Origin of the sequence: Microlunatus parietis (assembly GCF_013407955.1) — a bacterium.
Lineage (GTDB): Bacteria > Actinomycetota > Actinomycetes > Propionibacteriales > Propionibacteriaceae > Microlunatus > Microlunatus parietis.
In genome coordinates this window covers 1070840-1977596 of record NZ_JACCBU010000001.1, presented here as the reverse complement: position 1 = coordinate 1977596, position 906757 = coordinate 1070840, and the positions used below count along the sequence as shown (strand labels likewise).

Sequence of the window (906757 nt, the reverse complement as noted above, 5' to 3'; positions counted from 1 at the left end):
AGTGGACCTTCCATTTCCGGAAGGGCCTGAAGTGGTCCGACGGTGAACCGTGGACGACGGAGAACATCATCTGGTGGTGGGAGAAGTTCGTCCTGGACCAGAAGATGGCCCAGACCCCGCCCGACGACGCCCGTTCCGGCAGTGGCAACCTGGCCAAGTTCGAGGCCGTCGACGACCTCACCCTGAAGCTGACGTTCGACACCCCGGCTCCGCTGACGGCGGACAAGATCGCCGCCTGGGTGAACGGCAACATCGGCAAGAACGGCCCGATCTGGATGATGCCGAGCCACTACCTCAAGCAGTTCCATCCGGAGACCGGCAAGAACGTCCCGGACAACTGGGACACCGTCGGCGGGTTGATGGAGCAGAAGGCCGACTGGCACCGCAACCCGGACTGCCCGACCATGATCGGCTACAAGTGCAAGTCGTTCGACAACTCCAAGGGCGTCGTGCTGGAGCGGAATCCGTACTACTGGTGCGTGATGCCGAACGGTGATCAACTTCCCTACATCGACGAGATCCAGTTCTCCATCGTCTCCGACGCCGAGGCCGGCAAGCTGCAGATCCAGCAGGGCTCGGTGGACTACTGCCACGGCTGGTTCAATCAGGTCACATTGCAGGACGTGCAGGGGATCCGGGACTCGAGCGAGACCGCCGGCACCGAGATCATTTTGTGGGACAGCGGGTCCGGCACCGGGTCGATCATGTTCCTCAACTACGACTACATCGAACCGGAGCTCCGGGAGCTGATCCGCATCCCCAAGTTCCGGCAGGCGATCTCGCACGCGTTCAACCGCGAGGCGGTCCGGAAGTCGGTCTACTTCAACACCGGCGAGGCGACGACGGGCACGCTCAGCCCGAAGGCCGTGGAGTTCAACATCGACGAGGCCAGCAAGAAGCTGTACACCGATTGGCGGGACGCCTACGTGGCGTACGACCCGGAGAAGGCGAAGGCGCTGCTGGACGAACTCGGCGTCAAGGACAGCAACGGCGACGGGGTCCGGGAACTGCCGAGCGGCAAGAAGCTCGAGCTCCGGCTGGACTACCACGCGGACGAGTCGGCCGAGCATCGCGGCAAGGACGCCCAGCTGGTCGCCGACCTCAAGGCCGTCGGGCTGACCATGACCCAGAACCCCATTCCGCCGCAGTCGTACGACGACCAGTGGAAGACCGGCAAGTTGATGTCGCGGACCAACTGGGAGGTCGGCGACGGCCACCCGTTGATCTACGCCGGCTGGGTGGTCCCGGTCCAGTCCTCGCACTGGGCGCCGCTGCAGGGCACCTGGTTCACGCTGCTCGGCACCGGCACCAACGAGAAGGAAGTCGACGTCGATCCGTACAAGCGGCATCCGCCGCGGATGGAGCCCGAGGACGGCAGCCCGGTCAAGAAACTCTGGGACCTCTACAACGCGGCCAAGGTCGAGCCGGACGAGATGAAGCGGCACGGCCTGGTCTGGGAGATCTTCAAGCTGCACATCTCCGACGGCCCGTTCTTCATGGGCTGTGTCGCGAACTACCCGCAGGTGATGGTGATCAAGAAGGGTCTGCGCAACGTGCCGCGCAACGAGAACCTGGCCCTCGGCGGCTGGGTGAACCCCTGGATCCACCCGACCCCCGCCGTGTACGACCCTGAGTGCTACTTCTGGGACAAGCCGGAGGACCACGCGTCCTAAAAGGGCGAAGTCGGATCGATCCCTGAGCCTGGCGAAGGGCGAGCCCCGGTCGGGTTACGCACTTCGACAGGCTCAGTGCACGTCCGGTACCTGCTCCCGGTCCGGTAGGTGCCGCAGGATCTCGGCCACGACGAGCTCGGGCTCGGTGAACATCACGTGATGGCCCGACTGTGTGGCCGGAACGAACCGACCGCGATCCAGACGCTCGGCAGTGATCCGGTGCGCCCCGTTGATCGCCGCGCGCAACTTCCGCTCGGCCCGGGTGATCTTGGTCCCGCTGATCACGGAGACCTCGATCCCGTCCAGCCTGGGCTGGTTCCGGCCCAGGTCCTGGAGATCGTCCAAGAAGCCGTCCAGCTCGGCGATGGCGGCTCGTGCGGCCGAGACGGTGAAGTCATACCGGAGATGATCATGGACGACGTCGGCGGGCTGCTTGCGCCCCATCCGTCCGCCGAGCCGTCGGTAGAGCCCGGTCCGGGCCATCGGCACCAGGAGACGCCGGGACAGGGCGAACTGCCGCCGGGCTGCCGGCGTGAAGAACTCGGACGTGTTCTCGTCGCTCTGATCGACCAGCACCAGCCCGATGATCGGGAACTCCCCGGTCGCGGCCAGGCTCCGGATGATCGGCCCGCCCCAGCTGGCGCCGACCAGCAGGTACGGGCCGGCGTCGCCAAGGTGGCGCAACAGGTGGGCCAGGTCCTCGACCAGGCGCCCCAGGGCGCGCGGCCCCGGCGCGGGATCGCTGCGACCGAAGCCGGCGCGGTCGTACACGACGGTCGTCGTCCGCGCCGCGACCGCCGGCTGGACCAGGCCCCAGATCGACCCCGACAGGCCCATACCCGACTCGAACACGACCGTCGGTCGCCCGCTGCCGCGCCGGCGATAGTGGAGCCGGCGACCGTCGGGCAGCGTGCTGAAGCCCGCCGGGCCGTAGGTGTGGTCAGGTTCGTTGATCATGGGATGGTCAACCTTCCGCCTTCCTGTCCTGTCCGGGGCTGAGTTTGGCGGCGAGGAGAGGGGTAACGGTGTCGATGGCGTACTTGATCGACAGGGGTGAGTTGAGGCTGAAGGCGGAGCGGACGTCGGCCGCGTCCAAGATCAGATAGCGGCCGTCGCGGACGGCCGGGATGCTCTTGAAGGTGCTGACCTTCTCCACGTCGGCGGCGGTCTTGCCGATCGGCTGCACGATCAGCAGGTCGCCGTCGAGCAGGTCGAGGCGCTCGTCCGAGACCCGCACCGAGAAGCGTTCCGGTTGCTCCTTCTCGATCGCGGGATTGGGTACGAAGCCCAACCGGTACAGGAACTTCGGCCGGTCCGCGGCCGAGATGTAGGCGCCCCAGCCCTCGCTCGTGTACGCGGCGACGGTGATCGTCCTGCCGGCGAACTCGGGATGCGCGGCGGCCGCCTCGGCGAAGGCCCGGTCGATGTCGGCGAGCAGCGCCGTACCCTGGTCCGGTACGCCGAGCGCGACCGCGATCATGGTGATCTGCCGCTCGACGTTGGTCAGGTAGTTGTCCCCGCCCTCGGGTACGCCGACGGTCGGCGCGATCTTGCTCAGCCGGTCGTAGCGGCCCTGATCACCGGAGCTCTTGACGTCCAGGATCAGGTCCGGCGCCAGCTCGGCGATCTCCTCGTACGACGGCTCCAGGGTGCCGATGATCTTGGGCGGTGCGTCATAACGGGCCTTCGCCCAGGGCCCGACTCCCTCGCCACCGAAGGCGAGCCAGTCGCTGGCGCCGACCGGCTGTACGCCGAGGGCGAGCGCGGTCTCCGCGTCGCCCCAGCCGAGCGCGACCACCCGCTGCGGCTTCGCCGGGATCACCACGTCGCCGAACTTGGTCGGCACGGTCACCGGGAAGCCGGCCCCGCCGGCGTCGGCGCCGGGCTCCGGTGCGGCGGTGCCCTGGCAGGCCGTGGTGAGCAGCAGGGCCAGCCCGGCCATGATCACGAACAGTCGGCGCACGCCGCCCCCTCCGGAAAACAAGTGACTTAGGTGATCCTAACCAGGCCGGAGCGGCGATAGCGGGCCGGGGTGGTCCCGGTCGTGACCCGGAACGCGGCGTGGAACCGGCTCAGCGAGCCGAAGCCGGAGTCGAGGGCGACCCGGGCGATGGACTGGTCGCCCGTCAGCAGCAGCCGCTGCGCCTCGGCGATCCGGCACTGCAGCAGGTAGCCGCCGATGGTCAGCCCGATGGTGGCGTGGAACAGCTCCATGGCGTGCTGCGGGCTCAGATGAGCGGCCGCGGCGACGTCGGCGACCCGGATCGGCTCCCGGTACGTCCGCGAGATGAACCCTGCCATGACCGCCACCGGGCTGCCGGCGAACGACACCGGCCCGGAATGATCACGATCGGCGGCCGGTTCCAGGCCGAGCGCGATCCGCCGGCAGGCGGCCCGGGCCTCCAGGGCGACGATCTCGGTGTACGCCGGCGAGCGCTCGAACTCGGCGGCCCAGCGCAGCATGATCGCCCGGTCCAGGTCGGGATCGTCGGCCGCGTGCACGATCTCGCCCCGGAACAGGGCCGCCAGCAGGGTGTCGGGCAGTTGCCAGGACAGGAACCGGTCCAGTGGCACGGTCATCCAGATCAGCCGGGTCTGCGGGCTCACCTCGATCAACTGGTGCGGCGTGCTGCCCCAGAAGATCCCGGGCCGGCCGGTCGGCAGCCGCTGGATCCGGCCGCCGATCAGGTAGTGCAGCGGCCCGGCGTCGGACAGGTTCAGCTCGATCTCGTCGTGCGCGTGGGCGGTCTCCATCGCGCGGGCCCGGCCGGTCCAGCAGGCGAAGCCGAACCGCTCGCGAGCGGTCTGCGGAGAACGCTGCATCATCCGAGGATCCAGGATTTTTCCGCGGCTGACCAGGACGACCTGGCATCGGCTCGGATCCTAGCCTGGCGGTATGACTGCGACAGCAACGTCTTCGTACCTGCTCGACGACGACCAGGTCGAGTTCTTCGACCGCAACGGCTACCTGATCCTGCGCAACCGGATCCCGGCCGGCCTGGTGGCCGATCTGCGCCGGGCCACCGACCAGTGGCTGGAGCAGGGCCGGCTCGGCCGCGGCCCGGCCGGCCAGGAGGGCGACTTCAAGTTCGCCGACCGGGACGGCCACGAGGTGATGTTCCGGGTCGACTACGTGCACGGCAAGGGCTCCGCGGTCTCGCTGCAGCTGCTCGGCTCCCCGCACGTGCTCGGCATCGCCGAAAGCCTGGCCGGCCCCAACTTCGTGCCCACCTACGAGTCGCTGGTGTTCAAGGCGGAGGGCGACGGCGCGCCGATCGAGTGGCACCAGGACGCCGTCCACCCGCGGAACCACCGGATCTTCAACATCGACATCTACCTCGACGACTCGCTGGCCGGGCACGGCGCGCTGCGCGTGGTGCCCGGCTCCCAGCGAGCGGAGGCCGACATCTGCACCCTGGCCGACAGGTCCGGCTGGGACGTGCCGGGCGCGATCGAGGTGGACATGCACCCGGGCGACGTGCTGGTGCACGACACGATGATCGTGCACGGCTCGCCGGCGACCCGGGGCGAGGCGCTGCGCCGGACGCTCTACTACGAGTTCCGGCCGGCCGAGCAGATCCTCGGCGAGGGGCCGTGGGACGCGGACTGGGTGGACGCCCGGCTGCGGCTGGTCCCGCTCGGCCTCCGGGCGTACGCCGAGCGTGCGGACGCCGCGGAGCCGTACCGGTGGCGGATCGACGACCAGCTCAGGCCGGTGCCGGCCGGCGATCCGGAGGCCGAGCTGCGGATCGTGCACGAGAAGCACACGCCGGGCACGTTCTGCAGCGCCGGCAGTGTCTGAGGGTCGGGTTCCCGCTCAGCAGCCGGTGCCGGCGGACAGCCGGTCGAAGGCCCGCCGGGTGTGGTCGTCGGCGGGCAGGCAGACCACCAGGAACTGCTGCTCGACGATGGACAGGTCCAGCAGTTCGTACGCCAGCCGCAAGGTCCCCGCAGCCGGGTGCTGGAACGGGATCTCGCCGAACGGCTGACCGTCGGCGGTGAACGCCGCGAACCGTTCGCCGAACTCGGGCGCCTCCGCCGACAGCGACGCCACGAACTCCTCGGTGTGCGGGCAGGTGGACCGGCGCAGCTGGCGCAGAGCGATCTCGGCGGCGAGCTCCCAGTCCGGGAAGGTCTCGCGCGCCCGCGGATCGGCGAAGATGTAGCGGTTGGTGTTGGGCGGCGAACCGTCGAGCAGGCCGGACGGACCGAACAGCAGCCGGCCCCCGTTGTTCCAGGCGATCACGTCGCCGATCTGGTTGATCACCAGTGCGGGTGTCGGCTCCAGTCGGGTCAGCACCGCCCGGACGGTCGGGCGCAGCGCGTCGCGATGGTCCGCCACGCGGCTGATTCTAGGGGCCTAGCGGGCGGTTCGGCAGACTTGTGGGCGGGGCAAAACTCTGATATCAGAGGATAACAATTTGATCATGGCCCGCCCCGGACCGAGTTCCTCCAACGAATTGATCAGCTACGACCGGGCAGCCGGCTGAGCAAATCGGTCAGCTGACCGTCGGAGATCTCGGCGCCCGGGAACGAGGCGAGTCGCCGGATCGGCATCGAGCCGATCATGGCCAGGGTGGCCGGATCCTCGATCATGGCGGCCAGCGGATGGTGGGCCAGCAGCTTCTGCAACGCGGCCCGGGCGGCGGGCACGGCCATCACCTCGGCCAGTGAGGACGAGGGAGTGAGCCGGTTGACCTCCTCTTCGCCGGACACCTCGACCATGATCATCCCGCGGATGTCGCGACTGGAGCTGCCGACCTCGATCCGGTACCGGCCGCCCTCGACCAGCCAGCGGCTCTGGATCGGGTGGTAATAGGCCAGTTCCGAACGCGGGATGATCAACTCGACCTGGCGGGACTCGCCGGCGGCCAGCTCGACGATCGTGAAGCCGATCAGCTGACGCGGCGGACGGCTGACCCGCGATCCCGGCAGCCCGGCATAGACCTGGACGACCTCCCGGCCGCTGCGCTGACCGGTGTTGGTGATCCGGACCCGGAGCCGGAGCCCGTCGCCGTTCTGCTGGGCACTGGCGCCGGAATACTCGAACGTCGTGTACGAGAGCCCGTGGCCGAACGGGAACGACACCGGAAGGTCCCGGGCGTCGAAGTAGCGGTAGCCGACGAAGATCCCCTCGCTGTAGTTGATCTTGCCGAACTGGCCCGGGAAGTCGAGATAGGCCGGGGTGTCGGACAGCTTGAACGGGATCGTCTCGGCCAGCCGCCCGGACGGGTTCACCGCGCCGAACAGCACGTCGGCCAGCGCCGCTCCGCCGGCCTGGCCGAGCAGCCAGCCCTCGATCAGCCCCGGCACCAGATGCTGCCAGCCGGACACCCGGACCACGCCGCCGTTGGACAGGACGACGATCACCCGCGAGTTCACCGCCAGCACGGCGTCCAGCAGCGTGGTCTGGTCCGCCGGGAGCTCGAGATGCTGCCGGTCGAAGCCCTCCGACTCCTCCTCAGCCGGCAGCCCCAGGAAGATGATCACCACGTCGGACTGTTCGGCCAGGGCGGTGGCCTCGTCGCGCAGCGACACCAGGTCACCGTCGGTGCCCGGTCCGATCCGGTAGCCCGGGGCGAAACTGACCCGGTCCTGGCCGGCGTACCCGACGATCTCGCCGAGCGCCCGGTCCAGCCGGGTCGGGTTGATCATGGAACTGCCGGCGCCCTGATAGCGAGGCTCGCGGGCCAGCTCGCCGATCACCGCGATCGACTCGCTGCCGGCGGGGTCCAGCGGCAGGATGTCGTCGACGTTGCGCAGCAGCACGATGCTCTTGCCGGCCGCCTCCCGGGCCAGCGTGTGATGACGGTTCCGGTCGAAGTGCGGGGCCTGGCCCGCCGCGCCGGCCTTGACCCGCTCGGCCAGTTCCGCGACCCGGCCGGCGGCCCGGTCCACCGCCGCCTCGGCCAGGGCGCCCCGCTCGACGGCGTCGATGATCACAGCGTCGGACCGGCCGCCGGTCGAGGGCATGATCAGATCCAGGCCGGCACCGATCGCCGACACCGGGTCGTCCACGGCGCCCCAATCGGAGACGACCAGTCCGGTGAAGCCCCATTCGCCGCGCAGCAGAGCGGTCAGCAGCCACGGGTGTTCGGTGGCGTAGACGCCGTTGATCTTGTTGTAGGCCGCCATCACCGTCCACGGCTGCTGCTCGGTGACAATCCGGTGGAAGGCGCGCAGATAGAGCTCGCGCAGGGTGCGCGGGTCGATCTCGGAGCTGCTCCGGAAACGATCATGCTCGGCATTGTTGGCGGCGAAGTGCTTCAGCGACGCGCCCACGCCCTGGCTCTGGATGCCCGCCACCATGGCCGATCCCAGCACGCCGGTGATCAACGGATCCTCGGAGAAGTACTCGAAGTTGCGGCCGCAGAGCGGTGACCGCTTGAGATTGATCCCGGGGCCCAACACCACCCCGACCCCGGCCGCCCGGGCCTCGACTCCCAGCGCCCGGCCGACTCGGCGGACCAGGTCGACGTCCCAACTGGAACCGAGCGCGACCGCCGGCGGGAAGCAGGTGGCCGGCAGACTTCCGCTGAGCCCGAACTCGTCGGCGCCCTCGGCCGGCCGTCGCAGCCCGTGCGGGCCGTCGGAGACCACCACGGACCCGATCTCGCGCACGCTCTTGGTCGTCCACGCGGTCTCGCCGCTGGTCAGCGACGCCTTCTCCCGCAACGTCAGTTCGCGGACCAGTTCGGGTCCCGCCATGGCGCCCCACCCTTCGCTAGCGTCGTGCGACACGGCACTCGTGCCAGGTCGGGGGTCATTCAACTTGCTGCGGCCAGGATGATCAAGAGAGGCACGACGCGTTCGACCGGGACCTCGTGAACTCCGCGGGCGCCACTGCGCAGCCAGCCGGCCGCGATCAGTTGACGTAGGTGATGGTAGACCTGCCCGGTGGTGCCCAGCCCCTCGGTCCGGGCCAGCTCGGCGGCGGTCGTCGCGGACCGGCGCAGCACCAGCTGCAGGATCCGCAACCGGACCGGGTGTCCCAGAGCCGCGATCCGCGGCGCCAGGTCGACCCAGTCCCGCTCCAGCACCTCCGCCGGATCATGCCCCATCTGCCAGGCGACCGGACCGTACGACAGCTTGACCAGCCCGGCGTACGTCAGCGCGGAGTCACCGGCGCGCCGGCGCAGCTCCTCGAGCACCCAGAAGCGGTCCGGGTCGCCCGGCACGAGTTCGGCCGGGGCCGCGTCGGGCTCCAGCCGTCGTTCCAGCCGCTCGATCCGGGCGGTCAGCTCGGCGTACTCCTCGCTGGGCATCGGTCCTCCCGTCCCCACTCCTGCTCACTCTGCCGATCTTCCGGCAGAACGACAGTATTACGTCCGGAACCACCGCGGAGCCGGTAGCGCAAACCCGCGGGAGCCGGCGACCTCATGATCACTTCGGCCCGTCGGCCGCCGGGCATGCCGAAGGGCCGGCGGCGATCGACGCCACCGGCCCTCCGGTCTCGGTCCAGCTGCCCTCGGCTCAGTGCAGGCCGAGGACCATGATCACTTCTGCCAGCCGATGTCCTGCGGCTTGCCGACGAAGAAGATCCCGGCGCCCATGTTGGCCAGGCCCTTCTTGGCCGCCAGAATGGTCGGCCCGTTGGTCAGCGGCATGATGCCCCAGGTCTCAGCCATGATCTCGGTCTCCAGCTTGTTGCCGGCCTCGATCTGCGCCTTCGGGTCACCGATCTTGGCCACCTCGGCGATCTTCTTGTTGATCTCCTCGCTGCCGGTGCCGGAAGCGTTCAGCGAGCTCGGCTCGCAGTAGACCTGGCAGAAGTACGCGAAGCCGAACGGGTCGGAGGACGAGAAGCCCATCGGGAACAGGCCGAACTGCTTCTCGGTGAAGACCTTGCTGAACTCGTTGGAGCCCTTCTGCTCGATCTTCGCGTCGACGCCGATCTCCTTGAGCATCGAGTTGATCGCCTTGGCGCGGGCCTGGATGTTCGGGTCGTCGCCGATCACCGGGAGGGTGATCGACAGCTTCTTGCCGCCCTTCTCCCGGATGCCGTCGGCGCCCGGCGCCCAGCCGGCCTCGTCGAGCAGCTTGCCGGCGGCTTCCTTGTCGTACTTGTAGCCGGCGGCGGTCAGGTTGTCCTGGTAACCCTCCTGGAACCCGTACAGGTTGAACGAGCCGGGCGGCTCCTCGGTGTAGTTCAGGCCCTGGAACGCGATGTCGGCGATCACCTTGCGGTCGATGCCCATGAAGATCGCCTGGCGGACCTTGGCGTCCTCCAGGCCCGGGTGCTTGGAGTTGACGACCATCAGGCCGTTCCGCGCCGAGGCACTCTTGCGGATCTCGATCGTGCCCTGGTCGACCATCGGCTGCACCTGGGCGAGCTTGTCCTTGGTGGCGACGCTGGTGATGTCCAGCTGGCCGTTCTTGAACGCGTTGATCGCGGCGGTGTCCTCGAGCGCCTTGTAGACGCGGCTGTCCAGCTTGCCCGGATCGCCCCACCACTTGTCGTTGCGCTTGAAGCTCAGCGTGCCGTTCTGCTGATCGAACTTGTCCACCGTGTACGGCCCCGCGCCGAGCTCGGCGTGCGGGTTGTTCACGTACCCCTTGTTGAAGAGGTCATAGTCGACCAGCTTCGGGTGCAGCACGTAGTTGAAGAGGCCGCCGACCCAGGCGTAGACGCCGTCGAACGTGACGACGGCCTGCTTATCGTCGGCGCCCTTGGCGACGGACTTGATCTGGGAGTAGCCGTCGGTCGAGCTGACCAGGTACTTCTCGTCCTTGCCGTTGCTCGTCTTCCACAACGTCTCGAAGGCCCGCCAGTCGATCGGCGTGCCGTCGTTGAAGGTGGCCTCCGGGGTGATCGTGTAGGTGACGACCGTGTTCCCGTCCACTTCCTCAGTCTTGATGTCGGTGAGGTAGTCCGGGTTGGCCGACCACTCGCCCTCAGGGGTGAAGAGGATCATGACCGGGTTGTACCAGCGCCAGAACGACAGCGTGTACGCCGTGCCGTCCGCCTGGACCGTGTTGAACTGCGGCGAGATCTCGGGCACGTCCGAGGTCAGCGTGCCGCCGTCCTTGACATTGTCCCGCGGCTGCGGGTTGTACTGCGCCTCGGTGGCGAGCTCGCTCGCTCCGACGGTCGGCTCGGTGTTTGGAGTGGTTCCCCCTCCACAAGCCGCCAGTGAAAGCGCGAGCGCCGCGATAGCGGCGACCGCGGACTTTCTTCCGATTCCCATGGTGATGGTCCTTCCTGATCGCGCAGGGTGCGCGAGCGTTTCCGCATGATCGGTCGCTGATCCGGCATCTCCGACCCCCCGGACATGCCGTCGAACAGAATAGGACCAGGGCCGGGATCGGACGGAGCGACGCGTGGAATCGTCACCCTTCCGAGACTCGACCGAGTTCCTCATTCGGATCGTCTTTCTCCTTCTTGCACTCTCGGTTCGCTCACCGGAAATGGCAGGCATTCGTGTGTACGCCCTCCACTCCGGTCAATTCCGGTGTCTGTGAGAAACACCGGTGCTGTTGTTCCTCCGGCAACGTGACCCGGAGCTGACACCGGCTGGCGAACCGGCAGCCGGGTGAGTCGTCGATCGGGCTGGGCAGGTCGCCCGTGAGCAGGATCCGTTCCCGGGTGCGCTCCTTGACCGGATCCGGCACCGGAATCGCGGACAACAGGGCCTGGGTGTACGGGTGCTGCGGATTGTCGAACACCGCGTCGATCTCGCCGTACTCGACGAACCGGCCGAGATACATGACCGCGACGCGATCGGCGATATGGCGCACCACGGACAGGTCGTGCGCGACAAAGAGGTACGACAGCCCGAGCTTGACCTTCAATTCGTCCAGCAGGTTGATCACGCCCGCCTGGATCGACACGTCGAGCGCGGAGACCGGCTCGTCGAGCACGATCACCTTCGGGTTCGTGGCGAGCGCCCGGGCGATGCCGATCCGCTGCCGCTGGCCGCCGGAGAACGCAGCCGGGAACCGGTCGCTGTGCGCGGGATCGAGGCCGACCAGCTCCATCAGCTCGGCGACCCGGTCGTTCACCTCGCCCTTGCCGTAGTTCAGCGCCCGCATCGGCTCGGCGATGATGTCGAACACGGTGAACCGCGGATCGAGCGCGCCCATCGGGTCCTGGAAGACGATCTGCAGGTCCCGGCGCAGCTTCCGGGTCGCGGCCCCGGACAGCCCGGCCACGCTGGTCCCGCCGACCCGGAGGTCGCCTTCGGGCTGCTCGCTCAGGTTCATGATCTCGAGCAGGGTCGTCGTCTTGCCGCAGCCGGACTCGCCGACGATGGCCATCGTCTCGCCCTCGCGGATGTCGAAGCTGATCCCGTTGACCGCGTAGACGGAGCCGATCCGGCGCTTCAGCAGCGCGCCCCTGAGCAGCGGGAACGTCTTGGTCAGGTTGGACACCTCGAGCATCGGCTTCCGGTGCGCGCGCGGGGTCTCGGTGAGCTCGCTCTCCGGCAGCTCGGGCACCGGGTAGATCGGCTCGCCGTCGATCATGCCCTCGCGGATCTCGCCGGACCGGATGCAGGCGGCCCGGTGCCGGCCCCAGTCGCTGATCGGGGCGGCCGGGTCGACCAGGCCGAGCGGCGCGACCTCGCCGAGTTCCGGCTCGGCTTGGCGGCACTCGTCGATCGCGATCGGGCAGCGCGGCGCGAACGGGCAGCCGGGCGGCAGGTTGATCAACAGCGGCGGGTTGCCCTTGACCGGGACCAGCGGCGTCTTCTCCGCGACGTCGACCCGGGGGATCGCTGCCAGCAGCCCGATCGAGTACGGCATCCGGGTCTCGTAGAACAGTTCGTTCACCGGGGCCTGCTCGACCGGCTTGCCCGCGTACATGACGATCACGTCGTCGGCGTTGCCGGCGATCACGCCGAGGTCGTGGGTGATCATGATCACCGCGGCGCCGGTCTCCTCCTGGGCCACCTCCAAGACGTCGAGGATCTGCGCCTGGATGGTGACGTCGAGGGCCGTGGTCGGCTCGTCGGCGATGATCAGGTTCGGGTCGTTGGCCATCGCGATCGCGATCACCACGCGCTGCCGCATGCCGCCGGAGAACTCGTGCGGGAACGACCGGACCCGCGCCTTCGGGTTCGGGATGCCGACCAGCTGCAGCAGGTCGACCGCACGGTCCCAGGCGTCCTTCTTCGACACCTGGTGGTGGGCGGCGATCGCCTCGACCAGCTGCTGGCCGACCGAGTAGACCGGGGTCAGCGAGGACAGCGGGTCCTGGAAGATCATCGACATCTCTTTGCCGCGGATCCGGGACAGCTGCCGGTCGTTCAGCGTGAGCAGCTCGCGGCCGTTGAGCTTGACCGAGCCGCCGGTGCGGGCGGTGTCGGCGAGCAGGCCCATGATCGCCAGCGAGGTGACCGACTTGCCGGAGCCGGACTCGCCGACGATGCCGAGGGTCTGGCCCGCCTGCAGGTCGAACGACACGCCGCGGACGGCGTCCACCCGGCCGGCCTCGGACGGGAAACTCACCATGAGGTCACGGACCGAGAGCAGCGGGCCGTCCGGCCCGCCGTTCCCTGAGCCTGGCGAAGGGTCAGTGGCGGTCGTGGGGCTGGAGAACGTCATCAGGCCTGGCCTCCCGCGGTCGAGGTGGGATCGAGGGCGTCCCGCAGTCCGTCGGCGACCAGCGCCATCGACACGGTGAGCAGGGTCAGCGCGGCCGCCGGGAAGTAGAACAGCCAGGGTGCGCTGGTGATCGTGTTCGCGCCGGACCCGATCAGTGCGCCGAGCGACACGTCCGGTGCCTTGATGCCGAAGCCGAGGAACGAAAGGCTGGTCTCGGTGAGCACGGCGCCGACGACGCCGAGGGTGAACTGGATGATCAACAGCGAGCCGATGTTGGGGATGATGTGCCGGATCACGATCCAGATGCCGCGCACGCCCATGAACCGGGCCGCGGTGACGTACTCTCGTTCCCGCAGCGAGAGCGCCATCGTCCAGATCACCCGGGCCTGGAAGAACCAGCCGGTCAGGGTCAGGATCGTCGCCACGATGAGCCAGTTGCCGCCGGAGGCGTTGGAGATCATCGCCAGGATGAGGAAGGTCGGCACCACCATCAGGAAGTGGATCACCACCAGGGTGGAGCGCTCGTAGACGCCGCCGAAGTAGGCGGCGGAGGCGCCGACGACCGCGGAGATCACTGTGGTGCCGATCGAGACGATCAACGCGATCAACAGCGACCGCTGCAGCCCGTGCACGGTCTGGGCGTAGATGTCGTTGCCGGCGTTGTTGGTGCCGAACCAGTGGTTCGAATCCGGCTCGGTGGTCAACGCGGTGAAGTCGGTGGCAAGGTAGTCGTGCTGGGCGATCAGGCCGCCGAACAGCGCGAACAGGATGATCAAGATCAAGATCACCACGCCGGCGACGGCCGGCCGGTTGCGCAGGAAGCGGCGCAGATAGAGCGTTCCCTTGGACAGCCGGCGCCTGGGCTGGGCCGACTGCAGCAGTTCCGCGGTCGGATCATGATCGGGATCGCCCGAGTGGCCCGGGACGTTCATCACCTCGGTCGACATGATCAGCTCACCCGCACTCTCGGATCGAGGACGACGATCGTGATGTCGGACAGGATGGCGCCGATCGCCGTCATCAGCGCGCCGAACGCCGCGGTGGCGACCGCCCCGTGCACGTCGTTGGTCGCCAGGGTCTTGGCGAAGTAGCGGCCCATGCCTTCCCAGGCGAAGATCGTCTCGGTCAGGATCGCGCCGGTGAACAGCGCCGGGATCGAGAAGGCGACCTGGGTGGCGACCGGGATCAGCGAGGTCCGCAGCGCGTGCCGGCGGACCGCCTGCGCCTTGGTCAGCCCCTTCGCCCGCGCCGTCCGTACGTAATCGGCGTTGATGTTGTCCAGCAGCAGCGATCGCTGCAGGAAGTGCGTTCCGGCGTAGCCGGTGATCACCAGCACCAGGGTGGGCAAGATCAGGTGCTGCGCCTTGTCGACCAGGAACGGACCGAACCCGGAGATGTCGTCGCTCTGGGCACCGACCACGTAGAAGACGGTGCTGCCGACGGCCTGGTTGAACTGGATCGCCACCAGGACGATGCCGAGCGCCGCGACGACGACCGGGATGTTGAGGGTGATGATCGAGGTGCCCTGTGCGACCCGGTCGGACAGCTTGTATTGCCGGGACGCCGTGTAGACGCCGAGCGCGATGCCGAGCAGGGTCATGATGATCGTCGCGCCGAGGACGAGTTCGGCGCTGATCCAGATCCGGAACCCGATCTGGTCGTTCACCGATTCGCCGACCGGGCTGCGGCCCCAGTCCCACCGGGTCACGATGCCGGTGATCCAGATCCACCAGCGCTCGAAGATGTTGACCTGGTCGTTCAGGTTGTACTGGTTCAGCGTGCCGTTGATCACGTCCTGCGGGACCGGTGGGTTACGGCCGACGAAGTTGGAGCGGGCCTTCAGATAATGATTGGCCAGGAAGTACGTGATGTTCGTCGCGACGAAGATCATCAGCAGCCAGCCAGCGATCCGCCGTACCAGATATCTGATCACCGAATTGGTCCTCCATGATCCGCGCTCACAGGCCCGCTGAGTACGGCAACGGACTCTAGCGTCCATCGGCTCGCAAGCCGAGCCTGCACCGGTCGGGCGATGCCCCAGGCCCGGATCTTCCGGGCGCGGCTCACTGACCGATCCTGTCCAACAACGCGTGTCCTCCCCAGGGCACAACAGGCGCCGACGCCTGACTCTGGCGAGACTCTAATCCCCAAGGCCCGTTTTTGCCGCATCCTGACGGTCTTGTCACACAGTCGCAACAGGACTTCCGGTATCGGCGTTACTGGGTCGTTATCAGATCCAGCCGCGGATCCACATCCTCGCCCGCCACTGCTGATAGGTCAGCACGGCGTCGGTGAGGATCGGATAGATGAAGGCGAAATTCGCCCCGACCAGCGCGATGAACGCACCGATCCCGATCGCTGCCACGGCCCGCCGGTCCAGCGGCAGCGTGCCCGCGGCGAAGAGTCCGGCGAGGCTCCGGGACGGCGCGCCGCGGGCGTGCTGATGGCGAGCGTGCACTGGGCCTGTCGACGTGCCGAGCCCGGTCGGTCCTTGCCCTTCGACAGGCTCAGGGGACGGGTCCGGCACCGCTCGACGAGCGGCGCCGGGCCCGGCGCGCAGGTCCGCAGCCGAGCCGAGCAGGCGACCCAGGACCAGAGCGACGGCGGTGACCGAGAACGGAACGATCGTGATCGCGTAGAAGAGGAACTGCGGCCGGTCGGTGTACTGGAACCAGGGCAGCCAGTTGCTCAGCACGCCGACCACCGGGATGCCGAACCGCCAGTCCCGGCCGCCGACCCACAGGACCAGCGCAGCGACCAGTGCGATCACCGCGGCCCACCACAGGGCGGGCGTGCCGATCCCGGAGATCACCCGATAGCACTTCTCCGCGGCGGCCGGGCAGCCGTCGGTGCCGCCCGGGATGTCCAGCACGGCGTCGATCCCGATCACCCGGCCCAGCACCAGCCAGCCGGCCGGGTTCGCATCGTACGGGTGGGTCGCCTGGGCGATGCCGTCGCCGGTGTGGAAGTTCCAGATCGCCTGGTTGTACGCCAGCAGCGAGGCCAGCGGGTCGCCCAGCAGCCGTACCGACAGGGCATCGGGGTGGTTCTGCCCCCAGTCCCGCAGGTAGCCGTCGCTGCCGGCCAGCCAGCTGGCCCAGCTCGCCACGTAGATGATCACGCTCAGCACGACCAGGGAGACGAACGCGGGAATGCCGTCCCGGATGATCGCCAGGCTGGACCGGACCCCGGCGCCGGCGACCCGGCGGGCGCCGACGTCCCAGGCCAGCGACAGCAGGGCGAACGCGGCGAGCGGGTAGAGCGCGTTCCACTTGGTGCCGAGGGCCAGTCCGAAGCACACTCCGGCCGCGATCCGCCACGGCCTGATGATCAACGCCGGGCCGAACCTCCCGCCGAGATCGGCCAGACCGTTGCCGGACAGATGATCAGCGAGCTTGTTCCGGAACCAGTCCCGGTCGGCGATCAGACAGGCCACCGCCGCGACCACGAAGACCGCCAGGAAGATGTCCAGCAAGGCGATCCGGGACATCACGAAGGCGAGCCCGTCGAACGCCAGCAGCAGCCCGGCCAGCCCGCCGATCAAGGTCGACCGGGAGATCCGGCGGACCAACCTGATCACGACGAAGATCAACAACGAGCCGAAGACGAGCGAGGAGAACCGCCAGCCGAACGAGTTCATCCCGAACAGGTATTCGCCGAACGCGATCAGCCACTTGCCGACCTGCGGGTGCACGATGAACGCCGCGCTGTCCTTCATCACGTCGAGATTGCCGGCGACGATCGCGTCGTTGGCGTTGTCCGGCCACTCCCGCTCGTAGCCGAACCGGAGCAGCGAATACGCGTCCTTGGCGTAGTAGGTCTCGTCGAAGACGAGCTTGTTGGGGTACGCCAGGTTGACCGATCTGATCACGAAGCCGATCAAGGTGATCAAGGCCGTGATCGCCCAGCTGAAGGCACGGTCGGTCGGCTGCTCGACCCGCAGTCGTTCCACTACGGTCAGTCCGTCCGCTCGCGCCACCCGGACATACTAGTGAGGCCGGGTGTGCGTGTCGTGTGCGTGAGACGGAGGCGATGTGGGTCGAGTGGTGCTGGTCGGTACGCCGATCGGCGACCTGGGCGACGCCTCGCCGCGGGTGTCCGAGACGCTGGCCGCCGCCGACGTGATCGCGGCCGAGGACACCCGGCGGCTGCGCCGGCTGCTGGACCGGCTCGGGGTGACGACCTCAGCCCGGGTGGTCTCCTACTTCGACGGCAACGAGGCGGCGCGGGCGGCCGAACTGATCGAGGCGCTGCAGGGCGGGGCGACGGTGGCCGTGGTCAGTGACGCCGGGATGCCGTCGGTGTCCGATCCGGGGTTCCGGCTGGTCGCGGCCGCGGTTGAGGCCGGGATCGAGGTGACCGCCGTGCCCGGGCCTTCGGCCGTGTTGACGGCTTTGGCACTCTCGGGACTGCCGACCGATCGGTTCTGCTTCGAGGGTTTCCTGCCGCGGAAGGCGGGGGAGCGGTCCCGCCGGCTGGCCGGGCTGGCCGACGAGCCCCGTACCGCCGTGTTCTTCGAGGCGCCGCACCGGACCGAGGAGGCGCTGCGGGCGATGGCCGACGTCCTGGGGGCGGAGCGCCGGGCGGCGGTGTGCCGGGAGCTGACGAAGACGTACGAGGAGGTCCGGCGGGGGACCCTGGCCGAATTGGCCGACTGGGCCGGCGAGGGGGTTCGCGGCGAGGTCACCATCGTCGTGGCCGGGGCGGCAGCCTCGCGCGGCGACACGGACGATGCCGTGGCGGTGGTGCGGCGGCTGGTGGCCGACGGGTCGAAGCTGAAGCCGGCGGTGGCCGAGGTCGCGGCGGCGCGCGGGCTGGCGAAGAACGAGTTGTATGCGGCCGTCCTGGCCGCGCGGGAGGGGAACAGTGGTGGAGATGCGTGAGCGGCGGGCCGCCACGACCGAGCAGGGACAGCGGCGCAACCTGGACCGGCCGGCGGTGCCGGAGCCGCTGCCGTACCCGGTGGTGGACAGTCACTGCCACCTCGACGTTGCCGACGGCAAGACCTCGCTGGCGCCGGACCAGGCGATCGAGCTGGCCGCCTCGGTCGGCGTCCGGCGGATCGTCCAGGTCGGCTGCGACGTCGCCGGGTCGCGCTGGGCGGTCGAGGCGGCGGGCCGGTTCCCGAGCGTCGTCGCCGCCGTCGCGATCCACCCCAACGACGCCGCACGGCTGACGACGGTCGAGCTGGCGGCGGGGCTGGGGGAGATCGCCCGGCTGGCCGCCGATCCGCTGGTCCGGGCGGTCGGGGAGACCGGGATGGACACGTTCCGGACCCGGGACGAGCCCGGGCTGGCGATCCAGCGGGAGGCGTTCGCGGCGCACATCGCGCTGGCCAAGCAGCACCGCAAGGCGCTGATGATCCACGACCGGGACGCGCACCAGCCGATCCTCGACGTGCTGGACGCCGAGGGCCCGCCGGAGCGGATCATCATGCACTGCTTCTCCGGGGACGCCGAGTTCGCCAAGGCGTGCCTCGACCGCGGCGGGTTCTTGTCCTTCGCCGGTACGGTCACGTTCAAGAACGCCGAGCCGCTGCGGGAGGCGCTGGCGATCACCCCGCTGGACCGGATCCTGGTCGAGACCGACGCCCCGTACCTCACCCCGGAGCCGTATCGCGGCCGGCCCAACGCCTCGTACCTGATCCCGCATACGGCCCGATTGATGGCCGACGTGCTGGGGCGGGAGCTCGAGGAGATCTGCCGGGCCTTGTCCCGGAATGCCGACGTCGCCTTCGGCGGAGCCTGGGCGGAGGCCTGAATGGAACTGTCGGACGTGCTGCGCCGGCGCCGGATGATCCGGGCCTACCGGCCGGACCCGGTGCCGCCCGAGATGATCACCAAACTGACCGAGGCCGGCCGCCGCTCGCCGACCGCGGGCTTCACCCAGGGCGTGTCGTTCCTGGTGCTCGACCGTCCCGCCGATGTCGCCGACTTCTGGGCCGCCACCGGCTCGGCGGGCGACGAGAACTCGTGGCTGGCCGGGATGCGCTCGGCCCCGGTGTTGATCTTGGTCTGGACCTCGGAGGCGGCCTACCTGGACCGGTACGCCGAGCCGGACAAGGGCTGGACCGACCGCGATCCGTCTCGCTGGGCCGCCCCGTACTGGTGGGTCGACGCCGGCATGGCCGCCCAGACCATCCTGCTCGCCGCCGTCGACCTTGGTCTCGGCGGCTGCTTCTTCGGCGTCCCGCCCGAGCATCAGGACGCCGTCCGAGCCCGGTTCGGCGTCCCCCATGATCAACTGTCGGCGGGCGTGATCAGCCTCGGCTTTCCGGCTGCAGCAGGCGCCCCCGGCTCACCCAGCCGCCGCCCCCGCCGCCCCACCGAGGACCAGGTCCGCCACGGCCGCTGGTCCTGATCGACCCGGAGTGGCACTGAATTGCAGGTTGCTGCCCTCGCGGGGCCCGATTTCGAGGGTCTGTGGGCAGCAACCTGCAATTCTGTGCCACTCGCGGATCAGGCGGGATCGCCGCATGGGCCGCGGCCTGGGTCCTCGCTGTCCCGCCCGGGCACGCCCGCCGGGACCGGTCGGCGTCCATGTTGGCCCGAGTCACTGGGCAGCCGCCTGACGAGGCGAGCGCAGGTCGGCGGCCGGCACTGGGGCCACGGTCAGCCGGTCGCCCTGGATCCGTGTGCTCCGCCGGCCGCCTGAACCCGTCCGAGGTCGGAGTGGCACAGAATTGCAGTTTCCTGCGTTCGCGAGGCCGGATTTCGGGGTTTGGGGGGCAGCAAACTGCAATTCTGTGCCACTCACGTCCTGCACTCCCAGGATCAGGCGGCGCGGCGGAGGCGGCTGTTGGCGAGGGCTTTGCGGATAGCGGCGAGGACCCAGTCCGGGTCTTCGGTGATCTGTGGCCAGGTGAAGTGGAGGACCGTCCAGCCGTCGGCGGCGAGATCGGTCCACTTGCGGCGGTCCCGGTGGAACTGTTCCCACCGTTCGGCCCGGTGGTACTCGTAGCCGTCCACCTCGATCGCGACTCTCGCCTCGCGGAAGACGAGATCGACGACATACCGGATCGAGCCGACCATGATCGCGCAGTTTCCAAGCCAGCCGTCGATCCGGGCCGCCTTCAGCAGGTCGTGCAGCTCGCGCTCGGAGGGTGCCCAGGGCCGGCGGCGGGACTTGGCCAGCCACCGCCGGCGCACCTGGTTGGCCCGTCGCCCGGGCGTCTCGTCGAGGGCGTCGTCCAGGTCTTCGATGGTGGCGAGCCCGGTGCGCAGGAGTCGCCCGATCGAGGCACCGTGGTCGAACGGGGCGAGGTCGAGGGCCGTCAGGGCGGGTGCGGTGACCTGAAGTCCACCGACGGTGCGCACGAGAGGCCGCGGAATTCTCTCGCGTACGAGCTCGAAGCCGGACGGCACGGACCGGCGGCCCGGCAGGGCACCGGTGATCATCGGCACGTCCAGTTCTGGCCAGTACGTCAGCCGAGCCGCAGCCCACCGAGTCAGCACGACGTCGTCGTCCCACAGGCCCAGCGCCCGGACCCGGACGCCGAGCCGGCCGGCGGCAGCCGTCGGAGCGAGCACCCCGGGCAGGATCGTGGTCAGCAATCCTTGTCCGAGCAGCCGATAAAGGCTGCGCCGATGCTCCGGATGACGGCGCACCACGATCACGCCGCCGCCGTCGGCGAGCAACGCATCGAGGGGGATCCGCACGGGCACCCGATGATCATGCGACGGCCGGCCCGATCCGGCCAGCGTTCCGGCCTCCGGCCTGTGGATAAGTGCGGCGCAGGTGCAACTGTGGATAAGTCGCGACGTCACACGAGCGGGCGCTGTCCCGTCAGTAGGGGCATGAACCTGAACGAGAAGTGTGAGTTGCTCCGATCGCTGCACGTACCCGGAAAACCGTTGGTCCTGCCGAACGCCTGGGATGTCGCTTCGGCCAAGGTCGTGGTCGAGGCGGGCTTCCCGGTGGTGGCCACGACCAGTGCCGGGGTCGCCGCCAGCCTCGGGTACGAAGATCACGAGGGCGCTCCGAGCGAGGAGATGCTGGCGGCGGCGGGCCGGATCAGCGCCGGCGTCGAGGTGCCGGTCACGGTGGACGCCGAGGCGGGGTACGGGCTCGACGCGACGGCCCTGGTCGCCGAGCTGAAGCGGATCGGTGTCGCCGGCTGCAACCTCGAGGACACCGATCACGCGACCGGGCAGCAGCGGGAGGCGGGTGAACAGGCGGCCTGGATCGCGGCCGTCCACGCCGCCGCCGAGGCCGAGGACTATCCGCTGGTGATCAACGCGCGGATCGACAATTACATCGGCGAGTTCGTGGCGCGGCTCAAGTCCGGCGACACCAGTCCGAGTTCGCAGGAGCACCACCTGCCCGATGCGACCGACCGGGCCCGCCGCTACCTCGATGCCGGCGCGACCTGCGTCTACCCGATCGCGCTGCACCAGCCGGACCAGATCGCGGCCCTGGTCAAGGAGACCGACGGCATGATCAACATCGCCCGGATGCCGCAGGCCGCCGGAGTGGCCGAGCTGGCCGACCTCGGCATCGCCAGGATCAGTTTCGGCGGCGGGCTGTTCATGGAGACGATGCGCGCCTTCGCCGAGAAGGTCGCCGCCGTGGCCCCGGCGAGCTGACCGAACCGACGAGCTGACCGAACCGACGGGCTAACCGAGGCGGGCGGTCGACTCCTGCCTGAACCGGTCGGCATAGCGTCGGCTCTGGTCGTCGGCCATCACGACGAACTCGCCCTGCGCGGCGAGCGCGGACAGGTTGGCCGGCGGGATCAGGCCGACGTGGTCGAAGACGGCCTTCAGTGCGTCGGTCGGATCGTCCTTGAAGTCCTCGTACACCAGGCGCAGCGGGGTCAGATCCTGTTGGGCGATGAAGCGCTCGATCTGGCCCTGCTTGCGCTGGATCAGGTCGACCTGCTTCTCGATCCCGGCGTAGTCGTACGGCGGCATCGGCGGCTTGCCGGCCAGCTTGCCGACGGTGTGCCAGACGCCGGTGGCCTTGGCCCGGAACAGCGAGACGGCCTGCGCCACGATGTCGCGCCGGTGCACGGTGATCCAGGACCACTGCACGGCGTTGTCGGGAAGCTCGCCAACCTGGGCCAGCGGCAGCAGCGCCTCGACGGTGCCCTTGAAGCCGAACACGCCCTCCGGCGACGCATAGGTCCGTACGGTCTCGGCCACGAAGTCGGCCATCGACGCCGACTTCCACTTCTTCGCCCCGGTCTTCTGCCGGTACGGGTTCAGATGCTCGCGGATCTCGCCGAAGGCACCGGAGCGGTTCAGCACGTCCACGAAGAACGTGGTGCCGGACCGGGAGGTGAAGAGCATCCCGACCTTGTGCCGGACCGGTGCGAAGATCGCGGCCGGATCGCCGCCGGTGCCGCGCAGCCGCGACGGCGACGATTCGAGCAACCGGCTCGCCTCGGCCGGGGTCAGCCCCAGTTGCAGGACGCGTTCGGTGAACGAGGTCCCGGACACGACGATTCCTTCCATTCGATGCCACGGACTTCCGCGGAACCCTACAAGATTCGCGCTATCCTCGCCCGTGGCCTCCGACCATGATCAACGCCTGCTCGACCCGACCGCCGTCCGCGGCCTGGTCGCCGAGTTGGGCCTGCGGCCGACCAAACAGCGCGGTCAGAACTTCGTCACCGACGCCAATACGGTACGGCGGATCGTCGCGCTCGCCGAGGTTGGCGAGGACGACGTGGTGGTCGAGATCGGGCCCGGGCTGGGGTCGCTGACCCTCGGGCTGCTGCACCGGGCCCGCCGGGTGATCGCGATCGAGATCGACGAACTGCTCGCCGGGGCGCTGCCGGCCACGGTCGAGCGGCTGGCGCCGAACCGGGCCGACGCGCTGACCGTGCTGACCGCCGACGCGCTGCGGGTGGACACGCTGCCCGAGCCGCCGACCAAGGTGGTCGCCAACCTGCCGTACAACGTGTCGGTGCCGGTGCTGCTGCATCTGCTGGCCACCTTCGACAGTTGGCGGTACGGCCTGGTCATGGTGCAGTCCGAGGTGGCCGACCGGCTGGTCGCGGGCCCCGGCAGCAAGACGTACGGCATCCCGTCGCTGAAGCTCGCCTGGTACGCCGCCGCGCGCCGGGTCGGCAGCGTCGCGCCGAGCGTGTTCTGGCCGGTGCCCAACGTCGATTCCGGCCTGGTCGCGCTGGACCGGCGGGACCCGGTGCCGACGACGGCGAGCCGGGAGCAGGTGTTCGCCGTGATCGACGCCGCGTTCGCGCAGCGGCGCAAGATGCTGCGGTCCGCGCTCTCGGGGATGGCCGGGTCGTCGGCCGCCGCGAGCGCCGTCCTGGAACAGGCGGGCGTCGACCCGCAGACCCGCGGCGAACAGCTCGGGATCGCCGACTTCGCGCGGATCGCCGAGGCCCTGGCCGGGCGGTAGCAGCGGGTCGAGCGTCGGGCCGATCCGGCCGGGCACTAGCCTCGCAGTGTGGTTGCCGCCCTGCCTCCGACCGGTGTTCGAGTCCGCGTACCGGCCAAGATCAATCTCGCGCTCAAGGTGGGGCCGCCCCGGGAGGACGGGTTCCATCCGCTGGCCACGGTCTTCCACGCCGTTTCCCTGTACGACGAGCTGATCGCCGAGCCCGCACCGGCCGGAGAGTTCACCGTCGAGGTGACCGGTGACGACGCCGAACTGGTCCCGACCGACGACACGAACCTGGCCGTCCGCGCGGCCCGTCGGCTGGCCGAGGCGTACGCGCCGGCGGAGGGCGCCCGGCTGTCGATCAAGAAGACGATCCCGGTCGCGGGCGGCCTGGCCGGCGGCTCGGCGAACGGCGCTGCGGCACTGGTGGCCTGTGCCGAGCTCTGGGCGCTCGACCTGGAGCAGGAGGAACTGCTGGCCCTGGCCGCGGAGCTCGGCAGCGACGTCCCGTTCGCCCTGGTCGGCGGCACCGCGATCGGCAGCGGCCGCGGCGAGCGCCTGGTGCCGGCCCTGGCCCGCGGCTGCTACCACTGGGTGCTCGCGTTCAGCGACGAGGGACTGTCCACGCCCAAGGTGTACGGCCGCTACGACGACCTCGGCGGGCTGACCGCGCCCCAGCCGACCGTCTCCGACGAGCTGATGAACGCGCTCCGGGCCGGCGATGCCGCCGCACTCGGCGCCGCCCTGGACAACGACCTGCAGCCGGCCGCGCTGACCCTGCGCCCCAGGCTGCGCCGGGTGATCGACACCGGTCTTGACCTCGGCGCGCTCGGCGCGGTGGTGTCCGGCTCCGGCCCGACGGTGGCGTTCCTGGCCGGCTCCGAGTCGGCCGCGATCGAGCTGTCCGTCGGGCTCAGTTCGGAGGGCATCTGCCGCACCGTCCGGCGCGCCGTCGGTCCCGTGCACGGCGCCCGCGTCGTCACCTGATCAGAACGAGGGCGGGCTGAAGTAGTTGCTCGAGGGGCCGTGCCAGGTGTTCTTCGAGGCCTGGTTGTGGATCTCCTCGAGTTCTTCCGGGGTGAACGGGTGCGGGTCGATCTTGACTCCGCTCACCCGCAGCCACTGTTGGTCCAGGAGTTGCTCCTCGGTCCACTCGACGAGACGCTGCCGGGTCGCGACCTCGAGGTCGACCACCAGGTAGGGATCTTCGGTACGGAGCCGGTCGATGGCGTCGTTGACCTGGGCGGGCGTGAGACCGGTGACCGGCTCGCCGAGCGACGGGTTCGGCGGCCGCTCGAGGAGTTGCAGGGCGATCACCAGCCGATGCCGCCGCGGGCCGGTGGACGTGTAGTTGGGGCCGACCTGGTACGACCAGACGGGCGCCTGGGCGACCTCGGCGATCGCACGTTCCCGGGCGGCCTTCTGTTCCCGCCACTGCCGGGCGTTCTCCTCGCGTTTCCGCTGCTGGTCGGCTTCGACCCGGTCGGTGAGGTCGGCGGCCTGGTCCCGGAAGGTCAGGTACGCCGCTCGCACCTCGGACTGGATCTGCTCGACGGCGGCGTCGACCTGGTGCCGCACCTTGTCCGTACGTCCACCGCGGAGTCGCCAGGCCAGCCACCTCGCCGCGGACGACGGCGGGATCAGCCGCGCCGTCGCTCGGAACCGCTCCGCATCGGCCTGATCGAGGACCCGGACGAGGTCGGCGCTGGCCCGGCGCCACCGGTCGACGTCGGCCTCGGACGCCTCCAGGGCGACGCTGCCGGGGCGGTGCTCGTCGTCGACCACGCAGTACAGCGTGCGGATGTCATCGACCTCGGTCCCGTCGAGCCGGAAGGCGTCGTGGGTGATCACGCGCTCCACTCGCGCGCACCGCACCCTGGTGTGGGCGCGGCCCGGTTCCGTCATCAGCTCAGGCTATCCAGTCGGGCCGGTGTCCGCGGCGTTACTGTCGTCGCCGCCCGATCTACGGAACGATGACCTGCTGTGGAGAACGTACGAGGAGCCATGCCGATCATCCGCGCCCTGCGCCCGCGTGACCCGGCCGACCCGCACCGCGCCGCTACGCCACTGGAACTGTTGACCGATCTCTGTTTCGTCGTGGCGGTCGCCCTGGCCGCGTCCGAGTTGCACCACCACATCTCCGACCATCACGAACTGCAGGGCCTGGTCGGCTTCATGATGGCGTTCTTCGCGATCTTCCTGACCTGGTTGAACTTCACCTGGTTCGCGTCCGCGTACGACAACGACGACGTGATCTATCGGCTGCTGACGATCCTGCAGATCCTCGGCTCGCTGGTGCTCGCGGCCGGCATCCCCGGTCTGTTCGAGGGGAACCTGCTGCTCGGTGTCGTCGGCTACGTGATCATGCGCATCGCCCTGGTGGCGCAATGGTTGCGCGCCGCGTATCACGATCCGGAACGACGACAGACCTGCCTCCGCTACGCGGCCGGCATCCTGATCGTGCAGATCTGCTGGATCGCCTGGCTGCCGATCACCGCGGCCGCGCCCTTCCTGACCCTGCCGCTGTTCGTGCTGCTCGGGATCATGGAGCTTGCCGTGCCGCTGTTCGCCGAACGGACCGGCGGGACCACCTGGCACCCGCACCACATCGCCGAGCGGTACGGCCTGTTCTTCATCATCGTGCTCGGCGAGACCGTGCTGTCGACGACGCTGGCGATCCAGGGCGCCCTCAAGGATGATCAACTCTGGACCTCGTCGGTACTGATCGTGGTGGGCTCCGGGATCTTGATCGTTTTCAGCGCTTGGTGGCTCTACTTCTCCCGGTCGGCCGGCGATGTCCTGTCCACGGTGGACCGGGCGCACCAGGCCGCGGCGTTCCTGTGGGGTTGGGGCCACTATTTCATCCTGGGCGCCGCGGCCGCGGTCGGTGCCGGGCTGGCGGCCCGGGTGGACTATTGGTCCGGGTCCGAGCACCACGGCAGCGCGCTGGTCACCGGGCTGGCCGTGACCGTGCCGGTGGCGGTGTTGTTGATCATGCTCTGGGTGCTCCATCTGCGCCACCACGACGGCTCGCCGCGGACCTGGGCGCCGTTCCTCGGGGCGGTGGTGTTGATCTTGGCCTCGACCGCGACGCCGGTGCCGGAATTGATCACCGGTCTGGTGCTGGCCGCGCTGGTCGCGGTCGAGATCCGGGTCGCGCGCCTCGTCTAGGGTCTATCCCGCGCCGGAATTATCGCTTACGCTAACCCCAATTTCTGGCGTACCGGAAGTGGGGGAGTTCCATGCGCGCTCTCGGCCGTACCGCAGCAGCTCTGCTCGTTCTTGCCCTCGGACTGGCGATCGCCGGCCCGACCGCCGCTCAGGGCGAACCATCGACCAAGCTGCAGATCCCGCCACCGCCGGCCGGCGAACTGCGTGACCTGGGCCCGACGATCAGTTCGCTGACCGTGGTCGAGGGCGCGTACGGGAAGCTGCCGGACGGGACGTTCGTCGCGTACGCGCCGGTGATGGGGGAGAACGCCGAGCTCAACGTGACCACCTCGGTCGCCGGCACCAACACCTTGCTCGGCAAGTATCCGATGCCGGGCGCGTCCGGCGGGCCGACGATTGCGGTTGCGCCGAGTGGGGTCGTCTACGTCGGGACCTATTACCAGGGTCATCTCTACGCCTGGGATCCGGCGACGAAGGAGATGGCCGATCTCGGTCAGCCGGTCGCCGGCGAGACGTACCTGTTCGGGCTGTCCATCGCCCCGGATGGCACCGTCTACGGCGGGACGTACCCGAATGCGCACGTGTGGTCCTACCACCCGGACCGCGGCTTCACCGACTTCGGCAAGCCGGTCGCCAACGACGAGATCAAGTACGTCAAGTCGACCGTCTACGACCCGGACCAGAACGCGCTGTTCGTCGGCACCCAGCCGATCCCGAAGCTGTTCAAGCTCGACCTGGCCAGCAAGACGTTCACCGAGACCGAGGTCGCGGCCCCGTTCCCGGGCGCCTCGGTGATCGATCTCGACTACGCCGAGGACCGGGTGATCGCCAACGTCAACAACACGCTGCGCGTCTTCGATTCCGTGGCGAACAAGGAGGTTCCGGTCACCGACGCCGCCACCGGTCAGCCGGTGGTCGGGCTGCCGATGGTGGCCCGCGGCGTCTCCGAGCCGCGTGATCACAAGGTCTACTTCAGCCGGCTGGTCAGCTCCGTGTCGCACCTCGCGTACTACGACCTGACCACCGACACCGTCACCACGACCGCCAAGCCGTCCACCCGCGGTGCCTTGATCGGCTACGGCTGGACGACCGAAGGTGATCATGAAGTGCTGTATGCGCTGGCCGGCAACTACTCCGGCGGCGGGTTCCGCTACGACCCGGCGACCGGGGCGACGGCCAGCCTCCAGTACCCGTTCGCGCCGGCGCCGGCGGGACTGCAGCACCTGCTCCCGACCAGGGACGGTGGGGAGATCTTCTTCGACGCGTTCCTCAACGGCAGCACCTCCAGGCTGGACGTCGAGTCCGGCGTGATCACTCCGGTGACCCGGCTCGGCCAGGTGGAGGACTGGACGCTGGGGCCGGAGGAGGAGACGACGATCTACGCCGGTACGTATCCGAACGGCAGCCTGCTCGCGTACCGCCCCGATCGGCCGGCCGGCGCCGACAACCCGAAGGTCTTCGCCAACCTCAAGGAGCACGCCCAGATCCGGCCGATCGACGTCCAGGTGCACGACGGCACTCTCTACGCCGCGACGGCGCCCGACTACGGCCTGCGCGGCGGCGCCATCGCGACCGTGGACCTCGAGTCCGGCGAGGTGAAGGTCACCCGGAACGTCGTCCAAGATCACACGATGGCCGCGCTCGCCTTCCTGGGTGGCCAGGTCTTCGCCGGCAGCAGCACCGAGGGCGGCACCGGCACCGACCCGATCGCCGGCACCGCCAAGCTCGTCGAATGGGACCCGGCAACCCGTGCGGTCGTCCGGTCGGCCGAACCGGTCGCGGGCGCCCGCAGCATCAACGCCCTGACCGTCCACAACGGCCGCCTGTACGGGCTCGCCGACGCCACCGTCTTCGAGTTCGATCCCGTTGCCTGGAAGATGATCCGGGCGGTTCCGCTGGACGCGGTCGGCGCCGTGCGGGCTGCCTCCCGCGGCGAGTTGATCTTCCACCCCAACGGCTACCTGTACGCCAGTGTCGGCGAGTCCACCTTCGCGCTCGACCCGTTCACGCTGAAGGGCGAACGGCAAACCGAGAAGACGTACCGGCTGGAACTGTCGGCCGACCGGGACCTGCTGATGCTGGTCTGGCCGGAGGGCTTCCAGAACCCGATCCACTACGGCCGCTTCACTCCGGCCGAGACACCGTGCGCCACCCCGGACACCCGTGATCTGGTGACCGTACGAGGCGTCGTGACTCCGGTCCGGAACCGCTTCGTGATCACCGGCTGCACGCTGCAGGAAATCGTGGACAAGTTGATCAAGGCCCGCAGTAGCGGCTCGGCCGTGGCCCGCGAACTCGACCGCTACGTCGCCAACCGCACCATCACCGAACGGGAGCGCGGCGAGCTGATCCGCGCCCTCGGCTGATCAGGACCCGTCGGTTTTTCACGTAACGTGAAAAACTGGCGCTCTACCACAGTTACTTCTCGGGTAAAGCGGCAAGAAATGTGGTGAGGTGGGACGGCGGTTACTCAGGGGGCGCGGTACGGGAGCAGCAGTGAGCGCAAGGAGCGCGCGAGTTGATCATGCTCGTCGGCCGGCAGCCCGGCCAGGATCTCCCGCTCGGCGGCCAGTAGATCGGCCAGGGCGGCGTCGACAGCGGCCCGGCCGGCCTCGGTCAGCGTGACCAGGACGCCGCGCCGGTCGCCCGGATGGCTCTCCCGGCCGACCAGCCCGCGGCCGACCAACCGGTCCACCCGGTTCGTCATGGTGCCCGAGGTGACCATGGTCTCCCGGAGCAGCTGCCCGGGCGACAGCCGGTACGGGGAACCCGCTCGCCGCAGCGCCGCGAGGACGTCGAACTCCCAGGACTCCAGCCCGTGGGCGGCGAACGCGGAACGGCGGAGGCGGTCCAGGTGCCGGGCCAGCCGGGTCACCCGGGACAGGACCTCCATCGGGGCGGTGTCCAGGTCGGGCCGCTCCCGCTGCCAAGCCTGGACGACCAGGTCGACCTCGTCCCGCGGTTCGCCCGCGTCAGCCGGAAGAGGTTGCGCCATGGCTGAAGTGTAGATGTCAAGACTCTTGACGCGGATTGATGCCGTCGTCGTTCTTCGGCAGGACGACGGCGAGCGCGATGATCACCAGGCAGAGCACGCCCGGCAGGATCATGGCGTGCTGGATGCCGAGCTGGCGGACCAGGAAGCCGGTGACGGCGGGACCCATCAGGAACGTCGCGTAGCCGAACGTCACCACGAGCGCGAGCACCCGGCCGCCGCCCAGGTGCCCGGCGACCGCGTACACCTGCGGGGCGATCATGCCCACGCCGAACCCGACCAGAGCCCAGCCGAGCACCAGCAGCGGCAACGGGGTCGCGGTGATCGTGATCAGGTAGCCGGCCGCGGCGCAGATGCCGCCGAACCGGACTACCGTGCGGCGGCCGAACCGGACCACCAGCCGGTCGCCGAGCAGCCGGATCACGGTCATGAACGCGCTCACCGCGATCAGCCCGATCGCGCCGACCGCCGGATCGACCCGGGCCACGTCGGTGACATGGATCGACGCCCAGTCCACGGCGGTGCCCTCCGCGAGCCCGTACCCGATCGCCATCAGGCCGAGCAGCCAGGCGATCGCGGGAATTTTGGACCGCACCCCGTCGACCGTGTGATGAACCGGGTTCGCCCGGGGCGTGAGCCGGACCAGCGGCAGCAGCGAGGCCAGCGCGATCACCGCCATCGTGATCATCAACGGCAGGACGACGGCGCCGCCGCCGAGCCCGAACACGCCGGAGATCACCAAGATCAATCCGGCTCCGACGAAGTTGCCGATCGAGAAGAAGGCGTGGAACCGGCTCATGATCGGCCGGCGCCGGGCCCGTTCGACCTGGACCCCGGCCGCGTTCATCGCGACGTCCATCGCGCCGTTGCCGAGCCCGATCATGATCGCGCCCGCGGCCGCGAGCCCGTACACCGGCGCAAAACCGATCACCAGGCAGCCGACGATGATCACCGGCAGGCCGAGCAGGGCCACCGGCCGGGCTCCGAGCCGGTCGGCCAGCCGCCCGCCGATCTGCATGGTCAGGATCGCGGCAAGGCCGGCCAGGAAGAGCAGGATCGCGATGGCGGTCGAGTCCAGGCCGAGCTTGGCGCGCAGGGCCGGCAGGGAACCGCCGTAACCGCCGAGCAGCATGCCGTTGACCGCGAACAACCCACCGACCGCGACCGCGGCGGCCGTCGTGTCCAGCCGGGCACCGGGTGCGTCGTCGACAACCCGGGTCATCGACGGCTCGCCAGGGTGGGCCGGGGCTCCAGCCCGCGCAGGCCGTTCCAGGCCAGGTTGACCAGGTGCGCCGCCACTTCGGGCTTGCGGCCCCAGCGACTGTTGTCCAACCACCACTGACCGGTCATGGCCACCATCCCCACGAGTGCTTGTGCGTACGGTTGCGCGGTCCTCGGGTCGAGGTCGCGCCGTTGGAACTCGGTCCGGAGCACCCGCTCCACCCGGCTCGCCACGTCGCCGAGCAGCGTCGCGTACTCGCCGGCCGCGGAACCGCGGGCCAGGATCCGGAACCCCTCGGTGTGCCCCTCGACGTACTCGAGGAACGCCAGCGTCGCCCGCTCCAACACTTCGCGCGACCGGCCCTCCGTCGCCAGCGCCGCGCCGATCCCGTCCAGCAGCGTGGTCACCTCGCGGTCCACGACGACCGCGTAGAGGGCGTCCTTGCCGCCGAAGTGCTCGTAGACGACCGGCTTGCTGACCTCCGCCACCGCCGCGATCTCCTCGACCGAGGTGCCGTCGATGCCCTTGTCGGCGAACAGTCCGCGGGCCACCGCGATCAGCTGCTCACGGCGCTCGGCGCCGGTCATCCGGACCCGGCGTGCCCGGCGCGGCGCAGATCGGGACGGCATTGTCCTAGTCTCCCCAACCGCAAGCCGATGGAGAAATCCATTCCACGCCTCGTCGGGCCTGGTCCCCGGTGTCATCCGGGAACCGGGATGCGCGACGACCGTGACGATGCGTACTCTTGTCCCTGGCCGAGCGCTCGGCCGTTCCCCGGTTGGTCTGCCGGCAGGGCCCGCCTGACTTTGAATCAGGATCAGCGACGAAGGTTCGACTCCTTCCCGGGGAGCCAGAAAATCCAGTTGACCAGGTGGAACGTGCACCCTGGCAGATTGACAGCGGCTTCGACCTTCGGTGTGGCACACGGGGATGGCACACAATGGCCCCGAAATGGTCCCGAGTGTCCGGCAGCAGCCCGGGCAAAGTCAGCTCAAGGGATTAGCGCACGCCACGGTGTGCACCCCCTGGCAAAGTTCAGGCGAGGCCGGCGATTTTCGGCACGAGGTCCGCGGGCGTCGGCAGCGTCGCGATCTCGTCGGCCACCTCGGAGGCGGCCCGGCCCAGCCCCGGGTCGGTGAGCAGGCGGTCGATCAACTCCGCGTCCACCTGATCCGGCTCCGAACGCAGACCGAGCCCGCGCCGCACCACGGCGTCCGCGTTCACGTACTGGTCGGCGCCGTGCGGCAGCACGAGCTGCGTGACTCCGGCGTCGATCGCGGTCAGCGTCGAGCCGGCCCCGCCGTGGTGCACCAGCGCCGCGCAGGTCGGCAGCAGCGCGGACAGCGGCACCCACCCGGCCGCCCGCACGTTGTCCGGCAGTTCTCCCAGTGGCGACGGGTCCGCGTCGCCGAGGGCGAGTACGAACTCGGCGTCCAGATGCCGTGCCACGTCGACGAGTTTGGTCAACGACGTGAGCGCGCCGACCTGGGTCAGCACCGAGCCGAGTGTCACCGCGACGCGCGGGCGTGCGGGCCGTTCGAGCACCCACTCGGGCAGCACGCCGCCTCCGTTGTACGGCACGTACCGCATCGGCCAGCCGCGCACCGGCCGGTCGACCATGCTCGGCGGCGCCACGTCGATCGACTCGCGCACCTCGGGAAACCCTTGCACGCCATGCCGTTCGCGTTCCTCGACCATCTTCTTGAAGATCGCCTCGGTCATCGGCGCCTCGTCGGCGAACCCGAAGCCGTGCGACACGGCCGGCACGCCGAGCTTCGCGGCGACCAGCGGCCCGGTGCCCTCCATCGACGAGTACACGACCACGTCCGGCCGCCACGATTCGGCCGCCGACACGGTCAGGTCCACCGACACGCCGGACAACTTGGCGAAGATCGCGCCGACGAACTCCAACCCCTTCTCGGTGTCGACGTCCGTGCTGTAGTCGAACTCCTCGGGTTGCTCGCTGGCCGCCTGCTGGAACACCGCGCCGATGTCGACACCCGGCGCGGTGTCCACGACATGCAGGCCGGCGTTCGCGGCCTCCTTGCCGCCCGCGGTCGCCATCAGCACCTCGTGGCCGGCGGCACGCAGCGCGTGTGCTAGGGAGATCGTCGGGAACACATGGCCAAGACCGGGGGAGGTCGCGAAAAGTGCGCGCACGATTGCCATGTAACACGCGATCGGCGATCTTGTCGAACGTGAATGCCCCGGGCAGCAGCTCCAGAAAACGAAACGGCCCGAGGTCATCGACCTCGGGCTGTTCGTCGCCGCGCGCACTTCGGGGTTAGCTGGCGTCCGCGAACAGCGCGCGCATCCGTTCCTCGGCTCCTCTCACGTACTCGTCTCCCGTCGGGAGGTAGTGCTGTAGATGTGTGGCCAGCGAGTGGCCTAGGACGGACGCCCCTTCGATTGGCTTGAAGTTCGCCTCATGCAGCGCTCGAGCCCGATGACCGATGATCAACTCGCCACGGTGCTCGACCTCACCCAGCGAACCCTCACGATTCTTCGTGATGAAGCGGAAACGGCTTGCCAGGTAGACCGGTCGGCACCGCTCCCCGTCAGCTGTAGCCACGAGCTTGCAGGCCGTAGAGCTCGGCGTATGCGCCTTGCCGGCGGAGCAGGTATGTGTGTGTACCGCTCTCGGCGATCTGCCCGTTGCTGAGCACGACGACGGTGTCGGCGGCCGCCACGGTGGAGAAGCGGTGGGTGACCAGCAAAGTGATCCCGCCCCGGCGGCCCGTCTCTCGGGTGGCGGCCGCGTAGCGTTCGAACAGAGCGTTCTCGGTGGCGGCGTCGAGGGCCGAGGTGGGCTCGTCCAGTGCGAGCAAGAGCGGGCGCCGCCGCATCATTCCGCGCGCGATGGCCAGACGCTGCCACTGTCCGCCGGAAAGTCCGATGCCCTTCGGCCAGCGGGTGCCGAGCTGGGTGGCGAGTCCGTTCGGCAGAGCTTTCAGTACGTTCTCGCCCGCGCCGTCGTACAAGGCCCGCTTGATCGCGTCCGTGTCTTCCATGCGGTCGAGTGCTCCGAGCCCCACGGTCTCGGCGGCGGTGAACTCGAAGTTGGCATGATCTTGGAACGCCCCGGTGCAGCGTTGCCGCCAGGCCGTGACGTCAAGGTCGGCCAGGTCGATACCGTCGATCAGGATGCGTCCCGAGGTCGGGGCGTACATTCCGGTGAGGAGCTTGACGAGGGTGGACTTTCCGGCACCGTTCTCACCCACCAGCGCGACGACCTGCCCAGGCGCCAGGTCGAGCGTGAGATCGGTGATCGCGTTCCTGGTTGCACCGGCGTAGCGAAAGCTGACGTTCTCGAACCGGATCCCGATCTGCAGCTTCGGAGGTGGTTTCCGGTCGCCGGTGAACCGGTCGTGCACCGTGCGGGCGTAGTCCTGCAGCCAGACGAACCGGGTCGCGCTGCGGATGGACTGCGCCGCCCACTTCGTGGTTCCGACGATGTTGCTGGTCATCACTTGCAGGGTGCCGAGCGCGGTGATCGCGATCGTGATCGCCTGCACGTCGACCCGGCCCGCGAAGGTGTCGATGATCATCCAACCGAGAACCGCCGCCGCAGCTCCGTAGTAGACGAGGCCGTTGATCAGATCCACCAGCATGTACCGGCCGGCCTTGCGGATCGTCGGCAACTGCCATTGCCGCGTCGACCGACGGATGATGCGCCGAAGTTCCGGTGCGAGTCCGAAGACGCGGATCTCAGCACCGGCGTCGACTCGATGGCAGAGGTCGACCAACTCGTTCGCGCGGCGGTTGTGCGGGCTCCCTTCGTCCTCCACTTCCTGGTCCCAGCGGACGGTCATTCTGGTGAGCAGGATGCGTGGAAGGCCGAGCAGGACGAGGATGATCAACCGCCAGTCGGCTGTGATGGCCACGATCAAGGATGTGGCCGACCACACGACCGTGTTGATCAGGCCGAGGATCGAGTTCAGGGCTCCGGCGAGGCTGCCGGCGTAGTCCCGAAACATCTGGAGCTTGTCAAGCAGGGCGGGCGATTCCTGATGGTCGAGGGTCTCGATCGAGCCCATGATCTTGGCGATCCGGTGTTGGAAGACGAACCCGATGGTGTCCATCTGCCGCAGCCGGGCGCTGGTGCCGATGATTTCGAAGATCATCCGGACCGCGGTCGTGCAGATCAGCCCGACCACGGCGGCGAGCAACATGGCCGCGTCCTGTCGAACCGCACCGCTGGCGAAGAGCCCGTAGAACAGCGGGTTGAGCGCGCTCAAGGCCCGGCTGGCCGTTTCGGCCAGGCACAGCAGGCTCTGCAGAGGACTGGCACGAACTGTCGTGGCGAACACCAGCCACAGGGCACGCAGCGTCGTCTTCATGATCAGTCCGAGCCCTCATCCGGGTCGCCGGCCTGCGCGAACCGCCGGGCCTGAAGGCGGAACATCGTCGCGTACGCTCCCCCTTGGGCCAGGAGTTCGTCATGGGTCCCGTCCTCGGTGACCTTGCCGGTATCACCGTCGAGGACGACGATCCGGTCCGCTCGACGTACTGTCGCCAGCCGGTGACTGACCAGCACCGTTGTGACCCCCTTCGTGACGGACAGGAACCTCTCGAACAGTTCTGCCTCGGCACGGACGTCGAGAGCTGCGGTCGGCTCATCCAGCACCAGGATCTGGGCGCCGGCCCCGACCGCGGCCAGGGCGCGGGCCAGCGCGATCCGTTGCCATTGCCCGCCGGACAGCTCGGTGCCGTCTTCGTATTCAGAAGAAAGTACGGAGTCCCAAGCGTGGTCGAGGCTGGCGAGGACGTCCCTGCCGGCCGCATCGGTCATGGCCCGCTCCAGCAACTCGGTGTCAGAACGCCGTTCCAACGCACCGAATCCCACGTTGTCGCGCAGTGACAGCGGGTAATGGATGAAGTCCTGGAAGATCACGGCAACCGCGCGGTCCAGTGCGGGATCGGCGAAGGCGTCCCGCCCACCGACGGTGACGGACCCGGAGTCGGCCTGGTAGAGACCGGCCAGCAACTTGATCATCGTCGACTTCCCGGCCCCGTTGACGCCGACTATGGCGATCGACTGGCCGGCCGGAACGTGCAGGGTCAGTCCGCTGAGCGTTGGGACCGTGCGAGTGGGGTACGTGAAGGTGACGCCCTCGAACTTGATGCCGGCGTCCGGTACCGGGGTACCGCGGATCGGCTCGCCCTCGGCTGGCGTCAGCGAAGGCAGGTCGAGCCGACCTCGCAGCGTACGAAGATCATTGAGCAGTCGGCCGACCTGAACCAGGCCTGCCTGTTGGTCGCCCTGCATCCCGAACGCGTTCAGGGCAAGCAGGGCGAGCACGTACGTGATCACCGCCGACGAGTTGACCATCCCCCGATAGGCATCCCAGCCCAACAGCGACAGGGTTCCACCGAGAACGACGAGGAGCGCCAACCCGCCGAGGAACGTCGGGGCAAGCTTGCGGTTCAGTTGATGCCAGAACTGCGCGGCCGCGACGTGCCACAGCACGCGATACCGCTCGGCCAGCCAGTCGACGAGTCCGAAGATCCGTACCTCCTTGGCCGCCCCGGACGAGGCCATGACCTTGGCCACGTAGTCGGCGCGCTGGCGTTCGATGGGCGGGGTGCTGCCCCACATCCCATCCAGAACGCTGTCCAGCCAGGTGGAGAACAGGCGCGAGGAGAGCAGGAAGGCGGCAGCGACAACGAGCGGCGCCCACCAGCGCCAGCCGACGAGCACCAGGACAGCGCCGAGTCCCACCAAGCGGGTCTGCAGCAGCTGCCAGATGCCAGTCATCCCGAAGCGGAACAGCCACTGCCGGCTGGTCTTGATCAAGTTCTCCAACTCGCCGGCCGTTGCCCCGTCCAGGACAGCCAGGCTCCTGGAGTGCATGCCGGTCTCGGCGAGCAGGTCGTTGATCATGACACGATACGGCGACCAGATGCGAGGGTTCGCCATCGCCAGGACAGCCTGCTGCAGCTGCCCGAGAACGGCCGCCAGCACGAACGCCGCGAACCACCACCACGCTCGCTGGCTGTCGGCTCGATGGGCGAGCACCTCGTACAGCGCACCGATCAGCTGGCCCGTGGCCACCATCGACAGTACGAGCGCTCCCGCCCCGACCAGGGTGCCCAGGAGACTGACCGTGCTCCATCCCGGAGCGACCGCCCACATCATCCGCGCGTGGTCCCGGTACCGGGCCAGCAGCCCGTCCACCTTGCCAAGCAGCGTCTGCACACCAACGTCCGCCACCCCACCAGCAAACCCTGATCCGCCCACGACCCGCCACTGGTTTCCGCAGGCAGTGCTGACCGGTGCGGTCCGCGCGCAAGCTCGGCATCACCGCGGAAGTGGCGGAGTTGGCGGAACTGGCGGAAGTGCGGAGTTGGCGGGAGGTGGCTGGAGCATATGGGGGATCGCCTGCCCATATGCTCCAGCCGTCCCGCACGGTGACACACAGGCGACACACCAGCGCAGGCGATTTCGGTGCTACTCAATGGCACTCGTTCACGCTCACGCGAGGGTGAGAGAGCGAGCCTTTGAACCAGGATTAGCGACGAAGGTTCGACTCTTCCCGGGGAGCAAGGAGTTCCAGTTGACCAGGTCCAGTGGCCGATCGCCGAGACCCTTCCAAGCCCAGCGTAGCGTCGCCGCCGCGCCCTCCGTGAACAACCGATCCGAGTCGTCGGCCCGCATTCGGATGGCCTGCCGCTAGGCCGGCTGGAACTCCCGGTCCAGCAACTCCTCGCCAGCCCGCCTAACCGTGGGTCACCGGTGTGTAACGGTTGCGTACATCCCTGGCGTGAAACGGCTTCCGGGGCGCACGATCAAGATCTCATCGTGGGGAGTGGCGCAGGGCAAGTCTTCGCGGCTTTATGCACTGCGGGTTCCTGAATCAGCCGGTGCCGCATCTTTCCTCACTATCTGGGCGTCGGTCAAAGTGGCGTCAGAGGGGCGGAAACCCATGGCGAAACAGCGTGGCCTGCGAGGGTGTGCGTTGGCTGGAGTGGTCGTGTTGCTCATTGCTGGATCCGTTGCGCCAACAGCAGCAGATCCGGAACCTGAGCCGACACCAAGCGACGGGCTCGTGGTGCAGGAGTACAAGGAGGGTGAGCCTGGGCCGAGCACGGTCGCACTTGCGCAGCAGAAGGGCATTCCGATTGAGGAGGCCGTGAAGCGATACGAATGGCAGACGCCGTTCTCGCAGGCAGTGAGTGCCGTCGAGGAGGCGATGCCCGATGCGTACGCTTCCTCCGAGATCACAGGCCACTTCACCGCGTCGGTGAAGTTCGCGGGCGACGTTCCGGCCGGCGCGGCCGAGTACTTCAAGGCCATCCCGGAGCATGTTGACGTTGAACTGATCGGCGGCGCAGCACGTGCGCTTGTGCCGCTGCGCGCCGAGATGGAGGCACTTTTCCACAAGGTCAACAAAGATCCAGGCGTCGAGCAGGCGCTCGGTTGGGTCGATACGGACATTGGCGTGATCAGGATCAAGGTGAAACTGCGGGTGAGCACCAAGAGTGCGCAGTCGGACCTGCGGGCGAAGGTAGCCGCGTACAAAGCAGATGGGTCCAGAACTCCTGTGGATCTGACCTTCACCGACAAGTCATTGGGCAGGACTTAAGCATCAGCGCGGGGCGGTTTCCAGATTGGCTAGGTGCCGTCGGGCAAAGGGCCTACCGTCGGGAAGCCGCACCGACGGCGTCGGGCTACCTCAACGGCGGCGGCGCCAAGCTTGGATGCCAGGACGGGAACACGCCGTTCGACCTGCCGCGGGATGAACTCGACCTCTTCTCGAAGATGAGGCCGTCGTGATTGCCACTGCCACCGCTGAGCAATCTCCCAAGTAGCCTAGGCGGGCCTGAGATCTGGTCCCGTCGCGGACGGTAGCGCCGATCGGCCGACTGCAGTCAGCGGTCGGGCCCCGGGCTGCCGGGTGTGGTTTGGACCCTGGCGACGGGTTTGCGCTCGACGAAGTGGCCGTTGCGCCAGATCGCGGCGATGTCGTACGAGCCGATGGCCTTGTCGATCGACGTGACGTTCATCAAGATCAGATCCGCGCGCTTGCCGGGAATGATCCGGCCGCGATCGGTGAGCCCGAGCAGGTCCGCACCGCGCGAGGTGGCCGCGGAAAGCAAGTCCACGTCGGACAATCCGGCCTGCTTCAGCAGTGCGATCTCGTGCAGCATGGTGACGCCGGCGATGGTCCCGGGATTGAGCATGTCGGTTCCGGCCAGGATCGGCACGCCAGCCTTGTGCAGGGCGGCCACGCCGGCTACTGCTTCGTCGCACCAGGTCGGCCAGAGTAGGTCCCAGCTGGTCCGCTGAGCAGCCGACTGCTGATCCTGATCAAGGTACGGCGCGACCTGGGGATGATCGAGGAACGTGCGGCTGTCATGTTTGCCGCTGGCTGCCGAGTAGATCGTAAGAGTCGGCACTACCGGGATCGATCGCTCAGCCAGCTGCGCTACCACGCGGTCGTTGATCGGCGCATCGCGCGGTGCATGGACGAGAGCGTCGATGCCGGCGTCGACGGCGATCGTCGCATCGTCCCAGGTGCCGACATGCGCCACGGCCAGGCGATCCCTGCGGTGTGCTGCGTCCACGACGGCGTTGACCTGTCGCGGCGTCAGCGTCTCGATCGTCCCCTCATACTCGTCGATGACCAACTTGATGAAGTCCGAACCTCCTCGAGTCGCTCGCCGATGAAGGCGTCGACGTCGGCGCCAGGCTTGAGAACGGGAGGATTGCCGCCCCATTGCGTGCCGTGTCCGCCGGGCACGGTGATCATGTTTCCAGCCGACCACACATCGGCCGCGTCGGCCCGCGCCGGATCTTTCCGCGCCGCTACCTCATCCGGCGACGGCACGCCGGCCATCTCCAGCAGCGTCGTCGCCCCGAACCGCAGTGACGCGTTCGCAAAGAACGTCGCCGCGTGGGCGTGCGCGTCGATGAGACCGGGCAACAGCAGCCGGCCCTGGCCGTCCCGCTTCGGAAGTTCGTCCGGCACGCTCAGCCCTGCGCCAACCCCGGCGATCAAGCCGTCGCGCACCAGCACGGTATCGGCGTCGCTGAGTTGCTCCCCGTCAAAGACGGCAACGTTGGTCAGCGCGAACGACGCCCCGTCGGTGCGGTAGTCGACGTCCTCGGCGTCAGGTGAACAACCGGTCACAGCGGAACCGGAGGCCACGGCGACTGCCGTTCCGAGGAGGCGACGACGGCTGATCGGAGGCCCGCACATGGCGGAAGGCTAACAACGCCCGCCGACTACCGCTCCGGTCCGCGCAGCAGTCGGTCCCGGCCGGCTTCGACGCCGGGGCGAAATCCCGTGACGTGGTAGTGGCGCAGGTACCAGAGCCCGTGCAGGAGCCAGAGCGCTCGGTAGGTGCGGTCGTTCGGGGGTTCGAACACCGAGGGGTCGCCGTAGCCGGCCTGGATCCACTCGACCGGGAAGCGTCGCCCTTCTCGGAAGTCCCACAGGGCGAAGTCGTTCGCCGCGGGTTCGGCGGCGACCACACCGAAGTCGATGATCCCCGACAGGTTCCCCTCGTGCACCAGGACGTGTACGGCCAGGAGATCGTTGTGGCTCAGCGTCAGCCGAGGCGGGGCGGCCCGAAGCGAGTCGGCGATATCCCGGAGCCAGCCTCGAACCGTCGCCGCATCGAAACCGACGGAACGGCCGGCGTCCTCGAACGCAGGGGCCTCCGTGGCCACGTGGGCCAGCCACTCCTCCAAGGTCTCGAACCTGCCGACGCCAGCGCCGTCGAGGGTCCCGAGGCCTCGTGCCGGGATGGCGTGGAACTGCCTCAGCCAGGCTCCGACCTCTTCGAGCACACGCCGAACGTCGACCTCCTCGGGACCAAGATCAGCGAGTCGCTCACCCGGCAGCTTCTCCATGATCATGACGGACCGGAGCTCGCTGCCGACCTCGACGCGACGAAGATCATGGACCCGCGGCGCTCGAATACCCCGCGCCGCGCACTCGCCGAGGACCCACGCCTCCCGGTCGTGCGCCTCGGACCCGCTGTGCGAGATGCGTACGATCACGGACGGGCCCTGCTCCACGGTGACGTCGTAGACCTCGTTCACCTCGCCGTCGACGATGCGGCGGCACTCCACGACCGGTGCCTTCGTCACCTCGGCGACCACCGCCGCCACAACGTCCGGCGGCGTCGCCCAGGCACGGTGGAGTGCGGCGAGATGTCGGCTGCGGTCGACGCCGGATGGTGCCCCGAGTTCGCGCTCCGCCATCCCCCGACCCTAACGTTCAGGAGAGGATGGTCGGATGCGGCAGGGAGCAGTGGGACAGGTGCAGCTGATCGACCACCAGGGACGACGTGTGGTCGAGAAGCGGATGGCAGACCCCGATCGCCATGGCACGGAGGTTGTGGCGCTGCGCGCCCTGGCCGACGCGGACCTGCCGGTGCCGGAACTGGTCGAGGTCAAGCCGGGGTCGATTCTGATGACGTACCTGCCGGGAGAGCGTCTCGACAGCACCACGGCCGACGAACGTGGGGTGCGGGCCTGAAAGTCCCGCGAAGCTTCGACATGATCATCGACGGCTACGGTGCCGACCGGGCCAGCGTGCTGGCCTGGTCAACGATTCATGCCGCCGAACTCTGGCTGTGGTTCGCCGAGGCCGGGCCGCCCGAGTACCTCGATCAACTGACCGACGATCTGACGAACCGGCCTGAGACGGCAGCCCTGAGGATCGACTTTTAGTGCGGGCCGGCAGTTCGCGGCTCCGAGTCACAACGACGCAGGGGCGGCGAGCGGCGGGTGCTCGAGCACGGTGGGCTTGTATTCGACCACCTGGATGCGGCCGTCGAAGGTGCGGTGGTCGATCATCTCGAGAGCGACGTCCGGGTAGCCGTCGTAGATGCGTTCCTCACCCGTGGCGCCGGTGATCACCGGGAAGATCCCGACCCGGAAGCGGTCGACGAGGCCGGCTCGGAGCAGGGAGCGGGCCAGGCTGAGGCTGCCGAGCGTGCTGAGCAGGCCGGAGCCGTTCGCCTTCATGGCGCGGACCGCCTCGACGGCGTCGTCGCGGACGAGCGTGGAATTGGCCCAGGTCAGCGGCTCCTCGAGGGAGGAGGAGAACACCACCTTGGACGCTTGGGTGAGTTCGTCGACGGTCGCCTCTTCCTCGGGCCGGAACTCGTCCACGCCCTCCGGGAGGACCTCGCCGACGGCGAAGCCGTACATGAGGCGGTACGTATTCGCTCCCATCAGGTACGTCGGCTGGGGTTGCTCGCCGAGCCAGGCGAGGTATTCCGGGCCCTCGAGGCCCCAGAACCCGGGCCAGCCCTCACCCGACGCGTAGCCGTCGAGGGAGGTGATGAAATCGACCAGAAGCTCCGACATGGGCGGTGTCCTTTCCTCGGTGTCATGAGCTTGGACCGGCCGGGAGTCGCAAACTCATCGGCCGCGCCGCGGGTCACGGCCAAGTGTCGGTCAGGAAGCCGTGACGAACTTCAACAGGTAGCCGTCGGGATCTCTGAAATAGCCGAAGTGGCCACCCCACTCGGCTGCGGCCGCGGGCTTCACCAGGGTCGCGCCGGTCGCCTCGGCGGTGCGCATGGCCTCGTCGACGGCGTCTCGCGAATCGGTCGGGAAGTGCAGGGAGATCCCGCGAAAGCCGGTGCCCTCCGGCGCGACGCCGGCGGCTTCCCCGCGGTGGAGCGGGCGCAGGATGTCAGGGTCAGACATCACGATGTTCCTCGTCGCGAATCCGCTGGAGCGAGTCGCAGAATCAGGGCGGCATCGAGCAAGCGGTGGGCGTCGTGCGCGGCCAGCTGGTCGTGCAGAACTTCGCCGGAGAGGCCCTCGGCGGTAGCCAATACCATGCCGACGGATCTGGGTCAGCTGGTGAAGGCCTTGACTTCAACCTACCTTGAGGTCTCAGGCTGGATGCCACCATCGTCGATGCGGACAGGGGCGGTCTCATGATCGTTACCGTGGCCAAGGTCACCGATCTCGATCGGTTCTTGGAGGTCTTCGCCACGACCGGCGTGGAGAAACGGCGGGAGCACGGTTGCCGCCGTGCGTGGGCCTACGTGGACCCCGACGATCCGCAGCGCGTGTGGTCGATCTTCGATTGGGACGAGGAGGACTACCAAGGGTTCCTGGCCGACCCGGAGATCCCGGCGATCGCCCAGAGCCTGCGGCTCCAAGGCCCGCCCGTGCTGGCCACCCCGGCAGCCGAACACGACGCCTGACCCGGTCCGGAAACAGGGGCGCCGCGCAGCGCAGGGCGCAGATCTCGCCGGTCCCGTCGAGCCGCAGCCAGAAGGTACGGTCCCGGGTCCGCACTCAGGCCGCTGTCAGTGCCGCGGGCCAGAATGCTCGGCATGGAGAGATTTGAGGATCAGGACCTGAGCGGCGCCGAGTTTCGCGAGTGCGACCTGAGCCGTTCCCGGCTGATCGGGGTGGTGATGCAGGACGTCGTGATCGACGGGCTGGTCACCAATCTGGTGGTCAACGGCGTGGAGGTCACGTCCTATGTCGAGGCCGAGCTGGATCGGCGGCATCCGGTGCGGTTGCTGATGCGTTCGGCCGATCCGGCCGAGCTGCGGGAAGCCCAGCGGCAGCTGAGTGACGACTGGGGGAGTACGGTCGGGCGGCTCCGCGCGCTGCCCGCGGGCTCGGAGCATCAGAGTGTCGGCGGCGAGTGGTCGGCCGTGCAGACGCTCCGCCACCTGGTCTTCGTGCACGACTCGTGGTTTCGTCGCTGCTGCCTCGGGTCGACCCGGCCCTTCACCGGGATCGGGCTGGCGCCGGCGTTCGTACCCGATCAGGAGGTGCTGGGCATCGATCCGGCGGCGTCCCCGGCCCTTGATGAGGTCGTCGCCGTGCGAGACGAGCAATCCGCCGAGCTGAATCGTTGGCTGGCCGATGTGACGGCCGACGACCTGGCCGCCGTCGCCCCGATTCCGACCGGTCCGGGCTGGCCGCCGTATGCGACGGGCAAGTCGGTGGGCGAGTGTCTGCGGGTGGTGCTCAACGAGAACTGGGCACACCACGGATTCTGTGTACGTGATCTTGAGGTGCTCGAAGGCCACGGTGGCTCGCCGGTCGCTGCGGGACGGAGTTGATCATCGGCACAGACAGAACGGATGTCCTTCCGGGTCGATCATCACCCGGAAGCGGTCACTCGGCTGGGGGTCGGCAAGCGTTGCGCCGCATTCGACCGCCCAATCGACTGCGCTGTCGAGGTCGGTCACGCCGACGTCAAGGTGCTGCGTGCTGGCTTGTGCTCCCGGCGCGCTCGGCCAGACCGGTCGCCGGTAGTGGGCGTCGTACTCGAAGTTCAACGCCATGCCCTCGACGCCGTCCGGCGGACAGACCAGCGCGTAGCCGCTGTCGGCCGGCGCGCCCGGACGCGGCGGCTCCTCGCGGCGATAGGGCCATCCCAGCAGGGTGGAGTAGAAGCGGGCGAGCATCCCCGGCCGGGCGGTGGCGATCGTGACGGCCCCAACACTCAGAGGTAACGGTGTGACCATTCGACCACTGTCCACCTCAGCGGATCCGACCGCCAGTGTCGGTCCTTCCCGAGTTCCTTCGTCTGTGGACTAAGGCTGGGCCGGCGCCCGGCGCGGGCGCGAGGATGGCTCCGTGATCCGGTTCCGGCTGAGCCCCGACGTGCTGGGTACGGTGCGGTTGGCCTTGTCGCCCCTGGTCGAGGTGGGATCGAGCCTGCGGCTGCTGACCAGTCCGCGCCCGCCCGCGGTGCATCGGCGTTGGCTGCGCCGGATCTCCGCCGAGTTGGACCGGATCGACCTGGAGCTGCTGCTGGCGACGGTGCCGGCGGACGGACCGCCGCTCGCCGTCCTGTATCCGTCGGCGCTGGGGCGTGCGGCGACCATCGAGCAGCAGTTGATCACGCTCGCCGCAACACCGGCCGAGCCGATCCTGGACGACCTGGTCCGGATCTGGACCGGTCGGGCCCGGCCGCGGTCGGTGCAGCGGCTGATCGAGGCCGGGTCGGCAGCGCCCCGGCTGCTGGCGGACGCGATCACCGGCTATTGGGCGATCGCGATCGAGCCCTATTGGGACCGGATGCGGGCGGTGCTGGAGGACGATCTCGCCTATCGCAGCAACCGCTCCGCAAGCGGCGGCCTGTTCTCGCTGCTGGAGGATCTGCATCCCGAGGTCTCGCTGGACGGGGCGATGCTCAACATCGACAAGCCGCACTACCCGGACGCGACGTACGACGGCAACCACATGACGCTGGTCCCGTCGATCTTCCTCTGGCCCACGCTTGTTCTTGATCATGAAGCGGACGCGTTCGAGCTGACCTACCCGGCCCGCGGGGTCGGCCGGGTCTGGGAGGACCTGGCGGAGCAGTCGGCCGCGGACGACCCGCTCGGTGCGCTGATCGGGGCGAGTCGGTCGGCGATCCTGCATCAGCTGGTGATCCCGCTGTCCACCACCCAGCTGGCGCGCCGACTGGAACAGAGCCCGGCCACCGTCAGCCGGCACCTGTCGATCCTGCGGGACAGCGGCATGGTGGTCAGCTGGCGGTCCGGCCGGAGCATGCTCTACCGGCGGACCGCGTTGGCGGGTTCGTTGATCGGCGGCCAGCGGCGGCCGGTGGACGAGACCGTCGAGCCGGTCGCCCCGCTGCACGTCGTCGCCGACGAGAACCGTACCGCTGAATCCTAGGAGGCGCCGGAGATCTTTCGCTGCACACCGAACCGTGAGGGCCCTCCACGGGAGATCTTGCGCTGTTCCGTGAATCCGCTGCCGAGCCCGGCCCGGCGGCGGATGCTAGTCGGAACAACCTCACCCCCTGGAGGTAACCAGTCATGGATTCCCGCATGCCCCGGGCGAGGACGCGTGCGGCGGTTGCCATCACCGCCGCGCTCGCCGTCACCTTCACGGGCCTGATCGGCCTTTCCACCACCGCTTCGGCCGACCCCGGTTCCGGGTCGGCCGCTCGTCTGCCCCGGGACATCCGGGATGCGCCGGCCGAGGTCCGGCAGAAGTCCAAGATCGACTTGAGCCGCTCCGAGCAGAGGTCGTTCCGCGACGACGCTCCGGCGGTGCGCCAGCTGCGGTCCGCACCCGCGACCGAGAACACGGCGACCGGGACCCCGGTCGGCGGCAGCAAGAACTGGCTCGTCTACGGTGTCAACGGTTACGGCGCGGCTCCGTACACACTGCGCGGGGTCGGCGACAAGATCGAGATCTGGGTGCAGGGCAACTTGAACTACCCCGACGGCGACTGCCGCAACGACGGCGTCCGCAACGTGATCACCGACGCCCAGGTGCAGTCCATGATCACCGAGTTCGACGGCAACATCCTGCCCAAGGAGTCGGAGATCTTCTCGGTCGCCCCGGAACGGGACGGCACCCAGTCGATCGACGTCGGCTTCGGCGCTCCGCTGTGGGAGATCATCGGCGGCGGCGACCCGGACTACTACAAGGGTGACGGCGACAAGACCGTCGTCCTGGTCAGCAACGTCCGTGATGAGAACTACTACGACCAGACCACGCCGGCCGGGGCGACCTACATCGCCGGGTTCTTCTCTCCCTTGTACAACGAGGGATTCGATCGCAACGTGATGACGATCGACTCCTACGACTGGCTGCACCGCACCGGCGCCAACCCGCCCGACGAGCCGCCGGGCGGACCGTGCAGCCCGATGCAGCCGGCCCGGCCGTACCTCTACGAAAGCACGTTCGCCCACGAGTACCAGCACCTGCTCGAGTACTACGCCGGCCCGGGCGAGACCACCTGGCTCAACGAGGGCCTGTCCGACTACGCGCAGACCGTGGTCGGCTACGTCGACACGACGCTCCCGCACGGGCAGTTGGGTGCGGACAGCCACCTGACCTGCTTCCAGGGCTTCCTCGGGTCCGACGCGTTCCCGTACTGCGGGGCGGAGAATTCGCTGACCCGCTGGGAAGATCAGCCGAACGAGACGCTGGCCGACTACGGTGCCGCGTACGCGTTCGTCACGTACCTGGCGAACCAGTTCGGTCGCGGCGTGATCACGTACCTGCACAACGACGACGCCCCCGGCCTGCGATCCCTGCAGCGCTATCTCGATGATCATGCTCCGGGGCTCAAGACGACCGACGTCGTGCACGACTGGGCCGCGCAGATGGCCCTGGACCGGCTGGTGGACCAGCGGGCTCGCGGACTCAACCGGGACGAGCGGCGCCGGTTCACGGCAGCCGAACTGAGCTCGGCGATCGACTGGGCCTGGACCGGTTCGTACGATTCGCCCGGCGCACCGGCCAACGGCTCGGACTACGTGCTGGCGATGGCGGACCGTCCGGTGAACGGCGACACGATCAGGTCGCTCGGCTTCGCCGGCGCCGAGACCTACCGGGCGGATCCGCTGCGGTGGGTGATCAACGATTCGGCACTCTGGTCGGGCGAGGGAGATGATCTTGATCGCGCGATCGCCTACCCGGTCTCGGTGCCGGCCGGCGGCGGGCAGCTGACGTTCTCCAGCCGCTTCGACATCGAAGCGAACTGGGACTTCGGCGTGGTGCAGGTGTCGGCCGACGGCGGCAAGACCTACACCACGGTCGGCAACGAGAACACCACCAGCGAGCATGCCGACGGAGCGGAGCCGTCGATCATCGCGCAACTGCCCGGCCTGACCGGGCTGAGCGACGGCTACCAGCCGCAGAGCTTCGACCTGTCGGGCTATGCCGGCCAGGACGTGATCGTTTCGTTCCGCTACCTGACCGACGGTGCCCTCAACGGCAACGGCAGCGGCGAACCGTCCGGCTGGTGGATCCGTGACGTCAAGCTCGGCGACACGGTGATCACCGACGGCACCACACTCGACGGCGGCCGTTCGCCGAGTCAGGTGTCGCCGATGGAGGTCGCCGACTGGCGGGTCCAGCTGGTCGGCTGGACGCTGGACGGGAAGACGGTGCGGTACGCCGACGTGGCGCTCACCAAGGGCCACCAGGCGAACCTGAACCGGAACCAGCTGCGCCGGATCCTCGGCCGGGTGGACCGGATCGGCGTCATCGTGACCGTCGACGATCCGCTGGAGTTGGCCAACAAGAACGCCAACTACACGCTCAAGATCAACGGCGTGCTGCAACCGGGCGGGCAGGGCGACACCGTCCCGCTCTCGGCGACGGCGCTGGACCGCCGGGCGCCCATCTCCAAGCGGCTCAACGTCACCTATTGAGTCGGTACCCTGACCGCATGCGCCGGTACGCAGCCCTCGCCATCCTGACTCTGATCATGGCGGCGACGGGCTGCGGCCTGCTGCCGCGGCTGCCCGGTCCGTCGCCGACTCCGGCCGGACTCACCGAACCGCTGGCGTTCCATCAGGTCACCGAGTACCGGCCGGCGCCGTGCGCATCGGCAGGCTCGGACCGGACCTATCCGGAACCGGACAACCCGCAGGCCTGCCTTCGGCTCGGGCCGAGCCGGCTCACCGTCCATCGACTCGAGCAGGTGAGGGCGGAGGCCGATCAGAGCGGTCACTGGATGATCTTGATCACCCTGCCCGCCGACGCCGCCGACACCCTGACCGAGGTGACCGCCGACCTGGCCGCGGAGCATGATCCGAGGAATCGGATGGCCATGATCATCGGCGAGGAGTTGATCTCTGCGCCGATGGTGCAGCAGGAGATTTCCGGCGGCCAGTTGCAGTTGGCCGGCACCTTCACCCGGGAACAGGCCGACGCCCTGGTCCGGCGCCTCGGCGGCTGATCACCGATCGGGAAGGGTGACGTCGCCGAGCACAGCGATCGGGAAGGCCAGCTTGATCGTGCCGAGTTCCAGCCGGACGAACTCCGCGGCAGCCCAGCGCTCGGCCTGGAAGGGGAAGGTGATCTGCACCCGCCCGCCGGTCGCGCCTCCGGACAGTCCGAGGCTGAAGGACGTCTCGCCTGCCGGATCGACGAGCGCCGCCCGATAATGCTCGGTAGGAAACGTGTCTGTGGCGTAGTGGTCGTCGGGCACGGCGAACTCGAGTTCGAGGACGATCTCGCCGTCCTGAGCGCGTCCCTTCACAGCGAGTCGGATCCCTGACGGCACGTTCGGACGCTAACACCGACCGCGAGCTCATCCATCGTCGAGTGTGACGAAACGGACATCTGAAATCGACGCGATTTCATCGGTCCGGAACGTCACGGTGGCTCACCAGTCGCAGAGGCTGCCGTCGGGGAGGCGGGTGGAGAGTTGGACCTCGGTCTCGGTGCCGGGGTGGGCGGCGGCGACCGCCTCGTTCACGGCCGTGCCGAGGCCGACGCCGGGCGGCGGGACGGCGTAGCCGTCGGCGAACTCCAGCGGGGTGGTGAGGATGTCGTCCCAGATCGGGGCGGCTGCTCGCATCTGCTCCTGGATCAGCCAGTTCGAGGTGGCCATCGCGAAGTGCAGGTTGTGCGCGGTCGCGATCGGGCCGAGTGGGTTGTGCGGGGCCAGGGTGACGCCGAAGGCCTCGGCCAGGCCGGCGATCCGGCGCAGTTCGGACAGGCCGCCGCAGTGGCAGACGTCCGGCTGCAGTACGGCGACGGCGCCGGTCCGGAGCACTCGGAGGAACTCACCGCGGCCGGACAGCCGCTCACCCAGAGCGATCGGGATCCCTGCTCCGGCAGCGATTCCGGGCAACTCCTCGACCAGTTCCGGCTGGCACGGCTCCTCCAGGAACCACGGCCGGTACGGGCGCAGCACGCCGGCGAACGCGATCGCCGCGGCCGGCGTGCACCGGCCGTGCAGGTCGATCATGATCTCCACCTCGTCGCCGACCGCGTCCCGGACCGCGGCCATCACCCGGTCCGTGGTCCGCAGCGCCGCACCGGACGGGAGGCCGGCGCCCATCGGTACGGCGAGCACCTTCACCGCATCGAAGCCCGCCTCCACGCTGCGCCGCGCACTGTCGGCGAACCGCTCGGCCGACAGCGCGCCGTAGACCGCGTCCGGGTCACCGCCGCCGAGGTGGTCGTACAACCTGATCCTGTCCCGGACCCGGCCGCCGAGCAGTTCGTACAGCGGAACGCCGAGCGCCTGCGCCTTCAGGTCGTGCAGGGCCTGATCGATGCCGGACAGTGCGCTCATGGTGATCACGCCGCCCTTCCAGAACTGCTGCCGGAACAGTTTCTGCCACAGGTGCTCGATCCGGTACGGATCCTCGCCGATCAACAACGGCACGAAGTCGCGCACGGCCCCGACGATCGAATGGGTCCGCCACTCCGTGCTCGCCTCGCCCCACCCGACCAGGCCCTGATCGGTCCGGACCCGGACGAACACCCAGTTCCGCATCCCGGCGTCACAGACGACGGTGTCCACATCGGTGATCTTCATGCCGGTACGCTATCGTACGAGTGAAAGAGCCTGTCACTGAATGGAACATGATCAATTATGGCGACTCCCGACGGACTGCAGAGCGTCGAGCGGCTGACCGGCCTGCTCGAGGCCGTGGCGGAGCAGCCGGGTCCGCTCGCCGCGATCGCCGCGCGCGCCGGCCTCAGCGAACCGACCGCGCTTCGCTACCTGAACAGCGTGATCCGCAACGGCTGGGTGGAACGCGACCCGCGGACCCGGCACTACCGGATCGGCATGCGACTGTTCGCGCTGGGCCGCAGCGCGCTGGGGCGGCAGGGCCTGATGGGACTGGCCGGGACGGCGATGGCGACCGTGGTCGACGAGTGCGAGGAGACCGCGACGCTCGGCATCCGCACCGGTGATCAACTCGTGATCGCGCACGCCGTGGAGAGCCGGCACCCGATCCGCAAGGGCGCGGCGATCGGCGAGACCGACGCCTGGCACTCGACCGGGCTCGGCAAGGCGATCCTGTCCACCCTGACCGAGGGCGAGGTCCGGGAATCCCTGCGCAGGTACGCATTCCGGGCCTGCACCGCGAGGACGCTGACCTCGCTCGCAGCCTTGCTGAAGGACCTGGCCGCGGTGCGCCGGCGCGGCTACGCCGTGGACGACGAGGAGTCGGTGACGGGGCTGCGCTGCGTCGCCGTACCGGTGCGTGATCACAGCGGCACGGCCCGCTACGCGCTGAGTGTCAGCGGCCCGAGCAGCCGGGTGACGCCGGAGCGGTTCGACGCCCTGGCTGCCCTGCTGCAGCAGCAAGTTGATCATCTCGAGCTGTTCCTGGGCTACGACCCGGACCCATCGACCGAAGGAGAACCAGAGTGAATGCAGTCGGCACCGGTGCGCCGCTCGCCGAGCGGGCCCGGGCGGCCATCCCGGGCGGGGTGAACAGCGGGCAGCGCAGCGTCCCGGGCATCACCGACCTGGTGGTGGCCCGTGCGGAGGGTGCCCGGTTCTTCGACACCGAGGGCCGGGCCTACACCGACTACCACGCCGCGTTCGGCCCGCAGTTGCTCGGCCACAACGATCCCGACGTCAGCGCCGCAGTGGCGGCGGTGATCCGCGAGGTCGACCTGTGCGGCGTCGGCGTGACGCCGGGGGAGATCGAACTCGCCGAGCGATTGATCGAACTCGTGCCGAGCTTCGAGCAGGTGCTGCTGACCAGCACCGGCAGCGAGGCGACGTTCCATGCGCTGCGGCTGTCCCGGGCGGTCACGGGTCGCCGGCTGGTGGTCAAGTTCCAGGGTTGCTATCACGGCTGGCACGACGCGGTCAGCCTGAACGTGATCTCCGCCGAGGATGCCTTGAACCGGCCCGATCCGATCTCGGCCGGGATCCTGCCCGAGGTGCTGGAATCGACCGTGGTGTTGCCGTTCAACGACGCCGAGGCCGTCCGCCGGCTGTTCGCCGATCATGGTGATCAGATCGCCGGCGTGATCGTCGAGCCGGTGCCGCACAACATCGGCTGTGTGCTGCCGACCGACGAGTTCTTGATCACCTTGCGGGAGCAGACCACCCAGCACGGTGCGATCTTGATCTTCGACGAGGTGATCACCGGGTTCCGGCATGCGCTCGGCGGCTGGCAGGAGATCAGCGGGATCACGCCGGACCTGACCACGCTCGGCAAGGCGTTCGCGAACGGCTTCCCGCTCGGCGCGATCGGCGGCCGGGCGGACCTGATGCAGCAGTTCAGTTCGCGGCCGGGCGGGTCGGCGTTCTTCGCGGGTACGTACAACGGGGCGCCGGTCGTGGTCGCCGCGGCGCTGGCGACGCTGACCAAGCTGACCGAGCAGCCGGTGCACGAGCACACGTTCCGGCTCGGCGAGCTGGCCCGGGCCGGGCTGCGGGAGGTGTTCGCCGAGCTGGACCTGCCGGCCGTCGTCACCGGCTACGGCTCGATCTTCGTCAGCTACTTCATGCCGGGCCCGGCGCCGCGCACGTACAGCGACCTGCTGGCCAACCGGGCCGACCTGTTCGTCGGCTACCGGCGGAAGCTGATCGAGCGCGGCATCTTCGAGCTGCCGCTGAACCTCAAGCGCAGCCACATTTCCTACGCCCACACGGAATCCGACATCGAGCAGCTGATCGACGGCACCCGGGACGCGGTCCGCGCCGCGCTCTCGGAGACCACCGAGCTCGGTGCCGGCGCGTCGACGATGGGTGGTCTGGTGCGGGAATCGTGATCATGGAGCCATTGATCTGGTCGCCGCTCGCCGCCGCCGGCAGGGTCGGCGTCGCCGTCCGCGACATCACGCCGCCGGCCGGAATTCTGGCCCGGAACTGGGGTGCGGCCGACACCGACGTCGCGGCCGGGGTGCACCGGCCGCTACGGGCCACCGCGCTCGCGATCACCGACGGCGCCGAGCCGGTCCGCTACCTGGTGTCGACCGACCTCGGCTGGTGGCGCAACGCGGCCGAGGAGTGGGCCGTACGGTCCCGGGTGCTCGACGCGCTCGGCGCCGAACCGGAGGACCTGCTGCTCCACCTGGTGCACACCCACTCCGGCCCGACGCTGACCGCGACCTCGCCCGAGCTCGAGGGTGCCGACCTGGTGCCGGCCTACTTCGACCTGCTGGCCGAGAAGATCACCGAGGCCTGCCGGGAGGCCGCCGCGACGGCCGTCGAGGCGACCGCGACGTTCGGCACCGCCCGGTGCGATGTCGCCGTGGACCGGGCCCTGGTGGCCGGCGGCCGGGACCTGGTCGCCTTCAATCCCGGCGCACCGGCCGACGATACGCTGCTGGTCGGCCGGATCACGGCCCGGGACGGCCGGCCGCTGGCGACCATGATCAACTACGCCTGCCACCCGACCACGCTCGGCTGGCAGCCGCCGCTGATCTCGCCGGACTGGATCGGTGCCGCGCGGGATGAGGTGGAACAGGCGATCGGGGCGCCCTGCCTGGTGCTGCAAGGCGCCTCCGGCGAACTCAGCCCGCGCGAGCAGTACGGCGACGGCGAGCTCACCGACCGGGTCGGCCGGGCGATCGGCTACGCCGCGCTGTCCGGGCTGACCGCGTTGCCGCCGCCCGGCAGCAGGCTCGGACTGGCAGACGTCGTCGAGTCCGGCACGACGCTCGGGATCTGGCGGCCACAGCCGGTCGAGCCGTCCCGTACCCTGCGGACGATCCGGACGGTCGCCGAACTCGACGCGCGGCCGGAACCGACCCCCGAGGAACTCGCGCGGCGCCACGCCGGGATCAACCCGACCGCCGCCGCCGAGCGGCTGCGCCGGGCCGGCCAGCTGCGGGCCGGCTACATCGACGGTGACACCGCGGCCCATCCGCTCTGGGTCTGGCGCTGGGGCGACGCGATCGTGGTCGCCCAGGCCGGCGAACCGTACTCCTGGCTGCAGCAGGAGCTGCGCCGCCGCCACCCGGACCTCGCGATCTTCGTCCTCAACTGCACCAACGGCCCCGGCTTCGTCTACCTCCCGCCGGTCGACGTGTACCGGCGGGATGTCTACCAGGTCTGGCAATCCGAGGTCGTCGCCGGAAGTCTCGAACGCGTTGCTGATCTTGCGTCGGTCTCGATTCTCGATCTTTGTCGGTAGCAGCCATGGCGTCGCTCCGCCGCAGGATGCTAGCCTTTCTTGCAACGTTGCAAGAATCTCGGGCAGGAGCGATGACAATGTCGCTGAATCTCAGCCGTACCGTGTTGGTCGGAATCGCCGTTCTCGTGGTCGGAGCCGTCACCGTGCTGGGCGCGGGACGGGCCGGTGCCGACGCGGGAGGGGAGCTCATCCATCGGCCGGTCGGGGCCGAGGAGAGCAACATCTATGCACGCATGCTCAGGCTGAGCGCGGCCGGAGAGGCCCCCGGGCGGCTGCTGATGACGTTCGAGCGGGACAACCCGACCGGCGGACCGATCGAGTTGTTGATCAAGAGCAGCGACGACGACGGGAAGTCCTGGAGCACGCTGAGCACCGTCGCCGACGAGCGCACCGGGCCGGGCCGGCCGGTCTCCCGGATGTGGCAGCCGCACCTGTTCGAGTTCCCCCACCGGCTCGGTGATCATCCCGCCGGCACGATCATGCTGGTGGCGAACCTCGTCCCGGCCGACGGGTCGGTGACCGAGTTCTTCTCCTGGTACTCCCATGATCATGGACGGACCTGGACGCCCGGCGAGGTCATTCAGCGCGGCGGGACGTTTGGTCGCGGTATCTGGGAGCCGCACCTGGTCCTGGACACCAAAGGCCGGCTCCAGATGTACTTCGCCGACGAGCGGTCGGCACCGGAGCACAGCCAGATGATCGTCCACGTCACCTCGACCGACGGCGGCCGCTCCTGGGGCCCGGTCCAGCGGGACGTCGCGAGCGCACTGCCCGGCGATCGACCGGGCATGCCGACGGTGGCCCGGATGGGGCAGCGCGGCGACTTCGTGCTCTCGTACGAGATCTGCGGCCGGGCCCACTGCGCTGTGCACGTCAAGCGATCCGCCGACGGAGCAAGGTGGGGTTCTGCCGCCGACCTGGGTGATCAAGTGATCACCGCGGACGGTCGCTACGCCGGCCACAGCCCGGTGGTGACCTGGGTGCCGACAGGCGACCGGACCGGGCAACTCGTGCTCGCCTCGCAGCACGTCTTCAACACCGTCGGTGACGACTTCGCGCCGGAGGAGTACCGGATCCTGTTCACCAGCGACGGAAGGGATCTGAGCCGGTTCTGGGACTGGTCGCCGGCACCGTGGACGGTGAGCAACGCGTCGCCTGGCTGCAACGCCAATTACAGCCCGCACGTGATGCCGGCCGGACCGCCGGGGGAGGTGCGGCTGACCGCGCCGACCAGCGTCGGCGACAGCGGAACCTGCGGGGAGGCGACCGGTGTCGCGTCGGTCGGCACCCTGCCGTTCGAGTCCGCGTTCGGCAGCCGCGGCCAAGCCGGCTGGATCGGCTACGGCGGATCCTGGTCGGTCGAGGACGGCGTCTACCGGCAGCAGGACGGACAAGGATTCCCGAAGGCAGTCACCGGCTCGACCGGGTGGACCGACTACACCGTGAGCAGCGACGTACGGCTGGGCGCCACCACGATCGACGCCGGCCTGCTGGCCCGGGTCACCGACCCGCAGGAGGGCCCGGACTCGCACCACGGCTATTACGCCGGGCTTGATCCGGTGAACGGCCGGCTGTTCATCGCGCGCCAGGACTACGCCTATCAGCAGCTGTCGTCCCGCGCCGTTCCCGGCGGCATCGCTCGGAGCGCCTGGCATCGGCTGAGCCTCCGGGTCGTCGACACGAAGGCCGGGACGGAGCTTCGGGCCGAGTTCCGGCCGGGCGCCGGTGACGAGGTGATCACGCTGACCGCGTCCGATCCGTACTCCTCGTTCAATTCCGGGATGGTCGGGCTGCGAACCCACAGGGGCGAGGCCGAGTTCCGTACCGTCTCGGTCCGGCCGGCCGGCTGATGATCATGGAGTAGTTTCGTCGTCGTGGCTACCTTGCGCGACGTGGCGGCGCGGGCCGGCGTGTCGATCCGGACCGTCTCGAACGTGGTGAACGACTTCCACTACGTCAGCGAGGCGACCAGGGCCCGGGTCCAGCGGGCGATCGAGGAGACCGGCTACCAACCGAACCTGGCGGCGCGTTCGCTGCGGGGTGGCCGGTCCGGGTTGATCGGGCTGATCGTGCCGGAGATCGACGTGCCGTACTTCGGCGAACTCACCCGGGCCTTCATCGAGCAGCTCGCCGGCAAGGACTACACCCTCGTGGTGGACCACACCGACGGACAGCCCGACCGGGAGCGGGACATCGTGCTGCGGCGGCGGCCGGCGCCGCTCTTCGACGGGCTGATCGTCAACCCCCTGCAGCTCGGCGCGGATCAGCTGGAGGTTCGCTCGCCGCCGGCCCCGTTGGTCCTGATCGGCGAGCAGGTGCACTCGAAGCAGTTCGACCACGTCATGATCGACAACGTCCGGGCCGCCCGGGAATCGGTGGAACACCTGATCTCCCTCGGCCGCCGGCGGATCGCGGTCATCGGCGGGCCGCCGGACGGCTGGACCAAGACGACCGCGCTCCGGATCGAGGGCTACCGGGCCGCGCTGCGGGACGCCGGCCGGAAGCCCGACCCGACGCTCGACGTACGGACCGAGGCGCTGCACCGCCGGGACGGAGCCGCGGCCATGGAACAGCTGCTGGCGCTCCGGAGGCCGCCGGACGCCGTCTTCTGCCTGAACGACCTGGTCGCGCTCGGCGTCTTGCGGACCCTCTCCGTCCACGGGGTACGGGTTCCCGACGACATCGCCGTGACCGGGTTCGACGACGTCGAGGACGGCCGCTACAGCACGCCGACCCTGTCCACCGTGGCACCGGACAAGACCGGGATCGCCACCCTCGCGCTGGAGCGACTCATGATCAGGATGGCCGGCGATCGCAGCCCCGGCGTCACCCTCTTCGCCGATCACACGTTCGTCGCCCGCGAGAGCACGGTCGGGACCGGCGCCGGCTGAGCCCCCCGCGACGCGCGACGCTCGTTATCGTGGGGCGATGGAGCGGTCGGTGTTGGAGTGTCTGTGCGTCGATGCCCGGGATCCGGTGCGGTTGGGGCGATTCTGGGCGGGACTGCTCGGGGCCGCGGTGACCGAGGAGGGCGCCAGCGGGACCCGGCTCGCGTACCCGGGGCTGGAGGGGTTCTTCCTCGACTTCCTCCCGGTACCGGAGCGGGAGGAACGGCCGCACCGGCTGCACCTGGACCTGAACGCCGGCTCGGACCGGGACCGGATGGTCGAGCGGGCGCTCGGGCTCGGCGCCGCGCACGTGGACATCGGGCAGGGCGACGACGCACCGTGGGCGGTGCTGGTCGACCCCGAGGACTATGCCTTCTGCGTGATGCCCGACCGTCGGCTGCGCGACAGCGGCGAGCCGATGTATCCCGACACCGGGCCGATCGGCGGCATCCCGATCGACGCCGACGACATCGACGCGGCCGCGGCGTTCTGGACTCAGGCGTGGGACTGGCGGCCGTGGCCGAAGCTGCCCGCGACGTTCCGGCATCCGTCCGGCACCGGCCCGCTGATCGGCTTCACCGACCCGGTCGAGCCGAAGCGGGGCAAGAACCCGCTGCACCTCGACCTTCGGGTCCCGCCGGGCGGCGACTACGACGCCGAACTGACCCGGCTGCTCGACCTCGGCGCCGAAAGGCTCGACCGCGACTGGGGCGAGCTGCCGTGGACCGTACTGCTCGATCCGGGCAACAACGAGTTCTGCCTGCTGCGTCCCACGAAGACGCAGGCGTCCGATGAGACATCCCCAGTGCCTGCAGACTAAGGTGACCCGGCGGAGAACACCGCCCGAACGAGAGCTCTAGGAGCCCGTGTGAATTCAGCCACCGATGCCCCCGTCGAGGCCACGCTGGCAGCAGTGATCATCCTCGCTGCGGGGGAGGGCAAGCGGATGAAGTCGGCCCGACCGAAGTTCCTGCACGAGGTCGGCGGCCGATCGATCCTGCACCGGGTGCTCGACGCGGCGACGGCCTTGGAGCCGGAGCACGTGGCGGTCGTCATCGGCCACGGGCGGGACCAGGTGGAGGCCCACCTCGACGAGGTCGCTCCGCATGCGGTACGGGTGCCGCAGGGCAACGAGGCGTACGGCACGGGCTACGCGGCGCAGTGTGCGATCGCCGGCCTCCCCGAACTGCACGGCGACGTGGTGATCACGGTGGGCGACGCTCCGCTGCAGACCGGCGACGCCCTGGCCGCCCTGGTCGCCGAGCACCGGTCTGCCGGTGCGGTGGCGACCGTGCTCACCGCGACCGCTCCCGATCCGACGGGCTACGGCCGGATCGTCCGCGGGGCCGACGGGTCCGTGGTGGCGATCGTCGAGCACAAGGACGCCACCGAAGCACAGCGGCAGATCGACGAGATCAACTCCGGCATCTTCGTCTTCGACGCGGCCACACTGCGGGACGGCCTGACCAAGATCAGCACCGACAACGCGCAGGGCGAGCTGATGCTCACCGACGTCGTCAAGATCGCCACCGACAACCGGCAGCAGGTCGCCGCCTACCGGGTGGACGACTTCTGGCTGACCGAGGGCGTCAACGACCGGGTCCAGCTCGGCCGGCTCAACGCCGAACTGAACCGGCGCATCTGCGAGCAGTGGATGCGGGCCGGCGTCACCATCGTCGACCCGGCGACCACCTGGATCCATGACACGGTTGATCTTGCTCCGGATGCCACCCTGCTGCCCGGTACGTCGCTCGAGGGCGCCACCTCGATCGGCGCCGGCGCCACCATCGGTCCGGACACCACGCTGGTCGATGTCGAGGTCGGCCCGGGCGCGACCGTGATCAGGACCCACGGCTCGCTGGCGGTGATCGGCGCCGAGGCGAGCGTCGGGCCGTTCGCGTACCTGCGACCGGGGACCGAACTCGGCGTGAAGGGCAAGATCGGCACCTTCGTCGAGACCAAGAACGCGATCATCGGCGCGGGCGCCAAGGTCCCGCACCTGACCTACGCCGGTGACACGACGATCGGCGACGGCGCCAACATCGGCGCCGGGACGATTTTCGCCAACTACGACGGGGTGAACAAGACCAGCAGTTCGGTCGGTCGGCACTCCTTCGTGGGCAGCGGCACCGTGCTGGTTCACCCTCGCACGGTCGCGGACGGGACCTACGTGGCCGCCGGATCCACGATCACCAACGATGTGGAGCCGGGCGAGTTGGCGGTGGCGCGGGGCCGGCAGCGCAACATCCCCGGCTGGGTCGCGCGCAAGCGGGCCGGGACCAAGACCGCCGCCGCCGCCGAACAGGCCGGCGGCACCGAGCACGGGGAGGGCGAACAATGACGGGGGTCAAGAAGCCCAACGAGAAGCATCTGATGCTGTTCTCGGGGCGGGCGTATCCGGCGTTGGCCGACGAGGTCGCGCAGCTGATGCACGTCGGCATCGTGCCGACCCGGTCGCTGAACTACGCGAACTCCGAGATCTACGTCCGCTTCGAGGAGTCGGTCCGCGGCTGCGATGCGTACGTGATCCAGAGCCACGCCGCACCGGTCAACGAGTGGGTGATGGAGCAGTTGATCATGGTCGACGCCCTGAAGCGGGCCTCGGCCAAGCGGATCACGGTGGTCGCGCCCTTCTATCCGTACGCGCGGCAGGACAAGAAGCACGCCGGCCGGGAGCCGATCTCGGCCCGGCTGATCGCCGATCTCTACAAGACGGCCGGCGCCGACCGGCTGATGTCGGTCGACCTGCACGCCGCCCAGATCCAGGGCTTCTTCGACGGTCCCGTTGATCATCTCTGGGCGCTGCCGGTGCTGTCGGACTACGTCGAGTCCAAGTACGACACGTCGGAGATGACCGTCGTCTCGCCGGACGCCGGCCGGGTCCGGCTGGCCGACATGTGGACCGACAAGCTCAACTGCGCGCTGGCGATCATCCACAAGCGGCGCGATCCCAACGTGGCCAACACGGTCGCGGTGCACGAGGTCGTCGGCGAGGTCGAGGGCCGGGTCTGCCTGCTCGTCGACGACATGATCGACACCGCGGGCACGATCTGCCAGGCCGCCGAGGCGCTGATGGAACGCGGCGCGAAGTCGGTGATCGCCGCCGCGACCCATCCGGTGCTGTCCGGTCCGGCCGTCGACCGGCTGACCGCCTCGGCGTTCGAGGAGGTCATCGTCACGAACACGCTGCCGATCCCCGACGAGCGGCATTTCGACCGGCTCACCGTGCTGTCGATCGCGCCGCTGATCGCCCGCGCGATCACCGAGGTGTTCGAGGACGGTTCGGTCACCTCACTCTTCAACGGCCAGTCCTGATCCTGCGGCCGGTGTTCGCACCCGGGGAACGCTCCGCAGGGTTGACTTCTCGTCCGGCTTGTAAAACGATTCAATTCTGGTGCTGGAGTCGACTCGCTGTGGAGGAACGATGGCGGACGCTACGGAGCGCGATCCCGCGGAACTGTTGATTCCGCATCGGCGGCGCCGGACCAGGATCGGCCTGGTCTCGGGCGGGCTGGGGGCCTACTGGCCGCAGTTCCCGGGCCTGCTGGAGCAGTTGCAGGACTCGGCCCGCTACGTCACCGAGCGGTTCCAGGGCATGGAGGCCGACGTCATCGACGCCGGGTTCGTCTCCGACGCCACCGATGCGGGCAAGGCCGGCGAGAAGTTGCGGGTCGCCGACTGCGACCTGGTGGTGATCTTCGTCGCGACGTACCTCACCTCGTCGATGGTGCTGCCGATCGCGCAGAAGGCGAATGCGCCCGTGTTGATCATCGACCTGCAGCCGACCGAGAAGATGGACCACGCGTCGTTCGACACCGGGCAGTGGCTGGCCTATTGCGGCCAGTGCCCGATCCCGGAGATCGCCAACGTGTTCCGCCGGGCCGGGATCGGCTTCCGTTCCGTGTCGGGCCACCTGCGGCAGGAGAGCGCCTGGACCAGGATCGGCCACTGGATCGCCGCGGCCGGCGTACGGGCCCGGCTGCGGGAGGCCCGGCACGGGCTGATGGGACACCTCTATCCGGGCATGCTGGACGTCTCGACGGACCTGACCACGGTGTCCACGACGTTCGGCTCGCACATCGAGGTGCTCGAGTTCGATGATCTTCGGGAACGGGTTGCCGAGGTCACCGACGCCGAGACCTCGGAGCGGGTGGCGCTGGCCCGGAAGCTGTTCCAGCTCGACCAGAGCGTGGAGTCCGATGATCTTGAATGGGCGGCCAAGGTGTCGGTCGGGCTGGACCGGCTGGTGGCCGATTTCGATCTTGACTCGGTCGCCTACTACCACCGCGGCCTGGCCGGCGAACTGCACGAGCGGCTGGGTGCGGCGATGATCTTGGGCTCGTCCCTGCTCACGGCGCGCGGCATCCCGATGGCCGGCGAGTACGAGTTGCGGACCTCGATCGCGATGCTGGTCGCGCAGGCTCTCGGCGCGGGCGGCTCGTTCACCGAGATCCAGGCCCTCAACTTCGACGACGGCGTGGTGGAGATGGGCCACGACGGCCCGGCGCATCTGGCGATCAGCGCCCGGGATCCGTTGCTGCGCGGGCTCGGCGTCTATCACGGCAAGCGCGGCTGGGGCGTCTCGGTGGAGTTCGACGTCCGGCACGGCCCGGTCACCACGATCGGTCTCGGCCAGGATCCCGACGGCAGCTACGTCCTCGTCACGTCGGAGGGGACCGTGGTCGACGGGCCGCTGCTGCAGATCGGCAACACCACCTCGCGGGTCGACTTCGGCGTCGACCCGGGGGAATGGGTCGACGCCTGGAGCCGGACCGGGATCGGGCACCATTGGGCCCTCGCGGTGGGCCACCGGTCGGCCGAGGTGCGGGCCGCCGCCGAACTGCTCGGCCTTGATCACCGTACGGTCTCTCGTTGATCCCGGAGGACTTGATCATGATCCCAGCGGAACTGGTCGGCCTGTTCGAGGAACCCCCGCGCGACTACGGACCGACCCCGTTGTGGTGGTGGAGCGGCGGCAAGGTCACCCGGGAACGCCTGGACTGGCAGCTGCGGCGATTCGCCGACGGCGGGATCCACAACCTGGTGGTGATCAACCTCGCTCCGGCCGGCCCGACGTTCGGCGCCATGACCGACGACCCGGTCTGGTTCAGCGAGGAGTGGTGGGACCGCTTCACCGACGCGTGCACGATCGCTCGTGAGCTCGGCACCAAGATCTGGTTCTACGACCAGATCGGTTTCTCCGGCGCCAACATCCAGGGCCGGATCACCCTTGATCATCCGGAGCTGACCGGACAGGCGTTGCGGCGCACCGAGGCGATCGCGTCCGGCGGCCGGATTCCCTTGCGGGGTACGGAATCCCTGCTGGTCTGCTACGACGGCGCCGGGCGGCGGGTGGAGACGACCGCGGGCGGCCTGGTCGGGGCGCCGGACGGTGCCGAGCTGACCGCGATCACCGTGGTGCCGACCGCCTTCGACTACCTCGACCCGGCCGCGGTCGAGTTGTTGATCGACTCCGTCCACGGCGAGTTCGAACGCCGGCTGCCGGAGTTCCTGGGCACGGTCATCCCGGGCAGCTTCCAGGACGAGCTGCCCGGCACCAACCCGTGGAGCCAGCGGTTCGCCGACGAGTTCGAGCGCCGGGCCGGCTACGACCTGCGTGATCATCTCGGCGCGCTGTTCCTGGCCACCGCCGACGGGCTGGACCCGCGCGACGCGAGCAAGATCAGGACCGACTACTACGCGGTCCGGGCCGCACTCACCGAGGAGGCGCTGTTCCGGCCGCTGGGGGAGTGGCACACCAAGCGCGGGCTGCTGCTCGGCGTCGACCAGAGCCACCCGGCCCGGGCCGGCTTCCCGACCCAGGCGACCCAGCTCTACACCGACTACTTCCGCACCCACCGCTGGTACAACGCCCCCGGCAGTGATCATGACGGCGACTCCAAGGTGCACAGTTCGATGGCGCACCTCTACGGCCATGATCGGGTCTGGCTGGAGGCGTTCCACTCCAGCGGCTGGGGCGGCACGCTGGAGGACACCTACGACTGGCTGCTTCCCTTCCTGCGCAGCGGTGCGACGCTCTACGATCCGCACGCCAGCTACTTCGACACGGCGGCCGGCTGGTTCGAATGGGCGCCGCCGTCGACCGACTGGCGGCAGCCGTACTGGAAGCAGTACGGGGCCTTCTCCGACGCCGTGGCGCGGCTCTGTTCGATCTTGTCCTGGGGCGACTACGACGCCGGTGTCGCGGTGCTGCATCCGACGACGACGGCGCAGGCCGGCCTGCCGATCGACCTACCCGTGCAGCACTTCGGCGACGGTCTGCTCGGTGCGGGGCACGAGGACGTCGACCGGGCCCAGCAGACCTACCTGGCGCTGAGCGGCGTGAACAACTGGCGCCGATGGCAGGGCGGTTTGCTGGACGCGGCCGGGATCGCGTTCGACGTGATCGACGACGCGTCGATCCAGCGCGCCGAGATCGGCCGGGCCCGGCTCACCGTCCGTTCGCTGAACTATCACACGGTGATCCTGCCCGCGACGACCGTGCTCGAGTCGCGGACCGCGACCGCGCTCGTCGAACTGCTCGAGGCCGGCGGGCGGGTGATCGCGGTCGGCGCTGCACCGTCGGTCGCGGCCGGCTTGGGCACCGACGATGCGACGGTACGGCGGCTGGCCGAACACCCGGGTCTGGTGGTGGTCGCGGATCCGGCGGCCGCGGTGGCGGAGCTCGATCCGCTCGATCAGCACGTCTCAGCGGACCTGCCGCTGCTGGTCCGGCGCTCGGGTCCGTACGGGGTTGCCTTGATCACCGGCGCCCACCCGAACGCGAGCCAGGATCCGGACGGCGTGCCCGTGAAGTGGACCGACGGCTTCGACCGGACCCGCTACGCCGACACCCGGACGGTCCGGATCCGCGCCAAGATCGCCGAGGCCGAGTTGTGGGATCCTGCGTCCGGCGAGCGGCGTCCGGCGGTGATCAAGCCCGCCGCCGGCAGGACGACCATGATCGAGATCGACCAGGCCGGCGCACCCGCCTTGCTGCTGGTCTGGCGCGAGGGTACGGAGGCGCCACCCGTACCGGAGCCTCGGCCGGTGGCGGCGAGGCCGGGGCAGGAGCTCGCCGACGGCTGGACCGGAACTCTCGTGCACACAATGGACAACACCTGGGGCGACCTGGCTCGGCCGGCCGGCCGCCAGCTTGATCGGCTCGAGCTGTGGCACGTCGAGACCGCCGACGGCGACGCCGATTGGCAGCCGTCCCGGGCCGGCTACGGGCAGCGGGTGATGATCACGACCGGAGTTGATCATGGGCCGCTGAGCGTCGAGGACTGTGACCGGATCGCTGCCGGAGAACGTGAGCTGGCCGGGGCCGGCTGGCAACCGTACAACTTCTCGGCCAGCCGGGCGATCGACCGGGACGCGGTCAGCCCGCTCGGCAGCAAGGGCCTGGTGCCCGCCGAGTACGTCCTCGCGCCGAACCCCGAGCCCGGCGAGCTGACCCGGGTGCGGGCCGTCCTCCGGACCGATCACCGCGGGCCTGCCGACCTGGTCGTGTCGGCCAGCTCGGCCAAGCAGGTCAGCTGGAACGGCGTCGTCCTGACGGCTCCCGATCACTACGCGGCCGTACACCGGATCGACGTCGAGCGGGAGATCAACATCCTCGAGTACGCCCTCGGGCCGTCGCGGACCGCGGGCGAACTGACGGTGATCGGCTCCGGGTTCACGATCACCGGGCCGGACGGCTATGGGGAACGCCCGGAGCACATGGCGTTCGGCGACCCGGCGGTCACCAGCGACGGCATGATCATCTTCTCCACCACGGTGACCCTGGCCGAGCCGGCGACCTCGGCGGCCCTGGTCGTCGGCGCCGCCGGCGCCGCGACCGTGCTGATCGACGGGACCGTCGTGGGCCGCCAGGAGAAGGTCGAGTACTACGACTGGGGCAGCCGGCCGATGTACTTCCGGCACGACGTGACCGAGCTGCTCGGCGCCGGTGATCATGTGCTCGCGGTACGCCTGGAGACGGCCGACATCACCGACGTGATCTTCGTCGACCTGGTCGCGCACACCCCGGCCGGCCCAGTCGTCGCGGTCAGCGGACTCGGCTGGACCTGCACCACCGACAACCAGTCGGCGCCGTCGACGGTCCGGCCGGAGCAGTGGAACGCGATCGAGACCATGCACGCCGCGCACCGGCCGCACCAGCTCCGCCGTGCCTCCTGGCTGCGCGGCGAGGCCGAGCTCGGCGTACCGCCGGCGGAGTTCGACACCGCCGACTCCGCCGTACCGCGACCGCGCCGGATCCGGGCCACCCTACCGGCCGGCACCGCCCGGCTCCGGGCCCCGCTGCGGACGCCGGCGACGATCATGATCAACGACACCGAACACCGCGCCGCCGCCGACGGCTGGGTCACGCCGGCCGAGCCGCTGACGGAACCTGGAACGGTGGAGTTGATCATCGAGTCGTCGGCGTTCCTGCCCGGGGCGTCGGCGCTGGACGGGCCGATCGAGGTCGAGCACGTACCGGCTCCGATCGCGCTGGGCGACTGGCGCGAACTCGGGCTCGGCGACTTCAGCGGCGCGGTCAGCTATCGGCGGACCATCGAACCGGCCGGCGACGGACCGCTGACCCTCGACCTCGGCGACCTCCGCGGCAGCGTCGACGTGCTGCTCGACGGCAGGCAGGTCGGCTCCGCCTTCTGCGCCCCGTTCCGCTTCACCCTGCCGCCGCTCGACGGACCGGCCGCACTGGAGATCGTCGTCTACAACACCCTCGGTCCGTACCTGCACGCCGCCACCCCGACCAACTTCGTCTTCCCGGCCCAACGCTCCTCCGGCCTCTACGGCCCGGTCCGCCTCACCTAACCGCCGACCGGTCACCAACGCAGCGGTTTTCGCGGCGTGTCGCTGCGCCTCGCCAACGCGACGGGCAGGGTGCGCCCAGGACCTCACACCCGCATGACCTCGCCGAGTGTGAGGAAACGACCAGGTTGAAATCGATTTCGAGGGTACGAAACGTCACACTCGGTGCATCCATGTCGCGGGTCAGAGTGCTCGGGCGCGTTCGTCCCGTCGGCCTTTGTCTCCGCCGGCCTCGTCCCCGCGGACCTTCGTCCCCGCCCGACCTTCGCCCCGGCTGGCCTTCGCCCCGGCTGGCCTTCGCCCCGGCTGGCCTTCGCCCCGGCTGGCCTTCGCCCCGGCTGGCCTTCGCCCCGGCTGGCCTTCGCCCCGGCTGGCCTTCGCCCCGGCTGGCCTTCGCCCCGGCTGGCCTTCGCCCCGGCTGGCCTTCGCCCCGGCTGGCCTTCGCCCCGGCTGGCCTTCGCCCCGGCTGGCCTTCGCCCCGGCTGGCCTTCGCCCCGCGGACCTTCGTTCCCGCCGACCTCCACTCCCGCCGCCGACCTCCACTCCGGCGGCCCATCTCTCCCCGCGCCGACAGGTCACAAGCGCAGCGACACGCCGACAGGACGCCTGCTTTTGTGACTGGTCGGCGGAATTGGTGGTGGGGGGAGGGTTCGGCTAGGGTGAACCGGTTGCCTCGGCGAGGGTGGCCCCGATCACGGTCGGGGGACCGTGATCGACATGGGCCACGGGCTCCGGCGTTCGCTGGACCGCGGATCTCAGTGGTCGCTCGCTGTGGAGACAGACCAGATTCCTGCCAGTCAGTTCGAGGAGATTCGTTCGTGCCCGAGGTCAAGCTCACCGCCGAAACGCGTACCGAATTCGGCAAGGGCGCTGCCCGCCGGATCCGCCGTGCCGACAAGGTTCCCGCCGTCCTGTACGGGCACGGGGCCGAGCCGGTCCACATCACCCTGCCCGGTCACGAGACCCTGCTCGCGCTGCGCGTGGCCAACGCGCTGCTGTCGATCGACATCGACGGCAAGTCCCAGCTGGCGCTGCCGAAGCAGGTCCAGCGCGACCCGATCAAGGGCCTGATCGAGCACGTCGACCTGCTGCTGGTCCGCCGCGGCGAGAAGGTCACCGTCGACATCCCGCTCCACGTCGAGGGCGAAGCCGGCCCGGACACCCTGGTCGTGGTCGAGAACTCCACCATCAGCATCGAGGCCGAGGCGACCCACCTGCCGCAGCAGATCGTCGTCTCCATCGAGGGCCTGCAGGCCGGTTCGCAGATCCTGGCCAAGGACCTCGACCTGCCGGAGGGCTCCGTGCTGGGTGTCGAGCCGGATCAGCTGATCGTCAACATCACCAACGCGCCGACCCAGGCCGAGCCGGAGACCGCCGACGAGGAGGCCGGCGCTGAGGCGCCCGCCGACGCCGAGGCCGAGGGCTCGTCCGAGGAGAGCTGAGTCGCTCCGCACGAGGCGAGCCGAGTCATGCAGCCGTGGCTGGTGGTCGGCCTGGGCAATCCCGGGCCGACCTACGCGAAGCATCGCCACAACGTCGGCCACCACGTGGTGGATCGGCTGGTCGAGCGTGCCTCGGCCAAGCTCAAGGCGCCGTTCGGGATGCGGGCCGAGCTCGCCGAACTGCGGGTCGGCCCGCCCGGTGGGGAGGCGCCGCGGATGGTCGTCGCCAAGTCCCGCACGTACATGAACGAGACCGGCGGTCCGGTCTCGAAGTTGATCAAGTACTACAAGACGTCGCCGGCGCAGCTGATCGTCGTGCACGACGAGCTGGACATCGAACCCGGCCAGTTGCGGGTCAAGTTCGGTGGCGGCGACAACGGGCACAACGGGCTCAAGTCGATCCGGGCGTCGATCGGCACCGGTGACTTCTATCGGGTACGGATCGGAGTCGGCCGCCCGCCCGGTCGCCAGGAACCGGCGGACTACCTGCTCAGCAACATCCCCGCGTCCCAACGGGCGGATGTCGAGGTCGAGGTGGAACGCGCCGCCGACGCCATCGAGTCCTTGATCTTGGTCGGCCTGGACCGCACCCAGAGCAGCTACAACTCCTAGTTTCGCGACGGGGTCCGGCCGCGGACCGCCGAGGCCCTGGCCGACAGCGAGAACGCTCCCGCGGGCGCCCCGAGCTCGACGAACAGCGCGGCCCGCAGCTCCGCCTGCCGCTCCGGGTCCAAGGTCTGGCAGTAGCTGCCCGCCGGCCCGATGCCGTACGTCAGCGGCTGCCACAACTCCTCGAAGTCGGCGTACGTCGTCGTCACGACCAGCGGCTCGGTCGCGTTCCCGTCCAGGCCGGCCCGACGCCACAACTCGGCCAGGCTGTCGGCGGTCCGCAGCGGCATCCCGGCCTCGTCCGGTGCGTCCGGGTCCAGCGACAACGCAGCCCGCCAGAAGGCATCCAGCATCTCCATCCCGTGGCCGTACTCCCAGGTGCACGCCGCGATCAGGCCGCCGGGCCGCACGACCCGGGTCAGTTCGATCATCCCGACCACCGGGTCCGGCACGAAGTTGATCACCAGTTGGGAGAGGGCCGCGTCGAACGTGTCGTCGGGCCAGGGCAGCCGCTCGATCCCCGCCTGGCGGACCACGGCGTCCGGCACCCGGGCTTGGCAGGCCTCGACGAACGAGGTCGACGGGTCGACGGCGGCGACGTGCACCGCGCCGACCCGCTCGGCCAGCCGCGCGGTCAGGGCGCCCGGCCCGCAGCCGACGTCCAGCACCCGATCACCGAAACCGACCGCGGCGAAGTCGATCATGAGCGGCGCCAGCTCGGCGGAGTAGCGGCCCATGAACCTGTCGTAGGCGTCGCCGGCCACTGCAAAGCTCACTAGTCCATTCACCTCCCGGATCGGTCCCGTGTCAACGGGCCGATCGTCTGTCACTCCACTGGGCAATTCATCTGGCAAATCATGGAAAACGCTTGGTATGGAATGGGCACCGTGCGTGCCTGCTGGCACTGGAGGGGCTAAAGGTAGGAGGACCTGGTGGACCGGGCCCAGCTCGGCTACCCCCGGGCCATGGTCCTGGCCGAGCGGGAACCGTGGACGAGTGCGTACGACGCGCTGGCGGCCAGCCCGTTCGCGTCGCTGGACTAGCAGCCGCAGCCTCGGGAGTACGTCGTCGAATGCGGCCCCTACTCCAATCCGAACCTGGGCTGTTCCGAGGAGCGCAACGATGCCCTGGCCGCCTACACCCACGCGTTGCTCTGGAATCTGACCCGCGATTCGCGGCATGCGGAGAAGTCGATCGCGATCATGGACGCCTGGTCGGCGGTGATCAAGGATCACCTGAATCACAACGCCCGGCTGCAGACCGGCTGGTCCGGCGCCTCGTTCTCCCGGGCTGCGGAGTTGATCAAGTGGACCTACCCCGGCGGGTGGGCCGGTGAGCAGCGGTTCGCCGACGTGCTCCGTACCGTCTATCTGCCGAAGGTGCTGCCCGGAGTCGCCGACTACAACGGGAACTGGGAGTTGATCATGATGGACGCGGCGATCGGGATCGCCGTGTTCCTGGACGACCGGGCGGCCTTCGACGAGGCGATCGCCAAGACCCGGGCCCGGGTGCCGGCCCATGTCTACCTGACCGGTGACGGCCCGCTGCCGCACCCGCCGCCGAACGGCAGCAAGGACACGCCGGAGAAGTTGATCAAGTACTGGCACGGTCAGACGACGTTCGTCGACGGGCTGGCGCAGGAGACCTGTCGCGACTTCGGGCACACGGGCTGGGGCTTCCAGGTCGCCGCCTTCGAGTTCCATGCCGTCTTCGATCTCGGTGAGCCGGTCCCGGCCTGGCTCTGCGGCGGCAAGATCAAGCCCGGGCTCGGCCCGGTCGTCGAGATCGCCTACCACCACTACCATGATCGACTCGGCGTGCCGATGCCGAAGACCGCCGCGCTGATCGAGCGCGGCCGGCCGTTCGGCACCAGTCACTTCTTCGGCTGGGAGACCTTGACCCACGCCGAGAACGTCCGCTGATCGCGACGGTCAGCCCGCGGTCGACAGCAGTTCGGGCTGGACCGGGGCGTCCCAGTCGATCCGGTACCGCTGCTCGACCCCAAGGGTCCGCTCCGGATCCATCCTCTTGATCATCATCGGCATCAGGACCGACATCAGCCGTCGCGCCAGCGGGCCCGGAGTCTTGCTGTGGTTGAGTTTCCGGGCTCGCGCCGCGACGCTCTCGACCCGAGCCCGGCGCAGCTCCTCGTACGCCGCGAAGGCGGATCCCGGGTCGGGCAGGTCGCGCAGGCAGCGGGCCAACTGGACGGCGCTCTCGATCGCGAGTGAGGCACCCTGGCCCGAGCTGTTCGACGGCGCATGGACGGCATCGCCGACCAGCACCAGCCGACCCCGGTGCCAACGGGGCACCGGCGGCATGATGTGCAGTGCGCCGGTGATCTCCAGGTTCTCCGGCGTGGTCCGGCGGACGAACTCGCCGCCGGGTGAGTCCGCGCCGTACGTCTCGCGCAGCCGGTCCAGCCAGTGCTCGGCCGGAACGGCCCGCGCCTCCTTGAGGGACAGGTACTTCCGGTGCGGCAGGTTGGCGCCCCACAAGATCGTCTTCTCGTCGAGCACCGCATACAGGTAGTAGGCCCGGGACCCGAACGCGAAGACCATCGTCCCGGGTGTCAGCCCAATCTCGTTGTTGATCAAGGCGCCGAAGCCGAGCATGCCGGTGTAGTCGGGACCAGGGTTGCTCGGGTCGATCAGCCCGCGAACGGTCGACCGCACGCCGTCGGCGCCGATCACCACGTCGGCGGTGGCGCTGCTGCCGTCCGCGAAGTACGCGGTCACGCCCGACTCGCCCTCGGCGACCCGGACCAGCCGCTTGTCGTACTCGAACGACACGCCGGCGGCGATCGCGTGATCATGAAGGACGCGATGCAGGGCGTGGCGGTCGACCATCTGCAGCGGCGGCAGCCCGGCCGGCGCCGGCGTCGGAACGATCTTGCCGCCGATCGACAGCTCCATCCGCGAGATGGGCTTGGCGATGGCCCGGACCGGGTCGCCGGCACCGATGATGTCGAGCGCGGCGACGCCGTTCGGGGCCAGGGCGAGACCGCTGCCGATCGTGAAGGTCGGGCCCGAGTAGGCCTCGTAGACACGGGCCGAGATGCCGGCCTTGAGCAGGGCGGTTGCGGTGACCGGGCCGGCGATGCCGCCGCCGATCACGAGGGCGGATTCCGTGGTGGACATGGGTGTGTGCTCCAGTTCTCTCGCGCTACAGGTTCTCGCTCGAACCGGCCGCAACCCCTCCCGATATCCTGTGGTTGCCAGCCTTGGCCGGGTGCGCGGAAGCGGGCGCGGTTCGAGACTGTTTGATCGGGCCCGACGGTGGTGTTGCCGCACCGCTGTCGGGCCCGAACTCATCCGGTCGGCCCCCTTTCGAAGAGGGCGAACGCCTCGGCGGGCTTCAGCCCGGACGCATGGGCGCGGTGCCAGAGTTCGAGATCCGGGAACGTGCCGCCGGTGATCTCCTCGCGCAGCGCCCTGGTCCAGGACGCCTCCGCCTCCAGCATCGCCAGGTCGTATTCGGACTCGACGATGAACAGCCGGGACAGCCCGGAGCCCGTGATCTCCTCGAGTTCGCGTCGGGCGGTTTCGATGGCACGGTCCAGTGCGTCGGCGCGGCGGCCGAGCAGTTCGGCGACCTCTTCGGGCGCCAGTCCGGCCATGACCGAGAGCCCGGCCGTGAACCGGTGGTGCTCCGGCTCGGGTTCGGCGATCAGGTCCCGGGTCCAGTCGGCCAGCTCGGCGCGGCCCGCGTCGGTGATCGTGAAGATCGTCCGTTCCGGCCGGGCGCCGTCCCGTTCACTCCCGACGACTTCGAGGAAGCCGGCCTTCTCCAGGTTGTTGACCACCGTGTAGAGCGAGCCCCACTTGACGTCCATGTCGCGGTCCTTGCCGCGCTCCCGGATGGTCGTGGCGATCTCGTACCGGTGCATCGGGCGTTCGGCCAACACGGCGAGCACGGCCAGGGCCAGCAGGTTGTTCACCTTGCGCTTCGTGGCCATCGCCGCCCCGTTCTCGAGCTACTCGTCTGCGAATATACGCCTACGAATATCTCGGCACAAGTGGACTGTCGGACCGTCGCCCTGTCGTCGGCTCCGTGAAGGGGAAAGGACACTACGATGGCTTCCATGACAGCCGAGGCGGAGGCGTGGCGATTGCCGTTGAGCCGGCCGCTGACTCGCGCCGACCTGGCGGACGCTCCCGATGACGGGCACCGCTACGAACTCATCGACGGGACGCTGATCGTGTCCCCGGCGCCGCGGATGCGGCACCAACGGGCCGCGTTCCTGCTGGGCATCGAGCTCGAACAGGCATGTCCGGCAGGTCTGCGCGTCATCCCGGCGCCGTTCGATGTGGTGCTGGCGATCGACACCGTGATGCAGCCGGACCTCCTGGTGGGCCGGATCGCGGACCTCACCGAGGCGGACCTTCCGGCGGCTCCCGTGCTGGCGGTCGAGGTTCTTTCGCCGTCCACAAGACGCTTCGACCTGGTCCTCAAGCGGTCCCGGTTCGAGAGCGCCGGCGTGGAGCACTACTGGGTCGTTGATCCGGACGAGCCGTCGATCACCGCGTGGACTCTGGTGGACGGAACATACGGCGATCCCCTGCGGGTCACCGGCGACGAGGAGTTCGCCACCGAACAGCCGTTCCCGCTCCGGATCGCCGCGAGCGAACTCGTGGACTGAATGTCGGGGGAGGGTTGTAGGTTGTCTCGGTGACCCTTTCGGGACTCGTCAACCTTTTCACTCAAGAACCCACCGTTGCCGAATCCATCGGCGACGCACGTGCGCGTACCGTCAGCGCGCTCGACCTGACGGCACCCGCTCCGATGCGGCCGCTGATCGCCGCCGCCCTGGCCGCGGCCCCCGAGGACGGTGGCGCCGGGCGACCGGTGCTGCTGGTCAGCTCCACGTACCGCGAGGCCGAGGAACTCACCACGGCCCTGCAGTCGCTGCTGGCCGAGGACGACGTCGTCTACTACCCGGCCTGGGAGACGCTGCCGCACGAGCGGCTCAGCCCGCGCTCCGACACGGTCGGCCGACGGCTGGCCGTGCTGCGCCGGCTGGCCGGCACCGACGGCGAGACGCCGCCCAAGATCATCGTCGCGCCGGTCCGCAGCGTGCTGCAGCCGCAGGTGAAGGGGCTGGCCGACCTGCGCCCGGTCCGGATCCAGGCCGGTCACGACTACGACCTCGACTCGCTGGCGCACGACCTGGTCGGCGCCGCCTACGTCCGGGTCGACCTGGTCGAGCGGCGCGGCGAGTTCGCCGTCCGGGGCGGCATCGTCGACGTCTTCCCGCCGACCGAGGAGCATCCGGTCCGGGTCGACTTCTTCGGCGACACCGTCGAGGAGATCCGGCACTTCTCGGTCGCCGACCAGCGGTCCGACGAGGAGACCATCGACTCGATCGTCGCCTCGCCGTGCCGGGAACTGTTGCTCACCGATGAGGTACGGGCTCGGGCGAAGGCCCTGGCCGAGGAGCATCCCGAGCTGATCGAGATGCTCGACAAGATCGCCGCCGGGCATGCCGTGGACGGGATGGAGTCCCTGTCGCCGGCGCTGGTCGAGGGCATGGAGCTGCTGGTCGAGCTGCTGCCGACCGACACCCACGTCCTGCTCTGCGACCCCGAACTGATCCGCGGCCGGGCGCAGGACCTGGTCGCCACCAGCCAGGAGTTCCTGCAGGCCTCCTGGGCCGCGGCGGCGGGCGGCGGCAAGGCGCCGATCGATCTCGGCGCGTCCGCCTACCGCGGGCTGGCCGAGGTGCGCCAGGCCGCGCTCGACCGCGGGCTGGCCTGGTGGACGCTGTCCCCGTTCAGCGCCGGGCCCGCGACCGGCGAGGAGCCGGTGCGCACCGAGGACGGCGAGCTGATCGACTTCAGCACCCAGGTCAGCACGGCCGGCGTCGAGTCCCGGACGATCGCCGGCCAGGTTGGCGAGACGTACCGCGGCGACACCGAGGCGGCCGTTCGCGATCTTGCCGCCCGGGTGCACGACAACTGGCGGCTCGCGGTGATCGCGGAGGGGCACGGTCTGGCCCAGCGGATGGTCGAGGTGCTCTCCGAACATGATCTTCAGGTACGGATCGGCGACGGCTCCGAAACCCCCGGCGAGGGCGCGATCACCGTCAGCACCGGCGCCCTGCGGCACGGCTTCGTGGCCGATGCCCTGCGGCTCGCCGTCCTCACCGCCGGTGATCTCTCCGGCCGCGGAGCCGTTGCGGACAAGGCTTCCCGGACGATGCCGAGCCGGCGGCGGAACCAGATCAACCCGCTGGAACTGGTTCCCGGCGACGCGGTCGTGCACGAGCACCACGGCGTCGGTCGCTACCTGGAGATGGTGCAGCGGACGGCGGCCGGCACCACTCGGGAATACCTGGTGATCGAATACGCGCCGTCCAAGCGCGGCCAGCCGGGCGACCGGCTCTACGTACCGATGGATCAGCTGGACCTGCTCACCCGCTACGTCGGCGGCGAGCACCCGAGCCTGGACCGGATGGGCGGCGCCGACTGGAACAAGCGCAAGGGCCGGGCCCGGCGCGCGGTGCGGGAGATCGCCGCCGAGTTGATCAAGCTGTACGCGGCCCGCCAGGCCAGCCGCGGCCACGCGTTCGAGCCGGACACCACCTGGCAGCGCGAGCTCGAGGACGCGTTCGGTTACGTGGAGACGCCGGACCAGCTGGCCGCGATCGACGAGGTCAAGCGGGACATGGAACAGATCGTGCCGATGGACCGGCTGATCTGTGGCGACGTCGGCTACGGCAAGACCGAGATCGCCGTCCGGGCGGCGTTCAAGGCGGTCCAGGACGGCAAGCAGGTGGCCGTGCTGGTGCCCACGACGCTGCTGGTGCAGCAGCACTACGCGACGTTCGCCGACCGCTACGCCGGCTTCCCGGTCCGGGTCGCGCCGCTGAGCCGGTTCCAGACCGACTCCGAGGCGAACGCCACCAAGGCGGGCGTCAAGGACGGCAGCATCGACGTCGTGATCGGCACCCACCGGCTGCTCAGCGGCGAGGTGAAGTTCAAGGACCTCGGCCTGGTGATCATCGACGAGGAGCAGCGGTTCGGCGTCGAGCACAAGGAGCAGCTGAAGAAGCTGCGGATGGACGTCGACGTGCTCGCCATGTCGGCGACCCCGATCCCGCGCACGCTGGAGATGGCGATCACCGGCATCCGCGAGATGAGCACGATCGCCACCCCGCCGGAGGAACGGCACCCGGTGCTCACCTTCGCCGGCCCGTACGAGGAAGCCCAGGTGACCGCGGCGATCCGGCGCGAGCTGCTCCGCGAGGGCCAGGTCTTCTTCATCCACAACCGGGTGCAGAGCATCGAGAAGGTGGCCAAGCGGATCCAGGAGTTGGTGCCGGAGGCCCGGGTGGTCACTGCCCACGGGCAGATGGGCGAACACCGGCTGGAACAGGTGATGGTCGATTTCTGGGAGCGCCGGGCCGACGTGCTCGTCTGCACCACGATCGTCGAGGCCGGCCTGGACATCTCCACCGCCAACACGCTGCTGATCGAGCGGGCCGACCTGCTCGGCCTGTCCCAGTTGCACCAACTGCGCGGGCGGGTCGGCCGGAGCCGGGAGCGCGGCTACGCGTACTTCCTCTATCCGCCGGAGAAGCCGCTCACCGAGACCGCCCATGATCGACTCGCCACGATCGCCGCGCACACCGATCTCGGCGCCGGCATGGCGGTGGCGATGAAGGACCTGGAGATCCGCGGCGCCGGCAACCTGCTCGGCGGCGAGCAGTCCGGCCACATCGCCGACGTCGGCTTCGACCTCTACATCCGGCTGGTCGGCGAGGCGGTCGCGGAGTATCGCGGCCAGGAGTCCGAAGCTCCGACCGAGGTCCGGATCGAACTGCCGGTCGACGCCCGGCTGCCGACGGATTACGTGGAGTCGGAACGGCTCCGGCTGGAGATGTACAAGCGGATCGCCGAGGTGCGCAGCCTGGACGACCTCGGCGAGGTCAGGGCCGAGTTGCAGGACCGGTACGGCGACCTGCCGGCCGAGGTGGACAACCTGATGGCGATCGCCGAGTTCCGGATCCTGGCCCGGCACGCCGGACTGACCGAGGTGGTCGGCCAGGGCAACTACATCCGGTTCGGCCCGGCCTCCCTGACCGAGTCGAAGGTGCTCCGGCTGAAGCGGCTCTATCCGGGCAGCGTGGTGAAGGAGGCCGCCGGCTTCATCCTGGTCACCCGGCCCCGCTCCCGCACGATCGGCGGGCCGCCGATCGTCGACAAGGAACTGCTCGCCTGGGCCACCGAGGTGATCAACAACATCTTCCTCGCCTGACTGGTGTCACTATGTCTCTTATTAAGTGACATAGAGACACCGAAAGAAGGTAGGCTTGGCACTTATTAAAGGACAAAGTGCCATGGTGAAACTCTTCGAGACCCCAGCCCTCGACCGCGCTGACCACGACGTCATCCGCGAAGTCCACGATCTCCGCATCTCACTTGCGCACTTCCTCCGCGTACCCAAGCGATGGAACGGCGTCCTACGACGGACCTCGGCCGCCAGGGCGATCCAGGGCTCGAACACCATCGAGGGATACACGGTCAGCGAGGAGGATGCGGTCGCCGCCGTTGACGACGAGCCGCCGCTGGCCGCTGATGAGGCGACCTGGGCGGAGATCCTGGGCTATCGCCGCGTGCTCACGTACGTCATCAACGTCTCGACCGAGCCCGGTTTCGTGATCGATGAAACCGTCCTGCGGTCGATGCACTTCATGTTGCTGGATCATGACCTGGCCAAGGGCCCGGGTCGGTACCGCACCAAGGAGATCTTCGTCCGTGACGACCGCCGTGGGATCAACGTCTACACGGGCCCGGATGAAGCCGACGTGCCTGATCTGATGCGAGCCCTATCGGTCTCGCTGGCAGCACCGAGGGATGGCGACCCGCTGGTGCGGGCGGCGATGGCGCACCTCAACCTGGTGATGATTCATCCGTTCCGCGACGGCAACGGTCGGATGGCCCGCGCGCTGCAGACGATGGAGCTGGCCCAGGACCAGGTTGTCGAACCGACCTTCTCCAGCATCGAGGAGTGGCTGGGGAACAACACCCAGGATTACTACGACGTCCTGGCGGCCACCGGCCGCGGCCGGTGGAACCCGGCGAACGACACGTCGCTCTGGGTGAGGTTCAACCTGCGCGCGCATCACCTGCAAGCACAGACCGTGCGCCGACGGTTCGACGAAGCCGAGACCCAATTGCGGCGCGTCGACGAACTGGTGGCTCAGCACAAGCTCAACGAACGTGTCGGCGCGGCCCTCTTCGACGCCCTGCTCGGCCTCCGCGTGACGCGGCCCTCCTACGTCAAGCTGACCGGCCTCGATGAACGCACCGCGACCCGGGATCTGGTCAACGGTGCCGACGCCGGCCTGTTGGAGGCCCGCGGAGAGCGACGGGGTCGGCACTACGTTGCCGGCGAACCGCTCCGGGCGATCCGTGAGGAATTGCGAACAGGTCGGAAGCCTCTCACCGATCCCTATCCAGCCCTTCTCGGCCAGCTTCGACGAGCCCTACCCACGGATTGATTCCGGGGGTACGGTGCCGGTGTCCTCCTGCGCGTGTTCGATGGGTCCGGTTAGGTCCGGCAGTCCGCCCGACTCAAGCCAGTCGAAGAAAGCCTGTCGTTGCTGGCGCTTGATCACCTCGGCCAGGGCCGCGTTCGCCGTGGTGGTCGGCGTCGTCGTCCCGAGGACCTCGGCCGCCTCACCGAGCAATGCGTTGTCCACCTCGACCACCATCCGCGGCATCGTCGCCTCCTCGCGTGATTCCAAGGTCGAGGGTATCGGCGGTCACGCACCGGCCGGGCTTCGATTGATCGTGCAGCCGACGTCGCTTGTAACATGACGCCGGTGAAGATCCTGCACCGTATCGCCGGCCTGATCGCGGCCGCCGCTGTTGTCGTCACGACGGGCTGCGCCGGCAGCGCTCCGGACGTCGCGGCCTACGTCGGCCCGAACCAGATCAGTGACCGGGACCTGCACGAGATCACCGTCGCGGCCGACGAGGTGTTGCGTACCCAGGGTCAGCGGGCGAGCTCGGGCGGGGTGCTCAATGGCCTGGTGCTGGGCGAGATCGCCGAGCAGACGGCCACCCAGCGCGGGATCAAGATCTCCGACTCCGAACGCGACGCTCTGATCTCCCCGTCCAACCTGGGCTCGCTGCTCGGGAACGGCCGGACCCGCGAGCTGGCGTACGCGCTCGCCGACGCGGAGTTGGTCCGGATGCGGGTCGGCGACGAGACGTTCCTGAGGGCGCTCGGCGACGCCGAGGTGCGACTCAATCCGCGGTACGGCACCTGGCAGCCGGACGCCTACGCGCAGGGCGGGTCGATGGTCGGCGCGGGCTCCGAGTCGTTGTCCCTGCCGGCTCCGCGGTCATGACCGTCGCGGCCGCCGGCGGCGAGGTCTTCCCCGAACTCAGCCGGCTGGCCGAGGTGATGGCGACCCTGCGCCGCCGTTGCCCGTGGGACGCCGAGCAGACCCACCGCTCGCTGGTCCAGTACCTGATCGAGGAGACCGGGGAACTGGTCGAGGCGATCGAGACCGGCGACCAAGATCATCTGGCCGAGGAACTCGGCGATCTGCTGCTGCAGGTCTACTTCCACGCCCAGATCGCCTCCGAAGCGGCCGACGGTTTCGATCTCGACGACGTGGCGGCCGGGGTGGCCGACAAGCTGGTCCGGCGGCACCCGCACGTCTTCGCGGCGGAGACCGCACCGGCGGACCTGAATCACACCTGGGAGCAGCGCAAGGCGGCTGAGAAGGGCCGGACCTCAGTCCTGGAAGGGATTCCGGAGCAGCTGTCCGCGCTGGCCCGGGCGAACAAGATCATCAGCCGGACCCGGTCCCGGAAGGTCGACGTCGAGTTGCCGGACCAGCCGATCGAGCCGGCCGAGGTCGGTGTGCAGATCGTCGCGCTGGTGGCCCGGGCGCAGGCGGCGGGCATCGATCCGGACCAGGCCGTTCGCGATGCGGTACGTGATCTTGAAGCAGCCGTGCGCACGGCGGAGGGCGATCGGTCATGATCAACAGTCGGTACGCCGACCGCGCCGACGCCGGCCGACAGCTGGCCGCCCTGCTGGACCACCCCGAGGATCAGGCCGACGCGCCGACAGTGCTCGCACTGCCCCGGGGTGGCGTCCCGGTTGCCGCGCCGATCGCCGAGCGCTTCGGCGTCGGCCTGGACATCGTCGCGGTACGCAAGCTCGGCGTGCCGGACCAGCCGGAGCTGGCGATGGGTGCCCTGGCCCGGATCGGGGACCGGGTCGAACACCTGCGCAACGACCGCGTGATCGCCATGGCCGGTGTGACCGAGCCCGCCTACCAGCGGGTGCTGGCGGAAGAGCGGCGCAACCTCGACGAGCGGCACCGCGCCCTGCGCGGCGACCGGCCCGCGCTCGACCTGTCGGGCCGGCCGGTGATCATCGTCGACGACGGCCTCGCCACCGGCACGACGATGCTGGTCGCGATCGAGGCGGTCCGCCGAGTCGGCGCCGGGTCCGTGATCGCGGCCGTCCCGGTCGCCTCCGAGCAGGCGGCCCGGCTGATCACGGACCGCGCCGACCGGCTGGTCTGCCCGTCGATCCCGGCGATCTTCCGCGCGGTCGGCCAGGCCTACCGCGACTTCGCTCCGGTGCCGGAGGCCGAGGCGCGACGGATCCTCAACTCCGAGCATTAGCGGGCCGCCGCCACTAGGATCCGGACGGTGATCAACGAGGACGGCACACCGGTGCGCCGGATCCTGGTCTACGGGGTGACCGGCTCGGGCAAGACGACGCTGGCCCGGCGCCTCGGCGAGCGGATCGGGCTGCCCTGGCACGCGGTGGACGACCTGACCTGGGACCGGCCCTGGGTGCCGGTGCCGAAGGACGAGCAGCGCCGCCGGATCGCCGCGATCTGCGCGGGCGACGCCTGGATCCTCGACCACGGGTACGGGGCCGGGCTGGACGTGGTGCTGGAGCGGGTCGAGGTGATCATCGCGCTGGACTACCCGCGGCTGCTCTCGCTGGGCCGGCTGATCCGGCGCTGCCTGGTCAACGTGATCAAGAAGGTGCCGACCTGCAACGGCAACATCGAGACCTGGCGCACCATGCTCCGCCGCGACTCGATCATCTGGTGGCACTTCAAGTCGTGCGGCCCGAAGAGTGCCCGGATCCGCGGCTGGGCGGCCGATCCGGAGGGGCCGCGGGTGATCGTCTTCCGCCGCCCGGCCGAGGCCGAACGCTGGCTGTCCGACCTCGAACGCGACAACGTCGCGTAGTCACCGGCGCCGGATGCCGGGATCGTCGCCGGTTCGGCCACCTGCGTTGATCAGTGTCGGTACTGTCTTGTGGGTGACCCTTCCCAATCCGGAGACGTACCCGCATCCGGAGCAGCGGCCCACGCAGCACCTCTCCGGGGCGATGCCACCCATGCCGCACCCGGGGATGCCAGTCCCGCCGCCGATGCCGCGGCCCAGCCAGGAGGTGCAGCGCGACGCGGCCGCGGCGATGGCCGCCCGCCACGAGCTGGGACCGGAGTTCGACGAGCAGATCGCCGCCGGCCTCGCCGAGCGGATGGAGCAGCTGGCGTACCACCGCGGCGTCGAACTGCAGGAGCAGCACCGCACCGCCCGGGCCGAGGAGGCGGCGGAGCGCTCGACCCGGACCCAGCGGTTCGCGCTCGGCATCGTCTCGCTCGGCGCCGGCATCCCGATCACCGCGATCAGCACCCTGGTGGATCCGCCGATCGTCGGCATCCTGATCTCCTGGGGCGGCATTGTGGCCGTCAACGTGGTGCACGCGTTGAGCGGACGCCGCCGCCGTTGACCAGTCAGGACTGTGAGGTCGCGCCGGTGCCATCGGTCCGGCTGGTGACCCCCGAAGCCCTGCGTACGGCAGCGGCTCGGATCGCCGGCGAGATCGTCGCCACACCTACCGTCGCCAGCCCCGGCCTGACCGCCCTGCTCGGGGTGCCGGTCACGCTGAAACTCGAACAACTGCAGCGATCCGGGTCGTTCAAGTTCCGCGGGGCGCTGGCCAAGCTGCTCACCCTGGACGAGGCCGAGCGGGCCGCCGGGGTGGTCGCGGTCAGCGGCGGCAACCACGGCACGGCGCTGGCCGACGCGGCCGGCTCGCTCGGCATCGCCGCGACCGTCGTGATGTCCGAGGCCGCGCCGCAGCGGTCGATCGACGCCTGCCGTGCCGCGGGCGCCGAGGTGCGGCTGACGCCGGACATGGCGGACGCGTTCGCGCTGCTGGACGACCTGGTCGCCGAGGGCCGTACCCTCGTCCATCCGTTCGACGACCCGGTCGTTGTCGCCGGGCAGGGGACCGTCGGCCTGGAGTTCGCGGCCGCCGCGCCGGACCTCACCGACGTGCTGGTCAGCATCGGCGGCGGCGGGCTGATCGCGGGCGTCGCGGTGGCCTTCCGCGAACTCGATCCGCGGGTACGGATCTGGGGCGTCGAGACGGAAGGGGCGGACGCGATGAGCCGTGCCCTGGCGGCCGGCGGCCCGGTCGACTTCCGGCCGACCTCGATCGTCACCACCCTCAGCGCTCCGCACGTGTCCTCGTTGACGTACGAGCACGTACGGGAACTGGTCGAGGACGTCATCGTGGTCTCCGACGACGAGGCCGTGGCCGGCGCGATCACGCTGGCCGAGCAGGCCGGGGTGTGGGCCGAACCGGCGGCCGGCTGCCTGATCCCGGCGGCCCGGACCGTGCTCGACCGGGTCGGCCCGGACGCACGACTGGGTCTGGTGATCTGCGGCGGTAACGCCACGGTCGCGGCGCTGGCGCGCTGATCCCGGCAACCAGCACCCCCGTTGGTCTGCATTTCGTGGGACGCACACGCGCCATTCGCCTGCCGCGTCCGAGAACCCCCGTGTTGGGTCGTTACGCTGGGGACGCAATGCCCCATTCCAGGAAAGGCAGCTAAGTTCGTGGCCAGTATCGAGTTTGTCGGCGCCCGGGAGATCCTCGATTCCCGCGGCAACCCCACGGTTGAGGTCGAGGTCATTCTCGACGACGGTGCGGAGGGCCGGGCTGCGGTCCCGTCCGGTGCGTCGACCGGTGCGTTCGAAGCGGTGGAGTTGCGCGACGGCGGTGACCGCTACGGCGGCAAGGGCGTCAGCAAGGCCGTCCTCGGCGTGATCGACCAGATCGGCCCGGAACTCCTCGGGTACGACGCCAGCGAGCAGCGGCTGATCGACCAGGCGATGCTCGACCTGGACGACAGCGACAACAAGGCCAAGCTCGGCGCCAACGCGATCCTCGGGGTTTCGCTCGCGGTCGCCCACGCCGCCGCCGATTCCGCGGACCTGCCGCTCTACCGCTACATCGGTGGCACCAACGCCCGGACGCTGCCGGTGCCGATGATGAACATCCTCAACGGAGGAGCGCACGCCGACTCCGATGTCGACGTGCAGGAGTTCATGATTGCACCGATCGGCGCCGGCACGTTCGCCGACGCGGTGGAGCAGGGCGTGTCGGTCTACCACGCGCTCAAGTCCGTGCTGAAGCAGAAGGGCCTGGCCACCGGGCTCGGCGACGAGGGCGGCTTCGCCCCCAACCTGCCGCAGAACGTGGCGGCGCTGGAACTGATCGCGACCGCGGTGGAGAAGACCGGGCTCACGCTCGGCACCGACATCGCGCTGGCGCTGGACGTCGCCGCGACGGAGTTCTTCGCCGACGGCGCGTACACCTTCGAGGGCACGAAGCACAGCGCCGAGGAGATGACCGCGATCTACACCAAGTGGGCGGCGGACTTCCCGATCGTGTCGATCGAGGATCCGCTGGCCGAGGACGACTGGGCCGGCTGGGCCACCCTGGTCAGCCAACTCGGCGACAAGCTGCAGATCGTCGGCGACGACCTGTTCGTCACCAACGTCGAGCGGCTGCAGCGCGGCATCGACGAGAAGGCGGCCAACGCGCTGCTGGTCAAGGTGAACCAGATCGGTTCGCTGACCGAGACCCTGGACGCCGTCGAGCTGGCCCACCGGAGCGGCTTCAGCTGCATGATGAGCCACCGGTCCGGCGAGACCGAGGACGTCACGATCGCCGACCTGGCCGTCGCGACGAACTGCGGCCAGATCAAGAGCGGCGCCCCGGCCCGGTCCGAGCGGGTCGCCAAGTACAACCAGTTGTTGCGGATCGAGGAGGACCTGGACGACGCGGCGCGCTACGCCGGTGCGGCCGCGTTCCCGCGTTTCACCGTCCGCTAAGGAGACAATGGATCGATGTCAGCCCGGCGCAACCTTCCCCGTCCTGCCGCGGCTCCCGGACGCAAGACGGCCCGACCGAAGGGTTCCCGGCGCACCGCCGGGGACCGGTCCGGCCCGGCCGCGAACGGGCCGATCGATGACACCTCCGACTCCACTCCGGCGTCGCGCCCCGTGTTCCGGCGCCGCACCAGCATCACCACCCGGGCCATCGCGCTCGCGGTGGTGTTGCTGATTCTGACGATCTCGTACGCGAGCAGCCTGCGGATCTACCTCGAGCAGCGGCAGGAGATCGCCGCGACGAAGGCCAAGATCACCGAGCGGGAGGCCGCGATCGGCGCCCTGCAACGGGATCTGGACCGCTGGCAGGACGACGCGTACGTCGAGGCGCAGGCCCGGGAACGGCTCGGCTGGGTGCTGCCCGGCGAGGTCGGCTACCGGGTCGTCGAGGGCGCCCCGACCGATGACCCGACCGACGCACCGCAACAGCAGGAGGACCAGACGCCGTGGTGGGAACGCCTGCTCGGCTCGCTGGCCCGGGCCGACCAGCCGCCGGCCGCGCCGGCACCGGAGCCGACGGAGGAGCCGACGATCACCGCCAGCTCCGCCCCGAAGAACGGCCGATGAGCGGCGCCCGGACACCGGAACCCCCGAAGCTGGAGCCGATGTCGGCGGCCGACGCCGCGGTGATCGAAGAACAGCTGGGCCGCCCGCCGCGGGGCGTGGCGGGCATCGCCTATCGCTGCCCGGCGGGGCACCCGGGCGTGGTCGCGACCGAGCCGCGGCTGCCGGACGGCACTCCGTTCCCGACCACGTACTACCTGACCTGCCCGAACGCGGTCGCGGCCTGTTCCCGGTTGGAGTCGATCGGGGTGATGGTCGAACTCGGGCAGCTGCTGGCCGACGCCCCCGAGGTTGCCGCGGCCTACCGGCGGGCGCACGAGGCGTACCTGGCCGACCGGGCGGCGCTCGGCGACGTCCCGGAGTTGGCCGGGGTCAGCGCCGGCGGGATGCCGGACCGGGTGAAGTGCCTGCACGCCCTGGTCGCCCACAGCCTGGCCGCCGGCCCCGGCGTGAACCCGATCGGCGACGCGGCCCTGGCCCGCCTCCCCCTCATCTGTCCGCCGACCGGGCACTAAAGCAGGCGTTTGGGCGGCGTGTCGCTGCAGAGTTGACGTCTCACCGATCGGACAGGGGAGGATGCGAGCATGACCAGGGTCGCCGCGGTCGATTGCGGTACGAACTCGATCAGGCTGCTGATCGCCGAGCGCGGCCCGGACGGCCGGCTGGTCGAGCTGGAGCGCCGGACCGACATCGTCCGGCTCGGCCAGGGCGTCGACGCGACCGGCGAGTTCCATCCCGACGCGCTCGCCCGGACCTTCGCCGCCACCGAAGGCTATGCCTTGTTGATCAAGGACGCCGGCGTACCCGCGGACAAGATCGACTTCGTCGCCACCTCCGCGGCCCGGGATGCCGGCAACCGGGAGGCGTTCTTCACCGGCATCGAGGAGCGGCTCGGCGTCCGGCCGGAGATCATCAGTGGCGACCGGGAGGCGGAGTTGTCCTTCACCGGTGCACTGAGTGGAATGGCGGGCGGCGGCCCGGGACCCGTGCTGGTGATGGACATCGGCGGCGGTTCGACGGAGTTGATCTTGGGTGAACTGGACGGCACGATCCTGGCCGCGCGCTCGCTTGACGTCGGCTCGGTCCGGCTCACCGAGCGGTTCCTCGGGGCCGGACCGCCCGCTCCGGATGATCTTGGCCGGGCGGCCGCGTACGTGGACGGACTGATCGACGCGAGCGGCATCGATCTTGGTGCGGCCCGGGTCTGGGTCGGCGTCGCCGGTACGGCGACCACGCTGGCCGCGGTCAATCTCGGGCTGACCGCCTACGACCGGAGCAAGGTGCACGGCTCGATCATCACCGTCGACGCGCTGGCCGGGCTGCTGGCCGACCTGTCGGCGAAGACGGTCGAGGAGATCCGGGCCATTCCGTCGATGCATCCCGGCCGCGCCGACGTCATCTGCGGCGGCACCCTGGTCGCGAGCCGGGTGGCCCGCCGGGTGAGCACGGACCGGATGGTCGTCAGCGAGGCGGACATCCTGGACGGGATCGCCCTCTCGTTGCTCTCCTGAGCCTGAGCCTGAGCCCGCCCGAACGGCGGGGTTTGGCACAATGCCCGGGTGACTCATCTCGCCATCACCGTGCTGGGGCATGACCGGCCCGGCATCATCGCCCGGACGGCGGACCAACTGGCCGGCCTGCAGATGAACCTCGAGGACTCCTCGATGACGCTGCTCCGCGGTCATTTCGCGATGACCCTGATCTGCACCGGCAGCACCACGGCGGCCGAGGTGGAGGCCAAGCTCGCCGCGATCATCGACGACTCGCTCTCGGTCAGCGTGCGCGAGATCGATCCGGAGGCCGACCAGGCGCCGGTCGGGGAGTCGTACCTGATCACCGTGCATGGCGCCGACCAGCTCGGCATCGTCGCCCGGCTGACCGGCGTGCTGGCCGAGGCCGGCGGCAACATCACCGACCTGTCCACCCGGCTGTCCGGCGATCTCTATCTGCTGCTCGCCGAGGTCGACCTGCCGCCGGGCGTGGTCGAGGACGTACGGCAGCGGGTGGCCGAGGTGGCGGCCGAGCTCGGGGTCGGGGCCAATCTGCGCCCGGTGGAGCGCGACGAACTGTGACCTTCCAGCTTCCGGCACTGCCCACCGGGCAGGTCCGTGACGTGGTGCGCGCGCCGGCACCGGTGCTGTCCACCGCCGCCCCCGAGCTCGACCCGACCAGCCCGGAGGCGGCCCAGCTCTGCGCCGACCTGGTGGCCACGATGCGGGTGTCCCCGGGCTGCGTCGGCCTGGCCGCGCCGCAGATCGGCGTCGCGGCGCGGGCGTTCTGCGTCGACGTCACCGAGCACCCGAAGACCAAGACCTGCCACGGCCTGATCGTGTTGATCAACGCCGACGTGATCGCCGCCAGCCGCAACGAGAAGTCCCGCGAGGGCTGCATGTCGGTGCCCGACTTCACCGGCGACGTGAAGCGGGCCAACCGGGTCACCGTAGCCGGCCTGTTGCCGGTGACCGGCGAGCGGATCGAGATCGTCACCGACGCCTTCGAGGCCCGCGCCCTGCAGCACGAGATCGATCACTGCGCCGGCCTGCTGTTCCTGGACCGGGTCGCCGGCGCGCATGCGGTCTTCCCGCGCAAGGTCTACCAGGACCCGCGCGGTTAGCCGACCTGACCGGCCAGGTTGGCGGACTCGGCACGACGTACATGCGCCGAGTGTGATGCTTCGTACCGTCGAAATCGATCTCACGCGGTTGTTCCGTCACACTCAGCGATGACAAGGGCGTGGAGTCCTGGCGCGCCCTGCCCGTCGCGTTGGTGACCGGGCACAACCGCAGCGACCGCCGCGAAAACCGCTGCGTTGGTGACCGGTCGGCGGTTAGGTCGCGACACCGCTGGCCGGGAGGGTCCAGGAGTCGGTTCGGTCGGGCAGCCGCACCGAAACGATCAGGGTCTCGCCCCGGTCCTCCCACTCGACGGCATCGATCCGGCCGGGGCCGCGGGAGGTCTCGATCACGGCGCCGAAGCGGGCCGCTCGCCCGTGGGCTCGGCGGAGGACGGTGCTCTGCGGTTCGGCCGGCGGGTTGCCGGGGGTGGTCGCGGTGATCACTTCGGTTCCCTCGGGGTCGTGGGCCCAGAGTCGGGTGGTGACGCCTTCGACCTCCCAACTCAGCTGCCACTCTTGATCTTGAGGGGCGAGCCGGTGCACCTCGCTCAAGATCGCGTACGTCTCGTCCGGCGGCCGCCAGTCGACCGGCTCAAGATCATCCCGCCCGAGCAGGACGCCCCGGTGATGCCAGGCGAGATCGATCGGCACCTCCTGCGGCGCCTCGACTCGGACCAGGTCGACGAAGTAGTCGGCGGTCCAGAGCACCGACCGGCGCAACTCGGCCCCGGCATAGGCAGGGACGTGGGTGCGCCGCGGCTCGCGCAGCCAGGATCCCTGCCGCCCGGCGACGGCGTCCGGGTCCTCCGGCCAGGTCACCGACGCCTCCGCCAGCCCGTACGGATGCTCGGCCGGGTCCCGGAAGTTGATCAAGGTCCCCTCGGCCTCCGGCTGGGAGGTCTGGTCCAGCAGCACCGTGTTGTGCGACAGCGTCTGCCGGATCCACGGTCCCTGCAACGGCGAGGTGTAGGCCGGCGAGCCGGCGTCCGGGGCCAGCCGGACGCCGTCCGCCCAGAGATCGAGTTGCAGCTTGTCCGGGTGTCCGTGCCCGCCGCCGTGCGGGCCGTACTTGAGCAGCAGGTAGCGATGATCATCGGCCAGGATGGCGTACCCGCTGGTCGGGTGCACGGTCTTCAGCGGCCACGCCGCCGGCGCGGCCACGTCGGTCAGGTCCGGCCCGAGGGCCAACGCCGCCTCCCCGGTCCGCGGCGTGCCCTGTGCGTAGCAGGCGGCCAGCACCTCGGCGAACCGCGGGTCCGGCCACAGCCCGTACCCCTGTTCGTAGTGGCCGGCATACTGCGCGAGCCCGTACGGGAAGGCGATCGAGTTCCAGCCGTCGTTCGTCGCGGGCAGGCTGAAGTCGGATCTGATCATGGACAGCGGGGTGAGCAGCATGTCGCGCAGCCCGCGGGTCTCGAGAAACGCGGGCCGCCGCTCCCGCAGCGCGGCGGCCGCGGCCAGGGCCCCGGACAGCATGTAGTAGTGGTACGTCGGCGAGCCCTCGGCCCACCAGCCGTCGTCGAGGATGCCTTCGGCGAACTGGGCGGTCAGCCCGGTCTCGCCGTCCACCGCCAGCGCGATCAGGTCGTCGTCGTCCAAGATCACGCCGAGGTGCGCCAGCGCGGACAGCTGCCAGCATTCGATGTTGTGGATCTTTCCGAACAGCTGATCGGTGAGGTGTGCCGCCAGCCCGCGCAGCAGCCCGGTCTCGATCATGGTCCGGTCGGCGTCGGAGAGTTGATCACGGATCGCGTCGTAGACCCGGCAGGCGCCGATGGCCCAGACGGCCTCCTCCAGGCCCTGCCCGGTGATCTTGCCCTTCCCGGCCCAGCGGCCCGAGGGCGGCAGGTTCGGATAGCGTTCCGCGTAGTCGAGCAGAATCTCCCGCGGGTACGCCAGCCGGCGATCACCGGCCTCCGGCCCGACCGCGGCGACCACCGTCGCACAGGCCTGGATGCCGCCCATGATCCGGCCGTTCAGCGCACACCGCCAGCCGCCGTCGAAATCCTCGCCCTGCCAGAGTTTCCCGTCCACCGGGCAGCGGTGCTGCGGCGGCCCGGACGGGTCGAACTCCAGCGGCACCACATGATCGGGACAGTGGAACGCGTGGCCCCAGCCGCCGGCCTCGCCGACCGGGCGCAGGTCGGCCGCCAGCGCCGTTTCGGCCTGCTCCAGCAGGGAATCGCGGGCGGTGGCGAAGGCGGGGTCGGTCCAACGTTCGCGGAGCCGTTTCAACTCGTCGTCGGTACGCAGCCGGGACATCGGCAAGATCACATCCTGGGTTTCGGGGTGGTCATTGTTCGGCGAGGGCTTGCTCGTACTCGTGGCGGACGTCGTCGCCGCCGTTCTTCTTCCAGCGCTCCCGCAGCTCGGCGAGATCGCTGATCGGCTTGCGGCCGGTGACGATGCCGTTGACGAAGTCCTGCACCAGGGCGGACAGCGCGTCTCCCTTGGAATAGGAGGATTCCGAGTCGAGGCCGGCGGTCGGGTCCGGGACGAAGCACTCGGTCATCTGCTCCGCGTACCGCTGGCACGTCGCGGCTTCCTCGGCCGGTGCGCCGGGGAAGAAGAAGCCGTAGTTGAAGGCGCTGAGCTGCATCAGGAAGCTCTCCGCCGCGATCTTCTCGTCCGTCGTACCGACCGGCAGCCCGTCCTTGACGGTGTAGTTGTGGCCCTCGACGCCGTAGTGGACCAGGTTGTACTCCAGGCTGCCGGCCGGCGCCGCGAGATAGTCGATCACCCGAAGCAGCTCGTCGATCCGGGCCTCGTCGGTGACGGAGGAGGGAATGCTGAGCATGCAGTAGAAGCCGAGGTCCGGGGTGATCACGCCGCGCCCGCCGTCTCGGCCCGGCGGCACCAACACGTCGCACTGCGCCTCCGGCTCCCGCTCCCGTACCTTCGCGAACTGGCCGACGACGCCGAAGTAGGCGTCGATGCTGCCGTTGCAGACGCCGACCCGGCCGCTGGTGAAATAGCCCTGGTACTCGGCCGCGTTCGGGGTGAGCGTCAGCACGTCGGGATGGACCAGACCCTCGTTCCACAGCTTGTTGGCGAAGATCAGCGCGGCTTCGTACTCGTCGGTCTCGAGATCCTTGGTGAGCTTGCCACCCTCTTCCCGCCAGCCGCTCGGCACGCCCTGCACCTGGCCGCCGCAGAAGTTGAACGTCTGGTCGATCGTCGCCAGCGGATAGGTGTCCTTCCCGCCGCCGGCCTTCATCGCCTTCAGCCACTCGAACAACTCGTCCGCGTTGGCCGGCTTGCCGTCGAAGCCGCCCTTCGCCGCCCAGTCCGCACGGTACGAGATCGTGCCGCCGATGGTCCGGTTCCGGTAGCAGGGGACCCCGTAGATCGCGCCGTTGATCCGCGAGTTCTGCCAGGCGTAGGCCGGCACCAGGGCCAGGTTCGGATACTTCTTCACCTTGTCGCCGCCGAGGAACGTGCGAAGATCATGGAAGACGCCCTGCGGCAGGTACTTCCGGGCGGCCCGGCCGCGGTAGCTCGGCTCGTTCGTCGTGATGTCGGGGATGTCGCCGCTGGCGATCGTGGTGACCAGCTTGTCGCCGAACGACTGGGCCGGAGCGACGATCGGTTTCAGGGTCACCCCGAGCGCCTCGTTGAGCGTCTCGTACCAGACGTTGCCGTCCAGCTCGGCCGGCACGCCCCAGGTGATCGTGAACGTGGAGACCTCGCCACCGCGGCCCGGTTTTTCCTGTACGGATTGGAATCCGGGCATCGGCAGTTTGCTGTACGCGGGCGGGACGTCGGGCACCTTGCTCAGTGTGGTGCCCTCCAGCTCCGGCCGCTCCAGGCTGATCGGCAGCTGCAGGTCCTCACCGCCGGGGGCGTTCTGCACCCCGCGGCCCTCGTTGGAGCAGCCGACCGCCGCGGCGCCCACCACGCCGAGGCCGAGGCCGAGCGCGGACCGCCGGCTGAACGAGTTGATCATGGCCTCGTCGCGCATGATGATCTTCCTTTCTCTCGGGTGCTAGCCCTTGATCGCACCGGTCAGCACGCCCTTGGTGAAGAATCGCTGCAGGAACGGGTAGACGATCAGGATCGGGACCGTGGCCAGCACCAGCACGGTCATCTGGATGGTCTCCGGAGTGAGTTGCACCTGGGTGTTCTCGATCACCGACCCGGGCAGCGGCTCGGCTTGCAGCACGTACTGCCGCAACACCAGCTGCACCGGCCACATCGAGGGATTGTTGAGATAGAGCATCGCGCCGAAGAAGGCGTTCCAGTAGCCGACGCCGTAGAACAACGCGATCACCGCGAGCACCGCCTTGGAGAGCGGGAGCACCACACTGCCGAGGATCCGCAGCTCGCCCGCGCCGTCGATCCGGGCCGCGTCGAGGAGCTCCTCCGGGATGCTCATGAAGAAGTTCCGGACCACGACGAGGTTGAAGGCGCTGATCGCGCCGGGCAAGATCAACGCCAGGTAGTTGTCCAGCAGCCCGAGGCCGCGGACCACCAGGTAGTTCGGGATGATCCCGGCCGAGAACAGCATGCTGAACAGGACGAGCAGCAGCACGAACCGGGAGCCCGGGACCCGGCGGGTCTGGGTCAGTGCGTACGCCATCGTCACGGTCATCACCATGCTGATCAAGGTGCCGAGCAGCGTGACGCCGATGCTGACGAGCAGCGCCCGCGGGACGATCTCGCCGCCCAGCACGAGCTCGTACGCGGCGGTGGTGAAGCCCTTCGGCCAGAGCAGCAGGTCACCCGGCGTGTAGACCGCGGGATCGGAGAAGCTGACCGAGATCACATGCACGAACGGGTAGAGCATGACGATCACACTGAACGCGAGGACGATCACCTTGAGCGCCTGGGTGATCGTATTCGGCTTCTCCTGCCAGGCCGGCCGAGTGGCCTTGGCGCGAGCCATCATCAGAACACCCCCTCGCCGCCGAACACCTTGGCCAGCTTGTTCGCCCCGAGCACGAGGATCGTGCCGATCAAGCCCTTGACCAGGCCGGCCGCGGTGGCCAGGCCCCAGTCGCCGCCGTTGATGCCGCGGAAGTAGACGAACGTGTCCAACGTCTGGGCCGCCTCGGCCCCGAAGATCGGCTGCTGCAGCAGGATCTGTTCGAAGCCGACCGACAGCACGCTGCCCAGCCGCAGGATCAGCAGCAGCACGATGATCGACGCCATCCCGGGCAGGGTGATGTGCCAGATCCGGCGCCACGGCCCGGCCCGGTCCAGGGCGGCCGACTCGTACCGCTCCTGGGGGATGTTCAAGATCGCGGCGAGGAAGATGATCGTGCCCCAGCCGACCTCCTTCCAGATCACCTGGAGCGTCACCAGGGCAGGAAACCAGTCGGGGTTGCCGATGATGTCGAGCTTGGGCAACCCGACCGTGTTGATCATGCTGTTGAGGACGCCGAGCGGGCCGAGCATCTCGTTCCAGATCGACACCACGATTACCCAGCCGATGAAGTGCGGCAGGTAGACGATCATCTGGATCGACCGCTTCACCCGTTCGGACAGGATGCTGGTCAGCAGCAGGGCCAGCGCGATCGGCGCCGGGAACGCGAACACGATCTGCAGCGCGCTGAGCAGCAGCGTGTTCCACAGCGCGTCGATCAACTCGGGGTCGACGAAGATCCGCTCGAAGTTCTCCCAGCCCACCCACAGGCTGCGGCTCAGTCCGAGGAACGGCGAATAGTCCTGCCAGGCAGCGACATTGCCGCCCAGCGGCAGGTACTGGAACACGACGAAGAAGACGAAGCCCGGCAGCATCAGCAGATACATCCAGCGCTCCCGCCAGATCCGCTTGATCAACGGGACCCGGCGCACCGCGCGCCCGTTCAGGGCGTCGGTGATCTTGGTGCGGCGCGGTCGGCGACCGATGGGTTGCGACGGCTGGGTCACCGGCCCGGTACGGCGACCGGGCGCGGGATCAGCCGCCCCGGGTGCGGTTCGCGCCGCGGTCGCATCGTTGAGCGGCAGCGGCCGGGAGGGATTCGCCATGATCGTCGAGGGTCAGCCGCGAGGGGCACCCGGATCCTCGGCAACGCGTGCGGTGAGTCGGCGGCGGGACACGTGATCACCCCGATCATCAGTGAGGGAGGCGGTGCCGGAATGCGACACGCTCAGGTGAACATATGCGCGCCAATTCGGGCCTGTCAACGATCTTGATCATCGACCGGCGCGTCGGGTTTTCGGTCCAGAATTCGGCCATCTGGGGCCATGGCCGACGGTGTCGCCGCCGGACTAAAATGCGTCGCCGACGGGTCTTGATGGCCTACCGTCGAGACCATGGACGAGTCGGTCGACTACCGCGATCCGGGCAGTTGGTCGCGCATCGAGGAACTGCTGGTCCGGACACCGCCGGTCCCGTCCGGCAGCGCTGACGTGCACCATTGTGGGCCGGACTGGTCGTGGCGGCCGCGGATCCCGGATTTCGATCTCTGGCTGGTCTTCGACGGCGTCGGCCAGGGCCGGCTCAACGACGCCATCGACCTGCGGCTGGGGCCGGGCTCCCTGCTGGTGTTGCGGCCCGGTGATCATGGAACGATCGGCCACGACCCGAGCCGCCCGCTTTCGGTGCTGTCCTGCCACTTCTCGTTCCTCGACCCGGCCGACGGTTCCGTCACGGTGCCCGGACCGGACGTGCTGCCGCGCCGGTTCATTCAGATCGCCGCCCCCGGACAGCTGACCGGCGCCTTCCGGCACCTGGTCCGCGCCGTCCACGACCCGTCGCCGCTGCGTACCGTCGAAGCCAGGGCCCGGTTGGTCGAGGTGCTCGCCGAGATCTACCGGCAGGACGCGTCCGCGCAGGGCGTCCCGGCCGCGACACTGAATCCCCAGCTGGCCGACGCGATCGACCTGATCCGCGCCGCCCCGGCGAAGCGGCACTCGCTGGCCGGCACGGCCGCGGCGGTCGGCCTGTCGACGCGGCAGTTGAGCACGCTGTTCAGCCGCCAGCTGCACACGACGTTCCGCGACTACCTGGTCGAGTCACGGCTCGACCGCGCCCGGATGCTGCTCACCGAGACCACGATGACCATCCACCAGATCGCCCGCTCCCTCGGCTACAGCGACCCGTTCCTGTTCAGCCGCCAGTTCCGCTCCCGGTACGGGATCCCGCCCTCCCACTACCGCGACCGCGGCTAAGCTCTGGCTCCCTCGATGTCGTTATTTCTCCACGGGCGAGCGCCCGAGCGCGATTGCCACGTGGAAATGCCCCGTCTGTGGAGGAATCCCGACACGGGCTCAGCCTGCACCGTGGACAGTCGCCGCAGTCGTTGCGCAGCTGACGATCGACCGCAGCTCGGGCTAGGCCAGCACCAGGCTGAGGCCGGCGTCGACCCAGACCTCGCTGCCAGTGATCAACCGGGCGTCGTCGGAGAGCAGGAACGTGATCACCTGGGCCAGTTCGACCGGTTCGGCGGCCCGGCCGGTGAGCACATTGAGCCCCTTGGGGTACGTCACCGGCCAGCGGATCCGGTCCAGGTCGCGCGCGTGCGTCGCCTCGCCGATGTTGGTCCGCACCTCGCCCGGGCAGACGACGTTGATCCGGATGCCCTGCTGGGCCAGTTCGACGGCGACCATCTTGGCGAAGATCGCCTGGCCGCCCTTGCTGGTCGAGTACGCGACGGCGCCCGGGTAGTTGAAGACCCGGGTGCCGTTCACCGACGAGATGATCACGATCGAGCCGCCGTCCTGGCGCAGCAGCGGCAGCGCGGCCTTGGTGGTCAGGAACGTGCTGGTCAGGTTGGTCGCCAGGGTGTCGTTCCACTCGTCCAGGGTCAGCTCGTCCAACGGCGCGAACACGCCGTTCTTCCCGGCGCTGATCACCAGATGATCAAGTCGCCCCCAGGTTCGTTCGATCCGGTCCACCGCGTCGGTCAGATCGCTCTCGGAGCGGACGTCGCCGGTGATCACGAGGACTTCGGCGCCGAGGTCGGTCAGCTCCGCGCGGACCTCGTCGTTGCGGGTCTCGTCGTACGACAGGACGGCGATCGCTGCGCCGCGCCGGGCCAGCTCGACGGCGGCGCCGCGGCCGATCCCGGAACTGCCGCCGGTGACCAGGGCGACCCGGCCGGTGAAGTCGTTGGCTGACGTGCTGCTCATGACCGGGAGCGTACGGGAGCGCGCGCGGGCCGTGAATCGTGCGGTCAGTCGAGCGTGATCATCACCGAGTACCGGACGGGGCGGATCGGCAGCCGGTACCGGTCCGGCAGCGGCGGACCGCAGGAGGCGCTGCCGAGCCCCTGCTGACCATGATCGAGATTGAGCCAGACCCGCCCGGAGTCCTCGAGCTGGTGCGGATGATCGGCCGCGGCCAGGGCCTCGCTGGTCCAGCGCCGCGCCGTGAAGTCGAAGAGCGGAGCGCCCGTCACCCGGAGCGCCGGCAGGCCGTCGCCGGACAGCTGGAGCCAGCGGGTGTCGACGTGATTGCCGTTCTCCTGCGGCACCGGATAGGGGGTCTGCAGGGCGTCGATCGGTCGGGTGAATCGGCCGACCCGGGCCGCCGCGCGGCTGTCGGCGTACGACTCGTCGGGCCCGCGGCCGAACCAGGTCGCGTCCCGGAAGCCGCCCGGCAGGCCGAGCCGGATCCCGATCCGGGGCGGGGTGACGGCGTGCTTCCCGTACGGGGTCTCCTGCCAGGGCCCCACCGGATCGGCATCGACGGTGAGCCTGAGCTCGGAGCCGTCCCAGCGCCAGGCGAACCGGGTGATCACGCCGAACGGCTGGGTGGCCGGCGCGCTCCGCCCGGTGATCACGAGTTCGCCGTCGAGGACGTGCACGGCGTCGGTCCGGTGCAGGACGCGGTCCAGACCGACCGCCTGCCAGGTCGCGGCGAGCCGGTTCCGGTCACCCTGCCCGCGATCGTTCTCGGTCGGCGCCCGCCACAGATCGAGGGTCGGGCCGGTGACCGGGAGGCCGGCGAGGTCGATCAGGCTGCCGGTGCCGCGGTCGAAGGTGGCGGGGCCGAGGGTGATCGTGGTCTGCCCCTCGACAAGCTCAGGGGTCGTTGTCGACAGACCGTGTCCTGAGCCTGTCGAAGGACCAGGGAGCTGTGCCTGGGCCCAGGCGATCTCGTGGCCGGCCGGCGCCCAGAGTTGATCATGGGCGAGCTCCGCGGTGACGGTCAGCCAGGTCTCGCCGGTCTCGGCCGGTGCTACGCGGGGGAGCGGAACGGACGCCCGTTGCCCGGGTCGGCAGTCGGGCACGTCCAGCGAGCCTGACTCGGCCGGCAGGCCGTCGACCTCGGTGTGCCAGCGGAACCGCAGCTGCTCCAGCCCGGCGGTGTGCTGCCGATTGCGTACGGTGATCGTCCCGGCCTCCGGATCGATCATGATCGTGACCGGCTCGATGGCCTTCTTCAGCTCGTCCAGTCCCGGCGACGGCGTCCGGTCCGCGAACAGCAGCCCGTCCAGGCAGTAGCTGCCGCCGTTGGGCCGGTAGTCGGTGTCGCCGCCGTGCCGGACGTACGCCTCGCCCGACTCGGTGCGGCCGGTCAGGCCATGATCGATCCACTCCCAGACGAAGGCGCCGGCGAACCGGTCCGACGACTCCAGCAGCTCCTGGTAGTCGCTCAGCCCGCCGGGCCCGTTGCCCATCGCGTGGGCGTACTCGCAGAGCAGGAAGGGCAGCCCGCGCCGACGATGATCATCGTCGGAACCCGCCTCGACCCCGTCCGGCGTGGGCTCCGCGCGGTCGGCGATCAGCCGCAGTTCGTCGAGGTCGAGGTACATCTTGCTGAAGAAGTCGGAGTGCCGGTAGCTCGGTTCCCGCTCGTAGTGCAGCGGCCGGCTCGGGTCCCGCCGCCGGATCCGGTCCTCGATCGCGGCCAGGTTGCGACCGGTCCAGCTCTCGTTGCCGAGCGACCAGATGATCACGCTCGGCCGGTTCTTGTCCCGCTCGATCATCCGGTCGATCCGGTCCAGCAGCGCGTCCCGCCACTCCGGCTCGTCGAGCGGGTTGCCCTGCCAGCCGGCGTAGATGAAGCCGTGCGTCTCGATGTCGCATTCCTCGACCACCCAGAGCCCGTACTCGTCACAGAGCCGGAGGAACTCCGGGTGCGGCGGATAGTGAGCGGTGCGGACCGCGTTGACGTTGTGCCGCTTCATCAACACGATGTCGTCGATCATGGTCTCGCGGTCCAGCGCCCGGCCGCGATCCGGATCGTGCTCGTGCCGGTTGACGCCCCGCAGCTTGACCGGACGTCCGTTGATGATCAACACGCCGTCGGTGATCTCGACCCGACGGAACCCGATGGCGAGGTCGATCCGCTCGCCGCCGGCGGTCAGGGTGCCGCGGTAGAGGCGAGGGCGTTCGGCGCTCCACGGCTGCACCTGCTCCAGCCGTACGGTCTCGCCGGTGGCGACCCGGATCCCGAGTTCGGGCAGCTCGACCAGGCCCGGCACGTCGGCGTCGACCCGCAGCTCGCCGGTGCCGGCGGCGGCGTCGTAGTCGGCGTGGACGAAGTGATCATCGCTGGCGCCGTCGGGCCGGGCCAGCAGCTCGACGTCGCGGAAGATGCCGGGCAGCCACCACATGTCCTGATCTTCGAGATAGCTGCCGGAGGACCAGCGGTTGACCCGGACGGCGAGCAGGTTGCCGGTCGGCCGGACCGCGTCGGTGACGTCGAACTCGAACGGCAACCGACTGCCCTTCGAGTGGCCGAGCAGCCTTCCGTTGAGCCACACCGTCGCGCAGGAATCGACACCCTGGAACCGCAGCACGGTCCGCCCGGCCGGCCACGCGGACGGCAGGTCGAACCGGCGCCGGTAGTCGCCGGTCGGATTCTGCGCGGGCAGCCGCGGCGGATCGATCGGGAACGGGAACGCCGTGTTCGTGTAGAGCGGGCGGTCGTGCCCCTCCAGCACCCAGTGCGCCGGCACCCTGATCGTGTCCCACCCGGGGTCGTCCGCGGCGAGAAGTTGATCACCCGTGCCGGCGGCAGTCTCGGCGAGCCGGAACTCCCAACGGCCGTTCAGGGAGAGCCGCGGAGCGTCGGAGGTGAAGTCGGCCCGCGGTCGGCGGCGACCGCTGCCGGGGCCCGGGTCCGCCGCGTATTCGATCATGCTGGGGACTCGATCATGAGGGGACCGACGATTGACAACGTACGCGCTCCTCGCCTACCGTGGAGTTGAATCGCTTCAATATGCATCCTTGCCTAGATATGCGATCAAGGCAAGTGTGGTGACGAGACACGGCACCACCGCCGAGGAGGGCGCGTGACGACGCACGCCGGTTACCGGCCGACCTGGGAATCCCTGCGTGGGCACGCGATCCCGGGCTGGTTCGGGTCCGCGAAGTTCGGCATCTGGTCGCACTGGGGAGCACAGTCGGTCGGCCGCTCCGGCGACTGGTACGCCCGGCACCTGTACGGCCCCCAGGCCGGCTCGGGGCCGTGGGAACGACGCCGGTCACTGCGGCAGTATGCGCACCACAAGGCGGAGTTCGGCCCGCCGTCGGAGTTCGGCGCCGCCGACCTGGCCCGGCGCTGGCGGGCCGAGCGGTTCGACCCGGACGAGTTGATCGACCTGTACCGCCGCAGCGGCGCCCGCTACTTCGTCGCGCTGGCCGCCCATTGCGACAACGTCGATCTCTGGGACTCACCGCATCCGTGGAACACCACTCGGGTCGGGCCGCGCCGCGACATCGTCGGCGCCTGGGAGAAATCCGCTCGCGCGGCCGGGCTGCCGTTCGGGCTCAGCTTCCACAACAACTGGACCTGGCGCTGGCTGGACGTCGCGCACGGCACCGATCCCGAGACCGGCGAGCCCAACGACGGCGCGCGGCCGAGCCCGGGCGCCGATCCCGATCCGGCCGCGCTCTACCCGCCGGTCCACGAGCCCGGCGTCGCACCGCCGCCGGGGCAGGCGGTGGACTTCTACCGCCGGGTCCGGGCGGCGCTGGACCGCTATCGGCCCGACCTGGTCTATCTCGACGACATGCGGCTGCCGTTCGACGAGGGCAGCGTCGTGCAGGCCGAGCCGCCCAGCCGACTCGGCCTGGACCTGCTCGCCGACTACTACGCGAGCTGCGCCAGCGGTGGCATCGTGACGATCAAGGAGGTGCCGCCGGAGGATCGGACCGCGGTCCTGCTCGACTGCGAGCGGCGCCAGCTGGACGCGATCCAAGATCAGCCGTGGCAGTTCGACACCAGCGACGGCGAGTGGTTCCACTGCGAGGGCACCGAGGACTTCTTCCATCCCCGCAAGACATCCCGGCAGGTGATCCATACGCTGGTGGACGTGGTGAGCAAGAACGGGACGCTGCTGCTCAACATCCCGCAGCGCGCCGACGGCACTCTCGATGATCATGCCCGGACCCTGCTGGCCGAGATCGGCGCCTGGCTGTCCGTGTGCGGCGAGGGGATCTACGACACCGTGCCGTGGCGCCGGTTCGGCGAGGGCAGCACCGGTCTCGGCGACACCCGCGGCTACGAGGGCTACAACGAGGGTGACCGGGCCTATCGGTTCGATGATCTTCGGTTCACCTCCCGCGGTTCGGACCTCTACGTGACGCTGCTGGAGTGGCCGACGGACCGGCACACCATGATCACCAGCCTCGGCACCGACCAGGCTCCCACCGATTCGGAGCCGGTCCAGGTGACTTTGCTCGGCCATGGCCCGGTGCCCTGGCAGCGCACGCCGGCCGCGCTGCGGGTCGATCTGCCACCCGATCCGCCGACCCCGTCCGCTTCCATGATCAGGATCAGCCGACCCGGTTGACCGCCCGCTTCTCGTACCGGAGGACCGATGCCCGACCAGCCCACGCAAGATTCAGGTTCCCCGCGCCCTGAGCCTGTCGACGGGCCCCTCGACCTGCGGACGCTGGGGATGACCGTCCCGCTGGGCATCGGCGACCCGCGGCCGCCGTTCGGCTGGCGGCTGCCCGAGTCCGTACCGGCGCAGACGGGTTGGCAGGTCCAGGTCGCCGGCAGCGCCGAGGCTCTCGCCGACGGCCGGGCGGACCTGTGGGACAGCGGCGAGGTCGACGGAGATGATCAACACGCCCGTTACGCCGGTGCTCCGCTGGACTCCCGGGCGGGCGCGCACTGGCGAGTCCGGGTCCGCGACGCCGACGGCAGCTGGTCGGCGTGGAGTGCCCTCGCCCGGTTCGAACTCGGCCTGCTGCGGCCGGGCGACTGGACCGGGCGCTGGATCAGTCATCCCGCCTGGTACGCCGACGACGTCGATCCCCGGGTCGGCGAGGGGCTCCCACTTCCCTTGCTGGCAGGCGAAATCTCGCTCGCCGAGCGGCCGGTCAGGGCCCGGCTGCACGTCGCCGGCGCGGGGGTCTACTACGCATCGATCAACGGCACTCCGGTGTCCGACGCGGTCCTGGAACCGGCCTACACCGACTTCCCGCGTCGGGTCGCCGCCGCCAGCCATGACGTCACCGCGCTGGTGCGGCCCGGCGCGAACGTGATCGGGATCGAGCTCGGGCCGGGCATCGCGCACGTCTATCCGCACCAGGACCGCTACATGAAGTTCTACGGCTCCAAGCTGTCGCCGCGGGCGATCGCCGAGCTCGAGGTGCACTATGCCGAAGGGAGCAGCGTCCGGTTCGGCACCGACGACTCCTGGCGTGCGGCCGCGGGGGCGACGCTCCGGTCGCATTGGTTCGGCGGCGAGGACTATGACGCCCGGCGCGAACTGCCCGGCTGGAACGAGCCCGGCACCGACCGGTCCGGCTGGACCCCGGCGGTGATCATCTCCGGCGACGGCCCGGCGCCGGTCGCCCGGACCTGCCCGCCACTGCGGGTGGTGGAGCGCCTGCCGGCCCTGACCAGGACCGTCGCCACTGATGGCACGCCCGTGTTCGACGTCGGCGTGGTGCAGGCCGGTCTGGTCGAGCTGTCGGTCGACCTGCCCGCCGGAACCCACCTGCGGCTGGTCCCCGGTGATCAATTGGACGACTTCGGCCGGGTCGTCCAGTCCAAGCCGACCACCGGTTCGCCGATCTTCAATACGGTGATCACCGGCGACGGGCCGCTGCGCTGGCAGCCGCGGTTCCGCTACGACGGCTTCCGCTACGTCGAGGTGCAAGGCCTGCCGGACCACGTCGGGCCGGATGCGGTCACCGCCCTGGTGGTCCGCGCGGACAACGAGCCGGTCGGCACCTTCGAGACGTCGGTGCCGTTGATCAACAGCATCCACACGATCATCGACCGGGCCGTGCAGGGCAACATGTACAGCGTCCTCACCGACTGCCCGCACCGGGAGAAGCTGGGCTGGCTGGAGCAGGTCCATCTGCTGTTCGACGTGGTCGCCTACAACTACGACGTCGCCGCCTACTACCGGGAACTGCTCGCGACGATCGCGGAGGCGCAGACCGAGGACGGCCTGGTGCCCGACATCGCCCCGGAATACGTGGTGTTCGCCGACGGGTTCCGGGACGACCCGAACTGGGGCGGCGTGATCATCTCGGTGCCTTGGCAGCTCTACCGCTGGTACGGCGACCTGGCGGTCCTCCAAGATCACTACCCGGCGATGGTCCGCTACCTCGACTACCTGACCGGGCGGTCCGAGGACGGCCTGCTCCCGTACGGACTCGGCGACTGGATCGGCCTGGACAAGACGACCCCGGTGCCGCTGGTCGGCACCTGGGGCTACTGGCGGGCCGCCGACGCCATGATCAACATCGCGACCGCGCTCGGCCGGACCGACGACGCCGAACGCTACCGCGCTCTCGCCGCGAAGATCGTCGACGCCTTCCGCCGCGCGTTCCACGACCCCGGCACCGGCCGGTACGGCGGCGGCGGTCAGGCGGCCGAGCTCTTCGCGCTCGACGTCGGCGCCGTCCCGGAGCCGGATCGGGAAGCCGTGCTGGACCGGATCAGCGCCTCGGTCGACGAGGCCGGGATCACGGTCGGCGAGATCGCGCTGCCGGTGCTGTTCCGGATCCTCGGCGACGCGGGCCGGCACGACGTGCTGTGGCGCTTCGCGAACCGGACCGAGCATCCGGGCTACGGCTACCAGGTCGTGCACGGCGCGACCGCGCTGACCGAGGCCTGGGACGGGCCGACCCGCGGCCTGTCCCAGAACCACTTCATGCTCGGCGCCATCGACAGCTGGTTCTACCGCCATCTGGCCGGCATCGGCCAGGCCGCGGGCTCGCTCGGCTGGCGGGAGCTCGATCTTGCTCCGGTCGTGGTGGACGGCCTGGACGCGGTGACGGCGCGGACCCGCGGCGCCCGCGGCGACGTCGCGGTCGCCTGGCGTCGTGACGGCGAGACGTTCCGGCTGGACGTGACCGTGCCGGCCGGCTCGGTGGCGACGGTGCGGCTGCCGGCCTGGCCGGACGCGAAGGCTGTCGTACCGGAGATCGCGGAGCCGGTCACGCCGGGCGCCGACGGCCGGCCGTCCTGGCTGGTCCCCGCCGGCACCTGGTCGTTCGAACTGGGCTGATCATGATCACCGCCGACCCGGTACCGTGACCCGCAGGCGTGACGAGCAGGAGGTCGGATGCGGTACGGATTCGTCGGCACCGGTGAACTCACGGCGGCGATCGTCACCGGGCTGTGTGACGGCGTCGCCGATCCGCCGGAGGTGTTCCTGTCGCCGCGCGGCCGGGCGGTCGGCGCCGAACTGGCGGCCCGGTTCCCGAGCGTCGCGGTCTGCGCCGACAACACCGAGGTGGTGGCTCGAGCGGACGTGCTCACCGTGGCGGTCCGGCCGCCGCTGGCCCGGGACGTGCTGTCCGGGTTGACGTTCCGGCCGGAGCAGGTCGTGATCAGCGCCCTCGCCGGCGTCCCGCTGGAACGGCTGGGCGAACTGGCGCCGACCGCCCGAGCCCTGGTCCGGGCCATCCCGCTGCCGCAGGCGGCGCAGCGACAGAGCCTGACCGCCCTGCACCCGGACCAGCCCGCCGCTCGCGCCCTGTTCGAGCGGGTCGGCGACGTGATCATCGCCGACACCGAATCGGCCCTGGACGCGATGAGCACGGCGACGGCCACGTTCGCGGCACACCTTGATCAACTCGCGACGATCGCCGGCTGGCTGACCGAACACGGCCTGGCCGCGGAACAGTCCGCCGGCTATCTGAAGTATCTCTACGGCGCGGTCGGCCGGACGCTGCAGGACAGCACCGACACGTTCGAGACCCTGACCACGCGGCACATGACGCCGGGCGGGATCAACGAGCAGGTGCTGGCCGACCTGCGCCGGGCGGGTCAGCCGGAGGCGATGCGGCGGGCGCTGGATCGGGTGCTGATCCGGCTGCGTGGCCCGGCCGAGTGATCATCTCTCAGAAGCCGCGCTGCTTCAGGTCGGCGACGATCTTGATGTAGGCGTCCAGCACGTTGAAGCCCGCGTAGTCCTCCCGATGCATGTCCACCAGGTCGCCGTGCGAGACGCCCCGCCTCGTCGTACTGCACAGGACGCCGCGGAACTCGCCCCACTTCGCGGAATCGACCGAGACCAGGCCGTCGTTCTCCTCGCCGAGCGCCTTGATCACCTGGAACGGAACCGACAGCACCCGGTCGCTGGACGGGCGGGTCATGATCGACGTGTAGCTCTGGTAGTAGACGGCCGGATGGTCGGGCGTCTCCCGGTTGAACGCGGCGGACACCTCGGTCCGGAACGCCATCGTCGAGTCCAGGAAGTCCGGCGCCTCGTCGCCGGCGAGCCCGAACACCCAGTTCACGGCGCCGGCGAGCCGCCGATAGACCGGCTGCTTCAGCTTGGTCGCGGTGTCGGCGAACCGAACGCCGTGGTGCGGCGTGTTCATCGTGGTCAGGCTGGCCACCCGGCAGCCCTCGCCGAGCGTGGTGATCGCGTAGCGGGAGTCGATCCCGCCGCGGCTGTGCGCGATGATGTTGATCTTCGGCGCGCCGGTCAGCTCGGTCACCTCACGGATCCGCCGGGCCACCTGCTCGCCGTTCTGGGCGATGGTGCCCCAGGCCTCCTGCTCGCCGTAGAACAAGTTCGCGCCGTGCCGCTTCAGATACTTCGGGATCCGGCCCCACGCGTTGAACCTGACCCGGTCCCGCCAGCCGACCCCGTGCACGAGCAGGATCGGATAGCGGGTCGCGCAGCGGTCGTCCTGCGGCACCGCCCGCTCCCACTCCACCCGGTCGACCGCGGCGCGGTACTCCTGCCGGACCCCGCGGGCCGCCCCGATCCCGATCAGCCAGCCGATCACCGGCACCCAGACCGCGGTCGCGATCAGCCACCGGCTCAGCACACCGAGGCTCTTGGACAGCAGGATCGCCCGGAGGCTGCCGTTCAGGTAGAGCACCAGGCAGCAGCCGAGGGCGTACGCCAGGTTGCCGATCAGCAACTCGGTCGGCACCCGGTCGGCGAGGAACACGAAGGAGAGCGGCAACAAGACGGCCTCGACGACGATCGCGTACCCGAGCGAGAAGAGGATCGGGCTCGCGCCGCCCAGGGCCTTCAGCCGGAATCCGACCGGCACGCCGTCCATGATCGGGAACACGTTGAGGTGGATCCACACGTAGAGCAGCGCCAGCCCGGTGATGATCATCGCCGACAGCCAGGCGACGCCGAGCTCGGTGAAGATCAGGTACGCCAGCAGCGGCACGTTCATCGCGATCGGCAGGTAGAGCGCCATCACGACCGGATTGATCAGCGGCACCTTCTGCACGAGATCGAGGACGCCCAGCACGACGATGATCACCGCAACGCAGATCAGCCCCACCGCCAGGCCCGTCATCCACCCTCCGTCGTCTCGTCGAACTCCGGCGAAACGCTACCCCGGGCCCCGGTCCGTCACGGCGGACGCGGACCGGAACCCGGGGCAGGGATTAGCGGCTCAGGTCGAAGAGTTTCGCAGCATTGCGGCCCAGGATCTTCGCTCGGTCCGAACGCCGGACTCCGGCATCCTCGAGACTGGAAAGAATGACATCCGGCTGCACCCAGGGATGGTCGCTGGCATAAAGCAGACGATTCGGGCCGGAGAATTCGAGGGCGAATCGCATGGCCTCCGGCAACGGCGACACGATGTCCAGGAAGATGCTGCGCAGATAATCGCTCGGTTTGCGTTCGAGGTTCTGATTGCTGCGCTTGAGGACCAGTACCTGATGGTCGAACCGTCCCGCAATGAAGGGCAATGTCCCACCCAGATGGGGGCAGACGAATTTCAGGTCCGGATATTCGTCGAAGATTCCGGCGGCGATGATCCGGGCGAGCGAGATCGTGTTCTCGAACATGTTGCCGAGCAGACCGGTCAGATCGTGCCCCTTGGTCTGCGCCAGCGTGGTCGGCAGCGCCGGGTGCAGCACGATCGGCAGTCCCAATTCTTCGGCGCGGGCGAACAGCCAGCGAAACTGTGGCTCGTCCGGCCAATGCCCGGCCAGGTTGCTGTACAGCAGAATTCCCTTGAACTGCAGGGACTTGACGCAACGGTCAAGCTCCCGCTCGGCCGCGGCGGAGTCCTGCAGCGGCAACAGGCAGAGACCGGCGAAGCGGCCCCGGTGCTTCCGTACGGCGCCGTGGATGTTGTCGTTCAGCAATTGCGCGACAGCGGGCCCGTCGGCCCCGAACCACTCGGGTCCCGGGTCGTTGCTGCTCAACAGCGTGATGTCGATGCCGTTCTCGTCCATGGCCGCGAGTTTGAGTTCGAGATCGGTATATTCCGGCGGGATCTTGCGGACCCAGTCACCCATTTTCAGGAGGGTCACGCCGTCCTTGTCGAAAACCCGCGGGTCCTCGGTACGGCGGCGCATGAGTTCGACGTGGTCACGGAAGAAGAGATGACTCTGGACGTCCACGACGATGGACCGGTCTTTTTCTCCCGGTGTTGCCGCCGCGGGTTGGGCACCGAGGGCGGCGGCGGTGGCCACCGGTGCGGTGGCGGCGATGAATTGGCGACGATCGATATTCCTCATAAGTCGGCACGCTATGCACGCCGAATCCACGAGGCAACGATTTGATAACGATCGCCGACGGGAGTGCCGGGTTCCTGGCCGAAGGTGCCAGTGGTCCCGCCCCGGGCTGCGACCGTGGGGCTATTGTCCGGGGCGAGTCGACCGCGTATCAGGTGACGGCGCCGAGCTGCCAGGGCACGAACTCGTCCTGGCCGATGTCCAGTTCCTCGCTCGCGGTCTGGTGCCCCGAGGCCACGGCGAGCAGGGTGTCGAAGATCGTCCGGCCGACCTCGGCCACGGTCTCGGTGCCGTCCACGATGGTGCCGGCGTTGATGTCGATGTCGTCCGGCATCGAACGGGCCAGCTCCGAGTTGGTGCCGATCTTGATGCTCGGTACGGGCTTGCAGCCGAAGACCGAGCCGCGGCCGGTGGTGAAGCAGACGATGTTCGCGCCGCCGGCGACCAGCCCGGTGACCGAGACCGGGTCGTAGCCGGGCGTGTCCATGAAGCCGAAGCCGGGCCGGTCGATCCGGTCCGCGTACTCGTACACGCCGGTCAGCTCCGCCCGCCCGCCCTTGGCGACGGCGCCGAGGGACTTCTCCAGGATCGTGGTCAGCCCGCCGCGCTTGTTGCCGGGGGAGGGGTTGTTGTCGAGGGTCCCGCCGACGGCGGCCACGTAGTCGCGCCACCAGTCGATCCGGTCCAGCAGCCGCCGGCCGACCTCCGGGGAGACGGCCCGCCGAGTCAGCAGGTGCTCGGCTCCGAAGATTTCCGGCGTCTCGGCGAGCACGGACCGGCCGCCGAGGCCGACCAGCAGGTCGGAGGCCACGCCGAGGGCCGGATTCGCGGTGATGCCGGAGTAGCCGTCGGATCCGCCGCAGTTCAGGCCGAGGATCAGCTCGCTCGCGTCGATCGTCGTCCGCTGCCAGGTGTCGAGTCGGGGCAGCATCGCCTTGATCCGCCGGGTTCCTTCGGCGATTGTGGCCCGGACGCCGCCGGACTCCTGGATCGTCATCCGCTCCACCAGCAGATCGCTGGACAGGTCCAGCTCGGCGGTGATCAGGTCCAGCTCCATCATTTCGCAGCCGAGTCCGAGGATCAGCAGGCCCGCGAAGTTCGGGTGTGCCGCGTAGCCGCGCAGGGTGCGCAGCAGGACGCCGGCGCCCTCGGAGCCGTCCACCAGCCCACACCCGCTGTTGTGGGTCAGGGCCATCACGCCGTCGATCGCCGGATGATCATCGAGAACCGTCCCGCGGAACTGGTCGGCGATCAGCCGGGCGGCGGTCGCGGAGCAGTTCACCGAGGTGAGTACGCCGATGTAGTTGCGGGTGCCGACCCGGCCGTCGGCCCTCCGGTAGCCCTGGAAGGTCGGCCGGTCGCCCGCCGGTGGCTCCGGGGTGACCCGGGCGGTGGCGAACTCGTACTCTCGCTGAAGATCACCCATGGCGAGGTTGTGAGTGTGGACGTGATCACCGGCGGCGATGTCGCTCAGGGCGACGCCGATCGCCTGGCCGTACTTGATCACCGGACGGCCGGCGGCGACCGGCCGGACCGCGAGCTTGTGGCCGCGGGTCACCTCGGTTGCCGCGGTGACCGTACCGACTCCGGGCACGGTGACCTCCTGACCGGCCGCGAGGTCACCGAGAGAGACGGCGATCGAGTCGCCCGGGTCAAGGTGCAGCACGGCGGTGGTCCGTTCGGACATTCGTCGGGTTCCTCTCGACGGTGATGAATGGTGTTTCTGCAAGATGTTGCATATGCTGAATGCGCTTGCAAGGCCAAGACTAGAGGAGCTTCCGTGTCCCTGCCGACCACGACCATCATCGACCGGCTCGCCGTCGAGGTCCATCCCGACGAAGCCGCCATGGGAAACGCGGCCGCCGAAAGCGCGGCAGCGGTGATCAACTCCGCCCTGGCCGAGCGCGGGGCGGCCAGGGTCGTGATCGCGACCGGCAACTCCCAGTACGCCTTCACCGACGCCCTGGTGGGCCAGGACATCGACTGGTCCCGGGTGACCGTCTTCCACATGGACGAGTACGTCGGGATCGACGCCGACCACCCGGCCAGCTTCCAGCGCTGGATCAGGGAGCGGATCGAGGCCTTGCTGAATCCGGCCCGGGTGGAGTACATCCGGGGCCGGGGTGACGCCGCGGCCGAGGCCGACCGCTACGAGGCGCTGCTCCGCGAGGCCCCGCTCGACCTTGTCTGCATGGGAATCGGGGAGAACGGCCACCTCGCCTTCAACGAGCCGCACCAGGCCGACTTCGATGATCAACGCTGGGTCCGGATCATCACGCTGACCGACGAGTCGCGCCGGCAGCAGGTCGGCGAGGGCCACTTCCCGGACTTCGACAGCGTCCCCGCGACCGCGATCTCGCTGACCGTCCCCGCCCTGCTCGCCGCCACCAAGGTGCAGATCTGCGCCCCGGAATCGCGCAAGGCCGACGCCGTCCACGCGACCTTGACCGCCCCGATCTCGAACGCCTGCCCGGCCACCGTCCTGCGCCGGACCCCGCACGCTACCCTCTTCCTCGAGCCCGCCTCCGCCGCCAAGTTGGACTTCGTTCCCTGAGCCTGTCGAAGGGCCAGGCCGGATGTGTCCTTGCCCTTGCGCCTTGCTCAGGGAGCGTTGTGGCTTGGGCCCTTCCGGCGAGCTCAGCTCGGGGCGGGGCCGGTGGAACTGCGGACGACCAGGCGGGTCTCCAAGTTGACCACCTCGCCGGGCTCGGCGCCGTCGATCAGGGCGAGCAGGGCGTCGACGGCGGCGCTGCCGGCCTCGGCGCCGGGGACGTGGACCGTGGTCAGGGTCGGGTACGCCATCGCCGACATCGGGCTGTCGTCGACGCCGATCACGCTGACATCCTCGCCGGTACGGATGCCGCGCTCGGTCAGCCGGGCGATCACGCCGAGCGCGATCAGGTCGTCGTAGGCGATCACCGCGGTCGCCTCGCTGGCATGCACCAGGTCGGCGGCGTGCACGCCGGACTGCACCTGCGGCTCGAACGGCCCGAACTCGTGCAGCGTGATCGAACGGCGCCTGCAGGCGTGCTTGATCGCCTTCTGGCGTTGGGTGTTCGACCATGATCGGCGCGGACCGTTGAGGTAGGCGATCGACCGGTGCCCGAGTGCCGCGAGATGATCAACCGCCTGGTCCATGCCGTCGGCCGAGTCGATGATCACGCTGGTGCCGCCAGGGACCTCGCGGTTGATGAAGACCACCGGCTGCAGCGCGACGAGTTCGGCGAGCTGGTCCTGCGGCGTGCGCGGCGAGGCGATCAGCAGGCCGTCGGAGCGCTTACGCATCAGCCGGGCCCGTTGCAGCTCATCACCCGGACGCTCGTCGATGTCGGCGATCAAGATCGTCTTGCCCTTGTCGTTCGCCCGGGCCTGGACCGCCTTGATGATCGGCGGGAAGAACGGATTCGCGATGTCGGGCACCAGCAGGCCGATCAGGTCGGTCCGGCCCGCCGTCAGTGAACGCGCCGACTGGTTCGGCACATAACCCATCTCCTGGGCGATCTTGAGGACCCGCTCCCGGGTGGCCGGGTTGACCTTGTCGGGGTCCGACAGTGCGCGCGACACCGTCGAGCCGGACAGGCCGACGGCCGCGGCGACGTCCGCAAGTCTCACTGCCATGACGTTCCCTCCTGGGTTCCCATGCCGCGGCCACTTCTGCGGCACGGTGCCAGTCTGCTGCACGACGCCCCAATCTCGCGGTGTTTCGGTCGTGTTGCAGAACAGGCCGAAATCGTACCTGACATTGCAGCAAGCGCTTGCAGCATCTACGCTGGCCGATCATGGAACGGTCCACCGGAAGCAGCGAGAGCGAATCGGCCTGGCTCCGGCTCGGCGTGATCGGGTACGGGAATCGCGGCGTGATCGCCCAGCGGGCGGCCGAGCAGGACGGCCGGGCCGAGGTCACCGTGGTGATCGAACCCCACCCGGCCGGGCGGCGGCGTGCAGCCCGCGATTTCGATCCCGACCGGACCCGGGTGATCGACTCGGTGAACCAGTTGGCCGAGGATGAGGTCGACGCGGTCTTCGTGACCAGCCCCGATCATCTGCACGCCGAGCAGGCGATCGCGCTGCTCGAGCGGGGGATCGCGGTCTTCGTCGACAAGCCGTTGGCGATCACGTTGCCGGACGCGGACCGGATTCTCGCCACCGCGCACCGAACCGGCACCCGGCTCTACGTCGGGCACAACATGCGGCACATGCCGGTGATCAGGCTGCTCAAGTCCCTGATCGATGACGGCATGATCGGCGAGGTCAAGGCGGTCTGGTGCCGCTACTTCGTCGGTGACGGCGGTGATCGCTTCTTCAAGGACTGGCACGCCGACCGGAGCAAGGTCAACTCTTTGCTGCTGCAGAAGGCCTCTCACGATCTCGACGTGATCAACTGGTTGGCCGGCGGCTATCCGCGGCGGGTGGTCGGAACCGGTGGCCAGACCCTCTATGCCGGCATCGAGGATCGCCAGGACCGGTCCGAGCAGCTGGTCACCGACTGGCTCTCCCGCAAGGACAACTGGCCGCCGCTGGCCCAGCGCGGGCTGAACCCGGTGATCGACGTCGAGGACCTGAGCATGGTCCAGTTGTTGCTCGACAACGGCGTCCTCGCCAGTTATCAGGAGTGTCACTACACGCCCGACTACTGGCGCAACTACACGGTGATCGGCACCGAAGGTCGGCTGGAGAACTTCGGACTTGATCACTCGGGCGTGGTCCGGCTCTGGAATCGGCGCAGCGAGTACCGGGCGAACGGCGACCGGGAGTTCCCGATCCCGAACGTCGCCGGTGGCCACCACGGCGCCGACCCGGCGCTGTTCCGCGAGTTCCTCGCCTTCGTCCGGACCGGTGCGCCGACCGAGACCTCGCCGGTCGCCGCCCGGCAGGCAGTCGCTGCGGCCGCCTTGGCGACCGAGTCGATGCGGGACGGATCGACGCCGCGCGACGTGCCGGTCCTGTCGCCGGAGTTGGTGGCCTACTTCGACGGCGGCCAAGTTGCGAGAACGGACCATCTTGCAAAGAATGGGCTGCACTTGCAACAATCGTTTGCAGAGTTCGACCATTGATCGCCGACGACGCCGTCCGCGCCGGTGATCTCGCATCCCGCCCGGCAGCGCCGGGCTGGGTTCAGGAGGAGTCATGATCACTGGAAGCTCCCGTTCCCCGTTCGCCGGGCAGTCCCGGCGCGGGTTCCTCGGCACGGCGGGGATCGCCCTGGGTGCGCTGGCGGCGGGCTGCACCGCACGCGAGCCGTTGCCTCCGACCGACGGCGCCGGCGCGGCCGCGTTGGAGTCGCCGGTGCTGGTCGAGCAGGTGCAGGCCGGGAAACTGCCCGCGCTCGCCGACCGGCTGCCGAAGGTCCCGCAGGTCGTCCAGCCGGTGGCCGGCGAGGGCAAGCACGGCGGCACCCTGCACCGGGCCCAGACCGAGCCGACCGACAACGCCTCGGTCACCGCGTTCGCCTCGGCCGGGTTGATCGAGTGGAACTTCGAGGCGACCGGCCCGCAGCCGTCGCTCGCGGAGGAGTACACCCGCAGCGAGGACAACAAGATCTTCACCTTTGTCCTCCGGGAGGGCCTCAAGTGGTCCGACGGCGAACCGTTCGGCGTCGACGACCTGCTCTTCGCGTTCCAGGACTGGATCGGCAACAGCACTCTGGTCCCGGCGATCCCGGTCTGGTTCGCCGACGCCGACCAGAAGCTGCCCAAGATCACCAAGCAGGACGAGCGGACCCTGGTGCTGACGTTCACCCAGTCGTTCGCGCTGTTCGAGAAGTACCTGTGCCACCCGGCCGTCAGTATCCAACTGCTGAAACCGAAGCACTACCTGCAACAGTTCCATGCCGAGTACGCGGACCAGGCCGAACTCGAGGCGGCGACCAGGAAGGCCGGCTTCGACTCCTGGGATCAGTACTTCGCCGACCGGTGCAACCCGTGGACCAACCCGGACCTGCCAGTGCTCGGCGCCTACCGGGTCAGCAAGGCGGCCGGCCCGGGCGGCACGGCGACGCTGGACCGGAACCCGTACTACCACAAGACCGATCCGGCCGGCCGGCAGCTGCCGTACATCGACAAGCTGCAGGTGCAGGTGCTCGACCAAGCCGCGCTGGACCTGCGCGCGTCCAACGGTGATCTTGATTTCCAGGGCCACTTCCTCGGTTACAACACGACCCAGGTCTATCTGCAGAACGCCGACAGCAAGGGCTTCCGGGTGCTGCGCTGGAAGCCGACGGCAAGCCTGCTCGCGCTCGCGCCGAACCTGTCCCACGCCGACCCGGTGTGGCGGGAACTCTTTGCCACCAAGGACTTCCGGCACGCGCTGTCGTACGCGATCGATCGCGAGGAGATCAACCAGACCCTGCTCGGCGGGCTCGGCGTGATCAGGCAGCCGGTGTCCACCGAGGGCAGCCCGTACGGCATCGAGGGCGGTGGCACCACGGCGATCGAGCACGACCCGGACCGGGCCAACCAGCTGCTCGACGGCCTCGGCCTGGAGCGCCAGGGTGACCTGCGGCGGTACCGCGGCAAGCCGCTGGAGTTCACGCTGACGTACCTGGACAGCAACTTCGAGATCCCGCGGGCGGACGCCTTCAACCTGGTCCGCAAGCACTGGGCCGCCGTCGGGGTCAAGATCAACCTGCGGCCGGTGGACGACACGCTCTACCTGCAACTGCGGGTGTCCAACGACTTCGACATCGACGGCACCACGACACCCGAGGACGACTGGGACCTGGAGCCGGTCTGGTTCATCCCGACCTCGCCGAACAGTCACACGGCACCCGGGTACGGCATGTGGTACAACACGAGCGGCAAGGACGGCATCGAACCGTCTGCCGAGTTCAAGCAGTTGATCACCAACTGGGAGCGGCTGCGCACCGCGGCGACCGACGAGGACAGGATCGCGGCTGGTCAGGCGATCACCCAGCAACACCATGAGAACGTCTACGTGATCGGTCTGATGAAGCTACCGTTCAAGCCGGTGATCGTGAACACGTCGATCAAGGGCGTCCGCGAGGACGAGCCGAAGCTGTCCTTCTACTACGGCCGGGAGGGCATCACCAAGCCCGAGCAGATCTACTACGCCGACTGATGCTGCGCTTCATCGGCCTGCGGGTCCTGCACGCGATCCCGACCTTGATCGCGATCTCGATCGTCGCGTTCTTCATCATCCAACTGCCGCCCGGCGACTTCCTGACCACTCAGATCCAGGCGCTCGAAGCGCAGGGGGAAAGCCTGGACCCGGCGTTCGTCGAGGCGCTCCGGGCCCGCTACGGGATCGGCGAGCCGTTCTGGGTGCAGTACTGGAAGTGGATCAGCGGCGCCGTCCTCTACGGCGACTTCGGCCTGTCCTTCCAGTTCCAGCGGCCGGTCGCGGACCTGATCATGGAGCGGCTGCCGCTGACGTTGATCTTGGGCATTGCAACGCTGCTGGTCACCTGGCTGATCGCCCTGCCGGCCGGCATCTACTCGGCGATCAAGCAGCGCAAGACACCGGACTACGTGATCTCCGGGATCGGGTTCGTCGCGCTGGCCACACCGAACTTCCTGGCCGCGCTGCTGCTGGCGTTCATCGGCTTCCACTTCTTCGGCCAGAGTGTCGGCGGCCTGTTCTCCCCGGAGTACGTCGACGCACCCTGGTCGCTCGGCAAGGTCGGCGACCTGCTGGCCCACCTGTGGATCCCGGTGGCGGTGCTGGCGCTGGCCGGCACCGCCGGGATCATCCGGACCATGCGGGCCAACCTGCTCGACGAACTGCACAAGCCGTACGTGACGACGGCCCGGGCGAAGGGACTGCCGGAGTCGACGGTGATCGGCCGCTACCCGGTCCGGATCTCGCTCAACCCGTTCGTCTCCACCGCCGGCTGGCACCTGCCGCAGCTGTTCGACGGCGAGGTGATCGTCGCCGTCGTGCTGTCCCTCGGCACGGTCGGTCCGCTGCTGCTCGGCGCCCTCAAGTCGCAGGACATGTACCTGGCCGGCGGCATCATCCTCATCGTTGCGGTGCTGACCGTGATCGGCACGCTGCTGTCCGACATCCTGCTCGCCGTGGTCGACCCGCGGGTCCGGTTCGGGAAGGCCTGATCATGAGCGCAGTCGCCGAGGAGATCGGCCGGACCGTCGACCAGGTGGAGACCGCGTCGCAGTGGCGGCTGATCTGGTGGCGCTTCCGCAAGCACCGACTGGCGATGACCGGGGCGGTGGTCCTGATCATCCTGTACGTGGTCGCGATCTTCGCCGGCTTCTTCGCCCCGTACGCGAGCGGCAGCACTACCGCGACCAGCGCGTACCAACCGCCGCAGCTGCCCAGGTTCTCCGCGGCTGACGGCTTCTACGTCCATCCCAGCGTCGGCCGGACCGACCTGCAGACGCTGCAGCGGGTGTTCGACGTGGACACCAGCCGCAAGATCAAACTCGGCTTCTTCGTGCCCGGCGACGAATACCGCATCCTGGGCGTGATCCCGGGTGACCGGCACCTGTTCGGTCCCGTCGACGGCGGCCAGGGCTGGTATCCGCTGGGCGCCGACCGGACCGGGGCCGACCTGCTGTCCAAGATCATCCACGGGTCGCAGGTGTCGCTGTCGATCGGGCTGATCGGGGTCGCCGTGTCGCTCCTGCTCGGGCTGCTGCTCGGCGGCGTCTCCGGCTATTTCGGCGGCTGGGTCGACACGATCATCCAGCGGGTGATCGAGTTCCTGATGTCGGTGCCGACGCTGCCGCTCTGGCTGGGGCTGGCCGCGGCGATCCCACCGGGCCTGGGGCCGGTGCAGACGTACCTGTTGATCACCGTGATCCTGTCCCTGTTCGGCTGGACCAGTCTGGCCCGGGTGATCCGCGGCCGGTTCCTGCAGACCCGCGACGAGGACTACGTGCTGGCCGCGAAGCTGGACGGCGTGAAGACGCACCGGATCATCGCCCGGCACATGCTGCCGTCATTCACCTCGCACGTGATCGCGACGGTGAGCCTGGCCATTCCGGCGATGATCCTGGCCGAGACCTCGCTGTCGTTCCTCGGCCTCGGCCTGCGCGCGCCGGCGGTCTCCTGGGGCGTACTGCTGCAGGACGCGCAGAGTGTGCAGGCCGTGGCGACCACGCCGTGGCTGATGTTCCCGGGCCTGGCGGTGATCTTGGCCGTCGTCGCGTTCAACTTCGTCGGCGACGGGCTCCGGGACAGCGCCGATCCGTACGGGGAGAGTTGATGAGCACCGAGCTGGATCCGATCCTGCGAGTCCGTGATCTTCGGACCTCGTTCTTCACCGACCGCGGCGAGGTGCGCGCGGTGGACGGAGTGAGCTTCGACGTCCCGCGCGGCAGTACGGTCTGCGTGGTCGGCGAGTCCGGCTCGGGCAAGACCGCGATGGCCCGGTCGGTGCTGCAGGTGGTGGACCGGCCCGGCCGCGTGGTGTCCGGCTCGATCGACTACCGGGCCGAGGCCGAGGCGGCGCCGGCCGACCTGGCCGGGATGGATCCGCGAGGCCAGGCGATCCGCCGCATTCGCGGCAAGGAGATCTCGATGATCTTCCAGGAGCCGATGTCGTCGCTCAGCCCGGTGCACACGGTCGGCCGGCAGATCCTCGAACTGCTGACCGAGCACGAGGGCCTGAAACGGCGCGACCCGGCGGCCCGGGAGCGGGTGATCGACGCGCTCCGCGGGGTCGGCATCCCGCGCGCCGAGGAACGGATCGACGCCTACACCTTTCAGCTGTCCGGTGGCATGCGGCAGCGGGCCATGATCGCGATGGCGTTGATCACCAACCCGCGCCTGGTGATCGCCGACGAACCGACGACGGCCCTCGACGTGACCACGCAGGCGCAGATCCTCGACCTGCTGGCCGAGCTCAAGGAGTCCGCCGACCTGTCGCTGATGTTCATCACGCACGACCTCGGCGTGGTCGCGGAGATCGCGGACCGGGTGGTCGTCATGCGGCACGGCAAGGTCGTCGAGTCCGGGCCGGTCGATCAGATCTTCCACGACCCGCGGCACGACTACACGAAGGAACTGTTGTCGTCGCTGCCGCAGCGCGGCGACCGGGGGAACGGGCGGGCGGTGATCACTCCGCGCCGGGCGCCGGCCGCCGCCGAGGTTCGGCCCCTGCTCGAGGTCGACCGACTGTCGATGGAGTTCACCACCTCGGCCGGTCGCCGCCTCGGGCCGCGCCGGAAGACCGTGGTGAAGGCGGTCGACGGGGTCTCGTTCCAGGTCAGGCCCGGCCAGACGCTCGGCATCGTGGGGGAGTCCGGCTGCGGCAAGACGACGCTGGGCCGGACCCTGCTGCGTGCCTACCGGCCGAGTTCCGGCGCGATCCGCTACCGGGCCGAGCCGGACGCGGCGGTTGTTGATCTTGCCGGGCTGGGGGAGCGGGAGCTGCTGCCGTACCGGCGGCAACTGCGGATGATCTTCCAGGACCCGTACTCCTCGCTGAATCCGCGGATGACCGTGCAGCAGGTGGTGGCGGAGCCGTTGCACGCGGCGGGGGAGACCCGGCGGGACGTGCTGCGGGACCGCGCGGCCGAGGCGCTGCGCCGGGTCGGGCTGCGGCCAGACATGCTGAACCGCTACCCACACGCGTTCTCCGGCGGCGAGCGGCAGCGGATCGGGATCGCGCGGGCGCTGATCACCGGGCCGAAGCTGGTGGTCGCCGACGAGGCGGTGTCCGCCCTCGACGTGTCGGTCCGGACCCAGGTGCTGGAGCTGCTGGCCGAGCTGCAGCGCGAGCTCGGGCTGACCTACGTCTTCGTCTCGCACGACCTGTCGGTGGTGGAGCGGGTCTGCGACGAGGTGGCCGTCATGTACTTCGGCAAGATCGTCGAGCACGGACCGGCGTCGGCGATCTTCGCCGACCCGCAGCACGACTACACCAAGGCCCTGTTGTCGGCGGTGCCGATCGCCGACCCGGACGAGCGCGGCAGCCGGCAGCGGATCGAGTACCGGCCGGAGCCGGTCGGATGATCACCGATCCGCTCGCGGCGAGCCTGCGCGGGCTCGGCGGCTACCTGGACGCCGGAGCGCAGTGGCGCGATCATGTGTTCCGGCGTACGGAGAGCGAACTGCGCCGCTGGCACGCCGTCAACGACCGGCTAGCCACGTCAGCCGACGTGGCGGCGCGGCAGCGGGACATCCGGGCCGCGGCGGCGGAACTGCTCGGCGCCCCCGTTCCGGCCGATCCGCCGCCGGCCCGCAGCTCCGGCGTGGTCCGGATGCCTTCGTACCGGATCGAGAAGTTGATCATCGAGGCCGGTCCCGGACACGGGATCACGGCGAACCTCTACCGGCCCGATGATCTGGACGGCCCGGCCAGCGCGGTGTTGATCTTGTGCGGTCACGCCGCGGAGAGCAAGGCCTACCCGCAGTACCAGGCGGTGGCGGCCCGGCTGGCCCGGAACGGCCTGGTGGCGTTGGTGATCGACCCGTTCGGGCAGGGTGAGCGCCGGCAGTTCCCGGACCGGCCCGAGCTGGCCCAGCCGACGGCCGACCACCTGCGGTCCGGCGTCGCGTGCTGGTGGGCCGGCCGGTCCAGCGGCCGCTACTTCGTCCGGGACGCGGTGCGCGCCGTCGACTACCTGGCCGCCCACCCGGAGGTCGACCCGGCCCGGATCGGCGTCACCGGCAACTCCGGCGGCGGCACCCAGACCGCGCTGCTGATGATGATCGACGACCGGATCGCGGCGGCCGCCCCGGCGACGTTCCTGACCAGCCGCGGCCACTACCTGCGGACCGGGCAGGCCCAGGACGCCGAGCAGGTGATCATCGGCGGCACCGCGGCCGGTCTCGATCATGAGGACGTGCTGATCGCGATGGCACCGCGGCCGGTATTGGTGCTCGCCGCCGACTACGACTTCTTCCCGATCGAGGGGACCGTCGCCTCCGTGCAGCGGGCCGGCCGGGCCTATCGAATCCTGGGCGCGGCGGACCGGCTGCGGCTGCACCGGACCCGCGGCGGCCACGCCTATCATCCCGAACTCGCGCGGGCCGCCTGCGCCTTCTTCGTCGACCACCTGGGCGGTGATCGGGAGCGGCCGCTCGACGAGGCCGAACCGGAGCCCCTCGCTCCGGCCGAGCTGGCCTGCACGAGGACCGGGCAGCTGATCACCGACGGCGAGTTCACCGCGACGATCGAAGACCTGAACCGGGCCGAGACCGCGGAGCGGGTCCCGGACCGGGAAGCCTGGTTGCTCGAGCAGGTCGAACACGGCCGCGATCCGGCCGCGGACCCTTACCCGCGGTGGTTTCCGGCGACCGACCACGACCTCGGCGGTACGGCGGCGCGGGTCCGCCCGGTCTACTGGTGGTCGGAGCGCGACCTGGTCAACGCCGCGCTGTTGATCACCCCGGCCGACCGGCCGTACCGGTCATTGACGCTGGTGCTGCTGCCGGACGGCACCGCCGAGGCGGACCGGCACCGGGACCGGTTCGCGACCATGATCGCCGAGGACCGGGCGATCTTCGTGCTGGACGTCCGCGGCGTCGGCGCGCTCGCGCCGCACCCGATCGGGGCGCGGTTCCCGGATCCGGAGTCGGGCACCCGCTACCGGCTGACCTGCGACCTGCTCTGGCTCGGCGACAGCCCGATCGCCGGCCAGGTCTACGACGTCCGTCGCTGCCTGGAGTTGATCGCGAGCGACCCTGAACTCGATCATGGCGACCGGCCGCTGGACCTTTGGGGTGTCGGCTCAGCGTCCATGATCAGCGCCCTGGTGGCGCAGCTGGACCCGTCACGGTTCCGCACGGTCACCCAGAACGGACTCGTCGCGGCGACCGACCCGGCGGAGTGGCGGACCGTGCTGCCCGGCTTCGCCACGGTCTTCGACCTGCCCTGGCTGAGTGGACCGACGACCAAGGAGAACCCGTGACCGACCATCCTCGCTACGCCCTCTGCGGGCTGTCCAACCGGGCCATCGGCACCTTCGTCGGCGCCCTGCTCGACTCCGTCGTGCCGGGCCGGCCGGACGTGGAACGGGCGCCGGGCGAGTTGGTCGCGATCCTGGACGCCGACCGGGACCGGGTGGACCAGTTCCTGGCCCAGCAGGAGAATCCGGCGATCGCGGCGTACGGCGCCGACGAGTTCGACCGGATGATCACCGAGGCGCGGCCGGACCGGGTGATCATCGCGACCCCCGACCACAGCCACGCCGACTACGTGGTCGCGGCGCTCGGCCACGGCCTGGACGTGATCACCGAGAAGCCGATGACCGCGACGGCCGCCGACGCCGCCCGGGTGCTCGCCGCCGAACGGGACAGCGCCGGCACGGTCACAGTCACCCACAACGTGCGCTACACGCCGCGGCTGCAGCAGGTGAAGCGGTTGATCATGGACGGCGCCATCGGGCGGGTGCTCGGCGCCACTCTGGACTACCACGTCGACACCCGGCACGGCGCCAGCTACTTCCTGCGCTGGAACCGAACCCGGGCCGCCTCCGGCGGCCTGTCGGTGCACAAGAGCTGCCACCATCTCGATCTGGTCGACTGGCTGGTCGACGATCTTCCAGTCACCGTGTACGCCCGCGGCGGCCGCGCGTTCTACGGACCGGACAGTCCGCACCGGCCGCGGGACGAGCACGGCGCGCCGCTGACCGGCGACTGGCTGCGCGCCGCGGATCCGTACCAGCGGGCGCAGCAGGGCAGCGGGACCTTCCCCGACGATGATCACGGGCGGACCGGGCTGGCCGGGCTGAGCTACCCGGTGCAGTACCCGGACGGTCAGCCGTTCACCCTGTACGACGACGAGATCGACATCGAGGATCACTACACCGCCGTGATCGGCTACCGGGGCGGGGCGACGCTGGCGTACACGATCGACTTCTCGTCACCGTGGGAGGGCTACCGGCTCGGCATCACCGGCAGCCACGGCCGGATCGAGCTGGACTACGGCCATGATCGCGACGGCAGCCCGCGGCCCGGCACCGACCAGGTGATCGTGGACCCGCTGTTCGGCGAGCGGCGGCGGCTCGAGGCCGCCGCGGCCCAGGGCGGCCACGACGGCGCCGACGCGATCATGCGGCGGGACCTGTTCGTCGGCCCGACCGAGGAGTCCCGCCGGCTCGGCCTGGCCGCCACGACTGAACAGGCCGCCTACGCCGTAGCCGCCGGCGAGGCGATCTGGCGCTCCGCCCGGAGCGGCTCGGTGATCAACATCGCCGACCTGCTCGGCCACGACGTCCCCTGAGCCGAAGCCACCACGCTCCCTGAGCCGAAGGCCACAACGCTCCCTGAGCTTGTCGAAGGGCAAGGCTGGCTTGGCCCTTCGACAGGCTCAGGGCACAGTGTGGCGTCCCTGAGCCGAAGCCACCACGCTCCCTGAGCCGAAGGCCACAACGCTCCCTGAGCTTGTCGAAGGGCAAGGCTGGCTTGGCCCTTCGACAGGCTCAGGGCACAGTGTGGCGTCCCTGAGCCGAAGCCACCACGCTCCCTGAGCCCAAGCCACAACGCTCCCTGAGCTTGTCGAAGGGCAAGGCTGGCTCGGTCCTTCGACAGGCTCAGGGCACGGCGTGGCTCGTGATCATTCCTTCCGCGGCCCGGCGTTGACCTCGCCGGCCCGGGCGGACTTCCACAGGTCGACTCCGCCGTCAGCGGCGTACTCGTCGATCGCCTCGAGCTCCTCGGCGGACAGGTCAAGGTTGTCCAGGACCGCGACGTTCTCGTCCAGTTGCTCGACCGAGGAGGCGCCGATCACCAGCGAGGTGACCCGGGGGTCGCGCAACGCCCAGGCGAGGGCCAGCTGGGCCAGGGTCTGGCCGCGACGGCCGGCAAGATCATTGAGCCCGTTCAGCCGGCGCAGCATCTCGTCGGACAGCCAGTCCGGATTGAACGACTTCCCTTGCCTGGCACGGGAATCGGCCGGGATTCCGTTCAGGTAGCGGCCGGTCAGCAGGCCTTGGGCCAGGGCGGTGAAGCCGATCACGCCGAAGCCGAGTTCGCCGGCCGCGTCCAGCAGCCCCTCGGTCTCGATCCAGCGGTTCAGCATCGAGTAGGACGGCTGATGGATCAGCAGCGGGGTGCCGAGGTCATTCAAGATCGCGACCGCCTGCCGGGATCGCTCCGCGTCGTAGGAGGAGATCCCGACGTAGAGTGCCTTGCCCTGCCGGACCGCCGTGTCCAGCGCGGTCATCGTCTCCTCCAGCGGCGTGGTCGAGTCCAGCCGGTGCGAGTAGAAGATGTCGACGTAGTCCAGGCCCATCCGGCGCAGCGACTGGTCCAGCGAGGCGAGGACGTACTTCCGGGAACCGCCGCCCTGCCCGTACGGTCCCGGCCACATGTCCCAGCCCGCCTTGGTGGAGATGATCAACTCGTCCCGGTACGGAGCGAAGTCCTCCCGCATCAGCCGGCCGAAGTTGATCTCCGCGCTGCCGTAGGGAGGTCCGTAGTTGTTGGCAAGATCATGATGGGTGATGCCGAGGTCGAAGGCACGCCGGGCGATGGCCCGCTGCACCTCGAACGGCCGGTCGTCGCCGAAGTTGTGCCAGTAGCCGAGCGACAGCACCGGCAGATCGAGCCCGGACCGCCCGGTGCGCCGGTACTTCATCGTTCCGTCGTAGCGTTCCGGCGCGGCGACGTAGTTCATGGCGGCATGCCCTTTCCGTGGGAGAGACGGGCCCTAAGCTACTCCGCTGACTGATCCGGCCCGGCACCTGACCGGCGCCGAGGTCGTCGACCGGCTGCTCGGCATGTGCCAGGAGGCGCACCACGTGACAACTGGTGGGTGCCGGACCGGGCCCAGTGGGAGGACCCCGGCGTCTACACGCTGCTCCGCCGCGAGTGGTCAACCGGCCTCGGTCAGCCGCAACAGCGCCACGCCGCCGATGATCAAGGCGAGCGCAAGCCCGCGGACCACGGTGATCGGCTCGTGCAGCGCGATCATGCCGACGACGACCGTACCCACGGCGCCGATGCCGACGAAGATCGCGTACGCCGTGCCGACCGGCAGCGACCGCATGGCGAAGCTGAGTGTCAACAGCACCGCGATGGTGAGCACGGCACAGACGATGATCGGGATCGGCCGGGTGAAGCCCTCGGTGAGTCTGATGCTGTGGGCCCAGGCGATCTCCAGCAGGCCGGCGATCAACAGTGCGGTCCAGGCGACGGTCATGATCAATTTCCTTCGGTGAGTGCGTGCCGCAGCCGGTCGTCCAGGACGACGTCGGCGGCGGCGAGGTTCTCGGCCAGGTGGTCGGCCGAGGTGGTGCCTGGGATGACGACGAGGTTCGGGCTCCGGTCGAGCAGCCAGGCCAGGGCGAGGGTGGCCGGAGCGATCCCGGTCTCGCCGGCCAGGCGCCGCAGCGGACCGTCGGTCCGGAGCAGGGCGCCGTTCTCCAGCGGCCGGTACGCGAGGTAGGGGATCGACGCCTCGGCCGTCCGCGCCAGCACCGGATCCGGCTCCGCGGCACCGAACCGGGCCTGGTTCTCGACCGAGGCGACCGGTGTCAGCGCCGCGGCTTGATCGAACTGCTCGACCGTGACATGGGACAGGCCGAGCTCACCGATCAAGCCCTCTCGCTGGAAGTCGATCATGAGACTGAGCACGTCCAGGAACGGCGTCGGACCGCCGGGCAGATACCGGAAGTGCACCAGCGGCAGGCAGTCCAGCCGCAACTCGCGGAGGTTCTGCTCCACCTGCCGGCGCAGGGATTCCGGCGAGGTGTCCGGCCGGAAGCCGCCGTCCGGCGTCCGGGCCGCGCCGATCTTGGTCGCGATCACCAGCTCTTCCGGGTACGGAGCCAGGGCGCGGGCGACCAGCCGGTTGGCGACCGACGGACCGTAGTAGCCGGCGGTGTCGATCAATCGGACGCCGGAGTCGACGGCCGTGCGCAGCAGCGCCACCAGCTCGTCCGGGCGGTCCGGTTCGCCGAGCGCGTTCGGGCCGGTCAGCCGCATGGTGCCGTAGCCGACCCGGCCGACGGGTCGGCCGGCGAGCGTGATCATCGTGGCGTGAGTCATCGTCTGCTCCTCGAAACTAACTGGACATTGTGTCCACTTAGAACGATAGCTCATCCGGACAAGGTGTCCGGATAGGGTGTTGCCGTGACCAGACCCGAGCGGGCCGACGCCGCCGCCAACCGGCAGCGGATCCTGCGCGCGGCCGAGCGGCTGTTCGCCGAGCGGGGGCCGGACCTCACGATGGGAGAGTTGGCGGCCGAGGCGGGTGTCGGCCGCGGCACGCTGTATCGGCGCTATCCCGACATCGGCTCGGTGGCCACCGCACTACTCGATGATCATGAACGCGAACTGCAGCAGGCGTTGCTGTCCGGGCCGCCACCGCTCGGCCCCGGTGCCGAGCCCCGGCAGCGACTGGCCGACTTCTACGACGCGATGGTGGACCTGTTGGAGCGGCATCTGCCGCTGGTGCTCGGCGCCGAGGTGGGGCCGGCGCGCTTCCGTACCGGCGCCTATGGTTTCTGGCGCACGTTCGTCGCCACCCTGCTCCGCGAGTCCGGGATCCGCGACGACGCCCTGATCGACGCGCTGCTGGCCCCGCTCGCGCCCGAGGTCTACCGGTTCCAGCGGGAGGAGCGCGGCCGCACCCCGGCCCAGATCAAGCGAGCGCTGCGCCGCCTGGCCAACGTGCTACCGGAGTGATCATGGATCGTCAGAAGTCGCGGACCGCACCGCGGTCGGCCGAGGTGACCGTCGCCGCATACGCCCGCAGTGCCGCCGACACCGGGCGGTCCCGCGCCGCCGGACGATAGCCGCCCGCCGCCTCGAGCTCGGTCCGCCGCGCCTCGAGTTCGGCGTCCGGCACGTCGAGCGTGATCATCCGCCCGGCGAGATCGATCATGATCACATCGCCGTCCCGGACCAGGGCGATCGGCCCGCCGGCCGCCGCCTCGGGCGACACGTGCCCGATCGACAGCCCGGAACTGCCGCCGGAGAACCGGCCGTCCGTGACCAGCGCACAGGACGCGGCGAGTCCCCGGCCCTTCAGATACGCCGTGGGAAAGAGCATCTCCTGCATGCCGGGCCCGCCGCGTGGACCCTCGTACCGGACGATGATCACGTCGCCGGCCGTGATCCGGCCGGACAGGATCGCCTCGACCGCCTCCTCCTGCGACTCCACGACGACCGCCGGTCCGGTGAAACTCCACAGCGACTCCGGCACCCCGGCGGTCTTGATCACGGCGCCGTCGGGGGCGAGGTTGCCGGTCAGGACAGCGAGCCCGCCGTCCTGCGTATAGGCATGCGCACGGTCCCGGATGCAGCCGCCCGCCGGATCGAGATCGAGCTCGGGCCAGCGCGCCGACTGCGATCCCGCCGTCGCCGAACGGGCCCGGCCCGGCGCCGCCCGGAACAGCTCGACGGCCTCCGGCGACGCGCCCGGCCCGCGGACGTCCCACTCCGCCAGCCAGGAACCAAGATCATCGGAGTGGACGCTGCGCACGTCCCGGCGGAGCAGTCCGGCCCGGTCCAGCTCGCCGAGCAGCGCCGGCACGCCGCCGGCCCGGTGCACGTCCTCGATCAGGTACGGACCGTTCGGTGCGACCTTGCAGAGGCAGGGAACCCGGCGGGACAACGCATCGATCGCGGCCTGCCCGAAGTCCAGCCCGGCCTCGTGCGCGGCCGCGAGCAGGTGCAGCACCGTGTTGGTGGAGCCGCCCATCGCAAGATCAAGAGTCATCGCGTTCTCGAACGCGGCCGCGGACGCGATCCGACGCGGCAGCACCGAGTCGTCGTCCTTGTCGTAGTAGTGCCGGGCCAGCTCGACGACGGTGGCGCCGGCGCGTTCGTACAGCCTCCGGCGGTCGGTGTGGGTGGCCAGCGTGGTCCCGTTGCCGGGCAGGGCCAGGCCGAGCGCTTCGGTCAGGCAGTTCATCGAGTTCGCCGTGAACATGCCGGAGCAGGACCCGCAGGTGGGGCAGGCCTGCTCCTCGAGCCGGGCAAGATCATCATCCGACACGGTGTCGGAAGCCGAGTCCGCGATCACGCTGACCAGATTCAGGCCGGACCGGTCGGTGCCGTCGGCCAAGGTCGCCGAGCCACCCTCCATCGGCCCGCCGGAGACGAACACGGTCGGGATGTTCAGCCGCAGCGCGGCCATCAGCATGCCGGGCGTGATCTTGTCGCAGTTGGAGATGCAGACCAGGGCGTCGGCCCGGTGTGCCTCGACCACGTACTCGATCGAATCGGCGATCAAGTCCCTGGAGGGCAGCGAGTAGAGCATGCCGGCGTGGCCCATGGCGATGCCGTCGTCGACGGCGATGGTGTTGAACTCGCGCGGGATCCCGCCCGCGGCGGTGATCGCGTCACTGACGATCCGGCCGACCGGCTGCAGGTGGGTGTGGCCGGGGACGAATTCGACGAAGCTGTTGGCCACCGCGATGATCGGCTTGCCGAAGTCGGCGGCGGCGACACCGGCGGCTCTGAGCAGGGCCCGGGCGCCGGCCATCGAGCGGCCGCGGGTCACGGTGTCGGAACGAAGTGCGGGCATGCTCCCATTGCCCCACTCGGCGGGCCGGAGGAGAAGGCGGCGCCGCTGCTAGCAGTCCCAGTGATACCTACTGCGCAGTGATACCTTCCGCGCATGGACAGGGTGGGTGATCGGCGGCAGGAGTTGGCCGCCCTGCTCCGCAACCGGCGGGCGCAGGTGGCGCGGGCCGATCATGGTCTGCCGGACGCCGGTCGCGGCGGGCCGCTCGGCCTGCGCCGGGAGGAGGTCGCGTTCCTCGCCGGGGTCAGCATCACCTGGTACACCTGGCTGGAGCAGGGCCGCGAGATCAACCCGTCGCGGCAGGTGATCGACGCCATCGCGGCGACGTTGCGGCTGTCCGCCGTCGAGCACGCGTACGTGCTGACCCTGGCTGGCCTCACGCCCGACCCGCCGGACCTCGAGACGATCCCCGCCGAGCTGCCGAGCCACCTGCAGCGCCTGCTCGACGCGCAGCTGCCGGCACCCGCGTTCGCGCTGGCCCCGGACTGGACGATCGTCGGCTGGAACCGGGCCTACCTGGTGCTCTATCCCGGCGTGGATCGGCTGCCGCCCGGTGACCGGAATCTGCTGGTGTTGATCTTTACTGACGGCCGGGTGCGGCAGATGCTGCCGGACTGGTCGACGACCAGCCGGCAGTTCCTCGCCGAGTATCGGGCCGAGCACGGCGCGCAGTTCGGGCAGCCCGCCCAGGCCGCCCTGATCGCCCGGCTGTGTCAGGAGAGTACGGAGTTCGCGGCGGCCTGGGACCAGCACGAGATCGGCCGGTTCGAGACCCGCGAGCGCCGGTTCCGGCCACCGGGCCTGGGGGAGTTGATCTTCGAACAGCACCGGCTGGTGCCCGCGGACGCCCCCGGCCTGCAATTGGTGATCTACCTGCCCAACCCCGGCAGCGACACCGCAACCCGGCTTGGCGCGGCGCTGCGCGGTTAGCCCGCGATTCGGGCCACGGCCGCATCCCGGGCGGTCGCGAACGCGTCCGTGATCACGCCGATCCCGGATGTCACCAGTGCGCCCTCGTGCAGCACCATCAATTCCGCGCCGACCCGCTCCGGATCGCCGACCCCGGCGTCGGTCGCGAGGTCGGTGAGGAACCCGAGCATCCAGCGCTTCTGGTCGGTGATCACCGAGTACGCCGGGTGGGCGGGGTCGCTGATCTCCGCGTGCGCGTTGATCATGCTGCAGCCCTTGCCACCCCGTTCGTCGTGCCAGCCCGACGAGGCGTCGAACAGCGCCGCGAGCCGGGCGGCGGGGTCACTCCCGGCGGATTCCAGTCGCCCGTCCAGGAAGATTCGCCACTCGCGGTCGCGTTCGGTGAGGTAGCTGACCACCAGCCGCTCCTTGGAGCCGAACCGGTCGTACAGGGTCTTCTTGGTCACGCCCGCCCGCTCCGCGATCGCCTCCACGCCGACCGCGTGGATGCCTTCGGCGTAGAAGAGTTCGGAGGCCGCGCGCAGGATCGCCCGTGCCTTGGGAGTCCAGTCGATCAACTCGGTCATGTTGCCGATATTACACCGATCGGTATAGCCAGAATAAACCGATCGGTATAGCGTGAATGGATGGCTATACCGATCGGTTTACCGACGCGGGCCGGGTTGCTGACCGCCGGGCTGAGTCTGACCTTCGTGCTGTGCTGGTCGTCGGGGTTCATCGGCGCCAAGTTCGGCGGTGCTGAGGCCTCGGTGTTCACGCTGCTGCTGTGGCGCTTCCTCCCGCTGGGGCTGATCGTGGCGCCCCTGTTGCTGGCCGCGGCTCGGCCGGCCGGGCGCTCCGGACCGGGCGAGTTGTTGCGGCAGGCGGTGGTCGGGCTGCTGTCCCAGTCGGGCTACGTCCTCACGGTCTACGCGGCCATCTCCCTCGGGGTCAGTACGGGGACGACGGCGCTGGTGGACGGGCTGCAGCCACTGGTGGTCGCCGCGCTGGCCGGGCCGATTCTGGGGGTCACCGTCGGCCGGCGACAGTGGCTCGGCCTGTTGGTGGGTCTGACCGGCGTGGCCGTCGTCACCGTGGCCGACGCCGCCGATCCGGGCACCACGGCACCGCTCGGCGCCTACCTGGTGCCGTTCGCGGGAATGCTCTGCCTGGTCGCGGCCACCTTCGTCGACCGACGGGCCGAGCGGCCGATGCCGCCGCCGCGCGCGCTGGCCGTCCACCTGATCACCTCGGCGGTCGTGTTCGCCCTGCTCGCCGTCCTGACCGGCAGCGTGGTGCCGCCGGCCACGACGGGATTCTGGCTCGCGGTCGGCTGGCTGATCCTGCTGCCGACCTTCGGTGGCTATGCCCTCTACTGGCTGCTGTTGCGGCGGATCGGGGTGACCCGGGTGAACGCCCTGTTGTTCCTGGTGCCGCCGGTCACGACCGGCTGGGGCGTCGCGCTGTACGGCGAGCCGTTCACGTTCTTCACCGGCGCAGGATTGCTGCTCACCCTGGTGGCGACCGCGCTGGTGAACTGGCGCTCACGCCTGGCGACGGAGAGCGCCCCGGGTGCCCCCGATGGGATTCGAACCCATACTTGAGCGGGTTTAAGCCGCGTGCCTCTGCCGATTGGGCTACGGGGGCCGATCGCACGACCCACGCTGGCGTGCCGGACCATTCTGCCTGACCATCCGAAAGCTCCGCTCCTGGCCGGACCCCGATTGAGCGTCGGCTGCGGGAATCGGACTTGCGTGAGGCGAATTTGCGCCACTAGGATGGTAAGCGTTTTCCAGTCGAACGATGAGGATGCCATGCCGACGCGCAGCTACACAGTGATCATGAACGGGGTGACCGGCCGGATGGGCTACCGGCAGCACCTGCTCCGCTCCATCCTCGCCCTCCGCGACGAGGGCGGGGTCGTGCTGCCGAACGGCGACCGGATCACCGTCGAGCCGGTCCTCGTCGGCCGGAACAGCGAGAAGCTGGCGCGGATGGCCCAAGATCACGGCATCGAGCGCTACACCACTGATCTTGATGCGGCGCTGGCCGACCCGGAGGCGACGATCTACTTCGACGCCCAGGTGACCAGCGAGCGGGTGAAGTCGATCTTGAAGGCGATCGAGGCCGGCAAGCACGTCTACACCGAGAAGCCGATCGCGGAGACCGTCGCCGAGGGCGAGGAACTGGCCCGCGCTGCCGCGGCCGCCGGCGTGATCAACGGCGTGGTGCACGACAAGCTCTACCTGCCGGGCCTGCTCAAGCTGAAGCGCTTGATCGACTCCGGCTTCTTCGGCCGGATCCTTTCGGTACGGGGCGAGTTCGGCTACTGGGTCTTCGAGGGCGACCTGACCCCCGCCCAGCGACCCAGCTGGAACTACCGTGCCGAGGACGGCGGGGGCATGGTGCTGGACATGTTCTGTCACTGGAACTACGTGCTGGAGAACCTCTTCGGCAGCGTGCAGTCCGTGCTGGCAAAGGCGGTCACGCACATCGACCAGCGCTGGGACGAGCAGGGCAAGCCGTACCAGGCCACGGCCGACGACGCCGCGTACGCGATCTTCGAACTGGACGGCGGCATCATCGCCCAGATCAACTCCTCCTGGGCGGTCCGGGTGGACCGCAAGGAACTGGTCGAGTTCCAGGTCGACGGCACCGAGGGCTCGGCCGTCGCCGGCCTGTTCGGCTGCCGGGTCCAGCACCGCACCCAGACCCCCAAGCCGGTCTGGAATCCCGACGAGCCGACCGATCAGGACTTCCGCGCCCAGTGGCACCAGATCCCGGACAACACCGAGTTCGGCAACGGGTTCCGGGCCCAGTGGGAGGAGTTCTTGATCAACGTCGACGCCGGCCAGCCGCACCGGTACGACTTCGCCGCCGGGGTGCGCGGGCTGCGGCTCGCGGACGCCGGCTACGCCTCCTCCCGTGAGGGCCGGCGAATCGAGCTCGGGTCATGACCCTGCTGAAGGGATCCGCGGTCGCGGTGCCGCTGGCCGACGGGAGCTGGCGGGAGCTGACGCTGCGGGCGCCGGGGGAGTGGGCTGATCATCCGGAGCCGTACCGGAGCCGGGTCGCGTTCGCCGCGGCGCACGTGATCGCCGACCCGCGCGGCGAGAACGTACCGGGAGCACCGGCGGCCGTCGACTGGGACGCGACGCTGGCATTCCGCCGGCACCTCTTCCGGTACGGGCTCGGCGTCGCGGAGGCGATGGACACCGCGCAGCGCAACATGGGCATCGACTGGCCCGCGGTCCAGGAGTTGATCACCCGCAGCGCCACCCAGGCCCGCGAGCTGGGGGCCCGGATCGCCTCCGGCGCCGGCACGGACCACAAGGACGAGCTGACCACGCTGGACGAGGTGACCGACGCGTACGCCGAGCAGATCGCGTTCGTCGAGGGCGCCGGCTCGCAGGTGATCATCATGGCCTCGCGGCACCTGGCCCGGGTCGCCACCTCGGCCGAGGACTACCGGCAGGTGTACGACCGGCTGCTCGGCCAGGTCGCCGAGCCGGTGATCCTGCACTGGCTGGGCGAGGCGTTCGACCCGAATCTGCGCGGCTACTGGGGCTCCACCGACGTCCCGACCGCGACCGCGACCTTCCTGGAGTTGATCAAGGACCACGCGACCAAGATCGACGGCGTCAAGGTGTCGCTCCTGTCGGCGGACCACGAGAAGGGTCTGCGGGCCGCGCTGCCCGATGGCGTCCGGCTCTACACCGGCGACGACTTCAACTACCCGGAGTTGATCAAGGGCGAGGGCGAGCACCACTCCGATGCGCTGCTCGGTGCCTTCGCCGCGATCGCCCCGGCGGCCTCGGCGGCGCTGGCCGCACTCGACCAAGATGATCTTGCCGGTTACGACGCGGCGATGGACCCGACGCTCGAACTGAGCCGGCACATCTTCGCCGCGCCGACGTTCTACTACAAGACCGGGATCGCGTTCATGGCCTGGCTGTCCGGGCTGCAGGACGGCTTCACCATGATCGGCGGGCTGCAGTCGGCCCGGTCGCCGATCCACCTGGGCCGGATCTTCGAACTGGCCAACGAGGCCCGGCTGCTGCCCGATCCCGACCTCGCCGCACACCGGCTGGCGCTGGTGCTCGAGGCCGCCGGAGTCCGCCGGTGACCGGGGGCCGGCTGTCGCTGAACCAGCGCACCATCGCCAACGCCTCGCTGGCCGAGGCGATCGACGCCTGCCGGGCCGCCGGCCTGACCTCGATCGGAGTCTGGCGGGAGCCCGTCGCCGAGGTCGGCCTGGAGCGGGCTGCCGAGTTGATCAAGGACTCCGGGCTGCGGGTGTCCTCGCTGTGCCGGGGCGGCTTCTTCACCGCAGCCGAGCCCGGCGCCGTGGAACGGGCCCACCTGGACAACCGGGCCGCGATCGAGGAAGCCGCCCGGCTCGGTGCCGCGACGCTGTGCCTGGTCCCGGGCGGGCTGCCGGCCGGCGATCGTGATCTTGCCGCGGCCCGGGCCCGCGTGGTCGAGGCGATCGAGCGGCTGGTCCCGTACGCGAGCGAACAGGGCGTGGTGCTCGGCATCGAGCCGATGAACCCGATCTACGCGGCGGACCGCGGCGTGATCTCCACCCTCGGCCAGGCCCTCGACATCGCCGAGCGGTTCGACCCGGCCGTGGTCGGGGTCATCGTCGACACGTTCCATCTCTGGTGGGAACCGGGCGTCGAGGCGCAGATCGCCCGCGCCGCCGACCGGATCGTCAGCTACCAGATCTCGGACTGGATCACTCCGCTGCCGCCGGACACCCTGCTGGCCCGCGGCATGATGGGCGACGGCCACATCGACTTCGCCTCGTTCACCCGCGCCGTCGCCGCGGCCGGCTACACCGGCGATGTCGAGGTCGAGATCTTCAACGCCGACCTCTGGGCCCAGCCCTACGGCACGGTCGTCCAGACCCTCAGCGAGCGCTTCGAGCAGCTGGTTCGGCCACACCTCTAATTCGCCGGGTCCATGCTTTCGCTGGCGACGCTCCGACTCGGGTGATCATGTCGCAGATTTGACGATAGCTTCCCAAACAGGCCCCAGCGGGCCCGTTTTTCGAAGCTATTGTCAAATCTGCGACATCGCGCGCCGCACCGTGGCCAGGACCCACGCCGGGTCATAGGTCAGTTGGTTCCAGGTCAGGTGGATGATCCGCCACCCATGCGCCGTCAGATCGCTCCACTTGCGCCGGTCCCGCTCGAACTGTTCCCGGTCGGAGTGATAGGCGTACCCGTCGATCTCGACCGCGAGCTTCAGCCGCCGCCAGCCGAGGTCCACGTAGTAGAGGGCGGACCCGCAGCGCACCTCAAGATTGGTACGCCAGCCCTTGATCCCACCGGATCTGAACACGGCGTGGCCGAGTCGCTCGGCGGTGGACCACGGCTCGTCCCGCGAATCGTGCAGGAGTCTTCTCCGCTCGCGGTTTCCGGTCCGATTCGGCGTCAGCCGCAAGGCCTCGTGCATCTCCTCGAGGGTCGCGGCGCCGGTGAGCAGGGCCTGGTCGATCCCGTCCGCGCCGATGTCGAGGGCGGTCACGGCTGGAACTGTGACGGTCAGGTCCTGGAAAGGAACCGGGGCTGCGGTCCGCAGAGCAACTGGGATGTGCTCCCGGTGCAGCGCCATTCCAGGCACTGCCCTGCGGCCGATCGGCCCGGACAACGTGATCGTGCGAACGGTCACGTCTGGCCAGAAGGTCAGCCGCGCCGCCGCGGTCCCGGTCAGTACGCCGGTCGGTGCCCAGCACGCGGCGGCCGCGATCCGGAGTTCGAGGTCGTGCCGCCGGTCGGCAGGGAGATAGATTCCCGGCGCGACGGGACACAAGGCGCCCTGCTCTGCCAGGCGTTCCAACCGCCGCGCCAGCGCTCGGTCACCACGTGCCGTCAGCACACCGCCGTGGTCGCGGATCATCGTCTCGAGGGTCTCCACGGCCGGGAGTCTGGGCCGGATCCGAGCGAATCATTCAGGCGTGCGATGATCTGTGGACGACACACGGTTGTAACGCCCGGCTGTGGACAACGGACCGGGCGTGGGCCAAGGATGGTTCTTAGCCGATTCCCAGGGCGGAACAATCGGGCCCACAGGCGGTGTTGCATAGACTGAGGACTCGTTCAGACCGGCACGTTCGGTGCCGGGTACAGGAGGAACCCAGGATGTTGCGTAGTTCGAACCCGATCCTGTCTCGGCAGGACGCGTTCACCCCGGGGAGTAACCAGGGCTACGGGCAGGCGGGCTACGGCTCGGAACCGCAGGGATACCAGGGCTACGGCGGCGCCCAGCCGCCCACCACCACCGAAGGGCGGATGACGTTCGACGACGTCATCACCAAGTCCGTCATCACCATCGGTCTGGTCATCGCTTCGGCCGCCCTGATGATGTACGGACTGTTCACCGAGATCATCCCGCACACGATGCTGTTCCCGGCGTTGATTGTCTCCGGCCTGGTCGGCTTCGTCACCGTACTGCTGGTCTCGTTCCGCCGCAAGGTGTCGCCGCCGCTGGTGCTCGCGTACTCGGTGATCGAGGGCGTCTTCGTCGGCGCGCTCAGCTTCTGGTTCGAGATGCTCTACCCCGGCATCGTGGTCCAGGCGGTGCTCGGCACGTTCGCCGCCGCGGGCGTCACCCTGGCGGCGTACAAGATCTTCAACATCCGGGTCACCCCGAAGTTCCAGAAGATCGTCATCCTGGCCACCATCGGCTTCGCGGTGGCGATCGGGCTCAACTTCGTGCTCGCCCTGTTCGGCATCAATCTGGGTCTCCGCGACGGCGGCACCGGCCCGGTCAGCCTGCTGGCGGTCGGCATCTCGCTGCTCGGCGCGGTGCTGGCGGTGCTGAATCTGGTGCTCGACTTCGATCACATCGAACGAGGCGTCGCGATGGGCGCGCCGGCCAGCGAGTCGTGGCGCGGTGCGTTCGGCCTGACCGTTACCATGGTCTGGCTCTACATCGAGATCCTGCGCCTGCTGTCCTATCTGCGACGGTAATCTCCGCGCATCGCTCAACCCCCTGCTTGAGGGCCGTTACTCCGACGGGAGTGGCGGCCCTCGCCAATTTTCCGGATAGATTGCGCTCCGTGGAGTACGTGAACTCGCTGATCGACCTGGTCGGCAACACCCCGCTGCTGAAGCTGTCCACGGTGACCGAGGGACTGCGGCCGCTGGTCCTGGCGAAGGTCGAATACCTCAACCCGGGCGGCTCGGTGAAGGACCGGATCGCCGTGAAGATGATCGAGGCCGCCGAGCGCGAGGGCAAGCTCAAGCCGGGCGGCACGATCGTCGAGCCGACCAGTGGCAACACCGGGGTCGGCCTGGCCATCGTCGCCCAGTCGAAGGGGTACCGCTGCGTCTTCGTCTGCCCGGACAAGGTGAGCGAGGACAAGCGGAACGTGCTCGCTGCGTACGGGGCCGAGGTCGTGGTCTGCCCGACCGCGGTCGAGCCGGACCACCCGGACTCGTACTACTCGGTGTCGGACCGGCTGGTCCGCGAGATCGAGGGCGCCTGGAAGCCGGACCAGTACAGCAACCCCAACAACCCGGCCAGCCACTACGAGAGCACCGGTCCGGAGCTGTGGCGGCAGACCGAGGGCAGGATCACCCATTTCGTCGCGGGCATCGGCACCGGCGGGACGATCAGCGGCACCGGGCGCTACCTCAAGGAGGTCTCCGGTGGCCGGGTCCAGGTGATCGGCGCCGACCCGGCCGGCTCCGTGTACTCGGGCGGCTCCGGAAGGCCCTACCTGGTCGAGGGTGTCGGCGAGGACTTCTGGCCGGCCAACTACGACCAGGAGGTCTGCGACCGGGTGATCGAGGTGTCCGACGCCGAATCGTTCCAGCTGACCCGGCGGCTGGCCCGCGAGGAGGCGTTGCTGGTCGGCGGCTCCTCGGGCATGGCGGCCGCCGCGGCGCTGAGGCTCGCGGCCGAGGTCGACGATCCCGACGCGGTGATCGTGGTGCTGCTGCCCGACTCCGGCCGTGGCTACCTGACCAAGGTGTTCAGCGACGAATGGCTGACCAGGTACGGTTTCGCGCCGCGCCCCGAGACCGGCCGCGTGGTCGGCGACGTACTCCGGGAGAAGTCCGGCGCGTTGCCGTCGCTGGTGCACACCCATCCGGGCGAGACGATCGCCGAGGCGGTGGCGATCCTGCGCGAATACAGCGTGTCGCAGATGCCGGTGGTCCGGGCCGAGCCGCCGGTGATGGCGGCCGAGGTGGTCGGGTCGGTCAGCGAGCGCGGCCTGCTGGAGAAGCTGTTCACCCACAAGGCCGGGCCGGCCGACTCCGTGGAATCCGTACTGGAGCCGGCACTTCCCGCTCTCGGTGCCACCGAGCCGGTCGCGGCCGCGGTCGAGTCGCTGGTGGCGCACGACGCGCTGCTGGTCCTGGACGACGGCAAGCCCGTCGGTGTGCTGACCCGGCAGGACCTGCTCGGCGACGTCGGTCCGGTGGTGACGCAGCGGTAGGGCCGGGCTACTGGCCGACGCGGCCGTCGATCCGCTCCCGGATCAGGTCGGCGTGGCCCATGTGCCGGCAGTACTCCTCGATCAGGTGCACCAGCACGTCGCGCAGGTTGTTCTCGCCGTCCGGTGAGTTCATGCCGAGATCGGTCGCGGCGGCCACGAACTCCTCGCCGTACTTCACCTCGGCCCGCCAGTTCTGCCAGGCCTCCTCGACGACGGCCGGGTCGGCCACGGCGCCGTCGATGTCCCAGTCGTCCTCACCCTCCCGCACATAAAGCTCGGGTACGTCCTCGCCGGCCATCGCCTTCCGGAACCAATAGCGCTCCACTTCGGTGAGGTGGCGGACCAGGCCGAGCAGCGAGAGGTTGGACGGCGGCACCGAACGGCGGGCCAGCTGCTGGGCGTCCAGGCCGGAGCACTTCAGCTCCAGGGTGAGCCGATAGTTGCGCAGGTAGCCGGTCAGGACCGCCCGTTCACCGACGAGCGTGCTGTCGTCGCGTGGATCGTCCTCCGGCGAGACCCACATGTCCCACCAGCCGAAGGATCGTTCGGGCAACTCCTGCGCTACCTGCGTCGACTCCGTCATGCGACAAGTCTTCGGGGCGGCGGGATGGGCCGCAACCCGGTTTCGGCGCCGACAGTCGCGGCCCCTTTGCTTTAATGCGTCAATGACAACGGTGTGGCTTGATCCCTCGGATCCGAGTGAGCCGTTCCAGGGTTGGGGCACCGCCCTGGGGTGGTTCGGGCATGCCACCGGAGGCTGGCCGGACCCGGTTCGCCGCGAACTGGCCGACGCGCTGTTCGGCCGCGACGGGTTGGGATTCAACATCGCGCGCTACAACATCGGCGGCGGTGACAGCCCGGAGACCGAGCCCTATCTGCGGGCTGGCGCGGATGTTCCCGGCTGGTGGCGCCGGCCGCCCGGAGTCGGCCCGGTCCCGGACCTGCCGGGGTCGAAGACCCACGCTCCGCACCACGGCCTGCCGCACCCGTCGGGAGCGGGGCGTCCCGGACCCGACCGGCGCGACTGGTGGGACCCCGATGATCATGGCCATTGGGCCGCGGACCCGGACCCGAACCAGCGCTGGTGGCTGCGTGCCGCGCGGGACCGCGGCGCGGACGTCTTCGAGGCGTTCTCCAACTCGCCGCCGTACTTCATGACCGCCAGCGGGTACGTCTCCGGGCACGAGGACCCGAACCACGACAACCTGCGGCCGGACCAGTACCGCGCCTTCGCCCGCTACCTGGCCGGGGTGACCCGGCGGCTGATCGAGGTCGACGGCATCCCGATCCGGACCCTGTCGCCGGTGAACGAGCCGAACACCCCCTACTGGCACGCGTTCAACCGCCAGGAGGGCTGCCACTGGAACCCCCGCGCCCAGTCCAAGATCATCACCGTGCTGGCCGAGGAACTGCGCGCCGCAGGGCTGGACCGAGTGATCATCTCCGGGCCGGACGAGACCGACCCGGCTCACTTCGTCGAGGACTGGCAGGGCTGGACGGATGACGCGCGAGCCGCGGTCGGCCAGCTCAACGTCCACAGTTATCTGGTCGCCCGCCGGCCCGAAGTGCGTCGGATCGCCGTACAGGCAGGAAAACCGCTCTGGATGTCCGAGGTTGATCTTGGTCCCGGCGGGCTGCCGCTGGACTTCGACGACATCCGGCCCGGGCTGGCGCTGGCCCGGCAGATCATCGGCGACCTGACCGAGCTGCGGCCGCGCGCCTGGGTGTTCTGGCAGGCGATCGAAGATCATCGGAACATGATCATCGAGGATCAGAACTGGGGGTTGATCCAGGTCGACTTCGCCGCCGCCGACCCGGCGAAGGAGCCGCTCCGGCGGAGCCTGAAGTATTGGGTGATGGCGCAGTTCTCGCGGTTCATCCGGCCCGGCGCCCAGTTGATCATGACTCGGACCGACACCGGCGGGATGGACACGGTGGCCGCGCTCGGCCCGGAGCCGGGCCGGCTGGTCGTCGTCCACGTCAACGGCCACGCCGACCCTTCGATGCTCCGGCTCGACCTGTCCGGCTTCCCCCGGCCGCCGTCGGGCAACGCCACGATCCGCTGCTGGAGCACGGCACCCGGCCGGCACCTCGCCGAGCACGCTCCGCAGCCGGTCACCGGGTCGGTCGCCGAGCTGCCGGTCGACGGCTGGTCGGTGACCACGCTCGAACTCGACGGGCTGACCGATTTCCCGCTGACCCGCCGATGAGGCGCTGCGACGAGGTACGGCGGTGAACGCGAGGCGGCCGTCGCTGGCCGACGTGGCCCGCCGGGCCGCGGTGTCGACGCAGACCGTCTCCCGGGTGGCCAACGGCCGGACCAACGTCGACGCCGCCACCCGGGAACGCGTCCAGCAGGCGATGGCCGAGCTGGGCTACCGGCCGAACCGGGCCGCCCGGGCGCTCAAGGCCGGCCGGTTCCACGCGATCGGCGTGATCACGTCCTACCTGACCAGCTTCGGGATGATGCGCACTCTGGACGAGATCGTCCAGGCCGCATCCGCGGCCGGGTATTCGATCACCCTGCTCCCGATCACCGCCACCAGCGGCGGCGTGTCCGGCGCCATCGACCGGCTCAGCGAGCAGGCGGTCGACGGCATCATCGTCACCGTGGAGCCGCACCTGCTGGAGGGCGCCGAGGTGACGTTGCCCGGCGACGTACCGATCGTCGTCGTCAACACCGGCGCCGGCACCGGGCTCAACCTGGTCGACTCCGATCAGGAGGGCGGCGCCCGGCTGGCCACCCGGCACCTGCTCGACCTCGGCCACGCCGCGGTCTGGCACCTGGCCGGGCCCGGCGAGTCGGCGTCGGCGGCGCACCGGACCCGGGGCTGGGCGGCCACGCTGCGCGAGGCCGGCCTGGAGCCGCCACCGGTGCTGACCGGCGACTGGACGGCGGAGTCCGGCTACCGGCACGGGCGCGGTCTGGCCGGAAGGCGGGACGTGACCGCCGTGTTCGCCGCGAACGACCAACTGGCCCTCGGACTGATCCAGGCCCTGCACGAGGCCGGCCGCGCCGTGCCGGACGAGGTCAGCGTCGTCGGCTTCGACGACACGCCGGAGTCGCCCTACTTCTGGCCGCCGCTGACCACCGTGCGCCAGGACTTCACCGAGATCGGCCGCACCGCCATCGCCCTGCTGCTGCAGCAACTGGAGGCTCCCGACCCGGCTCCCGGCCGCGAACGCCTCATCCCGACCTCGCTCGTCGTACGCCAGAGCACCGCCGCCCCGCCCCGGTCGGTTTTTCACGTGACGTGAAAAACTGTCACAATCCGCGAGATGTATCTCGCGGGAAGAGCCAAGAAGTGTGGGGAAGTGGCTGGTGCTGCGTCGCTAGCCGGCGAGGCCTCGGCGGCCGTTGGTCCCGAGGAGCGCGGGGATCAGCTGGTCCCAGCCGTGCCGCCAGGGCAGGCTCGCCCAGTCCTCGAGCGGCAGCCAGCGGGCGTCGGAGGTGGTGCCGTCGACGTCGTGCACGACCGGCTCGCCGGGATCGAGGCAGCGGGCCCGGAAGACCAGCCGGATCGCATGGAAGTCCTCCAGCCGGCCGTGCGGCGACCGGCCGATCCACTGCGAGCTGTGCACGACGATCATCTCGTCCACCTCGACCCGCTGGCCGGTCTCCTCGAACGCCTCCCGGACCACCGCCTCGGCCGGCTGCTCGTCGTCCTTGATCCCGCCGCCCGGCAGCCCCCAGTCGCCGGCGGCGTTGGTGCGGTGCGAGTACTCCGTCACCAGCAGGCCCCGGTCGGAGGTGATCAGGCCGTAGCCGGCGACTCGCTGCCGGGCGACCGGGTGTTCGCCGTTGCGGGCGAGTTCGTCGAGGTCGAGCTCGGGATCGATCGGCGGCGGACCGTTGGGGGCCACTTCGGCCGGGAGCGAGCGGGTCACGCTCAGGTCCAGCTCGAGTTTGCCGTCGCCGGCCCGGCGGGCGTCCAGCGGCCCGACGGTCGTGTAGCCGTGGGTGAGGCCCGCTGTCAGCGGATCGGCGCCGTGATCGAGAAGGGTACGGAAGGCGAGGTTGCCGCTGTCGTACCCGAGGATCCGCATGGACCATGAGCCTACCTGGGAAACGTGGCGGGGTAGCCTGCTGCCGCGAGAGAGGAGACGCCGCGGATGATCCCCGTGCTGGCCGGCATCGTGATCGGACTGGGCCTGGTGTGCACGGTCTGGGGTGTCACGACGCTGGCGCTGAACAAGCCGGTCGGCCGTGCCCAGCTGATCGCCGGCGCCGTGCTGGAAGTCGCCGCGCTGACCCAGACCGTGATCGCGGTCGTCCTGCTGGCCCAGGGGCATCAGCCGCTCGAGTTCGGCACCACCGTCGGCTATCTGATCGTCGTCGCCCTGATCGTCCCGATCGCCGCCGTCTGGGCCCTGAACGACCGCAGCCGGTACGCGGGCGGGGTGCTCGCCGTCGCCGCGTTCGCCGTGCTGGCCATGACGCTGCGGCTGCTCGACCTGTGGGGTCCCGCTTGACCGAGCCGCGACCCGGCAACACGCGGAAGGGCCCGGGCCGGATCCTGGTCGCCGTGTACGGGCTGTTCGCGCTGTCGGCCGGCGCCCGGGCCGGGCTGCAACTGGCCACCCGGTTCGCTGAGGCGCCGCTGGCGTACCTGCTGTCGGCCCTGGCGGCCGCGATCTACCTGGTCGCCACCATCACGCTCGGCCTGGGCACCCGGACGTCCCGCCGGATCGCCTGGGTCGCCGTCGGCATCGAGTTGGCCGGAGTCCTCGCGGTCGGGACGCTGAGCCTGCTCGACCCGGCGGCGTTTCCGCACGCCACCGTCTGGTCCGGCTACGGGATCGGGTACGGATTCGTCCCGTTGATCCTGCCGGTGATCGGCCTCGTCTGGCTCTGGTACACCCGCCCACGCCCCTCTACTCCCTGAGCCTGTCGAAGGGCCACGGAGCAGGGCCCGTTCAGCCGAGCTCGCCGTGGCCGAGCAACTGCTCGAACGGCACCGGATCCTCGAACGGATCGTCGGCGGCGGGCAACCGGGTGCCGGTGATCAAGGCCGCGAACTCGTCCGCGGCCCGGTCGATCCGTTGGGTCAGGTGCCGGTCCGATCCGGTACTGCCGCCGCGGACCTGACCCCAGTCGTCGGTGGCGGCGAAGACCGCGGTCGGCGCCGGCCGGGCCCTCAGGTAGCTGAACAGCGGCCGGACCGCGAACTCGAGAGCGAGCGAGTGCCGGGCGGTGCCGCCGGTCGCGCCGAGCAGCACCGGCTTGCCGGCCAGCAGGTCGGGATCGACGATGTCGAAGAACGATTTGAACAGGCCCGAGTACGAGGCGCTGAAGATCGGCGTGACCGCGATCAGAGCGCTCGCCTCGGCCAGTTCGTCGAGCACCGCCTTGAGATTCGGCTTGGCGAACCCGGTCAGAAGATGATCAGTGATCTCGTGGGCGTACTCGCGCAGGTCGACCGACTCGATCCGTACGTTCCGGTCCGGCAGGGCTCGCTTCGTCGCCGCGCCCAGCCGGTCGGCCAGCAGTCGCGTGGACGACGGCTGGCTCAGCCCGGCCGAGATGGCCATGATCGTTTCGGGGGAGGAATTCATGCTCGGCTGGTCTCCGTCTCCGGGGTCGGCTCGGCTTCTGTCTCGGCCTGTTGATCATGCTCCGCGACCAGGGCGGCGTGCGTCGGGCCGTCCGGTACGTGGGACGGCCGGAGCGCGTCGAATTCCTTGCGCAGCACCGGAATCACCTGTTCGCCCAGGATGTCCAGCTGCTCCAGGACGGTCTTCAGGGGGAGCCCGGCATGATCGGCGAGGAACAGCTGCCGCTGGTAGTCACCGAAGTTCTCCCGGAACGTCAGGGTCCGCTCGATCACCTGTTGCGGGCTGCCGACGGTCAGCGGGGTCTGGGCCATGAAGTCCTCCAGCGACGGGCCGTGCCCGTACACCGGGGCGTTGTCGAAGTACGGCCGGTACTCGCGGATCGCGTCCTGGGAGTTGGGCCTGATGAACACCTGGCCGCCGAGCCCGACGATCGCCTGGTCCGCGGAGCCGTGGCCGTAGTGCTCGTACCGGCGACGGTAGAGGTTGATCAACCGCTGGAAATGATCAGTCGGCCAGAAGATGTGGTTGGCGAAGAATCCGTCGCCGTAGTAGGCGGCCTGCTCGGCGATCTCCGGGCTGCGGATCGAGCCGTGCCAGACGAACGGCGGCACGCCGTCGAGCGGACGCGGGGTCGCGGTGAAGCCCTGCAGCGGGGTACGGAACTTGCCCTCCCAGTCGACCACGTCCTCCCGCCACAGCCGGTGCAGCAGGTGGTAGTTCTCGATCGCCAACTCGATGCCGTTGCGGATGTCCTGGCCGAACCAGGGGTAGACCGGCCCGGTGTTGCCGCGACCCATCATCAGGTCGACCCGGCCGTCGGCCAGGTGCTGCAGCATCGCGTAGTCCTCGGCGATCTTGACCGGGTCGTTGGTCGTGATCAAGGTCGTCGCGGTGGACAGGATGATCTTGGACGTCTTGGCGGCGATATAGCCGAGCATGGTGGTCGGCGACGATGGGACGAACGGGGGATTGTGGTGCTCACCGGACGCGTAGACGTCGAGGCCGACCTCCTCGGCCTTGAGCGCGACTCGCACCATCGCCTTGATCCGCTCCGCCTCCGACGGGGTACGGCCGTTCGTCGGATCCGTGGTCACGTCCCCGACACTGAAGATTCCGAACTGCATCAACGTCTCCTCACGACCATTAGTTTACCATTCAACTACCTACGCCTTCCCAACACCCCACCCCCGCCCCCTTATTCCGCCGACCGGTCACCAAAGCAGCGGTTCTGTCGGCGTGTCGCTGCAGAAGTGACTACTCGGCGCCACATGCCGGCGGCGGGCGGGCACCGACCGGGTGTTGTTCACGTGCCCTGGCAACGGTGCGGCGGCGGGCGCTGGTCCGGGTGTTGTTCATGTGCGCTGGCAGCGGTGCGGCGGCGGGCGCTGGTCCGGGTGTTGTTCATGTGCGCTGGCAGCGGTGCGGCGGCGGGCGCTGGTCCGGGTGTTGTTCACGTGCCCTGGCAGCGGCGCGGCGGCGGGTGCTGCTCACCTGCAACAGCGCCCGATCGCCGGTGGCCGCGGCCCTGCTGCGGCAGCAGGCCGACGACCGGGCCCAGGCGCACAGCGCGGCCGCCGGAACCGTGCACCGTCAAGGCCCTAGCCCGTCCCACGCGGATCCGCGACCGTTGCGCTCATCCGCGACCGGCGCAACGGTCGCGCATGCGTGGAACGGTCGCGGTTGCCGAGGGTGCGGTGGACCGGTGATCGAGGACAGGTCGTCGCGACCGGAGCCTGACCGGGCAGAACCGCCGGACCGCGGATTCCAGGTTGGGTGGATTCCAGGCTGGGCGCACCCTGATCTGCACCGCCGCACTCATACGCGACTGGGCGCAGCGGCCGACCGTCGAAACCCCGGCAGCGGCGACCTCCGGTCCGCCCGACGTGCGTTCCACGACGCCTGCCTGTCGCGATATCACTGCGGATGAAGCGCTCGGGCCGATTCCAACGTTGAACCGTCCGAACCCAAGAGAAATCGCGACGGGCTCCGTCTGGACGACCCGCGTCGGAGTGCGCGTCACGGTCGCGACCCCGGCCAGCCCAACCCCCGATCGACCGGTCAGTTCTGCAGCGACACGCCGCCCAAACCGCTGCTTTGGTGACCGGTCGGCGGAGTTGGTGGGGGGAGGGGGACGGTGGTGACCGTGGTGCTGTCGGCGATCCGGGCGAGCAGGTCGGCGGGGACTCGGTCGGTGACGACGAGTTCGTCGATCATGTCCCAGCCGCTGACCCGATGCAGGGAGGCCTCGGTGAACTTGGTGCTGTCGACGAGCAGCACCCGGTGCCGGGCCGACCTGAGCATCTCCAGCTTGAGCGCGACGACCGCCTCCTCCTGGTGGTAGATGCCGTCCGCGTCGGCGCTGGTCGTCGAGACGAAGAGTGACTCGCAACGCAGCGCCCGGACGGCCTCGACGGCGCCGACGCCGAGGAACGACTCGTGGCTCGGGTCGTACTGGCCGCCCAGGGCGGTGATGATCACGCCCGGCTCGTTGGCCAGCTGGTTGATCACGGTGAGGGAGTTGGTGATCACCCGCAGCTCCTCGAGCCCGGCGCCGGTCAGCAGTTCGGCGATCGGTTCGACCGTCGTCGAGTCGTCCATCATGATCGTCTGGTTGGGCTGGATCCGCTCCACCACGAACCGGCTCAGGGCGAGCTTCTCCTCGACGGCGAGGCGGCGCCGGATCGCGGCGGAGATCTCGTGACTCCGGGTCCGGGCGACGGTGACACCGCCGTGGAACTTCCGGACCGCGCCGCGTCGCTCCAACTCGTCAAGATCACGATGAATCGTCATCACCGAGACCTCGAACTCGTCGGCCAGGTCCTTGGCCTGGGCCGTGCCGCGCACGGCGAGGTGGTCGAGGATCTCCTCGAGGCGTCGCTGCCGCTGATTGGACATGGTGCTCCTTCGCTCGGCAACCATGATCGCGCAGATCGCAGATTCACATAACGACGTGTGAAGAATAACAGTTTTCGAACAAGTGAACACGGCGGAACGGAGTCCCGGCCGATCCCGATCTCAGCTCAGTGATTCAGCCCAGAATGTCCGTATTCAAGGGATATCTCACCATAGAGAGCGAGGTCGGTGATCTCGGGACGATGCGGGAACACGGTTGACCATCTTCACATCGTGATGTGAAGATAGCGCCGTGACCGCGACAGCGCCGCCGCTCGGCCGGAGCCCGGGCTCGACCGCCGAGCCATCCCGCATCGCCTCCCGACGGCGGAGCCGGTGGCGGGGGTACGGGCTGTTCGCCCTGTTCGCCTTCCCGAACCTGATCTTGATCGCCGTGTTCGCGTACCTGCCCGTGCTCGGCAACGTCTACCTGAGCCTGACCAGGTGGGACATGATCTCGCCGCAGACCACGTTCGTCGGTCTGGAGAACTACACGGACCTGTTCACCGACCCGAACTTCGGCCGGGTGATCACGATCACCGCGATCTGGGTGATCACCATGGTGCTCGGCTGCGGTGCGATCGGGCTCGCGTTCGCCGTCCTGTTCTCGGCGCGGCTGCGCGGCAGTGGGGTCGTGACCACGGTGGCGTTCGCGCCGCACGTGCTCTCCGGCGCCGCGATCGCCGCGATCTGGCTGTTCATCTTCGACCCGAACTACGGCCTGTCCCGGGCGGCCTTCGAACTGGTCGGCGCGACCTCGCCGGCCTGGACGACGTCGACCACCTGGGCGCTGCCGGCGCTGCTGATCGTGTCGGTCTGGAAGAGCGTCGGGTTCGTCGCGCTGATCTACCTCGCGGCGCTGCAGGGCATTCCGCACGAGGTGCGGGAGGCGGCGCTGCTGGACGGCGCCGGTCCGTGGCGCGGGTTCTGGCACGTGATCTTCCCGCTGCTGTCGCCGACCACGTTCTTCGTCACGGTGACCACGATCATCAGCGCGTTCCAGTCCTTCGACGTGATCGCGATGATGACCGGCGGCGGCCCGGGCGGTGCGACGACGACGCTGAGCTGGTTCATTTACGACCAGGGCTTCCGCAACTTCGACGCCGGGTACGCGGCCGCCGGCGGCATGGTGATGTTCCTGATCCTGCTGGTCGTCACAGCCGTCCAACTGCGGTTCGTGGAGCGAAGGGTGCACTACTGATGGCCACGCGAACACAGGAACCGGGCCTCGCCGCCTCGACCGTCACCGACCCGACGACCGGCGCGGCACTGGCCGGCCGGCGGCGCCGGATCACACCCGGCCGGGTGATCAACTACGTGTTGCTGGTGATCGTCGGGCTGATCTTCCTGATCCCGCTCTACTGGCTGCTGACCGCCGCCCTGAAGCCGAGCGCCGAGATCTACAGCTGGCCGCTGACGTTCATCCCGAGATCGCTGGAACTGGGCAACTTCGTCCAGGCCTGGTCCTCGGCGCCGTTCGGCCGCTACCTGGTCAACTCCGCGATCATCACGCTCGGTGGCGCCGCGCTCAAGCTGGTGCTGGCCGTGCTCACCGCGTACGCCTTCGCCTATCTCCCGTTCCCGGGCAAGAAGGTGTTGTTCCTGCTCATGCTGGGGGCGTTGATGGTGCCCGGCCACGTGACGTTGTTGATCAACTTCATCACGGTCGGCCGGCTCGGCCTGGTCAATTCCTACCTCGGCATCATCCTGCCCGGGGTCGCGTCGGCGTTCGGCACATTCCTGCTCCGGCAACACTTCCTCACCCTGCCCGGCGAGGTGCTCGAGGCGGCCGAGCTGGACGGCGCCGGCCACGTCCGCCGCTTGATCAGCTTCGTCGTGCCGATGGCACGGCCGGCGGTGATCACGGTTGCGCTGCTGGCCCTGATCGACGAGTGGAACGGCTTCATCTGGCCGTTGATCGCGACCAACTCCGACGAGATGCGCACGCTGACGATCGGCCTGTTGTTCCTCAAGGCCAACGAGGGCGTCGACAACTGGGGCGCGATCATGGCGGGCACGATCTTCGTGGTGACGCCGATGCTGGTCCTGTTCCTGATCGCCCGGCGCTACATCGTGTCGGGCCTCGCCGGAGCGTCGATCTCCCGATGACAATCCAAGGTTCGAAGAAGAGTGCCATGATCAGTCAATCGTCGGTCAGCCGGCGCGGCTTCCTGGCCGGTGCCGGCGCCCTCGCCGCCGTACCGCTGGTCGGCTGCACCCAGTTCGGCGTCGGCTATTCCCAGCCGGGCGGCAGCATTCCGGGCGAGTTCGCCCGTCGGCTCCGGATCGTCTTCTGGAGCGCGTTCACCGGCGACAACCTGCCGATCCTGGCCGGCCTGGTCGACCGGTTCAACCGGAGCCAGACCGACATCTACGCCGAGGTGCAGACGTTCGACAGCTATGACGGTGTCGATCAGAAGCTGGCCGCGGGCCTGCAGGCCCGGCAGATCCCGGACCTGGTCGTGTTGTCCGACATTTCCTGGAACCGCTACTTCCTCAACGACACGCTGGAACCGCTGAACGACTACTTCGACGACGCCTTCCCGCCGGCCGCGTTCCATGATCGACTGCTGGCCGAGGGCATTGTCGACGACGTGATCTACTGGACGCCGTTCGCCCGCTCCACCCCGCTGCTGTACGTCAACCCGGAGATCCTGGCCGCGGCCGGACTGCCGGAGCGGGCACCGAAGACGTGGGACGAGTTCCGCGACTGGGGCAAGCAGTTGGCCGGGGTGACCTACCGCGGCGGCACGCCCCGGATGCGGGCCTTCACCGGCGGCGACGACTGGTATTTCCAGGGTCAGTTGTGGAGTTTCGGCGGCGGCATCTCCGACGGCTTCGACATCATCCTGGACTCGCCGGACTCGCTGGCAGCGGCCCGGTTCGACCACGATCTCATCCACGTGGACAAGTCCGGCTACCTGGCGCAGAGCCATGTCAACGACTTCACGGCCGGCATGGTGGCCTGCATCGAGGGCTCGACCGGGACCCTGGCCAAGATCACCAAAGCGTCCCAGTTCCCGGTGCTGGCCGGCTTCCTGCCGCAGCAAAAGCAGATCGGGGTTCCCTCCGGCGGCTCGGGCCTGGCGATCATGAAGTACGCCGAGCCGGAGCGAAAGCAGGCCGCGTTCGAGTTGATCAAGTTCATGGCCGCCGAGGAGCAGTCGTCGGAGTGGTCGATCGGGACCGGCTACATGCCGGTCACCAAGACGGCGATGCAGTCGGCGGCGATCTCCAAGATCGTCGCCGACAACCCCAACTACGCGGTCGCGGTGAAGCAGTTGGAGATCGCGACCGGCCCGGACGCGGTGCGCAAGTACGTGCAGACGTCGATCCAGAAGATGAAGACCTCGATCCAGCGAATCTACGCCAGCGCCGAGGACCCGGACGCGATCATGAAGGGCACCGCGAACGACCTGCGGCGGAGCACCGAGCGTATTCTGAAGCAGTACCCGAACAAGATCTCCCGTTGATCAAGGAAGCGAGAACGATCCGGTGAACGCGATCACGATCACCGGTCATCGCGGTGCGATGGCCCACGCCCCCGAGAACACCGCCCCGAGCCTCGCCCTGGCGCACGAGCACGGGGCGGACGAGATCGAGTTGGACATCAGGCTCAGCTCCGACGGCGTGCCGGTGGTGATCCACGACGGCACCATGAAGCGGGTGACCAGCGGCCGCCGGGAGGACGAGGTGGTCGGCCTGACCTGGGACGAGTTGAGGGCGATCGAGCTGGACGGCGGCGCCCGGCTGCTCCGGTTCGAGCAGGTGCTGGAGCAGACCACGCTGCCGCTCCAGGTGGAGCTCAAGGCCGACGGTGCGGCCGAGGTGGTCGCCGACGTGCTGAACGCCCGGACCCAAGATCAGGACCGGTGCACGCTGACCAGCTTCCAGCGCGACTACCTGATCAAGGTCGGCGAGGTGATGCCGTGGGCCCGCCGCGGCTTCATCGTCTTCGGGTACGAGGACGAGGCGCTGGCCCAGGCGGTCGAGCTCGGCGTGCAGACTCTCTACACCGGCTGGGAAGGGCTGACCGTGGAGATGGTCGCCCGGATCCATGATCGCGGGCTGCGCGCCGCGGGCTGGTTGCTGGACGAACCGGCCCGGGCGCGCGTCGCGGTGGAGCTCGGGGTGGACGGGGTCACCGCCGACGACCCGCAAGCTGCCCGGGCGTGGCTGGAGCAGGCGGCGGAGGAGTCGGCCGCGTAGCCGCCGTCGCACGCCGTTCGGCGATCACGACGGCGACGGCCGCGGCGACGAAGACGAGCTGGAACAGGGTCCGCGGGACGGGCTGGCTCAGCGGGTCGGTGGCGATGCCGGCCAAGGCCGCGTACAGGTTGGCCGGGAACATGGTGATCAACAGCGCGGCCAGGCAGCCGGCCGCCAGCGGCGCGGTGCGCCGAATCAGCAGTCCGGCCGCCCCGGCGAGCTCGAGCACCCCGGTGATCGTGATCAACAGGGCCGGCTCGGGCAGCCCCGGCGGCACGTAACTGATCAACTCCTCGCGCATCCCGACGAAGTGGGAGACGCCGGTCAGCACGAACATCGCGGCGAGGCCGCCGCGCAGCGGGACCGGCCAGCGGCGCAACGGTCGGACGCCGACCCCGCCGAGCAGGAGCAGGATCGCGGTGACGGCGACGAGGGCGATGAACGGTTCCATGACGGTCTCCTACGCGGATGCGTGGTCGGGTTCGGAGTGATCGGAAGGCCCCCGGGTCGCGCCGGCGGCGAAGCGCTGCCGGGCCGCCTGTCCCTTGCTCTGCACGGGAACGCGGGTGGTCGCCTTGGCCAGGCCGAGGGCCGGGGTCTGGTTGTAGACGGATTCGGCCCGGTCCACGAGGAAGGTCTCGTGCCAGACGCCGACCGCTCCGGGTGCCTTGCGGGCCCGGGCGTTGAACTCCGTCCAGGCCGGGCGATGCCGGGCGTCGGGCTTCGTCGCGTACGCATAGAGCTTGTCCAGCGAACTCCAGTACTGGATCAGCGTCGGGTTGATGCCCTCGAGCGTCAACCGGTATCCCAACATCCCCGAGTCGGGATCCGATGCCAGTTCCCGCAGCATGCCGGGCATCGCCCGGAACACCGGGCCCCAGAGATCGGGCCGCCACGGCTTGTTGATCGTCATCCCGATCAGGAACACGATCAGCTCACCGTCGTAGGAGTGAGTCGCCCGGCCCGGGTCGATCTTCACCATCGCTGGCTCCTTCGCTAACATTAGATACTGACACTCTCCAATATTAGAGAGTACGACTATCCAATGCAAGAGGGATGCCATGAAGATGTCCGAGCTGAGCCGGGAGAGCGGGGTCGCCGTCGCGACGATCAAGTACTACCTGCGGGAGGGCCTGCTGCACGAGGGACTGCGGACCTCGGCGACCCAGGCCCAGTACGACGCGTCCCACCTGGCCCGGCTCGGCCTGATCCGGGCGCTGCTCGGCACCGGCAACCTGTCGGTCGCCGCGACCAGGAACGTGCTGGCCGAACTTGATCACCCGGCGGAGTCGATGCACGACATCCTCGGCACCGTCACCGAGCAGCTGATGCCGGCCACGGACGAGGGGCTGGATCTGACCCGGGCCGAGGCGCTGGTCCGCAGCCTCGGCTGGTGGTTCGACCCGGATCACCGTGATCAACTCCGGCCGCTCGCGGCCGCCTTGGCCGCGATGGACTCGGCCGGCTTCGAGCTGTCGGACCGGATCTTGATCGGTTACGGCCGGGCGATGCACAAGATCGCCGAGGGCGAGGTTCGCCGGGTGCCCGACGACTCGCCCGAGGCCACGGTCCGTTACGTCGCGCTCGGGGTGGTGCTGGTCGAGCCGCTCCTGCTGGCCCTGCGCCGGCTCGCCCACATCGATGCCTCGGCGAGCCGGTTCGGCGCCAAGAACCTCAGGCTTCCGGATCCGGCTGATCGCTCGCCGGGATGATCCGGGCGGACAGGTCCGGCTGGAACGGCTCGGTGTCGAACGGGTACATCGGCCGGCTGATCCGCCGGTGCCCGAGCCGGATCAGGTCCTGATCAACTCCGCCCGGCGTCAGCGCCAGCATCCAGTCCTTGGCCATGGCGAACAACTCCGGCTCCAAGTAGCCGATCTTGACGATGATCAGATCGGTGGACCGGGGATCGATGCCGTTCCGGTTGAAGTCGGCCTCGCGGTGGTACGGCTTGCGACGCTCGGTGATGATCACGTCCAGTCCGCCAGCGCGGACGACGACCTCGGTGATCGCGTCCGGGTCACCCTCGGCGATGTGGCGCACCTCTCCGGTCAGCTCGACCGGCCCGGCCGGCCCGGCGTCCACCCTGGCGCCGACCTGCACGGCCACCTTGGCGCCGACACCCGCCTGGACGCACTGCTTGACGGCTTCGGCATCGGGGATCGAGGCGTACGCGGCGGTCAGTCGGCCGTCTGCAAGCTCCGGCCGCCGCAGAAGTTGATCAAGGGTCCAGGTCACGTCGCCCGCCCCGCCCGCGGTCGGGTTGTCGCCGGAATCGGAGATGAAGTACGGCCGCTGGTCGCTCGCCACGGCGGCGTCGAGACAGGCTTCCAGGTCGGCCGCGGGTGCGACGAACGCGAACTCCTCGTGCCGGGCCCAGATCTCGGCGGCCAGCCGTTCGGCCTCGGTGGTGATCACGGCCTCGTCGTCGCCGGTGACCATGACCACGCAGCAGTTGCGCGGCTCGTCCGCCCAGGCATAGCCGATCCAGATCGCGGCATCCAGCACGCCGGCCAGTGCCTCGATCTCCGGTACGCGAGCGTACAGACTCTTGGCCGGCTCGATCCGGGTGCTGGTCTTCTCGCCGGGCAGCAGGATCGGCACCGGAATCCAGGCCTTCAGCGGACGCCGGTGCTCCGGGGGCAGGGCGAGCCGGGCGAGCAGGTTGTGGACCGCCCGCTCCTTCGTGTCCAGGGCGTCCTCGTGCGGCGCCATCCGATAGCAGGTGAGCAGGTCCAGTGTGTGCGCCAGCCGCCGGGACACGTTGCCGTGCAGGTCCATCCCGGTGCTGATCACGACGTCCGGCCCGACCACCTCGCGGACTGCGACCGCAAGATCACCTTCGGCATCGTCCATCCCGACCACGCTCATCGCGCCGTGGATGTCGAACACCATCCCGTCCAGCGGCCCGGCGGCCCGGAGCCCGGCCAGGATCTCCTCCTTGAGCTGCCGGTAGTCCTCGGCCGGGACCGGCCCGCCGGGGATCGACCGGCCCTGCAGGATCGGCACCCACTCGGCCGCGTCGGCGAGACTGCCGCCGGGGGACCAGAACGGCCGGGTCGCCAGGATCTCCGCCCCGCGCTTCGGGCGGAAGCTCGCGACCGTGGTCCGGGCCGGCGAGAACGTCGACGACTCGACGGACAACCCGGCGATGGCGATGCGGGGGAGGCGGGTGGGCGATTCGGTCATCTGGCACTCCTGGCTGCTCGACGGCGATACCCCATGATTTCATCAGACCTTTGGGCGCGCGCGGCCGGTACGGACCCGCGTAGGATCGCGTCGGTGGCGGACTTCACCGGGTTCACGACCGAGGCACTCGACTTCTACGACGACCTCGAACTGGACAACACCAAGGCCTACTGGACGCGGCACAAGGCCGTCTACGACGACCACGTCCGGGCGCCCATGGTGGCGCTGATGGCCTTGCTGGAGCAGGAGTTCGGGCCCGCGAAGATCTTCCGTCCGTACCGTGACGTCCGGTTCGCGGCCGACAAGACGCCGTACAAGACCCATCAGGGGGCGTTCGTCGCGGTCGGCGAGGCCACCGGCTGGTACGCCGATCTGAGCGCCGCGGGGGTTCGGGTCGGTGCCGGGTTCTACCAGGCCGATGGCGAGCGGCTGGCTCGCTACCGGCGGGCGGTGGCCGAGGAGGTGCACGGCCTGGCGCTGGAGCGCCTGCTCGCCAAGCTGGGCCGGTCGGGCTGGGAGATCGGCGGCGACCGGCTGAAGACGTCGCCGCGCGGATTCACCGGTGATCATCCGCGGATCGATCTGCTCCGGCACCGGTCGTTGGTGATCAGCAGGCAGTACGGTTTCGAGCCGGTCATCCACTCGGCTGGGTTGGCCGACAAGATCCGCAAGGACTGGCGGCAGGCGCGGCCGCTGGTCGACTGGGTCCTCGCGAACGCGACCGGCTGAGCTTCACCGGAACGGGAATAGCGAGGCGATCATCCGCATTTAGCTTGGCATTGAACTACTTCACACCGAGCAGATCGAGGTGAGCGGGATGTCCGACTACGACGAGGCCTTTCTCTTCCTGGCTCCGGAGGCGACCGAGGTGCAGCGGAAGGTGCTGCGCCACAGCGGCGGAGTGACGGCACTGATCTGGGTCCCTGACGGGGCCGCGGCGGCCGAGGTGGCCGCCGAACTGGCCGCGGCCGGCACCCGGCTGTTCGAGCTGTACCGGGGTTTCGACCTCGCGGCGGCGGCCGGAGTGATCGAGGCGGTCGACGGCCGGGCGCCGGTCGGCGTGCCGCTCGGGGCGCCGCAGGTCCGGCACTCGGTGACGATCTTCGGCGACGAGGGCGCCGACCCGGCCAAGGATCGCCTGGTCCATCATCACGCGGACGGCGGCACCACGACCGTGGTCGGAGCCCCGAACGGCGAGGTGGTGGCGGTGGCCCAGCAGGCGGTCGAGGCTGGCGCGGAGCTGATCCAGGTCTGCGGTGGAGAACCGCTGACCACCGCGGCCAAGGTTGCGGCCGCGGTCGGCGACCGGGTCCCGGTGACGTTGACCAGCTGGCCCTTCGAGTCGATCACCGGTGCGGCGGCGTTCAAGGCGGCCTACGAGGAGGCGCATCCGGCCTGACCGTGGGGTCAGTCGGCTTCGAGCGGCAGCAGGATCCGTTTCAGGGTTGCAGCCAGGACGGTCCGCTGCCGCTCGGAGAGCGGTGCCAGCACTGCTGCGTCCACCGCGAGCACGGCGTCCAGGGCTCGGGCGGCCAGCCGCTCGCCCTTCCGGGTCAGGCGGACCCGGATCGCCCGCCGGTCGTCCGGGTCGGCGTCGCGCTGGACCAGGCCGGCCGCGACCAGCCGATCCAGTCGGGCCGTCATCGCGCCCGACGTGATCAGGGCCGACCGGGCCAGGTCGCGCGGCTGGGTCCCGTCCGGATCGTTTCGTCGTCGCAGCGTGTTGATCACGTCGAAGTCGGGGTACGAGAGCCCGAGGGGTGCCAGGGCCGCGGCCAGCCGTTGCTCGGTCCGCTCGGCCGTACGCAACACTCGGCCGATCACCTGCAGCACCGACACGTCGAGATCCGGCGCCGCGGACGCCCACTCGGAGACCATCCGGTCGACCTGATCCTCGGCCATCCTCCGAGGGTAGCGGCTGCGCTGCCCCGGGATCCGCCGGCTCCTGATCTGGACCTCAAGCGAACTTGAAGTTCTACCCTCGACCCATGTCGAACTTGACCATGATCAAGAACCAGGGCAGTTGGCGCGAACTGCTCACGGGCACGACAGCTCCGGTGGCCGCCGTCCTGGCCGGCGGTGTGCTGATCGAAGCCGCGAACGTCTATCTGACCACGAGCCTGCTGCCGACCATCGTGGACCAGATCGGCGGCATGGAGTTCTATGCGTGGACCATGACCTCCTTCCTGGTCGCCTCGGTGATCATGGCGATGCTGGTCGGCCGGCTGCTCACCACGCAGGGCGCGGTGCGCTCCTACCTGCTCGCGCTCGGCCTGTTCGCTGCCGGGTCGCTGATCGGCGCGGCCAGCGTCGCGATGCCGATGCTGCTCGCCGGCCGGGCGATCCAGGGCCTCGGCGGCGGGCTGCTGGCAGGCCTCGGCTATGCGCTGATCCAGCGAACCCTCCCGGACCGGCTGTGGAGCCGGGCGGCCGCCCTGGTGTCGGCGATGTGGGGTGTCGGCAACATCGTCGGGCCGGTCGTCGGCGGGCTGTTCGCGCAGTTCGGCGCCTGGCGTGCGGCGTTCCTCGCCCTGGCGGTGATCTCGGTGGCCCTGGCCGGGCTGGTCGTCCGGTCGATGCCGCGGACCGAGCGGGCGCCGGCCGGTGAACGGGTGCCGGTCGGATCCTTGGTGCTGCTCACCTCCGCGGTTGCCGCGGTGAGCATCGCCAGCATCCTGCCGAGCCTCGCCGGGACGGTGATCGTCGTCCTGGCTGCCGCCGGGCTCACCGTCTCCTTCCTGGTCTGGGATCGCCGGTCGTCATCCGGGGTGCTGCCGAAGCTCGCCTTCGCCCCGGGCTCGCCGCTGAAGTGGGTCTACCTCGCGGTCGCCGTGCTCGCGTTCGGGATCGGCACCGAGGCGTTCCTGCCGCTGTTCGGGCAGGACATCGGCGGGCTCGATCCACTCGTGGCCGGTCTGCTCGGCGCCGCCTTGTCCTTCGGCTGGTCGCTGACCCAGATGATCAGTGCCGGGGCTCGTGGCGGCCGGGTGCGGTTCCTGATCACCGCGGGGCCGCTGCTGCTGGCCGCCGGCCTGCTGGCGTACGGACTGCTGCAAGGGGAACAGCCGGGCCTGCTGGTGATCGCGGCCTGGTTCGTCACGCTGTTCGCGGCGGGAGCCGGAATCGGCCTGGCCTTCCCGCACCTTACGGTCGCCGCACTGAGCAGCACCACCGAGGAGGTGCAGGGCGCCAAGGCGGCTGCGGCGATCAACACCGTGTTGATCATCGCCAACGCGTTCAGCGCCGCGCTGGCCGGTGTGCTGGTCAACCTCGGCGCGCCGTCGGTGATCCGGTCGGCCCAGTTGTTGATGATCGTCTTCGCGGTGATCATCGCGCTCGGTGCCATTCCGGCGCGGCGCGCAGCCGGGCGCCGCTAGCCTGGGGTCAGGCCCGATCGGGCCGGATCGTGAGGCGGGGTCAGGTGGCCAGGACGTACCGGATGAGCGGGATCCAGCGAGTGATCAACGCGGTCTACCGCTGGCTGACCGAACGGGGACTCGGCGCCGACTTCCGGCACATCCTGACGGTACGAGGCCGTCGATCGGGTGAGCCGCGATCGTTGCCGGTCGATGTGCTCGAGGTCGACGGGTCGCGATGGCTGGTGTCGCCGTACGGCATCGTGCCCTGGGTGCACAACGTCCGTGCTGCCGGCGAGCTCACGTTGCGCCGGGCCGGAGCCGAGACCGGCTGGCGGGCGACCGAGGTGCGCGGGGCCGAGGCGGTGCCGGTGATCCGGGCCTACCTGCGCGCGGTTCCGGTGACGCGTCCGTACTGGGAGGTCACGGCCGACTCGCCGGAGGCCGAGATCGTTGCTGCGGTGCCGAAACACCCGGTGTTCCGCCTGGTCCCGCCTTAGTAGTTGCGAAGGCTACTACTCATACCGTAGGCTCGGCGTACGTGATCGAACGTCTCGCCGAGCTCGGCTTCTCCAGCCAGGAGGCTCGGGTCTACCTCGCCCTGCTGCAACACCCGTCGGCCACCGGCTACGAGGTGGCCAAGATCGCCGGGTTGCAGCGGGCCAACGTCTACCAGGTGCTGTCCGGCCTGACCGACCGTGGCGTCGTCGACCGGGTCAGCGACGGCACCCCCGGTCGCTTCGTCGCCCATCCGCCGGCCGCCGTGCTGGGCCGGATCAAGCGGCAGACCGCGGAGCGCGCGGACAGCCTGATCGCCGACCTGGCGGCGGTCGCCGCGCCGCGGGAACAGGCAGGGTTCTTCAGCCTGCGTGACCGCGAGTCGGTGATCGACCGGGCGGCGTCCCTGGTCGCCGAGGCGCGGACCCGGGTCGCGGTCTGTGCCTGGGCGGATGATCTTGAATGGCTGGCTCCGGGCCTGCGGGCCGCGGCGCAGTCGGGTCGCCAGGTGGTGATCAACGTCTTCGGCGAGACCGAGATCGACGGGGCCGACGTCTACCGGCACGAGGCGCCGTCCCGGACCGTGGGCGGGCAGCTGCTGATGCTGGCCGTCGACTTCGATACGGCACTCGTCGCCTCCCTGGACGAACCGGTCGGCGCCGTGGTCACCGAGCACCCGGCCCTGGTCGGCCTGGTCGAGAAGGTGATCCGGGACGAGGCCTATCTGGCCGCCATCTACCAGCGGTTCGGTGATCAACTCGAGGCCGAGTTCGGCACCCACCTGTTCCGGCTGCGGACCCGGCTGTTGCCGCCGGACCGGGCCGAGGAACTGTTCTCGATCGTCGGGTTCGGTGCGGACGACACCGTCTCGGAGATCCTTTCTCAGGAGGAGGAACAAGGATGAGCGCAACGATCATCGTGGACGCCCTGTGGGGCGACTCGGGCAAGGGCAAGCTGTGTGCCCAGCTGGCGATCAAGCACGACGCCGACCTCGCGGTCCGGGCCGGGGTCGGCACCAACGCCGGCGCCAGCGTCACCACCGACGACGGCCGGTTGATCAAGGCCCGGCAGCTGCCGACCGGCTGGCTGAACCCGCGGACGCGGGTCGCGGTCGGTTCCGGGGTGCTGGTCGATCCGCAGGTCTTCGCCGACGAGCTCGACCGGTTCGGGCTCAGCGACCGGGTCATGATCGACCGCCGCTGCGCGGTGATCACGCCGGAACACATCGCCGCCGAGCAGGCCGATGCCCACCTCGCCGAGACGGTCGGCTCCACCTGCACCGGCAACGGCGCGGCGCGGGCCGACTTCGTGCTGCGCCGGGCTCGGCAGGCCGGTGATCATCCAGAACTGCGATCCTACTCGGGCGACGTCGCGGTCGAGGTCAACCGGGTCGCCGCGAGCGACGGATTGGTGATCATCGAGGGCTCGCAGGGCACGCTGCTGTCGCTGGCGCTGACCGACGACTACCCGTGTGCCACGTCGGACAATTGCACGGCCGTGGCGGCGATGGACGACGTCGGCCTGAACTGGCGGCTGGTCACCGACGTGATCATGGTCGTGAAGGCGCTGCCGTCCCGGGTCGGCTCCGGTCCGCTGCCGTACGAGATCAGTGCGGCGGAGGCCGATCGCCGGGGCATCACCGAACACGGCGTGGTGACCGGCCGGCCGCGGCGCAAGGCCGACCGGCTGGATCCCGACCTGCTCGCGTACGCCGCGATGGTGAACGGTCCGACGGCGATCGCGCTCACCTTCATCGATCATGTTGACCCCGAGATGCGGGGGGTTCGTGACCGAGACCGGATCACGGCGCCGGTCCGCGAGTTGATCGACCGGGTGGAGCAGGCCACCGGTGCACCGGTCACCTCGCTGGACACCGGACCGCGGCTCGGAGACCTGATCGAGCTCGCTGCCTGAGCCTGTTGCGGGGTCCGGGTCCGAGTTCTGAGGATTGTCGACCGGACCGGCCCGGACCTGGCAGGATCGCAGGGTGCAAGCGATTTTGGTCACCGAGCGGCTGGCCTTCACGCCGATCACGAGAGGTGACATCGACCGACTGACCGACCTGGATTCCGATCCGGAGGTGATGCGGTTCATCGACCGGCATCCCACACCACGCAAGGCGATGGCGGCCCAGGTCGAGGCGATCATCGCCGAATACGCGCGAACCCCGGGTTTCGGCCAGTGGATCGCGCGGAGCCGCGAGGCGGAGGAATTCCTGGGCTGGTTCGCGCTCCGGCGCACCGCGGAGCCCGGCCACGCGACGCTCGGGTACCGGCTCCGCCGGGTGGCCTGGGGCCTGGGCCTGGCCTCGGAGGGCGGACGGGCCCTGGTCGACTACGGGTTCCGGGAGCACGACCTGGACCGGATCACGGCCGACACGATGGCGGTGAACGAACGCTCCCGCCGGGTGATGACCGCGGTCGGGATGAGCTATCTGCGCACGTACCACGAAGAGTTCGTCGACCCGTTGCCCGGCACCGAGCAGGGCGAGGTCGAGTACGAGATCACCCGGACCGCGTGGCTGCTCCGCCGCACCCCGAGCCGGTGAGCCGAGCCGAGCCGCAGCTCCGCCTTGTTGATCTTGGTACGGGCTCGCCCGACGCCGTGGCGCTGGCGGCGCTGATCGACGAGCTCGAACAACGCCGCTGGGTGGAGATGACGGCCGCATGGCACCTGGAATCCCGGGTGCTCGGCGCGTTCGACGAGGACGGGACGGCGGTCGGCCTGCTCCGGTACGTGATCCAGCCGATCGGACCGGAGAACGACTGCCAGCAGTCGATCATCGACGGCGAGGCGCTGACCGAGGCGAAGATCCTGGCCTTCGGTACCCGCCCGGACCGGCGTCGGCAGGGGATCGGACTGGCCCTGCAGCGCCGCGCGATCGCCGACGCCGCGGCGGCCGGCTGCTGGCAGGTCCGGTCGCACAGCGCGGGCGGCTACCGGGCGAACCACCGGCTCAAGTTCCGGCTCGGCTTCGCCTTCCATCCCGAGGTCCGCGGCGGCGACGACCGCGGTGGTTATTTCATTCTGCCGTTGCGGAACCAGTTCCGTAGGGTGTCCGAGTGAGTGAGGACTTCCTGGACGACCTGGCCCGGCGGCTCGCGAAGCTGCCCGGAGTGACCGCGGTGGCGCTCGGCGGCTCCCGCGCCCAAGATCAACATCAGCCGGACGCGGACTACGATCTCGGGCTCTACTACCGGGGCCGCTTCGACCCGCAGGATCTGCGCGACTGCGGCTGGCCCGGCGAGGTTTCGGAACTCGGCGGCTGGGGTGGTGGCGTGTTCAACGGCGGCGGCTGGCTGACCGTGGACGGGCAGCGAGTCGACGTGCACTATCGCGACCTGGACCGGATCGACTCGATCTTGGCCGCGGCCGAGCAGGGCCGGTTCGTCATCGAGCCGCTGATGTTCCATCTGGCCGGCATTCCGGACTATCTGCTGCTCGCCGAGCTGGCGATCAACCGCACCCTGATCGGCGAACTGCCGCGGCCCGACTACCCCGCGGCCTTGCGTCGGTCGGCACCGCCGGTCTGGTGGGGTCGGGCCGAGCCGATCTTCGGCTACGCCCTCGACGGCGCCGCTAGGAAGGGGAGGACGACCCTGGCGCTCGGGCTGGCCGCGCAGGCGGTCACCAATGCCGCGCACGCCGTCGCCGCCGCGCACGGACGCTGGGTGACCAACGAGAAGCGGCTGCTGACGATCGCCGGGCTGGCCGACTGCGACCGCCTGATCACCGAGGCCACCGCCGATCCGGACACGGTGGCCGACGTGGTCGTACGGCTCCGGGATCACTGTGCCGCGGAGCTTCCGGCGGACCTCGCGAGCCGGTGAGGTTCGAGGAGCTGTTCGACCGGAACGCGCCGCTGATCATGGAGCAGCGGCATCAGCGGGAGACGCCGCCGGTCGAGGGCGGGCGGTGGCCGGTGAGCGCCGTGATCATGATCGACGGCGCACTGGGCGCCCGCCTGGACTTGCTCACAGCGGAGCTGGCCGAGCTGGCCGGCCCCGGGCACTTCCACACCGGTCGGGCCGGGTCGGCGCACCTGACGATCCGTGCGCTGGAACGCTTCCGCGCCGTCGTTCCGGACGGCGATCCGGCCGTCGCCCGCTATGCCTCCGCGCTGCATCGCGCCGGCGCCCGGACCGACCCGTTCGCGGTGTCGCTGTCCGGCTTGTCGGTGACCCCGTTGGCCGTCGTGGCCCGGGTCGAAGTCGGCGCCCGGGAGGTGACCGAACTGTCCGCCCGGTTCGCCGATGATCTTGGTCCGGACGACTGGCTGGAGCGCGAACACGTGAGCCGCACGTTCCGGCACGTGACCCTGCTGCACTTCGGCGCCGACCTGGCCCGGCCGAGCGCCTTGCTGGACTGGGTCGCGGACCGGCGGGCACTCGCCCTCGGCTCCACGACCGTCACCGCCGTCGACCTGGTCCGGGCCCGGCACCGCCTGCTGCCGGATGGCCAGTTCATGGAGCTGTCGCCCCTGATCCCGCCGGTCCGCCTCGGTTCTTGATCAAGGACGGCGTGCCCCGCGCACACTGAGCTTGTCGAGGTGCCAAGCCACAGTTCAGTGCCCTGAGCTTGTCGAAGGGCCAAGCCGGATGCGCCTGCCCAACGACCACGCTTAGCCCGGACGCAGCTCATGACCTGCCGCTCGCCGGCCACGAGAACGCACGGCCCGGACCACCGCCGCCGATCCGGAGCGGGTGCTGTTGCGAATTCCCTTGAGGTCGACCGATACGGCGGCCATGGCCAGGTCCCGCGCGCACCCCGTCCCCGTACACCCGCGACCGCCGCACCACCACCCCAGCCTCGGCAGCACCGAGCGGACTGCTTGACCCGCAGAATCCGCCGAGATCGAGGTCACATCGTCCGCTCAGTGAGGTAGCCCGTCGCTGGTACCGGAACCGCCTCATGCTCGGCCCAGCCGGCAGGATCGCGTTCGCGTCGATCGGGTCCTGCTCGCCACGGCAGTGGCTCCTTCGGGACCTCGGCCCAGCTGTCTCGACTCGGGTGCGTCTGCCCGACGACCAGACTCAGGGAGCTTCTACTGCCGGTCCAAGAGCTGCTGGCGATACAGGCTCGGCGGCTGGATCGCTTTGCGCGGCTGGACGACGTCCCAGAAGCCGCGTGATCGCGGCCGTGGGTCGTACAGGCTCGGCACCAGGCCGGAGCCGATCGTGCCGCGGTGCCCGATCGAGTAGTTCTGCGCGGTCGGCGGCGCCTGCAGGGTGAGCGAGCGCGGGTGTTCCAGGCGACGTAGTTCGCGCCGGCCCAGCCGTGACCGCTGCCGAGCCAGGCCCGGTCCATGATCGAGATCCGGGCGTCGACGTTGTCGAACAGTCCGCCGGTGGACCAGCGGTGGTGCGGTTCGGAGGTGTTGAAGTCGTTCGTCGTCCCGCCACCGGTCCAGACGTTCGGGCCGGGCACCCGGCTGGTCACCGCGTAGCCGTGCCGGGCCGACTCCAGCCGGGCGTTCTCGACCAGGGTCAGCTGTCCCTGCACGTCGTAGCCGTACCGCCGGCCGCGGGTGATCACGGAGACGAACTCGGAGGCCGTACCGTCGCGCACGGTGACCCACTTCGCGCCCCGGCCGAGCTGGACCAGCGAGTAGACCAGATGCCGCGCCGCGATGTCTCGGGCCCAGGCGTCGTTGTCGAAGACGACGAAGCGTTCGATGTGCTCTTCGTCCGCGTAGTACGGATCGGTCTCCACGTTGTCCATCTTGGTGTCGATCACCGACGGATCGAAGTCGGAGACTGCCAGGATGCCCTCGACGCCGACTTCGCTGATCCGCCCCGGATCCGTGTACGGGATCATGCTGCCGCCGCCCCAGCGCCGCTCGATGGCATTCGTCAGCGGAGCGTCGACGGTGATCACGTTGCCGTCGACCACATCCTCGTGGTCGGCAACGCGTTGCCATCGATTGCCGTGCGCTCGCCGTGCCGGATGAGTCTGATCAATCCCGGAGCAGCGGGTTAGATCGCCGCGGCCTTGTGGAGCAGCGGCTGGGAGGCCAGGACGGCCGCCATGACCAGCGTCACCGACAGCACCAGGCCACCGCCGAAGAGCAGCGGACCGGCCGGACTGGCGCCGATCAGCATGATCCCGAACGGCGCGACGATCACCAGCGAGCAACAGACCGCGATCGCCAGCGAGGCGCCGAGCGGCAACCAGGTCTCGCGCAGCCGGGCGGCGGAGAGCACCTCGATCGGGGTTCCGGCGAGCCGCAGCATCCGATATTGATCACGGTGGTCGAGCACCTTCGCGGCCTGGTTGACGCCACTCGAGACCGCCGCCAGCAGGGCGGCGATGATCACCGTGACCAGGGCACCGGTCAGCAGGTCCTGCGACAGGTACGCCAGCGACGGCTCCTCGGCGGCGTCGGCACCGGCGGCCATCCCCGGCGCGATGCTGAGCAGGCCGGCCACGAAGGTCGCCAGGGTGACCCCGGCCACCGAACGCCAGGCACTCTTCGGGTCGTCGACCAGCCGGCGCGCGGCGAGCAGGGCCGGGACGTTCTTGGCGCGGTTCGCGGCGATCCGGCCGATCAGGCCGAGCACGAACGGACCGACCAGGTTGACCACCGCGAAGCAGATGATCAGGAACGTGATCATCACCGGGACCGCCAGGTCGCCGTTGACGACGCGGGTGATCACCAGCCAGGCGGTGAAGGCGAGCACGAAGAACACGGCCCGGATCAGCGAGAGCTTCTTCGGGCTGACCCGGCGGGCGACGCCGAGCGGACTGATCACGACCGCCGCCAGACTGAACGCCGCGGACGCGACCGCCAGGACGACGATCGCCAGCAGGGTCAGGGCGAGCACGCCCGGGCCGACCCACAGCTCGGCCAGCTGGAACGAGCGGCCCTGGAACCGCAGCTGGGCGACGCCGGGCAGCGCGATCAGGTAGAGAACGACACCGGCGACCGCGCCCGCCACGGCCTGCACGGCGGCGTCGATCACGGCGATCGCGCCGACCTGACCGCTGGTGGCGCCGGCCAGCCGCAGCGCGGCGAACCGCTCGTTGCGGCGGGAGATGGACAGGCGAGCGGCGGCGCCCCCGAGCGTGATCACCGGAATGATCAGGATCGCGGTCGCGACCAGGGCCAAGGTCACGTAGAGCTCACTCTCCGGCCGGGCCTGGAACGCACCCAGACCGCCGAGCACGGTGAGGACGGCCGCGGTGGTGGCCGCGAACGCGATCACGGCCAGGGCAGTGATCAACCGTTGGGATTCCTGGCGGCGGGCGAGCCGCCACCACAGCTTGGCGGCGATCATCAGTGGGCCCCGCCGAACGGAGCGGGCTGGGCCGGGGCCGGTGCGGGCGGCACCTGCTGCTGAACCGGCGGCGCGAACTGCGCCGTGACGTCGCGGCCGTCCCGCATGATCACCGTACGCTGGCAGGACTGGGCCACGAGTTGATCATGGGTGACGACGACCAGGGCGGCCCCGGTGTGGGCGCTGGCCTCGACGAGGATCTGCATCACCTGCTGCCCGGTCGACTGGTCCAGGGCGCCGGTCGGCTCGTCGGCGAACACCACGCTCGGCTTGGTGATCAAGGCCCGCGCGATCGCCACCCGCTGCGCCTGCCCGCCGGACAGTTCGCCCGGACGCCGGTTCTCCATCCCGGCCAGCCCGAGCCGGGCCAGCCACTCCCGGGCCGCGCCGATCGCTGCCTTGGCCGGCTGGCCGTCGAGCATCAACGGGAGTGCGACGTTCTCGCTGGCCGGCAGTTCGGCCAGCAGTTGGCCGGACTGGAACAGGAACCCGAAGTCGCTCCGGCGCAGCGCGGTCCGCTGTCGGTCCGACATCGCGGACAACGCCTGGTCGCGGAAGGTCACGGTGCCGCTGGTCGGCCGGACGATCCCGGCCAGGCAGTGCAGCAGCGTCGTCTTGCCCGACCCGGACGGGCCCATGATCGCCAGCGATCCGGGCCAGATGTCAAGATCGACTCCGGCCAGCGCATGGGTGGCCGAGCCGCCGCTGCCGTACGTCATGACGAGATTGCGCGCAGAAATGAGCATGCCGCCGAGTGTTCCGTCGGCCGACCGGCACGCCATCGGGCTCCGGTCGCCGAAACCGTCCGCGGCGCTCCGACTCAGGTCCCGCCCGGGCCGAGCCGCGGGTGGCCCGGCGGTTCGATCATGATCGGCGGAGGAAGCGGTTCAACAGGCCGCGCAACCGCGGCGGCAGGTCGCGTTCGCCGGCCCGGATGTCGATGCCGGCGCCCGGCGCGCTTACCGTGAACGTGAAGCCGTCCGGCAGCGGCGGGCCGGCCGTCGCGGTCCGGAATCCCTGCCACACCGAGGGATTCGACAGCACCTCGCGCCACTCCGCGGCATCGCTCGCGTCCAGGTCGTCCGGATCGACGGTCCGTTGCAGCCGCATTCCGGCGAAGCCGCCGGACCGGGTCACCGTGACCGGACCCGGGTCCGACCCGGGTCCCGTTCCGGTCGTGACCACGCCGACCTGTTGCCAGGCCTCGGCGACGGCCCGGTGCTGATCCGAGCCGTCTCCGTACCGCTGCGCCGCGGCGGCGACGGTCAGCCGGGCGAACCCGGCGAAGTCGGTGCCGGGCGTGATCTCGGAGCCGGTGAGGACGTCGTACCAGACCGGGCCCGCGCCTTCCCAGCTGTGGCCGCCGATCTTGGTCGCGGCCAGCGCGAAGGCGCGGTTCGGGATGCCCGAGTTGAGATGGACGCCGCCGTTGTCGTCGTCGGTCGTGATGTAGTCGTCCAGGTGCCCGGGCTGCGGGTCCTTGCCCAGGACGTCGTCGTCGTACGCGGTGCCGGGCTCGATCATGGACCGCAGCGCGGACCCCTGCACCTGATCGGTGAAGAGGCCGGCCCCGATCAGCCAGTCCGCCTGGTCGGCGGTCTGCCCAGCCCCGAACTGCTTCGCCATCGCGCCGAAGACGTCGGAGACGCTCTCGTTCAGTGCGCCCGACTGGCCGCGGTAGACCAGGTTCGCCGTGTACTGGGTGACGCCGTGGGTGAGTTCGTGGGCGATCACGTCGAGCGCCAGGGTGAACCGGTTGAACACGGTCCCGTCGCCGTCGCCGAACAGCATCCGCTGCCCGTCCCATTGCGCGTTGTCCCAGTCCTGCAGGTAGTGCACGGTCGCCCGCAGCGGCAGTCCGGCGTTGTCGAGGCTGTCCCGGCCGAAGGCCTCCTGGAACAGCAGCCAGGTAGTGCCGAGCCCTTCGTACGCCTCGTTGACCGCTGGGTCGTCGACGGCCGGATCCCCTTCGGAACGGACCGTCCGGCCGGGCAGGACGTCGCCGCTCTCGGCGTCGCTGATCACCCGATGCGGGCGCGGCGCGGCGGGCGCGGCGGCCTCGGCCTCCTCGGCCGCTGCGGCCGGCCGGCGATCGGGCGCCGGCGTGGCGGTCGGCCGGACCCGCCGGACGCCGGTGTCGAGATCGAGCGTCCGCCGGGCCGACTCGGCGACGTGCGCGTCCGGATGGTGGCGCAGCCGCGCGATCAGGTACGGCGGGACGATCGAGGGGTACAGTCCCGGTTCACACCTCATCCTTCGACGATAGCCCGCCCGCAGCGGTCCGGCGCCGCTCCTCGATCAACGATCTGATCGCGGCGACGCCGGGAGCGCGGCCGATCTCGTTGCCGAGCCGGGTGGCGGCTGCGGTGTAACGCCCGTCGCCGAGCACGGTGCGGACAGCCTCGGCGAGCTGCGGCGGGGTCGGCCGGTTGGTTGCCAGGTTGATCCCGACCCCGGTGTACGTCACCCGGGCGCCGACCTCGACCTTGTCCTCCGTCGTGCCCGCCACGATCAGCGGCACCCCGTGGCGCAGGGCCGCGTGGACGCCGCCGTACCCACCGTTGGTGATCATGAGGTCGGCCTTCGGCAGCAGCTGGTCGAACGGCAGGTAGGTCGCCGCCCGGACGTTGTCCGGCAGAGGTTGCGGCAGCGTGTCCAGCGGGCGGCCACCGGTGGTCACGACGATCAGCGGGTCCGCGGCTGTGCCGGCCGGGCGGCCGAGGGCGGTCAGGGCCGGAGCGATCAGCTGGTCGTAGTCCTGATTGGCTACGGTGCCCTGATTGACGATGATCACCGCCTGGTCCTGATCAAGGTCGGCCCACCAGTCGGGCAGCGTGGCCGGCTCGGTGGTGGGCAGACTCAGCGGGCCGACGAAATGGACCCGGTCGGGCAGATCGGAGCGCGGATACTCGAAGCCCGGCACGCTGAACTGGACGATCGCATCCGCCTGGGCCGGCCAGTCCATGACGAAGCAGGGGAGGTCCTTCCCGGTCGTCTCCCGGATGATCCGCTCGGCGGTGCGCTGCACGGAACCGAAGACGATCTTCTCCGCGGCGAACTGGAGCACCGCGTTGCGGAGCCGGCCGAGCGGGCCCTTGAGCGGCTGCAGCCCGAAGCCGAACGGTGCCGTGTCCCGGCTCGAGATGCTCAGCGGCAGTGTGCCGGCGATGATCACCATCGGATCGGTCGGTGTGGATCGCTGCAGGAGATAGGCGCCGCCGCCGACGAACAGGGGCTCGGCGAGGACGGCGTCGGTCGGCTCGGCCGCGACCGCTTCCCGGACCGCGCGGAGCTGGGCCGGCACCGGCTTCAGGAACAGTTGGACCAGGTCGAACTTCATCCGCGCGACGCCGGTCAACCGGGCCCGGTCCGGGAACTGGCCGTCAAGATCATGATCATCGAGGTCCGCGTCGGCCGGCAGCGCCAGGTGCTCGGCACCGGTCCGCTCGACGGCGGACCGGAATTTCGCTCCGGTGAGGAACCGGACCCGGAAGCCCGCGGTGACGAGTTCGGACGCGATCGGGAGCAGCGGCGCGACGTGACCGTGGGCCGAGGTGCTGCAGATCAACAGGGAGGGCATTCGAGGCTCCTGACGTAAGTGACTGCCTTCACAAAGTATTCATCACCCTGTTAAGGTAGTCAATGTGACGAAGCCATCACGGACCTATCGCTCGGAGCTGCGGACGGAGCAGGCAGCGGCGACCCGGCGGCGCATCCTCGAGGCGGCCGGTGCCTGCTTCGCCGAGTCCGGTTACGGCCGGACGACCCAGGCCGCGATCGCCGCCCGGGCCGGGGTCTCGGTCGAGTCGGTCAAGGCCCAGGGGCCGAAGCGGGACTTGCTGCTGGCGGCCTTCGAGCAGGCGTTCACCGGTCAGGAGGGCCGGCAACCGCTCGCCGAGCAAGATCAACTCGCGGCAGCGTTCGCGATCGAAAACGACGATGCGTTCCTCGACACCGGGCTGGAGTTCATGGCGGCCGCCAATCGCCGGGCGTACGCGCTCTGGCGGGCCCTGACCAGCGCGGCCGACTCCGACGCCGAGATCGCGCCCGTCCTGGACGGGATCCTCGCGCGCCGGCGCAAGGACATCGAGTCCGCGGTCGGGCTGATCCAGCGACGTGGACTGCTCGCGGCCGGCGTACGGGTGCGGCGCAGGGTCGCCGCGGAGCTGTCGTTCCTGTTGTCGCCCGAGGGCTACCAGCAGTTGGTCGCCGAGTCCGGGCGGTCGCATCGGGAGTACCTGGACTGGATTCGTAGCATGGTCCGGGCGACCCTCGAACGGATGGAGCCCTGATGAAGATCCTTGTCGACGACCTCTCCGGACCGGAGGTCGCCGCGCTGTTGGCCGAGCACCTGGACGACATGCGGGCGACGTCGCCGCCCGAGAGCAAGCACGCGCTCGACCTCGATGATCTTCGCCGGCCCGAGATCACCTTCTGGTCGGCCTACGACGGTGACGAACTGGTCGGCTGCGGCGCGCTGAAGCGGCTGGATGCGACGCACGCCGAGGTGAAGTCCATGCGCACCGCGAGTTCCCGGCGCGGCGGCGGGGTCGCCTCGACGCTGCTGGCGCACCTCATCGCCGAGGCGTGCCGGCTGGGCTACGCCCGGCTCAGCCTGGAGACCGGATCGGCCGAGTTCTTCGCGCCCGCCCATCGGCTCTACCGGCGGTTCGGTTTCGTCGACTGCGAGCCGTTCGCCGACTACCGGCCCGACCCGAACAGCATCTTCCTGACCCTCGAGCTCTGAGTCCGGGTCAGTGCAGCCGGCCGGACAACTGGGCGGCCGTCGCCAGGGTCGCCGCATACTGGGCCGCGACCAGGGTGCGGATCTCGATCACCTGGTACGGCAGCGCACCGGCATCCTCGGCGAGCCACGTCTCGTAGCGCTGGGCGTGTTGATCATGAGCGGTACGGATCGGTTCCCGGACGTTGCCGACGGCCAGTTCTCCGGCCAGTGCCCGGAGCAGGATCCCGGCGAACCGGAGCCGGAACTGGTGCACCACGGCGGCCAGCGAGGACACCTCGGCCACGGTCGCCGGCCGGTCCGCCCCGGGGTCGTCGGCTCGTCGGGCGGTCGACTCGGCGGCGTGCGCCATCGTCGTGGTGAAGTAGCGGGCGGCCCGCCAGAGCGGCGCGTCGGGGGCGAGCAGTTTTCCTTCGGTGGCAGCGATCCCGGCCTGCAGCACCTCGGCCAGCTCGGCCAGGCCCGCGGCCTGCGCGGCGACCGCCTCGCCGTACCGGGTCGAGGCGGGGCTCGCGTCGGCGATGTTCGGGTCGACCCAGTACGGCAGCTCGCTGATCAAGGTCTGCGCGCCGTACCGGCCGGCGTAGGAGGCCGTACTGTCGCCGGCCGTGTTGTGCCACGGCTCGCCGCGGGCGACGGTCCGGTCGTAGGCGTCCTTGATCGAACCCGCCCGGTAGATCCCGTCGGCCAGCCGGACGATCTCCGGCGACTCCGGCTCGCCGCGGTCCAGCATCAGGCCGAGTCGTTCGGGCACGCCCTGCAAGATCGGATAGAGCTCCGGCTCCGGCCGGCTCAGGTAGTAGTAGACACCGCCGATCTCGCTGTTGTGCAAGGAACAGACGAGATCGGGCCGATGCTGGTCGATCAGCCGCATCAAGGCCTGGGTCTCCGGGATCGCGGCGTCGAAGTAGGCGTCCTGGTAGTTCAGCGGGTACGTCCACTCGACCTGATCATGACCGGCCGGCCGGTAGAAGTGGCGGGCGTAGTGCTCGCGGGTGAACGGGCCCTTGAGCCAGCCGTGGTTGAGCCGGAGCCCGTCCGGGTCGATGCAGGCGATGATCCGCCACCGGTGGTTCAGCCGGTCCCGCAGTTCGGCGTCCTCGGTGAGCCGCCGGGCCAGGTGCAGCGCGGTGAGCCCGCCGATCGGCTCGTTCGGGTGCGGCAGCCCGAAGACCAGGGCCTCGGCCGCGTCCGGGCGGTCCTCGTCGATGATCAAGCAGAGCAGCGGCTCGCCCTGCCGGGAGGTCCCGACCCGCTCCACCCGCGCCAGGTCCGGATGATCATCGGCGATCGCCCGCAGTCCCGCCGCGAGCTCGTCGACGTCCGCGAACGCAACGTAGGAAGGGACGGTGGTCAGTTCGTCGGCCAGCCAGCCGGGAACGGCGTCGCTCGTGGTCATGGGTCGAGTCTTTCGGGTGGGCGGCCCGGCGGGGGAGGCGGGGCGGCGTCCCGGCGTACCGCGGCGATCTCGTCATCGGTCAGGCCGGCCTCGCGCAGGACGGCTTCCGAGTCGGCGCCGAGCCGCGGCGGCAGAGTGGGCTCGACCGAGGAGTCGGCCAGCCGGACCGGGCTGCGCGGGAACCGGTAGCGGCCGCCGGCGTCGGTCAGCTCGACGAAGAAGCCGACGTCGGTCAGGTGCGGGTCGTGCTCCAGGTCCTCGAGCCGGTTGACCGGCGCGGCCGGGATGTCCAGCCGGCGGCAGAGCTCCAACCAGTGCGCGGTGGGTTCGGTCGCGATGATCTCGGCGAGCAGGCTGTACAGCTCGTCGATGTGCCGGGTCCTGGCTCCAAGATCAACAAGCCGCGGGTCGTCGACGAGTTCCGCGCGGCCCACCTCGGTCAGGAACGCGCGCCAGTGCCGATCGCCGTACGGCATCACGCAGACATGGCCGTCCAGGGTCGGGTACGGCCGCCGCCAGGGGGACAGGATCCGGGTGTAGCCGGCCTCCGCCTGCTCGCCCGGCGGATCGATCCGGTGCCGCGCGTGCAGGTGTTCGGTGAGCAGGAAGGACGCCATCGACTCCAGCATCGGCACCTCGACCAGCTGCCCGCGGCCGGTCCGCTCGCGCTGGAACAGGGCGGCCAGGATGGCGTGCGCCGCGGTGAGCCCGCCGATCTTGTCGGCGATGATCGTCGGCAGGTAACGGGCCTCGCCGGTCTGCCGCCGGAGCAGATCGGCCGCGCCGGAGAGCCCCTGCACGATGTCGTCGTAGGCGGGCTGCTCGCGATAACGACCGCCCGAGCCGAAGCCGGCCAGCTCGGCGAAGATCAACCTCGGGTTCGTGGCCAGCACGGTGTCCGGGTCGAGGCCGAGGGCGGCCATCTTGTGCGGCCGCATACTGTGCATGATCACGTCCGCCCGCTCGGCCAGCCGGAGCAGCGCCGTCCGACCGGCCGGTCGCTTCAGGTCGAGCGCGACGCTGCGCTTGTTCCGGTTGCTGCCCAGGAAGAGTGCGGCGTAACGCTCCTCGGCACCGGGCCCGGCCGAGCGCACCGGGTCCCCGGCCGGTGACTCGATCTTGATCACGTCCGCGCCGTAGTCGGCCAAGATCAACGAGGCGTACGGGCCGAAGACGACCGTGGTCAGATCGATTACGCGGATGCCGTCGAGTGCTGGGCGCAAGCATTCCTCCTCGGGGTCTGCTGCCGCAGTCTCGCGCATCAGAACTGCAGTGGCCGGTGGGCTGTCAGCGCCCGTGCCGCCGCCGCGGTGCAGATCGGGCCGAGCAGGCCGCGCTCGACGTGGACCCGGAGCACCGCGGCGACGTCGTCGGCGGCCCGCTGTACCCGGTGACTGAGGTCCTCGGGCACCTGAGTGTCCTTCGGCAGTGCGGCCAGGTCGGCGCGAAGATCACGCAACTCGGCGGCCAGTCTGGTGTCCGGTCGCAAGACGCGGAGGGCCTCCTCGGCACTCTGCGGTACGACGTCGGTGACCAGCGAGGCCAGCACACTGCACAGTCGGCCGACCCGTTTCGCCAGGTCGTGCGCGTCGTCCCGGTCGGCGAAGTCGCCGTACTCGAACAGGGAGCCGAAGACGGCGATCGACTCCCGGGCGGCCTGGTCGTGGGTGCGTGGGGGCAGGGTCTGGTGCCAGGGCTCGCCGGCCAGCCAGCAGGCGGTGCGAAGATCAACCCAGGGGTCCGCAGCGAACTCCCCGGCCGGAATGATCTTGAGATCCAGCGGGCCGGGCCAGGGTCTTGCCGCGAGCGCTTCGAAGCTCGCCTGCTCGGTGGCGACGCGGTCCTCATCGCGGTCCGTCGCGTACAGGCCGATCACGTCGACATCGCTCCGGGGCCCGGCCGCACCGCGCGAGTGACTGCCGTGCAGGAACAGCCCCAGTCGGATCGAGGCGTACTGTTCTGCGATCGGTTGCAGATCGTGCCGGAGGTCGTCCGCGATGTCGGCCATGGCCCTGATGGTAGGCGACGGCCACACCGGCGAGTACGGAATGCGCCCGGGGGCCGTGCCGGTGCTCGCCGACGGACGACCCGTACCGTAGGAACTCACGATCCGGGACCAAGCGAGGACGCCATGAAGATCATCGGATATCGGACCCTGTCCACGGTGCACGCCTGGGGCCGGCCGATCGGCGATGCGAACGGGAACCTGCCGGACGCGGTCACCGAGGTGCCGATCGTGATCATCGAGACCGACGAGGGGATCGAGGGAGTCGGGATCGGCTCGCACGCCGACCTGGACCGGTTGTTCTCGGCGATCGAGGGCGAGGACCCCCGGTCGGTGGCGGCCCTGTTCGACCGGATGATCGCGCGCGTCTTCAAGTCGGGCCATGCCGGCGCGACGTACGGCGGGATCGCGACGCTCGACGCGGCGCTGTGGGACATCAAGGCGAAGGCGGCCGGGGAACCGTTGTGGCGGTTGCTCGGCGGCCGGGACCGCTACCTTCCCGGGTACGCCTCCGGCCTCGACATCGCGCTCACCGACGACGAACTGCACGCCTTCTACGCAGGCTTCGCGGACCGTGGCTTCGTCGCCGGCAAGCTGAAGGGCGGTCTTGATCTTGATGCCGACCTGCGCCGGCTCGGCGTGGTGGCCGACGCGCTCGGGGCCCACACGGCGCGGCCGGGCCTGATGTTCGACGCGAACGAGTCCTGGCAGGTCAAGCAGGCCGTCCGGTATGTCGCGGCGCTGGAGCAACGGTACGACCTCGTCTGGGTCGAGGAACCCTTGCGTCGTTGGGATGCGGCCGGTCACGCCCGGCTGTCGAACGCGATCCGGGCGGCCGTCGCCACCGGCGAGAACCTGACCGGCCTGGACCAGTTCCGGCCGCTCTTCGACGCCGGCGCTCCGGACATCGTGCAGGCCGGCGCGGGCTGGGGGATCAGCCACTTCCTCCGCCTCGGCCATGCCGCGGCCTCGCGTGATCTTCCGGTGAGCATCGTCGGCCACGACGCCAACCCCGCCACCGCCGCGGCCGCCACCGCGCTGCCGAACCACCTGACCACCGAGGTGCAGGACCTCCGCCCGCCGCTCGGCCTCGCCGTCGATCAGGTGATCACCGACGGCGGCATCGTGCTCGGCGACCAGCCCGGCGCCGGCATCACCGTCGACGAGGCCGCGATCACCGCGGCCGCCGAAGCCGGCTGGTCCACCCCAACCGGCCCCCACACCCGCCCGCCCCGAGCCGGCCTCCGAGTCATCCTCGACGGCACCGAACGCTAACCTCCCCAAAACCCGCCGACCGGTCAGAACCGCAGGCGTTTTGGCGGCGTGTCGCTGCAGAAGTGACTGGTCGGCGGCGGGCGGGTGCGTCGGATCGCCATCGTGGTGCCGGAGCGGGACCGGGCAGGCCAGCTGTCCGGTCGGGTGGGCGTGGTGTTGTCGGTCGGGATGGGTGTGGTGGTGCCGGTCGGTATCGCGTGGTCCCCGGTCGGCCCCGGTCATGTCCTGCCCTTCCGGGAGTCGGCCCGGTCGGTGAGCTCCTTCTCGATGCCGGCGAGCAGACAGTGCAGGCCGGTTTCGAACCAGGTGGCGCGGAACGGGTCGGCGCCGGTCCGGATCGCATCCTGCAGTGCCGTTGCCCGCTCGAAGGCGGCCCTGACTCCCTCGGGGGTCTCCCCGGCCAGGCGGGCCACCTCCTGCCGACTGGAGAGCGCGGCTCCGTGGACGTAGGCGGCGACCGCGTTGATCACATCGAGCTTCACCTGGTCGTCGACGGCGACATCATCGAAGGATCGCAGTGCCGAGTCCAGCCAGCCGACCATGCTGGGCGTCACCGTGCGTACCCGGTCGATGAGGTCCAGGATCCAGGGCCGGGCCGAGTACAGCTCCCAGTCGATCCTGGCCCAGACCTCGAGCCGGTCCCGCCAGGTGCCGGGCGATCGGTGCGGCAGTCCCTCGTGGGCGATCACGGTGTCCAGGACCAGGGCCTCGAGCTCGGCCCGGTCGGCCAGATAGGTGTACAGCGAGCCCGGCGCGACCGCGAGCCGTTCGGCCAACCGGCGCATCGACAACGCGTCCAGGCCGTCACGGTCGATGATCTCGATCGCCGCCTCGGCGATCGCGCCCCGGTCCAGGCGCGGCTTCGGACCGGGCGGGGTTCGGACCACGAGCGGACTCCTTCTTCGGTGGGGCGCTGAGCCGGCGCAGCACCACCTCGAACGGGCCACGCCGACCTCGGGACTGTAGGACCGCCGCCCCGATCACGGTCAACAGCCACAAGACACAGGCGAACGCAGCCATGGTGGCACTGGTCAGCCGGCCGCCGAGACCCACTCCCCAGGCGGACAGCAGCGGGACCATGACGATCGAGTGGACCAGATACCCGCTCAGCGAGCGCCGGCCGAGGGCCGCCACGGCCTCGACACCGGCCGGTGGCCGGCCGGACCGGCCGAGGCGTTCGGCGATCAGCACGAAACAGGCCGCGTATCCGAGCCCGCCGGCCAGCCCGGTGGTCCAGGTGAGCCCGTACAGGCCCGCATCGGAGAGGCCGAAGAACGGCGGTGGGGAGGCGAGCCCGGCGACCGAGAACGCATGCGGCAGCGACCCGGCGAGACCGAGACCCACCCCGCCGACCGCGACCCGACGCAGCAGCGGCAAGTGTCGGGACGGCTCCTCGATGATCCGAGAGCGCGCCGCCCACATCCCGATCAGAATGGCCACCGGCATCACCACCCCGATCCCGTTCAACACCAGCAGGAAGAACCAGCCGCCGAGCCGCGGCGGGATCGAAGCCAGGTAGCTCGTCTCGCCCGCCCCGCTGAGCGTGAACCGGGCGCCGCCCAGGTCCTCCGCCGGAGTCCGGGCCAGTTCCGGAGCGACGAAGTGCGCGGCGAGGATCGCGACGACCGACGCCACCAACAGCACGCCGAGAACGATCACGCCCGCCCTGATCGAACCCGTCAACCGGCGGCTGCTGCCGCGGAGGAAGCCGGCACACAGCACCAGCCCGATCCAGCCGTACGCGCCGAGTACGTCGGTGCCGAGCAGCAGCGCCGCGTGCAGCAGGCCGCCCACCAGCAGCCACAGGTTGCGTCGCCGCAGCACGGCAGCAGCATCCGCCTCGGTCGCGCCGGCCGCGACGCCCCGGGTGAAGGACTGGACCAACCCGTAGCCGACCAGGAACGAGAACAGCGGATAGACCCGTACGTCGATGAACGCCACCATCAGGAACTGCACCACGCGATCGGCGGCGTGCTGCGGCGCCGGATAGTCCGCCTGGGCACTGTAGTCGCCGGCATAGAGCATGAAGGCGGAATTGGACAGCAGGATCAGCAGCAGCATGGCGCCGCGCGCGAAGTCGGGTGCGAGCAGTCGACCCCTGCCCTGGACGGCTGTGGACATTCGACCCCCATCTCTGAACAGTGTTCAGAATTCTAAGAGATGGAGCAGCTTCACGGCAAGGCTGAACGGGCGGCAGGGTGCGCCTGGGCACGGCAAGGCAGCCGACCTGGTGACGGTCGGCTCGACTTCGGGGAGCCCGGGTCAGGTGAGGTCGAGGACGACCTTGAGGCGGGTCGGGGTGGCGCCGGCGCAGAGGGTGTAGGCGTCGTTGACGGCGTCCGGGCCCAGGACGTGCGTGATCATGGTCAGCAGTTCGCGGTGCTCGGAGAGGTATGCCGCGGACTGCAGCAGGGCGGCGTTCCACTCCTGGGTGACGCCGAGGTAGAGGGTGATCGCGCGGTCGAACGCCTCCCGGAAGGGCAGCGTGTAGTCGAGGTCGTCCGGCACGCCGAATGCGTACAGATGACCGAGCTGGGCGGTGCCTCGGATCGCGTACGGCAGGGTCTCGGTCTGGTGGCCCACGGCCTCGATGCAGATCTCGGCCGGCTCTGCGGCGCTCGCCACCCAGTCCGCGATGCCGCCCACGAACAGTTCGTCGACGCCGAAGGTCGTAGCGACCGAGGACCGGTCGACCGGGTCGATCCCGGTCACCCGCGCGCCGCGCTGGTGCAGGACGTGGGTGAACAGCAGGCCGATCGGCCCGAGCCCGATCACCGCGGCCGACCGGCCGCGCACGTCGGGCAGCCGGTCCAGGGCGTACATGATCGTCGCCAACGGCTGGACGAGAACCGACTCGACCAGGGTGAGCCCGTCCGGGATCGGCACGACGGTGTCGGCGGACACCCGGACCAACTCGGCGAGGCCGCGCTGGCCGGTCATGCAGCCGCAGACGGCGTCGCCGGCCGCGAACCGGGGGTCGCGGCTGGCCACGACGGTCCCGGCGATCTCGTGCATTGGGTAGCCGGGCCCGGCCTGGTCGTGCGGCGAGAACCGTTTACCGGTGAGGAACTTCGGCAGGTCGCTGCCGCAGATCCCGCCGGCCTCGATCTTGACGAGCACCTCACCGGGCTCCGGATCGGCTTCGACCGGGACGTCGCGCCGGACCAGGTGCCCGGGTCGGTCCAGTTGGTAGGCCCACATCTGACGCTGCTCGGTGACCGTCATCGAGGAAGTTCGTCTCCTATCACCACGATGGTCCGCCCGGTCTCGCAGACCGCCTGCCGAGAGCAGATGATCATGGCGCCGTCGCGGTGGGCGACGATCGGACCGGACCGGGCCGGATGATGATCGACATCGTACAGACGATCGAAGAGTCGCCCCGTGCGGACACGACAGCGCGTGCCCGGCCATCAGGCCGGGCACGCGCGATGTTGATCTTGTGATTCAGACCGGGAGGTCAGCTTCCGAAGCCGCCGGACTCTCCGTCGCGGCCTTCGTTGTCTCCGCCGCCGTAGCCGCCGCCGGAGTCTCCGCCGCCGTAGCCGCCACCGGACTCGCCGCCGGAGTCACCGCCGCCGTAGCCGCCACCGGACTCGCCGCCGGACTCTCCGCCGCCGTAGCCGCCACCGGACTCGCCGCCGGACTCTCCGCCGCCGTAGCCGCCACCGGACTCGCCGCCGGAGTCACCGCCGCCGTAGCCGCCACCGGACTCGCCGCCGGAGTCACCGCCGCCGTAGCCGCCACCGGACTCGCCGCCGGAGTCACCGCCGCCGTAGCCGCCACCGGACTCGCCGCCGGAGTCACCGCCGCCGTAGCCGCCACCGGACTCGCCGCCGGAATCTCCGCCGCCGTAGCCGCCACCGGACTCGCCGCCGGAATCTCCGCCGCCGTAGCCGCCACCGGACTCGCCGCCGGAATCTCCGCCGCCGTAGCCGCCACCGGACTCGCCGCCGGACTCGCTGCCGGAGTCACCCCCGCCGAAGCCGCCACCCGAATCGCCACCGTAGCTCTCGGATGAACCGCCGGATTGGTTGTCACTCGATCCGTACTGGTTGTCGTTCTCCTCGCCCGAGCCGAACGTTTCCTCGCTCATGTTTCCTCCGTTGGTCCTGGCCTACGTGGCTGGTCGTATCACGAGCGCCGGGTGGCGTCGTGTTATTACAGTTATCGTGATTTGGAATCCCTGGCTAGGGGGTTCAGCTGATTTTGTGAGAATTTCGCTGAGCTGTCGTCCGGTCCCACGGAGGTTCATGATCATCTTCCGTAGATGATCTTGAGTGATGGCTGAGACAATCCGGCTGTGACGATGGTGACGAAGGTCCGCTGTCTGCGGACCAGACATGACGGAAGCTGGACGATTCTCAAGATCGAAACCGACCAGCCGGGCCTGTACGGTCTCGGATCGGCGAGTGATCGCTACAATCCCGCCGCGGTGGTCGCGGTGATCGAGCAACTGTACGGTCCGATGCTGATCGGGCGGGAGGTCGCCGACATCGCGGACATCTGGCAGACTCTCTACCCGGCCGGCTACTGGCGAAACGGGTCCGTCAGCAACACGGCGCTGGCCGCGATCGACGTTGCCCTGTGGGACATCAAGGGTAAGGAGGCGGGACTCCCGATCCATCAACTGCTGGGCGGCAAGGCGCGTTCTGCGGTGCCTTGCTATGCCCACGCCTCCGGTGCCACCGTGCCGGAGTTGATCGAGGACGTCGAACGCTACGTGGACACCGGCTGGCCGGTGATTCGCTGCCAGCTGGGGCCATACGGCGGCGGTGGGTTCGTGAGCGGGCCCGCGGCACACCTGCCGCGCGACCCGTGGCAGAGCCGGCCGTTCGACGAGGAGGCCTATCTCGCGTCGACGCCGGCCATGTTCGCGGCGCTCCGGGAGCGATTCGGTCCGGAGATCAAGTTCACCCACGACGTGCATTCGCATCTGTCGCCGCAGAATGCGGTGCTGCTCGCCCGCTCGCTCGAACCGTACGGGCTGTTCTTCGTCGAGGACATCCTGCCGCCGGAGCATGTCGACTGGTATCGCAATCTGCGCCAATCGTCGACGACGCCTCAGGCGGTGGGGGAGTTGTTCACGCACCCGCTGGAGTGGCGTCCGTTGATCACCGAACGCTTGATCGACTTCATTCGGACCCGGATCTCCAAGATCGGCGGGATCACGGCGGCGACCAAGATCGCGCACCTGGCCGAGGCATTCGGCGTCCGTACCGCCTGGCAAGAAGGTGGCGACAACGATCCGCTGAATTTCGCCGCCGCCGCACAGGTAGATCTGGCCTGCTGGAATTTCGGGATCCAGGAGGAGAACAATTTCCGGCCCGAGGAACTGGAGGCGTTCCCGGGCGCTCCCGTCGTCGAGAACGGCTATCTCTATCCATCCACCGCGCCCGGTCTCGGTGTCGACCTGGACGAAGGGAAGGCGGCCGCGCTGCTCGGGACCGACCCGGCCGGCTACCACCAGCCGTACGGAACCGACCGCAAGGCCGACGGCACCGCGGTGCGACCCTGACCCGGGAACCGACAGCAGGGCCGAAGGTCCCCCCGGCCGCCGACCTTCGCTCCTGACGGCGAGCCGGGTCACTGGGAGATGGTGGAGGCATGATCGAGACCGCCGTGCCGCCGAGGATTCCGAATCTGTTGACCGTCGCCGCCGGACCGGAGGATCTGCTCGACGCACTTGGAGCGATCGTGGGCTCCTTCGTCGAGCACGAATCAGCCGTACGTGCGGTCCTGTTGTCCGACGGGCGTTCCGTCGACGGCGACGTCGAATCGCAACTCGATCGGAGCCATCGGATCGCGGCCTCGGCGGATCGCCTCGGCGTGGACGAGGTGGTGTTGCTGGACCACCGGATCACCGATGTGCCGCGGCTCGACGTCCCGGCCCTGGTCCGGGAGTTGTTGATCAACCTGGTCCGCCCCGACGCGATCCTGGTCGCGGACCCGAGCGACCGCCGCGCCCGGACGGCGCGGGGCCGGCTCACCACCTACCGCGCGGCCGTGCAGCTGGGCCGGCTGATCGGCGTCCCGCTGTATTGCTGGGCCGCCGTCGCCCCGGACCGCGTGCGGGTCGGCGAGCCGACCCTGGAGGTCCTCGTCTCGCGCACCCGCCAGCGGTCCGCGATGCTCCGTTTCCAAGGAATCCCGGAGGTTCTCGGCCGCGTGTCGCGGCCCTGGCCGGAACGGGAGTACCTGACTCGGGAGGGGTCGGCCCCGGCCGTCGCTCCTCGCCCGACCGAACAGCTGGGCTCCCGTACCTGAACATCGGGACCGCACTTTGTGAAGTCCCTTGCAGAACTCAACTCCCTGACTCATGATGGCGATACCCGCTGAGTGAGTACGGGTATGGGGAGGGATCGGGTGGACCGTCGGCATGTTCTCCCCACCCTTCCGCTGGATCAGCTGCTCAACGAACTGCAGAGTCGGCTGACCGCGGTTCTCGCCGCCCGCGACGGCGTCCATGCGCTGCTCGACGCGGTCGTGACGATCGGAGCCGAACTCGACCTGGAGACCGTGCTGCAGCGGATCGTCGAGGCGGCCCGAACCCTGGCCGACTGCCGCTACGCCGCGCTGGGCGTGATCGGGGAAGAGGGCGAGCTCGCCGAGTTCCTGCCGACCGGGATGACCGACGACGAGGTCGCCGGTATTCCGGAGCTGCCGCACGGGCGCGGACTGCTCGGGTTGTTGATCAAGAACCCGCAGGTGCTGCGGGTGGCGGACCTGTCGTCCCATCCGGAGTCGTACGGCTTCCCGCCGGGGCATCCACCGATGCGACGGTTCCTCGGTGTGCCGATCCTGATCCGCGACGAGTGCTTCGGAAATCTTTATCTGACAGAGAAATCGGGCGGTCTCGAGTTCGACGAGCAGGACGAGACGATCGTCCAGGCGCTGGCGTCGGTGGCCGGGATCGCGATCAAGAACGCCCGGCTCTACCAGGAGACCAAGGCTCGCGAGGTGTGGCTCGACGCGATCGCCGAGGTGACCCGGATCCTGCTCTCCGGCGCCGACCGGCGGCAGGCGTTCGGCACCGTGGTCGCCCGGGCTCGGGAGATGACCGGCGCCGCCGCGGCCTGGATCATCCAGGCCGAGGACGACCGGCTGCGGGTCGACGTCGCCGACGGGATGCCCGGGTTGGCCGGTCGGGAGTTCTCGGCCGAGGGCTCGGTGTCCAGCCAGGTGCTGCTGACCCAGGAGCCGGTCCTGTTGACCGACCTGGAGCAGGTGGCGGTGACGTTCGACGTCGAGCTTCCCGGTCCGACGCTGCTGCTGCCGCTCGGGCCCACCTCGCAGGGCATCCTCGCCGTCGCTCGCCGTACCGGAGGAGTGCCGTTCTCGGCCGACTCGATGCGCATGCTCGGTTCGTTCGGGCAGCAGGTCGGCGTCGTCATGGAGCTCGCGGACGCGCGCCGCGAGGCCGAGCGGTACGGCCTCATCGACGACCGGGAACGGATCGGCCGCGATCTCCACGACGTCGTGATCCAGCGGCTGTACGGGGTCGCGATCCAGCTGGTCAGCGCCGGTCGGCTGACCGCGAAGCCTCAGGTCGCGGAACGAATCCAGTCCGCCGTGGACAACCTGGACGACACCATCCGGCAGATCCGCTCGACGATCTTCGCGCTGCAGGCGAACGACGGCGTGGTGGCGACCAGGCCGCGGGTACGGATCACCAGGCTCGTCGACCAAGCGGGCGCCCAGCTGGGCTTCCAGCCCGCCGTCCGGACGTCGGGGCTGCTCGACACGAACCTGCCCGATCCGGTCGCCGACGACCTCTGCGCGGTCCTCACCGAAGCCCTGTCCAACGTGGGCCGGCATGCGAACGCGACCCAGGCGGACGTCGCGATCGATCTGTCCGACGACGGCCTGTTGGAGGTACGGGTGGTCGACAACGGCGTCGGTCTTGGCGACGCGGAGCGGCGCAGCGGGCTGGCGAATCTTGAGCGTCGCGCGGCTCGCCGGGGCGGCTTCTTCGAGGTCGGGCCGAGTGACGACGGCGGCACCCTGGTGGTCTGGCGGGTTCCGGTGCGGTGAAGCGGCTCAACCGTCGTCGCCGCGATCGCGATACCCAGAGCGGCGCTGACCTGCCTTCAGCGTCGCGGCGAGCGCGGCCGCCTGGGTGCGCCGGCGCAGGTCCAGCTTGGCCAGTAGGTTCGACACGTAGTTCTTGACCGTCTTCTCGGCCAGATAGAGGCGCTCGCCGATCTGGCGATTGGTCAGCCCCTCACCGATCAGCTCGAGGATCTTGCGCTCCTGCGGCGTCAGGACCCGGGTCGGGTCCGGGTCCTCCTCGGTCCGCCGCCGCAGTTGCTCGAGCATCCTCGCCGTACTCTCCGGGTCGAGCAGCGACTGGCCCGCCGCCAGTGCCTTGACCGCGCCGACCAGGTCGGTGCCCCGGACCTGTTTCAGCACGTAGCCGGCCGCGCCCGCCATCACGGCGTCGAACAGGGCGTCGTCGTCGGCGAACGAGGTGAGCATCAGGCAGGCGGTCTCCGGGTTGCGGGACCGTACCTCGCGGCACACGGAGACCCCGTCGCCGTCCGGCAGCCGTACGTCCAGCACCGCGACCCGCGGCCGCAGCGCCAGGATCCGGGCCACCGCCTGCTCGGCCGATTCGGCCTCGCCGATGACCCGGATCCGCGGGTCTTCGGTGAGCAGGGCACGTACGCCGCGCCGGACCACCTCGTGGTCGTCCACCAGCACGACGGTGATCTCGCCGGAACCATCCATCGCCCCAGCAAAGCACAGCCGCCGCAACGGGTGGTCCGGTCGAAAGACCCTGGCCCGGGTCGGACGGACCCTGCTACGGGCGCCGGTGGTGATCCGACCAAGATCACCGGCGCCGGGCTCCGCTGTCCCGCCTGATGCTTTCGAGCATGCGCCGTACGGCCAGCAGGTGACCCCCGGTGCCGATCAGCAGCGCCCGGTAGACCCGGCCGCGGAGTCCGGCGAAGCCGGCGTAGGACGCGATGGTCACGGTCGTGGCGCCGGGCCGGTCACCGGCGGTGACGGTGAAGACGAGGCGGTAGCGGGCGAACCGGTGCCGGCCGGCGAGCGCGACCTCCGTCACCTCGACCTTGCCGTCCGGCGCGAAGCCGGAGGACGGGACCGTGCCCAGCGCGCGGCCGAGCAGTCCGAGGTCGGCCCGTGCAAGGGAGGTCGCGTAGCGGCACACGGCCTCCCAGACGACCGGTCCGGGAGCCTCGATCGTCGCGGTGTGCGCATCCAGCTGCGGCAGCGTCATGTTTCGGTCACGACCAACCTGACAGCGGTGGCAGCGTCCGCGCGGTTTCTGGTCCGGACGGGGCGGGTACAGGAAGTCAGGACCTCACGAAGGGACTCGCCATGGGTATCGGACTCGGTGTCCTTCTCGGCATCATCGGCGCCATCTTCCTGTTCAACGCCATCGACTTCCCGGAATCGTGGCCGATCGACGAGTCGGTGCTCGGCTGGATCTTCCTGATCGGCGGCCTGGTCGTGCTGGTGCTGGGCATCATCCAGCAGACCATGCGGACCCGGACCAAGCAGACCGTCGAGCGGCGGACCGACACCCCGCCGCCGGAGGCCTGAGCAGTTCTTGATCATCGCCCCGGCTGCCGGGTCAGGTCGTCGACTGTGACGGAGGCTGCCAGCCACGCCTCGTGGAAGGCCGGGTAGCTCGGGAAACGGGTGGTGGTGGCTTCCTGGAGAACGGCGTAGTGGCGGTCCGAGCCGCGGAACGCGGAGCGGTCCAGGGTGGTGTCGGCGAGCAGGACCAGGGCGGTGCGGGCCATCACGTACGCCGTCGTACGGGTGTCGATCGGGGCGCCGAGCGAGAACTGTTCGGGCGCCATGAACCGGGTGGAGCCGAACATGCGTCCCATGTCGTTGCGGTGCGGACCGCGACGGTAGGTGTCGAGGTCCATCACCGTGAGCCGGCGCCGGGCGAAGTCATACAGCATCGCGCTGTCGTAGAAGTCACCCTCGACCCAGCCCTCGGCATCCAGGTCGGCGTGCAGCTCGTACAGCGTGTCGAGCGCCGCCAGAATCTCCGCCACCGGCAGCGCCCGGAACCGTTCGTGCGGACTGTCCGGCCCGCCCCGGTCGCCCAACAGGTCGCCGTCCCGCCAGTCGTAGACCAGCAGCGGCCCGGCCGGCGATTCGATCACCGTATGCAGCGTCGGCAGCGCCGGATGATCAACAGAGCACGCGAGGTCGACGGCATTGCGCAGCAACGCGACCCGACCATCGAAGTTCAGGTACGGGTCCGGGTTCGCCGGGTCGCCGGCGGTCTTGACGAAGTAGCGAGCGTCGCCGATCCGGACGCCGTACGAGATGTTGCCGGAGTCCTGCGTGTCGAACCGGGCGAAGATCGAACCGAGCCGCGCGAGGTAGGCGACCGGCTGGATCTCGATCTCGCGAGCGAACACCCGGTGATCTTACGCGGCCGCGACCTGGCAGCGCAGTGATCTTTGGGGATGGCGCAGCACGCACGCAGCGCGGAAGATCAAGCTCATGGCGATGGTCACGGAGGCAGAGCTCGTTGACGGATTCCGGCGACTCGGAGTCCGCGAGGGCGACTACCTCGAAGTGCACAGCTCCCTGAGAAGCTTCGGGTCCGTCGACGGCGGCGCCGAGACCGTGATTAACTCCGTGCTGCGATGCGTCGGCCCGTCGGGCGCCGTCGTCATGCCGGCCGCCCAGGCCTCCAAGGCAGTGCCTCTGACCGAGGACGAGAAGCAACGGGGTCTTACGTGGAAGGTACGGGTTCTTCCCTCCGACGACCTGGAGACGCCCACCTTCCAAGGGTTCATCGCTGACCTGTTCCGGACCTGGCCCGGCGTGGTCCGCAACTCCTACTCAGCGTGGGGTGCTCGAGCGGCGGAGTTCTCTCACGGCCTTGCGCCATTCGTCGAGGCGGGTGGGCGATGTCTCCTGCTCGGGGTGCGGTTCAATCGTGCATCGTGCCTGCACGTCGGGGATGCTCGGGTCCGTACTCCCGCCGACGTCGGTCGGTTGTTCGTCCCGCCGCCTGAACTCCTCCGCGACTATCCCGACGACACATGGTGGATCGGCTATGACGCACGATGTCCGGGAGCGGAGTTCGACAACAGTCACCTTCTTGAGGACGAGGCCGAGCGCCGAGGCCTCCTCGACCGGACCATGATCGGGAACGCTCCAATGGTTCTCTTCGACGCGCGTCCCGTGATCGAGATGTCGGTGCAGCTCCGCAACGCTCAGCCGTATCGAATGGCTGGAGTGGAACCACCGACGCCGACAAGCATTCACCGCGAGGCCCGGCCCTGAATTGCGACCACCTGAGTGACCGGAATTCCCTTGAATACAAGGGATTCGCTTGCCTTCGAACAACGGTTCGAATAGAATCTGATCATGACCACGACAACCCTGGATGCCGCGACACCGGTCGGTGCTGCGGTCCGGGAGTTGCGTACGTCGGTGGCCGGACTGGTGGCGGCGGTCCGGCAGGGCGGGCTTGATCATCACGGCCCGGAGGGGTTGGTCGATCTGCTCGATCAGGTCGAGACGGTCCGCAATCAGCTGCTCTCCGTCGATGCCGAACTGATCGCCGCCTGCCGCGATGCCGGGGTGCCGGAACGGGAATGCCAACGGTCCATGGCGAAAGTCCTGGAACGACGGTTCCTGCTCGGACCTGCCGAAGCCGGGCGACGCGTGCGGGCCGCGGAGGCGGTCGGGCCGCGGACCTCGATGACCGGGCTCCCGCTGCCCAGGCTGCGGCCGGTGATCGGTGAGGCGATGACCGTCGGGGCGATCAACGGTGAGCAGATCGTGATCATGAACCAGACCCTGGAACAGCTCGAGACCGCGAAGGTCGACCCGGTCGAGGTCGAGGTGATCGAGGCCGAACTGGTCGAGCACTGCGCCACGTTCGGGCCGAAGGAGCTGCGGAATCTGGCGCAGCGCTACCTCGACGCGTGCGATCCCGATGGCACCGAGCCGGACGAACAGCTCAACCAGGACCGTCGCTTCTTCCGGATGCGGTCCACCCCGTCCGGCGCGGTGATCGGGGAGTTCCGGCTCACCCCGGAGACCGCGGTGAAGGTCCGGGCCGTGCTGGAGCCGTTGGCGCATCCGCGGCTGGACAACGCGGCCGGCGTGGGGGCGGTGGACCTGCGCAACCATGGCCAGCGGCTGCATGATGCGGTCGATGAGGTGTTCGCCCGGATGCTGCGCACCGGTGACGTGCCCGAACACGGAGGCCTACCGGCCTCGGTCCTCGTGACGGTCGACCTCGACACCCTCCTCGCCCACACCGAAGCCGCGACCGCGTGCCCGGAGCCGGCCGCCCGCCGTGCCCGGCGTGGTCACGGCACCGCCAGCGACGGCACCGTGTTGTCGATCGCCGAGATCCTCCGTCTCGCCGACGAAGCGGAGATCTACCCGACGGTGCTGAACCATCACGGGATCCCGATCGACCTCGGCCACACCCGACGCCTTGCCTCCAAGAACCAGACCATCGCGCTGTACGCCCGCGACGGTGGCTGTTCCTTCCCGGGGTGCGACCGGGCTCCGGAGTGGTGCGAGAGGCATCACGTGATCCGCTGGGCCGACGGCGGGCTCACGATCCTCAGCAATCTGACGTTGTTGTGCGCCTACCACCATCGGAATTTCCTCAACCGTGGTTGGGAAGTCAGGATCAACCTTGACGGGCTACCGGAATGGATTCCACCCAAGTATGTCGATCGGGACCAGAAACCGTTGATCAACAACCGGATCCTCGCCCGGATCCGACAACATCCCTTGCCCGCGTTCGTTCGGCAAGGCGATGGACCCGGGCCGGCCTCGCCCGTAGCGTGAGCGGGTGAGCGAGCGGTGGTCCCGGATCGGCCGACTGCTGGGATCGCCGGTGGTGAGCGCCGAGCCGGCGGCCTGGGGCAGCAAGAACCACACTCACCACCTGGCCCTGGTCGATGGCCGGCGTGCGGTCTGGCAGCAGTACGCCGACCGGGCCGGCGCAGCAGCCCGATGTCAGGCGATGCGGCTGCTTGGCGCCCCGGGCGTCCGGCTCGGCGTCGCGGTGCCCACGCTGATCGCGGCGGACCTGGAGGCGCCGGAGCCGTGGGCCGTGTTCGAGGAGCTACCGGGTGAGGTCGGCTATGTCGCCGCCGGTGATGATCTTTCCGGCGTGGTGTTTCCCCAAGTCGCCGTCGACATGGGTCGAGTCCTCAGAGCGCTGCAGCAGCTCGATCCCGCGGGGTTCGCCCTGCCGGGTCTGTGGGCGACACCTACCGAACTCAGCAGGGCGGCCGATGCCTGGCTCGGCCCGCTGGTGCCGCATCTCGGCCGCCGCTCCTCGGGCCAGGTGCGCGAACTCATCGCCGCCCTACCTGCACTCTTCACGGGCCGGCCCGTCGTGATCGCCCACGGTGACTACGGTCCGCAGAACGTCTTGATCACCGAGGGCCGGGTCACCGGGCTGCTGGACTTCGAGGACGTCCGGCTGGCCGATCCGCTGCTCGACGTCGCCTGGTGGGCGTGGCTCGTACGGGCCCATACTCCGGCCGCCTTCCGCCGCAGCTGGTCGGGATTCCTCGCGGCCGTCGGCGTCGAAACCGATCAAGCCGACCTGCACCGGCGGGCCATGGTGTTGATCATCTGTCGGCTCTTGGAGACCGCCGAACACTTCCGTTCGGCCCGGCCGGAGAAATACCCTTCCTGGGCCGGCCGGGTCCAGGCAACCCTCGACTGGCCCAGTGACGCGCTGACTGTCTGACCAGTTAAGGACAGGTCAAGGGTTACAGGTGACTCCGGTGGCATGCACGGGGCAGTAGCCGTTCGGATTCTTGCCTGCGCTCAGATACTGCTGGTGATAGTCCTCCGCGAAGTAGAACTCGCCCGCCGGTACGACAGCGGTAGTGATCTTGCCGTAGCCCGCGGCGGCGAACGCTCCCTGGAACTCGTCCAGCACCCGGGCGGCGACCTCCGCCTGCTCCGGCGTCGCGGTGTAGATCGCGGACCGGTACTGGGTTCCGACGTCGTTGCCCTGCCGCATGCCCTGGGTCGGGTCGTGGTTCTCGAAGAAGATCTTCAGCAGGTCGGCGTAGCTGATCTTGGTCGGGTCGTACGCGACCCGGACCACCTCGGCGTGACCGGTGCCGCCGCTGCAGACCTCCTCGTACGTCGGATTGGGGGTGAAACCGCCCTGGTAGCCGGCGGCGGTGTTGGTCACGCCGGGGGTCTGCCAGAACAGTTTCTCCGCGCCCCAGAAACACCCCAGCGCCAGGTACGCCACCTCGGAGCCGGCCGGCGTGCTCTGCACCGGGATGCCGAAGATCTCGTGGAAGGTCGGGTTCTCCAACACGGTACGGTCCCGGCCGGGGAGGGCCGCGGCCTGGTCGATCATGGTGCTCTTCTGGCGCAGGAACATGGTCACAGTCTGCCTCTCACAGCGAGGTACGAGGAATACGCCGACGCCAACACCTCCGCCAGGACCGCTATTCCGAGCGATAGCCTGCCCAGGTGACGACGGACCGACCCGCCGGGACACCCGGCTTCGCGACTCGCGCGATCCATGCCGGGCAGGAACCCGACCCGACCACCGGCGCGGTGGTGCCGCCCATCTACGCCACCTCCACCTACGCCCAGGACGGCGTCGGCGGACTCCGCAACGGGTACGAGTACTCGCGCTCGGCCAACCCGACCCGGACCGCGCTGGAGGAGTGCCTGGCCGCGCTGGAGGGCGGCCGGCACGGCTTCGCGTTCGCCAGCGGGCTGGCCGCGGAGGACACCTTGATCCGGTCGGTCTGCCGGCCGGGCGATCATCTGGTCATCCCGCACGACGCGTACGGCGGGACGTTCCGGCTGTTCGACAAGGTGCACAGCCAGTGGGGCGTGACCGCGACCCCGGTCGACCTGACCGACCTGGCGGCGGTGGAACGGGCGATCCAGCCCGGCCGGACCAGGCTGCTCTGGATCGAGACCCCGACCAACCCGCTGCTCGCGATCGCCGACATCGCTGCGCTCGCCGGCCTGGCCCGGCGGCACGGGGCCGTGACGGCGGTCGACAACACGTTCGCCTCGCCGTACCTGCAGCAGCCGCTGGCCCTCGGTGCCGACGTCGCCCTGCACTCGACCACCAAGTACTGCGGCGGCCACTCCGACGTCGTCGGCGGTGCGATCGTCGTCGACGACGACGTGCTGGCCGACAAGGTCCGGTTCCACCAGAACGCGATGGGTGCGGTGGCCGGGCCGTTCGACGCCTGGCTGGTCCTCCGTGGGCTGAAGACTCTGGCCGTCCGGATGGAGCAGCACAGCGACAACGCGCAGGCCGTCGCCGAGTTCCTGACCGGGCATCCGGCCGTCGCCGAGACCATCTACCCGGGACTGCCCGACCATCCCGGGCACGAGCTGGCGGCCCGGCAGATGCGCCGGTTCGGCGGGATGGTGAGCTTCCGGGTCGCGGCGGGGGAGCAGGCCGCGGTCGATCTCTGCGCTCGCACCACGGTGTTCACGCTCGGCGAGTCGCTCGGTGGTGTCGAGTCCCTGATCGAGCATCCGGGCCGGATGACGCACGCCTCGGTCGCCGGTACGGCGCTCGAGGTGCCGGCGGACCTGGTCCGGCTGAGCGTCGGCATCGAGGATGTTAACGATTTGCTCGAAGATCTGGATCAGGCGCTGCGCGAAGCGGGGTCCGGACGGTAGCGTTCCGCAAGACGGTTGCGGGAGGGTGACGTCCGATCGGTGGACAGAGTGGTCCGCCGGTCGGCGCTGCGGACTTGACTGTCGTCCGATCGGACGACAACGGCTCCTCGAACGAACGATTCCGGGCGGGCTGCCGCGTTCCTAGCGTTGTCGACATGATCAACTCCAGCGAACGGATTCTGGCGCCCGACCTCGCCCGCGGCCTGATGCTCGGCCTGATCGCGGTCGCCAACATCATGATCTACCTGACCGGCCGGCCGTACGGCTATCGCGGCCACGTCATCGAGTCCGACGCCGTCGACCGGATCGCGTCGACGCTCGTGGTCACGTTCGTCGACGGCCGCGGCTTTCCCTTGTTCGCCTTCCTTTTCGGGTACGGGCTCGTCCAGTTCGCCGCCCGCCGTGGGGACGAGTCGGGCCGCCTGGCCCGCCGCCGCTCGTTGATCTTGATCGCGATCGGAGCCGGGCACGCCATCCTGCTGTTCCCGGGTGACATCCTCGGCTGGTACGGCGTCGTCGGCCTGATCATCGTCGTGCTGCGCCGGGTCGGCAACACTGGCCTGATGATCATCGCCGCGGCCTGGCTGCTGCCGGCGGCGACCGTGGCCGGGCTGATCTACGGGTCGACCGACGTCTCCGACGGGCGCGCGTTCCTCTGGTCCTTCGAGCTCGGCCACGAGCCGAGTTCGTACCTGCTGCGGGCGGGGGAATGGCTGATGACCCCGATGGCGCTGCTGCCGGTGCTGTCGGCGGCGCTGACCGGTGTGGTGGCGGCCCGGCTGCGGATCCTCGAGGAGCCGGATCGGCACCGGCTGCTGCTGCGCCGGGTCGCCGTGGCCGGCATCGCGCTGGCCGTGGCCGGCGGCCTGCCGAGCGGGCTGGCTGTGGCCGGTTGGATTGCCCTCGACCAGCCGGCGGGCTACGTGCTCGCGACGGTGCACGCGCTGACCGGCGTGGCCGGCGGTCTCGGTTACGCCGCCGCGTTCGGCCTGCTCGCCCTGGCCGTGCACCGGCTCCGGAATCGCGCGTCCAGGGTCGTGGTCGGCGCGATCACGGCGGCCGGCCGGCGCTCGCTGTCGCTCTATCTGGGTCAGTCGGTGCTGTTCGTCCTGCTGGTGTCGCACCGCGGGCTCGGCCTGGCCGACCACCTCGGCACCGCCGCGGCCGTCGGCCTTGCGCTCGGCGTCTGGCTGGCCGGAGTGGTCGCCGCGGACCGGCTGGCCCGGGCCGGCCGAGCGGGTCCGGCGGAGTGGGCGGTCCGGCGCCTGCTGTATCGCGACGCGGCACCGCGTGCCGGTGCCGGGGTGTCACACTGAGCCCCATGCGGACCGCCGCCGACGTCGACCCGGAGGCCCGGTTCGACGCGTTCCAACGGCGCTGGGACCTGGCCTGGTCCCTGATCCCGTACCCGCTCGTCCCGGTCGCGACGCTGCTGGCCCTGACCACCGGCGGATCGGCTCCGCCGGTCCTGCTGGTCGGCGTCGCGGTCGCCGCGCTCGGCTGGCACTTCTGGTTCGTGTCGCTGCACCCGCACTGGCCGGAACGGAAGTTCGTCCCGATGGCGGTCTACTTCGTCGGCTTCCTCGGCCTCGCCACGACGTTCGCGTCGCTGCACCCGGCCGGACTGTTGATCATGGTCTGCTGCTTCGCGCTGACGTTCGTCGCGCTGCCCGGCGGCTGGGCCTACCCGGGCGTGGCGGCGACCGTGGCCTGCACGCTGGTGATCGTCGGCGGGCTGCGGTTCGATCCGGGCCTCGTCGTCCAGGTCGCGATCGGCGGCCTGCTGGCGGCCGGGATCGGCGCGGCGATCCGCTGGGTGGAACGGGAGGCGGTCCGCCGCCGGGCGGCGCACGCCGAGCTGAGCCGGGCCCACGCCGACCTGGTCCGGCTGACCGAGGAGAAGCGCCGGCTGGACACCGAGTTGATCAAGGTCGCCGAGCAGGCCGGCGTCACCCGGGAACGGGCCAGGATGGCTCGTGCCCTCCACGACACGCAGCTGCAGCACCTGATCGCGATCGGGGCACAGTTGGAGGCCGCCTCGGAGTTGCTGGAGCCCGGGCACGCTGCGGCGGCACCGGTCCGGGCGGCACTGCAGGTGTCCCGGGACGGCCTGGTGGACGCCCGCCGGGCCGTCGACGCGCTGCGGCCGCCGGCCCTCGACGACCGTGAACTGGCCGACGCGATCCGTACCGTGGTGGCGTCCTGGCGGCGGTTCCACCGGATCCCGGTCGAGCTCACCGTCACCGGGACCGAGACGACCCCGTCGCCGCCCGTCGCCGAGGCGGCCGTCCGGGTGGTCGGGGAGGCGCTGGCGAACGTCGCCCGGCATGCCGGGGCGACCCGGGTCGACGTCTCGCTCGCGTACCTGGACGACGTGATCGTGATCGACGTGAACGACGACGGCGCCGGCTTCCGGGTCGGTGAGAGCACCGGGTTCGGGCTCCGGTCGATGCGGGACCGGGTCGCCGAGGTCGGCGGCACGCTGGCGGTCGAGTCGACGCCCGGCGCCGGCACCGTCGTCGCGGTCACCCTCCCCATCGGCGGTACGGGAGCGGCCGGATGATCACCGTTCTGCTCGTCGATGATCACGTCGTGGTCCGGGAGGGACTGCGCGCGCTGATCGAGACGCAACCGGACCTGACCGTCGCCGCCGAGGCCGGCCACAGCGCCGAGGCGCTGGTCATGATCGACGCGCAGCCGGTCGACCTGGTGGTGACCGACCTGCAGATGCCCGGCGGCGGCGGATTGGAGTTGATCAAGGCGATCCGGCAGCGGCACCCGGAGTTGCCGATCATGGTCCTGACCGCCTTCGGGGGCTCCGCCGAGGTGACCGCGGCACTGGCGGCCGGGGCCACCAGCTATCTGCTCAAGGACACGCCGCGAGCCGGCCTGTTCGAGGCACTGCGAAACACCTCAGCGGGCACCTCCGTGCTCTCGCCGGCGACGGCGACGACGCTGGTCCACGGTCTCCGCACCGCTCCCGAAGCCCCCCGGCTGAGTGGCCGCGAACTGCAGATCCTGGCCGCCGTCGCGGAGGGCCGGACCAACGGCGAGATCGCCCGCCGGCTGCGGATCTCGGAGACCACGGTCAAGACCTACCTGGTCCGGCTGTACGCGAAGCTCGAGGTGCCCGACCGGGCCTCCGCCGTCGCCGCCGGCTACCGGCTCGGCCTGCTGCCGCTCGAACCCTGAGCGCCGGAATCAGACCGGCACCCGGGCCACCGTCCAGTCGACCGGAGCCCCGCCGGCCGCGACCAGCAGTTCGTTGGCGCGGCTGAACGGGCGCGAACCGAAGAACCCGCTGCGCGCCGACAACGGCGACGGGTGGGCACTCGCGATGTAGGGCACCGAGCCCAGCATCGGGATCAGCGACTGCGCGTCGCGTCCCCACAGGATCGCCACCAGCGGGCCGCCGCGGGCGACCAGCGCCTCGATCGCGACCTGGGTGACTCGCTCCCAGCCCTTGCCCCGGTGCGAGGCGGACCGCCCCGGCTGCACGGTCAGCACCCGGTTCAGCAGCAGCACGCCCTGCTCGAACCACGGCGTCAGGTCGCCGGTCTCGGCCGGCTCGATGCCGAGGTCGTCGCGCAGTTCGGTATAGATGTTGATCAAGCTCTTCGGCAACGGCCGGACCTCCGGCGCGACCGAGAAGCACAGTCCCACCGGATGTCCCGGCGTCGGGTACGGATCCTGGCCGACGATCAGCACCCGGACGTCGGCGAGCGGCCGGGTGAACGCGCGCAGCACGTGATCACCGGCCGGCAGATAGCCGCGGCCGGCCGCCAACTCCTCCCGCAGGAACGTGCCCATCGCCGCGATGTCGGGCTCCACCGGGGCCAGCGCCGCGGCCCAGTCGGCGGCGATCAGGTCGGACAGCGGTCGTGCCGGCACGGCGCCCTCCTTCTCCCTCGTGATCGGGTCATGATCAGTACGGCGTCGCTGCGGTACGAGTGCCGCGTCGCCCGCCGCTACCGTACTAGGACCGAATCGCCGGCTCCGCTACGGTGGGACTACCCCTGGGGCGGGGGTACGACTGCGGGGGCCGGCGGTGGAGGGTGGCATGGTGACAGGCAAACGAGTGCGGTCTGGGGCAGAACCGATCGATCCTCCGGGCAAGCGCGCGTCCGGCGACGAGCCCGCCCCGGAGTCCGGCGAAGATCATCCGCGACGGGCCGATCCGGCATCGGCGGCCGATCAAGATCAGCGACCTGACGGTGATCAGGTGGTGGACTTCATGCCTCCCACTGCGGGCACCCCGGTCGGGAAGCCCCCGGTGGAGCAGGCACCGGCTGCCGAGACCCAGCTGGAGGAGGCCCCGGTCGTGGAGCCTCCGGTCGTGCCGCTGCCGCCCGACGGCGTCCCGCACGGGCTGAAGATCGCCGCCGGCTGGGCCTGGCGGGTGCTGCTGGTGGCGGCGCTGGTGCTCGGGCTCGCCTTCCTGTTCCAGTTCCTCTCCGAGGTGACCATCCCGCTGGCGATCGCCACGCTGCTCACCGCGCTGTTGTCCCCGGTCGCCTCCCGGCTGCGGAAGTGGCGCGTCCCGCGGGCCCTGGCGGCCGCGATCTCCGTCGTCGGCGGGCTCGCCCTGCTGGCCGGCGTGCTGACGTTCATCGTGCAGCAGATCGTCCGGCAGGCCGGCGAGCTGGCGACCTCGGCGATCCAGGGCTACCAGCAGTTGCTCACCTGGGTGGCCGGGCCGCCGCTGAACATCGACAGCCGGCAGCTGGCCGACTACGGCAACCAGGTGCTGGCCTGGATCCAGACGATCGACCTCGCCGCCATCCTGCCCGGCTACGCCGCCGGCGTCGGCTCCGGCGTCGGGCACTTCCTGGCCGGCTTCGCGATCTGCCTGTTCGCCCTCTTCTACTTCCTGTACGACGGCCGCGGCGTGTTCACCGCGCTGCTCAGGTTCGTCCCGCGGGCCGCCCGGCCGAGGGCGGATGCGGCGGCCCGGAACGGTTGGAACTCACTGGTCTCCTACGTCCGGGCGACCATCGCCGTCGCGTTCGTCGACGCGATCGGCGTGTTGATCATCGCGCTGATCCTGCGGGTGCCGCTGGCCATCCCGCTGGCCGCGCTGGTCTTCCTGGCCGCGTTCATCCCGCTCGTCGGTGCGCTGGTCTCCGGATTCGTCGCGGTGGCGGTCGCACTGGTCGCCGTCGGGCCGATCCAGGCGTTGATCATGCTGATCGGGATCATCGTCGTGATGCAGGTGGAGAGCCACGTACTGCAGCCGTTCCTGCTCGGCCGGGCCGTCGCGCTGCACCCGCTGGCGGTGCTGCTCGCGATCGCGATCGGTGTCATCCTCGGCGGGATCGTCGGCGCCCTGCTCGCCGTACCGCTGCTGGCGTTCGCGAAGACGTACATCTCCTCGCTGGCCGCCGGCAGCGAGTCCGCCCCGGCCGTGGTCAAGCGCTAGAAATCAGAGCGCCGAACCCTGCTGGTACTTCTCCCAGGAGACGTCCCAGTCGGTCCACCCGTTGCCCCACTCGGTCTCCCGGTCGCTGCCGGTGGTGATCACCGGCGAGCCGACGTCGGCGCGCTGGAACAGCCAGTAGGCGTCGTCGGTCGCCATCCCGGTGCAGCCGTGGCTGGCGTTCACCTTGCCCATGTTGCCGGCGTTCCACGGGGCGGCGTGGATGAACTCGCCGGACTGGGTGATCCGCATCGCGAACTTGACCATCATGTTGTAGCCCTCGCTGGAGTTCTCGCTGATGCCGACGGTCTCCGACGCCATCCGGGTCCTGTCCAGCTTCTCCATGATCACCTTCGCGCCGCTCCGGGTGATGAAGCCCTTCTTGCCCGCGCTGATCGGAATGGTCTTGGCCTTCTTACCGTCGATCTCGATGACCGCCTGCTTGGCCTTCAGGTCGACCTTGGTGATCACCGAGCGGCCGACCGAGTAGGTCTTGGAGGAGGAGTTCTGGCCGTAGATGCCGTTGCCGGCGTTGATCCCGTTCAGGTTGGCGGTGACGGTGATCTTGGTGCCTGGCTTCCAGTACGTCTTCGGCCGGTAGTGGACCTCCTGGTCGGAGAACCAGTTCCAGCTGCCCTCCTGGGCAGGCACCGAGGTCACCTTCAACTGCTTCTCGAACGCCGCCTTGTCCTTCACCGGCACGTCGAAGGTGAGCACTGCCGGCATCCCGACGCCGACCCGGTGGCCGTCCTTCGGGTAGATGTTGACGAACGTCTGCTTCGACTTGGCCACCGCCTTGGTGGTGAACGTGATCGTCTCGGTCTTCTCCTCGCCGGCCGCATTCGCGCCGGTGATCTTCAACGTGTACGTCGCCGCGGGATCCAGCCCGGAGCCCGCGGTCCAGGTGGTCTTCTCGCCGTTCAGGGTGCCGGTCACCTTCGGGACGTCCATCTTCGGCGAGCCGGTGCCGCCGTGTTCCAGGGTGACCGTGGACAGCGTGCCGTACTTCGCCGTCGCCTTGATGACCGTGTCGACGTTGACGCCGTCGGCATCGTCCTCGACGTTCGCGTTCAGCTCGACCGGTCCGCCCGGTGCGTCGGACTCCGGCGGCTCCTGGTCGGACGGCTTCGCCCCGGGTGACGTCGGCGCCTCCGACCCAGGCGGCCGGTTGGACGAGTCCGGCCCGGTGGACGCCGGCGGTACGGTCCCGCAGGCCGCGACGAGGCCGGCCAGCAGAGCGACCGCCAACCAGCGGACTCCGGTCATTGCACGCGTGAACATCGAAAAGTTCCCCCTTGACAACGCGCGGACCCGCCCGCGCTCGTCCAGCCTCTCATCCGGTTCAACCACCGCCGCAGGGTGACGCGGGTCGGCAACCAAACCGTGACGTCTCGGTGGCGAACCCGGAACCAACCCTGATTCCCCTAGGCTCAACCTTCCATTCTGGAAAGTCCGGCTTTAGATTTTTGGCATGACTTCACCCGAGATCACCGAGATCCTGGAGGAACTGGCCGCCGGGCGGATCGACGCCGCCGAGGCCGCCCGCCGGATCGACGCGCTGAAGACCACGCCGGCCGCCCCCGCCGCCGAGCCCACCAACGAGGAACTGGCCGCGCGGTCGGGCGCCTCGCCGACCGAGGAAGGTGCCTGGGCGGCCGCGACCGACCGGCCGCAGTACGCCTCGTACACCAAGGAACGGGTCGGATCCGCGGAGGCCAACGCCGCAGAGGCGAAGGCCGATGAGGCGGAGGAGCCGGAGCCGCCGAAGCGGTCCAAGCCGGTCAACACCCAGGGCGTCGAGCGGCTCTCGGTCCGCGCGATCGGGCGCCGGGTCCGGATCATCGGCGAGACCTCGGTGGCCACCGTGTCGGCCGACGGCCCGCACGTGCTGCGCCGCAACGGGTCCGTGCTCGAGGTGTCCAGCGACGGCGAGATGGGCTCGTCCCTGGACGGGTTCTCGATCCTGCGGGCGCCGCGCAACCTCGACGACATCCGCTCCCTCGGCCTCGGCAAGGAGCTCTTCCTGCGGGTCAACCCGAACCTGATCGTCGACGTCGAGGTGACCGCCGGCAGCCTGAACACCGAGCGGGTGCCGCACCTGGGCAAGATCCGGGTCACCGCCGGCGGCGCCAAGCTGCTCGACGTCGCCGAGATCAACGACGCGCTGATCCAGGCCGGCCAGGCGACCATCAAGGGCGCCATCACGACCGGCCGGTCCCGGGTCCGGGCCGAGTCCGGCTCGCTGGTGTTGCACCTGTCCGACGAGTCGAACGTGACCGTGAAGGGCGACGCTCAGCTGGGCAAGGTGAGCTGGACCGGCGGGCACTCCGGCCCGGGCGACGAGGTCGTCATGGGCAACGGCAGCGCCAAGCTGGACATCGAGGTCGTGATGGGCCACGCGATGATCCGGGTCGGCTCGGACGGCGACACCTGGACGAAGGACTGATGGCGGAGCGGACCCGGTCGCAGGCCCGGACTCCGGGGAGCCGGGCCCACGATCACCGCGCGCCGGACGCCTGTCCGGTCTGCGGTGATCAATTGGCGGTGACCCGGCTCGGCTGCGGCTCCTGCGGGACCGAGCTGGCCGGCATCTTCCAGCAGTGCGAGTTCTGCGCGCTGAACGACGCCGAGATCGAGCTGCTCCGGGTCTTCCTGTCCTCCCGCGGCAACCTCCGCGAGGTCGAGCGGTTCCTCGGTGTCTCGTACCCGACCGCCCGGCTGCGCTACGCCGACCTGCTCCGCAAGCTCGGCCTGACCGGCGAGCCGGAGTCCACCGAGACCCTGACCCGCGACCAGGTGCTCGCCGAGGTGGCCAGCGGCGCCCTCACTCCCGACGAGGCCGCGCGGCTGATCGCCGACCTTCCCTGACAAACCACAACGTTCCCTGAGCCGCGAGGGCGCAGGGAACGTCGTGGTGTGCAGGATCAGCCGACGTACGGCTCGACGGCGACGATGGTGACGTTGACCGACTTCCCGTTCGGGGTCTGGTAGCTCGCCTCGTCGCCCTTCTGCTTGCCGAGGATCGCGGAGCCGAGCGGCGACTGCGGGCTGTAGACGTTGAGGTCGGCGCTGTCCTCGAGGCCGAGCAGTTCGCGGGAGCCGAGCAGGAACGTGTCGGTATCCGACTCGTCGCCGTCGAAGGCGATGGTCACCTTGCTGCCGGGCCCGACGGTCCCGTCGCCGGCCGGTGCCTCGCCGACCTCGGCCTTGCGCAGCATGTCCTCCAACTGGCGGATGCGGAGCTCCTGCTGGCCCTGCTCCTCGCGGGCGGCGTGATACCCGCCGTTCTCCTTCAGGTCGCCTTCCTCGCGCGCGGCGGCGATCCGCGCCGAGACCTCCTGGCGACCTTCGCCCTTCAGGTATTCCAGCTCCTGGGCCAGCTTGTCGCGGGCCTCCGGGGTCAGCCAGATCACCTGTTCCGTGTTCTCAGACATCGGACAAGACTAGCAAGCAGTGGCGGAGTTCAGCCCTGAAGTCAGCCTTGAAGACGGCAACCGTCCACGGAGGCCGAGCTCGCCCGGCGCAGCGTCTTGATCGTGACGGTGAGGTCGACCAGCTGGTGCTCGCTCGGCGGCACCGCGACCTGCACCTCGCCGACCCGCTCGAAGTCGATCGCCTGCGCGATGGCCAGGCAGGTCACCGGAACCGACGGGTCCTCCCGTTGCACCGTCAGCGTCAGCTCGGTCTCGGTGTCGCTGACCACCCGGTAGCCGGCCAGCTGCCCGCTGACCGCCGGCTGGGCGTGGACCGTGGCGACCCAGATCAGCCAGCCGAGGCCGACCAGGGCACCGAGCCCGACCAGGGCGACGACCAGCTGCCGGGGCACCCGTGACCGCGGGTAGCGGTTTCGGATCCGCTCCGCGGCGTCGTCGAGGCTCGGCACCGGCTCGGGCATGGCGCCAGTATCCAGCACCCGGTACGGGCTCGGGGCCCGGCCCGACTGGCGGGCCCGATCCGCACCCGGCTCGCCGCAAGTGGCAGCATGTGCGCATGACTGATCTCGCTCCTGGAGCCGCGGCGGGCCGGCCGGTCCGCGTGGACGCGGCCGGCGAGCCACTGCGGCTGTTGCACGTCCACGCCCACCCCGACGACGAGTCGAGCAAGGGGGCCGCGAGCACGGCCCGCTACGTCGCCGAAGGCGTCGAGGTGGTGGTCGCGACCTGTACCGGCGGCGAGCGCGGATCGATCCTCAACCCGGCGATGGACCGGCCGGACGTGCTGGAGAACCTGGCCGAGATCCGCCGGCAGGAGATGGACCGGGCCCGGGAGATCCTCGGCATCCGCCAGGTCTGGCTCGGCTTCGTCGATTCCGGGCTGCCGGAGGGCGATCCGCTGCCGCCGTTGCCCGAGGGCTGCTTCGCCCTGGTGCCGCCGGCCGAGGCCGCCGAGCCGCTGGTCCGGCTGATCCGCGAGTTCCGGCCGCACGTGATCACCACGTACGACGAGAACGGCGGCTACCCGCACCCGGATCACATCAAGTGCCACGAGATCAGCGTCGCCGCGTACGAGGCGGCCGGCGACCCGGAGGCGTACCCGGACGCGGGCGAGCCGTGGACCCCGCTGAAGCTCTACTACCAGTTCACCTTCCACCGGGACCGGATCGTCGCGCTGGACCAGGCGATGCGCGACCGCGGCCTGGAGTCGCCGTACGCGGAACGGCTGGCCGAGTGGAAGCCGGACCCGGAGCACCAGGCGCGGGTGACCACCCGGGTGCCGTGCGCCGACTACTTCGCGGTACGGGATCAGGCGCTGCTCGCCCACGCGACGCAGATCGATCCGCTCGGCCACTGGTTCAGCGTGCCGCTGGAGCTGCACCAGGCGGCCTGGCCGACCGAGGACTTCGAACTGGCCCGCAGCCGGGTGAGCTCGACCGTGCCGGAGGACGACCTGTTCGCCGGCATCGCCGTGGATCCCGCGGCCGGCAACGGCAGCGGCCGGCAGGAAACGAGGGTATCGGCATGATCTTCTTGGAGCTGGACCCGAACCTGGTCAAGCCCGGTTGGACGGCGTTGATCATCGTGATCGTGCTGGCCGCGATCATGGTCTTCCTGTTCGTCAGCATGATGCGCCAGATGCGCAAGATCAAAGTCCCGCGACCGGCTGATGATGATCAATCCTCGGCCGATGATCATCAGACGGATGATCAGCTGAAAGACGAGAACCACAAGGCCACCTGACGGTTGCCGCAGCAAGATCAACTCGGTGAGGAGCGCTCCAGATGACGGTTGACCCCGCGCAGACGTACACGATCGGCATCGACTTCGGCACCCTGTCCGGCCGGGCCCTGGTGGTCCGCGTCTCGGACGGCGCCGAACTCGGCTCGGCGGTGCACGAGTACCCGCACGGGGTCGTCGACGACACCCTGCCGACGACCGGGGAGAAGCTGCCGCCCGAATGGGCCCTGCAGGTGCCGGAGGACTACCGCGAGGTGCTCCGGAACGCGGTGCCGGCGGCGATCGAGGCGGCCGGGATCGACCCGTCCCAGGTGATCGGCATCGGCACCGACTTCACCGCCTGCACGATGGTGCCGACCACCGACGACGGCACCCCGCTGAACGAGCTGCCCCAGTTCGCCGACCGCAAGCACGCGTACGTGAAGCTGTGGCGGCATCACGCGGCGCAGGGCCAGGCGGACCGGATCAACCAGGTCGCGGCCGAGCGCGGTGAGCCGTGGCTGGCCCGCTACGGCGGCCTGATCTCCTCGGAATGGGAGTTCGCCAAGGGCCTGCAGGTGCTCGAGGAGGATCCCGAGGTCTACGCCGCGATCGAGCACTGGGTCGAGGGTGCGGACTGGATCGTCTGGCAGCTGACCGGGAAATACACCCGGAACGCCTGCACCGCGGGCTACAAGGGGATCCGGCAGGACGACGCGTACCCGTCGAAGGACTACCTGGCCGCGCTCAACCCGGACTTCGCCGACTTCGTGGAGACCAAGGTCGACTGGCCGATCATCCAGCTCGGCGAGAACGCCGGCGGGCTGTCGGCGCAGGCCGCGGAGTGGACCGGGCTGCCGGAGGGCATCGCGGTCTCGGCCGGCAACGTCGACGCGCACGTGACCAACCCGGCCGGGCAGGCGATCGCGCCCGGCCAGATGGTCGCGATCATGGGCACCTCGACCTGCCACATCATGAACTCCGACGAGCTGCGCGAGGTGCCCGGCATGTGCGGCGTCGTCGAGGGCGGCGTGACGAAGGGCCTGTACGGCTACGAGGCCGGCCAGTCCGGCGTCGGCGACATCTTCGCCTGGTACGTCCGCAACGGCGTGCCCGCCTCCTACACCGCGGAGGCCGAGAAGCAGGGCGTCAGCGTGCACGAGGTCCTCACCGCGAAGGCGGCCGAGCAGGGCGTCGGTGAGCACGGCCTGATCGCGCTGGACTGGCACAGCGGCAACCGCTCGGTGCTCGTTGATCATGATCTCTCCGGCGTGATCGTCGGGCAGACGCTGGCGACGAAGCCGGAGGAGATCTACCGGGCCCTGATCGAGGCGACCGCGTTCGGCGCCCGCACCATCGTGGACGCGTTCAACAACGCCGGCGTGCCGGTGAAGGAGTTCGTCGCGGCCGGCGGACTGGTCAAGAATCCTTTGCTGATGCAGATCTACGCCGACATCCTGGACATGCCGATCACTGTGGTCACCTCCGACCAGGCGCCGGCGCTCGGCTCGGCGATCCACGCCGCAGTGGCCGCCGGTGCCTATCCGGACGTCGCCGCCGCGGCCGAGCAGATGGGTCGGTCGGAGAAGGCGAAGTTCAAGCCGATCCCGGAGAACGTCGAGATCTACGCCAAGCTCTACCAGGAGTACACGCTGCTGCACGACTACTTCGGCCGCGGCGAGAACGACGTCATGCATCGGCTGCGCGAGCTGCGCCGGGACGCCGCCGCACGCCGGAACGGGAACTGATCATGGCAGAGGTTGAACCGGACGAGGCGCTGTTCCTGATCCGGCAGGAGGTCTCCGACCTGCACGCCGAGCTGCCGAAGAATGATCTTGTGGTGTGGACGGCCGGCAACGTGTCGGCCCGGGTGCCCGGCCGGGACCTGCTGGTGATCAAGCCCTCCGGCGTCCGGTACGAGGACCTGAGCCCGGCCGCCATGGTGGTCTGCGACCTGGACGGCAACCTGGTCGAGGGTGATCATGCTCCGTCGTCGGACACCGCCGCGCATGCGTACGTCTACAAACATTGGCCGGAGATCAACGGCGTGGTGCACACCCACTCGACGTACGCGACGGCCTGGGCGGCTCGCGGCGAGCCGATCCCTTGTGTGCTGACGATGATGGGCGACGAGTTCGGCGGCGAGGTGCCGGTCGGCCCGTTCGCGCTGATCGGCGACGACTCGATCGGCCGCGGCATCGTGGAGACGCTGCGTGATCATCGCTCGAAGGCCGTGCTGATGCAGAACCACGGCGTCTTCACGGTCGGGGCGTCGGCGAAGGCCGCGGTCAAGGCCGCGGTGCTCTGCGAGGAGGTGGCCCGCACCGTGCACATTGCGCGACAGCTGGGCGAGCCGATCCCGATCCCGCAGAGTGACATCGACAGTCTCTACGAGCGTTACCAGAACGTGTACGGACAACGACAAGGGTGATCATGACCGAACGAGTTCAGCAGGTGTGGTTCCTCACCGGAAGCCAGGGCCTGTACGGTCCGGAGACTCTTGATCAGGTCGCGGCCCAGTCGCGCGCGATCGCTGATCAACTCAACGCCAGCGCCGAGTTGCCGCTGGACGTGGTCTGGCAGCCGGTGCTGACCGATTCCGAGGCGATCCATCGGCAGATCCTGGCCGCGAACTCGGACCCGGACTGCGTCGGTGTGATCGCCTGGATGCACACGTTCTCGCCGGCGAAGATGTGGATCACCGGGCTGGACGCGCTGCAGGTGCCGCTGCTGCACCTGCACACGCAGGCGAATGTCGATCTGCCCTGGGCCGAGATCGACATGGACTTCATGAACCTCAACCAGGCCGCGCACGGCGACCGGGAGTTCGGCTACATCCAGACCCGGCTCGCGGTGCCGCGCAAGACGGTGGCCGGCCACGTCTCCGATCCCCGGGTCCGGCAGCGGATCGGCGCCTGGCAGCGGGCCGCCCGGGGCGTTGCGGCGCTGCGCTCGCTGCGGCTGGTCCGGTTCGGCGACAACATGCGCGACGTCGCGGTGACCGAGGGCGACAAGGTCGAGGCCCAGTTGCGGTTCGGGGTCTCGGTGAACACGTACGGTGTGAATGATCTTGTGGCCGTCGTCGACCAGGTCGCGGACACCGAGATCGATTCCTTGATCACCGAGTACGTCGACACGTACGAGCTCACCCCCGAACTGGCGCCGGGCGGTGATCGGCACGACGCGCTGCGCTACGGCGCGCGGATCGAGGCCGGGCTGCGGGCCTTCCTGACCGACGGCGGCTACGGCGCGTTCACCACGAACTTCGAGGACCTCGGCGGGCTGCTGCAGCTGCCGGGGCTGGCCGTGCAGCGGCTGATGGCCGCCGGGTACGGGTTCGGCGGCGAGGGCGACTGGAAGACCTCGATGATGCTGCACACGGTGAAGGCGATCGGGGCCGGGCAGCCGGGCGGCACCTCGTTTATGGAGGACTACACGTACCACCTGGCGCCGGGCTCGGAGAAGATCCTCGGCGCGCACATGCTCGAGGTCTGCCCGACCATCGCCGAGGCCCGGCCGCGGATCGAGATCCATCCGCTCGGCATCGGTAACCGGTCCGACCCGGTCCGGCTGGTCTTCGACGCGGCCCAGGGCCCGGCCACCGTGCTCGGCATCTGCGACCTCGGCGACCGGTTCCGGCTGGTGCTCAACGAGGTCGACGTGGTGCCGCCGGACCAGCCGCTGCCGAACCTGCCGGTGGCCCGCGCCGTCTGGCAGCCGAAGCCGGACTTCCAGACCTCGACCGAGTGCTGGCTCGCCGCCGGCGGCCCGCACCACACCGTCCTGTCCACCGCGGTCGGCACCGAGGAGCTGGAGGACTTCGCCCGGATCGCCGGCGTCGAGCTGGCGATCATCGACGCCGCCACCACCCGCCGCGGCTTCGCCAACGAGCTCCGCTGGAACCAAGCCGCCCACCGCCTCGGCCTCTGACCCGCCCAACCAATTCCGCCGACCGGGCATAAAAGCAGCCGTTCTGACGGCGTGTCGCTGCTGAGGTGCCCAGTCAGTGGATCCAGGTCGTGCCCTCGTCAGGAGCAACCGCACGAGGCGAGCAGCGGCCCGTAGAATCAGTGCCATGAGCGCCGCATCCAATGAGCAGGACCTTGTCACCATCGCGGTGCCTGCCGATGTCGCGGCCACGGTCAACGCACGCGTGGCCTCGGGTGAGTTCGCCAACCAGGGCGAGGTGGTGCGTAACGGGCTGCGGTTGCTCACCGAGGAGGATGCCGCGCTGCACGATCCTGAAGTCGAAGAGTGGCTGCGGACGGTCGCGGTCCCGATCGCCGAGGCGACCCTCGCTGACCCAACTCGCTCGGTTGCCGCAGGCGAGGTGCGCGCCCACTTCGCGCGCAGACGAGCCCGCCGGGAATGAGTCGACCGCTTCACTATTCTCCGGAAGCCCTCGCTCAGCTCGACGAACTTGAGATCTACCTCGTCGAGCGCGCAGGCCCGCGCATCGCCGACGCATACCTGGATCGGCTCCTGGCCTATTGCGACCGACTGGCCGAGGATCCGATAGTCGGACACCATCGTGACGACCTACTGCCAGGCCTGATGACGCGTGTCTTCGAGAAGAGCCGGGTCGTTTGTTTCCTACAGACATCCTCCGGGGTGCACGTCATCGCGATCTACGGTTCGGGACAGGACTGGGAGCACCACCTGCGGGACAGCGCGCCATAGGCTGCCGGGGTGGCGATCATCGGGCACGCGATCATGCTGGAGTCGGTTGCGCCGGGGCGGGCCGTGGAGCTGGCGGCCTCGGCTGAGCAGGCCGGGTTCTCGTCGGTGATGTTCTCGGACCGGTTCGCGCCGTGGACCTCCGGTCAGGGTCAGGCGTCCTTCGTCTGGAACGTGGCCTCGGCCGCGTCGGCGCGGACGACGATCCCGATCAATCCGGGCGTGATCAGCCCGTCCTACCGGATGCACCCGGCGGTCGTCGCGCAGGCCTCGGCGACGCTGGCGGCGCTGTTCCCGGGCCGGCACTGGCTCGGCATCGGGGCCGGCGAGTTGATCAACGAGCACGTCACCGGGCAGTACTGGCCCGAGCCGCCGCGCCGGATCAACCGGATGTTCTCGGCGATCGACATCATCCGGAAACTCTTCACCGGCCGCGAGGCACGGCACTCCGACCCGGAGTTGATCATGGAGCAGGCGCGCCTCTGGACGCTGCCGGACCGGCTGCCGAAGATCCTGGTCGCGACCGCCGGGCCGGTCACGGCGCGGCGGGCCGGCGGGATTGCCGACGGCATGATCACCGAGGGCGGCCGGGTGGACCAGGTGGCCGGGTTGTTCGAGCAGCTGCGGACCGGTGCGCTCCGGGCCGGCACCGATCCGCGCCGGCTCCACCGAGTGGTCCGGTTGCACCACGCCTGGGCCGAGGACGAGCCCGACGCGCTGGCCGCCGCGATCGATCACTGGCCGGTTCCGGCGGTCCGCTACCCGGTCTCCGAGGTCCGCAACACCCGCGACTTCGAGCAGCTGGCCCGGCGGTTGCGCCGGGAGGACTTCGCCGACCGCATGATCATCTCCAGCGACCTCGACGCGCACCGGCAGCGGATCCAGCAGTTCCTTGACCTCGGCGTCGACGAGGTGCAACTGCACCTGGCCGGACCCGACCCGGAGCGGGCCCAGGCAATCTTCGGCACCGACGTGCTGCCGAAGCTGACCTGAACGGATCAGTCGGAGCCGGTGGAGGCCCGGATGATCAACTCCGGGGTCAGCCGCCGGGACTCCACCTCGGCGCCGCCGAGTTTGCGCAGCAACGTCTGCAGCGCCTGCCGGCCCATCTCGTGCATGGGTGAGCGGATCGTCGTCAGCGGGATCGGCAGCGATGCCGCGAGTGGCGTGTCGTTGTAGCCGACCACCGCGACGTCGTCGGGAATCTGCAAGCCCTTGTCCCGCAGCGCCCCCATGGCCCCGATCGCGGCGAAGTCGTTGGTCGCGAAGATCGCGTCCGGGTACGGCCGCCGGGCCAGGATCTGGTCGGCCGCCTCCCGGCCGGCGGCCGCGTCGAAGCCGTTGAACACGATCCGGTGCTCCGGGATCTCCAGCCCGGCCTCGGCGAATCGGTCGATCAGGCCCTGCGAGCGTTCCCGCGCCGTGGAGGCGAACGGCAGCCCGGCCAGGATCGCGACCTCGCGCCGGTCGGTCGCCAGCAGGTGCTCGGCGACCAGCCGGCCGCCGGCCGGGTCGTCGCAGGTCACCGAGACGTGATCACCGTGCCGGCGTGAGGCGAGGACGAACGTGACCTCCTGCCGGGCCAGGTCGTCCAGGAAGTCGTCGTCGAGATGCGCGTCGCCGAAGATCAGGCCGTCCACCCGGCGGTCCAGCATCTGCTGGGTCCGGACCCGCTGCAGGTCCGGCTTGTCCAGCGAGTTGGTAACGAACGTCGACACGCCGGCCTCGGTGGCCGCCTCGTCGATGCCCTCGTAGATCGTGGCCAGGACGAAGTCCTGCAGCCGGGGCACCAGCACCCCGACCACGTTGGACCGGGCCGTCCGCAGGCTGGTCGCGTGCGGGTTGGGCCGGTAGCCGTTGCGTTCGGCCGACCGGATGATCGCGGCGACGGTCTCGGGCGAGGCCCACCGTTCCGGATGGGTCTCCGCCGGATTGAGGACACGGGACACCGTGGTCACGCTGACGCCGACGTCGCTGGCGATCATCCGCTGGGTGAACGGTCGCCGAGTGCCCGTCATCGCTGCTCCTGTCGTCGGTGCCGCTCATTATCGCGGTGCCCGGCCCTCGGTCCGTACCGCCCGCAGCAGGGGCCCGCAGAACCCAAGGGTAGTTCCACAATCGGTTGACCCAAACGATTGACTCAATCGATTGTGTAGCTCAGACTGAGCCGAACGGCATCGCCATGGCCGGCGGACCGGCCGGCTCGGCAGGAAGGGATCAACGTGGCTCACATCGTCGTCCTCGGCACCGGCGGAACGATCTCGTCCCGTACCGGCACGGACGGCGCGGCGGTGGCGAGCGACTCGGCGGAGGTTCTGGTCGGCGCGGTCGAAGCGGGCCGCGGCCACACCGTCGAGCCGGTCGATCTGCTCCGGGTCAACTCGTTCAACCTCGACCTGGCCGACCTGCGCACGATCGCGGACGCGGTCAGGGACCAGCTGGCCCGCAAGGACGTGGGCGGCGTCGTGATCACCCACGGCACCGACACGATCGAGGAGACCGCGGTGCTGCTCGACCTGGTGCACGACGACGACCGCCCGGTGGTCCTCACCGGAGCTCAGATCGCACCCGACCAGGACGGCGCGGACGGCGGTCGGAACCTGGGCCAGGCGATCACGGTCGCCGCGGCTCCGGAGTCCCGCGGCCTCGGCGTTCTGGTCAGCTTCGCGGGCGAGGTTTTCGCCGCCCGGGGCGTACGGAAGCTGCACACCCTGCGCCCGCAGCCGTACGTCGCACAGGACGCCGGCCCGATCGGCCGGCTCGTCCAGGGCGAACTCCGCTACGCGGCCCGGCCGGTCCGGCCCGCGCCGCTGCCGAGGCCGACGGCCCGGTTCGATCAAACCCGGGTGGAGACGCTGGTGCTCTATCCGGGCGCCCGTCCCGACCTGCTGAACGAGCTGGTGCGGCAGGGCGTCCCCGGCGTGGTGCTGGCCGGCACCGGAGCCGGGAATCTCAACCGGCCCTACGTGGAGGCGGTCCGGGCGGCAGTCTCGGCCGGGACCGTGGTCGCGCTCTCCACTCGGGTGCCGCACGGTCCGATCGCTCCGCTGTACGGCTGCGGCGGCGGCGCCGACGCGCTCCGGGCCGGTGCCGTGGCCGTCCGCGGCCTGCCGTACACCCAGGCCCGCATGCTGCTGGCCCTGCTGCTCAGCCACTTCCCGCCCGCCGAGGCGGCGGCCCGGCTGCAGCGCTTCTGAATCCGTCCCAGGAAGGAACAAGATCATGGCCAAGGACATCTACGTCGCGTTCGGTATCGACGTCGACGCCGTCGGTGGCTGGCTCGGGTCGTACGGCGGGGAGGACTCGCCGGGCGACATCTCGCGCGGCATCTTCGCCGGCGAGGTGGGCGTACCCCGGATCAAGAACCTGCTCGCGAAGTATCAACTGCCCTCGACCTGGTTCTGGCCGGGGCACTCGATCGAGACGTTCCCGGAGCAGTTCGAGGAGATCGTCGCGACCGGAGCCGAGATCGGCGTGCACGGCTACAGTCATGAGAACCCGATCGCGATGACCCGGGAGCAGGAGTCGGAGATCCTCGACTACTGCATCGAGTTGATCACCCAGCGCACCGGCAATCGACCGACCGGCTACGTGGCACCGTGGTGGGAGTTCTCGCCGGTCACCAACGAGCTGTTGATCGAGCGCTCGATCCGGTACGACCACTCGCTGATGCACCGCGACTTCACGCCCTACTACGTCCGAGTCGGCGACCGCTGGAACAAGATCGACTACGACCAGCCGGCCGCGACCTGGATGAAGCCGCTGGAGCGCGGCCAGGAGACCGACCTGATCGAGATCCCGGCCAGCTGGTACCTCGACGACCTGCCGCCGATGATGTTCATCAAGTCGAGCCCGAACAGCCACGGCTTCGTCAATCCGCGCCACCTCGAGGAGATGTGGCGGGACCAGTTCGACTGGGTGTACCGGGAGCTCGACTACGCGGTGTTCACCTTCACCATCCATCCCGACGTGTCCGGCCGGCCGCAGGTGTTGCTGATGCTGGAGCGGCTGATCGAGCACATCAATGCTCACGACAACATCCACTGGGCGACGTTCGACCAGATCGCCCAGGACTTCCAGGCCCGCTCGCCGCGGGTCCCCTGAGCTGCGGTACGGAAAGGAACATCGCTCATGAGTACCGCGCCCACGGAAGGCTTGCGTACCGTCGGTAAAAAGGAGACCCGCCGGGCGACCAAGATCGCGTTCTTCGCCTGGACGATCGCCGTCTACGACTTCATCCTGTTCGGGACCCTGCTGCCCCGAATCGAGGACAGCTTCGGCTGGGACACCAGCTTCGCCCTGCTCGTCTCGACCCTGGTCAGCGTCGGCACCTTCGTCGTGGTGCTGTTCGTGGGCCCGCTGGTGGATCGGCTCGGGCGCCGCAAGGGCATGATCATCTCCGTCGGTGGTACGGCGGCGTCGTCGGCAATCACCGCGGCGACCACCGGTGCCGCCTCGCTGGTCGGCGTGCGCAGCATCAGCGGCCTCGGCCTCGCGGAGCAGTCGGTGAATGCGACCTACCTGAACGAGCTGTACGCGCTCACCGAGGACACCAAGATCAAACGCAACCAGGGCTTCGTCTACTCGATGGTGCAGACCGGCTGGCCGCTCGGTGCCCTCCTGGCGGCCGGCTTCGTCGCGATCGTGACCAGTATCTGGGGGCTGGACAGCTGGCGGATCGCCTTCCTGTTGGCCACCATCCCGGCGATCATCGTCGCGCTGGTCTGCCTTCGCCTGAAGGAAAGCCCGCAGTTCCTGGCCCAGCAGGCGGTACAGCGGCTGCGCCGGGCCGGCCAACCGGCCGAGGCGGACGCACTCGCCCGGCGCACCGGCATCGAGGTCCGCGTCGGCGCGCCGATCAAGCGGATCTTCCAGGGTAAGCATCTGCGCAACACGGTGGTGCTGTCGCTGGCCTGGCTGGTCAACTGGTTCGGCATCCAGACCTTCTCCGTGCTCGGCACGACGGTGCTGGAGAGCGGCAAGGGCATCGACGCCGGCGACGCGCTGATGTTGGTCGTGGCGTCCAACCTGGTCGGAGCACTCGGCTATCTCACCCATGGCTGGCTGGGTGACCGGTTCGGCCGCAAACGGGTGATCATCATCGGCTGGATCCTGGGCGGCTTCTTCTTCGCGGCGATGCTGCTCGGCCCGAGCCACCAGGGGTACGTGCTGGTCACCTATATGCTCGGCCTGTTCTTCCTGCTCGGCCCGTACGCGGCGATCATGTTCTTCCAGGCCGAGTGCTACGACACCGACTGCCGGGCCACCGGTAGCACGTTCATCGGCGCGATGAGTCAGCCGGGCGCGATCATCGGCGGCTTCCTGCTCACCGGCTTGGCCGCGGCCGCCGTACCGTTCTCGACGGCGGCGCTCTGGGTCGGCGCCCTGGGCACCCTGGTCTCCGGACTGATCATGATCGGTGCGCGCTCGATCGCACCCCGACGCGACGACCGAACACCCGTCACCGAACGGGTCGACGAGCCGCTGGTGGAGGGCGCGTAATGGAGGAGCGTGCCGTCTCGATCATCAGCGGCGCCGCGTCCGGCATCGGCCGCGCGGCGGCCGTCCGGCTGGCGGCTCGTGGCGACCGGGTGGTGATCGGAACCTTCCCGGGTGACCCGCACGACCCGGCGATCACACTGGACGCGGTGACCGCGGCCGGCGGCACCGGCATGATCGCCGAGTTGGACGTCCGGAGCACCGAGTCGGTCGCCGCGTTCGCGCAGGCCGCCCTCACCGCGTACGGCCGGATCGATCATGTGATCGCGAACGCTGGGATCCTGCGCCGCGCCGAGTTCGCGACGATGACCGACCAGGAATGGGACGAGGTGCTGCAGGTCGACCTGCACGGTGTGATGCGGCTGGCTCGCGCCGCGGCACCGTACCTCGGCTCCGGCGGGTCGATCGTGGCGATCTCGTCGATCGCCGGCGGGGTGTACGGCTGGCAGGAACACGCCCACTACGCGACGGCCAAGGCCGGCGTGGTCGGCCTGATCCGCAGCCTCGCCGTCGAGTACGGGCCGCACGGGATCCGGGCGAACACGATCATCCCCGGCCTGATCGAGACGCCGCAGTCGATGGACCCGGTCAACTCGCTCGGGCCGGACGGGCTGGCCCGGGCCGGCCGGACGATCCCGTGGGGCCGGGTCGGCCGGCCGGAGGAGGTGGCCGGCGTGATCGCCTTCCTCACCTCGGCCGACGCCGGGTACGTCAGCGGCCAATCGATCACGGTCGACGGCGCGCTCACCGTGGCGATGAGGGACTGATCATGAACGACCTACCGCAGAGCGGCGTGCTGTCCGGCCGGACCGCGTTGATCACCGGCGCGGCCAGCGGCATCGGGCTGGCGATCGCCCGCCACTTTCGCGCCGCCGGGGCGATGATCATGCTCGCCGACCGGTCGGCCGCGGTGACCGAACGTGCCGCGGAGCTCGGCGCCGCGGCCGTGCAGCTGGACGCGACCGACGAGGCCGCGGTCACGGCGGCCGTGGCCGAGGCCGAGCGGCGGCTCGGCCGGATCGACACCCTGGTCACGTCGCACGGCATCCTCACCGAGGCACCGGTCACCGAGCTGACGTTGGCGACCTGGCAGCAGACCGTCGACGTCGACCTGACCAGCGTCTTTCTGCTCAACCGGGCGGTACTGCCTGGGATGCTGGCGCGGGGCGACGGCCGGATCATCAACGTGGCATCGCAACTCGGTCTCAAGGGCGGCACCGGCCTGGCCCACTACGCGGCCGCGAAGGCCGGCGTGATCGCGATGACGAAGTCGATCGCGCTCGAGGTGTCCGGCCGCGGAGTCCTGGTGAACGCAATCGCGCCCGGCCCGATCGAGACCCCGCTGGTCGCCGGGATCAGCGAGGAGTGGAAGCGGGCCAAGCAGGCCGAGCTGCCGCTGGGCCGGTTCGGCACCGTCGACGAGGTCGCGCCGACCGCGGTACTGCTGGCCTCGGATCCGGGCGGCAATCTCTACGTCGGCCAGACGCTCGGGCCCAACAGCGGTGACGTGATGCCCTGATGTGCGGGGCGTGCGGCGGCGAGCGGCTCGGCTGGTTGGCCGGGCTGCTGTCGTCGAGCTATGCCCGCGGGGTGGTGGCCGCGCGGCTGAACCGGTTCCGGCCGCGCTCCATGATCACCGCCCATCCGTCCGGCTGGAGTTGGGCGTGGAGCGGGCGGGCCCGGTTCTTTCCGACCTTGGACGCGCTGACCGTCGCCCTCGATCATGCCGAGAGCCGTCCGGCGGACCTGATCGACTGGGTCGCCGGCCTGCCGCCGCACCGTGTCCACCTGGTGCCGCGTGAAGCCTCGTCGAGCTGGACGCCGGGGCCGCCGACCGGCGCGGTCGATCCCTGGCCCGGCGGCGATCCGCGGACCTCGGTCAACCGTCTGCTCGGCCTGCTGCTGATCGGAGCCGGCAGCCCGGTGACCACCGAGCTCCGGGACGATCAGGGGACCTGGACGCCGGAGCCCGCCGCGGTCGCGGCCGGGATCCGGTCGAAGATCAACACCGGCCGGCCCGACTCCGGGTCGGCCAGGGTCCGCGGCCGGACCCCGTAGACCTCCTCGATCACGTCCGGCGTCAGGACCTCCGCCGGAGTCCCGGCGGCGACCACGCTGCCGCCGGAGAGCAGCACGACCCGGTCGCAGTAGCTCGCGGCCAGATTGAGATCGTGCACCGCGGCGATCCCGGTCCGGCCGGCGGCGGCCACCTGGGCCATGATCGTCAGCTGGGCGGCCAGGTCGAGATGGTTGGTCGGCTCGTCCAAGATCAGCACCTCGGGCTGCTGGGCCAGCGCGCGGGCCAGCTGGACCCGTTGCTGCTCACCGCCGGACAGCGTGCTCCAACGGCGCTCGGCGTACTCGATCATGCCGACCGCGACCAGCGCGTCCAGGACCGCCGCCCGGTCCGCCGGTCCGGGCGGCTGCCAGCGGCCGAGGTGCGGGATCCGGCCGAGTTCGACCACCTGCCGGACCAGCAGCGGCTGCTCGGTGGTCGACTGCTGTTCCAGGTACGCCACGCGCCGGGCCCGGACCTTCCGCGGCAGCCGGTGCAGGTCATGATCACCGAGCAGGACCCGGCCTGCGGCCGGGCGGGTCAGGCCCGCGATCAGCCGGAGCAGGGTGGATTTGCCGGCGCCGTTGGGCCCGAGCACCCCGGTCAACCGGCCGGCCGGGGCGGTGAGTGAAACCCCGTGCAGCAAGGGGATCCCGTCGATCGCGTACCGGACGTCGTCAACCCGGACCGGAGCGCTCATGCCGCCCTCCGCTGGCGCCAGAGCAGGACGCAGAACACCGGCGCGCCGATCAGGGCGGTCAGGATGCCGACCGGGACCTCCTCCGGCGCCAGCACGGTCCGGGCGGCGGTGTCGGTCCAGACCAGGAAGATCGCTCCGGCCGGGGCGAGCACCGGGAGCAGCCGGGCGTGCGCCGGCCCGGTGACGAACCGGACCGCGTGCGGGAGGGTGAGCCCGAGGAACCCGATCGCGCCGCTGACGGCGACCGCCGAGCCGGTCAGCAGGGCGACCAGGCCGAGCAGGATCATCCGGGTCGGCCCGGTGGCGACGCCGAGCGAGCCGGCCAATTGATCACCGAAGGCGAACGCGTCCAGCGACCGGGCGTAGCCCAGCAGCACCAGCCCGGCCGCCACGATGATCGGCCCGGCCACCGCAAGGGAGGACCAGTCCGCGCCGCCGAGCGAACCCATCAGCCAGGCCAGCACCTCCCGGTAGGAGTCGCCCTGGGCGTTGGAGAAGATCACGAAGGAGGTCCCGGCCGAACAGATCTGTGCGACCGCGATCCCGGCCAGCACGATCCTGGTGGAGCCGCGCGTCGCGGCCCGGCCGGCCAGCGCCAGCGCACCGGCCAAGGCCAGCATGGCGCCGAGGAACGCCGCCAGCGGCAGCACCAGGCCGACGCCGAGCAGCAGCACCGACACCGCGCCCAGGGCCGCGCCGGAGGACAGCCCGAGCAGGTACGGATCCGCCAGCGGGTTCTGGGTCAGCGTCTGCATCACCGCCCCGGACAGGGCCAGGGCGGCGCCGACCAGGGCCGCGGTGAGCACCCGCGGCAGCCGGAGGTCGAAGATGATCGCGTCGTCCAGCCGGGGCAGCCCGACCGGTGTCAGGCCCAGGTGGTGGCCGATCGACTGCAGCACGTGGGCCGGCCCGAGACCGCTGGCGCCGACCGCGGTCGCGGCCAGCACGGACGCCGCGAGCAAGATCACCAACACCAGTCCGACCAGCCAGACCGGGGTTCCGGCCCGCCGCCCGGTCGGCCGCGGTGACTCTGACGGTGCCGCCGGCGACCGGGTGATCACCGCGGTCACGGCAGGCTCGCCAGCTGTTCGGCGAGGTCGGTGATCGCTTCCGCCGTGGCCACGCCGCCCTCGCCGGCCGGGAACCGTACCGTCAGGAAACGCTGCTCCCGTACGGCATCCAGGGCGACGGCGGGCGACTCGGCGAGCACCTTCTTCTTCGACTCCGCGGTGTTCCAGGTGGCGTCGACCAACACGATCAGGTCCGGGTCCTGCTTGAGTACGCTCTCCCAGGACACGGTGCTCCAGGTGTCTTCGATGTCACCGAAGACGTTCCGGACGCCGATCGAGTCCATGATCAACTGCGGTGCGCCGATCCCGGCGCCGACGTACGGGCTGTCGGTGCCCGAGCTGTACCAGAGCACGGTGCGCTGCCGGGAATCCTTCTTCACGGCGGCCAGCGCCTCCCGCTGTTCGGTGATCAACTTCTCGGCCCGCTCCGGCACGCCGAAGATCGCGGCGATCTCACGCATCTCGCGTTCCAGCACGTCCCGGGTCAGCGGCTTCGGCTGATGGGCGGGCGCCTTGCAGGCGGCCGGCGCGACGTAGCTGTTCACGCCCAGTCCGGCCAGCGCGGCCCGGTCGCCGGCACCCTGCGCGGTCAGGTTGCTCTCCCAACCGGCGTACACGAAATCGGGTCGGGCCGCGAGCAGCGCCTCCCGGCCGGGCACCTTGTCGGCCAGCACCGGCGGCGGCGTCCCGTACTTCTCCGGCAGCGGCCCGTCGCCGAACGCGGTGCCGACGATCTTGTCGCCGAGCCCGAGGGCCAGCAGCAGCTCGATCGCGGTCGACTTGATCGCCACCACCCGCTCCGGCGGGCGCTCGATGGTGACCTCGGTGCCGCAGTTGTCCACCGTGACGGTACGAAAGCCGGGGGCGACCGGTTGGGCCGACGGAGCCGGCGTGCTGCAACCGGCCAGCAGGATCAGGAACATCAACGAAACCAGGGCGCGCACGGGCAGCATCCTTCGAGGCAGGGGGAGACAATCGCCGTGACGAACACGGCTTCGACGACACCCACCGACCACAGCCCGGCCGGCCAACACGCGCCACAATCCTGACGCGCGGGCCCTGCCATCGTAATCGATCCCGCCCACGGTCCGACGACTGTCCCGGAACCGGTTGCGGACGCGTTCAACACGTGTCAGCATGGCGAACCAGAACTTCGTCAACACGTGTTGAGGACTCGAATCATGGAACGTGTGATGCTCGATGTCGACCTGGCCATGGGTGCTCCAGGGAGCGATGTCGACGACGGGTTCGCGCTGGCGCTGGCGCTGGCCGACCCCGACATCTCGCTGGAACTCGTCACCACCGTCAACGGCAACACCGACGTCGCGTCGGCGACCACGCTGACCCTGGAACTGCTGCACCGGCTCGGCCACCCCGAGGTCCCGGTGCACCGCGGTGCCCAGCTGCCGCTGCTCCGTCCGCAGGCCAAGTTCGGCTCCGTACCGGACGACGTCGTAGCCCGCGAACCGCAGGCCACGCCGGCGGCCGCGGCCATGGTCGAGCACGTCCGGGCCAACCCCGGGGAGATCACGCTGGTCGCGGTCGGCCCGCTGACCAACGTCGCGCTGGCGATGCGGCTGGACCACACCTTCGCCGCCTCGCTCAAGCGCCTGGTGATCATGGGCGGTGTCTTCAGCAAGCCGACCAACGAGACCCGGATGCCCGGCGAGTTCAACATCTGGAACGATCCCGAGGCGGCCGAGATCGTGCTCGGTTCCGGGATCGTCGCCCAGTGGGTCGGGCTCGACGTCACGCTCAAGGTACGGGTCACGATGGCGGAGGCCCGGGCGATGGCGGCGAGTGATCACGAGTTCGCGGCGTTCGCCGGCCGCTACACCGTGGCCTGGATCGAACACCTGAGCAGCCGCCGGCCGGAGCAGGCCGATTCCTGCGCGATGCACGACCCGCTCGCCGTCGCTGCCGTGACCCATCCGGAGTTGATCACCTGGCAGGACGCCTACGTCCAGGTGGAGACCGGTGACCGGCTGCGCGGCGCGATGATCGCCGACCCGCTGACCGGCGGCTGGGCCCCGGACGGCAAGACCCAGAAGCTGCAACCGAACGCGTCGATCGCGGTCGACGTCGACGCCGCGGGCTTCACCCGATTCTTCATGGACAAGCTGAAGGAGTTGTGATGCGTCTCCGGTCCTTGCTGACCAGCCTCACCGCCGGAGCCGGCGCGCTGGTCCTCTTCGCGGCCTGCGCGAGCGGCCCGGCCGAGGACCCCGGCACCGGCCAGCCCTGGTCGATCCCGGACACCGACCCGACTACGACGATCAAGGTCGTCGGCATCCTCGACCCGAAGGCCGACGGGATGACCGACGTGGTCGCGGCGTTCGAGAAGGAACACCCGACGATCAAGGTCGACTACCAGTACGTGCCGTTCGACGACCTGAACAGCGTCCTCGATTCGCGGATCACCCAGAAGACGGGCGATCCGGACGTCTTCTGGGTCGACCAGCCGCGGGTGCCGGCACTCGCCACCCGGGGTTACCTGGAGGATCTGTCGGGACCGTTCCAGGGACTGACCGATGCCCTGCAGCCGGTCACCGTCGAGGCGAGCTCGTTCGGTGGCAAGCTCTATTCGCTGCCGGTGGCGAACTCGACCCAATTGCTCTTCTACAACAAGGATCTGCTCGACGCCGCCGGGGTGAAGCCGCCGTCGACCGAGGACGCGGCCCGGATCACCTGGCAGCAACTGAAGCAGGACGCCAAGCAGGTCCAGGACCGCGGCAACGCACAGTACGGGCTGCTGTTCGGCCAGCCGGACCGCTACTACCAGCTGGAACCGCTGCCGTACTCCGCCGGCGGCGGGCTCGGGGCGACCGGCGAGGGCAACCTGACCCCGGACGTGACCAACGACGGCTGGGTGCAGTCGATGGACTACTACGGTTCCCTGTACGCGGACAAGATCACGCCGCGCGGCATCCCGGCCGAGCAGATCGACTCGACCTTCCTGGCCGGTAAGACGGCCTATCTGGTCGAGGGGAACTGGATGGTCGGCAAGCTCGCCGATTCCAAGATCAATTGGGGTGCGGCGCTGAACCCGGTCTGGCAGGGCGGCAAGCCGGCCAGCCCGACCGGCTCCTGGTCGGTCGGCATCAACCCGTTCTCCAAGAACAAGGAGGCGTCGGCGATCTTCCTGCGCTGGCTGGCGATCGACGGCGAGAGCGGGTACGCCGAGCACCGCGCCTACGCCGAACTGCCGGCGAACACGGCCGGGCTGAAGTCGTACCTGGAGGGCGAGATGTTCACCGCCTCCGAGGGCGGCAAGCAGGCTGCGAAGGTGGTCCAGTACGAGACCGAGTACACCGCGGTCGGCCGGGTCTCCACCGCCGGTTACATCGAGTTCGAGGACATCATGGGCCGGGCGTTCTCCGACATCGCCAACGGCGCGGATCCGAAGCAGGCCTTGGAATCCGCGCAGAGCCAGCTGACCACCGCCTGGAAGCAGTACCAGTAGCGCCATGCTCCGTCGTCGTACGTTGATCACCGCCGCGGTGTTCCTCGCCCCGGCGCTGCTGGCGATCGTGCTGCTCCGGCTGGTGCCGTTCGCCGGCGCGGTCTGGTCCACCTTGTTCGAACGGGTCGGGGTCGGGCTCCTCGCCGAGGAACGGTTCGCCGGGCTCAAGAACTACGCCGTGTTGTTCAGCGACCCACTGTTCCTCGGCGCGCTGGGCCGCACCGTCGCCTTCAACCTGGTGATCAACCCGCTGCAGATCGCGCTGGCGATGGCCGTGGCGGTGCTGCTGACCCGGAAGCTGCCCGGCCGCGGGATCTGGCGCACGGCCGTGTTCATCCCGTGCACGATCCCGATCGTGGGCTCGTCGATCGCGTGGGGTGTCGCGCTGCGCAACGACGGTCCGGTCAACGGCCTGCTCGGCGTGTTCGGGATCGGGCCGCAGCCGTTCTTCACCTCGCCCGCCCAGGCGTTGCCGAGCATCGTGCTGGTGGCGTCCTGGGTCGGCATCGGCTACTGGATGCTGTTCTTGATCGGCGGCCTGAACGACATCAACCGCGAGGTGTACGAGGCGGCGGCGATCGACGGTGCCGGGGCCTGGCGGACGTTCTGGTCGATCACGCTGCCGCTGATGAAGCGGCCGCTGCTGTTCGTCCTGGTCGCGGACACGGTGGCCAACTTCGTCCTGTTCGTCCCGGTGCAGATGCTGACCAACGGCGGGCCGCAGGAATCCACCACGCTGTTGATGTTCGACGCCTATCGCCGTACGTACACCTATTCGCAGCCGAATCTCGGCGCCACCTCGACCCTGGTCCTGACCTTGATCATGTTGCTGATCGTCGCGATCCAGTTCCGGCTGCTTCGGGAGCGTGACGCATGACCACGCTCGTCACGGAGGCGCCTCCGCGAGCCCGGGCCATCGAGGCGAGGCGGCCGAAGGGCCGGTTCCAGGCCGGTCTGCTGATCACGCTGCTGACCGTCCTGGCGATCATCGTGGCACTGCTGTTCGTGCTGCCGGCGCTCTGGATGCTGTTCGGCTCGCTGCGCCCGGGCAGCCAGGTGATCGAGAGCGTCAGCCCGCTCAGCTGGCGGACCCTGATCCCGGATGTCTGGACGCTGGACAACTACCGGGCGCTGTTCTTCGAGCTGCGGTTCGGTCGGAGCATGGCCAACTCGCTGCTGGTCGCGTTCGCCTCGGTGATCATCGGGCTGGCCATCTCGGTGCCGGCGGCGTACGCGCTGACCGTGCTCCGGTTCCGCGGCCGCGAGTTCGTCTTCGCGCTGCTGGTGATCGGTTTCATGATCCCGTTCGAGGCGATCGCGATCCCGCTGGCCAAGGTCTTCACCAGCTGGCAGCTCAACAACAGCTACCTGGGCCTGATCCTGCCCGGCATCGGCAACGGGCTGGCGATCTTCAACATGCGCCAGTTCTTCCGCGGCATCCCGACCTCGCTCCGGGAGGCGGCGGTGATCGACGGTGCCTCCGACTTCCGGATCATGACCAGGATCTACGTACCGCTGAGCGTCACCACGTTGATCAACTCCGGGTTGTTGATCTTCCTCGGCCAGTGGTCGTCCTACCTGTGGCCGCTGCTGATCATCTCCGAGGAGGCCAAGCAGGTGGCGCCGATCGCGATCGCCCGGACGTTCACCGACACGGAGTTCAACTTCGGCCAGATGTTCGGGGGTGCCCTGTTGATCTCGGTCGTGCCGGCCGTCCTGCTGCTGTTCCTGCAGCGGTTCTTCGCGGCTACCATCGCGAGCAGCGGCGAGAAATGATCACGACTGCGGGGGACGATTGTGGCGATCACGAGAGCTGACGTGGCGAGGGTGGCGGGGGTGTCGCCGGCGCTGGTCAGCTATGTGCTGAACGGTGGTCCGCGGCCGGTGTCGGCCGAGGCGCGGGAACGGGTGCTGGCCGCGGTCGCGGAACTGAACTACCGGCCGAACCGGATCGCCCGGGCGCTGCGGGAGAACCGGACCCACTCGATCGCGATGCTGATGCCGGATCACCGGAACCCGCACTTCGGCGAGCTGGCCCAAGCGGTGGAGGACGAGGCGTTCCGGAACGACTACATGTTGATCATCGGCACCGCGGACAACCAGACCGAGCGGGAGTCGGCGTACCTGCGGGCGTTCGTCGACCGCCAGGTGGACGGGCTGTTGTTGATCTCCGCCGCGTCGCACCCGGACGTCAGCATGCTGGACGAGGTACGCCTGCCGGTGGTGCTGCTGGACCGCGCGCCGCAGGGGACCGGCTTCTCCTCGGTCGTGATCGACAACCGGACCGCTGCCGCCGAGGCCGTCGAGCATCTGCTGTCCCATGATCGCAGCAACCCGGTCTGCCTGGCCGGGCCGGCCGAGATCGACGCCGTCCAGGAGCGCGTGGCCGGCTGGCAGGACGCGCTGGACCGGGCCGGCATGACCGCCGCCGCTCCCGTACACACCAGCTTCTCCAGCGAGGGCGGCTACCGGGCGATGCGCGAGTTGATCACGTCCGGGCGGGAGATCGACGCGGTGTTCGCGACCAGCGACGCACAGGCGATCGGCGCCATCGCCGCCTGCGCCGAGGCCGGCCTGCGGGTCCCCGATGATCTTGCCGTGGTCGGCTTCGACGGCACCGAGGCCGGCCGGTACGGGCAGCCGTCGCTCACCTCGGTCGACCAGGACGTCGCCGCCCTGGCCCGGACGGCTCTGGAGACCCTGGTCGGGCTGGTCCGGCGCGAGCACACCGAGGCCGTGCACCGGGTGCTCCGGCCGCGGCTGCGGATCGGCCGGTCCTGCGGCTGCACGCCGGAGGGCCCGTAGGATCGGCGGGTGTTCCCCAGAACCCCGCTTCGTGATTCCGGCCTGCTCGACGTCGGCTCCGGCCAGACCGTCTACTGGCAGGAGTCAGGCAATCCGGACGGCATCCCGGCGCTCTACCTGCACGGCGGTCCGGGCGGCACCCTCGGGCCCGGCGGCTACGTCACCAAGTTCGACCCGGAGCGGTTCCGGATCATCGGGATCGACCAGCGCGGCTGCGGCCGGTCGAAGCCGCTGGCGATCGATCCCGATCATGACCTGGCCGGCAACACCACCCAGGCGTTGATCGCCGACTGCGAACGGTTGCGCGAGACGCTCGGCGTCGACCGGTGGGTGATCAACGGCGTGTCCTGGGGGTCGACGCTCGCGCTGGCGTACGCGCTGGAACATCCGGACCGAGTGCTCGGCATCGTGATCATGGCCGTGACCACCACCGGCCGGCCCGAGGTCGACTGGATCACCGAACAGGTCGGCACGGTGTTCCCCGAGGCCTGGGACCGGTTCGCCGGGCACGCCGAGGCGGCCGGGATCGGCTACCGGCGGCACGAGTCGCGGATCGTCGAGGCCTACGCGACGTTGATCACCGACCCCGATCCGGCGGTACGCGACGCCGCGGCGCTCGCCTGGGCCGACTGGGAGGATCACCACATCTCCTTCGCCACCGGGCTGCAGCGCAACCCGCGTTGGGATGATCAGGTCTTCCGCCAGGTCTTCGTCACCCTGACCACCCACTATTGGGCGGCTGACGGGTTCCTCGAGCCGCCGATCCTGGCCCGGGCCGGCGAACTGGCCGGGATCCCGGGGATCCTGATCCACGGCCGGGCCGACATCAGCGGCCCGTTGATCACCGCCTGGGAACTGAACCGGGCCTGGCCGGACTCGGAGTTGATCATCGACGAGGCCGAGGGCCACGGCGGCACCCGGATGGTCGACGCCTGGGCCGAGGCGAACTCCCGGCTGGCCGACCGGATCAGCGACAGCAGCCCTGATCAGCCGAGCATGCCCCGGAAGTAATCGCTCAGGCCTGGCGTTCCGCTGGTGTCCCGCGGGCCGATGACGTACGCCGGGATCCCGTCGACCGCCCAGGGAGAGACGGTGGCGACGTTCAGCTCGGCGGTCCCCTTCGATGTGTGGACGCCGACGCAATCGGCGGTATCGACGGCGATGATCTGGGTCTTGCCGCCCTCGCCGTGGATCCGGAGGACGACCCACTCGTCCGTATAGGTGTCGATGCACTGAAGCTTCGGTGCCGCGTCGACCGCGGCGAGGAACTTGCGCGACGCTTCGGCGTCGACCTCGGTGGCGTACTGCAACTTGAACCCCGGGGCGTTCTCGCTGCGCCGGTACGCGCACACGGACATGGTGGAGGGTTCGGCAACGGTGAAGTCGCTGACCCTCGGGCCGTTGAACTCCGCTTCACAATCGGTGCCGGGATTGGGCTTCACGGTGGCGAGGATCTGTTCGCTCAACGAGTCGTCCCGGGTGGCGACCGTCACCGTACTGCCGCCGGCCTCGATGGTCGTCTGCTTCCAGCCGCCGCCGAGGTCACGCGTGCCCGGTTCGATCGCTGCGCCGAGCCAGACGTAGGGGGCCTTCGGTTGGGGGAAGTTCTGACCTTGGATGACGGAGCAGGCGTCGGTCATCATGACCGGCCGCCCGACATAGGGCCGGGCCGTGTCCTGGGTCGGGTTGCCATCGGCGGACCGGTAGGCGGCCGTTCCGCAGTCCAACAGGTCGCCGGTGCCGGACCTGCCCCCATGGTCCGGGGTGGGAGCCCCGCCCCAACCCCAGTCCGGCGGCACCGAGACCTGGACGCCGTGCCAGGACTCCAACCGCCAGTTGCTGGGAACCGGCGGGTTCGCCACCAGCGTGCGGTCGTCGGACGGGGGTACGGGAACGTTGGCGCCGGGCAGGACCAGCGCGGCAACGATGAGGATCCCGACGGCTGCGGCGGCTGCCGCCGGAAGCACCCAGCCACGGGAGCGTGGACGGTTCACTCGGATCGGCACGTCGGTGTCGACCTGCCCGGCCCGCCCGGCCAGGCCGGCCCGCATGATCTGCTCGAGGTCTTCGTCGGTCGGATCGGCCATGATCAGTCCTCCGCTCGGCTCAGCTGCACCCGCAGCGCGGCGAGTGCTCGGTGAATATGGGAGCGAACGGTGGCCTCCGTGACGTCGAGGATCCGCGCGATCTCGGCGTAGTCCAGGTCCTCGTAGAACCGCAGCACCACTGCGGCCCGCTGCTGCCGGGGAAGGGCCGAGCAGATCCGCCAGACCGCATCGTTGGTCGCGATCGAATCGGCCGGATCGCCGCCGCGGTCCTCGGGCACGGCGGCGACCACCGCGATCCGTTTCCCGAACTTCCGCCATTGCGAGACATGGGCGTTGGCGATCATCCGCCGAACGTACGCATCCGGGTCGGTGGTTCGGCTGACCTTCGGCCACTTCTCGCACGCAGCCGACAACGCCGTCTGGACGGCTTCTTCGGCCGCGTCCTGGCTTCCGGTCACCAGGTAGGCGAACCTCATCAGTTCCGGGATGCGCGTACTGATCCAGGTGTCGAAGGAGAGTTCTGGCCGTGGCGGGTCCTTCACTCTCACTCCCATACAGGAACTCACGTTCGGAAGAGATCGGTTGTTGCATGCGGACCCGACCGGCCGATGGTACGCGATGATGCCGTCATGGGAATGACCTGGGACGGCTGGGCCCTCACCGGGGCCGAGGCCAGTGCGGTACGCGCGGATCCGGAGTCGATTTGGGAGCGGCTGAACGCGGACCGGACGTCGCCGTCCGCCGTGGACCTCGACAAGGCCTGGCACGGCATCCACTGGTTGCTGACCGGCGACCCGTGGACCACCGAGGGCCCGCTGGCCTCGGTGATCTTCGGAGGAGAGGAGCTCGACGGGAACTTCGGGTACGGGCCACCGCGACTGCTCGACCCGTCCGGCGTGGCCGCCATTGCCGCCGCGCTGGCCGACGTCGATCCCACCACGCTCCGAGCGAGGTTCGACCCGGCGGCGATGGCATCGGCGGAGGTCTACCCGGACATCTGGGACGATGCGGACAGCTTCGCCGGCTACCTCGCGCCGAATTTCGTTGCGGTGAAGGAGTTCTATCGGGCCGCCGCCGAGCGAGGGCAGTGGGTGCTGCAGTTGCTTCACTGAGGTTCGGGCGGGCGCGTTACGGTCGGTGTCATGGCCAATCGTCTTGCCGACAGCACCTCCCCGTACCTTCTGCAGCACGCGGACAACCCGGTCGACTGGTGGGAGTGGGGCGACCAGGCGTTCGCCGAGGCGGCTCGGCGGGAGGTCCCGGTGCTGTTGTCGGTCGGCTACGCGGCCTGCCACTGGTGTCACGTGATGGCGCACGAGTCGTTCGAGGACGAGCGGATCGCGGCCATGATCAACTCCGGGTTCGTGGCGGTCAAGGTGGACCGGGAGGAGCGGCCGGACGTCGACGCCGTCTACATGCAGGCCACGCAGGCGCTGACCGGGCAGGGCGGCTGGCCGATGACGGTGTTCCTGACGCCGGACCGGAGCCCGTTCTTCGCCGGCACCTATTACCCGCCCGCGCCGCGCGGCGGGCTGCCGTCGTTTCCGCAAGTACTGCAGGCGATCGGGGAGGCATGGCGGGATCGCCGGGAGGAACTCGTCACGGCGGCCGGCTCGATCAGTGATCAACTCGCCGGCGCACGGCCCGACCTGGCCGGCCAGGCCGGAGCCGAGGAGGTGGCGCAGGCGATCGCGACCCTGCGGCGGGACTACGACGGGGAGCGCGGCGGATTCGGTACGGCGCCGAAGTTCCCGCCGTCCCTGGTCGTGGAAGCGTTGCTGCGGTCGGACGACCCGGACGCGATGATCATGGTCGAGGGGACGCTGGAGGCGATGGCCCGCGGCGGCATCCATGATCAACTCGCCGGCGGGTTCGCCCGGTACAGCGTCGACAGCAGCTGGGTGGTGCCGCACTTCGAGAAGATGCTGTACGACAACGCGCTGCTGCTCGGCAACTACGTCGGCTGGTGGCGCCGGACCGGCTCGCCGCTGGCGGAGCGGGTCGCGACCGACCTGGTCGACTGGCTGTTCACCGAGCTGCGGACGCCGGAGGGCGGCTTCGCCTCCAGCCTCGACGCGGATTCCGCCGACGCCGAAGGCAGGCTGCGGGAAGGTGCCTATTACGCCTGGACTCCGGAGCAACTGCGGGATGTGCTGGGACCGGAGGACGCGGACTGGGCGGCCGAGGTCTTCGTCGTGACCGCGAACGGCACGTTCGAGGAGGGGGCCTCGACGCTGCAGTTGCCGGTGGACCAGGATCCGGTTCGGCTGGCCGACGTCCGCCGCCGGCTCGCGGACGCCCGCTCCGAGCGGCCCCGGCCGGGCCGCGACGACAAGATCATCACCGCCTGGAACGGCTGGGCGATCGACGCGCTGGTGCAGGCCGCGATGATCATGGACCGGCCGGACTGGCTCGAGGTGGCCCGGCACGCGGCCGACCTGGTCTGGCGGGTGCACCTGGTCGACGACGGCCTGCGCCGCAGCTCGCGGGAGGGCCGGGTCGGCACCGCCGCGGCGGTGCTGGAGGATTACGCGGCGCTGTGCCAGGCGGCCACCCGACTCGCCGCCGCGGGAGCCGACGCCGACTGGCTGATCCGAGCTGAGTGGCTGGCCGACCGGATGATCACCGCGTTCGACGACGGCTCCGGCGGCTTCTACGACACGGCCGCCGAGGCCGAGCGGCTGTATCTGCGGCCGAAGGACCCGACCGACAACGCGACCCCGTCAGGGCTCAGCGCCGCCGTCCACGCGCTCACCCTGCTGGCCGAGCTGACCGGACGAACGGACTATGCCGAACGGGCTGAGCGGGCCGCCGCCTCTGCCGCTGGGTTGATCACGGCCGCGCCTCGATTCGCGGGCTGGCTGCTCGCCGACGCGATCAGCCGGACGGCGGCGCCGCCGGTCGAGGTCGCGATCGCCGGGCCGCCGGACCATCCCGACACGATCGGCCTGCGCCAAGCGGCCTGGCGGCTCGCCCCGGCCGGGTCCGTCGTCCTGGCCGGACCGCCGGACCTGGCCGGCTTCGCCCTGCTGGAGCAGCGGACCATGATCGACAACCGCCCGACCGCGTACGTCTGCCGCAACTTCTTCTGCCGGCTGCCCGTCACCACCGTCGCCGACCTCACCGAGGCCCTGGCCAGCCCGTGACCGTGGAACCTCGGTGCCACCGGACGCGGCAGGGATTTCCACGCTGTCCGGTTCCGGGTCAGGGGACACGGGCGGTGAGGCGGGCGAAGGCGTCCAGGTAGGCGTCGGGGCGTTCGAAGTGGACCAGGTGGCCGGAGGCGATCTCGACCAGTTCCTCGTTGGACAGCAGCCCGAGCGTGCGCTCCTTCTCGTCGCCGTCCATAGCCGCCATCAGGACGCCGTTCTGGTAGTAGCTGCCCGTGCTCTGCTGGAAGTAGTTGGTGTGCAGGAGCACCGTCGGCACCTTGATCGACTTCAGTACGGTGTCGGTGTCGTAACCCTCGTACCAATGGTTGTCGAACCACGCCGCGCCGAAGGCCGGGTCGTAGTTGACCAGCCCGCGGAAGAAGACGTTGACCATCGGCGGCAGGAAGAAGATCTCCAGGGGCTCGCCCGGATGATCATCGAGATAGCCGAGTGCGTACGTCTCGATCTGGGTCTTCGCCGGGCCGAAGAAGGCGAAGTAGTCGCCGTGCTCGATGAAGTAGCGCTGGAAGTCGCGCTCCTCGGTCTGGGCCAGGAAGTCGCGGGTGATCGAGAAGATCGCCCCGCCGGTCGTCTTCGCGGCCCGCGGCATGATCGAGGAGTAGAACGGCGGATCCTCCAGCAGCACCCCGCTGACCAGGTCGGGCCGGTTGGCGGCCAGCCAGGCGGCGAGCAGGGCGCCGGAGGAGTGGCCGGAGACCATGGCCGGCCCGCCCAGCTCCTGCTCCATGAACTCCGCGATCAAAGTGCCGATCCGTACCGCGGTGTAGTCCTGCGCGGGCAGCCGGGCCGAGCGGCCGTGCCCGTACACGTCGATCGCGAACACATGGTGCGAGTTGATCAAGGTCGGCAGCACCTTGGCGTAGTCGTCCCATTGCGAGCCCTGGCCGTGGATCAGCAGCAGCGGCGGCCCGTTGTCCGGGCCTTCCGCGTAATGGGTCTGGTGACCGCCGATCGTCGTGATCTTGGTCGTGACGCCCGCCCGGGCCAGCTGCTCGGCGTCGCGTTCGGTGTAGTTCGTGTTCTGGTCGACGTACGTCGCGGCGACCGCCACCAGCCCGAGGACCAGGGCTCCGCCGATCCCCAGCACGATCCAGCGCTTCTTGGCCATGTCCACCTTCCCGCACAAGTAGGAAAAGTTACACTTAGGCTACCAGTACGTCAGGGAGGGTGGTTCATGGCCGGGAAGATGATCGAGGGGCCGGACGGTCGCTACATCGTGGGCACCGTGAAGATCGGGGAGAAGGGCCAGATCGTCATCCCCAAGGACGCCCGTGACCTGCTCGGGCTCGAGGCTGGCGACACGCTGCTGGTCCTGGTCGACAAGGCGCAGGGGATCGCGCTGGTCGACAACGAGCGGTTCCAGCGCTTCGCCCGCGGCGTCCTCGCCGTCCAGCAGGACACCGAGGAGTAATCAGCCCGCCGCGTACGTGATCAACGAGATCGCGATGTAGTGCACCGCGAACCCGGCGATCGTGAACGAGTGGAAGATCTCGTGGAAGCCGAACCAGCGCGGCGACGGGTCCGGCCATTTCTTCCCGTACACCACGGCGCCCAGCGTGTAGAACAGGCCGCCGGCCACGACCAGGGCGACGACGGCGGCCCCGCCCGCGGCATAGAACGCGCCGAGCCAGCCGACGGCGGCCCAGCCCATCAGGATGTACAGGCCGGTGTAGAGCCAGCGTGGCGCCGACAGCCAGAACAGCCGGAACAGCAGCCCGCCCAAGGCGGCACTCCAGATCACACTCAGCAGGACGACCCGGGACGTGCCGGTCAGCATGATCAACGCCAGCGGGGTGTAGGTCGCGGCGATGAAGACGTAGATGTTGGCGTGGTCCATCCGCCGCAGCACGGCGTCGCCGGTCGGGCCCCAGTGGAACCGGTGATAGAGGCCGCTGGTGCCGAACAGCAGCAGTGACGCGGCCAGGAAGACGGCACCGCCGACCTTGCCGGCCGCGGTCGGCGCCAGCCAGATCAGCACGATCCCGGCGGCCGCGGCGAGCGGGGTCATGCCGGCGTGCAGCCAGCCGCGCAGTTTCGGCTTGACCTGCCGGATCACCTCGGCGACCTGGTCGCCGGCGGTCCGGTCCGGCTCGAGATCGGGATCGGTCCGAGTCGTGCTCATCGCTGTGGTCCTCCGAGTCGTGGCGCGCCGGTTTGGTGCTGCGGGCAGCGATTCTGCCCGACCAAAGTTACGGTCCCGTAGGTTACAGCCTAAACGAGAGGGCAAGAAAGCAAAATCCGACCGGTCTTCGGGCCGGCACGGGCGCGGCACAGCGACTGCGGATACGCTGCCGAATATGGTGCGATTCGACCGGCTGCGCGAGTTCGTGGACCGGTTGCATCCCTCGGGGCTGCTCTACTCGACCTACGAGCACCGGCTGGTCGCCGAACTCGACCGCAACCGGTTGCCGCAGCATGTCGCCGTGCTCGCCGACGGCAACCGGCGCTGGGCCAGGGCCAATGCGCCCGGCGAGTCGCTGGTCGCCGGCTATCGGGCCGGGGCCGACAAACTGATGCAGTTCGTCGACTGGTGCGACGAGATCGGGATCCCGCTGGTCACGCTCTGGGTGCTGTCCACCGACAACTTCTCCCGCAACAGCACCGAGCAACTGCGGCCGCTGCTCGAGGTGATCGAGCAGATGGTGGCCGACATGGCCGCGACCCGGCGCTGGCGGGTGCACCTGGTCGGTGCACTGGACCTGCTGCCGGCCGAGTCGGCGCAACGGATGAAGGCGTCCGCCCGGACCACCGACGACGTCTCCGGCCTGCTGGTCAACGTCGCGGTGTCGTACGGGGGCCGGCACGAGCTCCGCGACGCCGTCCGGTCGCTGCTGGCCGAGCACGCCCGGGCCGGCACGCCGATCGAGGAACTGGCCGAGACGCTGGAGATCGAGCACATCGCCGAGCATCTCTACACTCGCGGCCAGCCGGACCCGGACCTGATCATCCGGACCTCCGGCGAACAGCGGCTGTCCGGCTTCCTGATGTGGCAGTCGGCGCACAGCGAGTTCTACTTCTGCGAGGCCCTCTGGCCCGACTTCCGCAAGGTGGACTTCATCCGGGCCCTGCGCTCGTACGGGCAGCGCGAGCGACGCTTCGGCCGGTAGGCGACGGATAGTTCCCGCAGCCGGATGGTGATCGTGTTACGCCGAGGTGAACACGTCTCACCGATCGCGCCGGAAGCGGCGTGGCTCTAGAGAGTCGTGGTGTCGGCGACGTACATTTCTGAGTGCGGGACATGTGCCTGTGGCCCGTACGGGAGGCGAGCGATGCGCCGTTCGGCAGACCGACAACCCGGGTCGTTCATCGCGGCCAGGAGAGCCGCGGGATCGGATCCGGGAGTCGATCACTTCCGGCCAACCACCTAGCCAGTGGGGCCGGAGCGGTGATCGTGTTCGGCCCCCGAGGAGAGCGATCGTGTCAGTCAACGACTCACACCAGCAGCTGGCCACCGATCAAGGAGGCTCTGAGGGCACCCGCCGTACTTTCGTCATCGATACCTCCGTCCTGCTCAGCGATCCCCAGGCCATGCGCCGGTTCGCCGAGCACGACGTCGTCCTACCCGTGGTGGTGATCACCGAACTCGAGGCGAAACGTCAGCACGCCGAACTCGGCTATTTCGCTCGCGCCGCCCTGCGGTATCTGGACGACCTGCGGATCAAGTACGGCCAGCTGGACCGACCGGTGCCGGCCAATGATCACGGCGGCACGATCCATGTCGAACTGAACCACACGGATCCCGACGTGCTGCCGGCCGGCTTCCGGCTCGGCGACAACGACTCGCGGATCCTCGCGGTCGCGCTCAACCTGTCCGCTGAGGGGCATCGCGTCACGCTGATCTCCAAGGACCTGCCGATGCGGATCAAGGCGTCCGCGGTCGGCCTGCCCGCCGAGGAGTACGAGGCGGAGCTGGCCGTCGAGTCCGGCTGGACCGGGATGGCCGAGGTCGAGGTCGACGGCGCGGTCGTCGACCGGCTGTATGCCGAGGGCACGGTCGACTGCGACGAGGTCCGCGAACTGCCCTGCCACACCGGCGTGGTGCTGGTCGGCGGCTCCGGTACGGCGCTGGGCCGGGTCACCCCGGGCAAGCAGCTGACCTTGATCAAACCGGACCTGGAGGCGTTCGGCATCCGCGGCCGGTCGGCCGAGCAGCGGGTCGCGCTCGATCTGCTGCTGGATCCGGAGATCGGCATCGTCTCGCTCGGCGGCCGGGCCGGCACCGGCAAGTCCGCGCTGGCGCTGTGCGCCGGGCTGGAGGCCGCGCTGGAGCGCAACCAGCACTCCAAGGTGGTCGTGTTCCGGCCGCTGTACGCGGTCGGCGGCCAGGATCTCGGCTACCTGCCCGGGACCGAGGGGGAGAAGATGGCGCCCTGGGCCCAGGCCACGTTCGACACGCTGGGTGCGCTCACCTCGCGGAACGTGATCGAGGAGGTGCTGGCCCGGAACCTGCTCGAGGTGCTGCCGCTGACCCACATCCGGGGCCGGTCGCTGCACGACGCGTTCGTGATCGTCGACGAGGCGCAGTCGCTGGAGCGCAACGTGCTGCTCACGGTGCTGAGCCGGATCGGGCAGAACTCCAAGGTGGTGCTGACCCACGACGTCGCGCAGCGGGACAACCTGCGGGTGGGCCGGCACGACGGGGTGGTCGCGGTGGTCGAGAAGCTCAAGGGCCATCCGCTGTTCGCGCACGTCACGCTGCACCGCTCCGAACGTTCTCCGATCGCCGCTCTGGTGACCGAGATGCTTGAGGACGTTCAGCTTTGATCGAGGAATGATCATTCGACCTCGCCCCCTCGACGCAGGATCGCCGGGATCTCCGTACCCGTAGCGAAAATCCTCGTCGAGGGGGGCGAGTTCTTGATCAAGGTCGGGGTGCCCGAGTTGGGTCGTTGATCATGGTTGTGATAAGGCCGCGGACAGATTCCTGAGAAACTTTGATAACGAATTGGTAACGGGGGCGAGACCTCCTTGCTGCCCTGTGTGCGTACCGATAGCTTCGTCCCCGAAGGCTCGCCAGTGGGTTCAAATGCCTGGGGGGGCGGCGGCAAAACTGTGGGCCTTCAAAATCACTGTCTTGGGGGAACTGGCGGAGCCATGTCCTCGCGACTTGCTCCCGTTCCTGAGACAGATCCGTTTGGGGCTCCCGCATGCTGGGCGCTCCTGGTCAACAGGTAGGGAGAAGTATGTCGCGAAATTGGCGCGGTAAAACGCGTCTCGCTGCTGCTGCCGTAGCGGTTGGGGCGGTCTTGACCGCTTGGACCGCTGCACCCGCAGTGGCACTGCCAACGGACACGTCAGAAGCTGAAGGGCGTGTTCTCAGCGGTGGCGGCTCCATCAATCTCAACGACATCGCCGAGCTCGAGGCCGCGTACAGCGGCTACCCGAGCGCTCCCGGTGCCGTCCAGAACCCCCTGGATGCGACGGTACTGAAGAGCCTCAACCTCGATCTGGGCAATGGCATTCAGCTCGGAAGTGCGAGCGACGTGCTGGGCGCTGGGATCCTGGGGCAGTACGCCTCCACCCGTGAGGACGGCGCTCCGTTCGCCTCCGCTGGTGCGATCAACGACGACGGCTCCATCGCTGTCGCGCCGAACAACGACGAGGCTCCGGCCGGCGACGAGAACGCGTACGTCGACCTGTCCGGGACCCTCGACGATGCCGGCGTCGCCGAGCTGATCTCGAAGCTGCGTGTCGAACTGGGCGCACTGTCCGCTTCGGCGACGTACGACGAGAACGGCGAGATCTCCAGCGATTACCAGGTTGCCGACGGCAAGCTGTGGATCGAGAGCCCGGCTGTTGCGGAGATCGCAGCCAAGCTGTCCGAGACGGCCGATCAGCTGTCTGATCCGGTCAACAACCTGTCCGACACGGTGACGCCGATCGTCGAGCAGGCGCTGGCTGCGGTCAGCGGTCTCGGTGTCGCGAACGTTGAGGTCACGGTCGACCTGGAGGTCGACCTGAAGGCCGCTCTGGAGTCTGCGCTCGAAGAGGCCATCACCGACGAGAACAGCGCGGTGGGCATTGACCTCTCCGAGGGCGCACTGACGATCGACCTGGCCAAGCTGGTCAAGGATTCGAAGCCGGGCGACAAGTTCTACGGAACGCTGAACGGCCTCGATCCGAACACCGAGATCGTCGATCCGCAGCTGATCCAGGCTGCGCTCGACGGGGCCATCGGCACCCTGCTCGACCAGATCCCGGCCGCGGCCGCTGAGGCGATCGCGGACACGCTGAACAGCACCGAGATCAAGATCGAGATCAAGGGTGAGGCCACCCTGCCGGTTCCGGTTCCTGGTGTCGGCGGCGCCTTCACGGCGACGCTCGAGGGCACCCTGGGCCAGCTGGTCGGGACGCAGGAGCCCGCGATCGAGTTCGTGGTCGAGGGTGACGGGATCACCGGTACGGTTCTGGGTCTGCTGGAGCCCGTGCTCAACGAGACGATCCTGCCGGCCGTTCAGGATGCGGTGAAGCTGGTCTACGACCGGCTGACCGATCCTGAGGTGGGTGGCGCACTCGACACGGTCTTCCGGCCGCTGGTCGAGGCGATCAAGGAAGCGATCACGCCGGTGTTCGACGCTGTTGCGGAGAACCTGCTGTCGATCGTCGTCAACGTTCAGGAAGATCCGGGCGAGTTCACTCACCCGGGTGCGACCGGCGAAGAGGGCTCTGCCCAGCTGAAGCCGGCCGCTGTCACGGAGGGTTCCTTCACCCAGCGCGCGATCAAGATCACTGCGCTGCCGGGCGAAGAGCCGCTGGCAACGGTGAGCCTGGCCTCGGCCACGGTTCGCCAGGCTGACGCCACCGGCGAGGTCGACGCTTCGGCTGACGACGACGCTGCTGCTGACCCGGACGCTTCGGCTGACGACGATGCCGCTGCTGATGATGACGCTGCTGCTGATGATGACGCTGCTGCTGATGACGATGCTGCTGCTGATGATGACGCTGCTGCTGACGACGATGCCGCTGCTGATGATGACGCTGCTGCTGACGACGATGCCGCTGCTGATGATGACGCTGCTGCTGACGACGATGCCGCTGCTGATGATGATGCCGCTGCTGACGACGATGCCGCTGCTGATGATGATGCCGCTGCTGACGACGATGCCGCTGCTGATGATGACGCCGCTGCCGACGACGACGCTGCCGCTGATTACGCGGCCGCTGCCGACGGCAACGGTGGCGATGGAGAGCTGCCGAACACCGGTTCCAACCTGTCGCTCGGCCTGCTGGCCGGCGCTGGTGCCCTGGTGCTCGCCGGTGCGTCGACCGTTGTGGTCGGCCGGATCCGTCGCAATGGGTCCGCCCTGTGAGGTATGACCTCCACATGATCATCTCCGGATGATCAACAGATTCGGCCCCTCGCACCTCGTGCGAGGGGCCGAATCCTTGCTCATGATCGCCGGTCCCCACTGGTGCCGGCACCGCGCGGGGAGTAGAACACAACAATGACCGACCGGCCCACAGCCGCCAAGCGTCCCGTTCTCCGGCGAGTGACGCTGATCGTGCTGGCGGCGTTCACCGCCTGGCACATCTTCGCGACCTTCCTCTGGATCGCCCCCGCCTCCGGGCTGCGGCAGATCCTTCCCGGCGACCTGCTCCGCAGCTACATGGTTCCGCTGTTCGGACAGAGCTGGAGCGTCTTCGCCCCCGAGCCGATCAACGGCGACTACCGGTTGCGGGTTCGCGCCGTCGTGGTCCAGGACGGCGAGGAGAAGACCAGCAAGTGGATCGACGCCACCAAAGCCGAACTGGCGATGTCCACCCACCACCTCTTTCCGCCGCGGGCCGCGATCCTCGCGACCGAGCTGGCCTCGCGCTACAAGGGCGCGTACGACGATCTGGGCAACGGTCATCACCGGATCGTCGCGCTCAGCTACTACAAGGGCGCCGACTGGTCGGACCGGCTGCGCGGCGACCTGATCAAGCAGGGCAAGGATCCGGACCTGGACGACTATCTCGAGGTGGAGCGCCGGGCGACCGCGTACGCCACCCAGGTCGCCTATGCGGTCTGGCCGGGCGAAGTGGTCCGGGTCCAGTACGAGGTCAGCCGGCAGAACGTGATCCCGTTCGACCGGCGTAACGATCCGAACGCGAAACGGCCCAAACCCAAGATCGTCAAGACCGGTTGGCGCGGTCCACTCGAGGAGCCCGGCCAGTCCAGGAGCGCATTCACCGAGACGTTCCGCAAGGCGCTGAGGGAGTCCGGGCAATGAATCTGGCAGGGACTCTCGGCCGGTGTGTCCGGTTCGTCGAGAATGTGATCATCGGGCTGGTGCGGGTGTTGCGCCGGCTGGCCAACCGGGGTGGCGGGTTCGTCGAGCACTGGCTCACCGACGCCAAGCGCGCGCGGTACGGGATCGCCGTCACCCGGATGCTGCTCGGCGCCACCGGCATCGGGCTGCTGCTGACCAACCTCACCACCTTCCGTTACACGTTCGGCAGCGGTGTCGCCTGGTCCGGCGAGACCGCGGAGCCGTCCAGCCTGCTGCCGCACGTCTGGCTGTTCAGCCTGTTCCACCGGATCCAGCTCAACGACGCTGCGTTCACCGCCGGCTACGTGATCTTGCTCCTGCTGGCCGTCGCGGTGCTGCTCGGCTGGCGGACCCGGCTCACCCTGCCGGTCTTCTTCATCGGCTGGGTCAGCTTCATCGAGTTGAACGATGCGGCCAGCGACCAGGGCGACAACATGTACCGGATCGCGTTGCTCTCGTTGATCTTCGCCGACTCCGCCAGCCGCTGGTCGCTGGACTCGCGGCGCCGGGCCCGGGTCACCGTGGACCCGGCCAAGAACTTCGTGGTGCGGGTCTGGCAGGGGGAGCGGCTGCTGCCGGAGTGGCTGACCAACATCAGCCACAATCTGGTGCTGGTCTCGATGACCCTGCACGTCTGCATGGTGTACGCGTCCGGAGCGCTCTACAAGGCCGGCGGAAAGCCGTGGCAGGAGGGCTACGCGATCTACAACCCGCTGCACGTCGAGCGCTTCGGGCCCTGGCCCGAGTTGAGCGATCTGCTCACCACCTGGGCGCCGGCGGTGACAGTAATCTCGTGGAGTTCGATCATCATCCAGATGTGCTTCCCGATGATGCTGCTGAACCGGATCAGCCGGGTGATCGGCCTGATCGGGATCCTCAGCTTCCACATCGGGATCGCCGTCCTGATGGGCCTGCCGTGGTTCTCGCTGGCCATGATCGCGATCGATTCGATCTTCATCCGGGACGTCAGCTGGCGCCGGATGGCGGCGTTCGTGAAGCGGGCCTGGCGAAGATCAGAAGTCCGCCGGCCCGCTCCGGAGGAGGAGCCGATCGGCGTGGTGATCGACCAGCCGCGAGAGCTCGCCGACGCGGGCCTGACCAGGAGGCTGGAGCACCAGACGCAGCCCGGGGGCGGTTGATCCCGCTGAGTTCGGTAGCAATCATCGGCGCGGGCCCGAACGGCCTGGCCGCGGCCGTCACGCTCGCTCGCGCCGGCCTGGACGTCACCGTGTACGAGGCCGCCGACCGGCCCGGCGGCGGCACCCGGACCGCGGAGTTGATCGAGCCCGGAAGCTGGCACGACGTCTGTTCGGCGGTCCATCCCGGTGCCCTGGCGTCGCCGTTCTTCCGCAGGTTCGGGCTGGCCGAGCGGGTCGACTTCGTCACCCCGGAGATCGCGTACGGTCAGCCGCGGGCCGGCCGCGCGGCCGTGCTGGCGTACTCGGATCTCGCGACGACCGTGGACCGGCTCGGCCGGGACGGAGCCGGCTGGCGCCGGGTGTTCCGGCCGCTGACCGACCGGTTCGCCGCGATCACCGAGCTCACCTCCGATCACCCGCTGCTGGCGCCGCGCCGTCCGGGCGCCGCGATCACGTTCGGCCTGCGCGCGGCCGGCCAGTGGCAGCCGGTGCGGGCGGCGCGGCTGCTCGGCGGCGACGCGGCCGACCTCTTCTCCGGGGTGGCCGGGCATGCCAGCCAGCCGCTGTCGGCGCTGAGCACCACGCTCACCGGCCTGACCCTGGCGACCTATGCCCACACCGTCGGCTGGCCGATCCCGGTCGGCGGCTCGTACAAGATCACCGAGGCGCTCGTTCGTGATCTTGAGGGGCACGGCGGGAAGGTGATCACCGGGCAGCGAGTCCGGTCGGTCAGCGAGCTGCCGCCGGTGGACGCGATGATCTTCGACACCTCGGTCTGGGACCTGATCACCATCGCCGGATCCCTGCTGCCGGGTTCCTACCGTCGGCGGGCGGCGCGGTTCCGCCCCGGTCCGGCGGTCGGCAAGGTGGACTTCCTGCTCTCCGAACCGGTCCCGTGGCGCGATCCCGAACTGGGGCGCGCGTCGACGGTCCACCTGTCCGGCACCGCCGGAGAACTGGCCACCGCCGAGCTCGCCGTACACCGGGGACGGATCCCCGAGCACCCGATGGTGCTGGCCAGCGAACCGACCCGATTCGATCATGGTCGGGCACCGGCCGGACGCCATGTCCTGTGGGCGTACGCGCACCTGCCGAACGGCTGCACCGTCGACCCGACCCCGATCGTGACCGCCGAGTTGGAGCGTCACGCGCCCGGCTTCACCGAAACGATCATCGCCTCGACCGCCCGAACCGCCGCCGACGCCGAACGGGAGAACCCGAACTATCTCGGCGGCGACATCTACGCCGGCGCGCTGACCACGGCCCAGACGCTGGCCCGGCCGATGCTCACCGCCAACCCGTGGCGGATCGGCCGGACCGACTGCTACCTGTGCTCGTCGGCGACCGCGCCGGGCCCCGGCGTGCACGGCATGGGCGGCTACCGGGCCGCCCTGGCCGCCCTGCGCGGAACCTTCGGCCACCGCGCCGACGTCGATCTCGCGCCCTGACCCTGTCGAAGGGCCAAGCCCGATGATCTTGCTCGCGGGACCTCAGCCCGCGGCCAGCCGCTGCTCCTCCTCGGCCTTCATCCGCTCCTGCCGCCGCACCCGCTCCGGTACGACCGACTCCCGCGGACCCGTCGCGCGGAACGAGTAGGAGTCGACGCCGAGCCCGCGCAGCACCGCGCGCTCGAGCAGCGAGAAGTCGGCCGGGTCCTCGCGATCGAACCGCATCGGCTCGGTCAGGTGGACCGGCGGATTGGTGATGTAGCGGGGCAGCCGGAGCACGTTCTGCGCCTTGGCGTGCAGGACGTACGGGTGCAACAGGAAGACGTCGCCCACCTTGCCGGTGGCCTCGACGAACTCCGTGCACTGGCCGACCAGGTCCTTGATCGGGAACTCGGTCGGCAGCACGCCCTCCGGATGGTCGGCGAGGTAGCGCGCCACCGGCCCGACCGAATCGGCGGCCACGAACGTGGCGCCGCCCTGGTGCCGTACCTCGGACCAGAGCACCAGCGTCAGCAGGCCCTGCTCGGGCGAGTCGAGGAAGTGCCGGAAGAAGTCGCCGTCCTTGTGCCAGCCGCCGACCTCGGCCGACGCGTCGACCCACGGCCGATCCGCGCCCTCGCCGAGATTGACGATGAACGCGTCACTCCACCGGTACGGCTTCGCGATCCGCTCCTCGCCCACCAGATCGCAGACCGCGTCCCAGGCCTTCGGCGCGAAGTCCCGGACATCGAACCGCCGATGGCTCGGCATGTGGATCGACGGCTGCGCCCAGGTCGCCTTGTCGTCGGGGTCGTAGCCGAGCCTGGTCCAGATCGACCCGGTCAGCTCAGCGGCCGCCTCCTCGCTGAAGCAGTCGTTGATCACGACGTAACCATGATCAAGAAAGTGTTCCACCTGCTCGTCAGTGAGTACTCGGTATTCACCCATGACACGACGCTAAGCGACTCCGCCCCGCCCGTACCCGAGATTCCCGCCCACCGGAACCCTCCCCAAAATCCCGCCGACCAGTCACCAAAGCAGCGGTTTTGGCGGCGTGTCGCTGCAGAAGTGACCGGTCGATCTGAGGGCGGAGGTCTGGATGGGCGGTTTGGATCGGCATCCGGCGCGCGATGCGCCGGCCTGCCCGCGGCTGCCCGACGCGGTACGGGCAGGACCCTCCGGCCTATCCTCGGGACCACTCGACTGATCCGCCCTCCGCGCGGAGCGTTGGCGCGGCTTGCGCCGATGCCGGCTGACACGGTTGATCTTGATGACCAGCGGCCGCCGCGACCGTGGGCCGATGTCGCGATTCCTCTTCCCACCGGATGGTTCATCGTTGAAATCGGTCCCAGCGCTCCATCAGCAGTGAAATCGCGACAGGCCCGCAGTCGAGGCATCGCGGGAATCAACCCAGACCCGGGGGTCTCGGCCGGAAAGCGGCTGCGGAGGGTGATCGGCGACCGGACCCGTTTCGCACGCTGATCGGCCTGCCGGCGGGCCCCAGGCTCTGCACCCAGCCGATCGGCCGGCGGGCCCCTGGTTCTGCACCCAGCCGATCGGCCGGCGGGCCCCGGTTCTGCACCCAGCCGATCGGCGAACGCGCCTCGGCCGACCTACCGCCTTTCAGCGCCGCCGACCGGTCACAAACGCAGCGACACGCCGCAAAAACAGCTGCTTTGGTGACTGGTCGGCGGGGTTAGCGGCCGGTGCCGGCGTAGACGGTGGCCTCCTGGTCGGCGTCGAGGCCGAAGGCGGTGTGGGCGGCTCGGACGGCTCGGGGAACGTCTTGGTCGTCGATCACGACCGAGATCCGGATGCCGGAGGTGGAGATCATCTCGAGGTTGATCCCGGCTTCGGCGAGGGCGGCGAAGAACGTCGCGGAGACGCCCGGGTGGGAGCGCATGCCGGCGCCGACGATGGAGACCTTGCCGATCTGGTCGTCGTACAGCAGGTCGGCGAAGTCGACCTCCTGCTGGATTCCGGTGAGGGCCTCGACGGCGGCGCGGCTGTCGGTCTTGGGCAGGGTGAAGGAGATGTCGGTGCGTTCGGTGGCGACGGCGGAGACGTTCTGCACGATCATGTCGATGCTGACGTCGATCGAGGAGATCTCCTGGAAGATCCGGGCCGCCTCGCCGACCCGGTCCGGTACGCCGACGATGGTGATCTTGGCCTCGCCGACGTCGTGCGCCACCCCGGCGATCACCGGCCGCTCGGTGCCGTCGTCCCGGAGATCGGTCACCCAGGTGCCTTCCCTGGTGGTGAACGCGGAGCGGACATGGACCGGGATCCGTTCCCGGCGGGCGTACTCGACGCACCGCAGGTGCAGGATCTTGGAGCCGCACGCCGCGAGCTCCAACATCTCCTCGTAGCTGATCTCGGTCAGGTGCCGCGCCTTCGGCACGATCCGCGGGTCGGCGGTGAAGACGCCGTCGACGTCGCTGTAGATCTCGCAGTGATCGGCCGCGAGCGAGGCGGCGAGCGCGACCGCCGTCGTGTCCGAGCCGCCGCGGCCGATCGTGGTGACGTCCCTGGTGTCCTGGCTGACGCCCTGGAAGCCGGCCACGATCACGACGTCACCTTCCTCGAGGGCCGACACGATCCGGCCGGGCGTGATGTCGATGATCCGCGCGTTGCCGTGGTTCGCAGTGGTGATCACGCCGGCCTGCGAGCCGGTGAACGACCGGGCGGTCATGCCGAGATCGGCGATCGCCATTGCCAGCAGTGCTGCGCTCATCCGCTCGCCCGCGGTCAGCAGCATGTCGAGTTCGCGCGGCGCGGGCCGCGGCGAGACCCGCAGGGCCAGATCCATCAGTTCGTCGGTGGTGTCGCCCATGGCCGAGATCACCACCACCACGTCATGCCCGGCCTGCCGGGTCGCGACGATCCGCTTGGCGACCCGCTTGATGCTGTCGGCATCGGCAACGGACGAACCACCGAACTTTTGCACGATGCGCGACACGCAGGAACTCCTTCTGTCTGAATCCTGGAGACTGGGACGCTACAGGAAATTCTTTTGTTGCCCGCTGTGAATTATCGGTCATGAGAAGGGAGCGAAGTCGAGCGGCCGTGCGCGCACCTCGGTAAGGCCGCGTTCGACGGCGCCGATCAGCACCCCTGCGTCGCCGAGCGGGGAGGCGAGCAGGTCGGGAGCGGGCGCCGGCGACAGGTCGCGCAGCGTTGCGGCGGCACGGTCGATCACCGGCTGTACGGAGGCGGCCAGCGCCCCGGTGATGATCACCCGCTCCAGGTCGAGCAGGCTGCCCAGCACCAGGACAACGCGGGCCAGCCGGTCGCCGAGCCGGCGGGCTAGCCCGAGCGCGGCCCGGTCCCCGGCGGCGGCCGCGGCGAAGACGTCGTCGGCGGTGACCGTCTGCGCGGTACGGCGAGCGAGCGGGGAACCGGCCGGAACCCTGCCCGCGGCGAGCAGCTTGGCCGCGCCGTCCCGGGCGAGTGTCGCCAGCCCGGCCACCGAGCCGACGCCGGTCACCAGGTCGAGCAGCCGGAGTTCGCCGGCACCGCCGCCGCGGCCCCGGATCAACCGGTCGTCGACGATCAGCCCGGCCCCGAAGGCCTCGCCGCAGACCAGGGCCGCGAACGAGGCGCTGTCCTGGCCGGCGCCCCGGGCCCGCTCGGCCAGCGCCGCCAGGTTGGCGTCGTTGTCCACCACGACCCGGCCGTACCCGTCGAGCCGGCCGGTCAGGCCGGGATTCATTCTGGCCCAGAACTCATGGCCGGCCGGAGAATCGCCGGCCTCGTCGACCGGGGCCGGCACGCCGAGTACGGTGACGAAGACCGTGCCGGGCGTGGTGCCTGACCGCGCGAGTGCGGCATCGACGGCCGCCCGTACCGCCGTGCCGCGCCGGCGCGGAGAGGTCTCCGGGCCGACGGCCCGCTCCGCCCGGGACAGTTCGGCACCGGTGAGATCGGCCACGGTGGCGACGATGCGGTGCAGACCGGCGTCGACGGCGACCAGGTGTCCGTGCCGCGGCCGGAGGCGATAGCGCCGGGCCGGCCGGCCCTTGCGGTACTCGCCCGCGGCACGCGCGTCGTCCAGTTCGGCGAGCCAGCCTCCGGCAGCCAACCGGTCGCAGATCTGCAGCGCGGTGGACCGGGTCAGCCCGGTGGCCGCCATGACGTCGGCCGCGGTGAACGGGCCCGAGGTGAGGGCGTGGCGCACCACCAGGCCGGCATTCAGCTGTCGCAACAGCTGAGGCGACGTTGCCGCCGACGGGTTCGTCACGAGCGCCTCCTCCGCTTGTTGCGGGATGTAAATCTAGAATCTACATTTATTCGGTGACCGATTCCATGATCAACGCCCAGACCGACCACAGCTGGTGGCGGCAGGCCGTCGTGTACCAGATCTATCCACGCTCCTTCGCCGACGGGAACGGTGACGGCATCGGTGATCTTCGCGGTGTGATCAACCGGATCGATCACCTGCGGAAGCTCGGTGTCGACGCTGTCTGGCTCAGCCCGTTCTATCCGTCGGCGCTGGCCGACGGCGGGTACGACGTCGACGACTACCGCGACGTGGACCCGCTGCTCGGCACCCTGGCCGACTTCGACGAGTTGACCGCCCGGCTGCACGAGATCGGTCTGAAGATGATCATCGACCTGGTGCCCAACCACAGCTCCGATCGGCACGTCTGGTTCCGGGAGGCGTTGGCCGCGCCGAAGGGTTCGCCGGCCCGGGCGCGCTACATCTTCCGCGACGGCCTGGGCCCGGACGGCAGCGAGCCGCCGGCCGACTGGCCGTCGATCTTCGGCGGCCCGGCCTGGGAGCCGGTCGGCGATGGCCAGTGGTATCTGCACCTGTTCGCCAAGGAGCAGCCGGATCTGAACTGGGACAACCCCGAGGTCCGGGCGGACTTCCTGCACACGTTGCGGTTCTGGTCCGATCGCGGTGTGGACGGGTTCCGGGTGGACGTCGCGCACGGCCTGGCCAAGCGGCTGCCCGTCGAACTGCCGCCCTGGTCCGAGCTGCGTACCCGAACGGGCGCCGGGCAGCACCCGCTGTGGGACCGCGACGAGGTGCACGACATCTACGCCGAATGGCGCGCGGTGTTCAACGAGTACACGCCGCCGCGAACCGCGGTCGCCGAAGCCTGGGTGGACGCGGACCGGCGGCCGTCGTACGCGAGCGCGGAGGGACTCGGCCAGGCGTTCAACTTCGACCTGCTGCAGTCCGACTACGACGCTCCGTCCTTCCGCACCGTGATCACCGAGAACCTCGAGCTCGCCGCCCGGTCCGGCTCGTCGACGACCTGGGTGCTGTCCAACCACGACGTGGTTCGGCACCCGACCCGGTACGGACTTCCGCCGCTCGGCGCCAAAGACCCGGACTCGGTGATCGCCAAGCACGGCGCGGACTGGCTGCGCAGCGGCGGCACCGAACCGAAGCTGGACCGAGAGCTCGGCCTGCGCCGGGCCCGGGCTGCGACCTTGATCGAATTGGCCCTCCCGGGCAGCGCGTATCTCTACCAGGGTGAGGAACTGGGCCTGCACGAGGTGGCCGGGATCCCCGCCGACCAGCGGCAGGACCCGGCCTTCTTCCGCAGCGGCGGCGAGCAGATCGGCCGGGACGGGTGCCGGGTACCGCTGCCCTGGACCGCCACCGGGAGTTCGTACGGCTTCGGCAGCGGACCCGCCCATCTGCCGCAGCCTGACTGGTTCGCCGGGCTCGCGGTCGAGGTCCAGGACCGGGATCCGGACTCGACGCTGGCGCTCTACCGGGCCGCGCTCCGGTTGCGCCGCGAGCTGCAGGCCGAGGAGTCGCTGACCTGGCTGGACACCGGTCGGGAGGACGTGCTCGCCTTCCGCCGCCCGAACGGGTGGACCTGCGTCAGCAACTTCGGGTCGGAGCCCTACCCGCTTACCGCGGACGAGGTGCTGCTTTCCAGCTCTCCGCTCGACGGCGACGAACTCCCCGGCGCGACGACGATCTGGACCCGCCCGGCCTGACGTCGCCGCCGGCCGCCCCGCGGACCTGGTCCGGGGTGGCTGGGCTCGACCGCGGTCCGTCGTCACCCGTGAGTCCGGGTTCGGTTGGCTAGGTCTGGCTCAAGGGTCGCCTGCGGGTCGCTCGTGAATCCGTCCGGTCGGCTGGGTCCGAGCTCGGCCGTGGTTCGCGCCGATCGGGGCCGCTTCGGGCCTCCTGCGCCCGAGGGTGGTCTGCGCGCCGGTTGCTCGCGAGTCCGGTTCAGCCGGCTGGGTCTATGCCAGGCCGCGGCCGGCGCGCTTGCCAGTCCCAGGGCTCGACCAGGGTCTCGGCTTCGAGCCCGGTTCGGCTCGCAGATTCCCGGGCCTGACCGCGGCCCTGGCGAGTGCTTACCGGCTGCGTGACCGAAGTCCAGCCGACTTCGCGCAGGAAGGGCACTTCTCGGGTCCGGATAGGCGAAGTCGGCTGGATTTCGGTCACTCAGCCGATCAGGCGGGTGGTCAACGCAAGTATTTACGGCTGGGTACCCGCGATCAGGCTGCCCTGCGACCCGCGAGTCCGGTCCGGCCTGCAGGTTCCGGGCTCGACCTTCCCGCTGATCGCTCATGCCCGGCCCGGCCCGCAGGTCCCAGGCCCCGAACCTCTCGCCGACCGGTCACCACTGCAGCGACACGCCGCAAAAACCGCTGCTTTTGTGACCGGTCGGCGGATGTTCAGGGTTGCGGGGGGCGGGTCATGGAGAGGACGTCGAGGGCCTGGTCCAGCTGCTCCTCGGTGAGCTTGCCGTCGGCGACGTAGCCGGAGTCGATCACGACCTCGCGGATGGTGCGGCCCTCCTTCAGGGCCTGCTTGGCGACCGCGGCGGCGTTCTCGTACCCGATGTAGCGGTTCAGCGGCGTCACGATCGACGGCGACGACTCGGCCAGCGTGCGGCAGTGGTCCGCGTTCGCGACGATGCCGGAGACACAACGGTCGGCCAGCAACCGGCTCACGTTGGCCAGCAGCCGGATCGATTCCAGCACGTTGCGGGCGATCACCGGCAGCATCACGTTGAGCTCGAAGTTGCCGGCCGCGCCGGACACGGTCACCGCGGCGTCGTTGCCGATCACCTGCGCGCAGACCATCAGGGTCGCCTCGCAGAGCACCGGGTTGACCTTGCCCGGCATGATCGACGAACCCGGCTGCAGGTCCGGCAGCGCGATCTCGCCCAGCCCGGCCCTCGGTCCGGAGCCCATCCAGCGCAGGTCGTTGGCGATCTTGGTCAGGCCGACCGCGATCGTCTTCAGTGCGCCGGACAGCTCGACCAGACCGTCCCGGGCGCCCTGCGCCTCGAAATGATCACGGGCCTCGGTCAGTGGCAGTCCGGTCTGCTCGGCGATGATCGAGATCACCGACGGCGCGAAGCCGGCCGGCGTGTTGATCCCGGTGCCGACGGCAGTGCCGCCCAGCGGCAGCTCGGCCACCCGGGGCAGGGCCGCCTCGAGCCGCTCGACCCCGTAACGCACCTGCGCGGCATAGCCGCCGAACTCCTGGCCCAGTGTCACCGGCGTCGCGTCCATCAGGTGGGTACGGCCGCTCTTGACCACCTCGGCGAACTCACGTCCCTTGCCGGCCAGGGATTCCTCGAGGTGGCGCAGCGCCGGCGTCAGCGTGTTGATCACGCCGTCGGTGGCCGCGATGTGGATCGCGCTGGGGAACACGTCGTTGCTGGACTGGGACGCGTTCACATGATCATTCGGGTGTACGTCGACGTCGCCGCGACTGGCCAGCGAGGCGATCACCTCGTTGGTGTTCATGTTGCTCGACGTACCGGAACCGGTCTGGAACACGTCGATCGGGAACTCCCGATCATGCTTGCCCTCGGCGACCTCCGCGGCGGCCGCGATGATCGCGTCGGCCAGCGCGGCGTCGAGCACACCGAGCTTGGCGTTGGTCTGGGCGGCGGCGCCCTTGATCCGCGCCAGGGCAGCGATCAGGGCCGGTTCGATCGGCGTACCGGAGATCGGGAAGTTCTCCACCGCACGTTGGGTCTGGGCCCGCCACAGCGCCGCGGCCGGGACCTTCACCTCGCCCATCGTGTCGTGCTCGATCCGGAAGTCCTGTTCGCTGGAAGTCGTCGTCATGCAGACATTGTGGCGCAGCCGGTCCGGAACGGGTCGGGGGCCGGGCCGCACCCAGGTATATGCGAATCGCATACAATCTGGACCATGGCGACAGCAACGTTGGAAGAGGCCGTGAATCGCTGGCACGAGGCGGTGAACTCCCGCTCACCCGAGGCGGCCCGGGCTGCGGTGACCGATCCGGTGGTCGTGCTCGGCCCGAAGGGCGCCGGCCGGATCAGCGCCGACGACTTCGTCGACTGGATCGACCACTCGGGGATCGCGCTGACCGCCCGGTCCTGGCATCCGGTCGGCCACCGGTTCCTCGTCGTCGAGCAGGACGCCCGCTGGCCCGCGGACGAGGAGCCGACCCGGGTCGCCACCGTCTTCCGATGCACCGGGGGAAGGGTTTCCGCGGCGCTCCGGCTGCCCGACCTGCGGTCCGCCCTCGACCTGGCCCTGATCTGCGCCGAGCTGGACGAGACCCCGTGACCGACCGACCGGGCCCCGGTCAGACGATGTTCGAGTTCGTCCGCTACTGGGCCCGCCGGGGGACCGGTGACGGGGAACTGGCCCGGCGCGGCCGGGGCGTCCAGGTCACCGAGGCGGTCCGGGTGCTCGCGGACCGGCCGCCGGTCGGCGTCAACGAGGTCGCCGCCGAACTGGGTCTCGATCAGTCCGGCGCCTCCCGGATGATCAAGGACGCGACCGCCGCCGGCTACCTCGCGCCGGTCCGGTCGGCCGAGGACGGAAGGCGTCGCACGATCACGGTGACGGGCGCCGGCGAGGAACTGCTGGCGGCCGCGCACCGCTGGCAGGAGCAGGTCTTCGCCGAGCTGACCGAGGACTGGACCCCGCGCCAGCGGCAGGACCTGCGGCGGTCGCTGCGCCGGCTGCTCGACCGGGCCCGCCGGGCCGGTTCATGATGCTGCGTCGGTTTGTGATCATGGCGGACTATCGTGCGGGCATGGCCGAGGACCTGACCGAGCGGATGGAACGGCTGATGGGGCCGCTGCCGGGACCGGACCGGCGGGTCCCGTTGGACGTCGAAGTGGTGGACGAGGTCGACTGCGGCGGCTACCTGCGCCGGTTGATCAACTACTCGGCCGAACCGGGCGGCCGGACGCCGGCGTACCTGCTGTTGCCGAAGGCCACCCTGGGCGGCGGGCGGCCCGCGCCCGGCGTGCTGGCGCTGCACCCGACCGAGCACACGATCGGCCACCGCGTCGTGGTGGAGCCGGTCGGCGCCCGGAATCGCGACTACGGCCGCCGGCTGGCCGGGGCCGGGTTCGTGGTCCTGGCTCCCGCGTACCCACTGATGGCCGGCCACCAACCCGACCTCCCCGCCCTCGGGTACGTCAGCGGCACGATGAAGGCGATCTGGGACAACATCCGCGGCCTGGACCTGCTGGACCAGCTGCCCGAGGTGGCGGCCGGCGGCTACGGGGTGATGGGGCACTCCCTGGGCGGCCACAACGCGATCTTCACCGCTGTGTTCGAGCCGCGGCTCCGGGCCGTCGTCTCCAGCTGCGGCTTCGACTCGTTCGCCGACTACATGGGCGGCGATCTGGCCGGCTGGCGGCAGGACCGCTACCTGCCGCTGCTGGCGCCGGGTGCGCTGCCGCCGTTCGACTTCGACGAGCTGCTCGCCGCGCTGGCGCCGCGGGACGTGCTGATCAGTGCGCCGCTGGGCGACACCAACTTCGACTGGCGCAGCGCGGCCCGGATGGTCGACCGGGCCCGGCCGGCCTTCGCGGCGACGGGTGCGGCGGACCGGCTGACCGTGCTGCATCCCGACTGCGGCCACGACCTGCCCGATCCGGTGCTGGACCGGGCGATCGCCTTCCTGGGAGCGTTTGGGACGGCAAGCTCGCGTCTGTGAGGATGGGTGTATGGCACGGCAGAAGCGACCGGCGAGCGCGGGCGACATGATCCGCTCGCTGCTGATCATCCTGGTGCCGTTGTTGATCATCTCGTTCCTGTTCACCCGCAACGTCGATGATCATCCGGTCGAGGCGATCGACCCGGTGCCGGTGCTGACCCAGGCCCGCGCGGAGGCCCCCTACCCGGTGCTGGCGCCGGCGAACCTGCCGGCCGACTGGATCGCGACCCGGGTCGCCTGGGAGCCCGAGGGCCACGACGGTGTGCCGCCGCGCCAGCTCTGGCAGATCGGCTACCTGTCGCCGGAGCGGATCTACCTGGCGGTGAATCAGAGCCCGGACACCGACGCCCTCGTCGGGCCGCAGACCAGGGAGGGCCTGCCGGACGGTGTGAGCAAGCTCGGCGACACCGCCTGGGAGCGGCGGGTCAGTGCCGATGGCCGTACCCGATCATTGGTGTTGATCACCAAAGAGGTCAGTACGGTGATCGTCGGCGACACGGACTACGCCGTGCTGGAGGCGTTCGCCGGAACCCTGCAGGCGGGCTGAAAGCGGGCCTCCGCGCGGGATGCGGGAGCCTCGGCGTCCGGCTCCCTGGCGGCGAGGTCGGCTGCGTGTCGTTGCGCGTCCCGGTCACCGCGCTCGTCGTACCCGGGACGGAAGGTGGGGTGGCGCCGACGGGTGAACTCGAGCACGCCGATGATCGCCGCCACCAGAACCGCGAAGGCCAGAAGACTGATCATGGCAATAATTCTTCTGCCGAAGGTTTACTGCCACAATTGGCAGTTCAGACATCGTGCGAAGGATTTCTGCCACTATCCTGAACCTCATGGCCCTACGTACCGTCAGCGTCCTCCTGGTCGAGCCGGTGTCCGTGTTCGAGTTCGCCCTGGCGACCGAAGTGTTCGGCCTGGACCGTCGCGACAACGGGATCGAGCCGCTCGACTTCCGGGTCTGTACGGAACGTCCCGGCACGCCGCTGCAGACCAAGACCCTGTCGCCGTTCACCATCACCGCGACCGACGGCCTCGATGCCGTGGCCGGCAGTGATCTGGTGATCATGTCGGCCACGCTGCCGCGAACCCCGACCGGCTATTCGCAGGCCCTGCTGCAGACCCTGCGGGACGCCCACGAGGAGGGCGCCATGATCCTCAGTCTCTGCTCGGGATCCTTCGCCCTCGGTGCCGCCGGGCTCCTCGACGGCCGGGCCTGCACCACCCACTGGATGTATTTCGACGCCATGGAACGAGCGTTTCCCAAGATCAAACTCGACCGGACCGCCCTGTACGTGCAGGACGGCCGGGTGATCACCAGTGCGGGCACGGCGGCCGGGATCGACGCCTCGCTGCACCTGGTCCGGGCCGAACTCGGCACCAAGGTGGCCAACAAGATCGCCCGGCGGATGGTGGTCCCGCCGATCCGCGACGGCGGCCAGCAGCAGTTCATCGACCTGCCGATGCCGGAGAGTTCGGCCGACAGCCTCGCGCCGACGCTGTCCTGGGTGGCCGCCCACCTCGACCAGAACCACACGGCCGCCTCGCTGGCTCAGCGGGCGATGATGAGCGAGCGGACGTTCGCCCGCCGGTTCGCCGCCGAGGTCGGCACCACGCCGCACAAATGGCTGATCCAGCAACGGGTGCTGGCCGCCCGCAGCCTGCTGGAGGAGTCCGATCTCGGGATCGAACAGATCGCCGAGCGGGTCGGGTTCAACTCGGCCGTCGTCCTGCGTGATCATTTCCGGCGCCAGGTCGGGCTGGCGCCCGCCGACTACCGGCGCCGCTTCGTCGCCTGAATTCCCTCCGCCGAGTGGTTGACACCGGGATTCGCCCGACGTTAGCTTGAAATCGATTTCGCCTGACCGCGCGGCAGCGGCCCTGGCGGGGTGGAGCAGCGGGATTGCGGATCACACAGGGGTGAGCATTGACGCACGGAAGCGAATCGGCGCCCGGTGAGCAGCCCGCTGCGCCGCTGGTGGAACTGCGGGGGATCAGCAAGCGGTTCGGCGGCGTGCTGGCCTGTCGCGACATCGACCTCGAGGTGCGGCCCGGTGAGGTGCACGCCCTGCTCGGCGAGAACGGGGCCGGCAAGTCGACCTGCATGAACATCCTGTCCGGCGTGATCACCGACTTCGACGGCAGCCTGCTGGTGCGCGGCCGGCCGGCCCGGTTCGGCGGCCCGGCCGACGCGCAGGCGGCCGGGATCGCGATCATCCACCAGGAGCTGGACCTGGTCGGCGACCTCACCGTGGCCGAGAACATGTTCCTCGGCCGTGAGCTCCGGACCCCGCTGCGGACGATCGACCTGCGCTCGATGCGGGCCGCCGCCACCGAGCAGCTGGGCCGGCTCGGGATCAGCATCGACGTCCGGCGCACGGTGCGTTCGCTCCGGGTCGGCGAGCGGCAGCTGGTCGAGATCGCCCGGGCGCTGCTGCTCGACGCAGCCGTGTTGATCATGGACGAACCGACCGCGTCGCTCGCCGACGCCGAGGTACGGCAGCTGTTCCGGGTGATCGACAACCTGCGCCGGGACGGCGTTGGGATCGTCTACATCTCCCATCGGATGGAGGAGATCGAGGAGATCGCCGACCGGGCCACGGTGCTGCGGAACGGGGCCGTGGCCGGCTCGGTTCCCGACCCGGCCGGCAGCCGCGAGACGATCATCACCTTGATGGTCGGCAGCAAGCCGGACCAGCTGTTCGGCGACGAGAGCCAACCGGCCTCGACAGCTGCGGCGGAGCCGGTGCTCAGTGTCCGCGGGCTGCGCTATCGGCGACGCTGGCCGGTGCCGGGACGGACCGACCCGAACGGGATCGACCTCGACGTCCGGCCCGGCGAGATCGTGGGCCTGGCCGGGCTGATGGGCGCCGGCCGGACCGAGCTGCTGGAGACCTTGTACGGCGCTGCCGCCGGCGGCCGCGTCGAGGGCATGATCACGGTGGCCGGGCGACGCTATCGGCCGAGCCGGCCGGCCCGAGCGCTCCGGCAGCGGATCGCCTTCGTGCCCGAGGACCGGCGCGGGTCGGGCCTGGTGCTTGATCATTCCGTCCAGCACAATCTGATCTTGGCCGCATTGGCTTCGGTGACCCGGTTCGGCGTGGTGCTCGGCGGCCGGGAGCGCGCTGCCGTACGGGGGCAGGTCAGCGACCTGGCGATCCGGGCCGCCAGCCCGCGGGTTCCGGTCGGCACGCTGTCCGGCGGCAATCAGCAGAAGGTGGTCTTCGGCCGGCAGTTGCTGACCGGTCCGCGGGTGTTGCTGCTGGACGAGCCGACCCGCGGTGTCGACATCGGCGCCAAGGCCGAGATCTACCGGCTGCTGCACCGGCTCGCCGCGGTCGGCACGGCGGTGCTGCTGGCCTCCTCCGAGCTGCCCGAACTGACCGGGGTCTGCGACCGGATCCTGGTGCTGCGCCGGGGTCGGATCGCGGCCGAGCTGCCGGGCGACGCTGACCATGATCAGATCCTGGCGCTCGCGATGGGCGACGACAACTCTCGGGAGGCGACTCGATGATCAGCCCAGCGACCGGTCCGGGCGAACTGCGCGGGTTCCCCGGCAACGACGTGGTCCGGTCCCGCGGAGCGGCGGTGCTGGACCGGGTGTTCCAGTTCCAGAGCCTGTTCGGCCTGGTGGCCGTGTTCATCGTCGCGATCATCGCCTCGCCGCGGCGCAACGGCGACCTGGTCTTCCTCAGCCCGGGCAACCTCGGCAACATCGTCCGGGCGATGTCGGAGATCGGGATCATCGCGATCGGGATGACGTTCGTGATCTTGATCGGCGGGATCGACCTGTCGGTGGGCGCGATCCTCGGGCTGTCCGCGGTCGGTACGGCGGCGCTGCTGGTCAACAACGGCCTCGGGATCGCCGAGACGGTGGTGATCGTCCTGCTGATCGGGACCGCGATCGGCGTCCTGCAAGGACTTGCGGTGGCCCGGCTGGGAATCCAGGCATTCATCGTCACCCTGGCCGGTTTACAAGTCGCCCGCGGATTGGCCCGGATCTGGTCCGGTGGCGTGGGCATTCCGATCGCGTACGGGGACGGGCCGCTGGAGGCGCCGCCGGCGTTCTCGGTGCTGTCCGGCTCGCTGAACGGCATCCTGCCGGTGCCGGCGGTGATCTTCGCCGGGCTCGGTGTGATCGCGATCCTGGTGCTGCGCTACACGGCGTTCGCCCGGCACGTGTACGCGATCGGCGGCAACGAGAAGGCGGCCCGATTGGCCGGCGTACCGGTCCGGCGGGTCAAGATCATCGTCTTCGCGATCTGCGGCTTCACCGCGGCCGTGGCCGGCATCATCCACGCCGGCCAACTCAACCAGGGCAGCCCGAACGACGGTTTCGGGTACGAACTCGACGCCATCGCCGCCGTCGTCATCGGCGGCACCAACCTGGCCGGCGGCTCCGGCACCATGATCGGAACCCTGGCCGGGGCGCTGCTGCTCGGCATCCTCAACAACATCCTCGGCCTGAACAACATCGACGCCAACATCCAGCTGTTGATCAAGGGGCTCGTGATCATCGCCGCCGCGGCGTTACAGCGGTTCCGCCCATCGGTCAGCTGACCAACACCGAATTCAGGAGGTATCCCGGCATGATCAACTCACTCGACATCCGCAGGATTCGCACCATGCTGGCCGTCGGCCTCGCGTCCGGGGCGCTGGCGCTGTTCTCGGCCTGCACCGTGACCGCGGACCCGGGCTCCGGGCCCCAGCAGGAGGGCAACTGCGGGCCGGACCAGGAGTATGCGATCGGCATGTCCCAGGCCAACAACGCCGAGCCGTACCGGGAGGTGATGAACTCCGACATCACCACCGCCGCGGCCGCCGTACCCGGGTTCAAGGTGACCGTCGCCGATGCCGCCCAGGACAACAGCAAGCAGGTGTCCCAGGTGGAGAACTTCATCACCCAGCAGATCGACCTGCTGATCATCTCGCCGAACGAGGCGAAGCCGCTCACCGCCGTGGTCAAGAAGGCCTACGACGCGGGGATTCCGGTGATCGTGCTGGACCGGAAGGTGGAGGGCGACGCGTACACCGCGTTCATCGGCGGCGACAACGTGGCGATCGGCAAGGCGGCCGGCGAGTACTACGCCGAGACGCTGCTGCCGGACGGCGGCAAGGTGGTCGAGATCAGCGGCCTGGCCGGTTCCACGCCGGCCGCGGAACGGGCGCAGGGGTTCCGGGAGGGGATCGAGGGCAATCCCAAGATCGAGATCGTCGCCACGCAGTCCGGCGAATGGCTGCGGGAGAAGGGCCAGTCGGTGATGGATGCCCTGCTCAAGGCGAACCCGGACATCGACGCCGTCTACGCGCACAACGACCCGATGGCCGAAGGTGCCTACCTGGCCGCCGACCAAGCGAAGCTCGCGGACAAGATCAAGTTCACCGGGATCGACGCGCTGCCGATCCCGTCCGGCGGCATCAAGGCCGTCGAACAGGGCCGGCTGCAGGCCACCTTCGTCTACGCCACCGGCGGCCGGGAGGCGATCGACCTGGCCAAGCAGATCCTGATCGACTGCAAGAAGGACGTCCCGAAGTCGACCACCCTCGGCACCGAGCAGATCACCAAGGAGAACGCCACCGAGATGTACGGCAAGCTCGGCGGCAAGGGCTGACCCTCCACGGTTCCCTGAGCTTGTCGAAGGGCCGGGCCGGATGTGGCTTGCCCTTCGACAGGCTCAGGGAGCGTTGTGGTCTACTCCGGCTGCTCGACGATGCTCCAGGCGTCGACGGCGGCGTCGCCGAGCCGGGTCAGCTCCTGGTCGAGTTGATCACGCAGGGTGGCCAGGAGTTCGGCCGCGGCTGGGTCGGCGGCGATCGAGTGGAGTTCGTCCGGATCCGTTTGGAGGTCGTACAGCTCCTCATGATCACGCAGCTGCCGGTAGTCGGTGCTCATCCCGGCCCGGGTCGGGCTCTCGTCCAGGTCGGTCGGCAGGATCAGCCGCGGGCCCGGGTGCAGGTTGCGGATGTATTTGTGCCGCTCGGTGCGGAGGGTCCGCATCGGATCGTAGATCTCGTGCAGATCCTTCATCGACAGGATCTGCGACCGGCGTTCGACGGATTCGCCGCGGAGCAGGCCGGCGTGGCTGATGCCGTCGACATCGCAGGAACCGCCGGCCAGGTCGACCAGCGTCGGCGTCAGGTCGACGTGACTGATCAGCTGGTCCACGACGGTCGGTCCGACCTGCCAGGCCGGCGGCGGCGCCATGATCAACGCGATCCTGATCCCGGAGTCGTACAGCGTGGACTTGGCCCGGGGGAACGGCATCCCGTGGTCGGTGGTGAAAATGATCACGGTGTTGTCAGCGTCCGGCCGGGCCCGGACCGCGTCCACGACCCGTCCGGTGGCGGCGTCGGCGCGGGCGATCGACCGGGACATCCAGGCCAAGTCGGTCCGGGTGTGCTCGTTGTCGGGCAGGAAGCCGGGAACGATCACCCGGTCCAGCTCGTCCTGGCTGGGCGGGTCCTCGTCGCGTTGATCCGGGCCGAGCACCTCGTAGTCGCGGTGCACCTCGGTGAAGCCGACGGTGAGGAAGTACGGGCTGTCGGCGGGCTGGCGGGCCAGCCAGTCCTCGGCGAGGTCGGCCACCGGCCCGCAGAACTGCCCGCGGCTCGGGGTCTGCAGCACCTCGTCGAAGCCGATCGAGTTCGGGTCGACCGCTTCGTGTTGCATCCCGGCCAGCGCGGTCCGGTAGCCGAGATCACCGAGCAGCATCGGCAGCGTGCGGATCCCTTCCCGGTAACGGGATCCGCGGTGAGCCAGGCCGTGATGACCGTGCCGCGGCGGGTAGAGCCCGGTGAACAGGGAAGCCCGGGCCGGCGTGCACAGCGGCGTGGCGCAGAAGGCCGCGTCGAACCGCAGACCGGCCTCCGCCAGCGCGTCCAGCCGCGGACTCTCGACGTCGGTGTGGCCGTAGCAGCCCAGCCGGGTGCCCAGGTCGTGCCAGTGGATCAGAACGATGTTCGGTGCGGTCAACGGCTTACTCCTCCAAAGGTCCGGGTCGCCTCGCGTCCGTACCCGGTGATGGTCAGTCGATCTTCGTACAGGCGGACGACGGCGTACGCGTTCCGCTCGGTGTCCACCATCCCGGCCAACGCCACGGCCGGCCTGGATCCGAGCCAGCCCAGTCCGCCGGAATGATCATGGCCGCAGAGGTACGCCAGCAGCGGACTGCCGGGCTGGGTCAGGACGGCCCCGAGCTCGGCCGCGTTGAGCACGGCGAGGCTGTAGATCGGTGTGACGGGCTGATGCGCGAAGATCACGACCGGCTCCCCGGCGGCGGTCGCGGCGCCGAGTTGATCACCGAGCCAGGACAGTTGGTCCGGGTCCACCCCGCCGTTCCAGGGCTGGGCCTGCGGCTCTCCGGCGGCCAGCCGACGCTCCAGCTCCGCAGTGCCGCGGTGCCAGGCGGGCGAACCAGGCGGCAGGTCGATCACGCCGAGCCGGTTGGTGTCCAGCACCAGGAACCGGTGCCCGCGCTCGCTCCAGCCGTAGTAGGCGCCGGGCATCCCGAACGCGGCGACGGCCGCCTCCGCGTCACCGCCGAACCCGTACAGGTCGTGGTTGCCGAGACAGTGCCGGACCGGGGCCCGGCAATCCGCCAGCACGTCCAGCACCGGCTCAAGATCATCGGCGGAACTGTCGATCAGGTCGCCGAGGCTGATCACGAACGCAAGATCATCGGCGTTGAACGTCGCCACCGCCTCCGCCAGCTTGGCCAGGCTGAGCGGATAGTGCCGGACCGGGTGCGAGGCGCTGCGCCCCGCCGCCGCGTACTGACAGTCCGCCACGACACCGAAGGACAGCACGGGCGCCTCGTCGTTTCCGTCGCCGTCCACGGGCCTCAGCTTAGTGTCGACCCCGTGCGTGTCCTCGGGGACCACCTGGCTGTCGCGAAATCTCTTCAACTCGGAGCGTTCAACGTTGTATCGGCCTCCAGCGGTCGACGGCAGGAGGTTTCGCGACAAGGTCACGCCGAGGCCACTCGGCCCGTGGGCTCCCGCGGCCGATCCCCCGCTGGGCCGAACTGTCCCCCCGCACGGGGGAGCCGGGATGCCCGGACGGCGGCCAGGCTTGAGGTATGTCGTCGAGTCAGGTCTCGGTCAAGGCCCATCGATCAGCGCCACGGTCCGGACCACCAACCCCGATCGTGCTCACCGTGCTCACCGTCGGCTGGCTGCTGGGGTACGCGGGTCTCCGGATCGCGTGGACGGTGTTCGGTACGCCGAGCGACCTCTCGGCGATCGGGCCAGACTTGGTGCTGTTGACCGGTTGGCCGGGGATCGCCGTGCTGCTGGGTGCCGCAGTGATCGTCGCGGCACAGGCCGTGGCGACCGGCCCCCGCGCTGCCGGACGGCCGGCCCGCACCACGCCTGGCACGGTGGCCCTGACGCTCGGCGGCCTGGTGTCGGCGGCGGCGCTGATGCTCGCCGCCGCGATGATCATGCTCGACCTGGTCGGCGGCCTGCTGCCGGGGCTGGGCGTCACGTTCTTCCCGGTCGGCGCCGCGAGCCGGGTCGGGTGCGCCGGGGCGGCGGTGTTGATCATGATCCACACTCGCCGGTTCTGGCTCCGCAACCGCGCCGCCGGATTCGTTGCCGAGCCTGGTACCTCGTCGCCCGGCTGGGTGTTCGGGGCCGGCTATCTCGCGGTCGCCGGCTGCCTGGCCAGGCTCGCCGCGCAACTGACGGTCGGCCTCGACGCCAGCCCGTGGACCGGTGGGCCGAGCATGATCATCTTCGAGATCGGGTTCCTGCTCGCCGGGATCCTGTTGCCGCTGGCGTTGGTCCATCGTTGGGGACGAATCTGGCCGTTCTGGGTGCCAGGCCTCGCCGGCCGGCGGATCCCGCGGTGGTTGTTGATCATCCCCGGCGCGGCTGGTGGTCGGCACGATCAGCTCACCCGGCTGACCGCGCCCGCGAACCGCGCGTCGTGATCATGGTCGGCGGAGCCGGCTGAGGCCGAGGCCGGCGAGGCAGAGCGCGCCGCCGACGAGGGCGAGCGGGTTGGGGAGTTCGCCGAGGAGGAGCCAGGCGAGCAGGACGGCGACGGCGGGCACCAGGTAGCTGCTGACGCTCAGCTGGCTGGCCGGGGTCCGGGTCAGGGCGTACGCCCAGAGGGTGAACCCGAGCGCGGTCGGGAAGACGCCGAGATAGCCGACGGCGAGGATCGCCGACACCGGCGCGGTGGCCAGCTCGGTGATCAACATCGGCGCGAACGGGAGGCAGGCGACGGTTCCGATCACGCAGCCCAGCCAGGTCACGGTCAGCGGGTCGGTCCGGCGCAGCGCCGCCTTCTGGGTCAGCGTGCCGACCGCGTACAGGACGGCGGCGAGCAGGGCCAGCCCGACGCCGAGCAGACTCCGGGTGTGGCCCTGCTGGCCGGCCGCGATCAGGGCGGTGCCGGCGAAGGCGACGACCAGGCCGAGCACCAGCGGCAGCGAGAGCCGTTCACCCATCCTCAGCGTCGCGTAGCCGGTGATGATCACCGGCGCGAGATTGACCAGCAGCGCGGTGGTGCCGGCGTCCAGGTGCAGCTCGGCCGCGTTGACGCTGGTGGTGTAGGTGGCGAACCAGAGCACGCCGTACGCCGCGACCAGCCACCAGTCCCGACCGCGCGGAAGCCGGGCGCGGATCCCGGGCCGGAGCACGAACGGCGTGATCACGAGCGTCGCCGCGACCAGCCGGCCGAGCGTCATCGCGCCGGGGGAGAGGTGCTGCCCGGTGGTCCTGATCACCACGAACGCCGACGCCCAGAGCACCACGGCTCCGAGTGCGGCGACCGGGGCGAGCCGGCCGTCGGTACGGGTCGGATCGGGCACGTCCGTGGCAACGGTCGGGAGGGTCACGGGGCAAGCCTCGCCGGAAGCAACCGTTGAGGACAAGTGACTATTTCTGACGAACTGTTCGCAATCACTGAAGATTAGGCCGTACGGTGACGACCATGATCGATGTGCACCGGCTCCGGATCCTCCGCTCCGTCGTCGCGACCGGCTCGGTCCACCGAGCCGCCCGGCTGCTCGGCTACTCGCCGTCGGCGGTGAGCCAACATCTGACCGCGCTGACCAGGGAGACCGGCCTGGCCCTGGTCGAACGGAACGGCCGTGGCATCCAGCCGACCGACGCGGGCCGCCGGCTGGCGGCCGAGGCCGGCGAGGTGCTCGGCGCGATCAACCGGATCGACGGCGTGGTGGACGACCTGCGGTCCGGGCGCTCCGGTCGGCTGACGATGCGCTACTTCGCGTCGGCCGGCGCGACCTGGGTGCCGGTGGTGACGGCAACGCTGCTGCGCGAGTTCGCGGACCTCGCGGTTGACCTGCGGCACGCCGAACTGCGCGACGCGGGCCTGGTGGTCAGCCCGGACCTGGACATCTCGGTCGAGGCGGTCCACCCGGCGTCGCCGGCCGGCTACACGGCGCAGCGGCTGCTGGACGACCCGTACCTGGTGGTCGTGGATGCCGGGCACCGGCTCGCGGCCGCCGAAGCGGTGCCGATCGTCGAGCTCGCCGAGGAGCCGTGGGTGGACAACGATCTGCCGTTCGCACCGTGCCGGCAGATCCCGATCGAGGCGTGCGCCGCCGCCGGCTACAGCCCGCGGTTCGCGGTCGAGACGCACGACTTCGCGACCGCCCTCGCCTTCGTCCGGCAGGGACTCGGGATCACCGTACTGCCCCGGCTGGCCTGCCGTGATCTGCCGGCCGGCCTGGTCGCCGTGCCGCTGGTCGAGCCGACGCCGGTCCGGCAGATCCAGGTGTTGATCAAGGACGCCGCCGCTGGGACGCCGCCGATGCGCCGCGCGATCGAACTGCTCCGGGACTGTGCCGCCCAGGAACGGGACCGGGTGCCGGTCACGGCTTGATTCAGGTGGGCTTGATCACTTCGATCAGCGCGGAGATGCTGTGTTCGCCGTGCCCGGCCGCGACGGCGCGCTCCAACAGATCATGGAACGGCTTGTGCCAGGTGATGTCGAGGTTCGCCTCACGGCCCAGTTCCACGTCGTCGGCGGCGCCGGCCAGGAACAGATTCACCGATGACGCCGGGTTGTCGTAGCGGTGGTTGTCGATCTCCGCGGCGAAGGTCGGCAGGACGGAGTTGATCATCTCGAACCACTTGATGCTGAAGCGCACCATCGACGCCGCCTCGAGTCCGCGCGCCTGCAAGGCGGCGGCACCCTGGAGGAAGCCGACGAGTGCGGGCAGCAGCGTGCCGCCGACCGCCATCTCGTAGAGCGCGGCGAGATCCGGGTCGGAGCCCAGATAGACGGTGTCGCCGCCCAGCACCCGCAGTGCGGGCTCGTAGTCGTCGAAGACGCTGCGGTCGCCGCCGTAGTAGAGCAGGGTGTCGGCCGCCCCGACCGCCGCCGGAACGTTCTTGATCGCACCGTCGAGGTAACGGGCGCCGTGCTCGGTGGCCCATGCCGCCAACCGTCGGGCGCCCGCGGGCGATCCGCTGTTCAGTGGGACCAGAGCCCGCCCGTCGAGTGCCGTCGCGGCCGGCTCCAACGCCTCGAGGGTGGCGTCGTACGTCGTCAGGCAGGCGATGATCAACGGGCTCGCCGCCACCGCGTCCTTGATCGATCCCGCGTGCCGGGCACCCTGGTCCACCAGGGTTTCGGCCTTGGCGGCCGTCCGGTTCCAGACGGTCGTCGGGTGGCCGGCGGCGAGGAAGGCGGCGGCCAGAGCGCGGCCCATCGAGCCGAGGCCGAGGACGGAAACGGGCGTGCGGGACTGATCATCCATGGGGCAGCTCCTGGCTGACGGATCGGTAACGGGGCGACTCGCGCGGCGCTCGCGCGGCCCGGGTCTCCATCATGGGCAGGCACGAAACTTCAGACAAGTACCTACAATTTTGTCAGGTACCGACATTCTTGTTCGCGGGAGGTTCGATGAAGCAGCGGAAGTACACCTGTGGGTTCGATGCCGCGATCGACGTCATGGGCGGCAAGTGGAAAGGACTGATCCTCTTCTGGCTGGGTGAGGAGACGCTGCGGTTCAGTGCCCTGCGGCGCAAGGTCGAGGGCATCAGCGAGCGAATGTTGATCTTGCAGCTGCGTGAGCTGGAGGCCAGCGGGCTGGTGCATCGGGAGGTCTATCACCAGGTCCCGCCCAAGGTCGAGTACTCGCTGACGGACTTCGGCCGATCCCTCATGACGGCGCTCACGCCGCTGGGCGAGTGGGGCGAGGAGCATCTCGAACGTCTGGAATCGCTGGCTTCGGCAAGCTGAGGTCGTACGGAACCGCACACGACGTCGCGTCGCGGGCTTCGAAGCTGAGCCGGGTCCGCGAACCTGGTGTCCCGGACCGGCCCGGGCTCGACCGGGGCAGCAGGAGGGTGTGCCACCGTCCGATCAAGCCGGGGCCGGACGGTCCGGTCAGCTGATCGGCAGCTGGACCTCGGTCTGCCAGCGCTCCTCGGGCTCGGGATGACTGACCAGATAGACCTCGCGGGCCGTCCCGTCGGTGGTCAGGCCCTGCTCGGCGACCCAGCGCTGCAGGGCTTCGTACGTCGCTCCGACGCCGGCCATCGAACCGCTGTGACGCAGGGCCGCGACGCGTTCCAGACCCGGCAGTTCGCCGAGCTCGAGACCGTCGACGTCCGCGGTGTCGGCGCCGACGGGGCAGCAGGCCGTGACGGTGAGACCGCCGTCGGTGGTCAGTTCGTAGGTGGCCACGGGCGGCCCTGCCATCGCGACCTGCTGGCGCATGATCGGCTCCATCAGCCGGTCGAACAGCTGCCGGGTCAGCGGGCCGATCTCCTCGTGACTGGTGCTGCGGGCCCGGCCGGTGACCCGGGCGACCCGGAGCGGGGCGACGGACGTGGTGGTGATGGCGGACTTGGTCATGGTTGCTCACTCTCGTTCGGGAGACTGCTGTCGCCGTCACGATTCGGGCTGACACCGTGTCAGGGTCAAGTCACCGGCAGCTGGACGGCGGTCCGCCAGTTCTCCTCGGGCTCCGGGAAGCTGGTCAGGTAGACCTCCCGGGCCGTGCCGTCGGTGCCGTGGCCGGCGTCCTCGACCCAGGCGGCGAGCACCTGGTACGCCAGGCCGATGTCGGCCATCGTGCCCCGATGCAGGTAGGTCGCCGCGGTCGGATGGCCGGGCAGCTCGGCGATCTCCACGCCGGACGGGGCCTCCGGCCCGATCGGGAAGCAGGCCTGCACCTCGAGGGCTCCGCCGTCCAGCGGCCGGTAGGTGGCGATGGCGGGCCCGGCCGGCGAGTCCGTACCCATGGCCTTGATCAACTCGCCGAACAGGAGCCGGATCACCGGCCCGACATCCTCATGATCGGAACTCGCCGCGACCCCGCGCAGCAACGCGACCCGGGCCGGCCGCAACGGCTCGATCGTCACTGCCTCCGACGGCGACGCGCCCTCGGCTCTGATCAAGGCGAGCCGGGCCCGGACCCGGGTCAGTCGATCTTGGTCCGCGGTGATCTGCTGCACCAGCTCGGCCTCGCGGCGCCGGAGCAGCCCGGCCAGGTCGGCGTCGTCCTCGTCCAAGATCGACTTCACCTCGTCGAGGGTGAAGCCGAGGTCCTTGCAGGCGAGCAGCCGGTTGAGCCGGCGCAGCTGATCAGCCTCGTAGTAGCGATAGCCGGAGAACTCGTCCACCCGGGCCGGCCGGAGCAGACCGACCTTGTCGTAATGCCGCAGCATCCGGACCGACACCCGGCCCATCGACGCGAACGCTCCGATGCTGAACATCGGTCAGGAGCGTTCGTCCGAGCCGTCGGCCCCCGGACCGGTCTTGGACTTCGCCGCAGCCACCCTGGCCTCGGCGCCGTCCAGCCACTGCTGGCAGATCTTGGCCAGCTGCTCGCCGCGCTCCCACAGCTGCAGCGACTCCTCCAGCGGCGCCCCGCCGGATTCGAGCCGCTGCACCACCGCGATCAGCTCCTCGCGGGCCTTCTCGTAACTGAGTTCCGGTTCGGTCATCCGCCGATCCCTCCCTGCTCAACGTCTCGTACGGCCACGGTCAGCTGCCCGTCCGCGACATAGGCCAGCAGGTCGTCGTCGACGTCGATCTCCGCCACCGACGTGACGGCGTGACCGGTGCCGTCGACCAAGATCGAATACCCGCGTTCCAACGTCGCTTTGGGGGACAGTGCCCGGACCCTGGCCAGCAGATGTTCGACCGCCGCCTTCTCGTGCCGGACCGAGGTGACGATCGCACGGTTCCCGCGGTCGGTCAGCGATTGTAGCTGTTCCCGGCGGACCGCGAAGCTCGCCGTGGGGTCGGCCAGCACCGGCCGGGACCGAAGTTGATCAAGGAACTCGCGGTGCCGCCGGATCAGCGCGACCACCGACTGCCTGAGCCTGGTCTGGGCCTGCCGAAGTCGATCATGCTCCTCGGTGACGTCGGGCACCACCCGCTTCGCCGCGCCGGTCGGCGTCGACGCCCGGTGATCAGCGACCAGATCGAGGATCGGGTTGTCCGTCTCGTGCCCGATCGCGCTGACCACCGGGGTTGTGCAGGCGAACACGGCTCTGATCAACGCCTCGTCCGAGAACGGCAGCAGGTCCTCCAGCGAGCCGCCGCCGCGGGCGATGATGATCACTTCCACCGCCGGGTCGGCGTCCAGCCGGCGCAGCGCGTCGATCACCTGCTCGACCGACTGTGGTCCCTGCATCAGGGCGTGCTCGGTCTTGATCATGACGGCCGGCCAGCGGACCCGGGCGTTCTCGATCACGTCCCGTTCGGCAGCGCTGCCGGCGCCGGTGACCAGGCCGACCTGCCGGGGCAGGAACGGCAGCGGCAACTTCCGCTCGCGGGCGAACAGGCCCTCCGCCTGCAGCATCCGTTTCCGCTGCTCCAGCTGGGCCAGCAGCTTGCCCTCGCCGATCGGCGTGATCGCGTCGCAGTAGTAGCTGAGCCGGCCGGCCGTCTCGTAGTAGGACGGCTTGATCCGGGCCACGATCGCCGCGCCTTCCGACAACGGCCCGGCCGAGTCGATCGTGGTCGGCGACGCGGTGACGCTGACCGAGACGTTCGCCAGCCGGTCCCGCAGGGTGAGGAAGATCGTCCGGCTGCCCGAGCGCCGGTTGATCTCGATCAGTTGGGCCTCGACCCAGACCGCGCCGAGCCGGTCGATCCAGCCGCGGACCGCGCTGGTCACCCGGGACAGCGGCAACGGCTGCTCGGGCGAGGATTGCATCGGCATGGACGCGAGCGTAACGGCCCGGACGGACGTTCTGGGGCGGCCCATAGACTCGGGCCCATGACGTCTACGCCCCGTACGCTCGAGAAGAAGGTGCTGCTGGCCGCCCCGCGCGGCTACTGCGCCGGCGTCGACCGGGCGGTGATCACCGTGGAGAAGGCGCTGGACCTCTACGGATCGCCGATCTACGTCCGGAAACAGATCGTGCACAACAAGCACGTGGTGGAGACGCTGGAGCAGCGCGGCGCGATCTTCGTCGAGGAACTGGACGAGGTGCCGACCGGCGCCACGGTCGTGTTCTCCGCGCACGGGGTGTCACCGGCGGTCCAGACCGAGGCGAAGGACCGCGGGCTGAAGGCGATCGACGCGACCTGCCCGCTGGTCACCAAGGTGCATCACGAGGCCCGCCGGTTCGCCCGGGACGATCTGCAGGTGCTGCTGATCGGCCACGCTGGCCACGAGGAGGTCGAGGGCACCACCGGCGAGGCGCCGGATCACATCACCCTGGTCCAGTCGCCCGAGGACGTCGACGCCCTCGACGTCCCGGACCCGACCAAGGTCGCCTGGCTGAGCCAGACCACGCTCAGCGTCGACGAGACCATGGAGATCGTCGGCAAGCTGCGCAAGAAGCTGCCGCTGCTGATCGACCCGCCCAGCGACGACATCTGCTACGCCACCCAGAACCGGCAGCTGGCCGTGAAGCAGATCGCCCGCCAGGCCGACCTGGTGATCGTCGTCGGCTCGGCCAACTCGTCGAACTCGGTCCGCCTCGTCGAGGTCGCCCTGGAGAACGGCGCCGCCGCATCCTACCGGGTGGACAACGCGACCGAGATCGACCCGGCCTGGCTGGACGGCGTCTCCGTGGTCGGCGTGACCAGCGGCGCCTCGGTGCCGGAGGATCTGGTCACCGGCGTGCTGGATTTCCTTCAGGAGAAGGGATTCCCGGCCGCCGAGGAGGAACGGCTGACCGAGGAGTCGCTCGTCTTCGCCCTGCCGCCCGAGCTGCGCAAGGACCTCCGCAAGGGCGCGATCAACGACTGACCTTGACCTCAAGGAGGGTTGAGGTCACACGCTTGGGTCATGGTTGATTCGCGGTCACCCGCCCGGAGTTTCAGTACGGACATCGACGAGAACGCCGTCCGGTTCAGCGAGGACATCCTCATCGCGCCGGCGATCGGCAAGGACGAAGGTGGTCCGCTGAGCGCGTACACGGCCTTCTTCCGTGCCGGCGCGAAGGCGGACCTGCCCGCCCCGTACACGGAACTCTGGGTGGTGCTCAGCGGCGCGCTGCGCGTGGGTGACGCCGCGGACGCCGTCACCGTCCGGGCCGGCGACTTCGTCCATGTTCCCGAGCAGGCACCCGGCCTGGTCGAGGCGCTCGAAGACACCACGATGGTCTGCGTCTCCGTACCTGCTCATTGAGGGCCGGTATACTTGCCGGTATGACCATGACCACCATCAAGGTGCCCAAGGGGACCCGCGACCGGCTCCACCGGCTTGCTGCCGCGGACGGCTTGACGCTCGCCCAAGAGATCGAGAAGTTGCTGGACCGTAACGCGCCGCGTCCGACGCCGACAGTCGGCGGATTCCGGAGTGGCAGCCCGCTGAGTGCAGAGGAGATCGACGAAGCACTCGCTGGTGGCTTCGGTCGATGAACGCTGCGATCGTCGATACGAGTGCGATTCTGGCGATCTTCGATCAGGACTACGCCGAGCATGTCGTGCTGGCGGACGTCATCACCTCGGGTGAGTTCGTCCCGATCCTGTCGCCTTTCATTGTGGCTGAAGCCGACTATCTGCTCGCCTCGCGACTGGGCGGGGAGGCGGCGCAACGGTTTGGGCGGGACATCGTGACCGGCGCCTATGAACTGGCGGAATGGACCGCTGAAGATCACGCGGACGCTCTGGCTGTTGTCCAGCGGTTCGGGACCGGCAAGGACTACATCGGCATCGCGGATGCTTCGAATGTCGTGCTGGCCGACCGATTCCGGACGACCCAGATGATGACTTTGGATCAGCGCCATTTCCGGGCCTTGGAGCCCTTGTGGGGCGCATCCGCGTTCCGCATCATCCCGTACGACCTCGACTGATCTACGAGCCGGTGTCGCGACCCCGGTCGGTCCGCTCGATCTCCGGCTGCAACATCTCGAACAGGTCCGGCTCGGGGCGGACCAACTCCTCGGCCTCCGGTACGTCATCGCGGCGCGACCGCCGCTTCCGGCCGCGGCCGATCATCGGCTCGACCTGGGCGGCATCCTCCACCAGCTCGGGCGCCTGGATCTGCCGGACCGGATCGTCGACGGAGGTCAGCGCGGTCAGCTCCTGGTCGGTCACCTTGAGGTCGGTGAACTGGCGGGCCTTGACCAGCACCCGGCCCTCGACGGTGGCGATCGTGTCGTTGTAGGCGGTCACCGACGTGCGCAGCGCCCGGCCGAGCTTGTCCAGCCGGTTGCCCATGGTGCCGAGCCGCTCGTGCAGATCCCGGCCGAGTTGCAGCACCTCGGCCGCGTTCTCGGCCAGCTTCGCCTGCTTCCACCCGTACGCCACCGCCCGGAGCATCGCGATCAGCGTGGTCGGGGTGGCCAGCACGACGTCGCGGCGGGCAGCGTACTCGTGCAGGTCCGGGGCCAGCCGGAACGCCTCCGCGGCCAGCGCCTCGCTGGCCAGGAAGAGGATCACGAACTCCGGCGTCCCGGCGTCGGACTGCCAGTACCGCTTGCTGCTGAGCTGGTCGATGTGGGTCCGGACGTGCTGGGCGAACCGCTCCAGCGCGTGGCTGCGCCGCTCCGGATCCTCGGTCTCGTGGGCGTCCAGGAAGGCGCTCAGCGGCACCTTGGCGTCGACGAAGACGCACTTGCCCTCGGCCAGGTCGACCCGCATGTCGGGCCGGACCGCGCGGTCGTTGCTGGTCGTCGTGTGCTGGGTGGTGAAGTCGCAGTGCTCGATCATCCCGGCCAGTTCGGCGACCCGCTTCAGCTGCAGCTCGCCCCAGGCGCCGCGGACGTGCGGCTTGCGCAGCGCGGTGGCCAGGGCGTGCGTCTCGCGGCGCAACTGCTCGCCGGTCAACTGCACCGACTGGACCTGGTTGCGCAGATCCGCGGACAGCTTGACCCGCTCCTTCTCCACCTCGGTCAAACGCGCGTTGAACCGCTCCAGGCTGTCCCGGACCGGCGCCATCAGCTGCTCGGTCGCCTTCAGCCGGGCGTCGGCCGAGGCCTCGGCGAACTTGCTCTGCTTCTCGATCGTCTCGCCGGACAGTACCTTGAACTGGTTCAGCATCGACTCCCGGTCGGCGGCCAGCTCCTCGGCCCGGCGGATCGCGGCGTCCCGTTCGGCCGTCGCCTTCGCCACCTGGGCGCCCACCTCGGCGGCCTCGGCCTGGGCGGCGGCGGCGAGTGCCCGCGCCTCGGCGACGTCGGTGCGGGCCTGGGCCAGCTCGGCCCGGGACTGGGACGACTCGCTGCGCGCCTCGGCGGCCAGCGTCTGGGCCTGGGCCAGCTCGGTCCGACCCTGGCTCTCGTACCGCGTCTCGGTGGCCTCCCACCGCGACCGCAGCACGACCACCGCAACGCCGACGCCGATGGCCAGCCCGATGACCAGGCCGGAGAGCATCGCGACGACCGCCGTTACGTCCATGCCTTCGATCCTGCCCGGCGGGACCGACAATCCGTCGGAGGCACCGCCGGGCCGCGCCCGATCAACGTGATCGGCTCGACGATCGGGGACTCGTCGGGGCCCGGCGTCGAGCGGGCCGGCGGACGGGCTCGGGCCGGTCCAGCGTGGCGAGGGCGGCCTCCAGAGCCGCCGGCCGGACCTTCTCGACCGGATGGTCGTCGAACAGGACGGTGCAGTCGGCCAGGCCGCCGACCGCGACGACGGCCCGCACCCGGGCCGCCAGGCTGGGCCTCGGTCCGGCGACCATGGCGATCACGCGAAGCCGCCAGTTGATCAAGCGGTTGCCGAGGTCGAGTTCGGACAGCGTGGTCGGGTCCCGGACCAGCGAGTTGATCACGTTCCGGTGTCGATAGAGCAGGTCGAAGCACTCCTCCAAGACCCGTCGCGGATCGTCGCCGCCCGACCGTTCCAGTTCGATGATCATGGTCTCGCACTCGTCCAGCAGCGGCTGCAACAGGCTGCGAACCAGGTCGTCCCGAGAGGCGAAGTGGTAGTAGAGGGCCGGCTTGGTGATGCCGAGCTGGTCGGCGATCTGGCGCAGGCTGGTGCGCTGCACCCCCTGCCGCGCGATCAGCTCGAGCGCTGCGGTCTGGATCCGCGCCTTGGTGTCCTTGGCCACGTCGCCATCCTACGGTTCCCGGAATGAGGTAGATTTGACTTAACGGTAGGTAAGTTCCTGGGAGGTTTCGATGCGATCGGTTCTGATCTCCGGCGCTGGCATCGCGGGTGCCACGATGGCGTACTGGCTTGCCCGGAAGGGATTCGCGGTCACCGTGGTCGAGCGGACGTCGTCGGTGCGGGCCCGGCTCGGGGGTCACGCGGTCGACCTGTTCGGGCCGGCGGTCGACGTGGTCGAGCGGATGGGGCTGCTGCCGGAGATCGAGGCGGAGAGCACTCGGAACGAGTTGATCAGCCTGGTCAAGCCGGACGGATCGCTGCTCGACATCCCGGTCGACGACGTGGCGAGTACGATCTCCGGCCGCCATGTGGAGATCCTGCGCGGGGTGCTGACGCAGCTCCTCTACCGCACGGCCGAGAACGAGGCCGAGTTCGTCTTCGGTGACATGATCACGAGACTTGATGATCAACCCGACGGCGTCGAGGTGGAGTTCGAGCACGGGCGGCCGCGCCGGTTCGACCTGGTGATCGGCGCCGACGGTTTGCATTCAGGCGTCCGCAGGCTGGCGTTCGGTGAGGAGTCGGCGCTGACCCGCTATACCGGCGCCTGGCTCGGTGTCTATTCGATGCCGGACGTGCTCCGCATCCAAGGCCGTACCCTGCTCCATCTCACTCCGGGCCGGCTGATCGCGACCTACCCGGTGCACCAGACCGGTGAGGCCCGGGTGCTGCTCCTGGAGCGCTCCGAGCAGGAGCCGCCCGGGATCCGAGCCGGTGCCGAGGCCCAGCGGGCGCTGCTGCGGGAACGGTTCGCGACCGCGGGCTGGCAGGTGCCGACGCTTCTTGATCATCTCGAGTCCGCCGACGATCTCTACGTCGACTCGATCACCCAGGTGACCTTGGACCAGTGGGCCAAGGGCCGGGTCGCGCTGGTCGGCGATGCCGGCTATGCCCCCGGCCCGGCGGTCGGCGGCGGTACCTCGCTGGCCATGATCGGCGGCTACGTGCTCGCCGGCGAGCTGGGCCGCACGGATGATCATGATCAAGCCTTCGCCGCGTACCGGGCGGAGATCGGCGAGTTCGTCCGCCGCAGCAGCCGGATCGCTCCGGCCATGGTCGCTCAGTCGGTGCCGCTCACCCCGCTCGGCGTTCGTGCCATGGCGCTGGCGCTGCGGTTCTACCCGCGACTCCCGCATCGCCTCCGTTCCTGGATCGCAGCCCGACGCCCCGGGCCGGCGAACGCGCTGGCGGCGATGGCGATGCGGGAGTACTGAGCGGGTTCAGGTGAACAGCGCGGCCACCGTGCCGCCGTCCGGCACGGTGCCGGTGTCGACGGCCTGAAATTCCGACCTACGGACCCTGGTCAGGGAGCGTTGCGGCAGAGGGTGCGGAGGCCCTCGACCAGCTCCTCGGCGGACGGCGCCCGGTCCGGGTCGACCAGGAACTGCACCATCACGCCCGGGTAGAGCGCCATCATGAGCGAGCCGAGGGTGCGGACGTGCCGTTCCTCGAGCTGGTCCTCGGGCACGCCGAGGATCTCGGCGGCGAGTCCGCGCCGGGCCAGCTCGTGCGCCTCGGCCAATTGGGCCCGGAGTTCGGGGGAGTGGGCCGCGCCGTTGTAGGCCTCGATGCTGCTGTTAAGTGCCTCGCGAGCCTCCGGGAAGGAGGCCAGCAGGCCGGCGAACAACGTCTGGAACGCCTCCACCGGCGTCGCGTCCGCGGGCCGCGGGTGGCTGCTCAGCACCTGGTCGGTGAAGTCGGCGACCACGGCCACCATGGCCGCGTTGAGCAGGGCCTCCTTCGAGCCGTAGTGGTAGCCGATCGAGGCGAGGTTGGTGCCGGAGGCGGCGACGATGTCACGGGCCGTGGTCCGGGCGTACCCCTTCTCGGCGAGGCAGCGCTTCGCGCCCTCCAGCAGCTGTTCCTTGTGGCCCATGGTCGCAGTTTAGCGATCGTTTAGACAAACGTTTTATACACATGTATTAGACATATGTATAGTTCGTGTCATGGCAACGAGCGAGCTCCACGATTCGGCCGTACGGGTGCTGTCCGCGGCCTTCCTCGACGATCCGGTGCTGAGTTGGGCCTTCCCGGACCGGCAGACCCGGCCGACGGCCCTGAATCTCGTGCTGGCGGCCTTCCTCCGCAACGGGCGGCTCCGCACGATCGAGGACGGGGACCGGCTGCGCGCCGTCGCGGTCTGGTGCAGCCCCGCCGAGCACGAGGTGCCGGCGCCGGATCAGCCGGATCCGGTGCTGATCCCGCACCTCGGGCGGCTGGCCGAGCTCGGCCGGTTGCTCGACGACCGCTATCCCGGCGATGCTGATCACCGCTATCTGAGGGTGATCGGCGTCGGCCCGAAGGACCGCGGCCGCGGCTACGGGGGCGCTCTGCTGGCGGAGGGGCTGGCCGAGTGCGACGCGGCCGGACTGCCCGCCTACCTCGAGGCCTCCGCGCCGCGCAACGCTGCCCTCTATGCCCGGCACGGCTTCCGGCCGTACGGACCGCCGATCCAATTGCCGGACGGCCCGGAGCTCTTCCCGCTGTGGCGCGAACCCGCGCCCAAGATCACCAACCGAACGGAGTCACGTCCATGATCAACTCTGCCCAGCGCCTGGCGATCACCCACGTCACGGTGGTCGACGTGATCAACGGCCGGTCGCTGCCCGACCATACGGTGCTGATCACCGGTGATCGGATCGACCGGGTCGGCCCGGCCGACCGGATCCCCGTACCGGAAGGGTTTCGGGTCGTCGACGGCACCGGCCGGCACCTGATCCCCGGCCTGGCCGACATGCACCTGCATGACAGTGGCGACGAGCGGATCGACCCGCCGCTGCTGATCGCCAACGGCGTCACCACTGTGCGCCAGATGTGGGGCACGCCCTATCTGCACGAGTGGCGCCGGCGGTCCGACTCCGGTGAGCTGGTCGGTCCGCGCTGGGTGATCGCCAGCCCGATCGTCGACGGCCGGCCGTCGCTCTGGGAGGACGCGCCGGTCGAGCAGGAGTACCTCGCGGTCGGCACCGAGGACGAGGCCCGGGCCGCCGTGCGCCGGGTCAAGGGGGAGGGTGCCGACTTCGTCAAGGTCTACTCGCGGCTGTCGCCGGACGCGCTGCGGGCGATCGCCGACGAGGCGGCCCGGCTGGACATCCCGTTCGCCGGCCACCTGCCGGACGCGGTGTCGCTGGAGGCTGCGATCGACCTCGGCCAGCGCAGCTTCGAGCACCTGCACCGGTTCGGGCCGGAGACCTCGCGCAGCTTCGAGGCGCTGCAGGCGGCGATGGCCCGGGTGGAGCCGGACTGGAGCCCGAAATACGGCTCCTGGTTCCAGCAGGTCGGCCGGATCGAGTGGGACGCCGCCAACACCCACAGCGCGCATCGGGCGGCCAGGCTGTTCGACCGGCTGGCCGCCGCCGGAGCCGCGGTCTGCCCGACCGTCGTGCTGCACCGGGTGCTGGAGCGGCCGGACTCGGTCGACCCGCGGGACCGGCGGCTCGACTACCTGCCGGGCGAGATGAAGAGCTTCTACGAATACATCGTGGACGGCTTCTACTCCGGGCACCGGACGCCGGAGGAGGGCTTCCAGCACCGGGTACTGTTCCAGTGGCGGCTCGAGGTCGTGGCGTCCCTCGAAGCGGCCGGGGTACGGCTGCTCGCCGGCACTGACACGATGACCGGCTACGTCTTCCCCGGCTTCTCGCTGCACGACGAACTCGGCCTGTTCGTCGCGGCCGGCCTGACCCCGGCCCGGGCGCTGCAGACCGCGACGATCGAGCCGGCCCGCTACCTCGGCCGGGACCATCGGCAGGGCAGCGTCGATGAGGGCAAGGTCGCCGACCTGGTCCTGCTGAACGCCGACCCGTTGGCCGATATCGCCAACACGCAAGCGATCCGGGCCGTGATCAGCCGCGGCCGGCTGTACGACCGGGATGCCCTCGACGGCCTGCTCGACGGAGTCCGTACGGCCGCGGCCGAGACTCCGGTCCCGCAGGGAGCATGATCATGGCCGCACCGGCCGGGCCCGGGCCGGATCGGGCCCGGCCGTGGCGCGGCAGGGACGCCGATTAGATTGGCGGGCATGCTCGATGCTGTTGATCATGCCCGGGACCTGGCCGACTTCATCGCGGCGTCCCCGTCCTCGTTCCATGCGGCCGAGGAGGGGGCGCGGCGGCTGGAGGCGGCCGGGTTCACCCGGCAGCTGGAGGCCGAGCCGTGGCGCAACGATCCCGGTGGGCGCTTCCTGGTCCGGGACGGCGCGTTGCTGGCCTGGCGGGTGCCGGCGGCGGCCGGGCCGACGAGCCCGTACCGGATCATCGGGTCGCACACCGACTCCACGACGTTCAAGTTGAAGCCGAACCCCGACTTCGCCAACGACGGCTGGGGTCAGGTCGGCGTGGAGGTGTACGGCGGCCCGCTGCTGAACTCCTGGCTCGACCGCGAACTCGGCCTGGCCGGGCGGCTGGTGCTGGCCGACGGCACCGAGCGGCTGGTCCGGACCGGGCCGATCATGCGGATCCCGCAGTTGGCCATCCATCTGGACCGGTCGGTCAACGAGGAGGGGGTCCGGCTCGGCCGGCAGCAGCACACGGCGCCGGTCTGGCTGGTCGGCGGCGACCGCCGGTCGATCCTTGATCATCTGGCCGAGCTGGCCGGGGTCGCGACCGCCGACCTGGCCGGCTACGACGTGCTGGCCTACGACACCGCGGCGCCGGCGATCTTCGGTGTCCATGATCAGTTCCTGGCCGCGAGCCGGCTGGACAACCTGAGCAGCGTGCACGCCTCGATCACCTCCTTGATCAACTCCGAGCCGGGCGACACGATCACCATGCTGGCCGCCTTCGATCATGAGGAGATCGGCAGTGGCTCGCGGTCGGGCGCGGCCGGGCCGCTGCTGGCCGACGCCGTGGAGCGGATCTCCGCGGCGCTCGGCGCCGGCACCGACGAGCGGCACCGGGCGCTGGCCGACTCGTACTGCCTCTCCGCCGACACCGGCCACGCCGTCCATCCGAACTATCCCGGCCGGCACGACCCGGTGAACCGTCCGCTGCTCGGCCGCGGGCCGCTGCTCAAGATCAACGCCAACCAGCGCTACGCGACCGACGCCCGCGGCGCCGCCGTCTGGCGGACCGCCTGCCGGGTCGCCGGCGTGTCCGGCCAGGAGTTCGTCTCCAACAACGACGTGCCCTGCGGGTCGACCATCGGCCCGCTGACGGCGACCCGGATCGGGATCACCACCGTGGACGTCGGCGCGCCGATCCTGTCCATGCACTCGGCGCGGGAACTGGCCGGCGTGGACGACCTGCGCGGGCTGACGTTGGCGATGCAGGCCTTCCTCGCCGGCTGACCTGTGCGGACCCTGTGAATCCCGGGCCCGGGGAACAGGGCCGGCGGGTCGTGAGTTGGGCCAGGTGATTGCAGCTTCAATTACCTGGAGGAAACGTATGACACAGCGGACCGCTCGCACAGACCTCGGCCTGCTCATCGCCCGGATCGGACTCGGGGTCGTGATGATCGCGCACGGCTGGCAGAAGTACGCCCAGAACGGGATCGAGGGCACCACGGCAGGCTTCCGCCAGATGGGTGTCCCGTTCGCCGAACTGGCCGGGCCCGGCGTGACGGCGCTGGAGATCTTCGGCGGCGCGGCGATCATCCTCGGCCTGCTGACGCCGCTGGTCGCGCTCGCGAACACGGCGACCATGATCGGCGCGGCCGTGCTGGTCCACGGCTCGAACGGCTTCTACGCGGCCAACGGCGGGTACGAGTTCGTCGGCCTGCTCGCCGTGCTGAGCCTCGGCCTGGCCGTGGCCGGAGCGGGACGGTACAGCCTCGATCACCTGCTGGTCGGCCGGCGGCGCGAGCGGGTCGCCGCCGCCCGCACCGCTCCCGTACCGTCCTGAGCGGTCAGTCGGAGAGAGTCAGCCGGAGAGGTCGTCGGACCGCCCGGCTTCGAGGCGGGACCAGTGCGCGATCGGGCGGCCGTTGCTGCGGAGGTTGCTGCCGCCGCCCTCGGCCCACCAGCCGCGCGGCCAGCCTTCGGGGGAGTCCTCCCACGGCTCCTGCCGGCCGAACACGGTGAGATCCAGCAGGGCGTAGCTGTTGTCCATCGCCTCGACCCCGCGAATGGTGGTCCAGTACGTCTCGTACACCCGATCGCGGTCGCGGACGTAGCAGATCAGGTACATCATCCCGGCCTGCCGGTCGGCCAGCAGCTGGTCGACGGCGGGGGCCTGCACGCTGTACCACGGCATCTGCCAGCCCATGAACTCGTGGTAGCGGGCGCTCTCCTCGTACGGTCCCTGGGCGAACACCGCGAACGTGGCGTCGCGGGACTGCAGGTAGCTCAGTTCGCCCACCTGGGTGGTGTAGAACGTGCAGCCCTCGCACTGGCCGGACGCCGGGTGGCCCGGGTGCCACATGAAGTAGTACGCGATCAGCTGGCAGCGCCCCTCGAAGGCGTCCAGCAGGGTCACCGGCCCGGCCGGCCCGGTCAGCGTGATGCCGGGGTCGACCTCGACCATCGGCAACCGGCGCCGGGCGGCCGCGATCGCGTCACCCTCGTGGGTGTGCGCCTTCTCCCGGATCCGCAGCCGGTCCACCTCGGCCTGGTAGGCGGCCCGGTCGGCGATCGGCGGCAGGTTCGTGATCAATGGAGTCCTCCTCGTTCGGTGTTGACAGCCGACCGACGTACAACCGGTGCCCGGGATCGACAGCACCGGACGAGAATTTCTCAGAGGTCGTCGAGGCGGCCGGCCAGATAGCGACGATCCGCGTCGGTCGGGGCCAGCCGCAGGGCCTCCTGGTACGCCGCCTCGGCCTCCTCCGTCCGGCCCGCGCGGCGGAGCAGGTCGGCCCGGGTCGCCGGCAGCAGGTGGTAGCCGCTGAGCTTGCCGGACTCCACGAGCTCGTCGACCAGGGCCAGCCCGGTCGGGATCCCGTCGGACATCGCGACCGCGACCGCCCGATTGAGCTCGACCACCGGCGACGGCGCCAGCCGGGCCAGCTCGCGGTAGAGCGCCGCGATCTGCGGCCAGTCCGTGCTCTGCGGATCGGGCGCCGTGGCGTGGCAGGCGGCGATCGCGGCCTGCAGCTGGTACGGCCCGCGGCGGCGCAACGGCAGCGCGCGGTCCAGGACCGCGACGCCCTCGTCGATCAAGGTCCGGTCCCACCGGCTCCGGTCCTGCTGCTCCAGCGTGATCAACACCCCGTCGTCGGTCCGGGTGGCCCGGCGTGATTCGTGCAGCAACAGCAAGGCCAGTAGGCCGAGCGGCTCGGGCTCGGTGGGCATCAGTCCGGCCAGCACCCGGGCCAGGTGGATGGCCTCCGCGGTCAGGGCGCGGCTGCCGTCCTCGTCGTCGTACCCCTGATTGAAGATCAAGTACAGGACGGCGAGCACGGCCGTCAGCCGCTCCGGGAGCAGGTCTGCCGGCGGCACCCGGTAGGGGATGCCGGCCTCGGTGATCTTGCGCTTGGCCCGGACCAGCCGCTGCGCCATCGTCGGCTCGGCGGTCAGGAACGCCTTCGCGATCTCCGCGGTGCTGAGCCCGGTCAGGGTCCGCAGCGTGAGGGCGACCCGGGCCTCGAACGGCAGCGCCGGGTGGCAGCAGGTGAAGATCAATCGCAGTCGCTCGTCGGGGATCTCGGCCGGCTCGGTCGGGTCGCGGGACAGCACCGCCAGTTGCCGAAGCTTGGACCGGCCGACCGTGTCCCGGCGCAGCCGGTCCATGGCCCGGTTGCGGGCCGCCGTGGTCAGCCAGGCGCCCGGCCGCTTCGGAATCCCGTCCCGCGGCCAGGTCGTCAACGCCGCCGCGAACGCCTCCTGCGCGCAGTCTTCGGCCAGATCCCAGTCCCGGGTCAGGCCGATCAGGGTCGCGACGATCTGGCCCCACTCGTCCCGGTACGCCGCGGCGACCGCCGCCTGGACCTCCGCCTCGGTCATTCCCAGACCGGTCGGATCTCGATGCTGCCCCAGTGGGCGTACGGATGCCCCTTGGCGATCGCGATCGCCTCGTCGAGGTCGGCGCAATCGAGCACCACGAAGCCGCCGACGAAGTCCTTGGTCTCGGCGAACGGCCCGTCCGAGACCAGCGTCTCGCCGTCCCGGACCCGGACCGTCGTCGCGTCGACCACCGGACGCAGTCTGGCCCCGAAGATCTCGGCGCCGCGGCGCTCCAGGTCCGCCACCCAGGCCTGGTGCACCGGGTCGGCGTCCAGCTCCTCGTTGCTGGGCGATGCCGTCTCGTCGTCGCAGATCAGCAGCACGTACTTCATGGGCGACAGTCTGACATCTTGCGCCGAGCGCAAGCGCGCATCCAACATCCGCGACCGTTGCACCTGTCCGCGACTGTTGCAGCGGTCGCGGTTGCGCGGAACGGTCGCGGATGCACGCGAGGAAGTTGATCAACCGGCTCGGTAGAGGTCGCGGACGGTGGCAAAGATGCGTTCTGGGCGGTCGGGCTCGAAGAGGTCGACCGCGGCGACGATCGGGCCGCCGGTGCCGTCGATCCGCCAGGCTGCGGGATCCTCGAAGCCGGGATCGGGCACGGTGAAGCCGATCGTCTCGATGGTGTCCAGCCCGACATCGATGCTCGAAGCGTCCAGGTCTCGCAGCGCGGTGAGCCGGAACCGCAACGTCGCCTCGGTCTTCCCGCGCAGGGCGGTCGACACGTCGACCGGGCCCTGCAGCACGTGGCCCTGGACCCAGAGCTGCTGCCAGGTCGCGTCGTGGACGTCGCCGGTCCACACCTGTTCGTCGTCCAGGAAGACGCCGATCTCGAAGTCGCCCCGCCGCGGCGGATGCTCGGCGCCGAACGCTCGGGAGTGCCAGAAGCTGAGCTCGTGCCGCGGGCTGTCCGGCTGGACCGTGATCGGGGTGGACAGCTGGGCGTACTGGCCTGCGGTGAGCGGGACCTGACCGGAGACCAGGACTCCGCGACCGTCCCCGTACATCGAACGCCGCTCGTTGGCGATGGTCGGTGCCCCGTCCAGCTGGAGCCCGTACGCGACGACGCCGAGCAACTGGCCGGACGAGGCGGCGGCGACCGCGGGACCGAGGCAACCGGCCGCGTACTCGGCGGTCGGCGGCAGCAGCCCGGCCAGCCAGCGACCGGCGTAGCCGAGCAAGATCACCTCCACGTCGTATCGGCCGGCGGTTTCGGTCACCGCCGCGAGGTCAGCGCCGACCTGGTCGGTCCGGATCGTGTTGAAATTGCCGCCGTCGAGGAACGGAAAGATGATCCCGTCGAGGTACGGTCCGTACTTGATCATGAATGCGTCGGAGGTCGCGGCCGGCCGGTAGGCGCAGGTGAAGAAGCCGAGTTCTGGGTTGATCGCGAGTTGTGCGGTACGGATCCGGGCCAGATAGTCGGGCGTGAAGACCGAGGGGTTCTCGGCCCAGTCGAAGTCGTCGATCGCCCAGGCGGTGATCACCGGGAAGTCCAGCGCCAGCCGCGCGAACGCTTCCGCCCAAGCGATGTAGTCCATCCGGTACGGCCGCGACGCCTTGCCCCAGCTGAACGTCTCCGACGGCGGCACGACGTACGGCAGCAGTTGCAGGCCGGCCTCCTGGGCGGCGGGCGCGAACTCGAACCGAAGATCATCGAAGTCGGTCGGCGAGTCCCAGATGCCGAAGCAGTAGTGGTTCGCGCCGAGGTCGCGCAGCCTGTTGATCATGGCCGGGGTGTCGACGTGCCGGTACCCGTCGGTGCGCGGCGCGGCCTCGCGAATCCAGCCGCCGACGGTGTTGCCGCCGACCAGGGCCGACCTGATCCCGCCGGGCGGAATCCGATCACGCAGTCCGGCGGCCCGGAAACGGGTCTGCGGCGACGGCTCGCTCATCGCGTAACCCTTCGAATAGTCGAAATTATTACCGATATACGAAGACGAGTCTAAGGGTGGCCGTGGCGCGATCGGGAGCCCTTGTCCAGATCCGGGTATCGTGCGCCCGTGGCACTCACCATCGGCATCGTCGGGCTCCCGAACGCGGGCAAGTCGACCCTGTTCAACGCGCTCACCCGCAACAACGTCCTGGCCGCGAACTACCCGTTCGCCACCATCGAGCCCAACGTCGGCGTCGTCGGCGTCCCGGACCCGCGTCTGGCCGAGCTGGCCAAGTTGTTCCAGTCCGAGCGAGTGGTGCCGGCCACGGTGAGCTTCGTCGACATCGCCGGCATCGTCCGCGGCGCCAGCAAGGGCGAGGGAATGGGCAACGCGTTCCTGGCCCACATTCGCGAGGCGGATGCGATCTGCCAGGTCACCCGTACCTTCCGCGACGTCGACGTGACCCATGTCGACGGCGAGGTCAATCCGGCCTCCGACATCGAGACGATCACCACCGAGTTGATCTTGGCCGATCTCGCCACGGTCGAGCGCGCGCTGCCCCGGCTGGAGAAGGAAGCTCGGATCAACAAGGACAAGCAGGCCTCCGTCGCCGCGATCAAGCAGGCCCAGGAGGTGCTCGACTCCGGGAAGACGGTCTACGCCTCCGGGATCGACCGCGAGCCGCTCCGCGAACTGTTCCTGCTCACCGCCAAGCCGTTCCTGTACGTATTCAACTGCGACACCGACGAGCTCGCCGACGAAGACCTGAAGAAGCGGCTCCGCGAGGTCGTCGCCCCGGCCGAGGCGATCTTCCTGGACGCCAAGATCGAATCCGAACTGGTCGAGATGGAGCCGGACGAGGCCGCCGAGTTCCTGGCCGAGATGGGCATCGACGAGCCCGGCCTGGACAACCTCGCCCGCGTCGGCTTCGACACCCTCGGCCTGCAGACCTACCTCACCGCCGGCCCCAAGGAAGCCCGAGCCTGGACCATCCCCAAGGGAGCCCTGGCCCCGCAGGCCGCCGGCGTGATCCACACCGACTTCGAGAAGGGCTTCATCAAGGCCGAGGTGATCTCCTACGACGACCTCGTCGAGGCGGGCTCCATGATCACCGCCCGCTCGAAGGGCAAGGTCCGCATCGAAGGCAAGGACTACGTGATGGCCGACGGGGACGTCGTCGAGTTCCGCTTCAATGTTTAGCTGCGTGAGGTGCTGTCTATAGGACTCTCAGTCCCTCATGGACTCTTGTATCCGGCGGTCCAGGTCCTCCAGTTCGGCCAACAGGTCGGACGCGGCCCAGATCCTGTCGCGCTTGCGCCCAGTGATCTCCTGGATGAATCCTGCGCGTTCCAGTTGGGACATTGCGCGGTAGGTCTGAACGCCGCCCGCTCCTGAGTATTGTTCGGCGTATCGCACGCGGTAGTTGCATCTAAGGAGAACAGATGAAGCTAACGACGTGCCTACTTGCATGAAGGCCGGACCTGGGCGCCAACAGCTGACGTTGATCTGGAACGGGGACGTCGTCGAACACGCTCCAACGTTGACTGCGGCCGCCGCCTTCGTGCCGAGAGTGGGCTCACTCGACCCGGCGGACCTCCTGGGGCCAGCCGCATGCCTCGGCGAGCTTGCCGGCCCACCGTTTCGCTTCCTCGAGGTCGGGGACGTCCACAACCGTCAGCCCGCCGAGGTACGCCTCAGCGGGAGCGTACGGTCCGTCGGTGATCTTGACCGTGCCGCTGGTCGCGTCGGCGTGGAAGGCGGTGTCGATGTCGTGCAGCCCGCCGGCGAACACGTACACGCCGGCGTTCTTCATCTCGTCCACGACAGCAGCGGCGAGCGGGCCGCGGTTGGCGAACCAGTCGTCGCTGTGGTGGCCGACCCACTGCTGGTTGAAGTAGATGATGTATTGGGTCATGGCTGCTCCTCGTGTCGGTAGCGTTCTTCTCAGCGGCGGGTAGCCGCGTCAATCCCTCCACGAAGGGTTCGCGGACGATCCGACATCTGGGGCGCAGCTTTCTCGCGCGAATTTGAAGGAGCCACGTCATGGTTGATCACGGCGCCTGGGATCTGATCGTCACGCCCTGGCACCTCGACGAGCACCTCTCGGGTTTCCCGATCCCCGCCACGGCAACCGAGGTCGTCCGTCCGCAGCTTCCTTCCGGCTCCGTCCCCGCCCGGATGAGCCTGCTGCACCGGGCCGTTTTCGACGCGGTTGCACGGGTCGCCAGGCCGCTGGTGCTCTCGGGCGACTGTCCCACGGCCCGGGCGACCGTGGCCGGCCTGCAGCGCCGCCATCAAGACCTGGCCGTGCTGTGGCTCGACGCGCACGGTGACTTCAACACGCCCGCCACCTCGACCAGCGGGTACGTCGGCGGGATGGCACTCGCGATGCTGACCGGTCGCGCGCCAGACCTTTTCGATGACACGCTCGGGCTGCGGGCCGTACCCGAGGCCGCCGTTGTGCTCGCCGATGCCCGCGATCTCGACCCCGCCGAACGCGACGCCCTCAGGAGCAGCCAGGTCCGTCGGATAACCGCCGATCCCGACGCGATCGTGTCCGCCCTCGGCCGGCTCGGGCCCGTACCCGTCTATCTCCACCTCGACATCGACGTGATCGACGAAGCCCAGGTCCCTGGCGCACGGTTCCCATCCGGGCCAGGACCTTCCCTTTCCCTGATCGAGGAATGCCTGGCTGCCGCCAGCGCCACCGCCCACATCGCCGGCGCCCATGTGGCCGGCGCCTGGCTGCCCGAGCATGCCGGCGACGAGCTCAGTCGCCGGACCATGAGCCGCCTCGCCGCAGCGTTGGGTGCCACGCTGATGCTGCCGCCCGGATGATCATGGTCCTCGTCGGTGCAGCTGCTGTACGCGATCGGACTCGCGAAACTCCCTAGGCTGGGCGCATGGACGAGATCGTCTGGTGGGAGATCGAATCGCCCGACCCCGAGCGCGCGCAGTCGTTCCTGTCCGCGCTGTTCGGCTGGTCGTTCGGCGAAGTGTTCGCCGATTCGGAGCTCGGCGCCGACTACTGGCTGATCATGGCCAACGGCTCGGGAATCGGAGGTCTGCAGCGAGCGGCGGCCGACCGGCGGCCCGCGGTGGGGACGCGGGTGTACGTCCAGGTCGCCGATCTCGAGTCCAAACTCGACCAGGTCACCGCCCTGGGCGGAGCGATCGAACGGACCAGGACCGAACTCGGCGGCGATGACCGCTGGTTCGCGACGTTCCGGGAGCCGACCGGCGTCTCCTTCGGGCTGTGGACACCGAACCCCTCGTTCCCTAGGCCGATCCCCCGACCGTTCGCTTGACCTGGAGCGCACTCCAGGAGGCAAGCTCTCGGGATGGACGACGAGACCAGCGGCGTGCCTGACCTCGATCCGGGCACCGACGGGCCGCTGGCGATCGGGCAGGTCTCGGCGCCGACCGGGCTGTCGATCGACACCCTGCGCTGGTACGAACGCGAAGGGCTGCTCGACCAGGTGCCGCGAGACTCGGCCGGCCGGCGGCAGTTCGACCGCCGGGATCTGAAGCGGCTGGTACTGCTGATCAGGCTCCGGGCGACCAGGATCCCGGTAGTCGAGATGCACCGGTACGCCGAGCTGGTGCGAGGTGGGCCGTCGACCGATGTCGACCGCGCCCTTGTGCTGGAGGCACACCGAGACCGCGCCCAGGCCCACATCGCCGACCTGCAACGAGATCCTGAGTTGATCAATCGCAAGATCAGCTCGTGCCGCCGTGCGCCGGCCGTGACGGAGGCGTAGCGGCGATTGATCGGGCCCTCGAGCATCGTCTAAAGGCTTCTCTGATATCGGGCGAGTGCAAGCCGGGCCGACGTCGTCGTGACGATGAGGAGCACCGCGAGCGCCGCCAGGTGTCCGATGGCCGTGACCCAGTTGGTGCCGAGCATCGCTGACCGGGCTGCTTCAACAGCCCAGTTCACCGGATTGAAGGTTGCGACGTGCTGCATCCACACGGGCATCAATGCGGTGGCGGTGAACATCGTGGACGAGAACATCAGCGGAAATGTGGTGAACAATCCGATCATGGTCATCGTCTCAGAACGCCGCACGACCAGGGCGAGGGCATGATTCGCCGTCGCGAAGGCCAGACACACGAGCGTGGCGGCGGCCAAAATGACCAGGAACCCGGCCAGCCCGCCGCGAAGCTCAGCACCGAACGCGACCGCGACGATGACGATGAATGCCGCTTGGGTGCCACCGACGATCGCTGCCTGGAGGCTCCGTGACCATAGCAGAGCGAACGGTGGCAGCGGGGTCGCCAGGAATCTGTCGATCGTTCCTCGTTCAAGATCATTGACGACGCCGCCGCCCTCCCAAGCCCCGTGATTGAAGGCGGCGAAGATCGCAATGCCCGGCGCAAGGTAGTCGAGGTAGTTGCTCGTTCCGAAGCCACCGAGCCTCGGGAGCGCATGGAAGAGCTGGCCGTACACCAGCAGCCAAACCAACGGCTGAACCACCATCATCGCGATCGCGACCGGTTGACGTCCGATCAGCCGGAATCCTCGGTTGAGGAGTGCCGTTTGGCCCTGCCACAGGGTCACGTCGATGGCCCTGTCGTCGCAAGGCTCTGGCCAGTGTGGTGCAGATACACGTCATCGAGCGTGGGTTGAGCAACCGCCGCCGACGCCGCGTCGAAACCTGCCTCTCGGAGTCCGTTCAGGAGAACGGGAAGGCTGTGGTGTCCATGATCGGTCCTGACCCGCAGGTTCGACCCTTGGAGGTCAAGATCGTGACAGCCGGCACGGCGCACCACACGGCTGACGACATCCTTCGGTGGCACCCGGGTCAACTCGATGATCACCGAGCCACCGCCGGGCAACTGTGCCTTGAGCGCCGTCGGCGTCCCATCGATGATCACCGTGCCACGGTTGATGATCACCACCCGGTCGGCTAGTTGATCGGCTTCGTCGAGGTAGTGCGTAGTGAGGAGCATGCTGATCCGACGCGTGCGTACGATCTCCGACAACTCGGTCCAGAGACTCGTCCGTGCCTCGGGGTCGAGTCCGGTCGTCGGTTCGTCGAGAAAGATCACCTCCGGCTCGTGCACGATCCCCATGGCGATCTCCAGCCGCCGTGCCATTCCGCCCGAGTAGGTGCCGACAAGTCGATCAGCGGCCGCGGCCAGCCCGACCAACTCCAGCAGTTCGGTCGTCCGTCGCGCCGCCGCCGTTCGGCGCAGCCCGTGGGCCGCCGCCTGAATTCTCAGGTTCTCGCGGCCGGTCAGATGGACGTCGGTGCCGGCGTGCTGTGCGACGTAGCCGATCCGTGCACGGATCGCCCGAGCATCCGTCGATACGGAAGATCCGGCGACCCACGCGTTGCCGCCGTCCGGTCGGGTCAGCGTCGCCAGAATGCGAACCGTGGTCGACTTGCCGGCGCCGTTGGGGCCCAGCAGGCAAACCGTTTCGCCTTCGGCGACCGAAAAGGACACATCGTCGACGGCGATCGTTCCGCCATACCTCTTGGCCAGCTTGTGCGCCACGATCGCGTCGGTCATGACGCGCCGTCGCGGCGAGGGCGTAACTTCGTCACGGCTCGATCTGCCCGTGATCGCGACTCCGGTCGATCCCGGCGGTCTCCTTCCGCGATGTCGGGGAGCATCTCGGCCAGTTCCCGGTGCCAGGCCAATTCGGCTTCGAGGTGGAGTTCGGTTCGCCGGAACCCGGCCAGACTTGCCGCCGAAAGATGATCTTCCCTCCGATGCAGCTCACGGGACGCAACGAGTTCGGCGAGTTGCCCGGCCAGAGCTTCTCGTCGCACGGCGAGCCGGCTGGCCAGGGCCTCGTGATCAAGACCGCCCGGCCACTTGAGCGCCGCTTCGACGGTGGTCGAGCGAACGAACGGCCCGGTCAGCGCGCGGTCGAGGTGGACGGCGAGTTCGGCTCGGCCCGCATCGGTGATCGCATACACCGTGCGTTGTGGTCGGCCTCCGTCCTGTTCGGTGCGAACCGGCTCCACCAGCCCTTCCGACTCCATTCGGTGCAGCATCCCGTACAACGCACCGACCTTGACTCCGCCCCAGGACTCGATGCCAGTCACCTCTGCGGTCCGGCGAATCTGGTGACCATGCAGGGGACCGTCGGCCAGCAGGCCGAGGATCAGCAACCGAACTGGATTGGCATCTCTCACAAGACTAGTCTCATGCGACTACTAGGTCCGGGTCAAGACCTGCGCTAAAGCCCTTGGCACCGGGCGTGGGATGCCTTACGGCACCTGCTGATGTCCCGCGGCTGTCGCCAAAGCTCCTCAACTCGGCAGGTTCAACGATGTAACGGGCGCCAGCGGTCCGACGGTGGAGATATTGCGACAGCGAAGACCGATGATCCGGTCGCCCGGGCGAGCAGCGACCCGGGCCGGTGAGGTTACCGTGGTGGGCCCGCCGATCGATAGGAGAGTCCGATGGTTGATCAGGGACCGGACCCGGCCGCGCTGGAAGCAACGGTCACGGCGTGCCGCGAGCTGATCGAACGGCGGTTTCCGGATGGTGATCACCAGGGTGCGGCGGCCGTGTTGCTCGGCGACGGGACGATCCTGACCGGGACCAGCCCGGATTTCGTCAATCCGAGTACGGAGGTCTGTCACGAGCTGGAGCCGTACTGTGCGGCGTACCGGCTCGATCAGCGGATCGTCGCGTCGGTCTGCCTGCATCGTGATCCGGACCGCGGGTTCGTCGTGCTCAGCCCGTGCGGGATCTGCCGGGAGCGGCTGACCCGGCACGGGCCGGACGTGCTGGCCGCCGTCGCCGAACCGGCCGACCCGACCGTGCCGCGCTGGCTGCCGCTGCGGGACCTGCTGCCGCACTACTGGCTGACGGCGTTCCCCGGCGCGACGGAGACCTGGCGCGCCTGAGCCAGCGTGACCAGCGCGTGCAGGATCAACGTCGCAGCCAACACCGCTGCGGCGACGAACAGGAGCCCGCCCGGCTGCACTCCGGCGGTGAGGGCGACACCGCCCAGGCCGCCGCCGAGCGCGGAGCCGAGGGAGATCGCGCTGCCGTTGAGCGCCATGACGATCGCCGCCGATTCCGGGGCCATCGACGCCAGCCGGGCCTGCTGCGGCACCGCGGCCCCGCCGTTGCCGACGCCGGCCAGGAAGAACCAGACCAGGCCGAGCACGGCGACCACCGCCAGCGGTGCGAAGGCGAACGTGACGGCGCCCAGCACGCTGTTCAGGAACAGGCCGATGAGGATGATGCTGAGCACCCGGACCGCGCCGAACCGGTCCGCCAGCCGGCCGGTGAACGTGTTGCCGACCAGGCTGGCCAGGCCGTAGCCGAACATGATCAGGATGATCATCCAGCCGGCCGGGTGGCTCGGGCCCAAGATCAACACCGCGTACGTGAAGCAGGTGTAGCTCGCGCACAGGATCCCGGTGCTGACCAGCAGCCCGGAGACCAGCCGGACCTGGCGCAACGGACGCAGCCGTTGGGCCAGCGTTGCCGCCGGCAGGTCGAGGTGCGGGAGCTTGATCAGGATCCCGACCAGGGCGACCGCGCCGACCACCGAGACCATGATCAACGGGAACCGCCAGCTGGACTGGCCGAGCAGCAGCCCGACCGGCACGCCGAGCGCGGTCGCCGTCATCCAGCCGCCGAGGACGAACGAGAGCGCCTTGCCGCGGTGCCGTTCCGGGACCAGATGGATCACGTAGCCGGAGATCGCCGCATTCATCAGGCTCGCCCCGAGGGCGGCCACCACCCGGCCGCCGAGTGCGACCCCGTAGCTCGGCGCGATCGCGGTGATCAGGTTGCCGATCACGAAGACGGCCAGCGACAGGCCGATGGTGCGGCGCCGTTCCCAGCCGCTGGTGGCGGCGCCGAGCACCGGGGCGGCCAGGGCCGAGGTCAGCGCGAAGATCGACACCAGCTGGCCGGCCAGCGCCTCGGTGACGGTCAGCTCGTCGGCGATGGCCGGCAGCAGCCCGGCCAGCACATAGCCGTCGATGCCGGTGGAGAACGTCGCGACGGCGAGCCAGATCAGCGCATGGTAGGGCAGCGCCCCCTTGGTTGTCATGATCGTCAGCGCGCCAGCAGTTCGGACAGGAAGGCGATCGCGGCCGGGTACGCGTCGGCGCGGTTGGCCCGCTTGGCCAGTCCGTGCCCCTCGTCGGCGTACACCTTGAGCTCGTTGCGGATGCCTCGTTCGTCCAGCGCCGCCGCGATCTGCTCCGCCTCGGACAGCGGCACCCGCGGGTCGTTCGCGCCGTGGATGATGAACAGCGGGTTGGTGAGTTGATCAAGGTACGTGATCGGCGAGGCCTTGATCAGGAACTCCCGGTCGGTGTCCAACCGGCCGTACTCGCGCTCCCGGTACGCCCGACGGTAGTCCGAGGTGTTCTCCAGGAACGTGATCAAGGACGAGATGCCGACGATGTCGACGCCGGCCGCCCAGAGCCCGGGCTGCATGGTCACCCCGGCGAGCACCATGTAGCCGCCGTAGGAGCCGCCCCAGAGCGCGCTGCGGTCCTGGTCCAGCCCGAGTTCCGGCAGCCAGGCGTGCAGGGCGGCCAGGTCGGCCACCGAGTCCAGTCGCAGCTCGACATCGTCCAGGCTCACCCAGCGCTTGCCGTACCCGTCGGAGCCGCGCACGTTCGGCACCAGCACGGTCAGGCCGACCGCGGCCAGCGCCTGGATCACCGGGCTGAACATGCGCATGGCCAGGCTCTCCGGGCCGCCGTGGATGTGCAGCACCGATGCCCCGGCCAGCGTCGGGTCGGCGCCGGCGGGCGGCCGGTGCACGAAGCAGGGCACCTGTTCGCCGTCCGGGGTCGGCACCCGGTGCACACTCGGCGTGGACAGCGGCGGATCGTCGGGCAGCTGGTCCCGGCCGTCGATGATCAAGGTGGTGGCGCCGGTCCGGGCATCCACCCGGAAGATCGAGCCGGGGTCGGTCGGCGAGCTGACCTGCATCGCGAACGCCGAGGAGTCGGGCGCCCAGACGATCGTCGGGATGCCGTCCTCCGGCGTCGTCACGCCGGCCCGGTGGGTGCCGTCGGCGTCGTGCACGCTGATCGTGACCGCCCCGTCGACCAGGTGCCCGACCGCGAGCGCCGTACCGTCCGGCGACACGTCGACCAGCAGGTCATGATCATCGGCGGCGACCAGGTGCTGCCAGGCGGTGCCGTCCAGGGACACCCGGACCACGGCGTTGAACTCGCGATCATGGTTGGAACTCATGATCAGGGCGTCGTCGCCGGCCGCCCAGGCGAGATGCCCGTGGTTGGCGTGCTCGTCGGGATCGGTGACCGGGCCGGACACGGCACCGGCCAGGAACACCGCGGTGCTGGCCGGCTGCCGGGACAGGGTGCTGACGGCGACGCTGCGTTGATCATGGGACGCGACGACAGTGGCGACGTAGCCGCCGCCGTCGTACAAGATCGTTTCGGAGCCGTCGGCCAGGTCGCGGACGATCACGTCCATGTCGACCCCGTTGCGGCGGTTGGTCGAGTAGATCACCGCGGTGTCGGTGACATCCTGCAGCACGTGCATGTAGTCCGGGTCCCTGACCAGCGGCGTCAACTCGGCCAGCGGGTACGGAGCCCGCCCCGGCTCGATCGTCAGCAGCGACAGCTGCATCCGCTCATCGCCGTCGGTGTCGTGCTGGACCACCACCTGGCGCGGCGACGACCCGGGCAGATAGCGGCCGGAGCACCGCGACGGCAGGTCGGTCAGCCGGGTCCGGCTGCCGTCCGGCGCCAGCTCGACCAGCTGGAGGCTGCCCGGCTCATCGTTGCCGGCCAGGATCCGACCGTCCGGATCGATGTCGAAGACCTGCCAGGCCTGCAGGTCCAGCAGCGCGGTGATGATCGACTGGGGATCGCGTGTCACACGATTAACCTAGCGCCCTTAGCCTGGCCGGATGACCGTGACCCTGAACGAAAAGGTCCGCGCCCTGGTCGACGGACGCAACTACGCCGTGCTGGCTACGGTGAATCCGGACGGCGCACCCCAGTCCTCGCCGATGTGGATCGACCGGGACGGCGACGACGTGCTGTTCTGTACGGTCGCCGGCCGGCAGAAGGACCGCAACTTGCGCCGCGATCCGCGGGTCAGCATCACGATCTTCGACCTGGCCGATCCGGAGAACTACGCCGAGATCCGTGGCACCGCGGTGATCACCGAGGAAGGCGGCTTCGCGTTCGACGACAAGCTGTCCTGGAAGTACGACGGCAAGCCGAAGGACCCCGACCCGGCGGGCTTCGTCCGGGTGATCGTCCGGGTCACGCCGACGAAGGTCTCCGGCTACGCGGCTGCCTGAGGCAGGGGCCGGCGGGCGGCGATGAGTGCCGGCGCGGCCCGGGGGACCTCGGGGGTGGTGATCTCGGTGAAGCCGGCCTGACGCAATTCCATGATCACCTCCGTCGCGGTCAGCGGACAGCCGCCGTCACGGACCACACGCCACCGGTTGATCGCCGACCAGAGCGGATCGTCGGTGTCCCGGAGTGCGCCGACCAGCAGCCAGCCGCCCGGGCGCAGGGCCCGGTGCAGCCGGGGGATCGCGGCCAGCACGGCCTGCTGCGGCACGAAGATCCCGGGCAGCCAGATCATCTCGTAGGCCGCGTCGTCGGTGAGCTCGGCGACATCCTGGAGGCGCAACTCGACCCGGTCGGCGACGCCGGCCTGTTCGACCTGCGCCGTGGCCAGCCGGATCGCCCGGTCCAGGACGTCGATGCCGACCACCCGCAACCCCGGGAACTCGCCGGCGAGCGTCGCGGCGATGCCGCCCGCGCCGACCCCGATGTCCAGCACGGCCGCGCCCTCGGCACGGATCGCGGAGTCCAGCCCGGGCAGCCCGGGGATGACGGTTGTCAGCATCAGTCTGGTCCCCGCGACCGAGGCCCGGCCCTGGGCCAGCAGCGTCTGGTCGTCGTTCGCGCTCCACCCCGGTACGCCGCTCGCCGCCGTCACCATCTGGCGCAGATTCCCGAGCAGGTTCAGGAAGCGCGCCTGGTCGGGCGAGGCCAGCAGTTCGGCCAGCCCGGGGCTCGGCCGGTACTCGTCGCCGTCCGGCACCGCCAGGCCCGCCTGGGCCAGCAGCCGGCCGGTATCCCGATCCAGGGTCTCGGTCTCGCCGGACGTCAGCGGCGCCAATGCCGCCAGGATGAACCCGCCGGCGACCAGCCGGGAGATCGCGCCCTCGGCGTCGGCGCGCGTGGCGACAGGATCGTCGATGATCATGGCGGAATCGTAGGCGCCGATCCCGTGGGAAGTTGCGATTCAGCCGAGATAGGGCGCTGGCGTGGTCGCCGGGTCGCCGTCCGTCGCCGCGGCCAGCCGGGGCACCGCGATGTCGAGCAGGAACGGCAGGCTGAGCGGCGAATTGAAGCCGAGGGCGGCGGCGAAGTCGTCGTCGAACGCGCCCAGGCCGACGTAGCGGCCCTCCTTGACGACGGTCAGTTGCTGGACCAGGTCGCGCTTGAAGTCGGCCTCGGCGATGCCCTCGCCGAGCAGCACGTCGCGGTCCAGCGTGTCCAGCTTCTCGTAGCTGATCTCGCCGCCCTTCGCGTCGACGTCGAAGCCGAGCTCGGTCAGCCAGCCGGTGCGATAGTCGTCGGCACCGAGGTTGTAGAACCCGGCCGCGCTCGAGCCGAGCAGGAACACCGCCCGCTTGCCCTCGAACTCTGGATGCTCGGCGATCGCGGCGTCGAAGGCGGCCCGGGTCTCCGCGATGATCTTGGTCGCCTGCTCGGACCGGCCGAGCGCCTGGCCGGTCTGCTCGGTCTGCTTGTCCCACGGGGTTGCGCCCTCGGGGTAGTCGGCGGTCTGGGCCACGGTCGGCGCGATGCCGCTGAGCAGGCCGTACGCCTCGTCGTCGATGTAGGAGTTGATGCCGAGGATCAGATCGGGCTCGAGCTTCGCGATCGCCTCCAGGTCGAGGTCCTGGCTGCCGACGGTGGGCAGCTGCTTGCCGCGTACGCCCTCCGGCGCCCACGGACGATCGGGCGCCGGGTAGCCCAGGAACTCCCGGACCCCGACCGGCTCGACGCCGACCGCGAGGGCGAAGTCCTGGTCGTTGAACCCGACCGTCACCACCCGCTGCGGCCGGGCCTCGATCGTCGTCGTACCGAACCTGTGCGTCATGGTCACCGGGAAGGCGCCGTCCTCGCTCGCCGCCGGTACGCTGCCGGTGCCGGGCGTGGTCGAGGCGCAGGCCGATGCGGCCAGCAGGGTGAGAACGGTGAGCAGCAGAGCGGTGAGGCTGCGGGCGTGATGCATGTTGCTAAGGCTAACCTAAGGCCAGGCGGGAGCTCATCGCGGTCCGGTGGGCCGAGGGCGAACGAGAGGGGCGAGGGGTGGGACTCGAGGACGACCCGTTCGACTACCGGATCACCAAGGACGGCCGGGTGTTGATCAGCCGCGGCGGCCGGCAGGTGTCCGTGGTGGCCGGCAACGCGGCGGCGGCCTTGATCGGCAAGCTCGGCCTCGACGCGGACCAAGATCAACAGCTGCTGGCCCGCGCGACGGGCAACTATCGCCGCGGCAACGAGCGGCGCGGCTGAATCGTCCCGGGTCCCGCGGGCCAGGGCAGCGCCGGGCCAGGGACGCAACTCCCGTCACACCTCACCAGGTTTCCTGGCGCTTTACGTGAGAAGTTTCTCGCGGGAAGCGCCAGTTTTTCACGTAACGTGAAAAACTGACGGCCCACGTCCCGGCCGAGGATCAGAACTCGGCCTCGCCCTGCCAGAAGTCCCAGACGTTGCCCCAGGGGTCGGTGACGCTGACGGTCCGCGGGCCGTACGGCTTGTCCTGCGGCTCGTCGACCTCGACGCCCGCCTCGATGATCTTGCGGTACTGGGCGTCCGCGTCGGGCACGGAGATGATCAGGTACGAATTCCCGGCGGTGCCGCCACCGCTGATCGCGATCTTGCTGTCACCGGCCGCGAGGTCGCCCTCGTACCAGGCGCCGTTCTCGTCCCGGGCGCACCGGGCCGGGCCGAAGCCGAGTACGCGGGTCAGCCACTCGACCGCGGCATCGCCGTCCGGGTAACGAAGATAGGGCGTGAGGTTGGTGAAGTTCATGATCAACAGCATCGCCGGTTCCGCCGGCCCGGTCTTGGAGAATTTCGTCAGCGGGCAGACAGTGGCCCGTGGAACGCGACCTCGGGACGACCGCGGAACCAGCGGGTGGGTGAGGTGCCGGTCAGCTCGGTGAAGTCGCCGACCAGGTGGGCCTGGTCGTAGTAGCCGGCGGTGATCGCGAGGTCCGCCCAGTCCCGGCGGCCGGCGTCGCCCTCGCGGGCGAGCGCGATCACCCGCTCCAGCCGGAGCACCCGCTGGTAGCGCTTCGGTGACAGTCCGACTGCGGTCCGGAACCGGCGGGTCCAACTGGACTGGCTGAGCCCGACCCGGTCGCCGATCGTGCCGATCCGCTCGTTCCGGCGCAGCCGGTCGATCACCTGCCGCACCAAGGGATCCGCAACCGGACCGTCGCCCGGCCGGGCCAGCTGCACCAACTCGGCCTCGACCCGGTCCAGCGCCTCGGCTCCGCCGGCCGCCGGTTCGGCCACCTCGCGCAGCCGTTCGGCCCAGCCGCCCCAGAGTTCGTCCAGCGCGGCCAGCGGCCCGATCGCGTCGGCCGGCAGCCGGGCCAGGCCGCCGATCGCCTCGGGCCGGATCACGACCCCGACCAGGCGGCGCTGCTCGGTGCGGTCCAGCACCTGCGGGCCGGTCTGGATCGAGGCCAGGGCGTACGGCCCCACGGTCTCCCTCCGGTCCGCCCCGCCGCAACTCAGCCGGTCGCCGGACAGGTTGATCAACAACTGGGCGGTGCTGGTCGGCAGCTTCACCTCCAAGCCGGTGCTGCCCGGATCCTCCACGTACCAGAGGCGCTGCACGATGCCGGCCAGCTCAGGCCGGTGCGGTGCGCGTCCGTACGAGGTCACGCGGTCAGCCTGCCACTCGAATCCATACCAGGCCAAGGGCTAGAATCGCGGCACCTTGACCGAGCTGCGTACCGCGAGCCAGCCGCGATGACCGAGTGGATTCTGCTGGCCGTCTCCCTGCTGTTGATGGTGGCCTGCGGTGTGTTCGTCGCCGCCGAGTTCGCCTTCGTCACGGTCGACCGGGCCACCGTCGACCGGGCCACTCAGGCGGGAGAGCGCGGTGCGGCCGGTGTCGGCCGGGCGCTCAGCACGCTGTCCACCCAGCTCAGCGGTGCCCAGCTGGGCATCACGCTGACCAATCTCGCGATCGGCTATCTCGCCGAACCGGCGATCGCGACGCTGCTGCGGCCGCCGCTCGGCACGATTGGGGTCCTGGACCAGACGGCCGTCACAGCGATCGCGCTGACGATCGCCCTGTTCGGCAGCACGGTGATCACGATGCTGATCGGCGAGCTGATCCCGAAGAACCTCGCGCTGGCGCTGCCGATGCGGGTCGCCGTCCTGACCCAGTTGCCGATGCGGGCCTTCACCAAGGCGATGGGGTGGCCGATCCGGTGGCTCAACGGCGCCGCCAACGCGATCCTGCGGTTCAACAGGATCGAGCCGCAGGAGGAACTCAGGTCGGCCCGGTCGCCGAACGAGTTGCGCTACCTGATCCGCCGGTCCGCGTCCGAAGGCGCGCTGGACCGGCCGACCGCTGATCTGGTGGACCGGAGCATCGCGTTCGGTGACCGGACCGCCGCCGACGTCCGGGTCGCCCGGGTCCGGGTCCGGTTCCTGCAGGCCGGCGACTCGGCGGCCGACCTGATCCGGGCGACCCGGGACTCCGGCCATTCCCGTTTTCCGGTGTACGGCCGGGACGCCGACGACGTGCTCGGCCTGGTCCATCTGCGGCAGGCCCTGGCGATCGCCCCGGACCGCCGCGAACAGGCCCGGCTCGGCGAGCTGGTCACGCCGGTGGCGCGGGTCCCCGACACGATCGAGCTGGATCCGCTGCTGGCCGAACTGCGTACGGCTCCGTACCAGTTCGCCCTGGTCATCGACGAGTACGGCGGCACGGACGGGATCGTCACGCTGGAGGATCTGGTCGAGGAGATCGTCGGTGAGATCGCCGACGAGCACGATCGGCTGGCCACCTCGGTCCGGGCCCGCGGCGGCAGCTGGACCCTGTCCGGGCTGCTCCGTCCGGACGAGGTGACCGAGCGGACCGGCATCGTGCTGCCCGAGCATCCCGATTACGAGACCATCGCCGGCCTGGTGCTGCGCCGGCTGGGCCGGATCGCCGCTCCCGGCGACGCGGTACGGGTGCGCGGTGAACGGGCGCAGCGATCGGAGGAGTTCGTCCCCGAACCGGTCGAGGTCGAGTTGCGGGTGGAACAGGTGGTCCGGCGCCGGATCGACCGGCTCCGGCTGACCGTTCTGGACGAGGCGACGCCGGGGAAGGGGGACCGGCGATGAGCCTCTGGGCCGGGTTGGCGATCACGATCGCCCTGCTGTTGGGCAACGCCCTGTTCGTCGCGTCCGAGTTCGCGCTCGTCTCGGCCCGCCGGGCGGCGATCGAGCCGCTGGCCGAACGCGGCCGCTGGTCGGCCCGGATGGCGATCCGGGCGATGGAACAGGTCAGCCTGGCGATGGCCGGTGCCCAGCTCGGCATCACCCTGTGCACCCTCGGCCTGGGCGCCGTGTCCGAGCCGGTGATCGCGCACACGATCGAGCCGATCTTCGTCACCGTTGGGATTCCGGAGTTCCTGGTGCACCCGATCGCCCTGGTGCTGGCGACCGTACTGGTGGTCTGGTGCCACGTCGTGCTGGCCGAGATGGTGCCGAAGAACATCGCGCTGGCCGGACCGGACCGGGCCGCGTTGATCTTGGGCCCGTTCATGCTCGTGGTGATCTTCCTGCTCCGGCCGTTCGTGGTCACCCTGAACGCGATCGCCAATGCTGCGGTCCGGCTGTTCCGGGTCGAGCCGAAGGACGAGGTGGGCTCGGCCTTCACCCATGAGGAGGTGACCGGGCTGGTCGACGAGTCGCGCCGGGAAGGCCTGCTCGACGCCGACGAGTACGGCCTCGTGTCGGGCGCGCTGGAGTTCGAGCAGCACACGGTGGGCCAGGTGATGCTGCCGTTGGACGGCCTGCTCACCGTCTCGCCCGAGACCACCCCAGCCGAGATCGAACGGCTCTGCGCCGAGACCGGCTTCTCCCGCTACCCGATGCTGCGCGACGGCGAGGTGGTCGGCTATCTGCACGTCAAGGACGTGCTCGGCGCCGACGAGCCGGACCGGCAGGTGCCGGAGCACCGGTTCCGCAGCCTGATCACCGTGGCGCCGGACACCCGGCTGCATCGGGCGCTGCGCACCCTGCAGGGGCACGGCGTGCACCTGGCTCGGGTCGCCGGGCCCGACGGTGCGACCCTCGGGCTGGTCGCGCTGGAGGACATCCTGGAGGAACTCGTCGGCACGATCAGCGGGTAATCTCCGGCGATGACCAGGGGAATGATCAAGGCGGCGGCCGCCGTGCTGGCCGCGCTGCTGCTCGGGGCGTGCTCGGTGTTCGGCCCGACCGAACTCCCCGACGACCCGGCCCGCGCCGACCCGCTGCCGCAGGACCAGCTCGTCCTGGAGGTCACTTACGGCGTGGGCGGGCTGGCACCGCCCGAGCTCTACGCGACCGCGGCACCCTGGCTGCTGGCGTACGGCGACGGCCGGATGATCATGGCCGAGCCGCAGAACGTCAAGGACGGCTGGCATAAGAGCTATCGGCAGACCATGATCGATCCGGAACTCGTGGCCGGCCTCGCCGAGCGGGCCCGGGCCGCCGGCCTGGACCGCGAACTCGACTTCGGGTCGCCGCAGGTCACCGACCTCGGCTCGCTGAACTTCCTGCTGCACGGGACGGGCGAGCCGGTGCGGCACCGCGCGTACGCGTTCGGGCCGGAGATGGAGGACGGCCTGTCCCCTTGGGAACGCAGCCGCCGGGACTTGCTGCGTTCCTTGATCGACAACGCCGAGGCGCTGGCCGGTGACGCGTCCTGGCAGCCGTACCGGCCGGAGTTGATCTTCGTGTACGAGCAGCGAGGGGACACCCATGATCGGGGCACCGCCGAGCCGTGGCCGGGACCCGACCCGGACCGGTTCCTGATCGAGGGGACCAAGTCGTTCCGCGGCACCGCCTGCGGCGAACTGCGCGGCGCCGAGGCGGACCGGGTCTACCAGGCCTCGCTGCGGAACCGGTTCGGCCAGTGGACGGTCGACGGCGAGCCGCGGAAGTTGTTGATCAACGCCGTGCCGGGCTCCCGTACCGGCTGTGATCGGTGAGCCTCGGCAGGCGGGTCAGCGCCAGATCTCGTCGAGGCTGGTGGCCGTGAGGACCCGGGCCGTCCAGGCCCGGAGCTGGCTGGTGGACGCGGTGTTCACGGACTGCACCGTCTCCGGCGGCAGCGGGCCGAACTTCAGTTCGAGCAACTCGAGCAACGTGTCGGCCCGGCCCTTGGTCGCCCCTTCGGCGCGGAGCATCTCTGCCGTGGTCACGTAGGCCTCCTCTGCGGCGGATCCGAGCTCGGTGAAGAGCTGGTGCAATTCCTCGGCGGGCGTTTCGCCCACAGTCTCAATGTACGTCAGCAGCGCGATGAAGTCTTCGATCCCCTCGCCCGCTTCAAGGATGGCACGCAGGTCGTCGGCCCATGGCTGCAGATCCGTGGCGAGCTCCGTGTTGCCGGCGGCGATCTTGAGCAGCAGGAGGGTGATCCGGGCCGACGGGGTCAGTGGTCGGGCACGGAGGTCCTGCTGATCGAGCCGGGTCAGGTCGTCGAGCAGGAACCGGAAACGGGGGAGATAGTCGCCCGCCGCCGCACTGGTGGGCGGGTCGAGGTCGAGCAACTCCGCGAGGTCGGTCGGGCCGGTCCAGGGCCGGCGATTGTGGTGGACGACGAGTGGCAGCACGGCTGGTAGCCGCGTCGCGTCGGGATGCTCGTGCAGGTAGCGATCCCAGATGCGGACGATGTAGCGCAGCATCCGGAACGGCATCAGAGGATCGGTCCGGCTCTGGTGCTCGACCAGCACGTAGATGAAGGCGTCGGTGCCGTCGAGCGGGGCGGAGAAGAGCAGGTCGGAGTGGCGCCAGCGCAGGTTGGTGTCGACGAAGTTCTCCGAGACTCGGGTCAGCTGTCGCAGGTCCAGCCGGGCGGTGAGGTCGGCCGGCAGTACGGCGCGCAACTGCGATGCCGCATGCTCCGGGTCGCCGAGGATGCGACGGAACACCGCATCGTGCGGGCTCGGCTGGGTCGACATGGGGCGAACCTACGGGCGGGTTCTGACAGTGCCCGAGGATCAGAAGTAGTCGCGGATCTGCAGCGCCGGGCCGCTGAACGCGCCGTCCCAGGCCGAGTCCGCCGCCGGGTCGCCGCCGCGGACCAGTCCGGTGGCCCGGAGCTCCGCCAGCGGCAGCGCTCCGGTGAACAGAGCCGCCAGCCCGCGGGCGGTGAACACGCGCTCGTCGGGATCGGGCCGGGTCCGTTCGCAGCGGCCGCGGCCGCCGGCGATCCGGAGCCGGTAGGCGCCGTTGTTGCTGGCCACGAAATGATCATCGACCGCGAAGTCGAGCACGGCCTCGTAGCCGAAGTGGTAGCCGCGGCGGGACAGGGCGCCGGCGACGTCGATCACATTGATCATGTACGGGCTGCGCTTGACCACCTGCCAGTCCAGCGCCGGCAGGATCGCCCGCACCGCGTCGAAGCCGGAGCTGCTGAGCTTGATCATCGGCGTCACCGAGGAGAACGAGCCGAGAGTGCGGAGCAGGCCGCGGTAGGCGTCCGGGGTGATCGCGATCAGCTCGTCGACGGTGATCATGGAGCCCGGTCCGTACCCCTGGCCGCGGTCCCAGAGCGCGTACCCGACGATCCTTCCATGATCGTCTTCGGCGACCGTGACGCCGGTGAACTCGCTCAGCAGTTGGTCCACCTGGCCGGCGAACGCGGCACCGTCGCGGGTCAGCGGGCCCTGCTGCGCGGAAGCCCAGGCCGTGTAGCACTCGAAGATCGCCGGCAGGTCGGCGGCGGTCGCCCGGCGGACCGTGCCGCTCGCCGGCGCCTCGACGCCGGCCAGTGCGGCCGCCGGCACCTCGACGTCGACCAGATCGCCGACCACCTCGTAGCCGAACCGGCGATAGATCTTCGGCGCCGTCGGGAACAGCGTCGAGATCACCGCGCCGCGCTTCCGGGCGCCGGCCAGCAGCTCGGCGAACAGCGGCGAGAGCAGCCCCTGCCCGCGGTCCTCGGCCGCCGTCGTCACTCCGGCGATCCCGGCCGTGGCCACCCGCCGGCCGCCGAACCAGGACTCGAAGAAGCGGTCCAACATCCGCGCCCCGAGCCGCTCGTTCCCTTCGGCATCGGTGACGAACGCGCCGTACCAGGCCTTGCCGTCGCCGGCGATCGAGGCCGGCTCGGCCGGCGGCGTGCTGGGCGCGCCGAACGCCTCCCAGCCGAGCCGGCGGGACGCCTCGGCGTCCGCGGAGGTCAGGGGTCGCACGGTGACGGGCACGTGCAGAAGCTAACCGATCCGCCGCGTGGCGACGGCGTCGGGTCAGGCGGCGCCGTCGGTGATGCTCTGCTGGACGGCCGGGCGGCCGGCCAGGCGCTGCTCTCCGTTGGCGACGCCGATGGCCAGGGCCCGGCCGAAGAGCTCGGGGAAGCGGGCGGGCATCATGCTCAGCTGCTGGGTGCCGCCGATCGAGAGCGCGGTGGCGATCACGGCGTTGCGGCCGGACGCGCTGCCGAAGACGGTGACGGTCTCGCGTTCCTCGGCCGGGCGGCTCTGCAGCGCCTTCAGCCGGTCGGTCACGTAGGAGATGTCGCCCGGGGCGAAGCGGTTGGTCAGGTTGTCCGACCAGCTCAGCACGGTGCCGCCGGCGTGGGTCCGCGGGCCGCCGACCTGGTTCGCGGCGAACGCGATCAGTTCCCGGAGCCAGCCGACCACGCCGGGCTGGGACATGCTGATCACCCGGTACGTGTCGCGCTGGCCGGCCGGGCCGGCCGCCTCGAAGACCGCGAACAGGGCGTCGCCCATCAGGTTGTTCCGGGTGGTCGTGCTGACGTTGAGGTTGACCTGGCTGAGGCCACGGATCGAGCCGGAGAAGACACCGGCCGACGACGAGCTCATCGACGCGGTGCGCGGGCCGGTCGCCCTGGCGCTGCCGTACGAGGTCGAGAAGGAGGTGCCGAACATCCGCAGCTGGTGGCTCATCGTGCCGTTGATCGCGCCCTCGGTCTGGGAGTCGAAGTGCCGCTCGATCTCGACCAGCCGGGCGTTGCTGATGGTGGCGTCGCCCTCGGCGATCCGGTACGCCAGGTCCGACGGCTCGTGCCACAACTCGCCGAGCGACTCGTGCAGCGCGTCGGCCAGCGCCCAGTCCCGCCGGTTGAAGCTCTTCGACCTGATCTCGCCGGAGATGCCGACGATCAGGAAGATCACGCCGAGCAGGGCGAGCAGGCCGATGAAGATCTGCAGCGCGATCACCATGGCGACCCGTTCCAGCAGGTCGTTGCTGTAGACGAGGGTGACCGGGATGGTGATCGCCGCCCAGACGACGATGAGCACGATGCCCCAGACCAACAGGCTGCGCTTGCGCATCGACAGCGCCATGGGCGACATGCGCCGGGTTTCCGCCATGGGCCGAACACTACTGAACCCGCTTCGGGCGAGGAAACGATTCGTCCCACGGGTAGGTTTCGCCCACGGTAGATTTCGATGGTGCGCGCCGATTCCAGCGAAACCGAACCCGTCAGCCTGCTCCGGTCCGAGGCCGAGCAGCGGGCGTCCATGATCACCGTGACGTCGATGCGGGTCGACCTCGATCTCACCTCGGCCACCCTCGACGGGCCGGCCGGTGAGGTCTTCGCGTCCACCGCGACGATCGACTTCCGGGCCACCCCGGGCGGCCGGACCTTCCTTGATTTCAAGGGCCGTCGGCTGATCTCGGCCACTCTGAACGGGGCTGAGTTGCCGGACGCGAGCTGGCGGAGCGGCCGGATCGAACTGACCGGCCTGGCCGAGGCCAACACGGTGGTGATCACCGGCGAGATGGCGTACTCCAGCGACGGCGAGGGCCTGCACCGGCACGTCGACCCGGCCGACGGACGTACCTATCTCTACGCGATGTCGTTCCTGGACGCCGCGCCGCGCTGGTTCGCCTGCTTCGACCAGCCCGACCTGAAGTCCCCGTACGAACTCGAGGTGACCGCACCGCAGGACTGGACCGTGATCGGCAACGGTCCCGCGGTGACCGAGCAGCCCGGCCGCTGGCGGATCGTCCAGGAGCGTCCGCTGTCCACCTACTTCGTCACCCTGGTCGCCGGCCCGTACGCCTCCGTACGGCATCGGCACGACGGGATCGAGCTCGGCTTCCACGTCCGCGCCTCGCTGGGCGAGCAGCTGCAAGCAGAGGCCGAGGACCTGATCGAGGTGACCAGCCAGGCGTTCGACTACTACCACCGCACGTTCGGCGTCCGCTACCCGTTCGGCGAGTATCACCAGGCGTTCGTGCCCGACTTCAACGCCGGCGCGATGGAGAACCCGGGCTGCATCACGATCCGCGACCAGCTGATCTACCGGTCCCGCGCGACCACCGCCCAGCGGGCCGGCCGGGCCGGGCTGATCGCGCACGAGATGGCGCACCAGTGGTTCGGTGACCTGGTCACGATGACCTGGTGGGACGACCTGTGGCTGAACGAGTCGTTCGCCGAGTACGTCGCGCACCGCTGCTGCACCGAGGCGACCCGCTACCCGCTCTGGATGGAGTTCGGGATCCGGAAGGACTGGGGCCGGATCGCGGACCAGGCGCCGTCGACGCACCCGGTCGCCGGCAACGGCTCGGCCGACGCCCAGTCGGCGCTGCAGGACTTCGACGGCATCTCCTACGCCAAGGGCGCGGCGGTGCTCCGGCAGCTGGTCGCCTACCTCGGCGACGACGTCTTCCTGGGCGGCCTGAAGGACTACTTCGCCCGGCACGCGTACGGGAACGCCGAGTTCGCCGACCTGATCGCGGCCTGGACCCGGGCCGGCGCCGTCGAACTGGACGATTGGGCGGCGAACTGGCTGCGCACCTCCGGCCTGGACACCATCGCGGTCGCCGACGGCGTGGTCCGTCGGATTGCGCCGGTCGACCATCCGGCCGACCGGACCCACGCCATCGAGGTGGCCCGGCTGGACGAGTCCGGGGCGGTGGCCGATCGGACCCGGATCCAGCTCGCCGGCGAGCCGTACTGGGATCGCTCCCTGAGCCCGTCGAAGGGCCCGAGCCCGTCGAACGGCCTCATCGTCCCCGACGCGGCCGACGAGACCTGGGCCAAGATCGCGTTCGACGCCGGCGACTGGCCTCGCTTGACCGCGGTGATCGGCCGGATCTCCGACCCGGCGATCCGGCTGGTCGTGGTCAACGCCGCCCGGGACGCGGTCCGGGACGCGGCGCTCGATCCGGCCGAGGCGCTGCGGCTGATCCTGGCGGCGCTGCCCGCGGAGACCGAGGACGTCGTCTGGGAGGCGATGGCCCGGTTCGCCCGGACCGAGCTGACCGGTCCGTACTGCCCGCGGGCGGAGCGGGCCGGCCGGACGGCCGAGCTGCACCGGGTGACGCTGGCCGCGATGGCTGGCGCCGCGGCCGGGTCGGACCGGCAATTGCTGGCGTTCCGGGCGGCGATCCCGACCGCGGCCGACCCGGAGCTGCTGCGCGGCTGGCTCGCCGGCTCCACGCTGCCGGCCGGGCTGGAGCTCGATCCGGACCTGAACTGGGCCCTGGTGTCCCGGCTGAGCGAGCTGACCGGCGACGCGGCGCTGATCGAGCAGCGGCTGGCCTCGGACCGGTCGGCGCTCGCCGAACAGCACGCGGCCCGGGCCAGGGCGGCCCTGCCGGACGCCGCGGCCAAGGCGTCGGCCTGGGAACTGCTGATGCGCCCGTCCACCGCCTCGGCCTACCAGGTGTACGCCACGGCGGAGGGATTCTTCCGGCCCGACCAGGACGAACTGGCCGCCGACTACGTGCGGCGCTACTTCGCCGAGGTCGGGGCGACGGCCGGTTTCCGTACCGGCTGGGCCCTCGGCCGGACCGCCGAACTGGCGTATCCGTACCTGGCCGTCAGCGAGGAGACCCTGGCTCTGGCCGAGCAGACGCTGGCCGGAAACGGCCTCGCCGACCCGCTCCGGCGAGCCCTGATCGACGGCACCGATCGGCTCCGGCGAGCGGTGGCGGCCAGGCGCCGATTCGGCTGATATCGATAACAGACCCGGTGGTCACAATCTTGTTTCGCGTCCACCGTGATCGGCACCACGCCTTGCGGTGATAGACGACGATGGCCTAGAAATGGTCAAGCCGCGCGGTCAGGAGGCGCGGTCCTTTCGCGCCCGCGATCCGGGCGCCATCTGGAGGAGGAGACGTTCCATGCGAGGAAGAGCTCGCGCAGCGATCGCCGCGGCGATCGGCAGCCTGGCGCTCATCGCGTCGGCATGTGGCGGCGGCGGAACACCCACCGACCCCGGCCAGAGTGGAGCCGTGACCACCGGAGGCGAGATCACCGTTCGCGGCTGTACGCCTCAGAATCCGCTGGTCGCGGGCAACACGGCCGAGGTCTGTGGCGGCAACATGCTCGACCTACTGACCGCGAAACTGATGCATTACGCGCTCAAGGATGCGACGCCGGAGTACGACATCGCGGAGAGCATCGACACGACCGACAACCTCAACTTCACGGTCAAGCTCAAGCAGGGGTACAAGTTCCACGACGGCACCGAGGTGAAGGCTCACAACTTCGTCGATGCCTGGAACTACACCGCCGCCGGGGTGAACGGCCAGCAGGGCAGCTACTTCTTCGAGCCGATCGAGGGCTACGCCGACGTCGCCTGCCCGAACGAGGAGTGCTCGCCGAAGCCGAAGACCGACAAGCTGTCGGGGCTGAAGGTCGTCGACGACTACACGTTCACGATCAAGACCGCGAACCCGGTGTCCAACCTCGTCGTCCGCCTCGGCTATTCGGCCTTCGCGCCGCAGCCGGACGCGTTCTTCGAGAACCCGGACGCCTTCAAGACCAAGCCGATCGGCGCCGGCCCGTACCAGGCGGAGATGATCGACGACACCCAGTACGTGTTCAGCAAGTTCGGCGACTACTCGGGTGAGTTCAAGGGCAAGCCGGACAAGATCACCTTCCGGATCTACAACGACCCGGGCGCCGCCTACCGTGACGTGCAGGGCGGCAACCTGGACGCGACCGACATCATCCCGCCGGACATGATGGTGGACGACCTGTACAAGTCCGACCTGCCGGATCGCTGGCTGGTCCGGGAGCAGGGCGTGATCCAGGCGATCGGGTTCTCGCCGACCGACGAGCAGCTGAAGAACCGCGACCTGCGCCGGGCGATCTCGATGGGGATCGACCGGGACCTGATCACCAAGCAGATCTACAACGGCAGCCGCACCCCGGCCGACAGCTTCGTCTCGCCGGTCGTGAACGGCTACAAGGCCGGCGCCTGTGGCGAGTGGTGCACGTTCGACGCGGCCAAGGCCAAGGCGCTGTACGACAAGGCCGGCGGTTACCAGGGCACGCTGACCTTCGGCGTGAACCAGGACGGCGGCCACAAGCCGATGGCCGAGGCGGTCTGCAACTCGCTGAAGAACGCGCTCGGCCTCGACTGCGCCGTGGAGATCACGCCGGACTTCAAGACCCTGCGTGATCAGCTGAACAAGAAGGAGCGCAAGGGCATCTTCCGGCAGGGCTGGCAGATGGACTACCCGAGCATCGAGAACTTCCTCGCCCCGATCTACGCCAAGGGCGCGTCGTCCAACGATGTCCGGTACGACAACCCGGAGTTCCAGGCCGACCTGCAGAAGGGCAACGCGGCGAAGACGACCGACGAGGCGAACAAGTTCTACCAGGACGCCGAGGCGAAGCTGGTCGAGGACCTGCCCGCCTTCCCGACCTGGTACGACGCGGCCGTGATCGGCTGGTCCGACCGGGTCACCAACGTCGAGACGAACGCCTTCGGCGTCATCGACTACGCCCAGATCGAAGTCAAGCAGTGACGGACGGCCGAGGGGCGGTGGCGAACCCACCGCCCCTCGGCCGATTCCCGTGGCCCACGCGGCCTGAGCTTGTCGAAGCCCACCCGTTTCGGCATGCTCAGGTCACGTCAACCTGAAAAGGGGATGCGCGGATGGCAACCTTCATCGTGCGCCGGGTCCTGCAGATGATCCCGGTCTTCTTGGGCACGATCTTTGTTCTCTACCTTGCGGTGTTCGGCCTCGGCGATCCCATCGCCGGCCGCTGCGGCGAGCGGCCGTGCCCCGGCGGCTACGTCGCCAAGTTCACCGAGGAGTACAACCTCGATCAGCCGCTCCCGGTGCAGTACGTGCTCTACATCGGCAAGCTGCTGCAGGGTGATCTCGGCACCAACTTCTACGGCAACGAGGTCGCGCACGAACTGGCGATCCGGTATCCGACGACGATCACGCTGACCGCGATCGCGATCAGCTGCGAGGTCCTGATCGGCATCACCGCCGGCGTCCTGGCCGGCATCCGCAAGGGCCGTTTCCTGGACAACCTGGTCTTGGTCAGCACCCTCTGCGTCATCGCGGTGCCGGTGTTCGTGATCGGCACGATGGCCCAGCTCGTGTTCGGCGTCCGGCTCGGCATCTTCCCGGTCACCTCGACCCAGGGCACGTTCTACCAGTTGTTGTTACCCGGCTTCGTGCTCGGCACCTTGTCGGTGGCCTTCGTGTCCCGGCTGACCCGGGCCTCGCTGGTGGAGAACCTCCGCGCCGACTACGTCCGGACCGGGAAGGCGAAGGGCCTGACCAACCGGCGGGTGATCGGCGTGCACACGCTGCGCAACTCCCTGATCCCGGTGGTGACGTTCGTCGGCACCGACATCGGCACCCTGATGGGCGGCGCGGTGGTCACCGAGCGGATCTTCAACATCAACGGCATCGGCGGCTTCATCTTCCGCAGCGTCAACCAGAAGGACGGCGTTTCGGTGGTCGGTGCCGTGGTGGTGCTGGTGCTGGTCTACCTGTTGATGAACTTGATCGTGGACATCCTGTACGGGGTGCTCGACCCGAGGATCGGTCATGGCTGACTCGACGACGATGCCGCAGCTGATCACAGCGCCCCAGGCGGAGCAGGTCGGCGGCGGTCCCGACGGTGGCGGTCAGCAGGCCCGGTCGCTGTGGTCCGACGCCTGGCGCGAGCTGCGCGGCAATCCGATCTTCTGGATCTCGGCCGGCCTGATCGTGATCATCCTGCTGATGGCGGTCGTGCCGCAACTGTTCACCCAGACCGACCCGAACTTCGCCGACCTGCGCCGGGCCCGGGAGGCCCCGTCGTTCGACAAGGCGTGGTTCGGGATGGACTCGCAGGGGTACGACGTCTACTCCCGGACCATCCACGGCGCCCGGTCGTCCCTGATCGTCGGTCTGCTGACCACCCTGCTGGTCGTGATCATCGGCGGCAGTATCGGCACGATCGGCGCCTACCTGGGCGGCTGGGTGGACGCGGTGCTGTCCCGGATCGGCGAGATCTTCTTCGCCATCCCGTTGATCTTGGGCGGCCTGCTGTTCCTCTACCAGTTCCCCAACCATGCCGGCGATCCGTACATCCAACTCGTCGGCAAGGTGGTCCTGGTGATGACGTTGATCGCCTGGCCGCAGACCGCCCGGGTGATGCGCTCCAGCGTGCTCCAGGTGAAGCCGAACGACTACGTCCAGGCGGCCCGCGCGCTGGGTGCCAGCCCGGCCCGGTTGATCTTCCAGCACATCCTGCCGAACGCGGCGGCGCCGGTGATCGTCGTCGCCACGATCAACCTCGGCGTCTTCATCGCCACCGAGGGCACGCTGTCGTTCCTCGGCATCGGGCTGCAGCCGCCGGCGATCTCCTGGGGCCAGGCGATCTCCGACGCGTCCGGGATCGGCCTGATCCGGACGGCGCCGCACATGCTGCTGTTCCCGAGCCTGTTCCTGTCGATCACCGTACTGGCGTTCATCATGCTCGGCGACGCCGTCCGGGACGCCCTCGATCCGAAGCTGCGCTGAGGAGGGGGACAGATGACCGATTCCTTCGTGGAGACACGCGACGTCGAGGCCGCGCGAAGCTGGGTGCCGACCGACGGGTTGCTGCTCGAAGTTGATCAACTCCAGGTCGAGTTCCGGACCAAGGAGGGCGTCGCCAAGGCGATCAACGGAGTCTCGTTCGATCTTCGTGAGGGCGAGACGCTGGCGATCCTCGGCGAGTCCGGGTCCGGGAAGTCGGTGACCGCGCAGGCGATCATGGGCATCCTGGACTCGCCGCCCGGCTACGTCACCGGCGGCCAGGTGCGCTATTGCGGCACCGATCTGCTGACCCAGAACGAGGAGGTCCGCCGGTCCGTCCGCGGCGCCGAGATCGCGATGGTGTTCCAGGACGCGCTGTCCGCGCTGAACCCGGTCTTCCCGGTCGGCTGGCAGATCGCCGAGATGTTCCGCAAGCACCGCGGGATGAACCGGGCCGACTCGCTGCAGCAGGCGATCCGGCTGATGGAGCGGGTGCAGATCCCGGGCGCCCGGCAACGGGTGAAGGCGTTCCCGCACCAGTTCTCCGGCGGCATGCGGCAGCGGATCATGATCGCGATGTCGATCGCGCTCGACCCGGCGATCCTGATCGCGGACGAGCCGACCACCGCGCTGGACGTGACGGTTCAGGCCCAGATCATGCAGCTGCTCGCCGAGCTGCAGGAAGAACGCAGGATGGGCCTGATCCTGATCACTCATGATCTTGGTGTGGTGGCCGACGTGGCCGACCGGATCGCGGTGATGTATGCCGGCAAGATCGTCGAGTCGGCCGAGGTGTTCGAGCTGTACGCGTCTCCGCGGCACCCGTACACGAAGGGTCTGCTGGAGTCCATCCCGCGGCTGGACCAGAAGGGGCAGGACCTGGCCGCGATCGGCGGGCTGCCGCCGAACCTGATGCACATCCCGCCCGGCTGTGCCTTCAACCCGCGCTGCCGGTACGCCCAGGACATCTGCCGTGCCGATCCGCCGCCGCCGCTCCGGGAGCTGGTCGGCGTCGGGCAGCGGCCGGGCGTCCCGAGCCGGCTCAGCGCCTGCCACTTCGCGGAGGACCTGGAGGTCGCCGAACCGGCGGCCGACCAGCCCGCCGACACCACCCAGCAGGGGAGGGAACTGCGTTGAGCGACGTGATCCTGCGCGCCGAGGAGCTGTACAAGCACTACCCGATCAAGGCCGGCGTGCTGCGCCGGACGGTCGGCTACGTGAAGGCCGTCGACGGCGTCTCGTTCGAGCTGCACAAGGGCGAGACCCTGGGCATCGTCGGCGAGTCCGGCTGCGGCAAGTCGACCCTGGCCCGGCTGCTGGTCGGGCTGGAGGAGCCGTACCGGAGCCATGTCGGCGGCACCAGCAGGCCGAGCCCCGGCCGGCTGCTGTACGACGACGTCGACGTGACCAAGCTGTCCGGTGCGGCCTGGCGGCGGGCCCGCCGGGACATCCAGATGATCTTCCAGGACCCGTACACGTCGCTGAACCCGCGCAAGACGGTCGGCGACATCGTGGCCGAGCCGTTCCACATCCACCCCGATGTGGTGCCGGCGGCGCAGCGGCGGGCCAAGGTGCAGGAGCTGCTCGACCTGGTCGGTCTCAACCCCGAGCACATCAACCGCTACCCGCACCAGTTCTCCGGCGGCCAGCGGCAGCGGATCGGGATCGCCCGCGGTCTCGCGCTGAACCCGAAGATCCTGGTCTGCGACGAGCCGGTGTCGGCGCTGGACGTGTCGGTGCAGGCGCAGGTGGTGAACCTGCTGGAGCGGCTGCAGGCCGAGCTCGGGCTGGCCTACATCTTCATCGCCCACGACCTGTCCGTGGTCCGGCACATCTCGGACCGGGTCGGTGTGATGTATCTCGGCACCATGGCCGAGCTCGGCGACGAGGACCAGATCTACTCCCGGCCCACGCACCCGTACACGCAGGCCTTGTTGTCGGCGGTGCCGGTGCCGGACCCCACGCTGCGCAACAGCCGGGACCAGATCGTACTGACCGGCGACGTGCCGAGCCCGGCCAACCCGCCGTCCGGCTGCCGCTTCCACACCCGCTGCTGGCGCGCCCAGGACCGGTGCGTGGTGGAGCAGCCGCAACTGGTGCTCCGCCCCGACGGCGCCGGCGAACACGCCTCCGCCTGCCACTTCGCTGAGGTCCGCGAGGTCGTCTAGGTTCGACCGGTGACCCATCTCCGGCCCCTCGACCTCGCCGGTGGGCTCGTGCGGCTGCGCGAGTTCGCCGCGGATGATCTTGACGCGGTCGCGGCGATCGTCGGCGACGATCGCGTGACGACGTTCCTGTCGTTCGACAGCAGGACCCGCGAGCAGGCCGAGAGCATGCTCGCCGGGATCCTGGACCGGGCCGAGCTCGAGCCTCGGACGGAGTTCTACCTGGCGGTCGAGCCGCTGGCCGGGCCGCCGCTGGTCGGGTTCATCAGGCTCGCCCTGGGCGGCGTCCGGGCCGCCAAGCTCGGCTACGCGATCCATGCTGATCACTGGGGCCGCGGGTACGCGACGGATGCCCTGCGGACCATGATCGCCTACGCCTGGGATGTGCTCGACCTGCACCGGATCACCGCTGCCATCGGCCCCGAGAACGCGGCATCGATCGCCGTCGTCGAACGTGTCGGCATGGTGCCCGAGGGACGACTGCGTGATCACGTCTTCACCAACGGGGCCTGGCGCGATTCCTTGCTCCACTCGGTTCTGCGCGACGACCCCGTGCCGCCCGCTTGAGCTGGGTCCGCCACTCCGCACCAAACCGCTTGGTTTGTCGACAACCCACGCAGATTGCGGGTTTCGACGTCGGGTTGTCGACAAGCCGACGCGTTCCCGCACGGAGATGGGATGATCGGGCGGTGATGAGGGAAGCGCCGCCGATCCGCGACCGGATGCTGGCGGCGGCGCTGACGGTGCTCACCACCGAGGGCCAAGCGGCCGTGACGGCGCGCCGGCTGGCCGCCGAGGCCGGGGTGTCCACGATGGCGGTCTACACCCACTTCGGCGGGATGGACGGGGTCTGGCAGGAGGTGCTGGCCGAGGGTTGCCGGCGGCTGGTCGCCGGGTTCGACGAGGTCGGCGTGTCCGCCGACCCGGTGGCGGACGTCGCCGCCTTCGGTGCCGTGTACGTGCGCGCCGGGCTGACCGACCCGGAGCTCTACCGGGCGATGTTCGCCGATCCGCGGCTGAGCGAGATCACCGACGTGCTGGCCGACGAGGCCCTGGACCGGCTGGTCGGGGCGGTCGGCCGCTGCGTCGGGGTGCGGCTCGATGATCTTGACGAGCCGGCGGTGACCGGCGTCGCGTACCAGTTCTGGATCCTCTGGCACGGCGCGGTCAGTCTGGCCCTGGTCGGCCTGCTCAAGCCCCGACAGGTCCGGCGTACGGTGACCGAGGGCATGATCGGCTTGTGCACCGGCCATGGCGACTCCCCGGACCGGGCCGCGCGGTCGGTCCGGCGAGGCCTCCGCGGTCTGGCCGACTTGGCCTGACAGAAAGCCCCTTTACACTCTGGCCCATGCCGGTAAGCCCCATGCGCATCGTCAAGATCGTTTCGTCCTTCCTGATGTTCGCGGTGGTGAGCGTGGTCGCGGGCGTGCTGGTGGCCGGGCTGTTCGTGCCGCTGGCCGGGTTGTCCGGCGCGACCGGGCAGGCCGCGGCCGGGCAGTTGGACGACCTGCCGGCCGAACTGGAGACGCCGCCGCAGGCGGAGCGGTCCACCGTGCTGCTCGGCAACGGCGACGTACTGACGTACTTCTACGACCAGAACCGGATCTACACCGAGCTGGACGACATCGCGCCGGAGATGATCACCGCGCTGCTGGCGATCGAGGACCACCGGTTCTACGAGCACGGCGCCCTGGACCTGACCGGCACGCTGCGGGCGCTGCTGCGCAACTCGTCCGGCGGGGACACCCAGGGCGGCTCCTCGATCAGCCAGCAGTACGTGAAGATGGTGCTGCTGGAGGCCTGCGACCTTGATCAACAGTGCATCGCCGAGGTGATCAGGTCGGACGGCCCGGAGGGCTATCAGCGCAAGATCAAGGAACTGCGGTACGCGCTCGCGCTGGAGCAGAAGTTCAGCAAGGACGAGATCCTGGAGCGCTATCTCAACATCGCCTACTTCGGCAACGGCGCGTACGGCGTCGAGGCCGCGGCCAGCTACTACTTCTCCACCACGGCAGCGAAGCTGACCCTGCCGCAGGCGGCGATGCTGGCCGGTCTGGTCCGCGACCCGAACCAGCTCAACCCGGTCAAGAGCACCGACGCCGCGCTGCAGCGGCGGGACGTGGTGATCAACCGGATGGCCGAGCTGGCCATGATCACGCCGGCCGCCGCCGAGAAGGCGAAGCGGCACGGCTACGACCGGCGCGACGTGCGCCCGGTCCGCAACGGCTGCGTCGACTCCGACTACCCGTTCGTCTGCGACTACGTACGGCGGACGCTGCTGCAACTGCCCAGCCTGGGCGCGACGCCCGAGGAACGCGAGCAGACCCTGAACCGCGGCGGCCTGACGATCAAGACCGCGATCGACCCGGACACCCAGGATCTGGCCCAGCGGCAGCTGGAGAAGGTGGTCGGGCCGAAGGACTCGGTGATCGCGACGATGAACATGATCCAGCCGGGCACCGGTTTGATCTTGGCGATGGCGCAGAGCCGGCCGGTGATGGGCGACGACCCGAAGCAGGGCGAGACCTACTACAACTACTCGGCGACCCCGGCGATGGGCGGCGCCGAGGGCTTCCAGGCGGGCTCGACGTTCAAGGCGTTCACTGCGGCCGCGGCGCTGCAGCGGGGCATCCCGCTGAGCAAGACCTACGACGCGAAGTCCCGGATGGACTTCACCGGCAGCCGCTTCGACTCCTGCTCCGGGCCGGTCACGACCGGCAGGTTCCCGGTGAAGAACTCGACCGCGGCCGCGGGCGTGATGGACATGCGCCGGGCCGCCGAGCAGTCCACGAACACGTACTTCGTGCAGCTGGCGCTGGACGTCGGCATGTGCGACATCGTCGAGCTGACCGAGAAGCTCGGCATGGAGAGCAGTACCAAGGACCTGCCGATCAGCGCGTACGACACGATGCCGTCGTTCACCCTCGGCACCGCCGAGGTGGCCCCGATGAAGCTCGCCGAGGCGTACGCGACGTTCGCGGCCCGGGGCGTGCACTGCGATCCGATCGTGCTGCGCGAGGTGACCACGGCCGGCGGCAAGGACCTCGCGGTGCCGGACGGCAACTGCCGCCGGGTGATCCCGGCCGAGGTCGCCGACGCGATGAACGAACTGCTGTCCGGCGTGATGAGCGACGGCACCGGCCGGCCGGCGCGGTTGGACGGCGGCCGCCCGCAGGCCGGCAAGACCGGCACCACCGACGACAACTACACGGTCTCCTTCGCGGGTTACACGCCGGAGGCGGCCGGTGTGGCCATGATCGCGATCGACAACCGGAAGGTCCCGTTCCGGAAGGGTTCGAAGCCGTACCGGAGCAAGGGCGTGCTCGGCTACGAGACCGACACCGGCGTCGTCCTGGAGGGCAGCGGCGGCGGCGACGCGGGCAGCCTGATCTGGAAGCCCACCATGGAGCGTTACCTGGACGGCAAGCCGGAGACCGACTTCGTCGCGCCGCCGCGGGACCTCGAGGCCGGGGCGCTGGTCGAACTGCCCGACATCTCCGGGCTGAGCATCGCGGCGGCCGTCGAGCGGCTCGAGGAGGCGGGCTTCACCGTTCGCCAGGTCCGTCGGCACAGCGAGACCGTACCGGCGGGTGAGGTGATCGGCTTCAGCAAGACCGGCGGTCAGGCGCGGGCCTTCAGCACGATCGATCTGTACGTCTCGGACGGTCCGGAACCGGCCGAGCCGCAGGGTGATCGTTGAGCATTCCCGCGAGTTCGCGGATCGTCTCCACCGGGAGGAAGCCGGCGCCCTCGCCCGAGTTGATCATGACCCCGCCGTCCTCGAGCCGAGCCAGGTGCGGCCCGAACTCGTCCGGCAGTGCCACGGCCCTCGCCGCGGAGAGATAGCTCAGGTAGCCGAGCTTGGGCGTCGGCGTCCCCACCGGCTGCACGTCGGCCAGCTCCCGCAGCAGCGAACGTGACGTCACCGCGGCCCAATCCGGTTCCCAGACGGAGACGAGGTGGCACAGGATCGAGCCGGCCGGCGCCGCTGCATCGTCGCGCTGCCACGTCACCACGATGCCGTTCCGGACCTTCGGGGAGTCGGAGTATCCCCCGACGCTCATCGTGATCGACAGCTGCTCGATGCCGTGACCGCACGCCTCGAACGTCTGAGTGATCCCGAGATGCGGAGCGTCCGTGTTCCGGCGGAAGGCGTCGTCGATCACCCGACGGGCGTTCTCCGGCTCGGCGAGCGAGGCGCCCGGGAGCCGGTGCGAGGTCCACCCGAGACGTTCGTCACCGACCTCGTCCAGTAACGCGAGGAACGCGAGAAGCCGGTCGGTGATCCGCTCCGCCGACTCCGGCCGCGGACCCCAGAACCCCCGCACGATCAACGGCTTGTCCATGGCCACCGCTCCTCAGCCGACCAGGCCGAACCGGGCCGAATCGAGCAGGTCGGCGAGGCGCCGCGGCGTGCCGTAGCCGAAGGAGAGCCGGATCGGCTGGCCCGGCGGGTCCGGGATCGCCCGCGCGGCGGCCTCGGTCAGGGTGCAGCAGACGGTGCCCGGGAGGCGGATCAGGCGGAACTCGCGGACCTCCACGGTGACGGACTGGACGTCCTCCCAGGCCACGTCGAAGACCTCGCTCCAGCTGCCGTGGCGGAGTTCCTGTTCCGCGAACCGCTCCCGGGAGAGGACCAATCGTCGTGGCCGGACCAGCAGCCGAAGCGTCCGGATCAGCATCTCCACGCCGCCGATCACAGCGACCGCGCCGATGAACACGGAGTGTTGAGGTCGGCCGGACTCGATCCAGGTCGCCACGCCCTGCGACCCGAGCCAGCCGGCGACGACCAAGAGGCCGAGGGCGATCAGGGTGTACAGCTGGAGCTTCCGCTTCTGGACCGGGACGATCACCGGCTGCCCCTGGGCCAGGTCCTGGAACTGCTCGCCGTAGCCGGTCGATCCGAACACCGGGCTCACCTTAGTGGCCGCGCGTGTCGGCGGGGCGTGCCAGGCTGACCACCATGGGGTACGAGGAGCTGCCGGTCACCGAATGTCTGCGGGGGACCGATGCGGAGCTGCTGGGGTTCGCGCTGGACCGGGCCCGCAAGGAGTTCGCCTGGAAGACCGGCGGCCTCGACGCCGAACAACTCCGGCGCCGGCACCCGCCGTCGACGATGACCCTGGCCGGCTTGATCAAGCACCTGGCGTTCGTCGAGGACGGCTTCACCGCGACCGCCCAGGGCTGCCCGCTGCCGCCGCCGTGGGACGAGCGGGACTGGGTGACCAACGACGACTGGGGCTGGCAGTCGGCGGTCACCGACGAGCCGGACCAGCTCTATGCGCTCTGGTACGGCGCGGTGGCCAGGTCCCGTACGGCCTGGGTGGAGCCGGCCGCGGACGGCGGTCTGGACGTGATCGTCGCCGACCCGGACCCGGCCTGGTCGCGGAACCGCCGCCGGATCCTGGTCGACCTGCTCGAGGAGAACCTGATCCATCTCGGCCACGTCGACCTGCTCCGGGAGGCGGTCGACGGCCGGCGCGGTCACGGCTGGCCCGATTCTTGAGCGACGTTGTAACGCCGCCAGACCCGTACGCGTAGAGAGGGTGACGGTGGCCGGACCGGCCGCCGGGGCGGAACGGGTGCGAGGAGAACGATGGCACGCAGACGCGACTTCAGCGACTGGGCGACGGACAACTCCGCGCCGCTGTTCCGGCGGGCCCTGCTGCTGACCGGTGACTGGCATCGCGCCGAGGACCTGGTGCAGGAGACCCTGGCCAAGCTGTACGTGAGCTGGGCCCGGGTGGACCTGGACCGCAACGCCACCGGGTACGCGATGCGGACGCTGTTCCACGTCTTCGTCTCGGACCGGCGGCGCCGGCCGGCCGAGGTGGCGCTGGTCGATGTCGTACCGGAGCGGCCGGAGCCGGGCCGCGATCTCGACCTGCGGCTCGACCTGGCCAAGATCCTGGCCGTGCTGAGTCCGCAGGAGCGGTTCGTCGTCGTCTCGCGCTATCTGGACGACCTCAGCGTGGAGGAGGTGGCCCGGATGCTCGGCCGGACCCGGTCCTGGGTCCGCACCACCAGCCATCGAGCCCTGCGCCGGATCCAGACCGCCGCCCCCAGCCCCCTGACGAGCTCGCTGCTCACCTGACCGAGGAGAATGATCATGGAAACCCGCGACCTGCAGACCCTGCTGCGAGCCGCCGACCGGACCGACCGGCCAGCACCGGTGGACCAGCTCGTCGAGGAGGGCGTCCGGCGCGGCCGGCGCCGGCTCCGCGAACGTCGGCTCACCGCCCTCGGTGCGGTCGGTGCGACCCTCGCCGCGGCCGGCGCGGTCGTCGCCTTCGCCTTACCTGGCAGCGGTTCCGGCGGCGGCGTCACGGTCGCCCCGGCCGGCACCCCGAGCCCGTCCCGCAGCGTCGAGCAGACCAAGGAAGGCCGGCTGCCGACGACGGCCGAGTTGCAGAAGTTGATCAAGGCCAATCTGCCCGAGGGGCTCACCCTGCGGAAGGCCGTCGGCGAGGACGGCATGATCTCGTACGAGCTGGGCGACGAGGACGGCTACAGCTGGTCCGGCGGCGGCGTACTGCGGACAGACTGGTTCGGCCACGTGCCGTGCACGGAAGCGCAGGGCTGCACGGTCACTGAGGTCGAGGGTGGCCGGCTCCAGATCAGCCGGGACCCCGAGAAGGTCGGCGACGGGACCTGGTACACCTTCGTCCGCGACGACGGCCGTGCGGTCTGGTTCGGTCAGCGGAACGCCTTCGACGGCAACGGCCCGGTGACCCGGGAGAAGCTGCCGCTGACCGACAAGCAGGCGATCGCCCTGGTCACCTCCGACGACTGGACGCCGTGGCTGGACCGGCTGCCGAAGGAGTCGCCGCACGGCGAACCTGGCACCGAGAAGGCCGAGCTGCAGAAGAAGGCCGAGCAGAAGAAGGCGGAGCAGAAGAAGGCGGAGCAGAGGAAGGCCCAACTCGAGAAGGGGACCGCCCGGTAGCCGGCCCGCATGACTGTCAGCCGCTTCTGCAAAACTAGTGAATGTGACTGATCGACGACTGCTCCTGGTGCACGCCCACCCCGACGACGAGACGCTGGGCACCGGCGTCACGATGGCGAAGTACGCCGACGAGGGGGCCAAGGTCACCCTGGTGACCTGCACCCTCGGCGAGGAGGGCGAGGTCCTGGTCGACTCGCTCGGCCACCTCGCGGCCGGCCACGAGGACCGGCTCGGCGAACACCGGATCGGCGAGCTGGATGCCGCGATGGAGGCGCTCGGGGTGACCGACTACGTGCGGCTCGGCGGCGACGGGCACTACCGGGATTCGGGGATGTTGTGGGACGAGAACGGCCATGCCACGGCGCGGACCGAGCTGCGCGACGGCATCTTCTGGTCCGCCGACCTGCTCGAGGCCGCGGACCTGCTGGTGCCGATCATCCGGGACCGGAAGCCCCAGGTGCTGATCTGCTACGACGAGTTCGGCGGGTACGGGCATCCGGACCACGTCCAGGCCCACCGGGTCGCCATGTATGCGTACCAGCTCGCGGGCGTGCCCAGCTACCGGCCGGACCTCGGCGAGCCGTGGCAGGTGGAGCGGGTGCTCTGGTCGGCGATGAGCGCGCGCCGGATGCGGGAGCGGATCGCCGCGCTCCGGGCTGCCGGCGACACCGAGACCTGGAAGGAGTTCGAGACCGCGGAGACGCCCAAGATGGTCAGCTCGGACGAGGCGATCGCGGTCGAGATCGACGGCCAGGACTACGTCGACCGCAAGCATGCCGCCATGAAGGCGCACGCGACCCAGATCAATCTTGACGACCCGTTCTTCACGCTCGGCGGTACGTTCGGCAGCGAGGTCTGGTCCCGGGAGCACTTCCGGCTCGCCGCGGGGAAACCGTTCCCGGGCACCGGCTGGGCCGACGACATCTTCGCGGGGCTCGACGTCTAGCTTCGGTTGCGGGCTGGTCTCGATTCGCGCCGAAGGCCGGAAATCGCCAGGAGGCAAAGGATCCGTCCCGTACTATGCTGACCGCCCGTACTGACTTCTCGGGGGCCAGCTCTGTGGCCAGTCCCGACCTCCCGAGGCGAGGTTTCGCTCTTGACCAGCACCATTCCGACCGGCCCTGACGACACGCTCGTCGCCACCAAGAAGCCGAAGAAGCGGATCCGACCGGCCGCCGTGATCGGCGGTCTGATCGGGGCGATCGTGGTGGCCGCCGGCATCCTGTACGCGATCGGCTATTTCATGGCCGGCGACAAGCTGCCGCGCAACGCGTCGATCGGCGGCGTCGCCATCGGTGGAATGACCCACGCCGAGGCGACCGAGAAGCTGCGGACCGAGTTCGCGCCGCTGGCCGAGCGCCCGATCACGGTGACCCTCGGCTCCTCCGGTGAGCCGGTGCAGGACGAGATCGACCCGGCCGCGGCGGGCCTGACCGTCGACTACGAACAGAGCGTCACCAATGCGGGCGTCGGGCGCAGCTTCGACCCGCGCCGGATCTGGCTGGTGCTGACCGGCGGCGCCGCGATCGACCCGGTGATCCTGGTCGACCAGGACAAGCTGAAGGCGACGGTCGCCGGGCTGGCCGAGGAGCACAACCGGGACCCGAAGGACGCCGAGCTGGCGTACGAAGACGCGAAGGTCGACCTCGAACCCGGCGCGTCCGGGATCGCGGTCCTCGACGGTTCCGCCGGGGCGCTGAGCCAGGCGTACACGGAGGCGAAGGGCAACCTCACCGGACCGGTCGCGCTGCAGGTCAGCGAGACCCCGCCGGCGATCACCACCGAGGAGGCCGAGCAGGTCGCCGAGGAGTACGCCGAGCCGGCCGTCTCCGGCCCGATCACGCTGAAGGCCGGCGCGGCGGGGGAGTTCACGATCACGCCGGAGATGCTCGCCGAGTCGATCACGTTCTCCACCGAGGGCGGCGAGCTGACCCCGGTGCTGGACGCCAAGAAGCTCGCCGAGGAAGCGGCCAAGGAGATCAAGAAGGTCGAGGCGAAGGAGCCGAAGGACGCCACGGTCAAGATCGTCGACGGCAAGCCAAAGGTGATCCCGGCCGTGAACGGCACCGAGGTCGGCGACGAGGAGCTCAAGAAGGCCGTCGAGTCGGTGATCACGGAGTCCGGCGACGATCGGACCGCGGACATCGAACTGACCGGAGCCAAGGCCGACTTCGACACCAAGGATGCGGAGAAGCTCGGGATCAAGGAGGTGACCGGTGAGTTCACCACCTACTACCCGCACGCGAACTATCGCAACGTCAACATCGGCCGCGCCGCGGAGAAGATCAACGGCACCATCCTGAAGCCCGGCGAGGTGTTCTCGCTGAACGAGATCGTCGGCGAGCGGACCCGGGAGAACGGGTTCACCGAAGGCAGCGTGATCTCCGGCGGCGTCTTCAAGGAGGAACTCGGCGGCGGTGTGTCGCAGAGCGCGACGACGACGTACAACGCCATGTTCTTCGCCGGCCTCGAGGACATCGAGCACAAGCCGCACGGCCTCTACATCAACCGCTACCCGGCCGGTCGGGAAGCCACGGTGTCCTGGGGTTCGATCGACCTCCGCTTCCGCAACAACACCGAGTACGGCGTGCTGGTGCAGGCGTACGTGAACAAGTCGAAGAGCTACGACGAGAAGGGCTCGATCACGGTCAAGATGTGGTCGACCAAGACCTGGGACAAGGTCACCTCCACCAAGCCCAAGAAGTCCAACTTCACCTGGGGCCGCGAGGTGGACAACGACTCGCCCAACTGCCAGCCCTCGTCGCCCGTGCAGGGGTTCGACGTGAACTACTCCCGGCTGTTCTACAAGGACGGCAAGGTCGCCAAGAAGGAAGACTTCTTCTGGCGCTACAACCCGACCAACAAGGTCACCTGCACCGCCCCCGGCCGCTGACGGGAGGGGTCAGCCGAAGCCGGTCCACAAGACCGACGCCGGCAGACCCCACAGCTTGTCGGTGTACCGGTAGGCGCTCGGCGCCATGCCGAGCACGAGTCCGCCGACGAAGCGCCCAGGCATCAGGCTGGCGAACTTGGCCAGATTGGTGAACTGGTCTCCCCGGTACGAGCTCGAACTCTTCACCTCGATCGCGAGTACGGCGCCGTCGGCCCGCTCGACCACAAGATCGACTTCGAGCCCGTTGCGGTCGCGGAAATGCCACAGTTTGACATCTGCCCTGCTCCAGGCCGATTGGGCGAGTAGTTCGCTGGCGATCAGACCTTCGAAGAGTCCGCCGAGTTGGGGCGCCGGTGGCACGTTTTCCAAAGCCGCGACGGTGATACCGGAGAGCCTTGCCGCTATGCCGCTGTCGGAAAACGATGACCTTCGGCCGGCCGATCTCTCGCGTTGTGGCATTCTGCGTAAACGGCCGGATGACGTCGACCAGATAGAGCTGTTGCAGCAGGTCGAGGTAGGAAGTGATCGTCGTTGCCGGCAGTGACGCGACCGATGCCAGCCGTGCCTTGACCAATTCGCCGGCCTGATTCGCAGCCAAGAGCCGCAGTACTGATTGGAGCCGTGCCGGCTCGACCCGGCTGAGCTCCGAAGCATCGCGCGTCAGAAGCTGATCCAGGTAATTGTCGAACCACAGATTGCGTACTCGCTCGGTTTGGGATTGGGTCTGTGGGTAGCTGCCGGTCACGATCCGCTGGAAGTAACTCGATCGAGCGTCTCCCACGCAGCGCGGTGGGGACGTGTCGCTGAAGGCTTCGAACAACTGAGCGATGGCGTCGATCGGTGTGCCCGCGGCTTCGGCTCCCGAGAATCCGAAGAGCCGAATCCCGATCGAGCGTCCCGCCAAGCTTTCACGGGTCGCTCGGTGTCTGAGGATGTCGGATGATCCGGTGAGGACAAACCTGCCCGGTCTCCGGTCGCGATCGATCGATGCCTTCACCGCAAGGAGGACGTCCGGCAGCCGTTGGACCTCGTCGATCGCGATCGGATGTCGATTGCCCTCGACGATGAAGGTTCTTAGGTCGGCGGACATGGCATCCCGGGTGTCCTGGTCGTCGAGCGTGTAGACCACGCCGCCCCCCACGAGTTGGCTGGTCAGCGTGCTCTTGCCGACCTGTCGAGCTCCGTTGATGACGATCGCTGGCATCGCACCCAACAGCTCCCTCAGGTGCTCGTTGCTTTGCTGATCGAATCTCGTAGATTTGCTGACCGAAAGTCGTAGGTTTGCTGGGCTCGATCGTGGTTTCGCTGGGGTGTCAGGGACGCAGGTAGCGGTAGCTGTGGTGCAGCCGGAAGCCCAGTCGCTGGTACGCCTCGTGGGCTGAGCTGTTCTCCTGGGCGACCTGCAGGTACGCGTTCCGGGCGCCCTTCGCGCCGGCCCAGTGGACCAGGCCGATCAGCACGGCGGTCGCCAGACCCTGCCGACGGCGGTCGGGATGGGTCCAGAGCCCGGAGATGCCGAGCCAGTCCCGGCTGACCTGGCCGCGGCCGACACAGACCAACCGGTCACCGTCCCTGATCCCGGCCAGGCCGCGCGGCGGGCGTCCCTGCAGCAGGGCGCGCAGCAAATCGGGGTCGGCATCGTTCGGGCGGTACTCCTGGTAGGCGGCCAGCCAGGACTCGGTGAGGGACTCCTCGATGATCACCCGCGGGTCCGCCGGCCGCTCACCGAGCGTGGACAGCCGGTGCACCAGGACGTCGGTCGCCAGATAGGTATCGGTCCAGCCGAGCTCCCGGAATCCCTTCTCCTGCTGGGAATCCGCGATCACCTGGACCATCGGCGGGATCCCGACGCGCTCGGCGAAGTCGATCACTCGCTGGGCCGCCTCCGGGAACGGGAGGCCGGGGTCGCCGACCGCAAGACAGGAGTTGGCCCGGCCGGTGAAGCCGCCGCCGGACCGCAGCCACCAGTCGCCCAGCGGTTCGGCGTGGGCGACCCAGCCGGCCACGGCGGCCTGCTCGAGATCCTCGGCCGGGATCCGCAGCGGGTCGGGACCGCGGGAGATCAGCGGCACCCGTTTGGCCAGGATCACGGCGACCCGCCGGACCTCGACGACTCGGTCGTCGCGGGTCCGTACCACCACCGTCTCCGGGTCGGCGGAGACCAGCACGCCGAGCACATCGGTGGCCGAGCCGTCCGGCAGCCGATGCCGGATCACCAGCCGGTCACCGGGCGTGGCTGGGGGTGTGATCAGTGCGACAGCGTCCACAGGGTGGGGGTCCTTCGCTCCTACGGTGCGAAGGCGAGATACTAGCTGACACCAGGCGACGCACCGGCCAGCCGTCCGCGCCGCCAGCAGCGATATCGAGGAGAAGTCCGTGACGTACGTCATTGCGCAGCCCTGTGTCGACCTGAAGGACCTCGCCTGCGTCGAGGAGTGCCCGGTCGACTGCATCTACGAGGGCAAGCGGATGCTCTACATCCACCCCGACGAGTGCGTGGACTGCGGCGCCTGCGAACCCGTCTGCCCGGTCGAGGCGATCTTCTACGAGGACGACACCCCGGAGGAGTGGAAGGACTACTACCAGGCCAACGTCGACTTCTTCGACGACCTGGGCTCTCCGGGTGGTGCGGCCAAGACCGGCCCGATCGACAAGGATCACCCGCTCATCGCGGCCCTCCCGCCGCAAGAACACGACGAGTGACGGACACCGCGCGGTCGGGCGTCGCCGCGCTGCCCGATTTCCCTTGGGACAGCCTGGACGGTGCCCGGAAGCTGGCCGCCGCGCACCCCGAAGGCCTGGTCGACCTCTCCGTCGGTACGCCGGTCGACCCGGTGCCGGCGATCGCGCAGCAGGCGCTGGCCGAGGCGGCGAACAGTCCCGGTTACCCGTTGACCTCCGGCACCGCCGAGCTGCGGGCGGCGATCGCGGACTACCTGGTTCGGCGCTGGGCGGCCGTCGGCCTGGCCGCCGAGGCGACGATGCCGGTGATCGGGACCAAGGAGTTCGTAGCCTGGCTGCCGACGCTGCTCGGGCTCGGCGCCGGCGACACGGTGGTGGTGCCGACGATGGCGTACCCGACCTATGCGGTGGGCGCCCTGATCGCCGGCTGCACCCCGGTGCCCTGTGATGATCTTGAAACGCTCGGCGATCTCCGGCCCGGGCTGGTCTGGCTGAACTCGCCGTCCAACCCGACCGGTCAGATCCTGGCCGGCGACGAACTGGCCCGGCGGGTCGCCTGGGCCCGCGAGCGCGGCGCCGTCGTGGCGTCGGACGAGTGCTACGGCGAGTTCGGCTGGGAGGCCGACCCGGTGTCGGTGCTGGCCCCGGACATCTGCGGCGGCTCCCATGATCAACTTCTGGCCGTGCACTCGCTGTCCAAGCGGTCCAACCTGGCCGGCTACCGGGCCGGTTTCATCGGCGGCGACCAGGACCTGGTGACCCGCCTGCTGGCCGTACGCAAGCACGCCGGCATGATCGTTCCGCGGCCTGTCCAGCAGGCGATGATCACGTTGCTCGCCGACGATGATCATGTACGGGAGCAGCGGGACCGCTATCTGGCCCGGCGCGCCACCCTGCGGCCGGCCCTGGAACGCGCCGGCTTCCGGATCGAACACTCCGAGGGCTCGATCTACCTCTGGGCCACACGCGACGAGCCGGGCCGAGCCACGATCGACTTCCTGGCCGAGCACGGCATCCTGGCCGCCCCCGGCGACTTCTACGGCGAGGCCGCCGAACGCTACGTCCGGATCGCCCTCACCGCCACCGACGCCCACATCGCCTCCGCAGCCACCCGCCTCTAACTCCGCCGACCAGTCACAAAAGCAGGTGTTTTGGCGGCGTGTCGCTGCTTTTGTGCCCAGTCGACGGAGCGGTGGGAATGCGGGATCGGCATCGGGGGCTGGAGCGAAGGGGAGGCGGGTGCCAGACCGGGCCCTCGCCGAGGCGCCGGACCAGAGCGCGGGCCGGAGCTGTGCGGGGCCGGAGGTGCGCGGGATTGAGGTGCACGGGGGTCGAGCTGCACGGGCCGTCGGGTACGGGGCCGAGTTGCAACGGCGTACGGAGGCGTGGGGCACGGGCCGAGGTGTGAGCCGGGCCGGAGCGTGTGGGCCGAGGGTGCGCGAGGCCTGAGCTGCGCTGGGCGGAAGCTGCACAGGCCCGGGCTGCACAGCGCCGGGTTGCGCTGGGCCGGGTTGCGCTGGGCCGGGTTGCGCGGTGCCGGGTTGCGCGGTGCCGGGTTGCGCGGTGCCGGGCTACGCGGTGCCGAGCTGCGCATGGTCGGAGGCGCACGGGGCCGAGTTGCACGAGGCCGGAGGTGCCGCGGTCGAGGCGCGGGCCGAGGTGTGCGCGTGGCCGGAGGTGCACGGGGCTGGAGATCGCGGGGCCGGTGGTGCACGGGTTTGTGAGGTGCGCGGGGTTGAGGTTCGCGGGGCCGGAAGCGCACGTCGGCTGGGGTGCGCGAGGCCGGAGGCGGGCCTGCGATGTGCTTCGGACAACGTGGAACAGGGTTCACCGGACGGCGCGCCAACGTCCACGCTATCGAGCGGCGCCGGCAAGCGAGCGGATCGAAACCAGGATGTGCGACGCGGGCACCCCGCGCCGAGTTGTCTGCGGGCCTGCGGCCGGTCAGCCTGCCGCACCCCATCGAGCGGACGATAAGGGCAACGATCCGCGTCCAAAAGCTGCCCTTTGCGTCCGTTCGATGTGGCTCGATGTGATCATGAATCCGATCCGCACCACACTCGTCCGATCCGTGCGCTGAATCCCGCGTCCGCGTCCCGGTCGCCGAGTCTCGATCCCGCTCTCGTTCGCCGAATCACAGCTTCCGTGTCCCGTTCCGCGTCGGTCTCGGTGCCGGCTGTGTCCCGCTCCGCGGCAGCCCCGCCGTCCCCGCTCGCTTCGGCCCCCGTGGTCTCCCGTGTTGGCCCCGCGGTCCGGCTCCCGCGTTGGCCCGTTGTCATCGCTCCCGGTTTCGCCGAATCACGGCTTCCCATGTCCCGATCCCTGTCCCGCTCCGCGGCGACCCCGCCGTCTCGATTCCCGGATTGGTCCCCGCGGTCTCGGTTCTCGTGTCGGTCCCGCGGTCTCGGTTCCGGTGTCGGTCCCGCGGTCTCGGTTCCGGTGTCGGTCCCGCGGTCTCGGTTCCGGTGTCGGTCCCGCGGTTCCGGTTCCCCGTCGGTCCCGCGGTCCAGGTTCCCGCGTCGGTCCCGCGGTAAATGTTCCCGCGTCGGCTCCGCGGTCCCGGCTCCCGCGTCGTTCCCGCCGTCCCGGCTCTCACGTCGGCCCGCCAGGCTGTCCCCGGTTCGTCTGACCTGCCCCGCGCCACGCCTTCCGTCACCGCACACCTGCCATCGCCACCCTCTCCGCCCACTGGGCACAACGGCAGCGACACGCCGTCAATACGGGTGCGGTTCTGCCCGGTCGGCGAGGATGGGGCGGGTGGGGTATGGGGCGAAGATCATCGCGGACTCGGTGTCGGCGGCGGGGCATCGGCTGGTCACGATGGAGGTGACGTTTCCGCGGCTGGTGCTGGCGGAGTTCAACACGCACCGGATGTTCTCCCGGAACAGCGCGTCCAGCCGGGCGATCCCGGTCAAGACCCAGCTGACCCGGGTCCGGGACAACCCGTTCGTGCCCGACGTCTGGGGCCGCAATCAGGCTGGGATGCAGGCGGAGCGGGAGGTCGGCGAGGCGACTGCGGCCGCGGCGCGGGAGGCCTGGCTGGCGGCCCGAGACCGGGCGGTGGAGCAGGCCGAACGCCTGCTGGCGTTGAAGATCCACAAGCAGCTGGCCAACCGGCTGCTGGAGCCGTTCCTCTGGCACACGGTGATCGTCACAGCGACGGACTGGAGCAACTTCTTCGCGCTCCGGGCCAATCCCGAGGCTCAGCCGGAGATCGGCCGGGTCGCCGCCCTGATGCAGCAGGCGTACGGTTCCGGAACGCCGGCCGTGGTCGGCGAGGGCGACTGGCACCTGCCGCTGCTGCAGCCGGAGGAGTACGACGGCAGCTTCGAGCACACCGAGCAGGCCCGGCAGGTGTCCGCCGCCCGCTGCGCCCGGGTCAGCTATCTGACCCACGACGGCCGGCGGGACCTGGACGCGGATCTCAAGCTCTACCGGCGGCTTGTCGAGAGCGGGCACCTGTCGCCGCTGGAGCACGTCGCCACGCCCGACCCGGGTGGGGCCAGGATCGGCAACTTCCTCGGCTGGCGGCAGCTGCGCAAGACGATTCCCGGCGAGGACGACTTCGCGTCGTGGTCCGATACGGCTTTGGGAGACTGAACGGATGCCGAGTTCCGTACAACTGATCCGCGCCGCCAACCTCTCCGACATCGCCGAGTACGCCTACGCCGCCACCGCCCCCGCCGAGGCACGGCTGATCTTCCTGGCCGGGTCCTGCCCGCTCGCCGAGGACGGGACGACGGTCGCGGTCGGCGACTACGCCGGCCAGGCAGCAGCGTGCGTCGCGACCATGTCCGCGGCGCTGGCCGCCGCCGGGGCGACGATCGAGGACGTGATCAGCACCCGGGTCCTGGTCGCGTCGTCCGATCAGGCCGACCTCGTCGCCGCCTGGCAGGTGGTCCGGGACGCGTTCGGTGATCATGATGTGCCGAGCACGCTGCTCGGGGTGACGGTGCTGGGCTACGACCACCAGCTCGTCGAACTCGAGGCGGTCGCTGCCGTCGTCGACTGACCGACACTAGGCATGATCATCCCGGCCCGACCCGGCCGGTTCGGACAGACCGAGGTGCCAGCGGGTCAGCTCGGTCCTGGTGCTGAGGCCGGTCTTGGCCAGGATGCGCCGGACGTGGCTCTCCACGGTGCGCTCGGACAGGACGAGGCGGGCCGCGATCTCCCGATTGGTCAGCGCCCGGGCCACGAGTACGAGCACCTCGCGCTCCCGGCTGCTCAGCGGGTCGGCCGCCCGCTCGCCGGGCAGCAGGGCGGCGAGCAGCGCCTCCGCGGTCCGCAGTGGACCGGGCAGGTCCAGCCGGCGGGCCAACTCGGCGGCAGTCCGGGCGTGCTCGGCGGCGCGGCGGTAGGCGCCGCTCGCGGTCAGGGCGCGCGCCAGGCCGAGGTGCCCGTGGGCCAGGAAGGGCCGGGCGCCGATCCGTTCGTCGATGCGCAGCCCGGTTTCGTACTGCTCGATCGCCCGCGTCGGTTCGCCGAGAGCCAGCGACAGCCCGCCGAGGATCCGGGCGATCGCGCCGCTGTAGTAGATGGTGCCGGAGCCCATGATCACCGTGCTGCCGAAGGTCTCCTCGATCAGTTGCCGCAGTGACCGGCAGGTGTCGGAGTCGCCGAGCGCGATGGCCAGTTCGGGCAGGAAGGACAACACCGCCGTGGCCATCACCCGGTTCGGGTCGTCCACGCCGGGCAGTGCGGCCCGGTAGAGCGCCGCCGCTTCCTCCCGCCGGCCGACCAGCAGCAACGCCTGGGCCAGCGCTGCCTGGCCCACCAACGGGAACCGGCTCAGATCCCGCAGCAGCTCGGTCCAGCCCGGACTGAGGTCGGCCGGGTCGCCCCGGACCACCGCGATGAAGATCGACTGCCCGAAATGGGTGAAGGACACCGACTGATCGCCCCAGTCGGCCGCGATCTCCGCGGCCTCGGCGGCACGTCGTCGACTCCGTACGAAATCGCCGACCAGCGCCGCCTGCGTGGCCTGCCGTCGCAGCAGGTGCCAGCGGACCAGCGGCAGCCCGGTCCGGTCGGCCAGCAGCTCGATGGCGCCGAGCTCGCGCTGTGCCGCCGCCAGGTCGGCCAGGTGCATCGCTGCGTCCGAGCACCAGACCCGGGCCCACAGCTGGGCCAGCGGCCGGCCGGTACGCTCCGCCAGGTCCAGGGTTCGGCGGCCGATCGCGATCGCCTCGGCGTCGCGGCCGGGCCGCCACTCCAGCGTGACCCGGGCGCGGAGCGCGTCCAGTTCGGCGTCGGCGTCGCCGGCTGCCACCGCGTGGTCGTACGCGATCCGTGCCGCCGGGCGGGCTTCGTCGATCAGGTCGAGCTCCAGCAGTACGCAGGCCAGCTGCGCCTCCACCCGGGCCCACAGCCGCGGCGGCCCGTCCGCGCCCAACCGGTCCAGCGCCCGCCGGCACAGGCCGAGCAGCTGCCGGTTGATCGTCGGGTGCGCCAGCCCCTGCACGATCAGCGCGGCCCGGCAGAGCACCTCGCCCCGACCGGTCCGGTCACCCTCGTCGGCCGCCCTCAGACAGGTCGCGATGCTGTCCTCCAGCCGGCCGCTCAGGTACTGCACCCGGGCCAGGTCCAGCAGGAGTTCGGCCCGGTCGACGGCGGCGTCGGAGCCGGCGTCGAGGGCCAGCTGCAGATACCGGGCCGCCTCCGAGTAGCTGCCGGCCACGCGGGCCGAGTCGGCGGCCCGGATCGCCCAGACCGCGGCCTGGGCCGGTTCGCCCGCTCGCTGCCAGTGCCGGGCGACCGCGCCGGCCCGGTCGTCGCCGCCGACGGCCTGCGGTTCCAGCAGCAACGCGGCCGCCCGGTGCAGTTCGGCCCGCCGCGCGGCCGGGATCGAGGCGTAGACGGCATCCCGGAGCAGCCCGTGCGCGAACCGGACCCGGGTCCCGTTCGCCGGGAACTGCACCAGCCCCGCCGGCGCGGCGGGACGCAGCCGGTCCAGCACCGGACCGGTGCCGCCGACCAGGTCGGCCAGCAGACCGGGCTCGGCCTCCGTGCCCAGCACGCTGAGGCCCTCGACCAGCGCCGCGGCGTCCGGCCCGGCGGTACGGAGCGCGACGGCGACCAGGTGCCTCAGCTCGGGCTGCTCGCCGACCGTGTCGTCCCAGGCCCGCCGGCCGCGCAACTGGCTGCCGGCGACCCGGGCCAGCGTGCGCAACAGCAGCGGGCTGCCGCCGGACAGCCGGGTCGCGTGCCGTACCGCGGCGGCGTCGGCCTGCGCGACCGAGGCGGCCAGCATCGCGGCCGACTCGGCGGGGGACAACGGCGCCAGCCCGATCAGTTCGCTGGCCCGCTGCGCGGGCGAGTCGGCGAAGCCGTCGCCGATCGACTCCCGGTGGGTGCCGACCAGCAGCAGCGGCAGCCGGCGGATCTCGGCGGCGAGCCGGTCCAGCAGCCGCAGCGTCGGCTGGTCGGCCCAGTGCAGGTCGTCCAGCACGATCAGCAACCCGGGCCGGGCCGCGGCGCAGTCGGCCAGGGCATCCAGCACAGCGGTGTCGGCCGCGAAGGTCGCGGCCGCGGCATCCTCGACGGACGCCTGGCCGCGTTCGCCGGCGCCGGCTGCCAGCGCGGCCACGGCGTCGGCCGGGCCCGGCCAGCCGCGCAACGCCCGGGCCCAGGGCCACAGCGCGGGCATCCCGGCATCGGCGAGGGCCGTACCCCAGCCGACCGGCCCGGGAGCCTCGGCCACCAGCTCCTCGACCAGCCGAGTCTTGCCGATGCCGGCCGGCCCGGTGACCAGGACCAGCTGCCCGGTGCCGGCCCGGGCCTCGGCCAGCCGACGGCGCAACAGAGCCAGCTCCAGCTGCCGCCCGAAGAGCGGGTCGGCCGTCCCCGGATCGGGCCCCATGGGCGCAGTATGCAGTACCGGATTGCGTGCCACCACTGATGTTGCGGTACCGGTAGCGGGGCGACCGTAGCGGCATGAAGCAGACCAGACACCTGAGCCGGGCGGTACGGCAGCTGTTCGCCCCCTCGCGCCGTCCGGGCCTGATCGGGGCCGAGGTCGAACTGATCCCGGTCAGCGATCCCAGCCGGCCCGGTCCGGTCGATCCGGCCGCCCTGACCGCCGGGTTCGATCCGGCCTTCGTGGCCGCGGCCAGGCCCAGTTTCGAGCCTGGCGGGCAGCTGGAACTGAGCCCCGCGCCGCGGCCCGGGCCGGCCGAGTTGGTCGCGGATTTGGGCCGGCTGATCGAGCGGGCGGAGGCGATCGCGCGGTCCCGCGGTGTTCGGCTGGTGGCGACCGGCGTGAACCCGTACCACGGCTGGGCGGAGGTGCCGCTGCGGACGCCGACGCCGCGCTACACGGCGATGCAGGCGATCTTCGACCGGACCGGACCGGCCGGGCGCCGGATGATGCGGCTGACCGCGTCCCTACAACTGGCGGTGGATCTGCTGCCCGGGCCCGCGGGGCGCGAGCAGTGGCTGGTCGCGAACCTGGCCGGGCCCGCGCTGACGGTGGCGTTCGACAACTCCGGCGGCGAACGGACCCGGATCTGGCGCGCCCTCGACCCGGTCCGGACCGGCTACGACGGGCGGCATCTCGACCCGGCCGATCCGGTCGCCGCCTATCTGGCGTTCGCCGCGGCGGCGCCGCGGCTGCCGATCCCGGAGACCACCGACCCGGCCTATCACCTGACCACCCTGTTCCCGCCGGTACGGCCTCGCGGCGGCTACCTCGAACTGCGCTACCTGGACGCCCAGCCGGCCCACCGGATCGAGGCCGCGGTCCGGACCGTCGCGACGCTGCTGACCGACCCCGGTGCCCGCCGGGACGCGCTCGACCTGCTGCTGCCCCGGGCCGGCGAACAGGACCGGGCCTGGGCCGAGGCCGCGGCCGGGCACGCCCCGCAGGCGGCTGAACTGCTGGCCATCGCCGGCAGCGCGATCGGCGCCGGCGGTGCGCGATGAGGATCGCGTTCGTCGCCGACCCGCTGGAGCGGCTGGACGCGGCGACCGACACCAGCGTCGGGCTGATGCACGCCGCCCAGGAACTCGGCGCGGAGGTGTGGGTGACCGAGGCGGGCAGGCTGGAGGCGGTCGACGGCCGCGCCCGCGCCGGGGCCCGGCGGATCGAGCTGGCGCCGGCCCGGCCGGACCGCGGCTGCCGCTGGCGGGTGCCGGACCCGTGGTTCGCCGTACTGGACACCCGGCCGGTCTGGCTGGACGAGACGGCCGCGGTCTTCCTGCGTACCGAGCCGCCGGTCGACGAGGTCTTCACCGCCGCGACGTTGATCATGGACCTGATCGACCCGGCCAGTACGGTGCTGGTGAACGCCCCGCAGTCCTTGCGGGAGTGCAGCGAGCACCTGTTCCCGCTCCGCTTTCCTGATCTTGTCCCGCCGACCACGGTGACCGCCGCCGAACGGACCGTCCGCGACTTCCTGGCCGAGCACGGCACGGCGGTGATCAAACCCGTGGACGGGTTCTCCGGCCGCGGCGTACTCCGGCTGGACCGGCACGACCCGAATCTCGCCTCGTTGATCGAGATCAGCACCGCGCTCGGCTCCCGGCCGGTGCTGGTGCAGCGGTATCTGCGGCAGGTCGCGGCCGGCAACAAGCGGGTCTTCGTGGTCGACGGGACACCGGTGGCCGCGGTCTATCGCTTCCCGGCCGGCGGCGACTTCCGGATCGGCCAGCCCAGCGCCAAGGCACCGATCACCGCGCGGGACCGGGAGATCTGCGCCCGGCTGGACCCGGACCTGCGCCGAATGGGCGTCCGGCTGGCCGGGCTGGACGTCATCGGCCCGTACCTGATCGAGATCAACGTGACCAGTGTCGGCGGACTGCGCAAGGCCGACGCGCTGCTCGGCTGGACGCTCTGCGCCGACCTGCTCGACCACCTCCTGGACCCCTGTCTGGAAAGGACATCAGCATGATCACCAACCTCGACTCCCTCGGCCTCGGCCTGATCACGGCGATCGTCTGCACCGCCGTCCTGGCCGCGATGATCTTCCTGCTCGGCTTCAACGTGTCCCGGCTGCGCGGCGTGACGGCTCGGCAGGGTGGCTCGCAACTGCCCACCGATCCGGCCGATCCGCTGTTCATCGCGGTGCGGGCGCACGGCAATGCGAGCGAGTACGTCCCGACGCTGATGCTGCTGTTCCTGCTGGTCGGCGCCCTCGCCCCGGTCTGGGTGGCGCTGCCGTTGATCATCGGCGCGACCGTGGCCCGGCTGCTCCACGCGTACGGGATGGTGACGGCGAGCACCCTTGCCGCGGAGGATCCTCAGCGGATGATCGGGGCGGTGGGCACCTATCTGTTCGGCATCGGCCTGGCCGTCGCCGCGGCGATCACCGCGTTCTGAGCGTCGGGCGGCCGCCGTCGAGCGTCGGTCGGATCACCGAACCGTGATGATCACCTGACGCGCCTCGGCCGGCTCCTCCGCGGCGGACCAGCCGGCCCGTTCGTCGGCGACGCTCTGCCAGTGTTGATCACCGACGGTGACCGCCGCGACGCCGTAGGTCTTCAGGTTGGCGACGGCGAACTGCCCGTACGCCCACGCGGCGGTGTCGGACTTGGCGGTGATCGTCACCGTGTCGCCCTCGCGGCCGATCTTGATCTTCCCGAACGTCTTCTGCAGGGCCGAAGCCAGCCCCTTCGCGTCGCCCGCGTCGGGGCTGCGGTCGAGGCAGGCGATGGCGGCGGGGGAGTGCCCGGTCAGGGCGCTGGCCAGCGCCCGGCCGTCCGACTCATGATCACGATAGGCGTCCGGGTAGGCACTGATCTGCACCGCCTGGGCCACCTCGGTGATGTCCCGCTGCTGCCAGTTCTTGATCTTGACCAAGGCGTCGTAGAAGGCCCCGGTCGAGTAGTACGGGTCCATGATCTGCTTCGGCGTGCCCCAGTCCTGGGACGGCCGCTGCTGGAACAGCCCGAGCGAATCGCGGTCGCCGTAGTCGATGTTGCGGATCTCGGATTCCTGGTAGGCCGTGGTCAGGGCGATCGAGGCGGCCCGGGCCGGCAGTGACCGTTTCAGGGTGAGCCCGGCGATCAGCGCCGCATACCGGGACTGTTCCAGGTCGATCACCACCGAGGTCTCCTCGGTGGTGATCATGCAGCTGTCCGCGATCGACGGCCGGACGCCTTCGGTGAGACCGGAGCAGGCCGGTGCGGCGACGACCAGGGCGAACGCCGCGACCAGCCCGGCGGTACGTTTCCCGATCATGATCAATGCGCGTGCAGGGCGGCGTTCAGCTCGACCGCCTTGCCCTGCCGGTTGCGCACCTCCACCTTGCCGGTGACCGAGTTGCGGAGGAACAGCAGCCCGTTCTGGCCGGCCAGCTCGATCGCCTTGATCACCCGTCCGTCCGGCAGGGTGATCTTGGTCCCCTCGGTGACGTACAGGCCGGCTTCGACCACGCAGTCGTCACCGAGCGGGATGCCGAGGCCGGAGTTGGCGCCGAGCAGGCAGCGCTCGCCGACCGAGATCACCTGCTTGCCACCGCCGGACAGGGTGCCCATGATCGATGCGCCGCCGCCGACGTCGGAGTCCCTGCCGATGATCACGCCGGCCGAAATCCGGCCTTCCACCATGGCCTTGCCCAGGGTGCCGGCGTTGTAGTTGACGAAGCCCTCGTGCATCACCACGGTGCCCTCGGCCAGGTGGGCGCCGAGCCGGACCCGGTCCGCGTCGGCGATCCGCACCCCGGCCGGCACCACGTAGTCGATCATCCGCGGGAACTTGTCCACGCCGAACACCGTCAGGTGGCCGCGCTCGGTCCGCAGCCGAGTCCGGACCTCCTCGAAGCCGTCCACCGCGCACGGCCCGGCCGAGGTCCAGACCACGTTGGCCAGGGCGCCGAAGATCCCGTCCAGGTTGACCTGCCAGGGCCGGACCAGCCGGTGGCTCAGCAGGTGCAGCCGCAGGTACGCGTCCGCGGCGTCGGCCGGGCCGGCCGTGAGGTCGATCTCGGTCCCGACCACTTCGGTCCGCACCCGCCGCACCGGATCGGTGGCGGCGGCACCGGCCAGCTCGGCGGGCGGCTCGGCGGGCAGCCGGTCCAGGGTCGGCGCCGGATAGTAGGTGTCCAGCACCTGGCCGCTGTCGTGGATCGTCGCCACGCCCCAACCGGACGCGTACGAAGTCGGGCTGTCGGTCATGGGGGCAACTGTAGTGGCCCGGCCTTGAACAACTTATCGATGATCGATATTATCGAAGAACGATAAGCGATCCCGAGGGGGACGGTATGGAGAAGCAACGCTGGGGCTGGGACCGATCGGACGACGCGGCGCTCCGGGCGGTGATCATCATCGGAGTGCTCGCGGTCGCCCTGGGCGGCGTGGTCGCACCACTGGCGGGCTGGCTGACCGGCGGTCCGCTGATCTGGTCCGGCCTGATCGGCCAGGAGGCCCCGGCACCGGTCCGGGACGGCTCCGGCGCCACCGCCGTCTTCGACGGGTCGGTCCGCTGGGAGCTCGCCGGAGCCGGCGCCGGGTTCCGGCTGATCGCCCTGCTGCCCGGCCTGATCGATCTGCTCGCGGTCGTCACGGTGGCCCTGCTGCTCTGGCGGCTGCTTGATCAACTTCGCCGCGACGAACCGTTCTCCACGCTCGCGGTCCGGGCCACCCGGGGGATCGCGATCGCGGCGGCCGGCTGGCTGGTCGGCAAGCCGCTGAGCCAGGCCGCCGCCGATCTCATGATCACCGGACCGCTGCGCCCGGACGGTTTCGAGTACGTCTTCCGGGTGCAGCCGCTCTGGCTCGCGGCGCTGGTCGGGGTCGGCGTGCTGGCCGCGGTCAGCGAGATCCTGCGCCGCGGCGCGAAGCTCCGGGCCGACGTGGCGGGCCTGGTCTGATGCCGGTCGAGGAGGAGCACCGGGTGGCCTGCCATCTGGACCGGCTGCTGGCCGAACGGCGGCTCACCCTGACCCAGTTGAGCGAGCAGGTCGGCGTCTCGCTGGTCAACCTGAGCGTGCTGAAGAACCAGCGGGCCCGGGCGATCCGCTTCTCCACCCTGACCGCAATCTGCGACGTTCTGCAGTGTCAGCCCGGCGATCTGTTCGAAGTGGTCCCGGTCGGCCAGTGACGAGGCGGACCGGGTTAGGGTCAAACCGTGCTGAACCTCGAGGGAGACCTGCCCGGCCTGCTCCGTTCCTTGATCGACATCGAATCGGTGAGCGGCAACGAGCAGCGGATCACCGACGAGGTGGAGACCGCCCTGAGTGCGTACCCGCACCTGAAGGTGATCCGGGACGGCAACGTCCTGATCGCCCGGACCGAGCTGGGCCGGCGGGAACGGGTGGTGATCGGCGGTCACCTGGACACGGTCCCGATCGCGGACAACGTGCCGGCCACGATCACCGGCGAGGGCGACGACCTGATCGTGCACGGCCGCGGCGCCTGCGACATGAAGGGCGGCGTCGCGGTCCAACTGTCCGCCGCCGCCGCGCTCACCGAGCCGAATCGCGACCTGACCTGGATCTTCTACGACAACGAGGAGGTCGAGGCCGACCGCAACGGGCTGTTCCGGATCACCCGGGAGCGGCCCGAATTGCTGGCCGCCGACTTCGCGGTGCTCGGCGAGCCCACCAACGCCGGGATCGAGGGCGGCTGCCAGGGCACCATGCGGGTGGCGGTGACGTTCACCGGAATCGCCGCGCACTCGGCCCGTTCCTGGCGCGGCCACAACGCCATCCACGACGCGAACGGGCTGCTGCGCCGGCTGGCCGATCACCAGGCCCGCGAGATCGAGGTGGACGGGCTGGTCTATCGCGAGGGCCTGAACGCGGTTCGGATCGACGGCGGCATCGCCGGCAACGTGATCCCGGACCGCTGCCGGGTGCTGATCAACTACCGCTTCGCGCCGGACAAGGACGTCGCCGGTGCCGAGGCGTACGTCCGCGAGGTGCTCGCCCCGTACGACCTCGAGGTGGTCGACGCCGCGCCGGGCGCCCGGCCGGGACTGGACCGCCCCATCGCGGCCGACTTCGCCGCGGCCGTCGGCGGCACGCCCGGCCCGAAGTTCGGCTGGACCGACGTGGCCCGATTCGCCACGCTCGGCGTACCGGCGGTCAACTACGGCCCCGGCGACCCGAACAAGGCGCACACGGACGACGAGTTCTGCCCGGCCGCGGACCTGGAACGGTGCCGTGCCGGCTTCCTCGCCTGGCTGGGTTGACCGCTGAGTTGACGGGCTGGGTTGACCGGCTGGATCCGGCTGACCTACTAGGGTCGGCGGCGTGACCGAGATCGTCCGACGCCATGCCGAGAACCATGATCAACGCCTGCTGGACAGCCGGGGTCCCACCGACTGGGTGCACACCGATCCGTGGCGGGTGATGCGGATCCAGGCGGAGTTCATCGACGGGTTCGACGCGCTTGCCGACCTGGGCCCGGCGGTGGCGATCTTCGGGTCGTCCCGGGCCGCAGCGGACCATCCGATGGCCGTCGCCGCGGAACGGCTGGGCGGCGACCTGGCCCGGGCCGGGCTGACCGTGATCACCGGCGGCGGGCCCGGCATCATGGCGGCCGCCAACAAGGGCGCCCTGGAGGCCGGCGGGACCTCGGTCGGGCTCGGCATCGAGGTGCCGCACGAGCAGGGCCTCAATCCGTACGTGAACCTCGGGATCAACTTCCGCTACTTCTTCGTCCGCAAGGTCTGCTTCGTCAAGTCGAGCCAGGGCTTCATCGTCTTCCCCGGCGGGCTGGGCACGTTCGACGAGCTGTTCGAGGCGCTCACCCTGGTCCAGACGAAGAAGGTGACCCGGTTCCCGATCGTGCTGTTCGGCAGCAGTTATTGGCAGGGCCTGCTGGACTGGGCGGAGCACACCGTCCTGGCCGAGGGCTTCATCAGCGAAGCGGACCTGTCCCTGGTGACGGTCACCGACGACGTCGACGAGGCGGTCGCCACCCTACGAGCGGCGCTCTGACCGCGGAATCCGGCGCAGCCGGCGTCAACAGCCCACTGGCGTGCCTTCGGATCGAGTGGCGAGAAATCGACGCGGTTCGGCGGGATGAAGGTCGATTTCTCGCCACTCGAATGTGTTGCACACCCGTCGCGGGAACGCCTTGGCGAATGTCTGGGTGCGAGGTCGGACCGCGCGCGTCCTCGATTCCAGGTCGCGCTCGCGAAAGGCTCCCGAGCGCCGCGATCGCACGCCCCGATCCCAACCGGCCCGGCAACTGTCACGATCACTCTCTCAGGTCGGGTCGGGAACCACATCGTCGCCTGACGTGAGCTTCGCCCTTCCCGCCCAACTGGGAGACGAACATTTCCGGACACCGGATGGATGGGGGTCTGTCAAGACCCGGTTTGCCGGCGATGAAAGGGCGACCAGGTCGGTCACGGTCACCGACGACGTCGACGCGGCGGTGGCCACCCTTCGAGCGGCGCTCTGACCGCTCAGCCCGGCGCCGTGAAAGGATCGAGCCCATGGAGTGGTTCATCGCGGCCCTGGTCGTCGTCGCGCTCGGCGTGGTCGCCGTTGCGGGATCGGGCAAGCTTGGTGGCATGAGCCGGGAGCCCGACCGCGACGTGTACCGCCAGAACCCCTGGCCGGACGACCAGCCGGTGACCGCGGCCGACGTCTCGGACGTCAAGTTCGGCATCACCCTGCGCGGGTACGCGATGGACCAGGTCGACGACGTGCTGGACCGGCTGGCCGGCGAGCTGGCCGAGCGGGACGCCACGATCGCCGACCTCAAGGCGAAGCTCGCCGCCAACGAACTGCGCTGACCGTGCTGTTGGTCACCGCCTCGGTGCGTGCGGACGCGACGGCGGCGGCCGCTTGGCGGGCGGTGATCGACTGGCCCGGCCAGGCCCGCTGGATCCCGCTCACGATGGTCCGGGTCCGGACCGGCCACGCCACCGGCCTCGGCGTCCGGGTCGAGGCGTTCTCCGGCCTCCGGGTCGGGCCGCTCCGATTCGGACTGCTGGACCGGTTCGTGGTCGCCGGCTGGCGCGAACCCGACGCGGACGGCGGGCCGGGTGAGGTCGAGGTGCTGCATCTCGGTCCCGGCTTCACCGGGGTCGGCACGATCCAGGTGCTGTCAGTGCCCGGTGGCAGCATCATCGCCGTGACCGAATCGTTCCTGCCGCCCGGCGGCGCCGTCGTCGCCCCGCTCGTCCGCCCACTGCTGCCGTTGCTCCGGGCCGGGCTGTCGTTCAGCCTGCGTCGGCTGGCCCGGCTCCTCTCCCGGGAGCTGGCGTGACCGCGCTGCCCGGTCCGGACGGCCGGCTGCGCTGCTCCTGGGCGCTGTCGGCCCCCGAGTACGTCGCGTACCACGACGAGGAATGGGGTCGCCCGGTCCGTACCGCCGCCGGACTCTACGAGCGGCTCACCCTGGAGGCGTTCCAGTCCGGTCTGGCCTGGATCACGATCCTGCGCAAGCGGGACAACTTCCGGGCCGCGTTCGCCGGGTTCGACCCGGAGCGGGTCGCCGAGTTCGGGCCGGCCGACGTGGAGCGGCTGATGGGCGACGTCGGCATCGTCCGCAATCTGGCCAAGATCGAGGCCGCGATCGCCAACGCCGCCGTGGTGAACCGGATGGGCGAGTCGTTCGCCGAGCTGATCTGGTCCTACGCCCAGCCGGACCGGCCGCGCCCCGTCGACGACTCCGCCGTGCCGCCGCAGACGCCGGAATCGGTTGCCCTCTCCAAGGCTCTGAAGCGGGAGGGAATCCGCTTCTTCGGCCCGACCACTGCCTACGCCATGATGCAGGCGGTCGGCTTGGTGAACGACCATCTGGCAGCCTGCGAGACCGGCTGAACCGGGCCCTCGACGGTGACCCGACCTGCGGTCGCGAGCCAGATGCGGAATAATTGCAGCAATAGCTGCCGAACCGATGAAGATCGTCGACAACAAGGGATTGAGGGTGAGCGATGGCTGCCATGAAGCCGCGGACCGGTGATGGACCGATGGAAGTCACCAAAGAAGGACGCGGAATCGTCATGCGGGTGCCGCTCGAAGGAGGTGGCCGGCTCGTCGTCGAGCTCAACGCCGAAGAAGCCACCAAACTGGCCAGCGAGCTGAAAGCCGTCGTCGGCTGACTGAGTGTCGTCGGCCCCGCAGTCCGGCTCGGACTGCGGGGCCGATCCGGTACTGCCCTCGACACCACGAAGAAGGACCGTCTTGACCACCCTCCATGCCAACTGCGTCGCCGTGGAAGCCATCCTGATCGCCGAGAACCTGCCCGGCCGGGTCCGGATGCTGCCCGACGCCGCGACCACCGCACAGCTTGCCGCCGACCAACTCGGCTGCCCGGTCGGCGCGATCGCGAACTCGCTGATCTTCGCGGTCGAGCCGCACGACGGCGGTGACCGGGAGCCGATCCTGGTTATGGCGAGCGGCGCCTACCGGGTCGACGTGGAGAAGGTGTCGGCGACCGTCGGCGGCCGGCTCCGGCGCGCGGACGCCGACTTCGTCCGGGCGCACACGGGACAGCCGATCGGCGGTGTCGCGCCGGTCGGGCACCCGGCCCGGATCCGTACCGTCGTGGATCGGAACCTGGCCCAGTACGAGACGTTGTGGACCGGCGGCGGCATCCCGCACGCCGTGGTGCCCTGGACCTACCCGGACCTGCTCCGGCTCACCGGCGGCACCGAGATCGACGTCAGCTGATCATGCGTGCCGGGCGATCGCGGCCCGGTACACGTCGACGGTCTCGGCAGCGATCTTGGACCAGGAGAACTCGTCGATGCAGCGTTGCCGGCCGGCCTTGCCGAACCGCTCGGCGAGGTCCGGGTCGCGCAGCAGCGAGTTGATCTTGGTCGCGAAGTCGGCCTCGAACGCCGCGACGTAGTCCGGGTCGCCGGCCCGGTCGGGGGAGTAGGGCACCAGCAGCCCGGTCTCGCCGTCGACGACCACCTCCGGGATCCCGCCGACGGCGCTGGCGACGACGGCCGTCTCGCAGGCCATCGCCTCCAGGTTGACGATGCCGAGCGGCTCGTACACCGAAGGGCAGGCGAAGATCGTCGCCCGGGACAGCACCTGCCGGACCTGCTCGCGGGGCAGCATCCGCTCGATCCAGACGACATGATCACGGGACTCCTGCAGCCGGCCGAACGCATCACCGATCTCGCGGGCGATCTCCGGCGTGTCCGGTGCCCCGGCGAGCAGCACCAGCTGGGCTTCCTGATCAAGGTGTACGGCAGCGCGGACCAGATGGATCAGGCCCTTCTGCCGGGTGATCCGGCCGACGAAGACCACGGTCGGCCGGTCCGGGTCGATGCCCAGCTCGGCCAGGTGATCGGTGCCGGGATCGGGGGCGAACTCGTCGGTGTCGATGCCGTTGCGGACCACATGCACCTTGGCCGGATCAAGATCACGATAGGAGGCCAGGGTGTCGGCCCGCATGCCGTCGCTGACGGCGATCACCGCGTCGGCCGCCTCGAACGCGGTCCGCTCGGCCCAGGAGGAGAGCCGGTAGCCGCCGCCGAGCTGTTCGGCCTTCCAGGGCCGGTGCGGTTCCAGCGAGTGTGCGGTGACCACGTGCGGGATGTCGTGGTAGAGCCCGGCCAGATGGCCGGCGAGGTTGGCGTACCAGGTGTGCGAATGGACCAGGTCGAGATCGCCGATCGCGGCCGCCATGGCGAGGTCGGCGCCGAACACCCGGTACGCCGCATTCGCCCCGGCCGGGTAGTCCTCGGCGTGCGCGGTCGCCCCGTCCCGCGGTTCGCCCATGCAGTGCACGTCGACGTCGATCAGCCGGCGCAACTGCGGTACCAGTTGCCCGACATGCACGCCGGCGCCGCCGTAGATCATCGGCGGGTACTCCCGCGTCAACACCCCGACCGCCAAACGATCACTCATGGGATCGATGGTGTCATACCGGAACGCTTCCGCGGAGGGGCTTGTCGGAAGCCCGTTGATCAGCTTAGGTTGCGGGCATGGCGACGCGTCCGAAGGTGCTGTCGATCGTGTTGGCGGGGGGCGAGGGCAAGCGCCTGATGCCGTTGACGATGGACCGTGCCAAACCTGCGGTGCCGTTCGGCGGGACGTACCGCTTGATCGACTTCGTGCTGTCGAACCTCGCCAACGCCAACCTGCGGCAGATCGCCGTCCTCACCCAGTACAAGTCTCATTCGCTGGACCGGCACATCTCGCTGACCTGGCGGATGTCGACGATGCTCGGCAATTATGTGACGCCGGTGCCGGCGCAGCAGCGGCTCGGCCCGCGCTGGTACCAGGGCAGTGCCGACGCGATCTTCCAGTCGATGAACCTGATCATCGACGAGGCACCTGATCATGTCGTGGTGTTCGGCGCGGACAACATCTACCGGATGGACGTCGAGCAGATGCTGGACGCTCACATCGAGGGCGGCAGCGGCTGCACGATCGCCGGGATCCGGGTGCCGCGCAAGCAGGCCAGCTCGTTCGGCGTGATCGACGCCGACGCCGACGGCAAGATCAAGAGCTTCCTGGAGAAGCCGGCCGTGCCGCCCGGGCTGCCGGACGATCCGGGCTCCAGCTTCGCGTCGATGGGCAACTACATCTTCACCGCCGAGGCCCTGGTCGACATGTTGACCACCGACGCCGAGAACACCGACTCCCGGCACGACATGGGCGGCGACATCATCCCGGCGTTCGTGGCCGGCGGCGACGCCCGGGTGTACGACTTCACCGCCAACACCGTGCCGGGCGCGACCAGCCGGGACGCCAGCTACTGGCGCGACGTCGGCACCATCGACGCCTACCACGAGGCGCACATGGATCTGGTCTCGGTCGACCCGGTCTTCAATCTGTACAACCTGGACTGGCCGATCTGGACGTACCAGGTGCAGATGCCGGGCGCGAAGTTCGTCCTGGAGGGGACCGCCGAGGACTCGATCGTCAGCCCGGGCTGCATCATCTCCGGCGGCTCGGTGGACAGTTCGGTGCTGTCGCCGAACGTCCGGGTGGAGGAGCGCGCCGCCGTCGACCGCTCGGTGCTGCTGAACGGGGTCCAGGTCGCCCCGGACGCCGTGGTCCGGAACGCGATCTTGGACAAGAACGTGATCGTGGCACCCGGTGCCGAGGTCGGAGTTGATCTTGATGCCGACCGGGCCCGCGGCTACACCGTGTCCGACGGCGGCATCACCGTGGTCGGCAAGGGCATCACCATCAAACGCTGATCAACCGTGCCCTGAGCCTATCGAAGGGTGCCCTGGACGAAGGGCTCAGCCGACCGGGGTCACGGCGATCAGCAGCCCGTCGCCGCAGGGCAGCAGCGAGGAGATCAGGTCGTCGTCGTCGCGGATCCGGTCCAGTGTCTCCCGGACGGCGAGGGTCTCGTCGTCGTCCTGGGACCGGTCGGCGACCCGGTCGTGCCAGAGCGCGTTGTCGACGGCGAGCACGCCGCCCGGCCGGAGCAGCCGCAGCGCCTGCTCGATGTAGTCGGGATACTCGAGTTTGTCGCCGTCGACGAAGACGAGGTCGTACGCGCCGTCGCTGAGCCGCGGCAGCACGCTGAGGGCGGCACCCGCGATCAAGCGGATCCGGCGGCTCTCGATGCCGACCTCGGTGAAGGCCTGACGGGCGATCCGCTGGTGCTCCGGCTCGATGTCGACGCTGGTCAGGATCCCGTCCGGGACCATGCCGGCGTAGAGGGCCAGCCCGGACACGCCGGACCCGGTGCCGATCTCCACCACGTGCGAGGCGCGGACCAGCCGGGCCAGCAGGGTCAGGGCCCCGGCCGTACCGGGGCTGACCGGCTTGACGCCCAGGTCCTCGGCCTCCTGCCGGGCCTTCGTCGCGGCATCGGATTCAGCGGCGAAGTCCTCGGCGAACATCCACGAGGCCGCCGACGGAGCGGTCCTTTCCTGTTCCGACAGGGCATCCATGCCGCTCACCCTATCCGCGTGCGCCGGTCCCCAGCCGCCGAACCGCCTCAAACCGCGGCCGCGGTGATTTTTCGTGGCGTTGTCGGCGCGGATCGGCGGAGAAACGCTCGCGTTCGTACGGGCAGCGAAGCCGATGTTCTCGTGCGGGCCCGGGAAAGGGCGCCAACCAGGGCCGACGCCCGTTCTGGCGGTCACGTCACGGCCCTAGAATGACCCGCATGCCGGACGCACCGCCCTTTGGACAATTGATCACCGCGATGGTCACCCCGTTCGCGAAGGACGGCTCGCTCGACCCCGACGGAGCCGCGGAACTGGCCCGGCACCTGGTGGACGACCTCGACCACGACGCGCTCGTGATCAGCGGGACCACCGGCGAGGCGCCGACCACGACCGCCGAGGAGAAGGTCACCCTGCTCCGTGCCGTCGTCGAGGCGGTCGGCGACCGGGCCAAGGTGATCGCCGGCGTCGGGTCCTACGACACCCGGCACACGATCGAGACGGCGCACGAGGCGGAAGCCGCCGGCGCGACCGGGATCCTGGTCGTCACGCCCTATTACTCCAAGCCGCCGCAGGAAGGCGTGCTGCAGCACTTCCGTACGGTCGCCGACGCCACCGGCCTGCCGATCATCGTGTACGACATCCCGCACCGCACCGGGACCCCGATCGCGACCGAGACCATGATCGCCTTGGCCGAGCACCCGCGGATCGTCGCGGTCAAGGATGCCAAGAGCGATCCGGTCGCCTCGGCCACCGTGCTCAGCCGGACCGACCTGGCCTACTACTCGGGCGACGACGCGCTGACCCTGCCGCTGCTGGCGGTCGGCGCGGTCGGTGTGGTCGGCACCTCGACCCATTTCACCGGGCGCGGGATGAAGCAACTGATCCAGGCCTTCGCCAAGGGCGACACCGCCGAGGCGCTCCGGTTGCACCGGGAGTTGCTGCCCGTATTCACCGGCGTCTTCGCCGCGCAGGGCTGCACGATGGTCAAGGCTGGTCTGGAGTTGCAGGGCCGCGGCGTGGGCGGGCTGCGGCTGCCCCAGGTGCCGGCCACCGAAGTGCAGCGTGAGGTCTTCGCCGGTCAGCTCCGGGCCGTCGGCCTGCTCGACTGAGCCGGGCGGGCCGCACTGTCGGTGGCGCCGGGTTGAATGAACCCGTGCCGGTCGCCGAGCTTGATCAGGAAGCCTGTCGTCGCGCCGCGGTCAGCCGCGACGCGCGGTTCGACGGCGTCGTCTTCCTGGCCGACCGGGCGGCCCGGATCTACTGCCGCCCTTCCTGCACCCTGCAGCGCGGCGACCCGACCTGCTATCCCTCGGCGGCGGCGGCCCAGCGGGACGGCCACCGGGCCTGCCCGCGGTGCCGTCCGGATGCGGTGCCGGGTTCGCCGGAATGGGACGTCTCGGCCGATCCGGTCGGCCGGGCGATGCGGCTGATCGCGGACGGCGTGGTGGAGCGGGAGGGTGTGGCCGGCCTGGCCGTCCGGACCGGCTCCAGTCCCGGCGCGCTGAACCGGCTGATGACCGAGCGGCTCGGCGCCGGTCCGCTGGCACTGGCCCGGAACCGGCGGGCGCACACGGCTCGGGTGCTGATCGAGCAGACCCAGCTGCCGTTCGCGGAGGCGGCGTTCGCGGCCGGCTTCACCGGCGTGCGGCCGTTCACCGACACCATCCGCGCGGTGTACGGCAGCACGCCGCGCGAACTCCGGGCGTCCGCGAAAACGTGCCCTGAGCTTGTCGAAGGGCAAGGCCCGGTCCGGCCTGGCACTTCGACAGGATCGGTGCGCGTTCGCGACCGGATCGTGCTCGACCTCCCGGTGCGGCAGCCGTTCGACGGAACGCGACTGCTCCGCTACTTGGCCGACCGCGCGATCGGCCGGGCCGAGCGGGTCGACGACACGGGCTATCGCCGGACGCTCTCGCTGCCGGGCGGCCCGGCGGTCGTCCGGCTGTCGCCGTCGGCTGCCCTGGTCCGGGCCGAGTTCGCGCTGACCGACCTACGCGACCTGGCCGCCGCCGTCGAGCGGTGCCGCCGGCTGCTCGACCTGGACGCCGACCCGATCCTGATCGACGAGACGCTGGCCGCGACCCCGGTGTTCGCCCCGCTGGTGCGGCGGCGGCCCGGCTTGCGGGTGCCCGGCCACGTCGACGGATTCGAGGTCGCGGTCCGGGCGATCGTCGGCCAGCAGGTCTCGGTGGCCGGCGCCCGGACGGTGCTGGGCCGGATCGCCGCCCGGTACGGCAGCCCGCTGCCGGACTGCCTGCGGGATCCGGAGGCCGGGCTCGACCTCGTCTTCCCGACCCCGGAGCAGCTGGCCGAAGCGGACCCGGAGGACCTGCCGATGCCGCGCAGCCGGGGCCGGGCGCTGGTCGGGCTGGCCGAGGCGGTCGCCGCGGGACGGGTCCCGCTCGACTACGGCACGGACCGGGCCGACGTGCGGCGGGCGCTGCTCGCGCTACCCGGGATCGGTCCGTGGACCGCCGACTACATCGCGATGCGGGCCCTCGGCGACCCGGACATCTGGCTCGGCGGCGACCTCGGCGTCAAGCATGCTCTGACCGCGCTCGGCGTCGACCCGCACACCGCCGAGCTCGACCGGTGTCGCCCCTGGCGTTCGTACGCGGTGATGCAGTTGTGGAGCGAGCTGTGACCGCCGGGTCAGCCGAGCGTCTCCGCGAAGCAGAGCAGATTGCCGTCCGGTCCCTCGACGATGAAGTCGCTGACTCCCCAGGGCTGCGGCCGCAGCGGCTGGAGGATCGGCACGCCCGCCTGCTGGTACTCCAGGTAGAGGTCCTTGACCCCGGCCACCGGCAGGTTGGCCGACAGCAGGCTGTCCCGGCGGGCGAGCTCCGGGTCGATCACCGGGGCGTCGGTGAAGCGGAGGTTCAGCCGGGCCGCGCCGCGGCGGACCAGCGCATAGAAGACGGGCTCGCCGTACAGGTAGCCGACGACGAAGCCGAGCCGCTCGGTGAAGAATGCGCAGGCGGCCGGGACGTCGCGGACGAACAGTTGCGGGAAGGCACCGTCGAACCTCGGGTTCGAGGAATCGCGGTCGGTGGTCTCGATGGTCATGGCACTCCATTCGGACACGAGCGCCGCCCAGCTGTCGAAACCCTGTTCGCGGGCCAGCAGGTCCTGCGCCTGGGCGAGCCCGAACGGCCGGGCGAGGATCTCGGGATCGCTCCACCCGGCGTACGTCGGGAGGCTCGCCCGGATCCGCTGGGCCACCGGGTAGTAACCCTCCCGGTGCCAACGCCGAAGCTGCTTGGCCTGCTTCCTGAGGTTCTCGAGATTGGTCATCTGTGGGCGCTCTCAACGGTGACTGAGCTGAATGGGTGGGCATCGCCCCTCCGGCCGACCGGCCGCCACGTCCCACAACGACTCGTCGAGTGTCGCAAGCTCGCGTCCGGCGCGTCAAGATCGCCGGCGCCGCCGCGGGCCCGGCAGGAAGGAGATCCATGACGACCCCCGAACCTCCCCGTGCCCTGGTGATCGACTCGCCGGTCGGGCCGCTGCGGCTGGAAGCCGATCACGGCGCCCTGACCGGGATCCGGTTCGACGCCGAGATCCCACCGCCGACGGACCGGCCCGCGCCGGACTCCGATCCCGTGCTGGCCGCCGCCGCGGCACAGCTGGCCGAGTACTTCGAGGGCCGGCGGACTGACTTCGAGCTGCCGCTGCGGCCGTCCGGGTCGCCGTTCCAGCTCCAGGTGTGGGCCGAACTGTGCCGGATCGGGTACGGCGAGACGATCAGCTACGGCGAGCTGGCGCTGCGGATCGGCCGCACCCCGGCGGCCAGTCGGGCGGTCGGCCTGGCCAACGGTGCGAACCCGATCCCGGTGGTCGTCCCTTGTCACCGGGTGATCGGCGGCAACGGCACGTTGGTCGGCTACGGTGGCGGGCTGGACCGCAAGAAGGTCCTGTTACGACTCGAGGCCGAGCATGCGGTGACTGCTCAGGATCGACTACTCTGAGGCACCGAACGGGTCGTACGGCTATGGGCACCATCACACGCCGGCGGCGCCGATTGACAGGGAACGCTTAGCAGATTGCCAGGTTGGGCCGCAACAATGACGCCCATGAGCAGCACGGTGCGTGAGCCGGAGCAACGGACGAGGACGGGGGAGGACGGCATGCAGAACTGGCCGGCCCCCGACCCCAAGGACTGGCAGCCGCCGGCCGAACCGGAGTGGCAACCGCCCAGCTGGGAGCAGGTGGTCCGCGATCACAGCGCCCGGGTCTATCGGCTGGCGTACCGGCTGACCGGGAACCCGCACGACGCCGAGGATCTCACCCAGGACGTGTTCGTCCGGGTGTTCCGCTCGCTGCACCGGTTCCAGCCCGGCACCTTCGAGGGCTGGCTGCACCGGATCACCACCAACCTCTTCCTCGACGCCGCCCGGCGGAAGCAGAAGATCCGCTTCGACGGGATGCCGGACGGTTCGGCGGAGCGGCTGCAGAGCAGTCTGCCCAGCCCGTCGGAGCAGCTCGCCGACGCGGACATGGAGCACGACGTCGCCGCCGCGCTGGCCGCGCTGCCGCCCGAGTTCCGGGCCGCCGTAGTGCTCTGCGACATCGAGGGCATGAGCTACGAGGAGATCGCCAGTGTCCTCGACGTGAAGATCGGTACGGTCCGCAGCCGCATCCACCGCGGCCGGGCCCAGCTGCGGGAGGCTCTGGCCCACCGCCGGCCGACCGCCGATCGGGAACGTTATCTCGGCGTACCCGTTGAGGGAGATGAGGTAGCAGTCACCGAGCCGGCCGAACCGCGACGGCGCGGGCTGCGGAGCTTGCTCGGCGCGAGGACGGCGTGAAGAGGACCACTTGTCACGATTTGGCCGAACTCCGATCCGCATATGTGGACGGGGCGCTGCAGCGCGCCGATGAGGATCGGGTGGTCAAGCACCTGAGCCGGTGCGCTGACTGCCGCGAGGACGTCGAAGGGCTGTTCCGGCTGCGGCAACTGCTGACCCAGGGTGCCCCCGCCGGCCCGGCCGCACCCGGCACGCTGTCCGACCGGCTGGTCTCGATCGCCGGGCCGCGGGCCCGCCGGCCGCTGTCGTCCCGGCCGTTCGAGCAGAGTACCTGGGCCGACCTGCCCCGAGAACGGCACGCCCCGCTGCGCCGGACCGCCGCGGTGCTGGCCCTGGTGGCGCTGCTGACCGCGACCGTCGGCGGCATCGGGTACGCGGCGGCGCCGACCGACCAGGCCCCGTTGCTGTCCGATCCCGCCCCCCAGGTCCGTACCGAATTCGGGGCCGCCTTGGCCCAACTGCCGACTGCGAGCACGCTGGTCGGTGCCGCCGCCCTGGTCGACCAGGCGGCCCTCTCGGCCCCCGATGCCGAACTCGACGCGCCCGCCCCGGCGAACGGTCCCGAACTCTCGCTGGTGGCCGCGACCAACTGGCTGCGGCGCGCCTTCGAGGCGGCGATCACGGTCGGCTACACCGGCAACCAGCGGATGGTCTCCGGGCTCGGCGACGACCGGACCGCCGGATCGATGGCGGTGTCCTTCATCCCAGGCCGGGGCAGCAACGTCGTGGTCCGAGGTCCGGACGGCGACGAGCTCGCGGACGGGTTCCTGGCGGCGCCGCCGCGCACCCCGGTCGGCGACGGCGACATCTTCCGGATGATCACCGCCGGCTACCGGCTGACCGGGGCCACCCAGGCCAAGGTGGTCGGTCGCTCGGCGGTCATGGTCGACGCGATCAGCTACGCGACCGGGCGGCTCGCGGCCCGCTGGTGGATCGACGAGCAGACCGGCCTGGTGCTCTGGCAGCAGCGGTTCGACAACGACGGAGCGGTACGGCTCTCGACCGGATTCACCTCGGTCGCCGTGAACAACGGCCACAGCTCCGAGGCCGCGTCCGCACCGCTCAACCTGCCCGACGACGCCACCACGCTCACCCTGTCCAGCGCACCGGTGATGTCCGAGCGAGGCTGGTCCTGTCATGATCAACTGGCCGGGCTGTCCCTGGTCCGGCTGCGCAGCGAGGGCAGCGACCAGCCGGACTCGCTGCACATGACCTACAGCGACGGCCTGACCACCGTCGCCGTGTACGAGGCGCACGGCCGGCTCACCGGCCCGCCCGCCGGCTCCGCCTGGGACGACGAGGTCGGCGCCTACGTACGGAGCGGGACCGCGCTGGTCGCGACCTGGCAGTCCGGCGACAAGGTCTTCACCGTGATCACCGACGGCGACCGGTCCGCCCTCGCCGACGTGGCCGACCAACTGCCTCACGAAACGACTCCTGAGCCAACTACGATGGGCCGCGTCCAAGCGGGCCTGACCCGCATCGTCAACGACCTGGTCGGGTAGGCGGAACATGGCAGGAGACGACCGCCCCGAGCGGGGCAGTCGGGACGACGACTTCCACTACTACGGACCTTTCGGCACGCCCGAAGATGCCGGTCCGTCCCCGGCCTCGGCCGGTGCGCCCGGCCAGGGTGGACCCGGCGATCAGGGAGCGGGGGGTCACGGTCGCGGCGGTGAGGGACCAGGTGGCGGACAGGCTCCGGGCGGTCCGGCCGGCGGAGCGCCAGGTCCCGGGCAGAGCCCCGGAAGTGCCCAGAACTTCGCGGGTACGCAAGCGCCCGGCGGCGCGCAGAGTCCTGGCGGGTCGCAGAATCTCGGCGACGCGCAGAATCCCGGTGGCACGCACAGCCCCGGTGGCTCGCAGTATCCCGGGGACGCGCGGCATCTCGGTAGTCCACAGGACTTCGGTGGTGGCCAGAGCTCCGGTGCTGGGCAGGGCTTCGGCGGCCAGCAGGGCCCAGGTGGCCAGCAGGGCTTCGGTGGCCAGCAGAATCCCGGCGGCCCGCGGAACCTCGGCAGCCCGCAGGACCCTGGTGGTGCGCGGACTTCCGGGAGCGCCCAGGACTTCGGTGGCGGGCAGAACCGCGGCGACACCGGGAACTTCGGCAGCGCGCAGAGCACCGGTGGCGGACAGGGCTTCGCCGGCTCCCAGAACCTCGGCGGCGCGCCGAACCTCGGTGGACCGTCGGAGCCACGCGGCGCGTCCGGCTTCGGGCCGCAGGGCCAGGCCGGCGGGCCGGGCTTCGGCGGCTCCGGGCCGCACCCGAGGCAAGGCCCGAACCAGAATCCCGCAGGCCATCCTCCGCACGGCACGTCGTCGCCGGGATCCGGGCCGCACCCCTTCGCGGCCCCCGGCCCGACCGGGTTTCCGGCCGGACCGCCACCCGGGCCGCGACGGTCCCAGGACTACCAGCGGTCCCAGGACTACCAGCAGACCGAGCCGATCCCAGGCGTCGGTCCCGGCTATCGGTCCGCAGAACCCACCCAGCTCTTCCCGGCGCCCGGCAACGTGCCGCCCCTGCAGCCGGGCCCGGTCTTCCCTCCGCCTCAGGGTCAGCCAGGGCGGCAGCGCCGGCGGGGCGCCGGCATCGGCGTACTCCTGCTGGCGGTGATCATCGCGGCCGTGGTCGGTGGCCTGGCCGGCTACGGCGGCGGGCTGCTCGTACCCCGGACCGGAACCGGAACCGGCACCCAGGCGACGCCGGCCGGCGGGCCGCCGCCCACGACCCGGGAGCCGTTGCCGCCCGCGCCGCCGGAGGCGAACACGGTCGAGATCGCGAAGCGGGTGCTGCCCAGCACCGTCATGATCAGGGTCGGCAGCACCGGCGGGTCCGGGTTCATCCTGGACAACGAGGGCCGGATCATGACCAACAACCACGTCGTGGAGAAGGCGGCCAACGGCGGCCGGATCACCGTGGTCTACAACGACGGGTCCCGGGCCACGGCACGCATCCTCGGCCGCAGCCCCACCTACGACCTCGCAGTGATCCAGGTGCCGACCTCGGACAAGCTGGTGCCGATGGAGATCGGCGACTCCGACGCGGTCAAGGTCGGCGAGGTCGCGGTCGCGATCGGTTCGCCGCTCGGCCTGGCCAACACGGTGACCCAGGGCATCATCAGCTCCAAGGACCGGCCGGTGGTCGTCGGCGACGACTCCGACCCGGGCGCCAACACGGCCTACATCAACGCGCTGCAGACCGACGCCCCGATCAACCCGGGCAACTCCGGCGGGCCGCTGGTGGACGCCGGCGGCCGGGTGATCGGCGTCAACTCGGCGATCCTGACGATCGGCTCCAGCCAGGGCCAGGCCGGCAGCATCGGCCTCGGCTTCGCCATCCCGATCAACCAGGCGATGGACATCGGCGAGATGTTGATCAAGGACGGCAAGGCGACCTACCCGGTGATCGGGGCCAACGTCAGTGACGCGCCGGACGGCAACGGCGTCGAGCTGTCCGGCGTCGAGAGCGGCGGTCCCGCCGACGAGGCCGGCCTGGCCGACGGTGACGTCGTCACGAGCATCGACGGCAAGCCGGTGACCGGGTTGGAGCAGCTGATCGTCGCGATCCGTACCCATCGGCCGGGCGATCAGATCGTGCTGGCGTACGAACGCGGCGGCAAGAAGGCGGAGGCCACGGTTACGCTCGGCGCCCGCGAGGGTTAGTACTGCGTCGCGCCTAAGTCTGCACGTCTGGCGGCGCCCGGGCACGCACATCGCTGCGTTCTCCTCAGTCGCGTTGCGACCCGGCAGCGACGCCCTCCCTCGTCGGCCTGGCGCTGCACGCACCCGGACACCGCCAGACGCACAGCCTTAGGCGCGACGCAGTACTAGACCTTCTGGACCGGCCTCCAGGATTCGCCGAGCCCGGGTAGGATTCGCTTGTGTTCTTCGACATCGGGCCCACGGAGCTGTTGGCGCTGGCCGTCGTCGCCGTGATCATCTTCGGACCGGAGCGGCTGCCCCAGTTCGCGCGCAAGGCCGCCAACCTGGTGCGCTATGTCCGGACCATGGCCGGGAACGCGCAGAGTCAGTTGAAGAAGGAGCTCGGTCCGGGCTTCGAGGACGTCGACTTCCGCGACCTGAACCCCAAGGCGTTCATCAAGAAACACCTGCTGGACGACGTCGAGCCGATCGTCGCCGACGTGAAGGCCGACTTCGCCGTCGGCACCGAGGCCGGCAAGGGCCTCGCCAAGGACCTCACCGACACGGTCAACAGCGCCAAGTCGGCGGATGGCAGCCACGTGAACGGGAGCGGCGCGATGGCGGCCGCCGTCCCGGCGCGCGTCCTGACCCCGTTCGATCCCGACGCCACCTGAGCTCTCCGGCCGGAACAGCCCCGGCCGGCCCCGCAGCCCGTACGCCCCAGACGTACCACTACCCCACATTTCCTGTCGCTTTCCACGAGAAGTATCTGTGGGGAAGCGACAGTTTTTCACGTAACGTGAAAAACCGACAGGCCCGGAGCAAGCGGGGTCAGCGGCCGGCCGGGGCCAGCCCGAGTTGCTTTCCGGCGAGTCCGCGGCCGCGGCCGGCCAGGTGGTCGGCCAGGCCGGCCAGTGCGATGGCCGCCGGCTGGTTCGGCTCGGCGGCGACGATCGGCGTACCCACGTCGCCGCCCTCGCGCAGCTTCGGATCCAACGGCACCTGGGCCAACAGCGGCACCGGGTAGCCGAGCCGCTGGGCGAGCGTCTCCGACACGTCCTTGCCGCCGCCCTCGCCGAAGATGTGGTGCTTCTCCTCGGTGCCGGGCACCAGGTAGTACGACATGTTCTCCACCACGCCGATCACCCGCTGGTTCATCATCGACGCCATCGTGCCGGCCCGCTCCGCGACCTCGGCCGCCGCCTGCTGCGGGGTGGTGATCACCAGCACCTCGGCGTTCGGCAGCTTCTGGCCGAGCGAGATCGCGACGTCGCCGGTGCCCGGCGGCAGGTCGATCAGCAGGTAGTCGAGGTCGCCCCAGTAGACGTCGGCGAGCATCTGGGTCAGCGCCCGGTCCAGGATCGGCCCGCGCCAGGCGACCACCTGGTCCCGCCGCGGCTTCAGCATGCCGATCGAGATCACCTTCAGGCCCTGCGCCGGTACCGGCATGATCATGTCCTCGACCGAGGTCGGCTTGGCGTCGGCGACGCCGAGCATGGCCGGGATCGAGTGGCCGTAGATGTCGGCGTCCAGGACGCCGACGGTGCGGCCCTTCGCGGCCAGGGCGAGGGCCAGGTTCACGGTGACCGACGACTTGCCGACGCCGCCCTTGCCGGAGGCGACCGCGATCACCTGGGTCAGTGAGTCCGCCCGGGCGAACGGGATGTCTCGTTGGGCCTGGCCGCCGGTCAGCTGGTCCCGCAGGGCAGCCCGCTGCTCGTCCGACATGACGCCGAGCACGACCTCGACCGAGCTGACGCCGGCGACCGCGGACACGGCGGCCGTCACGTCGCGCCGCAGGGTGTCCTTGAGCGGGCAGCCGGCGACGGTGAGCAGCACCTCGACCCGGACCGCGCCGGCATCGTCCACGTCGACCGAGTGAACCATCCCGAGTTCGGTGATCGGGCGGCGGATCTCGGGGTCGTTCACCCCGGCCAGGGCCTGCCGGATGGGCGATTCGAGCGGATGGTCGGTCGTACGGTCGGACATGCCGCCCAGCCTAGACGGGCGGGCGCGGCGAGCCCGCCCCGCAGCCGCTGCCGAGACTGTGGGATGGCCGACACCGGACGGTCGGCGATCATTCACCTCCCGGGGCTGGTGCACATTGCTTCCCAGCGTGCAGACTTCGCATGTCAATTCTTGACTCGGGGGAGGTGGCTCGTGCCGACACGTGTTCGGGGCCGAGTGCTGCTGGTCGTTCTCGCCGTTCTGGCGCCGTTGCTGCTGGCCGGGCCGCCGCGGGCGGTGGCCGAGGAACCGGCGGTGGCCGCCCAGGAAGGGGCGATCGAGGTCTACCAGCGGTCCCGGCCGGTCGCTCCCGGGGTCACCGCCGAACAGGTCGAGACCCTGGACGCCCGCGGCTGGCAGCAGGGCAACGCGCTGACCATCGACCTCAGTCAGGGCGCCCGGATCGGCTACCTGGGCACCGGCGCGCTGACCGAGCCGGCGCCGATCACCGAGCAGGCCGACGCGGCCGGTGCGGTGGCCGCGGTCAACGGCGACTTCTTCGACATCAACAACTCCGGCGCCCCGATGGGACCGGCGGTCGCCGACGGCGAGTTGATCAAGTCGGCCTCGTCGGATCCGTATCGGGCGGTCGGCTTCGATGCCGACGGGGTCGGCCGGGTGCTCGAGGTGTTGTTCGAGGGTACGGCGACGCTGCCGACCGGACCGGTCGCGCTGGACCGGCTGAACAGCCCGCTGCTCGGCAAGGACGGGGTGCAGGCGTTCACCTCGCTCTGGGGTGGCTACCCGCGCAGTCGCGCCGTCCAGGGCGTCGCCGACGTGGTCGAGGTGATGATCAAGAACGGCGTCGTGACGTCCGTCGATGATCAAGCCGGATCGGGCGAGATCCCTGCGGACACGACGATTCTGCTGGGTCGGGAGGCCGGTGCCGACGCGCTGCGCGCGCTGCGCCCGGGGGACCGGGTCGACGTCTCGTACCGGCCGAAGCCGTCGGACGGCAAGCCGGTGCACACCGCGGTCGGCGTCCACGAACTCGTGGTGCAGGACGGCACGGCACGGCCGGTCGACGACAGGACCTACGCCGGACGGACCGGGATCGGCTTCTCCCGGGACGGCACCAAGATCATCATCGTCAGCGTCGACAGTGACCGGCAGACCCACAGCCGCGGTGCCACGCTGGCCGAACTGGGCCGGCTGCTGGCCGCCCGCGGCGCCTGGGTCGGCGTGGAACTGGACGGCGGCGGCTCCACCACGCTGGTCAGCCGGCTGCCCGGCGAGGACCAGGTGCAGGTCGACAACACGCCGGGCGACGGCTACCTTCGCCCAGTGCCGAACGGACTCGCCGTGCTCGGCCCGAAGGGGAGCGGGAAGCCGGCCGGGCTCTGGCTCGACACCGCCGCCGACCGCCGGACCGCGGCGAGCGACAGCCCGGTGCGCGGGAAGGCACGGCCGGACCGGGTGTTCGCTCGCCTGTCCCGGACCCTGACGGCCACCCCGCACGACGAGACGTACGGCCCGGCGAAGGCGACCGCCCCGATCCGCTGGTCCGCCACTCGCGGCAAGGTGGCCGACGGCAGGTTCCGCGCCACCGAACCCGGTCCGGCCACGATCACCGCGAGCTCCGGCGAGGCGCAGGGCACCCTCGAGCTGGAGGTGCTGGGCCCGGTGGCCCGGCTGGCCGCCACCGCCGAGACGGTCAACGTGCCGACCGCGGACGACACCGCGACCTTCGGCATCCTCGGCTACGACCAGTTCGGGACCTCGGCCCCGATCGACCCGGCCGACCTCGAGCTCGACTACGACGAGACGCTGTACGAGATCGAACCGACCTCAGACGGCCGGTTCCGGGTCACGCCGAAGCAGGAGTCCGGGGCCGGCCTGGTGACGGCCCGGACCGGCGAGCTGACGGCGACCCTCGGGATCTCGGTCGGCGTCGAGAAGCGGCTGCTGGCGACCTTCGATGACGCCGACCAGTGGACCGTCGGCACCGCCCGGGCGACGGCGTCGGTGAGCCAGGTGCCGGACGGCGAGGACGGGGCCGCGCTCAAGCTCTCGTACGACTTCAGCCAGTCCACCCTGACCCGCAACGCCTACGCGATCCCGCCGCAGCGGCTCGGCGTGGCGGGGCAGGCTAGGTCGTTCGGGGTGTCGCTGTACGGGCACGGGAAGGGCGAGTGGACCGCCTTCGGCCTGTACGATGCCACGGGCAAGTTCACCGCCGTCTACGGCCCGTACGTCGACTGGACCGGCTGGAAGAATGTCGAGCTGGCGGTGCCGGCGGGGCTGCCGCAGCCGGTGACGATCGGGCGGATCTACACGCTGGAGACGAAGGCGTCCGCGCAGTACCAGGGCGAGGTCTTGATCGACAACCTCTACGTCAACGCGGCACCGGCCGTCGACGTACCGCCGCCGGCCGCGGTCCGGGCGCCGATCATCCAGACCCAGACCGCCGTCGACGGCCGCAGCTGGCGGTTCGCGGTGCTGTCCGACGCCCAGTTCGTCGCCCGGGACCCGGACTCGCCGCTGGTCCGGGCGGCCCGCCGGACGCTCCGCGAGATCAAGGCCGCGAAGCCCGACTTCTTCGTCATTGCCGGCGACCTCGTCGACGAGGCGACCGAGGCGGATTTCCAACTGGCCAAGCGCATCCTGGACGAGGAGATCGGCGACTCGGTGCCGTACCACTACGTGCCGGGCAACCACGAGATCATGGGTTCGGCGATCACGAACTTCGAGAAGTACTTCGGCGCCCCGCACCGGACGTTTGATCATGAAGGCACCCGGTTCGTCACGCTGAACTCGTCGGTTGGCACCCTGCGCGGCGGCGGTTTCGATCAACTCGCGATGCTGCGGACCGCACTGGACGGCGCGGCCCAGGATCGGTCGATCAGCTCGGTCGTGATCATCGAGCACCATCCGCCGCGGGATCCGACGCCGGCCAAGAACAGCCAGCTCGCCGACCGGCATGAGGCGGCGCTGCTGGAGACCTGGCTGGCCGGCTTCCAACGCTCCACCGGCAAGGGCGCGGCCTTCATCGGCGGCCACGTCGGCACCTTCCATGCGGCACTGGTCGACAACGTCCCGTACCTGATCAACGGCAACTCCGGCAAGGCGCCCGCGACGTCGCCCGGCGCGGGTGGCTTCACCGGCTGGTCCCTGTACGGGGTCGATCCGGTGTCCCGTACGGACCAGGCCCGGGCCCGCCGGTTCCCGTACCTCGGCGGACCGGACTGGCTGTCGGCCCAGTTCCGCCCGCACGTCGACGAGCTGACCCTGACCGCGCCGGCCACCCTGGCCGTCGGGACGACCGGCACGGCGAAAGCCGAACTGGTGCAGGGATCGCGGACGGTGCCGGTGAGCTATCCGGTCAGTGCGGACTGGCAGGCCTCGGCCAACCTGCGCTTCGACCCGGCGACCGGAGAGCTCACCACGCTCGCGGCGGGCTCAGGGACGCTGTCGGTCACCGTGAACGGCACCACCGAGACCGTGACGATCAAGATCAGCGGTTAGCCGAGGAGGAGGCGGCGCGTTCCTCGTCCAGTTCGGCGAGGATCGCCCGCAGTTCGGTGCGCAGTTCGGAGCGTACGTAGTCGCGGGTGGCCAACTCGCCGACCGACATCCGCAGCGAGGCGATCTCGCGGGCCAGGAAGTCCATGTCGGCGCGGTTCTGGGCACCCTGGGCGCGGTCCTGCTCCAGCCCGACCCGGTCCCTGGCCTCCTGCCGGTTCTGCGCGAGCAAGATCAACGGCGCCGCGTACGAAGCCTGCAGCGAGAGCATCAGGGTGAGGAAGATGAACGGGTACTCGTCGATCCGCGGCCGGGGCGGACCCATCGGAGCGTTCCACAGCACCCAGGCGATGATCAACAACGTCATCCAGGCCAGGAATCCGGCCGTGCCCATGAACCGGGCGAAGCCCTCGGCGAACTGGCCGAATGCGTCCCGATCCCAACTAGGGCGGGGAATCCGGACTCGGGAACTGCGGCCGGGCGTGTTCAGGCGGTCCCGGTCACCGGCGGCGCGGCTCCGGCTGGACGGTCGATCACTGCTGGTCACGGGTCACCGCCTGAGAGGAGAGCTGGTCCAACTGGGTGCCCCGCCAGTCGGCCGGCAGGACATGATCAAGAACGTCGTCCACGGTCACCGCGCCGACCAGGCGATGATCATCGTCGACCACCGGAGCGCTGACCAGGTCGTAGGTGGCGAAGTAGCGGCTGACGCCGTGCAGGTTCGCCTCGGGGGACAGCGGCTCCAGCTCGGTGTCGATCAAGGCCGAGGCCAGCGTCGACGGAGGCTCCCGGAGCAGCCGCTGGATGTGCACGCCACCGACGAACTTCCCGGTCGGGGTCTCCAGCGGGCTGCGGCAGACGTACACCATGCTGGCCAGCGACGGACTCAGCTCGGGCTCGCGGACCAACGCCAGCGCGTCGGCCACGGTCGCGTCGGACGACACGATCACCGGCTCGGTCGTCATCATGCCGCCGGCGGTGAACTCGGCGTAGCTGAGCAGCCGGCGGACGTCCTCGGCCTCCTCTGGCTCCATCCGCTGCAGCAGGATCTCGGCCACCTCGGGGGACAGGTCGGCGATCAGGTCGGCCGCGTCGTCGGGCTCCATCTCGGCCAGCACGTCGGCGGCGCGGTCCACCTCCAGCGCCTGGATCAGCCGGACCTGTTCGTCCTCCGGCAGCTCCTCCAGCGCGTCCGCCAGTTTCTGATCATCGAGCGCCGCGGCGACTTCGGCGCGCCGCTCCGGCTGCAGCTCGTGCAGTTCCCGGGCGATGTCGGCGGCCTTCATGTCCTCCATCTGGGCCAGCAGCCGCTCGGTTCCCTGCTGGTGGTCGACACCAAGATCACTGATGATCGACCAGTCGACGATGGTGACGTGGCCGCGGCGGCCGAACCGGCGCGGCTTCCCCTCCCGCAGCGCCACCTGGGACAGTTCCCACTCCAGCGTCCGCACCGCGTGCATCGCGACATCGAAGATGGTGGCCGGCGTCGTGCTGTCGGTCCGGGTGATCCGCAGGTCGAACAGGTCGTCGATCACCAGCATCTCGGACTCGCGGCGTTCGAAGCGCCGCGGGTTCACCGCGCCGGAGATGACCACCTGGGCCGCGTCGATGCCGCGCACCCCGGCCATCGGCAGGAAGATCCGATGTTTGGCGAAGAGTTCCACGATGAGTCCCTTGACCCGGGGCGCCCGGCCGGCGGATCGTCGCTGCACGACGACGTCGCGCACCTTGCCGATCTGGTCCCCCGACCCGTCGAGCACCGGCAGGCCGCGAATCCGCGAGATGAAGATCGAATTCGAGGTCCCGTTCACGTGCTGAGAGTAACGCTGCGACCTTGCCGGACGGCATCCCGTCGCGCCGCGCGGCGGACACAGCCAACACACAGCCCGCCAGAGTAGATTGGGGCTTCGATGGGTACAGGAGGAATCATGGCGTTCTCGCAGTCGCAGGGTGTCAGTTCGGTCTTCGAGCTCGAGTTCCCGCAGTCGGTCGGGATCTACAGCAGTTACGCCGACGCCCAGAAGGCGGTCGACTTCCTGTCCGACAAGAAGTTCGAGGTGCAGAATCTCGCGATCGTCGGCACCGAGTTGAAGTCGGTGGAACGGGTGCTCGGCCGCAAGACCTGGCGCACCGTGCTGCTCAACGGGTTGCAGTCGGGCGTGTCGACCGGCCTGCTGGTCGGTCTACTGATGTTGATCTTCCTCCCGGTCCCGAACATCCTGGTGCTGTTCCTGGTCGCCCTCGCGATCGGCATCGCGATCAGCATCGTCTTCCAGGCCATCGGCTACGCCCTCTCCCAGGGCAAGCGCGACTTCACCTCCGTGACGCAGACCATCGCCACGAAGTACGAGGTGCTCTGCGAGCACAAGGTCGCCGCCAAAGCCCGCGAACTCCTGCTCCAAATGCCGGGTGCCCGAGCCTCCGCCTTCGAATAACGGATACCTTGGACGTCCGGGCGGGACGTCTGTGATATTCTGACAGTGGTTCGGAAGGATGGTGAGCGATGACCGCCATGAAGACTCCCATCGAGATCGACCAGGACGCTCTGGCAACAGCGGCAGAAGTCCTGGGCACCAAGACGAAGAAGGACACCGTGAATGCCGCCCTCCGCGAGGTCGGTCAACGGCTGGTGCGACTGCGGGCACTGTCCGACCTTGGCGAGATGGCCGACCGAGGTGACTTCGACGAGTTCCTCGGTGACAAAGCGGCCTATCGCACGTGATCCCCGCCCTGTACCTGATCGACACCTCGGGCTTGTTCCGCATCCTGCAGGCCAAGCTGCGGCAAGCCTGGTCAGACCAACTGGCTGCTGGAATCATCGCGACCTGCCCGGTCGTGGAGATGGAGTTCCTCTACTCCGCCCGCTCCCTGGCCGACCGCCTGGAGAAGATTCGGTTGCTGCACGAGGTGTTCGGCTGGGTGCCGATGCCGCACAACGCCTGGGAACGTGCGCAAGAGGTCCAGCAGCTCCTCACCGAGTCCGGGCAGCATCGCTCCGCCGGACCCATCGACCTGCTCATTGCCGCTACCGCCGAACGTGAACGCCTGACGATCCTGTGCGACGACAAAGACTTCAGAACCGTAGCCAAGATCACCGGCCAGCCGATCAAACTGGTCACGGACATCTGATCACGCTGCTTGCCGAGTCGCGATCGGCGAGCTCGCGGCCCTGGGTCAGGGGGCGAGGATGTCCTTCATCCAGGCTTCGACGTCGTCGGGGGTACGGGGGAGGCCGGCGGAGAGGTTCTCGTTGCCGGTCTCGGTGATCAACACGTCGTCCTCGATCCGGACGCCGATGCCGCGGAACCGTTCGGGGACCAGGAGATCCTCGGACTTGAAGTAGAGGCCGGGCTCGATGGTGATGATCATGCCCGGAGCGAGGGTGCCCTCGCGGTAGTTCTCGCGGCGGGCCTGGGCGCAGTCGTGGACGTCGATGCCGAGGTGGTGCGAGGTGCCGTGTACCATCCAGCGGCGGTGCTGGCCGCCGGTCTCCGCGTTCAGCGACTCCTCGGCGGAGACCGGGAGGATGCCCCAGTCGGCCAGCCGGCGGGCGATCACCTCGATCGCGGCGGCGTGCACGTCGGAGAACTTCGCGCCCGGCACGGCGGCCTCGAACCCGGCCTCCTGCGCCTCCAGCACGGCCAGGTAGACCTCGCGCTGAGCCTCCGAGAACGTACCGGACAGCGGAAGGGTGCGCGTGATATCCGCCGTATACAAGGAATCCAATTCGATCCCGGCGTCGATCAAGATCAAATCGCCGGACCTCAGTTCGCCGTCGTTGCGGATCCAGTGCAGCGTGCAGGCATGATCACCGGAGGCGGCGATGGTGTCGTAGCCGACGGCGTTCCCGGCGTGCCGCGCGTGCAGGCCGAAGACTCCCTCGACCCAGCGCTCGCCGCGGCCGCGCCGGATCGCCTCCGGGAAGTCCGCCACGACGGCGGCGAACGCCTCGCCGGTCCGGGCGCAGGCCTCGCGCAACTGCTCGATCTCGTACTCGTCCTTGATCAACCGCAGCTCGCTGAGCGCGGTCGCCAGCTCGGCGTCGGGGTCGACCTGATCTTCCTCCGCGGCGGCCGGATCGGCCGAGATCCCTGCCTCGGTACGGATCCGGGCCACCCGCGCGGTGACGTCGGGGTCGGCGTCGGCGACGATCCGGATCGGGGTGTCGCCGGCGTTCTTGGCCAGCTCGTCGTCGAGTTCCTCGATCGCGACGCAGCGAATCCCGCAGAGCCGGCTCAGCTCGTCCAGCGACGGGCGCTGGCCGACCCACATCTCCCCGTACCGCGCGTTGGCGTAGAACTCCTCGGCGTCGCGGGGTGCCCGCGGCTTGAAGTACAAGGTCGCGTCGTGGCCGTCGTCGGTCGGCTCCAGCACCAGCACCGCATCCGGTTCGCGGTCGGTGCCGAGGCCGGTCAGGTGGGCGAACGCCGAATGCGGCCGGTAGCGGTAGTCGGTGTCGTTGGAGCGGATCTTCAACCCGCCCGCCGGGACGACCAGCCGCTCGCCGGGGAACCGGGCGCTGATGGCGCCGCGCCGCTCCGCCGCGTACGAGGCCGCGGGCAGCGGGTCGGGCAGCTCGGTCGAGTACGGAGCCCAGTCGGTCCCGATGAACGCCTTGAAGGCCTCGGAGAACGGGGTCTGACGGTTCGGCAGGGCCGGCTGCTTCTCGCTGCTCATGAGGTCAGTCTCCATCACGGCCGTGCGCCACCCAAGCCGAGGGCCGGTCCCCGATCACGGCCGGCAGGCAGGGGGCGGCTTAGGGTAGTCGGGTGGCCGATGCGTACACCGAACTCACTCGACCTGATCTTCCCGAACGGGCTGCGGCACTCGGCTTCCGCGACGACGATCGGGCCGACCTGCTGACCGCGGCGAAGCGGGTGGCCGGCGAACCGGAGCTGCTGGCCGAGATCGACCGGCGTGCGGCGGCCCTGACCGCGGCGATCGGGGTGTTCGACCGCGACGGCGAGGACCCCTGGGCGGGGTACGACGCCGAGAGCGAGGGACCGGGCGGGGGCGGCGTGCTGCCGCTGCTCACCCTGCTCGCGACCGTCGACCGGGTGCGCGAGTTCCACGCCGCGCACGAGATCCCGGACGACGTGTCCTGGCGTTCCCTGTCCGACCTCGGCCAGCAGGTCTGGGTCCACCGGCTCACGTACGGCAGCTTCGGCCTGCACACGTACGGCTGGCTCCGGGTCGCCTGGTCGGCGGCCCTCTACTGGCTCGGCCGGCTCCAGTTCGATCTGGAACGGGACCGCGAGGACGGCGCCTGGGTGCTGTCGACGCACATCCCGCGGACCGGGCCGCTGACGCCGCAGAGCGTCGACGAGTCCTTCGCGGCCGCGGCGGCGTTCTTCGACCGGCACTTCCCGGACCAGCCGGCGGTGCGGTTCTACTGCGGCAGCTGGCTGCTCGACCCGGCACTGACCAAGGGCCTGCCGGCCGAGTCCAACATGGCCCGGTTCCAGAGCCGCTGGCGGCTCCGGGACAACCCGCGGGAGGCCGACGGCGACGCCCTGTTCTTCACCTTCGCCCGCCGCGGCGACGTCGACCTGGACACGCTGCCGCAGGACACCACCCTGCAGCGGCTGATCGTCGACCGGTTGCGGGCCGGCGAGCACTGGTACGTCTACAGCGGGACCGTCGACATCGAGGCCTACCGATGAGCACCGAGCTGTACCTGGTCCGGCACGGCGAGACCGAATGGAGCGCGAACGGCCGGCACACCTCCCGGACCGACCTGCCGCTGACGCCGCGCGGCGAGGAGCAGGCCCGGGCGCTGACCGGCCGGCTCGATCCGGCGCGGTTCGGCCTGATCCTGTCCAGCCCGCGGCAACGAGCCCGGCAGACCGCCGAGCTGGCGGGTTTCACCGGGGCCGGGGCACCGACAATCGACGACGACCTGGTCGAGTGGGACTACGGCGACTACGAGGGCCGGACCAGCGTCGAGATCCGGGAAGAGGTGCCGGGCTGGACGATCTGGGACTTCCCGTCGCCCGGCGGCGAGACGGCAAGCCAGGTCCGGGAACGCTTGGAACGGGTGATCGCGCGGGTCCGCGCCGCCGGCGTCGAGCGGGCGATCTGTTTCGGGCACGGGCATGCGCTCAGGGCGCTGACCCTGTGCTGGCTGGGCCTCGACCTCAGCCTGGGCGATCATTTTCCGTTGCACACGGGCACCCTGTCGGTGCTCGGTACGGAGAAGGAGCTGCCGGCCCTGTTGCAGTGGAACGCACCCTGAACCTGCCGAAACCCCTGGTCAGGGGCGTTCGGCAGGCTCAGGCCACGATCGTTCAGGCGGTGGCGGCCTTCTTCAGTCGGGTGCCCGGACGGAGCCGGGCGGCCTTGCTGGCGGGGATCTCGATGGCCTCGCCCGTCTGCGGGTTCCGACCCTGCCGCGCGGCCCGGTCGACCACGTCCAGGGTGAACACGCCCGGCCACTTCACCTCGTCGCCCGAGGACACGGCCTTCTCCAGGGTCCCGGCGAGGGCGTCCAGCACCCGGTCGACGGAATCCTTCGTCAGCTCGGTCTCCTTGGCGATCGCCGTGGTGAGTTCGGCTCGATTCACGCTTGCTCCTTAATGTTGTGTGAGCCGTACGGCTCTAGGCGGCGGTCAGCTTACCCGCCAGGGCAGACGGTCAGAACTGGAAGGCCGACATCCGGCGCCAGCCGACCACCAGCAGGGTCAGCGCCAGGCCGGTCGTGACGACCATCATCGCGGTCATCGGGACGGCCGTGCCGTCGGCCAGCGCACCGACGAGCGGGGCCGCCAACCCGCCGACCAGGAACTGGGCCGCACCGAGCAGCGCGGCTGCCGCGCCGGCCGCTTCGCCGTGCCGGCTGAGCGCGATGGCGGGGGCGTTCGGGAAGGCCAGGCCGACCGACGCCACCACGAACCAGAGCGGGATCACCAGCCCGAGCAGCCCGCCGGTGCCGGTCGCGGCCATGACCAGGGTGATCACGCTGCCCAGCAGGGCGAGGCCGATCCCGGCCCGGAGCACTTTGACCGGGCCGTGCCGGCGGACCAGGATCGGGTTGATCTGGGAGACGCCGATCAGGCCGGCGGCGATGATGCCGAAGGCGAGCCCGTACTGCTGCGGGGTGAGGCCGTACAGCTGCTGCAGGACGAACGGCGAACCGGCGATGTAGCAGAACATGGTCGCGAAGGACAGGCCGGCGATGCCGACCATGATCACGAAGAGGCGGTCGCTGAGCAGCGTGCGGTACGAGGCGAGCGAGCGGCCGATCCGGGCCGGCAGCCGGCGTTCCGGCGGCAGCGTCTCCGGCAGCGCCACGGCGGCCAGCACGACCAGGCCGACGGCCGCGATCGCCAGCACGACGAAGATCCCGCGCCAGGAGGTGAAGCGCAGCAGGGCGCCGCCGAGCGACGGCGCCAGGATCGGCGCGACGCCCATCACCAGCACCAGCCGGGACAGCAACTGGGCCGCCTTCACCCCGGTGAACAGGTCCCGCACCATCGCCATCGCGACCACCGAGACGGCGGCGCCGGCCAGGCCCTGCACGGTACGGGTCACGGCCAGCATGGTCACCGTCGGCGCGAGCGCGCAGAGCACCGACATCAGTCCGTGGCCGAGCAAGCCGATCAGCAGCGGGCGGCGGCGGCCGACCGCGTCGGACAACGGCCCGATGATCAACTGCCCGACCCCGATGCCGGCCAGTACGCCGGTCAGGGTCAGTTGCGCCTGCGCGTCGGTCGCCTGCAGTTCGGCGGTCAGGGTCGGCAGCGCCGGCAGATAGGTGTCGATGGTCAGCGGGCCGAGAGCGCTGAGCGCGCCGAGCACCAGGACCAGCCGGACGTAGGTTCCGCCGACGAAGCGGTCGGCCAGCGAGCCCGGCGCCGCTACTGCGGCGGGTTCCGGGGCAGGCGCGGTCGTCATAGATCTTCTCCTTGAATGGGCCCTCACGACGGCCCGCGCGCGGGCACATCCATGGCGAACAGACCAACTCTGCGGAGGCCCGATTCATTCCCGGGTCGGGTTGAGTAGGCTCGCACGCACAACTTCACGGCGCACGAAGGGAGATCATCATCAAAGCCGACAAGGGCGCCCAACTGCGCTTGCTCGCTCTGCAGCAGATCGACAGCGCACTGGCTCAACTGCTGCACCGCCGCAAGACCCTGCCCGAGCATGATCAACTGGCGGCCGCGGAACGGGAGCGGGACGAGGCCGAGGCCGCCCTGGTCCAGGCGGAGACCGAGGTCAGTGACCTGAGCGCCGACCAGGCGAAGGCCGAGTCCGACCTCGAGCCGGTACGGCAGCGGCTGGCCCGGGACGAGGCCCGGATCGCCGACGGCTCGGTCAGCGACCCGAAGCAGTTGGAGTCGCTGGTGGCCGAGGTGGGCCATCTGCGCAAGCGGATCTCCGATCTGGAGGACGCCGAGCTCGAGGTGATGGAGAAGCTGGAGACCGCGACCGCCCGGGCCGATGAGCTGAGGAACGCCGCCGACAAGATCCGTTCCGAGGTGGAGCGGCTGACCGGCGAACGCGACACCAAGGTCGCCGCGATCAACGCCGAGGCGGCCGGACGGAAGGCGGAACGGACCGCGGCCCAGCCGCAGCTTCCGGCCGACCTGCTCGCCCTGTACGAGAAGGTCCGGGCCAGCCACAGCGGGGTCGGTGCCGCCGAGTTGCGGAACCGTCGCTGCACCGGCTGCCAGCTGGAGATCAACGCGGCCGAGCTGCGTCAGTTCGCCGCCGCACCGGAGGACGAGGTGCTGCGCTGCGAGGAGTGCAGCCGGATCCTGGTCCGGACCGAGAACTCCGGCCTCTGACCCGACACCCGTGAGCCTGTTCGATCCCGAGCCGCCGGCCGGCCGGCCCCGCCGGCGGCTGATCGCCGAGGCCGACGGCGGCGCTCGCGGCAACCCCGGCCCGGCCGCGTACGGCGCTCTGGTCTGCGACGCCGAGACCGGCGAACTGCTGGCCGAGGAGGGCCTGCCGATCGGCGTCGCCACCAACAACGTTGCCGAGTACCGCGGGCTGATCGCGGCGCTGGAACTGGCCCGAGCGGTCGACCCGACCGCCGAGGTCGAGGTACGGATGGACTCCAAGCTCGTGATCGAGCAGATGGCCGGTCGCTGGAAGATCAAGCATCCCGACCTGAAGCCGCTGGCCCTGCGCGCGGCGGCGCTGCGGCCGCCGGCTGTGACCTGGGCCTGGGTGCCGCGGGAACGCAACAAGCGGGCCGACGCCCTGGTCAACGCAGCCCTCGACGGCAAGCCGGTCACCCGCAGCATCGCCTGATCGACCGCTAGGCTCCGGGTCATGCCGGCACGCAAGCTAGCCCTGTCCGACCGCGCCAGGGCCGAGGTGGCCGACGGCCTGGCCGCCCTCCGCACCGAACTGCAGCTCCCCGACGAGTTCCCGGCCGAGGTGACCGCGGCGGCCGAGCGGGCCGCCAAGGAGCCGCGGCTGCCGGAGCTGGACCGGACCGAGCTGGAGTTGATCACGATCGACCCGGAAGGATCCCGCGACCTGGACCAGGCCCTGCACCTGGCCGAGTCCGGGGACGGCTTCGTGGTGTCGTACGCGATCGCCGACGTCGGTGCCTTCGTCGAGCCGGACGGGCCGGTCGACGCCGAGGCGCACAAGCGCGGCCAGACGCTCTACGCCCCGGACAGGCGGACGCCGCTGCATCCGCCGGCGCTCAGTGAGGACGCGGCCAGCCTGCTGCCCGACCAGGTGCGGCCGGCCGTGCTGTGGACGATCATGCTGGACCGGGCCGGCAGGCAGACCGGGGTCACGGTGCAGCGGGCGCTGGTCCGGAGCCGGGAGCAGCTGACGTACCTGCAGGCGCAGCAGGAACTCGACGGCGGCTCGCCTCGCCCGTCGCTGGAGCTGCTCCGGACCGTCGGGCAACTGCGGGAACAGCAGGAACGGGACCGGGGCGGGGTCAGTCTGCCGATCCCGGAGCAACAGGTCGCCGTCGCCGATGATCATTGGACCCTGGAGTTCCGGTCGCCGCTGCCGGTGGAGGGCTGGAACGCGCAGATCTCGCTGCTGACCGGGATGGCGGCGGCCCGGATCATGCTGGACGGCGGGATCGGCGTACTGCGGACGCTGCCGCCGGCCGAGGACTCGTCGCTGCACCGGCTGCGGCGGATCGCGAAGGCGCTGCGGATCACCTGGCCGGACGAGCTGTCCTATCCCGAGTTCGTCCGGACCCTCGACCCGGCCCAGGCCCGCGACGCCGCGATGCTGGCCGCCTGTACCAGCCTGTTCCGCGGCGCCGGCTATGCCGCCTTCGACGGCGCGCCGCCCGAGCAGCCGCAGCACGCCGCCCTGGCCGTCGAGTACGCCCACGCGACCGCGCCGCTGCGCCGGCTGGTGGACCGCTATGTGAGCGAGGTCTGCCTCGCCCTGTCCGCCGGGCAGCCGGTGCCGGACCGGATCCGGGCCGGACTGTCCGCGCTGCCGGAGACGATGGCGGCCTCGGAGCAGCAGGCCAAGCGGTACGAGCGCGCGATCCTCGACCTGGTCGAGTTGGCCGTGCTGCGGTCGGCCGGCGGCACCGTGTTCGATGCGATGGTCACCGAACTGGACGAGCGCAGGGACAAGGGCAAGCTCGTGATCGCCGAACCGGCCGTCGAGGCGGCGGTGCGCGGTGATCGGCTGCGGCTCGGCGAGGAGCTTCGGGTCCGGTTGATCAAGCAGGAACTGGAGCGCGGAGCGGTCGTCTTCGAACCGGCCTGATCCTGAGATTTCGCTGGTTCAGCCCGCGCGGCTTGTGTCGTGTGCTTGAATCACTGGTGAGTTGCCGTTTGGGGGAGGTTGGACCACCGGTCTGTCAGGTCGGTGGTCTCGTCGGGACAACGCGACCCGGTCGCGAGGGGGACGGCCGAGGAGGGCCGGCCCCCAGCGGTGTCGCCACGGTAGTGGCGTCCCCTCGGGCCGGTCCTCGCCGGGCCGCTTTCCCGTACCTCAGGATTTCCTTGCTGCGTACGGTTTCCGGCCGACCACATGCACCAGGCCGAGCGCCGGCGGCCGGCCGCCCAGCGCCTGGTAGTCGGCGACCACCTTGCGCATCGGTGAGTCGCCGCCGACCGCTTCGTCCCAGCGCTGCCACAGGTCCAGGCTGTCCGTCGGTACCCAGGCCTTGACGTCGATCAGCCCACCGGTCAGCGCCGTGTGCTTGGCCCACCACTCCGCCGGATGCCAGGTCAGCACCTCGAACCCGGCCGTCTCGGCGAGCAGCGGCAGCGGCTCCACCAGGTACGGGTCGTCGCGCAGCGACGGTGTCGCGAAGCCGAGCACGCCGCCCGGCTTGAGCGCGGTGACCAGCCGGCGCAGGAAATAGACGTCGGTGCCGAAGTACTCCCAGGCGTCCAGGCTGACGATCGCGTCGTAACCCTGCTCCGGCAGGTCGGCGGTGCGGATGTCGCCCTGCCGCGGCGTGACCAGGTCCTCGACCCCCATCGCGCGGTACGTCTCCGCGGCCTCCTCGACCGTGATCCACAGGTCCAGCGCGTCGACGGCGACGCCGGCCTCGCGGGCCAGGAACACGGACGTCGCACCGCGCCCCGGACCGAGGTCGAGCACCCGCTGGCCCGGCTGCAGGGCGAGGTCGTCCCAGAGCTCTTCCAACTGCCACAACGGATTCGGGCCCATGTCCAGCGACAGCAGCCACGCCGGGTCGTATCTCGACGAACGCGGGAACCGCTCGGGCAGCAACAGCAACTCAGGGCTGGGAATGATCACTCCGTCTCGACGTGATCACGCCAGGAGTGCTGCGGCTGCCAGCCGAGCAGGTCCTTGGCGCGATCGATGGCGAGCAGAGTCTCGTACTCGCCGATCTCCCGGGTCAACAGGGTTTCGGGATAGACCTCGGCGAGCAGCTCGGCCGACGGGCGGTTCATGCAGGTGTCGGCGGCGGCGATGATCATGGAGTGGCTGCCGGCGACCGCCTCGGCGGGCGCGGTCAGCCCGGCCCGGCAGGCCGACGCGACATCGCGCTCGTCGATGTAGCCCCACAGATTCCACTTGCGCAGTTGGGAATCCGGCCAGAACGACGAGAACCGGGCATAGTCGGCGGCGCTCATGATGTTGGAGAACCGGAGCCCGAGGAACGGGACGCCGGACCACTGGGCCAACTGCTCGGCGATCGTCTCGCTGGCCACCTTGGACAGCGCGTAGGTCGAGGTGGGCAGCGGGTAATGATCTTCGTCGACCGGCGCATAGCGGGGCGGCGTGTCGAACGGCAGCCCGAGCGTCGTCTCGCTGGAGGCCCAGACCACCCGGCCGAGGCCGAGCTGGGTCGCGGCGGAGAACACGTTGAAGTTCATCGTGATGTTGTGATTGAACGTCAGCGCCGGAGTGGCCAGCCCGGGCGCCGGGATGTTGGCCAGGTGGATCACGGCGTCGGTGCCGGCGAGGACCTCGGCCGCCTGCCCGTAGTCGGTCAGGTCGGCCTGCAGGACGCTGTCGCGGCGCTGCTCCGGTCCGACCAGGAGATCGGTGGCGCGCACCAGGAAGCCGTGCCGGCGAAGATCATCGACGACGGCCCGGCCGGCCTTGCCGGCGGCCCCGGTGACACAGATCGTTTCGGTCATGTCGATCTTCCTAGCACCTGGGCCTCCGGTCGGGTCAGACGGGTCGGACGCAGGCGCACTGACCGGCGATCAGCGTGCACTCGGCGGCTTCGGCGTCGCTGAGCTCGGCTTGGGTCGGCTCGGCCCCGGCCGGTACGGGTTCGCGGCGCGGCCAGACCAGGAGCGCGGTCCCGGCGCCGGCTGCGGCCAGCGCGCCGAGCACGATCCAGGTGGTGCTCAGGCCGGCCTGCAGGGCCAGCCAGCCGGCGATCGGGTACGTCAGCAGCCAGGCCAGGTGGGACAGCGAGAACTGGGCCGCGAACACCTCGGGCAACCCGCTCGGCGCCACCGAGCGGCGCAGCACCCGGCCGGTCGGCGTGATCACCAGCGCCATCCCGGCGCCGACGGCGAACCAGGCGATCGCCGTACTGACCCAGGCAGCGGTTCCCGTTGCTGAGTTGACGATCACGACTGCGCCGGTCACTGCCAGCACCAGCAGGAAGCCGCCGGTGATCATGGCCGGACGTTCGGCGATCCGGTCCAGCACCTTGGGCAGCAGCAGCGCGATGATCAAGGTCCCGGCGCCCGACGCGGCGAGCAGCCAGGCCACGTCGGACTGGCTGCCGCCGAGTCGGTCCCGGACGTAGTTGACCGTGTTGACGATCACGATCGAGCCGGCCGAGGCGACCACCAGGTTCAGCGCCAGCACGCCGCGCAGCCGTGGAGTCACCACGAATCTGCGGATCCCGGCGGCGACCCGGTCGAACGCGCCGGCGTGTGGGTTGGGCCGTGCGTTCGGGATCCGGGTGGACAGCACCAGCACGGCCGACCCGGCGAACCCGACCGCTGTGCCGACGAACAGCCAGTTGAAGTCGATCAAGGTCAGGGCGAGCGCGGCCAGCACCGGGCTGAGCAGGCTCTCCATGGTGTAGGCGAGCTGGGAGGCCGACAGCGCCCGGGTGTAGTCGGCCTCCTCGGTCACGATGTCCGGGATCACCGCCTGGAAGGTCGGCGTGAACGCCGCCGAGGCGGTCTGCAGCAGGCCGATCAACAGGTAGATCTGCCAGATCTCGGTGACGAACGGGAGCGCGATCACCACGGCGCCGCGGACCACGTCCAAGATCACCAGGAACAGTCGCCGGGGGAGTCGGTCCACGTAGGCGGCGGCGATCGGCGCGACGATCACGTACAAGATCATCTTGATGGTGAGCGCGGTGCCGAGCACGGCGCCGGCCCGCGGGCCGGCGAGCTCGTAGGCGAGCAGGCCGAGGGCGACCGTCGCCAGCCCGGTGCCGAACAGCGCGATCACCTGGGCGCTGAACAGGCGCCGGTAGTCGCGGAGCGCGAACAGGCTCATCGAAGTTGATCTTTCTCGGTCGACACTAGGGGCGCAGCCCGGCTACGAGATTGAAGGCGCCGGTGAGCAGGTTGAGGGCGACGATGCCCACGACATCGGCGATCTCGCGGTCGCTGTAGCCGTGGCGACGAAGCTCGTCGATCTGCTCGTCGGTGATCGACGTGGGCTCCCGGTACACCCGGAGCGCGAGATCGATGATCGCGGTGATCTTGGGATCGACCGACCGGCCGGCGCGGGCGTGGTCGATCTCCTCCTCGGTGATCTTGAGCTTGCGCGCGGCCGCGACGTGCGACTCCAGGCAGAGCCCGCAGCCCTGCAGGGTCTGCACGGCGATCGAAATCCGTTCGCTGAGCCTGCGGTCGAGCTTGGCCCGACCCATGGCCCGGCTGAGCTGCAGGTAGCCGCCCAGCACGGCGGGGGAGTGCGCCATGGTCGAGACCATCGCGCCGACCTGGCCGTGCCGGGCGACCAGCTCACCGAGCAGTTCCTGGGACTTGCCGGTCGCCGTGTCCGGGGTGAGGGCGCTGAGCCGTGGCATCGGGCGCGTCCTCAGTGATGGTGGTGCGGCCGGCCGGCCTCGACCGTGAACGACGCCGTGCGGACCACGCCGCCGTGCTGGAAGTCCAGGTAGAGCCGGTAGGTGCCGGGGCTCGGGGCGGTCGCGACGAACACGACGTCCGGCCCGGCCGGCGTGCTCCCGTCGCCCGGGTGTCCCTCCGGATGGACGTGCAGGTAGGCCAGGTCGCCGGCCCGCAGCGCGACCAGGTGCCCGTACGCCGCCAGGTAGGGCTCCAGGTCGGTGACCGGCTGCCCGTCGCGCTGCACCGTAAGGGTCAGCTCGGCCGGCTGCCCGGCCTGGAGCTCGCCGGTGAGCGTCACCGTGTAGTCGTCGATCCGGAACGTCGGCTGGACCGGCGGCAGTGGCTGCGGGTCGAACTCGCCGGCGACCGAGACGTCGACCCCGAGCGTCAGTTGATCATGACCGGCCGGCTTGAAGTCCGCGAAGTAGCGCCAGACGCCCGGGGTCAGGTCCAGCTCGACGGTCCAGGTGCCGGACTCGTCCAGCGTCGGGTGCACGTGCTGGAAACCGGTCTGGTCGCGCCGGGTCGCGATCAGATGCAGTTCCTTGTCGTGCGTCGGCTCGAACGCGGTGACCGGCGCTCCGTCCGGCCCGATGATCCGGAACGTGATCGGCTGCCGCCCGGCCGCCAGGATCACCGAGTCCGGCCGCACCGTGTAGCCCCGCTCCGAGACCGTCAGCCCGCCGGGACCGTGCCCCGCGTGGGCGGCATGGTCGCCATGGGCGCCGTGGTCTGCGTGGATCGTCATCGCTGCCTCCTCCGTCGTGGTCGGGCCCAGCACCCGACTCGTACCGGAGCATATACCCCCGGGGGGTATAAATCAAGGGTGGGCGATCCCCACTCGGAGCAGGGGTAGGTTCAGTCGGTCAGTTGCTGCGCCGACGGATCAGGCCGAAGATCAACAACACGATCAGGCTGCCGATCACCGCAGTGATCAAGCCCTGAAAGCTGAAGATCTCGTCGTAGCGGACGTTGAATAGCAGGCCGCCGAGAAAGCCGCCGAGCAGCGCGCCGACGACGCCGAGCGCGATGGTGGCGAGCCAGCCGCCGCCCTGCTTGCCGGGCAGGATGGCCTTGGCGATCAAGCCGCCGAGCAGGCCGATGACGAGGTAGGCGATAACGGTTCCCATGGTTCTCCTCCGGTGTTCCCGGGTCCCAGTCGGGACCCGTTCCTCACTGGGAGAGACGTGATGTGCAAGGAATCGTCACGGAGGGCTCGATCGAGTTGGTGGACTTCTTCGGCGCGAGTCCTGGTCAGCTCGGGTCGGGTGCATAGAACTTCGTGGTGGCTTCGACCGCGGCCGCGACGTGCTCCGGCTCGCCGCCGGCGGCCCGATGGGCCTCGCCCCAGGCCGCGGCGCTGCGTCGGATGAACTCGCGCCCTTCCGGTGATTCCTGCACCGCATGGTGATCGGCGGTCTCGTCCCCGGTCAGTAGCCGGGCCAGGGCGAGCAGGGCCAGGTCCCAGCCGACGCCGCCGGAGCCGGGACCGTAGGTCGGGAACAGCGGCTCCGTGACGATCGCGGCGTGGACGAGCTCGAACTCGGTGGCGTCGCCGGGGCCGGGTGCCAGCCGCACCTCGACCTCGCTGGTGCCGGGCCAGGCGTCGGCCTCCGGTCCGTACAGCCAGGAAACCTTGAGCCGGCGCGGCGGCTCGCAACCGAGGATCTCGCCGTGCTCCCCGCCGTCGAACTCGTACCTGCCGCCGAGGCGGAGGTCCCCGGTCACCGGCCTCAGCCAGCGCCGCAGTCGTTCCGGATTGGTCACGGCGTCCCAGACCTCATCGATCGACGCCTCGTACTGACGGCGCACCTCGATCGTGTACGCATCGCCGGCGGGCAGGCTGCCCCGGCCCATGGTCCGGCGCGCGGCGGCCAATTCGTCCAGCACGTCTTTCACGTCAGCGTTCCTTTCGTCAGTGGTCTTTTCTCGTCGCGCGCCTGCCCCTGGCCAGCTCGGTGCCCAGGGCGTCGAGGTGCTGGTCCCAGAAGCGGCGGAACCGGCCCAGCCAGGCGTCGACCTCGCTCAGCGGTGCGGGCTCGACGGAGTAGAACCGTCGAGCGCCCTCGGCCCGGACCGAGGTGAACCCGCTGTCCCGCAGTACGCGCAGATGTTGCGACACCCCTGGCTGGGAGAGCCCGAACTCGGCCCGGATCACGTCCGTGATGGCGCCCGAAGTCTGCTCACCGTCCGCGAGCAGCTCCAGGATGCGCCGGCGCACCGGGTCGCCGAGGATGTCGAACGCGTGCACGATCGCCATGATGCCCGTCTCCACTTATATAAGTCAAGACGGGTATTCGGGAGTGAGAGGTGCACCAACTCGAACAAGAAGGACTCAGCCGATGCAAAAGGCCCCGGAATCCCTTGTGTTTGGGAATCCGGGGCCCATCTGCTTGGGGTGAGTAACGGGACTCGAACCCGCGACATCCTGGACCACAACCAGGTGCTCTACCAGCTGAGCTATACCCACCATGTGCGTCGTGCAGCAGCGTGAATCATAGCGTCCGATCCTCGTACGGGAGAAATCAGTTCTCCGCTGCCGGCTCCGCGGTCTCCGGGCGGCGGCCGGTGAGGACACCCTGGTGCCGCTCGGCGATCAGCTTCGCGGTGGCGGTGTCCGGGCCGGGCTGCGGCACGAAGACCGCCTCCCGGTAGTAGCGCAGTTCCTCGATCGATTCCTGGATGTCGGCCAGGGCTCGGTGGTTACCGGACTTGGCGGGGGACTGGTAGTAGACCCGGGGGTACCAGCGGCGGGCGAGTTCCTTCACCGAGGAGACGTCGACGTTGCGGTAGTGCACGTGCGACTCCAGGGTCGGCATGTCCCGGGCCAGGAAGGCCCGGTCGGTGCCGATCGTGTTGCCGGCGAGCGGGGCCTTGCCGGCCTCGGGGATCTGGGCGCTGATGTACTCCAGCACCCGCGCCTCGGCCTCCGCCATGGTCAGCCCACGGCTGAGTTCGTCCAGCAGGCCGGAGTTCTGGTGCATGGCGCGCACGAAGTCGCTCATCTGCTCCAGCGCCTCGTCGCTCGGCTTGATCAACACGTCGACGCCGTCGCCGATCACGTTGAGCTCGGCGTCGGTGACCAGCGCGGCCACCTCGATCAGGGCGTCAGCGCTCAAATCGAGGCCCGTCATCTCACAGTCGACCCACACCAGCATGTCATTCACCGGCCATACAATACGGACACCGTCATGATGCGTCCTTCGACAGGCTGACGACATGGCGGTCCGGTGCGAAGCGCGGCACCCAGCGGGCGACCCAGGCGGAGCCGGCCAACGTCAGCCCGGCCAGCCCGAACGAGGCGGCCGCCAGCGGCCCGAACGCGGTGATCAGGGTGATCAGGGCGGGGCCGCCCGCGTTGCCCAGATCGGCGAACAGCCGCCAACCGCCGAGGAACTGGGCCCGTGCCCCGGGTGGCGAGGCGTCCGCGCCGAGGGTCATCACGATTCCGGACGAGATCCCGTTGCCGAGACCCATCAGTGCGGCCACCAGTCCGATGGTCAGGGTGTCGTGGGTGAACGGGAGCAGGATGAAGCCGGTGCCGAGAATGATCATGGACGGTACGGCGACCCAGACCCGGCCGAACCGGTCCATGATCGCGCCGCCCGGATAGAACAACAGCATGTCGACCCCGGCGGAGACGCCGAAGATCAGACTCGTGGTGGCCGCGTCGACGCCGACCGACTCGGCCCAGAGCGGGATGATCGACTGCCGGGTCGCCCGGGCTGCGGCGATCATCAGCACCCCGGTGCCGAGCGTGGCCAGGGTGCGCCGGTGCTCGGCCAGCACGGACCAGACGCTGCGGCGTACGGTGACCGGCGCCCGGGTCCCGGCGTTCAGGTCGGGCAGCAGGAACGTCAGGACGGCGGCCGCGAGGCTCATCACCGCCGCGAACCCGTACGCCGAGGCCAGGCCGAAGTGGGTCACCAGCAGGGCCGCGACGAACGGGCCGATGAACGTGCCGATCCGGCTGGTGCCCCCGAGCGTGGACAGGGCCCGAGCGCGCTGGGCGATCGGGATGGCCTCGGTCAGATAGGCCTGCCGGGCCAGGCTGAACACCGCCCCGGCCAGCCCGGCCACGAACACCGCGACCCCGAGCAGGATCAGCGACTTGGCCAGGAACGCCCCGAGCAGCGCGGCCGCGTCGAGCAGGCAGGCGGCGATCAGCGCCCGCCGCTCGCCGATTCTGGCCGCGAGCGCACCCGCGGGCAGGTCACCGACCAGTTGGCCGATGCCGATCAGGGCGACGATCAGGGCGGCGATGCCGACGCTGGCCCCCAGGTCGCGCGCGGACAGCGCGACCAAAGGCAGGATCGCCCCCGATCCGACCGAGACCAGGATGGTCGGCCCGTAGGCCGGGACCGCGATCCGCCGCCACCGAATCGTTTCATCGTTCGGTGGACTCACAAGCCCCCATTATCCCCGGCTAGGATGGTCCGGCGCTCTCGCCCCCGTAGCTCAGCTGGATAGAGCAACAGCCTTCTAATCTGTTGGTCGGAGGTTCGAGTCCTCCCGGGGGCGCTCCAAGTCCTACCAGGTCTGGCCGGCGGGCTCCTGGATGGTCGCGTTGATCCGGTTGAACATGTTGGTCAGCGCGACGGTCAGGATGATGGCGCTCAGCTGGCCCTCGTCGAAGTGGTCGGTGACGGCATCCCAGACCTCGTCCGGCACGACCTCGCTGGACTTGTCGGCCTGCCGGGTCATCGACTCGGCGAGCTGCAGGGCGGCGCGCTCGGCATCGCTGTAGAACGGCGCTTCCCGCCACGCCCCGATGTTGCCCACCCGGTCGTCGCCGACGCCGGCCTTCTTGAGGTTGGCGACGTGGCCGTACACGCAGGCGCTGCAGCCGTTGATCTGGCTGGCCCGCAAGGCGATCAGCTCGAGCAGTTCGTTGTCGGTGCCGGTGGAATGGATGGCCTTGACCAGCTTCTGGATCCCTTCCATCGCGCCGGGAACGGCGAAGCCGGGGTTCTTCATGCGTGCTTCCATGATCATGCTCCTTGATCGAAGTGAGGGTGACTGCTTTACCCCTCTGACGGAGCACGGATCGCGAATGTGACGGGTCCGGAAGCTTCAGTCCTGATCGACCAGGAAGCGCCGGACCATGATCAGCAGCCGCACGGTACAGACGACGGCCGCGACCAGGCCGATGATCATGATGGCGAGGACGACCTCGGGGGCCGTGTCGGTGTAGTTCCACCACGTGCCGTGGCGGCCGGTGAACTGCGCATACAGCGTGGGCGCCGCCATGATCAGGACGAGCAGGGCGGTCCAGCAGGTCAGCCCGGCGGCCCGCAGCCGGCTCCGGCCCGGCCCCGTTCCCGGTCCCACCCGGAGGCTGCGACGGATCGACCAGGTGCCGGCGACGAGGACGGCCGCGGCGACGGTCAGCGCGACGAACGGGAGCACGTCGCCGACGCTAATCGGGCGCGGGGCCGGTGCGGATCGCTCCGTGGCCGACAGCCGGGTACGACCGCGGTCCGATCGGGCGCGCGATAGGATTCTGCCCTGTGTCGATCATCTTTCACATGCCGGAATCAGGCTGACGCTGATGATCGACCGTCGCCGTCGCAACACCGCCCTGCTCGTCGCGGGCTGCTTCTTCATGGAGAACTTCGACGGCACCATCGTGACCACCAGCGCGCCGCGGATGGCGGCCGCGTTCGGGGTGGAGCCGGCCGCAGTGGGCCTGGTCTCGGCGGCCTACCTGATCACGTTGGCCGTGCTGATCCCGCTCAGCAACTGGCTCACCCGGCGGTACGGCACCCGTCCCGTCTTCCTGTCCGCGATCGTGATCTTCACCCTCGCCTCGCTGGGCTGCGCGCTCAGCCAGACTCTGCCGATGCTGGTGATCATGCGGGTGCTGCAGGGCGTCGGCGGCGCGATGATGGTGCCGGTCGGGCGGATGGCGGTGCTGAACACGGCGGACAAGGGCGACATCGTGCGGTTGGTCGCCTACATCGTCTGGCCGGCCCTGGTGGCGCCGGTGATCGCGCCGCTGGCCGGCGGTCTGATCACGACGTACGCCTCGTGGCACTGGATGTTCCTGATCAACCTGCCGCTCGGCGTGATCGCGTTCGTCGCGGCCTGGCGGCTGATCGGCTCGATCGAGGCGCCGGCGCCGCCGCCGCTGGACTGGACCGGGATGATCTTGTCCGGGGTCGGCCTGGGTGGGCTGACCTATGCCGCCCACCTGATCACCGACCCGTCGCCCGGGATCTGGCCGGCCGTGATCGGCGGCCTCTCGGTGATCATCATCGTGGCCGCGGTGCTGCACCTGTTGCGGGCCCGGCATCCCTTGCTTAACCTGCGGATCTGGTCGGTGCAGACGTTCCGCGCCTCGCAGGCCTCCGGGTTCGCCTTCCAACTCGCGATGTCGTCGGTACCGTTCCTGCTGCCGCTGCTGTTCCAACAGGTGCTGGGCTGGTCGGCGGTCCAGTCCGGCGCCTTGGTGATCTTCGTCTTCGTCGGCAACATCGGGATCAAGCCGGCCACCACCGGGCTGATCAACGCGTTCGGGTTCCGGCCGCTGCTGGTCGTCGCCACCCTCGGCCTGGCCGGCTCGGTGATCGCCCTCGGCCTGACCACGGCGGCGACACCGATCCCGGTGATCGCGATCCTCGCCATGATCAGCGGCGTGTTCCGGTCGCTCGGGATGACCTGCTACAACACGATCGGGCTGGCCGATGTGCCGCCGGAACAGATGGGTGACGCCAACGCGCTGTCGGCCACCACCCACCAGCTCGCGGCCGGGTTGGCGATCGCGCTGGCCTCGGTCGTCTGGCAGGTCGCCACGGTCATCGCCGGCGGCGGGGGCGGCGGGCTCTCGTACGCGTTCGCCTTCGCGGGCGTGGCGCTGTTCGCTCTGCTGGCCGCGGTCGGCGCGATCCGGTTGCCGGCCGGCGCCGGCGATGCTGTACGACAGCCGGCGGGGACCCGATCCAGGAGGAACTGAACGTGGACGCGGAACCGGCCGACCTGGTGCTGACCGGCGGGCACGTGATCGACCCGGCGAACAACCTGGACGGGACCGCCGACGTCGCGCTCGGCGGCGGCCGGGTGATCGCCGTCGGCCCGAACCTGGCGACCGGTGCCGCTCAGGTGATCGACGTCTCCGGCCACTACGTGACGCCCGGCCTGATCGACCTGCACGTGCACGCGTTCGACGGGCACCGCAACTCGGTGCTGTCGCTGAACCCGATCGTCAACACGTTCAGCAGCGGCGTGACGACGATCGTCGACGCCGGAACGTCGGGCTGGAAGGACTTCCACGAGTTCAAGTCCCGGATCATCGACCGTGCCAAGATCAGGATCCTGGCCTTCGTCAACATCGTCGGCGCCGGCATGTACGGACCGTGGGAGGACGACCCGGCCGAGCTGCGACCGGGCCCGGCGGCCGCGATCGCGCGGGAGTACGCCGACGTCGTGGTCGGGATCAAGACCGCGCACTACTGGATCAAGCGCGACTTCGACGCCGAACACCCGCCCTGGCTCGCGGTGGACCGCGCGGTCGAAGCGGGCGAGTTGGCCGGCCTCCCGGTGATGGCGGACTTCTTTCCCTGGAAGGAGGAACGGCGCTACTCGGACCTGATCCTGCACCACCTGCGGCCGGGCGACATCCACACCCACGTGTTCGCCCAACAGTTTCCGATCGTCGATGATCAGGGCCGGGTTCGTGATCATCTGTGGCGGGCCCGGGAGCGCGGCGTGATCTTCGACCTCGGCCACGGGTCGGCCAGCTTCTGGTTCCAGAACGCGGCGCCGGCGATCCGCGACGGCTTCGTCCCGGATTCGATCAGCACCGACCTGCACACCGGCAACGTCAACGGCCCGGTGATCGACCTGCAGACCGCGATGAACAAGATCCTCAACCTCGGCGTACCGCTGGCCGACGTGATCGCCCGGGTCACCGTCGCTCCGGCCCGGGAGATGCGCCGGCCCGAGCTGGGCACCCTGACGCCCGGCGCCGAGGCGGACGTCGCGGTGTTCGCCCTCGACCGCGGTGACTTCGGGTACGTCGACAGCGGCAAGGTCCGGCTGCCGGGGGACCGCCGGCTGCGCTGCCGTCTCACGCTGCGGGCCGGCGAGGTGGTCTGGAACCCGGACGGGCTGGGTCGGCCGACCTGGCAGGAACAGCCCGAGTCGCGGGCCGAAGTTGCGCTGCTGGCCCAGAGCGGCGACGCACCATCCTAGGACGGCTGGGTGCGGCGGATGAAGTCGTTCACCGCCTGGGCCACTTGCACCGGCTTGTCCTCCTGGAGGAAGTGGTGCGCGCCGGCAAGGACGGCGTGCGGCTGGCCGGCGGCCCCGGGGATGCGTCCGCTCAAGGCGTCGTGCCGGCCCCCGGTGACATGGTCGTCCTCGCCGAACACACACAGGAACGGGATGTCCGACGTCTCGAGCACCTTCCAGGCCGCCTCGAACGCCGGCGCGGCCTCGTCCTGCGGGGTGAGCGGGATGAGTACGGCGAACCGCCGCACGCCGTGCTGATAGGGGTCATCCGGGAACGGCGCGTCGTACGCGGCCAGCACGGCGGGATCGAGCGTCGACGTCGTCAGGCCGGCCACCACCTGGGACACGGTGAGTGGGTTCGAGCGCTGGGTGAACTGCAGCCAGGTGGCCAGGTGCCTCCACCCCTCGCCGGAGGTGTCCTCGCGGCCCGTCTTCATCCCGGTGTTCATCGCCACGACGCGGCGGAACCGGTCCGGGTGTTCGGCGAGCAGCCGCAGACCCAGCGTGCCGCCCCAGTCATGGCACACCATCGTCAGGTCGCGCAGGTCCAGCTGGTCGAACAGTGCCTCGGCCAGCCAGTCCAGGTGCTGCTGGTACGTGTAGCGGAACCGGTCGACGGGCTTGTCGGACTTCCCCATCCCGACCAGATCGAGTGCCACGCACCGATGCCCGGCCGCCACCAGCGGCGGGATGACGTGGCGATACAGGTAGCTCCAGGACGGATTGCCGTGCAGCAGCAGGATCGTCTCGCCCGACCCGGGCACCGACTGAGCCGGCCGCTCGTCGACGTAGTGCATCCGCACCTCGGTGGGGGAGCCGTCGCCGAGCCGAACGTTCACGTAGTGCGGTTCGAACGGATAGTCGGGCAGCTCCGCGAACCGGTGGTCCGGTGTTCGCAGCACCCTCGGGCCGGACGTGAGGTTTGGATCGACGTCATTCATGGTGTTCTCCTCGGCTTCGATTCGATGGGTCGGCCGGCCAGTGCGGCCAGGCCCAGGCAGGCGAACGAGGACACGGCGGCCACCGTGCGCGCGGCGTGAGCGATCTGCCAGCGGTCCCGCACGTCCGCCCAGTCGGCGGGCGGGGCGTCGACGTTCCAGCCGAGTTGGGCGCTGTTGATCGGCAGGTTGACGGCGAGGGTCGTGACCAGGACGGCCAGCAGCAGGACCCCAGCAGCGATGCCCAGGCGACCGCCGGCACCGCGGCCGCGTGCCACGACGACGAGCAGCACGGTGGCAGCCAGCGCCGGCAGCAGGGTGGCGGAGGCAAGATCGTCGAGCCCGACCAGCTCCACCTGGCGCACCTGCGTGTAGCTGCCGGCCCCGAAGTCACGCAGGCTGAGCTCGAGAACGAGGACTCCCAGCAGGAAGCCGGCGAACAGCCCGGCGAACAGGAGGCTGATGCCGCTTGCGATGTGGTGGACGTTTCGCATGATGACCCCGTTCTCGCATCAGTAGGCGATGGCGATGGACTGCCCGTACGTGCCGGGCTGGTTGACCGCGTGCAGCATGAAGGCGGCGGCGTCGGCGCGCGAGATCCGCAGGCCGCGACGGACGCTCTGGCCGTAAGCCGTGCGAAAGCTGCCGGTCGGCGGCTTGTCGGTCAGCACGGGCAGGCCCACCGCGGTCCAGTCGAGCGCGCTGCGGCGCAGGATGTCCTCCATCTGAGCGACGTCGGCGTAGTGCTTGCCCAGCACCCGGTTCGCCAGCGGTGAGATCACGTAACGGACGAAGAAGCCCGCGCCCAGGTCGCGCTTCGGCGGGTTCGGCCGGCCCGGCGTCGGGATCGTGCCGACGCCGGCGACGCTCACGGCCACGATGCGGCGTACTCCGGTCGCCTCCATCGCCGCGACGATCGCCGCAGTTCCCCGGGAGACGATGCCGTGTTCGGCGGAGCTCCTGGGGCCGAGGCCGGAGAGCACCGCGTCCGCCCCGGCGACCGCCGACTCGAGCGTCGCCGGGTCCGGCGTTGCCAGATCGGCGACCACGGCACGCACCGACCGGGTGAGACCCGCGGGGTTGCGCACCACCGCGGTAACGTCGTGGCCTGCCGCGAAGGCCTGCTCGAGGACCTGCCGGCCGACCCCGCCGGTGGCGGCGACGATCGTGAGCTTCATCGGCTTCCCTGCTCCTGCCGGAAGCCGGCGGCATGGTCCGTGACCCACTGCGCGAAGGTGACCGCGGGTCGGCCGAGAATCTGCTCGATGTCGTTCGAAGGCGGCTGCGGTACGCCGTCGAGCCGGGCGTACCTGGCCATCAGCGCGCTGACGAACGGCTGGGGCATGCCGTGCGCGACCAGGTGCCCCGCGATCTCGTGCGGCGGGAGCGCCTCGTAGTGCAGGGGCCGGCCGAGGACGTCGCCGATGATGCCGACCATCTCGGCATGGGTGAGGGTCTGCGGTCCGGTCAGTTCCACCCGCCGATTCACCAGTTCGTCGGTGAGCAGGGCCTGCGCTGCCACGCTCGCGAGGTCATGCTCATGGACCGGCGCTTCGCTGAAGTTCGGGTACGCGTAGCGGACGACGTCGCCTCGCCGGATCTGGTCCCCCCACATGGTGAGCGTGTTGGCGGCGAAGAAGCCGGCACGCAGGCTGGTCCACTCCAGACCGCTGCCGACGGCAGCCTCCTCGGCCTCCAGGTTGCGATCGCCCGCCAGCCGCGACGGCTGCTCGGACGGTTCATCGTCGATGTTGATCGCCGACAGCGCCACGACCCGCCGCACACCTCGTCGCCGGGCGAGGTCGACGAGTTCGGCAGCCCCGTCTCCCACGGCGCGGGGATGAAGGAACAGCGATCCGGCGCCGTCCAAGGCGTCGGCGATGCTGCCCGGCCGGGACGGGTCGCCCTGGACTACCTCCATCCCCGATGGCAGGCCGGCCGGCTCCGCCTCGCGGCTGACGGCACGCACGCCGGCGCCGGCGCCGTGCAGCAGGTTGATCAGAGGGCGACCGACCCTTCCGGTCGATCCGGTAACCACGATCATGATCAGTCCTCTCGAGTACTACTACTCAACGTTTCAGATGGTACGAAAACCGTAGCATCTAGTTTGGAGTACGTATAATATGAGAGGCGTCACAATGTGAAACGGTCGGCCTGGGAGGTACGCCGATCGGAGCGGTCGCCGCCTTCGATAGTCTTTTGCGAAGCAGACGATATGAATGCGGAACCGTATGGCCGGAAAGGGGATCCAGATGGCCTCCGCCACGGCCGAGGACGCCGACGCGCGCCGGCGCCGGCGTCGATCCGGCACAGCGATCAAGGAGTCGATGCGCGAGCTGAGCGTTCAGCTTTCCCTGCTGAATCACCAGATCAGCGCGCACTTCGAGCTGCGGGACACCGACTTCGACTGCCTGGACGTGATCAAGCGACACGGTCCGCTGAGCCCCAGCGCTTTGGCGAAGCGCACCGGGCTGCACGCCGCGACGCTCACCGGCATCCTCGACCGGCTCGAACGCGGCGAATGGATCGCCCGCGAGCGTGACCCGCACGACCGACGCGCGGTCATCATCCGCGCTCGGCGCGAGCGCAACCCCGAGCTGTTCCGGATGTTCGCCGGCATGAACACCGCGCTGGACGGACTGCTCTCCGACTACACCCCGGATGAGCTGGAACTGCTCGCCGACTTCCTGCGCCGCACGGCGGAGGCCGGACGCACCGCAACCGACGATCTCGTCAACCGCTGACGCAACTCCTGACGGCGGGCCGTGGCGGGTCAGGAGTTGCCCTGGAACCGGCCGTCGGTAGCCTTGGCGTCGTGTCGGAGACCGTAGCGGAGAGGCGTGCCCGGATCCGGTCCGGTATCCCGAAGGAGCCGGACCCGAGCGTCCCGCCGCCCAAGCGGCTGCTGACGAACCATCTCTTCTGGATCGGCGTCGCGCTGCTGTTCACGTACGCGATCCTGCTGGTGCTGCTCTACCAACAGGTCGTCCCGGACCGTGAGGTCCCCGGCGGCCGGCTGATCGGGCTCGGCACCGAGGCGCTGCCCAAGGCCGCCTGGTACGCGGCGCTGACCGCGATCCCGCTCTCGCTGATCTTCTTCTTCGCCGACCGGTTCCGGCCGCAGCGGCTCTGGATCTGGCTGCTCGTGTTCGGCTGGGGCGCCTGCGTCGCGACGTTCGTCTCGGCGAACGTGAACAGTTGGGCGGCTTCGCAGTTGAGCATCATCGGCGACGGCGACCCGGCGACCGGAGCCCGGGCGGCGATCTTCGTCGCACCGTTCGTCGAGGAGTCGACGAAGGCCACCGTGCTGTTCGGCATCGCGATCCTGATGCGCTACCGGATGGTCAGCCGGATCAGCGGCATCGTGCTGGCCGGGCTGTCCGGCGTCGGCTTCGCGTTCGTCGAGAACATCCTCTACTACGGCCGCGTCTACCGGTACGTGGCGCAGACGTTCGGCCCGATCACGCCGCTGGAGGCGATGCAGTCGCTGGCCTTCCAGCGCGGCCTGCTGACCTGCTTCGGGCATCCGCTGTTCACCTCGATGGCCGGCATCGGGCTGGCGATCGCGATCCGCCACAAGAGCAAGGTGGTCCGGATCGTCGCCCCCGTCGCGGGCTTCTGTGCCGCGGCGTTCCTGCACATGGCGTTCAACACGACGGCGACCCTGGTCTCCGGGCCGACGCTGATGTTCATGTACTTCGGCGTCGCGCTGCCGCTGGTGCTGGCCATGATCATCTTCGTGGTCCGGCAGATGTTCCGGGAGGGCCGGCTGATCCGGGAGCGGCTGACCGACTACCACCGGCTCGGCTGGCTGCTCGACGTCGAGCCGCAATCGGCCTCCCGGCTGCGGACCAGGCTGCGCGCGCTGTGGCATGCCCTCTTCCTCGGCCCGTACGAGTTCATCGACACGGTCCGGGCGCAGCGGACGCTGACCGAGCTGGCGTACCTGCGCGACGCGATCACCCGCGGCATCATCGACGACGCCGGGCTGCGCCGGGAGAAGATCCTGCTGGCCCGGATGCAGGAGTTGCGCGGCCGGGCGGTGCTCCATCCCACCGGTCGGGCGCGCTACCCGAAGCTCTCCTTCCGGCGGAAGGCGGAGATCGAGAACTACCCGGCACCGAGCTATCCGGGCCCGGCGGGGATCGGCGGCTACTTCCCGGCCCCGAACAGCGCTGCACCCGGCTCGGTGCCGCTCGGTCAGACCGCGACGCAGTACTCCGAGGTCGACCCGAACTGGAAACCGCCGAGCCAGTAGCGGCTCAGAGGTCGACCGGCGCCGTACCGAAGGCGACGTTGAACCGGTCGCACCAGATCACCACCGAGGTCAGCCCGCTCAGCTCGGCGTCGGCCGGGATCTCGTAGTTCTGATTGCCGCGATTGGCCTTGAGCACGCCGAGCTTGACGTACCGGCCGTCGTCGTAGGAATCCCACGCGCCGCCGCTCGGCTGGTCGGTGATCCAGACGTGCAGGTCGGGACCGTCGGAGGTGTCCAGGTCGACCAGCCGGAGCACCCGGCGGCCGTCGGCCAGCTTGCGGATCACCGCTTCACCCGAGGTGCCGTGCTCGGCGTCCTCGAAGTCGCCGCGGGCCAGTTCCAGGTCCTTGGGCGTGGGTTTGGGGGTACGGGTCGGCCCGTGCGACGGCGTCGGCTCGGAAGGCGTCGACGTCGGCTCGGAGGGTGTCGGGTCACCGCTCGGGGTCGAGGCCGCCGGCTCCGGTGCCGCGGACAGTTCGGCCTCGTCGATCGTGCTCGAGGTGAACAGACGCCAGGGCTGGAACAGTGCCAGGCCCACCGCCAGGGCGAGGACCGCGGCCGCGGCACCGGGAACGAGTAGTCGTCGCATGATCACAGCATGGCTGTCGCCGGCGGCTCGGGCGATGCCTCGGCTCCTTACCGATTGGTGACGTCGTGGGTCCACCCCCGAGCTGGATGATTCAATCTATATAATGGGTGGCGCTTCTATATTGTGAGTCTCGACACACGAGGTTGCCATGACGTTTCCCGCGACCGGGCTCGTACCGATCCTGGCCACGCCCTTCGAACCCGACGGAACCCTGGACCGGCCCGGGCTGCGCCGGCTGACCGAGTTCCAGCTCGACTGCGGGGTGGCCGGGCTCGCCGTGTTCGGCCTGGCCAGCGAGGGATTCAGCCTGACCGCGGCGGAGAAGGCGGCGATCCTGGCCGACGTCCGTACCGTCGCCGGGCCGGAGGTCGCGGTGATCGCCGGCGTGAACGCGACCAGTACGGCGACCGCGGTGGAGCAGGCGCAGGCCGCGGCCGACGCCGGGGCGGACGCCCTGATGGTGCTGCCGCCGTTCCTGACCAAACAGCCGGCCGGCCGGCTGGGCGACTTCTTCGCCACCGTCGCCGAACGGTCCGGCCTGCCGGTGATGGTGCAGGACGCACCCGCGGCGACCGGGGTGGCGATGTCAGTGCCGCTGCTGGTCGAGTTGAGCAAGCTGGCCGGCGTCGAGGCCGTCAAGATCGAGACCCAGCCGACGGCGCCCAAGATCGGCGCCGTCGTCGACGCCGGGACGGCCTGGGCGGTCTTCGGCGGCCAGAACGCGCTGTTCGTGCTCGAGGAATACGCCCGCGGCGGGGTGGGCACGATGCCGGCCTGCGAGTTCGCGGACGCGCTCGCCGTCGTGCTGCGGGACTGGGACCAGGGTCGCGTCGAGGACGCGCACCGCGGCTTCAACGCGCTGCTGCCGTTGATCAGGTTCGGCCTGCAGCCAGGGATCGCGCACGCCGTGCACAAGGACGTGCTGGTCCGGCGCGGGGTGATCGACCACGACACCGTACGGGATCCCGTGCAGCCGCTCGACCCGGGCAGCCTGGCCGCCCTGGACCTGATCTGGCGGATGAACCCGCTGCCGGCCTGGACCCCGTCGCGATGATCCAGAAGCGAGTCCTGCTGGTCGGCGCCTCGACTCCGATCGGGCGTGCGATCGCGGCCCGGTTCGTTGCCGCCGGGCACCGGGTCGCGGGCGTCTCGCTCGAGGCTGCCGATGACCCTGCGTTGGCGGCCGATCTGGTCGCCGACTGCTCCCTGGACGACGGCGCTCGGTCGGCCGTCGGTGACGCGGCGGCGGCGCTGGGCGGGCTGGACGTGCTGGTCACGGCGGCCGCTCGGCAGCCGCGCGGCCCGGTGCACCTGCTGTCGGACGAGGATTGGCAGCGGGCCTTCACGGGCAGTGTCGACACCGTGTTCCGGACGGCCCGGGCCGCCCTGCCGCTGCTCCGGCCGGGCGGCTCGATCGTGGCCGTTTCCTCGGTCAACGCGACCCGGCCGGCCCCGCGGGTGAGCGCCTATGCGGCGGCGAAGGGTGCCGTCGAGGCCCTGGTCCGCGCGATGGCTGGCGCGTAGCGCCGGGTGGTACTGGTAGTCCAGCGATCTGGTACTGCTGTTCTGGGTGGGTGGTACCGGCCGTGGTTTGATGCGTGCGGGCCGGCACCACTGTGTGGGGGTCTATTCCCAGTACTGCTTGTCTGTGCGGGTTTGGTCCTGGCGGAGTTTGCGCATGTCGATCTGTCCGAGGTTGATGGTTCGGGCGTGGTGGGCGAGCCGGTTCACGATCGAGTCGGCGGCGACGCGGTCTGGTAGGGCCTCGACCCAGTGCGCTGGACCGGTTTGTGAGGCGATCATCGTCGGCAGCCGGTGTTCCCGGTTGGCGAGCACTGCGAACAGGTCGTTGGCTGCGGCGGGGTCGATGCCGACGGTCAGGAAGTCGTCGACGATCAAAAGGTCCGTGTCCGATAGGTCGTTGAGCAGCTGTTGGTGGGCGATGCCGTCGGAGCGGGCGATGATCAGTCGGCGGGCCAGATCGTCCATCCGCGTGTAGTAGACGGCGTGCTCGGTGTGGCAGGCGGCGATGCCGATCGCGCATGCCAGATAGGTTTTGCCTCCTCCGGTGGGTGAGATGATCAAAAGGTTCGTCGGGTCGGCCCGCCAGTGGTGTGCGGCGTATCGTCGCATCCGCACCGCGGTCAGGCCGCGCCCGTCGCGGTAGTCGATTTCGGCGACCGAGGCGTGTGGGATGGGGAAGCCGGCTGCCTTGATCAGCTTGTCGTTCTTGTTGGCGCGCCGAACCTCGAGGGCGTCGTCGACGGCGGTGAGGAACAGCTGCTCGGGTGTGAGGGTGTCGTTGGCCTCGTCGGCGATGAGTTCTTCGAGACGGGTGGCGACGTGGGTGACCCGCAGGGCCCGGAATTTGTCGTAGTCGATGCCGGTGAAGCTCACGGTGTCACCTGCTCGTCGGCGCCGTAGTGGGAGGCGTCACGCACGAATACGTCCGGCCCGACCGCCTTCGGGTCGCCGCGTCTGACGGTCGACGCGGCCGCGACGTTCGGCCGGGCCCGTTTGGCGTCGGAATCGATCGCGGCCATGATCCGCTTGAGCATCGAGTAGGTGGCGTGGCCGTTTCTGTTGACCAGCTCCTGGCAGGCCGCCTCCAAACGTGGGCGGTTGCGTTTCCCGAGCCCGGACAGGATGTTCTGGCAGTCGAGGTAACCCTGGGCCTCGATCACGTGCCGATCCAAGATCTGCTCGATCACCGTCACGGTCGCCGGCCCGAAGGCGTGTGCCCGGTCGACGAACCAGCGCCGTGACCACAACCCGTCGACGTCGCGGTGCTGGGCGGGGACATGCTCGGCCAGGGTCGAGTACTGGCCCTTGCGGCCCTTGAGCCGCCGGTGTTCGCAGACGATGTCGACCCCGTCGAAGACGGTCACCGTCGCCGCGGTCAGCCGCACCCGCAGCAGCCTTCCGGCCAGCCGGTAGGGAACCGAGTAGTGCTGATAGTCGGCGGTGAGGTGGTAGTTCCTGCCCGCCTTGAGTTCTTTCCACTGCACCTCTTCGAACCGGGTGTCGGGCAACGGCGCGAGCAGCGGGGCCTCCTCGGCGGTGAATCGCTCCCACCGGGTCGTATCGTCGGCGCGGCGAAGATCATGGTTGATCTCCCACACCCGCTCCTCGATCGCCTCGTTCAACTCGGCCAGACCCGTCCAAACCTCACCCTCGAGATAGCCGATGACCCGCTTGTTCACGATGTTCACCGCGTTTTCCGCAGCTGCTTTGTCGCGGGGTTTCCGGGATCTGGCCGGCACGATCGCCGTCTGGTAGTGATCGGCCAGCTGCTGGTAGCGGGCGTTGACGACCCGTGCCTTATCGCCCTTGGCCCGCTGGTGCGTGGACGTCGTCGGGTTGTCGGGCACCACGATCGCGACTACCCCGCCGTAGAACGCGAACGCGCGCACGTGCGCGTCTAGCCACGACTCGGATTTCATGTTCATATAGGCCCGGCAGAACAGCGTCCCGGAAAACGGCAACACCGCGACGAACAGCACGGCCCGCGTCACGCCCCCGGTGACCGAGTCCACCAGATCGATGGTGTCGCCGGCCCAGTCGACCAGCATCGCCCGGCCCGGCTCGTGATGCAGCGTCGCGACCAGGTCGTTGGACCTGACGTAGTCGGCGAACAGCGCGCAGAACTGCGAATACCCGTACTTCTTCTTGCCTGCCGCGTCGCCGTCGGCGTAACGGCGCCACCCCAGCAGCAATGTGAAATGCCGGTTCGCCCTCATCGTCGCGAGCACCCGAGCCAGGTCCGGCTGCTCGTACTCCTCCGACACCCGTCGGCGCCCGTCCGGGAACCACTCCGCCAGATCGGCGTCACTCACCGCCGCAGCCGAGGCAAGGCCGCGCTCAGTGACCGCTTGCTTCACCCGCGACACGTCCCGGCGGGAACACGCCGCAACCGCGGCGATCTCGCTATAGCCGCGACCCGCGAGCACCAGTTCCAAAATCGCCCGATAGTCAGCCATCCAGCCACCTCCGAATCAGTAACCGACGACACACCCTGTGCCGCCGCACCGATCAGAGAACCAGCACGGACAAAGCCAGTACCAACTAGCCAGAACCGCAGGACCACATAGCTGGACTACCGGTACCAAGAAGCGCTATGCGCCACGATGGCCGTCGACTACGCGAGTAGCGGCATCCGGGTCAACGGCGTCCGGCCCGGCATCGTGCCGCGCCCCGACGAGCCCGCGCGGCCGGGCTTGGAGGCCGGCTACCCGCTGGGCCGGGTGATCCGCCCGGAGGAGGTCGCCGCGGCCGTGCACTTCCTCGCCTCCGACGAGGCCAGCGCGATCACCGGCGTGATCATCCCGGTCGACGGCGGCCTCTCCATCGCGTCGGCCGCCACCGGAGCCCGCCCCGACCTCGCCGCCCTCGCCGCGGAGGAGCTCATCGGAGACTAGTGATGTCGCGATTTCTCTGCTGATCGACCGAAACCGGCTGGTACAACGTTGCAACCTCTGATCAGCAGAGAAATCGCGACACGCCCAGCCCGAGTCAGACGCGGGCGGCGCCGAGGCTGACGCTGTTGTAGCCGAGGGCGGTCGAGATCTGGTCGGCGTGCTCGATCACCAGGGTGCCCAGCTCGTCCTGGCGGCGACCGAGGTCGATCGCGGACAGTGGGCCGGAGACGGAGATGGCGGCGACGACCCGGCTGGTCTGGTCCCGGATCGGGGCCGCGACGCAGGCCCGGCCGAACGCCAGTTCCTCGATCTCGGTGGCGTAGCCGCGAGATCGTACCTCCTCCAACGCCTTCAGCAGGTCCGCCGAGCGGGTCAGCGTCTTCGGGGTGAAGCCGGGCAGCGTCTTGCCGACCAGTTCGATCACCTCGTCCGGGTCGGAGTCGGACAGCAGGGCCTTGCCGAGTCCGGTCGCGTGCAGCGGGCCGCCACGGCCCACCATGGTGAAGTTGCGCGGGGCCTGGCGACCCTCGAAATGGCACAGGTAGAACAGCCGGTCGTCGAGCCGCTCCGCGACGTTGGTGCCGAGGCCGAGCTCGGCGGCGAGGTTCTGCGCCACCTGGCGGGACTGCCGGAACACCGCGGACTGGTTCAGCGCCAGCGAGGACAGGCTGATCGTCCGCCGGCCGATCCGGTACAGGCCGGACCGCGGGTCGTGGGCGAGGAAACCGAGCGCCTCCAGGGCGCCGACCAGCCGGGACACGGTGGACTGGCCCAGGCCGGTCAGTTGGACGAGTTCGGAGACCCGGCGCTCCGGGTGCTCCTCGGTGAACGCGTCCAGCAGCGACAGCGCCCGTTCGATGCTCTGGGTGCCGCCCGGCTCCTTGCCCGCCGCCCGAACCATCCGTCCTCCTTGGGTTCCTGGTGCCGTGCCTGATGTTCGCACCACTGTAATGACAGAGTCGTTCCGGATCAGCGCGCCGCCGACCGGATCGCGTCCTCGTCGACCGTGACGCCGAGCCCGGGACCGGTCGGCAGCAGGTAGTGATCCGGACCGGCTTCCAGCGGTACGGTCAGCAGCCGGTTGGCCGCCTCGACGGTGGCCGGCCCGTATTCGAAGTACGGCGCGTTCTGGGCCGTGGCCGCGACGTGCAGGCCGGCCACCAGGGCCAGGCCGAGGGCGGCCGAGTGGTGCGGCAGGATCGGCCGGTACGCGGCGTTGACGAGCTCCGCGATCGCCGCTCCCTCGGTGATCCCGGTCCGGCCGATGTCGGGCTGGTAGTAGTCCAGCGCGTCGATCCGGAGCCACTGGGCGACCTCGGTCCGGTGCCGGAACGCCTCGCCGCCGGCGATCGGCAGGTCGGCCCGGGCGGCCAGCTCGGCGTAGCCGGCCGCGTGCTCGGCGGGCAGGGCCGACTCGAGGAACCAGGCTCCGCGGGCCCCGAGTTCGCGGGCCAGCCGGAGCGCGTCGGCGCCGTCGTACACGCAATGGCTGTCGACGGCGATCTTGACGTCGGGCAGCGCCTCGCGCCCGGCCGCGGCCGCGACGTCGAAGCTGCGCAGGTCGGCGTCGACACCGTTGCCGAGGTGCAGCTTGAACCGGCTGGCGCCGCCCTCGATCAGTTTCATGATCGTTTCGCCGCGCGCCTCGTCGGTGGCGCCGCCGACGCTGGTCACGTAGCTCGGGATCTCCCGGCGGTACGCGCCGCCGAGCAAGGTCGCCACCGAGAGGCCGGTGGCGACGCCGAGCAGGTCCCAGAGCGCGATGTCGACCGCGGCCAGCGCGTCGGCCTGGTGCCCGACCAGATGGCCGCGCTCGCGCATCAGCTCACCGAGCCGGAACCGGAGCGGCTTCACCTCGGCGGCGTCGGCACCGATCAGGGCCGGCGCCAGCAGGTCGGTGACGATCGCGGCCGGGACGCGGGGTGCGGCAGGGGCGAGGGCCTCGCCCCAGCCGACGTGACCGGACCGGGTCTCGAGCCGGACGAACAGAGTCTCCCGGCCGGCCGGATAGATCGTCGGCCGGTTCTGCCCGACGTGGTAGCGGGCACCCTCCGGGTCGGGCCGGCCGTCGCCGGTCAGGGTGAGTGGGAAGGCCTCGACCGAGCTGATGATCAACTCCGGGCGGCCCGGTGCCGGCTCGGTCAGCCGGCGCTCGGCCAGCTCCGGCTGATCATCATCGGCCACCATGCCGTGGTTGATCATGTGTTGGCTCATGATTTCACCGCTCCCGCGATCCCTTCGACGAACGTACGTTGCAAGAACAGGAAGACCGTGACGATCGGCACCAGGCTGATGCAGGCGGCCGCGGCGAGCCCGGTCCAGTCGGCCGTGTACTGGCCGAAGAAGCTGTACATGCCCACGCCCAGGGTACGCAGCTCGGGCCGGCCCAGCGTGAACACCAGCGGCACCATGAACGCGTTCCAGGCGCCGATGAACGAGAACAGTGTGACGGTGCCGATGATCGGCTTGGCCAGCGGCAGCATCACGGTCGCGAACGTGCGCAGGAAGCCGGCCCCGTCGATCTTGGCCGCGTCCTCGAGTTCCTGGGGAAGCTGCGCGAAATAGCCCATGAACAGGAGGATCTGGATCACGTGCGCCGGTCCGGCCGCGGCCAGCACGGCGCCGATCAGCCCGTTGTTCAGGCCGAGCGCGTCGACCAGCTTGAACACCGGGATGATCGTGTAGCCGTGCGGGATGAACATGGTCGCGATCAGTACGCCGATGATGATCTTCTTGCCCGGCATCCGGCCGCGGCCGAGGGCGTACCCGGCGGTGGCCGAGACCAGCACGATGATCACCACCACGGTGACCGAGAAGACCACCGTGTTCGCCGTGTAGGCGCCGAAGTTGGCGGTCTGCCAGGCCCGGCTGAAGTTGTCCAGCGTCGGCTGTTCCGGGAGTACGGAGAGCCCGCCGAGCAACATCTCGGACTGCGACTTGAACGCGCTCGACAGGACCCAGACGAACGGGTAGATCCAGACCAGGCAGAACGGCAGCAGGAACAGGTGCCACAGCTTGCCCCGGTGCCGGAACCACAGCGAGATGCGCGAGCCGCCTCGGTTCGGACCGTCGGCGGTCATCGGTGGGGTGGCAAGATCACGATCGGCGAGCGCCGTCATGAGACCCCCTTGGCGTAGCGGCGCCGCAACAAGGGCGCCTGGATCAGGGTCAAGATCAACGTGAACATCCCGAACACGACGCCGGCGGCGCAGGCGAACCCGTACCGCGGCGCGGCCATCTCCGGATCGAACGCGTACCGGTAGATATAGGTGGCCACGACGTCGGTGGCGTAGTTCGGGCCGGCCTTGGTGGTCGCCTGGATCAGGTCGAACGGGTTCATGCTGGACTGGAAGGTGAGCAACAGGATCACGATCGCGATCGGCACCAGCATCGGTACCGTGATGTTGGTCAGCACCTGGCGGGCGCCGGCGCCGTCCACCTTGGCCGCCTCGTAGATCTCGGCCGGGATCGTCTGCAGGGCGGCCAGCCAGTAGATCAGCGTGATGCCGAAGCCCTTCCACAGGTCGATGATCAACACCGTCGGCAGCGCACTGCTCTCCGAGCCGAGGAAGTTGATCGGGTCCTTGATCAACCCGGTCGACTGCAGGACCTCGTTGACGAAGCCGCCGGACGGGTCGAGCATCACCGCGAACACGATGCCGACCACAGCCGTCGTCGTCACCACGGGCAGGAACAGGAACAGCCGGTAGAGGTTCCGGCCACGCAGTCGTGGGTTGTTCAGGATGATCGCCATGATCAACGTCAGCGGCATCTGCACGAAGATCGCGACCAGCGAGAAGATGAACGAGTTCCGGAAGGCGTTCCAGAACCGCGGACTGGTCAGCACCTCGGAGTAGTTCTGGATTCCGATGAAGTCCTCGGCCGGGCCGAGCCCGTCCCAGTCGAAGAACGAGTAGTACCAGCTCGCGATCATCGGCCACACCGTGAACATCACGAACAGCACCAGCATCGGCACCAGGAACAGGTAGTGCCACCGATGCTCGACCATCCGCCGGCCGAGACTCTTCTGCCGGGTCCGCCGCGGACCGGCGGCGTCGGTGATCATGGACGGCGTACCGGTCACGCCGGGGTCCAGGCCTTGAGCGGGTCGTAGTCGGCGTAGACGAGATCGTCCCGGGACACCTCGACCCCTTCGCCGTTGAGCTTCTTGATCTCCGCCTCCAGGAACGCGTCCAGATTCTTGTTCAGCGTCTCCGCCTTCGGCGCGAAGTCCTCGTTGCGGGTGATCGACTGCAGCGACGAGTCGGAGTGCGCGAGGTCGGGCTTGGCGCTCTTGGCCGCGAGCAGCTTCTGTACGCCGACGCTGCCGTCGGTGGCCGGTCCGGGCGCACGCCGGATGCTGGCGTCGAACGCCGCGATGATCCCCTTCTCCTGCTCGGAAAGGTCGGTCGCCTCGCGCCAGGCCGACTCCATCGCGGTGAACGTCCGGAACTTGGCGAAGTACGCGCGCTGGAACTCCTCCGAGACGAGGAAGTCCATCAGCTGCCAGGCTTCCTCGGGATGCTTGGACTCGGCCGACATCGACCACAGCGGGGCGAACGCCGAGGACTGTCCGTAGTAGCCCTTGCGGCCGGCATCCGGCACCGGGACCGGGCTGACCCCGAAGTCGAGCGCGGGATTGAGCTTGGCGATCTCGTTCACGTTCCAGCCGCCGCCGATGTAGAAGCCGATCTTGCCCTTGGCGAACTCGGTGAACACCCGCGCCCCGTCCCAGCTCTCCCAGCCCGGCTGATAGACCTTGTCGGCCTGCAGCTTGCGGATCAGCTCGACCGCGTCGACCAGCGAGGGGTCGTCGAAGGCGGTCTTGCCGGTGCGGTAGTCGATCCCGAGACCGCCGATGCTGGACGGCCCGGCCTGCGCCTGCAGTGCGTTGATGTCGGCCGGCTTGGCGCCGGACAGCGCCGCGCCGAAGTACTTGCCGGATCCCTTGCTGGTCAGGGATCTGGCGTACGTCTCGTACTCGCTGACGGTCTTCGGCGGCTCCGCGTACCCACCCTCGGAGAGCAGCGACTTGTTGTAGACCAGGAAGCCGCCGGCGGACCACTGGCCGGAGACCAACGGCAGCGAGAGCAGCTTGCCCTCCCGGTGCAGGCCCGAGGTGCGCGGATCGAGGGCGCCGTCGGGGAACCGCGCGGCGAGATCGCTGGCTCCTGCCTGCTCGTCCAGGGCGGCGACCCAGCCGCGGCCGGAGATCCGGTTCAGCGCCTCGGCGCCCTGGCAGCGGAACACGTCCGGCGGGTTGCCCTGCTGGAACATCAACTCGATCGCGTTGAGCTGCTGGTCGGTCGGGTTCTCGATGATCTTGACGTTGATGCCGGTCTTCTTGGTGAAGGCGGCGAACTGCTCGGCATAGAACTGCGAGGCGCCCGACGGGTCCGGAACGATCGCGACGGTCAGGGTGACGGTGCCGTTGCTGGACGTACTGCTCGAGCCGGAGCCGAACAAGGTGCACGACGCGGTCGTCGCCGCGCCGGCGCCGATGGCCGCGCCGACGCCGAGGCCGCGCAGCAGACTGCGGCGAGTGAGGTTGGAGCCGGTCACGTACCTGCCTCCTTGCAGAAGGTTCTGAATGGAAAAACCGTATAGTGAATCTTAGACCCACAAAGCGCGTTCCGTCACCCGACCTGGAGGAATCGCACCGCCGAAGCCCGGTGATACCCCGGATTGCGGACCTCGAGCGTGACCGAACTCTCCGTGCCCGCCGCGAACCGGTAGCGGCCGATCGTGAACCAGGTGTTGGCCTGATTGCGCTGGTCGACCACCACCTCCGAGGTCCCGGCGGCGTGCTGGACCAGATAGATCGCGGCCGTGGTCGTCTCGACGTTGGACGGGTACCAGACCGCGACGTCGTACTCGGCATCGGCGGGCAGGTCGGGCGTCCAGCGCGCCGTCCCGCCGAGCACGCCCTCGGCGCTGTAGCGGGACCGGATCTGGTTCCAGCCGGCCAGCGAACTGGGCAGCCACTCACCGGTCTCGCGGTAGTCCGGGTAGGGGGTCTCGTTGTGCACGATGATGCCGGCATCGGCGATCTTGACCCGGGTGGTCGTCGTGTGGATGTCGGCGAGCCGGACCCGGAACTGGAACGTCCCGCCCGCCATTGCGTCCGCGGGGGAGTGCGAGACGAACGTGTGGCTGGCCTCCGCCTTCGGCGGCAGGTGGACCGTGACCGCGCTGTTCTCGATCGTCCAGCCGGGCTGGCCGCCGAGGGTGAGCCGGCCGGTCGTCGCGACCGGGCCCGCGTTGTAGAACCCGGCGGTGAGTCGCACGCTGTCCCCGGGCTTGGCCATCACTTCGGGCTCGGCGCGGAGGCTGATCACGCCCCGGCCGTCCCGGACCGCCACGGTCGCGGGGCGGAGCGTGAGTTCGCCGCCGGACCAGCCGACCCGGCCGGTCAGGATGACGTCGCCGAAGGCCGCAGTGGTCGCCGCGGTGACCCGGAACGTCGCCTCGGCGGTGCCCCGGGCGGGCACCGTGGCCGGCGCGTCTCCGGGAGTGCTGGTCCAGCCGTCCGGCACCGTCAGCGCGTACGTCAGCCCGGTCAGCGGGGCCGAACCGGCGTTGCGGATCCGCAGCACGACGTCCGAGACTCCGCCGGCCACGGTGCTGGCCGGCGCCTCGACCTCGCCGGACGCCGGATCACCGTCCGGGGTGATCAGGGTGACCGCCGGCGGCAGCTTCAGGGTGACCGGATCGGTGGTCAGGTCCGCGTTGACGAGACGGTACGTGAACGAGGCGGCCGGATCGTCGACGCCGATCGTCCACTCGTACGGGAACGGCTTGGCCGGTGTCTCCTGCTCGGGCCCGTCGCCGATCCGGTACCGCAACGTGGTCGGCGTCTCGGTGTCGAACTGGACGTAGGCGTCGTAGCCGGACAGGTCCGGTCGCACCAGCAGCAGGCCGCGGGCCAGACCGAAGTCCGAGGTCGGGTCGGTGTCCTGGCTGTGGCTGCTCCCGGCTTCGTGATCTTGGTGACTCGGCACCGGTGGGCGGTGGCCCGGCACGCTGACGTTGCGGAAGATCAACGCCGCGTGGTCCTTCGGCGGCACGGTGAGGGTGGCCGCCGTCCGGCCCCGCTTGAGCCTGAACCGCTTCGTGGCTCCGGTGCCGTGCTGGACGACCTCGATCCCGTCCGGCGCCTCGACCTTGATCAACTCCGTGCCGACGTCCACCGTCACCTGCTGGGCCGCGGTCGAGGAGTTGGTCAGGCTGACGTACAGCGATTCGTTGCCGACGCCGGTCAGCCAGTTGATCATCGGGTTGTCGATCTTGATCAGGCCCTTGGGCAGGTAGGGCCAGACACCGTCCTCGCCGTAGCAGGTGCCCGGCCGGTGTCCGTACACACTGAACTTGAAGTAGACGAAGTTCGCCTCGAAGGCACCCGGGAAGCTGATCTTCCCGCCCGACCGGACGAAGTGTTCGCTGAACAGGTAGTCCATCGCCAGCCCGAGCTGCGCCGGTGCGTGGTGGAAGTAGATCCCGGACAGTCCGGGCGGCCCGGTCACGGCGAAATCCGGCTTCAGCGTCGAGGCCAGGAACTGCCGGTTGTAGTAACCGGGATAGGTGGTGAACCGGCCCACCACGAGGTTGTCGGCGATGTCGGCCAGAAGATCATCATCGACGTAGTGGGCCAGCCGGAGCAGGAAGGGTGCCCAGCACGGGTTGAGCACGAAACCGCCACCAGGGTTGGGATTCGTCTCACTGAACACCTTGAACGTGGAGAGCTGTTCGAAGGTCAGGCCGGAGGTCGAGACCATCCAGGCCGACACCCGCTCCGGCTCCGGCGTCGTGCCCGGATAGTCGGGCAGGGCGCCGCCCGGCCAGTCGAACTGGCTGTCGATCACGTGGCCCTGCGGCACCGTGATCGTTCCGTCCGGCACCACCCGTACCTCGGTCTGGGTGACGAACCGCTTCGCCTCCCGATAGGCCCCGGCCAGGAACCGCTCGTCGCCGGTCGCCTCGAACAAGATCAACAGGTCGGCCCAGTAGCGGCAGTAGTTGTAGCCGAAGCCGACCTCGGAACCGACCGCCGTGTAGGGCGTGTCGATCTCGTCGGCGATGTAGCGCTCCGCCAGCAGCCTCGCCGCGTCGAGATAGGAGTCGTCGCCGGTCAGCTGCGCAGCAGCCAGTGCGACCGAGAACGAGTGCCGAGCCTGGCCGACGACGCCGCTGACCGCGAGCTGCCGGCCGATCCGCCGCAGCCCGGCGTTGCGGCGCAGGGTCAGTTCGTCGAGGCCGTTCAGGGTGACCGTGTCGCCGGGGACCTGGCCGACCCGGTACTGGGTGAGGTCACCGTAGACCGCCTTGCCCTTGATCGGCGTGTAGCCGATGCCCTTGCGGGACAGCTGGTACTCGAGCAGCTGCCGGGCCCGACGCTGATAGAGATCGTCGTCGCCGCGGTGGGTCAGGTAGTGCGCACCCAGCAGGACGCCGGCCGTCGAGGTGCGGACGCACTGGTCGTTCTCCACGTCGACGAAGCCCTTGGCCCGGTCCCACCAGCCGGAGAAGGACGGCACGAACTGCTCGGCGTCGTGGCCGTCGGGCTCGATGCCGATCAGCTCGGTGATGTTGTGCACGGTGTCGGTCAGCGACGTGTCGTAGACGTTCTGGCGGTACGCCCGGTAGTCGTACTCGGTCCGCAGCAGGTGGTCATAGGCCTGGTAGAGCGGGCCCGGGTGGGCGATCACGCCGAACGAGAAGCCGCGCTGCTGGCCCGCCGCGAGCGGGGTCAGCTCGCCGATGTGCGGTGCGTAGGCGACCGGGGTGAGCGCGCCGTCGTCGTTGCGCAGGCTCATTCCGTACGGCTGCCGGTGCGGGCCGAGCTGACGCTCGTGTTGGAACGCCATCACATCGCCGGGGATGAAGACACCGTAGCTCACGTCCCGGCCGGCCAGCCGGCGTTGCAGCAGGGCGGCCGGCGTGAACAGTTCCCACGCCGCGAGCGCGTTGGGCGTCTCGTAGACGACCTTCGCGTGCTGCAGCGCGCCGCACAGGACCTCGTCGACGTGATCACGGTCGGTGGTGTCGAACGACTGGTAGCCGACCAGGTAGTGATCCTCCCGGCCGGCGGTCAGGACGTGGTCCAGCGTCGGCAGTCCATGATCGAGATTCCAGCGGACCACCAGGTCGTAGCGGCCGGGCTGGCCGGCTCGCAGCTCGACCACGGTCGGGCTGAGCTTGCGTACGGAGTCGAAGGCAACCCAGTGCGTTGTCAGCGGTCCGTAGTAGTAGGCCGGCCCGCCGGGGTGCTCGCCGGTGAACACGACCCACTGCTCGTCGAACCGGTGCGCAGGATCGGTCAGCGTCACCCAGCCGTCCGGGGTGGCGATCGCCAGGTCCCGGACGACCGTGCGCAGACGGCCCTCTCCGGGAGCGTCCCAAGAGGCCTCGTGGAAGGTGATTCGGTAAGCCTGGTTGGAGATCCGGGCGACCTCACGGAACTCGAGGTTCGGTTTGGGGAGCCGCCGGAGCGCGTCCGTCAGGGGTGCCTGAGCTGGTCCGGCCTGCGGTTCGGCGGAGGCGGTGGAGGCGCCCAGGACGGGCGGCAGAACGGCTCCGGTGAGCAACAGTCCGACGGCACTGCGGCGACTGAGCTTGATAGGACTAATCCGTATATTCGACGCTGAATCCATGATATGGATGGTAAGCGCGACATCTTGGTGGCGACAAGGCTCGTATCGGCTGGTGACCGGCGGTTATCCACAGCGGCGGCCCGGCGAGTTCGGTCATCCACAGATTTCTTCCGAGCTGAACGATCCGCGGCGTTCTGCGCAGACTCCTGCGGCGAGAAGTCCGAATCGGACCGAGCAGAGGAGAAACGCAGATGGAGACCTACGTCAGCATGACCGGCTGGGTCGGCAGCGCCGTGGAGTACCGCTGCCTGACGTCCGGCGACCGCAGCTACACGACGCATCACGCCTCGTTCCGGCTGGCCGCGACGCCGCGGATCAAACGGGGCGGCGCCTGGACCGACGGCGAGACCAACTGGATCACGGTGGTCTGCTTCCGCGGGTTGGCCCAGAACGTCGGGTCCAGCGTCAGCAAGGGCGACCCGGTGACGGTCTGGGGCAAGTTGCGGCGGGAGACCTGGGAGCGCGACGGCGAGACGAACGAGCGGACCGTGATCGAGGCCCTGGTCGTCGGGCACGACCTGAACCGGGGCACCAGCATGTTCAAGAAGAACGAACGGCCGCAGACGTTCGAGGAGCCGGACATGGGCGACCTGATCGAGAAGGTGGAAACGCCGGAGAGCCTGGAACAGGAGGATCTGGCCGCGGCGGCACACGAGGACCGACTCGCCCTCGCCTAGTAGTCGAGGGTGGGTGCGGAGGGAGCCGCGCGCGCCGCATCGCCGCGGCTCCCGCCTCGGGCCCTGTCCGGCCGCCTGCGCGATCTGACGTCCGGGGTTGCCGCTGGCATACTTGGCGGTTGCACCTCAAGTCCCGATTTGTGAAGGCATGCGCTGATTCCATGGCTGAGTACGTCTACTCGTTGCACAACGTTCGCAAGGCCCTCGGTGACAAGGTCATCCTGGACAACGTCACCCTCGATTTCCTGCCCGGCGCAAAGATCGGCGTCGTCGGCCCCAACGGCACCGGCAAGTCGACCCTGCTCAAGCTGATGGCTGGGATCGAGCACCCCAACAACGGAGAGGCTCGGCTGGCGAAGGACGCGACGGTCGGCATCCTGCTGCAGGAGCCGCCGCTGACCGAGGACAAGACCGTCCTGGAGAACATCGAGGAAGGGGTCGCGGAGACCAAGGCCCTCGTCGTCCGCTACAACGAGGTCGCCGAGGCGATGGCCGACCCCGACGCCGACTACGACGCGCTGCTGGCCGAGATGGGAGAACTGCAGACGGAGTTGGACCGGCGCGACGCCTGGGAACTGGACTCCCAATTGGAGCAGGCGATGGACGCGCTGCGCTGCCCGCCGGGCGACGCCGACGTCAGCGTGCTGTCCGGTGGCGAACGGCGCCGGGTGGCGCTGTGCAAGCTGCTGCTGCAACAGCCCGATCTGTTGCTCCTGGACGAGCCGACCAACCACCTCGACGCCGAGTCGGTGCACTGGCTGGAGGGCCACCTGAAGGCGTACCCGGGCGCGGTGCTGGCCGTCACCCACGATCGGTACTTCTTGGACAACGTCGCCGAGTGGATCCTCGAGATCGATCGCGGGAAGACCCACCCGTACCAGGGCAACTACTCGACGTACCTGGACACCAAGCGCTCCCGGCTGCAGCTGGAGGGCCGCAAGGACGCCAAGCGGGCCAAGATCCTGGAGCGCGAACTGGAGTGGGTCCGGTCCAACCCGAAGGCCCGGCAGGCCAAGAACCGGGCCCGGCTGGCCCGCTACGAGGAGCTCGCGACCGAGGCCGAGCGCACCCGCAAGCTCGACTTCGAGGAGATCAACATCCCGCCGGGCCCGCGGCTCGGCAACCAGGTGCTGGAGGTCGACAAGCTGGTCAAGGGGTACGGCGACCGGCTGCTGTTCGACGGGCTGTCGTTCTCGCTGCCGCGGGCGGGCATCGTCGGCGTGGTCGGGCCGAACGGCGTCGGCAAGTCGACCCTGTTCCGGATGATCGTGGGGGAGGAGCAGCCGGACAACGGTTCACTGCGCCTCGGTGACACGGTCAAGGTGTCCTACGTCGACCAGGGCCGCGGCGGCATCGACCCGAAGAAGAACGTCTGGGAGGTCGTGTCCGACGGCCTGGACCACATCAAGGTGGCCAGCTTCGAGATGCCGTCTCGGGCCTACGTGGCGTCGTTCGGCTTCAAGGGCCCGGACCAGCAGAAGCCGGCCGGCGTGCTCTCCGGCGGTGAACGGAACCGGCTCAACCTGGCCCTGACGCTCAAGATCGGCGGCAACCTGCTGCTGCTCGACGAGCCGACCAACGACCTGGACGTGGAGACCCTGCAGTCGCTGGAGGACGCGCTGCTGGAGTTCCCGGGCTGCGCCGTCGTGATCTCCCACGACCGGTGGTTCCTGGACCGGGTGGCGACCCACATCCTGGCCTGGGAGGGCACCGAAGAGGAAGAGGCCTCCTGGTTCTGGTTCGAGGGCAACTTCGCCGACTACGAGGCCAACAAGATCGCCCGGCTCGGCGCCGAGGCGGCCCGGCCGCACCGGACCACCCACCGCCGGCTGACCCGGTCCTGACCGGACGTCGATCATGGCCGGCGACCGGGAGAAGGAACTGCCCTCGGCGGAGCACCAGGCGCCGCCGGGGGTGGACGACCGGACCGTCGAGGCGGTCGGCAAGATCACCGAGGCGCTGGAGACCTGCGAACGGGCCCGCGGCCACCTGTACGCGTTCCACCAGCTGACCGGCTCGGCCGACATCAAGCTCGGCGAGGCCTTGTCCTCGCTGCGCGAGGCCGGGCACACCGAGCTCGCCGACCGGATCGAGACCGAACTGCTCGGCCGTAACGTGCTGCCCGGCCGCTGGACGTTCCAGATCGTCGAGGAGTACGACGACGACTACTGGTCCCTGTTCCGCGCGTTCGAACGCGAGGCCCGCGACCAGCTTCTCGGCGGCCGCCGGCACGTCTTCGAGGCCCGGATGAAGCAGGACGAACGCACGATCGGGCTGCCGGGACACGAGGCGACACCGGACGAAGGCGCTCCCTGACCTGGGCCCGATCCGGGGTCGGCACGTCCGCCTTGTGCTCGGTGCGCGTTCGCGATCAGGCGTCAGTCCTGGTGGCTCACTGCGAGCCCGAAGATCTGCACCTCGCCGAAGTTGGAGTCGTCGCAGGGATCGGACCGCTCGCAGTTGGCCTGGGTGTAGGCGCCGGCCTTGAAGTAGGCGCTGTCGGAGTCCACCTCGATCGTGGTCTCCAGCTCGCCGTTGTAGTAGACCTCGATCGCGCCGCCGGTCGCCCGGAACTCGGCGGTGAACCGGGTGCCAAGCTGATAGTCGGCGGTGATCAGGTGATAGCGGGAGTTGTCGTCGTTGGTGACGTACAACTCCGAGCCGTTGAGCCGGATCGTGGTCAGGTCGTCGCCGCCGCCGTGGATCTGGGCTGCCACGACCTCCGGCTTCTCGGCCGGCAGTGCCGTGATCGCCTCCTCGACGGTCATGATGTGGGTGCCCTCCGACGTCGACCATTCGGCCTCGTCGGACCCGTCGGCGGTCATCTCCCGCAGTTCGGACCGCGGGTAGCTCGAGCCGCCGGTGGTGACGCCGTTGACGGCAGCCCGGAACTGCACCCCGTCGCAATCCTCGAGCGCAACGAACCACGGATCGGCGGCGAACTCGGCGAGTTCGGGCTGGGTCACTTCCTGGGGATCCTCGTCTCCGCCGGTGGGCAGGGTGACCTTCCAGCCGGTCAGGTCGAGCACGTCGGCCGGGTAGCTGCACTCCGCCGGCGCGGCCACGGCCGCAGTCGGGGCACCGAGGGAGGCGACGGGAGCCAGGAGCACCAGGGTCAGGGCGAGCTTCAACAGTCGGGGGCGAGGGTCGCTGATTCTGGATGGGGTCCGCATGAGGCCATGCAAGTCCCACCGGGCACGCCGTGGCAAGAGACGTCACGAACAATTCAGCTGTCCGCCAGGCTGGACAACGCGACCGATCGCGCTGCTCAGGCCTCGTCGAAGATGATCACCTGGCGGATGGCATGACCGTCGGCGAGTTCGTCCAGCGCGATGTTGATCTTGTCCAGGGTGATCCGGGAGGAGATCAGGGACTCGACCGGGAGCCGGCCGTCGCGCCAGAGCTGGGCGTAGCGCGGGATGTCGCGGGAGGGGACGGCGGAGCCGAGGTAGCTGCCGGTGATCGTCCGCGCCTCGGCGGTCAGACCGAGCGGCGAGATCGTGGCCTGGGCGGTGGGTGCGGGCAGCCCGACCGTGACGGTCGTGCCGCCGATCCCGGTCAGCGCGACCGCGGTCTCGAAGGCCCGTACGTTTCCGGCGGCCTCGATCACCACCGGCGCCTTGAGGCCGGCGGCCAGCGCCTCGTCCGGCCGGTAGACCGCGTCGGCGCCGAGGGCGGTGGCGTAGGCCAGCTTCTCCGGTACGGCATCGACGCCGATCACCCGGCCCAGCCCGAGCGAGCGGGCCGTGATCAAGGCGGCCATGCCGACACCGCCCAACCCGACCACGATCACCGTGTCGCCGGCGGACGGGTGCCCGGCGTTGATCACCGCGCCGCCGCCGGTCAGCATCGCGCAGCCCAGCACAGCCGCGACGTCCGGCGGCACGTCATCCTCCACCGGCACCATCGAGCGCCGGTTGATCACCGCGTGGGTGGCGAAGCCGGAGACGCCGAGATGGTGGTGCACCGGGCCCTCGGGGCCGCGCAGCCGACGTTCGCCGCCGAGCAACGTACCGCCGTTGTTGGCGGCCGATCCGACGGAGCAGGGCAGCCGGCCGTCGGTGCCGCAGCCGGCGCACTCGCCGCAGCGGGGCAGGAACGCCATCACCACGCGCTGCCCGGGCTGAAGATCATCGACGCCCGGCCCGGTCTCGACCACCCGCCCGGCAGCCTCGTGACCGAGCAGCATCGGCGTCGGTCGCGGCCGGTTGCCGTCGACCACTGAAAGGTCCGAGTGACACAGACCGGCGGCCTCGATCCGGACCAGCACCTCGCCCGGCCCGGGCGGGTCCAGTTCCAGCTCGATGATCTTGAGCGGCGCGGTCTCGCGGAAGGGCCGCTCGGCGCCGATCCGGTCCAGCACGGCACCCTGGATGATCATGGTCGTCTCCGAACGTCGTCGTTGCGGGGCTCGGGTGAGTCGATCACCGGCAGCGTACGCCGGACGGCCGGGCCGACCGTCGGGGGAGCCGGCCGCCGGGCAGCGGGGCGCGGTGCCCGGGCCAGCAGCTCGGCCAGCGTGATCGCCGGCTGGTCGGCGAGTTCGGCGAGCTGGGTCCGGCAAGAGAACCCGTCGGCCAGGACCAGCGCGTCCGGGTGCGCGGCGACGGCGGGCAGCAGATCGTGTTCGGCGACCGCGACCGACACCTCGTAGTGGCCCTTCTCGACACCGAAGTTGCCGGCCAGGCCGCAGCAGCCGCCGACCGTGGTCACGGCCGCGCCGGTCGACGCCAGCAGCGCCGCGTCGGTCTGCCAGCCGATGATCGAAGCATGGTGGCAGTGCGGCTGGACGACGAGCTCGACCCCGGTGAGGTCAGGCGGCGTCCAGCCCTCGGTCCGGTCCAGCAGTTCGGCGAGGGTGAGCACACCGGCGGCGACCTCGGGCACCCGGGGATCGTCCGGCAGCAGCTCGGCGGCGTCGCTGCGCCAAACGGCCAGGCAGGACGGTTCGACTCCGACCACCGGCACCCCGGCCGCGATCTCGGGGTGCAGCACGTCGAGCGCCTGGCGCAGTTGCCGCCGGGCGCCGTCCAACTGGCCGGTGCTGATCCAGGTCAGGCCGCAGCAGGCGGTTCGCTCCAGCAGCCGCGGCGCGTAGCCCGCGTCCTTGAGCACCTCGACCACCGCTGCCGCGCCGTCGCCCGTGAAGCAGTCGGAGAACGAGTCGACCCAGACGATCACCGGACGCCCGGCGCCGCCGGTCCGGCTGCGGACCCGCTTCCGCGCCGGCCGGTCGGCGAAGCGCGGCAGTTGCCGCCGCTGATCGACGCCGGCGCTCCACTTGATCACCGACCGTACGCCCGGCAGTCCCATTCCGGTGTTGATCACTCCGGCCAGTGCCCCGAGCCGGGTGATCAACCGGCCCCAGCGCGGCAGCCAGCCGAGTGTGTAGTGGCTGCGCGGCCGCACCCGGCCGCGGTAACTGTGATCGAGCACCTGCGCCTTGTACGTCGCCATGTCGATCCCGGTCGGGCAGTCCCGCGCACATCCCTTGCAGGAAAGGCAGAGATCGAGCGCCTCGTGCACCTCGGGGGAGCGCCAGCCCTGGTCCACCAGGCTGCCGTTGATCATCTCCTGCAGCACCCGGGCGCGACCGCGGGTGGAGTCCTTCTCGTCCCGGGTCGCCTGGTACGACGGGCACATCACGCCCAGCCCCGGCGTGCCGTTGGCCAGGCACTTCCCGACCCCGCTGCAGTGGTGGACGGCCTCGGCGAAGTGATCGACCCGGCCGACGATCGCCGCGCTCCGGACATCCGCGTCGACCGGGCGCGGGTCGACCAGGACGCCGGGATTGAGCCGGTCGTCCGGGTCGAAGATCGCCTTCACCTTGCCGAACAGGTCGATCGCCTCGGCCGAGTACATCGCGGGCAGCAGGGCGGACCGGGCCCGGCCGTCGCCGTGCTCGCCGGACATCGAGCCCCCGTAGCCGGCCACCAGCTCCGCCGCCGCCTCGACGAAGGTCCGGTACTCAGCCGTACCGCCCGGATCGGTCAGCGGGAAGTCGATCCGGACATGCACGCAGCCGTCGCCGAAGTGCCCGTACGGCAGCCCGTCCAGTCCATGATCACGAAGCAGCGCGTCGAAGTCGCGCAGGTAGCTGCCCAGGCGTTCCGGCGGCACCGCGGCGTCCTCCCAGCCCGGATAGGCAGGCCGGCTCAGGCTGACGCCGGCCAAACCGGCGCCGTCCTCCCGGATTTTCCACAGCGTGAGCGCCCGGGCCGGGTCGTCGACGACGAAGCCGTCCAGCGCCCCCGCGCCGGCCAGCGCGGCGTCCGCCCGGGACCGCAGCTCGGCCGGGTCGTCGCCGACCAGTTCGACCAGCATCCAGCCGTCGCCGCGCGGCAGCGGCGGCACCGCGGCGTCGCCCTTGGCCCGGCGGACCACGTCGACGATCCTCCGGTCCAGTCCCTCGCAGGCCGTCGGCCGGTGTTCCAAGATCAACGGGGTCGCGTCGGCGGCGTCGGCCATGCTCGGGTAGCCGAGCGCGATCATGATCTTGTACGGGGCGTCCGCCACCAGCCGTACCGTCGCGCCGAGGATGATCGCCAGCGTTCCCTCGGTCCCGGCCAGGAAGCGCGGCACGTCGAACCGCTGCTCGGGCAGCAGTTGATCGAGGCTGTAGCCGGACACCTGTCGGCCGAACCGGCCGAACTCGGTCCGGATCGTGCCGAGATGATCACCGACCAGCCCACGCAGCGCGGACAGCGTCGGCGAGCCGTCGGGGGACTGGTCCGGGCCGACCCGGAGCCGTTCGCCGGAGCCGGTGATCACGTCCAGCGCGATCACGTTGTCGGCGGTCTTGCCGTACCCGAGCGCGCGCGGGCCGCAGGCGTTGTTGCCGATCATGCCGCCGATCGTGCAGCGGGTGTGCGTCGAGGGGTCCGGCCCGAACCGCAGACCGTACGGTGCCGCGGCCGCCTGCAGCGAGGCCTGGACGACGCCCGGCTCGACGGTCGCCGTCCGCGCCTCGGGATCGACCGCCTCGATCCGGTTCAGGTGCCGGACGGTGTCGAGGATCAGGCCCGGCCCGACGGCGTTGCCGGCGCACGAGGTGCCGGCACCCCGGGTGGTGATCGGGATCCCGGCGGCCCGGGCGGCCTCGATCGCGGCCACCGCCTCGTCGATCGTGCGCGGTCGCGCCACGGCCTGCGGGACGACGCGGTAGAGGGAGGCGTCGGAGGAGTACAGGGCCCGGGCCAGGGAGCTGTCGTCGAAGATCTCGGCGATCCCGTTGCGCCGGAACTGCTCGGCCAGGTCGAGATTCGCCGCCACCTGCTCGGTCCGCGTACTCACCCGTCGATGGTAGTGAGCACCCACCCCGCCCCGTTCGCAGCCCGGACGCAAGGCCGCAGCGCGAGACCCACGACGCTCGCCGCGCCTGCCGAGGGCGGGCGGGCAGGCTCGGCCCTCGGCAGGCTCAAAGCGCGGTGGCCGCGGCGTCCCGCGGTGTTGATGGCGAACCTTCGGCAGGCTCCGGCGGCGGGCCGGTCGCGGGCGCGGGTTGCGGTGTGCTGGGTGGTGTGCAGGCGGTCGGGTCACGAGGTTCGGGGTGAGTCCGGCCGGGGCGCGGGTTCGCGTGGGGCCGCGATGTTGCAGGCGAGTCGTTCGCGCGGGCTTGGGGTGCGGGCGGGCGCGGGTGCCGGAGTGGCGGCGTCGCGGTGTTGCCGTTCGGCAGGTTCGGGGCGTGGGGCCGGTCGTGAAGTTTGGGTTCGCCGAGCGGACGTTTGGACCTTGATTTTCGCCGTTTCTGCCGGTCAAGGGGTCCGCTCGGCGAGGGGCGGATGGGACGCAGGCGGGTGCGAGGCTCGGGTTGGACCGGTGGGGTCAGGATGCGCCGATGGTGTCCGCGACGGAGGCGAACGCTCGCCCGACGGCGGTGTAGTCCTCGGGGCAGACGGCCTCGACGAAGTTCTCCCGGACGGCCCGGACGTGATCGGGGGCGGCGTCGCGCAGCAGGGCCCGGCCCTGGTCGGAGAGTTCGGCCCAGACGCCGCGCCGGTCGGTCGGGCAGGTGGCTCGGCGGACCAGGCCGGATCGGGCCATCCGGGTGATGGTGTGGGTCAGCCGGGATCGTGACTGATGCACGGCCCGGGCGAGTTCGGACATCCGCAGCCGGTGGCCCTCGGACTCGGAGAGGACCACCAGGATCTCGTACTCCGCGAGGTCGATGCCGTAGCGCCGCAAGCCCGCGTCGAGCAGTTCGCTGAGCCGCGCGCTGCCGAGCAGGTACGCCCGCCAGACCCGCTGCTGTTCCTCGGTCAGCCAGACCGGATTGCCGTCGTCGGTCACCGAACCTCCTTCCCTTCGTCACTCCACGGTAACTCCAGAAAGTTGACCATTCAACTTCCTTGACCTATGCTGAAGTCATTGAAGCCTCAACCAATCTCTACGAGGAGCACATGACTATGAGCCACGACATTCAGGCCGAAACCCTGACCGCGGGCACCTGGGCGATCGACAACTCTCACTCCGAGGTCGGCTTTTCGGTTCGGCACCTGATGTCGAAGGTGCGCGGCACGTTCGCGGACTTCAGCGGCGAGATCATCACCAAGTCGGACGACCCCACCGAGTCCTCGGTGAACGTCGCGATCAAGGTCTCGTCGATCTCCACGAACAACAGCCAGCGCGACGGCCACCTCAAGTCGACCGACTTCTTCGACGCCGACGCGGGCCAGGAGATCACCTTCGCCAGCACCGCGATCACGGCCAAGGGTGACGGCTACGTCATCAGTGGCGACCTGACCATCAACGGGATCACCAAGTCCGTCGACCTGGCCGCCGAGTTCCTCGGTGTGGCCGGCGACGCCTACGGTGCGACCCGGCTCGGCGCCGAGGCGAGCGTCACCATCAACCGGTCCGACTACAAGGTCGACTTCAACGTCCCGCTCGAGGGCGACCGGCTGCTGATCGGCGACAAGGTCGACATCTCGATCAGCCTCCAGGCCGTCAAGTCCTGACCGTCTCCTCGAACGCCCGGCGGCCCGTCCCGAGATGGCGGGCCGCGAGCAGGCTGAGGATGCAGCGGGCTGCCGCCGCGAGGATGATCACCTGGACCGCTCCGGAGAACACCTCGACCAGATCGTGCAGCGACCAGGCGCCGCGCGGGATCAGTTCGCCCCGCCACGGCGAGACCAGGTAGGACGATGCCAGAGTCAGCGCACTGCTGCCGAGCGCGATTCCGATGACGATCCGCGCCGAGGCGGCCGCCGTCCGCTTGCTCCGGGCGTCGCCACGGAGTCGCCGTACGGCGAGCAGCCCGGCCGTGGTCGCACTGATCGTCAGCAGGCCGAACCAATACGCGGTCGGTCCCGGTGGGTTGGCCACCCAGGGAGTGACGTCAGGGCCGGCCAGGACGAGGATGAACCAGGCAGCGATGGTCATCAGATAGCCGATGCTGACCAGGTACGACGTGAGCCGGCAGAGCCGTGCCAGCGAGGCGTTGGCCACCTCGGTGGCGGCGTCGTCGACCGGCCCGAAGTCCGCCACGGCTCGCCGCGCCGCTTCCGGTCGCGGGAACCCGGCTCTCTGATACGCCTCCGCGGCATCGCTCAACCCGTCCCGGACCTCACGCAGCAGACCCGCCGGACGGAGTGGCGGCGGCAGTTGCCGTGCCAATTGCGCGACCACCTCGCTGATCGGGTCGCGGCGACCCAACGTCATCATCACGCCTCTCCCAGCACGCGGCCGACGGCGCCCGAGAACGCCGACCATTCGTTCCGTTCCGCGGCGAGCGCCTTCTGCCCGGCACTGGTCAGCCGGTACGTCCGCCGCCGCCGGCCGTCGACGGTGGACCAACGGCCGCTGATCCAGCCGGCCTCCTCCAGGCGCCGCAGCGCCGGGTAGACCGTTCCGGTCGGCAGCGCGAGCGAGCCGCCCGACCGTACCTGGAGCGCCTCGATCACGGCATATCCGTGCAGCGGCCCCTGTTCGATCACCGCCAGCAAGAGCCCGTCCAGGTGGCCCTTGACCCGATCGCTCGCCATGCCTGCAACTTTACGGGGCTGGCAGGATGCGTCTGGCGGTTCCGGCGACAGCAGAAGAGGTGCAACGGTGGAGACCTTCGTCGTGTTCGATCTCGAGTTCACGTCCTGGCCGGGTGCCAACGCCGCGGACTGGTCGGCGCCGGGGCAGTTGCGGGAGATCATCCAGATCGCGGCGCTGCGGCTGGCGGCGGACACGTACGAGGTCGTGGACGAGTTCGAGGCCCTGGTCCGGCCGGTGCAGAACCCGACACTGTCGCCGTACGTGAGCGAACTGACCGGGATCGAGCAGGGCGAGCTCGACCGGCAGGGCCGGCCGCCCGCGGCTGCACTCGGCGCGTTCCTCGGCTTCTGCCGGCAGCAGGTCGTGGTCTCCTACGGCAACGACATGGTCGTCCTCGGCGAGAACGTCGGCTGGGCCAGGAGCCGCGGCGAGCAGGTGGCGAACGGCTTCCTGGGTTCGGGTTTCGTCAACCTTCGCCCCTTGATCAACTCCCTCGCGCCGGCCACTGCGTCCGCGAACGCCGGACGGCTCTGGTCCGTTTTGGGGCTGCCCAGGCCGGGTGCCGCGGGCGGCCAGCACTCGGCCCTGTTCGACTGCCACTCGCTGGCCGTCGCGCTGCGGGAACTGGGCCGAGACCCGTCCGGACCGGTGCGCCAGTTGATCACCGCGTCGGTACGCGGGACCGCCGGGCTCGGCGCGGTCGATCCGCAGCCGGCGCGATGATCAGGACCGCGCCAGCTGGAAGCGTTCGAAGCGGTCCAGCTCGGCCTCGATCGGTGCCCGGTGCCGGCGCTCGTCGCCCCGGCCCACCCAGGTCCACTGCTGCACCAGCAGGGCGCCTTGATCACGGTCGGTCTTGAAGTCGATCACCGCGACGACCTCGTCGCCGACCAGCACCGGCAACGCGAAGTAGCCGAACACCCGTTTCGCCTTCGGTACGTACGCTTCGAAGACGTGCTCGTAGCCGAAGAACTGGGCGAGCCGCTTGCGCAGAATGATCAACGGGTCGAACGGCGACAGCACGTGCACCAGTTCCTGATCAAGGTCCGGCACCGCGGCCAGGGTGGAAGGCTCGGCCCAGTGCGGCACCTTCTCGGCGCCCTCGATGATCACCGGCACCAGGTCGCCGCGCTTGACCCGCGCCTCGATCAGGGCCCGCACGCCGGCCTTCGCCGGTGGCCGCTGATGATGGCAGGCCGAGCCGATGCTCACCACGCCCTGGGCGGTGAGGGCGCGGTCCAGCAGATGCGTGTGCCACTGCCGCTCGGTGGTGGGCCGGGGCAGCTTGTCCCAGCCGAAATGGCGCTCGGTGAGCTCGTACGTCTTCACCATCCCGGCCCGCTCACTGATCGCCACCTGGCCTCGAAAGAACGCGACCTGGAGTGCGGCCTTGGACGGCTTCCGGCTGGCCCAGGCGTGCGTCTTCTCGACCAGCACGTCGTCCTTGAAGTCACGGACCGTCAGCGGGCCCTCGGCCTTGATCAGTCGAAGCACCCGGCGCACGTCGGCATCCGTCACCGTGCCGAACCACTGCGCCACGGGGCGGCGCCGCTCGCGCATCATCGGCCCGACGCAGTAGCGGAAGTCGCGGGTCGGAACGTAGGCGAGCGCGTGCGTCCAGTATTCGAAGACCGACTTGTCGACCGTCTGGGCGCGCTGCAGGTCCGCCCGCCGGTAGTCCGGGATCCGGCTCCAGAGGATGTGGTGGTGGCAGCGCTCGATCACGTGGATCGTGTCGATCTGCACGTAGCCGAGGTGTTCGACGGCCGCGTGGGTCGCCTCCGGTCCGGCGCCGAACGGAGCGCGGCTGTCGAGTCGCTGGGCCCGCATCCAGATCCGGCGGGCGGCGCTCCTGCTGAGGGTGACGGCGGACGACATGGCCATCACGCTAGCGATCGGTGCCGACATTTCGGCCCGGCCCTGACCCGGGACGTCGCGGGGGTACGGGGTGCCGGATTGGGGGTGATCACCCATGGATGTGTAGACAACCTACTTATATGGTCAGGGCGTGTCCGCATCGACCCTTCCGCAGGCGCCGCCGACGGCGCCGCGCCCGAAACGCCGGCCGTTCTTCGTCGTCAGCCTCGTCCTGCTGCGCGTCTTCGCCGTGCTGCACGTGATCTTCGCGATCATGCAGCCGATCACGATCGGCCAGTACCTCAGCGGTTCCTACGGCATGCTCGCCCAGCACTCCATCTTCGGCCATCTGCTCTCGGCCGCCTCGTTCCTGTTGGGCGTGACCGCGATCATGTACGCGGTCGCCGGCGGCCGGGTCTGGATCGCGGCCGTCGCGGCGCCGCTGTGGCTGGTCGAGAACGTCCAGGTCGGCATGGGATACGCCCGCCTGCTCGGCGTTCACGTACCGCTCGGCGTCGGCCTGGTCACCCTTGCGGTGGTGCTCGCGATCGGTGTCTTCCTGCCCTCGGCCGGCCGCGACCGGCGTCCCCGGGCCGCCCGTACGGCGACCCCAGAGGGATCAGGAACAGCATGAGTGAGAACCGGATGATCATCAGCCGGCGCACGCTGCTGGTCGGCGGCCTGGGAATGGGCGTCGCCGCCGGTGCGACCGGCCTGGCCGGCTGCGCCTCGGGCGAGTCGCCGGAGCAGACGGCCCGGCTGCTGCCCAGCGCCGCTCCGCTGCCGGACCGGTTCAACCGCCCGTTCGCCGTACCGCCCGTCAAGCGGCCCGCCGGGAAGGCCGACGGCGCCACCCGGTACGAGATCACCCAGCGGGCCGCCACGGTCGAGCTGCTGCCGGGGCTGCGTACCGAGATCATGGGGTACGACGGCCTGCTGCCCGGACCGACGATCAAGGCGCGCCGCGGCGAACGGGTGATCGTCCGGCACCGCAACGAACTCACCGTGCCCACGGTGACCCACCTGCACGGCGGCCACACGCCGGCGGCCAGCGACGGCTATCCGGTCGATCTGGTGCTGCCGGCCTCGGGATCGTACGGGCACGGCCACCAGTCCCACACGGCCGACGGGGTGATCACCCGCGGCGTCCGCGACTACGAGTATCCCCATGATCAACGGGCCGCGACGCTCTGGTACCACGATCACCGGATGGACTTCACCGGCCCGCAGGTCTGGCGCGGACTGGCCGGCCTGCATCTGATCACCGATGACGAGGAGGAGGCGCTGCCGCTGCCGGCCGGCGACCGGGACCTTCCGCTGATGGTGATGGACCGGTCGTTCGGGGCCGACGGCTCGCTCGCGTACCCCTCGCTGGATCCCAACCTGGCTTCGATTCCCGGCGTGATCGAGGACTACTCGCCGGGCGTACTCGGTGACGTGATCCTGGTCAACGGGGTGCCCTGGCCGGTGCTCGAGGTGGACGCGGTGCGGTACCGGTTCCGGATCGTCAACGCGAGCAACGCCCGGCGCTACCAGTTCGCCCTGGACCCGGCACCGCCCGGCGGGACGGCGTTCGTCCAGGTCGGCAGCGACGGCGGCCTGCTCACCGCACCGGTGGAGCACAACGACCTGGTCGCCGCTCCGGCCGAGCGGTTCGACGTGGTGATCGACTTCTCGGCCTACCCGGTCGGCACCGAGGTGACCATGATCAACAAGCTCGGCGTCGGCAGCACCGACGCCGTGCTCAAGTTCCGGGTGGTCCGCAAGGCCGCCGACGAGTCCTCGATCCCGGCGAAGCTGAGCACGATCGAGCCGCTCCGGCCGGGCCCGAACGCCCCGGTCCGGGAATGGCGGTTCGCCCGCGAGCGGAACGAGGGACGGGCGCACTGGCGGATCAACGGCCTCGACTTCGACCCGGCCCGGATGGACGCCGAGCCGCGGCTCGGTGAGGTCGAGATCTGGCGGTTCTACTCCGACCTGCACCATCCGGTGCACGTCCACCTGGACCCGTTCCAGGTGATCCGGCGCGGGAACCGGAAGCAGGGTCAGTACGACGCGGGCTGGAAGGACACCGTCGATCTGCGGCCGTGGGAGACGGTCGAGGTGGCTGTCCGGTTCACCGAACACGCCGGCCGGTTCGTGCTGCACTGCCACAATCTCGAGCACGAGGACATGATGATGATGGCAGCGTTCCGGACCGTCGGCTGAGCCCGTACCCGGTAACGACTCGGAACCAACGCGCATCCGGGCGGCGATACTTGGCTACCCTCTGCATAGACCGAGCAGATGAGGTGGAGAGAGTGACGGATACCACGGGTGCAGAGCTGACCCGGCCGGCGTCGGTGGCCGCGATGCTGGTGGAACGGGTCGAGAAATCGGGAACTCAGGAGGCGTATCGGTATCTGGAGGGCGATCGCTGGGTCTCGCTGACCTGGCGGGAGACCAAGGACCGTGCGTACGTTCTCGCCGCCGGACTGCTGGCGCTCGGCGTCGAGCCGGAGGACCGGGTCGCGATCACCTCGGGGACCCGGATGGAGTGGATCCTGGCCGACCTCGGCGTGATGTGCGCGGGCGCGGCGACGACGACGGTCTATCCGACCACGCAGGGCGCCGACGTGGCCTACATCCTGTCCGACTCGGGCTCGCGGGTGATCTTCGCCGAGAACCCGGACCAGGCCCGCAAGGTGCTGGACCACCGCGCCGACCTGGCCGACGTGATCGCGATCGTGCTGATCGAAGGCGAACTGGACGACGAACTGGTGATCACCTGGGCCGAGCTGGAGCGGCGCGGCCGGGAGTTCCTGGCCGAACACCCGAGCGCGATCGACGACACGATCGCGGGCATCAAGCCCGAGCACCTGGCGACGCTGATCTACACCTCGGGCACCACCGGGCGGCCGAAGGGGGTCCGGCTGATCCAGGACTGCTGGACGTACGAGGGGGTGTCGATCGAGGCGTACGACCTGATCGGTCCCGATGATCTTCAGTACCTCTGGCTGCCGCTGTCGCACGTCTTCGGCAAGGCACTGATCACGATCCAGTTGCAGATCGGGTTCGCCACCGCGGTGGAGGGCGCGATCGACAAGATCGTCGACAACCTGTCCGTCGTCAAGCCGACCATGATGGCCGGTGCGCCGCGGATCTTCGAGAAGGTCCGGGCCCGGGTGATGATGGGCGCCTCGCACGGCCTGCGCGGCAAGATCTTCAACTGGGCGTTCGCCGTCGGCCACAAGACGATCCCGATCCGGCTCGAGGGCCGGGAGCCGACCGGCCTGCTCGCGCTGCAGTACAAGATCGCCGACAAGCTGGTCTTCAGCAAGCTGAAGGCACGGATGGGCGGCCGGATCAGGTTCTTCGTCTCCGGGTCCGCGGCGCTCAGCCGCGAGGTGCAGGAGTGGTTCTTCGCGGCCGGCTTGTTGATCTTGGAAGGCTACGGCCTGACCGAGACCAGCGCCGCCTCGTTCGTCAACCACCGCAGGGCTCCGCGGCTCGGCACGGTCGGCCCGCCGGTCCCGGGGACCGAGGTCAAGATCGCCGAGGACGGGGAGATCCTGATCAAGGGCCCCGGGGTGATGTCCGGCTACCACAACCAGCCCGAGGCCACCGCCGAAGTGCTCAGCGAGGACGGCTGGTTCGCGACCGGCGACCTCGGCGAGCTCGATGATCACGGCTACCTGCGGATCACCGACCGCAAGAAGGACCTGATCAAGACCTCCGGCGGCAAGTACGTGGCGCCGCAGAAGGTGGAGGGCATCCTGGTCGCCGCCTGTCCCTACATCAGCCAGATCGTCGTGCACGGGGACGGCCGGAAGTACATCAGCGCCTTGATCACCCTCGATCCGGACGCGATCAGCACCTGGGCCAAGGAGAACGACCTCGAGTTCACCGACCTGGCCAGCCTGGTCGAGCAGCCCGCGGTCCGGCAGCTGATCGACGGCTACGTCACCGAGGCCAACGCCAAGCTGGAACGGTGGGAGACGATCAAGCGCTTCGCCATCCTGCCCGGCGAGCTGAGCGTCGAGTCCGGCGAGGTGACGCCGAGCCTGAAGATCCGCCGGAAGGCGGTCGAGCGCAAGTACTCCGTCCTGCTGGACGGCCTCTACGACCGGGACTGATCAGGTCGCACCGGGCCGGTTCTTTTGAGAGAGCTGATTCCGCTTAGCTCGATCCGTGGACTGACTGGGTGCTGGATCGGCGCGGTGAGTGGGAAAGTGCCTTCTGTGCGGGATGATCTGGATTGTCTAGGCCCGGATCGCCCCGCATCGGAGGGCATTTTCAGTCGCACGCGGGTCTGGTGCCGGTGATGGCGCTGGCCGAGCAGTCCGGCCTGTCGGAGTTGATCACCGAGGGGGTGCGGCTCGGGTCGAGGCGGGTGCGGTCGGCGCGGTGAACCCGGCGGGCAAGATCACCTCGATCATCGCGGGGATGACCGCGGGCGCGGACAGTATGGACGATCTGGACGTGATGCGCACGGGCGGGATGGCCCGGCTGTTCGCCGAGGTGTATGCGCCGGCCACGTTGGGTCAGTTCCTGCGGAAGTTCTCATGGCCATGCCTTGCAGTTGGCGTCTGCCGCGCGAGCGCTTTTGATCAATCTGGCCCAGCACAGCGGGGTGCTGCCGGCTTTGGCCCAGCTGGCGTATGTCGATATCGATTCGCTGCTGCGACCGGTCTACGGTCATGACAAGCAGTGCGCGAGTTTCGGGCACACCAAGATCGCCGGGAACCAGGTCCTGCGCCGCGGGTTGTCGCCGCTGGCGACCACGATCAGCACGCCGCTCGCCGCGCCGGTGGTGGCCGGGATCCGACTGAGTGCCGGCAAAGCGGGATCGGGTAAAGGCGCTGCCTCGATGGTGGCCGAGGCCAGTCGGCGGCCGCGGCCGAGCCCTCCTCGGCGATGGGACCGGCCGTGGCCGCAACGCCAGCCGCAACGCCTTCCGGGCATGATCACGGTGCCAGCCCGTCGTCGCGCACAACTCGTCCAGGATCACCACCTTCTGCCCCTCGAAGCCGACCGGTACCGCACCGCCACCGTCTTGGTGACGGCCTGCCGCTGCCTCATCGTCAAACCCATGTCTCACACTCAGCCCGCCGGCCCGCACCCCGGCGGAGGCGCACCGCTACGCGGGCATTCCGCTCATGAAGCAACGAACCCGTTTCGCGGGCATTTTCCGTGAGTCAACGCGAGGTCTTGACAGACCGCTCATCCCTCCTGTGTCCTGCAATGTTCGTCTTCTAGCGGAGAAGGGGAAGCGGGATGAGACATGTAGCAGGATGGGTTTCAAGGCTGCTGCTGGCACTGGCGCTGGTACCGGTAGGGCTGCTGACTGTAGCGGCCTGCAAGCCGTGTCCACCGGGTGTAAGGGCTGACCTGAGGGCTGAGCAGCGCGCCGAGGACGCAGACATTGGTGACTTGCTGAAGCAGTCGGAGAAGGACAAGGAGCTAGCCAAGGGTCCGAAGAAGCCCAACGCCAATGAAGGTCAGGGTGGGGTCAACGCCAGGGGTAACGGTGGTCCCCCGGCTGGCTGCCCTCCCGGTGGCGGCAAGCCTGGCAACAGTGGTGGGCAGTTCAACAAGAACCTCTTCGGTGCCAAGGGAACCAAGATCAATGGATCGCAAAGCCTCATCGACCGCAGACCTATCGGTAAGGACACGACCTTCCGGATGGATGTGGAGAACCCTAAGCCTGGCTACGTAGAGGGCAATATCCATGTTCAGCTTGGCGGTAAGGGCTCCACTCACTACTATTGGCGAAGCGGTACCAGGTTCACTGACAAGGACGGCGATGAGTTGCCGAAGGTTGCGCGCACCTTCATAGAGAACAACAAGAGCTACATCGAGAGTCGAATCAATCGTGGACTGACCGTCCTAGGAGAGAAGAAGTGAAATACGACGGAGAAATAGACACCTGGCGAGTGAAGTTGAAGAATGGCAGCAGCGTGCTGCTTTTGGCCGACATGCATGGCGAGACGAGTACTCACCATCTCTTCAGCATTCTGGTTGACGCGACGAAGGAAGAGCAGGAGCGCCTACATTTGGAGGGCACTACTCCAACGAACCCTGAGCGAGTTCTAGTGTCTGTCGCAGCTTTCGCACTTGATGATGTGGAGGACATTCAATCAGGCGAGTCCTGGAAAGAGGTTCCGGCAGAGTAGACAGACAAACCCCGGTTAGGGTCCGCTATGGACTCGGCCGGGGTCTTTGTCATTTCCGGCTGCCTTGTCTACACACGTCCTTGGCTGACAAATCGCGTGGATGAATGCGCCCAGGTCTTGGTCAACCTGCCGAACTTGCTCTTCCTCGGAGAGTGCTTCCCATTCTTCACGTCCTTCTTGCACTTCGGGTACGGGCGCTCGCGAGCGGAGCATAGTATTGAGGATCACTAGACCACGGCCTGTGGTTTCCTCCGTCGAACACGTCGCAGAACTTGTGTTGATCGCGCCAGCCAGATTCAGCCACAAACCATGTCTTCTTAAGCTGGCTCAGTAGGTAGAAGCGCGAGTACTGGTTGTCATCGCTGTAGGTTGTGGCCCTTAACTAAGCACCCAGACATCCGAGTGGCACGACGTGGACTCCATCATCCCGCGTGTAGGCAAGGGAGCCTGCGGTGATCACCGCCAGGGCCTTGGGTTGTCGTGCGACGCGCTCGGCGAGTCGGGTGAGTGATGCCGCCGCCTTGTCGAGTTCAGACTCACCCATCTTGACCTCAATCCCAACCCAGTCGCCATCTCTGGTTTCGAGGACGAAGTCAACCTCGAGCCGGGCGTCGTGCTCCCGATAGTGGAACAGCGACGCGCCGGCGGCCTCGGCATAGGTCCGCAGGTCGTGTCCGACGAGACTCTCGAACAGGAATCCCGTCGTCTCCAAGTCGGTAAGCATCCGTGCGGGCGACATCTGGAGTAAGGACGCCGCGAGCGATGGATCGCCGAGTTGGCGCTTCGGAGTCATCGTCAGCCTTTTCGAGGAGCGCACCGCCGGTTCCCAGGCCGGCACCTCGTCGATGATCTTCATCCGGCGCAGTGCATCCAGGTAGGGATCAGCGACATAGCGTGACGGCGCCCTGGTGTCTTCGTCGACGTCGTCGCGCGCACGCCGCACGATCGTGCTGATCGTCGCGGGCTGGGATATCAGTTGCGCGTAGGCATGGAGAAAGCGGCCAACCAAGCGTGGATTGCGAGGGCTGCCGGAGACCTCTGCGATGTCGTGCTCGATGATCATGTCGAGGTACCCGTCGAGGAAGGTGCGCGCAGTAGTCTCGTCGGCCCCGACCAGCCCCGGCCACCCGCCGACCGCCAGGTGATGCAAGTAGTCCCGGACTTCGAGGGAACTCCGGTCAGGCGGCGGAGTGTCGCCGGCGAGGAGCCCGCCAACCGACACGGTGGGCGTGGTCGCCTGCTTTTCAGCAAGGGTCATCGTCCGCATCTGTACGATCCCGAACCGTCCGGCTCCGGAGTGACGAGGGACGTCGTCAGAAGGAGTCGCGGATCCGGTGAGCACGAACTGCCCGGTCAGTCGTCGGTCATCGACGGCGCGGCGGACCGCATCCCAGATTCGTGGTGCACGCTGCCACTCGTCCAGGAGTCTTGGCGAGTCTCCGTTCAGAACCAGCCTCGGGTCGAGGTCGACGGCCATCGCGGCGCTCGGATCAGAGTCGAGCAGCACTTCGCTCGCCGCAATCTGGCGCGCCGTCGCGGTCTTCCCGCAGCCCTTGACGCCTTCGATGAGGACTGCGCCCATGGCGTCGAGCTGACGATACACACTCTGCAACCAACAAAATACACGGATTCCAGGCAACAGAAAGCACGCGCCGCGAGAGCATCGGCGGTAGGGACGGGTAGCCTCGCCCGGTGGACGACGTGAGACTCGGACCCGGGGAGTTGGCCGGCACCGGCGTGTACGCGGCTCGGGACTTCGCCGCCGGCGAGGTGGTGCTGGACTTCGAGCTGCAACCGCTCGACGAGCGCGAGTACCGGGCGCTGCCGGCGGGCGACGACCTGTTCGTGCACAGCTATGGCGGGCGGCGCTATCTCTACCCGGTGCCGGCCCGGTTCGTGAACCACGCCGACGACCCCTCCTGCGTCCAGGACTTCGAGGCGTCCCGGAACATCGCCGTACGGTCGATCGCGGCCGGCGAGCCGATCACGATCGACGCCCGGCAGGAGACGGCGCGCGAGCTGGGCACCTTCCTGGACGCCTACCGGTCGGCGGTGGCCGGCCGCGCCGCCGAGGCCCTGGCCGGCCTGGTCGACGGCGACGCGACCCTGTGGCAGGCGGGCACCGCGCATCGCGGCCGGGATGCTGTCGTCGCGGCACTGCTGACCGGCGACCTGCTGCTGCCGACCGAGCCGGAGTGGGAGCTCGGCACCGGCCGCTGGGAGGCCGTCTGTTCCGCCGACGCCGGCGGCCGTCACCTGACGCTGCTGCTCAAGATCATCACCGGCAACTGGCAGCTGCGCTACCTGCACGCCGGCTGACCGAAGCGCAGCCGCGACCGTTCTTCGCGTCCGCGACCGTTGCAACGGTCGCGGATGGGTGCAAGGGTCGCGGCTGCAGGGGAGCGGACTGTGTCTCGCTGATGGGCCGATCGGGGTCAGGGGGTCCGGCGGCTGGACTCGCGGACGACCAGTTCGGGTTGGAAGACGACCTGCTGGCGGTCCAGGGGCCGGCCCTCGGCAAGGGCTTCGGTCTCGGCGAGCAGGAGTTCGACGGCGGTCTTGCCGATCAGCTCGGACGGCTGGCGGACCGAGGTGAGCGGGACGACGGTGGAGCTGGCGAAGTCGATGTCGTCGTAGCCGACCAGAGCGATGTCGTCGGGCACCGTGAGCGGGCCGAGCAGGGAGAAGGCCTGCAGGACGCCGACGGCGATCAGGTCGTTGGCGGCGAACACGCCGGTGGGGCGGTCGGCCGGCGCTCGTTCGACGATCTCCTGGCCGGCGTCGCGACCGGCCCGTACGGTCAGGTCGGGCTGGGACAGGACCTCGAGCTGGACACCGCGGGTCTCGGCCGCCGCCTTGGTCGCCCCCTGCAGCCGGTCGGCGACCTGGAGGATGTTCAGCGGGCCGCCGACGAAGGCGATCCGCCGGCAGCCCTGCTCGATCAGGTGCCGCACCGCCAGGTACCCGCCGCCGACGTCGTCGACCGAGACCGACGAGAAGTGGCGGCCCTGGGAGAGGCGGTCCACCAGCACGGTGGGCATGCCGCGGTCGCGCAGCCGGGTGAGCCGCTCGTCGACGTCGCCGACGGGGGAGATCAGCACGCCCTGGACCCGCTGCTGCTCGAACAGGTCGATGAAGCCCGACTCGCGGTCGGTGCTCTGGTCGCTGCTGCCGAGCAGGACCGAGAGGTCGGCCTCGGCCGCCCGGTCGCCGGCGCCGCGGGCCACGTCGGTGAAGAACGGGTTGCCGACGTCGAGCACGATCAGCCCGATGGTCCGGCTCTTGCCGGCCCGGAGCTGCCGGGCCGCGTCGTTGCGGACGAACCCGAGGTCCTCGATCGCGCGCTGCACCCGCTCCCGGGTCGCCTCGGCCACCTTCTCGGGACGATTCAGCACATTGGAGACGGTGCCGAGCGCCACGCCGGCGCGTTCCGCGACATCGCGGATGCTCACCTGCGGCTTCGGGCCCCGAGCCGGCGTGCGTTCGTCTGCTGGCATGCGAGAAACCTAATCCCGGGCCAGGGACGGCGCCACCGACAGGCGGAGACAGTGTTGACAAGGGGCTGCGCGGGATCATAGATTGACCGAAAATCTGAAACGATTCAAAGCTGCGCGTGTGTGACACCACCCCACGACGACGAAGGATGGGCTTCATGACGGTGACGGCTCCGACGGCACTCCGGGTCTCCCGAGTGCTGCTGGAACACAACGACGACCCGAGCACCCTGGGTACGGCGACCCCGCGACTGAGCTGGGCGGTCAAGACGCGTGAGCCGGGCTGGCAGCAGCAGGCGTACGAGATCGGCTACACGCCCGACGGCGGCGAGGAGCAGACGGCCCGGGTCGAGTCGGCCGAGCAGCTGCTGGTCCCGTGGCCGCTGGAGCCGCTGACCTCGCGGGCCCGCGGCACCGTCACGATCAAGGCGTACGGTCCCGACGGCGCGGTCGCCGAGAGTGATCCGGTCGCGATCGGCGTCGGCCTGCTGGAGGCGTCCGACTGGCAGGCCAGGTTCGTCGGTCCGGCCGGTCAGGGCCTGGACGACCCGGCGCCGATCGTGTTCACCTCGGCCGAGATCGCCGGCGAGATCGCCTCGGCCCGGCTGTACGTGACCGCGCTCGGCTGGTACCGCTTCGCGATCAACGGGACCCGGGTCGGCGACGAGGAGCTGGCACCCGGCTGGACCGCGTACCACAGCCGGCTGCGCTACCAGAGCTTCGACGTCACAGACCTGCTGACCAGCGGCGAGAACCGGCTCCAGGCCGTCCTCGGCAACGGCTGGTTCCGCGGCCAGATGACCTGGGACCTGCACCGCGCGCACTACGGCGACAAGCTGGCGCTGCTGGCCCAGCTGGAGATCACCAAGGCCGACGGCACCACCCAGGTGATCAAGACCGACGAGACCTGGCAGGCCTGCGCCAGCGGGATCCTGGCCGACGACTTCTACGACGGGCAGCGGACCGACCTGTCGGTGTCGCTCGACCCGGCGGGCAAGGACGCCAAGGGCGTCGAGCTGGTCGAGTGGGACCTGCCCACCCTGTTCGCGCCGTACGGACCGCCGATCCGGGTTGTGGAAACCCTTCCGGTGAAGGAGATCATCACCTCGCCGTCCGGGAAGACGATCATCGACTTCGGCCAGAACCTGGTCGGCTGGGTCCGACTGAAGACCCGCGGCCAGGCCGGTGCCGAGGTGATCATCCGGCACGCAGAGGTGCTCGAACATGGCGAGCTCGGGGTCCGTCCGCTGCGCAAGGCGAAGGCGACCGACAGCTATCTGCTGTCCGGCGGCGACGACGCCTGCGAGCCGCTGTTCACGTTCCACGGCTTCCGCTACGCCGAGGTGACCGGCGTCGATGATCTTGACCCGAGTCGGGTGGAGGCGGTCGCGATCAGCTCCGACCTGCGCCGCACCGGGACCTGGGCCAGCTCTCATGATCAACTCAACCAGCTGCACCAGAACGTGGTCTGGGGGATGCGCGGCAACTTCCTCGACGTGCCGACCGACTGCCCGCAGCGCGACGAGCGGCTCGGCTGGACCGGCGACATCCAGGTCTTCTCGCCGACCGCGAGCTACCTGTTCCACACCAACGGGTTCCTCTCCAACTGGCTGGCCGACCTGGCCGTCGACCAGTGGGAGGACGGGTCGGTGCCGAGCGTCATCCCGAACGTGCTCGGCGAAACGCACAGCGGCGCGGCCGCAGCGGCCTGGGGTGATGCAGCGGCTGTCGTCCCGACCGTGCTCTGGCAGCGGTTCGCGGACCGGGACCTGCTCGGCACGCAGTTCCCGAGCATGAAGGCCTGGGTGGACAAGCTGATCAGCCTCGCCACCGACGACGGCCTCTGGCTCGGCGGTTTCCAGTACGGCGACTGGCTGGACCCGACCGCACCGCCGGAGAATGCGGCGAAGGCCCAGGTCAGCCCGGACGTGGTCGCGACCGCCCACCTGATCCGGTCCGCCGGCCTGGTTGCCGACGCGGCCGAGCTGCTCGGCAAGGACGACGAGGCCAAGCACTACCGCGAGGTGTCCGAGCGCAGCCGGCAGGCGTTCGTCGACGAGTTCGTCACCGGCTCCGGCCGGGTGCTCGGCGACTGCCAGACCGCGTACGCGATGGCCCTGGTCTGGGACTTCCTGCCGGAGGACCGCCGTGATCATGCCGGCAAGCGGCTGGCCGAGCTGGTCGAGCAGGCCGACTTCAAGGTGAGCACCGGCTTCGTCGGCACGCCGCTGATCCTGGACGCGCTGGAGCTGGCCGGCCGGCCGGACCTGGCCTGGAAGATGATCACCGCGACCGAGAACCCGTCCTGGCTCTACCCGGTCACCATGGGCGCCACGACGATCTGGGAACGCTGGGACTCGATGCTGCCGGACGGCACCATCAACCCGGGCCAGATGACGTCGTTCAACCACTACGCGTTCGGCGCGGTCGCGGACTGGATGCACCGGCGACTGGCCGGTCTCGCGCCGGCCGAGCCCGGCTACCGCAAGATCACCATCGCGCCGATCGTGCCGGACGGGCTGGACTGGTGCGAGGCTTCGTACGACAGCGGCTACGGTCCGATCAAGGTCCGCTGGGAGCGGTCCGGCGCCCAGGTGCAGCTGACCGCGTCGATCCCGCCCGGGGTCACCGCCGACGTGCGGCTGCCGGACGGGACCGAGCACCAGGTGTCGCACGGTGATCATGCGTGGAGTGCCGTACCGAAGACGAAGGAGGAAGCCTGATGCGTAGCTTTGCCGACATCACCGACGCGCTGGCCGAACAGGCGATCGAGCTGCCGTCCTGGGCGTTCGGGAACTCGGGCACCCGGTTCCGGGTGTTCGGCCAGCCGGGCGTGCCCCGGACGCCGGAGGAGAAGATCGCCGACGCCGCGAAGGTGCACGAATACACCGGCTTGGCGCCGACCGTCGCGCTGCACATCCCGTGGGACAAGGTGGACGACTACGCCAAGCTGGCCGCGTTCGCCCAAGATCACGGGGTCGCGCTCGGCACGATCAACTCGAACACGTTCCAGGACGACGACTACAAGTTCGGCAGCCTGACCCACGTGGACGAGCGGGTCCGCCAGAAGGCGATCGCGCACATGCACGAGTGCATCGAGATCATGACCGCGACCGGTTCGCGGGATCTCAAGATCTGGCTCGCCGACGGCACCAACTACCCGGGCCAGGGTGATCTTCGCGGCCGGCAGGACCGGCTCGCCGCGTCGCTGGCCGAGGTCTATGCGCAGCTCGGCGATGATCAACGGCTGGTGCTGGAGTACAAGTTCTTCGAGCCGGCGTTCTACGCCACCGACGTCCCTGACTGGGGCACCTCGTACGCGCACTGTGTGGCCCTCGGCGAGAAGGCGTTCGTCTGCCTGGACACCGGCCACCATGCGCCGGGCACCAACATCGAGTTCATCGTCACCCAGCTGCTCCGGCTCGGCCGGCTCGGCTCGTTCGACTTCAACTCGCGGTTCTACGCCGACGACGACCTGATCGTCGGTGCGGCCGACCCGTTCCAGCTGTTCCGGATCCTGTACGAGGTCGTCCGCGGCGGTGGCTACGGCAAGGACAGCGGGGTCGCCTTCATGCTCGACCAGTGCCACAACATCGAGCCGAAGATCCCCGGCCAGATCCGTTCCGTGCTGAACGTGCAGGAGATGACCGCCCGGGCCCTGCTGGTCGACACCGACGAACTGCTGGCCGCGGAGAAGGCCGGCGACGTGCTCGGCGCGAACCAGCTCCTGATGGACGCCTTCTACACCGACGTCCGCGGCGACCTCGCCGAATGGCGGGCCGGCCGCGGTCTGCCGGCGGACCCGATGAAGGAGTTCCTGGCCAGCGGCTACCTTGATCAGATCGCGGCCGACCGGGTCGGCGGCGACCAGGCCGGCTGGGGCGCCTGACCTGACCCCACCCGTCCCACTCGCCTCAAGTTTTTCACGTAACGTGAAAAACTGCCGCTTTACCACAGTTACTTCTCTGGTAAAGCGACAAGAAACCTGGTGAAGAGGGCGGGGAGCGACCGAATGTACGTCCATGAACCCGAGGAAGAGCGTGAACCAGCAGAACGAGAACAGGACCGTCACCGAGTTGATCACCCGGTCCAACCGGCTCGGGGCCGATCCGCGGAACACCAACTACGCCGGCGGCAACACGTCGGCGAAGGGGACCGCGGTCGACCCGGTGACCGGGACCGACGTGGAACTGCTCTGGGTCAAGGGCAGCGGCGGTGATCTCGGCACGCTGAAGCCGGCCGGCCTGGCCGTGCTGCGGCTGGACCGGATGCGGTCGCTGGTCGACGTCTACAACTCCTGGGGCGCGCGGGCGATCGACCGCGAGGATGAGATGGTGGCGGCGTTCGACTACTGCCTGCATGGCAAGGGCGGTGCCGCGCCGTCGATCGACACGGCGATGCACGGGCTGGTCGACGCGCCGCACGTCGACCACCTGCACCCTGACTCCGGCATCGCGATCGCCACCGCCGCGGACGGCGAGAGGCTGACTGCGGAGATCTTCGGCGACAAGGTGGTCTGGGTGCCGTGGCGGCGGCCGGGATTCCAACTGGGGTTGGACATTGCCAAGATCAAGGCCGAGCATCCGCAGGCCATCGGCACCATCCTCGGCGGCCACGGGATCACCGCCTGGGGAGCCACCAGCGACGAGGCCGAGGCCAATTCGCTGTGGATCATCAAGACGGCCCAGGACTACCTTGATCAACACGGCAAGGCCGACCCGTTCGGCGCCGAGCTGGACGGCTACGGCGCACTGCCGGAAGCCGAACGCCGCGCCAAGGCGGCCGCGCTGGCCCCGCATCTCCGGGGACTGGCGTCGACGGACAAGCCGATGGTCGGCCACTTCACCGACTCGGCCGAGGTGCTGGAGTTCCTGTCCCGCTCGGAGCACCGCCGGCTCGGCGAACTCGGCACGTCCTGCCCGGATCATTTCCTGCGCACCAAGGTCAAGCCGTTGATCTTGGACCTGCCGGCCTCGGCGTCGGTCGAGGAGTCGGTGGCCCGGCTGCGCGAGCTCCATGATCAGTACCGGGACGACTACCGGGCCTACTACGAGCGGCACGCCGACGCCGACTCCCCGGCCATGCGGGGCGCGGACCCGGCGATCATCCTGGTGCCGGGCGTCGGCATGTTCTCCTACGGCGCGAACAAGCAGACCGCACGGGTCGCCGGCGAGTTCTACGTCAACGCGATCAACGTGATGCGCGGCGCGGAGTCGATCTCCAGCTACGCGCCGATCGACGAGTCGGAGAAGTTCCGGATCGAGTACTGGGCGCTGGAGGAGGCGAAGCTGCAGCGGTTGCCGAAGCCGCGGTCGCACGCCGGCCGGATCGCCCTGGTCACCGGCGCCGCCAGCGGCATCGGCAAGGCGATCGCCACCCGGCTCGCCGCCGAGGGCGCCTGCGTCGTGATCGCCGATCTTGATCAGGCCAAGGCCGAGGCGGCGGCAGCCGAGCTCGGCACCAAGGACGTGGCGATCGGGATCCAGGCCGACGTCACCGACCCGGCTCAGGTGCAGGCGGCGATCGATGCCACCGCGCTCGCGTACGGCGGAATTGATCTTGTGGTGAACAATGCCGGCCTGTCGATCTCCAAGCCGCTCACCGAGACCACCGACGCGGACTGGGATCTGCAGCACAACGTGATGGCGCGCGGTTCGTTTCTGGTCTCCCGGGCCGCCGCGGCAGCGCTCATCGCGCAGGGGATGGGCGGCGACATCGTCTACATCTCCAGCAAGAACTCGGTGTTCGCCGGGCCGAGCAACATCGCCTACTCGGCGGCCAAGGCCGACCAGGCGCACCAGGTCCGGCTGCTCGCGGCCGAGCTCGGCGAGCACGGCGTCAAGGTGAACGGGATCAATCCGGACGGGGTGGTCCGCGGCAGCGGGATCTTCGCCGGCGGCTGGGGTGCCAAGCGGGCTGCCGTGTACGGGGTCAAGGAGGAGGAACTCGGCGCCTACTACGCCGGCCGGACGCTGCTCAAGCGGGAGGTGCTGCCGGAGCACGTGGCGAACGCGGTCGCGGTGATCACCTCCGACGAACTGAGTCACACCACCGGCCTGCACGTGCCGGTCGACTCGGGCGTCGCGGCGGCCTTCCTGCGCTGAGGGACCAAGATCATGACCCCCATTCGACAGGCTCAGGGCACAACCGGTCCGGTGTTCGGGGCGGTCGATATCGGCGCGTCCGGCGGCCGGGTGATGGCTGGCCGGGTGGTCGACGGCCGGGTCGAGCTGGAGCTGGTGCACCGCTTCGGCAACCAGCTCGATCATCGGGGCGACCGGCTGTTCTGGGACTTCGAGCGGATCCACCGGGACGTGATCGACGGGCTGACCCGGCTCGCCGCCCGCCATGATCACGTGGTGAGCCTCGGGATCGACACCTGGGCCGTCGACTACGGCCTGCTCGATGCCGACGGCGCGTTGATCGGCGACCCGTTCGCGTACCGGGACGACCGGACCGCGGCGGTGATCGATGACGTCCACGGCAAGATCGACTTCGCCGAGCTGTACGGGATCGCGGGCCTGCAGTTCCTGCCGTTCAACACGCTCTACCAGCTGGCCGCGGAGCAGCGCGGTGATCGGTGGGCGCGGGCCCGGACGATGTTGATGTTGCCCGATCTGCTGGCCTACCGGCTGACCGGGCAGCGGCATGCCGAGGCGACGAACGCCTCGACGACCGGGCTGTTCGACGCGACCACCCGGGACTGGTCGCCGGTGATCATCGAGCGGCTCGGCCTGGACGGATCGCTGCTGCCGAAGGTGATTCCGTCCGGTACGGTGATCGGCCCGCTGTTGCCCGACGTCGCGGCCCGAACGGGTCTGCCGCGGACCACCGTGGTGACGGCGGTCGGCTCGCACGACACGGCGTCGGCGGTGGCCGGCACGCCGCTGCGCTCGCCGGCGGCGGCCTACATCTCGTCCGGCACCTGGTCGCTGGTCGGCGTCGAACTGGAGGCGCCGATCCTGACCGCGGAGAGCCGACTGGCCAACTTCACCAACGAGGGCGGCGTCGACGGCAAGGTCCGCTACCTGCGCAATGCCGGCGGACTGTGGCTGCTCTCGGAGTGCGTCCGGGAGTGGGAGCGCGACGGCGAGCCCGTTGATCTTGGTCGGCTGCTCGGCGAGGCGGCGGAGGTGTCCGGGCCGGTCGCGCTGATCGACGTCGACGCCGAGGAGTTCATCGCGCCGGACGACATGCCGCGCCGGATCGCGGCGGCCTGTGAGCGGACCGGTCAGCCGGTGCCGCGGACCCGGGCCGAGTTCGCCCGGACGATCTGTGAGTCGCTGGCGACGGCGTACGCGTCGATCGTCCGGCAGGCCGGCGAGCTGTCCGGCCGGTCCGTCGAGACCGTCCACATCACCGGCGGCGGCTCGCAGAACGCGCTGCTCTGCCGGCTCACCGAGGAGGCCTGCGGACTGCCGGTGATCGCCGGCCCGGTCGAGGCGACCGCGATCGGCAACGTGCTGGTCCAGGCCCGCAGCCACGGCGCGCTGCCCGGCACCCTCGCCGACCTCCGCCGTGCCATTCCGCGCTGACCGGGCGTCGAGCTACTTCCAGAGGACGTACTCGAAGATCCACAGCGGGCTTCCGGGGGCTGCCTTCTGGACGACCCACAACGCGGCGAGGCGGCCGGTCTCCGTCTGTACGCAGATCCAGTCCTCGGCACCGAGTTCGGCCGGCTCGATGTGGCTGTCCTGCCGCTCGGTCAGCGCGGCCACGCAGGCGGACCTGGAGATCGGCCCGGTCGCGCGCGTGAGTTGGCCGTAGGCGGTGAAGGCTCCACTGCTCTGCAGGTAGACGTCGAAGCCGGACGGGGCGGTCCCGACCTTGCCGGTCTCCAGGTCGGCCAGGTCCCCGAGCCGCATCTCGAGCCGATCCTCGTAGAGCACGTCGCCCTCGGCCGGTGGCGAACCTAACGGTGGCGAACCGGACTCGGTGGCGGGAGCGTCGGTGGTGCCGGCGGAGGAGATCTCGTCCTGCGGTTCCGGTGCCGCGGCCGCGGAGGTCACGGCAGCCGGGCCACTCGCCGCGGGCGGCTGGGCGACCTGACCGGTGGCCCCGACGACCTGCATGATCACCACGACGAAGCCGCCGAGGGCGGTCAGCAAGGCCGCGACACCCGTGAGGATCCCCGGTAGCGTCTTCCAGAACGACGTCTTGGCGTCCTGCCCGTCCTCGGACATGTAGGCATGGTAAGTCCGCCGGCAGGATCCGGCACCGAATCGGCCGATCGGATCCGGCCGCCCGTGGCGGACCGAAGAGGACAGCTGCTGTCCGGTACGGGCAGAATGTGACCCATGCGCGCCGACCGGCTGCTTCGGATCGTCTTCCGGCTGCAGGGCCGGGGAGTGGTGTCGGCGCCGACGCTGGCCCGCGAGCTCGAGGTGTCCAGCCGGACGATCCGCCGCGACATGGAGGCGCTGTCGTCCGCCGGGATCCCGGTCTATTCGGTCCGCGGCGGCACCGGCGGCTGGGCGCTGGTGCAGGACTACCGGACGAACCTGACCGGGCTGTCCACGGCGGAGGCGCTGGCCATGATCGTCGGCCACCCGCGCGGCCTGCTCAGCGATCTCGGGCTGGACGATCCGGGTGACGAGTTGATCATGAAGCTGCTGGCGGCGATCGCGCCGGCGGCCCGTGAGCAGGCCGAGCACGCGCGGCAGCGGATCCATCTCGACCCGGACCGCTACTGGGAGCCGACCGCGGGCGATCCGCCGCCGCTGCTGCCCGGTCTGCTCGCCGCGATCTGGGCGGACAAGATCATCGAGGTGCGGTACGGCAGCGGCCGGCGGGTCACCCGGATCGAGCCGTATGGCCTGGTGCGCAAGGGAACCCGCTGGTATTTCGTCGGCCGCGGCGGCGACCTGGTACGCACCTACCGGGTGTCCCGGCTGCACGAGTTGATCACGACCGAGGAGACCTTCGTCCGGCCGGGCGATTTCGATCTGGCCGCCCATTGGCGGGAGGCGCGGCAGGCGTACGCGAAGCGGTTCGGGTCGTTCCGGATCCGACTGCGGCTGCGCGGCGAGGCCCTGGACCGCGCCGGCTGGGCGTACGCGAGGAGCAAGATCATCGGCGAGCCGGACCCGGAGGGCTGGGTCGACGCGGAGTTCGACACCGAGGACTGGGACGGCGCGGTCGCGCTCGTCGGGGCGCTCGGCGGGTCAGAGGTGGTCGTGGTCGCGCCGGACGAACTCCGGGACCGCGTGGCCGCCGGCGCGAGACGCTTCCTCGAGCTCAATCCCTAATTGTGGACGCCACTTATTGCCGATTTGGTGCCAACCCTTTTACGATGATCGGGTGGCTGAGACCATGATCAACGTCCCGTTCGAGGGACGTGACCGGATCCGGATCGGGCTGATCGGGGCCGGCAACCGGGGCAGTTCGCTGCTCGGCAACCTGTTGATCATCGACGGCGCCGAGGTGCGTGCGGTCTGCGACGTCTCGGCGGAGCGGGCCGGGGCGGCCGCCGATCGGGTCGCGGCCGCCTCGGGGCGCCGCGCCGACACCGTGACCGACGCGACGGCGGTGATCGAACGGGACGACATCGATCTCGTGATCATCGCCAACCCCTGGGAGTTGCACACTCCGCTGGCCGTCGCCGCCATGAAAGCGGGGAAGCACGCCGCGGTCGAGGTGCCGGCAGCGCTGACGCTGGAGGAGTGCTGGGCCCTGGTCGACACCAGCGAACAGACCCGGCGGCATTGCGTGATGCTGGAGAACTGCAACTACGGCTACAACGAACTGCTGGTGCTCAACCTGGTCCGCGACGGCGTGCTGGGCGAGTTGCTGCACGCCGAGGCGGCCTATCTTCATGATCTTCGCCGGCCGCTGATGACGCGGACGGCATGGCGGCGCAAGGCCCACGTCAAGCTGGACGCGAACCTCTATCCGACCCATGGCCTCGGACCGGTCGCGGCCTACCTGGACGTGAATCGCGGCGACCGGTTCGTCCGGCTGACCTCGATGAGCTCGGCATCCCGCGGCCTGGACGTCTGGCGGGACAGCCATCCCGACGAGCTCGATCCGAGTACGGCCGGCGAGGTGTATCGCTGCGGTGACATCAACACCTCCATCGTGGCCACCGAACAGGGTCGGACGATCCTGCTGCAGCATCAGGTGGTGGGACCGCGCCCGTACAGCCGAAGGAACGAGATCGTCGGCACCAAAGGGATCTTCACCGACTTCCCGCCGCGGATCTTCGTCGAGGACCCGGACGATCCTGCCCAGGTCGAGGAGTACGTCGAGCTGGACACGTTCCGCGACTACGAGCACCAGCTGTGGACCGACGAGGGTGCGCGGGCCCGCGAGGCCGGCGGCCACGGCGGCATGGACTACCTGATGCTGCTCCAGTTGATCACCACGATGCGGTCCGGCGCAGTGGCCGAGATGGACGTCTACGACGCGGCGGCCTGGAGTGCTCCGTCCGCGCTGAGCTTCGCCTCGGTCGCCGCCGACGGCGCGCCGGTCGACTTCCCCGACTTCACCCGCGGCCGCTGGGCGGAGGCCCGTCCGGGCATCCGCTGACCGCGGCGCCGACCGCCCTTGGCAGGATGCCGGGGTGACCTACAGCTATGACTGCCCGCTCCGCTGGGGCGACATGGATGCGCAGGCCCACGTCAACAACGCGGCGTTCGTCGACTACCTGCAGGAGGCCCGGGTCGCCTTCCTGCATTCCGGTCCGCCGGCGATGCGCGACCTGTTGGACAACGGCGTCATCGTCGCCGGCCATCAGGTCGAATACCGGGCACCGGTCGTCTACAGCGGGCGGCCGCTGCGGATCGAGCTCTGGGTCGATCAGGTCGGCGGCAGCCGGTTCCAGCTCGGGTATCTGATCAAGGACGGGGCGGAGATCGCCGTCCGCGCGCAGACCATCGCCACCCCGTACGACCTCGAGGCGAACGCCCTGCGCCGGCTCACCGCCACCGAGCGGGACTTCTTGAGCAGCCATCTCGAGCCGGCCGAGCCGCTCCGCCCGGTCGACTCGACCAAGATCACGTTCACCGGGTCCGGCCATCTGCATCCGGTCCGGGTGCGCTGGTCCGACCTCGACTCGTACGGCCACGTCAACAACGTCCGCTACTACGACTACGTCCAGGAGGCGCGGGTCGCCCTGGTGGCCGACCTGATGGGCGGCGAGAACGGCGGCCGGTGGGTCGTCGTGCGGCAGGACGTCGACTACCTGAAGCCGATCGACTTCGCCGTCGAGCCCTACCTCGCGGAGACGGTGGTCACCAAGATCGGCACCCGCTCGGTCTCGCTGGCCGCCGAGGTCCGGGACCGGGCCGGCACCCGGTACGCGACCGCGCGCACCGTCCTGGTCGCGGACCAGCCCATCACCGAGCCCTGGCGATCGTCCTTCTCCCGTTGGGCGGTGGCGTGACCGGGCGTCCATGATCAGCTTCGGCGGGTAGGGACAACCCCCGGCCCGGTTGGTGGGTCGGCCGGCTGGGGAGGACTGACGGACGGGGCGACGCTGGAACCGAGCCCAGGCACGGGCCGGGTCGCCGACGTCAGGAGCAACCATGATCAACAACCCGCGGGATCTCGACCGCCGACGCTTTCTCCTCGCCGCCGCAGCCGCCGGCGCCGGAACGTTCGCCGGAGTCGCGGCGCCCGCCGCCGCGGCAGACAGGCCGGCTCGCCCCGAGGTGGGCCGCCGTCCGGTGGACCAGCCCGCGATCGACGCGGTGACCGGCTCGATCGAAGCTGACTTGGTTGCCCTGCGGCGGGCCATCCACGCTCACCCCGAACCGGCGGGCGAGGAGCGTCACACGGCCGCCCTGGTGGCGGACCGCCTGCGGGCCGCCGGCCTGACGGTGACGACCAGCGTCGGTGGCCACGGCGTGGTCGGCCTGCTCCACGGCGCCCACCGAGGCCGTACCGTCGGCTATCGGGCCGACATGGATGCCGTGCCGGCGGGGCACACGGTTGGCGGGGTCACCGAGCTCGGCCATCTCTGCGGGCACGATCTGCACACCACCATCGGGGTCGGTGTCGCCGAGGTGCTGGCCCGGCTCCGTTCACGACTCAGCGGTACGGTCGCGTTCCTGTTCCAGCCGGCGGAGGAGGACCTCACCGGCGCCCAGGCGATGCTGGACGACGGCGTCCTGCGGCGCACCGGTGCCCGGGAGCTCCATGCGCTGCACTGCGGCCCGCTGCCCGTCGGGACCATCGCCGTCACGCCGGGCTTCGGCATGCCGGGCCTGGACCGCGGCAGCGTCCGGCTGACCGGCCCCAACGCCGCCGCTCGGGCCGAGGCCGTGGCGGCGGACGTCGTTCGGCTGGCCACCGTGGCTCGGCCGCAGACCCTGGCCGAGATGGAACAGCTGCTGGTCGACCTCGGGACGCCCGACGGGCCGCTGGCCCGGTTCGTCAACATCCAGCACGCGACCCCGGAGGCCGACGAGGACGGCGCCGTCACCGTACAACTGTCCTATCGGTGCTGGCCCGAGCAGCGCTACCGCGAGGTCCGCGAGAGCGTCGGCGCGGTCGCCGCCCGCTACGACGGATGCGCCGAGTTCCCCGACCCACCGTTCCCCGCCCTGGTCTGCCCGGAGCGGGACGGCATCAGGCTGGAGCGCCGGCTGCGCCGTGAGTTCGGTCCCCGGCAGGTGACCCGGATGCACGCCGCGCCGCCGTTCAACGGCGAGGACTACGCGCTGTTCGGCCGGCGGCTTCCGGTCACCTACAGCTTCCTCGGCGTACGTTCGCCCGGCGCTCTGGTCACCACGGCCTTTCCGCACCACGTGGACTTCGACCCGGACGAGGGCGCCATCGGCGTGGGCGTACGGGCGATGGCGGGCTGGCTCGCCGAACGCGGGCGGGTGGCAGAGTGATGATCATGAGCAAGGACATCATCCGGCTGCGGCCGATCGGCGCGGACGAGACCGAGGCCGCGGTCGGGGTGCTGGCGCGGGGGATGCGGGACAACCCGGGCCACGTCGCGGCCTTCGGCCCGGATCCGGAGACCAGGCAGCGGTGCCTGGACTTGATGTTCCGCGGGCTGTTCCGGGTGGCGGGGCAGCGGGAGACCGTCGGCGCCTTCGACGGCGAGACCCTGGTCGGCGTCGCGGCGAGCGCGCCACCCGGCGAGTGCCGGCTCCGGGTCGGCCAGCAGGCCCGGGCCGCCGCGACCATGATCAACATCGGGCCGCGGCGGCTGCTCCGGGTGCTCGCCTGGCAGAGTGCCTGGGGGCGGCAGCACCCGGACTGGCCGCACCACCATTTCGGTCCGATCGCGGTGGACCGGGGCCGGCAGGGCCAGGGCATCGGCTCGTTGATCATGAACGAGTTCGCCGACCGCTGGGACCGGACCGCCGAGCCTGCGTACCTGGAGACGGACAAGTCGGAGAACGTCGCGTTCTATCGTCGCCACGGCTTCACCGTGATCGGCGAGGCCCCGGTGCTGGGCCGGCCGAACTGGTTCCTCCGCCGACCCGGGTTGTCCACTGCGCACTGAGCCTGTCGAAGTGCCCGGGGCCGAGATCGGACCTTGCCCTTCGACAGGCTCGGGGAACGTGGTGCGAGCCGCGTCCTAGCGATCGAGCCGGCGGCGCAGGGCGGTCGCGAGGTCGGCCGCGGCGGCGAGCTGCTCCGGGGTGAGGGCGTCGACGAACAGCTCCCGTACCGCACGAAGGTGGGGGACGGTCGAGCGCCGGAACGCCTCCGCACCGGCCGTTTCGAGGACGACCTCGGCGCCGCGGCTGTCGGTGGCACACTCCTCGCGGCGGATCAGCCCGCGCCGCTCCATCCGGCCGAGATGGTGGGACAGCCGGCTACGCTCCCAGCGGATCCCGTCGGCGAGTTCGGACGAGCGCAGGCGCCGCCCGGGGGCCTCGCTCAGGGCGAGCAGCACCGCGTAGTCGCCGGTCGACAGCCCGCATTCGGCCTGCAGCCGGGACGCGAGCTCGGACCGCAGCGTCTCGGCCGTCTCGATGAACTCCCGCCAGACCCGCAGCTCCTCCTTCGTCGGCAGCCGGCGCTTCGTCGCCCGGCCCGCCGCCCGTTCCCTCGCCATGGCCACTCCCTGGTTGATGTGTCAATGACATGGTATATGATTGACGCGTCAACTACTTGGGAAGGCTTGATCATGCCCGATCTGATCTTCGGACTCGACACCTTCGGCGACGTCCCGGAGGACGACACCGGTCAACTCGTGAGCTACCCCGCGGCGATCCGTCAGGTCGTCGAGGAGGCGGTGCTGGCCGACCAGCTCGGCGTCGACGTAATCGCCCTGGGTGAGCACCATCGTCCCGAGTACGCCATCGCGACGCCAGAGACCGTGCTCGCCGCCATCGCCGCCCGGACGTCGCGGATCCGGCTGTCGTCGGGCGTCACCGTACTGAGCTCCGACGACCCGGTCCGCGTCTTCCAGCGGTTCGCGACCGTCGACGGGATCTCCGGCGGGAGGGCCGAGCTGATCCTCGGCCGCGGCTCGTTCACCGAGTCCTTTCCCTTGTTCGGTTACGATCTGGCCGACTATGACCGGCTGTTCGAGGAGAAGCTCGACCTTTTCGTCCGGCTGCTGGACGAGCAACCGGTCAGCTGGAGCGGCGACCTGCGGGCACCGCTGGACCGGGCCGACGTCTTCCCGAAGTCCGAGTCCGGGCGGCTGCCGACCTGGGTCGGGGTCGGCGGTTCGCCGCAGTCGGTGATCCGCACGGCCAGGTACGGGTTGCCGATGGTGCTCGCGATCATCGGCGGCCCGCCGAGCCGGTTCGCCTCCTACGTCGAGCTCTACCGCCGGGCGGCCGAGCAGTTCGGCACTCCGTCGCACGGGGTCGGCATGCACTCGCCGGGCTTCATCGCCGACACCGACGAGGAGGCCAAGGAGGTGTTCTGGCCGCGTTACCGGGTCATCCATGATCGCATCGGCGCCCAGCGCGGCTGGCCGCGGCTCCGCCGGGACCAGTACGAGGAGGAGATTGCGTACGGCTCCCTCTACATCGGCTCACCGGCGACGGTCGCGGCCAAGATCGCCAGGACGGTGAACACGCTCGGCGTCGAACGCTTCGACCTGATCTACACCGCGGGTTCACAGCCGATCAGCGCCAGGCTGCGGGCCGTCGAGCTGTACGGGACCGAGGTGATCCCGCGGGTGCGCGAGCTGCTCGCCGACCGGGTCGTGCGGGCGGGGGTGTGACGTGACCCATCCGGACCTGCCGACGCTCGGCATCCTCGGCGCGGGCAAGCTCGGCACCGTGCTGGCCCGGCTCGCGCTGGCGGCCGGCTATCGCGTGCTGATCGCCGGCTCCGGCGACCCCGAACGGATCGCGCTGACCGTGGACGTCCTGACGCCGGGAGCCCGCGCGACCACCGCCGCCGACGTCGCGGCGGAGGTCGACCTGGTCGTCCTGGCCCTTCCGCTGGGCAGGTATCGCGAGCTTTCCGCCGAGGCGCTGCGGGGCAGGTTGGTCGTCGACGCGATGAACTACTGGTGGGAGGTCGACGGGGTACGGGACGACCTGACGGATCCGCGGACCTCGTCGAGCGAGACCGTCCAGGCGTTCCTTTCCGGCTCCCGGGTCGTCAAGGCGCTCAACCATGTCGGCTACCACGATCTGGAGAACCGGGCGCGGCCGGCCGGCGCAGCGGGCCGGCTGGCCGTCGCGATCGCCGGCGACGACGCCGCCGACCTGAGCGCCGTGGCTGACCTGCTGGACCGGCTGGGCTTCGACCCGGTGATCGCCGGGCCGCTGGCCGAGGGAGTTCGCTTCGAGCCGGGCACCGAGTTGTTCGGTGCCGACGTCGACGCCGCGGAGGTGCGGGCGAGGCTGGACCGCTTCGAGCGTACGGAGCGCGGGCAGGTCGTCGCCCTCGCCCGGGCCGACGTCGCCTGAGCCCTGATACACCGCACTCGAACCGGAATGGCGGCTCACTGAGCGGACCCTTTGACCTCGATTTCGGCAAGTTCTGCGGGTCAAGCAGTCCGCTCGGTGCTGTGGCGGCTGCCGCGCTCATGGCCGGCGGCGACGCGGCTCGGCCAGTTAGCGGCGGGGCATGGTGGATCCGGGCTGAGGGCGCCTCGTCAGCCGAGTTCCCGCTCCAGCCAGTCCAGGATGTCGTCGGTGACCGGGTCCGCGAGATCGGCGAACTCGTCGTGCCGCTTCACGTACCGGGCCACGTAGGTGCAGACCGGGACCACCCGCAGGCCCGCGGCCCGGGTGTCGGCGAGTGCCTGCTGGACCAGCTGGCCGGCCAGGCCCTGGCCGGCGTACGCCTCGTCGACCTCGGTGTGGAAGAAGATCCGCTGCCCGCCGTGATCGCGGTACTCGGTCAGCCCGGCGCGGGCGCCGTCGACCGAGATCTCGTACCGGTGCTGGGCGTCCACCCGCTCGACGACGGGGGCGGTTGACTGACTCATGGTGACCCTTCCAAGGACGTAGGCAGGAACAACGGTAGGCCGGGCACGAGCAGGACGAGATTCACCACGATCGGCCGCCGCTCGCCGCGGCGCACCCTTCGGCGAGGTCGTTGATACGTCAGTTGTCTCCTCAATGTAGCTGACGTGTCAACTCAAGTGACGTCGGTCAGCGGGCGAGCCAGGTGACGATCAAGATCACGGTGCCGAGGCCGAGGTCGAGGACGGCGCAGAACTCGGCGAGGGAACGGCCGACGACCCGGTTCCGCCGATGGTGCACCAGATCCCAGACGCCGTGGCCGATCGCGGCCAGGGCGGCGAGGTGGGCGGCCAGGACGGGATCGACCATCATCGCGACCAGGCCGAGGGTGGTGAAGCCCGCGAAGCCGGCCGCCTGGAGGCCCAGTTCGGGCCAGCCGGAGCGGGGTCGCCGGACCAGCCCGAAGATCACCAGGGCCGCGGCGGCCAGGACCAGCAGCAGGACGGCGTCCAGGGCGGTCAGCATGCCGAGGGTCACCAGGGCGACGCCGGCCGGGATGGTGAGCCAGGCGGCCGCGGGCCGGCCGGCCGCGGCGGCGGCCAGGTAGCAGAGGGCCGCGATCATGATGATCGTCGCCGCCAGATGGGCGTCGACGCCGCCCGCGGAGGTGGCGATCAGGGCTGCCAGGCCGACCAGGGTGGGCCAGCGGGCCAGGACAGCCGGCAGGGGGCCGGGATTGTCGGTGGATGATGTGGGAACGGTTGTCATGGCTTCAGCCTGGAAGGGGTCGGGTGCCGAAGCACTGGTCGGAATGTCATCGAAATCCGTGCAGTGCACATACCCGGCCGGGGTATGGTGGCGGCGAGGAGGAGGACGCGACGATGGGGTACGACGACGCCGACCGGCCGGTCCGCCGGGCCCGGGCCGTGGCCCTGGTCGCGCTGCTCGCGGCACCGGCGACGGCGGCGATCATGCCGGGCATCGCGCTCACCCGAGAGGCCGATCCGGTCCGCGCGGTGCTCGGCGCGATCGGCATCGCCCTGGTCACCGCGGCCCTCGCCGCCGCGCTGTACCGGTCGCTGAGGCACGACGCTGTGGCGGCCGGGGGACCGGGGCGACCGGTCCCGACCGATGTCGTTCTCGGTCTCGCGCTGCTGGTCTCGATCCCGCTGGTGGCGCCGCTCGGCGGCGCGGCGTGGTCCACCTGGGCCTGGCTCGGCGGCACCGTGGCCGGATCGCTTCCACTGCTGTACCGACGGCCGGCGGTGCTGGTCGGCGGCTGGCTGGCCCTGCTGGTCGCCGTTCTCGCCATCGGGGCCTGGGCCGGCGCTCCGCTCCAGTACGGGCTCACGGCGCTCGCGGTCGGCGCGACGGTGGTGTTCATGTGCGGCCTGCCGTACGTCCTCTGGCGGTTGGTCGGCGAACTCCGGGCCGGCCGGGAGGCCCGGGCCAGGCTCGCGGTGGCCGAGGAGCGGCTGCGGTTCGCCCGGGACATCCACGACGTGGTCGGTCACTCGCTGTCGGTGATCGCGCTGAAGGCGGAACTGGTGGAACGGCTGCGGCAGAGCGATCCCGGCCGGGCCGCCGCCGAGGCCGGGCAGCTCCGCGGGCTCACCGCTGACGCGCTGGTGCAACTGCGGTCCACGGTGGACGGCTTTCGCGGGATCGACCTTGATCAACAGGCGGTGGCCGTCGGGGACGCCCTCGACGCCGCCGGGATCCCGTACCGGATGGAGCTCGCGGCCCGCCCGGACTCCGCCGCGCTGTCCCGGCTGCTGGCGATCGCGCTCCGCGAGGCGACCACGAACGTGCTGCGCCACGGCCGGGGCGCCGAATGCGTGATCACGCTGGACCGGGCCGGCCGGGACCTCAAGCTCCGGGTGATCAACGACGCCGCCGAACCGAGCACCGGCCCGGGCCGGACGGGCACCGGCCTGACCGGGATGCGGGAACGGTTCGCCGAGGTCGGTGGGTCGGTCCGGGCCGGCCGGGAGGGTGATCGGTTCGTCTTCGAGGCGACCGTGCCGTGCCAGACTGGGCAGCCATGATCAAGCTTCTGCTGGCCGACGACGAGGCCTTGATTCGGGACGCCGTGGCCACCCTGCTCGACTTCGAGCCGGACCTGTCGGTGGTCGCGGTGGCGAGCGACGGTCGGCAGGCGGTGCAGGCCGCTCTTGATCATCGGCCGGACGTCGCGGTGGTCGACCTGGACATGCCGAAGCTGGACGGGATGGCCGTCAGCACCGAGCTCGGCCGGGCGCTGCCGTCCTGCCGGGTGATCATCCTGACCGGGCGTGGCCGGCCGGCCCATCTGCGCCGGGCGCTGCGGGCCGGCGCGTCCGGCTTCGTCACCAAGGGCACCCCGGCGGGCGCCCTGGCGCAGGCGATCCGCCGGGTCCACGAGGGAGCGCGGTACGTCGACCCGGAACTGGCCGCGGAGTTGTTGATCAGCCCGGACTGCCCGCTCACCGAGCGGGAGCTGGAGGTGCTGGCCGCGCTGGCCGAGGGCGGGACGCCGGCCGCGATCGCCCGCCGGGTGGGGTTGTCGGCCGGAACCGTACGCAACTATGCGGCGGCGATCATGACCAAGCTCGAGGTCTCCGACCGGGCCGCCGCGATCCAGGTGGCCCAGCACCACGGGTGGATCTGACGCGTATCGTTCGATCATGAATCTGCCGAAGGAACAGCCGCGCTCCCTGCTCCGCCGAGCCGGCGACGTCGTGGTCGATACCGCGCCGGTGCCCGAGCCCGGGCCTGGTCAGGTGCTGATCGAGGTCGCCGCGGTCGGCGTCTGTGGCTCGGACGTGCACTATTTCGATCATGGTCGGATCGCCGACTTCGTGGTGGAGGAGCCGCTGGTGCTCGGCCACGAGGCGTCCGGCGTGATCCGCGCCGTGGGTGCGGGCGTGCCGGCGGACCGGGTCGGGCAGCGGGTGGCGCTGGAGCCGCAGCAGACCTGCGGGCGCTGCACGCAGTGCCTGACCGGTCGCTACAACCTGTGCCCGGACGTCGAGTTCTTCGCCACGCCGCCGGTGCACGGTGCCTTCGCCCGGTACGTCGTGCTGGCCGCGCACCGGGCCCACCCGGTGCCGGACACACTGTCCGACGAGGCGGCCGCGCTGATCGAGCCGCTCTCGGTCGGGGTCTGGGCCGCACGCAAGGCGGCGATCGAGCCGGGGGACCGGGTGTTGATCACCGGCGCCGGCCCGGTCGGGCTGCTCTGTGCCGACGTGGCCCGGGCCCGCGGCGCCGCCTGGGTCGCGGTGAGCGACGCGGTCGGGCACCGGCTCGAGGTGGCCCGGCAGCGCGGTGCGCACCAGGTGATCGACGCTATTGCAGGTCCGCTGACCGACAGCCTGGAGCCAGTGGACGTGATCATCGAGTGCTCCGGCGCGGCACCGGCGGTGCGGTCCGCGTTCGAGGTGGCGGCGCCGGCGGCCCGGATCGTGCTGGTCGGGCTCGGCGCCCCCAACCTGGAGCTTCCGGTGGCCGAGATCCAGATCAAGGAGCTCGTCGTCACCGGCACGTTCCGGTACGCCAACTGCTACCCGGCCGCCATCGCCCTGGCCGCCTCGGGCGCTGTTGATCTTGACGGACTGGTCACCGGCCGGTTCGGCCTGGACCAGGTCGCCGAGGCGCTGCAGGCGTCCAAGACCGACCCGCAGAGCCTGAAGCCGGTGGTCTATCCGGGCCGCTGATGCCGGCGCCGGTAGTCGCCGGGCGAGGTGCCGCAGAGTCTGGTGAACTGCTCGTAGAAGCTGCTCTGTGAACTGAACCCGGAGGCGTGTGCGACGTCGATCATGGCCAGGCCGGTGGTGATCAGCAGCCGTTGCGCCTCGGCGATCCGGCGCCGGGCGAGATACCGGCCCGGGCTGAGGCCGAGACTGCGGCTGAAGATCATCGCGGCGTGGCTGCGGTTGAGGTGGGCCGCCGCGGCGATGTCGCCGATGGTGATCGAATCCCGGAAGTTCTCCACGATGAACCGGGCCATCGCGGTCACCGAGTTGAGCGTTCCCTCCGGCGCCGGCTGCTGTTGATCATGGCGGTCCGGCTGCCGCTCGTCGTACCGGAGCACTCGGCTGATCATCGCTTGGATCTCAAGCAGGGCTGGGATTCGGGCCGCCGCGTCCGATCCGCCGAGCTCTCGGATCCAGGTGCCGAAAAGGACGACGGCGTCATGCCCGAGGCAGCTCTGCGGTGCGATCACCGGGGTCAGCGAGAGCAGCCGGGCGACGTCGGTGTCGGTCAGGTTCCAGCCGAGCGCGGTGCCGAGCGGGAGGTGCAGCCAGCAGCCCTCGGTCTGCTCCGGGCTGGGCAGCAGATGGTGCGGCGTCGCGGCCCAGAAGACGGCGACCTGACCGGCGGTCACGCTGAGCCGGTCGCCGCCGAAGAGGTAGTCCAGCCGACCGCGCAGGACGAGGTTCACCTCGAGATCGTCGTGCCGGTGCGGCCGCACCATCGTCGGCGGCGTGCCGCGGTGCAGCCACAACTCCGACCCGGTGACGTCCACCGGGTGCGGTAGCGGTCCAGCGCCGGACATGCCGCGATCCTAACCGCCGCGCCCGGCGGACGATTCCGGAAGGGTTGCCGAGGCTGCCGGAGGTGCACCCGGCGGGTCGGCGCCTAGCGTCTTGGTATGGCTTCCACGATTCTGCGCCCCAAGATCACGATCATCGGCGCCGGCGGGTACGTGTTCCCGTTCCGGCTGGTCGGCGACCTGCTGAGCTTCCCGGCCCTGCAGGACGCGACCCTGTGCCTGATGGACATCGACGAGGACCGGCTGGCCCGGGTCGCGAAGGTGTCGCAGGAGTTGATCACCCACCACGGCCTCGGCGCGACGCTCGAGGCGACCACGGATCGCCGGGAGGCGCTGCGGGACGCCGACTTCGTGATCATCACGTTCCAGGTGGGCGGGCTCGAGGCGTACCGGCACGACGTCGAGATCCCACGCCGGTACGGCGTCGACCAGACCGTCGGCGACACGATCGGGCCGGGCGGCGTGTTCCGGTTCCTCCGCTCGGTGCCCGCCTACCGCGGCATCGTCGAGGACGCCCGCGAGCTCTGCCCGGGCGCCCAGTTCATCAACTACGCCAACCCGATGGCGATGGCAACCGGCTACCTGAACGCGATCGGTGCCCGCACGGTCGGGCTCTGCCACAGCGTGCAGGGGACCACGCGGATGCTGGCCCGCACCCTCGGCGTCCCGTACGAGGAGGTCGCCTACCGCTGCGCCGGGATCAACCACCAGGCCTGGGTGCTGGAGTTCAAGCAGGGCCGGACCGATCTCTATCCGCGGCTGCGCGTGGAGATGGCGAAGCGGCACGTCCGGTCCCGGGGTGCCGAGAAGTTGATCACCGACGACGGTGATCACAGCGAAGCGGCCGAGGCGGCCAGCAACTACGAGGGCGGCAACGAGCAGGTCCGGACGGCGCTGATGAACACGTTCGGCTACTTCGAGACCGAGTCCAGCCACCACGCCTCGGAATACCTGCCGTACTTCCGGAAGAACCAGGAGTTGATCAAGGAATACATCCCGCAGCGCTGGGACTACTACGAGATCTGCGCGGCGCACGACGAAGCGGGCGACCTCGGCGCCCAGCTGGACCGGCTGAAGGCCGAGCTGGCGCCGTCGGTCGAGTACGGCGCCAGCATCGTCAACTCGATGGTGACCGGCGAGTTGAGCGTGATCCACGGCAACGTGTCGAACCGGGACGGGGCGATCAGCAACCTGCCGTTCGACGCCTGCGTCGAGGTGCCCTGCCTGGTCGACGCGAGCGGCGTGCAGCCGACCACGATGGGCGCCCTGCCGCCGCAGCTGGCCGCGCTGAACCGGACCAACATCGCCGTCCAGACCCTGGCCCTCGAGGCCGCGCTGACCGGCAACCGCGACCACGTCTACCACGCCGTGGCACTGGATCCTCTGACGGCGGCGCTGCTCGATCTTGATCAGATCCGGGCGATGACCGATGAGCTGCTCGCCGCGCACGCGCCGCTGCTGCCGGAGTCGCTCCGCCCGGCCTGACGACGCTAAGGCCGGGGCTGGATGGTCAGCCCCGGCATCGCCGGCGGGCCGTTGCTGTCGAACGTGTTGACCATGAACTGGGCGGCCCGCTCCAGGTACTCCCAGAGGATCGCGTGCTGCTCCTCGGTCAGGTGCAGCGAGTCGACGGCGTCGCGCATGTGCTTGAGCCAGCGGTCCTTCTGTTCCGGTGTCACGGCGAACGGGGCGTGCCGCATCCGCAGTCGCGGGTGGCCGCGCTCCTGGCTGTACGTGGTCGGGCCGCCCCAGTACTGCTCGAGGAACATCCGGAGCCGTACCTCGGCGGGCCCGAGGTCCTCCTCCGGATACATCTCGCGCAGCGGCGGGTCGTCGGCCACGCCCTCGTAGAACCGCTTGGTCAGGGCGACGAAGGTCTCGTGTCCGCCGATCTCGTCATAGAACGACTGGCGGTCCTCAGTGTGCGTCATCGCCACCCATTGTTCCTCACCTTCCCACCGGAGCCGGCCCCGCGGGCGCCTGGCAAGATAAGCGGCGAACACCACAGACGCACACATCCCCCGAGAAGGAGATCGTCATGGCTACCGTACGCACGGCCAACGCCCACTGGGAGGGTTCCCTGATGGAGGGCTCCGGCACCGTCGAGCTCGCCTCGTCGGGGATCGGCACCTATCCGGTCAGCTGGCCGTCCCGGGCCGAGCAGGCGAACGGCAAGACCAGCCCGGAGGAGCTCATCGCCGCCGCGCATTCCACCTGCTTCTCGATGGCGCTGTCGCACGGCCTGGCCGGCGCCGGCACCCCGCCCACGACCGTCGACACCTCCGCCGATGTGACCTTCGTGCCGGGCACCGGGATCACCGGGATCAAGCTCACCGTGAAGGCCGCCGTGCCGGGCCTGACCGCGGAGCAGTTCCAGGAGGCCGCCGAGACCGCCAAGGCCAACTGCCCGGTGTCGCAGGCGCTGGCCGGGACCGAGATCACCCTCGAGGCGACCCTGGTCCAGTAGGGCCTCGCCTTACGCTCGCTGCCGTAGCAGCAATACGTCCGTCGGCCGATGCGCCGGCGGACGTCGGCGTTTCATGATCGTGATCATGGAACTGCCACCCACGACGCGCTGGCCGACGCTGCGCGGCTACCCGGACCGCGGCGACCCGTACCGCCGATTCCTCTACCGCTACCACGCCATGCTGGACCGCTGGCCGGCGGCGACGACCGAACACCTGGACTCCCGCTTCGGCCGCACCGCCGTCACCGTGGCTGGACCGCCCGACGCCCGGCCGCTGGTGCTGCTGCACGGCAGTGGCGCCACCTCGACCATCTGGTACGCCCTCGCCGGCCTGCTCGCCCGGCGCTACCGGATCTTCGCGATCGACCGGCTCGGCGACGCCGGCCTCGGCGGTGCCGACCTGCCGCTGCGGACCGGCGCCGACCTGCTGAACTGGCTGACCGGGGTCCTCGACGGCTGCGGCGTCGACCGGGCCGCAGTGGCCGGGCACGGCAGCGGCGGCTGGCTCGCGCTGCGGTACGCCCTCGCCGCGCCGGACCGCGTCTCCGCCCTCGCGCTGTTGGACCCGGTCGACTGCTTCGGCCGTCCCCGGGCCGGCTACCGGAGCCGCGAGTTCGCCCTGACCTTCGCCAGCACGCCCGGCCGGGCCCGGGCCCTGGTGCGCTGGGAGTCGACCGGCGTGCCGGTCGACGAGGACTGGCTGGAGCTGTTCGCGGCCGGCACCGGAGTGCCCCGGCAACTGCCGCCGCGGCAGCCCCGGCCGAGCGCCGCCGAGCTGCGCGAGCTCACCGCGCCGACCCTGATCATGCTGGCCGGGATGTCCCGGGTGAACGACGCCCGGCGGACCCGGCTGGCGGCGCTGCGCCGGCTGCCGAGTGCCGAGGTGGCCGTGATCGGGCACGCGTCGCACCACTCGCTGCCGTACCAGCCGGCCGGGGAGGTGGCCGCCCGGCTGTCCGGCTTCCTCGGACGCGCGGTCGGTTCATGATCAGGTTCGGCGTTGATCATCCTTGCCTGGCAGCGGATCGGGTGATCGCCGAGCGCTGATCGCACCGGCTCGTCAAGATCATCTTCGGACCGAATTCCCTACATCGGTACTTCTTATGAACCGTGAAATGTGACCCGCTCAACGAGTTTCAACGCAATTCGCAGAACTGATTGACACCTATTCGAACCGCTCCTACTCTTTGCCTGGGGGTAGTTATTTCGGGTGGGGGTTGCATGGATGAGTATGTTCTGTATTGCCTTGCTGACCGATTCTTCTATGACACACCGACGAATCGTGACGCAGAACATCCCGACTTCGAGCTGTGCACGCGGCCGCTGCCGGCCGGGTGGGAACGCGAGGCGACCGACGTCTGGATGAACTACGCGCCGGCGGAGGCGCCGGTTCCCAACCAGGGTTGGAAGATCCACGTCTCGTCCTGTCTGGCCGACGTCGACCGGACGCTGCAGGTCGTCTGGGATTACTGCCTCGAACGGGGCGTGCCGTTCAAATTCCTTCGTAACGAACCCGTCGTCGTCATGTACAACTCGAAGTCGGCGGACCGTGAGGCGAGTGGAAAGCTGGTCACGATCTATCCGGCCGACGACGCCCAACTCGAGTTGGTTCTCAAGGAGCTCAATCATCTCCTGGCCGGCGTCCGCGGTCCGTACGTCTTATCCGACCTTCGCTATGCCGACGGCCCGTTGTACGTCCGGTACGGCGGCTTCGCCGAACGGCACTGCCTTTCTGACTCCGGGCAGCGGGTCCTGGCGGTCGAGCATCCCGACGGGCGGCTCGTCCCGGACAACCGGCGACCGGTCTTCGCGCCGCCGGAGTGGGCGTCGCTGCCGAGCTTCCTGGAGCCGCATCTGGCCGCCCGCAACGCCGTCACGACCACCGAGCTTCCGTACCAGATCGACGGCGTGATCCAGTTCTCCAACGGCGGCGGGGTCTACCTCGGCCGGCACAAGACGAGCGACCGGCTGGTCGTGCTCAAGGAGGGCCGGCCGCACGCCGGGCTCGATGTGCACAACCGCGACGCGGTGGCCCGGATCGAGCACGAGCAGGCGATCCTCGAGCGGCTGGCCGGGATCGACGAGGTGCCGGCCGTGCTGGACAGCTTCACGCTGGGCGAGCACCGCTTCCTGGTCGAGGAGTTCGTCGACGCGAACCCACTGCAACGGCTGATCGTCAACGACTATCCGCTCACCCGGCCGGACCCGGCTCCGGCCGACCTGGCGGCCTACGCGGCGTGGGCCCGTTCGGTCCTGGACCGGGTCGAGACCGCGGTCCGCGCCCTGCACGGCCGGGGCGTGGTGTTCTGCGACCTGCACCCCGACAACGTGCTGATCGGCGCCGAGGACCGGCTCGTGCTGATCGACTTCGAGGTGGCCACCGCGGTGGAGGAGCAGGCCCGGTCGGCCCTGGCCCATCCCGGCTACTCGGCGCCGCCGGACCGGCAGGGTGTCGCTGTCGACGACTACGCGCTGGCCTGCATGCGGATCGGGATCTTCGCACCGGAGACGACGATGCTGCTGCCGTTCCACCCGGGCAAGGCGGCCCAGCTGGCCGACCTGATCGCGGAGACCTTCCCGGTGCCGCGGCCTTGGTTGGAGCGGGCGGTCCAGACGATCGTCGGCGAGGCCGCCGAGGATTCCGAGGATGCGGAAACCTGGCCGGCCCTGCCCGGCCGCGGCCGTTGGCCGGAGGTCCGGGAGTCGCTCAGCCGGGCCATCGTCGGCAGCGCGACGCCGGACCGGGACGATCGGCTGTTCCCGGGCGACATCGCTCAGTTCACGCCCGGCGGCGGGCTCGGCTTCGCCCACGGCGCCGCCGGCGTGCTGTACGCGCTGCACCACACCGGGGCCGGCCGCTTCGAAGAGTACGAGACGTGGCTGCGCAGCCGGGCGCTCGGACCGGTCAAGGGGACCGGCTTCTACGACGGCCGGGCCGGCGTGGCGTACGTGCTGGATGATCTTGGTCACCGGCAGGACGCGCTGGACGTGATCGAGCTCAGCCTCACCGAGCCGGTCGACGGCCTCGAGTTCGGCCTGCGCTCCGGGCTGGCCGGGATCGGCCTGAACCTGCTGCACTTCTGGCACCGGACCGGCGAGACCTCGTTCCTGGCCAACGCGACCCGGGTGATCGACTTCGTCGCCGACCGGCTCGGCGGCCCGGACGACGTACCGGAGATCAGCGGCGAAGGGAATCCGCGGGCCGGCCTGCTGCACGGGTCGTCGGGGGCGGCGCTGCTCTTTCTTCGCGGGTACGAACAGAACGGCGACGCCGGCCTGCTCGAACTCGCCGAGATCGCGCTCCGCCAGGATCTGCGCCGCTGCGTCCTCGACGACTACGGGACCCGGCAGGTCAGCCAGGGCTGGCGGACGCTGCCGTACCTCGAAGAAGGCTCGGTCGGGATCGCCGTCGTGTTGCGGCGGTACCTGCAGCACCGCCCGGACCCGGACCTGGCCGAGGCGTTGCGGTCGCTGCAGCGGGTCACCCGGTCGGAGTACTTCGTCCAGCCGGGCCTCTTCGCCGGCCGGGCCGGTTTGATCATGGCCGCAGCCGACGACCGGACCGGCGGTCCGGACGAGGTCACCGAGCGGCTGATCCGGGGGCTGGCCTGGCACGCGGTGCCGCACCGGGGCGGGCTGGCCTTCCCGGGCGACCGGCTGCTCCGGCTCTCGATGGATCTGGCCACCGGTTCGGCGGGCGTCCTGCTCGCGCTGGGGGCCGCGCTGCACCACGAACCGGTGCAGCTCCCGTTCTTCGGGTCCGCTCCAGGAACCCGAACCGACGAGAACTGAAAGGAGGTGAAACACATGGCGCTTCTCGACCTTCAGGGGCTCGACGCCCCCGGCGGCTACGGCGGTGGCAAGGGCGGCGGCTCGTCGCTGACGCTGCTCGGTTGCGGTTCCTACCGTCCGAGTGGACTCAGCCTGTTGCTCTGTCACTGATCGCTGGCCGATCGGTAAAGGGAGGGTCCTGGACGGAACTCGGTTCCGTCCAGGACCGCTCAGCGGACGTCCGGTAGGAGGGGCAACTCATCATGCATCTGCAGACGCGCAGCTACCCCGAGGCCGAACGAGGAACCGTCGTCGACGACCTGCACAGTCGCCGGGTGGCGGACCCTTACCGCTGGCTCGAGGATACGGCGAATCAGCAAACGCGAAGCTGGGTCGCGGCCCAGGATCAGCTCTGGTTCGCCCATGCCGCAGCGCTGCCGGACCGGTACCGGTTCCGGCGGCGGGTGGCCGAACTGAGCGCGGTCGGAATGATCACCGTGCCGACCTGGCGCGGCGACCGCAGGTTCTTCGAACGGCGCGACGCCGGTCGGGAACAGCCGGTGTTGATCATGGTGGACCCGGCCGGCGAGCGGATCCTGGTGGACCCGGTGGCGCTCGATCCGTCCGGCCGGACCCGGCTGGACACCTGGCAGGTCAGCCCGGACGGCGGTGTGCTGGCGTACCAGCTTGCGCACGGGGGCGCTGAGGACGGGACCCTGCACCTGCTGGACGTCGGCACCGGGGACCAGCTCGACCGGCCGCTCGACGGCTGCCGCCACGCGCCGGTCGGCTGGCTGCCGGATTCCCGTACCTTCTATTACGTCCGGAACGGCCGGTTGCTGCTGCATCGGCTCGGCACCGATGACGAGGCCGTGGTGCTCGGCGACCCGGCGGCGTACGGACTGGAACTGAGTCGGGACGGCCGCTGGCTGGTCGTCTCGAAGGGGTACGGGACGCGCAATGACGTGTGGCTGGCCGACCTCGCCGACGGCCGCCTGGACCGGCCCGCCCTGATCCCGGTCCAGGAAGGGATCGACGCCAGGACCATGCTCACCGTGGCCGCCGACGGCCGGCTGTACGTCGCGACGACGCTGGCCGCGGACGCCGGCCGGATCTGTGTCGCCGACCCGCAGCGGCCGCACGCCGAGCACTGGCGCGAGCTGGTGCCCGAGCTCCCCGAGGCTCCGCTCAGCAACATCGCCTTCCTGGACAGCGCTTCGCGGCCGCTGCTGTTGGTCGGGCGCACGGTCGACGGGATCGCCGAACTCGGCCTCCATGATCGCGAGTCCGGCGCCCGGGTCGGCGAGGTCGAGCTGCCCGGCGCGGGCACGGTCGGGTCGATCAGCACCCGGCCCGAGGGCGGTCCCGAGGCCTGGTACGACTACTGCGACAGCGTCACCCCGACGGCGGTCCACCGGTTCGACGCCCGCACCGGGCGATCCGAGCTCTGGGCCCGGCCGCCGGGTCTGGACCGGACGCCGCCGGTCGAGCTCCGGCGCCTCAGCTGCGTCTCCGCCGACGGCACCGACGTCGGGCTGACCGTCCATGCACCGCCCGGGCCGGGGCCGCAGCCGGCCCGGCCGACCATCCTCTACGGCTACGGAGGCTTCGGTCAGTCGCTGATCCCGACCTACTCGGCCTTCTCGCTGGCCTGGGTCGAGGCCGGTGGTGTCTTCGCCGCGGTCCGGACCCGCGGCGGCTCGGAGCGGGGCGAGGCCTGGCACCGGGCGGGCGCCGGCGCGGCCAAGCAGAACGTGTTCGACGACTTCACCTCCGCCGCCGAGAAGTTGATCATGGACGGCTGGACGACGCCGGACCGGCTGGCGGCCTTCGGCGAGTCCAACGGGGGGCTGACCGTCGGCGCCGTGCTGACCCGGCGGCCGGAGCTGTTCGCGGCGGCGGTCTGCTCCTCGCCGGTGCTGGACATGGTCCGCTACGAATTGTCCGGGCACGGGCCGGCCTGGGTCCCCGAGTACGGTTCGGCGGCCGACCCCGAGCAGCTCGGCTGGCTGCTCGCGTACTCGCCGTATCACCGGGTCCGGGAGGGCGTCGCCTATCCGGCCGTGCTGTTCACGGTCTCCGCCGACGATGCGCGGGTCGACCCGCTGCACGCCCGCAAGATGTGCGCCGCGCTGCAGCACGCGACGACCGGTGGTCCGGTCCTGTTGCGGACGAGCGAAGGCGAGTCCCACACCGGGGGTACGGTCAGCGGCGGCGTCGCGTTGGCCGCCGACGTGCTCGCCTTCCTCGGTGCTCATACGGGTTTGACCAGGCCATGAGCGGCTTCGGCTCGGTCGTCCGGCACGGTCGGGGCTGGCTGCCCGTGATCGGTGTCGCGGCGCTGGCCGGCAGCCTGGTCGCGCTGGCGCTGCCGTCCGTGCTGGGACGTGCGGTGGACGCGATCGTGGCCGGAAGCTCGGTCGGCGGCTGGCTGGCGCTGGCCGGCGGACTGATCGCGGTGGCCGTGGTCTGTGACCTGGTCGACGCCTTCGCCGACACCGCCTGCGTGGCCGGGACGACGGCGTGGCTGCGGCACCGGCTGGTGCGGCGGGTGGTGGCGGGCGGCCCGGAGGGGTCCCGGCCGTACGAGTCCGGCGACCTGGTCAGCCGGGTGTCCGGCGACGCGGCGGACGCCGCCCGGGCCGGGCCCGCGGCAGTGGCGGCGTTGGCCGCGGTGATCCCGCCGGTCGGCAGCCTGGTGTTGTTGATCTTGATCGACCCGTGGCTCGCGGTGGCCTTCGTCGCCGGGGTGGCGCTGGTGATCGCGGTGCTCTGGCTGTTCACGCTGCGGACGACCGAGCTCAGCCAGGCCTACGCCGAGACGCAGGGCCGGCTGGCCGCGCTGCTGTCCGAGACGCTCGCCGGAATCCGTACCGTCGCCGCGGCCGGCACCCTGGACCGCGAGCAACGGCGAATCCTGCGGCCGCTGCGGACGCTGCACCGGCACGGCCTGCTGACCTGGGACGTGCTGGCCCGGTCCGGGGCGCAGGCGGCGATCGTCGGACCGCTGATCCTGGTCGCGGTGCTGGCCGTCGGCGGCGTCCGGCTGACCGGCGGGGTGATCAGCCCCGGCGACCTGTTCGCCGCGGCGCAGTACGCGGTGCTCGGGGCCGGGCTCGGCGGCCTGACCGGAATGTTCGGCGAGCTGGCCCGGTCCCGCGCCGGCATCCGCCGGACCGACGCGGTGCTGGCGATCGCGCCGCTCGGCCATGGGACCAGGACGCTTGGGCCCGGCTCCGGGCGGCTGCAGTTCCGCGGGGTCGGCGTCACAGCGGGCGGCGCCGACCGGTTGGCGGAACTCGATCTTGATCTTCCCGGTAGCGCCCGGGTGGCCGTGGTCGGGCCGAGCGGATCGGGCAAGTCGTTGCTGGCGGCCCTCGCGGCGCGGCTTCGCGACCCCGACACCGGCCGGATCCTGCTGGACGGGGTGCCGCTGGCCGAACTCAGCCGGTCCGAGCTGCGGCGCGCGGTCGGCTGCGCGTTCGAGCGCCCGGCGTTGTTCGGCCGGACCGTCGAGGAGTCGATTCTGGTCGGCCGTACCGAGCCGGCGGCGGCGACCGTCGCCGCCGCGGCCAACGCGCACGCCTTCGTCAGCCGGCTGCCGGAGGGCTACCGGACGCCGCTCGCGGTCGCGCCGCTATCCGGCGGCGAGGCGCAGCGGCTCGGCCTCGCCCGGGCCTGGCCGGCCGGCCGGCTGCTGGTGCTGGACGATGCCACGTCGAGCCTCGACTCCATGACCGAGGCGCAGATCGGCCGGTCGCTGCTCGCCGCGGACGACCGCCGGACTCGGCTGATCGTCACGCACCGGCTCGGCACCGCGGCCCGGGCCGACCTGGTGGTGTGGCTGGAGTCCGGCCGGTTGCGCGGTTTCGGTCGCCATGATCAACTCTGGTCCGACCCGGCCTACCGGCAGGTGTTCGGATGATGCGGGAACTGCGGTACGGGATCGCCGCCCTGGGCCGCCGCTCGGCCCGCCGCCGGCTGGCCGGGCTGCTGCTCTGGTCGGTGCCGGAGATCCTGCCGACCGCCCTGTTCGGGGTCGCCGTCGCGCACGCCACCGACGCGTTCCTGGCCGGGCAGTTGGGTCTCGGCCTGGCCTGGCTGGCCGGGCTGGTCGTCGCCGCGGGCGTCGGCGGCGTCGGTGCCCGCCAGGTGTACCGGAGCCTCGGCCGGCTGGTCGAGCCGTTCCGGGACGACCTGGTACGGCACGTGGTGGCCGGCGCCCTGGCCCGGTCTTCGGCCGGTCGCGCGGACGGCGGAGCGGTGGCCCGGCTGAACCGGCAGGTGGAGATCGTCCGGGACTCCTTCGGCGGCCTGGTGCTGTCCGTGCGCGGGTTCGTGATCACCGTGCTCGGCGTCCTGACCGGGCTGCTGTCGCTGGATCCGCTGATCGCCGTCCTCGTCCTGGTCCCGTTCCTGCTCGGGTTCACGGCCTCGTTCGCTGTCCTCGGCCCGGCGGCCCGCCGGCTGCTGCGTTCGATCCAGGCCGACGAGGACCTGACCACCGCCGCCGGCTCGGTCTTCGCCGCGGTCCGGGACGTGACCGGCTCCGGCGCCGAGGACTACGCGGCCGACCTGGTCGGTGCCCCGACCGAGGCGCACGCCCGGGCCGAGCGGGCGCAGGCCCGGATCGCCGCGCTGCGGATGGCCTGCTTCGCCGTCGGCGGCTGGCTGCCGTTGCTGATCTTGCTCGGAGCCGGGCCCTGGCTGGTCTCGCGGGGCCTCACGCCGGGCGTTCTGCTCGGCGGTCTGACGTACGTGCTGCTCGGGCTGCAGCCGGCCCTGAACACCATGCTGTCCGCCCTGGGCGACAGCGGGCTGCGCTACGTGGTGACGCTCGGCCGCATCCTCGACGCCGGCCCGCCGCCGGCGCGTCCCGCCGAACAGGTGCCCGGTGATCCGGAGTTGATCTTCGACCGGGTGACCTTTGCGTACGGGCCGCACGCCGAGCCGATCCTGGACCGGCTGGACCTGACGGTCGGACCCGGTGATCATCTCGCCGTGGTCGGACCCAGCGGGGCCGGCAAGTCGACGCTCACGGCGCTCGCCTGCGGTCTGCTCCGGCCGACGGACGGCCGGGTGATGCTGGGCGGTGTGCCGCCGGCCGCCGTATCGCCCGCCCTGCTGGCCGGCTGCCGGGTGCTGATCCCGCAGGAGGCGTACGTGTTCTCGGGCCGGCTGATCGACAATCTGGCCTATCTGCGGCCGGAGGCGACACCGGCCCAGGTTGCCGCCGCGGCGGCGGAGCTCGGCGCGACGGAGCTGGTCGACCGGCTCGGCGGGCTCGCAGCCGAGCTGCGCCCGGGCGACCTGTCGGCCGGCGAACGCCAGCTGATCGCCCTGGTCCGGGCCTACCTGTCACCGGCGCCGCTGGCCGTCCTGGACGAGGCGACCTGTCATCTCGATCCCGAGGCGGAACGCCGCGCCGAGGAGGCCTTCGCGGCGCGTGGGCCGCTGATCGTCGTCGCGCACCGGATGACCTCGGCGCTGCGGGCCAAGCGGATCCTGGTCCTGGACGGCGAACGCACCGTACTCGGTGATCATGACTCGCTGCTGCAGCGATCGCCCCTGTATCGCGACCTGATCGGCTTCTGGCAGCCACCGGCTTCGGCGGACCGCTACGTCGCCTCGTCCGGTTGATCGGCCTCCGCCTCGGCGGGCTCCGGCGGCCGGCCGGGCCCGCCCTGGGAGTAGTTGCCGACGCGGAGCACCTCGCCGTTGCGGACGTACCAGACCGTGCCGTCGTCGTCGCGCAACTGGGTCACCCGGAGCCCGATCTCCTCGACCGTGCCGGAAGCCTTCTCCAGATCGACGAAGTCGCCGACGCCGAGTTGATCTTCGATGAGCATGAAGACGCCGGACAGGAAGTCCTTGACGATGTTCTGCAGGCCGAAGGCCAACGTGACGCCGATCAAGGACGTGCCGGCGATGATCGTCGTCACGTTGAAGCCGAGCTCGGTCAAGATCATGATCACCGTGATCACCAAGATCACGACGGTGGTGACGCTCTTGGTCAGCGACCCCAGCGCCTGGATCCGTTGCGCCCGCCGCTCCGCCGGCAGCCGGGCCGGCACCGTCAGCGCCTCGATCGCCCGGTTGCGCTGCTTCGGCGTCGCATTGATCGACTTGCGAACCGAACGGTCGATCAACCGGTGCGCTACATAACGTATGACGAGCGCGACGATGATCAGGAACGCGATCCGCAGCGGCGCGAAGACCACCACGTCGGCGACGTTCGTCGGGAACCAATCGGGCACCGAGCCAGCCTAGCCGCGCCCCTCCGGGACCCCGCGCACCCGCCCGGCAGCGGCGTGCGGGTCGGTGCCGCCGGGTCGCGGCGACTCGGTTGACCCCGCCGGGCCCGGCCACGTCTCCAACCGCGACCGTTCCTCGCGTCCGCGACCGGTGCAACGGTCGCGGGTGGGTGCAGGGGTCGCGGCTGCGGTGCGGGGGAGTTGCCGTGTGTCGGGCCGCGTCACGTCCCCAGCCGCGACCGGCTCTGCGGGGTGGGGTCACAGGTGCGGCAGACGCGACACCCGGAGGATGCCGTCGCGGACGCCAGCAACACGTCCGGGACGTGCCGAGGTCGAGCAGCCGTGCCCTCGGTGAACTCGCGCGATCCCTACCGCTGTCGCGATTCCACTGCTGACGGACCGTTGCCGCGTGGCCAAGGCGCTTCCTGGTTGGTGTGAAGAGAAATCGCGACATCCTCCGCGACGCGCGTGATCCCGCCGGTCGGGCCTCCTCCCTCGGCGGTGGGCAGCCAGGCGATGACCCAGATCTGCCGGGGTCAGGCGGCGGTCAGGGCGGCGTCCTTCAGGAACCGGCCGGCCGAGTCTCCGGTCAGCCGGCGGACCTCCTCGTTCATGTGCGCCTGGCTGGCGTACCCGGCGGCCAGGGCCCGCAGCGCCAACGACGGCTCGTCCGCCGCGATCAGCCGGCGCAGCCGCGCCACCCGGGCCAGCATCTTGGGGCCGTAGCCGACGGCGTGCAGCAGGCGGCGGTTCAGCTGCCGTTCGCTGAGGCCGAGGTCGGCCGCGGCCGCGGACACCCGGACGCCGGGCTCGGCGAGCTTCGTGGCGGCCTGGACCACGACCGGATCGGGCGCGCCCCGCCGGACCAGCACCGCCTCGGTCAGGATCGCGAGCCGGCGTTCGGCATCGGCCTCGGCCATGGTCGCGGCCAGTTCAGGGCCGGACCGCTGCCAGACGTGCTCGACCGGGACGAGTTGGTCCCGGAGTTCGGCCGCCGGCAGGCCGAGGACCGTGCCGGCGGCGCCGGGCCGCAGCCGGATGCCGCAGACCGGCCCCGGAATCGGCCCCGACAAGCGCGGCCCGGTGTCCGCGCCGGCGACGACGAGTCCGTGGTGGCCGAGCCAGATCAGGTCGACGCAGCCGTCCGGGATCACGGTGTGCTGCCGGTCCTGGACGTCGTTCTCCCAGAGGCAGGAGACCAGGTGTTGCAGGCCGCGGACCGCCGGATATTCGCGGTACGGTCCCGGCTCGGCTGATCCGTGCTGGGTCGAGGTCATCGGGCGCCCTCGGTCGGGAAGCTGCGTATCAACCCGATCGTACGTGCTCAATCGGCGGTGGCCCAGACTCCGAGTTCGTTGCCGGAGGGGTCGGCGAAGTGCAGTCGGCGCCCGCCCGGGAACCCGTACGGCTCCTGGAGGATGGTGCCGCCGGCGGCCTTGATCGCGTCCAGGGTGGCATCAAGATCGTCGGAGTAGAGCAGCACCAGCGGGCTGCCGGTCACGATGTCGCCGTCGGTCGCGGCCAGCCCGCCGACCTCCTCGTCCTCGCTGCCGGGCCGGCGGATGCCCGCGTAGGCCGGGCCGTAGTCGTTGAAGGTCCAACCGAAGGCGTCGGCATAGAACGCCCGGGAGGCGTCCAGGTCGCGGGCCGGGATCTCGATGTAATCGATGGTGTGATGGGTCTGCGGCATGTCAATGGCTCCGTTCGATGAAGTGTCGCGATGCCGCCAGGGCATCGACGAGGCGATGAAGTTGATCTTGGTCGGCGGTGCAGGGGAACAGCAGGAGATCGTCGCAACCGGTGGCTTCGATGCGGTCGAGCTCCTCGATCAGCCGGGCCGGGGTGGTCAGCGTTTCGGCCAGCACCTCGGACCGGTACTCGGCTCCGTAGTAATGATCAAGATAGGCGCCGGCGACCTCGTCGGCTCCCGGACCGAGACAGAAGTACCGCTCGGTGATCACCCGCGGCCGGCCCTCGCGGCCGGCACGTTGCCAGGCCTCCCGGGCCGAGGCGATGCCGTCGCGGAGCGTCTGCAGCCCGAAGAACGGCGCGATCCAGCCGTCCGCGAACGTCGCCACCCGGCCGAAACCGGCCGGCGACAGCGCGCCCAGCAGCATCGACGGTCCTGATCTTGGATGTGGAGTCATCGGTCCGGCCGCCCCGGCGAGTTTGCCGGCCCAGACGCAGCGCAGGGTGTCCAGCATGACGGCGAAGCGTTCGCCCCGGCCGCGCAGCGCAACGTCCGAGGCCGCGTAGTCCTCCGGCCAGCCGCCCAGGGCCAGCCCGGCCACGAACCGGCCGGCGGCCACCAGGTCGAGCGAGGCGAGCTGCTTGGCGAGCACCACCGCGTTCCGCCGGTACGGGACGCCGAGGATCGTGGTGATCAACTCGACCCGGCTGGTCCGGCCGGCCGCCGTCGCCAGGGCGACGATCGGGTCCAGGCTGTCGTACACGAGCCGGTCCAGAGCGGCGACGTGCCGGAAACCGTACATCTCGGCGGCGGCCGCCCAGTCGCCGAGCAGCTCGAACGGGGCGCCCGGGACGGCGGCCGGCAGCCCGACCCCGATTCTCATGATGCGCCCGCCGCACCGAGCAGCCGGCCGGGGAGTTCGAGCCGGCCGTTGCGGGCCAGCGTCGCGACAGCCGCCACGGTGGCGATGCCGCGCCATTCCAGCGCCTGCGCGGGGCTCCAGTGCAGGTAGTCGACGTCCCAGCCGCCGTCCTCGTGCTGATCGTGTTCCAGCCGGTCGAGGTCGGCGCTCAGCTGCTCGTCGCTGAACAGCGCCCGGCTCGGCGAGTCGGGCCGCGGCGACAGCTCGAGCGGCGGGACCCGTTCGCCGTCGGTCCCGCCCGGAATGGGCAGGGTGCCGTCGGCGGCGAGGGCGGGCCGGAGCCGTTCGACGGCGTCGGCGGCCCGCCGCGGATCCGGTACGGAATCGAGGAAGTCCAGCGCGAACTTCACGGTGTAGCCGGCCGGGTCGGGGTCCGCGGCCAGGCTGGCCCAGCACCACTCGGTCGCCGACCGCAGCCACGGGTGGTCGAGCCCCGACTGCCAGAGCAGCCCGGCCAGGGCGTAGGTCAGGAAGCCGCTCTCGGGCTGCGGCTGCATCCACGGCGCGCGCGGGTAGGCGGTCGCGGTGGGCAGCACGGTCGGCACGCCGCCGTCGGGACCGCTGACCGTCAGCAGCCAGTCGGCCACCTGTTCGGTGAGCGGATCGTCCAGGGCGTCGAGATCGGCCAGGACGGTCAAGGCCGTACGGGCCGCGGACGGTTGGCTGTCCGGTCCGCGAACATCGGGTTCCAGGCCGTGGCCGAAGCCGCCGTCCGGGTTCTGGAAGGCCCGCAGCGCGGCCCGGGCGGGTTCGTCCGGCGCGCCGTGGACGAGCGCGCCGAAGAGCTGCCGTTCCAGCAGCCGCGCGTGGGTGTGCAGGAAACGTTCCGCAGCGACAAGGTCGATACTCATGTCCTCGACGCTAGGACCGGGCCCCGGCCCGGGTCTTTCACAAATCGGACAGGCCGGTCACCGGCGGTAGGTCTGGTTCCCGTTCCAGTACGTCGCGACGACCGGGTCCGGCAGGTCCAGGCCGTGCCAGGGATTGTTCCGGGACAGCGAGGCGGAGTCGGTGGCGTCGACCACGCGCCGCGCCGACGGGTCCACCAGCACCAGGTTGGCCGGCTCACCCGGCGTCAAGGCACGGCCCTGCCCGTTCAGGCCGGCGATCCGGGCCGGCGCCACGGACAGCCGGTCGGCGACTCCCGCCCAGCCGAGGGCGTCCAGCATCGTCTCCAGCACCACGCCGAGCGCGGTCTCCAGCCCGACCATGCCGAACGCCGCGTCCGGGAACGCGTGTTCCTTGTCGTGCCGCGCGTGCGGGGCGTGGTCGGTGGCGACGGCGTCGATGGTGCCGTCGGCGAGGGCCTCCCGCAGCACGGTCACGTGCTCGGCCGGTCGCAACGGCGGATTGACCTTGAACGTCGGGTCGTAGCCGGTGACGAGGTCGGTGGTGAGCAGCAGATGGTGCGGCGTCACCTCGGCGGTGACGGCGATGCCGCGCCGCTTCGCCCAGCGCAGCACCTCGACCGTCTCGGCGGTGGACACATGGCAGACGTGCACCCGGGACCGGGTCAGCTCGGCCAACTCGACGTCCCGCGCGACGATCGTCGACTCCGCCGCCGGCGGCCAGCCGGCCAACCCGAGCCGACCGGAGATCTCACCCTCATGGCAGCAGGCGTCCGGGCCGGCCAGCCGCGGATCCTGGGCGTGCTGGGCGATCACGCCGCCGAACGCCCGTACGTATTCGAGGGCCCGGCGCATCAGCCGCGCGTCGCCGACACAGTGCCCGTCGTCGGAGAAGACCCGGACCCCGGCCGCCGACCGGGCCATCAGGCCGAGCTCGGCGAGTTCGGTGCCGGCCAGCCCCTTGGTGACGGCGCCGACCGGGATCACCTGGGTGTGGCCGGCCCGCCGGCCGAGCGCCGCGACGTGGGCCGCGGCCTCGGCGGTGTCGGTGACCGGGTCGGTGTTGGCCATCGCCAGCACGGCCGTGAAGCCGCCCCGGGCCGCCGCTGCCGTACCCGACTCGACGGTCTCGGCGTCCTCCCGGCCCGGCTCGCGCAGATGCGTGTGCAGGTCGACCAGCCCGGGCAGCGCGACCAGCCCGGCAGCGTCGAACCGCTGCACGTCGGCAGGAGCCAGGGCCGGGTCGGCGAACTGCCCGTCCATGATCAACAAGTCACCCGGACCGGCGCCGGCCAGGTCGGCGCCGGTGATCATGATCGGGGGCATCACGCGTGCTCCTTCGTGGGTACGGTTTCGTCGGCGCCGCCGAGCAGCTCGTAGAGCACGCTCATCCGGACCGCGACGCCGGCGGCGACCTGGTCCAAGATCAACGAGTTCGCCGCGTCGGCTGCGTCGGCGGAGATCTCCAGGCCCCGGTTCATCGGGCCCGGGTGGCAGATCGCGGCGCCCGGCCGGAGCTTGGCCAGCCGGTCCCGAGTGAGCCCGTACGACACCGTGTATTCCCGCGGGGTGGGGAAGTAGCCGCCGGACATCCGTTCCCGCTGCACCCGCAGCATCATGATCACGTCGGCCCGGTCCAGCACCGAATCGAGATCGGTCGAGACCTCCACCGGCCAGCTGTCGATGCCGGACGGCAGCAGCGTCGGCGGCGCCACGATGATCACGTTCGCGCCGAGCGTGCGGAGCAGGGCCACGTTGCTCCGGGCCACCCGGGAGTGGGTGATGTCGCCGACGATCGCCACGGTGCGGCCGGCGAAGTCGATCACGTCAGGCGTCTCGGCGCGCAGGTGCCGGCGGATGGTGAACGCGTCCAACAGGGCCTGGGTCGGGTGTTCGTGCATCCCGTCGCCGGCGTTGATCACGTGCGCGTCGATCCACTGCGAGGCCTGCAGCGGGGCGCCGGAGGCCTGGTGCCTGATCACCAGCGCGTCGACACCCATCGCGGCGACCGTGAGCACGGTGTCCCGCAGCGATTCTCCCTTGGACACAGAGGATCCCTTGGCGCTGATGTTGATCACGTCGGCGGACAGCCACTTGCCGGCGATCTCGAACGACGACCTGGTCCGGGTCGAGTCCTCGAAGAACAGATTGACCACCGTCCGGCCGCGCAGGGCCGGCAGTTTCTTGATCGGCCGGTGCAGCACCTGGGCCATCTCTTCGGCGAGATCGAGGATCTCGACGATCTCGTCATGATCGAGATCGGCTGCGGACAACAGATGTCGCATCAGGCGGATTCCCCCTCCGCACCCGAGTCCCGGGTGATCGTGACCTCGCTGACGCCGTCGAGTTCGGCGAGCCGGACCTGGACCCGTTCACTGGCCGCGGTCGGCAGGTTCTTGCCGACGTGATCGGCCCGGATCGGCAGTTGCCGGTGGCCCCGGTCGACCAGCACCGCGAGCCGTACCGCCCGGGGCCGACCAAGATCACCAAGGGCGTCCAGCGCCGCGCGCACCGTACGTCCGGAATAGAGGACGTCGTCGACCAGCACCACCGTCGTGTCGTCCAGGTCGACCGGCAGCCTGGTCTGGGCCGGTGCCCGGGTCGGGTTGCGGCGCAGGTCGTCCCGGTAGAGCGTGATGTCGAGCGCCCCGACCGGGACCCGGACTCCCTCGACGCCGGCGATCGCCTCGGCCAGCCGCTCGGCCAGCGGCACGCCGCGGGTCGGGATGCCGAGCAGCACCAGACCGCCCGCGCCGCGGTTGCCCTCGAGCAGTTGGTGCGCCATCCGGGCACAGGCCCGGGAGATCTGCTCGCCGTCCATCACGACTCGGGAATCCGCCGCGGACGCGTCGGCTGCGCGGTCGGACACGGTGCCTCCTTCTGGGGCGTGATCGACTACCGTATGGGGCGTGAGTGAACTGCTGAGCATGGTAGTGCCCCTCGAAACGCTATCGGGCTGGCCCGAGGTCGCGAACCCGACCGCCCTGCAGACCCTCGGCCTGCTGATCGGCATCCCGGGTCTGGTGTTCGTGGCGATCTTCGCGCTGGGCAAGGCGCCCTCGCTGATCCGGGCCAACCAGCGGCAGTCGCTCGCGGTCACCGAGCCGGTCTGGCTCGGCCGTGGTGCCGAACTGGGCCAGCTGGAGCAGGGCGCCGCTGCCGGTGAACTGCCCGCCGCGCCGGTGGCCGAGACCGGAGGCGCAAGTGCCCGCTGGTAACGATCTGACCCCGCAGCAGCTGCACCGGATCGAGCAGGCGGTCGCCAACGCCGAGTCGGTCTCCGGGCTGACCTTCTCCGTCTTCATCGGCGTCGCCGAGGAGGATTCCCGGCAGTACGCCGAGCGCCTGCACGCCGGCCTCGACGACCCGAAGCATTCGGTCCTGGTGCTCTGCGACCCCGGCTTCCGGGCGCTCGAGATCGTCACCGGCGCCGAGGCGCGGCGGACCCTTGATGATCTTGAATGCCGACTGGCCGCGGCGAGCATGCAGTCCTCGTTCGCCGGCGGCGACATCGTCGGCGGCCTGGTGCTCGGCATCCAGCAGCTCGGCGAGGCCGCCCGCAAGCCGCGCACGCTGCACGCCAACCCCTGAGCCCTCCAGTGCCCTGAGCCTGTCGAAGGGCCAAGCCAGGTCGTGCCTTGCCCTTCGACAAGCTCAGGGAGCGTTGGGGCTCAGCCTCGGCAGCCGGCGCCGCCGGTCTCCAGCTCGGGCAGCCAGTCCGGCGCCGGGCGGGGGTCGGGCACCGGTTGGATCCGCCCGTCCACGTCGCCGTAGTTCCACCCCGGCCCGTCCTCGACCAGCCGGCGCAGGCCGGCCAGTAGCGCGTCGATATCGGCCGAGGAGGAGCCGAGGCCGACGCTGACCCGGATTGCGCCGTCGGCGCAGCCGAGTCGGTTCAGCAGCGGATGCGCGCAGAACTTGCCGTCCCGGACGCCGATCCCGTGCTCCGCCGACAGATAGGCCGCGACCAGCCCCGCATCGAACCCCGCCACGGTGAACGCGACGATGCCGACGGTGTCCGTACTGTCCTCGAAGATCCTCAGCAGGCTGACGCCCGGCACGTCCAAGAGGCCGGCCCGCAGTCGTTCGGTCAGCGCCCGCTCATGCCGGTCCCGGCGCAGCCGGCCGAGGCCGGACAGGGTGCGGCAGGCGGCGGCCAGGGTGACCGCGCCGAGCACGTTCGGGGTGCCGCCCTCGTGGCGGGCCGGGCCGGTGGCCCACTCCGCGTCGTCGGTACGGACCCGGCGGACCGCACCGCCGCCGGCCAGGTAGGGCGGCGCCGCGTCCAGCCAGTCGGGCCGGCCGATCAGGACCCCGGCGCCGAACGGGGCATAGGTCTTGTGGCCGGAGAAGGCCAGGTAGTCGATCCCGGTGCCGGCCAGGTCCACGTCACGGTGCGGGACCAGTTGGGCGCCGTCGACGGCGAGCCGGGTCCCGGTCCGCCGGCACAGGTCGGCGATCCGGTCCAGCGGCAGCGTCTCGCCGGTCACGTTGGAGGCGCCGGTGATCGCCAGCAGGCCGACTTCCGGCCGGGCGAGCTCGGTGGCGATCAGCTCGAGCGTCTCGGCGATGGTCGGCCGGGCGGTGATCACGGTCGCGCCGCGCTGCTGCCAGGGCAGCAGGTTCGCGTGGTGCTCGATGTCGAGGCAGACCACGTCGAGGTCGGCCGGGACCGCCCGGGCCAGCAGGTTCAGGGCGTCGGTGGTGTTGCGGGTGAAGATCACGTGGTCGTCGGCCCGGGCCCCGGTCGCCGTGGCGACGGTCCGGCGGGCCTGCTCGTACGCGGTCGTGCTGGCCGCCGACGCGTAGCCGGCGCCGCGGTGCACGGATGCGTAGTAGGGCAGCGCCCGCCCGAGTTCGTCCAGCACCTCGGTCAGGGCCGGCGCGCTGGCGGCGTAGTCGAGGTTCACGTACGGCGTCGTCCTGCCGTTCACCAGCGGGACCGCGAGGCCGGCGCCGCTGACCGTACGCAGGGCGGGAATGGCCGGCTGAGGCCGCGGGTCGTCGGCGGTACGGGCTTCGGTGACGACGGACATCGCCGGGGCTCCTCACGTTCGTGGGGCCTTGGATCGTTGTCCGCTTCGGCCCGCGCTTGCCAGGGGTGGCCGTGTGTTCACCCGGGGCACCCCGCCGCGGAGGAGGGTTGCCGACCAGCAAGCCGGGGCTGAACGCTGGTACTCGTCACACGTATTGCTCGCCGACCATTGCAACCGAACGGCGCGGCCGGGTGCAATCGAGTTCCCATATCTTGAGATCAGTGTCCGGATCCTGGGATCGCGTGGGTCGCTAGGGTGACCGGCATGGATCAGGGCATCTCGGCATTGATCATCGTCTGCGGTTTCGTCATCGGCTTCGCGGGGATCGCCTTAGCGAGCTACCGCCGCAAGCGACGGCTGCGCGCCGAGACCGACGACCTGGGCCGCCGGCTCGGGGCACGCTGGTTCACCGCGGACCTCGGGCTGCCGTTCGGGCGGGTCGCCGATCCGTTCACCGGAGCTCCGTACACCGGCACCGGCAAGGCGTTCGACTACGCCTTCGCCGCCGAGTACCGGGGCCGCCGGGTGGTCCTGATCGAGTACTCCACCCAGACCGTGACCTCCGGGTCGACCAGCCGGACCTCGCACCACTCGATCCAGGTCCTCGGCCCGCGGACGACGCCCCTCAAGATCATCTCCCGTTCGGTCGCAGTGCCGACGATCCTGTTCGGCGGGCTGACCGAGGCACCGACCGGGCACGCCCGGTTCGACGAACAGTTCCGGGTGCTGGCCAAGGATCCGGCGACCGTCGCCGGCGCCGTGCCGCCGGCGGTGATCGACTGGCTGCTGGCCCACCCGGACGGGCAGGCGGCGATGATCACGTTCGCCGGCGACGGCTTCGAGATCGCCATGCCGGGTCCCTTGCCCGGTTGGGATTCCACCCGCACCCTGAACGAACTGGCCGACCTCGCCGACGTGTACGAGTCCGGTGCCGTCCGCCTGAGTCAACGGCTGGAGTTGACGACGCAGCCGCCGCCCGGCAACAAGGCGCTGTCGGTCGGCGCCGGCTGCCTGATCGGTGCGACCGTGATCTTCTGGATCACCGCGTTCACGATCAGCAACCCGGCCAGCGGCCTGGTGGTGATCGCTGTTCTGGGCGGCCTGCTCGCCATCGGCCTGCTGCTCGGCTGGCTGGCGGCTCGTCGCCGCCGCAACCGGAACGCGAGCGCGAACATCCGGCCCCCAGCTCCCTGAGCCGGGTGGCCAAATCCGGGTGGAGGTGGCTACAGTGGGCGCCATGGCCTTCTGGTCGCTCCTCCTTCGCTGCCGCAGCGAGGCCCGCTAAGGGCTGGCACCCTCGCTGCGGAGTTCGTGCGTCCAGCCGAACAGGAGCATTCCCAGCAGCGAGGAACCTTTCATGATCAGCAACACCCCGCCGGTCGGCGCGACTCGTCCGCAGTCCGTACCGGTGCAGCAACCCAGCCCGATGCCGTTCCAGCGTTACCGCGCGTACACCCCGATCTCCCTGCCCGACCGCACCTGGCCGGAGCAGCGGATCACCGAGGCGCCGCGTTGGCTGTCCACCGATCTCCGGGACGGCAATCAGGCTCTGATCGACCCGATGACCCCGGCCCGGAAGCTCCGGATGTTCGAGCTGCTGGTGCGGATGGGCTACAAGGAGATCGAGGTCGGTTTCCCGTCGGCGAGCCAGACCGACTTCGACTTCGTCCGGCAGTTGATCACCGAGGAGCGAGTCCCCTCCGACGTCACGATCTCGGTGCTGACCCAGGCCCGGGAAGACCTGATCGAGCGGACCGCCGAGTCCCTGGTCGGGGCCAAGGCCGCGACGATCCATCTCTACAACGCGACCGCGCCGCTGTTCCGGCGGGTCGTCTTCAAGATCGACAAGGCCGAGTGCCTGGCGCTGGCCACTCGCGGCACCGAGCTCGTCGTGAAGTACGCCGAGCAGCACCTGGGCGACGTCGAGTTCGGCTACCAGTACTCACCGGAGATCTTCACCGGCACCGAACCGGAGTTCGCGGTCGAGGTGTGCAACGCGGTGATGGAGGTCTGGCAGCCGGGCGAGGGCCGGGAGATCATCCTGAACCTGCCGGCGACGGTGGAGATGTCCACCCCCAACACGTACGCGGACCTCATCGAGTGGTTCGGCCGCAACGTCCGCAACCGCGAGCACGTGGCGATCAGCCTGCACCCGCACAACGACCGCGGCACCGCCGTCGGCGCGACCGAGCTGGCCCTGATGGCCGGCGCGGACCGGGTCGAGGGCTGCCTGTTCGGTCACGGCGAGCGGACCGGCAACGTCGACCTGGTCACGCTGGGCATGAACCTCTTCTCGCAGGGCATCGACCCCAAGATCGACTTCTCCGACATCGACGAGATCCGTCGCACGGTGGAGTACTGCACCAACCTGCCGGTCCATCCGCGCCATCCGTACGCGGGCGACCTGGTGTACACCGCCTTCTCCGGGTCCCACCAGGACGCGATCAAGAAGGGCCTGGAGGATCTGGAGTCGAAGGCGAAGGAGCAGGGGATCGAGGTCTCCGAGATCGCCTGGGAGGCGCCCTACCTGCCGATCGACCCGCATGACGTCGGGCGTACGTACGAGGCCGTGATCCGGGTCAATTCCCAATCAGGCAAGGGCGGCGTGGCGTACATCATGAAGAGCGAGCACGCCCTCGACCTGCCCCGCCGGCTGCAGATCGAGTTCTCCCAGGTGGTGCAGTCCCGGACCGACTCCGACGGCGGTGAGATGACGCCCGACGTGCTGTGGGAGATCTTCTCCAGCGAGTATCTGGACCCCGAGGCGCCGCTGCATCTTGATCATGTGATCGGCGCGACCAGCAGCGAGGCCGGCGACACCGTCTCCGCCTGGGTGATCGACCGCGGCGAGGTGAAGGAGGTCGGTGGCGACGGCAACGGCCCGGTTTCGGCCTACGTCGACGCGGTGTCCGCCCTCGGCTACAAGGTCCGGGTGCTGGACTACGCCGAGCACGCCCTCTCCTCCGGCGGCGACGCGATGGCCGCGGCCTACGTCGAGGCCGAGGTCGGCCAGGGCGACGACGCGAAGGTGGTCTGGGGTGTCGGCATCCACGCCAACATCGTCACCGCCTCCCTCCGCGCGGTGACCTCGGCGATCAACCGCGCGAACCGCTGACGGGAACGTGGCGAGGGCGGGGCTGGTGCACACCGGCCCCGCCCTCTCGCGCGTCATGGCCCGATCAGTCGAAGAAGTCGGGCGACATCGCCTGCACGGCGGCCTGCATCGCCGCCGGCGTCACCGAATCGACGACGATCAACCGCTTCCAGGCCAGCCCGACCGCCCCGCGGCCGAGCTCGGCTTCGATGTCCTGCGCCAGCCGTACCGGATCATAGAAGTTGATCTTGACGATGCTGCCGTCGTCGAGTTCGACGTCGACGTCGTCGAGGTAACCCTTCGACTCCGTCAACCAGTCGTGTCGACCGTCACTCGGCAGGATGATCCGGCGCATAACGATCAAGGTCGAACGGACTGCTGAAGAGATCGTCCCGGTTCTCGTCGGTGGTGGCCTGCAGGGCGTCGACGTAGTAGGTCGAAGCGCCGGAGGAGACCGCGTACAACGTTCCTTTCACGGTCGTCCCGAACAGGGCGGCCAGGGCCTGCGCCTCCTCGGCGGTGCCCAGCCGCAACTCCAATCCCTCCAGACGACGGGGGAGTGAGACGAACTCGACGCCGACGAAGATCACGTCGACGTTGGTCTCCTGTTCCGGGCCCCGCGGACTCCGAATCAGCAGCGACCCGTGGCCGACCCGGTATTCCCAGAACTGGAACCGCCGGGTGGGGAACGCCGCGATCATGAGAACGGGCTTTCGACTCGGACGCCGTTCTGCCAGAACTCGACGTTGGGGAAGTTGCCCTGCTTCAGTTGCATGAGTTCCCAATCGGTCGGGCCGCCGCGTCCGGAGGCGGCTCGCATGACCCCGGGCCAGACGTCAACGCCATCGAGATTGAAGAGCACTCGCTGGTCCGGGTCGCTCAGCTTGGCGTACACGCCTTGCTGCCAGTTCAACTTGTCGTCGAACTGCTTCCAGGTCGTCGCACCGTGTTGCCGGGCGAAGTCGTCCAAGTGATCGTCGATTCCCATCGCGAACGGCTTGCAGTCGTTGTGGACCCGGACCCATCGGGTGCCGGTCCGGACATGATAGTTGTGCAGGTCGTCGACGTGGAAGTTGTGCACGGTCGCGGTCTCGCCGGTCCGGACGACCTCGATCAACTCGACCGGATCGCCGTTCGAGTCGATCAAGACGTTGCCGGGAACGAGCTCGCGGACCGGAACCCAGCCCTGGCCCTGCACGTAGAACGGATGCTCGGCCGTCGAGGTCACCGACCCCGCGGAGGTCTCCACCAGGAAGGTCTCGACCTCCTCGTGGCGGAAGGTTTCGACGACGGGCCTGAGGTGGGTCTCACCGGTCTCCGGGTCTGCCGCAACGACCTGGTCGCCGACAGTGATCTCCTCGATCGGCTTCGACACGCCGTCGGCCAACAGGACCTGGGTGCCGGCGACGAAGCAGCCGCCCTTGGCTGTCCCGGTGAGCTTGGACAGGGCGTTGTCGCCGTACTGCCTGGCACTGCTGAGAGCATTCCGGCCGAACGTCTTGACTCCGTTGCCGACCGCAGTCCGGCCGACCGCCTTCGCTCCGGACTTCAGCAGCGCACTGGCGGCCCCGGCACCCGGGATCGGGACCATGCCCATCACACCCTCGAGACCGGCCTGACCCCAGTCGACGGAGCCGTTGGTCGCCTTCTGCTGGGCGACCGACATGCCCATCGACAGGGCGCCGCCGGCCAGGGCGAGGCCGATCGGGCCGCCGACGCCGGTCGCCATCAGGGCCACGCCGGCGACGATCATGGCGCCGGCGGCGATGTATTCCCAGTTGTTCGCCACCCAGTTCGTGGTGGCGTTCCAGGCTGCGGCGATGGCGCCGTTGTTGGAGTCGCGGTAGGCCTGGAGTTCCTTGTCGGTAACGGGTTTGAGGCCCCAGGGGTCGGACTGGTTGAGCGGGTCGTTGCCGGCGAAGGAGTACGGGTTCCCGGCCCAGCCGGTGCCCAGGATGGGGTCCAGCGGGTCGGTGGAGAGGAAGCCGCGGGTGCCCGGGTCGTAGACCCGGGCCTGCATCCATTCCATCCCGTCGACCAGCAGGTTGCCCTGCCCGCCGACCTGCACCCCCGAGGGAAGCCCGGCCGGCGCGGTGCCCGTGCCGATGCCCCACGGATCGTCGGTGCCGGTGGGCCGCGGCCGCCAGTCCGGCGTGATCCACTGACCGTCCGCGCGCCCGGCCGGATCGGGCAGCAGCGCGGTCAGCGGCCCGAACCCGGTGATGTCCTGGTCGCCGAGCCGGGCCAGGGTCGGGACCGGGTTGGCGGTGTCCCAGGCGACCGGCTGGTCGTCCACCGTGGCGAGCTCGCCGAGAGCGTCGACCTGGAGCTGCTGGGTGCGCGCCGTGATCTTGTCACCGGCATGGGTGATCGTGGTGATCGTGGCCAGGAAGCCGCGCGGGTCCCAACCGAACCGCCGTTCACCCGCCGGGCCGGCCTCGGAGGTCCGCCGGCCGGCGCCGTCGTAGGTGTAGCCGGTCGTGCCGTCCGGGCCGTGCCGTTCGAGGAGTTGTCCGGCGGCGTCGTAGCGGTAGTGGATGCTGTGGCCGTCGGTGGTCTCGCGGATCAGCCGGCCGCCGGCGTCGTAGCCGTAACTGGTGACCGAGCCGTCGCTGCGGCGGGCCTCGACCAGCTGGCCGGTCGGGTCGTAGCCGTAGGAGATCCGTACTCCGTCGGTGGTTTCGGCGGTGACGCGGCCGGCGTCGTCGCGTTCGATCTCGGTGACCTGGGTCCGGCCCTCGCGCGCCACCTCGAGCCGGGTCACGGCGCCGCCGGTCCAGGTCCAAGCCGCGTGCAGGCCGGGGGCGGTCATCGAGCAGATCCGCCCGATCGCGTCCCGATCGATCACGGCCCGGCCGAGTTCCGGTGCTTCGACGGCGGACACCCGGCCCGCCCGGTCGTACTCGTACCGGGTCTGATCACCGTGCACACCGGTGAACGACACCCGCCGACCGTCGCCGTCGTACGACCACGCCATTCCGACCCCGCCCCGCAGCCGGCGCACCAGCCGGCCCTCCGGGTCGTAGGTCAGTTCGTTGACGACCTCACCGCCGTCCCGGCCCGGCTCGAACAGCCGCAACGTCCGGGCGGCGAAGTCACGCTCGACCCGGGACAACCGGACGCCGTCGGCGAAGGACTCGACCTGACGCCCGGTGTCGTCGAACCGCCAGGACAGGGTCGCCCCGGACGGGTCGACGCGCTTCGTCTGGCGGCCGGCGAGGTCGTACTCGTACCGAGCGACCCGCCCGAGCGGATCGGTCTCGGCCACGATCCGGCCGACCGCGTCGAAGGATCGTTCGGTACGGCCGCCGAGCGGGTCGATCGTCGCGACGCAGCGGCCGTTGTCGTCGTACTCGAACCGGGTCACCCCGCCGGCCGCGTTCTGCACCGAGCTCAACTGCCCGGCGGCGTCGTAGCGGTAATGGCGCGTGCCGTGCCAGCCGTCGGTGGTCCGGACCACGCGGCCGAGGGCGTCGTAGGCGAACGTACTGACACCGGCACCGGGCTCGAACCGCCGGATCGGCCGCCCGGCCGGGTCGTAGCTGATCCAGGCCTGTTCGCCGGTGGGCCAGTCCTCCCGGACCAGGCGCCCGTCGGCGTCGTAGCTGAACGCGTAGCGGGAGCCGTCGGTGTCGACGGTCGCGACGCGGCGGCCGCAGGCGTCGTACTCGTAGTGGAAGGTGGAGCCCATCGGGTGCGTGACCGCGACGGGACGGCCCGCCCGGTCCCGCCGGATCCGCGTCACCGCGCCGGTGGCGTCGGTGTAGTCGACCAGCCGGCCGCACCGGTCGTACCGGTAGCGCTGGGTCGTTCCGTCGGGGCCCGTCTCGGACACGGTGCGGCCCAGCACGTCGTAATCGGCGCGGACCTCGGTCAACCGGTCGGCGGTGAGCACGCTGCGGCCCGCCTGGTCGCGCTGCACCGCCTGACGCACGCCGGTCGGGTCGATGGTCTCGGTCAGGTGTCCGTTGGCGTCGTAGCCGGCCCGCCAGCGGCCGCCGGCGGCGTCGGTCGTCTCGACCAGGCGGGACAGCGCGTCGTGCGCGAAGCTCCATTCGGCGCCGTCGGGCAGGACGACGCGGCTGACGTTGCCGAGCTCGTCGTACTCCGTGGTGTAGGCCCGGCCCACCGCGTCGATCGTGCGGGACTCCACGCCGTGATCACCGTGCTCGATGGCGCTGCGACCGCCGGTGGGGTCGATCACCGCCGACAGGCGGCCGCCGGTGGTGTGCTCGTAGCGCCAGATCGCGCCGTCGGGGTCGCGGCGGGATTCCAGCGGGCCGTTGGCGTGATAGCGGTAGCTGGTCTTGTGGCCGAGTGGGGTGATCGCGGCGATCACCCGACCAAGATCATCGCGTTCCAGGCGGGCCGTGTTGCCGTCGGCGTCGGTGGCGGCGATCAGCTCACCGTGGTGATCATGATCGAAGCGGAGGCGTACGCCTTCGGGGTCGATGATCTCCTTGAGCAGGCCGCGGTCCCAGCGCATCCGGGTCAGGCCGCCCTCGGCGTCGATCACCTCGGCCGGGTTCCGCTCGTCGCCCTCGTAGGTGTAGCGCGTGATCGCGGTCGTGTCACCGTTGTGGAGGGTGATCGTGACCGGGCGGTCATGATCATCGTGCTCCCAGTCGATCTTGGCGCCGGTGGGCGTTTCCCGGTGGATCAGCCGGCCCCGGTCGTCGTAGCCGTTGATCACCGTGGCTCCCTGCCGGTCGGTGATCATGACCGGGTTGCCGTACCGGTCGTAGCTGGTGGACTGGCGATGATCATCGGCGTCGATCACGCCGATCAGCCGGCCCTTGCCGTCGGCAATCCAGGTGTTCGCCCTGGTGCCGTCGGCATCCGACACCTCGGTGACGCCGCCGGGCAGGTAGACGAAGCGTGTGGTCCGGCCGAACGGTGAGCGCTGGGTGGTGACCCGGCCCAGCGCGTCGTAGGTGTTCTCGGCCTCCACCACGCCGTCGGGGTCGATCACGGCATCGATCAGGTCGGCGTCGTTCCACCGGTAGGTGCGGGTGCCGGCCGGCGTCTCCGCCGCGACCAGGCGACCACGCTCGTCGTACCGGAAGGTCGCGGTACGGCCGTCGGACGCGACGGCGGACACCACGCGGCCGAGGTCGTCGTCCCAGACGAGGGCGAGCGTACGGCCGAACTCGTGCGCCATCGAGATCAGGCGGGCGTCGCTGTCGTACCCGAAATTGATCTTGGTGCCCGGTCCGGTGCTCGTGGCCAGGAGGCGGCCGTCGGCGCCGAGGTCCCAGCGCAGCCCGGCCGAGTTCGTGACCGTGTAGCCGGTGGCGTCGCGGGCCAGCCACAGGTTCTCGCCGTTCGCCCGATCCCAATCCTGGCCGAGGCGGGGGAAGACGACCTCCCGTCCGTCCGCGAGCCGGAGCCGTGCCGCCTCGTCGGTCAGGGTCAGGCCCGCTTCGGTCCAGGACGACCAGCCCGGCCCGAAGGCGCCGAGCTTCCGGTTCAGCGAGTTGTAGGTCCGGGTCAGGCCGAGCTCGGCCGAGGCGCCCGGAAAGGCAAGATCATTCTCGTTCTCGATGAAGTTGCCGGTCGCCGTGTTCACCGGGTCGTCCGAGTAGCCGGTGGTGGGCGGGGAACCGTACGCGGTCGGCGGGTCGACCACGATGTCCTGCCGGTTCACCGCCACGTTCGCGGCACGGAGTGCGGCCTCGATGGTGGAGTTGGACAGGGTGGAGACGTTGCCCTCGCCGCCGGCGCGGGCGAACGCATCGGCCACGGTGGTGGCCCACTTCGAGTCCTCGCCGTTCAGGCGGAGCCAGTCCCGCAGCCCCTGGATCGGGCCCGACGCGTCCAGCGTCGCCCAGGAACAGGACGTGGCGAAGTCGGTGCACTTGCCCTCAAGACTGGCCGGCTTCCCGTCGAACGCGCCGTCCCCACCCTCCGTACTGGTGGCGAACGAGCGCAGGTTGGACGGCTTCGCCGACGACGTACCACCGCCACCGTCACCGCCGCTGCCCGGCGCCGGGGTCTCCCGCGGCCGCGACGCCGGGGCACTCACCCGCTGCGCCGGGCCGGTCTCCTTGATGTTCACGTCCGGCGGATCCTCGCCCGTCCCCCAGAACTCGTCCCAGCCCTTCTCGAACCCGGACCGGTCGGCCTGCCGCTGGGCCCATTCCCGGGCGGTCTTGCGGCGCTGGTTCTCCTCCCTGGCCGCCTCCTCCACGTCCTCGAGCTTGGTCGCGACGGCCCGCAGCGCGGTCACCACCTCGTCGAGGTCGCCCAGCTGGGTGGTGCCGTTGGTCTTGAAGATCTCCGAGAACCTGCCGTCGAACTGTTCCAGCCCCGTCTCCCGCCACGTCGACCGATCACCTCGCTGACCCGACAACGTGTTCGCCACCGCCCGGAACGCCGACTTCACCTCACCCGACACCCCGAAGTCGTACGTGACATCCGGCATGCCCTTCAGCTTGTCGATGTCCACCACAGCAACCTCAACCCCTTAATCCGCGCCTGACCGCGCACCGCAGCCCCGTGAACCCGCACCCGCAAACTTTCCGCACCCGAGCGAACGGCCGCCGCGACCAGAAATCGATCGCGACGGCCGAACTCATAACGACCATGGGACAACCGCAGTCAGCTACCGCCGCCCGCGCTGAAGATGTTCGTCGAGATCTTCTCCAGCTGCCCCCGCAGGTCGTCCAACTCCTGCTTCGCCTTGTCCAACGCGGCCTTCGTCTCCGGCCACGTCGAACTCCGGAACGTCGCCGCCAGCGGACCATCCCAGTTGTCCGGCTGCGACAACTTCTGCCCCTGCGTGTCCAGCTGTGAGATCTGATCCGTCAGACCACCGGTCACAATCGCCTGAATCTGCCGGATCGCCGACTTGGCTTCCTCGGTCGAGAGCACTCGACTCATCCGCAACTCCTCCATGTACGCCGGCTCTCCGCCGGCACCCGGGACCACTCGTTCAGTGCCCGCCCGAACTGGTCGCCCGAGCTTCCGCCCAACGTAACCTCCGTAGGGTCTACCTCCGCCCGCACGAGGAGGCTCGTGGCTCAGCAGTCGACAGAGGCCTGACAGTCGCAAACCATGGCCGCCGCTCAGCGTTTCGGCGAGGCCTTCAGCCGAAGTCGGTGCGGGATTTCCAGCATCGGATGGGCCGGGGCCGGTCCTAGCCGATGAGGCGGGCGGCCGCGGCGGGCAGGGTGCGCAGCATCGGGTGGTCCTGCGGCTCGCCGGACGGATCCTTGGCCCAGCTGGTGTCGGCGGCCGGGGTCACCATGGAGATCATCAGCAGCCGGTTGCCGGCGCGGAGCAGGCCGATGCTCTCGGTGGTCGGCTTCGCCTTCCGGAACTGGTACTCCAGGCGCAGGTGCTCCGAGACGATGCCTTCCGGCAGCGGCACCGGCTGGACGGCGACCGGGCTCGGCTGGACGTAGCCCTGCTGGCGTAGCAGGGCCGGGCACTCGCGGACACTGCGGCCCAGTTCGGTGTACGCGGCCTCGGCCTCGGCCTCGGTGGCGTAGTCGACCGTGATCGCCGTGCTGCGGCCGACGCCGGGCAGGAGGTAGTCGCGCCGGAGCAGGGTGTCCGGGTTGGCCAGAACGGTCATCGACGGCACGCAGACCGACGGCGGACGGTCGCCGGTGGCGTCGCTTGCGGGCTCCTCCTGCCACTCGCCCGCCGCGCGCCAGGCGAGGTCCGCCGCCGCGGGCAGGTTGCTCTCGGTGATCGGTGGCTGCTTTTGTTCCGGCCGCGGTGGCGTACCCTGCGACGGCGCCCGCGGCTGGGTCGAGACCTCGGTCGGCGTGGGCGACGGAGAGGGCGCGCGCGACGGCGGCTCGTTCCCGGCCTCCGGTTCGTCGTCCGGCCCGTCGTCGGGGGCGCGCGAGTGCTCGTTCACCATCGGGGTCGGCGCCTTGCTCGCGGGCAACTCGGCCAACGAGGTCGCCGGCGCGGCGCTGGCCGGCTCGGCCGCCGTGGTCACCGGGCTGGGCCGGTTCGCCATGACGAAGACCACGCCAAAGACGGCGATCGCGATCATCGCGATGCCGGCGACGCCGAGGACGCGCCCAGACCTGGGCGAATTCGGCGACGATGGCCGGCGCTTCCGCACCCGTTCCTCCTACTCGATGCCCCCGAGTACGACGTCGTGTCCGATCCGGTCCGGGGTCGTTCCCGAACTGAGTCGCAGACTCCGCACCATACCGTCAGCCGAAGCCATTCGCTGCGGTGGGATCCGGTGCCGACGTCGACCTCAGCCAGGCGTCGAAGAACGGCCCGAGGTCCGTCGACGTCTTGGCCTGGGCGGCCGCCATCCACTGCTCGACGCTGCGCGGGCCCGGATCGGCGGCCCACTCCCTGGCCAGGGCGAAGAACGCCTCGTCGCCGATCACGGTTCGCAGGGCCTGCAGGGTCATCGGGCCGCGGGCGTACACGGTGCTGAACAGCTGACCGGGGCCCGGATCGATCATGGTCACCCGCCAGAAGTCGGGCCGGTCCTTGACCCTTCCGTACATGTCCGCGAACGCCTCGGCCGCCGGCTGTCGGCCGGTTCGCTCCCGGTACAGCCATTGTGCCCAGGTCGCGTACGACTCGTTGATGAAGATGTCGTCCCACTGGGCCAGCGTGACGTGGTTGCCGTACCACATGTGGGCCAACTCGTGCATGATCAACTCCGGCGCGAAGTCGTCGTCCAGGATCGCCTGCCGCTGGTAGATCGGCCGGGTCTGTGTCTCCAGCCCGCCGAACCAGAAGTCATGCACCGGGACGACGCCGCCGAACTCGCTGAACGGGTACGGCCCGAACGCCTCCTCCATGATCGTGATCATGGACTCCGACTTCTCCAATTGGGCGAACGCGATCTTGCGCTCCGGCTCCGTCAGCTGCTCCGAGACGGCGTAGAGGTACGGCCGCCCGGCTGCGACGCCTTCCTTGATCTGGTACTGCCCGATCGAGATGAAATTGAGATAGGTGGCCATCGGCTGCCGGGCGATCCAGCGCCAGGTGTCGTGGTCGGCCTCCTCGGCGGTGTCCCGGGACTCCAGTCGCCCGACGCTGATCACCTCGAAGCCGGCCGGCACCCGGACGCTGACGTCCATCAGCGCGACGTCCGACGGATGATCATTCGACGGATACCACCAGGCCGCGCTCTCCGGCTCGCCGGCCGCCGTCCACTCCTGGCCGGTCGCATACCAGGCCCGGGTTTCGTTGCGCTGCACGGCTCCCGGCTCGCCGGCGTACTCGATCGTGATCTTGAAGTCGCGGCCGGCCGGCACCGGTTCCCTCGGCGTGATCTTGACATCCTGGAAGCCGGCCTTGGCGTGCCGCGCCGGTGCGCCGTCCACGAGGACCGACTCGACCGGCAGGGCAAGATCGACATAGAAGGACGGCAGCGTCTGGTCGGCCCGAGCGGTGATCACGGTCCGGCCGCTCAGCCGCTTCGCGGCCGGGTCCCAGTCGACCGAGATCGTGTACTTGATCGCGTCGTAGCCGCTGCTGCCGTAGTCCGGGAAGTACGGGTCGCCGACTCCCGGCCGGCCGCCGGCCGGATCGGGCGCCACAACCGGCGGCTGCTCGGTCCAGCGGGAGACCAGGAACGGGATCCCGACCGGCACGGCGACCGCCAGGAACGCGATCACGGCCATGATCACGGCGAAGACGTACGCGGCGCGGTACGGACGGTGGCGCACCGGAGTCTCGTTGAAGCGGCCCCACGGATCGGGCGGCCCCCAGTCGGGGTCAACGCTCGACATGCGCCAGTGAACGGAGGTTGCGATCCAGGTGCCAGGCGACGTAGCCGCCGGTGATCGAACTGGCCTCGGCGACGACCGCCTCGGGCTGGTTGCGGGTCGCCTCCCAGCGGCCTTCCAGCAGGGCGCTGAGCAGCGCCAGCGTGTCCGGAGCCGGCCGGCTCGACCCGGGCGGCCGGCACGGCTCGCAGACCACCCCGCCGGAGGTGGGGGAGAAGGCCCCGTGCGGACCGGCCAGCCCGCAACGGGCACAGTCGACGAACGACGGTGCGTAACCGGCGATGGCGACCGCGCGGAGCAGGTAGGAGTCCAAGATCATCGACGGCGTCCGCGGCCCGTCCCGGGTGCCCGACTGCAGCACCCGCAGCGCCCCGGCCAGCAGCAGGTAGTGCTGCACCGCCGGTTCCCGCTCCTCGGCGACCAGCCGGTCGGCGGTCTCGACCATCGCGTGGCCGGCCGTGTATTTGCGGTAGTCCTGGCCGAGTTCGTCGCTGTTCGGCTCCAGCGTGACCGCCTGGGTGATCACGTCCAGCGACCGGCCCACCGCGAACTGGAGATCGACCCGGGAGAACGGCTCCAGCCGGGCCCCGAACTTGGAGGAGGTGCGCCGGATCCCCTTCGCGACCGCGCGCAGCTTGCCGTGCCGACGGCTGAGGACGGTGATGATCCGATCGGCCTCGCCCAGCTTGTGGGTCCGGAGGACGACGGCCTCATCGGAGTAGGTCGGCACCCGGCTATTGTCCCCTACGTGCCAAGACGTTCCGGGCAGCGCACGCCGCCCACTCCTCACCCGAGCGGTGCCCGGCCGCCGCGGATTCCAGCGGCCAAGCTGCCGCGGCACGTGGCGATCGTGATGGACGGCAACGGCCGCTGGGCCAAGGCGCGCGGGCTGCCCCGTACCGACGGGCATTCGGCGGGGGAGTCGTCCCTGTTCGACGTGATCGAGGGGGCCATCGAGGTCGGCGTGAAGTACCTGTCGGCGTACGCGTTCTCGACCGAGAACTGGCGCCGGTCGCCGGACGAGGTGCGCTGGCTGATGGGCTTCAACCGCGACGTGATCCGGCGCCGGCGGGACGAGCTCGACGCGATGGGGGTACGGATCCGCTGGGCCGGTCGGCGGCCCCGGCTGTGGCGCAGCGTGATCTCCGAGCTGGAGGCGGCGGAGGCCCGTACGAAAGACAACGACGTGATCACCCTGCAGTTCTGCGTCAACTACGGCGGCCGGGCCGAGATCGTCGACGCCGCCCGCCGGATCGCCGAGGAGGCCGCGGCCGGCCGGCTCGACCCGTCCCGGCTCACCGAGGACCGGTTCCGTCGCTTCCTGGACGAACCGGACATCCCCGACGTCGACCTTTTCGTCCGGTCCTCCGGCGAGCAAAGGACCTCGAACTTCCTGGTCTGGCAGTCCGCGTACGCCGAGATGGTCTTCCTGGACCGCCTCTGGCCCGACTTCGACCGCCGGGACCTCTGGCGAGCGATCGAGCTCTACGCCGACCGCGAGCGCCGCTACGGCAAGGCCTGACCCCCAGAAAACCCGCCGACCGGTCACAAAAGCAGGCGTAGCCAGTCCTGAGCCTGTCGAAGGGGCGTGTCGCTGCGGAACTGCCCGGTCGGTGCAGGGGAGGGAGGGCCGGTTCGGGATCGCGGTGCGGGCGGCTTCGGCCATGTAGGTCCGTTCGGTGATCAGCCGCGGTTGGGCGGGCGGCAGTGGCGTCGGGTCGGCGGGTGAGACCGAACTCGTGGGGCGGGTGGGCAGGTGCGGTCAGCGTCCGAGCGGGAGATGTCACGATTTCTCTTGGCTTGGGACGATTCGGGCGGGATCAAGCGCTTACCGATTGGTGCGAAGAGAAATCGCGACATGGATGGGGCGACAGGAGCGCGAACATGGACGAAGGCGATCTGCTGACGGTCAGTAGATGAAGATCGGCAGCCAGCCGGGGTTGTGGGCGTGGACCAGGACGAACCACAGCACACAGTCGAAGATCAGGTGCGTACAGACGACGTAGGGGAGTGATCGGGTCCGCTTGAAGATGTAGCCCTGGACCAGGGTGAACGGGATGGTGAGCAGCGGACCCCAGCTCTGATAGCCCAGTTCCCACAGGAACGACACGAAGATGATGGACTGAAGAATGTTGGCCTGCCACATCGGGAAGTGGCGCCGGAACAGAGCGAACGCGGTGCAGATGAAGAACAACTCGTCCCACAGTCCGACGGCGTTCACGGCGACGCCGAGCCTGATCAGTTCGCTCGTCTCGTGGACCGCAGGCCAGTTCAGGTAGGTGCCGGACCTGATGAAGTAGAAGGGCAGGATCAGCCAGGCCAGTGCGACGACGACGACCAGGTACCAGCGCTCCAGTCTGGTCCAACGCCGACCGGTGTTGACCGGGAACCGGATCACGTGACGTTTCAGGATGAACCGGTCGATCAAGTACGGCGCGCTCGCGGCGAACGCGAGTACGCCGCCCATCCGGAGGAAGTTGAACCAACTGATGTCGGCCTCGAGCGAGATCAGGCCGATCGGAGCCAATCCGATCCCGATCAGCAGCAGGCTCTTGCCGAGGTCGCGATCCAGCAGCATCGCGACCACGATGCTGATCGCCAGGGTGAGATAGCCGGAGAGTTGATGCTGCACGCCGAACAGCAGCACCGCGGAAGCGGACACGCCCGCGGCGGGGATCAGACCCCAGGAGAACCGTGGCGGCGCAGGCGTTTCCGCCTCACTCGCCTGCTCGGCCGCGGTCATCCGGTCATCATGCCAGGTCGGCCCGCCCTGATCTCATCGACCAGTCACACGGTCAGGTCGACCTTCGCGAGCTTCCGGTTCGAGAGCGTCCAGGCGGTCATGGACGAGCCGATGAAGCCGAGCTGTGGGAAGGTGTACCAGGACCGGCCGAGGTCCTGGTTGCGCAGGACGGCGTTCGTGAGTCCGGGGCCGAGTCGGTACAGGTGGACGTCGGCGGCCGACTCGGCGATCACGGCGGCGAAGACGTGGCCGCCGTGCCGGACCACCTCGCCGTAGCCGGGCAGCATCCGGACCCAGTTCCCGTTGGCGTCCTTGGAGGAGCCGGCCACCCGCTTGCCCTGCGCGAGGTCCCAGGCGAACCAGTAGCCGGACGGCACCTTGTATACGCCGTAAACGAGGCCGTCGAGGTGAGCGATGCTCATCAGGGCGGTGCCCTCGCCGAGCGGGGTGAAGGTCCTCTCGACCGCCAGCGTGGCGAGGTTGAGGACCGTGATCTGGGCGCCGGCCGCGCCCGGCGGCACCGCCTCGTCACCGGCCGAGCGGTCACCGGCGAGAAAGATCTTGCCGGCGTCGAGGTCGACCGAGACCACGGCCTGTCCGGGCAGCAGGCCCTTCAGCACCTGGAGGCTGTTCGCGACCGCCGGCTTGATCACCGCCAGGGCCCCGTCGGCGACGCCCTTGTTGGGTTTCGTGGCGATGAAGACGCGGCCGGTGGCGTCGTCGACCTCGAGATCCATTGGCCGGTACTGGTCGTTCTGGATCCGGGCCAGGGTCCGCTGGGCCCCGGTCGTGCGGTCGATCGCGTGCAGCTCGGTGGAGGGGTAGATGGCGGCGACGAGGTCGTTCCCGCAGACGCCGACCGCCTTGGCCTCACCCCGGACCGGATACCGTATGGAGGCGCCGGTCGAGACGTTGTGCATCGTGACCGCGTTGCGCCCGCCGACCCAGGCCACGCTCGCACTCGTCGAGGCACAGAGCGAGTGGACGAGTTCGCCACCGGCCGCCTGTGGCGCGAGTTCGGCCAGATTCCGTTCCTGATAGGCGCCGGTGGCCAGGGCGAGGTCCCAGACGATGCCGTCCTCGGTGCAACCGACGAGCAGCCCGGGGTCGGCCAGTCCGATGCCGGCGTGGCGCAGCGTGGACGTCGACTGGGCCAGCTTGACGAAGGTGCTCGAACCGTCCGAGAGCCGGTGGATCGCACGGTCGACATCGGCGACGTAGAGCGCTCCGGTGGCCGGGTCGTGCACGAGCCGGTCCAGCGACGCCGGAGCGGTGAGGGTCTCCAGCCCGGTGCCGTTGAGGTTCATCCGGAGCACGGTGCGACCACTGAGGGCGTACACCTTCGAGGCGCTCAGTGCGATGCCGTTGTAGCCGGTGACGGTCACTCCGTCCGGCTTCGGGATCCGGTGCAGCTCGGTCCAGGCGCCGCTGTTGCGGGGCCGGCGGACCAGGACGCCGTCCCGGGTCGTGGCGACGTAGACGTGGTCGGCGTCGACTGAGAGCCAGCGGGCGTAGAGCGAAGTGGCGGCCGGAACAGCCTGCCCGAGCGAGGTCACGGTGCCGGTGCCGGGATCGTACGCGCGGACGATCGCTCCGGCGGCCGGGTCGTAGAGCCCGACGTAGACCTTGCCGTCGGGCGCCACATCCATGGCGTACGGGAGGTTGCCGAGACTGGTGGCCACCCGGGTGAACGCCTGCGTGCTGGTGCTCCAGCGGTACAGGTCGCTGCCGGACCAGGGCGCCGAATACACGACCGAGCCGTCCGGCGAGGGGTGCAGGCAGTAGGCGCCGTCGTTCTGCTTGCCGTTGGCGCCGGTCACCGGCAGGTAGGAGAGGTTCGTGACCTGCCGGTTGGCGAAGTCGTACCGGAGATGGCGGACCGGCGAGAGACCGCGGCTGGTCAGGTAGCCGGTGCTGCCGTGGACGCCGAAGCCGGACAGTTCGCAGGACAGCGAGGCCTCGTCGTACACGGTCGGCGTCGCGGCCCGGGCAGGCCAGGTCGTCGAACTTCCGACCGCTGCGGTCGCCAGGGACGCGGCGCCGAGCTGCAGGATCCGACGGCGTCGCAGTGGGAATGCTGAAGACATGGCAGGATCTCCCGAAGCATGAGCCGGCCGCACCGTCTGATCGACCCGCGAGAGCATCGTTGCGCGCAGATCGGTACGTTACGGACGACCTTGACGCACGATTGGGGACGTCCGCAAGAGGTGTCTCAAGGGCTCAGTGCTCGGCGCAGGTGCCGAAGATCTCCAGATCGTGGCTGACCTCGCGGAAGCCGTTCTCCTCGGCCACCCGGGTGGCCCACCGCTCGACTGCCGGTCCGGTCACCTCGACCGTGCGGCCGCAGACCCGGCAGACCAGGTGATGGTGGTGCCCGGTCGAGCAGCGGCGGTACGCCATCTCGCCGTCACCGGTCCGCAGCGCGTCGACCTCGCCGGCGTCGGCCATCGACTGCAGCGTGCGATAGACCGTGGTCAGCCCGATCCGGTCTCCGTTGCCGCGCAGCACGTCATGGATCTGCTGTGCGGTACGGAACTCGTCCAGGTCGGACATGATCGCGTGGACGGCGGCCCGCTGCCGGGTCCGGCGCTGCGGCGATGCGGTCGCGTGGCTCTCGGGCATGTCGTCCAGCTCAGTGCTCGTCGTAGTGGCCCGCGTGCGGGGCGTGTCGGTGTCCGTCGTGGACGTAGTCGATGTGGTCTCCGTGGCGTACCGGTTGGTGGCCACAGACCTCGTTGTGCTCGTGCGGATGGTCCGGCGCCGGTTCGTGCGGCGTCGGCTGGTCGAGGTCCTCGCTCAGTTCCGGTAGCACGGGGAGCACTTTACGACGGCGGGTCGCAAGAATCGAGAAAGGCCAACTGAGCGCGAAGACGGCGATCGCGAGGACGACGATCATCGCCCCGGGCGGGGAGTCGGCGTAGAACGAGGCGGTCGCGCCGCCGACGGCGACGACGACGCCGATCACGATCGCGCCGACCAGGCCGGCCCTGAAGCCGCGGGTGAGGTTCTGGGCGGCGGCCACCGGGATCACCATCAGGGCGCTCACCAGCAGCAGCCCGACGGTCCGCATCGCCAGTGTCACGGTGATCGCGGCGACGACGACGATGATCAGGTTGTAGAGCCGGACCTTGAGCCCCTGCACCCGGGCGAAGTCCTCGTCGGAGGTGACCGCGAACAGTTGCGGCGCCAGGCCGATCGTCGGCACCAGCACCACCACGGTGAGCACGGCGACCATGATCAGATCGCCGTCGGTCACGCTGGTCAGCGAGCCGAACAGATACTGCGACAGCGCCCCGGCCCCGGCGCCCGCGATCCCCGACATCAGCACCCCGGCGGCCAACCCGCCGTAGAACAAGATCGCCAGGCCGACGTCGCCGGTGGCCTTGCCCTGTTGCCGGAGCAGCTCGACGATCACCCCGCCGATCACGCAGACCACGACGGCGACCGGGATCGGCTGCTGGCCGGTGAGCAGGGCCAGCCCGACCCCGGCGATCGCGACATGGCCGAGGCCGTCGCCGAGCAGGCTGAGCCGCCGCTGCACCACGTAACTCCCGATCGCGGGCGCCATCAGCCCGGTCAGCAACGCGGCGAGCAAAGCCCTTTGCATGAAGGGATATTGCAAGATCTCGATCATGGCCGGCCGTTCCCCTGACTGCCGTTCGGCCGGACCAGGTCGGTCTGCTGCAGGATCGCGCCGCCGATCGGATCCGGTGCGGCGGGCTCCTCGCACTCGTGGCCGCCGGCGTGCAGGCCGGGGATCCCGGCCAGGCTGCCCTGGTACGCGACGCGTCCCTCCCGCAGGACCACGGCCCGGTCGATCTGCTCGGCGAGCGGACCGATCTCGTGCAGCACCACGAGCATCGCGGTGCCGTTGTCGGTGAGCCGGTCCAGCACCCCGGCCAGCACCTGCTGGTGCTCCAGGTCCACGCCGGCGGTCGGCTCGTCCAAGATCAACAACTGCGGCTTGCCGACCAGGGCGCGGGCGATCAGGACCCGCTGCTGCTGGCCGCCGGAGAGCCAGGAGACCCGGTCGCCGGCCCGGCCGGCCATCCCGACCACCTCCAGGGCCTCGGTGACCGCGCGCCGGTGGGCCTTCCCGGCCGGCAGGAACGGGGGCCGCTGGGCCAGCAGCCCGGCGCCGACGACCTCGCGGACCGTGGCCGCGCTGGTGCCGACCGGAGTCCGCTGCGGCACGTAGCCGATCCGTCGCCAGGACCGGAACAGCCGCTGCGGCCGGCCGAACAGGGCGATCGTGCCGTGCTGGTACGGCAGCAGCCCGACCACCGTGCGGACGAGCGTGGACTTGCCCGAACCGTTGCCACCGAGCAGGGCGACCGTCTCGCCGACCCCGACGCTGAGGCTGATTCCGCGCAGGACCGGCAGGCCACCGAGCTCGACCGACAGGTCGGTGGCCTCCAGGACGGTCTCGGCGGAAGTCAGCTGCATGAGTTGGCGGACTTCAGCGCGGTGAGGTTGGCACGCATGATCTCAAGGTAGTCCGTACCGCGCGATTGCTGGGTGATGCCCTCGATCGGATCGAGAACATCGGTCTTCAGCTTGAGGTCGGCGGCGATCGCTTCCGCGACGGCCGGTGAGACCAGCGTCTCGTAGAAGATCGTGGTGATCTTGTGCTCGGTCGCCTCCTCGTGGATCTCGGCGATCCGGGCGGGCGACGGCTCGGCGTCCGGGCTGATCCCGCTGATCGCGAGCTGGGTCAGGCCGTAGCGCTTGGCCAGGTAGCCGAACGCGGCGTGATTGGTGATGAACTCCTTGCGCTCGCACTGCTTCAGGCCGCTGGCGTACTCCTGGTCGAGGCCGGTCAGTTCCTTGGTCAGCGCGTCGGCGTTGGCGGTGTAGTCGGCGGCATGATCGGGATCGATCGCGGCGAGCCGCTCGGCGACCGCCTTCGTGATCGTGATCATGTTGTGGGGATCGAGCCAGACGTGCGGATCGAGGCCGCCGTGATCGTGCTCCTCGTGCTCCCCGCCTTCCTCGGTCTCCTCGCCCTCGCCGTGATCGTGTTCCTCGGCGGCGACCGGCTGCAGCGGGACGACGGTCGACGTCTCCAGCACGTTGTCGCCGGCGTTCTGTTCCACCCCGGCGTCGACGGCGGGCTGCAGCGTCTTCTCGTACACGACGAGATCGGCCTTGGCCAGCTCGGCCACCTGCTGCGGGGTCAGCTCGAGATCGTGCGGTTCGGCTCCGGGCTGGGTCAGGTTCTGGACTTGTGCATGAGGCCCCGCGACGCGCTCGGCGATGAACTGGAACGGGTAGATCGAGGTGAGTACGGACAGCTGACCAGGCTGCGCCGCGCTCCCTCCGGTTCCGGTTGGGGACCCGCACGCCGCAGCAAGGAGGAGGAATGACGACGTGACCAGGCCGATGAGCGCGCGCGGGAACCTATGCATGAAAACCATTTTCAATAAGATACTCGGCCCCGTCAAATCCGCCGGCCCGGGCGTTCCGTGCAGGCAGGAGAAAGGGGACGATCCGGTCGCGGTGCGCGGACCCGATCGTCCCCGAATGGGCCGGTCAGAAGCGGGTGATCGCCAGCACGGCGATCAGGGCGAGCATGACGGCGCGGATCGCCTTGCCGCTGGTGGGGATCGCGGGCCAGGACAGGTACGAGATCCAGGCGATGAACGCGAACACCAGCAGGAACGCGATCATGGCCACTGGCAGCGGTGCGAAGGCTCCCACGGCGACCAGGGCGAGCGTCGCGATCGGGATGATCAGGCGCGGCAGGGCCGTCAGGCGGACCAGGGCCGGCCGGCTCACCCGCTCCATCGACTGGCGGAACGTGGGCTGTGTCGGCTCGGACATCTGACCAGTGTAGGGAGGTGTCCGGGATCCAGCTCACTCCGCTCGAACGAGTCCGTTTCGGCCCTGCTCGGCGAACGCGCGCTGGATTTCGGTCATCAGGCCCTATCCTCGTCCGAATGATCGCGATCAGCCGCTTCCGGGTCCCGGTGGCCGAGGCCGCCTCGTTCGCCGACCGGGCGGCCGCCGCGGTGCGGGTGCTGGAGGCCGCGAAGGGCTTCCGCAGCGTCGACTTCGGGCGCAACCTGGACGATCCGGAGTTGTGGACGATCACCACCCGGTGGGCCGACGTCGGTTCCTACCGGCGGGCGCTGCAGGGGTTCGAGGCGAAGTCGGTCGTGGTGCCGCTGCTCTCGGTCGCGATCGACGAGCCGAGCGCGTACGACGACGCGGAGCTGGTCGGCGAAAACCAGGCCCGGGGTTCCGGGCTCGGGCCGTTATCCTGAGGCGTCGGTGCGAATCCCGTACCGCGAGAGAAAATCCTTCATCACCGTATTGGAGCAGCACGTGGCCGCCGCAAGTCGTCTGGACAATGTCACCAGCCTCTGCAAGAGGCGCGGATTCGTCTTTCCGGCCGGTGAGATCTACGGCGGTACGCGCTCCGCGTGGGACTACGGCCCGCTCGGCGTCGAATTGAAGGAGAACATCAAGAGGCAGTGGTGGCGTTCCGTGGTCACCTCCCGCGAGGACGTGGTCGGGCTGGACTCCTCGGTGATCCTGCCGACGCCGGTCTGGCAGGCCTCCGGGCACCTGGACGTCTTCACCGATCCGCTGGTCGAATGCCTCAGCTGCCATCGCCGGTTCCGGGCGGACCATCTGCAGGAGGAGTTCGCGGAGCGGAAGGGGATCGACAATCCCGACGACGTCCCGCTGACCGACGTCCCCTGCCCGCACTGCGGCACCCGCGGCCAGTACACCGAGCCGCGCGACTTCAACGGGATGCTCAAGACCTACCTCGGCGTGGTCGAGGATGCGTCCGGCCTGCACTACCTGCGGCCGGAGACCGCGCAGGGCATCTTCGTCAACTTCGCCAACGTGGTGCAGACGACGCGGAAGAAGCCGCCGTTCGGCATCGGGCAGGTCGGCAAGTCGTTCCGGAACGAGATCACGCCGGGCAACTTCATCTTCCGGACCCGCGAGTTCGAGCAGATGGAGATGGAGTTCTTCGTCGAGCCCGGGACGGACGAGGAGTGGCACCAGTACTGGATCGACGAGCGGACCAACTGGTACGTCGACCTCGGCGTCGACCGGGACAACCTGCGGCACTTCGAGCACCCGAAGGAGAAGCTGTCCCACTACTCCACCCGGACCGTCGACATCGAATACCGGTTCGGCTTCGCGGGCAGCGAGTGGGGCGAGCTGGAGGGCATCGCCAACCGGACCGACTTCGACCTTTCGACGCACAGCAAGGCGTCCGGGCAGGACCTGTCCTACTTCGACCAGGCCAAGAACGAGCGCTACACCCCGTACGTGATCGAGCCGGCCGCCGGCCTGACCCGATCGCTGATGACGTTCTTGATCGATGCCTACACCGAGGACGAGGCGCCGAACACCAAGGGTGGCGTGGACAAGCGGACCGTGCTCAGGCTTGATCATCGGCTCGCTCCGGTGAAGGCCGCCGTCCTGCCGCTGTCCCGCAACGAGGCGCTGTCCCCGAAGGCCCGTGATCTTGCCGCCGAGCTACGCAAGAACTGGAACGTCGACTTCGACGACGCCCAGGCGATCGGCCGCCGCTACCGCCGGCAGGACGAGATCGGCACGCCGTACTGCATCACGGTCGACTTCGACACCCTTGATGATCATGCTGTCACGGTCCGCGAGCGGGACTCGATGGCGCAGGAGCGGGTGTCGCTGGACAAGATCACCGACTACCTGGCGACCAGGCTGATCGGCTGTTGATCATGGACCCGCGGTAGTCCGATGCGCCTGCAGTTCGGCTCGCGCGCGTCCGATTCGCCGTGGATCGCCACCGTGTGGACCTGCCGGAGCGACCAGGTCTCGGAGATGACCTCGGTCGCCTCGGAGACCTGGGGCCTGGTGTTCTGGCAGCAGCTGGGGAGGTCGTACGCGAGCGTCGCCGGACCGGAGAGCCGGACCGGGACCGCACCGGTGCCCGAGGGCGCCATGTTCGTCGGGATCCAGTTCGCCGTCGGCACCTCGCTCCGGGCGGTGGCCGGGACGGACCTGCTCGACGGCGGCCTGATGCTGCCCGACACGACCCGGCGGTCGTTCCGGCTGGACGGCGTCCGGTGGCCGACGCCCGGTGCCGACGACGCCGAAGCCCTGGTCGAGCGGCTGGTCCGGCGGGGCGTCATCGAGCGCGACCCGCTGGTCGCGGAGGTGTTGCGCGGCGGGCGGCCACCGGTCACCGAGCGCACGGTCGAGCGGCGGTTCCGGGCCGCGACCGGGCTACGGCAGGGCGCCGTCCGGCAGATCGAGCGGGCCCGGACAGCAGCCGTCCTGCTCGGTGACGGCGTGCCGGCGGCCGACGTGGTCGACAAGCTGGGCTACTACGACGAGCCTCATCTGGCCCGGGCGCTGCGCCGCTACGTCGGCCGGACGGCCGGCCAGCTCCGGGCCGGCGCGGGCGGGGCGATCGCGCTCGAGGTCGGTCAGCGCACCACCTCGTAGACGAGCTTCGCCACCCCGTTGGCATAGCTGTCGGCGTCGCGCAGGCGGAGCTTCTGCTTGCCCGGGTCGGTCCGCGGGAACACGCTCTTGCCGGCGCCGAGCAGGACCGGGAAGACGAGCAGGTTGTACCGGTCGATCAGGCCGGCCTCGGCCAGTCGCAGGCCGAGCGTGGGGCTGCCGTGAATGAAGATCCCGCCGCCGTCCTGTTCTTTCAAGGCCGCGACGTCCTCGGTGGACCGGAGGACGGTGATCGGGCCCCAGCCGTCGACCAGCGCGTCCTCGCCCAGGGTCGACGAGACCACGTACTTCGGGATCTCCTTGTAGGCCGCGTGATCCTCCGAGCCCGGCCAGATCGGCGCGAAGGCCTCGTAGCTGCGCCGGCCGAACATCAGCGCGGCCGTGTCCTCGAGCTCCTCACTCTTCAGCGAGTACGCCTCCTCGGAGAACTCCACGTCGAACACCCAGCCGCCGCCGTCATGCCCCTCCGACTCGCCACCCGGCGAATCCATCACGCCGTCGAGCGACATGAACCCGGTCCAGACCAACTCCCGTGCCACCGAAACCTCCTCCAAGTCGTTGCTGAGGAGGCCGACTCTAGTGTCGGGAGCCCTGCGGGTCTTGGACGAAACCGACGACGACGATCTCGGGCTACGGTGTTGATCATGACCGGGCGTGGGCAACTGTCACGCTGGGCCGACCTCGGCTCCGCGCAGGACTTCGATCGCCGCTACAGCAGGGATTCCGTGGACGTCTGGGTGTCCCGGCTCGCCGGGCTCGGGCCGATCGGCGCCGGCGACCTGGTCCTCGACCTCGGCTGCGACCTCTCGGCGACGTTCGTTCGGTACGCCGGCGGGCGGGACTCACCGGTCCGCTGGCTGGTCGCCGATGCGCAAGCCGTGCCGTTGGCCGACGGCTCGGTCGACTGCGCGATCATGTCCCTGCTGCTGCACCGATTGCCCGATCCGGCTCAGGCGGTCGCCGAGGCCCGTCGGCTGCTCCGGCCGGGCGGATCGTTGTTGATCAAGACCGTGCTGCCGGCCGACGCGGCGGGATCGCTGCCGTACCGACTGTTTCCGACCGTGGCCGCCGCCCAACTCGCCCGGCTGCCGGGGCTTTCCATGATCACGAACTGGCTGTCTGCAGCGGGATTCGGCGAGGTCACCAGCGAACGCGTCCTGCGGGACCGGCGCATCGATGCCGAACGCCTGGCGTCCACCGCGGTGGTCGATGCGAAGGCTCGATATCCCGATCTCGACGGACACGAGCTACGCCAAGGGCTGCGCCGCCTTCAGGAGGAGTCGGCTCTGCACTCGGGAAATTGGACCGAGCAGCGCGGGACCGCCTTGGTCCGAGCGGCCGCTTCCTAAGAATCAGGTCAGAGCCTGAGGATCTCGATCGCCGGTCCGCACAGCAGCTCCAAATCCTCGGGATCGGAGGTCGCAACCGTGACCGGCGCAGGTGCCGACCGCGCGATCGCTGCCAACGTCGCGTCAATGGCGTGTTTGTGACCGCTCAACCCATGCGTTCGCAGCAGCTCGGCGGCTCCATCACCGACCTCGCGAGTGATGGGATGCACATCAATGTGGGAAAGAGTCCAGGCGATTCGAGACCGGTGCACTCGAGCCTGCTCGGCCTCAAGGCGAGTCATCGTCGTCGTTCCGATACGGATGCCTTCCTGTCGCGCAACCTCGACTCTCGCAAGCATGCGCGGCTCCTGCAGGTAAAGCCTCGACAATCCCTCGGAGTCCAGCAGCAGAGTGCCCGCCATCAAGCGGCAGCCCCTGAGGACCCGTCGCGGTGATGGGTGAGTTCCTTGCGCGCGGCCTCGATCTCCTCTTCGGTCAGCGGATCGTGGTTCTTTTCGAAGTCCGCGACGAGTTCACCGAGCTTGTCCATGGCGACCTGTTGTTCGAGGGCCGCCGCGATGTACGCGGAGAATCCGCCGGGTCCGACGCGTGCGCGTACGTCCTCGGCAAGTTCCTCGGGCAGACTCACCGAATACTTCTTGCTGGCCATGGGCGCTATCCTACCAGCGGTAGTATGACGGGCAGAAGTTGGCTGCCGGCACGGATTCAGATATTCTGAATCCGTGACCACCATGACCGCTGCCGAAGCGTCGCGGAACTTTTCCGCGGTGCTGGACCGGGCTGAGCACGGGGAGACGATCACCATCGTGCGGCACGGTCGCACCGTCGCGACTGTGTCCCCGGCTCCGAAGAAGACGGGTCGGGACCTGCGGCTCGCACTCGAGAAGGCCGCCATTCCGCCGCCGGACGACGAATTTGAGGCCGACATCGCCGCTGCGCTGTCCTTCGTCTCGAGCGACGTGAGGGACCCGTGGGCCGAAAGTTGATTCTGGACACGGGTGTGCTGATCGCCTACGAGCGCGGGAAGCTCGAGCAGTCCATCTTCGACGATGATCAAGTCGTGATTGCTGCCGTGACTCTTGCCGAGTATCGGGTCGGTATCGAACTGGCCGACTCTCAACCGCGGGCAGCAGCGCGTTCGCGGAGCCTCGACGTCTTCCTTGCCGAACTCGAAGTGCTCGACTACACCTCGCGGACTGCCACTCACCATGCCCAGCTGCTCGCGTATACCCGTCGTTCTGGAACGACTCGCGGCGCGCATGATCTGATCATCGCAGCTCATGCACTCGAGTCGAGCCGGACCGTCGTCTCGCTCGACGCGAAGGCCAAGTTCGGCGATCTGCCGGGCGTCGTAGGGATCACGCCGTCATGACAGACACCGTCGAGACCCACAAGAGCCTCCGGCTCGGACCGCACCTGGTCGAGACGCCGGTGGTGCTTGCGCCGATGGCGGGCATCACCAACGCCGCGTTCCGGCAGCTGTGCCGGGAGCAGGGCGCCGGGCTGTACGTGTGCGAGATGATCACGTCGCGCGGCATCGTCGAGCGTGACCGCAAGACGGTGCAGATGCTGCAGTTCGACCCGGGCGAGAAGATCCGCTCGGTTCAGCTGTACGGCGTCGATCCGCTGATCATGGCCGAGGCGGCGGAGATCCTCTGCAACGAGTACGGGGTCGGCCACCTGGACCTGAACTTCGGCTGCCCGGTGCCCAAGGTGACCCGGAAGGGCGGGGGAGCGGCGCTGCCGTACAAACGGGACCGGCTGGCCGCGATCCTGCGCGCGACGGTCACAGCCGGCGAACGCTACGGCGTGCCGGTGACGATGAAGACCCGGATGGGCATCGACGAAGATCATCTCACCTACCTGGACGCCGGCCGGATCGCCGAGGACTCGGGCTGCGCGGCGATCGCGCTGCACGGCCGGACCGCGCGGCAGGCCTATTCCGGCGTGGCCGATTGGGACGCGATCGCGAAACTCAAGGCGTCTGTGAGCATCCCGGTGCTCGGCAACGGCGACATCTGGGAGGCGGCCGACGCCCTGCGGATGGTCGAGCAGACCGGTGTCGACGGCGTCGTGATCGGCCGCGGCTGTCTCGGCCGGCCCTGGCTGTTCCGTGATCTTGCCGATGCGTTCGCCGGCCGGCCGACCCGGACCCTGCCCCGGCTCGGCGAGGTCGCGATCATGGTCCGCCGGCACGCCGAGCTGCTGGCCGGGCTGAGCAACGAGCGGCACGGGCTGACCGACCTGCGCAAGCACATGGCCTGGTATTTCAAGGGATTCCCGGTCGGCAGCGAGATCCGCCGGCAGCTCGGCCTGATCACCAGCTTCGATGATCTTGACCGGGCGCTCGGCCAGCTGGATCCGGACCTGGAGTTCCCGGTCGGCGAACTCGGGCTGCCGCGCGGGCGTCAGGGCTCGCCGCGGGACCGGGTGGCGCTGCCGGAAGGATGGCTGGACGACGACTCGGGCCGCGATCTCGATCTTGCCGCGGCCGAGATCGGCGTCTCGGGTGGCTGATGGTGCCGACGATACGGCGCGGGTCGTCCGCCGGGTCCTGATCATCGTCGGCGTCGGCCTCGGCTGACGGCCACCTCCCGGGATGTGGTCTACCACCGTTCACCGCTGGCGATGTACGGCTCGGTCCCGATCGCCGCCGTGATCTGCGCGGCCGGCGCCTGGGGCTGGACCCGGCTGTCGAAGAAGGAGCGCCTGGCCCGGGTCAGGCGTCGCTGAGCACTCCGCGGAGCCGATTCCGTGCCCAGCCGGCGAACCGGCACGCGGCAGCGGTGCCCACCGCGACGATGATCATGAGGGCCAGCCAGGCGATGTTGATCATCGGAAGCGCGGCCGCCAGCCCGGCGAGCGACGGGTACGGGATCGAACTCAGCCGGTTCAGGGCGAACAGCCACTCGCCGACGACGACACCGAACCCGGCCAGCACCAAGGACAGCTGACCGGCCGGATCCGCGTCGGCCGGTGCCGGATCAGCCGGCCGGGCCGGATCGACCGGCGCGTTGATCAGGCCGCCCAACCGGATCAGCCCGGCGATCGCGCGGATCAACCGCACCAGCAGATTGGCCACGGCGGCGAGAACGATCATGACGCAGCCGATGATCACCAGCCACTCGATCACCGAGGCCAGCACGGTTCCCCGATCGACGCTGACCCGCCCCGAGTCCGGGTTCCGGAGCCAGTTGACGATCAGTAGGGCGACGGTGCCGAGGACGTACAGCCAAGCCACCGGACGAAACCTGCCCTGGTCGGACCGGGTCACCTTGTCGCGCAAGCCTGCGGCCGCCGGCGGCTCGGGCGTCAGGTGTCCCGCCAGCCTGGGTAGCGCCTCCGCCCGCCAACGTCGGTCCGCGATCACGAGGCAGGGGATGGCGATCACCGCACCGACCAGCAGGGCAGCCGCGCTGATCACGACCGGACGCGAGCCGTCGAGCCGGTCGAACGCGACCCCCAGGACGACCGGCGCGGCGATGAGCAGGCCGACGGCGGTGATCATCGAGATCAGGTACGGCCTCCGGCTGACCGGACCCCGCGGATCGGGCACCGCGAGCCCGGCACCGGGCTGTTCCCCGGCCCGGATCAGGAGACCGGCCAGGGTGATCTGCTGCGCCGTCCGCGCAGGCCCGATCACGAGCAGGCCGAGGCCGAGTGCGGCGAGGGTCGGCAGCAGGGCCTCGGCGACGAGCCGGCCGGCCGGCCAGCCGGGCGGCAGCACCTCCGGCCCCTCTTCGACGAACAGGCCGAGCGCCAGCACCAGCAGGAAGCTGATCATGCTGGCCACGGTCGTCGCCTGGGCGAGCCGGAACACGGTGTGGGCGATCACGAACGCCGGACCGGCCTTCGGTTCGGCGCCCGACGAAGAGGTCACCGGCAGACCCTAGCCCGCTCCGGCTGTGGCGATCCACGAGCCACCGCGATCCTCTGTGGCGAGGCGATCCAGGCGACCATGATCGCGACAGTGATGTTCGGACTGATCCTCCGGCTCGGGCCCCGCCTGCTGGCCGTGCCGCTGCACCGGTTCCTGATCTTGCTCCTGCAGACGGCGCTGGTGCTCGGCTTCGCCGCCGACTGGTGAGCGCGGACCATCCCTGGGACCTGCGCGCGATCATGCCGGGCGCGATCTTGCTGATCGGGGTCGGCTAGCTGCGCCTGGTCCAGGCCGGCGGCGTCCAGCTCTGGACCAAGGCCGCCACCGCGCCGCGACCGCTGCCGCGGTGGCGCCTTCCGCCCGGCCAGGCGTTGCCGGACAGCATCGCGACGGCGGCCGGCATCCTCCTCGTCGCGGCGGTGATCAGCTGGGTCTTCGGGGACGCCGGCCACCGGCTGCCGACCTTCGCCGAGACGGTCCCGGCGGTGGGCGTGGTCCTGGTCCTGATGTTCCTCCGCTGGTGCGTCCGCTTCCGCGACGAGACCTTCGACCTGGCGGGCGTGCCGACTCAACTGGGGCAGTTCGCCGACCTGGCCCTCACCCTGACCGTCGTTGTGGCTGGGTTCGGAGCGGCCGGCAGCAGCGGTCCGGCGTCGGCCGTGGCCGCCGCTGCGGCTCTTGTCGTCGCGATCATCGAGTTCGTCCTGCTGCTGCGGCATCGCCGGGAAGCGGGCTGGGCTCGGTGCGTCCTCGCGACTCTGGTGCTCGCCGCCCTGGCCGTTCCGATCTCGGCCGCGCTCCGGGCCCTCGTACCCGACCTGAACGCCGTGCCTCGGCGAATTCCTCAGCTACGGTGCTGGACTGCTCCTGAACTGACGGCCGGAAACAGCGGGGGTGCCAGCCGCGCGAAGCCCTCCTGGCGGTGGTAGGGGAAGTGCGGGTACGGCGGGACCCGGTAGCTGATCTCGTCGAGGCGCCGGACGTGTTCGGGATCAAGGCTCCAGCCGACCGCGCCGAGGTTCTGCCGAAGCTGGTCGGCGTCGCGAGCGCCGATGATCACCGAGGCGACGGTCGGCCGGCCGATCAGCCAGTTGAGCGCGATCTGCGGCACGGTACGGCCGGTCTGCTCGGCGATATCCAGCAAGACGTCGACGACGGCGTAGAGCAGGGCGTCGTCCACCGGCGGCCCGAACTCGGCCGTCGTGTGCAACCGGCTGCCGGGCGGAATCGGGTGATCGCGGCGGATCCGGCCGGTCAGCCGGCCCCAGGCGAGCGGACTCCAGACCAGCGCGCCGACCTGTTGATCAAGACCGAGCGGCATCAGTTCCGCCTCGTAGTCGCGGCCGACCAGGGAGTAGTACACCTGGTGACCGACGTAGCGGGGCCAACCATGATCATCACTGGCGTGCAGCGACTTCATCAGTTGCCAGCCGGCGAAGTTCGAGGCGCCGATGTAGCGGAGCTTGCCCTGCTGGACCAACTGCTGCAGGGTGCTCAGCACCTCCTCCACCGGGGTCGCGGCGTCGAAACCGTGCACCTGGAACAGATCGAGGTGATCGGTGCCCAGCCGGCGCAGCGCGGCCTCGACCGCGCCGATCAACCGGGACCGCGACGTTCCCGCGTCGGCCGGGCCGGACCCGGTCGGCAGACCGGCCTTGGTCGACAGCAGCACCTGGTCCCGCCGGCCCCGGATCGCGGCGCCGACGATCTCCTCGGAGGCCCCGTCGGAATAGACGTCGGCGGTGTCGATCATGATCGCACCGGCGTCGACCGCGATGTTGATCAACTCCCGGGCCTGCGCGACCTGGGTGTTGCCCCAGCCGCTGAACAGTGGCCCGCGACCGCCGAACGTCCCCGCGCCGAAGCTCAGCACCGGGACTTTGAGCCCGGACCCTCCGAGTCGTCGGAACTCCATGATCATCCTCCTATTGATACGCTGATCTCGTTAGTAGAATGCGTCGGAGCGGGCCGGCAGGACCAACGGGAGTCTCGTTAAGCATGGTGATCGCGATGGAGCGCCCGGGCGGACGGACCGCCCGGGTCCGGCGCGCGGTGATGGTGGCGACCGAGGACGTGATCGTCGAGCACGGGCCGGCCGGGATCGATCTCGGCGACGTGGCTCGGCGGGCGGGCGTCGGCCGGGCCACGGTCTACCGACGCTGGCGTACCGCCTCGGGGTTGATCGCCGACCTGCTCGCCGACATGGCGGAACGGTCTGAACCCCGGGCCCGGACCGGGCGCCTCGAGACGGACCTGCTGGCCAACGCCCGCCTGGTCCAGCGCACGCTGAACAGCCGTCGGCAGGGCCCGATCTTCCGCGCGGTGATCGCCGCCTCGACGACCGACCCCGAGTGTGCGCGGGCGCTGCACGACTTCTACCGGACCCGGCTGCGTACCTGGGCGCCCTGTGTCGTCGAGGCGATCGACCGCGGCGAGGCACCGCCCGGCACCGACCCGGTCGCCGTGATCACCGCCGTCTCCGCGCCGCTGTACTACCGGTTGCTGCTCTCCGACCAGCGGCTGGATCGCCGCGCGGTCGAGCAGGCCGTGGCGGTCACCCTGGCCGGCGTCCGGGCCGGGGCCTTCGTCGTCGAGTGCTGAGCCCATCCGTCACCCAACCGCCGAGCGGGCGTGGCGGGCGGCTCGGCCACCGGGGTTCTCGCCGGACTCGTTACGCTCGGCGGGTGAGCGATCCCGAGATCACGGCCCGCGCCCGGGCCTGGGCCGAGACGATGGCCGGTCATGATCATGACGGTGTCGTGCGAGCCCATAGCGACTCGTCCCTGACGATGCGGCCGGCGCCGCTGGTGACCCGGGAGCTGCGGGAGGAACGCGAGCGGCTGCTGTTGCGGCCGGGCGCGACCGTGGCCGAGGGGGCCGGTCATCGGGCCCGGCAGGAGGCGCCGGACCCGGAGCGGACCTGTTTCGAACGGGACCGTGACCGGATCGTGCATTCCGCCGCGTTCCGCCGGCTGGCCGGCAAGACGCAGGTCGTCGTCCATCCCACCGACCATCAGCGGACCCGGCTGACCCACGCGATCGAGGTGGCCCAGGTGGCGACCTCGATCGCCCGTTCGGCCGGCGTCAACGTCACCCTCGCCGACGCGATCGCGCTCGGCCACGACTGCGGCCACGGTCCCGGCGGCCACGCCAGCGAGGACGCCTTCGACGCGTTCATTCCGGAGGGCTACGACCACGGGCCGTGGGGTGCGAACGTCGTGCTGTCCGGGCTCAACCTGTGCGCCGAGACGCTGGACGGGATCCGCAACCACTCCTGGTCGCGGCCCGCGCCGAGCACGATCGAGGGCGAGATCGTCAGTTGGGCCGACCGGATCGCGTACTGCGCGCATGATCTGGAGGACGCGATCCACGCCGGCATCGTCACCCTGGACGACGTACCGAAACAGGTCGCCGAGGTCGCCGGCCGGACCCGGCGCGAGCAGTTGGGCACGTTCATCCGGGCGGTTGCCGACACGATCGACCGGTACGGCACCGTCGGCATGGAACCCGCCGAGGCCGCCGCGCTCGCCGAACTGCGCAACTTCAACTACGAGCGGATCTACGTCCGGCCGGCGTCGCGCGAGCAGTCCCGGGCGGTGATCGAGGTGCTGCACGCCCTGGTCGAGTTCTACGCCGCCCATCCCGAGGCGATGCCGGAGCCGCCGGACGACGACGCCGGCACCGAGACCGCGGTCCGAGCCGCCGTCACGTACGTCGCCGGCATGACCGACCGGTACGCCTTCTCGTCGGCGGTCTCCGAACTCGGCTGGGACCCGGATCGGCTGCCGCAGGGAATCGATCACGGCGAATGATCAAGTTCACCGAGTGAAAGGCCGGGTCCCCGGCGGCCGGCCGGGCGCCGCGCCGCCCTACGATGATGATCATGTTCTCGAACCTGAGCGCGGGCGCTCTCGGACTGTCCCTCGACCATCCCACGGCCATCGATCTCGCCGAGAAGCACGGATTCGGCGGTGTCGATCCGGACCTCGGGTTCCTGCGAAGTCTCGACGGCACGGCAGCGATCGCCGAACACGCCGCGGCCGTCCGGGAGCGTGGATTGCAGTGGGGCATCGCCGGGCTGCCGGTGCCGCTGACCGCGCCGGCGGAGGAGTTCCGGGCCGCGCTGACCGACCTCCCGGCGACCCTCGAGTTGCTCACCGCCGCCGGCGTGACGTCGGTCGGCACCTGGCTGCGGCCGATGCACGACGACCTGAACTACCGGCGCAACTGGGTGCTGCACGTCAGCCGGCTCAACCTCGTCGGCGAGCTGCTCGCCGATGCGGGCCTGCGGCTCGGCCTGGAATACATCGGCCCGAAGACGTTCTGGTCGACCGAACGCTTCCCGTTCCTGCACTCGCTCGGCGAGGCGCGGGAGCTGATCGCCGAGGTCGGCCGGCCCAACATCGGCCTGATCCTGGACACCTACCACTGGTACACCGCCGGCGAGTCCGCGGCCGATCTTGCCGGGCTGACCGACGCGGACATCGTCTCGGTCGACATCAACGACGCCCGGGACGACCGGGAGCGCGACGAGCAGCAGGACCTCGACAGACGGCTGCCCGGCGCGACCGGCGTGATCGACTTGGCCGGCTTCATGGCCGCGGTACGGGCCGCCGGTTACACCGGTCCGGTCAAGGTGGAGCCGTTCATGAAATCCCTGGCCGAGCAGCCGGTCGACGAGGTGCTGGCCGACGTCTCCCAGCGGCTCCGGGACGCGATCAACTCCTGACCCTCCCGCACCACCTCACCAGCTTTCCTGTCGCTCCACCCGAGAAACTTCTCTGGTGGAGCGACAGTTTTTCACGTGACGTGAAAAACTGCCCACCTTGGAATCTGCCCGCCTGGGGCGCCGTGCTCGCGGGTAAGTTCCGTGGCGGAAGTAAGAACGGGCGATAGGGTCAGGACTGGGCGGAACGTACCGCCGCAGAGGTTGAGCCGAGGAGAGCCGTGCCGGAACGAGTCGATTGCCTGATCCACCTGCGCACCGAGGCGGTCTCGGTGATCATCGACGGTTCGGCGGGACGGCTGCCGGGAATCGCCTACTGGGGTGCGGATCTCGGTGAGCTGACGCCGGCGGACGTGACCGCGGTGATCGCCGCCGGGTCGCGGCGCGGGCCGCTGGTGGACCAGGGCGTTCCGACCGGTCCGGCGCTCTTGCCGGAGCAGTGGACCACCTGGACCGGACGGCCCGGGCTGAGCGGTTCGCGGAACGGCCGGGACTGGTCGCCGAGGTTCACCACGACCGGGGTCAGCGTCACCGGCGAGGTCAGCGAACAGGGCGCCGTGATCATCGGCGGAGCCGCGAGCGTCGAGTTCCGGGCGGCCGATCCCGTCGCGGGTCTGGACCTGGTGATCACCGTCGAGCTGACCGCGGGCGGGTTGTTGCGCAGCCGCGCCGAGGTGATCAACTCGGGCGCGGAGCCGTACCAGCTGGACGATCTGGTGCTGGCCTACCCGGTGCCGGAACGGGGCCGGGAGCTGCTCGACTTCGCCGGGCGCTGGTCGAAGGAGCGCACCCCGCAACGGCGCGAGCTCACCGTGGGCACGCACCTGCGCGAGGGCCGCCGCGGCCGGACCGGAGCGGACGCGGCCACGGTGCTGCACGTCGGCACGCCCGGCTTCGGCTTCGCCGACGGCGAGCTCTGGGGCGTCCACGTCGCCTGGAGCGGCAACCACACCCACTACGCGGAACGACTTGCCAACGGCGAGCAGGTGGTCGGCGGCGGCGAACTGCTGCTGCCCGGCGAGGTCCGGCTCGCGGCGGGGGAGTCGTACACCAGTCCTTGGCTGTACGGCAGCTACGGCGTCGGGCTGGACCAGGTGGCGCGCCGGTTCCACCGCTACCTGCGCAGCCGCGATCAGCATCCCGGCCGGGACCGGCCGGTGACGCTGAACGTGTGGGAGGCGGTCTATTTCGATCATGACACCGACCGGCTGCTCGACCTTGCCGAGCGGGCGGCGGCGCTCGGTGTCGAGCGGTACGTGCTCGACGACGGCTGGTTCGGCGCGCGCCGCAACGATCATGCCGGCCTCGGTGACTGGACCGTGTCGAAGGACGTCTGGCCGGACGGGCTGCACCCGCTGGTGAACCGGGTCCGCGAACTCGGCATGGAGTTCGGCCTCTGGTTCGAACCGGAGATGATCAACCTCGACTCCGACGTCGCCCGGGCCCATCCGGAATGGGTAATGGCGACCGGCGACCGGCTGCCGGTGGAGCACCGGCACCAGCAGGTGATCAATCTCGGCATCCCCGAGTGCTATGCCTACCTGCGGGACGCGATCGGTGCGCTGCTCGACGAGTACCCGATCGGCTACATCAAGTGGGACCACAACCGCGACCTGATCGATTCCGGTACGGCTCCGGAGGGCCGGCCCGGCGTGCACACGCAGACCGCGGCCGTGTATCGCCTGATCGACGAACTCAAGGCCGCCCACCCCGGCCTGGAGATCGAGTCCTGCTCGTCCGGCGGCGCCCGGGTCGATCTCGGCATCCTGGAACGGACCGACCGGGTCTGGGTGTCCGACTGCATCGACCCGCTGGACCGGCAGCAGATGAACCGGTGGACGACGCAGCTGATCCCGCCGGAGTTGATGGGTTCGCACGTCGCCTCCGGCCGGTCGCACACGACCGGACGCTGGCACGACCTGTCGTTCCGGGCCGGCACCGCGGTCTTCGGGCACTTCGGCATCGAGTGGGACCTGGCCGAGGCGACCGAGGCCGAGCTGGCCGAGCTGGGCGGCTGGATCGAGTTCTTCAAGGCCGAGCGCGGGCTTTTGCTCGGCGGCGACCTGGTCCGGATCGACTACCCGGACGAGTCCGTCCACGCCCACGGTGTCGTGGCTCCGGACCGTCGTTCGGCGATCTTCGCGGTCGCCGCGGTGGGCCGATCGGAAGTCGAATTGGTCGGCCGGATTCCCTTGCGTGGTTTGGATCCCGGCCTTCGGTATCGGGTCGAGCCGGTCATGATCGACTCCGGCGCCGTGGGTCGGTCCCGCGAGCCGTGGTTCACCGAGCCGCTGGCACCACTGCCGGGGTCGGCCTTGATCAGCGGCGGGCTGCGGGTCTCGGATCTCCGTCCGGAGCACGTCGTCCTGGTCCGGGTCGAAGCCGTCGAGGCGAGCTGACGGGTTGCCGATGTCGACGCCCCGGCCGGACCGGACCGCCCCGCTCTTGGACAAGTCCGCCCAGGGCGTTGCTCTGGCGGTGCTCCGGCACGGCCCGATCGCCCGTGCCGAACTGGCCCGGCGGCTCGGCCTGTCCAGCCCGTCGCTGACCCGGCTGACCAAGGAATTGATCAAGGCCCGGCTGATCCGGGAACGGCCGGCCGAGCAGCGCGCCGCGACCGGCCGGCCCTCGCTGCCGCTGGAGATCAACGGCGAGGCGGCCCAGTTCATCGGGATCAAGATCGTCGCCGGCACCGCGTACGGTGTGGTCACCGACCTGCGCGGTGCCGTGCTGGACCGGCGCCGGATCGGCAGCCGGGCCAGGGTTCCGAGCACATTCCTCGGCCGGGTCGCGGAGTTGATCACCGGCTTCCGGGCCGAACATCCGCGGGTCAGCGGGGTGGGGGTCGGGATCGGCGGACCGGTGCTGGACGGCAGCGTCGTCCAGCAGGCGCACTTCCTCGGCTGGGGCGAGGTCGACGTCGGCGCCATCCTGTCCTCGGCCGTCGGGCTGCCGGTCACCGTACACAACGACGTCAAGGCGCTGACCCTGGCCCAGCACTGGTTCGGGGCCGGGCGCGGCTGCCGGTCCCTGGTCGTGATCACCGTCGGCGTCGGCTTCGGCTGCGGGCTGGTGATCAACGACGCGCTGGTCGACGGCGACCGCGGGATCTCCGGCGAGGTCGGGCACTGGCAGCTGCTCGCCGACGGTCCCGAGTGCGGTCTCGGTCACCGCGGCTGCGCGTCGGTCCTGCTCACCTCGTCCGCGCTGGCCGATCTGGCCGGCCGCGCTGCGGGTACCACGTTCACGTTCGCCGAGTTCCTCCGGTTGGCCCGGGACGGCGACCCGACGGTCGGCATGGTGCTGGACACGTCGGCGTACCAACTGGGGTTGTTGGTCGCCCGGATCGCCGACCTGGTCGCGCCGGAACGGATCGTGCTCTGCGGCGACGGCGTCGAGTTCGCCATGATCGGGGCGGAGGCGGTCTGGAGCGGCCTGCGTGATCATCGCAGCGTGCTCGCCGACGAGGACGATCTGATCATGGAGGAGCTCGACTTCTACGACTGGGCGCGCGGCGGCGCGGCGCTGGCCATCCGGCGCTATCTGCTCGGCTGAGTCCTACGGTACGAGAGCGACGCGCAATTCCTTCGGCAGCAGCAGACCGGCCCGGATCAGCCGGTCGCCGACGACGACGCAGATCGTCTGCGCGGCCAGCAGCCCGATCAGCACGATCAACTGCGCGGCACCCGCCTGGAGCGGCGTGCCGCCGCCGAGCAACACCCCGACGAACGCGCCCGGCAGCGTGACCAGCCCGACCGTGCGGGTCTGGTCCAGCCCCGGCACCAGTGCCTCGATCCGATGCCGCCCGGTGACCTCGGCGATCGCGGCCGGCCGGGGCAGCCCGATCGACAGCGCCGCCTCGTACAGTCCATGATCATCGCGCAGGGCCCCGAACAGCCGGCGCCCGAGCAGGCTGTGCGCCGTCATCGTGCCGCCGATGATGATCCCGGCCATCGGCACCAGCGACGGCCCGTTCCACGGCACCGTGCCGGACAGGAAGATCACCGCCAGCACCGGCAGCACACCGCTGGCGATCGCCGCGGCGGCCCACGGCCAGGCCCGGGGCGCGCCGATCCGGCGCGCCGACGTGCCGACCGCGACCCCGAACATCACCAGCGCGAAGATCAGCGACCAGACCAGGTGGCTCAGCACCGCCGTGATGATCAAGGACACCACCGCGAGCTGAAGCACGGCCCGGCCGGCGGCCACCGCCAGCTGGCGCCGAGCCGCCAGCCGGCCGAACGTCGCGGCGGCCAACGCCAGCCCGACCAAGATCACCACCGCGATCGCGAGCCGCAGCAGGTCGGGTGAAGTGGTCACAGCCCGACGATAGGGCAGCCGGTCACGTGTGAGACGAACCAGGACGTGAAGGGCCGCAACTGCTGCACCGCGCCGGCGACGTGATCAAGGGCTTCGGCCGTGTGCAGCCAGTCCTCGCTGCCCAGCGGCAGTTCGGTGGTCAGGGACCGAAGCCGGAGCAGGTCCGCCCGGGGATGACCGGCCGGGACACCGCGAGGCAGCCGCTTCATCGGGCCGCCGATCAGCGGGCGGACGGGTTCCGGCAGCCGGTGCAGCAGGTCGACGAGCGCCGATCCACTGATCTCGTCGGTGATCGCGTCCCGGTAGCGCTGCAGGTGGTCCGGCTCGGCGGGCCACCAGTTGCCGCTCAGGCACAGCCCGTCCAGGTCGAACCTCAGCCCGACGGTGACGTTGCGGGCGTACCGGATCGCCGCGAGCTGATGCTGCCACCGCCCGTAGTGAGGCGAGACGAAGCCCTCGACGGAGAAGTCGTCGCAGCTCTCGTCCAGGTCGGCGAGATCCTGCAGCAGCGCGATCATCGGCCGGCGCACCAGCCGTTCCCGGTCCCGCCGGCATCGCTGACGTACCGCCGCGGGAGGGTCGCCGTCGAGTTCGAGCAGGACGTCGTACGCCGTCGCCGGCCAACCCGTGAACCTCCCCATGCCCGCTCATCCTGCCCGATCGGCGAACGGCGGATCGAGCGTCGACGCCACGACGGCGAGGTTTGGTTTCCTGCCTTCGGCCCGGTGAGCGCTGACCTGCGAGATGCTGATCGGATGAGCGACGGAGAGCTGGACCGGGCGATCGAGGTCTTCGTCCACGGGTTCAGCCGCACCCGGAGTCGGACCTATCCCTATCTCGCCGAACGGGTCGGCGGCAGCTGGGTGCTGCGGGATGCGCCGCGCCGCGACCCGGCCAAGTACCGCCGGGAGGAGTGGGTCGGCCACGGGCTGGCCCCGGCGGAGCTGTACCAGCTGGCGCAGACGCACACCCGCGGCCGGTACGCGCTGTGTGTGGTCCGGGCCGATGACGAGGACCCGTCGCCACTCCGGAACGCCTATCGCGAACTGGGTTTCCGACTCGGCGGTGCCGAACCGTTCCTGCAGCATCGGCTGGTCGACCTGCCGGCGCCGGACCCGTCGATCCCGATCGAGCGGGTCACCACGTCCGCCCAGGCCGACCTGCTGCGGGAGGCCGGCGGTCCCCGGCTGCCGGAACAGGCCTTCGCCGAGGACGGGCCCTACCGGCAGTATCAGGCGGTGCTGGACGGAGTTCCGGTCGGTTGGGTCGCCAGCATCGAGGTGGCCACGGACGGGTCCTGGTGCTCGGAGATGTTCGTCGTCCCGACCCAGCGCCGCCGCGGCATCGGCCGCGCCCTGCTGGCCCGGATGCTCCGGGACGATCGCGACCGCGGCCTACGCAGCTCGGTGTTGAGCGCCAGCCGGGCCGGCGCCTACCTCTATCCGACCGTCGGGTACGAACGCCTCGGCGAACTGCTCGTCTACACACCGGTCCGCCGAGCCCATCCCCGGAGGGATGGCCTCCGGCCCCACTGAAAGGTCCAGCCTCGCCCGGTGTCGCGAGAACTCCACAGTTCGAGCGCTGGAAGCCGCTGAAGCGCTTTATCGGTTGAGCCGCGGAGGAAAAACGACAGGCCCGGCCGGCCCGGCTGCCGGCCATTTCGTGAGCCTCGTGGATCCAGGCTCAGGGGCCGGCGGACAGCTCGGCCCGGGCGGTGGCCCGGTAGCGGGACGGCGGGGTGCCCTCGGCGGCGGTGAAGACGCGGGAGAAGTAGAAGGCGTCGCCGAAGCCGGCGCGGCGGGCGACGACGGAGACCGGGAGGTCGGTCTCCTGGAGCAGCCGGCGGGCAACGCCGATCCGGAATCGCTGGACGAAGCGGGACGGGGACTGGCCGGTGGCCCGGCGGAACAGGCGGCGCAGCAGTTCGGGACTGACGTGCGCGGCGGCGGCCAGGTCCCGGGTCGAGAGGTCCCGTTCGAAGTTCCGGCGCAGGTGGTCGATCGCGGCGGCGACCTCGGGCGGATGGGTCTCGCCGGACGGGTCGATGATCACCGAATCCGCCTCGGTCCGGGGCAGCCGGCCGACGGCGTCGGTCAGGGCGGCGTTGGCGATCATGGTGCCACCGGGCCGCGGCCGAGCCAGTTCGGCCGCCGCGTCGCGGACGTCGGCGACGACCCTGTCCCAGGCCCGGCCGTGCAGGTTGATCATGAGGGTCGGCGGCCAGAGGTCGAGGCGCGGCTCGCCGCGGTCGTACGCCATGAAGTGGGCCACGTGGGTGCGCAGCGACGGCTCGCCGTTCCAGGCCTGTTGCGAGGTCTGCGGCGGGATCATGATCACCGAGCGGGGCCCGACCCGGACCGGGTCGAGGCCGCCCAGCCGGAACTCGCACATGCCGCCGGTGATCACCCAGAGCTGGTAGTGCGGCAGGGATCGCGGGGCCAGCCGCCAGGACGGCGGACAGTCGAAGTACGCCGCCGCGTGGGCGATCAGCGAGATGCCGCTGCCGTCGTCGGCCGACCCCACGAAGCCCTCCCGGCTAGCCGGCGACGACCGGATAGTCCGGCCGCGGGGTGTCGCCGGTGTGGGTGTGCTCGGCCCCGAAGTAGCTCATCGTGATCGCCCGCCGGGGCCGGCCCGACGTGTTGGCGGCGGTGCCGTGCACGACCAGGCTGTGGAAGAACAGTCCGGAGCCGCGCCGCATCGGCACCGGGACGACCGCGTCCAGGTCGTAGTGATCGGACGGGATCACGTAGTCGTCCTGGGTGTGCTCGTGCGGAAGGCCGCCACCACGATGACTACCCGGTACGACGAGCATGCAGCCGTTGTCCAGCGTCGCGTCGTCCAACGGGAGCCAGCAGGACCACAGCGACATCGGCTGGATCGGCCAGTACGGCGAGTCCTGGTGGAACCCCTTCTCCGAACCGACCTTCCCCGGCTTCATCAGCGCGTCGGCCCGGAACAGCCAGAGCCGGTCACCGAGCACGGCCTGGATCCGTTCCACGATCGCGGGCCGGGTGATCATCTTCTCCCGGACCAGGTCGTCGGCCCAGAGCCCGCTGATCTTGCGGATGTCCTGGCCGGGTTCGACCTGCTGGCCGGATCGGGCCAGCGCCGGCTCCTGCTGCAGCGACAGGCCGTCGGGCGCGGGGCGGTCCTTTCGTGCGTACGAGAGCAGCCGTTCGCCGATCTCGTCGCACTCGGCGGGGGAGAGCAGGTCCTCGACCAGCAGGTAGCCCTGCTCCCGGACCCGTGGGTCGTGGACGTCCGTGACGGTCATCGTCGATCAACTCCTTGTCCGTAAGGCTTTCACGATCGAGCCTGACAGCCGGACGGCGTCCGCGACATGGACAGCACAGCACAAATCCTGGACTTTCGTCAGTCTCGGTTGATCAACTCCGGTGCGACCCGGATCCGGAGCCGCCCGCCGCCGTCGCCGGCCAGCCGCTGGAACAGGGTCTCCGCGGCGGCCCGGCCCATCCCGTCCACGTCCTGGCCGATCACGGTCAGGCCGCCGTGCACGAGATCGGCGAGCGGGAAGTCGTCGAAGCCGACCACCTCGAGCGGGTCGGCCGTCCGCAGCGCGCGGACGACGGCCGTCGCCGACAGCGAGCTGGCGGCCAGCAGTGCGGTCGGCGGTGCCGGCGAGGCCCGCCAGTGATCAAGCTGCCGGCGCAGCGGTCCGGCCTCCTGGACCCGCTGGAAGATGATCTTGGGATCTGCCGCCATGCCGACGGCCGCCAAGCCGTCCCGGTAGCCGGCCAGCCGCTCGCGCTGGGTGAACAGCTCGGGCGGGTCGCCGACGAAGGCGATCCGGGTGTGGCCGCGGCCGGCCAGGTGGCGTACGGCCAGGTCGGCGCCACGGCGGTTGTCGCACAGCACGGTGTCGGTCTCGACGCCCTCGATCGGTCGGTCCACGCAGACCACGGGGAGGGAGTCCGCGAGCCGCTGCAGGAACCGGCTGCCGGCGCCGGTCGGCCAGAGCACCAGACCGTCCACCTGACGGGCCAGCAGGGATTCGATCACCGCCCGTTCCCGATCTTGATCGCTGCCGGTCAGCGACACGGTCAGCGCCGAGTCGTGGTCGCTCGCGACCGTCGCGATCGCCCGGGCGAGGCGGGCCTGGACCGGTTCTGCGATGTCGACGCAGACGTAGCCGATCGAGCGGCTCACCTTGCGCCGGAGCACCCGGGCGGCGGCGTTCGGCCGATAGTCGAGGGTACGGATCGCGGCCCGGACCCGGGCCCGCATGGCGTCGCTCACGCCGCGCTCGCCGTTGATCACCCGAGACACGGTCTTGACCGCGACGCCGGCCTCGCGGGCCACGTCGTGGATCGTCGGGCGCTGCGCCATGCCGGTCTCCTTCCGTACCCCAATCCTGACATCGATGTCACCGCCGGTGATCAGGGTGAACAGGGGCATTTCAACCTCAGGAACCGCCGCCGCACGATCATCACGGCTGTCCGGAGCTGATCATTGTCCTACGGTGGACAGCATGCACCGCCTCTACTATCAGCATCCCGGGACCTGGTTCGGCGACTGCATGCCGATCTTCGCCGACGGGGCGTTCCAGCTGTTCCACCAGCGCGACACCCGACGGCCCGGGCCGTTCGGGGAACCGTTCGGTTGGGCACTGGCCCGAACCACCGACTTCGTCCGGTACGAGGATCGCGGCGAGTCGCTGCACCGCGGCGGCGACGCCGACCAGGACCAGTTCATCTTCGCCGGCAGCGTCTTCGAGGCGCCGGAGACGGCCAGGGCCGGCGGCCGCTTCCACGCCTTCTACACCGGCTACAACCGGGACTATCCGGCCGCCGGGAAGCCGGCCCAGGTGCTGATGCACGCGGTCAGCGATGATCTTGAACACTGGACCACGGTCGAGGGCGAACTGGTCGCGCCGGAGCCGGGGCACGACCCGGACAACTGGCGGGACCCGTACGTGCTCCGCGACGATGATCATGATCGCTGGATCATGATCTTGGGCGCACGACGGGAGGGTGACCGGTTGCGGACCACCGGCCGCACCGTCTGGTACACCTCGACCGATCTCGAGCGGTGGACCTTCCAGGGCGACTTCTGGGCGCCCGAGCTCTACACGATGCACGAGATGCCGGACCTGTTCCGGATGGGTGATCACTGGTATCTACTGACCACCGAGTACAGCGACCGCAGCACCACCGTCTACCGGATGAGCGACAGCCTCGACGGCCCCTGGACCGCGCCGGCCGACGACGCCTTCGACGGCCGTGCCTACTACGCCGCCCGGTCCGCGTCGAGCGGCGAGCGCCGCTACCTGTTCGGCTGGGTCGCGACGAAGGAGGGCGAGCAGGACCTCGGGGCCTGGCAGTGGGGCGGCACCCTGGTCGTCCACGAGGTGTACCAGCGGCCGGACCGGTCGCTCGGCGTCCGCCTCCCCGCTCCGGTCCGGGACGCGTTCCCCGCTCCGACCTCCCTGATCGACGGGCCGGTCGCGGTGTCGGCCGGTGACGGTCGCGGCCGGATCGGGCTCGGGTCGCTGCCCGAGGACCGCCCGGTCCTGATCACCCTCCGGCTGACCCCGGACCGGCTGCGGTCGTTCGCGATCGTGCTGTTCGAGGACGAGGCGTCCGGCGACGGCTACGCGTACACCTTCCGGGCCGGGGAGGGCCGGATCGACATCGACCGGGTGCCCAACTATCCCTGGTACCGCTACGACAACCGCGGCCTGCACCGCCCGTTCCAGACCCGGCCCGGCGAGACAGTCACCGTCGACCTCGTCGTCGACGACACGATCGCGACCCTCTACGTCGACGGGGTCGCCCTCAACGCGCGGTTGTACGAACGGCCGGGACGACGGCTGGCGATCGAGGTCGTCGACGGCGACCTGTCCCTGGACCGGGCCGAGCTGTCCGTACTCGAGGATTCGGTGCCCTGAGCCTGTCGAAGCATGTCGAAGGGGGCCGGGCAACATCGGGCTCGCCCTTCGACAAGCTCAGGGAGCGTTGTGGTGCGGCGTGACGCCGGCGGGCGGCATGGCGCAGGCGGGCGAGCCGCCGGGCAGGCGATGCCGGTTGACCGCGATGAGGCGATAGACGATGGCGGCGAGCTGAGCGATCCCGGGCAGCCGGAGCACGGTGCCGAGGACCCGGTACGGGCCGCCGGCGTAACGCAGCCAGGCCGCGACCGCGGCGGCACCGCCGGCCACCTCACCGCGCAGGTCCAGCCAGAGCACCTCGCGCTGGGCCCGCTCGGCGGTCGTGCCGGCGGCAGCGAGGTCGGTGAACTGCCACGGAACGTACTTCGGATCCAGGCGTCCCGGCCGGTGCAGCCGCTCGGCGATCCAGGTCACGGCCGTAGTGCAGAAGGCGCAGTCGCCGTCGAAGATCAGCCAGGGCACCCGGCGTTCCGGTTCCGGCGAGACCTTGTTCATAGCTCAACTCTAGAAGGCTGCGAGCGAGGTCTACACTCGCCCTGTGGCGGGCCGGATTAACGAAGAGGACATTGCGGCGGTCCGCGAGCGCGCCCGGATCGACGAGATCGTCGGCTCCTACGTGACGCTGCGCCGATCGGGCAGTGCGATGGTCGGCCTGTGCCCGTTCCACGAGGAGAAGACGCCGAGCTTCCAGGTCACGCCCTCCCGCGGCCTCTGGTACTGCTTCGGCGCCTGTTCCGAGGGCGGCGACGTGATCAGCTTCGTCCAGAAGATCGACAACCTGACGTTCGTCGAGGCGATCGAGCGGCTGGCCGACCGGGTCGGCATCCAGCTTCGGTACTCGGACGACGGCGGCACGCGGACCCCGCCCGGCCTGCGGATGCGGCTGATGGAGTCGCACCAGGCGGCGGCGGAGTTCTACGCCGAACAGCTGGCCGCGCCGGACGCCCTGCAGGCCCGGCAGTTCCTGGCCGAGCGCGGTTTCGACCGGGACACCGCGCTCGACTTCGGTGTCGGCTTCGCGCCGCGGGACGGCCGGGCGCTGCTGCGGCACCTGCGCGGACGCGGCTTCGCCGATGCCGACCTGGTCGCCGGCGGGCTGGCCCGGGAGTCCGGCTACGACTTCTTCCAGGGGCGGCTGCTCTGGCCGATCCGGGACTCCGGCCGGCAGGTGCTCGGCTTCGGCGGTCGGCGGATCTTCGACGACGACCGGATCTCGGCGAAGTACATCAATACCCCGGAAACCCCGCTGTACAAGAAATCCCACGTGCTGTACGGCCTCGACCGGGCCCGCCAGGCGATCGCCAAGAAGAGCCAGGCTGTGGTGGTCGAGGGCTACACCGACGTGATGGCGGCGCACCTGTCCGGCGTGGACACGGCGATCGCGTCCTGCGGCACCGCGTTCGGTGATGATCATGCTCGGCTGCTGCGCCGGCTGATGGGTGATCATGACGCGTTCGGCGGCGAGGTGATCTTCACGTTCGACGGTGACGAGGCCGGTCAGAGCGCCGCCCTGAAGGTCTTCTCCGGCGATCAGAACTTCCTGGCGCAGACGTACGTCGCGGTCGAACCGAGCGGGCTCGACCCGTGTGACCTGCGGCTGCAGCAGGGTGAGGCGGCGGTCCGCGAACTGGTCGCCCGGCGGGTGCCGCTGTACCGGTTCGTGATGAGCAACATCGTCGGCCGGTACGACCTCGATCGGGTCGACGGCCGGCTGAACGCGCTCCGCGCCGCGGCGCCGCTGGTCGGCAGCATCCGCGACCGCGGCCTGGTCAGCGGGTACGTACGCGAGCTGACCGGCCTGCTCGGGATGGAGCCGGAGGAGGTGCAGCGCGAGGTGGCCCGGGCCGCCCGGGCGCCGCGGCCGCAGTCCGGGTCGGGCCAGCGGGGGGACCGGTACCGGCAGCAGGCCCCGGACGAACACCCGCCCGAGGAATCGGAACAGCCGCCCCGGCGCAAGGGCCTCGAACTGCCCGACCCGAACGACCGGCTGCTGACCACCGAGCGGCAGACCCTGAAGTTGATCATCCAGGCGCCGCAGCGGTTCGGGGCCGGCTGGGACGGGATCACCGCCGCCGACTTCACCCATCCGGCGTACGCGGCCGTGTTCACCTGCGTCGAGAAGGCCGCCGCCGACGGCGCCGAGGGCGACTGGGCGCACCGGGTCAGCCTGGCCGCGGAGGCCGACCGGCTCCGCTCGCTCACCGTCTCGCTCGCCGTCGAACCGTTGCCGATCACCGGCGAGCCGACCGAACGCCTGGTGGCCGCCTACAGTTCCGGGCTGCAACTGCTCACCGTGATGCGGCAGATCGCCGAACTGAAGTCGAAGCTGCAGCGGACCAACCCGGTCGACCAGGCGGTCAAGTACAACCAGATGTTCTCCGAGCTGGTCGTCCTCGAGGCGCGTCGGCACGCGCTGCACCAGCGCAGCATCGGCGCCCAGGAGTGAATTCCCAAAACTGCCCCTGTGGATAACTGGTGCGGGTGTCGGTGCCGGGTGTCAGAGTGCGGCCATGGGGGAATGGACGGAGCCGGACGACGCGCTGCTGACGCCGGCCGAGGAGAGCGAACTGGCGGCCCGGATCGAGGCGGGTGCCCTGGCCTGGGCGGAGCGGCAGGAGCCGGTCCGGCGCAGTGGTGCGACGACCGAGGAACTGCTGGCGTTGGAACGGGCCGGTGAACGGGCCCGGCAGCGGTTCGTCCGGGCCAATCTGGGGCTGGTCGCGGGCCTGGTGCCCGGCTATGCGAGCCGGGCCGGGCTGCCGCGCGACGAGCTGTTCCAGGAAGGCTGTCTCGGGTTGCTGATCGCGGTGGCCCGGTTCGATCATCGGCGCGGGATGCGGTTCTCGACCTACGCCCTGTACTGGATCCGGGCCCGGCTCGGGGACGCGGTGCTGCGTCGTCTCGGCGGGATTCCGCTGCCGGCGTTGCGAGCCGAGCAGCTGCGGGCGGCGCGGATCGCCGAGGAGGAACTCGTCCAGGCGCTGGGCCGGGACGTGACGGCCGCCGAGATCGCCGAGCGGGCCGGCCTGGACCCGCGCCGGTACGAGCGGTTGCTGGCCTGGCAGCAGGTCACCTCGCTCGACCAACCCAGCGGCGATCCGGCAGGGCCGGCGGACCTCGGACCGCCGCCGGACGCGATCGTCGAGCGACCGGACCGGTCCGTCGACGAACTGCTGTGGCGGCTGCCACAGCTGGAACAGACGGTGCTGCGGCTGCGGTACGGGCTCGACGGCGAGCCCGGCCTGTCCTATGCGGTGATCGCCACCCGGCTCGGCCAGTCCGAGTCGGGCGTGCGGCGGATCGAGCACCGGGCGCTGGACCGGCTGCGGTCGGACGGTTCGGGGAGGGCTGGAACAATGACCGCATGACGCTCAAGACCCGCTGGTGGAGCAAGTCCCGCGGGCTGCCCGCCGAGGCGTACGTGTCGCTGGTCGAATCGCTCCGTGCGGCGGGCCGGCCGACCGAGCGGATCCTGTCCTGGGCCACGACCGGCGACGGCTTCTGCGTCGGGTTTCCCGCCGTGCTCTCGTACGGCAACCGGGACGGCTGGACCCACGTCGGCTGGCACGAGATCGAGAACGGCGGCTGGAACGCCGAGACCCGCCGGCTCAGCTTCCGGGCCTACGACGGGCGGCGCGGGCTGATCGACCTGGCCGAGCCGGCGCGGCTGCCGGAGCTGTTCCGGGAGCGGGTCGCGGCCAGCCTCGTGGTCGAGAAGTTCATCCCGGTGGACGGCAACCGCGGGGTGACGATCAGCGGCCGGCGGGACCTCGCCGACGCCGCCGCGCCGATCGCCTGGCACAGCACGCTGACCCGCGGAGTCACCTGGCAGACCGAGGGGATTCGCGACCTCGCGGACCGTGCCCTGGAGGCGGTGAGAACCGAGTACGACATTCGGTGATCGGCCTGCTATCGTACGTACCCGCGCCCCTCGCCAAGGGGAGCGACGCGATCCCCTGTAGCTCAATTGGCAGAGCATGCGACTGTTAATCGCAGGGTTGTTGGTTCGAGTCCAACCGGGGGAGCTTCGTCTCCATCAAGGCCTATAGCCAGTCTGGCTGTACGGCCCCTTGCCGAACGCGAGCACCTTGGCCGGTTCCACCGCGAACACCCAGGCCTCGCCGCCTTCGCCGCCGAATCCGGTGTCGGAGACCTGGTACTGCCAATCGCCGTTCCACTTCGTCGCCCAGGCCGCGGCCAGCCGCTCCAGCAGGGCTCGGTCGGTCACCCGGAGCGCCGTACCCTCGACCACGACGTCCAGCCCGTCGGACCACGAGCTCGTTCCGATCGCCACGGCGACCTCCGGATGGGCCAGCAGATTGCGGGCTTTCTGCTCGGTGGGCCCGGTGCAGAAGTGCAGCGCGTCGTCCAGCCAGACGGTGACCAGCGGTGTCACGTGCGGTCGGCCGTCGGCGCGCACAGTGGTGAGCCAACTGAGCTGGGCCGACTCGATGATCTGGCGGGTCTCCGCCCAGGGTGTCGCGGCCGCGCCGGGCTCGCTGAAGCTGCCGTCGAAGTGCGGCTCGGGATCCTTCATGATCACTCCTTTGTCGTCGGTCTGGATCCAGCATCGATTGCAAAATGCAATCAGTCAAGACCGACAGTGATCCCCGGCCGAGAGGGTGGAGACGCGACAGCCCGCAGCAGAAAGTTTGGGCCGGGGCCAGGAGACGCCTGGGGGGGCGGGGCTCCGAGCGGTAGGGAGCTACGGAGCCGGGCTCATGGCCCCAGCCATCTCAAAGGTAGGCGCGCCGGGCAACCCTCACAACAGGATTGGATCGGGTTGAGCCTAATTGTGATGATGAGGCCAAGGATTAGATCAAGGCCCGATCAAGACTCACGGCCGGTCAAATCGTCGAGGAACAGAGAGGCCCAGCGGTCGATGTCGTTCTCGAACACCTGCTTGCGCAGGTAGCGCATCCGCCGGGCGTGCACCCGCGGCGAGTCGTTCATCGCCTCCACCAGACGCTCCTTGAGCCCGTTGATGTCGTACGGGTTCACCAGGTAGGCCTGCCGCAACTCCTTCGCAGCGCCGGCGAATTCGCTCAGCACCAGTGCGCCGTTGTCGTCCTGTCGGCAGGCGATGAACTCCTTGGCGACCAGGTTCATCCCGTCCCGCAGCGGGGTGACCACCATGATGTCGGCCGCCCGGTAGAGCGCGGCCATCTCCTCGCGGGGATAGGACGCGTGCAGGTACGTGATCGGCGGCCGGCCGATCCGGCCCGTCTCGCCGTTGATCCGCCCGACCAGCATGTCGATGTCGTCGCGCAGCTGCCGGTACTGATCGACCCGGTCCCGGGACGGCGCCGCCACCTGCACCAGCACCGCCTCGTCCGGATCGAGCCGGCCGTCGCGGACCAGCTCGCCGAATGCCCGGATCCGCTGCCGCAGGCCCTTCGTGTAGTCGAGCCGGTCGACGCCGAGGAAGATCGTCCGCGGGTCGCCGAGATCGTGCCGGATCTGCTTGGCCCGCTGCTCGACCGACGGGCTGGCGGCCAGCTCGTTGAAGCCGGAGGTGTCGATCGAGATCGGGTACGCCCGCGCCAGCACGGTCCGGCCGTCGGCGGTCCGGACCCGGTCCCGATGGGTCTGCAGGTGCAGCCGCTGCCGTACCAGGCGAACGAAGTTCTGCGCACCACCCGGCAGCTGGAAGCCGACCAGGTCCGCGCCGAGCATCCCCTCCAGGATCTGGTTCCGCCAGGGGAGCTGCTGGAACAGCTCGAGCGGCGGGAACGGGATGTGCAGGAAGAAGCCGATCCGCAGGTCCGGCCGGCGTCGCCGCAGCATCGCCGGGACCAGCTGCAGCTGGTAGTCCTGCACCCACACCACGGCGCCGTCTTCGGCCACCGCGGCGGTCCGGTCGGCGAACCGCTCGTTCACCGCGACGTAGGCATCCCACCATTCCCGGTGGAACTCCGGGTTCTCCACGGCGTCGTGGTAGAGCGGCCACAGCGTGCCGTTGGACAGCCCTTCGTAGTACTGGGCGACCTCGGTCTCGCTGAGTTCGACCGGGATGAGTTGCATGCCGTTCGTGGAGAACGGTTCCAGCTTCTCGGGTGCCCCGTGCCAGCCGATCCAGGCGCCGTCATTGGCGCGCATCACCGGCTCGAGGGCCGTGACCAGACCTCCGGGTGAGGTTCGCCAGCCCGTGCTGCCGTCAGCGTTCTCGATCCGGTCGACGGCTAGCCGGTTGGCGACCACGACGAAGGACGCGGTCGGAGTGGATGACGTCTTTTTTCCTTTGTCGCTGCTCATACAGTGCCAAGCCTCCCAAGGCGTCTGTTCGACCATATCCGAAGATCGGTAACAGGTTCGATCCGGTGGGTATCCGCGGCCACAAGACGCACGTTGTGTGGAGTTGCCCCGGTCTGACAGAGTCGATGGCGTGAGTGCCGCCGGAGCCGTACCCGACCCTGGGATCGACGCGATGCGGGCCATCATGCAGTGGCCCGACAAGACCATGATCGCCGTCGACTTCGACGGGACCTTGGCGCCGATCGTCGACGACCCCGATCGCGCCTTCGGCGACCCCCGGGCCATCGCCGCCCTGGGCCGCCTGGGCGGACTGGGTTTGACGATCGCCGTGATCACCGGCCGCCCGGCCCGGACCGTGGTCCGGCTGGGCCGTTTCACCTCGGTGCCCGGCCTGCGGAACATGATCGTTCTCGGCCAGTACGGCGTGGAGCGGTGGGACGCGGCGACGGGGGAGTTCAGCATCCCGCCGGAGCCCGACGGGATCGACGCCCTCACCGCCGAAGTGGACCAGCTGCTGGCCAGCCTGGACCTGAGTGACGCGCGGCTGGAACACAAGGGCCGGGCGATCGGCGTGCACACCCGCGAGCTGGCGAATCCGCGCGCCGCGTTCGAGACCCTGCTGCCACGCCTGAACGACCTCGCCGAGCGGCACCGCTGGGCCATCGAGCCGGGCAAGAACGTGATCGAGATCCGAGCCCCCGGCATGGACAAGGGCGTCGCCCTGCGCTCGCTGATCGAGGAGACCGGCGTCCGCCAAGTGATCTTCGCCGGCGATGATCTTGGTGACCTGCCGGCCTTCCGGATGGTGCAGAACCTGCGCGCCGAAGGCTTCCCGGGCCTCCTGGTCTGCTCCGCCTCCCACGAGGAGGACGCCCTGACCGAGATCTCCGACCTGATCGTCAGCGGCCCCGACGGCGTCGCCGAGTGGCTCGGCCGCCTCGCCGACAGCCTCGCCGCCCGCCGCTCCTGACCGTCTGGGTACGGTCCGCCGCCGCTATAGTCGTCCCGCCAGGGGCGGTAGCTCAGCCGGTTAGAGCAGGGGACTCATAATCCTCCGGTCGCGGGTTCAAGCCCCGCCCGCCCCACCGAAGTATTCCTTTGCACACAAGTGAATCTGGCCGATGGGATCGGGCCACAGTGATCGTGGCCGGCCGGACCGCGAGCAACGTTGTGGACAGGCCGATCGATGGTGCGACCCTGCTCGTCACGCTCCATGCCCACCTCCAGTTCGCTATTTCCGAGCGGCCTTCCCACGGCCGCCCCCAATGACTTCGATCCGCCGGGTGAGCTGCGGGCGGCACCGTCGATCAGCCGGCTGACCTACCCGGACGGCCATGAGGGCTGGCTGGTCACCGGCCACGCCACCGCCCGCGCGGTGTCGGCTGACCGGCGCTTCAGCTCCCGGCAGGAACTACGGCGCTGGCCGGTGGAGACCGCGATGACACAGGAGCGGCAGGAGCCGGCAGCGCCGGGGATCATGACCCGCCACGACCCGCCGGACCACACCCGGTACCGAAAACTGCTGACCGGACAGTTCACCGTCCGCCGCGTGAAACTGTTCGAGCCTGGTGCGGGCCTTCGCGCTGCCGATCCCGTCGTTGGTGATCTGCGACCTGTTAGGTGTGCCCTCTCCAGTGGGCAGCGTTGCATCGGCGTCGGGCGAGCATGGCCTGGTCGACGTCGGCGAGCACAGCCTGGTCCTGACGAAACTGCCTTGCTCAAAGCGATCTTCTGACGCTGAAGCAAACCGCACCGGACCCGATAGCCGCACCACATGGACAAGAGCCCCGTCTAGCGCTACAACGCGGTACGCGAGGCAACGGTCCCCAAGCAGACCTCCGATGGTGCTAACCCGTCAAATCGGCGGCTCGCTGGGGGTTGACTCTGTAGTCGGGTCCGGGGTTGACGATGGGTGCATGCGAACGAGTGAGGTGGCCGGCCGGTCTGGTGTGAACACGGAGACGTTGCGCTATTACGAGCGGCGTGGCCTGTTGGAGCAGCCGCCGCGGACTCCGGGCGGGTATCGGGATTACCCGGTCGGTGCGGTCGGCTTGTTGCGGTTCATCAAGCGGGCGCAGGATCTGGGCTTCACGTTGGACGAGGTGGAGGAATTGCTGCATCTCGACGCCGGTGGTCCGGACAGCTGTGATGCCGCGCGGGCGTTGGCCGAGCAGCGCCAGGCCGACCTGGCGGCCCGGATCCGGGATCTGCAACGGATGCATGACTCGCTGGCCGAGCTGGTCGCGACGTGTGATCTGCCGCGGGCGGATCGGCGGTGCGCGTTGTTGGAAGCGATCGATCAGGAGGCTGGCCGATGAAGCTGGAAGTTCTCCATGTTCCGGACTGCCCGAACCTGCCGCCGTTGCTGGACCGCCTCGCCGAGATCACCGACGTCCCGGTCACTACCCGGCTGGTGCAGTCAGACGCGGAAGCGGCCGAGCACGGGATGGCCGGCTCCCCGACCTTGTTGATCGACGGCGTCGACCCGTTCGCTGGCGAGGAGCCGTGCGAGTGTGGGGTGGCGTGCCGTCTGTTTCGCGACGAGCACGGGCGGTTGGTGCCGATCCCGACCGCCGAGCAGCTCCGCGACGCGATCATCCGCACCGCCACAACTGGCGGGGTGGCGGCGTTGACCGGCTGGCGGCAAGCCTGCCGGGTGTCGTTGGACCCGGTCGAGCGGGCCGTGCACCAGGCGATCCTGGCGGCGTTCGCCACGACGAGCTGGCCGCCGCAGCTGGCTGAGCTGTCCGGTCTCGTGAGCGATGGCCGTGGGATCGAGGCGGTGCTGGCCGGGCTGCACCGGCGCGATGTGATCCGGCTCGATGCCGAGGGCCGGATCGCGGTGGCCTACCCGTTCTCGGCCGCGCCGACCGGGCACCGGGTCCGGATCGGCGGCCCGGACGGTGTGACGGTGTCGGCGATGTGCGCGGTCGACGCGCTCGGCATCTCGGCCATGCTCGGCGGCCGGGACACCGTGATCGAGTCGGTCGACGCCGCGACTGGTGCCCCGATCACCATCACCACCTGCAGCGGCCGCACCAGCTGGCAGCCGGCCGACGCGGTCGTGTTCCTCAGCACCGCCGCCGGCGACGGCCCGTCGGCGGACTGCTGCTGCCGTGATCTGAACTTCTTCACCGACCGCACCTCGGCGCAGGCCTGGAGCGCTGCCCACCCGCAGGTGCGGGGCGACATCGTCGACCAGGCCACCGCTGAACTCCTTGGCGCCGACTTGTTCGGCCAACTCCTCACACCCTCGATTCCGGAGGAAGGATCATGACTCTCACCACTACCCAGACCGCCGAAGCTGACCGCCTGGTTGACCTCGTCCGGGCCCAGTTCGGGCTCCCCGATCTCGTCGTCCAGCTCGGCCGGCTGCTCGCCGACACCGGCCGGCCACCCTTGACGAGGTCGCGGCCGCCGGCGGCTGGACCCGTGAACAACTCGTCGCCGAGCTGGCCCGCCATCCCGGTGTCGATTACGACGACGACGGCCGGGTCGTCGGGTTCGGGCTGACCCTGCGGCCCACCTCGCACCGGTTCACCATCGCCGGCGGTCGCACCGTCTATGCGTTCTGCGCCACCGACACGTTCGAGTTTCCCGCCATCCTTGGCCGGCCCGGCGTCGCCGAGTCCGAGTGTCCGGCCACCGGCCAACCCATCCGGGTCGAGCTAGGCCTGGACCGGGTGATCTCGGTTGATCCGCCCACGGCTGTGGTGTCGAAGATCCGGCCCGATCAGCCCGTGGCTGACGTCCGCGCCGAGATCTGCAACCTCGGCAACTTCTTCGCCTCCCTCGAAGCCGCCACCGGCTGGCAGAACGCCAACCCGAACGGCCTGCTGGCCTCCGTTGCCGACGACTACGCGATCACCCGCCAGGCCATGATCAAACTCGGCTGGGCCTCAACCGTGCAGTGACCGGTCTAGGCCGCGACAGGGGCTGGGCGCTGCTGAACCTCACGCGCGAAGGCGCGTGCCGGGTCGTAGAGCGGACCGGTTTGCAGGCAGTGCCAGAGCTGGCCGAGCATCCGGTTGAACAAGTGGCGCAGCGCTGAGGAGTGACGATCGCCATGGTCGCGGCGCCGTCGGTAGTGGGTCATGGCGTCGTCGTTGTTGGCGATCGCTGAGAACGCCCAGAGCCAGCCGGCGGCGGCGAACCGGTCGTTCTTGATTCGCCGGTGACTGATCGAGATCGAGCGGCCGGAGGCGCGGGTGACAGGGGCGGAGCCGGCGTTGGCCTTGACCGCGCGGGCGTCGGCGAACCGGGTCCGGTCGTCGCCCATCTCGGCCAGGATCCGGGCGCCGGTGATGTCGCCGAGGCCGGGGAAGCTGGTGATGATGGCGTGGTCGGGATGCTGGGCGAACGCCGCCATCGTGGCCTCACCGAGCTGCTCGACGTTCGCGCATTCGACGTTCGGCGTCGCCAGCAGCGCCAGGGCCTGCCGGCCGAACGCCTCCTCGACCAGCTCCAGCTGACGCAGTGCCGGCTGCCGCAGCGCCTGCTGGAGCCGGGCGGCGAGCTCGTCGATGCCGCGTTGCCGGCCGGCCCGGCGCAGCGCAGCCGCGATCCGGGCCTTCGAGACGCGCGCCGCGGCGGCCGGGGTCGGCGCGATCGCTAGGACCGCCCGAGCTTCTGGCTTGGCCAGGTTGGTGACCGACTTTCCGGCGAACACCTTCAGGAACGCCGGGTAGTACTCCCGCAGCAGCGACGGGAGTTCGCTGGTGGCCCGGGTCCGGCGCCAGGTCGCATCCTGGTGGGCGCGGGCCAGCACGGTGATCGATTGGACCAGCTCGGTGTCGGCCGGCAGCCGGCGGTGAGCATGGGCATCGGTGCGCAAGATGTTGGCCAACGCCATCGCGTCGGCATGATCGGACTTGGTCCGACTCACCGAGTGCCGTTCCCGATAACGGGCCACCGCCATCGGATTGATCGCGAACACCGCCCGCCCGGTCGCCCGCAGCGCCGTGACCAGCAGCCCGCGGCGTCTCGATCGCCACCGGGATCCCGAGCCGGGGAGAGCATCGAGCAGACCGCTGCCCGGGAACTGCGAGGAGACCGGTGCGGTGATCACTGGGCCGTTGACTCCGTTCGGCGCCTACGACGTGACCGCGCCGGCGAACCAGGCGCCATACCTGCCGCATCCGGTGTCGTACTTCCTCTACGTCGCCGCGGACGTCGAACTCGTCGGCCCACTGGACAATCCCGCGGACGGCGAGCAGATGGTCGGGGTGCTGGCGCTGCCGCCGCGGCAAGCGGTCGACTATCTGGCCGAGTTCGATACTGGGTCGGCGGTGCTGCCGCTGGCGATCGAGTTCGGCCTGGCCGGGCCGGACCACAGCCGCTGATCGGCGGAACGAGTGTGGCCGTGTTCGGCGACAGCAGTGCAGCAGCGCCATGGTGCCCGCTGCTCGTCCAGAGCGGTCGGTGCTTATCAACCCGGAGGCCGAGCGGTTCAAAATCGGCCCTTAGTGGGTCCCTCCGCCGGCAGGCCCAGGCAAGCCCTCCGTAGGGCGATGAGTTTCACCGCATGACCGGGTCTGAGTCTGTAGTTCGTGGGACAAGAAGGGGCCCGCGGCCAGCAGGGTCCGGCGTCAAGCGATTTGAGGAGTCGTGCAATGTCTTCATCAGTCCTGTTCATGTCGGTGTCGGTCGATGGCTACGTCGCCGGACACAACGATGGCCCGGACAACCCGGGCGGCGACTACTTTCCCTTGCACGATTGGGGTCTGAACGCGGAAGGGTCCCACGAAACCTCAGGCGTCGCGGGCCAGATGAACGCGGAGTATTTCCAGACCGGTGCCGTGCTGTCGGGCCGCCGGACCGCCGAGCAGGCCGGCTATTGGGGCGGTCGGCATCACGGCGTTCCGACCTTCGTCCTCAGCCGCAGCGGGCCCACTTCGGAGGTGGCCGAGAAGTACCCGGCGATCACCTTCCTGTCCGACGGGATGGAGAACGCGATGGCCACCGCGAAAGCCGCCGCGGGCGATCGTGATGTCATGTTCCACGGTGGCGCCGAGACCGTCCGGCAGGCCCTCGAAGCCGGCGTCCTTGATGAGATCCAACTGCATCAGGTGCCGGTGCTACTCGGTGGCGGTGTTCGGCTGTTCGACGTGTTGTCGGCGCCGGTCGAGTTGGAGATCGTCCGGGTGATCGACACCCCGCAGGCCACCCACCTTCGATACCGGGTCCGCCACTGAGCACCAAGTGCCACGTCCAATAACGGCCGTTTCTGCACATCCTCGACAAGACCGTCCGGAACGATTCCAAACCCCCGGCGAGCGTGCACTGACGGGCCTACATGGCCGCGCTAAGACACGCAAGTAGCCGACCATTTGCTCTTGAGGACATACGGTGCCGCGGCGTTGCATTTGCTGACGGCTAGCGTGCCCGGCGAACCGCTCCGCTGTTTGCTGCGCTCATGCTCAGCTTCCAGCTCGGATCGGGCCGTGCGCGAGTTGTCCGCCGAAACGACGCTGCCGCGGCTGAGTGCGACGCCGCCGGCTTCGGAGTGGAGTACCGCGATGGCGGGCTCCTCCTTTGCCGTCGTCGCGACTGGCATTGAGGACAACGAAGGTGCCCTGCTTGAGAACGGTCACGGTGGCACCGGCAGTCGTTGTGACATTCCAGCCGGTCAGATCGCAGGTCGAGGGGACGTCCGAGAGTTGATCTTCGGTGATGGTCCGGATCGTGCAGACGTTCGGATCGGCGTGTGCGGGACTGGCGACAAGGCCGGTCAAAGACGGTCGTGGCGATCGCGATCGAAGCGAGCGCGCGGCGTCGCCTTGAGGTGGGAGTCATCGTCGGTTCTTTCCCCGCAGCCCGCGGGGCCAGCGCCGATGACTGATACGAAGGTGTGAGATCACAAACCGTGTGATCTAGTGTCGTGCGTCCCTAGTTCCTTGACAGGTGGCGGCGTCCAGGTGCGTGCATCGCCAGGCCGACGAGGAAGACATATCGGGTCATATATCGACTGAGGAGAACGCCGCGAGGTGCGTGCCTGGGCGTCGCCAACTGTTAAGGAACTAGGGACGCACGACACTAGAGGTCGTCATCGTAGATCGCGCATTCCTGCTGCGCTTGGGTTTCTGGAGGTTTCCGAGCTTACCGAGATCCCGGTCGGAACGGCCGTTTCTGCACGGGCCCAACGACCCTGCGCCCATCCCAACGCAGCGAATCGGTCGTGCGGTCAAAGGACACTGAGGAAGAACTGCGCAGCCAGGTCGGCGAACTCGAGGTACCGCACGTTGGGCCAGCTCTGCGACTGGGTCGAAGAAGCTACCGCGTCGTCGCACCGAAGAAGCTCATCGCAGAACTCGACGAGTCTGGCCAGCGCTAGTGTCGTGCGTCCCTAGTTCCTTAACAGTTGGCGACGCCCAGGCACGCACCTCGCGGCGTTCTCCTCAGTCGATATATGACCCGATATGTCTTCCTCGTCGGCCTGGCGATGCACGCACCTGGACGCCGCCACCTGTCAAGGAACTAGGGACGCACGACACTAGGCCGACGGCGGCTCTAGCTCCGGAACTGCGCTGACGCGCGCCGTGTCACTCGTAGAACGATCCGCTGCGGCACTCCGGGCGACCGTGGTCGTTCAGCACCGGCTTACCGTTGTTCCACAGGCAGCTCTTCCAGTAGACCTCTCCGCCGTTGGGGACGTTGCCGAGATCATTGGCTGAGGCTTCGTCGCCGTTGTAGGCGTGGGCTGTATCGACGAGTTTGCCGTTCCGGTACACGTAGAGCTTGGCCGAGTAACCGTCTCCCCACTCGTCCTCGATCCAAACGTTGTCGAGGTCATTGCCGTGATCCCGATTCTCATAGTCGTTCCACATCACCGACGCCCACCAACCGCCATAGACCCACTCGTTGTCGGGCGTGTCTGCTGCTGCGCCAGCGGTGGTCGCCGTAGCGACAACAATCGCTGCCGCTGCTCCGATGCTCACGATGGTCCTACTGATGCCCCGCATCATTTCCCTTCCTTGGACCCGGACTGGCCGAGTTCCCTTGTTGGCATGGAGGTGCGGACCGCACCGGCCTGCCAATCGGTCGTAGGTCCACAAGTGTCGGGGTCCCGCCGATTGGTCGGCAATGCGGCAAACGTGATGGGTGGATAACCCCTGGCCCCGCACATCGCCGAGGGTCAGGAACGGCCGTTTCTGCACTCTCGGACGACCGTGGGGGTGAATCCTCAGAACCTTGAGGTGGCGTTCGGCGGGCACGCCGACCATGATCATCGGGCGTGGCGATTCGAGCGGGGTCCGGAGTGGGGCCACGCGGAGTAGACGGTGGCGAGTGCCTTCGCCTGGATGCGGTCCATCACGGCCCAGTTCTGGTTCGTCAGGAGTACGAAGACCAGGTCCCAGGCCGGGTCGATCCACAGCCAGGTTCCGGTGGCGCCGTCGTGCTCGATGACGTCGGCTGAGCCGGGCAGGGTGTAGCGCCCGTCGATGCTGCCCTTGCGCCACGTCAGGCCGTAGCGGACCGGCGTCACCAGGTCGCCCTCGGTCTTGGCGATCCCTCGGGTTTGCTCGCGACTCATCAGCTCCATCGCAGCGGGCGAGAGGATCTTGCTGCGGCCGGCGGTCCGGTCCAGCAGCAGAGTCTGGCCGAGATTGACCAGGTCCGGCGCGGTGGCGAACAGGGCGACGCCGGGCCAGTTCAGCGTCGCGAAGTAGCGGATGACCTCGGCTGACGTGGCAGTGCCGTCATCGGTCAGCCCAACCGGCGGAATGACTCGCTGCCCCTTGCCTTCCTGCCACGGATTGAAGCTGATGTCGGCCATACCGGCCGGATCAAACACGCGCTGCCGAAAGTAGTCGGGATAGTCCATGCCGGTGAGGCGAGTGATCGCCTCGGCCAGCACAAAGAATCCGCCCGTGTAGTAGTGGAACCGAGATCCGGGAGGATGCTCCAGGCGCGTTGCGCAGACCGACTGCACGATCTGGGCTGCGGTGACCCGGTCCCGGCGCCAGGACTCCCACGGGATGCCCTCGTCGACCAGTCCGGAGGTGTGGGTCAACAGATGCCAGACCGTCACGGCGTCCTTGCCTCCGGCACCGAATTCCGGGACGTAGCGTGCCACCGGCGCCGACAACGCGATCAGGCCGTCGTCGACGAGCGTCATCACGGCCGTCGCGGTGATGGCCTTGCTGATCGAGGCCAACATGTAGATGCTCTCAACCCCGGCGCCGGGCACAACAGTTGCGCCGAAGGCTTGACACCGAACCACCTCGGACCCGGTGGCGACCGCAAGCACTGCCGTCTGCATCTCGCCCTCGTGAACAGCGTTCGCCACAATCCCGAACGCACGATCCAGCCGCTCCTGATCAATTCCCATCTCGGCACAGTAAGTTCGAGTCACTGACAATGTGCTGGCAGCCATCGGCGGCGGGAGCGTGAGTCATTGGCAACGAGGTCGCCCAGTTCCGGGACCGTACGGCTGCATGAGGCGGTCGTGTTGGTCGAACGTCAGCATGCCTTGATCGAAGAACTGCGGAGTTCCGCACCGCGCTATTTGAGCGCAGCCAGACTTGCGCAGCGGACCGGCACGTCGGTCCGCACCGTCGCCCGTGACCTCGCCCGACTCTGCGCCGCGGGAGTCCCGATCGATGTTCGGCACGGACCGGGCGGCGGGTACAGCATCGATGCTCGAACAGCTCTGCCTCCCATCGTCCTGACGCCGGGTGAGGCCGCCGCGTTGATCGCATCTCTCGTCGCGGTCGGGCCCTATGTATCGGCGGCGGCAAAGAGCAGTCTCGACAAACTGCTCGCCGCCCTCGTCGTCGAGGGCTCAAGCTAGCGAAGGCTGAGATGGCGCAGGTATTCCGCCGGCTGGTACGGGTTGTCGTCGGTACGAGCGCGGCGGGGCCACGGCCGGCCCATCGGGCGGTGGCCGGCCGGCTGCGCAGCGACCACGCCGCGACCGGCGGTCAGTGCGTCCAATCGGGTCTCCAGCTCTGCGGTGTTGCCGGTCGGCAGCACGGCCTCGATCGTCCCTACCGCATCGGGTCCTGAGGCGGGCGAAGGCTCCGAGCCGAACCGTGGTTGCTGCTGGGCGGCTCGAAGCCGGCCAAGGAGAGCCAGGACGGGACCGGCCGCGTCCAAGGGCACGTCCACTTCGATGCTGCTGTACGGCTCGCAGACCCGGGTGCCGGCCTTGCTGAGCGCTTCGGCGAGGATCACCGGAACCAGGTTGCGGAAGTCGCCGCCGGTGCTGCCGACCGAGTCGTAGTCGGTGGCAGTGATCACCACTCGACAGCCGATCACCGGCCAGCCGTACACGCCCTGGCGGAGTGCGGTGCTGACGGTCTCGGTGATCGCCGTGAAGAACGCCCTGGGCAGCGCGCCGTGTTCCACTTCCCGGTCGCAACGCAGCGGTGCGTCGGCAGGGGCAGGTTCGACACGAAGCCCAACCCGGGCGGCGAATCCGAAGGCAGCGAACGGATGATCGGCCGTGCCCGTTCCGATCACCTGCTCCAGATAGGCCGGTGTCGGTGTGCTGAAGGCCACCGCGATGCCGTACTCGCGCCGTAGTCGTTCGGCGATCACCTGTCGCTGGACCTCGCCGTACAGGCTCACGGTCAATCGTTGATCATGGTCATCGAAGCGCGCATTGATCAGCGGGTCCTCGTCGGTGAGGATTCGCAGTGCTTCCCGCAGCGCGATGCCGTCCGCTGCGTTCCGGGCTGTCACGACCGCCTCCAGCCCCGGGCGGCGGAAGCCCGACGCGGCTGCGTTCGGCTGCCAGGCGCCGAGTTGATCACCGATGCGGAGGTCGCGGATGCCACTGATCACGGCGATGTCTCCCGGCCCGGCCGGCTCGTTGGAGGTCTCACCACCCCGGTGGAATCGGGACACGTCGGTGATCAACTGCCGATCCTGTTCGATCGTTCCCTCCGCCGTACGTCGGAAGCGGTCGATGCGCGTGCGCCGGCCCAACTGGCCTGAGTCGATCCGGACGTACCCGAGGCGGCCGCGCGGGGTGGTGACGACCTTGAACACCTCGCCATGCGCCGAGCCGGTCGAATGGCGATCCGGCGCCAGCAGCGGCAACGCGGCGATCAGCGGGGCGACGCCAGAACCGGCGAGGGCAGAGCCCAGGAAGACCGGGTGCACCGCGCACTGCAGGACCATGGAGCGGAGTCGGTCGATCAGCAGCTGTGTCGTGGGCGGCCAGCGGTTGGCCACGAATTCGCCCAGCAGCTGGTCGTCGAAACCGGCCAACTGCTCGGCGACCTGGGCCGGCGCGTCGTCCAGCAGTGATCGCGCTGAAGCTGCCGGCGTGCCCAGCGCCGTCGCGGCAGCCAACGGCAGCGTCGGAACCGGAAGCAGCCGGTTCAGCTCGGTGATCAGGTCGTGGTCGCGGGCGCCGACGCGATCGATCTTGTTGATGAAGATCAGGAAGGGAAGCCCGAGGCGCAGGAGGACCTTGATCAACATCCGGGTGTGAGCCTGGACGCCTTCGACTGCGGAGACGACCAGGATGACGCCGTCCAGCACAGCCATGGCCCGCTCCACCTCAGCGACGAAATCGGTATGGCCGGGCGTATCGATCAGGTTGACCTGCAGGTCGCCGAGGGTGAGCGCCGCGACCGCTGTGCGGATGGTGATGCCGCGCTCGCGTTCCAGTTCGTCGTTGTCGGTGACCGTGTCGCCGTGGTCGACACGGCCGACGCGATCGGAAGCGCCGGCGGCGTAGAGCAGACGCTCGGTGAGAGTGGTCTTACCAGCGTCGACGTGGGCGACGACGCCCAGATTGAGCAGCTGCGAGGGATGGCAGTCCAACGGAGGCACCTAGCGAAGAGAGGGTTGGGAGGACGAGACCGAACGCTGCGCAGCGCATCCCAGTGCCCCTTTCTCGTAGTGCCGTTGAACCGATAGTAGGCCGACCCTCTCAAGTCCGCAGCCGAATGGGCCGAACGCCATGGGCTTGTGCCACGTCGTTGACCAGCTGCCCGTCGGTCATGGCGTGTCGCCTCGGTCGCGGACCGGTGTGTCGTCTGCCGGCGGTGCCGGAAGCGTGCGGGCGAGGTATCGGCCGGTGAGGCTGTGTTCGGCGGCGGAGAGCTGCTCGGGGGTTCCGGCGGCGACGATACGTCCGCCGGCTGTTCCACCGCCGGGGCCGAGGTCGACGATCCAATCGGCATTCGCGATCAGGTCGAGGTCGTGCTCGATGACGATCACCGTCGCGCCCTTGGCGCGGAGTCTTTCCAGGACATCGAGCAGGATGCGGGTGTCGAGGGGGTGCAGACCGACGCTGGGTTCGTCGAAGACGAACATGGCGTTCGATTGGACGCGGCCGAGCTCGGAGGCGAGTTTGAGTCGTTGTGCTTCGCCGCCGGACAGTGCCGGGGTGTCCTCGCGCAGGGTCAGGTAGCCGAGACCGAGTTCGACCAGGATTTTCAGCATCTTCAGGGCCCGCGGGAGGTCGGCGACGGCATCGACGGCCTCGCGGACGGTCCGCCCGAGCAGGTCGGGCAATGACACGGTGTGGCCGTCGGCGGCCGGGCGCTGGATGTCGTGGGCTGCCGGGGCATAGCGGGACCCGTCGCAATCGGGGCAGGGGATGTCGACGTCGGGCAGGAACTGTACGTCGAGCACGATCTGCCCGGTGCCCTCGCAGCGTGGGCAGCGCAGCGATCCTGTGTTGTAAGAGAAATCCGCCGCGGCGAGACCCCGATCGATCGCTCCTTCAGTCGCGGCGTAGGCCTTGCGGAGGTCGTCCAGTACGCCGCTGTAGGTGGCGACCGTCGAGCGCACGTTGGTCCCGATCGGGGTCGCGTCGACGACCTGAACGCGGTCCACGCCAGGCGCGGTCACCGCCACCACATGCGCCGGCGCCGGGCCGTCGCCGTTCGCCGCCCGCAGGGCGGGGACGAGGCTGTCCAGGACCATCGTGGTCTTGCCCGAGCCCGACATGCCGGTGACCGCGATCAGCCGGCCCTTCGGCAGGGCGACGTCGAGGGCACCGACGGTGTGGATCGGACGGGTGGCGAGGCCGATCGTGCCGTGGACGAACATCGACGCCGCGTCGGCCCGGTCCCGCACGATCGTGTCAGCGTTGCGGGAGAGGAAGTCACCGATCAGCGAGTCGGGGTGAGTGGACACCGTGTCGACGGTGCCGTCGGTGAGGATCGTCCCGCCTTCGGTGCCGGAGCCGGGCCCGATCTCGATCAGCCAATCGGCCTCTCGGAGGACCTGCACGTCGTGATCGACCAGAACGATCGAGTTCCCGTCGCGCAGCAGGTCGCGCATGACGCCGACCAGGCCGTCGACGTTGGCCGGGTGCAGCCCGATGGACGGTTCGTCGAGGACGTACAGCACGCCGGTCGTCTCGTTCCGTACCGCTCGGGCCAGTTGGGTACGCTGCCGCTCGCCGGTCGACAGGGTCGAGCTGGCCCGGTCCAGAGTCAGGTAGCCGAGGCCGAGTTGGTGGAGCCGGTACGCCATGGCCAGGAGCTGGTCGATGATCTGGCGGGCCATCGGCTGCATCTCGGTCGGCAGCCCGGCGGCCACGGTCGGGGCCCAGGCGATGACCTCGTCCAGCGACTTCGCGGTGGCTTGGGCGAGGTCGATCCCGGCGACCCGGGTGCTGCGGGCTTGTTCGCTGAGCCGGGTGCCGTGGCAACTGGTGCAGGTCTGGGCCGAGACGAACCTGTTCACCCGGGCCAGGCCCTTCTCGCTGGTCGCATTGTGCAGGGCTTCCTGGACGGCCAGCCGGGCGTTGCGGTAGGTGAAGTTCAGCTCGAACAGCTTGCCGTTCTTCGACGGGACCGTGATCTGCCGCTTCTCCTCCGGCCCGTGAAACACGATGTCGCGTTCGGTGTCGGTGAGGTCCCGGAACGGCACGTCGGTACGGACGCCGAACTCGGCCACCACCTGCGGCATCACGGTGAGCCCGAACATCGACCAGGGGGCCACGGCGCCGTCGGCGATCGTCTTGCCCACGTCCGGGACCAGGGCGGCGTCGTCGACTTCGCGGACCGTGCCGGTGCCGGAGCAGGTCGGGCAGGCGCCGTCGGAGTTGAAGGCCAGCGATTCCGCTCCCGGCGGGTAGAACACCGCTCCGCAGACCGGGCAGGTCAGGTCGAGGTTCGCGGCTACGTCGATCGTCGGCGACTGCCGGTGCCCGTTCGGGCACAGATGGGAGCCGAGTCGGGAGAACATCACCCGCAGTACGTTCAGCAGTTCGGTCGAGGTGCCGAACGTCGACCGCACGCCGGCGACACCGGGCCGCTGTCGCAGCGCCAGCGCCGCCGGAACGTGACGTACCGAATCGACCGCGGCCCGCGCCGCGTGCGACATCCGCCGGCGGGTGTAGGTGGACAGCGCCTCGATGTAGCGGCGCGACCCCTCCGCGTACAACACTCCGAGCGCCAGCGACGACTTCCCCGAGCCCGACACCCCCGCGATCGCCACCAGCTGCCGCAGTGGCACATCGACGTCGACGTTGCGCAGGTTATGCACCCGAGCACCTCGCACCTGAATCGACAACGGCACGTCGTCCGCCGGGGCGGCGCTCCCGGTCGTCATCCGATCCACATCGCCACCCACCCTAAGGTTCATTCCACGTAAGTTGATTCCTTGGAAACTATATCGCAGACTGTTCGCATCACCCGAATCGTGCGGACCCGCACGGATTCTTGATCTTCGAGGCCCCGCAAGAGGGCAGTGGGAGTAGAACACCATGAGCGTTCCGACCGCAGGTTCCGTCGCCTGGTTCGAAATCGGCAGCAACCAGCCCGACGAGGTGAAGACCTTCTTCGGCGAACTCTTCGGATGGCAGTTCAAGCTCAACACCGACCTGCCGGGCGTCGACTACCACGCCGCGATCACCCCCGGCGCACCCGGCCCGGTCGGCGGGATCTTCGACCACGCCGACCGCTTCGACGACTATGCGATCTTCTACGTCCTCGTCGAGGACATCGCGGCCACCATCGAGAAGGCCAAGGTGCTCGGCGCCGCGGTTGCCATGGAACCGGTCACTGACGCCGCCGGGATCAGCTTTGCCCGGCTCCGTAACAACACGGGCCACCACTTCGGCATCTTCTCGATGCCCGCCCCGGCCGAGTGATCAGGCGCCGGCCGACCGCACGGAGAGTGCTCGCATGCGCAAGATGACCGACGCCGAGTGGCGGGCGTTCGTCTCCGACGGCACCCGCACCGGCAAGCTCAGCACGGTGCGTCGCGACGGTAGCCCGCACATCGCGCCCATGTGGTTCCTGCTCGACGGAGACCGCGTGATGTTCAACACCGACTTCGGCAGCGTCAAGGCACGCAATCTCCGCCGCGACAACCGCTACACCTTCTGCATCGACTCCGACCAGCCGCCCTTCGCGTTCGTCGTGATCAGCGGCACGGCACACTTGACCGAGGGCTCACCCCTGGTCGAGCAATGGGCCAGCCGCATCGGCGCCCGCTACATGGGCCAGGATCGAGCTGCTGAGTTCGGGACCCGCAACGGCGGCGAACTGCTCGTGCAAGCCGACATCGACACCGTGATCGCCTACACCGGCGTCACCGACTGACCACCAGACCTGCACACGGAGGGGCCATGGCAGACCTGAGAACGATCTTCCATGACCTCGTCCGGCTCGAAATCGAACTCTGGGACACCGTCGACGCCGCCCTCCGCTCCGCCCACGACCTGCCCGTCACCTGGTTCGAGATCCTCAATCTGCTCGACCAAACGGGCGGCTGCCGGGTTCAGGACATGGCCGAGGAGATCGGCATCACCGTCGGCGGGGTCAGCAAAGTCGTCGACCGCATCGAGAATGCCGGCCTCTGCGCCCGGCGCCCCAATCCCGAGGACCGGCGATCATCCCTTGTCGAGCTCACCGCTGCCGGTCGCCGAGTGCTGGACGGCGCCACGAAAATCGTCGATGCCCAGCTCCAGGAGCGGATCGGCTCGGTTCTGCACGAGACAGAGCTCAACCAGCTGGCCACGGTCCTCGCCCGCCTCCGTACCGTCGACTCCAGCCAGGAACCGAACTGAGGGGCTGAGTCAATCCTTGTGCGACCGGTGTTGGACGAGTCCGTAGACCAGGCCCAGGACCAGGCCGTAGATCAGATGGCCCATCAGTGACATCGCCGCGGTCATGTTGATCGCGAACACGGGCATGCCGAGTCGTGCGGGCATGATCAACAAGGCTCCGAGGACCCACCAGACGATGCCGTAACCGGCGCCGAGGAGCAGGGCAACGGGGATCCGTGCCGCCCAGCGGGTGAAGATCAGCGCGAACGTTGCGCCGATGAATGCCGAGATGGCCAGGTGGACCAGCCACCCGATCACTACGGATGAGGATCCGACCAGCATGGCCACCATGCCGATCATGCCCATCATCTGCATCAGTACGCCGAACATCAGCCCGCCGGCCAGGCCGCCGATGATTCCGGCGACCAGCCGGGTCAGCCAGGCCGACGTCGCTGCGGGCGCCGTGTGTGCCGTCGTCATGATCATCTCCTGCTTTCAGCGGATGAGGTTCTTGGTTGGGGCCGTCCTTCGACGTGGACGCGATTCCGGGCCCTGGCCTCAGCTAACTCCCGGCGTGGCCCGTCGAGATCGGGGATGGTCAGCGAGATGACACAATCCCTCGCTCTAACGGCGCGAGGGTTCGATAATCGGGTCATGGCCAGGTTCCGAGTGTCCGAGGGTCGGCGGCGGCTGTGGTGATCAGCCGGGTGTTGCCGCGGCTGGGTCCGGATCCGGCGATGTTGCGGGCTGCGGCCTGGATCGCCCGCTGTGTCGGTCGCGGCGAGAACGCGCCGCTGAGGCCGGAGGACCTGGACGCGCTCGCCACCTATCTCGACGTGCGGGAGTTCCCGGCCGGGGCCGTCCTGTTCGCTCACGGGCAGCCGCTGGACGGGGTGTGGATCCTGCGCCATGGCAGCGTCGAGCTCGCCGTCGGTACCGGCCGCCGGCACGCCGTGATCGGTCTCATGCATCCCGGCGACGTCGACGGCGACATCCAGCTGCTCCTCGACATGCCCGCCGCCTACACCGCCCGTACCGTGACCCCAACCGCCTGCCTGCACCTGCGGGCCGGCGTGTTCGACCGGCTCCTCGTCGAGCACCCCGCGATCGCCCGCCGCTGGCTCACCTCAGTCGCGCAACGCACCTCGGCCAGTCAGCTGCGCCTGATCAACACCCTCGGCCGACCCCTCGGTGAGCAGATCGCCGCACTGTTGCACGACGAGGCCCGCGACGGCCAGGTCGAGCTGTCGCAAAGCATCCTGGCCGCGATGCTCGGCGTCCGCCGCCCCTCCCTCAACAAGGTCCTCAAGATCATGGAACGACGCGGGCTGATCACCATCGGCTACCGCACCATCGCCATCCGCAACCCCGCCGGCCTGGCCAAGGCCGCCGGAACCACCTGAGGTGACGTCAGCGTGCCCAAGTCGCCCCTGCCCTGGCCCAGCAGCCCGAGGTGATCTTGCTGGACGAACTGACCGATCATCTCGACATCTATGATCAGCTTGACGTGCTGGCGCTGCTCCCACTCGATCGACGTCACGTCGTGACGGCCCTGCCTGATCTCAACCTGGCGGCCCGCTACTGCGATCAGGTCGTGATCTTGGACGCCGCCAGGACCGCCGCAGCCGGCCCGCCCGCCGAGGTGCTGACGGCCGGGCTCCTTCCTTCCTTCCTTCCGTGTACGGGATCGAGGCCCTCATCGAAACCTCCCCGCCTACGGGTGCGTCGAGCGCCACCTTCCCGGCGGCAGCGTCATCGCCGATCGGCGTGGATCCGGGCTCGGTCGACGATGATCAGCGGTACGGCGACGACAGCCAGGGCGGCACCGATGATCGCGACCGCGGTCAGCGGTACGCCCTGGGCCAGCGCGGCTGCGGCGAGGACCGGGGTCAGGCTGATTCCTAACTGGAACGCGGAGACGGTGGTGGACCCTGCGAGGGTCGGGGCCTCGGCGGCGATCGCGAACACCCGGGCGTAGATCGCCGGGTTGATCACGAACGCCGCGATGCCGATCACGAAGACCACCGGGACGACCGCAGCGGGGTGCCGGATCGTGGCCGCCAGGGCCAGCGAGAGGACCATGATCGCGACCGTGCCGGTCAGCAGGGCGAGATGCGGTCGGCGGTCGGAGATTCGGCCGCCGATCGACAATCCGACGAACGCGCCGATGCCGAAGAGCGCAAGCACGGCAGGGATCCACACCTCCGGCAGCCTCGTGACCTCGGCCAGCAGGGCCGCGAGAAAGTTGAAGCTGATCATGTACGCCGCCGTCGTCACGATCGTGATCGCGAAGAGAACCCAGAGCGCCGGCCGGCGCAGCGTGGCCAGCTCCCGCGCCACACTCGGTGCTGCGGTCGCGCCGGGTCGTGCTGCGGTGGCGGGGACGCCGACGAGGCATCCGGCGGCTCCGACGACGGTGAGGGCCACCACGGCCCAGAACCCGCCACGCCAGTCGGTGAAGTGACTGAGCAGTGTGCCCGCCGGTCCGCCCGCCACCATGGCCAGGCTGAGCCCGCTGACCACCACGCCCGAGGCGCGGGCGTTGCGGTCCGGCGGTGCCAGGCTGATCGCGGTCACCGCCGCGACCGCGAAGAACCCCGCATACGCGATCCCGGCCACCGCCCTCGTGATCAACAGGAGTCGGAAGTCACCGAGCAGGCCGATGGCGACGCTGGCCGCGAAGACCGCCTGGGTCGCGATCAACGCGGTCCGGCGGGGCCAGCGCAGGCTCAGCACGGCGAACGGTGGGCCGCCGAACACGACGCCGAGTGCGAACGCGGTGATCAGGAAGCCGGCCGAGGCCAGCGTGACGTCGAGGTCGGCCGCGACCGCCGGCAGCACTCCCGCCAACAGGAACTCCGCGCTGCCCATCGCGAAGAGGCTGAACCCCAGCAGGTACACGCCGGCGGGCAACCGCTTGGAGGTGTGCCGAGACTGCTCGGCCGTGAGGTTGATCATGGGCACAGCGTCCGTACCGCTACCGGTTCCGGCAACAATCCTTGCCGCTTCCGGGACGACCTGATTTGACTGGCGTTATGGACGACCAACCAAGTGTCAGCGGAGCGATCGACCAGATCGCTCCCCGGTTGCGCCGGGCTCGCCTGCGCAGGGGGTTCAGCCTGGCCGAGCTCGCGCGCGTCACGGGGATCTCCACCAGCACGCTGTCCCGGCTGGAGTCAGCACAGCGCAGGCCGAGCCTGGAACTGTTGCTGCCGATCACGGCCGCCCTGGGCCTGCGGCTGGATGAGATCGTGGCGGCACCCAGGATCCTCGATCCGCGGGTGCCGCAGCAGCCGACCCAGCGGGACGGCCGGGTGCTGATCCCGTTGTCCCGGCACCAGGCTGAGCCGCGGGCGTACAAGATGATCATCCCCGCGCACGACGTGCAGCCCCACCTGCGGACCCACACCGGTTACGAGTGGCTCTACGTGCTGCGCGGTCGGCTACGGGTGCGACTGGATGATCAGGACTTCGTCATGGGCGCGGGGGAGGCGGCCGAGTTCGACTGCCAACTCCCGCACTGGTTCGGGGCGGCTGGACGCGGCGAGGTCGAGGTGCTCAGCCTCTTCGGCCGACACGGCGAGCGGATCCACCTCCGTACCGCCCGCTCCTGAAGCCCGCCGGCCGTCACAACCTGTCGAGCGCGCCGCGGAGGAAGTCGTCGCGCCGTTCCGCGATGGTTGACGACCCGACGGGTTCACCGTCCTCGAATCCGGGATAACCCTCGAACACCGCCGGCGTTCTGAGGCCGGCGATGGCGTCCCAGTAGGCAAGGTTGATCGCGGGCCGGCCTGCCTGCAGTTGCCAGCCTTCCAAGACCCGGTCGATGGTGTCGACGCCATAGGTGATGGCCATCTGCAGGCGCAGGTTGCCAAGATCGACACCGGGACTGCCGGCGCCCGAATCCTTCCAATCGATCAGCGCGAAGCAATGATCGCCGTCCCAACGCGTGTTGCCCCACCAGACATCACCGTGGACGAAGACCGTCGGCTCGGCAGGTCGGCCGTGCTCACGGATCCGTTCGTCGGCGAGGTGGAGCAGCGGCGTCGAGCGCGGCACCCCGACCACCCGCCTCGCCCGCTCGATCGATCCACCCGTCGCCTCCTGCCAGGCGAGGAGTACGGCCTCCTTCTGGTCGTCCGGGCAGCTCGCGTAGAGCGCCGCCCACCGGCGGTCCCCGGCCGGGTCGCTGGGCGACATGGTCCAGCGCCGATAGGGCAGATCGGGAGGGCGGGGAGACAGCGGGATCGCGTGCACCCTGGCGATGGCGGCACCGACGGAGCGGAGCTGGGCGGCGGAGACCGACGCCGGCAGCCGGCTGCTGCCGGGCAGGTACGTCTCGAGGGTGGCCGGCGCTCCCGCGGCCCGGCCGTCGAGGTCTGCCGCGATCAGGCGTGGGGCCGAGAGGCCCGCCTGTTCCGCGAGCCGCAGTGCCGCAGCCCCGGTGGCGATCGGCTGCGGGCCGATCGAGTCACGTTGGCGTACCGCGCGGAGCACCACCTCGTGCACCGTCTCCCGATGTTCGATCCGGAGGCGCCATGGTCCGAAACCGTCGTGCATCCCTTCCACGGTGAGGATCCTGGCTCCCGGACCGATGGCCTCGGCGCTCCAGGCCATCGCGGCTTCGCTCGGCTGCATTCGAGTCAGCCTGCGTGACCCTCCCCGGTCTGTCAACGCACTTTCCCCGATGATCGACGTCCATGATCATCCGTCGAACGTTCGTCGTCAGTGGGTGGGCACCAGGCCGAGTTGCTCCAGAATGCCGAGCCGATCCTCGTGGGTTCGTTCCTCGACGACCTTGCCGTCGTCGACCGTGAGGATGGTGACGACGCGACGGGTGATCGTCTTGCCTGCCGGGATCGTCACGCCGGTGGTCAGGTGCCTGAACGGTGCCGTGGTGGTGCCGGTCGCCGTCACGGACACGACCACCTTGTCGCCCTCGGCGATGAGGTCGCCGACCGTCACGGTGACGTCCTCGAAGTACTGACCGAGGTTGTCCTGCTCGTCGTACTTCATGATCGTTTCGAAATCGTCGGTGTCGGGGATGCCCGGAGTGTCGACGACCCGGTAGCGGCCGGGCTCGATGACCTCCATCCTGGTTTTCCGGTTGAGCCAGCGGCGGACGACCGCCTTGTTCGCCTCGATCGACATGCCAGAGGTCCTTCCTTTCCGGGGGAATCTACACTCAGTGTAGTTTTATAGTCAGCCTGAAACTAGCCTTGATATAGGTTTGCTGCTGGGGCATGCTTGCGTGGTGGTGCTGACACCGGGCTTGAGGGAGCGCAAGAAGCAACGCACTCGTCGGCTGCTCGTCGAGGCGGCGGCCCGGTTGTTCGCGGAACAGGGGTACGCCGAGACCACGGTCGCCGAGATCGCCGCGGCCGCCGAAGTCTCGCCGAAGACGATGTTCAGCTACTTCGCCGGCAAGAGCGACATCTTGTTCGCCGGCGACCGGCACCGCCTGGACCTGGCCCTGGAGGTGATCACCGAACGCGCACCGGACCGTACGCCAGCCGACCTGCTGACCGCCCTCGCTGAGGAACTCCTCGCCTCCTACACCCCGACCGACGACACCGACGAGATCACCGGAGTCCCTTATTCCCTGCGACTCCAGCTGATCGCGACCGTGCCCGAACTGCAGGCGCGCTCGTCACAGCTGCTGCAGGAAGCTCAGCAGCGTCTGGCCGAGGCACTGCACCAGTCCTATCCCGATCGGCTGGACCGGATCACCGCAGCGGGCGTCGTGGGTGCGCTGCTCGGAGCCGCCCAGACCGCCCGCCTGGTCAGCCTGGTGCAGGGCGATCCGCCGAAGCGGATCCTGGCCGCGTCGCGGCGGGGCATGGAGATCGCCCTGCACGGAATCCGAGCAGCGGTGAGCGAGGCGTGAACCTCGCCGGTGCCAGACGATCGTTTTGGGCGGCCCTCATCGCGACCGGCCCGGGCAGGGAACGATGATCGGCATGGACGACGTCGCTCGCTACCTCGAGGCCTACGACCGGCAACTTCGTACCGCCAGGACGGCGGCTGTGCTGGCGCTGGAAAAAGGTCGGGCCGCTGCACCTGATCACCTTCGAGCGTGGTCGTGGGTTCGTCACGTATCAGGATCTCGACGGGGTGTCGTCCGGCGTGATGAACCGGCTCGTGGCAGCGGCTCTCGAACACTTTCGCCGGGATCGTTCCATCGAGAGGGTGGACTGGAAAACTTGCGCTCATGATCATGATGCCGGGCTCCGGGAATCCTTGCTGGGGCACGGTTTCAGGTTCGGGGCGCGGGAGTCGATCATGGTCGGTGAGGCTCGCGCGCTGGCCGTCGATGTCGTCCTACCCGCCGGCGTCACGCTGCGTCGAGTGACGGACCGGGCGGATGTCGCGGCGATGGAGGAGATGCAGGGTGAGGTGTTCGACGATCCCGACTGGCGGCGCCGGGTCGACGTCATGATGCGCCGCCTCGCGGTCGGCGACGGCATGGAGCTGTGGGTCGCCGAGGTCGATGGAGTGATCATCTCCGCCGGCCGGATCGAGCCGGTCGGCGGGACCGAGTTCGCCGATCTCTGCGGCGGCGCCACCAGAGTCGCCTGGCGTGGTCGCGGGGTCTATCGGGCGCTCACGGCCGCCCGGGCCCGGGCGGCGATGGCCCAGGGGAAGTCGCTGCTGCACAGCAGCTCCACCGAGTTCTCCGGACCGATCCTGCAGCGGGCCGGTCTGGCGAAGATCTCCGAGACCACCGTCTACACCTGGCGCGCCGCACCTTCGGGCCGGCTCAGTTGATCAAGGGCTCGGGCTCCGGGGGCATGTGTCGCTTGCCGCCGGGAGGGCGGCAAGCGATCGTCCGGTTACTCGGTGGCAGCCGTGTTGCCCGCCATCGCGACCGGGTCCTCCTGCCGGGGCCGGGTGTTGTCGGTGCCGCCGAACCTCGCCAGGAACTCGTGGCAGCGATGGGCTCGTTCGGAGTCCTCGGCCATGACCTGTTCGAAGAACGCGGCGATCTCGTCCTCACCGGCGTTCTTGGCGTCGCGGACGTACTGGCCGTAGTCGTGCCCGGCCTTCAGCGCGTGATACTGCACGGAGATCAGGTCGAAGGTGACGTCGTCGAAGCCGGTCTCACCGGTTGCCATGATCATGTGTCCTTTCGTCGTCGTGCCGGTCTCAGTACCCGCTGCCGCGGGGCCCGTAGATTCCGCCGTAGTAGGTGCCGAGGATTCCGCGGTACTCGTCATCCGGGGTGGCCGACTCCTCGGTCGGCGGCGGGGAATCCTTGACCTGGTCCTTGGTGAGGTCCAGGTAGACCTTCTCCTCGTCGGTGTCGACCCGGTTGATGGTGCCGGCCGGGAGGACGACCTGGCGGCCGAAGATCCACGGGCCGGTGTCCACCACGATCCAGCTGCTGCCTTCGTCGGTCGAGCCGTTGACGATCTTGCCGATGCCGCCGTCGGTCGCCTCGACCTCGAACCCCACCAGGTTCTCGGCCTGCACACCGGCCTCACCGGCCATGGCCCGGAAGCTCCAGGCCTCCCAGTTCTCGGTGTTCATCGCACACTCACTCCCTCCTGCGGATGTCGTTCCGGAGGCGTACGTACCCGGCACCGGCCGTGATCAACCCGGGTCCGCAACTCGAACCATGATCATCTGCTGCGACCCGCCCGAAGTGGGTACGTCAGCGGTGACAGTTCTGACCGAGGAGGGTGATGGGTGATGGATCGCACGGTGCTGCATGTGGTTCCGCGGAGCGGACACTGGCACGTCGAGAAGGACGAGGTCGGGGTCGCGACCAGCGACACCAAGGAGAAGGCGGTCGAGTTGGCCCGGGAAGCGGCCGGCCGCTCGAAGCCGTCCCAGGTGGTCGTCCACGGTGAGGACGGCCAGATCCAGGACGAGTTCACCTACCAGGACGACCCGTTTCCCCCGCGCGGCTAACGGCCCAGGCCGGAAGTGTTTCCGCACGACCCCTGCGGGTACGTGCAGGACGAGGAACGCTACCGGTTCCTCGGCTGGGACCTTCGACGCGTTCACGGCCAAGTCCCCCCGTGGCCCCTTTGGGCGCGTCGAAGGAGTCCGGCGCGAAGGCGAGGCATGGCGACATGGTGCAGACCGAGTTCCACGTGGTGCCGAGGTCCGGTCACTGGGCGATCGTGCAGGACGGTGACGTGCTGGAGGCTTTCCACTCCAAGCATCTGGCCGTGGAGGCAGCGATGGACCGCGCTGCCGAGAGCCAACCGTCGAAGGTGATCGTGCACGACGCCGACGCCGGCGTGGTCAAGCGTGGCCGGGGCCGCCCCGCCACCGACGACGCGGCAGACGGCGCGCCCGGCGCCCGTACCTGAGGAGGGATCATCGTGACAGCACCCGCTGCTTATCCGGCCCATCGGTGGGCCGATCTCTTTCGCCGGGCCGGGCCGTGGTGCTCGGTGTTCTACGACGCCGGTACGGGCACGGTGGACAGCCGGCACGCCCAGGACGTCATCCCGGACAACGTCGCGGATGAACTGCGCCGGCAGGGCGCCGCCGAGGACGACCTGACGGCGATCGTCGACTCCGTCCGGCCGGCCGCCGGCGAGAGCAGGCCGGCGGCCCGGTTGCTGCTGGCCGAGTCCGGCGCGGTCCGGCTGGACGAGTTGCTGGTCGGCAGCGAGGCCGGTCCCGGCTTCGCGACCGTGGGCCCGGTGCCCGACGTGCTGCCCTTGCTGCGTCATGATCAACATCGCTTCCCGTACCTGGTTGTGGTGGTCGGCCGCGACGGCGGTGAAGTACGGCGGCACAGCGCTCACGGGCAGCGGTCCGAGCCGATCACGGTCACCGGCTCCCGGGAGAACCTCACCAAGAATCCGGGCGGCGGGTGGTCGCAGGGCCGCTACCAGCACCGCACGGAGGAGATCTGGCGCCGCAACACCGGTGCGCTGGCCGAGGCCGTCGAGGAGGCCCGCCGGCTCGACGGCTCCCGGCTGATCGCGGTGATCGGCGACACGCACGCGGCGCAGTTGTTGATCACCCAGCTGCCGCCCGCCGCGGCCGATCTGGCCACCCGGATCGACAGCATCCCGGACGGCAGCGAGGACGACGACGCGTTGCGGGCGAAGCTCGACGAACTGATCGCCGGGGAGTACGGACGCGCCGAGCAGGCGGTGCTGGAGCAGTTGAGCGAGACTCGCGGAAGCCAGCGGCGGGGCGGGGTCACCGGGATCGGACCGGTGGCGGCGGCCCTGCAGCGGGCTCAGGCCGACCTCGTGGTGCTGACCGACGAACCGACCGAGGAACGGCTGGCCGTGCTCGACGCGGAGCCCTGGGTCGCGACGCCGGGCGGTGAGACCTACGGTGCCCAGGTCCTGGGCGAGACCGAGGCCCGCGGCGCGCTGTTGCGGGCCGCGGCGCTGAGCGACGCCGACGTGGTGTTGCTGCCTCCGGGCGCGCTCCGTTCGGTCCTGTCCGACGGTGACGAAGCTGCCGCCCTGCTGCGCTGGACCTCCGAGAACGGCTGACTCGCCACCTGCGGCCCCTTCCAGGGGCTCGGCTGCGCGGGCCGGCGGCGGCGCGGCATGATGGGTCCCGATGCCGACTCAGCCGAGAACCCGCCAGCTCGCGTACCGGACGCGGCTGGTGCTGGCGGTTCTGTTCGGGCTGATCGTCGCGGGCGTGGTCGGCATGCATCTGCTGTCGGTGGACCATCGGCTCGCCACCCCGGAGCCGTCCGGTCACGGCGAGTACGGGTCGCACGCCCTGCACCAGCCGGACCCGGCGATGCCGGCCCAACCGGTCGGTGAAGGGCACGGCTGCGGTGACTGCGGCGACCACGTGATGTTGTTCGGGTCGTGTCTGCTCGTCATGGTGTTCGGACTGCTGTGGGGCATCGTCCGGCCGACCCGCGGAGGTTCCTGGCCGGCTCCGCCACCGGGCTGGCGTCGGGCCGCCGCGTTCCTGGACCCCCTTCCGCGCGATTTCCGTACCGCGTTGACGCACGTCGAGCTGGCGATCAGCCGGACCTGACGGCGCCGGGCCCACAGCCTCGACGACCCGATCCGGCGTCACGCTCCAGCCATCGGGACGCTGTGCGGCCTGTCACCGTCCGGAGCGGTCTTCTCGCGCGGCACCCCTCGGAACGGCGCTGCGCCGCGCGAACACACTGGACAGGAACCATCGATGAATCCCATGATGCGAAGCACGCCCGCGCGCCGGATCGGCCTCGCCACTGCGGCGGTAATGATCTTGATCGCCGGAGCCGCCTGCGGCAGCACTGGTACGGAGCCGACGGCCGGCCACTCGATGCCGCCGACCCCGGCATCGGCCTCACCCACGCCGGCGGCCGAGAAGCCGGCCAACCGGGACGACGTGGCGTTCGCCGCGATGATGATCCCGCACCACGAGCAGGCGGTCTGGATGAGCGACACGCTGCTCGCCAAGCAGGGCCTCGACCCCGAGGTGAAGGCCCTGGCCGAACAGATCCGGGCCGCCCAGCAACCCGAGATCGACACCATGAAGCGGTGGCTGGAGGAGTGGGGGACGCCGCCCGATCACAGCCAGATGGATCACGGCGATGACGGCGGCGGCATGATGACGCCGGAGGAGATGCGGGAACTGCGCGACGAGACCGACGCCGGCCAGGCACAGCGGCAGTTCCTCGAGGCCATGATCAAACATCACCAGGGCGCCGTCCGGATGGCGCAGGCCGAGGTCGAGCAGGGCAAGAACGCCGAGGCGATCGCGCTGGCCCGGACGATCATCGCCACCCAGCAGGAGGAGATCGCCACGATGGAGGGCATCCTCGACCGGCTCTGAACTCGGCGGACCTGCCGGGGCGATCGCGCTCCGGCAGGTCTGGGCCGGACGGATCGATCAGCCACCGCCGCCGGGAGAGCGCCCTTCAGCACCCAGCCAGCGTCCGGATGGCTTGCGCAACCTCTGATCCGCTCGGCACGGAGTCTTCGTCGATGAGCAGTTGCATGCTGAACCCGACGATGAGCGCGTGCACGGTGGACCCGAGCGTGCGAGCCGTGTGGTCGTCGATCTGGTCCCGGGGCGTCCCGAGGGCGAGGGCTGCGAAGTCGGTGCGAGCATCGGCGTGGACTTCGGCCAGGGTCCTGTGGAGCTCGTCGTCGAACGCGGTCTTGGTCATCGCCTGGGCGCTGGCCACGAGGATCCCGCGCTGCTCCTTCACGGCAGCCGCGAGAGTGTCGATGCAGATCTCGATCCTTCTCCCCGGACTGGCTGCGTTCGCGGCGGCGAGTGCCTGGTCGACCATCGATCCCCAAGCGCCCTGGGCCAGCAACGTCGCTTCGGTCATCAGCGCGTCCTTGGAACCGAAGTGGTAGCCGATCGAACCCAGGTGCGACCCGGCCGCAGCCGCGAGGTCCCGTGCGGTGGTCCGGTCGTAGCCCTTCTCGACCAGGAGTCTCCGCGCCGCATCGAGCAGATCGTCTCGCTGACTCACGCGACCATCCTAGGCCCGTTTTGGACGTACGTTCGACAGACGTCTTGTACGGACGTACGATCTAGAGGTGATCATCGACGAGGCCACGCCGCGGGCATCGGCCCGGATCTGGTGCGGACTCGGCGTCCTTCTCCTCGCCGCGTTGCTGGCGTCGATGGACGTGTCGATCCTGTTCGTCGCCGGCCCGACGATCTCCGAGCAGCTCAGCCTGACTCCGGCGCAGTGGCTGTGGGTGATGGACACGTACGGCATCGTCATGGCCGGCCTGTTGATCACCATGGGTTGTCTCGGCGACCGCATCGGTCGGCGGCGGCTCCTCATGATCGGGGCCGGGCTCTTCGGTGCGGCTTCCGCCCTGATCGGCCTCGCGCCGAACGGTGAACTGTTGATCTTGGGCCGCGCGGTGCTCGCGGTCGGCGGAGCCACCCTCGCGCCGTCGACCTTGTCCTTGATCAGGACCATGTTCGAGCGCCAGGACCAGCGCCGAGCCGCACTCGGGGCGTGGACGGTGACGTTCACAACCGGAGCGATCTGCGGCCCCATCCTTGGCGGAGTGCTGCTCGAACACTGGTGGTGGGGATCGGTGTTCTTGATCAACATCCCGCCGATGGTGCTCCTTCTGATCGCCGCCCCGCTACTGGTGCCCGAATCGGCGAGGAACCGCCAGGCACGACTTGACCTGTTCGGTGCCGCCGCCTCGTTCGTCGCGGTCCTGGGTCCGATCCTGGCCCTCAAGTCCACCATCGAGACTGGGCCGTCGGTCGTCACGGCAGCGTCCGCAGCGGTCGGCGTCGCCGCGTTGATCATCTTCATCTCGTGGCAGCGGCGGGCGCGGCACGCCCTGCTGAACCTGTCGCTGTTTCGAAGCCGGCGGTTCTCTGTGGGCATCGCGGCCAACACCACGGTCGCCGCGATCACGGGCGGCGTCGGAGTCCTGGTGTTTCCGTACCTGCAAACCGTGCATGGACTGTCCCCGCTGGCCTCAGCCCTGTGCGGACTCCCACCCATGGCCGGTTCCTTCCTCGGCGCTGCAACGGCCACCGCCCTGGCGCGCCGGCACTCGCCGACGGCGTTGCTGGTGATCGGTATGGTGACCTGCGCAAGCGGACTGGCCATCGCGGGTGCGACCGCGTCGGCCTCGACGGCCTGGGGGTTTCTGGGCGGCTACACCCTCCTCATCGCCGGCTGTGGTGCCACGGCAACGCTGGCCAACTCCTTCGTGCTCGACAACGCACCGCACGAGCGGGCGGGGGCTGTTGCCGGCATCTCGGAGACGAGCAACCAGTTGGGCACCGCCGTCGGCATCGCCCTGCTGGGCACGCTGGCCAGCATCGTCTACCGCCACGAACTGACCGGCCGGGAGCCGCCGACCCGCTCCGTGACGGAGGCTTCCGTGATCGCCTCGACGCTTCCCGGCGACCGGGCGGCCGAACTCCTTGGAGCCGCGGCAGCGGCCTACAACAACGGCCTTGCCCTGTCAGCGTTCACGGCGGCAGCTCTTGCTGCGGTTCTGGCCGTCATCATCGGCCTCCTGCTCTTCACGGGCGATCGGTACGGATCCCGCTGACTTCCTCGGATCCCTCAGTGCGCAGTGGTCAGGAGCCGGCCGGCCGGTACGACTCGTAGGCCTGCAGCCAGGCCGCCCGAAGCTCCGGCGGATGAGCGGGCTGGACACAGAACTCGTTGCCCTCCGGGTCGGCCATCACCACCCACGGCTGATCACCCTGGCCGACGTCGACCCGGGTCGCACCGAGGCCCTCGAGCCGGGCGACCTCCACGTCCTGGTCCTCCGGGCGAAGATCGAAATGGAGGCGGTTCTTGATCGTCTTCGGTTCCGGCACCTTGATGATCAACAGATCCGGCACCACACAGTCCTCACGGGTTCCGGCGGCCGGCTCGACCACCCATTCCGGATCCTGGTCGTGGCTGATCACCCAGCCGAGGGCCGCGGCCCAGAACCGGGCCACCGGCCCGGGGTCGTGAGCGTCGATGATCGTTGCGCCGATGCGAAGTCCCATGTCGATCACCGTAGGCGTCGCCCGGGACGTCGTCCATGGTGATCATGGTCAGCCGGTGCGGCGACCGGCGATCTCGAGGGTCGCGAAGTATCCCTGAACGCGACGACCGCCAGGCGGCTGCCAGCTCCCGCCGACGTGCCCGGCGGCGCCGGCGGGTGGGGTCGCGATGCTCGACGGCGTCGGCCGGAGGATCCGGTGCACGCGGACGGTGGTCCCCTCGGCCGTGGCCAACAGGGTGTGCTCCTGGCCGTCGGTGACTTTGACCTCAAGCGATCCCGGCGGGAGCGCCGGCCCGGAGTAGGAACGGGTGACGTTCCGGTCGATGGTGTGGCTCTCGCTCTGGGCCTGCGCCGCCACCCGTCCGGCGATCAGGCCCCACAGCTGGCCGACCAGCACCGGGTCGTGGCAGCCGTCGTAGACCCAGCGCCGGCCCAGCACGCCGTGTTCCGTCGTCCCGACCAGCGCCTGCTCCGCGCCGTCGACCGCGGCACCGCGGTAGGTGAGCGGAACCAGGTAGGTCACCGGCTGGGCGCCCGACTCGTCGGTCGTCACCAGGAACTCGAGGCCCACCTCGCCGGCCGGATCGTCGAGCCGGAAACCGCCGGCCTTGGCGAGGCTCGGGCTCGAGCCTCCGCCGTACCAGGAGCGGGTCGGCAGCCAGGCGGTGAGCAGTTCGAGCTTGGTCGGCTTGACGGTGGTGCGGTGAATGACGGCCATGGGCTCAGGCTCTCATGATCACGAGCGTCGGGCGGCGCTGGCTCGGGCCGCGTCGCACTCGGCGCAGTGATCATCCGGCGCGTGCAGGAACAGCAGCGGATCCTCCCGCAGCCTGGGTACGACAGCGTCCACGATGTCCCGGGACCGGACCAGGGTCGCCCGGGCCTGCCCCACGGTGCCGATGTTGATCTTGTCGGCGAGCCAGTCCCCGGCCAGCGCGAACCGCTGGCAGCAATGATCATTCTCCAGGTACGGGACGCGCACTGGCCGGCCGTCTTCCAGGACTGTGCAGGACTTCGGCAGCCCGTACGGCACGTCGGCGATCAACTCGGCCAGGTGGAGCGTGGTGTTCGCCGTGTGATCGACGCCCAGCAGCAGCACCTGCCCGTCCAGGTCGTGCACCCGGCCGACCGGGCTGGCCGGGATGTGCGGCGGCAACGGCAGCGGGTCGGCGGTGATCGACTCCGCGGCCGGGCCGGCGGCGGCGAACGCCATCGGATGATCACTGCGCAGCACGCCGGGCTGGCGCCGGAACGTCTCGGCCACTACACCAAGATCAGGATCGGCCGGCGTCGACGCCGGATCGAACGGCTCGTCGTCGTCGCCGGTCCAGGACGGCATCACCAGAGTCCCCGACGGGCCGAGCGCGGACCGCAGTGCGGCGATCAACCCGGCCGGACCGTCCTGCACGGGCCGCACGGCCCGGAACGAGGTGTGCACGAGCAGCACTCGGCCCGGCCGTACGCCCAGGTCCAGCAGCTGGGCGGTCAGGTCGGCGACACTCGACTCGTTCATCCCCGCAAGGTAATCCACGCCGACCGCGCGGCCCAGCCCGCCTCGCCGCACGTCGCCAGGGGTCAGGCGGCGCGCACCTGCGGCAGCACCTCGTCCCGGTAGAAGTCGAACATGGCCTCGTAGTTGGGTCCCATGTTCGACACGTACAGCTCGTCGACACCGGCCTCGCGGTATTCCTTGATCGCCGCCAGGTGTGCGGCCGGATCCGGGCCGCAGGGCACCGACGAGCGGGTCGACTCCTTCGTCACCAGCGTGGACGCCTGCTCGAAGTGGCGCGGCGACGGAAGCACCTGGGACAGTTCGCCGGGCAGGCCGGCATTCGCCCAGAGCCGGTGCGCGATCTCGACGCCCTCGTCCTCGGTCGCGGCGTAACAGACCTTCAGTCCGGCCTGGGTGGGCTTGCCGCCGCTGCGTTCCTTGAAGCGATCCAGCAGCTTCCGGTCGGGTGACGTGGTGGCGAAGCCGTCCCCGATCTCGGCGGCGACGTCGGTCGCCTCGGACCCGAACGCGGACACGTAGATCGGCGGCGGCTGGTCCGGCCGGGTGTAGATCCGGGCGGTGTCCACGGTGTAGTGCTGGCCGCGATGCGAGACGAACTCCTCGGTCCACAGCCGCCGGATGACATGGACGGCCTCGGCCAGCATCTCCAGCCGGACGTCGACGGTGGGCCAGACGTCGCCGAGCACGTGCTCGTTCAGGGCCTCACCGGAGCCGACGCCGAGCCGGAACCGGCCGTTCAGCATGACGGCGCTGGTCGCGGCGGCCTGGGCGATGATCACCGGATGGATCCGTACCGTCGGGCAGGTGACGGCCGTCGTCACCGGAAGCTCGCAGACCTGGCTGATCGCGCCGATCAGCGACCAGACGAACGGGCTCTGCCCCTGGGCGTCGTTCCACGGATGGAAATGATCACTGATCCAGAGCCCGTCGAAGCCGGCCTGCTCGGCGAGCCGAGCCTGTTCGATCAACTGGTCCGGGGTGTGCTCCTCGGTGGACAGGAAGTAGCCGCACTTCATCGTGACCTCCTCGGGTCATCGGGTGGTCGGGAACCCACAGGTATCCGGCGGCGGCTCCCGTCAAACCGAGCTCAGATCCAGCGACGGCGCTTGAAGACCAGGTAGCAGGTGACGTCGGCGACGATGATCACGACCGCGACGACCGCCCAGCCGAAGTCCGACTCGACCAGGGGCAGGTTCTGGAAGTTCATGCCGTAGATGCCGGCGATCAAGGTCGGGATCGCGAACAGGGCGGCGAGCGCCGAGATGGTGCGCATGTCCTTGTTCTGCCGGGTGGCGACATTGCTCTCGTGGCTGGAGATCACGGCGTCGATGGACCGCGAGTGATCGTCGGCCATCGCCGCGGTGCCGGTCAGCCCGTCGATCAGGTGTTCCAGGTACGGTTCCAGCCGCTCCCGGTCGACCGCGAGGTCGGAGAGGTGATCCCGGCCGCCCTCGAGCGCGGCGCTGAGGCCGGACACGGCGCGGTCGACGTGACCGATGTTCTGCCGGACCCGGTAGATCTCGTGCACGTCCTCCCGGATGTCGGCGTCGAAGACATCGCTCTCGATCTGTTCCAGTTCGCTCTCGATGTCGGCGGTGGCGCGGCTGTACCGCGTGGTGATGTCCGCCATGATCGTGTACGCCGCCGCGGCGGGCCCGTTGCCCACCTCGTGGCGGCGGTCGTGGAGGATCGCCTCGTAGTCGGTCGACTCGTGTCCGTTGGTGTGCTGGACCGTGAGCAGCCAATGCCCGGCGAGGAACAGGAAGACCTGGCTCACCGCCAGGACGCCGCCGTCGGGCACCAGGTCCCACACGACGACGAACAGATGGTGCTCGTACCGCTGCACCTTCGGCTGCTGCCGGCCCGACAGGGCATCCTGAACGGCGAGCGGGTGCAGCTGCAGCGGCTCGCGGAGGCGCTCGAGCGTCTCCCGGTCCGGATCGGTCAGGTCGATCCAGGCCAGTCCGTCGCAGGCCTTGGCTCCGTCCAGCGCGGCGGCGAGGTCTTCGAGGCCGTGCTTGGACTCGATCTCGCCCTCGGCGTCGAGCACCAGGATGCGTTCCGACATGTCTGATACCTACCCACGAGGCCGTACCGGCAACCCACGCCGGGCCCTGCTGTCTGACGCCGGGGGCCACTGGGTACCTCGAAGGATCCGAGGCCGCACGGTAGGAGCCGATCATGATGACAGAACTACGGGAATGCTCGGTACGTGAGCTGTTGCTCGAACTGAACCGGATCGAGGAGCAGATCCTCGCCACCCGGCTGTATGCGCAGGCGGAGTCGGGCCACGGCGCCGTCAATCCGCGCCTGGTCGAACTGGCGGACCGGGAGCGGGCGATCACGGTCGAACTCGGCCGCCGCCGGCACTCCCTGAACGAGTGGTTCGCGCACCGGCTGCTGGACGTCAGCCGGACCTGAGGCGGCGTTTGAGCGAGCGCCGGCCGGGTACTGCGAAGCCAGTCATCACGAGAGGAGCCGGTCATGCCGGACGAGGACGTCGTCGAATTGATCATGAACGACCACCGAGAGGTGGAGCGCCTCTTCGAGGCACTGCGGACCAGGCCGGCGGACCGGCCGCTGCTGATGCCGCAACTGGCGTCGCTGCTGATCGCGCACAGCCGGGCCGAGGAGTCCGAGGTCTACCCGGTCGCCCGGGACGAGGCCGGCGAGACCGAGGAGGTCGCGCACAGCCAGGAGGAGCACGAGCAGGCCGATGCCCTGCTCGGCGAGTTGTCCAAGCTCGATCCGGCCAGCGCCGAGTTCGACAGCAAGCTGGAGGAGTTGATCGAGGGCGTCACGCACCACGTCGAGGAGGAGGAGTCGACGGTGCTGCCGGGGATGCGGGAGCGACTGTCCGACGCCCGCCGGGCGGAGTTGGCCCAGGCGTTCAGCGAGGCGAGGGCGGCCCACCTCGGTGATCAGCCGGGCGGGGAGACGCGGGAGGAGCTGGTCCAGAAGGCGCAGAACCTCGGCGTCGCCGGAGCCGGCTCGATGAGCAAGGACGAAGTGAAGGAACAACTGCCCAGGCCCTAGCGCGGCGAGGAGGACGGCGATGCCGACCGGCGCCGAGGGGTCGGGACGGCTGCGGCTGGTCACCCTGAACACCTGGGGGACCCGCGGCGACTGGCCGCGCCGGCTGGAGATCTTCCGGTCGGGCTTCGCGGCGCTCGACGCCGACGTGATCACGCTGCAGGAGACGATGCTCGGCCCCGACGTCGACCAGGCGGCGGCGATGTTGGGGCCGGGTTATCACCTCGTCCAGCAGCAGGCCCGGGAACCGGACGGGCAGGGGATCACGACGGCGAGCCGGTGGCCGGTCGGCCGGGTCATCGAGGTCGACCTGCACCTGACCGACCGCACCCACGACTTCGCCTGCACCTGCCTGATCACCGAGATCCTGGCCGCGCCGCCGATCGGCCGGGTCTGGGTCGCCAACCACTTCCCGGACTACCAGCTCGATCACGAGTACGAACGCACGCTGCAGACCGTGCTGGCCGCGCGCGAACTGGAGCGGCTGGTCCGCGGGGCGCCCGGCCATGTCGTGGTCGCCGGCGACCTGGACGGGGACGCCGGCTCGGACAGCCTGCGGTTCTGGACCGGCCGGCACGTCATCGACCGGACCAGCGTCTGTTACCGGAGCGCCTGGGAGTCGTACCGGCCCGGCGAATCGCTGACGACCTACCCGCCGGAGAATCCCTGGTCCGTCGAGCCGGACTGGCCGTTCCGCGGGATCGACCACGTCCTGATCCGCTGCGACGGGCACGGCCCGACGCTGGCCATCGAGCGGGCCGAACGCTGCTTCGACCGCGGCGCCGCGACGCCGAGCGACCATTACGGTCTCGTTGTCGATCTAGCGGGTCTCCCAGCCGGAGACTGACCCGTTTCGCCCCGACCGCAAGCGGGTACGGGAGGAGTTCAAGAGAACCGAGACGAAGGAGGGTTCGATGAGCTTCGCGGACAAGGCCAGAGAGAAGGCCGATGAGGTCGCCGGCAAGATCAAGGAGACGGCCGGGGACGCGACCGACGATCGGGATCTCCAGGACGAGGGTCGAGAAGAGCAGGCCAAGTCGAAGGCCCAGCAGGCCGGTGAGCAGTTGAAGGATGCCGCTGACAAGGCCAGGGATCGCATGACCGATCGCTAGTCCGACACTGCGGCGGGTGGCCACGGGCACGGCCCGTGGCCACCTGTTCGTCGTCGGCCCGGCACCTGGGGTCCGTCGACGCCGAGCGCTCAGTCCTCGCCGTGCTTCTCCAGCCGGTCGTTGATCAGGTCGACCTTCGCTTCCAGCCGCTCCATGTCCTCGGCGTCGACCTTGAAGATCAGATGCTTCGCGCCGAGTAGCAGGATCGCCTGGAACACCAGCTGCAGCCACTCGCTCTGCCAGTTCTCGAACGTGCTGGCGAGGAAGTTCGGCCAGAACTCGGCCCACGCGAACGGCTGCCCGTGCTGCGCCTGGACGCTGCTGAACTCGCTCAGCTGCATGAAGAACTGGCCGACCCAGGAGCCGAGAAACAGGATGATCAACACGAACACCGCGCCCCAACGGCGCAGGGGATGGTTCCGTCGGCGCTGTTCGTCCTGCGACAGCGGGACACCGGATTCGGTCGTCGGTCTGGTCATGATCATGGAATACCCCACACCGACGGGCGACAAACCCGGCAAAGCCCGGCCCTCCAACGTCCTCGCTGGAGGGCCGGGCTCCTTGCGGCGGGCCGTGGTGCGCGGACTCCGCATGCAATCGGTCAGGTGGTCCGGATGCCGGCGCTGAACGGTCCGGGTCAGCCTGTAGCCGACCTTGTACCCGGCCGGGCGGGCTTCAAACGCCGTCAGGCCATCGAGGCTTCGGCGTTGTCGCTGACACCGACGACGCCTGATTCCCTGGCGCAGTGGGCACAGCAGAAGATGGCGCCGCCGGCCTGGATGCCGTGGCCGACGATCCGGCAGTTGCAGTGACCGCAGCGTGGTGCCACCCGTTCGATCGCGCATTCGAAGCTGTCGAACGTGTGCGTTCCGGAATCGCTGGTGATCACCGTGAAGGCGAACGGGTAGTCGTTGCCGCAGGTGTCGCAGACGGCCATGGTGAGTTCCTTCCCTTGAACGATTCCTGCACTACCCGCTGGGGCGGACCGTCAAACCGCTTGGGCGGCCGGGCGATCGGGTACCCGGTCGGTGTCGAGACACGAAGAAGGGGAGTGCCCTGATGCGAGCCGTGACCTGGCAGGGCCGGCGCAAGATCACCGTGGCAGGGGTGCCGGATCCCGTACTCAAGGATCCGGGGGACGTGATCATCTCGGTCACCGCGACCGGCATCTGCGGCTCCGACCTGCACCTGTACGAGGTGCTCGGGCCGTACCTGACCCCCGGCGACATCCTCGGCCACGAACCGATGGGCGTCGTCGAGGAAGTCGGCGCGGGCGTCACCAAGCTCGAGGTGGGAGACCGGGTCGTGGTGCCGTTCACCATCGCCTGCGGGAGTTGCTGGATGTGCCGGCAGGGCCTGCAGTCGCAGTGCGAGACCACCCAGGTCCGGGAGTACGGCTGCGGCGCCGCGCTGTTCGGCTACTCGAAGCTGTACGGCTCCGTGCCCGGCGGCCAGGCCGAGCGGCTGCGGGTCCCGTACGCCGACTACGGGCCGATCCGGATCGACGGCAGCGCGCCGGATGATCACTATCTGTTCCTGTCCGACATTCTGCCGACCGCCTGGCAGGCCGTGGAGTACGCCGACGTCGACCGCGGCGGATCGGTCGCGGTGCTCGGCCTCGGCCCGGTCGGCCAGTTGATCACCCGGATCGCCAACCACCGAGGGCTGCAGGTGTTCGGCGTCGACCCGGTGCCGGAGCGGCGAGTGATCGCCGACCGGCACGGTGTCGGGACGCTGGACCTCTCCAAGAGCGTGCTGGACGAGCTGCGCGACCGGACCGAGGGGCGCGGGCCGGACGCGGTGATCGACGCGGTCGGCATGGAGGCGCACGGCTCGCCGGTCGTCAAGGCGGCGCACGACGCGCTCGGGCTGCTGCCGGGGCGGCTCGCGGAACCGCTGCTGGACCGGGCCGGGCTGGATCGGACCGCAGCGCTGCGGCTCGCGATCCGCGCCGTGCGACGCGGCGGAACGCTGTCGCTGGCCGGGGTGTACGGCGGCGAGATCGATCCGCTGCCGATGCGGGAACTGTTCGACAAGCAGGTCCAGATTCGGATGGGGCAGTGCAACGTACGGCGCTGGACCGACACGTTGCTGCCGCTCGCCGAGGATCCGGCGGATCCGCTCAGCCTCTCCTCGCTGGTCACGCACCGGCTGCCGCTGGACGAGGCGCCGGCGGGCTACGAAATGTTCCAGCGCAAGGACGACGGCTGCCTCAAGATCATTCTCGAGCCGTGACCGAATGGCTCGGATTGGGCCTGCCCGAATGGGTACGAGGGCGGTAGGCCGGACGGAACGCCCCGGGAGTCCCGGCCGGCTGAGGTTGCGGCGGTTGAACCCACAGCCGTCGCAACCGACCTGCGGCTGCCGGCGGCTCAGCCGTTCGTGATCAGCAGCGCCCAGCCGACGCCGAGCCAGCCGAACCACGCCGGGGCGACGCCGGAGGTGAGGACAGCCGCGCCCAGCAGCGCGAACGCCGCATACGCGGACGCCAGATGGGCCGCGAAGAGCGAGTTCGCCCAGGCATCGAACGATGGGAAGCCGTCGGGGATCGCGCCGGTCGCCACCGTGCGTTCCATCGCGTGACGGTGAGCCGGAAGGTTAGCGACACGACCCAGGCCACCGCGCCGACGCCGTACACCGCTGCCGCCATGGCCGCGAAGGCGCGGCCGGCCGGTGCGGCGGGCAACGTCGCGAAGGCGGATCGCCAACCCGGCGACCAGTGCGACTCCGATCAGATCTCGAACGTCCATCAGCACCGCCGTTGGTCCACTGAACGCCGCGCCCGCGCTAGTCGTCGCCGGTGCGGCGTGGCGGTTCGAGTCCCGGCAGCGCGCGGGTCTCGATCAGCTGGATCGCGATCTGGCGGAGCTTGGTGTTCGTGTCCTGCGAGTAGCGGCGCAGGACCGCGAACGCCCGGTCGGAGTCGATCTCGTACCGCTCCATCAGGATGCCCATCGCCTGGCCGACGAGCTTGCGGGCGTCGACCGCCTCGGCGAGCGTGGCCTGCTGCCGGCTGCCCGCGACCGCGACCGAGGCGTGCCGCGCGACGATGTGGGCCACCGCGGCATCGTCGGTGTCGAAGGCGCCGGGCTCGGGATGCCCGGCCAGCAGCAGGCCGGCGGGCCGCTGCCCGATGCGCAGCCGGACCAGCAGCAGGCTGCGCAGATCGTGCTCGATGTCGGGCGGCCAGCCCGGCCAGCGGTGCTGCGCCGTGATGTCACCGACCACGACGGCGGCCGGCGACTCGAACGCATCGCTGATCGGTCCGGAGTCCGTGACCGCGAGCCGGACCAGCGCGTCGCCGCCCTCGGTGGACGCGGCGACCTCGAGCCGCTTGGGATTCTGTCCCAGCAGGATGGCAGCCGATGAGGCCCCGAAGGCGTATTTGGCGAAGTCCGCGACGGCCTCGACGGTCTCCTCGACCGATCCGGCCTCGTGCATCCCGGTCAGCAGGCCCAGGGCCTCATGATCCAGCGACTGGTGCAACTCGCCTCCGGTCAACCTGCCCTCCTTGATGAGTTCGTCGACCGCCGGCGGGTCCAGGCATGCGAGAACCGGACCGGATGCGGTGTGGGCATCTTCCCGCATCGCGGCCCGGATCACCAGACGAACTCGAGAATCAGGCCTGGGCCGTGTCCGGCTCCCGCGTGGTGGACACGTCCGCGAGGCAGCGGCCGACCAGGTCCGGCGGCAGCGCGCGCGCCACGTCGGCCTGGGCCACCATCCCGACCAGGTCACGCCCGGACAGCACCGGCAGCCGGCGGACCAGATGCTGCGCCATGGTGCGCAGCGCCTCCTCGGCCGGCGCGTCGGCGTCGACGGTGACCGGCTCGCCGCGAGCCAGGTCGCCGGCCTTCATGGTCGCCGGGTCGGAGCCCTCGGCCACGCAGCGGACCACGATGTCGCGGTCCGTCACCATGCCCTTGAGCCGGTTGTCGGTGCCACAGATCGGCAGCGATCCCACGCCGAGGTCGCGCATCAGGCGCGCGGCTTCCGACAGCGATTCGTCCTCGCCGACGCAGCGAGCCTCGGGCGTCATCAGTTCTCGAACAGCGAGCATCGGGATCTCCTCCAGGATCGCGGCTGGTGCTCGCCCCGTACCCCTCGGCCGGGCCGGCCAAACGACGGCGATTGGACGGCGTCCACCCGGGTACCTGCCCGGTACCGGAAGTCGAACGAGGAGAAGACCGTGACCGACGAACTGCGAGACCGCAAGATCGCGATCCTGGCCACCGACGGGATGGAACAGGTCGAGTACGAGGAGCCGCGCAAGGCCGTCGAGGAAGCCGGGGCGATCGCGACCCTGGTGTCGATCAAGGACGACGAGATCCAGGCGATGAACGGCGACCTGGATCCGGGCGACCGGTTCCCGGTGGAGGCGGCGGTGGTCAACGTCGCTGCCGAGGATTTCGACGCGCTGATCCTGCCCGGCGGAACGATCAACCCGGACCGGCTGCGGGCCGATCCGCACGCGGTGGCCTTCGTCCGGGCGTTCGCCGACGCCGGCAAGCCGATCGGCGCGATCTGCCACGGGCCGTGGACGCTGGTGGAGGCCGGGGTGCTGGCCGGCCGGACCGTCACCGGCTATCCGAGCATCCGGACCGATCTCCGCAACGCGGGCGCCGAGGTGGTGGATCGTGAGGTGGTCACCGACCGGGGCCTGGTGACCAGTCGCTCCCCGGACGACCTGCCCGCCTTCTGCGCCAAGATCATCGAGGAGTTCGCCGAGGGGCGGCATCGGGTCCCGACCGGTGCTGTGCCGGCCGAATGATCACGGGTACGGCGGGTGGCTGATCGGCGACCTGACCAGGCCCCGGGTGATCGTCCGGCGGCGCCCCGCCGGGCCTCGCTGCGGCGATGCCGAGCTCGAACGGGGCGCCGTCACACAAGGGTTACCGTGTCGTCTCCTGGAAGGGATTGTGAAATCGTTCCCAGAGTCTTAGGCTCACTGGCCACGGGACGATGTGACCTGCTCCGGCGCCTCACGGCCGACGGATGGGGCGGATTCGAGGACCTACCGCCGGTGGATGGAGGCGCGGACGGCTTCGGCCATCGGGGCGATGGACGGCCCGTAATGTGGGATCGGTTGCAGATCTGCTCGTAGTCGGGACCGGAATCCCGGCGAGTTGGGGAGGAAGGTCGAAGATGACCCGAGCAAGAGTGCGGTGGATCGCCGCCGCGGCGGTACTGACCCTGGGTGTGGCCGGGTGCAACGGCCCGTCCATCGGATCCCGGGAGCCGACGGGCAGTGCCCCGGCCAACCCGTTCAGTACGGAGGTGTCCGGCGCGCTGCGGACGAGCGGGTTCAATCCCGCGGACGAGGTGGGACAGTCGCGGGCCGACTACGCGGCGGCCCAGTTGAGCGGCGTCACGGTCACCATGGACAAGACCAATTTCGATGCGCAGAAGTTCGCCGCGCAGGCGGCGTCCGGGCAGACGCCCGACCTGATCCAGACCGACCGGGCGATCGTGGCCACCCTGGCCAGCAAGGATCTGATCATCCCGCTGGACCAGTGCTACGAGGCGTTCGGGGTCAAGCCGCGGGAACAGTACTACCCGTCGGTGGTCGACGACGTCAGCTACGACGGCAAGATCTTCGGCATCCCGCAGTTCTTCCAGGCCAACGCCCTGCTGGCCAACAAGCGGGTGCTGGGCCAGGCGGGGGTGACCGCGGCCGACCTGGACACGTCCAAGCCGGACGCGATCGTCGCGACGGCGAAGAAGCTGTACCAGGAGAAGGGCGGCAAGCCGACCGTGATCGGCTTCGACGCCGACCTGCCCGGTTCCTCGGCGATGTGGTTCACGGTGTTCGGCGGCGCCGCGTACGACGAGCAGGGCAAGCCGACCCTGGACCGGCCGGAGAACGTCGCCGCCCTGACCTGGATGAAGCAGCTGATGGACGCCCAGGGCGGCTACCCGAAGGTGAAGAGCTTCAAGGACTCGATGGACGTCTTCGGCGCCGGCAACCAGTACGTGAAGGACCAGGTCGCGGTCCAGACCTGGGCCCAGTGGTACCCCAACGTACTGGCCGACACCAAGGACAAGGTGTCCCTCGAGGCCGTACCGATCAAGAACTCCGCCGGCGAGCCGATCGCGATGGCCGGCGGCACCTCGTTCGCGATCCCGAAGTCCGGCAAGAACCCGTCGGCCGCCTGTGCCTGGGCGATCAAGGCGACCTCGAGCGAGGCCTGGATGGCCGCCGCCGATGCCCGGATCGAAACGGTCGAGAAGAACAAGAAGCTGTTCACCGGCCTGATGACCGGCTCGCCCGTGGCCGATCAGCAGATCAAGGACAAGTACGTGAAGCCGACCGGCAACGCCGAGTTCGACCAGGTCATCGAGACCTACTACTCGGTGCTGGCCAAGCCGGTCACCAGCGGCTCCTCGCCGGTCGGGCAGACCGTGCAGCAGGACCTCACCAACGCGGTCACCGTCGCGCTGACCGGCGAGAAGACGCCGGAGCAGGCCCTGGCGGACGCGCAGGAGTCCTCGCTGCGCGCCTGGGAACAGGCCACCAAGTAGCCACCCGCGCGCCGAGACCGACCACGAGGCGGAAGGGGACCGATGGCTGCCCGGGTGAAGGAGCCGTACAACAAGCGGGAGGCGTTGGCCGGCTATCTGTTCATCCTGCCGTGGATCGTCGGGTTCGGGTTGTTCACGGTGATCTCGATGACGTACAGCTTCGGGCTGTCGTTCACCGACTACGACCTGTCCACCGACGTGATCATCCCGGTCGGGATCGACAACTACCGGCTGCTGGTCGACGACCCGAAGGTGCTGACCTCGCTGTCCAACACCTTCGTGTACGCGATCCTGGCGGTCCCGCTCGAGCTTGCGCTGGCCCTGGTGCTGGCGCTGCTGCTGCAGGGCGCGACCCGCGGCGCCGGCTTCTTCCGGGTGATCTACTACCTGCCGAAGATGACGCCGGCGGTGGCGACGGCCTCGGTCTTCCTGCTGCTGCTCAACGGCAACACCGGCGCGATCAACTGGTTCCTCGGCCTGTTCGGGATCCCCGGCCCGCAGTGGCTGGTCGACCCGGCCTGGGTCAAGCCGTCGATCGTGATCATGGGCCTGTGGAGCGTGGCCGGGTCGATGGTGATCTTGCTCGCGGCGCTGCAGAACGTGCCCCGCGAGCTGTACGAGGCGGCCGAGACGGACGGTGCGCCGAAGTGGAGCCAGTTCTGGCGGATCACCCTGCCGCTGATCTCGCCGACCCTGTTCTTCCTGGTGATCGTCAACACGATCGCCTCGCTGCAGATCTTTGACCAGGCGTATCTGCTGTTCTACCGCGACGGCAACAGCAACGCCCCGGACGCGGCCCTGTTCTTCGGCGTGTACCTCTACCAGGCGGCGTTCCAGCAGTTCAACTTCGGCCTGGCCGCGGCGATGGCGTGGCTGCTGTTCGTGATCATCCTGGGGATCACCGCGGTGCAGATCAAGATCGGCGACAAACTGGTCTACTACGAGGGCGGCGAGCGGAAATGACGGCGCCGCCGCGGAAGGTGATCGGCCAGGTCGTGCGCTGGGTGCTGATGATCGGCTTCGCCTGCGTCTTCCTCTATCCGTTTGCCTGGCTGGTCGCGGCCAGCCTGAAGCCGCGGGGCGAGGTGTTCGACAACAAGCTGATCCCGGACACCGTCGTCTGGGGCAACTACGTCCAGGTCTGGCAGGAACTCCCGCTGATCAACTGGGTGCTGAACTCGATCATCATCGCCGGCCTGGCGGCGACCCTGGTCACCCTGTCCAGTTCCATGATCGCGTTCGGCTTCGCGTACTTCCGGTTCCCGGGCCGGACCGTCCTGTTCCGGCTGCTGCTCGCCTCGATGATGCTGCCCGGTGCGGTCACCCTGATCCCGAACTACCTGATCTGGAAGTATCTGGGCTTCCTCGGCAGCAACGTCCCGCTCTGGGGCGCGACGCTGTTCGGGTCGGCGTTCTACATCTTCCTGATGCGCCAGTTCTACCTGTCGCTGCCGCGCGACCTGTTCGAGGCGGCGCGGGTGGACGGCTGCAGCTACTTCGGCCTGTTCCGCCGGATCGCGTTCCCGCTGGCGCTGCCGTCGGCCCTGATCGTCTTCCTGTTCGAGTTCCAGGCCTCCTGGCAGAACTTCACCGGCCCGCTGATCTACCTCAACTTCGGCCGGATCGAGGACTTCACGGTGCCGCTCGGCATCGCCTACGCGATGACGAAGTACTCACCGACCGCCGGCGGGCACGGCGACTACCAGTTCGTCATGGTCGCCTCCCTGGTGGTCACACTGCCGCTCTTGATCATCTTCGCGTTCGCCCAGAAGTACTTCATCCAGGGCATCGCCTCGACCGGCCTGAAGGGCTGACCGACCGCCGGACCCGAGTCGACCATGTGGTCCAGCGGTGTCCGGTGACGCAAACCTCGGCAGGCCGCACGTACGCGCCGGTGATCTTCCCGCGAAGTGTCGAAAGCGCTCGGCTGGCTCCGTACGGGCTGTGAGCGCGCGGCAGTAAGGCCCGGGCCCGCAGAATCGAGGAGTAGCGATGAACAAGGTCGTGTTGTACATGTCCATGTCGTTCGACGGCATGATCTCCGGTCACGACGACGGGCCCGGACGGGGCCTGGGCGTCAACGGCGAGGCGTTGCACGCCTGGCTGAGCGACGGCGGGATCAGCCCCGGGTCGCACCGGCCAGGGGTCGGCGTGAACGCCGAGGTGTTCGACGAGATGATGCAGACCGGCGCCGTGATCACGGGGCGGCGCACCTTCGAGCTGGCCGGCGGCTGGGGCGGTGATCACCATGACGGCGTGCCCGTCTTCGTCCTCACCCGTCAGCTTCCCGACCAGCCCGCGCCGGGCCACGCCCGCTACGTCACCGAGCTCGAGTCGGCCGTCGCGCAGGCCAAGGAAGCCGCCGGCGACCGCAACGTCCTGCTGCACGGAGGCTCGGCCGCCCGGGCCCTGCTGGACGCCGGCCTGGTCGACGAACTGGTCATCCATCTCGTTCCGATCATCCTCGGCCGAGGCCGCCGGCTGTTCGACGACCAGGGGCACCGGGCGCGCAACCTGGAACTTGTCAGCGCGACCGAGGGGGCCGACGTGCTGCACCTGCGTTATCGCGTCGTGAGCCGTTGAGCCCGGCCCGGACCCTATCCGCCTCTGGAGTGGTTCGAACGATCGAGACCGCTGTCGCGGCAGCGGTCAGGTGGCGCGCTTGATCATCGCCGGGGCCTGGGTCTGGGCGGCGGGGCGTTCGTCGGTGCCGCTGCGGTCCGGGCCCATGATCAATCCCTCGGTGGTGAACTCGGGCGGGGGAGTGCCGCGCTTCGTCTCGAACACGCCGGGATCCTCCAGCGGCCGTTCGATCAGGTCGACCTCGGTGACCCGGCGGCGCGGCGATCGCGGCACCCGGAACGTCCGAAGCTGGTACGGGGCGAAGGTGGCCGTGATCTCCCGGCCGGCGACCGGCAACCGGAGCGCGACCTCGGCCGGCTCGCCGGTGGTCTCCACCGCGCGGACGATCAGGTCCGGCCCGTCGTCGCCGTCGTCCTCGGTGCCCTTGATCGCGGTGATCATGACCGGTCCGGCGGCGTCGGCCAGGCTCAGCCGGCGCGGCAGCGGACCGGCGTGGAAGCTCTCCAGCATCGCCCGGACCGGCTGGCCGAGTTCCGCCGCCCGCCGGGTCGCCGCGACCGAACGCCAGTCACCGGCGTGCGGCACCAGAGCCAGACTGAACCGCTGCGCGCCCTGATCCTGGAAGCGGTGGATCTCGCCCTCCCCGATCAGCCGCGGATCGTGCCAGGAGTAGACGGCGCTGCGGACCGCGGTGATGCCGAGGCTGGCGGACGTCTCGCCGTCGGCGGGGGAGGCGTCGTAGCCGTGCTTGGCGTTGTTGATCACCGTCAGGCCGGCGGCCCGGGCGTTCCGGCCGCGGCCCAGCCGCCCGGTCAGGTCGACCCAGCTCTGGGCGGGGTCCTCGGCGCCGTTCAACTCGCGTTCCAAGGTGGCGAACGGGATCTCGTAACGGGGCCGCGGGTCGGTCAGCGCGACCGGCACCCGCAGCTTCATCAGTTGGGCCTGCTGGCGCCAGTCGATCTCGACGTCGACCCGGAGCTGATCATCGGCGTGACCCAGCACGAACTCCTCGATGATCACCGACCGGTCGTAGGTTCGTTCGACCCGGAGCCGGGCCCGCACCGAGCCGTCCTCACGGACCTTGATCGCGGTCAGCGTCGGTTCCGCACCGGGCCACGCGTAGGAGACCACCCGGTGCCCCCAGGTGTCGGTCGGGTCCTCGCACACCTGCAGGTGCGCACCCGTAGCGCCGGCCACCGGATCGAGCCCGGATTCCTTGTCCAGCAGGGAACTGAGCCAGCCGGTCGCCGGATCGATCACGGCCCGGAGCCGGGCGTTCTCGATCACCCAGCCGGTCGACCCGTCCGGCTCGCGAACCCGTACCGGCTCGAAGGCGGGATTCTCGGGACCGGGCCGGAGCGAGTGCAGCGCGTACCCGAAGGCGGGCAGGTCGGCGCTGAACACCACGGCACCGCGGGACCGGTCACTGGTCGTGGAGACCGACTGCACCCGTTGCGACGGCACCGTCCGCTCCTCGTGGTCGACGACGTGGACGCCGAGCGGCTGGACTCCGTAGTTGATCTCCACCAGGGTCCGGACCGGCCAGGGATGGGGATTGAAGATCAGCACCGGCTGGGTGCCCTCGACCAGCGGTACGTCGACCTGGCGGGCCAGCGCGTTGTGCACCCGGGTGATGATCCGCTTCGAGATCGCGACCGCCTCGCCGAGTTGATCACGGGCGTCGTCGTAGGCCGACTCGATCGCCGAACCGGGTAGCACGTCGTGGAACTGGTTGAACAGCACCTGCTGCCAGGCCCGGGTCAGGTCGTCGCGCGGATCGGCGAGCGCGGGGTTGCCGGCCCGGCCGAGCAGGTCGCCGGCGATCGCCCAGCGCTCCGCGGTCAGCACCGCATGCTGGGCCCGGCGCTGCCACTGCTTGATCCCGCTGTGCGCGGAGTAGCAGCCCGGCGCGTGGTGCTGCAGGTCGCCCCGGCGGACCGGCAGCTCGAGGTCCGGCTCCGCCTCGAGCCGGGCCCGCACCTCGTCGAAGTAGCGGTCAGGCGAACTCATCAGCAACCTCCCGAAGGTGCCCATCCGGTGGTAGCGCTCGATCGAGGAGATGTTGGCCCGGGTCGGTCCGCCGCCGTGGTTGCCGACGCCGTAGAACACCATCAGCGGATCGAACCCGCGGTCGACCTGGCCGAGCGCCTTCTCCGTCTGGCCGGACACGTCGCCGGGCGGCGAGCAGTACTCGTACGGGATCCGGCAGGCGAGCACCGTCGAGCCGTCCGGAGCGGTCCACCAGAACGGCGTGTCGAACAGGTCGGCCTCGTGCGGGCCCGGCCTCAGGAACGTGTACGCCGACATCCCCTGGCCGCGCAGGATCGCCGGCAGCGACGCGGCGTGGCCGAACGGGTCGACGTTCATCCCGACGGTGGCGGGGAGCCCGAAGTGTTCGATCAGGAAACGCTGCCCGTACAGGCCCTGCCGGACGAACGACTCGCCCATCGGCATGTTGCAGTCCGGCTCGACCCACCAGCCGCCGACGTTGACCCAGCGGCCCTCGGCGACCCGTTCGGTGATCTTGCCGAACAGCACCGGATCGACCTCGCGGACCCAGTCCAGCAGTACGATCTGATCACAGGTGTAGACGAAGTCGTCGAACTCCTCCATCCGGTGGATCGCCGACCAGAACGTGGCCCGGGCCTCTTGGTAGCCCTCCTGCCACGGCCACAGCCAGACCGGATCGAGATGGGAGTTGCCGATCAGGTGCAGGGTCCGGTCCGGCGTGGCCAGCGGCTGCGGAGTCGGCGGCCGGTCCCGTGGCTGATCCCCGGAGGGTGCGTTGGAGAGCGGCGGACGTTCGGTCATGCGGGTCGGCTCCTCCCCGGCGGCCCCGGGCACGCCGGTCCGTACCGGATTCGGGATGATCTTCTGGGATCGTTCCCACGGATTGACCAGTCAACCCGAGCCGTTCCGGCGGTGTCAAGCATGATCAACGAGGAGCCCGGGCGGTGCTGCCGCGCAGCTGCAACTCGGCGCCGAGGACGACCTCCTGGCGTGGTTCGGTCGGCCGGCCGATCCGGTGCACGACCCGGCTCACCGCGGCCTCGCCGAGCGCGATCGCGTTCTGCACCACGGTGCTCACGGCCGGCTGGACCAGGGTCATCCACGGCGCGTCGTCGAAGCCGATCAGCGAGAGGTCCCGCGGCACCCGCAGGCCGGCCTCGTGCACCGCCCGCCAGGCGCCCTCGGCGAGCAGGTTGTTCGCGGCGAAGATCGCGGTCGGCGGTCGCCGGCGCCGGAGCAGGGCCCGGGTGGCCTCGCTCGCCGCCGTGGCGTCCCAGCCCGAGGCGACCACGTCGGCATCGTTCGGCTTCAGTCCGGCCGCCTGCAGGGCACTGCGATACCCCTCGTAGCGGCGGCGGCCGGTGGTCCAGTCGGTCTCGTCGATCAACAGCGCGATGCGCCGGTGGCCGAGCCCGACCAGGTGCGCCGTCGCGGCCTCGGAGGCCCGGAAGTTGTCCACCGCCACGCTGTCCACGCCGGCCCGGCCGAACGACCGGTCCAGTTCCACGGTCGGGATCTCATGATCGACCAGCCACCCGCTGATCCGGGCCGACACCGGGGTCACCACGACGCCGGCGACCCGAAGCTCGAGGAAGGCCTGCGCGGCGGCCAGCTCCTCCTTGGACTGGACCTGGGTGTCGGCCAGCAGCGTGGTGAAGCCCAGTTCCTTGGCCCGCCGCGAGGCCCCGGCCGCGAGCTGGGCGTAGAACACGTTGCTCAGGTCCGACACCAGGACGCCGATCGAGGTGCTGCTGCGGCGCTTCAGTCCGCGGGCCAGGGCGTCCGGGACATAGCCGAGGCTGCGCGCCGCCCGCTGCACCCGGTCCCGTACCTCCGGCGAGACGTAGCCCTGGCCGGACAGCGCGCGCGAGGTGGTGGAACGCGACGCCCCGGCGGCCGCGGCGACGTCGGTGATCGTCGCGCGTCGCCCGCGGCCGCCGGTCCGGCCGGACGTCGGCTCGGGCTCCGAAGCCTCCGTGGCCATGCTCCACCCCTCTGAAGGATCTGACACCGTTCCCACATCGTAGGGCCTGGTCAGCGGATCCGGAGACTCGGCGGCGGTCAGGAGTCGGCGCGGGGGAGGACCTCCTGAAGCTTGGTACGGAATCCCTTGCGCAGAACGCCCCAACGATCTTCGTCGCCCTTGACCAGCGATGCGGCGGTCTGAAGTGCCTGCTCCAGGGTCGTGTGCGGCGGGATCGGCGGGATGTCGGGATCGACGCGGACGTCGAGCAGGGCCGGGCGGTCGGCGGTCAGGGCGCGGTCCCAGGCCGTGCCGAGCGCGTCCGGGTCGTCGACGGCGATCGCTTCGAAGCCGAGGCTCTCTGCGAAGCCCGCGTACGAGAACTCCGGCAGCGTCTGCGATTCGGCGAACTTCGGTGCGCCGCCCATCGCCCGCAACTCCCAGGTGACCTGGTTCAGATCGTTGTTGTGCAGCACGGCGACCACCAGCCGCGGATCCTGCCACTGTTCCCAGTAGTGCTTGATCGTCAGCAGTTCGGCGAGGCCGTTCATCTGCATCGCCCCGTCGCCGACGAAGGCGATCACCGGCCGGTCCGGATGCCCGAACTTCGCCCCGATGGCGTACGGGACGCCGGGGCCCATCGTCGCCAGCGTCCCGGACAGCGAGCCGCGGGTGCTGTCGGTGAAGCGCAGGTGCCGGGCGTACCAGTTCGCGGCGGTGCCCGAATCGGCGGTGATGATCACGTTCTCGGGCAGCCGCGGGTTGAGCTCGGTGAACAGCCGCATCGGGTTGACGGGTTCGGCCGGCACCATCGCCTCGTCCCGCAACACCTCGTGCCAGCGGGTCACGCCCGCCACGATCTCCTCGCGCCAGGACCGGTCGGTCTTGACCTTCAGCAGTGGCAGCAGGGCACGGAGTGTGCCGGCGGCGTCGCCGACCAGATTCACCTCGTACGGGTAGCGCATGCCGATCAGGCCCGGATCGATGTCGATCTGGACGCCCCGCGCCTTCCCGTACTCGGGCAGGAACTGGCTGTACGGGAAGCTCGACCCGACGGTCAGCAGGGTGTCGCAGCCCTGCATCAACTCGTAGCTCGGCCGGGTGCCCAGCAGGCCGATCGAGCCAGTCACGTACGGCAACTCGTCGGACAGGACATCCTTGCCCAGCAAGGCTTTCGCGACTCCGGCCCCGAGTACGTCGGCCACCTGCCGGAGCTCCGCCCTGGCCCCCCGCGCGCCGCTGCCGGCCAGGATCGCGACCCGGTCGCCGGCGTTCAGGACCTCGGCGGCTCGGCGTACCGCGTCGTCGTCGGGCTGTGTCGCCGGCCAGTCGACGCCGAGGCTGGACGGCACCATCTTGAACGCGTGCGAGGGCGCGGTGTACTCGAGCTCCTGGACGTCGCCGGGAATGATCACCGCCGTCGGTGCCCGCCGGCTCAACGCGACCCGGATCGCCCGGTCCAGCACGTTCGGCAGCTGCTCCGGGACCATGATCATCTGCTGGTAGTCGCTGGCCACGTCCTTGAACAGGCTGATCAGGTCGGTCTCCTGCTGATAGGCGCCGCCCATCGCCGACCGCGCGGTCTGGCCGACGATCGCGACCACCGGGACATGATCGAGTTTGGCGTCGTAAAGGCCGTTCAGCAGGTGGATCGCGCCGGGCCCGGAGGTGGCCGCACAGACGCCGACCCGGCCGGTGAACTTCGCATAGCCGACCGCCTGGAACGCACTCATCTCCTCGTGCCGGGACTGCACGAACCGGGGCCGGTTGTCGGCCCGGCCCCAGGCGGCCAGGATCCCGTTGATGCCGTCGCCGGGATAGCCGAACACGGTCTCGACGCCCCAGTCGCGCAGCCGGGCCAGCAGGAAATCGCCGACGGTCTGCTTCGCCATGATCAGAACACCGGCTTGCCGCCGGTGACGCCGAGGACCGTGCCGGAGACGTAGCTCGCGTCCTTCGGCGAGGCCAGGAAGACGAAGGCCGGCGCTACCTCGGCCGGCTGACCGGCCCGGCCGAGCGGCGTGTTGGCGCCGAAGCTCTCGACCTTCTCCGGCGCCTGGGTGGCCGGTTGCAGCGGGGTCCAGATCGGGCCGGGTGCCACCGCGTTGACCCGGATCCCGTGCGGGCCGAGCTCGGCAGCCAGGTTGACCGTCGCGTTGTTGATCGCGGCCTTGGTCGCCGCGTAGTCGACCAGGGTCGTCGACGGCTCGTACGCCTGGATCGAGGAGTTGTTGATCACGCAACCGCGGTGCCGCTTGAGCTCCGGTACGGCGGCCCGGGTGACCCAGAACAGCGCGTACAGGTTGGTCTTGATCACGCGGTCGAGCCGCTCGTCGTCGACCGCCTCGATGCCCTCGCCGCTCCTGGCCTGCTGGTAGCCCGCGTTGTTGACCAGGATGTCCAGTTTGCCGAGCCGTTCGACGGCGACGCCGACGGCGTGGTCGCAGGTGGTGCGGTCCCTCAGGTCGGCCACGATCGGCACCGCGCGCCGGCCGGTGGACGTGATCAACTCAGTGGTCGCCTCGGCGTCGGTCTGCTCCTCCGGCAGATAGGTGAATGCGACGTCGGCGCCCTCGCGGGCGAAGGCGAGCGCGACCGCCCGGCCGATGCCGGAGTCGCCGCCGGTGATCAACGCCGAACACCCGGCGAGCCGGTCGTGGCCGACGTAACTCTCCTCGCCGTGGTCCGGGCGGGGCTCCATCGGCTCGGTCAGCCCCGGCGGGTCCTGTTGCTGTGGTGGAAATTGCTGATTCGCCATGTCGTCACCTCTCCGGCATGCGTTACCCCAGCGAGCAGGTGGTAAACACCGGCCGGGTCAGGACTGGACCGTCGGCCATGATCAACTTCGGACCGGAGCGGGCAGCGACGATTCGTGACCGGCCGCTGCGTCTCAGCCGGCGGCGAGCACCTCGGTCAGATAGCCGCGCAGCACCGTCTTGAACTCGGCGATCACCTGCTCGCGCTCGTCGTCGCCCGCGGACACCGCCAGCGGCACGAACGTCGCGAAGAGCCGGAGCACGGTCGTCGCGTACCGCCGCCGGGCCGCCTCGTCGAGCTCGGGACGCTGGCGGCCGATCACCTCGGCGACCCGGCCGGCGACCGCCGCCTGCACCCGGCGGGCCGGGGCGATGATGTGCTCCGGTAGCTCGGACCGCCCGATCAGGTCCTTCATGCCGGGATTGGCGACGTTCATCGCGATGATCGGATCGACGATCCGGTCGACCAGGTCGGCCGGTCCGAGCGCGTCGAGATCGCCCGACGTGGCGTCGCGATGGGCCTGCTCCAGCTGCGGGATGTAGCGGTCGGCCAGCGCCTGCGCGATGTCCTCCTTGCTGGAGAAGAACTGGTACAGGGTGCCGGGGGAGACGCCGGCTCGGGCGGCGATCTTGTTGGTGGTGGCGCTGTCGTACCCGATCTCGGCGAACAGCCCCGCGGCGGCGTCGAGGAGCTGCTCCATCCGGCGCACGCCGCGCTCCTGACGCCGGCGCTCCGGGCGCGCTCCGTCGGGCATTCCTCGACCTCCCTCTAGAAAATGCGAGTAATTGCTCGTATTCTGCAATGCGAGCACTTGCTCATGTTACGTCTCGATGCCCCGGAGGAACCATGGCAACGCCGACCCGCACGTCCCCCGATCGACCTGGCGCCCTGACTCGCTGGGCCGGTCTGGTCGCCGGGCATGCTCGCCTCACGCTCGCGGCGGCGGTCGCCGCGACGGTCCTGCTCGGCGTCGCCGCCGCCGGCGCGCTGGGCGCGCTGACGCTATCCCTGTGGGAGGCGCCGGGGACCGAGTCGGTCCGGGCCCAGGAGGTCCTGGTCGGGGAGTTCGACACGAACAGCGCGAACCTGGTGCTGCTGGTGACGGCCCGCGACGGCACGGTCGACGATCCGGGCGTGTCCCGGGCCGCGACCGACGTCGCCGCCGAACTCGGCGCCGTGCCGGGGATCCGGGACGTCTGGTCGTACTGGTCCACCGGAGGGGATCCGACCTTGCGCAGCGAGGACGGCGGGCGGGCCGTGATCTTGGCCTGGCTGGACGGCGACCCGACCGAGACGCGGCAACGACTGAGCGAGACGATCATCCCCGGCTTCACCCGAGAGCTTCCCGCGATCGGCGTCGAGGTGGCCGGCGGCGAGGCGATCTCGGCCCAGATTGGTGATCAGGCCAGGGCGGACTTCCTGCGCGCCGAGCTGATCATCGTGCCGCTGCTGCTGGTGCTGCTGATCATCGTCTTCCGCCGGGTGGTGCCGGCGCTGGCGACGCTGGCCGTCGGCCTGTTCTCGATCATCGGCACGCTGGCCGCGCTGCGCGGGCTGGCCATGATCACCGAGGTGTCCACGTTCGCGGCGAACATCACACTCGTGATGGGGCTGGCGCTCGGGGTCGACTACAGCCTGTTCCTGATCGCCCGGTTCCGCGAGGAACTCGCCGCCGGAGCGGAGATTCGGACCGCGGTGATCGACACCGTACGGTCCGCCGGCCGCACGGTGCTGTTCAGCGGACTGACTGTCGCCGCCTCGGTCGCGGTGCTGATGCTGTTCCCGTACGCCTTCCTGCGCTCGTTCGGCTATGCCGGCGTGCTGGTGGTCGCCAGCGCGCTGGTCGGCACTCTGGTCATCCTGCCGGCGACCATGATCATCTTTGGCCCGCGGTTCGCCCGCCGCGGCGGCCGGAGCGCGCCGGTGGAGCGCGGGTTCTGGTATCGGACCGGGGAGCGGGTGATGCAACGCCCGATCAGGTACGGGCTCGCCGCGCTGGCCCTGGTCGGCCTGCTGGCGGCACCCGCGCTCGGCTTCCGGCCCGGTCCTCCGGACGACCGGATCCTGTCCGCCGATGTCTCGTCGGCCCGCGCCGCGTACGACACGATGCGGGCCGAGTTCGTCGCCGAACCGCAGGACGCCCTGGCCGTGGTGCTGCCGGCCCTGCCCGAGTCGCCGGACCGGGATGCGGCGATCGACGGCTATGCCCGGGACCTGTCCCGGGTCGACGGCATCGTGCGGGTCAACGCGGTCACCGGCAGCTACATCGGTGGTGAGCGGATCGCCGGTCCGGCGGCGGACTCCGGGCGCTATGCGAGCGCCGGCTCGGCCTGGATCGCGGCGATCCCCGCCCAGGCGGCGCTGGAGCGTTCGTCGTCGGACCTGGTCGCGGCGGTGCGTGCCGTACCGGCGCCGGCATCGGTGCTGGTCGGCGGTTTCCCGGCCGAGCTCGTGGACTTCGAGACCGTACTGGCGCAATGGGTGCCGCCGCTCGCCGCCTTGATCATCGCCGTCACCTTCGTGATCTTGTTCCTGATGTCGGGCAGCCTGCTGATCCCGGTCAAGGCGACGGTGCTCAACCTGCTCAGCCTGGCCGTGATGGCCGGCGTGATCGTGGTCGGGTTCCAGGACGGAGCGCTGGCCGGGCTGCTCGGCTTCACACCGACCGGCGACGTCAACCTGACCTTCCCGATCTTGATGTTCTGCATCGTCTACGGCCTGTCGATGGACTACGAGGTGTTCCTGATCGCCCGGATCCGGGAGGAGTACGAGCGCACCGGTGACACCCGGCGGTCCGTCCTGGTCGGCCTGCAGCGCAGCGGGCCCCTGGTCAGCACCGCCGCCGCGATCCTCGCCCTGACCTTCCTGCTCTACGCCACCGCCGAGGTCAGCTACCTGCAGCTGATCGGCGTCGGCACCGCGGTCGCGATCATCGTCGACGCCACCCTGCTCCGCGCGGTCCTGCTGCCCGCCTCGATGCGGCTGGCCGGCCGGGCCAACTGGTGGCTGCCGCGGTTCCTGCGCCCCGTCCACGCCCGGTTCGGCCTCGACGAGTCCGTACCCGAGAAGAGGGGATCAGCCGCGATAGTGCACCCGGAACTCCGGCCCTAGTTCGCGGGCCAGCCGATCGGCGAGCCCGCGGCCGGCCCTGATCCAGCGCTGCTCCTGATCATGGTCGGGCCACGCGTAGTCCGTGGCGGCAAGCCCGTCGAACTCGGCCGCCCACGCACGCAAGTCGGCCTTCAACCGATCCGAGGCGGGCAGCCCGTCCAGGTCCAGCATCGGCCCCGGCCGGCCCTGCTCGTCCGCAGCCCAGACGGGGTCGGCGTGGTAGTCCGCCATCACCACGATTCCGGTCACCATGATCCGACCCTTCTGCGGCTCAGCGGGGAGCGGGCGGGTTGCGGTCGGGGTGCAGCGCGGCGAACAGCGAATAGGTGTCGCCGTCGGGGTCCGGGCCGCGTTCCTTGAACTCGTTCACCAGCGCATACAGGCGTTCCTGGAATTCGATCTTGTGCTCGGCGTTGAGCTTGAGGCCGAGCCAGGTGACGTCGAGCTCGTCGGGCGGGACGCCGTCGATCTGCTGCAGGAACGTCTCGACGAGGACGTAGGAGCCGTTCGGGATCGGTGTCCGCCAGGACAGCCCGGTCGCCCGGTAGGGGACCTCGCGGGCTCCCTGGTTGCCGGCGCGCTCCGGCTCGGCCACCAGATAGCCGGTGCTGACGAGGGAACGGACGTGGTGCAGCATCGTGCCGGGATTGACGTCGAGGAGTTCGGCGAGTTCCTTGTTGGTACGGGATTCGAAGGCGCACAGGCGCAGCACGCGCAACCGCACCGGCGAGCTGAGCGCCCGGATCCGTGCCTCCTCCTCGGCCACCGCCATGCCGGCAGCCTACAAGGACTGATTGACAAGTCTCAATCGGTCCTTGCAGACTGATTGGCATGTCTCAATCACTGCCGCGGTCCGGCGCGACCGAGGGTGATGCGATTCCGGCGGAGGGTGGCGACGGATCGCTGTGGCGGGATCGCAACTTCCTGACGCTGTGGGGCGGCCAGGCGTTCGCCCAGTTCGGCGCGCAGATCTCCGAGCTCGCGATTCCGGTCCTCGCCGTGCTGCTGCTCGGCGCGGGTGCGTTCGAGGTCGGCGTACTGAATGCCGCGAACGTCGCCGCGTTCCTGGTCGTCGGGCTGCCGGCGGGGGTGTGGATCGACCGGCTGCGCAAGCGTCAGGTCATGATCATCGCCGATCTGGTTCGCGTGGTCGCCCTGGCCTGCGTACCGCTGCTCTGGCTGGCCGGCCTGCTCCAGCTCTGGCAGTTGATCATCGTGGCCGGCATCGTCGGAGTCGCGTCGGTGTTCTTCGACGTGTCGTACCAGAGCATCGTCCCGGCCCTGGTCAGGCCGCGGCAGATCGCCGAGGCGAACGGCAAGCTGCAGGCGACGTACGAACTCGCGAACATCGCCGGGCCCGGTGTCGGCGGCTGGCTGATCGGGTTGATCACGGCGCCGCTCGCCATGATCGCCACCGCCGGCACCTACCTGGTGTCGGTGCTCGCGTTGAGCCTTACTCATGATCACGAGGAGCGGCGCCCGCGTGATGATCATGGCCCGATCCTGCGCGAGATCGGGGAGGGACTGCGGTTCGTGTTCAGCGAGCCGCTGCTGCGCCGCATCGTCGGCACCACCGGCGTGTCCAACTTCTTCAACACGATCTCGGTGACGCTGCTGCCGCTGCTTCTCCTTCGAGAGTTGGGTTTCACGCCGCAGGCGATGGGCATCGTGTTCTCCCTCGGATCGGTCGGCGGGCTGCTCGGTGCCGTGGTGACCCCTCGGATCGTCCGGCTGATCGGGGAGGCGAGGGCGATCCCGGTCAGTGCGATCGGCTTCAGTGTGATCGGCCTGCTGGTGCCGCTCGCCGCGTTGGTGCCGGCGGTCGCGTTCCCGTTGCTCGTGGCGCAGTTCTTCGTCGGCACCTTCACCGCCCTGCTCTACAACATCACCCAGGTGACGTTCCGGCAGCGGATCACGCCGGCCCGGCTGCTCGGCCGGATGAACGCCTCGGTCCGCTTCGTCGTCTGGGGCGTGATGCCACTCGCCGCCCTGCTGGCCGGGGCGCTCGGCGCCACGCTGGGCGTGGTACCGACCCTATGGATCGCCGCCACTGGTCAGCTCGGCGCAGCCGCCTTCGTCGTCACCGGACGGTTCTGGACGATGCGCGAGCTGCCCGACCTGCACACGGGCGCGGAGGAATGACCCGACTTGTCGATCACAGACGGGGCGTCGCGCCGGCGGAATCCGCGCAGAGTCACGGGTGCGCTCGAATCGATAGCGGAAGTGCTCGGACTGGCTGCCGTGCAGGCCGGCGGGTCCTGACCGTCGAGCAGGTCCGGCCCGCGCGCGGTCCGTGGCCACCGGACAGTGGAGTCGGATCAGGCCTGAACTGGTCCTGGCCCCCGGTCGAGGCCCGAGTCCCATCGACCCTGCCCCAGCCGACCCCGACCCGACCGCAGGCTGAGTGGGGCATATCCGGCCGGGTGTTCGCGGCTGGAGGTCACCCACAGACCGGGTGTCACGTCGGCCCCATCGACTCCGGCCCAGCCGACCTCGGTCCCGCCGACCCCGGCCCGACCATGCTGAGTGGGGCATATTCCGCCGGGTGTTCGCGGCTGGAGGTCACCCACAGACCGGGTGTCGCGTCGGCCCATCGGCGCTGGCCCAGGGCTCGGTTCCATCGATCCGGCCCAGCCGCCTGGCATCACGACCCGACCCGCAGGCTGAGTGGGGCATGTCCGGCCGGGTGTTCGCGGCTGGATGTCACCCACAGACCGGGCGTCGCGTCGGCCTCATCGACTCTGGCCCAGCCGACCTCGGTCCCGCCGACCCCGACCCGACCATGCTGAGTGGGGCATATCCGGCCGGGTCTTCGCGGCTGGAGGTCACCCACAGACTGGGGGCCGCGTCGGCCCATCGGCGCTGGCCAGGGGCCGGGCCTCACCGACCCCGGCCCAGCCGTCTGGCATCACGGCCCGACCCGCAGGTTGAGTGGGGCATGTCCGGCCGGGTGTTCGCGGCTGGAGGTCACCCACAGACTGGGGGTCGCGTCGGCCCATCGGCGCTGGCCCGGGGCCGGGCCTCACCGACCCCGGCCGACCCGTCTGGCATCACGGCCCGACCCGCAGGTTGAGTGGGGCATGTCCGGCCGGGTGTTCGCGGCTGGAGGTCACCCACAGACTGGGGGTCGCGTCGGCCCATCGGCGCTGGTCCAGGGTCCGGCCCTACCGATCCCGGCCCAGCCGTCTGGCATCACGGCCCGACCCGCAGGTTGAGTGGGGCATGTCCGGCCGGGTGTTCGCGGCTGGAGGTCACCCACAGACTGGGGGTCGCGTCGGCCCATCGGCGCTGGCCCAGGGCCCGGCCCTACCGATCCCGGGCCAGCCGTCCCGCATCACGACCTCACCCGATCGCCCGGCCCGACCCGCAGGCTGAGTGGGGCAAATCCGGCCGGGTGTTCGCGGCCGGAAGTCACATCCCACAGACCGGGGTCGCGTCGACCGTGTCCGTGCAGAGTCACGGGTGAACCGCCCGAACCGATAGCGGATGTGCTCGGGCTGGCTGCCGGGCAGGCGGGCGCCCTGACTGCCGAGCGCCTTGACCCGCTTCGGCCGGCGCCTGGCGCGGCTCGTGGCCGCGGACAGTGGAGCCGGATCGGGCCTGGAACTGGTCCCGGCCCCCGGTCGAGGCCCGAGTCCCATCGACTCTGGCCCAGCCGACCCCGGTCCCACCGACCCCCGGCCCGACCATGCTGAGTGGGGCAAATCCGGCCGGGTGTTCGCGGCTGAAGGTCACCCACAGACCGGGGTGTCGCGTCGGACCCACCGAACCCGGCCCAGCCGTCTGGTATCACGGCCCGACCGCTGGCTGCGGCGAGTGGCACGATTTTGCATTCTGCTGCCATGGGGAACGGCGGATTCAAGCTGCTTTCGCAACAGTGATTAGTTGAGCAAGCTTCTCAGCGGGGGTCTGGTAGTTCAAGATCTTGCGGGGGCGGGTGTTGAGGAGGTGTTCGGCTTCGGCGACTTGCTCGTCGGTGATCTTGGTGAAGTCGGTGCCTTTGGGGAAGAACTCTCGGAGCAGGCCGTTGCCGTTCTCGTTGGTCGGGCGTTGCCAGGGCGAGTGGGGATCGCAGAAGAACACGGGGCAACCGGTCGCGATGGTGAACCGGGCGTGGTCGGCCATCTCCACGCCTTGGTCCCAGGTCAGGGACCGCCACAACGCTGCCGGGAGCCGGGCGGCCATCTCGGTGAGCCGGTCGGTCACGGTCGCGGCGTCATGGACGGTGATCCGGCTGATCAGGCAGAACCGGGTGGTGCGTTCGAACAGGGTGATCAGCGCCGAGCGTTGGTTACCGCCGCCGATGATCAGGTCGCCTTCCCAGTGACCGGGCACGGCCCGATCCTCGGCCTCGGCCGGGCGGGCGGTGATGGTGGCGGTGCCGATCCAGGACCGGTTCGACCGTGGTCCGAGTTTGGACCGTGGCCGGCGGCTGGTCCGGCCCGACCGCAGCGCTTTCTCCACGGCCAGTTCGTGGCGTAGCGCCCCGGCGCCCTGCACGTAGAGGGCCTGGTAGATCGTTTCGTGGCTCACCTGCATAGCGTCACGCCCGGCGAAGTCCAGGGCCAGCCTGCCGGCGATCTGCTCGGGTGACTGCTTGGCATTCAGCCGGGCGATCAACTCGTCCCACAACTCGGTCCCGGGCCTGATCTTGACCCGGTCCGACTTCGGCCGACGACGCCGCTCGTCGGCCAGCCGCTGGGCGATCTTGGGCCGGTAACGACCGTCCACGCTGCCGGCCTCGATCTCACGCTTCACCGTGGACCGGTGCACCCCCAACGCCCGGGCGATCGCGGCAGGCCGCCACTGGTCCCGGAGCCGGACCGCGATCACCACCCGCCCGGCCAGCGTCAACCGGCCGTTCTCAGCCAGATAGTCCCCCTCCGGCAGCACCCGCGGAGGCCGCGCCCGCGGTGACCGCCGAAACGCACTGACCCCAGCGATCCCGCCGATCCGGCCCGGCTGCAACTCCATACCGGCCAGATTGGCCCACCGCACCACGCTCCGATAGGAAATCCCGACCCGGCGCGCCGCACCACGACACGACTCACCCGCCGCCACCAACGCCAACACCCGCGCCCGCACTCCAGCATCGACCGCCACAACAACCTCCCAAGACCGTTGTTGCGACGACCGTCTGAGCCCGCCAACCGATTTCTCGGCCGTAGGGCCGCAGCAAATGCAATTCTGTGCCACAGCCCCGCTGAGCAACAGCAACCTGCGCGGCCGTGCCACGCCCCATTCACTGGGCGGACGCCTTGACCTCCATTCGGGCCGGATTCGCCGGTCAGGACGTCCGCTCGACGACGTCACCGCACCAACAAGATCTTCCGCGAGGTCGCACGACTGCGCCGAATCCGCAACAGGTTCCGTTCGCGGCCGGAAGCCCCCACAGATCGGTGCCGCCCCGGCTGCACCCCCCGCCTCCATCGACCTCACCCATTCCCACCTCGGCCCGGGCCCGCTGACCGAGTGGGCACATCCGGCCGGGTGTAGAGCCTGTGGCGGAATGGGGCGTGAGGGCGGTGGCGGTTCCGGGGGATGCCCGGAGCGACCCGGCGGACGATCCGGCAGGCCAGACCGCAAGATCTTTTGCCGTGCGCGATCCGGCCGCACCGAGCGGAAAGGGCCTCTGCGCGAAGCCGGAAGCGCGGTCAAAGCGCTCGCTGGCGGCAGGAACCGGGCTGCCGGACCGGGACCGCCAGATCTTCGGTGTGACCCCCGCCGCCCGACATTCTGGACCCGCTCAGGCAGGGCTGTTCAGCCCGAGATCGGCCAGCCGGGCCCGCACACAGGTTCCGGTCCCGGCCAGTGGCACAAACCGGAGCACTTCGCCACGCGGATCTGCTACAGCCCCACGGACCAGGGGGCACATCACATCCCCGGGATCGCCGGGGTCCGCTTGGGCAAGGAGCTACCGCACTCCGACGATCTGCTGCTCGGGTTCGATGATCATCACGATCCGGTCCTGGTCTCGGGGATAGGGCTCGCCGAGGTAGGTCACGGCGATCCGGTCGATGATCTCCCAGCGCGATTCGTCCTCGACCCAGGCGACCACCCGGCCGCGGACGATCACCGGCTGGAACGGTCCGTCGGCGGGCGCGACCGACAGGGCGACGCGAGGATCCCGCCGCAGGTTGCGGGCCTTGCGCGAGCCCGGACCGGTGAAGACCGCGATCCGATCGCCCTCGATGCCGGCGAAGACCGGCACGACGTGCGGCGAGCCGTCGGGCAGAACTGTGGCCAGGTGGGCGATCGAGGCGCCGGCAAGGGCGCGGTGAACGTCGGGATCCAACATGATCATGCTCCTGGTTCAGCGGGGATGGTCGGCGCGCCAGGCGACATAGTCGGCAACGGCCGCGGGCAGGTCGAACGCCGGCGTGAAGCCGGTGTCCTCGGTGAGCCTGGTGATGTCGAGGTACGGGTCGTCGCCGGCACCGCCTCGGCGGCCGGGCAGCAGCTCGAGCTGCGCCTCCGGCAGGATCGCCCGCAGCGCGTCGGCGACCTCACGGTTGGTCGCCCGGCGACCACTGGAGACGTTGTAGCTGTCGTGCCGCAAGGTCTCGGTCGCGATCAAGGACGCGATCGCCCGGCCGGCATCCGGGGCATAGCAGCAGTCGAAGCCGTCGTCGGCGTACAGGGCGGCGGGTTGATCACCGCGGAGCACGGCGCTGACGTACGGGGGAAGGTGGAAGAACGGCGACTCCGGATCCACCAGCGGACCCCAGATGGTGCCGATGCGCATGATCACCGGCTGGACTCCGCTGCCCTGCAAGGCATGCGTGGTGAGCGGTTCGACCGCCTTCTTGAAGGCGATGATCAAGTGCGGCAGGTCGGCGCTCGGCAGCGCGAGGTCTTCCCGCCAGGGGATCTCCGGGCGACCGAGGTAGACCCCGAGGCTGCTCGCGACGGCGAACCGGCGCACCTGCCAGGCACGGGCGGCGTCCAGCGCGTTGAGCAGACCGGTCAGGTCGGTGCGGAAGAAGGAGACCGGGTCGGCGCCGGGAACGGAGCCGGCGAGATGCACGATGTCGGTGATCGAATGCCGTTCGGCGAGACCGAGGAACGCGTCGCGGTCCGTCACGTCGAGCGTCTCCACGATCACTCGATCGGCCAGGAAGGACGGCACCTCGATCCTCCGGTACGCCGTCACGACCACCTGCTGTCCGCTGTCGATCAACGCCTTCGCCGTGTGGGCGCCGATCATGCCGAGACCACCGGTCACCAAGATCATCGAGACTCCTTCACTGTTGATCAACTCCGCCGCGGGACATCGAAGAACCCGTCCGGGTCGTAGGCCCGCTTGATCGCGGCCAGCCTGGTCCGGTTCTCCGCGTGATAGGCCGCCGGCGCGTCCGCGAGCACCGGATCGGGAAAGTTGGGATAGACCCGGCCGGAGCCGCCCCGGTGCGCCGTGGCCCACGACTGGTCCACCCAGCCATCGGAGGGGTCGCCGATGTGTTCGAGCAGAAACCGCTCGGCGCGATGCGCGAACGCCGTCGCCGCGGCGGGGACCCGGTTGTAGGTACCACCCATCGCCGTGAAGGTGAGCTGCCGGCGCCCGGCGGCACGCTGCTCACCGAACCCTTCCAGCAGTTCCCCGAGCAATCGCGGCGGCAGGCTGCGACGAAAGAACTCCGACCTGATCCGCAGCACCCGCTCGGGCACGTCCCGCGGATCGGTCAGGGTGCTCTTCAATCGCTGGTACGCCAGCCCGCCGCGCAACCGAACCACCGCCGACGGCATCCCGGCCGGCGCGAGCAGGTCCCGGAGCAGCGTCCGCGTCGCCGCCTCGTCGAGAGCCGCGGCTCCCACCAACGTGATGCCGACCGGACGACCCGGATCGGACACCAGGGTGAGGTTCACCGTGAGCTCGTCCGGCGCGTCGGGCGCCCAGTCCTGCCAGGCCGCGACCAGCGCGGTCGGGTCGACGCCGGACCAGGTCCCCTCGATCCGGGTCATCACCGGCTCGGGCACCGTCTCGTACCGCAGCGTGGTGACGACGCCGAACTGCCCGCCGCCGGCACCGCGCAACGCCCAGAAGAGGTCGGGCTCGCAATCCGGGTCGCAGTCCACGACGCTGCCGTCGGCGAGCACCACCCGGGCGCCGACCAGGCGGTCGCTGGTCAGCCCGTACCGGCGGCCGAGCAGCCCGATTCCGCCGCCGAGGGTCAGCCCAGCGATGCCGACGGTCGGCCCACACCCCGCCGGCAGGGTCCGGCCGGACTCGTGCAGCGCGGCATAGACCCGGCCGAGCCTGGCACCCGCCCCGACGCCGGCGATCCCGCGCCGGACCGAGACCTCGTCGAGCCCGGACAGGTCGAGCAGCACGCCATCGGTCGACGACCGGCCGGCGAAGCAGTGGCCGCCGCTGCGGATGGCGAACCGTTCTCCCGTTCCGCGCGCGTACGAGAGCGTACGGACGACATCCGACATCGACCGGCACTGCGCCACCAGCCTCGGCCGCACCCCGCGATAGGCGGGATGGGCCGGCCGGCGAGCGGCGTCGTAGCCGGGCGAGTCCGGGGAGAACACCGCGCCGTCGAGGGAGAGACCGGGCACGAGTCGAAGCTACGGCCGGGCCGACTCCCTGAGCTTGAACAAATCGCGCAGACTCAGGTCGGCCGGGCGGCCAGGAACGGGCCGTAGGACGCCGCGTGATCATGCCCGCAGGCGCACCGGTCGAGGTCGCCGCCGAGCAGCTGCCGCGGAGTGAGCCCGGTCAGCCGGAGGCACTCCCGGCTCAGGTGCGCCTGGTCGGCGTACCCGGCGTCGATCGCGAGCCCGGCCGTTCCGTCGGCGCCGCGCCGACCGGACGCGCTGGCACCGGCCTGGGCCAGCGCCAGGAAACCCTGGAATCGCAACGTCCGCTGCAAGACCTTGGGACTCATCCCGACCGCCTGCAGACACCGGCGGCGCAGCTGGCTGGCGGACAGCGCGAGCCGGCCGGCCAGCGCGTCGACGTTGATCGTCTGCCACGGCATCAGCGCCCGTACCGCCGCGCCGATCAAAGGGTCGACCCGGGACTGCCGGTAGCGCGCGAGCAGCCGGGCCTGGACCTCCCGGAGCGCCTGCTCGGGAGTCGCGGCCCGGGCCACCGCCTCGGACCAGCGATCGGCCTCGCCCCACAGCTCGGCCAGCCGGATCCGCTGGTCGACCAGCTCGTCGAGCATGGCCGGCAACACCGGTGCGGCGCCCGGGTGGAACCTGACCCCGATCAGCGTGGTCCGGGCCGGGATGATCTCGATCGAGGGACCCGTCAGCGGCCCGGCCAGCACCGGCGTACCGCCGACCGGCAGGTGCAGCTCGGCCCCGCCGGTGGGCAGGTGTCGTTGCACGTACGCGGCCTCGCCGGTGCGCTGGATCCAGACGGTCCGCACCATGCCGGACAGCTCCGGCACCGGCGGACGCTCGACGTACGACTCCATCGGGATCATCCTCGCACCGCGAGCCGGGCAGCGGCCCGGTTCAGCTGGGAAGGCTCATCGCGGCGTAGACCACGACGGTGATCGAGTTGTTGACGGCGTGCACGATCACGCCGGGCCAGATGGAGCCGCTGCGGCGCCGGAGCTCGCCGGCGATCAGTCCGACGATCACGGCCGCCAGCAGGACGGAGTTGATGCCGTGCATCAGCGCGAAGATCACCGAGCTGCCGATCACGCCGATCCACGGTCCGTAACGCAGCAAGGCGGTCGTGACGACGCCGCGGAACAGGAACTCCTCGCCGATCGGCGTGATCACGGCCAGGAACAGCATCATCAAGATCACGAAGAGCGGCCCGTTGCCGGCGCCCTGCACGTAGCTGTCCTGAGTATCGGTGGCGAGCCCGAACAGGGAGGTCATCGCCGGCATGATGATGATCTTGAGGATCAGGGCCAGCACGCCGCCGGCCAGCCCGAGCAACAGCCACGTCGCCGTGGTCCTCCGGACGCCGAACGGGCCCAGGCTGCGGATCCGGATCAGTGCCGCCGCCGCGAAGCCGATCATGCCCGCGCCGCCGGAGAGCAGGGCCAGCAGTACGCCGCTCATGGCCCCGGTGATGCCGAGCGGCCGGAAGAGCAGGATCGGGATCCCGTACCCGACGAGGGACATCGCGGCCAGCCCGACGATGATCTCCGGCCAGCCCGGCCGCAGCGCCGGCCGGGCCTCGGGCACCTGACTGGTGGTCTCGGTCATGATCATTCCTTCCCGCACGGTGGCTTCCCGACCAGTCCAGACCATGCCGTGGGGGCACAGTCAAACCGCGCCGCGAACTTGACCGTGCCCCTGGGGCATCCGGTGGACTGGTGGCCGAGGACGACGAACAGGAGCGACGTGGCGTGGAGCACCCGGCAGTTGGCGGAGCTGGCCGGAACGACGTTGAAGGCGGTCCGGCACTACCACGAGGTGGGCCTGCTGGAGGAGCCCGAGCGGGCCGCCAACGGTTACAAGCAGTACGGGGTCGCGCACCTGGTCCGGCTGCTGCGGATCCGGCGGCTGACCGATCTCGGCCTGTCGCTGCCCCAGATCGCCGCGATGGGGAACGCCGACGAACACCCCGAGCAGGCGTTGCGGCTGCTCGACTCCGAGCTGGCCGCGACGATCGAGCGGCTGCAGCGGATCCGGGCCGAACTGGCGTTGATTCTGCGGCAGAGCCTGCCGACCGACCTGCCGCCGGAGCTGGCCGACGTCTCCGCCGACCTGACCGAGGCCGACCGTGCCCTGATCGTCGTGTACGGGCGCGTGCTCGGTCCCGAGGGGATCGAGGCGATGCGGCGGATGCTGGCCGGCTACCAGCGCACCGACGCCGCCGTCGAGTTCGACGAGCTGCCGGCCGACGCCGACGAGGACACCCGGCGCGGCGTCGCCGACCGGCTGTTCCCGCACTATCTCGAGTTGATCATGGCGAATCCCGACATCGCGACGCTCCAGGCGAACGCGCCGCGCGGGCTCGGGTACGTCACCAAGACCGTCAACGACGCCATGGCCGACGTGTTCAACCCGGCCCAGCTGGACGTGCTGGAGCGGGTCGGCGAGCACTTCCGCCGGCGCACGGAGGAGGCCGGCCGGAAGTCCTGAAACCGTTGCAACCGATACTTGGGTACGGGTTTACCGTCGAGGCATGACGAACACCGATCCGGGCTGGGCCCCGGATTCCTGCACCCTGCCGACCGTCGAGCAGCCGCTCCGGGTCGCGGAGTTCGACGCGTTGTTCGCGGACGCGCTCCGGTCCGTCGAACGGGTCGACGCCGTGACGGCACGGCTGATCCTGGCCGGCGAGGCAGCCGGAACGGCCCGCGACCTGGCCGCCCGGGAGGTGGAGTGCTGCTCCTTCTTCCGCTTCGAAGTGGATGCCGCCGATCCCGGCCGGATCGGCCTGCTGGTCTCGGTTCCGCCGGCTCGGGCCGCGGTGCTGGACGCCGTCGTGACGCGCGCTGTGGCGGCCGCGGGTCTGGCCGGGTGACCGGCGTGTCCACGTACCAGGGACTGCGGCCGGCCGAGGTGGCCGCGGCGGTCGGGATCAATCCCCAGACGCTGCGGTACTACGAGCGGCGAGGCCTGATCGAGGAACCGGACCGCAGTCTCGGCGGGCACCGGCTCTATCCGGACGAGGTGATCATGATGCTGCGGGTGATCAAGACGACCCAGCGGCTGGGGTTCAGTCTGGACGAGATCGCCGACCTGCTGGAGCTGGCCGGGCACCGCCATCCGGCGGGGGAGGGGGCGGGCTTCCGGCGCCGGGCCGAGGCGAAGCTGAGCGACGTCGAGGCGCGGATCGCGGAGCTGCAGGTGATCGCGGAGACGTTGCGCAACGCCATCGCGGCCGGCTGCGACGACCTGCTCGAGTGCGTGTCGATTCCCGGCTGCCCGATCCCGTTCGCCGAGGCCGGGGGACGGCCGACCTAGAGTTCGCTCCATGATCATTCTTCGCTCGATCGGGCTCTTCCTGCTGGCCGCGGTGGCGGAGATCGGCGGCGCCTGGCTGGTCTGGCAGGGACTGCGTGAGCACAAGGGCTGGCTCTGGGTCGGCGCCGGGGTGATCGCCCTCGGCCTGTACGGCTTCGTCGCCACCCTGCAACCCGACCCGCACTTCGGTCGGATCCTGGCCGCGTACGGCGGGATCTTCGTCGCCGGCTCGCTGGCCTGGGCCATGATCGTCGACGGCTTCCGGCCGGACCGCTGGGACGTGCTCGGCGCGCTGATCTGCCTGGCCGGGGTGATCGTGATCATGTACGCGCCACGCTCGGAGTCCTGACCGCGGATTCCGGGGTGGTCGGGGCGCGACGGTTATGCTTCGGGCCGCGCAGGATTCGTTGGAGGTGAGCGATGCAAGGGACGGGGCGGTCCGGCGGGCGGCGGGTCCGGATGATCGACGTCGCGGACTCGCTCGGCGTCTCCCGGGCGACCGTGTCGCTGGTGATGCGGAACAGCCCGCTGGTGTCGGCGACGACCCGGACCGCGGTGCTGGCGGAGGCCGAGCGGCTCGGCTACGTCTACAACCAGGCGGCGGCCAACCTGCGCACGCAGCGCAATGACCTGGTCGGGCTCGTCATGCCCGACGTGATGAACCCGTTCGTCGGCGAGGTCTCGCTCGGTGTCCAGGAGGTGCTCGGCGAGGTCGGGTTCTTCGTCATGATCGCCAACACGGTGGACCGGCTCGAGTTGCAGGAGCAGATCCTGCGTTCCCTGGTCGAGCACCGTGCGGCCGGCGTAGTGACGATTCCGGCGATCACCTCCGGACCCGAGCATTTTGCGGTGATCCGGCGCAGCGATCTGCCGACGGTGACCCTGCTCCGTGACATCGAGGGGGTCGGGCTGCCGTTCGTCGGCACCGACGAGGCAGCGATCGGCCGGCTCGGCGCCCGGCACCTGATCGAGGTGCACGGCTGCCGCCGGGTGGCCTACTTCGGCGGCGATCCGCTGGCGTCGCCGCGGGTCGGCCGGCTGCGCGCGTTCCGCCGGGCCTCGAGCAAGGCCCACGTTGACTGGGATGCCGTGTGGTCGGAGCCGGTCGAGGCGTCCGCCGACGCCGCGTACCGGCGGGCCGGGGAGTTGCTCGCCGCCGGCGTCCGTCCGCCCGACGGCGTGCTGTGCCACAGCGACAACGTCGCCTACGGCCTGGTCCGCGCGCTTGGTGATCATGGAAGTCCGGAGGTCTCGGTGCTCGGCATCGACGACCTGCACCAGTCGGCGATGTGGAACCCGCCGATCAGCAGCATCGCCACCGATCCGGTCGGCCTGGGTCGGGTCTGCGCCCGGGTGCTGCTCGACGAGATGGGCCTGCCCGCGAAGGGGAGCCGGCGGCCGCCGGCGCCGAAGGTGCACGCCCGGGTCTCCTGCGGCTGCGCCTGATTCTCATCCTCCGAGAGTTCGCGGCGACACTTGACGCCCGTGTTTAGATCGATCTAAATTGGCCGCCGGATCGATCATCGAACGAGGAGGGGACGGGGATGTCTCCGGAAGCCAGCTCCGACGCCGCCCGTCGATCACCGGTGCGGCGGGCCCGTTGGCACCGTCGCGAGGACCGGGTCGGGTACGCGATGCTGGTGCCCAGCCTGCTGCCGTACGTCGCCTTCGCGCTGCTGCCGATCAGCTGGCTGCTGTGGTTCAGTTTTCAACGCTGGAACGGATTCTCGGCACCGCAGTTCACCGGGCCGGCCAACTATCAGCGGATGGCCGGCGACGAGCAGTGGTGGGACGCGGTGCTGAACACGCTGAAGTTCGGGTTCGGCCGGTTGATCATCGAGATCCCGCTGGCCCTGCTGCTGGCGTACGTCTTCTTCCGCGGCGTCCGCGGCGGCACGTTCTACCGGACGATCTTCTTCCTGCCGCACGTGCTGTCGCCGGCGATCATCGGCATCATCTTCGTCTTCCTGCTCCGGGAGACCGGCGGGCCGGTGAACCAGCTGCTCACCGGGTCGGGCCTGCTCGAGGCGCCGGTACGGTTCCTCGGCGAGGCCGGCAGCGCGCTCGGCAGCCTGATCGGCGTCGCGGTCTGGGCCCACCTCGGGATCAACCTGCTGCTCTTCTTCGCCGGCATGATGACGATCCCGAACGAACTCCTGGAGAGCGCCGCGCTGGACGGCGCCGGGCACTGGGCGACGCTGCGGCACATCGTGATGCCGATGCTGGCGCCGGTCACCCGGGTGGTGATCTTGATCTCGATCATCGGCACGCTGCGCAGCTTCGACCTGGTCAAGACGCTCACCGATGGCGGGCCGGCGGGCAGCACCGAGGTGATGTTCACCTACCTCTACCGGTTCTTCTTCGAGCCGGAAGCCGTGCCCCAGATCGGGTACGCGGCCGCGTTGGGGATCAGCGCCAGCGTGGTCGTCGGCATCATCTCGGTGGCCTACCTGCGCCTGAGCCGGAGCGGGAGGACCGCGGCATGACCGCTCCGGAGACCACGCGCCCCCAGCGCCTGTCGCAGGGCGGGTCCGAGGGGCTTCGACAGGTTCAGTCGACGTTCCGACCCGGCAGACGCCGCAGCAAGCGGGTCCGCCCGCTCGCCGTCCTGCTCCAGGTGATCTTGATCGGTGCCGCGTTGATCATGATCTCGCCGTTGATCTTCGGGCTGCTGGCGTCGGTGTCGCCGCTGGACCAGATCCTCAGCCGGAACGGCGGAATCCTGCCGCGGGTCTGGGAATGGGGGACCTACGCCCAGGCCTGGACCACGGCGAACTTCTCCCGCTACTTCCTGAACAGCCTGATCGTCACGGCACTCGTGGTGGTGCTGGACACGCTCGCCTCGAGCATGACCGGGTACGTGCTGGCCCGCCGGCAACTGCGCGGGCAGCGGCTGCTCGAGGGGCTCTACGTCGGCACCCTCTTCGTCGGGCTGACCACCGCCACCCTCTATCCGCAGTACGTGATCGCCGAGGCGCTCGGGCTGGACAACCTGCTCGGCATCGCCCTGGTCCAGCTGGCCGGCATCATGCTGGTGCACATCTTCCTGATCAAGGCGTTCGTGATCGGGCTCGGCACCGAGATGGAGGACGCCGCCCGGGTGGACGGGTGCGGCCTGTTCGGCACCTACTGGCGGGTGACGTTCCCGCTGATGCGGCCGATCCTCGCCACCACGGTGATCCTGGGCTTCCAGGCGTCCTGGAACAACTACCAGGTGCCGCTCGTCTTCTCGCTGGCCGCGCCCGATCTGCGCACCCTCGTGGTCGGGGTCAGCGCGCTGCAGTACGACGCCGCGGAGGGCATGACGCCGTACAACACCGTCCTGGCCGGGGCGAACCTGGCGCTGGTGCCGATCGTGGTGATCTTCGTGCTGCTGCAGCGCCACTTCGTCCGCGGCTGGACCGAGGGGTCGGTGAAGGGATGAACGCGGTCTTCGCGCCCGACGGCGCCCTGCTCCGGGCTTGGTCCCGCTGGTGGCACTGGGCCTGGACCAGCTGCTGCTGGGCGCTGTTGTGCCTGCCGGTGATCACCATGCCGGCGGCGACGCTCTGGCTGATCACCCAGCAACGTCGGTACGCCCGCGGCGAGGCGTCGCTCAGCCCGGCCGAGAGCGTGCGCTACCTGACCGGGCACCTGTTCCCGGCGCTGCCGCTGGCAGGCTGTCACCTCGGTGCCGCGGCGTTGGTGATCATCGGCCTGTTCGGCCCGTCGCCGGGCGGGCCGTACAGCTGGGTCGTGTTGATCACCAGCAGCCTGGCCGGCGTCACCTGGCTGCTGCTTGCCCCCTGGACGTTCGTGATCTTCGAACGGACCGGCCGCACCGTCGCCGCGATCAAAACGGCCTACCGGCTCGCCCTGACCAGGATCGACCTGGCCGTGACCGGCGCGACCGCGGTGCTGATCGCCGGGGCCGCCGCCGTCCTGCTGTTCACCCGAGTGCCCTATCTGGGCCCGTTGCTGGCGCTCGCCGTCCCGGCCGCCGTCGCCAGCCTTTCGATCATGCTCCACGACCGCGCGAGTGCGCTCGCACCCCGAGATGAGGTTCAACGATGACTGCATCCTTCACCCGCCGTGGCTTCCTCGGCGGCCTGGCCGCGACCGGCCTGGCCGCCGCCGGCTGTAGCGGCTCGCCGACCGGCACGTCCGGCGGCCCCGCCACCGTGGTCGTCTGGGACCGGGCCGGCGCCCACGCCAAGGCCCGCCAGGAGTTCTTCCAGGCCTGGAACGGCAAGGAGGGCGCCGAGCTCGGCATCACCGTCCAGTACGAGCCGCAGGCGACCGACAAGTACGAGGAGATCGTCCGGGTCGGCTTCCAGACCAAGCGGGCGCCCGACCTGTTCCACAGCCCGTCGTCCCAGCTCGGCGCGTTCGTCGCCGCCGGCTGGGTGCTGCCGCTGCCCGACCTGGTCGACCAAGCGGTGCTGGAGCGGGCGGCCCCGTACCACCAGAAGAACAGCGAACTGGTCTGGGGCGGCGTGCCGTTCGCGGTGCCGACGACGGCCTTCACCAACCGGATGGTGATCAACACCGAGCTGTTCGAGAAGGCCGGGCTGGATCCCGCGGCGCCACCGACGACGTTCACGGAGGTACGCGAAGCGGCGGCCAAGATCACCAAGGCCGGCGGCGGCGACGCGTTCGGCGTGATCATCCCGATCAAGGCGACCGGCTTCCGGCAGTGGAGCGTCGACATCCCGTTGATGGCCGGCGACGAGTCGCTGGCCCAGTTCGGGCTGTTCGACGCGGCGGCGCAGAAGTACGAGTCCGAGAAGTACGCCCCGATCATCGAGCTCTACCGGGCCATGATCACCGACAAGACGGCCTACCCGGGCGCGGCGACGCTGACCGGCGACGTCGCGGCAAACGCCTTCGGCAAGGGCGAGGCCGGAATGCACCTGGCCAGCAGCGCGATCGTCTCCTCCCTGGCCGACCTGAAGAGCAACGTCTCCGCCGTGGCGGTGCCGCTGCCGGTACCGGACGGTCAGCAGCTGGTCCGGTCACCGATGAACGCCGGCTACCCGTACGCGATCTCGTCGACCAGCAAGCACCCGGAGCAGGCGGCGAAGGTGTTCCAGGTGATGGTCGGCGACGGCATCCAGGAGGCCCTGGCCGCCAAGGCCGCACCGCCGATCAACGACGAGGTCTGGGACTCGGCCGCGATCAAGGACAACGCGTTCCTGCAGCAGTTCCGGCCGGCCGACCTTGATCGCCAGTGGCCGAAGACGCCAGGAGGGCTGCTCCAGGTCGACGGCGAGAAGGTCGACCAGACGATCGAGAAGCTGCTGCTCGACCCGGCCGCCGACCTCGGGCCGGCGCTGTCCTCGATGCAGCAGCGGATGCAGGCCGCCTACGACGCCGCGGTGAAGAGCGGCGAGGTCGACCCGCAGGAGTTCCAGGCGTGACCCGGCCCAACGTCGTCCTGGTGCTGGCCGACCAGTGGCGCGGCCAGGACCAGGGCTGGCTGGACGATGATCGCGGCAAGACCTCGGCGGTCCGGACCCCGCATCTGGACCGGCTGGCGGAGACCGGCGCGGCGGTTGCCGGTGCGCGGTCCAACGCGCCGATCTGCGGGCCGAGCCGGGCCAGCCTGGTCACCGGCTCGCTGCCGCACCGGCACGGCGTCGTCGCGAACGACCTGCCGCTGCCGACGGAGCTGCCGACGCTCGGCACGGCGCTCGCCGCTGCCGGCTATCGGACCGGTTGGATCGGCAAGTGGCACCTGGCCGGGCTGCCCCGGGACAAGTGGGTGCCGCCGGCCGCCCGGCCGGGCATCGAGCACTGGGTCGGCGTCGACTGCTCCCATGATCACGTCGACGGGCACTACTACACCGGGCCGGACACCAAGATCGACTTCTCCGGGTACGAGCCGAAGGTGCACACCGATCTCGCGCTGGAGTTCCTGTCCCGGCAGGGATCCGAGCCGTTCTTCCTCATGGTCTCGTACAACCCGCCGCACGACCCGTACGACTCGGTCCCGGAACGCCTCCGTTGCTACGACCCCGCCGCCGCAACCGTACCGCCGAACACCGCGGACACCGCCGAGCAGCGGGACACGTTGAGCCTTTACTGGAGCGCGATCACCGCGGTCGACGCCGAGTTGGGCCGCATCGTCGCCGAATTGGACCGGCTCGGGCTGCGCAAGAACACGATCATCGTCGTCAGCTCCGATCACGGCGACCTGCTCGGCGCGCACGGCCTCCGGGCCAAGCAGAGCCCTTATGCGGAGGCGGTCCGGGTGCCGCTGGTGATCAATGGTCCCGGCATCCCGGCGTCCCGGCCGGACGGGCTGTTCGGGCTGACCGACCTCGCGCCGACGCTGCTCGGCCTGGCCGGGCTGCCGCCGGTGGGCGCCGACGGGCAGGACCTCAGTGATCGACTTCGCGCCGGCGCTCGGCTGCGTGACGAGGTGATCATCGGCAACTGGGTCAGCTGCGACAACGGCTTCGATCAGGGGATCGGGGAGTGGCGCGGCCTGATCACCGAGGACGTGACGTACGCGCGGACGGTCGACGGCCGGCCCTGGCTGCTCTACGACGACCGGAATGACCCGTGGCAGCAGGACAACCTGGTCGAGGCGCCGGACGCCGCCGCTCGGGTCGCCACGGCGGACGCCGAGCTCGCTGCGCTGCTGGCCGCGGCCGAAGATCAGTTCCTGCCCGCGGACCGGCTGCTCGAGCACGTCGGCATGGTCGAGGCCTGGAACGCCCGTGAAGCCGCCCTGCGGGGCGACCGCGCCCGGCTGCTGCCGGCGCGGTGAGGAAGGGGAGACCCATGGCGGACCGGCCGAACGTGCTGTTCGTGATGACCGACCAGCAGCGTTTCGACACGATCGCGTCGCTCGGCAACCCCGACCTCGCGACACCGAACCTCGATCGGCTCGCGGCCCGCGGTGCGATCTTCGACAACGCCTATTCGACCTGCCCGGTCTGCGTTCCGGCCCGGTACACGTTGCGCAGCGGCAGTGAACCGACCCGGACCGGGCTCTACGACAACACGATGCCGGACGGCGCGCATGCCGCGATCCGGGACCGGTGCGGTCCCTACCTGGCCGAGACGATGGCGGGATTCGGCTACCGCACCTGGGGCGTCGGCAAGTTCCACACCACGCCGTGGGACGCGCCGGTCGGCTTCCAGGTGCAGCGGCACAGCGAGGAGCTGTACGAGTCGCCGGCGCAACGGGCCGGGGACGCCTACGCGGCCTGGATCGCCGCCGAGCATCCCGAGCACGACTGGCTCGAGGCGTTGATGGGGGAGCGGACCGACATGTACTACATGCCGCAGCTCAGCCCGCTGCCGGCCGACTGCACGGTCGAGGCGTGGGCCACCCGGGAGGCGATCGGGCTTCTTGATCAAGATGACGGCCGGCCGTGGTTCGGCTTCGTGTCCTACATCGGGCCGCATCCGCCGTTCGCGCCGCCGCTGCCGTACAACCGGCGCTACGATCCGGACCGGATGCCGGACCCGGTGCTCGGCGATCTTGCCGTCGATCACCTTGATCAACATCTGCCCTGGATGAATCACCTGGTCTACGCCGAGGACGTCGACCCGCACCGGGCCCGGGCGCTGCGGGCCCGCTACTACGGCGAGATCAGCTACATCGACGCCTGCCTCGGCGACCTGCTGGACGCCGTCGAGCGAAGACCGGACGCCGACAACACCGTGATCTGCTTCTTCGCCGATCACGGCGACCTGCTCGGTGATCATCACGGCTGGCAGAAGGAGAGCTTCTTCGAGGCGGCGACCCGGGTGCCGTTCCTGATCTCCTGGCCGGGCCGGATCGCGCCCGGTGATCATCGCTCGGAACTGGCCTGCCTGACCGACCTGTTCGGGCTGGCGACGTCGGCGGCCGGAGCGCCGGAACTCCGCCAGGGCAGCGATCTGCTCGGCCTGCTCGACGGTACGGCAGCGCCCCGGGACGCGCTGTTCGGCTACCACGGCCGGCCCGGCAGCCGACGGTTCAAGGCGATGGTCCGGACCGGCGACCTGAAGCTGATCTGGCTCGCCAACGGCGGTCACCGACTGCTTTTCGATCTTGCCGCCGACCCCGACGAGATCAAGCCGCTGCAGGCGGAGCGGGCCGGCGAGGCCGACCGGCTCACCGCGCTGCTGACCGACCGGCTCCGCGAGGAAGGGGTCGACGCGGCGTTCGACGGCGACGAGCTGCGGACGTTCCCGTACCAGGAATGGCCGTTGACCCGGGTCCATCAATTCGACCGGTCCCGCGGCGTCGGCGGATTCGGCTGAGCCTCCGCGAGGCTCCGGGTGCGGTTCGAGGGGCGACGGGTTCGGCTGAGGCCGGTCAGGAGACGGCGAGCCCGATGATCATCAGTGCCGCGGCGAGGGCGGCGGTGACCGAGCGGACCGTGTTGGCCGGCACCCACTCGCGCTGATAGCGCTGCCACACCTCGGCCGCCTCGGGCGTGTCCGGGTCGACCGCGGCCAGGGCATTGTTGCGCGGCACGTTGTAGACGATCGTCAGCACCGGATTGCCGATCAGGTAGAGCAATCCGCCGATCAGGAACCACCAGCCGTGGCCCTGGCCGAGGCCGAGCACGCCGAGAATGATCATGACGATGCTGAGCACCGCCGTGCCGAACAGGGCGATCATCAGCGGCGGCCGGACCGCCGCCACGTTGACCGACTGCATCGCCCGCACCGCGGCCGGCGTCTCCAGCGCCGCGATGCCCTGCATCGCGAACGTGGAGAAGGCGAAGAAGGCGCCGGAGACGATGCCACAGCCGACCGCGGTCAGCGCGGCGACGACGATGAGCGGCAGGCTGGGACCGAGCTCGACCATGGATCCTCCCAGGACGGATGCGGTGCGTTCGGATGCACCGTACCGCCGGAACCGCCCCGGGTCAGCCGCAACGGTGGAAGTTGCCGATCCAGGCGTAGCCGCGGCCGGTGGTGCCGTCCTCGCAGGTGCGTACGGTCTCCGGGGCGAACACGCTGTTGAGCAGCCACGGCGCCTTGTCCGGTCCCCAGTTCTCGGCCATCTCCGGTCCCTGCTTGTAGCCGTAGGTGCCGAGCGCGAACCGGCCGGTGTCGCGGAAGATCGCCAGCTGGTTGCAGATGTAGTTCTTCCTGGTCTCGTACCACGGGCTGGAGGAGAGGAAGTCGTTCCACTTCGCCTGCGGGAACGGGTCCTCGATCGCGAGTCCGATCACCTGCCAGACCTTCAGCCCGGCCGGCATTCCGTGCCGCTGCAGGAAGTCCGCCGGGGCGTCGTCGTTCAGATGCGCCTTCCAGTGGTGCACCAGCGAGAACTCGGTGGCGAGGAACCGCTGGTCGGGCCGGAGCCGGGCCAGCACGTAGTCGACGAACGGGCGGGAGTCCTCGATCCGCGGGATGTGCGGGTGGATGTCGACGCCGAGCAGGTCCGGCTGGCTCGCCGCGAACCGTACCCAGCGGTCGGTGGCCGGCGTCTGCTGCTCGGGCTTCTGCAGGTTGTTCAGCGCGCCGTAGTAGAGCTGGGTCGGACAGTCCGGCCCACACTCGTTGCGCCGGTAGTTGATCACCTGCCGGGCGATCTCCTCGTAGAACGCGTTCAGCGTCTCGTTGCGGTCCTCCGGCCGGCTCTCGATGAACGGCTCGTTGCCGATGATCATGATGTCGACCCGGCCCATCATCGTGTCGAGCAGCTTGGCCACCCGGGCCTTCTCCCTGGCCATCTCGGGGGTGCCGGGACGTGGGAAGGCCTGGTTGCCGAACGGGAACTTCAAGGAGAGTACGGTCCCGTAGCCGCGATCGCGGGCCGCCAGCAGGTTGCGGATCCCGGGGTCGTCGGCCGGCGGCTGATCATCGGCCCAGGGCATCGCGTAGAAGCCGCGCACCCACTGGGTGCGGCCGAGCTCCAGTTCGTCGAAGTTCAACAGGGCCAGTCGTTCGTTGAAGTTCGCGCCGAGTGCTCCCTGCGGATCGCGGGCGGCGGCTCGGTGATCATCCGGCCCGGCAGCCGCGGCCGGGCCGGAGCCCAGGCTCGAGGCCAGGGCCAGTGCGACCGCGGTGAGGATCGTCAGGGTTCGTGGGGTGGGCATGAAGATGGCTCCTTTGCTCGCTTCACGATCATGGAAGTGGTGCGGCTACGGCGTCGTCTCCATCCGGCTCGCCGACGGGTTCTCCCGGACGTCGTCGCCGATCGGATACATCGAGGTCATCCAGTGGTGGAAGTTGTCGCCGCGATCCCGGAGCAGCCGGTACAGCCGCGCGGTCAGCTCGTCCCGGATGGTCGCGAGGGCGGGGTCGTCGTAGGCGTTGCGCAGCTCGTCCGGGTCCGCGGCGAGGTCGTACAGCTCGTTCACGGAGTCCGGATTGATCACCAACTTGTACCGGTCGGTGCGCAGCATCCGTTGCGGATAAGGGAAATGGTGACCGTGGAACTCACACACGACGTGGTCGTCCCAGGCCGGGGACTCGCCGCGGACCAGCGGCAGCAGGCTTCGCGAGTCGACCGCCGGTGCCGGGTCGCAGCCGGCCAGCTCGAGGATCGTCGCGGTGCAGTCGGTCAGGCTGACGAACTCGTCGCGGACCTGACCGGCCGGCGCGCCCGGGACCCTGACCAGTCCCGGCGTCCGGTAGATGTCCTCATACATCGCCGGCCCCTTGTCGTGCAGCCGGTGCGCGCCGGTGAACTCACCATGATCAGCGGTGAAGAAGACGGCGGTCTCCTGATCGAGCCCGAGCCGGTCCAGCGCGTCCAGCACCCGGCCGAGCTGCTCGTCGATCATGGTCACATAGCCCCAGTAGGCGGCGATCAGCTTCCGGCTGTCCTCGGCCGTCATGGTGTCGAACGCCCAGTGCGCGCTGTAGTTGCGCTGCACCGGCGGCTTCCCCTCGAACGTCTCGGCCGCCGAAGCCGGCAGCTCGATCGCTTCCGCGTCATAGAGATCGAAGTACTCGTCCGGCAGCACGTACGGCAGGTGCGGCCCGAAGAAGTTCAACGCCAGGTAGAACGGCTTGCCGTCGTCGGCGTACCGCTCCAGCAGTTCGACCGCCCGGGTCGCCAGGTACGCCTCGAAGGTGGCCTCGACCGGCTGCTGCAGCCGCGCGGCCAGCAGGTTGCCCGGCCGACCGTTCGGCATCGTGCCGCGCATCTCGTCGGTGATCTTGTGCTCGGGGTAGCCGTGCTCGGCCAGGTAGGCCTGATAGTCGGGATGATCAACGGGGTTGTGCCAGCCGGGCAGGTCGGGGCCGTCGAGGCCGAAATCGGCCGCGGTGCGGTGGGTTCCGGTGTGCCACTTCCCGATCAGGCCGCAGTTGTAGCCGCGCTCGCGGAGGGCGGCGGAGAAGCTGAAGCTGTCCGGCGGCAGATCCTCCAGGTAGCCGACGTTGCGTTCGGCGTTGGCCAGCAGCCGGTGCCGGAATGGCGCCTGGCCGGTGAGCAGGCTGGCTCGCGCCGGCGTGCAGATCGCGGTCGGGGTGTACCAGTGGTCGAACCGGGTCCCGCCCGCCGCGAGCCGGTCCAGGTTCGGCGTGGCGACCGCGGCGTTGCCGTAACAGCCGAGGGTGTCCACCCGGTGCTGGTCGGTCATCAGGAAGAGCACGTTGGAGGTCACGAGAGCCTGTCCTGAGCTTGTCGAAGGGCGGTCCGGTCCTCTGCTTGTCGATGATCATCGTCCGATGGCGTACCGGGCACCGGATAGTTGGCGAGCAGCGGAGAGGTGTGCAGCAGCGCGGCGACCGCACCCAGCGCGCCGTCCTCGTCCCCGAGCGACGCCGGCCGCAGGCGCAGTTCGGAGCCCGCCATCGACTGCAGTTCCCAGTTGATCATGATCTGGGCCTGGCTCAGCAGTTGCGGCGCGTGCTGGACGATCTCGCCGCCGACGACGATCTCGGACGGATTCAGGGTGACCGCCATCGTGCCGAGCACCCGGCCCAGGGCATCGCCGGCGTCCCGGAGCACCCGGTCGACCAACGGGTCGGCCCGCTCGACGGCGGTCCGTAGCTCGCTCAGGGAGGTGACCCGGGCGCCGAGTTCCTGGCACCGGGCCAGGATCGCGGGGACCGAGGCGATGGTCTCCAGGCAGCCGCGCTTGCCGCAGCGGCAGTCCGGACCGTCCAGCCGGACCGAGACGTGGCCCAACTCGCCGGCGAACCCGTCGGCACCGGTGACCAGCCGGCCGCCGATCACCAGCCCACCGCCGATCCCGTCGGACAGCCGGACATAGACCAGGTGGTCGGTCTCGGCGCCGCCCCAGACCGCCTCGGCCAGGCCGGCCAACCGGGTGTTGTTGTCGATCATGATCGGCACCGGGTAGTGATCACGCAGCCGGTTCCGGACGAACTCGCTCGGCGTGGTCTCGGGATGATCATCCGAGTCGAAGGTGGGCATCCGGGGCGAGAACGGCCCCGGGAACCCGACCCCGATCCCCGACAGCCCGGACAACTCCACGTCCGCGCGCCGGCCGAGCTGGCGCAGCAGCTCGAGCACCTCGGCCACCCGGGTCGGCCAGTCCGAATCGCTCGGGTAGCGCCGGATCTCCGAGGCCACCATCCGGTGCGCGGCATCGACGACGACGACATGGACCCGGCGGTGCCCGAAGTCGATCCCGAGAAGTTGCCCGGCCCGCGGGTTGAGCGCCAGCCGCGACGCCGGCCGGCCGCGCCGGCTCGGCCCCGAGCCTGGCGCAGGGCCGTCCGATTCGGATTCGGCCGACGGCTCGTACGTCACGATCATCGCCCGGTTCAGCAGATGGTTGGTGATGTCGGACATCGTCGTGCGCGAGATCCCCACCCGCTGCGCGAGCTCCGCCCGACTCAACGGCCCGAGGTCGCGGAGGGCGGCGATCACCCGTTCCTCGTGATCGCGGCGCATCGGATGCCCGCCGTCGTGGTTGCGCACGGGCCAACTGTAAGCCACTCGAACATTTCCGGCAATCCGGTGATCTTAATTCGGTGAAAGTTATGTCAAGGTCATTGACAGATAGTCGAGAACCGGCCTACCGTCGAGGGAATCGGCGTCGGCATGAACAAGGGGGTCCCCCGATGAGCCAGGTTCCAGGCAGCCTTCCGAGGGTCAGTCGCAGGCGGTTGCTCGGCACCGCGGCCGGTCTGGCCGGGGCGACCGTGGCCGGGTCCGTCCTGGCCGGCTGCACCGGCAGCGGGGAGCCGGCCCAGTCGCCCGCACCTGGCGGCGGCGCCAGCACCGGCGCGGTCCAGTGGTGGGACCACTTCCGGCCGCTCACCTCGCTGTTCACCAAGGAACTCTTCGAGCCGTACGCCCAGGCGCATCCTGGCGTGACGGTCGCCCACCGGGAGATGGACGCGCCCGCGCTCGGCCAGGCGCTGCAGCTGGCCCGGCGGAGCAAGCAGTCGCCGGACGTGCACTCGCTGGCCGGGCTGGACGGCAGCCCGGCCGCGCTGGTCGGAGCCGGCTGGTTCCAGCCGATCGGCGACTTCGTCGATCTGGAGGGTTCGCCGATCGCGGACCAGTTGCTGGACGGCATCCACCGCGTCGATGGCAAGGTCTATTCGTTCCCGGTGTTCAGCGCCCGCTGGCACGACAGCTCGCCGTGGCTGAACACCGCGGCGCTGGCCGAGGCCGACGTCGATCCCGAGCAGCCGCCGCCGAGCTGGGACGAGTACCGGGCCACCCTGCGTACGTTGCGGGAAGGTCTCTCCGACAACGTGCATCCGTTGGTCCTGCCCGGCAAGGAACCCGGCTATCTGGGCGGGCAGATCGAGCGCTTCGCGATGTCCGCCGGAGGGGTCGGGGCGATCGATCCCCGGACCGGCGAGTACGCCTACGCCAGCCAGCCGTACCTGGACGCCTTCGAGTTCCTGCTGTCGTTGCAGCGCGACCAGCTGATCCATCCGGCGTCGCCGTCGATGAGCCCGCGGGACGCGCGGTCCCGGTGGGCGGCCGGTGAGGCAGCGGTCTTCGCCTGGGGCCCGTGGTACATCGGCGGGCTGAAGGTGCAGGAGCCGGAAGCGGTCGACCGGGGGATCGGCGTCTGGCGGATCCCCACCCCGGAAGGCAATCCGGCGACGATCTACAGCGCGCCGCCCGGCGGCACGTTCTGGGTGTCGGCACAGGCCGAGCTGCCCAAGCTCGCCGCCGAGGTGATGTTCTCCATGCTCGACGAGGAGTTCATGAAGAAGTTGGCCGGTGCGATGGACCAGCCGCCGATCCTTGATCAACTCGTGGCCGAGGCCGATGTCCATCCCGCCTACCGCGCCAACATCGCGAACATGGCCGAGGTCGTGAGGTTCGCGCCGCAGCCCCAGGTGCGCAACGCGGCTGTTTCCCAAGCTCTGGTGGAGATGCGGCCGGTCGATCCGGACCTCGGCGCGATCGCCCAGGCGGTGCTCACCGGGGCGACCAAGGACTACGCCGGCGCGCTGAAGACCCTGCAGGACTCGATGACGAAGGAACGGGAGCGGGCCGTCAAGGCCGCCGCCGGCAAGGGGGCCCAGGTCAGCCTCGAGGATTGGGTGTTCAGCGACTGGACGCCGGGAGAGGACTTCCGGCAGTGACGGTCGGTACGACGACGCCGCGGCTCTCCGACGCCGGCCCGGCCGCCGCGCCGGTCCGCGGACGTGGCGGCCGGCCCTCGTTCCTGACCAGGCTGCGGCGGAGCTGGTGGATCTACCTCTTCCTGTTGCCGACCGCGCTCGGCTACGGCGCCTACACCGTCTATCCGCTGGTCGCCAGTTGGTGGTACGCCTTCCTCGACTGGCCCGGCTTCGCCCTGCGCGGCACCTTCATCGGACTCGGCAACTTCGAGCGGCTGCTGGCCGACGACCTGTTCTGGAGCGCGTTCCGGAACTCGCTGGTCTTCATGATCATCGGCGTGCCGCTGCGGGTCGGCGGGGCGCTGCTGCTGGCCCTGGTGCTGAACAGCCGGCGCACCCCGTTCCGCGGCTTCTTCCGGACGTTGATCTTCCTGCCCGTGGTCACCACCGGCGCGATCATCGGCGTGGTGTTCACCCTGATCCTGGATGCGGGCGGGCCGGTGAACCTGGCCCTGGTCCAGCTGGCCCTGTTGGAGTCGCCGGTGAACTTCGCCGCCAACTCCGAGACCTCACTGGTCACCGTGGTCATGGTCTGGGTCTGGAAGTGGCTCGGCATCACCATGATCTACTGGCTGGCCGCGCTGCAGACGATTCCGCCTGAGCTGGGCGAGGCGGCCCGGGTCGACCGGGCCGGTCCGGTGCGCGAGTTCTGGCACATCACGCTGCCGCTGCTGCGGCCGTTCCTGGTGATCATCACCTTGATCGACATCATCGGCGCGCTGAACGTGTTCGACCTGGTCACCACGCTGACCGGCGGCGGCCCGGCGTACTCCTCGGAGGTGATCGAGCTGTTCATCTACCGGACGGCCTACGAGGCGACGGTGCCGCAACTCGGGTATGCCTCCGCCGCCGCGGTCCTGTTCGGTCTGCTGACCGTGATCCTGGCCGTCGCCCAGGCCGCCGGGATCCGCGCCGTCCGACGGAGGCAGCCATGAGCCGCAATCGGTCCCTGAGCCTGTCGAAGGGCCCGCGGCTGTCGAAGGGGCTGCGTCTGTCGAAGGGGAAGGGGCTGATCGGCGCCGGGCTGATGATCTTCTGCGCGATCTGGATCTATCCGTTCATCTGGCTCGTGTCGGCGTCGCTGAAGCAGCAACCGGAGATCTTCGGCAAGGGGCTCTCGCTGCTGCCGGACCAGCCGATGTGGGAGAACTACGCCCGCGCCTGGTCCGTGGTCGGGTTCGCCGACTACATGATCAACACGGTGATCATCACCGTCGGCACCGTGCTGCTGATCGTGATCAGGAGCGCCCTGGCCGGCTACGTCCTCGGCCGCTGCGACTTCCCCGGCAAAAAGGCACTGATCGCGATCTTCCTGATCACGTTCTTCCTGCCCGAGGGCTACACGATCATCCCGGTGACCCAGTTGACCGACCAGCTCGGCCTGCTGAACACCCACCTCGGCGTGATCTTCGGTCTCGGTGCCGGCGGGCACGTCGCGGCGACGCTGCTCTACGCCGGCTACTTCCGCAGCCTGCCCAACGAACTCGAGGAGTGCGCCCGGATCGACGGCGCCGGGCCGCTGACGATCTTCTTCCGGGTGTTCCTGCCGCTGGCCTGGCCGGTCACCGCGACGGTGATCATCCTGCAGTTCCTGAGCGCCTGGAACGCGTACCTGCTGCCGCTGGTGTTCACCCTGAGCCAGCCCGACCTGCGCACGCTCGCGGTCGGCATGACCGCGTTCGTCGGCGAGTACGGTACGGACTATCCCGGCCTCGCCGCCGGTGCCGTCATCTCGCTCACCCCGGTGATCGCCGTCTTCGTCGCGCTGCAGCGGCAGTTCGTCGAGAGCGTCGCCGGCGCCGTCAAGCAATGAACCCTTCCGTGCCCTGAGCCTGGCGAAGGGCCGTCAACCCCAGGAGGCATGATCAACACCGCGACCATCGACACGGCGACCATCGACACGGCATCCATCGACATCGGGACCCGGCCACTGGACCAGGCGATCGATCAGCAGATCTACGGCCACTTCCTCGAGCAGGCCTTCTACGGCAACATCGAGGGCGGCGTCTTCGACGAGGGCTCCGAGTTGTCGATCAAGGAACCGGGTCCGCTGCAGGGCTGCCGGGCCGACGTCCTGGAGGCGTGCCGGCAGCTCGGTGTCCCGGTGCTGCGCTGGCCCGGCGGCAACTTCACCTCGGCGTACTGGTGGCGCGACGGCGTCGGCCCGCGGGACGAGCGGCCGCGCCGGCTCGAGCTGGCCTGGGGGTCGGAGGAGTCGAACCGGTTCGGTACGCCGGAGTTCCTGGCCTGGTCCGAGGCAGTCGGTGCCGAACCGTACCTCGCACACTCCTGTCGCAGCGTCGACGACGCGGTCCGCTGGGTCGAATACACCAACCACGCCGGCGACACCGAGCTGACCCGGCTGCGTGCGGCGGACGGGCATCCGGATCCGTACCGGGTGCGGCTCTGGGGGCTCGGCAACGAGGTCTACGGCCGGTGGCAGATGGGTCACCGCAGTCCGCAGCGCTACGTCGAGGACGCGCAGGAGCACGCCCGGTTCATGCGGACCGTCGATCCCGGCCTCAGCTTCATCGCGGTCGGGCAGGAGCGGGAGTCCTGGCTCGAGCCGGTGGTGGCGGGCCTGGGCCAGCTGGCCGACTACTTCTCGCTCCATCTGTACGGCGCCAGCCGGCACCTGATCGACCCGAGCCCGGACGAGTTCGCGGCCGTCGTCGGTCAGGCCCTGTTCTTCGAGCAGGCCATCGTCGAGTTCTCCCAGCACGTCCACGGGATCGCGGCCCGGCACCGGATCGAGCGGCCGCTGGCGATCTCCATGGACGAATGGAACATGCGGCACGTCGAGCCCCGCAGCTGGCCCGAGCCGCTGCCCGGCGACGACGGCGGCACGGCGCCGCGGGACCTGCCCGAACAGACCGAGGAGACCCCGACCCGGGTCAACCGGACCAGCCCGCGCACGCTGGCCGACGCGCTCTTCTACGCCGGTGTGTTCCACGCCCTGCACCGGGCCGCGCAGCTGCCGGTCCCGGTGACGATGGCCAACACGGTGAACCTGATCAACGCCAACGGGCTGATCAACGTCCGGCCGCACGGGTCGGTGCGGACGGCGACCTATCACGTGTGGGACCTCTACCAGAACCACTTCGGCGGCCGGCCGACCCGGAGCCGGGCCCGCTGCGCCGCGACCTGGGCCGACACCCGGCTGACCGATGCTCATCGCCGGCCGGACGGGCGGTTCTGGACCCTGCCGCGTGCGGTCCCGGATCTGGACGTGTCGTCCGCGCTCACCGAGGACGGCCGGCTCACTGTCGCGATGATCAACCGTTCCGCGGACACCGACGTCACCGCCCAGCTGTCCGTCGACGGACTGGTCTCCGCCGTGCCCGGCTCCGCCGAACTGCGGACCATCGGCGCGGCCGGGTCGGACCTGTTCGCGATCAACACGATCGGCGACCCGGACCGGGTCGTGCTGACCGAGCCGCGCCAGGTCACCCTGGAGGACGGCCGGATCAGCCTGCCGGCACACTCGATCAGCCTGCTCACCCTGGTCCTATGACGATCGCGGAGCGGCCCAATGTCATGATCATCATGACCGATCAGCAGCGGGCCGGGTTCACCGCCGGGACCGGGTTCGGGTTGGACACGATGCCGTTCTGTGACGGGTTGGCGGCGTCCGGGACGACGTTCACCGGGGCGTATACGCCGATGCCGGCTTGTGTCCCGGCCCGGACCAGTCTGTTGTCGGGGCGGTTTCCGTCGGCGCACCGGGTGCGGCAGAACTCCAACAATCGCAAGGAGTTCCGGGGCGAGGACTTGCTCGACGTGTTCCGGGCGGCCGGTTATCGGACGGCGTTCGCCGGGAAGCCGCACGTGTATCGGGGGCCGGAGGACTACGACCACTGGGCCGGGCCGTACGGGCATACGCACGCGCCCGACCGGACCGATCAGGAGCGGGCGTTCACCGAGTGGCTGGTGTCGATCGATCAGGGTCCGGCGTTGGAGCCGACGCCGTTCCCGGTGGCGGTGCAGTATCCGGTGCGGATCGTCGACGACGCGTTGGCGCAGGTGGCCGCTGACGGTGGTGATCATGGTCGGCCGTGGTTGAGTTGGGTGTCGTTCCCGGAGCCGCACAATCCGTATCAGGTGCCGGAGCCGTATTTCTCGTTGTTCGAGCCGGAGTTGGTGCCGGAGCGGGTGGCGGGGCCGGAGGCGGCGTTGGCGAAGGGCGGTCCGTATCAGTGGTTGCGGGAGTTGGTGGAGGAGAAGCGACCCGATTATGACGACCTGTGGCGGCGGTATCGGGCGTCCTATTGCGGGATGTTGCGGTTGATCGATGATCAGGTGCGGCGGCTCGTCACGTCGGTGGAGGAGCGGTCGCCGGGGCGGACGCTGTATCTGTTCGTGGCTGATCATGGTGACTTCGTGGGGGAGTACGGGTTGCAGCGCAAGGGTGCCGGCCTGTCGGAGGCGTTGGTGCGGATTCCGTTCTTCGTGGCGGGTCCGGGCGTCCGGGCCGGGGTGGATGATGATCATCTGGTGAGTCTGGTGGATGTGTTGCCGACGCTGGCGGAGGCGATCGGGGCGGAGATCCCGGCCGGGGTGCAGGGGCGGAGTTTCTGGCCGTTGTTGACCGGTGGTGATGATCCGGGCGACGTGTTTGCCAGCATCTACGCCGAGGGCGGCTACGGCGGCCTGTTCTACCCGGCGGACGCCCGGCCGGAACTCCACTTCGACTATGCCGGTACGACCTACGACGGCCTCAACACCGTCACCCAGAGCGGAACCTCGGCGATGCTGCGCCGGGGGAATTGGAAGATCATCTTCCACTCCGACGGGCGCGGCGAGCTGTATCGGCTGGATCGTGATCCGGCCGAGCTCGACGATCTCTGGGACTACCCGGACTGTGCGGTCCGGCGGGCGGAGTTGATCACCGAACTGCTGCGCTGGCGGCTCGAGGTGGCCGACGACCTGCCCACCGGCCGCTACCGGCCGCTGCGGGCGCCACACAACTGGGCTCGCGCGGCCGAACCGACCTGATCAAGAGTCCGCGGCGTCCCGCACCCCATACCCGCCCAGGCCGTTCTCGAGCAGGTCGAACGACCGGGCGCCGTTGTCGCGCACCTCGCCGGCCACCCGGCGCAACGACGCGCCGCCGAGCACGCGCTGCCGGACGTAACCGACCAGGCTGCGGTGCACCCCGACCACGGCCTGGGCGATCACCGTGGCCGTGAAGGGATCGGCGCCGCCGTCCTCCTCGTTGAGCAATCCCGCCAGGTCCTCCGTGTACCGCGCAAACGCGCGTTGTTCCCGGGCCAGCAGAGTGGGGCTCTCGTTGATCACTCGCAGCGTGGTCTCCAGTTGGGACCGGGCCTCGGCCGCGTTGCCCTCCGGCTGGGCCAGCAGACCCTTGCTCTGCAACAGGAAGTCGCGGGCCGCGGCGAGCGGAGTGGTGCCGGCGGGCCGCTCGCGTACCGCCTCGATCAGTTGATCACCGAACGACTCCAGCGGTGCGTAGAACAGATCCTCCTTGGTCCGGAAGTAATTGAACAGCGTCGCCTCGGACACCTCGGCGGCCCGCGCGATCTCGGCCACGGTGACCTGGTCGAAACCACGATCGCTGGCCAGCCGCCAGGCGGTCTCGATCAGCCGGGTCCGGGTCTGTTCCTTCTTCTGCTCGCGAAGTCCCACGACAGAAATCTAGCATCAAGTTTGGCGTAACACCAAAATTAGAGCTACTCTAGAATTACCGTACGAGAGTGACGAGCCCGAGGAGCGAGAACGATGAGTGGGGTCAAGATCAGCATCAGCGTGACGAACCAGACCTGGCCGGAGGGACCGACCGGCCTGCGGGACAACTTGATCAAGGTCGCCGAGGCGGCCGACCTCGCGGGCCTCGACACCCTGTGGGTTCCGGATCACCTGCTGCAAGCCGATCCGACGGTCTCCGCTGACGCGACGGACATGCTGGAGGCGTACACGACACTCGGGTTCCTGGCCGCCCGGACCGAACGGGTCCGGCTCGGAGCGATGGTCACCGCCGTCACCTTCCGGCCGCCGGCGCTGTTGATCAAGGCCGTGACCAGCCTCGACGTGCTCACCGGTGGCCGGGCCTGGCTCGGCATCGGGGCCGGCTACCACGGCGAGGAGGCCGACCGGATGGGCCTGCCGTTGGGGCCCGTCGCCGAGCGGTTCGAACGGCTGGAGGAGACCCTCGAGCTCGCGCAGCGGATGTGGCGCGGTGATCAACGTCCGTTCGAGGGCAAGCACTATCGGCTGAGCGCCCCGACCGGCCTACCGTTGCCGCTGAGTGGCCATCCGCCGATCCTGATCGGCGGGGACGGCGAGAAGAAGACGCTGCGCCTGGTGGCGAAGTACGCCGACGCGTGCAACCTGTTCGACATCCCCGACGGCGGAGCGACGGTGCGGCGCAAGCTCGCCGTGCTGGCCCGGCACTGTGCCGACCTCGGCCGGCCGTACCAGGAGATCACGAAGACGCTGGCGATGCGGCTCGGGCCGACCGAGACCAGCGAGGAGTTCGTCCGCCGGGTCCGTGATCAGGCGAAGCTCGGCATCGATCACGTCGGGCTGGTAATGTCCCAGGCCTGGACGCCCGAAACGATCAAGGTGCTGGCCGCTGCCGTACCGGAACTGGCCGAGGTGGAGCCGAACCGGGAGCCGCCGGAGTCGGCCGTCTAGCCGGGGATCGGCGATCCCTGGATCTCGCTTCCGTACCGAAGCTTGGGATGAGCCGGCGGAGGGACCGCCAGCGGCGAACGGCGGAATCGGCGTGACGGACAGCAAGATCGCGTTGATCACCGGCGGCAACCGCGGCCTCGGCCGGGCCACGGCCCTGGCCCTGGCGGCCGACGGAGTCGACGTGATCATCACCTATCGCGGCAACGCCGACGAGGCAGCCGGGGTCGTGGTCGAGCTGGAGCGGCCCGGGCGGTGGCCCTATGGCTGGACACCGCCGACGTCGAATCGTTCGGGGCGATTCTCCGGTGCGTGTCGCCCAGGGGAGCCGGGGCATGACGTGCGAGTTCGGCGCTCACCACCTCCGTCTCGCCACCGGACTTGGCGACGCTCCCCGGTCGGCGCAGGTGTCGTCAAAGCTCCACGAGTCGTGACCTGGAGGTCGTATCCAGCTCCAGCGGTCGAGTTGTGGAGTTCCGGCGACAGCCTGACCGCGGAGCCTAGGGTGGGCAGATGATCATCCGTCCGGCGAAGCTCGACGACGCGGAGCCGTTGTCCGCCGTCTTGAACGCTGTGATTGCGGAGGGGGACAAGACGGCGATCGATGCGCCGCTCTCCGGTTCGGAGTTCGCGGAGTGGTTCATCACGGGCTCGCACTGCATCAGTTGTGTCGCCGCGGCCGGCGAGGATGGGCGATTCCTCGGGTTCCAGGCGCTGGAGCGTTTCCATCGGGAGCTCCCGGCGGGCACCGCTGACATCGCCACCTTCGTCAGCGCCGCGAGCCGGGGCAGCGGCGTGGGCCGCCGGCTTGCCGAGGCCACGGTGGCGATCGCCGAGCGGGCCGGGCTGCGGAGCCTCCGCGCGGTGATCCGGCGGCGGAACACCGGCGCGATCAGCTACTACCGGTCGCTCGGATTCCGTGACGAGGGCGGTGCCTCGACGGGCGAGTCGGTCACCCTGATGCGCCCGGTCCGGTCCGTGCCGGGGCACCCGGAACCAGGGAGCTCCAGCTAGCCCTTGGCCGGAATCTCCTGGCTCCGGACGGTACGGCGAGCGAGGAGCAGGTAGCCGACGAAGCCGATGATCAAGGCGGCGGCGACGCCGAGGTTGGCGCCGGCCCAGTCTCCCTCGCGGCCGCCGATCGGGCCGAGCAGATAGCCCTGCCAGCCGAGCCAGGGAGCCGCGGCATTGGTGACCAGACCCCAGCCGAGCACCGTACCGGCGAGGATCAGGATGATCGGGACCGGCCGGACGTCGCCGTAGCGGCCGTCGATCCGGTACAGGTCGGCCTCGGCGTAGTCGGTACGGCGCAGGGCGATGTCGGCGAGCATGATCCCGCACCAGGCCGCCACCGGTACGCCGAGCGTGATCAGGAAGCCCTGGAACGGGCCGAGGAAGTCGCTGGCGACGAAGACGATGTAGATCGACCCGATGATCATCAGGATGCCGTCGATGCCGGCGGCGACCCAGCGCGGCGCCTTCAATCCGGCGCCGAGCAGGGCCAGGCCGGAGGAGTAGATGTCCAGTACCGCGCCGCCGACCAGGCCCAGCACGGCGACGATCGCGAACGGGATCAGGAACCAGGTCGGCAGCAGCGTGGTCAGCGCGCCGATCGGGTCGCTGGCGATCCCCTCGCTGAGCGCGGGCGACGAACCGGCCAGCAGCACGCCGAAGATCAACAGCAGCACCGGCGCCAGGGCCGCGCCGAAGGTCGTCCAGCCGACCACCGCGGCGCTGTTCACGGAGCGGGGCAGATAGCGGGAGTAGTCCGCGGCCAGGTTGACCCAGCCGAGCCCGAAGCCGGTCATCATGAAGACCAGCCCGCCGATCACCTGCGGTACTGCGCCCGGCGGCAGCGAGCCGACGGCGGCGAGATCGACGTGGTTCAGCACCAGGACGGCATAGACCACGGTCAGCACGCCGGTGACGACCGTGATCACGACCTGGAGCCGCATGATCATCGTGAAGCCGAACACGCCGCTGACGAAGATCAACGCCGCCACCAGGATCAACGCGACGATCTTGGTCGCCGTGCCGCCGTGCCAGCCGAGTGCGGTGAACACCGTCGAGGTGGTGAGGACGGCGAGCGAGGTCAGTGCGGTCTCCCAGCCGACGGTGAGCAGCCAGGAGATCACGGCGGGCAATCGGCTGCCCCGGACCCCGAACGCGGCCCGGGTCAGCACCATCGTCGGCGCCGACCCTCGCTTGCCGGCCAGCGAGACGAAGCCGCAGAGGGCGAACGAGACGACGATGCCGATCACACCGATGGCGATCGCCTGACCGGCCGAGATGCCGAAGCCGAGCACGAACGCGCCGTAGCTGATCCCGAACACGGACACGTTCGCGCCGAACCACGGCCAGAACAGTCCGCGCGGACGCCCGGTCCGCTCGGCCTCGGCGATCGGGTTCAGGGCGTTGGTCTCGATCCCACCGAAGGCCCGAGCCGCCCGGCCGCCCGGAGCCGCCGGGCCACCCGAATCTGATGGTGCGGATTCCGTCATCCCATGATCATGACATGAGCGGACCCGATCGGCTCCCCTTCGACAGGCTCAGGGGGCGTGGTGATCAGCGCGGTTGCGGCGGGGGCGGGTTGCGGTAGTCGTCGTACATCCGGTCCACCTGCCGCCGCCACTGCAGGGCCTCGGCCCGATACCGGGCCAGGTCGTCGGCGGGGATCGTCTCGGCCAGGTTCCTGGTCTCGCCCGGGTCCGTGGCCAGGTCGAACACCTCGTCCGGCCGGTAGCCGTAGTGGTGGATGTACTTGAGCGAGCCCTCGATCCGGGCCAGACAACGGGCTTCCTCGAAGCAGCTGATCATGACCGGCGGCCGGGCGGTTCGGCTGAGCAGCGACGCCGACCGGTACTTGCCGCCGGTGATCGTGTAGCCGAGCAGGTCGGTGACGGTCGGCAGGATCGCCGGGTGCTGCACCGGGGTGGTGATCCGTTCACCGCCGGCGAACCGCTGCGGGTCGTGCACGATCAACGGGACCTGAACGCCCTCCTGATAGATCGTGTTGTCGTGCTGGCGCAGCTTGTGCTCGCCGAAGCCCTCGCCGTGATCACCGGTGATCACGAAGATCGTGTCGTCGTAGCGGTCGAGATCCTTGAACTGCTGGATCACCTTGCCCACAAAGCGATCCTGATAGCGCAGCCCGTTCAGATAACCGTTCAGCTCGGGATCGTCGGCAAGCTGCTCGGTCTCGAATCCGTCCGGCATCGCGTAGTCGTGGTGGGCGGTGACGGTCAGGTAACCGAGCAGGAACGGACGGCTGGGATCGCGCTCGATCCAGTCGCGGCTCGGCGCCAGCATCACGTCGTCCTCGTAGCCGAAGTAGTTGGCCTCGGAGAAGCCGTCGGTCGGCAGATCCTCGGTGCCGGCGAAGTCGTCGAAGCCGAACTGGTTCGTGATCACTTCGCGGCGTTGGTCGTACGTCTCGGTCGCCGACTGGAAGAAGCCGGTCCGGTAGCCCTGCTCGGACAGCAGGTCCGGCAGGCAGCGCCCGGCGACGCCGCGGCCCTCCGGCTCGTCGAGCCCGGACTCGCTGTTCCGGGTGTCGAACGGCGGCTCGATTCCGCAGTACGTCGCGGTCAGTGACTTCGACGTGTGCGGCATCACGGCATACGCCTGCTCGGCGACCAGGCTCGACTCGGCCAGCGCGGCGAGGTTCGGCGTGAGCGACGGATCCGCGCTGTACGGAGCGGTGGAGATCGCCCGCTGCGACTCGAGCGTGATGATCACCACGTTGCGCTGCTCGGTCTTCGCGCCCGCCACCAGCTTGGTGCCGACCGGAGGGCTGATCATGTCCGGTTCGGGCAGGTCGGCCGGCCTGGTCGCGGCTCGGTCCTCCAGGCCGCTGAGCCCGACCGCGAGCACCGGCGCCCGGGAGAAGTAGCTCGGTGAGGACGGCCCGCTGTAGACCGCGCCGAGCAGCAGCGCCAAGGTGAGCAGTGCCGCGGCCACGGGCGGCCGCCGGGACCCGCCGCCGGGGTTCGCGGTGCCGGTGCGGCGGGCGAGCAGTCGCAGCATCAGGGCCGGGCCGGCGACCGCGTACCCGATCGCGGACAGGAGCAAGATCACGACCGTCGGCTGCAGCTCGGCGGCGACCAGGCCGGAGATCTCGCCGGCCGAGTCGACCGCCGACGTCAGCCGCGTCAGGGTCAGCGGTGAGCCCGTACGCAGGTAGTAGACGTGGAAGGCCGTGGTCACCGCGGCGACGATGATCGCGGACAGGTGCAGGCCGACGAGGGCGACCGGCCGGCCGAACCGCAGCCGTCCGAGGGTGGCGAAGATCACCATCCAGGCCAGCCCGAAACCTGTACCGAACAAGAGATCCGAGCTGACCTGGTCGAGCAGCGCGATCGGTCCGGGCAGTTCGCCGCGGTCGGCGATCCGGATGATCTTGAGCACGATTCCGTACCCGGCGAGGGGGATCAGCAAGGCCCCCAGATACCAGGCGGTACGGCGATCGAGGAACCACATCCGGGAGGAGATCGGGTGATCGTCGGCGGCAGTCGAAAGGCTCGTCGGCTCGGCGGTCATCGCTCGTACGATACCTGCCGGTCGCGAACGGTTCGCCCGGCGGTCACCCGGCTGACGGTCGCCGTTCGCCCGGGCGCAAGATCAGGAACGCGGCCGTGATCAAGATCACCAGACCGAGCAGTGCGGTGGTCGAGGCGATCAGGTTCTGCACCGGCGACCAGGTGAGTTCGACGTCGGCGCCACCCGGCAGTTGCTTGTACGGAGCGATGACGACCCAGCCGACGAAGACCCAACCGAGGACCTGGAACCACAGCGGCAGGCCGCGCACCCGGCCGACCTGCCGAGGCAGCAGCGGCCCGGCCAGGCAGAGCGCGATCGGCACCACCCACACGAAGTGGTGGCTCCACGAGACCGGCGAGGCGAGCAGGCCGGCGAGTCCGCACAGCGACACCGCGAACCCGGTCATCCCGCGCCGGTGCCAGAGCAGCCCGACCCACGCCCCGAGCAGCGCCACCACGGCGCAGGCGGCCAGCGCCAACAGTTGACTGCCGCGGCCGATGCCGAGCACCCGGACCGCGTCGGCCATCACGGACTGATTGGTGAAGTACACGAAGCTGTTGCCGAGCCCGGTATCGCCGCGGGCCAGCCGGCCCCAGAAGCCCAGCGAGGTCGCGGGCACAATCGCCGCGGCGGCCAGCGTGAGCGCCGCCGCGGAGGCGATGCTGACCAGGCCGGCCCGGCGCTCCGGATCCAACCCCCGCCGCCCGGCCCCGAGCAGCATCAGCCAGAAGATCGCCGGGGTGAGTTTGACGGCGGCGGCCAGCCCGGTCAGTACACCGGGCGGCAGCAGCCGGCGGCCCGGCAGGATCCGCGGTCCGGGCACCAGGTCGAGCACGACCAGCGCCACCAGGAAGATGCCCACCTGGCCGAAACTCAGGGTCTGGTTCACCGGCTCGGTGACGAAGATCGTCGCCGCGCCGACCAGCGACAACCGAGCCCCCGACAGGCCGAAGCGATGCAGCACGGCCAGCACCGCGAGCACGCCGCCGATCGTCCAGACCACCTCGACCAGGGCCAGCGGCAGCAACGCCAGCGGCACCGCGAGCAGGGCGGCGATCGGCGGATAGAGGAACGGCAGCGATCCGGGCAGGTGATAGGGATCACCGCCCTCGAGCACGGTGCGCCCGGCCAGCCGGTAGACCTCGAGATCCACCATCACCGGATCCCACGGGAACAGGGTGCCGCCACGGAACGTGGTCGAGCCGACGTACAGCCCGATCAGGATTGCCGGCAGGCTGATCAGGAACCCGGCCAGCAACCGGCGCGGCGTCAGCGGCGGCCCGGGCTCCGGATCCGTGAACGGGTTGGCCCAGCGGCCGCGGCGGCGGCCTGAACTCGTCGCGCTCGACGCCGGCGTCGCAGATCTACGCGTGGACGGACCCATGGGTTCGATCTAACCAGTTGAGCGCGTGGCTCGCGGGCACGGTGCCAAGGCCGTGATTCGGAACACGGTTGACCTCAACTCGACTTCAGGTCGCACCGTTGACGGCATGAGAGCCATCAGACTGCATGCCTTCGGGCCCCCCGAGAACCTCGTCCTGGACGATCTGCCCGACCTCGAGCCGGGACCCGGCGAGGTCAGGATCGCGGTCGAGGCCAGCGGTGTCCATCTGCTGGACACGGCCCTCCGCCGGGGTGAGGGCGCCGGCCCGATGGCGACGCCGTCGCTGCCCACCGTGCCGGGCCGCGAGGTCGCCGGCCGGATCGACCGGATCGGCGCGGACGTTCCGCAGCGTTGGCTCGGCCGGCGAGTGGTCGCCCACCTCGGCATGGTCCCCGGCGGTTATGCCGAGCAGGCGGTCACCACCATCGCGAAGTTGTACGACCTCGATGCCCTGCCCGGCCCGGTGACCGGCGCGGAAGCCGTGGCGCTCGTGGGCACCGGCCGGACCACGGTCGGCGTGTTGAGCGCGGCAGCCCTGACGGCTTCCGACACGGTGCTCATCCCGGCTGCGGCCGGCGGCATCGGCTGGCTGCTGGTGCAGGCAGCCAGGGCGGCCGGGGCCGCGGTCATCGCCGCTGCCGGCGGCGAGGAGAAGGTGCGTCGCCTGGCCGAGCTGGGGCCGGACGAGGTGGTCGACTACAGCCGGCCGGACTGGCCCGATCGGGTACGGAAGTCGCCGACCGTCGTGCTCGACGGGGTCGGCGGCGCGATCGGACGGGCAGCCTTCGATCTGCTGGCCCCGGGCGGCCGGCTCCTGATGTTCGGCTGGTCCTCCGGCACGGCGACCCAGATCACCACCGACGACCTGGTCGGCCGGAGCCTCACCGCCTCCTGGGGATTCGGCTTCCTGCCGGGCGGCGACCTGGACCGCTTGCGGCCGTACGTCGAGGAGGCGTTGCAACGGGCCGCCCGTGCCGAATGGCGCCCGCTGCTGACCATGTATCCGTTGGCCGACGCCGCTCGTGCCCACACCGACCTGGAACACCGCCGCACCGTAGGCAAAGTCGTCCTGACCTAACCCCCACCCCTTTCCGCCGACCGGTCACCAAAGCAGCGGTTTTAGCGGCGTGTCGCTGCAGAAGTGACCGGTCGATTGGGTCGGCCGGGAGCGCGAAGTGTTCTGTCGGTGCGGGACGGCACCGGAGCGGCAAAGGCCGACCGACGGGGTTGCCGCGCCGAAGCGTGGACGAGCATCGCGCACCGAGTGTGAGGTGACGGACTCATGAAATCGACCTCACGCGTCCCCTTCCTCGCACTCGACGAGATCCGGGCCGCTGGCTGAGGATCGACGGGTCAGGTCGCTCGGTAGGTCCAGGCGCCGCCGAGCAGGGTGCCGTAGACCGGCATCGCGCGGAGTTGCTCGGCGGTGGCGGTCAGCGGGTCCAGCTCGGTGATCACCAGGTCCGCCGGGTCGCCAGGCCGCACGAAGGCCCGGCCGTCGGTCGAGGCGTGCAGGGCCTCGGTGACACCGATCCGCTGCTCCGGGTGCCACGGCGGCTCGGCTCCGGCGGTACGGTGCACGGCGGCGGCGATCGTGACCCACGGGTCGAGCGGTGACACCGGGGCGTCCGAACCGAGCCGCAACGTCGCTCCGGCCGCCAGCAGGCTGGCCAGCGGGAATGCCCGCCCGGTCCGGCCGGCCCAGTGCCGGTCGGCGACCGCCCGGTCGGTGATCAGGTGATCGGGTTGCACGCTGGCGATCACGCCCAGCTCGGCGAACCGGGGCAGGTCCTCGTCCAAGATCAGCTGGGCATGCTCGATCCGGCCGGGGCACCCGGCGGCCAGAAAAGCGTTCAGGGCAACGGAATTGGCCCGGTCACCGATCGCGTGCACCGCACTGTCCAGCCCGGCCGCCCTGGCCTCGGTGATCATGGAGGTCAGGGTTGCGAGGTCGTACTGCAGGATTCCGTGATCATGGCCATCGGCCGGCTCCGGGTAGCGGTCCCAGCAGGCGGCCGTCCGCGTGTTCAGCGAGCCGTCGCTCATGATCTTGTACGGGCCGAGGGTGAGCAACCCGTCGCCGTCGGGCAGCGACTGGCCGGTCCGCAGCCCGAGCCGGGCCGCGTCGGCGAGCTGCGGGGGATAGATCCCGCACTCGACCCGGAGCGACCGGATCCCGGCCGCGACCCGGCGCGACCAGATCCTCACATTGTCCTGGAACTCCAGTTCGACGATCCCGACCACACCACGCGCCGCAGCGGCCAGCGCCGCCTCCGCCACCTGGTCGTCGGACCGCTCCTCGTCGCCGTCGCGGACCTGTTGCAGCACGGCGAAGGCCGGGGTCTCGCGGACCACGCCGTCCAGGGTCGGCTCGAGTCCGTACCGGCGGAAGGCGGCGGTGTTCAGCCAGACGCAGTGCAGGTCGTTCGAGGCGAGCACCACGACCGACTCCGCGGGCGCCGCCCGGTCCAGTGCGGTCAGCGTCGGCCGGTCCGGCCACCCCGCGTCCCGGAAGCCGTACCCGATGATCATGGTCGTCTCGGCCGTGGCGCGTCCGGCGACCAGGCTCACGACGGCGGCGGCCGAGTCGGCCCCGGTCAGATCGAGCCGGCGCCGGGCCGCGGCCCAGTGATCGAAATGGACGTGGTGGTCCCAGAGTCCGCGGAGCAGGAACCGGCCGTCCAGATCGACGACCTCGGCGCCGGCTGGGTCTCCGCCGATCCGGCCGTCAGTGATCACCACGTCGATCGGCCCGGTCGCCGCCCCGACCAGCCGAACGTTGCGCAGCAGCAGCGGGTGCCGGCTCACTCCAGCCAGCCGCTGATCGTCCGGCCGACGCCCGACTCCTCGTTGCTCGGCACCACGACGAGGTCCAACTCGAGCAGCAGCGGGTGCGCGTTGCGCATCGCATGCGGACGCCCGACCGTCGACAGCAGGTCAAGATCATTCGGCATGTCGCCGAACGCCGCGACGTCGGACAAGGGGATGGCCAGGTCGGCACAGACCTCGGCCAGCATCGAGGCCTTGCTGACCCCGAGCCGGCTGATCTCGATCAGGCGCGACCCGGGCAGCGAGGAATGGGTCACGGTGAGCAGGTCGCCGACCAGCTCGGTGGCCGCGATCGCCAGCTCGTCCGAACTCTTCTCCGGGTGCCGCAGCAGCACCTTGACATGATCACCACCGGCCGCGAGCTCGTCCGCCGCCCCGACCGTGACGGCCGGATCCCCGACCGTGTCGTCGGTGAGCAGATAGCCCGGCTCATAACCGAACCGCTCGCCGGCCTCGAACGCGAACCGGGATCCGGGCAGCGCCTCCCGGAGCACCTGAACCGCCTTCAAGGCCAGGGATCCCTCGATCGTGTGGGACCGGACGATCCGCCGCTCCCTGACGTCGTACAGGACGGCACCGTTACTGGCGATCACCATCGGATGGATGCCCGGCAGGTCGCTGATCACGTCCAGCCAGCGGATCGGCCGTCCGGTCGCGAAGATCACCGGGATGCCGGCCCGCTGGGCCGCGAGCACCGCGTCGGAGTTGATCTTGGACACGGTGCCGTCGGGGGACAGGAACGTGCCGTCGAGATCCGAGACGATCATGGCCGGCGGCGTCGCCCGGTGCCGAGCCTTCGCCGGCGGGCGGCCAGGTTCGAGATCGGTCATCGCACTACAACCTGGACCGCGGCGAGGGCGTACCACCGCCGGATTCGGACGGCGTCGGACCACCGGTCTGTCCCGGCGACGGCGACCCCGACATGGACGGCGTCTGGCTCGGCGAACCCTCCGACGGCGACGGCGAACCTTCGGACGGCGACGGTGAGCCCGACGACGGGGACGGCGAGCCGGACGACGGGGAGGGCGACCCCGAGGACGGGGACGGCGACCCGGACGACGGCGGCGGCGAACCGGACGACGGCGGCGGGGAGCCCGAGGACGGCGGCGGCGAGCCGGACGGCGGCGGGCTGGCGGTCGGCGGAATCGGTGGCGGCGGCGACTGCGGCGGCTGATTCCGGAAGATCAAGATCGCGATCAGTACGGCCAGCGCGGCCAGCAACATCATCAGCAGCCAGGAGATCAGGATGCTCACCCAGCCGGCCCGGTCATAGCGACCCGGCCAGGGCAGCGGCCAGAGCCTGGCCAGGCCCGGCTTGATCCGGTCGATCCAATAGAGCCGGTAGTCCGGGCCCGACGGCTGGCCCTGCATCGGCAGCGTGGCCAGCGTGACCTCGTCCAGCACCCGCTGTGCCTCCGCGGCCGCGGCCGGCGAACCGTCGTAGGCGAGCGCGGCCCACGGCGCGGCCGGGTGGCCGTCCGGAGTCACCGGATCGTCGTCGTCGGACTGATAGCGGCGGCCGAGCCGGCCGGTGTCCTGGCCCTCGCCACCGCGGGCCAGCACCGTGTCGATGTGCATCGCGTTGACGACGCCGGCGAACCGGTCCCGGGCCGCGGCATCGCCGGCGGCGCCCTCGGACAGCAGCACGATCATCACCGGCACCTCGGCCGGCGCCGTGCGATCGGTCGGATGCGGGCCGTGACCCGTGTAGACCACGCCGGACGGACCCGCGGTCAGACGCGCGTCGAGCCAGAAGCCGCCGATCTTCGGCGGGTCGTCGGGCAGCAGCGGGTGGACCGGGACGTACTCCGGCTGACCCGGCGGCGGTTGGGGCGTGGACATCGCCACCCATCTCACCACATCCCGGGGCATCGCAGCGCGCCGACCACGACGGTGACGGACGCGTGCTGTGCGGAGCCTGTGAATCGCTCTCCACCGCGTGATTCCGGAGCTGCGGGTTTGTACCGTGGGAGGCCCCCAACGTTGGGCCGATGCGATGGTGGAATTGGCGCTGCGCGTCGGCATCGGCCCGCGCCGCAGGCCGCTCCGGCGTGAAACCGCGTCTGCGAGAATGACGTGGCGCCGGAGGCACCGGTAGGTTCGTGGTGGCAAGCGGGCCGGCCGCACTTCGGACCCGGCGGGGTTTCCGCGCGGCAGGCGAAGAACGACGAGGAGACTGAGTGAGCAGCGCGACACAGGGCCAATCAGCGCAGCCGACGCTGCAGGGCCAGACCCAGGGCGCCAATCAGCGAGTGGCGCAGCTGCTCGGCGAGGCGATCTCCCAGGTGCAGCGGGTCATCGTCGGCCAGGAACACATGGTCGAGCAGCTGATGGTCGGCCTGCTGGCGAAGGGACACATCCTGCTCGAGGGCGTGCCCGGTGTGGCCAAGACGCTGGCCGTACGCAGCTTCGCGACCGTGGTCGGCGGCGAGTTCGCGCGGATCCAGTTCACCCCGGACCTGGTCCCCTCCGACATCGTCGGCACCCGGATCTACAAGGCGAGCCAGGAAGGCTTCGACGTCGAACTCGGCCCGGTCTTCGTCAACTTCGTCCTGGCCGACGAGATCAACCGCGCGCCGGCCAAGGTGCAGTCCGCGATGCTCGAGCTGATGGCCGAGAAGCAGGTGTCGATCGGGGGCCGGACCCACCCGGCGCCGAAGCCGTTCATCGTGATCGCGACCCAGAACCCGGTCGAGTCCGAGGGCGTCTACCCGCTGCCGGAAGCGCAGCGGGACCGGTTCCTGCTCAAGGTCGACGTCCCGTACCCGCGGGGCAACGAGGAGTTCGAGATCCTGCGCCGGATGAGCGTCGATCCGCCGTCCTCGAACCCGGTGCTGAACCCGGACCTGGTGCTCGACCTGCAGCGCCGCGCCGAGGACGTCTTCGTGCACAATCTCGTCGCCGAATACATCGTCCGGTTGGTGCTGGCCACCCGGACCCCGGCCGAGTTCAACATGCCCGACCTCACCTCGGTGATTCAGATCGGCTGCAGCCCCCGGGCCACGCTCGGCCTGGTCGCCGCCTCCCGCGCGCTGGCGCTGATCCACGGCCGCGACTACGTCCTGCCGACCGATGTCCAGTCGGTCGCCAAGGACGTCATGTCGCACCGGCTGGTGCTGGGCTTCGACGCGGTCGCCGACAACATCAACCCGGCCCAGGTGGTCGAGCGGATCGTTGCCATGGTGCCGCCGCCGACGCCGGTCTGGAACAACCAGCAGCAAGGCTCGCCGAACCACCAGCAGGCTCCGCAGCCGGACTTCCACTAGGAGAGCTGAGGGCCCAGCCGTTGTCGCACTTCCCACCACCCTCGGGGGCTCCCGCCTTCCCGCCGCCGTCGGGCCCACCGGCGCTACCGCCGCAGGCACCGTACCTGCCGCCGCCCAGCGGGCAGCCGGTCGAGTTCGCCGAGCCGAGCCCCGACCAGGCGGCCCGGCACGGAGCCCTGTCGTCGGTTCTCGGCATGCCCACCCGGCCGACCATCCCGCTCAACAAGCTCGCTCCCGAGGCCGCGCTGCGCCGGCTCGAGCTGGCGATCGTGCGGCGGCTCGAGGGTTATCTGCAAGGTGATCATCTGGGTCTGCTGCCGGGTCCCGGCACCGACGCCAACGACGCCCGGGTCTACATCGCGGGCGAGGACGACGTCCGCAAGATCGACTGGGCGGTGACCGCCCGCACCACCGTCCCGCACGTACGGGACACGATGGCCGACCGCGAGCTCGAGGTGTGGGCGCTGCTCGACGTCACGCCGTCGATGAACTGGGGCACCGAGGGTGTTACCAAGCGCGACCTCGGCATCGCCGCGATCGCCACCATCGGCTTCCTCAGCCAGAAGATGGGCGACCGGTTCGGCGGCTACATCATGCGGCCCGAACAGTTGCGCCGGCTGCCGGCCCGGTCCGGCCGCTCCGCCCTGTACGGCCTGCTGCGCCGGATGCTGACCGAGCCGTTCGTGCCCGACCATGCGCACGGCCCGATGTCGCTGGCCGCCTCGGTCGAGCAGCTGTCCCGGACCCAGCGGCGGCGCGGCCTGCGGGTCGTCGTCTCCGACTTCCTCACCCCGGGCGACCACGAACTCGACCCGAACATCGAGCCTGAGTGGGAACGCTCGATGCGCCGGCTCGCCGTCCGCAACCAGGTGCTCGCGATCGAGGTCGTGGACAAGCGGGAGATCGAGTTCCCCGACGTCGGCGACATGCTGATCCGGGACCCGGAGACCGACTTCGAGCGGTACGTCAACACCGGTGACTCCGACGCGCGGGCCCGGATGGACGCGGCCAGCTCCGCGCAGCGGGAACGGATCCGGATCGCGCTGCGCCGGGCCGGGGTGGGGCACATTCAGTTGCGTACCGACAGAGACTGGGTCCAGGACATCGCGCGATTCGTGCTGGCGTACCGCCGGGTCGCGAACATGCTGCACGCGCCGCCGCAGGGAGTGGCCAAGTGAACTTCATCGAATGGCTGAGGGATCTCACCTTCATCTCGCCGGACCGGCTGTTCGTGCTGCTCGTGATCCCGTTGCTGATCGCCGGCTACATCTTCGCGATGATGCGGAAGAACCGGCGCGGGATGCGGTTCACCAACACCTCCATGCTGGAGGCGGTGATCCCGAAGCAGTCGCAGTGGCGGCGGCACCTCGCGGTCGCCCTGTCGATCCTGAGCCTGGTCACGCTGACCGTGGCCTGGGCGCGGCCGAGCAACAAGGTGCCGGTGCCGCGGGAGCGGGCAACGGTCGTGATCGCCCTCGACTCCTCGCTGTCGATGCAGGCGATCGACGTCGAGCCGACCCGGCTGGATGCGGCCAAGAAGGCGGCCAACGAGTTCGTCGAGCAGTTGCCCGACAAGTACAACGTCTCCATCGTCGCGTTCGCCGGCTCGGCGTCGATCCTGGTGCCGCCGACGCTGGACCACAACACGGTCGAGAACGCGATCAACGGCATCCAGCTGGCCGAGTCGACCGCGATCGGCGAGGCGATCGCGACCTCGATGCGGGCGCTGCGGCAGGCGCCGAAGGACCCGGACAATCCCGACAATGTCGCGCCGGGGGCGATCGTGCTGCTCAGCGACGGTACGAACACGGCCGGCCGGGCGCCGAAGCAGGCGGCCGCAGCGGCGGCCGAGGCCGAGGTGCCGGTCTACACGATCGCGTACGGCACCGAGAACGGTTATGTGGACCTGGACGGCAAACGGGAACCCGTGCCGGTCGACCATGCGTTGATGCAAGAGATCGCTCAGGACACCCGAGGCGAATACTTCAAGGCGGCGTCCGCCGACCAGCTGAGGCAGGTGTACGAGAACATCGGCTCCGAGGTCGGCTACCAGGACTCCACCGTCGAACTGACCTCGCGGTTCGCCGGCTACGGACTGCTGTTCGCCGTGCTCGCCGCGCTGGGCGCGATCTCGTTGGGGGCAAAATGGCCGTGATGATTCCGATGATCGCCTTCATGGAGCCGCTCCGGCTGCTGTTGCTGCTGCTGGTGCCGGCGCTGGTCGGCGTCTACCTGTTCCTGATCTGGCGCAAGAAGCAGCGCAGCAACACCTCCGGGCGCAGCATGTTCGACTTCGTGATCCCGAAGGAGCGGACCTGGCTGCGGCACGTGGCGGTCGGGCTGGCGGTGCTCAGCCTGGCCACGCTCACCGTGGCATTCGCGAAACCGAAGGACGAGGTCGCCGTGCCGCGGCAGCGGGCCACGATCGTGGTCGCGATCGACATCTCGCTGTCCATGCTCGCCGAGGACGTCCAGCCGAACCGGTTCGACGCCGCGAAGGTGGCCGCGGCCGACTTCGTGAACTCGCTGCCAGCCAAGTTCAACGTGTCGCTGGTCTCGTTCGCCGGTACGGCCTCGACGCTGGTCCCGCCGACCACCGACCGGGACGTCGTCACCGCCGCGATCCGCGACCTGCAGCCCGACCAGGGCACGGCGATCGGCGAGGGCATCTACACGTCGCTGGCCGCCCTGACCCAGGTGCCGCCAGACCCGGACGACCCGAAAGCGCCGGTGCCGGCCCGGATCGTGCTGCTGAGCGACGGCAAGACCCAGCTCGGCCGGTCCTCGGCGACCGCGGCCGAGCAGGCGAAGGCCCAGAAGGTGCCGATCTACACGATCGCGTACGGCACCCAGACCGGCACCATCGAGATCGGCGGTCGGATCGAACGGGTGCCGGTCGACCTGGCCGAGCTGCAACGGATCGCCAAGATCACCGGCGGTGAGGCCTACGAGGCCCGGTCGGCCGGTCAGCTGAAGGAGGTCTACGCCGACATCGGCACCTCCGTCGGCACCGAGAAGGTGGAGCAGGAGGTCACCGAGCGCTACGCCGGCTTCGGCCTCGCCTTCGCGATCCTGGCCGCCCTCGGCATGATCTCCCTGGGCGCCCGCTGGCCATAGCTCGGCGCCGTCAGTTGTCAGGTCTACGATGGCGATATGACGGTCAGCGCGCACTCCGAGGGGCAGCAACCTCCACCTGAACCGACCCCGCGGGCGATCCGAGCTGCTTTGCTGCCGGAGGAGGTCGGCCATTTCGATAGCGAGTTCCGTCAAGTGATGGCAGAGGCGACGGAGAGTCTTGACCTCACGGTCATTCATTCCTTCCTGCGCCGCTGGCAGCGGGTCGCGTGGTCGTCCCAGGACCCGGCTGCACATCGTCAAATGCTGAGGAATGCCGAGGTGCTCGCCTCGGGCGGCGATATCGCCACCGAGCCGTGGAGTGTAACTAAGGCTCGGCTCGGCCTCTAGATGTACTCCGTCGAGTCAGACCCGGCAGCCCAGAAGCAGGTCGCTGCCTTGCCTGGGGAGGCCATCGCGAAATACGCGGAAGTGGTGGCCACCCTCGGGGTGGCTCCATGGAGTGGTGATGCCTATGACCGGCTGCGGCCTGACGCCAACCTCAGGACGCTTCCGTTCGGGCCCGGGAGCGAAGGCCTGGTGATCTACATGGTCCTTGAGGATCAGCGGCGGGTCGCAGTTCTGCGTGTCATTTGGACAGGTTGATCGAACCTTCAGAGGATCGAGGCGAAGGCGGCCGAGAGGGCGAGGGCGCCGCCGCCGAGCAGGGTCATCCGCTCGGTCGGGTCGGCCATGATCACGGTCGGGGTGACGCCGTCCCGGTCCGGGCTGTAGGCGACCAGCCAGCGTTCCAGCAGGTCGCGCATCCGGGTCCCGCCGGCGCAGACGTCGCCGTGCATCAGGTAGCGGCCGGAAGCGATCATCTGCTCGTTGTTGGCCAGCCCGACGGCGAGGTTCTGGGCGTACAGCTGGAGCAGGTCGGCGGCGCCGGGATGATCTTGGTCGGCGAGCTCGGTGAGCCGGCCGCAGTCGATCATGGTCGGCTCGGGCAGCCCGCGCCGTTCGGCCTCGGCACGCAGCCAGGTCAGGGTGGCGATCGTCTCCCAGCAGCCGATCCGACCGCACGGGCAGGGCAGGCCGTGCAGGTCCACGACGGTGTGACCGTACTCGCCGCCCGCGCCCTGTTCGCCACGGACGATCTCGTGGTCGTACACGAGCCCGAAGCCGAGTGCCTCGCCGGTGTAGACGGAGGCGAAGCTGGCCAGCCCGCGGCCGTGGCCGAACCACTTGTCGCCGAGCGCCTGCACCCGCGGATGATGATCGATGTAGACCGGTACGCCCAGCTCGCGGCCCAGCCGTTCGGTGGCGGGGTAGTGGTTCAGCACCGGGGCCAGCTGGAGCGAGATGATCGAGCCGCTCGCCGTGTTGATCGTGCCGGACGCCGCAATGCCGACGCCGAGCAGGGTGGCGTCGTCGAAGCACTCGTGCGCGACGGCGAAGATCGTCCGTTCGATCTCGGCCAGCGGCGCGCCGGCGTCGATGGGGCGCTCGGCCTGGTGCCGGATGGTGCCGTCGACGCCCAGCCGGGCCCCGATGATCGCGTGCGGCGCGATCCGCATCGAGCCGAGCTCCGGGCCGTCGGGCCGGAACCAGACCGGCCGGGCCGGCTTCCCACCGGCCGGTGAGGCGGCGACCGACGCGCCCTCGACCAGGGTGCCGTTGTCGATCAGGGGCTGCAGGATCGAGGTGATCGTGGCCCGGTTCACCTGAAGGGCTCGGGCCAGTTGGGCGCGGGACGAAGGGCCGTCGCGATGCAGCAGCTCCAGCACCCGGGATCGATTGGTGCGTCCCATCGCCGCCGGGCTGAGCAGGCCTGGCTTCCGGGTCGGGCCGATCGTCGTCACCCGCTGCCTCCGATCTCGTGACTGCACCATCATCGCCGCCGTAACGGGATCGTCACCGGTGTCCTCTCGACGATCCCGCCGACAGTATGTATGGTTTCACAACAAACATACCTCGGGAAGTCTTGGAAAGGGTGATCGTTGATGCCAACAGCCGGCCGGCCGCGCTTCGGGGTCGTGGGAGGCGGAATCCGCGGAGCGCTGTTCGCAGCGGCGATCCGGCAGCATCCGCAGGCCGACCTGGTCGCCGTCTGTGACCCCGATCCGGCGGTACGCGAGCGAGCCGGCACCGAACTCGGCGTGCCGGTCCAGCCGGACCTCGACGCAATGCTGGCGGCCCACCCGGACCTCACGGCGGCCGTGATCGCCACCCCGGACTTCGCCCATCGGGAGGCCGCGGTGCGGTGCCTGGAGCACGGCCTCGACCTGATGATCGAGAAGCCGCTGGCCACCACGGTCGCCGACGCCGACGCGATCGCCGCGGCGGCCGAAGCACACGGCGCCAAGATCATGATCGCCTTCGAGAACCGCTGGAACCCACGCTTCGCCGAGGTGCGCCGGCAGCTCGCGGCGGGCGAGGCCGGAGCCGTGGTCAACCAGGTGATCAATCTGAACGACACGATCTTCGTCCCCACTCAGATGTTGTCCTGGGCGGCGCAGAGCTCCCCGGCTTGGTTCCTGATGCCGCACAGTCTTGATCTTGCCTGCTGGTTGTCCGGCGGTCGCCCGGTCAGCGTCTTCGCCCGCGGAGTGAAGCGGGTCCTGCCGGAGCGCGGTGTCGACACCTGGGACGCGATCACGGCGACCTTCACGATGGCCGACGGCTCGGTGACCGTGCTCAACTCGCAGTGGGTGCTGCCGACGTCGCTGCCGGCGGTCTTCGACTTCCGGTACGAACTCAACACCGACACGACCAGCTTCCGGCTGAACATCTCCGACAGCGGGCTGACCCGCTACGACGCCGCCGGCGGCCAGTGGGTGCAGCTCGGCGGCTACCGCCACTACGACGAACTCCGCGGTCTCGGCGTCGACATGATCGGCGACTTCATCGCCGTCCTGAACGGCGCGGAGCGCGATCTTCCCGGCATCGCCGCCGGCCGCATGATCACCGCGGCCATCGCCGCGGTGCACACCAGCCTGGAGAGCGGGCTGCCGCAGGAAATCTGACCACTCCGACGAAGGAGCGCACCATGACGAACACCACCTTCACCCGCCGCTCGGCGCTGCAGCTCGGCGGTCTGGCCGCCGGTGGCCTGGCCCTCGGCGGTTGCGTGAGCGCCAACGACCCGGGCACCGGCAGCGCGCCGGCCGGCGGTGACGCGCCGCTCAAGCCGGGCGCCCAGCCGACCGGGCAGCTCACGATCATCGACGACAACACCAATACGACGTTCCAGAAGTCGACGATCGCGGCGTTCGAGAAGGCGACCGGGATCAAGATCGCCTCCTACACCCAGGGCAACTTCAACGACCTCCATGATCGTTACGCCACCCTGTTCGCTGCCCAGGACTCGAGCGTCGACATCGTGATGACCTGGGCGGGCTGGTCGGCCGAGTTCGGCCAGGCGGGCTGGCTGCAGGAACTCGACCCGTCAGCCGTGCCGGGCGACTTGATCAAACCGGCGCTGGACGCGGTGAGCTGGCAGGACAAGGTGTACGGACTGCCGAAGTTCTCCAGTGTGCAGACGATGTTCTGGAACAAGACCGCCTTCGCGAAGGCCGGGCTGGACCCGGACACCGGGCCGGAGAGCTGGGACGCGTTCGTCGCGGCGGCCAAGCAGCTCACCACCGATGATCATTACGGATTCGCCTGTGATCTGGGGAATCCGGCGGGCGCGTACCAGAACTTCCTCCGGATGCTGCTGCTGAACGGCGGCAAGATGTACGACGCCGACTACCAGCCGATCTTCAACGACGAGGCCGGCGTCGAGGCCCTGACCCGGCTGGTCGAGCTGCTCCAGGTGCACAAGGTGATGGACCCGTCGTCGCTGCAGCTCAGCCACTCGGCCGACCTCGCAGACCTGTTCGCGCGCGGCGGGGTGTCGATCGTGTTCAACTGGCCGTTCCAGTGGTCGGTGGCGACGGGGGAGAAGTCGTCACTGGACGCGGACACGGTGGGCAACGGGCTGATCCCGGGTATCAGCGTTCGGTCCGCGACGATCGACGGCTCGGAGGGTTTCGCGATCAGCAAGTTCTCCAAGAACAAGGAGGCCGCGCTGGCCTGGCTGCAGTTCGTCGCGACCGGCGAGGTGCAGCGCGAGATCGTCGCCGGCGAGGGCTGGTTCCCGGTCTCGGAGTCCGTGCTGACCGATCCGGACAGCCTGGCGGCGCTGCCGGTGCTCGCCACCTACCAGCAGACGACGGAGTACGCGACCAAGCGGTACGGAACGCCATGGTCCAGCGAGCTTGATCAACTTCTCTCGGTGCAGCTCAATCAGGCCATGAACGCCAAGATCACGCCCAAGGAAGCGCTGGACGCGACGGCGGCCGGCACCAAGGAACTGGTCGCCAAGTACCTGCCTCGCTGAGCCGCCGTCCAGCACCGTGCGAAGGAAGTGATCATGAGCGTTGCCAGCAGGACGGACGTCCGCCGGCTCCGGGACGTCCGGTTCGGGGCGCTGATGGCGCTGCCCGCGGTCGCGATCGTGGTGGCGCTGCTCGGCTATCCGATGGGGTACGCCCTCTACATGTCCGGCTTCCAGTGGAACGACAAGATCGCCGGCGTCCGGCCGTTCGTCGGCTTCGGCAACTACGCGGAGCTGGTCACCGACGGGCAGTTCCTGGCCGCTCTGGGCCGGACCCTCTACTTCTCGGTGTTCACTGTGCTCGGCGGCGTCGCGCTCGCCGTCGCGATCGCGGTCCTGCTGAACCGGGAGTTCCGCGGCCGGACCATGGCCCGGGTGCTGCTGCTGGTGCCGTGGGCGGTGCCGCCGGTGGTCAACGGGATCATCTGGAAGGTGATCTTCGACGGGCCGGGCGGGATCGCGAACACCGTCCTGCTGCGGCTGGGTGTGGTCCCGGAACGGGTGCAGTGGCTGGCCGATCCCGGGCTCACCATGAACGTGTTGATCTTCGCCGAGCTGTGGAAGCTGCTGCCGTTCCTCTGCCTGTTGATGCTGGCCGGCCTGCAGGGCATCCCGGCGAACATCTACAAGGCGGCGGTGATCGACGGCGCCGGACCGTGGCAGCGGTTCACCCGGGTGACGCTGCCGAACCTGCGCGGCCCGATCCTGTTCGCGCTGGTCGTGCAGTCGATGTGGTCGCTGAAGGTGTTCGACACGATCTTCGTCCTGACCGGCGGCTCAGGCGGGCCGGCCGAGGGGACCACGACGATCAACTTCCTCGCCTACCTGACCTCGTTCAGCTATCTCGATCGGGGGTACGGCGCGGCGATGGCCGTGGTCACCATGGTGCTGGTGATCGTGGTGACCGTGGTCTGGATCGCGATCTTCCGGCAGCGCGGCGACAGCGGAGGACGATCATGAACCCTTCGACACGCTCAAGGCGCGGCAGGCGGCGGCTGCTCGGCACCGTCGTCCACCGAGCCCTGGTGGTGCTGTTGTTGATCTACCTGTTGGCGCCGTTCTGCTGGATGGTGGTCTACAGCCTGTACCCGCCGGAGGCCTTGCAGGGCGAGGGATTCGTGGTCGGGGCGGTCACCCTCGACTCGTACCGGAGGCTGCTGGCGGACGGCTCGTTCCTGGTGCCGATGGCGAACTCGGCGATCGTCGGGATCGCCACCACGGTGATCACGATGACGCTCGGCTCGGCGTGTGCCTACGTCCTGGCCCGGACCAGGTTCCGCGGCCGGCAGGCGCTGCTGCTCGGCATGCTCACCGTGCAGGCGATCCCGGTGATCGTGCTCGCCGTGCCGCTGTTCATCCTGCTCCGCGCCTTCGGCGGCTACGACCACCTGGTCGGGTTGATCATCACGTACACGGCGTTCATCCTGCCGCTGGTGGTCTGGATGATGGTCGGCTTCTTCGCCGACCTGCCGCCGAGCCTGGAACGGGCCGCGCGGATCGACGGCTGCAACCGGCTCCAGGTGCTGACCCGGATCGCCGTACCGCTGGCCGCGCCGGGGATGGCCGCGACCGCGATCCTCGCCTTCATCACCAGTTGGAGCGACTTCTTCCTGGCCAAGGTGCTGACCACCAGCAAGGCGGTGACGCTGCCGGTCCGGACCGCGGCGTTCCAGGGACTCTTCGCGATGGACTACACGTCGGCGGCGACCGCCGGCGTGATCACCGCGGTGCCGGTGTTGATCTTGGCACTGCTGGCCCAGAAGTGGATCATCCGTGGCCTCGTCGAGGGTGCGGTGAAGGGATAATCATGGCCGAGATCAAGTTGGTCGGCGTCAGCAAGTCGTTCGGCCGCGGCAAGCGCGCCGCGGTCGCCGTGCACGATCTCGACTACACCATCGCCGACGGGCATTTCGTGTCGCTGCTCGGCCCGTCCGGCTGCGGCAAGTCGACCACGCTGAACATGATCGCCGGACTGGAGGACGTCTCCACCGGCGAGATCCTGATCGACGGACACCGGGTGGACGACCTGGAGCCGGACAAGCGCGATCTTGCGTTCGTCTTCCAGGACTACGCGCTGTATCCGCACATGAGCGTCTACGACAACATCGCGTTCGGGCTGCGGATGCGGAAGGTGCCGCGGGAGGAGACGGACCGGCGGGTCCGCGACGCGGCTCGGCGACTGGACATCGAGCACGTACTGGACCGGCGGCCGCGACTGCTGTCCGGCGGGCAGCGGCAGCGGGTCGCGCTGGCCCGGGCGATCGCCCGGCGGCCGGCGGTGTTCCTGTTCGACGAGCCGTTGTCCAATCTGGATGCGTTGCTGCGGGACCAGACCCGCAGCGAGCTGAAGCTGTTGCACGCCGAGCTCGGCGCGACCAGCGTCTACGTCACCCATGATCAGGAGGAGGCGATGACGCTGTCGGACAAGATCGCCGTGATGAGCCGCGGCCGGCTGGAGCAGTACGGCACCCCGTACGAGATCTATCACCGGCCGGCAACCGAGTTCGTCGCGTCCTTCGTCGGCAAGCCGCGGATGAACCTGCTGGACGCCGAGCCCGACGACCGGGGCCGGCTCGCGGTCACCGGCACCCGGCTGCGGCTGGCGGCCGGCGAAGATCACAGCGGTCCGGTCCGGGTCGGGCTCCGCCCGGAGGAGTGCGGGCTCCGCCCCGCGAAGGCGACCGAGGCGGACGGAACCGTTCGCGTGGTCGAGCCGCTCGGCAACGCCGCGGACGTGATCATCGACCTCGATGGCACCCCGTTCACGGCCCGCGTCCCGGGCTTCGGCGAGCTGCGCCCGGGCGACCCGGTCATGATCGACACCGCCCGCGCCACCCTGCACTGCTTCGACCCGGAGTCGGGCCTGCGCCGGTGAACCGAGCTGGCATCACACGTCGACGACGTCGACCAGGCCTTCCAGTCCGGCGAAGTCTTGGGCGTTCCGGGTCAACAGAGGTAGGCCCTCTGCCAGTGCGACGGCCGCGATGAGGAGGTCGGCGAACCGGCTACGAGGCTTTCGGCCTCGCGCGACAACGGCGCTGTAAATGCGTCCGTAGGCCCGTGCGGCCTCGAGGTCGAACGGCAACGGATCGAAGGCCGCTTCCGTGCGCTGCAACCGGTCCTGGCGGGTGGCGCGTTCGGTGGCGTCGCTGGTCGCCGCCGGACCGGCCGCGAGCTCGGCCAGGGTCACCGACGAGATCGCGACTTGGACCGGGAGCTGATCCGGCGACAGCGTTCCGAGATCGATGACGACGGAGGTGTCCAGCAACCCGGCTGCGAGGCGTTCAGCCACGAGGCACGGCATCCTGGTCCAGTACCGCGTCCAGGTCATCGCGGAACCGGTGCCGGTCCATGGGCGGGGCACCGCTGAACATCTCGACCGCCACCCGGGAGTCCACCCATCGGCGGCGGCGGAGCGGACGGAGTTCACCGACCGGTTCACCATGACTGGTCACCACGAAGGAGCGTCCCTCGGCCAGGCCGCGCATGACTCTCCCGCTGTCGTTGCGTAGCTCTCGCTGGCTGATCTGCTCACTCATGAGCAAGATCGTAGCACGACGTGCTACATATGACTTCCGCCGGAGACCGGAACTCGAGATTAGGCTGCTCCTGCCCACCGGAGGAGGAGCCGATGACCGACCGTTCCGTGCTGCGCGCCCTGCGCGAGGACGACCTGCCGTTCCTGGAGCGCTTGAGTACGGACCCGGAGGCGCTCGGGCCGTTCGAGTGGCCGGGGTTCACCGACGTGCAGGCCCGGCGCCGCCGGTGGGAGGAGGACGGCTACCTCGGCCCGCACTCCGGGATGATCGCGGTCACCGACGAGGACGACGCCGCGGTCGGGATCGTGTCCTGGAAGTCGGAGGGCCGGGGGACTCCGGTCGGCGTGACGTACGAGATCGGCATCGCGATCGTGCCGGAGCACCGCGGCCGCGGCCTGGGCACGCTGGCCCAGCGGCAGCTGATCGACTACCTGTTCGACCACACCACCGCGAACCGGATCGAGGCGACCACGAACGGCGAGAACCACGCCGAGCAGCGGTCCCTGGAGAAGGCCGGCTTCACCCGCGAGGGGCTGCTCCGCGGCCGCTCCTTCATCGGCGGCCGCTACCACGACACGGTCTACTACGGACTGCTCCGCTCGGACGCCCGGCCGCGGTGAATAGGGTTGCCGTCGTGGCGACGATTGTGGAGAACCTGGCGGCGGTCCGCCGGAAGATCGAACGGGCCTGCGCGGCGGCCGGTCGCGATCCTGCGGAGGTCCGGCTGTTGCCGGTGAGCAAGACCCATCCGCCGGAGTTGATCATGGAGGCGTACCGGGCGGGGGAGCGGTTGTTCGGCGAGAACCGGCCGCAGGAGCTGGCCGCCAAGGCCGAGCAGCTGCGCGATGTCGGCAACCTGGAGTTCGCCGCGATCGGCCACCTGCAGACCAACAAGGCGAAGTTGATCACCGACTGGGCGGCCGAGTTCCACGCGCTGGATTCGATCAAGGTCGCCGAGGTGCTGGACCGCCGGCTGCAGCAGGCCGGCCGCGGCCTGGACGTCTTCATCCAGGTCAACTCCTCGGGCGAAGATCAGAAGTTCGGCCTGCCGCCGGAGGAGGTGGCCGGCTTCGCCGAGCGGTTGCGCGACTATGCGTCGCTGCGGGTCCGCGGCCTGATGACGCTGGCGATCTTCTCCGACGATCAGGTACGGGTCGGCCGCTGCTTCGCCGTGATGCGGGACCTGCAGACCCGGCTCCGCGACATCGGCACGGCCGCCGGCAGCTACGACGAACTGTCGATGGGCATGTCGGGCGACTTCGAACTGGCGATCGGCTACGGCGCGACGACGGTGCGGGTCGGCCAGTCGATCTTCGGCGCCCGCCTCGATCCCAACGCTTACTGGAATCCCGCCGGCTAGAGATTGTCGATCTTGATCGGCGGCAGGTCGTCGGCGGGCGTGAAGCCGAAAACCCTGCCGAGGAAGAACAGTTGGGCCTGGATGGACGCCTGGATGTTCTCCGCGCGGCGGAAGCCGTGGCCCTCGCCGTCGAAGATCACCATCGCGACCGGCAGCCCTTTGGCGCGGACGGCGGCGGCCATCGTCTCCGCCTGGTTCGGCGGCACCACCTTGTCCTCGGATCCCTGCAGGATCAGGATCGGCGCGTTCAGCCGGTCGACGTGATGGATCGGCGAACGGTCCTGGTAGGTGTCCAGCGCCTCCGGGTACGGGCCGATCAGCCCGTCCAGGTAGTGCGACTCGAACTTGTGCGTGTCCTTGGCCAGCGCCTCCAGGTCGCCGATGCCGAACAGGCTGATCCCGGCGGTGAACCGGTCGGTCGCGGTCAGCGCGCGCAGCGTCGTGTAGCCGCCGGCGCTGCCGCCGAGGATGGCCAGCCGCTTCTCGTCGGCCAGGCCCTGCTCCACCATCGCCGTCGCGCCGGCGACGCAGTCCTCGACGTCGACCAGACCCCAGGTGCCGCGCAGCCGCTCCCGGTACTCCCGGCCGTAGCCGGTGCTGCCGCCGTAGTTGACGTCCAGCACCGCGATCCCGCGCGAGGTCCAGTACTGCACGTCGAGCCGGAGGCTGGCCGGGGTGAACCCGGTCGGGCCGCCGTGACAACGGGTGATCAACGGCGGCAGTTCGCCGTCCGGGCCGGTGTAGCCCGGATTGGTCGGCGGGTAGTACCAGCCGAAGACCGGGCCCGCCTTGCTGGACCAGGAGACCGGCATCGGCGTCGAGATCACGTCACGGGGGATCGGCACGTCGCCGGCGGCGCGCAGCTCGGCCCAGGCCGGCTTGGCCAGCTCCATGACCGACAGCGAGTCGGGCCGGTCCTCGTACCGCATGACGGTGGCCAGCCGACCGCCGCCGACGGTCACCGCCCCCGGCTCACCGCTGTCCGGGAACGGGTGCAGGTCGCCGGTCCGCAAATCCAGCCGGCCGATTCCGGCGGCGCCGTTGCGGCGCCAGGTGCAGATCAACTCGGTCGCGTCGATGATCGCGTACGGCCGGTCGCCGACCGTCCACGGCGGCTCGCAGAACTCGGCCTCGGCCCGGTGCAGCGGGCGCACCGCGGAACCGTCCCAGAGGTGGAGGTTCCACCAGTTGGTGCGGTCCGAGACGAAGATCAACTCGCCGGTCGGCAACCACTCCGGATAGATCGCCGATTCCGATGGCCCGCCGGCGACCGGCGTGTGATCGCGGATCCGGCCGCCGTCCAGCCGCCCCGCCATCAGCGCGGTGGCATCCCACGGCATGTTCGGGTGGTGCCACTCGACCCAGGCGATCCGTCCGTCCGGACCGAGCCGGGGGGAGGAGTAGAAGTCGGACCCGGAGCAGAGCACCGTGCCGCCGTCGGCGTTGTCGCCGGCCAGTTCCAGCGCCACGACCGTGTTGACCGGCTCGGCGTCGCCCTGGTGTTCCTCGCGGACCGCGAGGACGAGGCCGCGCTCCGGCTGCAGCTCCAGATCGGCGTAGCGGAACCCGCCCTCCGGCGTGATCGGCACCGGCGGAGATCCGGCGGCATCGGTCCGGTAGAGCCGCTGGTCGGCGAAGTTGGCGAAGACCACCACCCCGTCGACCGCGGCGTAGGCCCCGCCGCCGTACTCGTGCAGCCGACTCCGCACGTTGAACTCCGGGCCGGTGACCTCGGTCGACGGCTCGTCGCCGGTGCGGCACCGGATCGCCGTGCGTCCGCCCTGGTCGGCCCTGGTTTCGGTCCAGAAGATTCGCTCGCCGTCGATGATCGGCGAGCCCAGACTCGTCGTCTGGGCAGTCATCAGATGGGGGGTGACGGGCGAGGACCAGGATCCGAAGGGCTCAACCGACATGATCACCACCCTAAAGGGTGCCAACGCAAGCGCTTACCCGTGCTGTGCCCGCTGGTGCAGTTGGTACGGATGGTGCAGAATGGGTGGCGATCAACCCGGGGCGCGTACCGAGTCGAGGATGTCGGGGAAGGCAGCCCTCTGGCGCCGGTAGGAGCACTGGGAGGATCAATGAGCACAACTCGTGGCGTCCTGTACGTCCACTCCGCGCCGTCGGCGTTGTGCCCACATGTCGAGTGGGCCGTCGGAGGCGTCTTTGGCATGCCCGTGCGGCTTGACTGGATCCCACAGCCGGTCGAGCGGGCGAGCTACCGTACCGAATATTCGTGGACCGGTCCGGCGGGGACCGCCGGGAAGTTGGCCAGCGCGATCAAGGGCTGGCAGCGGCTGCGGTTCGAGGTGACCGAGGAGGCGACCGCCGCCTCGGAGGCCGAGCGCTACTCGTACACGCCCACGCTCGGGATCTTCCACGCCATCACGGGCATCCACGGCGACATCATGATCCCCGAGGACCGGATCCGGCACGCCATGGCCACCGCCTCGCTGGGCCGACGCGACCTGACCGCCGTCCTCGATGAGCTGCTGGGCAAGGACTGGGACTCCGAACTCGAACCCTTCCGGTACGCCGGCGACGGCGCCCCGGTCCGCTGGTTGCACGAGGTCGTCTGACGCGCCGAGGAACGGCGCAAGGTTGCGGATTCGGTGGCCACCCGGCAGGGTGGAAAGGCCGTCGCGGCCGGCAATCGGTCGGTCGCGTGCTGACCACCGAACGGAGGGGGCGCACGCTTCGCGTCGCTGACTCAGACCTGTGACTGAACCGAAGACCACGCAGCCCGAGACCACGCACATCGATCAGCAGGGCCCTGCGGGCCTGGGCCGGCGGATCGCCCATCCGGCGATCAGGACTCCACCGGGTCCACCCAACCAAGCGAACCTGAAGCTGGACAAGATCGTCTTCGGCGTCGCCGCCGTCCTCGCACTCGCCTTCTGCTTCTGGGGCTTCGCGAATCCGATCGGCCTCGGCGGTGCTTCGGCCTCGGCCCTGGACTGGATCGAGACCAATCTCGGCTGGTTCTTCGTCGTGGTCGCGACCGGTTTCGTGGTGTACGTCATCTGGCTGGCCGCGAGCAAGTTCGGCCGGATCCCGCTCGGTCGGGACGACGAGGCTCCAGAGTTCAAGACGGTGTCCTGGATCGCCATGATGTTCAGCGCCGGGATGGGCATCGGGCTGATGTTCTTCGGTGTCAACGAGCCGCTGACCCATTTCGTCGAGCCGCCGCCCGGCACGGCCGAGGCCGGTACGGACGCGGCGCTGAAGACGGCCATGGCGACCACGCTGTTCCACTGGACCCTGCACCCGTGGGCCATATACGCGGTGGTCGGCCTGGCGATCGCGTACGGGACGTTCCGGCTCGGCCGCAAGCAGTTGATCAGCTCCGCCTTCGCCGGGCTGTTCGGCAAGCGGCAGGCCGAAGGCCCGGCCGGCAAGGTGATCGACATCCTGGCCATCTTCGCCACGCTGTTCGGCTCGGCGACCTCGCTCGGCCTCGGCGCGCTGCAGATCGGCAGCGGGTTGCAGATCGTCAGCGGGATCGGCGAGGTCGGCAACGGGATCTTGATCGCGATCATCGTGATCTTGACCATCGCGTTCATCCTGTCCGCCGTTTCCGGTGTGGCCAAAGGGATCCAGGTGCTGTCGAACGTGAACATGGTGCTCGCCGTGATCTTGGCGATCTTCGTGTTCGTGGTCGGCCCGACGGTGTTCATCCTGAACCTGATCCCGACCGCCGTCGGCAGCTACTTCTCCGAACTCGCCGAGATGGCGGCCCGGACAGAGGCCAGCGGCGGCGACGCGATGACCGAGTGGCTCAAGGGCATGACCGTCTTCTACTGGGCCTGGTGGATCTCCTGGACCCCGTTCGTCGGTGTCTTCATCGCGCGGATCAGCCGCGGCCGCACCATCCGGCAGTTCGTCTCCGGCGTGCTGCTGATGCCGAGCCTGGTCAGCCTGGTCTGGTTCTCCGTCTTCGGCGGTACGGCGATCTTCCTGCAGCGCGGTGGGATCGACCTGGCCGCGCAGGAGAGCGAGGAGGCGCAGCTGTTCGGGATGCTCGACCAGCTTCCGATCCCGCAGGTCACCGCGGTGCTGGTGATGATCTTGGTGGCGATCTTCTTCGTCTCCGGTGCCGACGCGGCTTCGGTCGTGATGGGTACGCTCTCGCAGAGCGGCTCGATCGAGCCGAGTCGGCTGAACGTGATCTTCTGGGGCGTGCTGACCGGTGCGGTCGCGGCCGTGATGCTGCTGATCGGCGGCGAGAATGCGTTGCAGGGATTGCAGAACGTGACGATCATCGCCGCCCTGCCGTTCGCCGTGGTGATGGTCGGGCTGGCGATCTCGCTGACCAAGGACCTGCAGCGTGATCCGATGATCCTGCGCGACACGCTCGGTGTCGAGGTGATGGAGAAGGCCGTGGTCACCGGTTTGACCAACCACGGTGAGGATTTCGCGGTGGTGATCGAGGCCACCGACAAGACCGACGAGCTGGGTGACGGCAAGGCGGAGCAGGCCGCGCCGGCCGACCGCGAGTTGCGTTGATCACGATCCACGGTTCGGGCGCGTAAGCAAGATCACGATCTTGAAACGTGATCTTGCTGCGTGCCCGAGGGTGAGCCCCGGAAATGTCACAAGATGGTAACTTTGAGGATTCCCTTGTGTACAAGGAGAAATCTGTCGATCTTGAGGGGTCCTTAAGGTCGATCACGGACGATCCCTCCGATCCGTGCGGGTCGGTTTGTTACGGTGAGGATGGCTTCGTGGGTGCAGCGTGGTCGTTGCCGCCATGTTCGACGTGACGGGATCTCTGGCAACAAGGGCCAGCCACTCACGGCTGGTTCGTCCTGCGCGCATCGGGACTAGTACGAGGCCAGTGGTCCATCGGGAGGACTGCGCAAGCAACCGGGGAGGTGCCGTGGGCGAAGCCACGTTTGCGGTCGAGGCCTATGAACTGTTCAAGGTCTTCGGCCGCCGTTCGAAGGAAGCCGTTCGCAAGCTGAAGGCGGGAGCGCCACGCGACCGGCTCGGTCCGGGCGCGACGGCCGCCGTCATCGACGCGAACTTCCAGGTGCGTCCGGGCGAGATCTTCGTCGTCATGGGCCTGTCCGGTTCCGGCAAGTCGACGTTGATCAGAATGCTGAACGGGCTGCTCGAACCGACCGCCGGCAGCGTGGCGGTGCAGGGCACCAAGATCAGCGGTGTGGCGCCGGCTCGGCTGCGGGCGATCCGGCAGAAGGCCGTCTCCATGGTGTTCCAGCACTTCGCGCTGATGCCGCACCGGACGGTGCTGGAGAACGCCGCGTACGGGCTCGAGGTGCAGGGCATGCCGAAGCCGCAGCGGACCGCGAAGGCGCTGGAGATGATCAAGATCGTCGGGCTGGACGGCTGGGCGAACAGCTATCCGGACGAGCTGTCCGGCGGCATGAAGCAGCGGGTCGGGCTGGCCCGGGCACTTGCGGCGGAGACCGACATCCTGCTGATGGACGAGGCGTTCTCCGCCCTCGATCCGCTGATCCGGCGCGAGATGCAGGTGCAGTTGATCACGCTGCAGCAGGAGCTCAACAAGACGATCATCTTCATCACCCACGACCTGAACGAGGCGATGTTCCTGGGCGACCGGATCGCCGTGATGCGGGACGGCCGGATCGTCCAGATCGGTACGCCCGAGGAGATCCTGACCGACCCGGCGAACGACTACGTGGCGCAGTTCGTCCAGGACGTCGACCGGGCCCGGGTGCTCACCGCGTCCAGCGCGATGGAGCAGCCGCGGGCTGTGGTACCGCTGAGTGCCGGACCACGCGGCGCGTTGCGGATGATGCGGGACCTGCAGACGTCGGCGGCGTTCGTCACCGGACCGGCCCGCAAGCTGCTCGGGTACGTGACCGATCGCGAGACCATCGACCTGGTGCGGAGCAGCCGCACCGATCTCAAGGCCGTGCTGCGCACGGACTTCAGCAGCACTCCGCCGGACGCGAGCCTGATCGACCTGGTCGAGCCGGCCGTGGAGAGTGCGCTGCCGATCGCGGTCGTCGAGGACGACCAGCTGGTCGGCGTGGTACCGCGGGTGACCCTGCTGGCGTCCCTCGGCAGTGCGTCGCCCGGTCCGCGAACTCCGGAGTCGCCGTCCGCGGCCGAGGAGGAGGGACGGCTGCCGTCCGGCACCGTCGATCTCGCACTGAAGGAAGGAGCGGGCGATGACTCTGCTGAGCTTCGGTGACGCGCTGATCCGGTTCTTCCAATCCTTCTTCACCGAGGACGGGTTCCGGATCCCGCTCGGTGCCTGGGTCGAGGGCGGGATCACGTTCCTCACCACGTACTTCTCCGGCGTCTTCACCGCCGCCCGCACGGTGCTCGACTTCTTCTTCGCCTGGGCGGAGTTCTTCCTCAAGGCGCCGCCGTTCTGGGTGATCATCCTGGTCATCGCCGGGCTCGCCCTGCTGGCCCGACGCTGGATCCTGGCGATCGGCTCGATCCCCGGCTTGTTGATCATCGTCGGCGTGAACCAGTGGGAGAACGCGATGGAGACGCTGGCGATGGTGCTCGTCGCCAGCGCGATCGCGATCGTGTTCAGTGTCCCGCTCGGCATCCTCGGGGCGAAGTCCCGGATCGCGGCGATGATCATGCGCCCGATCCTCGACCTGATGCAGACCCTGCCGGTCTTCGTCTACCTGATCCCCGCGTTGCTGCTGTTCCGGGTCGGCGTGGCTCCCGGCATCTTCGCGACGATCATCTTCGCCATGGCGCCGGGCGTCCGGCTCACCCAGCTGGGCATCCAGAACGTCGACCGCGAAGTGGTCGAGGCGGGCCAGGCCTTCGGCTCGACGCCGTGGCGGGTGCTGCGCCAGATCCAGTTGCCGCTGGCGCTGCCGACGATCATGGCCGGCGTCAACCAGGTGATCATGCTCTCGCTGTCGATGGTGGTGATCGCCGGCATGGTCGGTGCCGGCGGTCTCGGTGGCGAGGTGGTCCGCGGCCTGGGCAGCCTGGACATCCCGCTCGGCTTCGAGGCAGGGCTTTCCGTGGTGATCATCGCGATCATTCTGGACCGGCTGAGCGGGGTGCTCGGCCAGCAGCGTCAGTCGCCCCGGCGCCGGTCCCGTCCGGCACCGGCTGCAGCGGCCGAGGCGGAGACGCCAGCAGCCGAGGCGGCCACGGAGGAACTCGAGACGCAACCGACGAAGCGACCGGAGCATGAAGCGCAGCCGGCCGCGCAGTGACAGACGCGCTGTGTTCACGAAAGGGATGAGATGATCAAGAAAGTCAGGATGCTCGTCGTGGCCGCCGCCGTGGCGACCTTCGCGGCGTTGGCCGCCTGTTCGCCGCCGAGCACGACCCCGGCCGAGCCGGGCGGCGGCGAGGGGAAGAAGGATCTGAAGGTCGGCGTCTTCAACGGCTGGGACGAGGGGATCGCCGCTTCCGAACTGTGGAAGGCGATCCTGACCGAGAAGGGGTACAACGTCGAGCTCGAGTACGTCGACGTCGCCCCGGGCTACACCGGTCTCTCGACCGGCGACTACGACGTCATCTTCGACACCTGGCTGCCGATCACGCACGAGGACTACATCGAGCGGTTCGGCGACCAGATCGTCGACCTCGGGGTCTGGAACGACGAGGCCAAGCTGACCGTCGCGGTGAACGAGGATGCCCCGATCGACTCGCTGGCCGACCTGGCCGCGAACGCCGACAAGTTCAACAACAAGATCGTCGGCATCGAGTCCGGGGCCGGGCTGACCAAGCAGATGAACGACTCGGCTATCCCGACGTACAAGCTGGACAAGATGGAGTTCGTCACCTCGTCGACGCCGGCCATGCTGGCCGAGCTCAAGGCCGCGACCGACAAGGGTGAGAACGTGGTGGTCACGCTGTGGCGGCCGCACTGGGCCTACGACGCGTTCCCGATCAAGGATCTGGAGGACCCGGAGGGTGCGATGGGCGCCACCGAGGAGATCCATTCGTTCGCGAAGAAGGACTTCGAGACCGAGTTCCCCGAACTGACTCCGTGGTTCAAGAACTTCAAGATGGACTCCAAGACGCTGTACTCGCTGGAGAACGCGATGTTCAACACCGAGGAGAAGCCGGACGACTACGGTCCGGTCGTCAAGAAGTGGATCAGCGAGAACCAGGAGTGGGTGGACGGCCTCACGGCCGGTTGATCGACACCGGTTCCCTGGCGTGCGTCGTACCCCGTTGCGGGGTGCGGCGCACGCCGTCGTTCGGCTCGATCCGCTGCGGCCAGATCCCGATGATCACGCCGAGGGCGACGACGCCGAGGCCGACCAGGACGACCGGAGCCGGCAGGCCGATGCCGAGGACCGCGGAAGCCGCGATGGCACCGACCGGGCTCAGGGCGTAGAACAGGCCGGACCGGGCCGGGCCGAGGCGGGGCAGCGCCAGGTACCAGGCCAGGTTGGCGCCGATCGCTACGGCGAGGGCCAGGTAAAGAATCCGTACCGCATCGCCCGGGGTGACCATGATCGTCGTGGCCGCGCCCGGGCCGTCGAAGATCAGCGCCGCCATGATCAACACGGCGCCGCCGGAGACCGCGGCGAGCGTGGTCGTGGCGAAGGTGCCGAACCGCTCGATCAGTCGTACGGCGACGAGGGTGAAGGCCAGTTCGCAGGCCAGCGCGCCGGCACACAGGAGAATGCCGAGCGGGTCCGCCGCGCCGACGCCCGTGATGTACACCGTGCCGGCCGTCACGACGACGGCGCCGACGACGACCCGGCCAGAGGGCCGGCAGCGGACGAGCAGCGGACTGATCACGGCCAACAGGACCGGGGTGGCCGCGAGCACCGTACCGACGAGGGCAGGGTCGACCCGATAGGACGCCGAGACCAGGAAGACGTTGAACCCGGCGATGCCGACCGTGCCGAGCAGCACGATGTCGAGCAGGTCGCTTCGCCGGAGGCGGATCGGCGTCGGCCGGCGAGACCGCTGGAGCGAGCGGCGGATGATCATGATCGCCACCAGCAGCAGGCCCGCGACCAGATAGCGCGCCGCCTGGCCGGTCAGCAGCGGCACCTCGTGAATGGTGGCGGCGACCGGGGCCGACGTACCGATCAGGAACAAGGACAGGCCGGCCGCCAGCGCGCCGGTGGCCTTATGGCCCAGACCGGGCGCGACAGGTGACTGCAGGGTGGTCGTTTCGCTCACACCTTCAGCCTGCCCACGTTCGAGGCTTAAGACCAGCAATGGTTCCGGGAGGGAGCGTTAAGGTGGAATGCATGCTCGACGTACGCCACCTTCGCATCCTCGCCGCGGTCGCCGAGTCCGGCTCGATGACCCGGGCCGCGGCCCGGCTCTCGTACACGGCCTCGGCGGTGTCGCAGCAGATGGCGACGCTGGAACGCCAACTCGGCACCCCGCTGTTCGTCCGGCACGCCCGCGGCGTCCGGCTGACCGAGGCCGGGCGACTGCTCTGTCGGCACGCCGAGCAGGTCGAGGAACAGCTGCGGCGGGCCGAACAGGAGGTCAAGGACCTGATCGAGCTGCGCACCGGGCGGCTGCGGCTCGGTGCCTTCGTCAGCGCGGCATCCCGGCTGATCCCCGACGCGATCACCGAGTTCCGCCGCCGGCACCCGGAGATCACGCTCAGCCTCGACATCCTGGACCCGTTGATGGCGATCGAGGCCGTCACCGCCCGGCGCCTCGACCTCGCCGTGGTCTTCGACTACCCGCCGGACCCGGTACTCGACTTCGGCGACCTCGAGCAGGAGCCGCTGCTGGACGATCCGGTGCTGGTCGCGCTGCCGCCCGGCCACGCCCGCTCGGACGCCGACCTGGTCAGCGTCCGCGAGCTGGCCGCCGAACCGTGGATCCGGGACTGCTCGCCGGACCCGATGTGCCGCGACATGCTGGACCGGTTCTGCCGCGAGGGCGGCTTCACCCCGACGATCGCGTTCGAAGCCGACAACTACCTGACCATCGGCCGGTTGGTCCAGGCCGGCGTCGCTGTCGCCCTGGTCCCCGGCCTGGCGGTGGACCAGCTGCCCGACGACGTTCCGCTGCGCCCGCTGGCGCCGACGGTGACCCGCCGGGTCTGCGCGGTGTCGCGGCCGGAGGCAGCGCCGACGGTGGCCCGGATGATCGAGGTGCTCCGGGAGGTGGCCGAGGTCCCGCGGGTGTCCGTCAGAGCGTCTTGAAGGCGAGGGCGACGTTGTGGCCGCCGAAGCCGAAGGAGTTGTTGATGCCGACCAGGTCGCCGTCGGGCAGCCTCCGTTGCTCGGTGGCGATGTCGATGCCGAGGCCGGGCTCGGGGTTGTCCAGGTTGATCGTCGGCGGTACGACACGGTGGTGCAGGGCGAGCAGGGTCGCCATCGACTCCAGGGCGCCGGCGCCGCCGAGCAGGTGACCGGTCATCGACTTGGTCGAGGTGACGATCGCGGTCGTGTCCTGGCCGAGCGCCTCCCGGACGGACAGTGCCTCGATGCCGTCGCCGGTCGGGGTCGAGGTGGCGTGGGCGTTCACGTGCACGACGTCGGCGGCGGACAGCTCGCCGTCCTGCAGCGACTTGATCATCGCCTTCGCCTGGCTGTGCCCGGTCGGTTCCGGCGCGACCATGTCGTGGGCGTCGGCGGTGATCCCGGCACCGGCCAGTTCGCCGTAGATCTTGGCGCCGCGGGCTTGCGCGTGTTCCAGTGATTCGATCACGAACATCGCCGAGCCCTCGCCCATGACGAAGCCGTCGCGGTCGACGTCCCACGGCCGGGAGGCGCGTTCGGGTTCGTCGTTGCGCCGGCTCATCGCCTGCATCTGGCCGAACGAGCCCACGGTCATCGCGTGGATCACGGCCTCGGTCCCGCCGACCATCGCCACGTCGGCGCGGCCGAGCCTGATCATGTCCAGGCCGAGGGCGATCGACTCGTTGCTCGAGGCACAGGCCGATACGGTGGTGTGCACGCCGGCCCGGGCCCGGATCCGCAGGCTGACGTTGGCGGCGGCCGCGTTGGCCATCAGCATCGGTACGGCGAGCGGGCTGACCCGGCGAACGCCCTTGTCCCGCAGGGTGTCCCAGTTGCCGAGCAGCGTACTGATGCCGCCGATGCCGGTGCCGATGGCGACGCCGGTCCGGTCCGGATCAAGATCATTCTCTTCGCCGAAGCCGAAGCCGGCATCGGTCCAGGCCTGCTCGGCCGCGATCACCGCGAGCTGGGCGTTGCGGTCCAGCCGGCGGGCGACGACCCGGTCCAGGACCTCGGACGGATCGACCGCGACCGGTGCGGCGATCTTGACCGGGAGCTCGGCGATCCAGTCGACCTCGAGCTTGCGTACCCCCGACTTGCCGGCCAGCAGACCCTCCCAGGTGCTGGCCACGTCACCACCGAGCGGGGTGGTGGCTCCGAGTCCGGTGACAACGACACGGGTGCGAGACATGAGACGTGGTTCGCCTTTCTAGTCGAAGACGGTCGAGATAGGTTCGCCGGGCCCGGCGGGGTGTTGCCGTGGCCCGGCGAACCGGCGCGTAGCGGGTTACGACGACGCGCGCTCGATGTAGGCAACGGCGTCGCCTACGGTACGGAGGTTCTTGGCCTCCTCATCCGGGATGCTCACGCCGAACTTCTCCTCGGCGGCATAGATGATCTCCACCATCGACAGCGAGTCGACGTCAAGATCATCGGTGAACGACTTGTCCAGCGCCACGTCGTCCGCCGGTACGCCGGCGACCTCGTTGACGATCTCGGCGAGGTCGGCGCGGATCTCTTCAGTGGTGGCCATTTCTCGATGGTCTCCTTGTCTGGGTGGTACGTGAGAGTTGCGGGTCCTGATCGTCGCTAGGGAAGGACGATCACCTGCCCGGCGTAGACCAGGCCTGCCCCGAAACCGATGATCAACGCGATCTGGCCGCTGTGCGCCTCGCCGGAGGCGAGCAGGGCGTCGATCGCCAACGGGATCGAGGCTGCGGAGGTGTTGCCCTGGTATTCGATGTCCCGGGCGATCACCACCCGTTCGGGCAGTTTCAGGGCGCGGAACATGGCGTCGACGATCCGCAGGTTCGCCTGGTGCGGGGCGAACACGTCGATCTGATCCGGAGTGACGCCGGCGCGGTCCATCGCCTCGGCGGCCACCTTTGCCATCGTGTACGACGCCCAGCGGAACACCGGGTTGCCGTCCATCCGCAGCGTCGGGAAGTCCTGATGGGTGGGACCGACCTGGCGAGCGGCCTCGTCGAAGGCGGCGGTCTGGGTGATCAAGTCCGCCTGATCACCGTCGGAGCCCCAGACCACCGGCCCGATGCCGGGCGTCTCGCTCGGCCCCACCACGGCGGCGCCGGCGCCGTCGGCGAACAGGAACGCGGTACCGCGATCATGCTTGTCGGTGATGTCGCTGAGCCGCTCGACGCCGATCACCAGGACGTGCCGGGCGGTGCCGGTCCTGATCATGGAATCGGCCATCGCGACGCCGTAGCAGAAGCCGGCGCAGGCGGCGGAGATGTCGAACGCGGCCGCACCCTTGGCGCCCAGCTCGGCCGCGATCCGGGTCGCGATCGCCGGTGTGGCGTGGAAGTGGGTGACCGTGGAGATGATCACCGCGTCGATCTGGCCCGGCGCCAAGTCGATCTTGGACAGGGCGTGCCGGCCGGCCGCGACGGCCATCATCTGGATCGTCTCGTCCGGCTCGGCCCAGCGCCGCTCCTTGATCCCGGAGCGGGTCTGGATCCACTCGTCCGAGGAGTCGATCATGGTGCAGATCTCGGCGTTGGTCACCGAACGGCGCGGTCGATAGCCACCGACCGCGAGGATCCTCGAGTAATCGGCGCCCCGGGAGATCTGGAGCGTCGGGCTGGTGGCTGCGTCGTTCATCGACTGACCTCCCGGTTCGCGTGCTGCTGAACGAAGGCTTGGGCCTCGGGGAGCTGGTCGGGCGTGTTCAGGGCGAACAACTCGACCCCCTTGAGGTTCCGCTTGGCGATGCCGGTCAGCGTGCCGGCCGGCGGCAGTTCCAGCAGACCGGTGACGCCGAGGCCAGCCAGGGTCTCCAGGCAGAGGTCCCAGCGGACTGGCGCGGCGACCTGCCGGACCAGCCGGTCCAGCACCTCGCGGCCGTCGGCGACTTCTGCTCCGTCGGCGTTGGAGAGCAGCCGCGTGCTCGGGTCCTTCGGGTCGAGGCCGCCGGCCACGGCGGCGAGCCGGGTCACCGCGGGCTCCATGTGCGTGGTGTGGAAGGCGCCGGCGACGCTGAGCGGGATCAGCCGCGCCCGCGCCGGCGGGTCGGCGGCCAGGGCGGCCAGCTGCTCGACGGTGCCGGCGGCGACAATCTGGCCGGGGCCGTTGTTGTTGGCCGGGGTGAGTCCGTGCCGCTCGATCGCGGCCAGCACCTCGTCCGGCTTGCCGCCGATCACCGCGGTCATCGAGGTCGGCGTCGCCGCGGCGGCCTCGGCCATCGCCCGGCCGCGCTCGGCCACCAGCAGCATCGCCTGCACGGCCGGGATCACACCGGCGACGGCAGCCGCCGTGAGCTCGCCGACCGAGTGGCCGGCCACGACATCGGCGGCGGGCCCGGCGCCCAGCAGTCGGCCGGCCGCCAGCACGCCGGCCGCGACCAGCAGCGGCTGCGCCACCGCGGTGTCCCGGATCGCCTCGGCGTCGGCCTCGGTCCCGTAGTGGGCCAGGTCCAGGCCGCCGACCTCGGACAGCCGGGCCAGGTCGCTCACGTACGTGGAATCCGTGAGCCAGGGACTCAGGAAGCCGGGGGTCTGGGCGCCCTGTCCGGGCGCGACGATCGCGAGCACGGTCCCCACTCTCTCTCGCCGCGCCTCCGATCGCCGTACCGGGACATCACGAAAGTCCTCTCGGCTGGTTGTGGGAACCCTACAAAGGGGTGAACGGAGGGGTGATCTCGCTCTCACTCGGACGCCGGTCGGCCCGTCCGGGTGGTCAGCGCAGCCTGCACCGCGGCGTCGTCCAGGTCGACCGTGCCGCCGCGGGCGATGTGCCCGCGACGCCAGTCCTGCAGTGCCTCGTACGCGGCGTGGTCGAGGTGGTCCACGCCCAGCTCGATCCGGGCCGGCGCGCCGACCGGGACCGACCGCAGCGTCCGTACCAGCGACGCGACGCCGAGGAACACCAGCGAACCGCGGAGCCGGACGGTCCACACGCCCTCATGCTCGGTCGCGGTGACCGTCGCCCGGGCCAGCCGGTGCAGCACCCGGCCGGTCGCGACCACCAACCCTGCCAGCACGCCCTCGGCCAACCCGAAGCCGGCGACGCCGAGGCCGGTGATCAGGTAGACCGCCAGCTCGTCGTGCCGGCGCAGGGTTCGGATGTGGGCGAGCTGGATCAGCTTCACTCCGGTGACCAGCAGCACCCCGGCCAGGGCGGCCATCGGGATCGACTCCAGCAGCGTCCCGGCGGCCAGGACGAAGATCGCGATCCAGACCCCGTGCAGGATCGCGGCGGCCCGGCTCCGGGCACCGGCGGCGACATTGGTCGAGCTGCGTACGATCACGCCGGTCACCGGCATTCCGCCGAGCAGACCGGAGATCGCATTGGCCGCACCCTGGCCGACCAGCTCCCGGTCCAGGTCGGCCCGCGGACCGCGGTGCAGCTTGTCCACCGCGACCGCCGACAGCAGCGACTCCACGCTCGCCACCAGCGCGATGGTGAGCACCGCGACGGCGATCTGCACCGGGCCGCCGGCCGGCAGCACCGGCGGGATCAGGCTGCGCAGCGGGTCGTCGGGCAGCTGGACCCGCTCCACCGGCAGCGCCAGCACCGCCGCCGCCACGGTCACGACGACGACCGCGACCAGCGGCGCGGGCACGGCCTTGGCCCTGGGCAGCCGCGGCCAGATCAGCAGCAGCGCCACCGTCAGCAGGCCGATCAGGACCGACGGCGGGTGGTGACCGACGATCTGGCCGGGCAGCTCGGCGATGTTCTTGATCAAGGAACTCTGCGCCGCGCCGCCGAGCACCACGTGCAGCTGCTGGAACGCGATGGTCAGGCCGATCCCGGCCAGCATCCCGTGCACCACGGCGGGGGACAGCGACAGCGCCCACCGGCCGATCCTGGTCACGCCGAGCAGGATCTGCAGCAGGCCGGCGGCGCAGGTGATCGCCGCGGTGGCGGGCCAGCCGAACTGGTCAACCAGCCCGGCCACGACCACGGTCAGCCCGGCCGCCGGTCCGCTGACCTGGAGTACCGAACCGCCGAGCGCGCCGGCCACGACGCCGCCGACGACGGCCGCGACCAGGCCGGCGATCAAGGGCGCGCCGGACGCGGCGGCGATGCCCAGCGACAGGGGGATCGCGATCAGGAAGACCACCAGCGAGGCCGGCAGATCGTGCCGCAGGATCGACCGGAGTGATCGAGCGCCGGCGGAGGTCTCGTCGGACGCCGTGAGCATCAGTTGATCATGGATTCCGTCGTCCGGCCGGCACCGGGCTCGACAAGATCACAGGGTCGGACAAGATCATCGGGGCCTCCGTCTCCGCAGTCGCTGGCCGGCCGGCCCCGAGCCCGGCATCTGCCCTGACAACTCGGCGACCTGCGGACGAGTTCCCGGAATCGAGATTTCAGGTCGCCGAAGCCGATCTTGTCCTCGTACGGTGTCTGCAGCATCGATCGGCGGTGCCGGTGATCATGCCGTTCGACGCAACGGATTGATCTTGATCCCGGCCAGCCGGACGGTTGATCGGGACCGAGCCTGGCAGACACACCTCGGCCGGCACCGGTATCCACCGATCGGTGGAATCCGGTTCCATCGCCCGGTCCTACCGCTCGGTATCCCACCGACGAGACGCTTGAGCCGAGCCGGACGTCAGGTCCGGCGTCGAGTCGAGCGAAAGGAATCGATCGTGAGCCGATCGACGATCAGTATCCACGGGGACGCGGCGGCGAGCGGCGGACTGGCGGCCGCCATCGCCATGATGTTCGGCTGCCTGTTCCCGATGATCTTCACTGGCGATGCCGCCGCCGGCCTGGTCTGGGGAGCCTGGTGCGCGGCGATCGGGTTCGGCGGCACGTACGCCGGAGTCTTCTTCGTCACCCTCGCCCGACGCGGCCGATCGGCCGCCTGACCGCAGGCGGGCTCGGTCGTCGAACGCGTCGGCGCTGCCGTGGCGCTGCTCGGGCTGTATGCGTGGTACCGCGGCTACGGCAGGCGGCACCTCGGGCCGGACGCCCGGAACGTGCCGGTGCTGTTCACGGTCGTCACGTTGGTGATCTTCGCGGCGGGCCTGGCGTTCCAGCCGATGATCCCCGTCGGCTGGGGCCTGGTGTTCCCGATGGTGTTCCTGGGGTGCCGGCTGCGCGTGGCGGTGATCTTCGCGGCGGTCTCCGCCGCGCTGCCGTCGATCATGCTGGTGCTCCGGGCCGGACCCGAGGCACGCTTCCTGCCGACCTCGTTGATCATGGGGCTGGCCGTGGGCGGATCGGCGATTCTGCTCGGCTTGTGGATAGGTCAGATGATGGAACAGAGCAACCAACGAGCGCAGCTGATCGAACAGCTGGAGGCCAGCCGGGAACAGGTGGAACTGTTATCCCGTGAAGCCGGCATCGCGACCGAACGGACCCGGCTGGCCGGCGAGATCCACGACACGCTCGCCCAGGGATTCACCAGCATCGTGACACTGGTTCAGGCGGCCGAGTCCGAACTGGAGGCCGATCTCCCGGCCGCCCGGCGACACCTGGCGCTGGCGACCGAGACCGCGCGCGAGAATCTGGCCGAGGCCCGTGCCATGGTCGCCACGCTGACGCCGAGCCCGCTCGCGTCCGGCACACTGGCCGAGGCGATCCGGCGGCGGGCCGACCTCGTCGGGGCGCAGACATCGGCCGAGGTGACCGTACGGCTGCAGGACATCGACGGGTTGTCGACGGCCGTCGAGGTGGTCCTGCTCCGGTCTGCGCAGGAGGCGCTGGCCAACATCGGCAAGCACGCGGGAGCGCGGCAGGTCACCGTGGAGTTGTCCGAGACGGCGGACACCGTCCGGCTCAGCGTGACCGATGACGGTACGGGGTTCGACCCGGAGGAGCCTCGCTCGGGCTTCGGACTGGCCGGGATGCGCAAGCGGGCCGAGGACATCGGCGGCACGCTGCGCCTCGACAGCAGGCCCGGTGCCGGAACGACAGTGACGGTGGAGGTGCCGTGGTGAGCGGGCCGATCCGGGTGCTCCTCGCCGACGATCACGCGATCGTCCGGGAGGGTGTCCGCGGCATGCTGGAGGCCGAGCCGGACATCACCGTCGTCGCCGAGGCTTCGTCCGGCGCGGAGGCGGTCGACGCGATCGCGGAGCAGGAGATCGACGTCGTCCTGATGGACCTGCGGATGCCGCGGATGGACGGAGTGGCGGCGACCGAGCAGATCCTGCAGCGACGGCCCGGCGTAGCGGTGGTCGTCCTGACCACGTACGAGACCGACGCCGACATCCTGCGCGCCGTGGATGCGGGCGCGGCGGGCTACCTGCTCAAGGACGTCTCCCGCGCCGACCTCGTCAACGCCGTCCGAGCGGCCGCGACCGGGGAGACGGTGCTGACTCCGTCCGTGGCGTCCCGCCTGGTCAAGCGCGTCCGCGATCCGGGTCGGGCCCAACTGTCGCGCCGCGAGCTCGACGTCTTGTCGCTGGTCGCCACCGGCAAGACCAACGCCGAGATCGGCCGGGCCCTGTTCATCAGCGAGGCGACGGTCAAGTCCCACCTGTTGCGAATCTTCAGCAAGCTGGAGGTCTCCGACCGTACGGCAGCCGTCACCACCGCCATGTCCCACGGACTGCTGCCGTAACCCACGCCGACCCCGGTCCGGACACCCGCCGAGCGGACGACTTGACCCTGTTCGAGCCACGATCTGCCGGTCAACGGGTCCGCTCGGCGACGTCTGGGGCGCCCGACCTGGCAGGGTGTTCCGCATGGGCGGCGAGCTGCACTACCGGGAATGGGGCGCCGGCGGTCGGGTGGCCGTGCTGCTGCACGGGCTGATGGGCAGTTGGCGGCAGTACCACCGGGTCGGGCCCGCGCTGGCCGACCTGGGTTACCGGGCGCTCGCCGTTGATCTTCCCGGTCACGGCGGCTCGGACCCGGATCCCGAAGCGACGTTCGAGACCTGCGTTGAGGCGCTGGCCCGTTCGGTCCCCGCCAGACCTGCGGTGCTGATCGGCCAGTCGATCGGCGGCGCGATCGGTGCGTTGAGTCTCGACGCGCTGCAGCCGGAGCGGGCGATCTACGTGGACGCCACGGTCGGCGCGCCCGGCGAGGATCCGGTGCCGGCGGACCGGCTTGCGGGGGAGGATCTTGCCAAGGAGCGGGCTCGGCTGATCGACGGCTGGTCGCAGAACAAGGTGAACCGCACCCTGGACGGTCTCCGCGCGCGGCGCCCGACCTGGACCGATGCCGACCGGCTGGCCGAGGAGGCGTCGGCTCGCGACTTCGACGTGCCGACCGGGGTCAGCCTGGTGCTCGAGTTCCGAAGCCGGCCGCCGGCGCCCGTCGTCCCGGGCCGGTCACTCGCGGTGTTCGCCGATCCGGGCGGTTCGGAATCGGAGCGACGGCGAACGAGAGCCGCAGAGCTACGCGGATTCGGAGTCGAGACCATGATCATTCCGGACTCCGACCATTCGGTCTGGTACGGAAGGTTCGAGCCGTTCATGGACGCAGTCGGCACCTGGCTCACCCGACCGATGTCGTGAAATCACTGCTGATGGAGCGCTCCGGGCCATTCCAACGTTGAATACGCCGATGTCAAGAGAAATCGCGACACGGGCGCCAGACCCGGTGCGGGCCGACGGCGACGAAGCCGGCGGCCCGGGCGTCAGCCAGGTCCCGGCCGCTCTCGTACCCGACCATGGGCCGACCAGGGAACAGCCGGCCGGCCATGATCATGATCTCGGCCCAGCCCGAGGGTGGCTCGGCCGACCAGACGTTGGAGACGGCGACGACCGGGCCGGTCCGGTGCAACACGGCGCCGGCGGTGATCATGGTGCCGCGGCGGCGGGCCAGGACTCGCAGGTCGGGCAGCCGCAGGCTCGGCTCGGTGAGCACGCCGCGATAGTCGTGCAGTTCGCTCCACTCGGCGAGGGCCGGCGCGGAGTCGATCACGGACCAGCCGTCGGGCACGGGGCCGGCGGTCGGCGCCGGCGCGTGGATCCAGGTCGCGTCGAAGAGCACCTCGAACCCGTACCGCGAGAGATCGAGGTCGGCGTAGGCGTCGGCGACTGACAGAGCGAAGTCGGGGCCGAGCTGCTCGGCCACCCAGGCCGCGGACAGCCCGGGCCGCAAGGTCAACGCGCCCGAGTGCCACGGCGGCGGAGGGTCCAGGGCGATCCAGAGTCCGTCCTCGACGCCATGCCGGATCCCGTGCAGTCCGTACGTCAGCTCGTACCAGGCCCGGCTGGCCTCGATCGCCGCGACCCGCCGGGGATCGAGGGTCACGGCTTCAGCAGGCGGCCGAGGGTGAGGGCCATCCGCAGCGTGTACGCGTCGCGCGGATCGGTCGGCCCGTAGCCGGTGACCTCGTGGATCCGCCGCAGCCGGTAGCGCACCGTGTTGGCGTGTACGAACAGCGCGCGGGCCGCGGCCTCGACCGAGTTGCCGTGGTCGAGGAACGTGATCAGCGTGTCCAGCAGCCCGCCGCCGGCCTCTGCCAAGGGCAGGTAGATGTCGTGGGCCAGAGCGCGGCGGGCGTGCCCGTCGCCGGACAGCGCCCGTTCCGGCAGCAGGTCCTGGGCGTTGACCGGCCGCGGCGCCTCCGGCCAGGCGGCCGCGGCCCGGAAGCCGGACAGGGCGGCACGGGTGCTAGCCGGCGCGTCCATCAGGTGATCCACCGGCGGCCCGACCACCACCGGTCCCGGCCCGAACCGGTCGACGAAGCGCGCCGTCGCCGCCGCGGCCCGGTCCGGCTCGGCCAGTTCGGCGCCGCCGAGGATGATCGCCAGCCGGTCGCCCTGGACGGCACCGAGCATGTCCAGCCCGTCCTTGGTCGCGGCGTGCCGGATCGACTCGATGGCCTGCGCCGGTTCGTGTTCCGGGGCCGGCCCGACGACCACCACGGCCGTCGTCGCCGAGCCCCAGCCGAGCGTCGACGCCCGCGAGAGTACGGCCTCGTCGGTCTCGCCGCGGAGCACCGCGTCGACCACGAGCGCCTCCAGCCGGGCGTCCCAGGCGCCGCGCAGTTCGGCGGCCCGGGCATAGATCTCGGCCGCGGAGAACGCCAACTCCCGGCTGTAGTGCAGGATCGCCGCGTGCAGGATCGGCCGGTCGGCCCGCGGCATCACCTCGTCGATCTGTTGTTCGACCACGTCGATCGTGGTCCGGACCAGTTCGACCGTCTGGTACAGCGAGATCTTCCGGGCCAGTTCGCGGGGCGCCGACCCGAACACGTCCATCGTGCTGGGCCCGGCCGGCTCCGGCTCGCTGAACCAGTGCACGAAGCCCTCGATGCCGGCCTGGGCGACCAGCGTGATCCAGGACCGGTGCTTGGCGTCGAGCCGGACGAACCAGGTGTGCCGGGCCTCCATCTCGGCGACCGTGGCGGTCGCCATGGCTCCGGTGACGGCCGACAGTCGACGACCGATCGCGGCGCGCGTCTTGGCCGAGGGGAGCAGCGACTTGATGATCCCTCGAGTGGTCGCGGCCATGGCCTGAGCCTATTGCACCCGCCGTCGGCCGCCCGCCCTAAGCTTCGTGAGGGAGAGGAGGCCGCCCGTGAGTGACGTCGAGACCAAGCCGGACGAGTACGCCTGTGCCGCGTCCGGGGCCGCCGGGCCGGAGGAGTTGCTGCTGACCGGCCGTACGGTCTGGCTCGGCAAGACCACCCAGGTGTTCCGGGCCCTGCCGGACCGGAACATCCGGATGATCGGCGCCTGGTGCTTCCTTGATCATTACGGGCCGGAGGACGTGGCCGACGCGCCCGGCATGCGGGTCTGGGCGCACCCGCACACCGGCCTGCAGACGGTGACCTGGCTGCTCGAGGGTGAGATCGATCATGCCGACAGCCTGGGCAGCCGGGTCCGGGTCCGGCCCGGCGAGCTGCATCTGATGACGGCCGGCCGCGGCATCGTGCACAGCGAGCTGTCGCCGGCGGACAAGCCGCCGACGATGCACGGTCTGCAGCTGTGGCTCGCCCTGCCCGAGTCGGCGCGGTTCACGGCGCCGACCTTCGTGTCGCACCGCTCGCTGCCCACGGTGTCCGGCGACGGTGCGTCCGGGACCATGCTGCTCGGCGCCGTCGGGGAGGTACGGTCGCCGGCAGAGACGTACACGCCCTTGCTGGCGGTCGATCTGGAACTCCAGCCGGGCGCCGAGCTGACCCTCCTGCTGCGGTCGGCGTACGAGCACGGAGGGTTCGTGATCACCGGCACCGTCGAGATCGCCGGCCGCGAGGTCGAGCATGATCAACTTCTCTATCTCGGCACCGGGCGGGACACACTCACCCTGCGCAGCGAGGCCGGCGGCCGAGTGCTGCTGCTGGGTGGCGAGCCGTTCGCCGAGGAGATCGTCATGTGGTGGAACTTCGTCGGCCGCAGCCACGACGAGGTGGCCGGCTACCGGCAGGAGTGGCTGGACCGGGCGGACCGCTTCCCGCCCGTCGTGGATCGCACCGAACGCGTGATGGAGGCCCCCGAGATGCCGACGGTACGCCTTCGTCCGCGGCCCCGTCGAAGCCCGGAGAACCCCGACCATGGAAAGGCCGGATGATCATGAACCCCGTCGTCGCGCTGCGCGAGATCGGCTTCCTGCTGGAGCGGAGCCGGGCCGACACCCACCGGGTGAAGGCGTACCGGCGGGCGGCCGACGCGGTCGACCAGCTGTCCGAGGCCGAGCGGCAGGAACACCAGGAGCGCGGCAGCTGGGGCAAGCTCACCGGCATCGGCCCGAAGACGGCGGCGGTGATCGGCCAGGCGATGGCGGGCGCCGTACCCGACTATCTGCAGCAGTTGCGGGACGCGAAGGCGCCGCTGACCACCGGCGGTGATCAACTCCGGGCGAAGATCCTGGGCGACCTGCACTGCCACTCCGACTGGTCCGACGGCGGCAGCCCGCTGGACGAGACCATGATCACGGCGCGGGCAATCGGCCACGAGTACTGCGCGATCACCGATCATTCGCCGCGGCTCACGGTCGCCCGTGGCCTGACCACCGAGCGGCGCCGGCAGCAGCTGGCGGTGATCGAGGATTTGAACGAGGTGCTGGCGCCGTTCCGGATCCTCAAGGGCATCGAGGTCGACATCCTCGACGACGGCTCGCTGGACGCGGAGGACGAGCTGCTCGCCGACCTCGAGGTGGTCGTCTCCAGCGTGCATTCCAAGCTGCGCATGGATTCCGAGTCGATGACGCACCGGATGGTCACCGCGATCGCCAACCCGCGGACCAACATCCTGGGCCATTGCACCGGCCGGCTGATCGAGGGCAACCGGGGCACCAGGCCGGAGTCGACGTTCGACGCCGAGGTGGTGTTCGAGGCGTGCCGGGCGTTCGGCGTCGCGGTGGAGATCAACTCGCGGCCGGAGCGCCGGGACCCGCCGACCCGGCTGCTCCAGTTGGCCGTGGAGATGGACTGCCTGTTCTCGATCGACACCGACGCGCATGCGCCCGGTCAGCTGGACTTCCTGGCGTACGGCTGCGAACGGGCCGAGGCGGCCGGCATCGACCCGGACCGAGTGATCAACACCTGGCCGGTGCAGCGGCTGCTGGACTGGTGCGCGAGCCGTTCCGCCCGGTCGATAGGGTCGTGACGTGAACGATCCCGATCTTGCTGCCGACCTGGTCCGAGACGCGGGCACGCTGGCGGCGGCGATGCTGGCGGACGGACTCGAGACCCACTACAAGACGTCGATCTCCGATGTCGTGTCGGCCGCCGATCACGCGGCCGAGGAACGCGTGGTGGGCCGGCTGCTGGAGCACCGGCCGGACGACGGCGTGGTCGGCGAGGAGGGCGCCAGCCGGCCCGGCGCCCGGACCTGGTACATCGACCCGGTCGACGGTACGTACAACTTCCTCACCCAGGTCCCGTACTGGTGCTCGGCGATCGGGCTGGTCGACGAGCAGGGGCCGATCGTCGGCGCCGTCTACTATCCGGCCCGCGACGAGCTCTGGGTCGGCGGCCCGGACCGGCCGACGTCCCGCAACGCGAAGCCGGTCGCCGAGCTGGCGGACCGGCCGCTGGACCGGGTCTCGGTCTGCACCTATCTGCACCCGACCAAGTTCGCCGACGATGATCATTTCCAGCCGTGGCGGGCCGTGGTGGCCGCCACCGCGACGGTACGGATGCTCGGCTCGGCGTCGATCGACCTGGCCGGGGTGGCCAGCGGCTGGTCCGGCCTGTTCCTGCAGAAGAACCTCAACCTCTGGGACTGGCTGCCCGGTGCCGCCCTGGTCCTGGGCGCCGGCGGCGCGGCCGAGATCGTCGAGCACCGCGGCCAGCACTGGAACCTGGCCGGCTCCCGGCAGGCCGTCGCCGAGGCCACCGAGTTGATCTTGGCCAGCTGACGACCATTGCCGAGGGGCCAGCCGCTCGCGGCATCCCACTCCGGCCGAGAGCGTCGCTACGATGCAGCCATGCCGCTCACCGCGCAGGGCCTGGTCGCTGAGCTCGAGGCGGCGGCGGATCCCGCCGCGCACCCGAACCGCCACTACCGCGGTGCTGCCCGGGTCATGGGCGTGCGGATGGGCACGGTCTTCGATATCGCGAAGGCGTTCGCCGCGCTGCCGCTCGACGAGGTCGGCCGGCTGCTCGACGAGGAGCCCTACGAGGCGCGCCTGGCGGCCTTCTGCGTCCTGGACTTCGCCGTCCGCTCGCCGCGGATGGCCGACGCCGACCGGGAGCAGCGCTTCCGCCTCTACCTCGACCGGCACGACCGCATCGACTCGTGGGACATGGTCGACCGCGCCGCGCCGCGGGTGGTCGGCGGCTTCCTGAAGGGGCGCCCGCGAGATGATCTCTTCGACCTCGCGGCATCGCCGGATCCACTCCGTCGGCGGACGGCCATGACGGCTCCGCTCGCGTACACGCGGCCGCCGGACCTCGACGGCATCGAGGATCTCCTCCGGATCGCCGAGCTGCTCGCGGGCGATTCCGATCCCCTCGTGTCGAAGCCGGTCGGGATCGCCCTCAAGCACGCCGGCGCGGCCGGCCCCGACCTGGTGCGGGCGTTCCTGGAGCGGATGGGGGAGCGACTTCCCGCCCCGGTGCGCCGGGAGGCGCGCGCGAAACTGTCCTGAGGCGGACCGCTGACTCTTCCCGGCTCCGCGGCGGGTCAGCGGGCGGTGCGGGCGATCGACAGGGCGGACTCGCCGTGGATCTCGACCTCGATGCCGTCGGCCTCGAGGATGTCCAGGGCCTGCCGGACCAGGCGGACCTGGTCGCCGGAGCGGTGCAGGTCGACGTCGAAGCCGCGGACCCGCTGATCGAATCTCGTGTCGGTGGACCAGTAGCGCAGCCCGACGCCGTACAGGTCGATCCGGCGGACGCCGCACCAGCGCAGGATCTGCAGGGCGCCGAAGATCACGTTGTAGCCGTGGCCGAGGCCGATCCGCGGCTCCCGGGAGAACGTCTCGTAGTCGAGCATCCGGATCGGGATCAGCCGGTCGTCGACGATGCCGGCCTGGTGCGCGATGTCGGCGTTGGCCGCGAAGAACCGGGTCCGGTCGAGATACGGCAGCAGGGCCTGCGGCTTGGTCGCGATGAACCGCTCGTCCTGCACCCAGTACAGGTCGGCCATCGCGTCGTGCTCGGCCATCAACTTCAGGCCGGCGTTGACGGTGACCACCCGGACCGACGGCCGCGGCCGCCACATCGTCGCCGTCGGGCCGTTGCCGACCAGGTCGACCGACGTCCCGGCGAAATGATCACGCAACCGCGTCAGCGCGTTCGCCATGCCCCGCCTTCCCGGCCCGGTAGATCTCGTCGTAGATGCCGACCACTCGCTCGGCCGACATGATCCGCCAGTAGTAGTCGTGCGAGGCGTCCATCCAGTCGGCCAGCAACCGCCGGTCCGAGGCGAGCCGGCCCAGCTGCTCGGCGAACCCGTCCAGGTCGGTGCGCAGGAACGGCGGCGGTTCGTTGGTACGGAAGCCCATCGCGAACGCGGCCAGGGACAGTTCGTCGGCCCCGTTGACGACCACGTTGCCGGCCGCCATGCCCTCGTAGGAGACCAGGTGGAAGCCGCCGGTGAGCACCTCGTCGATGCTCACGTCGGCGACCGACCGGGTCGCCGAGAGCCGTTCCGGCGACACGTCGGTGACCTTGATCAACTCGAACCGGCGGTTGTCGCCCAGCTGCTTCAACTGGGCGTCGAACGCCGGCGAGGACTTGCTGCTCCACCGGGACCGGGACGGGGTGGATGGCGAGAACACCACCCGGACCGGCCCGTCGAACCGCGGCCGGGAACGCAGCCGCGGCGTCAGCCAATCCCGGTGGAGACAATTCGGCACCGGGGTCATCGTCGGGAACAGCCGTGGATGAATCTGGGAAACGGCGAGACGGGCGTCCCATTCCAGGCCGACGGCGTCGGAGAGATCGCGATAAATGGGCCGTTCCCGGGTCGGGGAATGCACCTGGTAGATCAAGGTCCGTTCGTTGATGCCGTCGACCTCGGCGAGCCACGACAAGGCGAACGGTGCCACCAGATTATGGACGTGAATGACGTCGGCCTCGGAAATGTGGCGGCGAACCAGTTCCGCGTCCAGCGCATTCGCTCGGACCGGAATGGTATTGATCGACATGAGATCGCGAAAATGTCCGTGATCACCGGTCCGGAAATGCACCGCGTCATAGCCGTACAACTGATTCTGGGCCCGGGCCAGCATTCCGGGGGCACCGGCGAGGGCGGACCCGGACAGGTGGACGATCTTGATCGGCGCGGCCATCACGCGCTCCAGACCGGCTGGGCGGTGAACTGGCCGGACAGCACCCGCATCCGGGCACCGCGCGAGATCAGCCGGTGCAGCAGCAGCTCCGGCCGGTCACCGCGGATCAGCGACTCGTGGCTGTAGAGGAAACGGGAGTGCACCGCGACCAGTTCCGAGCGGTCGATCAAGGCGGCCAGGTAGTCGGCGAACGTGATCATCGTGCTGGCGTCGACGGCGCCGTCCTCGACCACGCAGACGATGTCGGTCTCATGATCGACGGCGGCCGGAAGATCATCGATCCGGCCCTTCACCGCGAAGTGGTAGCCGGGCGGCCGCTCCACCGACCCGCTGACCAGCGCCTTCACCTGGGCAAGGGCGTCGTCGAACTCGGAAAACCTTGTCAGGAGGGGAATCCCGAGGTTCTCGTACGGCTTCGGGTCGACCGTGTCGGCGACCAGCAGCGCGTCCGCGTCGGCGAACGTCGATGCCTGGAACGGGCTCGGCCGGGTCAGCAGGACCACGGTCCGGGTCCGGCTCCAGGTGGTCGCGATCGACATCGCGGTCCGGGTCGGCGGGTCGACGACGACGAGCAGGTTGCGCTGCTCGGTGAACTGGTCGGAGGTCGGCGCGATCCGGGTCCGACCCAGCAGGCTGAGCAGGTCGTGCGCCGAGGTCAGCTCCGGGTTGAGCTCGTCGATCAGGCAGACCAGGTCGCGGTTGGGCGACGGGAAGACCCGCTCACCCAGCACGTTGGCCAGCGAGGTCGCGGCCGGATCGTGGTTCACCCGCCAGACGGCGATGTGGTCCCACCGTGCGATCCGCAGCGGATCGGCCCAGACGACGCCACGTAGCGCCCCGAAGAACGCGGGGGAGCCGGGCTCGATGTCGAGCTTGGAATTGATTCGGACCTTGAGCGCAATCGGGACCTGAGCACCGCCGCGTTCGATCGGGTGTCGGACGACGCTGTACCGCAGAGCCTGGAAGTACCGATTGTTCCGGATGAGTTCGTTCTTCGTCAGCTTGCGCACCATCTTGTTGCGTGCCAGCCGGCGGACCAGGTGTGCCACGGGCATGACCGTAGCAGTCATCGGATCGGGGTCCATTCACGATTCCGGCTCGGTGCCTGTTCGTCAACTCGAGAATATGCACCGGTTACCTCCCGTTCATCCGTGCCTCGAAACCTGCTGCTGGAGTTCCAGGCTGCTGGAGTTCCAGGGAGTCTCGAGCTACGGGGGTAGCGATGGTCTCGACGCTCGATGACGGCCGCGGCCGGCTGCTGGGTGCGGCCGAGCCCGCCCGGCTGATCCGGTACCTGACGCCGGCGGTGGTGATCATCGCCGCCGGTTGCGCCGCGCTGCTGCCGCTGAACGGCGACGTCCGGTTCCAGGCCGGCGTCGAGCAGACCTCGCCGGTGCCGGTGGCCGAGACGTTCACCCACCGGCCGATGCTGTACCGGCTGATCATGGCCGCCGTGTTCGCCCCGTCCCGGCTGTTCGGTGAGAGCAGCCGCCGGTTCGAGTTCGGGATGCAGGTCTCCGCCCTGTTGCTCTGCTGCCTCGCCGGCCTGCTGTTGTATCGCGCGCTGCGGGACCGGGGCCTGCCCGCCGGGACCGCTCAACCGCTGGCGGTCGCCGTCGCGGCGGCCGCCGGGCTGCAGGGCGCGGTGTCGGTGTGGGAGCCGGACTGGCTCGCCCTGGTGCTGACAGTGCTGGCCGTGGCGATCGGTCTGCTCGGCCGCGATGACGATCGGTCCTGGTGGCCGGCCGCGGCCGGGGCGGGTGTGCTGCTCGCCGCCGCGGCTTCGATCAAGATCGTCACGCTGCCGACCGCGCTGATCGGACTGGTCGTGCTCGCCGTGCTGGCGTGGCGGCGAGCGGTCGCCGCCACCGTCGTCGCGACGGTCGCCGGGCTTGCCTGGATCGGGGTGATCGCGTCGCTCTGGCCACGAGAACTGCACTGGCTGATCGAGCTGTCGGCGCTGCAGCCGCCGAACCTGGAGCCGGTCTGGCGGACCGGGCTCGGCCTGGGCAGTGCGCTGCTGGCCTGGCCGGTGTTGATCATGCTTCCCGCCGCGCTGGGGGTCCTACTCGCCGGACGGACCGCCCGGACCCGGCTGCGCCTCGGTGCGCTGGCTGTCCTGATCATGGTGCTGGCGTTGCTGCCGGCGGTGGTCCAGCAGCAGTTCTTCATCTACCACTTCGTCGCGTTCCCGGTGATCGCGGCCGCCGTGCTGGTGCTGGCGGTACGGCGCGCAGCGCCCACCACCGCGGCCCGGCTGTTGATCATCACCGTGGTCGCGGCCATGGCGGCGGCGGTGGCGATCCGATTGCCGGCGCCGCTCCGGGTCGAGCATCCGGCCGTGGTCCTGGCCGGGCTCGGCCTCGCCATGGTGCTGGGGGTGGTGCTGACGCTGCGCGGCGATCGGCCCACCGGCTCCAGGCCGGCTGCCGCGGCCGCGGTCTGCTGCGCGACCATGATCAGCATCGTGGCACCGGGCCCGACCGGCACCACCCCGCTGACCGAGGTACCGCAGACGGGACTGATCAACATCTATTCCGCCGAGACGACCGAGCGGCGCCAGGACACCGGTCGGCGGGTGCGGCAGCTGATCGGGGCGGACACGCCCGTGCTCTACCTGGCCTTCGGGGACGTCAACTACTTCGTCCGGAACCCGACCCCGTGCGCCTACCCGGCGGCGGTCTGGCTGCAGCGGGCCCGGCACAACCCGGCGGTGATCACCACCACCGGGTATGCCGAGAACCTCGCCTGCCTGAGCGATCCGGCGGCCCGCTTCCTGGTGATCGACGGCAGCTGGTTCCAGCTGCCCCGGCAGCCGGAACCCCTGCGCCGGATGATCACCGACCGGTACGACTGCGAGGACGCACCGGAGATCGACGGCCTGCTCATCTGCCCCCGGCGCTGAGCCGCCCCACCCGCTCGGCCGGTCCCACCGATCACTCCCGTCACACCTCACCAAGCTTCTTCCCGCTTTACCAGGGAAGTAACTCTGGTATTGCGCCAGTTTTTCACGGGACGTGAAAAACTGGCGAGCGGTACGGGACGGCGCGGGCGGGTCAGGCGCCGGCGCCCTCCTGGGCGACACCGGCTACCGCGGTCGGGTCGCCCAGCGAGTACTTCTCGTAGGCCGCGGCGGCCGCGTGCCGGTCGTACTTGCCCTCGCGGGCCAACGACTGCAGCGTGGCGACGACGATGGCCTGCGCGTCCACCTGGAAGAACCGGCGGGCGGCCGCACGAGTGTCGGCGAAGCCGAAGCCGTCGGTGCCGAGCGAGCACCAGGTGTGCTGCACCCACGGCGCGATCTGGTCCTGCACCGCGCGCATGTAGTCGCTCACCGCGACCACCGGTCCCGGCTTGCCGTGCAGCGCCTGCGTCACGAACGGCCAGCGGCGGTCCTCGTCGGGATGGTTGAGGTTGTACTTCTCCACCTCGACCGCGTCCCGCCGAAGCTCGTTCCAGGAGGTCACCGACCAGACATCGGCGGCCACACCCCACTCCTCGGCCAGGATCCGCTGCGCCTCCAGCGCGTTCGGCATCGCCACACCGGAGGCCAGGATCTGGGCCCGCTGCGCGTTCTCGTCCGTGTTCGGCGAGGCCGCGTAATGGTAGAGGCCCTTCAGCAGCCCGTCGACGTCCAGCTCGGCGGGCGCGCCCGGCTGGTGCACCGGCTCGTTGTAGACGGTGATGTAGTAGATCAGGTTCTCGCCCTCCAGATGTTCGTCGTCGGTGCCGAAGCCGTACATCCGGCGCAGGCCTTCCTTGACGATGTGGGCCACCTCGAAACCGAACGCCGGGTCGTAGTGCACGACCGCCGGGTTGGAGCTGGCCAGCAGCGGCGAGTGCCCGTCGGCGTGCTGCAGTCCCTCGCCGGTCAGCGTGGTCCGGCCGGCGGTGGCGCCGATCAGGAAGCCGCGGGCCAGCTGGTCGGCCATCGCCCAGATCGAGTCGCCGGTCCGCTGGAACCCGAACATCGAATAGAAGATGTAGACCGGGATCATCGGCTCGCCGAGCTGTGAGTACGCCGAGCCGGCCGCGATCGTCGAGCCCATCGCGCCGGCCTCGGAGATGCCCTCGTGCAGCAGCTGCCCGTCGGTGGATTCCTTCCAGGACAGGAGAAGCTTGCGGTCGACCGAGTCGTACGTCTGCCCGTGCGGGGAGTAAATCTTGGCGGTCGGGAACATCGAGTCCATGCCGAAGGTCCGGAACTCGTCCGGCGCGATCGGCACGATCCGGCGGCCGATCTCAGGGTCCCGCATCAGGTCGCGGAGCAGCCGGACGAACGCCTGGGTGGTGGCCACCTTGGTCTTCTCGCCGGCCGATTCCATCAGCGGCGCGTACACCTCGTCGCCCGGCAGCTTGATCACCGTCGGCTTGACCCGCCGCTCCGGCAGGTAGCCGCCGAGCGCCTTGCGCCGCTCCTGCAGGTACTCGTACTCGGGCGAATCGGTGCCCGGGTGGAAGTACGGCGGGTTGTACGCGTCGGTCAGTTGATCATCGGCGATCGGCAGGTAGAGCCGGTCCCGGAACGCCTTCAGATCGTCGGTGGTGAGCTTCTTCATCTGGTGGGTGGCGTTGCGCGCCTCGAGCGCGTCGATCGTCCAGCCCTTGACGGTCTGGGCCAAGATCACGGTCGGCTGCCCGACGTGCTCGGTGGCCGCCTTGAACGCCGCGTACACCTTGCGGTAGTCGTGGCCGCCGCGGGACAGATGACGAAGATCATCATCGGACAGGTTGGCCACGATCTGCTTGAGCCGCGGGTCGCCGCCGAAGAAGTTCTCCCGGATGTAGGCGCCGTCCTCGACCGAGTAGGTCTGGAACTGACCGTCCGGCGTGGTGTTCATCTTGTTCACCAGCACGCCGTCCCGGTCGGCCGCCAGCAGCGGATCCCAGTCCCGACCCCAGAGCACCTTGATCACGTGCCAGCCGGCGCCGAGGAAGATCGACTCCAGCTCCTGGACCACCTTGCCGTTGCCGCGGACCGGGCCGTCCAGCTGCTGCAGGTTGCAGTTGATCACCCAGGTGAGGTTGTCCAGTTCCTCGCGGGCGGCCAGGCCGATCGCGCCGAGCGACTCCGGCTCGCCCATCTCGCCGTCGCCGAGGAACGCCCAGACCCGCTTGTCCGACGTGTCGGTGATCTTGCGGTTGTGCAGGTAGCGGTTGAACCGGGCCTGATAGATCGAGTTGATCCCGGTCAGGCCCATCGACACCGTCGGGAACTCCCAGAAGTTCGGCATCAGCCGCGGGTGCGGGTACGAGGAGAGCCCGTTGCCCTGGCCGCGGGACACCTCCTGCCGGAACCCGTCCAGGTGGTCGGTGGTCAGCCGGCCCTCGAGGTAGGCCCGGGCGTAGATGCCGGGGGAGGCGTGGCCCTGGAAGAACACCTGGTCGCCGCCACCCGGATGATCGTGGCCGCGGAAGAAGTGGTTGAAGCCGACCTCGTACAGGCTCGCCGCGCTCTGGTACGTCGCGATGTGGCCGCCGACCTCGAGGCCCTTCCGGTTCGCCTTGCTGACCATGATGGCGGCGTTCCACCGGATGAACGCCCGGATCCGGCGCTCGACGTGCTCGTCACCGGGGAACCAGGGCTCCGACTCCGGCGGGATCGTGTTGATGTAGTCGCTGCTGCGCAGGGCCGGCAGCCCGATCTGCCGCTCCCGGGCGCGCTCCAGCAGTTTCAGCATGATGAATCGGGCCCGGTGCCGGCCCTGCTCGTCGAGCAGTCCGTCCAGGGATTCCAGCCACTCGCCGGTCTCCTCGGGATCGATATCGGGAATCTGCGACGGCAAACCCTCGGCGGTGATGGCCGGTCGGGGTCCGGGCTTGGCCATTGAAGGCTCCTCTTCATCAACTCCCGGCGGGGTGTGCCGGGACCGTACATCTCGGATGCAACCAATCCTGTCACTCCGGCGGAACGTTGTCAGAACCGCGTCCCGACGGCCGAATCGACGGCGGTGCGCCGTCGGTGCAGGTTAGCGCCCGCGGTGCGGGACGCGCCGAGATGTGTCCGGGGTTCCCCAATCGCGCGCGGCTCTGGCAGGCTTGGCGCCACAAAGGTTTCCTCGGGTTCCGTCCAGATGACCAGGGCGGACTCCGGAGGGGCGGGATTTCGAGTGGAGGCAGGGGAGTGAGCTCGTCAGGGCCCGAGACCGTAGGTACCGGGGACAACAAGCTTGGTCTTGGCAGCGGTCTGGTCGTTCAGGAACTCGGCTGGGACGAGGACGTTGACGAGGACGTCCGGATCATGGTCGAGGACGCGATCGACAGCGAGCTGTTCGAGGAAGTCATGGAGGCGGCCGACGTCGTCCTCATGTGGTGGCGGGACAGCGACGGCGACCTGGCCGACGGGTTGGTCGATTCGCTGACCGACCTGGCCGAGGACGGCTACGTCTGGCTGTTGACGCCGAAGGTGGGCCGGGAGGGCTTCGTGGATCCGGCCGATGTCAACGAGGCCGCCGTCTCCGCCGGGCTGTCCGTCACCACCGTCAGCGCAACGGTCTCGGCCGACTGGGCCGCCACCAAGCTGGTCCGGCCCAAGAGTGCCCGTCGCTAAGCCACCCACCGAACCGGTCGTCGCGGGCGCCGTCGCGCCCGACTTCCGAGCCCCCAATCAGCACGGGCAGGAGATCCGGCTGTCCGCGCTGCGCGGCCGCCGGGTCGCCCTCGTGTTCTATCCGTGGGCGTTCTCGTCCATCTGCACCTCCGAACTGTCCGAGTTGCGTGACCTCGCTCCGCGGTTGGCCGACCGCGAGCTCACCGTGCTGGCCCTCTCCTGCGACGCGATGTTCACCCTGCGCGCGTACGCGGACACCGAAGGCCTCGCGTTCGACCTGGTCAGCGACTGGTGGCCGCACGGCCGGATCGCGCAGGCCTACGGGGTCTTCGACGCCGAACTGGGCTGCGCCCGGCGCGGCACCTTCCTGATCGAAGCGGACGGCACGGTCGTGAGCGCCACCGTCACGCCGATCGGCGAACGACGCGACCTTTCGGCTCTGCTGCTCGACTGAGCTAGCTCGTTCACCCGATGATCCATTTGTACGGATCTCGCCTGCCCTCCTGGCCTCTTGACGCCCAGATCTGGCGCACTCCTACTCCGACCGCAAGATCTCCTGTCCCCGCACCGTGACCGTTGCTCCCTGCCGGAGTAGTGCAACGAGAGTGACGTTACGACCACGAATTCGGCCCGGAGGAGGTCGTTAAGTCGTCACTGGCGAGCCGTGATCGGAGCCCGTCGAGCCCCTCGCGCGGCGTGACCGGAAGATCTTCGGCAGAAGACCTACCCGGCAGTTGGACGACATCGAACTGGGCGACCGGCTGGCCGACCTGGTCCTGGGTGGACGCGGGCGAGGAAGGGGTCGAGCAGGAGTTGGCCGCCATCCACGGCTCCGATGCCAGGGGCAGGCCGGGAGTGGAGGTGCTGCAACTCTCGCCCCGTGGGGAGCCGGCACGACCGGTGGTTGTCGGAATTTCTCCTCACCCGAGGGGGTCAACCGCTTAACCTCCGGGGTAACGCTCCGGCTGAGGCGGTTTTCCGACAACGCGGACTGTCCTGCTGCGCTCTCATCCCCGGCAGAGGTGGCGTGGCCGAAGACGGACCCGACCATGATCATCGCGGCGGTGCTGGCGTCGCTCGGTGGGGATGTGGCTGGGGCGAGGAAGCGAGCCGAGCAGGGGACGGCCGCCGTCCACGGTTCTGAGGGTTAGGCCGGGAGGGGAGGCGCTGCAGCTCTCGCCGTGTCGGGCGCCGCCGCGACCGGTGGCTGTCGGAATTTCTCCTCACGCGAGGGGGTAACCGCTTAACCTCCGGGGTAACGCCGCGGCTGAGGAGGTTTCCCGACAACGCGGCTACCCTGCTGCGCTCTCCCTTCCCGGCACCGAGGCGGCGTGCAGAAGGCGGCCCTGACCATGATCATCGCGACGGTGCTGGCGCCGCTCGGCGGTCTGGCCTGCGGCGGAGGCGAGGACGGGCGCGAAGCGAAGCCCTGGGAGGTGGCGATGGCTGTCTGCGGTCGAGGAGGCAGCAGGGTCGGGGGAGAAGCGCGGGGCCGTGGAGTGCGTCGGGAGAACACGGGTCTGGAGGGCATGCGGGAATGTCGACAATGCCGTGGGTTTGATCGGATCGTGCGCGGGAATGTCGACAACCCTCGCACGGCAGGAACTGCGCGGGGAGCGTGAAGCGTGCGGGGCGGCGCTGGAGCGAGAGCGGCGTGCCGGCAGAGGGTAGAACGCGGTGAGCGAGGCGCGGGCTCGGCGGCGGTGGAAGGCGACGACCCGAGCAGACGGCCTGCAGTGAGGTGGTGGGCGGGGCGCGGCGTGGTCGCCGGTCAGCGGAAGGCAAAGAGGAGCTGGGCGCCTGGGATCCGGGGTGCTCCGCGGACGCTTGGCCCACCGGAAGGAGTCGGGGCCGGCGACGGCCGCGGGCGTGATCCGGTCCGCCGAGTCGGGGTTCAGTCGGCTGCGATGGCTTCGATCTCGACCAGCAGGCGCGGGTCGGCGAGCTGGTCGACGATCAGCAGGGTGCCGGCCGGGCCGGGTTGGGGGGCCGCATCGGCACCGGCCGCCAGGAAGCCTTCCAGGTTGGCCGGGTCGGTGAGGTAGATCGTGTATTTGATCACCTGCTCGACACTCATCCCGGCTTCGGCGAGCACGGCGCGCAGGTTGCCGGTGGCGATCTTGGTCTGCTCCGCGATGCCGTCGCCGACGTGGCCGTCGGCGGTCACGCCGACCTGGCCGGAGATGTAGAGGGTCCGCTCGGGACGGGTGACCAGGACGCCCGGACTGAGGAACGGTGACGGGGCGATGGTGCTCGGGTGTAGGTGGGTGATCATGGAGTTTTCCCTTTCCTCGAAGAAGATCCGGTACGTCCTCGTACGGCTCGGAGCCGGGCGAACTCGTCGCGGACCGCGGCCTCGGCGGCGTCGTCGAGCAGGCCGACCCGGGCCAGCACGAGGATGCCCTGAGTGAGCAGCAGCAGCCGGGTCGCCGCGGGACCGGCCGAGGCGGCGCCGAGCTCACGGTCGAGCAGCACGGTGAACCGGGCCCGCATCAACTCGAGGGCCCGGACGACGAGGTCCCGCTCGGCGGCCGGCTCGCCAGCCACCTCGATCGCGCTGTTGGTGATCAGGCAGCCGAAGCCGTCGTTCAGCGGCGGGGAGAACAACGCCAGCAGGTAGGCCTCAAGATCATCCAGCGTCGCCGCCGGACCGGTGATCTGGTCCAGCCGCGCGGTGACGAATCCGGACAGGTAGTGATCCAGCGCGGCTCGCCGCAGTCCCGCCTTGTCCCCGTACGCGTGATAGAGACTGCCGACGCTCAGCCCGGTCGCCTGCTCCAGCCGCTGGACCGAGGTGCGTTCGAAGCCGTACCGGCGGAAGGCGTGCATCGCGCCGTCCAGGACGACGTCCGGATCGAAGGTTCTGCGGCGGCCCACGACCCGATATTAGAATGGAGATTCTAGAAAGTCGAGTCGGTGGTCACGACCGCGGCGTGCGGCATACTCGCGGGATGATGATCACCCGGCGAGGCTTCCATCGTCGGGCCGGCCTGTTGATCGCGGCCCTCGGTACGACGACCGCCGGATGTGCGCTGCTGCCGCCGGAGCCGCTGCCGCTGACCAGATTCGGTGCCTTCACCATGACCGTCACCGGCGGCGTCGCCGGCGTGTTCCGCCAGCTGCAGGTGACGCCCAGCGACCGGATCGGGCTCGTCCTCACCGAACGGCCGGCCGCCGGCCGGATCAGCACCGAGACTCTGAACCGGATCGGCACGCTGCTGGAGTCGGAGGCCTTTCGGCGCGAGGCGGCCCGGCCGCGGCCGGACGACATGCGCTGCGCCGACACCTTCGTCGTGACGCTGCGGATGGGTGCGCTCACCGTGAGCCGCGAGGATCCCTGCGCGCCGACGCCGGCCCCCGAGTGGGACAAGCTGACCGCGCTGCTGCAGCCGTTCTGGGAGGGAAGGTTCGAGGAACCGCTGCCGGCTGCGTCGGCGCCGCCGATCCTGGTCCAGGAGATCGCCTCCGGCCGGCCCACCGGGCGACGAGCCGAACTCGGCCCGGACGGTCAGGCGACGCTGCGCTCGCCGGACCGGGTGCTGCGGACCGGCCGGCTCGAAGTCTCGCAGCTCGCGGCGTTGACGGTGCTGGCGGCGCGGCCGCTGTGCCGGCCTGCCCGGGAGTTCGACGACGGCTTCCTGATCAGCATCGGTGATCAACAGGCGGCCGCTCCGGTGGGCAACCGGATCGGGCCGGACTGCCCGGAACTCGGCGCGATCGCGCAGCTCGCCCGGACCGCCGTCCATCTCTAGGGAGAGTGCTGAAGAACCCTCCTGGCCCATCGCCAAACCGGGCCGGTCCTTCTATCCTCGGAGCAGGAGGTGATGGCTGATGCAGGCCAAGGTCGGCGACAAGCTCCTGGTGCACGGTCGCAAGGTCGGCGACGCGGAGCAACACAGCACGATCATCGAGGTACGAGGCTCGGACGGCAGTCCGCCCTACCGCGTCCGGCATGCCGACGGCAGCGAGGCCCTGGTGTTCCCGGGACCGGACTGCGTCGTCGTGCACGCCGAGGAGCAGCCCCGGGACGCCTGAGGTTGGACCGGATCATGATCATCGGCGGCCGCCGGGCGGTGGTCCGACCGTGTCGCCGAGATCATGATCACTGGGCAGCAGCAGGCGCCGCTGGTGCTCGCCGTCCCGGTCGGCCAACAGGGCGTTGAGCCGCCGCACGGCAAGGCAGCGGTGCAGCCGGTGGTTGAGCGCGCCGGCTCGTCTGTTGAGTCCCTCCGCCTGCCGCGGCCATGATCATTCCAAAGAGTGATGTGCCGCTGCGCGGTGCTGGTTACCGTTGACTGCTCGTACCGAACAGGAGAGGTCTGCGGTGAAGCTGAAGGAACGGAAACGGTTGGCGGCGTTCGTGCGGGACCGGACCGAGGAGTTGCCCGATCCGGCCCTGCGGGAGTCGCACCAGGCCTTGCTCGCGCTCGCCGTACGGCTGCGCAAGGAGGCCACCAAGGACGCCGACTGGGACTGGATCGAGAGCGCCGCGTTCGGCGCCGCCGACTGGTTCACCGACGGCGGGGGAGCGGACTGGGCCGACGAGGACATCGGTGACGCGATCTTCGGGGACGACCCGGAGAGCGAGGCCGATGCGCTGACCGTCGCGATCCACCGCGCGCTGGCCCTGGCGCACGCCGGCCATCCTGAGTACGACCCGGCCTGGCGGCCGCGGCGTCGTCGTTGATCTTGACCGCGGTCGACCGGGTACCGAGTGTGGCTGGTGTTTCCTTCTGCCGCCGGCGGTCCGGGCCTGGACCGCCGCGATCATGGACGTCGCGGCCGCAACCTTCGGGGGTGGCAGCGGACGCGGGTCAGCTGATCATCGGCGCCCGCTGATCATGGAGTCATGACGGTCCACAGTTGCTCGCAGGGAAGGTGAACCAGGCCGTCCACGGCCGCCCGGTCGACCTTGATCATGATGCCCGGGAAGCGCAGGCCCATGGCCTTCGCGTACTCCGTCGCCGCAGTGGGCTCGGCGCGATACTCCCTGAGCAGGTGCTGCCCGAACCAGAGCTGCACCCGGTGTTCAACCAACTCGCCCGCCATCGGGTCTTGCCTCCATCCGCTAGTCCTGGAGGCGAGGCCAAGGCGCCGGGGTATGCGTACCGTCCGACACCCCGACCTGCCGAGAACTACCTTGCTCCTATTGGTCTAGTACGTCAAGACCAAAAACCACAGACTGAGCCATCAGTGTTGGGCTATGCTGCAGGTCGTGTCGAGGTATCGCGAGATCGCTGACGACCTGCGGTCGGCCATCATCAATGGCCGGGCCGTCGGCGGCAAGGAACTCACTCGCGGTGCTCAGTTGCCCACCTACACGGAGCTCGAAGGGCTCTACAACGTCTCCCGTGAGACGGTGCGCCGTGCGGTGGCAGAGCTCCAGGCCGAAGGTCTGGTGGCGACACGGGGCAGGGACGGCATGGTGGTCAGGAACCCGGCCGTGCTGCCTCATCCGGTCCACGTGGCACCGTTCTTCACGGAATGGTCCGAGCGGGCCAAGGAGATCGGTGCGCCGTCCACCGATTTCGACATGCGCATCGTGCCGGCGCCGGTCTCGATCGCGTTCCGGCTCGGAATCGAGCCGGAGATGATGATCGTCGTGCGTCGGCAGCTCCGGAGGATCGACGGGATCCCGTGGTCACTGGAGGAGTCCAGCTATCCGCTGGACATTGCGCAGAAGGCCGGCCTGGACAGCCCTCGGGACATCCCGGATGGAACGATGGTTGCTCTGGAACGAGCAGGACTTCCGGAGACGAGGTGGCGAGTCGAAACCTCGGCCAGGTTCGCCACCGCCGACGAGCAGAGCCTGCTGGCGATGGGGGCCGGCGCAGCTCTGCTCATCTGCATTGACACTGCCTACTCGGGGGACGTGGTCGTGCGTGACACGATCGAATTCCTGCCTGCGGACAGGAATGTGATCTTGGAGCACTATCCCCTTAGCGGAAGGTAAGAGACATGGATGCACCGATTTTCCCGACCGAGCGGAAGTCGGAGACGGAGTTCCAGGCCACGGACCTGGTTGTCCTTCCGGCGACGTCGAGCGACGCCGCTCCGGCCGAACTTCAGGCGGGGACCGAGTACCGCATCGAGCGGCTGGCCAACGGCTGGTCCTGGATGCAGCGCCCCGTGGGTGGCAGTGGTGCCGACTGGAGCATGGTCGGCAAGATCAGCGATCTGCCGCCGTACGTTCCGGCCGACCGGGCCCAGAAGATCGTGAAGAACAAGGTCGCCTGGCACATCCTGGACGACGGGTTCCAGGAGAAGTCCGAGGGGACCTGCGACGCGTAGGACCTCACAGAACAAAGGCCCCCGGCTCCTGATGGAGTCCGGGGGCTCTGTGTTGTACGCGAGCGGTCAGGGTGGTTCGGGTCAGCGGGAGTCTCCGGCCAAGATCAACTCGGTCGCTTCCTCGGCGGCTGGCTCGGCGGTCTCGGTGGGCCGGTCCAGCAGCCGTACGAACGGCAGTGCGGCCAGGGCGATCGCGATTCCGCCCATGATCATCGCCGAGGTCAGCAACGCCTGCGGTGCGGACACGTTGTTGATCAAGTGGCCGAAGCCGAGCGAGGCGACCGCGCCGAACAGGGCGCCGTTGGCCGCCCCCAGGCTGCCGACCCGGCCCAGCAGATGCTGTGGCGTACGGGCGTAGAAGGCGGTGAACGGGACCGCGAACATCACGCTCATCATCGTCCCGGCCACGAAGCTGACCATGATCGCGGGGATCGAGCCGGGCTGCAGGAAGAACAGGCCCAGCAGCGCGACACCGTACAGGCCGGTCGCGCCGATCAGCCAGGTCCGCTGCGGCAGCTTCTGAGCCAGTGCGGCGAAGATCGCGCCGCCCACCATGCCGCCGACCGCACCGGCGCCGAGGAAGGTGCCGAGCGCCCGGGAGTCCTGCTGGCCGAAGACGAACCAGGCCGGGAAGATCAGCGCCGAGATCGGCACGATCACCGCACCCATCAGCGGGCCGACCAGCTGCATCCTGCCGAGGAACGGTTCCTTGATCAGGAAGCGCACCGCGTCGCGCAGGTCGCGGTAGACCTGGACCGGCGTCATCGGCCGATCGTGGCTGATCACCTGCTTCGGCAGCCGCGCGACCAGCACGATGCTGGTCAGGAAGAGCACCGTGGTGACCAGCAAGGTGTTCGCCTCACCGACGGTCGCGATCAGCAGGCCCGCGGTGATCGGCCCGACGAAGGTCGCGACGCCCTGCAGGGTCTGCGAAGATCCCATCGCGCGGGTGATCGGGATGCCCTCCTTCTCCGCGGCCGCCGGGACCATGCTGGACTTCGCGATGTTGCCCGGCCCGTCGAAGAACACGCCGAGCACCTGCGTCGCGGCGACCAGCCAGAGCGAGAACGAGTCCAGCCAGAGTGTCGCGGCCAGCATCAGGGCCGTGATCAGGCTGAGGCCGTCGGCCAGTGCCGAGACCCGGCGGCCGCCGATCCGGTCGGTGACCAGGCCGCCGGTCAGCGTCCCGGCCAGCGCCGCGATGCCCATGACGAAGGCGATGGTGCCCGCACTCGCCGCGCTGCCGGTCCGGGTCAGCACGAGCCACGGGACGACGAGCGCGATCACCTGATTGGCGAACGTCGACGCCGACTGCGCCGACAGCACGCTCAGCAACTGCTTCGCCTTGAAGAGGCTCTTCTGCTCCTGCTCCTGGCCGGTGGTGTTCATGATCGGGATCCGTTCGGGTCGTCTGGTCACCCCCGTCTGGGCGACCGCTCACCCCTGCTACGAACGCCCCCGGCCCGATCGGACAGCGGCTCGGCTACGAACTCGCGGGCGGTCCGTACGAGAGCCGGTCGAACACCAGGATGTTCTCGACGATCTTGCCGTCCCGAACGGTGAAGCACTCGCCCGCGGGCGCATCGGACGTGGTCGCCGTGCGCGGGTAGTAGAACAGCGCGACCCGGCCCTCGTCCGCGAACTCGGCGATGTCGCCGATCTCGGTGAGCATCGGCGCGAAGCCGGCGAGGTAGTCCCGGTAGGCCTCCTTGCCGACCAGGTCGACCCCGGGGGCACGGCAGGTGACGTCGTCGGCGACCAGGGTCATCGCCTGGTCGACGTCGCCGCTGGTCCAGGCGTGGTGGTAGTCCCGGACGACGGTATGGGCGGTGTTCGGCGTCATGATCATTTCTCCTTGTGGTCTCGGTGCTGTCGGTCCGTTTCCGGGCGCCAGTGATCGACGCCCGGGTCGCCGCCGGCCGCGGCGACCCGCAGCCGGGACAGGAAGTGCTGCCAGCCGTCCTGGTGGCCGGGAAGATCGGGTTCGGGCAGGTCGGCGTGGGTCAACTCGACCAGCGTTCCCTGGTCGGTGGCGGTCAGCAGGAACTCGACCGTGGATGATCCGGGTGGAAGATTCTCGGTGCCGACGCTGCCCCAGGAGACGACGACGCGGCGCGGTCGTTCGACGTGCAGGTATTCGCCGCGGATCGCGTACCCGGCGATGTCGACGGCGAACTGCCCGCCGGGCCGCGGGTCCAGGCTGGCGTGCTGGCCCATCCAGGCGGTCATCCCGGCGTCGGTGGTCAGATACTCGAACACCACCTCGGGCGGCGCCTCGATCTCGATCGACGTCTCAAACGCGGCCACGGCCGTCGTCCTCCCGGGATTCGATCGCGGCCTTCAGCGCGGCGAGCTTCGTCGGCCAGAAGTCGTCCAGGTACGACCGCACCGCGGCCAGCCCGTCCGTGTTGATCGCGAACAGATGTCGGGTGCCCACCGTGGTACGGCTCGCCAGGCCGGCCGAGCGGAGCACGCCGAGGTGGTGCGACGTGGTCTGCTGCGACAGCCCGACCTCCTCGGCGATCTGCCCGACCGGCCGCGGCCCAGTCCGTACGACGGCGAGGATCGCCCGCCGATTGGGGTCGGCCAGCGCTCGCAGCGCGAGATCGAGCTCCGCGGCCGGTTCGGGTGCCATGGCGAGACCGTATCACAAATGAGCATTTGTACTTATGGATATGCGTGGAAAGGGCGGCCGGCTGGGCGACTAACGTCCGATCCATGCGACAGGATCCCGAGAGGCTCGTGGAAACCGGCTACGACGAGATCGCCGTGCCCTATCAGGTCTGGGTCAGCCAGGTCGAGGACGATCCGCGATTGCGTTACCTCGGCAACGTCCTGAAGCAGGTCCCCGGCCGGCCGGACTCGCTGGACCTGGGCTGCGGCGCGGGCGTTCCGTGCACCGCGCTGCTCGCCGAGCGAGGTCCGACCATCGGTGTCGACATCTCCGCGGCGCAGGTCGAGTTGGCCGGCCGCAACGTGCCCGACGCGCAGTTCATCAGGTCCAGCATGAGAGCGCTCGAACTGCCGCCGGAGAGTTTCGATCTGATCACCGCCTTCTACTCGATCCCGCACCTCCCGCGGGAGGAACACGGCGACCTGTTCCGGCGCATCGCCGGCTGGCTGCGTCCCGGCGGCCGGTTCCTCGCCACTCTCGGTCACCGCGACCTCGACGTCGTCAAAGACTTCCTGGGCGTACCGATGGTGACCAGCAGCTACGACGTGGAGACCAACCGGCGGTTGCTGATCGACGCAGGGTTCGCCGTACCGGTCGACGAGGTCGTCACCTGGTACGGCGGTCATGTGACCTATCAGTGGGTGGTCGCGATCAAGAACGGGGAGCGGACCGTCGTCGCGGATCGGCGCCGGCCTTGATCGCGTCGGCGATCAACGGTGCCTGCCAGAAGAGCTGGACGACACCGACCGCCTTGGCCCAGCCGGGCTTGTCGCTGCGCAGCCAGTCGCGAGTCAATTTGATCTTGGCCGGCATCACACCGATCAGGAACGCGGTGGCGGCTGCGGCGGCCGGGCGCCTGGTCTTCGGGATCGCCAGACCGGCGCCGATCGCCAGCGCCGTCGCGCCGGACAGATAGGTGTACGTGCGCGTCCGTCCCGGCAGCCCCGCCGGAATGATCTTGTCGAACCAACCGGACGCGAGGAAGTGCATGCTGCCGCCGAACAGGAACATCGCGGCGAGTCGTCGAGTCGCCTTCTCGGTCTGCATCATCGTCCTCCGGAGTCCGGCGCGAGGGTCACATACCGCGGCGCGAGCTCGTCGTACCGGCGGATCCAGTTGGGCATCGCCGCTCCGGACAGGTGCGCGGCCAGCCGATCGAAGTACGCATGCGTCCCGGGCAGGAACCCGCGGGCGTTGACCTCGGTCAGTCCGCGGTGGGTGAAGCGCAGCACCGTCTCGTCGCCGTCTGCCTCGAGCTCGTAGCGGACGATGCCGTCCTCGATCGGCGCTTGCCGCCACTCGTGCTCCAGGACCCGCGGCGGATCCCAGACCAGGATCCGCCCGGTCATCCGCTTGTCCGGAACCGGAGCGGCCGGGCCGGTCGGCACCAGGTCGATCCGGCCGCCGACCCTGCCGTCGATCATGGTCGGGCCGAACCAGTGCCGGCGCTGCTCGGGGTCGGTGAGCGCCGCCCACACCCGCTCGATCGGGTACGGCAATCGCCGGACGAAGTTGATCACCGGGCCGTCGTGATCATGATCGAGGCTCCCGTCGTGATCATGCATCGGAACGTCCCAGGTGCTGCTCGAGGGCATCGAGATGATCGGACCAGAACCTGCGGTAGCGCCCGATCCACCGGTCGATCTCGGACAACCCGTCCGGGCGCAGCGCATAGATCCGGCGCTGCCCCTCCGGCCTGACCTCGACCAGTCCGGACTCGCGCAGGATCCGCAGGTGCCGGGACACGGCCGGCTGACTCAACCGGGTCAGGGTGGCGACCAGGGCGCCGGCGGGCTGCTCTCCGTCGGCGAGCAGTTCCAGCACGCTCCGCCGGCTCGGGTCGGCGACCGCTTCGAAGACATCCATGGGCTAAGGATAACCAAAACGCTATATACGCCAGACCTGATCCTTAGCGGATCCCGCCCTGACGGCGATCAGGCTGGCAGCCGCGCAAACGGCGCCGCGGCCGTAGGGTGCTGTGTCGTGACCGAAGAGGTGAAGCTCCGGCCGATCGGCGAGACCGACCTGCCGTTCCTGCAACAGTTGATCAGTGACCCGGCAGACGCCGGATCCTTTATGTGGCAGGGTTTCCGGGATCCCCGTGAATGGCGTTCCCGCTGGCAGGCCGGCAGTCTGATCGGCGACGCCGGTGGCACCGTCCTGATCGTCTCCGGTGGCGATCCGGTCGGCTGCATCTCCTGGGACCGGCACCAGTGGTTCGGCCGCCACTGCTGGAGTCTCGGCATCGAGTTGGCCCGGGCTGCCCGCGGTCGCGGTATCGGGACCCAGGCCCATCGCCTCCTGGTCGACTACCTGTTCGCCCAGACGGTTCTGCACCGGATCGAGGCCTACACCGAGAGCGACAACATCGCCGAACGCCGGGCGCTGGAGAAGGCCGGCTTCTCGCTGGAGGGCACGCTGCGCGGCGTCGCCTTCCGTGGCGGCCATTGGCGCGACGGTGTGCTGTACGGCCTCTGTCGGTGATTCGGGCAGAAGTTACCGGCAGGCCCGTCGAAATGATCTTGTCGAGCCGTTCGAGTTCTTGGGAGCCGGCATCACCGTGTGCTGGGGGTGTCAGCGGGCCACGCTTCGTCGGGGTCGCTGATGCGTTGGACGAACCGCTCGAGCCAGGCGATGTCGTGACGGGTCTGGGATGCCATGAAGTCGGCTTCGATCATGTAGATCGGGGGAAGGCCGGAGGTCTCGATGGACTGCTCCCATTCCTGGGCGTGCTGCTCGAGTGCGTCGATCCGCGCGTCGAGCGTCGCTCTGGCGGTGGCTCGGTCGAGGATGCCGATGTAGGCGAGTGCCGTAACAAATCTGGTCGCGTTGGCCGGGTCGGTGTCGGTCAGGTCGACAACCACGCGGCGGCTGAACTCGTCCTGGCCGGCAGGGGTGACGCGAAAGACGGCGGGCGATGCCTTGTCCCCGCTCGGGGTGCGGTTGCTGTCCGTCTGCTCGATCCAGCCGGCCTCACGGATCGACCCCACGAGCGTGTACAGCGAGCCGGTTCGCACGCGCATCCCGTAGCGCTCGCGAAGGTCGGTGAGCAGGGCGTACTGGTGCCGGGGCTGCTCCAGCAGTAGGCCCAGCAGGGGCAGCACGAGGGGGTTGTCCGTAGCGCGAAGCGGCATCCTCTGATGCTACATTCGTATACGACTGTTCGTATACGACTATCGGCAGGGGCCGCCTCATGAAGACGACAGGCCACCCACCAGGACAGGACCGCGGCCGGACCGGGACGCACCGGTGGATCGAGCTGTCCGGGGTGCGCACACACAATCTGCGCAACCTCGACGTACGGGTTCCTCGGGATGCGATCGTGGCGTTCACGGGTGTCAGCGGCAGTGGGAAGAGCTCGCTGGTGATGGACACCCTGCACGCCGAGGCGCAGTTGCGCTACGTCGAGGGCTTCGACCTCTATACCCGCAAGTTCCTCACGCCGCGGGACCGTCCGCAGGTCGACCAGGTCACCGGGCTGACCGCGACCCTGGCGGTCGACCAGCGCAACGTGGGACGCAACCCGAACTCGACCCTCGGCACCCTCACCGGCATCGGGGCCTACCTCGGTCTGGTGTACGCCCGCCTGGCACCGTTGGGTACGGGGAGCACCTGGACCGGGCCGCTGCATCCGGCCCAGTTCGATCCCTGGACCCGGGACGGCATCTGTCACACCTGCATCGGCGCCCGTGAGCTCGCCCGCGCCGAGCCGTCCTTGATCGTGACCCGGCCCGACCTGCCGCTGATGTCCGGGGCGTCGCCGTGGTTCGAGGCGAACCTGTCGAACGAAGCCGCCTACCTGCCCTCGCTCGCGGAACACTGCCACACCGACCTGGCACGGCCCTGGGAGGCGCAACCGGAGGACTTCCGCCACGCCGTCCTCCACGGCACTGCCGGCGAGAGGATCGCGGTCGTCGTCACCGGCAGCAACGCCAGGCGCGGTACCGAGCTGACGTACAAGACCCAGCAGGCTCTCATCGGAGTCCTCGCGGAAGTCGAAGCCGGCTACGCCGCCGCCGACAGCGAGGAAGCCAGGCGGCTCTTTCACCCGTTCCTGGCCAGGGAGTCGTGCCCCGCGTGCGCCGGCACCGGCCTGGGTACGGTCGCGCGGACCGTCACCCTCGGCGACCGTACCTTCCGGGACGTGGGCGAGCTTCAGGTAGGTCAGGTCCGGGAGTGGATCGACACCGTTGCTGCCGAGCTGAACGAGAGCCAGCGATCCGTCGGTGCGGTGCTGGTGCCCGAACTGTGCCGACGTCTTGACCTGCTGATCCGCCTCGGACTCGGACACCTCGAGCTGTGCCGTACGGCGCCCACGCTGTCGGGCGGGGAGTTGCAGCGGGCGCGGTTGTCGGCACGGATCAGTACTTCGCTGACCGGCCTCACCTATGTCTTCGACGAGCCCGGTACCGGGCTGCATCCACTCGACAAGGAACATCTGCTCGACCTTCTGTACGAGTTGCGCGACGCCGGGAACACCGTCCTGATCGTCGAGCACGATCCCGACCTGATCGCCCGCGCCGACTGGGTCATCGACCTCGGCCCCGGCGGCGGTCGGGACGGGGGCCGGCTCATCGCCGAGGGCCCACCGGCCACGGTGGCGGCCGATCCGAGGTCGGTGACGGGACGCTATCTGAACGAGCCGGGTTACGTCTTCACGCGGCATCCCGGGCGACGCCGTGATCCCGACACCTGGTTGACCTTGCGAGGGGCCGCCGCCCGCAACGTTCTCGCCGAAGAGGTACGGCTCCCGCTGAATCGGCTGACCTGCGTGACCGGGATCAGTGGCAGCGGCAAGAGCACGCTGCTCCATCAGGTCATCGCCGACTCCGTCGCGGCCACCATCGCCGGTCGGTCGCTTCCCGCCGCACGGTCGATCACCGGAGCGGGCGGCCTGCGGTGGGTCGACGTGGTCGATCAGACTCCGATCGGCAGATCTCCCCGCTCGAACCCGGCCACCTACACCAAGGCGTTCGACCAGATGCGCCGGCTATTCGCCAGTACCGACGCGGCCCGCGCCCGAGGCATCGATGCCACCGCGTTCTCGTTCAACTCTCCCGGCGGCCGATGCGAGAGGTGCCAGGGGCTCGGGCAGCTCAAGGTGGACCTGCAGTTCCTCGGTGACACCTATCTCACCTGCCAAGCCTGCGACGGACGCCGCTACCTCCCCGCCATCCTCGACGTGGCCTACCGCGGCTTCGCCATCGACGAGGCGCTGAACCTCACTGTGGCCGAGGCCGTCGACGTCTTCACCGAACCCGGCACGCTGACCGCCTTGTTGGCCGCGCTGGAGGCGATCGGGCTGGGCTACATCACGCTCGGCCAGAGCGGCACCGCCCTCTCCGGCGGGGAGGCCCAGCGGATCAAGCTGGCCCGGGCCACCCTCCGCGGCCGCCGCGGTCGCGAACCCGGCTTGCTCATCCTCGACGAACCGATCACCGGGCTCCACCCCGAAGACGCCCAGCGCCTGATGGCAACCCTCGATCTGCTGCTCGAACACGGCAACACCCTGGTCATCGCCGAACACGATGTCCACGCCGCCGCCAGCTCGGACTGGATCATCGAGCTCGGGCCCGGCTCCGGAACAGCCGGAGGCCGAATCATCAACACCGGAGCACCAGCACAAGTCACCGCAGCTGGAAAATCGTGGGCGCAAAGGGACTCGAACCCCTGACCCCCTGCTTGTAAGGCAGGTGCTCTAACCAGCTGAGCTATGCGCCCGCACCGGGTGTGCGTCGACTAACAGTAACGGCAGCTGGGCGGCGGGCCAAAGGTGATTCCGCCGCGACGCTTGACGTATGCCGATAGTGGAATATGATCTCTGTATGGCCAGGGCGGCGACGACGTCCGACGTGTTCAACGCGGTGGCGGAGCCCTGTCGCCGGGAGATCATCGGCGCGCTGGCCGCTCGGGAGCGATCGGTGGGGGAGTTGGTCGAGACGCTGAGGCTGCCACAGCCGGTGGTGTCCAAACACCTGGCGGTGCTGCGGGCAGTCGACCTGGTGGGGGTACGGACCGACGGGCGGCGGCGGGTCTACCGGCTGGAGCCGGCGGCGCTGGCGCCGATGGAGAAGTGGCTGTCCGGGCTCCGGCGGACCTGGTCGGATCGGTTCGACCGGTTCGACGCCCTGCTGGCCGAACTGCAGGACGGCGGCTCATGATCAATGAGACCGCGGTGACGCTGCCCAGCGAGACGGAGATCATGATCACCCGGACGTTCGACGCTCCGCGGGACCTCGTCTTCACCGTCTGGACGACGCCGGAACTGGTGCGGCGGTGGTGGACCTCGATCGACGCTCCGCTGGTGGTCTGCGAGATCGACCTGCGGGTCGGTGGCCGTTGGCGGTACGTGTCCCGGGACGCCGGCGGCACCGTACTCGGCTGGTACGGGACGTATCGCGTGATCGACCGGCCGCGACGCCTGGTCACCAGCGAAGGCTTCGAGGGCAACCCGGGCGTCGAGGCGATCACCGACCTGCGACTGACCGAGCAGCAGGGCCGGACCACGATGATCATCACGGTGCGCCACGCCAGCCGGGAGCACCGGGACAACCACGTCAGCTCCGGCATGGAGGCCGGGCTGAATCGATCCCTCCGGCGGATCGATGCCATTCTTGACCAACTCACGAAGGAGCAACGACCATGACACCCGCTGACCGCTACCGGCAGGTCGCCGCAGGCTTCACCGAACGCGTCCGCAACGTCGCCGAATCGGACTGGACCAAGCCCGCGCCGCCGGACGGCTGGACCGCCCGCGACGTCGTCGGCCACCTGACCGAGTGGTTCCCGGCCTTCCTGGCCTCCGGCACCGGGATCACGCTGCCGCAGGGACCTCCGATCACCGAGGATCCGCTGGCCAACTGGACCACGATGAGTGATGGGGTGCAGCAGTTGCTGGACGACCCGACGACCGAGGGCAAGTTCCTTGATCATCCGGTGGCCGGCAAACACCCACTGCCGCAGGCGGTGCAGAACTTCTTCACCGCCGATGTCTTCATGCACACCTGGGATCTGGCTCGCGCCACCGGCCAGGACGAGACGCTCGACGAGGAGTTCGCCGCGGAACTGCTGGCCGGCATGGAATCCCTCGACGAGGTGCTGCGGGCCAGCGGGCAGTACGGGCCGAAGGTCGAGGTGCCCGAGGATGCGGACGTGCAGACGAAGTTGATCGCGTTCATCGGCCGGCAGCCCTGAACTGGTGACGGCCGACGTTCTGTTCTCGGCTGCGGATCGCTACTACCGATTCGCGGTTCAGGAACTCAAACGATCACTCCCAGTGGTTGATCATGTCGCGGTCGGCGATGATGCCGGCCTGATCCGGCTGGACGGAGCGGGCCTGGCCGAGGTCGCCGCCGCGGCACGCTCCGGCGAGCTCCGGTTCGTCCGCCATCTGGTGAAGGCGGCGGCGCAGCTGCCCACCGGCGAGGCCGACGACCCGGCCATGATCATCGAGCTGGCGGCGTCGGCCGCTCCGGCGAACGGCCCGATCGCCTTACAGGTTTGGGCGAGCGGCCGCAGTCGTCATCGCCCGGAGGCGGTCCGGGCGGCGATCGCCGACCGTCTGACCGCGGACGGACACGAGGTCCACCGGGCCGGCTGCGAGACCGTTCTCGCCGTCTGCCTGGGCGAGCGCCGCGTCGTGGTCGGCCGGACCCGGACCGCCGACGCGCTGGCCGACTGGCCCGGCGGCCGGGTGCGGCTGGCCGATTCGCCGCACCAGATCTCGAGGGCCGAGCACAAGCTCGAAGAGCTGTTCTCCCTGCTGCCGTTGACGATCAGCGGCGACGCGCTCGATCTCGGCGCGAGCCCGGGCGGCTGGAGCCGGATCCTGCTCGAGTACGGGGCTCGCCGGGTGCACGGTGTCGACCCGGGCGAGCCTGCCCCGTCGCTCGCCCGCCGACCCGACCTGAACTGGCACCGGACCACTGCGGGGGAGTTCATCCGGCGCACCCAGCGGACCTTCCAGGTGATCGTCAACGACATGCGGATGGACCCGCTGCAGTCGGTCCGGACCATGATCATGGCAGCCCGGTTGCAGCGACCCGGTGACTTGATCATTATCACACTCAAGATCACGACCCATCGTCCGGTCGAGGCGATCGACCGTGCGCTTGAGGATCTCGGCGAATCGTACAAGATCATCTTCGCTCGTCAGTTGCATCACAACCGGAACGAGGTTACGGTCGTCGGCCGACGGCGGTGATCGCCGCCGCCACGGATTGTCACGGGCTTTCCGTACCGAAGGCTGGCCCTCGGGCACGCTCCTGAGTATCGTTACCAGGAGATTGTCAACAATCCTACGGCCGCTGGTGCCCGGAGGCGCCGCTGCCGTGGTTCGGGGGCGCCCCGGGCCGGGACGGAGGAGAGTTCGATGACTGATGCAGCAGCCGCCGAGTCCGCCAAACCACCGCAAGAGGTCGATCAGAAGACCCTGCGCCGGGCCGTCGGGGCGTCGGCGATCGGGAACGCGACCGAGTGGTTCGACTACGGCCTGTACGCCTACGGCACCACCTACATCACGGCGAACCTGATCCCGGGCGAGAACGCCTTGATCACCTTGGGCATCTTCGCGGTGTCGTTCCTGATCAGGCCGTTGGGCGGGCTGGTCTGGGGCCCGCTCGGCGACCGGCTCGGGCGGAAGCAGATCCTGGCCATCACGATCTTGATGATGTCCGGCGCGACCCTGTGCCTCGGCCTGCTGCCGACGTTCGAGACAATCGGGTACGCGGCTCCGCTGCTGCTGATCCTGCTTCGGCTGATCCAGGGCTTCTCGACCGGTGGCGAGTACGGCGGCGCGGCGACGTTCATGGCCGAGTACTCCCCGGACAAGAAGCGCGGCTTCTTCGGCAGCTTCCTCGAGTTCGGCACCCTGGGCGGCTTCTCGCTCGGTGCGCTGATGATGTTGCTCGCCCAGCTGATCCTCGGCCACGACGCGATGATGGCCTGGGGCTGGCGGATCCCGTTCCTAGTCGCCGCCCCGCTGGGCCTGGTCGGGCTCTACCTCCGGTCCCGGATGGAGGACACGCCGGTCTTCCAGGAGCTCGAGGAGTCCGGCCAGAAGGAGCAGCAGGCCTCGACCCTGTTCGCGGACATGATCAGGGGCTACTGGCGGCCGATCCTGCAGCTGTTCGGTCTGGTGATCGCGCTGAACGTGGTGAACTACACGCTGCTCACGTATACGCCGACCTACCTGCAGGGCGAGATCGGGCTGGACGAGAACGGCGCCCTGCTCGTCCCGATCATCGGGCAGTTGGCGATGATGATCTTCCTGCCGTTCGCCGGCATGATCTCGGATCGGGTCGGCCGGAAACCGATGTGGTGGGCGTCGCTGATCGGACTGTTCCTGCTGGCCATACCGATGTACATGCTGATCGGCACCAACGCGGTCGGTGCGGTGATCGGGTTCGCGGTGCTCGGCCTGCTCTACGTACCGCAACTCGCGACGATCTCGGCGACGTTCCCGGCGATGTTCCCGACCCACATCCGGTACGCGGCGCTGGCGATCTCGTACAACGTGGCGACGTCGATCTTCGGGGGTACGGCACCGTACGTGAACGAGGCCTTGATCGGCGCCACCGGCAACGGGCTGATCCCGGCGTTCTACATGATGGCCGCCTGTGCCGTTGGTGCGGTCGCGTTGATCTTCGTGATCGAGACCCGGGGCGCCTCCCTCCGCGGTCGTGGCGTGCCGGGCGTCATCTCCCGGCCCGCCGGGCGCCGACCCGGACGCTCGGCCGGCGGTCCCGTCCCCGACCTCGGTTGATCTTGGATCTTCGCCGGTCTTGCTGTCAGCGGTCGAGGACGGCGGCGAGGGTGTCGGCCCAGAGCCCGACGGCCTCGTCGACCTCGGCCGGTGACACCACCAGGGCCGGGATGAACCGGACCACCTGGCCGTAGGCGCCACAGGTCAGCAGCAGCAGCCCGCGGCGGGACGCCTCCTGCTGGACGGCGGCCGCCATGGCCCCGTCCGGCCGGCCCTCGGCGTCGCGGAACTCGTTGCCGATCATGAGGCCGAGCCCGCGCACGTCGGTGATCTGATCATGGTCCTTCGCGACCGTGCTGAGGCCGTCGGTCAGCTGCCGGCCGCGTTCCTCGGCGTTGCGTACCAGGCCTTCGGATTCGATCACCTCCAGCGTCGCGCAGGCGGCGGCACAGGCGACCGCATTCGCCCCGTAGGTACCGCCCTGCGAGCCGGGCCAGGCCTGCTCCATCAGCGACGCGGGGGCGGCCATGGCAGACAGCGGGAAACCGGAGGCGAGGCCCTTGGCGGTGATCAGGACGTCGGGACGTACCTCGAAATGATCACCGCCCCAGAACCGTCCGGTGCGGCCGAAGCCGGTCTGGATCTCGTCGATCATGAACAGGCAGCCGTGCCGGTCGGCCCGCTCCCGCAGGCCGGCGAAGAAGCGGGTATTGCCGGGCACGTAGCCGCCCTCGCCGAGCACCGGCTCGACCAGGAACGCGGCGGTGTCGGCGGGCGCGGACACCGTCTGCAGCAGGTAGTCCAGCTGCTTCAGGGCGAAGTCGGTGCACTCCTCGACCGGCCAGCCGAAGTGGCCCGGGTCCGGGAACGGGGCCACGTGGACGCCGCCCATCAGCGGCGCGAAGCCGGACCGGAACCTGGTCCCCGAGGTGGTCATGGTCGCCGCGGCGACCGTACGCCCGTGGAAGCCGCCGTGGAAAACGATCACATTCGGCCGGCCGGTCGCCTGCCGGGCCAGCCGCAGCGCCGACTCGATCGCCTCCGACCCGGAGTTGGCGAAGAACACCCGGTCCAGCGGTTCCGGCAGCACGGCGCCGAGCCGTTCGGTGAGTTCCAGCATCGGCTTGTTGCGGACCGTCGTGTACTGCGCGTGGATGATCGTCGCCACCTGGCGCTGGGCCGCCTCGACCACCCGCGGATGACAGTGCCCGGTGCTGGTGACGCCGATGCCGGCGGTGAAATCGAGGTAGCGGCGGTCGTCGTCGTCGAAGACCTCCACCCCGGACCCGCGGGCCGCGAGAACCGGATTCGCCTGCGCCAGAACGGGGGAAAGCTGCGCCATGGTGACCTCGTTGATCGTCGGATTGTTGACAATAATTCCAGCCTAACAAGCGGCTTCCGAGGCGTCGAGATCAGCGAGTACGGTTGCCTCTATGAGCACCTCGCAGACGACGCAGTCAGCCCGGCCGGCCATCGTGGACGCGGTCCCGAAGGACCTCTTCGTCGGCGGCAGTTGGCAGCAGGCGACCGGCGGCAAGACGTTCGACGTGCTGGATCCGGCGACCGGCGAGGTGCTCTGCGCCGTCGCCGACGCCAGCCCGGAGGACGGGCGGCGCGCGCTGGACGCCGCGGTCGCCGCCCAGCCCGCGATGGCGGCCCTGTCGCCGCGGCAGCGCGCCGACATCCTGACCCGCGCGTTCGACCTGCTGCACCGGCGGATCGACGACCTGGCGGCGTTGATGACGGCCGAGATGGGCAAGCCGCTGGCCGAGGCCCGCGGCGAGATCGTCTATGCCGCCGAGTTCCTGCGCCACTTCGCCGGCGAGGCGGTACGGATCGACGGCGGCTATCAGGTCTCGCCCGCGGGCGACGCCCGGTTCTTGATCACCAAGCAGCCGGTCGGCGTGGCGTTGTTGATCACCCCGTGGAACTTCCCGATGGCGATGGGCACCCGCAAGCTCGGCCCGGCGATCGCGGCCGGCTGTGCCAGCGTGATCAAGCCCGCACCGCAGACGCCGCTGTCGATGCTGGCCCTGATCGACATCCTGCGCGAGGCCGGCCTGCCCGACGGCGGGGTGAACCTGATCACCTGCACCGACGCCGGCGCCGTGCTGGAGCCCATGATCAGATCCGGCCTGGCCCGCAAACTGTCCTTCACCGGCTCGACCAAGGTCGGCCGGATCCTGCTCGAACAGTGCGCCGAGAAGGTGCTCCGGACCTCGATGGAACTCGGCGGCAACGCCCCGTTCCTGGTCTTCGACGACGCCGACCTGGACGAAGCCGTGGCCGGTGCGCTGCAGGCCAAGATGCGCAACATGGGCGAGGCCTGCACGGCGGCCAACCGGATCTATGTGCAGTCCGGCGTGATCGACGAGTTCGGCCGCCGGCTCGCCGCCCGGATGGCCGAGCTGACCGTCGGCCCGGGCACCGGCGACGGGGTCCAGGTCGGTCCGCTGATCGACGCCGCCGCGCTGACCAAGGTGACCGAGCTGGTCCAGGACGCGGTCGACCGCGGCGCGACCGTCCTCACCGGCGGCGTGCAGCTCGGCGGCGCCGGCTACTTCTATCCGCCGACCGTGCTGTCCGGGGTCCCGCGGGACGCCCGGATGAGCGACGAGGAGATCTTCGGCCCGGTCGCTCCACTGACCCCGTTCGAGGACGAGGACGACGCGGTCGTCCTGGCCAACGACACCGAGTTCGGCCTGGTCTCCTATGTCTTCACCAACGACCTGCGCCGAGCCCTCCGGATGGCCGAGCGGATCGAGTCCGGCATGGTCGGCCTGAATCAGGGCGTCGTCTCCAACCCGGCCGCACCGTTCGGCGGAGTCAAGCAGTCCGGCCTCGGCCGGGAGGGCGGCGCGATCGGCATCGACGAGTTCCTGGAGACGAAGTACATCGGCATCGCGATGCCGAAGTGATCAAGCGTCGGACGGCACAGTCACAGTGAATTTCTGCCGCGACTGACCGGCGGAAACTCACTCCAGAAGCGGACCTGCCCAACTGCGGACCAGGGCAGAGTCAGATCGTCCTGGCCGCGGACCCGCAGCCGGCTCGCACCGACCGGTCAACTTTGCAGCGACACGCCGCCAGAACCGCTGCTTTCGTGACCGGTCGGCGGGATGGGGCTGGGGTCAGCGCGCGGGCGGGGGCACGACCTTGGCGAGGCGGCGGATGGCGTCGTCCATGTGTGCGTCGAGCAGGCGGTCGAAGAGTTGTCGATCTTGGTCGCGCATCGCCTCGGCGATCGCCTTGTGCTCCGGCACCCGCTCGTCGGGCGGGGGGTAGCTGCCGCCGAGGGCGTTGATGCAGAGCTTCGTCTCGGTCATCAGGGTGCGGTGGATCCGGGACAGCCGGGGGCTCTTCGCCTGTGCCACCAGGCATTCGTGGAACTTCACGTCCCAGTGCCCGATCGCGACGACGTCGTTGCGCTGCCCGGCCTTCTCCATGTCCTGCCAGATCTTGATCAAGCGCAGACCGGAGCGCTCCGGGTTGCCGCTCCGGAAGATCTCCTCCGCCGCGGCGTGCTCGATCGCCGACCGGGCCAGGTAGACATCACGGACGTCGGCCTCGGTCAGCTCGACCACGAACAGCCCGCGGTTCTTGATCGACACCAGCAGGCCCTCCTGGGTGAGCCGCTGCATCCCTTCCCGCAAAGGGCCTCGGCTGACCCCGAACTCGCGGGCCAGGACGACCTCGTGCAGTTGCTCGCCGGCCGCGAAGTGGCCGCTGTGGATCGCCGAGCGGAGCCGGTCGGCGATCAGGCTCGCCGTCGACTCCGTCGGTACGGGCTCGATGGCGCGACGCCCCGACATCGTTCCTCCCTCACCCGGAGGCCCCGGCGAACAGTCGCCCGAGCCCTGGCAGCGTGGTCGGGCCGCCGGCCAGCCGGAGCCCCTCCCAGACGGTCACCTGGTTCGCCGTCAGCACCGGCTTGCCGACCGCGGCCTCGAGGTCGTCCAGCCAGGCCAGCGAATGCATCGCGGTGTCCGGCACCAGCACCGCCTCGGCGTCTCGATGATCATGGTCGACGGCGAGGCCGATCACCTCATCGCGGCCCAGCGTGCCGACCTCGGCCGCGGTCACGATGTCCCGGAAGCCCCAGCCGACGACCTCGATGCCGCCGTGGCCGAGGAACTCGACGAACCGGCCGGCCACGTCCTCCGGGTACGACGCCGCGACGGCGACCCGCGACAGCCCAAGCGCCCGGGCCGCCTCGACGAACGCGATCGAGGTCGACGAGGCCGGCTTGCCGAGCAGGTCGGCGAGCCGGTCGACCTGCTCCCGGGCGCCGTCCCAGCCGAACACGAAGCTGCCCGACGTACACGCCCACATGATCGAATCGGGCCGGCTCTCGGCCAGCCTGCCCGCGCCCTCGGCCAACCGGTCGGGGCCGCCGAGGTCGAGCAGGGCGTCCACCCGGTGCGCGTCCTCACCGACGCTGGTGTGCACCAGCGGCAGCCGGACCCGGCCGCCGAGCCGTACCTCCAACGCCGGGAAGTCGTCCTCGGCGCTGTGACCGGGGTAGAGCAGCCCGACCGACACCGGTTCGGCGGTCATGAGGAGCTTCCGATCAGCCGGAGTGCCGTCAGCGCGTACGCCCGGGCGGCGGTGACGAGCTCGTCCACCGGTACGGACTCGTTGGGCCGGTGCGCGTGCTGGGTCACCGAGCCGGGGCCGAGCACGACAACGGGGATGCCGGCGTCCCGGGCGATGAAGCCGCCATCGCAGGCTGCGGTCCAGCCGCCCAACCCCCACAGCGGACCACCGGCGTCGCCCAGGGCACCCTCGACCGTCCGGACCAGCGGGTGGCCGGGCGCGGTCTCGAAGCCGGGCATGTCCATGGTCATCCGGACCTGGACGGACAGCCCGCGGGCGGACAGGCCGAGCTCGCTCAGCCGGTGCCGGGCATCCTCCAGAACGGCGGTCGCCGACTCGCCCGGCAACAACCGCCGGTCCGCGACGATCGTGCACTCGGCGGCGACGACGGTCGGGCCGCTGCCGCCGGTGATGCTCCCGATGCTCCAGGTCGCGGCACCGGCCAGCAGGTGCGCCGAAGCGGCTAGTTCCTCGTGCCACTCCTCGATCGCGTTGACCACGCGAGCCGCTCCGACGATGGCGTTCGCGCCCTCGCTGGGCAGGCCGGAGTGGGCATGGCGACCGGACACCGTGAACTCGACGTAGGAGTCGCCGCGGGCGGCGATGATCGTCTGCAGGTCGGTCGGCTCGGCCGCGATGCAGCCGGCGAACCGGCCCCGCTCACTGCCGAGGAAGTGCCGGATGCCCAGCCCGTGGTCCTCCTCGTCGACCACGGCGGCCAGCTCGACCAGGCCGGGCAGCACGACGCCGGCCCGGCGGATCGCCGCCATCGCGGTCAGGCAGGCGGCCAGCCCGCCCTTCATGTCGGCCGACCCGCGGCCGTACAGTCGGCCGCCGGAGACCCGGCCGCTCCACGGGTCGCCGGTCCAGCCCTCGCCGATCGGTACGACATCGGTGTGCCCGAGCAGCAGCAGGCCCGGTTCGTCGCCGCCGGGCAGCCGGACCGACACGTTGGACCGGTCGGGCGCCACCTCGCTGGTGATCACGTCGAGCCCGAGTTCGGTGGCCAGCTGGGTCAGCACCGCGACGGTGGGCGCCTCCCCGCCGGGCGGGTTGACGTTCGGCGTATGGCGGGCCGGTGCCTGGACCAGGGCAGCAGCAAGCCTCGTGACCAGACCTTCGTCGATCTGACTCAGGACACTCCGTTCGGTGTCGTTGAGCACCGAGGGATGGCTGGCTATCTCGTCACCTCCAGTTCGCGCGGCAACCGGCAGAGCGGTTCGGCTCCGGCGTCGGAGATGATCACCGGCTCGGACAACTCGTACCCCCAGCCGTCCAGCCAAAGCCCGAGGATCACGTGGAAGGCCATGCCGGTGCCGAAGGTGCGTGCTTCCTCGCCCCGCAGGCTGATCGTCCGCTCGCCCCAGTCGGGAGGATAGCCGACTCCGATCGAATAGCCGATCCGCGAATCCTTGGTCAGGCCGTGCGCGGCGATCACCTGCTGGAACGCGGTGTGCGTGTCGCGGACCGGACGGCCCGGCAGCATCGTCTCCAGCGTGGCCGCCATTCCGTCCCGGATCACCGCCGCCGCACCGGCCAGCCGGGCCGACGGCTCGCCGATCATCACGGTCCGGGCCAGCGGGGCGTGATAGCGCTGGTACGTCCCGGCCAACTCGATCGTGGTCGCCTCGCCCGCGCAGAACCGGCGCTCGGACCAGGTCAGGTGCGGAGTTCCGGCACTGTCGCCGCTCGGCAGCAGCGGCACGATGGCCGGGTAGTCGCCACCATGATCATCGGTGCCGCGGGTCTGGGCGGCGACGATCTCGGCGGCCACGTCGCACTGCCGGCGGCCCGGGGCCACTGCGGCGAGGGCGACCCGCATCGCCTCCTCGGCCAGCCGGCCGGCGATCCGGAGCCGGTCCAGCTCGGCCTCGGACTTGATCAACCGGACCCAGTTGACCAGTTCGCCGCTGTCCACCAGGCGGGCGCGGCCGACCCGTTCGGCGAGCGCCTGATGCGCCCGTACCGAATAGAAATGCGCGTCGGCCTCGACGGCGATCACCGCGTCCGGCTCGGTCGGCAGCAGGCCCTGGGCCCGGGCTCGGTCGGCGATCCAGTCGTACGGGTGCACGTCCGGCCGATGGACCAGCGACTCGGGGTAGCCCTCGATCCGGTCCGCCGGGAGACGGGCCGTCGAGGCCGCGCCGTTGGCGTCCATCGCGCGCAGGAACAGTCGCGGCGCACCGCCGGCCGGGATGATCAAGCACTGCGGCATGTAGAACGACCACGCGTCGTAACCGGTCAGGTAGTAGAGGTTGGCCGGGTCGGCGACGACCAGTGCCGACCATGATCGTTCGGCCAGCGCGGCGTGCACCCGGCGCAGGCGTTCGGCGTACTCCGCATCGTCGATCGGCTTGATCACGCGGTCCATGATCATGGGCGGCCAGGTCATGCGCGCTCGACCAGGGCCTGGCCGGGTCCCACGGCTCGGCGGCCGACCAGTCGCAACGCGGCCCAGACGGTCGCCTGGTTGGCGCTGATCACCGGTACGCCGAGTTCGGCCTCGAGCGGCGCGATCAGGTCGTAGCTGCTGAGGTTCGTGCAGGGGAGGAGTACGGCTTCGGCGCCGGACCCCGGCAGCCGGCGGATCAGTTCGGCCGTGGTCCGGTACGGCACCTCCCAGATCCGCGAGGTGATCCCGAGCGAGCCGTACCCGGTGACGGTGATCGCCGCTTCGGCGAGGAACCGGACCAGCCGTTCGGTGATCATGATCTCGTACGGGGCCGCGACGGCGACCGACCGGACCTCGAGGGCGGTCAGCGCCGCCAGCAGCGCGCCGGACGTGGTCACCGCAGGCACCCCGCCGGCGAGCCGGATCGCCTCGGCCAGCGCGTGTTCGCCGGTGACCCCGTCGACGAAGCTGGCGGCCGTGCAGGCGTAGGCGTACGCGGCGGGCTCGATGGCGCTCAGCTCGCCGATGCAGGCCAGGATTTGATCATGGTCGTTGAGGCGTTCGGCCAGGTCGAGATCGACGGGGCCGGGCAGCCGGGGCGTCCGCGCGGCATGCAGGCTGACCCCGTCGGGGATCCACCGGGCGAGCTCGTCGTCGAGCGCGAGATCGAAGGGTGCGATCAGTCCGATCCTGGTGCGCACCGGTGGTCCCTCCGGAAGCCCACCGGCCGCGGGCAGTGTCATGAAGTCATGATGCCGGTGGACAAGATTGTTGACAATCCTTCGGAGCCGTTCTTAGGGTCGGTGAGTGAGCCCCGCCCGGACCCTGCCCGTGATCACGGTGCTCTGCGGGCCGGACGGGTCTCGACCCGGCGGGCTGGAACCGGTCGCCGAGCGGGCCGCGCTGCGGTTCGTCGACGCGGCCGGTCTGGCCGCCGCCCTGCGGGACAGCCGGGCGCTGCTGCTCTGGGACTTCTTCTCCACCGCGGTCGCCGACACCTGGCCCGCGGCCGCCGGGCTGGACTGGATCCACGTCGCGGCGGCGGGGGTGGACTCGCTGCTGTTCGACGACCTGGTCGAGTCACCGGTCGTCGTGACCAACGCGCGCGGCGTGTTCGACCGGCCGATCGCCGAGTTCGTACTGACCTCGATCCTTGATCAACTCAAGGGCGTCCACCTGACGCGGGCGCAGCAGCAGGCGCGCATTTGGCAGCATCGGGAGACGCTGCTGGCGGCCGGTCGCACGGTCATGATCATCGGGACCGGGCCGATCGGCCGGACCACGGCCCGGCTGCTCCGCGCCGTCGGTTTCGAGGTACGGGGAGTGGGCCGCACCGCCCGCGCCGAGGATCCCGACTTCGGCACCGTCGTGGCGTCCGCCGAGCTGGCCGCGCAGGTGGGCTGGGCCGATCACCTGGTGGTAGCCGCGCCGTTGACCGACCAGACCCGAAAGATGATCAACGCCGAGGTGCTGGCGGCGCTGAAGCCGACCGCGCAGTTGATCAACGTCGGTCGTGGACCTCTGGTTGATCATGAAGCCTTGATCACGGCGCTCACCGAGGGCCGGCTGGCCGGTGCCGCGCTGGACGTCTTCCCGGAGGAGCCGTTGCCTGCCGACGATCCGCTCTGGACCACCCCGGGAGTGATCATCTCGCCGCATCTGTCCGGCGACGTGGTCGGCTGGCGGGACGCGCTGGCCCGGCAGTTCGCCGACAACGCGCTGCGCTGGCTGGACGGGAAGCCCTTGATCAACATCGTGGACAAACGGCTCGGGTACGTGACCGGCCGCACACCCGTGGAGACCACATGACCTCTCCGCCGCGCCGACTGCCCCGGACGACCACCACGCCGCCGGCGGACCTGACCGCCCTGACCGCGGCCGAGCTGGTCGCCGGCTACCGGTCCGGCGCGTTCACCCCGGTCGACGCGACCCGGGATGTGCTGGCCGCCATCGAGGCGTACGACCGGCGGGTCAACGCGTTCGTCCTGGTCGATGCCGAGCGCGCGCTGGCCGATGCGGAACGGTCCGCGCAGCGCTACGCCGACGGGCGGCCGCTCGGGCCGGGCGACGGCGTGCCGGTGTCGATCAAGGACATGTTCCTCACCGAGGGCTGGCCGACCCGGCGCGGCACGGCGCTGATCGACCCGGCCGGCCCGTGGACCGAGGATGCGCCGCCGGTGGCCCGGCTGCGGGAGGCGGGCGCGGTGCTGCTCGGCAAGACCACGACGCCGGAGTTCGGCTGGAAGGGCGTCACCGACTCGCCGACCTTCGGCGCCACCGGCAACCCCTGGCACCCGTACCTGACGGCCGGCGGTTCCAGCGGCGGGGCGGCCGCGGCGGTCCGGCTCGGCCTCGGGCCGTGGTCGATCGGCACCGACGGCGGCGGGTCGGTCCGGATCCCGGCCTCGTTCACCGGCACAGTCGGGCTGAAGCCGACCTACGGGCTGGTCCCGATCTATCCGCCGAGCCCGTTCGGCACGCTGTCCCACGCCGGCCCGATCACCCGCACCGTCGCCGACGCGGCCGGGCTGCTGGACCTGATCGCCCGGCCCGACCCGCGGGACTGGTCCGCGCTGCCGTCGCCCGCGGGGTCGTATCTGGACGGGTTGGAGGACGGGGTCGCCGGCCTGCGGATCGCCTACTCGGCGAATCTCGGGCACGTCGAGAACGACCCGGAGGTGGACCGGCTGGTCCTGGCCGCGGTCGAGGTGCTGGCCGGGCAGGGCGCCGAGGTGGCGGAGGTCGACCCGGGCTTCGACGACCCGGTGGCGGCGTTCTCGGTGCTCTGGTTCGCCGGCGCCGCGAAGGTGGTCGAGGGGTACGGGCCGGCGGCGCTGGACCGGATCGATCCGGGCCTGCGCCGCGGCGTCGAGTACGGCAGCGGGCTGACCGCCGCGGACTACCTGGACGCGACCGCGGTCCGGATGCGGCTCGGCTCCGAGTTGGGCCGGTTCCACCAGCGCTACGACCTGCTGGTCACGCCGACGCTGCCGATTCCGGCCTTCGAGCTCGGCCGGGACGCGCCGGAGGGCTGGCCGAGCGACGCCTGGACCAGTTGGACGCCGTACACGTACCCGTTCAATCTGACCCAGCAGCCGGCGCTCAGCGTGCCCTGCGGCTTCACCGCCGACGGCCGGCCGGTCGGGCTGCAGATCGTCGGGCCGCGGCACGCCGATGCCTTGGTGCTCCGGGCCGGCCGTGCCTACGAACGCGCCACCGACTGGGCCGACCAGTGGCCAGTCGTGCTCGAGTCGAAAGGAAGCTGATGACCCGATTCATCACGGTGACTTTGGAGGCTCGCGGCGTCTCCTGCAAGGCCGCCCTGCTCGACGACGAGGCGCCGCGGACCGCCGCCGCCGTCTGGGACGCACTGCCGCTGTCCGGACCCGTGCACCACGGCAAGTATGCCCGGAACGAGATCTACAACCTGGTCCCCGCGTTCGCGAAAACCGAACCAGGCAAGGAGAATACGACGGTCACGCCGATCCCGGGTGATCTCTGCTACTTCGCCTTCGATGCCGATGATCTTGGAAATCCGGCGTACGGCTACGAGTCCGGCTCCGGCCCCGGCGACCTGACCAAGATCATTGATCTTGCCGTCTTCTACGGCCGGAACAACCTGTTGATCAACGGCGACCAGGGCTGGGTGCCGGGCAACGTGTTCGGCACCATCGTCGAGGGACTGCCCGAGCTGGCCGCGGCCTGTCAGGACGTCTGGATGGGCGGCGCGCGCGGCGAGACCCTCACCTTCGCCCGCGCCTGACCGCTACTGGACCGACGACCTTCGGTAGCTGATCAAGACGTTCTCCGACCCGTCGTGGCGGCGCACGTCGACCAACCGCAGCGACGGCAGCACGGCCTCGTCGAAGGCCCTGACTCCGTGCGGAACGACGACCGGAGCGACCATGACGTGCAGTTCGTCGACGAGCTCGGCGGCGAACAACGAATTCGCCAGCGTCCGGCCGCCGAACAGGACGATGTCGCCGCCGTTCTCCTCCTTGAGCTTGCTCAGTTTCTCGATCGCTTCGGTGCGGCGGAGGACCGTCGTGGTCGCGGCCCAGACACCCGTCGAATGCTCCGGCAGCTGGTCGGACACGACGATATTCCGGACCTCCTCGCAGCGCCGGGCGATCAGCCGCTGGGTCGGATCCGTACCGTCGAGTTGAGTGGGCCAGTAGCCGCTGAAATCCCGGTACGACAGCGGACCGCCCAGCAGCACGTCCGCCGCTTCTTTGCTCTCCTTCGCTCGGTGAGTGCTCTCAAGGAGATGGAGACAGGATCTGGCGCGAACTCATCGGTGTTCGGCAGAAGTTCGAGAGCGCGGTGGAGGCTGCCGAGCGGTCCGTCGAGCCGTAAGGTGAGGACCGATGGCGACCAACGGCACCCTGCACCCGTACCTCCGCCTGGCTCTCGGCCTGGGCGTCGGTGCGCTCACCCTGATCGGCATGATCCGGCTGGTGGCCGGCAACTTCGAGGGCCGGTTGGCGCTGTTCGCCTGGGTCGTCGTCGCCCTGACCATGATCCCGTGGGTCGCCTACTGCGCCTGGCGCGGCTGGCACGGCAAGCTGACCCGGAACCGGGCGATCGCGGTCGCGGCCCTGGTGGCGGCGGGGTTGATCGTAGTCTGGCTGTTCGTCCTGGGCCCCGTGATCGCGCTGGTGGCGTCGCTGGCCGCGTTCGTCCTGATCTGGATCAGCGACTGGCCGGGGAAGCGGGTGACGGGCGAGGAGAGGTTCGTCCGGATCGAGGAACTCGGCGAACCTGAGTACGAGGACGAGGCCGACGCTGAACAGCCCGAAGCCGCCGAGCAGTCCTGGGCCGGCACCGAGCCCGAAGCCCCTTCCGAGCCCGAAACCGGGTACGAGCCCGAGCGCACGGACGAGCCCGGGTACGGAGCCGCGCCGGACTCCGAGCCCGGGGCCGTGGAGCACGACGGGACGGACGAGCCGGGGCAGGTGAGGCCGGACCAGCCGAGCGGCCCCGACCCCGAACCCGGAGACCCGCGACTCGGCCGGGTCGCCGACCAAGCCGCCACCTGACCCCTGGTCCGTGTCGCGATTTCACTACTGACGGGGCACTCCGGGCCGGTTCTCACGTTGGAACACTCGATGCGAAGAGGAATCGCGACATCGGGACCGGTCGCCGACGAGCCGGCCCGGCCTGCCGTACCCGGTCGGGGGCTGTCCGCCACGGCAGCAAACCGTGCCACCCCGACCCGATCGACCGGTCACAAGTGCAGCGACACGCCGCCAAAACCGCTGCTTTTGTGACCGGTCAGCGGGTTTGGGGGAGGGTGAAGGCGAGGGCGGCGGCGCCGAGCAGGCCGGCGTTGTCCAGGACGGCGGGGCGGACCTCCAACCCCGTCACGTACGGCAGCACGGCGAAGTCGCGCAGGTGCCGGCGCAGCGGCTCGAAGATCACGTCGCCGGCCTTGGCCACGCCGCCGCCGAGGACCACGGTCGGGATGTCCAGCTCGGTCGCGGTCGTCGCCAGACCGGCCGCCAGGGCCCGCATGCCCCGGTCGATCACGCTGATCGCCGTCGGGTCGCCGGCCCGCGCGGACTCGGTGAGCGCCCGGGCGTCGTCGCCGCCGGTCCAGCCGGCCTGGCGCGCGGCGGCCACCATCCCGGGCCCCCGCGCATAGAGCTCGACGCAGCCGTAGCCGCCGCAGACGCAGCGGCCGCCCCAGGCGTCGACGGTGATGTGACCCAGATGGACCGCGTTGCCGGTCAGCCCGCCGACCAGCCGGTCCCGCAGCACCGCGCCGCCGCCGACCCCGGTCGACACGACGACGCCGATGATCGAATCCAGGTCGCGGCCGGCGCCCAGCCAGTGCTCGCCGAGCGCGAAGCAGTGCCCGTCGCCGGCCAGCCCGACCAGCGGCTCGGTGCCGGTCAGTTCCTTGATCACGGCCCGGGTCCGGGACACGATCGGGAAGTCCCGCCAGGCGCCGATGTTGACCGGGGACACGGTGCCGGCCGGCTCGTCGATCGGCCCCGCCGACCCGATCCCGACCCGCAACGGAGCGCCGGACGTCTCGGTGCCGACCAGCTCCCGTACCGCGGCCTCGAGCCCGGCGAACACCTCGTCGGGGTCGGCGGACTCGGCCGTCGGCTGTACGGTCTCGCGGCCGATCCGGCCCTCGTCGTCGACCAACGCAGCCGCGATCTTGGTCCCGCCGACGTCGATCGCCAGCACCTGTTCCGTCATCGGAGCCTCCCCTTGAGTCATCCGGCGCAGAGCATAGGGGATGACGTCGGTGGCGTTGAGTAGAGTGAACGGTTGTGGCAGTAACAGATTTTCCCTCCGTCCTGGCCGACCTCGGCCATGCCCTCGATTCGATCGAGGCCGTCCTCGACCCCGATGCCAAGCGGGCCGAGGTGGCCGAACTCGAGATCGAGGTCGCCCGGCCGGACCTCTGGGACGACCAGGCCAACGCGCAGCGGGTGACCTCCCGGCTGTCGCTGCTGCAGTCCGAGCTGGAGCGGCTGACCCGACTGCGGTCCCGGCTGGACGACCTCGGTGTGCTGGTCGAGCTGGCCGAGGAGGAGAGCGACGCGGCGAGCCAGGCCGAGGCGGAGTCCGAGCTGGTCTCGCTGCGGAACGAGATCGACGCGCTCGAGGTGCGCACCCTGCTGTCCGGTGAGTACGACGAGCGCGAGGCGCTGGTCACCATCCGCTCCGAGGCCGGCGGCACGGACGCCGCGGACTTCGCGGCGATGCTGCTCCGGATGTATCTGCGGTGGGCCGAGCGGCACTCGTACGCCACGGAGGTCTATGACACGTCGTACGCGGAGGAGGCGGGCATCAAGTCCGCGACGTTCACGGTCAAGGCCCCGTTCGCGTACGGGACGCTGTCGGTGGAGCAGGGCACCCACCGGCTGGTCCGGATCTCGCCGTTCGACAACCAGGGCCGCCGGCAGACGTCGTTCGCCGGGGTCGAGGTGCTGCCGGTGACCGAGGAGACCGACCACATCGACATCCCCGAGGCGGACCTGCGGATCGACGTGTTCCGGTCGTCCGGACCGGGCGGCCAGAGCGTCAACACCACCGACTCCGCGGTCCGGATCACGCACCTGCCGACCAACATCGTCGTCTCCTGCCAGAACGAGAAGTCGCAGCTGCAGAACAAGGCGGCGGCCCTCCGGGTGCTGCAGGCCCGGCTGCTGGAGCGGGCCCGGCAGGAGCGCGAGGCCGAGATGAACGCGCTGCGCGGCGACGGCGGCAAGAGCTGGGGCGCCCAGATGCGGTCGTACGTGCTGAACCCGTTCCAGATGGTCAAGGACCTGCGCACCAACTACGAGGTGTCCAACCCGGACGCCGTGTTCGACGGCGACATCGACGGGTTCATCGAGTCCGGCATCCGCTGGCGCCGGACCTCGGCCGTCGCCAACTGATCGGCGTGACCGAGGCTGACGGGGCGGCCGGGTTCGCGGAACTGGCCGAGCGGCACGGGGTGCCGGGCGCCGTGTTCGGCGAGATCGAGATCGGTGCCGACCCGGCCGGGGACCGGCTCCGGGTGGCCACGCACGGTGTGGTGAACGCGGCGACCGGCCAGCCTGTGCTGCCGGACACCGTGTTCCAGATCGGGTCGATCACGAAGCCATACACGGCGATCCTGATGGCCCGCGCGATCGCCGACGGGCGCACCGCGCTGGACCAGCCGGCCGCCGAGATCCTCGGCCCCAACGCGCCGCTCAGCTCCGACGCCGAGGCCTCGGCGCTGATCACGGTCGGCCAGCTGCTGACCCATCGGTCCGGCATCGACGGCGACCGGTTCACCGACACCGGGCGCGGCGACGACTGCCTGGAACGCTACGTCGCCGGGCTCGGCGGGGTCGCTCAGATGTTCCGGCCCGGCGCGCTGTACTCGTACTCGAACGCGGGCTGGGTCGTGGCCGGCCGACTGCTCGAGATCCTGTACGGGAAGCCGTGGCGGCTGGTGTTGCGGGACCAGCTGATCGAGCCGCTCGGGCTGACCCACACCTCGACCCTGGCCGAGGAGGCGATCCTGCACTCGGTCGCCGTGGGCCACACGGACCGGACCACCCCGGTGAGCTACTGGGGGCTGCCGCAGTCGATCGGGCCGGCCGGCGGGATCAGCGCGACCGCGGCCGAGGTGCTCGCGGTCGCCGCCGAACTGGTCCGCGACGGCGGTCGGCTGCTGCCGCCGGACGCGGCCGCGGCGATGCTGGCCGATCACGGCGCGAACCCGCCCGGCCTGCAGATCGAGGGCCATCAGGGGCTCGGCTGGATGGTCGGCCGCTGGCAGGGCGAACCGGTGTTCGGGCACAACGGGCTGACCGTCGGCCAGTCCGCCTACCTGCTCGTGCTGCCGGGCCTGCGCCGAGCGCTCTGCCTGCTGGTCAACGGCCCCGGCGCGGCCAACCTGTGGTTCGAGCTGCGCCGCTCCACCATTGCCGGGTACGGCCTCGAGGTGCCGCCCGGCTCGCTGGCGACGACCGGCGCCGCCGAGCCGCTGGAGCCCTGGCTCGGCCGCTACGCCCGGGCGGGGGAGTGGATCGACCTGGTCGGCACCGAGGCCGGCTACCGGGCCCTGGTCGAGGAGGACCTCGAACTCGGCGGCGAACCGGAGCGCACCGACTACGCCCTGAGCCCGGTCCGGGGCGGCCTCTGGGCCGGGCGCACTGACGGCCAGCTGTCGCCGACGTCGTTCCGGGTCGGCCGGTTCACCGACGAGCAGCGGGCCCCGGGCCGCCCGGCCGGTGACGACCGCTATCTCTACGCCGGCTCCCGGATCAACCATCCGGCCGGCGGAGTGTGACGCGGCCGACTCGCCCGCACCCCCCAATGGTCTTGGATCACGAAAAGGTCACCTAGACTCGACCCCGGCCGGTTCCCGGTGCCGTCAATGCGGCGCGCTCAGATCGTCTAGCCCGGCCGAGGCGCAAACTGTGATTCGTTTCGAGAGTGTTTCCAAGGTCTACGACAACCAACGCCGGGCCGCACTGAACGAGGTCGACGTCGAGATCGAGAAGGGCGAGTTCGTCTTTCTGGTCGGCGCCTCGGGCTCCGGGAAGTCGACCTTCCTCCGCCTGATCCTGCGTGAGCAGCGGCCGACCACCGGCCGCGTCTTCGTCGCCGGCCGGGAGTTGAACCGGCTGCATTCCTGGAAGATCCCGAGCATGCGGCGCCAGATCGGCACCGTGTTCCAGGACTTCCGGCTGCTGCCGAACAAGACCGTGCACGAGAACGTCGCGTTCGCGCTGCAGGTGATCGGCAAGCCGGCCTCGGTGATCCGCCGCGTCGTCCCCGAGGTGCTCGACCTGGTCGGCCTCGACGGCAAGGGCGACCGGATGCCGGACGAGTTGTCCGGCGGCGAGCAGCAGCGGGTGGCGGTGGCCCGCGCGTTCGTGAACCGGCCGAAGATCCTGATCGCGGACGAGCCGACCGGAAACCTCGACCCGGCCACCAGTGTCGGGATCATGAAACTGCTGGACCGGATCAATCGTTCGGATACGACGGTGTTGATGGCCACCCACGACTCCACCATCGTCGACCAGATGCGCAAGCGCGTGATCGAGCTGGACGAGGGGATCGTGGTCCGGGATCAGAGCCGTGGTGTCTACGGATACTGAGCCCGGCTCCCGGTGTTACTGGACGTGTTTCGTGATTGAGGTTGATTGATGCGTTTCCGCCACATCGTCTCCGAGACCCTGAACGGGCTGAGGCGCAATCTGACGATGACCCTCGCGGTCATCATGACCATGTGGGTCTCCCTGTCGCTGTTCGGCTCGGGCCTGCTGGCCAGTCAGCAGATCGACCTGATGAAGGACCGCTGGTACGACAAGATCGAGATCTCGATCTTCCTCTGCACCAAGGACACCCGGGGTCAGATGTGTACGCCGGGGCAGGACATCAGCCAGTCTCAGAAGGACGAGATCGAGCGGACCCTGACGTCCAACCCCGAGGTCGCCGAGGGCGGCGTCTACTTCGAGACCAAGGCCGAGGCGTTCGCGGACTACCAGGAGGCGTACCGCGGCAACCCGCTGGGCGCCGTGCTGACCGAGCAGGACATGCAGGAGTCGTTCCGGGTGAAGCTGAAGAACCCGGAGCACTACGAGGGCGTCGTGAGTGCCGTCATCGGATTGCCCGGCGTCGACAACGTGCAGGACATGCGCAAGATTCTCGAGCCGTTCTTCCAATGGCTGAATTTGCTGCAATGGACCGCGATTGTGGCGTCCGCTCTGCTCCTGGTGGCGGCCGCTCTGCAAATTGGAAACACCATTCGATTGGCGGCTTTCGCGCGGCGCCGGGAAATCGGCATCATGCGGCTGGTCGGAGCGAGCAACCTCTATATCACTCTGCCCTTCCTGTTGGAAGCGATCGTCTCCGCCCTCATCGGAGCGGCTCTCGCATGCGTCACACTCGCAACAGGTGTTTACTTCATCATCACCCAACGGGCTCAACCCTCACTCGAGGGTTTACCCTGGATTGGGTCGCGGCAGACCCTCCTGGCCATGGGAGGGGTTGCGATCGTCGGGCTGCTTCTGTCTATCATTCCCACGCTGATAACGACCAGAAAGTACTTGAGAGTGTGATCTGAAGGTCGCATTCTCACGAACGCTCTCAGAATCGGGGCTGGGCGGCGAAAATCGAAAATCTGTGATTGGGGAAAGCTGTGGTTCCGGATCTTCCCTACGCCCGAAAGGGCGTTCCGGGCGACAGCGAAGCACCGAAGAATGATGGTCGCTTCGCCCGGCCGAAACAGGCGTCCGCCCCAGGCGGCGCCGGTCGACTCGCCACTCGGCGGCCGTTCTCGCCGCTGACTCGCCGCGTGCGGGCTTGGCTCGTGATCGTGGTCGCGACCGCGGTCGCGGTCGCGCTGCCGAGCGGGTTCGCGACCGCCGACGATCTTGACGACCAGAAGGCCAAGATCGAGGCGCAGCTCAAGCAGACCAAACAACAGCTCAACGAATCGAGCGAGCAGCTGCAGAACGCGGTCGCCGCGGTCGAGCAGGCCCAGGCCGCGGTCGAGGCCGCCCAGGCCAAGCTGGCCAGGACGCAGGCCGAGCTGGCGGAGGCCACGCGGGTCGACCAGCAGATGGCCGCGAAGCTCAAGGAGTCCCAGGCGGCGCTCAAGGCCGCGAAGGCGGCCGTCGAGGCCGGCCAGCTGAAGCTGGACCGGAAGGAGGCGCAGGCCACCGCGGTGGTCCGCCAGCAGGTCCAGCAGCAGACCAACCTGCTGCCGATCGCGCTGCTGGTCGAGAGCACCTCACTGTCCGACCTGCAGACCCGGATGCAGTGGTCGCACACCATGATCGAGACCTCCAACGCCCAGATCCTCGAGCTGACCGACGCCCAGCGCGCCCTCAACGCGGCGCGGGCCAAGCAGACCGACATCGAGAAGCAGGATCAGGCCGACCGCAAGGCCGCCGCCGCGAACCTGGTCGTGAAGCGCGAGCTGGAGGCAAGGGCGCAGTCCGAGGCCGACGAGGTCGCCTCGCTGCTGAACGCGAAGCAGGCCGCCGAGGCCGCCGCGTCCGACCAGCTCGCTGCCGACAAGCAGCAGTACCAGCAGCAGGTCGCGGAGCGGGAGAGCGTGGAGAAGCGGATCGCCGAGCGGATCGCCCGTGAGAAGGCCGAGGCAGCCCGCAAGGCCGCCGCCGCGCGCGCCGCCCGGATCGCCGCCGAGAAGCGGAAGAAGGCCGCCGAGGCCCGGGCTCGCGCCGAGCGCGAGGAGGCCGAGCGCTCGGAGCGGAACTCCGACTCGAACAACAACGACGACAACGACGACAAGCCGAAGAAGAAGAAACCGAAGAAGAAAAAGAAGTCGTCCACCTCGTCCGCGTCGCACGGCTTCGACTTCCCGGTCTCGGCGCCGATCACGTCGCCGTACGGGATGCGGTTCCACCCGGTGCTGCACTACTGGAAGCTGCACGACGGGACCGATTTCGGCGCCGGCTGCGGCGCCGCGATCCGGGCCCCGTACCAGGGCCGGGTCGAGGAGCGCTACTACAACTCCGGGTACGGCAACCGCCTGATCATCGATCACGGCAGGGTGGACGGCCGGTACGTCACCACCGCCTACAACCACGCCATCCGCTACACGGTCGGCGTCGGCGAGCGGGTCGAGAAGGGTGAGGTGATCGGCTATGTCGGCAGCACCGGCTACTCGACCGGCTGTCACCTGCACCTGATGGTCTGGCTGGATGGCGATCTGAAGAATCCGATGTCCTGGTTCTGACCAGACCTACGCGACGCCGGTACGGTGGCTGGCCGTGGGCCGGGAGTCCGGCCCGACCCGGAACCCGGTAGGACGTGGTGATGCGGCGAACGGACACCCGGTCCCAGCTCAGGGCGGCCACGGGTCGCCTGCCCCGGTTCCGGGGCCGGCTGCCCGCGGTCCGGCCCGCCCGCACGATCTTCATCGGCTTCCTCGCGGCGGGCGTGATCGGAACCGGCCTGTTGATGCTGCCGAACGCCCGGTCCGGCGTCGGCAGCGCCTCGCCGCTGGAAGCTCTCTTCACCGCCGTGTCGGCCCTGTGCGTGACGGGATTGATCACGGTCGACACGCCGAGTCACTGGACGCCCTTCGGCCATGTGGTGATCTTGGCGCTGATCCAGGTCGGCGGGTTCGGCGTGATGACGTTCGCGTCCGTGATCGGCATCGCCGTGCTCCGCCGGATGTCGTACCGATCAACGCTGACCACCGCGACCGAGGCGAAGAGCCTCGGCCTGGACGAGGTGCGCGCCGTCGTGTTCGGCGTCGTCAAGATCTCGGTGACGATCGAGGCCGTGGTGGCGCTCATTCTGACCGTGCGGTTCCTCATCGGGTACGGCCGCAGCCCGGGCGAGGCCGTCTGGCTCGGCGTGTTCCACGCGGTGTCGGCGTTCAACAACGCCGGCTTCTCACTCTTCTCGAGCAACATGATCGAGTACGTGACCGATCCCGTCAACGGGCTCACCATGTGCGGCGCGATCATCATCGGCGGGCTCGGCTTCCCGGTGATCATGCAGTTGCGCCGGCACGCCCGAACGCCGCGGCTGTGGACGATGAACACGCGGCTGGTCATCGCGGGCACCGTCGTCCTGCTGGTTGGCGGCACGGTCTTCATCACGGCCATGGAGTGGTCGAACCCGCGGACGCTCGGCGGGCTGGAGGTTCCCGGCAAGCTCCTGGCCGGGTTCTTCCAGGCCGTGCAGACTCGTACTGCGGGCTTCAACAGCATCGACATCGGTGCCATGGACAGCGCCACCTGGCTCGGCATGGACGTCCTGATGTTCATCGGCGGCGGGCCGGCCGGGACCGCCGGCGGCATCAAGATCACCACCTTCGCCGTCCTGCTGTTCATCATCGTCACCGAGATCCGCGGCGAGGGCGCGGTGAACGTGTTCGGCAAGCGGCTGTCGAGGGCCGTGCACCGGCAGGCGATCGCGGTCGCGTTGCTGGCGGTGGCCCTCGTCGTGATCAGCACCCTGGTCCTGCTCCTGATCACCGACTACTCGCTGGACCAGGTCCTGTTCGAGGTCACCTCGGCCTTCGCGAGCGTCGGCCTGTCGACCGGCATCACGGCCGGCCTGCCCGCCGCCGGCCAGTTGATCTTGGTGGTGCTGATGTTCATCGGCCGGGTCGGGCCGATCACGTTCGCCACCGCGCTGGCCCTGCGCGGGCGTCAACGCTCCTACGAGTACCCGAAGGAAAGGCCGATCATTGGCTAAGTTCACATTGTTCGGCGGCACCGGTCCGACGAACCTCGATCATTCCGACGCCGTCGTGGTCATCGGCCTGGGCCGGTTCGGGCAGGCGCTGGCCCTGGAACTGATGGAAACCGGTGCCGAGGTGCTCGGGATCGACGGCGACGAGGACATCGTGCAGAGCCTCAACGGGCAGCTGACCCACGTCGTCCAGGCGGACGCGACCAAGGAGGAGACCCTGCGGCAGTTGGCCGTTCCGCAGTTCGGCCGGGCCGTCGTGGGCATCGGCACCGACATCGAGGCGAGCCTGTTGACCACGTCACTGCTGTTGCGGTTCTCGATCGCGGAGATCTGGGCGAAGGCGGTCAGCGACGCTCATGGATCGATCTTGGAGCAGCTCGGCGTGCATCACGTGATCTACCCGGAGAAGGACATGGGCCGGCGGGTCGCCCACCTGGTCCGCGGCCGGATGCAGGACTACATCGAGATCGGCGAGGACTTCGCCCTGGTCAAGACCACCCCGAACGCCGAACTCCTCGGCAAGGCTCTGGGCGACACCCAGGTCCGAGCCCGCCACGGTGTCACCGTGACCGCGTTCCGCCGGCCCGGCCAGCCGTGGACCTACGCCACGGCCGAGACGGTGCTGCACGCCGGCGACACGATCCTGGTCACCGGACCGATCCGCAACGCGGAGGCCTTCGGCCAGCTTTCGTAGCGCTGTTCAGCGGAACGACTGCTGACAGTACATAGATATTGGAAACAATATGATGATATTGTCACGGTCATGGATGCTGACACCGGAAGCCGTCCGGTCGAGGACCTGACCGGACGCGCCCGGATTCGGGATGCGGCCCTGGCGGAGTTCGCCGAGCACGGCTTCACCGGAACCACGATGAAGCGGGTGGCTGCCGGGGCGGGAGTGTCGATCGGCCTCGTCCAACACCATTTCGGGACGAAGGAGGCACTGCGTCAGGCCTGTGACGAGGCGGTGATCGAGGCGTTCCGGCGGGACCTGACGACCGCGGCCGTCGAGGGGGAGTTGGGCGATCCCGATTTCCTGTCGGCGCTGCAGGGGTCGAGCCCGCCCTTGCTGCGCTACCTGGCCCGGGTTGCCGTCGACGACGGCCCGGCGGCGGCGTACGTGTTCGATCAGTTGGCCGCCGGGGCGGAGGAATTCCTGGCGCACACCTTTCCGGACCGGTTCGAGGCCGGCTCGGCGCAGGTGAAGGCCGTCGCGGCGGTGATGGCGGCGATGCACAGCGGCACGATCGTCCTGCACCGGCACCTGGCGCGCCGGCTCGGAGTGGATCCGCTGGGTCGAGCCGATTCCTCTGTCCCGCTGGCCATCCTCGACCTCTATGCGGCGATGGGCGAGTTCGTGGGCTCCGAGGTCGGTCAGCAGATTCGTACCTCGGTCGTCGCCCAGCGTCGGCTCGAGGAACAGAAGCGTCACGGCAGGAGGTCCGGCGATGGCCGTGCTGATTGATGACCTGGTCAAGACCTATGGGCCGGTCCGGGCGCTGGACGGTCTGCGGCTGACGGTCGAACCCGGCGAGGTGCACGGCTTCCTCGGGCCGAACGGGGCCGGGAAGACCACGACGATCCGGATCCTGCTCGGTCTGCTGCGTGCCGATGCCGGCAGGGTTCGCCTGCTGGGCGGCGACCCTTGGGCGGACGCGACCGCGTTGCACCGCCGGCTGGCCTACGTGCCGGGCGATGTGACGCTCTGGCCGTCGCTCACCGGCGGCGAGGTGATCGATCTGCTGGGGCGGATGCGTGGCGGGCTGAGTCGGCGGCGTAGGTCGGCTCTGGTGGATCGCTTCGCTCTCGATCCGCGGCGCCGCTGCCGTACGTACTCGAAGGGCAACCGGCAGAAGGTCGCCCTGATCGCCGCCTTCGCCGCCGAGGCAGAGTTGTTGATCTTGGATGAGCCGACCTCGGGGCTGGACCCGCTGATGGAATCGGTGTTCCGGGAGGTGGTCGCCGAGGAGAGCCGGCAGGGCCGGACGGTCCTGCTGTCCAGCCACATCCTGGCCGAGGTCGAGGCGCTGTGCGGCCGGGTGACGATCGTCCGGGACGGACGGACCGTCGAGTCGGGGACGCTGGCGCAGCTGCGGCACCTGTCCCGTACCACCGTCAGCGCCGAGCTCGCTGCTTCAGCGTCGCCGCTGCGGGACCTGCCGGGGGTCCACGCGGTCGAGGTTGACGGATCGCGGTTCCGCTGCGAAGTCGACCATGATCAACTCGATCCGCTGCTGACGGCGCTGGGGTCGCTCGGGACTCGGAGCCTCGTGGTCCAGCCGACCACTCTGGAGGACCTGTTCCTGCGGCACTACGAGGCACCGTCCGCGGCGGTCGCGTCATGACCGGCCTGGCCGGCACCGGGGGACTGGTCCGGCTGATCCTGCGCCGGGACCGGGTGATCCTGCCCGTATGGCTCGGGGCGATCGCCGTCACCGTCCTGCAGTGGGTGGCCACCGCCGGAACGGTGTATCCGACCCAGGCCTCCCGACAGGCCCGGTTCGACGAGGTCGCCGCCACTCCGATGTTCCTGCTGTTCCAGGGTCAACTCTTCGGTACGAGTCTCGGCGCGGTCCTGGTGCAACGGGCCGCACCGGTGGCGGCCATGCTGGCCGCACTCGGCGCCGCACTGATGACGGCCCGGCACACCCGGGCCGAGGAACAGACCGGCCGCCGGGAACTGCTGGGCGCCACCGGGGTCGGCCGGCACGCCCCGCTCACCGCCGTCCTCGCGGTGATGTTCGGCTGCGGCGTCCTGATCACGGCCGTGCTGGCCGCCGTGCTGTCGGCGGCCGGCTTTCCGCCGGCAGGCTCGCTCTGCTTCGGCCTGGTGATCGGCTGCAGTCTGTGGCTGACGGCGGCGTCGACCGCCGTACTGGCCCAGTTGGCCCAGCACGCCCGGGTCGCGGCCATCGGCGGGTTCGCCCTGTTCTACGCGCTGCACCTGCTGCGGGGCATCGGAGCGATGGGCGGCGACGCCGCCGCCTGGCTGGTCTGGCTGACGCCGACCGGCTGGCTGGAGAACACCCGTCCGTTCGCCGGCGAACGCTGGTGGATCTTCGCGCTGGTCACGGCCGCGATTCTGCTGGCCGGCGCCGGCGCCTACGCGCTGTCCGCCCGGCGTGACCTCGGGGCGGGCCTGGTGCCGCCGCGAGCCGGTCACGGGCACGCTCCGGCCTCCCTGCGAGGTCCGCTGGGTCTGGTGTGGCGGCTCGGCCGGGCGATGTTGATCACCTGGGTCGTGGGCGCAGCAGCCTTCGGCGTGATCATGGGCGCTGTCGGGTCCGGGGCGATGGGGGCTTACGCGGGCTCGCCCTGGGTGATCGACTTCGCCAGAATGATCAACACCGACGACGTGGCCGACGCGCTGTTCACCTACATCATCGGGGCCATGGCGATCGTGGTCGGCATGTACGGGGTGATGACCACGCTGCGGCTCCGAGGTGAGGAAGCCGGCGGCGCCGCCGAGACCATACTCTCCGGGCCGGTGTCGCGGCATCGCTTCGTGGCGGCGCACCTGGGCTTCGCCGCGGTCGCTCCGGTGTTGATCTTGGCCGCGCTCGGCGCCGGGCTTGGCCTCGGCAGTGGCCTCAGCGGCGGTGACCTGGCCGGTGAGTTGGTGCGCCTGCTCGGGCACACTCTCCGCTATGCGCCGGCGATCTGGGTGATCATCGGCGTCACCGCTGTCGCGTTCGGATTGGTCCCGCGCGCGGCGACCGTGATCGGCTGGGCCGGACTGGCGATCGGCGTGACCGCCGAGGTCGCGGTCAAGGCTTACGTGCTGCCCGAGTGGGTGTTCCGGGCCGTCTCTCCGTTCTCCCACGTCAGTCCCGCGTACGGATCGGGCGCCGTCGACTACCTGGCGCTCACCGCCCTCGCTGCGGTGCTGATCGTCGCCACCATGATCACCTTCCGCCGGCGGGACCTGGCGGTCTGAGCCCAACCGAGGTGCGGTTCGCTGCCGCGGGGTCTAAGGTTCGAGGTGGCGTGCCGGGAAGCCTGGTCGGCGATCGATGGTTTGTTCGCTGAAAGGCTGTCTCGTGAAAGTCTTGATCATGACGATGGGCACGCGCGGCGATGTGCAACCGTTCGTGGCCCCCGGGCAGGCGCTCGCCGCCGCCGGACTTGCGCCTGTGGCGGTCCACGACGCCGAGCCCGAGCGTCCATGATCAGATCAGGGGCGCCGTTTCTGACCGGCGTGCTCGCAGGGCCGCTGCTGCTGGCGGTGGTCGTCGTCGACGGGACGATCCGTTCCGGGTACGACCGCGTACGGCACGGTGTCAGCCAGCTCGGCACCGGCCAGCAGGGTTGGCCGGTCCAGATCACGTTCGTCGTCTGCGGCGCCCTCTTCGCGTGGTTCGCCGTCGTGATCGGGCGGACGCTGCGGGCACCGGGCGGCTCGGTATGGGTGCCGCGGTGGTTCGGCGTCCTGGCGCTGGGCCTGGTGCTGGCCGGGATCGCGCCCACCGATCCGGCGCTGGGCTTCCCGCCCGGCCTGCCGGAGCCGGCGACGATGACCCCGGCCGCCGTGGTGCACCAGGTCGGCGGCGGGCTGATGTTCGCCGGGCTGATCGGCGGCGGCATCGCCGCCGGCCGCTGGTTCCGCCGGGCCGGCCGCCGAGCCTGGGGCTGGTTCTCGCTCGGTTCCGCGATCATCGTTGCCGGCACCGCGACTGCGGCCGGAGTCGTGTACCGGCTGATCCAACGCGGTGTCGTCGGCACCGGGCCGGCCGGCCTGCTGGAACTGGTGTCGTTCGTCGTCGGCTTCGGCTGGGCCGCGGCATTCGCCGTCTCGGTCAGCCGGTGGCACCGCAGCCGGTCGACCACGTCACCGGTCCAGCTGGAGCCGGACCCAGCTGCGCACCGTGAGGACGGCGAACACGATCACGAACAGGGCGACGACGCCGAACTGGGCCGCTGAGACTCCCGTTCCCCGACCGAGGGCCCACAGAGCCGGCGCGGCGATCGGGAGCCAGCCCCCGGCGCCGGCCAGCACTCCCACCTGCCCGACGACGACCAGGCCGACCGTGACCGCGACACCGGCCAGCAGAGATCGGGCCTCGGTGGCGATCCAGGCGACCGGGAGAGCGAGCGTCGCGGTCAGTGTTCCGAGGACGAGTTGGCGGCCGAGGCCCTGCCAGTCGGCCTCGGTCGGGGCGCCGTAGCCGAGCAGCAACCCGATCATGATCAGTCCGGTGACCGTCAGCAGGTTGACCAGGACCGCCCAGCCGAGATAGATCATGATCTTGGCCGAGGCGATGGTGCCCCGGCCGACCGGCAGGGCGAACAGGCCGGTGATCGTTCCGTCGGTGAACTCGCGGGCGAACATCCAGGCCAGCACGATGCCGAAGCCGCCGAACGCTCCCGCAGCGGTGATCTGGGCGGACGAGGCCAGCAGGCCGGCCCAGTCGAGCGTGGCCGACCGGCCGAGCTTGGCCGTCAGTTCCGGGTTGCCGGCCGCGACGGCCGCGGTGATGCCGCCGATCAGAGCCAGGATCCCGCCGATGATCGCGGCGGTGCTGATCACGCCGACCAGCGACCGGGTGAGCTTGGTCGCTTCCGTACCCAAGGCGGCATTCATCGATGATCACCTTCCGCTCGACGTTGTTGATCATCGGCGTGGATGCGCGCGAAGAAGGCCCGTTCGAGGTCCTGCCCGGCCGGGTCGAGGTCACCGATCAGGCGGCCGGCGTTCATCAGGACGATCCGGTCCGCGATGCGGGAGACCTCGTCCAGGTGGTGACTGCTGACCAGGACCGCCGCGCCGCGGTCGCTGTGGCGTCGCAGCTCGTCCCGCAGGACCAGCACGGCGGCCGGGTCGAGCGAGTTGCTCGGCTCGTCCAGGATGATCAACTCCGGGTGGTGCTGCAGCGCCCCGGCCAGGCCGACCCGCTGCCGGTTGCCCAGGGACAGCCGCCCGACCCGCCGGTCGGCCAGGTCGCCGAGGTGCCAGGTCGCCAGGGCGACCCCCACCCGGTCCGGCCCGGCCGCATGCAGGCGTGCCGTGAGCGCGAGGTTCTGCCGGACCGTCAGTTCCCGGTACGCCAGCGGGACCTCGACCAGGTGCCCGACCCGGGCCCAGACCCGGCCGGGCAGCCGCTGCAACGACGCCCCGTCGATCGTCACCGTGCCACGGTCGGGCCGGAGCATGCCGAGGGCGAGCCGCATCAGCGTGGTCTTACCCGCGCCGTTCAGCCCGACCAGCGCGACGATCTCACCCGGCTCGACCCGCAGCGCGAGGTCGGACACCCCGGCCCCGCCCCGGAACGACCGGGACACGCCGGCCAGTTCAAGCACCCCGTTCACCGCCCAGCACGGCCAGCGCCGACGTGATGGTCTCGGCCAGGTCATCCTCGGAACGGGCCCAGGCGAGCAACGCCGAACTCAGCCCGGCGATCACGGCCGACGCGACCACGAGGGCGTCCCGGGGCCGAACGCCACGATCCACGAGGGCGGCGGCCGCCGCGGCCCTCGTCCGATCGACACTTCGTCCAAGATCACGGACCGTGGTCGCCTCGGCCAGGATCCGGAGCCGGGAGCGCAGCGCCGCGACGCCGGCCTCCGGGACGTTCGCCCAGGCCTGCCCGAGGCCCGCGACGGCCGCCCGCATCGGTGACTCGGAGCGCGGCCGATTCCGGATCGCGTCGGCGATCACCGGATCGTACGGATCGTCCAGCACCAGGGACTCCTTGGTCGGGAAGTGGCGGAACAGAGTCATCTCCGTCACGCCGGCCCGTTCGGCGATCTCACGGGTGGTCGTCGCATCGAATCCCTTGTCCAGGAACAGGTCCAGCGCGGCCGACTGCAGCAGTTGCCTGGTTCGCTCGCGCTTGCTCACGGTCTGATGTTAGTCACTAACATTTCGGGAGGCAACTCGGGCCGACCCGTCGACGCCTCGTGATCACCGGGTGTAAATTGATCATCGGAGTGCCGGGAAGCCTGGTCGGCGCAGAGCTGATGTTCGCGCGTCTTGAGGAGGCTTCCGATGGAGATCGTTGCGCTGTCCGCGTTCGACGATGATCAACTCGACCTGGTGGGTGGCAAGGCCGTCGGGTTGGGCAAGTTGATCAAGTCCGGGGAACGGGTCCCGGACGGGTTCTGCGTCACCACCGAGACGTACCGGAGCGATCGGATCCCTGCCGCTGCGGTGCTCTCGGCCTATCGGGAGCTGGGCGGCGGCCCGGTCGCGGTCCGGTCCAGTGCCACCGCCGAGGACCTGCCCGATGCCAGCTTCGCCGGTGTCCAGGAGACGGTGCTGGGCGTGCAGGGCGGCGACGCGCTGCTCGCCGCGATCCGTACCTGCTGGGCCTCGTTGCAGTCGCCGCGGGCGATCGCCTATCGCGAGGCGCGCGGTCACGCCGGCGGCCCGGCCGCCATGGCGGTGATCGTGCAACGCATGATCGATCCGGTCGCTGCGGGCGTGACGTTCACCGCGAATCCGATCACCGGGACCAGGACGGAGCTGGTGATCGACGCCGTCCCCGGGCTCGGCACCGGCGTGGTCGACGGGACCGGGGCGACCGATCACTACGAGCTGCACGACGGTGACCGGCCGGCCGGGCACGGCTGCCTTTCCCTGTCCCAGTTGGAAGAACTGCGCCAGGCCGGCCGGCGGATCGAACGTGATCTTGGTGCCCCGCAGGACCTGGAGTGGGCCTACGATCGCGACGGACTGCTGTGGCAGCTGCAGGCCCGGCCGATCACCACGTTGTTCCCGGTCCCGGATGAGGACGGCCGCGGGCTGCGGGTGTTCCTCGAGGTCGGCCACCTGCAGGGCCTGCGGGCGCCGGTGACCCCGATGGGCATGTCCGTGCTGACCCGGGCCGCCGATCACTGGTTCGAGGCGTACGGGCTGTCCGGCGCCCGGGACGCCGTGGTGTCGATCGCGGGCCGGATGTTCCTCGATCTCACGTTCATGTTCCGGGATCGCCGATTCCGGCCACGGATCCCGGCCATGCTGGAGATCTACGGCCCCGGCGTCGCCGGCGCCGCGACTCGCCTGCTCGAGGATCCGCGGCTGGCGCCCGAGACCGGCCGGAAGCTGCCCCTGAAGTCGATCACGAAGATCGCGGCGAAGATGGTGCCCGGCCTGCTCACCGGGTCGGTGGCCGCGTTGATCATGCCGGCCCGGGCCCGCCGGCAGGCTCGCCGCCTCCGCGACCAGGCCCGCGAGGCCCACGCCGCGGACGATCGTCCGGCCGACGCGGCGGGACTGATCACGGCAGCGGCGAACGCCCAGGACTGGGTGCTCGGCGGACCGATGATGGCCCTGCTGCCGCCGCTGTACGCGGGGCTGTCCTCGAGCCGGATCGCCGCCGCGCTGCTCGGCCCGATCGCCGGTCCGGGCGAGATCGACGCGACCCAGCGCGGGATGCCGTACAACGTGACCACCGAGATGGATCTGCGCCTGTGGCAGGTGGCGCAGTCGGCGCGGGCGCACCGCGACCTGTTTCGCGCCACCGCACCGGTCGAGCTCTCCCGGCGGTTCCGGGCCGGCGAGCTGCCGGAGATCGGCCTGGGCCGGTTCCTGGAGAGCTACGGGCATCGCGGCGCTGCCGAGATCGACGTCGGCGTGGCCCGCTGGGCGGAGGACCCGGCGCCGCTGTTCGCCGCGATCGCCGGCTATCTGCGGGTCGAGGACCCGGAGCAGGGTCCGGACGTCAGATTCGCCCGGGCCGCCGCCGAGGCGGAGCAGTCGCTCGACCTCCTGGTGGGGCGGGCGCTGCGGACCCGGCCGCTCCGAGGTGCGCTGGCCGGCTGGCTGCTGCGGCGGTCCCGCGCCCTCGCCGGACTCCGGGAACTGCCCAAGTTCATCTGGCTCTTCCCGTTGCAGACCGTACGGCAGCACTTGCAGGAGGCCGGTGCCGAACTGACCCGCCGCGGCCGGCTCGCCGAGCCGGACGACCTGTGGTTCCTCACCCTCGAGGAGGCCGCGGCCGCCGCGGCCGGCACCGACCAGCGGAGCCTGGCCGCGGCGCGCCGGGCCGACCATCTCCGGGAGAGCCGACGGCCCCGGGTGCCCGGCGTGCTGCTGTCCGACGGGACGATGCCGGAGAACCTCCCGTCCGCAGCGTCCAGCGGCGAGGAGGGCGTCCTGGTCGGCATGCCCGCGGCGGCCGGCACGGTGACCGGCATCGCCAGGGTCGTCCACGACCCGGCCACGGCACGCCTGTCGCCCGGGGAGATCCTGGTCGCGGTCACCACCGACCCGGGCTGGACGCCGCTGTTCCTGACCGCCGGCGGACTCGTCACCGAGACCGGGTCGCCGATGGCGCACGGTCCGACCGTCGCGCGCGAGTACGGCATCCCGGCCGTCATCTGCGTGCCGCGGGCGACCACACTGTTGGACGGCCGGACCGTGACGGTCGACGGAAGCTCCGGGACCGTCCGCGTCGCCGACTGAGCCCGCACCGGGTCTGCGGATTTTTCCAATCCAACTGTCGGCGGGCGGTGGCAGGGTGAGCAGCGTGACCGAATCACCGCTGGCCCGGCTCCGGGAGCGGCAGGAGTGGAAGTTCTTCGGGGTGCTGCCGAAGGCCGACCTGCCGCTCACTGTGCTGTGGTGGACCCTGCTGCTGCTCAGCGGGATCGTGCCGGCGGTGTTCGCGATCGCCACCGGCGTGGTCGTCGGCGTGGTCGCCGGCGGCGGCTCGCTGGTCGGGCCGCTGCTGTTCGCGGGGGTGCTGTTCCTGGTCATGCAGCTGCTGCCGCCGGTGCTGCAGGCGGTCAGCATGAACCTCGGCAGCCGCGTCTCGGCCTGGCTCAACGACACGCTGGCCAGGACCTGCGTCGAGCCGCCCGGCATCGCTCACCTGGAGGACCCGGCGCTCGCTGAGGACCTGACCGTGGCCCGCGAGTTCGACCGCGGGATGACCGGGCCGCCGATGTTCCTCAACGTCGACTTCATCGCCGCCGGGCTGCTCGGTCTGATCGGCGGCGTGGCGTCGGCGATCGTCCTGGTCGGGTTCGCCTGGTGGGCGCCGCTGGTGCTCGTCGCCTGCTGGGCGGCCACCCACTGGCTGCTCCGGGAGAGCGGTGTCTGGTCCGACCGGAACACGCCGGAGGTACGGGCGGCGCAGCGGCACGCCGACTACGCGTACCGGCTGGCGACCGACCCGGCCCCGGCCAAGGAACTGCGGCTGTTCGGGCTGGCCGGCTGGGTGGTCGAGCGGTTCGTCGCCCGGCGGCAGCGGCTGTTCGAGTTGCAGTACCGGGCCACCCGGCTGCGGGAGAAGTCGGTCCTGCTCTGCCTGCTGATCGTGCTGGCCGGCAACGCCGCGGTGTTCGGCGCGCTCGGCCTCGCCGGCGTCACCGGCGGGCTCACGATCGACCGGATCGTGGTGTTCGCCCAGAGCGCGGTCGGGGTCAGCCTGATCGCGTTCGGCGGTCTCAACTGGGCCCTCGACGGTGCCGCCGCGCCGGTCGCCGCGGTGCTTCGGTTGGAGGGGGCGATGCGGGACCGCGGCGCGTTGGCGAGGCCGACGGCGACGCCGCAGGTGCCTGCCGGTCACGCCCCGGTGCGGGAGATCCGGTTCCGCGGCGTGACGTTCCGCTATCCCGGCACCGACCGGCTGATCTTCGACCGGCTGGACCTCACCATCCCGGCCGGCGGTTCGCTCGCCATCGTCGGCCAGAACGGCGCCGGCAAGACGACGCTGGCCAAGCTCCTCTGCCGGTTGTACGACCCCGACGACGGCTCCATCGAGGTGGACGGCGTCGACCTCCGCGACCTCGACCTGGCCGCCTGGCGGCAGCGGATCACGGCCGTGTTCCAGGACTTCGTCCGGTTCGAGCTGCCGCTGCGGGAGAACGTCGCGCCGGCCGGGCCGGCCACCGACGACGAGCTGCGGGCCGCGCTCACGGCGGCGGGCGCGGACGGGCTGGCCGGGCTGGACACCGTGCTGGCCAAGGGCTATCCGGGCGGCACCGACCTGTCCGGCGGCCAGTGGCAGCGGGTCGCGCTGGCCCGGGCGCTGCACGCGGTGCGGACCGGTGCCGGGCTGGTGCTGCTGGACGAACCGACCGCCCAGCTGGATGTCCGGGGAGAGTTGGCGATCTTCGAGCGGGTGCTCGCGGCGACCCGCTCGGCGACCACGATCCTGATCTCGCACCGGTTCTCGACGGTACGGCTCGCGGACCGCATCTGCGTCCTGGAGCACGGCCGAGTGATCGAGCAGGGCAGCCACGACGAGCTGATCACGCTCGGCGGGCGCTACCGCACGATGTATCAGCTGCAGGCGCGGCGCTTCGACGCCGGCTTCGACGAGGAGGGGGTGGCGTTCGATGTCCTCGGCTGACCGCGGCGACGGCCCGGACCCGGACGAGCTTCCGCCCGCGCTGGCGGCGATGTGGCGCCTGTTCCGGCTCGGCTACTCCCACGAACCCGTCCTGCTGCTGGTCTCGCTCGGGATCACCCTGCTGGCGGCCCTGCCGGACGCGCTGCTCGCGCTCTGGCTGCAGTGGCTCGGCAACGCGATCATCGCACGCGACGGCATGATGATCATGGTCTCGGTGTCGCTGATGGCCGCCTCGGTCGCGGCCGGCTGGCTGCTCCGGGTGCTCAGCACCCGGCTGACCCGGCGGTTCCGGGACAAGGTGACGGTCGGCCTGGAGGCGCACGTCGCGACCCTGCAGGCGTCGATCGGCGGCATCGAACTGCACGAGCGGCAGGAGTATCTGGACCGCCTGGCCGTGCTGCGCAACCAGGTGTTCGTGCTCGACCACATGTACATGTCGGTGCTCGGGACGCTCGGCTGGATCCTACGCCTGGTGGTCACCCTCGGCCTGCTCGTCTCCGTGCATCCGCTGCTGCTCCTGTTGCTGCTGTTCGGGCTGCCGCCGGTGTTCAGTTCGTCGATCCGGCCCGCCGTCGAGCGCCGGGTGGAGGAGCGGGTGGCCCGGCACACCCGGCTGGCCGAGCACCTGTTCAGCACCGCGACCACGGCCGCCGCCGGCAAGGAGGTCCGGGTGACCGGGATCGGGCCCGACCTGGTCGCCCGCCGGCGCAGCGAATGGGAGCGCTGGTTCCGGCCGGTCGCCGCCGCCCGCTGGGGTACGGCGGCGGCCCACGCCGTGGCCTGGGCGGTCTTCGGAATCGGTTATGTCGGCGCCATCGTGTTCGTCGTACTGCGCGGCTCGCCGGTGGGCGACGTCTTGTTGATCATGGCCGCCGGCGCGCGGCTGTCCAGCTACATCGGCGCGACGGTCGGTGAGATCGGCTTCCTCCGCGGCACCTGGCTGGACGGCTCCCGGCGGCTGGTCTGGCTGGAGCGGTACGCGGCGAGCCAGGTGTCCGGCGCTGACCTGCCGGCCCCGGAACGACTGGACTCCGGCATCGAGCTGCGGGGCGTCTCGTTCCGCTATCCCGGGGCCGACCGACTGGCCCTGGACGGCGTCTCGGTGCAGCTGCCGGCCGGCGCGGTGATCGCGATCGTCGGGGAGAACGGCGCCGGCAAGTCCACCCTGGTCAAGCTCCTCTGCGGCCTCTACCGCCCGTCCGCCGGCAGCGTCCTGGTCGACGGCACCGACCTGGCCCGGATCGACCCGGACCGCTGGCGGGAACGGCTGGCCGGCAGCTTCCAGGACTTCTACCGGTTCGAGTTCCTGGCCCGGACCAGTGTCGGGCTGGGCGACCTGCCCGAAGTCGATCATGAACCGGCCGTGGTCCGGGCGGTCCGCCGGGCCGGGGCGGGCGACGTGCTGGACCGGCTGCCGTACGGACTCGACACCCAGCTCGGCCCGACCTGGCCGGACGGCGCCGAGGTGAGCTTCGGGCAGTGGCAGAAGCTGGCCCTGGCCCGCGGCTTCATGCGGACCGGCCCGCTGCTGACCGTGCTCGACGAACCGACCGCCGCCCTGGACGCCGAGACCGAACACGAACTCTTTGAGCGTTATGCCGAATCGGCCGCGGGCCGGAGCGACGGGGGCATCACGATCTTGGTCTCGCACCGGTTCAGCACGGTCCGGATGGCCGACCTGATCCTGGTGCTGGACGGCTCCCGGCTGGCCGAGCACGGCAGCCACGCCGACCTGATGGCGCTCGGCGGGCAGTACGCCGAGCTCTACCGGATCCAGGCCAGTGGCTACCGCTGATCCTGCTATCCTCGCGGTATGCGTATGACAGGGCAGTGGCGGTCCGCCTGAGCGGCGGCCCTTGACTCCTGCGTACGAAAATCCATCAGCCGCCCGCATCCCGGGCGGCTGTTCTCATGATCACGTACCGGCGGGCGGGCACCACCGGAAGCGAGAAGACGATCATGACCGAGACCACCGTCACCGAGCCCGAGATCGCTGCCCCGGCGCCGGAGCCGGCGCGCCGGCTCAGCCTGCTGACGCCGACCGGAGCGCTCACGCTGGGCAACTATCTCGGCGCCCTGCGCCCGATCCGCGACTCCGCCGGCGAGGGCTTCTTCGGCATCTCCAACCTGCAGGCGATGACCGTCGAGCACGACCCGGCCACCCTGCGCGCCCGCACCGACGAGCTGGCGATGATCATGGTCGCCGCCGGTGTCGATCCGGACCGGAACAGCCTGTTCCGGCAGAGCGAGGTGCCGGCTCACCTGGGCCTGCAGTACCTTCTCGAGTGCACCGCCACGATGGGCGAGTTCGGCCGGATGATCCAGTACAAGGACAAGGGCCGCGGCCGGCCCGAGACCCGGGTCTCGCTGTTCACGTACCCGGCGCTGATGGCGGCCGACATCCTGCTCTACCGGGCGGCCGAGGTGCCGGTCGGCGATGATCAACGCCAGCACGTCGAGATCACCCGGGACCTGGCGATCCGGTTCAACCGGCGCTACGGCGAGGTGTTCGTGGTGCCGAAGGTGATCAACCCGCCGGTGGCCGCGCGGGTGATGAACCTGCAGCACCCGACCGAGAAGATGGGCAAGTCCAACGACGCGGTCAGCGGGGTCCTGTTCCTGCTCGACCCGCCGGACGTGATCACCCGCAAGATCAAACGTGCGGTCACCGACGCCGAGCGGGAGGTCAGCTACGACCCGGAGCGGCGTCCCGGCGTGTCCAACCTGATCGAGATCGCCGCCGGCTGCCGGAACTGCACGATCGAGACCGTGATCAACGATCATGCGGACCTGGGCTCGCTCAAGCAGGGCGTGATCGACGCCGTGCTCGCCGAGCTGGAACCGCTGCGGCGGGCGTACCGGAGCCTCGACCGGGCCGACGTGGACGCGATCTTTGCCGCCGGCGCCGAACGGGCCCGAGCGGTGACCGAGCCGGTGCTGGCCGCCGCCCGGCAGGCGATCGGCCTTTAGAAGGGATCGTTAGGCGCCATTAGGCTGGTGCGACCCGAGCGAAGGAGTCCTCCCATGCCGCTGCCAGTCTGGCGCGTCGCCGTCGCCGGCTTCGATCACATGCACGCCGGCGACCAGATCGCGCTCGCGCTCACCCATCCCCGGGCCGAGCTGGTCGGCGTCTGGGACCCGGACCCGGCCAAGGTCGAGCCGGTCGCGGACGATCTCGGCGTCGACCGTACCCTGCGCTACGCCGACCTCGACGCGCTGCTCGCCGAGGCCCGGCCGGACATCGTGATCGTCTGCTCCACCACCCGTGATCACCTCTCACTGGTGCAGCGCCTGGCCCGCGAGGACATCCACGTCGTGCTGGAGAAGCCGTTCGCGGTGTCGCTCGAGGCGGCCGACGCGATGATCACGGCCGTTGCCGAGGCACCGGGGGAGCGGCGGGTGCCGACGCTGTCGGTGAACTGGCCGCTGGCCTGGTATCCGCCGCACCGCACCACCAAGCGGCTGATCGACGAGGGTCTGATCGGCGACGTCCGCGAGGTGCACTACTACAACGGCAACCGGGGTCCGCTGAACCATGTCCACGGCAAGGCCGACGTTGATCAACTCGCGGCCAAGAACGGCAGCTGGTGGTACTCGGCCGAGGCCGGCGGCGGATCGCTGCTGGACTATCTCGGGTACGGGACCACGCTGGCCACCTGGTATCGCGACGGCGTGCTGCCGACCGCGGTCACCGCCCGGGCGTGGGGACCGCCCGGACTGGAGGTCGACGAACAGTCGGTCGTGATCGCCCGCTACGCCACCGGCCTGTCCGTGTTCCAGACCAAGTGGGGCTCCTTCACCGACCCGTGGACGATCCAGGGCCAGCCCCAGCACGGCTTCGTGGTCGTCGGGGACCGTGGAACGATCATGAGCCTCGACTACGCCGCCGAGGTCCACGTCCAGACCGTCGACGAGCCGACCCCGACCGCGATCGCCGTCGACGTGCTGCAGCCCGAGGACCGGTCGGCGCTGGCGTACCTGATCAGCAGACTGGAGCAGAGCCTGCCGATCGAAGGTCCGACCTCCTGGCAGATCTCCCGCGGCGGCCAGCTGATCGTCGACGCGGCCCGGGAGAGCGTACGGACCGGGGCCGAGGTCGCCCTCACCGACGGGCAGGTCACGCCATGACCGGGCCGGACCTGGCGGCGTTGGACTACGCGCCCAAGCCGGAACGGGGACCGCGGCTCGGCATCGCCGTCGTCGGCACCGGCGGGATCAGCGGCATGCACCTGACCGCCTATCGGGCGGCCGGCTACCGGGTGCTGGCCCTCTGTGATCACCAGGCGGAGAAGGCGATCGCCCGCCGGGACGAGTTCTTCCCCGAGGCCGACGTGTACACCGATCTCGACGAGCTGCTGGCCCGGGACGACATCGCGGTGATCGACATCGCGACCCACGTCGACGTCCGCCCGGAGCTGGTCCGGCGTTCCCTGGCCGCGGGGAAGCACGTGCTGAGCCAGAAGCCGTTCGTCCGCGACCTGGCCGAGGGCGAGGAGTTGATCAAGACCGCCGAGCAGGCCGGCCGACTGCTCGCGGTGAACCAGAACGGCCGCTGGGCACCGCACTTCGGGTTCCTGCTCGCTGCCGTCCGGGCGGGCACCATCGGCCGGGTCAGCTCGGCCGACTTCGCCGTCTACTGGCCGCACGACCGCGGCGTCCAGCACGACCCGGTGTTCTCGAGGATGCCGGATCTGATCTTGTACGACTTCGGCATCCACTGGTTCGACATCGTCGCCCAGGTGTTCGCCGATGCCGAGCCGCGGTCCGTGATCGCCCGCACCGGGTCGGTGGCCGGACAGGTGATCGACGTACCGACCGTCGCCTCGGTGTTGATCGAATTCGATCAAGGCCAGGCGACGCTGTTGTTCCGCGGCGCCAGCCACTTCGCCGAGACCGGCCGGTACCGGATCGAGGGCGAGGCCGGCGTGATCACCCATCAGGGACAGTCGCTCGGCGGGACGTCGGCCATGGTGACCACCGCCGAGGGAGCGACGGACGTCGACCTCGACGGCACCTGGTGGAGTCACGGGATGCACGGCACGATGGCCGAGCTGCTCGCCGCCGTGCACGACGGCGAGATCCCCTCGAACGCCGCTGGGACCTCTCTGCCCGGGCTCCGGCTCTGCTTCGCCGCGATCGAGTCGAGCCACACCGGCCGACCGGTCGACCCGCGCACGGTCGGCGCCCTGCGCTGACCTGGAAACGCTTCGACAGCCCCGACCGCCCGCCGGATACTCTTGCAGACTGACGTACCACGGCAAGGAACGGATGATGGCGAAGAAGACGACGAAGAACGGCAAGGCGGGCAAGGACTCGTCCGGCCGGACCATGGTGGCGCAGAACCGCAAGGCGCGCCACGACTACGCCATCGGCGACACCTACGAGGCGGGCCTGGTGCTCACCGGGACCGAGGTCAAGGCGCTTCGCGAAGGCCGCGCCTCGCTGGCCGACGCGTTCGCGACCGTCGACGACGGCGAGGTGTGGCTGCGCGCCGCGCACATCCCGGAATACAGCCACGGCACCTGGACCAACCACGCCGCCCGCCGGACCCGCAAGCTGCTGCTGAACCGGCGCGAGATCAGCCGGATCGAGCGGGACCTGACCTCCAGCGGGACAACACTGGTCCCGTTGTCCATCTACTTCGTCTCCGGCTATGCCAAGGTGGAGATCGCGGTCGCGACCGGTAAGCGCGAGTACGACAAACGTCACTCGATCGCCGAACGGGAGTCGCGGCGGGAAGCCGAACGGGCCCTCGCGGCCCGGAACAGGGGTGAATGAGTCGATGCGGCGGGTCGCGAGCAGGACCAGGGTCCGGGCCGAGGTCGTCACACCGGTCCCAAGATCATTGATCTTGATCCTCGCGGCGCTGATCTTGGTGGCCGGGCTGGCGCTGGCCACGGCCGGGCGGGCCTGGGCCGCGAGCGACGAGATCAGTGCGTACCAGATCGACTACAAGGTCGACGAGGCCGGCGTCCTGCACGTCACCGAGACCATCGACTACGAGTTCGGCAGCTCGGGGCGGCACGGCATCGACCGCCGGTTCGTCACCCGGGAGAAGTACGACGACGAGAACGACGCCGTCTACGACCTCAAGATCATCTCCGTGGAGAGCCCGACCGGCGCCGCGACCCAGTACAGCGAGTCGACCAGCGAGGAGGACAGCGGCCGGACCGTGGAGACCCGGGTCCGGATCGGTGACCCCGACGAGACGGTGGACCGCTCCGAGACGTACGTGATCACGTACGAGATCCGCGGAGCGATGCGGACCAGCGGCAGCTACGACGAGCTGTATTGGGATGCCATCGGCACCGGCTGGTCGGCGACCATCAACGACATCACGATCACCGCAACCGTGCCCGGCGGCGCCCAGGACACCAACTGCTACGTCGGCCCGCCGACCAGCAAGGAGGAGTGCGACCAGCAGTCCAAGAAGACCGCCTCGACCGCGAGTTTCGCCCAGGCCAAGCTCTACTCAGGTGACGGCTTGACCATCGCCGTCATGATCAAGCCCGGACTGATCACCGACAATCAGCCGCACCTCGAACCCGACGCGTCGAAGCTGACCACCGGCGAGATGATCATGTTCGGCTTGCTCGGTCTGCTCGGAGCCGTGGTGATGATCGCGCCGCCGATCATCGGCTACCTGTGGTGGCGCAAGAACGGGCAGGACCAGCGCTACGGCGGCCTGGCGCCGGGCACCGTGCCGCTGGCCGGCCAGACCGCACCGGTGGTCCAGCACGACCCGAAGATGGAGATCCCGGTGGCGTTCTCGCCGCCGAAGATCCCGGTGGCCGAGGCGGGCCTGTTGATCGACGGGCAGGTCGACACCCGGGAGACCGCCGCGACGATCATCGACCTGGCAGTCCGCGGTGCGCTGACCGTGCAGAGCGACGGCCCGGAAGACTTCCGGGTCACCCTGGTCGACCCGAACCGGGCCGCAGCGCCGCACGAGATGACCCTGCTGAGCAAGCTGTTCGACGGTCAACCACCGGGCGCGATGAAGGACCTGTCCACGCAGGGCACGATGGTCGAGGCGCACACCGCGATGCAGACCGCGGTCCGCAACCAGGTCACCCAGCGCGGCTGGTTCCTCAAGGTGCCGTCGGCGAGCACCTCCGGCGGCGTCGGTTTCGGTGCCGTGGTCATCGGCGCCTTCGGCGCGTTCGCGGTCGGCATCCCGCTGTTCTGGATCGCCATCCCGCTGGCCCCGCTGGTGATCACGCTGATCGTGCTGCGCAGCAAGCTGCGGCGCGGTCGCCGTACCCCTGACGGGCGGGCCGTCTGCGACCAGGTCGAGGGCTTCAAGACTTACCTGGAGACGGCCGAGGCCGAGCAGTTGCGGTTCGAGGAGGGCGAGGACATCTTCTCCCGCTACCTACCCTGGGCGATCACGTTCAACCTGGCCGACCGGTGGGCCGAGGTCTGCGCCCGGATGGTCCAGCTCGGCCGGATCCCCGACACGATGCCGTACTGGTACTCGGGCAGCTATCACAGCCTGTCCAGCTTCAACACCGGCTTCATCACCGGCACCTTGATCAGCGCCTCGACCCCGGTCCCCTCCAGCGGCGGCGGCAGCGGCTTCAGTGGCACCGGCTTCGGCGGCGGGAGCTCGTTCTCCGGCGGTGGCGGGTTCTCCGGCGGCGGTGGTGGCGGCGGAGGCGGCGGCAGCTGGTGAACGGGATTCGCCCTGATCCGCAGCCGCGACCGTTCCTCGCCGCCGCGACCGTTGCATCGGTCGCGGACGCGTGCAACGGTCGCGGCTGGAGGGCGGGCGGGGTCGGTCAGCGAACGGCGAGCAGGTCGACCACGAAGATCAACGTCTCGCCCGGGGCGATGGCGGAACCGGCGCCGCGATCGCCGTACGCCAGATGCGGCGGGATGACCAGCTTGCGCCGGCCACCCACCTTCATCCCGGCGACGCCCTGGTCCCAGCCCTGGATGACGCGGCCGGCGCCGAGCGGGAAGTCGAGCGGCGCACCGCGGTTGTAGCTGGCGTCGAACTCCTCACCGGAGGAATGGGCGACGCCGACGTAGTGCACGCTCACCTGGGTGCCGGGCGCGGCCTCCGCACCGTCGCCGACGGTGATGTCGGTGATCTCCAGGTCCGCCGGCGGCGGTCCGTCGGGAAATTCGATCTCGGGTTTCTCGGTCATGGGCAAACCCTATGGGTACGTCCTCGTACCCGCGCGGAGGACCACGGGACCAGTCAGGGGAGTGCCCGATGGTCCCGTGGGCCCGAGTCGACCAGGCTTATCCCCATGACTTCCGCATTCGAACACCCCAGCCTCAAGATGCCGGTCACCGACGAGCAGCGGGACCGCGCCGAACAGTGGCTGCAGGAGGCGTACGCCGAGGGACGGATCAGCGAGCAGGAGTTCGACCGTCGCATCGGCCAGGTGATCGGGGCGTCCAACCGCCGCGAGCTCAACGAGGCCTTCTTCGGTCTCGTCCACGTGCCCAGCACGTCCAAGGCGCTCGGCGTCCATCCCGCCTACCAGCCGATGATCCGGCCGGAGACCAAGCAGCAGGCGGGCCGCGGTGTCGCCGGTCTGGCGCACTTCTCGGTGTTCTTCCTCTGGATCTTCGGCCCGCTGCTGTTCTTCGCGCTGTCCCGGGAGGGCAGCTATCCGCGGAAGGAAGCAGCCAAGGCGTTCAACTTCCAGCTGATCTCGACGGTCTCGTTCATCGTCGCGGGCATCCTCAGCACCTTCGTCCCGTTCGACATCTTCGACTGGATCTTCCCGCTGATGGGCGTCGGCTGGCTGGTCCTGACCATCGTCGGCGGCGCCAAGGCGCTGCAGGGCGAGGACTGGCGGAACCCGGTCAAGTCGGTGGTCAAGCTCGAGGCGCTCAAGGAGCGCTGAGCCGCACGGCTCGCTCAGCAAGAAAGGTCGGCATGCGCGGAACATGCCGGCCTTTCGGCTTGTTGGAATAGGTAATGCAGGCTGTTGGCCACTGAGCTACAGTAGGCAGGCACAACTCAACAGGGGGTGATCGGTTTCGACTTGGGACGATAGTTCCAGGAGAAGCGGGCCGAGGATCCAAGGTCATCTCGTAAACGACTCCTTGGAAACCAATAAGTGCCGATTCTAAGCGCACTGACTTCGCTCTCGCTGCCTGAGCAGTGATCGAAGGGTCAGACCGGGCGTGCCTCCGTCCCGGACCCTGGCCTCATTCAGGAGGCTCACCTGTACCGGCTGTGTCTTAGGGCCGTACGGGGACATCAACTGAGACTGGGCTTGTCTGCAACGTGCTGGCGCGAGTGCAGGAGCCGAGCAGAACGCTGAGCCAGCTGCGCCCGGAGAAGACCTGGTTCGTCGCTCGAGGACGCGGGTTCGATTCCCGCCACCTCCACCCGATCGAGAGGGCGAGGTGTGTCCGCGAACAGCGCGGACGCATCTCGCTCGTTTGTTTTCTGGGGGTGCAACCCCCAGGCCCCGCCCGGGGAGGTCCCCGGACCCCCATCGGTGTGGTTGCGTTCGGTGCCGGACCCCCATCCTCGGTAGTTGCGTTGTGCCGGATCGCTGGTCTGCGACTCCTAGGGTTGCGGCGTGACTCTGGAGTTGTTCTCGCTCATCGTTGACGACTACGACGTGGCCATCGCGTTCTTCACCGGGGTCCTGGGCTTCGATCTGGTCGAAGATGCGCCGGCCACGACGACCGACGGGCGGGCCAAGCGTTGGGTTGTCGTACGGCCACCGGACGGCGGGCCGGGGCTGGTACTCGCTCGTGCGGACGGTCCGGAGCAGGCCGCCGCCGTCGGGCATCAGTTCGCGGGGCGGGTCGGTCTGTTTCTTCGCGTCCAGGACTTCGACGGCACGTTGCGGCGGATCGAGCGGGCCGGGTGCGACCTGGTGCGGCCGCCCCGTCGCGAGGCTTACGGACGGGTCGCGGTCTTCCGCGATCCGTGGGGCAACCTTTGGGATCTTCTCGGCGACGTCGACTGACCGTTGCTGCGCGTCGCTTACGGGCGGGCTTCGTACACGCTGTTGAACGGGGACTCGGCGGCTTTCCGGAACGCGTTGAAGCCGGCGTCCTGGGCCAGTTGGCGCAGCGGGCGTTCGCCGGCTTGGGCGCCCAGGGCGTAGCCGCCTTCCTGGGCCAGGGCGTTCGGTACGCAGAGAAACGTCGAGAACGAGTAATAGAGGCGGCCGATCGGGTTGAGATTGTCGGCGACCGAGTCGCCGGCGACGGGCTCGACGATCATCCAGGTGCCGTCCGTGGTGAGGGACGCCCGGATCCGCCGGGCGGCCTGCAGCGGGTCGCCGAGATCGTGCAGGCAGTCGAACGTCGTCACGAGATCGTACGTGCCGCCGGGGAAGTCCTGGGCGGTCCCGGTCTCGAAGGTCACCCGGTCGGCGACGCCCGCCTCCGCCGCCCGCTTGCGGGCCACCTCGATCGAGCCGGTGTGGCTGTCGAACCCGACGAAGGTCGACTCGGGGTAGGCCTGCGCCATCAGCACGGTGGACGCGCCGTGACCGCAGCCGACGTCGGCGACCCAGGCCCCGGCCCGGAGCTTCGCCTCGGCGTTCGTGAGTTGAGGCATCCATTCGGTCACGAGGTTCTGGGCGTAGCCGGGCCGGAACGAGAACTCGCACCCCGTGAACACCTCGGGATCGTGCTCGTGCCAGGGCATCCCGCCGCCGGTCCGGAACAGCTCGGTGATCCGAGGCTCGGCCCGCAGGGCGCCGAGCGCGAGCTGGAAGGTTCCCGGCAGATAGACCGGGCCCTCCGGGTTCGTCAGCGCGAACGCCTGCTCCTCGGTCATCGAGTAGCGGCCGGTCTCGGGGTCGTAGTCGACGTAGCCGCCGGCGGCCTGGCCGCGCAGCCATTCCTCGACGTACCGCGGCGCGGTCTCGGTCGCCGCCGCGAGCTCCTCCGGCGACGCCGACGGCCGCGCGGCCAGAGCCCGGTAGAGCCCGAGCCGGGCACCGACGACGATGGTGCCGGCCGCGATCGTCGCGGCGGCGTCGTCGACGCAGCGCTGGAGGAAGGCGAAGAGCCGTTCTTCGTTCAAAGCCATGATCCTGACCCCCTTGGGGAGTGGTGAGTTCGTCTCCCCAGTTGTAAGGACCCGCGGCCCGGGCGGTCGTGAGCAATCGCTACCCGGGTGTGACGGCCCACCTACTCAGTTCTCACCGGTGAGTTCGGCCCGGCGCGACCGCGGCCGACCAGCCCGGACCGGTGGGATTTGGGCAGCGATCCGCCGAGATCTGAGTAGCGCTTGCTCAGGGATCGCCTGCCCGGCCGGCCCGACACTGGGGACACCTTTCGACGACTGGGGGATTCGTATGTGGTTCGGCATCCTGGGTGCGCTGGAGATCGTGCGGGACGGACGTCCGGTTTCGGTCGGCGGCCCGCAACAGCAGGCGCTGCTCGGCATCCTGCTGCTGAACGCCAACAACATGGTGCCGGCGGACCGGCTGATCGGCCACCTGTGGGGCGACCGGCCGCCGGCCAGCGCGCGGAGCCTGCTGCAGGGCTGCGTCGCGCACCTGCGCCGTGATCTGGCGGACGAGCGCACGGACCGGCAGTTCATCGTGCGCCGAGGCCCCGGGTACGCCCTCGAGCTCGACCCCGGAGACCTCGACCTGGATCGCTTCGACGCCCTGGTCGACGCCGCCCGCGACGCGGCCGAGGACCGGACCCGAGCCGGCCTCGAGCACCGCGCCGCGCTGCTGCGGCGGGCCCTGCGACTCTGGCGCGGCGCCGTGCTGGACGGGATCGTGCTCGACGGCTGCGAACCGGAACTCACCCGGCTGGAGGAGCGGCGGCTCGCCGTCCTGGAGGAGTGCGCCGGCGTCGAGCTGGAGCTCGGCCGGCACGCCGAGGTCGTACCCGAACTGCAGGCCGTGGTCCGGATCCATCCGCTCCGGGAACAGCTGCGGACGCTGCTGATGGCGGCCCTGGCCGGTTGCGGCCGGCGCGGTGAGGCGCTCGCTGCGTACCGCGAACTCCGCACCACCTTGGTCGACGAACTCGGCGTGGAACCGTCGGCCACCGTCCAGGCTCTGCACCAGCGGATCCTGGCCACCGACGAGCCGGGCCAACCGACGACGATCGAGCTCGCCGCCGCGCGGCCGGCCTGGTCGCACGCGGATCCGGCTCCGTCCGCGGAACAGGTGGTGCGCCGTACGTCGGCCGGCGGGCGGTCGATCGCGTGGTCGGCCGTCGGCTCGGGGCCGCCGCTCGTCGTGGCGAACTGGAGCTTCGGTCACCTCGAACTGGACTGGCGCAACCCGGCCTTCCAGCGGTTCGTCGGCCGGTTGGCCCGGCAGCACACGGTGATCCGCTACGACCGGCCGGGCACCGGGCTGTCCGGTCCGGCGACGGGAACTCGGCCCTCGCTCGACGAGGAGACGGCGGTGCTCGAGGCCGTCATCGACGCGGCCACCGCGACGCTCGTCGGCGACTCCGCCGCACCGGTCGGCCTGTTCGGCTGTTCCAGCGGGAGCGGCATCGCGGCAGGCTACGCCGCTCGGTGGCCCGAGCGGGTCGAACGGCTGGTGCTGTACGGCGGGTACGCGCGCGGCCTCGATCTGGCACCGGCGGCGACCCGGGAGGCGCTGGTCCGGATCGTCGCGGCCCATCGCGGACTCGGGTCGCAGGTGCTCGCGGGTCTCCTGCTGCCCGGCGGTACGGTGGCCGAGCGGGACGGGTTCGCCCGGCTCCAGCGCGCGGTCGCCGGGCAGTACGGGGCGGCACAGGCGCTCGAGGCCGCATTCGCCGCCGACGTGTCGGCCCGGCTCGGCCGGATCCGGACCCCGACCCTGGTCCTGCACCGCCGAGCCGATCGGACCGTCCCGTTCCCGCTCGGCCAGGACCTGGCCGCCCGGATCCCGGGCGCGGCCTTCGTCGCCCTCGACGGCCTCGACCACCTGCCGTGGCACGGCGAACCCGAGACCCTGGTGCGGCTGGTGATCGACTTCGCCGGTGCCGACCCGGCAGCCACGCGCAGCCTCGGCCGGCTGGAGCGCGGGGCTCCCGACATCGAGCGAGTCGCCTGACCTCGTATCGCACACGTTCCCTGAGCCCGGATCCACCAACCCAGGGTGAGATGTCGCGATTTCTCTTGGCATCGACCGCAACCGCCCGGTACAACGTTGCACCCTCCGATGCGAAGAGAAATCGCGACACCCCGGCCCGGCCCAGCCGCTTCGGTTGGGGGTCGGTGGATTCGGGCTGAGCCTGTCGAAGGGGGTTCGGCACTTCGACATCACCCTCCTAGCACCAGGTGGGCCGGAACCGGTGCTGCAGGGTCCAGCGCGCCACCCGGTGGCCGAGCTGGTTGCCGTCGACCATCGCGCGGCGGAAGTGGATGCCGAGCCAGATCCGGGCGTTCATGGTCTCCGCGTCCAGCGCCCTGGCGCTGTCGTAGTGCCTCGTCACCGGGGCCGACGGGTCGGACCCGGTGGACGACACGTTCAGGTCGATCGACCGATGGCCGAGCAGCCGGCCGAGGACCTCCGTGGTCGAGCCGCTGACACAGGCGTGGCCGCTCGCGTACTCCGGGTAGGGCGGCGTGTCGGTCAAGGGCGTCCAACTCGGGTCGGCGTCCGGGCCGGCCTCCCGGATCGCCGTGATCGGCCGCCAGAACGGGTCGTCGAACTTGGCCCGCCAGCAGGCGATCAGCGCGTCCGCGTTGGCCGTGCTGACGGCGGCGAAGAGCCGGGCGGCCTCGGCCCGGTCGAGCCCTCGGCGCTGCACCAGGTCGCGCAGCGCCGCCTGGAACTGCAGCACCGGGCTGACACTCCAGAACAGCGCCGTCTCGGTCTGCTCCGCGGTGCGGGCCGAGCCGGTCCGGCGACCGTATGCCGCGACCTCGGCACGATCATCCGCGTAGGCCTTGCTCCGCAGCGAGTCCGGCCCCATCAGTCGGAACTGGCGAGGCGAGGAGAGGGTCAGCGGATCGACGAATCCCAACCAGGGTGAGGACATCGGCAACCGGGCGGGTGGGGTCGGACGCCAACGGCCGGGCGCGTGCGGCCCGGGATCGAGGGTGATCGGAGCGTCGCGACCGTCGTCGGAGCGGTCGGTGATCACGGCTTGGGCCGCCTCGGCGCCCACCCGCCGGCCCTCCTGCCGGGCGACTCCGCCGGGCTGACCCTCGAGCCAGGCCTGGTAGTCGGCGTCGAGCGCCGGCCGGGCCGAGGGGAAGTAGTGCGCCAAGGTGTCGTGAGCGGCGGTCGCCGCGGCGACCTCGGCCGAGGCTCTCGGATCCGGCCGGGGCAGCGCGTAGTTCGGCTGGTAGCCGCCGTCGATCGTGACGACGGCCTCGTACGTCGCGAGATTAACGAACGCGAAGTACAGGCTGGTCACCTGCACCGGCAGGCCCGAAGCGCTGATCGTCCGGGCGGCGATCGCGTTCCAGGTCGTGATCACCTCGGCGGATCGGTGCCGTCGTTCCGCGGCCGCGGCCGGCGCCGCCGGGTCCATGATCAACACGGCGCACAGCCCGATCGCGAAGAATCGCCAGCGGTTCATCGTCCCTCCAGGTGTCCGGAATCCTCCTGTCCGGAAGGGTGTCGGATGCCGCTGGGGAAGCACTGGGACGACGTCCCCAAGATCTTGCCAGGAGTTGCGTGGCCGGCTCGGATCGATTCTGGCGCGGCGCCTGCCAGGCCCGGCCGACCGGATGATCACGGGACGCGCGGCACCGGAGACTCAGCCGGGCAGGCCCCGGTCGTAGGTCTCGTGCAGGCCGGGGGAGCGATCCTCGATCGCGAACGAGGCGCGGGTGTCGATCGGCTCGTCCGGTCGGGAAACCCGCGGCAGGACGCGGAAGTCGGCGTCCAGCCGGTCCGGCGTGATCGTCGTCATCACGTAACCGCGGAGATTGTTGTAGAACCGGATGTGCGGGTTGTTGTGCAGGATCGTCTGATCATCGGGGTCGGTGTCGCGGCCGTCGCCGGTCGCCGTGATCGAGGTGCAGACCAGTTCGGAGCCGACCGACGGCGTGGTCGGGTCGTCGTAGTCGAGCTTCAGATCGCACGCCCAGGCACGGTGCACGTCTCCGGTCAGGACGACGGGATTCCGTACGCCGGCATCGACCCAGCCCTCGGTGATCCGGCGCCGGGACGCGACATAGCCGTCCCAGGCGTCCTGCGCGGTGATCTTGCCCGGGCCGTTGTCGCGGTCCTGCTGGGCGAAGAACACCTGCTGGCCCAACAGGTCCCAGCGTGCCTCCGAGCGGTGGAAGCCGTCGATCAGCCACTCCTCCTGCTGCCGGCCCAGGATCGAGCGCTCCGGCTGCTCCGCCGCCGGACAGGCCCGCCAGCCGTCGCCGCAGGCCTGGTCGTCGCGATACTGCCGGGTGTCGAGCATATGGAGGTTCGCCAGCCGGCCCCAGCGGAGCCGGCGGTAGAGCTGCATCCCGAGACCCTGCGGCACCGACGTGCTGCGCAGCGGCATGTTCTCGTAGTACGCCCGGAACGCCGCCGTCCGCCGCTCGAGGAACGTCGGCTGGGCATTCTCCGGGACGTCGCCGGCCCAGTTGTTGTCGACCTCATGATCATCCCAGACCACCAGCCACGGCGCTGCCGCGTGGGCTGCCTGAAGATCAGGATCGGTCTTGTACTGGGCGTAGCGCTGCCGGTAGTTGGCCAGGGTCACTGTCTCCGGCCCGTCATGATCACGGATGTTGCCGCCGGGAATCGTGTAGTCGTCCTTGCGGTGCTCGTACTGGTAGTCGCCGAGATGCATGATCAAGTCCGGATGATCTTCGGCGAGCCGCCGGTAGGCGGTGAACCAGCCGTGCTCGTACTGGGCGCAGGAGGCGAACCCCAGCCGGAGTTCGGTCCGTAGCGTCTGCGGGTCCGGGGCGGTCCGGGTCCGGCCGACCGGCGAGAGGTGGCGCTCGGCGCGGAACCGGTAGTAGAGCTCCCGGTCGGGACGCAGGCCGTCCAGTTCGACGTGGACGGAGTGGGCGGCCTCGGGGTGGGCGAGTGCAGTGCCGCGCCGGACCACCCGGCTGAAGCGGGCGTCGTCGGCGAGTTCCCACTGCACCCGTACGGTGCGGTCGGGCATGCCGCCGCGACCGTCCTCGGCCAGCGGTTCCGGGGCCAGCCTGGTCCACAGGACGACGCCGTCGTGGGTCGGGTCGCCGGACGCCACACCGAGGGTGAAGGGATCCTGCCGGAGCGCGCCGGTCGGTGCGGCGCCCGCGATGCCGGGCAGGGTCGAGGCCGAGGCGGTGGCCAGGCCGCCGAGTACGAAGATCCGCCGGCGGATGCCGGAGCGAGCTGGTTGAACCACGTCGTGTCCTCCAGGTGAGAAGAGTGCGAACGTGGTCAGCGTGCGATCTCCAGATGCCTCGAAGTTGATCTTCAGGCGAGCGGCTGGTGACTGATCGACGGCAGTTGATGATCAACCGGATCTGTTGTGGGCAGGCGAAAGCGGACCCGGTGAGCCGAGACTCACCGGGTCCGTCCCGGGAGATGAATCAGTAGTCCTCGGTCTTCATCGCCTTCCGGAAGGTGGCCGCGCAGAAGGCGGTCCAGTTGGCGCCGCTGCTGGCGACGGTGCCGGAGCTTCGGCCGATCCGGCGCAGCACCGCAGTCGAGTCGCCACTGGTCTCCGGACCCCAGTCGCCGTCGACGGCCGTGCCGAGGCCCCAGACGAACCGGCAGGCGGCCTGCACGATGTAGGTCTGGCTGATCGAGCTCGTCTTGTAGGTGGCGTTGGTCGGCGAGCCGTAGATCGCGTTGTCGGCGTGGATGTGGTTGTGGTGGTCGGAGTTGTCGTAGTACGTGATCACGTGCTGGAAGTAGCGGGCCAGGCTGCAGGCCAGGCCCCAGTAGCGGGGCCGGAGATAGCTCTCGTTCGCCGTACCGCGCCATTGGTCGTAGCGGCAGGACAGGTGGTTGACGCCGCCGCTGGAGTTCCGGAAGTTGTAGCGGGCCAGGTCGAAGGCGCGGCCCTCGCCGTGCATGCCGGGCTTGTTGACGTACGCGCCGTAGGAGTACGCCTCGACCGGCGATCCCCAGGTGTCCGGCACGTTGTAGGAGGTCCAGCGCTTCCAGACGCAGAGCTGGTTGTAGAAGGTGTCGTTGAACCGGAGCGTGACCGGGTTCCCGGTCGGCTCGTAGTGGAACTTGCAGTCCGCGCTGTCCAGCACGCTGTGGCCGGTCAGGGCGTGGGCGGTCCCGGCCATGGCGGACCAGCCGGCGGTTCCGGCCGCCAGCACCGCACCGGTCCGGAGCAGGTCGCGTCGTGTCCGCCGAGGGCCTGGCATCGTCTCCGACATCGTTCGTCCTCTCGCAGTAGGGCACATCTCACGGGCCCGGGCGGGCCCGGGCTCTCGGGATGTCGGTCAGCCGGCGACGATGATGATCATGAACTGCCGGTCTGCTGCAGCGACTCCGCGTACTCGGCGGCGATCTGATCGCCGCCGTCCCGCTTCCAGGCGGCGACGGCCTCGTCCCAGTCCTGCAGGGTGCGCTGGCCGCGGATCACCTCGTCCTGCAGGCTCGACATCGTCTTGCCGAGCGTGACGCCCTTGGTCTCGTCAGTCTGCGAGTACAGGCCGGCGGTCGGCCAGGGCACGCCGTCGCTGACCGCCGACTCCTCGGCCCGGTATTCCTGTTCGGCCACGTCGGGGAACCCCGCCACGTAGTGCACCCGCGGCGGTGACATCAGGTAGCCGACGTTGAAGATCTCCCCGCCGCCGTCCTCGATCGGGACCGGGACGCCGTTCTCGCGCGTGTGGTGTACGCCCTCGATCCCGCTGGAGAGGAACAACTCCTCGGCGGTGCCGAACGGCGCGGCCAGATAGTTCAGCATCCGGAGCAGTTCGGTGATCCGGTCCGGTTCGGCCTGCTTCAGCGCGGTGACGCACAGGATCGCCGGGCCGAGATACTGCGGGGCCCAGCCGCCGCCGTCCCACTTCGGCGGCCGCACCACGGCCACGGTGTGCTCCGGGTTCTGTTCCTTGACCGCTTTGGCGCTGGGGAAGAACGCGCCGGGACCGCTGACCATCCGGACCGTGCCGGCGGCGATCCAGGCTGTGATCTGCGCACTGACCGAGTTGAACGAGTCGGGATGGAAGACGCCCTCCTTCCACATCTGGCCGACGATGTCGAGCGCCTTGCGGTACTCGTCGGTCGCGTAGTCCCGGGTGAAGGTGCCGCCCTCGACCCGCCAGGTGTTCGGGGCGCCGACCATCTGGCCGACGTACTGCATCATGTTGCGCGGCGACCGTTCGGCCCAGTGGTTGTTCCTCGGATCGGACAGCTGCCGGAACAGCTCGCGCAACTCCTCGCCGCTGGACGGCTCGATCCCGACACCGAGCTGCTTGGCGATGTCGTCGCGGACGATCAGGGAGATCACCTGCGGCGTGCGGTGCTGCGGGATGCCGTAGATCCCGTTGTTGTAGACGCCGGCCGGCCAGCTCAGGGTCGGGATGTTCGCCAGCGCCGGGTAGTCCTTGATCGCGGCACCGCTGAGGTGCTCGGTGAGGTCGGCGAACTTCGCCTTGAGCAGGCCGGGCAGCTGGGTCGTCTGGTACAGCTGGACGATGTCGGGGATGTCGCCGCCGGCCAGGATCGTGGCCAGCTTCGCCGGGAACTGCGCGGTCGGTGCGCCGAGGACGGTCAGTTCCGCGCCGAGCCGGCGCTCCAGTTCCTGCCAGTAGCGGTTCGCCGACCGCTCCCGGACCACGGTGTTCATGATCGCCGCGCCCGAGACCGCCTGGCCGCTGGTGATCGGCGTCGACCCGCTGTCGGTGAACGGCTTCGGTGTGGCCGGGTAGCGGTAGAAGGCCGGCTGGACTCCTGCTGCCGTCGCGGGCAGATCGGCCTGCACCCCGGTGAAGGGAAGGTAGTCCGGCAACGTGATCTTGGTCCGCGACTGCTGGCTTCCCGTGCTGCCGCCGCTGTCGGCGCAGCCACCGAGCAGGCCCGTGCCGCCGAGGGCGACGGCCCCGGCCGCGGCACCGCCCAACAATTGCCGGCGGTGCAGTCTCCGGTCGGTCATGATCATCAGCCTTCCTTGATCAACTTCGCGTGATGGGTACGGCCGTCGCGATCACTGGCGTCGATCGCCAGCGTGATCGTCGAGCCGCTCCGGGTGACTTCGACGCTCGGGTCGGCGGACTCCGGCCGGAGCCCGAGCCCGGCCAGCTGGACGGTGAACGCGTCGATGTTGTGGGCCGGGTTGGCGACCCCGATCCGTACGCTGCGGCCGCGGGCCGTGATTGCGACGGTGCAGAGCTTCGAGGCGGTCAGCACGGCACCCTCGAGCTCGCCGGCGAGTTCGACGTGCTCGGCGGGATCCGGGATGCCGAAGAAGTTGACGCCGGTGAAGCCGAAGCGAGGTGCATACAGCGCATGTGTGTACGTGCTCTGGGCCAACAGCCGGACCTCCGGGTCGCGGTGCCGCCGCTCGGTCTTGGCGGCGCCGGCACCGGGCAGGAGCAGGTAGGCATAGCTGCCCTGGTCCGGGTCGGGACCATGATCGAGATAGAGCGTCAGGTAGCGCCGGGTGTAGGGCGTGTCGTCGTGCCCGCTCCAGTAGGTGTTGATGTCCAGCCAGGTGCCGGTGCGTTCCTCGCGCAGGGCGACCAACTCCGGCTCCTGGCCGGCCAGGGAGTCGAGCAGGACGTAGCCGCCGACCCCAGCCAGGTGGACCCAGCCCGGCCGGCCGACCCGCGCCGTCCAGCCCTGGTCCGACGGCTGCCGTACGCCATCGATGATCAACGGGTTCGTCCCGGACTCGAACAGGTTGCGGTTCTCCATGATCGTCTCGATCGGGTACGAGCCGTCGCCGACGATCCCGGAGCCCAGCGCGACCACCGCGTCGTCCAGGCAGAACCAGGACTTGTTGCCCCTCATCGCCGAGCCCTCGCCGGGGCCGACGATCTTCTGGCCGATCACGGCCCGGAACCCGTCGGCACTCGCGCCGCCGGCAAAGCTGGCCGTCGTGCCGCGCTCCCACATCTCCGGCAGCGGCCGCCGCTCGACCGTGACGCCGGGCAGCCGCATCGGGTCGACGGTCGGCCAGAACGCGTCCGAGAACTGCGCGTTGTCGCCGGGCAGGTAGAGGTAGTTCATGCCCCGGCCCTGGTACCAGCCGCGGCGGTTCTCGCCGGTCGACATCGCCTCGTAGGCGGCGACCCCGGTCCGGCACATCGCGATCGTGAACGCCCAGTCGGTGCTGCGGTGGATCGCCCGCGCCATGCTCGGGATGATCCGGTGCTCGACCGGCTCCGGCGCCGGGGTCAGCGCGGGATCGTCGAGAACGGAGCGGAACAGGGCCAGCCGGCGCAGGTTCGACGTGGCCAGCGGATCGGCGAACGTCGCCCGCCGGAACCAGCCCAGGCAGCGTTCCCGCCAGGCCCGGGCCCGGTCGGCCGGCACGGCGTCGGCCAGGGTCAGGATGCCCTCGGCGATGTCCAGGCCCGGGCCGTGCTCGACCCTGTTCCGGCGGGACGTCGCGCGGCCGCAGATGTGGGAGAACGCCTGGTTGTCGTACACCACGGGCGCGTAGCAGTTCTCGACCGTGTCGAAGATCAACTCGACACCCGGCCCGGTGACCTCCCAGGCCGATCCGGCGAGCAGGGCCAGCAGGACGCTGAGGTCCCGCAGCAGCCCGGAACCGTAAGTCCCGGTGTACGGCTGGCTGACGTGCTGGATGAAGCCGCCGTCGCGATAGAACCCGTCGCCCTTGGTCGAATACACCATGACGTCCTGCAGCGCGGCCGCGGCGTCGGTGATCTTCGCGGCCGACCGGGCGTTGAAGCCGCGGACGATCACGCCCTCACAGAGATCGACGCGGTTGGCGCCGGTGGACAGCTTGTGCCGCGGATCGTTCGGTGGATAGTTGTAGCGCGGGTCCGGGACGTAGAAGTCGATCGCCGCCGCATACGCTGCAAGATCATCCGGGTCGGCCGCGTCGCCCAAGATCGCGAAGACGCCGCCCAGGTATTGCGGCAGGGCGATCTCGTAGTTGAACCAGTTGCCGTTCTCCGCCAGGCCGTCGCGGTAGTTGTGGCTGAGGATCGTGTGGGCGCCGGCCTTGATCGTTTCCAGTACCGGCTCGGAGCCGTGATGGCGGGATCCCGCGGTGGCCCAGGTCGTGCCCAGTTCGCGGAGCCGGCTGCCGCTCGTCGCGGTGCGCCGGGAACTCTCCGGATCGTCCGGGTCATACGGCAGGTCGGTGAACACCGAGGTCCGGTTCGGGTCCGGGTCGACCAGGGCGAGCAGTTGATCGGCCGCGTCGTCGCGGTCCTTGATCACCGCGGCCACGGCCGGGTCGGCCAGGTCCTGCGGGCCGCCGGTGAGGAAGTCCACCCACCAGGCCCGGAGCCGGGCGAACTCGGCCTCGTCGGCGTGGGCAAGGGCCGGCAGTCCGAGCACCGACGCGGCGGTGACGCCGGCAGCGGCGCCGGTGGCACCGTGGAGGAAGCGGCGGCGACTGAGGCTCGGGAGATCGACGGCGGACGCGCGGTGCGCTGGTCCCGGGTCGATGATCATGAAGACTCCTCGGGATCGGATCGGCGACGGATCTCCGGTGACCTGCTCCGCCGATGCTGATCAGATTACGACGGGTTCCGTCGTAAGGTCAATGGCGATCGAGATGGCGATCGTGAGAACCTTTGTGACGAACGAGTTTCGGACATTGCGGGTTATTATCGGCACTCGATGAAAGTAGCCCGGCTAGAGTTCGGGTGAAGATCAGGAGGTGCCGTCATGGTCGCTTCGGCCTCGTCGGGTTCCGACCCGGCCCTGCTGCGCCGGCTCAACACGGAGCTGGCCCTGCGCACCGTGCGGGACCTGGGAGAGATGACGCTGGCCGAGGTGGCCCGGGTGGCCGGCCTGGCCCGGTCCACCACGGCTGACGTACTCGGCGACCTGGTCCGGTCCGGGATCGTCGCCGAGTTGCAGCCGGCCAGCGGGCGCTCCGGCCGGCCGGCCCGGCGGTACGCGTTCCGGGCCGATGCCGGCTACGTCGCCGGGGTCGGCATCGACAGCACCGGCGTCCAGGCCGTGATCTGCGACCTGTCCGGCGACGTGATCCTGACCAGTGCCGACGAGCTCGACGCGGGCCAGCCCGCCTCGCCGGTACGGATCGCGCGTCAGGTCGTCGAGGCGGCGCTCCGCGAGGCCGGGCTGCGGCCCCGGCTGCTGCGCGCGGTCGGGGTCGGCGTGCCGGGCGTCGTCGGCGCGGCGGGCGACATCCTGATCTGTCACAGCCACCCGGACTGGGACGGAGTTGATCTTGCCGGCACCTTGAGCCGGGAGCTGCGCTGTCCGGTGCTGGTGGAGAACCGTGGTCGGATGGCGGTGCTGGGCGAGGTGTGGCGGGGCATCGGCGACGGCGTCCAGGACTTGATCTTCGTCCACGCCGGGGCCCGCAACGGGGTCGGGGTGATCGCCGGCGGCGTGCTGCTGCGCGGCCGGCACGGCGCGGCCGGCGAGATCGGCCACCATCCGGCGCTGTCCTGGACCGGCCAACGGCGCTACCGCGATGATCTTGCCGAGCTGTATCCCGAGCTCGGGCTCACCGACGCCGCGGCGGCCGCCTTCGCCGCCGCGGCCGCCGGCGACTCGCGGGCCGGGGCCCTGGTCGAGCGCTACGTCGGCGACCTCGCCGAGGGGATCAACGCGCTGGTCCTGGTGGTGAACCCGGAGCTGGTCGTTGTCGGCGGCCCGATCACCCGCGGCGGCGAACCGGTGCTGGCCGCCCTGCGGTCCCGGATCGACGAAGTCGCCCTGTTCCCGCCCAAGGTGAGGTTCTCCGAGTTGGGCGACGACGTGGTCGCCCTCGGCGCCGCCCGCCGAGCCCTGCTCCGGATCGAGGAGAACCTCCTGGAACTCACCTGACTGTCGCGAACCGGGACCAAACTCCGCACCGTCGTTGTTATGACTGGTGACGCCGTAGCCAGCGGCGCCGGAACACTCACGAGCACCCAGGAGGCAGCATGACCAGCGGCAGCAGCGACACCGGCACGATCACCCGGACCCCCGGCACCGAGACGGCCGTCCTGGCCGGCGGCTGTTTCTGGGGCGTCGAGGATCTGATCCGGCGCCAGCCAGGCGTGCTGAGCACCCGGGTCGGCTACACCGGCGGCGTCAACGACCACCCGACCTACCGCAACCACCCGGGCCACGCCGAGGCGGTCGAGATCGTCTTCGATCCCGCCGCGACGACGTACCGCGACATCCTGGCGTTCTTCTTCCAGATCCACGATCCGTCGACGCTGAACCGTCAGGGCAACGACATCGGCACCAGCTACCGGTCGGCGATCTTCCCGGTCAGCCCGGAGCAGGAGCGGATCGCCCGGGACACGATCGCCGACGTCGACGCGTCCGGTCTGTGGCCGGGCCGGGCGGTGACGACGATCGAGCCGGCCGGCCCGTTCTGGGAGGCGGAGCCCGAGCACCAGGACTATCTGCTGCGCTATCCGGACGGCTACACCTGCCATTTCCCGCGGGCCGGCTGGGTGCTGCCCCGGCGTGACGCGTCCGTCTGAGTGAGATCAGCGGCGGCGCGGTTCGGGCAGACTGGGCCGGTGGCTGAGGAGTCCCTGGACCGGCGGCCGGCTGGAATCCCTTGTACGTGGCCGATCCGCGGGCCCGGATCGTGATCATCGGCCAGGCGCCGGGGCTGCAGGCCCAGGAGTCCGGAGTGCCGTGGAACCATGCCAGCGGCCGGACCTTGATCAACTGGCTCGGGGTGACCGAGGAGCATCCGGGTACGGGTCCGGCAGTGCCTCGGTGAGCCCGTATGCCGCCGTCGCCGATCATCCCCGCTCGCCGGTGAGGACCGAGACCGTCGACGGGTCCTGGCCTCGTTCGGCGATGTGGCCGTCCGGCCGGACCAGCAGGTAGCCGCCGCGGCGCATCCCGCAGGCCGCGCGGGTGCCGCCGCCGGGATCCGATTCGTCGTCGATCCGTACCACCACGGGATCCTCGCTCGGCTCGACGGGTCCCGCGGCAGGGCCGCCGACCGGGGCGAAGTTGATCAAGGTGAAGTGCGCCGGATCGAGATGATCATGAAGCGTTCCTCCGCTCACCGGAAGATCGGGCAGGCGGTCGCCCTCGACCGGGACGGCGCCCGGCCGCGGCCGCCGACGGGCATAGCTGATGTCGAGCTGCGAGTTCTCCCAGCTGGTGCGGCGGGCCAGCGGCCGGCTGCCTGCCGTGGCCCGGAGCAGCAGGTCCCGGGCGCCGCGAGCGAGCGGGTTCCGGAGCCCGTACATCCGGCGCCGGCTCTCGACCTTGGTGATGATCTCGGCGGCGACCGGGCGCCGCTCGGCCTCGTACGCGTCCAGCAGGTCGGGCGAGGCGCCCTTGATCACCCGAGCCAGCCGCCAGCCGAGATTGACGGCGTCCTGGATGCCGAGGTTCATTCCCTGGCCGCCGAACGGCGGGAACACGTGGGCGGCGTCGCCGGCGAGGAACGCCCGGCCGCCGCGGTAGCGATCGGCGAGACAGAGCCTGGTCCGGTACACCGAGACCCAGTCGGTCCGGGTGATCCGGGTGCTGGTCGGACCGCGTTCGGTCAGCAGGGCTTGCAGCAGCTCGGGCGGCGGTTCGGCCGGCCGGTCGTCGCCCGCCGTCCGATCGGTGACGTCGACGAAGAGCCGCCAGAGACCGTCCGGCCCGGGCAGTCGCATGATCATCAACGGGCCCTCGGGGCCGAGCCACATCCCGCTGTCCCGGACCGGCGGAGCCGGGTCGAGGACGGCGTCGGCGAGGTAGTACGTCTCGCCCGTGGCCACCCCGGTGAACGGAATCCCGAGCTGCTCCCGGACCGTGCTGCGCGACCCGTCGGCGCCGATCAGCCAGCTCGCGGTCAGCTCCCGGCCGCCGCTGAGCCGGGCGGTGACCGACCGGTCGTCCTGGATCAGGGTTACCAGCTCACTGCCGGCGGCGACGTCGAGGCCGAGCTCGTCGAGCCGGCGGCGCAGGATCGTCTCCAGTCCCTGCTGCGGCAGCACATAGGTGTACGGGTACGGGCTGTCCGGCGGCAACCACGGCATCCGGGTCAGCTCCTCGTCGCCCCGCATGATCGACGCGCCGCTGAGCTGGTAGGCCTGCTCGGCGATCGGCTCGGCCAGGCCGAGCCCGGCGAGCAGTTCCATCGACCTCGCCTGCAGCCCCAGCGCGCGGGAGCTGCTGGTCGGTGTCGGCCGCTGTTCGATCAGGCGGCACGGGATCCGGTTGGCGGCGAGCACGAGAGCCGCGACCATCCCCGTGGGTCCGGCGCCGACGATCAGTACCTCGGAGCCCTGGCGGTGTCGAGTGTGGTCCACACCTTCCTGACGAGGCAGCCGGGGCGAATGTCAGGATGGCCGGATGACACCACCCCGCGGCACGGGGATGCCGCTGCCGCCGCTGACGTCTCCGGTCCGGATGATCGGCGGCCGCCGGTTCGACTTCGCCCGCGAGATCGCGATCATGGCGATCGTCAACCGGACCCCGGACTCGTTCTTCGACCAGGGCCGGGACTTCGAACTGGACCGGGCGGTGGAGTCGGCCTGCGCGGCCGCCGCGGCCGGTGCGGACTGGGTCGACATCGGCGGCGTACCGTTCTCGCCGGACACCCCGCCGGTGGGCGAGGCCGAGGAACTGGACCGGGTGCTGCCGGTGATCACCGAGACGGCCCGGCGCAGTTCGGTGGTGATCTCGGTCGACACCTGGCGGCCCGAGGTGGCCCGCCGGGCGATCGCCGCCGGTGCCTCGGTGATCAACGACACCAGCGGGCTTCATGATCAGGAACTGGCCGAGGTGGTGGCCGGCTCGGCCGCGACGCTCGTCGTCACACACTCGCGCGCCGCCCCCGGTCAGCACCTGCGCCGGCCGCAGTACGGCGACGTGGTCACCGAGGTGCGGCAGTTCCTGGCCGACCGGGTCAATCTGGCGATCGGGCTCGGCGTACCGGAGGACCGGATCGTCATCGACCCCGGGCACGATCTGAACAAGAACACGCAGCATTCGCTCGAGCTGACCCGGCGGCTGTCCGAGATCGCGCGGCTCGGGCTGCCGTTGCTGGCCGCCGTCTCCAACAAGGACTTCATCGGCGAGGCGACCGGGCTGGACAAGCCGGACCGGCTCGCGCCGTCGATCGCCGCGGCGGCGGTCTGCGCCTGGCAGGGCGCCCGGATCCTGCGGATGCACGACGCCGCGGCGGCGGCCGCGGCGGCCACCATGATCGAGACCATCGCCGGCTTCACCGCTCCGGTCTACGAGCGGCACAACCTGAACTGAGCCGGTTCGACGAGTGGGCGCGGTGCTCAGCCTCAGCGCCGGGCTCGGAGTTCTGGGCGTTTTGTCGGCGCGGAGGCGGGTACGTCTGAGATTGGTCGGCCGCACTCGTGCTGCGGCCGCGCCGGCCCAGTCCCGTGGGGCCGGTCCGAGGAGAGACTGCAGGAGTTCGTGATGGTACGTACACCCGTCCCTTCTCAGACGCCGGGCTCGGCCCCGGTCCCGGGGTCACGACGCGGCACCGGTGCGGCGCGGAAGCCGAGTCGGGCCCAGCGGTACGTGACGCAATACCTGGAGTTGGCCAAGGCGGTGAACGAGGCCGGGCTGTTGCGGCGGCGGCGCGGGTTCTACTGGACTCTGATCATCGGCGGCGCGCTCGCCGTGGCCGCGATCCTGACCGGTGTCGCCCTGCTGGGCGATACCTGGTGGCAGCTCCTGCTCGCCGCGCTGCTGGGCGTGGTGGTGGCCCAGTTCGGGTTCCTGGGGCACGAGGCGGCGCACAAGCAGGTGTTCGACTCGCCTCGCTGGAACCGCTGGGTCGGCCGGTTCCTGGCCGGCTTGGGCACCGGCCTGAGTTACGCGTGGTGGATGGACAAGCACGGCCGGCACCACTCCCGGCCGAACCAACTCGGCACGGACCCCGATATCGAGTCCGCTGTCGTGGCGTTCACCCCGGAGGCGGCCGACCGGCGCACCGGCCTGGCGGCGGCCCTGGCCCGACGGCAGGGCTGGTTCTTCCTCCCACTGCTGCTGTTCGAGGGCTGGGAACTGCACGTCGCCTCGGTCAGGACCCTGACCACCCGGGACGGGATGAGGCAACGCTGGCCCGAACTGGCGCTGCTCACCGTACGGCACGTCGCCTATCTGACCTTTCTGTTCCTGGTCCTGCCGCCGGGCCTGGCGGTGGCCTTCGTCGTCGTCCAGGTGAGCGTGTTCGGGTTTCTCCTCGGCGGCGCGTTCGCGCCCAACCACATCGGCATGCCGATCGTCGGCCGCGGTGTGACGTTCGACTTCCTGCGCCGGCAGGTCCTGATGTCGCGCAACATCCGCGGCGGACCCGTGGTCCATTTCTTCCTGGGCGGTCTGGAGTACCAGATCGAGCACCATCTGTTTCCCAAGGCGCCGCGGCCCAACCTGCCGAAGATCCGAAGGACCGTCCGCGACTACTGCCGCCGCCACGGGGTCAGCTACACCGAGACCTCGCTGGTGCAGGCCTACCGCGACCTGATGGGCTACCTCAACCAGGTCGGGCTGAAGAACCGAAACCGCTACACCTGCCCGCTGGTTCGCGAGTACCGCGCCTGATCGGAGGACCGTGCCTGATCGGAGGACCGTGCCTGATCGGAGGACAAGGAGGAATCCTCGTTGAAGGTCGTGACCACACCCGAGACGTGTATCGCAGCCCAGCAATGCTCCAAGCTTGCTCCGAACGTGTTCGGACACACCGCTGACGGCGGCTTCGTCGAGGTCCGCAATCCCCAACCGAGCGACCCGGCCGACCAACAGGGTGCTCGCGACGCCGAGCAGTACTGCCCATCGGGCACCATCCACGTCATCGAGGAGACCAGCCCGGAGGAGGCCTGATCAGCCGTCAGCACGAGGAGAGCCGGACCGGAGTGCCGCGGGGACGAAGCCGGGGAGCGGCAGTAGAGTCGAACAACGCTCGGGGAGATTCAGGTACGTCGAGGAGGAGTCGATGACGGACTCCGGACCGTCCGAGACCGCGGCTCCTGGCAACGGGCAGCGCGGCCCGGACTTCGTCGCGCCCGGTCTCCCGGACGGTACGGCCCCGCCGGCGGTGCAGCCGGTCCCGTACCACGGCCAGCTCGGTCCCTATCTCGGTGGGACGAACCCGCCCGCTCCGAACCAGCCGCCGATCCCGTACGGACCCGTACCGGGGGAGCCGGGACCGCCGCCCGACCGGCCGAAGCGTCCGCTGCGGCTGCTCTGGATCCCGATCGTCGCCGCGGTGGCGGTGCTCGCGATCGTCGTCGCGGTCGCGGCGCTGACCCGGCAGCCGCAACCGCCGGCGACCCAGGCCCCGATGCCGGAGGACACCGCCCGGGCCTTCGTCGACGCCGGCTACCGCAGCGACTGCGACGCCGCGCGGCGGACGATCGACCAGGAGTTCTGGGACCGGGCCGGCCTGACCTGCCTCGACGTCAGCTTCCACGGCTCGGAGTTCATCGACACGACGATCGCGGACTGGGCGTTCACCGACACCGAGGTGACCGGCGACCTGGCCAGCATCACCCTCGATCCGCCGGGCGAGATCCCGCCGACGGTGCTCCGGATGCGGCTGATCGACGGCGCCTGGCGGATCACCGACTGGCAGTTCTAAAGCCCGGATCCAGGCTGAGTCATCCCCGCAGAGCCAGCCCGATCTCCCGGCCGATCGGTCGGAGCAGGTCGGCGGCCAGCCGCATGCTGCGGTCGGGATCCGGCTCCCGGTCGGCGAGCGCGAAGACGTGGTCGAAGCCGGCCCCGGCGGCCTCGTCGGCGGTCAGCTGGTTGCGGCCGCAGACGGCGTACACGCGGGGAACTCCCGCGGCCCTGGCCCGGCGGGCGACGCCGACCGGCGACTTCCCGCTCAGGCTCTGGCTGTCCAGGCTGCCCTCGCCGGTGATCACCGCGGCGGCGCCGGCCAGCCGCCGGTCCAAGCCGACGAGCTCGCAGACCAGGTCGATGCCGGGCCGCATCCGAGCACCGAGTACGGCCAGCGCGGCGAAGCCCACCCCGCCCGCGGCCCCGGCCCCGGGTGCCGAGACCAGGACCTCCGGGTCGGCCCCGAGCGCCGCCGCCACCAGCCGGGCGTACCCGGCCAGCGCGCGGTCCAGCACCTCGATGTCAGCGGCGGTCGCGCCCTTCTGCGGGCCGAACACGGCCGCGGCGCCGCTCGGCCCGAGCAGCGGGTTGCCGACGTCGGCGGCCAGCACGATCCGGGTGTTCGCGATCCGCGGATCGAGGCCGGACAGGTCGACCCGGGCCAGGTCGGCCAGTCCGCCACCGCCGCCGGGCACCGGCCGGCCGGCCGGGTCGAGCAGCCGGGCGCCGAGTTCGGTGAGCAGCCCGGCCCCGCCGTCGGTGTTGGCGCTGCCGCCGACGCCGAGCACCAATTCGGTGCAGCCGGCGTCCAGCGCGGCCCGGATCAGCGCACCGGTGCCGGCGCTGGACGCCCGCAGCGGACTGAACTCGGGCCGCCCGTCAGCACCGCGCGGCAACTGGTCCAGCCCGGACGCCGCGGCCAGCTCGATCACGGCCGTCTCGGGCCCGCCGCCGGCCGGCACCCCGATCGCGTACCTGGCCCGCACCGGCTCGCCCAGCGGCCCGGGCACCTCGACCGGGACCGCCCGGAACCCCGTACTGACCGCGGCCTCGACGGTGCCCTCGCCGCCATCGGCGACCGGCACCAGCTCGGTCTCGATTCCGGCCCCGGCCAGGCCGTCGGCCAGCGCCCGCGCCACCTCGGCCGCGGTCAGCGAACCCTTGAACTTGTCCGGGGCGATCACGATGCGCATGGCGGCAGTTTTCCAGTCGCGTGACGACCCCGCGCAGCATGGTCCCCGGGCCCGATGAGGCGTGAGAGGATCGGCGGGTGAATGCGCCCTCGGTCTCGTACTCGATCACCGTCCGGCTTGAGGTTCCGGCGGTCGGCGGTGGTGTCGGCCAGCTGACTATGGCCGTCGAGCAGGCCGGCGGTGCCATCACGGCCCTCGACGTGACCCGTTCCGGTCACGAGCGGCTGAGCATCGACGTCACCTGTGCCGCCCGGGACACCGATCACGCCGACCAGCTGGTCGGGGTGATGCGGTCCGTGCCCGGTGTGGTGATCGGCAAGGTCAGCGACCGGACGTTCCTGATGCACCTCGGCGGCAAGATCGAGATGAACGCCAAACATCCGATCCGCAACCGGGACGACCTGTCGATGATCTACACCCCGGGCGTGGCGCGGATCTGCAACGCGATCGCGAAGAATCCCGAGGACGCCCGCCGGCTGACGATCAAGCGGAACAGCGTTGCGGTGATCACCGACGGTTCCGCAGTGCTCGGCCTGGGCAACATCGGGCCCAAGGCGGCACTGCCGGTGATGGAGGGCAAGGCGGCCCTGTTCAAGCGGTTCGCCGAGATCGACGCCTGGCCGCTCTGCCTGGACACCCAGGACGTCGACGAGATCATCAACGTGGTCAAGGCCGTCGCGCCAGGCTTCGCCGGGATCAACCTCGAGGACATCTCCGCGCCGCGCTGCTTCGAGATCGAGGCGCGGCTGCGGGAGCAGCTCGACATCCCGGTCTTCCACGATGATCAACACGGTACGGCGATCGTCGTCCTGGCCGCGCTCTACAACGCGCTCCGGGTGGTCGGCAAGGAACTCTCCAAGATCAGGATCGTCATGTCCGGCGCTGGGGCGGCCGGCACCGCGATCATCAAGCTGCTGCTGGCGGCCGGCGCGACCGACGTCGTGGTGGCCGACATCGCCGGCGTCGTGCACCGGGGCCGGGACGGGCTGGCCGGCGAGCTGGCCTGGCTGGCCGACCACACCAACCGGCTCGGCCTGACCGGGACGCTGTCCGACGCGATCGACGGCGCGGACGTGTTCATCGGCGTCTCGGCGCCGGGCGTGCTGACCGGCGCCGACGTGCAGCGGATGGCCGACAAGGCGATCGTGTTCGCGCTGGCCAACCCGGAGCCGGAGATCGACCCGGCGGTGGCGATGGAGTACGCCGAGGTGGTCGCGACCGGCCGCTCGGATTTCCCGAACCAGATCAACAACGTGCTGGCGTTCCCCGGCGTGTTCCGCGGGCTGCTGGACGCCCGCTCGACCGAGGTGACGACACCGATGCTGATCGCCGCCGCCCGCGCGCTGGCCGGCGTGGTCACCGACGAGGAACTGAACGCCGCCTACATCACACCGAGCGTGTTCCACGCCGACGTCCACCATGCCGTGGCCACGGCGGTGCGGCAGGCGGCCGGCGGGGGACTGGACGCGGTGGCGGCCGACGGGACGCTCGAGGCGGCGACGTCCGACGGCTGATCCAGCACGGTTGATGGCGCAGCCCGCGGTGGTCGGCGGCGGACGCCCTTCCCGGGAAGGGCGCGTCGCCCGCCGGGTCCTGCTCGGAGCGGCGGTGATCAGCTGCCTGGCACAACTGATCGCGCTCTATCGTCCGGCCGGGCCGCCGGCCCCCGATCTCGTACCGCATCTGGACAAGGTCGGGCACTTGGTGATCTTCGCGGTCCCGGTCCTGCTGATCATGCTCTGGCGGGCGGCCCGGCGGCGGGGCCGGCCCGGTCCGTGGTTCGGCACGGCGGTGATCGCGATCTTCGTCGGGCACGCCGTGCTGAGCGAGGTCGTCCAGGGCGCCCTGCTGCCGGACCGAAGCGGTGACCTGTTCGATGTCGGCGCCGATCTGCTCGGCATCGCCATCGGGTACGGTACGGCGGTGCTGATCATTGCTCGGCGGACCCTGATCTCACAATGGAAACCGGGGGATCGATGACCGAGGTGGCGCCCAAGCCGGGGCAGCTGCTGGTGGCCAGTGTGCTGCTGAGCGAGGGGATCTTCAGCCGGTCCGTCGTGCTGGTGCTGGACAGCGACGCCGACGGAGCCCTCGGGGTGATCGTCAACGAGATCGCGCAGACCCGGCTGGAGGCGGTGCTGCCGGACTGGGTGGACGCGGTGACCGAGCCGCGGCTGCTGTTCAGCGGCGGCCCGGTGTCGCCGAACGGCGCGATCTGCCTGGCCAGCGTGGCCCGGACCGGCGAGGAACCGCCGGGCTGGCGGCGGCTGTTCGACGACATCGGCCTGCTGCACCTGGACACGCCGATCGAGATCGTCGCCGGCGCCTACGCCGACCTGCGGATCTTCGCCGGCTACGCCGGCTGGGAGCCCGGCCAGCTGCAGGCCGAGATCGCCAACGGGATGTGGCACGTGGTCTCATCCACCTACGCCGACGTGTTCGGCGGCCGGCCGCACGACCTGTGGCGCCAGGTGCTCCGCCGCCAGCGCAACCGGCTCGCCTTCTTCTCCGCCTACACCGACGAGGCCGAGGCCAACTGACGCGCCCTGGTCGCCGTCGCCCCACCAGTCACACCAGCCGCAAGTTTTTCACGTAACGTGAAAAACTGACACTTCCCGCGAGTTACTTCTCTGGTAAAGCGACAACATCTGTGGGGAAGACGGGTCAGGACGACGCGCTCGAGTAGCGGGCCAGGGCCAGCCGCCAGTGCAGCCGGGTCAGCGCCACGATCATGACAGCCGCGCCGCAGACGCCGCCGAGCAGCACCGGGTCGACGCCGTGGCTGACGAACTGCACCGGCAGCGTGGCCGCGGCGCCGATCGGCACCACGAAGATCAACACGACCCGGATCGCGGACGGGAAGAACGCCACCGGGTAGCGCCCCGCCGACAACGCGGACAGCACCACATTGTGGATGAACGAGGCCGCCTCGAACCAGAACGCGAGATAGGCCAGGTTGGCCCAGACCGCGGCGATCGTGGCCAGCCCGCAGGCGAAGATCACCAAGGCTGCGAGTACGTCGAGCGGCGCGAGCGGGGTGCCCCAGAGTCCGACGATGATCAAGGCGACGCCGGCCAGCGCTCCGGTCAGTGAGGCCGGTTGGATCCAGCGGAACGTGGTGAGCCATTGGGCCGAGGCGGGCCGGATCAGGATCGTGTCCAGCTCGCCCTCGCGGACGTACTGATCGATCCGGGTCAGGTTCGGCGCGACGAACGCGTTGATGATCCCCATGGCCAGCTGGAACATCCCGGTCACCGCGATGATCTGGCCGGCGGTCCAGCCGCCGATCTGCGGCGAACTGCGGATGATCAACAACACCGGGATCAGGCCGGTGGCGATCTCGGCCAGCGCGACCAGAGCGGTGGTCCAGGCCTGGGCCCGGAACTGGGCGTCCCGCTTCAGTGCCTGGACTCCGGCGGCTCGCCAGATCCGGCCGTGCCGCCGGAGTTGATCAAGGTAGGTGATCATCAGGCACCCGCCGCCGAGTACGACCGCAGGCCGCGCCGCCAGACCACCAGGGCGACCACGGCGAACACGATCAGCCAGCCGGCCTGCTGGGCGAAGCCGAAGACCAACCCGCCCGGCACCCGGTCCAGCAGCACCTCCATCGGGAACGAGACCATGAACCGGAACGGCTGCCAGAGCGTGATCCCACTGATCTCCGGCGGCATCAGGGCCAGCGGTACGACGACGCCGGCCAGCACCGGCGTCATGATCGAGATCGCCATGTTGAAGCCCTGGACGTCCTCGAACCAGAACGCCAGCGAGCCGCGGGCGATGTCGAAGATGTAGCTGATCGCCATCGCGACGCCGATCGCCAGCGCGAACAGCAGCCACCGCGCCGGGGTGGCCGGCAGCGGCAGCCCGCCCGGCACCAGCACGACCATGATCAACACCAGCGGCACCAGCAGCATGAGCTTGATCGTCTTCTCGCCGAGGTTGTTGGCGAACCCGTCCAGGTGCACCGACGCCGGCCGGATCAGCCACTTGTTCAGCGTCCCGTTGCGGATCATGTCGGCCAGGAACCAGGCGGTCCACGACGAGGTGAGCATGTTCACCACGGCGACCAGCAGGAAGTAGCTGTTCAGGAAGCCCGGCGTGACGTCGACCTGGGCCCCGGCGGCCAGCGCGGCCTGCCAGACGGCCAACGACACCAGGGGAGTGAGCAGCGTGCCGAGCTGCATCAGCAGGAAGTCGCCCCGGTAGACGAAGGTCAGGCCGATGTTGAGGGCGAGCACGCGGCCGAAGACCCGGAGGTGTCGCCGCACCGGTCGGGACTTCATCGCAGGCCCCCGCTCAGCACGGTCCGCATCACCTCGTCGAGGTCGGCCTCGGCCACCTCGACGTCGACCAGCTCACCCCAGGACGGGGCGACCGACAGTACTTCGGTGATCTTGGACCGGTCGGCCTCCAGCCGGCGGATCGGCCCCTCGTTCTCGATCATGGTCACGTCGCTCGGCAGGGCCGTCGGCGGTCCCGGCGGGCTGGCGTACGTCAGGGTCAGGCGTTTCGCCGGTCTGGTGGACTTGATCAACTCGGCCAGCGAGCCGTCGAAGCCGAGCCGGCCGTGATCAACGAGCAGCACCCGCTCGCAGAGCGCCTCGACGTCGTCCATGTTGTGGCTGGTCAGGATGATCGTGGTGCCGCGCTGTCGGTTCACCTCGCGCAGGAAGTCCCTGATCACCGCCGTGGACAAGACATCGAGCCCGATCGTCGGCTCGTCCAGGAACAGCACGTCGGGCTGGTGCAGCAGGGCGCCGATCAGCTCGCACTTCATTCGCTCGCCGAGGGACAGCTTGCGCACCGGGATGGTGAGCAGATCGCTGACCGAGAGCAGCTCGGCCAGCTCGGCGACGGAGCGGTCGAAGGTGGCGCGGTCGAGGTCGTACATCGCGCGGTGCACCAGGTAGCTGTCCATCGCGGAGACGTCCCACCAGAGCATCGACTTCTGGCCGAGCACGACGGCGATCCGGCGCAGGAAGTCGAAGTTGCGCCGCCACGGCTGGTGGCCGAGCACGGAGACCGTACCGGAGGAAGGCCGGAGCAGTCCGGAGAGCAGCTTCAGCGTGGTGGTCTTGCCGGCGCCGTTGCGGCCCAGCAGCCCGACGAACTCGCCGGGTTCGATGATCAGATCGAGGCCGTCCAGGGCTCGACGGGTTTCGTGGGTGCGGTGGAAGAGGCTCTTGACGGCCCCACCGAGGCCGGGCGACTGACGATGGAACCGGTAGTCCTTGGTCAGGCCTGAAGTCGTGATCACGGGCATGGTGACTCCTTTGCTGCACGAATATCTGCGGCGCCGGGAAGGTTTGCTGACTATGGCGGAAGATGTGCAGCCTGGAGGAGGCGCCCGTACGGACGCCGAACAGTGAAGGTCCGGGCTGCGGACCTAGTTAGCTCGCCCGATCACGGGGGAGATGATAGTCCAGGACGCCTGGAGACGAGGACCGATTTTCGCCGCTCGAGATCAGAGCGGCATGGACGCCCGGTCGTAGTCGAGCGGGTCGATGCCGTCGCGGCCGTAGATCAACTTCTCGAACGCTGCCCAGCCCTCGGCGTCGACGTAGGTGGCCTCGGCGGCGGAGACCGGCAGCAGCCAGTCGATGTTGACGGCCAGGTCGCCGGTCCGGAACCGGGCGAAGTCCGGTGCGAGGTAGGGCGGCCGGCCGAGATAGAGCGTGGTCATGCTGGACAGGTCGCCCAGGTGCGGGATGTTGCCGACGACCGTACCGACCTCGGGCAGCTCGCGCAGGGCCAGCACCATCCGGGCGTAGTCGCCGAGGATGTACGGCAGCACACTGCGCCGCAGCCGGTCCGGCGCGACCATGATCAACTCGAGCCGGAAGTGCCCGTCGGCGGTCAGCGAGTCGAGGACGTAGTCGCTCAGCCCGACCGTCGCATAGACCACGGCGCCGTCGATCCGGCTCGGGGCGAACTCGACGACCTGGAAGCCGAGGTCGGCGCCGGCCTGGTCGGTCGACCAGGCCGCAGAGACCGAGCCGAGGTGACGGGTCAGGTGGTGGTACAGCTGATCGGCGAGCCCACCCACCGCCGACGCTGCTCCCCGTCCGCCTCGGCTCGGCCGGTCAGCCACCCGGTCGGCGACATTCGGGATCGTGGGGATCCCGGCCCCGGCGTGCCAGCCGGTCCCACGGCGCTGGCCGTCGTCGTGGGACCTGGTCCAGCCATGGTCACCGGCACGTCGGGGCGGCTCGGCGAGGCAGGTCCCCGAGGTCGCGAGAATCCCTTCGCCGCCACGGAAGGTGGGGTACTCCAGGGCTCGAAACATCGCAGTCCTCCTCCGTCGCGCTCGTACTGGGCGTTCATGAGGTGGACGGCGGAACCGACGCGACTTTGACGGCGATCAACGTGTGATGTGGGTCACAATCAGGCGTCGAGGAAGGCTGCGACCCGGGCCAGGTGGCGGGCCTGCTGCTCGGCGCCGCCGCCCTCGTGCCCGTTGTACGGCCAGACGGCGATGTCCTTGGGCCCGGCGTAGTGGTGGTACGCGGCGAACACGGTCGACGGCGGGCAGACCTGGTCCATCAGGCCGACCGAGAATACCGCCTCGGCGCCGGCCCGGGCGGCCAGGTTGACCGTGTCGAAGTACGCCAGCGTGGCGAACACCTGGTCGATCCGGTTCCGCTGCCCGGACAGGTAGCGGGCGATCTCGGCCCGCGAGCCGACGCCGCTGATCTCGGTGGCCCGGCGGAACAGGGCGAAGGAGGGTACGTCGAGCAGGGCCAGCGCCAGGTCGGACCGCAGCCCGGCGACCGCCAGGCCGATCCCGCCGCCCTGGCTGCCGGCGGCCAGGACCACCTCGGCGTCGGCCCCGACCAGCTCGCGGGCCACGTCGACGAACCGGTACGCGTCGACGTAGACCCGGCGCAGGTAGAACCGGTCCCGGTCCTCGATGCCGCGGGTCAGGAAGCCGGGCACCTCCCCGGTCGTCAGTGGGCTGGTGCCGTCCGCTCCCGGGTCGCCGGTGCTGCCCGGGTATTCCGACCCGCCGCCCTGGCCGCGGACGTCCATCACCAGTACGGAGACGCCGAGCGCGGCATAGGAGAGCCACTGATGCGGGTAGCCGCGGCCGCCGTTGTACCCGGGGAAGTGCAGCACGCAGGCCGGCCGGCCCCGCGGCGCGTCCGGCCGGAGCCACCAGCCCCGGATCCGGTGCCCGCCGAAGCCGGCGAAATCCACGTCGTGCACGGTCAGGCCGGCGAACGGCGCCGGCTCGGGCCGGGTGATCACGTCCAGCGGCCCCGACTGCTCGGCCAGCGTCGCGGACCAGAATGCGTCGAAGTCGGCCGGCTCGTCGCGGTCCGGCCGGTATTGCCGGAGTTGATCAAGCGGGAGGTCGAACAGCGGCACGGATTCTCCTTAATACAAGCGATTTCCGGCGACGACGACCTGGTGGAGCCGGAGCGACGGATCGCCCGCCGCGAAGTCGAACAGGATCAGATCGGCCGGTCCGCCGGGCTCCAGGGTGCCCCGGCCGCCGGCCAGCAGGCCGGGATTGCCGGTGGCCAGCCGGAGCGCGTCGGCGAGCGACAACCCGGCCAGCCGGACCGCGCCGGCGACCCCGTGGGCCAGCGGCAGCGCGGCACCGGCCAGGTAACTGTTGGTGGCGTCACCGAGCCGGCCGTCGGCAGTCAGCACGACATCGCCGCCGACCGGGGTCCGGTAGCGGCCCGGCGGCATCCCGGCCAGGGCGGCGGTGTCGGAGACCAGGTAGGCCCGGTCCAGGCCCTTGGCCCGCAGCATCGCGGTCAGCGTCGCGGCCGGCAGGTGGTGGCCGTCCGCGATGAAGCCGCAGCTGAGCCGGTCCTCGGCGAGCTGGGCCCAGAGGTAGTTCGGGTGCCGCGGCAGGGTGGCGTGGGCGCCGTTGCCGAGATGGGTGGACCAGCGCGCGCCGGCGTCGACGGCTGCGGTGATCTGTTCCGGGGTCGCATGGGTGTGGCCGATCGACACCGCGACCCCGCGGCCGGACACGGCGGCGATGTAGTCGGTCACGGCGTGGAAGTGCGGCGAGACGGTGATCATCCGGATCGCGCCCTCGGCGGCCTGCTGCCAGGCCTCGAACTCGGCCAGGTCGGGCGGCCGTACGTGCTCGGCGGGGTGCGCGCCACGGGCGCCGTCCTGCTCGGAGATGTTGGGGCCTTCGACGTGGACACCGGCGATCACATGGGCCGTCAGCGGATCCTGCCGGCGTGCCTCGGCGATCGCCCGCAACGAGCGCAGCATCGCCTCCGGCGCTTCGGTGATCACGGTGGCGAACGTGGTCGTGGTGCCGGCCCGGACCAGCGCGTTGATCATGGCGACGATCGCGTCGGCCGTGACATCGGGACCGTTGGCGTCGTGGCCGCCGAAGCCGTTGACCTGGACGTCGACCAGGCCCGGAGCCAGCCAGGGGAGCTCGGCGTCCCCGGCGGCGTCCGCCTGCCGCACGTCGGTGATCCGTCCGGCGGCGTACCGGACCTCGATCGGCCGGCCGCTGGCCGGGTCGCGCCCCGTGAGGGACTGCTGCTGGCTCATAGGGCTGAATCTTCGCATGCAACCGATTGCAGATCAACGGCGCGATTCCGCCCGGCTGGGTGTAGTGTCACAGGACGTCCGGCCTGCGAAGGGAGGAAACAGCCGTGAGCAAGGTGACAATCTACTCGATCGCCGAGGAGCTCAACGTCTCGGCCTCGACGGTGTCGCGTGCCTTCAGCAGGCCCGAACTGGTGAAGTCCGACGTCCGGGACCAGATCCTGGCCCTGGCGGAGCGGCTCGGTTACCAGCCGAACAAGACCGCCCGGCGGCTGGTCACCGGGGTGACCGGGGCGATCGGGCTGTTCGTGCCCGACATCACCAACCCGTTCATGCCGCCGCTGGTCCGCGCGATCCAGCAGGCTGCCGTGGAACGGGATGCGTCGGTGCTGCTGGTCGACGCGGAGGAGGACAGCCGGGCCGAGCTCGGTTTGATCACCCGGATCGCGGGCCAGGTGGACGGCATGATCATCGTGTCCCCGCGGTCGGCGAGTTCGGTGATCAAGCAGGCCGTCGGGCGGAAGCCGACGGTGTTGATCAACCGGGTCATGGACGGCGTGCCCTCGGTGGTCTGCGACAACACGTCGGCGTTGCGGGAGGCCGGCGGGCACCTGGTGGAGCTGGGTCACCGGACCATCGCGTTGCTGCGCGGGCCGTCGGCGTCCTGGGCGGCGCAGCGGCGGTCCGAGGCGGTCCGCATCTGGGCCCGGAAGGCCGATGTGGCGCTGATCGAGCTCGGCCCGTTCGACGCGTCCTTCGACGGCGGCCGCGCCGGTGCCGAGGCCTTCGCGGAGTCCGGGGCGACCGCGGTGTTCGCCTTCGATGATCTTGCCGCCTGCGGGGTGGTGGCTGGGCTGTCCGACCGCGGACTCCGGGTGCCCGCGCACCGGTCGGTGGTCGGCTGCGACGACGTGCTGCTGGCCCGGGTACTGACGCCGAGCCTGACCACGATCACCGCGCCGGTGGACGATCTCGGCACGACGGCGGTACGGATGCTGGAGGAGGCCCTGGCCGGCAACGACCCGGAACCCATCCGGCTGCCCGGCACCTTCGTTCCCCGCGACTCCACCGGACCCGCCGCCTCCTGAGCCTCAGGAACGCAACGCCTCGGCGAGCCAGTGGCCGCAGGCGGCGACGACGTACGCCGGCGGCGGATGGCCATGATCATGCAGCAGCGTGCTGAGCCGGTACGGATCCGGCCAGGCCGGCCGGGCCCGCTCGGCCAGCGGCAGGTTGGCCGGGCCGTCGCTGTCGCCGCCGCCGATCAGCAGGAACGGCCGCGGCGCCACCAACCCCAGCAGTTGATCATGGTCGCGGTCCGGCGGCCGGTGATCACCGAGATACCAGGGCGCGTCCCAGTTGGAGTGATCGAGGCCGAGTCCCGGCTCGTGCGCGACCGCGGCGGCGATCCGCTCGTCCAGGGCGGCGAGGTGCAGGGCGAGCTTGCCGCCCAGCGAGTGCCCGAAGACGCCGATCCGGTCCAGGTCGACGCCGGCCAGGCCGAGCCGGTCCGCGGCGCCCGGCTCGGTGATCTTGTCGACGACGAGCCGGAGGTCGGCCACGCTGCGGCCGAGGCCGGTGCTCGGCAGCCGTTCGGCGTGCCGGGCGGCCGGCGGACCGTAACGGCCGGCCAGGTCGAGCGGCGCGTCGTCGGCCGCGGTCACCTCGAACCACCACGGCACGGCCAGCACCGCGAGCCCGTACGTCAGCAGGGCGGAGCCGAACGCGCGGGACGGCTGACCCGGCGGTGCCGCCGGCCGCCGGCCGACCAGCCCGAACAGCGGCTCCACCTCGTAGAACGGCATGATCACCAACGGGTGCGGCCCGTCGCCGTCCGGCAGGACCAGCAGGCAGTCCAGGTCGTCGCCGAAGCTGCGCAGCCGGAGCACCCGGCCGGTCCAGTCGCCGACCCGTCGTTCGTCGAGCAGGGTCAGCGAGCCGTCCGGATCGGGATCGGCGCCGAGCCAGTCGATCCACCAGGCCCGCTGCGCTTCGGTGATCATGACGCGAGCGCTCGGTCGATCTCGGCCAGCACGACCTGCTCCACGGACGGGTCGAACACGCCGGGCAGTCCGAAGTAGTACGGCGACTCGGCGGGCTCGTAACCGCCCTCGGCGACGTGCTCGGCGGTGATCAGATAGCCGGTCATCCCGTTCGTGTAGCCGAGCACGATCGCACCGGAATCCGTGCGTTGCTTGGCATGGTGGCCGAACCGGGTGACCAGTTCGGCGGAGAAGCCGAGGAACCGGGTGGACTCGGTCAGCCGGAAATCGGTGAGCCGTACGGTCACCGGCGCGGTCAGCCGCTCCGGCTCGGCCAGCATCAGCCGGGCCCACTCGGCGACGTGTCCGTCGCCGGTCGCCAGGGCGCGGAGTTCGTCCGGCGTCCGGCGATCGGGGACCGGCACCTCGAACGTTCGCTCGGTGACGGCGACCGCCGGGACCTCCGGGCGCCAGTCGGCGGTCCGGAGCAGGCCCTGCACGGCGTCGGCGAGCCGGCCGCCGAACGCCGCCACCTCGGCCTGCTCGGCCGCCGGGAACTCCGTACCCACGTAGCGATCCGGGTTGACGTCGCCGCAACATCCCTGCAGGTAGAGGGCGATCCCGGCGCCGCCGTCCTCGAGCGCCGACATCGCGGCCCCGGTGAAGTCGGAGGTGATCGCGTTGGCGTGGTGCAGCACCGGGTGGCAGGCGTGCTGGACCAGCAGCGCGACCGGCTTGCCGGTTTCTGACCGGAACCTGATCACCGTCGCCTCATGATCGACTTCGGTCAGCGGGTGGGCGCCACCGGTCCGGGCGTGCCGGCGGTCGACGCCGAGCGGGACCATGATCGACGACCGCTCCACCGTGACCGATTGCTGGCCGGCCAGTGCCCGCTTCGTCGACGCCAGGACGGTGTCGGCCAGGACGTCGAGGAACCGGTCGTCCGGGACGCCGAGCGATCCGAGGAAGCGGCGGCCCGCCTGGGGACCGGAATGGCTGTGGGTGGCGTGCAGGATCAGGTGATCGCGTTCGATGCCGTACGTCGCGTGGAAGCGGTCCTTGATCAACTCGGCGACGTCGTCGCCCCAGAACAGCAGGTCGGCCGAGACCAGCAGCACGGGATGATCATGGTCGGTGCCGAGCGCCAGGGTGCGCAGCCGCAGCGGCGAGAGGACCCGGTCGGCCGGCCCGTCGGCGGCCCGGGCGGCGAACCCGGCCAGCGCGATCGGCAGCGGCAACGGCAGGTCGGTGCGGTCGGTTCCGATGGTGATCCGTGCGTTCACTGGTGCCGCTTTCACTGTGTGAGGGGGAGCTTCCCGCCCGGCAAGATCGTCGCGCCAACAGCGAGGATCCCTTCCGGGCCGACGTTATCGTAAGCCCGGCTCCGCAACGGCCGGAGCCTGCCCCGCGGAAGGAATGATCATGGCGGACACGGTGCTGCGGTTGGCGGTGGTCGGCGGGCGGCGCGGCCGGCACTTCGGGCGGGCGCTGGGCCGGCTGGCCGACCGGATCCGGCTCACCGCGGTGTGTGACCTGGCGGCCGAGGTTCTCGACGCGTGGCAGAGCGAGTTTCCCGGGGCGAGGACGTATCAGCGGTTCGATGACTTGCTCGCCGACGACGCGGTCGACGCGGTGTTCCTGGCCACTCCGCTGCCGCTGCACGCCGGCCAGGCGATCGCGGCGCTCGGCGCGGGCAAGCACGTGCTCAGCGAGGTAACCGCGAACACCACGCTGGACGAGGGTGCGGCGCTGATCGAGGCCGTCCGGCGCACCGGGCTGACGTACATGCTGGCCGAGAACTACTGCTTCATGCGGCCCAACCTGATGGTCGAGAACCTCGCTGCGCAAGGGCTCTTCGGCGAGGTGACCTATCTCGAGGGCGGCTATCTGCACGACTGCCGGCAGCTGATGCACACGCCGACCGGAGAGCTGACCTGGCGCGGGCAGCTGCGGGTGGACGCCAACTCCGTCTACTACCCGACCCACTCGCTCGGACCGGTGGCCCGCTGGCTGCGGGCCGCCAACGGGCCCGGCGACCGGCTGGTGTCGGTCTCCGCGTTCACGACCAGGAACGCGGCGGTCTCCGATCACTTCGCCGAGCGGTTCGGCCATGATCATCCGGGCGCCGACCCGGGGCACTGGCGGCAGGGCGACTCCGGCACGGCGATGATCACGACGAGTTCCGGCGCGCTGATCTCGCTGCGGGTCGACGCCTCCTCGCCCCGGCCGCACAACATGACCCACTACGAACTGCAGGGGCTCGCCGGGGCCTACCAGTCGGCCCGGTACGACGGCGAGGACCCACTGGTCTGGCTGGCCCGCGACGCGGCGCCGGCCAGGCCCGGGACCGAGCCGGAGCGGCACTGGTCATCGCTGTGGGACTACGCGGCGGAGTACGAGTCCGACCGCTGGCGGGACCGGATGGACGTCGCCGCGGAATCGGGTCACGGCGGCGGGGACTCCTTCGTGCTGGAGGAGTTCGCCGCAGCGATAAGCGAAGGGCGGCAGTCGGCGATCGACGTCCACGACGCCGTGCTGTGGAGCTCGGTGGTCCCGCTCAGCGCGGAGTCGCTCCGTCGGGGTGGGGCTCCGGTGGAGTTTCCGGACTGGCTGGCGCGGCCGGCCGCTCGAACAGGCCCCGGGACAGCAGCCCCGGGATCACGGTGACGACCAGATAGCAGCCGCCGAGCAGCAGCAGCGCCGCCGGCAACCCGGCCAGCGTGATCAGGCCGGCCGCGACCAGGCCACCGAACGGCATGCCGGCCCAGGCGATGGCGTCGCTCAGGCCGCCGACCCGGCCGAGCAGCCGGCGCGGCACCCGCTCGAAGAAGATCGCTCCGAGCATCGGGTTGAGGAAGCCGCTGGCGAAGCCGGCGACACCGTACCCGATCGCGACCGACCAGACCGGCCAGCCGAGCCCCAGCACCAGGAACGGCGTCGGCCCGGAGATCAGGAACGCCACGAAGAACGTGAGCCGGCGGGGCAGCCGCGCCCCAAGCCAGCCGGCCAGCAGCGAGCTCGCCGTGGAGCAGACGGCCTGGCAGGTCAGCAGCAGGCCGATGGCGCCGACGCCGTGGCCACCGTCACGGGCCCAGACCGGGAGCAGCACCTGGGCCTTGGCGATGTCGAGCAGGTTGGTCGCGGTGATCATGAACACCAGCAACGTCAGCAGCCGGTCCCGAAGCAGGAAGCGGAGTCCCTCGCGGAGTTCGCCCAGATAGCCGACCCGGGTTGCGGGTTCGACCCGGTCGGCGTCGAACCAGCGCGGCAGGCCGACCGCGACGATCACCGCCGAGACGGCGAAGCAGAGTGCGGTCACGCCGACCGCGCCGGGCGGGCCGAAGATCATGATCATGCCCGCGGCGATCGCCGGTGCGACCAGACCGGAGCCCCGCTCGATGGCGCCGAACAGGCCGGTGACGCGCTCCAACTCGACCCGGGCGGCCTCGGCCACCAGGGGGACCGAGGTCTCCTTGGCGTTGTCGCCCGGCCCGCGGAGCGCGCCGGCGACGGCGACCAGACCGAGCAACAGCGGCAACGGCAGCAGCCCGGCCAGGTGCAGCAGCGGGATCGCGCCGATGATCACCGCACTGCCGAGGTCGGCGACCAGGCTCACCCGGCGCTGCCCGATCCGGTCCACCAGCGGGCCGCCGAGCGCCTTCACGACGACGTACGGGCCGAGTTCGCAGGCCGCGACCAGCCCGGTGACCGCCACCGAACCGGTGCTGGACAGGACGAACCAGGGGATCGCGATCGCCGAGATCTTGGTGCCGACGTGGGCGATCACCGAAACGATCATGAGAGACACCAGTGGCGTCCGGGTCCGGCTCCCGGCCGGGGCCTGCTCCGTCGCGCTCATCGCGGACCGGTGTCGTCGAGGAACAGCTGCAGTTGCACCGCGACCTGGCGGCTGCCCGCCGGCACGGCCTGGTCCGGCCGGTGCAGCGGGTATTCCTTGATCAGCGCGTAGAACCGGTCGGTCAACTCCGCCGCCTGCTCGGGCGTGAGCACCAGCATCGCGTCGGAGACGTCGAACCGCGGCCGCCACTCGTCCGGCCAGTCCGGCCAGGACTGCGCCGCCTCGGTCAGCCGTTCCACGGCCCGTTGCACGATCTCGGCGTTGAGCAACCGGCCGCTGGCCTGCTGCTCGAGGCTGACCGGGTCGAACTCGGTGGTCCGGTGGTTCGCCCGCCACCAGCGGTCCCGGCGGTTGCCGTGCTCGGTGTCCTCGCTGATGAAGCCGTACCGCTCCAGCTGGCGCAGGTGGTAGGAGAGCACGCCGCTGGTCGTGTCGAACTCCTTCGCCAGCATCGACGCGGTGGCCCGGCCGTGCCGCCGGAGCCGCCCGAGCAGGCGGATCCGCAGCGGATGGGCGAGCCCGCGCAGGTTGCTGCCGTCGACGACGACCCGGTCCTCGGCCGGTGACAGTTCGCTCACCCGGATCAGCCTAGACTGCAAACAATCCTTTGCAAAGATTCCTCTGCAATTTGGGTCAGGAGGCGATCAGCTCCTGGACGGGACCGCGGTGGAGCGCCCGATAGACGCGGTCGCGCAGGGCATTGGCCTCCGCGTCGGTCAGGGTCCGGTCGAGGGCCTGCCAGGTCAGCCGGATCAGCGCGTTGTGCTGGCCGGGGCCGATCCGCAGCCGTTCGGCGGCGCTCGGCGGGAGCTCCCCGGCGGCCGTGTCGGCCACCACCGCGAGGTCGGCCAGCAGGTCCGCGTCGGCATCGAGTTCGGCCCGGGCCAGGTCGCCCAGGAGTTCCGGATCGGGCGCCTCGTCGATCACGATCGAGATGTCCCGCCGGATCGCCGGCATCGCGGAGACGGGCTGCCAGGGCTCCAGGTCGCCGAGCTGTCGTACCGCCTCAGGGTGCCGGGACCGGAGCAGCCGGATGTCGGCGATCCCCTTCCTGATCATGAGTGCGCGATCAAGCCCGAGCCCGAGCGCCAGCCCGGACCACAGGCCCGGATCAAGATCGGAACGGGTCAGCACGGTGCGCCCGGCGAGGCCGCACTCGGCGAGCTCGAGCCATTCGCCGTCGACGCTGACCTCGACCTGCAACCCGTGCGAGGTGTACGGGTGCACGGCGGGGATGACCCGCCAGCGGGCCCCGGGCAGCACCGCGGTGACGACGGTCCGGGCCAGCCGGTGCAGGTCGTCGACGCCGAGCCGCGGGCCGTTGGTCAGCCGCCACAGATCGACCTGGTGCGGGGTGCCGACATGGGTCCGGTCGATCACGTCGCGCCGGTAGACCAGCCCGGGCAGGGCCAGGATCTGATCATGACCGGCGGGCGCGTCACGGAGCTGGTCGAGCAGGCCGGGGATGCCCGCGCTGGTGTGGCTGCGCAGCATCACGGAAGGGCTCAGATGCCTTGAATAGTGGGAATCCCGGGTGATGTCGTCGGCCGCGTAGCCGAGTCGGTCGTAGTTGTCGGCGGTCGCGACCAGGGGCGGCAGCCGGTGTTCGACGACGGGCACGCCGGCGTCCCGCCGGACCGCGTCGAGGATCTCGTTCAAGATCAACTGCAGGGCATGCGGGCCCTGGGCCGGATCGGTCAGATCGGGTACGGCGAGCGCAGCGGACAGCTCGGACGGCGAGAGATAGTGCAGGTGAGACATGGGAGTGGTCCTTCTGAATGAGGTCTGAGACGGGGAGAGAACCCCTCGACCACTCCGGACCGGATCAGCGCAGCGTCAGCACGCCCCGGCCGGACTGCGGCCGAGGGCGGAGAAATCGCCGACTGTCGATCATGATCGAAACGATAACCCCGCCCGCCCCGATCCTCAACTCGGCGCCCTCCCCTTCGCTTGGCACGGTCGGTTTTTCACGTAACGTGAAAAACTGTCGCTTTACCAGAGAAGTAACCCAGGTAAAGCGACAAGAAACCTGGTGAGGTGGGGCTCGTGTGGCGTCAGGCGCCGGTGAAGTCCTTGACCAGCGACTCGGCGGCCCGTCTCAGTTCCGCGGCGACGGCGGGCACCTGGTCGGCGGCGAACCGGCTGGCGGGGGCGGACAGGCTGATCGAGGCGGGCAGGCCGATGCCGGGCAGTGGCACTGCGACACAGCGGCCCTCGTCCTCGTTCTCCTGGTCGTCGATCGCGTAGCCGAGTTCGCGGATCCGGTCCAGTTCGCTCAGGTACGCCCGCACCGAGGTGATCGTGGTCTTGGTCCGGCGCGGCATCCCCTCGGCGGCGAGGATCGCCTTCACCCGGTCCAGGTCGAGGGTCGAGGCGATCGCCTTGCCCAGCGCCGTGCAATGGATCGGGTCCCGGTCGCCCGGCCGGGCCGCGAGGCGGACGCTCTTGGGGCTCTCCACGATCTCGATGTAGGAGACCCGGTTCCGGTCCAGGATCCCCAGGTTGATCGTCTCGGAGAACCGGTCCCGCAGCCGGTTCAGCTGCGGCCGGGCCCGGTCGGCCAGCACGTTGAGCTGCTGCGACTGCAGCGGCAGGAACGCCGCACCGATCCGGAACAGGCCGGTCGGCTCGTCGCGGCGGACGTACCGTCGTTCCTCCAGCGTCGCGAGATACCGGAAGGCGGAGCTCTTCGGGAACGCCGCCCGCTCGGCGACCTGGGTCAGCGTGAAGCCTTCGGGATTCTCCTGGATCAGGTCGAGGATGTCGCAGACCCGTTGGACGGCGCGGATCGAGTACGCGTTGGTCGAGGGCTGATCCATCTGCTGACACTCCGGTTTCCGTCGGCGGGCACTCAGATTAGCCCCGCCAGGAAGCTGGTGGCCAGCAAACAGGCCCCTACCAGGCGAGCGGCACGCCGCCGGACTCCGCACTCTGCTGGGCCAGCAGGGCGACCCGGGTGGCGAGCAGGCTCTCCTCGGTGGTCACGGCCGGTTCGGTGCCGGCGATGATCGCGTCGAAGAAGAACTGCATCGGCCGCAGCGGCGCCTGCAGCGGCTCGGTCCAGGTGGGCCGGTCGTGGGTGGCCACCGTGAGCGTCTCGTAGCCCCAGTCGATCTCGGCCGTGCCCTCGGAGCCGCTCAGCCGCATCCGGTAGTGCCCGTGCAGTTCCGCGGCCTCCGGGGAAAGCCAGTTGGCCTCGATGGTCGCGATCGCCGAGCCGGCCCGGAGCAGCAGGGCGACATGATCATCGAAGTCCGGGTGATCGGCGCTGCGGACGTTGCCGGTCGCCGCCGAGACCGTACCGCTGGTGGCGCCGGTGAAGAACAGAGCAAGATCAACGTCGTGCACCGGCAGGTCGCCGGCCGCGCCGCCGTACAGTGCCGAGTCGAAGAACCAGGCCGGCCGGTTGGCCTGGGTGAGCTTGTGTGGCCCGGTGGTCGCGATCAACGCGAGCTCGCCGAGTACGCCCTCGTCGACCAGCCGCTTGGCCGCGACGGTCGCGGCCGAGAACCGCTTGGTGAACATCAGCCCCAGCCGACGATCGCTGTCCGCGAAGGCCTTCGTGATCTCGTCCAGCTGCTCGAGGGTGGTGCAGAGCGGCTTGTCGGCGAAGACGTGCGCACCGGCCGCCAGCGCGGTCAGGACGGCCTCGCTGCGCTGCGCGTAGATCCCGGAGACCACGGCGACATCGATCTGGTGCCGCTCCAGGAGCTCGGCGTGGCTGGCATAGACCGGCGCCGAAACGCCGCCGAGGAAGCGTTCCCGCATGGCGGCGTCGGGCTCGCTCGCGGCGACCAGGGCGACGTCGTCGCGCCAGGCGATCTCCTCCAGCGCCTCGCCGATGTGCGGGTGGGCGGCACCGAGGACGGCGACCTGAAGCATGTGATTCTCCTTGATCAGGAAAGTTCGTCGGGGTTCACGGCCCGGCCGGATTCGGCCGCCGCATAGATCGCACAGAGCAGACGTACGGTGGCGACGGCGTCATCGAGATCCGGTTGCTCGTGCGGATCGGAGCCGAGCGCGTCGATCAGCTGCCGCCATTGGGTGACGTGGCCGGCGATGCCGATGTTCGCCGGGTCGGCGGCGCCGCTGCGGACCTCCTCGCCGGCGGCGGGCCGAGCCGCCGGCACGTCCCAGCGGATCACCTCGCCCTGGCCGAGCTCGATGCCGCCGGAGGCGAACTGAAGGGTCACCGTTGCCGGGGTGCCGGGCGGGGTCGCCGTCGAGATGCTGATCATGCCCAGGGCGCCGGACCGGAACGACAGCGTCGCGACCGTCGTGTCCTCGGCGTCGATGGCGTGCCCCAGCGTCGCGTACTGGGCGGTGACCCTGGCGACCGGCCCGGCCAGCCAGCGCAGCAGGTCGATGTTGTGCACGCCCTGGTTCATCACCGAGCCGCCGCCGGCCGCCATCGAACCGCGCCACGCGGCCGCCGTGTAGTAATCGTCGTCGCGCCACCAGTGCACCTGGGTCGCGGCCAGCCGCAACGCCCCCAGGTCGCCGGCGTCGATCAGCTGCTTGACGTGGGCGTACTCAGTCTCGTAGTGCCGCTGCGCGACCATCCGGACGATTCGGCCCTGCTCCCGGGCGAGCCGCCGGATCCGTTCGGCCTCGCCGACCAAGAGGGTCAGCGGCTTCTCGACCAGCACGTGCTTGCCCGCTTCGAGGGCGGCGATCGTGAGCTCGCCGTGGACCTGGGACGGGCCGGCGACCGCGATCACCGAGATCCCGGGGTGCTTGATCACCGCGTCCACGGAGAGCTGCTCGGCGTCCGGCCAGCCCGCCTCGGCCGCCTTGCCCGGGTTGCCGCCGCTGTAGGCCACCAGGGAAACCGGCTGATCACCGGCCTCGGCGATCGCGGCGAGTGCCTGGGCATGGGTGACACCGATGCTGCCGAGGCCGACGATGCCGACACCGAGGCGGTTCGCGGAGGTCATGCGGGTGGCAGTCATAGAGCCCAAACCTACGGCTTCGCCGATCACGATGCAACCGATTGCAGGCCCATCGGGCGACTGCTAGAGTTCCTCGAACCAGCGTTTCACCGCACGCACTCCAGGGGTACCTCTCAATGACACGGAGTACGGAATCCGCCAGCCCCGATGACCGGTCCGACTGGGGGATGAGGTTCGACCGGATCATGCCGTTCGGCTCCAGTACGTCCTCCAAGCGAGCCCGGCTCACGCCCGAGGAACCGACCGTGATCGTCCGCGGCGACGGCTGCCGCGTGGTCGACGACCAAGATCGCGAGTTCATCGACTTCCGCAACTCCCTCGGCCCGGTCACGCTCGGGTACCGCTTCCCGGCGATCGACCAGGCCATCCGCGATCAACTCGACCGGGGCATCGTCTTCGGCCACCCGCACCCGATCGAGTGCGAGGTCGCGGAGCGGTTCTGTGATCTTGTGCCGGGGATGGAGCAGGCCCGGTTCCTGAAGACCGGCGGCGAGGCGATCGCGGCCGCGATCCGGATCGCCCGGGCGCACACCGGCCGGGAGCGGATCATCCAGGTCGGCTACAACGGCTGGCTGAACAGCCTCGGTGGCGGCGGGGTTGTGCTGCCGGGCCAGGCCGGTGCGGTCGCCGGGGTGCCGAAGGCGCTCAGCGAACTGCATCATCCGGCCGGCTGGAACGACGTCGCCGGCGTGGAGCGGATCCTGGCCGAGCATCCCGGCGAGGTCGCCGCGATCGTCGTCGCCGCCGACTATGCGGGCATCGGTGCCGGCTGGCGGTTCTACCCGGCCCTGCGCAGGCTCGCCGATGATCATGGAACGTTGTTGATCTTCGACGAGATCGTGACCGGGTTCCGGATCGCGATCGGCGGCGTGACCGAGTATTTCGGCGTGCACCCCGACCTGGCCGTGTTCGGCAAGGGAATCGCCAACGGGATGCCGATCTCGGTGTACGCGGGCCGCCGCGACGTGATGGCGGCCTGTGGCCCGGGCGGTGCGGTGATCTCCTCCACCTTCGGCGGCGAGACCTTGTCCCTGGCCGCGGCGAGGGCCGCGATGGAGGTCTATGTCGAGCAGGAGGTCGTCGGGTATCTGTGGCGGGAGGGCGAACGGTTCTGGGGCCAGGTGGACCGCCTCCTCGCCGATCAGGGTGTGCCGATCACGATCAAGGGCTACTCACCCTGCCCGGCGTTCGTGGCCGCCGAGGACGCCCCGGCCGGCGTGCTGGACCGCTTCTTCCGGGCGGCGTACCGGCACGGCGTCTCGCTCTACACGATTTCGTACGTGAACTTCAGCCACCGCCCGGCCGACCTGGACGAGGCCCGGGACCGGCTGGCCCGGGCCGCCGCCGACGTGGCCGCGGAGCTCGCCGGCACCCCGGTCGTGGAGGGTGCCCGGTCATGATCAACGACGGCATGATCATCGACGCGCACACCCACCTGACTGCGGGCGAGTCGGCGCTGACCGAGCAGGCCGTCGCCGAGTGCGCCCGGCTCGGCGTCGACAAGATCGTCTGCTCCTCGATCGCCGGCTACCGGCACTACCCGGTGGACCAGCAGGTCAGCCGGGCCAACGATGCGATGGTCGACGTGATGCGGGCGCATCCGGACCTGGTGCTCGGCTACTGCTACGTCAATCCCCGGCACGGCAAGCCGGCGCTGGACGACCTGCGCCGGCGCGTCGAGGAGCAGGGCATGATCGGGATCAAGCTCTGGGTGGCCACCCGGTGCGACGATCCGCTGGTCGACCCGGTGATCGAGCAGGCGATCGCGTACCGGCTGCCGGTGCTGGTGCACGCCTGGCGCAAGACGGTCGGTCAGCTGTCGTACGAGTCGACGGCGGAGAACGTGGCCCGGCTCGGCCGGCGGTACCCGGAGGCTTCGATCATCATGGCCCACCTCGGCGGCCAGACCGAGAGCGCGATGAACGCGATCGCGCCGTACCCGAACATCCGCACCGACACCTCCGGCTCGCTGATCGGCGGAGCCGAGGTCGCGACCGCGGTCCAGCGGCTCGGCGCGGAAAGGGTGATCTTCGGCTCCGACCTGCACGGCGGTGATCTTGCGGTCAACATCGGCAAGATCATCGCCGCCGAACTGTCGCCGGCCGACCAGGCGCTGGTGCTCGGCGGCAACATGGCGGCCCTGCTCGCGGAGGTACGGCGATGACCACCATCACCACTCAGGTCGAGGATCCGCTGGCGATCTTCGCGACCCAGCGCGCCATCGACCTGACGGCCTTCGTCGGCACCTGGCCGTGGCGGCTGCAGGCGAGCGCCGGCCCGGACCGGCTGATCGAACTGGCCGACCGGCTCGGCCTCGACGGACTCTGTGTCAGCCATCTCGCGTCCGTGTTCGGCTTCGACACCAACGCCGGCAACGAGGCGCTCTGGCAGGCCGCCGCCGATGATCAGCGGCTGTGGCCGTTCGTGATCATCAACCCGACCGAGCCCGGCTGGACCGAGGAACTGGACCGGGCGAGGAGGAACGGAGCCCGCGGGATCCGGCTGGTCCCGGCCTACCAGGGCTTCGGGTTGGCCGGCCCGGCGGTGACGGAGCTGTTCGAGGCCGCCGACGACCTCGGGCTGCCGGTGCAGGTCTGCGTGAACCTGGACGACGAACGGGTCCGGCATCCGCGCTACGCGGTGGATCCGATCGACTCGGCGGCGATCGCCGAACTGATTCGGGCCCGGGCCGGCCGGCGGATCGGGTTGAGCGGGATCAAGTACACGGACTGGCCGGAGATCGCCGCGCATCTCGATCATGGACACGACCTGTCCCGGGTGCTGGTCGATCTCTGGTTCACCAACGGGCCGGTGGGTGCGCTCGGCGAGTTGTGCCGGAACGGCCTCGATCGGCTGTTCGGCTTCGGTAGTTGCCATCCGGTGCAGGAGTCGGTCGCGACGGCGTACCAGCTCGGCGCCGCCGACGTCGACCATGATCAACGAGCCCGGCTCTGCGGCGACAACGCCCGGCGCTGGTTCGACGCAGAGGAGGAGTGAGCCGGTGCAGACCGTGCAGGCGTGGTTCCAGGCCGGTGACGGCGTGGTGGTCACCGAGGGCAAGCTCGACCAGCCCGGACCGGACGAGGTGCTGATCGCGCCCGCGTTCAGCTACCTCAGTGCCGGCACCGAACTGGTGTCGCTGCGGGCCTACCGCTCCGCCGCACCGGACGAGCGGCCGCCCGCCCAGCCCGGCTACAGCCAGGCCGGCACCGTGCTGGCCGTCGGCGAACGGGTCGACCGGATCGCCGTCGGGGATCGGGTGGTCGCGATCGGCGCCGGTGCCTACCACGCATCGCGCACCCTGGTGGCGCGCAACCTGGTGGTGCCGCTGCCGGACCAGGTGGACCTGGCCGACGCGGCGACGATGGCGATGTGCTGCTTTGCGCTGGAGGCGGTGCACAAGTCGGCGGCCCGGATCGGGCAGTCGGTGATCGTCTTCGGCGCCGGCATGATGGGTCAGCTCGCCGCGCGGCTCTACCGGATCGGTGGCGCCCGGGTGGCGATCATGGACTCGGAGCCGTACCGGCTGTCCCTGGTGCCGTCTGGCATCGCGACGTTCAGCACCGATGATCATGGTTGGTCCGGGCTGGCCGCGTGGGCGAAGCCGTACGGGATCGAGCACGCCTGCGTCGCGTTCGGCGGCGACGCCAGCGAGACCATCGAGCGGCTGAAGTTGATCATGGCGACCGCCCCGGACGGCGTGCCGCACGGTCGGATCGTCTTCCCCGGCGGGGCTCGCGCCACATTGCTGATGGCGTCCAACCTCGGCAACATCGAGTTCCTCAGCTCGGCCAAGGCCGGTCCGGGCTATCGCGACCCGGCCTACGAGAGCGGCGTCGACTACCCGGCCGTCTACGTCGGCTCGCCGGTCCGGCGCAACGTGGAGACGCTGCTCGACCTGATCAGCCGGCCGGCCGACGATCCGGGCCGGCTGGACCTGACCGGCCTGATCACGCACCGGTTCCCGATCAGCGAGGCGCCGGACGGCTACCGGCTGGTCGAGGAGTCGCCGGGCGAGGCGATGGCGGTCCTGTTCAGCTATCCGGATCCGGACTGAGGGAGGCGACGATGGCGAGGTTCCAGAATCGGGTCGTGATCATCACCGGCGGCGGTTCGGGGATCGGCGCCACGATGGCGGAACTGTTCGCGGCCGAGGGAGCCTCGGTGATCATCTTCGACCGCGAGGCCGCAGTCGCGGACCATCCGGGCGGCCGGGTCGTCGACGTCACCGACCGGGCCGCGGTCCGGGAGGCGGTCGCCGAGATCGAGGCGGACCTGGGCCGGGTCGACGTCTTGATCAACAACGCCGCGATCGCCGCCGACACACCGTTCCTCGAGGTGACTGAGGAGCAATGGGATGCCGAGGTGGCGGTCACGCTCAAGGGCAGCTTCCTGTGCAGCCAGGCGGTGCTGCCCGGGATGATCGCCCGCCGCTCGGGGAGCATCGTCAACATCGGGTCGGTCAACGGCGTGCAATATCTCGGCAACGAGGCCTACAGCGCGGCCAAGTCCGGCCTGCTCAGCCTGACCCGCAGCCTCGCCGTCCGGTACGGACCGGACGGCGTCCGCTGCAATGCGATCCTGCCCGGGACGATCCGGACGCCGATCTGGGACCAGCGGCTGGCCGCCGAGCCGGACCGGCTGGAGAAGGTGGCCCGCTGGTATCCGCTCGGCCGGGTCGGCGCACCGGAGGACGTGGCCAGGGCGGCCCTGTTCCTGGCCTCCGACGACGCCGCCTGGATCACCGGGGTGGCGCTGCCCGTCGATGGCGGCCTGCTGGCCGGAAATCTGCCGATGACCCGGGAGGTCGTCTCGGAATGATCATGGACCCGGACGCCTGGGGGATTGATCAACTTCGCGCGGAGATCGCCCGCCGCGGCGCTGCCGCGGGCCGTGCGCGGGAGCTGCCCGTCGACTATTACCGGATCGGCTACCGGTTGAGCTGGCCGCTGCCGATCACCGCCCGGCCGCAGGACTTCCCGGCACCGATTCCGGGCATCCCGACCTACCCGTGGCTGGTCTGGATCGGCTGGGGCCTGGAGGAACGCTGGGCCGCGCTGCACAACGCGGGTGCCACCGAGACCGTCCTGCGGGAGCTGGCCGCCTTGGCCGGCTGGTCGACCTTCGTCGACGACAGCGATCAGGCGGGCTTGATCACCGCGTCGATCGCGCTCTGGCTCACCCGCGGGCTGGACGCGGCGGACGGTCCGGCCCGGGCGGAACTGGCCGGGATCGCCGACCGATTGATCACCGAGTCGCTGCTGCCGCGGTATCGCCGGGAGCGTACCGAGCCGCCGGCCGACGACCTGCGCCGGCTGCAGAACATCCGGCTGATCCCGCTCTTCACGGCGGGCCGACTGGCGGCCGTTCTTGATCATCCGGCGCTGCCCGAGGTCCGCGAGCTGGCCGATCAGGCCGTGTCGCTGTGGGTACGGCTCCGTCGCGACGCCGGCTACACGGAGGGCGTCGGCTACGACGGCTATCTGACCGAGCACCTGCTGGAGTGGCTGGCCGTCGCTCCCGACCAGGAGGCGTCCGACGAGATCCGGCAGGCCGCGCTCAGCTGGCCGGCGACCGCGGTGCCCGGCCGGCCCGAGGTGCAGGTGCCGTTCGGCGATATCGAGCCGGAGATGACCCAGTGGCTCACGGTGGTCGCCGCCGTGGCCGCGACCGAGCCCGGACTCGCGGCCTGGTGCCGTACCGTGCCGCTGCGGGCGTTCCCGTCCGCCGCGCTGGCCCGGATGCTGGCCTGGCCCGAGACCGCCGGCACCGCAGCACCGAAGCCGGCGATCACCGGCGTCCGCCAGCCGGGCGCCGTCGCGCTGCGGACGGTTGATCAAGGTCTTGTCGGCGAGGTGCTGGTCGCGGTGGCCACGCCCCGGGTCGAGGTCGGCCACCTCCATCACGACGCCGGTCAGGTGATCCTCGGCTGGCGCGGCCGGACCTGGATCTCCGACCCCGGCTACCAGCAGTACCGGGCCGGTGCGGAGCAGGACTTCACTCTTGATCATGGAGCGCACAACGCTCCGGTGATCGACGGCGCCGGCCAGACCCGGCGAGGCGCCGTGCTGGCCGCGCTGTCGGCGACCGAGGCGGTCGTCGATCTCGGCGGCTGCTACCCGGAGTCGGGCGGGCCGCTGCGCCGGACGGTCCGGCTGGACGAGGACACGGTGCTGATCCGGGACGACCTGGCCGGCGCGACCGAGGTGATCACGCACTGGCTGGCCGCGGGCGACCTGCACTGGCAGTTCGTCGACGGCTGGGCCCGGCTCTCGGTCGATGATCAAGAAGAGGCGCTGTGGTTCGGCTGCTCGAGCACGAACCTGTCCGCCCGTTGGCTCGGCCGGCACCCGGGCAGCCGCGGCCAGCTCACGCTGACCGTACCGACGACGACGGAGCGGACCGACTGGGTGCTCGTCCTCGATCCGTCGGCCGGTTGGCAACCCCCATCGAAATCGATCTTGGAGAAGCGATCATGAACCAGGTGAGCAGACCCCTTGGCCGACGCGGTTTCCTGGCCGGTGTCTCGCTCGGCGCCGCCGCAGGAGGACTCGCGCTGGCCGGCTGTTCCGGCCCGACCTCCGGCGGGCCGGGCGGCGGCACGAACGCGGAGGCGGTGCCGCCGCCCACCCGGATTCCGTACGCGGGCGTGAAACCCGACCTGCCCGAGGGCGACGGCGGCATCCCGGCCGGCTACTTCGCCTATCCGGAGGAGCCGGTCCAGCGGGACGGCTTCCCGCTGTCGCTGTCGGCGCCGGTGACCACGCTGCTGCAGTCCGACCAGGTGATCGCGCAACGCGACCGGAACTCGTGGTGGCAGGCGATCGAGAAGCAGTCCGGGGTCACGGTGGAGATCAACACCGTGACGTCGACCGACTACCAGGCGAAGTTCCAGACCACGATCGCGGGCGGCCAGATCCCCGACCTGTGTCAGGTGATCAACGTCCCGGGGATGCCCGGGATGCTGGAGAAGTACTTCGCCGATCTCTCCGATCACCTGTCCGGCGACAAGATCAAGGAGTATCCGGCCCTGGCGTCGATCCCGACCCTGGCCTGGCAGGTGCCGATGCAGAACGGGCGGATCTGGGGCATCCCGCAGCCCCGCCCGCACGGCGGCCAGATCGGCAGCTACCGCAGCGATCTGTTCGAGTCGTTCGGGATCTCCGAGCCGCCGGAACTGTCCGACGGGCAGGACTTCCTCGCCTTGTGCCGCCAGCTGCCCGACCCGAAGCGGTCGAAGTTCGCGATGGGCGCGCACCCGGCCGACTGGATGCTGCAGTCGATGCTGGAGATGATGGGCGGCCCGAACAACTGGGCCGAGGAGGGCGGCACCTTCACCCACGAGTACGAGTCGCCGATCATGAAGGACGCGTTGTCCGAGACCGGCAAGATGTACCAGGAGGGCCTGATCCATCCCGACGGCGTCGCGAACCCGTCGCAGAACTGGCCCTGGTGGATGGGTGGCACCACCTCGATCTACATGCAGGACTTCTCGCAGTGGATGCGGTACGGGCGGCTCTACCCGCAGTGGCGGATCAACGTGCTGACGCTGCCGAAGTGGAGCGGCGGCGGCGCGGCGCAGAAGCACCTCGGTAACCCGGCCTACGGGGCCTGGTGCGGGATCAAGGCGGGCTCGGAGGACCGGGTCAAGGAGCTGCTGAGGTTCGTCGACTACGTGGCGTCGCCGTTCGGCACCGCGGAATACCTCACGGTCAACTTCGGAGCCGAGGGGACCGATCACACGCTGAGAGGGACGGACCCGATCCTCACCGAGAATGCGTCGATCAACTCCCCGCAGGGCCTGCACTACTGCGGCTCGCAGCAGTACGGATCGCTTTACATGCCAGGGGATCCGGACCGAGTGAAGGCGATGCACGCGTACGCGAGCGCGATCCTCAAGGACGGTGTGCTTAACGCGGCGCTCGGCCTCTACTCGGAGGAGGCGGTGACCAAGGGCGCCGCGGCGACGGCCAGGATGAAGGACGCCCAGACCGAGATCATCGTCGGCCGCAAACCCGTGTCCGGCTGGGACGACGCGGTCAAGCAGTGGAGGAGCGAGACCGGCGACGCCCAGCGCAAGGAACTCGAGGAGGGCTTCCAGAAGCGCGGGCCGCGCTGACCTGCGAAGCGTGGCGAGGTAGTCTCGGCGGTCATATCGAAGGTATGACTGCTTGGGATCCTGGTGGTATCCTGACCGCATGCCCGAGATGACCACGATCAAGGTGCCCAAGGAGTTGCGTGAGACGGTGATGCGGTCCGCGCGAGCCGAGGGCCTGACGGCGGCCGAGTTTCTGCAACGGGTGACCGATGAGCATGCGCGCGCGCAGCGGTTCGCCGCAGTTCGTCAGGCCTACGCCGGTGGTGGTCGGGACTGCGACTACGACGAGGTCACCGAGGCGTGGGATCAGGCCGCGGACGACGGCCTGACTGATGCGTGAATTGCGCCGGGGCGATGTCGTGTGGGTCGACTTCAGCCCGACGCGTGGCCGCGAGCAGTTCGGCCAGCGGCCTGCGGTCATCGTCGCCTCGAACGACTATCTGGAGTCGGTGCCCGATCTCGCGATCGCCCTCCCGGTCACGACCAAGGATCGAGGATGGCCTCATCACGTGCGGCTGTCGGGCGCCAGTCTGCGGCTGCGCAAGGCCGGCTGGGCACTCACCGAGCAGCCGCGAGCCATCAGCCGCGACCGGGTGAGTCGGCCGGCGGGTCAGGTCGACGCGGATTGCCTGCACGAGATCGACCAGTGGCTCCAAGACTTCCTCGGACTCCACTGACGCCGCTCCGTCTTCAGCCGACCGGCAGGTCGCGGCGGCGCAGCGCGGCCAGGCCGGCCATGATCAACACCAGCGACGCGCCGACCATGATCAGCAGCGGCAGCGGGGTGAAGGTCCCGCCGGGCAGTTCCGGTACGTACTCGAACACCGACAGCCGGGCGATCCAGTGGCCCGGGGCGAGCTCGCCGGTGATCCAGCCGAAGAACATGCTGACCCCGGCGAGGGCGTATGTGATCACGGCCAGCCGCGGCCGCCAGCCGAACAGGGCGAACGCGATCGCGGTGAACAGCCAGACCAGCGGGAGGTAGACCAGCGCACCGGGCAGCACCCGGGTCAGGTCGGCCCCGATCCCGCCGGTGATCAAGCCGAGGCCGAGGCCGTGGAACAGCCCGCCCGCGACGATGCCGACGGTCCCGTTGAGCAGGGCCAGCAGCAGATGCCCGGCGGCCCAGTGGAGCCGGTCGACCGGGCCGGCGAGCAGGAGTTCGGCGCGGCCGTCGCGCTCCTCGACCCGCAGCCGCAGCACCGCGTTCACGGCGCTGCAGGCCGCCACGACGCCGGCCAGCATCATCATCCCGACCACGTACTGGTCGATCACACTGCCCGGTCCGCCGATCCGGGCGACGGCCTGGCGGCCCGCCTCGCTGCGGTCGAGCAGCTCGGCGATGCTGAGCCCGACCACGCCGGTCAGCAGGCCGACCAGGGCGAAGCCGGCCGCCCAGCTGGCCAGGCCACCGCGGTGCAGTCGCCAGGCCAGCGCCAGCGGCGTCCTCAGCGCGGCCGGGGCCGTGGCCGGACCGGGCCGTGGCCGGATCACGCCGCTGCCGAGGTCGCGCCGACCGGACACCCGGAGGGCACCGGCGACGATCACGCCGATGATCACCGCGACGACGGCGACCACCCACCAGCGTTCCCCGCTGAAGGGGCGCAGCTGCCCGGCCCAGGAGATGGGGGAGGCCCAGGAGAGCCAGCCGAATCCGCCGCCGGTCTGGGCGCTGACATCGCCGACGCCGCGGATCAGGAATGCCACCGAGATGATCACGATCCCGATCACCCGGGCCGGTCCGGCTTCGGTGGTGAGCTGGGCGACCAGTCCGCCGATCGCCGCGAACGTGCAGCCGACCAGCGCCAGCCCGAGGCCGTACGCCAGCGAGCCGGCGACCGGCAGGCCGGCCAGGGCCAGCGTCGCGGACGAGCCGAGGCCCAGCAGCAGGCTCACCGCGCCGTACTCGATCATGGCCGCGGTCAGCGCGGCGTGCCGGCCGACCCGGGTCGCGGCGACCAGTTCGCGCCGCCCGGCGGCCTCCTCGGACCGGGTGTGCCGCATGATCAACAACAGGACGGTGACGGCGATGATCACCGGCAGGAAGCCGGATCGCCAGGTGACCAGCTCGCCCAGGCTCGACCCGCGGAGAACCCCGTACGTGAGGGAGAACGCGGCATTGTGCACGCTGGTCTCGGCGTAGGCCTGCCGGGCCTCCGGGGTCGGCGCGGTGGCCGTGAAGGCCGCCACGAAGACGAGTTGCACCAGGCCCGGGAACACGACGATCCCGGGCAGGAACCAGCGATCCCGGCGGAGGAACAGGCGCAGCATCGCCCCGGTGCCGGTGAGGGTGCCGCTCACCGGGCACCGGACCCGGTCGGCACCCGGTCGGCCCTGTGGGCGGACGACTCGTAGTGGCGGAGGAACAATTGCTCCAGCGTGGGCGGCTGGCTGACCAGTCCACGGACGCCGGCCCCGACCAGCAGCGTCAGCGCAGCGTCCAACTGCTCGGGATCGACGTCGAACCTGATCTTGGTTCCGTCCGCCTCCAGGTCGTGAACGCCGGGCAGTTCTGCGAGGGAGGGCACTGGCCGGCCCACCTCGGCCTGGATGGAGGTGCGGGTCAGGTGCCGCAGTTGCTCAAGGGTGCCGGACTCGACGGTGCGTCCGTCCCGGATGATCGTCACCCGGTCGCAAAGTGCCTCGACCTCGGACAGGATGTGACTGGACAGCAGCACGGTGGTGCCGGCCCGCTCGTGCAGCTCGGCGACGACGTCGCGGAACACCGCCTCCATCAGCGGATCGAGGCCCGACGTCGGCTCGTCCAAGATCAACAACTCGGCGTCGGCGGACAGTGCGGCGATCAGCGCGACCTTCTGCCGGTTTCCCTTCGAATAGGTGCGGCTGCGCTTGCGCGGGTCCAGCTCGAACCGCTCGATCAACTCGTCCCGGCGGTGCCGGTCCTGGCCGCCGCGGAGCCGGGCCAGCAGGTCGATCACCTCGCCGCCGGTCAGGTTGGGCCACAGCGTGACGTCGCCCGGCACGTAGCTCAACCGGCGGTGCAGCTCGGTCGCCTCGGCCCAGGGATCCCCGCCCAGTAAGGAGATCCGGCCACCGTCGGGTCGGATCATGCCGAGCAGGATGCGGATGGTGGTGGTCTTCCCGGCTCCGTTCGGGCCCAGGAAGCCGTGGATCTCACCGGCGGTGACGCTGAGGTCGAACCGGTCCAGCGCCCGGTTGGCGCCGAAGTTCTTGATCAACCCGGACACCGTGATGGCGTCGGTCATCGAGTTCTCCTTGGCAGTGGTGGATTGTCCGGGCCGGCCGCCATCGCGTCGAGCGCGGTGTGGATGCGCTCGGCCTCGGACCGGCTCAGGATGGGATGCGAGTAGAGGTCGACCAGCGAGCGCATCAGCAGCAGTTCGCCTTCGGGGCTCTCCGGGTCGACGCCGAAGCCGCGCTCGAGGTGCGGCCGCAGCAGGGTGACCGAGAGGCTCATCGCGGTCAGCAGGGCGGCCCGGGCGGTCGCAGGAGTGCGCGGCGGGTCCGGGTCGGCCTTGTCGGCCGCCGCCAGCCACTCGGTCGAGAGGGCGGCCATGTGATCGAAGATCGCGCTGGGCCCGCCGTCGGTCAGGCTGCGGACCAGATAATTCTGGTGCTGGCGCAGCTCGGCGGTGGGGTTGATCGGGCCGGCCGCCGGGAAGGCGTGTGCCTGCTCGTTGAGCCGGCCGATGATCTTGGTCAGGTGATCGTCACAGGCCTCCCGCAGGGCCTGCTTGGAACCGTAGTGGTGCCGGACCAGGCCCGACGAAACCCCTGCTGCTGTGGCGATTCCGCGGATCGTCGCCCGGTCGAACCCGAGCTCGCCGAACTGCTGGATCGCCGCCTCCCTGATCCGCGCGCGGGCGGTCAGATCCTCCGGGTCGGAAATCTCCGTCATCACTACCTCCACCGAGAGCGTACTACTCACGTGAGTCGTTTACTACACGTGTGTGTAGCGACACGTTTTCGGAGTCGACGTGCGAACCTGCGGAGCGGCGCGGCCGGATCAGGGGGAGCGGAACCCGGCCACGGGTTCGACCCTCGCGGCCCACTGGCCGCCCGAGTCGTGCCAGGGATGCGTCCGGACGAACCCGAGCAAGGAGACTTCGAGGTCGGCGGCGTCGCCGTCCCAGTGGGTCATGATCGTTTCGGAGTGGGCGATCACACCGCGCGACTCCAGCTCGATGATTCTGACACCGGAGGCGATGCCGATCGCGCTGTTCGCCGGTACGGCCAGCGCCAGGTAGACCGGCCAGGGCGCCTTCGGCTGACGGCTCGATTCCACCCCGGCTCCTTCGCTCCGACCGAGTGCGGGCAACTTCGGCGGGTAAGGCGACCAGACGCCGTCCGCGACCTGATCTTGGTCAAATACGGCGGTGCGACGGTAGTGACGCGTGTCATGCCTAGCCTGATGTCGCCCGGCCTGTAACGGTTTGGTCAATCCCTCTCCATCGCTCTTAGATGATCGGGCACCGCTCTCGGTTGACTGGTGATCATGTTCGAACCAACGACCGACATCTCGGAACGGCTGACGTTCGTTCCCGGCATCGTCTACGGCGAGGCAGACGGCACTTCGTTGCTGCTGGACCTTCTGCTGCCCGCGTCGGCAACCGGACCCGTGACGATCTGGCTCCACGGGGGCGGCTGGTCCGGCGGTAGCCGAATCGGAGGACTCAGCTACTGGTGCGCCCACCTTGCAGCACAAGGAATCGCCACCGCAGCGGTCGACTACCGGCTCAGCGGTGACGCAGTGTTTCCGGCGCAGCTTCACGACGTCAAAGCCGCGATCCGATGGCTACGTGCCCATGCCCGCGACTATGGGCTGGATCCAGCGAGGATGGGCATCTGGGGACACTCCGCCGGCGGTCATCTCGCCGCCCTCGCCGGGCTCACCAGTGATCATCCCGAGCTTGAAGGCGACGGCGGCAACGGCGGTGTGTCCAGCAGAGTCGCCGCTGTCGCGGTGGCCAGCGCACCCAGCGACTTCCTCGCACCGGGTGGCGAGTTGATCAATGACCGCCCCAGCCAGGTGACCCAACTGTTCGGCGGAACCGTCGCCGAACAAGAAGCCGCCATGCGGCAAGCCAGCCCGCTGACCTACGTCCAGTACGGAGCACCACCATTCCTGATCGCTCACGGAACCCTCGACGAGACCGTGCCGTACGAACAGGCAACCCGGCTGCGCGATGCCCTCAATGCCGTCGACGTGCCGGTCGAGTTCATCGCCATCGACGACGGCTACCACAACTGGAACCCGAAACCTGACTCCACCTGGCCGAAGGTGAGGTACCTCGAGTTCGCCGATCTGGCCGCGCAGTTCTTCCATCGTGTCCTTTGAACGCAACAGCCCGAACGCGGCCGATCACCGTTGCAGATTCGCGGCGTTGGGACGGGCGCACGCAGCGGGACGGCACAAGGAAACCCGGCGCGGGCCAGCACGCGTTGCGCTTCGGCGTTTGGCACGGAGGATCTCGAGGTCGGCCGGTGGCCGGTGGGTCTTGATCACCACGGCCCGTCCGTCCTGGAGGACGGCTCCCCAGACGATGTCGATTCGGTCCGCCCGGAACCGCACCGTTTGGACGCCGCGGAGCCTGATGTTTCCACGGGACGGGACGTCGTGACCCCGGAGGCGCGGCGCGGCTAGGTTCGATCACGGGCGTCGTCGGCAGCCCGCAGAGGAGGTGGCTTGCGATGTCAGCAATCGGTTCGGAGGTCGTGTCCGCACTGGGCTTGGACCAAGCGGAGGCCGAGCCGGTCACCGGTGGTCGGGTCAATAAGGTCTGGCGGGCCTACCGCGACGGTGTCCCGGTCGCCCTGCGCCAGTCGCCGTCGTTCAGGTTGCTGCCCGAGGTGGCTTACGAGTGCGAGTTGCTGGCGACCCTCGTCGGCACGGGCGCGCCAGTCGCAGCCGTGGTCGCCGGTCCGACTTCGGTGAACGGCTCAGTCTGGGTCGCCTTCGACTGGGTCCGCGGCGCGCATCCTGAGGTCCCGGTCGCGGACCCGACGTGCTACGGGCGGCTGCTCGCCGAGCTGCATGAGCACACGGCGAAGCAGATGGATCAGCTCGGGCAGCGGCCCGGCTGGGGCCGACTGGACGAGTTCCTCACCCTGCCGCGACCGGGTGGCGGCAGCACGATGGCGGAAGTCCTGCCAGACTTCGAGCGGGCCTTCGGCCGCGCCGGAGCGTGGCTGCGGCGACAGGCGGAGGAGGTGGCTGCGCGGCTTTCCGCAGCATCGATCGCGTCGTACCCGCAGGTCATCGCCCATGGCGACTTCGCCCCAGGCCAAGTGCTGTTCCGCGAGGACCAGGTCGGCGCGGTAGTCGACTGGGACTTTGCACACCTGGACCTCCGGCTGGCCGACCTCGCAATTGCCGCATCCATGGCGCGGCCCACCGCGGCGCGTGCGGCCACCTTCGTCCGCGGCTACATCGACGTCGCTGGGACTGACATCGGCGACCTCGATCTGCTGGCGGACCTGCGCTGCGCGTTCCACCTGAACAACCTCGGCAATCACCTCTGCGCACGCTGGGCTGATGGCGCCGACATCACGCCCCAGGTGGCGACGATCACCGAACGCCTGGAACGTGACCAATGGTTCGGACCCACTCTGGTCGCGGCGGCGAAGGAGGCGGCGGGTTTGACTTCGTCGCGCGCGGTCGCGGCTCCGGTCACCCGACAGTCGTCCGACCTCGAGCTGGCGCAGGAACTTGCCGATCGGGCTGCGGTCGTGGCCCGCCACTACTTCGAGCGTGGAGTCGCGACCGAGTCCAAGGCCGACGCGAGCCCGGTGACCGAGGCTGATCGCGCGGTGGAGCGGTTGCTGCGCCACGCGCTGGCCGAGCTGCGGCCGGACGACGGCATTCTCGGAGAGGAACTCGGCGCCCAAGTCACCGGGACCCGAACGTGGATTCTCGACCCGATTGACGGCACTGGCGCGTTCGCGAATGGCAACCCGAACTGGCGGATCCAGATCGCCCTCGACATCGGCGGTGAACTCAGCGTGGCTGTCGTCGACGCGCCGGCCCTGGGTGTGCGTTGGTGGGCTTCGGCCGGATCTGGGACGTATGAGCGCAGGACTGGCGAGCCGACCCGGCGGCTACGGGTGTCCGAGACGGCAGCGCTCGACGGCGCGCTTGTCGCCCCTCACCCCGCGCCGGTCGTGAATCGTTTGCCGGCCGGTACGCTACGGCCGGCTCCGACTCCGCTGCCGCTCGTCGAACTCGTCCGCGGTGAGATCGACGCCTTCTTCGTCGACTGTTGTCATCCGTGGGATCACGCACCCTGGATCCTGATGATCCGGGAGGCCGGCGGCTCGTTCACCGATCACCGCGGCGGATCATCGCCCGACCACCACGGCGGCCTCTACAGCAATCGGCGGATCCACCAAGCTCTGCTCGCCGCATTGCAACCGCCGCTGACGCCCGGGGCGCCCGGCCCGAGCTAGGTGGGCCCGGCCAAAGACATTGGCAGCGGCTTCGCGAATGTTCGTGTTCCCCGGCCAGTGCGACGGCGTACCGCTCGGGCCGAGGGTGCGTTCTGTCCGTTGCGGAGCCGACCCGGTCAGCGAACGAGCCGCTCCCGAACGCGTCGCGGGGCTCTCAGGCCGACCTCGAGCTGGCGCGGTTGCAGGTCGGTCAGTCGGCAGTACTCGGTGACCAGGCTCATCCGCGGGAACGTGTTCACGATCAACTGGTCCGGGGCGAGGCGGTCGAGCAGGGCTGCGGCTCGGCCGTGTCCGGGGTGGAACGCTGCCGTACCGCCGACGTCGGCGGCGCGGAGCTCGGACACCTTGCGCTTCAGCCGGTCGAACGCGAACAGGGTGACCATGATCGAGAACACCGTCGGCACGATGATCACGATCAGGACAACCTCTCCGACGGAACGGTTGATCCCCTCGACGATCCGGTACGTCCAGACATCGATCACGTAGATCAACAGCAGGGACAGCAGGCCCCAGTAGATCGAGTAGCGCAGGCAGATCCGGCCGTGCAGGTTCAGCGGTAGTTTGCTGTAGTCCCAGAAGACCGTGTGGAACGCCTTCTCCATGACGAAACTCGCCATGTATTCCAGCACGCTGCCGACCAGCATGCCCACGAAGAACAAGATCAACGGCTCGTGCAGGTATGGCAGCAGGAAGAGCGTGATCAGCACGCCACCGATCCCGTAGATCGGGCTCAGTGGGAGGTAGAGCAGGCCGCGCCGGGACTCGATCACCCCGTCCTGCGCGATCGCGTACAGCATCTCGACGACGACGCCGAGCACGCTGAAGATGAAGAAGAACCACAAGATGACATACAGTTCGGCCCCGAGGATCGTCGCCGTGAACATGGCCGCACCCTAACGACCCGCGACCGGTCACAACCAAAGTCGATTCCGCGGCGTGTCGCTGGAGACCTGACCGGTCGGTGAGAGCAGTTCGCTATGAACCCGACCTCGCCCGGCACCGCGACCGGGACGGTCGCTGGCCGGCCGGTCCAGGCGCTACCTGGTGTCGGCCCGCCCGCGGTCACGACCACGCCGCCATCCGGGCTGCCGCTAACGACTGCTTCGCCACAATGCGGATGATCCCGAGTTCGCGCGCCCATGCGACATCGTCGAGGTCCGGGGCAGTGGATGTCGCGATTCCACTTCGCATCGGACCGTTCAACGTTGTCACCGGCCCGAGTGCTCCGTGAGCAGTGATATTGCGACAGATCTCTGCGTCGTCGAGGCGTCGGGGATGTTCTGGCGCGGCGGGTGATAGGGAGCCGGAGTGATGGGAGCAACGGGCTGACGAGGAAGATGAGCCGCGGTCGGTCGACGGGCGCTCTCCGACTACATCCGGCTGAAGTTCACAGCGGTCGGGGCCAGGGGGTTGTGGCTCGGCGATCGGCCCGCTCATCCCCTCCGCCCGCCCCGACTGACCGGAATCCAGCGCACCCGCGCGAAACCTGGCGGAGAGGGGGTGACGCCGATTCCGCCGAAGTGCGCTCGATTTCGGTCAACGCCGCGAGCCCACCAGGCACCACCGACCAGTCACTTCCGCAGCGACACGCCGCAAAAACCGCTGCTTTGGTGACCGGTCGGCGGATGGGGTTAGGCGAGCCAGGTGTCCAGGTGCTCGGCGACGAAGGCGTCGTCGCGCAGCTGGGGGTAGGCGGCCCAGATCCGGTCGATCTCCTCGAGCTGGCCGGGGCTCAGCACCTCGCCCGGCTCCAGGCACCAGAGCCCCTGCAGCAGACCCTGGCGGCGGAGGATCTCGTGGATGCCGGGGAGGCAGCCGTGGAACTGGTTCGCGGCGTCGAAGATCGCGGCGTTCGCGTCGGTCAGCGGGCCGTCGACGGCGAGCACCCGGTTCAGTGCCTCGGTGTCGCCGGTCTTGGCCAGCTTGCTGTCCTCGAGCAGCTTGACCGCTTCCGCCGTCCAGAGCGACCACTGGCCGAGCAGGCCGCCGACGAACTCCAGCCGCCGGCCGCCCGGCAGCGGGAAGTGCATCAGCAGGTCGCCGGCGATGTGGTCGTCGTTGCCGGTGTAGAGCGCGATGTCCAGGGCCCGGTCGGAGTCGGCGATGCCGGTCAGCACGTCCAGCGTCGCGTACCGGTCGAACGGGGCGATCTTGATCCCGACCAGGTTCTCGATCTCCGCCATCCCGGTCCAGAACCGGCGCGGCAGCGGGCGGCCGCCGACGCTCGGCTGCAGGTAGAAGCCGATCAACGGCAGCACCTCGGACACGGCGCGGGCCCGTTCCAGCAGCTGGTCCAGATCAAGATCACCGGCGCCGTACGGGGCCAGCAGCACGGCGTGGTAGCCGAGCTCGGCGGCCAGCTGGGTCTCGGCGACGGCCTGCTCGGTCGGGCCGCAGGCGCCGGCGACCAGGACCGCGTCCTCGTCGCCGGACTCCTTGACCACGTCCGCAGCCAGCGAGAGCACCGGCTTGAGCAGATGATTGTGCTCGAAGTGGATCCCGAACTGGGTGCTGTGCACGCCGACCGCGATGCCGCCGGCGCCGGCCGCCAGGTAGTAGCGGGACAGCGCCCGCTGCCGCCGCTCGTCCAGCTGCAGGTTCTCGGTCAGCGCCAGCGGCTGCGCCGGGATCACGGTTCCGGCGGCGAATCGATCAAGGGCACTCATCAGAACTTCCCGTCCCTCGTCTCGAAGTGCGTCGGCTTGCCCAGCATCGCTCCGCCCGCGGCCACCCAGTCCGCGGTCCACTCGATCACTTGATCAAGAGGAACGTTCGGATAGCCGAACAGGCGGTGGCACTTGGACGCGTCCGAGAGCAGGGCCGTGTCCGCCTCGCTGCCCGTGTACGTGACCTCGAGGCCCATCCGGGCGGCCAGTTTCGCTGCCGTACGGCGGATCGAGAGGGTCTCCGGACCGGTCAGGTTGAGGATGAACGGCGACGGGTCGGCGTGGTGCAGCGAGCGCAGGATGACCTCGTTGCAGTAGCCCTGCCAGACCACGTTGGCGAACCCGGTGGTCACGTCGACCGGCTCGCCGTTCTTGATCTTGGTGGCCAGATCGACCAGCACCCCGTACTGCAACTCCACCGCGTAGTTCAACCTGATCAAGGCGAGCGGGGTCTGGTTGGTCTTGGCGAAGTGGGTCAGGATGCGTTCCCGGCCGAGGCACGACATGGCGTAGTCCCCGACCGGCCCGACCGGGTCGTCCTCGGTGCTGCCGCCCGAGGTGACGGGGGACAGCGGGTACACGTTGCCGGTGGACAGGGCGACGATCTTGGCCGCCGAGTACCGCTCGGCGACCCGGCCGGGCAGGTAGGTGTTGGTCGCCCAGGTCGCGGATTCGTTGTCCTGGGTGCCGAACTTGGAGCCGACCAGGAAGATCACGTTCTCCGCGTCGGGGAGCGTGGCCAGCGCCTGGTCGTCGGTGATGTCGGCGCGGATCACGTCCGCGCCGGCACGTTCCAGCCGCTCGGCGAGCTCGCCGCGGCTGAACCGGGACACGGCATGCACCTTGGCCCCGGTGCCCGCCGCGGCGATGCCGCGACAGGCGAGTTCGATCAAGCTCGGTCCGAGCTTTCCTGCGGCGCCGAGGACGACGATGTCACCCCGCAGTCGGCTGAGATCAGCGACGAGATCATCGCCGGGTTCACTCAGCGCGTTGTCGAGATCGGCAAGGGTCTTCACGCAACTCCCTTTCAGTTCGAGGATTTCAGCGCATCACCGGAACCGACGACCTTGGTGATGGCGTCGGCGACGGCATGGATCTGCTCGGTGCTGCCGAGCATGATCGTCTGCGGGAACCAGATGGTGTCGGTGCAGACCAGGTCGGAGACCGGGCAGTCGGCCTGCGGGTACGGCTGACCGAGCCGCTCCGCCAGCGCGGTGGACTCGGCGAGCAGGGCCTCGTTGCGGTGCAGCGGCACGTAGCCGCCGGAGGCGCCGACGACGCCCTCCGCGTTCAGCGCCTTGGCGGCCGCGTCACGCAGGCCGGCCTTGCCGAGCTCGGGTACCCGGAACATGAACAGGTGCCGGCCGTGGGCGGTCATCTCGGCCGGCTCGCGGTCCACCTGGACGCCCTCGACGTCGGCCAACAGCTGGGTGAGCAGCTTGGCGTTCTCGTCGCGGAGCTTCTGCTGTTCCGGCAGTCGGGTCAGCTGGCCGCGGAGCAGCGCGCCCTGGAACTCGGTCAGCCGGAGGTTGTAGCCGACCGACGCGTGCTCGTACCAGCCGCCGCCGCGGACCCGGCCCACATTGACCAGGGAGTAGACACCGGAGGCGAGCCGCTCGTCGTCGGTGAGGACGATGCCGCCCTCGCCGGCCGTGATGTTCTTGCTGGTCTGGAAGCTGAACGTGCCGAGGTGCCCGATCGCGCCGACCGGGCGGCCCCGCCAGGCGGCACCGGTGGCCTGCGCGGCGTCCTCGATCAAGGTCAGCCCGCGGGTCTCCGCGATGTGGTTGAGCGCGTCCAGGTTGGCCACCGAACCGGCCAGGTGGACCGCGATGATCGCCTTGGTCCGATCGGTGATCGCCCGCTCGACGGAGGCCGGGTCGATCAGGTGGGTGTCCGGCTCGACATCGGCGAACGTCGGCACCGCACCGACGAACAGGGCGGCCGAGGCGGTCGCGATGAAGGTGTACGGAGGCACGATCACCTCGTCGCCGACCCCGACCCCGGCGGCCCGCAGGGCGGCCGCGATGGCCAGGGTGCCGTTGGTCAGGGCGACGCCGTACTTGGCGCCGTGAGCGGCGGCGAACTCCGACTCGAAGGTCGAGACGATGTCGCCGTGGGTGCTGCCCCACTTGCCGGACTCGAGCACGCCGAGCAGAGCCTGGGCGTCGGCCTCGGAATGCTGCGGCCAGGAGGGGAACGGGGGCAGTCCGTCGAGTGCGGGGCGCCCGCCCTCCACGGCCAGGTCCCGACCATCTCGCGCGCTGGTGCTGGTCACGTCGTCACCTCTCTGAGACTTCATGGTGCGTCTCGACTCTCGATCCGCCCGCTGCCGGTAGTTTCGGCGCGCAGTATTTTGCATTAGATTAGCGCCTAAATTACCAAGCGTCGAGGTAGGACTCAGCGATGACCACCACAGAATCCGCCGGCCCGATCCGTACCACGCCCTTTCCGACCGTCAACGACCTGTCCGGTCGCCGGATCGGCGCAGAGGAACTCGAGGCCGTCACCCGCGTGATCAACAGCGGTCAATTGAACAGTACGGTCGGCGGCGAGACGCGGGCCTGGGAGCAGGAGTTCGGCGCCTACTGCGGGGTGGAGCACGTCGTGGCCTGTTCCTCCGGTACGTCAGCGCTGCACCTCGCCGTCGCGGCCGTGAACCCGGGCCCCGGCGACGAGATCATCACCACCGGCCTGTCCGACGCCGGCACCGTGCTCCCGATCGTCATGCAGAATGCGATCCCGGTGTTCGCCGACGTCGATCAGCACACCGGCATCCTCGACCCGGCCTCGGTCGAGGCGGCGATCACCGACCGCACCAGAGCGATCATCGTCGTGCACCTGTTCGGCGTCCCGGCGCCGGTCGAGGAACTGCGCGAGATCGCCGACCGGCACGGCGTGATCTTGATCGAGGACTGCGCGCAGGCGTACGGAACCCTGACCGCGTCCGGCGCGCGCGCCGGCACCGTCGGCCACCTGGGCTGCTTCAGCCTGCAGCAGTCCAAGCACATCACGGCCGGCGACGGCGGCATGGTGATCAGCAAGGACGAGCCCGAGTTGGTCCGCCGGGCCCGGCTGTTCGCCGACAAGGCGTGGCCGCGCGACACCAACGAGCGGACCCACCTGTTCCTCAGCCTGAACTACCGGATGACCGAGCTGCAGGCTGCGGTCGCCCGGGCCCAGCTGCCGAAGCTGGACGGGATCGTCAAGGACCGCAGGGAGCGGGCGCACCGGCTGACCGAGGCGATCGCCGACCTGCCCGGGCTGCGGGCGGCGCCGGTGGACGGCTCCAGCTACTGGCAGTTCCCGCTCTTCATCGATCCCGAGCTGGCGGGTGGCGACGGGCACGCGTACGCGAAGGCGCTGGCGGAGCAGGGCGTCGCGGCCGGCCCGGGCTACATCCAGCGGCCGCTGTATCTCAACCCGGTGCTCAGCGAGGCGAAGACGTACGGCGACTCGGGCTTCCCGCTGGCCGACGTTCATGATCGTTACGCCGAGGGCCTGTGCCCGGTGACCGAGTCCTTGATCAGCGGCCGCTTGCTGGTGATCGGCTGGAACGAGAACTACACCGAGGCCGACGTCGACGACATCGCCGCCGCGCTGCGCCTGGCCAGCAAGCAGGTCGCCGGCTGATTCACCCCACGACGTAGTTCTCCTCCGCTGCGCTCCCCCGAACTACGCCGCGGGGACCCCGAACAGGAGTCGATCATGATCGAGCCTGCGCGCGCTGAGTATCGGGTCGGCATCGCGACCGCGGACATCACGCCGCCGGTCGGCGCCCCGCTGGCCGGCTTCGCGGCCCGGGCCCAGCACACCAGCACCGGAGTCGATCATGCGCTGCGTGCCGTGACGACGGTGATCGACGACGGCCGGACCGACCTGCTGATCGTCTCGCTCGAGTGGCTCGGCTGCTACGACCAGGCGCCCCGGCTGCGGCGCGCGCTGGCCGAGCGGACCGGGATCGCCGAGCAGCGGATCCTGCTCAGCGCGTCGCACACCCATTGCGGTCCGGCGATCCGGGAGGCCGACTACGCCGAGCACGGCTGGATCGACGAGCACTACCTGGACTCGGCGATCCAGAAGATCGCCCGAGCCGCCGGGATCGCCGCCCGGCATCGGTATCCGGCCGTGCTCCGCTGGGGTGTCGGGGAGTGCTCGATCGCGATGAACCGGCGCCGGCCCGATCCGGACCGGCCCGGCCGGGTGTTCGACGCGATGCTGCCGTACCCGGACGGAATCACCGATCATGAGGTCGGCGTGATCACCGTCGAGTCGGCCGCCGACGGGATGCTCCGCGGGATCATGATCAACTACGCCTGCCATCCGACGTCGCGGAGCGGGCTGCGGATCGGCGGGGACTATGTAGGGTTCGCCTACGACCGGCTGGAGCAGGCCTTCCCGTACGCGCAACCGCTGTTCCTGCAGGGCTGTGCCGGTGATCAGAAGCCGCGGCCCCATCAGGCCGGTGCGGACGTGTTCGGAACCCGTACCGTCGATCAGGTACGGGAGCTCGGCAACGAACTGGGCGCCGCGGTCGAGGCCGTGATCAACTCCGGCCTGGAGCCAGTGACCGGCCCGCTCAACATCGATTCCGGGATCGAGGTGCTCCGCACCGAGCCCGTCACGCGGGCGACCCTGGAGGCGGAGCGGCAGCGACCGACGGCCCCGTTCCGCCGGTACTGGGCCGAGGTGCTGCTGGACCGGCTGGATCGCGGCGTGCCGGACCTGGACCGGGTGCCGTTCGAGGTGCAGACCGTGGCCCTCGGCGCGTCGGTGGCCATGATCGCGATGGCCGGCGAGATGACCGTCGAACACGGGCTGCGGCTGAAACGTGATCATGGTGAGCGGTTCGGCGCCGTGTTCCCGCTCGGCTATGCGAACGGGATGATCGGTTACGTCCCGGTGGCCCGACAGTTCGAGGAGTACGGCTACGAGGTGCTCGACTCCAATCAGCGCCATCTCCGGACCGGGCGCTATCTGCCCGGCACCGAGGACCAGCTCCATGATCGGATCGGGCGGATGCTGGCTCCGGCCGGAGCGCCCGCCCGCACTCGGTGATTGTGCAGCTACCTCCATTGTTTGATCCCGGCGTTCGGGCGAGAGTTGGCTCAGCGACAGGTAGCGCGAACCGGCGAGCCGTCGCTCAGGCGCTCGGAGCCGGCATCAGTGAGGCGGGGGGCTTCACGGGGGCTGATGTCGGTTCTGACGCGACCGGGGGAGCAGCGACGACCTGATCCCGCTGCGTGATCAACGGCGAGGGGCGGGAAGCATGAGAACGGAACGACGCCGATCAAGGCTCGGCGCGGCCATCGGAACGGTCGTCCTGACCGTGGCAGCCTGCGGCTCACCCGCATCGGTCCCTTCCGATCATGAAACCTCGACCCGTGCCTCGGCGGCCGCGCCGGACTACGCCACCGCGCTGAAGCCTCGGCTGGAACACCTGGCCCAGGAGATGCTGGTCACCGGCGCAGTGGTGATGGTCAGGTCGCCCGACCTGGGTGACTGGACGACCACCATCGGCACCCGGCGCTACCGCGGCACCGATCCTGTGCAGCCGACCGATCACATCCGGATCGGCAGCGTCACCAAGACCTGGACCGGCACGGTGATCTTGCAACTCGTCGAGGAGGGCAGGCTCGCGTTGTCCGACCCGGTGTCGCAGTACCGGCCGGACGTGCCCAACGGCACCAAGATCACGATCGAGCAACTGCTGACGATGCGCAGCGGGCTGTACAACTACACCCACTCCCTGGAACACAACGTGGCTATGGACGAGACCCCGGACCGCGCCTGGAAGCCCAACGAGCTGCTGGCGCTCGGGTATGCCGAGCCGGTGAGTTTCGGACCGGGCCGGGGCTGGGAGTACTCCAACACCAACACGGTGCTGCTCGGTGTGATCGCCGAGCAACTGACCGGGAAGCCGTTGGCCGAGGCGATCCAGGAACGCGTCCTGGACCGGGTGGGGATGACGGACTCCTCCTTCCCGGCGGTCACCGACGCCGCGCTCCCGGATGATCATGCTCGGGGCTACACGTACGGCACCAACGTCCAGACCATGAAGTCGCCGGTGCTGCCGGAGGCGGTGCAGGCGGCGGCGAAGGCGGGGACGGTGGCTCCGATGGATGTCACCGACGTCAACCCGTCCTGGGCCTGGAGTGCCGGTGCGGGCATCTCCACGGCCGCGGACCTGGCGGCGTACGCGGTGGCCCTGACCGACGGGACCCTGCTCGGCTACAAGCTGCAGCGGCAGCGGCTGGACAGCGTCGAGCCCGTTGATCCGAAGGATCCCGAGGGACCCGGGTACGGCCTCGGCCTGGCTCGGTTCGGGTCGCTCTACGGCCACACCGGCGAGTTGCCCGGGTACAACACGTTCGTCGGCCACGATCCGGAACGCAAGATCACGGTCGTGATCTGGACCTCGCTGGAGCCGACGCCGGCCGGCCAGGCTCCGGCGACGATGCTGGCCCGTTCCGTGATCGAGGCGCTGTACTCGAGCTGAGGTGATCGCTTGACTGCCGTCAGTTGCCCGCTGATGATGGACGAGACATGCCACCTGACCGGGCTCCTCGACGGCGGATCGCGAAGCTCCTTCAGGCCCCGGTCCGCGCCTTCCCGCGCGCGAGGCAGCGGCATCGGGGCGACCCGGTGATGATCATGATCGCGGCCCTGACGATCGCCCTGCTGGTGATCGGTGCGTCGTTCTCGTTCACGGCACCGGGTGCCGAGCCGTTGTCGGTGGTGCTGCAGGTCGGCGGCTCGGCCCTGTTTCTCGCGGCCGGCCTGATCGCCTGGCGACGTCGTCCGCACAACCGGATCGGTCCGCTGATGTTGCTGACCGGCCTCTCCATGTGGTTGGCCGAGCTCAGCCTCGCTCCCGTACCGCTGCTGGCGGCGGTGGGCACGATCGCCAGTGCCCTGCCGCTGGCGATGACCCTGCACCTGGTCCTGGCGTTTCCTTCGGGGCGGGTGCGCGGCAGGCTGGCCGGCTCGCTCGTCGTGATCGGCTACGTCACCTCGCTCGTCCTGCAGATCCCCATCTACCTGATCGGCGACGGTCCACTGGCGGTGACGAATTCGGTCGCGGCCCAGCCGTGGCTCGCGGCCACCATGGCGGCCCAGACGGTGATCGGGGTTTCGTCGCTTCTCCTGGCCGCGCTGCTGATCGGGCAGCGGGCGATGCGCTCCGACCGGGTCGAGCGGCGACTGCTCGGGCCGGTGGTGTGGTATCGGATCGCCTCCCTGTTGATCATCGGCGCCGCGGCGGTGATCGTCCGGCTCCCGGTCGGACCCGAGTTGATGCTGATCACCCCGCAGCTGCAGCTGGCGGCCATTCTCGGGCTACCGCTGGTGTTTCTGATCGGCCTGTTGTTCGGCTCGTTCGGCCGGGCCGGCGAAGTCGACGAGATGGTTGCGCGGATCGGTGCCGCCGCTCCCTCCACGGCACAACTGACCGCCGCGGTCGCGGACGCCCTCGGCGATGCGGGTGCCGTCGTCGTGTTCGCGCGGATCGGCGAGCAGACCTTCGTCGACGCAGCCGGCCGGGAGATCGACGTCGAGACCGACCCCGCCCGGCGGCTCCATCCGGTCCGCTACGACGAACGCATCGTCGGCGGAATCTACTATCGGCACGGCTTGATCGCCGATGAATCGCTGCTGGAGGTCATGGCCGGGATCGTGGCGATGGCGATTGATCAACAACGCCTGGTGGCCGAGCAGCGTGCCCTGGTCGCCGACCTGCGGGTCAGGGAGACGGAGCTGCAGAATTCGCGCCGCCGGCTGCTCCGGGCCGAGGACGCCGAACGGCGGCGGGTCGCCCGCGATCTGCACGACGGTGCCCAGCAGCATCTGGTCGTCCTCGGCATGAACGCGCGGCGGTTGAGCCGGACCTCGCGAGATCCGCACGTCATCGATGCGGCGGCGGAGATCGCCGACAACGTGACCGGTGTGCTGACCGAGTTCCGCGATCTGATCGCCGGCATCATGCCGGCCCCGCTCCTCGATCGCGGCCTAGTGCCGGCCGTCGAGCTGCTGGCCGAGCGGATGCCGGTACCGACCCGGGTCACGGTGCGGCACCAACCCGAGCGGCTGGCGGCCGACCTGGAGTCGACCCTGTACTTCCTGGTCTCGGAGTCGCTGACCAACGTGGCCAAGCATGCTGCCGCGTCCACGGCCGAGGTGATCATCGACAAGATCAACGACTACGGGCCCGAACGTCTGACGGTGACCATCGTCGACGACGGCAGCGGCGGCGCCGACCCGGCGGGCGGCACCGGGCTGCGCGGGATCGCGGACCGCGTCGCGACCGTGGGCGGGACGCTGGACGTCACCTCCGTGGCGGGAGCGGGCAGTTCCGTGCGGGCGGAGGTGCCATGCGGTTGATCATCGGCGAGGACGAAGGCCTGCTTCGCGAGGGTCTGTCCAGGCTGCTGACCGATGAGGGGTACGACGTCGTCGCCACCGCGTCGACGGCGACCGAGCTGGTGGCGCACACGCTCATGCTGCGGCCGCGACTGGTGATCACTGACATCCGGATGCCGCCCGGGAACGCCAGGGACGGCATCGAGGCAGCGCTGTCGCTGCGCGCGTCGATGCCCGACCTCGCCGTCCTCGTCCTGTCCCAGCACGTCGACAGCGCCGGCGCAACCGAACTGCTGACGGCCGGGGCCCGGGGTGTCGGGTATCTCCTCAAGCAACGGCTGATCGATGTCGACCCGTTCCTGCAGGCCGTGCAGGAGGTGCTCGACGGCGGCACCGTGATCGACTCCACTGTCGTCGACACGATGATGAAACGGTCGCGCCCGGACAACGAGATCGATCGGCTGAGCCCGCGCCGTCGCGAGACGTTGGCGCTGATGGCCGAGGGGATGAGCAACTCACGGATCGCGGCGAAGCTGGTGGTGACCGACCATGCGGTCGCGCGTAACATCTCGGCGATCTTCGACACTCTCGGCCTCCCGCCATCGCCCGATGATCATCGCCGGGTGCTGGCGGTGCTGAAGTATCTGGACCGCCAGGTGCGCTGACGAACTGCGTCGAGGTCGGCCGCGGGACGCTCGGTGCGAACGCACGGGCGGCGATCATCGCGGTCAGCCGCGGACGGGCCGCTGAGGGATAGGCCGGGAACGCGATCTTGGACGAGGGTGGGCGAGGGTCCGTCCGGGTAGCCGACTCCTCGCTGCCGCGCAGGTATCCGTGCCCAGCGGGCGCCACCGGATCGACAGCTGGCCGGTTCCGTGGCGTGCTCGTGTGCTCGGGTCTGTCGTCCGCGGATCGGGGACGAGGGTCGGTTCCAGGTTTCGCCGGGCTCCGAGCGTCGGCGACGCGCTGCGGTGATCGATGGCGCCGACGTGGTCAGACCGCCCGTCACGTCGTGTCGCAACAGCGGCGACCGAAGCGAGGGTCGTGATCGGGTCTGTCGGGCGAACTCCCTTAAATCTAAGGGCTCTCACCTTGTGTACGAACAATTGTTCGAATAGAATCTGATCATGACGGCGACTCGACGCTGCTGGTGTGGGGGGCGGTCGATCTGCGCAGCCATGATCAACGTCTGCACGACGCGGTCGACGAGGTGTTCGCCCGGATCCTGCGCGCCGGCGACCTACCTGAAACCGGCGGCATTCCCGCCACCGTGTTGATCACCACCGACGCCGACGACCTCATCGAACGCCTCTGCCCAGGCGCCCGCGGCACCTGGCAACCGCAGCCCGACCGGCGCACCGACCCCGGTCCGGCCGACGACACCGAACAGGTTCACGCCGTGCGTGTCACCACCGGCCCGGCCGGCTGTCAAGATCATCACCCCGAGACGCCGAGCTACCGCCGGGCCCGGCGCGGAACCGGCACCGCGGCCGACGGCACCAACCTCACAATCTCCGAGATTCTGCGGCTGGCCGAGGAGTCCGAGATCTATCCCATCGCCCTCACCCGTCACGGCGTCCCGCTCGATCTCGGCCGCACCCGCCGGATCGCCAGCAAAACACCAGACGATGGCGCTCGTCGCCCGAGACGGCGGCTGCTCCTGCCCCGGCTGCGACCGTGCTCCCACCTGGTGCGAGCGCCACCACGTCATCCGCTGGAAAGACGGCGGTCTCACGATCCTCGGCAACCTCACCCTGCTCTGCCTCCACCACCACCGCAACTTCCTCGACCGCGGCTGGCAGGTCAGGATCAACACCGACGGCCTCCCCGAATGGATCCCACCCAAGTACCTTGATCGTGACCAGAAACCGTTGATCAACAACCGGATCCTGGCCAGGATCCGACAACACCCCCTGCTCACCTGACTCGCACTGCGGGCATCGGATACCTGCAACCGGTTCCCTGCCCTTCGGTCCTCTGGCATGCTCGTCGGCATGAATCAGGTCGGAGCGGACCTCGCCGCCGCCGGCGGTGGGGACGGGTGGTCCCTGCTCGACGGTGCCGCGGAATGCTGGTTCAGCGCCCGGTCCCACACCGCCGGCGCCGAATTGATCAGCGGGTTCGCGCAGCTCGAGTGGCCCGGCCCGGAGCCGGAGTTCGATCTTCGTGCGACCGGCATTCGGGTACGGATCCCGTACGGTGGTTCCGGCCCCGACCCGAAGCTTGCGGCAACGATCTCCGAACTGGCCCGCCGGGCGGCCCTCTGCCCCGAACCGGCCGGGGTGCAGCGGATCGGCATCGGGTTCGAGTCGCCGGAACCGGCTGCGGTGACCGGGTTCTGGCGGCTCGTCGGCGGCTACGGAACCGAGGGCGTTGATCTTGTGGACCCGCTGCATCGCGATCCTGTGCTGCGGTTCGCCCGGACCGAGGGACACCGGCCGCTGCGGAACCGGATCCACCTCGACGTTGACGCTGGCCGACCGTTCGGACCGGACCGGCTCACGGAGCTGGAACGGGCCGGCGGCCACCTGGTCCGGGAGGCGATCTCGGCGGACGCGGACGGGAACGAGGCCTGCATTCCGTTCCGGTCACCCGCGCGCCTCGACGACACGGCCGAGCTGGCGGACTGGCGGCAGCTGATGGGGGCGATGGTTCGCTACGTGACTCGCTCACCGGCCCAGGCGGCCGAGCTGGCCGCCGCCGTGGCGGCCATCGCCGACGGGCCGGGCCGGCCGCTGATCATCGATGTCCGGCCAGGTTCCGTGATCATCGACTCCGGGAAGGACCAGCAGGAGGACGAGAACTTCGGTCTGGACGCCGGGTTTCGTGAGGCCGCCGCCGCGGTCCAGGCCGCGGCCCGAGCCCTCGGCCTGGTGGCCGAGCAGACGGGACTCCGGCATCTTCAGGTGGCGATCGATGCGGCAGACATTCCCGCCGTGCAACGGTTCTGGCTCGCCGCACTGGAATACCGCGTCGATCCCAGGAGCTTCGTCACCGACATCGTCGATCCGAGACGGCGAGGCCCGGTGGTCTGGTTCCAGCAGTTGGAGGGTGAGGACGAGGCCCGGCGGGCGCAGCGCAACCGGATCCGGCTTCGACTCGCCGTACCGCAAGACCGGACCCAGGCCCGCCTCGACGCGGCCCTCGCCAGCGGCGGCGTGATCATCGATGACACGGACGCGCCCGCACAGTGGCGGATCGCCGACCCGGAGGGCAACGAGTTGGAACTGGTCGCCGGTTGATCATGGCGATCCACTTCGAGCACCGCGCGTCCGATTCTCCTGCCATCGAACGGGTCTGGCGCAGTCACAGTGATCACGAGGAGTCGATGACCTCGGTCGCGTCGGCGCACTGGACGCTGGTGGCCTGGCGCGTCGGGCGCGAGTGGCGGGTGGCCGCGCAGGGCCCGGAGGCGCGCGCGTCGACGGCGCCGGTGCCGCCCGAGACGGAGTTCGTCGGGATCAGACTGGCGCTCGGGATGCGGCTCGCCCAGCCGGCGACCGACCGGATCGTCGGCGATGCGGCCGCGTTTTCGGCCTCCAAGCATTCGGTACGGATCGGCGATGTGACCCTGCCCGTGCCCGCGTACGACGACGCGGAGGACCTGGTCCGGCGGCTGATCAAGACCGAACGGCTGCTCAGCGATCCACTGGTGATCAACGCCCTACGGGGCGAGCCGCCGGCCGCCTCGATCCGCACGGTCCGGCGCCATTTCCTGGCCACGACCGGGCTCACCGCGGCGACCGTTCGGCAGATCGAGCGGGCCCGGGCGGCGGCGGTGCGGATCCGCGCCGGCCAGGTGATCGCGGACGTCGCGTACGACCTCGGCTATTACGACCAACCTCACCTGTCCCGGTCCCTGACCCGGTTCCTCGGCCACCCCGCCGGCGCCCTCCGCGACGGTACGGCCGGACAGCTGTCCCTTCTGTACAAGACCTGAGCAGCCGCCACGCCTAGCCTCCTGGACAAGATCACCGAAACACCTGGAGGACCTGAGATGCGCAAGCTCGTGCTCGCGATGATGACCACCGTCAACGGACGGCTGGACGACCCGGACGCCTGGACCAGCGAGATCAGCGATGATCACTACCGGGAGATCGATCGCGGCTACGCGGCGTTCGACACGATCCTGGTCGGCCGGGTGACGGCCGCCGAGATGATCGGGTTCTGGCCTGGCCAACGTGGCCAGCAGGGTGCGGGGGAGACGCACCTGGCCATGGCGGAGAAGATGCACACGTACCGGAAGCACGTGATCACGTCCGACGAGAACCTCGTGCTGGACTGGCACAACGCCGAGGTCGTGCTGGTACGCCAGGACGACGACCTGGCCGCCTTCGTCGAGGACCTCAAGTCCCGGCCCGGCGCCGACATCCACCTGTCCGGCGGCGCACGGCTGGCCCAGACCCTGGTCCGGCTCGGGCTGGTCGACGAGTATCGGTTCTTCGTCAACCCGGTCCACTCGCCCGGTGCGACCTGGTACGAGCTCCTCGATGATCAACAGCGGCTGGAGTTGATCAACTCGCTGACGTTCGAGAACGGGGTCGTCGCGCTGACGTACCGGCCGGTCAGCGGTTGATCCGCCGGCCGCTCGGTGCCCCCTCGCCTCGATCCGTGATTGGCGGTTCGGTACAAGACCCGTGAGGAAGCCGGTCGTTACAGTCCCGCGGTGCGGTCGATCGCCGCATGATCAACGACAGGACGAGAGAGCGAGCCGATGCGCCGAATCATCAATTCGACCTACATCACCCTGGACGGCGTGATCCAGGAACCACAGCACTGGCCGTCGCTGGGCAGCTTCAGCGACGACGGAGGCAAGGCCCAGTGGGAGGTGCTGGAGCATTGCGACGCCGTTCTGATGGGTCGCCACACCTACGACATCTTCGTCCCGGTCTGGACCACCCTCTCCGGCGATCCGCTCAGCGACCGGATGAACGCGGCCGAGAAGTTCGTCGTCTCCACCACGCTCGAGAAGCCGGAGTGGAACAACACCACCGTGATCTCCAGCGATCCGATCGGACGGATCCGTGAGCTGAAGGAGCAGCCGGGCCAGGACATCGCCCAGTACGGCTTCGGACAGCTGGCCCACGAACTGATGGCGGAGGGCCTGCTCGACGAGCTGCGCCTGTGGGTTCATCCGTTCTTCCTCGGCACAGGCAGCGCGGATGACGTGATCTATCGCCAGGGCAGTTCCGGCCGGTTCGAGCTGGCGAAGACGAACACGCTCGACAGCGGCATCGTGATCCTCACCTATCGGCTGCCGGCAAGCTGATCACGCCGAATGATCACCTGGACCGAATGATCACCGGGTGAGCCGCCAGCTGCTCGACCCGGCCGGCAGGTCGACCGCGAGCTCGTGGAAGCGACGGCCGTGCCGGATCACCTCGGACACCTTCGCTCCCTCGCCCGCCACGGTCGGGGCTTGATCGACACCGGGCAGTTGCAGGACCAGGCCGGCCCGGGAGATCGGCTGCTCGGCCTCCACGGAGACCAGCCAGCCGTCCGCGTCCTCGGTGATCGTCACCCGGACGCCGCGGCGGGCTCGTTCCCACTCGCTCAGCCGGCCGGCGGTCCACCACTCCATGCCGCGCTCGCGGGCCAGCCGGGCCACCTCGGGGCACGCGGCCCGCGTCGCCGGTTTGCCGCGCAGGTGCGGGCCGTGGAACAGGAAGTGGGCGACACCGTGGACGGCCTCCGCGCCGTCCAAGATCACGTCGCGGCAGGCGAGGTGGCCGGCCCAGGCGAGATCCTGCGTGTGCAGGGGCAGATTGAGCACGTCCATCGGGCGGTTGTGCACCGACAGGTCGCCGATCGGGAAGGACAGGTGCGCGGTGCCGAACGGGAACCCGACGGTGCCCTGCTTGCTCGGCCCGCGGGACTCGTCGATCTTGATCCCGACCCGCTCGCACCAGGTGTAGAACTCGGTCCAACCCTCCCACCGGGTGTAGTGGTTCTTGTTCGACACGATGGCGTCGGTGCCGGTCACGGCCTGCGCCCAGGCGTGCTGCGCCCGGAACTGCGGCCAGCCCCAGCTGGCCAGGTCGGCGTCGCCCATCGCGTTGTAGTGCAGGGCCTGCTCGTGCCCGGCCTCGCTGATCCTGGCGTACAGCTCGGGGGAGTAGCCGCCGGGGAACACCTGGCACCAGGTCACCGCGACCTCCGCCTCGGCGAACGCCTCCAGCGCGGCCAGGCCGTCCTCCTCGACGTTCCCGTCGGCGTCGTGGGACATGTGCGCGACGGCGGGCACCCCGGCCGGCCAGTAGTGCAGCCAGGCCGAGGCCTGCCGCCGATGATCATGAGCGGCCCAGATCTGTTGCAGCAGCGTGATCCACCACTGGTCGGCCTGGGCCGCCGAGAAGATCGGTACGGCGCTCGGCGGCGGATAGCTGTGCGTGAAGTCGGCCGCCACCTCGGGTTCGCCGGGCGGCAGCACCCGGTCGCCGTAGTCGAGCGCCATGCCGTCCTCGCACTTGAGGATTCCGTCGTCGATCGGCGCGGTCCCGTCCGGCGCGGGCTTGCCGTCGCCCGTCACCGGGTAGCCCTGCTGGATGGTGACGATCGTCCGCCACAGGTCCACGCCGTAGCTGATCACGGTGCCGTCCCCGTGCCGCTTCCGTACCACAGCGGCGGCACCGTCGGACCAGCCGGCCAGCACCTCCGCGCCGTCGGCGGGTTCCAGCGCCCGGCCGCCGATCCCGCGCAGTGGCAGCTCCGGCCGCGTCGTCCAGGACGGATCGTCGGCCAGCGTGACGGTGTCCTCGACCCGGGCCGGGCCGACCACCACGCCGGCGAGCCCGTCCAGCTCCGGCACGACCGCGGTGATGATCAAGGTCCCGCCCCCGGCGACCCAGCCCTCCAGCGCCCGGACCGATTCCGCGGCCACCCGCTGCGGCGACGCGATGATCAACACGTCCAGGTCGTCCAGCTGGGTGGGCACCGAGCCGAGCCGAGCATGATCAAGACCGGCATGACCGAGCACCTCGGTCGCGTACAGCCACCAGGCGTCGTCGCCCGCCGCGTGGGCCGCCCGGGTCGCCTGCTCGTCGATCACGACGCCGAGCCTGGCTGCGGGCAGCTGGACGGGGGACTGGGAGCGAGACACCGAAGGACCTCCTGGGTGAGAACCGTCCGGCGTCCTGGCCGGACCAACGGCTCTACTCTGCCCGATCCGGCACTTTAGAGGCAAGCACTAACTACTATTTGGGCGCGTTATTATCCGATTTAGGGACGTTGTTGGTCGGCGCCGAGCCCTCCAGTCGCTCGCCCAGCAGCTGATACTGCATCGGCGGACGCCCGACCTTCCGGGACCGCGACGGCGGCATCGGCCAGGCGAGTCCGGCCCGGACCAGGCCCTGCAGCGTCCGGCGCGCGGTGCGCAGGGTCACCTGCAACAGCTGGGCCACCCGCTCGGCGTCGATCACCAGCGACTCGGACTCCTCCTCGCCGAGCTTGTCCACCAACGTCCGCAGCAGCGCCTGGTCCTTCGACTCGGTCGGCCGTGGCGGTGTCGGGTCGGTGTCCCCGTCGGGGCTGGCCGGCAATCGCAGGGTGAGCTCGTCCGGCCCGATCAGGTACGCCTGCCGGGACCCCTCGGCCGAGGCCTTGCTGACCGCCCGGTACGCGTTGTTCTCCGCCTCGACGGTGGACCGGCCGAGCCCGATCCCGACCTCGAGATCGACGTTCAGGGACGCACTGGCCCGGGCCAGGAACGGTGCCACGGCAAGATCATCGGTGACCGGCCGGAGCATGCCGAGCGTCGTGATCACCATGTAGCTGCGCTGATCATGGGGCAGCACGATGGCGTCCATCCGGCGCGCGTCGTGCAGCAGTTCGCGGTGCAGCGTGAGCCGGAGATCCTGGTACCAGTACTGGGCCGGGCTGGTCCGCGGCGGCAGCGCCGAGTCGGCCAGCTGCACCAGCACGATGGCGATCCGCGACTCCGAGAACTTCGCCCCGCTGGCGGTCAGCACCGCCGTGTTCAGGGCCTGCCGCAGAGTCAGCGGCGACGGCGACATCTTCAGCGCCGGTACGTTCTCGGCCGCAAGCCCGGCCATCACGGTCGGGATGGTCGAGATCGCCCCGCTGGTCTTGCCGGCCCGGAAGAGGTCGAGATGGAACTTCAGATACCCCTCGGGCGTGATCGACTCGTCGTAGCGGACGTAGTGCACGTCCTTCGGGTCGATCTCGATCTCGGCGTAGCTGTCCAGCACGTCCCGCTCGCCCATCGAGTCGATGCTGACCCGCTGCGGATCGATCACGCCGGACCGGATGCCGCGGACCAGGGTGCTGTGCAGCGCCGGCCCGCCGGTCGGGACGTAGGTCGCCGGCACGGTGAGATCGCCGGCCTTCATGGCGATGTCGTACGGCAGCGGGCCGGCGAACAGGATCGCATCGACCCGGTCCGTGATCTTGCTCGCCGCCTCGGCAGCCTGGTCCTCGCGCCGGTAGACGGCAGGCACCAGCCGGAGGCCGGGGTAGCTGCTGCTGCGGGCGAGCTCCGCGGCTTTCTGGACGAACTCGTCCGCGCCCACCAGCCCGATGGTGACTTCCTCGCGCGTTGCGTCGGAATTATGGACAGCCATAGCGCGAACTCTATAGCCGAAATTGCCAGAAGTGCCGTAACTCGTCCAAATCGGACGCAAAAAAGTGTGATTTGAGTCTTGTCGTTAATAGTCGATTCGTGCGAAAGTCGGGGACTATAGATCGCCGCCCGACGGAGGAGACAGGCATGGCTGATCACTCATCTCACACACCCTTCGGGGCCCCCGCCGGCGTGCCGCCGCGGACCCGGAGGCAGTTCCTGCAGGCCGCCGGCCTGGCCGGACTGGTCGGCGCCGGGGCTGCCGCCGGTGGCGTCGGTGCATTGCCGGCGGCCGCCGAGCCGGTGCTGGCCGACGCGCCCGTGAAGACGCGGGCCACGTACTACACGCCGGAGAAGATCGCGGCGGCGCGGGCGAACATCGCCGCCTATCCCTGGGCTCGTGATCTTGCTGCGGCGGTGAAGCCGCTGGCGGACAAGCTGGTCGCGCTCACCGATGATCAACTGTGGGGTACGGTCTCCACGCAGGGCGTGCCGCGCAGCTATGCGGTGAACCAGGATCTCGGCTCGCCGATCACCGGCACCGACGTCTACGAGTACGGCGCGTACCCGTACCGGGCCGACCCGATCGCCCGCCCGTGGAAGCTGGTCGACCCGTCCAGCGACTACGTCTTCCCGACCAACGACTTCGCCTCCTACTACGCCAGCGGACTCGATGATCATGGGAACTTCAACCGGGAGTTGGCCGATCCGCAGTTCCTGGTCAACGAACTCTACCCGGACCGCGGGCCGGACTGGGGTGTCGACGACGGCTTCGGCTGGATCGACGACAACGGCGACAAGTGGACCTTCATCGCGTACTACAACCACTGGTTCTGCTGGTACTCGGCGCTGGCCGGCACCGGCTATTCGATGCTCGGCCAGGGCCTGGCGGCGCTCCGGGACAGCTTCCTCTACACCGGTGATCAGAAGTACGCCCACGCCGGTCTGATCTTGCTCGACCGGGTGGCCGACGCCTACCCGTCGATGGACACGGCGCCGTACAAGCGCGCGGACGGCTATTTCCACTCCGACGGGCTGCGCGGCACCGGCAAGGTGATCGGCGGCATCTGGGAGACCGGCCTGGCCCGCAACATGGTCGCCGCCTACGACGCGTTCTATCCGGCCATCGCCGACGCCGACCAGGCTGGAGTGATCGAGTTCCTGTCCGCGAAGTCCCAGCAGTACGGGCTGAACCCGAAGGCGACCACGGCCGACATCCGGCTGAACCTCGAGAACGGCATCCTGCGCCAGATCTACCCGGCCGTGAAGACCACCAAGATCTTCGGCAACTTCGGCATGCACCAGAGCACGCTGTCGCTGGCGGCGGTGGTGCTCGACGAGCCGGCCGCGGCCAAGGAATGGCTGGACTTCGTCTTCGCCGCCGGCGGGATCCTGACCAACCCGTACCGCTGCACCGGCGGCAACGTCGGCCCGCAGTTGATCAACGTGCTGGACCGGGACGGCTGGCTGAACGAGGGCGCGCCGGGCTACAACCGGCTCGGCATCGGCCACATCAAGACGATCGCCGACATCCTGGACGGCTACGACACCTATCCGGCCGCGGACATCTACGCCAATCCCAAGTACGAGGCGATGGTGACCACCCGCGGCACCCTGACCATGATCAACAACTACACACCGGCCTACGGTGACAGCGGCACCACCGGTCAGCCGGGTGCGCTCGGCGGTACCTCCGAGTACCTGTGGGCCTTCGCCAAGTACGGCCGCAAGGTCGACGCGCAACTGGCCTACCGGTACAACGGCAACTCGGCGGACAATCTCTACACCGACGTGTTCGCGACGGACGTGGACGGTCTGCAGCAGCGGATCCGCGACATCATCGCCGAACACGGCGAGCTCGACCTGCCCAGTGATCACCAGACCGGCCACGGCTTCGCCGCCCTGCGCACCGGTTCCGGCGATGATCAACGGGGCGCCTGGCTCTATCACGGCATCTCGTTCGGCCACGGCCACCGCAACACGCTCGCGATCGACCTGTACGGCTTCGGCCTCGACCTCGCCTCGCCGCTCGGCTACCCGTCCTACGCCGACGGGAAGGCACTGCGCCGGGAATGGGAGTCGACCACGGTGGCCGGCAACACGGTCGTGGTCGACGCGAAACCGCAGGCGACCCAGTTGGTCGGCCGGCCGATCGACTTCGGCGACACCGGCGGCGAGAGCGGCGTCCGGTACGTGGACGTCGAGGCGCCGAAGCCGTACCCGCAGACATCGCGCTACCGGCGCAGCGTGATCATGGTCGACGTCGACGAGGCCGATTCCTACCTGGTCGACGTGTTCCGGGTCCGCGGCGGCAAGGATCATCTGTTCTCGTTCCATGCCGTGGCGCCCGCGGTGACCACGACCGGGCTGGAGCTGGTGGCGCAGGAGCGCGGCAACTACGCCGGCCCGGACGTGCCGGCGCCGAACCCGCTGGGCAACCCGCGGCCGGACGCCAACGGCTTCGACTATCTGGTCAACGTGGAGCGCGACACCGACGTGGCCGGCGCGTTCTCGGTCGATTGGAAGGTGCCGGACACCTGGAACGTGCACGAGCAGGACCCGGACAGCCACCTGCGGCTGACCATGCTGACCAAGGTCGACGAGGTCGCCTTCGCCGACGGTATCCCGCCGCAGAACAAGCCGGGCAATCCGGAATCGCTGCGTTACCTGCTGGCCCGGCGGCGGTCGACCGAGGCCCTGACCACCCAGTTCGTCTCGGTCCTCGAGCCCTACCTGGGGCAGCGCAAGATCAGCAAGATCGAGCCGGTCCGGATCGTGGCCCGCGGGCCGCTGGACCCCGACGACGCGGCGGCGGTCAAGATCACGCTCGCCGACGGCAGGGTCGACTACGTCGTGCACAACGTCCGGCCCGAGATCGCCCTCGTCATGGACGGCCGGGTCGAGGTCCAGGGCCGGCTCGCGGTGATCAGGTTCGAGGGCGACAAGGTGGTCCGCGCGTCCGGGTCGGACGTGGTGGCCGCCAAGGTCAACGGTCGGGGCGCGCGGACACTCGAGATCACGGCCGGTCCGATCACCGGCGCGGTGGCCGACTTCACCCGGGACCTGGTCAACGAGAACGTCCTGACGATCACGCTGGACCGGCCGTGGGAGGACTACGACATCAAGCCGGAGGACCTGGTCGGCCGGTACGTCTACGCCGAGGACGACGGCGAACGCAACGCGGTCTACGCGATCACCGCCGCCGAGGCGAAGGACAGCACGCTCAAGATCACCACCGACACCACGTTCGTCCGCGGCTACGTCAAGGACACCGACCCGGACGCCGGATTCCGTTACGACGTGGCGGTTGGGCGCAAGGCGAGGATTCCGCAACTCCGGACCTGGTCCGACTGAAGCGAGGAGCAGCGATGCGATTTCGGGGCCTGTTCGCGACGCTGGTCGCGGCGATGCTGGTGATCACGCTGAACGGCACCACCCCGGCGGTGGCGGAGCCGCCGGCCGGGACGTTCACCGATCTCGGTCCGACGGTGACGTCGCTGACCGTGATGGAGGGCACCTACGCGAAGTGCCCCGGCGGTTCCGACTGCGTCTACGCGGTGGTCGCCGGGGACAACACCAAGCTCAACATCATCGACGTGCGCAGCCGGGAGCTGATCAAGACGATCGCGCTGCCCGGCGCGTCCGGCGGCTGGGGCGCGACGACGGCGAGCGACGGCAGCGTCTACATCGGCAGCTACAACAACGGCCGGCTCTACCGGTACGAACCGGTGGCCGACCGGATGACCGACCTCGGCCAGCCGATCCCGGGCGAAGGGCTGCTCTACCACCTGGTCCCCGGCCCGGACGGCACGATCTACGGCGGCACGTACCCGAACGCTCATCTGTTCGCGTACTCGCCGACCGAGGGGGTCACCGACTTCGGCCGGATGGATCCGCAGCAGAACTACGTCCGCTCGGTCGCCTACGACCATGATCACGGCTATCTGTTCGCCGGGATCGGGGCGCGGGCCGGCCTGGTCCGGATCGACCTGGCCACCGGCGAGCGGACCGACATGCTGCCGGACAGCCTGGCCGGCTACGCGTTCGTCTACGACCTGGACTACGCGGGCGGCCGACTGTTGATCAAGGTCCACAACGGGCCGGACATCAAGCTCGCGGTGATGGACCCGGTCACCGGTGAACTGGTCCCGATCACCGACGAGTCGAACGGGCAGACCGCCGACCGGGTGCCGATCGCCTCCCGCGGGACCGCGCCGCTGGCGCCGGACGGCCGCTCGGTCTACTACACCGCGGCGGCCGGCAGTCTCTGGGTCTACGACCTCCAGACCAGCACCACCCGGCCGATCATGATCGACGGCGCCCCTGCCGCGGTCGACGGCGCCGGGATCGGCTTCAGTTGGCTCCCGTCGACGGAGGACCCGTCCCGCCAGGTCCTGTACGGGCTCGCCGGCAATTACGGCGGCCGGGCGTTCACGCTCGATCCGCAGGCCCAGACGCTGGAGAAGTACAGCCTGCCGTTCCAGCCGGTGCCGGTCGACCTCTCCCAGCTCCACGCCGGGCCGGACGGCGACGGCAAGGTCTACACGAGCGCGTACATCAACGGTGATCTCGGCGTCTACGATCCCGCGACCGAGAAGCTGGAGCAGTTCCCGCGGCTCGGCCAGGTGGAGGGCTGGACCTGGTACGAAGGAAAGCTCTACATCGGCACCTACCCGACCGGGAGCCTGCGCGAGTACGATCCCGCGCTGCCCTGGGGCAGCGGGAACCCGCGGACCCTGGTCAGTCTCGCCGGAGATCATCTGCAGAACCGGCCGACCGCGATGGCCGCCGCGGACGGCAGGCTCTACGCCGGCACCACGCCGGACTACGGCGAGCACGGCGGCGCGCTGACCGTTGTCGATCTTGCTACCGGCGACTACACGGTGCACCGGCACATCGTCGAGAATCAGACCGTGTCCTCGATCGCCTTGCTGGACGGCGTTCTCTACGGCGGCACCAGCATCGCGGGCGGCGGCGGAACGGACCCGATCGCGACCGAGGCCAAGCTGTTCACCGCGGATCCGGTGACCGGCGAGAAGACCGGCGAGTTCGCTCCGGTGCCCGGCGCGTACAGCATCAACGCGCTGCTGGTCGGCCCCGACGGCAATCTGTGGGGGCTGGCCGACGGAACCCTGTTCGTGCTGGACCCGAAGACGCACGAGGTGCTGTCGACGACGAAGATCTTCGACGGCAACGCCGGCGAGACCGACGGCGACCTGGTGATCGTCGGCGGGGAGTACGTCTACGGTCACTCGGCAGCCCGGCTGTTCCGGATCGACCCGATCTCCAAGAAGGCGACGATCATCAGACAGGGCGGCACCCGTCGGCTGACCGTGGATCCGCGCGGTGATCTCTACCTGCTGCACACCGGTTCCGGGACGAACATGAACCGACTGCTCCGCTACCGCCCACCGGCGGACGCCTGCCCGGATTCCGATCTTCGCCCGACTGTGTTCACTCGCGCGGTGGACAGCGGGGTCGGGAACCGCTACACCGACGACGGCTGCACCGTGAACGACCTGATCCGGGACGACCGGGACTGGCCGACCCACGGCCGGTTCGTGGCCCACGTGGCCGACGTCGCGGAGCAGTTGACCAAGGCCCGAGTGATCACCGACGCGGAGGCCGACGCCCTGGTCGCGGCCGCCGGACGGTCATGATCACCGGGCGATCAGCTCAGGCGGCATCAGCTCTGCACGGCTCATAGGGGAGAAGTGACATGGAACGACGACGGTTTCTCATCACGGCACTGGCCGCGTCCCTGGTCCCGGGGCTGGTCGGGGCGACCGAGCGGGCCTGGGCCGACGAACGGGTGGATCCCGGCCTCGGCGGGGGAGACCTGCCGAAGGGTGCGGTCGCGTTCGCCACCGATCGCTGGACGGTGGCGACCCGGAGCAAGGCGGCGCCGGCGATCGACGGCCGGCTGGACGACCCGATCTGGTCCGATGCGGCCACGATGACCGGCTTCGTCACGCCGTACTTCCTGGAGGCGATCGACGGCGAGGCCGAGGTCAAGATCGCCTACGACGATGCGTCGCTCTACCTCGCGGTGCGTTACACGGATCCCGACGGCGCCGGTTCGCTGGCCGGGATCGAGATCTTGATCAACACCGGTACGGACGGCTTCCGGCTCCCGGTGACCGTGCACGAGCCGGACATCGCGTACCGCAACGACTGGGGTCCCGGCCTGACCAACGTCACCGGAGCGGACGTCGCGACCGGAACGGTCGAGGGCGGGATCACCGCGGAGGTCGCGGTGCCGTTCAGCGCGCTCGGCGGGGCCCGAGCCGACTCGGGTGCGGAGTGGCGGATCAACGTGATCTTGCAGCACGCGATGATGACGCGGCCGCTGAGCTCCTGGACGCCGCTCCGGACGGCCACCAACTCCTACCAGGGCGGCAGCTCCGCGCCGGTGCGGGCCGAGGTGACCCAGCATGATCGACTCGGCAGCGTGTTCCTCGGCGCGCCGCCCGCCGCGGACCGGCCGGCGCCGCCGGAGCCGTACCCGATCAAGAACGCCAAGCTGACGTACGCGAGCTTCACCGAGAAGGTGATCGCCTTCGCTTCTGACGGGATCGGGCCGAAGGACCAGGTCCGGCTGGAATGGCGTTCGCCCGGCGCCGGCTGGCAGCCCGTCACCGATCCGCGGCCGGAGCGGGAGAGCCGGCAGCTGACGATCCGGTTCGGCCACCCGGGCCCGGTCCGCAAGGGGCAGTACCAGCTCAAGATCATCATCGAGCGAGGCGACCGGCGCCAGCCGGACGGGCTGGCGGTGCTGACGTTCGACCGGGTCGCGCTGATCCGGGCCGGCGACTCCGCGATCACCCTGCCCGGTCGCACCGGCAGGCCGACCACGATCAAGCGGGCCCCGGCGTCGGCCGAGGTGGAACGGTTGATCAGCTGGATCTCCGACCGCAACGGTTTCATCTTCGTCGGCATCCCGGACCAGCCGCAGCTGCACCCGAACAACCTCTACACGTTCGATCCGAACGATCCGGACGTGCTGCAGTCCAACTACACCGACGAGCGCTACCCGAACCATCCGGACTATCCGGAGGACAAGTCGATCACGGTCACCAACCGGCTCGGCCAGCAGCAGGAGTACCGCTACTACGAGGATCCGGGCACGAAGCGGCGGTTCTTCCTGACCGCGCACCTGTGGTTCCGCCGTCGCGAGTACGTCCTGAACCGGCTGCCGGACCTGGCCAAGACCGACCCGCTCGGCGCCGCCCGGGTGATGCACCGGTTCGCCCAGGTGTACCCGGGCTGGGTGCCGACCAACGAGTACCCGTGGTTCACCCGACCGACCGAGCCGGCTTCGCTGCCGGTCAACTACTACTGGGGCGGCACCTGGAGCCGCTGGTCGGCCAGCGAACTGAACACGTTCCGCAACCTGCCCACCGCGTACGCAATCGTCGCCGGGACGAACGCGTTCGACGTGCTCGGCGACGAGGTCGGCGAGGACGTCGCGGCCAAGATCAAGAACGAGATGCTGCTGCCGTCGGTCGAGTTCTACCGCAGCTACGTGATCTTGTACCACAACATGGACTACACGAACGCGGTCGGCCTGATCGCGATGGGCAAAGCGTTCACCGATCCGAGCTACATCCACGAGACCGTGGAATGGGCGCGGGAGTACGGCCGGAGCACGTACCTGTTCGACGGCTACTACAAGGAGAACACGCTCTCGTACCACAACCAGGCCACCAACGGCCTGGTCCGGGTGATCGACGAGCTGGCCGGCTGGACCGACCCCGCCGGCTATGCCTCGCCACGGTCCGGCGAGCGATTCGATGATCTTGATCTCGGCGCGGAAGTCCCCGTGCTGGCCAACGCGATCGAGGTGTCGAACCGGCTCTGCTACCCCGACAGCAAGCTGTTCCCGATGAACGACACCTGGGCCTCGGCCACCGCCGGCCGGCCGCAGCACGACGCCGGGTCGTTCCTGATGCCGGCCGGCGGCGTGACCCGGCTGGCCCGCGGCCGGACGGTCGATCCGTCCGACTACTTCGGGGTGATCTTCGCCTTCCCGGAACTGGAGATCACCGCCCAGTCCGTACCGCACACGAACTATCCCGACAGCGGCACGGTCCAGCTGGAGGCGACCACGGTCGGCCAGTCGATCAGCTTCGCCTTCGAGACACCGACGGCGGGCACCTTCGATCTTGATCTGCAGCCGTTCCGGGCCGGCACGTACGGTCGCTACCGGGTGTCGATCGACGAGACCGCGGTGGGCGAGGTCGAGTTCTACGGCACCGGCGGGGTGGCGAAGTTCGAGACCGTCGGGTCCGTGCCACTGACCGCCGGACGACACGTGATCACGTTCTTCGGGGTCGGCAAGAACGACGCGTCGACGAACTTCAAGCTCGGCGTCGTACAGTTCGCGCTGCTCGACGAGGCGGCGCAGGCCGAACGCGACGCGGCCGGCGAGCCGACCGGAAACCCGGCCCAGGCCTACCTGGTGCACTCGCCGAAGTACGGCCACCATCACTACGATCCGCTCAGTCTCGCCGTGTTCGCGGAGGGCCAGGAGTTGCTGCCCGACATCGGCTACACGCATACGTTCTATCGGCAGTGGACGTTGTCGACGCTGGCCCACAACACGGTGGTCGTGAACAGCAAGAACATGATCGCGTCCGGCGCGGCCCAGCACGGCGGCAACGTCGAGATCTTCGAGCACACCGACGAGCTGGTCGAGGTGATGCGAGTCGCCGAACCGGACGCCTACCCGGAGACCTCCGAGTACGTCCGCGAGGTGTGGCAGATCGGCTTCGACGGCGCAGCGAACAACGAAGGTTATCTGCTCGACCTGTTCCGGGTCACCGGCGGTGATCGGCACGAGTACGCGCTGCACGGCGACGCCAACCGCGACGCGACCTTCGCCGCCGACGGCGAGCTCGCCGACTACGGGCCGTACCTGCTGCCGGAGGGCGTGCAGGTACGGGAGCCGACCACCGAGCTCGACCCGGGCGACGCGGAGGGCCATTACTACGGCTACATCTACGTCCGGAAGGTGAAGCGCGGCGAGGTGGCCGACGGCGCCTACGGGCTCCGCCTGAACACGATCGACGCGAAGGGCCAGAATCTTGCCGGGGCAAGGATCCTGGGGCTATCCGGTGACGGCGCGGCCGAGCTGTTCCTCGGCGAGTCACCGTCGCTGCGGGCCACCCGGACCAGCGGCACCAGCAAGGACACCAACAACGAGGCGGTCAAGTACTGGCTGCCGACCGCGGTGCTGCGCAAGGACGGCAGCAACCTGCGCAGCCAGTTCGTCACCATGATCGAACCGCACGGTCCGGGCAAGGCGACCCGGGTCGAGCGGATCGAGCGGATCGTTCCGGACCAGGCCGCGGACGGCTCGATCGCGGTCAAGATCAGCTACGGCGACGTGACCGACCTGGTGCTCAGTTCGGCCGACCCGGAGACGGCGATGACGGCCGGCGGCGCGACCCTGACCGGCAAGCTCGGCCTGGTCCGGATCGTCGCCGGCACGGTCACCCGGTTGATCTTGGTCGGCGGCACGGCGCTCAGCCACGGCAGCGCGCAGGTCGCCGGCGACGGTCCGATCACCGGCAAGATCACCGGCGTGCTGCGCCGGCCGGACGGCGACGCCAAGAACGGCTTCGTCACCGACGTCGCCGTACCGGAGACCATGATCGGCAAGACGCTGGTGGTGACCCATCCGGACGGCAAGACGCACGGGTATCCGATCAAGGCGGTCGCCGGGCAGGAGTTGGAGATCGACGGGATCGACCCAGGCTTCACGTTCAACGACGACGGCAGCACGGAGCTGCAGTTCCTGCCGTTCACCCGGTGGACCGGCGACACCACCTTCCGGATCGAGAACCAGGCGTCCTATCGGGCTTAGGGATCCTCGTGTTCGGGCTCGGGAGGCGGTGTTGCGAGGTCCGGAACGTCTCCGAGTGTTCGATCGCGGCGGACCTCCAAGGCGACGGCGTCCTCATCGGTGGCGGCCAGGACGTCGTGAAGTGAGGTCGGTGGACTGGGGCTGCGCGCTAGCTTGTTCTCGACGACGGACCTACGATCCCTCCCACTGGCTCCCTTGCTTCTTCCATGGCGTTGACGATCGAAGCTGGCGCAAGGGTCGTGGCGCGAAATCACTGCAGGTGGAGCGCTCGACGCGATTCCAAGGTTGAACCGCTCGAGTTCAAGAGAGATCGCGACACGGATCTGTGTCGGTGCGTCGGAATCGGGGATGGACGGCGACGAAGACCGTGACGGCGGCCATGATCACCGCGGAGGCGATGATCGGCAATGCGGGTTGGAGCCCGTACAGGGTGGTGCCGGCCAACGGGGCGATGACGAAGGTGAGCCCGAGGTTCGCGGAGAGCAGGCCGGCCAGGCCGCCCTGCTCCTCACGCCGCATCGCCATCGTCGGCCCGGCCAGATAGCCGGGCCCGGCGATCCCGAGGCCGAGGCCGATGATCAGCATCGACGCGATCAGGACCACCGGGCCGGCGTCCGGGATCATGATCAGATAGCCGGCGAGAGCGGCGGCCGAGCCGACCCGGAGCAGGATCCCGGGTCGCCAGCCGGTCCGCGGGACGATCACCGACTGCGCCACGATCACCCCGACGCCGGCGGCGATCAGGGCTCCGCCGGTGAGCGGGCCGGCGGCCTGCGGATCGAGGCCGAACCGGTCGATGACGATGAAACCGGTGGCCACCTGGATGAAGCCGAGCGCCGTGTAGAGACCGAATCCGGCCACCAGATACGGCCAGATCCGGCCGTCGCTTACCCGCGGCCGGACCGGCTTCTCGATCAAGGTCGTCGCCGGCTCGCGGCGCAGCTTGATGATCACCAACAGCAGCCCGATCGACAGCACCACCGGCACCGCGATCAAGGCCGTGGCCAGGCCGAAGGCCGACAGACCGCCGCCGAGCGCGGCACCGCCGACCATCGCGATCCCTTGCGCCGCGCCGAGTCCGGACAGCCACGCGACTCGCTGCTTTCCCGGTTCGGTGACGTCGGCGATGTAGGCCTGGGCCGTGGGCGGTACGGCCGAGATGGCGACCCCGAAGCCCAGACCGCGGAGCAGCACGAACAGGACGAACAGCCAGGTCCCGGCGATCATGCCGCGCATGCCGAGGATCGCCACCAGGGTGAACATGATCATGGTCACGGTGCCGAGCGCCAGCGCTCCGGTGAGCACCGGCTTGCGGCCCCAGGACTGGGATCGGCGGCCCCAGAACTGGCTGGTGCCGACCAGCATCAGCGCCGCGGCGCCGATGGTCACGCCGATCTGCCACTCGGCCAGCCCGACCTCGCGGGCCAGCGGCGCGATGATCGGGTTCAGCGTGAACTGGCCGAGGTAGGCGACGAAGACCGTCGCCAGCACCAACGGCACCTGTTGCTGTGCCGTGGCGGCCGTCGTGGTGTTCAGCGTGCCCATGCCTGATTCCGTTCTGTTTCGTGTGATCCGCTGCCGTTCGGCGGTACGAGCTCGAGGGCATGATCGGCGACCGGGGCGAGCAGCGCCTCGTCGTGACTGATCACCACGACCACAGCGCCCTCGTCGGCCAGCTCGCGGATCACCCGGGTGATCGAGGCCAGGTGCCGCCGGTCCACGCCCGAGCTCGGTTCGTCGAAGATCACGATCGGCTTGCCGGACAGTCGGGCCGCGGCGATCGCGACCCGCTGCTGCTGGCCGCCGGAGAGCGCGAGCGGGTGCCGATCCCGTACCACCAGAAGATCAAGATCGGCGAGCAGTGCGGTCACCCGCTCGTCGTCGACCGCGGAACCGCCCAGGGTCAGTTCGGCGGTCACCCGGTCGGTGAACAGTTGCCGCTGGACGTCCTGCATCACCAGCGCGCTGGAGCGCTGCCGGCGGGCCGGACCGAGCGGCTGCCCGTTCAGCCGGACCACACCGCGGTGCCGCTGCAGGCCGGTGATCACCCGGGCCAGTGTGGTCTTGCCGGCCCCGTTCGGTCCGCGCACCGCGGTCACCGCGCCGGCCGGGAAGAAGGCCCGGTCCAGCGTCAGCGTCGGCCGGCCGCGTTCGGCGCACCGTACGTCCTCGAGCCGGAGCCCGTGATCATGCTCCGGGGGAGCCGGCCGCGGCCCCGTGACCGGCGCGAGATCTCCGCGCAGGCCGGCCGACGCGAGGGTCGCATCGTCCAGGCGACGGAATTCGGCCGCCGTCCAGCCGGTCTCGACCCGGCCGTCCCGGAGCACGACGACCCGGTCCACGACGTCCCGCAACGGGTGCAGCCGATGCTCGGCGATCACCACCGCGGCACCGGCAGCGCGAAGCCGGCGCACCCCCGCCACGAAATGATCAATGGCGTCGGTGGACAGGTTCGACGTCGGTTCGTCGAAGAGGACCAGCACCGGCCGGTGGGTGACCGCGGCGGCGCAGGCCACCCGCTGCTGCTCGCCGCCGGACAGCGCTGCCAGCGGCCGCTCCAGCAGCGGCAGCAGCCCGAAGTCGGCGGCGGTGAGCTCCACCTGACGCCGGATCACCGACGGGTCGGTGCCCAGGTTCTCGAGGGCGAACGCGAGTTCGGGACCGACCGCACCGGTGAAGAACTGCCGCCGCGGATGCTGCAGCACCGAACCGGTCCGCCGGCCCAGCTCCTCCAGCGGGGTGTCCGGCACGGGCAGCCCGGCGACCCGGACCGTGCCCTGCAGGTCGCCGTCGTGGAAGTGCGGGATCAGCCCGTTCAGCAGCCGCAGAGCGGTGCTCTTGCCGGAGCCGCTGGCGCCGCAGAGCAGGACCACCTCGCCCGGCTCGACGGTCAGGTTGAACCCGCGCAGGGCCGGCTCGGTCGCGGCGGCATAGCGCCAGTGCACGTCGCGGATGTCGATCATGGTCGGGCCCAGAGCAGGGTGGCCGAGACAGCACCGGCGACCAAGATCAGGAGGAGCAGGTCGGCCGGGCCGAACCGTGGCGGGCGCATCGACGTGGGCCGGTGCCGAGAGCCGAGCCCGCGCAGCAGGGCGGCCGCGGACAGGTCCTCGCCGACCCGGAGACTCGCCGCGATCACCGGCACGGTGAACCGTTCGATGCTGCGCACCGGGTGCCGGACCAGCCCGGCCCAGCCGCCGATGCCGCGCAGCCGCATGGCGTCGTGGACGGCCGCCGCCTCCGCCGTGATCACCGGGACAAAGCGCAGCATCACCGCGGTCGGGACCGTGACGACCCGCGGCACCCGGACCGCCCGCAGCGCCGCGGTCAGTTCCGCCGGCGGCGTGCTGGCGATCAGGTGGGCGGCGACGCCGCCGACGGCGACGAACCGCAGGAAGTACGCGGCCGCGACGCCGAGCGCCCCGATCGCGGGGTGGGGCGCCACCGGCGGCAGCAGGTAGGCGACGCCGGCCAGGCCCAGCGCCGCGGCCGGCAGGATGATCAGCCGACGCCAGGCCCGCTCGGTGGCGGCCAGCGCGACGCCGAGCAGCAGGGCGGCCGGGACGAAGATCAGACCGCCGGGCGCCATCACGGTGAGGCTGGTGGCCAGCACCAGGGCCAGCTTCGTCCGCGGATCCAGGAACCCGCGATTCACGCCAGGCCGGCCTTCTCGAAGTGCTTGCGGAGCAGCCGCAGGCCGAGCAGCCCGCCGAGCAGGCCGAAGATCACGGTCGACACGTCGAACGCGATCAGCATGCCGGGCGACAGCAGCGCCTCCAGTTGGCGGACGTACTCCTGGCCCATGCCCTGCATCGCCGGGCTCGCGAAGTAGTCGTCCCGGGCGTAGAACAGCGGCATCAGCGGCCCGACGTACCAGGCCGAATAGATCGCGTACGCCAGCACCCCGGCGCGGCGGGACCGGTAGCGACCGGCCGCGACGACGACCTCGGCGCCGAGCGCGCACAGGAGCGTGATCACGAAGCTGACCGGCGGATGGCCACCGAACATGAGGATCCCGGCCGTCACGACGGCGAAGATCATGATCATGCCGGCGTGCCGGACCCGGGTCAGGAACAGCAGGAACGGGATGCCGCCGGCCACGATGCTGGCCGCCAGCGCGACCAGCATCACGGTGGGGTTGACGAAGCCGAGCATGTTGATCGCATACACGACCACCAGGTAGAGCGCGCCGAAGATCCCGATGTTGATCAAGTCCCTCGGGCTCATCCGGAGGCTGAACCGCGATGCTGCTTCGGAAGGTGCGGAGGTGGTGGACACGGGTGGGCTCCTGTCAGGGTTGCGGGATGAGGCGCCAGCCGGCCGCGTCGACCCGCTCGTTCCAGTAGCGCGCGTAGCGGCCGCCGGCGGCGAGCAGTTCGGCGTGGGTGCCGCGTTCGGCGACGGTGCCTGACTCGTCGAGCAGCAGGATCTGGTCGGCGCCGGCGATGGTCTGCAGCCGGTGCGCGACCACGACGACGGTGCGGCCGTCCCGGACGGCGGTCACGGCGTCGGTGATCGCGGCCTCGTTGGTCACGTCGAGGGCCGCGGTGGCCTCGTCGAGCAGCACGATCGGCGCCCGCTTGAGCAGTGCGCGGGCAATCGAGACCCGCTGCCGCTCGCCGCCCGAGAGGTTGCTGCCGCCCTCGCCGACCCGGGCCTGCCAGCCGCCCGGCAGCCGGTCCGCGATCTCGTCGACCCGGGCCCGGCGGGCGGCGTCGAGGACGTCCTCCTCGGATGCCGCCGGGTCGCCGATCCTGATGTTGTCGATGATCGTCGCGTCGAACAGGTACACGTCCTGGAAGACCGGCGCCACCATGGCGGCGACCTGGCGACTGCCGAGGTCGGGCAGCGCCGCTCCGCCGATCGCGACCGTGCCTCGGTCGGGGTCGTAGAAGCGTGCGATTAACCGGATGATCGTGGTCTTGCCGGAGCCGGACGGGCCGACGATCGCGGTCGTGCTGCCGGCCGGCACCTCGAAGCTCAGCTCGCGCAGCACCGGCTGATCGCCGTAACCGAAGCTGACCCGGTCGAACCGGATGGCCGAGTCGCTCGGCCGCGCCGGCGTCGTCGGCTCGGGCAGCGCGGGCTCGTCGAGCAGACCCTGGATCCGGTCCAGGGTGTTGCTCGCGATGGCGACGCCGCCGCCGAGAGCGCCGGAGTGGACGACCGGTTCGGTGAACCGGACCGCCAGCACGAGCAGCGCGACCAGGGAGCCGAGGCCGAGGTCGCCGCCGAGCGCAAGGTAGCTGCCGACGATCAATACCGCGATCACCGTCAGCTGGACGACGGCGCCGAACACGCCGACGCCGGTGCCGCCGGTGATCATCAGCGCCCGGTTCGCGGCGTGCTGATCACGCAGGGCGTCGGCCACCAGCCGCCGGGCGATCGCGTTGTCGCCGACCCCGCGCAGGGCCGGCTGGACCCGGGCGTACTCGATCACCCGGGCGGATGCGTCGCCGACCGCGGCGGCATGATCACGATCGGCCGCAGCCATCCGGCGCGAGATCCACCGGTAGCAGAGCCAGATCAGCGGCACCGCGAGGGCCAGCGTGAGGCCGATCCGCCAGTCGATCAGCAGCGCGCCGACCAGCACCGTGGCCGGGGTGATGAACGCGGTGAGGATCGGCCGGAGGATCGCGTACGGGACCGTCGAGGCGAACACCACACCGCGGGTGGCGATGTCGGCCGCGGTGCCGGACCGGTCGGTCGCGTACCAGCCGAGCGGGAGCTCGACCAGCCGGTCGCCGAGCCGGTCCAGCAGCGACTGCAGCACTTCGGTGGCGGCGCGCTGGCCGAGCAGGCTGCCGATCCGGAACACCACGCCGTAGACGAGCGCGATCACGACCAGCGTGATCAGCCAGCCGGCGGCGGTCGCCGCGTCGCCGGCGATCCAGGAGGTCAGGAACGGCACCAGGACGACGAACGCCACGCCCTGCAGGACCGCGGTGATCACGACGGTGGTGATCAAGCCGATCAGCTGCCGTCGGCCGGTGGCCGTGGTCAGCCGGAGCAGTTTGCCGATCATCCCGCCACCTCCAGCCGGCCGGAGCCGGAGCGTGCCCGACGGTAGCGCGCCCAGAGCTCCTGGTACGGGCCGCCCGCCACGGCGAGTTGATCATGGGTGCCGCGCTCGACGATCCGGCCCTCGTCGAGCACCAGCAGCTGGTCGACGCCGGTGATCGTGTGCAAGCGGTGGGCGATCACCAGCAGGGTGCGCCCGGCGGCGAGCCGGGACAAGGCCTGCTGGATCGCCGCCTCGGAGTCCGGGTCGGCGAACGCGGTGGCCTCGTCCAGGACCAGGATCGGCGCGTCGGTGAGCAGCGCCCTGGCGATGGTGAGCCGCTGGCCCTCGCCGCCGGACAGGGTCGCGTCCACGCCGATCACGGAGTCGTAGCCACGCGGCAGCCGCAGGATTCGATCATGGATCTGGGCGGCTCGGGCGGCCTGCTGGACGGCCTCGTCGTCGGCGTCCGGCCGGGTCAGCCGGATGTTGTCGCGGATGCTGGTCCGGAGCAGATACGCGTCCTGGAAGACGAAACCGATGTCGGCGTAGAGCCGCCGGCTCGCGATCGTCGACACGTCGGTGGAGCCGATCGCGACGGTGCCGGCGGTCGGGTCGTAGAACCTCGGGACCAGCCGGGCCAGCGTCGACTTGCCCGAGCCGGAGGCGCCCACCAGCGCGGTCACCGTGCCGGGCTCGCAGCGGGCGGCGATCTCGTGCAGCACCCGATGATCTTGGTCGTAGCCGAACGACACGTCCCGCAGCGCCACGTCGGAGCCGGCCGGCTCGACCGGGTCCGCCGGCTCGGTGATCGGCGGCGTCCGGAAGAACTCGGCCAGCGACTCGCGGGCCTTGGTGGCGTTCCGGAGGAACTGGGCGGTGGCGCCGAGCTGGAGCAGCGGCGCGGTCAGGCCGAGCCCGAGCAGCAGCGCCGGCAGTACGGCCAGCGGGGCGATCACCCCGGCGCCGACCAGCAGGAACCCGACCGCGCACAGATAGACCAGGACGGTCAGCGGAGAGGTGATCAACTCGATGGTGCTGGACAGGGCGGAGGTCTCGCGCATCCAGCCGTCGTAGAACCGGACGAACCGGCGCGTTTCCTCCCGATAGCGGTCGTGACTGCGGCCGGCCTGACCGAAGGTCTTCACCACCGCGATGCCGTGCACGTACTCGATCGTGGCGCCGTTCAGCCGGACCACGGATGCGTCGTACTCGACGTACTTCTGCTGGCCGCCGCGCATCATGATCGAATAGAGGACGACGGTGAGCAGCACCGGCAGCACGCTCGCCGCGGCCATCCGCCAGTCGACAGCGACCAGGTAGGCCAGCGAGATCACCGGGACGGCGATCGCCGTGATCGTGTCCTGGATCGCGTGCGCGACCAGCTGGTGCAGCGCCGCGACGTCGTTCTCGACCAGCTTCTTGACGGTGCCGGAGGAGCGCCGGTCGAACCAGCCGAGCGGCAGCGTGCGAAGGTGCCGGACGATCCGGGTCCGCAGGTCGAGTTGCAGGTCGTTGTCGGCGAGGTGGCCGATCATGGCCGAGCCGACGGCGGCGAGGAACCCGACCACCAGGGCCGCCGCCCCGCCGATCACGACGGCCCAGGCCCGCCCGGCGTCGACCGGCCCGCCGGACAGCGCCGGCCAGAGGGTGCGGACCAACTCGATGATCGCGACGAACGGCAGCACGCCGGCGACCGCGCCGACCAGGCTGAGCCCGGCGATGATCACCAGCCGGCCGCGGACAGCGCCGAACATCCGATCCGCCTCCCGAGTCTTGTTGAAAATCGTTGCCAACTATACAGAACACTGTTCTAATCGACGAACGCAAGATTCGATCTCTCAGGCAAGCCTTACTGTGACTCGGTCCGGTCCGATCGGTCAGACTGAGGGTCTGCCCAGGAGGTGATCCCGTGACCGGCCCTGCGACCGTTCCCTTCCACAGTGGCCTGACCCCCGACACGGTGATCGACGCGGCCGTCCGGCTGTCGGCCGGGCGGCATCTGTTCCGCTGGTCGATCCGTGATCTGGCCGGGCAATTGGGGGTCGCGCCGTCGGTGATCTATCACCACGTCGGCGGCAAGGACCTGCTCTGCCGGCACGTGGTGGAGCGGGTGGTGTCCGAGGTCCGGCCGCCGTCGGCGCGGTTCGGCTGGGCCCGCTGGTTCCGCACCCTGCTGCTCGACCTGCGGCCGATCCTGGCCGGCTATCCCGGCACCGCGAAGTGGCTGCTGATGCACGGGCCGACCTTCCCGGCGTTGCTGGCGGTCGTCGACGGCGGTGTCGAGATGCTGCGCCGGGCCGGCTTCGGCGACCGGATCGGGTTCGCGTACGGCGCCTTGATCAACACCGCGCTGCTGACGATCTCGATCACCGACGACCGGCTCGACCACGAGGGCGACGGCCCGCGTGATCATGCCGCGATGATGGACGACTTCCGGCGTGAGGGCGCCGACAGCGAAGGCCTGTCGCTGATCGCCGCCTCGCTCGTGGTTCCCTTCGTGGCGGGCGCGGACGAGGCCGAGGAACAGCGGGACGCGTTCTACCGGTTCATGATCGACACGGTGATCGCGGGCCTGGGCCGGTTCGCTACCGGATCCGGTACGGCTGCTCGGCCGAGTACGAGGCGTTGACCTCGGGATCGTCCGGTACGAACTCGGCGTAGGCCCGGCCGCCGTCGAGGGCCAGCTTGCTCGGGAAGGCGATGATCACGTCGCCGAGTTCGTTGGGCCGACCCTCGCCGAGCTTGATGTGGTGACCCTGCTCCTCGCCGTGCGAGTCGTCCCAGATGATCACCGTGCCGGCCGGGGCGCCGGACTCGACGGACACGTGGACCTGGGCCCGAAGCGCGTTCGTCTGGTCCCGTCCCGTCGACGACGGCGACAGCACCAGTCCGGTGACCGAGTCGCGCGGCTTCAGGCGGACCGGCGCGGCGGCGTCGACGGTGACGGCCTCGTGCCCGGCCAGGCCGGCCGTGACCCGGGCTCCGACGGTGCGGCCGGCGTCGGCCGCGGTAAGCCGGTAGGTCCGGTCGGTCGCCCCGCGGATCGGCCGGCCGTCGCGCAACCAGGTGTAGCGGAGTTCGATGTCGGCGTGGTACCAGCGGCCGACGATCTCGAGCTGGGCTCCCTTGGCGAGGGTTCGCGGGGCCCGGATCTCCGGACCGCCGAGACCCGGATCGAGGGTCGTCGCGGCGAAGTCGGCGTCCAGCCTGGTCGTCGTACCCGCGGCGACGGTCACCGGCTTGACGACCTTCGCACCGGTCCGGCCGTCGAAGAACGTGACCTGCTGCGGCCCCGGCAGCACCAGCCGGGTCCGGTACTCGCCGCCGGTCGGCCAGCCCGAGAGCACTCCGTGATCCAGTCCGCTCGCGTCGGTGTAGCCGACCTGCATCTCGTTGACCGGCTCGCCGAGGGTGTCGTTGGCGAACCCGATGATCCGGCCGCCGACCGGCAGGGTGCCGTCGAGCCCGGCGACGTCGCCGCCGGCCACGGTGAACCGGCCGGCCTGGCGCTGCGGGTTCTGCCAGCACGCGTCGCCGAGCGCCTTCACGTTGCCGTACCAGCGGGAGATCAGGTACCGGGTCCCGTTCTGCGGGATCGACCACGGATCGCGGAACAGGAACGTGTACTCGCCGTCCGGCACGTCGGTGATCATGAAGCGGCCTTGATCATCGGCGATGCCCAGCCGCCGGGTCTCGGTCGGGGTGCCGTCCTCGTCGAACCGGCAGAGCTCGGCCTCGGCACCCGGCACCGGCTCGCCGCCGGCGGCGACGACGATGGTGCCGGACAGGGTCGAAGCATTCTCGGCCGCCGCCGGCTGGGCCATGAGCAGGGTCAGGGCCGCGGCCACCAGCCCCACAGCAATTCTGGTGCGCATCTGATCAGTCTTCGACGATCAAGCTCCGGCGTCGGGCCGGGCACCGATTGTTCGTCGAGAGTTCACCGGTCAGTGCCGCAGCAGGTAGTCGATCACCTGGGGCCAGACCTCGGCCTCCGCGCGCTGGTTGGCGGCCGGGCTGGTGCCGCGGCTGTCGTCGGACGGCACTGCCGGCGTGTACGGCAGCAGGCCGCCGAGACCGTGCCCGGCTTCGGGGTAGGACCAGAGCCGGTGCTCGGTGTGGCCGGCCCGGTCGAGCCGGCCCATGATCGACTCGGCGTGGCGGCAGGAGGGCCAGAGCCGGTCGGCGCCGCCGCAGACGGCGAGCACCGGCCCGGCGATCCGGCCGACCGGGATGATTGCGGCCTGCTCGGCCGGCTCCGGGTTGCCCGGCGGGGCGTAGGGGAGCGGCTTCGACCCGAGCGTCCAGGCCGACCGGTCGCAGTCGGGGAAGCCGCAGACGACGATCCCGGACGGGACCGTGGCCAGCACGCCATGGACCAGATCCGGGTGCTGGACGGCGAGCAGTTGGGCCGGCTCGGAGCCCCGGGAGACGCCCATGGTCCAGATCCGATCCGGGTCGACGCCCGGCTGCCGGCGCAGCCAGCGCAGCGCCGGTTCGAAGGTCTCCAGCGGGATCTCGGTCAGGGTGTCGGGCAGCCCGGGCAGCCCGAAGTACGCGACCGAGAGGGTCGCCAGGCCGCGTTCGGCGAGAGCGTCCCCGACGACCGTGGTCCTGAGGCCGCCCTCGGCGCCGCCGATCAGCAGGACGGCCGGCCGGCGCTCCGCGGACTCGGCCGCCGGCCGGTAGCTGCCGATGAACCCGTCCCGGTCCAGCTCGAGGGTCTGTCGCTCGCGGCCTCCCGAATAGAGGGTGCGGGTGACGTCGCGCGTCACCCCCGGCCGGCCGTCGACCGTCGCGGTGATCGTGAAGGTCGCCGGACCGGCGGGCCAGGCGTAGCGGACCGGCTCGGTCGATGCGGGAACGGGCTGCAGGGACCAGAGGAGTCCCATCGGATCGAGGTCCGTGTACGTACCCGCGGTGGGGGCCTGGCCGGCCGGATCGACGATCCCGTCCCGGTCGGCGGTGTAGGTCGCCGACGATTCCCAGGTGAGCCTGTCGGCGTCGGTCGACCGGACGGCGAGTCGCACCTCTCCGCCGGCGCGGAGGCCGGTGACCCGGATCGCGACCGGCTGGTCGGCCCGGGCCGCCGCCGGGTCGACGTCGATCACCGGATCGGTCGGCGCGGTGCAACCGATCGACCCCAGGGCCAGCAGCGCGGCGCCGATCATGATCGCGATCAGCCGCCACGGTCCCGGGCTCATCGAACGGTGGCCTCGGCGCCCGCCTCCGCATCCGTACCGAGCGAATCGACCAGCTGTTCCGACTCGGCGTTGCGCCAGGGCCGGACCAGGCCGATCACGATGAAGATCACCAGAGCGATCAGCACCGGGCCACCGACGGTGATCGCGGTCGCCTGGTCCGGGGCCAGGGCGGCGATCTGCTTCGGCAGGACGAACTTGGTGATCACGAAGACGGCCAGCCCGGCCGCCCAGGAGATGATCGCGGCGGAAGGCCCGCACCGCTTGAAGGCCGGCAACAGGCCGAGCAACATCGGGATCGCGATCGGGCCGACCAGACCGCCGAACCAGGTGATCAACAGTCCGAGCACTCCGCCGAAGGAGCCCGAGGTCAGCGCGATCACCATGCTCAGGGCGATGAAGCTGAACACCGCGATCCGGCCGATCGTCAGCTCGGTCCTGGTGCTGAGGCCGGTGGGTCGCCGCCGGAGTGCGGGCAGGATGTCCCGGGTGACGACGGAGGAGATCGCGTTCGCGTCGGACCCGGTCATCGCCATCGTGTGCGAGAACAGCCCGGCCAGCACGAGCCCGACCAGGCCGGCGGGCAACAGCTGCAGGGCGAGCCGGGCGTAGGACTGGGACGGATCGGCCAGGTCCGGCACCAGCAGCGGCGCCGCCCACATCGGGAAGAACATGATCAGCGGCCAGACCAGGTAGAGCCCGGCCGACAGGAGCGCGGCCCGGCGCGCGGTGCTGCCGGTCGGCGAGGCGATGAAGCGCTGGGCGAGGTTCCAGGTGCCGCCGTTGTACGAGAGCGTGTTGATCAACAGATAGACCGCGACGAACAGCACCGTGTACTGGCCGTTGAACGCGTCGCCGTGGCCCTCCGGCAGCCGGTCCCACAACGTCCACAGGGTCGCCACGCCGTCCAGCGAGGTGAGCACGACGACGAAGAGCACGATCCCCGCGACGAACTGGATCAGGAACTGGCCGGTGTCGGTCAGTGCGTCGGCCCAGAGCCCGCCGACGGTGGAGTAGACCAGGGTCACCCCGCCGGTCAGCAGGATGCCCCAGACCAGCGGCACCCCGGCGAAGACGTTCAGCAGGATGCCCATCGCGGTCCACTTCGCGCCGACGTCGAACACCTTGAGCGCTGTCCCGCTCCAGGCCAGCAACTGTTGGGTCGGCAGGTTGTACCTGATCTTGAGGTACTCCAGCGGCGAGATGATGTCGAGGCGCTGCCGGAGCCGGGGCCAACGCGGCGCGAACAGGAAGGCACCGACGACCATCGCGACCGTAATGCCCATCGCCCACCACACGTAGAGCACAAAGCCCTCCGTGTACGCGATCGCCGCATACCCCACGAACACCGCCGCGCTGTAGCCCGACATGTGGTGCGAGATCCCGGACAGCCACCACGGCATCCGGCCGCCCGCGGTGAAGTAGTCGGCAGAGTTCTTCACTCGTGCCTTGGCCCAGAGCCCGATCCCGATCATGACCAGGAAGTAGCCGCCGACGATCACCCAGTCCAGTGCCTGCATTGAGAAACGGTGGCATGCAATCGGTTGCAGGTCAAGGGTTTACGAGGGGGCAAGACACATCCGGCTGGCCCTTCGGCAAGCTCAGGGCGCGTTGGGCAGTTCGGCCCTCGGCAGGCTCAGGGTGCGGACGGGGTCGCCAGGGCCTGCCGGACCAGCTCGGCCGAGGCGCCGGCGAAGTAGTCACGGTGTTCGATGATCAACTCGTCCCGGACCCGGACGACGTGGAGCTGCCGGACCCGCTGTCGTCGACCGGAAGCGGGGTCGACGGCGACGGCGTCCAGCTCGGCGATGATCACCTCCGGGTCGGTGGTCTCGTGCACGGTCAGGTTCGACTCCGCCGGGATCGGGGCGGCGTCGCCACGGACCCGGTCCAGGGCGACGGACATGCTCCTGATCGCGTCCCTGCCGTCGAACCGGTCCGGCACGCCTTCCGGGGCGAACGGGAAGTGCACGACGGCGTCCGGCGCGTAGTAGGCGGCCTGGGCGTCCCGGTCGCCGGCGATCGCCAGCTCGAGCTGGCGCAGGTAGATCTCCTTGGGCGTCATGCGCGTCCTCCTGAATCTCTCGGTGAAGCGGAGCAGTCAGTCCGCTTGCCGGTCAGGATACGGAGTGATGACTCCGGTTCACAAGAAGTCGGGTGCAGGGTTCGGCGAATCGATAGATTCAAGGCACTGTGCCGAGCAACGAACCGACCCCGCCGGTCACCAGGCAACGCGCGGACGCCGTCCGCAACCGCGCGCGGGTCCTGGCCGCCGCCGAGGAGGTCTTCGACCGGTCCGGACCGACCGCCTCGACCGCCGAGATCGCCCGGGTCGCCGGGGTCGGCGTCGGCACCGTCTTCCGGCACTTCCCGACCAAACGCGAGCTGCTCTCGGCGATCGTCAAGGACCGCTGGGTACGGGTCGCCGAGCTGGCCGAGGGCTTGAACGAGGGTGACGATCCCGAGGCCTTCTTCACGTTCTTCGGTGACCTGGTCGCCGTCGCCGCCGGGCGGAAGTCCGTCGTCGACGCGCTGGCGCTGGAAGGGGTCGACCTGAGCGTCGACAAGCCGATCGGCTCGCTGCAGGCCATGATCACGCCGCTGCTGGATCGGGCCAAGGAAGCCGGCCGGGTGCGGCGCGACGTCGAGGCCCCGGAGGTGATGGCGCTGCTGGTCGGCACCTGTCAGGCGGCCCTGTCCGCGGGGTGGAGTGCCGAACTGCGAGACCGTACCACCAAGATCATCTTTGATGGGCTGCGTAGCGTCGGGTAGTCCCGACGCCGGGGCTGACGTTCAAGACCCGTTCAGGCCGGGTTCAGTCCGTCGTCGGATGCCGCTTGCTCCAAGGGCAGGTCGAAGGCCCATCGTCGAAACATGGTTGCCAAATTGTCCCGGGAAGTCGCCGCGGTGCTGGCGGCCGAGATCCGCGAACTGCCGGCCGGACATCGGCTGGACGGTGAGCACGCGATCATGAAGCGGTTCGGCGTCAGCCGCAGCACGGTCCGTGCCGCGCTGAAGGAACTCCATGATCAATATCTGGTACGCCGGGTGCAGGGCTCGGGGACGTTCGTCAACCGGCGGATCGACTACGTGATCTCGCGCAGTCGCCGGCCGTCGCTGCACGAGACGATCGCCAGTGCCGGTGCGAAGGCGTACACCCATCTCGTCGGTGCCGAACTGCGCGCCGTGCCGGAGCCGGTCGCCGGCCGGCTCGGCCTGGCGCCGGGCACCGAGGCCCAGCAACTGATCCGGATGAGCTACATCGACGACGAGGTGTCCGGCTACTCGGAGGAGTGGATCAGCCTCGACGTCTGCGACCACATCGAGGTCGGTCTCCGGGTGATCGAATCGCTCGACCAGGTGCTCCGCGGCCGCGGCTACGACCCCGTCCGCGCCTGGTGCCGGATCGGTCTGGACACGCCGCCGGCGGCGGTCGGCGAACGCCTCGGGCTGGACGGGCCGCGGCCGACCTGGATCGTGGAGAGCCTGACCCGGAACCGGGGCGATGCGCGGCAACTGATGTGCAGCACGACCTGGACCCGGCCGGACCTGGTCCGGATGGTGCTCGAGCTGGAGGAATGACCCCATAACGAACTTGTCCGCCAGACCCGCGACGATTGTCAGCGAGGATTTCCGATTGTTCACCTGGCCCTGAGGTGGGCGTCAGGCCCGGCGCGGACAGTGATCGACGACGGCAGTTGACGATCCGATTCGCGAGGAGTCCACATGAAGGTCGGCCCGCTGAGCAGGGGGAAGGTCGCACTGTCGACCAGGAAGGGCCAGGCCGTGCTGGCCGCAGCGCTGCTGGTCGGCGCGGGCTTCCTGGCTGGCTGCGGCGAGAGTGCGGTCGCGGGACCGGAGCCGGGTGCCGACCCGGACGTGTTGATGCTCGGTCACATCCCGAGCGAGAACTCGAGCAACATCGACGAGGAGTACGGGCTCGTGATGGAGGTGATCGAGAAGGAGACCGGCAAGAAGGTGGAGTTCCAGCCGGCCACCAGCTATGCCGCGGTGATCGAGGCGCAGCGGGCCGGCAAGGTGCAGCTCGCCTCGTACGGACCGTTCTCGTACGTGGTGGCGAAGGACAGCGGCGTGCCCGTCTCCATCCTCGGGTTCCTGGCCGACGACAAGGAATCCACGGGTGGCTACCACTCGCTCGGGCTGGTGCCGAAGGATTCGCCGATCAAGGACTTGGCGGGCTTCAAGGGCAAGAAGGTCTGCTTTGTCGACCCGACGTCGACCTCGGGCAACCTCTATCCCTCGGCCGGTCTGCTCGAGTCCGGGCTGGATCCGAAGAAGGATGTCACCCCGGTGTTCGCCGGCGGCCACGACTCGTCCGCGATCGCCGTCGCCACCGGCCAGTGCGACGCCGGCTTCGCCCACGACGGGATGATCCCGCAGTTGGAGGAGAGCGGTCAGATCCCCGCCGGCTCGCTGCGTACCGTCTGGACCTCGGAGCTGATCCCCTCGTCGCCGATCGTGATGAGCGACACGCTGTCCGCTCCGCTCAAGGAAAAGCTCACCGACATCTTCAGCAACAAGCTCAACGTGGACTGGCTGTCGGCCAACGGCTACTGCGACAGCGCTGACGCCTGCACGTTGCCGGGCGAGGAGGTCTGGGGTTACAAGACGATCGACGACGCGACGTACGACGGGATCCGCAAGGTCTGCGAGGTCACCAAGGCCGACTCCTGTCAGGCCGGCTGATGATGATCAAGGACCAGGGCCGGCCGGTGATCGAATTCGAGCGCGTCGGCAAACGGTTCGGTGAGACCGTCGCGCTGGACGACGTCACGTTCTCGGTCGAGCCCGGCACGGTGGTGGTGCTGCTCGGCCTGTCCGGCTCCGGCAAGTCCACCCTGCTCCGGCAGGTGAACGGCCTGCAGCAACCGACCACCGGGACGGTACGGGTGCTCGGCGAGGAGGTGTCGATCACCCGCGGCCGGTCGCTGCGGGCACTGCGCCGGCAGATCGGCTTCGTGTTCCAGAACTTCCATCTGGTCGGGCCGAGCACAGTGCTGGAGAACGTGTGTACGGGGCTGCTCGGCTCGCTGTTCGGGCCCCGGCTCGGGCTCGCCATGTATCCGCGCTCGGTCCGCCGGCAGGCGCTGGAGCAGCTGGACCGGGTCGGCCTGGCCGACCGCGCGTTCCAGCGGGCCGACACGTTGTCCGGCGGTCAGCAGCAGCGGGTCGCGATCGCCCGGGCCCTGGTGCAGCGGCCGAAGATCCTGCTGGCCGACGAACCGGTCGCGTCGCTCGATCCGGAGTCCAGCGCGCAGGTGATGGAACTGATCCGCGAGATCGGCGCCGAGGACGACCTGACCGTGCTGTGCAGCCTGCACCAGGTCGAGCTGGCCCTCGACTTCGCCGACCGGATCGTCGGGCTGCGGTCCGGTGCCGTGGTGCTGGACCGGGCGGCGGTGGGTCTGTCCCGGGAACAGGCGATGGAGATCTACGGGTCCGTCGGAGCCCAGCCGGAGACGGCGGCCGAGCCGGCCCGGCCGGTCCGGGTGGGACAACCCGCGCTGGCCGGGTAGCGTCGATGACCCTTCTGGACACGCGGTCCGGCGTGGGATCAGGCAGCGGCGGCGAACCGGTCCGGTTCCCGCCGCGGCCGCGGACGCCGCTCGGGCATCTGATCATGAACGTCGTGCTGCTCGGCCTGCTCGGCGCCGCCGTCTGGTCGATCATCGACCTCAAGATCAACCTGGCGACGATGATCGACGGGATCGACTACGCCGTCGCGTTCCTGGGCCGGGTGGTGCCGCTGGATTTCCCGCCGGTGCAGGAGATCCTGGCCATGGTGGGGCAGACGCTCGCGATCGTGGTCTGCGCGACCGTGCTGTCGGTGCTGATCAGCGTTCCGGTCGCGCTGCTGGCCGCCCGGAACACGACGATCAACTCGGTCACCCGCGGCGGCGCGCGGGTGATCATCGTGCTGGCCCGGGCGCTGCCCGAGTTGATCTTGGCGATGTTCTTCCTGCGGATCTTCGGGCTCGGTGCGCTGGCCGGCATCCTCGCGCTCGGGCTGCATTCGGTGGGCATGGTCGGCAAGCTGTACGCGGACGCGATCGAGGAGCTGGACCCGGGCCCGCGGGAGGCGGTCCGGGCCACCGGTGCCACCGGCTTGCAGCAGCTCACCGGGGCGATCCTGCCGCGGCTCGGGCCGGCCCTGGTCGCCACCGCGCTGCACCGGTTCGACATCAACCTCCGCGGCTCGGTGATCCTCGGTTTCGTCGGCGTCGGCGGGATCGGGCTCGAGCTCGCCGGGGCGCTGAACACGATGAATTACCGGCGTGGGCTGGCGCTGGCGCTGATCCTGCTGGTGATCTGTCTGATCACCGAGCTGGTGTCCGGGCTGATCCGGATGGCGCTGCTCGGCCGGGCCTCGTCGCGGCGATCACCGCTGGCCTGGGTGCGGCGGCTTCGGGATCGGGCCGACCGTTCGTCGGGTGGCTGGGTGAGCGGTTCGGCGACCGCCGGCGCACTGATTCCACCGGCCGGGGCTGGGGGCCGGGTCAGCCCGCCGTGGAACGCGGAGCGGATCGGGCGCACCGGTGGGTATCTGCTGACGGCGGTGGTGATCGGGGCGTCGCTGGCCGGTGCCCAGATCACCCCGGAACAGCTCGCCGGCGGGTTCCAGCAGGCGCTGCACGTCGCCTCGCTCTATCTGCCGCCGGGGCTTGGCGGGATCGGTGACAAGCTGTTCGCCGCGATGGTCGAGACCGTGCAGATGGGTCTGGCCGGGACCTTGATCGGTCTGGTCACGGCGATCCCGATCGGCGTCCTGGCCGCCCGGAACGTCGCGCCGCGGCCTGGTATCGCGACGTTCTGCCGGGTGATCATCGTCGGTGTCCGCGCGTTCCCGGATTTGATCATCGCGATCTGCATCGTCGTGATCACCGGGCTCGGCCCGGTCGCCGGCGCACTGGCCCTCTCCTTCGGTGCGGTCGGTTTCCTGAGCAAGATCATCGCCGACTCGATCGAGGAGACCGATGTCGCGGTCCAGGACGCGGTCCGCTCCACCGGCGGTGGCGGGCTGCAGGTCTTCGGTGCCGCCACGCTGCGCCAGGCGGCGCCTTCCGTGGTCGCCCATGTGATGCACCAGCTCGATGTCAACGTCCGCGGCGCGACGAACCTCGGCGTGGTCGGCGCCGGCGGCATCGGCTACTACATGACCAACGCCAACCGGGTGCTCAACTATCCGGTCGTGACCAGCTGCCTGATCATGATCCTGGTGGTGATCCTGGCGATCGAGGCGCTCGCGATCTGGGTCCGCCGCCGGGTCAGCTGACCGGCGGTGCGGGGAGGGTCACGGCGATCAGCCGGGCGACCCGGATCGCCAGGTCGTCCCGGTGCGGGGCGGCGATGACCTGGGCGCCGACCGGGAGTCCGTCGAGCAGGCCGACCGGGACCGAGATCGCGGGATGGCCGGAGACGTTGAACGCCCAGCAGAGATCGCAGGCGACGTGGTCCCGGTAGTCCCGGTACGGGAACGCGGTCTGCGGCGTGGTCGGCGTGATCAAGGCGTCGACGCCGGCGAAGAGATCGCTCAGGGTGCGCTCCAGGCCCTTGCGGTACGCAAGCGCCGACCGCAGGTCCCCATGATCGACTTCGTCACCGCGATCAAGGGCGTAGAGGGTGTGCCAGGCGTCTTTCGGGTCGGTCAACCGAACGGGTCGGTCGACCAGGTCGAGCTCACCGCGGTCGACCGGCGTCTGCACGCGACTTCGTACCATCGCGGCGAGGGCGGGGTCCGTGGCGGCGAAGCCGAGGGCGGCGGAGTACGCGACGCGGAGCGGGCGGCCGGTCGGCGGGACCCCTTCCGCGCCGCGGCCAGCCGAGCTCTGAGCGACGCGCGCCGCGCCTACCGGCGGGCCGGGGTAGCTCGGGCCATGCCCTTCGACAGGCTCCGGGATCGGCGTGGGTTGGGCGGCGGGAGCGGGCGGGACGGCGGGCCGCCAGGCGGGCAGCGCGGTCGGGTCGAGCGGATGGCTGCCGCTGGCGACCTGGACCGCGGTGGCGACGTCGTCGACCGTGGCGCCGATGACGCCGGCGCAGGTCAGCTGCGCGAGGCTGCGACCACCGGTGCGCGGGATCCGGCCGACCGTCGGCTTGAACCCGACGACGCCACAGAACGCGGCCGGGATCCGCAGCGAGCCGGCGCTGTCGCCGCCGGTCGCGAACGGGACCACGCCCGCCGCGACCGCTACCGCGGAACCGGCCGAGGAGCCGCCGGAGCTGCGGTCGAGGGACCACGGGTTGCGCGTGTGATCATGGCCGTTCCACCCCCAGGTCTGCGAATCGACCCGGGGATCGGGGCGGGTGGTGGTGCCGATCGGCACGGCGCCGGCCGCGATCAGACGCTGCACGATCGGGGTCTCCGGACCCGTCCCGTCCTTGATCATGAACGGAACCCCGGCCAACGGCCCGCGCTCGGCGGCCGGTTGCGCTGCGATCGCCCGGGCCAGCATGCGGGCCCGGTCCGGCCACGGCTCGGCGACGAAGTGAAGATCGGAATCGAGCCGGGCCATGGCCGACAACGCGGCCTCGGCCCGCTCCTCGATGCCCATCTTCACGAGCCTAACGAGCGCGGCGACGGTGGGTCGGTCAACCGCTCGGGGCAGCACCGGAGCACCCGCGAACTCCCCGGTGCCACCCGGGCCCCGGCTCGCAGCCGCCGTTGGTGGTCGGCGACCGGGTGTCTTCCAGGGCGATTGGCGGGCCGAGATTCACGGGAGTTGTCCAGGCGCGCTGGGGTTGCGCGCCCCAGGTGGTGTGGTGTTGTCGACATTCCCACGTTCCAGGCGACGCAGGCCGTGGGGTTGTCGACAATCCCACGTCGGGCCGGGCGGTGGGCTCCGGATCCTGGGCGAGATGCGGCCGGGACTGGAGCCTGTTGCACGGCCACCTCACGACTCGACCGCCGTGGATTTCCGCCGCGACTGGAGCCTGCTGCGGATTCGGCACAGTCGTGCGACCTCGCGAAAGACCCTGTTGGTGCGGTGACGTCGTCGAGCGGACGCCCTGACCGGCGAATCCGGCCGAAATGGAGGTCAACGCGTCCGCTCAGTGAAGGGGGAGTGGCACGGCCACGCAGCTTGCTATTGCCCAACGGGCTGTGGCACAGAATTGCACTTTGCTGCGGCTCAAAGGCCGAGAAAAACGGTCCCCCGGTGCAGCAAAGTGCAAAATCGTGCCACTCGCCCCGGTCGGCCTGGATGGCGTCCACCTCACGACCCGACCGCTGTGGATTTCCGCCGCGACTGACCGGCGGAAATTCACCCCGGTCGCGGGCATCGAGTAACGGGCAGGGCCCGCAAAGATCTTCGGCGATGGTGCCTACGGATCGAATTCTGCAACACCCCTGACTGACCGGCTGAAATTCACTCCGGTCGTGCGCCTCAAGTAGGGCAGGGCCCGCAAGATCTTCGGCGATGACTCCGACAGACCGAACTCTGCAACACCCTCACTGACCGGCGAGACTCCGCACCGGAGCCGTCGTCTCGAGCCAGGAGCTTGTCCCGGTGGCGACCTCGCGCTCCAGGTCGTGCGGTGTTGTCGACATTCCCACGTTCCTGGGTGCCCAGGGCGTGGGTTTGTCGACAACCCCACGCCTCGCCGACCGTTCGCGCCGGCAAGGGGGAGCGCGCGCCATCGCTCGTGCCTCCGCGCGCACGGCTGACGCGACTGCCGTGGGCTCAGGATCGGCGCTCGGCGCTCGCGGGCGGGCTCCGGGTGGGCACGGCAGCGGAACGGGCGGGCCGGAGCTGATCTTGGTCGGGTGACAAGGCGCTGCGGTGTTTCTGGGGTGTTCATCGGTCGGTCAGGTTGCGGCGAGGCTGGCGCAGGGCTGGCGTTGCACGCTCGGAGACATCCAGCACCCGCCGAGAAACGAGGCCCGATGGATGCGATGACCAGGGAAGACGTCTGTTCCGAGTTGAGCATGATCGACGCGTCCGGACTGATCGCGCTCGCCGACGAGTGTGTCGCCAACGAACCCGACCTCATGATCACCAGGCCGCCGACGGTCGGCAGTGTGGTCACCCAGGTCCGCGAACCCGTGGCCGAGCAGCGGTTCATCCTCGCCGACGCGCTCGCCTGCTCCGCCGAGGTCAGCCTGCGCGGCCACCTCGGCTGGGGGATGCGGCTCGGTTCGGACCGGCGGGCCGCGCTGGCGGCGGCGATCTGCGACGCCGAGGTCGTCTCGTCCGGCCCGTACGCGGCCCGGGTGCTCGATCTGTGCCGCGAGGGCCGGGCCCGCCGGGAGGCCGAACGCGCCGCCGAGTGGGCCCGGCTGGCCCCGTCCGTCGTCGAGTTCGAGGAGATCCCGTGACGCTGACCACCCACCCGACGCCGACCGCGGAGTCCGCCGACGCCGCCTGGCCGGTGCTGCCCGCCCTGTCGGCCTCAGCTTCGCAGCAGGTGTTCCGCGCCTGCCTCGGCGCGCTGTCCCGGCCGGGCAGCCTGCAGCGGCTGCCGGCCGACGAGCTGCCCGCCGGAGTTCCGGCCGCGGCGCTGGTCCCGCTGGCCCTGACCGATCTGATGGCGCCCCTGGCCGGCCTCGGCCGAGCGGCCGGCCTGGCCCGGCGCATCGCGACCGCGACCGGGGCGCAGTACGTCGAGCCGGAGCAGGCGCGGTTCGCCGTCGCGCTCGACGATGATCATGAAGAGCTGAGCGGACTGCCGGTCGGCAGCACCTGGTCCCCCGAGTTCGGTGCACTGCTGAGCCAGCGGGTTGAGGCCCTTCGACAAGCTCAGGGCGCGGCCCTTCGACAGGCTCAGGGCGCGGAGGCGATCGAGTTGACGCTGAGCGGACCGGGCATCAAGGGCACGACCATGATCACGGTCGCCGGGCTCAGCCGGGACTTCTTCGCCGCCCGGGCCGACCTGACGGCGGCGTTCCCGACCGGGATCGACCTGGTGTTGATCACCGACTACCGGACCATGATCGGGATCCCGCGGACGACCCGGATCGAGGTCGGCTGATGTACGCGGGCACGAACAAGGGCGGCACCGAGGCGATCATCGCGGCCGAGCGGCTGGTGCTGCAGCGGCGGGCGATGCTGGACGGCGTGATCACCGTCGACCAGGTGATCGAGTGCTTCCCGAGCGCGCTGGACAAGATCATGGGCGAGGGCGGGCTGTGGGATCCGCAGACCGCCGCCACCGCGTTCCTGCAGGCGGGCGGCGACGCCGCGGAGGCGGTGCACCTGCTCCGGGCGCACCGGTCGACCCTGCCGCGGCTGGCGTACTCCGAACCGGTGAATCCCCGGGAACTCGAACTGCTGCGGCGGATCGTCCCGGCGCACCGCAAGCCGGACGGCCCGCAGTTGCTCGGCGAGACCGTCGACTACACGGCCCGGCTGCTGCACGCGCCGGACGCGCCGTGGGACAGCGAACCGCCGCTGCCGGTTGATCCGCCGGCGCCGGACGACGAGCCGACCGAGCCGCCGCGGGACGAGCCGTTCCGCCGCTACCGCGACTACCTGGCCGACCGCGGCGTGCTGGCCGATCGCCACGATCCCGAGGACCCGGAGCCGTTCGACCTGGCCCTGATGGCGCCCCAACTGCCGGCCGACCGCTCGGCGCTGCTGTCCGCGATGGCCCTCGCCGAGACCGGCGGCTTGATCAACATCTGGTACCAGTCGATCATCGGCCCGGACGGCTACACCGACGAGTCGGTCACCCTCGGTGAGGTACGGCACGGCCGGGTCCCGCTCCGGGTGCGCCACCCGCACACCGGGAACCCGGTCCAGATCGGCCGGCTCCGGGTCACCGAGACCGAGGCGATCACTCACCTCACCGACCGCGGCGAGGACGCCGCGACGTTCGATATCGGGTACGGGATGGCACTCGGCCACAACGAGCGGAAGACGATCGCGATGGCGAGTCTTGATCTTGCCGCGCACCGGTTCCGGGGCACCGAGGGTGGTCAGCGGCTCGACCAGATTCTCTTGCACACCACGGACGGGCTGGCTTCGTGCGGCTTCCTGGAGCACCTCAAGCTGCCGCACTACGTGACCTTCCGATCCCAACTGGAGCGAGCCGAGGCGGCCGCCGGCGAGGCCGTACCGACGACCGAGACCGAGCACGGGGAGGAGTGCGACCATGATCACGACCACGCTTGATCAACTGATCGAGGACCGGCCGGAGGACTCGGCGCCGGTGGTGCTGGACGAGCAGGCGAAGCGTGAGGTCCGGCGGGCCTGCCTGTCCGGGGTTTGCGTGCCCGGCTACATCGTCCCGTTCGGTTCGAGGGAGATGCCGGTCGCTCGCGGCTGGGGCTCCGGCGGGCTCCAGGTGACGCTCGCGATCGGCGGCCCGGACGACTCGGTCAAGGTGATCGACCAGGGCGACGAGGAGGGCGTCAACGCGGTGAACCTGCGGCGGCTGATCGCCGGGACTCTGCGCTGCCGTACCACCGCGGACACCCTCGACGCCTCGATCGTGCAGTCCCGGCACCGGGTGCCTGAGGACAAGCTGGACGCCGACGACATCCTGGTGCTGCAGGTGCCGCAGTCCGAACCGCTGCGCAAGGTCGAGAAGTCGGTGTACGAGTGCAAGCGCCGGCACGCGGAGGCCGACTACGCCAAGATGTGGGTCGGGCTCTACGAGGGGCTGGCGCAGAACGGCGTGATCAGCGGCGGCGCCGGCTACCCGGTGATGGTCCAAGATCGTTATCTGATGGCGCCCAGTCCGATCCCGCGCTGGGACATCCCGCGGCTCGACGACAGTGATCATCTGACCCTGCTCAGCCACGGCCGGGACAAGAAGATCTACGCGGTCCCGCCGCACACCAAGGTCGAACCGTTGACGTTCACCGACGTGCCGTTCGAGGTCGAGTACACCGCCGGCAGCCGGTGCGGCCTGTGCGGCTCGGACGACACGTTCCTGGTCGAGACGGCGGCGGGCGACTATCTGTGTTCCGACGTCCAGTGGTGCCTGAAGGTACGGGCCGGGATGGCCGACCAAGATCATCGGGACCGGTCGCCACTGCACCTGCTGCCCGATCCGTCCCGTCGGGTCCTGGCCACCGCGGGCACGAAACGGCGGAGCTGGACCGCGCCGCCGGCCGGCGTTACGGCGCCGGGGGAGGAGTGGTCGATCAAGGTTTCCGATCTCGGCAAGACCTACCGGGGTTACCGCGGCTCGAGCGAGGTGGTCGCTGCGGCCGCGGTGAGCTTCGACGTTGCGCCGGGGGAGGCGCTCGGCATCATCGGCGAGTCCGGCTCGGGCAAGTCGACCGTGATGCGCTGCCTGATCGGCGACGAGCTGGAGGCCACCGGCGCGGTCTTCCTCGGCTCCGTCGACGAGGGCCGGACGAATGTTCTTGATCTTGATCCGGCCGAGCGCCGGGCCCTGCGGATCGGTACGTTGAGCGTCGTCTATCAGGATCCGGCGGCCGGTCTCGATCTCGGCATCTCGGCCGGCGGCAATGTCGCCGACCGGCTCACGGCAGCCGGCTGGCGGTCGTACCACGCGATCCGGGACCGGGCCGCGGAACTGCTGGAGCGGGTCGAGGTGCCGCTGGAGCGGATGGACGACGTCGTCGGCCAGTTCTCCGGTGGGATGCGGCAGCGGGTGCAGATCGCCAAGGCACTCGCCACCGATCCGCAGGTGCTGCTGCTCGACGAGCCGACCACCGGGCTGGACGCCTCGGTCGCGGCCGGCGTGCTGGACCTGCTCCGCGAACTGCTGGCCGAGCGGGAGATCGCCGTCGTCGTGGTCAGCCACGACTTCTCGGTGATCGACGCGCTGACCGACCGGGCGCTGGTGATGCGGCACGGCCGGGTGGTCGAGACCGGGCTGACCGACCAGCTGTTCGCCGACCCGCACCATCCGTACACCCAACGCCTCGTCGCGGCGGCGAAGCACTGACCGGAGGAAAAGTCGATCATGAACTCACCGATCCTGACCGTCGCCGAACTGACCAAGACCTTCACCCTGCATGCGATCGGCGGCCGCCGGGTGCAGTCGCTGGACACCGTGTCGTTCACCCTGGCCGCCGGCGAGCATCTCGCGATCGCCGGCGCCAGCGGGGCCGGGAAGTCCAGCCTGCTGCGCTGCCTGTATCGCAACTACCGGCCGGATTCGGGACGGGTGATCTTGCACACCGAAGCCGGTGACCTGGAGCTGACGTCGCTGCCGGACCGGCGGATGGCCCGGCTCCGCGGCCGCGAGTTCGGGTACGTTTCGCAGTTCCTGGTCGCTCCGCCGCGGCAGGATCCGCTGCGCCTGGTCGCCGGCGCGGCCCAGCGCCGCGGCCTCGATCCGGAGGCGGCGCGGGCCGCGGCCGCCGCCTCGCTGGACCTGCTCGGTCTGCCGGAACGGCTGTTCGACGTCGACTGCAGCCTGCTCTCGGGCGGGGAGCGGCAGCGGGTCAATCTCGCCGCCGGTACGGTGAGCCCGCCGCGACTGTTGCTGCTCGACGAGCCGGTGTCCGCGCTCGATCCGGCGAACCGGGCCCGCGCGCTCGCGGTGATCGAACGGCTCACCGAGCAGGGGGTCAGCGTGCTCGCGGTCTATCACGATCTGGCGATCATCCGCCGGATGGCGGATCGGGTGCTGGTGCTCGACGGTGGCCGGCTGGTCGCGGACGGTCCGCCGGACAAAGTGCTTGCGGCGGGCCATCGGGCCCTCGACGATGTCATGGAGGAGGCGTACGTATGAATTCGTTACAGGCCGAACTTGATCATGAACGCCCGATCGCCGATTCCGGCTGGCCGGTCGGTGCACCGCCGGTCTCGTACCGGATCGGCAATGCGCGGGTCGTGCTGGACGACCGGGTGACCGACCCCGCGACGGTGATCATCAACGACGGGCTGATCGAGGAGGTGACCGAGCGCGTCCTGCCGGCCGACGTCGACGCCAGAGGCCGGCTGCTGCTGCCGGGCCTGATCGACGCCCACAGCGATGCCCTGGAGAAGGAGCGGGCGCCGCGCGCGAATGCCGTACTGCCGTGGGACTTCGCGCTGAGTTCGTACGAGGCGAAGCTGACCGCGGCCGGCGTGACGACGATCTTCCATGGGGCCGGCTTCCAGCACAAGGCGGCCGGCGGCACCGAGCGCTCGCCGGAGCGAGCCCTGGAACTGTGCGGGGCGGTGGACGCGCACTCCTCCTCCCGAGTTGATCATCGCGTGCTGCACCGGTTCGCCGTCCGGTCCGAGGTCGGGGCCGAACTGTTGCGGCGGCGGCTGGATTCGCTGCCGGACGGTGAGCAGCCGCTGGTCTCGCACGAGGACCACACCCCGGGCCAGGGCCAATACGCCGATCAGCAGGTGTTGATCAAGGCGATCATGGGCGACGGCGGACTGGATCGCGACGCGGCGGAGCAGCGGGTGGCGGAGATCCTGGCCGACGCCGAGCGGACCGAGTCGATCCGCCGGGACAACCTGGCCTGGCTGGGCGACCTGGCCCGGGCCGGCCGGATCCGGCTGCTCGGGCACGACCCGGACAGCGCGGCCGCGATCGACGAACTGCACGAGCGAGGTGCGACGACGGCCGAGTTCCCGACCACGGTCGAGGCCGCCCGGCGGGCCCGCGACCTGGGGCTGACCTCGGTCGCCGGCGCGCCGAACGTGCTGCGCGGCCGGTCGCACTCCGGCAACGTCGGCGCCGCCGAGTTGATCGGGCTCGGCCTGGTCGACGCGCTGGCCTCGGATTACCTGCCGAGCGCGCTGCTCGGCGCCGTCTTCACGCTGGTCCGGTCCGGCGTGGCCGACCTGCCGGCGGCGGCCCACCTGGTCACCGCGGGACCGGCGGCGGTGGCCGGGCTCTCGGACCGGGGCCGGATCGCGCCGGGCCAGCTGGCCGACTTCGTCCTGGTCGACGACCACGGCTCGGGCTGGCCGACCGTCCTGGCCACGTTCAAGAGCAGCCGATGACCGCGGACCTGGTCCTCGGCGACGTACACCCGGCCCTAGCCGACACCTGCCGGGCCGCCTTCGAGGCACTGGCCGAGGCCCAGCAGCGGTACGGCCGCGCCGAGTTGTCCGCGGAGACCCGAATGGGCGCCGACGGTACGCCGACCATGCTGATCGACGACCTGGTGGAGCAGCGGATCCTCGCCGCGGCGCGCACGCACGGGATCAACGTGCTCAGCGAGGAGGCGGGTTTCGTCGATCTCGGCAGCGCGCTGACCCTGGTCGTCGACCCGGTCGACGGCTCGGCGAACGCCGCCGCCGGGGTGCCGCTGTCCTGCTACTCCGCGGCGCTGCTCGAGGACGGCAAGCCGATCGAGGCGTTGACCTGCTGGCTGGAGACCGGGCGTTCGATCGCGGCTCGGGTCGGCGAACCGGCGCCGTACCGGACCAGTGGCGCGCGTCGGCTGGCCGGGCAGGCGCTGTCGATGCTGCGCCCCAAGCACGGGGCCCGCGGCGACACCGCCGAGACCTGGATGCAGCTGTGCCGCCGGGCCGGCCGGGTCCGGATCCTCTCGTCCAGCTGCCTGGAGGCGATGCTGGTGGCGACCGGGGCCGTCGACGCGTTCGCCGACCCGGGCTCGGACACTCACCGGCTGGTCGATCTCGCGGCCGCGATGGTGATCATGCCGATCGCCGGCGGCCACGTCTGCGACGCGTTCGGCCGGCCGCTGGAATTCGATCATGACCTGACCCGGCGCTACTCGGGCGTCGTCGCGGCGACCCGGGAACTGGCTGACGAGATCGTCGAGGTGATCAACTCCTGATCGGGCCAGATGAGGTTCGGGATCCTGCGCTCCGCGGGGAATCTGTCAACCAGGCCCATGTCGTGGCTCCCGCTCGGCGAGCCTTGCCGTCTCGGCGGCGAGGTGAGGGCGGGTTTGGTGGTGGTGCCTCGGTCGACGGCGGGAAACTCGTTCGCGCTCTCCGTTCTCGACTGGTAGGTCTTGGGCATGGCCGAGCTCACCGAAGGCTACGTCCGTGCCGTGCTCCCGGGCGCCGGGTGGCGGGTGTCCGAGGTTCGCGGTTCGATGAGGGTGACCCGGCTGGCCGAGCGGGGCGAGGAGGCCGTTGCGGTCAAGCTCATCGAGACTCCGCTCGCGATCCTGTCCCGGCTGGCCGATCTGGGCGTGACGCCGCCGATCCTGGCGAGCGGCGTCCACAAGGAACGGGAGTACGTGGTGCAGCGGGCGGTCAGCGGGCCGCATCCCGATCATGACTGGTTCGCCGCCAACCTGCCGCGCTGGGCCGACCTGGTCGGCAGCTATCTCAACGATGAGGCGCTCCGCCGGCTGCTTCTGCCCGGACAAGGGACCTGGCGGCTCGCCGTGCCGGACGCGGTGGCCATGATCGACGCCCAGCCGGCCCCGACCTTGGCGCCACTCCGTGATCACGAACTGCAGGTCCGGCTGGATCGCTGGCGGCGGCAGGCCGCCGAGCTCGCGCGGCAAACGGCGCGGCCGATCCATCCCGACCCGCACTGGCACAACTACGTGATCGCCGACGGGCACCCGTACCTGCTCGACTGGGATCTCGTCGACCTGTCCGATCCGCTGCGCGACGTCGGCATCCAGGTGTGGGGATTCCTGCCGCAGCCGCGCTGGGCCGAGTTCCTGCAGCGGGTCGGCCTCACCCCCGGCGACGCGGCCGAGGCGGCGATCCACTGGTGGGCCGCCTTCAAGATGATCATGAACGCCTGGTGGAACGATCGCCACGGCGACGAAAGCGGCGCGGCCTTCCACGCGGACGCGTTCAAGCTCGCGGTCGATCGCCGTCCCTGGCTCCCGCGTCCTTGATCAACTGAAGCGGGACAGCAGCTCGTCGTCGACCAGGACCGCGTCCGGGAGCAGGACGTGGAGCGAGCCGTCCTGGATCTCGCAGGCGTACGCCTTCGGGTCGTCGCAGACGTCGGCCAGCCGGACCGGGTTGTCGCCCCGGAAGTCCCAGAGCGCGAACCCGCTCGGCGTCCGGAGCACGAACAGGCCGGCAGTACCGGTCGGGACCACCACTGTCGCCGCTTCGGGCAGCGGCCGGGTGTCGGCCAGCGTGAGCTCCGGCCAGGGCCCGGCGGCGGGCAGCACCAGCCAGCGCTTCTCGCTCCGCCCGTCGAAGGTTCCGGTCAGGGTGGCCAGGAAACGATCTTGATCGATCGCACCGCGCACCCGCGCGATCCGGGTACCGGCCGGCGCCTTGGTAGTCATGATCACCGCCAGGGACTCCGCGTCGATCCTGGTGAACAGGCAGTGATCATCGGACGGCGGCGCGCTCTCGCAGTCCGCGTCCATCGTGGTTCCGGCCAGCAGCGCGGTGCCCGCGGAGTCGAGGACCAGGCTGCGGATCGCCTGCCCGGGCAGGGGATCGTCGGCATAGCGGGCCAGCCCGGTCCCGGTGTCGTACCTCGTGATCACACAGCCGAGCTCGCCGTAGTGGTGATTGGACGAGTAGAAGATCACCCGGCCGTCGTCGGCCGCGGCGACCGGTCGCATTCCGGTCGCCGGCTTGGCGACGATCCGCGGATTCTCCGGGAACCGGGCGGCCCGGCCGGGGTCGTACTCGACCAGCTCGGCACCGGTGTAGGCGGCCAGGTAGACCCGGTTGTCGATCTTCCAGGTCTGCAGCACCTCGCCGCCGCCCGGCGCGGCCCGGCCGAGATCCTCGCCCTCGCCGGTGCGCAGGTCGAGGCTCCAGAACCGTTGCGTGATGAAGGTCGTGCCGAGCAGTCGATCTTGGTCGATCCGGCGCAGGCAGTCGACGTGCCCGATCGAGTCCGACGGTACGTGGCGCGCGTGCAGCAGCGAGCCGTCCTCGGCGTCGATCAGGTAGAACGTGCCGAACATCGTCACCGCGACGATCCGGCCGGACTCGGTCAGCCGGGTGCCCTGGATGGTCCCGTCGGGGATCCGGCACAGCTCGGTGATCTTGCCGCTGGCCAGGTCCCAGCGAGCCACGGTCAGCATCTCCCCGGCCATCGCCGCACCCCACGCGGTGCCGTCCCGCAGCGCGAACCAGTTCATCCGCGCGGACGCCTCGGGACCGTCGGCCAGCCGTTGCCCGAGCGGGTCATACCAGCCGACCTCGGGCAGGTAGACATGGCCGGTGTCGTCGGTGATCGTGGCGCTGATCGTCGACCGGTCGGTCCAGCGCACCGGCCGGCCGAGCAACTCGCTGACCAGCGTCCGGCTCACCCGGTCGGTCGCCGGATCCCAACGCAGCAAGGCCAGATCGGGATTGAACGCGAGCAGGGTGAAGGTGCCGTCGCCGTTGGCGAAGTGGGACGCCGAGTAGTGCTCGGCGCACGGATTCGGGGTCACCGACCCGGGGGTACGGTTGCGGAAGTCGAAGCTGATCGCGGTCGGGTCCGGCGGTGGGAACGCGAGCCCGAACAGCTTCCCGGACACCGGGTCGACGACCATGCCGCCGAACATCAGCGCGTAGGGTGCCCCGGTGTCGAACTGTTCCACCGCCCGGGTGCGCAGGTCGTACCGGATGATCTTCGCCAGATCACCGCAGAGCCACAGCGTGTCGGCGTCCTCGGGTCCCGCGCTGTAGAAACCGGGATGATCGGGGAACCGGTGCTGCTCGGACCGGCCGTCCTCGGTGATCATGATCGCCTGGGTCCCGGAGACGCTGTTCCAGGAGGTGATCCAGAACCGCTCCGCGCCGTCGGCGCCGGGGCCGAGGCTGATCAAGGGCGTATTGACGAACGGATCCTGCGCAGGCGGCAGGGCGAAGCGACGCGCCATGGCGTGCTGACTCCTCAGACGAAGTTGGTCACCGCGTGGCGGCGTAGGCTTCCTGGTACTCGGTCCTGATCGTGTCCCCGCCACCGGAGCGGTACGAGGACAGCGCCGCATCGAAGTCGGCCAGCTTCTTCCGCCCGGTGACCACGTCGTTGATCGCGTCGGTCAGGCTCTTGTCCAGCGCCGCGCCGTCGGACTGCTGGGTGGGGGGAGTAGAGACCCTGAGTGGCCATCGCCAGCTTGTTCTTGGCGCACCGCTCCTGATACGCGTGATACTGCTTCGTCGTCTCCGGCCGGCCGGGCGTGAAGTTCACCACCGGAGCCGAACCGGTGTAGTTGACCGGCAGCGTGACCTCGCGGACACCGGTCTGCGAGCGCACCGGATCGCCGTCCTGGTAGTCGAAGTCGTGCCCCTCGACCCCGTACGACAGCAGCCGGTGCTCCACCGTGCCGAACGGGCTGGCCAGCCAGTTGAAGAAGGACAGGATCTCGTCCAGCCGCTCCGGCGTGGTCTTGGTGATCGCGATCGGGCCACCGTAGATCGCCGGCCCCATCAGCTTGGTGCCATCGCCGCCGCCGTCCCACTTCGGCGGCACCAGAATGCCCATCTCCATGTCCGGATTGTTCGCGCTGTAGGTCGTGTAGTAGCCCGACACCGAGCCCGCGCCTCCGTTGTTCACGGCGACCACCCCGGTGCCGACCCACTGCGCCAGCAGGGTCTCCTGGGTGAACGAGTCGGGGTGGAACAGTCCCTCGTTCCACTGCTGCGACACCGCATCGAGGATCTGCTTGAACTCCTCACGCTCGGCGACATGGGTGAACTTGCCGGCGTCGTCGACACCCCAGCCGAGCGGCAGGCCGAGCATCTCCTTGAGGAAGTTGATCGTCGAGGCCGGGCTGCCCATCGCATAGCGGTTCCGCTTCGGATCGTTGACCGTACGGCACATCTCGAGGAACTCGGCGTAGCTCTTGGGCTCCGGGTTCGCGCCCCGGGCCTTGATCACGTCGAGCCGGGCGTGCATCTCACCGGCCGCGGCCGGCCGATTCAGCGGGATCCCGTAGATGCCGCCGTTGAAGATGCAGGACCGCCACGAGATCGTGGGGATGTTGGCCAGGTTCGGATACTTCTTGATCGCGTCGCCGGACAGGTGCTCGGTCAGGTTGGTGAACCGGGCCTCGAGCAACTTCGGCAGATCGCCGATCGGGCGCAGCGCGACGACCTCGGGAAGATCATCTCCGGCGATCACCACGGTCAGCTTCGCGGTGTAGTCGGCCGCGGTCGCCATGGTGAACTGCAGCTCGGCGCCGGCCGCCTCGTTGATCGCCTGCCAGTACTTGTTCTGGGCCAGCGGCGGCGGCAGCTGCACGTTGGTGTTGGTCAGGATGGTCAGCGGCTTCCCACTGGCCAGCGGCTTGCCCTCGGTCGCGGTGACATCGCCCTTGGGGTAGCTCAGGAAGCCGGGCATCACCGCCTCGTCGGTCGACGCCAGGTCCGGCTTCACTCCCTCGTACGGGACGTAGGCGGGCAACGTCACGGCGCGGTTGGCCTCGTCGGAGTCCGTGGTGTCGCTGCCGGACGCGCAACCGCCGAGCAGAGCGGCGCCGGCGACCGCGGTGCCCCCTGCGAGGAGATGCCGGCGGGACAGGGAGAAGGCCGGGGTCATGATCAATTCACCTCTCGATGAAACCGATTGCAATGGACCTACGCTAGTGGCGCACCCAGCCGGTTGGCAAGCGATGGAGAATGTCCAAAACCGCGAGTTTCGTGTCCGAAACCTCGCCGCGGGCCGTCAGAGCTGGCCGGCCTTCTTCAGTGCCAGGTAGTGATCGGCCAGCGCGGGCGCGAAGGTGTCCGGCGGCGACTGGACGATCGAGATGCCGAGATCGCGGAGCTGCCGGACCACCCGTTCCCGGCGGGCGATGTCGACCTCGGCCGCGGCCGCCGCGTAGGCGTCCCCGGGCTCCTCGCGCCGGCTCAGCAACTCCTCGATCCGAGGATCGGACACGGCGCCGATCACGATCCGGTGCTTGCGCCGGACCGGCCCGATCACGCCGAGCAGACCGTCGGTGATCGCGGCCGTGTCCAGCCCGGTCAAGATCACCACCAGGGACCGCTGGGCCACCCGGCTCATCACCTCGGCGACCAGCTTCCGGTGATCGGCCTCGACCAGCACCGACTCGACGCCGGCCATCGCGTTGACGAACGTGTTGAGCATCGTCGAAGCCGGCTCGCCGACCACGCTGGCCCGGACCTCGCGGTCGACCACCAGCAGGTCGACCCGGTCGCCGGCCCGGGAGGCCAAGGCGGCCAGCAGCAGGGCCGCGTCCATCGAGTGATCAAGTTTCGGCTGATCACCGACCCGGCCGGCCGAGGTGCGGCCCGACTCCAGCACGATCAACACGTGCCGGTCCCGCTCCGGCCGCCACGTCTTCACCACCACCGTGGTGGACCGGGCCGTCGCGCGCCAGTCGATCGAGCGGACGTCGTCGCCGGGTACGTACTCGCGCAGGCTGTCGAACTCGGTGCCCTGGCCGCGCTGCAGGATGCTGGACCGCCCGTCCAGCTCGCGCAACCGGGCCACCCGGCTGGGCAGGTGCTTGCGGCTGTGGAACGGCGGCAGCGCGCGGACCTGCCACGGTGCCTCGTGGTGCGCGCTCTGCCGGCCGGCGATCCGCAGCGGGCCGTAGCTGCGGATGATCACCGGACCGCTCGGCCGGTCGCCGCGCCGGGTCGGCCGCAGCGTGGTCCGGGTGAGCCGGCGCTGCCGGGCCGGGATGGTCAGTGTCGTGATGCCGCCCCGGGCGCCGGCGGACGGGGTCCAGGCGTCCCGGACCGTCGCCTTGATCGCGCGCCGGTTGTGGTTGATCAGCAGGACCGAGACGATCGCCTCCTCACCGAGCCGGATCGACGTGTCACCGGAACGCCGTACCGTGATCTTGGCCGGGGACGGGCAGAGCACCAGGTCGACCAAGATCAACAACAGCAGCAGGCCGGTCGCGATCACGAACGCGAGCCAGTGCCCCGCGATCGCCACCGCGACCACGGCGATCGCGGCCAGCAGGCCGGCCCGCCAGGTGAGGATCATGATCAGCCCCGCTCGAGCTAGCGCGGTACCGGAACGGTGGCCAGGATCGATTCGATCACTGAGTCGGCGGTGATCCCCTCGAGTTCGGCCTCGGCGCGCAGGGCCACCCGGTGCCGCAGGGTGGCGAACGCCAGCGCCTTGACGTCGTCCGGCGACACGTAGTCGCGGCCGGACAGCCAGGCCCAGGCCCGGGCCGTGTTCAAGATCGCGGTCGCGCCGCGCGGCGAGACGCCCAGCTGCAGCGAGGGCGACTGGCGGGTGGCCCGGACCACGTCGACGATGTAGGCCTGCACCTGCGGCTGGACCAGCACGGCCTGGGTTTCCCGGCGCGCCTGCCGAAGATCATCGGGCGTGGCCACCGCGGTCAGCCCGGCCGCGTCCAGGTCGCGCGGGTCGAAGCCGTGCGCGTGCCGGTTCAGCACCTCGATCTCCGCGTCCCGCTGCGGCAGATCGATCTTGATCTTCATCAGGAACCGGTCCAGCTGGGCCTCCGGCAGCGGATACGTGCCCTCGTACTCGACCGGGTTCTGGGTGGCCGCCACGATGAACGGGTCGGGCAGCGGGCGTGGCGTGCCGTCCACGCTGACCTGGCGTTCCTCCATCGCCTCCAGCAGCGCGGACTGGGTCTTCGGCGGCGTGCGGTTGATCTCGTCGGCCAGCAACAGGTTGGTGAAGACCGGCCCCTCCCGGAACGTGAACTCCGAGGACCGCGCGTCGTAGATCACGGTGCCGGTGATGTCGCCCGGCATCAGGTCCGGGGTGAACTGCAGCCGCTTGGTGTCGATCTGCATCGCCTTGCTGAACGCGCGCACCATCAAGGTCTTCGCCGTTCCGGGTACGCCCTCGAGCAGGATGTGGCCGCGGCAGATCAGCGCGATGATCAACGACGTGATCGCGGACTCCTGGCCGACCACGGCCTTGCCGACCTCGGCCCGCAGCGCGGACAGCGCGGCCCGCGCCGGCGACTGCGGAGGCGGCGGAGGTGCCGGCCGCGGCGGGGTCGACTGCTGCACCGCCGGATAGCCGGGGGCCATGGGCGGCCGGTCCGGATAGGGCCGCTGCTGGTACGGGTCATGGCTCACGGCTGTCGTGCCTCCTGCTCAAGATCATCGAGGTTCTCCGCAAGGTTCAGAAGTTGATCATCGTCGTCCGGGACCGGCCCGAACAGGACGTGGTACACCTGCCGGCTGTCCCGCCCGGTGCGTTCGGCGAGGGCCGCCGCCAGCGCCATCGGGTCGTTCCCGTGACCGTACCGGCGGCCGAGGCGACGCACCACTCCCTCGCGCAGCGCGGCGGCGGCCCGCTCCCGCGCCTGCAGCCGGTGGTACAGCTGCCCGTGCCCTTCGACGGTCTCCGACGCCCGGACCCGTACCGGCAGCCGTTCCAGGATGATCGGGCCGAGCCGCCGGCCGCGCCAGATGCCGACGATGATCAACGCGACCACCGCCTGCGCCACCGCGACCGCCCACCAGGGCGGCAGCACGGTCGGCGGCGGCGCCGTCTCGTTGCCGGGGCCGGACGGGCCGCTCCCGGTGGCCATCACCCAGACCAGCCGCTCCCGGGAGCCCAGCAGGCCGAGCACCAGGGCGGCGTTGCCGTCCACCGCGACCGTGCTGTTGGTCCAGCCGCCGCCGAGCAGCTCGATCTCCCGGCCGGTGGTCGACGGGAGTCTCAGGTAGCCGTAGCCGTCCTCGGTCCGGTAACAGGCGACCGACGACCCGGCCTCGGTCCGGAAGGTACGGCCGCCGGCGAAGGTCGTCGACCCGGCACGTACCGCGGTCGGATCGGAACAGCCGGGTTCCACGGAGCTGCCGTCGACGTAGCGCGACTCGACCCCCGCGACGAACCGGCTCAGGCCGTCGTCCGGGGCGAGCAGGATCAGCCGCGCGTCCGGGATCTCCAGCAGCCGGCGCACCTGGTCGTCGGACAGCCGGTCCGGGTACGCCACGACGACGGTCGCGCCGGCGCCGTCTCGGACCGCGGCGTCGATCCGCTCGGTCGGCCTGACCTCGACGCCTTCCTGCTCCAGCACGGCGGCGACGGCCCGGGCACCGTCCGGGCGTGACGACCGGGGATCGTTCTCCGCCTGACCGGCGGTCGCGGCGCTGAACGCGGCCACGGTGCCCAGCACGATCAGGACGACCACCAGCACGCCGGCCACCCAGCGGGTCGCCCGGTGCCGCAGGAACCTCGACCACGCCGGCCGCCGCGGTGGCTCAACCGGCGCGACAGGCTGGACCGGCTCGGTCGGCTCGGTCGGCGTCTCGTGGGGCACGGTCGGGGCGGTCATCGTCCGGCTCCTCGTCCGGCCGCCGGTTCCGGCTCGTCGCCGGCCAGGTCGGCCTGCCGGGCCGCCTCGCCGATCCGGTCGTCCAGTTCGGCCATCCGCTGGTACGCCGCCGTGTCGGCCACCCGGTCGCCGTACATCACCTCGGAGAACGTGCGCGCCCCGGCGTCCAGCGCGGCCGCCTGCTCCGGCAGCGCCCGGCCGGCCAGGGCGGACGCCTCGAACGCGGTCCGGGCCGGCCGCGGGTCCAGGATGGTGGCGATCTCGAGTTCCTTGACCACGGCCCGGAACCGATCCCGTACCGCCGAACGCCAGTCGCCGGCCGCGGCGAACCGCTGCGCCGCCGACCGGTAGTCGTCCGGTTCCAGCTCCTCGCTCAGGTCGACCTCGGCATCCCGCCGGCGCTTGGTCTGCCAGCGGGGCAGCCCGACCTTCCAGATCAGCAGGGCGATCCCGGCGGCGATCAGCACCAGGATGACCACGAACGCGACGTTGATCCCGCCGCCCGCCGCGGCCGGGCCGGAGCTCACCCCGAGCACGAACGTGACGATCCGCTCCAGCAGTTCGGAGAGCCACTGCAGCAGGTCCCGCAACCACTGCGGCATCTCGGCATACCGCGACTTGCCGAGCTCCTCCAACACCCGCCGGCGCGCCTCCTCCCGACTCAGCTCGACCGGGACATCCAGCGGGATCATCGGCCGTGCCCCGGTGGCGGCAGCGGCGGGCGCGGCGGCAGCGGCGGGGCCACGTAGACGATCGGCGGCGCGGACGGCTGCGGGATGGGTACGCAATCGAAGCGCATCGCCAGGTCCAGGCCCTCCCGGCGCATCCGCAGATCGACGTAGAGGAGGGTCTGCACGGCGGCGACGAAGGCCAGCAGCGCCGACATGGCGACGATCGAGGAGAACCCGAACACGCCGAGATAGGTCCACGGGTTGTACAGCAGATCGAGGAAGTCGACCCCGAGCGAAGTCGTGTAGAGCACCAGCACCAGCAGCGACCCGAAACCGACCAGCGTGATCACCAGCAGCGTGATCGCGAACGCGCCGGCCATGATCACGGTCGCCCGGGGCAGATTGCGCCAGCCGATCAGCGTGAACGAGCGGATGAACGCGGTGATGATGTTGGTCCGGCGGGCCGGCGTGCCGATCCAGGCCGGGGCATGCGGGTTCTCGGTGGCGTAGGCCGGGACGGCCAGCGACAGATAGCTGTACGCAGCCGCCGAGATCACGTACCCGATCACGGTGACGACGGTCGCCACCCCGCCCAGCGCGGTCGCCGAGAATCCGGTGCCCATCGCGAGCATCAGCGCGATCAGGACGTAGTAGACGCCGGAGATGATGATCGACTGCATCGTCGACGCGGCCACCCACTGCAGCAGGGACAGGCCGACCATCGGCCAGAACATCCGCAGGGCCCGGCGCAGCGTCCACGGCGTCGCCGGTACGAAGCCCGGTCCGAGCACCGTCTCCAGGGTGATCCGGGACAGCACCGCGGTCATCCAGACCAGGCACATCGTGAGCAGCAGCAGGCCGAGCAGCCCGTACAGGACGACGGAGACGATCTGTACGGTCTCGCCGGAGGTGTCGCCGAGCAGGAACCAGAGGCCGATCCCGCCCAGCAGATAGAGCCCCGCCCCTCCGGCGATGACCAGCGGCAGCCCGACCATCATCCGCGCGTTCGCCCGGACCACCAGGAACGCCGCGTCCAGCACCTCGGTGATGGTCAGCGGCCGGAGCGGGATCAGGGCGGCCCGGGACGCGTCGAGCACCGCCGGGCGCCGCAGCCGCTGCCACGGCAGCGCGGGCCCGCCTCCCGGATTGATCGTCGCCGCCATCCGGGCCAGTGTTGCATCCCGAGGAATCATAGGGACACGCACCGATCGCGAACGCCCGCTGTTCCGGCAGGGATCAGTAGGATCCAGATCAGTAGGCTAGGGGCGCCCAGAGCTATGTCAGAGAGGCCTTTCGGTGTCAGAGGGAACGAAGAGCGGGAGCAGCCGCGGCAGGGTGCTCGTCGTCGATGACGACGCGTCCCTGGCGGAGATGCTCACCATCGTGCTGCGGAACGAGGGTTTCGAGCCGATCTGGTGCTCGCACGGCGACCAGGCCTACCCGGCCTACGTCGAGTCCAAGCCCGACCTGGTGTTGCTCGACCTGATGCTGCCCGGTCGCGACGGCGTCGAGATCTGTCGCCAGATCCGAGCCGAGTCGGGCGTACCCATCGTCATGCTGACCGCCAAGTCCGACACGATCGACGTCGTGGCCGGGCTCGAGGCCGGCGCCGACGACTATGTGGCGAAGCCGTTCAAGGCCAAGGAGCTGGTGGCCCGGATCAAGACCAGGCTGCGCCGCCAGCCGGACGACAACGAGTCCGAGACGCTGCTCATCGGCGATCTGACGATCAAGGTCGACGGCCACTCGGTGCAGCGTGACGGCCGGCCGATCCAGCTCACGCCGCTGGAGTTCGATCTGCTGCTGGCGCTGGCCCGTAAACCGTGGCAGGTGTTCAGCCGTGAGGTGCTGCTGGAGCAGGTGTGGGGTTACCGGCACGCCGCCGACACCCGGCTGGTCAACGTGCACGTGCAGCGGCTCCGTTCCAAGATCGAGCGCGATCCCGAACACCCGGAGATCGTCGTCACCGTACGCGGCATCGGTTACAAGGCGGGCGAGCCGAAGCCGGCCCGGTGAACGCCATGAGGGGTTAAGCCTCGATGTCCCTTCCGACCCCGCTCGACGAGAATCAGCCGTGGTGGAAGCTGCCGCTGAACTGGTGGTGGCGCTCGTTGCCGCTGCGGGTGATCTCCTCCGTGTTCGCCGCGTCGCTGGCCGTCGTGGTGCTCGGCGGATTTCTGATCATGCGGCAGGCCACGAACGGAGTGATCGACACCAAGAAGGTGTCGGTGGAATCCGAGGCGACCGCCGCGCTGGCCGAGGCGCAGGAGACGCTGGACAACTCGACGGTCACCAGCAGCGCCAGTGCCAACGAACTGTTCCAGACCCTCGCCGCCAACCTGGCCAGCCGCAGTGGCACCAACCGCTACTGGGTGATCGCGTTCGTCAACCGCCAGACCGTACGCACCGCCGACGCCGACGTCAGCAGCGTTCCGCAGTCACTCCGGGAACAGGTGACGAAGCCGGAGGCGGACGGCCAGTACTACATCACGCCGACCGCGGCCAAGAAGACCACTGAGGAGGTCACCACCCGGCCCGCGTTCGCCGTCGGCACGATGCTGCGGCTGCCCGGCAGCGGGTCGTACGAGACGTACCTGATCTTTCCACTGGAGCAGGAACAGGAGACCCTGAACGTCCTCGCCACCGCGGTGATCAGCACCAGTGCGCTGCTGGTGCTGCTGCTGACGATCATCGCCGCGCTGGTCAGCCGCCAGGTCGTCGCGCCGGTCCGGGCCGCCCGCCGGGCCGCGGAGAGCCTCGCCCTGGGCAACCTGGACAACCGGATGCGGGTCCGCGGGCAGGACGACCTGGCCCGGCTGGCCGCGTCGATGAACTACATGGCGAGCGAGCTGCAGAAACAGATCACCCAGCTGGAGGACCTGTCGGCGGTGCAGCACCGGTTCGTGTCGGACGTGTCGCACGAACTGCGCACGCCGTTGACGACGGTACGGATGGCCGCCGAGGTGCTGTACGAGGCGCGGGAGGACTTCGACCCGGTCTCGGCCCGCTCTGCGGAACTGCTGCAGGCCGAGCTGGACCGGTTCGAGGCGCTGCTGACCGATCTGCTGGAGATCTCCCGGTTCGACGCCGGCGTCGCGGTGCTCAGCCTGGACCGGGTCGACCTGGTCGATGTCGTGGAACGGGTCGTCGAGGCGCACCAGCGGTTCGCCGAGGAGGCGGCGACCACGGTCACCGTGCACGCTCCGGGACCCTGCGTCGCCGAGGTCGACGCCCGCCGGATCGAGCGGGTGGTCCGCAACCTGCTGACCAACGCGATCGAGCACAGCGAGGGCCGCCCGATCGACATCTGGCTGGCCCAGGACGACGACGCCGTCGCGATCGCCGTCCGCGACCACGGTGTCGGCTTCGAGGCGAGCCAGGCCAAGCTGGTGTTCCACCGGTTCTGGCGCGCCGATCCGGCCCGGACCCGCACCATCGGCGGCACCGGGCTCGGGTTGTCGATCGCCATGGAGGACGCCCGCCTGCACGGCGGCTGGCTGACCGCGTGGGGCCGGCCGGGGATGGGCGCCCAGTTCCGGCTCACGCTGCCCAAGGAACGCGGTGGCATCCTGGAGCAGTCGCCGTTGCCGCTGGTGCCGCGCGACCTGGTCGGGCCGTCGGTCTCCCGGGTCGACGGCGTGGAGTACGCCCAGCCGCTGATGGACGCCGACGACCGGCCGGCCCTGCTGCCGGCCTCGCCGACGCCCGCCGCGTCGCCGGCCTCGCCCGAGATGCTGGAGCTGGGGGCGGCGCCGGACGATTCCGTACCGTCGGAATCCGGGAGTTCGAGAAGGGGGGACCAGTGACCACCACGTCGCGGAGTCGCGTTGCCGCTGTGCTGGTGGTGCTGCTGGCCGTTCTGGCGGGTTGTGCCGAGGTGCCGACCCGCGGCCCGGTCGACCCGGTCGAGGGCGCCAAGCCGTCCTGCCGAAGTTGTCTCAACGTCGATCCCGCAGCCCCGCAGCCGGGCGACGACCCGAAGACGATCGTCGAGGGTTTCCTGCAGGCGATGTCGGCCTACGAGCCCTCGTACGCGACGGCCCGGAAGTACCTGACCAAGGAGTCTGCGGACCGCTGGAACCCTGATCAGGGGGCGACGGTCTATGTCGGCCAGCTGACCGCAACGAGCCCGACCTCCTTCCTGCTGGACGCGCGGATGGTCGGCGTGCTCGGGCCGGACCGGATCTTCACGGTTCGCGACCAGCAGTTCCGGCCGGTGCTCAGGGTCGAGAAGCAGGACGGCGAGTGGCGGATCAACAACCCGGTGACCGGGTTGCTGGTGCCCAAGTGGACGTTCGACACGTTCTATGACAGCTTCAACGTCTATTTCATCGGCCGGGACGGCACTCTTGTGCCGGACGTGATCTATCTGCCCCAACGGGCCAGCATCGCCTCCGCACTGATGCTGGCCCTGCTGTCCGGTCCCTCGGACTGGCTCGCCCCGGTGGTGAGCAGCGCGTTTCCGGCCGGTACGACCCTCGAGGTGCAGTCGGCGTCGGTGGCCGGCGGCGTCGCCGAGGTGGGATTGAGCGACGCGATCAACGAGCTGACCGATCAGCAGCGAATACTCATGGCGGCCCAGGTCGCCGAAACCCTGCGGCAGTTCCAGGTCCAGTCAGTCATGTTCCGGGTGAACGGCGAGATCTTCCGGATCCCCGGCGCCGACCCGACGACCGGCGCGATCTCCGTGAACGACGACCGGATCCGGGCCATTGCGGCCCGGCCGCCGCGGGCCAGCGACCAGCTCTACGCCGCGACCGACGACGGTGTCCGGATGATCACCGACCGGGCCGGCAAACGTGAGACGGCGCCGATCTCGGGTGACCTCGGCGAGCAGGAGGGCACCGAACGGATCGCCGTCTCGCTGGACGACCGCGAGCTTGCCGCAGTGACGGATGACGGAACCGTGCTGCGCCAGCAGGGCGAGGACGGTCAGGCGTCGACCGTGATCAAGGGCGTGTCCGACCTGCTGCGGCCGCAGTACTCCCGGCAGAACGAGCTCTGGGCGGTCGGCCAGAAGGGCGGCGAACAGCGCATCTGGGCCGCCGTCGGGAACCGGGTCGTCGACGTCCAGGCGCCGCAGTTGAAGGGCAGCAAGATCGTCGCGTTCAAGCTGTCGCCCGACGGCACCCGGATCGCGATGGTGCGCGAGGTGGGGTCGACCCGGCAGCTCACGCTCGGCGTGATCAACCGGGTCGACGGCCGGATCCTGATCGACGGGGACCTGCGCCGGGTCGACACCGCGGGCAACCAGGGCACCACGATCACCCAGTTCCGTGACGTCGGCTGGCAGGACGACTCCCGCCTGCTGGTGATCGGCGCGGCCGCGTCGCTGGCGCCGGTCGGGGTGTATCTGCTGTCCCAGGACGCGTCCCAGATCTCCGCCCTCGGCGAATTGCCGGACGACGAGGCGGCCGAGATCACCGCCTCGCCCACCCACAACCAGGTGGCGATCGTGAACAAGAAGGGCGAGGCCTACTGGCTCGATCCGGCGCGGCGCTGGACCCGGATCTCGGCCGGGGTCGACTCGCTGGCGTACCCGGGCTGACCTCTTGCTGAAATGGCAAGCATGCTTGCCAATCTGTTGGGTACGCAGCACGCTGGAGTCCTCGAATCGACCAAGGAGGACACGGTGTCAGGATCGGATCTGGACCACGACGTGATCGTGATCGGCGGCGGGCCGGCCGGGCTGAGCGGCGCGGTGGCGCTGGCCCGGTCGCGGCGCTCGGTCGCCGTGATCGACTCCGGCGAGCCGCGCAACGCGCCCGCCGCGCACATGCACAACTACCTCGGCCACGAGGGCCTGCCGCCGACGGAGTTGATCAAGCTCGGCCGGGCCGAGCTGGCCGGCTACGGCGGGACCTTGATCGACGGCTCGGTGACCGCGGCCGCCCGCGACACCGAGCGGGGCGGGTTCGTGGTCGACCTGGCCGACGGCCGCCGGCTCCGGTCGCGGCGGTTGTTGATCACGACCGGCCTGGTGGACACCCTGCCTCAGCTGCCCGGGGTGGCCGACCTGTGGGGAAAGTCCGTGCTGCACTGCCCGTACTGCCACGGCTGGGAGGTCCGGGACACCGCGATCGGAGTCCTGGCGACCGGGCCGATGTCGGTGCACCAGGCCCTGATGTTCCGCCAGCTGTCGCACGACGTGATCATGTTCACGCACACGACCGAACTCGGGGATGATCAACGGGAGCGGCTGGCGGCCCGCGGGATCAAGATCATCGACGGTGAGGTGGCCGGGCTGGAGCGGGACGAGGCCGACCGGCTCTCCGGGGTCGTACTGGCCTCCGGCCGGTTCGTCGGCCGGTCCACCCTGGTGGTCGGGACGATCATGGAAGCCCGCGCGGATTTCCTGTCCCCGTTGGGTTTGAGCGTGGAGCCGGTGCTGGCCGGCGAGCACCGGATCGGCAGCCGGATCGTGACCGACGGCAACGGCGCGACCAGCGTTCCGGGTGTCTGGGCGGCCGGCAACGTGGCCGATCCGCGAGCCCAGGTGATCGTTTCCGCCGGTGCCGGCCTGACCGCCGGTGCCATGATCAACGCGGACCTGATCGAGGAGGAGACCGAGGCCGCCGTCCAGCGGGCCCGGTCCCGGACCCGGGAGCTCAGCGGGACTTGATCAGGAGCGGTCGTCGCGGCGGGTCCGGGCCCGGACATGGGCCCGCTCGCCCTGGCTGCCGAACAGCGACAGCAGTTCCACACCCGCGGGGTCGGCCGCCGCGAACCAGTGGCCGACCCTGGTGTCGAACTCGGCCGCCTCGCCCGGCCCGAGCTCGAGCTCATGATCACCGAGGACCAGCCGGAGCCGCCCGTTGAGCACGTACATCCACTCGTAGCCCTCGTGCCGCTGCGGGTCCGGCTTCGCATTCTTGCGGTACGGAATGATCATCTTGTACGCCTGCAGACCGCCCGCCCGCCGGGTCAGCGGGATCATCGTCATGCCGTTCTGGGTCACCGGCCGCAACCGGATCCGCGGGTCGCCGGTCTCCGGCGCATCGACCAGTTCGTCGATCGCTACTCCATACTCGCGGGCCAGGGGGAGCAGCAGCTCCAGCGTCGGCCGCCGCTGCCCGGACTCCAGCCGGGACAACGTGCTGACCGAGATCCCGGTGGCCGCCGATACGTCCTGCAACGTCGCCGACCGATCCTGCCGGAGCGCCTTCAACCGCGGCCCAACCCCGGTCAGGACGCGTTCGTACTCGTCGGACAGCGTCTTCTCGGAATCACCTCGGCCGGCCACACCCCCAGTCAACCACCGCCCGCCCCACACGACGCCGCCCCGATTCGGCGGCGTGTCGAAGCAGAGTCTCGCGAGTCGGCGGGAGTGAATCCCCGGCGCCCCGACGCCCCGACGCCCCGACGCCCCGGCGCCCCGGCGTCTGAGCGGAACGCGGGGCGTCGAGATGCCGGCGCTCCGGGACGCGGGGCGGGAGCGGAGTGCGCAGGCGTCGAGACGCGGGGCGCGGGCGCGGGGACGCCGGGGCGCGGGAGTGGCTCGGGCGCGGGGACGCCGGCGGCGCGCAGGCACCGAGACGCGGGCGCTGCGGGACGTGGGCGCTCCGGGACGCGGGCGGGACGCGGGAGTGGCCCGGGCGCCGAGACGCGGGGGCGCGGGCGCCGGAACGCGGAGTGCGTGGGCGCTCCGGGACGCGGGGCGGGAGGCGGGAGTGCGTGGGCGCTCCGGGACGCGGGCAGGACGCGGGAGTGGCCCGGGCGCCGAGACGCGGGGGCGCGCGGGCGCCGGAACGAGGGACGGCGCGGGCGCCGGGACGCGGGGCTGGGTGCGGGACTGCGCGGACGTCGAGACTCCGGGCGCGGGACGCCGGAGCGCGGGGAAGCCGGAGGCGCGCAGACACCGATACGCCGGAGGCGCGCGGGTTCCGGGACGAGGGGCGGACGCGGGAGCGCGTGGGCGCGGGCGCCGAGACGCCGGACACCGGGACACCGGCCGGATTGGGAATCCCCAGCCGGGCAGACCGGGTGTTGCAGAGTTCGGTCGGTAGGAACTATCGCCAAGGATCTTTGCGGTCTTGCCCCTACTCGAGGTGTACGACCGGAGTGGGTTTCAGCCGTTCAGTCACGGCGGAAAATCCACAGCGGTCGTGGCGTGAGGTGAGTGGGGTCGAAGCCACAACGCGGTCGATTCCCGGCGAGCACTGCCACTCACTGAGCGGACGCGTTGACCTCCGTTCCGGGCGGATCTGCCGGTCAAGGCGTCCGTTCGATGAAGTCACTGCACGAACGAGATCTTCTGCAGGGGCGCCCGACGGTGCCGAATCCGCGACATGCTCACCTTCCGCGTGGATCGAGCCCGGACCGGGACCCGGTTGCGTCGAGGTGTCGGCCGGATTGGGGAATCCCCGGCCGGGCAGACGCGGCGCAATATTCCCCAACCGTTGTCGCGACTCGGGAGCACCAGTGCCAATCGCCGGCCGCATTCTTCGTATTCGATGTCGTGCGCCGCCCCGCACTCGCGGACCCGTAGCGGCTCCGGAACCCGCGCGGCCCTCTTCGCGGCTCGGGCTCTGATTGCGGCTCTGTTCTTGCGGCTCCGGGCGGCGCCTCGTGGCCTGGCGAGCCCCTTTCGCGGTCTTGGCGCGGCCCCCTCGCGGCTCCGGCCCTGCGGTGCCGGCACCTCGTGGCCCTGCCTCGCGCGGCTCCGTTTTCGCGGGTCCGGTCCTTGGCGCGGCACCTCGAGGTCCTGGCGTGTCCCTTCGTCGTCCTGGTTCGACCCCTCGCGGCTCCGGCCCTTCGCGGCTCCGGCACTCGCTCAGCCCCGCTTCCTTCGCTGGGCCCGCCCCTCGTGGGCCTGCCTCGCGACCCTTAGGTGCGCCGTGCCATCCGCGGCGCCGATCCTTCCTCCCCGTCGCTGCTTCGGGCCCCGTTCTCTCGGCGCTGCTGGGTCGGGCTCCGTTTCTCGGCGCAACTGCTCGCGCCCCGTTCCCTCTGCGCCGCCGCCTCGGGCCCAGTCGCTCCGCGGCCGCTGGTTCTTCGCGCTCCGGCTCCTCCTCCGCCCCTTCGCACCGACCGGTCACTTTTGCAGCGACACGCCGACAAAACGCCTGCTTTTGTGACTGGTCGGCTTGGGGTGGGGGGAGATCCGGGAGGGTGGTCGGGTGGGGATGGGGTGGCTGGCGGCCGCGGGGGACCTGCTGCTCGGAGCCCGGTGCCCGGCGTGCCTGCGGCCGTGGTGGGGACTCTGCCCTCCCTGCCGCAGTCTGCTCCGGTCCCGCATACCGAGGGCGGCCCGGCCTACGCCGTGCCCGGCCGGGTTTCCGCCGACCTCGACGGCCGGCTGGTACGACGAGCCGCTGCGACGGCTGATCGTCGGGCACAAGGAACGGCAGGCGCTGGGCCTGGCGCCGGTGCTCGGCGAGCTGCTGGCAGTGGCCTGCTGGCACCTGATCCGAACCCGGCCCACCCGTCCGGACGGCGAGCTCACGCTGGTCCCGATCCCGTCCGCCCGCGCGGCGGTCCGCAGTCGCGGGTACGACGCGACGACGGCGCTGGCCCGGCGAGCGGCGGCGCTGCTCCGTCCTGCCGCACCGGTACGGGTCCGCCGGCTGCTCCGGCACCACCGCAGCGTTCATGATCAATCCGGCCTGGACGCGGCGGCGCGGCAGCGCAACCTTGCCGATAGCCTTCGGGTACGCGACGCCGGCTCGACCCAGCGGGGGATGATCATCATCGTCGACGACCTGGTGACCACCGGGGCCACACTGACCGAGGCGAGCCGGGCGCTGGCCGCGGCCGGGATGCCGGTCCTCGGAGCGGCGACGATCGCGGCGACCCGCAGGCACCACTCGGCGGCCGCACGCACCACCCCGTAAGATAGCGCCGATTGATCTGACGAATCTGAGAGGAATCGATGACGATGGGGTCCGAGCAGGAGGCACCGAGCCGGGGCGAGTTCACCGGGCTGAGTGCAATCGTCACGGGCGGGGCGAGCGGGATCGGCCTGGCCACCGCCAACCTGCTGGCCGACCGCGGCGCCGCGGTGGCCGTACTCGATCTCCGAGTGGACGGACTGCCCGAGCGGCTGGCCCGGTTCGCGGTCGACGTCGCCGACGACGACTCGGTGACGGCCGGCGTGGCGGCCGCGGCGGACCGGCTCGGCGGGATCGACATCGTGGTCAACAACGCCGGCATCGGCGCCCAGGGAACGGTGGCCGACAACGACCTGGACGAATGGCGCCGGGTGTTCGAGATCAACGTGTTCGGCATCGTCCGGGTGACCCGCGCCGCGCTGCCGTACCTGCGGAAATCGGAGGCGGCCAGCGTCGTCAACACCTGCTCGATCGCGGCCACGGCCGGGATCCCGCAGCGGGCGCTCTACTCGGCCAGCAAGGGTGCCGTGCTGTCGCTCACCCAGGCGATGGCGGCCGATCACATCGCCGAGGGGATCCGGGTCAACTGCGTCACGCCGGGCACCGCGGACACGCCGTGGGTCGGCCGGCTGCTCGACTCGGCGCCGGATCCCGCTGCCGAACGCGCCGCCCTGAACGCCCGGCAGCCGCACGGCCGGCTGGTCTCGGCGGACGAGGTCGCCGCCGGCATCGTCTACCTGGCCTCCCCGCTGTCCGGTTCCAACACCGCGACGGTGCTGCCGGTGGACGGCGGCATGCAGAACCTCCGGCTCCGGCCGCGGTCAGCCCAGTGACCGGCGGGATCACTGCGGCGAGGCCGGTCGAGCCGGCGGTACGGTCGCCGTTCGGCCCGGTGCTGCTCGGCGGCGCCGGCTACGCGAACCTCTATGCCCCGGTCTCGGAGGACGAGGCCCAGGCCGGCCTGGCCAAGGCCTGGGAGCTGGGCCTGCGGGCCTTCGACACCGCGCCGCACTACGGCGCCGGCCTGTCCGAGGAGCGGCTCGGCCGGTTCCTCAGGACGAGGCCGCGGGACGAGTTCGTCCTCTGTACCAAGGTCGGCCGGCTGCTCGTCGACGACCCGGCCGCCTCCGCCGACGCCGAGGGGTTCGCCGATGTTCCGCGGCGGTCCCGGCGGCTCGACTACTCGGCCGACGGCGTTCGGCGCAGCCTGACCGAGTCGCTGGAGCGGCTCGGGCTGGACCGGATCGACCTGGCTCTGGTGCACGACCCCGAGGACCACTTGGACCAGGCGCTCGGCGAGGCGGCCGGTGCGCTCGCCGCGCTCCGCGCCGAGGGCGTCATCGGCGGCTGGGGAGTCGGTACGAACTTCGCGGCGACCGCGGAACGCTTCGTCGCCGAAACCGACCTCGATCATCTGATGATTGCCGGTCGCTACACGCTGCTGGACCGCCGGGCCGACCGGCTGCTCGACAAGGCGGCCGGGCGCGGGGTCGCGGTGCTGACGGCCGGCGTGCTGAACAGCAACATCCTGGTCGCCCCGGTCCCGGGTGCGCGGTTCAACTACGTGCCGGCGCCGGCCCCGCTGCTGGCCGTGGCCCAGCGGATGGCGGCCGTCTGCGAGCGGTACGGCAGCACGCTCCGGGCCGCCGCCCTCCAGTTCGGGCTGCGCGATCCGCGCGTCGCCGCGGTCGTGCTCGGCGCCGGCCTGCCGGACCTGGTCGCGGACTCCGTCGAGCAACTCGGCGCGCCGATCGACGAGGCCTGCTGGGCCGAGCTGGAACGCCTGGTGCCGGACCCGGCCGACCTGCCCGACTGACCGTCCGGGATGATCTTGAGTGTTCGACACCACCGAGAGTTGAGGATGATCATGGAATTACAGCGACGGGGCCCGGCCGGCGAGGAGATCCCGGTCGTCGTCGACCAGGGCCGCGCCTTTGATCTTCGCCCGCTGACCGCCGACATCGACGCCAACTTCCTCGGTGGTGACGGGATCGCCGGTGTTCGTACGGCGCTCGCGGCGGGTGAGCTGTCCGAGCTCGACGTGACCGACCTCCGCTACGGCGCGCCGATCGCTCGCCCCGGCGCGGTGATCTGCATCGGCCAGAACTACGCGGCCCACGCCGCCGAGTCCGGCGCCGAGCCGCCCGCCGAGCCGATCATCTTCTTCAAGCACCCGAACAGCGTGATCGGGCCGTTCGACGACGTACACCTGCCGCCGGGCAGCACCAAGACCGACTGGGAGGTCGAGCTCGCGGTGATCATCGGCCGCCGGGCCCGCTACCTCGCCTCGCCGCAGGAGGCGCTCACCTACGTCGCCGGTTACGCGGTGAGCAACGACGTCTCCGAGCGGGTCTACCAGGCCGAGGTCTCCGGCGGCCAGTGGTCGAAGGGCAAGTGCTGCGAGACCTTCAACCCGCTCGGCCCGTCGCTGGTCCCGGCCGACCAGATCGACCCGACCGACGTACGGCTGCAGTCCTGGGTCAACGACGAGCCGCGGCAGGACTCGACCACCGCGGACATGATCTTCCCGGTCGCGCAGTTGATCTACGAACTGAGCCAGTTCATGGTGCTCGACCCGGGCGACGTGATCAACACCGGCACTCCGCAGGGCGTCGCGCTGTCCGGCCGGTTCCCGTTCCTCGGCGTCGGCGACGAGATGCGGCTGACCATCGCCGGGCTCGGCGAGCAGCGGCAGAAGATCATCGCCGCCCCGGATGTGCCGGCCACCGCCGGCGCCGCCAACATCACCCGCTGATCATCGGCCCGTGCGATGCCCGAGCGACATTCGCGCGAGGTACCCGGCGGCCGGGCCTACTTCCTGACCGAACGGTTGTGGGCCCTGGCCGCCGGGCTTCCGGTCGTCGCGGTACCGATCGACGCGATCGCCGAGTTCGACCAGGACTGCTGGTTCGACGGGGGACCGGCGACCTGCCGTGAGGTCGCCCGGCACGCCGACCGGATCCAACGGGCCGACCTCGACTACCCGGTCATCCTGTCCGCCGACGGCCGCCTGATGGACGGCGGCCACCGGATCGCCAAGGCCTGGCTGGCAGGCCGGACCATGATCAACGCGGTCCGGTTCCCGGTCGACCCGGAACCCGACTACATCGTCGGTACGGACTCGCCCTCCGGACCGGCATGACCGCAGTCCAGCCGATCGAGGACGCGCACCGGCAGACCCGGGGGCTCCGCTTCGCCCCGTTCCCGGAACTGCTGGCCGGAAGACCGGCACCGGACCTGGGCTGGCGGCCGCTGATCGAGCTCGACCTCGACCCGGCGGCCGAGCCCGACGGGTTCACCCTGGCGGCGGTGCTCCGGACCGAAGTCGATCACTCAGCACCCGGGCCGCACGCCGTACACGCGCTCCGCACACTGACCCGGGAGTTGATCTTCGCGACGTCGGCGAGCCTCTACCTGACCGGCTCGGCGACCCTGTTCGACGAGCAGGACTGGCTGGTCCGCCACGTCGGCCGGGCCGCCGCCTCGACCGAACCGGCCCTGCTCGTCGGAACCCGTACCGGAGACGACCGCGAAGCAGCCGAGGTCCTGCTGCCGATCATCACGCCGATCCTCGACGGCATCCGGCGGGCCACCCGGGTCGGCCGGCGCACCCTGTGCAGCTACGTCGTGGACACCGCGAGCTTCGCGATGATCAATCTCGCCCGCCAGCTGGGCCGGGACCGGGTGGCGGCCTGGAGCCGGGCCGAGGCGTTCGCGGAGGCGCTCCACCGGGCCGGTCTGCCGCGGCTGTCCCGGCCGGAACTGGCCCGCTACGACGGCGACCACCAGTCCGGCATCTGGGCGGTCCGCGGTGCCTGCTGTCTCGACTTCAAGGACCCCGAGCACGGCTACTGCCTGACCTGCCCGCTGCTGGACCACAACGAAAGAACCCGACGATGGCAGGCGACGACACCGGCCGTCAACGCCCGAATTCGGCGGTGAGATTCTCTCCCGGCCCATAGAAATACGGACGCCTTCGGACTACCGTCAACCTATGGTGCACCAGCCCACAAGAGACCACGGTTCCGGGGGTCGACTGCGGGTGAGGCTCGGCTGCACAGCACGGCCCAGCCCGGGCCAGGATCCCTTGCGACGGCGGTTGCGGTGGCGCGCGCCCCAGGGGATCCGACCGCCGCTCACCTAACGGAGGTTGACATGGATGTTGTCGTGACCACGAGGCACTGCCAGGTGTCGGACGGGTTCCGGGAGCTCGTCAACGAGAAGATCGCCCGGCTCGAGAAGCTCAACGATCGGCTCGTCCGCGTCGAGGTCGAAGTCTCCGCGGAACGGAACCCGCGGCAGCACGACCAGGCCAGTCGGGTCGAGATCACCGTCCGCGGCAAGGGCAAGGTGATCCGGGCCGAGTCCGCGGCGGAGGACAAGCGAGCCGCGTTCGACCTGGCGCTGGACAAGCTGATGGCGCAGTTGCGCCGGCTGGCCGACCGCAAGCGGGTGCACCGCGGGACCCGTACCCCGAAGTCGCTGCACGACGCGGCGGCCCGGATGCCCGAACGGAACGGCCACCAGGTGGTCGAGGTCGAGGACTCCGAGGTACGGACGATCGCCGGCATGGAGGTGCGCGGCGACGGTCCGCTGGTGGTGCGGGAGAAGGTCCACAACGACCCGCCGATGTCGCTGGACCAGGCCCTGGAGGCGATGGAGTTGATCGGTCACGACTTCTTCCTGTTCGTCGACGCCGAACGCGGGGTGCCGAGCGTCGTCTACCGGCGCCGTGCCTACGACTACGGCGTGATCAGGCTCGATCACGGCGCCCAGGACGCCGACCAGGTCAACGGCAGCACCCGTACCGGATCGTCGGTGCTCGTCTGACCTGAAGGTCGCGAGCCGGGACTGTCGGTGGCGGGCGATAGCCTCGCCGCGTGCAGGTACGACAGCGAGAGCGGCTGAGCCGCGCGCAGGCGAGGCGGGTCGCTCTCGCCGCCCAGGGTTTCGGCACCCCACGCCCGGAGCGCGCGGTCGGGATGCGTGACGTCCAGTCGGTGATCTCCCGGCTCGGCCAGTTCCAGATCGACTCGATCAACGTGGTCCGCCGGGCGCACTACCTGCCGCTGTACTCCCGGCTCGGGCCCTACGACACGGCTCTGCTGGACCGCGCATCGCACCGCGCGCCGCGCCGGCTGTACGAATACTGGGGTCACGCCGCGAGCCTGATCGACATCCGGCTGCAGCCCCAGCTGCGGTTCCGGATGCGGGACGGCTTCCGCGACGTCTGGCGCTCCGTCGAGCGCGCGGCCCAGGAGAACCCCAACCTGGTCGACTGGGTCCGCGACCAGGTCGCCGACCGCGGCCCGCTGACCGCCCGCGAGATCGAGTACGCGGAGGATCGCAGCAAGACCAACTGGGGCTGGAACTGGTCGACGGTCAAGACCGTGCTGGAGTGGCTGTTCTACTGCGGTGAGGTGACGTCGGCGCGGCGCAACGGTCAGTTCGAGCGGGTCTACGACCTGCCCGAGCGGGTGTTCCCGGCGACGGCGCTCGCGGTGCCGGACCCGTCCCCGGAGGATTCGGTACGGGAGCTGGTCCGGCACGCCGCCACCGCGCTCGGCGTCGCCACCGAGTTCTGCCTGCGTGACTACTTCCGGACCAACGCCGTGATGACCAGGCGGGCCGTCGCCGAACTCGTCGAGGCGGGCGAGCTGCTGCCGGTCCGGATCGAGGGCCCTGCGACAGGCTCAGGGAACGACGCCAAGCTGCACTACCTGTGGCACGAAGCCCGGGTGCCGCGCCGGGTCGAGGCCCGGGCGCTGCTCAGCCCGTTCGACTCGATGATCTTCGAGCGGGCCCGGCTGGAACGGCTGTTCGACTTCTTCTACCGGATCGAGATCTACGTCCCGGAACCCAAGCGGCAGTACGGCTACTACGTCTACCCGTTCCTGCTCGGGGAACGCTTCGCCGGCCGGGTGGACCTCAAGGCGGACCGGGCCGCCGACCGGCTCCGGGTCAACTCCGCCTGGCTGGAGCCGGGGGAGGACCCGACCGAGGTCGCCGTCGAACTGGCCGCCGAGCTGCGTACCCTCGCCGACTGGCTCGGCCTGTCCACCGTCGCCGTGGCCGGGAAGGGCGACCTGGCCGAACCGCTCGCCGGCGCCGTGCAGCGAGCCGCCTGACTACGGCCCGCGGCGAAGGCCCGGCTCGCCGCTACCCTTACGCCGGTGCGACGCGTCCCGCGAACCCTCGCCGCCGTGCTGGCGGTCGCGCTCTGGCTGCTCGCGGCGACCGCGATGCCGGCCCGGGCCGAGGACGCGGACGTGGTTCGCAGCTTGGACGTGACCTATGACGTGCAGGCCAACGGCACCGTCGACGTCAGGTACCGGCTGGACTGGGACTTCGGCAAGACCGGCTCGCACGGGATCAAGCTCACGCTGGTGACGGCGGAACCCTGGGACGACGACCCGCTCAAGGAGGCCGTCTACGAGATCCGCGACCTGGCCGTGACCAGCCCGACCGGCGTACCCACCGACGTGGACGCCCGCGACAACGAGTACTCGGGAACGCGTGAGCTGCGGATCGGTGACCCCGACACCACGCTGAACGTGAGCCGGGCGACCTACGAGGTCAGCTACACCCTCGCCGGCGCGCTGCGGACCTTCGACGGCAAACCCCAACTGCACTGGGACGTCACCAGCCGAGACTTCCCGGCCATCGACGCGTTCACGATCACCGTCACCGGGCCCGCGGACGTCCCGCGCGCCCGCTGTCTCCAGGGCCGTACGGAATGCGCCAGCGAGGTGGCCGGCCACCGGGCGACCCTGCGCGGGCAGCAGGTTGCCGCCTCACAGCCGATCACCGCGGTGACCGAGTTCGAAGCCGGTTCGGTCAAGAACGCCAAGCCCCGTCTGCGGGACCGGGACCTGAGGAACCCGGCGCTGCTCGCGACGGACGCCACGATCACCGTCGGGGCCGACGGCAGCGCACTGGTCGAGGAACGGCTCCGGGTCCAGCCGAGCCGCCGTGATTCCGAGATCAGCTGGGAGATCCCGGAGCGGCGGAGTCTCACCTGGAACCGCGACCAGCTCCTCACGGTCTCCGACTTCCGGCTGACCCTTTCCAACGGGACGCCGGTGCGGACGACCCGGACGGTCCAGGCCGAGGGCGGCGACCGGCAGCGCGCCCTGATCGCGGCCGACCTTCCGGTCACGACGAAGCCCGTGGACCTGGTTGCGCGCTACCGCGTGGCCGGCGCCCTGCTGGCGGACGGCTCCGGTCCGGCGGCGTTCCGCTGGCCGATCAGCACCTTCGACACCCGCCGGTACGAGATCCCGGTCCGCGAGCGCCGTACCTGGAAGCTGCCGGCCGAGGTGAGCTCGGTCGGCTGTGCCTTCCAGGAGTACCTCGACGAGCCGGACCGGTGGTGTCCCCATGACGACGAGCTGGCCACCGCCGGCGACACCGTGACGTTCCAGCGGACCGCGACGGACCTCGGCGGCCCGCAGCACTGGATCATGATCGAGATCCCGGCGGACAGCGTCGGCGTGCTGGAGCCGCTCACCGACGACAGCACCTTGGCGCGCGGCCTGGCCGCGACCGGCGTCGCGGTGGGCTCGGTGATCATCTTCCCGGTTCTGGGCTGGCTGCTGGCCCTGATCCGGGTCGGAGCGGCCCGGGACCAGCGCTACCAGAACGTGCCCCCGGGGGTGATCGGGTCCAACGAGCAGGTCGGGACGGCTCCGCTGCGGGGCGTCGTGCCGGTCCGGTTCGAGCCGCCGGACGCGACCCTCACCGAGATCGGACTGGTGCTCGACCGCGGACCCAAGCCGCTGCACCTGGCCGCGACCTTGACCAACCTGGCGGTCACCGGTGCCGTACGCCTCCGGTCCAAACCGCTGGCCGTCTGGCCGGAGGACGCCGAGAAGGCCACGTCGGACTTCGAGCGGTCGTTGGTGGCCACCATCGAGAGGTACGGCAAGGACGGGCAGCTCTCGAATGCGGCCAAGCAACGCCTGGACGGGCTGCTCCGGTCCCGGTCGCATCGGCCGGACCTGCTCCGGAAACCTCCGGTGTTCGGCCTGACCACGGTGATCCGGCTGCTCGGGTCGGTCCTGCTGGCCGTGATCGGCACGATCGTGACGATCGCCACCGGCTCCTGGGTGTGGCTGGCCGTCGGCTTCGGTGGCGGTGCGCTGCTCTGGGTCGGGATCGGCCTCCGCGCCTGGCGCCACTCGCCCCTGGTCCTGACGGCCAAGGGCTCAGCTCTGGCCGACCAGGCGGCCGGCTTCCGGGAATACTTGCGCACCGCCGAGTCGCACGAACTCAACTTCCACGCCGACGTGGACGTGTACCGCCGTCAGCTGCCCTGGGCCGTGCTGTTCGACGAGGTCGAACGCTGGACCGCCGCCTGCCGAGAACTCGCCGCCGCGGGCCGGATCCAGCCGCCGGCGGTCGACTTCCTGGTCGGGTCCCAGTCCCTCAGCAGCCTGGGCTACGAGCTGCGCGGTCTCTCCCGGTCGATCGCCCCGAGCGCCTTCACCGGGTCCGGCGGGTCTGGCGGGTCCGGCGGCGGCAGCAGCAGTTTCGGTGGATCCGGCAGCTCGTCCGGCTTCTCGAGCAGCTCCAGCGGCGGCAGCGGAGGCGGCGGCACCAGCGCCAGCAGCTGGTGAGCCCGGCCTCCCGGCTTCGCTCCACCCAACCCACGGCGCGGACCCCTAGGGCAGCTGCCGGGCCTGGGTCGGTGTCTTTTTCGTCCAGTCGACGCCTGGTCCGACTCAAGTTTCCCCTGCGCGCACCCCCGCAGGTATCTGTGACGTTTCATGAGTGGTTAAAGCATTGACCACACAGGTTCGATCACTTACGGTGGCCGGGTGCACGAAGCCGTGAACGTTCCCGGGGACGCGTCCGAGCGTGCTGCCGCGGGGACTCCCACCCAACGCCGGACTCGGTCCGACCGCTCGGCTCCGGCCGGCGGCGCCGGATCGCCCGGCCGTCCCGGGGCGTCCGGACGCCCGGTCCGGACCGCCGCCGGCCGGCTCCGGTTCCTCGCCCGGCGCTTCGGCTTCTACCTGTTCACGTTCTGGGCGGCGGTCACGCTCAACTTCGTCATTCCGCGGTTCATGCCCAACGATCCGGCCGACTCGCTGCTGCGCTCGATCCAGCAGCAGACCGGGCAGCCGCCGTCGCCGGAGACGATCGCCGCGGTGCGCCGGATGTTCGGCGACCCGACCGAGAACCTGTTCCAGCGCTACCTCGACTACTGGGTCAGCCTGGGCCGGTTCGACTTCGGCGTCTCGGTGGTCAACTATCCGGTCCCGGTCGCGCAGCTGGTCGGCCAGGCGCTGCCCTGGACGGTGCTCCTGGTCGGCGTCACCACCGTGCTCGCCTGGGTGATCGGGACCGCGATCGGCGCCTACCTCGGCTGGAAGCCGGGCGGCCGGTTCGACGCCCTGTTCACGCCCGCGACAACATTCCTGCACGCGATCCCGACGTTCTGGCTGTCCCTGCTGGCGCTGTGGGTGTTCGCGTTCCAGCTCGGCTGGTTCCCGATCGCCGGCGGCTACGACCCCAACGTCCCGTACCAGATCAACAATGTCTGGTTCCTGCTCAGCGTGCTCCAGTACGGTGCGCTTCCGGCGGCGACGTTGATCTTCATTGGGTTCAACGGCTGGCTCTTCACGATGCGCAACGTCATGGTCACCACGGTCAGCGAGGACTACGTGCTGCTGGCCCAGGCCAAGGGCCTGTCCACCCGCCGGGTGATCTTGATGTACGCGGCCCGCAACGCGCTGCTGCCCAACGTCACCGGGCTGGCCCTTGCGATCGGCGGCGTGATCGGCGGCGTGCTGCTGACCGAGGTCGTCTTCACCTATCCGGGCATGGGCCACCTGCTCTATGTGGCGACGCTGAACCAGGACTTCCCGGTGATGCAGACGATCTTCCTCATGATCACGATCACGGTGCTGCTGGCCAACCTGATCGCCGACTCGATCTACGTACTGCTCGATCCGCGGACCAGAGAGGCGGCCAGCCGATGAGGGCGGTGCTGCGCAACACCAAGGCCAAGGTGGGGCTGGCCGTGTTCGGCCTGTTCCTGCTGGTCGCGATCTTCGGCCCGCTCGTCGTCGACCGGGTGCTGCACACCAACCCCCGCGCGATCGACTACGACCACCTCGGTTCGCCGCCGGGCGCCCCCGGACACCCTTTGGGTACGACGATCCAGGGCGCCGACGTGCTGGTGCAGGTGATCATCGGTGCCCAGGGTTCGGTGTTCGTCGGGATCACCTCCGGCCTGCTCGCCACCGCGCTCGCGGTGGTGATCGGGGTGCCGAGCGGTTTCCTCGGCGGGCGGCTGGACCGGGTGCTCACCGTCTTCACCAACCTGTTCCTGACCCTGCCCAGCTTCGCCCTGATGCTGATCGTCGCCGGCTACATCCAGGGCGCCGACTGGTGGGTGATCGCGATCTTGATCGCCGCGTTCGAGTGGCCCGGTGGCGCCCGCTACCTGCGGGCCCAGACGCTGTCACTGCGGAACCGGGACTTCGCGGTCGCGATGCTCATGATCGGCGAGTCGAAGTCCAGGCTGGTCTTCGCCGAGGTGCTGCCGCACCTGACCGGGATCATCTCGGCGATGTTCCTGCGCGCCGTGGTCGCCGGGGTCTTCGCCGAGGCGGGGCTGGCGTTCCTCGGCATCGGGACGACGACGTCGGTGTCCTGGGGCACCATGATCTCCGAGGCGCAGCAGCAGTCGGCGATCTTGAACGGGGTCTGGTGGTGGTTCGTCCCGCCGGGCCTGTGCATCGCCGTGCTCGGCACCGCGACCGCCCTGGTGAACTTCGGCATCGACGAGGTGTCCAACCCGCGGCTCGGCGCGGCCAACCGGAAGTTGATCAAGCAGTTCGAACGGGCGGCCGCCCGGCTGCGGGCCCGGCCGGGGACGGAGGCCGTTCGATGATCGCGACGACGAACACCGCACCGAAGGCGAAGGTGGGCGAGGTGCTGCTCGAGGTCGAGGACCTGAGCGTCGCCTACCTGACCCAGGCCGGGCCGGTGCCGGCCTGCGACCAGGTCTCGTTCACCCTGCGGCGCGGCGAGATCCTCGGCGTGGCGGGGGAGTCCGGCAGCGGCAAGTCGACCTTGATCACGGCAATGCTCCGGCTGCAGCGGCCGCCGGCCGTGACCACCGGCGGCCGGATCGTCTACCACCCGGACGGCGCCGACCCGGTCGACCTGGTCCGGATCAGCGAACGCGGCCTGCGCCGGTACCGCTGGAACGACCTGGCGATCGTCATGCAGAGCGCCATGCACTGCCTCAACCCGGTGCTGCGGCTGTCGGCCCAGTTCGTCGACGTGCTGGCCACCCACAATCCGTCGCTGTCCAAGGCCGACGCGTTGGCCCGGACCGGCGAGCTGCTGCGGATGGTCGGCATCGCCGAGGACCGGCTGTCCAACTACGCCCACGAGCTGAGCGGCGGGATGCGGCAGCGGGCGCTGATCGCGCTCGCGCTGGCCTGCAACCCGCAGCTGATCGTCATGGACGAGCCGACCACCGCCGTCGACGTGGTGATGCAGCGGCAGATCCTGGCTCAGGTGATCAAGCTCCAGGCCGAGTTCGGCTTCGCGGTGATCTTCGTGACCCACGACCTGTCGCTGCTGATGGAGCTGGCCGACCGGATCGCGATCATGTACGCCGGCCGGCTGGTCGAGCTCGGTGCCGCGGCCGACCTGTACACCGCGCCGCTGCACCCGTACACGAAGGGATTGCGGGACTCGTTCCCGCCGCTGCACGGCGACTTGACCGAGCTCCGCGGCATCCCCGGCACCCCGCCGAACCTGCTGGCGCCACCGTCCGGCTGCGCCTTCCACCCGCGCTGCCCGCGCCGCTTCGACGCCTGCGACCAGACCGAACCGCCGCTGATCGAGCACGAGGGCCGCGAGGTCGCCTGCTTGCTGTACGGAACCGAAGGAACACCCCGATGACCGACCAAGATCAACAGCAGGCCGGTAGGCAGCCGGTGCTGGAGGCGGTCGGCCTGACCAAGCACTTCGAGGTCACCGACCGGTTCGGCCAGACCAAGCTGGTCCGCGCCCTGGAGGAGGCCGACCTCGCGCTGCACCCCGGCAAGACGGTCGGCCTGGTCGGCGAGAGCGGCTCCGGCAAGACGACGCTGGCCCGGCTGCTGGCCCTGTTCCATCCGGCGACCTCCGGCGAGATCAAGCTGGACGGCCGGCCGGTGTCGCACTCCAAGGACGGCGAGCGGGACTACTACCGCCAGGTGCAGTTGATCTTCCAGGACCCGTTCGCGTCGCTGAACCCGCTCAAGACGGTCCGCTACACGTTGGGCCGCGCGCTCCGGATCCACGGTCACGCCCGGAAGGGGGCCGACCTGGAGGACAAGATCATCGAGCTGCTCGGCAAGGTGAACCTGACGCCGGCGGAGACGTTCATCGACAAGCTGCCGCACGAGCTGTCCGGCGGGCAGCGGCAGCGGGTGGTGATCGCCCGGGCCCTCGCCGTCCAGCCGAAGGTGCTGCTCGGCGACGAGCCGATCTCGATGCTCGACGTGTCGATCCGGCTGGACGTGCTCAACCTGCTGGCGAACCTGCGCGACAGCGAGGACCTGGCGCTGCTCTACATCACCCACGACATCGCGAGCGCGCGCTATCTCTGCGACTCGATCACCGTCCTCTACGCCGGCCAGCTGGTCGAGGGCGGTCCGGTCGACGCGGTGATCCAACAACCCCGGCACCCGTACACCCGGCTCCTGCTCGACTCCTCGCCCGATCCCGGCCGGACCGTCACCGCCGAGGGCCGGAGGGCCGGGCTGTTCGAGCTGGAGGGCTCCCTCGGCGAGCCTCCGAATCTGAGCGACCCGCCGCCGGGCTGCCGGTTCCACCCGCGCTGCCCGTTCGCGATGGACGAATGCCGTACCGAACTGCCGGCCCGCACCGAGTTCCCGGACGGGCACTGGGCCCGCTGCTGGCTGCACCAGAAGCAGCAGAGCCATCTGCTGCAGCTCGACGAAGAGAAGAGATGAGAAAGATGACCCGACGCCTGACCGGGCGGCTGCTCGCCGTCGCGACCTCGGCCGCCCTGGCCCTGACCCTCGCCGCTGGCTGCAGCACCGAGCGCACCGTCGACGGCGGCGCCGGCGGCCCGAGCGGCGGCGCCTCGACGGTGGACACGCTGAACATGACGGCCTCGGCCGCCACCCCGACGTTCGCCCGGAACTGGAACCCGTTCTCGCCGGTGGACAAGAAGAGCCCGGCCTCCGGCCTGATCTACGAGCCGCTGATCCGGATCAACCACACCCAGGCCAAGAAGCCCGAGCCGTGGCTGGCCGAGTCGTTCGCCTGGAGCGACGACGGCAAGAAGCTCACCTTCACCCTCCGGTCCGGGATCACCTGGTCGGACGGCAAGCCGTTCACCTCGGCCGACGTGAAGTACACGTTCGAGATCCCGGCGAAGCACGACAACCTCGGCCTGGCGGTGCCGTTCGACAAGGTCGAGGCGCCGGACGAGCGGACCGTCGTGGTCACCTTCGACGACGTCTCGTACCAGAAGATCGACTGGTTCGGCGGCTCCGCGGCGCCGGCCCTGATCGTGCCCGCGCACATCTGGCAGGAGCAGGATCCGTCGGCCTGGACCAACCCCGAGCCGGTCGGGACCGGCCCGGTGAAGCTGGAGGCGTTCAGCCCGCAGCAGGTCACCTTCGCCGTCCGGGACGACTACTGGAACGGCCAGTTCAAGATGAAGAAGATCAACATCAAGCCGTTCGCGTCGCCGGAGGCGGGCAAGGCGATGATGCTGAAGGGCGACCTGGACTGGTCGACCATGTCCTGGGCCGACGCGGACAAGCAGTTCGTCGCGAAGAACCCGGAGACCAACAAGTACTGGGCCTATTCCACCGGCGGCGCCGAGGGCCTCGACTTCAACAACGCCAGGCCGCCGCTGGACGACGTGCACGTCCGCCGGGCCCTCTACTACGCGATCGACGCCGAGAAGATCCTGGCGCTGAACAAGACCGGGCAGCAGGTGACGAACCCGACCGGGCTCTCCGACGGCGTCTGGCACGACCTGATCGCTCCCGAGTTCGCCGGAAAGAAGATCAGCCAGCGGGTGGACGAGGCGAAGGCCGAGCTCGCCAAGTCCTCGTACCGGCTCGAGGGCGGGGCGCTGACCAAGGACGGGAAGTCCTACCCGCTGACCATCAAGCCGGTCGTCGAGTACTCCAACTGGGCGGCCTGGGGGCAGGGCCTGGCGCAGCAGTGGAAGGAGACGCTCGGCGTCGAGGTCAAGGTCGTGCCGACGCCGGAGACCCAGCTGTTCAACCAGATCGCCGAGGGCGACTACCACATCGCGTTCGACTGGATGTACGGCGGCAACACGCAGTGGGCCAGCTTCAACAACAATCTGGGCGGCGAGAATTACGTGCCCGTCGGCGAGAAGGCGAACGCCAACTACGGCCGGTTCAAGAGCGCCGAGGCGGACGAGCTGCTGAAGCAGCTGTACCGGGCCGAGGATCCGAACCAGACCAAGGAGCAGGGCTACCAGCTGCAGCGGATCCAGGCCGAGCAGGTGCCGTACGCGCCGCTGTTCACCGCCGCCTGGTTCATCGAGGTGAACGCGACCAACTGGACCGGCTGGCCCGACCCGGCGTCTCCCGAGTCCGTTCCGCACACCCTGCTCGGACCGGACACCATCCTGACGATCCGCAATCTGACTCCCGCCCGATAGGAGCCTGGGGCGGCCCGGAAATCCGGGCGTGCTGGTCTGGTACGGATGCTGGCCTACGATAGGGAAGCGCCGGCGCCAGGTGACGCACGGCGAATCCGGGATCGTCAATACAAGGGAGCCAAGACCGCCGTGGGCTTGATGGATAGGTTGCTGCGGGTCGGCGAGGGCAAGACGCTGCGCCGGCTCAAGGCGATTGCCGACTATGTCACGAAGATCGAACCCGACTTCGAGGAGATGTCGGACGAGGAACTGCGCTCCCAGACCGACGAGTTCAAGAAGCGGATCGAGGACGGCGCCAGTCTCGAGGACCTGATGCCGGAGGCGTTCGCGACGGTTCGCGAGGCCAGCCGGCGGGTGCTCGGCAAGCGGCACTTCGACGTGCAGTTGATGGGCGGCGCGGCGCTGCACCTCGGCAACATCGCCGAGATGAAGACCGGTGAGGGCAAGACCCTGGTCGCGGTGCTGGCGTCGTACCTGAACGCGCTCAGCGGCAAGGGCGTGCACGTCGTCACCGTGAACGACTATCTGGCCAAGACCCAGTCCGAGCAGATGGGCCGGATCCACCACTTCCTCGGTCTCGAGGTCGGCGTCATCCTGTCCGCGATGACGCCCGCCGAGCGGCGCAAGGCATACGCGGCGGACATCACGTACGGCACCAACAACGAGTTCGGCTTCGACTACCTGCGCGACAACATGGCGCTGCAGCTGAGCGACTGCGTGCAGCGTGGCCACCACTTCGCGATCGTGGACGAGGTCGACTCGATCCTGATCGACGAGGCGCGGACGCCGCTGATCATCTCGGGCCCGGCCGAGGACAGCCACGAGTGGTATCCGCAGTTCGCCAAGCTGGTCGAGCGGCTGCGCCGCGACGAGCACTACGAGGTGGACGAGAAGAAGCGCACCGTCGCGATCCTCGAGGCCGGCATCGAGGTGGTCGAGGACCGGCTCGGCATCGAGAACCTGTACGAGTCCGCGAACACACCGCTGATCTCGTACCTGAACAACGCGCTCAAGGCCAAGGACCTGTTCAAGAAGGACAAGGACTACGTGGTCGTCGACGGCGAGGTGCTGATCGTCGACGAGCACACCGGCCGGACGCTGGTCGGCCGGCGCTACAACGAGGGCCTGCACCAGGCGATCGAGGCCAAGGAGAAGGTGCAGATCCGCGAGGAGTACCAGACCCTCGCCACGATCACGCTGCAGAACTACTTCCGGATGTACAGCAAGCTGGCGGGCATGACCGGCACGGCGATGACCGAGGCCGCCGAGTTCCAGAAGATCTACGGCCTCGGCGTGGTCCCGATCCCGACCAACGAGCCGATGATCCGCGAGGACCAGCGCGACTACATCTACCGGACCGAGGAGGCGAAGTTCGCCGCCATCGTCGAGGACGTCGTCGAGCGGCACGAGCAGGGCCAGCCGATCCTGATCGGCACCGCCTCGGTGGCCAAGTCGGAGATCCTGTCCGCGCTGTTGAAGAAGGCCGGCGTCAAGCACGAGGTGCTGAACGCGAAGCAGCATGATCGCGAGGCGGCGATCGTCGCCATGGCGGGCCGGAAGGGTGCGGTCACGGTCGCCACCAACATGGCCGGCCGAGGCACCGACATCATGCTCGGCGGCAACCCCGAGTTCATGGCCGACAAGGTGCTGCAGGACAAGGGCATCGACCCGGTCGAGCACTCCGAGGAGTACGAGAAGCTCTACCCGGAGGTGCTCGAGGAGCTCGAGGAGGCCACCAAGTCCGAGCACGACGAGGTGGTCGAGCTGGGCGGGCTCTACGTGATCGGCTCCGAGCGGCACGAGTCTCGGCGGATCGACAACCAGCTGCGCGGCCGGTCCGGCCGGCAGGGCGACCCGGGCGAGAGCCGGTTCTACCTGTCGCTCGGCGACGACCTGATGCGGCTGTTCAAGTCCGACATCGTGGAGTGGGTGCTGCAGGCGCTCAAGGTGCCCGACGACCAGCCGATCGAGAACAAGCGGGTGTCGTCGTCGATCGCCAGCGCGCAGGCGCAGGTCGAGTCGCAGAACTTCGAGACCCGGAAGAACATCCTCAAGTACGACGACGTGATGAACCGGCAGCGGCATGCCGTCTACGGCGACCGGCGGAAGGTGCTCGAGGGCGCCGACGTCGAGCAGCAGCTGCGCAACACGGTCGACACCGTGGTCGAGCAGTACGTCACGACCGCCACCGAGGGGTTCGCCGACGAGTGGGACCTGGAGCAGCTCTGGACCAACGTCAAGACGCTCTACCCGGTCTCGCTGAAGATCGAGGACTACGACACCGATGATCTTGATCGGCAGACGCTGATCGACGACTTCAAGGCCGACGCCGCCGCCGCGTACGACAATCGCGAGGAGGAACTCGGGGCTGAGGTGATGCGGGAGCTGGAGCGGCGGGTGCTGCTCACCGTGCTGGACCGCAAGTGGCGGGAACACCTCTACGAGATGGACTACCTGCGCGAGGGCATCGGCCTGCGCGCGATGGCGCAGCGCGATCCGCTGGTCGAGTACCAGCGCGAGGGCGGCGCGATGTTCAACGCGATGATGGCCGCCTTCATGGAGGAGGTCGTCGGCTTCGTGTTCCACATCGAGGTCGAGGTGGAGCCGGCCGCGAAGGTCGGTGTCGCCACCGACGCCAAGGGCGCTCCGATGCAGGTCGGGTCGGGCCAGAACGGCACCGGGCAGAGCGGCACGAACGGCAAGGGGAAGTCCCGGGGCAAGGCGAAGGCGAAGCCGCGGATCGAGTCCGGACCGGATCCGGACGGGCCCGGCGTCGAGGTGAACCGGGTCGAGGAGCCGACCAACGAGGAGCTGGCCGCGGCGACGGCCGCCGACCTCGCGGATTCCGGCGACACCAAGGAGCCGGAGACGGTCGGCGCGAGCGGGCGGCCGCGGTTGCGCGGCAAGGGCCTCGACGGAGGCGGCCGCTCGCGCCAGCTGTCGTACTCCGGGTCGAACGCCGACGTGAACACCCGGACGGCGAAGAAGTCCGAGGACGACCCGTACGCGAACGCCTCCCGGAACGCGCCCTGTCCGTGCGGCTCCGGCAAGAAGTACAAGCTGTGCCACGGCCGGTCCAACGCGCAGCGCTGACCTCCGGTCAGCGCAGCCGCAGGTCGGTGACGAGCCACCGGTCATAGTTCACCTCCAGCCGTAGCGCGACCGGAACCGACGCCGGCCCGATCCGGACGTGGACGGCGGTCTCGGCCACCAGGCCGGCCGGATGCTGGGCCCGGGCCGACTGCACCCAGGCCTGCCGGACCGGCCGGCCGCGCGGGATGGTCGGCACCAGGACCGGGCGTGCGGCGAGCCCGGCCAGCCGGTCGAGTTGATCATCGTCGAGCCACCGGGACAGCTGCCCGAGCGGCCGCCGGCCCCGGATCACCTCGACCGCGGCCAGTGCCAGCGACGCGGACCAGTTCGCCGCGTCCGGCAGCCGCGGATCCGGCGGCGCCTGCCAGCGTGGCGAGCGGTCCGGGGTCGGGCCGATCACGACCGAAGGCGGCGGCTCCGGCCACCCGGGCGCGTCGATCAGGCTCGGCTGGCTGGCCGGCACCGCGATCGGCCGGGTCAGCGAGGCGAACCAGCCGATCGCGGTCGGCCGCGACTCGACCGCTGGTAAGAGACGTGGCCCTGACATGCCCCCACCCCAACCCCAACCCCGGGCGCGCGTCCACCCCCCATCGCCGACCGGTCACAAAAGCAGCGGTTCTGGCGGCGTGTCGCTGCAGAAGTGACCGGTCGATGTTCCGCGGAGGGGTCGTTCGGCACGACAGATCGCGACACGGGACGGTCGAACTGTCGCCTGAGGACGTACCCGAAACGCGCTTTGCGACCGATGGCTCGGCCGCGCGCTGAACCTAGCGTTGTCGGCATGACTAGACGCCTCACCGCCGGGATGCCGATCGTCGCCCTGATCGGGTTGGCGCTGCTTGCGGTTCCGCGGGTCGTCCTGCACGACCTCGGCATCATCGAGGAAGGAACGTTCGTCAACCTGCTCTTCGTCTTCGTGCCGCCGGTGATCTGGATCGTCGTGGTGCTGACTCGGCGGGTGCCCAATCCGTTCCTCACCTTGTTGATCATCGGAGCCCTGTACGGGGTCTTCCTGGCGATCACCCACCAGCTGCTGTGGGACCTCAGCTGGGCCGGAAGCCCGCCGACACTGGGCGGCAACCTGAGCACCCTGCCGCCCGCCGCCCATGCCGCGATCACCCGCGGGTTCGCGGTGATCAGCAGCCTGCTCACCGGACTGATCGTGGGCGCCGTGACCGGGCTCGCCGGATGGCTGATCAGCAGGATCTCGGGCCGGATCAGAATGAATCGGGTGCGTTGACCACCGGCCGTAACATCCGCTTCGTAGGGTGTCGGCATGGGGATCGATGAGCGCGAAGCGATGACCTGGCCGATCTTCGGTACGGCGAGTCGGGCGCTGGCCGCGTCCGTGGCCGAGAGCGGGTTCCGGCCCGACATCGTGCTCGGCATCTCACGCGGTGGGTTGATCCCGGCCGGTGCGCTCGCGTACGCGCTGGACTGCAAGAACCTGTTCACGATCAGCGTCGAGTTCTACACCGGGGTCGACGAGCGGCTGGACGTCCCGGTGATGTTGCCGCCGTTCCTCGACGCGACCGATCTCGACGACGCCGCCGTGCTCGTCGTCGACGACGTCGCGGACACCGGTAAGACGCTGGAACTCGTGCACGACTTCTGCCGCGGCCATGTCGCCGAAGCGCGGACCGCGGTGCTCTACCGGAAGTCCCAGTCGATCGTCGAACCCGACTACGCGTGGGCGACGACGGACCACTGGATCACGTTCCCCTGGTCGGTCGAGCCGCCGGTGGCCGACCGCGGCGGCGCCGCCGAGGCCTAGGAGGTCCCTAGACCGCGAGCGACGACCGGATGGAGTAGCGCGCCGCGTGGTAGATGTGCCGGCCGTACTCGACCAGCCGCCCGGAGTCGTCGTAGGCCAGCCGGTCGGCGGTCAGGCAGGCCAGCGGCGGGATCGCGCCGAGCAGCTTGGCCTCCTCCTCATCGGCCAGCCTGGCCCCGACCCGCTGGTGGGCCAGCTTGAGGGTCACCCCGGCCCGGCGCAGGCACGGGTAGAGGCCGTGCTGCTCCAGGTCGGCCGGGTCGAGCTCGATCCGGGCCGGCAGGTAGTTGGCCAGCACCGCCAGCGGGAGGTCGTCGGCCAGCCGCAGCCGCCGCAGCTGGAGGTACGGCTCGTCGGCCGGCAATGACACCCGTTGGGCGATGGCGTCCGGCACCGGCCCGACCCGGAAGTCGAGCAGCCGGGTGGTGGGCGTCTTGCCCGCCTCGACCAGATCGTCGTACAGGCTGGACAGCCGTTCGTCGCGGCTGAACTTGGACCGGATCACCTGGGTGCCGACACCGCGCTTGCGGACCAGCAGCCCCTTGTTGACCAGCTCCTGGATCGCCTGCCGGGCGGTCGGCCGGGACACGCCGAGCCGGTCGGTCAGCGAGAGCTCGTTCTCCAGCCGGTCACCGTCGGCCAGTTCGCCAGTGGCGATGGCCCGTTCGATGGCCCGGGACAGCTGGAGATACAACGGTTCGGCGGCGGACCGGTCCAGCGTGATGTCCAGGCGGCGGCCGACCATGGCTGACATGGTAAGCCTGCTCAGCCGACGTCGACCCAGGATTTCTGCTCGATGGAACGGCTCAGCGCGGCGCCGACCCGGGCCGCGGCAACCGCGTCGATCATGGTCGCGCCGGTCTCGCGGCCGGTCCGGATCGCGGTGATCAGCCGGTGCAGCTCGATCACCTTGAGATCGTCGTACGACAGCGCGATGCCCGGCGCCGGCTGGAATGCGCCGAGATCACCGGCCTCCGGCCCGACCAGCACTGTGCGGTACGCGGCGCCGGCCCGGCCGCCGTCCAGACAGACCTGCAGTTCGCCCAGCCGGCGGAAGTCCCAGGCCACCGCACCCTCGGTGCCGCGCACCTCGATCCCGTACCGGCACTGATCACCGACCGACGTCCGGCAGGACTCGAGCACGCCGCGGGCGCCGCCCTCGAAGCGCAGCAGGGCGGACAGAAAGTCCTCGTTCTGCACCGGCCGGGACGGGCCGCTGCCCTGGGCGAAGTGCGACGTCGCCCCGCCCGCCTCGGGCCGCTCGCTGATGAAGATCGCGTCGTCGGCGATCACCGACTCGATCTCGCCGACCAGGTAGCGGCCAAGATCAACTCCGTGGCAGACCAGGTCGCCGAGCACCCCGCTGCCGGACAGGGCTTTGTCGAACCGCCAGGAGAACGCGCCGCCGGGGTCGGCGGAATAGTCGGCCAGCATCCGGATCGACACCATGGTGACCCGGCCCAGCCGGCCGTCCTTGATCAACTCGCGAGCCGCCTCGACCGCCGGTGGGTAGCGGTAGTTGAAGCCGACCGCCGACCGGACCCCGGCAGCGGCGGCGGCGTCCGCGATCGCCGTCGTCTCGGCAAGATCACGCCCGGCGGGCTTCTCCAGCCATAGGTGCCGCCCGCTGCGGGCCACCGCCACGCCGACTTCCTGGTGCAGGAAGTTGGGCGTGGTGACGCTGACCAGATCAAGATCATCTCGGGCCAGCAGTTCCCGCCAGTCGTCCAGCACGGTGTCCACGCCGTAGCCGGTTGCGAGCCGCCGGATCCGTTCCCCGCCGTCGATCTCGGCCACCGCGACCAGCTCCGGAGCCGGCAGGTCGGGGTAGTGCTGGGCCAGCCGGCAGTAGGCCCGCGCGTGCACCTGGCCCATCCAGCCGAAGCCGACGATCGCGGCGCGGACGGGGGAGTCGGGTGAGGTCATGGTGATCAGTCTCGGTCATCGGGCCGGGGACACAGTAGTACGGTGGTCGCCAGACTGAAGGGTACAGACGGCGGGCCGCGAGATCGGAGGGTCAGATGCCGCAACGGCTGAAGCCCGAGGAGGTGTCGGTCCTCGCGCTCGACACGGCGCGCGCGCCGGGGCACATCGGGACCGTGGACATCTTCGCGACGGACGGCGACGGGTTCAACTACGAACGGCTGATCGGGCTGATCCGGGAACGGCTCGCCTACGTGCCGCGCTATCGGCAGCGGCTGCGCTTTCTGCCGGCGAATCTGGCCGGTCCGGTCTGGGTGGACGACGAGCATTTCGACCTCACCTTCCACGTCCGGCGGTCGGCGCTGCCGCGGCCAGGCACGATGGAGCAGCTGCGGGAGTTCGTCGGCCGGGTGCTGGCTCGCCGGCTGGACCGGTCCCGCCCGCTCTGGGAGGTCTATCTGGTCGAGGGGCTGGCCGGCAACCGGTTCGCCCTGGTGGCCAAGTCGCACCTGCTGCTGATCGACGGCGTGGATGCTGTTGATCTTGGTCAGGTGCTGCTGGAGGACGAGCAGGACCCGCCGCCGGACGGTTTCGGCAGCGCGAACTGGCACCCGGTTCCGGAGCCGTCGGACGCGGAGTTGTTGATCAACTCGGTGCTGGACGGGGTACGGAATCCGGAGCTGGCGGTGGAGAACGTCCGGGGCGCACTGACCGGCGCCCTCGGCACGGCGATCGCGATCGGTGAGGCGGTCGGCGGCATCGCAGGGGCGCTCGGCGAACTGGCCGGCGACGCCCTGCGCGGGACCCGCCCGCCGAGCACGTCGCCGCTGACCGGGGTGCTGTCCGAGCAGCGCCGCTATGCCGGCGTGTCGCTGCCGCTGGCCGACCTGCGCAAGATCAGGGCCGAGCATGATCACACCGTCAACGACGTGATTCTGGCCGTGATCGCCGGCGGGCTGCGTTCCTGGCTGATGGCCCGCGGTGAGGCAGTCAGCCCGCAGACCGTGGTCCGCGCGGTGGTGCCGATGAGCGTCACCGAGGACGACGGCGAGCCGACCTCGCTGGGCAGCCAGGTCGCGCCGCACGTGCAGCCGCTGCCGGTGGGGGAGCCGAACCCGCTGATCCGGCTGCACCAGATCGCGTACGCCACGCAGGCGCACAAGGACACCGGCCGCGCGGTCGATGCGCGCGAGCTGACCGACATCGCCGGCTTCGCGCCGACCACGATCCACGCCCTGGGGGTACGGGTGGCGGGCGAGGTGATCCGGGCCCGGCACGACCTGTTGATCACCAACGTTCCCGGACCGCAGCGGACCATGTACGCGGCCGGCGAGCGGCTGGTGGCCAGCTACCCGGTGCTGCCGCTGACCGCCGGGCACCTGCTGGCGATCGGTGTCACCTCCTACGACGGCGAGGTGTTCTTCGGGCTGACCGCCGACCGGGACGCGATCAGCGATCTCGACGTGCTGACCCAGTCCCTGGTCGACGCGCTGGCCGAGCTCACCGAGCTGACCGAGGCTCGGCAGCGGGGCGAGGCATGATCGTCTACGTACCGGCGACGGTGGCCGAGGCCGCCGCGCTGCGGGACGGCGGCACGCTGCCGGATCGGCGTGGGAGCGCGGTCACGCCGGCCCTGCTCGCCGCCGCCGGGTTCACGCCGAAGGACGCCGAGGACGCCGGCTATACCGCGCTCACCCACGCCGGGGTGCAGGCCCTGCTGCTCGGGCTCGACGAGAGTTCGGGCGAGCGGCGGCTGTTGCTCGCCGCCGACGCGGACCGGGCGAAGGATCTCGACGACCCGTACGGCGCGGTCGAGGTGACCGGCCTGACCTGGGACCGGGTCTGGGCGCTCTATCTGGACGAGCCGGAGGCGGCCGCCGCGGTCCGGCAGGCCGCCGCCGCGGTGCGGCCGGGGGAGCCGGTCGCCGAGGCGATCGGCCGGCCCGAGGTCGGTGCGCTGCTCGATGATCATGACCTGCTCTGGTACGACCCGACCGAGGTGGACCGCCTGTCCTGAACCCCGTACCGGACGGTCTGTCCGGCCGTGTCTGTCAGGATGGCGGCCATGGTCGATCAGCAATCGGACGCGGAGCAGCGGATCGTCAGCGTCCGCGACGTGGCCGCGCTGGCCCGGGTCTCGCCGACCACGGTGTCCAACGTGTTGTCCGGCAACCGGCCGGTGGCGACGGCCACCCAGGACCGGGTCCGGCACGCGATCGAGGAACTCGGCTACCGGCCGAACCTCAGTGCTCGCAACCTGCGGCTCCGCCGGGCCGGGCTGATCGCGCTGGCGGTGCCGGAGATCGACGTCCCGTACTTCGCCGAACTGGTCCGGCTGATCGTGCAGGCGGCCCGTCGCCGCGGCTATACGGTGCTGATCGACCAGACCGAGGGTGACGCCGAGGCGGAGCGATTCGTGCTCGGCGGGATGAACCCGGGCATGGTGGACGGCATCCTGTTCAGCCCGCTGGGCACCGACCGGGCCGAGTTCGAGCAGCGCCGGAACCGGACCCCGCTGGTGCTGCTCGGCGAACGGATCACCGGCCGCGGCATCGACCACGTCGGGATCGACAACGTCGCCGCGGCGGCCGCCGCCACCCGCCATCTGGCCGAGCAGGGCCGGCGCCGGATCGCCGCGCTCGGCCACCGGACCGAGAGCGGTACGGCGGCGCTGCGGTCCCAGGGCTATCGGCAGGCCCTCGACCAGGCCGGGCTGCCGTACGACGAGGACCTGGTCGTGATCACCCACGGTTACCACCGGACCAACGGCGCCATGGCGGTCCGGCAGTTGCTGCAGCAGGGCGATCCACCCGACGCCCTGTTCTGCTACAACGACCTGCTCGCCCTCGGCGCCCTGCGTGCCCTGCACGACGCCGGGCTCCGGGTGCCCGAGGACGTCGCGGTGGTCGGTTTCGACGACATCGACGACGGCCGGTACAGCATCCCGACCCTGTCCACGATCGCGCCGGACAAGGCCGGGATCGCCGAGGCCTCGCTCGACCTGCTGCTGGCCCGGATCGCCGGTCCCGGTGCGGAGCCGAGCCAGCTGACCGTCCCGTACACGCTCGAAGTCCGGGAGAGCTCCCGTCCACTCTGACGGATTTCGACCAAGGGCCCGATCGAATCGAACGCCGGCGGCGGCCACCAGCATGCTTCCCCGCGGCCAGGGCGCGGCAGCAGAGGTCGGCGTGACGCCTTCGTGGAGTCTTCAGGTTCCTGAAGCTGTCAGCGGCATGGGGCAGACTGGCCCCATGCCTCGTTCAATCTGGAAGGGCGCGATCTCCTTCGGCCTGGTCACCATCCCGATCAAGCTGTATTCGGCGACCGAGGAGAAGGACGTCAGCTTCCGTCAGGTGCACCCCGAAGACGGGGGCCGGATCAAGTATCGGCGGGTCTGCGAGAAGTGCGACCAGGAGATCCCGTTCGCCGAGATCGCCAAGGGGTACGAGACGGCGGACGGCCGGATGGTGATCCTGGAGAAGGAGGACTTCGACGCGCTGCCGCTGACCACGACCAAGTCGGTCGAGGTGGTCCAGTTCGTGGCGGAGGACGAGGTCGACCCCACCTACTTCGCGAAGACGTACTTCCTGGAGGCCGACGGGCCCGGCGTGAAGCCGTACGTGCTGCTCCGGGACGCCCTGATCCAGAGCGGGCAGAGCGCCGTGGTCAAGGTCGCGCTGCGGTCCCGGGAGGCGATCGCGCTGATCCGGCCCAAGGACGGCGTGCTGCTGATGCACACGATGCTCTGGCCGGACGAGCTGCGCGACGGCGCGTTCGCGGCCCCGCCGGCCGAGGTGACCGTCTCCGAGGCCGAGGTGGACATGGCGCGCTCGTTCATCGACGCGCTTTCCGGCGAGTTCGACCCGTCCCAGTTCACGGATGCGTACCGGGAGGCGATCGAAGAGCTGGTCAAATCCAAGCTGGACGGGGTCGAGCTGCCGGTCGAGGCCGAGGCGCCGGAGGAGGCCGAGGTGGTCGACCTGGTGGCAGCGCTGCGGGCGTCGGTCGAGGCGGCCAAGAAGCGGCGTGAGGGCGCGGAGGAGAAGAAGGCGATGTGAGTCGGGGAAAATGATTCCCCGCGACAAGCCTCGAACGCGGTCCTTGGAGTAGCCTCGCGGCCGTGGACGCCGTAACTTTTGTGCCCGATCCGGCCAACGAGCCGGTCCGCAGCTACGCCCCGGGAAGCCCCGAGCGGGAGTCGCTCGTGGCCCGCCTGACCGAACTGGCCGACGCCGGGCCGGTCGACCTGCCGGCCGTCATCGGCGGCCAGTCGCGGGCTCCCGGCGGAGCCCCGTTCGAGGTCCGGATGCCCTCCGACCACGGCCACCTGCTGGGCCGCTCGGCGGCCGCGAGCCAGGCCGACGCCACCGCCGCGATCGAGGCGGCGCAGCGGGCCCGGCACGACTGGGCCGCGGCGAGCTTCGACGACCGGGCCGCGGTCTTCCTGCGCGCGGCCGACCTGCTGGCCGGGCCGTGGCGGGACACCGTCAACGCGGCCACCATGCTGGGCCAGGGCAAGACCGTCCAGCAGGCCGAGATCGACGCCGCCTGCGAACTGATCGATTTCTGGCGGTTCAACGTCTCCTTCGCCCGGAAGCTGCTCGAGCAGCAGCCGAACAGCTCGCCCGGCGTCTGGAACCGGACCGACTACCGGCCGCTGGACGGATTCGTGTACGCGATCACGCCGTTCAACTTCACCGCGATCGCGGGCAACCTGCCCACCGCGCCCGCGCTGCTCGGCAACACCGTGCTGTGGAAGCCGAGCCCGACCCAGCAGTTCGCGGCCCACTTCACGATGGAACTGCTGAAGGCGGCCGGCCTGCCGGCGGGCGTGATCAACCTGCTGCCCGGTGACGGGATCGACGTGTCCGCGGTGGCGCTGCACCACCCGGACCTGGCCGGGATCCACTTCACCGGCTCGACGGCGACCTTCCAGAAACTGTGGGGGACCGTCGGCGCCAACCTGCCCCGTTACCGGGCCTACCCGCGGATCGTCGGCGAGACCGGCGGCAAGGACTTCATCGTCGCGCACGCCAGCGCCGACCCGGACGTGCTGCGCACAGCGCTGATCCGGGGCGCGTTCGAGTACTCGGGGCAGAAGTGCTCCGCCGCGTCGCGCGCCTACGTGGCCCGCAGCGTCTGGGACAAGATCAAGTCGGACCTGATCGAGCAGACCGAGGCGCTGCCGGTCGGCGACGTTCGTGATCTTGGAAACTTCACCTCGGCGGTGATCGACCAGCGCTCGTACGCCAAGCAGGTGGCCGCGATCGACCGCGCCCGCGGCGACGCCGACACCGAGATCCTGGCCGGCGGCCGCACCGACGACTCGACCGGCTGGTACGTCCGGCCCACCTTGATCGCCTCGACCGACCCGCGCAACGAGATCTTCACCACCGAGTACTTCGGCCCGATCCTCGGCATCCACGTGTACGACGACCACGCCTACTCCGCGACCCTCGCCGAGGTGGACCAGGCGGCACCGTACGGGCTGACGGGTGCGGTGATCGCGGACGATCGGGCCGCGGTCGCCGAGGCCGCCCGGGCACTGCGGTTCTCGGCCGGCAACTTCTACGTCAACGACAAGCCGACCGGCGCGGTCGTCGGCCAGCAGCCGTTCGGCGGCTCCCGGCGCTCCGGCACCAACGACAAGGCCGGCTCGCCGTGGAACCTGATCCGTTGGGTCAGCCCGAGGTCGATCAAGGAGACCCTGGTCCCGCCGACCAGCCACGGCTACCCGCACCAGGGCTGACCCGCCACCGAACGACCGCTCGGCACCTTCGGGGCGAGGCTAGACCCCGTCGTAGTAGGCCTCGACGGCGTCCGCGTCGATGCTCGGATCGTGCGGCAGGCCGAGCCGTTCGTACTTGGACCGGCGCGCGCGCATGTCGCTGAGCAGGATGGCCCGGGCGTGGGTGGCGACCTCGTGGGCCACCTCCTTGGGCACCACGACGACCCCGTCGTCATCGGCGCCGACGATGTCGCCCGGGTTCACCTGGGCACCGCCGCAGGCGATCGTGGTCTGGGTCTCGATCGCCTCGATCCGGCCCGGGATGATCGTCCGGCCCCGGTGGCGGGAGACGATCGGCGTGCGTTGGGTGGCGAGCTCGGCGGTGTCGCGGCAGTAGCCGTCGGTGACGATGCCGACGGCGCCGCCGAGGATGGCGCCCATCGAGTTTTCCGAGCCCCAGTAGCCGGTTTCGGGGCCGCCGCCGGAGTCCATCACGACCACGTGGCCGGGCGCGAGGTCGGTGGGCAGCTTGGCCTGCGGATACTTGGCGAACCAGCGGCCGTGCGCGGCAACGATGTCCTCGGTGGTGTCCAGCTTCCACATCGGCTTGTTCGACGGTACGGCGCGGATCGTCGCCGCCTCGCCGAAGAACCGCATCCCGGACCAGATCGGGCGCAGCTCGGGCGAGACCAGGCCGATGTTGAAGTAGCCGATGCCGTCCAGCGCGTCGACGACATCGACCACCCGCAGATAGCGGTACAGGGTGCCGAGCCGATCCGGGTCGGCCTTGGTCGGATAGGTCGCGGTCGAGTCGGCCCTCGTCGAGTCAGTACGTGTGGTCATGATCAGTGGATCTCCTTCGGGGGTTGGGTTTCCTCGGCTGGGGGGATGATCGGGCAGGCCGTACCACCGGCGGGCGGTGCCGCCGCTGATCTCGGCCAGACCGGGGGCGTCGCAGACGGCGGCGGCGACGGCGCCCACGTCGTGCCAGGCCCGGGCGTACGGGGCTCGCAGCTCGACCACGGGCCAGTTCGAAGCGAGCATGCACCGCTCCGGACCGAACCGCCGGATCGCCCACTCGACGTAGCGGGGCAGTGCGTCGGCCTGCCAGGATTCCCAGGCGGACAGGACATCCAGGCCGATCGACAGCTTGATCGCGACGGACGGAAGGTCGGCGAGCCGGGCCACCTGATCGGCCCAGGGCTGCCAGCCGGCGGTCTCGATCGGCGGCCGGGCGAGATGATCGAGAACGATCTTGAGCTCGGGTACGGCCACGGCGAGGTCGATCACCGCCGCCGCCTGCTCGGCCGTCACCGGCACCACGTCCCAGGCGAGGCCGCGGCCGGCCAGCTCGGCGAACAGCGCCCGGACCTCGGGATCGCGGGTCCACGCGATCGGCGCGGCGCCGATCAGGCAGCGCACCCCGGACAGGGTGGGGACGGCCATCCGGTCCAACTCACGCCGCGCGGCGGCGGGATCGGCCAACGGCAGCCAGCCGACCACGCCGACGACCGGCGGCTGCTCGGCGAAGACGGCGAGCCGGTCGTTCTCCGCCGGGCCGTCCACCGACTCGACCAGGACGGTGCCGGTCACCGGCGTGCCGGCGGCCGCGGTGATCAGGTCGTTGGGCAGGTAGTCCCGGGCGATCCGGTGATGATCGTCCCGCCGCCAGGGCTGTTCAGCCTCGCCCAGCCGCCAGAAGTGCTGATGCGCGTCGATGATCATGGTCAGCGGCCCTCCCAGACCGGGGTGCGGTGGTCGAGGAAGGCGCGGACGCCCTCGGCGAAATCCCGGCTGCCGTAACAGGCCCGGATCAGGTCCTCGTCGTCAACCGGCATCGGGTTCGCGGACGCAGCCGCGGCCAGCCGGCGATCCAGGGTCTTGATCGCGGCGAGGCTCAGCGGTGCGCTCGCCGCGACCCGCTCCGCCAGCCGGTCGATCCCGGCGTCGAAGTCGGCCGCCGGCAGCACCTGGTGCACCAGGCCCAGCTGGTGGGCGCGGTCGGCGGTGATCAGGTCGGCCGTGATCAACAGGGCCAGCGCCGGACCGGCGCCGAGCCGCTCCCGCAGCCGGGCCAGCACGGCGGCCGGCACACAGTTGCCCAGCGTCCGGGCGATCGGCACCCCGAACCGGGACCGGTCGCTGGCGATGATCAGATCGGCCGAGGCCGCGATCGCCAGCCCGCCGCCGACCGCCGGCCCGTCGACCGCGGCGATCACCGGCACGTCGATCGCGGCCAGCCGCCGCAGCACGTCGCCGGTCCGGCGCTCGTACCCGACGCCGTCGTCGGCGCCGGTGAAACCGGTGAACTCGCCGATGTCGGTGCCCGCCGCGAACGCGCCGTCGACCCCTCTGATGATCACCACCCGGAGCTCGGCCGAGCCGGCCACCTCGGCGCAGCAGGCCGCCAACTCGTCGTACATCGCCAGGGTGAGGGCATTCCGCCGGCCCGGGTGGCTGAGCCGGATCGTGCCCACCGGACCGGATCGCTCCAGCCAGACTCGCCCCTTCATCCGGCCCGCTCCGAGTCGGCCGGCGACTCGTCCAGCAGTTCGGCGTTGTGCTCGCCCAGCAACGGTGGCGGGCGCCAGACCCCGGCCGGGGTGCGGGCCAGCTTCAGCGGTGTCCCGAGCACCCGGATCGGGCCCTCGACCGGATGGTCCACCGTGCTGATCATGCCGCGTGCCCGGACATGTTGATCATGGTCGAGCACATCGGAGTAGTTCCGGATCGGGCCGGCCGGGACCCCGGCCGCGAGCAGGGCATCGACCCAGACCTCGGTGGACCGGGTCCGGAACCGTTCGGCCAGGATCTCGATCAGCTCGGCCCGGTGGGTCATCCGCCGGGTGTTGTCGGAGAACCGCGGATCGGTGATCAGATCGGTCCGGTCGATGACCCGGCAGAGCCCGGCCCAGAGCTTCTCGTTGTTGGCCCCGATCGTGACGTACCCGTCCGAGGTCGGCAGCGCCTGATAGGGCGCCGACATCCGATTCGCCGAGCCGAGGGCGGCCGGCGCCTCACCGGTGGCCCAGAACTCGGTCGACTCCCAGACCGACATGGCGAGCGCGGCCTCGTACAGCGAGGTCTCCAGATATTGCCCCCGGCCGGTCCGGTGCCGGTCGTTGACGGCGGCGAGCACGCCGACCGCCGCGAACAGACCGGCACCCAGGTCGGCGATCGGCAGGCCGCTCTTCACCGGTTCGCCGCCCGGCTCGCCGGTGATGCTCATCACGCCGGTCATCGCCTGAACGATCAGGTCGTAGCCGGGCCGGCTCGCGTACGGCCCGGTCTGGCCGAAGCCCGAGATGCTGGCGTAGATCAACTCAGGGTGATCACGGCTGAGCTCGGGATAGTCGATCCCCAGCCGCTTCGTGACCCCCGGCCGGAAGTTCTCGATCACGATGTCGGCGGTCGCGGCGAGCCGGCGGAACCGGCTCAGGCCGCCGGCCGACTTCAGGTCGAGGGTCACGCTGCGCTTGTTGCGGTTCAGGGCGAGGAAGGCCCGGCTGTCGGTGCCCTTGACCGCGACCCCCCAGGAGCGGCGGGTCTGATCACCGCCGTTCGGGCTCTCGACCTTGATCACGTCCGCGCCGAGGTCGGCCAGGATCATCGTGCAGTACGGGCCGGACATCACCTGGGTCAGGTCGAGCACCCGCAGCCCGGCGAGTGCACCGGACGGCTCGGCCGACGTCGGGTCGTCCATGATCATGATCTCCTAGGTCGCGTGACGCTGATCAGCCGAGGGTGGCGTTGGTCTCGGTGAAGAAGGCGTCCACCGCCTGCTGAATGGTCAGCCGGCCGAACGCGATCTCGTCCCAGTTCCGCTCGAACGACTGCTGGAAGGTGGCGTTGTAGCCGGGCGGATAGACGATGTACGGCGGTTCGTCGGCGACGATCTGCTGATACAGCTCGAGTTCATGCTTCTTCAGCTCCGGCAGTTCGGGGTCGTTCAGCTGCGCCTCGAGCACCTGCTGGTTGGTCGCGGCGCCGTTGTCGGAGGCGAACGACTTGCCGGCCTCGGCATCGTTGGTGAAGAAATCGATGAAGGCCGCGGCCGTGGGCACGTTGGCGCAGTTCGCCGCGATCCCGAACCCGGATGGGATCACCGCGTTGCCCATCCCGGCGGACCCGTCGGGATAGCGGTACGTCATCAGCTCACCGGCGTCGTGTCCGGTCAACGTCTGCTGGGCGTTGAACAGCGCATTGCCCGGGATACCGTTGATCATCAACTTCCCGGTCGCGACGTAGCCCTGGTCCGAGCCGACCGGCTCCTCGGCGGCGACCTGCGGGGGAATGGTGACGCCCTCGTCGAGCAGTTGCTTCCACATCGTCCAGTACTCGGTCAGCTGCTCCTTGGTGATGCCGATCTTGCCCTCGGCGTTGAACAGCTCGAGGCCCTGGCCGAGAGTCCAGGCGTTGAAGGCGTTGATCGTGCCACCCAGGTCCCCCAGGACGTACGTGTCCTGGTCGACGGCAGCCTTGGCCAAGCGGGCGTAGTCGAGGAACTCGGGCCAGGTGTAGCGCTCGGGCAGCGGATCGAGGCCGGCCCGCTCGGCGATCGTGGTGTTGATGGCGATCGCGTCGTAGGCGGCGCCGTACGGGATGAAGTAGAGCTTGCCGTCGGTGCCCTTGCCGGCCTCGAGGACGGCGGGCGGGATCTCGCTGGTGTCGATGGTGCCGGCGGCGACCATCTCGTCCAGCGGCAGCAGCACCTTGCGTTTGGTGTAGTCGTTCAACTGCCGTCCCTGCATCTGCACCGCGCAGGGCAGGGAGCCGCTGCTGGCCTGGACGTTGAGCCGGTCGAAGTAGTTGCCGTAGTCGGCCGACTGCCGTTCGGTGCTGACGCCGGCGTGCTGCGCCTCGAACAGGTCGATCACGGCGTTGGTCTTCTTGTTCCGGGAATCGCCGCCCCACCAGGCGACGGTGAGGTTGCCGGCGATCTCTCCCTTGCCGTCGGAGGTCGCGGGCGGCTGGTCGCCGCCGACCCTGTCGCCGATGCCGCACCCGGTCGCGCCGAGTGTGATCAACAACGTGCCGGCCAGCCATCGGCGCCATCTCGGTTTCATGATCAACTCCGTCCTCGGCTCATTTGAAGCCGGTGGTCGCGATGCCTTCGACCAGCAGGCGCTGGGAGGCGATGAAGAAGCCGACGATCGGGGCGAGCGAGAGCGTCGACATGGCGAACAAGGTCCCGTACAGGCTCTGCCCGGTCTGGTCCAGGAACGAGTTCAGGCCGAGTGGTACGGTCCACATGCTCGCGTCGGGCAGATAGAGCAGCGGGCCGAGGAGTTCGTTCCAGCTGGCGATGAAGGTGAACATCGCCGTGGTGCCGATCGCCGGCAGTGCCAGCGGCAGGATGATCCGGAGGAAGATCCCGAGGTGGCCGCAGCCGTCGATCCGGGCCGACTCGTCCAGCGACCGCGGCAGGGTGCGGATGAACTGCACCATCAAGAAGATGTAGAACGCCTCGGTGCCGAGCCAGTTCGGCACCACCAGCGGCAGGTAGGTGTTGATCCAGGCCAGCTCGTTGAACAGGACATACTTCGGCACCAGGGTGACGTGCGCGGGCAGCAACATGGTGCCGATCATGATCGCGAACAACAGTCGCTTCAGCGGGAACCGGAGCCGGGCGAACGCGTAGGCGGTGAGCGAGCAGGCGAACAGATTGCCGGCGATGGACAGCACGGTGATCGCCGTGGAGTTGAAGAAGTAGATCGAGAAGTTGATCGCACCGGACGACCAGCCATCGATGTAGTTCTGCAGCGTGTAGCGCTCCGACAGCAGCCCCAGTCCGTCGAAGGTCTCGTTGCCCGGCCGGAACGACGCGGCCACCATCCAGATCAGCGGATAGAGCATGATCACCAGGGCACAGATGATCAGACAGTGCCGGACGACGGCGGCGACCAGGCGGCTCTTCGGGGCCGGGCGCACCATCAGTCGCCCGATCCGGCCGCCGGCCGGGGGCGCGGCCCGGGTGAGCACGGCCATCAGGACTCCTCCCCGTAGAACACCCACCGGCGGGAGGTGAGGAACAGGATTCCGGTGATCACGGCCAGCACGGCCAGCAGTACCCAGGCCATCGCGGACGCGTAGCCCATCTGTAGCTGCCGGAAGCCCTTCTCATACAGATAGAGCGTGTAGAACAGGGTGGAATCGACCGGTCCGCCCCCGCCGCCGCTGATCACGAAGGCGCCGGTGAAGGACTGGAACGCGTTGATCGTGCCCATCAACAGGTTGAAGAAGATCAAGGGCGTCATCAGGGGCACGGTGACGGAGAAGAATCGCCGCACCCGGCCGGCGCCGTCGACCTCGGCCGCCTCCAGCAGTTCGCCGGGGATCTGGCGCAGCCCGGCCAGATAGATGATCATGGTCGAGCCGAACGCCCACAGGCTGAGGGTGATGATCGTGCCCAGCGCCCGGCCGGGATCGCCGACCCAGCTGCCGACATCGCGGATCCCGATCGCCGCCAGCGCACTGTTGACCAGGCCGGCCTCGCCGAACACCTGCCGCCACACGGCGGCGACGGCGACGCTGGCGCCCATCAGCGACGGCAGGTAGAACAGCGACCGGTAGCCGCTGCTGAACCGCATCCGCCGGTTCAGCAGCAGCGCCAGGAGCATCGAGAAGATCTGCAGCAGCGGGACGAAGATCACCACGTACGTCAACGTGACCCGGACCGAGTTCCAGTAGCGCGGGTCGGCTGCCATCGCCTGGAAGTTGTCCACCCCGGTCCAGCTCGGCGGAGTCAGCAGGTCGTAGTCGGTGAAGGAGAGGTAGAGCGAATAGAGGATCGGGCCGCCGGTCAGCACGGTGAGCCCGACCAGCCACGGCAGCAGAAACAGGTAGCCGGCCAGGGCCTCGGTCACCGCTGGCCGGAGCCGGCGCCGCCGGGGAACCGTGGCGATCGTCGTCATGGCTCGCCGATCCGGTCGGCGTGGCGGCGAATGAGCCCCGGCAGCCGGTCGGTGATCATGGCCGCGAACGGGGCGTCCAGCCCGAGCTCCCGGGCCGCCTGGACGGCCTGGGCCGGATCCTTGGCCCACGGCCGGTGATCATCCGCCACCCCGGCGGCGTCGTAGTCGCGCGTCAACCCGTCGAAGAAGCCCCATTGGTCGGTGACCCAGGAGCGGGCGGTGCCGGTGCCGACCACACGCAGCACCGCCTCCTCGGTCAGCCCGAAGCCGCGGGCCAGTTCCATCGCCTCATACGCGCCGGCGAGGGTGGCGAAGAGCATCAACTGGTTGGCCAGCTTGGCCGCCGATCCGGCTCCCGGCGCGCCGAGGTGGACGACGTCGGATCCCAGGTCGCGGAGCAGCGGCTCGGCCCGGTCATGATCATCGGCGTCGGCCCCGACCATGATCGTCAGCGAACCTTCGGCGGCACGCTCGGCACCGCCGCTGACCGGGGCGTCGACGAAGCCGTAGCCGGCGGACCGGCAGTCGGCTCCGAGTCGTCCGGCGAGCGCCGGCGAGACCGTACTGTGCATCAGGATCAGGCCGCCGGGCCGGACCAGTCGGGCCAACCGGTCGGGCTCGGTCAGCGCGGTGACCGCCTTGTCGTCCGGCACCACCAGACAGAGGACCGGCCGCGGCGACGACTCGTCGAGCGTGGTCGCGATGCCGCCGCCGGCTGCGAAGGCCGCGCGGCGATCCGGATCGACATCGACGCCGACGACGTCGTGCCCTCGCTCGCGGAGCCGGTTCGCCATCGGCAACCCGAGGTTGCCCAGCCCAACGAGCGCGATCGCGGCGGCATCGTCCGTCATCGTGGTCCCCTCAGCCCTGAGCACTTGATCACCGAGTATGCGACACAGATGGACTATTGTCTACAAAAGTCTGAATACATCTCAGCGGGCCTGTGGCACACTGTGGCGGCAGCCACCCGCGGGCCGGAAGGAGCATCCATGACGGCGACCGGCGCGACCGGACCTACCGACGATCGGCTGAACCCGCCGAGCCTGGTCCGGCTGGCGGCCGATGCGATTCGGAAGTCGATCCTGGCGGGCGAGTTCGAGCCGGGGGAGCGGCTGCGCGAGGAACGGCTGACCGAACGGCTGGCCATCTCCCGGCCGCCCCTGCGGGAGGCGCTGCGGATCCTGGAGAACGAGGGGCTGATCACCACCCTGCCGCGGCGCGGCGCGACGGTGACGACGCTGACGGATCGCGACGTGTTCGAGATCCTCACCCTGCGCGGTGCGCTGGAGCGGATGGCCTTCGAACTCGGCATCCCGGTGGCCCGGCCGGAGCTGCTGGACCGGCCGCGGGCGGCGTTGGAGGAGATGGGGCGGTGTGCGCGGGAAGAGGACCGCGGCGCGCTCGTGCAGGCCGGCTACGCCTTCCACTCGGCCCTGGTCGGCATCGCCGATCACCGCCGGCTCTCCGCGACCTACGAGTCGGTGCATCAGCAGGTGCTGCTCTGCATGGCCCGGAACCTGATCGCCCGGGAGACCTATTACGAGGACCTGGAGCAGCACGTGGCCCGGCATCGGACCCTGTTCGAGCTGGTGGAGTCCGGCGATCGGAAGGCCGCGCTCGCCGAGCTCGCCGTCCATGGCGAAGACTCGTTCGAGAAGCTCTCCGGCCCGCGCCGCCGGACCTCCCCGCGTTCGACCCCTGCCTCCCAGTGAGGTTTCGCTAGGCCAACCAGGCTCGGAGCTTGTGCGGGTTGCGGACCGCCCAGATCCGGGTGACCCGGTCCTCGACGACCTGGAACGAGAAGACGGTCGCGACGACGCCGTCCAGTTCGGCGACCAGGCCGGGCCGGCCGTTGACGGTGCGCTCCAGGATCGTGGTGCCGTTCGCGTAGCGGACCAGGTTCCGGTAGAGGCGGGCGATCGGTACGGCACCGTGCAACGGATCGGGCAGCGCCGGTACGACTCCGCCGCCGTCGCCGGTGCTGATCGCGTCCGGGTCCAGCAGCCCGACGAGCGCGGACAGATCCTGCGCCTGCCAGGCCTGCCGGAACTTCCGGACGACCCGGGCCTGCTGCGCGGTCGGCGCGGCCGCGGACCGAGCGTCGGCGACCCGGCGCCGGGCGGTCGAGGCGAGTTGTCGGCACGCTCCTGGCGTACGGCCGGTCACCTCGGCCACATCGGCGAAGCTGAACCGGAACACGTCGTGCAGCACGAACGCGACCCGCTCCGCCGGTGACAACGCGTCCAGCACGACCAGGAACGCCATGCTGACCGACTCGTCCAGCGTGATCCGGTCGGCGGGATCGGCGGTGGCGTTCGGTCCCCGGTCGGTCCACTCGGCCGGTTCGGGCAGCGGCTCGGGCAGCCACTGGCCGACGTAGCGTTCCCGGCGGACCCGGGCGGAGCGGAGCTGGTCGAGGCAGATCCGGCTGGTCACCGTGCTCAGCCAGGCGGCCGGCTTCTCGATTCGGCCCCGTTCTGCGGCCGGAAGCGCGTACCAGCGGGCGATCGCGTCCTGCACCGCGTCCTCGGCGTCGGCCAGCGACCCGAGCAACCGGTAGGCGATGTTGATCAACTGCCGCCGCCCGCCGAGCAGGGCGTCCAACTCCGCGTCCGCAGCACCGTCGTTCACGTACCGACCTCCGTCCTCTCAACCGATCGACGAATCGCTCGGCCCGGATGTGACCGGGGCCGCTCACAGACATTTCGCTCCGGTACGTCGTCGGACCGGCAGACCGACCATCGAGCGAAGGAGAAATGATCATGACCAACCTGGAGGAACTGGCCGACCGGCTGGCGATCGAGGCGCTGCGCGTCGACTACACCGATGCTGCGACGGAACGCGATCATGACCGGCTGATCGCGCTGTTCACCGAGGACGGGGTCTACCGGATCCCGGACGGCGGCATCGAGTACCTGGGCCGGGACCAGCTCCGGGCCGGGCAGTTGCAACTGGCCGCGGTCTGGGAGTTCTTCGTCCAGGACACCCATCAGGGCCCGATCGAGCTGGCCGGCGACACCGCCACCGGCCGGGTGCCGACCTTCGAGCTCGGCCGGTTCCGGGACGGCCGCTCGATGGTCAACTACGGGACGTTCCACGACCGCTACCGGCGGACTGCGGACGGCTGGCGGTTCGCCGAGCGGGAGTACCGGATCCGCTACTTCGACCCGAGCCCGCTGGCCGGCGGGCCGCGGGTCGAGTTGCCCGAGCCGGCTCCGGAGACGGCGCCGGCCGGTTCGGATCGCTAGCGGGCTGGTGTCGGACGCGCACTGAGCCTGTCGAGGTGCCAAGCCCGATCGTGGCCTGCCCTTCGACAGCCTCAGGGGACGTGTCGGCTGCGGCGCTCCGCGCGGTCCGGGCGGCTCGGATCCAGCGGCGCAGGTCGGCCGGCTCGACGAAGTCCAGGGTGCCGGGCGGCGCGCCGAGGATCCGGTGCAAGGCCTCGACATAGGCGGCGGCCTGGGCCTCGATCGCGCGCGCCGAGCCGCGGCCGTCGGCGATGTCGATCAACAGCCGGGCGATCCGGTCCGAGCACTCCTGGAGCAGCGAGATCACCACCCGGGCGGTCGGCTCAGGAGCTGTCACGGCGAAGCTCCCGTCCGCACGGCCGTCGTTGATGATCATGGACAGCAGCGGGAGCAGCCGGTCCGCCATGCCGGCCCGGGCGGTGGTCTGGACGATCGCGTTGTCCTCGCGGTACAGCCCGCGCAGCACGCTGATCAAGAAGCTGCGATCCTCGGCCTTGATCATGGCCAGGGCGCGGAGCACCGTGCGGAGCCGCTCGGCGGCCGGCTCCGCGCCGTTGGCGAGCGGGGCCAGAGCGGCCTCCCAACGGTCCAGCCGGCGGTCGAGCAGGGCAGCCAGGACGGCCCGCTTCGAGGTGAAGTAGTGGTAGAGCGCGCCCTTGGAGATCCCTGCCTCCGTCATCAGGTCGGTGATCGCCAGGCTCTCGTACCCCTTGATGATCATGAGCCGGTCGGCCACGTCCAGGATCGCGTCCCGCTTGCGCCGGAACGCCTCGTCGTCGCGGATCCGTGCCATCGCTCTCGGGTCCTTTCCAATAAACCGACCGTCGGTCTATTAATAGCAGCGGTTGCACCAGAGGGCAAGATGATCATCGATGAACGAAATGGCGTTGCCCGGCCGGTCTCTCGGCTGGCACGATCACGACGTGCCCCACACCCAGGAATCCGGCGACGACAGCGGCTTCGATCTCGGACCGGTGCCCGAGCGGCCGCCGATCGGCGACGACGTGGTCCGCCGGCTGATCGACCGCCAGTTCCCGCAGTGGTCGGACCTGCCGATTCGCCGGGTGGCCGAGGAGGGTTGGGACAACCGGACCTTCCACCTCGGCGACGACCTCTCGGTGCGGCTGCCGAGCGCGGAACCGTACGCGCTGGCCGTGGTCAAGGAGCACCACTGGCTGCCGATCCTGCGGCCCCGGCTCCCGCTGCCGATCCCGGAACCGGTTGCACTGGGCGAGCCCGACGCGGGCTATCCGCACCCCTGGTCGGTGTATCGCTGGCTGCCCGGTACGCCGGCCGAGCGCGGCCGGATCGACGACCTGACCGCGTTCGGCGCCGAGTTGGCCGGCTTCCTCGCAGCGCTGCAAGCGGTCGATCCGGCCGACGGGCCCGGCCCGGGACTGCACAACTGGTTTCGCGGCGGGCCGCTGACGACGTTCTCGGCGATGGTGGACGGCGATCTGCCCGTCCTGCCCGACGAACTCGCCGAGCCGGCCCGGGCGATCTGGAAGGCCGCGCTGGCCGCCGAGTGGGACGGCCGGCCGGTCTGGTTCCACGGCGACATCGCCGCCGGCAACCTGCTGTTGCGCGACGGTCGCCTCGGCGCGGTGATCGACTTCGGCACCTGCGGCGTCGGCGACCCGGCCTGTGACCTGGCCATCGCCTGGACCCTGCTCGACGCGTCCGGCCGGGCGGTCTTCCGGGACCGGCTCGGGGTGGATGACGCGACCTGGGAGCGCGGTCGGGGCTGGGCGCTCTGGAAGGCGCTGTCGGGGGTCGCGGGGGCCATTCGCGACAGCGACGAGGCGCCGGACAGTCGGCGGGCGCTGGACGAACTCGTCGCCGACCTCTGACTACTTTTGCCGTTACGGCAACCAGACTTGCCTGATCAGCCAGTCCGAGTGACGCTGGTCGACATGGAGACGACGAACGCGGCGGACCTGGCCGCGCACTGGGAAGCCCACTACGGAGCAACGGAACGGGTCTGGTCCGGCCGGCCCAACCAGACCCTGGTCGAGGTGGTGTCCGGGCTGACCGCCGGGCGTGCCCTCGACCTCGGCTGCGGCGAGGGCGGCGACGCGATCTGGCTGGCCGGCCAGGGCTGGCAGGTGACCGGGGTCGACGTGTCGTCGATCGCGATCGACCGGGCTCGGGCCGGCGCGACCGGAGCCGGGGTCGCCGACCGGATCGACTGGGTGGTGGCCGATCTCAGGTCCTGGACCGGCGAGGGTCCGTACGATCTCGTGACGGCATCCTTCTTCCACTCGCCGGTGGAGCCGGACCGGGCCGGGGCGCTGCGCCGCGCCGCAGCTCTGGTCGGACCGGGCGGCCGGCTGGTGATCATCTCGCACGCCGGGGCACCGTCCTGGGCCGACCACCAGGATCACGCCGACTACCGGTTCCGCAGCCCGGCCGAGGAGATCGCCGACCTCCGGCTCGAGCCCGGCAGGTGGACCGTCGAGCTCTCCGAGACCCGGCAGCGTGCGGTGACCGACCCGCAGGGCCGGCCGGCGACGCTGGACGACACCGTCGTCCTGCTCCGCCGGAACTGAGTCAGGCGGTGGCGGCCAGCCAGTCGGTGCCGACCTTCTGCTGGACGTCGAAGCCGGCCAGCACGGCGGGTGCCGCGGCTTGCTCCAGTTTCCTGCCCAGCAAGGGGATCGAGACCTTCAGCTCGCCGGTCAGCTCGATCACCGTTCCGGGACCGCCGGCGGTGAGGGCGAGCCGGCCGTTCATCTCGACCGGCTGACCCGGCACGGTGAGCGTGACCTTGGCGGTACGGGAGCCGTCCGGCCCCGCCTCGCCCCACTCGATCTGTTCCTTGACGGTCAGCGTCGGGCCGGTGAACCGGGCCGCGATCTCGGGGGCCGGCAGGGTCCGGCTGGTGTTCGTGGTCATGCCGTCCACGGAGGCCGAGTACTCCTCCGCGTGACTGGCCTGGCAGACCCGCTCGAGGTAGCGCTGATCGGTGACCATGGTGAACACGCGGTCGGGGTCGGCCGTGAATTCGACCCGGGCAGAGATCTCCATGACCGGGAGTCTTTCACGACCGGCGAGCGGTGGTCACGACACCAGGCCGATGGTTCCAGGTAAGGCAAGCCTTGGTAGCCTTCCGGTCATGGTGCTCACCCGCCGGGCCGCGCTCGGCATGACCGGACTGGCCGGACTCGCCGCGATGGCCGGCTGCGCGACGCCGGGTGGTGAGGCGGCCGACGCGAGCGGAACTCGTACCGTGGAACACCCGCTGGGCACCGCCGAGATACCGGTCCGGCCGCAGCGGGTGATCGCGCTGGACGCCGGTGCCGGGCTGCAGACCTCGCTCGAGGCCGGCGCGCCGCTGATCGCCGCCGAGACGCTGGCCGGCGAGACCGCCATTTCGGACTACCTGCCGAAGCCGCCCGGGGGCTTCCAGCCGCTCGGCTTCAACGAGATCGACCTGGAACGGCTCACCGCCCTCGCGCCCGATCTGATCATCGGCAGCCGGAGCCGGGTCGAGGAGCTCTACCCGCAGCTGACCAAGATCGCGCCGACCGTCGCGTACCTGAACACGGCGGACCGGGTCCGCTGGCGCGACACCGCCCTCACCGTGGCCGACCTGCTCGGTGCGCGGCCGGAGCTGGAGCGGCGGCTGGCCGAGTTCGACGCGGCGGCGAAGGACTTCGCCGAGCAGCACACCGAGTCGCTGAAGCAGCGGTCGGTCGCGCTGGTCCGGTTCACCGCCGACGAGGTACGGATCCTCACCGGCGTGATCTTCCCGTCCGACCTGCTCGCCCAGCTCGGCGTCCGGCGGCCCGCCTCCAACGAGCCGAAGGAGGCCGACGCCACGTACATCTCGCTGACCCGCGAGACCGTACCGGTGCTGGCCGACGCCGACACGATCCTCTACTTCAGCGGCGGTGGCGGCTTCGCCCAGGAGTCCGGCGAGCTGTTCGCCGAGGTCACCGAGGGACCGCTCTGGCGCCGGCTGCCCGCCGTCAAGGCCGGCCGCGCCCACCAGGTGAACGCCCTGAATTGGTGGGACGGCTACTCGACCTCCGCCGCCCACGCCTGCCTCACCGAGCTCGCCGGCCTCCTCTGACACCGTCGCCCACACCGCGCGCGCCGTCCCCTTCCCGCAGCCGCGACCGTTGTTCCCGCTCGCGACCGTTGCAACGGTCGCGACTGCGTGGAGCGGTCGCGGATTCGGAGCCGAGTGCAGCGACACGCCCTCCCGATCCGGCCGCAGATGTGACGGGTCGGCGAAAGCGGTGGGGGAGGATTACAGTCGGAGTAAGACCACCGTTGAGGGTGGTACGACGAACAGGTGAACAAGGGCGGTGCGGTGACAACATTCGAGGTCGAGCTCGAGCGGGAGAAGGCGGCGAAGATCGCTCGACTGGCCGAGCGGGGGGCGACGATCGGGGCGAAGTTCGGCCACGATGCCGAAGCCGTCCGAGGATTCCTGACCCACTACTTCCGGCACGTCGACGCGGTCGACATCGACGAGCGGAGCACCGAGGATCTGCTCGGCCTCGTGGTCAGCCACTTCCGGCTCGCCACCGACCGGCCGCCGTCGCGCGCGGTGATCACCGTCCGCTCCCCGAACGAGGCCGACTCGCTGGCGCCCGAGCAGGGTGGCTGGACCACCGGCGGCACGACCGTCGTCCAGATCGTCACCGACGACCGGCCGTTCCTGGTCGACTCGGTGACCATGGAGGTGCTCCGGCAGGGCTGGAGCATCCGCGAGGTGTTCCACCCGCAGTTCACCGTCCGGCGCACCCTGGCCGGCCACTTGATCGACATCGTCCGCGACTCCGAGGCGCAACGGGACCCGAGCGTGATCGCCGAGTCCTGGATGCATCTGGAGGTCCTGCCGCCGGCCCCGGCCGGGCAGGACGGCGACCCGGCCGAACGCCTCGTCGAGGGGCTGCACGAAGTGCTCCGGCTGGTCGACGAGGCCGTCGCCGACTGGCGCAAGATGGTGCAGCGGTCGACCGAGACGATCGGGATGCTGAACGAGATGGACGCCGACGAGCAGCCGGAGGCGGCCCGCGCCCGGGAACTGCTGCAGTGGCTCAACGACGGCCAGTTCTCCTTCCTGGGCTACCGCGAATACACCTACGTCCCCGGTGATCAACCGACCTACAAGCCGGTCCCGGCCACCGGGCTCGGCATCCTGCGCGCCGACACCGATGCGCCGGACACGTTCCATGCGCTGCCGCTGGCCGGCCGCGGCCGCCCGGTGCTGATGGTGATCACCAAGGATGATCATCGTTCCCGGGTGCATCGGCCGGCCTACCTCGACTACATCGGCATCCGCACGTTCGCCGACGACGGTACGGTCACCGGCGAGCGCCGCTTCCTCGGGCTGTTCCCCTCGACCGCGTACTCGGAGGCGGTGACCCGGGTCCCGGTGCTGCGCCAGAAGGCCAAGGAGATCCTGCGCCGGTCCGGCTACCACCCGGACAGCCACGGCGGCAAGGCGATCATGGACGTGCTCGACTCCTACCCCAGGGACGAGCTGTTCCAGTCCTCGATCGCCGAGCTCTACCAGACCGTCGAGAAGGTCGCGCACCTCAAGGAACGGCGCCAGGTGCGGCTGTTCGTCCGCCGGGATCCCTACGGTCGTTACGTTTCCTTCCTGGTCTACCTGCCCCGGGACCGCTACACCACGGCGGTCCGGAGCCGGATGCAGCAGACCCTGCTGCACACGTTCGACGGCGACTCGATCGACTACACGGCCCGGGTCAGCGAATCCGTGCTGGCCCGGCTGCACTTCGTGATGCGGATGCGGGTCGGCACCACCGTCGGCGAGATCGACGTCCGGTCGCTGGAACGTGAGCTCACCGCCGCGACGCGATCATGGAACGACGAGTTCGCCGACCTGCTGGTCGGCGGCCAGGGCCAGCCGGCGTTGTCCACGCTGGTCGGTGCGCTGCCGGAGGGCTACAAGGAGGAGTACCAGCCGCGCCAGGCGATCATGGACCTGGATGCGCTGAACGGCATCGATCCGTCGATCGGGATGTCGATGGTGGTGTACGCACCCGACAACGAGGACGACCCGGCCGACCTGCGGCTCAAGATCTTCCGGCTGGAACCGCTGTCGCTGACCAAGGTGCTGCCGCACCTGTCCGTGCTCGGCGTCGATGTCGTGGACGAGCGGCCGTTCGAGCTGCAGTTGGCCGGTGATCAACGAGCCTTCATCTACGACTTCGGGCTGACCATCCCGGGCGGCCGGGAGGGCCGGGTCCGGTGGTCCCGGGATGCCCGGCACCGGTTCACCGACGCCTTCGCCGCCTCCTACCTCGGCGAGAGCGAGCACGACGACTACAACGCCCTCGTGATGGGGGCCGGGCTGACCTGGCAGCAGGTGACCATCCTGCGGGCGATCGGCCGCTACCTGCGGCAGGCCGGCTCGCCGTACAGCCAGACCTACATCGCCCGGGCGCTGGCGGTGAACGTCGATCTGGCCCGCGGGCTGAGCCGCCTGTTCGAGGCCAAGTTCCAACCGGTCGCCGACGGCGAGCACGATGATCAGAAGGCACGGACGACCCGGGTGGCCGAGCAGACCGAGCAGCTCACCGCGGCACTGAACGACGTCGCCAGTCTTGATCATGATCGGATCGTCCGGTCCTACCTCGCCGTGATCGGCGCCATGATCAGAACCAACGCGTTCCAGCCGAACCGGGACGCGCTGGCGTTCAAGGTGCTGCCGCGCAAGATCGATGATCTTCCCGAGCCGCGGCCCGCGTACGAGATCTTCGTCTACTCGCCGCGACTGGAAGGTGTCCATCTCCGGTTCGGCGCGGTCGCGCGCGGTGGGCTGCGCTGGTCGGACCGCTCCGAGGACTTCCGGACCGAGATCCTTGGTCTGGTGAAGGCCCAAATGGTGAAGAACACGGTGATCGTCCCGGTCGGCGCCAAGGGCGGCTTCGTCTGCAAGCGGCTGCCCGATCCGTCGGACCGGGACGCCTGGCTGGCCGAGGGCACCGCCTGCTACCGGCTGTTCATCTCCAGCCTGCTCGACGTCACCGACAACATCGTCGACGGCGCGGTGGTGCCGCCGCGCGATGTGATCAGGTACGACGGCGACGATCCCTATCTGGTCGTCGCGGCGGACAAGGGCACCGCGACGTTCTCCGACGTGGCCAACGCGATCTCGGTCGACCGCGGTTTCTGGCTCGGCGACGCGTTCGCCTCCGGCGGCTCGGCCGGCTACGACCACAAGACAATGGGCATCACCGCCCGCGGCGCCTGGGAGTCGGTCCGGCGGCACTTCCGCGAGCTGGGCGTCGACTGCCAGGCCGAGGACTTCACGGTGGTCGGCATCGGCGACATGAGCGGCGACGTGTTCGGCAACGGCATGCTGCTCAGCCGGCACATCAAGCTGATTGCGGCCTTCGACCACCGGCACGTCTTCCTCGACCCGAACCCGGATCCGGCGACCAGCTTCGCCGAGCGGGAACGGCTGTTCCGGCTGCCAAGATCAAGTTGGGCGGACTACGACGCGTCGCTGATCTCCGCCGGCGGCGGCATCTTCCCGCGCACCATGAAGTCGATCCCGATCACGCCGGAGATCAGGACGGCCCTCGGGCTCAAGGGCAAGACCGAGCACCTGACGCCGAGCGAGTTGATCAGTGCCTGCCTGCGGGCGCCGGTCGACCTGCTCTGGAACGGCGGCATCGGCACCTACGTGAAGGCGTCCACGGAGACCAACGCCCAGGTCGGCGACAAGGCCAATGACGGGCTGCGGGTGAACGGCGCCGAACTGCGGGCCCGCTGCGTCGGGGAGGGCGGCAACCTCGGCCTGACCCAACTCGGCCGGATCGAGTACGCGTCGACGAAGAACCCCGCCACCGGCGAGTACGGCAAGATCAACACCGACTTCATCGACAACTCGGCCGGTGTGGACACCTCCGACCACGAGGTCAACATCAAGATCCTGCTGCAGGCCGAGATCGCCGCCGGCCGGCTGGCCGAGGCGGACCGGGATCCCTTGCTGGCCTCGATGACCGACGAGGTGGCCGACCTGGTGCTGGCCAACAACATCGACCAGAACCTGGCCCTGGCCAACGCCGTCCACCAGTCCTATTCGATGGCCGGCGTGCACGAGGACTGGATGGAACGGCTGGCCGACGCGGGCCACCTGGACCGCGACATCGAATTCCTGCCGGGGACCGAGGAGATGGCGCAGCGGCGCGGCGACAAGCGCGGCCTCACGGCGCCGGAGCTGTCGGTGCTGATGGCGTACACCAAGATCGTTCTGGAGGAACAGATCACGGCGTCCGACCTGCCGGACGACCCGTACCTGACCGAGAAGTTGATCACCTACTTCCCGTCCGAGCTGCGGGAGCGCTACCGGGAGCAGATGTCGGCGCACCGGCTGCACCGCGAGATCGTGGCGACCGTCGTGGTGAACGACTTCGTCAACATCTCCGGCACCACCTGCTATCACCGGCTGTCGGCCGAGACCGGTGCCGGTGCGGCGGATCTGATCCGGGCCCAGATCGCGGCCCGGGCGATCTTCGGCACCGACGAGTTGCAGCGCGGGATCGCCGAGCTCGACTTCAAGGTGGCCGCGGCGACCCAGACCGCGCTGCGGCTGGAGATTCGCACGCTGGTCGAGCGGGCGACCCGCTGGCTGGTGAACAACCGGCGCCGTCCGGTCGACATCACCGCGGCGGTCGACCAGCTCCGGGAAGGGGTACGGCAGGTCACCGCCGCCGTGCCCGACCTGCTGGCGGAACGGGAACTGAAGGCCTACCGGGACCGGCTGGAGAGCTACACCGCCGCGGGGGTGCCGGAGCATCTGGCCTCCGCGATCGCCGCGCTGCCGCCGGCCTACGGCGCCCTGACGATCGTCCAGACCGCGCGCCGCGATGATCATGATCTTGATCGGGTGGCCCGGCTGCACTTCCTGGTCGCGCAGCGGCTGGGGCTGGACCGGCTGCTCGGGCAGATCATCCGGCTGCCCCGGTCGGACCGCTGGCAGACGATGGCCCGGGCCGCGTTGCGGGACGACCTGCACACCGTGCACGCGCAGTTGACCGCGCTGGTGCTGGGCAGTGGCGGCGCCGAGCCGGAGCCGCTGCTGGAGGAATGGGAGTCGACCAACCCGCATGTCCGGGAGGTCGTCCGCGAGCTTCGACTGGTCACCGAGGGCCGGTCGGACCTGGCCCGGATGTCGGTCGGCCTGCGGCTGGTCCGCTCGCTGCTGCCGGCCCCCGAATGAGTCTCCCCACAGCACCCGGCTCCGAGCGGCGGAACGGGCCGAATACGGTTGGACGCATGCGGATCGATCTGCACACGCACTCCAAGGTTTCCGACGGCACCGACTCGCCCGCCGAGTTGGTGGCGCGGGCCGCGGAGACCGGGCTCGACGTGGTCGCGCTGACCGACCACGACACGTTCGACGGGCTGGACGAGGCGGCAGCGGCGGGTGAGCGGCTCGGGGTCCGGGTGATCCGCGGAGCCGAGTTGTCGACCTCGCGGGGCGGCCACAGCGTGCACCTGCTGGCGTACGGGGTGGACGAGGAGGACCCGGCGCTCACCGCCGAGATGATCAAGATCCGGGAGGGCCGGTCCGGCCGGCTGTCACCAGTGCTGGCCAAGCTCGCCGAACTCGGGGTGCCGGTCACCGAGGAGCAGGTGCTGCTGCACGTCGGCACCAGCCCGTCGGTCGGCCGGCCGCACATCGCCGACGCCCTGGTCGCCGCCGGCCACGTGGCGAACCGGACCGAGGCGTTCGACCGCTTCCTGGCCGACGGCGGCCCGGCCCACGTGGCCCGCTACACCGTCGATCTGGAACGCGGGATCGACCTGGTGCACCAGGCCCGCGGCGTCGCGGTGATCGCCCACCCGTGGGGTCGCGGCCGGAAGCGGCTGCTGCCGCCGGAGGTGCTGGAGCGTCTGGTCGACGAGCACGGCCTGGACGGCGTCGAGGTGGATCACCAAGATCACGATCCCGCCGAGCGCAAGGAACTGCGCCGGCTCGGCGCCCGCCTCGGGCTGATCATGACCGGCTCGAGCGACTACCACGGCGTCGGCAAGGTCGATCATGATCTCGGCTGCAACACCACCGACCCGGACATGTTCGCCCGCCTCCAGGAACTCTCCGCCCTCCGCTAATCCCGCCCCAAAAGAATCCGCCGCGCCGGCCGACTGCCCCGCTTCAGACGCGACCGTTCGACTCAGCTGCGACCGTTGCACGAGTCGCGGATGGGAGGAACGGTCGCGGCTGGGGCGGGGCGGTCAGGTCAGGCCAGGGCGTCGACCTCGGCATCGTCGGCGATCGACTCCCGGGTGCCGTGGTCAGCCCGCTCTGGTCGGCGAGGTGCGTGGACGAGGGCTGGAGCACCGCGTCAGCGCGCGATCCGCAACGGCCCGGGTGTATCCCGCGACTGTCCCGCTTCATCCGCGACCGTTCGATTCATCCGCGACCGGTGCACTGGTCGCGGATGCGAGGAATGGTCGCGGCTGGAGTGGTTGGCGCGAGAAGGGTCAGTCGTCGCCGTATTTGATCATGCTCTGGAGCATCCAGTCGCGGGACATCGCGATGGTCTCGGCGGTGATCGCGCGGGCCTGCTCGGCGTCGTGCTCCCGGATCGCGTTCAGCAGGCGGCGGTGGTTCCGCTTCCGCGGCTTGGGTCCGTGATCGGCGGCCTGGGCGGCCAGGAACCAGCGGAGTTGATCATGGATGCCGGCGATGATCGTGATCAGCTGCGGGACCCGGGTGATCTCGGCGACGGCGACGTGGAACGCGGCGTGCTGCTCGAGGTCGATCGAGTCCGCACCGGTGGCGATCAGTCGGTCGTCCAGCTGCTCGAGCCGCAGGATGTCCGCCTCGGTGGCCCGGGCCGCCGCCAGCGCCGAGGTGCCCGGCTCGGTCAGCTCCCGTACCAGATAGACGTTCTTGATGTCGCGGATCGAGATGTGCCGCACGATCGTGCCCTGGCGCGGGAACACCTCGACCAGGCCGTCGGCGGCGAGCTTGTTGATCGCGTGCCGGATCGGCGTCTTGGACGTGCCGAGCTGATGGGCGAACGCCTTCTCGTTGATCACCTCGCCCGGCGCGATGGTGCAGGACAGGATGGCCTGCTTGATCGCGACGTAGGCCTTCTCGGCCAACAGTTCCATGCTCCGCCCTGCCTCCTCGGTGCGGGGTGCCTGCCGGCCGTGCGCTCGCGGGGAGCTAGTCCTCGGCCTGAAATTCTAGTAGCGTTCCTGTTGCATCTTAACCTGTGTAGGGGAGGTTTGCGTGGCACTCGCCGTCATCGGTGACAGTCAGGCCGTTGTGGTCGCCGGACTCGCGTCCCACTGCAGCGGACGTACGGTCCTGCTCGGCCCAGGGCCGGACCGGACCCATGGCGCGGTACGGATCGAAGGGCTCAACTCCGGTCCGGTCGACGTCTGCGTGGTCGACCGGCCGACCGGGGACGTGTACGTCGCGGTCACCACCAGCGGACGCCTGGAGTCGTTGCTGGCCGAGCATCGGCAGCTGCTGGCCGGGCGCGTCCTGCTGGTCGCGCCGGGCGGCTTCGGCGCGGTGGTACGGGTCCGGCGGCTGTTCGAGCAATGGGGCGTGGAGCCTCCCGTGGTGGCCGAAGCGACCGGCTTTCCGGCCCTGGGCGGGGGCGAGGGGACCGTCGTGCTGCGCGGGATCAAGCGGTCGATGCCGATGGCCGGGATCGACGCCGAGGCGACCGACGAGGTGCACCGCGCCCTCCGCGGCTACCTCCCGGACCTGGTTCCGAGCGATCTGGCCACCACCTCGCTGTCCAACACCAACCACCTGCTGCACCCGGTGATCACCTTGCTGAACGCGGACCGGGTCGTCGGCGGCGAGGCGTTCCTGCTCTACCGGGACGGCCGGCTGGCCGAGCTGGTGGACCGACTGGCGGCGGCGGACGAGGAGCGGCTGGCCCTGGTCGAGCAACTCGGCGGTGAGGCGTTGTCGATCACCGACTGGCTGCTCCGCTTCTACGGTGATCAAGGCATGACCGGGACCACGATCGACGAGTGCCTGGCCAGCTTCCCGGGGTTCGCCGATGTGCCGTCGCCACCTTCGCCGAACTATCGCTATCTCACCGACGACGTGCCCTACGGCCTGGCCGGCTATGCCGCCGTCGCCGAGCGCCTCGGCATCGACGTCCCACGGATCAACGCCGTGATCACCGCGGCCGAGGAGCTCCTCGGCCGACCGCTGCGGGCCGAAATCTCCTCGGTCGTCGATCCCTTCCTGGAGGCCGCGGCACCCGTCGCGGCGGCCGGTGGCTGGGCCCGGCGGCCGGTGGTGTCCCGCAGTATTCGAAAGGATTGTGATGTCGTCGGTACGGAATGACCTTGATCAACTACGGCGGCTGCGCGGGCAGCTGGTCGCCGGCGACATCAGCCGGCGCGGCTTCCTGACCGCCGCCATGGGCCTCTCCTCGGCCGCACTGCTGACGGCCTGCGGTGGTGGCCTCACCCAGCAGCCGGCCGGCGGGTCTTCGGAACGCGGCGGCGATCCGAACGTGGTCCCGCTCTACACGGTGGAGAACGACCCGGCCACGCTTGCCTTCTACAACATGGTGATCGCCAAGTTCGAGAAGGACCATCCGGGCAAGACGGTCAAGGTGACCGTCTACGCGGACGCGAACCAGCTGCAGTATCTGACCACCGCGTTCCAGAACAACGTCGACGTCGGGATCTTCTCGCCGGCGGTCAGCTCGTTCTCCGACTTCCAGCAGGCCGGCCACCTGGCCGAGCTCGATGATCTTGTCGAGGAGATCGGCAAGGACGACTTCCTGCCCGGCACCCGGATCGTGATCGGCGGCCACGACTACGGCATCCCGCTGCAGTCGAACTCGTCGCTGGTCTACTACCGCAAGGACCTGCTGGACGCCGCCGGGCTGCCGGTGCCGACGTCGTACGACGAGTACCTGAACGCCGTGAAAGCCTTGCACCAAAGGGATGGCGAGAACCAGGTCGGCATCGCGATGGCGGTCGGGGCGACCGCGCAGCTGCCGCTGCAGTTCTTCGCGCCGTACATCTACCAGTCCGGCTGGGACTACTTCGACACCGAAGGCAAGCTGACCTTCGACCAGCCCGAGGTCCGGGATGCGGTGCGGCGGTTCACCGACATCATGAAGTACGCGCCGAAATCGCTCTACAACGCCGCGTACGGCGACATCGTGACGATCTACAGCGCCGGCCAGGCTGCGTTCGCCACCTTCCCGGGCCGGCTCGGCGTGACGATCGACGACCGCGCCGCCAAGGTCGCCGACAACACCGGCGTGATGCCGATCCCGGCCGGGCCGTTCATGACCGGCCAGCTGCACTTCGGCTCCGGCCAGCAGTACGGCCTGTACGCGCGCACCTCCGATCCGGACCTGGCCAAGGATTTCCTGCGCCGGTTGACCACCGGCGAGGACGCGCTGGCGTTCGCGCTGACGGTGCCGGGCCACCTGCTGCCGCCGATGAAGAGCGTGCTGAAGCTGATGCAGGACAAGATCGCCGGCGCGACCGAGGGCTACCTGGCCAAGCGCAAGGAGTGGCTGCAGACCTTCATCGAGCAGGTGCCCAACGCGATGACCTCGTCGGTGTCGATGGGCGCCGTCACCGCCAAGACCTTCGACGGCAAGATCTTGAACATGTGCCCGTGGGCGCCCGACATCTGGCCGTCGCCGCCGCTGGACGGGACCATGTTCCAGGACATCCTGCTCAAGGGCGAGTCGGTGGACGCGGCCTGGCAGAAGACCGCGAAGCTGATGGGGGAGAAGGCCGATGCCTGGCGGGCCAAGAACCCGGACTGGAAGCCCGAGGTGAGCCGCTAGTGGCGGCTTCGCCCGCCCTGAGCCTGTCGAAGGGCCGGCGTCGCGGGCCGCGGCCGGTCCGGGTCCTGCAGTACCTGATGTTGATCGTGGTGCTGGTGGTCTCGGCCGGCCCGCTGGTCTGGGTGTTGATCAACGCGATCCGGCCCGACTCGGAGATCGCCGCGTACCCGCCGACGCTGTTCCCGCAGCAGCTGACCGGTGATCACTTCGTGTCCCTGTTCACGCTGTACGGGTTCGGCACCTACGTGATCAACAGCCTGGTCATCTCGGCCGTGGCGACGCTCGGCGCGCTGATCTTCGGCACGCTGGCGGCCTACGCGATGGCCCGGTTCGACTTCCGGCTGGTCCGGGTGCTGGGCGAGCTCTCCCTGGTGGCGTACCTGATCCCGCCGATCCTGGTGCTGGTGCCGGTGACCCAGATCCTGTTCGGGTCGGGACTCGGCGACAACCGGGTGGCGCTGGCCGTGCTCTACACCGCGACGCTGCTGCCGTTCGCGCTGTGGATCCTACGGTCCTACTTCACCGGCATCGCGGTGGACATCGAGGAGGCCGCCATGATCGACCGGTGCACCCGGTTCGGGGCGTTCCTGCGGGTCGTGCTGCCGCAGGCCGCGCCCGGGCTGATCAGCACCGGCATCTTCACGTTCAACGCGGCCTGGAGCGAGTACCTGTTCGCCTCCACGCTGATGACGACCAACTCGAAACTGCCGGCCAACGCCGCGATCTTCCTGCTGATGGGCCATATGGGCACCGAGTCCTGGGGCCTGCTGATGGCGGCCGCGCTGACCATCGTGGCGCCGGTGGTGATCTTGTTCCTGGTGGCGCAGCGTTGGCTGATCTCCGGGATCGGGGAAGGGGCGGTGCGCGGATGACCGGCTCGTACGTCAGCTCGCGGGACAAGGCCCGCACCGAGGGCCGCGGCCCGGAGAGGGCGCGCCGGTCCGGGCTGTCGGACCGGCAGCTGGCCGCGGCGATGGCCGCCCCGGCGGCCGTGTTGATCATCGTCTTCGCGTTCTACCCGTTCGCGATGGCGGCCTGGAACTCGTTCAACGACGTGGACATCAACACCGGTGCGGCCAGCTGGGCCGGGCTGGGCAACTACGTGGCGATCTTCTCTACTCCGGAGACGGTGGCCTCGATCGGCCGCAGCGTGGTCTGGACGCTGGCCAACCTGGTGCTCCAGGTCGTGCTCGGCGTCGCCGTCGCGCTGCTGCTGAACGCCGGCCTGCGGTTCCAGGGACTGGCTCGCGGGCTGGTGCTCTTTCCCTACATGGTGCCGGCGATCGTCGTCGCACTGATCTTCCGGTTCATGTTCAACGACGTCACGGGCTTGATCAACTACCTGCTGCAGACGATCGGCCTGATCGACGCACCGGTGTCCTGGCTCAGCGATCCGTCGACCCTGCTGGGCACGGTGATCGTGGTGAACGTCTGGAAGTACACGCCGTTCTTCGTGATCATCGTGCTGGCCCGGCTGCAGACCGTCCCGAGCGAGTTGTACGAGGCGGTCTCGGTCGATGGTGGCGGCGCTCGGCACCGGTTCAGCACGGTCACGCTGCCCGCCATCGTCCCGGTGGTGCTGGCCGGCGCGCTGCTCCGCACGATCTGGACCGCGTACGACTTCGACCTGCCGTTCCTGCTGTCCAACGGCGGCGGGCCGGACCGGGCCGCCGTGACCGTACCGCTGGAGATCAGGTCGCTGGCCTTCGACGCGCAGAGCATCGGCCAGGCCTCCGCACTCGCCGTCTGTACGGCGATCCTGCTCACCGGGGCCGCCTACTTCTACCTGCGCAGCTATCGTCGGGCGGAACGCGCGCATGGTTGACGCGGCGCGGAACGCGCGCATGGCTAGCGAGGACGTGGCGCCGCACGCGATCGTGATCATCGGCGCCGGGCCTCGCGGCGTGTCGCTCGTGGAGCGCCTGATCGCGAACGCCGGTCTGGCCGGGGACACGCCGGTGATCATCCACCTGGTCGACCCGGCGCCGGTCGGCGGCCGGATCTGGCGGCCGGACCAGCCGGGCCACCTGCTGATGAACACCCTGTGCGACGACGCGACCCACTTCACCGACGATTCGGTACGGTGCGAGGGCCCGATCGTGCCCGGCCCGACGCTGTACGAGTGGTGCCGCCGGATCGCCGACGGCGAGCTCGAGGCCGCCGATCCGGAGCTGGCCGCGATGGCGGCCGCGATGAAGCCGCACTCGCATCCGCCGCGCCGGCTGCTGGGTGCCTATCTCGACTGGTGCTTCCGTACCGATCTGGAGCGGCTGCCGCCGACGATGCGGGTGGCCGAGCACCGGCAGGCGGCCGTCGCGCTGCATCCCGGGCCGGACCGGGTCGCGGTCGAACTGGCCGACGGCACGGTGATCGACGCCGCCGCGGTGCTGCTGGCCACGGGGCACGCGGACCTGGTGGCCGGGGAGCGGGAGCGGCACCGGATCGATCACGCTCGTGATCATGGTCGCTTCTACGGCCGGCCGACGAACCCGATCGACCGCGACCTGTCCGGAGTAGCGGCCGGACAACCGGTGATCCTGCGCGGTCTCGGGATGAACTTCTTCGACTACGTCTCGCTGCTCACCGAGGGCCGCGGCGGCCGGTTCGAGGATTCCCGGGCGGGGCTGGTCTATCGGCCGAGCGGTGCCGAGCCGATCATGATCGTCGGATCCGGCCGCGGCACGCCGTACCGGGCCAAGGCCCTCTTCGGCACGATGACGCCGAAGCTCCCACACACGTTCCTCACCGACGAGGTGGTCGGCCGGCTGGAGCGACGCGGCAGGATCGACTTCCGGACCGACCTGTGGCCGTTGATCGTCAAGGACACGCTCGCGATCTACTACGCGACGCTGAACCGGGTCCGGCCGGACGCGTTCGCGGGTGACCCGGAGTTGATCATGAAGGCGCTGCGGGAGTGTGCCTGGGATGCCGCCGAGCTGGCCGAGACGATCGAGTCGGTGGTCCCGGACCCGGCCGACCGGGCCGACCTCTCCGAGTGGGACCGGCCACTGGCCGGCCGCAGCTTCGACTCGCCGGAGGAGTTTCGGGAGTGGTGGCTCGCCGATCTCCGGCGCGACCTGGCCGAGGCCGAGCTGGGGCACGACAGTCCGCTCAAGGTCGCCTCGGTGATGTTCGGCCAGGGCCGGACGCCCTTGCGCACCCTGGTCCGGTACGGCGGCCTGCTCGGGCACTCCTACGACGCCGAGGTGGACCGCTGGTACAAGGGGTTCGCCGGCTCGCTGGCCAGCGGCCCGCCGGCCCGGCGGATCGCCGAACTGATTGCGCTCACCGAGGCCGGCCTGGTCCGGCCGGTGGGGCCGGGCATGATCATCGCGGACCAGGAGGTCGGCTTCGTGGCGTCGTCGGCGCAGGTGCTGGGCAGCGAGGTGGCGGCGCCGGCGTTCGTCGAGGCCTACCTCCCGCCGCCCGACCTGCGGACCACCGCCGACCCCTTGCTGGCCGGGCTCCGTGATCAAGGGCTGGCCAGGAGCTACCTGATCCCCGACCATGATCAACCGTTCGACTCCGGGGCGGTCGAGGTGGGCCCGGAACCGTACCGGCTGATCGGGGCGGACGGCGCCGAACAGCCGCGGATCTTCGCCTGCGGCATCCCGCTGGAAGGCCTGTTCTACGGCACCCAGCTCGGCCCGATCGCCGGCACCGATTCGCGCTTCCTGCGCGAGACCGACGCCATCGCCCGCGCCGCACTAAGGACGCGCGACACTAGCGGAACGGGACGGTGAGCCAGGGGCTCTGCTCGTAGCTGAGCAGAATCTTGTGGATCTCGTACGCCTCGGTGTACCACTCCCGCGAGATGTCTCCGCCGAACTGGATGCAGCGGCCGAGGATGTAGCCGACGCCGAACTCCTCCCAGGACGCGTAGTGGCGCTGGGCCTCCTGGCTGAGCTCGCGGAGGGCGTCGAACATCTCGGCCTGGGTGCAGAAGCGGGTGCTCCGGCCCCAGCGCGCCATGGCGGAGGCTCGGCCCAGGTCCCAGGCGGCGGTCGACCGTACGTAGCCGCCGTCGGGGAGCAGGCCGTCCACGCGGAACAGCTCCTCGTAGTTGAGGATCTTCATGATCAACTCGCCCCGATGCGCGATGGCCTGGTCGAGCTCCGGGTTCGCACCCGGATCGGCGGGAGCACCGGACTGCGCGACGTGCTGGCGGATCACCGACTCGTCGCCATGCCGCCATTGGTCGCCGTCGATCGGTCGACCGAAATGATCAGCCAGCCGGTTCCGGGTGTGCAGCACCTCGTCCCAGGCGGACGTGCCGACGTCGCGGTCGAGCAGTCGGCGCTGGATCTCCAGCCACTCGTCGCGGACCTTGACGTCCCACCATCGTTCCAGCAGCGAGAGCTCCCCGCTGTAGCCGTTGCCGTGGTGTTCCGTGGTGTTCCAGGCGTAGCCGTTGGTGGCGCAGAGCTGGGCGCCGCAGGCCAGACCGTGCAGCAGCGGGCCGGGCTCGGTGGCGTTGCTCTGCCGGGTGAGGACGCGGCCGGAGAAGTAGCCGGGCTCCCAGTACTCGTCGTGCAGCTGGAGCATCAGCCGGATCATCTTGTCGCCGAGTTGCAGGATGTTCTGACACGGCGTTCCCGGATTGACCAGCAGCACGTCGACGTCGGTGAGCAGGTTGACCAGGCCGCGCAGATTGGTGAACTCGTAGACGACCTTCGGGTGGGGGCGAGGCAGCACGTCCAGGGTGTAGACGGACATCGCCCGCAGTCCTTCGCTCGGCTCGGCGATGATCGGCCGACGCTTCCGCGGTTCCGGATGGGCGTCCGTGATCGCCACCAGGTGGTACACCCCGACCGTCGCGAGAATCGACAGGTAGCCGGAGACATCCGGGTCGTCCTTGTCCCGGTACAGCAGTCTCTCGACCGCGGTCGGCGGCACCCAGGAGCCGTCCGCCGGCTCCTCGATGTCCGGTACGAGTTCGTCGTGATCATCAGCGTCGCCGACTTCATAGCCGAGATCGACCAGGTCGTTGACGGTGTCGAAGGCGTCGAAGGAGCCTTGGCCCTCGTCCTTCCTGAACATGTCCCCAACCTAGCCGTCTCATCGTGACGAGCCCCTCCCCGGGCCGCGTCCGACGCCGCCGCCGGCTGGTCACCCACTCGTCATCTGGGCGTCGGCTGAGGGACCGGTGGCGGAGGCCTCCGGCGCCTAGTGTCGTGCGTCCCTAGTTCCTTGACAGGTGGCGGCGTCCAGGTGCGTGCATCGCCAGGCCGACGAGGAAGACATATCGGGTCATATATCGACTGAGGAGAACGCCGCGAGGTGCGTGCCTGGGCGTCGCCAACAGTTAAGGAACTAGGGACGCGCGACACTAGCCTCCCGGCCGACAGCGCCGGACGGCAGACGGGGGACTACTGTGACTGACCATGATCAACACCTGCTCGGAACGGACGAACCGTCCCCCGGCATCGATCGGCGCCGGTTCATCGGCATCGGCGGCGCGGCGGCCGCCGTCGGTCTCGGCGCGGCGGCGGTGAACGGGTTCCCGGCTCAGGCCAAGCCCCGGGGCAACCGGCAGTTGAGCTTCGGCAACGACGGCACCTTCACCATCGTGCAGTTCAACGACACCCAGGACGACGAGCAGATCGACCGCCGCACGATCGAGTTGATGGAGAAGACGCTCGACTCGGTGCGGCCGGATCTCGTGATCATGAACGGCGACAACATCACCGGCGGCTGCGAGAACGCGCTCGCGATGCGGCAGGCGATGAACAACGTGGTGCTGCCGATGGAGGATCGCAAGATCCCGTGGGCGGTGACGTTCGGCAACCACGACGAGGACTCCACGCCGGACACCGGCCTGGACGAGCCCGACATGCTCGCCTTCTACCGTTCGTACGCACACAACCTGAACCGGCCCGGCCCGGACGACGTCACCGGCACCGGCAACATGAACCTGATCATCAACGGTTCGAAGGATCGCCGGCCGGCGTTCAACCTGTTCCTGCTGGACAGCGGCCGCTACGCCCCGGAGAAGATCGCCGGCCAGGACTTCGAGGGTTACCCGACCTGGGACTGGCTGCGGATGAACCAGGTGCACTGGTACACCGAGACCTCCCGCCGGGTGGAACGCCAGGCCCGTCGGTTGGTCCCCGGCTTGATGTTCATCCATATCCCGCTGTGGGAGTACCGCTTCATGTGGTGGGGCAGCGTCGACGGCCGGTCGGCTGCCGATCATGAACGCGCCGTCGCCCGGCACAAGATCGTCGGCGAGCGGAACGAGGACGAGTGCCCCGGCCCGATCAACAGCGGCATGTTCTCGGCGATCCTGGACCGCGGCGACGTCAAGGGCGTCTTCTGCGGTCATGATCATGTGAACACCTACGTCGGCGACTACTACGGTGTGCTGCTCGGCTACGCCGGCAACACAGGCTTCGGCACCTACGGCCTGTCCGGTGCGGAGCGGAACCGGCTCCGCGGCGCCCGGGTCTTCACCCTGACCGAGCAGCACGACGACATCGAGATCGACACCCACATGGTCTGGGCCAAGGACTTCGGCATCGACCTGACCGCGAACGACCAGCCGATCCCGCCCGCACCACTGGATCCGTCCCGTCGCTAGTCGCCCATGATCGGGGAGCATCCTGCCGGGTACACGCGGCCGGATCCTCCCCGGTCTGGGAGGCAAGGGATCATTTGAGGCCGCTGTGCGCCAGGGCGGCGATGAAGTTCCGTTGGAAGATCAGGAACACGATCATGATCGGCACCACCGACGACACGGACGCGGCCATCGCCAGCCCGGCGGACAGGCCGCCGTCGGAGTCGACGAACTGGGTCAGCCCGAGCGGCACCGTGTAGCTCGACTTGTCCGAGAGCATGATCAACGGCGTCTCGTAGTCGTTCCAGGAGCCGACGAAGCTGATGATCGCCAGCGCGGCCAGCACCGGGCGGGCCAGCGGCAGATAGATCCGCCAGAACACCTGCCATTCGTTCGCACCGTCGATCCGCGCCGCCTCGCCGAGTTCGGCCGGCGCGGCGACGAAGAACTGCCGGATCAGGAACGTGCCGAAGACGGTGAAGATGCCGGGCAGGATCAATGCCCAGAGGGTGTTGTAGAGCCCGAGCTGCTGGAAGTACATGAAGCGCGGGATCAGCAACAGCTGCATCGGCACGATCGCGGTGGCCAGGTAGAGCAGGAAGATCTTGTCCCGGCCGGCGAACGAGAGCCGGGCGAACGCGTACCCGGCCATCGAGGAGGTGGTCAGGTCGCCCACCACGCCGATCAGCGAGACGATCAAGGAGTTGCCGAAGTAGCGCGCGATCGACGCCTCGCCGAACCACACCTCGGCGTAGTTGGCCCACTGGACCGGGTCCGGGATCCAGCGCACCGGGATCGAGAACACGTCGAGGTTGCGCTTCAGCGACGACGAGATCATCCAGACGAACGGCAGCAGGAAGCCGACCGCCAGCGCCCAGAGGATGATCGCCTTGGTGTAGCGCCGGGCCCGGGCGGCGGGTCGGTTGCGAGCCGGCGTGCGGCGGAGCGGCTGGGCCGGCCGGGGGAGTGTGGTGGTCGCGGTCATGAGTACAGCCCCTGGTTTCGTTGCAGCCGCCAGAACAGCACGCTCAAGATCAACACGCCGACGAAGCTGGTCACGCCGATCGCTGCCGCGTAGCCGAACCGATAGAACTGGAAGCCGTTCTGATACATCAGGTACGACATCGTGGTGCTCGAATCACCCGGGCCGCCCTGGGTCAGGAACGCGATCAGCCCGAAGCCCTGGGACTGGCTGATCATGGACGTGATCAACAGGAACGTCGTGGTCGGCATCAGCGACCGCCAGGTCACCGTGACGAACCGGCGCAGCGGCCCGGCGCCGTCGATGGCGGCCGCCTCGTGCAGATCGGCCGGCATGCTCTGCAGCGCCGACAGGTAGATCACGGCGTGGAAACCGACCCCGGACCAGATGGCGATCAAGATCAGCGACGGCAGGCTCCACTCCTGCGAGACCAGCCAGGTCGGCGGCTCACTGATACCGATCGTGCGCAGCGCGAGATTGATCAGGCCGCTGGACGGGTTGAGCAGCAGCAGCCAGACGAAGCCGATGGCGATCGACGACACGATGTGCGGGATGAAGAAGATCACCCGCAGCGCGGCCCGGCCCGGCACCTCGCCGTTCAGGGCCAACGCCAGCGCCATCCCGCCGATCATGGTCAGCGGCACCCCGAAGCCCGCGTACGTGAGCGTCCGCCGGACCGCGGACCAGAACGCCGGATCGGCCGCCAGCTCGGTGAAGTTGGCCAGGCCGACGAAGCTGAGCCCTTCCAGCCCGGACACGACATCCCAGTCGGTGAAGGCGATCGCGAGTCCCGAGAGCAGCGGGATCAGCGTGAACAGACCGAACCCGAGCAGGTTGGGCAGGATGAACAGCCAGCCGACCCGGGGCGACATGCCGCCCGGACCGCGTGCCCGGCGCCGGGTCGCGGCCGGCCGGGCCGTGACGGCCCGGGTCCCGTCGACGGCGGTGGCGTCGGACATCGTGCTCACGGTGCGGTGGCGATCGCGGCGTCGGCCTGTTTGACGGCCTCGGTCACCCAGCTGTCGACGGTACGGTCACCGAGCAGCACTTCGTCGGTGAGCTTGTCGATGATCTGCGTGATCTGGGTCGCTCCGGAGAACTTCGTGTCCACGGCCACCTGGAGGTCGGACGAGAACAGGAACCGCTCGAAGGACGCCGGGTCGTAGAGCTTGTCGCGCTCCGGGCCGAGCAGCTGGGCGATCATGTCGGTCGGCTTCGCGTCGCCGACCAGGGACGGCAGCCGGCCGCCCTTGATCATGAACTTGGCGGCGTTCTTCACCCAGAACTGGACGAAGGTCCACGCGTTGTCGACGTTCTTCGACTTCGCACTGATCGACATCAGGTCGCCGATGCTGCCCGTGTTCCAGTACGGCTTGCCCTTCACCGGGGCCGGCGTCGGCATGCAGATCGTCTTGAAGTCGTGCGGGTACTCCTTGGTGTCGCCGATGTAGCGGACCAGGTGTCCCGCCTGGATCACCATGGCCACCCGGCCGGCGATGAACGGCGTGTGCGGGAACGTCTTGAGCTTCTCGGCCAGGATCTGCGCCTGCGGCATCGTGGTGCCCTCCTTCTGCAGGGAGAGGGCCAGCTCGAGCTCCTGGGCGAACAGCGGGTTGGCGAAGTTGGCCTTCCCGTCCTCGGTGTAGTTCGAGTTCGAACCGAGGGTCGGCCGGGCGATCGTCGGCGCGTTGAGCGAGCCGAACGTCTTGCCGGGCACAGTCAGCTTGCGGGCGATCTCGACGAACTCGTCCACATCCCACGTCTCCGGCAGCGTGATGCCGGCGTCCTTGATCATGGTCTCGTTGACGTACACGTTGTGCGGCGCCAGTGCGGCCGGCACGCAGAACAGCTTCCCGTCCAGCGGGTAGTTGTTGATCGGGTCGGCGTCGGCGGTGAACGGGGCCAGCTCCGGGTCGGCGGCGACCCGCTCGGTGAGGTCGAGCGCGAGGCCGCTGCGCTTCTTGACGTTGGCCGGGCTGTAGGAGAAGAAGACGTCGATCGGTACGCCACCCTGGAGGGACGTGTCCAGCTTCAGGTTGCCCTGGTCGTCGTTGACGTAACGGGTATAGGTCACCTTGATGTTCGGGTGTTCCTCGTTGAACGCCTTGATCAAATCGTCCGGGCCGGACTCGGCCGGCACCCCGCCCCACACGTTGAGGACGCCGCCCTTGCCCCCGCCACCACCGGGGTTGCCGGTGCCACCGCTACCGCAGCCGGCGAGGCCGCCGGCGGCCGTGGCCGCCAGCCCGCCCAGGACGGCACGCCGCGGCACCGCACGGGGTCGCCATGGTTTGGGCTCGGTTGTTGTGTTGATCATGTTCCTTCTCCCCATTGAGTTTCGCGGGTCAGGCCAGGGCGGCCTCGACCCTCCTTCGTGCGTCGTGCAGCCAGAGCCGCAGGGTGGCGTGGTCCACCTTGTCGGTGGGTCCGGTGATGGCGAGCGCCACCGGCATGTTCTCGTCGGTGTGCAACGGGATGGCGCCACCGACACCGCCCAGTTCGTACCACTCGTCCAAGATCAACACGTCGTGCTCGAGCAGCTTCCGGGCGGCGGTCAGCGTTGCCGGCACCGTCGCCGGCACGTTGGGCGTCGTCAGCGTCCAGCCGAGGCGCCCCTTGGAGGCGTTCAAGATCTCGGTGGCCTGGGCCTTGGGCAGGTCGAGCAGCAGCCGCAGTGCCGGGCAGGAGACGTGCAGCGGGAACGGCGAGCCCCAGAACGTGATCGTCTGGTTGTTCATGGCGGTACGGAGGAGGTAGATCATCTCGGTCCGCCAGAGCAGACACAGGTGGACGGTGAAGCCGGGGTGTTCGTCCGCGATCTGCTCGATCGTGGCGCGCGGCTTGATCACCAGCGGGAACTGGGGGATCGCCGGCGCGAAGGTCAGGATCCCGTAGTCGGGCACGAACTTGCCGTTGCCGTCCTTGCGTACGTAGCCGAGATCGATCAGCGTCGCCAGCACCCGGGAGATCGAACTCTGGTGCAGGCCGAACCGCCGGGCGATCTCGGTGCCGGTCAGCGGCGCACCCTCGTCGATCAGGGTGCGCAGGATCTGCAGACCGCGGGCGAGAGACTGGACGCCGCCCGCGGAGGCGCGAGTATCGGTCATCCCCGCATTGTCGTGCAGCTTCATGCCCGGCCGGCGGACCGGACGATCCGCGCGTCGGGGTCGGCGTAACAGCGGACCGAGAAGATCGCGGCCGGCGCGTTGCCGTTCGTGGCCTGCACCTCGATCGCGATCCGATCCGTCGTCACCGGCTCGTCCAAGATCAACTCGTGCCGGGTCTGGTGGTTGCCGGTCACCTCGGCCAGCACCCGGTCGCCCGCGGTGACCCGGAAGTCCCTGACACAGAACGGCATCTCGGCCTCCGGGTGCCCGTACAGCGCGGACTCCATCGGATGATCGAAATCGGTGTCGAAGGACAACTCGATCCGGCCGACCTGTTGCGGCTCGGGCCAGGTCAGGTCCAATCGAGGTGCCGGATCGTCGAAGGCCGCCGCCCAGGCGTTGCTGCCGGAAGTCGGCCGGTCCGAGCCGGTGCCGACGTTGGTCGCGGGGTGGCTCGCCGGTGCCGGCTCCAGCCGCAGCGCGAGATTGCGTCCGGCCGGCCGGCGTTCCGGCGTCCAGAACTCGAGCCGGGGCCTGCCGATCGCGGCGTCCTCCTCCTGGGTCGTCTTGTGCCGCACGGCGACGGTGCCGGTCAGTAGTTGATCACTGACGTGGACCGCCACGCCCTCGCAGGCGAGCAGGCTGAACTGGGCGTACCCGGGCTGGTCGAGTACGGCGTCGAAGTCGATCTTGACCGGTTGGCCGGTGCGGGCGGCGAGCTCGATCTCGGTGGCGGCCAGCACGACGTCGCAGGTGTAGTCGTCCGGCCGCTGCCCGATCCGGAGCTCGGCCCGTACCGTGGCCGGGCGGTCCGCATCGAAGATCAACTGGAACTGCGGGACGGGCCCGGCGTCGAGCGGCAACAGCTGGCCGCGGGACAGATCGAGCGGGACCGCCGCGCCGCTGTCCGGCAACTCGGCGAGGGAGGCCTCGGAGGAGGCGGTGATCACCGCGCGCCGGGTCAGGTCGTCCGGGTCGTCCAGCGGGACCCCGGGAATGTGCTGGCCCCGGCGGAGCAGTTCCTTGCGCAGTTCGGGGGTCCGGTCCTCGGCGGCGAGCTCGGCCGGCGCGATCCGGTCCCGCAGGCAAAGTGCGGCGGCGACGCCGACGGCCTGGCCCATGTGCGCACCGGTGCCCATCACCCGGGTCGAGCCGAACGCGACGTGGCTGGCGCTGATCAGCCGGCCGGCCAGGAAGAGATTGTCCACGTCGGCACTGACCAGACACCGGTACGGAATCTGGTAGATCCCCCGAGCATGCAGATGGTTGCTCCCCGGATGCTCGGAGAACACGCCGTCGGCCGGATGGAGATCGATCGACCAGCCGCCGAACGCGACGCCGTCATGGTGCTGCCGCTGCTCGAGGATGTCGCTCTGCAGCAGCCGGTAGAGCCCGTCGAACCGGCGCGACTCGCGCTTGCCCGGCACCTGCCCGACCCATTCCAGGGTGAGGTTCTCGGCGTCGGGGAACTCACCCGAGTTCTTCAGGTGGTTCCAGACGCCGTAGATCACCTTCCACAGTTCCCACTTGATCAACTCGGTGTCGTGCACCGTGTCGAGCCGGCCGCCCCACTCGATCCACCAGAGCCGGCAGCCGTCCTCCTTGGTGTTGAAGCTGCGGGCCCGCGGGATCGAGGACAGGTCGGCGAGCGCGTACGACGGCGGCGTGAACCGCACCGGATGCCCGACATCCTTGCTGTAGAAGTACATCGAGTGGCCGAGCAGCGGCCCGTACTCCTCCGTCGGCGCGAACAGCTCGCCGAATTCTGACGCCGCCTCGGCACCCATCCGGAAGCCGGCGCCGGCCGAGAAGGCGAGCGCGCCGTCGCCGGTGCAGTCGGCGAACAGGGGAGCGGTGATCTCGTACCGGGTGGAGTTCTGGCTGCAGAACGCCGACACCGCGCCGATCTTGCCGTCGGCCACCTCGGCGCCGACCATCGCCGTGTTGAGCAGCAACGTGATCTTGGGCTCCTCGAGCACCTTCTCCAACAGGATGGTGTCGAAGATGAGCGAATTGCCATCCTTGTTGCGGTACGTGTTCTCGACGATGATCTCGTCGACGACGCCGCCCTCGCGGGCCCACCGGTTGTTGTTGCCCATGTGTGCGGTGGCGCCGAGCACCCAGAGCCGCACCTCGCTGGAGGCGTTGCCGCCGAGCACCGGGCGGTCCTGGACCAAGATCACCCGGACGCCGGCCCGGGCGGCCGTGATGGCGGCGCAGGTGCCGGCCATGCCGCCGCCCACGACGACGAGGCCGGCCTCGAGCCGTTCGGTACGGAAGTCGCGGCGCGGCTCGGCCGGAGCCACGTAGAGCTGACCGGTTCGGGTGCTGGACGACGTCGGCGGCGTGTGCATGACTACACCTTAGGTATGCGAATAGCGCATGTACAGGGTTGGCTATGAAGGTCTCAGACGTCGACCGAACTGAACCTGCGGTCGCCGTCCGCGACGGTGAACCGGGCCAGGGTCCGGGCATCCTCCCGGACGCTGACCTTGTCGGTCCCGCGGACCTCGATGATCATCCGGTCCGAGTCGAGGTCGCAGATCCCGTAGCCGCAGTGCAGATCGGCCCAGGCCAGCAACGGGTTCATGGTGCGCCGGATCTGCGCGCGTTCGTTGGCCTCCGGGTCGAAGTCGAGCGCGCTCGACACCGACGGGCTGGTCACCTCGACCCCGATCGTCGGGCCCTCCGGGTCGAGCGTGTCGCGTGGCACGGTGGACGCGTAGCAGCGGTGCACGTCGCCGCCGAGGGCGACGAAGTTGCGCACCCGGCCGGCATCGAGGGCATCGCCGATTGCACCGAAGACCCGCTGCTGCGTGGCCTGATAGCCGTCCCAGGTGCCGCCCGAGAACTGGGTCGGCCGGTCCGGTCCGGACGCCGTGTTGAGCCGGGCCAGCAGCAGTTGCTGCGGCACCAGGTTCCAGCGCACCCGGCGGGCACCGAGCCCGTCCAGCAGCCACTGCTCCTGCTCCGCGCCGAGCATGACCAGGTCGGGATCCCGCCGGCCGCCCTCGTCGGGCACCGTCGAGCCGACCACCGGGTCGCGATACTGCCGGGTGTCCAGCACGTCGAGCTGGGCCATCGTCCCGTAGCTCAGCCGGCGGTACATCCTGGCATCGGAGCCCTGCGGCTGTTGCGGCCGGCGCAGCGGCATGTTCTCCCAGAACGCCCGGTAGGCCGCCGCGCGGCGATCGAGATCGAGCGGGCCGGACTCGTAGTCGTTGGCGAGTTCATGATCATCCCAGGTGGAGATGAACGGCGTGTTGTGGCTGACCGCCTGCAGGTCGCCCTCGCTGCGGTAGAGGCCGTACCGGAACCGGTAGTCGGCCAGGTCGGTCGCCGTCACCTCGGCCTCGGGCGGCATGCCGCTGACCGGCCGGCCGTTGCTGATCTGGAGGAGGCCGTACTCATAGATGAAGTCACCGAGGAAGAGCAGCGCGTCCAGGTCGGCGCCGGCGGCGTCGCGCATCGCGTTGAAGTAGCCGGCCCGGTAGTTCTGGCAGGAGGCGAAGCCGAACCGCAGCGGCCTTGTCTCGTTCGGCGCGGGCGCGGTCAGCGTGCTGGCCGGTTCGGAGACATGATCACCGATCCGGAACCGGTACCAGTAACGCCGGGACGGCTGCAGCCCACCGGCCACGACATGCACCGCGTAGCTGTTCTCGGCGAAGGCGCTGGCCGTCCCGCTGCGGGCGATCTTGGTGAATCCCTCGTCGGAGGCCACCTGCCAGTCCAACCGGTAGCGGTCGGTGGCGGGCAGTCCGCCGGTGTAGTCGAGCGGGTCGGTGATCAGCCGGGTCCACAGCACGACCGAGTCCGGTCGCGGGTCGCCGGACGCGACGCCGGCCCGGAACGGGTAGGAGTTGATCTTGGTGGTGGTCTCCGCCCGAGCCGGGTCAGGTCGACGGAGGGCGAAGGCCAGGCCGGCGGCACCGCCGCCGGCGAGAGCCAGGAAGCGCCGGCGACTTTCGCTGTCGAGCCGGCGGAACGAGGTGCGGGCGGTGAACTTCGTCGAATCCCCCATGGCCGAGAAGGTAAGCCCCGCGAGCCATCGTTGGCAATGCGTGATGCGCATGATGGACTGAACATATGCACAACAGTCGACGGCGCTTCGGCTGCAGCAGGAGATCGAGGGCCTACACTGGTAGGTAGCTAACTACCAGGAGGTCTGATGAGCATTATGTCGTCCCAGGAGTTCAACCGGAACCCCACCTCGGCCAAGCGCAAGGCGGACGAGGGGCCGGTGTATGTCACCGAGCATGGGAAGCCTGCCTACGTGGTGATCAACATCGACGAGTACCGGAGGCTGAAGGGTGCTCCAAAGGTCGACCTCGTGACCCGCCTGCAGATGGACGAGTACCACGACGTTGAAATTCCTCCGGTAGAGATGGATATCAAGGGGGCCACGTTCTGATGTTCGTGCTGGACACCAACGTCATCTCCGAGATCCGGAAGAAGGATGCAGCCAACCCGGCGGTCACTGAGTGGATGAGAGATCACGATGAGGAGACCCTGTATACGACATCACTGACCATCTATGAACTCAAGCTCGGCATCTTGAACATACCGGGTCAGGACCCGAAGCAGATCGCGGCATTCGGCCAGTGGTTCGACGAGGTCGTGAGCGGGTTCTGCGACAGGGTGCTTTCCCTGGACACCAGGTCTGCGATCGGTGCCGCCGAAGCACACAAAGTGACCAACATCGAGATGAAGGACTGCATGATCGGCGCCATCGCCGATCACCACAAGATGACCGTCGTGACCCGGAACGAGAAACATCTGGCCCGGGTCGCGCGCCGGGTGATCAATCCCTGGGGGTCATAGCCTCGATCACGCGTGCTGGTCGGGATTCTCCCAGAAGTAGCATTCCGGGTCGTAGACCGCCGGCGTCGGGTGGATCCAGGTGTTGACGAAGCCGCCGAGGGTCAGATTCTCCCGGCGCGGCACGTTGCGCAGATCGTTCTTGATCACCGTGATCTGCGGGAAGTTGGCGACGCAGCCCATGAAGAACGGCCCGTCGGAGATGTGGATCTTGATCATCTCCCAGACCAGCTCGTGCCGCTTCATCTCGTCCGGCTCGACCTTGCTGGCGTTGTAGAGATCCCAGATCCTCTGGATCGGCCCTTCCCGCTCGGGCTCCATCCGCGGCGGGTGCCGCTCCCACGGGTTCAACTCCAGCTCGGTGCCGGCGGTCTTGGTGCCGATCTGCTGGTACCACTGACCCTGCAGCGGGGCCCAGCGGGTGGGTTCGATCGGGACCATCCAGGTGGGGTGGACCAGCAGGTTGGGTCCGTCGCTCGCCTCCCAGTTGCTGCGCGACATCAGCTTGCCGGTCTTCCACTGATCATCGAAACTCTGCGGCGGGATCGGGTTGATCGCCATGTCCAGCCCGATGGCCTTCAGGTCGGACACCAACTGGTTGTCCTTGGTGGAGTGCTCGGGGGAGGAGTCGGCCTGGCTGTCGATCCGCAGCTTCAGCTTCTTGCCACCGGGCAACTCCCGGATCCCGTCGCCGTCGGAGTCCACCACCCCGAGTTCGTCCAGGATCTGCTTGGCCTGCTCCGGGTCGTAGGCGACGTAGGAATCGCGCCAGCCGGTGTAGGCCTGCTTGCCGGTGTCGTTCACCAGGTACTCGATGGCCTTGGGGCTCAGCGTCCCGGTGGTCGGCTCGCCGGTGTTGAAGTAGACCGACTGGCGGACTGCCTCGCGGTCGAACGCGTACGAGACCGCCTGCCGGAACTTCGGGTTGCGGATCAGCTCCCGAAGATCGTCGTCGATGTAGTCG

The 906757-nt window shown here is 69.9% G+C and carries 853 protein-coding genes, 7 tRNA genes, 1 other RNA gene, 4 pseudogenes and 1 riboswitch (2 of these 866 cut by a window edge); of the genes and pseudogenes, 492 read left to right on the top strand and 373 right to left on the bottom strand.

Annotation, left to right across the window (positions count from 1 at the left end; all coding sequences use genetic code 11):
• Positions 1–1673 carry the 3' portion of an ABC transporter substrate-binding protein gene (locus tag BKA15_RS09410; RefSeq protein ID WP_179750160.1) on the top strand. The gene continues 448 nt to the left of window position 1, outside the view, so the window shows 1673 of its 2121 coding nt (coding positions 449–2121); its start codon lies beyond the left edge, outside the window; its stop codon occupies positions 1671–1673.
• A 72-nt stretch (positions 1674–1745) separates the two neighbouring features.
• Here BKA15_RS09410 and BKA15_RS09405 read toward each other — a convergent pair whose 3' ends face one another.
• From BKA15_RS09405 to BKA15_RS09395, 3 genes are read right to left on the bottom strand one after another with little or no spacing between them, the layout of a single operon-like run.
• Complete coding sequence (locus BKA15_RS09405) at positions 1746–2630, bottom strand: alpha/beta fold hydrolase (protein WP_179750158.1); 885 nt, start codon at positions 2628–2630, stop codon at positions 1746–1748.
• A 7-nt stretch (positions 2631–2637) separates the two neighbouring features.
• The gene (locus tag BKA15_RS09400; protein ID WP_218871167.1) at positions 2638–3636 is read right to left on the bottom strand and encodes an ABC transporter substrate-binding protein; all 999 of its coding nucleotides are present in this window, start codon (positions 3634–3636) and stop codon (positions 2638–2640) included.
• 26 nt (positions 3637–3662) lie between these two features.
• Entirely contained in the window at positions 3663–4499 is an 837-nt protein-coding gene (locus tag BKA15_RS09395) for a helix-turn-helix domain-containing protein (RefSeq protein WP_179750156.1), read from the bottom strand.
• Positions 4500–4569: 70 nt separating this feature from the next.
• Between BKA15_RS09395 and BKA15_RS09390 the strand changes: the two genes are divergently transcribed.
• A complete protein-coding gene (locus BKA15_RS09390; RefSeq protein ID WP_179750154.1) occupies positions 4570–5475 on the top strand; it encodes a phytanoyl-CoA dioxygenase family protein in 906 nt (301 codons plus the stop codon).
• A 15-nt stretch (positions 5476–5490) separates the two neighbouring features.
• Here BKA15_RS09390 and BKA15_RS09385 read toward each other — a convergent pair whose 3' ends face one another.
• From BKA15_RS09385 to BKA15_RS09350, 8 genes are all read right to left on the bottom strand, one after another.
• Entirely contained in the window at positions 5491–6015 is a 525-nt protein-coding gene (locus BKA15_RS09385; RefSeq protein WP_179750152.1) for an MmyB family transcriptional regulator, read from the bottom strand.
• A 122-nt stretch (positions 6016–6137) separates the two neighbouring features.
• Positions 6138–8381: a glycoside hydrolase family 3 C-terminal domain-containing protein gene (locus tag BKA15_RS09380; protein ID WP_179750150.1), complete on the bottom strand. Its 2244-nt coding sequence runs from the start codon at positions 8379–8381 to the stop codon at positions 6138–6140.
• A 59-nt stretch (positions 8382–8440) separates the two neighbouring features.
• Positions 8441–8938: a winged helix-turn-helix domain-containing protein gene (locus BKA15_RS09375; protein ID WP_179750148.1), complete on the bottom strand. Its 498-nt coding sequence runs from the start codon at positions 8936–8938 to the stop codon at positions 8441–8443.
• A gap of 231 nt (positions 8939–9169) precedes the next feature.
• Complete coding sequence (locus BKA15_RS09370; RefSeq protein ID WP_179750146.1) at positions 9170–10861, bottom strand: ABC transporter family substrate-binding protein; 1692 nt, start codon at positions 10859–10861, stop codon at positions 9170–9172.
• A gap of 211 nt (positions 10862–11072) precedes the next feature.
• Positions 11073–13124: a dipeptide ABC transporter ATP-binding protein gene (locus BKA15_RS09365; protein WP_446685537.1), complete on the bottom strand. Its 2052-nt coding sequence runs from the start codon at positions 13122–13124 to the stop codon at positions 11073–11075.
• Between the two features lie 92 nt (positions 13125–13216).
• Positions 13217–14164: an ABC transporter permease gene (locus BKA15_RS09360; RefSeq protein ID WP_179750142.1), complete on the bottom strand. Its 948-nt coding sequence runs from the start codon at positions 14162–14164 to the stop codon at positions 13217–13219.
• 2 nt (positions 14165–14166) lie between these two features.
• Positions 14167–15150, bottom strand: coding sequence for an ABC transporter permease (locus tag BKA15_RS09355; protein ID WP_179750140.1), 984 nt, complete (start codon positions 15148–15150; stop codon positions 14167–14169).
• 297 nt (positions 15151–15447) lie between these two features.
• Complete coding sequence (locus BKA15_RS09350; RefSeq protein ID WP_179750138.1) at positions 15448–17196, bottom strand: dolichyl-phosphate-mannose--protein mannosyltransferase; 1749 nt, start codon at positions 17194–17196, stop codon at positions 15448–15450.
• A gap of 55 nt (positions 17197–17251) precedes the next feature.
• Between BKA15_RS09350 and rsmI the strand changes: the two genes are divergently transcribed.
• Genes rsmI through BKA15_RS09335 form a run of 3 tightly spaced genes read left to right on the top strand, consistent with a single transcriptional unit; the run spans position 17252 to position 19577 of the window.
• The gene (gene rsmI, locus BKA15_RS09345; RefSeq protein WP_312878894.1) at positions 17252–18100 is read left to right on the top strand and encodes a 16S rRNA (cytidine(1402)-2'-O)-methyltransferase; all 849 of its coding nucleotides are present in this window, start codon (positions 17252–17254) and stop codon (positions 18098–18100) included.
• The gene (locus BKA15_RS09340) at positions 18093–18977 is read left to right on the top strand and encodes a TatD family hydrolase (protein WP_179750135.1); all 885 of its coding nucleotides are present in this window, start codon (positions 18093–18095) and stop codon (positions 18975–18977) included. The genes rsmI and BKA15_RS09340 overlap by 8 nt, the downstream gene beginning before the upstream one ends.
• Complete coding sequence (locus BKA15_RS09335; RefSeq protein ID WP_179750133.1) at positions 18978–19577, top strand: nitroreductase family protein; 600 nt, start codon at positions 18978–18980, stop codon at positions 19575–19577. It abuts the gene before it with no gap.
• 413 nt (positions 19578–19990) lie between these two features.
• On the opposite strand, the gene BKA15_RS09330 is transcribed toward BKA15_RS09335, so the two are convergent.
• Positions 19991–20881, bottom strand: coding sequence for an endonuclease domain-containing protein (locus BKA15_RS09330; protein WP_179750131.1), 891 nt, complete (start codon positions 20879–20881; stop codon positions 19991–19993).
• 132 nt (positions 20882–21013) lie between these two features.
• Here BKA15_RS09330 and BKA15_RS09325 point away from each other — a divergent pair, with 132 nt between their 5' ends.
• Positions 21014–21802, top strand: coding sequence for an isocitrate lyase/PEP mutase family protein (locus BKA15_RS09325; RefSeq protein WP_179750130.1), 789 nt, complete (start codon positions 21014–21016; stop codon positions 21800–21802).
• 30 nt (positions 21803–21832) lie between these two features.
• Here BKA15_RS09325 and BKA15_RS09320 read toward each other — a convergent pair whose 3' ends face one another.
• Positions 21833–22657 (bottom strand): Stf0 family sulfotransferase, encoded by an 825-nt coding sequence (locus BKA15_RS09320; protein WP_179750128.1) that lies wholly within the window; start codon positions 22655–22657, stop codon positions 21833–21835.
• Between the two features lie 67 nt (positions 22658–22724).
• Here BKA15_RS09320 and rsmA point away from each other — a divergent pair, with 67 nt between their 5' ends.
• Together rsmA and BKA15_RS09310 are read left to right on the top strand one after the other, a co-directional pair.
• Positions 22725–23585 (top strand): 16S rRNA (adenine(1518)-N(6)/adenine(1519)-N(6))-dimethyltransferase RsmA, encoded by an 861-nt coding sequence (rsmA, locus tag BKA15_RS09315; RefSeq protein WP_179750126.1) that lies wholly within the window; start codon positions 22725–22727, stop codon positions 23583–23585.
• Positions 23586–23633: 48 nt separating this feature from the next.
• Entirely contained in the window at positions 23634–24554 is a 921-nt protein-coding gene (locus BKA15_RS09310) for a 4-(cytidine 5'-diphospho)-2-C-methyl-D-erythritol kinase (protein WP_179750124.1), read from the top strand.
• Here the strand turns inward: BKA15_RS09310 and BKA15_RS09305 are convergent, their stop codons facing one another.
• Positions 24555–25472: a hypothetical protein gene (locus tag BKA15_RS09305; RefSeq protein WP_179750122.1), complete on the bottom strand. Its 918-nt coding sequence runs from the start codon at positions 25470–25472 to the stop codon at positions 24555–24557.
• 99 nt (positions 25473–25571) lie between these two features.
• On the opposite strand from BKA15_RS09305, the gene BKA15_RS09300 reads away from it, so the two are divergent.
• Both BKA15_RS09300 and BKA15_RS09295 read left to right on the top strand, forming a co-directional pair.
• Complete coding sequence (locus BKA15_RS09300; protein WP_179750120.1) at positions 25572–26738, top strand: low temperature requirement protein A; 1167 nt, start codon at positions 25572–25574, stop codon at positions 26736–26738.
• Between the two features lie 71 nt (positions 26739–26809).
• On the top strand, positions 26810–29104 hold the full coding sequence (locus BKA15_RS09295; protein ID WP_179750118.1) for an NHL repeat-containing protein: 2295 nt from the start codon (positions 26810–26812) through the stop codon (positions 29102–29104).
• A 104-nt stretch (positions 29105–29208) separates the two neighbouring features.
• Here BKA15_RS09295 and BKA15_RS09290 read toward each other — a convergent pair whose 3' ends face one another.
• The 3 genes from BKA15_RS09290 to BKA15_RS09280 are packed head-to-tail and all read right to left on the bottom strand — an operon-like array spanning position 29209 to position 31581.
• Positions 29209–29733, bottom strand: a complete 525-nt coding sequence (locus BKA15_RS09290; protein ID WP_179750116.1) for a MarR family winged helix-turn-helix transcriptional regulator — start codon at positions 29731–29733, stop codon at positions 29209–29211.
• 16 nt (positions 29734–29749) lie between these two features.
• Complete coding sequence (locus tag BKA15_RS09285) at positions 29750–30952, bottom strand: MFS transporter (protein ID WP_179750114.1); 1203 nt, start codon at positions 30950–30952, stop codon at positions 29750–29752.
• A complete protein-coding gene (locus BKA15_RS09280; protein ID WP_179750113.1) occupies positions 30949–31581 on the bottom strand; it encodes a TetR/AcrR family transcriptional regulator in 633 nt (210 codons plus the stop codon). The genes BKA15_RS09285 and BKA15_RS09280 overlap by 4 nt, the downstream gene beginning before the upstream one ends.
• A 142-nt stretch (positions 31582–31723) precedes the next feature.
• Here BKA15_RS09280 and BKA15_RS09275 point away from each other — a divergent pair.
• Positions 31724–31805, top strand: a tRNA-Gln gene (locus BKA15_RS09275).
• A gap of 182 nt (positions 31806–31987) precedes the next feature.
• Here the strand turns inward: BKA15_RS09275 and BKA15_RS36795 are convergent.
• The 3 genes from BKA15_RS36795 to BKA15_RS36790 all read right to left on the bottom strand — a co-directional run bounded on the left by BKA15_RS36795 (position 31988) and on the right by BKA15_RS36790 (position 37166).
• Positions 31988–33112: a nucleotide disphospho-sugar-binding domain-containing protein gene (locus BKA15_RS36795; RefSeq protein WP_179750111.1), complete on the bottom strand. Its 1125-nt coding sequence runs from the start codon at positions 33110–33112 to the stop codon at positions 31988–31990.
• Positions 33113–33510: 398 nt separating this feature from the next.
• Entirely contained in the window at positions 33511–35292 is a 1782-nt protein-coding gene (locus BKA15_RS09265; RefSeq protein WP_179750109.1) for an ABC transporter ATP-binding protein, read from the bottom strand.
• Between the two features lie 2 nt (positions 35293–35294).
• Entirely contained in the window at positions 35295–37166 is a 1872-nt protein-coding gene (locus BKA15_RS36790; protein ID WP_179750107.1) for an ABC transporter ATP-binding protein, read from the bottom strand.
• A gap of 550 nt (positions 37167–37716) precedes the next feature.
• Here BKA15_RS36790 and BKA15_RS09255 point away from each other — a divergent pair.
• Positions 37717–38538 carry a hypothetical protein gene (locus BKA15_RS09255; RefSeq protein ID WP_179750104.1) on the top strand — a complete coding sequence of 274 codons (822 nt, stop codon included), beginning with the start codon at positions 37717–37719 and terminating at the stop codon, positions 38536–38538.
• 286 nt (positions 38539–38824) lie between these two features.
• Here the strand turns inward: BKA15_RS09255 and BKA15_RS09250 are convergent, their stop codons facing one another.
• The 3 genes from BKA15_RS09250 to BKA15_RS09240 form a co-directional block, all read right to left on the bottom strand.
• The gene (locus BKA15_RS09250; RefSeq protein ID WP_179750103.1) at positions 38825–39583 is read right to left on the bottom strand and encodes an amidohydrolase family protein; all 759 of its coding nucleotides are present in this window, start codon (positions 39581–39583) and stop codon (positions 38825–38827) included.
• Complete coding sequence (locus tag BKA15_RS09245) at positions 39544–40104, bottom strand: hypothetical protein (protein ID WP_179750101.1); 561 nt, start codon at positions 40102–40104, stop codon at positions 39544–39546. Before BKA15_RS09245 ends, BKA15_RS09250 begins: the two co-directional genes overlap by 40 nt.
• Before the next feature lie 77 nt (positions 40105–40181).
• Positions 40182–41165, bottom strand: coding sequence for a phosphotransferase family protein (locus BKA15_RS09240; RefSeq protein WP_179750099.1), 984 nt, complete (start codon positions 41163–41165; stop codon positions 40182–40184).
• Positions 41166–41223: 58 nt separating this feature from the next.
• Between BKA15_RS09240 and BKA15_RS09235 the strand changes: the two genes are divergently transcribed.
• Complete coding sequence (locus BKA15_RS09235) at positions 41224–41442, top strand: BUD32 family EKC/KEOPS complex subunit (RefSeq protein ID WP_179750097.1); 219 nt, start codon at positions 41224–41226, stop codon at positions 41440–41442.
• A gap of 20 nt (positions 41443–41462) precedes the next feature.
• The gene (locus BKA15_RS09230) at positions 41463–41636 is read left to right on the top strand and encodes a hypothetical protein (RefSeq protein ID WP_179750095.1); all 174 of its coding nucleotides are present in this window, start codon (positions 41463–41465) and stop codon (positions 41634–41636) included.
• A gap of 27 nt (positions 41637–41663) precedes the next feature.
• On the opposite strand, the gene BKA15_RS09225 is transcribed toward BKA15_RS09230, so the two are convergent.
• Together BKA15_RS09225 and BKA15_RS09220 are read right to left on the bottom strand one after the other, a co-directional pair.
• Positions 41664–42278 carry a dihydrofolate reductase family protein gene (locus BKA15_RS09225; protein ID WP_179750093.1) on the bottom strand — a complete coding sequence of 205 codons (615 nt, stop codon included), beginning with the start codon at positions 42276–42278 and terminating at the stop codon, positions 41664–41666.
• A gap of 90 nt (positions 42279–42368) precedes the next feature.
• On the bottom strand, positions 42369–42623 hold the full coding sequence (locus tag BKA15_RS09220; protein WP_179750091.1) for a VOC family protein: 255 nt from the start codon (positions 42621–42623) through the stop codon (positions 42369–42371).
• Positions 42624–42859: 236 nt separating this feature from the next.
• Here BKA15_RS09220 and BKA15_RS09215 point away from each other — a divergent pair, with 236 nt between their 5' ends.
• Positions 42860–43132, top strand: coding sequence for an NIPSNAP family protein (locus BKA15_RS09215; protein WP_179750089.1), 273 nt, complete (start codon positions 42860–42862; stop codon positions 43130–43132).
• Positions 43133–43264: 132 nt separating this feature from the next.
• Entirely contained in the window at positions 43265–44008 is a 744-nt protein-coding gene (locus BKA15_RS09210) for a DinB family protein (RefSeq protein ID WP_246322300.1), read from the top strand.
• Here the strand turns inward: BKA15_RS09210 and BKA15_RS09205 are convergent, their stop codons facing one another.
• Positions 44009–44416, bottom strand: coding sequence for a VOC family protein (locus tag BKA15_RS09205; RefSeq protein ID WP_179750087.1), 408 nt, complete (start codon positions 44414–44416; stop codon positions 44009–44011).
• 112 nt (positions 44417–44528) lie between these two features.
• Here BKA15_RS09205 and BKA15_RS36785 point away from each other — a divergent pair, with 112 nt between their 5' ends.
• The 3 genes from BKA15_RS36785 (at position 44529) to BKA15_RS09190 (ending at position 48606) form a co-directional block, all read left to right on the top strand.
• Positions 44529–45578, top strand: a complete 1050-nt coding sequence (locus BKA15_RS36785) for an ArsR/SmtB family transcription factor (protein ID WP_179750085.1) — start codon at positions 44529–44531, stop codon at positions 45576–45578.
• A 155-nt stretch (positions 45579–45733) separates the two neighbouring features.
• Entirely contained in the window at positions 45734–48076 is a 2343-nt protein-coding gene (locus BKA15_RS09195) for a M6 family metallopeptidase (protein WP_179750083.1), read from the top strand.
• Between the two features lie 17 nt (positions 48077–48093).
• A complete protein-coding gene (locus tag BKA15_RS09190; protein ID WP_179750081.1) occupies positions 48094–48606 on the top strand; it encodes a SecDF P1 head subdomain-containing protein in 513 nt (170 codons plus the stop codon).
• On the opposite strand, the gene BKA15_RS09185 is transcribed toward BKA15_RS09190, so the two are convergent.
• Both BKA15_RS09185 and dgoD read right to left on the bottom strand, forming a co-directional pair.
• Positions 48607–48933 carry a hypothetical protein gene (locus tag BKA15_RS09185; RefSeq protein WP_179750079.1) on the bottom strand — a complete coding sequence of 109 codons (327 nt, stop codon included), beginning with the start codon at positions 48931–48933 and terminating at the stop codon, positions 48607–48609.
• A 102-nt stretch (positions 48934–49035) separates the two neighbouring features.
• Entirely contained in the window at positions 49036–50199 is a 1164-nt protein-coding gene (gene dgoD, locus BKA15_RS09180) for a galactonate dehydratase (RefSeq protein ID WP_179750077.1), read from the bottom strand.
• Positions 50200–50256: 57 nt separating this feature from the next.
• On the opposite strand from dgoD, the gene BKA15_RS09175 reads away from it, so the two are divergent.
• The 12 genes from BKA15_RS09175 (at position 50257) to pth (ending at position 67532) form a co-directional block, all read left to right on the top strand.
• A complete protein-coding gene (locus BKA15_RS09175) occupies positions 50257–51045 on the top strand; it encodes an IclR family transcriptional regulator (RefSeq protein ID WP_179750075.1) in 789 nt (262 codons plus the stop codon).
• Positions 51042–52403, top strand: a complete 1362-nt coding sequence (locus BKA15_RS09170) for an aspartate aminotransferase family protein (RefSeq protein WP_179750073.1) — start codon at positions 51042–51044, stop codon at positions 52401–52403. The genes BKA15_RS09175 and BKA15_RS09170 overlap by 4 nt, the downstream gene beginning before the upstream one ends.
• A 2-nt stretch (positions 52404–52405) precedes the next feature.
• Positions 52406–53770 (top strand): neutral/alkaline non-lysosomal ceramidase N-terminal domain-containing protein, encoded by a 1365-nt coding sequence (locus tag BKA15_RS09165; protein ID WP_246322733.1) that lies wholly within the window; start codon positions 52406–52408, stop codon positions 53768–53770.
• Between the two features lie 71 nt (positions 53771–53841).
• A complete protein-coding gene (locus tag BKA15_RS09160; protein WP_179750061.1) occupies positions 53842–55620 on the top strand; it encodes a sialidase family protein in 1779 nt (592 codons plus the stop codon).
• Positions 55621–55644: 24 nt separating this feature from the next.
• On the top strand, positions 55645–56661 hold the full coding sequence (locus BKA15_RS09155) for a LacI family DNA-binding transcriptional regulator (protein ID WP_179750059.1): 1017 nt from the start codon (positions 55645–55647) through the stop codon (positions 56659–56661).
• A 37-nt stretch (positions 56662–56698) separates the two neighbouring features.
• On the top strand, positions 56699–57478 hold the full coding sequence (locus BKA15_RS09150) for a VOC family protein (RefSeq protein ID WP_179750057.1): 780 nt from the start codon (positions 56699–56701) through the stop codon (positions 57476–57478).
• 48 nt (positions 57479–57526) lie between these two features.
• Entirely contained in the window at positions 57527–58999 is a 1473-nt protein-coding gene (gene glmU, locus BKA15_RS09145) for a bifunctional UDP-N-acetylglucosamine diphosphorylase/glucosamine-1-phosphate N-acetyltransferase GlmU (RefSeq protein ID WP_312878890.1), read from the top strand.
• Positions 58996–59973: a ribose-phosphate diphosphokinase gene (locus BKA15_RS09140; RefSeq protein ID WP_179750055.1), complete on the top strand. Its 978-nt coding sequence runs from the start codon at positions 58996–58998 to the stop codon at positions 59971–59973. The genes glmU and BKA15_RS09140 overlap by 4 nt, the downstream gene beginning before the upstream one ends.
• 109 nt (positions 59974–60082) lie before the next feature.
• A complete protein-coding gene (locus BKA15_RS09135) occupies positions 60083–61534 on the top strand; it encodes an L-fucose/L-arabinose isomerase family protein (RefSeq protein WP_179750053.1) in 1452 nt (483 codons plus the stop codon).
• Positions 61531–65481, top strand: a complete 3951-nt coding sequence (locus BKA15_RS09130) for a hypothetical protein (protein ID WP_218871163.1) — start codon at positions 61531–61533, stop codon at positions 65479–65481. Before BKA15_RS09135 ends, BKA15_RS09130 begins: the two co-directional genes overlap by 4 nt.
• 815 nt (positions 65482–66296) lie before the next feature.
• Entirely contained in the window at positions 66297–66920 is a 624-nt protein-coding gene (locus tag BKA15_RS35395; RefSeq protein ID WP_179750051.1) for a 50S ribosomal protein L25/general stress protein Ctc, read from the top strand.
• A 27-nt stretch (positions 66921–66947) separates the two neighbouring features.
• The gene (gene pth / locus BKA15_RS09120) at positions 66948–67532 is read left to right on the top strand and encodes an aminoacyl-tRNA hydrolase (protein ID WP_179750049.1); all 585 of its coding nucleotides are present in this window, start codon (positions 66948–66950) and stop codon (positions 67530–67532) included.
• Here pth and BKA15_RS36320 read toward each other — a convergent pair.
• Positions 67529–68305 (bottom strand): class I SAM-dependent methyltransferase, encoded by a 777-nt coding sequence (locus BKA15_RS36320; protein ID WP_179750047.1) that lies wholly within the window; start codon positions 68303–68305, stop codon positions 67529–67531. The genes pth and BKA15_RS36320 overlap by 4 nt on opposite strands.
• A 321-nt stretch (positions 68306–68626) precedes the next feature.
• Here BKA15_RS36320 and BKA15_RS09110 point away from each other — a divergent pair, with 321 nt between their 5' ends.
• Positions 68627–69451, top strand: a complete 825-nt coding sequence (locus tag BKA15_RS09110; RefSeq protein WP_312879676.1) for an alginate lyase family protein — start codon at positions 68627–68629, stop codon at positions 69449–69451.
• A 9-nt stretch (positions 69452–69460) separates the two neighbouring features.
• On the opposite strand, the gene BKA15_RS09105 is transcribed toward BKA15_RS09110, so the two are convergent.
• Positions 69461–70669, bottom strand: a complete 1209-nt coding sequence (locus tag BKA15_RS09105; RefSeq protein WP_179750045.1) for an FAD-dependent oxidoreductase — start codon at positions 70667–70669, stop codon at positions 69461–69463.
• A 170-nt stretch (positions 70670–70839) separates the two neighbouring features.
• Positions 70840–71487 (bottom strand): PadR family transcriptional regulator, encoded by a 648-nt coding sequence (locus BKA15_RS09100; protein WP_179750044.1) that lies wholly within the window; start codon positions 71485–71487, stop codon positions 70840–70842.
• Positions 71488–71604: 117 nt separating this feature from the next.
• Here BKA15_RS09100 and BKA15_RS09095 point away from each other — a divergent pair, with 117 nt between their 5' ends.
• The 3 genes from BKA15_RS09095 to BKA15_RS09085 all read left to right on the top strand — a co-directional run bounded on the left by BKA15_RS09095 (position 71605) and on the right by BKA15_RS09085 (position 77034).
• Complete coding sequence (locus BKA15_RS09095) at positions 71605–72171, top strand: Uma2 family endonuclease (RefSeq protein WP_218871159.1); 567 nt, start codon at positions 71605–71607, stop codon at positions 72169–72171.
• 29 nt (positions 72172–72200) lie between these two features.
• Positions 72201–75788: a transcription-repair coupling factor gene (gene mfd, locus BKA15_RS09090; protein ID WP_179750042.1), complete on the top strand. Its 3588-nt coding sequence runs from the start codon at positions 72201–72203 to the stop codon at positions 75786–75788.
• 82 nt (positions 75789–75870) lie between these two features.
• A complete protein-coding gene (locus BKA15_RS09085; RefSeq protein ID WP_179750040.1) occupies positions 75871–77034 on the top strand; it encodes a Fic family protein in 1164 nt (387 codons plus the stop codon).
• Here BKA15_RS09085 and BKA15_RS09080 read toward each other — a convergent pair.
• A complete protein-coding gene (locus tag BKA15_RS09080; protein WP_218871157.1) occupies positions 77020–77247 on the bottom strand; it encodes a hypothetical protein in 228 nt (75 codons plus the stop codon). The two genes, BKA15_RS09085 and BKA15_RS09080, sit on opposite strands and share 15 nt — an antisense overlap.
• A 111-nt stretch (positions 77248–77358) precedes the next feature.
• Here BKA15_RS09080 and BKA15_RS09075 point away from each other — a divergent pair, with 111 nt between their 5' ends.
• The 12 genes from BKA15_RS09075 (at position 77359) to def (ending at position 85946) form a co-directional block, all read left to right on the top strand.
• Positions 77359–77889, top strand: a complete 531-nt coding sequence (locus tag BKA15_RS09075) for a hypothetical protein (RefSeq protein WP_179750036.1) — start codon at positions 77359–77361, stop codon at positions 77887–77889.
• Positions 77886–78533, top strand: a complete 648-nt coding sequence (locus BKA15_RS09070; protein WP_179750034.1) for a nucleoside triphosphate pyrophosphohydrolase — start codon at positions 77886–77888, stop codon at positions 78531–78533. Before BKA15_RS09075 ends, BKA15_RS09070 begins: the two co-directional genes overlap by 4 nt.
• The gene (locus BKA15_RS09065) at positions 78530–79186 is read left to right on the top strand and encodes a phosphoribosyltransferase (RefSeq protein ID WP_179750032.1); all 657 of its coding nucleotides are present in this window, start codon (positions 78530–78532) and stop codon (positions 79184–79186) included. Before BKA15_RS09070 ends, BKA15_RS09065 begins: the two co-directional genes overlap by 4 nt.
• Positions 79187–79213: 27 nt before the next feature.
• On the top strand, positions 79214–79768 hold the full coding sequence (locus BKA15_RS09060) for a P-loop NTPase family protein (RefSeq protein WP_218871155.1): 555 nt from the start codon (positions 79214–79216) through the stop codon (positions 79766–79768).
• A 73-nt stretch (positions 79769–79841) separates the two neighbouring features.
• On the top strand, positions 79842–80315 hold the full coding sequence (locus tag BKA15_RS09055) for a hypothetical protein (protein ID WP_179750030.1): 474 nt from the start codon (positions 79842–79844) through the stop codon (positions 80313–80315).
• A 26-nt stretch (positions 80316–80341) separates the two neighbouring features.
• Positions 80342–81292: a threonine/serine dehydratase family protein gene (locus BKA15_RS09050; RefSeq protein ID WP_218871153.1), complete on the top strand. Its 951-nt coding sequence runs from the start codon at positions 80342–80344 to the stop codon at positions 81290–81292.
• 138 nt (positions 81293–81430) lie between these two features.
• Entirely contained in the window at positions 81431–82711 is a 1281-nt protein-coding gene (gene eno, locus BKA15_RS09045) for a phosphopyruvate hydratase (RefSeq protein WP_179750028.1), read from the top strand.
• A gap of 15 nt (positions 82712–82726) precedes the next feature.
• Positions 82727–83335 (top strand): FtsB family cell division protein, encoded by a 609-nt coding sequence (locus BKA15_RS09040; RefSeq protein WP_179750011.1) that lies wholly within the window; start codon positions 82727–82729, stop codon positions 83333–83335.
• A complete protein-coding gene (locus BKA15_RS09035) occupies positions 83332–83847 on the top strand; it encodes a DUF501 domain-containing protein (RefSeq protein WP_376766797.1) in 516 nt (171 codons plus the stop codon). Before BKA15_RS09040 ends, BKA15_RS09035 begins: the two co-directional genes overlap by 4 nt.
• A gap of 69 nt (positions 83848–83916) precedes the next feature.
• Positions 83917–84843 carry a Ppx/GppA phosphatase family protein gene (locus BKA15_RS09030; RefSeq protein WP_179750009.1) on the top strand — a complete coding sequence of 309 codons (927 nt, stop codon included), beginning with the start codon at positions 83917–83919 and terminating at the stop codon, positions 84841–84843.
• Between the two features lie 48 nt (positions 84844–84891).
• Entirely contained in the window at positions 84892–85404 is a 513-nt protein-coding gene (locus tag BKA15_RS36780; RefSeq protein WP_179750007.1) for a glycine cleavage system transcriptional repressor, read from the top strand.
• Entirely contained in the window at positions 85401–85946 is a 546-nt protein-coding gene (gene def, locus BKA15_RS09020) for a peptide deformylase (RefSeq protein WP_312878887.1), read from the top strand. Before BKA15_RS36780 ends, def begins: the two co-directional genes overlap by 4 nt.
• Before the next feature lie 213 nt (positions 85947–86159).
• Here def and BKA15_RS09015 read toward each other — a convergent pair whose 3' ends face one another.
• Genes BKA15_RS09015 through BKA15_RS09000 form a run of 4 tightly spaced genes read right to left on the bottom strand, consistent with a single transcriptional unit; the run spans position 86160 to position 91916 of the window.
• Positions 86160–88208 carry a heparinase II/III domain-containing protein gene (locus BKA15_RS09015; RefSeq protein ID WP_246322729.1) on the bottom strand — a complete coding sequence of 683 codons (2049 nt, stop codon included), beginning with the start codon at positions 88206–88208 and terminating at the stop codon, positions 86160–86162.
• Between the two features lie 31 nt (positions 88209–88239).
• Positions 88240–89907: an extracellular solute-binding protein gene (locus BKA15_RS09010; protein ID WP_179750003.1), complete on the bottom strand. Its 1668-nt coding sequence runs from the start codon at positions 89905–89907 to the stop codon at positions 88240–88242.
• A gap of 24 nt (positions 89908–89931) precedes the next feature.
• On the bottom strand, positions 89932–90834 hold the full coding sequence (locus BKA15_RS09005; protein WP_179750001.1) for a carbohydrate ABC transporter permease: 903 nt from the start codon (positions 90832–90834) through the stop codon (positions 89932–89934).
• Positions 90834–91916: an ABC transporter permease gene (locus BKA15_RS09000; RefSeq protein WP_246322298.1), complete on the bottom strand. Its 1083-nt coding sequence runs from the start codon at positions 91914–91916 to the stop codon at positions 90834–90836. The genes BKA15_RS09005 and BKA15_RS09000 overlap by 1 nt, the downstream gene beginning before the upstream one ends.
• A gap of 288 nt (positions 91917–92204) precedes the next feature.
• Here BKA15_RS09000 and BKA15_RS08995 point away from each other — a divergent pair, with 288 nt between their 5' ends.
• The gene (locus tag BKA15_RS08995) at positions 92205–93062 is read left to right on the top strand and encodes a helix-turn-helix domain-containing protein (protein ID WP_179749999.1); all 858 of its coding nucleotides are present in this window, start codon (positions 92205–92207) and stop codon (positions 93060–93062) included.
• A gap of 162 nt (positions 93063–93224) precedes the next feature.
• Here BKA15_RS08995 and BKA15_RS08990 read toward each other — a convergent pair whose 3' ends face one another.
• Positions 93225–94022, bottom strand: coding sequence for an SDR family NAD(P)-dependent oxidoreductase (locus BKA15_RS08990; RefSeq protein ID WP_179749997.1), 798 nt, complete (start codon positions 94020–94022; stop codon positions 93225–93227).
• Between the two features lie 44 nt (positions 94023–94066).
• The gene (locus BKA15_RS08985) at positions 94067–96982 is read right to left on the bottom strand and encodes a glycoside hydrolase family 2 TIM barrel-domain containing protein (RefSeq protein ID WP_179749995.1); all 2916 of its coding nucleotides are present in this window, start codon (positions 96980–96982) and stop codon (positions 94067–94069) included.
• Positions 96983–97135: 153 nt separating this feature from the next.
• Here BKA15_RS08985 and BKA15_RS08980 point away from each other — a divergent pair, with 153 nt between their 5' ends.
• From BKA15_RS08980 to BKA15_RS08970, 3 genes are read left to right on the top strand one after another with little or no spacing between them, the layout of a single operon-like run.
• Positions 97136–98638, top strand: a complete 1503-nt coding sequence (locus tag BKA15_RS08980; RefSeq protein ID WP_179749992.1) for an alpha-L-fucosidase — start codon at positions 97136–97138, stop codon at positions 98636–98638.
• Between the two features lie 27 nt (positions 98639–98665).
• Positions 98666–101320 carry a family 78 glycoside hydrolase catalytic domain gene (locus BKA15_RS08975; protein ID WP_446685529.1) on the top strand — a complete coding sequence of 885 codons (2655 nt, stop codon included), beginning with the start codon at positions 98666–98668 and terminating at the stop codon, positions 101318–101320.
• Between the two features lie 57 nt (positions 101321–101377).
• A complete protein-coding gene (locus BKA15_RS08970; protein WP_179749988.1) occupies positions 101378–102151 on the top strand; it encodes an NAD(P)-binding domain-containing protein in 774 nt (257 codons plus the stop codon).
• Between the two features lie 7 nt (positions 102152–102158).
• On the opposite strand, the gene BKA15_RS08965 is transcribed toward BKA15_RS08970, so the two are convergent.
• The 3 genes from BKA15_RS08965 to BKA15_RS08955 all read right to left on the bottom strand — a co-directional run bounded on the left by BKA15_RS08965 (position 102159) and on the right by BKA15_RS08955 (position 106444).
• The gene (locus BKA15_RS08965; protein WP_179749986.1) at positions 102159–103586 is read right to left on the bottom strand and encodes an esterase/lipase family protein; all 1428 of its coding nucleotides are present in this window, start codon (positions 103584–103586) and stop codon (positions 102159–102161) included.
• A gap of 91 nt (positions 103587–103677) precedes the next feature.
• A complete protein-coding gene (locus tag BKA15_RS08960) occupies positions 103678–104760 on the bottom strand; it encodes an amidohydrolase family protein (protein ID WP_179749984.1) in 1083 nt (360 codons plus the stop codon).
• 148 nt (positions 104761–104908) lie between these two features.
• Positions 104909–106444: a D-arabinonate dehydratase gene (locus tag BKA15_RS08955; protein WP_179749982.1), complete on the bottom strand. Its 1536-nt coding sequence runs from the start codon at positions 106442–106444 to the stop codon at positions 104909–104911.
• 93 nt (positions 106445–106537) lie between these two features.
• On the opposite strand from BKA15_RS08955, the gene BKA15_RS08950 reads away from it, so the two are divergent.
• Entirely contained in the window at positions 106538–107311 is a 774-nt protein-coding gene (locus tag BKA15_RS08950; protein ID WP_218871152.1) for a glucosamine-6-phosphate deaminase, read from the top strand.
• An 83-nt stretch (positions 107312–107394) separates the two neighbouring features.
• On the opposite strand, the gene BKA15_RS08945 is transcribed toward BKA15_RS08950, so the two are convergent.
• The gene (locus tag BKA15_RS08945; RefSeq protein WP_179749978.1) at positions 107395–108375 is read right to left on the bottom strand and encodes a LacI family DNA-binding transcriptional regulator; all 981 of its coding nucleotides are present in this window, start codon (positions 108373–108375) and stop codon (positions 107395–107397) included.
• A gap of 161 nt (positions 108376–108536) precedes the next feature.
• Between BKA15_RS08945 and BKA15_RS37480 the strand changes: the two genes are divergently transcribed.
• The 7 genes from BKA15_RS37480 (at position 108537) to BKA15_RS08910 (ending at position 118906) form a co-directional block, all read left to right on the top strand.
• On the top strand, positions 108537–109811 hold the full coding sequence (locus tag BKA15_RS37480) for a Gfo/Idh/MocA family protein (RefSeq protein ID WP_179749977.1): 1275 nt from the start codon (positions 108537–108539) through the stop codon (positions 109809–109811).
• A gap of 73 nt (positions 109812–109884) precedes the next feature.
• On the top strand, positions 109885–111834 hold the full coding sequence (locus BKA15_RS08935) for an ABC transporter substrate-binding protein (protein ID WP_179749974.1): 1950 nt from the start codon (positions 109885–109887) through the stop codon (positions 111832–111834).
• Entirely contained in the window at positions 111834–112826 is a 993-nt protein-coding gene (locus tag BKA15_RS08930) for an ABC transporter permease (RefSeq protein ID WP_179749972.1), read from the top strand. Before BKA15_RS08935 ends, BKA15_RS08930 begins: the two co-directional genes overlap by 1 nt.
• Positions 112827–112828: 2 nt before the next feature.
• On the top strand, positions 112829–113941 hold the full coding sequence (locus BKA15_RS08925) for an ABC transporter permease (RefSeq protein ID WP_179749970.1): 1113 nt from the start codon (positions 112829–112831) through the stop codon (positions 113939–113941).
• On the top strand, positions 113941–115692 hold the full coding sequence (locus BKA15_RS08920) for an ABC transporter ATP-binding protein (RefSeq protein WP_179749968.1): 1752 nt from the start codon (positions 113941–113943) through the stop codon (positions 115690–115692). Before BKA15_RS08925 ends, BKA15_RS08920 begins: the two co-directional genes overlap by 1 nt.
• On the top strand, positions 115689–117593 hold the full coding sequence (locus tag BKA15_RS08915) for an alpha/beta hydrolase family protein (protein ID WP_179749966.1): 1905 nt from the start codon (positions 115689–115691) through the stop codon (positions 117591–117593). The genes BKA15_RS08920 and BKA15_RS08915 overlap by 4 nt, the downstream gene beginning before the upstream one ends.
• Complete coding sequence (locus BKA15_RS08910) at positions 117590–118906, top strand: Gfo/Idh/MocA family protein (protein WP_179749964.1); 1317 nt, start codon at positions 117590–117592, stop codon at positions 118904–118906. The genes BKA15_RS08915 and BKA15_RS08910 overlap by 4 nt, the downstream gene beginning before the upstream one ends.
• Before the next feature lie 333 nt (positions 118907–119239).
• Here the strand turns inward: BKA15_RS08910 and mgrA are convergent, their stop codons facing one another.
• The 3 genes from mgrA to BKA15_RS08895 form a co-directional block, all read right to left on the bottom strand.
• On the bottom strand, positions 119240–120301 hold the full coding sequence (gene mgrA, locus BKA15_RS08905) for an L-glyceraldehyde 3-phosphate reductase (RefSeq protein ID WP_179749962.1): 1062 nt from the start codon (positions 120299–120301) through the stop codon (positions 119240–119242).
• A 198-nt stretch (positions 120302–120499) separates the two neighbouring features.
• Entirely contained in the window at positions 120500–120826 is a 327-nt protein-coding gene (locus BKA15_RS08900; protein ID WP_179749960.1) for a DMT family transporter, read from the bottom strand.
• Between the two features lie 2 nt (positions 120827–120828).
• The gene (locus tag BKA15_RS08895) at positions 120829–121674 is read right to left on the bottom strand and encodes an aldo/keto reductase (RefSeq protein ID WP_179749958.1); all 846 of its coding nucleotides are present in this window, start codon (positions 121672–121674) and stop codon (positions 120829–120831) included.
• An 84-nt stretch (positions 121675–121758) separates the two neighbouring features.
• On the opposite strand from BKA15_RS08895, the gene BKA15_RS08890 reads away from it, so the two are divergent.
• On the top strand, positions 121759–122313 hold the full coding sequence (locus BKA15_RS08890) for a TetR/AcrR family transcriptional regulator (protein WP_179749955.1): 555 nt from the start codon (positions 121759–121761) through the stop codon (positions 122311–122313).
• Between the two features lie 10 nt (positions 122314–122323).
• On the opposite strand, the gene ilvD is transcribed toward BKA15_RS08890, so the two are convergent.
• Entirely contained in the window at positions 122324–124159 is a 1836-nt protein-coding gene (gene ilvD / locus BKA15_RS08885; protein WP_179749953.1) for a dihydroxy-acid dehydratase, read from the bottom strand.
• A gap of 93 nt (positions 124160–124252) precedes the next feature.
• Here ilvD and BKA15_RS08880 point away from each other — a divergent pair, with 93 nt between their 5' ends.
• Positions 124253–125089 carry a helix-turn-helix transcriptional regulator gene (locus tag BKA15_RS08880; protein ID WP_179749951.1) on the top strand — a complete coding sequence of 279 codons (837 nt, stop codon included), beginning with the start codon at positions 124253–124255 and terminating at the stop codon, positions 125087–125089.
• On the opposite strand, the gene BKA15_RS08875 is transcribed toward BKA15_RS08880, so the two are convergent.
• Positions 125086–125655, bottom strand: a complete 570-nt coding sequence (locus BKA15_RS08875) for a TetR/AcrR family transcriptional regulator (RefSeq protein WP_179749948.1) — start codon at positions 125653–125655, stop codon at positions 125086–125088. The genes BKA15_RS08880 and BKA15_RS08875 overlap by 4 nt on opposite strands.
• Before the next feature lie 60 nt (positions 125656–125715).
• Here BKA15_RS08875 and BKA15_RS08870 point away from each other — a divergent pair, with 60 nt between their 5' ends.
• Positions 125716–126672, top strand: a complete 957-nt coding sequence (locus BKA15_RS08870; protein WP_179749946.1) for a DMT family transporter — start codon at positions 125716–125718, stop codon at positions 126670–126672.
• On the opposite strand, the gene BKA15_RS08865 is transcribed toward BKA15_RS08870, so the two are convergent.
• A tRNA-Leu gene (locus BKA15_RS08865) sits at positions 126642–126715 on the bottom strand. The two genes, BKA15_RS08870 and BKA15_RS08865, sit on opposite strands and share 31 nt — an antisense overlap.
• A 167-nt stretch (positions 126716–126882) precedes the next feature.
• Here BKA15_RS08865 and BKA15_RS08860 point away from each other — a divergent pair.
• Genes BKA15_RS08860 through BKA15_RS08850 form a run of 3 tightly spaced genes read left to right on the top strand, consistent with a single transcriptional unit; the run spans position 126883 to position 130021 of the window.
• Positions 126883–128025: a Gfo/Idh/MocA family protein gene (locus tag BKA15_RS08860; RefSeq protein WP_218871150.1), complete on the top strand. Its 1143-nt coding sequence runs from the start codon at positions 126883–126885 to the stop codon at positions 128023–128025.
• Positions 128022–129194 (top strand): dihydrodipicolinate synthase family protein, encoded by a 1173-nt coding sequence (locus BKA15_RS08855; RefSeq protein ID WP_179749944.1) that lies wholly within the window; start codon positions 128022–128024, stop codon positions 129192–129194. Before BKA15_RS08860 ends, BKA15_RS08855 begins: the two co-directional genes overlap by 4 nt.
• Positions 129191–130021 carry a sugar phosphate isomerase/epimerase family protein gene (locus BKA15_RS08850; RefSeq protein ID WP_179749943.1) on the top strand — a complete coding sequence of 277 codons (831 nt, stop codon included), beginning with the start codon at positions 129191–129193 and terminating at the stop codon, positions 130019–130021. Before BKA15_RS08855 ends, BKA15_RS08850 begins: the two co-directional genes overlap by 4 nt.
• Before the next feature lie 111 nt (positions 130022–130132).
• Here BKA15_RS08850 and BKA15_RS36775 read toward each other — a convergent pair whose 3' ends face one another.
• Positions 130133–130990: an endonuclease domain-containing protein gene (locus tag BKA15_RS36775; protein ID WP_179749941.1), complete on the bottom strand. Its 858-nt coding sequence runs from the start codon at positions 130988–130990 to the stop codon at positions 130133–130135.
• A gap of 224 nt (positions 130991–131214) precedes the next feature.
• On the opposite strand from BKA15_RS36775, the gene BKA15_RS08840 reads away from it, so the two are divergent.
• Together BKA15_RS08840 and BKA15_RS08835 are read left to right on the top strand one after the other, a co-directional pair.
• Positions 131215–132045 carry a Bax inhibitor-1/YccA family protein gene (locus tag BKA15_RS08840; RefSeq protein WP_179749939.1) on the top strand — a complete coding sequence of 277 codons (831 nt, stop codon included), beginning with the start codon at positions 131215–131217 and terminating at the stop codon, positions 132043–132045.
• Between the two features lie 89 nt (positions 132046–132134).
• Positions 132135–133520, top strand: coding sequence for a cystathionine beta-synthase (locus BKA15_RS08835; RefSeq protein ID WP_179749937.1), 1386 nt, complete (start codon positions 132135–132137; stop codon positions 133518–133520).
• Between the two features lie 7 nt (positions 133521–133527).
• Here BKA15_RS08835 and BKA15_RS08830 read toward each other — a convergent pair whose 3' ends face one another.
• A complete protein-coding gene (locus BKA15_RS08830; protein WP_246322297.1) occupies positions 133528–134103 on the bottom strand; it encodes a DinB family protein in 576 nt (191 codons plus the stop codon).
• Positions 134104–134185: 82 nt separating this feature from the next.
• Here BKA15_RS08830 and BKA15_RS08825 point away from each other — a divergent pair, with 82 nt between their 5' ends.
• Positions 134186–135730 carry a glycoside hydrolase family 30 protein gene (locus BKA15_RS08825; RefSeq protein ID WP_179749935.1) on the top strand — a complete coding sequence of 515 codons (1545 nt, stop codon included), beginning with the start codon at positions 134186–134188 and terminating at the stop codon, positions 135728–135730.
• Positions 135731–135752: 22 nt separating this feature from the next.
• Positions 135753–136778 carry a LacI family DNA-binding transcriptional regulator gene (locus BKA15_RS08820; RefSeq protein ID WP_312878881.1) on the top strand — a complete coding sequence of 342 codons (1026 nt, stop codon included), beginning with the start codon at positions 135753–135755 and terminating at the stop codon, positions 136776–136778.
• A gap of 75 nt (positions 136779–136853) precedes the next feature.
• Here BKA15_RS08820 and BKA15_RS08815 read toward each other — a convergent pair whose 3' ends face one another.
• The gene (locus tag BKA15_RS08815) at positions 136854–137567 is read right to left on the bottom strand and encodes an NUDIX hydrolase (RefSeq protein WP_179749933.1); all 714 of its coding nucleotides are present in this window, start codon (positions 137565–137567) and stop codon (positions 136854–136856) included.
• 66 nt (positions 137568–137633) lie between these two features.
• On the opposite strand from BKA15_RS08815, the gene BKA15_RS08810 reads away from it, so the two are divergent.
• Both BKA15_RS08810 and BKA15_RS08805 read left to right on the top strand, forming a co-directional pair.
• Positions 137634–137993: a hypothetical protein gene (locus tag BKA15_RS08810; RefSeq protein ID WP_179749931.1), complete on the top strand. Its 360-nt coding sequence runs from the start codon at positions 137634–137636 to the stop codon at positions 137991–137993.
• The gene (locus BKA15_RS08805) at positions 137990–138406 is read left to right on the top strand and encodes a hypothetical protein (RefSeq protein ID WP_179749929.1); all 417 of its coding nucleotides are present in this window, start codon (positions 137990–137992) and stop codon (positions 138404–138406) included. The genes BKA15_RS08810 and BKA15_RS08805 overlap by 4 nt, the downstream gene beginning before the upstream one ends.
• Before the next feature lie 31 nt (positions 138407–138437).
• On the opposite strand, the gene BKA15_RS08800 is transcribed toward BKA15_RS08805, so the two are convergent.
• The 3 genes from BKA15_RS08800 to BKA15_RS08790 all read right to left on the bottom strand — a co-directional run bounded on the left by BKA15_RS08800 (position 138438) and on the right by BKA15_RS08790 (position 141971).
• Complete coding sequence (locus tag BKA15_RS08800; protein WP_179749927.1) at positions 138438–139076, bottom strand: FMN reductase; 639 nt, start codon at positions 139074–139076, stop codon at positions 138438–138440.
• Positions 139073–140200 (bottom strand): LLM class flavin-dependent oxidoreductase, encoded by a 1128-nt coding sequence (locus BKA15_RS08795; RefSeq protein ID WP_179749925.1) that lies wholly within the window; start codon positions 140198–140200, stop codon positions 139073–139075. The genes BKA15_RS08800 and BKA15_RS08795 overlap by 4 nt, the downstream gene beginning before the upstream one ends.
• A gap of 934 nt (positions 140201–141134) precedes the next feature.
• Positions 141135–141971, bottom strand: a complete 837-nt coding sequence (locus tag BKA15_RS08790) for a DeoR/GlpR family DNA-binding transcription regulator (protein WP_179749923.1) — start codon at positions 141969–141971, stop codon at positions 141135–141137.
• Positions 141972–142221: 250 nt separating this feature from the next.
• Here BKA15_RS08790 and BKA15_RS08785 point away from each other — a divergent pair, with 250 nt between their 5' ends.
• The 4 genes from BKA15_RS08785 to BKA15_RS08770 are packed head-to-tail and all read left to right on the top strand — an operon-like array spanning position 142222 to position 146177.
• Positions 142222–143169: a carbohydrate ABC transporter permease gene (locus BKA15_RS08785; RefSeq protein ID WP_179749921.1), complete on the top strand. Its 948-nt coding sequence runs from the start codon at positions 142222–142224 to the stop codon at positions 143167–143169.
• Complete coding sequence (locus BKA15_RS08780; protein ID WP_179749919.1) at positions 143169–144077, top strand: carbohydrate ABC transporter permease; 909 nt, start codon at positions 143169–143171, stop codon at positions 144075–144077. The genes BKA15_RS08785 and BKA15_RS08780 overlap by 1 nt, the downstream gene beginning before the upstream one ends.
• Positions 144078–144103: 26 nt before the next feature.
• A complete protein-coding gene (locus BKA15_RS08775) occupies positions 144104–145441 on the top strand; it encodes an ABC transporter substrate-binding protein (RefSeq protein ID WP_179749917.1) in 1338 nt (445 codons plus the stop codon).
• Positions 145442–145463: 22 nt separating this feature from the next.
• Positions 145464–146177, top strand: a complete 714-nt coding sequence (locus tag BKA15_RS08770; protein ID WP_179749915.1) for a glycerophosphodiester phosphodiesterase — start codon at positions 145464–145466, stop codon at positions 146175–146177.
• On the opposite strand, the gene BKA15_RS08765 is transcribed toward BKA15_RS08770, so the two are convergent.
• Positions 146110–146628: a DoxX family protein gene (locus BKA15_RS08765; RefSeq protein WP_179749913.1), complete on the bottom strand. Its 519-nt coding sequence runs from the start codon at positions 146626–146628 to the stop codon at positions 146110–146112. The genes BKA15_RS08770 and BKA15_RS08765 overlap by 68 nt on opposite strands.
• A 9-nt stretch (positions 146629–146637) precedes the next feature.
• Positions 146638–147159, bottom strand: coding sequence for a DUF4188 domain-containing protein (locus tag BKA15_RS08760; RefSeq protein WP_179749911.1), 522 nt, complete (start codon positions 147157–147159; stop codon positions 146638–146640).
• Positions 147160–147238: 79 nt separating this feature from the next.
• Here BKA15_RS08760 and BKA15_RS08755 point away from each other — a divergent pair, with 79 nt between their 5' ends.
• Positions 147239–147889, top strand: coding sequence for a MerR family transcriptional regulator (locus BKA15_RS08755; RefSeq protein ID WP_179749909.1), 651 nt, complete (start codon positions 147239–147241; stop codon positions 147887–147889).
• Here BKA15_RS08755 and BKA15_RS08750 read toward each other — a convergent pair.
• A complete protein-coding gene (locus tag BKA15_RS08750; protein WP_179749907.1) occupies positions 147852–149366 on the bottom strand; it encodes a M81 family metallopeptidase in 1515 nt (504 codons plus the stop codon). The two genes, BKA15_RS08755 and BKA15_RS08750, sit on opposite strands and share 38 nt — an antisense overlap.
• 93 nt (positions 149367–149459) lie before the next feature.
• On the opposite strand from BKA15_RS08750, the gene BKA15_RS08745 reads away from it, so the two are divergent.
• On the top strand, positions 149460–150095 hold the full coding sequence (locus BKA15_RS08745) for a DUF2461 domain-containing protein (RefSeq protein ID WP_312878876.1): 636 nt from the start codon (positions 149460–149462) through the stop codon (positions 150093–150095).
• Between the two features lie 88 nt (positions 150096–150183).
• Positions 150184–150765: a DUF6506 family protein gene (locus BKA15_RS08740; RefSeq protein WP_179749903.1), complete on the top strand. Its 582-nt coding sequence runs from the start codon at positions 150184–150186 to the stop codon at positions 150763–150765.
• An 8-nt stretch (positions 150766–150773) separates the two neighbouring features.
• Here the strand turns inward: BKA15_RS08740 and BKA15_RS08735 are convergent, their stop codons facing one another.
• Positions 150774–151268, bottom strand: a complete 495-nt coding sequence (locus BKA15_RS08735) for a MarR family winged helix-turn-helix transcriptional regulator (protein ID WP_179749901.1) — start codon at positions 151266–151268, stop codon at positions 150774–150776.
• An 86-nt stretch (positions 151269–151354) separates the two neighbouring features.
• Between BKA15_RS08735 and BKA15_RS08730 the strand changes: the two genes are divergently transcribed.
• The 8 genes from BKA15_RS08730 (at position 151355) to BKA15_RS08695 (ending at position 157730) form a co-directional block, all read left to right on the top strand.
• Positions 151355–152743, top strand: a complete 1389-nt coding sequence (locus BKA15_RS08730) for an MFS transporter (RefSeq protein WP_179749899.1) — start codon at positions 151355–151357, stop codon at positions 152741–152743.
• Positions 152744–152805: 62 nt separating this feature from the next.
• Positions 152806–153222, top strand: a complete 417-nt coding sequence (locus tag BKA15_RS08725; protein WP_218871146.1) for a nitroreductase family deazaflavin-dependent oxidoreductase — start codon at positions 152806–152808, stop codon at positions 153220–153222.
• A gap of 41 nt (positions 153223–153263) precedes the next feature.
• On the top strand, positions 153264–154124 hold the full coding sequence (locus tag BKA15_RS08720) for a TrmB family transcriptional regulator (RefSeq protein ID WP_179749895.1): 861 nt from the start codon (positions 153264–153266) through the stop codon (positions 154122–154124).
• Positions 154121–155134 carry an adenylosuccinate synthetase gene (locus BKA15_RS08715; protein WP_179749887.1) on the top strand — a complete coding sequence of 338 codons (1014 nt, stop codon included), beginning with the start codon at positions 154121–154123 and terminating at the stop codon, positions 155132–155134. The genes BKA15_RS08720 and BKA15_RS08715 overlap by 4 nt, the downstream gene beginning before the upstream one ends.
• Before the next feature lie 73 nt (positions 155135–155207).
• The gene (locus tag BKA15_RS08710) at positions 155208–155768 is read left to right on the top strand and encodes a GNAT family N-acetyltransferase (protein WP_312878875.1); all 561 of its coding nucleotides are present in this window, start codon (positions 155208–155210) and stop codon (positions 155766–155768) included.
• Positions 155765–156286 carry a GNAT family N-acetyltransferase gene (locus BKA15_RS08705; protein WP_179749885.1) on the top strand — a complete coding sequence of 174 codons (522 nt, stop codon included), beginning with the start codon at positions 155765–155767 and terminating at the stop codon, positions 156284–156286. The genes BKA15_RS08710 and BKA15_RS08705 overlap by 4 nt, the downstream gene beginning before the upstream one ends.
• On the top strand, positions 156283–157050 hold the full coding sequence (locus BKA15_RS08700) for a nucleotidyltransferase domain-containing protein (protein WP_179749883.1): 768 nt from the start codon (positions 156283–156285) through the stop codon (positions 157048–157050). Before BKA15_RS08705 ends, BKA15_RS08700 begins: the two co-directional genes overlap by 4 nt.
• The gene (locus tag BKA15_RS08695) at positions 157047–157730 is read left to right on the top strand and encodes a 2'-5' RNA ligase family protein (protein WP_179749881.1); all 684 of its coding nucleotides are present in this window, start codon (positions 157047–157049) and stop codon (positions 157728–157730) included. The genes BKA15_RS08700 and BKA15_RS08695 overlap by 4 nt, the downstream gene beginning before the upstream one ends.
• A 350-nt stretch (positions 157731–158080) precedes the next feature.
• On the opposite strand, the gene BKA15_RS08690 is transcribed toward BKA15_RS08695, so the two are convergent.
• From BKA15_RS08690 to BKA15_RS08670, 5 genes are all read right to left on the bottom strand, one after another.
• Positions 158081–159112, bottom strand: coding sequence for a hypothetical protein (locus BKA15_RS08690; protein WP_179749879.1), 1032 nt, complete (start codon positions 159110–159112; stop codon positions 158081–158083).
• 83 nt (positions 159113–159195) lie between these two features.
• Positions 159196–160497 (bottom strand): hypothetical protein, encoded by a 1302-nt coding sequence (locus BKA15_RS08685; RefSeq protein WP_179749877.1) that lies wholly within the window; start codon positions 160495–160497, stop codon positions 159196–159198.
• Positions 160497–161243, bottom strand: coding sequence for an ABC transporter ATP-binding protein (locus tag BKA15_RS08680; protein WP_218871144.1), 747 nt, complete (start codon positions 161241–161243; stop codon positions 160497–160499). The genes BKA15_RS08685 and BKA15_RS08680 overlap by 1 nt, the downstream gene beginning before the upstream one ends.
• A 118-nt stretch (positions 161244–161361) precedes the next feature.
• Positions 161362–162750, bottom strand: coding sequence for a protealysin inhibitor emfourin (locus BKA15_RS08675; RefSeq protein WP_179749873.1), 1389 nt, complete (start codon positions 162748–162750; stop codon positions 161362–161364).
• The gene (locus tag BKA15_RS08670; RefSeq protein WP_179749871.1) at positions 162740–164077 is read right to left on the bottom strand and encodes a glycosyltransferase; all 1338 of its coding nucleotides are present in this window, start codon (positions 164075–164077) and stop codon (positions 162740–162742) included. Before BKA15_RS08670 ends, BKA15_RS08675 begins: the two co-directional genes overlap by 11 nt.
• Before the next feature lie 64 nt (positions 164078–164141).
• Here BKA15_RS08670 and BKA15_RS08665 point away from each other — a divergent pair, with 64 nt between their 5' ends.
• Both BKA15_RS08665 and BKA15_RS08660 read left to right on the top strand, forming a co-directional pair.
• Positions 164142–164789, top strand: coding sequence for a TetR/AcrR family transcriptional regulator (locus BKA15_RS08665; protein WP_179749869.1), 648 nt, complete (start codon positions 164142–164144; stop codon positions 164787–164789).
• Positions 164789–165244, top strand: coding sequence for a GNAT family N-acetyltransferase (locus BKA15_RS08660; protein ID WP_179749867.1), 456 nt, complete (start codon positions 164789–164791; stop codon positions 165242–165244). The genes BKA15_RS08665 and BKA15_RS08660 overlap by 1 nt, the downstream gene beginning before the upstream one ends.
• Positions 165245–165251: 7 nt before the next feature.
• Here the strand turns inward: BKA15_RS08660 and BKA15_RS08655 are convergent, their stop codons facing one another.
• Genes BKA15_RS08655 through BKA15_RS08645 form a run of 3 tightly spaced genes read right to left on the bottom strand, consistent with a single transcriptional unit; the run spans position 165252 to position 168648 of the window.
• On the bottom strand, positions 165252–166640 hold the full coding sequence (locus tag BKA15_RS08655) for a M14 family zinc carboxypeptidase (RefSeq protein WP_179749865.1): 1389 nt from the start codon (positions 166638–166640) through the stop codon (positions 165252–165254).
• A complete protein-coding gene (locus BKA15_RS08650; RefSeq protein WP_218871143.1) occupies positions 166637–167863 on the bottom strand; it encodes a CaiB/BaiF CoA transferase family protein in 1227 nt (408 codons plus the stop codon). Before BKA15_RS08650 ends, BKA15_RS08655 begins: the two co-directional genes overlap by 4 nt.
• A 38-nt stretch (positions 167864–167901) precedes the next feature.
• A complete protein-coding gene (locus tag BKA15_RS08645) occupies positions 167902–168648 on the bottom strand; it encodes a nucleotidyltransferase domain-containing protein (protein ID WP_179749862.1) in 747 nt (248 codons plus the stop codon).
• A 123-nt stretch (positions 168649–168771) separates the two neighbouring features.
• Here BKA15_RS08645 and BKA15_RS08640 point away from each other — a divergent pair, with 123 nt between their 5' ends.
• The gene (locus BKA15_RS08640) at positions 168772–169920 is read left to right on the top strand and encodes a mandelate racemase/muconate lactonizing enzyme family protein (RefSeq protein WP_179749860.1); all 1149 of its coding nucleotides are present in this window, start codon (positions 168772–168774) and stop codon (positions 169918–169920) included.
• A 218-nt stretch (positions 169921–170138) separates the two neighbouring features.
• On the opposite strand, the gene BKA15_RS08635 is transcribed toward BKA15_RS08640, so the two are convergent.
• The 4 genes from BKA15_RS08635 to BKA15_RS08620 all read right to left on the bottom strand — a co-directional run bounded on the left by BKA15_RS08635 (position 170139) and on the right by BKA15_RS08620 (position 174013).
• The gene (locus BKA15_RS08635; protein ID WP_179749858.1) at positions 170139–170807 is read right to left on the bottom strand and encodes a TetR/AcrR family transcriptional regulator; all 669 of its coding nucleotides are present in this window, start codon (positions 170805–170807) and stop codon (positions 170139–170141) included.
• Positions 170725–172041: a DUF418 domain-containing protein gene (locus tag BKA15_RS08630; protein ID WP_218871141.1), complete on the bottom strand. Its 1317-nt coding sequence runs from the start codon at positions 172039–172041 to the stop codon at positions 170725–170727. The genes BKA15_RS08635 and BKA15_RS08630 overlap by 83 nt, the downstream gene beginning before the upstream one ends.
• Positions 172042–172182: 141 nt before the next feature.
• Complete coding sequence (locus BKA15_RS08625; RefSeq protein WP_179749856.1) at positions 172183–173145, bottom strand: zinc-dependent alcohol dehydrogenase; 963 nt, start codon at positions 173143–173145, stop codon at positions 172183–172185.
• A gap of 232 nt (positions 173146–173377) precedes the next feature.
• The gene (locus BKA15_RS08620) at positions 173378–174013 is read right to left on the bottom strand and encodes a hypothetical protein (RefSeq protein ID WP_179749854.1); all 636 of its coding nucleotides are present in this window, start codon (positions 174011–174013) and stop codon (positions 173378–173380) included.
• 213 nt (positions 174014–174226) lie between these two features.
• Between BKA15_RS08620 and BKA15_RS08615 the strand changes: the two genes are divergently transcribed.
• The 3 genes from BKA15_RS08615 (at position 174227) to BKA15_RS08605 (ending at position 177951) form a co-directional block, all read left to right on the top strand.
• The gene (locus tag BKA15_RS08615) at positions 174227–175435 is read left to right on the top strand and encodes an enolase C-terminal domain-like protein (RefSeq protein ID WP_246322718.1); all 1209 of its coding nucleotides are present in this window, start codon (positions 174227–174229) and stop codon (positions 175433–175435) included.
• Positions 175436–175524: 89 nt separating this feature from the next.
• The gene (locus BKA15_RS08610) at positions 175525–176184 is read left to right on the top strand and encodes a PIG-L family deacetylase (RefSeq protein WP_179749851.1); all 660 of its coding nucleotides are present in this window, start codon (positions 175525–175527) and stop codon (positions 176182–176184) included.
• Positions 176185–176283: 99 nt separating this feature from the next.
• Positions 176284–177951 carry a sensor histidine kinase gene (locus tag BKA15_RS08605; RefSeq protein WP_218871139.1) on the top strand — a complete coding sequence of 556 codons (1668 nt, stop codon included), beginning with the start codon at positions 176284–176286 and terminating at the stop codon, positions 177949–177951.
• A 6-nt stretch (positions 177952–177957) separates the two neighbouring features.
• Here the strand turns inward: BKA15_RS08605 and BKA15_RS08600 are convergent, their stop codons facing one another.
• Together BKA15_RS08600 and BKA15_RS08595 are read right to left on the bottom strand one after the other, a co-directional pair.
• Positions 177958–178647 carry a response regulator gene (locus tag BKA15_RS08600; RefSeq protein WP_179749847.1) on the bottom strand — a complete coding sequence of 230 codons (690 nt, stop codon included), beginning with the start codon at positions 178645–178647 and terminating at the stop codon, positions 177958–177960.
• 103 nt (positions 178648–178750) lie between these two features.
• The gene (locus BKA15_RS08595; protein WP_179749845.1) at positions 178751–179161 is read right to left on the bottom strand and encodes a hypothetical protein; all 411 of its coding nucleotides are present in this window, start codon (positions 179159–179161) and stop codon (positions 178751–178753) included.
• Between the two features lie 101 nt (positions 179162–179262).
• Between BKA15_RS08595 and BKA15_RS08590 the strand changes: the two genes are divergently transcribed.
• Positions 179263–179487, top strand: coding sequence for a hypothetical protein (locus BKA15_RS08590; RefSeq protein ID WP_179749843.1), 225 nt, complete (start codon positions 179263–179265; stop codon positions 179485–179487).
• Positions 179488–179498: 11 nt separating this feature from the next.
• Here BKA15_RS08590 and BKA15_RS08585 read toward each other — a convergent pair whose 3' ends face one another.
• Positions 179499–180326: a protein kinase family protein gene (locus BKA15_RS08585; protein ID WP_179749841.1), complete on the bottom strand. Its 828-nt coding sequence runs from the start codon at positions 180324–180326 to the stop codon at positions 179499–179501.
• Positions 180327–180411: 85 nt separating this feature from the next.
• Here BKA15_RS08585 and BKA15_RS08580 point away from each other — a divergent pair, with 85 nt between their 5' ends.
• From BKA15_RS08580 to BKA15_RS08570, 3 genes are all read left to right on the top strand, one after another.
• The gene (locus tag BKA15_RS08580) at positions 180412–181203 is read left to right on the top strand and encodes an AAC(3) family N-acetyltransferase (RefSeq protein ID WP_179749840.1); all 792 of its coding nucleotides are present in this window, start codon (positions 180412–180414) and stop codon (positions 181201–181203) included.
• A gap of 84 nt (positions 181204–181287) precedes the next feature.
• On the top strand, positions 181288–182733 hold the full coding sequence (locus BKA15_RS08575) for an HNH endonuclease signature motif containing protein (protein ID WP_179749838.1): 1446 nt from the start codon (positions 181288–181290) through the stop codon (positions 182731–182733).
• A 4-nt stretch (positions 182734–182737) separates the two neighbouring features.
• Positions 182738–183649 (top strand): aminoglycoside phosphotransferase family protein, encoded by a 912-nt coding sequence (locus BKA15_RS08570; protein WP_179749836.1) that lies wholly within the window; start codon positions 182738–182740, stop codon positions 183647–183649.
• A 15-nt stretch (positions 183650–183664) separates the two neighbouring features.
• Here the strand turns inward: BKA15_RS08570 and msrA (BKA15_RS08565) are convergent, their stop codons facing one another.
• Positions 183665–184303, bottom strand: a complete 639-nt coding sequence (msrA, locus tag BKA15_RS08565; RefSeq protein WP_179749834.1) for a peptide-methionine (S)-S-oxide reductase MsrA — start codon at positions 184301–184303, stop codon at positions 183665–183667.
• A 92-nt stretch (positions 184304–184395) separates the two neighbouring features.
• Between msrA (BKA15_RS08565) and BKA15_RS08560 the strand changes: the two genes are divergently transcribed.
• The 4 genes from BKA15_RS08560 to BKA15_RS08545 all read left to right on the top strand — a co-directional run bounded on the left by BKA15_RS08560 (position 184396) and on the right by BKA15_RS08545 (position 188769).
• On the top strand, positions 184396–185577 hold the full coding sequence (locus BKA15_RS08560) for a cystathionine gamma-synthase (protein ID WP_179749832.1): 1182 nt from the start codon (positions 184396–184398) through the stop codon (positions 185575–185577).
• A 155-nt stretch (positions 185578–185732) separates the two neighbouring features.
• Positions 185733–186893 (top strand): DUF418 domain-containing protein, encoded by a 1161-nt coding sequence (locus BKA15_RS08555; RefSeq protein ID WP_179749830.1) that lies wholly within the window; start codon positions 185733–185735, stop codon positions 186891–186893.
• A gap of 5 nt (positions 186894–186898) precedes the next feature.
• The gene (locus BKA15_RS08550; protein ID WP_179749828.1) at positions 186899–188140 is read left to right on the top strand and encodes a sensor histidine kinase; all 1242 of its coding nucleotides are present in this window, start codon (positions 186899–186901) and stop codon (positions 188138–188140) included.
• On the top strand, positions 188137–188769 hold the full coding sequence (locus BKA15_RS08545) for a response regulator (protein WP_179749826.1): 633 nt from the start codon (positions 188137–188139) through the stop codon (positions 188767–188769). Before BKA15_RS08550 ends, BKA15_RS08545 begins: the two co-directional genes overlap by 4 nt.
• A gap of 9 nt (positions 188770–188778) precedes the next feature.
• Here the strand turns inward: BKA15_RS08545 and BKA15_RS08540 are convergent, their stop codons facing one another.
• On the bottom strand, positions 188779–189492 hold the full coding sequence (locus tag BKA15_RS08540; protein WP_376766828.1) for a uracil-DNA glycosylase: 714 nt from the start codon (positions 189490–189492) through the stop codon (positions 188779–188781).
• A 145-nt stretch (positions 189493–189637) separates the two neighbouring features.
• On the opposite strand from BKA15_RS08540, the gene BKA15_RS08535 reads away from it, so the two are divergent.
• The gene (locus BKA15_RS08535) at positions 189638–190996 is read left to right on the top strand and encodes an AI-2E family transporter (protein ID WP_179749821.1); all 1359 of its coding nucleotides are present in this window, start codon (positions 189638–189640) and stop codon (positions 190994–190996) included.
• 3 nt (positions 190997–190999) lie between these two features.
• Here the strand turns inward: BKA15_RS08535 and BKA15_RS08530 are convergent, their stop codons facing one another.
• Complete coding sequence (locus BKA15_RS08530; RefSeq protein ID WP_179749819.1) at positions 191000–192274, bottom strand: L,D-transpeptidase; 1275 nt, start codon at positions 192272–192274, stop codon at positions 191000–191002.
• Positions 192275–192464: 190 nt separating this feature from the next.
• On the opposite strand from BKA15_RS08530, the gene BKA15_RS08525 reads away from it, so the two are divergent.
• Complete coding sequence (locus tag BKA15_RS08525) at positions 192465–193439, top strand: hypothetical protein (RefSeq protein ID WP_218871137.1); 975 nt, start codon at positions 192465–192467, stop codon at positions 193437–193439.
• Complete coding sequence (locus tag BKA15_RS08520) at positions 193439–193861, top strand: DUF2089 domain-containing protein (RefSeq protein WP_179749817.1); 423 nt, start codon at positions 193439–193441, stop codon at positions 193859–193861. Before BKA15_RS08525 ends, BKA15_RS08520 begins: the two co-directional genes overlap by 1 nt.
• A 56-nt stretch (positions 193862–193917) precedes the next feature.
• Here BKA15_RS08520 and greA read toward each other — a convergent pair whose 3' ends face one another.
• Positions 193918–194427: a transcription elongation factor GreA gene (greA, locus tag BKA15_RS08515; RefSeq protein WP_179749815.1), complete on the bottom strand. Its 510-nt coding sequence runs from the start codon at positions 194425–194427 to the stop codon at positions 193918–193920.
• A gap of 41 nt (positions 194428–194468) precedes the next feature.
• Positions 194469–194888 (bottom strand): DUF4307 domain-containing protein, encoded by a 420-nt coding sequence (locus BKA15_RS08510; protein ID WP_179749813.1) that lies wholly within the window; start codon positions 194886–194888, stop codon positions 194469–194471.
• A gap of 95 nt (positions 194889–194983) precedes the next feature.
• Here BKA15_RS08510 and mca point away from each other — a divergent pair, with 95 nt between their 5' ends.
• From mca to BKA15_RS08470, 8 genes are all read left to right on the top strand, one after another.
• The gene (gene mca, locus BKA15_RS08505; protein ID WP_179749811.1) at positions 194984–195955 is read left to right on the top strand and encodes a mycothiol conjugate amidase Mca; all 972 of its coding nucleotides are present in this window, start codon (positions 194984–194986) and stop codon (positions 195953–195955) included.
• Positions 195952–196170: a hypothetical protein gene (locus tag BKA15_RS08500; RefSeq protein WP_179749809.1), complete on the top strand. Its 219-nt coding sequence runs from the start codon at positions 195952–195954 to the stop codon at positions 196168–196170. Before mca ends, BKA15_RS08500 begins: the two co-directional genes overlap by 4 nt.
• Positions 196171–196211: 41 nt before the next feature.
• Positions 196212–197894: a ribulokinase gene (gene araB / locus BKA15_RS08495; RefSeq protein ID WP_179749807.1), complete on the top strand. Its 1683-nt coding sequence runs from the start codon at positions 196212–196214 to the stop codon at positions 197892–197894.
• A gap of 2 nt (positions 197895–197896) precedes the next feature.
• The gene (locus BKA15_RS08490) at positions 197897–198577 is read left to right on the top strand and encodes an L-ribulose-5-phosphate 4-epimerase (protein ID WP_179749805.1); all 681 of its coding nucleotides are present in this window, start codon (positions 197897–197899) and stop codon (positions 198575–198577) included.
• Positions 198578–198579: 2 nt separating this feature from the next.
• Positions 198580–200076, top strand: coding sequence for an L-arabinose isomerase (gene araA / locus BKA15_RS08485; protein WP_179749804.1), 1497 nt, complete (start codon positions 198580–198582; stop codon positions 200074–200076).
• A gap of 145 nt (positions 200077–200221) precedes the next feature.
• On the top strand, positions 200222–200518 hold the full coding sequence (locus tag BKA15_RS08480) for a ribbon-helix-helix domain-containing protein (protein WP_179749802.1): 297 nt from the start codon (positions 200222–200224) through the stop codon (positions 200516–200518).
• Positions 200515–200826: a type II toxin-antitoxin system RelE/ParE family toxin gene (locus tag BKA15_RS37220; protein WP_179749799.1), complete on the top strand. Its 312-nt coding sequence runs from the start codon at positions 200515–200517 to the stop codon at positions 200824–200826. The genes BKA15_RS08480 and BKA15_RS37220 overlap by 4 nt, the downstream gene beginning before the upstream one ends.
• 9 nt (positions 200827–200835) lie before the next feature.
• Positions 200836–201816, top strand: a complete 981-nt coding sequence (locus BKA15_RS08470) for a TIGR03557 family F420-dependent LLM class oxidoreductase (protein ID WP_218871135.1) — start codon at positions 200836–200838, stop codon at positions 201814–201816.
• Positions 201817–201821: 5 nt separating this feature from the next.
• Here BKA15_RS08470 and BKA15_RS08465 read toward each other — a convergent pair whose 3' ends face one another.
• Positions 201822–202841, bottom strand: coding sequence for a LacI family DNA-binding transcriptional regulator (locus BKA15_RS08465; protein ID WP_179749797.1), 1020 nt, complete (start codon positions 202839–202841; stop codon positions 201822–201824).
• 204 nt (positions 202842–203045) lie between these two features.
• Here BKA15_RS08465 and BKA15_RS08460 point away from each other — a divergent pair, with 204 nt between their 5' ends.
• Genes BKA15_RS08460 through BKA15_RS08435 form a run of 6 tightly spaced genes read left to right on the top strand, consistent with a single transcriptional unit; the run spans position 203046 to position 208380 of the window.
• Positions 203046–204020 carry an asparaginase gene (locus tag BKA15_RS08460; RefSeq protein WP_179749795.1) on the top strand — a complete coding sequence of 325 codons (975 nt, stop codon included), beginning with the start codon at positions 203046–203048 and terminating at the stop codon, positions 204018–204020.
• Between the two features lie 25 nt (positions 204021–204045).
• On the top strand, positions 204046–204927 hold the full coding sequence (locus BKA15_RS08455; RefSeq protein WP_179749793.1) for a polysaccharide deacetylase family protein: 882 nt from the start codon (positions 204046–204048) through the stop codon (positions 204925–204927).
• Positions 204928–204954: 27 nt separating this feature from the next.
• Positions 204955–206325 carry an MFS transporter gene (locus BKA15_RS08450; protein WP_179749791.1) on the top strand — a complete coding sequence of 457 codons (1371 nt, stop codon included), beginning with the start codon at positions 204955–204957 and terminating at the stop codon, positions 206323–206325.
• Positions 206325–207089, top strand: a complete 765-nt coding sequence (locus BKA15_RS08445) for an SDR family NAD(P)-dependent oxidoreductase (protein WP_179749789.1) — start codon at positions 206325–206327, stop codon at positions 207087–207089. Before BKA15_RS08450 ends, BKA15_RS08445 begins: the two co-directional genes overlap by 1 nt.
• A 2-nt stretch (positions 207090–207091) precedes the next feature.
• Complete coding sequence (locus tag BKA15_RS08440) at positions 207092–207841, top strand: SDR family NAD(P)-dependent oxidoreductase (protein WP_179749787.1); 750 nt, start codon at positions 207092–207094, stop codon at positions 207839–207841.
• Positions 207841–208380: a hypothetical protein gene (locus tag BKA15_RS08435; RefSeq protein WP_179749785.1), complete on the top strand. Its 540-nt coding sequence runs from the start codon at positions 207841–207843 to the stop codon at positions 208378–208380. The genes BKA15_RS08440 and BKA15_RS08435 overlap by 1 nt, the downstream gene beginning before the upstream one ends.
• Here BKA15_RS08435 and BKA15_RS08430 read toward each other — a convergent pair.
• From BKA15_RS08430 to BKA15_RS08420, 3 genes are read right to left on the bottom strand one after another with little or no spacing between them, the layout of a single operon-like run.
• Entirely contained in the window at positions 208269–209078 is an 810-nt protein-coding gene (locus tag BKA15_RS08430) for an ABC transporter ATP-binding protein (protein ID WP_179749783.1), read from the bottom strand. The genes BKA15_RS08435 and BKA15_RS08430 overlap by 112 nt on opposite strands.
• The gene (locus BKA15_RS08425) at positions 209075–210148 is read right to left on the bottom strand and encodes an iron chelate uptake ABC transporter family permease subunit (protein ID WP_312878873.1); all 1074 of its coding nucleotides are present in this window, start codon (positions 210146–210148) and stop codon (positions 209075–209077) included. The genes BKA15_RS08430 and BKA15_RS08425 overlap by 4 nt, the downstream gene beginning before the upstream one ends.
• On the bottom strand, positions 210145–211092 hold the full coding sequence (locus tag BKA15_RS08420) for a putative F420-0 ABC transporter substrate-binding protein (RefSeq protein ID WP_218871133.1): 948 nt from the start codon (positions 211090–211092) through the stop codon (positions 210145–210147). The genes BKA15_RS08425 and BKA15_RS08420 overlap by 4 nt, the downstream gene beginning before the upstream one ends.
• A 237-nt stretch (positions 211093–211329) precedes the next feature.
• On the opposite strand from BKA15_RS08420, the gene BKA15_RS08415 reads away from it, so the two are divergent.
• Genes BKA15_RS08415 through BKA15_RS08390 form a run of 6 tightly spaced genes read left to right on the top strand, consistent with a single transcriptional unit; the run spans position 211330 to position 217427 of the window.
• Positions 211330–212283, top strand: a complete 954-nt coding sequence (locus BKA15_RS08415) for a nucleoside hydrolase (protein WP_179749780.1) — start codon at positions 211330–211332, stop codon at positions 212281–212283.
• On the top strand, positions 212283–213611 hold the full coding sequence (locus BKA15_RS08410) for a sugar ABC transporter substrate-binding protein (protein WP_179749777.1): 1329 nt from the start codon (positions 212283–212285) through the stop codon (positions 213609–213611). Before BKA15_RS08415 ends, BKA15_RS08410 begins: the two co-directional genes overlap by 1 nt.
• A gap of 4 nt (positions 213612–213615) precedes the next feature.
• Entirely contained in the window at positions 213616–214488 is an 873-nt protein-coding gene (locus tag BKA15_RS08405; RefSeq protein ID WP_179749775.1) for a carbohydrate ABC transporter permease, read from the top strand.
• The gene (locus BKA15_RS08400) at positions 214485–215387 is read left to right on the top strand and encodes a carbohydrate ABC transporter permease (RefSeq protein ID WP_179749773.1); all 903 of its coding nucleotides are present in this window, start codon (positions 214485–214487) and stop codon (positions 215385–215387) included. Before BKA15_RS08405 ends, BKA15_RS08400 begins: the two co-directional genes overlap by 4 nt.
• A gap of 21 nt (positions 215388–215408) precedes the next feature.
• Positions 215409–216416: a LacI family DNA-binding transcriptional regulator gene (locus BKA15_RS08395; protein ID WP_312878872.1), complete on the top strand. Its 1008-nt coding sequence runs from the start codon at positions 215409–215411 to the stop codon at positions 216414–216416.
• 9 nt (positions 216417–216425) lie between these two features.
• Positions 216426–217427, top strand: a complete 1002-nt coding sequence (locus BKA15_RS08390) for an alpha/beta fold hydrolase (RefSeq protein WP_312878871.1) — start codon at positions 216426–216428, stop codon at positions 217425–217427.
• Here BKA15_RS08390 and BKA15_RS08385 read toward each other — a convergent pair.
• Both BKA15_RS08385 and BKA15_RS08380 read right to left on the bottom strand, forming a co-directional pair.
• Positions 217403–218503, bottom strand: a complete 1101-nt coding sequence (locus BKA15_RS08385; RefSeq protein ID WP_179749770.1) for a hypothetical protein — start codon at positions 218501–218503, stop codon at positions 217403–217405. The genes BKA15_RS08390 and BKA15_RS08385 overlap by 25 nt on opposite strands.
• A 2-nt stretch (positions 218504–218505) precedes the next feature.
• Positions 218506–219006, bottom strand: coding sequence for a SigE family RNA polymerase sigma factor (locus BKA15_RS08380; RefSeq protein ID WP_312878870.1), 501 nt, complete (start codon positions 219004–219006; stop codon positions 218506–218508).
• 87 nt (positions 219007–219093) lie between these two features.
• On the opposite strand from BKA15_RS08380, the gene BKA15_RS08375 reads away from it, so the two are divergent.
• Together BKA15_RS08375 and BKA15_RS08370 are read left to right on the top strand one after the other, a co-directional pair.
• Entirely contained in the window at positions 219094–219576 is a 483-nt protein-coding gene (locus BKA15_RS08375; RefSeq protein WP_179749766.1) for a YfbM family protein, read from the top strand.
• 30 nt (positions 219577–219606) lie between these two features.
• Positions 219607–221610, top strand: a complete 2004-nt coding sequence (locus BKA15_RS08370; protein ID WP_179749764.1) for a thioredoxin domain-containing protein — start codon at positions 219607–219609, stop codon at positions 221608–221610.
• A 58-nt stretch (positions 221611–221668) separates the two neighbouring features.
• Here BKA15_RS08370 and BKA15_RS08365 read toward each other — a convergent pair whose 3' ends face one another.
• Positions 221669–222745: an alpha/beta fold hydrolase gene (locus tag BKA15_RS08365; RefSeq protein WP_179749762.1), complete on the bottom strand. Its 1077-nt coding sequence runs from the start codon at positions 222743–222745 to the stop codon at positions 221669–221671.
• Positions 222746–222811: 66 nt separating this feature from the next.
• Here BKA15_RS08365 and BKA15_RS08360 point away from each other — a divergent pair, with 66 nt between their 5' ends.
• A complete protein-coding gene (locus BKA15_RS08360; protein ID WP_246322296.1) occupies positions 222812–223048 on the top strand; it encodes an AbrB/MazE/SpoVT family DNA-binding domain-containing protein in 237 nt (78 codons plus the stop codon).
• Here BKA15_RS08360 and trhA read toward each other — a convergent pair whose 3' ends face one another.
• The gene (gene trhA / locus BKA15_RS08355; RefSeq protein ID WP_179749760.1) at positions 223049–223759 is read right to left on the bottom strand and encodes a PAQR family membrane homeostasis protein TrhA; all 711 of its coding nucleotides are present in this window, start codon (positions 223757–223759) and stop codon (positions 223049–223051) included. It lies immediately after the preceding gene.
• 175 nt (positions 223760–223934) lie between these two features.
• Between trhA and BKA15_RS08350 the strand changes: the two genes are divergently transcribed.
• The 6 genes from BKA15_RS08350 to BKA15_RS08325 all read left to right on the top strand — a co-directional run bounded on the left by BKA15_RS08350 (position 223935) and on the right by BKA15_RS08325 (position 232476).
• On the top strand, positions 223935–224744 hold the full coding sequence (locus BKA15_RS08350) for an isoprenyl transferase (RefSeq protein ID WP_179749758.1): 810 nt from the start codon (positions 223935–223937) through the stop codon (positions 224742–224744).
• 337 nt (positions 224745–225081) lie between these two features.
• A complete protein-coding gene (phoH2, locus tag BKA15_RS08345; protein ID WP_246322711.1) occupies positions 225082–226401 on the top strand; it encodes an RNA 5'-3' helicase PhoH2 in 1320 nt (439 codons plus the stop codon).
• A gap of 509 nt (positions 226402–226910) precedes the next feature.
• A complete protein-coding gene (locus tag BKA15_RS08340; RefSeq protein ID WP_179749756.1) occupies positions 226911–228947 on the top strand; it encodes a choice-of-anchor G family protein in 2037 nt (678 codons plus the stop codon).
• A gap of 135 nt (positions 228948–229082) precedes the next feature.
• Complete coding sequence (locus BKA15_RS08335; protein ID WP_179749754.1) at positions 229083–229850, top strand: DUF5819 family protein; 768 nt, start codon at positions 229083–229085, stop codon at positions 229848–229850.
• Positions 229847–231028, top strand: a complete 1182-nt coding sequence (locus tag BKA15_RS08330; RefSeq protein WP_179749752.1) for an HTTM domain-containing protein — start codon at positions 229847–229849, stop codon at positions 231026–231028. The genes BKA15_RS08335 and BKA15_RS08330 overlap by 4 nt, the downstream gene beginning before the upstream one ends.
• Positions 231025–232476, top strand: a complete 1452-nt coding sequence (locus tag BKA15_RS08325) for a phytoene desaturase family protein (RefSeq protein WP_218871129.1) — start codon at positions 231025–231027, stop codon at positions 232474–232476. The genes BKA15_RS08330 and BKA15_RS08325 overlap by 4 nt, the downstream gene beginning before the upstream one ends.
• A 42-nt stretch (positions 232477–232518) precedes the next feature.
• Here BKA15_RS08325 and BKA15_RS08320 read toward each other — a convergent pair whose 3' ends face one another.
• The 3 genes from BKA15_RS08320 to BKA15_RS08310 form a co-directional block, all read right to left on the bottom strand.
• Positions 232519–233403, bottom strand: coding sequence for a phytanoyl-CoA dioxygenase family protein (locus BKA15_RS08320; RefSeq protein ID WP_179749750.1), 885 nt, complete (start codon positions 233401–233403; stop codon positions 232519–232521).
• 748 nt (positions 233404–234151) lie between these two features.
• Positions 234152–235414 (bottom strand): aspartate kinase, encoded by a 1263-nt coding sequence (locus BKA15_RS08315; protein WP_179749747.1) that lies wholly within the window; start codon positions 235412–235414, stop codon positions 234152–234154.
• Between the two features lie 78 nt (positions 235415–235492).
• Positions 235493–236695 (bottom strand): ROK family transcriptional regulator, encoded by a 1203-nt coding sequence (locus tag BKA15_RS08310; RefSeq protein WP_179749745.1) that lies wholly within the window; start codon positions 236693–236695, stop codon positions 235493–235495.
• A 65-nt stretch (positions 236696–236760) separates the two neighbouring features.
• On the opposite strand from BKA15_RS08310, the gene BKA15_RS08305 reads away from it, so the two are divergent.
• A complete protein-coding gene (locus BKA15_RS08305; RefSeq protein WP_179758328.1) occupies positions 236761–238416 on the top strand; it encodes a glycoside hydrolase family 13 protein in 1656 nt (551 codons plus the stop codon).
• Between the two features lie 690 nt (positions 238417–239106).
• On the opposite strand, the gene BKA15_RS08300 is transcribed toward BKA15_RS08305, so the two are convergent.
• Positions 239107–240516, bottom strand: coding sequence for a class II fumarate hydratase (locus tag BKA15_RS08300; RefSeq protein ID WP_179749743.1), 1410 nt, complete (start codon positions 240514–240516; stop codon positions 239107–239109).
• 84 nt (positions 240517–240600) lie between these two features.
• Between BKA15_RS08300 and BKA15_RS08295 the strand changes: the two genes are divergently transcribed.
• Genes BKA15_RS08295 through BKA15_RS08280 form a run of 4 tightly spaced genes read left to right on the top strand, consistent with a single transcriptional unit; the run spans position 240601 to position 242921 of the window.
• A complete protein-coding gene (locus BKA15_RS08295; protein WP_179749741.1) occupies positions 240601–240984 on the top strand; it encodes a nuclear transport factor 2 family protein in 384 nt (127 codons plus the stop codon).
• A complete protein-coding gene (locus BKA15_RS08290; protein WP_312878869.1) occupies positions 240981–241418 on the top strand; it encodes a MarR family winged helix-turn-helix transcriptional regulator in 438 nt (145 codons plus the stop codon). The genes BKA15_RS08295 and BKA15_RS08290 overlap by 4 nt, the downstream gene beginning before the upstream one ends.
• Before the next feature lie 41 nt (positions 241419–241459).
• Complete coding sequence (locus BKA15_RS08285) at positions 241460–242374, top strand: alpha/beta hydrolase family protein (RefSeq protein ID WP_179749739.1); 915 nt, start codon at positions 241460–241462, stop codon at positions 242372–242374.
• A 10-nt stretch (positions 242375–242384) separates the two neighbouring features.
• On the top strand, positions 242385–242921 hold the full coding sequence (locus tag BKA15_RS08280) for a DUF4245 domain-containing protein (protein ID WP_179749737.1): 537 nt from the start codon (positions 242385–242387) through the stop codon (positions 242919–242921).
• Here the strand turns inward: BKA15_RS08280 and BKA15_RS08275 are convergent.
• Positions 242876–243115, bottom strand: a complete 240-nt coding sequence (locus tag BKA15_RS08275) for a hypothetical protein (RefSeq protein ID WP_179749734.1) — start codon at positions 243113–243115, stop codon at positions 242876–242878. The two genes, BKA15_RS08280 and BKA15_RS08275, sit on opposite strands and share 46 nt — an antisense overlap.
• 86 nt (positions 243116–243201) lie before the next feature.
• Between BKA15_RS08275 and BKA15_RS08270 the strand changes: the two genes are divergently transcribed.
• From BKA15_RS08270 to BKA15_RS08255, 4 genes are all read left to right on the top strand, one after another.
• On the top strand, positions 243202–244164 hold the full coding sequence (locus BKA15_RS08270) for a GlxA family transcriptional regulator (protein WP_179749732.1): 963 nt from the start codon (positions 243202–243204) through the stop codon (positions 244162–244164).
• 128 nt (positions 244165–244292) lie between these two features.
• Entirely contained in the window at positions 244293–245879 is a 1587-nt protein-coding gene (locus tag BKA15_RS08265) for a sugar ABC transporter ATP-binding protein (RefSeq protein ID WP_179749730.1), read from the top strand.
• Complete coding sequence (locus tag BKA15_RS08260; RefSeq protein WP_179749728.1) at positions 245876–246925, top strand: ABC transporter permease; 1050 nt, start codon at positions 245876–245878, stop codon at positions 246923–246925. Before BKA15_RS08265 ends, BKA15_RS08260 begins: the two co-directional genes overlap by 4 nt.
• A 29-nt stretch (positions 246926–246954) precedes the next feature.
• Positions 246955–247977, top strand: coding sequence for a substrate-binding domain-containing protein (locus BKA15_RS08255; protein WP_246322295.1), 1023 nt, complete (start codon positions 246955–246957; stop codon positions 247975–247977).
• A gap of 80 nt (positions 247978–248057) precedes the next feature.
• On the opposite strand, the gene BKA15_RS08250 is transcribed toward BKA15_RS08255, so the two are convergent.
• Both BKA15_RS08250 and BKA15_RS08245 read right to left on the bottom strand, forming a co-directional pair.
• Positions 248058–249338, bottom strand: coding sequence for a sulfatase family protein (locus tag BKA15_RS08250; RefSeq protein WP_179749726.1), 1281 nt, complete (start codon positions 249336–249338; stop codon positions 248058–248060).
• Positions 249335–250201 carry a metallophosphoesterase gene (locus BKA15_RS08245; protein ID WP_179749724.1) on the bottom strand — a complete coding sequence of 289 codons (867 nt, stop codon included), beginning with the start codon at positions 250199–250201 and terminating at the stop codon, positions 249335–249337. The genes BKA15_RS08250 and BKA15_RS08245 overlap by 4 nt, the downstream gene beginning before the upstream one ends.
• A gap of 242 nt (positions 250202–250443) precedes the next feature.
• On the opposite strand from BKA15_RS08245, the gene BKA15_RS08240 reads away from it, so the two are divergent.
• Entirely contained in the window at positions 250444–251298 is an 855-nt protein-coding gene (locus BKA15_RS08240; protein ID WP_179749722.1) for a hypothetical protein, read from the top strand.
• On the opposite strand, the gene BKA15_RS08235 is transcribed toward BKA15_RS08240, so the two are convergent.
• Complete coding sequence (locus tag BKA15_RS08235) at positions 251299–252210, bottom strand: DMT family transporter (RefSeq protein ID WP_179749720.1); 912 nt, start codon at positions 252208–252210, stop codon at positions 251299–251301. It lies immediately after the preceding gene.
• Between the two features lie 95 nt (positions 252211–252305).
• Here BKA15_RS08235 and BKA15_RS08230 point away from each other — a divergent pair, with 95 nt between their 5' ends.
• Positions 252306–253220 carry a LysR family transcriptional regulator gene (locus BKA15_RS08230; RefSeq protein ID WP_179749718.1) on the top strand — a complete coding sequence of 305 codons (915 nt, stop codon included), beginning with the start codon at positions 252306–252308 and terminating at the stop codon, positions 253218–253220.
• A 1-nt stretch (position 253221) separates the two neighbouring features.
• On the opposite strand, the gene BKA15_RS08225 is transcribed toward BKA15_RS08230, so the two are convergent.
• Positions 253222–254100, bottom strand: a complete 879-nt coding sequence (locus BKA15_RS08225; protein WP_179749716.1) for an NAD(P)-dependent oxidoreductase — start codon at positions 254098–254100, stop codon at positions 253222–253224.
• Between the two features lie 146 nt (positions 254101–254246).
• Between BKA15_RS08225 and BKA15_RS08220 the strand changes: the two genes are divergently transcribed.
• Positions 254247–254585, top strand: coding sequence for a winged helix-turn-helix transcriptional regulator (locus BKA15_RS08220; protein WP_179749714.1), 339 nt, complete (start codon positions 254247–254249; stop codon positions 254583–254585).
• Positions 254586–254732: 147 nt separating this feature from the next.
• Here BKA15_RS08220 and BKA15_RS08215 read toward each other — a convergent pair whose 3' ends face one another.
• From BKA15_RS08215 to xseA, 4 genes are all read right to left on the bottom strand, one after another.
• A complete protein-coding gene (locus tag BKA15_RS08215) occupies positions 254733–255203 on the bottom strand; it encodes a GyrI-like domain-containing protein (protein ID WP_179749712.1) in 471 nt (156 codons plus the stop codon).
• A gap of 65 nt (positions 255204–255268) precedes the next feature.
• Positions 255269–256066 (bottom strand): MerR family transcriptional regulator, encoded by a 798-nt coding sequence (locus BKA15_RS08210; RefSeq protein ID WP_179749710.1) that lies wholly within the window; start codon positions 256064–256066, stop codon positions 255269–255271.
• A 3-nt stretch (positions 256067–256069) separates the two neighbouring features.
• The gene (locus tag BKA15_RS08205) at positions 256070–256297 is read right to left on the bottom strand and encodes an exodeoxyribonuclease VII small subunit (protein ID WP_179749708.1); all 228 of its coding nucleotides are present in this window, start codon (positions 256295–256297) and stop codon (positions 256070–256072) included.
• Positions 256294–257523, bottom strand: coding sequence for an exodeoxyribonuclease VII large subunit (gene xseA / locus BKA15_RS08200; protein WP_179749706.1), 1230 nt, complete (start codon positions 257521–257523; stop codon positions 256294–256296). Before xseA ends, BKA15_RS08205 begins: the two co-directional genes overlap by 4 nt.
• Positions 257524–257580: 57 nt before the next feature.
• On the opposite strand from xseA, the gene BKA15_RS08195 reads away from it, so the two are divergent.
• From BKA15_RS08195 to BKA15_RS08180, 4 genes are read left to right on the top strand one after another with little or no spacing between them, the layout of a single operon-like run.
• Complete coding sequence (locus BKA15_RS08195; protein WP_179749704.1) at positions 257581–258561, top strand: 4-hydroxy-3-methylbut-2-enyl diphosphate reductase; 981 nt, start codon at positions 257581–257583, stop codon at positions 258559–258561.
• Positions 258562–258600: 39 nt separating this feature from the next.
• Positions 258601–258942, top strand: a complete 342-nt coding sequence (locus tag BKA15_RS08190; protein ID WP_179749703.1) for a cupin domain-containing protein — start codon at positions 258601–258603, stop codon at positions 258940–258942.
• A 20-nt stretch (positions 258943–258962) separates the two neighbouring features.
• The gene (locus BKA15_RS08185; RefSeq protein WP_179749702.1) at positions 258963–259175 is read left to right on the top strand and encodes a YlcI/YnfO family protein; all 213 of its coding nucleotides are present in this window, start codon (positions 258963–258965) and stop codon (positions 259173–259175) included.
• Positions 259172–259609 (top strand): PIN domain-containing protein, encoded by a 438-nt coding sequence (locus BKA15_RS08180; RefSeq protein WP_179749701.1) that lies wholly within the window; start codon positions 259172–259174, stop codon positions 259607–259609. The genes BKA15_RS08185 and BKA15_RS08180 overlap by 4 nt, the downstream gene beginning before the upstream one ends.
• Before the next feature lies 1 nt (position 259610).
• Here BKA15_RS08180 and BKA15_RS08175 read toward each other — a convergent pair whose 3' ends face one another.
• Positions 259611–261155: a DNA recombination protein RmuC gene (locus tag BKA15_RS08175; protein ID WP_179749700.1), complete on the bottom strand. Its 1545-nt coding sequence runs from the start codon at positions 261153–261155 to the stop codon at positions 259611–259613.
• A gap of 61 nt (positions 261156–261216) precedes the next feature.
• Positions 261217–261813, bottom strand: coding sequence for a TetR/AcrR family transcriptional regulator (locus tag BKA15_RS08170; RefSeq protein WP_179749699.1), 597 nt, complete (start codon positions 261811–261813; stop codon positions 261217–261219).
• Between the two features lie 70 nt (positions 261814–261883).
• Between BKA15_RS08170 and BKA15_RS08165 the strand changes: the two genes are divergently transcribed.
• Positions 261884–263086 (top strand): FAD-dependent monooxygenase, encoded by a 1203-nt coding sequence (locus BKA15_RS08165; RefSeq protein ID WP_179749698.1) that lies wholly within the window; start codon positions 261884–261886, stop codon positions 263084–263086.
• Between the two features lie 89 nt (positions 263087–263175).
• Here BKA15_RS08165 and BKA15_RS08160 read toward each other — a convergent pair whose 3' ends face one another.
• Positions 263176–263748, bottom strand: coding sequence for a TetR/AcrR family transcriptional regulator (locus BKA15_RS08160; protein ID WP_179749697.1), 573 nt, complete (start codon positions 263746–263748; stop codon positions 263176–263178).
• 70 nt (positions 263749–263818) lie between these two features.
• Here BKA15_RS08160 and BKA15_RS08155 point away from each other — a divergent pair, with 70 nt between their 5' ends.
• From BKA15_RS08155 to BKA15_RS08140, 4 genes are all read left to right on the top strand, one after another.
• On the top strand, positions 263819–264409 hold the full coding sequence (locus tag BKA15_RS08155) for a GNAT family N-acetyltransferase (RefSeq protein ID WP_179749696.1): 591 nt from the start codon (positions 263819–263821) through the stop codon (positions 264407–264409).
• On the top strand, positions 264406–265815 hold the full coding sequence (locus BKA15_RS08150) for an amidohydrolase family protein (protein ID WP_179749695.1): 1410 nt from the start codon (positions 264406–264408) through the stop codon (positions 265813–265815). Before BKA15_RS08155 ends, BKA15_RS08150 begins: the two co-directional genes overlap by 4 nt.
• A 78-nt stretch (positions 265816–265893) precedes the next feature.
• Positions 265894–267159: a M18 family aminopeptidase gene (locus tag BKA15_RS08145; RefSeq protein ID WP_179749694.1), complete on the top strand. Its 1266-nt coding sequence runs from the start codon at positions 265894–265896 to the stop codon at positions 267157–267159.
• A gap of 97 nt (positions 267160–267256) precedes the next feature.
• Positions 267257–267712, top strand: a complete 456-nt coding sequence (locus tag BKA15_RS08140; RefSeq protein ID WP_179749693.1) for a DoxX family protein — start codon at positions 267257–267259, stop codon at positions 267710–267712.
• 18 nt (positions 267713–267730) lie between these two features.
• Here BKA15_RS08140 and BKA15_RS08135 read toward each other — a convergent pair whose 3' ends face one another.
• From BKA15_RS08135 to BKA15_RS08120, 4 genes are all read right to left on the bottom strand, one after another.
• Positions 267731–268462: a DUF899 family protein gene (locus tag BKA15_RS08135; RefSeq protein ID WP_246322292.1), complete on the bottom strand. Its 732-nt coding sequence runs from the start codon at positions 268460–268462 to the stop codon at positions 267731–267733.
• Between the two features lie 80 nt (positions 268463–268542).
• Positions 268543–269751: an RNA polymerase sigma factor gene (locus BKA15_RS08130; RefSeq protein ID WP_179749692.1), complete on the bottom strand. Its 1209-nt coding sequence runs from the start codon at positions 269749–269751 to the stop codon at positions 268543–268545.
• A complete protein-coding gene (locus tag BKA15_RS08125; protein ID WP_179749690.1) occupies positions 269748–270083 on the bottom strand; it encodes a YciI family protein in 336 nt (111 codons plus the stop codon). Before BKA15_RS08125 ends, BKA15_RS08130 begins: the two co-directional genes overlap by 4 nt.
• A gap of 129 nt (positions 270084–270212) precedes the next feature.
• Complete coding sequence (locus tag BKA15_RS08120; RefSeq protein WP_179749688.1) at positions 270213–271649, bottom strand: hypothetical protein; 1437 nt, start codon at positions 271647–271649, stop codon at positions 270213–270215.
• 108 nt (positions 271650–271757) lie between these two features.
• On the opposite strand from BKA15_RS08120, the gene ychF reads away from it, so the two are divergent.
• On the top strand, positions 271758–272831 hold the full coding sequence (ychF, locus tag BKA15_RS08115) for a redox-regulated ATPase YchF (RefSeq protein ID WP_179749686.1): 1074 nt from the start codon (positions 271758–271760) through the stop codon (positions 272829–272831).
• A gap of 376 nt (positions 272832–273207) precedes the next feature.
• Here the strand turns inward: ychF and BKA15_RS08110 are convergent, their stop codons facing one another.
• Positions 273208–273546, bottom strand: coding sequence for a YciI family protein (locus tag BKA15_RS08110; protein ID WP_179749684.1), 339 nt, complete (start codon positions 273544–273546; stop codon positions 273208–273210).
• A gap of 128 nt (positions 273547–273674) precedes the next feature.
• On the opposite strand from BKA15_RS08110, the gene BKA15_RS08105 reads away from it, so the two are divergent.
• From BKA15_RS08105 to BKA15_RS08095, 3 genes are all read left to right on the top strand, one after another.
• The gene (locus BKA15_RS08105; protein WP_179749682.1) at positions 273675–274469 is read left to right on the top strand and encodes an arginase family protein; all 795 of its coding nucleotides are present in this window, start codon (positions 273675–273677) and stop codon (positions 274467–274469) included.
• Positions 274470–274534: 65 nt separating this feature from the next.
• Entirely contained in the window at positions 274535–274939 is a 405-nt protein-coding gene (locus tag BKA15_RS08100) for a VOC family protein (protein ID WP_179749680.1), read from the top strand.
• 33 nt (positions 274940–274972) lie between these two features.
• Positions 274973–275392, top strand: a complete 420-nt coding sequence (locus tag BKA15_RS08095) for a MerR family transcriptional regulator (protein ID WP_179749678.1) — start codon at positions 274973–274975, stop codon at positions 275390–275392.
• Positions 275393–275421: 29 nt separating this feature from the next.
• Here BKA15_RS08095 and BKA15_RS08090 read toward each other — a convergent pair whose 3' ends face one another.
• Genes BKA15_RS08090 through BKA15_RS37215 form a run of 3 tightly spaced genes read right to left on the bottom strand, consistent with a single transcriptional unit; the run spans position 275422 to position 277690 of the window.
• The gene (locus BKA15_RS08090; RefSeq protein ID WP_179749676.1) at positions 275422–276192 is read right to left on the bottom strand and encodes an ABC transporter permease; all 771 of its coding nucleotides are present in this window, start codon (positions 276190–276192) and stop codon (positions 275422–275424) included.
• Entirely contained in the window at positions 276189–277148 is a 960-nt protein-coding gene (locus BKA15_RS08085) for an ABC transporter ATP-binding protein (RefSeq protein WP_179749674.1), read from the bottom strand. The genes BKA15_RS08090 and BKA15_RS08085 overlap by 4 nt, the downstream gene beginning before the upstream one ends.
• Positions 277145–277690 (bottom strand): PadR family transcriptional regulator, encoded by a 546-nt coding sequence (locus BKA15_RS37215; RefSeq protein WP_376766827.1) that lies wholly within the window; start codon positions 277688–277690, stop codon positions 277145–277147. Before BKA15_RS37215 ends, BKA15_RS08085 begins: the two co-directional genes overlap by 4 nt.
• 360 nt (positions 277691–278050) lie before the next feature.
• Between BKA15_RS37215 and BKA15_RS08075 the strand changes: the two genes are divergently transcribed.
• Entirely contained in the window at positions 278051–278500 is a 450-nt protein-coding gene (locus tag BKA15_RS08075; RefSeq protein ID WP_179749670.1) for a cytidine deaminase, read from the top strand.
• Here BKA15_RS08075 and BKA15_RS08070 read toward each other — a convergent pair.
• Together BKA15_RS08070 and BKA15_RS08065 are read right to left on the bottom strand one after the other, a co-directional pair.
• A complete protein-coding gene (locus BKA15_RS08070) occupies positions 278452–279663 on the bottom strand; it encodes an MFS transporter (protein WP_179749668.1) in 1212 nt (403 codons plus the stop codon). The genes BKA15_RS08075 and BKA15_RS08070 overlap by 49 nt on opposite strands.
• A gap of 5 nt (positions 279664–279668) precedes the next feature.
• Positions 279669–281477 (bottom strand): S9 family peptidase, encoded by a 1809-nt coding sequence (locus BKA15_RS08065; RefSeq protein WP_312878868.1) that lies wholly within the window; start codon positions 281475–281477, stop codon positions 279669–279671.
• A gap of 31 nt (positions 281478–281508) precedes the next feature.
• Here BKA15_RS08065 and BKA15_RS08060 point away from each other — a divergent pair, with 31 nt between their 5' ends.
• The gene (locus BKA15_RS08060) at positions 281509–281907 is read left to right on the top strand and encodes a PPOX class F420-dependent oxidoreductase (RefSeq protein WP_179749666.1); all 399 of its coding nucleotides are present in this window, start codon (positions 281509–281511) and stop codon (positions 281905–281907) included.
• Here the strand turns inward: BKA15_RS08060 and BKA15_RS08055 are convergent.
• Both BKA15_RS08055 and BKA15_RS08050 read right to left on the bottom strand, forming a co-directional pair.
• Complete coding sequence (locus tag BKA15_RS08055; RefSeq protein ID WP_179749663.1) at positions 281892–282827, bottom strand: SAM-dependent methyltransferase; 936 nt, start codon at positions 282825–282827, stop codon at positions 281892–281894. The genes BKA15_RS08060 and BKA15_RS08055 overlap by 16 nt on opposite strands.
• 39 nt (positions 282828–282866) lie before the next feature.
• Positions 282867–283865 (bottom strand): ABC transporter substrate-binding protein, encoded by a 999-nt coding sequence (locus BKA15_RS08050; RefSeq protein ID WP_179749661.1) that lies wholly within the window; start codon positions 283863–283865, stop codon positions 282867–282869.
• A 77-nt stretch (positions 283866–283942) separates the two neighbouring features.
• On the opposite strand from BKA15_RS08050, the gene BKA15_RS08045 reads away from it, so the two are divergent.
• Complete coding sequence (locus BKA15_RS08045) at positions 283943–284149, top strand: hypothetical protein (RefSeq protein ID WP_179749659.1); 207 nt, start codon at positions 283943–283945, stop codon at positions 284147–284149.
• Positions 284150–284309: 160 nt separating this feature from the next.
• Here BKA15_RS08045 and BKA15_RS08040 read toward each other — a convergent pair whose 3' ends face one another.
• Together BKA15_RS08040 and BKA15_RS36770 are read right to left on the bottom strand one after the other, a co-directional pair.
• Positions 284310–284669: a VOC family protein gene (locus BKA15_RS08040; RefSeq protein ID WP_179749657.1), complete on the bottom strand. Its 360-nt coding sequence runs from the start codon at positions 284667–284669 to the stop codon at positions 284310–284312.
• Between the two features lie 47 nt (positions 284670–284716).
• Positions 284717–285532, bottom strand: a complete 816-nt coding sequence (locus tag BKA15_RS36770; protein ID WP_179749655.1) for a helix-turn-helix domain-containing protein — start codon at positions 285530–285532, stop codon at positions 284717–284719.
• An 87-nt stretch (positions 285533–285619) separates the two neighbouring features.
• Here BKA15_RS36770 and BKA15_RS08030 point away from each other — a divergent pair, with 87 nt between their 5' ends.
• The 3 genes from BKA15_RS08030 to BKA15_RS08020 are packed head-to-tail and all read left to right on the top strand — an operon-like array spanning position 285620 to position 288846.
• On the top strand, positions 285620–286990 hold the full coding sequence (locus tag BKA15_RS08030; protein ID WP_179749653.1) for a hemolysin family protein: 1371 nt from the start codon (positions 285620–285622) through the stop codon (positions 286988–286990).
• The gene (locus BKA15_RS08025; protein WP_179749651.1) at positions 286987–288003 is read left to right on the top strand and encodes a hemolysin family protein; all 1017 of its coding nucleotides are present in this window, start codon (positions 286987–286989) and stop codon (positions 288001–288003) included. Before BKA15_RS08030 ends, BKA15_RS08025 begins: the two co-directional genes overlap by 4 nt.
• A 9-nt stretch (positions 288004–288012) precedes the next feature.
• Positions 288013–288846 (top strand): hypothetical protein, encoded by an 834-nt coding sequence (locus tag BKA15_RS08020; RefSeq protein ID WP_179749649.1) that lies wholly within the window; start codon positions 288013–288015, stop codon positions 288844–288846.
• 15 nt (positions 288847–288861) lie between these two features.
• Here BKA15_RS08020 and BKA15_RS08015 read toward each other — a convergent pair whose 3' ends face one another.
• Genes BKA15_RS08015 through BKA15_RS08005 form a run of 3 tightly spaced genes read right to left on the bottom strand, consistent with a single transcriptional unit; the run spans position 288862 to position 292194 of the window.
• On the bottom strand, positions 288862–289818 hold the full coding sequence (locus BKA15_RS08015; RefSeq protein ID WP_179749648.1) for an Rpn family recombination-promoting nuclease/putative transposase: 957 nt from the start codon (positions 289816–289818) through the stop codon (positions 288862–288864).
• A gap of 39 nt (positions 289819–289857) precedes the next feature.
• Entirely contained in the window at positions 289858–291066 is a 1209-nt protein-coding gene (locus BKA15_RS08010; RefSeq protein WP_179749645.1) for a GNAT family N-acetyltransferase, read from the bottom strand.
• 42 nt (positions 291067–291108) lie between these two features.
• On the bottom strand, positions 291109–292194 hold the full coding sequence (locus BKA15_RS08005; RefSeq protein ID WP_179749643.1) for a hypothetical protein: 1086 nt from the start codon (positions 292192–292194) through the stop codon (positions 291109–291111).
• Between the two features lie 78 nt (positions 292195–292272).
• Between BKA15_RS08005 and pepN the strand changes: the two genes are divergently transcribed.
• The 9 genes from pepN (at position 292273) to BKA15_RS07960 (ending at position 304459) form a co-directional block, all read left to right on the top strand.
• Positions 292273–294789, top strand: a complete 2517-nt coding sequence (pepN, locus tag BKA15_RS08000; protein ID WP_179749642.1) for an aminopeptidase N — start codon at positions 292273–292275, stop codon at positions 294787–294789.
• Between the two features lie 169 nt (positions 294790–294958).
• Positions 294959–296593, top strand: a complete 1635-nt coding sequence (locus BKA15_RS07995; protein WP_179749640.1) for a peptide ABC transporter substrate-binding protein — start codon at positions 294959–294961, stop codon at positions 296591–296593.
• 131 nt (positions 296594–296724) lie between these two features.
• Entirely contained in the window at positions 296725–297645 is a 921-nt protein-coding gene (locus BKA15_RS07990) for an ABC transporter permease (protein WP_179749638.1), read from the top strand.
• A 10-nt stretch (positions 297646–297655) separates the two neighbouring features.
• Positions 297656–298597: an ABC transporter permease gene (locus BKA15_RS07985; protein ID WP_218871905.1), complete on the top strand. Its 942-nt coding sequence runs from the start codon at positions 297656–297658 to the stop codon at positions 298595–298597.
• Between the two features lie 12 nt (positions 298598–298609).
• Positions 298610–299731: an ABC transporter ATP-binding protein gene (locus tag BKA15_RS07980; RefSeq protein ID WP_179749634.1), complete on the top strand. Its 1122-nt coding sequence runs from the start codon at positions 298610–298612 to the stop codon at positions 299729–299731.
• Complete coding sequence (locus BKA15_RS07975) at positions 299728–300762, top strand: ABC transporter ATP-binding protein (RefSeq protein WP_179749632.1); 1035 nt, start codon at positions 299728–299730, stop codon at positions 300760–300762. The genes BKA15_RS07980 and BKA15_RS07975 overlap by 4 nt, the downstream gene beginning before the upstream one ends.
• Positions 300763–300771: 9 nt before the next feature.
• On the top strand, positions 300772–301326 hold the full coding sequence (locus BKA15_RS07970; RefSeq protein ID WP_179749630.1) for a GNAT family N-acetyltransferase: 555 nt from the start codon (positions 300772–300774) through the stop codon (positions 301324–301326).
• A 125-nt stretch (positions 301327–301451) separates the two neighbouring features.
• Positions 301452–302081: a TetR/AcrR family transcriptional regulator gene (locus BKA15_RS07965; RefSeq protein WP_246322704.1), complete on the top strand. Its 630-nt coding sequence runs from the start codon at positions 301452–301454 to the stop codon at positions 302079–302081.
• A gap of 26 nt (positions 302082–302107) precedes the next feature.
• Positions 302108–304459 carry a transglycosylase domain-containing protein gene (locus tag BKA15_RS07960; protein ID WP_179749626.1) on the top strand — a complete coding sequence of 784 codons (2352 nt, stop codon included), beginning with the start codon at positions 302108–302110 and terminating at the stop codon, positions 304457–304459.
• Here the strand turns inward: BKA15_RS07960 and BKA15_RS07955 are convergent.
• Together BKA15_RS07955 and BKA15_RS07950 are read right to left on the bottom strand one after the other, a co-directional pair.
• A complete protein-coding gene (locus BKA15_RS07955; RefSeq protein ID WP_179749624.1) occupies positions 304395–305105 on the bottom strand; it encodes a hypothetical protein in 711 nt (236 codons plus the stop codon). The two genes, BKA15_RS07960 and BKA15_RS07955, sit on opposite strands and share 65 nt — an antisense overlap.
• A gap of 12 nt (positions 305106–305117) precedes the next feature.
• Positions 305118–305669 carry a hypothetical protein gene (locus BKA15_RS07950; protein WP_179749623.1) on the bottom strand — a complete coding sequence of 184 codons (552 nt, stop codon included), beginning with the start codon at positions 305667–305669 and terminating at the stop codon, positions 305118–305120.
• Positions 305670–305722: 53 nt separating this feature from the next.
• On the opposite strand from BKA15_RS07950, the gene BKA15_RS07945 reads away from it, so the two are divergent.
• The 5 genes from BKA15_RS07945 (at position 305723) to BKA15_RS07925 (ending at position 310598) form a co-directional block, all read left to right on the top strand.
• A complete protein-coding gene (locus BKA15_RS07945) occupies positions 305723–306265 on the top strand; it encodes a mycothiol transferase (protein ID WP_179749621.1) in 543 nt (180 codons plus the stop codon).
• A 90-nt stretch (positions 306266–306355) separates the two neighbouring features.
• A complete protein-coding gene (locus tag BKA15_RS07940) occupies positions 306356–306853 on the top strand; it encodes a sigma-70 family RNA polymerase sigma factor (RefSeq protein ID WP_179749619.1) in 498 nt (165 codons plus the stop codon).
• A 15-nt stretch (positions 306854–306868) separates the two neighbouring features.
• Positions 306869–307705 carry a hypothetical protein gene (locus BKA15_RS07935; RefSeq protein ID WP_179749617.1) on the top strand — a complete coding sequence of 279 codons (837 nt, stop codon included), beginning with the start codon at positions 306869–306871 and terminating at the stop codon, positions 307703–307705.
• 43 nt (positions 307706–307748) lie between these two features.
• Positions 307749–308651 carry an N-acetyl-1-D-myo-inositol-2-amino-2-deoxy-alpha-D-glucopyranoside deacetylase gene (gene mshB, locus BKA15_RS07930; protein ID WP_312878867.1) on the top strand — a complete coding sequence of 301 codons (903 nt, stop codon included), beginning with the start codon at positions 307749–307751 and terminating at the stop codon, positions 308649–308651.
• 150 nt (positions 308652–308801) lie between these two features.
• A complete protein-coding gene (locus tag BKA15_RS07925) occupies positions 308802–310598 on the top strand; it encodes a VanW family protein (RefSeq protein ID WP_179749613.1) in 1797 nt (598 codons plus the stop codon).
• 9 nt (positions 310599–310607) lie between these two features.
• On the opposite strand, the gene BKA15_RS07920 is transcribed toward BKA15_RS07925, so the two are convergent.
• From BKA15_RS07920 to BKA15_RS36765, 3 genes and pseudogenes are all read right to left on the bottom strand, one after another.
• Positions 310608–311057, bottom strand: coding sequence for a DUF4143 domain-containing protein (locus BKA15_RS07920; protein ID WP_179749611.1), 450 nt, complete (start codon positions 311055–311057; stop codon positions 310608–310610).
• Between the two features lie 22 nt (positions 311058–311079).
• Positions 311080–311802: pseudogene (locus tag BKA15_RS37210) on the bottom strand (ATP-binding protein); the annotation flags it as partial.
• Between the two features lie 109 nt (positions 311803–311911).
• Positions 311912–312865, bottom strand: coding sequence for a GNAT family N-acetyltransferase (locus BKA15_RS36765; protein ID WP_179749609.1), 954 nt, complete (start codon positions 312863–312865; stop codon positions 311912–311914).
• Between the two features lie 109 nt (positions 312866–312974).
• Here BKA15_RS36765 and fdxA point away from each other — a divergent pair, with 109 nt between their 5' ends.
• From fdxA to BKA15_RS07895, 4 genes are all read left to right on the top strand, one after another.
• Positions 312975–313301 carry a ferredoxin gene (gene fdxA / locus BKA15_RS34780; protein ID WP_312878866.1) on the top strand — a complete coding sequence of 109 codons (327 nt, stop codon included), beginning with the start codon at positions 312975–312977 and terminating at the stop codon, positions 313299–313301.
• Entirely contained in the window at positions 313298–314401 is a 1104-nt protein-coding gene (dapC, locus tag BKA15_RS07905) for a succinyldiaminopimelate transaminase (RefSeq protein WP_312878864.1), read from the top strand. The genes fdxA and dapC overlap by 4 nt, the downstream gene beginning before the upstream one ends.
• Positions 314402–316037: 1636 nt before the next feature.
• Positions 316038–316880 (top strand): FAD-dependent thymidylate synthase, encoded by an 843-nt coding sequence (locus BKA15_RS07900; protein WP_179749605.1) that lies wholly within the window; start codon positions 316038–316040, stop codon positions 316878–316880.
• A 4-nt stretch (positions 316881–316884) separates the two neighbouring features.
• Positions 316885–317292, top strand: a complete 408-nt coding sequence (locus BKA15_RS07895) for a RidA family protein (protein ID WP_179749603.1) — start codon at positions 316885–316887, stop codon at positions 317290–317292.
• Positions 317293–317298: 6 nt separating this feature from the next.
• Here the strand turns inward: BKA15_RS07895 and BKA15_RS07890 are convergent, their stop codons facing one another.
• Positions 317299–320142, bottom strand: coding sequence for an ATP-binding protein (locus tag BKA15_RS07890; RefSeq protein ID WP_179749601.1), 2844 nt, complete (start codon positions 320140–320142; stop codon positions 317299–317301).
• 74 nt (positions 320143–320216) lie between these two features.
• Between BKA15_RS07890 and BKA15_RS07885 the strand changes: the two genes are divergently transcribed.
• From BKA15_RS07885 to BKA15_RS07875, 3 genes are read left to right on the top strand one after another with little or no spacing between them, the layout of a single operon-like run.
• Positions 320217–321203 (top strand): glutamate-cysteine ligase family protein, encoded by a 987-nt coding sequence (locus BKA15_RS07885; protein WP_179749599.1) that lies wholly within the window; start codon positions 320217–320219, stop codon positions 321201–321203.
• A complete protein-coding gene (gshB, locus tag BKA15_RS07880) occupies positions 321200–322171 on the top strand; it encodes a glutathione synthase (RefSeq protein ID WP_179749597.1) in 972 nt (323 codons plus the stop codon). Before BKA15_RS07885 ends, gshB begins: the two co-directional genes overlap by 4 nt.
• Positions 322168–322599, top strand: a complete 432-nt coding sequence (locus BKA15_RS07875; RefSeq protein WP_218871123.1) for an MAPEG family protein — start codon at positions 322168–322170, stop codon at positions 322597–322599. Before gshB ends, BKA15_RS07875 begins: the two co-directional genes overlap by 4 nt.
• 33 nt (positions 322600–322632) lie before the next feature.
• Here the strand turns inward: BKA15_RS07875 and BKA15_RS07870 are convergent, their stop codons facing one another.
• Positions 322633–323460 carry a hypothetical protein gene (locus BKA15_RS07870; protein ID WP_179749595.1) on the bottom strand — a complete coding sequence of 276 codons (828 nt, stop codon included), beginning with the start codon at positions 323458–323460 and terminating at the stop codon, positions 322633–322635.
• Between the two features lie 2 nt (positions 323461–323462).
• Positions 323463–324395 (bottom strand): 2,3,4,5-tetrahydropyridine-2,6-dicarboxylate N-succinyltransferase, encoded by a 933-nt coding sequence (gene dapD, locus BKA15_RS07865; RefSeq protein WP_179749593.1) that lies wholly within the window; start codon positions 324393–324395, stop codon positions 323463–323465.
• A gap of 86 nt (positions 324396–324481) precedes the next feature.
• Between dapD and BKA15_RS07860 the strand changes: the two genes are divergently transcribed.
• From BKA15_RS07860 to BKA15_RS07820, 9 genes are all read left to right on the top strand, one after another.
• Complete coding sequence (locus BKA15_RS07860) at positions 324482–325090, top strand: DUF2975 domain-containing protein (protein WP_179749591.1); 609 nt, start codon at positions 324482–324484, stop codon at positions 325088–325090.
• On the top strand, positions 325090–325320 hold the full coding sequence (locus BKA15_RS07855) for a helix-turn-helix domain-containing protein (protein ID WP_179749589.1): 231 nt from the start codon (positions 325090–325092) through the stop codon (positions 325318–325320). The genes BKA15_RS07860 and BKA15_RS07855 overlap by 1 nt, the downstream gene beginning before the upstream one ends.
• A 27-nt stretch (positions 325321–325347) precedes the next feature.
• Positions 325348–326412 carry a succinyl-diaminopimelate desuccinylase gene (dapE, locus tag BKA15_RS07850; protein WP_179749587.1) on the top strand — a complete coding sequence of 355 codons (1065 nt, stop codon included), beginning with the start codon at positions 325348–325350 and terminating at the stop codon, positions 326410–326412.
• A 61-nt stretch (positions 326413–326473) separates the two neighbouring features.
• Positions 326474–327163, top strand: a complete 690-nt coding sequence (locus BKA15_RS07845) for an LOG family protein (RefSeq protein ID WP_312878862.1) — start codon at positions 326474–326476, stop codon at positions 327161–327163.
• Positions 327164–327666: 503 nt separating this feature from the next.
• Positions 327667–327969, top strand: a complete 303-nt coding sequence (locus BKA15_RS07840) for a DivIVA domain-containing protein (RefSeq protein WP_179749585.1) — start codon at positions 327667–327669, stop codon at positions 327967–327969.
• Positions 327970–327971: 2 nt separating this feature from the next.
• Positions 327972–328445: an SRPBCC family protein gene (locus BKA15_RS07835; RefSeq protein WP_179749583.1), complete on the top strand. Its 474-nt coding sequence runs from the start codon at positions 327972–327974 to the stop codon at positions 328443–328445.
• Positions 328442–329002: a DNA-3-methyladenine glycosylase I gene (locus BKA15_RS07830; RefSeq protein ID WP_312878861.1), complete on the top strand. Its 561-nt coding sequence runs from the start codon at positions 328442–328444 to the stop codon at positions 329000–329002. Before BKA15_RS07835 ends, BKA15_RS07830 begins: the two co-directional genes overlap by 4 nt.
• 113 nt (positions 329003–329115) lie before the next feature.
• A complete protein-coding gene (locus BKA15_RS07825; RefSeq protein WP_179749581.1) occupies positions 329116–329283 on the top strand; it encodes a DUF3117 domain-containing protein in 168 nt (55 codons plus the stop codon).
• A gap of 82 nt (positions 329284–329365) precedes the next feature.
• Positions 329366–329854: a YbaK/EbsC family protein gene (locus tag BKA15_RS07820; RefSeq protein ID WP_246322290.1), complete on the top strand. Its 489-nt coding sequence runs from the start codon at positions 329366–329368 to the stop codon at positions 329852–329854.
• Here BKA15_RS07820 and glgA read toward each other — a convergent pair whose 3' ends face one another.
• Positions 329855–331033 (bottom strand): glycogen synthase, encoded by a 1179-nt coding sequence (gene glgA, locus BKA15_RS07815; protein ID WP_179758319.1) that lies wholly within the window; start codon positions 331031–331033, stop codon positions 329855–329857.
• Between the two features lie 89 nt (positions 331034–331122).
• Between glgA and glgC the strand changes: the two genes are divergently transcribed.
• The gene (gene glgC / locus BKA15_RS07810; RefSeq protein ID WP_179749579.1) at positions 331123–332346 is read left to right on the top strand and encodes a glucose-1-phosphate adenylyltransferase; all 1224 of its coding nucleotides are present in this window, start codon (positions 331123–331125) and stop codon (positions 332344–332346) included.
• Between the two features lie 45 nt (positions 332347–332391).
• On the opposite strand, the gene BKA15_RS07805 is transcribed toward glgC, so the two are convergent.
• Positions 332392–333054, bottom strand: coding sequence for an O-methyltransferase (locus BKA15_RS07805; protein ID WP_179749577.1), 663 nt, complete (start codon positions 333052–333054; stop codon positions 332392–332394).
• 218 nt (positions 333055–333272) lie between these two features.
• On the opposite strand from BKA15_RS07805, the gene dapA reads away from it, so the two are divergent.
• Together dapA and BKA15_RS07795 are read left to right on the top strand one after the other, a co-directional pair.
• Entirely contained in the window at positions 333273–334163 is an 891-nt protein-coding gene (gene dapA, locus BKA15_RS07800) for a 4-hydroxy-tetrahydrodipicolinate synthase (RefSeq protein ID WP_179749575.1), read from the top strand.
• Positions 334164–334207: 44 nt separating this feature from the next.
• Entirely contained in the window at positions 334208–335698 is a 1491-nt protein-coding gene (locus BKA15_RS07795) for a DNA-3-methyladenine glycosylase 2 (protein WP_179749574.1), read from the top strand.
• A gap of 8 nt (positions 335699–335706) precedes the next feature.
• Here the strand turns inward: BKA15_RS07795 and BKA15_RS07790 are convergent, their stop codons facing one another.
• Positions 335707–336348 (bottom strand): VOC family protein, encoded by a 642-nt coding sequence (locus BKA15_RS07790; RefSeq protein WP_179749572.1) that lies wholly within the window; start codon positions 336346–336348, stop codon positions 335707–335709.
• Positions 336349–336506: 158 nt separating this feature from the next.
• On the opposite strand from BKA15_RS07790, the gene BKA15_RS07785 reads away from it, so the two are divergent.
• The 5 genes from BKA15_RS07785 to BKA15_RS07765 all read left to right on the top strand — a co-directional run bounded on the left by BKA15_RS07785 (position 336507) and on the right by BKA15_RS07765 (position 342178).
• Entirely contained in the window at positions 336507–337022 is a 516-nt protein-coding gene (locus BKA15_RS07785; RefSeq protein ID WP_179749570.1) for a methylated-DNA--[protein]-cysteine S-methyltransferase, read from the top strand.
• Between the two features lie 159 nt (positions 337023–337181).
• Positions 337182–337862 carry an RNA polymerase sigma factor SigE gene (gene sigE / locus BKA15_RS07780; protein WP_179758318.1) on the top strand — a complete coding sequence of 227 codons (681 nt, stop codon included), beginning with the start codon at positions 337182–337184 and terminating at the stop codon, positions 337860–337862.
• Positions 337859–339367: a zf-HC2 domain-containing protein gene (locus tag BKA15_RS36300; RefSeq protein WP_312878860.1), complete on the top strand. Its 1509-nt coding sequence runs from the start codon at positions 337859–337861 to the stop codon at positions 339365–339367. Before sigE ends, BKA15_RS36300 begins: the two co-directional genes overlap by 4 nt.
• A 7-nt stretch (positions 339368–339374) precedes the next feature.
• Complete coding sequence (locus tag BKA15_RS07770) at positions 339375–341525, top strand: S1C family serine protease (RefSeq protein WP_179749567.1); 2151 nt, start codon at positions 339375–339377, stop codon at positions 341523–341525.
• 218 nt (positions 341526–341743) lie between these two features.
• Positions 341744–342178, top strand: a complete 435-nt coding sequence (locus BKA15_RS07765; protein WP_179749566.1) for a sec-independent translocase — start codon at positions 341744–341746, stop codon at positions 342176–342178.
• Positions 342179–342335: 157 nt separating this feature from the next.
• Here the strand turns inward: BKA15_RS07765 and BKA15_RS07760 are convergent, their stop codons facing one another.
• Entirely contained in the window at positions 342336–343493 is a 1158-nt protein-coding gene (locus BKA15_RS07760) for an Mrp/NBP35 family ATP-binding protein (protein WP_179749564.1), read from the bottom strand.
• A 171-nt stretch (positions 343494–343664) separates the two neighbouring features.
• Between BKA15_RS07760 and BKA15_RS07755 the strand changes: the two genes are divergently transcribed.
• Entirely contained in the window at positions 343665–346976 is a 3312-nt protein-coding gene (locus BKA15_RS07755) for a phosphodiester glycosidase family protein (protein WP_312878859.1), read from the top strand.
• Here BKA15_RS07755 and BKA15_RS07750 read toward each other — a convergent pair.
• Both BKA15_RS07750 and BKA15_RS07745 read right to left on the bottom strand, forming a co-directional pair.
• A complete protein-coding gene (locus BKA15_RS07750; RefSeq protein WP_179749560.1) occupies positions 346966–347520 on the bottom strand; it encodes a DUF1003 domain-containing protein in 555 nt (184 codons plus the stop codon). The two genes, BKA15_RS07755 and BKA15_RS07750, sit on opposite strands and share 11 nt — an antisense overlap.
• Positions 347507–348784 (bottom strand): magnesium transporter MgtE N-terminal domain-containing protein, encoded by a 1278-nt coding sequence (locus tag BKA15_RS07745; protein WP_312878858.1) that lies wholly within the window; start codon positions 348782–348784, stop codon positions 347507–347509. Before BKA15_RS07745 ends, BKA15_RS07750 begins: the two co-directional genes overlap by 14 nt.
• Positions 348785–348901: 117 nt before the next feature.
• On the opposite strand from BKA15_RS07745, the gene BKA15_RS07740 reads away from it, so the two are divergent.
• The 3 genes from BKA15_RS07740 to BKA15_RS07730 all read left to right on the top strand — a co-directional run bounded on the left by BKA15_RS07740 (position 348902) and on the right by BKA15_RS07730 (position 350102).
• Positions 348902–349408, top strand: a complete 507-nt coding sequence (locus tag BKA15_RS07740) for a YflT domain-containing protein (RefSeq protein WP_179749558.1) — start codon at positions 348902–348904, stop codon at positions 349406–349408.
• A gap of 68 nt (positions 349409–349476) precedes the next feature.
• Positions 349477–349695, top strand: coding sequence for a type II toxin-antitoxin system VapB family antitoxin (locus tag BKA15_RS07735; RefSeq protein ID WP_179749556.1), 219 nt, complete (start codon positions 349477–349479; stop codon positions 349693–349695).
• Positions 349692–350102, top strand: coding sequence for a PIN domain nuclease (locus BKA15_RS07730; RefSeq protein ID WP_179749554.1), 411 nt, complete (start codon positions 349692–349694; stop codon positions 350100–350102). The genes BKA15_RS07735 and BKA15_RS07730 overlap by 4 nt, the downstream gene beginning before the upstream one ends.
• Positions 350103–350147: 45 nt before the next feature.
• Here the strand turns inward: BKA15_RS07730 and BKA15_RS07725 are convergent, their stop codons facing one another.
• Positions 350148–351650, bottom strand: a complete 1503-nt coding sequence (locus tag BKA15_RS07725; protein WP_179749552.1) for an aminopeptidase P family protein — start codon at positions 351648–351650, stop codon at positions 350148–350150.
• 92 nt (positions 351651–351742) lie between these two features.
• Between BKA15_RS07725 and BKA15_RS36760 the strand changes: the two genes are divergently transcribed.
• Entirely contained in the window at positions 351743–352636 is an 894-nt protein-coding gene (locus BKA15_RS36760) for an acyltransferase domain-containing protein (protein ID WP_179749550.1), read from the top strand.
• Positions 352633–353208, top strand: coding sequence for a histidine phosphatase family protein (locus BKA15_RS07715; protein WP_179749548.1), 576 nt, complete (start codon positions 352633–352635; stop codon positions 353206–353208). Before BKA15_RS36760 ends, BKA15_RS07715 begins: the two co-directional genes overlap by 4 nt.
• 52 nt (positions 353209–353260) lie before the next feature.
• Here BKA15_RS07715 and BKA15_RS07710 read toward each other — a convergent pair whose 3' ends face one another.
• A complete protein-coding gene (locus BKA15_RS07710) occupies positions 353261–353536 on the bottom strand; it encodes an HU family DNA-binding protein (protein WP_179749546.1) in 276 nt (91 codons plus the stop codon).
• A 70-nt stretch (positions 353537–353606) separates the two neighbouring features.
• Positions 353607–354866: a multidrug effflux MFS transporter gene (locus BKA15_RS07705; protein WP_179749544.1), complete on the bottom strand. Its 1260-nt coding sequence runs from the start codon at positions 354864–354866 to the stop codon at positions 353607–353609.
• A 179-nt stretch (positions 354867–355045) separates the two neighbouring features.
• Here BKA15_RS07705 and BKA15_RS07700 point away from each other — a divergent pair, with 179 nt between their 5' ends.
• Genes BKA15_RS07700 through BKA15_RS07690 form a run of 3 tightly spaced genes read left to right on the top strand, consistent with a single transcriptional unit; the run spans position 355046 to position 357680 of the window.
• Complete coding sequence (locus BKA15_RS07700; protein WP_179749542.1) at positions 355046–355759, top strand: zinc ribbon domain-containing protein; 714 nt, start codon at positions 355046–355048, stop codon at positions 355757–355759.
• Between the two features lie 10 nt (positions 355760–355769).
• Positions 355770–356231, top strand: a complete 462-nt coding sequence (locus BKA15_RS07695) for a reverse transcriptase-like protein (RefSeq protein WP_312878857.1) — start codon at positions 355770–355772, stop codon at positions 356229–356231.
• Positions 356232–356252: 21 nt separating this feature from the next.
• On the top strand, positions 356253–357680 hold the full coding sequence (locus BKA15_RS07690; protein ID WP_179749540.1) for an RNB domain-containing ribonuclease: 1428 nt from the start codon (positions 356253–356255) through the stop codon (positions 357678–357680).
• Between the two features lie 228 nt (positions 357681–357908).
• Here the strand turns inward: BKA15_RS07690 and BKA15_RS07685 are convergent, their stop codons facing one another.
• The 11 genes from BKA15_RS07685 to BKA15_RS07635 all read right to left on the bottom strand — a co-directional run bounded on the left by BKA15_RS07685 (position 357909) and on the right by BKA15_RS07635 (position 365836).
• Positions 357909–358685, bottom strand: a complete 777-nt coding sequence (locus BKA15_RS07685; RefSeq protein WP_179749538.1) for an SAM-dependent methyltransferase — start codon at positions 358683–358685, stop codon at positions 357909–357911.
• Positions 358682–359536: an NAD-dependent epimerase/dehydratase family protein gene (locus BKA15_RS07680; RefSeq protein ID WP_179749536.1), complete on the bottom strand. Its 855-nt coding sequence runs from the start codon at positions 359534–359536 to the stop codon at positions 358682–358684. The genes BKA15_RS07685 and BKA15_RS07680 overlap by 4 nt, the downstream gene beginning before the upstream one ends.
• A 34-nt stretch (positions 359537–359570) precedes the next feature.
• Entirely contained in the window at positions 359571–360872 is a 1302-nt protein-coding gene (locus BKA15_RS07675) for an MFS transporter (protein WP_179749534.1), read from the bottom strand.
• Between the two features lie 25 nt (positions 360873–360897).
• Positions 360898–361410: a carboxymuconolactone decarboxylase family protein gene (locus tag BKA15_RS07670; RefSeq protein WP_179749532.1), complete on the bottom strand. Its 513-nt coding sequence runs from the start codon at positions 361408–361410 to the stop codon at positions 360898–360900.
• 11 nt (positions 361411–361421) lie between these two features.
• A complete protein-coding gene (locus tag BKA15_RS07665) occupies positions 361422–362201 on the bottom strand; it encodes a DUF8832 domain-containing protein (protein ID WP_179749530.1) in 780 nt (259 codons plus the stop codon).
• Between the two features lie 118 nt (positions 362202–362319).
• Positions 362320–362583 carry a GlsB/YeaQ/YmgE family stress response membrane protein gene (locus BKA15_RS07660; RefSeq protein WP_179749528.1) on the bottom strand — a complete coding sequence of 88 codons (264 nt, stop codon included), beginning with the start codon at positions 362581–362583 and terminating at the stop codon, positions 362320–362322.
• A 124-nt stretch (positions 362584–362707) separates the two neighbouring features.
• Positions 362708–363352 (bottom strand): SRPBCC domain-containing protein, encoded by a 645-nt coding sequence (locus tag BKA15_RS07655; RefSeq protein ID WP_218871120.1) that lies wholly within the window; start codon positions 363350–363352, stop codon positions 362708–362710.
• 16 nt (positions 363353–363368) lie between these two features.
• Positions 363369–363728, bottom strand: a complete 360-nt coding sequence (locus BKA15_RS07650; RefSeq protein ID WP_312878856.1) for an ArsR/SmtB family transcription factor — start codon at positions 363726–363728, stop codon at positions 363369–363371.
• 119 nt (positions 363729–363847) lie between these two features.
• Positions 363848–363923 (bottom strand) — tRNA-His (locus BKA15_RS07645).
• A 55-nt stretch (positions 363924–363978) separates the two neighbouring features.
• Positions 363979–364611, bottom strand: a complete 633-nt coding sequence (gene orn / locus BKA15_RS07640) for an oligoribonuclease (protein ID WP_179758313.1) — start codon at positions 364609–364611, stop codon at positions 363979–363981.
• A gap of 31 nt (positions 364612–364642) precedes the next feature.
• A complete protein-coding gene (locus tag BKA15_RS07635; RefSeq protein WP_312879675.1) occupies positions 364643–365836 on the bottom strand; it encodes an MFS transporter in 1194 nt (397 codons plus the stop codon).
• Positions 365837–365900: 64 nt separating this feature from the next.
• Here BKA15_RS07635 and BKA15_RS07630 point away from each other — a divergent pair.
• Positions 365901–365974, top strand: a tRNA-Arg gene (locus BKA15_RS07630).
• Between the two features lie 9 nt (positions 365975–365983).
• On the opposite strand, the gene BKA15_RS07625 is transcribed toward BKA15_RS07630, so the two are convergent.
• Together BKA15_RS07625 and BKA15_RS07620 are read right to left on the bottom strand one after the other, a co-directional pair.
• On the bottom strand, positions 365984–366442 hold the full coding sequence (locus BKA15_RS07625; protein ID WP_179749524.1) for a carboxymuconolactone decarboxylase family protein: 459 nt from the start codon (positions 366440–366442) through the stop codon (positions 365984–365986).
• Between the two features lie 84 nt (positions 366443–366526).
• On the bottom strand, positions 366527–366862 hold the full coding sequence (locus BKA15_RS07620) for a hypothetical protein (RefSeq protein ID WP_179749522.1): 336 nt from the start codon (positions 366860–366862) through the stop codon (positions 366527–366529).
• A 142-nt stretch (positions 366863–367004) separates the two neighbouring features.
• On the opposite strand from BKA15_RS07620, the gene BKA15_RS07615 reads away from it, so the two are divergent.
• A complete protein-coding gene (locus BKA15_RS07615; protein ID WP_179749520.1) occupies positions 367005–368408 on the top strand; it encodes an MFS transporter in 1404 nt (467 codons plus the stop codon).
• 2 nt (positions 368409–368410) lie between these two features.
• Positions 368411–369646 carry an amidohydrolase/deacetylase family metallohydrolase gene (locus BKA15_RS07610; RefSeq protein WP_179749518.1) on the top strand — a complete coding sequence of 412 codons (1236 nt, stop codon included), beginning with the start codon at positions 368411–368413 and terminating at the stop codon, positions 369644–369646.
• Here BKA15_RS07610 and BKA15_RS07605 read toward each other — a convergent pair.
• The 4 genes from BKA15_RS07605 to BKA15_RS07590 are packed head-to-tail and all read right to left on the bottom strand — an operon-like array spanning position 369643 to position 372667.
• Positions 369643–370626 (bottom strand): haloalkane dehalogenase, encoded by a 984-nt coding sequence (locus BKA15_RS07605; RefSeq protein WP_179749516.1) that lies wholly within the window; start codon positions 370624–370626, stop codon positions 369643–369645. The genes BKA15_RS07610 and BKA15_RS07605 overlap by 4 nt on opposite strands.
• Positions 370623–371117, bottom strand: a complete 495-nt coding sequence (locus BKA15_RS07600; RefSeq protein WP_179749514.1) for an anthrone oxygenase family protein — start codon at positions 371115–371117, stop codon at positions 370623–370625. Before BKA15_RS07600 ends, BKA15_RS07605 begins: the two co-directional genes overlap by 4 nt.
• Positions 371118–371135: 18 nt before the next feature.
• Positions 371136–371801, bottom strand: a complete 666-nt coding sequence (locus tag BKA15_RS07595; RefSeq protein ID WP_179749512.1) for an NAD(P)-dependent oxidoreductase — start codon at positions 371799–371801, stop codon at positions 371136–371138.
• Positions 371798–372667 (bottom strand): NAD(P)H-binding protein, encoded by an 870-nt coding sequence (locus BKA15_RS07590; protein ID WP_218871118.1) that lies wholly within the window; start codon positions 372665–372667, stop codon positions 371798–371800. The genes BKA15_RS07595 and BKA15_RS07590 overlap by 4 nt, the downstream gene beginning before the upstream one ends.
• 283 nt (positions 372668–372950) lie before the next feature.
• On the opposite strand from BKA15_RS07590, the gene BKA15_RS07585 reads away from it, so the two are divergent.
• Together BKA15_RS07585 and BKA15_RS07580 are read left to right on the top strand one after the other, a co-directional pair.
• On the top strand, positions 372951–373367 hold the full coding sequence (locus BKA15_RS07585; protein WP_246322289.1) for a MarR family winged helix-turn-helix transcriptional regulator: 417 nt from the start codon (positions 372951–372953) through the stop codon (positions 373365–373367).
• Between the two features lie 71 nt (positions 373368–373438).
• Entirely contained in the window at positions 373439–374881 is a 1443-nt protein-coding gene (locus BKA15_RS07580; protein WP_179749508.1) for a PrsW family intramembrane metalloprotease, read from the top strand.
• A 4-nt stretch (positions 374882–374885) separates the two neighbouring features.
• Here the strand turns inward: BKA15_RS07580 and BKA15_RS07575 are convergent, their stop codons facing one another.
• Positions 374886–375470 carry a DM13 domain-containing protein gene (locus BKA15_RS07575; RefSeq protein ID WP_179749505.1) on the bottom strand — a complete coding sequence of 195 codons (585 nt, stop codon included), beginning with the start codon at positions 375468–375470 and terminating at the stop codon, positions 374886–374888.
• Between the two features lie 148 nt (positions 375471–375618).
• On the opposite strand from BKA15_RS07575, the gene BKA15_RS07570 reads away from it, so the two are divergent.
• On the top strand, positions 375619–376524 hold the full coding sequence (locus tag BKA15_RS07570; RefSeq protein WP_179749503.1) for a dihydrodipicolinate synthase family protein: 906 nt from the start codon (positions 375619–375621) through the stop codon (positions 376522–376524).
• A complete protein-coding gene (locus BKA15_RS07565) occupies positions 376521–376994 on the top strand; it encodes an SDR family oxidoreductase (protein ID WP_179749501.1) in 474 nt (157 codons plus the stop codon). Before BKA15_RS07570 ends, BKA15_RS07565 begins: the two co-directional genes overlap by 4 nt.
• Positions 376995–377096: 102 nt before the next feature.
• Here the strand turns inward: BKA15_RS07565 and BKA15_RS07560 are convergent, their stop codons facing one another.
• Positions 377097–377867: an ATP-binding protein gene (locus tag BKA15_RS07560; protein WP_179749499.1), complete on the bottom strand. Its 771-nt coding sequence runs from the start codon at positions 377865–377867 to the stop codon at positions 377097–377099.
• A complete protein-coding gene (gene istA, locus BKA15_RS07555) occupies positions 377864–379450 on the bottom strand; it encodes an IS21 family transposase (RefSeq protein ID WP_218871116.1) in 1587 nt (528 codons plus the stop codon). Before istA ends, BKA15_RS07560 begins: the two co-directional genes overlap by 4 nt.
• A gap of 111 nt (positions 379451–379561) precedes the next feature.
• Here istA and BKA15_RS07550 point away from each other — a divergent pair, with 111 nt between their 5' ends.
• The gene (locus tag BKA15_RS07550) at positions 379562–379888 is read left to right on the top strand and encodes an SDR family oxidoreductase (RefSeq protein WP_281385413.1); all 327 of its coding nucleotides are present in this window, start codon (positions 379562–379564) and stop codon (positions 379886–379888) included.
• Between the two features lie 94 nt (positions 379889–379982).
• On the opposite strand, the gene BKA15_RS07545 is transcribed toward BKA15_RS07550, so the two are convergent.
• From BKA15_RS07545 to BKA15_RS07520, 6 genes are all read right to left on the bottom strand, one after another.
• Positions 379983–380789, bottom strand: coding sequence for an IclR family transcriptional regulator (locus BKA15_RS07545; protein WP_179749495.1), 807 nt, complete (start codon positions 380787–380789; stop codon positions 379983–379985).
• A gap of 68 nt (positions 380790–380857) precedes the next feature.
• On the bottom strand, positions 380858–382102 hold the full coding sequence (locus tag BKA15_RS07540; protein WP_246322288.1) for a mandelate racemase/muconate lactonizing enzyme family protein: 1245 nt from the start codon (positions 382100–382102) through the stop codon (positions 380858–380860).
• A complete protein-coding gene (locus BKA15_RS07535; protein WP_246322287.1) occupies positions 382099–383007 on the bottom strand; it encodes a carbohydrate ABC transporter permease in 909 nt (302 codons plus the stop codon). Before BKA15_RS07535 ends, BKA15_RS07540 begins: the two co-directional genes overlap by 4 nt.
• On the bottom strand, positions 383004–383972 hold the full coding sequence (locus BKA15_RS07530) for a carbohydrate ABC transporter permease (protein WP_312878855.1): 969 nt from the start codon (positions 383970–383972) through the stop codon (positions 383004–383006). Before BKA15_RS07530 ends, BKA15_RS07535 begins: the two co-directional genes overlap by 4 nt.
• Positions 383969–385450 carry an extracellular solute-binding protein gene (locus tag BKA15_RS07525; protein WP_179749493.1) on the bottom strand — a complete coding sequence of 494 codons (1482 nt, stop codon included), beginning with the start codon at positions 385448–385450 and terminating at the stop codon, positions 383969–383971. Before BKA15_RS07525 ends, BKA15_RS07530 begins: the two co-directional genes overlap by 4 nt.
• Positions 385451–385524: 74 nt before the next feature.
• Positions 385525–389472, bottom strand: a complete 3948-nt coding sequence (locus BKA15_RS07520; RefSeq protein ID WP_179749491.1) for a golvesin C-terminal-like domain-containing protein — start codon at positions 389470–389472, stop codon at positions 385525–385527.
• 257 nt (positions 389473–389729) lie between these two features.
• On the opposite strand from BKA15_RS07520, the gene BKA15_RS07515 reads away from it, so the two are divergent.
• From BKA15_RS07515 to BKA15_RS07505, 3 genes are all read left to right on the top strand, one after another.
• Positions 389730–390215 carry a single-stranded DNA-binding protein gene (locus tag BKA15_RS07515; protein WP_179749489.1) on the top strand — a complete coding sequence of 162 codons (486 nt, stop codon included), beginning with the start codon at positions 389730–389732 and terminating at the stop codon, positions 390213–390215.
• Positions 390216–390376: 161 nt separating this feature from the next.
• Entirely contained in the window at positions 390377–392059 is a 1683-nt protein-coding gene (gene ettA / locus BKA15_RS07510; protein WP_179749487.1) for an energy-dependent translational throttle protein EttA, read from the top strand.
• A gap of 13 nt (positions 392060–392072) precedes the next feature.
• Positions 392073–392531: a hypothetical protein gene (locus BKA15_RS07505; RefSeq protein ID WP_179749485.1), complete on the top strand. Its 459-nt coding sequence runs from the start codon at positions 392073–392075 to the stop codon at positions 392529–392531.
• 62 nt (positions 392532–392593) lie between these two features.
• On the opposite strand, the gene BKA15_RS07500 is transcribed toward BKA15_RS07505, so the two are convergent.
• From BKA15_RS07500 to BKA15_RS07485, 4 genes and pseudogenes are all read right to left on the bottom strand, one after another.
• Positions 392594–393388, bottom strand: coding sequence for a polysaccharide lyase family 7 protein (locus tag BKA15_RS07500; RefSeq protein ID WP_179749483.1), 795 nt, complete (start codon positions 393386–393388; stop codon positions 392594–392596).
• Positions 393389–393483: 95 nt separating this feature from the next.
• Positions 393484–394596: an alcohol dehydrogenase catalytic domain-containing protein gene (locus tag BKA15_RS07495; RefSeq protein WP_179749481.1), complete on the bottom strand. Its 1113-nt coding sequence runs from the start codon at positions 394594–394596 to the stop codon at positions 393484–393486.
• Between the two features lie 119 nt (positions 394597–394715).
• Positions 394716–397487 (bottom strand): annotated as a pseudogene (locus BKA15_RS07490) (FAD-binding and (Fe-S)-binding domain-containing protein); the annotation flags it as partial.
• Between the two features lie 552 nt (positions 397488–398039).
• Positions 398040–398504, bottom strand: coding sequence for a MarR family winged helix-turn-helix transcriptional regulator (locus tag BKA15_RS07485; protein ID WP_179749479.1), 465 nt, complete (start codon positions 398502–398504; stop codon positions 398040–398042).
• 116 nt (positions 398505–398620) lie between these two features.
• Between BKA15_RS07485 and BKA15_RS07480 the strand changes: the two genes are divergently transcribed.
• The gene (locus BKA15_RS07480; protein ID WP_179749477.1) at positions 398621–399172 is read left to right on the top strand and encodes a YceI family protein; all 552 of its coding nucleotides are present in this window, start codon (positions 398621–398623) and stop codon (positions 399170–399172) included.
• On the opposite strand, the gene BKA15_RS07475 is transcribed toward BKA15_RS07480, so the two are convergent.
• Both BKA15_RS07475 and BKA15_RS07470 read right to left on the bottom strand, forming a co-directional pair.
• Positions 399162–399878 carry a permease prefix domain 1-containing protein gene (locus BKA15_RS07475; RefSeq protein WP_179749475.1) on the bottom strand — a complete coding sequence of 239 codons (717 nt, stop codon included), beginning with the start codon at positions 399876–399878 and terminating at the stop codon, positions 399162–399164. The two genes, BKA15_RS07480 and BKA15_RS07475, sit on opposite strands and share 11 nt — an antisense overlap.
• Positions 399878–400198 carry a PadR family transcriptional regulator gene (locus BKA15_RS07470; protein WP_179749473.1) on the bottom strand — a complete coding sequence of 107 codons (321 nt, stop codon included), beginning with the start codon at positions 400196–400198 and terminating at the stop codon, positions 399878–399880. The genes BKA15_RS07475 and BKA15_RS07470 overlap by 1 nt, the downstream gene beginning before the upstream one ends.
• Positions 400199–400265: 67 nt before the next feature.
• On the opposite strand from BKA15_RS07470, the gene BKA15_RS07465 reads away from it, so the two are divergent.
• Positions 400266–400922 (top strand): 3'-5' exonuclease, encoded by a 657-nt coding sequence (locus tag BKA15_RS07465; protein WP_179749471.1) that lies wholly within the window; start codon positions 400266–400268, stop codon positions 400920–400922.
• Here BKA15_RS07465 and BKA15_RS07460 read toward each other — a convergent pair whose 3' ends face one another.
• Entirely contained in the window at positions 400923–402077 is a 1155-nt protein-coding gene (locus BKA15_RS07460; RefSeq protein ID WP_179749469.1) for a winged helix-turn-helix domain-containing protein, read from the bottom strand.
• 130 nt (positions 402078–402207) lie between these two features.
• Between BKA15_RS07460 and BKA15_RS07455 the strand changes: the two genes are divergently transcribed.
• The 6 genes from BKA15_RS07455 (at position 402208) to BKA15_RS07430 (ending at position 408211) form a co-directional block, all read left to right on the top strand.
• Positions 402208–402690, top strand: a complete 483-nt coding sequence (locus BKA15_RS07455) for a hypothetical protein (RefSeq protein ID WP_179749467.1) — start codon at positions 402208–402210, stop codon at positions 402688–402690.
• The gene (locus tag BKA15_RS07450; protein WP_246322285.1) at positions 402687–404264 is read left to right on the top strand and encodes a multicopper oxidase family protein; all 1578 of its coding nucleotides are present in this window, start codon (positions 402687–402689) and stop codon (positions 404262–404264) included. Before BKA15_RS07455 ends, BKA15_RS07450 begins: the two co-directional genes overlap by 4 nt.
• Positions 404265–404356: 92 nt before the next feature.
• The gene (locus BKA15_RS07445) at positions 404357–406171 is read left to right on the top strand and encodes an AMP-dependent synthetase/ligase (RefSeq protein ID WP_312878854.1); all 1815 of its coding nucleotides are present in this window, start codon (positions 404357–404359) and stop codon (positions 406169–406171) included.
• 470 nt (positions 406172–406641) lie between these two features.
• Positions 406642–407232 carry a hypothetical protein gene (locus tag BKA15_RS37475; RefSeq protein WP_446685528.1) on the top strand — a complete coding sequence of 197 codons (591 nt, stop codon included), beginning with the start codon at positions 406642–406644 and terminating at the stop codon, positions 407230–407232.
• A gap of 80 nt (positions 407233–407312) precedes the next feature.
• Positions 407313–407942, top strand: a complete 630-nt coding sequence (locus BKA15_RS07435; protein WP_179749465.1) for a hypothetical protein — start codon at positions 407313–407315, stop codon at positions 407940–407942.
• Positions 407939–408211, top strand: coding sequence for a hypothetical protein (locus BKA15_RS07430; RefSeq protein ID WP_179749463.1), 273 nt, complete (start codon positions 407939–407941; stop codon positions 408209–408211). Before BKA15_RS07435 ends, BKA15_RS07430 begins: the two co-directional genes overlap by 4 nt.
• 382 nt (positions 408212–408593) lie before the next feature.
• On the opposite strand, the gene BKA15_RS07425 is transcribed toward BKA15_RS07430, so the two are convergent.
• Positions 408594–409814 (bottom strand): ATP-binding protein, encoded by a 1221-nt coding sequence (locus BKA15_RS07425; RefSeq protein ID WP_179749461.1) that lies wholly within the window; start codon positions 409812–409814, stop codon positions 408594–408596.
• Positions 409815–409903: 89 nt separating this feature from the next.
• On the opposite strand from BKA15_RS07425, the gene BKA15_RS07420 reads away from it, so the two are divergent.
• On the top strand, positions 409904–410530 hold the full coding sequence (locus tag BKA15_RS07420) for an SET domain-containing protein-lysine N-methyltransferase (RefSeq protein WP_179749459.1): 627 nt from the start codon (positions 409904–409906) through the stop codon (positions 410528–410530).
• 116 nt (positions 410531–410646) lie between these two features.
• On the opposite strand, the gene BKA15_RS07415 is transcribed toward BKA15_RS07420, so the two are convergent.
• A complete protein-coding gene (locus tag BKA15_RS07415) occupies positions 410647–411708 on the bottom strand; it encodes a LacI family DNA-binding transcriptional regulator (RefSeq protein WP_179749458.1) in 1062 nt (353 codons plus the stop codon).
• A 155-nt stretch (positions 411709–411863) separates the two neighbouring features.
• Here BKA15_RS07415 and BKA15_RS07410 point away from each other — a divergent pair, with 155 nt between their 5' ends.
• From BKA15_RS07410 to BKA15_RS07395, 4 genes are all read left to right on the top strand, one after another.
• Positions 411864–414428, top strand: a complete 2565-nt coding sequence (locus tag BKA15_RS07410; protein WP_179749455.1) for a family 78 glycoside hydrolase catalytic domain — start codon at positions 411864–411866, stop codon at positions 414426–414428.
• Positions 414428–415594 (top strand): L-rhamnose isomerase, encoded by a 1167-nt coding sequence (rhaI, locus tag BKA15_RS07405; protein WP_179749453.1) that lies wholly within the window; start codon positions 414428–414430, stop codon positions 415592–415594. The genes BKA15_RS07410 and rhaI overlap by 1 nt, the downstream gene beginning before the upstream one ends.
• A 133-nt stretch (positions 415595–415727) precedes the next feature.
• On the top strand, positions 415728–417809 hold the full coding sequence (locus BKA15_RS07400) for a bifunctional aldolase/short-chain dehydrogenase (RefSeq protein WP_179749451.1): 2082 nt from the start codon (positions 415728–415730) through the stop codon (positions 417807–417809).
• Between the two features lie 12 nt (positions 417810–417821).
• Positions 417822–419240: a rhamnulokinase gene (locus tag BKA15_RS07395; protein WP_179749449.1), complete on the top strand. Its 1419-nt coding sequence runs from the start codon at positions 417822–417824 to the stop codon at positions 419238–419240.
• 12 nt (positions 419241–419252) lie between these two features.
• Here the strand turns inward: BKA15_RS07395 and BKA15_RS07390 are convergent, their stop codons facing one another.
• On the bottom strand, positions 419253–419888 hold the full coding sequence (locus BKA15_RS07390; RefSeq protein WP_179749447.1) for a hypothetical protein: 636 nt from the start codon (positions 419886–419888) through the stop codon (positions 419253–419255).
• Positions 419889–420002: 114 nt separating this feature from the next.
• On the opposite strand from BKA15_RS07390, the gene BKA15_RS07385 reads away from it, so the two are divergent.
• The 5 genes from BKA15_RS07385 (at position 420003) to BKA15_RS07365 (ending at position 425167) form a co-directional block, all read left to right on the top strand.
• Positions 420003–420953, top strand: coding sequence for a helix-turn-helix transcriptional regulator (locus BKA15_RS07385; RefSeq protein ID WP_179749445.1), 951 nt, complete (start codon positions 420003–420005; stop codon positions 420951–420953).
• A 52-nt stretch (positions 420954–421005) separates the two neighbouring features.
• Positions 421006–422232 carry a Gfo/Idh/MocA family protein gene (locus BKA15_RS07380; protein ID WP_179749443.1) on the top strand — a complete coding sequence of 409 codons (1227 nt, stop codon included), beginning with the start codon at positions 421006–421008 and terminating at the stop codon, positions 422230–422232.
• A 34-nt stretch (positions 422233–422266) separates the two neighbouring features.
• Positions 422267–423088: an acyl-CoA thioesterase gene (locus BKA15_RS07375; protein ID WP_179749441.1), complete on the top strand. Its 822-nt coding sequence runs from the start codon at positions 422267–422269 to the stop codon at positions 423086–423088.
• A gap of 142 nt (positions 423089–423230) precedes the next feature.
• Positions 423231–424544, top strand: coding sequence for a M20 metallopeptidase family protein (locus tag BKA15_RS07370; RefSeq protein WP_179749439.1), 1314 nt, complete (start codon positions 423231–423233; stop codon positions 424542–424544).
• Positions 424545–424549: 5 nt separating this feature from the next.
• Positions 424550–425167, top strand: coding sequence for a GNAT family N-acetyltransferase (locus BKA15_RS07365; RefSeq protein ID WP_179749437.1), 618 nt, complete (start codon positions 424550–424552; stop codon positions 425165–425167).
• A gap of 75 nt (positions 425168–425242) precedes the next feature.
• Here the strand turns inward: BKA15_RS07365 and BKA15_RS07360 are convergent, their stop codons facing one another.
• Complete coding sequence (locus BKA15_RS07360; protein WP_179749435.1) at positions 425243–425725, bottom strand: MarR family winged helix-turn-helix transcriptional regulator; 483 nt, start codon at positions 425723–425725, stop codon at positions 425243–425245.
• A 72-nt stretch (positions 425726–425797) separates the two neighbouring features.
• Here BKA15_RS07360 and BKA15_RS07355 point away from each other — a divergent pair, with 72 nt between their 5' ends.
• Positions 425798–426850, top strand: a complete 1053-nt coding sequence (locus BKA15_RS07355) for an LLM class flavin-dependent oxidoreductase (protein WP_179749433.1) — start codon at positions 425798–425800, stop codon at positions 426848–426850.
• A gap of 1 nt (position 426851) precedes the next feature.
• Entirely contained in the window at positions 426852–427547 is a 696-nt protein-coding gene (locus BKA15_RS07350) for an NADPH-dependent F420 reductase (protein ID WP_312878853.1), read from the top strand.
• Positions 427548–427735: 188 nt separating this feature from the next.
• Here the strand turns inward: BKA15_RS07350 and BKA15_RS07345 are convergent, their stop codons facing one another.
• Together BKA15_RS07345 and BKA15_RS07340 are read right to left on the bottom strand one after the other, a co-directional pair.
• The gene (locus BKA15_RS07345; protein ID WP_179749431.1) at positions 427736–428071 is read right to left on the bottom strand and encodes a GNAT family N-acetyltransferase; all 336 of its coding nucleotides are present in this window, start codon (positions 428069–428071) and stop codon (positions 427736–427738) included.
• Between the two features lie 166 nt (positions 428072–428237).
• On the bottom strand, positions 428238–428816 hold the full coding sequence (locus BKA15_RS07340; RefSeq protein ID WP_179749429.1) for a hypothetical protein: 579 nt from the start codon (positions 428814–428816) through the stop codon (positions 428238–428240).
• A gap of 113 nt (positions 428817–428929) precedes the next feature.
• Between BKA15_RS07340 and BKA15_RS07335 the strand changes: the two genes are divergently transcribed.
• The 3 genes from BKA15_RS07335 to BKA15_RS07325 are packed head-to-tail and all read left to right on the top strand — an operon-like array spanning position 428930 to position 431746.
• Positions 428930–430096: a sensor histidine kinase gene (locus tag BKA15_RS07335; protein ID WP_179749427.1), complete on the top strand. Its 1167-nt coding sequence runs from the start codon at positions 428930–428932 to the stop codon at positions 430094–430096.
• On the top strand, positions 430093–430698 hold the full coding sequence (locus BKA15_RS07330) for a response regulator transcription factor (RefSeq protein ID WP_179749425.1): 606 nt from the start codon (positions 430093–430095) through the stop codon (positions 430696–430698). Before BKA15_RS07335 ends, BKA15_RS07330 begins: the two co-directional genes overlap by 4 nt.
• A 16-nt stretch (positions 430699–430714) precedes the next feature.
• Complete coding sequence (locus BKA15_RS07325; protein ID WP_179749423.1) at positions 430715–431746, top strand: NAD(P)-dependent alcohol dehydrogenase; 1032 nt, start codon at positions 430715–430717, stop codon at positions 431744–431746.
• Here the strand turns inward: BKA15_RS07325 and BKA15_RS07320 are convergent.
• A complete protein-coding gene (locus BKA15_RS07320) occupies positions 431731–432588 on the bottom strand; it encodes a helix-turn-helix domain-containing protein (protein ID WP_179749421.1) in 858 nt (285 codons plus the stop codon). The two genes, BKA15_RS07325 and BKA15_RS07320, sit on opposite strands and share 16 nt — an antisense overlap.
• Positions 432589–432684: 96 nt before the next feature.
• Between BKA15_RS07320 and BKA15_RS07315 the strand changes: the two genes are divergently transcribed.
• Positions 432685–434070, top strand: a complete 1386-nt coding sequence (locus BKA15_RS07315; protein ID WP_179749419.1) for an alpha-glucosidase/alpha-galactosidase — start codon at positions 432685–432687, stop codon at positions 434068–434070.
• A 5-nt stretch (positions 434071–434075) separates the two neighbouring features.
• Here the strand turns inward: BKA15_RS07315 and BKA15_RS07310 are convergent, their stop codons facing one another.
• Positions 434076–434516 carry a globin gene (locus BKA15_RS07310; RefSeq protein WP_179749417.1) on the bottom strand — a complete coding sequence of 147 codons (441 nt, stop codon included), beginning with the start codon at positions 434514–434516 and terminating at the stop codon, positions 434076–434078.
• A 107-nt stretch (positions 434517–434623) separates the two neighbouring features.
• Here BKA15_RS07310 and BKA15_RS07305 point away from each other — a divergent pair, with 107 nt between their 5' ends.
• From BKA15_RS07305 to BKA15_RS07275, 7 genes are all read left to right on the top strand, one after another.
• On the top strand, positions 434624–435052 hold the full coding sequence (locus BKA15_RS07305; protein ID WP_179749415.1) for an OsmC family protein: 429 nt from the start codon (positions 434624–434626) through the stop codon (positions 435050–435052).
• Between the two features lie 85 nt (positions 435053–435137).
• Complete coding sequence (locus BKA15_RS07300) at positions 435138–436040, top strand: alpha/beta fold hydrolase (protein WP_179749413.1); 903 nt, start codon at positions 435138–435140, stop codon at positions 436038–436040.
• 233 nt (positions 436041–436273) lie between these two features.
• A complete protein-coding gene (gene lanKC, locus BKA15_RS07295; protein ID WP_179749411.1) occupies positions 436274–438844 on the top strand; it encodes a class III lanthionine synthetase LanKC in 2571 nt (856 codons plus the stop codon).
• Positions 438845–438859: 15 nt separating this feature from the next.
• Complete coding sequence (locus tag BKA15_RS07290; RefSeq protein ID WP_179749409.1) at positions 438860–438994, top strand: SapB/AmfS family lanthipeptide; 135 nt, start codon at positions 438860–438862, stop codon at positions 438992–438994.
• A gap of 92 nt (positions 438995–439086) precedes the next feature.
• Entirely contained in the window at positions 439087–441102 is a 2016-nt protein-coding gene (locus BKA15_RS07285) for a prolyl oligopeptidase family serine peptidase (protein ID WP_179749406.1), read from the top strand.
• Entirely contained in the window at positions 441099–442748 is a 1650-nt protein-coding gene (locus BKA15_RS07280; RefSeq protein ID WP_179749404.1) for an ABC transporter ATP-binding protein, read from the top strand. Before BKA15_RS07285 ends, BKA15_RS07280 begins: the two co-directional genes overlap by 4 nt.
• Complete coding sequence (locus tag BKA15_RS07275) at positions 442745–444463, top strand: ATP-binding cassette domain-containing protein (RefSeq protein WP_179749402.1); 1719 nt, start codon at positions 442745–442747, stop codon at positions 444461–444463. The genes BKA15_RS07280 and BKA15_RS07275 overlap by 4 nt, the downstream gene beginning before the upstream one ends.
• On the opposite strand, the gene BKA15_RS35365 is transcribed toward BKA15_RS07275, so the two are convergent.
• From BKA15_RS35365 to pyrR, 8 genes are all read right to left on the bottom strand, one after another.
• Positions 444442–445080 (bottom strand): mechanosensitive ion channel family protein, encoded by a 639-nt coding sequence (locus tag BKA15_RS35365; RefSeq protein WP_179749400.1) that lies wholly within the window; start codon positions 445078–445080, stop codon positions 444442–444444. The genes BKA15_RS07275 and BKA15_RS35365 overlap by 22 nt on opposite strands.
• A gap of 533 nt (positions 445081–445613) precedes the next feature.
• Positions 445614–446354, bottom strand: coding sequence for an AraC family transcriptional regulator (locus BKA15_RS07265; protein ID WP_179749398.1), 741 nt, complete (start codon positions 446352–446354; stop codon positions 445614–445616).
• A gap of 47 nt (positions 446355–446401) precedes the next feature.
• Entirely contained in the window at positions 446402–446767 is a 366-nt protein-coding gene (locus BKA15_RS07260; protein ID WP_179749396.1) for a VOC family protein, read from the bottom strand.
• A 1-nt stretch (position 446768) separates the two neighbouring features.
• A complete protein-coding gene (locus BKA15_RS07255; protein WP_179749394.1) occupies positions 446769–447650 on the bottom strand; it encodes an LLM class flavin-dependent oxidoreductase in 882 nt (293 codons plus the stop codon).
• Positions 447647–448540, bottom strand: coding sequence for a prenyltransferase/squalene oxidase repeat-containing protein (locus tag BKA15_RS07250; RefSeq protein ID WP_179749392.1), 894 nt, complete (start codon positions 448538–448540; stop codon positions 447647–447649). The genes BKA15_RS07255 and BKA15_RS07250 overlap by 4 nt, the downstream gene beginning before the upstream one ends.
• A 57-nt stretch (positions 448541–448597) precedes the next feature.
• On the bottom strand, positions 448598–449863 hold the full coding sequence (locus BKA15_RS07245; RefSeq protein ID WP_179758304.1) for a dihydroorotase: 1266 nt from the start codon (positions 449861–449863) through the stop codon (positions 448598–448600).
• Positions 449863–450822 (bottom strand): aspartate carbamoyltransferase catalytic subunit, encoded by a 960-nt coding sequence (locus BKA15_RS07240; RefSeq protein WP_179749390.1) that lies wholly within the window; start codon positions 450820–450822, stop codon positions 449863–449865. The genes BKA15_RS07245 and BKA15_RS07240 overlap by 1 nt, the downstream gene beginning before the upstream one ends.
• Positions 450822–451358 (bottom strand): bifunctional pyr operon transcriptional regulator/uracil phosphoribosyltransferase PyrR, encoded by a 537-nt coding sequence (gene pyrR, locus BKA15_RS07235; RefSeq protein WP_246322681.1) that lies wholly within the window; start codon positions 451356–451358, stop codon positions 450822–450824. The genes BKA15_RS07240 and pyrR overlap by 1 nt, the downstream gene beginning before the upstream one ends.
• Positions 451359–451446: 88 nt before the next feature.
• On the opposite strand from pyrR, the gene BKA15_RS07230 reads away from it, so the two are divergent.
• Both BKA15_RS07230 and BKA15_RS07225 read left to right on the top strand, forming a co-directional pair.
• Positions 451447–451755, top strand: a complete 309-nt coding sequence (locus BKA15_RS07230) for a hypothetical protein (protein WP_179749386.1) — start codon at positions 451447–451449, stop codon at positions 451753–451755.
• The gene (locus BKA15_RS07225) at positions 451742–452128 is read left to right on the top strand and encodes a DUF5130 family protein (RefSeq protein WP_179749384.1); all 387 of its coding nucleotides are present in this window, start codon (positions 451742–451744) and stop codon (positions 452126–452128) included. Before BKA15_RS07230 ends, BKA15_RS07225 begins: the two co-directional genes overlap by 14 nt.
• An 80-nt stretch (positions 452129–452208) precedes the next feature.
• On the opposite strand, the gene BKA15_RS07220 is transcribed toward BKA15_RS07225, so the two are convergent.
• The gene (locus BKA15_RS07220; protein WP_179749382.1) at positions 452209–453573 is read right to left on the bottom strand and encodes an aminotransferase class V-fold PLP-dependent enzyme; all 1365 of its coding nucleotides are present in this window, start codon (positions 453571–453573) and stop codon (positions 452209–452211) included.
• A 47-nt stretch (positions 453574–453620) separates the two neighbouring features.
• A riboswitch (SAM riboswitch) is annotated at positions 453621–453723 on the bottom strand.
• Positions 453724–453837: 114 nt separating this feature from the next.
• On the opposite strand from BKA15_RS07220, the gene BKA15_RS07215 reads away from it, so the two are divergent.
• Both BKA15_RS07215 and leuA read left to right on the top strand, forming a co-directional pair.
• Positions 453838–454767, top strand: coding sequence for a hypothetical protein (locus BKA15_RS07215; protein ID WP_179749380.1), 930 nt, complete (start codon positions 453838–453840; stop codon positions 454765–454767).
• Between the two features lie 163 nt (positions 454768–454930).
• The gene (gene leuA, locus BKA15_RS07210) at positions 454931–456688 is read left to right on the top strand and encodes a 2-isopropylmalate synthase (protein ID WP_179749378.1); all 1758 of its coding nucleotides are present in this window, start codon (positions 454931–454933) and stop codon (positions 456686–456688) included.
• A 64-nt stretch (positions 456689–456752) separates the two neighbouring features.
• On the opposite strand, the gene BKA15_RS07205 is transcribed toward leuA, so the two are convergent.
• The 7 genes from BKA15_RS07205 to recO form a co-directional block, all read right to left on the bottom strand.
• Positions 456753–456980, bottom strand: a complete 228-nt coding sequence (locus BKA15_RS07205) for a hypothetical protein (RefSeq protein ID WP_179749376.1) — start codon at positions 456978–456980, stop codon at positions 456753–456755.
• A 16-nt stretch (positions 456981–456996) separates the two neighbouring features.
• Entirely contained in the window at positions 456997–457368 is a 372-nt protein-coding gene (locus BKA15_RS07200; protein WP_179749374.1) for a hypothetical protein, read from the bottom strand.
• The gene (locus tag BKA15_RS07195) at positions 457365–463115 is read right to left on the bottom strand and encodes a polymorphic toxin-type HINT domain-containing protein (protein WP_179749371.1); all 5751 of its coding nucleotides are present in this window, start codon (positions 463113–463115) and stop codon (positions 457365–457367) included. Before BKA15_RS07195 ends, BKA15_RS07200 begins: the two co-directional genes overlap by 4 nt.
• Positions 463116–463267: 152 nt before the next feature.
• Entirely contained in the window at positions 463268–463564 is a 297-nt protein-coding gene (locus BKA15_RS07190; protein WP_246322284.1) for a pyrophosphorylase, read from the bottom strand.
• Positions 463565–463805: 241 nt separating this feature from the next.
• A complete protein-coding gene (locus BKA15_RS07185) occupies positions 463806–464750 on the bottom strand; it encodes a hypothetical protein (protein WP_179749369.1) in 945 nt (314 codons plus the stop codon).
• Between the two features lie 94 nt (positions 464751–464844).
• Positions 464845–466389 (bottom strand): M1 family metallopeptidase, encoded by a 1545-nt coding sequence (locus tag BKA15_RS07180; RefSeq protein WP_179749368.1) that lies wholly within the window; start codon positions 466387–466389, stop codon positions 464845–464847.
• Entirely contained in the window at positions 466376–467116 is a 741-nt protein-coding gene (gene recO, locus BKA15_RS07175) for a DNA repair protein RecO (RefSeq protein WP_179749366.1), read from the bottom strand. The genes BKA15_RS07180 and recO overlap by 14 nt, the downstream gene beginning before the upstream one ends.
• Positions 467117–467134: 18 nt before the next feature.
• Here recO and BKA15_RS07170 point away from each other — a divergent pair, with 18 nt between their 5' ends.
• Positions 467135–467908, top strand: coding sequence for an isoprenyl transferase (locus BKA15_RS07170; protein ID WP_179749364.1), 774 nt, complete (start codon positions 467135–467137; stop codon positions 467906–467908).
• Positions 467909–468295: 387 nt separating this feature from the next.
• Here BKA15_RS07170 and BKA15_RS07165 read toward each other — a convergent pair whose 3' ends face one another.
• The 7 genes from BKA15_RS07165 to BKA15_RS07135 form a co-directional block, all read right to left on the bottom strand.
• Positions 468296–469129: a CPBP family intramembrane glutamic endopeptidase gene (locus BKA15_RS07165; RefSeq protein WP_179749362.1), complete on the bottom strand. Its 834-nt coding sequence runs from the start codon at positions 469127–469129 to the stop codon at positions 468296–468298.
• Positions 469130–469173: 44 nt separating this feature from the next.
• Complete coding sequence (locus tag BKA15_RS07160) at positions 469174–471216, bottom strand: NHL repeat-containing protein (protein WP_179749360.1); 2043 nt, start codon at positions 471214–471216, stop codon at positions 469174–469176.
• Between the two features lie 133 nt (positions 471217–471349).
• On the bottom strand, positions 471350–471751 hold the full coding sequence (locus BKA15_RS07155) for a Fur family transcriptional regulator (protein ID WP_179749358.1): 402 nt from the start codon (positions 471749–471751) through the stop codon (positions 471350–471352).
• A 10-nt stretch (positions 471752–471761) separates the two neighbouring features.
• The gene (locus BKA15_RS07150) at positions 471762–472760 is read right to left on the bottom strand and encodes a metal ABC transporter permease (RefSeq protein ID WP_376766826.1); all 999 of its coding nucleotides are present in this window, start codon (positions 472758–472760) and stop codon (positions 471762–471764) included.
• The gene (locus BKA15_RS07145; protein ID WP_179749356.1) at positions 472760–473575 is read right to left on the bottom strand and encodes a metal ABC transporter ATP-binding protein; all 816 of its coding nucleotides are present in this window, start codon (positions 473573–473575) and stop codon (positions 472760–472762) included. Before BKA15_RS07145 ends, BKA15_RS07150 begins: the two co-directional genes overlap by 1 nt.
• Positions 473566–474573 carry a metal ABC transporter substrate-binding protein gene (locus BKA15_RS07140; RefSeq protein WP_246322283.1) on the bottom strand — a complete coding sequence of 336 codons (1008 nt, stop codon included), beginning with the start codon at positions 474571–474573 and terminating at the stop codon, positions 473566–473568. Before BKA15_RS07140 ends, BKA15_RS07145 begins: the two co-directional genes overlap by 10 nt.
• A gap of 88 nt (positions 474574–474661) precedes the next feature.
• The gene (locus tag BKA15_RS07135; protein WP_179749354.1) at positions 474662–474952 is read right to left on the bottom strand and encodes a DUF6703 family protein; all 291 of its coding nucleotides are present in this window, start codon (positions 474950–474952) and stop codon (positions 474662–474664) included.
• A 116-nt stretch (positions 474953–475068) separates the two neighbouring features.
• On the opposite strand from BKA15_RS07135, the gene BKA15_RS07130 reads away from it, so the two are divergent.
• The 3 genes from BKA15_RS07130 (at position 475069) to BKA15_RS07120 (ending at position 477580) form a co-directional block, all read left to right on the top strand.
• A complete protein-coding gene (locus BKA15_RS07130; RefSeq protein ID WP_179749352.1) occupies positions 475069–475395 on the top strand; it encodes an antibiotic biosynthesis monooxygenase family protein in 327 nt (108 codons plus the stop codon).
• Positions 475396–475456: 61 nt separating this feature from the next.
• Entirely contained in the window at positions 475457–476848 is a 1392-nt protein-coding gene (locus tag BKA15_RS07125) for a glycine--tRNA ligase (protein ID WP_179749350.1), read from the top strand.
• A gap of 21 nt (positions 476849–476869) precedes the next feature.
• On the top strand, positions 476870–477580 hold the full coding sequence (locus BKA15_RS07120; RefSeq protein WP_179749348.1) for a helix-turn-helix domain-containing protein: 711 nt from the start codon (positions 476870–476872) through the stop codon (positions 477578–477580).
• Here BKA15_RS07120 and BKA15_RS07115 read toward each other — a convergent pair.
• Entirely contained in the window at positions 477562–478137 is a 576-nt protein-coding gene (locus tag BKA15_RS07115) for a dihydrofolate reductase family protein (protein WP_179749346.1), read from the bottom strand. The genes BKA15_RS07120 and BKA15_RS07115 overlap by 19 nt on opposite strands.
• A 105-nt stretch (positions 478138–478242) precedes the next feature.
• Here BKA15_RS07115 and BKA15_RS07110 point away from each other — a divergent pair, with 105 nt between their 5' ends.
• Entirely contained in the window at positions 478243–478947 is a 705-nt protein-coding gene (locus BKA15_RS07110; protein WP_179749344.1) for a class I SAM-dependent methyltransferase, read from the top strand.
• An 8-nt stretch (positions 478948–478955) separates the two neighbouring features.
• Here the strand turns inward: BKA15_RS07110 and BKA15_RS07105 are convergent, their stop codons facing one another.
• Entirely contained in the window at positions 478956–479348 is a 393-nt protein-coding gene (locus BKA15_RS07105; RefSeq protein WP_179749342.1) for a PIN domain-containing protein, read from the bottom strand.
• Positions 479348–479596 (bottom strand): hypothetical protein, encoded by a 249-nt coding sequence (locus tag BKA15_RS07100; protein ID WP_179749340.1) that lies wholly within the window; start codon positions 479594–479596, stop codon positions 479348–479350. The genes BKA15_RS07105 and BKA15_RS07100 overlap by 1 nt, the downstream gene beginning before the upstream one ends.
• A gap of 82 nt (positions 479597–479678) precedes the next feature.
• Here BKA15_RS07100 and BKA15_RS07095 point away from each other — a divergent pair, with 82 nt between their 5' ends.
• From BKA15_RS07095 to dusB, 3 genes are read left to right on the top strand one after another with little or no spacing between them, the layout of a single operon-like run.
• Positions 479679–479933, top strand: coding sequence for a type II toxin-antitoxin system Phd/YefM family antitoxin (locus BKA15_RS07095; protein WP_218871869.1), 255 nt, complete (start codon positions 479679–479681; stop codon positions 479931–479933).
• On the top strand, positions 479930–480319 hold the full coding sequence (locus BKA15_RS07090) for a type II toxin-antitoxin system VapC family toxin (RefSeq protein WP_218871112.1): 390 nt from the start codon (positions 479930–479932) through the stop codon (positions 480317–480319). Before BKA15_RS07095 ends, BKA15_RS07090 begins: the two co-directional genes overlap by 4 nt.
• Positions 480316–481464 (top strand): tRNA dihydrouridine synthase DusB, encoded by a 1149-nt coding sequence (gene dusB / locus BKA15_RS07085; protein WP_179749333.1) that lies wholly within the window; start codon positions 480316–480318, stop codon positions 481462–481464. The genes BKA15_RS07090 and dusB overlap by 4 nt, the downstream gene beginning before the upstream one ends.
• A gap of 202 nt (positions 481465–481666) precedes the next feature.
• On the opposite strand, the gene BKA15_RS07080 is transcribed toward dusB, so the two are convergent.
• Positions 481667–482827 (bottom strand): hypothetical protein, encoded by a 1161-nt coding sequence (locus BKA15_RS07080; RefSeq protein ID WP_179749331.1) that lies wholly within the window; start codon positions 482825–482827, stop codon positions 481667–481669.
• A gap of 78 nt (positions 482828–482905) precedes the next feature.
• Between BKA15_RS07080 and BKA15_RS36285 the strand changes: the two genes are divergently transcribed.
• On the top strand, positions 482906–483034 hold the full coding sequence (locus tag BKA15_RS36285; RefSeq protein WP_281385197.1) for a hypothetical protein: 129 nt from the start codon (positions 482906–482908) through the stop codon (positions 483032–483034).
• A gap of 164 nt (positions 483035–483198) precedes the next feature.
• The gene (locus BKA15_RS07075; RefSeq protein ID WP_179749329.1) at positions 483199–483756 is read left to right on the top strand and encodes a hypothetical protein; all 558 of its coding nucleotides are present in this window, start codon (positions 483199–483201) and stop codon (positions 483754–483756) included.
• Here BKA15_RS07075 and BKA15_RS07070 read toward each other — a convergent pair.
• Entirely contained in the window at positions 483672–484748 is a 1077-nt protein-coding gene (locus BKA15_RS07070) for an aldo/keto reductase (RefSeq protein ID WP_246322282.1), read from the bottom strand. The two genes, BKA15_RS07075 and BKA15_RS07070, sit on opposite strands and share 85 nt — an antisense overlap.
• A gap of 89 nt (positions 484749–484837) precedes the next feature.
• Between BKA15_RS07070 and BKA15_RS07065 the strand changes: the two genes are divergently transcribed.
• The 5 genes from BKA15_RS07065 to BKA15_RS07045 all read left to right on the top strand — a co-directional run bounded on the left by BKA15_RS07065 (position 484838) and on the right by BKA15_RS07045 (position 491108).
• Complete coding sequence (locus tag BKA15_RS07065; protein WP_246322281.1) at positions 484838–485428, top strand: TetR/AcrR family transcriptional regulator; 591 nt, start codon at positions 484838–484840, stop codon at positions 485426–485428.
• A gap of 131 nt (positions 485429–485559) precedes the next feature.
• Positions 485560–486639, top strand: a complete 1080-nt coding sequence (locus BKA15_RS07060; RefSeq protein WP_179758299.1) for an HD domain-containing protein — start codon at positions 485560–485562, stop codon at positions 486637–486639.
• A gap of 71 nt (positions 486640–486710) precedes the next feature.
• Positions 486711–487556: a sugar phosphate isomerase/epimerase family protein gene (locus BKA15_RS07055; protein WP_179749325.1), complete on the top strand. Its 846-nt coding sequence runs from the start codon at positions 486711–486713 to the stop codon at positions 487554–487556.
• A 218-nt stretch (positions 487557–487774) separates the two neighbouring features.
• Positions 487775–489952: an alpha-galactosidase gene (locus tag BKA15_RS07050; RefSeq protein WP_179749323.1), complete on the top strand. Its 2178-nt coding sequence runs from the start codon at positions 487775–487777 to the stop codon at positions 489950–489952.
• 10 nt (positions 489953–489962) lie between these two features.
• Positions 489963–491108, top strand: coding sequence for an ROK family transcriptional regulator (locus BKA15_RS07045; protein ID WP_179749321.1), 1146 nt, complete (start codon positions 489963–489965; stop codon positions 491106–491108).
• A gap of 3 nt (positions 491109–491111) precedes the next feature.
• Here the strand turns inward: BKA15_RS07045 and BKA15_RS07040 are convergent, their stop codons facing one another.
• Positions 491112–491834 (bottom strand): ABC transporter permease, encoded by a 723-nt coding sequence (locus BKA15_RS07040; RefSeq protein ID WP_312879674.1) that lies wholly within the window; start codon positions 491832–491834, stop codon positions 491112–491114.
• 35 nt (positions 491835–491869) lie between these two features.
• Entirely contained in the window at positions 491870–492514 is a 645-nt protein-coding gene (locus BKA15_RS07035) for a DUF2461 family protein (protein WP_179749319.1), read from the bottom strand.
• Between the two features lie 114 nt (positions 492515–492628).
• Here BKA15_RS07035 and BKA15_RS07030 point away from each other — a divergent pair, with 114 nt between their 5' ends.
• Entirely contained in the window at positions 492629–493408 is a 780-nt protein-coding gene (locus BKA15_RS07030; RefSeq protein ID WP_179749317.1) for a GNAT family N-acetyltransferase, read from the top strand.
• Positions 493409–493556: 148 nt separating this feature from the next.
• Here BKA15_RS07030 and BKA15_RS36755 read toward each other — a convergent pair whose 3' ends face one another.
• From BKA15_RS36755 to BKA15_RS07015, 3 genes are all read right to left on the bottom strand, one after another.
• Positions 493557–494396 (bottom strand): helix-turn-helix domain-containing protein, encoded by an 840-nt coding sequence (locus BKA15_RS36755; RefSeq protein ID WP_179749315.1) that lies wholly within the window; start codon positions 494394–494396, stop codon positions 493557–493559.
• Between the two features lie 13 nt (positions 494397–494409).
• The gene (locus tag BKA15_RS07020) at positions 494410–495150 is read right to left on the bottom strand and encodes a phytanoyl-CoA dioxygenase family protein (RefSeq protein WP_179749313.1); all 741 of its coding nucleotides are present in this window, start codon (positions 495148–495150) and stop codon (positions 494410–494412) included.
• A gap of 98 nt (positions 495151–495248) precedes the next feature.
• The gene (locus tag BKA15_RS07015; protein WP_179749311.1) at positions 495249–496292 is read right to left on the bottom strand and encodes a LacI family DNA-binding transcriptional regulator; all 1044 of its coding nucleotides are present in this window, start codon (positions 496290–496292) and stop codon (positions 495249–495251) included.
• Between the two features lie 73 nt (positions 496293–496365).
• Here BKA15_RS07015 and BKA15_RS07010 point away from each other — a divergent pair, with 73 nt between their 5' ends.
• Entirely contained in the window at positions 496366–497784 is a 1419-nt protein-coding gene (locus BKA15_RS07010; protein ID WP_179749309.1) for a glycoside hydrolase family protein, read from the top strand.
• 57 nt (positions 497785–497841) lie between these two features.
• On the opposite strand, the gene BKA15_RS07005 is transcribed toward BKA15_RS07010, so the two are convergent.
• Positions 497842–498279, bottom strand: a complete 438-nt coding sequence (locus BKA15_RS07005; protein WP_179749308.1) for a thiol-disulfide oxidoreductase DCC family protein — start codon at positions 498277–498279, stop codon at positions 497842–497844.
• A 43-nt stretch (positions 498280–498322) separates the two neighbouring features.
• On the opposite strand from BKA15_RS07005, the gene dnaG reads away from it, so the two are divergent.
• From dnaG to BKA15_RS06985, 4 genes are all read left to right on the top strand, one after another.
• A complete protein-coding gene (dnaG, locus tag BKA15_RS07000; RefSeq protein ID WP_179749306.1) occupies positions 498323–500230 on the top strand; it encodes a DNA primase in 1908 nt (635 codons plus the stop codon).
• A gap of 64 nt (positions 500231–500294) precedes the next feature.
• Positions 500295–501152 (top strand): sigma-70 family RNA polymerase sigma factor, encoded by an 858-nt coding sequence (locus BKA15_RS06995; RefSeq protein ID WP_179749304.1) that lies wholly within the window; start codon positions 500295–500297, stop codon positions 501150–501152.
• Positions 501149–501685: a hypothetical protein gene (locus tag BKA15_RS06990; RefSeq protein WP_179749302.1), complete on the top strand. Its 537-nt coding sequence runs from the start codon at positions 501149–501151 to the stop codon at positions 501683–501685. The genes BKA15_RS06995 and BKA15_RS06990 overlap by 4 nt, the downstream gene beginning before the upstream one ends.
• A 51-nt stretch (positions 501686–501736) precedes the next feature.
• Positions 501737–501809: transfer RNA gene (locus BKA15_RS06985), tRNA-Asn, on the top strand.
• 11 nt (positions 501810–501820) lie between these two features.
• Here BKA15_RS06985 and BKA15_RS06980 read toward each other — a convergent pair.
• Both BKA15_RS06980 and BKA15_RS06975 read right to left on the bottom strand, forming a co-directional pair.
• Positions 501821–502321, bottom strand: coding sequence for a pyridoxamine 5'-phosphate oxidase family protein (locus BKA15_RS06980; protein ID WP_179749300.1), 501 nt, complete (start codon positions 502319–502321; stop codon positions 501821–501823).
• Positions 502322–502614: 293 nt separating this feature from the next.
• A complete protein-coding gene (locus tag BKA15_RS06975; RefSeq protein WP_179749298.1) occupies positions 502615–504039 on the bottom strand; it encodes an alpha,alpha-trehalose-phosphate synthase (UDP-forming) in 1425 nt (474 codons plus the stop codon).
• A gap of 130 nt (positions 504040–504169) precedes the next feature.
• Here BKA15_RS06975 and otsB point away from each other — a divergent pair, with 130 nt between their 5' ends.
• The 6 genes from otsB to merB all read left to right on the top strand — a co-directional run bounded on the left by otsB (position 504170) and on the right by merB (position 507953).
• Positions 504170–505009, top strand: a complete 840-nt coding sequence (gene otsB, locus BKA15_RS06970) for a trehalose-phosphatase (protein ID WP_218871109.1) — start codon at positions 504170–504172, stop codon at positions 505007–505009.
• Positions 505010–505050: 41 nt separating this feature from the next.
• Positions 505051–505124: transfer RNA gene (locus BKA15_RS06965), tRNA-Ile, on the top strand.
• Positions 505125–505252: 128 nt separating this feature from the next.
• On the top strand, positions 505253–505774 hold the full coding sequence (locus BKA15_RS06960) for a cytochrome P450 family protein (protein ID WP_179749296.1): 522 nt from the start codon (positions 505253–505255) through the stop codon (positions 505772–505774).
• Between the two features lie 181 nt (positions 505775–505955).
• Positions 505956–506357, top strand: coding sequence for a MerR family transcriptional regulator (locus BKA15_RS06955; protein ID WP_179749294.1), 402 nt, complete (start codon positions 505956–505958; stop codon positions 506355–506357).
• Positions 506354–507316, top strand: a complete 963-nt coding sequence (locus tag BKA15_RS06950) for an alkylmercury lyase family protein (protein WP_179749292.1) — start codon at positions 506354–506356, stop codon at positions 507314–507316. Before BKA15_RS06955 ends, BKA15_RS06950 begins: the two co-directional genes overlap by 4 nt.
• A gap of 175 nt (positions 507317–507491) precedes the next feature.
• Complete coding sequence (gene merB / locus BKA15_RS06945; protein ID WP_218871863.1) at positions 507492–507953, top strand: organomercurial lyase; 462 nt, start codon at positions 507492–507494, stop codon at positions 507951–507953.
• 5 nt (positions 507954–507958) lie between these two features.
• Here merB and BKA15_RS06940 read toward each other — a convergent pair whose 3' ends face one another.
• Entirely contained in the window at positions 507959–509107 is a 1149-nt protein-coding gene (locus BKA15_RS06940) for an IS110 family transposase (protein WP_218871104.1), read from the bottom strand.
• Between BKA15_RS06940 and BKA15_RS06935 the strand changes: the two genes are divergently transcribed.
• Positions 509100–509381 carry a hypothetical protein gene (locus BKA15_RS06935; protein WP_179747559.1) on the top strand — a complete coding sequence of 94 codons (282 nt, stop codon included), beginning with the start codon at positions 509100–509102 and terminating at the stop codon, positions 509379–509381. The genes BKA15_RS06940 and BKA15_RS06935 overlap by 8 nt on opposite strands.
• 270 nt (positions 509382–509651) lie before the next feature.
• Entirely contained in the window at positions 509652–510233 is a 582-nt protein-coding gene (locus tag BKA15_RS06930) for a dihydrofolate reductase family protein (RefSeq protein WP_179749290.1), read from the top strand.
• A 1347-nt stretch (positions 510234–511580) separates the two neighbouring features.
• Here the strand turns inward: BKA15_RS06930 and BKA15_RS06925 are convergent.
• Both BKA15_RS06925 and BKA15_RS06920 read right to left on the bottom strand, forming a co-directional pair.
• Positions 511581–512003, bottom strand: coding sequence for a hypothetical protein (locus BKA15_RS06925; RefSeq protein ID WP_179749288.1), 423 nt, complete (start codon positions 512001–512003; stop codon positions 511581–511583).
• Between the two features lie 260 nt (positions 512004–512263).
• Complete coding sequence (locus BKA15_RS06920) at positions 512264–513415, bottom strand: serine hydrolase domain-containing protein (RefSeq protein WP_179749286.1); 1152 nt, start codon at positions 513413–513415, stop codon at positions 512264–512266.
• Positions 513416–513487: 72 nt separating this feature from the next.
• Between BKA15_RS06920 and BKA15_RS06915 the strand changes: the two genes are divergently transcribed.
• The gene (locus BKA15_RS06915; protein WP_218871102.1) at positions 513488–513832 is read left to right on the top strand and encodes a helix-turn-helix transcriptional regulator; all 345 of its coding nucleotides are present in this window, start codon (positions 513488–513490) and stop codon (positions 513830–513832) included.
• Here the strand turns inward: BKA15_RS06915 and BKA15_RS06910 are convergent.
• Both BKA15_RS06910 and BKA15_RS06905 read right to left on the bottom strand, forming a co-directional pair.
• Entirely contained in the window at positions 513829–515817 is a 1989-nt protein-coding gene (locus BKA15_RS06910; RefSeq protein WP_179749282.1) for an elongation factor G, read from the bottom strand. The genes BKA15_RS06915 and BKA15_RS06910 overlap by 4 nt on opposite strands.
• A 177-nt stretch (positions 515818–515994) precedes the next feature.
• Positions 515995–518721 (bottom strand): excinuclease ABC subunit UvrA, encoded by a 2727-nt coding sequence (locus tag BKA15_RS06905; protein WP_246322280.1) that lies wholly within the window; start codon positions 518719–518721, stop codon positions 515995–515997.
• Here BKA15_RS06905 and BKA15_RS06900 point away from each other — a divergent pair.
• From BKA15_RS06900 to BKA15_RS06890, 3 genes are read left to right on the top strand one after another with little or no spacing between them, the layout of a single operon-like run.
• On the top strand, positions 518720–519106 hold the full coding sequence (locus BKA15_RS06900; RefSeq protein ID WP_179749280.1) for a VOC family protein: 387 nt from the start codon (positions 518720–518722) through the stop codon (positions 519104–519106). The genes BKA15_RS06905 and BKA15_RS06900 overlap by 2 nt on opposite strands.
• Before the next feature lie 43 nt (positions 519107–519149).
• On the top strand, positions 519150–519560 hold the full coding sequence (locus BKA15_RS06895; RefSeq protein WP_218871101.1) for a PPOX class F420-dependent oxidoreductase: 411 nt from the start codon (positions 519150–519152) through the stop codon (positions 519558–519560).
• A 26-nt stretch (positions 519561–519586) separates the two neighbouring features.
• The gene (locus tag BKA15_RS06890; RefSeq protein WP_179749276.1) at positions 519587–520027 is read left to right on the top strand and encodes a MarR family winged helix-turn-helix transcriptional regulator; all 441 of its coding nucleotides are present in this window, start codon (positions 519587–519589) and stop codon (positions 520025–520027) included.
• 9 nt (positions 520028–520036) lie between these two features.
• Here BKA15_RS06890 and BKA15_RS06885 read toward each other — a convergent pair whose 3' ends face one another.
• On the bottom strand, positions 520037–520486 hold the full coding sequence (locus BKA15_RS06885) for a DUF6789 family protein (protein ID WP_179749274.1): 450 nt from the start codon (positions 520484–520486) through the stop codon (positions 520037–520039).
• A 215-nt stretch (positions 520487–520701) separates the two neighbouring features.
• On the opposite strand from BKA15_RS06885, the gene BKA15_RS06880 reads away from it, so the two are divergent.
• The gene (locus BKA15_RS06880; protein ID WP_312878851.1) at positions 520702–521409 is read left to right on the top strand and encodes a Crp/Fnr family transcriptional regulator; all 708 of its coding nucleotides are present in this window, start codon (positions 520702–520704) and stop codon (positions 521407–521409) included.
• Positions 521410–521758: 349 nt separating this feature from the next.
• Here BKA15_RS06880 and BKA15_RS06875 read toward each other — a convergent pair whose 3' ends face one another.
• Complete coding sequence (locus tag BKA15_RS06875) at positions 521759–522964, bottom strand: MFS transporter (RefSeq protein WP_179749272.1); 1206 nt, start codon at positions 522962–522964, stop codon at positions 521759–521761.
• Between the two features lie 77 nt (positions 522965–523041).
• Here BKA15_RS06875 and BKA15_RS06870 point away from each other — a divergent pair, with 77 nt between their 5' ends.
• The gene (locus BKA15_RS06870; protein ID WP_179749270.1) at positions 523042–523620 is read left to right on the top strand and encodes a helix-turn-helix domain-containing protein; all 579 of its coding nucleotides are present in this window, start codon (positions 523042–523044) and stop codon (positions 523618–523620) included.
• A gap of 13 nt (positions 523621–523633) precedes the next feature.
• On the opposite strand, the gene BKA15_RS06865 is transcribed toward BKA15_RS06870, so the two are convergent.
• The gene (locus tag BKA15_RS06865) at positions 523634–524644 is read right to left on the bottom strand and encodes an aminoglycoside phosphotransferase family protein (protein ID WP_179749268.1); all 1011 of its coding nucleotides are present in this window, start codon (positions 524642–524644) and stop codon (positions 523634–523636) included.
• An 87-nt stretch (positions 524645–524731) separates the two neighbouring features.
• Complete coding sequence (locus BKA15_RS06860) at positions 524732–525157, bottom strand: ester cyclase (RefSeq protein ID WP_179749266.1); 426 nt, start codon at positions 525155–525157, stop codon at positions 524732–524734.
• A gap of 103 nt (positions 525158–525260) precedes the next feature.
• Here BKA15_RS06860 and BKA15_RS06855 point away from each other — a divergent pair, with 103 nt between their 5' ends.
• Positions 525261–525893 carry a TetR/AcrR family transcriptional regulator gene (locus tag BKA15_RS06855; protein ID WP_179749264.1) on the top strand — a complete coding sequence of 211 codons (633 nt, stop codon included), beginning with the start codon at positions 525261–525263 and terminating at the stop codon, positions 525891–525893.
• Between the two features lie 302 nt (positions 525894–526195).
• Positions 526196–526774 (top strand): GNAT family N-acetyltransferase, encoded by a 579-nt coding sequence (locus BKA15_RS06850; protein ID WP_246322279.1) that lies wholly within the window; start codon positions 526196–526198, stop codon positions 526772–526774.
• 65 nt (positions 526775–526839) lie between these two features.
• Here BKA15_RS06850 and BKA15_RS06845 read toward each other — a convergent pair whose 3' ends face one another.
• Positions 526840–527121: an acyl carrier protein gene (locus tag BKA15_RS06845; RefSeq protein WP_179749262.1), complete on the bottom strand. Its 282-nt coding sequence runs from the start codon at positions 527119–527121 to the stop codon at positions 526840–526842.
• 31 nt (positions 527122–527152) lie between these two features.
• The gene (locus BKA15_RS06840) at positions 527153–527536 is read right to left on the bottom strand and encodes a PRC-barrel domain containing protein (RefSeq protein WP_218871099.1); all 384 of its coding nucleotides are present in this window, start codon (positions 527534–527536) and stop codon (positions 527153–527155) included.
• Positions 527537–527698: 162 nt separating this feature from the next.
• Between BKA15_RS06840 and BKA15_RS06835 the strand changes: the two genes are divergently transcribed.
• The 5 genes from BKA15_RS06835 (at position 527699) to BKA15_RS06815 (ending at position 530773) form a co-directional block, all read left to right on the top strand.
• Positions 527699–527920 carry a DUF2188 domain-containing protein gene (locus tag BKA15_RS06835; RefSeq protein ID WP_179749260.1) on the top strand — a complete coding sequence of 74 codons (222 nt, stop codon included), beginning with the start codon at positions 527699–527701 and terminating at the stop codon, positions 527918–527920.
• A 164-nt stretch (positions 527921–528084) separates the two neighbouring features.
• Positions 528085–528327: a DUF2188 domain-containing protein gene (locus BKA15_RS06830; protein WP_179749258.1), complete on the top strand. Its 243-nt coding sequence runs from the start codon at positions 528085–528087 to the stop codon at positions 528325–528327.
• Between the two features lie 12 nt (positions 528328–528339).
• Positions 528340–529479, top strand: a complete 1140-nt coding sequence (locus BKA15_RS06825; protein ID WP_179749256.1) for a baeRF2 domain-containing protein — start codon at positions 528340–528342, stop codon at positions 529477–529479.
• Positions 529480–529549: 70 nt separating this feature from the next.
• Entirely contained in the window at positions 529550–529984 is a 435-nt protein-coding gene (locus BKA15_RS06820; protein WP_179749254.1) for a hypothetical protein, read from the top strand.
• Positions 529985–530146: 162 nt separating this feature from the next.
• On the top strand, positions 530147–530773 hold the full coding sequence (locus BKA15_RS06815) for a DUF305 domain-containing protein (RefSeq protein WP_246322278.1): 627 nt from the start codon (positions 530147–530149) through the stop codon (positions 530771–530773).
• Positions 530774–530858: 85 nt separating this feature from the next.
• Here the strand turns inward: BKA15_RS06815 and BKA15_RS36280 are convergent, their stop codons facing one another.
• Positions 530859–531425, bottom strand: a complete 567-nt coding sequence (locus BKA15_RS36280; RefSeq protein WP_179749252.1) for a TetR/AcrR family transcriptional regulator — start codon at positions 531423–531425, stop codon at positions 530859–530861.
• Between the two features lie 67 nt (positions 531426–531492).
• Here BKA15_RS36280 and BKA15_RS06805 point away from each other — a divergent pair, with 67 nt between their 5' ends.
• Positions 531493–532992, top strand: coding sequence for an MFS transporter (locus tag BKA15_RS06805; RefSeq protein WP_218871097.1), 1500 nt, complete (start codon positions 531493–531495; stop codon positions 532990–532992).
• A 28-nt stretch (positions 532993–533020) separates the two neighbouring features.
• Here the strand turns inward: BKA15_RS06805 and BKA15_RS06800 are convergent, their stop codons facing one another.
• The 5 genes from BKA15_RS06800 to BKA15_RS06780 form a co-directional block, all read right to left on the bottom strand.
• Positions 533021–533443: a VOC family protein gene (locus tag BKA15_RS06800; RefSeq protein ID WP_179749250.1), complete on the bottom strand. Its 423-nt coding sequence runs from the start codon at positions 533441–533443 to the stop codon at positions 533021–533023.
• Positions 533444–533491: 48 nt separating this feature from the next.
• Complete coding sequence (locus tag BKA15_RS06795) at positions 533492–534160, bottom strand: maltokinase N-terminal cap-like domain-containing protein (RefSeq protein ID WP_179749248.1); 669 nt, start codon at positions 534158–534160, stop codon at positions 533492–533494.
• 18 nt (positions 534161–534178) lie between these two features.
• Positions 534179–534955: an AAC(3) family N-acetyltransferase gene (locus BKA15_RS06790; RefSeq protein ID WP_179749246.1), complete on the bottom strand. Its 777-nt coding sequence runs from the start codon at positions 534953–534955 to the stop codon at positions 534179–534181.
• 62 nt (positions 534956–535017) lie between these two features.
• Positions 535018–535971, bottom strand: coding sequence for a TIGR03557 family F420-dependent LLM class oxidoreductase (locus tag BKA15_RS06785; protein WP_179749244.1), 954 nt, complete (start codon positions 535969–535971; stop codon positions 535018–535020).
• 71 nt (positions 535972–536042) lie between these two features.
• Positions 536043–537023 (bottom strand): CorA family divalent cation transporter, encoded by a 981-nt coding sequence (locus BKA15_RS06780; protein ID WP_179749242.1) that lies wholly within the window; start codon positions 537021–537023, stop codon positions 536043–536045.
• A 113-nt stretch (positions 537024–537136) separates the two neighbouring features.
• Between BKA15_RS06780 and BKA15_RS06775 the strand changes: the two genes are divergently transcribed.
• The 4 genes from BKA15_RS06775 to BKA15_RS06760 all read left to right on the top strand — a co-directional run bounded on the left by BKA15_RS06775 (position 537137) and on the right by BKA15_RS06760 (position 539100).
• Positions 537137–537376 (top strand): hypothetical protein, encoded by a 240-nt coding sequence (locus BKA15_RS06775; RefSeq protein WP_179749240.1) that lies wholly within the window; start codon positions 537137–537139, stop codon positions 537374–537376.
• 63 nt (positions 537377–537439) lie between these two features.
• Positions 537440–537991 carry a hemerythrin domain-containing protein gene (locus BKA15_RS06770; protein WP_179749238.1) on the top strand — a complete coding sequence of 184 codons (552 nt, stop codon included), beginning with the start codon at positions 537440–537442 and terminating at the stop codon, positions 537989–537991.
• A gap of 19 nt (positions 537992–538010) precedes the next feature.
• Positions 538011–538835, top strand: a complete 825-nt coding sequence (locus BKA15_RS06765) for an endonuclease/exonuclease/phosphatase family protein (RefSeq protein ID WP_179749236.1) — start codon at positions 538011–538013, stop codon at positions 538833–538835.
• A gap of 67 nt (positions 538836–538902) precedes the next feature.
• A complete protein-coding gene (locus tag BKA15_RS06760; RefSeq protein WP_179749234.1) occupies positions 538903–539100 on the top strand; it encodes a CsbD family protein in 198 nt (65 codons plus the stop codon).
• Between the two features lie 89 nt (positions 539101–539189).
• Here the strand turns inward: BKA15_RS06760 and BKA15_RS06755 are convergent, their stop codons facing one another.
• Both BKA15_RS06755 and BKA15_RS06750 read right to left on the bottom strand, forming a co-directional pair.
• Positions 539190–539579, bottom strand: coding sequence for a DUF6766 family protein (locus tag BKA15_RS06755; protein ID WP_218871096.1), 390 nt, complete (start codon positions 539577–539579; stop codon positions 539190–539192).
• Positions 539580–539785: 206 nt separating this feature from the next.
• Complete coding sequence (locus BKA15_RS06750) at positions 539786–540037, bottom strand: metallothionein (protein WP_179749232.1); 252 nt, start codon at positions 540035–540037, stop codon at positions 539786–539788.
• 122 nt (positions 540038–540159) lie between these two features.
• Between BKA15_RS06750 and BKA15_RS06745 the strand changes: the two genes are divergently transcribed.
• Positions 540160–541335, top strand: coding sequence for an alcohol dehydrogenase catalytic domain-containing protein (locus BKA15_RS06745; RefSeq protein ID WP_179749230.1), 1176 nt, complete (start codon positions 540160–540162; stop codon positions 541333–541335).
• A 137-nt stretch (positions 541336–541472) separates the two neighbouring features.
• Here the strand turns inward: BKA15_RS06745 and BKA15_RS06740 are convergent, their stop codons facing one another.
• The 3 genes from BKA15_RS06740 to BKA15_RS06730 form a co-directional block, all read right to left on the bottom strand.
• Positions 541473–541676 (bottom strand): hypothetical protein, encoded by a 204-nt coding sequence (locus tag BKA15_RS06740; protein WP_179749228.1) that lies wholly within the window; start codon positions 541674–541676, stop codon positions 541473–541475.
• A gap of 211 nt (positions 541677–541887) precedes the next feature.
• Positions 541888–542601 (bottom strand): GAF and ANTAR domain-containing protein, encoded by a 714-nt coding sequence (locus tag BKA15_RS06735; protein ID WP_246322277.1) that lies wholly within the window; start codon positions 542599–542601, stop codon positions 541888–541890.
• Between the two features lie 118 nt (positions 542602–542719).
• A complete protein-coding gene (locus tag BKA15_RS06730) occupies positions 542720–543160 on the bottom strand; it encodes a CBS domain-containing protein (protein WP_179749226.1) in 441 nt (146 codons plus the stop codon).
• A gap of 129 nt (positions 543161–543289) precedes the next feature.
• Here BKA15_RS06730 and BKA15_RS06725 point away from each other — a divergent pair, with 129 nt between their 5' ends.
• From BKA15_RS06725 to BKA15_RS06705, 5 genes are all read left to right on the top strand, one after another.
• Positions 543290–543871: a type 1 glutamine amidotransferase domain-containing protein gene (locus BKA15_RS06725; RefSeq protein ID WP_179749224.1), complete on the top strand. Its 582-nt coding sequence runs from the start codon at positions 543290–543292 to the stop codon at positions 543869–543871.
• Between the two features lie 374 nt (positions 543872–544245).
• Positions 544246–545622 (top strand): ABC transporter substrate-binding protein, encoded by a 1377-nt coding sequence (locus BKA15_RS06720; protein WP_179749222.1) that lies wholly within the window; start codon positions 544246–544248, stop codon positions 545620–545622.
• A 42-nt stretch (positions 545623–545664) separates the two neighbouring features.
• Entirely contained in the window at positions 545665–546585 is a 921-nt protein-coding gene (locus BKA15_RS06715) for a carbohydrate ABC transporter permease (protein ID WP_179749220.1), read from the top strand.
• Complete coding sequence (locus BKA15_RS06710; protein ID WP_179749219.1) at positions 546582–547436, top strand: carbohydrate ABC transporter permease; 855 nt, start codon at positions 546582–546584, stop codon at positions 547434–547436. Before BKA15_RS06715 ends, BKA15_RS06710 begins: the two co-directional genes overlap by 4 nt.
• Before the next feature lie 178 nt (positions 547437–547614).
• Positions 547615–548205 carry a dihydrofolate reductase family protein gene (locus tag BKA15_RS06705; RefSeq protein WP_179749217.1) on the top strand — a complete coding sequence of 197 codons (591 nt, stop codon included), beginning with the start codon at positions 547615–547617 and terminating at the stop codon, positions 548203–548205.
• A 66-nt stretch (positions 548206–548271) separates the two neighbouring features.
• Here BKA15_RS06705 and BKA15_RS06700 read toward each other — a convergent pair whose 3' ends face one another.
• The 5 genes from BKA15_RS06700 to BKA15_RS06680 form a co-directional block, all read right to left on the bottom strand.
• On the bottom strand, positions 548272–551016 hold the full coding sequence (locus BKA15_RS06700; RefSeq protein WP_179749215.1) for an alpha-mannosidase: 2745 nt from the start codon (positions 551014–551016) through the stop codon (positions 548272–548274).
• 124 nt (positions 551017–551140) lie between these two features.
• Entirely contained in the window at positions 551141–552199 is a 1059-nt protein-coding gene (locus BKA15_RS06695) for a LacI family DNA-binding transcriptional regulator (protein ID WP_179749213.1), read from the bottom strand.
• A gap of 77 nt (positions 552200–552276) precedes the next feature.
• On the bottom strand, positions 552277–554070 hold the full coding sequence (locus BKA15_RS06690) for a thiamine pyrophosphate-requiring protein (RefSeq protein ID WP_179749211.1): 1794 nt from the start codon (positions 554068–554070) through the stop codon (positions 552277–552279).
• 2 nt (positions 554071–554072) lie between these two features.
• On the bottom strand, positions 554073–554936 hold the full coding sequence (locus tag BKA15_RS06685; RefSeq protein WP_179749209.1) for a glucose 1-dehydrogenase: 864 nt from the start codon (positions 554934–554936) through the stop codon (positions 554073–554075).
• Between the two features lie 132 nt (positions 554937–555068).
• A complete protein-coding gene (locus BKA15_RS06680; RefSeq protein WP_179749207.1) occupies positions 555069–555689 on the bottom strand; it encodes a TetR/AcrR family transcriptional regulator in 621 nt (206 codons plus the stop codon).
• Positions 555690–555781: 92 nt separating this feature from the next.
• On the opposite strand from BKA15_RS06680, the gene BKA15_RS06675 reads away from it, so the two are divergent.
• Entirely contained in the window at positions 555782–558046 is a 2265-nt protein-coding gene (locus BKA15_RS06675) for an MMPL family transporter (RefSeq protein ID WP_179749206.1), read from the top strand.
• Here the strand turns inward: BKA15_RS06675 and BKA15_RS06670 are convergent.
• Both BKA15_RS06670 and BKA15_RS06665 read right to left on the bottom strand, forming a co-directional pair.
• Positions 558011–558298: an immunity protein CdiI family protein gene (locus tag BKA15_RS06670; protein WP_179749204.1), complete on the bottom strand. Its 288-nt coding sequence runs from the start codon at positions 558296–558298 to the stop codon at positions 558011–558013. The two genes, BKA15_RS06675 and BKA15_RS06670, sit on opposite strands and share 36 nt — an antisense overlap.
• A 19-nt stretch (positions 558299–558317) precedes the next feature.
• Positions 558318–558818, bottom strand: a complete 501-nt coding sequence (locus BKA15_RS06665) for a helix-turn-helix domain-containing protein (protein ID WP_179749202.1) — start codon at positions 558816–558818, stop codon at positions 558318–558320.
• Between the two features lie 59 nt (positions 558819–558877).
• Here BKA15_RS06665 and BKA15_RS06660 point away from each other — a divergent pair, with 59 nt between their 5' ends.
• A complete protein-coding gene (locus BKA15_RS06660; protein ID WP_179749200.1) occupies positions 558878–560188 on the top strand; it encodes an MFS transporter in 1311 nt (436 codons plus the stop codon).
• Between the two features lie 1716 nt (positions 560189–561904).
• Here the strand turns inward: BKA15_RS06660 and BKA15_RS06655 are convergent.
• From BKA15_RS06655 to BKA15_RS06630, 6 genes are all read right to left on the bottom strand, one after another.
• Positions 561905–563107, bottom strand: coding sequence for an IS30 family transposase (locus BKA15_RS06655; protein WP_312879673.1), 1203 nt, complete (start codon positions 563105–563107; stop codon positions 561905–561907).
• An 853-nt stretch (positions 563108–563960) separates the two neighbouring features.
• Positions 563961–564350 (bottom strand): TIGR03618 family F420-dependent PPOX class oxidoreductase, encoded by a 390-nt coding sequence (locus BKA15_RS06650; protein ID WP_246322276.1) that lies wholly within the window; start codon positions 564348–564350, stop codon positions 563961–563963.
• Positions 564351–564359: 9 nt separating this feature from the next.
• Complete coding sequence (locus BKA15_RS06645) at positions 564360–565280, bottom strand: NAD-dependent epimerase/dehydratase family protein (protein ID WP_179749196.1); 921 nt, start codon at positions 565278–565280, stop codon at positions 564360–564362.
• Positions 565281–565300: 20 nt separating this feature from the next.
• Positions 565301–566608, bottom strand: a complete 1308-nt coding sequence (locus tag BKA15_RS06640) for an FAD-binding oxidoreductase (protein ID WP_179749193.1) — start codon at positions 566606–566608, stop codon at positions 565301–565303.
• A gap of 53 nt (positions 566609–566661) precedes the next feature.
• Positions 566662–567474, bottom strand: coding sequence for a helix-turn-helix domain-containing protein (locus BKA15_RS06635; protein WP_179749191.1), 813 nt, complete (start codon positions 567472–567474; stop codon positions 566662–566664).
• Positions 567475–567514: 40 nt separating this feature from the next.
• Positions 567515–568222, bottom strand: coding sequence for a CPBP family intramembrane glutamic endopeptidase (locus BKA15_RS06630; protein ID WP_218871095.1), 708 nt, complete (start codon positions 568220–568222; stop codon positions 567515–567517).
• A 138-nt stretch (positions 568223–568360) separates the two neighbouring features.
• Between BKA15_RS06630 and BKA15_RS06625 the strand changes: the two genes are divergently transcribed.
• The 11 genes from BKA15_RS06625 to BKA15_RS06575 all read left to right on the top strand — a co-directional run bounded on the left by BKA15_RS06625 (position 568361) and on the right by BKA15_RS06575 (position 578173).
• Entirely contained in the window at positions 568361–569104 is a 744-nt protein-coding gene (locus BKA15_RS06625) for a helix-turn-helix domain-containing protein (RefSeq protein WP_179749187.1), read from the top strand.
• Between the two features lie 43 nt (positions 569105–569147).
• The gene (locus BKA15_RS06620; protein WP_179749185.1) at positions 569148–569489 is read left to right on the top strand and encodes a hypothetical protein; all 342 of its coding nucleotides are present in this window, start codon (positions 569148–569150) and stop codon (positions 569487–569489) included.
• A gap of 5 nt (positions 569490–569494) precedes the next feature.
• Complete coding sequence (locus BKA15_RS06615) at positions 569495–569932, top strand: MerR family transcriptional regulator (RefSeq protein ID WP_179749184.1); 438 nt, start codon at positions 569495–569497, stop codon at positions 569930–569932.
• 10 nt (positions 569933–569942) lie between these two features.
• Positions 569943–570281: a YnfA family protein gene (locus BKA15_RS06610; protein ID WP_179749182.1), complete on the top strand. Its 339-nt coding sequence runs from the start codon at positions 569943–569945 to the stop codon at positions 570279–570281.
• A 71-nt stretch (positions 570282–570352) separates the two neighbouring features.
• The gene (locus tag BKA15_RS06605; RefSeq protein ID WP_179749180.1) at positions 570353–571378 is read left to right on the top strand and encodes a LacI family DNA-binding transcriptional regulator; all 1026 of its coding nucleotides are present in this window, start codon (positions 570353–570355) and stop codon (positions 571376–571378) included.
• A 98-nt stretch (positions 571379–571476) separates the two neighbouring features.
• Positions 571477–572418 carry a carbohydrate ABC transporter permease gene (locus BKA15_RS06600; protein WP_179749177.1) on the top strand — a complete coding sequence of 314 codons (942 nt, stop codon included), beginning with the start codon at positions 571477–571479 and terminating at the stop codon, positions 572416–572418.
• On the top strand, positions 572415–573356 hold the full coding sequence (locus BKA15_RS06595) for a carbohydrate ABC transporter permease (protein WP_179749175.1): 942 nt from the start codon (positions 572415–572417) through the stop codon (positions 573354–573356). Before BKA15_RS06600 ends, BKA15_RS06595 begins: the two co-directional genes overlap by 4 nt.
• Positions 573353–573985: a hypothetical protein gene (locus tag BKA15_RS06590; protein WP_179749173.1), complete on the top strand. Its 633-nt coding sequence runs from the start codon at positions 573353–573355 to the stop codon at positions 573983–573985. Before BKA15_RS06595 ends, BKA15_RS06590 begins: the two co-directional genes overlap by 4 nt.
• A complete protein-coding gene (locus BKA15_RS06585; protein ID WP_179749171.1) occupies positions 573982–575331 on the top strand; it encodes an ABC transporter substrate-binding protein in 1350 nt (449 codons plus the stop codon). Before BKA15_RS06590 ends, BKA15_RS06585 begins: the two co-directional genes overlap by 4 nt.
• Entirely contained in the window at positions 575328–576686 is a 1359-nt protein-coding gene (locus BKA15_RS06580) for a sulfatase family protein (RefSeq protein WP_179749169.1), read from the top strand. The genes BKA15_RS06585 and BKA15_RS06580 overlap by 4 nt, the downstream gene beginning before the upstream one ends.
• Positions 576687–576700: 14 nt before the next feature.
• A complete protein-coding gene (locus BKA15_RS06575; RefSeq protein ID WP_179749167.1) occupies positions 576701–578173 on the top strand; it encodes a sulfatase family protein in 1473 nt (490 codons plus the stop codon).
• A gap of 55 nt (positions 578174–578228) precedes the next feature.
• On the opposite strand, the gene BKA15_RS06570 is transcribed toward BKA15_RS06575, so the two are convergent.
• From BKA15_RS06570 to BKA15_RS06555, 4 genes are all read right to left on the bottom strand, one after another.
• On the bottom strand, positions 578229–578726 hold the full coding sequence (locus tag BKA15_RS06570; protein WP_179749165.1) for an anthrone oxygenase family protein: 498 nt from the start codon (positions 578724–578726) through the stop codon (positions 578229–578231).
• Positions 578727–578787: 61 nt separating this feature from the next.
• A complete protein-coding gene (locus BKA15_RS06565; RefSeq protein ID WP_179749163.1) occupies positions 578788–579966 on the bottom strand; it encodes a hypothetical protein in 1179 nt (392 codons plus the stop codon).
• A gap of 45 nt (positions 579967–580011) precedes the next feature.
• Positions 580012–581484, bottom strand: coding sequence for a sulfatase family protein (locus BKA15_RS06560; RefSeq protein WP_312878850.1), 1473 nt, complete (start codon positions 581482–581484; stop codon positions 580012–580014).
• Complete coding sequence (locus BKA15_RS06555) at positions 581481–582770, bottom strand: ROK family transcriptional regulator (protein ID WP_218871094.1); 1290 nt, start codon at positions 582768–582770, stop codon at positions 581481–581483. The genes BKA15_RS06560 and BKA15_RS06555 overlap by 4 nt, the downstream gene beginning before the upstream one ends.
• Before the next feature lie 143 nt (positions 582771–582913).
• Between BKA15_RS06555 and BKA15_RS06550 the strand changes: the two genes are divergently transcribed.
• The 5 genes from BKA15_RS06550 to BKA15_RS06530 are packed head-to-tail and all read left to right on the top strand — an operon-like array spanning position 582914 to position 589438.
• A complete protein-coding gene (locus tag BKA15_RS06550; protein ID WP_179749161.1) occupies positions 582914–584404 on the top strand; it encodes an ABC transporter substrate-binding protein in 1491 nt (496 codons plus the stop codon).
• Positions 584401–585378, top strand: a complete 978-nt coding sequence (locus BKA15_RS06545) for a carbohydrate ABC transporter permease (protein ID WP_218871093.1) — start codon at positions 584401–584403, stop codon at positions 585376–585378. The genes BKA15_RS06550 and BKA15_RS06545 overlap by 4 nt, the downstream gene beginning before the upstream one ends.
• Positions 585375–586256, top strand: a complete 882-nt coding sequence (locus BKA15_RS06540) for a carbohydrate ABC transporter permease (RefSeq protein WP_179749159.1) — start codon at positions 585375–585377, stop codon at positions 586254–586256. The genes BKA15_RS06545 and BKA15_RS06540 overlap by 4 nt, the downstream gene beginning before the upstream one ends.
• 48 nt (positions 586257–586304) lie before the next feature.
• Positions 586305–587957 (top strand): alpha-L-arabinofuranosidase family protein, encoded by a 1653-nt coding sequence (locus BKA15_RS06535; protein ID WP_179749157.1) that lies wholly within the window; start codon positions 586305–586307, stop codon positions 587955–587957.
• On the top strand, positions 587954–589438 hold the full coding sequence (locus tag BKA15_RS06530; RefSeq protein ID WP_179749155.1) for a sulfatase family protein: 1485 nt from the start codon (positions 587954–587956) through the stop codon (positions 589436–589438). The genes BKA15_RS06535 and BKA15_RS06530 overlap by 4 nt, the downstream gene beginning before the upstream one ends.
• On the opposite strand, the gene BKA15_RS06525 is transcribed toward BKA15_RS06530, so the two are convergent.
• Positions 589439–590089, bottom strand: coding sequence for a TetR/AcrR family transcriptional regulator (locus tag BKA15_RS06525; RefSeq protein WP_179749153.1), 651 nt, complete (start codon positions 590087–590089; stop codon positions 589439–589441).
• A 93-nt stretch (positions 590090–590182) separates the two neighbouring features.
• Here BKA15_RS06525 and BKA15_RS06520 point away from each other — a divergent pair, with 93 nt between their 5' ends.
• The 3 genes from BKA15_RS06520 (at position 590183) to BKA15_RS06510 (ending at position 592108) form a co-directional block, all read left to right on the top strand.
• Positions 590183–591097, top strand: a complete 915-nt coding sequence (locus BKA15_RS06520; protein ID WP_179749151.1) for a TIGR03560 family F420-dependent LLM class oxidoreductase — start codon at positions 590183–590185, stop codon at positions 591095–591097.
• Positions 591098–591188: 91 nt separating this feature from the next.
• Positions 591189–591611, top strand: coding sequence for an SDR family NAD(P)-dependent oxidoreductase (locus BKA15_RS06515; RefSeq protein ID WP_312878849.1), 423 nt, complete (start codon positions 591189–591191; stop codon positions 591609–591611).
• The gene (locus tag BKA15_RS06510; RefSeq protein ID WP_179749149.1) at positions 591608–592108 is read left to right on the top strand and encodes a GNAT family N-acetyltransferase; all 501 of its coding nucleotides are present in this window, start codon (positions 591608–591610) and stop codon (positions 592106–592108) included. Before BKA15_RS06515 ends, BKA15_RS06510 begins: the two co-directional genes overlap by 4 nt.
• On the opposite strand, the gene BKA15_RS06505 is transcribed toward BKA15_RS06510, so the two are convergent.
• From BKA15_RS06505 to BKA15_RS06495, 3 genes are all read right to left on the bottom strand, one after another.
• Positions 592105–593595, bottom strand: coding sequence for a purine-cytosine permease family protein (locus tag BKA15_RS06505; RefSeq protein ID WP_179749146.1), 1491 nt, complete (start codon positions 593593–593595; stop codon positions 592105–592107). The genes BKA15_RS06510 and BKA15_RS06505 overlap by 4 nt on opposite strands.
• Positions 593596–593659: 64 nt before the next feature.
• Positions 593660–595633: an LTA synthase family protein gene (locus BKA15_RS06500; RefSeq protein ID WP_179749144.1), complete on the bottom strand. Its 1974-nt coding sequence runs from the start codon at positions 595631–595633 to the stop codon at positions 593660–593662.
• A 43-nt stretch (positions 595634–595676) separates the two neighbouring features.
• Entirely contained in the window at positions 595677–597017 is a 1341-nt protein-coding gene (locus BKA15_RS06495) for a glycosyltransferase 87 family protein (RefSeq protein ID WP_179749142.1), read from the bottom strand.
• 106 nt (positions 597018–597123) lie between these two features.
• On the opposite strand from BKA15_RS06495, the gene BKA15_RS06490 reads away from it, so the two are divergent.
• Complete coding sequence (locus tag BKA15_RS06490) at positions 597124–598095, top strand: zinc-binding dehydrogenase (RefSeq protein WP_179749140.1); 972 nt, start codon at positions 597124–597126, stop codon at positions 598093–598095.
• A gap of 275 nt (positions 598096–598370) precedes the next feature.
• On the opposite strand, the gene BKA15_RS06485 is transcribed toward BKA15_RS06490, so the two are convergent.
• The 3 genes from BKA15_RS06485 to BKA15_RS06475 are packed head-to-tail and all read right to left on the bottom strand — an operon-like array spanning position 598371 to position 601688.
• A complete protein-coding gene (locus BKA15_RS06485) occupies positions 598371–599825 on the bottom strand; it encodes an amidohydrolase (protein ID WP_179749138.1) in 1455 nt (484 codons plus the stop codon).
• Entirely contained in the window at positions 599822–600676 is an 855-nt protein-coding gene (locus BKA15_RS06480) for an HAD hydrolase family protein (protein ID WP_179749136.1), read from the bottom strand. The genes BKA15_RS06485 and BKA15_RS06480 overlap by 4 nt, the downstream gene beginning before the upstream one ends.
• A 4-nt stretch (positions 600677–600680) precedes the next feature.
• On the bottom strand, positions 600681–601688 hold the full coding sequence (locus tag BKA15_RS06475; RefSeq protein WP_179749134.1) for a hypothetical protein: 1008 nt from the start codon (positions 601686–601688) through the stop codon (positions 600681–600683).
• A gap of 377 nt (positions 601689–602065) precedes the next feature.
• Here BKA15_RS06475 and BKA15_RS06470 point away from each other — a divergent pair, with 377 nt between their 5' ends.
• From BKA15_RS06470 to BKA15_RS06450, 5 genes are all read left to right on the top strand, one after another.
• A complete protein-coding gene (locus BKA15_RS06470) occupies positions 602066–603112 on the top strand; it encodes an AAA family ATPase (RefSeq protein WP_218871845.1) in 1047 nt (348 codons plus the stop codon).
• Between the two features lie 194 nt (positions 603113–603306).
• The gene (locus tag BKA15_RS06465; RefSeq protein WP_179758284.1) at positions 603307–604290 is read left to right on the top strand and encodes a DUF58 domain-containing protein; all 984 of its coding nucleotides are present in this window, start codon (positions 603307–603309) and stop codon (positions 604288–604290) included.
• The gene (locus tag BKA15_RS06460; RefSeq protein ID WP_312878848.1) at positions 604287–605267 is read left to right on the top strand and encodes a VWA domain-containing protein; all 981 of its coding nucleotides are present in this window, start codon (positions 604287–604289) and stop codon (positions 605265–605267) included. Before BKA15_RS06465 ends, BKA15_RS06460 begins: the two co-directional genes overlap by 4 nt.
• Positions 605267–606229, top strand: coding sequence for a VWA domain-containing protein (locus BKA15_RS06455; RefSeq protein WP_179749130.1), 963 nt, complete (start codon positions 605267–605269; stop codon positions 606227–606229). Before BKA15_RS06460 ends, BKA15_RS06455 begins: the two co-directional genes overlap by 1 nt.
• 36 nt (positions 606230–606265) lie before the next feature.
• Positions 606266–606577, top strand: coding sequence for a DUF6247 family protein (locus tag BKA15_RS06450; protein ID WP_179749128.1), 312 nt, complete (start codon positions 606266–606268; stop codon positions 606575–606577).
• 263 nt (positions 606578–606840) lie between these two features.
• On the opposite strand, the gene BKA15_RS06445 is transcribed toward BKA15_RS06450, so the two are convergent.
• Positions 606841–608031, bottom strand: coding sequence for an ROK family transcriptional regulator (locus tag BKA15_RS06445; RefSeq protein WP_179749126.1), 1191 nt, complete (start codon positions 608029–608031; stop codon positions 606841–606843).
• Between the two features lie 141 nt (positions 608032–608172).
• On the opposite strand from BKA15_RS06445, the gene BKA15_RS06440 reads away from it, so the two are divergent.
• The 5 genes from BKA15_RS06440 to BKA15_RS06420 are packed head-to-tail and all read left to right on the top strand — an operon-like array spanning position 608173 to position 613425.
• Positions 608173–609195, top strand: coding sequence for a Gfo/Idh/MocA family protein (locus tag BKA15_RS06440; RefSeq protein ID WP_179749124.1), 1023 nt, complete (start codon positions 608173–608175; stop codon positions 609193–609195).
• A 23-nt stretch (positions 609196–609218) separates the two neighbouring features.
• Positions 609219–610553 carry an extracellular solute-binding protein gene (locus BKA15_RS06435; RefSeq protein ID WP_179749122.1) on the top strand — a complete coding sequence of 445 codons (1335 nt, stop codon included), beginning with the start codon at positions 609219–609221 and terminating at the stop codon, positions 610551–610553.
• Positions 610554–610586: 33 nt separating this feature from the next.
• Positions 610587–611510 (top strand): carbohydrate ABC transporter permease, encoded by a 924-nt coding sequence (locus tag BKA15_RS06430; protein ID WP_179749120.1) that lies wholly within the window; start codon positions 610587–610589, stop codon positions 611508–611510.
• On the top strand, positions 611507–612355 hold the full coding sequence (locus BKA15_RS06425; RefSeq protein ID WP_179749118.1) for a carbohydrate ABC transporter permease: 849 nt from the start codon (positions 611507–611509) through the stop codon (positions 612353–612355). Before BKA15_RS06430 ends, BKA15_RS06425 begins: the two co-directional genes overlap by 4 nt.
• Before the next feature lie 2 nt (positions 612356–612357).
• Positions 612358–613425 carry an ABC transporter ATP-binding protein gene (locus tag BKA15_RS06420; protein ID WP_179749116.1) on the top strand — a complete coding sequence of 356 codons (1068 nt, stop codon included), beginning with the start codon at positions 612358–612360 and terminating at the stop codon, positions 613423–613425.
• Between the two features lie 12 nt (positions 613426–613437).
• Here the strand turns inward: BKA15_RS06420 and BKA15_RS06415 are convergent, their stop codons facing one another.
• Positions 613438–613842: a type II toxin-antitoxin system VapC family toxin gene (locus BKA15_RS06415; RefSeq protein ID WP_312878847.1), complete on the bottom strand. Its 405-nt coding sequence runs from the start codon at positions 613840–613842 to the stop codon at positions 613438–613440.
• Positions 613835–614089, bottom strand: a complete 255-nt coding sequence (locus BKA15_RS06410; RefSeq protein WP_179749112.1) for a type II toxin-antitoxin system Phd/YefM family antitoxin — start codon at positions 614087–614089, stop codon at positions 613835–613837. Before BKA15_RS06410 ends, BKA15_RS06415 begins: the two co-directional genes overlap by 8 nt.
• 92 nt (positions 614090–614181) lie before the next feature.
• Between BKA15_RS06410 and BKA15_RS06405 the strand changes: the two genes are divergently transcribed.
• Positions 614182–614709 carry a GNAT family N-acetyltransferase gene (locus BKA15_RS06405; protein WP_179749110.1) on the top strand — a complete coding sequence of 176 codons (528 nt, stop codon included), beginning with the start codon at positions 614182–614184 and terminating at the stop codon, positions 614707–614709.
• Between the two features lie 14 nt (positions 614710–614723).
• The gene (locus BKA15_RS06400) at positions 614724–615449 is read left to right on the top strand and encodes a YggS family pyridoxal phosphate-dependent enzyme (protein ID WP_179749108.1); all 726 of its coding nucleotides are present in this window, start codon (positions 614724–614726) and stop codon (positions 615447–615449) included.
• Here the strand turns inward: BKA15_RS06400 and BKA15_RS06395 are convergent.
• Positions 615446–617311, bottom strand: coding sequence for a S9 family peptidase (locus BKA15_RS06395; RefSeq protein WP_218871092.1), 1866 nt, complete (start codon positions 617309–617311; stop codon positions 615446–615448). The genes BKA15_RS06400 and BKA15_RS06395 overlap by 4 nt on opposite strands.
• A gap of 219 nt (positions 617312–617530) precedes the next feature.
• Here BKA15_RS06395 and BKA15_RS06390 point away from each other — a divergent pair, with 219 nt between their 5' ends.
• The 5 genes from BKA15_RS06390 (at position 617531) to BKA15_RS06370 (ending at position 623566) form a co-directional block, all read left to right on the top strand.
• Positions 617531–618028 (top strand): DUF3145 domain-containing protein, encoded by a 498-nt coding sequence (locus BKA15_RS06390; protein ID WP_179749104.1) that lies wholly within the window; start codon positions 617531–617533, stop codon positions 618026–618028.
• A 139-nt stretch (positions 618029–618167) separates the two neighbouring features.
• Positions 618168–619955, top strand: coding sequence for a BCCT family transporter (locus tag BKA15_RS06385; RefSeq protein ID WP_312878846.1), 1788 nt, complete (start codon positions 618168–618170; stop codon positions 619953–619955).
• A 373-nt stretch (positions 619956–620328) separates the two neighbouring features.
• Positions 620329–621630, top strand: coding sequence for a quaternary amine ABC transporter ATP-binding protein (locus BKA15_RS06380; protein ID WP_312878845.1), 1302 nt, complete (start codon positions 620329–620331; stop codon positions 621628–621630).
• Positions 621608–622630 carry an ABC transporter permease gene (locus BKA15_RS06375; RefSeq protein WP_179749100.1) on the top strand — a complete coding sequence of 341 codons (1023 nt, stop codon included), beginning with the start codon at positions 621608–621610 and terminating at the stop codon, positions 622628–622630. Before BKA15_RS06380 ends, BKA15_RS06375 begins: the two co-directional genes overlap by 23 nt.
• Positions 622631–622660: 30 nt before the next feature.
• On the top strand, positions 622661–623566 hold the full coding sequence (locus BKA15_RS06370) for a glycine betaine ABC transporter substrate-binding protein (protein ID WP_179749098.1): 906 nt from the start codon (positions 622661–622663) through the stop codon (positions 623564–623566).
• Here the strand turns inward: BKA15_RS06370 and BKA15_RS06365 are convergent.
• Complete coding sequence (locus BKA15_RS06365) at positions 623553–624566, bottom strand: DMT family transporter (RefSeq protein WP_179749096.1); 1014 nt, start codon at positions 624564–624566, stop codon at positions 623553–623555. The two genes, BKA15_RS06370 and BKA15_RS06365, sit on opposite strands and share 14 nt — an antisense overlap.
• Positions 624567–624637: 71 nt before the next feature.
• On the opposite strand from BKA15_RS06365, the gene BKA15_RS06360 reads away from it, so the two are divergent.
• Positions 624638–625555, top strand: a complete 918-nt coding sequence (locus BKA15_RS06360; RefSeq protein ID WP_179749094.1) for a LysR family transcriptional regulator — start codon at positions 624638–624640, stop codon at positions 625553–625555.
• On the opposite strand, the gene BKA15_RS06355 is transcribed toward BKA15_RS06360, so the two are convergent.
• The 5 genes from BKA15_RS06355 to BKA15_RS06335 form a co-directional block, all read right to left on the bottom strand.
• Positions 625542–626786 carry a beta-ketoacyl-[acyl-carrier-protein] synthase family protein gene (locus tag BKA15_RS06355; RefSeq protein WP_179749091.1) on the bottom strand — a complete coding sequence of 415 codons (1245 nt, stop codon included), beginning with the start codon at positions 626784–626786 and terminating at the stop codon, positions 625542–625544. The two genes, BKA15_RS06360 and BKA15_RS06355, sit on opposite strands and share 14 nt — an antisense overlap.
• A 96-nt stretch (positions 626787–626882) precedes the next feature.
• Positions 626883–627128 carry an acyl carrier protein gene (locus BKA15_RS06350; protein ID WP_152364508.1) on the bottom strand — a complete coding sequence of 82 codons (246 nt, stop codon included), beginning with the start codon at positions 627126–627128 and terminating at the stop codon, positions 626883–626885.
• A gap of 56 nt (positions 627129–627184) precedes the next feature.
• Positions 627185–628213, bottom strand: coding sequence for a beta-ketoacyl-ACP synthase III (locus tag BKA15_RS06345; protein WP_179749089.1), 1029 nt, complete (start codon positions 628211–628213; stop codon positions 627185–627187).
• On the bottom strand, positions 628210–629151 hold the full coding sequence (locus BKA15_RS06340) for an ACP S-malonyltransferase (RefSeq protein WP_312878844.1): 942 nt from the start codon (positions 629149–629151) through the stop codon (positions 628210–628212). The genes BKA15_RS06345 and BKA15_RS06340 overlap by 4 nt, the downstream gene beginning before the upstream one ends.
• A 104-nt stretch (positions 629152–629255) precedes the next feature.
• Positions 629256–630755, bottom strand: a complete 1500-nt coding sequence (locus BKA15_RS06335; protein ID WP_179749087.1) for a SulP family inorganic anion transporter — start codon at positions 630753–630755, stop codon at positions 629256–629258.
• Between the two features lie 451 nt (positions 630756–631206).
• On the opposite strand from BKA15_RS06335, the gene BKA15_RS06330 reads away from it, so the two are divergent.
• From BKA15_RS06330 to BKA15_RS06315, 4 genes are all read left to right on the top strand, one after another.
• On the top strand, positions 631207–631428 hold the full coding sequence (locus tag BKA15_RS06330; RefSeq protein WP_179749085.1) for a hypothetical protein: 222 nt from the start codon (positions 631207–631209) through the stop codon (positions 631426–631428).
• 39 nt (positions 631429–631467) lie between these two features.
• Positions 631468–632502 (top strand): sensor histidine kinase, encoded by a 1035-nt coding sequence (locus BKA15_RS06325; RefSeq protein WP_179749083.1) that lies wholly within the window; start codon positions 631468–631470, stop codon positions 632500–632502.
• Positions 632499–633128, top strand: a complete 630-nt coding sequence (locus BKA15_RS06320) for a response regulator transcription factor (RefSeq protein ID WP_179749081.1) — start codon at positions 632499–632501, stop codon at positions 633126–633128. Before BKA15_RS06325 ends, BKA15_RS06320 begins: the two co-directional genes overlap by 4 nt.
• A 124-nt stretch (positions 633129–633252) precedes the next feature.
• On the top strand, positions 633253–634029 hold the full coding sequence (locus BKA15_RS06315) for an alpha/beta fold hydrolase (protein ID WP_179749079.1): 777 nt from the start codon (positions 633253–633255) through the stop codon (positions 634027–634029).
• Positions 634030–634081: 52 nt separating this feature from the next.
• Here BKA15_RS06315 and BKA15_RS06310 read toward each other — a convergent pair whose 3' ends face one another.
• On the bottom strand, positions 634082–634771 hold the full coding sequence (locus tag BKA15_RS06310; protein WP_179749077.1) for a hypothetical protein: 690 nt from the start codon (positions 634769–634771) through the stop codon (positions 634082–634084).
• Positions 634768–635976 carry a PucR family transcriptional regulator gene (locus BKA15_RS06305; protein WP_179749075.1) on the bottom strand — a complete coding sequence of 403 codons (1209 nt, stop codon included), beginning with the start codon at positions 635974–635976 and terminating at the stop codon, positions 634768–634770. Before BKA15_RS06305 ends, BKA15_RS06310 begins: the two co-directional genes overlap by 4 nt.
• A 67-nt stretch (positions 635977–636043) precedes the next feature.
• Here BKA15_RS06305 and BKA15_RS06300 point away from each other — a divergent pair, with 67 nt between their 5' ends.
• The 4 genes from BKA15_RS06300 to BKA15_RS06285 all read left to right on the top strand — a co-directional run bounded on the left by BKA15_RS06300 (position 636044) and on the right by BKA15_RS06285 (position 639559).
• Positions 636044–637036, top strand: a complete 993-nt coding sequence (locus tag BKA15_RS06300; protein WP_179749073.1) for a pirin family protein — start codon at positions 636044–636046, stop codon at positions 637034–637036.
• The gene (locus tag BKA15_RS06295) at positions 637033–638073 is read left to right on the top strand and encodes a PHP domain-containing protein (RefSeq protein WP_312878843.1); all 1041 of its coding nucleotides are present in this window, start codon (positions 637033–637035) and stop codon (positions 638071–638073) included. Before BKA15_RS06300 ends, BKA15_RS06295 begins: the two co-directional genes overlap by 4 nt.
• 1 nt (position 638074) lies before the next feature.
• On the top strand, positions 638075–638827 hold the full coding sequence (locus BKA15_RS06290) for an inositol monophosphatase family protein (protein ID WP_312878842.1): 753 nt from the start codon (positions 638075–638077) through the stop codon (positions 638825–638827).
• A 69-nt stretch (positions 638828–638896) separates the two neighbouring features.
• Complete coding sequence (locus BKA15_RS06285; protein ID WP_179749071.1) at positions 638897–639559, top strand: DNA alkylation repair protein; 663 nt, start codon at positions 638897–638899, stop codon at positions 639557–639559.
• A gap of 35 nt (positions 639560–639594) precedes the next feature.
• Here BKA15_RS06285 and BKA15_RS06280 read toward each other — a convergent pair whose 3' ends face one another.
• Genes BKA15_RS06280 through BKA15_RS06270 form a run of 3 tightly spaced genes read right to left on the bottom strand, consistent with a single transcriptional unit; the run spans position 639595 to position 642255 of the window.
• On the bottom strand, positions 639595–640215 hold the full coding sequence (locus BKA15_RS06280) for a hypothetical protein (RefSeq protein ID WP_179749069.1): 621 nt from the start codon (positions 640213–640215) through the stop codon (positions 639595–639597).
• The gene (locus BKA15_RS06275; RefSeq protein ID WP_179749067.1) at positions 640187–641206 is read right to left on the bottom strand and encodes a glycosyltransferase; all 1020 of its coding nucleotides are present in this window, start codon (positions 641204–641206) and stop codon (positions 640187–640189) included. The genes BKA15_RS06280 and BKA15_RS06275 overlap by 29 nt, the downstream gene beginning before the upstream one ends.
• Complete coding sequence (locus tag BKA15_RS06270; RefSeq protein WP_179749065.1) at positions 641206–642255, bottom strand: hypothetical protein; 1050 nt, start codon at positions 642253–642255, stop codon at positions 641206–641208. The genes BKA15_RS06275 and BKA15_RS06270 overlap by 1 nt, the downstream gene beginning before the upstream one ends.
• A 173-nt stretch (positions 642256–642428) precedes the next feature.
• Here BKA15_RS06270 and BKA15_RS06265 point away from each other — a divergent pair, with 173 nt between their 5' ends.
• Positions 642429–644111 (top strand): hypothetical protein, encoded by a 1683-nt coding sequence (locus tag BKA15_RS06265; RefSeq protein ID WP_179749063.1) that lies wholly within the window; start codon positions 642429–642431, stop codon positions 644109–644111.
• 151 nt (positions 644112–644262) lie between these two features.
• On the opposite strand, the gene aceE is transcribed toward BKA15_RS06265, so the two are convergent.
• Positions 644263–647034: a pyruvate dehydrogenase (acetyl-transferring), homodimeric type gene (aceE, locus tag BKA15_RS06260; protein WP_179749061.1), complete on the bottom strand. Its 2772-nt coding sequence runs from the start codon at positions 647032–647034 to the stop codon at positions 644263–644265.
• A 296-nt stretch (positions 647035–647330) separates the two neighbouring features.
• On the opposite strand from aceE, the gene BKA15_RS06255 reads away from it, so the two are divergent.
• A complete protein-coding gene (locus BKA15_RS06255; RefSeq protein ID WP_312878841.1) occupies positions 647331–647756 on the top strand; it encodes a DUF3052 domain-containing protein in 426 nt (141 codons plus the stop codon).
• Positions 647743–648210 carry a peroxiredoxin gene (locus BKA15_RS06250; protein ID WP_312878840.1) on the top strand — a complete coding sequence of 156 codons (468 nt, stop codon included), beginning with the start codon at positions 647743–647745 and terminating at the stop codon, positions 648208–648210. Before BKA15_RS06255 ends, BKA15_RS06250 begins: the two co-directional genes overlap by 14 nt.
• Before the next feature lie 1440 nt (positions 648211–649650).
• On the opposite strand, the gene BKA15_RS06245 is transcribed toward BKA15_RS06250, so the two are convergent.
• Together BKA15_RS06245 and BKA15_RS06240 are read right to left on the bottom strand one after the other, a co-directional pair.
• On the bottom strand, positions 649651–650031 hold the full coding sequence (locus BKA15_RS06245) for a RidA family protein (protein WP_179749056.1): 381 nt from the start codon (positions 650029–650031) through the stop codon (positions 649651–649653).
• Positions 650028–650633 carry a TetR/AcrR family transcriptional regulator gene (locus tag BKA15_RS06240; RefSeq protein WP_179749054.1) on the bottom strand — a complete coding sequence of 202 codons (606 nt, stop codon included), beginning with the start codon at positions 650631–650633 and terminating at the stop codon, positions 650028–650030. The genes BKA15_RS06245 and BKA15_RS06240 overlap by 4 nt, the downstream gene beginning before the upstream one ends.
• Before the next feature lie 74 nt (positions 650634–650707).
• On the opposite strand from BKA15_RS06240, the gene BKA15_RS06235 reads away from it, so the two are divergent.
• From BKA15_RS06235 to BKA15_RS06225, 3 genes are all read left to right on the top strand, one after another.
• Positions 650708–651508 (top strand): twin-arginine translocation signal domain-containing protein, encoded by an 801-nt coding sequence (locus BKA15_RS06235; protein ID WP_179749052.1) that lies wholly within the window; start codon positions 650708–650710, stop codon positions 651506–651508.
• 79 nt (positions 651509–651587) lie between these two features.
• Entirely contained in the window at positions 651588–651791 is a 204-nt protein-coding gene (locus tag BKA15_RS06230) for a DUF1918 domain-containing protein (RefSeq protein WP_179749051.1), read from the top strand.
• Between the two features lie 289 nt (positions 651792–652080).
• Entirely contained in the window at positions 652081–652443 is a 363-nt protein-coding gene (locus BKA15_RS06225; protein ID WP_179749049.1) for a hypothetical protein, read from the top strand.
• 152 nt (positions 652444–652595) lie between these two features.
• Here the strand turns inward: BKA15_RS06225 and BKA15_RS06220 are convergent, their stop codons facing one another.
• Positions 652596–652805 carry a hypothetical protein gene (locus BKA15_RS06220; RefSeq protein WP_179749047.1) on the bottom strand — a complete coding sequence of 70 codons (210 nt, stop codon included), beginning with the start codon at positions 652803–652805 and terminating at the stop codon, positions 652596–652598.
• 154 nt (positions 652806–652959) lie between these two features.
• Between BKA15_RS06220 and BKA15_RS06215 the strand changes: the two genes are divergently transcribed.
• Both BKA15_RS06215 and BKA15_RS06210 read left to right on the top strand, forming a co-directional pair.
• Positions 652960–653709 carry a GntR family transcriptional regulator gene (locus BKA15_RS06215; RefSeq protein WP_179749045.1) on the top strand — a complete coding sequence of 250 codons (750 nt, stop codon included), beginning with the start codon at positions 652960–652962 and terminating at the stop codon, positions 653707–653709.
• A 5-nt stretch (positions 653710–653714) separates the two neighbouring features.
• The gene (locus tag BKA15_RS06210; RefSeq protein ID WP_179749043.1) at positions 653715–654047 is read left to right on the top strand and encodes a hypothetical protein; all 333 of its coding nucleotides are present in this window, start codon (positions 653715–653717) and stop codon (positions 654045–654047) included.
• A gap of 81 nt (positions 654048–654128) precedes the next feature.
• Here the strand turns inward: BKA15_RS06210 and BKA15_RS06205 are convergent, their stop codons facing one another.
• The 4 genes from BKA15_RS06205 to BKA15_RS06190 all read right to left on the bottom strand — a co-directional run bounded on the left by BKA15_RS06205 (position 654129) and on the right by BKA15_RS06190 (position 656682).
• Positions 654129–655436 (bottom strand): MFS transporter, encoded by a 1308-nt coding sequence (locus BKA15_RS06205; RefSeq protein ID WP_179749041.1) that lies wholly within the window; start codon positions 655434–655436, stop codon positions 654129–654131.
• Positions 655437–655530: 94 nt separating this feature from the next.
• Positions 655531–655890: a nuclear transport factor 2 family protein gene (locus tag BKA15_RS06200; RefSeq protein ID WP_179749039.1), complete on the bottom strand. Its 360-nt coding sequence runs from the start codon at positions 655888–655890 to the stop codon at positions 655531–655533.
• Positions 655891–655892: 2 nt separating this feature from the next.
• Positions 655893–656354, bottom strand: a complete 462-nt coding sequence (locus BKA15_RS06195) for an SRPBCC family protein (protein WP_179749037.1) — start codon at positions 656352–656354, stop codon at positions 655893–655895.
• Entirely contained in the window at positions 656341–656682 is a 342-nt protein-coding gene (locus BKA15_RS06190; protein WP_179749035.1) for an ArsR/SmtB family transcription factor, read from the bottom strand. Before BKA15_RS06190 ends, BKA15_RS06195 begins: the two co-directional genes overlap by 14 nt.
• 83 nt (positions 656683–656765) lie before the next feature.
• Here BKA15_RS06190 and BKA15_RS06185 point away from each other — a divergent pair, with 83 nt between their 5' ends.
• Positions 656766–657419 carry a class I SAM-dependent methyltransferase gene (locus BKA15_RS06185; protein WP_179749033.1) on the top strand — a complete coding sequence of 218 codons (654 nt, stop codon included), beginning with the start codon at positions 656766–656768 and terminating at the stop codon, positions 657417–657419.
• Here the strand turns inward: BKA15_RS06185 and BKA15_RS06180 are convergent.
• From BKA15_RS06180 to BKA15_RS06170, 3 genes are read right to left on the bottom strand one after another with little or no spacing between them, the layout of a single operon-like run.
• Positions 657373–657771, bottom strand: coding sequence for a DoxX family protein (locus BKA15_RS06180; RefSeq protein WP_179749031.1), 399 nt, complete (start codon positions 657769–657771; stop codon positions 657373–657375). The genes BKA15_RS06185 and BKA15_RS06180 overlap by 47 nt on opposite strands.
• Positions 657768–658316, bottom strand: a complete 549-nt coding sequence (locus BKA15_RS06175; RefSeq protein WP_218871091.1) for an SRPBCC family protein — start codon at positions 658314–658316, stop codon at positions 657768–657770. The genes BKA15_RS06180 and BKA15_RS06175 overlap by 4 nt, the downstream gene beginning before the upstream one ends.
• Complete coding sequence (locus tag BKA15_RS06170) at positions 658279–658587, bottom strand: ArsR/SmtB family transcription factor (protein WP_179749029.1); 309 nt, start codon at positions 658585–658587, stop codon at positions 658279–658281. The genes BKA15_RS06175 and BKA15_RS06170 overlap by 38 nt, the downstream gene beginning before the upstream one ends.
• A gap of 117 nt (positions 658588–658704) precedes the next feature.
• On the opposite strand from BKA15_RS06170, the gene BKA15_RS36275 reads away from it, so the two are divergent.
• Positions 658705–659205 carry a GNAT family N-acetyltransferase gene (locus BKA15_RS36275; protein WP_179749027.1) on the top strand — a complete coding sequence of 167 codons (501 nt, stop codon included), beginning with the start codon at positions 658705–658707 and terminating at the stop codon, positions 659203–659205.
• A 71-nt stretch (positions 659206–659276) separates the two neighbouring features.
• On the opposite strand, the gene BKA15_RS06160 is transcribed toward BKA15_RS36275, so the two are convergent.
• On the bottom strand, positions 659277–659855 hold the full coding sequence (locus tag BKA15_RS06160) for a helix-turn-helix transcriptional regulator (protein WP_179749025.1): 579 nt from the start codon (positions 659853–659855) through the stop codon (positions 659277–659279).
• A 59-nt stretch (positions 659856–659914) separates the two neighbouring features.
• Between BKA15_RS06160 and BKA15_RS06155 the strand changes: the two genes are divergently transcribed.
• Positions 659915–662395, top strand: a complete 2481-nt coding sequence (locus BKA15_RS06155; protein ID WP_179749023.1) for an excinuclease ABC subunit UvrA — start codon at positions 659915–659917, stop codon at positions 662393–662395.
• On the opposite strand, the gene BKA15_RS06150 is transcribed toward BKA15_RS06155, so the two are convergent.
• Positions 662369–662442: transfer RNA gene (locus BKA15_RS06150), tRNA-Val, on the bottom strand. The genes BKA15_RS06155 and BKA15_RS06150 overlap by 27 nt on opposite strands.
• A 104-nt stretch (positions 662443–662546) precedes the next feature.
• Here BKA15_RS06150 and BKA15_RS06145 point away from each other — a divergent pair.
• The 5 genes from BKA15_RS06145 (at position 662547) to BKA15_RS06125 (ending at position 666484) form a co-directional block, all read left to right on the top strand.
• On the top strand, positions 662547–662882 hold the full coding sequence (locus BKA15_RS06145; protein ID WP_179749021.1) for an ArsR/SmtB family transcription factor: 336 nt from the start codon (positions 662547–662549) through the stop codon (positions 662880–662882).
• Entirely contained in the window at positions 662879–663367 is a 489-nt protein-coding gene (locus BKA15_RS06140) for an SRPBCC family protein (protein ID WP_179749019.1), read from the top strand. Before BKA15_RS06145 ends, BKA15_RS06140 begins: the two co-directional genes overlap by 4 nt.
• Positions 663364–663915: a TIGR03086 family metal-binding protein gene (locus BKA15_RS06135; protein ID WP_179749017.1), complete on the top strand. Its 552-nt coding sequence runs from the start codon at positions 663364–663366 to the stop codon at positions 663913–663915. Before BKA15_RS06140 ends, BKA15_RS06135 begins: the two co-directional genes overlap by 4 nt.
• A 4-nt stretch (positions 663916–663919) precedes the next feature.
• A complete protein-coding gene (locus BKA15_RS06130; RefSeq protein ID WP_179749014.1) occupies positions 663920–664924 on the top strand; it encodes an SAM-dependent methyltransferase in 1005 nt (334 codons plus the stop codon).
• 168 nt (positions 664925–665092) lie between these two features.
• The gene (locus tag BKA15_RS06125; protein ID WP_179749012.1) at positions 665093–666484 is read left to right on the top strand and encodes an MFS transporter; all 1392 of its coding nucleotides are present in this window, start codon (positions 665093–665095) and stop codon (positions 666482–666484) included.
• Positions 666485–666509: 25 nt separating this feature from the next.
• On the opposite strand, the gene BKA15_RS06120 is transcribed toward BKA15_RS06125, so the two are convergent.
• A complete protein-coding gene (locus BKA15_RS06120; protein ID WP_179749010.1) occupies positions 666510–667766 on the bottom strand; it encodes an aspartate aminotransferase family protein in 1257 nt (418 codons plus the stop codon).
• A 91-nt stretch (positions 667767–667857) separates the two neighbouring features.
• Here BKA15_RS06120 and BKA15_RS06115 point away from each other — a divergent pair, with 91 nt between their 5' ends.
• A complete protein-coding gene (locus BKA15_RS06115) occupies positions 667858–669342 on the top strand; it encodes an NAD-dependent succinate-semialdehyde dehydrogenase (protein WP_179749007.1) in 1485 nt (494 codons plus the stop codon).
• A gap of 213 nt (positions 669343–669555) precedes the next feature.
• Here BKA15_RS06115 and BKA15_RS06110 read toward each other — a convergent pair whose 3' ends face one another.
• The 5 genes from BKA15_RS06110 to BKA15_RS06090 are packed head-to-tail and all read right to left on the bottom strand — an operon-like array spanning position 669556 to position 674155.
• Positions 669556–670236, bottom strand: coding sequence for a GntR family transcriptional regulator (locus BKA15_RS06110; protein WP_179749005.1), 681 nt, complete (start codon positions 670234–670236; stop codon positions 669556–669558).
• A 10-nt stretch (positions 670237–670246) separates the two neighbouring features.
• Complete coding sequence (locus BKA15_RS06105; protein WP_179749003.1) at positions 670247–670981, bottom strand: maleate cis-trans isomerase family protein; 735 nt, start codon at positions 670979–670981, stop codon at positions 670247–670249.
• Positions 670978–672183 (bottom strand): M20 family metallopeptidase, encoded by a 1206-nt coding sequence (locus BKA15_RS06100; protein WP_179749001.1) that lies wholly within the window; start codon positions 672181–672183, stop codon positions 670978–670980. The genes BKA15_RS06105 and BKA15_RS06100 overlap by 4 nt, the downstream gene beginning before the upstream one ends.
• Before the next feature lie 14 nt (positions 672184–672197).
• On the bottom strand, positions 672198–673412 hold the full coding sequence (locus BKA15_RS06095) for a M24 family metallopeptidase (RefSeq protein WP_246322275.1): 1215 nt from the start codon (positions 673410–673412) through the stop codon (positions 672198–672200).
• Positions 673409–674155 (bottom strand): maleate cis-trans isomerase family protein, encoded by a 747-nt coding sequence (locus BKA15_RS06090; RefSeq protein WP_179748998.1) that lies wholly within the window; start codon positions 674153–674155, stop codon positions 673409–673411. The genes BKA15_RS06095 and BKA15_RS06090 overlap by 4 nt, the downstream gene beginning before the upstream one ends.
• A 64-nt stretch (positions 674156–674219) precedes the next feature.
• On the opposite strand from BKA15_RS06090, the gene BKA15_RS06085 reads away from it, so the two are divergent.
• Genes BKA15_RS06085 through BKA15_RS06075 form a run of 3 tightly spaced genes read left to right on the top strand, consistent with a single transcriptional unit; the run spans position 674220 to position 677175 of the window.
• Positions 674220–675221, top strand: a complete 1002-nt coding sequence (locus tag BKA15_RS06085) for a D-2-hydroxyacid dehydrogenase (protein WP_179748996.1) — start codon at positions 674220–674222, stop codon at positions 675219–675221.
• On the top strand, positions 675218–676678 hold the full coding sequence (locus BKA15_RS06080; protein ID WP_179748994.1) for an amidase: 1461 nt from the start codon (positions 675218–675220) through the stop codon (positions 676676–676678). Before BKA15_RS06085 ends, BKA15_RS06080 begins: the two co-directional genes overlap by 4 nt.
• Positions 676678–677175 (top strand): DUF3830 family protein, encoded by a 498-nt coding sequence (locus tag BKA15_RS06075; protein ID WP_179748992.1) that lies wholly within the window; start codon positions 676678–676680, stop codon positions 677173–677175. Before BKA15_RS06080 ends, BKA15_RS06075 begins: the two co-directional genes overlap by 1 nt.
• A 3-nt stretch (positions 677176–677178) precedes the next feature.
• On the opposite strand, the pseudogene BKA15_RS06070 reads toward BKA15_RS06075, so the two are convergent.
• A pseudogene (locus BKA15_RS06070) lies at positions 677179–677634 on the bottom strand (dihydrofolate reductase family protein); the annotation flags it as partial.
• A gap of 145 nt (positions 677635–677779) precedes the next feature.
• Here BKA15_RS06070 and BKA15_RS06065 point away from each other — a divergent pair.
• The gene (locus tag BKA15_RS06065) at positions 677780–678451 is read left to right on the top strand and encodes an ICP22 family protein (RefSeq protein ID WP_179748988.1); all 672 of its coding nucleotides are present in this window, start codon (positions 677780–677782) and stop codon (positions 678449–678451) included.
• Between the two features lie 235 nt (positions 678452–678686).
• On the opposite strand, the gene BKA15_RS06060 is transcribed toward BKA15_RS06065, so the two are convergent.
• Positions 678687–679622 carry an ROK family protein gene (locus tag BKA15_RS06060; RefSeq protein WP_179748986.1) on the bottom strand — a complete coding sequence of 312 codons (936 nt, stop codon included), beginning with the start codon at positions 679620–679622 and terminating at the stop codon, positions 678687–678689.
• Positions 679623–679696: 74 nt separating this feature from the next.
• On the opposite strand from BKA15_RS06060, the gene prfB reads away from it, so the two are divergent.
• From prfB to BKA15_RS06005, 11 genes are all read left to right on the top strand, one after another.
• Positions 679697–680809 carry a peptide chain release factor 2 gene (gene prfB, locus BKA15_RS06055; protein WP_179748984.1) on the top strand — a complete coding sequence of 371 codons (1113 nt, stop codon included), beginning with the start codon at positions 679697–679699 and terminating at the stop codon, positions 680807–680809.
• Between the two features lie 5 nt (positions 680810–680814).
• Positions 680815–682197, top strand: a complete 1383-nt coding sequence (locus tag BKA15_RS06050) for a serine hydrolase domain-containing protein (RefSeq protein WP_179748982.1) — start codon at positions 680815–680817, stop codon at positions 682195–682197.
• Positions 682198–682327: 130 nt separating this feature from the next.
• Positions 682328–683011 (top strand): cell division ATP-binding protein FtsE, encoded by a 684-nt coding sequence (gene ftsE / locus BKA15_RS06045; RefSeq protein WP_179748980.1) that lies wholly within the window; start codon positions 682328–682330, stop codon positions 683009–683011.
• Between the two features lie 48 nt (positions 683012–683059).
• Entirely contained in the window at positions 683060–683974 is a 915-nt protein-coding gene (gene ftsX / locus BKA15_RS06040) for a permease-like cell division protein FtsX (protein ID WP_218871090.1), read from the top strand.
• Between the two features lie 236 nt (positions 683975–684210).
• A complete protein-coding gene (locus BKA15_RS36750) occupies positions 684211–685620 on the top strand; it encodes a M23 family metallopeptidase (RefSeq protein WP_179748978.1) in 1410 nt (469 codons plus the stop codon).
• A gap of 80 nt (positions 685621–685700) precedes the next feature.
• Positions 685701–687095 (top strand): TrkH family potassium uptake protein, encoded by a 1395-nt coding sequence (locus tag BKA15_RS06030; RefSeq protein WP_179748976.1) that lies wholly within the window; start codon positions 685701–685703, stop codon positions 687093–687095.
• Entirely contained in the window at positions 687088–687786 is a 699-nt protein-coding gene (locus BKA15_RS06025) for a potassium channel family protein (protein ID WP_246322274.1), read from the top strand. The genes BKA15_RS06030 and BKA15_RS06025 overlap by 8 nt, the downstream gene beginning before the upstream one ends.
• Before the next feature lie 69 nt (positions 687787–687855).
• Positions 687856–688557 carry a TetR/AcrR family transcriptional regulator gene (locus BKA15_RS06020; RefSeq protein ID WP_179748974.1) on the top strand — a complete coding sequence of 234 codons (702 nt, stop codon included), beginning with the start codon at positions 687856–687858 and terminating at the stop codon, positions 688555–688557.
• The gene (locus BKA15_RS06015) at positions 688541–689437 is read left to right on the top strand and encodes an ABC transporter ATP-binding protein (RefSeq protein ID WP_179748972.1); all 897 of its coding nucleotides are present in this window, start codon (positions 688541–688543) and stop codon (positions 689435–689437) included. Before BKA15_RS06020 ends, BKA15_RS06015 begins: the two co-directional genes overlap by 17 nt.
• A complete protein-coding gene (locus BKA15_RS06010; RefSeq protein WP_179748970.1) occupies positions 689434–691029 on the top strand; it encodes an ABC transporter permease in 1596 nt (531 codons plus the stop codon). Before BKA15_RS06015 ends, BKA15_RS06010 begins: the two co-directional genes overlap by 4 nt.
• A gap of 228 nt (positions 691030–691257) precedes the next feature.
• Positions 691258–692013, top strand: coding sequence for a DUF998 domain-containing protein (locus BKA15_RS06005; protein ID WP_179748968.1), 756 nt, complete (start codon positions 691258–691260; stop codon positions 692011–692013).
• Here BKA15_RS06005 and BKA15_RS06000 read toward each other — a convergent pair.
• The 3 genes from BKA15_RS06000 to BKA15_RS05990 are packed head-to-tail and all read right to left on the bottom strand — an operon-like array spanning position 691921 to position 693930.
• Positions 691921–692673, bottom strand: a complete 753-nt coding sequence (locus BKA15_RS06000; protein ID WP_179748966.1) for an ABC transporter permease — start codon at positions 692671–692673, stop codon at positions 691921–691923. The genes BKA15_RS06005 and BKA15_RS06000 overlap by 93 nt on opposite strands.
• Positions 692670–693398 carry an ABC transporter ATP-binding protein gene (locus BKA15_RS05995; protein ID WP_312878839.1) on the bottom strand — a complete coding sequence of 243 codons (729 nt, stop codon included), beginning with the start codon at positions 693396–693398 and terminating at the stop codon, positions 692670–692672. Before BKA15_RS05995 ends, BKA15_RS06000 begins: the two co-directional genes overlap by 4 nt.
• A complete protein-coding gene (locus BKA15_RS05990; RefSeq protein ID WP_179748962.1) occupies positions 693382–693930 on the bottom strand; it encodes a TetR/AcrR family transcriptional regulator in 549 nt (182 codons plus the stop codon). The genes BKA15_RS05995 and BKA15_RS05990 overlap by 17 nt, the downstream gene beginning before the upstream one ends.
• A gap of 147 nt (positions 693931–694077) precedes the next feature.
• Between BKA15_RS05990 and BKA15_RS05985 the strand changes: the two genes are divergently transcribed.
• The 8 genes from BKA15_RS05985 (at position 694078) to BKA15_RS05950 (ending at position 706064) form a co-directional block, all read left to right on the top strand.
• The gene (locus BKA15_RS05985) at positions 694078–696495 is read left to right on the top strand and encodes a PEP/pyruvate-binding domain-containing protein (RefSeq protein ID WP_179748960.1); all 2418 of its coding nucleotides are present in this window, start codon (positions 694078–694080) and stop codon (positions 696493–696495) included.
• Between the two features lie 64 nt (positions 696496–696559).
• Positions 696560–698389 carry an ABC transporter ATP-binding protein gene (locus BKA15_RS05980; protein WP_312878838.1) on the top strand — a complete coding sequence of 610 codons (1830 nt, stop codon included), beginning with the start codon at positions 696560–696562 and terminating at the stop codon, positions 698387–698389.
• Complete coding sequence (locus BKA15_RS05975) at positions 698376–700184, top strand: ABC transporter ATP-binding protein (protein WP_179748958.1); 1809 nt, start codon at positions 698376–698378, stop codon at positions 700182–700184. The genes BKA15_RS05980 and BKA15_RS05975 overlap by 14 nt, the downstream gene beginning before the upstream one ends.
• Positions 700185–700300: 116 nt before the next feature.
• Positions 700301–701359, top strand: a complete 1059-nt coding sequence (gene trpS, locus BKA15_RS05970; protein WP_246322273.1) for a tryptophan--tRNA ligase — start codon at positions 700301–700303, stop codon at positions 701357–701359.
• Positions 701360–701413: 54 nt separating this feature from the next.
• Positions 701414–702517 carry a Gfo/Idh/MocA family protein gene (locus BKA15_RS05965; RefSeq protein ID WP_179748956.1) on the top strand — a complete coding sequence of 368 codons (1104 nt, stop codon included), beginning with the start codon at positions 701414–701416 and terminating at the stop codon, positions 702515–702517.
• Positions 702514–703584: a Gfo/Idh/MocA family protein gene (locus BKA15_RS05960; RefSeq protein WP_179748954.1), complete on the top strand. Its 1071-nt coding sequence runs from the start codon at positions 702514–702516 to the stop codon at positions 703582–703584. Before BKA15_RS05965 ends, BKA15_RS05960 begins: the two co-directional genes overlap by 4 nt.
• Positions 703585–703657: 73 nt before the next feature.
• Complete coding sequence (gene smpB / locus BKA15_RS05955; RefSeq protein ID WP_376766791.1) at positions 703658–704167, top strand: SsrA-binding protein SmpB; 510 nt, start codon at positions 703658–703660, stop codon at positions 704165–704167.
• Positions 704168–704171: 4 nt separating this feature from the next.
• The gene (locus tag BKA15_RS05950) at positions 704172–706064 is read left to right on the top strand and encodes a DUF2207 domain-containing protein (protein WP_179748952.1); all 1893 of its coding nucleotides are present in this window, start codon (positions 704172–704174) and stop codon (positions 706062–706064) included.
• A gap of 106 nt (positions 706065–706170) precedes the next feature.
• On the opposite strand, the gene BKA15_RS05945 is transcribed toward BKA15_RS05950, so the two are convergent.
• Entirely contained in the window at positions 706171–706542 is a 372-nt protein-coding gene (locus BKA15_RS05945) for an FKBP-type peptidyl-prolyl cis-trans isomerase (protein ID WP_179748950.1), read from the bottom strand.
• Between the two features lie 105 nt (positions 706543–706647).
• Between BKA15_RS05945 and BKA15_RS05940 the strand changes: the two genes are divergently transcribed.
• The 3 genes from BKA15_RS05940 (at position 706648) to BKA15_RS05930 (ending at position 708336) form a co-directional block, all read left to right on the top strand.
• Positions 706648–707253, top strand: a complete 606-nt coding sequence (locus tag BKA15_RS05940) for a DUF1707 and DUF4870 domain-containing protein (RefSeq protein ID WP_179748948.1) — start codon at positions 706648–706650, stop codon at positions 707251–707253.
• A gap of 122 nt (positions 707254–707375) precedes the next feature.
• Positions 707376–707746: a transfer-messenger RNA gene (gene ssrA / locus BKA15_RS05935) on the top strand.
• Between the two features lie 194 nt (positions 707747–707940).
• Entirely contained in the window at positions 707941–708336 is a 396-nt protein-coding gene (locus tag BKA15_RS05930; protein ID WP_179748946.1) for a VOC family protein, read from the top strand.
• A gap of 17 nt (positions 708337–708353) precedes the next feature.
• Here BKA15_RS05930 and BKA15_RS05925 read toward each other — a convergent pair whose 3' ends face one another.
• A complete protein-coding gene (locus BKA15_RS05925; protein ID WP_179748944.1) occupies positions 708354–709412 on the bottom strand; it encodes a class I SAM-dependent methyltransferase in 1059 nt (352 codons plus the stop codon).
• Between the two features lie 268 nt (positions 709413–709680).
• On the opposite strand from BKA15_RS05925, the gene BKA15_RS05920 reads away from it, so the two are divergent.
• The gene (locus BKA15_RS05920; protein WP_179748942.1) at positions 709681–711396 is read left to right on the top strand and encodes a bifunctional AfsR/SARP family transcriptional regulator/alpha/beta hydrolase; all 1716 of its coding nucleotides are present in this window, start codon (positions 709681–709683) and stop codon (positions 711394–711396) included.
• 217 nt (positions 711397–711613) lie between these two features.
• Here the strand turns inward: BKA15_RS05920 and BKA15_RS05915 are convergent, their stop codons facing one another.
• The 5 genes from BKA15_RS05915 to BKA15_RS05895 form a co-directional block, all read right to left on the bottom strand.
• Positions 711614–712873, bottom strand: a complete 1260-nt coding sequence (locus BKA15_RS05915; RefSeq protein ID WP_179748940.1) for a vanadium-dependent haloperoxidase — start codon at positions 712871–712873, stop codon at positions 711614–711616.
• Positions 712874–713053: 180 nt separating this feature from the next.
• Positions 713054–714643, bottom strand: coding sequence for an alkaline phosphatase D family protein (locus tag BKA15_RS05910; protein ID WP_312878837.1), 1590 nt, complete (start codon positions 714641–714643; stop codon positions 713054–713056).
• 187 nt (positions 714644–714830) lie between these two features.
• Positions 714831–715634 (bottom strand): hypothetical protein, encoded by an 804-nt coding sequence (locus tag BKA15_RS05905; RefSeq protein WP_179748938.1) that lies wholly within the window; start codon positions 715632–715634, stop codon positions 714831–714833.
• 86 nt (positions 715635–715720) lie between these two features.
• Positions 715721–717367 carry a type 2 periplasmic-binding domain-containing protein gene (locus BKA15_RS05900; RefSeq protein ID WP_179748936.1) on the bottom strand — a complete coding sequence of 549 codons (1647 nt, stop codon included), beginning with the start codon at positions 717365–717367 and terminating at the stop codon, positions 715721–715723.
• Positions 717367–719859: a polysaccharide lyase 8 family protein gene (locus BKA15_RS05895; RefSeq protein WP_179748934.1), complete on the bottom strand. Its 2493-nt coding sequence runs from the start codon at positions 719857–719859 to the stop codon at positions 717367–717369. Before BKA15_RS05895 ends, BKA15_RS05900 begins: the two co-directional genes overlap by 1 nt.
• 216 nt (positions 719860–720075) lie before the next feature.
• On the opposite strand from BKA15_RS05895, the gene BKA15_RS05890 reads away from it, so the two are divergent.
• The 3 genes from BKA15_RS05890 (at position 720076) to BKA15_RS05880 (ending at position 722107) form a co-directional block, all read left to right on the top strand.
• Positions 720076–721209 carry an ROK family transcriptional regulator gene (locus BKA15_RS05890; RefSeq protein ID WP_179748932.1) on the top strand — a complete coding sequence of 378 codons (1134 nt, stop codon included), beginning with the start codon at positions 720076–720078 and terminating at the stop codon, positions 721207–721209.
• Between the two features lie 98 nt (positions 721210–721307).
• Positions 721308–721859 carry a peptide-methionine (S)-S-oxide reductase MsrA gene (gene msrA, locus BKA15_RS05885; RefSeq protein ID WP_179748930.1) on the top strand — a complete coding sequence of 184 codons (552 nt, stop codon included), beginning with the start codon at positions 721308–721310 and terminating at the stop codon, positions 721857–721859.
• Positions 721860–721945: 86 nt separating this feature from the next.
• Positions 721946–722107, top strand: a complete 162-nt coding sequence (locus tag BKA15_RS05880; protein ID WP_179748928.1) for a uracil-DNA glycosylase family protein — start codon at positions 721946–721948, stop codon at positions 722105–722107.
• Positions 722108–722129: 22 nt separating this feature from the next.
• Here the strand turns inward: BKA15_RS05880 and BKA15_RS05875 are convergent, their stop codons facing one another.
• Complete coding sequence (locus tag BKA15_RS05875) at positions 722130–723644, bottom strand: FAD-dependent monooxygenase (protein ID WP_312878836.1); 1515 nt, start codon at positions 723642–723644, stop codon at positions 722130–722132.
• Between the two features lie 43 nt (positions 723645–723687).
• Between BKA15_RS05875 and folP the strand changes: the two genes are divergently transcribed.
• The 4 genes from folP (at position 723688) to BKA15_RS05855 (ending at position 726937) form a co-directional block, all read left to right on the top strand.
• The gene (gene folP, locus BKA15_RS05870) at positions 723688–724599 is read left to right on the top strand and encodes a dihydropteroate synthase (RefSeq protein WP_246322272.1); all 912 of its coding nucleotides are present in this window, start codon (positions 723688–723690) and stop codon (positions 724597–724599) included.
• Between the two features lie 276 nt (positions 724600–724875).
• Entirely contained in the window at positions 724876–725901 is a 1026-nt protein-coding gene (locus BKA15_RS05865; protein ID WP_312878835.1) for a fatty acid desaturase family protein, read from the top strand.
• A gap of 60 nt (positions 725902–725961) precedes the next feature.
• Positions 725962–726180: a ferredoxin gene (locus BKA15_RS05860; protein WP_179748922.1), complete on the top strand. Its 219-nt coding sequence runs from the start codon at positions 725962–725964 to the stop codon at positions 726178–726180.
• A gap of 112 nt (positions 726181–726292) precedes the next feature.
• Positions 726293–726937, top strand: coding sequence for a hypothetical protein (locus BKA15_RS05855; protein WP_179748920.1), 645 nt, complete (start codon positions 726293–726295; stop codon positions 726935–726937).
• Positions 726938–726956: 19 nt separating this feature from the next.
• Here BKA15_RS05855 and BKA15_RS05850 read toward each other — a convergent pair whose 3' ends face one another.
• The gene (locus BKA15_RS05850; RefSeq protein WP_179748918.1) at positions 726957–728114 is read right to left on the bottom strand and encodes a glycerate kinase; all 1158 of its coding nucleotides are present in this window, start codon (positions 728112–728114) and stop codon (positions 726957–726959) included.
• Positions 728115–728191: 77 nt separating this feature from the next.
• Between BKA15_RS05850 and BKA15_RS05845 the strand changes: the two genes are divergently transcribed.
• Genes BKA15_RS05845 through BKA15_RS05835 form a run of 3 tightly spaced genes read left to right on the top strand, consistent with a single transcriptional unit; the run spans position 728192 to position 730654 of the window.
• Positions 728192–729628 (top strand): NAD-dependent malic enzyme, encoded by a 1437-nt coding sequence (locus BKA15_RS05845; protein WP_179748916.1) that lies wholly within the window; start codon positions 728192–728194, stop codon positions 729626–729628.
• 13 nt (positions 729629–729641) lie between these two features.
• Positions 729642–730094, top strand: a complete 453-nt coding sequence (locus tag BKA15_RS05840; protein WP_179748914.1) for a VanZ family protein — start codon at positions 729642–729644, stop codon at positions 730092–730094.
• Entirely contained in the window at positions 730091–730654 is a 564-nt protein-coding gene (locus tag BKA15_RS05835; RefSeq protein ID WP_179748912.1) for a YqgE/AlgH family protein, read from the top strand. The genes BKA15_RS05840 and BKA15_RS05835 overlap by 4 nt, the downstream gene beginning before the upstream one ends.
• A 124-nt stretch (positions 730655–730778) precedes the next feature.
• On the opposite strand, the gene BKA15_RS05830 is transcribed toward BKA15_RS05835, so the two are convergent.
• From BKA15_RS05830 to BKA15_RS05805, 6 genes are all read right to left on the bottom strand, one after another.
• Positions 730779–731582, bottom strand: coding sequence for an ABC transporter permease (locus tag BKA15_RS05830; protein ID WP_179748910.1), 804 nt, complete (start codon positions 731580–731582; stop codon positions 730779–730781).
• A complete protein-coding gene (locus tag BKA15_RS05825; protein WP_179748908.1) occupies positions 731582–732397 on the bottom strand; it encodes an ABC transporter permease in 816 nt (271 codons plus the stop codon). The genes BKA15_RS05830 and BKA15_RS05825 overlap by 1 nt, the downstream gene beginning before the upstream one ends.
• A complete protein-coding gene (locus BKA15_RS05820) occupies positions 732394–733377 on the bottom strand; it encodes an ABC transporter ATP-binding protein (RefSeq protein ID WP_179748906.1) in 984 nt (327 codons plus the stop codon). Before BKA15_RS05820 ends, BKA15_RS05825 begins: the two co-directional genes overlap by 4 nt.
• 201 nt (positions 733378–733578) lie before the next feature.
• Complete coding sequence (locus BKA15_RS05815; RefSeq protein ID WP_179748904.1) at positions 733579–734400, bottom strand: suppressor of fused domain protein; 822 nt, start codon at positions 734398–734400, stop codon at positions 733579–733581.
• A gap of 98 nt (positions 734401–734498) precedes the next feature.
• The gene (locus BKA15_RS05810) at positions 734499–735482 is read right to left on the bottom strand and encodes an acetylxylan esterase (protein WP_179748902.1); all 984 of its coding nucleotides are present in this window, start codon (positions 735480–735482) and stop codon (positions 734499–734501) included.
• Positions 735483–735491: 9 nt separating this feature from the next.
• A complete protein-coding gene (locus BKA15_RS05805) occupies positions 735492–736646 on the bottom strand; it encodes an N-acetylglucosamine-6-phosphate deacetylase (RefSeq protein ID WP_179748900.1) in 1155 nt (384 codons plus the stop codon).
• Positions 736647–736750: 104 nt separating this feature from the next.
• Here BKA15_RS05805 and BKA15_RS05800 point away from each other — a divergent pair, with 104 nt between their 5' ends.
• Positions 736751–737731 (top strand): LacI family DNA-binding transcriptional regulator, encoded by a 981-nt coding sequence (locus BKA15_RS05800; RefSeq protein ID WP_179748898.1) that lies wholly within the window; start codon positions 736751–736753, stop codon positions 737729–737731.
• 3 nt (positions 737732–737734) lie between these two features.
• On the opposite strand, the gene BKA15_RS05795 is transcribed toward BKA15_RS05800, so the two are convergent.
• Both BKA15_RS05795 and BKA15_RS05790 read right to left on the bottom strand, forming a co-directional pair.
• Positions 737735–738646 carry a dienelactone hydrolase family protein gene (locus BKA15_RS05795; protein WP_179748896.1) on the bottom strand — a complete coding sequence of 304 codons (912 nt, stop codon included), beginning with the start codon at positions 738644–738646 and terminating at the stop codon, positions 737735–737737.
• The gene (locus tag BKA15_RS05790; RefSeq protein ID WP_179748894.1) at positions 738643–739908 is read right to left on the bottom strand and encodes a hypothetical protein; all 1266 of its coding nucleotides are present in this window, start codon (positions 739906–739908) and stop codon (positions 738643–738645) included. Before BKA15_RS05790 ends, BKA15_RS05795 begins: the two co-directional genes overlap by 4 nt.
• Positions 739909–740047: 139 nt before the next feature.
• Here BKA15_RS05790 and BKA15_RS05785 point away from each other — a divergent pair, with 139 nt between their 5' ends.
• Positions 740048–741292: a Gfo/Idh/MocA family protein gene (locus BKA15_RS05785; protein ID WP_179748891.1), complete on the top strand. Its 1245-nt coding sequence runs from the start codon at positions 740048–740050 to the stop codon at positions 741290–741292.
• Here BKA15_RS05785 and BKA15_RS05780 read toward each other — a convergent pair.
• The 6 genes from BKA15_RS05780 to BKA15_RS05755 all read right to left on the bottom strand — a co-directional run bounded on the left by BKA15_RS05780 (position 741183) and on the right by BKA15_RS05755 (position 747436).
• On the bottom strand, positions 741183–742424 hold the full coding sequence (locus BKA15_RS05780; protein WP_179748889.1) for an MFS transporter: 1242 nt from the start codon (positions 742422–742424) through the stop codon (positions 741183–741185). The genes BKA15_RS05785 and BKA15_RS05780 overlap by 110 nt on opposite strands.
• A gap of 56 nt (positions 742425–742480) precedes the next feature.
• Complete coding sequence (locus BKA15_RS05775) at positions 742481–743062, bottom strand: helix-turn-helix domain-containing protein (RefSeq protein WP_179748887.1); 582 nt, start codon at positions 743060–743062, stop codon at positions 742481–742483.
• Positions 743063–743117: 55 nt separating this feature from the next.
• Positions 743118–744245, bottom strand: a complete 1128-nt coding sequence (gene srmL / locus BKA15_RS05770) for a PheS-related mystery ligase SrmL (protein ID WP_179748885.1) — start codon at positions 744243–744245, stop codon at positions 743118–743120.
• Positions 744246–744538: 293 nt separating this feature from the next.
• Complete coding sequence (locus BKA15_RS05765; RefSeq protein ID WP_179748883.1) at positions 744539–745303, bottom strand: IclR family transcriptional regulator; 765 nt, start codon at positions 745301–745303, stop codon at positions 744539–744541.
• Positions 745304–745379: 76 nt separating this feature from the next.
• Positions 745380–746366 (bottom strand): Gfo/Idh/MocA family protein, encoded by a 987-nt coding sequence (locus tag BKA15_RS05760; protein WP_218871089.1) that lies wholly within the window; start codon positions 746364–746366, stop codon positions 745380–745382.
• 14 nt (positions 746367–746380) lie between these two features.
• Positions 746381–747436, bottom strand: a complete 1056-nt coding sequence (locus tag BKA15_RS05755) for a Gfo/Idh/MocA family protein (protein ID WP_218871088.1) — start codon at positions 747434–747436, stop codon at positions 746381–746383.
• 116 nt (positions 747437–747552) lie between these two features.
• On the opposite strand from BKA15_RS05755, the gene BKA15_RS05750 reads away from it, so the two are divergent.
• The 9 genes from BKA15_RS05750 to BKA15_RS05710 all read left to right on the top strand — a co-directional run bounded on the left by BKA15_RS05750 (position 747553) and on the right by BKA15_RS05710 (position 756211).
• Positions 747553–748836, top strand: coding sequence for an aminotransferase class III-fold pyridoxal phosphate-dependent enzyme (locus BKA15_RS05750; RefSeq protein WP_179748881.1), 1284 nt, complete (start codon positions 747553–747555; stop codon positions 748834–748836).
• On the top strand, positions 748833–749600 hold the full coding sequence (locus tag BKA15_RS05745) for an amidohydrolase family protein (protein ID WP_179748879.1): 768 nt from the start codon (positions 748833–748835) through the stop codon (positions 749598–749600). The genes BKA15_RS05750 and BKA15_RS05745 overlap by 4 nt, the downstream gene beginning before the upstream one ends.
• Positions 749597–750433 (top strand): amidohydrolase family protein, encoded by an 837-nt coding sequence (locus BKA15_RS05740; RefSeq protein ID WP_179748877.1) that lies wholly within the window; start codon positions 749597–749599, stop codon positions 750431–750433. Before BKA15_RS05745 ends, BKA15_RS05740 begins: the two co-directional genes overlap by 4 nt.
• 4 nt (positions 750434–750437) lie before the next feature.
• A complete protein-coding gene (locus tag BKA15_RS05735) occupies positions 750438–751493 on the top strand; it encodes a zinc-dependent alcohol dehydrogenase (protein ID WP_179748875.1) in 1056 nt (351 codons plus the stop codon).
• A gap of 11 nt (positions 751494–751504) precedes the next feature.
• Positions 751505–752257 (top strand): SDR family NAD(P)-dependent oxidoreductase, encoded by a 753-nt coding sequence (locus tag BKA15_RS05730; protein WP_179748873.1) that lies wholly within the window; start codon positions 751505–751507, stop codon positions 752255–752257.
• Positions 752254–753915, top strand: a complete 1662-nt coding sequence (locus tag BKA15_RS05725) for a heparinase II/III domain-containing protein (protein ID WP_179748871.1) — start codon at positions 752254–752256, stop codon at positions 753913–753915. Before BKA15_RS05730 ends, BKA15_RS05725 begins: the two co-directional genes overlap by 4 nt.
• A gap of 5 nt (positions 753916–753920) precedes the next feature.
• Entirely contained in the window at positions 753921–755555 is a 1635-nt protein-coding gene (locus BKA15_RS05720; protein ID WP_179748869.1) for an extracellular solute-binding protein, read from the top strand.
• Between the two features lie 79 nt (positions 755556–755634).
• A complete protein-coding gene (locus tag BKA15_RS05715) occupies positions 755635–755874 on the top strand; it encodes a toxin-antitoxin system protein (RefSeq protein WP_179748867.1) in 240 nt (79 codons plus the stop codon).
• Entirely contained in the window at positions 755867–756211 is a 345-nt protein-coding gene (locus BKA15_RS05710; RefSeq protein WP_179748865.1) for a type II toxin-antitoxin system PemK/MazF family toxin, read from the top strand. The genes BKA15_RS05715 and BKA15_RS05710 overlap by 8 nt, the downstream gene beginning before the upstream one ends.
• A 13-nt stretch (positions 756212–756224) precedes the next feature.
• Here BKA15_RS05710 and BKA15_RS05705 read toward each other — a convergent pair whose 3' ends face one another.
• The 4 genes from BKA15_RS05705 to BKA15_RS05690 form a co-directional block, all read right to left on the bottom strand.
• Complete coding sequence (locus tag BKA15_RS05705; RefSeq protein WP_179748863.1) at positions 756225–757835, bottom strand: ABC transporter permease; 1611 nt, start codon at positions 757833–757835, stop codon at positions 756225–756227.
• On the bottom strand, positions 757832–758761 hold the full coding sequence (locus BKA15_RS05700) for an ABC transporter ATP-binding protein (protein ID WP_179748861.1): 930 nt from the start codon (positions 758759–758761) through the stop codon (positions 757832–757834). The genes BKA15_RS05705 and BKA15_RS05700 overlap by 4 nt, the downstream gene beginning before the upstream one ends.
• Positions 758758–759414, bottom strand: coding sequence for a TetR/AcrR family transcriptional regulator (locus tag BKA15_RS36270; RefSeq protein WP_179748859.1), 657 nt, complete (start codon positions 759412–759414; stop codon positions 758758–758760). Before BKA15_RS36270 ends, BKA15_RS05700 begins: the two co-directional genes overlap by 4 nt.
• Before the next feature lie 108 nt (positions 759415–759522).
• Complete coding sequence (locus BKA15_RS05690; protein ID WP_179748857.1) at positions 759523–759801, bottom strand: hypothetical protein; 279 nt, start codon at positions 759799–759801, stop codon at positions 759523–759525.
• Between the two features lie 210 nt (positions 759802–760011).
• Here BKA15_RS05690 and BKA15_RS05685 point away from each other — a divergent pair, with 210 nt between their 5' ends.
• Complete coding sequence (locus BKA15_RS05685) at positions 760012–760854, top strand: alpha/beta hydrolase (protein ID WP_246322635.1); 843 nt, start codon at positions 760012–760014, stop codon at positions 760852–760854.
• 353 nt (positions 760855–761207) lie between these two features.
• On the top strand, positions 761208–762962 hold the full coding sequence (locus tag BKA15_RS36265; protein WP_179748853.1) for an inositol monophosphatase family protein: 1755 nt from the start codon (positions 761208–761210) through the stop codon (positions 762960–762962).
• Between the two features lie 116 nt (positions 762963–763078).
• On the opposite strand, the gene BKA15_RS05675 is transcribed toward BKA15_RS36265, so the two are convergent.
• From BKA15_RS05675 to BKA15_RS05660, 4 genes are all read right to left on the bottom strand, one after another.
• Positions 763079–763846, bottom strand: a complete 768-nt coding sequence (locus BKA15_RS05675; protein ID WP_179748851.1) for a putative ABC transporter permease — start codon at positions 763844–763846, stop codon at positions 763079–763081.
• Positions 763847–764593: 747 nt separating this feature from the next.
• Positions 764594–765628: a dihydrodipicolinate synthase family protein gene (locus BKA15_RS05670; RefSeq protein WP_179748849.1), complete on the bottom strand. Its 1035-nt coding sequence runs from the start codon at positions 765626–765628 to the stop codon at positions 764594–764596.
• On the bottom strand, positions 765628–766644 hold the full coding sequence (locus BKA15_RS05665) for an NAD-dependent epimerase/dehydratase family protein (RefSeq protein WP_179748847.1): 1017 nt from the start codon (positions 766642–766644) through the stop codon (positions 765628–765630). The genes BKA15_RS05670 and BKA15_RS05665 overlap by 1 nt, the downstream gene beginning before the upstream one ends.
• Before the next feature lie 11 nt (positions 766645–766655).
• Complete coding sequence (locus BKA15_RS05660) at positions 766656–767906, bottom strand: DegT/DnrJ/EryC1/StrS family aminotransferase (protein ID WP_218871087.1); 1251 nt, start codon at positions 767904–767906, stop codon at positions 766656–766658.
• A gap of 128 nt (positions 767907–768034) precedes the next feature.
• Here BKA15_RS05660 and BKA15_RS05655 point away from each other — a divergent pair, with 128 nt between their 5' ends.
• The 5 genes from BKA15_RS05655 to BKA15_RS05635 all read left to right on the top strand — a co-directional run bounded on the left by BKA15_RS05655 (position 768035) and on the right by BKA15_RS05635 (position 774651).
• Positions 768035–769261: a DegT/DnrJ/EryC1/StrS family aminotransferase gene (locus BKA15_RS05655; protein ID WP_179748843.1), complete on the top strand. Its 1227-nt coding sequence runs from the start codon at positions 768035–768037 to the stop codon at positions 769259–769261.
• A 75-nt stretch (positions 769262–769336) separates the two neighbouring features.
• A complete protein-coding gene (locus BKA15_RS05650; RefSeq protein ID WP_179748841.1) occupies positions 769337–770686 on the top strand; it encodes a neutral/alkaline non-lysosomal ceramidase N-terminal domain-containing protein in 1350 nt (449 codons plus the stop codon).
• A gap of 211 nt (positions 770687–770897) precedes the next feature.
• Entirely contained in the window at positions 770898–772127 is a 1230-nt protein-coding gene (locus BKA15_RS05645; RefSeq protein ID WP_179748839.1) for a serine hydrolase domain-containing protein, read from the top strand.
• A gap of 149 nt (positions 772128–772276) precedes the next feature.
• A complete protein-coding gene (locus tag BKA15_RS05640) occupies positions 772277–774007 on the top strand; it encodes a sensor histidine kinase (RefSeq protein WP_179748837.1) in 1731 nt (576 codons plus the stop codon).
• A complete protein-coding gene (locus BKA15_RS05635; RefSeq protein WP_179748835.1) occupies positions 773998–774651 on the top strand; it encodes a response regulator transcription factor in 654 nt (217 codons plus the stop codon). The genes BKA15_RS05640 and BKA15_RS05635 overlap by 10 nt, the downstream gene beginning before the upstream one ends.
• 575 nt (positions 774652–775226) lie before the next feature.
• Here BKA15_RS05635 and BKA15_RS35325 read toward each other — a convergent pair.
• A complete protein-coding gene (locus tag BKA15_RS35325; protein WP_246322270.1) occupies positions 775227–775424 on the bottom strand; it encodes a hypothetical protein in 198 nt (65 codons plus the stop codon).
• A 190-nt stretch (positions 775425–775614) separates the two neighbouring features.
• On the opposite strand from BKA15_RS35325, the gene BKA15_RS35320 reads away from it, so the two are divergent.
• From BKA15_RS35320 to BKA15_RS05610, 5 genes are all read left to right on the top strand, one after another.
• Entirely contained in the window at positions 775615–775911 is a 297-nt protein-coding gene (locus BKA15_RS35320; RefSeq protein WP_246322269.1) for an HNH endonuclease signature motif containing protein, read from the top strand.
• Positions 775912–775980: 69 nt separating this feature from the next.
• Positions 775981–777228 (top strand): VOC family protein, encoded by a 1248-nt coding sequence (locus tag BKA15_RS05625; RefSeq protein ID WP_179748831.1) that lies wholly within the window; start codon positions 775981–775983, stop codon positions 777226–777228.
• Positions 777229–777230: 2 nt separating this feature from the next.
• Positions 777231–777926, top strand: coding sequence for a helix-turn-helix domain-containing protein (locus BKA15_RS05620; protein ID WP_246322632.1), 696 nt, complete (start codon positions 777231–777233; stop codon positions 777924–777926).
• A gap of 57 nt (positions 777927–777983) precedes the next feature.
• On the top strand, positions 777984–778562 hold the full coding sequence (locus BKA15_RS05615) for a dihydrofolate reductase family protein (RefSeq protein ID WP_179748827.1): 579 nt from the start codon (positions 777984–777986) through the stop codon (positions 778560–778562).
• Between the two features lie 138 nt (positions 778563–778700).
• On the top strand, positions 778701–779255 hold the full coding sequence (locus tag BKA15_RS05610; RefSeq protein WP_179748825.1) for a dihydrofolate reductase family protein: 555 nt from the start codon (positions 778701–778703) through the stop codon (positions 779253–779255).
• A 30-nt stretch (positions 779256–779285) separates the two neighbouring features.
• On the opposite strand, the gene BKA15_RS05605 is transcribed toward BKA15_RS05610, so the two are convergent.
• Together BKA15_RS05605 and BKA15_RS05600 are read right to left on the bottom strand one after the other, a co-directional pair.
• The gene (locus BKA15_RS05605) at positions 779286–781085 is read right to left on the bottom strand and encodes a polysaccharide deacetylase family protein (protein WP_218871086.1); all 1800 of its coding nucleotides are present in this window, start codon (positions 781083–781085) and stop codon (positions 779286–779288) included.
• Between the two features lie 94 nt (positions 781086–781179).
• Entirely contained in the window at positions 781180–782565 is a 1386-nt protein-coding gene (locus BKA15_RS05600) for a hypothetical protein (RefSeq protein WP_179748823.1), read from the bottom strand.
• 146 nt (positions 782566–782711) lie between these two features.
• Here BKA15_RS05600 and BKA15_RS05595 point away from each other — a divergent pair, with 146 nt between their 5' ends.
• Genes BKA15_RS05595 through BKA15_RS05585 form a run of 3 tightly spaced genes read left to right on the top strand, consistent with a single transcriptional unit; the run spans position 782712 to position 792432 of the window.
• Positions 782712–785918, top strand: coding sequence for a heparinase II/III domain-containing protein (locus BKA15_RS05595; RefSeq protein ID WP_179748821.1), 3207 nt, complete (start codon positions 782712–782714; stop codon positions 785916–785918).
• A gap of 14 nt (positions 785919–785932) precedes the next feature.
• Positions 785933–788224 carry an NHL repeat-containing protein gene (locus tag BKA15_RS05590; protein ID WP_179748819.1) on the top strand — a complete coding sequence of 764 codons (2292 nt, stop codon included), beginning with the start codon at positions 785933–785935 and terminating at the stop codon, positions 788222–788224.
• A 59-nt stretch (positions 788225–788283) separates the two neighbouring features.
• A complete protein-coding gene (locus BKA15_RS05585; RefSeq protein ID WP_179748817.1) occupies positions 788284–792432 on the top strand; it encodes a heparinase II/III domain-containing protein in 4149 nt (1382 codons plus the stop codon).
• A gap of 300 nt (positions 792433–792732) precedes the next feature.
• On the opposite strand, the gene BKA15_RS05580 is transcribed toward BKA15_RS05585, so the two are convergent.
• The 6 genes from BKA15_RS05580 to BKA15_RS05555 form a co-directional block, all read right to left on the bottom strand.
• The gene (locus BKA15_RS05580) at positions 792733–793977 is read right to left on the bottom strand and encodes an MFS transporter (RefSeq protein WP_179748815.1); all 1245 of its coding nucleotides are present in this window, start codon (positions 793975–793977) and stop codon (positions 792733–792735) included.
• Positions 793965–795395 (bottom strand): ABC transporter ATP-binding protein, encoded by a 1431-nt coding sequence (locus BKA15_RS05575; RefSeq protein ID WP_179748813.1) that lies wholly within the window; start codon positions 795393–795395, stop codon positions 793965–793967. The genes BKA15_RS05580 and BKA15_RS05575 overlap by 13 nt, the downstream gene beginning before the upstream one ends.
• The gene (locus BKA15_RS05570; RefSeq protein ID WP_218871085.1) at positions 795392–796087 is read right to left on the bottom strand and encodes an energy-coupling factor transporter transmembrane component T; all 696 of its coding nucleotides are present in this window, start codon (positions 796085–796087) and stop codon (positions 795392–795394) included. Before BKA15_RS05570 ends, BKA15_RS05575 begins: the two co-directional genes overlap by 4 nt.
• Entirely contained in the window at positions 796084–796659 is a 576-nt protein-coding gene (locus tag BKA15_RS05565) for an MptD family putative ECF transporter S component (protein WP_218871084.1), read from the bottom strand. Before BKA15_RS05565 ends, BKA15_RS05570 begins: the two co-directional genes overlap by 4 nt.
• 64 nt (positions 796660–796723) lie before the next feature.
• A complete protein-coding gene (locus tag BKA15_RS05560) occupies positions 796724–798457 on the bottom strand; it encodes an ABC transporter ATP-binding protein (RefSeq protein ID WP_179748809.1) in 1734 nt (577 codons plus the stop codon).
• Positions 798454–800190 (bottom strand): ABC transporter ATP-binding protein, encoded by a 1737-nt coding sequence (locus tag BKA15_RS05555; protein ID WP_179748807.1) that lies wholly within the window; start codon positions 800188–800190, stop codon positions 798454–798456. Before BKA15_RS05555 ends, BKA15_RS05560 begins: the two co-directional genes overlap by 4 nt.
• A gap of 155 nt (positions 800191–800345) precedes the next feature.
• On the opposite strand from BKA15_RS05555, the gene BKA15_RS05550 reads away from it, so the two are divergent.
• The gene (locus BKA15_RS05550) at positions 800346–801065 is read left to right on the top strand and encodes a TetR/AcrR family transcriptional regulator (protein WP_179748805.1); all 720 of its coding nucleotides are present in this window, start codon (positions 800346–800348) and stop codon (positions 801063–801065) included.
• On the opposite strand, the gene BKA15_RS05545 is transcribed toward BKA15_RS05550, so the two are convergent.
• The 4 genes from BKA15_RS05545 to BKA15_RS05530 all read right to left on the bottom strand — a co-directional run bounded on the left by BKA15_RS05545 (position 801022) and on the right by BKA15_RS05530 (position 805699).
• Positions 801022–802311 (bottom strand): peptidase associated/transthyretin-like domain-containing protein, encoded by a 1290-nt coding sequence (locus BKA15_RS05545; protein ID WP_179748803.1) that lies wholly within the window; start codon positions 802309–802311, stop codon positions 801022–801024. The genes BKA15_RS05550 and BKA15_RS05545 overlap by 44 nt on opposite strands.
• 69 nt (positions 802312–802380) lie before the next feature.
• Positions 802381–803637: an acyl-CoA thioesterase/bile acid-CoA:amino acid N-acyltransferase family protein gene (locus tag BKA15_RS05540; protein ID WP_179748801.1), complete on the bottom strand. Its 1257-nt coding sequence runs from the start codon at positions 803635–803637 to the stop codon at positions 802381–802383.
• Positions 803634–805154, bottom strand: a complete 1521-nt coding sequence (locus BKA15_RS05535) for a sodium:solute symporter family protein (RefSeq protein WP_179748799.1) — start codon at positions 805152–805154, stop codon at positions 803634–803636. Before BKA15_RS05535 ends, BKA15_RS05540 begins: the two co-directional genes overlap by 4 nt.
• A 116-nt stretch (positions 805155–805270) precedes the next feature.
• A complete protein-coding gene (locus BKA15_RS05530; RefSeq protein ID WP_179748797.1) occupies positions 805271–805699 on the bottom strand; it encodes a nuclear transport factor 2 family protein in 429 nt (142 codons plus the stop codon).
• A gap of 128 nt (positions 805700–805827) precedes the next feature.
• Between BKA15_RS05530 and BKA15_RS05525 the strand changes: the two genes are divergently transcribed.
• The 5 genes from BKA15_RS05525 to phnE all read left to right on the top strand — a co-directional run bounded on the left by BKA15_RS05525 (position 805828) and on the right by phnE (position 810928).
• Complete coding sequence (locus BKA15_RS05525; RefSeq protein ID WP_179748795.1) at positions 805828–806406, top strand: TetR/AcrR family transcriptional regulator; 579 nt, start codon at positions 805828–805830, stop codon at positions 806404–806406.
• Between the two features lie 102 nt (positions 806407–806508).
• Positions 806509–807216, top strand: a complete 708-nt coding sequence (locus BKA15_RS05520) for a GntR family transcriptional regulator (RefSeq protein ID WP_179748793.1) — start codon at positions 806509–806511, stop codon at positions 807214–807216.
• A gap of 144 nt (positions 807217–807360) precedes the next feature.
• Positions 807361–808341, top strand: coding sequence for a phosphate/phosphite/phosphonate ABC transporter substrate-binding protein (locus BKA15_RS05515; RefSeq protein ID WP_179748791.1), 981 nt, complete (start codon positions 807361–807363; stop codon positions 808339–808341).
• Positions 808341–809171 (top strand): phosphonate ABC transporter ATP-binding protein, encoded by an 831-nt coding sequence (gene phnC / locus BKA15_RS05510; protein WP_179748789.1) that lies wholly within the window; start codon positions 808341–808343, stop codon positions 809169–809171. Before BKA15_RS05515 ends, phnC begins: the two co-directional genes overlap by 1 nt.
• 5 nt (positions 809172–809176) lie before the next feature.
• Positions 809177–810928, top strand: coding sequence for a phosphonate ABC transporter, permease protein PhnE (gene phnE / locus BKA15_RS05505; protein ID WP_218871083.1), 1752 nt, complete (start codon positions 809177–809179; stop codon positions 810926–810928).
• Here phnE and BKA15_RS05500 read toward each other — a convergent pair.
• Complete coding sequence (locus BKA15_RS05500) at positions 810921–812207, bottom strand: amidase (RefSeq protein WP_179748787.1); 1287 nt, start codon at positions 812205–812207, stop codon at positions 810921–810923. The two genes, phnE and BKA15_RS05500, sit on opposite strands and share 8 nt — an antisense overlap.
• A 1331-nt stretch (positions 812208–813538) precedes the next feature.
• Here BKA15_RS05500 and BKA15_RS05495 point away from each other — a divergent pair.
• The 8 genes from BKA15_RS05495 to BKA15_RS05460 all read left to right on the top strand — a co-directional run bounded on the left by BKA15_RS05495 (position 813539) and on the right by BKA15_RS05460 (position 821353).
• The gene (locus tag BKA15_RS05495) at positions 813539–813970 is read left to right on the top strand and encodes a phosphonate C-P lyase system protein PhnG (RefSeq protein WP_179748785.1); all 432 of its coding nucleotides are present in this window, start codon (positions 813539–813541) and stop codon (positions 813968–813970) included.
• Positions 813967–814623, top strand: coding sequence for a phosphonate C-P lyase system protein PhnH (gene phnH, locus BKA15_RS05490; protein ID WP_179748783.1), 657 nt, complete (start codon positions 813967–813969; stop codon positions 814621–814623). The genes BKA15_RS05495 and phnH overlap by 4 nt, the downstream gene beginning before the upstream one ends.
• Entirely contained in the window at positions 814623–815765 is a 1143-nt protein-coding gene (locus BKA15_RS05485; protein WP_218871082.1) for a carbon-phosphorus lyase complex subunit PhnI, read from the top strand. Before phnH ends, BKA15_RS05485 begins: the two co-directional genes overlap by 1 nt.
• Positions 815746–817515, top strand: a complete 1770-nt coding sequence (locus tag BKA15_RS05480) for an alpha-D-ribose 1-methylphosphonate 5-phosphate C-P-lyase PhnJ (RefSeq protein WP_179748781.1) — start codon at positions 815746–815748, stop codon at positions 817513–817515. Before BKA15_RS05485 ends, BKA15_RS05480 begins: the two co-directional genes overlap by 20 nt.
• 18 nt (positions 817516–817533) lie before the next feature.
• The gene (locus BKA15_RS05475) at positions 817534–818307 is read left to right on the top strand and encodes an ATP-binding cassette domain-containing protein (protein WP_179748779.1); all 774 of its coding nucleotides are present in this window, start codon (positions 817534–817536) and stop codon (positions 818305–818307) included.
• Positions 818304–819521, top strand: coding sequence for an alpha-D-ribose 1-methylphosphonate 5-triphosphate diphosphatase (locus BKA15_RS05470; RefSeq protein ID WP_179748777.1), 1218 nt, complete (start codon positions 818304–818306; stop codon positions 819519–819521). Before BKA15_RS05475 ends, BKA15_RS05470 begins: the two co-directional genes overlap by 4 nt.
• Positions 819518–820324, top strand: a complete 807-nt coding sequence (locus tag BKA15_RS05465; RefSeq protein WP_179748776.1) for an inositol monophosphatase family protein — start codon at positions 819518–819520, stop codon at positions 820322–820324. The genes BKA15_RS05470 and BKA15_RS05465 overlap by 4 nt, the downstream gene beginning before the upstream one ends.
• Positions 820325–820510: 186 nt before the next feature.
• Entirely contained in the window at positions 820511–821353 is an 843-nt protein-coding gene (locus tag BKA15_RS05460; protein WP_179748774.1) for an aminoglycoside phosphotransferase family protein, read from the top strand.
• On the opposite strand, the gene BKA15_RS05455 is transcribed toward BKA15_RS05460, so the two are convergent.
• From BKA15_RS05455 to BKA15_RS05425, 7 genes are all read right to left on the bottom strand, one after another.
• Positions 821354–823300, bottom strand: coding sequence for a ligand-binding sensor domain-containing protein (locus BKA15_RS05455; protein WP_179748773.1), 1947 nt, complete (start codon positions 823298–823300; stop codon positions 821354–821356).
• Between the two features lie 14 nt (positions 823301–823314).
• On the bottom strand, positions 823315–824961 hold the full coding sequence (locus tag BKA15_RS05450) for an extracellular solute-binding protein (protein WP_179748772.1): 1647 nt from the start codon (positions 824959–824961) through the stop codon (positions 823315–823317).
• A 126-nt stretch (positions 824962–825087) separates the two neighbouring features.
• Positions 825088–826383, bottom strand: a complete 1296-nt coding sequence (locus BKA15_RS05445; RefSeq protein ID WP_179748770.1) for a DUF58 domain-containing protein — start codon at positions 826381–826383, stop codon at positions 825088–825090.
• A 17-nt stretch (positions 826384–826400) separates the two neighbouring features.
• Positions 826401–827465: an AAA family ATPase gene (locus BKA15_RS05440; protein ID WP_312878833.1), complete on the bottom strand. Its 1065-nt coding sequence runs from the start codon at positions 827463–827465 to the stop codon at positions 826401–826403.
• Positions 827462–828673 (bottom strand): DUF4350 domain-containing protein, encoded by a 1212-nt coding sequence (locus BKA15_RS05435; RefSeq protein ID WP_179748768.1) that lies wholly within the window; start codon positions 828671–828673, stop codon positions 827462–827464. The genes BKA15_RS05440 and BKA15_RS05435 overlap by 4 nt, the downstream gene beginning before the upstream one ends.
• Positions 828670–829365: a DUF4129 domain-containing protein gene (locus tag BKA15_RS05430; protein ID WP_179748766.1), complete on the bottom strand. Its 696-nt coding sequence runs from the start codon at positions 829363–829365 to the stop codon at positions 828670–828672. Before BKA15_RS05430 ends, BKA15_RS05435 begins: the two co-directional genes overlap by 4 nt.
• The gene (locus tag BKA15_RS05425) at positions 829362–830507 is read right to left on the bottom strand and encodes a hypothetical protein (RefSeq protein WP_179748764.1); all 1146 of its coding nucleotides are present in this window, start codon (positions 830505–830507) and stop codon (positions 829362–829364) included. The genes BKA15_RS05430 and BKA15_RS05425 overlap by 4 nt, the downstream gene beginning before the upstream one ends.
• A gap of 133 nt (positions 830508–830640) precedes the next feature.
• Between BKA15_RS05425 and mtrA the strand changes: the two genes are divergently transcribed.
• The 4 genes from mtrA (at position 830641) to BKA15_RS05405 (ending at position 835966) form a co-directional block, all read left to right on the top strand.
• Positions 830641–831360, top strand: coding sequence for an MtrAB system response regulator MtrA (gene mtrA, locus BKA15_RS05420; protein ID WP_312878832.1), 720 nt, complete (start codon positions 830641–830643; stop codon positions 831358–831360).
• A gap of 23 nt (positions 831361–831383) precedes the next feature.
• Positions 831384–833150 carry an MtrAB system histidine kinase MtrB gene (mtrB, locus tag BKA15_RS05415; protein WP_218871081.1) on the top strand — a complete coding sequence of 589 codons (1767 nt, stop codon included), beginning with the start codon at positions 831384–831386 and terminating at the stop codon, positions 833148–833150.
• Positions 833147–834892: an LpqB family beta-propeller domain-containing protein gene (locus BKA15_RS05410; protein ID WP_179748762.1), complete on the top strand. Its 1746-nt coding sequence runs from the start codon at positions 833147–833149 to the stop codon at positions 834890–834892. The genes mtrB and BKA15_RS05410 overlap by 4 nt, the downstream gene beginning before the upstream one ends.
• An 84-nt stretch (positions 834893–834976) precedes the next feature.
• The gene (locus BKA15_RS05405) at positions 834977–835966 is read left to right on the top strand and encodes an NAD(P)/FAD-dependent oxidoreductase (RefSeq protein ID WP_312878831.1); all 990 of its coding nucleotides are present in this window, start codon (positions 834977–834979) and stop codon (positions 835964–835966) included.
• Here the strand turns inward: BKA15_RS05405 and BKA15_RS05400 are convergent, their stop codons facing one another.
• Positions 835967–836587 carry a helix-turn-helix domain-containing protein gene (locus BKA15_RS05400; RefSeq protein ID WP_376766790.1) on the bottom strand — a complete coding sequence of 207 codons (621 nt, stop codon included), beginning with the start codon at positions 836585–836587 and terminating at the stop codon, positions 835967–835969.
• A 1882-nt stretch (positions 836588–838469) separates the two neighbouring features.
• Here BKA15_RS05400 and BKA15_RS05395 point away from each other — a divergent pair.
• The 15 genes from BKA15_RS05395 to secA all read left to right on the top strand — a co-directional run bounded on the left by BKA15_RS05395 (position 838470) and on the right by secA (position 856953).
• On the top strand, positions 838470–839177 hold the full coding sequence (locus BKA15_RS05395; protein WP_246322625.1) for a ComF family protein: 708 nt from the start codon (positions 838470–838472) through the stop codon (positions 839175–839177).
• A 38-nt stretch (positions 839178–839215) separates the two neighbouring features.
• The gene (locus BKA15_RS05390; protein ID WP_246322268.1) at positions 839216–840007 is read left to right on the top strand and encodes an SDR family NAD(P)-dependent oxidoreductase; all 792 of its coding nucleotides are present in this window, start codon (positions 839216–839218) and stop codon (positions 840005–840007) included.
• Entirely contained in the window at positions 840004–840990 is a 987-nt protein-coding gene (locus BKA15_RS05385; protein WP_218871080.1) for an aldo/keto reductase, read from the top strand. The genes BKA15_RS05390 and BKA15_RS05385 overlap by 4 nt, the downstream gene beginning before the upstream one ends.
• A gap of 45 nt (positions 840991–841035) precedes the next feature.
• Positions 841036–841929, top strand: a complete 894-nt coding sequence (locus BKA15_RS05380; RefSeq protein ID WP_246322267.1) for a fumarylacetoacetate hydrolase family protein — start codon at positions 841036–841038, stop codon at positions 841927–841929.
• Positions 841930–841944: 15 nt separating this feature from the next.
• Positions 841945–842316, top strand: coding sequence for a chromosome partitioning protein ParB (locus BKA15_RS05375; protein ID WP_179748757.1), 372 nt, complete (start codon positions 841945–841947; stop codon positions 842314–842316).
• On the top strand, positions 842313–843116 hold the full coding sequence (locus BKA15_RS05370; RefSeq protein ID WP_179748755.1) for a (2Fe-2S)-binding protein: 804 nt from the start codon (positions 842313–842315) through the stop codon (positions 843114–843116). The genes BKA15_RS05375 and BKA15_RS05370 overlap by 4 nt, the downstream gene beginning before the upstream one ends.
• Positions 843117–843329: 213 nt before the next feature.
• Positions 843330–844004, top strand: coding sequence for a ribosome hibernation-promoting factor, HPF/YfiA family (gene hpf / locus BKA15_RS05365; RefSeq protein ID WP_179748753.1), 675 nt, complete (start codon positions 843330–843332; stop codon positions 844002–844004).
• Positions 844005–844054: 50 nt separating this feature from the next.
• Positions 844055–845302, top strand: coding sequence for a winged helix-turn-helix domain-containing protein (locus BKA15_RS05360; RefSeq protein ID WP_312878830.1), 1248 nt, complete (start codon positions 844055–844057; stop codon positions 845300–845302).
• A 45-nt stretch (positions 845303–845347) separates the two neighbouring features.
• Positions 845348–847792, top strand: coding sequence for a DUF2207 domain-containing protein (locus BKA15_RS05355; protein WP_179748751.1), 2445 nt, complete (start codon positions 845348–845350; stop codon positions 847790–847792).
• A gap of 201 nt (positions 847793–847993) precedes the next feature.
• Positions 847994–849160, top strand: coding sequence for an ABC transporter permease (locus BKA15_RS05350; RefSeq protein ID WP_312878829.1), 1167 nt, complete (start codon positions 847994–847996; stop codon positions 849158–849160).
• On the top strand, positions 849157–850077 hold the full coding sequence (locus tag BKA15_RS05345; RefSeq protein WP_179748749.1) for an ABC transporter permease: 921 nt from the start codon (positions 849157–849159) through the stop codon (positions 850075–850077). Before BKA15_RS05350 ends, BKA15_RS05345 begins: the two co-directional genes overlap by 4 nt.
• On the top strand, positions 850074–851102 hold the full coding sequence (locus BKA15_RS05340) for an ABC transporter ATP-binding protein (RefSeq protein WP_179748747.1): 1029 nt from the start codon (positions 850074–850076) through the stop codon (positions 851100–851102). Before BKA15_RS05345 ends, BKA15_RS05340 begins: the two co-directional genes overlap by 4 nt.
• A complete protein-coding gene (locus BKA15_RS05335) occupies positions 851099–852160 on the top strand; it encodes an ABC transporter ATP-binding protein (protein WP_179748745.1) in 1062 nt (353 codons plus the stop codon). Before BKA15_RS05340 ends, BKA15_RS05335 begins: the two co-directional genes overlap by 4 nt.
• 5 nt (positions 852161–852165) lie before the next feature.
• A complete protein-coding gene (locus BKA15_RS05330) occupies positions 852166–853860 on the top strand; it encodes an ABC transporter substrate-binding protein (protein WP_179748743.1) in 1695 nt (564 codons plus the stop codon).
• A 129-nt stretch (positions 853861–853989) separates the two neighbouring features.
• The gene (secA, locus tag BKA15_RS05325; RefSeq protein ID WP_179748741.1) at positions 853990–856953 is read left to right on the top strand and encodes a preprotein translocase subunit SecA; all 2964 of its coding nucleotides are present in this window, start codon (positions 853990–853992) and stop codon (positions 856951–856953) included.
• 7 nt (positions 856954–856960) lie between these two features.
• Here the strand turns inward: secA and BKA15_RS05320 are convergent, their stop codons facing one another.
• Complete coding sequence (locus tag BKA15_RS05320) at positions 856961–857500, bottom strand: Rv3235 family protein (protein WP_179748739.1); 540 nt, start codon at positions 857498–857500, stop codon at positions 856961–856963.
• A 234-nt stretch (positions 857501–857734) separates the two neighbouring features.
• Here BKA15_RS05320 and BKA15_RS05315 point away from each other — a divergent pair, with 234 nt between their 5' ends.
• Complete coding sequence (locus tag BKA15_RS05315; protein WP_179748737.1) at positions 857735–858193, top strand: hypothetical protein; 459 nt, start codon at positions 857735–857737, stop codon at positions 858191–858193.
• A 36-nt stretch (positions 858194–858229) separates the two neighbouring features.
• Positions 858230–858727 (top strand): phosphoribosyltransferase, encoded by a 498-nt coding sequence (locus BKA15_RS05310; protein WP_179748735.1) that lies wholly within the window; start codon positions 858230–858232, stop codon positions 858725–858727.
• A gap of 7 nt (positions 858728–858734) precedes the next feature.
• Here the strand turns inward: BKA15_RS05310 and BKA15_RS05305 are convergent, their stop codons facing one another.
• The gene (locus BKA15_RS05305; RefSeq protein ID WP_218871078.1) at positions 858735–859472 is read right to left on the bottom strand and encodes a GntR family transcriptional regulator; all 738 of its coding nucleotides are present in this window, start codon (positions 859470–859472) and stop codon (positions 858735–858737) included.
• Positions 859473–859492: 20 nt separating this feature from the next.
• Positions 859493–860653, bottom strand: coding sequence for a Gfo/Idh/MocA family protein (locus BKA15_RS05300; protein WP_179748731.1), 1161 nt, complete (start codon positions 860651–860653; stop codon positions 859493–859495).
• 95 nt (positions 860654–860748) lie between these two features.
• Here BKA15_RS05300 and BKA15_RS05295 point away from each other — a divergent pair, with 95 nt between their 5' ends.
• The 5 genes from BKA15_RS05295 to pruA all read left to right on the top strand — a co-directional run bounded on the left by BKA15_RS05295 (position 860749) and on the right by pruA (position 866399).
• Positions 860749–862191, top strand: a complete 1443-nt coding sequence (locus tag BKA15_RS05295) for a WS/DGAT/MGAT family O-acyltransferase (protein ID WP_179748729.1) — start codon at positions 860749–860751, stop codon at positions 862189–862191.
• Entirely contained in the window at positions 862188–862667 is a 480-nt protein-coding gene (locus BKA15_RS05290; RefSeq protein WP_179748727.1) for a DUF6912 family protein, read from the top strand. Before BKA15_RS05295 ends, BKA15_RS05290 begins: the two co-directional genes overlap by 4 nt.
• A 48-nt stretch (positions 862668–862715) precedes the next feature.
• The gene (locus tag BKA15_RS05285; protein WP_218871077.1) at positions 862716–863747 is read left to right on the top strand and encodes a LacI family DNA-binding transcriptional regulator; all 1032 of its coding nucleotides are present in this window, start codon (positions 862716–862718) and stop codon (positions 863745–863747) included.
• A gap of 154 nt (positions 863748–863901) precedes the next feature.
• A complete protein-coding gene (ku, locus tag BKA15_RS05280) occupies positions 863902–864708 on the top strand; it encodes a non-homologous end joining protein Ku (protein ID WP_179748723.1) in 807 nt (268 codons plus the stop codon).
• Between the two features lie 62 nt (positions 864709–864770).
• Positions 864771–866399, top strand: a complete 1629-nt coding sequence (pruA, locus tag BKA15_RS05275) for an L-glutamate gamma-semialdehyde dehydrogenase (protein ID WP_179748721.1) — start codon at positions 864771–864773, stop codon at positions 866397–866399.
• A 39-nt stretch (positions 866400–866438) separates the two neighbouring features.
• Here pruA and BKA15_RS05270 read toward each other — a convergent pair whose 3' ends face one another.
• The 7 genes from BKA15_RS05270 to BKA15_RS05240 are packed head-to-tail and all read right to left on the bottom strand — an operon-like array spanning position 866439 to position 874143.
• Positions 866439–868103, bottom strand: a complete 1665-nt coding sequence (locus BKA15_RS05270; protein ID WP_179748719.1) for an amidohydrolase family protein — start codon at positions 868101–868103, stop codon at positions 866439–866441.
• A gap of 2 nt (positions 868104–868105) precedes the next feature.
• Positions 868106–868891 (bottom strand): enoyl-CoA hydratase, encoded by a 786-nt coding sequence (locus BKA15_RS05265; protein WP_179748717.1) that lies wholly within the window; start codon positions 868889–868891, stop codon positions 868106–868108.
• Positions 868888–870087 (bottom strand): CaiB/BaiF CoA transferase family protein, encoded by a 1200-nt coding sequence (locus BKA15_RS05260; protein WP_179748715.1) that lies wholly within the window; start codon positions 870085–870087, stop codon positions 868888–868890. The genes BKA15_RS05265 and BKA15_RS05260 overlap by 4 nt, the downstream gene beginning before the upstream one ends.
• A gap of 25 nt (positions 870088–870112) precedes the next feature.
• Positions 870113–871444: an ABC transporter substrate-binding protein gene (locus BKA15_RS05255; RefSeq protein ID WP_179748713.1), complete on the bottom strand. Its 1332-nt coding sequence runs from the start codon at positions 871442–871444 to the stop codon at positions 870113–870115.
• Positions 871445–871463: 19 nt separating this feature from the next.
• On the bottom strand, positions 871464–872366 hold the full coding sequence (locus BKA15_RS05250; protein WP_246322266.1) for a carbohydrate ABC transporter permease: 903 nt from the start codon (positions 872364–872366) through the stop codon (positions 871464–871466).
• Positions 872366–873292, bottom strand: coding sequence for a carbohydrate ABC transporter permease (locus BKA15_RS05245; protein WP_179748711.1), 927 nt, complete (start codon positions 873290–873292; stop codon positions 872366–872368). Before BKA15_RS05245 ends, BKA15_RS05250 begins: the two co-directional genes overlap by 1 nt.
• The gene (locus tag BKA15_RS05240) at positions 873289–874143 is read right to left on the bottom strand and encodes an NAD(P)-dependent oxidoreductase (protein ID WP_179748709.1); all 855 of its coding nucleotides are present in this window, start codon (positions 874141–874143) and stop codon (positions 873289–873291) included. Before BKA15_RS05240 ends, BKA15_RS05245 begins: the two co-directional genes overlap by 4 nt.
• 138 nt (positions 874144–874281) lie before the next feature.
• Here BKA15_RS05240 and BKA15_RS05235 point away from each other — a divergent pair, with 138 nt between their 5' ends.
• Positions 874282–875004: a GntR family transcriptional regulator gene (locus BKA15_RS05235; RefSeq protein ID WP_179748707.1), complete on the top strand. Its 723-nt coding sequence runs from the start codon at positions 874282–874284 to the stop codon at positions 875002–875004.
• Between the two features lie 7 nt (positions 875005–875011).
• Here BKA15_RS05235 and sigJ read toward each other — a convergent pair whose 3' ends face one another.
• On the bottom strand, positions 875012–875923 hold the full coding sequence (sigJ, locus tag BKA15_RS05230; RefSeq protein ID WP_179748705.1) for an RNA polymerase sigma factor SigJ: 912 nt from the start codon (positions 875921–875923) through the stop codon (positions 875012–875014).
• Positions 875924–876054: 131 nt separating this feature from the next.
• On the opposite strand from sigJ, the gene BKA15_RS05225 reads away from it, so the two are divergent.
• Entirely contained in the window at positions 876055–876540 is a 486-nt protein-coding gene (locus BKA15_RS05225) for a nuclear transport factor 2 family protein (protein WP_179748703.1), read from the top strand.
• 616 nt (positions 876541–877156) lie between these two features.
• On the opposite strand, the pseudogene BKA15_RS36260 reads toward BKA15_RS05225, so the two are convergent.
• Positions 877157–877333, bottom strand: a pseudogene (locus BKA15_RS36260) (helix-turn-helix domain-containing protein); the annotation flags it as partial.
• Between the two features lie 79 nt (positions 877334–877412).
• Between BKA15_RS36260 and BKA15_RS05220 the strand changes: the two are divergent.
• Together BKA15_RS05220 and BKA15_RS05215 are read left to right on the top strand one after the other, a co-directional pair.
• Positions 877413–878390, top strand: a complete 978-nt coding sequence (locus BKA15_RS05220; RefSeq protein WP_246322265.1) for an aminoglycoside phosphotransferase family protein — start codon at positions 877413–877415, stop codon at positions 878388–878390.
• Between the two features lie 63 nt (positions 878391–878453).
• Positions 878454–879089, top strand: a complete 636-nt coding sequence (locus BKA15_RS05215) for a class I SAM-dependent methyltransferase (RefSeq protein ID WP_179748701.1) — start codon at positions 878454–878456, stop codon at positions 879087–879089.
• A gap of 1 nt (position 879090) precedes the next feature.
• On the opposite strand, the gene BKA15_RS05210 is transcribed toward BKA15_RS05215, so the two are convergent.
• Positions 879091–879567, bottom strand: coding sequence for a DUF2505 domain-containing protein (locus tag BKA15_RS05210; RefSeq protein ID WP_179748699.1), 477 nt, complete (start codon positions 879565–879567; stop codon positions 879091–879093).
• 88 nt (positions 879568–879655) lie between these two features.
• Here BKA15_RS05210 and BKA15_RS05205 point away from each other — a divergent pair, with 88 nt between their 5' ends.
• The 3 genes from BKA15_RS05205 to BKA15_RS05195 all read left to right on the top strand — a co-directional run bounded on the left by BKA15_RS05205 (position 879656) and on the right by BKA15_RS05195 (position 886644).
• Positions 879656–880615, top strand: a complete 960-nt coding sequence (locus tag BKA15_RS05205; RefSeq protein WP_179748697.1) for an ABC transporter substrate-binding protein — start codon at positions 879656–879658, stop codon at positions 880613–880615.
• 243 nt (positions 880616–880858) lie between these two features.
• Complete coding sequence (locus BKA15_RS05200; RefSeq protein ID WP_179748695.1) at positions 880859–885748, top strand: NAD-glutamate dehydrogenase; 4890 nt, start codon at positions 880859–880861, stop codon at positions 885746–885748.
• A 56-nt stretch (positions 885749–885804) separates the two neighbouring features.
• Positions 885805–886644, top strand: coding sequence for a PHP domain-containing protein (locus BKA15_RS05195; protein ID WP_179748693.1), 840 nt, complete (start codon positions 885805–885807; stop codon positions 886642–886644).
• Between the two features lie 372 nt (positions 886645–887016).
• On the opposite strand, the gene BKA15_RS05190 is transcribed toward BKA15_RS05195, so the two are convergent.
• Complete coding sequence (locus BKA15_RS05190) at positions 887017–887652, bottom strand: GntR family transcriptional regulator (RefSeq protein ID WP_179748691.1); 636 nt, start codon at positions 887650–887652, stop codon at positions 887017–887019.
• A 121-nt stretch (positions 887653–887773) separates the two neighbouring features.
• Between BKA15_RS05190 and BKA15_RS36745 the strand changes: the two genes are divergently transcribed.
• From BKA15_RS36745 to BKA15_RS05165, 5 genes are read left to right on the top strand one after another with little or no spacing between them, the layout of a single operon-like run.
• The gene (locus BKA15_RS36745) at positions 887774–888856 is read left to right on the top strand and encodes an NAD/NADP octopine/nopaline dehydrogenase family protein (RefSeq protein ID WP_179748689.1); all 1083 of its coding nucleotides are present in this window, start codon (positions 887774–887776) and stop codon (positions 888854–888856) included.
• A complete protein-coding gene (locus BKA15_RS05180) occupies positions 888837–890330 on the top strand; it encodes an ABC transporter substrate-binding protein (RefSeq protein ID WP_179748687.1) in 1494 nt (497 codons plus the stop codon). Before BKA15_RS36745 ends, BKA15_RS05180 begins: the two co-directional genes overlap by 20 nt.
• Positions 890330–891202: a carbohydrate ABC transporter permease gene (locus tag BKA15_RS35305; protein WP_218871076.1), complete on the top strand. Its 873-nt coding sequence runs from the start codon at positions 890330–890332 to the stop codon at positions 891200–891202. The genes BKA15_RS05180 and BKA15_RS35305 overlap by 1 nt, the downstream gene beginning before the upstream one ends.
• Positions 891199–892155, top strand: a complete 957-nt coding sequence (locus BKA15_RS05170; protein WP_179748685.1) for a carbohydrate ABC transporter permease — start codon at positions 891199–891201, stop codon at positions 892153–892155. Before BKA15_RS35305 ends, BKA15_RS05170 begins: the two co-directional genes overlap by 4 nt.
• Before the next feature lie 19 nt (positions 892156–892174).
• A complete protein-coding gene (locus BKA15_RS05165) occupies positions 892175–894073 on the top strand; it encodes an FAD/NAD(P)-binding protein (RefSeq protein ID WP_179748683.1) in 1899 nt (632 codons plus the stop codon).
• Here the strand turns inward: BKA15_RS05165 and BKA15_RS05160 are convergent.
• Complete coding sequence (locus tag BKA15_RS05160) at positions 894054–895370, bottom strand: DUF1266 domain-containing protein (protein ID WP_179748681.1); 1317 nt, start codon at positions 895368–895370, stop codon at positions 894054–894056. The two genes, BKA15_RS05165 and BKA15_RS05160, sit on opposite strands and share 20 nt — an antisense overlap.
• 334 nt (positions 895371–895704) lie before the next feature.
• On the opposite strand from BKA15_RS05160, the gene BKA15_RS05155 reads away from it, so the two are divergent.
• Complete coding sequence (locus tag BKA15_RS05155; RefSeq protein ID WP_218871075.1) at positions 895705–896910, top strand: metallophosphoesterase family protein; 1206 nt, start codon at positions 895705–895707, stop codon at positions 896908–896910.
• 70 nt (positions 896911–896980) lie between these two features.
• Here BKA15_RS05155 and BKA15_RS05150 read toward each other — a convergent pair whose 3' ends face one another.
• From BKA15_RS05150 to BKA15_RS05125, 6 genes are read right to left on the bottom strand one after another with little or no spacing between them, the layout of a single operon-like run.
• Positions 896981–897871: a carbohydrate ABC transporter permease gene (locus BKA15_RS05150; RefSeq protein ID WP_179748679.1), complete on the bottom strand. Its 891-nt coding sequence runs from the start codon at positions 897869–897871 to the stop codon at positions 896981–896983.
• Positions 897868–898827: a carbohydrate ABC transporter permease gene (locus BKA15_RS05145; protein WP_179748677.1), complete on the bottom strand. Its 960-nt coding sequence runs from the start codon at positions 898825–898827 to the stop codon at positions 897868–897870. Before BKA15_RS05145 ends, BKA15_RS05150 begins: the two co-directional genes overlap by 4 nt.
• A 5-nt stretch (positions 898828–898832) precedes the next feature.
• Entirely contained in the window at positions 898833–900185 is a 1353-nt protein-coding gene (locus BKA15_RS05140) for an ABC transporter substrate-binding protein (protein ID WP_179748675.1), read from the bottom strand.
• Positions 900186–900213: 28 nt separating this feature from the next.
• Complete coding sequence (locus tag BKA15_RS05135; protein ID WP_179748673.1) at positions 900214–900975, bottom strand: IclR family transcriptional regulator; 762 nt, start codon at positions 900973–900975, stop codon at positions 900214–900216.
• Positions 900976–900995: 20 nt separating this feature from the next.
• Positions 900996–903329, bottom strand: a complete 2334-nt coding sequence (locus BKA15_RS05130) for an FAD-dependent oxidoreductase (protein WP_179748670.1) — start codon at positions 903327–903329, stop codon at positions 900996–900998.
• Positions 903330–903382: 53 nt separating this feature from the next.
• Positions 903383–904996: an alkaline phosphatase D family protein gene (locus BKA15_RS05125; protein WP_179748668.1), complete on the bottom strand. Its 1614-nt coding sequence runs from the start codon at positions 904994–904996 to the stop codon at positions 903383–903385.
• 147 nt (positions 904997–905143) lie between these two features.
• On the opposite strand from BKA15_RS05125, the gene BKA15_RS05120 reads away from it, so the two are divergent.
• Both BKA15_RS05120 and BKA15_RS05115 read left to right on the top strand, forming a co-directional pair.
• Positions 905144–905386, top strand: a complete 243-nt coding sequence (locus BKA15_RS05120) for a type II toxin-antitoxin system Phd/YefM family antitoxin (protein ID WP_179748666.1) — start codon at positions 905144–905146, stop codon at positions 905384–905386.
• Positions 905386–905796, top strand: a complete 411-nt coding sequence (locus tag BKA15_RS05115; protein WP_179748665.1) for a type II toxin-antitoxin system VapC family toxin — start codon at positions 905386–905388, stop codon at positions 905794–905796. The genes BKA15_RS05120 and BKA15_RS05115 overlap by 1 nt, the downstream gene beginning before the upstream one ends.
• A gap of 6 nt (positions 905797–905802) precedes the next feature.
• On the opposite strand, the gene BKA15_RS05110 is transcribed toward BKA15_RS05115, so the two are convergent.
• Positions 905803–906757 carry the end of an ABC transporter substrate-binding protein gene (locus BKA15_RS05110; RefSeq protein ID WP_246322264.1) on the bottom strand. The gene runs 1160 nt beyond the window's last position, so 955 of the gene's 2115 nt are visible here — the last part of the coding sequence; its start codon lies beyond the right edge, outside the window; the stop codon is at positions 905803–905805.

What these genes read in the sequence shown, in the direction of transcription:
- BKA15_RS09405 (WP_179750158.1), bottom strand. Translation starts at nt 2,630, where the DNA reads ATGATCAACGAACCTGACCACACCTACGGCCCGGCGGGCTTCAGCACG.
- BKA15_RS09395 (WP_179750156.1), bottom strand. Translation starts at nt 4,499, where the DNA reads ATGATGCAGCGTTCTCCGCAGACCGCTCGCGAGCGGTTCGGCTTCGCC.
- BKA15_RS09390 (WP_179750154.1), top strand. Translation starts at nt 4,570, where the DNA reads ATGACTGCGACAGCAACGTCTTCGTACCTGCTCGACGACGACCAGGTC.
- BKA15_RS09380 (WP_179750150.1), bottom strand. Translation starts at nt 8,381, where the DNA reads ATGGCGGGACCCGAACTGGTCCGCGAACTGACGTTGCGGGAGAAGGCG.
- BKA15_RS09375 (WP_179750148.1), bottom strand. Translation starts at nt 8,938, where the DNA reads ATGCCCAGCGAGGAGTACGCCGAGCTGACCGCCCGGATCGAGCGGCTG.
- BKA15_RS09370 (WP_179750146.1), bottom strand. Translation starts at nt 10,861, where the DNA reads ATGGGAATCGGAAGAAAGTCCGCGGTCGCCGCTATCGCGGCGCTCGCG.
- BKA15_RS09365 (WP_446685537.1), bottom strand. Translation starts at nt 13,124, where the DNA reads ATGGTGAGTTTCCCGTCCGAGGCCGGCCGGGTGGACGCCGTCCGCGGC.
- BKA15_RS09360 (WP_179750142.1), bottom strand. Translation starts at nt 14,164, where the DNA reads ATGTCGACCGAGGTGATGAACGTCCCGGGCCACTCGGGCGATCCCGAT.
- BKA15_RS09340 (WP_179750135.1), top strand. Translation starts at nt 18,093, where the DNA reads ATGCGTGAGCGGCGGGCCGCCACGACCGAGCAGGGACAGCGGCGCAAC.
- BKA15_RS09335 (WP_179750133.1), top strand. Translation starts at nt 18,978, where the DNA reads ATGGAACTGTCGGACGTGCTGCGCCGGCGCCGGATGATCCGGGCCTAC.
- BKA15_RS09325 (WP_179750130.1), top strand. Translation starts at nt 21,014, where the DNA reads ATGAACCTGAACGAGAAGTGTGAGTTGCTCCGATCGCTGCACGTACCC.
- BKA15_RS09305 (WP_179750122.1), bottom strand. Translation starts at nt 25,472, where the DNA reads ATGACGGAACCGGGCCGCGCCCACACCAGGGTGCGGTGCGCGCGAGTG.
- BKA15_RS09300 (WP_179750120.1), top strand. Translation starts at nt 25,572, where the DNA reads ATGCCGATCATCCGCGCCCTGCGCCCGCGTGACCCGGCCGACCCGCAC.
- BKA15_RS09295 (WP_179750118.1), top strand. Translation starts at nt 26,810, where the DNA reads ATGCGCGCTCTCGGCCGTACCGCAGCAGCTCTGCTCGTTCTTGCCCTC.
- BKA15_RS09290 (WP_179750116.1), bottom strand. Translation starts at nt 29,733, where the DNA reads ATGGCGCAACCTCTTCCGGCTGACGCGGGCGAACCGCGGGACGAGGTC.
- BKA15_RS09285 (WP_179750114.1), bottom strand. Translation starts at nt 30,952, where the DNA reads ATGACCCGGGTTGTCGACGACGCACCCGGTGCCCGGCTGGACACGACG.
- BKA15_RS09280 (WP_179750113.1), bottom strand. Translation starts at nt 31,581, where the DNA reads ATGCCGTCCCGATCTGCGCCGCGCCGGGCACGCCGGGTCCGGATGACC.
- BKA15_RS09265 (WP_179750109.1), bottom strand. Translation starts at nt 35,292, where the DNA reads ATGAAGACGACGCTGCGTGCCCTGTGGCTGGTGTTCGCCACGACAGTT.
- BKA15_RS09240 (WP_179750099.1), bottom strand. Translation starts at nt 41,165, where the DNA reads ATGGCGGAGCGCGAACTCGGGGCACCATCCGGCGTCGACCGCAGCCGA.
- BKA15_RS09230 (WP_179750095.1), top strand. Translation starts at nt 41,463, where the DNA reads ATGATCATCGACGGCTACGGTGCCGACCGGGCCAGCGTGCTGGCCTGG.
- BKA15_RS09225 (WP_179750093.1), bottom strand. Translation starts at nt 42,278, where the DNA reads ATGTCGGAGCTTCTGGTCGATTTCATCACCTCCCTCGACGGCTACGCG.
- BKA15_RS09220 (WP_179750091.1), bottom strand. Translation starts at nt 42,623, where the DNA reads ATGTCTGACCCTGACATCCTGCGCCCGCTCCACCGCGGGGAAGCCGCC.
- BKA15_RS09215 (WP_179750089.1), top strand. Translation starts at nt 42,860, where the DNA reads ATGATCGTTACCGTGGCCAAGGTCACCGATCTCGATCGGTTCTTGGAG.
- BKA15_RS09210 (WP_246322300.1), top strand. Translation starts at nt 43,265, where the DNA reads ATGGAGAGATTTGAGGATCAGGACCTGAGCGGCGCCGAGTTTCGCGAG.
- BKA15_RS09205 (WP_179750087.1), bottom strand. Translation starts at nt 44,416, where the DNA reads ATGGTCACACCGTTACCTCTGAGTGTTGGGGCCGTCACGATCGCCACC.
- BKA15_RS09195 (WP_179750083.1), top strand. Translation starts at nt 45,734, where the DNA reads ATGCCCCGGGCGAGGACGCGTGCGGCGGTTGCCATCACCGCCGCGCTC.
- BKA15_RS09190 (WP_179750081.1), top strand. Translation starts at nt 48,094, where the DNA reads ATGCGCCGGTACGCAGCCCTCGCCATCCTGACTCTGATCATGGCGGCG.
- dgoD (WP_179750077.1), bottom strand. Translation starts at nt 50,199, where the DNA reads ATGAAGATCACCGATGTGGACACCGTCGTCTGTGACGCCGGGATGCGG.
- BKA15_RS09175 (WP_179750075.1), top strand. Translation starts at nt 50,257, where the DNA reads ATGGCGACTCCCGACGGACTGCAGAGCGTCGAGCGGCTGACCGGCCTG.
- BKA15_RS09165 (WP_246322733.1), top strand. Translation starts at nt 52,406, where the DNA reads ATGGAGCCATTGATCTGGTCGCCGCTCGCCGCCGCCGGCAGGGTCGGC.
- BKA15_RS09160 (WP_179750061.1), top strand. Translation starts at nt 53,842, where the DNA reads ATGACAATGTCGCTGAATCTCAGCCGTACCGTGTTGGTCGGAATCGCC.
- BKA15_RS09150 (WP_179750057.1), top strand. Translation starts at nt 56,699, where the DNA reads ATGGAGCGGTCGGTGTTGGAGTGTCTGTGCGTCGATGCCCGGGATCCG.
- BKA15_RS09140 (WP_179750055.1), top strand. Translation starts at nt 58,996, where the DNA reads ATGACGGGGGTCAAGAAGCCCAACGAGAAGCATCTGATGCTGTTCTCG.
- BKA15_RS09135 (WP_179750053.1), top strand. Translation starts at nt 60,083, where the DNA reads ATGGCGGACGCTACGGAGCGCGATCCCGCGGAACTGTTGATTCCGCAT.
- pth (WP_179750049.1), top strand. Translation starts at nt 66,948, where the DNA reads ATGCAGCCGTGGCTGGTGGTCGGCCTGGGCAATCCCGGGCCGACCTAC.
- BKA15_RS09105 (WP_179750045.1), bottom strand. Translation starts at nt 70,669, where the DNA reads ATGTCCACCACGGAATCCGCCCTCGTGATCGGCGGCGGCATCGCCGGC.
- BKA15_RS09100 (WP_179750044.1), bottom strand. Translation starts at nt 71,487, where the DNA reads ATGGCCACGAAGCGCAAGGTGAACAACCTGCTGGCCCTGGCCGTGCTC.
- BKA15_RS09095 (WP_218871159.1), top strand. Translation starts at nt 71,605, where the DNA reads ATGGCTTCCATGACAGCCGAGGCGGAGGCGTGGCGATTGCCGTTGAGC.
- BKA15_RS09085 (WP_179750040.1), top strand. Translation starts at nt 75,871, where the DNA reads ATGGTGAAACTCTTCGAGACCCCAGCCCTCGACCGCGCTGACCACGAC.
- BKA15_RS09080 (WP_218871157.1), bottom strand. Translation starts at nt 77,247, where the DNA reads ATGGTGGTCGAGGTGGACAACGCATTGCTCGGTGAGGCGGCCGAGGTC.
- BKA15_RS09070 (WP_179750034.1), top strand. Translation starts at nt 77,886, where the DNA reads ATGACCGTCGCGGCCGCCGGCGGCGAGGTCTTCCCCGAACTCAGCCGG.
- BKA15_RS09065 (WP_179750032.1), top strand. Translation starts at nt 78,530, where the DNA reads ATGATCAACAGTCGGTACGCCGACCGCGCCGACGCCGGCCGACAGCTG.
- BKA15_RS09040 (WP_179750011.1), top strand. Translation starts at nt 82,727, where the DNA reads ATGTCAGCCCGGCGCAACCTTCCCCGTCCTGCCGCGGCTCCCGGACGC.
- BKA15_RS09035 (WP_376766797.1), top strand. Translation starts at nt 83,332, where the DNA reads ATGAGCGGCGCCCGGACACCGGAACCCCCGAAGCTGGAGCCGATGTCG.
- BKA15_RS09030 (WP_179750009.1), top strand. Translation starts at nt 83,917, where the DNA reads ATGACCAGGGTCGCCGCGGTCGATTGCGGTACGAACTCGATCAGGCTG.
- BKA15_RS09015 (WP_246322729.1), bottom strand. Translation starts at nt 88,208, where the DNA reads ATGTCCCGGCTGCGTACCGACGACGAGTTGAAACGGCTCCGCGAACGT.
- BKA15_RS09010 (WP_179750003.1), bottom strand. Translation starts at nt 89,907, where the DNA reads ATGCGCGACGAGGCCATGATCAACTCGTTCAGCCGGCGGTCCGCGCTC.
- BKA15_RS09005 (WP_179750001.1), bottom strand. Translation starts at nt 90,834, where the DNA reads ATGATGGCTCGCGCCAAGGCCACTCGGCCGGCCTGGCAGGAGAAGCCG.
- BKA15_RS09000 (WP_246322298.1), bottom strand. Translation starts at nt 91,916, where the DNA reads ATGGCGAATCCCTCCCGGCCGCTGCCGCTCAACGATGCGACCGCGGCG.
- BKA15_RS08995 (WP_179749999.1), top strand. Translation starts at nt 92,205, where the DNA reads ATGGACGAGTCGGTCGACTACCGCGATCCGGGCAGTTGGTCGCGCATC.
- BKA15_RS08990 (WP_179749997.1), bottom strand. Translation starts at nt 94,022, where the DNA reads ATGAGCAGCACGTCAGCCAACGACTTCACCGGCCGGGTCGCCCTGGTC.
- BKA15_RS08985 (WP_179749995.1), bottom strand. Translation starts at nt 96,982, where the DNA reads ATGATCGAATACGCGGCGGACCCGGGCCCCGGCAGCGGTCGCCGCCGA.
- BKA15_RS08975 (WP_446685529.1), top strand. Translation starts at nt 98,666, where the DNA reads ATGCCCGACCAGCCCACGCAAGATTCAGGTTCCCCGCGCCCTGAGCCT.
- BKA15_RS08970 (WP_179749988.1), top strand. Translation starts at nt 101,378, where the DNA reads ATGCGGTACGGATTCGTCGGCACCGGTGAACTCACGGCGGCGATCGTC.
- BKA15_RS08965 (WP_179749986.1), bottom strand. Translation starts at nt 103,586, where the DNA reads ATGACGGGCCTGGCGGTGGGGCTGATCTGCGTTGCGGTGATCATCGTC.
- BKA15_RS08960 (WP_179749984.1), bottom strand. Translation starts at nt 104,760, where the DNA reads ATGAGGAATATCGATCGTCGCCAATTCATCGCCGCCACCGCACCGGTG.
- BKA15_RS08955 (WP_179749982.1), bottom strand. Translation starts at nt 106,444, where the DNA reads ATGTCCGAACGGACCACCGCCGTGCTGCACCTTGACCCGGGCGACTCG.
- BKA15_RS08945 (WP_179749978.1), bottom strand. Translation starts at nt 108,375, where the DNA reads ATGGCAGTGAGACTTGCGGACGTCGCCGCGGCCGTCGGCCTGTCCGGC.
- BKA15_RS37480 (WP_179749977.1), top strand. Translation starts at nt 108,537, where the DNA reads ATGGAACGGTCCACCGGAAGCAGCGAGAGCGAATCGGCCTGGCTCCGG.
- BKA15_RS08935 (WP_179749974.1), top strand. Translation starts at nt 109,885, where the DNA reads ATGATCACTGGAAGCTCCCGTTCCCCGTTCGCCGGGCAGTCCCGGCGC.
- BKA15_RS08930 (WP_179749972.1), top strand. Translation starts at nt 111,834, where the DNA reads ATGCTGCGCTTCATCGGCCTGCGGGTCCTGCACGCGATCCCGACCTTG.
- BKA15_RS08925 (WP_179749970.1), top strand. Translation starts at nt 112,829, where the DNA reads ATGAGCGCAGTCGCCGAGGAGATCGGCCGGACCGTCGACCAGGTGGAG.
- BKA15_RS08920 (WP_179749968.1), top strand. Translation starts at nt 113,941, where the DNA reads ATGAGCACCGAGCTGGATCCGATCCTGCGAGTCCGTGATCTTCGGACC.
- BKA15_RS08915 (WP_179749966.1), top strand. Translation starts at nt 115,689, where the DNA reads ATGATCACCGATCCGCTCGCGGCGAGCCTGCGCGGGCTCGGCGGCTAC.
- mgrA (WP_179749962.1), bottom strand. Translation starts at nt 120,301, where the DNA reads ATGAACTACGTCGCCGCGCCGGAACGCTACGACGGAACGATGAAGTAC.
- BKA15_RS08900 (WP_179749960.1), bottom strand. Translation starts at nt 120,826, where the DNA reads ATGACCGTCGCCTGGACCGCACTGTTGATCGCCGGCCTGCTGGAGATC.
- BKA15_RS08895 (WP_179749958.1), bottom strand. Translation starts at nt 121,674, where the DNA reads ATGACTCACGCCACGATGATCACGCTCGCCGGCCGACCCGTCGGCCGG.
- ilvD (WP_179749953.1), bottom strand. Translation starts at nt 124,159, where the DNA reads ATGCCCGCACTTCGTTCCGACACCGTGACCCGCGGCCGCTCGATGGCC.
- BKA15_RS08880 (WP_179749951.1), top strand. Translation starts at nt 124,253, where the DNA reads ATGGACAGGGTGGGTGATCGGCGGCAGGAGTTGGCCGCCCTGCTCCGC.
- BKA15_RS08875 (WP_179749948.1), bottom strand. Translation starts at nt 125,655, where the DNA reads ATGACCGAGTTGATCGACTGGACTCCCAAGGCACGGGCGATCCTGCGC.
- BKA15_RS08870 (WP_179749946.1), top strand. Translation starts at nt 125,716, where the DNA reads ATGGCTATACCGATCGGTTTACCGACGCGGGCCGGGTTGCTGACCGCC.
- BKA15_RS08860 (WP_218871150.1), top strand. Translation starts at nt 126,883, where the DNA reads ATGCCGACGCGCAGCTACACAGTGATCATGAACGGGGTGACCGGCCGG.
- BKA15_RS08855 (WP_179749944.1), top strand. Translation starts at nt 128,022, where the DNA reads ATGACCCTGCTGAAGGGATCCGCGGTCGCGGTGCCGCTGGCCGACGGG.
- BKA15_RS08840 (WP_179749939.1), top strand. Translation starts at nt 131,215, where the DNA reads ATGTTGCGTAGTTCGAACCCGATCCTGTCTCGGCAGGACGCGTTCACC.
- BKA15_RS08830 (WP_246322297.1), bottom strand. Translation starts at nt 134,103, where the DNA reads ATGACGGAGTCGACGCAGGTAGCGCAGGAGTTGCCCGAACGATCCTTC.
- BKA15_RS08825 (WP_179749935.1), top strand. Translation starts at nt 134,186, where the DNA reads ATGACAACGGTGTGGCTTGATCCCTCGGATCCGAGTGAGCCGTTCCAG.
- BKA15_RS08815 (WP_179749933.1), bottom strand. Translation starts at nt 137,567, where the DNA reads ATGCGGATCCTCGGGTACGACAGCGGCAACCTCGCCTTCCGTACCCTT.
- BKA15_RS08810 (WP_179749931.1), top strand. Translation starts at nt 137,634, where the DNA reads ATGATCCCCGTGCTGGCCGGCATCGTGATCGGACTGGGCCTGGTGTGC.
- BKA15_RS08800 (WP_179749927.1), bottom strand. Translation starts at nt 139,076, where the DNA reads ATGAATTCCTCCCCCGAAACGATCATGGCCATCTCGGCCGGGCTGAGC.
- BKA15_RS08795 (WP_179749925.1), bottom strand. Translation starts at nt 140,200, where the DNA reads ATGCAGTTCGGAATCTTCAGTGTCGGGGACGTGACCACGGATCCGACG.
- BKA15_RS08790 (WP_179749923.1), bottom strand. Translation starts at nt 141,971, where the DNA reads ATGTCCAATCAGCGGCAGCGACGCCTCGAGGAGATCCTCGACCACCTC.
- BKA15_RS08780 (WP_179749919.1), top strand. Translation starts at nt 143,169, where the DNA reads ATGGCCACGCGAACACAGGAACCGGGCCTCGCCGCCTCGACCGTCACC.
- BKA15_RS08775 (WP_179749917.1), top strand. Translation starts at nt 144,104, where the DNA reads ATGATCAGTCAATCGTCGGTCAGCCGGCGCGGCTTCCTGGCCGGTGCC.
- BKA15_RS08765 (WP_179749913.1), bottom strand. Translation starts at nt 146,628, where the DNA reads ATGGAACCGTTCATCGCCCTCGTCGCCGTCACCGCGATCCTGCTCCTG.
- BKA15_RS08760 (WP_179749911.1), bottom strand. Translation starts at nt 147,159, where the DNA reads ATGGTGAAGATCGACCCGGGCCGGGCGACTCACTCCTACGACGGTGAG.
- BKA15_RS08755 (WP_179749909.1), top strand. Translation starts at nt 147,239, where the DNA reads ATGAAGATGTCCGAGCTGAGCCGGGAGAGCGGGGTCGCCGTCGCGACG.
- BKA15_RS08750 (WP_179749907.1), bottom strand. Translation starts at nt 149,366, where the DNA reads ATGACCGAATCGCCCACCCGCCTCCCCCGCATCGCCATCGCCGGGTTG.
- BKA15_RS08740 (WP_179749903.1), top strand. Translation starts at nt 150,184, where the DNA reads ATGTCCGACTACGACGAGGCCTTTCTCTTCCTGGCTCCGGAGGCGACC.
- BKA15_RS08735 (WP_179749901.1), bottom strand. Translation starts at nt 151,268, where the DNA reads ATGGCCGAGGATCAGGTCGACCGGATGGTCTCCGAGTGGGCGTCCGCG.
- BKA15_RS08730 (WP_179749899.1), top strand. Translation starts at nt 151,355, where the DNA reads ATGTCGAACTTGACCATGATCAAGAACCAGGGCAGTTGGCGCGAACTG.
- BKA15_RS08725 (WP_218871146.1), top strand. Translation starts at nt 152,806, where the DNA reads ATGAGCGGGATCCAGCGAGTGATCAACGCGGTCTACCGCTGGCTGACC.
- BKA15_RS08715 (WP_179749887.1), top strand. Translation starts at nt 154,121, where the DNA reads ATGAGCGCAACGATCATCGTGGACGCCCTGTGGGGCGACTCGGGCAAG.
- BKA15_RS08685 (WP_179749877.1), bottom strand. Translation starts at nt 160,497, where the DNA reads ATGATCGCCGCCAAGCTGTGGTGGCGGCTCGCCCGCCGCCAGGAATCC.
- BKA15_RS08680 (WP_218871144.1), bottom strand. Translation starts at nt 161,243, where the DNA reads ATGCTCATTTCTGCGCGCAATCTCGTCATGACGTACGGCAGCGGCGGC.
- BKA15_RS08675 (WP_179749873.1), bottom strand. Translation starts at nt 162,750, where the DNA reads ATGAGGTGTGAACCGGGACTGTACCCCTCGATCGTCCCGCCGTACCTG.
- BKA15_RS08670 (WP_179749871.1), bottom strand. Translation starts at nt 164,077, where the DNA reads ATGCCCTCCCTGTTGATCTGCAGCACCTCGGCCCACGGTCACGTCGCG.
- BKA15_RS08660 (WP_179749867.1), top strand. Translation starts at nt 164,789, where the DNA reads ATGAAGATCCTTGTCGACGACCTCTCCGGACCGGAGGTCGCCGCGCTG.
- BKA15_RS08655 (WP_179749865.1), bottom strand. Translation starts at nt 166,640, where the DNA reads ATGACCACGAGCGACGCCGTTCCCGGCTGGCTGGCCGACGAACTGACC.
- BKA15_RS08645 (WP_179749862.1), bottom strand. Translation starts at nt 168,648, where the DNA reads ATGGCCGACATCGCGGACGACCTCCGGCACGATCTGCAACCGATCGCA.
- BKA15_RS08640 (WP_179749860.1), top strand. Translation starts at nt 168,772, where the DNA reads ATGAAGATCATCGGATATCGGACCCTGTCCACGGTGCACGCCTGGGGC.
- BKA15_RS08630 (WP_218871141.1), bottom strand. Translation starts at nt 172,041, where the DNA reads ATGTCCACAGCCGTCCAGGGCAGGGGTCGACTGCTCGCACCCGACTTC.
- BKA15_RS08625 (WP_179749856.1), bottom strand. Translation starts at nt 173,145, where the DNA reads ATGACGGTCACCGAGCAGCGTCAGATGTGGGCCTACCAACTGGACCGA.
- BKA15_RS08620 (WP_179749854.1), bottom strand. Translation starts at nt 174,013, where the DNA reads ATGAGCGAGGAAACGTTCGGCTCGGGCGAGGAGAACGACAACCAGTAC.
- BKA15_RS08615 (WP_246322718.1), top strand. Translation starts at nt 174,227, where the DNA reads ATGGTGACGAAGGTCCGCTGTCTGCGGACCAGACATGACGGAAGCTGG.
- BKA15_RS08610 (WP_179749851.1), top strand. Translation starts at nt 175,525, where the DNA reads ATGATCGAGACCGCCGTGCCGCCGAGGATTCCGAATCTGTTGACCGTC.
- BKA15_RS08600 (WP_179749847.1), bottom strand. Translation starts at nt 178,647, where the DNA reads ATGGATGGTTCCGGCGAGATCACCGTCGTGCTGGTGGACGACCACGAG.
- BKA15_RS08595 (WP_179749845.1), bottom strand. Translation starts at nt 179,161, where the DNA reads ATGACGCTGCCGCAGCTGGATGCGCACACCGCGACGATCGAGGCTCCC.
- BKA15_RS08590 (WP_179749843.1), top strand. Translation starts at nt 179,263, where the DNA reads ATGGGTATCGGACTCGGTGTCCTTCTCGGCATCATCGGCGCCATCTTC.
- BKA15_RS08580 (WP_179749840.1), top strand. Translation starts at nt 180,412, where the DNA reads ATGGCGATGGTCACGGAGGCAGAGCTCGTTGACGGATTCCGGCGACTC.
- BKA15_RS08575 (WP_179749838.1), top strand. Translation starts at nt 181,288, where the DNA reads ATGACCACGACAACCCTGGATGCCGCGACACCGGTCGGTGCTGCGGTC.
- msrA (WP_179749834.1), bottom strand. Translation starts at nt 184,303, where the DNA reads ATGTTCCTGCGCCAGAAGAGCACCATGATCGACCAGGCCGCGGCCCTC.
- BKA15_RS08555 (WP_179749830.1), top strand. Translation starts at nt 185,733, where the DNA reads ATGATCAACTCCAGCGAACGGATTCTGGCGCCCGACCTCGCCCGCGGC.
- BKA15_RS08550 (WP_179749828.1), top strand. Translation starts at nt 186,899, where the DNA reads ATGCGGACCGCCGCCGACGTCGACCCGGAGGCCCGGTTCGACGCGTTC.
- BKA15_RS08545 (WP_179749826.1), top strand. Translation starts at nt 188,137, where the DNA reads ATGATCACCGTTCTGCTCGTCGATGATCACGTCGTGGTCCGGGAGGGA.
- BKA15_RS08535 (WP_179749821.1), top strand. Translation starts at nt 189,638, where the DNA reads ATGGTGACAGGCAAACGAGTGCGGTCTGGGGCAGAACCGATCGATCCT.
- BKA15_RS08530 (WP_179749819.1), bottom strand. Translation starts at nt 192,274, where the DNA reads ATGTTCACGCGTGCAATGACCGGAGTCCGCTGGTTGGCGGTCGCTCTG.
- BKA15_RS08525 (WP_218871137.1), top strand. Translation starts at nt 192,465, where the DNA reads ATGACTTCACCCGAGATCACCGAGATCCTGGAGGAACTGGCCGCCGGG.
- BKA15_RS08520 (WP_179749817.1), top strand. Translation starts at nt 193,439, where the DNA reads ATGGCGGAGCGGACCCGGTCGCAGGCCCGGACTCCGGGGAGCCGGGCC.
- greA (WP_179749815.1), bottom strand. Translation starts at nt 194,427, where the DNA reads ATGTCTGAGAACACGGAACAGGTGATCTGGCTGACCCCGGAGGCCCGC.
- BKA15_RS08510 (WP_179749813.1), bottom strand. Translation starts at nt 194,888, where the DNA reads ATGCCCGAGCCGGTGCCGAGCCTCGACGACGCCGCGGAGCGGATCCGA.
- mca (WP_179749811.1), top strand. Translation starts at nt 194,984, where the DNA reads ATGACTGATCTCGCTCCTGGAGCCGCGGCGGGCCGGCCGGTCCGCGTG.
- BKA15_RS08500 (WP_179749809.1), top strand. Translation starts at nt 195,952, where the DNA reads ATGATCTTCTTGGAGCTGGACCCGAACCTGGTCAAGCCCGGTTGGACG.
- araB (WP_179749807.1), top strand. Translation starts at nt 196,212, where the DNA reads ATGACGGTTGACCCCGCGCAGACGTACACGATCGGCATCGACTTCGGC.
- BKA15_RS08490 (WP_179749805.1), top strand. Translation starts at nt 197,897, where the DNA reads ATGGCAGAGGTTGAACCGGACGAGGCGCTGTTCCTGATCCGGCAGGAG.
- araA (WP_179749804.1), top strand. Translation starts at nt 198,580, where the DNA reads ATGACCGAACGAGTTCAGCAGGTGTGGTTCCTCACCGGAAGCCAGGGC.
- BKA15_RS08480 (WP_179749802.1), top strand. Translation starts at nt 200,222, where the DNA reads ATGAGCGCCGCATCCAATGAGCAGGACCTTGTCACCATCGCGGTGCCT.
- BKA15_RS37220 (WP_179749799.1), top strand. Translation starts at nt 200,515, where the DNA reads ATGAGTCGACCGCTTCACTATTCTCCGGAAGCCCTCGCTCAGCTCGAC.
- BKA15_RS08465 (WP_179749797.1), bottom strand. Translation starts at nt 202,841, where the DNA reads ATGACGGGCACTCGGCGACCGTTCACCCAGCGGATGATCGCCAGCGAC.
- BKA15_RS08455 (WP_179749793.1), top strand. Translation starts at nt 204,046, where the DNA reads ATGGCCAAGGACATCTACGTCGCGTTCGGTATCGACGTCGACGCCGTC.
- BKA15_RS08450 (WP_179749791.1), top strand. Translation starts at nt 204,955, where the DNA reads ATGAGTACCGCGCCCACGGAAGGCTTGCGTACCGTCGGTAAAAAGGAG.
- BKA15_RS08445 (WP_179749789.1), top strand. Translation starts at nt 206,325, where the DNA reads ATGGAGGAGCGTGCCGTCTCGATCATCAGCGGCGCCGCGTCCGGCATC.
- BKA15_RS08440 (WP_179749787.1), top strand. Translation starts at nt 207,092, where the DNA reads ATGAACGACCTACCGCAGAGCGGCGTGCTGTCCGGCCGGACCGCGTTG.
- BKA15_RS08435 (WP_179749785.1), top strand. Translation starts at nt 207,841, where the DNA reads ATGTGCGGGGCGTGCGGCGGCGAGCGGCTCGGCTGGTTGGCCGGGCTG.
- BKA15_RS08430 (WP_179749783.1), bottom strand. Translation starts at nt 209,078, where the DNA reads ATGAGCGCTCCGGTCCGGGTTGACGACGTCCGGTACGCGATCGACGGG.
- BKA15_RS08415 (WP_179749780.1), top strand. Translation starts at nt 211,330, where the DNA reads ATGGAACGTGTGATGCTCGATGTCGACCTGGCCATGGGTGCTCCAGGG.
- BKA15_RS08410 (WP_179749777.1), top strand. Translation starts at nt 212,283, where the DNA reads ATGCGTCTCCGGTCCTTGCTGACCAGCCTCACCGCCGGAGCCGGCGCG.
- BKA15_RS08405 (WP_179749775.1), top strand. Translation starts at nt 213,616, where the DNA reads ATGCTCCGTCGTCGTACGTTGATCACCGCCGCGGTGTTCCTCGCCCCG.
- BKA15_RS08400 (WP_179749773.1), top strand. Translation starts at nt 214,485, where the DNA reads ATGACCACGCTCGTCACGGAGGCGCCTCCGCGAGCCCGGGCCATCGAG.
- BKA15_RS08385 (WP_179749770.1), bottom strand. Translation starts at nt 218,503, where the DNA reads ATGGCCGATCCGACCGACGAAGACCTCGAGCAGATCATGCGGGCCGGC.
- BKA15_RS08375 (WP_179749766.1), top strand. Translation starts at nt 219,094, where the DNA reads ATGGGAATGACCTGGGACGGCTGGGCCCTCACCGGGGCCGAGGCCAGT.
- BKA15_RS08370 (WP_179749764.1), top strand. Translation starts at nt 219,607, where the DNA reads ATGGCCAATCGTCTTGCCGACAGCACCTCCCCGTACCTTCTGCAGCAC.
- BKA15_RS08365 (WP_179749762.1), bottom strand. Translation starts at nt 222,745, where the DNA reads ATGGCCAAGAAGCGCTGGATCGTGCTGGGGATCGGCGGAGCCCTGGTC.
- BKA15_RS08360 (WP_246322296.1), top strand. Translation starts at nt 222,812, where the DNA reads ATGGCCGGGAAGATGATCGAGGGGCCGGACGGTCGCTACATCGTGGGC.
- trhA (WP_179749760.1), bottom strand. Translation starts at nt 223,759, where the DNA reads ATGAGCACGACTCGGACCGATCCCGATCTCGAGCCGGACCGGACCGCC.
- BKA15_RS08350 (WP_179749758.1), top strand. Translation starts at nt 223,935, where the DNA reads ATGGTGCGATTCGACCGGCTGCGCGAGTTCGTGGACCGGTTGCATCCC.
- BKA15_RS08335 (WP_179749754.1), top strand. Translation starts at nt 229,083, where the DNA reads ATGACCGACCGGCCCACAGCCGCCAAGCGTCCCGTTCTCCGGCGAGTG.
- BKA15_RS08330 (WP_179749752.1), top strand. Translation starts at nt 229,847, where the DNA reads ATGAATCTGGCAGGGACTCTCGGCCGGTGTGTCCGGTTCGTCGAGAAT.
- BKA15_RS08320 (WP_179749750.1), bottom strand. Translation starts at nt 233,403, where the DNA reads ATGGGTGAATACCGAGTACTCACTGACGAGCAGGTGGAACACTTTCTT.
- BKA15_RS08305 (WP_179758328.1), top strand. Translation starts at nt 236,761, where the DNA reads ATGATCAACGCCCAGACCGACCACAGCTGGTGGCGGCAGGCCGTCGTG.
- BKA15_RS08300 (WP_179749743.1), bottom strand. Translation starts at nt 240,516, where the DNA reads ATGACGACGACTTCCAGCGAACAGGACTTCCGGATCGAGCACGACACG.
- BKA15_RS08295 (WP_179749741.1), top strand. Translation starts at nt 240,601, where the DNA reads ATGGCGACAGCAACGTTGGAAGAGGCCGTGAATCGCTGGCACGAGGCG.
- BKA15_RS08285 (WP_179749739.1), top strand. Translation starts at nt 241,460, where the DNA reads ATGGCCGAGGACCTGACCGAGCGGATGGAACGGCTGATGGGGCCGCTG.
- BKA15_RS08280 (WP_179749737.1), top strand. Translation starts at nt 242,385, where the DNA reads ATGGCACGGCAGAAGCGACCGGCGAGCGCGGGCGACATGATCCGCTCG.
- BKA15_RS08275 (WP_179749734.1), bottom strand. Translation starts at nt 243,115, where the DNA reads ATGATCAGTCTTCTGGCCTTCGCGGTTCTGGTGGCGGCGATCATCGGC.
- BKA15_RS08270 (WP_179749732.1), top strand. Translation starts at nt 243,202, where the DNA reads ATGGCCCTACGTACCGTCAGCGTCCTCCTGGTCGAGCCGGTGTCCGTG.
- BKA15_RS08260 (WP_179749728.1), top strand. Translation starts at nt 245,876, where the DNA reads ATGATCAGCCCAGCGACCGGTCCGGGCGAACTGCGCGGGTTCCCCGGC.
- BKA15_RS08255 (WP_246322295.1), top strand. Translation starts at nt 246,955, where the DNA reads ATGATCAACTCACTCGACATCCGCAGGATTCGCACCATGCTGGCCGTC.
- BKA15_RS08240 (WP_179749722.1), top strand. Translation starts at nt 250,444, where the DNA reads ATGTCGTCGAGTCAGGTCTCGGTCAAGGCCCATCGATCAGCGCCACGG.
- BKA15_RS08230 (WP_179749718.1), top strand. Translation starts at nt 252,306, where the DNA reads ATGATCGATGTGCACCGGCTCCGGATCCTCCGCTCCGTCGTCGCGACC.
- BKA15_RS08225 (WP_179749716.1), bottom strand. Translation starts at nt 254,100, where the DNA reads ATGGATGATCAGTCCCGCACGCCCGTTTCCGTCCTCGGCCTCGGCTCG.
- BKA15_RS08220 (WP_179749714.1), top strand. Translation starts at nt 254,247, where the DNA reads ATGAAGCAGCGGAAGTACACCTGTGGGTTCGATGCCGCGATCGACGTC.
- BKA15_RS08215 (WP_179749712.1), bottom strand. Translation starts at nt 255,203, where the DNA reads ATGACCAAGTCCGCCATCACCACCACGTCCGTCGCCCCGCTCCGGGTC.
- BKA15_RS08210 (WP_179749710.1), bottom strand. Translation starts at nt 256,066, where the DNA reads ATGTTCAGCATCGGAGCGTTCGCGTCGATGGGCCGGGTGTCGGTCCGG.
- BKA15_RS08205 (WP_179749708.1), bottom strand. Translation starts at nt 256,297, where the DNA reads ATGACCGAACCGGAACTCAGTTACGAGAAGGCCCGCGAGGAGCTGATC.
- xseA (WP_179749706.1), bottom strand. Translation starts at nt 257,523, where the DNA reads ATGCCGATGCAATCCTCGCCCGAGCAGCCGTTGCCGCTGTCCCGGGTG.
- BKA15_RS08195 (WP_179749704.1), top strand. Translation starts at nt 257,581, where the DNA reads ATGACGTCTACGCCCCGTACGCTCGAGAAGAAGGTGCTGCTGGCCGCC.
- BKA15_RS08190 (WP_179749703.1), top strand. Translation starts at nt 258,601, where the DNA reads ATGGTTGATTCGCGGTCACCCGCCCGGAGTTTCAGTACGGACATCGAC.
- BKA15_RS08185 (WP_179749702.1), top strand. Translation starts at nt 258,963, where the DNA reads ATGACCATGACCACCATCAAGGTGCCCAAGGGGACCCGCGACCGGCTC.
- BKA15_RS08180 (WP_179749701.1), top strand. Translation starts at nt 259,172, where the DNA reads ATGAACGCTGCGATCGTCGATACGAGTGCGATTCTGGCGATCTTCGAT.
- BKA15_RS08175 (WP_179749700.1), bottom strand. Translation starts at nt 261,155, where the DNA reads ATGGACGTAACGGCGGTCGTCGCGATGCTCTCCGGCCTGGTCATCGGG.
- BKA15_RS08165 (WP_179749698.1), top strand. Translation starts at nt 261,884, where the DNA reads ATGCGATCGGTTCTGATCTCCGGCGCTGGCATCGCGGGTGCCACGATG.
- BKA15_RS08160 (WP_179749697.1), bottom strand. Translation starts at nt 263,748, where the DNA reads ATGGGCCACAAGGAACAGCTGCTGGAGGGCGCGAAGCGCTGCCTCGCC.
- BKA15_RS08155 (WP_179749696.1), top strand. Translation starts at nt 263,819, where the DNA reads ATGGCAACGAGCGAGCTCCACGATTCGGCCGTACGGGTGCTGTCCGCG.
- BKA15_RS08150 (WP_179749695.1), top strand. Translation starts at nt 264,406, where the DNA reads ATGATCAACTCTGCCCAGCGCCTGGCGATCACCCACGTCACGGTGGTC.
- BKA15_RS08145 (WP_179749694.1), top strand. Translation starts at nt 265,894, where the DNA reads ATGCTCGATGCTGTTGATCATGCCCGGGACCTGGCCGACTTCATCGCG.
- BKA15_RS08140 (WP_179749693.1), top strand. Translation starts at nt 267,257, where the DNA reads ATGACACAGCGGACCGCTCGCACAGACCTCGGCCTGCTCATCGCCCGG.
- BKA15_RS08130 (WP_179749692.1), bottom strand. Translation starts at nt 269,751, where the DNA reads ATGACCGAGGCGGAGGTCCAGGCGGCGGTCGCCGCGGCGTACCGGGAC.
- BKA15_RS08125 (WP_179749690.1), bottom strand. Translation starts at nt 270,083, where the DNA reads ATGAAGTACGTGCTGCTGATCTGCGACGACGAGACGGCATCGCCCAGC.
- BKA15_RS08120 (WP_179749688.1), bottom strand. Translation starts at nt 271,649, where the DNA reads ATGAGCGAGCCGTCGCCGCAGACCCGTTTCCGGGCCGCCGGACTGCGT.
- BKA15_RS08110 (WP_179749684.1), bottom strand. Translation starts at nt 273,546, where the DNA reads ATGACCCAATACATCATCTACTTCAACCAGCAGTGGGTCGGCCACCAC.
- BKA15_RS08105 (WP_179749682.1), top strand. Translation starts at nt 273,675, where the DNA reads ATGGTTGATCACGGCGCCTGGGATCTGATCGTCACGCCCTGGCACCTC.
- BKA15_RS08100 (WP_179749680.1), top strand. Translation starts at nt 274,535, where the DNA reads ATGGACGAGATCGTCTGGTGGGAGATCGAATCGCCCGACCCCGAGCGC.
- BKA15_RS08095 (WP_179749678.1), top strand. Translation starts at nt 274,973, where the DNA reads ATGGACGACGAGACCAGCGGCGTGCCTGACCTCGATCCGGGCACCGAC.
- BKA15_RS08085 (WP_179749674.1), bottom strand. Translation starts at nt 277,148, where the DNA reads ATGACCGACGCGATCGTGGCGCACAAGCTGGCCAAGAGGTATGGCGGA.
- BKA15_RS08075 (WP_179749670.1), top strand. Translation starts at nt 278,051, where the DNA reads ATGGTTGATCAGGGACCGGACCCGGCCGCGCTGGAAGCAACGGTCACG.
- BKA15_RS08070 (WP_179749668.1), bottom strand. Translation starts at nt 279,663, where the DNA reads ATGACAACCAAGGGGGCGCTGCCCTACCATGCGCTGATCTGGCTCGCC.
- BKA15_RS08060 (WP_179749666.1), top strand. Translation starts at nt 281,509, where the DNA reads ATGACCGTGACCCTGAACGAAAAGGTCCGCGCCCTGGTCGACGGACGC.
- BKA15_RS08055 (WP_179749663.1), bottom strand. Translation starts at nt 282,827, where the DNA reads ATGATCATCGACGATCCTGTCGCCACGCGCGCCGACGCCGAGGGCGCG.
- BKA15_RS08050 (WP_179749661.1), bottom strand. Translation starts at nt 283,865, where the DNA reads ATGCATCACGCCCGCAGCCTCACCGCTCTGCTGCTCACCGTTCTCACC.
- BKA15_RS08040 (WP_179749657.1), bottom strand. Translation starts at nt 284,669, where the DNA reads ATGAACTTCACCAACCTCACGCCCTATCTTCGTTACCCGGACGGCGAT.
- BKA15_RS08030 (WP_179749653.1), top strand. Translation starts at nt 285,620, where the DNA reads ATGACCGAGTGGATTCTGCTGGCCGTCTCCCTGCTGTTGATGGTGGCC.
- BKA15_RS08025 (WP_179749651.1), top strand. Translation starts at nt 286,987, where the DNA reads ATGAGCCTCTGGGCCGGGTTGGCGATCACGATCGCCCTGCTGTTGGGC.
- BKA15_RS08020 (WP_179749649.1), top strand. Translation starts at nt 288,013, where the DNA reads ATGACCAGGGGAATGATCAAGGCGGCGGCCGCCGTGCTGGCCGCGCTG.
- BKA15_RS08015 (WP_179749648.1), bottom strand. Translation starts at nt 289,818, where the DNA reads ATGTCGACCCAGCCGAGCCCGCACGATGCGGTGTTCCGTCGCATCCTC.
- BKA15_RS08005 (WP_179749643.1), bottom strand. Translation starts at nt 292,194, where the DNA reads ATGGCGGAAACCCGGCGCATGTCGCCCATGGCGCTGTCGATGCGCAAG.
- pepN (WP_179749642.1), top strand. Translation starts at nt 292,273, where the DNA reads ATGGTGCGCGCCGATTCCAGCGAAACCGAACCCGTCAGCCTGCTCCGG.
- BKA15_RS07995 (WP_179749640.1), top strand. Translation starts at nt 294,959, where the DNA reads ATGCGAGGAAGAGCTCGCGCAGCGATCGCCGCGGCGATCGGCAGCCTG.
- BKA15_RS07990 (WP_179749638.1), top strand. Translation starts at nt 296,725, where the DNA reads ATGGCAACCTTCATCGTGCGCCGGGTCCTGCAGATGATCCCGGTCTTC.
- BKA15_RS07985 (WP_218871905.1), top strand. Translation starts at nt 297,656, where the DNA reads ATGCCGCAGCTGATCACAGCGCCCCAGGCGGAGCAGGTCGGCGGCGGT.
- BKA15_RS07980 (WP_179749634.1), top strand. Translation starts at nt 298,610, where the DNA reads ATGACCGATTCCTTCGTGGAGACACGCGACGTCGAGGCCGCGCGAAGC.
- BKA15_RS07965 (WP_246322704.1), top strand. Translation starts at nt 301,452, where the DNA reads ATGAGGGAAGCGCCGCCGATCCGCGACCGGATGCTGGCGGCGGCGCTG.
- BKA15_RS07960 (WP_179749626.1), top strand. Translation starts at nt 302,108, where the DNA reads ATGCCGGTAAGCCCCATGCGCATCGTCAAGATCGTTTCGTCCTTCCTG.
- BKA15_RS07955 (WP_179749624.1), bottom strand. Translation starts at nt 305,105, where the DNA reads ATGGACAAGCCGTTGATCGTGCGGGGGTTCTGGGGTCCGCGGCCGGAG.
- BKA15_RS07945 (WP_179749621.1), top strand. Translation starts at nt 305,723, where the DNA reads ATGGGGTACGAGGAGCTGCCGGTCACCGAATGTCTGCGGGGGACCGAT.
- BKA15_RS07940 (WP_179749619.1), top strand. Translation starts at nt 306,356, where the DNA reads ATGGCACGCAGACGCGACTTCAGCGACTGGGCGACGGACAACTCCGCG.
- BKA15_RS07935 (WP_179749617.1), top strand. Translation starts at nt 306,869, where the DNA reads ATGGAAACCCGCGACCTGCAGACCCTGCTGCGAGCCGCCGACCGGACC.
- BKA15_RS07920 (WP_179749611.1), bottom strand. Translation starts at nt 311,057, where the DNA reads ATGCCACAACGCGAGAGATCGGCCGGCCGAAGGTCATCGTTTTCCGAC.
- BKA15_RS07895 (WP_179749603.1), top strand. Translation starts at nt 316,885, where the DNA reads ATGCCGAGTTCCGTACAACTGATCCGCGCCGCCAACCTCTCCGACATC.
- BKA15_RS07890 (WP_179749601.1), bottom strand. Translation starts at nt 320,142, where the DNA reads ATGGGGCCCGATCCGGGGACGGCCGACCCGCTCTTCGGGCGGCAGCTG.
- BKA15_RS07885 (WP_179749599.1), top strand. Translation starts at nt 320,217, where the DNA reads ATGAAGCAGACCAGACACCTGAGCCGGGCGGTACGGCAGCTGTTCGCC.
- gshB (WP_179749597.1), top strand. Translation starts at nt 321,200, where the DNA reads ATGAGGATCGCGTTCGTCGCCGACCCGCTGGAGCGGCTGGACGCGGCG.
- BKA15_RS07875 (WP_218871123.1), top strand. Translation starts at nt 322,168, where the DNA reads ATGATCACCAACCTCGACTCCCTCGGCCTCGGCCTGATCACGGCGATC.
- BKA15_RS07870 (WP_179749595.1), bottom strand. Translation starts at nt 323,460, where the DNA reads ATGATCGGGAAACGTACCGCCGGGCTGGTCGCGGCGTTCGCCCTGGTC.
- dapD (WP_179749593.1), bottom strand. Translation starts at nt 324,395, where the DNA reads ATGACCGACAGCCCGACTTCGTACGCGTCCGGTTGGGGCGTGGCGACG.
- BKA15_RS07860 (WP_179749591.1), top strand. Translation starts at nt 324,482, where the DNA reads ATGGAGAAGCAACGCTGGGGCTGGGACCGATCGGACGACGCGGCGCTC.
- BKA15_RS07855 (WP_179749589.1), top strand. Translation starts at nt 325,090, where the DNA reads ATGCCGGTCGAGGAGGAGCACCGGGTGGCCTGCCATCTGGACCGGCTG.
- BKA15_RS07840 (WP_179749585.1), top strand. Translation starts at nt 327,667, where the DNA reads ATGGAGTGGTTCATCGCGGCCCTGGTCGTCGTCGCGCTCGGCGTGGTC.
- BKA15_RS07825 (WP_179749581.1), top strand. Translation starts at nt 329,116, where the DNA reads ATGGCTGCCATGAAGCCGCGGACCGGTGATGGACCGATGGAAGTCACC.
- glgC (WP_179749579.1), top strand. Translation starts at nt 331,123, where the DNA reads ATGGCGACGCGTCCGAAGGTGCTGTCGATCGTGTTGGCGGGGGGCGAG.
- BKA15_RS07805 (WP_179749577.1), bottom strand. Translation starts at nt 333,054, where the DNA reads ATGGATGCCCTGTCGGAACAGGAAAGGACCGCTCCGTCGGCGGCCTCG.
- dapA (WP_179749575.1), top strand. Translation starts at nt 333,273, where the DNA reads ATGCCGGACGCACCGCCCTTTGGACAATTGATCACCGCGATGGTCACC.
- BKA15_RS07790 (WP_179749572.1), bottom strand. Translation starts at nt 336,348, where the DNA reads ATGACCAATCTCGAGAACCTCAGGAAGCAGGCCAAGCAGCTTCGGCGT.
- BKA15_RS07785 (WP_179749570.1), top strand. Translation starts at nt 336,507, where the DNA reads ATGACGACCCCCGAACCTCCCCGTGCCCTGGTGATCGACTCGCCGGTC.
- sigE (WP_179758318.1), top strand. Translation starts at nt 337,182, where the DNA reads ATGCAGAACTGGCCGGCCCCCGACCCCAAGGACTGGCAGCCGCCGGCC.
- BKA15_RS07770 (WP_179749567.1), top strand. Translation starts at nt 339,375, where the DNA reads ATGGCAGGAGACGACCGCCCCGAGCGGGGCAGTCGGGACGACGACTTC.
- BKA15_RS07760 (WP_179749564.1), bottom strand. Translation starts at nt 343,493, where the DNA reads ATGTCCGACCGTACGACCGACCATCCGCTCGAATCGCCCATCCGGCAG.
- BKA15_RS07740 (WP_179749558.1), top strand. Translation starts at nt 348,902, where the DNA reads ATGGCGTTCTCGCAGTCGCAGGGTGTCAGTTCGGTCTTCGAGCTCGAG.
- BKA15_RS07735 (WP_179749556.1), top strand. Translation starts at nt 349,477, where the DNA reads ATGACCGCCATGAAGACTCCCATCGAGATCGACCAGGACGCTCTGGCA.
- BKA15_RS07725 (WP_179749552.1), bottom strand. Translation starts at nt 351,650, where the DNA reads ATGAGCAGCGAGAAGCAGCCGGCCCTGCCGAACCGTCAGACCCCGTTC.
- BKA15_RS07715 (WP_179749548.1), top strand. Translation starts at nt 352,633, where the DNA reads ATGAGCACCGAGCTGTACCTGGTCCGGCACGGCGAGACCGAATGGAGC.
- BKA15_RS07705 (WP_179749544.1), bottom strand. Translation starts at nt 354,866, where the DNA reads ATGACGACCGCGCCTGCCCCGGAACCCGCCGCAGTAGCGGCGCCGGGC.
- BKA15_RS07690 (WP_179749540.1), top strand. Translation starts at nt 356,253, where the DNA reads ATGCCGGCACGCAAGCTAGCCCTGTCCGACCGCGCCAGGGCCGAGGTG.
- BKA15_RS07680 (WP_179749536.1), bottom strand. Translation starts at nt 359,536, where the DNA reads ATGACCGAAACGATCTGTGTCACCGGGGCCGCCGGCAAGGCCGGCCGG.
- BKA15_RS07675 (WP_179749534.1), bottom strand. Translation starts at nt 360,872, where the DNA reads ATGAGCCTGTTCGCGCTCCGCGACTACCGGCGCCTGTTCAGCGCCCAG.
- BKA15_RS07670 (WP_179749532.1), bottom strand. Translation starts at nt 361,410, where the DNA reads ATGCCACGGCTCAGCGCCCTCACCCCGGACACGGCGACCGGCAAGTCC.
- BKA15_RS07665 (WP_179749530.1), bottom strand. Translation starts at nt 362,201, where the DNA reads ATGACGATCCACGCAGACCACGGCGCCCATGGCGACCATGCCGCCCAC.
- BKA15_RS07660 (WP_179749528.1), bottom strand. Translation starts at nt 362,583, where the DNA reads ATGGGAACCGTTATCGCCTACCTCGTCATCGGCCTGCTCGGCGGCTTG.
- orn (WP_179758313.1), bottom strand. Translation starts at nt 364,611, where the DNA reads ATGCTGGTGTGGGTCGACTGTGAGATGACGGGCCTCGATTTGAGCGCT.
- BKA15_RS07625 (WP_179749524.1), bottom strand. Translation starts at nt 366,442, where the DNA reads ATGGAAGCACGCATGAAGAACCCCGGCTTCGCCGTTCCCGGCGCGATG.
- BKA15_RS07615 (WP_179749520.1), top strand. Translation starts at nt 367,005, where the DNA reads ATGATCGACCGTCGCCGTCGCAACACCGCCCTGCTCGTCGCGGGCTGC.
- BKA15_RS07605 (WP_179749516.1), bottom strand. Translation starts at nt 370,626, where the DNA reads ATGAATGACGTCGATCCAAACCTCACGTCCGGCCCGAGGGTGCTGCGA.
- BKA15_RS07600 (WP_179749514.1), bottom strand. Translation starts at nt 371,117, where the DNA reads ATGCGAAACGTCCACCACATCGCAAGCGGCATCAGCCTCCTGTTCGCC.
- BKA15_RS07595 (WP_179749512.1), bottom strand. Translation starts at nt 371,801, where the DNA reads ATGAAGCTCACGATCGTCGCCGCCACCGGCGGGGTCGGCCGGCAGGTC.
- BKA15_RS07590 (WP_218871118.1), bottom strand. Translation starts at nt 372,667, where the DNA reads ATGATCGTGGTTACCGGATCGACCGGAAGGGTCGGTCGCCCTCTGATC.
- BKA15_RS07585 (WP_246322289.1), top strand. Translation starts at nt 372,951, where the DNA reads ATGCGCGAGCTGAGCGTTCAGCTTTCCCTGCTGAATCACCAGATCAGC.
- BKA15_RS07575 (WP_179749505.1), bottom strand. Translation starts at nt 375,470, where the DNA reads ATGCGACGACTACTCGTTCCCGGTGCCGCGGCCGCGGTCCTCGCCCTG.
- BKA15_RS07570 (WP_179749503.1), top strand. Translation starts at nt 375,619, where the DNA reads ATGACGTTTCCCGCGACCGGGCTCGTACCGATCCTGGCCACGCCCTTC.
- BKA15_RS07565 (WP_179749501.1), top strand. Translation starts at nt 376,521, where the DNA reads ATGATCCAGAAGCGAGTCCTGCTGGTCGGCGCCTCGACTCCGATCGGG.
- istA (WP_218871116.1), bottom strand. Translation starts at nt 379,450, where the DNA reads ATGGCTGACTATCGGGCGATTTTGGAACTGGTGCTCGCGGGTCGCGGC.
- BKA15_RS07545 (WP_179749495.1), bottom strand. Translation starts at nt 380,789, where the DNA reads ATGGTTCGGGCGGCGGGCAAGGAGCCGGGCGGCACCCAGAGCATCGAA.
- BKA15_RS07540 (WP_246322288.1), bottom strand. Translation starts at nt 382,102, where the DNA reads ATGAGCCAACACATGATCAACCACGGCATGGTGGCCGATGATGATCAG.
- BKA15_RS07535 (WP_246322287.1), bottom strand. Translation starts at nt 383,007, where the DNA reads ATGACGGCGCTCGCCGATCGTGATCTTGCCACCCCACCGATGACCGCC.
- BKA15_RS07515 (WP_179749489.1), top strand. Translation starts at nt 389,730, where the DNA reads ATGGAGACCTACGTCAGCATGACCGGCTGGGTCGGCAGCGCCGTGGAG.
- ettA (WP_179749487.1), top strand. Translation starts at nt 390,377, where the DNA reads ATGGCTGAGTACGTCTACTCGTTGCACAACGTTCGCAAGGCCCTCGGT.
- BKA15_RS07505 (WP_179749485.1), top strand. Translation starts at nt 392,073, where the DNA reads ATGGCCGGCGACCGGGAGAAGGAACTGCCCTCGGCGGAGCACCAGGCG.
- BKA15_RS07500 (WP_179749483.1), bottom strand. Translation starts at nt 393,388, where the DNA reads ATGCGGACCCCATCCAGAATCAGCGACCCTCGCCCCCGACTGTTGAAG.
- BKA15_RS07495 (WP_179749481.1), bottom strand. Translation starts at nt 394,596, where the DNA reads ATGATCATCCAGGGTGCCGTGCTGGACCGGATCGGCGCCGAGCGGCCC.
- BKA15_RS07480 (WP_179749477.1), top strand. Translation starts at nt 398,621, where the DNA reads ATGAGCCACGACATTCAGGCCGAAACCCTGACCGCGGGCACCTGGGCG.
- BKA15_RS07475 (WP_179749475.1), bottom strand. Translation starts at nt 399,878, where the DNA reads ATGATGACGTTGGGTCGCCGCGACCCGATCAGCGAGGTGGTCGCGCAA.
- BKA15_RS07470 (WP_179749473.1), bottom strand. Translation starts at nt 400,198, where the DNA reads ATGGCGAGCGATCGGGTCAAGGGCCACCTGGACGGGCTCTTGCTGGCG.
- BKA15_RS07460 (WP_179749469.1), bottom strand. Translation starts at nt 402,077, where the DNA reads ATGTCGTCCGCCGTCACCCTCAGCAGGAGCGCCGCCCGCCGGATCTGG.
- BKA15_RS07450 (WP_246322285.1), top strand. Translation starts at nt 402,687, where the DNA reads ATGAGTGAGAACCGGATGATCATCAGCCGGCGCACGCTGCTGGTCGGC.
- BKA15_RS07435 (WP_179749465.1), top strand. Translation starts at nt 407,313, where the DNA reads ATGAGACATGTAGCAGGATGGGTTTCAAGGCTGCTGCTGGCACTGGCG.
- BKA15_RS07415 (WP_179749458.1), bottom strand. Translation starts at nt 411,708, where the DNA reads ATGCCAGCAGACGAACGCACGCCGGCTCGGGGCCCGAAGCCGCAGGTG.
- BKA15_RS07410 (WP_179749455.1), top strand. Translation starts at nt 411,864, where the DNA reads ATGACGGTGACGGCTCCGACGGCACTCCGGGTCTCCCGAGTGCTGCTG.
- rhaI (WP_179749453.1), top strand. Translation starts at nt 414,428, where the DNA reads ATGCGTAGCTTTGCCGACATCACCGACGCGCTGGCCGAACAGGCGATC.
- BKA15_RS07400 (WP_179749451.1), top strand. Translation starts at nt 415,728, where the DNA reads ATGAACCCGAGGAAGAGCGTGAACCAGCAGAACGAGAACAGGACCGTC.
- BKA15_RS07395 (WP_179749449.1), top strand. Translation starts at nt 417,822, where the DNA reads ATGACCCCCATTCGACAGGCTCAGGGCACAACCGGTCCGGTGTTCGGG.
- BKA15_RS07390 (WP_179749447.1), bottom strand. Translation starts at nt 419,888, where the DNA reads ATGTCCGAGGACGGGCAGGACGCCAAGACGTCGTTCTGGAAGACGCTA.
- BKA15_RS07385 (WP_179749445.1), top strand. Translation starts at nt 420,003, where the DNA reads ATGCGCGCCGACCGGCTGCTTCGGATCGTCTTCCGGCTGCAGGGCCGG.
- BKA15_RS07370 (WP_179749439.1), top strand. Translation starts at nt 423,231, where the DNA reads ATGATCAACAACCCGCGGGATCTCGACCGCCGACGCTTTCTCCTCGCC.
- BKA15_RS07365 (WP_179749437.1), top strand. Translation starts at nt 424,550, where the DNA reads ATGAGCAAGGACATCATCCGGCTGCGGCCGATCGGCGCGGACGAGACC.
- BKA15_RS07360 (WP_179749435.1), bottom strand. Translation starts at nt 425,725, where the DNA reads ATGGCGAGGGAACGGGCGGCGGGCCGGGCGACGAAGCGCCGGCTGCCG.
- BKA15_RS07355 (WP_179749433.1), top strand. Translation starts at nt 425,798, where the DNA reads ATGCCCGATCTGATCTTCGGACTCGACACCTTCGGCGACGTCCCGGAG.
- BKA15_RS07345 (WP_179749431.1), bottom strand. Translation starts at nt 428,071, where the DNA reads ATGAGTCAGTCAACCGCCCCCGTCGTCGAGCGGGTGGACGCCCAGCAC.
- BKA15_RS07340 (WP_179749429.1), bottom strand. Translation starts at nt 428,816, where the DNA reads ATGACAACCGTTCCCACATCATCCACCGACAATCCCGGCCCCCTGCCG.
- BKA15_RS07335 (WP_179749427.1), top strand. Translation starts at nt 428,930, where the DNA reads ATGGGGTACGACGACGCCGACCGGCCGGTCCGCCGGGCCCGGGCCGTG.
- BKA15_RS07330 (WP_179749425.1), top strand. Translation starts at nt 430,093, where the DNA reads ATGATCAAGCTTCTGCTGGCCGACGACGAGGCCTTGATTCGGGACGCC.
- BKA15_RS07325 (WP_179749423.1), top strand. Translation starts at nt 430,715, where the DNA reads ATGAATCTGCCGAAGGAACAGCCGCGCTCCCTGCTCCGCCGAGCCGGC.
- BKA15_RS07320 (WP_179749421.1), bottom strand. Translation starts at nt 432,588, where the DNA reads ATGTCCGGCGCTGGACCGCTACCGCACCCGGTGGACGTCACCGGGTCG.
- BKA15_RS07315 (WP_179749419.1), top strand. Translation starts at nt 432,685, where the DNA reads ATGGCTTCCACGATTCTGCGCCCCAAGATCACGATCATCGGCGCCGGC.
- BKA15_RS07310 (WP_179749417.1), bottom strand. Translation starts at nt 434,516, where the DNA reads ATGACGCACACTGAGGACCGCCAGTCGTTCTATGACGAGATCGGCGGA.
- BKA15_RS07305 (WP_179749415.1), top strand. Translation starts at nt 434,624, where the DNA reads ATGGCTACCGTACGCACGGCCAACGCCCACTGGGAGGGTTCCCTGATG.
- BKA15_RS07300 (WP_179749413.1), top strand. Translation starts at nt 435,138, where the DNA reads ATGGAACTGCCACCCACGACGCGCTGGCCGACGCTGCGCGGCTACCCG.
- lanKC (WP_179749411.1), top strand. Translation starts at nt 436,274, where the DNA reads ATGGATGAGTATGTTCTGTATTGCCTTGCTGACCGATTCTTCTATGAC.
- BKA15_RS07290 (WP_179749409.1), top strand. Translation starts at nt 438,860, where the DNA reads ATGGCGCTTCTCGACCTTCAGGGGCTCGACGCCCCCGGCGGCTACGGC.
- BKA15_RS07285 (WP_179749406.1), top strand. Translation starts at nt 439,087, where the DNA reads ATGCATCTGCAGACGCGCAGCTACCCCGAGGCCGAACGAGGAACCGTC.
- BKA15_RS07280 (WP_179749404.1), top strand. Translation starts at nt 441,099, where the DNA reads ATGAGCGGCTTCGGCTCGGTCGTCCGGCACGGTCGGGGCTGGCTGCCC.
- BKA15_RS07275 (WP_179749402.1), top strand. Translation starts at nt 442,745, where the DNA reads ATGATGCGGGAACTGCGGTACGGGATCGCCGCCCTGGGCCGCCGCTCG.
- BKA15_RS07265 (WP_179749398.1), bottom strand. Translation starts at nt 446,354, where the DNA reads ATGACCTCGACCCAGCACGGATCAGCCGAGCCGGGACCGTACCGCGAA.
- BKA15_RS07260 (WP_179749396.1), bottom strand. Translation starts at nt 446,767, where the DNA reads ATGCCGCAGACCCATCACACCATCGATTACATCGAGATCCCGGCCCGC.
- BKA15_RS07255 (WP_179749394.1), bottom strand. Translation starts at nt 447,650, where the DNA reads ATGAGAATCGGGGTCGGGCTGCCGGCCGCCGTCCCGGGCGCCCCGTTC.
- BKA15_RS07250 (WP_179749392.1), bottom strand. Translation starts at nt 448,540, where the DNA reads ATGAGTATCGACCTTGTCGCTGCGGAACGTTTCCTGCACACCCACGCG.
- BKA15_RS07245 (WP_179758304.1), bottom strand. Translation starts at nt 449,863, where the DNA reads ATGCCCCCGATCATGATCACCGGCGCCGACCTGGCCGGCGCCGGTCCG.
- BKA15_RS07240 (WP_179749390.1), bottom strand. Translation starts at nt 450,822, where the DNA reads ATGCGACATCTGTTGTCCGCAGCCGATCTCGATCATGACGAGATCGTC.
- pyrR (WP_246322681.1), bottom strand. Translation starts at nt 451,358, where the DNA reads ATGGACGGCGAGCAGATCTCCCGGGCCTGTGCCCGGATGGCGCACCAA.
- BKA15_RS07220 (WP_179749382.1), bottom strand. Translation starts at nt 453,573, where the DNA reads ATGTCCGTCGTCACCGAAGCCCGTACCGCCGACGACCCGCGGCCTCAG.
- BKA15_RS07215 (WP_179749380.1), top strand. Translation starts at nt 453,838, where the DNA reads ATGGATCAGGGCATCTCGGCATTGATCATCGTCTGCGGTTTCGTCATC.
- leuA (WP_179749378.1), top strand. Translation starts at nt 454,931, where the DNA reads ATGATCAGCAACACCCCGCCGGTCGGCGCGACTCGTCCGCAGTCCGTA.
- BKA15_RS07200 (WP_179749374.1), bottom strand. Translation starts at nt 457,368, where the DNA reads ATGATCGCGGCGTTCCCCACCCGGCGGTTCCAGTTCTGGGAATACCGG.
- BKA15_RS07190 (WP_246322284.1), bottom strand. Translation starts at nt 463,564, where the DNA reads ATGGAGGAGTTGCGGATGAGTCGAGTGCTCTCGACCGAGGAAGCCAAG.
- BKA15_RS07180 (WP_179749368.1), bottom strand. Translation starts at nt 466,389, where the DNA reads ATGTCGAGCGTTGACCCCGACTGGGGGCCGCCCGATCCGTGGGGCCGC.
- BKA15_RS07165 (WP_179749362.1), bottom strand. Translation starts at nt 469,129, where the DNA reads ATGACCGCGGCCGAGCAGGCGAGTGAGGCGGAAACGCCTGCGCCGCCA.
- BKA15_RS07160 (WP_179749360.1), bottom strand. Translation starts at nt 471,216, where the DNA reads ATGTCTTCAGCATTCCCACTGCGACGCCGTCGGATCCTGCAGCTCGGC.
- BKA15_RS07155 (WP_179749358.1), bottom strand. Translation starts at nt 471,751, where the DNA reads ATGCCCGAGAGCCACGCGACCGCATCGCCGCAGCGCCGGACCCGGCAG.
- BKA15_RS07145 (WP_179749356.1), bottom strand. Translation starts at nt 473,575, where the DNA reads ATGCAGCTGACTTCCGCCGAGACCGTCCTGGAGGCCACCGACCTGTCG.
- BKA15_RS07135 (WP_179749354.1), bottom strand. Translation starts at nt 474,952, where the DNA reads ATGTCCGAGCCGACACAGCCCACGTTCCGCCAGTCGATGGAGCGGGTG.
- BKA15_RS07130 (WP_179749352.1), top strand. Translation starts at nt 475,069, where the DNA reads ATGATCGCGATCAGCCGCTTCCGGGTCCCGGTGGCCGAGGCCGCCTCG.
- BKA15_RS07120 (WP_179749348.1), top strand. Translation starts at nt 476,870, where the DNA reads ATGCGCCTGCAGTTCGGCTCGCGCGCGTCCGATTCGCCGTGGATCGCC.
- BKA15_RS07110 (WP_179749344.1), top strand. Translation starts at nt 478,243, where the DNA reads ATGACCGGGCGTGGGCAACTGTCACGCTGGGCCGACCTCGGCTCCGCG.
- BKA15_RS07105 (WP_179749342.1), bottom strand. Translation starts at nt 479,348, where the DNA reads ATGGCGGGCACTCTGCTGCTGGACTCCGAGGGATTGTCGAGGCTTTAC.
- BKA15_RS07100 (WP_179749340.1), bottom strand. Translation starts at nt 479,596, where the DNA reads ATGGCCAGCAAGAAGTATTCGGTGAGTCTGCCCGAGGAACTTGCCGAG.
- BKA15_RS07095 (WP_218871869.1), top strand. Translation starts at nt 479,679, where the DNA reads ATGACCGCTGCCGAAGCGTCGCGGAACTTTTCCGCGGTGCTGGACCGG.
- dusB (WP_179749333.1), top strand. Translation starts at nt 480,316, where the DNA reads ATGACAGACACCGTCGAGACCCACAAGAGCCTCCGGCTCGGACCGCAC.
- BKA15_RS36285 (WP_281385197.1), top strand. Translation starts at nt 482,906, where the DNA reads ATGATCGCGACAGTGATGTTCGGACTGATCCTCCGGCTCGGGCCCCGC.
- BKA15_RS07070 (WP_246322282.1), bottom strand. Translation starts at nt 484,748, where the DNA reads ATGATCATGGAGTTCCGACGACTCGGAGGGTCCGGGCTCAAAGTCCCG.
- BKA15_RS07065 (WP_246322281.1), top strand. Translation starts at nt 484,838, where the DNA reads ATGGAGCGCCCGGGCGGACGGACCGCCCGGGTCCGGCGCGCGGTGATG.
- BKA15_RS07060 (WP_179758299.1), top strand. Translation starts at nt 485,560, where the DNA reads ATGGCCGGTCATGATCATGACGGTGTCGTGCGAGCCCATAGCGACTCG.
- BKA15_RS07055 (WP_179749325.1), top strand. Translation starts at nt 486,711, where the DNA reads ATGTTCTCGAACCTGAGCGCGGGCGCTCTCGGACTGTCCCTCGACCAT.
- BKA15_RS07045 (WP_179749321.1), top strand. Translation starts at nt 489,963, where the DNA reads ATGTCGACGCCCCGGCCGGACCGGACCGCCCCGCTCTTGGACAAGTCC.
- BKA15_RS07035 (WP_179749319.1), bottom strand. Translation starts at nt 492,514, where the DNA reads ATGGGGAGGTTCACGGGTTGGCCGGCGACGGCGTACGACGTCCTGCTC.
- BKA15_RS07030 (WP_179749317.1), top strand. Translation starts at nt 492,629, where the DNA reads ATGAGCGACGGAGAGCTGGACCGGGCGATCGAGGTCTTCGTCCACGGG.
- BKA15_RS07020 (WP_179749313.1), bottom strand. Translation starts at nt 495,150, where the DNA reads ATGACCGTCACGGACGTCCACGACCCACGGGTCCGGGAGCAGGGCTAC.
- BKA15_RS07015 (WP_179749311.1), bottom strand. Translation starts at nt 496,292, where the DNA reads ATGCCCCTGTTCACCCTGATCACCGGCGGTGACATCGATGTCAGGATT.
- BKA15_RS07010 (WP_179749309.1), top strand. Translation starts at nt 496,366, where the DNA reads ATGCACCGCCTCTACTATCAGCATCCCGGGACCTGGTTCGGCGACTGC.
- BKA15_RS07005 (WP_179749308.1), bottom strand. Translation starts at nt 498,279, where the DNA reads ATGAACAAGGTCTCGCCGGAACCGGAACGCCGGGTGCCCTGGCTGATC.
- BKA15_RS06995 (WP_179749304.1), top strand. Translation starts at nt 500,295, where the DNA reads ATGGGGGAATGGACGGAGCCGGACGACGCGCTGCTGACGCCGGCCGAG.
- BKA15_RS06990 (WP_179749302.1), top strand. Translation starts at nt 501,149, where the DNA reads ATGACGCTCAAGACCCGCTGGTGGAGCAAGTCCCGCGGGCTGCCCGCC.
- BKA15_RS06980 (WP_179749300.1), bottom strand. Translation starts at nt 502,321, where the DNA reads ATGAAGGATCCCGAGCCGCACTTCGACGGCAGCTTCAGCGAGCCCGGC.
- BKA15_RS06975 (WP_179749298.1), bottom strand. Translation starts at nt 504,039, where the DNA reads ATGAGCAGCGACAAAGGAAAAAAGACGTCATCCACTCCGACCGCGTCC.
- BKA15_RS06960 (WP_179749296.1), top strand. Translation starts at nt 505,253, where the DNA reads ATGCCCACCTCCAGTTCGCTATTTCCGAGCGGCCTTCCCACGGCCGCC.
- BKA15_RS06955 (WP_179749294.1), top strand. Translation starts at nt 505,956, where the DNA reads ATGCGAACGAGTGAGGTGGCCGGCCGGTCTGGTGTGAACACGGAGACG.
- BKA15_RS06950 (WP_179749292.1), top strand. Translation starts at nt 506,354, where the DNA reads ATGAAGCTGGAAGTTCTCCATGTTCCGGACTGCCCGAACCTGCCGCCG.
- BKA15_RS06930 (WP_179749290.1), top strand. Translation starts at nt 509,652, where the DNA reads ATGTCTTCATCAGTCCTGTTCATGTCGGTGTCGGTCGATGGCTACGTC.
- BKA15_RS06925 (WP_179749288.1), bottom strand. Translation starts at nt 512,003, where the DNA reads ATGATGCGGGGCATCAGTAGGACCATCGTGAGCATCGGAGCAGCGGCA.
- BKA15_RS06920 (WP_179749286.1), bottom strand. Translation starts at nt 513,415, where the DNA reads ATGGCTGCCAGCACATTGTCAGTGACTCGAACTTACTGTGCCGAGATG.
- BKA15_RS06900 (WP_179749280.1), top strand. Translation starts at nt 518,720, where the DNA reads ATGAGCGTTCCGACCGCAGGTTCCGTCGCCTGGTTCGAAATCGGCAGC.
- BKA15_RS06905 (WP_246322280.1), bottom strand. Translation starts at nt 518,721, where the DNA reads ATGGTGTTCTACTCCCACTGCCCTCTTGCGGGGCCTCGAAGATCAAGA.
- BKA15_RS06895 (WP_218871101.1), top strand. Translation starts at nt 519,150, where the DNA reads ATGACCGACGCCGAGTGGCGGGCGTTCGTCTCCGACGGCACCCGCACC.
- BKA15_RS06890 (WP_179749276.1), top strand. Translation starts at nt 519,587, where the DNA reads ATGGCAGACCTGAGAACGATCTTCCATGACCTCGTCCGGCTCGAAATC.
- BKA15_RS06885 (WP_179749274.1), bottom strand. Translation starts at nt 520,486, where the DNA reads ATGACGACGGCACACACGGCGCCCGCAGCGACGTCGGCCTGGCTGACC.
- BKA15_RS06875 (WP_179749272.1), bottom strand. Translation starts at nt 522,964, where the DNA reads ATGATCAACCTCACGGCCGAGCAGTCTCGGCACACCTCCAAGCGGTTG.
- BKA15_RS06870 (WP_179749270.1), top strand. Translation starts at nt 523,042, where the DNA reads ATGGACGACCAACCAAGTGTCAGCGGAGCGATCGACCAGATCGCTCCC.
- BKA15_RS06865 (WP_179749268.1), bottom strand. Translation starts at nt 524,644, where the DNA reads ATGCAGCCGAGCGAAGCCGCGATGGCCTGGAGCGCCGAGGCCATCGGT.
- BKA15_RS06860 (WP_179749266.1), bottom strand. Translation starts at nt 525,157, where the DNA reads ATGTCGATCGAGGCGAACAAGGCGGTCGTCCGCCGCTGGCTCAACCGG.
- BKA15_RS06845 (WP_179749262.1), bottom strand. Translation starts at nt 527,121, where the DNA reads ATGGCAACCGGTGAGACCGGCTTCGACGACGTCACCTTCGACCTGATC.
- BKA15_RS06840 (WP_218871099.1), bottom strand. Translation starts at nt 527,536, where the DNA reads ATGAACACCGAGAACTGGGAGGCCTGGAGCTTCCGGGCCATGGCCGGT.
- BKA15_RS06835 (WP_179749260.1), top strand. Translation starts at nt 527,699, where the DNA reads ATGGATCGCACGGTGCTGCATGTGGTTCCGCGGAGCGGACACTGGCAC.
- BKA15_RS06830 (WP_179749258.1), top strand. Translation starts at nt 528,085, where the DNA reads ATGGTGCAGACCGAGTTCCACGTGGTGCCGAGGTCCGGTCACTGGGCG.
- BKA15_RS06820 (WP_179749254.1), top strand. Translation starts at nt 529,550, where the DNA reads ATGCCGACTCAGCCGAGAACCCGCCAGCTCGCGTACCGGACGCGGCTG.
- BKA15_RS06815 (WP_246322278.1), top strand. Translation starts at nt 530,147, where the DNA reads ATGATGCGAAGCACGCCCGCGCGCCGGATCGGCCTCGCCACTGCGGCG.
- BKA15_RS06800 (WP_179749250.1), bottom strand. Translation starts at nt 533,443, where the DNA reads ATGGGACTTCGCATCGGCGCAACGATCATCGACGCTCACGACCCCGGG.
- BKA15_RS06795 (WP_179749248.1), bottom strand. Translation starts at nt 534,160, where the DNA reads ATGGCCGTCATTCACCGCACCACCGTCAAGCCGACCAAGCTCGAACTG.
- BKA15_RS06790 (WP_179749246.1), bottom strand. Translation starts at nt 534,955, where the DNA reads ATGAACGAGTCGAGTGTCGCCGACCTGACCGCCCAGCTGCTGGACCTG.
- BKA15_RS06785 (WP_179749244.1), bottom strand. Translation starts at nt 535,971, where the DNA reads ATGAAGTGCGGCTACTTCCTGTCCACCGAGGAGCACACCCCGGACCAG.
- BKA15_RS06780 (WP_179749242.1), bottom strand. Translation starts at nt 537,023, where the DNA reads ATGTCGGAACGCATCCTGGTGCTCGACGCCGAGGGCGAGATCGAGTCC.
- BKA15_RS06775 (WP_179749240.1), top strand. Translation starts at nt 537,137, where the DNA reads ATGATGACAGAACTACGGGAATGCTCGGTACGTGAGCTGTTGCTCGAA.
- BKA15_RS06770 (WP_179749238.1), top strand. Translation starts at nt 537,440, where the DNA reads ATGCCGGACGAGGACGTCGTCGAATTGATCATGAACGACCACCGAGAG.
- BKA15_RS06765 (WP_179749236.1), top strand. Translation starts at nt 538,011, where the DNA reads ATGCCGACCGGCGCCGAGGGGTCGGGACGGCTGCGGCTGGTCACCCTG.
- BKA15_RS06760 (WP_179749234.1), top strand. Translation starts at nt 538,903, where the DNA reads ATGAGCTTCGCGGACAAGGCCAGAGAGAAGGCCGATGAGGTCGCCGGC.
- BKA15_RS06755 (WP_218871096.1), bottom strand. Translation starts at nt 539,579, where the DNA reads ATGACCAGACCGACGACCGAATCCGGTGTCCCGCTGTCGCAGGACGAA.
- BKA15_RS06750 (WP_179749232.1), bottom strand. Translation starts at nt 540,037, where the DNA reads ATGGCCGTCTGCGACACCTGCGGCAACGACTACCCGTTCGCCTTCACG.
- BKA15_RS06745 (WP_179749230.1), top strand. Translation starts at nt 540,160, where the DNA reads ATGCGAGCCGTGACCTGGCAGGGCCGGCGCAAGATCACCGTGGCAGGG.
- BKA15_RS06740 (WP_179749228.1), bottom strand. Translation starts at nt 541,676, where the DNA reads ATGGAACGCACGGTGGCGACCGGCGCGATCCCCGACGGCTTCCCATCG.
- BKA15_RS06730 (WP_179749226.1), bottom strand. Translation starts at nt 543,160, where the DNA reads ATGCTCGCTGTTCGAGAACTGATGACGCCCGAGGCTCGCTGCGTCGGC.
- BKA15_RS06720 (WP_179749222.1), top strand. Translation starts at nt 544,246, where the DNA reads ATGACCCGAGCAAGAGTGCGGTGGATCGCCGCCGCGGCGGTACTGACC.
- BKA15_RS06715 (WP_179749220.1), top strand. Translation starts at nt 545,665, where the DNA reads ATGGCTGCCCGGGTGAAGGAGCCGTACAACAAGCGGGAGGCGTTGGCC.
- BKA15_RS06710 (WP_179749219.1), top strand. Translation starts at nt 546,582, where the DNA reads ATGACGGCGCCGCCGCGGAAGGTGATCGGCCAGGTCGTGCGCTGGGTG.
- BKA15_RS06705 (WP_179749217.1), top strand. Translation starts at nt 547,615, where the DNA reads ATGAACAAGGTCGTGTTGTACATGTCCATGTCGTTCGACGGCATGATC.
- BKA15_RS06700 (WP_179749215.1), bottom strand. Translation starts at nt 551,016, where the DNA reads ATGACCGAACGTCCGCCGCTCTCCAACGCACCCTCCGGGGATCAGCCA.
- BKA15_RS06695 (WP_179749213.1), bottom strand. Translation starts at nt 552,199, where the DNA reads ATGGCCACGGAGGCTTCGGAGCCCGAGCCGACGTCCGGCCGGACCGGC.
- BKA15_RS06690 (WP_179749211.1), bottom strand. Translation starts at nt 554,070, where the DNA reads ATGGCGAAGCAGACCGTCGGCGATTTCCTGCTGGCCCGGCTGCGCGAC.
- BKA15_RS06685 (WP_179749209.1), bottom strand. Translation starts at nt 554,936, where the DNA reads ATGGCGAATCAGCAATTTCCACCACAGCAACAGGACCCGCCGGGGCTG.
- BKA15_RS06680 (WP_179749207.1), bottom strand. Translation starts at nt 555,689, where the DNA reads ATGCCCGACGGAGCGCGCCCGGAGCGCCGGCGTCAGGAGCGCGGCGTG.
- BKA15_RS06675 (WP_179749206.1), top strand. Translation starts at nt 555,782, where the DNA reads ATGGCAACGCCGACCCGCACGTCCCCCGATCGACCTGGCGCCCTGACT.
- BKA15_RS06670 (WP_179749204.1), bottom strand. Translation starts at nt 558,298, where the DNA reads ATGGTGACCGGAATCGTGGTGATGGCGGACTACCACGCCGACCCCGTC.
- BKA15_RS06665 (WP_179749202.1), bottom strand. Translation starts at nt 558,818, where the DNA reads ATGGCGGTGGCCGAGGAGGAGGCACGGATCCGGGCGCTCAGCTCGCCG.
- BKA15_RS06660 (WP_179749200.1), top strand. Translation starts at nt 558,878, where the DNA reads ATGTCTCAATCACTGCCGCGGTCCGGCGCGACCGAGGGTGATGCGATT.
- BKA15_RS06650 (WP_246322276.1), bottom strand. Translation starts at nt 564,350, where the DNA reads ATGATCATGTTGGATCCCGACGTTCACCGCGCCCTTGCCGGCGCCTCG.
- BKA15_RS06645 (WP_179749196.1), bottom strand. Translation starts at nt 565,280, where the DNA reads ATGATCTTGGTGACCGGTGGTCTCGGCATGATCGGCGCCCACACGGCG.
- BKA15_RS06635 (WP_179749191.1), bottom strand. Translation starts at nt 567,474, where the DNA reads ATGGAGTCGTACGTCGAGCGTCCGCCGGTGCCGGAGCTGTCCGGCATG.
- BKA15_RS06630 (WP_218871095.1), bottom strand. Translation starts at nt 568,222, where the DNA reads ATGACCGAGACCACCAGTCAGGTGCCCGAGGCCCGGCCGGCGCTGCGG.
- BKA15_RS06620 (WP_179749185.1), top strand. Translation starts at nt 569,148, where the DNA reads ATGACGAACACCGATCCGGGCTGGGCCCCGGATTCCTGCACCCTGCCG.
- BKA15_RS06610 (WP_179749182.1), top strand. Translation starts at nt 569,943, where the DNA reads ATGATCATTCTTCGCTCGATCGGGCTCTTCCTGCTGGCCGCGGTGGCG.
- BKA15_RS06605 (WP_179749180.1), top strand. Translation starts at nt 570,353, where the DNA reads ATGCAAGGGACGGGGCGGTCCGGCGGGCGGCGGGTCCGGATGATCGAC.
- BKA15_RS06600 (WP_179749177.1), top strand. Translation starts at nt 571,477, where the DNA reads ATGTCTCCGGAAGCCAGCTCCGACGCCGCCCGTCGATCACCGGTGCGG.
- BKA15_RS06595 (WP_179749175.1), top strand. Translation starts at nt 572,415, where the DNA reads ATGACCGCTCCGGAGACCACGCGCCCCCAGCGCCTGTCGCAGGGCGGG.
- BKA15_RS06590 (WP_179749173.1), top strand. Translation starts at nt 573,353, where the DNA reads ATGAACGCGGTCTTCGCGCCCGACGGCGCCCTGCTCCGGGCTTGGTCC.
- BKA15_RS06585 (WP_179749171.1), top strand. Translation starts at nt 573,982, where the DNA reads ATGACTGCATCCTTCACCCGCCGTGGCTTCCTCGGCGGCCTGGCCGCG.
- BKA15_RS06575 (WP_179749167.1), top strand. Translation starts at nt 576,701, where the DNA reads ATGGCGGACCGGCCGAACGTGCTGTTCGTGATGACCGACCAGCAGCGT.
- BKA15_RS06570 (WP_179749165.1), bottom strand. Translation starts at nt 578,726, where the DNA reads ATGGTCGAGCTCGGTCCCAGCCTGCCGCTCATCGTCGTCGCCGCGCTG.
- BKA15_RS06565 (WP_179749163.1), bottom strand. Translation starts at nt 579,966, where the DNA reads ATGCCCACCCCACGAACCCTGACGATCCTCACCGCGGTCGCACTGGCC.
- BKA15_RS06550 (WP_179749161.1), top strand. Translation starts at nt 582,914, where the DNA reads ATGAGCCAGGTTCCAGGCAGCCTTCCGAGGGTCAGTCGCAGGCGGTTG.
- BKA15_RS06540 (WP_179749159.1), top strand. Translation starts at nt 585,375, where the DNA reads ATGAGCCGCAATCGGTCCCTGAGCCTGTCGAAGGGCCCGCGGCTGTCG.
- BKA15_RS06535 (WP_179749157.1), top strand. Translation starts at nt 586,305, where the DNA reads ATGATCAACACCGCGACCATCGACACGGCGACCATCGACACGGCATCC.
- BKA15_RS06530 (WP_179749155.1), top strand. Translation starts at nt 587,954, where the DNA reads ATGACGATCGCGGAGCGGCCCAATGTCATGATCATCATGACCGATCAG.
- BKA15_RS06520 (WP_179749151.1), top strand. Translation starts at nt 590,183, where the DNA reads ATGAGTGGGGTCAAGATCAGCATCAGCGTGACGAACCAGACCTGGCCG.
- BKA15_RS06510 (WP_179749149.1), top strand. Translation starts at nt 591,608, where the DNA reads ATGATCATCCGTCCGGCGAAGCTCGACGACGCGGAGCCGTTGTCCGCC.
- BKA15_RS06505 (WP_179749146.1), bottom strand. Translation starts at nt 593,595, where the DNA reads ATGACGGAATCCGCACCATCAGATTCGGGTGGCCCGGCGGCTCCGGGC.
- BKA15_RS06500 (WP_179749144.1), bottom strand. Translation starts at nt 595,633, where the DNA reads ATGACCGCCGAGCCGACGAGCCTTTCGACTGCCGCCGACGATCACCCG.
- BKA15_RS06495 (WP_179749142.1), bottom strand. Translation starts at nt 597,017, where the DNA reads ATGGGTCCGTCCACGCGTAGATCTGCGACGCCGGCGTCGAGCGCGACG.
- BKA15_RS06490 (WP_179749140.1), top strand. Translation starts at nt 597,124, where the DNA reads ATGAGAGCCATCAGACTGCATGCCTTCGGGCCCCCCGAGAACCTCGTC.
- BKA15_RS06480 (WP_179749136.1), bottom strand. Translation starts at nt 600,676, where the DNA reads ATGACCGATCTCGAACCTGGCCGCCCGCCGGCGAAGGCTCGGCACCGG.
- BKA15_RS06475 (WP_179749134.1), bottom strand. Translation starts at nt 601,688, where the DNA reads ATGTCCACGCCCCAACCGCCGCCGGGTCAGCCGGAGTACGTCCCGGTC.
- BKA15_RS06465 (WP_179758284.1), top strand. Translation starts at nt 603,307, where the DNA reads ATGCCCACCCGGCCGACCATCCCGCTCAACAAGCTCGCTCCCGAGGCC.
- BKA15_RS06455 (WP_179749130.1), top strand. Translation starts at nt 605,267, where the DNA reads ATGATTCCGATGATCGCCTTCATGGAGCCGCTCCGGCTGCTGTTGCTG.
- BKA15_RS06450 (WP_179749128.1), top strand. Translation starts at nt 606,266, where the DNA reads ATGACGGTCAGCGCGCACTCCGAGGGGCAGCAACCTCCACCTGAACCG.
- BKA15_RS06440 (WP_179749124.1), top strand. Translation starts at nt 608,173, where the DNA reads ATGCCAACAGCCGGCCGGCCGCGCTTCGGGGTCGTGGGAGGCGGAATC.
- BKA15_RS06435 (WP_179749122.1), top strand. Translation starts at nt 609,219, where the DNA reads ATGACGAACACCACCTTCACCCGCCGCTCGGCGCTGCAGCTCGGCGGT.
- BKA15_RS06430 (WP_179749120.1), top strand. Translation starts at nt 610,587, where the DNA reads ATGAGCGTTGCCAGCAGGACGGACGTCCGCCGGCTCCGGGACGTCCGG.
- BKA15_RS06425 (WP_179749118.1), top strand. Translation starts at nt 611,507, where the DNA reads ATGAACCCTTCGACACGCTCAAGGCGCGGCAGGCGGCGGCTGCTCGGC.
- BKA15_RS06420 (WP_179749116.1), top strand. Translation starts at nt 612,358, where the DNA reads ATGGCCGAGATCAAGTTGGTCGGCGTCAGCAAGTCGTTCGGCCGCGGC.
- BKA15_RS06410 (WP_179749112.1), bottom strand. Translation starts at nt 614,089, where the DNA reads ATGAGTGAGCAGATCAGCCAGCGAGAGCTACGCAACGACAGCGGGAGA.
- BKA15_RS06405 (WP_179749110.1), top strand. Translation starts at nt 614,182, where the DNA reads ATGACCGACCGTTCCGTGCTGCGCGCCCTGCGCGAGGACGACCTGCCG.
- BKA15_RS06395 (WP_218871092.1), bottom strand. Translation starts at nt 617,311, where the DNA reads ATGACTGCCCAGACGACGAGTCTGGGCTCGCCGATCATCGACGGCGAG.
- BKA15_RS06390 (WP_179749104.1), top strand. Translation starts at nt 617,531, where the DNA reads ATGAGCACAACTCGTGGCGTCCTGTACGTCCACTCCGCGCCGTCGGCG.
- BKA15_RS06375 (WP_179749100.1), top strand. Translation starts at nt 621,608, where the DNA reads ATGACTCTGCTGAGCTTCGGTGACGCGCTGATCCGGTTCTTCCAATCC.
- BKA15_RS06370 (WP_179749098.1), top strand. Translation starts at nt 622,661, where the DNA reads ATGATCAAGAAAGTCAGGATGCTCGTCGTGGCCGCCGCCGTGGCGACC.
- BKA15_RS06360 (WP_179749094.1), top strand. Translation starts at nt 624,638, where the DNA reads ATGCTCGACGTACGCCACCTTCGCATCCTCGCCGCGGTCGCCGAGTCC.
- BKA15_RS06355 (WP_179749091.1), bottom strand. Translation starts at nt 626,786, where the DNA reads ATGTCTCGCACCCGTGTCGTTGTCACCGGACTCGGAGCCACCACCCCG.
- BKA15_RS06350 (WP_152364508.1), bottom strand. Translation starts at nt 627,128, where the DNA reads ATGGCCACCACTGAAGAGATCCGCGCCGACCTCGCCGAGATCGTCAAC.
- BKA15_RS06345 (WP_179749089.1), bottom strand. Translation starts at nt 628,213, where the DNA reads ATGAACGACGCAGCCACCAGCCCGACGCTCCAGATCTCCCGGGGCGCC.
- BKA15_RS06335 (WP_179749087.1), bottom strand. Translation starts at nt 630,755, where the DNA reads ATGCTCACGGCGTCCGACGAGACCTCCGCCGGCGCTCGATCACTCCGG.
- BKA15_RS06315 (WP_179749079.1), top strand. Translation starts at nt 633,253, where the DNA reads ATGGGCGGCGAGCTGCACTACCGGGAATGGGGCGCCGGCGGTCGGGTG.
- BKA15_RS06305 (WP_179749075.1), bottom strand. Translation starts at nt 635,976, where the DNA reads ATGGCCGCGACCACTCGAGGGATCATCAAGTCGCTGCTCCCCTCGGCC.
- BKA15_RS06295 (WP_312878843.1), top strand. Translation starts at nt 637,033, where the DNA reads ATGATCATGAACCCCGTCGTCGCGCTGCGCGAGATCGGCTTCCTGCTG.
- BKA15_RS06285 (WP_179749071.1), top strand. Translation starts at nt 638,897, where the DNA reads ATGCCGCTCACCGCGCAGGGCCTGGTCGCTGAGCTCGAGGCGGCGGCG.
- BKA15_RS06280 (WP_179749069.1), bottom strand. Translation starts at nt 640,215, where the DNA reads ATGGCGAACGCGCTGACGCGGTTGCGTGATCATTTCGCCGGGACGTCG.
- BKA15_RS06275 (WP_179749067.1), bottom strand. Translation starts at nt 641,206, where the DNA reads ATGGCCGCGCCGATCAAGATCGTCCACCTGTCCGGGTCCGCCCTCGCC.
- BKA15_RS06265 (WP_179749063.1), top strand. Translation starts at nt 642,429, where the DNA reads ATGGTCTCGACGCTCGATGACGGCCGCGGCCGGCTGCTGGGTGCGGCC.
- aceE (WP_179749061.1), bottom strand. Translation starts at nt 647,034, where the DNA reads ATGGCCAAGCCCGGACCCCGACCGGCCATCACCGCCGAGGGTTTGCCG.
- BKA15_RS06245 (WP_179749056.1), bottom strand. Translation starts at nt 650,031, where the DNA reads ATGATCACCCACCTACACCCGAGCACCATCGCCCCGTCACCGTTCCTC.
- BKA15_RS06235 (WP_179749052.1), top strand. Translation starts at nt 650,708, where the DNA reads ATGATGATCACCCGGCGAGGCTTCCATCGTCGGGCCGGCCTGTTGATC.
- BKA15_RS06230 (WP_179749051.1), top strand. Translation starts at nt 651,588, where the DNA reads ATGCAGGCCAAGGTCGGCGACAAGCTCCTGGTGCACGGTCGCAAGGTC.
- BKA15_RS06220 (WP_179749047.1), bottom strand. Translation starts at nt 652,805, where the DNA reads ATGGCGGGCGAGTTGGTTGAACACCGGGTGCAGCTCTGGTTCGGGCAG.
- BKA15_RS06215 (WP_179749045.1), top strand. Translation starts at nt 652,960, where the DNA reads ATGCTGCAGGTCGTGTCGAGGTATCGCGAGATCGCTGACGACCTGCGG.
- BKA15_RS06210 (WP_179749043.1), top strand. Translation starts at nt 653,715, where the DNA reads ATGGATGCACCGATTTTCCCGACCGAGCGGAAGTCGGAGACGGAGTTC.
- BKA15_RS06205 (WP_179749041.1), bottom strand. Translation starts at nt 655,436, where the DNA reads ATGAACACCACCGGCCAGGAGCAGGAGCAGAAGAGCCTCTTCAAGGCG.
- BKA15_RS06200 (WP_179749039.1), bottom strand. Translation starts at nt 655,890, where the DNA reads ATGACGCCGAACACCGCCCATACCGTCGTCCGGGACTACCACCACGCC.
- BKA15_RS06190 (WP_179749035.1), bottom strand. Translation starts at nt 656,682, where the DNA reads ATGGCACCCGAACCGGCCGCGGAGCTCGATCTCGCGCTGCGAGCGCTG.
- BKA15_RS06185 (WP_179749033.1), top strand. Translation starts at nt 656,766, where the DNA reads ATGCGACAGGATCCCGAGAGGCTCGTGGAAACCGGCTACGACGAGATC.
- BKA15_RS06180 (WP_179749031.1), bottom strand. Translation starts at nt 657,771, where the DNA reads ATGATGCAGACCGAGAAGGCGACTCGACGACTCGCCGCGATGTTCCTG.
- BKA15_RS06175 (WP_218871091.1), bottom strand. Translation starts at nt 658,316, where the DNA reads ATGCCCTCGAGCAGCACCTGGGACGTTCCGATGCATGATCACGACGGG.
- BKA15_RS06170 (WP_179749029.1), bottom strand. Translation starts at nt 658,587, where the DNA reads ATGGATGTCTTCGAAGCGGTCGCCGACCCGAGCCGGCGGAGCGTGCTG.
- BKA15_RS06160 (WP_179749025.1), bottom strand. Translation starts at nt 659,855, where the DNA reads ATGCCGCTTCGCGCTACGGACAACCCCCTCGTGCTGCCCCTGCTGGGC.
- BKA15_RS06155 (WP_179749023.1), top strand. Translation starts at nt 659,915, where the DNA reads ATGAAGACGACAGGCCACCCACCAGGACAGGACCGCGGCCGGACCGGG.
- BKA15_RS06145 (WP_179749021.1), top strand. Translation starts at nt 662,547, where the DNA reads ATGGCCAGGGCGGCGACGACGTCCGACGTGTTCAACGCGGTGGCGGAG.
- BKA15_RS06140 (WP_179749019.1), top strand. Translation starts at nt 662,879, where the DNA reads ATGATCAATGAGACCGCGGTGACGCTGCCCAGCGAGACGGAGATCATG.
- BKA15_RS06135 (WP_179749017.1), top strand. Translation starts at nt 663,364, where the DNA reads ATGACACCCGCTGACCGCTACCGGCAGGTCGCCGCAGGCTTCACCGAA.
- BKA15_RS06125 (WP_179749012.1), top strand. Translation starts at nt 665,093, where the DNA reads ATGACTGATGCAGCAGCCGCCGAGTCCGCCAAACCACCGCAAGAGGTC.
- BKA15_RS06120 (WP_179749010.1), bottom strand. Translation starts at nt 667,766, where the DNA reads ATGGCGCAGCTTTCCCCCGTTCTGGCGCAGGCGAATCCGGTTCTCGCG.
- BKA15_RS06115 (WP_179749007.1), top strand. Translation starts at nt 667,858, where the DNA reads ATGAGCACCTCGCAGACGACGCAGTCAGCCCGGCCGGCCATCGTGGAC.
- BKA15_RS06110 (WP_179749005.1), bottom strand. Translation starts at nt 670,236, where the DNA reads ATGTCGGGGCGTCGCGCCATCGAGCCCGTACCGACGGAGTCGACGGCG.
- BKA15_RS06105 (WP_179749003.1), bottom strand. Translation starts at nt 670,981, where the DNA reads ATGACCGCCGAACCGGTGTCGGTCGGGCTGCTCTACCCCGGTCACAGC.
- BKA15_RS06095 (WP_246322275.1), bottom strand. Translation starts at nt 673,412, where the DNA reads ATGACCTGGCCGCCCATGATCATGGACCGCGTGATCAAGCCGATCGAC.
- BKA15_RS06090 (WP_179748998.1), bottom strand. Translation starts at nt 674,155, where the DNA reads ATGACACTGCCCGCGGCCGGTGGGCTTCCGGAGGGACCACCGGTGCGC.
- BKA15_RS06080 (WP_179748994.1), top strand. Translation starts at nt 675,218, where the DNA reads ATGACCTCTCCGCCGCGCCGACTGCCCCGGACGACCACCACGCCGCCG.
- BKA15_RS06075 (WP_179748992.1), top strand. Translation starts at nt 676,678, where the DNA reads ATGACCCGATTCATCACGGTGACTTTGGAGGCTCGCGGCGTCTCCTGC.
- BKA15_RS06065 (WP_179748988.1), top strand. Translation starts at nt 677,780, where the DNA reads ATGGCGACCAACGGCACCCTGCACCCGTACCTCCGCCTGGCTCTCGGC.
- BKA15_RS06060 (WP_179748986.1), bottom strand. Translation starts at nt 679,622, where the DNA reads ATGACGGAACAGGTGCTGGCGATCGACGTCGGCGGGACCAAGATCGCG.
- ftsX (WP_218871090.1), top strand. Translation starts at nt 683,060, where the DNA reads ATGCGTTTCCGCCACATCGTCTCCGAGACCCTGAACGGGCTGAGGCGC.
- BKA15_RS06030 (WP_179748976.1), top strand. Translation starts at nt 685,701, where the DNA reads ATGCGGCGAACGGACACCCGGTCCCAGCTCAGGGCGGCCACGGGTCGC.
- BKA15_RS06020 (WP_179748974.1), top strand. Translation starts at nt 687,856, where the DNA reads ATGGATGCTGACACCGGAAGCCGTCCGGTCGAGGACCTGACCGGACGC.
- BKA15_RS06015 (WP_179748972.1), top strand. Translation starts at nt 688,541, where the DNA reads ATGGCCGTGCTGATTGATGACCTGGTCAAGACCTATGGGCCGGTCCGG.
- BKA15_RS06010 (WP_179748970.1), top strand. Translation starts at nt 689,434, where the DNA reads ATGACCGGCCTGGCCGGCACCGGGGGACTGGTCCGGCTGATCCTGCGC.
- BKA15_RS06005 (WP_179748968.1), top strand. Translation starts at nt 691,258, where the DNA reads ATGATCAGATCAGGGGCGCCGTTTCTGACCGGCGTGCTCGCAGGGCCG.
- BKA15_RS06000 (WP_179748966.1), bottom strand. Translation starts at nt 692,673, where the DNA reads ATGAATGCCGCCTTGGGTACGGAAGCGACCAAGCTCACCCGGTCGCTG.
- BKA15_RS05985 (WP_179748960.1), top strand. Translation starts at nt 694,078, where the DNA reads ATGGAGATCGTTGCGCTGTCCGCGTTCGACGATGATCAACTCGACCTG.
- BKA15_RS05975 (WP_179748958.1), top strand. Translation starts at nt 698,376, where the DNA reads ATGTCCTCGGCTGACCGCGGCGACGGCCCGGACCCGGACGAGCTTCCG.
- trpS (WP_246322273.1), top strand. Translation starts at nt 700,301, where the DNA reads ATGATCACGTACCGGCGGGCGGGCACCACCGGAAGCGAGAAGACGATC.
- BKA15_RS05965 (WP_179748956.1), top strand. Translation starts at nt 701,414, where the DNA reads ATGCCGCTGCCAGTCTGGCGCGTCGCCGTCGCCGGCTTCGATCACATG.
- BKA15_RS05960 (WP_179748954.1), top strand. Translation starts at nt 702,514, where the DNA reads ATGACCGGGCCGGACCTGGCGGCGTTGGACTACGCGCCCAAGCCGGAA.
- smpB (WP_376766791.1), top strand. Translation starts at nt 703,658, where the DNA reads ATGATGGCGAAGAAGACGACGAAGAACGGCAAGGCGGGCAAGGACTCG.
- BKA15_RS05950 (WP_179748952.1), top strand. Translation starts at nt 704,172, where the DNA reads ATGCGGCGGGTCGCGAGCAGGACCAGGGTCCGGGCCGAGGTCGTCACA.
- BKA15_RS05945 (WP_179748950.1), bottom strand. Translation starts at nt 706,542, where the DNA reads ATGACCGAGAAACCCGAGATCGAATTTCCCGACGGACCGCCGCCGGCG.
- BKA15_RS05940 (WP_179748948.1), top strand. Translation starts at nt 706,648, where the DNA reads ATGACTTCCGCATTCGAACACCCCAGCCTCAAGATGCCGGTCACCGAC.
- BKA15_RS05925 (WP_179748944.1), bottom strand. Translation starts at nt 709,412, where the DNA reads ATGGCTTTGAACGAAGAACGGCTCTTCGCCTTCCTCCAGCGCTGCGTC.
- BKA15_RS05920 (WP_179748942.1), top strand. Translation starts at nt 709,681, where the DNA reads ATGTGGTTCGGCATCCTGGGTGCGCTGGAGATCGTGCGGGACGGACGT.
- BKA15_RS05915 (WP_179748940.1), bottom strand. Translation starts at nt 712,873, where the DNA reads ATGAACCGCTGGCGATTCTTCGCGATCGGGCTGTGCGCCGTGTTGATC.
- BKA15_RS05905 (WP_179748938.1), bottom strand. Translation starts at nt 715,634, where the DNA reads ATGTCGGAGACGATGCCAGGCCCTCGGCGGACACGACGCGACCTGCTC.
- BKA15_RS05900 (WP_179748936.1), bottom strand. Translation starts at nt 717,367, where the DNA reads ATGATCATGACCGACCGGAGACTGCACCGCCGGCAATTGTTGGGCGGT.
- BKA15_RS05895 (WP_179748934.1), bottom strand. Translation starts at nt 719,859, where the DNA reads ATGATCATCGACCCGGGACCAGCGCACCGCGCGTCCGCCGTCGATCTC.
- BKA15_RS05890 (WP_179748932.1), top strand. Translation starts at nt 720,076, where the DNA reads ATGGTCGCTTCGGCCTCGTCGGGTTCCGACCCGGCCCTGCTGCGCCGG.
- msrA (WP_179748930.1), top strand. Translation starts at nt 721,308, where the DNA reads ATGACCAGCGGCAGCAGCGACACCGGCACGATCACCCGGACCCCCGGC.
- folP (WP_246322272.1), top strand. Translation starts at nt 723,688, where the DNA reads ATGACACCACCCCGCGGCACGGGGATGCCGCTGCCGCCGCTGACGTCT.
- BKA15_RS05855 (WP_179748920.1), top strand. Translation starts at nt 726,293, where the DNA reads ATGACGGACTCCGGACCGTCCGAGACCGCGGCTCCTGGCAACGGGCAG.
- BKA15_RS05850 (WP_179748918.1), bottom strand. Translation starts at nt 728,114, where the DNA reads ATGCGCATCGTGATCGCCCCGGACAAGTTCAAGGGTTCGCTGACCGCG.
- BKA15_RS05840 (WP_179748914.1), top strand. Translation starts at nt 729,642, where the DNA reads ATGGCGCAGCCCGCGGTGGTCGGCGGCGGACGCCCTTCCCGGGAAGGG.
- BKA15_RS05835 (WP_179748912.1), top strand. Translation starts at nt 730,091, where the DNA reads ATGACCGAGGTGGCGCCCAAGCCGGGGCAGCTGCTGGTGGCCAGTGTG.
- BKA15_RS05830 (WP_179748910.1), bottom strand. Translation starts at nt 731,582, where the DNA reads ATGATCACCTACCTTGATCAACTCCGGCGGCACGGCCGGATCTGGCGA.
- BKA15_RS05825 (WP_179748908.1), bottom strand. Translation starts at nt 732,397, where the DNA reads ATGAAGTCCCGACCGGTGCGGCGACACCTCCGGGTCTTCGGCCGCGTG.
- BKA15_RS05820 (WP_179748906.1), bottom strand. Translation starts at nt 733,377, where the DNA reads ATGCCCGTGATCACGACTTCAGGCCTGACCAAGGACTACCGGTTCCAT.
- BKA15_RS05815 (WP_179748904.1), bottom strand. Translation starts at nt 734,400, where the DNA reads ATGTTTCGAGCCCTGGAGTACCCCACCTTCCGTGGCGGCGAAGGGATT.
- BKA15_RS05805 (WP_179748900.1), bottom strand. Translation starts at nt 736,646, where the DNA reads ATGAGCCAGCAGCAGTCCCTCACGGGGCGCGACCCGGCCAGCGGCCGG.
- BKA15_RS05795 (WP_179748896.1), bottom strand. Translation starts at nt 738,646, where the DNA reads ATGATCACCGAAGCGCAGCGGGCCTGGTGGATCGACTGGCTCGGCGCC.
- BKA15_RS05785 (WP_179748891.1), top strand. Translation starts at nt 740,048, where the DNA reads ATGGCGGACACGGTGCTGCGGTTGGCGGTGGTCGGCGGGCGGCGCGGC.
- BKA15_RS05780 (WP_179748889.1), bottom strand. Translation starts at nt 742,424, where the DNA reads ATGATCGTTTCGGTGATCGCCCACGTCGGCACCAAGATCTCGGCGATC.
- srmL (WP_179748885.1), bottom strand. Translation starts at nt 744,245, where the DNA reads ATGTCTCACCTGCACTATCTCTCGCCGTCCGAGCTGTCCGCTGCGCTC.
- BKA15_RS05765 (WP_179748883.1), bottom strand. Translation starts at nt 745,303, where the DNA reads ATGGATCAGCCCTCGACCAACGCGTACTCGATCCGCGCCGTCCAACGG.
- BKA15_RS05760 (WP_218871089.1), bottom strand. Translation starts at nt 746,366, where the DNA reads ATGCTTCAGGTCGCCGTCCTCGGTGCCGCCCACCCGCACATCGGCGAG.
- BKA15_RS05755 (WP_218871088.1), bottom strand. Translation starts at nt 747,436, where the DNA reads ATGACTGCCACCCGCATGACCTCCGCGAACCGCCTCGGTGTCGGCATC.
- BKA15_RS05750 (WP_179748881.1), top strand. Translation starts at nt 747,553, where the DNA reads ATGACACGGAGTACGGAATCCGCCAGCCCCGATGACCGGTCCGACTGG.
- BKA15_RS05745 (WP_179748879.1), top strand. Translation starts at nt 748,833, where the DNA reads ATGATCAACGACGGCATGATCATCGACGCGCACACCCACCTGACTGCG.
- BKA15_RS05740 (WP_179748877.1), top strand. Translation starts at nt 749,597, where the DNA reads ATGACCACCATCACCACTCAGGTCGAGGATCCGCTGGCGATCTTCGCG.
- BKA15_RS05730 (WP_179748873.1), top strand. Translation starts at nt 751,505, where the DNA reads ATGGCGAGGTTCCAGAATCGGGTCGTGATCATCACCGGCGGCGGTTCG.
- BKA15_RS05725 (WP_179748871.1), top strand. Translation starts at nt 752,254, where the DNA reads ATGATCATGGACCCGGACGCCTGGGGGATTGATCAACTTCGCGCGGAG.
- BKA15_RS05715 (WP_179748867.1), top strand. Translation starts at nt 755,635, where the DNA reads ATGCCCGAGATGACCACGATCAAGGTGCCCAAGGAGTTGCGTGAGACG.
- BKA15_RS05710 (WP_179748865.1), top strand. Translation starts at nt 755,867, where the DNA reads ATGCGTGAATTGCGCCGGGGCGATGTCGTGTGGGTCGACTTCAGCCCG.
- BKA15_RS05700 (WP_179748861.1), bottom strand. Translation starts at nt 758,761, where the DNA reads ATGACCGACGCCATCACGGTGTCCGGGTTGATCAAGAACTTCGGCGCC.
- BKA15_RS36270 (WP_179748859.1), bottom strand. Translation starts at nt 759,414, where the DNA reads ATGACGGAGATTTCCGACCCGGAGGATCTGACCGCCCGCGCGCGGATC.
- BKA15_RS05685 (WP_246322635.1), top strand. Translation starts at nt 760,012, where the DNA reads ATGTTCGAACCAACGACCGACATCTCGGAACGGCTGACGTTCGTTCCC.
- BKA15_RS36265 (WP_179748853.1), top strand. Translation starts at nt 761,208, where the DNA reads ATGTCAGCAATCGGTTCGGAGGTCGTGTCCGCACTGGGCTTGGACCAA.
- BKA15_RS05675 (WP_179748851.1), bottom strand. Translation starts at nt 763,846, where the DNA reads ATGTTCACGGCGACGATCCTCGGGGCCGAACTGTATGTCATCTTGTGG.
- BKA15_RS05670 (WP_179748849.1), bottom strand. Translation starts at nt 765,628, where the DNA reads ATGAGTGCCCTTGATCGATTCGCCGCCGGAACCGTGATCCCGGCGCAG.
- BKA15_RS05655 (WP_179748843.1), top strand. Translation starts at nt 768,035, where the DNA reads ATGACCACCACAGAATCCGCCGGCCCGATCCGTACCACGCCCTTTCCG.
- BKA15_RS05650 (WP_179748841.1), top strand. Translation starts at nt 769,337, where the DNA reads ATGATCGAGCCTGCGCGCGCTGAGTATCGGGTCGGCATCGCGACCGCG.
- BKA15_RS05645 (WP_179748839.1), top strand. Translation starts at nt 770,898, where the DNA reads ATGAGAACGGAACGACGCCGATCAAGGCTCGGCGCGGCCATCGGAACG.
- BKA15_RS05640 (WP_179748837.1), top strand. Translation starts at nt 772,277, where the DNA reads ATGATCATGATCGCGGCCCTGACGATCGCCCTGCTGGTGATCGGTGCG.
- BKA15_RS05635 (WP_179748835.1), top strand. Translation starts at nt 773,998, where the DNA reads ATGCGGTTGATCATCGGCGAGGACGAAGGCCTGCTTCGCGAGGGTCTG.
- BKA15_RS35325 (WP_246322270.1), bottom strand. Translation starts at nt 775,424, where the DNA reads ATGATCTTGACAGCCGGCCGGGCCGGTGGTGACACGCACGGCGTGAAC.
- BKA15_RS35320 (WP_246322269.1), top strand. Translation starts at nt 775,615, where the DNA reads ATGGCGCTCGTCGCCCGAGACGGCGGCTGCTCCTGCCCCGGCTGCGAC.
- BKA15_RS05625 (WP_179748831.1), top strand. Translation starts at nt 775,981, where the DNA reads ATGAATCAGGTCGGAGCGGACCTCGCCGCCGCCGGCGGTGGGGACGGG.
- BKA15_RS05620 (WP_246322632.1), top strand. Translation starts at nt 777,231, where the DNA reads ATGGCGATCCACTTCGAGCACCGCGCGTCCGATTCTCCTGCCATCGAA.
- BKA15_RS05615 (WP_179748827.1), top strand. Translation starts at nt 777,984, where the DNA reads ATGCGCAAGCTCGTGCTCGCGATGATGACCACCGTCAACGGACGGCTG.
- BKA15_RS05610 (WP_179748825.1), top strand. Translation starts at nt 778,701, where the DNA reads ATGCGCCGAATCATCAATTCGACCTACATCACCCTGGACGGCGTGATC.
- BKA15_RS05600 (WP_179748823.1), bottom strand. Translation starts at nt 782,565, where the DNA reads ATGGCTGTCCATAATTCCGACGCAACGCGCGAGGAAGTCACCATCGGG.
- BKA15_RS05595 (WP_179748821.1), top strand. Translation starts at nt 782,712, where the DNA reads ATGGCTGATCACTCATCTCACACACCCTTCGGGGCCCCCGCCGGCGTG.
- BKA15_RS05590 (WP_179748819.1), top strand. Translation starts at nt 785,933, where the DNA reads ATGCGATTTCGGGGCCTGTTCGCGACGCTGGTCGCGGCGATGCTGGTG.
- BKA15_RS05585 (WP_179748817.1), top strand. Translation starts at nt 788,284, where the DNA reads ATGGAACGACGACGGTTTCTCATCACGGCACTGGCCGCGTCCCTGGTC.
- BKA15_RS05580 (WP_179748815.1), bottom strand. Translation starts at nt 793,977, where the DNA reads ATGGGCACGCTGAACACCACGACGGCCGCCACGGCACAGCAACAGGTG.
- BKA15_RS05575 (WP_179748813.1), bottom strand. Translation starts at nt 795,395, where the DNA reads ATGATCGACATCCGCGACGTGCACTGGCGCTATGCCGCCGCGACCGAG.
- BKA15_RS05565 (WP_218871084.1), bottom strand. Translation starts at nt 796,659, where the DNA reads ATGAGCCCGAGGGACTTGATCAACATCGGGATCTTCGGCGCGCTCTAC.
- BKA15_RS05560 (WP_179748809.1), bottom strand. Translation starts at nt 798,457, where the DNA reads ATGATCGGCAAACTGCTCCGGCTGACCACGGCCACCGGCCGACGGCAG.
- BKA15_RS05555 (WP_179748807.1), bottom strand. Translation starts at nt 800,190, where the DNA reads ATGTTCGGCGCTGTCCGCGGCCGGCTGGTGATCATCGCCGGGCTCAGC.
- BKA15_RS05545 (WP_179748803.1), bottom strand. Translation starts at nt 802,311, where the DNA reads ATGCGCACCAGAATTGCTGTGGGGCTGGTGGCCGCGGCCCTGACCCTG.
- BKA15_RS05540 (WP_179748801.1), bottom strand. Translation starts at nt 803,637, where the DNA reads ATGAGCCCGGGACCGTGGCGGCTGATCGCGATCATGATCGGCGCCGCG.
- BKA15_RS05535 (WP_179748799.1), bottom strand. Translation starts at nt 805,154, where the DNA reads ATGCAGGCACTGGACTGGGTGATCGTCGGCGGCTACTTCCTGGTCATG.
- BKA15_RS05530 (WP_179748797.1), bottom strand. Translation starts at nt 805,699, where the DNA reads ATGACGCCCAAGGAGATCTACCTGCGCCAGCTCGAGCTGGCGATCGCC.
- BKA15_RS05520 (WP_179748793.1), top strand. Translation starts at nt 806,509, where the DNA reads ATGGTTGCCAAATTGTCCCGGGAAGTCGCCGCGGTGCTGGCGGCCGAG.
- BKA15_RS05515 (WP_179748791.1), top strand. Translation starts at nt 807,361, where the DNA reads ATGAAGGTCGGCCCGCTGAGCAGGGGGAAGGTCGCACTGTCGACCAGG.
- phnC (WP_179748789.1), top strand. Translation starts at nt 808,341, where the DNA reads ATGATGATCAAGGACCAGGGCCGGCCGGTGATCGAATTCGAGCGCGTC.
- phnE (WP_218871083.1), top strand. Translation starts at nt 809,177, where the DNA reads ATGACCCTTCTGGACACGCGGTCCGGCGTGGGATCAGGCAGCGGCGGC.
- BKA15_RS05500 (WP_179748787.1), bottom strand. Translation starts at nt 812,207, where the DNA reads ATGGGCATCGAGGAGCGGGCCGAGGCCGCGTTGTCGGCCATGGCCCGG.
- BKA15_RS05495 (WP_179748785.1), top strand. Translation starts at nt 813,539, where the DNA reads ATGGATGCGATGACCAGGGAAGACGTCTGTTCCGAGTTGAGCATGATC.
- BKA15_RS05485 (WP_218871082.1), top strand. Translation starts at nt 814,623, where the DNA reads ATGTACGCGGGCACGAACAAGGGCGGCACCGAGGCGATCATCGCGGCC.
- BKA15_RS05480 (WP_179748781.1), top strand. Translation starts at nt 815,746, where the DNA reads ATGATCACGACCACGCTTGATCAACTGATCGAGGACCGGCCGGAGGAC.
- BKA15_RS05475 (WP_179748779.1), top strand. Translation starts at nt 817,534, where the DNA reads ATGAACTCACCGATCCTGACCGTCGCCGAACTGACCAAGACCTTCACC.
- BKA15_RS05470 (WP_179748777.1), top strand. Translation starts at nt 818,304, where the DNA reads ATGAATTCGTTACAGGCCGAACTTGATCATGAACGCCCGATCGCCGAT.
- BKA15_RS05465 (WP_179748776.1), top strand. Translation starts at nt 819,518, where the DNA reads ATGACCGCGGACCTGGTCCTCGGCGACGTACACCCGGCCCTAGCCGAC.
- BKA15_RS05460 (WP_179748774.1), top strand. Translation starts at nt 820,511, where the DNA reads ATGGCCGAGCTCACCGAAGGCTACGTCCGTGCCGTGCTCCCGGGCGCC.
- BKA15_RS05455 (WP_179748773.1), bottom strand. Translation starts at nt 823,300, where the DNA reads ATGGCGCGTCGCTTCGCCCTGCCGCCTGCGCAGGATCCGTTCGTCAAT.
- BKA15_RS05450 (WP_179748772.1), bottom strand. Translation starts at nt 824,961, where the DNA reads ATGACCCCGGCCTTCTCCCTGTCCCGCCGGCATCTCCTCGCAGGGGGC.
- BKA15_RS05445 (WP_179748770.1), bottom strand. Translation starts at nt 826,383, where the DNA reads ATGATCCTCACCTGGCGGGCCGGCCTGCTGGCCGCGATCGCCGTGGTC.
- BKA15_RS05435 (WP_179748768.1), bottom strand. Translation starts at nt 828,673, where the DNA reads ATGACCGCCCCGACCGTGCCCCACGAGACGCCGACCGAGCCGACCGAG.
- BKA15_RS05430 (WP_179748766.1), bottom strand. Translation starts at nt 829,365, where the DNA reads ATGATCCCGCTGGATGTCCCGGTCGAGCTGAGTCGGGAGGAGGCGCGC.
- BKA15_RS05425 (WP_179748764.1), bottom strand. Translation starts at nt 830,507, where the DNA reads ATGGCGGCGACGATCAATCCGGGAGGCGGGCCCGCGCTGCCGTGGCAG.
- mtrB (WP_218871081.1), top strand. Translation starts at nt 831,384, where the DNA reads ATGTCCCTTCCGACCCCGCTCGACGAGAATCAGCCGTGGTGGAAGCTG.
- BKA15_RS05395 (WP_246322625.1), top strand. Translation starts at nt 838,470, where the DNA reads ATGGGGTGGCTGGCGGCCGCGGGGGACCTGCTGCTCGGAGCCCGGTGC.
- BKA15_RS05390 (WP_246322268.1), top strand. Translation starts at nt 839,216, where the DNA reads ATGACGATGGGGTCCGAGCAGGAGGCACCGAGCCGGGGCGAGTTCACC.
- BKA15_RS05380 (WP_246322267.1), top strand. Translation starts at nt 841,036, where the DNA reads ATGATCATGGAATTACAGCGACGGGGCCCGGCCGGCGAGGAGATCCCG.
- BKA15_RS05375 (WP_179748757.1), top strand. Translation starts at nt 841,945, where the DNA reads ATGCCCGAGCGACATTCGCGCGAGGTACCCGGCGGCCGGGCCTACTTC.
- BKA15_RS05370 (WP_179748755.1), top strand. Translation starts at nt 842,313, where the DNA reads ATGACCGCAGTCCAGCCGATCGAGGACGCGCACCGGCAGACCCGGGGG.
- hpf (WP_179748753.1), top strand. Translation starts at nt 843,330, where the DNA reads ATGGATGTTGTCGTGACCACGAGGCACTGCCAGGTGTCGGACGGGTTC.
- BKA15_RS05345 (WP_179748749.1), top strand. Translation starts at nt 849,157, where the DNA reads ATGAGGGCGGTGCTGCGCAACACCAAGGCCAAGGTGGGGCTGGCCGTG.
- BKA15_RS05340 (WP_179748747.1), top strand. Translation starts at nt 850,074, where the DNA reads ATGATCGCGACGACGAACACCGCACCGAAGGCGAAGGTGGGCGAGGTG.
- BKA15_RS05335 (WP_179748745.1), top strand. Translation starts at nt 851,099, where the DNA reads ATGACCGACCAAGATCAACAGCAGGCCGGTAGGCAGCCGGTGCTGGAG.
- BKA15_RS05330 (WP_179748743.1), top strand. Translation starts at nt 852,166, where the DNA reads ATGACCCGACGCCTGACCGGGCGGCTGCTCGCCGTCGCGACCTCGGCC.
- BKA15_RS05320 (WP_179748739.1), bottom strand. Translation starts at nt 857,500, where the DNA reads ATGTCAGGGCCACGTCTCTTACCAGCGGTCGAGTCGCGGCCGACCGCG.
- BKA15_RS05315 (WP_179748737.1), top strand. Translation starts at nt 857,735, where the DNA reads ATGACTAGACGCCTCACCGCCGGGATGCCGATCGTCGCCCTGATCGGG.
- BKA15_RS05310 (WP_179748735.1), top strand. Translation starts at nt 858,230, where the DNA reads ATGGGGATCGATGAGCGCGAAGCGATGACCTGGCCGATCTTCGGTACG.
- BKA15_RS05305 (WP_218871078.1), bottom strand. Translation starts at nt 859,472, where the DNA reads ATGGTCGGCCGCCGCCTGGACATCACGCTGGACCGGTCCGCCGCCGAA.
- BKA15_RS05300 (WP_179748731.1), bottom strand. Translation starts at nt 860,653, where the DNA reads ATGACCTCACCCGACTCCCCCGTCCGCGCCGCGATCGTCGGCTTCGGC.
- BKA15_RS05295 (WP_179748729.1), top strand. Translation starts at nt 860,749, where the DNA reads ATGCCGCAACGGCTGAAGCCCGAGGAGGTGTCGGTCCTCGCGCTCGAC.
- BKA15_RS05290 (WP_179748727.1), top strand. Translation starts at nt 862,188, where the DNA reads ATGATCGTCTACGTACCGGCGACGGTGGCCGAGGCCGCCGCGCTGCGG.
- BKA15_RS05285 (WP_218871077.1), top strand. Translation starts at nt 862,716, where the DNA reads ATGGTCGATCAGCAATCGGACGCGGAGCAGCGGATCGTCAGCGTCCGC.
- ku (WP_179748723.1), top strand. Translation starts at nt 863,902, where the DNA reads ATGCCTCGTTCAATCTGGAAGGGCGCGATCTCCTTCGGCCTGGTCACC.
- BKA15_RS05270 (WP_179748719.1), bottom strand. Translation starts at nt 868,103, where the DNA reads ATGATCATCGACGCGCATCAGCACTTCTGGCGGCTGGGCGAGGCTGAA.
- BKA15_RS05265 (WP_179748717.1), bottom strand. Translation starts at nt 868,891, where the DNA reads ATGAAGGGGCGAGTCTGGCTGGAGCGATCCGGTCCGGTGGGCACGATC.
- BKA15_RS05260 (WP_179748715.1), bottom strand. Translation starts at nt 870,087, where the DNA reads ATGATCATGGACGACCCGACGTCGGCCGAGCCGTCCGGTGCACTCGCC.
- BKA15_RS05255 (WP_179748713.1), bottom strand. Translation starts at nt 871,444, where the DNA reads ATGAAACCGAGATGGCGCCGATGGCTGGCCGGCACGTTGTTGATCACA.
- BKA15_RS05250 (WP_246322266.1), bottom strand. Translation starts at nt 872,366, where the DNA reads ATGGCCGTGCTCACCCGGGCCGCGCCCCCGGCCGGCGGCCGGATCGGG.
- BKA15_RS05245 (WP_179748711.1), bottom strand. Translation starts at nt 873,292, where the DNA reads ATGACGACGATCGCCACGGTTCCCCGGCGGCGCCGGCTCCGGCCAGCG.
- BKA15_RS05240 (WP_179748709.1), bottom strand. Translation starts at nt 874,143, where the DNA reads ATGACGGACGATGCCGCCGCGATCGCGCTCGTTGGGCTGGGCAACCTC.
- BKA15_RS05235 (WP_179748707.1), top strand. Translation starts at nt 874,282, where the DNA reads ATGACGGCGACCGGCGCGACCGGACCTACCGACGATCGGCTGAACCCG.
- BKA15_RS05225 (WP_179748703.1), top strand. Translation starts at nt 876,055, where the DNA reads ATGACCAACCTGGAGGAACTGGCCGACCGGCTGGCGATCGAGGCGCTG.
- BKA15_RS05220 (WP_246322265.1), top strand. Translation starts at nt 877,413, where the DNA reads ATGAACGAAATGGCGTTGCCCGGCCGGTCTCTCGGCTGGCACGATCAC.
- BKA15_RS05215 (WP_179748701.1), top strand. Translation starts at nt 878,454, where the DNA reads ATGGAGACGACGAACGCGGCGGACCTGGCCGCGCACTGGGAAGCCCAC.
- BKA15_RS05210 (WP_179748699.1), bottom strand. Translation starts at nt 879,567, where the DNA reads ATGGAGATCTCTGCCCGGGTCGAATTCACGGCCGACCCCGACCGCGTG.
- BKA15_RS05205 (WP_179748697.1), top strand. Translation starts at nt 879,656, where the DNA reads ATGGTGCTCACCCGCCGGGCCGCGCTCGGCATGACCGGACTGGCCGGA.
- BKA15_RS05195 (WP_179748693.1), top strand. Translation starts at nt 885,805, where the DNA reads ATGCGGATCGATCTGCACACGCACTCCAAGGTTTCCGACGGCACCGAC.
- BKA15_RS05190 (WP_179748691.1), bottom strand. Translation starts at nt 887,652, where the DNA reads ATGGAACTGTTGGCCGAGAAGGCCTACGTCGCGATCAAGCAGGCCATC.
- BKA15_RS05180 (WP_179748687.1), top strand. Translation starts at nt 888,837, where the DNA reads ATGTCGTCGGTACGGAATGACCTTGATCAACTACGGCGGCTGCGCGGG.
- BKA15_RS05170 (WP_179748685.1), top strand. Translation starts at nt 891,199, where the DNA reads ATGACCGGCTCGTACGTCAGCTCGCGGGACAAGGCCCGCACCGAGGGC.
- BKA15_RS05165 (WP_179748683.1), top strand. Translation starts at nt 892,175, where the DNA reads ATGGCTAGCGAGGACGTGGCGCCGCACGCGATCGTGATCATCGGCGCC.
- BKA15_RS05160 (WP_179748681.1), bottom strand. Translation starts at nt 895,370, where the DNA reads ATGTTCAGGAAGGACGAGGGCCAAGGCTCCTTCGACGCCTTCGACACC.
- BKA15_RS05150 (WP_179748679.1), bottom strand. Translation starts at nt 897,871, where the DNA reads ATGACCGCGACCACCACACTCCCCCGGCCGGCCCAGCCGCTCCGCCGC.
- BKA15_RS05145 (WP_179748677.1), bottom strand. Translation starts at nt 898,827, where the DNA reads ATGTCCGACGCCACCGCCGTCGACGGGACCCGGGCCGTCACGGCCCGG.
- BKA15_RS05140 (WP_179748675.1), bottom strand. Translation starts at nt 900,185, where the DNA reads ATGATCAACACAACAACCGAGCCCAAACCATGGCGACCCCGTGCGGTG.
- BKA15_RS05135 (WP_179748673.1), bottom strand. Translation starts at nt 900,975, where the DNA reads ATGACCGATACTCGCGCCTCCGCGGGCGGCGTCCAGTCTCTCGCCCGC.
- BKA15_RS05130 (WP_179748670.1), bottom strand. Translation starts at nt 903,329, where the DNA reads ATGCACACGCCGCCGACGTCGTCCAGCACCCGAACCGGTCAGCTCTAC.
- BKA15_RS05125 (WP_179748668.1), bottom strand. Translation starts at nt 904,996, where the DNA reads ATGGGGGATTCGACGAAGTTCACCGCCCGCACCTCGTTCCGCCGGCTC.
- BKA15_RS05120 (WP_179748666.1), top strand. Translation starts at nt 905,144, where the DNA reads ATGAGCATTATGTCGTCCCAGGAGTTCAACCGGAACCCCACCTCGGCC.
- BKA15_RS05115 (WP_179748665.1), top strand. Translation starts at nt 905,386, where the DNA reads ATGTTCGTGCTGGACACCAACGTCATCTCCGAGATCCGGAAGAAGGAT.